The organism is Flavobacterium plurextorum (assembly GCF_024638035.1).
In the GTDB taxonomy this organism is placed as follows: domain Bacteria; phylum Bacteroidota; class Bacteroidia; order Flavobacteriales; family Flavobacteriaceae; genus Flavobacterium; species Flavobacterium plurextorum.
The window spans coordinates 749,093-1,671,838 of record NZ_CP100442.1; the positions used below are offsets into that span (position 1 = coordinate 749,093).

Here is a 922,746-nt window from a genome sequence, read left to right on the forward strand (position 1 = left end):
TACTGACGACCGAAATAAAATTCAAAAAGTAATTCTAACACTGGACAATGCTATTCCAACAGAAGTTCCAGCTGAAGAAGAAGATCAATTATTGAATGAAGCTCAAAAGCAGAAACAAATTCAGCTTCAATTAAAGAAACAAAGAAACAAACGTATTGCAATTGCTGCTGGTTCAGTTGTTTTTTTACTATTTGCAACAACAACTTTCTTTATTGCAACAAAAGGATTTGCATACGTAAAAGACAATATTATTGGGCATCCGTCTAAAGAATTATTAGAAGGAGAATGGGTGAAAAGTGAATACGGAAATCCAGGCGTTATTATTGAAACTCCAAAGGTTTTAAAACGTATGGATGCTTTAAAAGCACTTCCGAAGGAAACGATGGCTTTGATAAAGGAAATGCAACTTTTTGCTTATGGCAGTATGATTGATAATTTTTATGTTGCCGTTTCTACAACTCAATTTAAAACGCCGACTGAGATCGATTTATCAAAAGCTTTAGAAGGAAGCCTAAAAGTAATCGAACTTCAAGGAGGTCAAAACATAATCGTTAAACAAGAAGATTTCCAAACTAATCAAGGAATTCAAGGCGTAAAAGGTTACGGAACAATGAGCATTTTAAATCCGACAACTAAAACTAGTACAAAAGCATATTACGAAATCTTGTTGTTTAAACAAGATCAAGGATTACAGCAGATAGTTATTTTACACGAGGAGGGCGATACGTATGCTAACGATATCACAACCCGAATTTTAAATTCTGTTGAACTTAAAAAGGCAAGTAACTAATGAATAATAAGATCACTTTTTTAAATCCAGAATTTTTTTGGTTGTTTCTATTAATTCCAATTGCTATTGCTTGGTTTTTTTGGAAAAGAAATCAGCAGTCGGCTACATTAAAAATGAGCTCGACGGCAGGTTTTAAAAACAGCGAATCGTTATTAACAAAATTAAAACCTTTTCTATACGTTTTTAGAATCATTGCTTTATGTTCTTTAATTATTGCTCTCGCAAGACCTAGAACGGTAGATATTAGCAATCAAACAAAAACGACAAAAGGAATTGATATTGTAATGGCAATTGACGTATCTGGAAGTATGCTTGCAAAAGATTTAAAGCCAAACCGTATGGAAGCTTTAAAAAGAGTTGCTGCAGATTTTGTTGAAGAAAGACCAAACGACAGAATTGGTTTAGTTTTATATGCTTCTGAAGCGTATACTAAAACACCTGTTACAAGCGATAAACCAATTATTCTTGAGGCAATAAAAGGAATTCGATATGACACCGTTCTGCAAGACGGAACTGGAATTGGAATGGGTTTAGCAACTGCCGTAAATCGTCTTAAAGATAGTAAAGCAAAAAGCAGAGTTGTTATTTTAATGACTGATGGTGTTAATAATGCCGGTTTTATTGAACCAGAAACTGCTGCAGATATTGCCAAACAATACGGTATAAAAGTATACACGATTGGTATTGGAACAAACGGAATGGCAGAATCTCCTTATGCATACGCACCAAACGGAGGTTTTTTATTCAAAATGCAAAAGGTTGAAATCGACGAAAGATTAATGAAAAATATTGCTCGAAAAACGGATGGAACTTATTTTAGAGCAACAAGCAACGACAAGTTAGCTGAAATATACAATGCAATTAACAAATTAGAAACAACAGAAATCCAAGAATTAAAATTCTATGATTACGACGAAAAATACAGAGGTTTTGTTTTACTAGCTGCCTTTTTACTATTGTTAGAAGTTGGTTTAAGAAACACGGTTTATAGAAGCTTTATTTAAAGAAATTCGAATAAAGATCTCGATAACACAGGGATTGGAATTTTAAAAATTATATGGAATTAGACGAAAAAAAATATTTATATCTCTTATTACTACTCCCAATTGTGGCGTGTATATTTCTTTTCAATATGTATTGGAAAAGAAAAAAACAACTTGAGTTTGGTGATTTAGAAATGGTGAAGAAACTAAGCCCGGAGCGATCTGTTTTTAAACCTGTATTAAAAATATCGATCTTGCTTTTGGCATTAGCGTTCTTAATTATCGGTTTGGTAAATCCAAAAATAGGAACCAAAATGGAAACCGTAAAACGCGAAGGAATTGATATTGTTTTTGCTGTTGACGTTTCTAAAAGTATGCTTGCAGAAGACGTTGCGCCAAATCGTTTAGACAAAAGTAAACAACTCGTTTCGCAGATTATTAATTCTCTAGGAAACGACAGAATCGGTATTGTTGCTTATGCTGGAAGCGCCTTCCCAGTTTTACCAATCACATCTGATTACAGTGTTGCAAAAATGTTCTTGCAAAGTATGAGTCCTGACATGGTTTCATCACAAGGAACATCTCTTGACGAAGCAATTCGATTATCAGCTAAATATTTTGATGAAAAGAGCAAAACCAGCAAGCTTTTGATTTTAATTTCTGATGGTGAAGATCATTCAGAAGGAGCTTCACTTGCTGCTGAAGAAGCCAACAAAATAGGAATGAAAATCATTACTGTTGGTGTTGGAACAGAAAAAGGAGGAACAATTCCGTTAAAAGAAAACGGCGTGGTTCGCAGTTATCAAAAAGATCAAAACGGAGAAACTGTTATTACTAAACTTAACCAAGAAGGCTTAAAAACTATTGCAAAAGCAACAAAAGGAGGCTATGTTTACGGCGGTAATACTAAAGAGGTTTTAGAATATATCAAAAATGCTTTAAATAACATTCAAAAAACAGAGTTTGAATCTACGCAAATGGCCGATTTTCAATCACAGTTTCAATGGTTCATCGGATTTGCTTTCTTATTATTGTTTATCGATATTTTCCTTTTAGAAAGAAAAACCAATTGGATTAAAGAGTTGAATTTATTTAACGAGAAAAAATAAAGATTCCGTTTAAAAGCGGGAACAAAAAATAAAAAAATTAGAATGAAAAATTTACTTCTTTATATTTTACTAACGTTTTCTTTGGCAGTTTCTGCTCAGGAAAAAGATAAGACATTGCCTAGTGCCAATGAGGAATATAAGCAGAATAAATTTGTTGATGCTGAGGCTAATTATAGAATTTCTGCATCAAAATTTCCTAAGCGCGCAGCAGCTCCTTATAATCTTGGTAACTCAATTTACAAACAAAATCAAGTTTCTGAAGCTAAATATGCTTTTGCGAATGCTATAAAAAATGCCAAAACAAGACCAGAAAAACATAAAGCTTTTCATAATCTTGGAAACGTTTTCATGAAAGAAAAAAATTATACGCAGGCAGTTGAAGCTTACAAAGAAGCTTTACGCAACGATCCTACAGACGATGAAACGCGTTATAATTATGCATTGGCGAAGCAAAAATTAAAAGAAAATCCGCCTAAAAACGACAAAAACAAAGACAAGGACAAGGATAAAAAGAACGACAAGAAAGACGATCAAAAGAAAGACGGCGACAATAAAGACAAAAAGGACGGTAAAGACGATCAGAAAAAAGACGATAAAGGAGATAAAGACAAGGATAAAAAAGACGGCAAAAACGATCCGAAGAAAGATGACAAATCTGACAATAACGGAGAACCAAAACCAATGCCGGGCGGAATCTCAAAAGAACGTGTTCAAAATTTATTAGATGCTGTAAACAATGAAGAAAAGAAAATTCAAGATAAAGTTAACGCACAAAAAGTAAAATCAAATCCTAAAAAACCGGAGAAAGACTGGTAGAATTTTTAGTTCAATCGTTTAATCGTCGAATCGTTTAGTAATAAAACGAGCAAACGAATAAACGATTTAACAGTTAAACAAACAACGATTAAAAAATTAAATGAAAAGATATTTAATTCTATTACTATTCACTTTTCAAGGGCTCTTGGCTCAAGTTCAATTTGAAGCCAGAGTAAGCAAAAATACACTTGGACTAAACGAAAGACTTCGCGTTGATTTCATCATGAATGTTGACGGAGATAATTTCGACCAGCCTTCTTTTGACGGTTTTAAACTTGTTGCGGGACCTAGTCAGCAAATAAGCCAATCGTGGGTAAACGGACGAAGTTCTTTTCAAAAAATATACTCTTACATTTTACAGCCGGCTCAAAAAGGATCGGTTATAATCAAGCAGGCTGCGATCGAATACAATGGGCAGATTTACAAAACTAATCCCATAAAAGTTACCGTAACCAATGCAGTTGCACAAGAAAGAGATCCTAACGACAGACCTCAAGGTTCTGGAAACGAATTATTGCAATTAGTTGCGGAGACTTCTAAAACAAATCCGTACTTAAACGAACCAATAACTGTAGTTTACAAACTATACTTTAACGGAATTGGTGTTACTGGTTTTAAAGAAGTTGCAAAACCTAAATACAATGATTTCTGGAATCAGAATATAGAAGTTAAACAATTGGCTATTGAAGAAGGTAATTTTCAAGGACAAAGATGCTATTTTGTTGTTTTAAAGAAAACCATTTTATATCCTCAAAAATCTGGAAAATTAACGATCGAACCTTTTTCGCTAGATATTGGTGTTCAATTACCAACAAATCGTCGTGACATGTTTGGTCAGATGATTATAACCGAAGATAATAAAATTGTCTCTGCGGGAGCAAGAACTATAAATGTAAAACCACTTCCTGAAACTGGTAAACCTGAAAGTTTTACTGGTGCAGTAGGTAAATTTAATTTTACAGTTACTCCAACAAAAACAACTTTGAAAAGCGGTGAAAGTCTTGATTTAATCGTAAGCGCAACCGGAAATGGAAACATGAAATTGTTTACTTTGCCTAAACCAGTTGTACCAAATGCATTAGAAATGTACGATCCGGTTCATGATGAAAAAGTTACAACATCATTATCTGGCATGTCTGGAAAAATATCAGACAAATACACCATAGTTCCTCAATACAAAGGAAAATATGCTATTAAACCAATGTCATTCTCTTATTTTGATCTTAGTTCTGGTTCGTATAGAACGATAACTACAAAAGAAATTATGATTGACGTTTTAGACGGACCAACATTGGCCGAAGCAAATCCATCTACAGCTTCTAAAAATGTTATTGCAGAAAAAGAGCAATTTAAATACAACAAAACAAAAACCATATTAGTACCAATTGCTAAAAATGATTTTTACGGTTCAAACTTGTATTATACTTTGTTATTCCTTCCTTTTGCCATTATACCAATTATTATTCTTGCTAAGAAAAGAAAAGAAGCAATAGACGGCGACGTAACAGGTAACAGAATTAGAATGAACAATAAGCTTGCTAAAAAATACTTATCGCAAGCCAAGAAACAGCTTAACAACAAAGAAGCTTTCTATATCGCATTAGAAAAAGCAATGCATAATTTCTTAAAGGCGAAACTGCATATTGAAACCTCAGAAATGAGCAAGGCCAATATTCAAGAATTGCTGTTGTCTAGAAATGCAAATCCAGAAGCGGTTCAAGATTTCATTAACTTGACCGAGAACTGTGAATTTGCTCGTTATGCGCCAGCATCAAGCGCTTCTATCCAGCAAGATTATGATAAAGCAGTTTTAATTATTTCGGCACTAGAAAAGCAGATTGTTTAAATATAACATCAAACTCGAAAGGTTTTAAAACCAATTCAAGTTCAAAGAAAATAAAAATGAAAAATATAGTATATCTATTTTTATTAATCACGCAGGTCTTTTTTGCTCAAAGCGCCTTTGATAAAGGAAACGCTTTGTATCAAAAAGGACAATATCAGCAAGCAGCTGACGTTTTCGAAAGCATCGTTAAAGAAGACAAACAAGAATCTGCAGAGGTTTATTATAACCTTGCAAATTGTTATTACAAACTAAATAAAGTAGCGCCTTCTATATACAACTACGAAAAAGCATTAGTATTAAATCCTCATCATCCAGAAGCTTTAAACAACTTAAAGTTTGCTAAAAAAAGAACAATTGATGAAATTAAAGAAGTGCCAAAAGTTGGGTTTGCAAAACTAATTCAAAACTTTACTGGAATTTTTGATTATGATACTTGGGCAAAAATTTCTGTTGTCATTTCATTTGTATTCCTACTATGCTTTATTGGATATTACTTTTCGCAGCTTACAATTAGCAAAAGAATTTATTTTATTGGAATGTTTATTTTTTTAGTTGCATTACTTCTAAGTGTTTCAGCAGGAATGTCTGAGAAGAATCACTTTGACAACGATCGTCCTGCAATTGTTTTTGCAGAATTAAGCGAAGTTCGAAGCGAGCCTCAAAAAGCAGGATCTCCAGTAATTTTACTGCATGAAGGAGCAAAAGTTTATGTAATAGAAACTGTTGGAAAATGGAAAAAAATCGAATTAACAGATGGTCAAGAAGGCTGGATTGATGCTTCGACTATCAAGGAAGTGAAGTAGAGACTTTTACCTTTAAAATAAAAAAATCACAAATTCCAATTATCATTAAATTAGAATTTGGGATTTTCATTTCACATCAAATTGATTAACAAAAATATTATTCGATCATCTCTGAATCAAATACTATTAAAGCATGGAGACGCACTGCAGTTCATCTCTACGAGAATTTATAAACTTTATCAGGCGTAATACAGTAATCCAATCTCACATCAGATTCAAAAACATCATCAATCTGATCTGCTGCTTCAAAAAACGAAAGTCCTATTTTAATCGTGTCAGCTTTGCAAGCCGCAAGGAATTTATCATAAAACCCTTTTCCATAACCTATTCGGTTTCCAAAATTATCAAAAGCTAAAAGCGGCACAAAAACCACATCAATACTTTGAGTTGGAACCTCAAGCCCGTTTACAGGTTCAGGAATATTATATTCGTTTTTTTTAATTTTAGTATTATCCGTCAATAAAAAATGAGTCATTCCACGGGTTTCAAAATCGCTTTTAGAAACCACGATTTCCTTGTCTTTTCCCGAAAGCAAATGCAGAATAAATTCCGTATCAACCTCTTTATGTTCCTCAATTGGAAGAAAAACATGATAATATGTTTTATCCCAAATAGGCAATTGGATCAAATTATTGGCAATAGCCAGACTTTTTTCTTCGATATCATCTGCCGAAAGTTCTTTTCGAAGATTTTTATAATGTAAGCGTAATTCCTTTTTATTCGTCGGCATTTTCAGGTAAAGTTTTAGACATATGATAAATAGCATCACCTTCGTATACAATTGGCGAATGATTGGCGTTTATAACAAATCCTTCGTGGGGAGCTTTTACCTTTTGTTCAAATTTACCAAACGGATCTGTAATTATAGCCAAAATTGTTCCCTTAGTCACAAACTTTCCAATCAGGTTATAATCATGAAGCAAACCTGAGCATTTGGCTCTAAGCCAAACTGAATTTTTAATATAAATGGATGGCTCTTCGGCTTTTTCAACAATATGTTTAGAATCAAGCATTTTTAGGTAATGCAAAAGACGCTTCACTCCCATTACACCTTCGTTTGCAATAGCATCATTTATATCGAGCGATTTCCCGCCTTCAAAAAGCAGCATTTTAATATTGGCTTTTTCGCAGGTATTTCTAAAAGAACCGTTGATATTTTTAGAATATAAAGTGAAAGGCGCATTAAAAACATCTGCCAAAATTTTCAACTCAGGATTATTCTCTGTAACTCTAATTTGCGGCGCATTAAAACGACTGGCTCCGCCTGCATGAAAATCGACCGCATAATCAATAATAGGCAAAATTTCGGCAACAATATGATAGGCAAATCGGCTTGCGAGCGATCCTTTTTTACTTCCTGGAAAAACTCTGTTTAAATCCCTGCCGTCAGGAAACTCGCGAGATTTATTTACAAAACCATACATATTGATAATCGGAATACAAATAATGGTGCCTCTTGCTGGGCGATTAATTTTTTTGCTGATAATCTGCCGGACAACTTCAACTCCGTTTATTTCATCGCCATGAATTCCTGCCGAAAATAAAACAACAGGTCCTTCAAGTTTTGAACGGCGAACAATAACCGGAATATTAAGTTTTGTGGTAGTATGTAATCGAGCAATCTCAACATTTATGGTTCTGCTTTCTCCAGGTAGAATTGCTTCACCAAAAATCACCAAAGGCTTACTATTTTTCATATTTAATAATAAAAGCTAAATATAGAAATTATATTTTAAATTTATATCTTTGATTTTTAACACTTAAATTCTTAAACATACAATCTATTCAAAACCTAAAAAAAGAAATGAAAAAAGTATTAATTTTATTTAGTGCATTAGCCATATTGGTTTCCTGCCAGAGTAAAGAAGAGAAAATGAAAGAAGCAGAAGCGGATGGAAATGAAGCTGTTGCTGTTAAATCAAAATTAATAGAAGGTGCAGGAAAAGCACTTCAAGAAGAAGGAAAAGAAGCTGCCAAAAGTGCATCAAAAGGAATTGGAGATGTAATAAAAGGCATAAACTCAGGAATGAGCGAAAGCATCAACACATCAAAAGTAATTTCTGACCCTGCTTTTAAAACCAATTTCGAAGAATGCAAAGCGGAGAAAATTTACGCATCTGACAGTGATAAACAAAAGAAAGTAACGATTTATCTGATTGCTAAAAAAGACTTTAAAGGCGATATTTTACTAAAAGCTTTTGATGCTGATAAAAAAGAAATCGGCAGAAGTAAATTAGAAGTTTCTATAAAAAAAGATGATGCAAAATATGTAGATTTCTCATTTGATGAAAGAACACATTTACTGCAAACAGAATACTTTACAATTAAGTAATAGTAACACCATAAAAAAGGCGTCCGTTTCTTAAAGAAAACGGGCGTTTTTTCTTTAAGAAAACTAAAAGAATTATTTAATTTGAGTGCAAAAGTTTAAATTTGTTCTATGCAGACTCCTCTCGAACTTCAAATTCTAACTTTACCAGATAATCCTGGCGTTTATCAATATTATGATAAGGACGGAAAGATTTTATATGTTGGCAAAGCCAAAAACTTAAAAAAAAGAGTTTCATCTTATTTCAATAAAGTTCACGATACAGCCAAAACAAATGTTTTAGTTAAAAAAATCGTTACCATAAAACACATTGTGGTTCCTACTGAAACCGATGCTCTTTTATTAGAAAATAATCTAATAAAGACATTGCAGCCAAGATATAATGTCTTACTTCGTGATGACAAAAGTTATCCTTGGATTTGTATAAAAAGAGAACCTTTTTCGAGAATATTTTCGACTAGAAGAATGGTCAAAGATGGTTCTGAATATTTTGGACCTTATACAAGTTTCAAAACAGTACACACGATTCTTGATCTAATTAAAGAATTGTATCCGCTTCGAACCTGCAATTACGACTTAAGTAAATCTAATATTGATTCCGGCAAATTTAAAGTCTGCCTTGAATATCATATTGGCAATTGCAAAGGTCCTTGCGAAGGTTTAGAATCATTAGAAGAATATCAAAAACAAGTCGACGCAATCCGCGAAATCCTAAAAGGAAATTTTAAGGAAAGCATCAAAGGTTTTAAACGTTTGATGGTTGAATATGCGCAGGAACTGCGTTTTGAAGAAGCTCAGAAAATAAAAGAGAAAATAGAAATCCTTGAAAATTATCAATCCAAATCAACAATCATAAATCCAAAGATTACCAATATCGATGTATTTTCGATTGTGTCTGATGAAAGTGCCGCTTTTGTGAACTTTTTACAAATTTCTCACGGATCGATTATTCGTTCGCATACGTTAGAAATGAAAAAGAAACTAGACGAAAGCGACGAGGAACTTTTAGAACTCGCTATTATTGAACTTCGGGAACGTTTTCAGCTTCTATCGAAAGAAATAATTGTTCCGTTTAAAATAGATTTAGGAGAAAACATAAAAACAACAGTTCCGCAGCTTGGCGATAAAAAGCAGATTTTAGATTTATCGATTCGAAATGCAAAATTCTACCGAATTGAACAATTAAAGCAATTACAAATCGTAGATCCTGACCGACATACAAATCGAATTATGGCGCAAATGCAGAAAGATTTACGTCTTCCGTCAGAACCACGACATATTGAATGTTTTGATAACTCGAATATTCAGGGAACAAATCCTGTTGCTGCCTGCGTAGTATTTAAAGACGGAAAACCAAGCAAAAAAGATTATCGCCATTTTAATGTAAAAACGGTCGAAGGTCCAGACGATTTTGCCTCAATGACCGAAATTGTATATCGTCGTTACAAAAGGGTATTAGAGGAGAATGAACCGCTGCCGCAATTAATTATTATTGACGGTGGAAAAGGTCAGTTATCAGCCGCACTAAAAAGCATTGACGAATTAGGATTACGGGGAAAAGTTGCCATTATCGGGATTGCAAAACGTTTAGAAGAACTATTTTATCCTGGAGATTCAATTCCGTTATACCTTGATAAAAAATCGGAAACACTCAAAGTGATTCAGCAATTACGAAACGAAGCGCATCGATTTGGAATTACTTTTCACAGAGACAAACGCAGCAAAGCGGCGCTCAATTCTTCAGTCGAAAGTATTCCAGGTATTGGCGAAAAAACCATGCTTACGTTAATACAACATTTTAAAAGTGTTAAAAGATTGAAATTAGCATCAGAAAAAGAAATATCTGCAGTTGTAGGGGTTTCTAAAGCCAAAAAAATTGTCGACTTTTACAAAACGAACTAGTAAAATCTTATGCGCCCAAACCAGCTGTCAATTTTAAATACTCGGTTAAAAAGATTTTTTTCCGATTCCAACAAGGGAGCTTCTTGGGCCGCTCTTTTTTGGCAGGAAAAAAAACTCTTTTCTTTCTCGCAGTTTTCTATTTCCTTCTGGAGTACGACAGCATTAATTTTTACATTTTTATTATTGATTCCACAAAAATCTTTTTCACAAGAAAATAAAAGAGACAGTATTAAAAAACCAAAAATTGGATTGGTATTAAGCGGCGGCGGTGCCAAAGGTTTTGCACATATTGGAGTTTTAAAAGTTCTTGAAGAAGCTGGAATCAAAATTGATTATATTGGCGGAACGAGTATGGGATCTGTAATTGGCGGACTTTATGCTTCTGGTTACAATGCTTCGCAAATTGACTCTATTTTCAAGAAAACGAATTTCGACGAATTAATAAACGATTATATTCCACGTTCTTCAAAAAATTTCTACGGAAAGAAAAACGACGAATTGTATGCTATTGTTTTACCGTTCAGTAATTTTAAAATTGGTATTCCTGAAGCACTTTCAAAAGGAATGTACAATTACAATTTACTAAGCAGTCTAACGCGTAATGTTCGTCATGTTCGTGATTTCAACAAACTTCCAACTCCGTTTTTATGTATTGGAACTAATATTGAAACCGGCGAAGAAGTATTGCTTAACAAAGGAAATCTAGTTCAAGCAATGATGGCGAGTGCCGCATTCCCTTCATTATTTACACCTGTCGAAATCGACGGAAATTTATTAGTAGACGGAGGTGTTGTAAACAATTATCCCATAAAAGAAGTTCGTAATCTTGGTGCCGACATTATTATTGGTGTTGATGTTCAGGATGATTTATTGAATAGAAAAAACCTAAAGAACGCCACTCGAATCTTGGTTCAGATTACCAATCTGCAATCAATTGAAAAAATGAAAAGTAAAGTAAAAGATACTGACATTTATATCAAACCTGATATTCGTGATTATGGTGTAATTTCATTTGACAAGGGAGAAGAAATTATCAGAAAAGGAGAAGAAGCTTCTTTTGCGGTTTACGAAAAAATTAAATCGCTGGTAAACGAAGATAATTTTTATAAAAAGCCAAAACTAAAACTTGCTTCAGATACACTTCAAATCGCAAAGATAAATAGTGAGAATCTCGAAAATTATACAAAAGAATATATTCGCGGAAAACTTCGCTTCAAACCAGGAAGCACAATTACCTATGCTGATCTTAAAACTGGAATCAACAATTTAAATGCAACCCAAAACTTTAGTACTATATCCTACTGTTTAGAGCCAGACGGAGAAAACGACGATTTAGATCTTGTATTAAAAGAGAACCCAACACAGACTTATTTAAAACTTGGTCTTCATTATGATGGTTTGTACAAAAGCGGTATATTATTAAACCTTACGCATAAAAAAACATTCTTAAAAAATGATATTACTTCACTGGATGTTATTTTAGGAGATAATTTTAGATACGATTTCAACTATTATGTCGAAAACGGATTTAATATAAGTTTTGGATTTCGCTCTAGATTAAATCAGTTTAACCGAAATGTAACGACCAACATAAGTACTTTAACGGCACAAAATCCAAATGTAAACCTTATCAATGTTGATTTTATGGATATAAGCAATCAAGCTTATTTTCAAACCATCTTTGTACAGAAATTTTTAATGGGCGGTGGACTAGATTATAAATATCTTAGAATAAGCTCTCCAACTCTGGCAAATATTGATAACATTATTGACAAAAGCAGTTATTTAAGTGCATTTGCCTATTTAAAATACGATTCGTTTGATGACAAATATTATCCAAACTCAGGATTGTATTTCTCTACAGATCTTCAAACCTACTTAGCATCTTCAGATTATACCAATACTTTTAAACCATTTTCGATGGCAAAAGCTCAGGTTTCGTATGTAAATACAATCTTCAAAAAGCTTACTTTTAAAATAGATGCCGATGCTGGTTTAACGTTTGGAAATGACAGCGTACCGTTTTTCGATTATATTTTAGGAGGATATGGTTATAACAAAATAAATAATTTCAATTATTTTTACGGCTATGATTTTCTTAGTATTGCAGGAAACAGCTTTATAAAAACTGGAATCACACTTGATTACGAGATTTTCAAGAAGAATCACGTAAATCTTTCGGCCAATTATGCCAATTTGGGCGATGATATATTTAGTACAGTCGACTGGATTTCAATGCCAAAATATTCCGGTTATGCAGTAGGTTACGGACTAGAAACCATTATTGGTCCAATTGAAATTAAACAATCCTGGTCGCCAGAAATGTCAAAAAGTTTCACTTGGTTTAGTATAGGTTTTTTATTTTAATTTCGATTTTTTCGAAATATTTTATGTTATAAATAATATAATATGTAATTTTGATCAATAAAAATTACGACATTTGTTATAATGAAAACTAAATGGACAGGTTTATTAGAGTATCTTCAATTCCTCATCAAGAGAAATCCTGAATGAAGCTATCGAATTGAGATAATTAGTCAAAACTAAAGTTGACTTGATTATCTGTTCACACAATTCAAAATTTTCGAATTATCTAATTAATTTTAAAATTATCTAATTGAAAAGCCATGCCATTATATCATAAACTTGGAGATTTTCCTCAAAAGAGACACACCCAATTCGAAAAACCAAACGGAGGTTTTTACTATGAACAATTATTTGGAACCGAAGGTTTTCACGGACATTCGTCACTATCTTATCATGTTCACAGACCAACGCAGGTAAAAGAAATTTTAAATTCCTATTCGGTTGAACCCAAAATCGCAATTGGAAAAAACATAAAATCACTTCTTTTTAAAGGTTTTGAATTAAAACCTGAAAACGACTTTTTAGACAGCCGAAAAGCAATGTTGGTCAACAAAGACTGCATCATTGGTCTTGCTGCGCCAAAAGAATCGCTTCGTAATTATTTCTATAAAAATGCCGATGCCGATGAAATGCTTTTCATCCATAAAGGAAAAGGAAAATTAAGAACCATGTTAGGAAATATTCCCTTTGAATATGGCGATTATTTAATTATTCCGCGTGGTATCATTTATCAAATTGATTTTGAAACAGAAGACAACCGACTATTTTATGTAGAATCTTATTCTCCATTTTATACTCCAAAACGATATAAAAACCAATCAGGTCAGCACTTAGAACATTCTCCATTTTGTGAGCGTGATTTTATTTTGCCAAACGAATTGGAAACCTACGACGAAAAAGGAGATTTTTTAATTAAGATTAAAAAAGAAGGCATGATTCACGAAGTGGTTTATGCTACACATCCATTTGATGTTGTGGGCTGGGACGGATACAACTTCCCTTACGGATTTTCAATTCACAATTTCGAACCTATAACTGGGCGTGTTCACCAACCGCCGCCGGTACATCAAACTTTTGAAACAGCAACTTTTGTTGTTTGTTCATTCTGCCCAAGACTTTACGATTATCACCCAAAAGCCATTCCAGCACCATATAATCACAGCAATATAGATTCTGACGAAGTACTCTATTATGTTGATGGTGACTTTATGAGCCGCAACAATATCGAACAAGGTCACATCACTTTACATCCAAAAGGAATTCCGCACGGCCCAGCACCAGGTGCTATGGAACGCAGTATTGGTCATAAAGAAACTCAGGAATTAGCCGTTATGGTTGACACCTTCAGACCATTAATGGTAACTGAAGAAGCTATAGGTCTTGATGATGGACAATACTACAAATCCTGGACGGAGTAATTTTTTAATGTGGCAATATGTCAATTAGATAATTAGAAAATGGTTTTAAAACCGCACAAATGAGAAAATTCAAATAATTATTTTGTAAATTTAAACTTACAATTAAAATTATCTAATTATCACATTTTCTAATTAACTAATTCAAAAAATGACTTTTAACGAAAAATATAAAGACAACACTCTTTTAATAAAAACCTTCAATTTTGCATTAAACATTATTGACTATACAACCGAACTTCAAGATCAAAAGAAATTCGTAATTGCAAATCAGTTATTAAAAAGTGGAACATCAATTGGAGCAAACTCAAAAGAATCACAAAACGCAGAAAGTAAAGCAGATTTTATTCATAAATTAAAAATTGCGATTAAAGAAGCTGACGAAACAGAATATTGGTTGTTTTTATGCGATGCTCATAGAGAATATCCAAATTGCAAACGTCTATTAAATGATCTTTCAGAAATTTTAAAAATTTTAAACAAAATAATATCAACATCGAAGAGGAATTAGAAAATTAGGAAATGTGTCAATTAGAAAATTAAAGCATTTCAAAAATTATCTCATTTTCTCATTATCAAATTATCTAATTATGAGCAAAGAAGTAAAATCAGTAGAATACGGATTAGAGAAAATATTTGAAGGAGCACAAGATTTCCTTCCATTATTAGGAACAGATTACGTAGAGTTTTATGTAGGGAATGCAAAACAATCTGCACATTATTATAAAACTGCCTTCGGATATCAGTCATTGGCTTATGCCGGATTAGAAACTGGAGTAAAAGACAAAGCATCTTACGTTTTAAAACAAGATAAAATCAGAATCGTTTTAACTACGCCATTAACGGCAGATTCTCCAATAAACGAACATCTTAAAAAACATGGTGACGGCGTAAAAGTTGCGGCACTTTGGGTTGAAGATGCTACAAAATCTTACGAAGAAACGATGAAACGCGGTGCACGTTCTTTTATGGAACCAACTGTCGAAGAAGATGAATTTGGGCAAGTGGTTCGTTCTGGAATTTATACGTACGGAGAAACTGTTCACATTTTTGTAGAAAGAAAAAACTACAACGGTGTTTTCTTGCCAGGTTATAAAGAATGGAAATCAGATTACAACCCAGAACCAACGGGATTAAAATATATTGATCACATGGTTGGAAATGTGGGATGGAATGAAATGAATACTTGGGTAAAATTCTACGAAGATGTTATGGGATTTGTGAACTTCTTATCTTTTGATGACAAACAAATTACTACAGAATATTCTGCATTGATGAGTAAGGTAATGTCAAACGGAAACGGAAGAATCAAATTTCCAATAAACGAACCTGCGGAAGGAAAGAAAAAATCTCAAATTGAAGAATATTTAGATTTTTATGGCGGACCTGGAATTCAGCATATCGCTATTGCTACAGATGACATTATCAAAACGGTATCACAATTAAGAGCACGCGGTGTTGAATTTTTATCAGCTCCTCCGCATACTTATTACCAAGCAATTCCTGAAAGATTAGGTGTTCATATGGATATGATGAAAGAGGATATTAACGAAATTGAAAAGTTAGCGATCATGGTCGATGCCGATGAAGATGGTTACCTTTTACAAATATTTACGAAGCCTGTTCAAGACAGACCGACACTTTTCTTCGAAATTATTCAAAGAATGGGTGCAAAAGGGTTTGGTGCAGGTAACTTTAAGGCTCTATTTGAGTCAATTGAGAGAGAGCAGGAATTGAGAGGAACTTTGTAAAATTGCATTATTTTTACATTATGCAAAAAAATTCTCTGTAAAATGATGATTTTTATGCAAATGTTATGTTAAACTTACTATTTGCTATTTTTTTTATGCACTTTGTATCTATCTTTGCACTCGCAAATCAAGAAGGGGTGGTTTCCTTCTAATTTGATATAAATTTCATAATTTATAGTTTTTTGGTTAGTTAATAGCATAAAAACTCAGTCATTCCTTGACTGAGTTTTTTTGTTTTGGTACATTTGGAATAGAATTTGCATTTATTTACCTTTATTATGAAATGTAAAAATTGTACTATGAAAAAGTTCGTCCTCATTATATTGATTCTAACGACATTTAGTTTTGACACTCAAAAAGAAGACGCTTTTGATACTGGAGAATACTTCAAATTCAGAATTCATTACGGAATTGTAAATGCTGGATACGCGACTCTTGAGATTAAAGATGCTACAATAAATAACAAAAAAGTTCATCACGCGATAGGAAAAGGCTACACAACTGGAATGTCGAAATTCTTTTTTAAAGTCGAAGATTTGTACGAAAGCTATTTTGACAAAGAAACCGGAAGCCCATATCGTTATGTTCGCAAAATTGACGAAGGCGGTTATACTAAAAACCAAGAAGGTTTTTTTAATCAGTCTGAGAACAAAGTTTTAGTGAAAGATTACAAACGAAAAACCGAAAAAACGATTGTAATCACTGACAATGTGCAAGATATTGTTTCGTCTTTTTATTATTTAAGAAACCATCCAAATATTGACAAGCTAAAATCAGGCGAAGCCATTACAATTGATATGTTTTTTGACGATGAAATCACAAAATTTAAGTTAAAATATGTAGGCCGTCAAGATATTACGACTAAATTTGGAACCGTTTCAACAATGGTCTTCAAACCTCTTGTACAAACCGGAAGAGTCTTTAAAGAAAAAGAAAGCTTAACACTCTGGATAACAGACGACGACAACAAAGTACCTATCAGAATCAAAGCAGATCTTGCCGTTGGATCTCTAAAAGCAGATCTTGATGAATATAAAGGATTGAAAAATCCGCTTAAAGTTAAAAAGAAATGAACCTAACTGATCATTCAGAATCAATTTTAAAAGAAATTGACCTTAAATTTCAAGCAATAAATCAAAAAACTGATATTCAGTTAGAAGGTTTGCTTTGGTCAAAACCAATAACATATTGGGACTATATACAAACTGACGCTCTTTTAAATTTACAAATACAACGCACCACTCTTCCTGATGAAATGGTTTTTATTATGTACCATCAGGTAAACGAATTAATCTTTAAAATGATTTTGTGGGAAATCGATCAAATTGCTGAAGCACAAAACATTCAGGCTGATTTTTTCAACGAAAGGCTTTCAAGAATCACACGTTATTTTGATATGCTTACAAATTCGTTCAGTATTATGGAGAACGGCATGGAAGTAGATCAATACATGAAATTTAGAAATACACTTACTCCTGCAAGCGGTTTTCAAAGCGCACAATATAGAATGATCGAATTTGCATCTACAGATGTTATTAATTTAACTGACCGCAGATACAAAGCAAACTTTGATGAAAACACAGATCTTGAGACAAGTTTTGAGCATTTGTACTGGCAAGCCGCAGGAAAAGATTACCAAACTGGCGAAAAATCTTATTTGCTAAACGAGTTTGAAAAAAAATATAAAGATCAGTTTTTAAGACAAATGACTTCGTTTAAAACGAAAAACATTTGGCAGAAATTCTCTCAACTGCCTGTTGAAGATCAGCAAAATAGTGATTTAATCGCAGCAATGCGTCACTACGATAAAACGGTAAATATTACTTGGGTAATGCAGCATTTAAATACTGCAAGAAAATACATCTTAGAGAGTGGAAAAGGAACGGGAGAAGCAACAGGCGGAAGCGACTGGCAAAAATATTTGCACCCAAAATACCAACGACGCATCTTTTTTCCTAAATTGTGGACCGAAGATGAATTGTCTAACTGGGGGAACGAATAAACTACTTTAGTTTCCCAAAAAATTTAAAAGTTTGAAAAAAGCATTCGTAATTATAATAGTATTATTTTCAATATTTTCATGCAATAAAACCGCCGAAAAGGTTGAAACAAAAACTATTAAACCAAAAACCAAAAAAGTAGAATTTGGTTTTAATTATGCTGACTTCAATGTAGTTAACGACACTATCGAAAAAGGAGATTCTTTCGGCTCAATAATTCAAGGCCAAAATATTGGCGACAAACAAGTTCATAATATTGTAGAACAAGTAAAAGATTCTTTTAACGTAAGATCGATTCGCTACAATAAACCGTTCACTTTACTTAGAGCTAAAAATAAAACTAACAAATTACAAGTATTTATTTATCAGCCAGACGCATTGTCTTATTATGTAGTTGACTTAAGAGACAGCATCGCAAAAGCATATAAAAAAGTAAAACCTGTTACTTTAAAGCGTAAAATTATTGGAGGCGTTTTAAAAAGCTCTTTATCTGAAACTCTTGGAAATGAGAGTGTCGAAACAGCACTTGCCAGCAGAATTACAAAAGTATTCTCTTGGTCTATTGACTTCTTTAAACTAAAAAAAGGAGATCGCTATGGATTAATTTTTACAGAACGATTTATCAATGGCAAAACTTATGATGGTGTTGAAGAACTAGAAGCTGCTTTTTTTGAATATAAAGGTAAAATCATTTATGCATTTCCATTTGAAAGAGATACGACATCAGGGAAAGTTGAATATTATGATGATGAAGGAAAGACGTTAAAAAACTTTTTCTTAAAAACACCCATCAAATTCAGCCGAATCACTTCTCGCTTTACTGCGAATAGATTCCATCCTGTACAACATACTTGGAAAGCACACAAAGGAACGGATTATGCAGCGCCAACAGGAACTCCAATTTCAACAACTGCATCTGGAGTTGTAGAAGCAACAGGATATACAGCAGGAAACGGAAATTTTGTAAAAGTAAAACACAACGGAACTTATTCTACTCAATACTTACACATGTCGCGAATTTTAGTTCGACGCGGACAGCGTGTTACACAAGGACAAACTATTGGATTAGTAGGAAGTACAGGACTTGCGACTGGACCTCATGTTTGTTACCGATTCTGGAAAAATGGCGTTCAAGTAGATGCACTTCGACTTAATTTACCAACTGGAGAATCTTTGACTGGAAGTGACAGAACTCGTTTCATGAAACAAATCGAACCTTTGAAAAGAGAATTGGACAGTATTGGTAATTTGTAAATTCATCAAATAGAAACATGAAAAACGCTCGGATTAAAGCAATTTACAATGAAACTTTTTCAGGTTTAAAACTATTTTACAGAGATACTAATCTATCCGAAAACTTAATTTCGAATTACAAAATCGGACAGATTATTCAAGAAAAAGGCTTTACAGATATGACTTCAATTGGCGGTGGTCTTTTTGGAAATTTTAGATATTTAATTGCCAGCGCTCATCCTAAAGATTTATCAAAATTCAATCCTGATTCAGCAAAAATTGGACATTTTCTATTAGATTCGATTGCTTATTTTAAAGTTTTGGACATTCAGAAAATCGACGATAAAACGCAGGTTTTTCTTTTAAATATTCCTGATACTTCGATTTCACTTTTTAAAAACTCTTCATCAAATCTTGAAGAAGAAATTATCGAAAAGGCAAGAAAAAAATTCAATACCAAAATTAATTCACATTTAATCCCAGAGTTACAAGCCGAAAACTGGAAAGAAAGAACAAAATCTCCAATTGGAATGAGTGATAATGGCGAACTATTTTTTGATGATTCTAAAATTAAATTAGAACCTATAAAAAGAATAGAAATTAATACAGCCGAAAAAACGATAACGGTTAACAAAAAACCATGGTGGAAGATTTGGTAAAACTTTAATTCAAAAACATCATTTTATCCAATCACAAAATCAATTAATGAAAAGAATCCTATTTGCATTCTCATCTACAATAATACTCGGATGTTCTAATCCAAAGATTTTCATTTTAAAGGATACAAATGAAAACAAATATTACGCATCAGAATTAATCAATAATGCTTTCGAAAAAGATCAAATTGACGAATCTCCTTTAATCGTAATAAACGGAATTCCATTTAAATACGACAAACAGCAAGACACAATTTTATTACCCTTGAAAAAATCGGAGATCATAAATCTGGATTTTTTAAACAAGAACAGCAGTCGTATAATGTATAACGAAAAAGAAAATGATGGCGCTGTCATAATAACAGCAAAAATTAGAAATTGAAAGCAATAATCTCATAAAACGTTTTCGTAACTAATTGTTATATAATCCCGAACCACTGCCCTTTTAAAAGTTATTTCAGTATTTTTGTGTTTCTAAAAAAAACTAAACTTCAATAAAAATACAAATGGCTTTAAACACAACAAACCCAACTGGGACTGAAGCGTGGAAAAATCTGCAAAACCACTATAACGCAATTCACGAAACTACCATACAAGAACTTTTTCAGCAAGATAATGCTCGTGCTGCAAAATTCAACTTACAATGGAATGATTTTTTAGTTGACTATTCTAAAAACAATATCAGCCAAGAAACCATTTCTCTATTATTAGAATTAGCAAATTCTATTGGATTAAAAGACGCAATCTCTCAATATTTTGGCGGAGCAATCATCAATCAAACTGAAAACAGAGCTGTTTTACATACTGCTTTGCGTGCTCCAGAAACGGCAGTCATAAAAGTTGATGGAGAAAATGTAATTCCAGAAGTTTATGAGGTAAAAAACAAAATCAAAAACTTTACAGAAGAAGTAATTTCTGGACAAAGAAAAGGTTTTACTAGAAAAGCTTTTACTGACATTGTAAATATTGGAATTGGAGGCTCAGATCTTGGGCCTGTTATGGCTGTTGAAGCTTTACAATTTTACAAAAATCACCTAAAAACGCATTTCGTTTCAAATGTTGACGGAGATCACGTAAACGAGATAATCAAAAAATTAAATCCAGAAACTACGCTTTTCTTAATCGTTTCTAAAACTTTTACAACGCAAGAAACTTTATCAAATTCTGAAACTATTAAAGAGTGGTTTTTAAAATCAGGTTCACAAGAAGATATTGCAAAACACTTCGTGGCAGTTTCAACAAATATCCAAAAGGTAACAGAATTTGGAATTAATCCTGACAATATTTTTCCAATGTGGGATTGGGTTGGAGGAAGATTTTCTTTATGGAGTGCAGTAGGTTTGAGTATTGCCTTAGCAATTGGTTTTGATAACTACAACCAATTATTAGTTGGCGCAAATGAAATGGACGATCATTTCAAAACGACAGAATTTGACGAGAACATTCCAGTAATTTTAGGTTTATTGAGTGTTTGGTACAACAACTTCTTTGGCGCCGAAAGCGAAGCTTTGATTCCATATACACAATATTTATCAAAACTAGCTCCATACTTGCAGCAAGCAACTATGGAAAGCAACGGAAAAAGCGTTGGTCGTGACGGAAAACCTGTTAACTACCAAACTGGAACAATTATTTGGGGAGAACCAGGAACAAATTCGCAACATGCCTTCTTTCAATTAATTCACCAAGGAACAAAATTAATCCCGACGGATTTTATTGGATTCGTAAAACCACTTTACGGAAACGAAGATCATCATGATAAATTAATGTCGAACTTTTTTGCACAAACGGAAGCATTATTAAACGGAAAAACTCCTGCACAAGTTCAAGCTGAATTTGATAAGCAAGGACTTTCTACTGAAAAAGCTGCTTACTTATTGCCTTTTAAAGTTTTTACAGGTAACAAACCAACCAATACAATCTTAATTCAAAAATTAACTCCTAAAAGCTTAGGCTCATTAATTGCTTTATACGAACATAAGATTTTCGTTCAGGGTGTAATCTGGAATATTTTCAGTTTTGACCAATGGGGAGTTGAATTAGGAAAACAACTAGCGAACTCTATTTTAGATGAAATTAATTCTAAAACAGTCAAAAATCATGACAGTTCAACTACATTTTTACTGAATCACTTTTTAAAGAACAAGTAAGAACTTAAAAATATCGAGTTTTGTAACCTCCTGAAACGCCTTAAATTAACAAAATTTAAGGCGTTTTTTCGCATAAAGAAGCCGCAAAACGGCAGTTAGTCGCAAAAATTTGCAAGTTTAGAACTACAGCACACAACACATTCTTACGATTTTAACAAAAAACAGGCAGGTAAAATCAAAAAAACGTCGTTTTATGTAAACAAAAAAGAAAAAATCATTTTAATGCGCAACAAATTTTATAAAACTTACTTTTCTTAACATTTTGATAACACTATCTGATTTAATTGTTATAATTTTGCCAAAAACAAATAACAAAAACAACAAATGAAGAAAATGAAAAATTGGTTACTTACAGGACTATTTTTTATGGTAGTTTCAACTGTATTTTCTCAGGGAAAAATTACTGGTACTATTACTGATGGTATAGTTTCATTACCAGGAGCTAATGTAGTTATCAAAGGTTCTACTACATCAACATCAACAGATTTTGATGGAAAATTTACTATTGATTCACCTACTGCTGCTGGAGAATTATACATCACTTACCTAGGTTACAACAACTTAACGGTAAAATTCACAGTTTCTAAAGGAGCTACAACTAATTTAGGAAAAATTGTTTTAGAATCTGATTCTAATCAATTAGAGGAAATTGTAGTAATGGGTAAAGGAATTATCGATTTAGCTAAGGACAGAAAAACTCCTATTGCAGTTTCTACTATTAAATCAGCAGAAATTCAAGCTAAAGTTGGTACTTCAGACATTACACAAACAATGGTAAATACACCATCTGTTTACGTTGCTGGTCAAGCTGGAGGTTACGGAGATTCAAGAATCAGCGTTCGTGGATTCGCTCAAGATAACACTGCTTTCTTATTAAACGGTCAACCAATCAATGGTATGGAAGATGGTAAAGTATACTGGTCTAACTGGTCTGGTTTATCTGATATTGCGAATGCAGTACAAATCCAAAGAGGTTTAGGATCTTCAAAATTAGCAATCTCTTCTGTAGGAGGAACTGTTAACTTTATTACAAAAGCTACTGACAAAAACGAAGGTGGTTTTGTTTCTTTAGGAGTTGCAAATGATAATTACTTCAAAACTACTGCTGCTTACAACACAGGTATGAGCAAAAGCGGATGGGGAACAAGTGTAATGTTATCTCACTGGCAAGGTGATGGATACAATGATGGAACAAGAGGTGAAGGTCAAACTTACTTTATTTCTGTTGGATACAAAGCAAATGACAAACACAGTTTCAACTTCTTGTTAACTGGTGCTCCACAATGGCACGATCAAAACTTTACAAAAGCGATCAGCACTTACCTTCAATACGGAAGAAAATATAACAACAACTGGGGATTATTAAATGGTGAGTATGTTTCTGAAAGAACAAACTACTACCACAAACCAGTAATGAACCTTAACTGGGATTACGATATTAGCGATAAAACTCAATTATCTACTGTATTATATGCATCTTGGGGAAGAGGTGGAGGAACTGGAAGTTACGGTTCTAAATTACCTAACCTAGCAAATGGACAAATTAACTTTGACGGTATATATGCTAAAAATGCTGGTATCGGTCAAGGTATCGGAGATAGTAACGGAAGAAGTTTAAATGGAGCTTATTTAATTAGAGCTAGTGCAAACAACCACTCATGGTATGGTGCTGTATCTAACTTAAAACACCAAATTACTGATAACTTAGCTTTAAATGCAGGTTTAGACTTAAGAACTTACAAAGGAACTCACTTTAGAGAAGTTGCAAACTTCATGGGATTAACAAGCTGGAAAGAATCAAGAAACTTAAAAGGTGATAATGACCAAGGAAGTGGTACAATTGCTACAAATGTTGTTACTGAAACAGCTTCAGCAAAACCATGGCCTGCAACTTTCAATACAATTGCAGAAAACCAAAGAATTGATTACGATTACGGAGAAACTATTTCTTACGGTGGTGTATTTAGCCAATTAGAGTATTCAAATGACAATTTCTCAGCATTCTTCCAAGGATCTCTTTCAAACCAGTCTCATACAAGAACTGATAGATACGATTACTTACCACAATACAAAGATGCTGAAAAAGTAAACAATGTTGGGTACAACGTAAAAGGAGGAACTAGCTACAAAATTGCTGATCAACATACAGTTTATGCAAATGCTGGATATTATTCTCGTCAACCATACCACGATAACATCTATTTGAATTTTACAAATGCTGTTAACCCACTTTCTGAAAATGAGAAAATCTTAGGATTAGAGGCTGGATATACTTTTTCTTCAAAAGTAGTAACTGCAAGTGTTAATGCTTACAGAACTTCTTGGAAAGATAGAGTTACAACTACTTCAAATGCTGCTGCTGCTGCTGATATTATTAAATATCCTTCTTTACAGTTAGGAGATTTAATTTACAAAACTAACGAAGGTGTTGAGCAAGTTCACACTGGTGTAGAGTTAGATTTCGTTGCAAAACCAACTCACAACCTTAACTTAACAGGATTCTTATCTATTGGAGACTGGCAATATAACGGTAATGTTGTTACTACTTACAGAGACGAAGGTTTAAATACTTTAGACAAAACTGTTGAAGATGTTGATGGTGGAAAAGTTGGAGATGCTGCTCAAGTAACTTACGGTTTAGGATTTAGATATGAGTTTGTTAAAAACTTATCTATCGATGCTGACTGGAGATACTACGATAAATTATACGCTAACGTAGGAGCTGTAAAAAGCAACTTAGAATTACCTAGTTATGATTTAGTAGATTCTGGTATTTCTTATAAATTGTTTATCGGAAAACAAAAAAGCAACTCAATTGCTTTCAGAGTTAACGTTAACAACGTTTTTGATGAAGTTTACTTCTCTGAATTAACTTCTGCTAAAACAGCTGGAGCAACAGATGTAACTTACAAAGGAATCAACGTTACAAATAATGGTTTCTTCGGAATAGGAAGAACTTGGAACTTTAGCTTACGCTACAATTTCTAATAAAGAACCAAACTAAATAAGAAAAAACGGCATTGACTTTTAAGTTTAATGCCGTTTTTTATTGCCCATTTTTGTTATATTTGTTTCAATAAAAATTTAATTTATGTACCATTTTTTACAAAAATTTCACTCAGGTTGGGCCTATTTAGCACTATTGCTTTTAGCAATTGCAGTAATAAATGCTATTATCGGCTTCTCTTCTAAAAAAGAGTTTACAGCAAAAGATCGCAAGATTTCTTTATTTGCTTTAATCGGAACTCATACACAATTATTGATTGGTTTAATCCTTTATTTTGTGTCTCCGTTAGGAAAAGCAGCTTTTGGACAAATGTCTAATGCAGAACTTAGACTAACTTCATTAGAACACCCGCTGATCAATATTATCGCCATCGTTTTAATTACTATTGGATGGTCAAAACATAAAAAGCTAATCAACAGCGAAGCAAAATTTAAAACATTTGCTATATTTTACGGATTAGGATTATTACTTATTTTAAGTAGAATTCCATGGAACCTTTGGTTCTAAAAACACCAATTAAAGCCCTAGAAAAATAGGGCTTTTTTTATCTCGGCATATTATTTGTACAAACTCCCCCAAGTCTGAAAAAAAATAAATCATGAGTAAAAAAAATATCATACTTACCACATTTGCAATAACTTTTTTAAGTTGCTTTACCTACATTATAAGCCAAACAAAACCAGTAATTGAACAAAAATCAACTCAAGACACTGTAAAGAATAACAGACCGAGCATAATTGCTATGCCAACCGACTCTGTTTTTACAGACAAAGGCTTGAAATTAAAACTATACAAAAAAACAGCTCACGCATCCTACTATGCAGATCGTTTTAATGGTAGAAAAACAGCTGACGGAAGCAGATTCAGCAACAGTAAATATACCGCAGCACATAAAAAACTTCCTTTTGGAACAAGAGTTAAAGTAACTAATGAAGCCAACGGAAAATTTGTAATTGTAAAAATCACTGACCGCGGTCCATTCGTAAAAACTCGTGAAATTGACCTTTCAAAACGAGCTTTTATGGAAATCACCAAAAATAAAGGTGCCGGCGCGATGAAAGTTACAATCGAAACAATAATAGAATAAAAAATCCCGCCGTGAGCGGGATTTTTTATTATACAAACTTCTTAATACTCATCATAAATCCCGTGTGGAGTCCTTCATGATAATTATTAAAATCCAAAGCTCCTTCAATATCCTTTAAAGTATAACCTATACTTGTACTATATTCCATATAGTTAACAAAAATACCATTCTCAAAATCACTTTCAACTTGTTTTAGAGTAGACAAAAGAAGCTTTTTAATCTCATCAACTTCATCTTGAGAAACATCACCCTCTGGCTTGGTTCCTTTTTTATATTTTGCCATAAACTCTTCAGAAATATTTGTTGGCAAACCTGACAACTTATAAATTAAAGCTTGTTGAACAGATAAGCAATGCCCCGCATTCCAAATTATATTATTACTAAATCCTTCTGGAATTTTGTTTAATTGCTCTAATGAATAATTATCTAAAATCTTTAAAATAACTTCTCTAATGGTTTTCTGTACATTAAAAACTGATTTCATAAATATATTTTTTTTATAAAATTAGTCATTTTTAAGTTTTAAATGATTTTTCTTTGCAGTCTAACAAACTTGTAAAAAAATGAACAAAATATATTATTTAGCATCTTGCGACACTTGTAGAAAAATTATTAAAAGTTTACCTGAAAATCATAATTTAGTTTTTCAAGACATCAGACAAAATCCAATTACAGAGGCTGAACTTGAAGAAATGTATCAACTTTCTGGAAGCTACGAGGCACTATTTAGTAAAAAAGCGCAATTGTACAAATCAATGGATTTAAAAAACAAATCGTTGACTGAAGCCGATTTTAAAAAGTACATTTTAGAACACTACACTTTCTTAAGTCGTCCGGTTTTTATTATTGACGGAAAAATTTACATCGGCAACAGCCAAAAAAATATTGCGGAGGTTATAAAAGTTTTGAGTTAGTTTTTTTTCCTCGATTACACAATTACACAGATTATTGAATTACAGCGCAACACTACAAACTTTTAGTTATCTTTGCGCCTTTATACTCAATTATATGATACAATCTATGACAGGGTTTGGCAAAGCTTCTTTGCAATTGCCTACAAAAAAAATTACCGTTGAAGTAAAGTCCTTAAATAGCAAAGGTTTAGATTTAAACGTAAGAATGCCGTCGCTTTATCGCGAAATGGAACTAGGTTTAAGAACTCAAATCGCAGCAAAACTGGAAAGAGGCAAAATTGATTTCGGAATTTACATCGAAAGCACCTCTGAACAAACTTCAACAAAAGTAAATGTACCTGTCGTAAAAAACTACATTGCCCAATTAAAAGAGGTTTATCCAGACGCAGATGAAACTGAGTTAATGAAAATGGCTGTTCGTATGCCTGATACATTAAAAACAGAACGCGAAGAAATCGACGAAAATGATTGGGAGCAAATTCAAGTTATTATTGAAGAAGCGCTTCAAAACATTTTAGGTTTTAGAAAAGACGAAGGAGAATCTCTAGAAAAGGAATTCAACTTAAGAATTGGTAATATTCGTCAATATATGAACGACGCTTTGGCATTAGATCCAGAACGTGTTCAAGCCATTAAAGATCGTTTACAGACTGCAATATCAGAATTACAAGTTAATGTTGACGAAAATCGTTTTGAGCAGGAATTAATCTACTACTTAGAAAAGTTAGATATAACGGAAGAAAAAGTTCGTTTAACGAACCATTTAGACTATTTCTTAGAGACTTTGAATGGAAATGAAGCAAACGGTAGAAAACTAGGCTTTATTACTCAAGAAATGGGCCGTGAAATCAACACTATGGGTTCAAAATCAAATCATGCTCAAATGCAGAAATTGGTTGTGATGATGAAAGATGAGTTGGAAAAAATTAAAGAACAGGTTTTGAATGTGCTTTAACAGCTTTAAGACCATATAATAAAAAAGATCAACAAAAGCTTAAGGTATACAGCCTAAAGCTTAAAGCATAAATAATGAACAAAGGAAAATTAATTGTTTTTTCAGCACCTTCAGGATCAGGAAAAACAACTATAGTAAAACATTTACTAGGGAAAGAAGATTTAAACTTAGAATTTTCGATCTCAGCAGCTTCTCGCGAACCACGCGGAGAAGAAGAACACGGAAAAGATTATTATTTTATTTCGTTAGAACAATTCAAAAAACATATTAAGGCCGAAGAATTCCTGGAATGGGAAGAGGTTTATCGCGATAATTTTTACGGCACATTAAAGTCGGAAATTGAGCGTATTTGGGCTTTAGGAAAAAATGTAATATTTGACATTGATGTTGCGGGTGGTTTACGTATAAAGCACAAATTTCCAGAACAGACCTTAGCCGTTTTCGTAAAACCTCCAAGTGTTGATGAACTAAAACGAAGATTAAAACAACGTTCTACCGAAAGTGACGATAAAATTAATATGCGAATTGCAAAAGCATCTGTCGAATTAGCGACAGCGCCTCAATTTGACACTATTATAAAAAATTACGATTTAGATACTGCAAAAGAAGAAGCTTATCAATTGGTAAAAGAATTCATTAATAAGTAATTTTATTCCGCTAAAATTCAAAAAGCAAAAACACAAAGATTCACAAAGTACCTTTAAAACTTTGTGAATCTTTGTGCTATCTTAGCGAATCTCTGTGAAACTCTAAAAAATGAAAATAGGACTTTACTTCGGAACGTATAACCCCATTCATGTTGGTCATTTGATCATTGCCAATCACATGGCTGAGTTTGCAGATTTAGATCAGATTTGGATGGTTGTTACACCTCATAATCCGCTAAAAAAGAAAGCAACCCTACTCGATGATCATCACCGTTTGCAAATGGTCTTTCTAGCGACGGAAAATTATCCGAAGATCAAACCTTCAGATATTGAGTTTAAATTGCCACAGCCAAATTACACAATAGTGACGTTAGCGCATTTGCAGGAAAAATATCCAAGTCATGAATTCTCTTTGATTATGGGTGAAGATAATTTGAAAACGCTTCATAAATGGAAAAACTATGAAGTAATTCTCGAAAACCATGATATCTATGTTTATCCGCGTATTTCTGATGAACCTGAAAATACTGAGCTAAAATCACATCCAAAAATTCATGTAATTGATGCTCCTATTGTAGAAATTTCATCAACTTTTATTCGAAACAACATTAAAGAAGGCAAAAACATTCAGCCATTACTGCCGCCTAAAGTTTGGGAATATATCGATCACAATAATTTATATAAAAAGTAAAAAATCATTTTACATACGATCTCGTAATTTCGAGGAACGAGAAATTGCAATTAGAAATAAAAAAGAAAGCCTGAATTTAAAATTCAGGCTTTCTTTTTTATTTTTCAGATTCTATTCTACTGTCACACTTCTCTTTGGAACGGACGTACACTCTTGACCATCCTTTTTAACTGTAACCTCAGCCCTAGCCTCATATGTTCCAGCTGCGACATAAGTATGAGAAACATCTTTTCCAGTTCCTGTCGTACCGTCGCCAAATGTCCATTTTACAGAAACCAAAGTTCCTGTTCCGCTATAGCCAACCGAATAATTCATTATCTTAGGATTATTAGCATCTGTAGAATTATGTAATTTAACATAAAACGATTCTGCTAAGCAATCTATTATCGCCTCGTCATCACTCTTACTGCAAGAATTACTCATAAAAACAGCTGCAATAAGAACTAACACTGATACAAACTTTTTCATTTTTGAAAATTTTAGTGGTTTATGCATCAAAATTATTGTTTTAAACAACAAAAACAAATGATTTAAATCATAATCTGTTACCAAAAAACAATTTTAGCTCTTTAGAAATAATCTCAAAAAGGGCATTTAAATTATTATTCTTTGGCGCCATTAAAAACACAAATTCTTCAGGAACGTGAAAACTATTCCATACTAACTGCAGTTTATTCTCTTTAATAAAACTTCTCGCGTTGCAATTCCATGTTACCGCCACTCCTTCATTCTTAGATAAAAGTCTCAACATCTCAGACTCAGAGGGAATAATATAATTAGGAACCATTGATGGTCTTTTTTTATTAAAAGCGTGCAACCAGAATAATTTTATGTGCGGAATTCGAGCATCATGGCTGTACCATTTTTGACCATTCAACCATTGTTCTATCTCGACAAAATTATCTGCTTTTAATCTCTGACGAAATTCTGTTATATCTAAAGTTGTTGGAGCAACCACTATTAATTTAATTTTCCCAACAATTTCATAAGTAGTATCAAAAGTATCAAACCTTTTTGTGGTAATTGCAAAATCCAGTTTCTTAGAATCGACTAATGCAAAAAGTTCATCATTCTCTGCAAAAGTAAAATCGATTAAATCAAATTTTGAAATTAATAGATTTCCGATACATTCAAAAAGATGTTTAGAAATTCCAACAGAAATTAATCGATTAGCATCTTCGGCTTTAGCTCTAAAACCCGCTTCGACACTTTCAAGTCTGTCCAGCGCATCTATAATCAAATTATTCAGTAACTTAGCGTATTCCGTTGGCTCTACTCCTTTTGATTTTCGATTAAATAATTTATTTCCAACATGAGCCTCAAGCATAGAAATTTGCTGACTAACGGCGGGCTGACTCATAAATAATTCCTTTGCGGCCACCGAAAAATTGCCGTTTTTATAAACTGCTTTAAAGGTTCTGTACCATTCTAGATTTACCATGACATAAATTTATTTATAACAAACATAGTTTATTTTATTTTTACTAATATCACTTAAGCTGTAAATTTGTTCAAAATTTAATATTATGAAGAAAATAACTTTACTCGCAATAATTGCATTTACAGCTGTAAGCATTTCGGCTGTTGCTCAAAAATCAAATAAAAAAGAGATGAAAAAAGTATTATTTGTTGTTACCAGTAATGATAAGCTGGGCAATACAGGGGAAAAAACTGGATTTTGGTCAGAAGAATTTGCTGCACCATATTATGAGTTATTAGACCAGGGAGTGGAAATTACAATTGCTTCTCCTCTTGGCGGACAACCTCCAATTGATCCTAAAAGTGCCGATCCGTCATCAGCGACAGAAGACACTAAACGTTTTGATGCTGATAAGGTTTTACAAGAAAAACTAAAAAATACTTTAAAACTTTCAACTGTTAATCAAAAAGATTATGATGCCGTTTTTTATCCTGGAGGTCATGGACCGCTTTGGGATTTAGTTGAAGATAAAAATTCTATTGCCTTAATCGAATCATTTTATACACATAACAAACCTGTTGCTTTTGTATGTCATGCACCAGCTGTTTTGAAAAATGTTAAAGTAAACGGTACATATCTCGTAAAAGGTAAAAAGGTAACTGGATTTACCAATGATGAAGAAGAAGCAGTTGGCTTAACTAAAGTTGTTCCGTTTTTATTGGAAGATGCTTTATCATCTAATGGCGGAATTTTTTCAAAAGGACCAAACTGGCAGCCTTATGCTGTTGAGGACGGACTTTTAATTACGGGTCAAAATCCAGCATCGTCTAAATTAGTCGCTGGTAAATTATTACAAAAAATTAAATAAATAAAGCGCTAAAGGACTTAGACGCAAGAATTCTTCTGTTAGAAACTAAAAAAAAACTAATGTCCTATAAGCCAATTGATGAGTAACAAAATTAAAAAAACAACCTTGCTAAGTCTATTATATAAGTTCAAAAAAAACTTAGTCCCGAAGCTTCGGGATAGTAGCTTAACATCTTAGAACCTTAAAAAAAATGCTAAACTTTGAATTATACAATCCGACGAATTTAATTTTCGGAAAAGGACAAATTGAGAAACTTTCTACTCTAGTTCCAAAAGAAGCTAAAATTCTTTTGGCTTATGGAGGCGGAAGTATTTTTAAAAATGGGGTTTACGATCAAGTAATCGCAAACTTAAAAGGTTTTGAAATTGTAGAATTTGGCGGAATCGAGCCAAATCCTAGATTTGAAACTTTAATGAAAGCAGTTGACGTTATTAAAGCTGAAAAAATCAATTTTATTCTTGCCGTTGGTGGAGGATCAGTAATTGATGGTGTGAAATTTATTTCGGCAGCTGTAAATTTTGAAGGAAATCCGATTGATATTCTGCAAAAAAGAATCTTAATTACAGAAAACGCAATGCCTTTTGGAACTGTTTTGACGCTGCCTGCAACAGGAAGCGAAATGAATTCAGGTTCTGTTGTAACTATCGAATCTACTCAGGAGAAACTTGCTTTTGGCGGAAGCGCAATGTTCCCCAAATTCTCTATTTGCGACCCAACGGTTATTGCTTCTTTACCAAAAAGACAAATTCAAAACGGTGTTGTTGATGCTTACACGCATGTAATGGAACAATATCTAACCTATCCGCATGAAGGTTTTCTACAAGACCGAATTGCTGAGGGAATTTTACAAACTTTAATTGAAATAGGTCCAAAAGTTGTTGAAAATCCAACTGATTATGCTTTAGCTTCAAACTTTATGTGGAGTTGTACTATGGCATTGAACGGATTAATTCAAAAAGGTGTTCCTCAAGATTGGGCAACTCACATGATTGGTCATGAATTAACTGCACTTTACGGAATTGATCACGCTAGAACTTTAGCCATTATTGGCCCAAGCTTATACAATGTAATGTTTGAAACTAAAAAAGGCAAACTGGCACAATATGGCCGACGTATTTTTAATCTTTCAGGATCTGATGATGAAGTAGCAAAAGAAGCTATTAATAAAACTGTGGAATTTTTCCATACAATGGGAATGGACACAAAACTATCTCAATACACAGAAAACTATAGTAATACTGCCGATTTTATCGTAAATCGTTTTGACGAAAGAGGCTGGAAAGGTTTAGGAGAAAATCAATTAATAACTTTAGACAAAGTAAAATCTATCGTTGAACTTAGTTATTAAGTAAAAATTAAAAAACTGAGCAGTGCCAACTAATGAAAAAAGGCGTTCTTAACTAGTTTAAGAGCGCCTTTTTAAAATACTAAAACAAAACTAACTAACTCAATTCTTGCTAAACTCATTAAATTCTAATTTATAAACACTTACAACGCAAGGATTTTATTTTTATTGTGTATCTAAAAAAATATTTTTTACTTTATTGAAAGCTGCTGAAAACCATTGTTATTAATAGACGTAAATAAATTTCTTAAATTAGATTTTGTATTATTACTACTTTATTAAGTACTTTTGTTTTAAATTATTAAAATAATGAGTGAAAAGTTAAAATTTGCAGTAATTGGAGGAGGAAGCTGGGCAACGGCAATTGCAAAAATGTTGTGCGTTAATCTTTCAGAAATTGCGTGGTATATGCGTAATGAATCTGCGATCGAACATATTCAGAAATACAAACACAACCCAAATTATCTAAGCTCTGTTGAGTTTGACACTAACAAGCTTAAACTAACCAGCAATATAAATGAAGCGATCGAATATGCCGATTATATTATTTTTGCTATCCCATCTGCTTTTTTAGATGCCGAATTAAAAAACATGACGGTTTCTTTATCTGATAAAATTATTTTCTCAGCGATTAAAGGTATCGTTCCTGAAACAAGTTTAATTGTTGGCGAGCATTTTCATATTCAATACGATATTCCATATTACAACATAGGAGTTATTACAGGTCCTTGTCACGCCGAAGAGGTTGCATTAGAAAGACTTTCTTACCTGACAATTGCTTGCGGTGATCCAGAAAAAGCTTCTATTGTAGCAAAATCTCTTTCAGGAAATTATATTAAAGCAAAAATTTCAGATGATATTATTGGAACTGAATATGCTGCAATGCTTAAAAACATTTACGCAATTGCAGCCGGAATTGCACATGGTTTAGGCTATGGCGACAATTTCCAATCGGTTATGATGAGTAACGGAATTCGCGAAATGAAAAAATTCATTCGTAAAGTTCATAAAATGAAACGTAACATTAATGATTCTGCTTATTTGGGCGATTTATTAGTTACAGGATATTCTGTTTTTTCAAGAAATAGAATGTTCGGAAATATGATTGGAAAAGGATATACGGTAAAAAGTGCTATGATGGAAATGAGCATGGTTGCCGAAGGTTATTACGCTACAAAAAGTGCTTATAAACTAAATCAAGGCTACGGAGCAAAAACACCTATAATAGACGCTGTTTATGCTGTTTTATACGAAGGAAAAGACGCTAAAACTGTTTTCAAGAAATTGACGGAGTCTTTGGATTAATTCTCTTTGTCTTCAGAGGCAAGATTAGTAAATGCAAGAAGAAAGACTGGATCTAAATTTTTGTTTACTATATAAAAAAAGAGTCAAGACTTATTTAATTTGTCTTGACTCTTTTTTCTTTATCCTATTTTCTAAATTCTTACTTCACCATAATTCCATCCACAAACAAAATTGGCACTTCTTCCGTATCATTTTCGTTGATCAAATTAGATTTGAAAGTAAATTTCTTATCGTACAAAGTATTTCCGATGAAGAAAGTCACCATAAATTCGTTATTCATAACTAGAAGACTTTTCTCAATCATCTCAATTTTTACTACAGAAACTGCAGGAACTTCAACGAAAGCATGACGTAAAATAGAGGTTTTTTTCATTTCGCCATCAATAGTTCCAAATGCTTTTGAAACCACCATTACGCTGTCTAAATTAAAATCGCTGTCATTTACTAGATAAGCATACCATACTTTTTCCATAAAATCATCGCTCCATTCCTGAACAGCAGCAAGAAACACGTTTTCAACTATCGGAATTATTATATCTTTTTTCATATGAGTCAGAAGTTTAAAAATCGAAAGTCATAAAGTCGAAAGCCAAAAGCCATTACTTTGTGACTTTTAACTCTCGACTTTATGACTTTTAGATTTAAATTAAATATTTGCTTTGAATTGCTCTAAGAAACGAACATCGTTTTCATAGAACATACGGATATCGCCAATTTGGTATAAAAGCATTGCAATACGCTCTACTCCCATTCCAAATGCAAAACCGTTATATTCATCTGGATTTATATCACAATTTTTCAAAACGTTAGGATCTACCATCCCGCATCCTCCAATTTCTAACCATCCAGTACCTTTTGTAATACGATAATCAGTTTCGGTTTTTAAACCCCAATAGATATCGATTTCAGCACTTGGTTCTGTAAATGGGAAATATGACGGACGAAGACGAATCTTAGATTTTCCGAACATTTCTTTTGTAAAATAAAGTAACGTTTGTTTCAAATCTGCAAAAGAAACATCTTTATCAATGTACAATCCTTCTACCTGATGAAAAATACAGTGCGAACGAGACGAAATTGCTTCGTTACGAAAAACACGTCCTGGAGAAATTGTACGAATTGGCGGTTTATGATTTTCCATATAACGCACCTGAACAGATGATGTATGCGTACGCAATAACACATCTGGATTTGTCTGGATAAAAAATGTATCCTGCATATCACGCGCTGGATGATATTCTGGCAAGTTCAATGCTGTAAAATTATGCCAATCGTCTTCTATTTCCGGACCTTCGGAAACATTGAATCCAATATTGGCAAAAATATCAATAATCTGATTTTTAACGATTGAAATCGGGTGGCGAGAACCAATAATTACTGGCTCTGCTGCACGTGTTAAATCACCAAAAACTCCTTTTGTTTCTTGTTTGCTTTCCAGTTCTTCCTGAATAACGCGAACTTTCTCTTCAGCAACAGCTTTTAGTGTATTAATTACCTGTCCAAAGTCTTTTTTCTGGTCGTTTGGAATGTTCTTGAACTCTGTAAAAAGTTCTTTCAACAATCCTTTACTGCCTAAATATTTAATACGGAATTGCTCTAAGGATTCTTTATTTTTATCATTAAAGGCTTTAGCTTCCTCTATATGTTCTTTTATCTTGTCTATCATTTTCCTTCAATAATTGAGAATACAAATTTAGTAAAAAAGTGAGATGTGAAGAGTGAGATATTTGAAGTATTTTCGAAACTTCTATCATATTTCTAATCTCAAATCTAAAACTTGTAATCTAATCCCGAAGTATCGGGATAAAATTTCTACTCTATTACTTCTCTTTCTAAGAAATAATTAACGATTGCTTCTTTCATTAAAACTGATTGTTCACCAGCTTTTAAAGCTGGTAATTGCTCTTTTACTTTGTAATGCGGCCAGCCTTCTCCATCAAAAAAATCAAATTCATAAAACCCATAAGGCTCCAATAATCTGCAGATTGCAATGTGCATCAAATTTAATTTTTCATCTTTCTTGAACTCTCGATGAACTTTTCCGAGTTCCTGAACTCCAATTAAATAAATAATTGCATCTAAATCTAAGTCTTCGCCTTGCGAAAATTGATTTGAAAGTATATCGACGAGCTTTTCCCAGCGCTCTTTTAGTTGTGTATCTCTTGACATTTTTATTTGTTCTTTTAGATTTTAATTTTAGACTGAAGAATGATTTAAAGATTATTTAAACTTAAATTCTACAATCATAGCTCTAAAATTATTATTGCAAAGATAGGAACTTCAAATCCAAAGACCTCAAAAAACCAAAACTTCCGTTTTACAGGATTAAAACGCAGGTATATCTGAAGATTTCAAAAATTAAAAACTTTGTTCCTTTGAAGCTTTGCTCCTTTGAACCTAAAAAAAAGATCTATATTTGCGCCTTTATTAAATCCACAGAAAACATGAGTTTTTTTGATATTATTGTTGGTGCACTTTTAGGCTTTAGTTTATACAAAGGCATTAAAAATGGCCTTTTTGTAGAAGTTGCCTCTTTTATTTCGTTATTATTAGGAATTTATTTAGCGATTAAATTTTCTTCTTTAATGAAAGATATAATCAGCAAACATGTATCGTGGAATCCCAGTACAATTCAAATCACAGCTTTTATACTAACTTTTATTTTAGTTGTAATCGGCGTTTATTTCTTAGCTAAAATCCTTACCGGAATTGCTGATTTTGCTTTTTTAGGATGGGCAAATAAATTAGGCGGAGGATTTTTCAGGGTTTTAAAGTCAATTCTTATTTTAAGCATTTTTATTGCCTTGTTTGAAAAAATCAACTTCAACAATACTTTTGCTAAAAAAGAAACTCTGGACAAGTCTATTTTTTATAATCCCGTAAAAAAAGTGGCCGCTTTTGTGTATCCGTCAATCGAGAAATGGTACGAGAATTTCAAAGACAATCAGTCAGATAATTCTTCAAAAAACAACCATACATCACCTCAATAATCAAGTTACTGCTTTAATTTTCTTTTCTTGACCATTTTAAATCATTGATTGTCATATTTTTAAATTATTAAAAATATTAAATGATCAACAAGAAGAGTTTTGCTTTTTATTTATTTAATTTGTAAAAATTTACTTCAAAAATGAATAAAAACGTAGAAACCTGCTCTGTTCCCAAAAGCGAACAAAATGCAATGAAAGCAATTACAATTGACTGTGTTGTGTTTGGTTTTGAAGAAGGAAGTCTAGAAGTGCTTTTAGTACAACATGCCGAAGGAATCAGTAAAGGAAAATGGGGACTTCCCGGCGGATGGATTCATAAAAATGAAAGCACAGATAATGCTGCTCAACGTTTATTGAGTGAACTTACAGGTCTTGATAACATTTATTTGGAGCAATTAAAAGCCTTTGGTGATCCAGATCGTTTTCCGCTTCGACGCGTTATTACGATAGGATATTATGCTCTTGTAAAAAGGGAAGACTATAATATTAAAGTTGGTTTCACGGCATCTGATGCAAAATGGTACAAAATAAACAGCATTCCTGATTTGATTTACGATCATAATGAAATCTTATCCTACAGTTTGCAGCATCTTCGTAATAGAGTTCGCCACGCTCCTATTGGTTTTAATCTTCTTCCTGAAAAATTTACTTTATTGCAATTGATGCATCTTTATGAAGAAATACTAGGTGTTGAATTAGAAAAATCAAATTTTAGAAGAAAAATTCTTCACATGAAGTTACTGCTTGAACTCGATGAAAAAGAACAAGATGTTTCGCATAGAGCTGCAAAACTTTATAAATTTGATGACGAAATCTACAAGAAATTAACTCAAAAAGGGTTTAATTTCGAATTTTAAGGCACTTTTTTAAATCTTAGATTTTAACTATCGGACTTCTGAATTCCAGAATCCAAAACTTTGCGCTATCTTTGCGGCTTAGTATCATGCGCTAAAGCAATTGTTAGAGCGCAATTTACATTAAAAGAAATACTTAAACTCGATTAGAGAACTTATATATTACAATGAAGAAGATTCGTAATTTTTGCATTATTGCACACATTGACCACGGTAAAAGTACACTGGCAGATAGATTATTGGGTGCTACTCAAACCGTTACAGCCCGTGAAGAAAAAGCTCAATTGCTTGACAACATGGATCTGGAGCGTGAACGTGGTATTACCATAAAAAGTCACGCTATTCAAATGGAATACACTTACAAAGGTGAAGAATACATTTTGAATTTGATTGACACTCCTGGACACGTCGATTTCTCATACGAAGTTTCACGTTCAATTGCTGCCTGCGAAGGTGCACTTTTAATTGTTGATGCTGCACAAAGTATTCAAGCACAAACTATTTCTAATTTATACTTAGCATTAGAAAATGACTTAGAAATTATTCCGGTTTTAAACAAAGTAGATTTACCAAGTGCAAATCCTGAAGAAGTAAGTGACGATATTATCGATTTGTTAGGATGTAAGTTAGAAGATATTATTCATGCTTCTGGAAAAACTGGTTTTGGTGTTGAGAATATCTTAGCAGCAATTATCGAAAAAATTCCAGCTCCAAAAGGAAATCCTGACGAGCCTTTACAAGCTTTGATTTTTGACTCGGTATATAATCCGTTTCGTGGAATCGAAGTTATCTTTAGAGTTGTAAATGGTGAAATTAAAAAAGGGCAGAAAATTAAATTCATGGCTACCGGCAATGAATATTTTGCTGACGAAATTGGAACTTTAAAATTAAATCAAGTTCCTAAAAATGTAATTTCTTCAGGTGATGTTGGTTATTTAATTTCTGGAATTAAAGAAGCCAAAGAAGTAAAAGTTGGAGATACTCTAACTGATGCTAAAACGCCGACGACTAATATGATTACTGGTTTTGAGGATGTAAAACCAATGGTATTTGCGGGAATTTATCCTGTTGATACTGAAGATTACGAAGATTTGCGTTCTTCTATGGAGAAATTGCAATTGAATGATGCTTCGTTAGTTTTTACTCCTGAAAGCTCTGCTGCATTAGGTTTTGGTTTCCGTTGCGGATTCTTAGGAATGCTTCACATGGAAATTATCCAGGAACGTTTAGAACGTGAGTTCGATATGACTGTAATTACTACGGTTCCTAACGTTTCGTATTTGGCTTATACCAAAAAAGATCCTGAAACTGCATTTGTGGTAAACAATCCTTCAGACTTACCTGAACCATCTCGTTTAGACAGAGTTGAAGAACCATATATTAAAGCAACTATCATTACAAAAGCTGATTTTGTAGGTAACGTAATGAGTTTATGTATCGAAAAACGCGGCCAAATTACCAATCAAACGTATTTAACTACAGAACGTGTTGAATTGAATTTTGATATGCCTCTTGCCGAAATCGTATTTGATTTTTACGATCGTTTAAAAACAGTTTCTAAAGGTTATGCTTCTTTTGATTATTCTCCTATTGGAATGAGAACTTCGAAATTGGTAAAACTTGATGTACTTTTAAATGCGCAAACGGTTGATGCTCTTTCTGCTTTGATTCACGAAGACAATGCTTACAATATTGGTAAGAAAATGACCGAAAAATTACGTGAGCTGATCCCGAGACAACAGTTTGATATTCCGATTCAGGCTGCAATTGGAGCTAAAATCATCGCTCGTGAAACCATTAAAGCACTTCGTAAAGACGTTACCGCAAAATGTTACGGTGGAGATATTTCGCGTAAGCGTAAACTTCTTGAAAAACAGAAAAAAGGTAAAAAACGTATGCGTCAAGTAGGAAACGTTGAGATTCCACAAGAAGCGTTTATGGCTGTTTTAAAACTTAACGACTAGATTTTTTAGTTTAGAAGAAAGAATAAAGACACAAGATTATAGATAAACCCAATGACGAAAGTTATTGGGTTTTTCTTTTATAGCAAAGTCATTATTAAAAACTAATAATCAATTCATTACAAAAAAAGCAATTAAATTCAGTACAAAAAAATATAAGTAAAAAGTTACAAAAATAAAAATATTAACACCCTTCGCAGGATTTTGATGCAGTTCATCGAAATTGACACAGAATTTAACACAAAAATTATAACTTGTAATCTTACAACTTTAAAACCAGATAATTATGAAAACTAAATTTTTTATTATTTTATCGATGTTAACTTTCTCATTCGTTAATGCTCAACAAGAAGAAGTTGAATCAGAAATGAAAACTGCAAAAGGAATCACTTTCGCACATGGGGATATGTTTGTAGAAGGTTCTATACAAATTAGCACTGGCGGCGATCAGGATTATTATGCTTTCAATCCTAAATTTGGATACTTTCTTAGTAACAAATTTGCTGTTGGAGGGCAATTAAATTATTCAAGTAACAAATATGAATCAACAAATACTAAAACAAACATATTTGGTATTGGAGGATTTGCAAGATATTATGTGCTTGAATTGGATAAGAAACGCTTTAAAGCATATGGTGAAGCTGGCCTGGGTTATGGACGAAACAAAGTTGAAACAAGCGCAGGTTCTGACGACAGCAATAGTCTAACCGCTAATATTAATGTTGGGTTAAACTATTTTTTAACCAAAAATATTGCGGTTACATTTACTCTTGCTAACATTTTATCTTACAATAGTGTTTCTCCAGAAAACGGTCCTTCATCAGATACTTTTCAATTAAACATCAACTTATTTGAAAACATCTTTGATCAACCTAAATTTGGACTTTTGTATAAATTTTAATTCGTTTCTACGATTTACCTATAAAAGCTGTCTCAATTTGGGACAGCTTTTTTATTTCTTTAAACATCAAACCTTTGTAACTTTGAGCCTGTGAACCTTTGAACCTATAAAAAATGCTCGACGAAACTCCAAAAAGATTTGACCGAATTATTGCCATTCTTATTCAATTACAATCAAAAAAGATTGTAAAAGCACAAGAATTAGCAGATCGATTTGAAGTGAGTTTAAGAACTATTTATAGAGACATTAGAACTCTAGAAGCATCTGGAGTTCCTATTTACAGTGAAGCTGGTGTAGGATATGCTTTAATGGACGGCTACAGACTTCCGCCGGTTATGGTTACACGTGAGGAGGTAAGCAGTTTTATTGCTGCCGAAAAGCTAATGCAAAAATTTACTGATCCTGCTCTTGGAAATCATTATGCATCGGCAATGTATAAGTTGAAATCAGTTCTTCGAAGTACCGATAAAGACTGGCTTTCTAATATTGAATCTAAAGTTGTAATGCAGACTGCAGAACCAATGTTTAACGACAATTCTCCGAATACTTTGGCGGTTCTTTTTGAAAGTATTGCCGAGAAAAAACAAATCTTGCTTTCATACAAAACTTTTGAAAGTGACGAAACTAATGAACGAAATATTGAACCCGTTGGTGTTTTTCACGATCATAATAATTGGTACTTTTTAGGTTATTGTCATTTGCGAAGAGACTATCGCCAATTTAGAACTGATAGAATTCAAAGAATTCAGAAAACCGACTGTAATTTTACTATCGAGCACAATTCGCTGGATAGTTATTTATCTAAAAACGAAACTATTCCAACTACAAAAGTCAGAATCTTGATTGACAAAAAAATCTCCCGCTATTTAGGAACTGAAAAAAAATATCATGGTTTTATTTCAGAAAGAGAAGTGGATGGAAAAATAGAAATGACGTTTATGTGCAAAGACATTGAGAGCGGATTCCCGCGTTGGTTTTTAATGTTTGGTGATTATGCCGAAATTCTAGAACCCGAAAGATTAAAAACAAGAGCTTTAGAATTACTAGAAATTAACAGATTAAGACTTTTATAAAAAAACTCCTGAGAGAAATCTTCAGGAGTTTTTTTTTGATTTATTTCTGTTTAACAACGTTGTAAAAATTGTAATCTGTATTTGAAGCGTCTGTAATTCCTATATTTCGCCCCATTGTAACAATCTGCCCTCGGTGATAAGTTCCATGATTAATAACTTGAAGCAAATAATCAGAAATTGGAAGTTCGCACTCAAACCACGGATTACTAATTTTAACTTCTTTAACCAAATCTTCTTCAGACAATGAATGGATTATGTCTTTCAACTTTACAGATGAATTTAATAGTCCCGCAAATATTTCCTCTTTCGACAATTCATTTTCTGCTTTCTTTTCTATTGGAGAAGTTTCAGAAATGATCGAAAACCAATATTCTTCTGTAGACCAAATATGATCCAATGTTTTCATGATATTTGAAAAACTTGAAGATACCTCAGCATAAAGCAAATCATCAGATTTCGTTGTAAGCCAATTCACAAATTGTTGATTTACCCATAAATTATAATCTGCATAATTAGACATTATCTTTTTTAAACTCATAGTTGCCGATTTAGATTTTTGAAGTTAAACGAATTAAAAAGTAATCTGATTATCTTTCCCAGAAAAATGGAGGTTCAATATTTAAAGCTCGCAAATAAACGTAACCTTGCCCACGGTGATGCACTTCATTATCAATAAAATACAAAATATTCTGGATGATTGGAAATTCAAATTGTCCAAATAGATTAAAGTTTTGATTAAAATCTTCTATCGACAATTTCTCCCAATATTTATTAATTTCCTCTGTTGCCTCGTCCCATTTTTCAAGGTATTGTGCTTTAAAAATCAATTTTTCTGTTCCTTCTGTGTAAGGCTGAACGTCACGATTAACGATCGATTTAAGTGCTGGTGCAGCAATAGCTAAAAGTTCATCGGCTAATTTTGCAAAAGGACGCATACCTCCAATCGAGAATTCAAAAAAATCTTTTTCAGGAAAAGCCTCAATCACATGACGCGTAAGTGCGCGATGTCCTTGCCAGTGTTTCAATAATTCTTCTGATGTAATTACTTGTGCTTCTAATGTTTTCATGATTTTAGTGTTTTAATATTTCTATACTTCAAAAGTAAAATGAGCCGGTGACAACGGTTTGTCAGCAGGAAAAAATAATTTTGCATTTTCTTTTATTTTTTTGATAATCGACAAGAAAATACAGTGCGCAGACGCACTGCAGTGTACCTCTGCTGGCAAAAACTTTGTTGCATTGTTCCTCAAAAACTTTGTTCCTTTATAAATAAAAACCTTTGTACCTTTGCACCTTACAAACTTTGGAACTTAAAAAAATGATCGAAGATAAAAATCCTCAACGTACCAGTATAGCACAATTAGGCGAGTTCGGCTTGATTGAACATTTAACCAAGAACTTTGATGTTACTCAAGAATCTACTTTAAAAAGTATAGGCGATGATGCTGCTGTTCTTGATTTCAAGGCTAAAAAGGTGGTCGTTTCTACAGATTTATTAATAGAAGGTGTGCATTTTGATTTGGCTTACATGCCTTTAAAACATTTAGGATACAAAGCTGTTGTGGTAAATGTATCTGATATTTGCGCCATGAATGCTAAACCAACGCAAATCACTGTTTCTGTTGCCGTTTCTAATCGTTTTCCACTAGAAGCCTTAGAAGAATTATTTGAAGGGATTACGCATGCAGCAAAAGAGTATAAAGTAGATGTAATTGGTGGTGACACTACCTCATCTCAAAAAGGATTAATTATCAGCATAACTGCTATTGGCGAAGCCGATGAAGATGAAATTGTATATCGTAATGGCGCTAAGCAAACAGATTTATTAGTTGTAACCGGCGATATTGGTGCAGCATATATGGGATTACAAGTTTTGGAACGTGAAAAACAGGTTTTCCAGGTAAACCCAAACAGCCAGCCAGATCTAGATCCTTATACTTATTTGGTCGAAAGACAACTAAAACCTGAAGCCCGCAAAGATGTTCGCACTCTTTTGCACGCGCTAGAAATAAAACCAACCTCGATGATTGACATTTCTGACGGATTATCTTCAGAAATCATTCATATCTGCAAACAATCTAAAGTAGGTTGTAATTTGTATGAAGACAAGCTTCCTTTAGATCCTCAATTTATTTCAACTTGTGAAGAGTTTAATATCGACAGTACTACAGTTGCAATTAATGGTGGTGAAGATTACGAACTTCTTTTCACTATCGACATTAATGATTTTGATAAGATTAAAGGAAATCCAAATTTTTCGATTATTGGACATATGGCAGATGAAAGCGAAGGAATTCATTTGATAACCCGTGCTAATACTAAAATTGCGTTAAAAGCACGCGGCTGGGATGCTTTGAGTGAATAAGTTTTAAAAAATCAAATAAAAAAATCCAAATTCCAATGACTTAAAATATACTGGAATTTGGATTTTTATTTTTAGAAGAGACCTTTACTCTTTGCTTCTTTTAATAAGTCATCATTCGATCCTGATTTTACTTTCAGTAATTCAAGCAGGCCAATCCTGCGCCTTTGAATTTCATTTAAAGAAATAGCAATGTATTGCGGCATTTCCGAAAGTTCTGTACCTTTTGAAAGGTGAAATAAAATCTGCTTATCAAACTCATCAATTTCAATAGAATTATGCGGTGACTGATTTAGCATTTTTACGACTGATTGGCTATAATATTTTTCGCATTTCATTACTTTATCAAACGCAAAAAGCAATTCATCAAAGGTTAAATCATTTTTTATCACTAACCCATTTGGATTAATTGTCCTGATAATTGTCTTTATTTTCAGCAATTCAGTGTACATCGTCAGCAAAATGATTTTACAATGCGGCATTTTTTTAATAATCATTTTTGCAAGATCTTCGCCAGAGAAAAGATCTTTCTCTTCATAAGCGGGCATACTGATATCTAAAAAAGCAATGTCAAACTGCGGCGTATGCTCATCTTGTAATAAATCGTACGCTGATTTACAATCGTGTGCTTGTGCAATTATAAACTCGTATTCTTTGGGGTTATAGCGAGTTATTGCATTCTTATATCCTTCAATAATAAAAGGATGATCATCGACAATTAATATATTGGGTTTTATTAATTCCGAAATTGGGGCATTGATATCAGATGTCATTTTTATGTAGGTTAATTTTTTGATCTATCGGAACTTTAACAACTAGAAGTGTTCCTTCTCCTTTGGCAGACTTTATGGCAACAGTACCTTTACATTCTGCGGCTCTATATTCTATATTGTGCAGACCAATACCCTTTTTTTTACGTCTGGTATTAAATCCAACTCCATCATCCATAATTGACAATATGAGATAATCAATTTCACTTTTAAACTCGACTTTTATCGTTTCAGCATCTGCATATTTATTACAATTTTGAAGTGCTTCCTGAACAATTCTGTACAAATTAATTTTAACCGTATTGCTTACAAGTTCCCATTTTATTTGAGAATCAAAAAAAGTTACCAATTTAGAATCGTATGTATTTCTTTGATTTTCAAATAGTTTATTCAAAATTAAAACAAAATTATTAACGAGTTCAGATTTCTCTCGATTTAAATCATGCGATATTTCGCGAATATCTTCTTCAATACTTTTCAGCTCTGCTAAGTATTTTTTTCGCTTTGGCGCCGCAAGGGTTTCTTCTACTTTATCTAAACTGTCCAAACTAATTCGAATTCCAAACATACGTCCTAAAACGCCATCATGCAATTCCTGAGCAACATTTTTCTTTTCTCGAATTCGAGTTGCCTCAATCTCATTTTGCTGCGAGATCATGAGATTATAAATATCCTCATTAGCCACTTGCTGCTGCTGTTTAAAAAGCAGTTCTCTGTTTCTTGCCTGCTGGGTTTTATAGACATAAAAAAACAAGCCTAATAATGTGCAAATGCTAAAAACATAAACTAAGGTTTTATTCTTTTCCTGTAAGTTCGAGTTCTGGTCTTTTATTTCATTCGTTTCGTATTCGATACGAGAAAACTTTTCTCCCATATTTCGCTCCGCTTTCAACATTTTATCATTCAGCAGAATATATTCTTTAGAATATTTTGATGCGTTTTTAGGATCTACAACGGCAATTTGCTTTAGAGCTTGTAATGTATTATTGAGTTTATCTGAAGAGCGTGAAATAAGCAACGCCTGTTTTGAAAACTGAATAGCTCTAAAGGTATCTTTTTTTTCTGCAAAATATTCCGATAAATGAATTTGACTTGATATCATTGCCATTTTTAATCCTAAACTATCTCTGATCTTTAGAGATCTATAAAATTGATCAGGAAGTCCATCCGTTCTCTTAGATTTTAATTTGGAATAAGCTAAATTATCTAACAACATCGCGTAAAGAACCGTTTTTTCCTGAAACAGATTTTCTTCTTTTAATCCTTTCTCAAAATAAAATATAGCCTGCTTAAAATTTTTCAAACGCAGGTAAATAAATCCTATATTATTTAATGAGGTCGCTTTTAATTGAAAATCTAATGGTATAGATTTATCATTTAAAGTATTCAGTGCTTTATTCTGAAATTCTAATGCTTTAGTGTATTCTTCTCTTTCATTATAAAGTATACCAAGTAAATTATAACATTCGTAAAGCTGATCATTTACTTTTTTTTGATTCTTTAGAATCTCCAAGGCTTTAAAAACTGATATTTCACTCCCAAAAAAATCTGCTTCATTATACTGAAGGCTAGCTTTACTTATTAGTGTTTTAGCTAAATTATATTGATCATTAATCCGTAAATAAATTTTTTGAGCTTTAAAATAATTCCTAAAAGCACTATCCGAAATTACTTTACCACCATAGTAATCCCCTAGATATGTATATGCCTTTGCAATATTTACAGAATCTTTTGCAAGTATTGCCCTATCTAAAACTAACTGCGATATTACTTTATATGATTTTAAATCATTCATATTATAGTACCGGTTAGCAATCTTAAATAAATTAACTCTACTGACAGAATCATTTTTCTTATTAACTACTATAGAAAATGCCTTTTGAGCATATTTTTGTTTAAAATCATAACTTAAATTTATATCATTGGCTAATGATAAATAAATAGGAAGACTATCTTCTGGAGAACTTGTATTGCTTTCTAAGTTACTTTTCTTAGTACAACCAAGAAAGAATAAAAACAATAATAAAAACATTAATATTTGGTAGTTCTTTCTCAATATATCGTTTGAATTTCACCAAAAATACTAAAACTATAAACACAAAAAAAAGCTGCCAAAAATTTGACAGCTTTTTTTTTGTATTTTTTTATTTTAAAACTTAATCTAGTTTTTTATTTGATCCTAAAGATTGATTCGTATCAGAAAAATTTGATTGGCTATTTTTCATCTTTAATTCTTGATTACTCATAAAAATATCATGTTTTCTATTTCCTCCTGTTGATCCCATACCATCTGTATCTCTATCTCTTTCTATTGTCTGATTTTGAGCTAATAGAGGAGAAACTGTTTTTGGTGCTGCAAAAGAAGTTGCTACCATTACTAAAGAAAATAGTCCGAAAGTTAAAGCTGTTTTTTTCATGATTTGAGGTATTTAATTTTTATTTGATTTGTTTTTGGAGTTCATCGCTTAGTGCGAATCATGGTGTAAAACTAACACCGTAATCAAAAAAAATTTATACGAAAAAACAGGTTTATGGTAAAACATACCCAATTGATAGTCAATGGGTATCAAATCAATGTAATCGTCTAATTGTTAGACTTCTAAATAATTTCCAGCAGTAAAATCGGAGATAATTAAATCAACATTTGATTTATAAGTTTTTGAAAAAGGGATCTTTTTCAAGGAATTTTTTATGTAACATGTTGAGTGTCCGCTATGAATTCTTGCAATGTAATTTCGATTAATAATATAACTGTTATGAATTCGAATAAACGGATACACTAAAACGTTCTCGAAATGCTTTAATGTCTTAAAAGCTGTTATCATTTCACCAGACTCTAAATAAATATCTGTTGAATTATTATCGGCTTGAAAGTATGCAATATCATCGGCATTTATATAGCGATGATCTCCATATGATTTAATACAGATTATAAGTGGTCTATCAAATATTTGACCAGATTTTGCATCTGAGGCAATTATGGTAGAAACTTCTTGTTTAAAAGCTTTTAGATTTAAATCTTCGGTTATCTTATTGAGCTTTAAAACTGTTTTCAATAACTCTACTGGTATTATTGGTTTTATTAAATAATCAAACACACCAAATTTGATTGCATTAAAAGCCTGTTCTGTTTTTAGTGTGGTAATAACAATATGAGGAACGGCGTCTAAAAACCTGTGCAATTCATTAATAAAAGTAAGCGATAAATTACTTGAATTATCTTTGGGTTCAATTTCCAAAAAAATAATAGATGGCCGATGTTCTAAAACCAAATTTAAGCCATCTTGATAATTAGAAGCTGAGGCTACAAAAGACAATTCCGAAAAACCTTCAGCGATTGTTTTGGTTTTTGAAATACTTTCAGCATCATCGTCAATAATTATATACGAATACTTATTCAAGATAGTTTATATTGCTTTTTCATTAATCCCTGCCAGCGCTTTCTATTTGAGATTAGAAAACAGTTTCATAAATACTTTAAGAAAAAATTATTTTTTTTCATTTTATCCGCATTTAAAAATACGAATTTCAATATTTTAAGCATTTCATTGTTAATACATTACACCAAAATGTTAACACATACTGATGAAATGCAAAAATCTCCGATGAATTGCATGATTTAAAATTAAAAAAATCCCAAACTCCTTAATAGGAATTTGGGATTTGTATTATTTAGCATCTAAAGATTACATCTTCATCAACCAATTTTTCATTGAAACTTCGTTTTCAATAATACCTCTTAATTCGGTTATTTTCACACGATCTTGTTTCATTGTATCTCTATGACGAATTGTTACAGTTTCATCTTCAAGAGTTTGATGATCTACAGTGATACAAAATGGAGTACCAAGAGCATCTTGTCTTCTATAACGGCGTCCTACAGCATCTTTTTCATCATAAGAAACATTGAAATCCCATTTTAGGTCTTCTATAATCTTTTTTGAAATTTCTGGTAAACCATCTTTTTTAACCAATGGTAAAACTGCTGCTTTTGTTGGCGCTAATACTGCCGGCAATTTTAAAACTGTTCTTGACGAACCGTCTTCTAATGTTTCTTCTTGTAATGATGTTGCAAAAACAGCCAAGAACATACGATCTAAACCAACTGAAGTTTCTACTACATATGGCACATAGTTTTCATTCAATTCTGGATCAAAATATTGCAGTTTTCTACCAGAATATTGTTCGTGTGCTTTTAAGTCAAAATCTGTACGAGAATGAATTCCTTCTAATTCTTTAAATCCGAATGGAAAGTTAAATTCAATATCTGCAGCAGCATTTGCATAGTGTGCTAATTTCTCATGATCATGAAAACGGTAATTATCTTTTCCTAATCCTAATGATAAGTGCCAGTTTAAACGTGTTTGTTTCCAATGTTCGTACCATTGCATTTCCTCACCTGGACGTACAAAAAATTGCATTTCCATTTGTTCGAATTCACGCATACGGAAAATAAACTGTCTTGCAACAATTTCATTTCTAAAAGCTTTTCCGGTTTGAGCGATTCCGAAAGGAACTTTCATACGACCAGATTTCTGAACATTTAAAAAGTTCACAAAAATACCTTGTGCTGTTTCTGGACGTAAATACAAATCCATTGCAGACTCTGCAGAAGCTCCAAGCTTAGTTCCAAACATTAAGTTAAACTGCTTTACATCTGTCCAGTTTCTAGAACCCGTTTCAGGATCAGCAATTTCAAGTTCTTCGATTAAAGCTTTTACATCTTCAAGATCTCCATTCCCTAAAGAACGTCCTAAACGCTCTCTAATTTCTCTTTCTTTAGCCAAATATTCAACTACTCGAGCGTTTGTAGTAACAAATTCCTCTTCATTAAAAGCGTCTCCAAAACGAGCTTTTGCTTTTTCGATTTCTTTTTTAGCTTTTAGATTAATTTTTTCAGCATAATCTTCAACTAAAACATCGGCTCTATATCTTTTTTTAGAATCTTTATTATCAATTAATGGATCGTTGAAAGCATCAACGTGGCCTGAAGCTTTCCAGGTAGTTGGATGCATTAATATTGCTGCGTCTAAACCAACAATATTTTCATTCATTTGAACCATTGATTTCCACCAATATTCACGGATATTCTTTTTTAATTCGACACCATTTTGTGCGTAATCATACACTGCACTCAATCCATCGTATACTTCGCTTGACGGAAATATAAATCCGTACTCTTTTGCGTGCGAAACCACATTCTTAAATAAATCGTCTTGTTTTGCCATAGTAATGCAAAAATATAAAAAGTACTTATAAAAAAAAGAAAAATTACAAAGATTGAAGTTCAAATTTCTTTATTTTTGTAACTAAATTCTTTCTATTTGTGTTTAAATTCATAATCGATCTCTTTTTCCCTAAAGTTTGCTCTGGATGCCGCTCTGTTTTAATGACTAACGAAACCGTTTTATGCACTCGTTGTCGTCATGAAATACCTCTAACTCAGTATTGTTTAGATTCAAATAATGAAGCTGTAAAAAAGTTTTACGGCAAGATTGAAATTGAACACGCTTCGGCATTTGTGTACTTCAACAAAAAAGGAATTGTTCAGGAACTCATTCACAATCTAAAATACAAAGGTCATGAAGAAATTGGCGCAGTGCTGGGGAAATGGTATGTTGAAGATTTAAAAGAACTGCAATTAAAAACGCCTTTTGATATGATTATTCCTGTTCCACTGCATCCAAAAAAGTTTAAAGAGCGCGGCTATAATCAAATTGCCTCTTTTGGAAAAACACTGGCCGAAGGTCTAGAAATACCATACGATGATTCCGTTTTATATCGAACGAAATATTCAAAAACACAGTCAAAAAAGAATCTTTTAGGACGATCGGAAAATATTGAAAATATATTTGATGTGATTTTAAAAGAAGAATATAAAAATAAGCATTTTCTAATCGTTGATGATGTACTCACAACTGGCGCAACTCTTGAAGCTTGTTCTCGAGCTTTATTAAAAATTCAAGGAGCAAAAATCAGCATTGCCTGTCTAGCGATGGCAAATTCTTAAAATGAAATTTCAAATAGATATTTTATCACCATCTAATTGACTATTATTTTTTTCACTGTTCTTCTATTTCCATCAATAACGGTAACTAGATAGATTCCAGCTGCAATATTTGGCAATTGAATATTTTGATTAAAAACTCCTGTGTTTTCAAAAGTATGTTCGTAAACATTTTTTCCTAAAATATCATGAACAAATACTTTACAGCCAGATGAGGACTGACTTTGAAACTGAATTGCGAAGCTGCCTTTATTTGGATTTGGATAAAGTGCGAAATCAATATTTTCGAAATCATCACGTCCTAAAGTAAAACTCTGAGTACAAATATTTACCGAAGCTGAATTAATGGTTCCAAACATTCCAGAAACAGCATCACGAACTCCAAAAGTCCAGTTTCCTTCGGGATTTTCTCCATTAAAAATACTTAATTGGTCTACAGGAATAACAATTTGCTCTGTTATTTTACTGCAATCTAAAGCGGCACCGGCATCATCAAATTGAAAAATTAAAGTTGAATTTAAACGTGGACATGACTTATTAAACAAGCGAACCACAGTTCCCTTCGGACTTACAATTTGAATTTCAAGGTCTGACATTCTTTCGTGTGTTACATTGACGGAAACATTCACATCGGATACTGCACCAGTTGCAGCTGGAACATTAACGGTTTTTGTTGTAAAAGTAGTTCCGCCTGGAATACTAAACGAACTTCCAAAACTATAAGAAGCACAAGCGGTTGATGGAGTATAACCGATCGCAAAAGGTTTACTGTTTAACGCATAATAAATATTAGCTGCCGGCTCAATCAATATTCTGCAATTAGTTGATGAAGGCACACTTGTTGGAAGTGTGATCGTTTCAGAACCGTCATTTGGAGTATTCGCCGCAAGAACTATTGGAAAAGTTAAACCGCCATCTGTAGATAATTTAATATTTACTTGTGATGAACCCTGAAGTGTATTTGTATTATTAACATTCCAAGTTACTGTTTCACTTAGACCTTGCCACCAGCTTACATCAATTCCACTATGAGAAGTTATGGTAAATGGTCCTGCAGTAGAAACTACATTTACTACCATAGCATCTGTATTGGTTTGTGCCGAATCTGAAACAGCATTATCTCTCCCGGTCAAAGTAAAATTTAAAGTTCTCGGAATAGAAGAAACAGATTCCCAAGTTGTAGTAAGTCTGTTGTCTAAAACATAACTCAGCCTTGGCATATATCGAATAGGAGAACTGTTAGGAATTACAGATCGAAATAAAGGTCCGTCTGGTTTTGTTAGATAAGCAATACTCGTTGATCCTGATGTTGTTATCGCATTATCATTTTCTTCCCAATTGAAGGTAACCGTATCTCCATCAGGATCTGAACCGCTTCCTTTTAAAACAAATGCAGTACTAATTGGAATGGTATAATCTAGACCAGCATCAATTACTGGAGGATTGTTTGTTAAACTTGTATTGACAGGACAGCTTTTCCCTGCAAGATTATTTTGAATCTGTAGAATACTTACGTATGCAAAATAATCATCTGAATTATCTTGTATGTCATAATCCCCGCTGACTCCTGCATATCCCATAATTGTAGAACCACTTCCCGGCTCGACATTTACATTAGTTCTTTCGTTAGAATCGTACGAAAAAGTATGACTTGCTCCTAATTGATGACCAAATTCATGTACAACAAAATCAACATCAAAAGTATCACCTTGAGGTTTTCCATCACCTGGCGATGTATAAGCACTTCCTTTTGCCAAAGAATCGCTAGAAGTTGGATTTGTACATACGCAGCCTATACAACCTGCATTTCCGCCTCCGCCAGAAGCGCCAAACAAATGTCCAATATCGTAATTATTGTCACCTATTACGCTTGTTAAAGTAGTTTGAACTTCTTTATTCCAAGCTCCTTTAACTCCTGTTCCTGCAACGGAATAAGGATCTGTCGATGCATCGGTATAAATTACTGCGTCGGTATTTGCAATTAAAACCAGCTTTACGGCCAAATCTTTATTCAAAATTCCATTAACTCTAGTCATAGTTGCATTCATTCCTTCTAAAGCTTTCGCTTTTGTACCGCCAAAATATGCTGTATATTCACCTGTACAAGACAATGCTAAACGCAGGGTTTTGAAAACTTTTGTGTTTGCTGCTGGTTTTGCTGTTTTACCAAAACTAGTATTCGATATAAGTTCGTCTGATGTTTTACAATCCAGCTTAGCTTTTGAAGTTTTATCTTTAGATGTGAATAAAACATACTCGGTTTTATTTTCTGGATTCTCTTCTATAAATTCGGCAGCTTTATCTACTCTTAAAACCATTGTTTGTATTCCGCTTTCAGAAACACTAAAATGTATTCTAGCCGATTGATCATCTAATCCTCTTCCTTGATACGCTCTAATTTCTGGGTATTTGGCTTGTAATTCAGGTTCAAAATTTGAGGATTCCCAAACTTGAAAACGCTCTAAAACTCCATTTGGATTTGGAATTGTAATTTCTGCGGTATTATTTACTGCTGATTTTTCAGTTGTTTTTGCCAATTTTGATGTTAAAAAACCAGTATTCAATTTATAATACTGCTTACCTGAATCTAAAACTATTGTCTTTTTACTTAAAGTTGAGGCCGTATTAACTTTCTGCCACAAATCATCACTTTGAGCCTGCAATCCTGACCAACTAAAAAGTAAAAATAAGAATAGTAGTGTTTTTTTCATGACAAGATGTTCTTTACGAAATCAAAATTAAAGGAATTAAATCAAATTCTTACTTTTAACCGACATTTAATATTTTTTAATCGACAAGTCTCACTTTTTGTCGTCAAAGGAAACTTAATCTTCTTAAAAAAAATCAATTCGCCTTAGCCTGAAATTTAAAATAGATAGTATAAATTTGCAGCATCTTAAATTATTTGTTTTGAAGCTCTTTCATTCTATAAACGATTTTCATTCGACCAAGAAAACAATTTTAACTCTTGGTACTTTTGATGGTGTGCATATTGGTCATAAAAAAATTCTGGAACGAATTACTCAAAATACCGAGAATGGCAGATACGAAAGTTTGGTGCTTACCTTTTTTCCGCATCCAAGAATGGTTTTACAGGAGAAATCAGAAATAAAACTTTTAAACACAATTGCTGAAAAAACAAAACTTTTGGAAGCGACGGGAATCGAAAATTTAATCATTCACCCTTTCGACGAAAGTTTTTCGAGATTAACTGCCGAAGAATTTGTGCATTCGATTTTAGTAGATCAATTTCATATTCAAAAAATAATTATTGGTCACGATCATCGTTTTGGAAGAAACCGAACTGCAAATATTGATAATTTAATTGCTTATGGTGCTGAATATGGTTTCGAAGTTGAACAAATTTCAGCACAAGAAATTCAAGATGTCTCTGTAAGTTCTACTAAAATTAGAAAAGCTCTTACTGACGGAAAAATGGATTTAGCCAATGAATATCTAGGTTACGACTATTTTTTGAGCGGTAAAATTGTAAAAGGAAAGCAGCTCGGAAGAACAATTGGTTTTCCAACGGCTAATATAGAGATTGAAGAGGATTATAAACTGATCCCAAAAACGGGCGTTTATGCTGTTAAGGCACTTATCGATCAAAAGGAGGTTTTTGGAATGATGAATATTGGGTTTAATCCAACTGTAAATGGGCAAAAACAAACTATCGAAGTGAATCTTTTTGATTTTGATGCTGATATTTATGACAAAAAAATAGAGGTTTCCTTATTGCATTTTCTGCGTGAAGAACAAAAGTTTGGATCGATAGATTTACTGAAAGAGCAGTTAAATCAAGATCGAATAAATGCACTTGCATTTATAAATCAATTCTAAGAAAATCTTAAGATATACTTTTCTTTAATTTTAAACCATCGTAGTTATTTTTTTAGTAAATTTGATATACAACTCTGTTTATCAAAACTTTACTATTAACTTCTTTAAAAATAACCACTATGAAACTACCTAAAGAAATAACCAACGGTTTTTTGATATTCCTCGGAATTGGATGTGCTAACTTAGCATGGAGTTCTAGTTAAGAACTAAATCTTAACTTTAGAGCATGAAAGATAATCGTAAAACTTATGACCGCAATTTTAAAGAGAAAGCAGTCCAATTAAGTTATGAAAGAGATAATATCTCACAATTAGCCAAGGAACTTGGAATAACAGCACCTTTGCTTTACAAATGGCGTCAGGATTACCAAGAATTTGGAACAGGAAGTTTTCCTGGGAAAGGAAAATTAAAACTTAGCCCTGAACAGGAAAAAATCCATGAGCTTGAAAAAAAATTAAAAGAAACAGAATTAGAACGTGATATTCTAAAAAAGGCTATAAGCATCTTTTCCAAGGGAGGTCGATGATTTATCTTTTCATAAAAGACCATGAAAAAATATATTCGATTGAAAAGATGTGCAAAGTTTTAAAAATAAGTCCAAGCAGCTACTATAATTGGAAGCGACAGATTCTATCAGAAAGACAGAGGAAGACTGCTCTGATTAAAGAAGAAATTACGTCAATATACTTTAATGCTAAACAACGATATGGAAGCCCAAGAATTACTCTGGAACTCCAAAGCCAAGGATATCAGATATCCAGAATAACTGTAGCTAAATACATGAAGCAGTTAGGATTGTACAGCAAATTGAGTAAAAAATTCAAAGTAACAACCAATTCAAAACATAATCATTTTGTTGTGCCAAATATCCTGAAAAGAGAATTTACAGTAACCGAACCAACAAAGGCTTGGGTTTCAGATATCACCTATATACAGACAAAGGATGGATTTTTATATCTGACCATCATTTTAGATTTATTTGACAGAAAGATAGTCGGCTGGAGTTTAAGCAATGGACTAAGCACTAAACAAACTACAATGACGGCTTGGAAAATGGCAGTAAAGAACAGAACAATTGCAAGTGAATTAATATTCCATTCTGACCGAGGAATCCAATATGCCAATAAAAAATTTACTAATGTATTGGATTCTTATAAAAATATCACAAGAAGTATGAGCCGTAAAGGAGACTGCTGGGATAATGCGGTTGCTGAAAGTTTTTTCAAATCTTTAAAAACGGAATTGGTTTATGGAAGTAAATTGATTTCTAGAGAACAGATGGAACTTGAAATTTTTGAATACATCGAAATTTGGTATAATAAAAAAAGAAGACATTCGGCTTTGAACTATAAAACAATTGAAGAATTTAATAAACTAACTAATTATAAAAATGTAGCTTAACTTTTTCTCCAGTTTTTGTTTGCATATCCACTTGCACTTGGTACTGGCGGTGAACTATATTTATAAATTAAAACTGGACCACCAGACATTGTCGCTGTACAAGATGCTGTTTTTGAAGCTAAAACAGTATAAGTTCCAGTAGTATTAAACGCTCCAAAAACTAAAGTATTACCTGTACCAGATAAAGGAGACCCTACATTCACAGTACCTCTTAACAACTGATAGCTCACGCCTATTTCTGACCCGCTTAAACCTATAGTCGATCCTGCTTCAGAACTGCAATATGCTTGATTTAGATTAGAAGCCGTTACACTTACTGAGTAATTAATTGGTGTAGTACAAGTTGTTGTAGACGTCACATTAATTCTTCCTCTAGTAGCTGAAAAATATGTATCATCTTTATTTACTGCACCAGACAGTGTACTCCCCCATATACCTAAAGCCTTGATTCCACCTCCTAATGTCAATGTTTTGGCGCTATGCAATAAATTATTAGCAGCATTCGTATTTAAATTAGCAATTATTCCGGTATTTATAATCAAATTATTTGAGATTGCAACTGCCGTAGCTGGAAATGTTTTAACTGCTCCTGCCGTACCCGAAAGTAATAAATTATAAAAACCTAGATTTCTAAAAGCTTGATTAGCACCATATAATTCAACAGTTCCATTATCCGCTAAAAAACTACCACCACTTCCTGTTATATCCCCTCCAATTCTTAAAGTACTTGTGTCTCCATCAAGTGTGCCATTCAACATTGCCCAAGCACCAGTAAAAGTATGTGTAAAGTTTCCTAATGCCAATCTTCCTCCAGATCCATTTATTGTCAACCCTGTTCCGTTTACAGTTCCCATAAATGTTGCAGTATTTCCACTTTTTGCCATCGTTACTGTACCGCTAGTTGTAAAACCAGCAATACTTTGTGTATTTCCACCACTAATGGTAACATCTCGATTACTAAAATTTAGCACTCCTGTTCCTGTATTAGCTAAGTTTCCTTGTATTACTAAATTTCCTGAAGGAGCAGCAGTTGTACCACTTCCTGAAAAAGTAAGATTTTGATATGTAAATCCAGCACTTATAGTTGGTGTTGCACTATAATACTCGACTGTAAAATTTGTTGGAATTGTTGGAGAAGCAAATGAATAATTTCCTCCCCAAGTTGAAGCTCCTACTCTCAATGTACCTGCTGTAAGAGTTGGTGCACTAGATGTTGTAAGCAAAAACGTATTTGCATCAAAAGTACCAGCAGTATTTTGAAAAACACCAACTGTTAATGCGTTAGCAAGCGATAATGCACCACCTGTTTTATTAACATTAAGTGTTCCTGCGGCTCCAATTGTTCCAGCGAGTGTTTGAACATTTGCTCCTGTAAAAATTGCCACAGGTCCAGTCCCTGCAGATGTACCAGTAAATGACCAATTTCCATTTAGCGAAATGGTTCGTGCAGAATCATTATTGGTATTTCCTTTCCATGTTCCCGTACCACTTACATCTCCGTTTACCGTAAGTATATTACCTGTTGCCAAATTTAATGTTCCCAGAATAGAAATACCTGCACATGTCCGGTTTGCAGTTGTATTAACCGTGGCTGTCGAAACAATAATTACGGGGTCATTTGCAGCAGGAACCACTCCTGTCGTCCAAGTACCTGGAGTATTCCAATTACCTCCAGATGCAGTACTTATTCTAGTTGTTTGGGCAAATGAAACATTTAAAATAAAAAACATCACCAAACAAAATAGTCTTAAACTTGGGGAAAAAGTTTTTTTGGCTGTGGGGTACAAAAATTCAACACTCAAAAGTAAATTTTGAATCATAATAAATTGGGGGATTTATTTAAATTTGTTTTTGGTTTTATAGAAACCACCACAACCAATTTATCTTTTAGATATAAATAACTTTGGATCTTATTTACATAAAAAAAATAAAGGCTAATATTCTGTTTTTCACACAGTCTATAATGTGTAATTCTATAGTACAAAAATATTTAATTTCAGAATATAGACAACATTTTACATGTTTTCTTTTTAAGAATAACCTCTATTTTCTTTAAAAATTTAACAACAAAATGACTATTTTTAGCAATAATAGTTAAAAAGAAAGAAAAAACACATGAATTCAATTCACACTCCGAAAGAAGCTTTACAGAAATTAGAACACTTTTGTGCTTATCAGGAGCGTTGTCATGATGAAGTTGTATCAAAACTTTACAGTTTAAAAATGACTTCTGACGAAATTGATCTAATTCTGGTTCAATTAATTGAAGGCAATTTCTTGAATGAAACACGTTTTGCCTGCAGTTTTGCCAGAGGAAAACATCGTATTAAACATTGGGGTAAGCTTAGAATTACAAATGAACTGAAGTTTCGAAATATTTCCAGTACAAATATCACTCTTGCACTCAAAGAGATTTCTCAAGAAGAATATATTGAAACTTTTGAAAATCTTTCTGAAAGATCTTGGAATAGTATACAGGAGAAAAATATATTAAAAAAACGCAAAAAGTTCTGCGACTATATGCTCCGAAGAGGATATGAAAGTAATCTGGTTTATGAAAAGGCCAAAGACTTAGAAAGCCTTTAAATCGAGCTGTCATTTTACAAAATGACATTAAAAAACTACTATGTTTTAGAAAAAACCTCTTTATTTGATAAGAAAATTCATAATTACTTATTGAATATCTTCTGCGAAATAAACGCTCAACCTCGCGTTTTATCTGCTTTTTCTTTAAAAAAAACTCAAATTACGGCTCCAAATTGCGCTTTTTTCAGTTTTAAAAGCCTTTGTTTTATAGGAATTTCCACTGAACCTTATTTTTCCTTTTACTCTTTGTCGACTATTTAGGCATTTCATCGATTATATAAGTCAGTTGAAAACCCTCTAAAGGTCAATGACGTAGATGTATTTATCTTTGCGCCGGCTTAAAAAACCATATTCCAGCACAATAATCTGATAGAAACATTTAGCATGATTAGAACTCTACTTTTCTTTTTACTATTACCTTTTTTTGGATTTTCACAAGCTCTAAGCGGCGATTATTTTATTAGTAACTCAAATCCAAATGATAAATTTAAAACTTTAGAAAGTGCCATTACTGAAATTACCAAAAAGGGACTTTCTAAACCAGTTACTTTTCAATTAGAAGAAAATCAATTGCTCTCTACTCCTCTTGTCATAAAATCGCTCTCTGGATCAAGCGCCACAAATACCTTAACAATTAAACCAAAAGAGGGTGCCAATATTAGAATTTCTGGAAATTTTTCTAAAAATGGAGTCATTGTTCTTGATGGAGCCGATAATATTATAATTGATGGTAATAATGGTCATACAGATAACAGCCTAAAAATCTATAATACTTTTGATATAAACGACAGCTACAATGCTAGAATGGGAATTTGGCTGTACAATGGTGCTGACAATAACAAGATTCAAAATCTAACTATTCAATTAAACATTCTAGGTCCAAAAATTGGTACTTATTCAACTGGCGTATTGGCTGGAAGCAGCAATGTTGAAGGCAATGGCAATAATAGTTCGAATACTATAAGCAATGTAACTTTTACAGATGTTAAACAGGCTGTGATTGTGAACGGACAAAATCAATCAAACACAAACTGGACAATAGAAAAGAACAAAATAGGCTCTACTGACAATGATACTAAACCATTTTTAGGAATCTACATGCAAAATGTCAACATCTTTACTATTTCAAACAACATCATCAAAGGCGTTAGACTTCCTGGCTCATACGGAGGAAAGAGTCTAAACTCCGGAATATTTTTAGAGAATTCTAATTCTGGAGTTTTAACTAAAAACCTCGTTTCAGAAATAGAAAATGGTGCAGGAAACGGCTTAGGTTATGGTATTTGCGTTGTAGGAAATAACAATTTAATCAATGAAAACACCATTTCATCTTTAACTTCGAGCTTCAATGGAAGTTATGGAATAAAATCTGAAGGTAACCAAACTACAATTTACGGAAATAGAATCACTTCTGTTTTTGCCACATCAGGTACAACTGCTGCAGGAATACATTTTTCAGGAAACGACCAATTAGTGTACAATAACTTCGTAAATGATGTAAAATCTAATGGTGGAGGTAATGCTTCAAGTCAGGATGGATTTGGAATTTATATTAACAGCGGTTCAAATATTAAACTTTATCACAATAGTGTAAAACTTACTTCAAATCAAAACTCAGGATCATCGGCTGCGTTATACATTAAAGACGGATCTGGTTTGGATATTAGAAATAATATTTTTGCTAATATGCAGACTTCGGGCAGTATGCGTTTTGCTATTTTTTCAGAAGTATCAAACCGAAATAACTTTACATACTTAGATTATAATGATTATTACAGTACTCAATTTTTAGGTTGTTTCGGCAGTTACTACACTTCTTCAAATCGAAAGTTAGATCTTGACAAATGGAAAGAAGTAACTTTGAAGGATGGTGCATCAAAATCTTTTGCTCCAATTTTCGCAAACACTACTGATCTTTACTTAGCTAAAAATAACAGCGATAATGAAAATTTGTCTGGAAAAATACTTTCTGAAGTTCCTACTGATATAGACGGAACAAAAAGAGTAAAACCATATATGGGAGCTCATGAAATTGAATCTTGTATTCCTGAAGGTGATCAAACAAAATTTGGAACTGATTCTTGGATTGGTTATGTCTACACTTACACCAGTGAAAATGCTCCAAATCCTTCTACTCCAACAACTTTACCAATTTCCAGCGATGCTGCTTACATAGGAACTGTTACTGAACCAAAATTGTTTGACAGAAACGTTGGTTCAAACCAAATAACTGGATTAACAACCAACATCAAATGTATTACACCGCCCTCGGATCTTTTCTTTGTTCGATACAAGATGCAAACTACCATTCCGGCAGGTAAATACAATTTTACAATTGGAGGTGATGATGGTGTAAGACTTTATATCGACAACAAACTAATCGATCTCGGCCCTGTAGTTTCTTGGGGCGATCATAGCTATAGCCTTTATGCAGCGCAAATTTCTTTAGACGGTAAACCTCATTCTTTTGTTTTAGAATATTATGAGAAAAAAGGCGATGCAAGAGTTTCTTTTTCATATGGAGAAATAAAGGGAGACGCTGCACTTCCTTATGGTATTGATAAATGGAATGTTTATGGTTTTACGGTACCCGATATAAGTTTACCCGCTTCTGCATACGCTGGATCTTATGTAGATAACCATTTAGACATAAACACTCAACTGCTTTGGAATGCAGATCAATCACCTTCTTCTTATTCAGGATGGCAGGGTGCGGCTATAGCCGATAACAATTTTACTATTACCTACAAACGTCAAGGATTCCCTTGCGGTCGTTATCAAATAGAACTTGTAAATTGTGACGATGTAGGAAGAATTTATCTTGATGATAATCAGATTTTTGAACAAAAAAGTCACACAACAACCTCAGCAATAATTAATAAAGGTGAGATTTACGAGCTAAACAAAGATTCTAGAATTGAAATACGTCTTTTAGAAGATGCTGGTAATGCTAATATTGCTGTAAAATTTATTGAAATTCCAACTATTTACGACGGAACAGGTACACCTCCAACAAAAAATACTGCAATAACAATTGCAGCTAATATGACTTTAAAGACCGATCTTGAAGTTTGTTCTTGCACGATAAACTCTGAGGTTACTCTTACTGTTCCTTCTGACCGTACTTTAACCGTAAATGAAAATATAACGGTAGCTTCCAAAGGAAAATTACTAATCGAAAATGGAGGTTCTTTAATGCAGAGCAACACCAGTAAAACATCTTATTCGGGAGATTTTAAGTCTTTTGAGCTTCAAAGAAACACAACTCCTGTTTATCGTTATGACATTACTTTTTGGTCATCACCAGTTACAGAAGCTTCTGCTTTTACACTGCACAATTTATCTCCTGATACTTTAGGCGATAAATATACAAGCTATGACCCATTTTCAGGATGGGTAATACATCCTTATGGTGCAAAAGTTATGATTCCAGGAAGAGGATACAATGTTAGAGCACCACAAACTTATGACGTGACTATTACGAATAAAAAAGTATACACTGCATCTTTTGTTGGGATTCCGAATAATGGAGATATTCCTTTTACGCCAACTGCAGATCATTGGAATTTAATTGGAAATCCATATCCATCATCTATCAGCGCTGATGAATTAATGAGTACTTACGATCATATTGGACCATTATATTTCTGGACACACGGATTACCGCCTTCTAAAACAAATAATCCTAACGATGTTTCGTCTTATTATTCAAGTGATGATTATGCCGTTTATACAGGAACTGGCGGAACAGTAACAGATCCTAAAGGAACTAACAACGGAAATATTGCTGCGGGACAAGGTTTCTTTATTTATCCAAATGCTGCAACTAAAATTGTTTTTAACAATGATATGCGTTTAGGCGGTAAAAACACAGCCTTTTTCAAAAAAGCACAAACTGCTAAAACTGAAAAAAGTCGTTTATGGTTAAATTGCAGTAATGCAGGCGGTGCTTTTAAACAAACTTTGATTGGTTATGTTGAGGGCGCAACAAACAATTGGGATTTTAATTATGATGCATCGACACTTGACGAAAATGCTTATTTAGATTTTTACAGCATTGTTGATACCGACTTAATGGCAATTCAGGGTCGTGCGCTTCCTTTTGACAAGAACGATTTAATATCGCTTGGTTATAAAGCTACAATTGGTGGTGAATTTACAATTTCGATAGATCATGTCGACGGATTGTTTGATAACCAAGTCGTTTATTTAGAAGATAAAACAACTGATGTTATTCATGATTTATCAGCGGCTAATTACACCTTTAGTACGGCAGCCGGAACCTTCGATAAAAGATTTGTATTGCGCTTTACTGGTAAAACATTAGGCACTGGTGATTTCGAAAACATTGAAGACGGACTTTTAGTAGCTGTAAAAGACAAATCAATAAAATTAGTTACCTCTAAAGAATCAATTAAAGAAGTTTCTATTTATGATATTTCAGGAAAACTTCTATATCAGAAAAAGAAAGTAGGAAGTACAGAACATACTGTTTCAAATCTGCAATCAGGCAATCAGATTCTGCTTGTAAAAACAATTTTAGAAAATGATTTCTCTACAACCCGAAAAATCATTTACAGATAAAGCACTTCTTCTTTATAGAAAACAAAAAATCCATTTACCTAATGATAAATGGATTTTTTTGTTTTATGAATTAAAACTATGGCTTTTCTATTAAAATACTAACAGCGTTTCCGCCAAAGCCAACCGCATTAATCAAGACTTTTTTAATTGGTTTGTCTTTAGTTATTCTTTTTGAGAAAGGAGTTTCGACAAAAATATCATGTTCCATCATTAAAAGCGCAAGCTCTAAACTCAATATTCCGGAAGCTCCAAAAGTGTGTCCAATTTTCCATTTATTAGTCGTCAACAAAGGCTGTTTGGAACCAAAAACTTTTTCAATTGCACGAAGTTCTGTCAAATCGCCTTTAATTGTTCCTGGCGCATGCATCACAATAACATCTACACTATCTAAATCGGTATCTTTTAAAGCCATTTTCATAGATTTCTGAAAACAGTCAGCTTCCGCCGAAATTGAAATATTATGTTCTAAAATTTCAGTTGCATAACCCACTCCTGTAACATACGCAATCGCATTTTCTTTTTCTCCAGATTCTAGGCAACAAACTGCAGCGCCTTCGCCCAAAATCATCGTGTTTTGCGTTTTCTCAAAATCAAAAGCAAGATTGGGCCAAGAATCGCTTTCTTGATCGATACGCGAATATATTTTTAGCGCACGCATCTGTCCGATAGTAAAATCTGTAAGAGGCGCTTCACTGCCTCCTACCAAAAACTTATCAGACATTCCTGATTTCAACCATGCTACACCATTTAAAAGTGAATGTAATGCTGTTGAACAAGTTATTGAATGTGAAATTTCAGGTCCATCACTTTGCAAATCGTGTGCAATCCATGAAGAAATATTCCCCAAAGTTGTTGTAGGTGATGCTAAAGTCTGTGCCTTTCCAGTTTCGATATACTCTTTATAATGTTTTTCAAACAAATCTGTAGCACCTCTTGAAGATCCAATGTTTATACCAAAAACATCTTCGGAACTCCAACCTGCATTTTGAACTGCTTTTCGTGAAGCAGCCAACGCAAACAAAACTGAATCGTCTAAAAACTTATATTTAGGATCTGATTCCCGTATTTGAGCAATCAATTCCTTTGAATCCGTACTCAAAGCCGCAATAAAAGTATCTTGCTGATCTAAAAATTGTTTAGTAAAACAATGTTTTCCGTCTAGATATTTTTTCCAAACTTCATCTTTATTGCTTCCTAAAGGAGAAATAGATGAAAAAGCTGTTATGGAGATTTTTTGTGTATTCACATTATTTTATTTAACCGCAAAGTTCGCAAAAGTTTATACAAAGTTCACAGAGTTTCAAAGTAAAAAATAAAACCAGATCATTACCTAAATAAACCTAGAGAACTAGACCATTTCAATGGCTTCTTCAATTATTTTATATACTTTTTGAAGCTGTTCATTAGTCATAATATAAGGCGGAAGAATGTAAACAATGTTTCCAACTGGACGAAGAACTACTCCGTTTTCAATGAAAAAATTATAAAGCTTTGTTCGCATCGACCCGTAATAACTTTCTTCTGAATCTGATTTAATTTCAACTGCAAAAATAACTCCCAATGTTCTGGCGGTAATTACTTTCGAATGGTTTTCTATCTTCTTTTGAAATTCTAAATGACTCGCATTAATTCTTTCAATGTTGGCCTGCATTTCCGCAGTTTGCAATAAGTCTATACTTGCCAATACTGCAGCACAACCTGTTGGATTTGCAGTAAAAGTATGCCCATGAAACAATGCTTTATTAATATCATCATCATAAAAAGCATCAAAAATATCTTGCGTAAAAGTCGTAATTGCCATAGGAATAGTTCCTCCAGTTAAGGCTTTAGACAAACAAATCATGTCTGGCTCTTCAGAAACGTAATCCATTGCAAATGTTTTTCCTGTTTTACCAAAACCAGTCATAACTTCATCAGCAATTGTCAGCACTTTATTTGCCGCACAAATCTGAATTAATTTTGCCAGCGCTTCTGGTTCATACATTACCATTCCTGCCGCACCTTGCACCAATGGTTCAAATATAAAACCGGCACAATTATGATTTTGAATTACATTCGTCAAAGCATCAAAACTTGCCTGTTCCTGTCCTTTTATCGGCACCGGAATTCTAACAACATCAATAAACATTCCCTGAAAAGCCTGTGTATAAAAAGAGATTCCGCTTGCCGCCATTGCCGCAAAAGTATCACCATGAAAAGCATTTTCGAAAGCAATTATAGTAGTACGCTTTTCATTTTTATTGAAAAAATATTGTAAAGCTACTTTTATCGCTACCTCGACTGCGGTAGAACCATTATCAGAAAAAAAGATCTTCTGTTGGTTTTTCGGTAAAATTTCAATCAGCTTTTCTGCTACTTTTATGGCTGGTTCATGTGTAAAACCGCCAAACAAAACATGCTCTAGAGTTGTTAATTGCTTATAAACAGCATCGGCAATAAATTTATTACTGTGTCCAAAAGGATTTACCCACCACGATGCAATTGCATCAATATATTCTTTACCGTTTTCATCCCACAATAAAGCGCCTTCACCTCTAGAAATTGCAATTGGAGTTTGAGCTGTTTTGTGCTGTGTATAAGGATGCCAAAGATATCGGCTGTCTTTTTCTGTTAAAGTCATAGTGGTGACATGTTTTTACGTTAGAAGTGAAATGAAAGCATTTTGCTTTTTACAAAACACATTTTACATTTTTAATAGATTCTCTCGAAACAAATCAGCATATTCGCGAATTACATTTTGATCAAAATAAGGTTCTTCGTCGATTCTTCCAATGAACTTAATCCCTGTTCTGTCTAGAATTATACTTTCTGTTGCTTTATTTTCGCTTCCGCTGAAGATAATTCCAGCAACTTCAAAACCTCGATTCTGAATTGCTTCAATCGTCAATAAAGTATGATTGATACTTCCTAAATAATGTCTCGAAACTACCACTATTTTATATTCCGGCTGAATTAAATCAATAATAGAATCTTTGTCATTTAAAGGAACAAAAATACCTCCTGCACCTTCAATAACTAAATGATTATTGGTTTTAGGTTCCTGAATTTGCTCTAAGTCAATTTTGATCCCGTCAATCTCTGCAGCTAAATGCGGACTTGCAGGCGTATTCAATTTATAGCTGTTCTCGAAAATTTGAGATTTATTATTCGAGATTTTGATTTTGATTTTATGACTGTCTGAATTATCTAAATCTCCTGCCTGAACAGGCTTCCAATAATCAGCCTCTAAGGCTTCAACAATAATAGAAGACGCAATTGTTTTTCCAACATCTGTTGAAATTCCTGTAACAAATATTTTCATAATTTTCTTATTTCACAACTATTCAAAAAGTCATTTTAATTCTAAACAGCTATAGAATAATTTCAACAAAAGTACCAATAAAAACAAAACCCATCATGACGATGGGTTCTATTATTCGCTTATTCTTCTTTTAATTCATCTATGACTTTCTTAATTTCTCGAGCGTATTTTCCGTAAAAAAAATGTACCCACCATTCTAGAACTAATCCCATACTTAAAATAGAAGATGTAACTGCTGCAAAAACACTAATCAATTGAGAATTGCTAAAGTTTGCGATCTCAAATCCTGGATCTTGTGAAAAACGGTTGTATAAAAACCCAATTAAAAACAAAACAATAAAAGGAGTTAATGCAAATCCGAAGGTTTTATACAATTCCATGTTCAACCTAACATCAAAATAAGTTTCATACAAACTGTCTTTTGTTTTTAATGTAATGTTATTTAATCTTTTGTAGAACAAAAACAGCTTTACTAAATAGTACGCACAAACGGCCACAAATATGCTAAAGAACAAATAAAACGGCGCGATCCATTTTTCGGGAAAAGCGAATAAAAAAGGTGCAAATCCGTAAAGAATTACTGCTGCTCCCTGATAAAGCAATTCGTTTTTAAGATTCTTTCTAATCTTATCCAACGGTGTATTTGCTGACTCAATTTTTTCTAAATTATTAGGAACAACAACATTATCTGTCTTTTCGTTATTCCATGCGTTTTGTATATCGTTAAAATCCATATCCTTGATTTTTAATTATTTCTTTTAATTTCTCTTTTGCTCTGTTTAATTTCACTCTTGCATTTCCCTCTGATATTCCCAGATTCTCCCCAATTTCTTTATGAGAGAAACCTTCGAGCTGATAAAAAATGATCGCTTTATCAATTTTTTCTAATTTTTGAACCGCTTTATAAAAATGATCGATCTGGCTTTCTTTAATATGCGAATCTCCTTCATCTTCCTTGATGTTTTCAGAAGCGATTTCATACTTATCCACTTTACGTTTTTCCTTCCTTAAGAAAACAATTGCTGTATTTACCGCAACCCGATACATCCATGTCGAAAACTGACTTTCGTTTCTAAAAGAATCATACGATTTCCAAAGCTGACAAATAATCTCCTGAAACAAATCTTGTTGATCATCATGATTATCCATGTACATTTTAGAAACTTTGTATAGTATTCCTTTATGACTTTCGATCCGATTTAAAAATTCTTGTTCTTTTTCTTTCAAAATAATACTAATTCATTACTGGTTTTACTTTGTACCCTGCATTTCTTAACAAATTAATTACACCTTCTTCACCAGCCAAATGTGCCGAACCAACTGCTACAAACAGTGCTTCATTTTTCATCATATCTTTCATTTTCTTTACCCAATCTCTATTTCTGTCATCAAGAATAAATTTTTTAGTTTTTTTACTCATAACCTTTTCATTAACAAGATCACCATAAAGATCCATTAAATTTTCATTTTTATAGTCCTCTACCATTTTTTTAGTTTCCGCTTTACTTGCATCAGCCAAAGATTCGATCAGTTCAGAATCTGTGTAAGCATTAGAAAGCATATTCAACTGCCCTTTTACCGTTTCGAAACCACTAACGCCTTTCTTTTCTTTTAGAGCCAAATCTGTAAAATCTGATTCGTACGATTTCAATATTTCACAATCAAACGTTTTAATAGTAATCAAACTCATAACAGTTGCTAAATTTAAATTATCGACCTGTTGAACTTTTATACCTATCGCTTTTTGTAAAATTGAATCTAGTTTTGACAATTGTTCAGGCGTTAATTTTTTACTTAACAGCTCTGGAGATATTGCTAACTTTTGAGCATCTGCTATTTCATTTGGGTCAGAAAAATTGATTTCAATAATTAATTTATCTGATTTTTGAAATGCCTTCTTTGTTTTTTCCGTCAAAAAATAATCTGTTGGACAAATAGAATGAATTGTTCCGTACAAATAAGATGGTTTTGACAATCCATTTCCTGAAACCTCCCATAAAAGAGAATTTTCGAGTTTTAGAGATTTTGTTTGAGCTTGTGTTGTTCCACTAAAAACTAATGTGATTGCTGCTATTGCTGATGTAAATAAATTTTTCATTTTGCTGATTGTTTTTTGATTGATGATTATTTTATTGATTGACTTTTTTTGATTTGATTGATGATTGAAACCTGTTTATTGTTTGTTCCATTTTTTTCTCTGCCATAAAGCCATTGAAGCAAAAAATAAACAGATCATAACAAGAAGCAGATCTTTATCTGGTTTGTTTAAAATAAAACTGTTTACTAAAGAATAGCCAAGTCCAGCTGAAGTTAAAAAAGTAAATACGAAATGAAATATTTTTTCGCTGATTGAAGTTGATGTTGTTTTCATAATTGTTTTGATTTATTTGATTACGACTCGTAAGTAATCAAACATTCAAAACGTTACAAAAAATTTTTACTTTTTTTTAAACACCAATAAAACAAAGGGATTGGGAGTATAAAAAAATTTAAAACTGATTTCAATCAATCAAATTCAAACTTACATTTATTGCATTTATATCTGTGTTTTGAATAAATAGGAATCAAAACGAAAAGTAATGAGAGTGCAAAAGCCAAAAGTGTTTTTAGATCTTTTATCGAAGTTACCATTTCTATTTCTTCAGCATCGCAACGCGGACATTTAATCAACTCATTATTTTCATTTAGAGAAAATGGACTAATATCGGATAGAATTTTATTTGCTTTTTCAAAATCCTGACTTTTTACAAAAAGCTTAACGCCGCCAACCGCATTACTCCAAATAGGATTTGAATCAACAGTATTCATGTCTCTTAAATAGACATCAACACCTTCTGATTCAAGTTTACCACAAAAAACCTGAGCTTCATATGAATACTGATAACTTCTAACTAATTTAAAACCTTCTTCCATAATCAAAATATAAAACCGCTTAATAATTGCAGAACCTGATTAATTTCTTCTTCTGAATTGTAACTATGGATACAGAAGCGCAAGCGTTCTTGTCCTTCTGGAACTGTAGGCGAGAGTATTGGTTTTACATCAAAACCTTTATCTTGAAGCTGCTGCGCCAATTTTTTTACATTTTCATTCCCTGGAACAATGGCTGATTGTATGGCTGATTTACTTCGAACAAACATTGGTTTTAAACCCAACAAGTTTTTTTGCTGATTAAAAAATATGATATTTTGCCTCAACTTTCCAATTGTATCTTTTTCGATATTCAATTGCTGATAAGCGGTAAAAACTGTAGAAACAGAATGTGGCGACAATCCTGTTGTATAAATAAAACTTCTAGCGAAGTTTACTAAATAATCTTTAAGATCTACGCTTCCTAAAACTGCGGCACCATGACAGCCTAAACCTTTTCCGAAAGTCATAATTCGAGCAAAAATTCGATTATGCAATTGCAGATACTGTGTTAAACCTTCGCCTTTATCGCCAAAAACACCTAAAGTATGTGCTTCATCAACTACTAAATAACAATTATACTTTTCAGACAATTCTATCAATTCTTCTAGATTTGGACTGTCGCCATCCATAGAAAAAACCGTTTCGGTAACGATATAAATATTTGTATCGGGAAATTTCAGGATCAATCGTTCCAGATCTTCAAAATCATTATGATTAAACTTATACGATTTGGCATTCGACATAAGTATTCCGTCTCTAATAGAAGCATGACTTAATTCATCATACAAAATAACGTCATTTCGCTGCGGTACAGCGCTAAAAAAACCAACATTGGCATCATAACCCGAATTAAAAATTAAAGCCGATTCAGCTTCATGAAACTCCGCAATAAAAGTCTCAGTAACTTGATATAAGGAATGATTTCCAGAAATTAATCTTGAACCTGTTGCACCGTTTTGAATAATGTCATTTTCGATTAAATAATGGTGCGCTAGTTTAAAAATCGACTCTGATTTTGAAAAACCAATATAATCATTTGACGAAAAATCAACAAGATTATTAAAACTTGGTAATTGCCGTAACGAATTATTCTGCCTTCTATTTTCAAGCTTTTGAGCTAGTTTTTTAGGTAATTTCATAAAAGCAAAGTTATAAAAATTGAAGTCAATTTTAAATAAGCAGCAGGTTTGATGTTGGTTACAGTTTATAATTTAAATTTTAAACAATTGTTAATTATTTTTTTTTCTAATTTTAAAACGACAAACTAACTACCACTAATTTAATTATTTATTAAAAAGAAAAAAATGAAGACCATTTGTAAAAATTGCGAAACATCTAATTACTCCGACTTTAATTATTGCCCTAACTGCAGTCAGAAAATCAATTTACATCGTATAAATCCACACGAAATTTTTCACGAAGCTGTTCATTATTTTACACATGCCGACAAAGGTATTTTTCAACTTGTTAGAGACCTGACATTAAAAAGCGGTGTTGTAGCTAAAGAATATATAAATGGTAAAAGAAAAAAGTACTTTGCGCCGCTTAATTTTTTCTTGCTGGTTGCCGCTGTCTTTGTTTTCATTTCCAACATCCCAAAAGAAACACCTGCTATTAATGTTTCACAAGAAAACAAGGAACTCAGCGCCATTTCAGATCCTGTCCAAAAGGAAAAAATCGTACACTTATATGAACGAAAAGAAAAAATGACCCATTTCATGAGAAAATATTCCAACTTAATGGCAATGATGGCTTTGCCACTCACGGCATTCTTTTTCTGGTTGTTTTACAAAAAAGAAAACTACAACTATACAGAGCATTTGGTAGCAGGCATGTATATGTTAGGTTTTTGCATACTGGCCAATACACTTTTAATTTTGCCAATTTCCTTATTATTTCACCTATCGCCTAATTATCAAGCTTTACTTTTCCTGCTCTTTCAGCTCTTTTACTTTACGCTCTTTTATTACAAGTTTTTAAATAAAAGTACCAAACTTCAATTATTAAAAGCCTTTTCTACAAGTGCTTTCGGGATTATCTCTTGGATAATTATTTCGGGATTTACTGTAAATGCATATGTTTCAAGCGGTTTTTGGGGAATCCTATAACAATACACAATCATCAATATAACATAAACAAAAAAGCCAAACATTTCTGTTTGGCTTTTTCTTTATTATAAAATTGTATTTAGTCAACTAAAACAATTACTTTATTGTCTTTCATCTCGATAGTACCAGACGTGATCTCTAATGTATAAGTCTGATCGTTTACCTTCGTGAACTTACTCACTACTTCTTTAGAAAAGTTAAAACTTGGAGCTGCAATTTTTACAGTTCCCTTTTCTAAAATAGAAACAATAGGAGCGTGATTATTCAATATTTGAAAGCTTCCATCAACTCCCGGAACAGTAACTGATGTTACTTCTCCCGAAAATAATTTTGCTTCTGGTGATACTATTTCTAAAATCATAATTTTAATAATTGATAATTGATAATTGTCAATTGATAATTATCAATTGAATTATGCTTCAGCTAACATTTTTTCTCCAGCTTCGATTGCATCTTGAATAGAACCTTTCAAGTTGAAAGCTGCTTCTGGAAGGTGATCTAACTCACCATCGATAATCATGTTGAATCCTTTGATAGTATCTTTAATATCTACTAATACTCCAGGAATACCTGTAAATTGCTCTGCTACGTGGAACGGCTGAGACAAGAAACGTTGTACACGACGTGCTCTTGATACAGAAAGTTTATCTTCTTCAGATAACTCTTCCATACCTAAGATCGCAATAATATCTTGAAGTTGTTTGTATTTTTGAAGAATTTCTTTTACTCTTTGTGCACAATCGTAGTGCTCATTTCCTAAAATTTGAGGAGTTAAAATTCTTGAAGTAGAATCTAACGGGTCAACCGCTGGATAAATACCTAGCTCAGCAATTTTACGAGACAATACAGTTGTAGCATCTAAGTGGGCGAAAGTTGTAGCCGGCGCCGGGTCAGTTAAGTCATCCGCAGGAACGTAAACCGCTTGTACAGATGTAATAGATCCTTTGTTTGTAGATGTAATACGCTCTTGCATAGCACCCATCTCTGTAGCCAAAGTTGGTTGGTAACCTACTGCAGACGGCATACGTCCTAAAAGTGCTGATACCTCAGAACCTGCTTGTGTAAAACGGAAGATATTATCAACGAAGAATAATACATCTTTACCTTGATCAGATCCAGCTCCATCACGGAAATACTCAGCGATAGATAATCCTGAAAGTGCCACACGTGCACGAGCTCCAGGTGGCTCATTCATTTGTCCGAAAACGAAAGTAGCTTTAGACTCTCTCATTCCTGGCATATCTACTTTAGATAAATCCCATCCTCCATTTTCCATAGAGTGCATGAAATCATCACCGTATTTAATAATTCCTGACTCTAACATCTCACGAAGTAAGTCATTTCCTTCACGTGTTCTTTCACCTACTCCTGCGAATACTGAAAGTCCACCGTGACCTTTTGCAATATTGTTGATCAACTCCTGAATCAATACTGTTTTACCAACACCTGCACCACCAAACAATCCAATTTTTCCTCCTTTTGCATAAGGCTCGATCAAATCGATTACTTTGATACCTGTGAATAAAACTTCAGATGAAGTTGATAAATCTTCAAATTTAGGCGCTTGTCTGTGAATTGACAAACCGTTTTCTCCTGTTTTTGGCAAGTTTCCTAAACCATCAATTGCATCTCCAATTACATTGAATAATCTTCCATATACATCTGGACCGATTGGCATTTGGATTGGATTTCCAGTTCCAACTACTTCATATCCTCTGCTTAAACCGTCTGTTGAGTCCATAGAAATGGTACGAACAGTGTTTTCACCGATGTGAGATTGTACTTCTAGAACTAACAATGTTCCGTCTTTTTTAGTGATTTCTAGTGAATCATAAATTTTTGGAAGTTCAACATCCTTACCGTTGAAAACTACGTCAACTACTGGTCCAATGATTTGAGCAACTTTTCCTATTACTTTTGACATTACTTATGTGTTTATTAAATAGCTATTTAGGTTTATCGAAAATACCTCTTTTTTCAGAGCGCAAAGATAATTTTTTAAAATATAAAATCAATATTTTTTTTATAAAAAATAGCATGATTTTGTTTGATTCTAAAAATGAGGCCTTCAAACTCCCATTTAAAGCATTTTTTATTCAACTAAAAAAAGCCGCTGCTTTTAAAAAACAAACGGCTTTTAAATTAAAAAAAATGGTTCTATGGCAATACTGCAGGATATAAAATTGGATAATTACCCACATTTACTCCTTTTAAATTTGATCCATACTTAGCATTAATAGCTTCAATAAATTTATTTGCTATAAATGCATATCCTCTTGGCGAAGGATGAACTCCATCTAAAGAAAAAGTTCCTCCTGTTACAAATGTTGATGCCATTGTAAAACTATTCGCAGAAATTCCTCCTTGATCAATTTGTTTCATAATTGCATTTGCATCTACAAAAGCAAGACCTTTAGACTCTGCAATAGATTTTATAGTTGCATTAAAAGCATTTGTCGCCACTTCAAGTTCTGCAACTTCAGTTGGTATCAAAACATATTTATCTTGCAAAGGATACGTAATTCCAAAATTATTCAAAGGAGCCGGTGGAGCAACTCCTATTCCTGAATTTTCAGCTGTAGGTGCTGTTCCAATAGCTGATTGCGTAGTTAAAAGAACTAAATCAGTCTTAGTTGCTTGACGCGCCTGACCAAACACATTACCATAAAAAGCTGCAGTCTGAGCTCCAAGTGTAGGCGTAAAAGCCGCTGTTAATTGCGCCGACAAGTTTGTAAGCGATTCATCTTTTATCAATAATGGATTTGCCACTGTTGTTGACAGCAAATTAATTCTTGATCCCGCTCCAAAAGCTGTCAAAGCTTGTTTTAGCGGACCATACAATTGAGCATTCAATGCGCTTATTGTAGCTGTACCAACAGCAGCATTCCCTTTACCTATAGCAGAAGCCGTTAAAGGATTATAAGGAACAGTCTTAAAAAACGGAATTGATGTTACATATGGAATATTTGCCACAACACCTTTTGCTCCTCCCGAGGTTAAAGTAGTTACTAAAGCCGCATATGTTCCATCAAAACCAACACCCGCAGCTCCAGAAGCCGGCGTAATTGGGTTCGTACCATCTCCTCCAGTGGTTGCATAACCTAAAACATCATTGTTACCAATCCATAAAGAAAAGAATGTTGGCGTTTGACTCATTGCGTAAGCAAGAACAGAAGTTGTTCCATTTGGAGCAAATCGCACATAATAAGGATTTGCCGTTCCGTTCGCTAAACCAGCCGGCGCTCCATAAGTTGGAGACAGTAAATGAAAACTTTTTGCACCAGGCACACCCGTATTATTATAAGGACCAGCAGCTGCAACCGCAGGATTCATCACTTCTGTTGTTGGAGTTCCACTTACAGGATCAACTGTCGAACTAGGATGAGTTGGAGAAACTGTAGTATTAAAATAGAGCCTCGGACCAAATGCTATATTGGGCTGTCCGCCAAAAAGCAAACCACCAATATTATCATTAGTATAAGGAATTTTAAATTCCCCTCCTCCAACAAGTTTAAATTGCTGCGCCATTATATTGGTATACGCTCCTTCTTGTCCCTTTTTAAAAAGAGCACCATCACTAAAACCAGACGTTAAAGAATTCCCTAACGCAACGTATTTAGAGAAATTAGCAGAACCAGATGTCAAAGGCAATCCGTCTGACGAATCAACAACGGTTACTGCATCGTCATCACTATTACAAGCCATAAAGGTCAAAGAAACCAATAAAAGCCATTTGAAATTTTTTATCATAATTTTTTATATTTTAAAATTATCTGTTTCTAAATACACTTTCAGAAACATAAATAACGTGTTTGACTTAATAGTTAATAATCAATTATGGATTAATAGTCCATGAAACAAAATACTGCTGCCCGATTAATCCAGCTCCAATTACTTGATAGTATTCTTTACCGCCAATATTAGCAGCTCCAAGTTTTACAACAGATTTCAATTTTGGAATTCCGTAATTTACCTGTGCATCTATTACTGTAGCAGATTTGATTGTACCATCAGCGAAGCCAGACTCCCATTCGTACTCACTATTCCATCTTCCGCTTACATTAAACCCGAAATTTTTAAATACTTTCTCATTACCAATAGATAGTTTAATTCTATGTTTTGGAGTATTAAATCCTGCCTCAAAACTTGGGTCTTTTTCTTGATCAAAATCAAATTGAGCATAATTGTAGTTCACACCTAGTTCATAATCAGCTATTATTTTTTTAGTAAGCCCAACTCCAACTCCAAATGAATGTATCTCCACATCTGAATTGGTATACAATTGATACACTCTATATTCTCCATTTTGAATCGCTCTTACCGATTGAACTCCTGGATCTGTAACTCCTCCTGCAAGATTTGGATTATCTTGTGCTGTTCCGTAGAAAGGAGAAATCACATTTAAATTACCAATGAAGTTATTGTAGATATTATAATAACCGTTAAGATCGATTGACATACCATTAAAAACAGAACGATATCCCAATTCAAAAGCTTTTACTTCTTCTGGTTTCACATAATTTGCCCTTGCTTTTTTCAACAATGCTGCCGCCGCTATTGGATTGCTTCCCGCCATTGCCGAAAAAGCATTAACTGAACTTGCTAAATAAGAATTACCATAAGCGTCAAGACCTGTCATGTTCTTAGTCGTACTTCCGCCGCTGTAAGCCTGACCTTCTGCACTTAAACTAAAAGTTTCACTAAATCTAGTTAAGTTATCTGGAGCAGATCCAATCAATACTGCGTTTCCAATATTAAATCCGATATACTGATCTTGAGTTGACGGATTTCTGAAACCTGTCTGGAATGAAGCTCTAATATTATGATTTTTCTTCTCTCCTCCTGAATATACTAAAGATAAACGCGGCGAATAATTACCGTCAAAGTTTTTAGATTTATCATAACGAAGTGAACCCGTGAACTTCAATCTATCTTCTAAGAATTTCTTCATTAACTGAGCATAAGCACCATACTCATTATAATCAATCGGCCCATTTGCATCTGTATAAATTCTACCATGAGAATTAAGCTCATAAGCTCTAAACGAACCTCCTACTTGAATTTCGGCAAATTTTATCAAATCTCTAAAATTATAATTTGCATCAGAATGATAAATTCTAGAATTATCAACCAATCTTGAGCCTGAACGAACATCTGGATCAGCTATAACTTGATTAAAAGCATTTTTAAATTCAGCTGTACCTGGCATAAAACGACCTGTATCTGCCGTAGCTCTTCCCACAGCATGCGCCTGTTGCGGCGTCATACCAGCCAACGTTCCTTGAATATAAGCTCCAGCATATTGGCCAAACCAAGTATTATCGTCTTTCCATTTTCTATTTACATTAATACCTGTAAAAACCATATCATAAGAATGCCCACCATCCTCAGATGTCGTATATCCTCTCACAAAAAAGTTCTTTCCTTTAACTTCTAATTTATGCTGCTGCATAAAAAAATCGTTCAAATAATATCTATTTCCTCCTTGATAAACCGCATTACCTGTACCAAATTTACTTTGCCAGATAATTTCCAATCTCTCATCCCCAAAAGGCCTTCCATGAAAAGAGAAATCAATTTTTTTATTTGCTGCCTTATTATTAGTTAAATCAATTTCATTATATCCTGTTCTACTAACATTTGAATCAGGCAAAAGATTAGATGCTCCTGCAGGAATCAATCCCATTGCTTCTAATTTTTTACCTACTCCTTTAATATTTGTCGAAGCCTCATCACCATAAACATTAATACCATCATAACTAGGATCAACTCTACCGATATTTCCTCTAGTCTTATCATCATAATTTGTTGCATACCAATCGGTAGCCTGCATATAGGTAAAGTTCGCTTTTGCCGCAAAGTATTTATTAAAAGCATGCGCAAATCGAATACCAAAATCATAATACCCGTTTGTGCCCGCAGCCTCTTGCGAAGTCACACCGTATTTAAAATAAGTCGAAACGCCTTGATAAGTAAATGGACTTTTACTATTCATAAACAAAATTCCATTAAATGCATTTGCTCCATACAACGCAGAAGACGCTCCCGGAAGAAGCTCAACACTTTGTACATCAATTTCCGAAACCCCAATCATGTTTCCAAGCACAAAATTCAACAACGGAGATGAGTTATCCATACCATCTACCAATTGCATAAAACGTGTATTAGCAACTGAAGCAAATCCTCTAGTATTAATCGACTTAAAAGTCATACTACTAGTATTCATCTGTACTTCTTTTAAATTTTCCAACCCATCATAAAAAGATGGTGAAGCCGTTTTTTTGATGTCCTGAATACCCATTCTTTCAATAGTAACGGGAGACTCAAAAACGCGCTCAGGTGTTCGAGAAGCAGAAACGACTATCTCATCAAGCTTAGTCTCTTCATCTTTTAAGATTACATTTACTTTTTGATTTGCCGATGTAACACTAATAATTTTTGTTTCAAATCCTACTGCAGAAACCTTTATAGAAAAAGGCAGTTTAGCTTTAGTAGTCAATTTAAACGATCCGTCAAAATCAGTAGACGCACCACTGTTTTCTCCAGCAACAACAACATTAGCACCAGGAATAGATTGTTTGTTACCATCTGTAACCGAACCTGTTATTGTATTCTGCGCAAAAGATATTCCGCTGAACAATAACATAATTAGCAAGTAGACTCTCATTGGGTTAGTTTTTTCGTTAGTATATAGCCAAAATACACAAATATTTTAATATGCATAAAAAAACGTTAAAAAAAATTAATATTTACTACGTATTTATGCAATATTTTAACTATTTGCTAATTGAATTTATTAGAATAAAAACAAAGAAAACCTAAAGAAAAACCAATTTACTATGCATACATATTAATTTTTATCAAAAAATTGAAAAATTCACAAAAATACATAGGCTGAAAAAAAATTTTGACAATAAAAAAAAGCGAGACCTAAATTTCGCTTTTTTAACATTATTGATATTTTAAAAATATACTTATTCCACCGTAACAGATTTTGCTAAGTTACGCGGTTGATCAACATTACAACCTCTCATAACTGCAATATAATAAGAAAGCAATTGCAAAGGTATTGTAGTAATAAGCGGCGACAATGCATCTGAAGTTTCTGGAATTTCGATTACATAATCTGCTAATTCACGAACTTGTGTATCACCTTTAGTTACAACAGCAATAATTTTACCGCTGCGCGATTTAATCTCTTGAATATTACTTACAATTTTATCATAATGACCTTGCTTAGGCGCAATTACAATAACCGGCATATGCTCATCAATTAAAGCAATTGGACCATGTTTCATTTCTGCCGCAGGATAACCTTCAGCGTGAATATAAGATATCTCCTTAAGCTTTAAAGCACCTTCAAGTGCAACTGGGAAATTATATCCTCTTCCTAAGTAAAGACAGTTTGGTGCATCTTTAAAAGCCGCAGCGATTTCTTTTGAACGATCATTTGTTTCTAAAGCCTCAGCAACTTTTTCAGGAATTAATTCTAATTCTTGTAAATAAGCATGGAAATCAGGATTTGACAACGTACCTTTTGCTTTTCCTAATCTTAAAGCAATCATTGTTAAAACTGTGATCTGAGTTGTAAATGCCTTTGTAGAAGCCACTCCAATTTCTGGTCCAGCATGTGTATAAGCACCCGCATGACTTTCTCTTGAAATAGAAGAACCTACAACATTACAAACTCCAAATACAAAAGCTCCGTTTTCTTTAGCCAGCTTAATTGCCGCCATAGTATCTGCTGTTTCTCCTGATTGAGAAATAGCAATTACAACATCATCTTTATTGATAATTGGATTTCTGTATCTAAATTCAGAAGCATATTCTACCTCTACAGGAATTCTTGTAAACTCCTCAAAAATATATTCTGCTACTAAACCTGCATGCCATGAAGTTCCGCAGGCAACAATTAAAATACGTTTTGCATTCAGGAATTTCTCCAAATTATCTTCAACACCAGCCATTTGAACGATTCCTTCATTTGCATGAAGTCTTCCTCTATAAGTATCCTTAATTACACTTGGCTGCTCGTAGATTTCTTTTAGCATGAAATGATCGTAACCGCCTTTTTCAATTTGCTCCAAGTTCATTTGAAGCTCCTGAATATAAGGATCTACTAAAGAATCATCTTTGATTTTTCTAATTTTAAGCGGTTTATGCAATCTAATATTTGCCATTTCACCATCTTCTAAATATACTGCATTTGAAGTATATTCAATAAATGGAGACGCATCAGAAGCGATAAAGTACTCACCTTCACCTACTCCAATTGCTAATGGACTCCCTAGTCTTGCAGCAACAATTTCATTTGGATTCTTTTTATCAAAAACTGCTATCGCATAAGCTCCAACAACTTGATTCAAAGCCACCTGAACTGCTTTTCCAAGTTTTAAATTTTCGTTTTTCTGAACTTCCTCAATTAGATTAACCAAAACTTCTGTATCTGTATCAGACTTAAAAGTATAACCTCTTTTAATCAGCTCTTCTTTTAAAGGAGCATAATTCTCGATAATACCGTTATGAATAATTACTAAATCACCAGAATTAGAAGCATGAGGATGTGAGTTCACATCATTTGGAACACCGTGAGTTGCCCAACGAGTGTGTCCAATTCCAATATTTCCATTAATTGTAAAACCTTCTTGCGCTTTAGCTTCAAGATCTGAAACTTTACCTTTTGTTTTACAAATTTTAACTCCTGCCTCGTCATCGTACAACATAACGCCGGCGCTATCATATCCTCTGTACTCAAGACGCTTTAATCCTTTTATAACTATAGGATAAGCCTCTCTATGACCGATATACCCAACAATTCCACACATATATATTTATTAATTTGGTTTCGTGTAGTAAACCTCAAGCCTCAATCTTTTATCGTCTGGTACCGAAGACTTTCCTCCATATAAAATAGTTCCTAGCGGATTCATAACTGACGCTCTTGGCGCTTGAGAGATATTCTCATTCTTATTCTTTAAAAAATTCGAAGTCGAAATCGCTATACTCTCCGTTACAACCAATCCTAAATCAACATTTTTGGCTGTTTTATCTTTTATAAGATTACGGATATGTTCTGTAATTCTAATTTTATAGTTTTTTCCTCTTTTATTATCATCAAGGTTAATCATACCTCCATAAATATACTTAGCCGTTTTAGGATCTGAGGTTACAAGATTTGAAGTTCCATCAGCAAGATAATCTACAACTGGAACATTATTAGTCAAATCATACAAATAAACTCTTTTCGGCTCCCTAGTTCCTGTCATTTTATCGGCATCGATATTAAATACCAAATTTGCTTCGTTAACTTTCCAATTTTTTGCTCTGATCTCTTCAAGTTTTGCAGCAAAATCAGTAAGTCTAATAATTGCAAGCGAACCTTGACCGCCTTTTACGTAAAGCCTTTCGTCTCCTTCAGTTTTATTTATATTTGCTGTTGTAATAGCATTTTGATAATTAGCAGCTTTTAGATCTTGAAGTAAATTGACATTTGCACTAGAATTTGCAGGATTTACAATTGCCATTGTAATTGTTCTATCTTCTTTCTCTGTATCAGCATCTGTCGTACTTGCCGTTTTAGCTTTATAAGTAATTACAATTTTCCCTCCTGAAAAATCCAACAAAGCCATATTACCAGGACTTCCATCAGCTTTTTCAACAGTAAAGTACAAACCTCTAAAATATTCTTGAAATAAATCAGCAGCAGAAAGTTTTGAAGCCGGGGCGTTCAATATTTTTTGTTGAAAATAAGCGGTATTCAAATCCAAACGCATTTCTGGCGCAGTATAAGTTGTCGTTTCTTTTCCTGCTGCATCTGTTGTCTTATCCACATATTCTGCTGAACTAAAAAAGAATTGATCGTTTTGCAAAACATTAGTTGAATTGTTTAAACGAGATCCAACTTTATACTGATTAAAAACATTATTTTCATCTGTGTAATAAAACTGTGGCAATGAAACTCCATTACTAACATACGAACTGCGCATTTGAACGCCAGATTCATAAACACTTAACTTAAGTTTTCCTTCTGTCGGTCCGTAAATAGAATCTAAAGTATAAGTATGAGTTCCATCACTATTAGTCGTTTTCAACTTCTTAAAATAAGGAATACTTAGTCTCACACTTGTAATTACAGGCTCTTCACCAACAACTATAGGATATGGATTCGTTGTAGCAAAAGTTACTTGTGTAGCAAAATTAGCAGTCGTTGTTCCAAAAACAGGATTATCATAAATACCCAAAGCATTTACCGCCAAAACATTTGATTGAATAGGCGTAACCTCCTGATTAAAGGCTACAACATCATATTTTTCAGACTCAAGTCCAAAATGATCATCACCAATTAAATCATCTCCAATTGCATTAAAATCTTTATCGCACGAATATAAAAGAACAACCGTAAGAGCTAAAAGTATTTTCTTAATAAAAGAAGTATTGTACATGTTTAATAATAAAGTTAAAATTTAAAGTCCCATTTCTTTATAGAAATTTGTATACGCTTCAGCGAATGCATCTTTCGTGGCGAAAGGTAAAAAAGGTTTTCCTGAAGATTCTATAAATTTTGTTAAACTTGGAGAAACGTTTTCTGAAGCAATAATTACAGCATCAGAATGCAATATACTAGCTTTTAAGATGTTCTCATAGTTAGGAACTTCTAGATCTGATACAGATTCATGCGGAACTCCGTCAAACTTTACTTTGTTAATCATCTCCATATCTAGATTTTCATCAAAAGACTGACCATAAACTGATGTTACAATTTTTGTCTCAGAGAACAAAGCTTCATTTTTATAATAGTGCTTCATATAGATTGGCAGCATAGATGCCAGCCAGCCATGAACATGAATAATATCTGGAACCCAATTCAATTTTTTCACCGTTTCAACAACGCCTTTAGCAAAAAATATGGCTCTTTCGTCATTATCAGGATACAAAACACCTTCTTCATCAGCAAAAGTTGCTTTGCGCTTGAAGTATTCATCATTATCGATAAAGTAAACCTGAATTCTTTCTTTAGGAATTGAAGCCACCTTAATAATCAATGGCATATCTAAATCATTCACTACCAAATTCATCCCTGAAAGCCTAATTACCTCGTGTAATTGATGTCTTCTCTCGTTGATATTTCCATATCTTGGCATGAAAATTCTTATCTGACCTCCTTGATCGTTAATCATTTTCGGAACGTCATAAGACATTAAAGAAACTTCATTTTCAGCCAAATAAGGCACGACTTCAGATGATACATATAATATCCTCTTATCTTTCATAAATAGTATTTTACTTAATTTTTGGTAATAAAAACGTTGCAAAATTACAAAAATTTATGCAGTTATTAACTAATATATTATGTTTGCACTAAATTTTAATAATACCGCCATGCATATTTTCTACGGCAAAGTAGCTCTGATAGCCTATTTAAAAACTATCAAAACCGCAAATTCGACTATAGGATTTGTACCAACAATGGGAGCTTTGCACCAAGGGCATCTGGCTTTAATGCAGCGATCGCTAAAAGAAAACGACGACACTGTTGTAAGCATTTTCGTAAATCCAACACAATTCAACAATCCTGAAGATCTCGAAAAATACCCTCGAACTCTTGAAGAAGATGTGAAAAAAATGCGAGGATTAAGCGACAAAATAATTTTATACGCTCCTTCTGTAGATGATATCTATGAAGGACAAACAATTTCGCAGTCATTTGACTTTGACGGATTAGAAAATCAAATGGAAGGTAAATTCAGACCTGGACATTTTAACGGAGTTGGAACTATCGTAAAACGTTTGTTTGAAATCGTGACTCCAACTAATGCTTATTTTGGAGAAAAAGATTTTCAACAGCTGCAAATTGTTAAAAAACTAGTTGAGAAAAATGACCTTCCAGTAAATGTTGTAGGCTGCCCAATTTTCAGAGAAGACAATCTGCTTGCCATGAGTTCTAGAAATGAGCGATTGACTGCAGAAGAAAGAAAAGAAGCTTCAATAATCTACAAAGTTCTTACTGAAGCTAAAGAAATCTTTCAAAACAGCACCCCCGAAGAAACCATCAAATTTGTTGAAGAATCTTTTAAAGACAACAAAAGATTCGAACTCGAATATTTTGTCATTGCTGACGAATCTACATTATTATCAATCGATCATAAAATTAACGACAAAAAATACCGAGCGTTTATAGCAGTATTTGTTAATTCTATAAGGTTAATAGACACCATTTCATTTAATTAAATTACCTTTGCAACATGCAAATTCAAGTTATAAAATCAAAAATTCATCGAGTTAAAGTAACTGGAGCCGATTTAAATTATATTGGCAGTATTACTATTGATGAAACTTTACTAGAAGCTTCAAATATCATTGAAGGTGAAAAAGTAGCTATCGTTAACATTAATAATGGAGAACGTTTTGAAACTTATGCCATTAAAGGAGAAAAAAATTCAGGCGAAATTACACTGAATGGTCCAGCTGCTAGAAAAGTTCAAAAAGATGATATTATCATCATTATTTCATATGCAACCTTAGAATTTGAAGAAGCAAAAACCTTCAAACCATGGATTATTTTCCCTAATGAAAATGACAATTCATTAACCTAGGTTTCAACCTCAAATTATATCTTATTTTACTATTTGTCAAAAATTTATTTTGCACAAAGAGGACTTCTTTTGCCTGAACCCAAACAAACGCAAAAGCACAAATACTATTGCTTTTTTTAAAATCCCAAATTAATAAAAGAGCAAATAAAGTATTATATTGCCACACTATTTTCAATACTTTTTAATTCACTGAAATGCCACAAATCATGAAAAAAGTTTACCTACTAATTGCATTTATTTCCATTTCTGTTTTTTCGCAGAAAAAATTCGACAACATTCAATCCCTAAAACTTGGAGAAGAAAGAAGGATAACAATTGGACTTCCGGCTTCATATGAAGCTAAGCCTGACAAAAAATATCCGGTTTTATACCTTTTAGATGGTGATTATTTGTTCGATCCTTTTTCTGGAGCCGTAAGTTATGGTACTTATTGGGATGATATTCCAGAAATGATCATAATTGGAATTCATCAAAACAAAGACGGCGAGCGTTACGACGACACAACAATTGATCAAAACGAAGGTTTGCCTTTTGAAAAAGGCGCAAAGTTTTTTGAATTTATTGGAGCCGAATTAGTTCCATACATTGAAAAAAAATACAGAACATCGCCTTTTAGAATTATTGCAGGACATGATGTAACGGCGAGTTTTGCCAATTTTTATTTATACAAAGAAAACCCGCTTTTCAGTGCGTATATTTGTCTAAGTCCAGAATTGGCTCCAAAAATGGAAGTACGTATTGCAGAAAAATTTGCCAAAGTACAAAAACCAATATTCTATTATCTTTCTGCGGGAGAAGGAGACATAAAAAAAATTAAAGAGCCGATAGAAAAATTAGACAACAATATTAAAATCGCAAATAATCCGTTAGTAAATTATAAATACGAGTTATTTAAAAATGCAACTCACTATACCGAAGTTTTACATTCGATTCCGAGTGCCCTATATCAGATTTTTGAAGTATACAGACCAATAAATTCTGCAGAATACGCAAACAAAATTGCTGTACTTGAAACCGGTTATGCTGATTATTTAGAAAAAAAATACAATACAATGTCAGAAGTTTTAGGCGTTCAAATTCCAGTTCGAATGAGCGACTTTAAAGTGATTGAAAATATAATCTTGAAAAAGAACGCATACGACGAACTAGGAAAAATGGCCGAAATAGGAAATGTAAATTATCCAAAAGCAATGTTAGGAGAATACGAACTAGGCTTAATGTATGAAAAAATGGGCGATGCAAAACATGCCTCAAAAAAATATCAAAACGCTTCTCAAATGGAACCTATCGGCGATTTGAACAAGGATTTAATGTATGAGAAGATGGACGAAATGAACGCACTTACTAAAAAAAGTAAATAATGTCAAAAGTTAAAACTTCCTTTTTCTGCCAAAATTGCGGCACCCAATATTCAAAATGGCAAGGTCAATGCAATGCATGCAAAGAATGGAATACTATTGCTGAAGAAATCATTCAGAAGCAGGAAAAAGCAGCTTGGAAAAGCGAACCAACTTCAACCGGCAAAGCGCCGAGACCTTTAAAAATAAACGAAATCGACTCGGCTCAGGAAATTCGCATGAATACTACTGACGGCGAATTAAATCGTGTTTTGGGCGGCGGAATTGTTCCTGGTTCTTTAACTCTTTTGGGCGGCGAGCCAGGAATAGGAAAAAGTACTCTTTTACTTCAAATCTCACTAAAATTACCCTATAAAACTTTATATGTTTCTGGAGAAGAAAGTCAGAAACAAATAAAAATGCGTGCCGAAAGGATAACACCAAACAGCGATAACTGCTATATCCTTACAGAAACTAAAACGCAGAATATCTTTAAACAAATCGAAGCAATTCAGCCTGAAATTGTAATCATCGATTCGATTCAGACTTTACATACCGATTATATTGAATCAACGGCAGGAAGCATTTCTCAAATTAGAGAAACGACTGCAGAATTAATCAAATTTGCTAAAGAAACCAATACTCCAGTTATTTTAATTGGACATATTACAAAAGACGGAAATATTGCGGGACCAAAAATTCTGGAACATATGGTTGATACCGTTCTTCAATTTGAAGGTGATAGAAACCACGTTTACCGAATTTTGCGTTCGCTTAAAAACCGTTTTGGCTCTACGGCCGAATTGGGAATTTACGAAATGCTCGGAAGCGGTTTACGAGAAGTAAGCAATCCTTCAGAAATATTGATTTCGCACAAAGACGAAGAATTATCAGGAACCGCGATTGCTACAACACTCGAAGGCATGCGTCCGCTTATGATCGAAATTCAATCACTTGTAAGCACTGCTGTTTACGGAACTCCGCAAAGAAGCACAACAGGATACAATGCTAAAAGATTAAACATGATTTTGGCGGTTTTAGAAAAAAGAGCAGGATTTCGTTTGGGTGCAAAAGACGTTTTCTTAAATGTAACGGGCGGAATTTCTGTTGATGATCCCGCAATTGACCTTGCTGTTGTTGCTGCGATTTTATCTTCAAACGAAGACATTCCGGTTGGAAAAGGTTTTTGTTTTGCCGGCGAAGTAGGACTTTCTGGAGAAATTCGCCCAGTAAATCGTGTTGATCAGCGTATTCAGGAAGCCGAAAAATTAGGTTTTGATACTATTTTTGTTTCCAAATACAATAAAATCACTTTAAAAAACACTGGAATTAAAATTGAACTTGTTGCTAAAATTGAAGATGTTGCCAGTATTCTTTTTGGTTGATTTCTGATAAAAATACCACTATGAATTTTCCAAAACAAAAAATATACAAAGCTCTAAAAATACTAGCCGTTTTATTGGTTTTGCTTTGCATCGGATTGTACTTTTTTCGCAACTCGCTTCTAAAACAAGCTGTCGCAAAAGTCACTCACAAAATGGCTGTTGATTACAACAGTGATTTTTCTATAAAAGAAGCTTCTTTCAGCGGATTGTCCAGCATAAAACTTACCGATGTTGTTTTGGTTCCAAAAAACGCAGACACACTTTTAAAAATAAAAAACATTGAAACCAGTGTCAGCTTAAGCAACTTATTAATTGGCGATGTTCAAGTTGGTACTTTAAAAGTTAACAACGGCTACATTCAATTGGTTAAAAAGGGAAAGATTCGAAATTTTGATGCTTTCCTAAAAAGAAATCGTGATGATTCTGAGAAAAACGAAAAACGCAAATACGGTGCTTTTGCTTATCGCATCATTTCAAAGCTATTAAATCTGGTTCCAACGGATATGAATTTGGAAAACTTCCAATTCAAAATCGATGATAATGGCAAAAAAACAGCTGTTGCAATCAACAAACTGGTTTTAAACAACAAACAGCTCGAAACCAATATTCATGTTCAAAGCAAAGATTTCGATCAGCGCTGGAACTTAAAAGGATTTGCTGATCCAAGAAATCAAAAAGCTGATATTCGATTCTTTAATTTAGATACAGGAGCCATTCGCGTTCCTTATCTTGATGAGCGCTACAATTTAAAAGCGAGCTTTGATTCTATTCGTCTGAATGTTCAAAACATTGACAAAAGCGGCAGCGAATTGCACATTGACGGTTTCACCTCGATTGTTAATTTAAAAATTAATCATCCAAAAATTGCCAGTAAAGATGTTGTCATAAAAAATGCCCGTTTTGATTACCGATTTTTACTGGGCGATGATTTTATCTCAATTGACAGCACTTCAACAATGCAGTTGAATAAGATTAAAGTAAAACCATACGTCTCTTACAGCACAGAAAAAGATACTGTTTACACTTTGAAAGTGAATATTCCGAAAATGAAAGCGCAAGATTTCATTGTTTCACTTCCTGATGGCTTATTTACGCATTTTCAGGGCATGCAGGCAACTGGAAATTTCGATTATAAACTCGATTTCAAATTCAATAAAAACAAACCGAATACACTTGTTTTTGACAGTAAACTAAACAAAGAAGATCTGCATATTACCAAATATGGTGAAGCCGATTTGAATAAACTTAACGGTGAATTTGTGTATCGTGCCATTATTCAAAATGTTTTGCAGCGTCCTGTTTTAGTTGGAAATGCAAATCCCAATTATACGCCATTAGATCAAATTTCGCCTTATTTACGAAAATGCGTTTTAACAACTGAAGATCCTTCTTTCTTTTCTCATCGCGGCTTTATAAATGAAGCTTTCAAGCAGTCTATTCTTAAAAACATTAGAACTAAAAAATTCTCGCGCGGCGCCAGCACAATAAGCATGCAGCTGATTAAAAATGTATTCTTAACGAGAGAAAAAACGCTTTCGCGAAAGCTTGAAGAAATCCTTTTGGTTTATATTTTAGAAAATAACCGAATTGTAAGTAAGGAAAGAATGCTGGAAGTTTATTTCAATATTATTGAATGGGGACCAAATGTATACGGAATTGGTGAAGCAAGTCATTTTTATTTCCAAAAAAGTCCATCCGCTTTAAGCGTTGATGAATGTTTATATTTAGCAACGATTATTCCGAAACCGCGAAAATTCATGTATCAATTTAATGATGAAGGCAATTTGAAAGACTTCGCCATTAAAAACCAAAAATTTTTAAAGAATTTAATGTTTCGACGAGGTTTATTAATTCCAGAAGATACTATTGGACAGTTGCCAGTTTACATTTCAGGAAATGCACGTTCGTTAATACGAATCAAAGTTCCGGATTCAACAGCAATTAAAAATGATTCTTTGGCTGTTGAGGATGAATTTGAATTGTAAATTATGAGTAAACTAAAACTTTTATCAATAAGACTTACTGCAGCTTTAATAGACATCTTAATATTTGCCATTATATTAAAAGTACTAGAACCATTTATTTACTACAAAGAAGTCGATGGTAATAGGTATACCCATTCAGGCATAGTATTTTTATTATATTATATTGTTTTTCTTTCTCAGGATATTTTTATGAACAAAACTGTTGGAAAGTACATTTTCAAGTTGGAAATGACATCTGATATAACATCTGAAAAAAATAGCTACAAAAAATACTATAAAAAATACTATAAAATAATTATTAGGAGAGCTTTTGATTTATTGGAGATAGTCTGCCCTTTTCTTTTTATAATTCCATTTCTTTTAACAAAGAAAAACCAAAAAATTGGAGACTTAATATCTAAAACAATAGTAAGACCAAAATTAGTATAACATAAATTCCACAAATTTACACAGATTAAATCTGTGCAAATTTGTGGAATTTGCTTTAATTAAAATTATTATTTAAGGCGCAGGATCAGGAATTATTGCCTGAACATGATTAATTTCGGCGATAATTTCTTTTGAAAGCACAACATCAATTGTGGCGATATTTTCTTTTAATTGTTCTAAAGTCGTTGCACCAATAATTGCACTAGTTAAAAACGGCTGCTGCAATACAAATCCCATTGCCAACTCTGTTAAAGTTAAACCATGTTTTTTGGCTATTTCTAAATACAACTTTGTTGCTTGTGTGCATTGCTCACTATTGTAACGCGTGTATTGAGGAAAGAGTTTTATTCTAGAATTTGGATGTGCTTCTCCTGTTAAAAATTTACCCGTTAAAACTCCAAATGCTAAAGGCGAATAAGCCAACAATCCAACATTTTCATGCATTGAAACTTCGGCAGAATTCACTTCAAAAAGACGATTTAATAATGAATATGGATTTTGAACGGTTTTAATTCTAGGCAGATTATGATATTTACTTTCTTCCAAAAGACGCATCATTCCCCAAGAATTCTCATTTGAAACACCAATATGTTTAATTTTTCCTTCTTTAATTAATCCATCAAACGTTTCTAAAATTTCTCTAAAATTATCTTCCCATGCATCTTCAAAACCTGTAAATGCGCGGTGCCCAAAATTATTAGTTTTTCTTTCCGGCCAATGCATTTGATACAAATCAATATAATCTGTCTGCAAACGCTTTAAACTGTTTTCTAAAGCATATTTAATACTTGCAGGCGAAAAATCTAATTTCTCACGCATATAACCAAAATTCGGATTTGGTCCTGCTATTTTAGAAGCTAAAACGACTTTATCACGGTTTCCTGATTTTTTAAACCACGTTCCAATAACTTTTTCTGTGCTTCCGTACGTTGCTTCACTTGCCGGCACCGAATACATCTCTGCAGTATCAAAAAAGTTCACGCCTTGTTCAAGTGCATAATCCATTTGAGCATGACCTTCTGCCTCTGTATTCTGTTGACCAAAAGTCATGGTTCCAAGGTTGATTTTACTAACTTTTATATCGGTATTTGGTAATGTAGTGTATTTCATTTTTTTCTAAGGTACTAAGGTTCTGAGAAACTAAGATTCTAAGGTTTCTTTTTTCAAATAATAAGCTTCAAATATACGATGCTATTCTTCAAATGAAAATCTCTAAATAGTTAAAAAAACTACAAGTTTTTCTGAGGTACTAAGTTAAATTCAGGGCAATAAAAAAGGCTCAAAGCAAAACTTTGAACCTTTAAAAAAACTTAGCACCTTAGTTCCTCAGAACCTCAGCTACTTAATTAATACTATTAAGCATCTCTGCAATCTCGTCTAATCTTGGAGTTAAAATAATTTCGATTCTGCGGTTTTTAGCTTTTCCTTCTGGAGTAGCATTACTTGCTAAAGGAGAGAATTCACTTCTTCCTGCCGCAGTTAATTTTTGTTTGTTGATTTTAGCATTTTCACTTAAAATAGCCACAATTGCAGTCGCTCTTTTAGTAGATAAATCCCAGTTGTTTGCAATTGGCCCAGAACCAGCATACGGATCATCATCTGTATGTCCTTCAATAAGAACTGAAAGATCAGGATTGTCACCTAGAACTTTTCCTAATTCTACAACAGCTTTTCTTCCTTCTGTCCCAACGGCCCAGCTTCCTGAATTGAAAAGCAGTTTATTCTCCATAGAAACATACACTTTTCCATTCTTTTGTTCCACTGTCAAACCTTTACCTTCAAAACCATTTAAAGCTTTCGATAAAGTTTCTTTCAGTTTACGCATTGATTCCTCTTTAGCAGCAATCATATCTTCAAGCTCTTTTAATCGACTTGCCGTTTTATCAAGACTTGCTTGTTCTTCAGCCAGTTTCTTAGATTTCGCTTCTAATTGCGCTAACAATTCGCGGTTTTTATTCATGTTTTTCTCCAATGCGTCATTGCTGTTTTTTTCAAGAGCATTGTATGAATCTTGTAAAACCTTATATTTATTTTGCGCAGCGGCTAAATCAGCTTTTTGTTTTGCCAATTCATCTTTCGTGCTGTTTAAATCTTTGGTTAAATTATCACGTTCTAATTCCAGTTGATTTTTAGATTTTTGCAAATCGGCATTTTGATCTGCAATCGAACGATTTTCTTTTTTAAGATCTGAATACTTTGTTTCCAAATCATTGTAAATCTTTTTAGACACACAAGAAGTCATAGACAGAGCCAAAACCACTAATCCTATCGAAGCTTTTTTAATCATTTTATTTTCTTTTTTTATTTGAAGCGTATTATTAATTCCTGTTTTTAGTGATAATTCGAATAGAATCGAAATGAACTTTTTCTTTAAATTCAAAGTAAAATTCAATTTATCAGAATTTCCGAATCACGTTTCTCTCAACAAGAACAATACCAAATTTTACTCAATCTCGACTAAAACCGGACAATGATCTGAATGCATCGCATCTGGAAGAATCACGGCACGTTTTAAACGATGTTCCATTGAAGCACTTACCAAATTGTAATCGATACGCCAGCCTTTATTATTTCCTCTCGCTCCTGCACGATAGCTCCACCACGAATAATGATGCGGATCTTTATTAAAATGACGGAAACTGTCTATAAAACCAGATTTCATAAAAGCATCCAGCCATGCGCGTTCAGCAGGTAAAAAACCTGAAACTGTTTTATTGCGCACCGGATCATGAATATCTATCGCTTCGTGGCAAATATTATAATCACCGCAAATAACTAGATTGGGAATAGCGATTTTTAATTCGTTAATGTACGTTTGAAAATCATCCATAAACATAAATTTATGATCTAATCTTTCAATATTTGTTCCTGACGGAAGATACAAACTCATTACCGAAACATCATCAAAATCAGCGCGAAGATTACGTCCTTCAAAATCCATATGATGAATTCCTGTACCAAAAACTACATTATTAGGTTTTGTTTTCGACAAAATTGCAACACCGCTGTATCCTTTTTTTGTTGCTGGATAGTAATATTGATAAGGATAGCCTGCGGCCGTGATATCGTCAACTGGAATTTGATCTTGCGTAGCTTTGATTTCCTGAAGGCAGATTACATCAGGATTTGCCTGTTGCAGCCATTCGATAAAACCTTTATTAATTGCAGCACGAATTCCGTTTACATTATAAGAAATAATTTTCATCAGATTGTATTTTTAAGGATTCCAAATGTAATAAAAAAGTGGAAAGTTTGCGTTTGAATAAACGAAAAGTAGAGTTTTTTGTTATCTTTGTTGGCTGCTCTAATAATTTAAAAATAGTACATGGGTTTAGTTACCGCGAAAGAAGTTGCAAAAGCAATAAATGTTGATAAGTACGGAGTGTTTGGTACTTTTTCAGGCTGGATTCTTATGAAGGTCCTTAAGATCTCTACCCTAAATAAAATTTACGATCACAATAAACACTTAGAGGATGTTGCGTTTTTGAACGGGATTTTGGATGAAATGGAAATCAAATTTGAAATTCCTGAAGAAGATTTAAAACGTTTACCAAAAGACGGCGCTTACATTACCATTTCAAACCATCCGCTTGGAGGAATTGATGGTATTTTACTTTTGAAATTAATGCTCGAAAGAGAACCAAATTTCAAGATTATTGCTAATTTTTTATTGCACCGAATTGTTCCTCTTAAAAAATACATCATGCCCGTAAATCCTTTTGAAAATCATAAGGATGTTAAATCGAGCGTGGTCGGAATTAAAGAAACTTTACGCCACTTAAGCGACGGAAAACCTTTAGGAATATTCCCTGCCGGTGAAGTTTCAACTTATAAAGACGGAAAATTAGTAGTTGATAAACCTTGGGAAGAAGGTGCATTAAAATTAATCAGAAAAGCTAAAGTTCCAGTTGTACCCATTTATTTTCATGCTAAAAACAGTAAGTTATTCTACTGGCTTTCTAAAATTGATGATACTTTGCGTACTGCAAAACTACCTTCGGAATTACTGACACAGAAAGATCGCGTGATTAAAGTTCGTATTGGAAAACCAATTTCTGTTAACGAGCAAAACGAAATCGAATCGTTTGAAGAATATTCTGAATTCTTAAGAAAGAAAACTTATATGCTGGCTAATCCGTTTGAAAAAGACACCAAACTGATTGATACAGCAAGTCTAAAAATACCAAAGGCACCTAAAAAAATTGTTACGCCGGCGAACGAATCAAAAATGATTGACGAGGTTAATGCGTTAAGAAATAGTGATTGCCGCTTGCTGCAAAGCAAAAATTACGAAGTATTTTTTGCACGCGCAAAATCTATCCCGAATATTCTGCATGAAATTGGCCGTTTGCGTGAAATTACTTTTAGAGAAGTAGGTGAAGGAACCAATGAATCTATCGATCTAGACGAATACGATCAATATTATCACCATATGTTTTTATGGGATGATGAAACCAAAAAAATCGCAGGTGCTTACCGTATGGGATTAGGTTCTGAAATTTATCCTAAATATGGTATTGAAGGTTTCTACTTGACAGATCTTTTTAGATTTGAACCAGAACTTCACGATATGATGCACAAATCGATTGAAATGGGACGCGCGTTTATCATTCGTGAATATCAGCAAAAACCAATGCCTTTGTTCTTGTTGTGGAAAGGAATTATACACACTACTCTTCGCCATCCTGAACATAAATATTTATTAGGCGGCGTAAGTATCAGTAATCAGTTTTCTGATTTCTCTAAATCGTTGATGATTGAGTTCATGAAATCAAATTATTATGATCCTTATATTGCACAATACATTCATCCGAAGAAAGCTTACAAAGTAAAATTAAAGGATGCAGATAAAGACTTTATCTTCGACGAAGCTGAATCTGACTTAAATAAATTTGATAAAATCATTGATGAATTAGAGCCAGGAAATTTACGTTTACCTGTTTTAATTAAAAAGTACATCAAGCAAAATGCGCGCGTAGTTGCTTTCAATGTAGATCCCTTGTTCAATAACGCTGTTGACGGCTTAATGTACATTAGAATCGCTGATATTCCAGAAAGCACCATGAAACCTGTTATTGAAGAATTTCAAATAGAATTAGAGCGTAAATTATCTGAAAAAGAAGATTAGCTGTAATCTCTCAAAATAAAAAAATCCCATTTGTGATCACAAATGGGATTTTTTAGTTAGATCGTTTATTTAAAAATAAATTAAACTTTATTCTTCTAATTCATTTTAGGATCTGCACCGTATTGATTTGATCCCTTTTCACCTTCAGTGGCAAATAACACAATATTATAAATTGGAATAAGAATATACCAGCCGCTTTTACCAATATCATGCATTCTTCTGATGGCAACTGCAATGGAGGGAACTAAAACTGCCAAGCTATAAATATTTGCAATGAAAGCTGCTTTTGGGGCTAAAAGTCCTAAAACGAAACCAATAGCAAAACTAATTATCAAGTTCATTAAACAGAACATCCAAAATTCTCTTCTTCTAGCTCTTCCATTAAAATTTGCGTAGTTTTCCATAACTACTTTTTTGTACATTTCTAACATAATAAAATCTTTAAAATTGCCCTACTCTTTGTGGATTTTCAGTTACTCCATCGCTTTTTAACAAAGTTCAAGATTACTTACTTTTACAATTATTTAAAGAAACTAGCAGACATTATAATATCAAAAAAAGACATTTTTTTTAAAGAACGTACTACTTACAAACAAAAATCCCATTCAGTATTGAATGGGATTTTTTGTTGTTTTAGAACCAAGTTTTCTGACCAACCTGATAAGTCTGATAAAACTCCTCATCGCTCTTCGTTAAATAGATAATTCCCTCTATAAGACCTATTACTCCACCTATTCCGCATAGCAACCCTAAAATAAGCTGAATAATACCTTCTTTAGTATAACCTAGATAAAACTTATGCACTCCAAATACTCCAAGCAAAATCGCAAGAACTCCTGCTACAACTTTTTTATTCTCTGGTTTAGAATTTCCAAACTCCGACTGTGTGTTTTCCATGATTTATATTTTTAAATTCAATAGTTAATTAAATAATACGGGGTAATCAAAAAAATCCCATTTGCTAATTGCAAATGGGAATATATATTTTAGAACCAGCCTTTTTTTCCAACTTGATACGTTTGATAAAAGTCTTCATCAGATTTCGTTAAATAGATAATTCCTTCTATAAATCCAATGATACTTCCAGCTCCACAAGTAACAATTGTAATTACTATTTGAATTATACCTTCTTTAGTATATCCAAGAATAAATTTATGAACCCCTAAGTATCCAAAAATTATCCCCATAATTCCCGCTAGTACTTTCTTATTTTCTTGTCTTGGAGCTGATGGAGTATTCCAAGCTTCTGGTTTTGTATTTTCCATTTTATATTATTGTATTTTAAATTATTTAAATTTCAGCTCTTCCTATTTCATTTATTTCATCAAAATTATCCTTAGGATCTGGCCCGTAAGCATTTGCACCGCTATTACCTTCGGTACATAGCACAATAAGCAGCCAAATAACACCAGCTATTGGAAGTAACACGATCAGAAAAAACCAACCGCTTTTACCCACGTCATGTAAACGTCTTACCAATACTCCTAAACCAGGTAAAAAAACCAATAAGCTATAAATCGACGATAATATTCCTGAATCTGCAAGACCAAAAGTCAAACCAGCAAAATTATCTAAAGTTGAAAGTATTATAGAAACAATTATGGTCGCTAATGTATAATACCAATATTCACTTCTTCTTGCACGACCTGAAAAATTCGCATAGTTCTCAAAAACTACTTTTTTGTACCACTCAATCATAAATAATAAATTAGTTTGTTAATATTTATTGCATTTGAAGACTTTGATTATTTCTTCCTTTAAATTTTGTTAAAATCGCAACAATATTATCAAAAATTAATTTTATAAACTAATTATGACATGAGTTTTTTCACAAGAAAAAACTCGTTATAAAATGTTAACTATCGAGGATGTACTATTTACTTTTTATAAATGGCTTTTATTTTATCTACAATAACCTGCGCCAGTCGTTCATGACTTTCAAAAGTCCATCCTGCAATGTGCGGTGTTAAGATCACTTTTCTTCCATCTAAAAGATATTGGAAAGCTTCTGGCGTGTTTTTATCTTGAAAAAGTGTTTCAAAAGACAGCTTTTCGTACTCCAAAACATCTAAACCTGCACCCAATACTTTTCCTAACTTCATTGTTGCAACCAAGTCGGCCGTTACAATATTTTTACCTCGTGAAGTATTAATGATCCATATTGGTTTTTTGAATTCATTAATAAATGTAGCATCAACCATTTTATCCGTTTCTGGTGTCCACGGAATATGCAAGCTCAATACATCCGTTTTTTCATGAAGCTCTTCTAATGAAACCTGTCTGGCATTTTCATCACCTACATTATTTTGAATATCATAACACAAAACCTCAACATCAAATCCTCTTAATTTTTTTGCGAAAGCTTTACCCATATTTCCATATCCAATAATCCCAACGGTTTTTCCATCAAGTTCATGACCGCGATTACTTTCTCTATTCCATTGACCTGAACGAATTTCGTAATCGGCAATATTCAATTTATTAAAAAGAGAAAGAATCATTCCTAAAGTATGCTCTGCAACAGCATTACAATTCCCTTCAGGAGCAGCTATTAATTCGATATCTTTATCCAAAGCATAATCACAGTCAATACTTTCTAAACCTGCGCCAACTCTTGCAATAAACTGTAAATTGACAGCTTTGTCTAGAAATGTTTTATCGATTTTAAATCGGCTGCGAATTACGATTCCATTATAATCTTGAATTTTCGCCTCAATTTCTTCTTTTGAAGAAGTAAAATCGGCATAGTTTTCAAAACCAGCCTCTTCCAACTGTTTCCATAAAATTGGATGGTTACTATCGATATGTAGAATTTTTACACTCATTTTTATTTAATTTATTAAAACAAAAATACGGTTAATTCTCTTAGTTTTTTATTGAATTATTAATCCTATTAAACGTTAACTATTGTAAAGAAACCTACATATATTTTCAATAAATTAAAGATATAGCCCTCAAACCTGTTGGCAGCCCTCTGCTTCATTATTTTTAACATTACAAAAATGAATCACTATAATAGTTAATCAATTAATTTTCATAATTTTATATACAACTGCTAATCAAACAAATAACAAATTCCTGCTTTATTGTTCTTAACCTCAAAAAAAGTGCACAAATCGTTTAAACAAACTGATATTAAATTCTAAATAAGCAATTTACATTTTAACCAATTAAACAATAAAACAATTATGGCAACACAAGATTTAACCATTATTTTGGTTCACGGAGCGTGGGGAGATGGATCACATTGGCAATATGTAATTCCTGAACTAGCAAAAAAAGGATATAAAGTACGTAGTGTTCAAAATCCTTTAACTTCTTTACAGGATGACATTAATAAAACAAAAGATTTAATTGATGCTCAAGAAGGCAAAGTTCTTCTAGTTGGGCATTCATATGGAGGAGCTGTAATTTCTGGAGCGGGAAACCACGACAAAGTTGCGGGCTTGGTTTATATCGCAGCATTTGCACCAGATGCAGGAGATAGTTTAGGAGCGCTTTTAGGACGCAGAGCCGGCTCAGGGGGCGCGAGCATCTATCCTGATCCTAAAGGATTCTTATGGATTAAGTATGATGAATTTCACAAATCGTTTGGACAAGATTTAGATGAAGAAAGAGCTTTAGTTATGGCATTGGCTCAAAAACCAATACATGGTCAATGTTTTGGAGATCAAGCTGGCGAACCTGCTTGGAAAACTAAACCTAGCTGGTATCAAATTTCTAACCACGATAATATGATTCCGCCAGAAACTCAGAAAGAAATGGCAGAACAATTAAATGCTAAAAAAATCATTCATTTAGACGCTGGCCATGCTTCTTTGGCATCAAAACCGAAAGAAGTTAGTGCTCTAATTCTAGAAGCCGCGGCAACTCTCTAAAAAACTTAAAACCGCCAATTTCAGGCGGTTTTTTTTATGGATTTAGAAAAGAAATACCTCATTACAAAACGTCAGAATTTTTTATTGGTTATATTTTTTTTAACTTTGAAAAACAAGAGTTAAAGAAAATTCTTTCTTTCTAAATTATTATACCTTTCAAATGAAACTAACCAAAACTTTTAAAGCCTTTTTTGCAAACGAAAAATCAGGCGGGCTGCTTCTATTATTTGTTACGATTGTTTCGTTGTATCTGGCTAATTCTTCTTATGCTCCTGAATATATATCGTTTTGGGAAAAAGATTTCAATGGTCACTCTATCACACATTGGATTAATGATGGTTTAATGACTATTTTCTTTTTATTAATTGGTTTAGAATTAGAAAGAGAAATTTATCATGGCGAATTGTCCAGCATAAAAAATGCTTCACTGCCTATAATGGCTGCTTTTGGAGGAATGCTGGTTCCTGCCGCTATATTTCTAGCGTTAAACTTTGGAACAGCAACTCAAAACGGCGCAGGAATTCCGATGGCAACGGATATTGCTTTTGCGATTGGTATTCTTTCGCTTTTAGGAAGCAGAGTTCCGTCATCATTAAAAGTTTTTTTAACAGCTCTTGCAGTTATTGATGATTTGGGTGCTATAATTGTAATTGCAGTATTTTACACCACTTCGATTGCTTTTGTAAACCTCGCTATTGCTTTAGGAATATGGATTTTCTTGTTTGTTTTGAATCGAATGAAAATTCACAATCTAATTCCATATCTAATTGGCGGAGTTGTTATGTGGTATTTTATGCTTAATTCAGGCGTTCACGCAACTATTACCGGCGTTATACTTGCTTTTGTAATTCCGTTTGGCAATGGAGACGAACAATCTTCTTCTTATAAGCTGCAGCATTTTTTACATAAACCTGTTGCCTTTGTAATTTTACCTCTTTTTGCTGTTGCAAACACTTGTATCGCAATCGAATCTGACTGGCATCAAGGATTAAATCATCCAAATACTTTTGGAATTATTTTAGGATTAGTAGTTGGAAAACCGTTAGGAATCTTACTCTTTTCGTCAATTGGTGTTAGTGCCGGATTATGCGCTTTACCTAAAAACTTAAAATGGGCGCATATTTTAGGAGCAGGAATGCTTGGAGGTATTGGTTTTACAATGTCTATCTTTATCACAATTCTCGCTTTTAAAGATCCCGAAACTATTATATTTTCTAAAATAGCGATTTTAATCGCTTCTGTATTATCTGGCCTATTTGGTTTTGTTTACCTCAAATATGTTTTAGGAAAGAAAAAAGTCTAAAAATAAAAAATCCTAATTCCGTGCTTATCAAGTTTGGAATTAGGATTTTTAAATATCGTTTTTATTTATTCTCAGCCCTTAATTTGTTTCAAAGAAGTCTTAATTCCTTTTATCAATGACGAACTGAAACCATTGTGTTCCATTTCATTCAAACCAACAATTGTACAGCCTTGAGGCGTTGTTACACGGTCGATTAATTGTTCTGGATGTACTTTTTCTTCTAACAACATTTTTGCCGCTCCTTTTACGGTTTGTGCAGCAATTGCTAGAGCTGTGTTTGAATCGAATCCAATTTCAATTCCTGCCTGCATAGAAGCACGAATGTAACGCAAGGCATACGCAGTACCGCACGCGCCTAAAACGGTCGCTGCATCCATTAATTTTTCATCAATTACCGGAGCTGTTCCTAAATCTTGAAATAGATCGACAATTGGCAGTGCTTTTTCGCGGTCTTTTTCTGGAAAAGAAATACAGGTTGCCGATTCTCCAAACTGCGCCGCAATGTTTGGCATAATACGCACAACTGGATATTCGTTATTAGTTTTAGATTGAAGAACATCCAAAGACAATCCGCTTACTGCCGAAGCAATTGTTTTATTTTGAATAACCGGCAGAATTTCAGCTAAAACGGTATCAACTTGATAGGGTTTTATCGTTAAAATCACTACATCAGCTTCCTGAATATTATGTTTATTGTCGTTAGAAACTGTAATCCCGTATTCAGATAAATATTGAATACTTGCAGTGTTTCTTCTTGTTACGGTAACTTGATTGTTTTTTGAAAATTTTGCAATTCCTAAGGCAATAGAAACTCCTAGGTTTCCTCCCCCTATAATATGTACTTTCATCCTGCTTGGTTTTAATTATTTTCGACTGATTAACAGCCTGTTTTTCGGCATGTAAATTACGTAGATTTTACAGATTTTAAATCACTGTAATCTATCAATTTGTGGCAAAAATCTAAAATCTGTAAATCCTTCAGCGGTTGTAAAACCCTAATTCAATGCAGTAAACAAGCCTATTTTATTTTACAACAATTTTCCTTTTAAGAGTAAGGACGCAATTGTAAAGTAAATCACTAATCCGGTTACATCAACCAAAGTAGCTACAAAAGGCGCTGATGAAGTTGCGGGATCCAGCTTAAGTTTTTTCAATAAAAAGGGTATCATTGATCCTGAAAGTGTTCCCCACAAAACAATAAATACTAATGAAAGTGAAACTGTCATTCCTATCGCCAACCAGTGCTCGCCATATTCATATAATCCGCTTTGCTGCCAAACTAAAATTCTAATAAAACCAACAATACCTAAAATCGCACCAAGCAAAAATCCAGAAGCGATTTCTTTTTTCATTACATACCACCAATCCTTTAAAGTAAGTTCTTTTAAAGCCATGGCACGAATAATTAAAGTTGCTGCTTGTGAACCAGAATTTCCTCCACTCGAAATAATAAGCGGTACAAATAAGGCTAGAACAACGGCTTTTTCGATTTCTCCTTCAAAAAATCCCATTGCCGAAGCGGTAAACATTTCACCTATAAACAGAACAACTAACCAAGTTGCTCTCTTTTTTACCATTTCACCAAGTCGGGTTTGAACGTAAGGAAGTTCTAACGCTTCAAGACCTCCAAATTTTTGAATATCTTCGGTATCTCTTTTTTCGATTTCATCTTTAATAACATCGATAATATCATCAATTGTAATGCGACCCACTAAACGACCAAGTTCATCAACTACGGGAATTGCTTCGAGATCATATTTATCCATCATACGAGCAACCTCAACATCTGGCGTTTCGACATTTACATAGTATAATTTTCTAATGTATATATCTGAAATTTGTGTTTTAGTAGAAGTAGTCAGCAAATCCTTAAGTGATAATCTGCCTTTAAGACGATTTTCGTCGTCGACCACATAAATAGAATGTACTCTTGAAACATTTTCGGCTTGAATACGCATTTCCTTCACACAAGTAAGAACGTTCCAGTTTTCATTAACTTTCACTAATTCTTTATGCATGATACCTCCGGCAGTATCCTCATCATAACGAAGTAAGTCTACAATACCTTTTGCGTGCTCAACGTCTTGAAGTTCAGAAATTACTTCGGCCTTTCGATCTTTCGAAAGTTCACCAATAATATCTGCCGCATCATTTGTTTCAAGCTCATCAAGCTCTTCCGCAATTTCTTTTGGTGAAAGTCGGTTTAAGATTTTCTCACGTAAGTCATCCTCTAATTCTAAAAGAATCTCGGCTGTTTTTTCACTGTCTAAAACCTTAAAAATATAAGTAGCATCCGCAATGTCAATTTCGTCAAGTATTTCGGCGAAATCAGCATGGTGCATGTCATTCAATAAAATTTCTAGCTCTTTATTGTTCTTAGCTTGAATAAGCTGTGCTATTTCCTTAATGAGCTCTTTACTGATTTTAAACTCCATCGGCTTCTATTTTTTGAGTCAAAACAATAAATTCCTCGACACTAAGCTGTTCGGGACGTTTATCAAAGATAGTGTCTTCTCGCAGATTATCAGATAAATTTAATGTTTTCAAACTGTTACGTAATGTTTTTCGTCTTTGCTGAAAAGCCGTTTTTACCACTGTAAAAAATAACTTTTCGCCACAAGGAAGGCTATAATCTTCCTTTCGGGTCATTTTCATCACACCCGACTTGACCTTGGGCGGAGGAATAAAAACATTTTCATCTACCGTAAACAGATACTCAGTATCATAGAAAGCCTGTGCTAAAACAGATAAGATTCCATAGGCTTTGGAGCCTTTTTTCTCGCAGATTCGTTCTGCAACTTCTTTTTGAAACATTCCTGAAAACTCAGGAATCTGGTCTCTAAACTCTAATGTTCTAAAAACAATTTGAGTAGAGATATTATAAGGGAAATTTCCAATTATTGCAAATTGTTTATCTCCGTATACTTCATGTATATTGTATTTCAGAAAATCTTTAGAGATAATCTGATCTTTTAATTTTGGATAGTTCTCCCCTAAATACGCCACAGATTCGGTATCAATTTCGATCACGTGAGTATTAATTGGTTTCTCGAGCAAATACTTAGTAAGCACACCCATCCCAGGTCCTATTTCTAAAACCTCTTCATATCCCTTTAAGCTCAAAGTATCGGCAATTGCTTTTGCGATGCTTTCGTCTTTAAGGAAATGCTGTCCTAAGTGTTTTTTGGCTTTTACTTTTTCCATTTTCTATCTTGTTTTGCCGCGAGGGCGCAAAAGTATTCTTTTTGCTGCAAAGGCTCAAACTTTTTTACTACTAAGACTCAAAGACACAAAGTTTTATTTAGTTTTTGTCTCAATTCTCTAACTAAAAATGCAAAACCGAGGTTAAAACTCAAACTTAGTGCTCTGAAATAAGCTCCAACTCTGTTCTAAAAGAAAGCATTTTATCAGCAAATAATTCTAATGCTTCTTGTCTTAATTTAGGCGCATCTTCAAGATAATATTTTTCTAAAGTAGCTCTGCTGTCTGTTATATATTGAACTGAGTATGTAATACCTCCCATTTCTTCTTCCACTAAAACTCTCACAATTCTTGCCGATGAGAATTTTTGAGTTGCCAAAACTTCAGGTATGTGTTTTTCCTGCATCCATTTTAACCATTGGTCGTGAACGCTTTCGTGTATATTGGTTGTAACGTTGTAAATAATCATTTTTTTCTAAATATTCTGAGATTCTAAAGTATTAAGTTTTTCTTTTTAGGCACTTAATCCTTTATTGAATCATCGCATTATTAATTCTTTTCTTTGGAATTTGGAATTTATAAATTCTTATCCCCTCTTAACTCTCGGTATTTTTTTCTGGCATCAACAAAGTAAATACTATCCTGATGATTAAAAATTACCTTTTCATATAAAGGCTTTGCCTTTTCTGTATCGTGCAATTCATCGTTGTAAATTTCTGCCGAAAAAAACAGCGCTTCGTCAACATAAATTCCGTCACTGTGGTGATCGATAATTTGTTGGTATTGGCTTAAAGCCGAATTGTAATCCTTCAAACTCTCGTAAATTTTACCTAAACGCAACATTGTAACAGCTTCAATTTCCTGCCCTTTATAAGTCTTCAATATGCTTTGAAACTGCGCAATTGCTTCTGGTTTTTTATTTTGATAAATTAAAAAATCACCTTTTGCAAACTGTTTCAAAGCCGTTTGTGTCGAATCGACAGCTTTATTATCGTTTATTAACAAAAAATACTCTAGAGCATCGTTCGCAATCAATTGTGTATTTGCCGATTTTAATGCTTTAAACTGTGTTAAAGCCCAATCAAAATCAGTTTTAAAATAACTTGTTTTAGCAGCTTTTAAACTTGCTTCATACGTCATAACATCATTCTTTAGATCTAATTGAATCTGCGAATAATAAATTAATGCTTGATTGAATTTTTCTTCTAATAACAAAATATCTGCAAGTTCCATTTTAGCGTCTGCCTGCTGATATGCGTTCAAATTTAATTCCAGCGCTTTTTTCACAATTGCCTTAGCTTCTTCTGTCTTTTTTAGATTAAAAGCTAAAAAATGCGCTTGAATTAATTGCAAAGATAAGGTAAAAGGAGTTATTTCGTAAGTTGTGAGCAATTGCTGCAGCTCATTTGTAATTGCGGGATAATCTTTTTCCTGCGCTTTATCGATTTTAATCTGCATTAAACGGGCATTACTCTCTACCAATAAATCTAAATCTTTGGTGTTTTGAAGAATGAAATTCAATATTTCTTCTGCCGTGTCAGTATCATCTTCATTTATAGCAAACTGACTCAGGTTTACAATGCTTATTAATGATTCTGGTTCTCGTTTGTAAATTGCTTTCTCTTGAATAAATGCTTTTCCAAATTCTTTCTGCTGTACATAAAACCAGCTTAGATAATGATTCCAAAAAACATCCTGATCTTTCTGTGTTTTTAAAATCAGGGCTTTTCGCATAGCATCTTTAAATGCTGTATTATCTGTTTCCCCATTCATAAAACGGGCAAGCTGTGTTTGTATCAAATTGGAGTTTTGCGGATTCTGATACGATTCTGTCAGCAGCATATCAATCATTAGATCTGTTTTCCCAAGCTGACCGTATAACATCCCGATTTGAAAGTTAAAATTATAATTGGGCTGGATCTGCATTCCTGTTTGATAAGCTTTTACCGCATATTCAAGCAGAACTTTTTTCTCAAAAGAATTACCAATTCCATAAACATCATTAGGGCTTGTTTTGATTTTATCGATTGCCTGCTCGTAGTAAGATTTAGCCTTAGAATCATTTTTTTGCAACTGAAAATTATATCCTAATTCAACTAAAAAAACACCTTGCTTGTATTTGTTATAGCGATCCTGAATCGTTTTCTCGGCAACATCATACATTTGCAGCTGTTGATAACAGTCTACCGTTCTTAAAAAATACTGAGTATTTGAGGGCGAACCTTTTACAAGCTCCTCATAAATCAGTTTAGCTTTCTCAAAATCGCCTTTCTCGTAGTAATTATTTGCCAATTGCTCGTTTTGCGAAAACACAAAACCAGACCACAACAAAACGATATAGATAAAGATGTTTTTCATATTCAGCTTATTAAGTTGCGGCTTTTAGTTATCCGTTTTAGAATCAAACACAGTAATTATTAAACTCCTGCGTAATCGCTTTTTTTTCTTGATTTTAAAACAATCAAAATTATGCCAATAATTATAAAAGGAATACTCAATAATTGTCCCATGTTAAAGAGCATATCGTTCTCGAAACTTTCTTGATTTTCCTTAAAAAATTCAATTATAAATCTAGCTAAAAATAGTAAAGTTAAAAAGGTGCCAAAAATCAATCCATTGGCATTTCTAATGGTTTCTGATTTATACATTTTAAACAAAATACCAAAAATCAATAGATAAGCAAATGCTTCATACAATTGTGTTGGGTGTCTCGGAATCATATCATCTCTTTGAAAAACAACTCCCCAATTTCCGTTAGTAGCTTTTCCGTAGATTTCAGAATTCATAAAATTCCCAAATCTACGGAAATGCTCCTGTTACTGGAACTCCAACTGCCATTTTATCTAAAAGCCATAAAAACTTTACATGATATTTTCGACAGTATAAAACCAATGCAATCAGTACACCTATTGATCCTCCGTGACTTGCTAAACCTTGATATCCAACAAATTTATAAACTCCTGCTGTTTCTTTTATCGGCAAAAGAATCTCGACTGGATGCTTCATAAAATATTCAGGCTCATAGAAAAAAACATGCCCTAATCTTGCACCCAAAATTGTTCCAACAATTACATAAACCAGCAGACTATCCAGATTCTCTACAGAAAGATTTTCTTTTTTATAAATATTCCTTACGATATAATATCCCAATAAAAGACCACAGGCAAAAAGCGCTCCGTAATACTTTAAAGGAAAACTATCTGTTATCCAATAAATAACAGGATCTACATTCCAATTTAACACTCCATTCATCCTCTTCAATTTTAATTATGCTGACTGTTACAATTAAGAAAACCTAACAAGTTTAAAAAAACCTGTTAGGTTTAACCCTAAATGTACGAAATTTTTAATTTATGATGTCAAAACCACAGTAAGGGCGTAAAACTTCTGGAATTACGATTCCTTCTGGTGTTTGATAATTTTCTATAATTCCTGCTAAAACTCTAGGCAAAGCCAATGAACTTCCGTTTAATGTGTGTGCCAATTGGTTTTTACCATCTTTGTCTTTAAAACGCAGTTTTAAGCGGTTTGCTTGAAAAGTTTCGAAGTTAGAAACTGAACTAATTTCTAACCAGCGATCCTGCGCTGTAGAGAACACTTCGAAATCATAGGTTAAAGCTGATGTGAAGCCCATATCACCACCGCACAAACGTAAAATTCTGTATGGTAATTTCAATTCCTGTAAAATATTCTTTACGTGCTCTACCATTCCGTCAAGCGCTTGGTATGAATTATCTGGGTGCTCAACACGAACGATTTCAACTTTATCAAATTGGTGCAAACGATTTAATCCACGTACGTGCGCTCCATATGAACCTGCTTCACGACGGAAACATGGTGTATAAGCGGTGTGTAAAACCGGCAATTCACTTTCGTTTAAAATAACGTCGCGGAATAAATTGGTAACTGGCACCTCAGCTGTTGGAATCAAATATAAATCATCAATTCCAGCATGATACATCTGTCCTTCTTTATCTGGCAATTGCCCAGTTCCGTAACCTGAAGCTTCATTTACCAAATGTGGTACTTGAACTTCGTTATATCCTGCTGCTGTATTTTTATCTAAAAAATAATTGATCAAAGCACGCTGTAAACGAGCTCCTTTTCCTTTGTAAACAGGAAAACCTGCTCCTGTAATTTTTACACCCAATTCAAAATCGATGATATCATATTTCTTAACCAATTCCCAGTGTGGTTGTGCACCTTCATGCAAAACTGGAATATCGCCTTCTTGAAAAACATTCAAATTATCATCTGGAGTTTTTCCTTCAGGAACGATATCTGCTGGAAGATTTGGAAGCGTGTATAATTTATTAGTCAGCTCAACAGCCAAAGCTTCTGCTTTTTCGCCAAGTTCTTTGCTTTTTTCTTTTAATGAAACGGTTTTTTCTTTTAAAATTGCGGCTTTAGATTTCTCTCCCGCTTTCATTAATTCGCCTATGTCTTTGGACAATTTATTAGATTCAGATAAAATATTGTCTAGCTCAACTTGCGCTGCACGACGATTTTCATCTAATTTCACCACCTCTTCAACAACGCTTTTAGCATCGATATTTCGTTTTGCTAAAGCCTTGATTACTTTCTCCTGATTTTCTCTAATAAATGCGATTTGTAACATAGCTTGTTTTTTATAACTATTGTATATTTTTTATAACGGAAGCAAATTTAAGCAAATGTTTCCTAAGATTATGACAAAGTTTTTGAGGAAAGGAATATTTCGCACATATATATGCGGTTTCCCTAAAGGTTTGTAAAGTCTTTTTAAAGTTTAATCTTTTATCATTTTAAAAGTTTGTACTGAACTGCCAACTGTAACTTTTAAAATGTAAAATCCAGAAAGTAATCCGGAAACATTTATCGTTCCGTCACTTGTTTTTCCTTTTAAAACCGACACGGATTCAAAGTTAAAAAACTCAAAATCAAAGTTTTTAGAATTCAAATTCTCAATTGTAATTGTTGTTACGGCAGGATTTGGAAAAACAAAGGGCTTGCTTTTTGCGTCTTCTTTTGGCGGCATATTATTGCAGGCGCTTTCTAAAAGCATATCCAGATCAAATTCATCATACGCCAAAGTATAATTTAGTTCTTTTGCTTTTGTGAATAAGACACAGGCTTCTTCGTACTTTTTTTGATCAAGATAAATGATTCCGAGGTTTTTCATAGCATACGAATTGTTTTTATCCATATCCAAAGCGATCTTCAAATCGGCAATTCCTTTATCCGATTCTCCAAGTTTATGATAGATTAAACCTCTAGTTGTTCTTAAATCACGTCCGCCATATCCCGTTGTTCTTTCGATAATGGCTTTTTCAGACACAAAAGCAAACATGATATTGTCCATTGCTTTTTCATACTCGCCCATGTCACTGTACAATCTGGCAAGTCCCCATCTCGCGTGGGCATGATCTGGTTTTGCGGCTATAATTTTCTCTAAATAATAACGTGCCAAATCATATGATTTTCTCTGCTGCAACAATGTTGCAAAATTATATAGAATGCGATAATCATTGGGCGCATTCTGGATTGCTTTATAATAATAGTGAAAGGCGAAACTTTCCATTTCTAGTGATCCATATATACTTGCAATACGATCGTAAAGTTTACTTCGAAAGGAAGCCGCTTTCTTTTGCGCTGAGTCTGATAAAACTAAATTCTTGTTTTTTGGATCTTTGTCAATCGCATACTCAACCCTTTTTAAATCCTCAATTGCCAGTGTTGCATTACCAAGACTGATTCTTAAAACCCCGCGATTGTAGAGATCATTAATTTTTGTTGGATTAAAATTCGTCTTTGTATTAATTTCAGTCAGCATTTTTAGTGCCTTCTTGGTAGTTTCTTCTCGATCTTTATTAAAAGGCAGTTTATGATCTACTCGACTTGTTAGTTTTCCATGCACAAAGTTCCACGTTACGAGTTTTTCACCTTGTTTGTTGAGCTGATAGCAATCTCCATCTTTTTTGCCTTCTTTATCAAAATAGAAAACTTCATTTAGTTTGCCACTCGAATAATAAGTTTTAGAACTGTCTGGTTTTTTATCGATTCCATACCAAATTTCAATAGACACCACTTGATCATCGTAAAAATAACGAGTCACATTATCCGATATTTCTTTTTGTTTTTCTTGCGCCAACAAGAAAACAGGCAATATCAGTAAAACAAGAAGTATTTTTTTTAGCATTTTTTCAGTTTCTATTTACGCGTAAAATTATAAAAATCGGCTTTGATCGTCTTTTTTAAACGAGTAGATTTCACCATTGTATCGTAACCTTTGAAATTCTTTTTTAACTTTTAAATCATTCATTTTCTGAATATCATTTTCTAAATCTTCTTCGGCAGCCGCTTCATACGAAAATATTTTTGAAACCAATAAATCATAAAATCCATTTGACTGAATGTCAGAAATACTAATACCTGTTTCCAGCGTCTCAAGTTGATAAGTCCCGCTGCCGTCTGAATCTCCATTTACAGACCTAATTGGATATTCGTATAATAACTTTTTCATTTTATTTCCGTCGAAACTCACGACAGTAAGCTTTTCCTCAGAATACACTACAACTCTGCTGTTGGAATATACGGCTGTACTAAAAGCAACTGCCTGATCTTTTTCATTCAGCTGCAATAAATTTTTCAGAATATAGGTTTTACCAACTCTTAAATCTTCATTCTCATAATAACCAAGATTAGCATCAGATTCTTCAGCCAGGATTTTCCCATCGTTGTTGTTCACGAAAACATATTTTCTTTCGTAATAATTACCTCGATCTTCATTATTTGATTTTGATTTGCTTTCTTTTCTAATAATACAAATGACGAAAAAAGTTATTTCGTCATTGAATTTAATAGAACTGACATCTTCTATTTTGACCGCTTTGTATTCGATTTTCAAGTTTTCAGCCACTTTCTTGAGCAGACTTAAATCTAATTCGTCAGAAGAAATTATGTATTCACTATTCTTAAAAATCAGTTTATCAACTGGTTTAGGTGTCTCTGCTTTCAGAGCCAGCGATGGGGTATTTTCCTCAGTAATCTCTTTCTCTTTCTTTCCGCAGGAAGATAAAAACAGAAAAATTCCACTGAGAATTAAGTAGGGTTTAATTCTCATTGTTATTGATTTTAATAATTCGGGGCTTCCAAATATAAAATATTCTGCCTACGCTTTTTTAATTAAAATCACATTTTTAAGAAAGTTCTTAATTTAACCCACTGCTTGTAATTACTTTCAACACATAAAAACATAGATTTTACAGTCTAAAAATTAATTAAGCGTTTCACTTTTTTAAAACATACCTAGCCGCACTATGCGAAAGAAATGCGCTTCTTTTTATTTCCTTTTTAGACACAAAATCTATGTTTTTTTTTTGCGGTTACACTCAACAAATTAATTTACTTATATTCTACCAGCAATTCTCTCAATTCATTTGTTTTCAGAAACACAGCAAAGCGTCCTGATAAAAGCAAAATATCTCTTTCCTGCGCTGTAATTCGCAATTTTGTTTCAACATGAGAAGCATATTCATACAACAGTAAAACTTCGCTTGCGGTCAATTCTGGAAATTTATCTTTATCGAGTGTTGCGACTATTATTTCGCCGTCTCTATCTTTTTTAAAAACACTTTCACCAAATCTAGTGACCAAATCTTCCTTAAAATTAGCAAACAGCTTAATCCAACTGCTGGAATCGTCGTTTGTTCCTTTCAATTCTGCTACTAAATCATTGTAATCTTGATCTTTCTCCATTTTCAACAAGTGATCACGAATCGTAGTAAAACCAATTATCTGATAATTCTTAACTGGAATTTTATATCTTTCAAAAGTACTTTCTACATCTTTGTCAAAAGTTATATATCGTGTTTGAACGGTATAAAGTGAAGCCGTTTCAAACAACGAAAGAAGACCAATTTTCGTGTCGTTTATATAAGGTTCCTTTTTTCCTTGACCAAGACAATCAATAAAAACGGCTTTTTTATTTTTATCATTGACTCTAGTATCGCTGTGAAGTACTTCGGCCAAAGTTTTATATCCCATATTATCTGAGGCGCCGCCATCTATAATACACAATATTTTACTTTGATCTTTAACACCAAATTTAACCTTTGGCAAAACGCCTGGAAACGCAGAGCTTGCCGTAATGCCATACGTTACAGGAAAATTATATCCGTCATTAATTTCGCTTTCGTCTAATGGCAACGCAGCTCTATTTGGCGCAAGCGATGCATTAAGTTTTAATCCTTTAATGATATGCGGCATAAACGGAATTCGTTCTCCATTATTAAAGGCAGTTCCGTTTGCAATAAACATTGGCATCAAAGGCACTGTTTTACTCTCTTTTGGAATAAAGAAATCAGACAGCAGCATTTGTTTTCCAAATTTATCTTTGTTGTCAGGATTTAGAGCATCATACTGTAAAATATCGGTATCAATGCGCTGTGTCATCGATACTCGATCTCCTTTTTCGTTCCGACTGTTGTTTAAAAGCGACAATATATTGGCCGATTTATCGACATAGTCTTTGTAAGCATCTGCTTTTGAAAAATAAAACTCGTTGAAAGAGCAGTTATCTTGATATAATTTATTTTTGAGAATCGTTAAATAATATCCTGCCGAAAAGCAGCCGCCGGAAACTGTTGAATAATAGTCGATTTCGTTTAAAAAATTGCGCTGCAGATTGTTCTCGCTAATTTCTTCAAGTCCAAGAAGAACGCCCATACTAAAAAACTGAGCTCTTGAACCGCCTCCAGAAATACTTATGCCAAGTGCAATATTAGGATTCTGAAAATTGGAATCTCTTTCCTGAACCGATTTATAATCATTTAAAGAAACTGCAGGAATAGAGCTGTAATTGATTTCAGAAAAAAGATTGATTTTGTTTTGAGAAATTGCTGCTTGAACAAAAAGAATCAGCAAAATTTGACAGTATTTATTTCTCATTTTGGGCCTTTTTAAAATCCGTAAAACACTCAAAGCGAAATTAATAAAGTTATTTCACAAAATAATAACAGGACTGCGTAAAGATTTGTTAAGTTTTCTCTGTTGGGTATAATTACTTTCAACACTTAGAAGCATAGCTTTGCAATCGAAAACTAAGCATTTCACTTTTTCTAAATATATATAGCTGTTCTATACGAAAGAAACATGTTTCTTTTTGTATCCTTTTTTTTAAATATAAATCTATGTTCCTATGTGTTAGATTATTTTTCAGACAATTACAAACCAACTGGTTAAGCAATACTTTTAGTGAGGTCTTACTCTTTTTAAACAACAGTTTTAAAAAGAGTAACTAATCACAAAACCTTTGAACCTTTGCTGCTCTGAACCTTTGAACCTAAAAGACTAAGCTCTTTTTATTTCATGCCCAACAAACTCTTCCAAAACTGCAAATATTTCATCTACAGGAAGCACTTCAAAATCAGGGTGGTTTTTTAGGAAATTGGCATTTAGTTCTACCAAGTTTTCATCTAATTCAAAATAAGTATTATTGTTCAGCAAGTCTCTTGTTGGGTTTACACCTTCGAACTTTCCTTTAAGAAATTTACCAATTTTTACGCTGCTTAATAATTTGACTCTTTTAGCTTGAGCTTGAAATAATTCCAAATGCTTTTCGGCACCAATCAAAGTCAAACCTTCTTCAATCAATTCGTTTAGTTCTTTGTTCCAACCAGAATTATAGACAAACTGCGAAAAATTACCGGCTGCATACTGCGACGCATAATAATCTAAATAATAACTCAACAAAGCATCTTCATGAATCAAATCGTCATCTACTTTTTCTTCGCGCATCAGGTTGATTACCGAAATATTAGAGTTGATAATATCCTGCGGATTTTCACTTTCCATTGCTGTTTCAGAAACTATAATTCTACCGAATTCCTCCATTTTGTTTTATTTTGAGATTATTTTAAAATAAAGACTTAAGAAATACAATGCGTTTTTAGACCGCATCAGATTCGTCATTCTTCTTCGTTTCATTCATTTTCGCAACTAAAGCTTTCAATCGTAAAGCGCGTTCTTTTTTTTCTTCTTGAAGTTTAGCCTTTTTACGATTTAGTAATTTGGTATGTAAAGCCTTGTTTTTAGTATTCTTTTCAGGTCCTTTTGCCATGATTCACATCCTTACTGTTTTGCTCTGCAAATTTCGTCGAAATAATGATATAATCAATACTATTTTTCGGCGTTTTTTGTAACGACAAGTCGAGCTGTTTATTAGCAACCCTAATTAAAACTGTATTTATTCGAACCATATTTTTTTGTAAGTTTATTACAGAATTAATAATTCACCTATCAAAATCTTGAAACTGCCAATTCTATGAGCCTACCAAAAAATCTAACCTTATTCTATGTCGCAGGAATTCTCTCTATTATTATTGGAATTATTTACGCTGTAATCCTGATAAACGGAAGTTCTGCCCCAGATGGATTAATGGGAATTTATATTTTGTTTTGGTTAATTCCTGTTTTTGCAATTGTATTGATAGATCGTTTTTTAGTTAAGAAATTTGGAAACCAAAAAGTAAATAAAGTTCAATTCTCTTTTTTGTTATTCATTGTACTTTTATGGATTATTAGAGTTATTACTAATTTGTAATTTTAATGATTATGAAGAAAACAACTTTACTGGTCATAGTCTTATTTATTTTCTTTGGATGCAAAAAAGAAGTAGAAGATGCGTTTACATTTGATAGTTTAGTTCTTTCTTCTGCGGGTTTGGACGAAGACAATTCTATTAAATTCACTAATAGTGACACCGTATTTTTTCAAAGACGATATCCAGGCCCAACTGAAAATTTCTACGCTGTAATTGCAAATGATCAAAAAATAAAATTAAAAAAACAACTTCAACGTTTAAACTTAAAAAAGTTTAAATCTGAATATACTCAAGAAAATTTATGCGATGGAGGAGCCTCTCTTATAAATATTTCAATTAACGGAAAAACAAAATCGATTTTTATTTATGGACATGTTGCTCCTGAAAAACTTTATACTTTTATTGATTCTTTGGGCACATTTAAAAAAAATCTAAAATTTCGCACAACAAAACAAGTCATTGACTTTGGAGATCTAAATGCTATTTTACCGCCACCACCACCGCCTTTAAAAACGAAAACAAAATGATACCAATCTTCTTCCCAACCCCAGAAAAATTCAGAGAATGGTTAGAAAAAAATCATGATAAAGAAACCGAACTTATAGTAGGTTTCTATAAAATGAGCACCAAAAAACCATCTATGACTTGGTCAGAATCTGTAGATCAGGCGCTTTGTTTTGGCTGGATTGACAGTGTTCGAAAATCAATTGACGAAGAAAGTTATTCGAACAGATTTACACCAAGAAAAAAATCAAGCAATTGGAGCGCCATCAACATTAAAAAAGTCGAAGAACTTACAAAGGCGGGACTTATGAGAGAAGCTGGATTAAAAGCTTTTGAACTAAGATCGGATGCAAAATCTGGAATTTACTCTTATGAAAAAGAACCCGAAATTCTAGATCCTGAATTTGAAAAACAATTTAAAGACAATAAACCAGCTTGGAACTTTTTCGAAAATCAAGCGCCATCGTACAAAAAAGTTATGATTCACTGGATTATGAGCGCCAAACAAGAAAAAACCAGACTTTCGAGATTAGAAAAAGCAATAGCAATAAGTGCTGAACAAAAGCGAATGTTGTAAAAGCTGTTGTTTTCATATTTTTTAAGCATTAACTTTATTCCGTCTAAAAAGTTTAAGCTAAAAAAGAAAAAGGAATGGAAGGAAGAAAAGCATTAGAATATTATGTTTTAGATGTATTCTCGAACGAAAGTTATAAAGGAAATCCACTTTCGGTGGTTTTTACAGACGGCAATTTAGAATTAGAAACGTATCAAAACATCTCCAAAGAATTTGGCTATTCCGAAACTTCATTTGTTTATTATTCCCCAGCGCAAAAAGCATTAAATGTGCGTTCATTTACTCCAACCGGAATCGAAATTGACGGCGCAGGACATAATTTATTGGGAGCTGTCTGCGGAGCTTTATTAAAAGGAATACCAATATTTAAAGACCAAGAAGAAAACGCTCGTTTTGTAATCATGAAGCACGCGGCAATTCCGTTAACCGTAAGTTTTGATCCTGTAAGCTTTTATCCTGTAGTACAAATGCATCAAAAATCGGCAGTTCTAAGACAGGAAATTCCAACATACAAATTAGCCGTTGCACTTGGTTTAAAAATTGAAGATTTAGACAGCAACGACTTTGTTCCCACAATCGTTAAAACCGAAGTGTCACATACTATGGTTCCTATTAAAAACAGTCAAATCCTGAACGATTGTATTCCAGATCCTAAACTATTGATCGAAATTTCGAAAGAATACCAATCTGAAGGCTTTTATTGTTTTACCATAAAAGGTCAAAATGAAGAACATATTGCTGAGACTAGATTTTTTAATCCAATAATCGGAATTTATGAAGATCCTGCAACAGGAACTGCCGCCGGCCCATTAATTGGATTTTTAACTCAAAAGAAACAAGCAAAACTCAATCACGAATACAAAATCCTGCAAGGCGTAAAATTAAATCAGCCTTCGATTATTGAAGTCATGAATCGCGAAAATGATATTTTGGTTGGCGGTTCATCGATAATTACAATGAAAGGCGTGCTTTATCTATAAACAAAAAAAGCTGCATCAATAAAATGCAGCTTTTTTTATATTCAAATTAGAAAAAATCTTAATTCATTTTCATTGGCGGTAAATCGAATGCAACAGATTCGTGTTCGAAATTATTTCTGTGCCCACCATCGCAAAATGGTTTGTTTGCAGATAATCCGCAACGGCAAAGACCAAGTGCAGATCTTCCTTGTAATCCGTAAACAGCTCCTTCTGAATCCATTATTTCAAAGTCACCTTCGATTTTGATTGATCCATTTTTATTGATGATTAATTTTGTCTTGCTCATAAACTTGTTTTTTAGTTTTTTTTCGGAAGGCAAAGATTGCGAAATAAATCTTGAAGATTTTAGTGGCAATGCTAGTTTAAACTGGTTCTATTTTAATGGTGTTTTACCACAAATATTGTCAGACCGAGCGAAGTCGAAGGCTCTCAAAGATTTTATATTTATTTACGCTGAAATAATCTCGCAAAGTTGCAGAATCGCAAAGTTTTACTTCATTTTATGTCATTTCGACGTAAGGAGAAATCTTCGCGAGAAACACCATTCCTAAAATCTCCAATCTTTGTCGAGTTACTTCCGAAGATTTCTCCTTCGTCGAAATGACAAGATTGTGTGAAACTAGCGCAGGCTTCGACTTCGCTCAGCCTGACAAAATGGTTAAAAAACTTTGCACCTCTTCGCCTTTACGAGATTAAAAAACTCAGCGAATCTCTGCGTTTTTTCTTCGTGCAACTCAGTGAAATTGCGTGCGAATCTCCACGCACTAACAAAATCTCAATTCTATTGCTTATTTTTGCACTCAATAAAATTGAGTTATGATACAAAATCCAAAGAGATATACTATTACAGCAGCGTTGCCTTATACTAATGGACCAATACATATTGGGCATTTGGCGGGGGTTTACGTGCCTGCAGATATATATTCTAGATACTTGCGTTTGCAAAATAAAGACGTTGCGTTTATCTGCGGAAGCGATGAACACGGTGTTGCAATTTCGATGAAAGCAAAAAAAGAAGGAGTTACGCCACAAGAAGTTATTGATAAATATGACGGAATCATCCGTAAATCGTTTGCAGATTTCGGAATTTCATTTGATAATTATTCCAGAACTTCTGCAAAAATACATCATGATACTGCTTCAGAATTCTTTAGAACTTTGTATGATAAAGGCGATTTTATTGAAGAAGTTACAGAGCAATTGTACGATGCAAAAGCAAATCAGTTTTTAGCAGACCGTTTTGTGGTTGGAACTTGTCCTAAATGCGACAATCCAGAAGCTTACGGCGATCAGTGCGAAAAATGCGGATCGACTTTGAACGCGACTGATTTAATCAATCCAAAATCGACAATTACTGGTGAAACTCCAATTTTAAAAGAAACAAAACACTGGTTTTTACCTTTAGACAGATATTCTGATTTCTTGACAAAATGGATTTTAGAAGGTCATAAAAATGACTGGAAACCTAACGTTTACGGACAAGTAAAATCTTGGATCGACGGCGGACTTGAACCTCGTGCGGTAACGCGTGACCTTGATTGGGGAATTGATGTTCCTGTTGAAGGTGCCGAAGGAAAAAAATTATACGTTTGGTTTGATGCGCCAATTGGTTATATTTCTTCTACAAAAGAATGGGCTGCTCGCGAAGGAAAAGATTGGGAACCATATTGGAAAGATGAAGAAACGAAATTGGTTCACTTTATCGGAAAAGACAATATCGTTTTTCACTGTATCATTTTCCCAGCGATGTTAAAAGCTGAAGGAAGCTACATTTTACCAGACAATGTTCCTGCAAATGAGTTTTTGAACCTGGAAGGAAACAAACTTTCGACTTCAAAAAACTGGGCAGTTTGGTTACATGAATATTTAGAAGAATTTCCAGATAAGCAGGATGTTTTACGTTATGCATTAACATCAAACGCGCCAGAAACAAAAGATAACGATTTTACTTGGAAAGATTTCCAAGCTAGAAATAACAACGAATTAGTCGCTATTTTTGGAAACTTCATTAATCGTGTTGTGGTTTTAACCAACAAATATTATGAAGGTGTTATTCCAACGCCAAATGAATTTAGTGAAGTTGACGAAGCTGTTTTAGCAGAATTAAAAGCGTATCCAGCTGTAATTTCAAGTTCGGTTGAGCGCTACAGATTCCGTGAAGCTTTAGGCGAATTAATGAATGTTGCTCGTTTAGGAAACAAATATCTTGCTGACGAAGAGCCGTGGAAAGTAATGAAAGACAATCCAGAGCGTGTAAAAACTCAAATGTATGTAGCACTTCAAATTGCTGCGGCGTTGAGCGTTTTGGCTGAACCATTTTTACCTTTTACAGCTGCTAAATTATCTAAAATCTTGAATTTAGGTGATCTTCAAGAACATTTTGAAGGATTTAGCAAGTTCTTGAAAGAGAAAAATCGTGATGCAAAAGATATCTTTATTGATAAAAAATTAGGTTGGAATGATATTACTGAAAATTCAGATTTGATTCCGGCTGGACACAAAATTAGCGAAGCCGAATTGCTTTTCGCAAAAATTGAAGACGAAGAAATACAAAAACAAATAGACAAATTGGAAGCAACAAAAACGGCTAATCTTGCTGAAAGCAAACAACCTGAACCTCAAAAAGATTTAATTCAGTTTGAAGATTTTGCAAAAATGGATATCCGTATCGGAACTATTCTTGAGGCTGAAAAAATGCCAAAAGCAAACAAACTTTTAGTTCTTAAAGTTGATACCGGAATTGATGTTCGTACAATTGTTTCAGGAATTGCCGAGAGTTTTACTCCAGAAGAAATCGTTGGTAAACGTGTTTCTGTTTTAGCAAACCTTGCTCCAAGAGCTTTACGCGGAGTTGAAAGTCAAGGAATGATCTTGATGACAACAAATGCCGAAGGAAAACTGGTTTTTGTAAATCCAGATGCTGATGCTCCAAATGGCGAAACGGTAAACTAAACTGATTTTACACATCTAAGCATATCGTTTGTCATTTCGAGGAACGAGAAATCTTCGCAAGTAACTCCGCAATGAGAATCCAATCTTTGTCGAGCTTCTCGCGAAGATTTCTCGTTCCTCGAAATGACAAAATTAGTAGAATTAAAAAAGAATAAAATTCTTACATTTTTCTGTTTCTTTCAAATTTATATTTGTACGTTTGTACTGACAAAATATTTGAAAGACTTTCGATAATAAACTTATTTAAAGTAACAATAAGCGAAACCCTCGTCATGGTGTTGGAGTAGGAAACTGCCCTTGATCTATTCTTTTGAATATTTTGTCACACCTAAAATGAGGGTTTCGTGCGTTAAAAATTTTCGATCATGACAGAAGAAAATCAAAAAACAACAGAAGCAGCTGTAATGACAGCAATGGCAAAATTTTTCTCAGATCTTTGGTTTGTAGATGATTTTAGAGAGCAGCCAGAATATTTGTCCGAAATTTTCGAGACTATTCTGTTAACCAAAATGGGTGAAGATCAAGATCTGAGAGTCAGAATGATCAACTCTATTAGAACCAGTAAAATACTGGCTGAAACACTCGGGTCTTTTTCTGATAAAGAAATTAACAAAGCCTGCGAGAAAATGATTAAAGCATAAAAACACAAAAAGCGTAAACTCTAAACTGATTTTACGCTTTTTAGTTTCAAAAGTATTTGCTTGTAAACTATCTTTGAAAAATAATACACGATTAAAATCACAAAATGAAACTCACCAAACCAAGATTAGCCCTAATCTGCGGTATACTCTGCATCTCGATTTTCCCGATATTGGTTAAATTACGTTTAACATCAGGATTAATTTCGGCCTTTTACCGAATGTTTTTTGCTGTTATTCTGCTTTTGCCTTATGTGCTTTTAAGCAAAAACTTTAAACTTCCGAGTTTAAAACTTACGCTTTTGGCAATGCTTTGCGGAATTTTATTTTCATCAGATGTTGCGGTTTGGAATATTGCCATTCAGGATTCGAGTGCAACACAGGCTTCATTGCTTACAAACTTATCGCCAGTTTGGGTAGGAATTGGTTCCTTTTTATTTTTAAAATCAAAACCTGCAACAAATTTCTGGATTGGAACAATTGTCTCTTTATTCGGAATGATAACTTTGGTTGGTTTTGAGTTTTTTATTGATCTTAATTTCAATCAGGCATTTCTATTTGCCGTTTTATCAGGAATCTTATATTCAATTTATCTTTTGGTTAGCAAAAATGTATTATCAAAAGTTGATGTACTTTCCTTTATGACAATCAGTTTATTTACATCGAGTATTTATTTAGGAATTCTTTGTTTTTCTTTAAACGAACCTTTTACAGGATTTTCAAATACCGGTTGGTTTGTATTAGTACTTCAAGCGGTAATTTGTCAATTGTGTGCGTGGCTTTCGATTAGTTATGCGACACAACATATGCGTGCAACAAGAGTATCGTTGAGTTTATTAAGTCAGGCTGTAATAACATCCATTTTAGCTTGGTTGTTTTTAGAAGAAAAAATAACTTTACAAATGGTTTTTGGCGGTATTATTCTACTTTTCGGAATTAGAATTACGTTTTACGACAAAACGATTTCTTTAAAAAAGTTTTTTTCTAAGTAAAGAACAGCTCACAGATTTCCACAGATTTAAAGAATCAACACAGATTATTAATTAATTTTTAAAAAAGTTCTCCCGCAGATTTGGCAGATTGAGCAGATATTTTTTTTAATCTTAATATCCCGATGGCTATCGGGAGTGGCGAAAAAAATTAGTGTAATTGCTTCGCCTGTTCGCTATCGCTCGGGTCGTGGCAAAAAAAACTGAAACTTGAAACAATTAAAAACCTGAAACAAAAAACATTATGTTACATAAAAACAAAATACCAAACTTAAAAGTAATCGCATTTGATGCCGATGATACTTTATTTGTAAACGAACCTTATTTTCAAGAAACAGAACATAAATTTTGTGCTTTGATGGAAGATTATCTTTCGCATCAAGGTATTTCGCAAGAGTTGTTTAAAATTGAAATAGAGAATCTGCCTTTGTACGGATACGGAATCAAAGGTTACATTCTTTCGATGATTGAAGCTGCGATGAACATTTCAAACAATACAATTCCGATTGAAGTTATCGAAAAGATCATTCAATATGGAAAAGAATTACTTGAAAAACCAATAGAACTTTTAGACGGAGTTGAAGAAACTTTGCAAGCGCTTCATGGAAAATACAAACTGGTTGTTGCGACAAAAGGCGATCTTAAAGATCAGCACAGTAAACTGCATCGTTCTGGTTTGGGTCATTATTTTCACCATATCGAAGTAATGTCAGACAAACAAAATATTGATTACCAAAAACTACTTGGCCGTTTAGACATTAAATCGCATGAATTTCTAATGATTGGAAATTCATTAAAATCAGATGTTCTGCCTGTTTTAGAAATTGGAGGATATGCCGTTCATATACCGTTTCATACTACTTGGGAACACGAAAAAATTAATCATAAAATAGAACATGAACATTTTAGTTCATTCGAAAACATAACTGAAGTACTTCAGAACTTACTATAATGAAAACACTTTTAGATCTAGAAAACTGGAACAGAAAAGAGCATTTTGCACACTTTAAGCAAATGGAAGAACCTTTTTTTGGTGTAACCGTAGAAATTGATTGTACAAAAGCGTATCAAACCGCAAAAGAATTAAATGTTTCTTTTTTTATTTACTATTTACACAAAACATTAGTTGCCGTAAATTCAGTAGAAAATTTTAAATATAGAATTGCCGATGATAAAATTTACATCAATGATCATATCGATGCGTCGGCAACAATTGGAAGAGAAGACGGCACGTTCGGATTTTCATTAATTGAATTCAATCCAGATTTTAATTTGTTCAAAGAAAATGCCTTGGCCGAAATTGAGCGCATTCAAAACACAACGGGTCTTTTTACAAGATCATTTGATGATGACAATTTGATTCATTTCTCGGCTATTCCGTGGATCAATTTCACATCAATTTCGCATGCCAGAAGTTACACATTTCCAGACAGCTGTCCAAAGATTTCTTTTGGAAAAATGATAACTTCTGAAACTGGAAAACGAACAATCTCAATGTCTGTACACGTTCACCATGCCTTAATGGATGGTTTACATGTAGGACAATTTATAGATCGCTTTGAAGAGGAAATAAATAAAAGATAGTTTTTCTTCAAGCTTATTTTGTTCTGCTGCTTTTAAAACGAACAAACAAAATGCGATAAAAAAACTCCAAATAAATTTAAAAGCCCTAAAAGATCTTTTTAGGGCTTTTTTTTATCTTCTTCCAAAGAGAAAGTACAATTATGAAAGATCATTTTCGTTTCGGAATAGAAAATTTATTTCATTAAATTTGGAATGATTTTTGTCTCAAAATACTCATGAAAAAAATATTCCTTTTCCTTGTTTTACTCCCTAACTCGATACTGCTAAGTCAAACAGTATTAAATAGTTTTCCTTTAAATCTAAGTAATCCGCTAGAAAATGGTCAGAGCTTAAATATAGAGGATGTAAAAACTAATGAGATATATGTATTTGCCTCAGACAATAGTAATATCAATATTTTAAAATACAATAAATCTCTATTTCTAAGAGGTCAGTTTACTGATTCGATAAAAAGTGCTCAAAATAGAATTTTGCTGGGCAGCAGTTTAAGTGAAGATGGAAATCCATCGCTGTATTGGAGTTCTCCCGATTATAAAAACTTAAGAATTATTAAGTATTACTTTGATACAAAAACTTCTAAAACTTTAACTTTTGATTTTGGTTCTTACAATTCTTATGTCATAAATCATTTTCAAAAAGACAATTCGTTTTATGTTTTAGCAAAAGAAATAAAAGAACCGCATTTACTTCTTTTTGAATTTAAAAATGGAAAATGCGAAATAAAAATGTTTGATTTTTCAGGAATTTTATTTCAAAATAAAAATGACCAGCGCTTTTCTTTCAGTACAATTCTGCAATATTTTCCAATAGAAAAAATGGAATATAATAACTTTAATCCACTGGACAAAAGTGTAAGCAAAAACAAAATGTATGTTTTAGATGACCACATTCTTCTAACTTTAGATTATAATACCAAAAAAACACAAGTTTTAGATCTTAATCTGGCAACTCAAGAAGTAACCGAGAAAAACTACGATCAGCCTTTATCTAAAAAGCCTTCTAAAACTTCAAATTCGTTTTATAACGACAACAAGTTATTTCAAATCAGCAGCAATAACGACGAATTTTTATTTGATGTAAAAGACTTGTCTACTGGCAAATCTGTTAAAACAGTTTCTATTTCAAAAAAGGATACTATAAGCTTTAAGAACTCTCCGCTGTTTATTCAAAATAACGGATACAAGCCACAGGAAATTACTACTACAGCCAAATTTCTAAAACAATTATCTGCTTTAAATTCTGGAGTTACGGTTTTTAAAAACAAAGAAAATAGTTTTATCACCTTTGGCGGATATATCGAATATCAAGTCTCGCCTACGCCGCGTTTTAATTACAGTGAAAATGATTCTTTCTTTGGATTTGAAGATTACAGTAATTATCCCGCTTATACACAAAGCCGAATGGTTTACTTTGATTCGATGCTGAATCCTAATTATGAGTTTATAAACAATCAACAAACTGAGCCTTTGGCTATTGATAATATATTTTATTTTTTAGGCAGAAGTAAAAACATTATTCTAGAGAACATCATTAAACTAAAAGACTATTCGCTTTTAGGTTATTATGACCTGGGAACAAAACAATATGTAATTCGTAAATTTACCGATGGTTTTATGCGTGAAGACTCCGGAAATCCTATTAGTAATAAAGCCGTTTTTTCGAAAAATTTCCCTGTAAATAAGCCTTAATTTTAGTGTAAATTAATCCAAATGCACCATGTTTTCTCGGTTTCGAAAAAATGGAATGAATTATTTTTTCTAACTTTACAAAAAAGACATCATTATGCTATCAAAAAATATTGAAACGGCTTTAAACAAGCAAATTCGCATAGAAGCAGAATCTTCGCAAACTTATCTTTCTATGGCTTGCTGGGCTGAAGTACATGGATTAGAGGGAATCGCTCAATTTATGTACACACAATCAGATGAAGAGCGTGCACATATGCTAAAATTAGTAAAATATGTAAACGAACGCGGAGGACACGCTAATATTACAGATCTAAAAGCACCAAAAACAAGCTATTCTACTTTTAAAGAAATGTTTGAGGAGCTTTATAATCATGAACTTTTTGTTTCTAAATCTATCAATGAGTTAGTACACATCACTTTTGAAGAAAAAGATTATGCAACACATAATTTCTTACAATGGTATGTTTCTGAACAAATCGAAGAAGAAGCAACTGCTAAATCAATTTTAGATAAAATAAACTTAATTGGAGACGATAAAGGCGGACTTTACTTGTTTGACCGTGATATTCAGCAATTAACAGTTTCGAGCTCAATCGCAATCAATCCAAAATAAAAAAAGTTAAAGTTTATTTAGAATACTTAAAAATAACTTTTTTGCTATATATTTGTCTCTGTTTTTATAATACAGAGGAAAATTGGGCAAGAAAGAAAAAGACAAGGACAAAAAAAAGGATAAAAAGAAAAAGAAGAATAAAGCTATCCTTGAGAACATTAAGAAGTTAGAAAACTGTAAATCTTCTTGTTGTGAGAAATACAAAAAAAGTGAAAAGAAACGTTGTTCACGTTGTCCGATGTTTGATTTATTCAAAAAAACTGCTTAACGATATATAGAAAACCCACCAATAGATTTGGTGGGTTTTTAATTTTAAAGTAAATTCATAATCTGATTTTAAAAACGCTTTCGAAATTAAATATGGAAAATCACATAACTATACCAAAATCCAGCCTTGATTTTTTGTCTCACCTTAAAGAAAACAACAACAAACCTTGGTTCGATGCACATAAACCAGAATACTTAAAAGAATTAAATCATATTGAAACTTTTGCAGGCGCGTTATTACAGGAACTTTCTAAAACTGATCTTATAGAAACGGCTTCTGGCAAAAAAAGCGTGTACAGAATTTATCGTGATATTCGTTTTTCTAAAGACAAAACTCCTTTTAAAACCTTTTGGGGAGGCAGTTTTACACGAGCAACAAATGAAAGACGTGGCGGTTATTATTTTCATATCGAGAAAGGAAATACTTTTGTAGGCGGAGGATTTTGGGGCCCCAATACAGCAGATTTAAAACGCATAAGAAGTGAATTTGGACACGACTCAGAATCGTTTAGAACGATATTGAAATCCAAATCCTTTGTTTCTACCTTTGGAACTTTACAAGGCGAACAGCTTAAAACAGCACCAAAAGGTTTTGACACAACCCATGAAGCTATTGATTTACTGCGTTACAAACAGTTTTTAGTTCTTAAACGCTTTACAGATGATGAAGTTTTGAGCCCTCAGTTTTTAGAACAAGCTTTACAAACTTTCAAGAACATGAGACCTTTTTTAGATTATATGAGCGAAGTATTAACAACTGATACAAATGGTGCTTCGATTCTATAATTTCATAAAAAAACCTAACACGTTTTAAAAACATGTTAGGTTTAATTTTATTCTGTTGCTTAAAAGATTATTTGCTAAGCAGTAAAATTTCATTTACGATAACTTCAGTAACATATCTTTTCTCTCCGTTTTTATCGTCATAACTTCTGTGAGTTAATTTGCCTTCGACAGCAACCTCTTTTCCTTTTACAACAAACTTTTCAATGATTTCGGCAGTTTTTCCCCATGCTGTTACTCGATGCCATTCTGTTTTTTCTACTTTATCACCTTGCTCATTTTTGTAGGTTTCATTTGTAGCGATCGTTAAATGTGCTACTTTTTTACCTGTTTCTAACGTTTTAATTTCTGGATCATTTCCTACGTTACCAATTAATTGTACTCTGTTTCTCATTGCATTCATGGCTTTTACTTTTTTAAATGTTCATGTAAAGAATTCGTTGATCAAATTCAACAAGGCAAAGATGCGATCGACTGCAAAAAATATTCGGTTGTAAACTAATTACTTTCGGTTGTAAATATTTGTAAACGTTTGTAAGTGGAAATCTTTTTGTATATTTGAGATAAATCCTACGATATGCAAGCAGAAATCAAAAAAGTAGAACTACGAAATTTAGCTCTTGAAGATTACAAACAATTGAAAAACTCAATGGTTGAAGCGTATCCTGAAATGGCCAATTCGTATTGGAGATCTAGTGATATCAAAAATTTACTTTCGATATTTCCCGAAGGACAATTAGTCATCCTTGTCGATGGCGTAGTTGTTGGATCGGCATTATCGCTTATTGTTGATGAAAAACTAGTGGATAAAAGACACAACTACAAACAAATAATTGGCGATTATACGTTTTCAACTCACAATCCTAATGGAGAAATTTTGTATGGAATTGATGTTTTTATTCATCCCAACTATCGAGGTCTTCGTTTGGGCCGACGTCTTTATGATGCTCGAAAGGAACTTTGTGAACAGCTTAATTTAAAAGCCATTGTTTTTGCCGGTAGAATTCCAAACTACAATCAATACGCCAAAAAATTATCTCCAAAAAACTATATCGAAAAAGTTAAAGATAAAGAACTGCATGATCCTGTACTTTCTTTTCAGCTCAGCAATGACTTTCATGTATTGAGAATCATCAAAAATTATTTAGAAGGCGACGAAGAATCAAAAGAATTTGCTGTTTTATTAGAATGGAATAATGTTTACTATGATGAAAGTCCGAGACTTATAAATCTCGAAAAAAGTGTTATCAGACTAGGATTGATTCAATGGCAGATGCGCCAGTTAAACAATGTTGAAGCTCTTTTTGAACAGGCGGAATTTTTTATAGATGTTGTTTCGGGTTACGGAAGTGATTTTGCACTGTTTCCAGAGCTTTTTATTGCGCCTTTAATGGCCGATTTTAATCATTTATCAGAAGCCGAAGCAATTAGAGAACTAGCGCGTCATTCAGATCCAATTCGAAAGCGTTTTCAGGAATTTGCCATTTCATATAATATCAATATTATAACTGGAAGCATGCCGCACTTAGAAAATGGTAATTTATACAATGTTGGTTTTTTATGTAAAAGAGATGGTACTTCAGAGATGTATTCGAAAATTCATATCACCCCAAATGAAGTACAACATTGGGGAATGAAAGGCGGTTCTGAATTTAAAACCTATGATACGGATTGTGGTAAAATTGGTATTTTAATTTGTTATGATGTCGAATTCCCAGAACTTTCTAGACTATTAGCAGATGAAGGAATGAATATTTTATTTGTTCCGTTTTTGACCGATACTCAAAATGCATACACTCGTGTAAAACACTGTTCGCAGGCGCGTGCTATTGAAAATGAGTGTTATGTTGCTATTGCAGGCTGCGTTGGCAATCTTCCGAAGGTAAATAATATGGACATTCAATATGCACAGGCTTCTGTGTTTACGCCTTCAGATTTTGCTTTTCCTAGTAATGGAATTAAAGCGGAAGCAACGCCAAATACTGAAATGACATTGATTGTAGATGTTGATTTAAACCTGCTTAAAGAGCTTCATGAACATGGAAGCGTACGAATTCTAAAAGACAGAAGAACAGATTTGTACGAAACTAAAAAAGTAAATTAATGAAAACGTGTCTCGAATGTTCTGAAAAACTCTTTGGCAGAGAAGACAAAAAATTCTGCTCAGACAGCTGCCGAAACGCCTACAACAATAAAATAAATAAAGACAGCAACAATTATATGCGTAATGTAAACAATAAATTACGAAAAAATTACCGTATTTTGTCTGAGCTAAATACTGATGGAAAATCGAAAGCAACAAAAGACAAAATGATTAATAAAGGTTTTGATTTTGATTTCTTTACCAATATCTTGCTGACCAAAACAGGAAATACCTACTATTTCCTATACGACCAAGGATATCGCTCTTTGGACAATGATTATTATATGCTTGTTAAAAAAGAAATTTAGTTTAATACTCATCATGAAAAAAAACCCAGCCTCAATTCTGGCAGTAGTCTGCATTTTAACCATATTAGGTATCATTTATGCCGCAATGATGCCGCAATGGCTGTCAAAAAATGATGAAGCTCTTGCCGATTTTTCAACTGAAAGAGCCTTCAATCAAGTGCAGATTATCGCTCAAAAACCACATTATGTTGGGTCAACAAATCATGAATTAGTAGCAAACTATCTTAAGCTTGAACTTAATCGAATTGGTTTAGAAACGAGTGTTCAAGAAGGTTTTACACTAAACGACAAAGGTCTTTTAGTAAAATCAAAAAACATTTTAGCCCGTATTAAGGGTACAAATAATACTAAAGCACTTTTACTTTTATCGCATTACGACAGTGCTCCGCACTCTTTTTCAAAAGGAGCAAGTGATGATGCATCGGGCGTAGCTACAATTCTAGAAGGAATTCGTGCTTTTTTATACTCTAAACAGCCTCAAAAAAATGACATTATTATTCTTTTTTCAGATGCAGAAGAATTAGGTTTAAATGGTGCCGCACTTTTTGTAAACAAACATCCTTGGGCCAAAGATGTTGGTCTAGTTTTAAACTTTGAAGCTAGAGGAACTTCAGGACCAAGTTATATGTTAATGGAAACAAACAAAGGCAATCAAACGCTTGTTGAAGAATTTTCGAAAGCAAAAACTGCTTATCCTGTTTCTAACTCGTTAATGTACAGCATCTATAAAATGCTGCCAAATGATACTGATTTAACTGTTTTTAGAGAGCAGGGAAATATTCAAGGATTCAACTTTGCTTTTATCGACGGGCATTACAATTATCATACGCAGCAAGATGATATTCACCATTTAAGCAAAACAACACTTGCACATCAAGGCTCTTATTTAATGCCTTTGCTAAAATACTTTTCAAACACAGATTTAAACAAAACTTCTTCATCAGAGGATAATGTCTATTTCAATGTTCCTTTTTCGTTTATAAGCTATCCATTTTCATGGGTTGCTCCAATGACTCTAATTGCTTTAGGTTTATTGATTATTCTTATTTTCATTGGAAAAGCAAAACGTATAATTACTTTTAGAGAAATATTCAAAGGGTTTGTTCCGCTTTTAGGATCTATAATTACGGCTGGATTAGTTACTTTTTTAGGTTGGAAAATTATCTTAGAAATCTATCCGCAATATTCTGATTTACTAAACGGATTCACTTATAATGGTCATGCTTATATTGGAGCATTTGTAACGCTTAGCATTGCTATCTGTTTCGCCTTTTATCATCATTTTTCAGATGCAAAAGCAACTATGAATCATTTTGCTGCTCCTTTATTGCTTTGGATTATTATAAATGCCTTTTTAGCAAACAGCTTAACTGGTGCAGGATTTTTAATTATTCCTGTTTATTTTGGAATATTGTTATTCGCAATCTACGTTTTTACTCAATATTCAGGATTAGGTTTAAACTTGATTTTTAGTATTCCTGCATTGGCAATTGTAGCGCCATTTATTGTGATGTTCCCAATTGGTTTGGGCTTAAAAATACTTTTTGGAAGCGCAGTTCTAACCGTTCTTCTTTTCGGATTATTGCTTCCTGTTTTTAACTCTTTCCTAAAAAAAGGTATTTGGCTTATCGTTTTCTTTGTCTGCTCGATCGGGTTTTTCGTTTACGCAGGCTATCATTCAGGATATGAACCAGGAAAAGCAAAATCAAACAGTTTGTTATACATATACAATGCAAACTCAAATTCTGCTATGTGGGCTACTTACGATGTAAATTTAGATGATTGGACAAAAGCTTATCTAGGAGAAAAAAACCAAAAAGCTCCAGGATTAAATAATCTTCCTTTAAGCAGTAAATACAGCTCTGGTTTTACATACAGCGCAATTGCTCCAGTTGTCGATGTGCCAAAACCAACTATTTCTTTCATAAAAGACAGCGTTGTGGGTAATAATCGATATTTAAAAATTAAAATTACTCCTAATCGAAAAGTAAACCGCTACGATATTTATGCTAACCCAAAAATGACATTTTACAACTTTAAGGCAAATGGAGTTTCAACTTCTGGAGAAAAAGGAAATCGTTTAGAACGAGAAGGAATGCGTCTTTTATGTTACTATGTTGTGGGCAATGAGCCTCTTGTTTTAGATTTCTACATTAACAAATCGTCTATTTTTGATATGGATTTAATTGAGAGTTCTTTTGATTTGTTAGCAAATCCATTACTTAAAATCAAACCAAGAAGCAATTGGATGATGCCGACTCCTTTTGTTTTAAATGATGCGGTTTTAATACAACAAAAAATAAAACGTTATACACCTCCTCCTGCACCAGTTTTACCGCCGGCAGCAGCTGTGAAAGATTCTACCATAATTGCAAAAGACAGTTTAAAACCGGTTATTAAACAACAATAGTTTATTATGGTGACGAGTATTTCAAGGAATCGTTTAGGAGCTGTTTAGTAAAAGCCACAAGGTGATAAAAATCCTATACTTTAAAGTTTAAAAACTTTAGTCGAAAATTAAATCTCAGGGCAGACTTTTAAATTAAGTACTGCCCTGTTTTTTTTAGAAATTATCTATACTCGATCTTTGGTTCTTCTTGCAAACATTCTAAAACAATCGCAAGGCAGTCATGAAAAGTCTTTTATAAGTTTTAACTTTGAGCTTTTTCAACTTTGAATCTTTACATAAAAATGGCAAAAATAAGTATATTAGGCTGTGGCTGGCTGGGTTTACCTCTGGCTAAAAAACTAATTGAAACAGGAAATTCCGTAAAAGGATCAACAACTTCCGAACATAAGCTTTCTATTTTAGAAAATGCCGGTATAAATCCTTTTTTAGTTACCGTTGAAAGTGAGGAAATCTTAGAAAGCATAAACAATTTTCTAGACGGAAGTGAAATTTTAATTATTGATATTCCGCCCAAATTAAGAGAAAATAACTCTGCATCTTCCGATAAAATTTTTGTCAAAAAAATCGAAAACCTAATTCCTTTTATAGAAAATAAAGCAATCAAAAAAGTACTTTTTGTAAGCTCAACTTCTGTATATGGCGATGAAAACAGTTTAATTACAGAAGAAACAAACCCAAATCCAGAAACCGAAAGCGGTCGTCAATTGCTTTTGGCAGAGCAGATTCTTCAAAAAAATCAAAACTTCGAAACCACAATACTTCGTTTCGGCGGATTAATTGGAGCTGACCGACAACCTGTAAAGTTCTTAGCCGGAAAAGAAAATCTTAAAAACGCAGATGCGCCGGTAAATCTTATTCATCAAAATGACTGCATTGGCATAATTGAAACAATCATCACACAATCAAAATGGAATGAAGTTTTTAATGCCGCGGCTCCTTTTCACCCTTCGCGAAAAGAATATTACACTCAAAAAGCAAAAGAATTGAATTTAGTTTTACCAATATTCAGTTCTGAAAAATCAGATATAAAAAAGACTATTTCAAGCGAAAAAATTGAAAACGAATTAAACTACCAATTTAAACTGGAGAATTATTAAAGACGACGAATGTCAGGCTGAGCGAAGTCGAAGTCCTTTTGTTTTCATAAGCCTTCGACTTCGCTCAGGGTGACAATAGTGTAAATTTTACGAACTTTAGTAAAACGAACAAAAACTTAAATTACTTACATAAAATCTTATATGGTTAAAAAAAACTTTGCGAACTTTGCGATATACCTTTGCACCTTTGGAGTAAAAAAATCATGGAAACAGTTTACATTAATTCACCTTTAGGAATCACCAAAATTATTGGAGATGAACATGGTATTTCAGTAATTTCAGTTTCAGATATTGACAGCAATGAGATTTCTAAAACAATTCCAGACGTTTTGCAGGAAGCTGTTTTGCAGCTCCAAGAATATTTTGAAGGGAAAAGAACCGATTTTGATCTAAAACTAAATCCAAAAGGCACCGAGTTTCAACAAAAAGTATGGAAATCATTACTTGAAATTCCGTATGGAAAAACAGTAAGTTATATGGATCAAACCAAAAAATTAGGTGATATAAAAGCGATTCGCGCAGTGGCTTCGGCAAATGGAAAGAACCCGCTTTGGATTGTAGTTCCTTGTCATCGTGTTATTGGTACAAATGGTTCTTTAACAGGTTATGCAGGCGGATTATCTCGTAAAAAATGGCTTCTTGAACACGAAAGCCCATCTTTACAACAAAGCTTGTTTTAAGTTTTTTTGCCACATATTTTACAAATTGACACGAATTAAAAACATTTTAAATTCAGTTTCATAAAACTACTCGAAATCATACTATATTTCTTATAATAAAATCAAAATTGTTTACATTTATATTCATAAAAAATTAGTGTAATTCGCCACAAAATTATGATTGAAAAAATAAACCTCAACAACATTCTCTTTCTTGATATTGAAACCGTTCCAGAAGAAGAAAATTTCAATTCGCTTGATGCAGAAATGCAATTACTTTGGGATCATAAAACGCAATATCAGCGAAAAGACGATTTTACTCCAGAAGAATTTTACGATCGTGCCGGAATTTGGGCCGAATTTGGAAAAATCGTCTGTATATCTGTCGGTTATTTTACAATTAAAGGTGATATACGTAATTTTAGAGTGACTTCTTTTTTTGGAGAAGAGAAAAAAATCTTGAAAGACTTTAATAATTTATTAAACAATCATTTCAACCAGCCACAGCATCTTTTGTGCGGACACAATGCAAAAGAATTTGACATTCCGTTTCTAGCTCGCCGAATGATTATCAACCAAATTGCAATTCCAGACAAACTGAACTTATTTGGTAAAAAGCCTTGGGAAATTGCGCATTTAGATACTTTAGAATTATGGAAGTTTGGCGATTATAAACATTTTACATCTTTAAAATTACTAACTAAAATTCTAGGCGTTCCATCGCCAAAAGGAGATATTGACGGCAGTCAAGTTGCTCATGTGTTTTATGTAGAAAAAGATATTGATCGAATTGTAACGTATTGTGAAAAAGACACTATTGCTGTTGCACAGATTTTTCTCCGTCTGCGTCGCGAAGATTTATTGATTGACGATGAAATTATTCATGTCTAATTTTTTAAGATTCAGAGGTGCAAAGTTTAAATTTATTAGAATTTTGATATTTTAAAAATGACACATTCGGAAATTTCTCATTATCGTCTTGTTTCTCAAAAACTTTACAAAACAACTAAATGTTCTCCACAAGAAATTGTACAATATTTAGGTGCGATGCAAGCTCAAGATTATGCCATGGCAAAATGGGCTGTGGGATCTCGATGTGATGCATCTGAAAAGGAAATTGAAGAAGCTTTAGATTCTGGCAAGATTATCAGAACCCATATTTTAAGACCTACCTGGCATTTTGTTTCGGCAGACGATATTTATTGGATGCTGGATCTTTCGGCACCACAAGTAAAAAAATTCACCGCTTCAGCCACAAAGAAATATGGTTTTGATTCTAAAAAACTAGATCAGATTAATACTTCGATTGAAAAATTATTGGCTAGAAACAATCATTTGACACGAGATGAAATAATGCAGGAATTAGGCATTAAAAAAACTTCGAAAGAAGATTTTCTAAGTGCCGCAATAATGATGAATGCAGAACTCGATGGTTTGGTTTGTAATGGGAAAATGAATGGCAGGCAAATTACATACGCGCTTCTTGAAGAATGTGTTGAACGACCAAATACTAAGCTTACAAAAGAAGAAGGCTTAGCAAAATTAGCAAAACGTTATTTCGAAAGTCATGGCCCGGCAACTTTACTAGATTTCTCGTGGTGGTCTGGTTTTTCACCTACAGTCTGCAAACTTGCGATTCATTCAATTGCATCAGAATTGAATTCGGTTATAATTGAAAATCAAACTTATTGGTTTGGTTCTGATGTTTCTAATGAGAATATTTTCCGCGAAAGCGTACATTTTCTTCCAGCTTTTGATGAAATTCTCATTTCGTATAAAACTCGTGAAGCTTCAATTTTATTAGAACATCAAGCTAAAGCCTTTACCAATAACGGTATTTTTAAACCCATAATTATGGAAAACGGAAAGGTTATTGGAACATGGAAAAGAACGATCAAAAAAGATCACGCAAAAATTGAAACACAGTTTTTTAGTGAAATCAAAAGCGCAAAAAAAGAACTGCTTTTGAAAGAAATTAAAGCTTTTGAAAATTATCTCGAGACCAAAATTATCATTGAATAAATCAAAATTTCACTAAATGATTATTACTTGTGAGAGATACTTCATCTTTCGATTATAAAATCTTTGTGCATATTATCCCTAAATAATTACATTTACAAAAAAAATTAGCATTATGGTATTAAGCAGATTCTGGTTAGTGATTTTTATTTCTTCGATTGTCTTTATTGTAGTAAGTTTATTTACTGCCAATACTTATACTATTGATTCTGTCTTAAATGGAAAGAAAGATGATCCGATTTTAGTTTCAGAAAAATACATTGAACAACTTCCTGCTTTTATCAAGGACAGTATTAAAAAAGCGCCAGATCAAACGATGATTATCAATCGTGATACGCTTAATGCTGACACAACTTATGTTTATAAAAACAAAACAGTAAAAATTTTCAGCGGTCTTCAAAAATCTGATGGTTTACTTCCAACTTGTAAAACTACTTTACTTGATTTAATTCTGCCTCTTATGGCTTATCTAGCCTTTTTCTGTGGATTGATGGAGCTTTTAATTGTTTCTGGAGCCTCTGGAAGACTGGCTAAAGTATTAAGTCCTGTATTTGTAAAGGTGTTTCCGAGTATTCCTAAAAATCATCCCTCTATATCTTATATGACTTTAAACTTTGCTGCTAATTTCTTAGGATTAGATTCGGCTGCAACTCCATTTGGACTTAAGGCTATGGAAAGTTTACAGGAAATAAACCCCGACAAAGACAAGGCGAGCGATGCTCAAATTATGTTTATGTGTCTTCACGCTTCTGGGTTAACATTAATTGCGACTTCAATTATTGGATATCGCGCAGCGGCTAATGCAACAAATCCAGCGGATGTTATGCTGCCTTGTATCATTACATCTTTTATTGGCACAATTGCAGCCTTTTTAATTGTGGGAATTAAACAAAAAATCAACTTTAAAAGTGCTTCTCTTCTAATTGTATTAATGGGATTAATAGCAGCAATTGTTGGTTTACTGATGTATGTAAATCATTTAGATTTAATTGGAAAAAACTACTTTACTTCTAACCTTTCTGGTTTGATATTGATTGCAATTATCGCTTTTACTTTGATTTTTTCATTCATTCACGAGAAAAAATTTACGGATGCCAATACAACCGTTTTTGAAACATTTGTAGTTGGAGCAAACAACGGTGTAAAAACTGGTGTTACGATTTTTCCTTATGTATTGGGTATGTTAGTTGCTATTTCTTTATTTAGAAACAGTGGTTTATTTGAAATTATAAGTAATGGAATTGCCTTTATATTCTCGAATATGGGTGTGAGTAAAGAAATTACCAATGCTTTGCCTGTAGCGATGCTTCGTCCATTTAGCTCAGCGGGATCTCGAGGATTTTTGATTGATTCGATGAATACTTTTGGAGCAGATTCATTGACGGCCAGATTAAGCAGTATTTTTCAATGCAGCGCCGAAAGTACTTTTTATGTAATCGCTGTTTATTTTGGGTCTGTAAATATCAAAAACACACGTTACGCTTTAGGAACAATGCTTTTGGTTGATTTGATTTGTGTGATTACGGCAATTTTTGTGGCTACTTGGTTTTTTTAACTAATTGATCCTACATCTTGTTTAAACTGGACTGAAGTCCAGCCCTACAATATTGTTCGTGCTCTCGCACTTTTCTTGATTTTGAAAAACCAATTTATTTTGTAGAGCTGGACTGAAGTCCAGCCTTACAATATTGTTTGTTCTTAAATCAGTTTTTTTAATTCCGAAGGAATGATTTATTTTGTAGAGCTGGACTTCAGTCCAGTTTAAAATAAATTTGAGATTGAATCAATAAGTTTGTAAGGTATTTTGTATTATTTTAGCAATTAAAATTATTACAGCGATATGTCCAACACCTTTCATCAAGTTTATATTCAGGCCGTTTTTGCAGTTAAATATAGAGAAGCGCTTATTACCGTTGAATGTAAATCAAAAATATTAGGTGTTATTGGAAATCTAATCAATGAAACTGGATGCAAAACAATAATTGTAAATGGAACAGAAGATCATGTTCATTGTTTCTTCGGCTTAAAGCCAACCGTTTCTATCTCTGAATTAATGAAAATTGTAAAAGGAAAATCTTCAAAATACATTAATGATAATCAATTAACAATTTCTAGATTTGAATGGCAGGAAGGCTATGGCGCTTTTTCCTATAGTCAGTCTCATATTGATGCTGTTTATAAATACATCAAAAATCAAGAAGAACACCATAAAAAACAAAATTTTAAAGATGAATACTTTTCTTTCTTGGAAAAATTCAACGTCAAATTTGAACAAAAACATGTTTTTCAAAACTTAATATAATTTGAATCTAAAATCATTGTAAACTGGACTAAAGTCCAGCTCTATAATATGAATTGAGCATTTGGCTTATTCTGTTGGAATGGGTTTAAATATATTGAAACTATAACTTTACTAAAAAAGGAACATTTAAAATAATATCGATTTAAAATAATGAAACCACAAGCTCTTTTATTTTTATTGCTTTTAATAAGCTGCCAAAAACCAAAATCTGAAAATCAACTTACGAGTACAACTGCAGAACCTAAAACTGAAACAGCTTCTGTAAAAGAACATTTTCTAAAAACAGATACTATTTCAATTGCTGAGGGAGAAGAAACCTCAAAAAGCAATTTTATTTTGGCGCATCTTCTAAATCAAACGGCAGATAAAGACAGCATTGTAACTGCAAAATACCGTCTTGATTTTTATGTGAACAAAACTAAAGTTACCGATTCTCAAATTTCAATTAAAGGCGTTGATAAAGGATCTGAATGGGGAGCAAGATATGGATTAAATTCGACAGCTTCCAAAAATTCTCCTTTTGTTCAAATTACTTTTGGGTATCCTGCCTGCAGTTATAGTCAAAATAATTATTTGTTTTATTTAAAAAACAGTGACTTACAACTGGTTCATGAATGGGATTCTATGCTCGATGGCGGTTGGGGAAGCTGGGTTGAGTTTGATAATCCAAATGCAAAATCTAATCCTGAATCTTTTTATTGTAAAACGGTAACCTATTTCCCTGAAGACGACAATGATGATATGGGAACCGTTTCACATTCTGACTCAATTGCATTTCGATTAAACGGAAATAAATGGAAAAAGGAATTAGTTTCTGTCAGAGACAAGGTTTATTTCGAGAAAAAAGTACCTTTTGATGAATTTCACAAACGAGAATAAACACCCAAAAACAACTCTTATTCAAATTCTTTCTTAGGTAAATAATTTCTAACTTTGTAAAAAACAAAGCAATGATTGATTTTATATACCAAGATCCTTATCCTATTTTAAAGGATGATACGCAATACCGCAAAATCACTTCTGATTTTGTAAAAGTGGAACAATTTGGAGAACGTGAAGTTCTTACCGTTGACCCAAAAGGTTTAGAGTTATTGGCTGAAGAAGCTTTAACTGATGTTTCGTTTATGCTTAGAACGACGCATTTACAGAAATTAAGAAAAATCCTTGACGATCCTGAAGCTACAGATAATGATCGTTTTGTGGCTTACAATTTGCTTCAAAATGCTTCGGTTGCTGCCGAAGGACAGTTGCCAAGCTGCCAAGATACCGGAACTGCAATTGTAATGGCAAAAAAAGGTGAAAGCATTTTTACTGGTGTTGATGATGCAGAGTGGTTAAGTAAAGGAATTTTTAATACCTATCAAAAACGTAATTTACGTTATTCGCAGATCGTTCCAATTTCGATGTTTGAAGAAAAGAACTCAGGTTCAAATCTTCCGGCTCAAATTGATATTTATGCTAAAAAAGGAGCTTCTTATGAGTTCTTATTTATGGCTAAAGGCGGAGGTTCGGCAAATAAAACGTATTTATACCAACAAACTAAGTCTTTATTAAACGATAAATCTTTAGATGCTTTTATTCGTGCAAAAATTAAAGATTTAGGAACTTCAGCTTGTCCGCCATACCATTTAGCTTTGGTTATTGGAGGAACTTCTGCTGAAGCGAATTTAAGTGCTGTTAAAAAAGCTTCTGCTGGATATTATGACCATTTACCAACTTCAGGAAATATGGCTGGTCAAGCGTTTCGTGATCATGAATGGGAAGAACGTGTACAGCAAATTTGCCAGGAAAGTGCTATTGGCGCTCAGTTTGGAGGAAAATATTTCACGCATGATGTTCGTGTAATTCGTTTACCGCGTCACGCTGCTTCTTGTCCAGTTGGATTAGGAGTTTCTTGTTCTGCAGATAGAAATATCAAAGGAAAAATTACGAAAGACGGAATTTTTGTTGAGCAATTAGAAGTGAATCCAAAACAATTTTTACCAGAAACAGCTCCACATTTAGAAGCTCCGGTTGAAATTGATTTGAATCAGCCAATGGCAGATATGCTTGCAAAACTATCTCAATATCCTATCAAAACACGTTTAAAGTTAAACGGAACTGTAATTGTAGCGCGTGATATTGCACATGCTAAAATTAAAGAAATGCTTGAAGAAGGAAAACCAATGCCGGAATACTTTAAAAATCACCCTGTTTATTATGCTGGACCAGCAAAAACACCAGAAGGAATGCCTTCAGGAAGTTTTGGACCAACTACGGCAGGACGTATGGACGTTTATGTTGATGAATTCCAAAAACATGGCGGAAGCATGATTATGCTTGCAAAGGGAAACCGAACTAAACAGGTTACGGATGCTTGTCATAAATACGGTGGATTCTATCTAGGTTCTATCGGCGGACCGGCAGCTATTTTGGCTCAAGATAATATCCTAAAAGTTGAAGTTGTTGATTTTGAAGAATTAGGAATGGAAGCGGTTAGAAAAATTACCGTTAAAGATTTCCCAGCTTTTATTATCACTGATGATAAAGGAAATGACTTCTTTGAAAATTTATAGTTTTTTTTTAGATGCTAAGGAACTATGGTTCTGAGCTGCTAAGATTTTAAATAAAAGAACCGCCAATTGGCGGTTTCTTTTTTACTATAACTTAAAGGTGTGTACCCTTTTATGATTTTCTTTAGTGACTTTGAGCCTTTGCAACTTTGGATCTTTGAGCCTATAACTAAGCACTTTTATCTTCTTTTTCGAAAGCTATAAAATGAGAAATTTTGCCTTTTAGATTATAAACAGGTATTGCATCAATGCTGCACTTGTATACTTTTCCGTCTTTTTTATAGTTTTCAAGGGTTTTATTGAACGGAACTTGCTGTTTTATGGCTTCTCTTATTTCATTTAAAACAACTTTTGATGTGGCTGGTCCTTGAAACATTTTTGGTGTTTTTCCTAAAACCTCATCTTCTGTATAACCAGTCATTTTTTTTATTCCATTTGAAGCGAAAATGATTTTCAAATTTAGATCTGTAACCAAAACAACTTCGTTTGTGATGCGTTCTTCAATATCAAAGTTTTCCTGATTCCAAACGAACTGATTGGAGATTTTATTCATTCTTTTTAAATCTGCAAGAAATAATTTCAGTTCTCTAAAATACTCACAATGAAAATCCCATGCTAAAATAGGAACTGAATTACGATCCGAAGCTTCCTCAGATAAGTTTGTTTTCATGCTTAGATATTTGATTTTATCAAAATTTCAATTCAAATATAAGAAGAAAATTCATCACAAATAAAGAAACAAAAACAATTTTAATCAATTATTAATCTTCTTAAAACGAAAACTTTAACTGTACAACAACTGCTTTTTTTTCTTCGGTATTTAAATTATTTAAAGAAATCCCCAGTAGTCGAACTGAATCTTTCATTTTTTCTTGATATAGTAATTCTTCAACAATTTCGATAATTAAACTTTTATCTGAAATAAAATAAGGCAGAGTTTTACTTCTAGTTTGCTGTGTAAAATCGCTGTATTTTATTTTTAGTGTAACTGTTTTTCCTGAAATATTATGCTTTTTCAATCGCCTTTCTAGTGAAGCGGCAATTTTTTCAAGCTGCTCCAGCATAAAAATTTCAGAAGACAAGTTCACATCAAAAGTATGTTCGGCCGCGACAGACTTAGTTATACGAGATGCTTTTACTTCGCTGTTATGAATTCCTCGAACAACATGGTAGTAAAAAGTCCCTGACTTGCCAAAATGTTTTTCAAGAAACTCCAGCGATTTGTTTTTTAAATCTAATCCTGTAAAAATGCCCAACTGATACATTTTTTCTGTTGTGACTTTTCCCACACCATAAAACTTTCGAATAGGCAGTTCTTCTAGAAAACTCGAAATTTCATCCGGATTTACCGTTTTTTGTCCGTTTGGCTTGTTGATATCACTGGCAATTTTAGCAACAAATTTATTAACTGATATTCCAGCCGAAGCGGTTAGACCAACTTCATTTAAAATCCTAAATCGAATTTCTTGTGCCAATAAACTTGCACTGGGATTTCCTTTTTTATTTTGAGTAACATCGAGATAAGCTTCGTCCAGCGAAAGCGGTTCAACTAAATCTGTGTATTCATGAAAGATCTTATGAATTTTACTAGAGATTTCTCTATATCGATCAAATCTCAGAGGAACAAAGATAATATCTGGACAGTATTTCTTGGCCAAAACTCCGCTTATCGCACTTCTAACTCCAAACTTTCGAGCTTCATAACTTGCTGCAGAAACCACTCCTCTATTCTCTGAGCCTCCAACTGCTACAGGTTTTCCTCTCAGCATCGGATTGTCCATCTGCTCGACAGAAGCATAAAAAGCATCCATATCAATATGAATAATTTTTCGATATGTTGACGAGTCTGACATGATGCAAATTTAAACAGGAAACCTATAACTAGAGAGCTTCTACTGTTATAAATAGTATCAATTTTTAAAGATTAACAACTAAATGATTCCAAACAAATCATTTTAATTATTTTTGTAGTTAATACCCGAAATTTTTTAAAATGCGAACATTTGTTATAGGCGACATACACGGAGGATTACTCGCACTTGAGCAAGTGATGAAAAAAGCTCAAGTTACTACAAAAGATACTCTTATATTTTTAGGTGATTATGTTGACGGCTGGAGTCAGTCAGCAGAAGTGATTGATTATTTGATTGATCTAAAAAGCAAACAAAACTGCATCTGCATTAGAGGAAATCACGATCAATTGGCTCTAGAATGGCTTGAAAACAGACATGATGACCTTGATGAAGAAATGTGGTACAAACATGGCGGAAGAGCTACTGTTGAAGGCTACGCTAAAGTATCTGAAGAAAAAAAGAAAACACATATTGCTTTTTTAGAAGCACTTAAGGATTATTATTTAGATGATCAAAATCGTCTATTTGTACATGCTGGTTTTACTAATTTAAACGGTGTTGTTTGGGAATACTTTCCGAAACTTTTTTATTGGGATAGAACATTATGGGAAACCGCGCTTTCATTAGATCCAAACTTAAAACCAGATGATCTGTACTATCCGAAGCGTTTTACAGTTTATAAAGAAATCTATATTGGGCATACTCCTGTTACCAGAATTGGACAGACTGTTCCTGTACAAAGGGCTTGTGTTTGGAATGTTGACACTGGTGCTGCTTTCAAAGGTCCGTTGACAATTATGGACATTGATACTAAAGAATTCTGGCAGAGTGATCCGCTGAACGAATTATATTCCGATGAAAAAGGTAGGAATTAGCACCTAAAAAATTAAATTTGCACTCAATAATTAATATTTAAGTTTTATGAAAAAGGTTATTACATTTTTGTTTTTAGTAACATTTGGGTTTACTCAGGCGCAGCAGGCTTTTAAAGGAAAAGGAGATATCAAAGTAAACGTTGGTGCTAATATACAAGATGGAGGTTCAGGAATTCAAGGGTCTGTAGATTTTGGTTTAGGAGAAAATTTCTCTTTTGGTTTTGTTGCCAATTATTTACTTGGTGTAGATAATTTTACTGGCTTTTACCATAACAATCCAACTCCTTACAACGATTACAAACCAGATTTTCAAGATCGTTTTGATGCTAAAGCAAGAATTAATGCTAATTTAAGCAGTGTTATTGGTGTAGAACAATTAGATGTTTATCCAGGTTTAAGCCTAGGATTACATAATTTTGGAGGTCACATTGGCGGACGTTATTTCTTTACCGATGGTTTTGGAGTTTTTACTGAAATTGGATTTCCAATTGCAAAATACGGAAGTAATGATGGTGTTTTTGATCACTTAAATAATCAAACGACTTTTAGCTTAGGAGCTTCTTTCAATTTAGATTAAGCTTTTAAGTTCCAAAGGCTCAAAGTGGCAAAGGGACAAAGGGACAAAGGGACAAAGTTTTTAAAAAGAAAAAAACCGCCTTATCGGCGGTTTTTTTCTTTTATATCTAAATTTCTGATACTAGTCTAAGTTTTCTTTTTAACATAAAAATAAAGTCATTTAATGTCGTGGAGTAATCTTCATTTGAATCCTCATCAATCAAAAATTCGGAAAGGTCTTTTTTTCGATGATAAATCAATAAGGAAGAGTAATTTATACCTATACTCGGAGCCCAATTTACAAATGACATCAGAAAGAAATAGAATATCAAAACCCTAATGAAAACAAAGAACTTCCGAAAACCTTTACTTAAACCATTTTCATTATTTTCTCTAAAAGCTTTAATGGTAAAATAAAGCAGTTGAATTATAAAAATCGGTATAAGAATGTTCGACAGATATAATAAACTCCGAACATCTATCAAAAACATTAACAATGCTATAAAATTCGAAGTTGCTGTATTTATTATGAAGAAATAACTTCCCCATTTAATATCTATTTCAAATTTTTCCAAATGTGTGTATTTTTAAATCAAGGCAAATGTAGATATGAAAGATTACCGTGTAATATAATCTAAAAAAAAACGTTACAAAAAATAAAACCGTCTACAAAATAGACAGTTTTGCTTTTTAAAAATTACTTAGGGTCTTTGTGACTTTGTGGCATTTTTTAAATTGCCATTTCAGGAATTTCTCCATCAATAATCAAATCGGCTTCCGTTGAAGCAATGATATGCTCGACAGAAACGCCTGGCGCTCTTTCTAAGAGCTTAAAACCTTTTTCTGTTACTTCGAGAACCGCTAACTCAGTTACAACCTTTTTCACGCATCCTACGCCAGTTAATGGCAAAGTACATTTTTTTAGTATTTTTGATTCTCCTGCTTTATTCACATGCATCATAGCAACGATGATATTTTCGGCGGAAGCCACTAAATCCATTGCACCTCCCATTCCTTTTACCATTTTACCCGGAATTTTCCAGTTTGCAATATCTCCATTTTCTGAAACTTCCATTGCACCTAAAATAGTTAAATCAACTTTTTGACTACGTATCATTCCGAAACTAAAAGCGGAGTCGAAAAAACTCGCACCCGGAAGTGTGGTTATGGTTTGTTTTCCTGCATTGATAATATCAGCATCTTCTTCTCCGGCAAAAGGAAAAGGTCCCATACCAAGAACGCCGTTTTCGCTTTGAAATTCAACTGCAATATCTTCTCTGACGTAATTTGCAACCAAGGTTGGAATCCCAATTCCTAGATTTACAAAATACCTGTCTTTTACTTCTTTCGCAATTCGTTTTGCGATATCTTCTTTACTAAGTCCCATAATAATGTGTCAATTTGGAAATTAGACAATTAGATAATGCCAAACGTTGCACTATCTTAATAATTATCTAATTATCACATTTTCTAATTATCTAATTCTAACAGTGCGCTGCTCGATTCTTTTTTCAAATTTTTCACCTTGAAAGATACGCTGTACCATAATTCCGGGAATGTGAATTTGATTTGGATCTAAAGTTCCAACTGGAACTAATTCTTCAACCTCTGCAATTGTAATTTTCCCTGCACCCGCCATACAAGCATTGAAGTTTCTGGCCGTTCCTTTAAAAATCAAATTTCCAGCTTCGTCACCTTTCCATGCTTTTACAATAGCAAAGTCAGCTTTAAAAGCTTCTTCCATAATGTGCATTTTACCGTTGAATTCGCGTACTTCTTTTCCTTCAGCAACTTCGGTTCCGTAACCAGCAGGCGTAAAGAAAGCAGGAATTCCAGCTTGTGCTGCACGACAGCGTTCTGCTAAAGTTCCTTGCGGAGTTAACTCTACTTCCAATTCTCCTGAAAGCATCTGACGCTCGAACTCAGCATTTTCTCCCACATAAGATGAAATCATTTTTTTGATTTGTTTTTTCTGCAAAAGCAATCCTAAACCAAAATCATCAACTCCGGCATTGTTCGAAATACAAGTTAAATCTGAAATTGTAGTTTCTACTAAAGCCGCAATAGTATTTTCAGGAATACCACATAGACCAAAACCGCCAAACATAATTGTCATTCCTGTTTTTATTCCATCAATTGCTTCCTGAACATTATTTACTTTTTTTGTTATCATAACAAAGGGTCTTTATTATCGTATATTTTTGATAAAAATAAGATTTTTAGATTAATTTATATCGATTTCGTAAAAAATAAAATCAACCCATCCAAAAAAAATATCCTTTTACATTTTTCAAATTTGAAAGCTGCAAAAGGATATTTTATATTATAAAAAGAGACTAAATTACAACTCGAATTCGTCTGTATTTTGTTCTGTCTGTGTTGTGTCTTTTACAACGGCAGGTCTACTGTAGCAATCTACTTTTATAGAAAGATTTGCTGGACGCTCAAATTCTGATTTAGAAATTTGAAGTCCTGGATCAGCATAACAAAGTTTCATGAAATAACCCCAAATTGGTAATGCCGCTGTTGCTCCTTGTCCGTAAGTTAAACTCTTAAAACGAGCCGAACGATCTTCGCAACCTACCCAAACTCCAGTTACTAAATTTGGAACCATTCCCATAAACCATCCATCTGATTGATTTTGCGTTGTTCCTGTTTTACCTGCAATTGGATTTCTAAACATATACGGATATCCTGTCCAACGGTTATCTCCGCTTCCTCCGCCTTCTGTACGCAAACGTGCACCAGAACCAGTTTCAGTAACTCCTTCTAATAATTTGATTACAGCAAAAGCAATATCTTTATTCAAAACGTCATGAGATTCTGGAATTGGTTCGTAAATAACCTCACCGCTTTTATTCTCAATACGGCTTAAAAATTGTGGTTTCACATAAACTCCTTGATTGGCAAATGTGCTGTAAGCCGCAACCATATCTTCAACTGTAATATCTACGGCTCCAAGTGCGATAGATGGTTGTGCAGGAATTTCGGTTTTTACACCTAATTTATGCGTTAACTCTACAACAGCTTCTGGTCCGACACGATCAATTAATTTTGCAGAAATCGTATTGATAGAGTTTGCCAAACCTTGCTTTAAAGTTACCATTCCGCGGTATCTGTTGTCAGAGTTTCTTGGTTCCCAATCTGCTGTAACATTATGACGTCCTTTATGAATCATAAATGGTCCATCAAGAATTGAATCACAAGGAGACATGTTTAATTGTTCAATAGCGGTTGCATAAACAAAAGGTTTAAAAGTAGAACCAACTTGTCTTGCTCCTTGCCCAACGTGATCGTATTGGAAATATTTATAATTAATTCCTCCAACCCACGCTTTAATGTTTCCAGTTTGCGGCTCCATAGCCATCATACCTGATTGTAAAAAATGCTTGAAATAACGAATAGAATCCAATGGAGTCATTACCGTATCACGTTCTCCTTTCCAAGTAAAGATGCGCATTTTTGTTTTTACTTTGAAAGAAGCAATAATATCATCTTCGCTTTTATCCATGTCTTTCATCTGAGCCCAGCGAACCGAATTTTTCATTGCCTGCATCATGATACGATCAGTTTCAGCTTGCGTAATGTTTACGAAAGGCGCATTTTTATTGGTTTTCATTTCAATAAAAAATTGCTGCTGCAGATTTTTCATGTGCTCAGAAACTGCTTCTTCAGCATGTAACTGCATTCTAGAATCAATAGTGGTATATATTTTTAAACCGTCTTTGTAGATATCATAATCTGATCCATCTGGTTTTTTATTTTCGGCAACCCACTTTTTCATATAATCACGAAGGTATTCTCTAAAATAAGTAGCCGTTCCTTCACGGTGGCTTTCTAACTTAAATTTTAATGAAATTGGCAAAGCTTGTAATCTCAGTTTTTCAGCTTCGGTAATCATTTTTGCTTTTTCCATTTGAGAAAGCACTACGTTACGACGATTTTTTACTCCTTCTGGATTACGAACTGGATTGTATAATCCTGAGTTTTTGAACATTCCGACTAAAATAGCCGATTCGTCCATAGTTAAATCTTTTGGATCTTTTGAAAAATAGGTTTGTGCGGCAGAACTAACTCCTACTGAATAGTTTCCGAAATCGTAAACGTTGCAATACATGGCCAAAATTTCATTTTTGGTATATTGTCGTTCCAGACGAATGGCGATAATCCATTCTTTTATTTTTTGTACAATTCTAAAAGGAAGAAATTTAGAACCTTCTCCGTGAAATAATTGTTTTGCAAGCTGTTGTGTTAATGTACTTGCACCTCCATTTGTACCTAAACTAAATACCGCTCTTAAAGTTCCGCGTCCGTCGATTCCTGAATGTTCATAAAAACGAGCATCTTCGGTTGCAACCAAAGCTTCAACTAAACTTTTTGGCAAATCTGAATATTTAAGCTGTGATCTATTGGTTTTAAAATACTTACCAATTACAACTCCATCAGAAGAAATAATCTCAGTTGCCAAATTAGAATCTGGATTTTCCAAATCTTCAAATGAAGGCATTGAGCCAAAAAGTCCCCAAGAAGCAAATAAAAAGAAAGCTAGAATACCTAATAAGGAATAGGCAAAAACTCTCCAGAACTTCTTTTTATAATAATTAATATCTTTTACGCTATTTGTTTGATTGTTTTTCTTAGCAGCCATAACTATTTTCTAATCTTTTTGTTCTATTCTAAAACCTACATCTGTAATACCATCTAAAGCTTCAACACCAGGTATTTTTCCTGATTCTCTAACCGCTTGTTTAATATGAACTTTGTAGGTTCCTTTAAACTTTACATCTTCTTTGTAAAAAAGTTTACTTTCTTTAATATCACTAAAACCGTTTCCTAAAAGACTTCCGTCAGGATTTGCCATTTGATATTCTAAAGTATCCACTTTTGTAAAACCGCTTGGTGTTTCTAAAGCTACAATTAAGAACAGATTATTAAACGGATAATTGTTATTGTCTCTCAAATTTACAAACAAATTGTATTTTTTGGTAGAATCTAAAACTGGCAGATCAAAAGTTATAATACTGTCTTTATGCCAAGCACTTCCAACAGATTTATACTCATCGAATACTCTTTTTTTATCGCACGAAAAAAGAAGTATCGCTGCCAAAAAAAGAATTCCGCTATTTTTTATTCTCATTTTTTGTAATAATTATAGGTTTTCTAGGTTCAGCCGTTTTATTTTCATTTGAATTTGGCTTATTCGAGTTATTTCCTTTATTCGGATTCTGCTGCTTATTCTGATGATTTGGCTTATTCGAATTGTTTGGTTTGTTTGGCTTATTCGAATTTCCTCCAGCAGGCTTATTATTTGCTTGCTGTGCTTTTTCAGGAGCTGCAACAATCGCATTTTCAGCATTTGGCTTACGCTTGCGACTTGGTTTTTTCTTTCTTTTCGGCTGATCAAAACGAGTTAAACTTTCTTGACCCATTGCATTATTAAAGTCTTTTTCAGGTTCTGAAGTTACTTCAATTGCAAAATCTTCTAATGAAGAAACTTTATTCTTTTGTTTATTCTCAGCTATAATTTCTTTTACCTGATCAATTTTTAAAACATGCCAATTTGCAAAATTATTGGTATAAGCGAACCACATTAATCCTTTAAAAATATCTTGTTTCTGGCAGATTGCGTCTCCTTTTTCAGTCACTAATTTAGTGTCGTAATCTGGAAAATCTTTCAATGCGTCCATATACGTATCTAACTCATAGTTTAGACAGCATTTTAATTTACCGCATTGTCCTGCCAATTTCTGCGGATTCAATGAAAGCTGCTGATAACGTGCTGCCGATGTGTTGACACTTCTAAAATCTGTTAACCAAGTTGAACAGCAAAGTTCTCTTCCACAAGATCCAATTCCACCCAAACGAGCAGCTTCTTGACGGAAACCAACTTGTTTCATCTCAACTCTTGTACTAAATTCTTTTGCAAAATCTTTAATTAAAAGTCTAAAATCGACTCTGTCATTTGCCGTGTAATAAAAAGTAGCTTTTGAACCATCGCCTTGAAATTCAATATCTGAAATCTTCATTTCAAGTTTATGCTGAATTGCCAATTCACGTGCACGAACTTTCATTGGTTCTTCACGATCACGTGCTACAGACCAAATATCAATATCTTTTTGAGACGCTTTTCTATAAATTTTCGGAACTTCGTTACTATCCGGATTTACTCCTTTTTTCTTCATTTGAATTTTAACTAATTCTCCTGTCAAAGTAACAATTCCAATATCATGTCCCGGCGAAGCAACAGTTGCTACAATATCGCCAATACTTAAACTTAATTTTTCTGAATTTCTAAAAAACTCTTTACGTCCGTTTTTAAAACGAACCTCAACACAATCAAAAATCACCTCTCCATTAGACGGGCTCATGTTCGAAAGCCAATCAAAAACCGTCAATTTATTGCAGCTATCGGTGCCGCAAGTCCCATTATTTTTACAACCCTTTGGTGCGCCGCCATCAGAGGTTGAACAACTTGTACATGCCATAATTATATATGTAGTGTTGCAAAAAAGCAACTTAAGTTCATAAACGTTTGATCGGTAAAGATAGTATTTTTTTTATTTTGCTTTTTATCGTTTGAATTATAAGACGTCTAAAATAAAAAAACCTGTTCTGTTTAACACAAAATAGGTTTTTTTAAGCTTTTTTTAGGCTGAATATATCTATGTCTCTTTTACCGTTATAATCTTAACGGGACAAGCTTTTGCCGCTAATTCGCAGCTTTCAACAATAGTATGATTAGGCGATTTTAATGTAAAAAACCCTTTTGCATTTACAGAATGAATCAAAACTGACTTACCGTCTTTTTTTGACATTTGAAAATGCACTGGATCCATTTCGACGCAGTAATTACAGCCTATGCATTTATCTCTTTGTAAAGTAACAATAACCATTACGATTCAACAATTTTATATAATTTGTCCGACATTCTGATTCTAAACGGAAGTTTAAAAGTACAATCGTCTCCTTTTGTTGCTTTTTCGGCTTCAAGATCATTTACAAACATTTCGTCAATAATCATTTCCTGAGCGCCGGTGCTTGGCCCGGTTACAAGAATTTTATCACCAATTTTAATATCGTACGCTTCTATTTTGAATTGTCCTACGTTGGCTTTTGGAAAGTAATGTGTTCCTTTTCCAACATAAACCTTTTTCTGTGTTGCTGCAGATCCTGGAATAGCGCTCCATTCTCCCAATTCCTGACCTAAATAATATCCTGACCAGAAGCCGCGATTATAAACGGTTTCTAAAGCCTGCATCCAAACTGTTACTTTTTCTTTGGAGAAAGTTCCATCATAATATGCATCAATAGCTTCACGATAGGTTTTAATAACTGTTGCTACATACTCTGGCGCGCGACCACGTCCTTCAATTTTTAAGACCTGAATTCCAGAATCGATAACCTGATCTAAGAAATCCAGCGTGCATAAATCTTTTGGCGACATCATGTATTCGTTATCGAGTTCGATTTCAAAACCAGTTTCCTGATCGATAACGGTATACTTTTTTCGACAGTTTTGTTTGCACGCACCACGATTCGCAGATGAATTATGCGAATGTAAACTCAAATAACATTTCCCCGAAACTGCCATACACAAAGCACCGTGTCCAAAAATTTCGATTTCGACTAAATTTCCATTTGGACCTTTTATCTGTTCTTTTTCAATTTGAGCCGTAATATTCTTTACTTGACGCAAGCTTAATTCTCGACTCAAAACCATTGTATCTGCAAATAAACTGTAGAATTTTATGGTTTCAATATTCGTTACATTTAACTGAGTTGAAATATGAACTTCGATTCCAATTGATCTTGCCATAGCAATTACCGCTTGATCCGAAGCAATTACCGCCGTAATATTGGCTTCCTTGGCTTTGTTCAATAATGTTTTTACAACAGATAAATCGTGATCGTAAATAATCGTGTTTAATGTAAGATAGCTTCTAACATTTTTTGCATCGCATCGATTCGCAATTTCCTTTAAATCTTCAATGGTAAAATTTACTGTTGATCTTGCACGCATATTCAGCTGTTCAACTCCAAAATATACGGAATCACAACCATTATCTAAAGCAGCCTGAAGTGACTCAAAGTTCCCAGCGGGAGCCATGAGTTCAATTTTGTTGGTAAGTGTCATTTTTGATTTATTATTCAAATGACAAAAATAATGTGGGTATAGATTAGATTCCTATGATTTATATCATAGTCTATATTTTAAAAATTATTCTTAGAAGTATTAATAATCATTGTCGATATCCGTTGTATTCATGCGGTTGAAACCACAGGAAACGCATCAAATTCATCTTTCCCATTTTTCTTAAAATGATGTTGCTTTTGATTTTTTATATAATTGTAAGCAGCATCTAACCGAGATTCACTAACAGAGAAAGCTGCAAAGCCAGTCTGCCAAGCAAATTTTTCAAGGATAAGTTCTCCTCTATTTATAAAATGAGAAGAACTTCCTTGTTATTTATTTTATGATATCTGAAATAGATTTTTGCGGATTTTGTAAAAACAAAACATGCACATGATCAGGCATTCCATTTATGATTCTAACAGAACATCCGAGTTCAATTAACTCTTCTCGAATACAATCGTATAAGTTTTTCTCAATTGGATAATCAATTAATTCCTGACGATTTTTGGCTGCCCATATTACATGAATCCATAATTTGATAAAGGAATGTAAGATATATAAATTAGCATAAAATTTTGCTAATTCACAATTTTATACAATTTATCTGACAATCTAATTCTAAAAGGAACCTCAAAAGTAACTTTATCACCAATTTTAGCTGTTGTAGTTTCAGCTCCATCGACAATCAGTTTTTCTAAAATCATTTCCTGATTACCAGTTGTTGGTCCAGAAATTAAGATTTTATCTCCGCTGTTTAACTCTTGGTTTTCAATAGTAAATTGTGCCACTTGTGCTTTTACATAGTAATGTTCTGCTTTTCCAAGAAGTACCTTTTTTACTTTTACTTTCTGACGAATATCAACTGGTTTTTCTGCGGCACCCAAAGCTGAATTTGGTAATTCTCCTGAATGCTTGAATTTTAGATTTTCAGATTTTCCTTTTCTAAACACTTTGTTTCCAACTTGCTTTCCAGTTCTCAATCTTACTTGATCTACTAAAGGCATATGAATAATCTCCAAACATTCTGTAGAACAGCAATTTTCCATAGCGGTTTTGCAATCATCACATTGAATAAACAATAAATGACATCCGTCATTTTCGCAGTTTGTGTGATTATCACAAGGTTTTCCGCATTGGTGACATTGCGAAATAATATCATCTGTAATTCTTTCGCCAAGACGATTATCAAATACAAAGTTTTTTCCAATGAACTTGCTTTCTAAACCTTCAGCTTCAATTTGCTTAGCGTAATTGATGATTCCGCCTTCTAATTGAAATACATTTTTAAATCCTTGGTGTTTAAAATAAGCACTTGCTTTTTCGCAACGGATTCCTCCGGTACAATACATTACTAGATTTTTATCTTCTTTATGATTTTGAAGCTGATCGTTGATAATTGGCAGACTTTCTCTAAAAGTCTCAACGTCTGGAGTAATAGCATTTTTAAAATGACCTACTTCACTTTCGTAGTGATTTCTAAAATCAACAACTATTGTATTTGGATCATCTAAAATTTCATTAAATTCTTTGGCTTTCAAGTGAACGCCAATATTTGTTACATCAAAAGTATCATCATTTAAACCGTCTGCAACGATTTTATGGCGAACTTTAATAGTTAATTTTAAAAAGGAATGGTCATCATGTTCTACAGCTTCATTTAAACGAATGCCTTTCATGAAATCATAAACTTCAAGAGTTGCTCTAAAAGCCTCCAAATTTTCTTCAGGAATACTCATTTGAGCATTAATTCCTTCATTGGCAACATAAATTCGACCTAAAGCATCGAGTGCGTTCCAGGCTAAAAATAAATCATCGCGAAATTTTTTGGGATCTTCAATTTTTGCATACGCATAGAAAGACAACGTAAGTCGTTGTTTACCTGCATCATCGATCATGATGGCTCTTTCTTCTGCGCTCAAAGTGTTGTACAGTTGCATGCTATAAACAGTTTTAAGTTAAGAATATATGTGATTTTTTAAATCTGCTGCAAAAATAAGGTTTATTTTCAGATTAAAAATTCTATTAACATTTTATCTGTTTTTTTTATTAAATAATCAGATCAATTCCTGTGTTTTTTCTTTACTACTTATCAAAAACCCTAATAATTACTGATTATCAAATAAATACAAACCAAACAACGTGAAGTAAAATGAAATACACTTTTTATACTTTTTTATTAAAAAAATGTTAACTTAGCTATGGACTTAATTGGTTTTTAATTAGTTGAATATTAATGCATCTTAATATAAATTAAAAATGAACAAAATTTACCTCTCGGCAATTCTAATCCTTTTCTTTCTTTCAGCCTGTAAAAAAGAAACTCCGCCAGCGCCCAAACCATTAGAAATCTCAATCCTTACAGTTTTGAATCAGGATGTAAAAGTTGAATCTGAATATACTGGACAAACTTATGGGCAATCAGATATTCAAATAAATCCGCGAGTCGATGGCGTTATTATAAGTATGAATTTTAAGGAAGGTGGTTTTGTAACCAAAGGTCAACTATTGTATACCATTGATCCATTGCCTTATAAAGCAAAAGTTAACGAATCTGAGGGAGCATTGGCAGAATCACAAGCGCGTTTGGCAAAAACCAAGGCTGACTTAGATATGATTGCTCCATTAGCCAAGATAAATGCTGTCAGCCAGAGAGAACTAATTTCGGCAAAATCAGCATATAATGCTTCTCAGGCTCAGATTAAAGCGTCACAAGCGTCTTTAGAAAACTCAAAAATTGAACTTGGTTATTGCCAAATTCTAGCTCCAATTTCAGGTCTAATTGGAATATCTAAAGTAAGAGTCGGCGATTACGTGAGACCTGGCGCGGCATCTGTTCTAAATACAATTTCTGATTTGGGAGATGTAAGGGTTCGATTTACAATGAGCGAACAAGAATTTCTTCGTCTTTTTAGAGAATTTAATAAACCAGACTCTCCTTTAAAAGGAACTGGCGCAGTTGTTTCTTTAAAATTATCAGACGGATCAACTTACCCTGAAAGCGGTCGAGTTAGTTTTGCCGACAGACAAATTGACCCTTCTACTGGTGCAATAACATTTGAAGCTTCATTTGCAAATCCTGATAAATTATTGCGTCCCGGCCAATATGTAAAAGTCGGATTACTTACAGATGTTCGTAAAAACGCCATCGTGATTCCGCAGCGAGCTGTGATAGAAGTTCAAGGAATTTATCAAGTTTATGTTCTTGGAAAAGACAATAAAGTCAATATGCAGATTGTAAAACCGGGTCCGTCTGTAAAAGATGGATACGTTATTGAAGACGGTTTAAAACCTGGAGATAAAATTGCCATGGGAGGCACTTCATTATTAAAAAACGGAAGTGTTATTACACCAAAAATAGTACAATGGGAATTAGGTCAGACTGAGGCTGGAGCAGCTAAATAATTTATACAACACAGTATTATGGGAGAATTTTTCGTTCGCAGACCAATCGTTGCTATTGTAATAAGTATTATTATTGTGATACTTGGATTACTGGCATTACAAAAAACGCCTATTTCACAATACCCAGACATCAATCCGCCTGTTGTAAAAATCACTACAAGTTTTACAGGAGCTAACGCCTTGAATGTTGAACAAGCTGTTGCTACACCAATTGAACAAAAGGTAAATGGTGTAGAAAATATGCTGTACATGAAATCTACCAATACTTCTGATGGAGCTTGTACTATTGAGGTAACTTTTGATGTAGGGACCAATTTGGATAATGCCAATATGCTTACGCAAAACAGGCAGAATCAATCTTCACCTTTTATGCCTGCAAGTGTAAAGCAACAAGGTGTTGTGGTAAAAAAATCCCTTTCATTCCCGATGATGTTATTTACGGTGACATCAAACAATCCGAAATATGACGCTAAATTTTTAAATAATTATGCCAGTATCAATATTGTAGATCAATTGGCACGTATAAAAGGTGTTGGAGAGGTTTCACTTTTTGGAGGAAGTGATTATTCGATGCGTATTTGGCTAAAAGCAGATGTAATGAGCAAACTGGGCGTTACTGTAGATGATGTCAAAAATGCATTGAATGCTCAAAACATGATTAGTCCCGGAGGAAAATTTGGAGCTGAGCCTGCTCCGCCCGGAACCGAATTTACTTACGGTGTTACGCTGCAGGATCGTTTAGTTACTGAAAAACAATTTGGAGAAATCGTTGTTCGAAGTAAAAAAGACGGTGCTCAGGTTTTACTCAGTGACATTTCAAGAATTGAATTGGGAACTGAAAATTATAGTTCATCTGCACGTCGTAACAGTTCTCCAAGTGCAGTAATGGCAGTTTATCAAATGCCGGGCAGTAATGCTCTTGAAGTGGCTGAACTAGCCAAAAGCACCATGAAAAAATTGTCTGAAAAATTCCCACAAGACATAGAATATCAAGAATCTCTAGATACGACTCTTGCCATTACCGCGGGAGTTGATGATATTGTTCATACCCTTTTTGAAGCCATTATACTGGTAATTCTGGTTGTTTTTATTTTCCTTCAAAACTGGCGTGCTACATTAATTCCTTTAATAACAGTTCCCGTTTCTTTAATAGGCACAATTGCTGTTTTCCCGTTATTAGGATTTTCTATAAACACACTTTCACTTTTAGGGTTAGTGCTCGCGATTGGTATTGTAGTCGATGACGCCATTGTTGTGGTAGAAGCTGTAGTTCATCATATCGAAAAAGGAAAAAATCCGCGAGAAGCAACAATTCAGGCAATGCGCGAAGTATCTGGCCCTGTAATCGCAATTGCCTTAATTTTGATTGCTGTATTTGTGCCAGTTGCAATGACTCCGGGAATTACTGGTCGTTTTTATCAGCAGTTTGCCATAACCATTGCCGTCTCTGTAGCATTCTCTGCTTTTAGCGCCTTATCTTTAAGTCCCGCTTTATGTGCCATGTTGTTAAAACCAACAAAACCAATCGAAGAACAAACGGGCTGGTTAGCTAAGTTTTTTACTGGATTTAATAGAATCTTCGAAAAAGTAACAGGCAGATACATAAAAGGAGCTACTTTCTTTGCTAAAAAATCAATGCGAATTGTTGTATTACTGGCGGTTATTCTAGCTGCCGTTGTATTACTTGGCAAAAAAATTCCGTTAGGATTCATTCCCGAAGAAGATCAAGGTTATGTGTTAGTCAATATGTCTTTACCGCCGGCATCTTCATTACAACGCACTGACGAAGTATCTAGAAAAGTGGACAGCTTATTAAAAGAAGAGAAATCAATACTTTCCTACACTACAATAAATGGATTTAGTATGCTTACCAATTCTTACCAGCCTAATAGTGCATTCGTTTTCATTTCATTAAAACCTTGGGAAGAAAGAGAAGAAACCTCAAAACAATTTGTAGACAGAATAAACAAAAAATTTGCAACTCAAATAACGACTGCTTCTGTATTTGGATTTGGTCCTCCTGCAATTCAAGGTCTTGGTGCATCTGCAGGTTTTAGCTTAATGCTGCAAGATAAAGGCGGTAACACTCCGCAATATTTAGCCGAACAAACTCAGGCTTTTATAGCTGCAGCTCAACAGCGACCAGAAATAAAACGTATTTACACCACTTTTAATGCTGGTTCTCCGCAGATTAAACTTGATATTGATAATGACAAAGCTATGAAGCTGGGTGTACCCGTCTCGAAAGTTACGGAAGCATTAGGCGCATTTTTAGGAGGAAGCTATGTAAATGATTTCAATCGTTTTGGGCGTCAATATAAAGTTTTCATACAAGGTGAAGCCGTTAATAGAGTAAAACCTGAAGATCTAAATTTAATTTATATCAAAAACAATGATGGCGATATGCTCCCAATATCCACATTAGTTACGGCCACAAAAGTTATGGGACCAGATTTCACCAATCGTTTAAATCTTTTTAGATCAGCCGAAATTGGCGGAAGTCCAAATGACGGCTACAGTAGTGCGCAGGCTCTAGAAGCGTTAGAAGAAGTCGCCAAGCAAACCTTGCCGGCAGATATGGGCTACGATTACATCAACCTTTCGTATCAAGAAAAACATTCGCCCGGCGGAAGTTCAGTATTTATAATGGCGTTAGTTTTTGTGTTTCTAATTCTAGCCGCACAATACGAAAGTTGGAAACTGCCTTTTAGTGTATTACTTGGTGCGCCTTTTGCCGTTTTTGGTGCATTTTTAGGACTACTTTTAGCCAGAATTGGAAGCGATGCATATGTCAACAACGTTTTTGCTCAAATTGGATTAGTATTGTTAATTGGATTAGTCGCCAAAAATGCCATTCTTATTGTCGAGTTTGCCAAAGAAGAATATGAGAAAGGAAAACCTCTCTATGAATCAGCAATGGTAGCGGCAAAACTTCGTTTTCGACCAATTTTAATGACAGCCTTTGCTTTTATTCTTGGAGTTGTTCCGCTCTTAACTGCTACAGGAGCTGGTTCTCAAGCTCGTATTGTAATGGGAATGGCAGTATTCAGCGGTATGTTAATCGCCACCGTTTTAGGTGTATTAATTGTTCCCGGCTTATTTGTAATGATTGAAAACATCGGTAAAAAGAAAGATGATGAGATCGTAACAACTGAAAATAATATGGACTCAAAAACTACAGACCATGATTAAGAAATACAAAATAATCGTAGTTATATTTATACTTTCACTATTACCGGTGGGCTGTATGGTGGGGCCAAAATATACTAAACCAGAACAGCTAAAGTCAGATTCTTATAAAAACGAAAGAAATTTAGATACTTTGGCTTCGGTAACCAACTTAAAATGGTTTGATCTATTTAATGATGATGTTTTAAAAGATCTGATTACAAAAGGACTGCAAAATAATTATGATTTAAAAATTGCAGTCGCCAGAATTGATCAGCTTAGAGCAGAATTAGGATATTCTAAAACAAATTTATTGCCTTCATTTCAATACGGAGCAACCATAAACAGCAACGAGAAAAACTTAACACCATCGAATGTCGGGGCTAGTATGTCGTGGGAAATTGATTTTTGGGGAAGATATCGCCATGAGAATAATGCTGTACAAAACGAACTTCTTGCGACAGAAGAAGCTCGAAAAGTTGTTCTGTCTGATATCGTAAGTAACATCGCTACAGCTTATTTTCAGATGCGAAACTTTGACGATCAATTAGAAATTGCAAAACACACTCTTTCTACTAGAGAGAAATATTATGACATTATAAGCAAGAGATTTGAAAGCGGTTATATCTCTGAGGTCGATAAAGTGCAAATTGAGCAACAAGTTGCCATAGCACAAGCTGCTATTCCGAATATCAAAAGACAAATTACCTATCAGGAAAATATAATTTCTCTTCTTACGGGGCAGCTTCCAACAGAAATTCCAAGAGGAAAATCTAATACCGAATTGCGAATTGTAAACGAAATACCATTATCAATTCCTTCTTCTTTATTAGAAAACAGACCAGATGTAAAAGCGGCAGAATTAAAGTATAAAGCTTCAAATGAAAGAATCGGAACAGCTCAGGCTATGCGCTTTCCTTCTCTAAACCTTGCCGCAATTGCAGGATTTGCAAGTGCCGATTTAAGCAATTTATTTTTAGGAAGTTCCTATTCCCAGAATGCATCAGCCGGAATCGCAGGTCCAATATTTGCTTTTGGAAGAAACAAACGAAGAGTTGAAATATACAGACAACAGGCCGAAGAACTCAAATTTTCCTATCAAAAAACATATATTTCTGCCGTTACCGAAGTAGAGCAATCCATTCAAAACATCAAAACGTATAAAGAAGAATGGGAAGCGCGCAACAAACAAGTTAAAGCGGCTTTAATAAATTATAAACTGTCCTACGAAAGATACGACAGCGGTTATGTTTCTTATCTAGAAGTTTTAGATGTCGAAAGCAACTTGTTTCAGGCTCAATTAAGCCTTTCTCAATTATCTGAAAGACAATTAAGCTCAATGGTGGAGTTGTATAAGGCACTTGGCGGAGGATGGAACCTCTAAGGTTCTAAGGTACTGAGATTTTAAAAACGTTATAAAACAACAAAAGCACTATTTTCATAGTGCTTTTGTTGTTAATCTTTGTACCTCTGTATCTTTGCCGCTTTGAGCCTAAAACCTTAGAGCCTCAGCAACTCAGAACCTTAGTCCCTTAAATTAACAAAACTCGTTAAACGCATCTTGCAAATTCTCAGCGATCATTTCAGCTGGGCGACCTTCGATATGGTGGCGCTCTAACATGTGAACCAATTCTCCGTTTTTGAACAAAGCCATAGATGGCGATGATGGAGGAAATGGAAACATATGTTGTCTTGCAGCATCAACAGCTTCTTTGTCAACACCAGCAAAAACTGTAATAAGATGATCTGGTTTTTTAGCACCTTCTAAACTCATTTTTGCTCCCGGACGCGCATTTCTTGCAGCACAACCACAAACAGAGTTTACAACAACTAAAGTGGTACCTTCAGCTTTGATAGCATTATCTACAGCCTCAGCACTATGTAAATCTTGAAAACCTGCAACAGTTAATTCAGCTTGCATTGGTTTTACCATTTCTTCTGGATACATATTTTTTATTTTTAAATTTTACTTTTGAACTGCAAAGTTACAAAGTTTACTCGCAACTACTTAATTTGAAGTATAAAGTTTTGTTATAGTTCGATTGATTTAGTCAAAAGTTGTAAAGTCATAAAGTCGGAAGTCAAAACCAAATCTTAAAACAATACCTTTTTTAAAAGATAAAACTCACAACAAACTCGTTAACAAAGACATAATATGATTTTTTTCAGTTGTTATTTACTGAATTTCTTTTGGTACGGATAGGTTTCGTAAACTGTATTGTCTTCATTAAGAGAAAACCCTTTAGCAGCATCTTCTCTGGCAATTCCTACCAAAGCCACAACTTCCTCTCTTGACTTACCTTGTTTCAACCAGCAAATCGCTTTGTAATACTTTGCGTCTGAAAATTCGGGATAGATTTTAATTGCCTTATCAAAAATAGCAATTGCTTCATCCCATTTTTTAAGTTCATATTTAGCAATTCCCTGATAAAAGTAAGCTGTTGGATGCTCCAATTGCTGTCTGTTTTTATAAATATCATTTACATAATCATCAAAAAGCTTTTCCGCTTTTTCATATTCGTTCAATTGCAAATAACAAAGCCCCATATAAAAACTATACGTATGATCCATTACATAAGTATTTCCATAGAGTTTGATACATTCTTCAAAATCTGAAATCGCACTTTTGTAGGTCTTTGCAAATATGCATTTTATAAAAGCTCTGTAAGGAAGCCATTCCTGTTTATTATAAAGAACAGCTTTGTCTAAATAAGCCATTCCAACTTCGTATTTCTTACATTTAAAATAGGGCATTGCTTTTTGCTGCCACAAATAAGCAATTGTGCTGTCTTTTTTTAGTCCTTCATCAATACAACTTTGCCATTCAGACATTTGAAAAACATAATTGTATTTATAAGCACAACTGTCAAGACTTTGGACAACAATAGCATCTCGAACCTTATTGATTGATACTTGTCCAAAAGTAAAAATGGAAATAAAAAAACTGAAACTCAGAATAATTTTTTTCAATGGTTTAAAGTTTTGCGTTAAGACTTATTTGAAAGAAAAGTCACTCTAAATAACGCTTTTATAAATGGAAGTTTTGGGCACTTTAAAATAACTTTAACATCTTCTAAAAAACTTGTTTCTTCATCCAAGAACTTAAAAATCAATTGTGGATTTCCTTTTCTGAATAAAGAAGAAAAAATAGAACTTCCTAATTCATTGTGACGATACAAAATATCCAAAAGCAATAAATCATAAAACCAAAATCGGCTTTTCTTATGAAAATCTATCATTTTAAAATTCTCATTTTGAAGAAAATCTACTAATTCTGAAGATTTTTTATCCGAATTTTTAAAGGTATAACCTGTACTTGCTTTTGTCCATCCACCGGCAGTTCCAATGTTTAAAACCCTTTTCGTGTTTTTCTTCCAAAAAGGATAACAAGTCATTGGAATACTCCCCTGTTCTTTTTCTATAATTTCATACTTATGAATTCCGAGTTTTTCTAAATAAACTTGAATTTCACTTTCATATTCTGCTGTTGAAAGTCTTTTCTCTGAAAACAAAGTATATTCGACCAAAGCTTCGGTTTTAGAAGTCGGTAAAACATACATAAATCGAGTATTTCCTTTTTGTTCTACCGAAAAATCCATAAAAGTGACTTTTTCGGAATTAAAAATTTCAGTTTCTGTTTTCACAAACCAACCCACAAAATGCTGTTGTAAAACGGGATATTTATTTTGACTTTCGGCGAAAGCCTTTTTATAAATACTGTTGAATAAATAGCTGCCTGTATATCTATTTTCTTCTGTACCCACAAAAACATGAGTTTCGAGTTCGTTTATATCGGTAACTTTCTCATTCGAAAAAGTAACATTTGGCTGATTTGTAATAACTTCAAAAACGAAATCATAAAAATATAATCCATTGATTTTATTGTATGTATAAGGACTAAGATCTAAATCCCGTTTAAAATCTTGATTGGCAAACAAAGCAAAATCCCACTGTTTTGAAATAATAGGATTCCAAATTGAATCTTCCTTTTCCCAAAAACACCAAGTTCTGTCATTTCTTTTCTTTGAATCTTGATCTAACAGCAAAATAGATTTATCTGAAAATTTTTCAGTTAAAATCATTTTGTAAACTGTCATCAAAGCAGCCAGTCCAGTTCCCGTAAAAATATAATCGAAGTGTTTGATTTGCGAAGAATTCATTCTCAAAAATAAGAAATTTTATTCTTCCAATTTTTCTAAAAGAAGTTTAAAATCTTTCGGGTTTAAATAGTTGTTATACTGAAGAATGATTTCATAATTCTCATTCAAAACACACAAAACTGGATATACAATTTGGTCATTAATCGTTCCAAGCTGCAAAGCCAATTCATGAACACCAATATTGTTCCCCGAAGGTTTGTACTTAAATATTTGATTATTAAAAGCAATATTGCGTTTCTCTTCGGCATTAAAATCAATGAAATAGAAATTTGAATGCAGCGTTTCAACGATTTCTTTATTCTTGAAAGTTGTTGCTTTCATTCTTTGACAAAACTGACACCAATCAGTATGAATAAAGACAATAATTTTTCGCTTTTTAATTTGCTGTAAGCTATCCACTTCTTCAAAAGTTCTGCTTTTTAACTGGCAAAATCCTGTTGAAGTGATTCCTAACAAGCAAATTAAGAAAAATAGCTTTTTCATTGTTTTGTTTTTTTGCCACAGATTAAAAAAGTTTTTTTTTATATGATTGATTAGCAATTGTCAGGCTGAGCGAAGTCGAAGCCTCGCTCCAATTGACAAGCCCTTCGACCTCGCTCAGAGTGACAATTAGAAAAAATCATTTTAATCTGCGTCTTATAAATTTATCTCAAAGTATATCGCAATCCTATAAAACCGCGAATAGTTTGGTTTTGCCCGTAAACATAAGTCGTATCAAAAGTTAAACCGTATGGATTATCAGGTGTAACCAATACTTTTCCAGCCGAATCATATTGTACATTTTTATCGAAAGGATCATTTGTTCTCGAAATCAAAAACGGATTATTCTGCATTGGAGTAAAATTAAGCAGATTTTTTACACCTCCGTAAAGTTCAAAATTTTTCCATCCTGTATACGTAAACTGAATATTTTGAATACTGTACCAAGGCGAGTTTGGATTTCTTGGATCATATTCGTTCAGCAAAGGCAGTTTCATTGGACTGTAAACATTTCCTGTATAATCTAATAACAAATTCCAAGGTTCAATTTTATACGAAATACTCCAAGTTCCTGTAAAGTTTTCTGTTAAAAAAGGACGTGCAGAAATTCCATCTTCAACATTTTTATTATCTAAGAAAGTCGCGCCAAGAATAAATTTCAATCCATTTGTAAAATTCACATCAACATTAGTGCTGATTCCTTGACTTATGGCATATCCATCAATATTATCATAAATGATTTTGTTAGGATCAGTTTCATAATCTGAAATTATTTTATTGCTGAATCGTGTATAAAAAGCAGTCGTTTCAATTCCCATAAATGTTCCGTTTCCGAAATTAATTTTCTGAATATAATTGAAATTAACGTTTACAGATTGTTCTGGCTTCAAATCATTCTGAATCACAACATCTCGAGAACCTGAAAGCGCTGCGTGATCTTCGGTAAATAAATTCACAACTCGAAATCCTGTTCCGGCATTCAATCTAAAAATAGTATTTTCATTTGCTTTTAAGCGATAAGCAAATCTTGGCGTAAAAATCGAACCATGAATGGAGTTATAATCATATCGCGCTCCCAACAAAACTTGACTTTTTGGAGAAACTGTGATTTCATCCTGAACAAAAATTCCGGGCAGCCAAGTACTTTCCGCTTCTTTTGTTGCCGTTGTATTATCATCATAATAAGAATATCGAGTGGCAATTCCGGCAAGGAAATCATTTCTTCCTATTTTTTTATCCCAAGTCAATTGCAGAAAACCAATTTTTTGATTTGCTATATACGAAGTTGTTCCGTAACGACTATCCTGATAATGCACATTTCCAGAGAAAGAAAGCATTAGTTTCTCTTCAAACGGTAATTGATAACTTCCTATCAACTCTCCTCTTTTTGTATAAATACTTTCGCCGTAAATTTCATCGCCGCCGCGATATTTTTTCTCCCATCTTACATCTCCGCCCCAGCGATCTTCATACATTCCGCGTGCTGCGATGGTAAATAAACGATTATTATTTCGACGAAAACTCCATTTATTAAAAACCGAAATACGATCAGAAAGCGTCACATCTGTAAAATTATCTTTGTCTTTGTCGATAACCTGATCATAATTGAAGTAATTAATTCCTAAAAGTGAAGTTGCTTTTTTTCCAACATTAAATTTCATACCCAAATCAAGATTATTCTCAAGATAAGTTGTGGTAAAATAATCTGCTGAAAACATAGGTGCATTTATTGGATTTTTAGTGATAATATTAATTAATCCGCCAACCGCCTCGCTTCCGTAAAGAGAAGAAGCGGGACCTTTTACAATTTCAATTCTCTCGACCAGCGAATTTGGTATTCCTGACAAACCGTAAACTGTCGAAAGACTGCTTACAATTGGCATTCCATCAATCAAAACCAAAGTATAAGGTCCTTCTAAACCATTTATATGAATATCACCCGTGTTGCAAACGCCGCAATTAAGCTGAGGACGAACGCCATTTACATTTTGAAGTGCATCGTAAATACTTGGTGTTGGGTTTTTCTTGAAGAAAACGGGCGAATAAACCTCAACTGGAACAGCACTTTCTAAACGCTTTACAGGTTTTAAAGTCCCAGAAACTACAACTTCATTAAGCTGATTCTCGTTATCCGTCAATTCAAAATCATAAGATTGAATAGAATCTTTAGTTACCTCAATTTTCTTTTTTAAAGTCTGAAATCCCATTTGAGAAATCTGAATGGTGTAATTTCCTAAAGCAACATTCTCGAATGCATAAAATCCCAAACTATCTGAAACCGTTTTTTGCTTCGAACCTAATAAATGAACATTTGCGGCTTGTATTTTCCTTCCTTCTCCAGATATAAAACCCGATACTTTTGTAGTTTCTTGTGCAAAAGAAAAGTGTAAATTAAATAATATCAATATCCAAATTGAATTTTTCATCGTGGTAAAATTAAATTTAGACAAAACTAAAAATTAAATTTGACAAATAACGACTTTGAATTTTTATTTTTACAACTCAAATCATGTCAAGATGTTATATTTTTATTTTAAAAGTATAAAGACAAGAATCTGGAAGCGCTTTTTTATTGAAAACATCTTTTTTTAAATCTCGCAAAGCCGCGAAGACACAAAGTATTTTCCTTTCAAGCTTTTTTAATAAAGCTTTGCGGCTTCGCGAAAGATTTTCGAAATATCAATTAAAAATCCTCATCAATAAGTTCCTTATTAATCACAGCTCCGGCAAACGATCCTGTAGAAACTGCCATTGCAACAGATCGCATTTGAACCGTGCAATCACCACTTGCATAAATACCAGCAATATTTGTTTTTTGCATTGCATCTACTTTTAACAAACCTTGCTCGTTTAAATCACAACCTAATATTATTGGCAAAGAACAATGTTGTTCTAAAGGCGGTTTCGCATAAACAGCCTTTACAGCCGTTTTTTCACCGTTTTTGAAGATAATATACTCTACATATCCATTTGTATGCTCAAAAGCCACAATTTCATCCTCAAATACGCTAACACCGTGTTTTTTTAAAGCATCAATTTGTTCTAAAGTCAAAGTTGATTTTCCGTTCGTGCATAATCTAAGATCTTTTGTCCAATTCGAAATCAGCTTTGCATATTCAAAAGCCATTTCACCATTAGCAATAATTGCTGTTTTTTCGTTCCTAACTTCATAACCATGGCAATACGGACAATGTAAAACTGAAATTCCCCAGCAATCTTCAAAACCTTTAATTTCAGGAAGCAAATCTTTAACGCCAGTTGCAAACAAAACTTTTCTGGAGCTGAAAACTTCACCAGATTCCGTTGAGATTTCAAATCCGTTATCTCTCTTAACCGCTTCTACCGCAAGTCCGTTGTAAAAGTGAACCGTTTTATAAAGATCAACTTGCAACTTGGCTTTCGCCGAAATAACAGCCGGTTTTTCGCCATCCTGCGTAATAAAATTATGAGAATACGGTGTTTGTCTGTTACAAGGCAAACCACTGTCGATAACCAAAACCTGACGTAGAGAACGTCCTAAACTCATTGCCGCTGACAAACCGCTGTAACTGCCGCCAACGATAATCACATCAAAATTTTTCTGTTTCATAAGACTGCTTTTTAATGATTTTGTTTTTTGTGTAATTTATAATTGATCAAATGCCCGAGAATCATTCCAACACCTCCCAAATAAATTAAATCCGAATGCACATCTAAAAGCAGTTCGCTTAAAATGCTTATCCAAATCAACATCATTGAAACAACTAGAATTGTTGAGACTAAAAGAGCAGATTTTTTAATAATTTTGAAGATGGCAAATAAACCTATTGAAGCAAATAATAAATCGATAATTGGGTTGTGACTTAAACCTAAAGGCAAAATGGTTAAAAGCGGAAAAACTAAACAATGAACCAGGCAGATAGTCGCACTCGAAATTCCTAAAATATCGTAAAAGGATGTTGTTGTTTTCTTCATTTCTCGTATTTTTGCTTAATGCAATTTTGTTGCAAATATACACATTAAAATCAATTGCAACATTGTTGCGTTAATTTTTTAATTTATAAATAAAATGAAAACCACGCGCAATACTACAGCAAAGACAGCCGTTTTAGAGATTTTTGAGAAATCTAAAACAGCACTGTCGCATACCGAAATTCAAAAACAATTGAACGATATATGTGATCGCGTTACTACATATAGAATTTTAGATCGTTTGGTTAATGATGATATTATTCATAAAATTTCGAATCTAGACGGCACCGTAAAATATGCAAAATGCAATCATTCGCATCAGCGTGTACACATTCATAATCATGCCCATTTTAGCTGTGAAAGCTGTCATGAAATTACGTGCCTTGAAAATGTAAAGCCAAGCTATATTATGCCGCATAATTATAAAGTAAACGAGATAAATTTTACATTATCAGGTTTATGTCCAAATTGTTTAAATTCTAACATCTAATATTTAGACTCGCCTAAAAATATTGTTCTGCGAATATAATTTATACCTATATTTGTTAAAACAATACTTTTAAAATGACCAAATCTTTAGAAGAGGTAAACCAATCGGTTGCTACAGAGCATAAAAAAACAGGTTTTAGAAAAATATTAGCCTTTCTAGGCCCCGCATATCTAGTAAGTGTAGGATATATGGATCCGGGGAACTGGGCAACAGATATCGCCGGCGGAAGTCAATTTGGTTACACTTTAGTCTGGGTTTTATTAATGAGTAACTTAATGGCTTTGCTGCTTCAAAGCTTAAGTGCGCGTTTAGGAATTGTAACACAGCGCGATCTTGCGCAGGCTTCAAGAGAAACCTATTCAAAATTCATTAATTACATTTTATATTTTTTGGCAGAAATTGCCATTGCCGCCTGTGATCTTGCAGAAGTTCTTGGAATGGCAATTGGAATTAATCTATTATTTGGAATTCCGCTGTTTGAAGGCGTTTTAATAACCGTTTTAGATACTTTTCTTCTCTTATTCTTAATCAATAAAGGAATTCGAAAAATGGAAGCTTTTATAATTGTTTTGGTCGCAATTATTGGTCTTTCTTTCATTTTTGAAATGATTTTTGCACAACCCGAAGTTCCAAAAATCCTCGCAGGTCTTATTCCTTCAATTCCAAATTCGGCAGCTTTATATATCGCGATCGGAATTATTGGAGCGACTGTAATGCCGCACAATCTATATTTACACTCTTCTTTAGTACAAACTAGAAAATTTGACCGAAGTCCAGCCGGTATAAAACAAGCTTTAAAATATAATTTAATCGATTCTACGATTGCCTTAAACTTAGCTTTCTTCGTAAACGCCGCAATTTTAATTCTTGCTGCTGCAACTTTTCATAAAAACGGAATGTTTGAAGTTGCTGAAATACAAGATGCTCATCAATTTCTAGAACCTTTATTGGGAACTAAATGGGCTCCAATTTTATTTGCTGTTGCTCTTATTGCTGCAGGACAAAGTTCGACCGTAACCGGAACTCTTGCTGGACAGATTGTAATGGAGGGTTATTTGCATTTGCGCATTCAGCCTTGGGTTCGTCGTATTTTAACTCGTTTAATTGCTATTGTTCCCGCACTAATTGTTATATCTATTTATGGCGAAAGTGTTACCGGAAAACTATTAATTTTAAGTCAGGTAATTTTAAGTCTTCAACTTGGCTTTGCCATTATCCCACTTATTCATTTTGTGAGCGATAAATCTAAAATGAATGGTTTTCATATCTCTAAAACTACTCAGGCAGTTTCTTGGATCATCGCGGCGATTATCGTTTCATTAAATGCAAAATTAGTCTACGACGAAATAACTTCTTGGCTTGAAACTTCAGAACATTCTACAATAATATGGCTTACGGTTGTTCCGCTTGCTTTTGGTTTTCTGGCTTTATTACTTTATATCATTGTAAAACCATTTATCAATAGAGCAAAATCAAATATCGAGAATCATTCTCCTCATCATCTTAAATTACAATATATTCAAAAAGAAATCTACAACAAGAAAAACATAGCGATTTCTGTTGATTTTTCTAAAGCTGATGAAGCGGCACTTAACAATGCGTTTGAACTGGGCGGAATTAACGCTCAATACACTTTAATTCATATTGTTGAAACTGTAGGAGCACTAATGTACGGAGGAAATATTGCCGACCATGAAACTACTATAGACGGAAAATTATTGTTGGAATATAAAGATATGCTTTCGCAGAAAGGTTTTAAAATCGAAACTGAACTTGGATTTGGAAAACCTAACACTGTGATTCCAAATATTATTAACCAAGGAAATTTTGATGTTTTAGTTATGGGAACTCACGGCCACACTGGATTAAAAGATATTCTTTTTGGCACCACAGTAGACAAACTCAGACATAAAATTTCGATACCTTTGTTGATTGTTAAATGAAATAGGTTCAAAGATCCAAAGTAACAAAGTGACAAAGATTTTATTCTTTGCTCCTTTGCTTCTTTGTCACTTTGTTCCTCAAAAAGAAAAAAAATGACCTTTTCAGAAGAAAATTACCTTAAATCTATATATCACCTTACAGCTTCTCTAGAAACTGAGGTGAGCACGAATGCAATTGCTGAAATGATGGAAACTAAAGCTTCATCTGTTACTGATATGCTTAAAAAATTGGCTGAGAAAGACTTAGTTAATTATAAAAAATATCAAGGTGTTTCTTTAACAGAAAATGGAAAACTGGCCGCTAAAATGATTGTTAGAAAACATCGTTTATGGGAAGTTTTTCTTGTGGAAAAATTAAGTTTCAGCTGGGATGAGGTTCATGATATTGCTGAACAATTAGAACACATAAAATCGGAGCAGTTAATAAATCGTTTGGATGATTTTCTGGGAAATCCGACTGAAGATCCACACGGAGATCCAATTCCAGATGCAAATGGCCGAATTATAAAGATCGAGAAACAACTGCTTTCTGAATTATCCGAAAATCAAACTGGTGTTTGTGTAGGTGTAAAAGATACTTCTTCTGAATTCTTGAAATATTTGGACAAACAAGGAATTGCTTTGGGTTCTAAAATAGAATTCCTTTCTAAAGAATCTTTTGATTTATCGGTTAAAATCAAGGTTGACAACAAGGAATTGTCTATTTCGAACAAAATTGCTTCTAATTTGTTCGTGAAACTAGTGTAGACTTATTTATCGATTAGAAATCTAAATTTGTAAATCGCACTTCTAAACTGCGTATTAGATTATTAGCTCTTTCTAAACTAAAAAGATTTATCGCAATCTGTTTTTTCTCGCTTGAATTTGTGATTATATAAAGCATAGAATTATTAATTCTATAACCTTTTATCTCACAGTAAGCTAGTTTTTGTGTACTAAATATATTTCTCGAAATAATGGAATCATTTGTAAAAATAACCCTTCTTACAAAGACATTAATTAATAAAACCAGTGCTAAGACAATAATCACAATTGCTAATAACACCACTAGAATATTTAAGTAAACTGAAGCACAGCAGAAACTATACAATTCGAAAATACGGGAATCAGGAGGTAATGTAACAAAAGGAACTAATAATAAGCTGCCAAAAATCAATATTAATACTATTGAAAAAAAGAAAATAAAAGCTTTCAATCGACCTGATACCCTATATACATTCATCTGCAATTATCTTATATCTGAAAATTACTGCTAAAATAAAGTGTTTTTCGTACGAATTAGAAAAAGAAACTAACTTTAACTTTTAAACTATTCCCTTCTCAATCATTTCGAGCATTACCGGCGAAGCATTTTTAAATGTTGGCGGCTGTTCGATAATACTTCCAGCATTCTTTTTGTTTACTTTAAAAGTAACATCATTATCCGTTGTAAATAACAAAGCTGTTAAAAACGGGTTTTTAATATAGGTGCCCAAAACTAATAAAGCTTCGTCTAAAGTGTGGATGCTTTCGATTTCTTCTGTTTTATAACGCGTAGTTAATGAAATAGAAAAAGTATTGTCGTCATTTAAAACTAAACGAAAGTAGATGTTTTTAATTTCAGTATCTCCCATTGTTTTTGCCAAAGTAAGTTTAGCAAAAGTTCCGTTTTGAATACTTTCTTTAACACGCTCACAAAAAAGAGCAAATATTGGTTCGTACATTTTTTTAGTTTTCTAAGATTCTAAGAACTATCCCGAAGTCTCGGGACTAAGTTTTTAAAAACCTTTGTCTGTTATTATTTAACCGCAAAGTTCGCAAAGTTTTTTCGCAAAGAACGTAAGGAAAATTAAAAACTTTGCGAACCTTGCGTCAATCTTACCGAACTTTGCGGTTACGAAAAATTATTTTCCAGTAAATTCAGCTTTACGCTTTTCTAAAAATGCTGTTGTGCCTTCTTTAAAATCTTGTGTTCCAAAACACTTTCCAAACGATTTTATTTCCGTATCAAATCCATTTTTCCCATCGGTAAAGTTCGCATTGATTGCTTTAATGGCTTTACTTATTGCAAATGGAGCATTTTTAATTATTTTTTGCGCAATTCCGTTTGTAAACGCCAAAAGTTCTTCTTGAGACACAACATGATTTACCAAACCGTATTGTTTTGCTTCTTCAGCAGAAACCATTGCTGCGGTCATAATCATTTCCATTGCGCGTCCTTTTCCAACTAATTGAGGCAAACGCTGTGTTCCTCCATAACCTGGAATTAATCCTAAAGTAACTTCTGGCAATCCCATTTTAGCATTATCAGATGCTACTCTAAAATGACAAGCCATTGCTAACTCTAACCCGCCTCCTAATGCAAAACCGTTAACAGCCGCAATAACAGGTTTTTTAAGGTTTTCTATAAAATCAAATAATGATTCCTGACCTTCGGCTGCTAATTGTGCGCCTTCAACAATAGTGTAATTTGCAAACTCTGAAATATCGGCTCCAGCCACAAACGCTTTTTCTCCGCTTCCTGTTAAGATGATAACACGAACATCGTCGTTTTTTCCCAATAATTTAATTGCCTTACTAAGATCGCTGATTGTTGCTTTGTTTAAAGCATTCAGTTTCGCAGGTCTGTTAATCGTAACAGTCGCTATTTTTTCTTCAATCGAAATTAAAAGATTTTCGTAGTTCATGACCTTGATTTTATGAGTTTGTTATTGGTAAAGAAACTCTAAAAGTGGTTCCTTTCCCGTATGTTGATTCAAAGGTAATTGTTCCTTTGTAATTTTCGATAATGTTTTTTATAATTCCTAATCCAAGTCCCATCCCGCTGGTTTTAGTGGTGAATTTTGGCTCAAATATTCGGCTTGTATCTTGTTTTTGAATTCCAATTCCGTTGTCCTTTACTGCGATTTCAACATTATTATTTCGCCTTTTTACCTTGACAACAATCGATTTATGAATCTGACTTTCTGGAATTGCTTGTGTCGCATTTTTAACCAAATTAGTGATCACACGTATTAACTGGGTACGATCCATCTTGGAAATGATTTCTTCTTCATCACTTTCAAAAGAAATATAATCTTCATTAAAAATATCCAATGCCAATTCTACAACCTCAACGACATTTAAAGTCTCATTTTGCTGTGCCGGCATCGAGGCAAAATTCGAAAATGCCGAAGCAACGGCTGTCATTGTATCGATCTGCTGAATTAAAGTCTCTGAATAATCATTCATCTTCTGCTTTACATCTGGATCGTTTGGATCAAATTTTCGCTGAAAACTCTGAACCGTCAATCGCATTGGCGTAAGCGGATTTTTTATTTCATGTGCAACTTGTTTCGCCATTTCGCGCCAAGCTTCTTCACGTTCGCTTTGAGCTAATTTTATCGCGCTGGTTTCAAGTTTATCCACCATTCCGTTATAAGCCTTGATCAAGAAATTTACTTCCTTACTCGTCGCTTCTATTACGATTTTTTCGTTTTTCTGATCTAAGTTGGTTTCTTCTAATTTATCAGAAATTGTTTTTAATGATTTTGTGATATAAGTCGAAAGAAAATAAGCCAATGCAAAAGCAACAAGCAGCATAAAAGAATATACTTGACTTAAGCGGATTAAAAACGTATTCAGCTCGTTATCGTAATAACCGTCATCTTCTAAATAGGGAAGATTCAAAATCCCAAGAGGTTTGAATTTTTCATCTTTAATTAAACTGTACGACGATCTGTTTTTAACGCCGTCGATGGTTTTAATATCTACAAAACGTTTTTCGATTGATGAACGAACTAATTTCAGAATATATTCAGGAATTGGCGGCGATATTTTATCTACCGCAAATGATTCTTTAGATGATTTTAGCAGCTTTCCGTCAAGACTGTAAATATTGATTTCAATTTTATGAATCTGAGCAAGTTCATGAATTTTATCTTTGAAAATTAAATCTAAATTCTGGGTTTTCAAAGGATAAGTCGTTGTAGAAAGCACATAATTGATATGCTCTTTTACAGCATTTTCTTTACGTTCCAACCGCTCTTGATGGTATTCTTTTGCTTCGGTTTTGAATTGTATAATCGAAATCGAAGCCAATAAAAAAGATGCTACAACAATCAATACAATCATCGACAGGAAAATCCTGGTACGAAGCGAAAGCATTGACATTTTGAAGTTGTTAAACATATTTTTAGTTATGGATTATGGTTTTTGAGTTATGCGTAATAAACTTACAGCTCAAAACTTATAACTATTTTCTTTCTCTTATTCTTTTATAAAATTTAAAGCCCAGCATAAGTAAAACTGAGAATAAAATGATCCCAACCACACCAAAAATCCAATTGAAAGCACTCTTTAAAACTACTAAAAAAACAATAGCAAATAATATAATCGTCGCACCTTCATTCCATAAACGCATATAGTTACTTGAATATTTTACCTCATCTTTTTGTAATTGTTTAAAAATCTGATGGCATTTTAAATGATACAGATACAACAAGAATACGAAGCCTAATTTGATATGCATCCAAGGCATTTTAAGCCAGGCATTTCCTAAATCAGTAAAAAACAACATCCAAAAAGCAAAAATACTGGCTAAAATTGCTGACGGCCATGTAATAATATACCACAAACGATAGCTCATAATTTTAAACTGCGCCTGTAAAATTTCTTTTTCAGGAGATGGTTTATCATTAGCTTCAATTTGATAGACAAACAAACGCACAATATTAAACAAACCTACAAACCAGGTTAGTACGAAAATAATATGCAGTGATTTTAAATAGTTATAATATTCCATTTATTTCTTAAATGTAGATTGTTTAAAAAGATCGATCATAGCTTTTCCATAAAGTTCATCTTCATATACTATAGCTGCAACAAAAATTTTGCCGTTAAAGAATCTAGAAAAAACTACTGCAGTTGCAATCGTTTTACCTTCTTCTGTCAATACAATTTTTGCTTTTCTAAATTCCAGACCAGAGATGTTTTCTTTACTAACAGAATAATCATCCATTTTTCCTTTCGGATATATTTGACCTATGTTTTTTAGAATAAGAAAATCTTTTAATTTCAGTCTAAGATCAACAAACTGTTCACTTCCAGTGTACTCTTCATAATTTGCCAAAAAATAATTAGCATCATCTTTCTTGAAAACAAGAATGTCTTTTGTTGTTTCGGCTGGAGCACTATTTTTATCCGTTAGTAAATCTTTGCCATCTGTTTTAGATTTATTTACTTCGTTTTGATCTAATACTTCATAATCTCCTGGAATAGTAATTTTCCAGTTAAATGTTTTATCATAAAAATCATTGCTTTTTGCAGCATTATCATTTTTGCATCCAGCTAAAACTACCAGCGCAAGAAGCAAAACCGAAAAGTATTTTAATTTCTTCATTTATTTCAGCACTAATTTACTTTGCCCAATCGTTTATCCAATTTCCAACGGTCTGACACCATTCGTCATCATCGTTCAAACAAGGAATTGCCAAGAATTCTTCTCCTCCCTTTGCTTCAAAATCTTCTTTGGCACGCATTGCGATTTCTTCCAGCGTTTCTAAACAATCTGATACGAAAGCAGGTGTTACAACTGCTAATTTTTTAATTCCTTTTGCAGGCATTTTATCAATTTCAACATCTGTGTAAGGCTCCAGCCATTTGTCTCCTGCTAAACGCGATTGAAAAGTCAAGCTGTATTTATCTTCTGGAAGTCCTAATAATTTTATGACTTGTTTTGTAGTTTCATAACATTGGTGGCGATAACAAAAATCGTGTGCCGGAGATGGTGTGTTGCAACAAGAACCGTCAATTTTGCAATGTGATTTGGTTACATCTGTTTTGCGAATATGACGCTCTGGAATTCCGTGGTACGAAAACAATAAATGATCGTAATCAAACCCAACTAAATGCTTTTGAATCGAATCAGCTAAATTCTTGATGTAATCTGGTTTGTTGTAAAATGCCGGAACATCTGTAAAAGTTATGTGCGGGAATTTTTTCTTGCGAATTTCTTCTGCTTTCACCAAAATCGTCAAAGTTGAAGCCATTGCATATTGCGGATAAAGCGGGAAAAGCAAAACTTCTGTAACGCCTTTATCGCTCAATTCCTGAAGTCCTTTCTCGATAGTCATGCTTCCGTAACGCATTGCTAAAGAAACAGGAACATTTACCAAAGGCTGTACTTTTTTCTGCATTCTTTCAGAAAGAACCACTAAAGGAGAACCTTCTTCCCACCAGATTTTTGCGTAAGCATGCGCTGATTCTTCTGGTCTTTTTCTTAAAATAATACCGCGAACCAAAAATGCTCTTAATAAATACGGAACATCTATCACGTATTTATCCATTAAAAATTCATCTAAATACGGTTTTACATCTTTTGTTGTTGGACTTTCTGGAGATCCAAGATTTACTAATAATACGCCTTTCATGTTTTTTCCTTTAGGCTTTAAGCTCTAGGCTTTAAGCTTTTATTTGTTTTTAAAATTTCGTCAAAAGTAGAACTTGCTGCTTTTTAGAAATATGATATTTATTACTTTTTAATTATTGTCGAATATTTAAAATCGATGCTTAATAAGATCGTTAGTTTTTATATTTGTTGAATACTTTTCCCAACGATTTATATTCTTCTTCTGTTCCAAAATTTTCGGTCTTAATTTCCTTTTTAGAACTAATCAAATAAAACTGGTGACAAGAAAGACATATTTTAGCTATCCCTGAGATTTCTTTATTCGTTTTAAAAATCAAAATATCTCTATATTGAGGTGAACAAGCATATACCTTTTCAAACATCTGTAAAGAAGGCTTTTCTAAAAAAATATCATTTCTTAAATACTCAACATCTTTTTTAGAGAGCACAAACTTAGAAAATCCACCAGAATTAATTGTTTTATAAAAAACCGCATTGTTTATTTTCTCTGGATAATTATCAAAAAAGATTTTATCAAAAATACCATTGTCAATACTTTTACTATTGTTTTCTCCCATTTCCTCTTCTTTGCTTTTATCCAATGAATAATATTCAACACTGTCAAAATCAAAAAACATTTTTTCTTCTTTTGATTTGCAAGAGAGAATTAGAAAAAACAATAAAACTATAGAATATCTTTTAATCATTAAACATTCGCATTAATCGACATCAAATACTTTTTTGGAGTTGTGGCAAACTTTTTCTTGAATGCCGCTATAAAGTGACTTCCTGTACTGTAGCCAATTTTAAGTCCAACTTCGTTTACATTATAAGATCCACTGTCTAAAAGCTTTCTCGCAAAATCCATTTTATAATCAAATAGAAAGCCATAAACTGTATCGCCGTAAATTTGTTTGAAACCCATTTTAAGTTTCTTCAAGTTCAAACCAATTTCATCTGCCAATTCTTGTAATCCTGGCGGTTCAGCCATATTGGCGATGATAATTTCTTTGGCTCTGCGAATTTTCAAGACATTATCTTCATCTATCAAAAACGGACATTGTTCTGCATTTGGATCTTCGGTTCTATTAAAATACAAACTCAATAATTCGTATCCCTTTCCTTTATAATAAAGATTTTTTATAGAAGGATGAAGGTTATAATGAAACAACTGACTAAGAACAATTGCCATTGACGGACTAATATTTCCTTCGTTATAATACTTTTTGTCCTTATTATCAGGACTTAAAAAAGTAATATAATCAGCTTCAGCAGAAAATAACGCATGAAATTTTTTAATTGAAACAATTACAGAAATCACCCAAGAGTTTGGAGCTAATTCTAAATTCAGCGGCAATTCTTTTTGCGGATTATACAAAAGCAGCGATTTTTCTTCTTTCAATTCTAAAGCATAATTACCTTGATTGAACAAAAATTTAGCGTTGCCTTTTATCCCGAAGTGAAACTGTATCAGCCCACTACCTACTTCATGCTGCGCAAAAAAAGGTTCTGGACTGTCGTTTTGAAAACGGATTAGCGTAAAGTCGTCTTCAATTTTTATAATTTCTTGAGAACTCATAGCGATGTTTTTTAGAAAAGAAAATCAAAGCAAATCTAAAATGTTATTTAGAACGACTCTAAACAAATCATTTCAAACGACTTGATTTTGCTACAAAAGTACTTCTTTTTGCATAAAAACAGTCGTTTACAATCAAAAAAACACATAGCGATACAAAAAGTACTTTAAGCGTTACTTTTATAAACACTATAGTAATAATTTTGTTGCACTTTTATGAAAGTGAATTTATGGAAAACAATAACGTACCGAAACACCTTTATTTTTATTCAGTTGGTCTGAGTTATAAAAAAGCTGATGCTGAGGTCAGAGGTCAATTTAGTTTGGATGCTGTTGCAAAAACTCGTTTGCTGGAACAAGCTAAAAATGATGGAATAGAAAGTTTAATTGTTACTTCAACCTGCAACAGAACCGAAATTTATGGTTTTGCAGAACATCCTTTTCAATTAATCAAACTTATTTGCGACAACAGCAACGGTTCTGTTGATGCTTTTCAAAAAGTTGGTTTTGTTTACAAAAACCAAGAAGCAATTAATCATATGTTTCGCGTAGGAACTGGTTTAGATAGTCAGATTCTAGGCGATTTTGAAATTATATCTCAAATTAAAACCAGTTTTGCCCATTCAAAATCAATGGGATTAGCTAATGCTTTTTTAGAAAGATTGGTTAATGCAGTTATTCAGGCCAGTAAAAGAATCAAAAACGAAACAGAAATCAGTTCAGGTGCAACTTCGGTTTCTTTCGCTTCGGTACAATACATTCTTAAAAATGTAGAAGATATCAGCAATAAAAACATTTTGCTTTTTGGAACTGGAAAAATTGGTAGAAACACTTGTGAGAATTTAGTAAAACATACTAAAAACGAACATATTACTTTAATCAATCGAACTAAAGACAAAGCTGAAAAATTAGCTGGAAAACTTAATTTGATTGTTAAAGATTATTCTGAATTACATTTAGAACTTCAAAAAGCCGATGTTGTGGTTGTCGCAACAGGCGCGCAAAACCCAACGGTTGACAAAGCGATTCTAAATCTAAAAAAACCTTTGTTGATTCTGGATTTATCTATTCCGAAAAACGTAAATGAAAACGTAGAGGAATTAGATGGTGTAACTTTGATTCACATGGATTATTTGTCGCAATTGACAGATGAAACTTTGGAAAACAGAAAATTACACATTCCGGCTGCGGAAGCGATCATCGAAGAAATCAAAGAAGAATTTGTAATCTGGATGAAAGGCCGCAAATTTGCTCCGACAATTAATGCCTTAAAAGAGAAACTAAATGCAATAAAAGCTTCGGAATTAGATTTTCAAAGCAGAAAAATTGCTGATTTTAATGAAGAACAAGCTGAAATCATCAGCAATAGAATCATTCAGAAAATCACTACTCATTTTGCGAATCATTTAAAAGACGACAATACCATGGTGGATGAAAGCATCGAATGGATCGAAAAAGTCTTCAAAATAAAAGCATCTTAAATAAATTTAAACCATATAAGTTCATTTAACAAAACTGTCGTTTTACCCAAACTGCTTAAATTTACTTATATAACTTATATGGTTCAAAGAACAAAACATGGCAGAAAAAACAATCAGAATTGGAACTCGTGACAGCGAATTAGCACTTTGGCAGGCACATACTGTCGAAAAGAAATTAAACGACTTAGGTTACAAAACCTCAATTGTTGCTGTAAAATCTCAAGGCGATATTATTCTGGACAAACCTCTTTACGAATTAGGGATTACAGGAATTTTTACAAAAACGCTGGATATTGCCATGATTAATGGCGATATTGATATTGCGGTCCATTCTATGAAAGATGTTCCAACTGCTTTACCAAAAGGAATTGTTCAGGCGGCTGTTCTAGAAAGAGCAAATGTTCTTGACATTTTAGTTCATAAAGGAAATCCTGATTTTGCAAATCCAAGTACAATTGCAACCGGCAGTTTACGTCGTCAGGCACAATGGTTCAACAAATACCCAAATCATACTGTAGTTGATTTACGCGGAAATGTAAATACGCGTATACAAAAACTAAAAGACAACGATTGGGACGGAGCTGTTTTTGCTGCTGCAGGTTTGGAACGAATTAACCTGAAACCTGAAAATTTCATCAATTTAGACTGGATGATTCCCGCGCCGGCACAAGGAGCAATGCTTGTTGTGGCAATGGAAAATGACAATTATACTTTAGATGCGCTTTCGCAGCTAAATCATATCGAGACTGAAATTTGCACATATATAGAACGTCAGTTTTTGAGAACGCTTGAAGGCGGATGTACTGCACCAATCGGAGCTTTGGTTACTTATAATGAGGATGAAGACACACTCCATTTTCAAGGTGTTTTACTTTCTATTGACGGAAAACAAAAATTAGAAATCAATAAAACAGTTGATATTTCAGAATGGAAAAAATTAGGTTTTCATTCGGCTCAGGAAATCTTAAATAATGGCGGAACAGAATTAATGCAGAAGATTAAAGAATCCCTAAAAAAATAATGGCAAAATCAATTCAGATATTATCTACAAAAATATTATCTCCTGTTCAAAAACAAGAGTTGACAAAAGCCGGCATAGAAGTAATCGAAGCTGACTTTATCAAAACCGAAAATAAACCTTTTGAACTTAAAAACCTCAACGAAAGTTTGATTTTCACCAGTCAAAATGCCGTTCGAAGTGTTTTATCCGATCCAAAATCGGAAGAATTAAAAAACAAAAACGTTTATTGCGTTGGTTTAAAAACAAAAATTCTTTTGTCTGAAAACGGATTCAACGTTGTAGCATATACCGGTTATGCCGCTGATTTAGCAGAAATTATCACTTTAATTTACCGCAATGAAAGTTATACTTTTTTCAGTGGAAATTTAAGACGCGATACTTTACCAACGGCTTTAAAAGATGCTGAAATAAAACTGAACGAAATTCAGGTTTACGAAACCTCATTGCAGCCTCAAAAAATAAAGTCGGCAATTGATGCCATTTTATTTTATAGTCCGTCTGGCGTTGAAAGTTATTTAAAAGAGAATACAATCAAGAAAGAAATCTGTTTTTGCATTGGAGAAACCACTGCAGAAGCTTTACATAAAATCACCAAAAACATCATTATTGCAGATCAGCCCACAGTTGAAGACGTAATTGAAGATGTAATTAACGAATACAAATAAAAACCTTTGCAACTTTGTCCCTTTGCGGCTTTGCAACTAAAATAAAAAAACAATGTTAAAAAACGACCTATTTTTAAGAGCATTAAAAGGAGAAACAGTTCAACGTCCGCCAGTATGGATGATGCGTCAGGCAGGAAGATATTTACCTGAATTTAGAGAACTGCGTGATAAATATGATTTTTTTACACGTTGTGAAACTCCAGAATTAGCTGCTGAAATTACTGTACAGCCAATTCGCAGAATTGCTCCCGATGCTGCAATTTTATTCTCGGATATTTTAGTGGTACCTCGCGCAATGGGAATTCACGTAGAACTGAAAGACAATTTGGGACCAATAATTCCAAATCCGATTCGTTCTTTAGCCGATGTTCACAAAGTTTTTGTTCCAGATGTAAATGAAACTTTAGGTTACGTTTTTGATGCTGTAAAATTGACTAAGGAAATGTTGAACGACGAAGTGCCATTAATTGGTTTCGCAGGTTCACCTTGGACAATTTTCTGCTATGCTGTTGAAGGAAAAGGTTCTAAAAGTTTTGATATTGCAAAAGGATTCTGCTTTTCAAATCCAGCTGCAGCACATACTTTATTACAAAAAATCACAGATACGACTATTTTATACTTAAAAGAAAAAGTAAAATCGGGCGTAAATGCGGTTCAGATTTTTGATTCTTGGGGAGGAATGCTTTCTCCGGTTGATTATCAAGAGTTTTCATGGAAATACATCAACCAGATTGTTGATGCTTTAGCTGATATTACACCGGTTATTGTTTTCGGAAAAGGATGTTGGTTTGCTCTTGGCGAAATGGGAAAAAGTAAAGCTTCTGCATTAGGAGTTGACTGGACTTGTTCGGCTAGAAATGCTCGTTATTTGTCAGGTGGAAACATCACTTTACAAGGAAATTTTGATCCTTCAAGATTACTTTCTCCAATTCCGACTATCAAGAAGATGGTTCACGAAATGATTGACGAGTTTGGAAAAGATAAATATATTGTAAATTTAGGTCACGGAATTTTACCTCACATCCCTGTAGATCACGCGAAAGCGTTTATTGATGCAGTGAAGGAATACGGACAATAGTTACAGTACTCTTTTAGAAATCGTAATTTCTTTTTAGTTTTATAAAAAATTCCTGCTATAAAATAAATTATGGAAATTAAAGACCTTACTAATAGAATTATAGAAATTGAAGAAAAATTCAATTCAATTATTCCTGTTTTAGAAGAAAAAAACAACAAAGAAGGCTTTAAGTACAGACATTTATATAAGGGAATTATTTCTATTCAAAGTAAGATTTCTTTTCAACCAGAAATATTGTTTTTAGGAATAAATCCTGGAGAAGGCGCTTTCATTCAAAAGAACTATAAAGAAGGAAATACGTTTTATTATCCTAAAGAATTAGTTGATTCTGATAAAAAATTAGAACTAAACTGGCTTCAAGATAACAATGCACGTCAAGGAAAATGGTATCATGGAAAAGTAAAAAATACTTTTCCAAAACAAATGATTGATATTCTTCATTATACCTCAAAAGTTAAATGTAAAAAATAAATAAATCTTTCAGATGAAGAGGATCGCAAATTATTTATTCGTGAAATTGCAGATAAAATTGTTCATACCAATCTTTCTCCAATAGCGACAAAATCTGCTAAAGAATTAAAAATAATTTACAATAAACTGTCGAAAGAAGATTCATTAAAAGATCACTGGAATGGAACGGTTCAAAATTTTTTTCGTCAAAGATCAATTGACTTAATTTTAGCTCTTCAGCCAAAATTAATTGTTTGTGTTGGAAATTCTGTTTATAAAGATTTGTTTCTAAAAGATACAGCAAAAAAAGACAAAGTTTTTTCTACAACTGGCATTCTAAAAAGAGCAGGACAAGAGCACTCTTTTAAAACGGTTGTTTTTTCAAGAAAAGGAACTTGGGACACGAAAAGAATATCAGAATTGATACTTAATCCGTAACCTTAAAAATCATGCTAAACAAAGGCCTTAGAGATGAAGAATCTATCAGAATAGAGAATACTCTAAGAACTTTGCATGCCTTAATTTTTGTTCCAAAATTTTGGAATGCTGAAGACACTAGTCTTATCGATGAGCAGCTGAAAAGTTTTGGATTAAGTCTGCAAAAAACAGTCGAAATTCCAGAAGAAGAATTAATTCTTCTTTTACAACAATGCCATTTAGACTGGAATCAACAAGAGCAGTTTGCAGATATTTTAATGGGGCTTTCTGTAGAAAAACAATTTGATTTTCTAGGAAAGGCGCTTGCCATTTATCAATATATCCAACAAGAAAGCAAGATTTTTTCTTTTGGAATTAACACTAAAATTGCTTCGGCTAAAAACAAATAGAGATGAGTTTTATAGATTGGAAAATAGATCGAATAGAAAATATTCTTCCTGAAGATTTTTATGCCCTTATTGAAAAGAATGTAAAACACATCGAAAAAACTTTTCCTGTTACACTTGAAAATTGTTTAGATTTAGAAAAAACGAAACAGTTTATTGCTGTAAATCAAGAGAAAGAAAAGAATAAAGAATGGTTCTATTTTTTTGCAAGAGATATAAAAACCAATCATTTGATAGGCTACTTATGTGTAAAAAGCATTGATTATCGCATTTCAAAATGTGAATTGGGTTACTTTATTGATGAAGATTATCAAGGAAAAGGAATTACCTCAAAACTGGTTTCAGAAACATTAGATTTTTGTTTCAATACTTTAAAAATGAACAAGGTTTTTATCTGTACTTCAAAAATCAATAAAGCAAGTCAGCAAATTGCATTAAAACATCATTTTAAGCAAGAAGGAATATTAAGAGACGAATTTAAAGGCGGCGACGGCACGCTTGAAGATGTCGTTTATTTTGGATTACTTAAATCAGAATATAATACACATGAAAGATAAATTTTACGCATACATACAACAATTACAAGACCAAATCTGTGCTGGATTAGAAGCTGTTGACGGAACGACGAAATTCCGTGAAGATCTTTGGAAACGTCCAGAAGGCGGCGGCGGAAGAACACGCGTTATTGAAAACGGAAATGTTTTTGAAAAAGGCGGTGTCAACATTTCAGCCGTTCATGGAAAATTACCTGAAACGATGCAAAAAATGTTTGGCGTTGGCGAAGCTGATTTCTTTGCCTGCGGATTAAGTTTGGTTTTGCATCCAAAAAACCCAATGGTTCCTACAGTTCATGCGAATTGGCGCTATTTTGAGATGTATGATGAATCTGGAAAAGTGATCGAACAATGGTTTGGCGGCGGACAGGATTTAACGCCTTATTATTTGTTTGAGGAAGATGCAAAACACTTTCACCAAACTTGTAAAACGGCTTGTGATAAGCACAATCCTGAGTTTTATCCAAAGTATAAAAAGCAATGTGATTCGTATTTTTGGAATGCGCACAGAAATGAAGCTCGCGGAATTGGCGGTTTATTCTTTGATTATTGCAAAGCAAATGAGCAAATGTCGATGGAAAACTGGTACAATTTTGTAACCGAAGTCGGCAATAGTTTCCTTGAAGCTTATGTTCCGATTGTGGAAAGAAGAAAAAACTTAGAATATACTCCCGAAAACAGAACGTGGCAGGAAATTCGCCGCGGCCGCTATGTTGAGTTTAATCTCGTTCACGACAAAGGAACTTTATTCGGCTTAAAAACAAACGGAAGAATCGAGAGTATTTTGATGAGTTTACCTCCGCATGTTCAATGGGTTTACGATCATCATCCAGAAGCGGGAAGTAATGAAGAAAAACTAATAAACGTGTTAGAAAATCCAATTGATTGGGTTTAAACATGTATCCAAAAAAAAATATTTAACACATAGAAACATAGATTTAAAGGTTTATCTTAGAGCTGATTTTAGAAAATCATGATTTTTTCACATTGTGCTATGTGGCTCATTTTGAGTGAAAAGTCTTTTTAAATGATCTAAAAACTATTTCTCTATGTGTTTAAAATTGATTTGTACTGTATTCTTTGCCAGCATTTTTGGGTGTTTTGCTCAAAAAGACTCCCTGCAGAATCCTTATTTTAAATCATACAATGATAAAATCACCACCAGTATCTATTACTTAGACAATTCCAATAGTTTTCAGATTGCTTCAGGCAGCCAAGATCCGAAGATCTTTGTTAATCTAATTCCGAATAGAAGAGAACAGATTGGTTTTAATTTGAATTATAAAATCATTGATGTTACGATTGGTTTCGCACCTAAATTTCTTGGCGGTAACAAAGGCGATTCTCATTCCAAGCATTTTAATTTCAATACCCGTTTTTACTATAAAAAATGGATGCAGTCTTTTACTTTCATCAATCAAAAGGGATTTTATCTTAGTGATGATAATATAAATACGCAACTTCCAAGGATGAGAACCACTAAAATTGGCGGATCGACAGCTTATGTTTTTAATGACAAGTTCTCTTTTAAAACGCTGGTAAGTCAAAATGAATGGCAGACTAAAAGTTCTGGGAGTTTTATTCCGACTTTTTCATTTTATTACACCAATTTAGACTTAAATACTCCCGATTCGTCTCCCGGCGATATTTATGTATTTACTTTAGCGCCTTCTTACTTCTATAATTTCGTAATCAGCGATCGTGTTTTAATTGGAGCTGGAATTGCTTTAGGATTTGGAATTAATGATGTCAGCGGAGATACATCAGCTTTATATCAGGCTGATTTCAATTTAAAACTGGCCTATAATAAAGACCGTTTCTTTGCTTTTGCGAGTTTAAATTCGGTAACTTTTGTTCAAGATGAAAAAGTTGATCCTAGGCTGAATGATAATGTTTCAACATTAAAACTTTCGGTAGGTTATCGATTTGATCCTCCAAAAAAAGTAAAGGAAGTTTACGATAAAGTCAATAAAAAAATTGGGCTGTAAAAAACTCTCTTTCAATAAGTTCTAAAAAATGCTTAAATTAACGGGAATTTATTCCAACTAAAATTCAGTATTATGGCAAATATGAACAATGAACAATTAAATCGCATGCAATCTGGAAAGGGCTTTATTGCCGCTTTAGATCAAAGCGGCGGGAGTACTCCAAAAGCATTGGCACAATATGGAATACAGGAAAGCAGTTTCTCAAATGACGAAGAAATGTACACTTTAGTACACGAAATGAGAACGAGAATTATAAAAAGCCCTGCCTTTGACAGCGAATACATTTTAGGCGCTATTTTGTTTGAAAACACAATGGACCGTAAGATTGACGGTCTGTGGACTGCCGATTATTTATGGGAGAAAAAGCAGATTGTACCGTTTTTAAAAGTCGATAAAGGTCTTGCTGAGCTTACAAATGGTGTACAACTAATGAAACCTATTTCTAATTTGGATGAATTACTGACACGAGCGGTTGAACGAAACGTTTTTGGAACTAAAATGCGTTCTTTTATTAAAGAAGCAAATGCAGCGGGTATTCGTGAAGTTGTTGAACAGCAATTTGCTGTAGGCATTCAAATTTTTAAAAAAGGACTTATTCCTATTATTGAGCCTGAAGTTGATATTTATAGTGCAGATAAGACAAAATCTGAAGAAATTCTAAAAGAAGAAATCTTAAAACAACTAAACGCATTAGACAAAGATGTAAAAGTGATGTTGAAATTATCGATTCCAACCGTTAATGATTTTTACAGCGAATTAATGTCTAACCAGAACGTCGTTAGAGTTGTGGCTCTTTCTGGCGGATATTCGAGAGAAGATGCCAACGACAGACTTGCACAAAACCATGGATTAATTGCGAGTTTCTCACGAGCATTATCTGAAGGACTTAGTGCTGACCAATCTGATAATGATTTTAACAATACGCTGAAACAAACGATAAAAGCCATTTATGACGCTTCTATTACCTAACAAATCGTTATTTAAAGCTTAAAAAAAATCCCCGAAAATTAATTTTTCGGGGATTTGTATTTTATATCTTATTTAGAAGTCATTTCGTCAGCTAAATCTAGTGTTTGTAAAATGATATTTTTATCAGATTTTAAAGCATTCAATTTAACTGCAAAAATCAATTTGTTATTCATTAGTTTTTTAGGAGACTCAAAAGTAATATCTGAAAATTGCTTCGAGATCTTATTGTACTTCTCAAAATCAGATGCATTCGTATTTTCTGATTTACCAAAGACATCTACTGTCTCACCAATATTCAGCTTTCCGAACATATAATTTTTCTTTAAATCTTTTTTTGCTTCCACTAAAAATGATCCTTTTCCTTTACTAAAATAGTCAAGTGTGTTTGCTACCACAACAACATCTTTATCTTTGATAATAAACAAATCGCCGTATTCTTTTGTTCCTTCTATCAGGAAAGTATTTCCGTTTTGAGTTAAAAATTGCTTGCGAACGCCTAACTGTAAAAGCTTATCGCCAAATGTTGGATGTGTAGAGGTAAAAATTACAGCAAAAAGCGGAACTGTTTTTTTAATTTTTTCTTCTTTTTCTATTGGCTCAAAATTTTCATCGTAGTCGTACGATTTAGAAACTACCTCAACTTTCTTGCTATCGAACAAAAACAGGCTCAAATCACCGTCAAAAAGCTTTGCCGCGGCCTCTTCATCAATAATCGTCGAGATTAAATCTGTAACTACAGCCAAATCATCTCTCTGTAACGCTGGGCTATTAAACAAATCAGTCATTAAAGATGGAATATTTTCAAGCGCTGCTTGTGTATTGATATGATAAGACATATAACCCAAAGGCTTGTTTGCAGGAAAGTAGTTAAATATGTTTTTGTTGATTTTTCTATTGCTGATTTTCCCCACAACTTCTGCAATCTGCTCTGAATATTCGATAACTTCCTCTATACGTGCATTATTGCTGTCGAAATAAAAATCAAGATTAACACCTTTTACAAAATTGCCTAAATTTTTCTGGTTTGGTAAAAACTTATCATAACCTCCAAAAACTGCCATTGGATATGAATACGAGGAATATAAGCCAGTCATAACTGCACCGTAATTTACCCATGACGAAATATCTGCAAGTGCATTTATTTTATCAGATACAGGAAGAGTAAACCCTTTTTCAAACAATGCTTTTATCATCAAATTTTGCTGTTCAGCCAGTTTTTGATTAAAGTCATCTTCTTCTTTTGTGTATGCTGCATAAGATTCCGTATTATATGAATCTTCTTCTGTTTCAGATTCTTCTACAGCCGTTGAATTATCGGCAGCTGCCGGCTCTTCAATTGATAATTCTTTATATGGTTCGTCTATTGCAATTGAATCCTGAAGTGCATCTGCAGATGAGAGATCGTATCGGTTTGAGTGAAATTTCTTTGTTAATTTTAGTATTACCAAATAATTATCATTCCACGCAAATGATTCTTTTTCGTTTTTTGAGTTAAGAATGCTGAAATTTCCAAAATCTTGAATGGTTGGAACTATAACCGAATCAGTGTTTTTGTTAATGCTGTATTCTTTCAGTAAAAACTGTTTTGCAGCTTCTTTATTCTTTATCGGAATAGTAATTTGACAATACGGAATACTGTCTGTAAAATTTCCGTGAACGGTTAATTGCTTGTCTAAATAAAAAAGAGAGGTGTACTTACTGATGTCAAAACCTGAATTTCCATCTTTGTACTTATTCAACACAGGATGATTTAATACCTCATCGATATTTACTTTTTTTGAAAGCTGATTTCCATTAAATTGTACAAAATAGTCGTATTTATTTTGATTGTTTTGACCAAAGGTCAGATAAGTGGCGAATACTAAAAATAAGGTGCATAATTGCTTCATAAATCAGGGCGTTAATTGGATTGTATTATTCATTAATGACGATTTTTTGAGTACGCTGTACATACTTTGTTTTAAAAAAACCGTCTTTTTATTCTTTGATATTTTACTAGCAGCATTTTCAACAGATGCAATATCTTTATCGAAAGTATAAATCGCTGTTATACTGGCTTCTTCAAGATCTTTCTTTTTCTTGGGATCTTTAATTACTTTTTCGGGAACTGGATAAGAAGCGATTCGTTCAAAATTTTTAGCATTACTGCTAAAATGAATCTGATCACGTTGATTGTTAATCGTATTTACTACCGCATTCAAAGCTTTAATGTTGGCGTAATTAAGTTTGATGATGAAAATGTAATTTTCAAAATCAGTTTTGGTTGTAATATTTGAAATTCCTGCAATTTTTGAAGCTTTCACTTTAAAGTCTTCTAATTTCTGTGAAATTTCCTGTTCGTTTGGGATTTTAACGCCATCTACTTCTTCTAAAAAAATAGCGGATTTGGTTTTAAACCATGATTTCGAAAAATCGATCATCAATGTATATTCACCACTTTGGTCGTCGTGATGTTTGATTCTTTCTGTTATCTCAAAACAACTCGTCAAGAGCAAACAGCAGCAGAAAGCAAGAATTTTCTTCATTTCGCAAATTTATGCGAAATATTTTAAAAACCTACAGCAAAGGTTTCTTAAAATTCAGCTTATAAAAGCATCAATTTTTAGATAATATTAACGGATTCTACATTGGTCTAAACGCCTAATTCTGTTGATTTTTGATTAACTTTGCGCTACTTGTTAAAAAAGTGAAATAATCTTCAAAAAAATAAAATAACAACTGCACTTTTAGAAATAAAGATGAATCAATCTGTTTTCCAAGAAATCAGGTTTAAAGTCTGAAATCTAAAATCTAAAATCTAAAATTATATGTTCCCATTACAAAGAAACCGTCGTTTGAGAACCAATGAATCAATTCGTTCTTTAGTACGTGAAACCAGTTTAAGTCCGCAGGATTTTATGCTTCCAATGTTTGTTGCTGAAGGAAAAGATGTAAAAGCAGCTATTCCGTCAATGCCGGGAATTTACCGTCATTCATTAGATAACACAATCAAAGAAGTAAAAGAAGCATGGGATTTAGGTATAAAAGCGGTAAATATCTATGTAAAAGTCAGCGATAATTTAAAAGACAATAAGGGAACTGAAGCTTGGAATAAAGACGGCTTGATGCAGCAAACTATTCGTGCCATAAAAGATGCTGTTCCAGAAATGATCGTTATGCCGGATGTAGCTTTAGATCCATATTCGATCTATGGTCATGATGGAATTATTGAAAATGGTCAATTAATCAATGATGCAACTGTTGATGCTTTAACTCGAATGAGTTTAAGTCACGCAGAAGCTGGAGCTGATTTTGTTGCTCCGAGTGACATGATGGATGGAAGAGTTCTGGCTATTAGAAAGGCTTTGGAAGAAAACGGACATCATAATGTTGGAATTATGAGTTATAGTGCTAAATATGCTTCGGCATTTTATGGTCCTTTTCGTGATGCTTTAGATTCTGCTCCAGTAGATTCTCAGAATATTCCAAAAGACAAGAAAACATATCAAATGGATTATGCTAACCGAATTGAAGGAATTCGCGAAGCATTATTAGATGTTGAAGAAGGTGCAGATATTGTTATGGTAAAACCAGGAATGGCATATTTAGACATTGTTCGTGAGGTAAAAAATGCGGTTCATGTTCCTGTTGCTGTTTACCAAGTTTCTGGTGAGTACGCTATGGTAAAGGCCGCAGCCGAAAGAGGATGGTTAGATCACGATAAAATTATGATAGAGCAACTTTATTGCATTAAGCGTGCAGGCGCTAGTATTATCTCTACATATTTCGCAAAAGAAGCTGCCGTAATTTTAAATAAATAGCATGAAAAAAGTATTATTCTTATCTGCTGTTTTAGCATTTGCTTCATGCAAAAAAGAAGCGGCCGAAAACCCAGATCATAATCCAACTGAAACGTATACTGAAGGAGAATCTGCAGAAGCCAAAACACCGGAAGCTTTAGGAAAAGAAATTTTTGAAGGAAGAGGAAACTGTACTTCTTGTCATCAAGTTGATCAAAAAGTAATTGGACCAAGCATTAAAGAAATCGCGCAGATTTACAAAGATAAAAATGCTGATATCGTTACATTCTTAAAAGGAAAAGCGGAACCAATTGTTGATCCAAGTCAATTTGCAGTTATGAAAACTAATATTCCGATAACGCAGGCAATGTCTGATGAAGAATTAAAGGCTATTGAAACGTATATCTACAGTCAATTAAAATAGTTTTATATTCCTGTTGACATACAGTTGTCACTACCTCATTTTAAATTTACAATTCAACAAAAATGAAGTAAAATGAAAATTCAGAAATTCGATATTATTGGTATTTCGGTAAGAACCACAAACGAAAATGGTCAATCAGCTCAGGATATTCCTGCTCTTTGGAACAAATTTATGACAGAAGGAATTCAGCAAAAAATTCCAGGTAAAATTTCAGAAGAGATTTTTTGTATTTATACCGATTATGAAAAAGATCACACCAAACCTTACACGACTATTTTAGGCTGTAAAGTTGAAAGTTTAGATTTCGTACCTGAAAATATGGTTGGTAAAACAGTTGAAGCAGCTGATTATGAAAAAATTATTGCCAAAGAAAATTTGACCGAAGGTATTGTTTATAATAAATGGCTGGAGATTTGGAATTCAGATCTAGATCGGATTTTTACAGCAGATTTTGAAGTTTATGGAGAAAAAGTCCAAGACCCAAAAAATGCAGAAGTTGATATTTACATCGCAATTCGATAAGACATAAAAACAAAAACGGCGCTGAATCAGCGCCGTTTTTTTATGGATTTTATTCTTACCAGATTTTAACTCTCTTAGCAGGATCGATATACATTTTATCTCCTTTTTTAATATCAAAAGCTTGATAAAAAGCATCTACGTTCTGAATTGGCACAACTGCTCTGTACATTCCAGGAGAATGCGGATCAGTTTTAACCTGACTCTTAATTGCTTCATCTCTAGATTTTGTTCTCCAAACAGTAGCCCAAGAAATAAAGAAACGTTGTTCTGGCGTAAATCCGTCAATTAATCCTGGATTTCCGTTTGCTTTCAAATACAATTGCAACCCGTCGTAAGCAGCATTGATTCCGCCTAAATCTCCAATGTTTTCCCCTAAAGTAAATTTACCATCTACGTGAATTCCAGGTAAAGGCTCTAAAGCGCTGTATTGATCTGCCAAAGCAGTTCCAAGAGCTGTAAATTGTTTTAGATCTTCTGGTGTCCACCAGTCAACAAGATTTCCATCTGCATTATAACGTGCTCCAGAATCATCAAAACCATGAGAAATTTCATGACCGATAACAGCACCAATTCCACCATAATTAACTGCTTCATCAGCTTGGTAATTATAGAAAGGCGGTTGTAAGATTGCCGCTGGGAATACAATTTCGTTATACGATGGATTGAAATAAGCATTAACCGTTTGAGGTGACATTCCCCACTCTGTTTTATCAACTGGTTTACCCAATTTCGCTAAACTTTCTGCATAAGACCATTTTGATATGTTTTTCATGTTATCAAAATAAGTTCCGCCTTCGTTAACGTTTTTAAGCTCTAGTTTAGAATAATCTTTCCATTTATCAGGATATCCAATTTTAATGGTAAGTCTCTTTAGTTTTTCGATTGCTTTTGTCTTTGTTGGCGCAGACATCCAAGGCAATGCGTTGATTCTGTTTTCGTAAGCTAACATTACATTAGCAATCATGTTCTTTGCTTTGTCTTTTGCTTCAGCAGGAAATAATTTTTCTACATACAATTTTCCTAAAGCTTCTCCGGTAGCACCGTTAATTACCTGCAATGCCATTTCTTCACGAGGACGTTGTTTCAACGCTCCTGTAAGGGTTTTTCCGTAGAAATCAAAATTCGCTTTTTCAATATCTGTAGTCAACGTTGAAGCATTTCTGTTCAATAAAGACCATTTCAAATATTCTTTCCATGCTTCTACTTTCTTTTCCGAAAATGTTTTTTCTAAAGCAATCATATAACGCGGCTGCGCTACGTTTACTGAATCCAATTTCGTCATTCCGATTCCAGTGAAATATTTCTCCCATTGAATAGAAGGCGTATTTTTCTTTAAATCAGCAATCGCAGTTGGATTATATTGTTTTCTGCGGTCTCTTCTTTCAACACGGTCTAATCTTGGAGCAGAAAGTTCAATTTCTAAAGCTAAAATTTGTTTTGCACTTTCTTTAGCTTTTGCAGGAGATTCTCCAATATACTGTAACATTCTGGCAACGTGTACTTCGTATTTTTCACGTTTTTCTTTTGAATCTTTATCGTCTGAATTGTAGTAATCTTTATCAGATAATCCTAAACCTCCCGGTCCTAAGTTAACGGTGTTTTTGTTACTGTTTTTAGCATCTGCTCCAACATATACTCCAAAAAAACCAATACCACCTTGCGGCTGCATTTCGATAAAGAAATTCTGAAGATCGGTAACGTTTTTAATAGCATCGATTTTCTTCAAAACAGGCTGAAGAGGCGTAATTCCATTTTTATTACGACCAACCGTATCCATAATCGTGTTAAACAAAGCAATTGCTTTACCTTGATCTGTATTTGATTTGTATTTAGGATCTTTTGATGCTTCTTTTAAAATAGCAAGCGCATCATTATCAGTCTTCTGACGCAATTCGTTAAAACTTCCCCATGAATTTCTATCACTTGGAATTTCTGTTTTGTCCAGCCAAGCTCCATTTACGTAACGAAAAAAATCATTTTTTGGGCTCACTTTCGTGTCCATATTAGAAAGATTGATTCCCGGTTCTTTCTTTTTGGCGTCTTGTGCCTGAACTGCAGTAATTGTAATCATTGCAGAAACAACACAAAACATAGGTTTTCTTAGTTGTTTAATCATTTTTATTTATGGTTTTTAGTATATATACAAACATATTGCAATTATTCTAAACTATGTATAAAATACATCAAATAATTAATTTGATGGGTATCATTCTTTAATTAAACCTAACAGATTCAATAAAATGGACAAACGAAAATCATGATTTTACACTTTATACAAACAAAAACGACGCTGAATCAGCGCCGTTTTTTATGATTTGGAATTATGTTACCAAATTTTTACTCTTTTATCTGGACTTACAAACATTTTATCGCCGCTTTTAATTCCAAAAGCGTTGTAAAAAGCATCCATATTTTGAATTGGAACATAAGCTCTATACATTCCTGGAGAATGCGGATCTGTTTTTACTTGATTTTTTATGGCTTCATCTCTTGATTTTGTTCTCCAAACTGTTGCCCAAGAAATAAAGAATCTCTGTTCTGGTGTAAATCCGTCAATTAAACCTGGATTTCCGTGTTTCTTTAAATACAGCTGTAATCCATCATAAGCCGCATTTATTCCACCTAAATCTCCAATGTTTTCCCCTAATGTAAATTTACCATCTACTTTAATTCCTGGTAAAGGTTCTAAAGCGCTGTATTGATCTGCTAATTTATCACCAAGTGCAGTAAATTGTTTCAAATCTTCAGGCGTCCACCAATCTACAAGATTTCCTTCGGCATTGTAACGTGCTCCAGAATCATCAAAACCATGTGAAATTTCATGTCCGATTACAGCTCCAATTCCACCATAATTTACAGCTTCATCAGCTTGATAATTGTAAAATGGAGGTTGTAAAATTGCTGCTGGGAAAACAATTTCGTTGTACGATGGATTGTAATACGCATTTACTGTTTGCGGTGACATTCCCCACTCTGTTTTATCAACTGGTTTTTTCAATTTTTCAATTCCTTTTTTGAAATTCCATTTTGCTATATTGCGTGAATTCTCAAAATAACTTCCGCCGTCTGCAATACTTTTAATTTCAAGCGCTGAATAATCTTTCCATTTATCAGGATAACCTACTTTAATGGTGATTTTATTTAATTTTTCGATTGCTTTTACTTTTGTCGGCGCAGACATCCAAGTTAAGTTATTGATACGATTTTGGTATGCAGTAATTACATTTTGAATCATATCTAAAGCTTTAGTTTTAGCTTCAGCTGGAAAAACTTTCTCAACGTACAATTTACCAAGTGCTTCACCAATATCGTTATTTACAATTTGCAACGCTTTTTCTTCACGCGGCAATTGTTTTATTGCACCTCTTAAAGTTTTGCTGTAGAAATCGAAATTAGCAGTTTCAACATTTGTTGATAATTTCGTTGCGTAAGTATGGATTAAATCCCATTTTAAATACTCTTTCCATTGTGCTACTTTATTAGCTGTAAAAACAGTTTGAAGTGCTTTCATGTATTTAGGCTCCATAACTATAACTGTATCCAGCTTTGCTAAACCTATTCCAGTAAAATAAGCTTCCCATTTTATAGCTGGTGTTAACTTTTGAAGTTCCGCAATTGTCATTGGATTATATTGTAAACGGCTGTCTCTGCTTTCAACACGATTCAATCTTGGTTTTGACAATTCTGTTTCTAAAGCTAAAATAGCTGAAGCGCTTTGTTTTGATTTTTCAGGAGATTCGCCAATAAACTGCATCATCTTTGCAACATGCAATAGGTATTTTGCACGTTTTTCTTTAGAATCTTTATCTTCTGAAATATAATAATCTTTATCTGGCAATCCCAATTGGTTTACTCCAAGGTATACCGAATTTTTAGAACTGTTTTTTTCGTCAGCACCAACATAAGTTCCAAAAAAACCAGCAGCTCCTTCTTGTTCTACTTCAGTTAAGTATTTTTGAAGATCGGCTGCGTTTTTAATTGCATCAATTTTTTTCAAATAGGTTTGCAAAGGTGCAATTCCTTGTTTGTTTCTGCCCACAGTATCTAGAACAGTTGCAAATAAATTTACTGCTTTTCCTTGATCAGTATCTGATTTGTACTTTGGGTTTTTTGATGCTTCTTTTAAAATAGACATTGCATCTTTGTCTGTTTTTTTTATCAATTCATTGAAACTTCCCCAAGTTGTACGATCGCTTGGGATTTCGGTTTTGCTTAACCAAGTTCCGTTTACATATTGAAAAAAGTCCTCACCTGGACTAACTTTGGTATTCATGTAGGAAACATTAATACCGGGCTCTTTTGGAGCTGTATTTTGAGCTTTTACTGCAGTTAATGAAAACATTACAGAAAAAACACAAAATAAGGGTTTTGTAAATTGTTTGTTCATTTTCGAGTGTGATTTTTGTGTTAATACAAAAATATTGTTAATATTTGGAATTTTGTGTTAAAATCAAAGCAATAATTTGCGGCAGTTTTTTAGTAAAAAGTATAACCTCCGCCATTTCTACTTTTTAAGATTTAAACCGTGTACAATTTCTATAAAAGCAGGTTTCAGCAGTGTGTGCCTTTGTTCTAAAATTTGCTTAAATCTGTAAAATCCACATAAAACAAAAAGCACTGCACCTTTACAAGATTAAAAAATCAAAGCTGTTAAAAAGCGTTATAATTGTGCCTTTTAAAGTGCTCTTTTCGTATTTTTGCGCCAAATTGTTTTTATGAAATCGCTTCTATACAAATACCGCAAATTCTTTATTGTATTAATTGTCTTTTCGGTTGTCACTATATCTTTATTTTATTCGGCTTTAAAACCACAAAAAACGCTGCCTATTTTTAATCCTGCTGATGTTAATCCAGAATTAGTTGACAGCACGGTTCAATACAAAAGTAAATACCATACAATTGCTGATTTTTCGTTTGTAAATCAAAATGGAGACACGATTACTCAAAAAAACTACGAGGGAAAAATTTATGTTGCAGATTTTTTCTTTACAACCTGCGGTTCTATTTGTCCAAAAATGACAACGAATCTTGAAGAGGTGCAAAAAGCCGTTTTAAACAATCCAAAAGTTATGCTGCTTTCGCATACTGTTTTTCCAGAAGTGGACAGTATTCCTGTTTTGAAAGCTTATGCAGTAAAACATGGCGTTGTAGACAGTAAATGGAATTTGGTTACGGGCGACAAAAAAGAAATCTATACGATGGCGAGAAAATCGTATTTGGCGGTAAAATTAGGTCGACCTGATCAATTGTACGATATGGTTCATACCGAAAATTTTGTTTTGGTTGATCAAAAAAGACGTGTTCGCGGTTTTTATGACGGAACGAACAAAGAAGAAATTAAACGTCTGTTGGAAGACATCGATTTCTTGTGTAAGGAGTAAAACTGAACGTTTATTAAACGATAAAATGAAAAAGACGTTAAGAATATTAGTTTAAATTCTTAACGTCTTTTTTTTAATTTAAAAGTTCTTTATCTTAAAAAACTTAATCAACAATAAATGCCATCTCTAATCTCTCCGAGAACTGTCCATTTACCTTAGCTGGTTATGTGAAAGGAATACGTTTCTTTTTGTATCCTTCTTCATAAATAAAATCTATGTTTCTATGTGTTAAATTGAATTTTATGAATACACCCAACGGGTTACAATACTTTTTTATAATCTTTCTATATCTTGTGCACTGACACACGATAAAGAAAATAAAAAAATGATTACGAATAATTTATTTAATTGTTTCATATATAAATTTTAACAAAGGGCTTCCTTTAACACATTAACTTCTTTATAAAAAATCCTGTTCGTTATATACTTGAGCAGGTTTTAGAAAATTATCTGATATAATTAATAAAAAGCATAATCTCCTATTACCCTGACAACAACCCATTTTTCCTTTTGTTTTTCCATAATGACAGTAGAATATTTTCCACCACCCGCGGCAGATGCTTCACCATAAAAAAACATAATATATTTTCTATTCATGTAATACATGGGTTCCGAAATCACTATAGCTTCATATTGCAATCCAGTATTCATATACTTAATCATAAAATCGTATTTAAATGCCCCTGCGTCATTTTCAAGTATAAAATTATATTCACGAAAATCTTCTTTTTTCCAGTATCTTTTTATGGTATCATGCGCGTATTCTTCATACATTTTTTTCCAATGTTTTTCTACAAATAAACCATCTGTATGATCTATATAATTCTTTGGATCTATAATATGATCAGGTCCATTGCCTCCATTAAAAATCCTTAAAGCTTCTCTATTTAAAGCCTTATTAGCTTGCAGTATGTGTTTTTTGCTCTTGTTAATTTTTTGAGTTTCTAAAAACACATTGATAGCCTCATAATTCCCTATATCTTGTGCACTGACACACGATAAAGAAAATAAAGAAATGATTACGAATAATCTGTTTAATTGTTTCATATATAAATTTCTACAAAGGGCTTCCTTTAACACATTAACTTCTTTATAAAAAAACCTGCTCATTATATACTTGAACAGGTTTTAGAAAATTATCTAATATAATTAATGAAAAAGATAATCCCTCATTACCTTGACTACAACCCATTTTTCCTTTTGTTTTTCCATAATGACAGTAGAATTTTTCCCACCACCCATAGCATATGCTACACCATAAAAAAATATAATATATTTTCTATCCATATAATACATGGGTTCTGAAATCACTATCGCTTCATATTGCAATCCAGTATTCATATACTTAATCATGAAATCGTATTTAAATGCCCCTGCATCATTTTCAAGTATAAAATTATATTCCGGAAAATCTTCTTTTTTCCAGTATCTTTTAATGGTATCATGTGCATATTCTTCATACATTTTTTTCCAGTGTTTTTCTACAAATAAACCATCTGTATAATCTACAGGGTTCTTTGGATCTATAATATGATCAGGTCCTTCATCACCATTAAAAATCCTTAAAGCCCGTTTATTTAATGCCTTATTAGCTTGCAGCATGTGCTTTTTGCTCTTATCAATTTTCTGAGTTTCTAAAAACACATTGATAGGCTCATAATTTTCTATATCTTGTGCACTGACACATGATAAAGTAAAGAAAGAAATGATTAGAAATAATTTGTTTAATTGTTTCATAATTTTATTTTTTACAAGGTGTTCCTAATTGGTTTCTTTACGCCAATTATTCATATCCTCCATAGATAGAAGGACTATCAAATATTACGGATATTAATATAGAGTCATTTTTAAAGCTTGTATTCTTCCAATCTGGTGCGTCAGATATATATATTATACTTTATTTTAAACTTCATTGTTATTAAAGTCTTCTTCAGCTTGATTTACTCTACTACTATTTTCATTGTTTTCATTCTTTAAATCCTCCATAGAACATGAACTAACTAAAGATGAGACAAGGAAACAAGTAAATGTTAACTTATAAAAATTTTATTCCTAATTATTTAAGTTTTTAGTATTGTTTTAAACCAAATGTAGCATATTTCTTTAAAAACAAAATAAGCAACAAAATTACTAAACCAAATTTTTAGAAACATTTAGCATTTAGAAAACTGTTAAATGCCTTGAAATAAAGAATTATTGCCTATTTTTGCAATCTAAACTCAATCTAAATAAGCTTGCAAAATACAATCCATACCCTGAAAAAAGGCGATAAAGCCATTATCAAAGATTTTGATATCGATTTGATTCCTTTAAAATTATTAGAGATGGGTTGTTTGCCGGGCAGCTTAGTCGAATTGCTTCAAATTGCTCCTTTTGGAGATCCTTTATATTTAGATATAAATGGTTCGCACGTAGCGATACGTGTTGAAACTGCTCGTGAAATTGAAGTTGAACTTATCAAAAACAATTTGTAATGAGCATTCAAAATATTAATGTTGCCCTTATTGGGAATCCAAATACTGGAAAGACTTCTGTTTTTAATCAACTTACGGGTTTAAATCAACAAGTGGGGAATTATCCCGGAATTACGGTTGAGAAAAAAATAGGTTTCTGTAAACTACCGCATAACATCAAAGCTAACATTCTGGATTTGCCGGGAACGTACAGTTTGAATGCAAGTTCGATGGACGAAAGTGTTGTTATTGAACTTTTGCTGAACAAAAACGACAAATTGTATCCTGATGTTGCTGTTGTGGTAACTGATGTTGAAAATCTGAAACGAAATTTACTGATTTACACTCAGATAAAAGATCTTGAAATTCCGACGATTCTGGTTATTAATATGTCTGATCGTATGGAAAGCAAAGGAATTAGTTTAGACATTCCATATTTAGAAGAAAAACTAAAAACTAAAATTGCTTTAGTAAGTTCTCGTAAAGGTTTGGGAATTGAGCAATTGAAAGAATTAATTGTTTCGTACAAAACAATTCCGCACGAACCATGTTTAAATGCTTCTGTAATTGATCCTGAATATTTTGAAAATTTACAAAAGGCATTTCCAAATCAATTAATGTACAAATTGTGGCTGGTAATTACGCAGGATGTTAATTTCTCGAATTTAGATCGAAATGAAATCCGAAGCACTTTTACCAAATCGCATTCAGAATTAAAACGTCTGCAGCAAAAAGAAACCATTAAAAGATATCAGTTTATAAATGATGTTTTAAAGGAAGGTTTAAAAGTCGATGCCTCGATGGCTAAAGATTTTAGAGCAAAACTAGATCGTGTTTTAACTCATAAATTTTGGGGTTATGCTATTTTCCTAGGTATTTTGTTTATCATATTCCAGTCTATTTTCAGCTGGTCGACGATACCAATGGATTTTATTGACAGCTCTTTTGCATCGTTAAGCAGCTGGGTTGCTGCTGAATTGCCAAGCGGTATTTTGACTGATTTGCTTTCGCAGGGAATTATTCCAGGAATTGGAGGGGTTATTATTTTTATTCCGCAAATTGCCTTCTTGTTTTTATTTATTTCGATTCTGGAAGAGAGCGGTTATATGAGCCGTGTTGTTTTTTTAATGGATAAAATAATGCGCAAATTTGGGCTTTCGGGAAAAAGTGTTGTGCCGTTAATTTCAGGAACAGCTTGTGCGATTCCGGCAATTATGGCGACACGAAATATCGAAAACTGGAAAGAGCGTTTAATCACTATTTTGGTAACACCTTTTACAACTTGTTCTGCTAGATTACCTGTTTATGCGATCATGATTTCGTTAGTGATTCCTAATAAACGCGTTTTAGGAATTTTTAATCTGCAGGGATTGTCTTTGATGTTCTTGTATTTACTTGGATTTGTTGCGGCTATACTTTCGGCATATGTTTTAAATAAGGTTTTAAAACTAAACTCAAAATCATATTTTGTTGTTGAAATGCCAAGTTACAAGTTACCACTTTTAAAGAATGTTGGAATCAATGTTGTCGAAAAAACGAAAGCTTTTGTTCTTGGTGCGGGTAAAATTATCTTAGCAATATCTGTTATTTTATGGTTTTTAGCTTCTTTCGGACCTGGAAAAGATTTTAACGACGCGGAAAACATTGTAAAAGAAAGATTCGCAAATACGACTTTAAATGAGGCTCAATTTGAAAATGAAGTAGCGTCTCAAAAAATAGAGAATTCTTATATCGGGATTATGGGTAAGGCTATCGAACCTGTAATTTCTCCTTTGGGTTATGATTGGAAAATAGGAATAGCTATTATTAGTTCATTTGCCGCTCGTGAAGTTTTGGTAGGAACGTTAGCAACAATCTACAGCGTTGGAGACAGCGATAATGAATCGACAATTAAGAGCAAAATGCAAAAGGAAGTAAATCCTGAAACGGGCGAAAAGATATTCAATTTTGCCAGCGGTATTTCATTGTTATTGTTTTATGCTTTTGCAATGCAATGTGCGAGTACATTAGCAATTACAAAAAAAGAAACTAATTCATGGAAATGGCCTGCAGCGCAGCTTTTCTTTATGACCGGATTAGCTTATTTTACGGCTCTTTTGGCTTATCAATTTTTAAAATAAATCACCATGATACAAGAAATAATTGCTTTTGGAATCCTTTTTATCGCGGTTGCTTTTTTGATCAAAAAGTTTTTTTGGAAGTCAAAAAAGAAAAAAGACTGCGGCGACGGTAATTGCGGATGTTCTTGATTTTTAGGTTCAAAAACTAATACATTTTAAACTATTTTTAATTGGCTTCACAGAGATTTTTAAAACTCTTTGTGAAGCTTTTTTTATTTTTAAAATCGTTGTTTTAATCCTAATTTTACACGTCTTTAAACTCAACAAATAATTGATAAATAAGATCTAAAATGACACAAAAAGTTTCTTTTGTTTTTCTCTTCATCTTGTGTTTTGCAAATCATGGTTTCAGTCAAAAAAACACTTTCCCAAAAAAAATAAACGACAGTACTATTATTGCTTCAGATGGAGTGCCATTATATTTGAAAATATCTGGAAAAGGTGATGTATGTATTTTTATACACGGCGGTCCCGGCGCTTGGAGCAAATCTTTTGAAGAGATGGGAGGAAATGTACTTGAGGATAAATTAACTATGTGTTATTTTGACCAAAGAGGCTGCGGACGCTCTGCTTCTTCACCAAACAATGATTATAGCTTGGATAGAATGTTAAACGATATTGAGGACATTCGTAAAAGTCTAAATGCTCCAAAAGTATTTATAATAGGACATTCTTTCGGAGGAATTTTAGCTGCAAATTATGCTGGCAAATATCCTGAACATGTTAAGGGCTTAATTCTCTTAAATGCCACTCTTGACATAAATGATTCTCTTCTTAATCAAATTTCTTTTATGGGTAAAACTCTTGGTGAAAACATAGCTGTGAAAAACGGTGAATCTCCATTGATGCCTTTTATAGAAGCAAAAAAACGTATTAAAAAAGCAGGTCTTGATTATAAAATATTATCTGACATTGAAAAGAATGTAGAAAAATTAGACCGTATTGACAGCAGTTTTAAAAGAAACTCCTCATTTGCACAACAAGCATTAGGTATGCCTATTTATTTAAGCGATTTTACAAAACAAACAGCATTTATAAAAGTTCCTACACTTGTAATTTCGGGATCAAATGACCACAGCATTGGTCCTGATCATTATCGTTTGTTCAAATTCCCAAATCAAGAGGTTAAAATTATTAAGGGAGGCCATATTTTATACTACGAAAAGAACAAAGAGTTTAAAAATGCTGTGCAGAAATTTGTGCAGAAAAACGACTGACGGCGGGAGATGGGAGATTGAAGATGAAAAGACGGGAGATGAAAGATGAAAGATTGAAGATGAAAGATGAAAAATTGAAGATGAAAGATTGAAGATGAAAGATTGAAGACTGGATATTTTGACTGTCTTTGAAAACTTTGCTTCGCTTTGCTTTACTTCACTCCTTCCCACTCTGCGTAAAACTGAGCGAGGAATGTTTCCATAAAACGATGTCTTTCGGCTGCAATTTGTTTTCCTTTCTCTGTATTCATTTTATCTTTTAGGAGTAACAGCTTTTCGTAAAAATGGTTTATTGTTGGCGCGCTGTTTTTTTTGTACTCTTCTTTTGTCATGTTTGTAATGGGCGCAATTTCAGGATTGTGCAAGGCTCTATTTTTGAATCCGCCGTAATTAAATGCTCTTGCTACTCCAATTGCTCCAATTGCATCTAAACGATCAGCATCTTGAACAACATCTAATTCGATCGAAGAGAACTTTTTTTCAAAATTTCCGCCTTTATAAGAGATATTTTCAATGATATTGACAACGTGCTGGATAATTTCTTCTGAAACATTTTCTGACTCTAGAAACAAACGTGCTGTTTTGGGTCCAATTGTCTCGTCTCCGTTATGAAATTTACTGTCGGCAATATCATGAAGTAAAGCTCCTAACTGAACAATAGTAAGATCACAATTGGTATCATTAGCAATTAAGAGTGCATTCTTGTAAACACGTTCAATATGAAACCAATCGTGTCCGCCTTCAGCATCATTTAATTTCTCTTTTACAAATGTGATTGTTTTAGTTATAAGTTCAGAATTATTCATAGGTGTATTATGGTTTGTGATAAAATGCCACAGATAAATCAGATTAAACGGTTTTATGCTGCTTTTAATTATTCAAAATAAAAAAAGTTGATTGTTAAAGCTTTAAGACTTTAACAATCAACAATGTTTTCAATATCAATTGCAAAAATCAATTTTATCCTGAGGCTTCGGGACTAAAAATCAGTAATCTGCAATCTAAAATTTATAGTCTTGCTGGTTCAACCCATTTAAAGATGTGTCCTTCAGCAGGAATTACTAATCTTTCAGAAATTCTAGCCATACGAGCTGGTAATTTCATTAAATAATCACGTGCTTTTTCAGCTTCATCAGTCAAATTAGAAACTTTATCGATTTCCCATTTGTTGATTAATTTCTGCATAATATCAACATAATCGTTAGCTGTGTAAACACCGATACGTTGTGCTGAATCTGAGAATTGCTCAAAAGCTGTGCTTATTTTTTGACCTGATTCTCTTAAAAAGTGAGCCGGCATAACAATTTTCTGCTTCATCATGTATTGAAAAGCCAACATCATTTCGCTTGGATCAACTTGGAAAATTCTGGTAACAAATTCACTGTAAGCATGATGATGACGCATTTCGTCACCTGCAATCATTTTACACATTTTAGACAACTTGTTATCACCAAATTTCTTAGCGATTTGTGCTACTCTATTGTGTGAAACATAAGTTGCTAATTCTTGAAAACTGGTGTATACAAAGTTTTTGTACGGATCAGTTCCTGTTCCAATATCAAAACCGTCGTTAATTAAATGCTGTGTTGTCATTTCGATTTCACGCATATTTACACGACCAGACAAATACAAGTATTTATTTAAAAGATCACCGTGACGATTTTCTTCTCCTGTCCATTGTCTGATCCATTTAGACCAGCCATTACCGCCATTTTCTACTTGGTTTATACCTTCTACATCCATTAACCAAGACTCATAAGTTGGCAAAGCCTCTTCGGTGATTGTATCACCTACAAGTGTTACCCAGAAATCGTATGGCAGCTCTTTGGCAATTTCACGCAATTCTTTTACCTCTTCAAAAAAGTTTTCACCTTCTGAATTAGGCAAAAAATCAGACGGCTGCCAAATTTTTTCCACAGGAATTAAATACTGTTCAACGAAGCTGTCAACGTTTTTTTCCAAAAACTGCATCACTTCTAATCTAATGTTTTTTATAGACATTACTTATTTTAAATTTGGATTTAAGTTTAGCTTTTTACTAAGATTAAATCTGTTTATACTCGTTTACTCCTTCTACAACTGCCTTTTCTGTTAAAGCCATCAGTTCTGCAAAATCATAATCTTTTACAGCCATAGCTTTATGCACTGTAAAGGTAAGGCGATTTCCTAAACCAACAGGAAACATTCCATAACGCACCATTTTCCATGAATTATTAATACTTACTGGCACAACATACGCTGAAGGCGCATATTTACAAAGAATTTTTAAACCGCTTTGGGCAAATTCTTTTGGTTTTCCAGTCTTGCTGCGGGTTCCTTCTGGAAAAATCACAGCAGATCTAGTATTTTTTTCTATATATTCAGACAAGCCTTTGATTACTGGAATCGCTTGTTTAGGGTCTTTACGGTCAATTAGTACAGATCCTCCGTGGCGTAAATTAAAAGACACACTCGGAATTCCGCTTCCTAACTCCTTCTTACTTACAAATTTACAATGAAAACGTCTAAAGTACCAAATCATTGTCACGATATCGTACATACTTTGATGATTTGAGACAAAAATAAGCGGCACTCCTTTAGGAATTGTGTCTACGCCTTCAATTTTATAGGTTGTTCCAACAAGATTTGTACATTTTAAAAGGCAAAAGTTCAAATAATCAACGCTTTTCTTATGCGCTTGGTAACCAAAAAGATTCAAACAAACCCATTGTATCGGATGAAAAACCGCTAAGCATAATCCAAAACATAAATAATAAATTACAGATATAGGATACGAAATTACCTTTTGCATGCTTCTAAAATTAAAGGCCAAAAGTAATAAATATATCTTTAGCGGTATAAAAATTAAAAACAATAACCATTTTTATGCTTTAATTGTACCTTTGTGCTAAAATTTGCAAATTTTTTCTGAATTAAATGAACTTTACTTACCCTAAAAATGAACGCTTAAAGAGCAAAACGACAATTGGATTACTGTTTTCTGAAGGGAAATCGGTTTCAAAATACCCGCTTCGTTTGGTTTATCGTACAGCGGCAGAAAATTCAGAAGAACAAACAAAAATTGGGGTTTCGGTATCTAAAAAATATTTTAAAAAAGCGGTTGATCGTAATTATTTCAAAAGGGTTTTAAGAGAAACCTATCGTTTAAACAAGCATTTACTTCTAGATAATCTGGATCAGCCTTATTCTTTCATGTTTTTTTATCAAACAAAAGACAGATTATCTTACGAAGAAATCAACACTAAAACGATTCAATTGTTTGAAAAATTCATACTTCAAATTAAGAAAACTCAGGAATCTGAAAATAAAGCAGAGTTGTAGACCTCAAAACTCATTTTGTATCTTAATTTAGACAAAAAATTATAAAAAAATTGTAGTTTTAGCTCTAAATTGAAACTTTATGCGATATATTTTCTTTTTAACATGTTGTTTTTTAGTTCTTTCGGGCTGCAATAAAGCTGATGCAAAGCATGAAGATCTTGCCGTAAGTAATTTAGAAATGCCACCGCCACCGCCAGCAGGTGCAAGTGAATCTAATAGAAAAGATCAAGATAAAAATGAGGCTTCGCCCGAAATTCCGCAGAAAATTATCAAACAAGCTTCGCTTCGATTTGAAACTAATGATTTAGAAAAAACTTTCGATCAAATCAAAACGGCTATTACGGCTAATAAAGGAACTATTCTAAGTGATTCTGAAGGAAAAGATTATAACACTATTTATAGAAATTTAACGGTAAAAGTTCCAAGTCAGAATTTTGATCCTTTTTTAAGTTCTGTCTCAAAAGGCGTTTCTTATTTTGAACGCAAAGATATTTCGGCGGAAGATGTTACGGAACAATACATTGATCTGAATTCGCGATTAAAAACGAAACAAAAACTGGAAGAGCGTTATCTGCAAATTCTTCAAAAAGCGACTAAAATTAGTGAGATTTTAGAAATTGAAAAGCAAATTTCGGCGATTCGCGAAGAAATTGAAGCGAAACAAGGTCAACTAAAATATTTGGAAAGCCGAGTTTCTGAAAGTACCGTTACTATTGAATTTTACAAAACAATCGCAGAACAGGAAGGAGTTAAAACATCTTATGGTGCTAAAATCTGGACGGCATTTAAATCTGGATTTTTTGGCTTATCCAGTTTTTTCATTTGGCTGTTAAGTGTTTGGCCATTTGTATTGATGGTTTGTGCGGCGGTTTATTTTATTAGAAGAAGATTTAAAAGAAAAAAACAATAATCATGTATCCTTATTTCAAAAAGAAATTTATCATACCGGCTGTTGCGGCAGGGTTTTTATTTGTTGGAACCAGTTTTAAAGATGATTTCTTTGAAATTGCCAAGCAAATCGAAATTTTTACTACTCTATTTAAAGCGGTTAACACTAATTATGTAGATGAAACGAATCCTGGTGATTTGATGGATAAAGCTATCAAAAGTATGCTTGGAAGTTTAGATCCTTACACGGTTTACTTTAACGAACAGGATGTTGTTAATTTTAAAATTAATAATACTGGCGAATATACTGGAATTGGTGCTATGATAGCGCGTAAAAAAGACCGCTTAATTGTTCGCGAGCCTTATAAAAATTATCCTGCCGATAAAGCGGGATTGAAAGCGGGCGACGAAATTATACAAATTGGTGATGTTTTAATTGCTGATTTTAAAGATGACGCTTCGCAGCTTTTAAAAGGGGCGAAAAACACCAAAATTGCTGTAAAATACCTTCGTCAGGGAAAAATGTATACTACTGAATTGGTTTTGGACGAGGTTGATATCAAATCGGTTCCTTTTTATGGTAAAATCGACAGCAAAACGGGTTACATTGTTTTATCTCACTTCAGCCGAAAAGCTTCTGCTGAAGTTAAAGATGCTCTTGAAAAATTAAAGGCTGACGGGGCAACACAAATTGTTCTTGATTTAAGAGGAAATCCTGGAGGTTTATTGAACGAAGCAATTGATATTTGTAATTTATTTGTTCCTAAAAATGAAATTATTGTAACTACTAAATCGAGAATTGAGAAACACAATAATACTTATAAAACGACGAAAGAACCTGTTGACACTGAAATTCCTTTAGCAATTTTGGTAAACGGACGCAGTGCTTCGGCTTCTGAAATTGTTTCTGGAGCTTTGCAGGATTTGGATCGTGCAGTTATTCTAGGAAGCCGCAGTTTTGGTAAAGGTTTGGTGCAGCGCTCTGTAGATCTTACTTATGGAACGCAGTTAAAAGTGACTATTTCTAGATACTACACTCCTTCTGGAAGATGTATTCAGGCTTTGGATTATGCTCATAAGGACAAAAATGGCGTAGCGCAAAAAACGGATGCTAAAAATTTTAATGCTTTTAAAACGAGAAAAGGAAGAACGGTTTATGACGGCGGTGGTGTTTTACCAGATATCGAATTGGACGAGACAAAAATGAGTCCGATTACGACTGCTCTTTTAAAAAATGACGGAATTTTTGATTATGCAACGTCGTATTATTACAAGAATCCAAATTTAGGAGATAAAATTCCTGTGCTTACTGATGCTGATTACGGAAGTTTTAAACAATACTTAAAATCGAACAAAATTAGTTTTGATACTGAAACTGAAATTGCTCTAAAAAATACTTTGGCTGCTGCTAAAAACGAGAAAATTGATGAAACAATTGCTCCTGAATACCAACAGTTAATAGCGGCTTTGGAGAAAAGTGAAAATACTTTGTTGGATAAAAATCAAAAAGAAATTAAAAATTTAATTCAGGAAGAACTCATAAAAAGATACCAATATCAGGAAGGTTTGTATCAGTTTTACATCAAAAATAATTCGGAAATTAAAAAGGCTGTAAGTGTATTAAATAATCAAACGGAATATAAAACGATTCTAAAAATGTAATGAATGAAACTTTATAGAGCCCTATTTCTGTTTTTAATTTACAATGTATCGGCACAGCAAAAACCTATCGAAACGGTTTATTTTGATTTCGATAAATTTGATCTTACCAGCCAGCAGATCGAAGTTGTAAAGAATTTTATTAAAACAATAGATACCTCTAAAGTTGAGTCTATACAAATTTACGGCTACTGCGATGATCGAGGAAGTGATGATTATAATTTTCGACTGTCTCATGACAGAGTAAATACCATTCAAGACTTGCTGCTTGCTTCTGGATTTAATCAAACTAAAATTGTTGTTTTAGAAGGAAAGGGCCGTGTGGTGCTTCGACCAGATACGGTCGAAAATTTGTACGAAACGAGATCTAGAAATCGGCGGGTTGATTTAATTGTTGTTAAACGCAACAGTTTTGGCAAAGGTGTTTATTCTTCTTTTAAAGATAAATTAAAGGTTGGTGACAGGATTTATTTGGATAATATCCTCTTCGATCTTGGAAGTGCAAAACTCACGAATAATTCTAAAAAGGAGTTAGACAAAATTGCGGTCCTTTTGCAAAAGCAAAAAAACATACAGTTCGAAATTAGAGGTCACGTTTGCTGTACTCCGGAAATCTATAGTGATGGAATTGACAAGGACACAAAGGAAAGACGCTTGTCTTGGAATCGTGCCAAAACGGTTTTTTACTATTTAAGCTCTAAAAAAATCTCTAAAAACAGAATGACTTATCAAGGCTGCGGCAATAAATTTCCTTTAAAAAAGGGAGATAATTATGATCGCCGTGTTGAATTTCTGATTACTAAGATTTAATCTTTATACACGACTACAGGAATTAAAAACTACTGTCTTAAAAGAATAGTAAAAAGGAATCTGCTTATAAAACTTGGCGATTTTGCGAGATTAAATTACAAAATCACCAAGCTTTTTACTTTCAATAAAGTATCCTCTTTATTATTCTCTAATCATTTCAATATGAGGAATATCATCTTCTAAATACATTTCGCTTGATTGTACAAAGCCGTGGCTTTCGTAAAATTTCTTTAAATACAATTGTGCGCCAATGGTAATCTTTTCTTTATTGAAGTTTGATTTTATTGCAGAAATTGCTTCACGCATTAAATCATGTCCCCATTTTCTATCACGATAATCGGCATCAACAACTACTCGCCCTATTGAAGCGTTATCAAAAGTGATTCCTGCATCAAATAAACGTACATAGGCAACAATTTTATTGTCGTACTCACCAATTAGGTGCAATGCTTTCTTGTCTTTGCCGTCAAGATCTAAATAAACGCAGTTTTGCTCTAGTACAAAGATCTCACTTCTTAATTTGAGTAAATCATATAGCTCGTTTACATTTAATGCCTCAAACGGCTTTATTTTCCATTTTAATTCCATTCTTCCTTATTTTTTGCCACAAAGGCACGAAGGCGCTAAGTTATATAATTTTTTAGCTGCGTTAAAATTTCTTATAGAAATTACAAAGACACAAAGTTCCATCTCCTTGAATAAACCTTTGTGTCTTTGTGTCTTTGTATGTAAATAGAAAATTACTTTTTCTTCATTATGATTTCCATGCTTTTATATTCTTCTCCGTTTTTCATGTCAAACATTTCCATTTTTCGGGTCTTAGGATCTACAATAGTATAAATCTCTCTGTAAGGTGTTTTTATACCATTCATTGGGTTTACCATATCGCCTTTAAATTCGATACTTTTGGTTTTTTCGTCGTATTTACCAAATCCTACCATCATTCCAGTTCCCATATTATCGATAAAAGTACTGGTGAATTCTTTGCTGGCATTATTGTAAGCTAATGTGCTTTTGCCTTCAAATGGCTGTCCCATCATGGTTCCAATATAAATAGCTTCTTGATAACGTCCGCCAAGAATCATTTTTACATTAGCAGTTGAAGTGGCTTTTTCAGGTTTTCCATTTGGTTCATACCAAAAGGTCATTTCACAATTCCAAGTTCCAACTTCATCGGCCATTAATTTATGCTCGTTTCCTGGAGTTGCATAAGCTGCCCAAGCTTTCATTTGTGCTGCTGAGTCTAAAGGCTGTTCTGCAGCTGGTTCCTCTACAGCAACGCTGTCTTTGATTGTTTTTTCGGCATCTTCTGTTTTTGTTTCTTTTTTACAAGAGGTAAAACACAATGCAAGCAATAACAATGTTGTGGTTAATTTTTTCATAAGTCTTTGTTTTATTGTTTGTTATAAAACAAAAGTAAGAAATATATTAATTTAGAATTGTTTGATGCTTTATTTTGAGCAGTTTAGCTGCAAAGTTAGAAATTAACGTTTATCGATTTTTACGGATTTTATTATGGCTTCTAGTTCTAACATTAAATCTCTTTCTTGATTGGATGGGGAATAACAGAATCCTTCTATAACTAAGATTCTATTATAAACTGGATCGACGATTGCGTAATTGATAAATGGTCCTGCCATGAAATCATTTTTGAGCTCCCAAGTTCCTTTTGTTTCAAAGGCTTCTTTTTGGTCTAAAGTTGTGTTTGAGAAATATGGTGCATAAGCTTCTCCGGTAATCATACGTGTATTGGGTTCACGCCCTTTGATGTAATAACCAATCGAATCTCTCATTTTGATTATGTTACCAACAACGTTTCCTTTAGTTTTAAAGTTATGAAGCGGTATTTGATAAATAAGTAAACTTGTATTGCCGCTTATAATATCTTTTTTAAGCCAAATGAAATTCTTTTTGTGCAGCATGTATTCATATCCAGTTGGAATTTGGAGATCGATATGAAATTTGTTTTTTATAACAGTTGGGTTTAATAGTGATTTGCTGTTGTCTTCTTGAATTTTTTGGATTTCGGCATCACGAATCATTTTGATTATTTGCGCTGAATTTAATTCGATGCTGCAAATAATATCATCAACTGATTTTCCGTAAATGCGAAATGTATTATGCGGCAGGGCTTTGCTTCGGGTAATTTCGAATTTATCTACTGCAGTTTTTTTAACTACAATTATACTACGGCTGTCTGTTACAAAACCTTCAAGTAGTCTAGCCGGATATTGATTTATTGTAAATAAGGGTTCTTCTTGGGTCAAGCCCAAAACTGGTGAGGCAAATTTGTTTCTAATACTATCGCCTACTTCTCCATACCACAATTGATCGTCAATAATGATAGAAATAGTATTTGTTTTTCCAGAAACTGGCTCTGACTGCTTATCTGTCTTTAAGCAAGACAATAGTAAAAATGGGATTAACAGCAATAAAAAATGGGTTTTATTCATTTTCTTAATTTATGAAATAAAACCCAAATTTAAATAAGATTTTTTATTATCCGTTTATTTTAAGTTTCATTCCGGGTTTAATGTCTTCATCTTTAATACCATTCCATTTTTTAATATCTGAGATTGTTACTCCTGGATATTTTTTAGAAATACTGTATAAAGAATCTCCTTTTTTTACGTAATAATCTTCACCCAAACTTTTTGCAGATGGTGCTTTTTTCTTGAAAGAATCAACAGAATTAAGTGCTATTGCAGTTGATGCCGGTTCTTCTATTTCAGAAACTGTTTTAGAAACTACTAATGTTTTTCCTAAAGCAATTGTATTTGAATTTAGATTATTCAGTTCTTTTAAGTCCGCAATAGTCGTACCGAATTTTTTAGCAATGTTTCCTAAATTATCTCCAGCTGCAACGGTGTACTCTTGAGTTTGCACAGCATTTTTATCTTTCTCGTCAGCAGAGGCAATAGCTTCTTCGTGATTTCTTTCGATAATTGCCGGAGTTTTAGGCTCTTTTATGTTTTTCGAAACTGTTTCTGCTTCTGATTTGATTTTTAATGTTCTTCCAAATGCAACTGCATTGGATTTAAGATTATTCCATTTTTTTAAATCAGAAATGTTAACGTTATACTTATCTGCGATTGCGCCTAAGTTGTCTCCTTTTCTAACTTTATAAAATTGGATGTCTTTTGATGCTGTAACGGCTTCTCTGGTTACCGCTGGTTTTACTTTTGGCGCCACTTTCATTGCTAATTGTGTCGACATTGTTTTAAATCCAGATTGGTATTTAACGTAGGCATAAATCTTATCTTCGTTTGAAACGAAGGTGGCAATTTTATCTTTCGGTAAACGAAGGAAATGCTGCTCTCCTTGGTAATAAGGGACTACATTTAATTTATAAGAAGGGTTTAAGAGCTGAATCTGAGATTGCGGCATATCGAGTAAATCGGCAATCTGTTTGAAAGACATTTGGTTTTTTACTGCAACTGTGTCTGTTTCAAAGTTTTTAACAACTGCTCTTTCTGGATTAATTCCGTGCTCTTTATGGTATTCGAAAAGGTACATTGTAGCGTAAAATGCTGGAACGTATCCTTGTGTTTCTTTTGGAAGATGGTTACGAATGTCCCAGTAGTTTGTTTTTCCGCCAGAACGACGAATTGCTTTTGTTACGTTTCCTGGCCCTGAGTTGTATGAAGCTAAAACTAGTTCCCAATCGTTAAAAACGTTAAACATTCTGGTCATGTAATCTGAAGCTGCGGCTGTAGCTTTGAGTGCATCGCTTCGTTCATCTACATAAGAATCGATTTTTAAAGCATATTGTTTTCCGGTTCCGTACATAAACTGCCAAAGTCCGGTAGCGCCCATTTTAGAAACTGCTTTAGGGTTTAAAGCAGATTCTACAACGGCTAAATATTTAATTTCCAAAGGAATTTTTTCTTTGGCAAACGTTTCCTCAAAAATTGGAAAGTAATATTCAGATAAAGCCATTAATCGAGAAAACGATTTTTTACGATTCTTAAGAAATGACTTTATGATATTTTCTAAACCTTGATTGTATTGAATATCAAATGGTGATTTTTCATTCATTGCCTGCAGACGTTGTTTTAGAAGTTCTGTTGGCAGTTCTTCATCTACTGTAACATCTGAGTTAATGGTTTGAATATCTTTTGTTAAATCATCATAAATATCGAGACTTACTAACTCATTCATCCAAAGACTGTCAACGCGTGTTGCCATGTCATCTTTTTTGAAAGTGCTTTTTATTGAATCTAAATATGATAACTTAACAACTGGCTTAAGTTCTAATTCGGTTTTTGCCGTTTCCTGCGCAAACATCGACATCGAAAAAAGGACAGATACCGCTAGTGAGATTTTTTTTACAATCATATAACATCTTTTTTTTAAGCTCTTATAATTCAAACAATTATAATACCTCGTTTTTGCAAAAATAAATGGTTTAACGAAGAAAACTATGCAAAAAAATGTTAAATGTGATATTTTAGTCTAAAATCGCAGCGATTCCAGGTAAAGTTCTTCCTTCTAACATTTCAAGCATTGCCCCGCCACCAGTAGAAACATAGCTCATTTTGTCTTCAAAACCGAATTGTTTTACGGCTGCAACTGAATCACCGCCTCCAACTAATGAAAATGCTCCTTTTTGTGTTGCTTCGGCAATATAATCACCTAAAGCTATTGTTCCTTTAGAGAATGTTTCCATTTCAAAAACACCTAATGGACCATTCCATAGAATTGTTTTTGACTCTAAAATCACTTTTTTAAAATTTTCTAAAGATTTAGGTCCTGCGTCAAGTCCTTGCCATCCGTCAGGAATTGCAGTTACATCTACAATTTGTGTATTTGCTGTATTTGAAAAGTCATCAGCAGCAACTACGTCAACTGGAATGTGAACTTGCACATTTTTCTCTTTTGCTAATCTTAAAATTTCAAGTGCTAAATCTAGTTTGTCATCTTCGCAGATTGATTCACCAATTTTACCGCCTTGTGCTTTAACGAAAGTAAAAGTCATTCCACCACCAATAATCATGTGATCTACTTTGTCAAGAATATTTTCGATAACGGTAATTTTAGAAGAAACTTTTGAACCTCCTAAAACTGCTGTTACTGGTTTTTCACTGTTTTTAAGTACTTTGTTTAAGCTTTCAATTTCTTTTGCTAATAATGTTCCGAAACATTTTTCGTTTGGAAAAAACTGTGCAATAATTGTTGTTGAAGCGTGCGCTCTGTGTGCTGTACCAAATGCATCATTTACATAAATATCTCCTAGAGATGCTAATTCTTTTGCAAAAGCAACATCACCAGCTTCTTCTTCAGCATGAAAACGTAAATTTTCAAGTAATAAAACTTCTCCTGGCTTTAAATTTTTAGCTGCTGTTTGTGCTGGTTCTCCAATACAGTTTTCAGCAAATTTAACCTCAACTCCTAAAATTTGAGAAGCTGTTTTTAAAATATGTTTTAACGAATATTTTTCTTCTGCTCCTTTTGGTCTTCCTAAGTGCGACATTAAAATTACGCTTCCGCCTTGTGCTAAAATAGCATCAATTGTTGGTTTTGCTGCATCAATACGTGTTGTATCTGTTACATTAAAATTCTCATCTAACGGCACATTAAAATCAACACGGATAATTGCCTTTTTATTTTTAAAATCGAAATCGTTTAAAGTTTTCATTTGATAATTTTTTAGTTTTTTTGAAAGAAAAACAAATATAGAACTTTTACGGTTGTATTAAATTCGAAAAAAACAAAAATAACTGCTGATTAACAACGAAAACGATGTAAATTAGGAAATAAAACAAAAAATGTTTTAAAATATAAATTTTTACTGCGGTTGTTATTAATCGTGTACTGGACTTTGTGTACAAGGACAGTTACTGATTGATGAGAAGAAATCAAAACCAATTGTAATTGAATGTGTACCAGTATTGTAACTTCCTAAATTATTGAACATTACTTGATAGGAGTATCCAAAATAGAATTTTGATTTCATGAAACCAACCATTGGTCCAACTGATAGTGGTTTTGGAAATTGATCGTTTAAGAAACGGTATGAAACTCCAATCCAATAATAATCTTCGTAACGATTATAACGTCTGTACTTAAAGTTGAAATCGGTTGTTGAACGCTTATCGCTGGCAAAATACTGATAGTAAATTGATGGTTCATATTCTATACGTCTGTTTTCGCCGTCAGTAAATACAAAACCGGAATAGATTTGATAGTTTGAAAGCAAACTTGGTTCTACACCACGATATTTATCTGTGTTCTTTTTTAAGACGTTATTGGCGTTGAAACTTACATAAAACCCTTTGTTACGATACAGTGCACTAATATCAAAATTACTATTTGTTGTATAACGATTGTCTGTTACCGCTGGATCAAGAATTGGGCGTTCGATCGTGTTATTAAATTCATCAATATCAATTCTAAATGTATTGAAATTGTATGAAAGTCCAAAAGACAAATATTGTTTTGAATAATAATCGAGAATCAAATGGTGTGCAAATGAAACTTTTGCTCCTGTTTGTCTGGTATATCCATTTTTATCATTGTAGACATTTAAACCAACTCCTGAACGATCTAGAACTCTAAAATCGGCATACAGCGATTGATTGTCGGGCGCATCTTTAATCCCAACCCATTGCGTAAGGCCGTTGGCACGTATTCTAAGATTATCACCAATACCTGCAAAAGCTGGTGAAATTACAAAAGGGTTATCTGCCAAATACTGAGTAAATACTGGTAGGTTTAACTCTTGGCTGTAACTTGTTGTTACAGCCATGAGTACTAAGGATAAAATAAACTTTTTCATTGTAATAATTTTTTTAGACAACATCATAGGGGCATTTATTTTGTTATCTGTATAAAGTGAAATGTCCAACAAACTCTCTTGCATCATTCTCGTCATTTAGTTTAAGAACATACCAGTAATCACCAGAAGGTAATTCAGCACCGTTGTATCTACCATCCCATTTTTGACCATAGTGATACTTAGCAATTGTACGACCGTATCTGTCAAATATTGAGAATTCCAGTTTGTCATAGATATTTGTACATCCAGGTCCCCAAGTGTCGTAAACGCCGTCTCCATTTGGTGTAAAGTAATTATCAAGACAAACATCAATGTATTTAATGTAGTAATCTTGAGAAACTGTACAGCCATTTTTATCTCTTACGGTTATGGTGTAAGTACCTGTTTTGTAAATTTTGAACTCATTTTTAGTGCTAAAGTTTACGCCATCAATACTATACTCATAATCACCTCCACCGCCGGTAGCTGTAGCTTTAATAATGTTCCATACTCCTTTATCTTCAGCTAATGTAAGAGCTAAAGGTTCGTATGAAACGATCTTGAAACTTGTTGTTTGCGTCTCACATCCGTTTGTATGTCTAGCCACAATAAAGTGAGTTCCTGGCGCTACATTCATAAAGACGTTACTTGGCTGATAAGTTCCTGTTCCGTCAAGTGAGTAATCAACATCGGCAATATCATTGCTGTCGTTAATTTTTACTACTACCATGTTTGCTTGTGCATTGTTAACACAGTGGTAAGATACTTCGGTAATTGGATCAAGAACAACTGCTTTATCCATTATAACGTCTCTTGAAGTTAAACAAGTAGCATCTTTAACAAACACCTTATGTGCTCCTCCTTTAAGGTTAGCAAAACTATGCTGTGTACCAATAACTGGTGCATAAGCTCCGTTTTCATTATCAAGACTAATACTATAAGGTGGTTTTCCTCCAGTAATTTCTATGGTAAATGCACCATCTTTATCTCCATCACATATTTCTTGTATAATAGGCCCTACTACTTTCGCCTCTAAAACTGTTGGTTCTTTGATTTCACGCTCAATAATTTGGAAACATGAATTTTCATCTTGAACAATAATTTGGTATAAACCTGGGACTAAATGATCAAAGACAGATTTAGTATCGAACAAACCTAAATTTGGAGAAATTGCATACTGAATAACTCCTGTACCTCCAGTTGCAGCGATTACTATTTTACCATCGTCAGCTCCAAAACATGTCACATCGGTTACTGTTGGTATAGCAGATAATGCTTCTGCAGGCTCATTTATTGTTACTGCTTGTGAAGAGAACTGACAATCACCACTGTCTACTCTTACAACATAAACTCCTTTTTGAAGCAGATCAAAGTAACCGGTAGGTTGCGCTGGTCTAACAATTCCGCCTGCGCTATCAAGTAAAGTATATATATAATTTCCTAAACCACCTACAGCTTCAGCATCAATCACTGCTGTTGAACTTCCTTTACAATAAACTACTGCATTGATTAAATCTAGCTTAAGATCTAAAGGTGTTACAGGATTTATGGTAATATTATTAGAGATAGCTCCAATACATCCTCTAGAATCTCTTACATAGTACTGATGATCACCTAATCCGACAGCAAATGTTACTGATGAAGAGAATTGACCTGCAATTGCAGCAAAAGTTTTGTCTGTACTGTACTCATATTGTCCAGTTCCACCTGTTGCACTTAAAGTCAATGTCGCACTTGTTTTACAAGTTATTCCTGTAGCCAGTTTTAATTCGGCTTCGACTTTAGATGGCTCGTTTATTACTAGGTTTGCACTTGGTTGTGAAACACAGTTAAGGCCATCAACAACTGTTACTGAATATGTTCCAGCTGCTAAGCCTGAGAAAACAGGTTGGCTTTGAGGTGCAGATGAAACTACAGGAACTACAGATAGATAGTTTAAAATATAAGAATAATTAGTTCCTTGACCTCCTGTTGGTAAATCAACTGTTATAACTCCGCTTGTATCACCGTTACACAATAAAGCACTTACAGTTGCATTGGCTGTAACTAATATTGCATCTGGCGTTTTTAACGTTAGAGTTTCTGTTTGAACACATCCAGAAAGATCTTTAACATTTACAGTATAACTTCCTGGTGTTAGATTTTCAAAATAAAACTGCTGTGAGTAAGCAACGCTTATTGCACCCGGACCAACGCCTACCAATTCATATAGATAACTTCCTGGCCATCCGCCTTCAGCTCCAACTGTAATTGTACCATCGTTACCTGGATCACAACTAATTGGAGTCGAGTTTACTGAAATAGACAATGCCGCAGTTGGCTCTGCAATTGAAAAACTTGTTTCTACCTCACAACTTGGCGTAGCACTCAATTTGGCTTTAACAGTATAAAATCCTGCTTCCAAATTAGGAATAGTGATCATAACCCCCGTAGTGGTTTGTAATGGACTAGTTCCTTTTGGTCCCGTAATTGTGTACTCAAATGGTCCCGCTTCATCAGGATTAACTTGATTGTCAACAAAGTTTAAATCTACACTTCCAGTAGCAGTTCCGTAACAAATAACATTTTTAATATTACTTGCCACTAAATCAAACGTATTTGGATCGTTCACATAATGAATCATAGTTATAGTACATCCTGTAATCGGATTAGTAACTGTAACTAAATAATTTCCTATTGTTAATCCAGTAAAAGCTCCATCATTGTTTTTAATGTCGATAGTACTTCCTGCGCTGATTCCTTTTAGGTTGTAAACCAGTACCGGCATTGGTGTAGTTGTACCTGTTGTAGTAACATTTACCTGAATATCTTCGTCATTAATACATGTTATTGCTTTAGTTACTGTAATTGCTGAAGGAGTTGCGAAATCAATAGCCACGAATGGTTTGATTACTGCAGTTGTTGTTCCTAAACAACCATTAGTATCATAAACATTGATTACATAGTTACCTCCTAATAGATCTGATTCGATATAAACAGGATTATCTCCTCTTTGAACTGGAATAGGATTTCCATTTTTCAAAAATTCATAAACTTTATAATCGTTAGAACCACCAGATGGCAGACCAACTGTAATTGTAGCATCATTCGCGTTGTTTACTTTTGTACATCCAAATTCTACTACATCAGGATTAGGAACTGTGATTGCCAACGGTTCTTCAACATCAATAATTTTGTCAACTGGACAACCTTTTCCTGAAGTTACTGTAACTATATACCTTCCTTTAGGAAGATTTGTAAATACATTACCAACTAAAACCATTCCAATTGGTGATGGATTGATCGCGTAAGTATAAACAGGATTATTGTTTACCGTTGCTGTTTGAGCAGCCATATTTACAGTAATACTTCCTGTACTACCATTGTTGCAAAGTACTTTTGATGGAGTTAAACTAAAATCAATAGCCAAATTTGGAATTTCAAAAACAACTTCTACGTCTTTTGTACAATTTGTTCCTCTATCTCTAACACTAAATGTATATTTTCCAGGAGTCAAACCACTAAATACGGGTGTTGTTTGAGTATTTACCCAATTGTCTTTAGTGTATTCATAACTTGGTGTTACTGTACCACCAGATGGAATCAATGTTACTTCACCTTGATTTCCATTACAAGTAGGATTTCCAGTAATATCATATAATAACTTCAATGGTTCTAAGATATTAACTACTCGACTAATCTCACATTTGTTTTCATCACGAACATATACGGTGTGATTTCCTGTAGTTTTTACTACCAAGATGTTATTTGTTCCCCAGCTGTTTCTGTCTAAGCTGTATTCAAGATTTGGAGTAAAACCTGATGCTATTACAGGAATATCATAAGTACCTGCTGTACTTGGACATTGCGTAGGTATTGCCGAAGTAATACTTGGCATTGGATCTACTATAATAGTAATTGGTGCTGAGATCTCACAATCATGTGCGTCTTTTGCCCAAACTACCCATGTGAATGCTTTATCTAAAATTGCAGTATCACTATCTGTATAGACTTTTGGGTCACCTGCTTTTACAAAAGCATATTTGTAACCAGCAGTTCCAAAAGTAGCTGTAGCAGTTATTTCTGCTCCATTATCACAATTCGCATGTTTATTGGTAACATACTCTACTTTTAATGTTTCCGGTTCTGGAACATCAACACTAAAACTAGAGATACAATCTGTTGCATTATCTTTTACATCAATCTTGTAGGTGCCTTTTGCTAGATTTGTTAATTCGAATGTATCGGTTCCAACTAAAGTTACAACTCCTACACCACTTACACCTGAAATTGTATGAGTAAATCCTAATGCTCCAATTTTAGATACTTTAAAAGTAACTTTTCCGTTAGATTCACCTTTACAAGCTACTCCAGCAACTAGTTGTCCATCTGCAAGAATATTTATTTTTGAAGCGATTGTAAATGAATCCTGATAAGAACATTTGTTATCATCTGTTACTTTAAAAGTATAAGTACCAGGAAGTAATCCAGGGAAACTTGCAGCTGTAGCAGAATCTGGAGTCGTTATAGGTCCAAACAATGCTGGAGCAGTTGCTGTATTTGTACTAATGATTTCAAATACTAAAGGACCTACACCATTAGTTGCTTTCACATCAACCGTGCTAACATCTTCTCCTGTTTTACAAGTTATTACTGTTGCACTAAAATCTAATTTATTCGGTTTATTTAATGGATCAATGTCAATTCGAACAGGTGGAGTTTTACATCCGTTTGCATCAATTACAGAATACCAAATAGTTTGAACCGGTCCATTAAGGTCAACTGTTATGTGATCTTCTTTGTCATAAGTATTTCCATTATCAAAACTATATCTATAATCTGGTGTACCATCATGACCTTCTAGTGTAATCAATGTAGAAGGACTACAAGAAGTGTTTTTAGAAACGGTAGGAGTTACACTTAATTTAATTGGTTCAGCAATAACAATTGCTGGTACAGCCAATGATGTACAACCATAATGATCCGTAACCACTACATTGTAAGACCCTTTTGGCAATCCTGTATACAATCCTGTAGCATCTCCAGTTGTATTTGAGCCTACACCGCTTAAAGCAAAAGTATAAGGACCAACTCCTCCTGAAGGTGTAACTGTAATAGTTCCTGTATAATCGCCTGTACACTTCACATCTACTTTAGATGTTGTAAACGCAGGAGTTGCAGGATTATCTATTTTTATTACATCACTTACAACTTTACAAGAATTCATATCTGTAACTCTAAAAGTGTAGTCTCCAGTTATGTTAGTTGTGTATGGTGTAGTAATAGGATTAAATCCTCCGCCATTAATATCTACTTCATAAGTATATCCTGGATTTCCACCTGCAGCGGTCAAGGTAAATTGGGCACCTGTAACAGGCATAGCTGCGCAAGTAATATCCTTATCTTGAACTACATTTAGCGTTAAAGGTTTGTATACTGTTGTCGAAGTTGTGCTTATTACAGGACAACCATTTTTATCTTTTAAATAAACTGTATACGTTTTTGAAGCTGTTGTTGGAACTGGGACTGTAAATGTATATGAACCACTAGCACTTTCAAAATAGTTTACATCGTCTATACTAAAGCGCAATGGTCCAACACCTGTTCCTGTAGCGGTAAAAGTATAACTTCCGTTAGCAGTACATTGATCACCCGTCAAAGTTGGCGTTGTAACTGTTGGTGTATCATCTTTTGTTATTGTAATAGTTTTCATTGCAGGGCAATTATTTGCATCTTGCACATGAACATCTACTAACCATGTCATTCCTAAACCATTTGCACTTACTACACCATTTGTTAATAAACTCGTATCAATAGAAGTCGCAGTAGAAAAAGTTCCTGCAGCTGTACCACTTTGTACAATTGAGTACTTATAATTTCCTGAACCTCCTAAAGGACTCATAGTTAGCTGTGAAATTGGATCATTACAATTTACATTACTTGCTACAGCATCTATTGACAAAGCCAATAGTGGCTCTGTTATTGTAACTGATTTCGTTATTTCACAAAGTGTTGTATTATCTTTAATAGTTACATCGTACTGACCTTTTCCAAGATTTGCTAAAGTAACTACGTCACCAAGTTTAGTATCTGTAAATGTTAAGCCAGTAGGTACTGTAGCAACTGTATATGAGAATGCACCAGAGGCAAATAGATTACTTGCTGTAAATGTAGCATTTCCTGTTTTATCGGTAATACAACCTACATTACTTACAACTTGCGGTTGCAATTGTAAGGTTGGCAATCCAGGAACAGTAAATGTATCTTCAGCTGTACAATTATTACCATCTGTAATTCTAAATACATAATCTCCGGCAGCTAATCCTGTATACGTTCCAGATATATCTCCCGTAGTATTTATTGTTGTTCCAGATATAATTTTAAACGAAAGTGTACCTACACCGTTACTGTGCTCTACGGTTACATCGCTTAATAATGCAGGACAAGTCATTTGTGTTTTTACAAATCTTGTAATTTTTGGTGGATCTAATGCAAGAACATCTTCAGGACGCATTGTTGTTTTACAATCATTTTCATCTTTAACAATTATGTGATAAGTTCCACTTGCTGTTGTTGTAAAAACAGGATTCTCAGAGAATTTAATACCATTATCAAAACTGTATTGTAATGTTCCTGTTCCGCCTGTTGCAGTAACAGTTATAGTAGCTTCATTAGGGCTATTTCCTGAACCACAAGTCAATTGGTTTGTTACTACAGAAGCAATCGTTATTACTGGCGGATCAACTACTGTAGCTTTTATTTCTTCAACACAACCTTTACTATCTCTAACATAATATGTCACTGTAAGCTCTGCAGCTGTTTGAACAAATTTATTTATCGTTTCAGTTATTAATGTTGGTGGAGTTCCTTTTTGATACGTATAAGGTCCAACTCCTCCTGTCGCGCTTATTTCAACACTTCCATTATCACCAATACAAAGTGGATTGATTTCTAATTTTGCTGGAACGATAGGTACCAAATCATCAATTGTAATTTCTGTTGTCGCTGTACAAACTCCGTCACTAACTTCAAAAGTATAATCTCCAGCAGCTAGTCCAGTAAATATGCCAGATGTCGCACCGGTCACATTTATTGTTGTCCCAGCCGTAATTGTATATGCATACTTTGTGTTATCTCCTCCTTCAGCTTTGACAGTAACTGTAGCATTTGGTGCAACAGTTTTACAATCCAATTCTTTTGTTAATGTTGGAGAAAGAGTTAATCTTTCTCTAATAGTAAATGGAGCCGAATCTGTACAACCATTTCCATCTTTAATATTAAATTGATAAGTTCCCGGAGCCAAATCAAAAGAAGCAGAATTACCATATGCACCTTTAACTAATCCCTTATCAACACTATACGTTACAGGGCTTAAAATTGGCGCTTTTGCAGCAACTGTTACTGTTATAAGATTTCCAACATAACATGTCGCTGATGGTGTAATTGACAAAATTGCTGGTGCTGGATCTAAAGGCACTTCTACATCGGCTTTTTTAATACAACCATAAGCATCTTTTACATAAACATCATATTTACCTGCATCTTTAAAGAATGTGCTTTCAGAAGAAAAAGTAGTAGGTATTCCTGCTGCGTCATCAACAATAGCAAATTGATAAGGTCCTGTACCCTCGAGAGCTTCTGCAGTTATAACTCCTGCATTACTTACACATGTATTACCATTTTTAGAGCTTGTAGCTGTAATACTTAAAGTTTTAGCCGATTTTGTAATACTAAAAGGTACTGTAGTAACAGCACAACCTGCATTTGGACCACTCGTTTCGGTAATTAGTACATAATAAGTACCGTATGGTAACCCTGGGGTAAATCCAAAATTATCAACATCTAATACACCTTTAACAACTGGTAACGGAAGAGATACCTGAGCAGGTACAACACCATTATCTTTAATTCCTGTTGTCACCATTGTTGCTGAGTTAAAAATTTCGTACGAAACATCTACAGGAACACTATATGTACTAACAATCTTTAAATTTACAGAACCATTTGTATCATCTGCACATTGAATTGGAACAGCAACGCCTGTTCCGGTTAAACTCGAATTAGAAGGAACTGTATTTACAAACGTTTTAAAATAATAACATTTCGTATTACTATCGTAAACGATAAAAGTATAAGTTACTCCTGGTGTTAAATTCGGTATTGTTGTTTTTAAACTATTTAAACCACTTTCTGGATACCAGTCCGGATCTCCCGCTGTATATAAAATTCCAGGTTTGTAAATTGCAAAGAAAAATTCTAAAGGCCCTGCTAATGCAGTTGCTACCGCAATTTCTACTGAACCTTTTGCACCACAAGCTGGTGTGGTAGGAGTAACTACTAATTCTAAATTTTCAGGAGGAGAAGCAATTAGGATATTTTGCTCAATCCATGAACAATTATTTTCATCAATTACTTTTAATTGATAATTTCCAAAATTTATTAAATCAAATGTATAAGCTCCTCCAGTTGCAGAAACTAATGGAGAAACATATCCTGTATCATTAGAAACTTGATAAGTATATTTACCAGATCCACCTGTTACAGAATTAACAACAATAGATCCTTTTGATAAACCTGAACCTGAAACACATGTAATATCATTACCTTTAAATGAAACATTAATTGGTGCTACTGGATCAATAATTGCAGATTCTTTAGCAAAACAACCTTTGGAATCAGTAACGGTTACTACGTAGAAACCTGCAGGTAAACTAGAAACCTGAGTACCAAAGTCTTTTACTAAATTAGTATGAGCTATTTCAGAATATTGTGATACATTAATTTTAAAAGGACCTGTACCTTGAGTATTGTCATAAGTAACCTTGATTTCTGCGGTAGAATATCCACTACATAAAATAGGTTTACTTACCACTACTGGCGACATTACTATCGGCGTTGTATCATTCACAAGTACTGCGTTCGTTTTTACAGGACACCCATTAACATCTTTAATTTCAAAACTATAATTTCCTGATGTAGCGAATTTTTCAGTAAAAGTATTCGTCAAAATATCTTTTACTTCCAAACCTACCTTTGTACTGCCATCATAAATTTGATAACTAAACGGAGCTGTTCCGTTTGTAATAGTTACAGTTATAGAGGCATCAGCAGGTAAACTACAGGTAAGGTCTTTATCTGGAACTGCCGTAGCTACTAATTGTTTTTCAACAACATAATCTTTAAAATTAGTACAGTTATTAGCATCTTTAATTCCTAGTTTATACGTTCCAGTAGCTGTAATACTATACGTTGCAGTATGTATTGGTAAACCAGCTACTTTATCATTTGGTATCGTTGCACCATTTACAGTATAAGTAAATGGTCCGATTCCAGTACCAGTTACTTCACTAAGAATAATATTAAATGGAGTTCCTACAAAGCATTGTTGATTAGGTAAAGCTATTTCAACATCCGGATCTTTAGCAAGAGTAATTGTTACAGGTGTTTCGCAATCATTTGCATCTTTTACCCATGCATACCATGTTGTAATCGCAGGATCAAGATCTGCAGTATTTTTGTTCAACACATAATCTCCTGCAGCGGGTTTTCCAGTTGTGCTTCTAAAAGCATAACTATATGGCGACTTTCCGCCACCTGCAGTCACAGAAACTTTTGATAATGGCTGACTACAAGAAGCATTTTTATTTGTTGCTTCAACCAAAGTCAAAGGTGTAGACTCTGTAATTGTAAAGTTTACATCTTTTGTACAACTTGTTTTGTCATCAGTAACTCTTAATGTGTATAATCCAGCTTTTAATACTGTTACATCTACAGTACTTCCAGTTTGTAGAACTGTTCCGGTTCCAACTGTTAATGCGGCTGTATAAGTTCCTGCAAATGCAGATACCGTAATTATTGCTGAACCTGTACTGCTGCCATTACATTTTACATTTACTTGAGATAATAATGATGCTGCAATATTAACAAGTGGTTTTACTGTATAAGGTTTTGTATCGCTACAACCTTTTTCATCTGTTACTTTAAAAAAGTAAGTACCATCAGCTAATCCTGTGAATTTTCCGTCTGTAGCTCCTGTAGTATTACTAGTTGGACCAGAAACAATTGTATAAGTCAAAGCTCCGCTTCCGTTACTTGCTGCTACATCAACGTTACTCTTATCTTCTCCTATTTTACATGTAATATCACTACCTGTAAAACCAGTTATTTTTGGAGGATCTAATGCAAGAATTTTTGGTGATGTCAATGATTGAACACATTTATTGCTATCTCTCATGTCGACAGTTACAAGTCCTACATTTGTTGTTGTATAAGAAGCAGTACCTGAGAAAGCTCCTCCGTTAAAACTATATTCAAAACCTGTATTAGTTCCACCAGATGGTAAAGTCACAGTTATAGTTGCTCCTTTAGTTGTCCCGTCAGTATTACATGCCAGTGTGGTTGCGTTTACCGTAGCTGTTAACACTGCCGGATTTGCTAAATCTATGTGGAATGGATCAGAAGTACAACCTTTTCCGTCTTTTACAACAATGTCATATCTACCAGCACTTAAGCCAGTAGCACTTGATGTTGTTGAAACTGTTAGCCCACCTTTTGTAATTAAATAGCTAAATGGTGCAGTTCCTGTTGGGTTTGTAATATTAATTACACCATCACTTCCATTATTACAATTAATTAAAGTTTCGTTATGACTAAATGTAGGTTTTGGGTTTGATGTTATTGTAATTTTATTAGATATTGCCGAACAACCAGCATTGTCTGTAACCTTAAATGTATAATCTCCCGGAGTTGATGTATTATATGGAGACGCTACTGTAGACCATGCACCTGCTCCATTAAATTGTACTTCATAAGTAGAATATGTTGCCGAACCTCCAAAAGCTTCAAAAGTAATTTCTCCTGCACTATTACAATCGAAATCTTTTACTCTTGTTGCTACAATTGACAACTGAGGTTTAATATCATAAATTGCAGTTGCTGTACAACCATTAGCATCTTTTACTATAATTCTATAGATTCCGCTTGCGGTAATATTGAAGTTTGTTCCACCTCCACCTATTGCAGTTCCATTAACGGTATAAGTGTGCGTACCTGTACCAAGGTTAAAAAATGTTCTGGCATCTACAGATGTTGTTGATGGAGCTGTAAAACAGAAAGGTGCCGGAGCTGGAGTTTTCAAACTTGGCGAAGCATCTCTAAAAATTTCTTTATTTAAAAATACGGCTGTACAATCATTTTGATCCATTACATACACATCCCAAAATAAGTTAGATTGTGTTGTTCCTGTATTTATAGTTGTATTTGTATCTGAAAAAGCAGTTGCATCTGGCATTCCTGTTCCAGCAATAACATATGCGTATTTGTAATTTGGTACACCACCAGTTGCTGTAACTACGATATTCGAAATAGAATTATTACAGTTTACATTAGATGCTGTTACTCCTGTTATTGTAATTGCCGTTGCAGGATCAATCGTTACAGATGCCTCATTGGAAAAACAACCTGTAGTTTTGTCTTTTACTTGTAATTTATAAGTTCCTACTGCTAGTCCTGTAACTTTAACAACATCATTTAATTGTGTAACAGCGCCAGAAGCAGGAGTTAAAACATAAGTAAAATTATCAACAGCACTTGCGCCTGTTATTGTAAATGTAGCTGTTCCATTTGTAGCACCTACACATTTTACATCGGTCTTTTTGCCAGAAACTGATATACTTACTGCAGGATCAATCTCGATAGATGCCGTTTTACTACAACCATTAGCATCTGTAATTTGAAATGTATAATTACCTGCTGTTAATCCTGAGAAAATTCCATCATTATTAGACGTTCCTGTTCCTGTACCTACAGTAATTAAATATGTAAATGGTGCAACTCCTCCAGCCTTTGGAGTTAAAGTTACACTTGTTGTTGTTTTTCCAGGCATACATGTAATTGCAGCCGGAGTACTAAAAGTTATCCCTGTTGGAGGATTATAAGCCGGAACATCAATAGTTTTATTCGAAATACATCCTTTAGAATCTTGTACCGAATACTTAATAGTTTGTACTGCAGTTGTAAGATTTACAGTTAAAGTTCTTACATCTGTATAAGTAGTGCTTCCGTTAAAACTATATGTATATCCACCTGCTCCACCATTTCCGGTAACTGTAATGATAACAGCATCACTACATGCTGTGTTTGCAGGAAAATCAGCAGACGCAACAACTAAAGTTGGATTATTTAATGTTACGTCGTAAATTGGAGAAAGACAACCATTGCTATCTTTAACTTGATATTTATAAACTGTTGTATTAGCAGTTGTTGTATTGGCGTTTAATGTTGTGTATAAAGAAGTAGGTGAAAAACCACTTCCATTAAAACTAAATTCATAACCTTTACCTGTTCCTCCACCACCTGATAATTGAACCTGGCCTGTTGCACCATCATGACAGCTTGGATCTGTCGCTTTTACTACAGAACCAGTTACCGCCACTAATGCATTTATCTTAGCATCGCTGGTTGTTGTACAATTGTTTGCATCTTTAATTGTAAAAGTATAATCACCAGCCACCGCTGTAGTATACGTAAAAGTGTTTCCAGTTGTAGTAGGTCCCACTAAATCTCCTGTTTTATCTCCAGTAGTAATTGTTATTGTAAAAGGTGCTTTACCTCCTTCGATTGTTCCCGTAATTACTGCACGATTTGCTGGTGCAACGTCGCAATCAAGCGGAGTTGTAACTGGAGTCGCTGCAAGTAATTGAGCTGTTATAACTTGAGTAATTGGATCTGAGCTACATCCAAAACTATCTGTAACTATAAATTCGTAAGATCCTTCATTCTCCGCTTTATAAGTAAAAGTAGGTCCTGCAAATGTTGCACTTGGTCCAACTGGATTGCCTCCATTATATTTTACTGTATAGGTATAATTTGGTACTCCATCTGTAACTTTTATTGTAATATTTGTTCCTGCATTTTTATCAAAACATACACTTGGCGTAACATTTTCTAATTTTGGTCTTACAGGAGCAACAATATCCACAGATGCCAAAACTTCTGTCTCACAATCGTTTAAGTCTTTGGCTACAACTTTATAATTTCCAGTTATTTTAATATCTAGAAATGTATCTGAATCTTGAAAAGCTTTTACAACTGTTACACCGTCTGTTTCTCTTAATTCATATTTATAACCAGGAGTTCCATCACTTGCCTTAGCCTTAATAATTGCTCCAGCAGAACATTTTAATACCTGCTCTACCCAAGCATCTACTTTTAATTTTTTTGGAGATTTAATTTCCTGAGCTACTGGAAAAGAACAGCTGCCAGCTGTATCATCATAACGAATACTAATGTTATAAATTTTACTAGCTAAATTTTTCAACGTTATACTACCGCTTGTTGCCGCAGGAACTGGTTTTACAGTTTGCCAACCTGCAGGATCACCTGCTATCAAATATTGAAATCCTTTTTTGGGATCAAAGTTTTTAGCTGATAATGTAATTTCTCCATTTTGCTCACCACTACATCTTACATCTTTATATCCTGTTATACCAGCAGAGAAAGCCTTACTACCATCAACAACTATTGGGAACAAAGCTGTCGCCCCGCAAATTTTAGGCATTTGAAAAACCGTAATATCATCTATAGCTACATCATTACCATCAACTTCTTGAACATTAGATCGCACAACAAATTTAAGGTTAGTATTTTTCCCTGGGTTTAAGGTTAATAAATAATCTTCCCATTTATTTGTTTTAAGTATAGCACCAGTAGCAACACTCGAAACATCATTTCCCGCAAGATCTACTAGCGCCAGCTGTATATTCGGATTAGCTCCGTTTTGACCTGTTCTCAATAAATTTATTGCCGATATTTTGACACTTATGGGCTGATCGGCTATAACGTCTTTTATCTCCTTTTGATACAAAATAGCTGACGTAGGAATTTTATCTCCAATATTAACTGCTAGATATCTCCCTCTTAGATCCCTTGTTCCTGTAATAGTAGTATGATCTTGTGGATTTAACCATGTACCATGTGGAGATACTATATTCGCAGTAACTGTATATTCACCATCGTTTAATTTAATACTTCCATTTTCCTGCGTAGCAACCACTTGTCGCTCCCATTTATAATAAAAGGTATTTATTCCCGGTGAAGTAACATCCGGTCCTGAACCGAACGTTTCTACTAATAAATTACTATATGTAGGAACCGTTTTTACAGTGTAATTAACCATTATAGTATGATCTCCCTGGCTTACATTTTTAAACACATTTGAATCAATCGGTGTATTAGCAGTACCATCAATAAAATAATTATAACTAAATTCAGAATTTACGTCATTTGTAACCGTTACAGTTGTAGTTGCTGTTCCATCACAATTAAAAACGGGATCATCAATCTTAATTGTAGGTTCATTAGGTTTTGGTTTTAAAGTTATACCGCTCATTTCAAATATGCATCCAGCATTATCTTTAACATAAACCTTATGATCTACTACTGGATCAATATAAGCCCAATTCAGATCTATCCAAGTTTTTTTTAAATCAAAACTATATTTATAAGGCGCAGTTCCACCCTCGGCATTTGTAATTCTAACCTTTCCCTGTTTCTCATTTCCTACTGGTCCACAGCCTGCTAATTCAGCTACACCTGCAGATGCCGTTAATGCAGGTTTTCCTCCTATTGCCACCGATACAACAGGGTCAGAACAATTAGTCGTTGTCCCTTTTACCGTTTTACTATATTTAACACCTATAAGGTAATTTCCAGGGTCTAGATTCTTAATAATTGACCCTGAGTTGCCACCCTCAAAAGTATAGCTCATTGTATATCCGTTTGCATTTGAAACTTTTATCTCTATTTGACCTAGACCTCCATTACAATTTCCATCTGTTGCAATAATTTCATAGATTGGTTTTAGGGGGTCATTAACTGGAACAGGAGAAGTCAAAGCAGAACATCCATTTACATCTTCTACACGAATAATATAACTCCCTGCTTTAACTATCGATATAGTATTACTAGTTCCATTAGCTACAAATGTGGTGCCTCCGTCAGTACTCACAAAATATTGATAAGGTGCAGTTCCTCCATTTTGACTTACTGTAATGATACCTTTATCATTACATGCAGTTAAACCATCTGTTAGAGTGGCACTCGCAATTATTTTTGCAGCTGGAGCCGCAATAGTAAAATTGTTAGTTTCCTTCATACATCCAGTTCCAATCGAGGTAATTACTCGATAATTTCCAGGAGCTAAACCTGAAAAAGGATATTCAGAATCTTTGGTAAATGGAGAATAATTTAATAAGGTAGAAGTGGTACCGGTAACTTTAAAAATTTCATATTTATAATCCTGTTTGATATCATTTGTAATGACCTGTACACTACCTAGATCACCACTACACTTTGGAGAAGCAAAACTAGTTTTTACTTGAAAAGTAAGGTTTTTAATATCCAGATTTATAACTTTAAATTCACATGAACCCACTACATCTTTTATTCTAATAAAAGCAGTGTAATTACCCGGTGTACTAGTTGTAAAAGTATTATTTACATCCCATTGTCCCGGAGCTCCAGTCGTAGTAAAACTATATTCATATCCGTTTCCGAATCCCCCAACGGTAATTTTACCATCTATTTTGCAGCTGCCATCGCTGCTTTTAATAATATCACTTTTAGTAACAGCCGTTGGAATTAAAGTATTCTGATATACATTAAAATAAAAAACACTAGGTACACCTGCTTTATCTACTATTTTTACTCTAAATTGTCCAGCCGTATTTGCTAAATAATCTTTTCCAGTTCCGACTTGTTTCCAGCAAGATGCTGCAGCGGTTTCATTAGCACAATCACTGTTTGAAACTGTTACACAACCACCTCCAGAAATAAATCTTTCCCAAACAATAGATTGAGCATCTGTTATTTTTATGTCGATAGGTCGAGAATCGTTTCCACCACATAAAAATAATTTAGGCAGTTTTTTTCCGTCATTTGGACATTTTACAACTTGACCTGCGTACGGTAGTTCAGCATATGGAATTATAGGATTGTCAAGTTCTGCGACAGCTTCAATTTTTGACGTTTCTTTTTTATCACTTAAACTAATTGAGTTCTCAAACTGATTTGCAGCTTTAAAAAATACATTCTCGTTCAAGTTCTTATCGAACTTAGAATCAAATGCTATTAAATTCTGCGAATGGGACACAAAATTAAATAACATTGCAACGGCAAAAATCAGCGTTCTTAAAATAGTAGGTTTTTTCATAGTCAATCTATTGTTTACTTTCATCTTGCTGTCTGAGGGGCGTCATAAAGCAAAATAATTAGTATTTAAAACATTTATTTCTGTAAGCTCTCAGATAGCTGAGAGCTGTATATATTTTTTAATTCTCCACTTTTACGATAGCCATTTTCCCGTTATATGGTTTAGATCCTTTAGCTTCTAATGCCTTAGTTGCTTCTGGCAATCCATCGAACTTATCGTAATAGATGTAATATTTACTTGTTGTAACGTTGTAGAAGAAATTAACATCTGCACGTCCAGCTGCTACAGCTTTTCTTAAGAATTCATCTCTTTTTTCAACGCTGTTGTGAACAGCAATAATTAAATAATAACCATTATCAGAATTTTTAATATTCTTAATAATCTGCATATTCGACTGGTCTTCACCAAAATCAAAGTCACTTGCTTTCAATGGTGTACTGCTTAATTTTGTTGTCTCTTTTATACGTTTAAGAGCAGCAACGTCCTGTGCATATCTTCCTTGATCATTTTCATAAGCTGCACGTTTAATTCTACGTTTTTTCTCAATCTCTGTTTCAGTCTTAATACGCTCCAAATTCGAAAGCAGAACCGCACTGTCTTGCTCCATTTTTAACTGTGCTGCTTTTAACTCATTTATCTTATCTAGATAAGCTTTATTTAAAGCGTCATTTTTATTTGGAACTTTTTTAAGTCTTTCGTTGTACAAATTAGTCAGCTTTGCAATCTCTTCTTTTTGCATTCTGCTTGCATCTGCAAGCTTTCCTTTCAACGCTTCTAACTGACTGTTTTCGGCAGCGACGCTTTTAAATGGTTTTGGCTCTTTATAAATACCTTTTTCACTTAAATCGTTTTCTTCTCTTAAGTCGTTCAAGTCTCTTTGTTTATTAGCTACTGTTGTATTAAACTGAGACAATAAATCTTTCTGTACTTTACTTGAACTTTCTAACGATTGTGTTAAGTTTTCAATAGCTTTAGCAGTATCGTCTTTTGGAGTTGCTGCCACTCTTGCGGCAGCTTCAGCTGCTAATCTTGCCTGAAGAGCTTCAGCGTCTGCTTTCGCTTTAGCATCTGCTAATAATTTTGCTTCACGTGCTTCTTCTGCTAATCTTAACTGTCTCGTTTCTTCTTCCGCTTTCATTTTTTCAGTCGCTTCTGCATCAGCTTTAGCTTTGGCATCTGCTAATAATTTAGCCTGAGCCGCCTCCATATCTGCTTTTGCTTTTGCATCAGCTGCAAGTTTTGCTTGACGCGCTTCTGCATCCGCTTTTGCTTTTTCATCCGCTGCTTGTTTTGCTCTAAGAGCTTCAGCATCTGCTTTGGCTTTAGCATCTGCAGCTAACTTAGCTTGTAGTGCTTCTGCATCTGCTTTAGCTTTTGCATCGGCTGCAAGTTTCGCCTGTAAGGCTTCTGCGTCAGCTTTAGCTTTCGCATCTGCTGCAAGTTTAGCTTGAAGTGCATCGGCTTTAGCTTTTGCCTCAGCATCAAGTTTTGCTTTTTCTTCAGCGGCTTGTTTTGCTTTCAGAGCTTCAGCATCGGCTTTCGCTTTTGCATCTGCAGCTAATTTAGCCAAGCGAGCTTCTTCAGCTTGTTGTAGTTGTTTAGCTTCTGCGTCTGCCTTTGCTTTCGCACTTGCTTCTGCATCAGCTTTCACTCTAGCATCGGCAATTAGTTTCGCTTGTAATGCGACCATATCGGCTTTTGCTTTAGCTTCTGCTGCCAATCTCGCTTGTTCTGCTTCTGCATCAGCTTTCACTTTTGCTTCAGCTGCCAGTTTCGCTTGTAATGCTTCGGCATCTGCTTTTGCTTTAGCCTCAGCAGCCAGCTTAGCTTGAGCATCGGCTTTTGCTTTAGCATCAGCTACTAATTTTGCTTGAAGTGCTTCAGCATCGGCTTTCGCTTTTGCTTCTGCGGCAAGTTTTGCTTGTGCTTCGGCATCTGCTTTTGCTTTAGCATCTGCAGCCAGCTTAATTTTTAAAGCTTCTGCATCAGCTTTCGCTTTTGCTTCTGCCGCTATTAATGCTTGTCTTGCTTCGGCATCTGCTTTTGCTTTTGCATCGGCAGCTAATTTTTCTTTTAAGGCCGCATCCGCAGCTGCTTTCGCTTTTGCATCTGATGCAAGTTTCGCCTTATTTGCAGCATCAATTGAAGCTTTAGTTTTTGCTTCAGCTGCAGCTTTTGCTTTTGCTTCGGCAGCTAACTTAGCTTGCAATGCATCCGAATCTGCTTTTGCTTTTGCATCTGCAGCAAGTATAGATTGTAAATCTGCTTCTTCTGCTTTCGCTTTAGCTTCCGCTTTTCGTTTTGCTTCAGCTGCGTCGGCCTTAGCTTTATCATCTGCTGCTAATTTTATTCTTAATGCTTCCGCATCTGCTTTGGTCTTGGCATCAGCCGCAAGTTTAACTTTAAGAGCCTCTGCATCTGCTTTTGCTTTATCAGCTGCTAACTGCGCTTGTGTTTTTTGTGGAGCTGCACTAGCTGCTGCAGGTTTATTTGCAATTGCTTGAGCTCTCGCTGCTGCAGCTGCATCAACTCTTGCTTTATTATCTGCGGCAAGTTTAATTCTGCGCGCTTCAGCATCTGCTCTGGCTTTATCTGCAGCCAATTGTGTTTGTGTTTTTTGTGTTGTGGCAACTGCTCTATTTGCTGTTGCGGTTTGTGCTCTCGCACTGGCCGCGGCATCGGCTTTCGCTTTAGCATCGGCTGCTAATTTTATCTTAATAGCTTCTGCATCTGCTTTCGCTTTATTATCTGCTTCTAATTTTGCTTTTGCTGCGGCTTCGGCATCAGCCTTCACTTTTTCTGCAGCAGCAAGTCTAGCTTGTTTTGCTTCTGCATCAGCAATAGCTTTAGCTTCAGCTGCTAATCTAGCTGTTTCGGCACCACTCACTCTCGTAACTGGAGCACTTGTAGTTTTCTTAGCCATTACTGGTTTTGGTTTTGCAGGATCTATTAATGAACCTTCTTCATCTTCACCGTAATAGTAATTTTTACTTTTAAATTTATATGCAATTGCAAACTCATGAGAACCTCCCATATTGGTGAAATTTCCCATTCCTCTTTCATAATTGTATTCGATCGAAATGCTAGGCGAAATATTAACCCCTAAACCAGCCGAAATTCCATATAAAGTATTATATCCTGCCTGCGCCCAAACTCCTTGCGGAATAGCAAGCATAGCAAGTCCAGAAATAACTGTTTTATCTTTTTTAATCTCTGTTTTTACAAGTCCCGAAAATTTACTTCTGTCAAAAAAACCAAAACTATCCAAATAACCCGTGTACATTCCGTGCAATTGTATGGCTCTTTCGGGATCATCCTTTACCATTCCTGAACCAAAATTGTAAAGCACTAAGTTGTTTATCGATAATCCGAAATCTAGAAAAGCAGTTCCGTAATTAATACCTGGATTAACAGTTAATAAAGTATTTGAGGGATATTCTCCGTTTAGAACTTCAATATCATCTGAAACGATTTTACCTCTGTCTAATCCGCTTTTATAAACACCTGCATTCAAACCGAATGTTAAGTTGCTGTCTTCTTGTAAAACGATGTTGTGAGCAAAATTTCCGACTCCGCCAAAAACGGTCATTAAACCATAATTTTGTTGAAATAAACCAAAAGCGAAAGCTTCATTTTCTCTAAAACGACCTGAGTAACCCACCAAATAAGTTTGCGGCGCATTGTCAAATTGTACCCATTGTCTTTTATTATAAAAACTTGCATAGGCATTTGTTTCTCGAACAAAACTAAACGCTGGGTTAATTAAATATCTGTTGAACTTTAAAGAATTTCTTATAGGCATTGAAAACGAAACAACTCCATTCTCATTTTGTTCCTGAGAATAGAGTGCATTTGAAAAACCGTAAAATAAAGTTATGAATAGTAAAATTTTCTTCATCTTATTTAATCACAGTTATTGATCCTTTTTTTTCACCGGTGTCTGATTGAATGACATAGTAATATACTGGATTTACATTTTTAAAATCTATTGCCGTCTGCGGCCAATCGCCTTGATAGTTGTAAACATCAAGCACTTTTTCGCCGTTTGAACTTAGAATAATTACTTTAGTACTAGCATTTTTATAAGCATCAGGAATATTCCAATATGGATTTGTACTGCTGAGCTTAATTATATTCTGAATAACTGTAGATGGTGCTGTTGGACCAGTAACTTTAAAACTAAATTCCTGAGAAGATATACATCCTGTAGTCTGTGAAATTTTTGCTTTATAGTTACCAGGTGCGGCTACCAAATATGATCTTGATCTTGCTCCTGCGATTACATTTCCGTTTAATGACCACTCATACTCTGGATTAGCAGCGTTTGTAGTAAGGCTCACATTAACCGTTTCACCTTCATTAAGAGAAGTAGTATCTGCAACATCTATACTTGCTGTAAATCCGTTACTTTTAAGATCGATAGATCCTGAAGCACTGCAGCCTCCAAAATCGACATCAACGGAATAAACACCAGATTCATTTGTGGCATATGAACGACCTACAGCATCTTTAATCGCAACTCCATTCCTTTTCCATTGATACTTATTTCCTGCGGTTGCTGTTAAAATTGTACCTGTGCCGTTTGAACAAAAAGGATTTCCTAAGTTTGAATCGATTGTAACGCCAGAACCTCCGCTCGAAGTAGCGACTGTCACTTTGTTTGAACTAATATTAACATCTGAACATTTACCGTAATTGACCACAACATAGTAACTCCCTGCTGTATTTACAACAAGGTCTTTACCGCTTTGACCAGCAATAGCAATATCGTCTTTATACCACGTATATGTAAGTTTTGTAAAGTTTAAAGGTGATGAATTAGGTATAGAAGGTGTACTATTATCTATTGAAAGAGTTACACTTCCGCCTGGACAGATCGTTACATTAGTATTTTGATTATTAATAAAGAATTTAGATTCAAAATCTTTATAATAAACAGGAAAAGAAGTGTCTCCAATAGAGTTTTTAAATCGAACACTTGTAACAGGAGATGCTCCTGAACTTTTAACTCTCAATCCGTACAAATCTGAACCGGTCAAACTTACAGGAACTGCAAATTTTATCGTTTTCTGTGTAGAACTAACATCCACAGCATCTAAAAAAGTTGTTGCTATAGGATTATTTGAATTGTCTAAAATTTCTATGACAAATGTGGTTCCAGCAGGAAAATTAACATAACTAAATGATGCATAAAACTCATTAAATGAACTTCCCGCACATAACTTTTCCAATCCATCAAGCTGCTTTGGAATAATAGTCTGCCCATAAGAACTCGATTTAGTAAATAGAATTATGCTAAATAAAATAAGTAATCTGGTAAAAGAAAAAGTAATTTTTTGAATCATATAGTACGTGTTCTAGATAAGTCTATACGTTCAAAAAATAAGATATCTATGAATGTTTCTGAAAAATCATATTTATAGTTCTCAATAATATCTTTTGCAAGAATTGAAGTTGCACTAATTAATGAATTTTCATTACAGTCTGCACTTAGATCCTTCATTTCAGTTGCAATAGTAAGGCTGTCCTTGGGGGTGGACAGCCCTGCTATAAACTGATTAGAATTCTCTAATTGACTGATCCCTTTAGCAGGATCATTTTTTTGGTTTGTCGCTTTAAACGAAGTCAAACTGCACTGAGCTTCAACAGAAACTATAGATTCTGTTGTTGCAGCACTTTGTGCATATAGACTTAACGATATAGGCGAAAACAAAAATATTGTATATAAAAAATACTTTTTTGTAGATTGAGCCATTATGTCTTGATCTTTATTTGGTCCGGTTGAGACGATACATAAATTGTGTCTGGGGACTTTATTAATAAAATTTACGCGTTGAAATAAAAATCGAAATCTATTTATCTATTGCCGCTTGAAGCTGTGATTTTTCCTAATTGTAATCTAAAATCTGGTTTTTTAGCGTTGAAAATGTCAATGAATGTTTCCTTGTTGCTGCTTTGAGAATAAACGTTAAAAAACACGCTGTTTCCGTACCAGCTCTCTAAATCTTCATTGTTAGAATTGTACTCTGTAAAGATATTTCCTTTACATAGGTTGAAGTACATTTCTTCAAATTTGATTTTTTTAAGATTAGCATCATTGATCTCCGTTTTACTGTCTAACAATACAGCAGGATTAAATCCAGAGATTACACTTCTTTTCATTTCAAGAGAAGCGTTTTCGGCTACATAAACAGCCTCTTTTACTAAACCTGATTGAATATCAGCATTGATGTTTTCACTGTCGTTAAGCATTGTGATATTCGTAGCAACAACAAGCGTTTGTTTTTTAGTAAAATCTGTTTCACTTTTCTTTTCATATGATTTTACTTCCATACAACGAGATCCATCTTTGTTACTAGACAAGTAAGATGATCTAACAGCTAATGAATTGTATAAACGACATTGAACTCCTTGAGTAAATTTGTAATCGTCGTTGATTGATTTATAAGAAACAAATTTTGTAGCATTTACATCACCTCCAAAGAAAGCAAATGAATCTCCTCCAGAGTAGCTTACCATTACATTTTCTAAGATTGTTTTACTACCAACTCCAGCGATAGTTAATCCGTTGAAAGTATCTAAACCTTTAACTTTTTTTCCAGCAAATTCGATTCTAACAAATCGCATTATACCAGAATTTGAAGCTGTATTATCACCACCGTAAGTAGTAAGAGTTGGGTCAAGATCTAGATTATAAGAACCTACATTTCCAAATTTGTTAATTGGAGCATCTCCAAGAATAACAACTCCACCCCAGTCTCCAGCTTTTTTCAAGCTTCTGTTAGAAGTAAAAACAATTGGATCAGTTTCTAAACCATCGGCCATAATTTGTGCACCTTTAGTAACTACCAATGTTCCTTTTGTTTCAAAATCACCAATAATTAATGTTCCTGGTTCAATTGTTAAAACTGCATTATTTGTAACATACACGTTACCTTGCAAAACATAAATATTCCTCTTCAGCAATTTTGTGTTAACAGAAATGTTTCCTGCTAAAATTTGGTTTGCTTCTCCGTAATCTACTTTGTTAGGCTTAAATTCGGTCCAGTTGTTTAACCAATTGGTGTAGCCCATAATTCCTTTCTCTTGTTGAGCACTCATACTTGTGACTGTCAAAAAGATACAGATCATTTGAGTAATTTTTTTCATGATAAGGGGGGTATTGGGGGTTAATAATAAATTTGGGTATGCGTAAATGAAAAAACTCATCTCGAAATTTTCTGTTGGTATCCAGAACACATCGAGAACGAGTTAATTTTCTTTCTTCTTTCAAAATGCAGTATGAACTTAAAAGCCGTACAAGCATCAAAAAAGTGATTTAAAATATTTTTATAAAAATTACATTTCGTTCAAATCGTTGAATTCGTGTAAAGATTTCAATGTACTTTCGTAAAATAAAATTGCTGCGATTAAGTTTCCTTTATCTGAATATGGCATCATTTTTCTTTGAAATTCTACCGTAGTGTCTAAGAAATTTGTTGTGCCAACAGCCTGAGCATCTAAAACTTTTTTGTGTTCGTTATCGTCTGGAATACCTAAGTCTGCCATTGTAACACCTGGTTTTGTAACCAACGCAATGTAAGGGAGAGTTTTTACTAAAACTTTTATTCGTTCAATGTATAACTCTAACAATTCTCCTTTTTGCATACCACTCAATTCTTTTTGATCGTGATATTTACGAATAAGAGCTGTCGTACTAATTATACTTCTTGGAGCATTCTTTGCCTGAGCTGAAGCAGCTGCAGTTGTCAAGATAAAAAATGCACTTAATAAAATAATTTTCCCTTTCATAAATTCTTATTAAATAATTGGTTGTTGATGAAAACAAAAATATAGAAATTAACTTAAATTGCAACTTTATTGATTTGTTTTTTCAAAAAAAAAGCTTAAAAAAAGCTTAAAAACCAGCGTTATGTCGAGAAAATGTGCGTTTTACCGTGCTTTCTGTTAAAATTGTTAAAATCCAAACCGTAAGATTTAAGCCATAAAAAATAGAGCAAAATCTACTCTAAATAACCAAAAAAAACATATGTTCGTCATTTTTTTGAAAAAAATATTAACAAAAAAGTCTTGATATTTACTCGCGTGAACTATTTTATTAACAAAAGTCCGTTAACAAACCGCAAATATTTTTATAAAAATCCATCAGAATCTCATAAATTAAAGCAGCAGCATAATCTTTATCTGGAAAATTTTTGACTACATCATTTTCTTCTATCTTTGCTTCATGCAATTTTCACAAATTTTAGGTCAGGATTACATCAAAAGCCATTTAATAAAAAGCGCGTCTTCTGGACGAATTCCGCATGCACAATTATTCATCGGCCCCGAAGGAAGCGGTACATTATCGACAGCAATTGCTTATGCGCAGTATATTTTGTGCAATAACTCTGGAAATGAAAACGAAAATGGTAACGATTCCTGTAACCTGAAATTTCAAAATATATCGCATCCCGATCTGCATTTTATTTACCCTACGGTTACAACCGAAGATGTAAAAACAAAACCAAAAAGCTTAGATTTTATTCAAGATTGGCGAACCTTCATTCACGAAATGCCCTACGGCGGATTATTTGACTGGTATAAAATACTTGGCGTTCAAAACAAACAAGGAGAAATAAGAGTTGAAGATGCGCAGGAAGTTTTAAAATCACTTTCACTGAAATCATACGAAGGCGGTTATAAAATTATGATCATTTGGATGGCTGACAAAATGAATATTGCAGCTTCAAACAAACTATTAAAACTTCTGGAAGAGCCTTCGGATAAGACAATTTTTATTCTGATTTCTGAAAATGAAGAAGATATTATTCAAACCATACGCTCTCGATGTCAAGTAATTCACTTTAACGGACTGCCGGAAAAAGTAATTGCCGAAGCTTTAATTTCAAAAGAAAATCTCGACGAAAAATCAGCTTTCAAAATTGCACATCAAGCTCAAGGAAATTTCAATAAAGCACTTCATCTGCTCAAAGAAGATGATTCTGAATATCCATTTGAACAATGGTTTGTCAATTGGGTTCGCGCCGCTTTTAGAGCAAAAGGAAATGCTGCCGCAATTCAGGATTTAATTTCCTGGAGCGAAGAAATTGCAGGACTTGGCCGCGAAAGCCAAAAAAAGTTTATTCAGTTTTGTATTGAAATGTTTCGTCAAGCACTTTTGCTTAACTATCAAGCGCCAACTTTGGTTTATATTGAACCTAAAGTAGACAAATTTAAACTGGAGAATTTCGCGCCTTTTGTAAACGGCAATAATATTCATGAAATTTTCAAAGAACTTTCAGATGCGATGTATCACATTGAAAGAAACGGAAATGCAAAAATAATCTTAACCGATTTATCTATAAAACTGACTCGTTTAATTCACAAAAAATAATTTTCAGATGAATAATGCCGCCTCTATTTTATTATTAGCATTTTTAGCCATAACTTTTTTACAATCAGGTTATGAAAAGATTTTTTATTGGAAAGATAATGTTGAATGGCTTAAAGGTCATTTTGCCAAAACACCTCTAAAAAACCAAGTTCCTCTTGCCCTATTTCATTTATTAATATTAGAATTAATTTCTGGTGTTTTATGTGTAGTTGGAGCAATTCAATTGTTAACAAACAGCGGCCGAGAATATGGCTTTTATGGAGCAATTTTCTCTTGTATTTGTTTGTTAATGATGCTTTTCGGACAAAGATTAGCAAAAGATTATGATGGTGCAAGAACCATTGTAATTTATTTTATTCCTGCTGTAATGGCAGTTTATTGGTTGAATTAGTCGACCATAATTTTAAAAAAGTAAGCCGCAATTTAAAAGATTTTTAAATCTGGAAACGGCGTAAGAAAATAAAATTTTATCAAAAAATGAATGCAAAACATCCTTCAGAATCCCTAACTATTTTAACCGATTTAGTTTTACCAAGTGAAACAAATCCTTTAAACAATCTATTTGGCGGTGAGTTACTTGCCCGTATGGATCGTGCAGCAAGTATTGCGGCACGGAGACATTCTCGCCGAATTGTAGTAACGGCATCTGTAAATCACGTTGCTTTTAACAGAGCTATTTCACTAGGAAGTGTTGTAACTGTTGAAGCAAAAGTATCAAGATCTTTCAAAAGTTCGATGGAAGTTTTCATTGATGTTTGGGTAGAAGATCGCGAATCTGGAAGCAGAACAAAAGCAAATGAAGCCATTTATACTTTTGTTGCTGTTGATGATACTGGAAGACCTGTTGAAGTACCGCCAATATTACCAGAAACTGAACTTGAAATACAACGATTTGATGCAGCTTTGCGCCGTAAACAGCTGAGTTTAGTTCTTGCTGGTAAAATGCAACCGTCTGACGCCACAGAACTAAAGGCTTTGTTTCTATAGTAAAATTTGTTACAATTTGTGACAATCTGAGTCGCCTAAACTTCAAAAAAAAGAAGTATTTTTACCAAATTACAAGCCTAAAAAAATAAAAATCAGGACACTGTTTACTCTTTTAGATTTTTATTAAAAAGAAACAAAATAACAATTTTAGACAAAATAAAAAGATGAGTTCAGACAAAGAAGCCAAATTAAAAGCGTTACAATTAACGCTTGATAAACTTGACAAAACCTACGGAAAAGGAACCGTAATGAAAATGGGCGATAAAGCCATCGTGGAGGTAGAAACGATTTCTTCTGGCTCACTTGGCGTTGATTTAGCTCTTGGGGTAAATGGTTATCCAAAAGGAAGAATTATTGAAATATACGGTCCAGAATCATCTGGTAAGACTACATTAACATTACATGCTATTGCCGAAGCTCAAAAAGCAGGCGGTATTGCTGCATTTATCGATGCAGAGCATGCTTTTGATAGAAATTATGCTGAAAAATTAGGTGTAGATATCGAAAACCTAATTATCTCACAACCAGACAATGGAGAACAAGCTTTAGAAATTGCTGAAAACCTGATTCGTTCTGGTGCAATTGATATTGTTGTTATTGACTCTGTTGCCGCTTTGACTCCAAAAAGTGAAATTGAAGGTGAAATGGGAGATTCGAAAATGGGTCTTCACGCACGTTTAATGTCTCAGGCTTTAAGAAAATTAACGGGAACAATTAGTAAAACTAACTGTACTGTTTTCTTTATCAACCAGCTGCGTGAAAAAATTGGTGTAATGTTCGGTAATCCTGAAACTACAACTGGTGGTAACGCATTAAAATTCTACGCTTCAGTTCGTTTAGATATTCGTCGTTCATCTCAAATTAAAGACGGTGAAAACGTTATTGGAAACAGAACAAAAGTTAAAATCGTTAAAAACAAAGTTGCACCGCCTTTTAAAACTGCCGAATTCGACATTATGTACGGAGAAGGAGTTTCTAAAACTGGTGAAATTCTTGACTTAGCGGTTGAATTTGAAATCGTTAAAAAAGCAGGATCTTGGTTTAGTTACGGAGATACAAAATTAGGACAAGGACGCGATGCTGTAAAAGCCTTAATTAAAGATAATCCAGAACTAGCTGATGAATTAGAAGTAAAAATTAAAGCGCACATCAAAGAATTAGCAAACGCTTAAATAATTAAAAATCTGTAATTTAAAGATTTGATAAATACCACCCGACGAGTTAACTTGTCGGGTTTTTTATTTATAAAACAAATTATATACTTAATCTAACTAACTATGCTAAACAACATCCACAAATTTTTTGATAATTTTAATACCCTATTTTATTGGTTATTAATACTCACAACTTGGCTGCTTGCGGGAGATATTTCGGGAAATTTATTCTTAAACAAACCACTAAGCATTATTCTAGAAACACTAAAAATTGATGATTTGCTAGTCATTTTTGTATCTCAAATTGTATTTATTCTAACCTCTTTGATTATTTACGAAATCATAAAAATTACAGCCTTATTCATCTCAAAAAATTCACCAGAAAACACTAAAGATGATATTTCTAGGCAATACATGAGCTATGATGAATTAATTAATACAGCAGTAAAAAATAACAATCAAACAATGTATAATTATTCCAAAGATTTTCAGAATGAAATTAAGCACTTTCAAAATCAAAAACATTTATGTTTCACCATTATTCTACTGATAATCATAAGTTTGTTTCTTGAAAAAAGCATTATCAATATAATTTCGGAAAATTTTAATAATTATAGTTTCTCGAAAAGATCATTTCTATCATTAATTATAGTTTTTGATCTTCTAGGGCTGTTATTTTTCTTTACCAAAAACATGAAAATATCAGTTATTAGACGTAAAAACCAAGATTCTTCGGGTTTCGATAAGTTATGAAATAACTAAAAATGAATATTTTACTACTTTTAAATTAAAACCCTCCACACTGATAAACCTTTCAATTTTTTTATTTTCAAAAAAAAACAGAAAAACAACGCAACCATTTTCAAATTAACCCATCTAATAAATAAAATTAATATTTGGGCAGGTATTTGCCATAAATACCTATTCGACGGTTTTTAGAATAAATTTGGTTGGTTAAGGTACGAATCCGTTAGTTTTTGCTGACGGATTTTGCCACCTTATTATTTTTTTTTATTCCTTGACGCAACCTTTTTCAATTTTTACAATCTACTATTATGTGACGTTAACTGAGTTTTAAACTCTTTATTACCAACCTTATAATATTTTAACCATGAAAGAGAAAATAGAAGTGTTGTACAGTAAAAACCGAAAAAAAACCAAATTGAAATTTAAAAAAGTGCTGCGTTTTATCTCAGAAAAAATAATTCATAGATAAACTTCTTTAAACATAAAAGGACGTTTTTAATTCAAAAAGAAAACCCGATATCCTTTAAGCTGGATATCGGGTTTTATATAATTATTTTTTAGAATCTTTTTTCTCAAACTCTAACAATTCTTTGTAAATCAATTGTCTGACTTTGTCTCTAAGCTCTTTTCGGTTTTCAGAAGTCAGCCCATTCGTTTCAACAAATGGTAAAACTTTTACCCTCATTTTTCCTGGACTGCCGCTAAAAAAAGTATATGAAAAACGTTCTTTATTGTCTGGATAAACGATTGGAACAATTGGAATTTGATGATCAATAGCCAGTCTAAAAGCACCGTCTTTAAACTCATCCAGCAAAACACTTTCATCATCTGGAACTCCGCCTTCTGGAAAAATACAAATACTCAAACCTTGATTTAAACGACTCTGAGCACGTTTAAAAACCTCATTTTTACTTCGGGAAGAATTTCTATCGACCAAAATACAAGTTCTTTTATAGAAAAAACCAAATAACGGAATTTTTACAAGTTCTTTCTTTCCCACAAAAACAAAAGGATTCTTTATGATAGCAAGCGTCAACATGATGTCTGTCATCGAAGTATGATTAGCGACAATCATGTAGCTTTTGTGCTTAATGAGTTTCTGTTCGCGCTTTACTTTGTAATAAAAACCCATCCCGTAAAGGATAAATTTAGCCCAAATACGAGCCATTTTAAAGAAATAAGGATAACCCTTCTCTGAGAGAATAGAAATCACTAAAAACGGCAGCATAATAATTATTGGAATGGCCATTAAAACATAAAACCAAATACGCCATAAAATCCAAAAAACAATTTTAAATCCTTTCATGGTTTCAAATGTAAGAAAACAGAAATGAATTTTAAATAATACAACCCGAAGTATTTTTTTACCACGAAAAACTTTGTGTTCTCAACGGTAAAAACGCCATCTGATAAAAAAATAAACTTTGTGGTTATAAAAAAACATCACGACATTTGCAAATACAGAATAAGAAAAACAAGAATGGCAAAAATACTTACTGGTGTTCAGAGTACTGGAACGCCGCACTTAGGCAATTTATTGGGAGCGATTATCCCTGCAGTTGAGTTATCGAATAATCCAGCAAACGAATCTTATTTGTTTATAGCTGATTTACATTCAATTACACAAATTAAAGATGGTAAAACTTTAAGAGAAAACACATATAGTACTGCCGCTGCTTGGCTTGCCTGTGGTTTAAATCCTGATAAAGTTACCTTTTACAGACAATCTGATGTGGCTCAAACAACTGAATTGACTTGGTACTTAAGCTGTTTTTTTCCTTTTCAACGTTTGACTTTAGCGCATTCTTTTAAAGATAAAGCAGATCGTTTAGATGATGTAAACGCTGGACTTTTTACATATCCGATGTTAATGGCTGCTGATATTTTACTTTATGATGCAGAATTTGTTCCAGTTGGAAAAGATCAGATGCAGCATTTAGAAATCACGCGTGACGTCGCTTCACGTTTCAATCATCAAATGGGCGAAACATTTGTTATTCCAGAAGTTAAAATTCAAGAAAACAGTATGTTAATTCCTGGAACGAATGGCGGAAAAATGAGTAAATCTGCCAATAATATTATCAATATTTTTCTTGATGATAAAGTTTTACGCAAACAGGTTATGAGTATTGAAACTGACAGCACACCGCTTGAAGATCCTAAAAATCCAGATACTTGTAATGCTTTTGCTATCTATTCACTATTGGGAACAGAAGAGCAAATTGCTGAAATGAGAGCCAATTATTTAGGCGGAAATTATGGTTATGGTCATGCCAAACAAGCTTTGTTTGAATTGATTACAGAAAAATTTAAAACAGAAAGAGAAAAATACAATTACTACATAAACAATCTTGATGAAGTTGATGCGCTATTGAAAAAAGGTGCAGCAAAAGCTTCTGTTGTTGCTGATGGTGTTCTTGCCAAAGTAAGAGATGTTCTTGGGTTTCAAAAATAATTTATCAAGCCTGACAGATTTAAAAACCTGTTAGGCTTTTTTGTTTTAAACCGCTTCAAACAACTTTCCTGGCAAAGGACGAATAATGCCCTTCAATTCCATATTTAAAAGCGTTCCCGATAATTTGAATAATGGCAGATCACATTCTATCGCAATTATATCCAGCAATTCTTTACCGTTTTTAAGTAAAAAATCATAAATCTTCTGTTCACATTCATCTAAATCCACAAACAATTGTTTCTGCACTGTTTTTAGCTTGTTTTTAACGTCCCAGTTTAAAATATAAACCAAATCGGCAGCAGAGGTCAAAACATTTGCTTTTTGCGTTTTAATGAGGTTATTACAGCCTTGACTGTATTTATCAGTGACACGACCGGGAACAGCAAATACATCACGATTGTAATCGTTGGCCAAATGTGCCGTAATAAGCGATCCTCCCTTATCTGCAGATTCTATCACAATTGTAGCTTCACTCATTCCCGCAACAATGCGGTTTCGGCGAACAAAATTTTCTTTATCTGGATTTGATGAGCTCCAAAACTCAGTAATAAAACCACCATTTTCCTCAATTTTCGCCATATACTTTTTGTGCGTTTTCGGATAAATTTGGTTTAAACCGTGTGCCAAAACTCCAATTGTCTGCAAATTGTTTTCCACAGCCAATTGATGCGCCACAATATCAACACCGTACGCAAAACCACTTACAATTACAGGATCTAAAGGCACAAGATCTTCAATCAACTTCCGACAAAATTCAGTTCCATACGATGTTATTTGTCGCGTGCCTACTATGCTGATAATCTTCCTATTTTTTAAATTTATATTTCCAGAAGAAAAAATCAATACTGGAGAATCAATACAATGTTTAAGTCTATCCGGATAATCATCGTCTTGAAAAAAAGAAACTTTCAAACCATCCGCCTTTATAAATTCAAGTTCTTTACTGGCTTTTTCAAATATAGTTTTGTCTTTCAAATTTTTCATTAAAACGCTTCCAACTCCATCGATAACAGCAATTTGATTTGATTTTGCTTTAAAAATAGTTTCAGCATCTCCAAAATTAGAAAGCAATTTTTTAGCCATTATATCCCCTACACCATCCACCTTCATTAAGGCTAATAAATAAAACAATTCTTGATCTGACATCTCTTTATAACATTATGTAAAATAGAAACAAAAACTAAAGCAATTTAATCGTACAAATATGAATAAAATAAAGTAATTTCTTAATAAATATTTAAATTTAACTTTCAGCGCATTAATTAAAATGACAACAAAAATTCTTAAATTATTGAAAACGAATTGTCTATAAAAAAAGCCGAATTGTTAATAAAAATTGTGAATAAAATTTTGATAACTATATTCATTACCTAACTTTGTTTCTATGAAAATCGAAACTTACATCGCACAGTTATTGTATCGTTATCAGTGTGTAACGGTTCCAGGGTTTGGAGCATTTTTAACCGAAATTCAATCGGCACAGCTTAATGAAAGCACAAATTCATTTTTTCCACCAAAAAAAATGATCTCTTTCAACAGTCATCTTAAAAACAATGATGGACTATTGGCTAATCATATATCGCATGCAGAAAGTACAACGTATGGTTTTGCTGTAAATGCTATTGCTGCTGAAGTTCAGAGTTGGAAAAAAACACTGGAAGAAAACGGAGTTATAAGTTTAAAAAACATTGGAGAAATCCGTCTTAATTCTGAAAGCAATATCATTTTCACACCAAATGATCAAACTAATTTTTTAACGACTTCATTCGGATTAAGTCCGTTTGTTTCGCCATTGATTAAGAAAGAGAATTTTGAGCAAAAACTGGAACAGCTTGAAAAAGAAAGCGTTTCGTTATATGAAAATGAAGAAGGAAGATCATCACGAACTTTCTTAAGATATGCTGCTATTTTTGTTCTTGGTTTAGGAATTACCGGAAGTATTGGATACCCGCTTTACCAAAATCAAATTGCGGCACAAACTCTTGTTGTAGAAGGTGTTGTACAGAAAAAAGTTCAAACTAAAATACAAGAAGCAACTTTCTTTATTGAAAATCCTTTACCTGCTGTAACTCTTGCAGTTGATTCAGCAAAAGTAGAAACTCCTGCAGAAAAAGTAATGCCTTATCATATTATGGCAGGCGCTTTTAGAAGTGAACAAAATGCAAGAAAAGCTTATAACCAATTGATTAAAGATGGTTATCAAGCTAGAATGCTTGGAGAAAACAAACACGGCTTATTTCCTGTTTTATACGGAAGTTATGCTACCATGAATGAAGCGCAAAAAGCGCAAAAAGAAATACAAAAAGGCGAAAATCCTGATGCCTGGATTCTAGTCGAAAATTTATAAAAAACTAAAGCCTGTTCTACTCATTGAACGGGCTTTTTTTTGCCCTATTCTCTCCTTAAAAAGTCCTCTTTAGAACCGTAATCTAGTAACGCAGGTATATTTTTGTTCTTCAACAATTTAAAGAACATTATGTAATGAAACCAACTTTACGATTTTTATTCGCTTTATTATTCATTCTAAATTCCAATTCATTTTTTGCACAAGAAAAAACAGAAAAAGAAACTCAGAAAGAACAATCTGATTATACCAAAAGACTAATCAACGAGCGGCAAGCCTTAAAAAAAGAGCAAAAAAGAATTGATAATCATCTTCGAGATCTAAAAAATTCAGAAAAAGATATTGAAAACACCTCTAATAAAATCGAAAAACTAGAAGCGAAACAATCCAAACTAGAATCAAAAATCAATACTATATCATTATCTCCAGAAGATCTACAAAAACAAAAAATTAAGATCAAACAAGAAGATATTGAAATTGAAAAGCTTAAACTAAAAAAGATACAACAACAAAACAAAATGGAAAGTCTAAAAGCGCAGTATTAAAACAAAAAATCCTATTTCAATTTGAATAGGATTTTTTGTTTCTCGTGGAACTTATAAAAAGCTATTTGTAAAGTACTTTATAAACTATAAAATAATCTAATAATTACCTTATAATCTATTTTATACAATTAATTTATACTGGCTTTAAACATTTTAAGTTCATCCCAACTAAACTCATCGCCGTGTTTTTCTTTTAAACCATTAAGCGATTCTTCTTGATAAAACTGAAAAGCTTCACGCAGCGCAAGAATTTTGTCGTAAGGAAGAACATCAGAAATATCAACTTTCTTGGCCTGAATAAGTTTTACCAAATGCATTTCGACTGTTTGAACCGTCAATTTTCTAAGTCTTGCAATATCTTCAACAGAGTTTTTTTCCAGCCATAGTTCGTGGGTTTCTTCTACAGTGGTCTTTTTTGGGCCTTTTTCGGCTGTTTTATCCACTTTTTTAGAGATATAACGCGTTACTGGCTCTTCGGCTTGAAACATGTCTGTATTCGCCATTTTAAAGTCTTCTTTGATTCTAGAAACTTTATCTGTTTTATAATTTTTTATCGCTGGAGAAGTTAATTTTTCTTTGCAAATTGTTTCACGGGAAACGACTACTTCAATTAGTAATTTTGCCTTCATCAAACGCAAGACTGCTTTTGTTTGTAAATCATCCAATAAAGCTAATTCTTCGTAAAATTCTTTTACCTTTTTAAATTTTTGAATTTCAGCCATTTTACTCAAAAGGTCTGTAACTAATTTATCCATCGGCTTAAAAAAGTAATCATAAGCCGCTGTAACTCTTTCCTGCACAAACAATAAATCAACCGTTTCTTTACTGAATATTTTATTTAGCTGCTGCACAAATTTCTCCGATGGATTTATAAGCGAATCTATTGTTTCCAAACGTTTATGAGCCCACACAGAATGCTTAGATTTTTCGGAACTAGCAGCATTTTCGTTATAACTAAAACGATGATTGCGCCATTCCTGCGCTAAATCTGCCCAATTGAAACTATTAATCAAATAGTTATGAATAAAATTTTTAGTTTCAAAATGAAGAGAATTCTTCAAAACATCTTCTGTTGCTTTGTTCAAAGAATAATCCATCACATCTTGATCGTTGGAAAGACCATTCATTTGTATCGGAGAAAGCAAAATAAGCCCATTTAAGGACGTTAACCGCGATAATGCTACATATGCCTGACCAGGCAGAAAAACTTGCGATACATCGAGCGCAGCTTTCTCAAAAGTTAATCCTTGACTTTTATGCACTGTAATTGCCCAAGCCAATTTTAAAGGATAATGTGCAAATGTGCCTAAAACCTCTTCTTCGATTTCTTTTGTAAGTTCATTTACCTTGTATCGAATGTTTTTCCATTCGTATTTCTCTACTTCAATAGTTTTGTTCTCTTCTGGAAAATGAACAAAGATTTCTTCTGGTGAAAGTGATTTTATAACGCCCATTTTTCCATTGAAATAGCGTTTCTCAAAAGACAAATCGTTTTTAACAAACATTACCTGCGCTCCCACTTTCAGTTTTAAACTTTCTTCAACTGGAAATATTTTTTCTGGAAAATCTCCAACTACAAAAGGCTGATATGTAAACTCATTTCCTGATAAATCATTGATTGCCTGCTCGTTAATAGTATCTGCCTTTGCATTATGTGTTGTAAGTGTTATAAAACCAGGATTGTTTTTTAAATCAAAATCCGGCTGAACATATTGATTTAAAACCTGTACATCTTCTTTTGTAATTTGATTATTACGCAGATTATTTAAAACAGAAATAAAAACATCATCGCTTTGACGGTAGATTTTAGATAATTCAATGTACAAAGGCGGATTCTGTGTGATAACGTGTGAATGAAAAAAGAATTTTCCTTTGTAATAATTGCGAAGTGTGCGCCATTCTTCATCCCGAATTACTGGCGGTAATTGCAATAAATCTCCAATAAAAAGTACTTGAACCCCGCCAAAAGCACGCGTATTTTTGCGAACTGTCTGCATCATAAAATCGATAGCGTCTAGTAAATCAGCGCGTAACATACTAACTTCATCAATAATCAATAATTCCATATTCCGAATCACGTTTCGCTTAACGTTATTCATCTTAAAATGCCTGCGCAGAGATTCTTTATTCTCGAATTTCACAGTTTCAGTAAACTGAGAACTTTCTTGATAAGTGGGCAAAAAAGCCGAAAACGGCAGCTGAAACATGGAATGAATTGTTACACCGCCGGCGTTAAGCGCAGCAATTCCCGTAGGAGCCACAACAACAGTATTTTTATGAGTAGTCGCAATGATTTCGCGCAGTAAAGTCGTTTTTCCTGTACCAGCTTTACCGGTTAAAAATATCGATTTTTGCGTTTGATTTATAAATTGCAAGGTATAAGCTGCAGCTTCTGAAACGTTTTGCATTAGGCGGGTATTAAAGGTCAAAAATATCGCATTTTTATAAAAGAAAAAAACCTAAATCAACTGGGTGATTTAGGTTTTTCAATTTAGTTAGTTAGTTTGGCAGTTTATTTTTTAGCCTCTTCTTTTACAGCTGGTTTATCTTCTGTTTTAGGAGAAGCTTTGTATTTATCATTCAAAGCTTTAACAACTTCTTTTGTAATGTCGTACTTATCTTCAGCATACAATATTGAAGCTGCATCACCAGTACCGTAGATATAAGAATATCCGTTTTTCTTACCGTAATCTTTAATAAATTTTTTAACTCCGCTTACTAGAGAATCCATTTCTACACCGCTCTCTTGCTGCAATTGCTGAGATAATGCTTGTTGAGCATAACCTAATTGCTGCTCTCTTTTTTGCAATTCAGCGCCTCTTTGCTGCGCCCATTGCTGACCATTAGCTTGTGCTTGACTTTGAAAATTAGCAGCGTCTTGTTTAAAACGAGTAATTTCAGCTTGAAGTTGTCTTCCCTTTTCTTCTGCTTGAGCTTTGTATTTAGCTTCAAGGTCTTTTGCTTCAGTGTACTCTTTCATTAAAACTGAAGTATCTACGTAAGCTGTTTTTACTTCCTTAACTTCGGCTGCTTTATCACATGAAACAACAAAAATTGAAAGTGCGATAATTACTAATGCTTTTTTCATTTCTAAATTTCTATTTTTTTTAAAGTATTAAAGACAAAAATATAAAAAAATAAATAGCATCCACATAAAGTTTAAAAAATGCTAAAATTTTATGATATTGGTTTTATTTATCGAGTTAAAAGCTACTATAAAATATCACTATTAAAAGTGGCTATCATAGCTTTTCTCAGAGGAATTATCTCAAAAAAGACAATACAAACCCTCGGTTACCCTCGAAAAACGCCTTAAATACGCTTATTTTGCGTTTTGGTTGTTTTTTAGCACATAAATATGCGACGAATACTCTTTTGTACTTGACGCTTTTAAATTTGATCGCAATCCGATAAAAAATGCACTAATAAAATTCATTTTTCCAGTTTTGTATTTTTCTGATAAAAGACTCACATAAAAAGAATCAAATTTCATTGGCAGAACCTTTTCTAATTTCATATCAACTTTTTCAAAAAGTGATTGAATTGATTTTTTTGAAAAATGCCAAAAATGAATTGGCACATCATAAGCTGCCCAAAAAGATTTATAATATTCCGCATCAAAAGATTTAAAGTTTGGAACCGCAACAATTAATGTTCCAGTTGGTTTCAATAATCGTTTCAATTCTTGAATTTGAAGCTCTAAATTTGGTACATGTTCTAAAACATGCCACATTGTTACAATATCAAAAGAATGACTTTCGAGATCACTAATTTCATGCACAAACGAAATCCCTTTTTGAATTGCAATATTTTTTGCTCTTTCGCTTGGCTCTACTCCAACAGTTTCCCAACCATCATTTTTTGCAGTCAATAAAAAATCACCTGTTCCAGCACCAATATCTAAAATTCTTCCTTTATGAATTTGTTCAGCATTGATTAAATTCAGTTTATTCTTTAAAGCAATATTTTTTACAAAATGATATGCTTTCTCAAATAACGAACGTTTATTGTCTGTATGCGAAATATAATCTTCACTTTCGTAATATCTTCCCAAATTTGCCAAATCGGGCTGCGGTGAAGTAATCAGCATATCTAGATTTTCATCGTAATATAAATTGAAAATTTCTTTTGAAACAGAATGGTCTTTTACAGTAAGAAAATGTTTTTTGTTTAAAACGTCCATTTTTAAATTAATAGTTTTAGTAGGTGCGTATAATTTAGACAAACCGAAGCTCGACTAATCTTGATTTGATATGATTTCAAAATTGTAGAGATGGACAATTGTCCATCTCTACAATTCTATAATTTATTCTCTATTTTTTTCATAAAACGATATTTTTATAAAAATCGTTTCACGTGGAACAAAATTATTCTTTTCAAGTTTACATTGTTTCAATTTCTAAGTTCATTCAGAACAAAACAAAACAAAATTTCAGATTCCAATATACTTTGAAACCTGAAACTTGAAATAATTTATTTATCGTCCCATATAAATTAAAAGCACAGAAATATCACTTGGCGACACTCCGCTGATTCTTGAAGCTTGAGAAATTGTAACTGGTCGAATTTTTCCCAATTTTTGTTTTGCTTCAATCGACATTGACTTAATTTTATTATAATCAAAATTCTCTGGAATTTTTACTTCTTCTAAACGAGTTAACTTATCAGCGTTATTTCTTTCCTTTTCGATATAACCAGAATACTTAACTTGAATTTCGGCTTGTTCTAATATTTCTCTGTCTAGATCATTCTCCTCAACATACGCTTTCACTTTTTCGAATTTCAGCATATCTTCTAAATCAATCTGCGGACGAGAGAAAACTTTAAACATTTTATCACCTTGTGTAATTGGTGCCGTTTCCTTCGCTTCTAAAATTGGATTTGTCTCCGCGACCGAAACACTTGTTTCTTTAAAAAATGCAACCATCTTTTCAGACTCGTTTAATTTCTTTTCCATTCTTCGCAAACGAGCTTCAGAAGCAAGACCAATTTCATGAGACATTGGCGTTAATCTAAAATCTGCATTATCTTGGCGCAATAAAGTTCTATACTCCGCTCTTGATGTAAACATACGATATGGTTCTTCGGTTCCTTTCGTAATCAAGTCGTCGATCAAAACCCCAATATAAGCTTCATCACGTTTTAAAATTAATGGCGCTTTTTCATGCACTTTCAAATGCGCATTTATTCCGGCCATCAAACCTTGCGATGCTGCTTCTTCATATCCTGTCGTTCCATTAATTTGTCCAGCAAAATATAACCCTTCAACCAACTTCGTTTCCAAAGTATGTTTCAATTGTGTCGGCGGGAAATAATCATACTCGATTGCATAACCCGGACGAAAGAATTTCACTTTCTCAAAACCCGCAACAGAACTCAACGCTTTAAATTGAATATCCTCCGGAAGCGAAGTCGAAAATCCGTTTACATAAACTTCACAAGTATTCCATCCTTCTGGCTCAACAAAAAGTTGATGACGTTCTTTATCCGCAAAACGATTAATTTTATCTTCAATCGACGGACAATATCTTGGACCTAAACTTTTGATTCTTCCATTGAACATTGGCGAACGATCAAAACCTTCTCTCAAAATATCATGAACTTCAAGCGAAGTGTATGTCATGTGACAAGATCTTTGATGTGTCAACGGAACAGTTAAATCCGAATAAGAAAACTTATCCGGTTTCGCATCTCCTTTTTCTTCATTCATTTTAGAATAATCCAAAGAACGTCCATCAACTCGAGGCGGCGTTCCTGTTTTCATTCTTCCAGCTTCAAATCCAGCTTTCACTAAATCTTCAGTAATTCCAGTTGCAGCACTTTCGCCTGCTCTTCCTCCACCGAATTGTTTTTCCCCAATATGAATTAATCCGTTCAAAAAAGTTCCGTTTGTCAACACCACCGATTTTGAACGAATTTCAACTCCAAGCGAAGTTTTGATTCCTTTTATCTTTCCGTTCTCAATAATCAACCCTTTTACCATCTCTTGGTAAAAATCTAAATTTGGAGTTCCCTCCAACATCATTCTCCATTCCTCTGCAAAACGCATTCGATCACTTTGAACTCTTGGCGACCACATTGCTGGTCCTTTTGATTTGTTCAACATCTTAAACTGAATTGCAGTTCGATCTGATACAATTCCAGAGTAACCTCCAAGCGCATCAATCTCACGAACGATTTGTCCTTTTGCAATTCCTCCCATTGCAGGATTGCATGACATCTGAGCTATGTTCTGCAAACTCATTGTAACCAATAAAGTTTTGGATCCTAAATTTGCGGCCGCTGCCGCGGCTTCAGATCCTGCATGACCAGCGCCAACTACAATAACATCGTATTCTTCTAAAAACATTTTGTTTTATTATTCTCTGCAAACCGGTTAAGGCGATTCTCAGAATTAACTTTTATCTTCTTTGTTCCACGTGGAACTTTTGTTTCGTTTCAGGTTTCAGTTTTCAAATTTCAAGTTTCAAGTTTTAAAACCAACTTAAAAGTTCCACGTGGAACGCGTTTATTTTCCACTAAAATCAAAACTAAAAACTAGATGTTTCACGTGAAACATTCTATTACCTCCTTCTTGTCAGAATTAAATTTCACATGTTCCACGTGAAACATTTTTTAAAAACAACTTTACATAAAAACGTTTCACGTGGAACAATTACTAATTATCAATTTCAATATTCAAAACTTAATCTCGAAGACTCGAGAGAAACAATAAAAACTTGAAACAAGATTTTTACTGTTCCATGTAAAACATCGCGATTTTCTCATCTTCTTTAGAGCGCATAAGTTCTGCTTCAGCATCGCTTTTGTCTTTATATCCACAGTAATGTAATATACCGTGAGCAAGTACACGCTTCAGTTCTTCCTCAAAAGAAACATTAAAATCTTTCGCGTTATCTTCTACTCTTTCAACAGAAACAAATATATCTCCGTTTAATTCGTTGCCAACTGTATAATCAAAACTAATAATATCAGTTAGTGTGTCGTGATCTAAATACTCTACATTGATTTTATGAAGATAATCATCATCACAAAAAATATAATTTATTTCTCCTTCGTTTTTATTTTCAGAAACTATTACAGCACTTAACCAATCAGAAAAGGCTTGTTCGTTGTCTAAAATAAATTCTGTTTCGTAATTAAAATTGATCATTTTGTATTAAAATATTCTTGAACCTTTTGATTAAAATTCGAGCGCAAAGGTAGTGATTGTCTGTTTAATATCTCTACACTGTTTAAATAATCCGTCAACGAACTTGGTAAAGCATTTGAACGATTAGAAAACTCAGCTTTATTTGTTTCAGATTGTCGCTTTGTGTCTTGCCCTTGTTCCTGAACTGCATTGTTTAATTTTAGCAATTCTTGTTGAATATTTAAAATACGCTGCAGATTTTCATTTTTAAAACCTTTATTTAAAATCTGTTTTTCCGATGCTTTCATCTGATCAATAACTGATTTACCTTGCATATCTAAACCTTGTTTTGCTAATTCTTTTTGCAATGCTTCACGAAGTTTAACTTGCTCTTTGTATATTTCCATTATCTTTTCAGCATCACCTTCACCGTCATTATCATTACTTTCTTTTTCTCCTTTATTGTTTCCTTGACCACTTTTACCATCACCTGTTTTTCCTTGCCCAGTCTTTCCTTGTCCTTCTTTACTTTGATTTTGTTTTTCTTCTCCCTCTTTTCCTTCCCCATTATCACCTTGTTGACTATTGCCTGGTTTACTTCCCTGCTTCATTCCGTCCTTCATTTTCTCGGCGAGACCTTTCTGTTTTTGAATAATATCTGGCAGCTGCATACCTTGACCATCTCCTGGTTTTGGTTTTCCAGCTCCAGGTTTAGACATAGACATTTGCATATTATTTAATAGATCACTCAAAAAATCAGCCAGCTTGTTTGCAGAAGAAACTGAGTATTGCTGATGAGAAACTCCTTTCGGAATCTGAACATCTGTTAAAGTTTCAATTGCTTTATCCATATTATACTGCACATTGCCAATTTCCTTTGTAACATCTTCAGCAACTTTTGGATTTCTAAGTGATAATGCAAACAAACTATCATCAATATGTCTAAACTGCTGCTTTAAATTTTGCTGTATTTTTATGTTCTTTGTATATGCCGAAGAACCTAATTTCATAGATTTAAACTGTTTCATAACGTCCTCTTGAGACAATGAAAATGCTAAAAGATTATCAAGAATCTGACGAAGCATTGCGACATCTTCTTGCAATTGTTCTTGTTCACCTGCTTCCATATTAGATTGCATTTGCTCTGCCATAGATTTCATTTTCTTAGAAGCATTCTTTTGCTTTGGCTTAGCAGATTCTGTATTCTTTTTACCAAGTTCTTCCGAAGCTTTATTCAAATCGTTCTCTACTTCTTTTTCTTTCGATGCGTCTTTAGGAATATCTAAAGGAGATTTTAATGAGTTATTTTCCTGCTTCAAATCTTTTAAATCTTCTTGAATTTTATCAAAAGACTTATTAATTTCATCTTGTTTCTCTTTGTTGTTTTCTTTACTATTTGAAAGTTGCTCTTGCTTTTCTGCTAATTTATTCAACTTTTCAGCAACCTGCTCTGCTTTCTTTTCTACATAAAAACGCTTTGTTAATTCGACTAATTGTTCTAAATTACGAGATTGATTCTTGCTTATTTGTTTGAATTTTTCCATCTTATCAAACAACTCTTCACTGTTTAATTTATCATTTAGATTCTTCAATTCATCCATTAATTTCTGATTCTTTTCTAAATCTTTCTCTGCATTGTCTAAACGTTTTTGTAAATCATCGGCAGTTTTATCTTTCTTTTCAGATTGAAACTTATCTAAATTTTTATTCATCTTTTCAGCAAATTGCTTCATCAACTCATCCTGCTGCTTCTGACGTTTGATAAAATCGTTGATCTTTTGCTGATCTTTAAACTCTAAATTATCCTTTTCTTTGCCTGTATTTTTCAGTTTATCCATTTCAGAAAACTGCTTTTGCTGATTCTTCAATGACTTAGATAAACTATTAATATTAGCATTTTGCTGTTGCAATTCGGCATCGTGAATTTCATCAACTGTAGAAACACGATCAGAAAACGTAGATGACTTTGTGCTCTTAAATCCATGCAGTGCATCATTATCAAAAATCTCAAAATAGTATTCGTAAGATACTCCTTCTTCAACCGCAAGATTACTTGGAAAATTAAAAACAAACTGATCGAATACTCCTTGTTTTACAGGAATAGTTCCACGTTTGGCAGTGTTAGGTTTTCCATGTTCATAATAAACAACCTGCAGTTTTGATAATCCATAATCATCACCCAATCTTCCTAAAACATAACTTTTATCCAGCTTTAAACTATCAGGAGCAGGCGAAACAGCGATCGTTGGAAACTGATCTTTGATAACTGACAACTGATAATCTAACTTTTCATAGTTTTTAACCTTATTATTTGAAGTAAGAATTTGATAATCTGTGTTTTGACTAATATTCTTAGCCAATTTAAACTCATTTTCAGCCTTATTAAACTTAAAAGTTGAGCTTTCATCCTTCCACACTACTTCTTGAGTAGATTGAGTTTTCATTCTCCAAGTTACAACGGTTCCTTCAGGTACAATAGCATTTCCAGTACCTTGAATTATTTCAGATTTCTTTTTCAAGTAAGATGGAAAATTCAAAATCATTTCGAAGTTCGCAATTGATGGAACTGTAATAACTTTTAATTCATATTCATTTGATGAAACTGAATTTCCTTCCAAAGAAAACTGAACATCAGTTGTTGGTTTTTCAATCTTAAACTCAAACTTTCCTGTTTGAGAAGATTCCATAAAATAGCTTTCATTCCCAATATGAATCATTACATTTTCAGGAACAATATTACCTTCAGTTTCAACTTTTACAACAAAATCTTTATTTTGTTCTGTTTGAAGATTACTGTTTAAAACCACAAATTTAAAAGGAGCTGGCGGCAAAAACGAAGCATTAAAATGTACTACTCTATTAAAACTCTGCGAAATTATATTGCTGTTTCCGGAAACAAAAAAGACTGCAAACAGCAAAACTGGAATTAAAGCTAGTGGTAAATACTTTTTATTTGATTTAAAATTGATTGCATTTCCAAACGGAATTGGCTGCAATGAATTTGCTTTTTGCTCAATCGAAGCTAACATTAATTCTGAACTTTCAGCTGAATTTTCACTTGAAGAGAGTTGCAAAAAGTTTGTCAGTTTATCACTAACTTCAGTAAAATGATTCCCAATAATAGCTGAAGCCTGATTATAATCAATTCCTTTTTGAAGTTTAAAAAGTTTAAAAATTGGAAATAAAATAAATCGAAACAATAGAAAAACTTCTACTCCAATAAATACCCAAAACAAAAGTGTTCTTCCTGTAGGTTTTAACCAAAGAAAATACTCAACAAAAAGGGTAAAAAGAAAATACAATAAACCGAAGCCAATAAAAAGAAGTGCTCCTTTTATCAATTCATTCATATAATATTTCTTTATAAATCCTTCTAACTTCTGATATATTGCAGATGATGTTTTCAATGTGAATCTATTTTATTTATAACCCATAAAAGTACTAATTTTAATTAGAAAATGATCCATGAGAAAATTAGTCAATTAAGCTACAAACAATACATTATCTAATTAAACTCATTTTCTAATTCTCTAATTAGAATCGTATCTTTGCAACAAAATTTAAACAAATGTCAAAGCAAGTTCGTGTGCGTTTTGCACCAAGTCCAACTGGACCATTACATATTGGCGGAGTACGTACTGCCCTATTTAATTATTTATTTGCAAAAAAACATAACGGTGTTTTTTATCTGAGAATTGAAGATACAGATCAAACTCGTTTTGTTCCAGGTGCAGAAGCTTATATAATGGAAGCTTTGGAATGGTTAGGAATTTCTCCGGAAGAAACTGTTGGTAAAAATGAAAAATTTGGTCCGTACAGACAAAGTGATCGTAAAGATTTATACCAAAAATATGCTGACCAATTGATCAATTCAGATTGGGCATACTATGCTTTTGATACTCCAGAATCTCTTGATGCTTTGAGAAAAGAACAAGAAGCTGAAGGAAAAACATTCATTTACAATCATACGAACCGCGAAAAGTTAGACACATCATTAGTAATTTCAGCTGACGAAACTGCTAAAAGAATTGCAAATGGAGAACACTTTGTAATTCGTTTTAAAACTCCGGTTGATGAAACTTTACATTTAAAAGATATTATTCGTGGTGATGTGAAATTTGAAACGAGTTTACTTGATGATAAAGTTCTTTTTAAAAGTGACGGAATGCCAACCTATCATCTAGCTAATATTGTTGATGATCATTTGATGGAAACCTCACATGTAATTCGTGGAGAAGAATGGCTTCCATCGATGCCGCTTCACGTGTTATTATACAGAGCTTTTGGTTGGGATGCTCCAGAATTTGCACATTTACCACTGATTTTAAAACCTGTTGGAAACGGAAAATTATCTAAAAGAGATGGTGATAAACTAGGATTTCCTGTTTTTCCACTTGAGTGGAAAACTGAAGAAGGTATTTCATCTGGATATAGAGAGAAAGGATTCTTCCCAGAAACTGTTGTAAACTTCCTTGCTTTGTTAGGTTGGAATGATGGAACGGACAAAGAATTATATTCTTTAGAAGAATTAGTTGAAGCTTTTGATTTGAATAGAGTTCACAAAGCAGGAGCAAAATTTGATCCAGAGAAAAATAAATGGTTCAATCATCAATACTTAATCAAACAAAATGACGCTGATTTAGCGAAAAGCTTCTCTCCTATTTTAGAAGAAAAAGGTTTCTCGACTCCGCTCGAAGTGACAACTCGCATTGTATCACTTATCAAAGAAAGAGCAAACTTTGTTTCAGATTTTTGGGATTTAACTGATTTCTTTTTCCAGGCTCCAACATCTTATGATGAAAAAGCAAGCAAAAACTGGAAGGAAGAAACTCCAGCTTTAATGCAGGAATTGATTTCAGTTTTAGAAAATATTGAAGATTTTAGTTCCGTAAATATTGAAACAATCGTGAAAGATTGGTTAACTAAAAACGAAATTGGAATGGGTAAAGTTATGCAGCCTTTCCGATTAAGTTTGGTTGGAGCTCTTAAAGGTCCTCACCTATTCGACATTGTTGAAATCATTGGAAAAGAAGAAACTATTTCAAGAATTCAGAAAGCGATCGAAAAATTATAATAAATTTTCAATTCAAAATAGAAACGCTAAGAAACATCTAACAAATGTTCTTAGCGTTTTTTTAGTGCTTAAAAACTATATTTTAGAAGAATTTTCGTAAATTCCCAAAATCATAAACATAAATTAAAAACCATGAGTACAGCATTTATTATCTTATTAGTATTGGCATTCTTCATTTTCATGTCGTCTTTCTTTACTGTAAAACAACAAAGTTCAGTTGTTATAGAGAGATTTGGAAAATTCCACAGCGTGAGAAATTCGGGATTGCAATTAAAAATTCCAGTTGTTGATAGATTAGCCGGACGTGTAAATCTTAAAATCCAACAGTTAGATGTTATTATTGAAACTAAAACCAAAGACAACGTTTTTATTAAAATGAAAGTTTCGGTTCAGTTTAAAGTAATTCAAGATAAAGTATATGATGCCTTTTATAAACTAGAATATCCTCACGATCAGATTACTGCTTACGTATTTGATGTTGTTCGTGCTGAAGTTCCTAAACTAAAATTAGATGATGTTTTTGAAAGAAAAGACGATATCGCAATTGCAGTAAAAAGAGAATTAAACGAAGCGATGACTACTTACGGATACGATATCATCAATACATTGGTTACAGATATTGATCCAGATATTCAGGTAAAAAATGCAATGAACAGAATCAACGCTGCTGATAGAGAAAAAACTGCTGCTGAATTTGAAGCTGAAAGTTCAAGAATTAGAATTGTTGCAAAAGCAAAAGCCGAAGCTGAAAGTAAACGTTTACAAGGTCAAGGTATTGCAGATCAACGTCGTGAAATTGCTAGAGGATTGGTAGAAAGTGTTGAAGTATTAAACAATGTTGGAATTAACTCACAAGAAGCTTCTGCTTTAATTGTTGTTACACAGCATTATGATACATTACAAGCAATTGGAGCTGATGCAAATTCAAACTTAATATTACTTCCAAATTCACCACAAGCAGGAAGTGATATGTTGAATAATATGGTTGCATCATTCACAGCATCAAACCAGGTTGGTGAAATGATGAAGAAAAACAATAAAAAGATTGAAAAACCAAAACCAATTCAACCGCAATCTGGTTACGAAGATGACATTCAACCTGAAGTTAAATAAATAACTAAAAGAAAAAAGAGGCTTAATTGCCTCTTTTTCTATTTATAAACCAACCTATTACATACGGTAAAACAGATTGAAGTATCTTGGTGTAAGAATTTGAAAAATAATCTGTGTATGATGAAATAAAACCGTTTACAATATTTTGCGGTGTTATACTTTCTTTTGTTTTTTGAACATTTAAAACTAACTTTTGATAATTAATATCTTTTTCTAATTTTAAAATTTCTAAATCTCTGTCGATTTCAGCGTATGAAGAGTACTTTTTTGTTTCCATAACTTATTCATTAAAAAAGATTTCTGAAAATTTCTCTAAAATTGGTCCTTCCACAAACTTATCTTTTATAAAGAAAAGTAAAACTGTAAATACCAAATAGATCCCTCCTACTGCTAAAAATCCCAATGCAATACTTCCGAATAAAGCACCAAAAGCATAAGCTGCAGCAAAAGATCCAAAAAGTAAAACCATACTAAAACACAATAAAATCAATGTAAACTTAAAAATTAAAGTTGTTGATTTCATTGCAACTTTAAAACCCCAGAGTTTATAATATGCTAAATGACTATCAATATAAACTTTAGCCTGATCCTGAATTTTTTCTGTATTTTCCTTTAATTCTTCAAAAGCCATAATTGTAGTTTTAATTAAAAAAAGAAGCACAAAATACACTTTGAAAAAACTGTATTTTGTTATTACTTAAAATTAAGTAAAATAAACCAAAATACAATTATAAAAATCCAAGTGAACTTTGTGCTCCTTAAATATTATTTCTGAAGTTTCGCGTTATGCGCTTTTAAATCAGCAAGTTTAGATTCTAAAAAAGTAATTACTTCCTCTGTTTTATAACTCATATTCGAAAGTAACTCATCATATGTTCCGTCAAGATTACCTTTTGCATGAGCAAACTTTTCGCGCAATACCTCAGAACTAGCTGAAAGTGAATCTTTTAAATTATGCCTGGCATCGTCTAAACCTTCTTTTAATTTTGCGCGTGTTTTTGATCCTTTATCCGGAGCAAATAATATCCCAATTGCTGCACCAGCAGCTGCGCCTGCTAAAATAGCTGCTACAGTATTTAAGTTCTTTGACATAATAATAAAATTTAAGTGATTAATAAAGGTACTCTTTTTTTAAAATATAAATAATTGAACAAATGATATTTACTAAAATTTAACACTAAAATTAATACGCGTAAGCTACTGCTTCATATTTGCCATTTCCTTTCTCAACAATACTTACAAACGGATAGCCATTTGAAGCTGACTTACTTTTGATTCTCATAGCTGTTTGATTCTTATTAGCAATTGGCGGTTCACCTTTTGTCCTTGTCGAAACACCTGTAAATGAAGCCACTTCTTTCAGTCCTATTGTCTTTTCTTGAGGCAGAACAGTTACCATTTTATAATCATCTTTTGAATCTACTATGATTTTATCAGATATTTTTTGTGTTTGATTTGTTTGTTTATTGGTTAATTTAGAAACAGCATACTTACTAATTTTAACTTCTTCAGAACTTCCGTTCAAGGAATAATAAATTAAACCATTTTCGTTTTTAATAAAATTCACATCAAGTTGTTCACCATTGTGTTTTGTAATTTGATGTGTTTGCGAAATTGCAATGTTTGCAAATAAAACTGCCGATAATGTAAAAAATAAATTTTTCATAACATTTAAAATTTAAGGATTAAAAATTCTTAGTTCAAAATGAAAATCAAAATTTCGATACGTGTAAAACTAACTTCATGAAATTTACAAATTATAAATGCCTTCAAAAAAATACTTACATCGTAAACGTATTATCAAAAACAAATTACAACTATAAACTGACCATAAAATCAATTTTTAAAATTCAGGTTTAGAATTAACTCTAAAACTAAAAATGAAAATTTTTAAATTTTAGAAAAACTCCAATTCGATTCTTAAAACGTCAATTTTTGAAATTCTAAAATTTCATACTTGAGCTTTTTATAAAAATAGCAACTTTATAAACAATTGTATGTTAACAACCCGTTAAACTAAGAAAAATTAGGCTAAAAATTAAAATAAAGATCATAAAACAACAAAAAAACAAAAGTTAATTATTGATATTAAAGAAGTAAAAACGGCGCTTAAAATTAATTTATGAAGGTCATTTTTACTTAAATCTATCTATTAAAATTATAAAAACAATAAATAAAATAAATAATAATTAAAATCATTTAAAAATAAAAATAGCATAATTAAAACTGATATTATAAAAACAGCAATTTAGAAACTGACGAAACTAAAAAAACAATCTATAATTTTCCTCAAAAAAGGTAAACTCTAATTTCAAAAACAATTTCTAGTCAAAAAGACGTAAAAAAACATAAAATAAAATCAAAAATTAAAATAAAGACTTCTGTTTTACTGTTTTTAAAAATAGGATAATTGACATGGAAGAATTTAAAAAATCGCTTAAAATTAATCTACGAAAGTCATTTTTAATCTATAAAAATTATAAAATATTAATTATTAATAGAAAAAATTAATAATAAAAAAAGCGCTTATAAAAAGCGCTTTTCAATAGATTATAATTATATTATTTTTTTATCATCTCGGCAAGAATTTCAATTTCTCTTTCCGATGCATTTTTTGGAGGATTTGAATATAATTTTAAAATTTCCTCTTCAAACTGATTTTTTAAACTTTCATTTTCTAAATCTCTTAAATTTAAAAGTGCTTTCGATCTAACATAAGTCGATTCACTTCTTAAAGACATTGTGTATAATTTTTTAATATCCTCTTCTTCAAAATCCGAAGATTTCCAATTTGAATATTTCAAAATAAACTGAGAAAACAACAACGAAGCTTTATTATTGTTAATATTCTTTTTTAAAGAATTTTGCAAAAGTGAAAAACTAGAAACATTTTTGATGTTCTCCCCTATTGCTGTTTCAATTGCGATACGTTCTGGTTTAGTCTCAACTTTAAAATATTTATTAATATCTTTTAAAGAATTATTGATACTATTTTCTTCTTTTTTACCTTTTTCTTCCCAAGCATCTTTCAATCCAACAGTCTTGTTAAACACTAATTTTGAAGTAGTTGAATCTTTATCAACAGTAAAATATCCTAAACGTTGAAACTGAAATTTGTCTTCATTTTTAGCTGTTGCTAAACTTGGTTCAACAAATCCAGTTACAATTTCTAATGAATTTGGATTCACAAAATCTAAGAAATTTTTCTCTTTATAACTGTCTGGAGCTTCATCTGTAAACAAACGATCGTACAAACGAACTTCAGCTTCAACCGCATGAGGAATAGAAACCCAATGCAGCGTTCCAGACACTTTTCTTTGACTTGCTTCTGTTCCGCTTCCGCTTAAAGAATCAGTATCATAAGTAACATGAATTTCTGTAATATTACCTTCAGAATCTTTTATAACAGATTCTCCTTTAATAATATACGCATTTTTAAGACGTACTTCTTTTCCTAAAGTCAAACGGAAATATTTAGCTGGAGCTTCTTCTAAAAAGTCTTCTCTTTCAATGTATAATTCACGAGAAAAAGGTACTTTTCTAAATCCTGCATTCTCATCTTCCTGATTATTTTCAGCTTCTAACAACTCTTCTTTTCCTTCAGGATAATTTGTAATTACCACTTTTACCGGATCTAAAACTGCCATTACACGAGGTGCAATTTTATTCAAATCTTCACGAATACAGAATTCTAAAACCGATACATTTATTAAATTATCACGCTTTGCAATACCAATTGTATTAGCAAAATTACGTAATGATACAGCTGTATAACCTCTTCTTCTTAATCCAGAAATAGTAGACATTCTAGGATCATCCCAACCGTTAACATGCTTTTCTTTAACTAGTTGCTGTAATTTTCTTTTACTAACGACAGTATGTGATAAGTTACGTCTTGCAAATTCTCTTTGCTTTGGACGTAATTTATTTTCATCTAAAATTTGATCTAAAAACCAATCGTATAATTCACGGTGAGGCAAAAATTCAAGAGTACAAAATGAATGTGAGATTTCTTCTAAATAATCACTTTGTCCGTGTGCCCAATCATACATTGGATAAATTTTCCAGGCGTCACCAGTTCTATGATGATGTTTATGTAAAATTCTGTACATAATAGGATCACGCATCAACATATTAGTCGATTTCATGTCAATTTTAGCACGAAGAATATGTGTACCAGCCTCAAATTCACCGTTTTTCATTCTCTCGAATAAATCTAAGTTTTCTTCAACAGAACGATTTCTGTATGGACTATCAGTTCCAACAGTAGATGGAGTTCCTTTTTGAATTGCCATATCTTCAGAAGACTGACTATCAACATAGGCTTTATCTTTTTTAATTAATGAAACTGCCCAATCGTATAATTGTTGAAAGTAATCAGAAGCATAACGTTCCTCAGCCCATTTGTAACCCAGCCATTCCACATCTTTTTTTATAGCATCAACAAATTCCTGTTCTTCTTTTTCAGGGTTCGTATCGTCAAAACGTAAATTTACAGGAGACTGATAATCAATTCCTAAACCAAAATTTAATGCAATAGAACTTGCATGACCAATGTGTAAATAACCGTTTGGTTCTGGTGGAAAACGAAAATGAAGTTTACTTTGTGAAAGACCTGATTTTAAATCTTCCTCTATGATTTGTTCAATAAAATTGAGTGATTTCTCTTCTGATGCCATTATTTTATACTAATTTTAGCAAAGATAAAAAAAAGGTTTCAGGTTTCAGGTTTAAAGTTATTTAAGTGGCGCAAAACCTGAAACTTTAAACGTGAAACAATAAAAAAATGGGAGTTATAAAACTGAAAAATATCCGTACTTTTTCTTACCACGGATGTTTAATTGAAGAAGGAAAAATAGGATCAGATTATATTGTTGATCTAAAAATTAAGGCAAATTTACAGCAATCAGCACAAAGCGATCATCTTACTGATACGGTTGATTATGTTCATTTGAATAAAATTGTTGCTGAAGAAATGGCAATTCGTTCTCATTTATTAGAACATGTGGCTAAAAGAATCATAATTCGTGTATTGGCAGAAATTGAATCTGTAGAAAAAACGACTGTTTGGGTTTCAAAAGTAAATCCTCCTATTGGCGGTGATGTTGAAACAGTTACCATTAAAATGACTGAAAAAAGAAAGTAGTTCTTTCTGTATAAAATCTAATTTTTTAAAATAGTTTACATTAAACTTTTGAAATTTAAAGATTTTAGTTACTTTTGCCATCCGTTCAAGTAATGGCGTCGTGGCCGAGCGGCTAGGCTGGGCTCTGCAAAAGCTCCTACTCCGGTTCGAATCCGGACGATGCCTCAAAAACCTCTAAAGTAATTTAGAGGTTTTTTTTTATGTTTAATTTTTAGAAAAAATTAATTAAATATATTCGTTCGAATCTAGACGATGATTCAAAAATATTCTAAGAAATTAGGAAGTTTTTATAATCTAATTTTCTACAATCTTGTCATTTCGACGTAAGGAGAAATCTCCACAAGAAGCTCTACCAAGATTTGACAATTACTACGAAGTTACTTGCGAAGATTTCTCCTTACGTCGAAATGACAAACTATTGTCAACTTTGTCAAAGTTTAAAAGTTCCAAACGAACATTATCAACATAAAAAAACCTCTGAAATTCAGAGGCTTAATTATATAATTTTGAGTTATTAACAAACTACTTTTCAATATTCTCAAAAGCATTTTTAACCATTTCTTTCTCTTTTGGAAACCATCCTTGGATCATCAAAACAACTCCAAAAACCATTAAAACTATACTAATTCCTTTTTTAATTTTTAGAATATTAGTTGGTGTCATTTTAGATTTTAATTGTTTGGCTAATAGAATTTTAATACAGTCAACTAATAAATAAGTAATAATTACAGAAGTAAAAAAAGTAAACATTCTAGAATTTTGCATTTCTAATTTTGGACCTACAGAAATAATAACAGCAAGCCAAAAACCTAGAACTCCAATATTAATAACATTCAATAAAAAGCCTTTTACAAACAAACTTCCATAGTTTCTTTTAATAATATCACGATCAATTTCTTCATCGTTAATTTTTGCTTCTTTTTTCAATCTCACGAATGAAATTATACCATACGCCAGCATAATAATTCCGCCAAAAATAAAAAGAGCAGGTTTATCTTTTAAACTCTGAATTAATCTGTAACTGCCTAAATAAGCAATTGCTATAAAAAAAACATCACCTAATACTACACCAAGATCAAAAACAATTGCAGCTCTAAATCCTTTTGTAATACTGGTTTCTAATAGTATAAAAAATACTGGACCTACCATAAAACTTAAAAAAAGTCCCCATGGCAGTCCAGCCAAAATATCATTTATCATTCAAATAGAATTTCTTATTTTACTTCTTCGATTTTACCTCCAAAAACCGTTTTTTGGTTAATTTGCTTTGGTTTTCCATAAATGTAAATAGAGCCTCCTGCGCTCACTTTTGCATCGACAAGGGTTGATGCATTAACATCTGCTTTTCCGCCCGCAGAAACGCTTACTTTCGTCTGAGAAGTGGCTAATTTACTTGCCAGCAAATAACCGCCTGCTCCAAGACTTGCATCTTGATTTGAAGCTTTACCAGTTAATGTTATTGAACCTCCTGAAACTGAGCTCACATTAAGTTTATCAACATCCAAATCAACATTTATTTTTCCGCCTTCCTGAGCACTAACTTTAAAAACAGTTGCTTTTATAGGATCTTTACTTGAAACATAAGCTCCTTCATTTACATCAATAAGCTCTATGTTTCTGTAATACAAAGTAATATCAAGATCATCACCAGATAATAATTTAGGAAAAGGCATTCTTAATTTTAATAAACCTTTCTTGTTAACAACTTCAACTTCTGCTTCTCTTGCTCCTTTAATAACAATTTTGTTTTCAGAAGATGGAACTAATTTAACACTTAATTTATCAAAAACTTTAACCGAATCGAAATCTCCCAGTTCTTTAGTAACTTGACCAAAAGACATTTGTACAAATAAAATTGCTGCTCCAATAATTAGCTTTCTCATACTTTTATTTTTTTAATTAATATTTATTCAGCTCTTCGTAAAAAATGAAAATCAAGCTGCTTTTTAACTAAATCAGCATTTTTTACTTTAACATAAATTTCGTCTCCTAATTGCAAAATGCTGTTTGAAGTAGCTCCAACCAAAGCATATTGTTTTTCATCGAAAGTATAATAATCATCTTTTATTTCTCTGATTCTTACCATTCCCTCGCATTTATTAGAAACGATTTCTACATAAATTCCCCATTCAGTAACACCAGAAATAACTCCAAGGAATTCTTCGTCTTGATGATCCTGCATGTATTTAACCTGCATATATTTAATACTATCACGTTCAGCGTTTGTCGCTAAACCTTCCATATTTGAACAATGTAAACATTTAGTTTCATAAGTTTCTTCGTCTACAGAAGCTCCTCCATCCAAATAATACTGTAACAAACGATGTACCATAACGTCAGGATAACGACGAATTGGCGATGTAAAATGGCTGTAATAATCAAATGCTAAACCATAATGGCCAATATTATCTGTCGAATATTTGGCTTTACTCATACTTCTAATCGCAAGAGTATCAATTAAGTTTTGTTCTTTTTTACCATTTACTTCTTCCATCAAAGCATTCAATGATTTCGAAATATCGCCTTTGTTACGGAAATCTATTTTATAACCAAATTTAGCAATTACACTTTGCATCGCAATTAATTTGTCTTCATTTGGTTCATCGTGAATCCTGTAAACAAATGTTTTCTTTTGTTTTCCAATGTATTCAGCCACTTTTCTATTGGCTAAAAGCATGAATTCTTCAATTAAATGATTCGCATCTTTTGAAACTTTGAAGTAAACACCTTCTGGTTCGCCTTCAGCATCAAGATTAAATTTTACTTCTACTTTATCAAAAGAAATAGCACCATTCTGCATTCTTTTCTTTCTCAAAATCTTTGCTAATTCATCTAATTTTAAAGTTGCTTCTACAATTTCATCTGAAACAACATAAGAATCTCCAGTTATAGAGATATCAACTGGAATAGTATTATCTTTCGTTTCAATGATATATTGTGCTTCTTCGTAAGCAAAACGCTGATCTGAATAGATTACAGTTCTACCAAACCATTGGTTAATAACTTGTGCATTTGGAGAAATTTCAAAAACAGCAGAGAATGTATACTTTTCTTCATTCGGACGAAGTGAACAAGCAAAATTAGACAAAACTTCAGGAAGCATTGGCACTACTCTATCTACTAAATAAACCGAAGTTGCACGTTGATAAGCTTCATCATCTAAGATTGTTCCTTCTTCTAAATAATAAGAAACATCAGCAATGTGAATACCTATTTCATAATTTCCATTTTCTAACTTTTTGAATGACAATGCATCATCAAAATCTTTTGCATCTTTTGGGTCAATCGTGTACGTGAGTGTATCACGCATGTCACGACGTTTTGCTATTTCAGATTCCTGAATTGAAGTATCTAACTTTTGGGCATAAACCTCTACTTCTACCGGAAAATCTGCTGGTAAACCATATTCGGCTAAAATAGCATGAATCTCCGTATTGTGTTCTCCAGGTTTTCCTAAAACTCTGATTACAGATCCAAACGGACTATCGGCTCTTTTAGGCCAATCTTCTATTTTTACTAAAACTACATCACCATTTTCAGCTTCACCAATTTTATCCTTTGGAATAAAAATATCAGTATACATTTTAGGATTTGCAGTCGAAACAAAAGCAAAATTTGCCTGAATATCAATAACTCCAACAAACTCTGTTTTATCTCTTTCTAATACTTCAATTACTTCACCTTCAGGTCTTTTTCCTTTTCTTCTATTATAAACATAGACTTTAACTTTGTCTTTATCTAAAGCGCGATTTAGATTATTGGTCGGGATAAAAACATCTTCTGCAAAATCAGGACAAATAAAATAAGCCGTTTTTCTGCTCGTCATATCAATTGTTCCTTCGTAATAATCCTGACTGATTGCTTTTATTAAATACTTACCAGGTTCAGATTCTATAATCTTTTTTGAAGCAGCAAGAATTTTCAAATCCTTAATAATTTGATTTCTGCTTTTAGTATCGTCAAGTTCGAGCTTTGCTCCTATTTGCTTATAATTGAATGGTTTATTAGGGCTTTGCGATAAAATTTTTATTATTTTTCCAGAGAAATCCTTCTCATTTTTTATCGGCTTTCTAATTTTCTTACTCATATATCTTTTCTTATAAGGCTTAAAATTACAAATAAGATATTAGATAACACTTTTTAAAAATTAGAATTATTAAAAATATAACTTTTCGTACATTTACAAAAAGACCTAAAATGGAAAGCTTTCAAACCATCGCTACATTCAATTATCAGCACGAAACCGTAGTTCTCAAACACTTACTGGAACAAGAGGAAATTCCATATTTTTTTGAAAACGAAATGACACTTTCAGTTGTCCCAATGTACTCAACTGCGCTTGGCGGAATCAAACTCAAAGTTCATCCAAACGATTTCGAACAAGTTCAAGAAATTCTAGACAACTTGAACAATCCTCTTAAAATCGTTTAAACAGTTTCTTTTTTTCAAACTAAATTCATTTTTTTTCTTTTTAAACTATTTTAGTTTTCAACATATATTAAATACAACAAAAAAGATTTTTAAAAATTTAATAAAATTTGGTTGTTATTATAGTGTGTTAATATGTCGAATAAATTTATTTTTAAAAGTATTGAAATGAAGTTTCTCTTAGTTATTCTGAGTTATCAACATAGTTATTTTGAGCTAAAAGTTTAATTTTTAAGACTTTTTGTATTTTAATTAACAACGGTTGACAACCAAAAATGAATTCATTTTGTAGATAAGTTCATATGTTGATATTTGTTGAAAATGGTATTTTTGATATTGATAACTTTTCTAAAAATTCATGAAACTTTATTAGGATTTCTAATTGCAGTTTTGGATTAGGTTTTTTTTTGACACAACCAAAAAAAACTTCTAATTTTCTATCTCAACTTATTAACAAATAATGTTAACTTAAAGTTAATTGAATATCAACGAATTACGAATTGCTATTAACACTTTAAAATTTTAACAAAAAAGCTGTTTATTCTTTATTGATAATGAGATACTTATAGAGTTATTAAAAATGTTAATAAGTGATAAGTTTTTGAAAGTAAGATAGTTGTAAAATAAGGGTTTCAGGATATGAATTTCTAAAATGGAGCTTACAATTATGATTACTGTTTTTTAAAGTTAATAAGTATAAAATTTGTGAAAATTAGGGAAATTCGTGGCAAACATTTATTAATTGAGTAAATTTGCACAACACAACTTAATAGTATTAAAAATGAAAATTTCGATAGGAAACGACCACGCAGGACCAGAGTATAAAAAAGCAATTGTTGAAATGCTTAAAGCAAAAGGATATGAAGTAACTAATTATGGAACTGATTCTGAGAATTCTGTTGATTATCCTGATTTTGGACATCCTGTTGCAAATGATGTATCTGAAGGAAAAGCAGATTTTGGAATCGTTATCTGCGGAAGCGGTAACGGAATTGCAATGACTGTTAATAAACACCCGAAAGTAAGAGCTGGTTTATGCTGGACTAAAGAAATAGCTTATTTAACACGTTTACACAACGATGCTAATATTGTGAGTATTCCGGCACGCTTTACTTCTATTCCGCAAGCTGTAGAAATTGTTGAAACGTTTTTAGCAACTGCTTTTGAAGGCGGAAGACACCAAAATAGAGTAAACAAGATTGCTTGTTCGTAAAACAAAAAAACGGGTGTTTCACACCAATAAATAATAAACACACCGGATGGATTTTTAAAATTTATCCGGTTTTTTATGTTTTTAAATTACTGTAATTCAGTTTTATATGTTTATTTTTTAAGGTTATTAACATTGTTAATATCTATATTTTCCCATTTATTATCAGGTAAATCAAAACGGCTTGAAGAATAAAAATGATTGAAAATTTTACAATAAATGACATTTTACTCGTTTTATGTCTAAAGAGTAACATTGCTGTTAATAAACCAATTGTTCCACCAATTGCTTCTAGAAAAAATAAGGTATTTTCTGGGATTCTTTGTTTATTTTTTCTAGCTTGATGTTTATCATATCCAGCAAGAATAAAAACGATTATATTTATAAACAATAATGATATAAAAAAAACTTTCATAGGTATAGTATCATAAACAAAGATATTATTTTGGTGTTATATTAAAAATCAAAATATTTCATTAAAAGTATAAAACATAGAAAATGAGTCCAGTACAATTATTTGAACAAAAAAAAGTAAGAAGTCATTATGATGCTGAAAAAGAGATTTGGTATTTCTCAGTAATTGATGTTATTCAAATTTTAACAGATAGCGTTAATCCAAGAGATTATTGGTATAAAATGAAAATCCGAGTTAAAACTGTTGATGGACTTGAACTGTCGACAATCTGTCGACAGTTCAAAATGCTTGCTGAAGATGGAAAAAATCGACTTACTGATACTGCAGATACTGAAACTTTACTACGTTTAATTCAATCTATTCCTTCTCCAAAAGCAGAACTTTCTACACGCCAAATAGCTTAAAGCGATGCAGCAAAAGGAATAATAGAAAATGCGAGAGCGAGTAAAAAAGGAGGAGCAATCGCAAAAAATGCCCGAATTGCTTTAGAAGATAAAACGGGAAAAAGTGTTGTAACAGGAGAAAATTTCTTGCCTCCAGGAAAAAAAAGTTAGAGTAAATTAGAAACAATTTTTTTAAATATTTAGTTTATTTTTGATCCAGTTAAACTAACAAATAACATAAAACCTTTGCATAATTTGCAAGATAATTTTTGCATCTGTGAGGTTAAAATAAAATACGAATGACTAATATTCAATTCATTGCCAAGTCTGTTCAAACTGCAGCAATTAACATTCAAAATACCGTTAAATTATTAGAGGAAGATTGTACGATTCCGTTCATTTCTCGATATCGAAAAGACACTACAGGAAATCTTGATGAAGTTGTAATTGAACAAATTGCGAAACTTCAAAAAGAATATGAAACGCTTACAAAACGTAAAGAAGCCGTTCTAAAATCAATTGAAGAGCAAAAAGCACTTACACCAGAATTAAAACAAAAAATAGAGCAGAGTTTTGATTTACAGGAAATAGAAGATTTTTACCTTCCATACAAAAAGAAGAAAAAAACTAAAGCTGATGTTGCGCGCGAATTTGGTTTAGAACCGTTGGCGAAAATCATAATGTCTGAAAATGATGTTGATGTAGATTTTATTTCTACTCAATACATCAATGAAAATGTTGTTAACGAAGAAGCTGCTATGCAAGGCGCACGAGATATTGTTGCAGAATGGATTAACGAGAATATTTATGTTCGTAAGCAGCTTCGTAGATTGTATCAGCGAAAAGCAACGATTGGAACTAAAGTTGTAAAAAAGAAAGCCGAAGAAGAAGGAGCACAAAAATTCAGTCAGTATTTTGATTGGGAAGAGCCTTTAACTAAAACACCTTCGCATAGATTATTAGCTATGCTTCGTGCTGAAAATGAAGGTTTTGTTAAAATGAAAATTGATGTTGATATTGATGATGCTTACGATGTTATTGATGAAATTATCATTAAAAAACAAAACAGTACAACAGCTCATTTGCAATTAGCAATCGAGGACAGTTATAAACGTTTATTGAATCCAGCAATAGGAAACGAAACTTTGCAAGAAGCAAAAGCAAAAGCTGATGCTAATTCGATTCAGGTTTTTGCTAATAATTTAGGACAGCTTTTATTGGCTCCGCCATTAGGTGAAAAACGAATTTTGGCAATTGATCCAGGTTTTAGAAGTGGTTGTAAAGTAGTTTGTTTGGATGAAAAAGGCGATTTATTATACAACGAAACAATTTATCCGCACGCGCCTCAAAATGAGGAAACAATGGCTATCAAGAAAATCCGTTCGATGGTAAACGCTTATCAAATTGATGCCATTTCTATTGGTAACGGAACTGCTTCTAGAGAAACGGAGTTTTTCATCAAAAAAATCGCGTTTGATAAACCATTACAGGTTTTTATAGTTTCGGAGGCTGGAGCTTCAGTTTATTCAGCATCAAAAATTGCGAGAGAAGAATTTCCTAATTATGATGTAACGGTTCGTGGCTCAGTTTCTATTGGCCGCCGACTTTCAGATCCTTTGGCTGAATTGGTAAAAATTGATCCAAAAGCAATTGGAGTAGGACAATATCAACACGATGTTGATCAAACGAAATTAAAAGAAGAATTAGATAATACTGTAATTCGCTGTGTGAACTCAGTTGGAATTAATATTAATACAGCAAGTAAACACTTACTGAGTTATGTGAGTGGAATAGGAGAGAAGCTGGCTGAAAATATTGTACAATATCGATCAGAAAATGGTCCTTTTGAAGATAGAAAGCAATTGAAGAAAGTTCCGCGTTTGGGTGATAAAGCATATCAGCAAGGTGCGGCATTTATTCGAATTTCTAATGCTAAAAATCCATTAGATAATTCTGCGGTTCATCCAGAAGCTTATCCAGTTGTTGAAAAAATGGCAAAAGATTTGAAACTTTCAGTAAATGATTTAATTGCAAACAAAGAGAAAACAGCGCTTATTAAGGCCGAAAACTATATTACACCTGAAATTGGTTTACTTACACTGAAAGACATCATAAAAGAGCTTGAAAAGCCAGGATTAGACCCGAGAAAATCGGCTAAGGTTTTTGAATTTGATGCAAATGTAAAATCAATCAAAGATTTAAAAACAGGAATGATTTTACCAGGAATTGTGAATAACATTACCAATTTTGGCTGTTTTGTTGACATTGGAATCAAAGAAAGCGGACTGGTTCATATTTCTCAATTAAAAGCCGGTTTTGTGAGCGACGTGAATGAAGTTGTAAAATTACATCAGCATGTTGATGTAAAAGTTACTGAGGTCGATGAGGACAGAAAGAGAATTCAGTTGACGATGATTTTGTAAAACTCTAAATTGAAATAAAAAAAATCCCAAGCTACAATTTGTAACTTGGGATTTTTTAATAAGGTTGTAAATTCTTATTTAGTTTCTTCCTCTTCTTTTTTAGCAGGAGGCGTAGTTTGATCGTCTTTAGCAGCGTTTTTAAATTCTTTAATTCCGCTTCCTAAACCTTTCATTAATTCTGGAATTTTTTTACCTCCAAAAAGTAATATCACAATACCTACTATAACAAGGATTTCTGTAAGACCTAATCTTCCCATGATTGTATAATTAATGCCGAAGCAAATTGATTTTCAAATTCTACCGCAAAGGTATATAGAATATACGAACAACAAGGGTTTTTGGTTTAAAATATTTATTACTTACTGCGTTAAATATTCTATAAAATATTAAAATTGCTGTGTTTGCTCATTTTTGTCAGACAGCAGCAATATGATTAATTACTATATTTGCTTGTATAATTAACCAAATGACTAAGAAAAAATTCAATTTTAGAAAAAATTTGTTCATCAAAAACCGCTTGGTAATCTTGAATGAAGAAACTTTTGAAGAAATTTTTTCATTTAAACTCAACTTAATGAACGTTTTTGTAACGTTTACTCTAGGCGGTATATTTTTAATATTAGTAACCACTTTTATTATTGCTTTTACTCCTTTACGCGAATTTATTCCCGGATATTCTTCATCACAATTAAAAAGAAATGCAACGGAACTCGCCATAAAATCAGATTCATTAGAGAGAGCTTTAAGGAAAAATGAAGCTTACATAAAAGGGATTCAAAAAGTGTTGAAAGGAGAATTAGAATATGCAAAATTCAATAAAGATTCTATATTAGCAGATGTTGATGAACCTTCTGATGTAAATATGAAAACAACCGAAGAAGAAATTAAGCTTAGAGAAGAAGTTGCGAAAATGGAGAAGGAATCTACCAATTCTAAAGCTGTTAAAAATAAAAAAGAAAAGAAGTAATACCATTAAAAAATGTCTATTAAATCAGTAGCAGCAAAACTATTTGCCAGCAAAATATATCATAAAACACAGGCTTGGGCCAATAAACCAGTAGAAACTCAAAATGAAATATTTAAGAGTTTAATCAGCGATGCAAAAGAAACTGTGTTTGGAAAAGATCATCATTTTAAAAAGATAAAAACAATTGATGATTTTCAAAAGAATGTTCCAGTTCGAGATTACGAAGATTTAAAATCGTATATCGATAGAGTAAAACAGGGAGAAGAGAATATTCTTTGGAAAGGAAAACCAATTTATTTTGCTAAAACCTCTGGAACAACTTCTGGAGCAAAATACATTCCGCTTACAAAAGAGTCAATGCCATCTCATATAAAAGCTTCTCGAAATGCAATTTTGCATTATATTTATGAAACTGGAAATGCTGATTTTGTAGATGGAAAAATGATTTTCCTACAGGGAAGTCCAATTTTAGTTGAAAAATACGGAATCAAATTTGGAAGATTATCTGGAATTGGAGCGCACTTTGTACCAAAATATCTGCAGAAAAACAGAATGCCATCTTGGGAAACCAATTGTATTGAAGATTGGGATACTAAAGTAAATGCAATTGTAGAGGAAACGATCAATCAAGATATGACCATAATTTCGGGAATTCCGTCTTGGGTACAAATGTATTTTGAGCGTTTACAAGAAAAAAGCGGTGGTAAGAAAATAGGGGATTTATTCAAAAATTTTAATTTGTTTATTTACGGCGGAGTTAATTATGAACCTTATCGTGCAAAGTTCGAAAACATGATTGGCCGCAAAGTAGACAGTATCGAATTGTTTCCTGCTTCTGAAGGTTTTTTTGCCTATCAAGATTCTCAGAAACAAAAAGGAATGCTTTTGCTTTTGAATTCGGGAATTTTCTATGAGTTTATTAAAGCCGATGAATTCTTTACCGATCCCGATGGTTCGGGACCAAAAAGTTATACGATTGGCGAAGTAGAAATGGGGATTAATTATGCCTTAATAGTTTCTACAAATGCTGGGCTTTGGCGCTATAATATTGGCGATACCGTTCAGTTTACCTCTTTGTTTCCACATAGAGTTATTGTTTCAGGACGTATCAAACATTATATTTCTGCTTTTGGAGAACACGTTATTGCTAATGAAGTCGAAAATGCGATGAAAGAAGCTACTGCAGGAACAAATATTGTAATAAACGAATTTACCGTAGCGCCTCAAATTACACCATCAAACGGATTACCATATCATGAATGGTTTATCGAATTTGAAAAAGAACCAGAGAATATGGAAAATTTTGCGGAAGCAATTGACGATTCAATGCGAAAACAAAACATTTATTATGATGATTTAATCACCGGAAACGTTTTGAGAAAAGTAGTTATTACCAAAGTTTCGAAAAATGGATTTCAGGAATATATGAAATCGCAGGGAAAATTAGGTGGACAAAATAAAATTCCGAGATTGTCAAATGATAGAAAGATTGTGGATAATTTGAAGTAAGCAAATAATAGTTGTTCTATGAAAAAAAGATTAAATTTAGTAATTCTAATTTCATTTTTTGGATTTGGAAATGCTACTGGACAAATAAAAAAGCATTTTAAGGATGCGCCAAACACTACTGTTTTTACAACCACATTTGTTCTTAAAGAAAAGAAAACTATTACTTATGTTACACATGATGCTGAAGATGGTGCCTGGCAATTTTTTAGTAATGATAAGTTTGAGAGTTTTGAGAAAGTTGCGCAAATTGTTAGTTTGGAACAAATCATAAAAATTGATAAAACTTTATTAGAATTGGCTGATTTGCCTTTAGGATACATAGCTACAAGAAAAAGTCTGAAAGATAAATGGAAAATTGAAAAAGCCGAATAATAATAAGATATTAACTTTAATGGTATTTATAATTCCTAATTTCGTTTAATAAAATACCACAGATATCTTCTCAAAAAGAAGATTTTTAAAATAAAAAAATATGAAAGAAACTAAACATATATCAAGATCAAGAGCTCAGGAATCATCTGCAGCTATAGAAAAAATGTACATTACAATGCGTCACTTATTCAACCGTGGTTTTTATAAACCAATGGGAGTTTCGGGTGATAGTTTAAGAGAATCATTATTAGCTTTACGCCCAGAAATTTATGGGAATATTGCCGAAGAAAAAGTAGAATTAAATGGGCTTTTATACGTTATAGAACGTTTACCAATAGGAATCGAACAATGCAGGTTCATCAATTTAACTTCAGACGAAGGTTATTCTAAATCGCATTTTCAGCCAATTGTTCCTCCAAAAAGAAGAAGAAATTGTTACCGAATCGATGAAGAACAAATGAATGTTGAAATCACGCGCGGACGTTCTGATATTTATGATATTCTGACACATTTGACTTTTATTTTTATCGAATCGCACAAAATTAAAAATAGAGTTTTATTAGATGACGGCGGCGAGGTTTCTCGCGATTGGCTTAAATTAGAACAAGCTGTAATGCAGACTAAAAAGCTGGCACAGATTGAAAAAGAAAAAGCGATTTCGCACGTTGCAAACATTTTAGGCCGAACTTTTGAAGAGGTTTTGGACATTTATGACGCTTTTGGTTCTGAAAATGCACCTGATCGTTTTCTGCACGTTATTTACTGGTTAGGAAAACTAGCAATCGAAGAAATTGTTGAAAACAATAAACGTACAATTACTTTCAGTCCTGTTTTACGCGAGCGTTTAGGACACCATATTCATGGAGAAATCTGGGCAACAAATATCAAGGAAGTTTTAAAAGCAAATGATCTTCTAAAAAGACCAATTCACGTAATTAGTGCTAATATGCACAGTGTGATGAACTCGATTTTTGCAACACCTTTGCTGAAAACAAAATTTAAAGGAAAAACAGATTTCTTTATTTATGAAGAATTAAGCAACTCAGGCTCAAAAGAAATTAGAGGTCATGTTGAAGAATTGGCTTTGAAAAACGGAATGATTTCACTTCCTGATACTTCGGGAACCAATATAGATGTTCAAATTTTTGATACTGCAAAAATCGATTGGTCAAAAACAGCATTTTCTGAAGCTAAAATCGGTGATGAAAAACCAGTAATTATCGTAATGGATTATGCATTTGGTGAGCAGGCTTATGAAACTATCGACGAGCTTTTAAAACCGTTTAAAAAAGAAACGTTACTAAACGTAAAATCAGTTTCGATAATGGGTAAAGCTGGAATTCTTGAAGGAGGAAAAGGCGATATTATGATTCCTACAGCTCATATAAATGAAGGAACGGCTGATAATTATTTCTTTGAAAATGAATTAACAGGCGCCATGTTTGAAGGAAACGATATTGCAGTTTTTGAAGGTGCAATGGTTACTGTTTTAGGAACATCTTTGCAAAATAGAGATTTGTTGAAATTTTTCCACGAATCTACTTGGGGCGTAATTGGTCTTGAAATGGAAGGATCTTATTACCAAAAAGCGATACAATCAGCTTCAAAAATTAGAAAAAGTGTGCCGCACGATATAAAAGTTCGTTATGCTTATTACGCTTCAGATAATCCATTAGAAACGGGAAGTACTTTGGCTTCTGGCGGACTAGGAACAACAGGTGTTAAACCAACTTATTTGATTACTATTAAAATTTTAGAACAAATTTTCAACGTAAAATAAAAAACGTAAATGAGTACAAAAGTACCCCAAAACAATTCAGATCAGGAAATTGATATTTTTGATTTATCGAAAACAATCAGGAATTTTTTTGATAGAATAAGTGCCTCTATTTTTAAATCAATTCAGTTTTTTATTCGAAACTGGATAATTGTATTGATTTTGGTTGTTGTTGGATTTGGCTTGGGGTGGTTTTTGGATTCAAACAAAAAAACATTTGAAAATGAGGTTATTGTAACACCCAATTTTGGCAGTGTTGATTACTTATATTCCAAAATAGATTTAATCGAGTCTAAAATTGTCTCTGGAGATACAGTTTTCTTAAAAAAGGTTGTTGGAATTTCGAATCCAAAAGCAATCAAAAAAATTGAAATTAAACCAATCGCCGACGTTTATAAATTTATCGAAGACAAAGAGCAAAACTTTGAACTCATAAAATTAATGGCTGAGGTTGGTGAAGTAAAAAAAGTTTTAGAAGATAATATAACGAGCAAAAATTATACTTTTCATACTATTTCGTTTGTATCAAACAAAGAAGCTGATGAAAAAGAAATAGTTGCACCATTGATGCAGTATTTAAACAGTTCGGAGTATTTTAATACACTTCAAAAAATAGGATATAAAAACTTAGAACAGCAAATTGCTAAAAATGATACTATCATTGCTCAAATTGACGATGTTTTAAATGGTTTTTCGAGCACAGTTAAAAATGGGCCAAAAAACGATAAATTGGTTTATTATAATGAGAATACGCAACTTAATGATCTAATTAAATCAAAACAGTATTTAATAGTTGATCAAGGAAGAAATAGACTAAAGCTGGTGAATTACGATAAAGCAATTAAAGAGATTACTACAACTTTGAACATAAATATTGTAAAGCTTACAAATGGTAATTTTAAAATTTTGCTTCCTTTAATCTTTATTTTCCTTTTTGTTTTTGTGCATTTATTCAAAAAATTCTACAACAGTCAGCTTTTAAAATCTCAGATTAAATAACGACGCATTGAAAACGAATAAAATCTTTGAGAGAATTTCGCAAAATGCATTTTTAAAACAAAGTCTGAGTACTTTGTTTTTGAGGATTTTTGGAGTTGTTTTACTTTTTGGTTTCACCATATTTCTAACAAAATTTTACAGTCCTAAATTAGTAGGGCAGTATGATTTTGCACGTTCCTTTCTTTTAGCCATCGGAAGTATATGTTTACTGGGTTTCGATCAGTCTATTTTGTATTTTAAAGGCAGATTGTCAGGCACTGGAGGACTTGAACAATTAAAAAAAATTTACTTTAAAATGGTTACAATGCTTTTTGTAACTTCAATTGCCGCGATTGTTATTGTTACTGCAATCAGTAAAGAAATAATAAACAATTACTTTTCAGATAATGAGGTTTATTCCATTTTATTAAAAGGCACAGCAACGTTGTTTTTTTATGGAATTTCGACTTTAAATACAGAAATTTTCAGAGCTTTAGATAAATTATATACGGCTGAATTGTTTAGAAATGTTGTTAAATATGTTCCATTAATCACAGGTTCGATTATTTTATTTTACTGGCACAAAGAAACCTGTTTGGTTGATGTTTTTTTGATTGGTTTTGTTTTGCTTTCAATTATTAGTTCTGTATATGTTTTTATTTATTTTAAAGAGCTTACAGTCACAGAAGGTAACGATGGTTTTTCGCATAAAGAAGTATTCTTAAAATCGTACCCAATTGCTATAAGCGGAATGGCAATGTTTCTTTTAATGAGTTTTGATATTATGTTTTTAAAGAAGTATCGAAATGATGAAACCGTTGCTTTTTATTCTGTTGGTTTTAAAGTAATGACCATTGTTTCAGTAATAATTTTAACTATTAATATTACTGTTTCAGCAAAAATTGCAGAGTTTTTTGCGAAAGACAATAAAGAAGAATTAAAAAGAATTTTACGAAATAGTGTTCGTTTAATTTTCGGAATTACATTTCCGGTAATAGTTATTATCAGCTTGTTTTCTGAGTATGTATTGTCTTTTTTCGGACATCAATATGTTGTTGCAAAAGAAGCTTTTTTAATTTTAATAATTGGTCAAGGTATTTGCTCCGCTTTTGGGTCTGCGCCGGTTTATTTGAATATGACGGGAAGGCAGCATATTTTTCAGATTGTTTTAATTGCGGCAGTAGTTATTAACTTTCTTTTAAACCGATTTTTAATTCCTGAGTATGGAATGGTTGGTGCGGCAATTGCATTTGTTTCGAGTTCTATTTTTTGGAATAGCGTTGTAGCTTTAATTATTTATCGAAAAGATAAAATATTGATTTTTTTACATTAATAAACAGAGAATCTATAGATGAAAACCAAAATAGAAAAAAGCAAAGCAGCATTTTTGCTCATTGCAACAGCTAATTTAGCAGTTGCGGCGGCAGCTTTTTTTATTTTGCCTCCCAAGTTTTTTTACGACGCTGCAATTATTGCCTTCGATAAAGGAAATGAAATTGGATATGTTGGAAGCTATCCTGTTTCGATTTTATTGTATAAAATTTCCGGACTGTGTTATTTACCTTTTCCAGTCATTGCTTTAATTCAGGTTCCTATTTTAATGTATGTTTTCTACAAAATAGGTATTCCAGATCATTTTGAAAAGCTCAACGTCAAGAACATTTTGGTTTATATGGCATTTTTAATGATTGCCATTTTTGTGTCAATGCCGTCAAAAGAGTTTATAACCTTTTTGTATCTCTCTCCAATCGTTTTTATGTGCTTAAACGAACAAATTTCGTTAAAACGAACAATTATATACACGGTACTTTTATTGTTGGTTTTTGGAGTGTTTTTTCGTCCTTATTATCTTTTAATTCCAGTTATTGGCGGCGGAATGTATTTAGTAAGCTTAGTAAGTTTTAAAAGTAAAACGATCACCACACTGTTTTATGGTTTGCTAATTGCGGTTTTTTTATCCTTTAGTCATGGTATTTTAAAAGGAAAATACCTTTCAGAAATAAGTCGTGAAGTTGTGAATAATGAGCGTATAGGTTCTGCCGATGCCAATTCTATTATTATTTCTCCTGTTCAGACAAATACGTGGTATGGAGAAACCATTGGTATATTTTACGGTTTTTTTACAGTCAATATTCCAATAAACGGTTTAAAACACCTATTATCACCACAAATAATTATATTTATAATCTGGCAGTTATTGCTGTTTTACATCTTATTAGTTCGGTTTGCAAAATGTTTAGCAGATAGAAAAAGATATTCAAAAGAGCTTTTAATACTGCTGATTATTTTTTCTTTTTTTATTGTACAAGGAGTTTTCGAACCCGATTTAGGTACCGCAGTACGACATAAAATGGGTGTTTTTCCACTAATTTACTTTGCATTATACTATGAATCTTTCAGAAAAAAACTTCAATAAATTATTCCATGTTTTTTTGTGTCTGATTGCAATTGCAATGATATTCAGAAAGCCATGTTCGCTGCTTATTATTTTGTTTGGTCTTTTTAGTTTAATCTGCGTAAAGAAATTAAAATTCAGTAAAACAGCCTTAATTTTAGTTGCCTGTATCGCTTCACCGCTTTTGTTAGAATTATTGTTTTTTTGGAACAATGATTCTTTATCTAAAGGATTAAAAGCAGTTGAAAAGAGCACTTCACTGCTATTATTTCCAATTTTTATTATCGGTAATTATCAGCGTGTAAAATTTTTAAAATTAGCAGAGACTTATTGTATTGCAACAACAACAATGATACTGTTTTTTTTAACTAGATTTTGCATGGTTTATCCTGACTTAGTAAATAAATATTTAAGCGGAATTGACCTTTGGGAAATGGGTTACAAGTTTGCTGGCAGCATTGGTATTCATGCTCCGGCTTTAAACATGCATTTGGCCTTTGTTTCTATTTGTGCATTCTATTTTGTGTTTTACAGCTTTCAGTATAAAGAAAAAAGTACTCTTAAAATACTTCGAATAATTGTTTTTTTGCTCTCATTTTTCTTTGTTCTTTTAGTAAATACCAGAATGGCGCTTCTTAATGCTTTGATTGGTTTTTTGATTGTTTTCATTTTCGAAATAAAATCAAGATTCAGCATAAAAAAGATCATAGTAACAGCAATAACCACTTTACTTGTATTAGGCAGTATTTTGTTCGTTTTCATTCAGAAAAACCCTTATATGAAGGAGAAATATTCTAGTGTAACTTTCGCATATATGGATAAAGTGGGAAAATTAGATGAAATTGATCATCCAGAAATTTATGCTTTCAATTCATTAGCAACAAGACTTTCAATTTGGAAATCAGCTTGGGAATTATCCGTTAAAAATCTTCCTTTTGGAGTAGGAGCTTCTGATGGAAAACCAGAATTAAATAAATATTTTAAAGCAACCAATCAGCAGTTTTTAGCTAAATACGAATTTCCAACACACAACCAGTTTTTAGATTTTTTATTAAAGTTCGGATTTCTTGGTCCTTTAGTAGTAATGTTCTATATTTTAGGTATTGGATATCTGGGATATGATTTGAAAAATGCCATAATAATTTCATTTTTCATTCTGTTTTTTACTTCAAATTTAACCGATGATTTTTTACTTAGATTTGATGGTATTGCCTTCAGCGGATTTTGGTTTTCTGTTTTTTCAAGTTATTGGCTGCAGCAAAAAACTATTCTTGGTACAAATCAGAAAGCTGTTTAAAGTTTTTGGTTTTATCAAAAATATCCCAGCATCGATTTAATGCATTTTCACCAAAAACAGCTCTTGTTTTTGGATCTTTTAAGGTATCAAAATAACTATCGAGTTCCTTGATTTCGTCAAAAAGGAATCCAGTTTCATTAGGAACAACAATATCTTTATTGCCAATAATATTGGTAGCAATTACTGGTTTTTCTAATGCCATTGCTTCTAGAATTGCAATTGGAAGACCTTCCCAAAGAGAAGTTTGAAGATAAACATCAATTGAATTTAATATTTTGAAAACAGCATTTTTATCTAAAATCCAACCCGTAATTTGAGCGTTTGGTGCTGTAATCAAATGGTTTTGTTCTCCATCTCCAATCCAGATAAAATTAAAATCAGGAAATCGTAAAGCAATATCATTAAACAATTTGGGATTTTTTGCTGCAGTTATTCTGCCCAGTACTCCAATTGTTAATTTTGTATTTTGATGAGGTAACAAGTATTGGCGAATTTCATTTATATCAACGCCGTTTCTAATGAGTTTTGAAGAACCAATATTTTTAGCAATCTCAAATTCAGTATCACCACAGGCAACAGTTGTTCCTCCAAATATTCGCTGAATGCTTTTTTCTATAACAAAATAAAACTTTTTTGTACGATTCGAGATGTCCGTTCTTAAAAAAACATATCCGTGAGGAGAATAAAAAACCGGTATTTTTTTGAATAAGAAAAAAGAAGAAATCCGACCTAAAACACCAGCTTTTGAAGAATGAAGATGAACTATATCAGGATTAATTTTTTTAAGTTCTCGTGTAAGTTTAATAATAGATTTTAAATCTTTCGTAAGAGAAATTTCTCGAACCATATTAAGGTTTATTAAGTTAACATTTTTTGAGAACTCAGCGTTAACCTTTTGAAAACTAACACCATTTCTATTACTGCTGTAAATAATAGTGCTTTCGATGTTTTTGCTTATTTTTTCATCACCAAAGTAAGCTGATAAATCTTTAAAATAAGTATAAACACCGCCTTCTAGTGCCTCAACAATATGTACAACTTTCAAAACATTTAAAATTTAGAATCGTAAAAATAGAATAAAGCGATTTAATATTGGCTTAAAAAAGTCAAATCTCTTTTTTAGTAAAAAATTCAGTCAATTTAAAAGGCCAGATATTTTATTACATTTGTGCATATTTACAGCCATTATCAAAAACAAAAGGTTCAATAAAATCATTATGAAAAGAATACTTATTACCGGAGCAGCGGGTTTTTTAGGATCACATTTGTGCGATCGATTTATCAAAGAAGGCTATTTTGTTATAGGAATGGATAATTTGATTACCGGCGATCTTAAAAATATTGAGCATTTATTCAAATTAGAACATTTTGAATTTTACCACCACGACATTACAAAATTTGTTCATATACCAGGCGATTTAGATTATATTTTACATTTTGCTTCGCCGGCAAGCCCAATAGATTACTTAAAAATTCCAATTCAGACCTTAAAAGTTGGTTCACTAGGAACACATAATTTATTAGGTTTGGCAAGAGTTAAAAAAGCTAGAATCTTAATAGCATCAACTTCGGAGGTATATGGAGATCCTTTGGTGCATCCTCAAACCGAAGAGTATTATGGTAACGTTAATACAATTGGACCAAGAGGAGTTTATGACGAAGCCAAACGTTTTCAGGAATCAATAACAATGGCGTATCATACTTTTCATGGTGTTGAAACCAGAATTGTACGTATTTTTAATACTTATGGCCCAAGAATGAGATTGAATGACGGACGTGTAATTCCTGCTTTTATTGGACAGGCTTTACGTGGCGAAGATTTAACAATTTTTGGTGACGGTATGCAGACTCGTTCATTTTGTTATGTTGATGATCAAGTCGAAGGTATTTTTAGATTGCTGCACTCTGATTATGTATATCCAGTAAATATTGGAAATCCAGATGAGATTACAATAAAAGATTTTGCAGAAGAAATCATAAAACTTACGGGAACGAATCAAAAAGTTGTTTATCACCCGTTGCCAATAAATGATCCATTACAGCGTCAGCCAGACACAACTAAAGCCAAAGAACTGTTAGGTTGGGAAGCAAAAGTAAGCCGTTCTGAGGGAATGAAAATTACGTATGATTATTTTAGATCACTTTCTAAAGAAGAACTTTCTAAAGAAGAGCACAAAGATTTTTCGGGTTATATAAGATAAATGGTAAACGGAATTATTTTCGAACGCAGTAAATTTTGATAAAAAAAGTATACAGGAACTATTTATGATGGCATTTCACACAGGAAGATATTCAAAATATATTAGGCCAATAAGTATTTTAATCGACCTGACAATGATCTCGATGCTCAGTTTTTTCATTTTTTTTAATGAAATGAGCTCATCAAATATTTGGATTTTAGTATTTTATCAAATTATTGCTTGGGGAATAGTTGCCTTTGCTATTAAATTTTATGACGTATATCGCTTTACAACTCCAGTTGTTATTATATCAAAAATAATTAAACAAGGAATTTTGTTTCTCTTAACTGTTGTGGCTTTTTTTCCATTTTCTAGACAAGCCATTTTTAGCGAATCAAAGATTTTTTTATTTATAATTTTGGTTTTGGTAGTGATTACGGTTTTTAAATTTGCCTTGTTTTTTTATTTAAAAGAATATAGAATAATGACAGGCAATAATTATAGAAATGCTGTTATTATTGGGTTCACACCTGAAGCAGTTAGACTTAAAGATCTTTTTGAAACAAGAAAAGATTATGGATATCGTTTTTTGGGATATTTTTCAGATAAAAAATCTGATCAGAATATTACAGGAAAATTAGATAATTTAAAGCCATTTGTAATCAAAAATGAAGTCGATGAAATTTACTGTTCTTTGAATGAAGTATCAAACAACAGCTTGAAAGACCTAATTGATTTTGCAGATGAAAATAATAAAACGATAAAATTTATTCCTGACACCAAGGAGATTTTTTCAAAAAATTTAAAGATCGATTACTATGATTTTTTTCCAGTATTGTCATTAAAACAAACAATACTTAATGAGCCTGTAGTAAAATTCATGAAACGGCTGTTTGATGTTTTATTCTCTCTGTTTGTAATCGTTTTTTTATTGTCATGGTTAATTCCGCTATTGGCTATCTTAATTAAATTAGAATCAAAAGGGCCCGTTTTTTTCAAACAAGGAAGACCTGGAATGGATGAGAATGAATTTGTATGTTACAAACTGCGTTCTATGTATATCAATAAAACAACAGAGAAAGAAGCGTCAAAAGATGATCCTCGTGTAACAGGAATGGGGCGTTTTATGAGAAAAACGAGTATAGACGAACTGCCGCAGTTTATAAATGTTTTATTGGGAGATATGTCTGTAGTTGGGCCAAGACCTCATTTGTGGTCACAGAATAAAGAATATGGCAATAAAGTAAAAAAATACATGATTCGTCATTGTGTAAAGCCTGGAATTACGGGTTTAGCACAAGTAAGCGGTTTTAGAGGCGAAATAACAATAGAAAGAGATATGATTAATAGAATAAAATTTGATGTTTTTTATATCGAAAATTGGTCTCTAATTTTAGATTTTAAAATAATTTTTCAAACCGTGATTAATATTTTTAAAGGCGATCAAAAAGCATACTAATGAGCGATTTAGTTTCAATTTTAACTCCAACATTTAATGCTGAAAAATTCATTAGAGCCACTATAGAATCAGTTCAAAAACAGACTTACGAGAACTGGGAAATGATTTTAGTTGATGATGCATCAACAGATCAAACGGCAAAAATTATTGCCGATTTTGCCCAAAATGAAAGCCGAATAAAACTCTATCAATTACAAACTAATACTGGAAATGGTTTTGCAAGAAACAAAGCCTTAGAAAAAGCTTCAGGAAAATATATAGCATTTCTAGATGCCGATGATTTGTGGTTTCCAACTAAATTAGAAAAGCAAATACAGTTTTTAAAAACAAACAATCTGCCGTTTACATTTAGCTTTTATGACTGTATTGATGAAGAGGGAAATAATTTAAATAAAAGAGTAGAAGCGCCATTAAATTTAACCTATAATCAATTATTTTTCTGTAATTATGTTGGCAATTTAACGGCTGTATATAACGCCGAATACTTTGGAAAAATCGTAATTGAGGCAACTCAAAAAAGACAAGACTGGCGTTTATGGTTAGCCATTTTAAAACAAGTACAAGAAACGAAACCTGTTCCAGAAAGTTTGGCTTTTTACAGAATTAGAAAAGACTCTATTTCGTCTTCAAAATTCAAGTTGATAAAACACAATTTTGGTGTTTACAGGGAATTTCATGGTTATAATTTTGTGAGTTCTGCTTTGTTGATGATGAGGTTTTTATTCACACAATTATTGATAAAGCCAAGATATATAAAGAAGATTTGACTTTTTAAGGTCCAAAATTGTGACCTCCAATTTTCAAATTCTATTTTGATAAGTTCAAACATAAAATCTTTCGGAAATCTTGAAATACTTCTTTTAACGGATTGTTTTAGAACTTTAGTTTCGATTCCATAAAGCAAAGCCAAATCGCGATCAAGCATCACTTTTTAACCACGAATCAAATATATTTTATTAGTAATTATTTCTTCAGAAAGTAGAGATTGATCTTTCATAAGTTATAAATAAAAAAAACAAATATAAGATTTTATTTATATTTAAATTAAAGAAATAAATTGTTTAAGTTTTCCGCTTTTACTGCGTTCCAGTTTTTCTTTGCGAATAAAGACGTATTTTAAATTAGGTTCAAGGTAGTTTGAAAACTCTTTTTCTATTCTTTTTATTTCATTAGAATTAAGTTCAATTTCACTTGTATATTCGATTTCAAAAAGATCTATTTTGACTTGTTTTATAATAAACTCTTTTACATTTCCTTCGTCTCCAAAGAGTTTTTTTGTAATAGAATAAAAAGTCATTCCTGGTGATTTTTTGCCGCTTGGCAAAACAGCAACATCATTGTTTCTTCCTATTAATAATTTTAAAATCGGCTTTTTAGAAGTGCTTTTTTCATCTAGAATTCCGTAATCGCCAACTTCATATCGTATAAAAGGATGCGCTTTATTGTATAAACTGGTTATAATAATTCGCCCCTCTTTTCCATTGGGTAAGGGCTGGTTATTTTCGTCTACAATTTCAACAAAAAGCGTTTCAGAATTAACCTGCCATTGTCCTTCAGTATTTTCAAAAGCAATAACACCAACCTCAGATGATCCATATTCATTGACAATAGGAACACCTAATTGTTTTTCTAATAATACTCTGTCCTCTTCAAAAAGCATTTCAGAGGTTACAACGCAGGCTTTTAAAGACGGACAAATTTCAGTAAGAACCTTGTTTTTTTTCTTTAAGTATTTAGCCATCAAAACAATATTACTAGTATAACCATTTATATAGTCAAATTTCTTATTTTGAAAATGACTTATAATTTTCTCTAACCCTTTATCTGATAAATCAAAAATTGTAAAACGGTATCGACGGCTTAAAAAGTCTTTAAAGCGTAATTTTTTATTCTCTAAAAACCCTAAAGGCATTCCGTAAAACCGGCCTTGAAAAGAATAATTGAAGTCTATTTTATACCATGAAAAACGATAAATAATGTCTGCCCACGTCAAGGCATGTGAAAATTTGTCTTTTGCAAAAACCATCGGATCACCGCTTGAACCGGAAGTTTTATTGGTGTAAATATTTTTTAAGGAATACCCTTTTGAAAGTCTTTCAATTAGAGGCTTTTGTAGATTTCGTTTACTTAAAACAGGTAAATCTGACCAGTTTTTATAAGAATCTTGATTTGCTAATTCTTTATAAAAAGGATTATTATTTAAATGAAAATGAACAATTTCTCTTTTTCTTTCTTCAATATAAACATCAAAGTAATCTTCAGGAATAGTAATTATTTTATCCAATTCAGCTTTAGCTTTCTTTAGAGGAAAACCATTTAATTGAAGTGAAAGATCAAAAAGGCGAATCATTATATTTTTAAAACAATATTAATACTTCCTGCGGTTAGTTCTTTATCTGAATATTTTGAGAAATCTTCATGAATTTTCAAATTTTTAAATGCCTTTTCCTGAGGAGAATCCGGTCTTGGATTATCATGAGAAATATAAGCAATTTCTAAATCCAGAGATTTGAAAATTTCCAGATATTGTGGTAATCTCAATCTGTTATGGTAATCAAACCTTGTTTGTATTTTGTTCCATTCTTTGGCACTATATTTTAAAAAATCCTGCAGGGACAAAGATGAATCGGAAAAAGCCCTGTGGTCACTCGGAGAAATAAAATGAATAATATAAGAACCTTTATTTAAGGATTGTTTGAATTTTTGATGCATTTTAAAAATATCTTCCGGCGAAACATGCTCTAAAACAAATCTTGAAAAAACAATATCTGCCTTTGGAATTTCAGTGTTTACCAAATTTTGATACGGAAAATAATGAACATTTTCCGGCAAAGAATAAGAATTGTTTTTGTTTACAGAAATTTCGGTATTATATAAATGTGAAAATAAGGAATTAAATTTCTGAATATTTTTTATCTGGTAATGTTTATTAATATCAAAACTAAAAATCTCTTTCATTTTATGTTTATGAAGTAAAAGATAAGGAGAGATAGGCAGCCATCCTGAACCAATTTCAATTGCCGATTTGTTTTCTAAATCTATTTCTAAATCCTTAAAGATAGATTCAAAGCTGTTAAAAGTATTTTCGGTACTTTTTAATTTTTGTTCAATATTTTTACTTTCTGAAACATTTTGCAATTGATGGTATATTTTTGAACCCAAAGATTCTGGAAGAATACTTAAGGTTTTAAAAACAGCTGTCTTTATGGAATGTTTCATGAGTCAGATTTTCGTCAAAAATAACATTATACAAATTACTAACAGAGAAGAATCAACAACTTTTTAAGATTTAATTATTTTTTACGTACAAAAGCAATTATTTTTGCACCACAACTAAATACAACTATACCATGACAATTTTATTATTGGGATCAGGCGGAAGAGAGCATGCTTTTGCGTGGAAAATGATTCAGAGCCCGCTTTGCGAAAAACTTTTTGTTGCACCAGGAAATGCAGGAACAGCTGCAATTGCCACAAATGTTGCAATGTCTCCAACCGATTTTGATGCTGTTAAAGCATTTGTACTTCAAGAAAAAGTAAGTATGGTTGTTGTAGGTCCTGAAGATCCTTTGGTAAAAGGAATTTACGATTATTTTAAAAACGACGAAAGTTTAAACCATATTCCAGTAATTGGACCATCAAAAATAGGTGCACAATTAGAAGGAAGTAAAGAGTTTGCAAAAGAATTCTTGATGAAACACAATATTCCAACTGCAGCTTACGATAGTTTTACTGCCGAAACAGTTGAAAATGGATGTGCTTTTTTAGAAACTTTACAACCTCCATACGTTTTAAAGGCTGACGGTTTAGCGGCTGGAAAAGGTGTTTTGATTATTCAGGATCTAGAAGAAGCTAAAACGGAATTGAGAAACATGCTTGTTCATTCAAAATTTGGAGCAGCAAGTTCAAAAGTAGTTATCGAGGAATTTCTTGACGGAATAGAATTAAGCTGTTTTGTTTTGACTGATGGTAAAAGTTATAAAATTCTACCAACCGCAAAAGATTACAAACGAATTGGCGAAGGCGATACAGGATTAAATACAGGCGGAATGGGAGCAGTTTCTCCAGTTCCTTATGTTGATGCTGTTTTGATGGAAAAAATCGAAACACGTATCGTAAAACCAACAATTGAAGGTTTTCAAAAAGACGGAATCGAATACAAAGGTTTTGTTTTTATTGGTTTAATCAATGTAAAAAACGAACCTATTGTTATTGAATACAATGTGAGAATGGGTGATCCGGAAACAGAAGTAGTGGTTCCAAGATTAAAATCTGATTTGGTTGAATTGTTTCTTTCAGTTGCAAATCAAAAATTAGAGGATTTTACTTTAGAAGTTGATCCAAGAAGTGCGACTACAATTATGGTAGTTTCTGGCGGATATCCTGAGGATTTTGAAAAAGGAAAAGTAATTACAGGTTTAGAAAATATTACAGATTCTATAGTTTTTCATGCAGGAACAAAATTAGATAACGAAAATGTCGTTACTAATGGAGGACGTGTTTTGACTGTAACATCATATGGAGATGATTTTCAACAAGCCATAAAAAAATCTTACCAAAACATAGATAAACTAAGCTTTGATAAGATGTATTTTAGAAAAGATATTGGCTTCGACTTACTTTAAGAAAGAGTGAGCTGTAGTATCTTGATTTTCTGTTCCAGCGTCATCGAAAATGCGTAATTGTTTAATCCAATAAACGATTGCGCATGCGCAGATGATCATAAAAATCCAGTTAATTGTGTTTGCACCAAACCAAGTAATTAATTCCAAATGACGTAAAAAGTCAAGAGGAGCAAACAAAATGTTAACGAATAAGTATTGTATTCCTTCAAAAAAAGCTGTCATAATTTTATAAAATTATATGTTATTATTGTTTTTAACGCATTGAAGCAAAATTCAAACAAAGAATCTTTTTTCAACTTGTTGGTTTCCTTTTTAAACAAGTATTATATTTACAATCACAAAAGTATAAAATATCCTTATGATAACAAGTGTTTTTAAAAAATCTACGCCATTAAATTATTCATTGGTTGTAATTTTGATACTGGTTTTCTTTTTTATGTTTCAAATTCGAGAAACGTCTTGGATAAATTCGTATTTTACAATATTCCAAAAATTGAGTTTATTGTGCTTTATTTTGGCTTCTTTTTTCATGATCAATTTTATTGTTAAAAAGAACGGCCTTAGTAAAGACAATGGATACGCGATATTTTTCTACTTATTATTTATATTATTTTTCCCTACGATATTTAATAATCCAGATGTAATTTATGCTAATTTTTTCATCTTATTAGCACTCCGAAGATTGATTTCGCTTCAATCTCTTAAAGCATCAAAAGAAAAAATATTCGATGCTTCTTTTTGGATTTTTGTAGCTTCTTTATTTCAATTTTGGTGTGTCTTATTCCTAATTTTGGTTTTTATATCGATAGTTTTTCATGTTTCGAGAGATTATAGAAACTGGGTTTTACCTTTTATTGCGCTTTTGGCAGTAACCTTAGTATTTATAATGATATCCTTGATGTTCAATATTAATGCAGTAGAATTTTTTCAAAAACGTGCAGTAATCGATTTTAGAATAGATTATTTTAAGAACAATTATGAAAATGGTGCGCTTTCAATATATGTTGCGGTTGCTTTATTTTTTGTAATTTCAATGATTACAACATTGTCAAACAGACCTCAGATTGTTCATGCATCTTACAAAAAAATAGTGGCATATTTCTTTATTGCTGCTCTTGTTTTTATTGTTTCACCAGATAAAAGCAATGATTTATTACTGTTTAGCATTGCACCGTTAACCATTATGGCCGCAAGTCATATAGAATATGTGCAGCAAAAGCTTAATAATGAAATTGTATTTTATGTGTTGATTTTGTGCAGTTTATTTACCTTTTTCTCACAATTATAATTTACTTCCAAAAGCAAGATCACCGGCATCACCAAGTCCTGGAATAATATAGTTTTTCTCGTTTAGTTTTTCGTCTAACGAAGCAACCCATAAATGACAATTTTTGGGAAGGTTCTTTTCAAGATAAGCAATTCCTTCCGGAGCTGCGATAACTACAACAATGTGAATTTCTTCTGGAGTTGCATTTTCGACTAGTTTTTCATGAACTGCAACTATCGACTGACCTGTTGCCAGCATTGGATCAAGTAGTAAAACGGTTTTATTATTGATGTTTGAAACTGCTTGATATTCAACTCTAATTTCAAATTCATGATCATTATTAGGATGATATCTACAGGCCGAAACAAAGCTGTTTTCTGCATTATCAAAATAGTTTAAAAAGCCGGTATGAAGCGGCAGTCCAGCTCTTAAAATCGAACATAAAACCAAATCAGCGGCAATTTCTGTCGTTTTTTTTATGCCAAGCGGTGTTTGAATTTCTACATTTTTATAAGTTAGATTTTTGCTCAATTCATACGCCATAATTTCGCCAATACGTTCTATATTTCTTCGAAAACGCATACTGTCATTTTGAACATCTGTATTTCGAATTTGACCTAAAAAATGATTTAAAATGCTGTTATTTTCAGATATATAATGGATTTTCATAGTAAAATTTTAAAATTATAAATTTGCTAAAATACGAGTATGAAAAAATTACTCGTTATTATTCGCACCATAAAAGTATAAAAAGTATCTTTGTAACTCTAATAAATAAAGACATGTTTTCAAAATTAGCATATTCTGTTTTCGAACAAAGCATTAAAGATTATCATAAATTTGATAATGTAGATCAGCCTATAAACAATCCTTATCCTAAGGATAAATTTGAACATTTATTATATCTAAAAAACTGGATAGATACTGTTCAATGGCATTTTGAGGATATTATTCGCGATCCGCAAATTGATCCAGTGGCAGCTCTAACTTTAAAAAGAAGAATCGATGCATCTAATCAGGAACGTACTGATATGGTAGAATATATCGATAGTTACTTTTTGCAAAAATACAGCAATGTAAAAGTAAAAGATGGTGCAAAAATAAACTCTGAAAGTCCGGCATGGGCTTTTGACAGATTATCTATTTTGGCACTGAAAATTTATCATATGCATGAAGAAGCTACTCGTGCAGAAGCTACACAAGAGCACAGAGATAAATGTCAGGAAAAATTAAATGTTCTATTAGAACAAAGATCAGATTTGTCAACGGCAATTGACGATTTATTAACTGATATTGAAAATGGTGATAAATTCATGAAAGTATACAAACAGATGAAAATGTATAACGACGATGAATTGAATCCTGTTTTATACCAAAATAAAAAATAATTGGCAAAATTGTCCAATAAAATTAAGCATATAGCCGTCATGAGACTATCCGCAATGGGAGATGTCGCCATGACGGTTCCTGTTTTGCGCGCTTTTGTAAAACAATATCCAGAGGTAAAATTGACCGTTATTTCACGTCCTTTTTTCAAACCTTTTTTTGACGGAATTCCAAATTTAGATTTTTTTGCTTTTGATGAGAAAGAAAGACATAAAGGTTTTTTAGGACTTGTACGTTTATTTAAAGATGTTAGTAAATTGAAAGTTGATGCTTTTGCAGATCTTCATAACGTTTTGCGATCTAAGATTGTGGGCTCTCTTTTCGCTTTAAGCGGAAAAAAAAGAGCAACAGTTGATAAAGGTCGAGAAGGAAAAAAAGAATTGACTAGAGCCGAAAATAAGATTTTTAAACAATTACCAACAATGTTCGAAAGACACGTAAAAGTGTTTGAAGAACTTGGTTTTTCTATAGATTTATCATCTGGAAGCTTCGGGACTCAATTTCCTGAAAAGGCAGCTTTAAGCAAAGACATTTTAGAAATTATCGGGAACGAAAATCAAAAATTAATTGGGATTGCACCTTTTGCACAATACGATTCTAAGGTTTATCCGTTAGATTTAATGAAAGAAGTTGTTGCAAAATTAGCCGAGAATTCATCGTATAAAATTTTGCTTTTCGGAGGTGGAAAGAAAGAAATCGAGATTTTAGATTCAATAGCACAACCTTTTGAAAACGTAATTAATATGGCTGGAAAAATTAAGTTTCAGCAGGAATTACAGTTAATCAGCAATCTTGACGTAATGCTTTCTATGGATTCTGGAAATGCACATATTGCCGCAATACTGGGCGTAAAAGTAATAACACTTTGGGGAGCAACTCATCCTTATGCAGGATTTTTGCCTTTTAATCAAAGTCTTGAAAATGCTCTAACTTCAGATAGAAATCAATACCCGCAACTGCCAACTTCGGTTTATGGAAATAAAACTGTTGAAGGTTATGAAGACGCGATGAGAACTATTTCTCCAGATGAAATCGTTCAAAAAATACAATTAAGCATATAGACCATTTACATCATGAAGAAAATAACCAATCGTTTTCTTTTTGTTTCTATTTGCCACAATTACAACAAAATGATTCTCTTTTTCTGTAGACAGTAAAATGTGTTCAAAATTTTCGGTTGAATTTCTATAGACTTTATGCACCAATTGAGACTCTTTAATTTTATGTGATAGTATTTTCGCGGCTTTTAATTTACTCACATAAGGCCAGATATTAAAAATATTTTGGTCAGAGACTTTAATTTCAGTCATTTTCCCAATCATTGTTGAGTTGTATTTTTCTGAGGTAAGTAATTTAGGTCCTTTTTTATTTCGTTGTTTTTTAATTATAAAGTAAATACAAAAAAGAGCTGTTACTACAAAAATTGCGATAAATGATAAACGAAGGAAGTGATGTATTGTCATGATATTTAATGTTTAAATGTGTTGACAAAATTGATTTAGCGCTGCAAATCTAACATAAGAGCATCAGATTATGAGTGCTTTAATTTTACTCCTAATTTAATAAAAAATCATCAATATTTTAGCTAAAAAATGTTTTTATTGTAATTCCAGCTGTGTTAATTTTTTTCTATCACTATTGTAACTATTAAAAAACAAAAAAATCCAAATTCCAATTGTAAAGTTGGAATTTGGATTTTTATATTTTAGAATTTAATATAGACTATACGTCGTCGTAATCAACATAAATAGTTTCTGATGTTGGATGTGCCTGACAAGTTAAAATTAAACCTTCTGCAATTTCACTATCTGTTAAAATAGAATTTTTTGTCATTTCAGCAGAACCAGCAGTTACACGTCCTAAACAGCTGCTGCAAATACCGCCTTGACAAGAATAAGGAGCATCAACACCTTGTTTTAAAGCTGCATCAAGGATAGTTTGTTTTTGAGACATCTCAAAAGTAACTTCTTCATCATCAACTAAAACAGTGATTTTTGTATGTCCTTCTAATGAAGTTTTGATTTCATTTTCTTTTGTAGAAGAAGTAAAAAGTTCAAACTTAATAGCAGATTCTTTTACGTTTTTCTCTTTTAAAACATTAGAAACTGTGTTGATCATTTCTTCAGGTCCACACAAGAAAAATTTGTCAAACTCTAGTTCTTTGTGTTTGTTGTTTAAAACAAAATTCACTGCCGATTTATCTATTCGGCCGAATAATGCATTTTCAACTTTTGCCTGGCTGTAAACGTAATGCACAAAAAAGCGTCCTACGTATTGCAATTGTAAATCATGCAGTTCTTGATGAAAAATAGTTTCTTCGGGAGTTTTATTTCCATAAACTAATACAAATGAGCTTTTTGGTTCGCTTTTTAAAACTGATTTTAAAATAGACAAAACTGGTGTTATACCGCTTCCTGCAGCAAAAGCCACATAGTTTTTCTGTCTTTCAGCGTCAGGTTCAAAGGTAAATTTACCTTCTGGATGACCAACTTCAAGAACATCTCCAGCTTTAAGCTTTGTATTTGCAAATTGTGAGAACAAACCATTTTTAACCGCTTTTACCGCAATTCGTAATTCACCGCTTTCTGGCGCAGAACAAATTGAATAAGCACGACGAATTTCCTGATTATCAAGTGTTAGTTTTAAATTTATGTATTGTCCAGCTATAAATTTATAATCTGATTTAAGTTCTTCAGGAACATTAAAAAGTACAGAAACAGCGTCGGCAGTTTCACGTTTTACCTCTTTAATTATTAGTTTTAAGAATGAAGGCATGATTAATTTTTTTTGCAAAAGTAGCAAAGACTAAGTAATTGACACTTACTAAAATATTTTTTTTAACTTTTTTTGTAACGTTTTCCTACATTTGACCTCTTACTACCAAAATCAAAACAAGTTAACAATGATTAAAAAGTTTATTTACCTTGAATGGAAAGCCTTTACCAGATCTGCATCATTTGGTAAAAACTTGGCGATGAAAATTTTACTAGGTTTTTTAATGATATATTTTTCATTAATTTTTATAGGAGCAGTTGTTGGGGTATTTTATGTTCTTAAAAAAATGAATCTTGATCCGCTGCAGACTATAAATAAATTTTTAATTTATTATTTTTTGTTCGATTTAGTTATTCGATTATTAGTACAGTCGATTCCAGTTTTAAATATTAAACCTTTGCTGGTTTTACCTTTTAAAAAATCAGTTATTGTTCATTTTTCGCTTGGCAAAACAATGTTGTCATTTTTTAATTGGGTTCATGCTTTGTTTTTTGTTCCGTTTTCAGTCGTACTGATTTTAAATGGATATGATCTAATCGAAATTATTTTTTGGCATTTAGCCATACTTTCTTTAGTGTATATCAATAATTTTCTGAACATTATTTTAAGCAACATAGACAAATTGTTTGTTGTTTTTATTGGAGCAATTTTAGTTTTGGCAGGTGCACAATATTATGAACTATTTGATATTACGACGTTTACAACACCTGTTTTTCAGGGATTTTATGATATTGACGGACTATTTTTAATTCCAATTTGGGTATTATCAGGTTTATATCTTTTTACTTTTAAATATTTTAAGAAGAATTTATATCTAGACGCCGGGCTTTCAGTAAAAGAAGATATTGCCGCAACAGAAAATCTTTCCTGGTTGAATCAATTTGGAACAGTTGGAACATTTCTAAAGAATGATATTAAACTTATTAAAAGAAACAAAAGATCAAAAACGACTATTTTTTTGAGTGTTGTTTTCTTGTTTTACGGACTAATCTTTTTTGGAAACTCGCATCAGCCGGAAGTAATGCAAATTTTTGCTGGAATATTTGTTTCGGGTGGATTTTTATTTGTTTTTGGTCAGTTTGTGCCAAGTTGGGATAGTTCGTATTACCAATTGATGATGACACAAAATATTCCGTATCGCGGATATATTACTTCAAAATGGTGGCTGATTGTTATCGCTACTTTTGTTTCAACCATTTTGGCTTCATTTTATCTTTTTTACGGATGGGAAGTTTATTTAACCATTGTTGTTGGTGCCATTTATAATATTGGTGTAAACTCACATTTAGTGCTTTTAGGAGGAGCATTTACAAAAACACCTATTGATTTAAGTAGTGCTGGTGGAGCTTTTGGAGACAAAAAAGCATTTAATGTAAGCGCAATGCTGCTTTCGCTGCCAAAAATATTTTTGCCATTATTGCTGTATTGGCTTGGGCTTCATTTTGCCGACAAAACGGTTGCATTAGCTTTGGTTGCTTTAGCAGGAGTTTTAGGTTTAGTCTTTAAAGAGAAAGTATTCTCATTAATTGAAAAAAGATACAAAATAGAAAAGTACAGCACAATCAACGCTTATAAACAGAAGAATTAATTGGAGAATGTGCCAAAGAGATAATTTTAAACAATTGTTTTAATTGAATAAAAAACAAATTAACGATTAACCAAATCAACAATTAAACGTATAAAAATGATACAAGTAAATCAACTATCAAAAAAATATAACGGAACTACAGTTTTGAACATTAATAACCTTGAAATTCCAAAAGGACAGAGTTTTGGATTAGTAGGGAACAACGGAGCAGGTAAAACAACTTTTTTTAGTCTGCTTTTAGATTTGGTTCAGCCATCAACAGGATATATAAAAAACAATGATATTCAGGTAAATACAAGCGAAAATTGGAAGTCGTTTACAGGATCATTTCTGGATGAAAGCTTTTTAATAGGATATTTAACTCCAGAGGAATATTTTTATTTTATCGGCGATTTACGTCGTCAGAATAAAGCTGATATTGATGCTTTATTAGCAGAACATGAGGAATTTTTTAACGGTGAGATATTAAATAATAAAAAATATCTGCGTGATTTATCCAAAGGAAATCAAAAAAAGGTAGGTATTATAGCGACTTTAATTGGTAATCCTGAAGTTGTTATTTTAGATGAGCCTTTTGCAAATTTAGATCCGACGACGGTGAGCCGATTAAAGAAAATTATCAGAGAACTAGCAGATAATCCAAATGTAACTGTTTTGGTTTCAAGTCATGACTTACAGCATACAGTAGAGGTTTGTGATCGTATTGTGGCACTTAATAAAGGCGAAATAGTTAAGGATATTCAAACATCAAAAGAAACCCTGCAAGAGCTTGAATCGTTTTTTGCCGTATAAGTTTCTATATTTCAAAAAGAAGCGTATTTTTACGAGTCTTTATACTAAAAATGCTTTTTGGTAGTTTATGCTTTAAAATCAGTTCTATTGAAAAAGAATACTCTTAAATATAGTTTTTTTCTTGTTTTTTTATTCCTTTTGATAGCTTGTTCTACCAAAAATAACAGCTTTGTATCGAGGAATTCTCATGCTTTGAGTACAAAATATAACATTTTGTATAATGGCGGAATAGGCCTCGATAAAGGTTTAAAATCTATATACGCAAATAATCAGGATAACTTTTGGAAAATACTTCCAATAGAAAAAATGCAGTTTGATGAAAATTTTTCTGATGAAGAAAAAGCAAAAAATCCTGATTTTGAATTAGCAGAAACAAAAGCTACAAAAGCAATTCAAAAGCATTCAATGAATATTGGAGGCCGAGAAAGAAACTCTCAAATAGATGAAGCTTACTTAATGCTTGGAAAAGCAAGGTATTACGATCAGCGTTTTATACCGGCTTTAGAAGCATTCAATTATATTTTATACAAATACCCAAACAGCAGTAACATTTACACCGCAAAAATCTGGCGCGAAAAAACCAATATGCGTTTAGGTAATGATGCAATTGTTGTAAAAAATATCAATCTATTATTAAAAAATACAGATTTAAATAAACAAACTTTTTCAGATGCTAATGCACTTTTGGCAGAAGCATTTTTAAATTTAGAGCAGAGAGACAGCGCCGTAACAAAGCTTAAAATTGCCGAAAAATTTACCAAAATAAATGAAGATCGCGCGAGATACCGTTTTATTTTAGGACAGATGTATCAAGAGGCCGGTAAAAAAGATAGTGCAAACTATTTTTACGATGGTGTAATTGATATGAATCGTAAAGCAGATCGAAAATATATGATGCATGCTTATGCAAAAAAAGCACAGATGTATGATTATGCAAGCGGTAATGACACTATTTTCTTAAAAACCTACAATAAATTAGTTGCAGATCGTGAAAACAGACCTTATTATGATGTTTTGTTTTATGAAATGGCGGTTTATTATGATAAAAAGAAAGACACCGAAAATGCGCTGAAATTTTATAATAAATCATTAGGCAGAAAATCTAAAGATCCATATTTGATGGCTTCGGCTTATCGAAACATTGGAAATATGTATTTTAAAAATACAGATTATTCAATGGCTGCTAAATATTATGACAGCACATTAACGAAGTTAAATCCAAAAAGCAGAGAGTTTACTTTTATTGAAAAAAATAGGAAAAATCTTGATAATGTCATTAAGTACGAAGCAATTGCTAAAATTAATGATAGTATAATTAAGGTATACAAACTGCCAGGCGCAGACAGAAAAATTTACTTTGAAAATTATATTGCTGAATTGAAAAAGAAAGATGAAGCAAAACGAATTTTAGAAGAAAGAGAAAAGGAGAAACTGGCAAATATTGATCGAAATACAAATGCATCAAATGCACCAACAGCGATTAATCCTAATTCGATAGGGAAACCAGTTGATTTTGACGGCGGATTAAAACCTCAATCAGGAAATGATGTCGCAAGTACTTTTTATTTCTATAATCCAACCACAGTTGCATATGGAAAATTGCAATTTAGAAAAATGTGGGGTAATAGAACAATGGGCGGAAATTGGAGATTGGCAGCCATAAAATCTGCAAATAATGCCGCAATGAATGATACGATAAATAATCTGGAGAATGCAAATGCATTAAAAGATACTGTTGTTGTCGAAAAGTATACTACTGCTTTTTATGAAAATAAGCTTCCTAAATCACAAACTGCTATTGATAGTATTAGTAAAGACCGCAATTTTGCTTATTATCAATTAGGACTTATATATAAGGAAAAGTTTAATGAATATGCTTTGGCGAGTGGTAAACTGGAACAATTATTAAAAAATAATCCAGAAGAAAAATTGGTATTGCCGGCAATGTACAATTTGTATAAAATTTATCAAATTACAGATCCAGCAAAGGCACAAGCGATAAAAGCAAACATTATATCAACATATCCTAATTCGCGATATGCTCAAATTTTAAATAATGTAAACACAGACGACCTTTCATCGCCAGATAAAGAATATCAAAAATGGTACAAACTTTATCAAGAGGAACAATTTAATGTTGTTTTAGATAATATTGACAATTTAATTAATCAGTATTCTGGAGATGAAATTGTTTCTAAATATGAATTGCTTAAAGCAAATACATTAGGTAAGGTTAACGGATTGGAAGCCTATAAAAAAGGTTTAGAAACAGTTGCAGATAATTATCCAAATAGTGAAGAAGGCAAAAATGCAAGAGAGATTCTAGAAAAACAAATTCCTGTATTAGAGCGTCTTAATTTTACAACAGAAGACAATAAAAATTGGAAAATAATTTATCCAATTGCAAGTAATGACAGTAAAACAGCAAAGCATATCGAAGATGTGATTAAAAGCTTTTTAGCTGTCGAAAATTATCAGCGTCTGACAACTTCAGTCGATAAATACAATAAGACCGAAAGTTTTGTTGTTATTCATGGAGTAAAATCTGAAGCTTATGCTAAAGATGTGGCGGGCGTTTTGAGAGATGATAAAAGATTTAAAATCGCTCAACCTGCAGTAATTATATCGAGCGATAATTACAAGGTGGTTCAAATCAAGAAAAATCTCAAAGTCTATTTGACCCCAAAAACCCCATAATAATGTTTGATAAAGTAAAAAAAAACGGAACAGAACTTCTAGGAAAAACAAATCGAATTGTTGAAGGAACTTCTATAATAGGAGATATTGTTTCAAAAGCTGATTTTAGACTTGACGGCGAATTGATTGGAAATTTTACATCCGAAGGAAAATTAGTCATTGGAGCAAGCGGTGTTGTAAAAGGAGAAATTATTTGTAACAACGCTGATATTGAAGGAGAATTTCGTGGAAAAATTAAAGTTCTTGAAATTCTTAATATTAAAGCATCTGCACAAATTCACGGAGAAGTTGCCGTTGGAAAACTTTCTATAGAACCTGGAGCTGAATTTACAGCAACTTGTACCATGATAACTAACAATAAGGAAGTAACTCTAAAAGATGGAAAAGGATCCGAATAAAGGACAAAATAATAAATGGATTGCACTTATAAATATCCCCTTTCAAATGGGGATAATTATTTTTTTATTTAGTTACTTTGGCACCTGGTTAGACAAAAAGTATTCTAACGGAGGATCGCTATGGACAATTGTTCTTTCTTTATTCTCTGTTTTTTTAGCACTTTATAACGTCATCCGACAAGTTAAAAATTTAAACAAGTAATGAATAGAACTCTAGATTTTTTAAAATATTTTATCCCTTTTTCAATTGTATTGTTTGTCGCTCAGTATTTTACAATGCAGTCTTTATCTGAGAAGTATAATTTTTTCTATGCCGCATGGAGTATTTATTTATTCAATATTTTGGCAACTTTTATAGTATATCTTTTACTGATTTATATCAATAAAAATTTCTCAACTTATACCGGTTTTGCTTTTCTTGGCGCCAGTTTTTTTCGAATGATGGCAGCCATTGTTTTCCTAATTCCGTTTATAAAGTCAGACGTTGCGAATCCTATAGTAGATGTAAGTACATTTTTTATCCCTTATTTTTTGTTTTTACTTTTTGAGACAGTCTTTACAATTAAGCTTATAAACAAGGGTTAATAGTCTCATTATTAAATATATCGCATTTTGAAATGGAAATTTTAAAAATTATATCGATATATTTTCAGTTTTAAATTAAAAATGTACCTTTGCAAAAAATTTTTGAAACCTAAAATTAGATACAGTTTTAATAATGATAATTTCCAATAAACCAGTTCAGTACTTATTAGTTACCTTATTAGCACTTACTTCGTCGATTAATTTCGCATCAACGCCTGTTGACAGTGTTTCTGTTGAACACGAAAATGTCGAATTAGCAGAAGGAAGTCACGCAGATGCAAATGGCCACGGAGAAACTGTTGCTCATAAAGTTGAAGAAGAGTTTAACGCTAGTGAATTAATCAATTCGCATATTGGAGACGCTCACGATTTTCATATTGCGGACTGGGATGGTCATCCAATCTCTTTTAGTCTTCCAGTTATTTTATGGACTAAAAATGGTTTAGAGATTTTTTCATCTGCAAAATTTCACCACGACAATTCAGGAGAACATGTAGTTGATATTAACGGTCAAAAATTTGTTCGTTATAAAGAAATAATTTTCTACGCTGACAAATTTGAAGGATTGTCACAAGAGGTAAAAGATAACGGAGCTTTTGCTTTTGATGCAAGACCTTTAGATTTCTCTATTACAAAAAATGTTTTCTCAATGTTGATGTCGGCAATAATTTTGTTTCTTGTCTTTCTTGCAGTTGCAAGATCATACAAGAAAAACGACAAAGCACCAAAAGGATTGGCTGGATTTTTAGAGCCACTTGTAACTTTTGTTAGAGACGAAATTGCTATTCCTAATATAGGTAAAAAAAAGTACGCTAAATACATGCCGTATCTTTTAACTATCTTTTTCTTTATTTGGATTAATAACCTTATTGGTTTAATTCCATTCTTCCCATTCAGTTCAAACTTAACAGGAAATATTTACTTTACATTTGTAATGGCATTTATCACTTTTGTAGTTACAACTTTAAGTGGAAACAAAAATTATTGGGGACATATCTTCAATACACCAGGAGTTCCTGTGTGGTTAGCTCCAATTATGATTCCTGTAGAAATTATTGGAATGTTGACTAAGCCATTCGCTTTAATGATTCGTTTATTTGCAAACATTACTGCTGGGCACATTATTATCTTGAGTTTAGTTTCTTTAATCTTCATATTTAAATCAGTTGCAATTGGACCAGTTTCTGGAGCATTTGTATTGTTCATGAGTGTATTAGAGATGTTAGTTGCTGCATTACAAGCATATGTATTTACATTGCTTTCAGCATTATTTATTGGTCAGGCTGTTGAAGAGCACGATCATCATTAATCAGAGTTTTATTAATTATTAACTATATAAATTTATTATTATGGTATTAGCTGGAATCGGAGCTGGATTAGCTGTAATTGGTGCAGGTCTTGGTATTGGAAAAATTGGTGGTTCTGCAATGGACGCTATTGCTCGTCAGCCAGAAGCTGCTGGAAAAATCCAGACTGCTATGATTATTGCTGCTGCACTTATTGAAGGGGTTGCTCTTTTCGCAGTAGTTGTTGCGTTAATCGCACAATAATTAAAATTCAAAACTTCCTGCAGCGGTTGGCTCCAGGAAGTTTTTTTAAAAAAAACGACAAACAATTTTTAAACATATAATGTTATGCAATTAACTTCACCGGAAAGTTTAATTTTTTGGACAACAATTATCTTTATTGTTTTCTTTATTCTTTTAGCAAAATTTGCTTGGAAACCAATTTTAGGAGCTGTAAAAAGCCGTGAGGAATCTATCAACAATGCTTTAGCTTCAGCAGAAGCTGCTCGCAGAGAAATGGAAAACTTAACTGCAGATAATGAGCGTATTTTAAAAGAAGCTCGTGCAGAACGTGATGCTATGTTGAAAGAAGCACGTGAAATGAGAGAGCAAATTATTGCTGATTCTAAAAACGATGCACAAGAGCAAGGTCAAAAATTAATTGAGCAAGCTAAAGCGGCTATCGAAAGTGAAAAAAATGCTGCAATGGCAGAATTGAAATCACAAGTTTCAAGTCTATCTTTAAGCATTGCTGAAAAATTATTGAAAGAAGAATTATCTAACAAAGAATCTCAAACTAAATTAGTTGAGAAAATGTTAGGTGACGTAAAGTTAAACTAAGATTATGGCAAGTACAAGAGCAGCAATTCGTTATGCAAAAGCAATTCTAGACTTAGCAAACTCTAAAGGTGTTGCCGAAGCTGTAAATAACGATATGAAATCAATTGCAACAGCGATTGAAAATAATTCAGAATTAAGTGCATTTATTCAAAACCAAACTACAAAAGTTGAAGTTAAAGAAAGTGCTCTTTTAGAAGTTTTTGCAAATGTAAATGGTGTAACAAAAGGTTTATTTCATTTATTATTCGAAAACAAAAGATTTGAAATTCTAGATGCAATTGCAGTAGAATACAATAAATTATTTGACGAAAGCAACGGAGTTGAAACTGCAAAAGTTACAACTGCAATTCCAATGGATGCTGCATTAGAAGCTAAAGTTTTAGCTAAGATTGCAACTTTGTCAGACAAAAAAATTACAATTGAAAATATAGTAGATCCTTCAATTATTGGTGGATTTATTTTAAGAATAGGTGATAATCAATACAATGCATCTGTTGCAAACAGATTACAAGTATTAAAAAGAGAGTTAAGTAATTAGTTTTATTACACATAAAAGTGTCTAAATTATAAATTAAGATGGCGGAAATCAAACCTGCTGAAATTTCAGCAATATTAAGAAAGCAAGTAGAAGGTTTTGAATCTGGTGCTACGCTGGAGGAAGTAGGAACAGTACTTCAAGTTGGAGATGGTATTGCTCGTGTTTACGGGCTGTCTAATGTTCAATATGGTGAGTTAGTAGAATTTGATAACGGTATGGAAGGTATCGTATTGAATCTTGAAGAAGACAATGTTGGTGTGGTACTTTTAGGACCATCAACAGGAATTAAAGAAGGATCTACTGCAAAAAGAACTCAACGTATTGCTTCTCTTAAAGTAGGTGAGCAAATGGTAGGACGTGTAGTGAACACTCTTGGTTTTCCAATTGATGGAAAAGGACCAATTGGTGGAACATTATATGAAATGCCTTTAGAAAGAAAAGCACCTGGTGTTGTATTTCGTCAGCCAGTAACTGAGCCATTACAAACTGGAGTAAAAGCAGTAGATGCTATGATCCCAGTAGGTCGTGGACAACGTGAGCTTGTAATTGGTGACCGTCAAACAGGTAAATCAACTGTTTGTATCGATACAATCTTAAATCAAAAAGAATTTTACGATGCAGGAAAACCTGTATTCTGTATATATGTTGCAATTGGACAAAAAGCTTCAACTGTAGCAGGAATCGCAAAAATGTTAGAAGAAAAAGGCGCAATGGCTTATACAGTTATCGTTGCTGCTAATGCTTCTGATCCAGCTCCAATGCAAGTTTATGCTCCTTTCGCAGGTGCTGCAATTGGAGAATATTTTAGAGATTCAGGTCGTCCAGCACTTATTGTGTATGATGATTTATCTAAACAAGCTGTTGCTTACCGTGAGGTTTCTCTTTTATTAAGAAGACCACCGGGACGTGAGGCTTATCCTGGAGACGTTTTCTACTTACACTCTCGTTTGTTAGAGCGTGCTTGTAAAGTAATTGCTGATGATGGTATTGCTAAAAGCATGAATGATTTACCAGATTCTATCAAGTCTATCGTAAAAGGTGGTGGTTCATTGACTGCATTACCAATTATCGAAACTCAAGCTGGTGACGTTTCTGCATATATCCCAACAAACGTAATTTCGATTACAGATGGTCAGATTTTCCTTGATGGAGATTTGTTCAACTCTGGAGTTCGTCCTGCAATTAACGTTGGTATCTCTGTATCTCGTGTTGGAGGTAATGCTCAGATTAAATCAATGAAAAAAGTTTCTGGAACTTTAAAATTAGATCAAGCTCAATTCCGTGAATTAGAAGCTTTCGCTAAATTTGGTTCTGACTTAGATTCAGTTACATTAAACGTAATTGAAAAAGGAAAAAGAAACGTTGAAATCTTGAAACAAGGTCTTAATGATCCTTATACAGTAGAAAATCAAGTAGCTATTATTTACGCTGGTTCTAAAAACTTATTAAGAAACGTTCCTGTAAATAAAGTAAAAGAATTTGAAGCAGATTTCTTAGCTTACTTAAACAGTAAACATAAAGATACGCTTAACGCGTTGAAAGCTGGAAAATTAGATGACAACATTACTGATGTTATCGAAAAAGCAGCAAAAGAAATTTCAGCAAAATATATCTAATTAGAGAATTCGTAAATTAGATAATTAGAAAACATCTTAGGAGACTTTCTAATTATCTAATTTTCAAATTGTCACATTTTTTTAATCGACAAATGGCAAATTTAAAGGAAATCCGTAATAGAATTACTTCCGTTTCATCGACGATGCAAATTACATCGGCAATGAAAATGGTTTCTGCAGCAAAGCTTAAGAAAGCACAAGATGCAATCACTGCGATGCGCCCTTATGCCGAGAAATTAACGGAGTTGTTGCAAAATCTTTCTGCTACACTTGATGGTGAAGTTGGAGGAGATTACACAACACAACGTGAAGTAAAAAAAGTATTACTTGTTGCTATAACTTCAAATAGAGGTTTATGTGGAGCATTCAATGCAAATATTATTAAAGAAGTTAAAAATCGTGCTGCTTTTTATGCTGGAAAACAAGTAGATGTTTTTCCTATTGGTAAAAAAGGAAATGATGTACTAAGTAAATCTTTTAAAGCACACGGTCACCATAATGCAATTTTTGATCATTTAACTTTTGATAATGTTGCTGGAATTGCTGATAATTTGACTGAGAAATTTTTATCAGGAGAATATGACAGAATCGAATTAATCTACAATCAGTTTAAAAATGCTGCGACACAAATCGTTCAAACAGAACAATTTTTACCGCTAGCTCCAATTAAATCTGATGCGCCAGTTTCTGGTGGAGATTATATTTTCGAACCTTCAAAAGAAGAAATTGTTTTGACTTTGATTCCTAAGTCTTTAAAAACACAATTATACAAAGGTATTCGCGATTCATTTGCTTCAGAGCACGGAGCACGTATGACAGCTATGCACAAAGCAACTGACAACGCAACAGAATTAAGAAACCAATTGAAATTAACGTACAACAAAGCACGTCAAGCTGCGATTACAAACGAAATCTTAGAGATCGTTGGTGGAGCAGAAGCTTTGAACGGATAATTTAATATAAAATACGAAAAGAGCCGACAAGTAATTGTCGGCTCTTTTTTTGTATTATCGTTTTGCGTTTTCTGATTTAACTTATAAAATGGTGATTCTCAATTTACCCTACAAATTGAGAACCATTACCATTTTATAAAATTATTGAACAGATCTATCACCTCTGTCTGCTTTGTCTTTTATGGGAACAAACTAGCTTTATTAGTCCCAATGCTTTGCTTTTTTAGGGTTGTGTTGTAGCTTTTCTCATTCCCTGTGATACAAAGTTATCAAGAAGACTCCTAGAAAAATTACAAAATTTTTTCTCTTTATTATAGATTTAACATGTTTGCTTTTTATCTTATTATACAGAGAGAAAAAAAAATAAGTATTTTTGATGTCTATTTTTATATTATGAATTTACAAATACGTGAACTTACTTCGATTGAAGAAATGTTGGATCAAATCGACACGATGAAATTTTTATACCCAATGATTACGGTGGAAAAGTATAAATCGTTTCTTCTTGAAATGATACCTCATAATTATATTCAGATTGGTGTTTTTGAAGATGAGACTTGCGTGGGTCTTACAGGTTGTTGGTCGGCCACTAAATTATGGACAGGAAAATATCTTGAGATCGACAATTTTGTTGTAAACCCTGAATACCGTTCTAAAGGAATAGGTAAATTATTAACTGACTTTATTGAGCAAAAGGCAAAAGGATTAGACTGCAGCAGTATTGTTCTCGATGCTTTTACTGGAAATTTTGGTGCTCATCGTTTTTATTATAATCAAGGATATAATCCAAAAGGGTTTCATTTTGTAAAAATCTTAGACGAAAGTAAAATAACGAAATAAAATAATAGCTAAGCTCTTATTGCCTCTTCAAAAGCATTATTAAACCAAAGAATTGGTTATTTTTGTTTCACGAACTTTATTACAAACTATTTTGGGATTATATAAAAATCTATTCAAACAAACTGCAATTTATGGACTGGCAACGGTTTTACCCCGAATGCTTAGTTTTTTACTGGTCAGATTATATACAGGTATTTTGCCAACGGCTGAATATGGTGAGGTTTCGATTGTTTTGTCTTGGATGGTTTTCTTTAACGTAGTACTTTCCTACGGTATGGAAACGGCTTTTTTTAGATTTTACAGCGCAGAAGAAGACAAGAAAAATGTAATTGCAACATCTACAATATCAATATTTTGGTCGTCGATTATCTTTTTATTTGCGGCTTTAATATTTAGAAATACTTTGGCAGCTTGGGCAGAAGTTGATGTACAGTATATTACCTATTCTGTTTGGATTTTAGTTTTAGATGCTTTGGTTTTAGTGCCATTTTCTAAGTTAAGAGCCAATCAGCGTCCGATGATGTATGCGGCTATTAAAATAGGGAATGTTATTATTAACTTATTGCTTAATATTTTCTTTTTGATGTATTTACCAAAACTGGCGGCTTCAAATCCAAATTCAGTTTGGGATAATTTATACGTAGAAAATTTCCAGATTGCTTATATTTTCATTGCCAATTTACTGGCAAGTTTAGCCACATTTGTAGTGCTTTCGCCAAATTATTTGTCTCTTGGTCGAAAGTTCGATCCTGTACTTTGGAAAAAAATGATGAAATACGGTCTTCCAATTTTGGTTGCCGGTTTAGCATTTGCGGTTAACGAGCATTTTGATAAAATTCTGTTAGGTTATTTATTACCCGAGAACTTAGCAAAATCTGAAGTTGGAGCTTATTCTGCATGTTACAAATTAGGTTTGTTTATGGTCTTGTTTGCAACAGCTTTTAGATTAGGAATTGAACCGTTCTTTTTTAGCCATGCAAAAAATGCCAATGCTCCTCAAACATATGCTGTTATTACAAAATACTTTGTGATTTTAGGATCCTTAATTTTATTAGGTGTAATTGTTTTTGCGGATGTCTTAAAGTATCTTTTGCTAGATAATAAATCCTATTGGGAAGCAATGAAAGTCGTGCCATTGATTATTTTGGCAAATTTCTTTTTAGGAATCTACAACAATCTATCTGTTTGGTATAAACTTACAGATAAAACAAAAATTGGAGCTTACATTTCAATAGTTGGAGCAATCGTAACATTGGTTTTAAACTATCTTTTAATTCCAAAATACAGTTATTACGGATCGGCAATTGCTACCATTTCAGCATACGGAAGCATGATGTTAATTTCATATGTTTTGGGAAATAAATATTACCCGATACCATATGATATGAATAAAATATCTGCTTATTTAGGAATTTCGATCTTATTTTCGGCAATTTCTTTTTATGGCTTTAGAGAAAATTATTTCGTTGGCATCCCGTTACTTTTAGGCTTTATGTACTTTGTTTATCATAATGAAAAAGAGACTATTAAAGGAATCATGAAAAAGTAGAAATTGCTTTTTTAATTATTTAAAATATAAAATGAAAATACAAATTATCAATAAATCACATCACGATTTACCTAACTACGAAACTATTGCTTCTGCAGGAATGGATTTACGTGCTAATTTAACAGAGTCAATTACATTAAAACCTTTAGAAAGAACGATTGTAAAAACAGGACTTTTTATTGAATTACCTATTGGTTATGAAGCGCAGGTAAGACCAAGAAGCGGACTGGCTGCTAAAAAAGGAGTTACAGTTCTAAATTCTCCAGGAACGGTTGATGCAGATTATAGAGGAGAAATAGGGGTAATTTTAGTAAATTTATCAAATGAAGAATTTGTAATCGAAAACGGAGAACGAATTGCACAATTAATTATTGCTAAACACGAAAGAGCAGAATGGATCGAAGTAGAAGAACTTTCTGAAACTTCAAGAGGTGAAGGTGGTTTTGGCAGTACAGGAGTAAAATAGTTTTCGGTTTTACATTAATATAATCTAGAAACATATTAGTTTTTAGTGCTTTTAAAGTGAAATAAAAAAAAAGCAAAGAGTCTTCGCGAACTTTGTCATAAGAAAAGAAACCAAATCAATGAAGATTTTTAAATCTTCTCGAAACAAATAAAAACAAAAATGAAAATAATAGTTCCAATGGCTGGCCGCGGATCTAGACTTAGGCCACATACTTTAACTGTTCCAAAACCATTAATTCCAGTTGCAGGAAAATCAATCGTGCATCGTTTGGTCGAGGATATTGCCAAAATTTTAAAGGAGCCAATAGAAGAAGTTGCTTTTATATTAGGAGATCCTGCTTTTTTTGGAGATGATCTTGTAGCAAGTTTAGAAGATTTGGCAAAAGGGTTAGGAGCAAAAGCATCTATTTATCGTCAAGATTTACCTTTAGGAACAGGTCATGCTATTATGTGTGCAAAAGAATCTCTTTCAGGCCCTGCAGTTATTGCTTACGCGGATACTTTAATTAGAGCCGATTTTGAACTAGATCCTGAAGCAGATGCTGTAATTTGGGTAAAACAAGTAGAACAGCCAGAAGCATTTGGTGTAGTAAAGTTAAATGCAAACAACGAAATTATAGAATTGGTTGAAAAACCTAAAGAGTTTGTAAGCGACTTAGCAGTTATTGGAATTTACTATTTCAAAGAAGTCGGTGATTTGAAAAAGGAATTACAAGGCGTTTTAGATAATAATATTCAAAACGGAGGAGAATATCAAATCAACGACGGTATCAAAGCAATGATGGCCAACGGAAAAGTTTTTAAAACTGGAAGCGTTGACGAATGGATGGATTGCGGAAATAAAGATGTAACCGTTGAAACAAATACCAGAATGTTGGGATTTTTACATAACGATGGTGAACATTTAGTTGACTATGATGTAAAACTAGAAAACTCAACAATTATTCCGCCATGTTATATTGGTGAAAATGTGGTGCTTAAAAACACGACAGTTGGTCCAAACGTTTCAATTGGTAAAGGATGTCACATAACGGATAGTTCGATTAAGAACAGTTTAGTGCAGACTTTTTCTCAAATAAAAAACGCAAATTTAGACAATGCAATGATTGGAAATCATGTAAGTTATGATGGTAAATTTACCAGCATCAGCATTGGAGATTATTCTGTTTTAGAATAAAAATAAGTTTCAACAGATTCTTTTTGGTTTAAAAATAAAAATATAAAAAGAATGAAAAAAGGTATTTTAATAATTTTATTTTTCGTTTTGCTTGGCAATTCAAATACGATTTTGGCTCAAACTGAACCGGAAGATATTGCTATGGCGACAGATGATTATCAGGATGCTTTTTATGAATCTTTAAAACAAAAAGGAATCGAAAATTATGATAAAGCAATTGCATCATTAGATAAATGTATCAAACTAAAACCCAATGATGCTGTTGCCTATTTTGAATTAGGGAAAAATTATCTGGCTCTGAAAGATTATAAAAATGCACAGGATGCATTTGAAAAAGCCACGCAATTGAATCCTAAAAACAAATGGTATTGGTTAGGAATTTACGATGTAAGTTATGAGACCAAAAATTATCCGCTGGCAATTGAAACGATTCAGAAAATCATGGTTTTTGATGAAGAGTATAAAGACGATTTAATATCGTTGTATATGATCACAAATCAATTTGATAAAGCTTTGACTGCCATTAATGAAATGAACGATAAGTTTGGCAAATCGGAAGATCGAGAAAGATATAAAATTCAGATTTTATCACAAGGAAAATATCAGGATGCTGCCATTACCAATTTAATAGATCAGATTAAGAAAAATCCAAAAGAAGAATCCAATTACGTTAATTTGATTTTTTTGTATTCAAAAGCAGAGGAAACGGAGAAGGCATTAGAAATCGCAAAACAATTATCAAAAGAAATTCCAGATTCAGAATGGGCGCAGGTAAGCTTATTTAAAGTTTATCTAGATGCGAATCAAGCTGATAAAGCAATTAAGTCGATGAATATAGTTTTGTCAAGTTCAAAAATTGACTCAAAAATTAAGCATCGTACTTTAAATGAATTTTTGATTTACGTGAATAAAAATCCTCAGTATGCACCTGATTTAGAAAAGACAATTGCTTATTTTGATAATGATAAAGAGATTGATGTAGCGAAAGAAATTGGTAAATTTTATCATGGCAAGGGACAATTTGAAAGCGCAATTAAATATTACGAGAAAGATCTAAAAACAAATTCAGAGACAGATCGTGAGACTAATCTGCTTTTGCTTGATGCTTATACACAAGCAAAACAATTTGCACCAATGACAAAAAGAGCGATGAATATGATAGAAGTTTATCCAAGTCAGCCTCAATTTTATTATTATGCAGGATTGGGAAATAATCAGTTGAAACAATTTAAAAACGCAAAAACCGTTTTAGAAATGGGACTCGATTATGTTGTTGATGATAAAAAGCTGGAAGCAAATTTTAATATTCAACTTGGTGAGGCTTATAATGGATTGGGAGATGCTAAGAAAAAAGAGGAATACTTTTTGAAAGCAAATGAGTTATTAAAACAAAAATAATAAGGAGAATTACAATGAAAAAATATATTGTATTAGTATTAATGTCCATTTTTGTGATTTCATGTAAATCAAAACAGGCAGCAGTACAAAACAACACCGTAGTCGAAACGATTACAAAAAAAGATAAAAAGGCAATAGAGAAGCACTACGAAAACAAACTTGATTTTTCGACACTTTATATAAAAGCCGGCGCAAGATATGTAGATGATAAACAAAGCCAAAATGTAACTGCTGAAATAAAAATTGAAAAGGACAAACAGATTTTAGTAAGTGTTCGATTTTTAGGAATTACAATGGCAAAAGCCTTGATTACACCAACAGCAGTAAGTTATTACGAAAAAATAAACAGTACTTATTATGAAGGCGATTTTAGCAGTTTGAGTAAATGGCTTGGAACTGAATTAGATTATAATAAGGTACAGAATTTATTAATAGGGGAAGCTTTTGATGATTTAAGAAAAGGAGAATATACACAGACAATTGTAGAAAATCTTTATCGCTTAGAAGATGAAAAGGATCAAAATATAAAAAAGGCATTCTATTTAGATCCTGAAAAATATTTGCTTCAGAAAGAAGAAATCACACAAGCATCTGAAAATAGAAAATTAGAAATTAATTATTCTGATAGTAAAACTTTTGCTCAAGGAACAATTCCAACAACACTTACAATTAATGCTGTTCAGCCTAAAGGAACGACTAACATTAATTTAAATTACAATAATATTTCGTTCAACGAGGAACTTTCTTTTCCGTATAGTGTACCAAGCGGTTATAAAAAAGTTTTAATTAAGTAAATTTGCAAAAAGAAAAAAGAAACATGCCAAAATTTCTCCTCAGCCTAATTTTTATTTGTGCCACAACTTTTATGTGGGCGCAAGATTCACAGCAAGAAAAACTTGAACAGCGTAAAGCGCAGATTCAGCAAGAAATTAGAGATAATGAAAAAATGCTGCAATCCGTAAAGAAAAAAGAAAAATCAGCTGTAAATGTATTTTTAATCCAGGCGAATAAAATCAAATTAAAAGAGAAATTAATCAATACTACTGCAAAGCAGGAAAAACTGATAAGCAATGATATGTATATTAACCAAGTTAAGGTTAATAAATTAAAAAAGGAGCTTGAGGTTTTAAAAGCAGATTATGCTAAGATGATTTTAAAATCATACAAAAGCCGTTCTGAGCAGAGTCGAGCAATGTTTATTTTGTCTTCTGAAAGTTTTTTACAAGCTTATAAAAGAGCACAATATTTAAAACAATATACTAATTTTAGAAAAAATCAAGGTTTAGAAATCCAGTCTAAAACCAATCAATTAGTTGATTATAATGCCAAATTGGATGGTCAGAGAACGATTAAGAAAAAAATTATTGCTGAGAATGAAAAGGAGAAACAAAGTTTAGAAGTAGAGAAAAAAGAACAGCAAAAATTAGTTAACTCTATTAAAAAGGATAAGAATAAAATTATTGCCGATACAAGAGCAAAACAACAAGAATCGAGAAGAATCGATGCTAAAATTAAAGAACTTATTCGTGAACAAATTAGATTAGCCAATCAAAGAGCCGAAGAAGAGAGACGCAGAAGAATAGCTGAAGGTAAAGCCAGTGAAGCTGAAAAAGCAGAGGCAGCAGCACCTAAAAGTTATTCATCAGATAGAATTGCATTAACGCCGGAAGGTAAAATTTTAGCTGCCGATTTTAAAGCAAACAGAGGAAAATTGCCTTGGCCGGTAGAGAAAGGATTTATATCTCTTGGTTACGGAGATCAACCGCATCCATTGTATCCAACATTAAATGTTCATAATTCAGGAGTAGAGATTACTACTGAACAAGGAGCAAGTGCACGTGCAGTTTTTGAAGGAGTGGTATCAAAAGTTATAGCATTGTCTCCTGTAAACAGGGCCGTTTTTATTCAGCATGGAGATTTCTTTACCGTATATCAAAATCTAAGTTCAGTATCTGTTGAACAAGGTGATAAAGTAAAAGTGAAACAAGTTATAGGAAAAGTTAGAACTAGTGGAGACACAGGAAAAACAATTATCAAGTTTTTGATTCTTCAAAATACAACAAATAATAATCCAGAAGGATGGCTTCAAAATAGATAGTTTAGCAGTATTATAAAAAAAGCTAATGAATATTAGCTAAAAAACCTTTTCAATGGTATTACACCAGAGAAAAGGTTTTTTTATTTGCTTACATTATCAGGGTTTTCAATTAAAATAGTATTTAAACCCAGATCATATTAAAGAATTTTGAATAAGAAACTCTTTTTTTATGGCCTCCATTCACTTTAATCATATTGTTCTAAAAAATATTTAATAACATCAGTTGTAGTTACAATTCCTTTTAGTTCTCCATTGTCTACAACAGGCAGAGCATGAAAATCTTCTTTTGCAAAAACTTCAGCCAGATCTTTGATAATAGCATCAGAAGGAAGAGTTCTTGGTTTTGAAGTCATAACCTGCGAAATGCTCAGCATATCTAGGATCGCTTCATCAACACCTTCCTGTCCATCAAATAAAGCACCAAAAGTCAGTCGATTAACATCAGTTCGGCTTATAATACCAACTACCTCTTTGCCATTAACAACAGGAATATGTCTAATCGAATTCGATTTTAGTTTTTCTACTACTTTTCTTAAATCGTCTTTTTGATTTACAGTCACTACGCTTTTAGTCATAATGTGACTAATTGGTTCTCTTTTTTTCATAATAGATAAGTGTTAAATTTATATCAAATGTGTAAAATAATTCCGATAATATTTGTGACATTTATCAGCATTTAAATCAAAACAAATGATTACTTATAATAGTGGAAATATGAGAATAGTATGAAGTAAAAACTAAAAGAGGCAGTTTTTTGATCAATAGATTTGTAAATTCATTCTTAAGTTAATTTGAAATTGCATCGATTGAAATTAAAAATAGTATTTTTGCACTATGGAAACAAATAGACAGAAAAAAATAGGCAGTGTAATCCAGAAAGATCTGGTTGATATTTTGCAAGGTGAAGTGAGAAAAAATGGAATTAGCAACTTAGTAATTTCAGTATCCAAAGTTAGTGTTACTTCAGATTTATCTGTAGCGACAGTATATTTAAGTATTTTTCCACAAGAAAAAGCAAAAGAAACTTTAGAAGGAATAAAATCAAATACGACCTTAATCAAACATGATTTATCACAGCGCGTTCGCTTGCAATTGCGTCGTGTGCCAAATCTAGTTTTCTTTATTGATGATTCTTTAGACTATATTGAAAAAATAGACAACGCTTTGGCAAACAGAGAAAATCCAATTGAAAACCGTGATCTACTAGAAAAAAGAAGAAAATCATAAATTGAATTTCCCCCTTTACATAGCCAAACGATATATTTTCAGCCGAAGTAAAAATAACGCTATCAATATTATCAATCGTATTGCCAGCATGGGAATTGTTGTTGGCACAATGGCTTTGTTTGTGGTGTTGTCCGTTTTTAGCGGATTAAAAGTTTTTAGTCTTTCGTTTACAAACGAAATAGATCCCGATTTAAAAATGACAAGTACTTTAGGAAAATCATTTTTTATTTCTAAAGAACAAGAAAATCAGCTCAAAAAAATTGAAGGAGTTGCTTCTTACACCAAAATTATCGAAGAACGTGTTTTGTTCTTATTCAAAGATAAACAGCATGTTACCTATTTAAAAGGTGTAGACAGTGTTTATCCTGTAGTAAACGATATCAAGAAAAAATTATTTAATGGGCAGTGGCTTAGAAGAGACTCTTATCAGGTAGTAATTGGATATAGAATGGCGCAGGATTTCTCGATGGGAATTCTTGATTTTGAAAATCCACTGCAGATATTTGCACCAAAACCAGGGACTGGAGCAATAGAAAATCCAAATGAAGCCTTTACAAAAACAGATGTACTTCCTGTTGGAATTTACTCGATCAGCGAAGATTTAGATTCGAAATATGTCTTTGCTGATTTAAGTCTTACTCAGGAATTATTGATGTATAAACCCAATCAGATTTCAGGAATTGAGTTTAAACTAAAACCAAATGCAGATGAAAGTGCCATCACAAATCAACTAAAAAAGATTTTTGATAATAAAGTCACTTTAAAAAACAGAGCGCAGCTTAACGAGTCTTTGTATAGAATGCTCAATACGGAGAATATTGTAGTTTATTTAATTTTTACTCTCGTAATCGTTGTAGCACTTTTTAATTTGGTAGGCGCTTTAATTATGATGATTTTGGAGAAAAAAGGAAATCTAAAAACCCTTTTTAATCTTGGAACAGAAATTAACAGTCTTCGAAAAATATTTTTGCTTCAAGGAACGCTTCTAAGTATTTTTGGCGGAATATTAGGGCTGGTTTTAGGTATTATTCTAGTGGTGCTGCAACAAAAATATGAGCTTATTATGCTTACAGCAACCTTGGCATATCCAGTAGTATTTACCGTAGAAAATGTACTTATTGTTTTGGGTACAATTGTTTCTCTTGGTTTTGTAGCCTCATTAATTGCCAGCAGCCGAGTAAGCAAAAAGTTGTTGGATTAATATATTTCTCTAAAAAATATTACTTACATTTATTGCTTTAAAAATCTACAGCATATGATTGTTTCTGCCTAATCCTAATTTTATTTTTTTAGAATAATTAGGATACTTACGTTTTGCTTTCTTAGTTCAGATTATTACATCTGGGCAAATTTTATCATTTATCCTAAATATCATGACAGAAACAGTTATAAAGAAAAGTTTATTTTCTAAAATTTTCACCACCCTAAAACAAGCCTTACAAGGCGACGAATCTTTCGATTATACATCAGGAAGCATTAAGAAAGCCGTAATTCTATTAGCCATACCAATGGTTTTAGAAATGATGATGGAATCGGTTTTTGCTTTAGTCGATTTGTATTTCGTTGGACATTTAGAACACAGCAGTTTTGCAATTCAAACAGTTGGATTAACAGAGTCTGTTTTAACAATTATATATTCTATAGACATCGGATTAAGTATGGCAGCAACAGCAGTTGTGGCAAGACGAATTGGAGAAAAAGATCCAGTCGCCGCTGCAAAAGCTGGAATGCAGGCTATAGTTATTGCATTTGTACTGAGTGTTTTTATGAGCATTTTTGGAATTATCTATGCTAAAGATATTCTTTTATTTATGGGAGCTTCTGCAGATGCAGCCGAACATGGTTTTAGATATACTCAGATTATGATTGGCTCAAGCTTATGTATTACACTTTTATTCTTGATAAACGGAATTTTTCGAGGTGCTGGAAATGCAGCAATCGCAATGAAAAGCCTTTGGATAGCCAATATTTGTAATATTATTTTATGTCCAATTTTAATTAATGGTTTCGGATCAATTCCTGCTTTCGGATTAGTTGGTGCGGCTATCGCCACAACTTTAGGAAGAAGTATTGGGGTTTTGTATCAAATTTATCATTTGTTCTATGGAAATGGAGTCTTAAAAATTAAAATCGCCTATTTAATTCCAGATTTCAAGCAGATAAAAGCTTTAGTTAAAATTGCTGCTCCCGGAGTTTTACAATTTGTAATAGCATCTTGCAGTTGGATTTTCTTGGCACAATTAGTCGCTACAACAGGAGGTGATCATGGTTCTGCAGGTTATCAAACTGCATTGCGAATAATGATGTTTTTTATTCTGCCTGCTTGGGGATTGAGTAATGCAGCGGCAACTTTGGTAGGACAAAATTTAGGAGCCAAACAAATTGAACGTGCCGAAAAATCAGTTTTTACGACTGCAAAATACAATTTGGTTTTTATGGCTTCTATTACCATTATAACATTAGTTTTTGGACAGTATATAATTTCATTTTTCACCAATGACGAAATAGTAAAAACGGTTGCAGTCGAAGCTTTGCAGATTATGTGCATTGGTTTTGTCTTTTACGGAATTGGAATGGTTTTAATAAATACCTTTAATGGAGCAGGAGATACTTGGACGCCGACAGGAATTAATTTCTTTGGATTCTGGCTGTTTCAAATACCATTAGCGTACATTCTTGCCAAACATTTTAATATGGGGCCAACAGGAGTTTTCATTGCAATTCCAGTTGCTGAGACCGCAATAACATTAGCTGGAATCTTTTTCTATAAAAGAGGAAAGTGGAAAAGAGTTCAGGTTTAAAATTTATTTGTATAATTTTTCTTAAAAAAAGACGTTTGAAATTTTGTAACCAAAAACTTTATTATGAAAAATCGAATTAAATTTTCAACGCTTTTAGGAATTTTAGGATTGGCAGTTATTTTTTCGTTTAAACCACTTGAAGAGAAAAAAACAATTGTAATTGATGCCGGTCATGGAGGAAAAGATCTTGGTGTCGACATGTATGGATTTCAAGAGAAAGTGATTACAGAGACAATCGCAAAAAAAATTAAAGCATTAAATAAGGATAATAACGTCGAAATTGTTTTGCTTCGAGATAGTGATCGTGAGATGGAATTGAGCGAAAGAGTTTCTATTATCAATAATCTAAAACCAGATTTGGTTGTTTCTCTGCATATTACTGCAAATATGAACATGAGTGCAAATGGGGCGGAGGCCTATGTTCCCTCAAATGAGACGTTTCATGAAAAATCAAAAGAAAGCGCAGTTATTGTAATTGATAAAATAACAGAAACTGGAAATCTTAAAAAAAGAAAAGTTGCAGAAGCACCTTTCTATATTCTAAAAAATGCTAGTTGTCCTGTAATGACATTAATGATTGGATTTTTATCGAATGAAAAAGATCGCGATTATATTACCAGTGAAAAAGGACAGACAGAGATTGCACTTAACATTTTAGAAGCTGTAAAGTAAAAAATGACTATACATTCAAAAAAAAAAAGACCTTCAATATTGAAGGTCTTTTTTGTATCACGATCTTTGTTAATGTTAGTTTTCGCATTTTTGTCATTTCGACGAAAGGACAATGATTGCGGTTATTTGGTTTAAAACTAAAGTTTTTTACAGACTTTGTCTTAAAATTTGAAAAGATTAAACATCTTTAAACAAATTCATATCCTGCGTAAACCTGCTCGATTTCTTTCATAATTGCGAATAAATCTTCAGGAGCATCTGTTGTAACCAATTTTTGTTTGAATTCTTTAAAAGAATGAATTCCTTTAAAATAGTTCGTATAATGACGGCGCATTTCTACAATTCCTAAACGCTCGCCTTTCCAATCCATAGACCATTGCAAATGATTTCTTGCGGCTTCAACACGATCAATAACCGTTGGAGCAGGTAAATGCTCGCCCGTTTTAAAATAGTGTTTAATTTCATTAAAAATCCACGGATAACCAATTGCAGCACGGCCAATCATGATGCCGTCAATTCCGTATTCGTTTTTATATTTTAAAGCTTTCTCAGGATTATCGATATCACCGTTTCCAAAAATAGGCATCGTAATTCTTGGGTTGTTCTTTACACGTGCAATATGCGACCAGTCAGAGTGGCCTTTGTACATTTGAGCACGAGTTCTGGCGTGAATCGTTAAAGCTTGAACACCTATATCTTGAAGCCTTTCAGCAACTTCATCAATGTTAATAGAGTTTTCATCCCAGCCCAAACGAGTTTTTACCGTTACAGGCAGATCAGTACTTCTAATAACCGCTTTTGTCAAACGAACCATTAAATCAACATCTTTCAAAACGCCGGCTCCAGCACCTTTACAAACTACTTTTTTTACAGGACAGCCAAAATTAATATCGACTAAATCAGGTTTTACCGTAGAAACAATTTTAGACGAAAGTGCCATTGCCTCTTCATCACCACCAAAAATCTGAATTCCAACAGGACGTTCGTAATCAAAAATATCCAACTTCATTCTACTTTTGATCGCATCACGAATCAATCCTTCTGATGAGATAAATTCCGAATACATCATGTCAGCGCCGTGCGTTTTGCATAATCTGCGAAACGGCGGATCACTCACATCTTCCATCGGAGCAAGCAGTAAAGGAAATTCGGGTAATTCTATGTTGCCAATCTTGACCATCTTCATAATTTTTTGCAAAATTACAACATTTAGTTCAATTTGTACCAAATTGAGGTTCAAAGGTTCAGAGAGGCAAAGATTTAAAGGTTTTTAAATAAATTTTAAACCGTTTGAAATCAGTTTTTTATCATTTCGACGTAAGGAGAAATCCCACTAGTATTTCCAGTTAGAGAATCGCTAATCTTTGCAGAGTTTCGCGTGTGATTTCTCCTTACGTCGAAATGACAAACAAAACGTGTTTAGGTTAAGAAACCTTTGTCTCTTTGAACCTTTGCCGCTTTGTAACTCTAAAAGTTATCTATAATCAAAAAACCGAATTGGTTTTCGACTCATTGGGTTAAAAACCAAAGGGTTTAAAGTTTCTTTTGAAGCGAATTCTATTTTTGGAGTTACTCTTAATTTGGCTCTAAAGTGATCTTTTATTTCTTGCAAAAATTCTGGAGTTTGATTTTTTACAGCAATTTTTATCACGATTTCATCCGTACCTAAATCGTTTGTCGAAATTTCGATAATATGATTTTCGATATTATCAAAACCACTTAAAACGTCGTTCATTGCCGGCGGATAAAGCGTTGTGCCTTTGTATTTGATCATCTGTTTTTTTCGTCCTAAAACTGGACCAACACGCAAAGTGTGTCGCCCGCAGGCGCAAGGTTCATTATGAAGCAGCACAACATCGCCCGTTTTAAAACGCAGTAAAGGCATCGCTTCTATACCTAAAGTTGTAAAAGTGAGTTCGCCTGTTTCACCATCTTTAACAGGCAGATTATTTTCGTCTAATACTTCAATAATAATTAATTCCGGATGATGATGACCGCCTTTTCCATGTTCACATTCTGTAAAAGCCGTACTCATTTCAGTAGAAGCATAAGTCGAAAACAACTTAATATTCCATTTATCAGTGATTTTTTGAGACAAAGTATTCATAGAAAAATCCTGATCTCTCAGCGATTCTCCAATGCAAATGGCGCCTTTTACACTCGAATTATTATAATCGATTCCGTGAATTTCGGCATATTCAATTAACTTCAATAAAAATGAAGGAACAGTAATTAAATAACTCGGATTGTATTTTAAAATCGAATCCCACTGCATTTCAGGAATTCCGGCACCAACACGAATAACGCCTACTTTTAATTTTCTTAATCCCAGAAAATAAGCCAAACCTGCCATAAATTTTCTGTCGATTGTAGTCATTAACTGTACAACATCGCCTTCAGCAATTCCTGCGCAGGCAAACGAAATTGCTTCATTATAAGCCAATCGATCTAAATCAGAATCAGTTAAACCAAAAGTTACAGGATCGCCTAAAGTACCAGAAGTAGAGGCGTAGTCGATAATTTTATTTTGCGGTACGCATACAAAATCATCATTATACTGTTGTAAATCTTCTTTTGTAGTAACAGGCAAAAATTGTAAATCTTCGAGCGTTTTAATTTTCGAAATATCAATATTCTGTCCTGCAAAAAGTCTTTTGTAAAAAGGGGAATTTTGACTGATATATTCTAAAAGTTCGGTAAGTTTTTTTTCTTGAAAAATTTTAATTTCTTCTAAAGAATCTTTTTCTATTGCTGGAATCATTGTAGTTTTCTTTTGATCTTTTTTAAATATTTTTCAATTTTTTCTTTTTCGGGTGCAGTGGTGATTTCTTTCGTCAAAGCTTTTTCAAAATTAAGCTTTGCTTGTTGAAAATCTTTTATTTGGTAAAAGTACAATCCTGGCTTATAATATACAACCCAATAATCAGGGTTTAAGGATTGGTAATTTTGAATAAATGCAGCCGAAATACTTTCTTTTTTTTCAAGCAGTGAATCTATTTTATGATCTTCAATTCTAAATTTTTTGTAATTCTCGTAAGCTGTAGTTTCTAGAAAAGGATCTTTGGCAATATTTAAATTTTCTAGTTGAAACGAAACCAAAGTATCCATTTTTCGATTATTAAAAACAGCATCTAAATTGTAGCAGACAAATTCGCCTAATTGATACGGATTTGCAGATACCCAGACTAATTTTTCTTTAGGTTTAAAAATAATTCCGTGATGTGCCATAAGCTGATTCAATGCTTTTTCGGAACCATAACCAAGCGGAATATTTTTTAAACCGTTTTTATTTCGAAGAATTTCAGAAGCAATTTCAGGATTTACTTTTGGATTTTCAGACAAAAGTTCCTGCATTCTTTCAAATCGATATTCAGAATGGCTGTTGGCGATTTGAGCTTGATTCCTTTTGTCAGTTGCAAAAGCGTCGCCTTGAAAATGATTCGAGCAAATTAATTCATTATTATTTGAAACGTCGTAAACATCCATTTTTTTGGGAGAAACTTCGATTAAAACTGCTTTGTTATCATTTGCACTTCCTACCATTATAGATTCAGAAACAAATACTTTTCTTTTTTTTGCAATCGCAATAGCTTCGTCTATAGTTGCTGCGTGTTGTAAAATTTCTCGAGTAAGAATTGAAATTGGCGTTTTGGCAATTAACGGAATTTTTGATTTTGATGCATTAATTGTAATCGTTAAACCTTCTTGGTTCATTCCAGAAACCGCACCAATCATTCCCGGCCAAGTAATCATCATAAATTTATGACCTTCTTTCGGATTTATGAATGCTATAATTTTATTTTCGGCGAAAGCGTCATTTACATAAAAATCAAAATTTCTTCCAAGAATTAAACTTCCGTCTTCCGATTTTTCATTCCATGCAGCAAAAGAAGAACAGCCAACTAAAGCTAAATCTTGAAGAGCGTGGCCAATATCGTGTGCAGCGTGTAAATATAAGCCGCGTTGATATTTGGATGCGATATTGTCAAACTCATGCGAAGTATATTCTGAAACGCCAAAAATTTCTGTTTGATATTCCTCAGGAACATTCAAATATAATTTTCGATTGTACCATTTTAAAAAATGACGAAGCATTTTTTGTTCAAAATTTGACGGAATTAAATCGGTTATTTTAGAGAAAAAAATCTGTTGTTGTTTCTTTAAAAGCGAATCTGTCAAGGCGCCGGTATTTAAACCAATTTCAAGCGGATCGCCTTCAGCATACAATTCCCAAAGACCTTGTTTATTTTTTAAAAGTGAATTTTTTCCTGAGGTAAAAACAGAATCAGAGATTTTTTTAACAACTGGTTTTTCCGAATTATATCCCGAAATTTCAGGTTGATGGCGCATTGATTTTGATGTTCCGCAAGAAACAAGCGTTAGCAGAAAACCGATAAATAAAAAAAACGAGATTCGGTTTTTCATGACTTTTTATTCAGATTCTTTGTTGATTTTGGTAACTAAATATTCTTTACCAATAATTTCAGAGCAGGTAGAAACGGCACCAATTGTTACACCCAATACTCCGTGCATGTTTATACTTTGACCCGTAAGATACAAATTATCCAATTTGGTTTTTGCAGGGATTAATGTTTTCATCGGATTATTAGAATCTTTAACATATCCGTACATATTTCCGTTGTAACCGCCAATATAATCGCGATATGAAAGCGGCGTAGAAGAATGAATCGATTTTATACAATCTTTAATTCCAGGAAATTTCAGTTCAATTTCATCTAAAAATTTAGCTGTTTTTCTCGCTTTAAATTCCTCATAACTTTCGCCTCGATCACTTTTTTCAGCAGTTGTGTTAAAAGTATCGATCCAAGGAATCATATCTTCATATTTCATGTAGGTAATAAACGTCATTCCGTCAGCCCAGATTTCCTCTTTTTTTGAAGCATTCATCGAAGCCATAAAACCTTTTGGCCACGAATCATCATCATAATCGTGCGCAGTCCATACTTCGCTGCTTTTTTTGAAATGATAAAAATTATGATTGATATATTTAAAAGTTTGAGGTTTAAAAACCAAATACAAACTAAAAGCCGAAATTACACCTTCAAGACTTTGAACTCTATTAACAAACGCTTTTCTAAAGTTTTCTTCGCCAGCCATTTTCAAAGTTGTCTTAGGTTCAATATTTGAAATAAACATGGAGCCAAAAACTTTTGTTCCGTCTTTTAATTCGACAAATTCAACTTTGTTGTTTTCGACATTAAATCGAGTAACTTCTTTGTATTTATAGAATTCGCCGCCATATTTTTTAAGCTGTTTTAAAAGTTGCTTTGTAATTTGGCTTCCGCCGTTAATACATCGCCACGAACTTTGAATGTATGAATTTACCGAAAGTGCATGAACGTAAAAAGGTGATTTATCCGGAATTCCGGCATACAAAAAATTAGAGCCGGCAAGAACTGCTTTTAACTTTTCATTCTGCGTGCATTCGTCAATTGTTTCTTTTGCGTTGAGCGCAAGAATTTCATTTTCGTATTTTCCTTCCCAGTTTAAATTGTAAAGCGGAAAAGAATCGCAGATCGCTTTTAGTTTTTCGCAGTATTTATTAATATTGGCTTTTTCTTCAGGAAAAAACACCGTAAGCTGCTTCGCAAAATTTTCATATCCCTGCGCATGCGGATATTCATTTGGATCATCTTCAAAAGAAATCATATCGTAACAGTTATCATCTAATTTTTTCAAATTTAGATGCTCCATAATACCGATATAATTAAAATATTTATAGAGATTTTCACCTTTATCTAAACCTCCGATATAATGAATTCCTGTATCAAAAATAGTTTTATCACGAACAAAAGTCTGCAGATTTCCACCGTATTGATTGTTTTTTTCGAGCACACAAACGCTGTAGCCTTCTTTAGCCAAAATTATAGACGAAACCAATCCGCCTAAACCGCTGCCAACAATTACTACATCGTAATGCTCCTTCATTCTATTTTTTCTTTAATACGGTTATAGTATTTTCTTCAGCAGTAATTTCAAAACCAGCAGCAATCAACTTAGTTTTTAAAGCTGAGCAGTTAATTAAGATTATTGCAGTACTTAAAATGATTTTTTCAAAAGCAGCAGTATAACTTTCTTCAGAAATTAAAAGAATTTCATGTTGATTTTCAAATGCTGATTCTAATTGATCAGAATAAAATAGTTGCCTCTTTTTAAGGAAATAATTCGTTTTTGCAACAGCCAATTTTTCTTCATCATTTATAAATGAAAATACCTTTCGCTGTGGTTCCTGCAAAGTCAATAAAACATCGAGCTGCCCATAATCATTTGCAAGATGTAATACTTTAGCTTTAGAATCAATGTATTTATTTAAGTTGTAATAGGTTTCTAAATTCTGACTTAGATCTTTTTTTACACTTTTGCCAATCTCAAGTTCTTTATAATCATAGCTGTTAATGAGCATTGATTTGAAATAAGCAGGACCTTCAAGCTGCTGACGAATTTTACGATATTCTGCTTTAAAGAAAGAACTGATTTTTTTTGTACGCTCGGCATAATTAATTCCAAAAGAATTATTCTCGGGAGCAATTCTCTCTAAAATTGAAAGGGTAAGTGTACTGCGATGAATTACAAAATCGCCTTTTGGAATCGCTTCTGAGGCTCCATGAATTACAACTGGAATAATATCTAAATTAAATTCTTGAGCAAGAAAGAAAGCGCCTTTATGAAATCTTTTTACGACATTGTTTTCAGAACGTGTTCCTTCTGGAAATACCATTAAGGAATAACCTTCTTCAACTTTTTTTCTCAGATGTTCTACACCGCCTTCAAGACCTTCAGAAACGGGATAAAAACCTGCTTTTCTAACTGTTCCGCCAAATATAGGAGAGTTGTAAACCCAGTCGCTTACTAGAAAAATAATTTTTGGACTCAGCATTCCCATTGCAAGAATATCAATAAACGAAGAATGATTTGCAATTATAACGGCTGGTTTATCAAAAGTTTCATTAAAATTATTGATTACTTTTTTATGGATAAACGGGTTTGAATACAATACAGATTTCATGAATTTTGAAATCACATATCTAAAAGCTTTCATTTTTGTTTTTTTGCTCAGCGGTAAAATCGGCATTATCGTAAAGCTGAAAATCGACATTAAAATGCCGCCCATACCATAATAGAAAAACGAAATTACACCATGAATAAAAGTGCGTAATTGAAAAGGAGGATTTCCGTTTTTTGGTCTATTTGACAAAAATAATTTGAACAGAATAGGATAAAAAATAAATGTAATAATCAAAGCTGCAAAAACTCCAATTAAAGAAACAGAAGAAATAGATCGCAATGCTGGATGTTTTGCAAAAATCATCGCACCAATTCCTAAAATAGTTGTAATTACCGCCAGAATAATTGAAGTTCTGTAAATGGCAATTTCATTTTTTCCTGATGAATATTCTTTTTGTAAAGCACTTGTCATGAAAATACTAAAATCAACACCATGACCAAAAATCAAGGTGCAGACAATCATGCTGAAAATATTCATTTGAATACCGAATATTCCCATAATTCCAGCCGTAACAATTCCCGTTAAAGCAATTGGAATACAGCTGATAATCACTAATTCGATTCTTCGGAAGAAGAAAAATAAAATCAAAATTACGGCAACAAAAGAATAATTTACAAGCGAATTAAAATCAGTTTTTAAAGTACTGAAAAAGGTTTCATTCATTTGCTGACGATCAATCGCAATGATGTTGTCTGTGGCAGAAGTTGATTTTACAAAAATATCACGTTGTTTTGGGGTAACTTTTACTAAAGTTGAAATTGTATAAAAACCATTTTTTTCGGTTACAAATTCTTTTAGCTGCAGCGCTTGAACTTTTAAATAATCTGAAATAGAGATTGGTTTAAAATCAAAATCTAAATGATCAAAAAAGATCGAATAGGTTGTTGGTTTAAAGCCAAGTTTTGAACCTTCGGAAATCAATTGTGATTTTAAATTTTCTTTTTTCTCAGCGTTCCAAAATGAATTCCATTTTTCAATTTTCTCCTTTTGCGCTTCTTGCGAAAGTACAATGCCGCCAATTGAACTAAAATTTAATATTTTGTCTTGTTCTTTTGCTGCAGATAAATCTCCAAAAAGCTTGTTGTTGTTCTGCAGTACTTCTTCCATGCTTTTTCCGTACGAGGCAACATAAATGGTTTTTGAAGTTAAACTTGTACTTTCTTCCAATTGTTTTTCAGCCGCTTTTATGTCTTTCGGAACAAAATTTAACTGCGATAAATCGTTATTGAAGCCAACATTATTATAAGTAAAAAAACAAACAATTGTAATTATAATACAGAGGCCAATCAGGATTTTATTATTATGAAAGGAGAAATGCGCGAGTTTATCAATCGCATTTTTTTTATGTTCGAAATTGTCTTGTTTTGGATTATACAAATGCGGAATAATCAAAAGAGAGAAAACTCCAGTTGCCATAACGATTACAGCGGCAAAAATTCCAAGATCATTTAGGGCATCAGATTTTACAAAAAGCAGACATAAAAATGCAACGGCAGTTGTTGAACTGCTCATAATTACTGGCATTGTAATGTCTTTGTACAATGTTTTAATATCGCTGTTATGCTTGTAATGCGTAAGAATATGAAGCGAATAATCGATCGTAATTCCCAATAAGATTGATCCAATTCCGAGTGAAATAGCTGAAATTTGTTCTTTTACAAAATATAAAAAGGCAACTGCGAATAAAGCTCCAAAAACGGTTGGAAGAAAAATAATAAGAGGAATTAATATTTTTCTATAAAACAATATCAAAATCAACATTAAGGTAAACATCGCAATTGATGTTGTTAAAACAATGTCGCTTTTAATTTGTTTTGCATTGGCAGCCGCAATTAAAGCGGAGCCAAAATAACTCACAGAAGTTTTTCCTTTAAACTGCTGATTTAAGTTTTCCTGAATTGATTTAAGTTTTTCGGCAAAAATGGAGTTTTTTTCCGTTTCGCTTGATGAAATATCTGAGGTTATAAAAAGCAGTAATTTCTTTTTATCCTTTGTCATTACAAAACCATTATCGAGTGTAAAATCATCGCCAATATTTAATTGCTGTAACTTTTTTAAAGCAATAAAAGAAATTCCGAGTGGATCCTGCAGAATAAAATCTTTGGTAATAAATCCAGATGGCGAAATAATCGATTTGTAATTTCCTTGTACAGTTGCCGCAATGCTGTCTTTTTGCAGTTTGTTTTGAATGGCAGTATAATCGTTGTCATCTAGAAAAAGAGGCAGATTATTGTAAACAAAATCAATGGTTTCCTGAATATTTTCTTCGTCTATTTTTCCTTGAATTCCAGTAATGTATGGTTTGCAGGATTTAGAAACACTGTCTGAAAAAACAGCAGCCATTTCTTTTAAATCATCTTGAGAACCATTTTTTTCGAGTTTAAAAATAACGGTTGTTTTATCGGCAAAATTTAATTGTTTTAAAACTTTTGCAGTTGCATCGGCTTTGTCGTTTGCCGGAATAAGTTTGCTGATGTCTTCTTCAAACTTAATTTGTGAAGCAAAGAAACCAAATACTAAAAGCAGCAAAACGGCCAAAAGAACCGATAAAGATTTTCGTCGGTTTACAAATAAATGAATGGCGTAAAAGTATTGATGCATAATTATTATTTATTGTTTTTTTGTCACAGATTACACGTATTAAAATGATTTTAGTATCTGTGTCAGTTTGCCACGGATTTCACAAATTTCCACTAATTAATATAGCAGAGATAGCATAATTTTTTTTAGCCACAGATTAAAAGACTAGCTTTAGTTTGTCACCCTGAGCGAAGTCGAAGGGCGTTCCAATTGGACGTGGGCTTCGACTTCGCTCAGCCTGACAAATTGGATGTAAAAATCATTTTAATACGTGTAATCTGTGGCAAACCTTACTTAATATTCGTTTTGTTCTTAGAACTAAAAGTGCTTAAAAGCAGATAACTTATAGAACCAGTAATAAGCGCCGAAACGGATGCTAAAATAAGACTTCCTACGATATATTGTGTAGCATTTTTTTGAATATCATTAAACGTAACAGAACTATCTAAAACCAAAGTATCATCTCCCGCTACAAAAAAACTTCCCATTTTTAAGGAACCATATATGACAAGCGGAATAAAAGGCGGGAAACTTACATTTGAAGCTAGATAGGCAATGACTTTGTTGAGCCTGAATAATGCTGCAAAGGTAAAAAGCAGTACGGTTTGAAAACCCCAAAATGGCGAGATACCAATAAAAACTCCTAAAGCAATTGAAGCCGATTTTATGAAATTAGAATCGTTGCTTTCTAAAATATCTTCAAGAAAGAATTTTTTAAAACCTTTTTTTTTTGCTCTCCTAAAAAAATCTCTCGGTTTAATATACAACAGAGCGTTGATTACCAAAACCGTATTTAAAATACTGATTCGAGTAAAATCTCTAAATGGACGAAAATGTGAAACGCGTTCTGCAGGATCATACAAAACTTGTATCGGAATATTTTTAACTACAATTCCTTTCCAAGCGGAACGAACAATTACCTCAATTTCAAATTCAAATTTATTGGTGTAAAACTGTTTCGGAATTAATTTTAAAGGATATAATCTAAATCCCGATTGTGTGTCTTCAAGCACAATTCCAGTTTCAAACTTAAACCAGAAATTCGAAAATTTATTTCCAAAACTGCTTTTCTTAGGAACATTTTCCTGAGTCATATTTCGGCTTCCAATTAAAAGTGAATTGGGTTCTTTTTGAATTGCTTCAATAAAAACAGGAATATCAGAAGCAAAATGCTGTCCGTCAGAATCAATCGTAATTGCGTACTCAAAATTTTGTTCGATTGCTTTTCTAAAACCATTACGCAGCGCTCTTCCTTTTCCTATATTTTTAGGATGATGAATTTGAGTTAGGTGATGATATTGTTTTAGAATTTCGTTTGTTTGGTCAGTCGAACCATCATTAACAATAATGACATTTGAAGTGAAATCTAAAATAGAATCCAGCACTTTTTTCAATGTTTTTTGATTATTGTAAGTGGGTACAATAACACAAAAAGAAGTTGAACTGAGCAGGTCTTGCTGAGATAATATAGGTTTCATTGGGAGTTTTTCTTGAGCTTATTTTACAAACTGCTTCTCCTTGTCAGAGAAACTTTTAGATTGTAAAACAAAGTCTTTTAGATATAGTTTCAAAGCAGTATTTTGCTCTGCATAGTGAGCGGTAATAAAAGCTTTATCTTCTTTAATATTTTTTTTGTAGCCGGTAATTCCAGGAACATCTTCCTGAATACTTAAGCGAATCATTCTAATTTCGATATTGTTTGGATCACTTTTTATAGTCGCTTCCAGCAATTTGGCACCTTCTTTAAAACGATCCATTTTGTTTCTTAATTTTTTCTCGAATTTTGAATCTAATAAAATAGATGCCGCTTTGTAAGCCACCAAAATTTTATCATCGTCATTAGTAACACTAGAAAGTTTCTGTGTAAATTCTTTTGCATTAGTTTCTGATTTTGCAACGTCAGAATACATTTTTCGGATTGAAGCCAGATCAGGTGTTCCAACAAAATTTATCCAAAGAAGTAATGATATAAGTAATTTCATAATTATAATTTTTTATACGTATTGCTCAATTTCAAAGCAACAGTATCATTAAAATAAGTGGTGTTTTTCACCTTTACCAAATCATCCTCTGTGACTGTTATATCAAGTTCTAAGCGTAACTCCGGATTTGTCTCTGGATTAATCAACGCCATGAATTTTACATTTGTCAATGTTTGAATCATCAACGAACTTTTAGTAATAGATTCTGTAAGTTCTTTAATAATTTGAATCATACAAACGCCCGGCATTATTGGGTTTCCAGGAAAATGCCCCTTAAAAACCTCATGATTGGCATTAACTAATATACGAATATTATATTTAGCGTCACCTGTTTTCTCTTCCGAAAGTACTTTATAGAAGTCTTTTAAAACCATAATTTTATTTTTTTCCAAATGTATATGCAATACCAAATTGAAACACTAAGTTATTGCTGTCGCGACTTTCATCATAATAATTTGTAAAAGCATTAGTCAGTCCTTTTTTTACCCTTGCTTCAAATGCAATACCATTTTTTAGACCGTATCCTAATCCTCCAATAATTCCCAAATCGATATCATCACCTTTGTTAAAATTATATTCTTTAGCCTTAGGATTGGCTTTAATATCGTCAGCAATCAAAATATCTATAAAAGGCCCTGCCAGAACGTAAAAATTTTCACTAAAATTAAATTTATTTATTGTAACTGCCGAAAGATATTGTAATGAAACATCTACAGTCCCACTATCTTCTGTAGTTATAATTGAGTTTGTTGCTGGATTATAAGTACTAGTATTACCCATAGCTATTGTGCCTTTTCCTCCTTGTCTTGAATAGGTTAATTCAGGTTGAAGCGTATAAATTCTGCCAAGTTTTAAAGCACCAAAACCACCAATATAAAAATCTGTTTTGCTATTTAGATCAGTATTTGTCATTTTAGCAATATTAACTCCGGCTTGAATTCCCGGTTTAAAAGTTACCTGAGCTTGTGTTTTTCCTATTGCCAAAAAAAGTAATGCAATAATTGATAAATTTTTAATATTCATATTCTATTTAACGTTAAAAGAGTAAGAAACTCCAATTTGGAAATTTACATTAGTGTTATAGTCACCAAAAAGATAATTACTATTAGAATTGTTGTAATAGTAATCGCTGTCTAAAACATCTAAAAGTCCTTTTTTAAATCGAAATTCAAAAGTAAGCCCTGAAGGCATTTTATATGCAAGACCAGTTACAAACGAAATGTCATTATATGTTTTTCTAAAAGCTAAATTATCATTTAAAAGAACATCTAATGCTGGTCCAAACTGTATTTGAAAACCCTGTCCAAATGTAAATTTATTAATCATAGCGATAGACAAATAACTCATTTGCAAATCCTGATAAACGATTTTTTCTGTTTGTGTATTTGGGTCAATAAAATTTCGAGCAACATTATTAGATCCTTGTCTGATATAATTTATTTCGGGCTGCAGCGCATAACGTTTCGTTAGATTTATTTCTCCAAAACCGCCTGCATAAAAATCAGGTCTGTAATCTGCATGCATTTCTGAAATCGTCGAAAGACTCAAACCCGCTCGTAAACCTGGTTTAAAAGTTACTTGAGCTTGCATCGTTAAAACCGTAAAAAAAAGAAATAGGGCAGTCGCTATTTTACTTTTATACATTTATTTTACTTTAAAAGTGTAACTAATACCAATTTGAAAAACTTGATTTAAGATAACATCATTATAGTAATAATCGTTATTATCGTAATCAATTCCATCGTAACCATAAATATCAATTAATCCTTGTTTAATTCGGGCTTCAAACGTTAATCCATTTGGTAATGTATAGCCAACTCCACCAACAATGGCAAGGTCAAAATCTTCGGGATTGCTATTGATATAATTATCAGAAACTTTTAAATCTAAAGACGGACCGCCCAAAATGTGAAAGCCTTTACCACCAATGTTAAATTTTGCAACCGCACCAAGGGTTAAATAATTTAGTTCATAATTTACATAACGATAATTATTGCCGTTCCCAAAATATTCTCTTCCTTCATCACCTTGTCTAGAATAGGTTATTTCAGGCTGCAGCGAAAAATATTTATTAAATTTAATATTCACTAATCCACCAACATAGAAATCTGTTTTAGATTGATTATCATCAATATTGGTCAATGTTGACACATTTAAACCTCCTCGAAGTCCAGGACTAACTTTTACTTGTGCTTGAGATAATTGAATTCCAATACATAAAACGAAGGCAATTAAGGTTATTTTTTTCATCATTAGATTAGGTTAGTTTTAGGATTAGTTTAAATTTTTATTCTGATTTAAAATAATTCAGCTCAATTTTCAATTTAATATTCTGATGAATTATCTGAATATTTTCGGCAAAAATATTGTTTTCTGAATTGAAATACAGCGTAAATTTTTCTTTTGTTTTAGATGCGTGAACTATCTTTTGCAGTTTTTGATTTTTTTTGGAAACAAAAATGTAATTGTCTCGTTTTCCGTCTGCCGATTTATAGATATTATTAGATTCATTTTCAAATTGCTCCTGAATCAAATATTGTTTTTTCAAAAGCAGTCTAAAATCTTCTTTTAAAGTATTGATCAATATTTTTCGATCTAATTCCGAAACAATAGAATTGACTTTAAAATCAGTTTCAGAAATTTCGAAATCCATTAATTTATTTCCGAATTCCGTTGTAAAAACAATTCGATGTGTAGTATCATTTATTTTTTTGGCAATAAAAATCCCCGATAATTCATTTCCGTAAACGCTTATGTTGGTTTTATAAACATAATCGGTTTTTGAATCTGAAAAATACGGAACTTCATAAGACGTTTTGTCTAGTTTTTTGGGCGTATAGTTTTTTGTGACCGAGCCGCACGAAACTAAAACAATTGCCAGAAAGCAATTAATTAGTAAAAACTGAATCGTCGATTTTTGCATTGATTACTTTATTTTTAAGTACAATTCTAGTATAATCTTCAGATGATTCTAATAATTTTACCTGAACAACAGTTGCTTCTTCCTTATCAAAAGTCAGTTCAATTTGTTTGATGTATTTTTTCAGCGCAGTATCTTTCGGAACAAATTTTGCCAGATTTTGCCCTTTCAGTTTAAAATACGAAATCGTAAATTCTTTGTCATCAAACATATTGCCGCTTACGCTTCCTACAATCAATTTATTAATTCGCGCAAAGATTTTGCTGTTGCCAATATCAACAGCGCTTTTCTTTCCTTCATCGTTAATCAGGATTTTTCCGTTTTTGAAAGTAATGCTGTAATTGTATGGTTTTTTATACTGCCATTGCAAAAGTGCAGGCTCTTTAAAAACCATTTTTCCCGAAGTTTCAATATCTTTTGACAAAAAATCCAAATGTTTGTATTGAACAAAATCGGTACTTAAAGTTTTGATTTTTTTGGCCACAACATTTACATCTTGTTTAAAAGAAGCAATCTCAGCATCGGTCATTTTTTGTTCCTGAGCAAACAAACTGCCTGAAATAAAAAGAATTAGTAGAGCTATTTTAGTTTTCATATTTTTTCAAAAATTGTGCTTTATTTTTTTTTGCCACCGATTAAAATGATTTTCACAGATTACTATTTATTGAATACATGTAATTTTTATTAAACACATAGAGACATAGTCTCGGCGCTTTGGGATTGTGTCTAAAAGAATACAAAAAGAAACAGGTTTCTAACACATAGTTCTCTATGTGTATTTTAAATCAGTGAAACGCCTTTTTTAAGTATTCTAAATCTATGTTTCTATGTGTTAAAAATTATATCTGATTGTTTAAATTATAAAATCCGTTTTTATCCGCGTCTTCGCGATAGCAAATCCGTTTTATCCGCGTTCCATTTTATAAGCTTTAAGATTCAAAAGTTCTTCAATTGAAATTGCGGTATAATTATTTTGCTGTAAAAATTGCAAAAACTGTTCCAGTACCAAAACGGAATGCGAACCTGTATCGTGCAAAAGTACAATTCCGCCCGGAGAAACCCGTTTTATAATTCGATTCAAAATCAATTCTACATTTGTTGTTCCTCCGTCAAGCGAGCGAATATTCCAGCCAATAGTTTTATGTCCGGTTACTTTTAAAGCTCTTAGAATCGATGGCGTCGTAACTCCGTAAGGCGGACGAAAGAAGTTTATTTTTTTGGAAGTGAATTTTTCGAGAATTGCATCTGTTTTTTCGATTTCTTCCTTTATTTGTTTCGCATTATAAAAATCAAAAAACTTAGAATGCGAATAGGAGTGATTTCCAACCAAATGACCTTCGGTAATAATTTGTTTTACGATTTCAGGATGTGTTTCTACATTTTTACCAATGCAGAAAAAAGTCGCTTTGGCATTGTGTTTTTTTAAAAGTGCTAAAATTTCCAAAGTAAATTCACTTGGTCCGTCATCAAAAGTCAATGCAATTTTTTTCTCTTTTTCAAAGGGATTATTGCAGAAAGCTTTTACATGATAATTAGATGAAATTCTCGAAGAACCAAAAGCATTTATTCCAATCCAAAGAAAAATTAGAGCCAAAAAACACCATATATTTATTGCGATATAGAGATTCAGAAGAAGCAGTAAAAGCAATAAAAAGATAAAAAATATCGAGATGTTTTTATGCGTTATCATTTTGAAAGTAACGTAAAACTATGATTTTTTCCGCTTAATTGATTGTATAATAAAATGGTTTTGTAAGCTGGTTTTGTAATCGAATTTACTTTTATAATTTCTGGAATCTCCTGTGTTTTCAAAATTTTAGAGGCCATCCAAAAAGCAAATGCAGAAGCCGTATCGTATTCGCCGCTCAAATGTTTGTAATACAAAACAGGTGTTTTTGCGAAAGCATTTTCAGCCAGATTGCTATAATAATTTTCAAAATCGACATTTCCGTCAAAACCTAAAACTAAAGCGTCAATGGCATCGATTTCTAAATTATTAGATTTTAAAAAAGATTTAATTTCAGTTTCGATTTCGTTTTCTTCCAATGTATTTACAATAGCAACATCCAGAAGTTCAGCGTAAGTAGTATCTTTTCTTTCGTTTTCTAAAACAAAAAAACTGGCTCCTTCACCATAAACCGCACCGCTGGTTGCAGCATTTAAAACATCGTAAGGTGCAGAATTATCTGCTTTAATACGTCCGTTTAATTTGAAAAGTGAAGTAGTATATTCTCCGTTTTCATCAACACCGCCCACCAAAATCGAATTGGCTTCGTCTTCTTCAATTTGCATTTTGGCATCAATAAGTGCCGATTCAAAAGAAACCGCACCATTTACATACGTAAAATTATAACCCTTACATTGCTGTAAAAGTGCAATCTGTGCCCCAACAGTATTGTGAGTAGATTGAATAAAAGAAGTTGGCGTTAAAAACTCTTCTTTATTATCTAATATGCTTTTCAGGAATTTTTCAGAATCTTCGATGCAGCCCAAACCAGTTCCGGTTATGATTGCGTCAACATTTTCAACATTAGCATCTTTCATTGCTAAAGCCGAAGCTACGATTCCGTTTTTTACACCTTTTGCCATTCTGCGGCTTGCAGCTGGCGAAATATATTCTTTGTATGCCGGCGAAACAATCGCCAGTACATTTTCATCATGATTTACAACAGCTTCTTCTAAAAAAACAGTATCAAATGTTTTTTGAGTCGAAATACAGCCTACTCCATTTATATATGTTTTTTTCATTTTAGCTTTTTGAAAATATAAGGGTTGAACAATTTCCTCCAAACCCAAAAGAGTTAGATAAAACGTGTTCGATGTTTTTATTTTTTAAAGTAGTCTGCGGTGTCAAATCGAATTCCTCCATTTGAGTTTCAAAATTCAAATTTGGATAAACGACATTATTCTGAATCGCCAAAACGCTGTAAACAGCTTCAATTGCAGCTGCAGCTGCTAAAGTGTGACCTGTAAATGGTTTTGTTGAACTAAAATCGGGAACTTTTTCCTCTTCATAAATTCGGCGTAAAGCTCTTCCTTCAGATAAATCGTTATTTGGAGTTGCAGTTCCGTGCACGTTGATATAATCTATTTCAGAAGGTTTTAAACCTGAAACTTCAAACGCTTTTTTCATTGCTAGAAAAGCGCCGTCTCCATTTTCTGAAGAAGCCGTTTGATGAAAAGCGTCATTTGCATTTCCATAACCCGAAACTCTTGCCAGTACTTTTTTATTTTGTTTGGAAACAATTTCATCCGATTCTAAAACTAAAAAAGCGGCTGCTTCTCCAAGATTCAATCCTTTTCTTTTATTGTCGAAAGGTTTGTTATTATCATCAGATAAAATCATCAAAGTTTTAAATCCGTTGATGGTGAATTTTGCCAAAGCATCAGCTCCGCCAACAATTACACGGTCTAATTTTCCAGTTTTGATTAATCTTGCACCTAACATAATCGAATTTGCTGCAGATGAACAAGCCGTGCTAATGGTTGTAACCATTCCTTTTAAACCCAGTTCTTCAGCAATTTTTTCAGCAACATCGCCGCCATCGTGACAGGTAATATATTTAACCAATTCTGGTTTTTCGAAATAATCGTAATAATGTTTCTCCGTCATGTCCATTCCGCCCACACTTGTAGCCGAAATAAGTCCAGTTCTAAATTCGTTGATAGATGTAATACCGGCATTTTCAACAGCTTGTTTTGCTGCCAAAGTACCAATCATAGCGGTTCTCGAAAAATTATTATCGCTGTTTAATCCCAGTTCGCTGATAAGTTCATCGTTGGTTTTTTTAATTTCACCCACTTTAATAACATCTGCATGAACTGTAGAAATATTAGAAATGCGAGAAATACCGATTTCATTTTCGATTAACGAATGATAATTTTCTTCAACCGAATTACCGATTGCAGAGATAATTCCCATTCCTGTTATTGCAACACCTTTTGCCATTTTAGATTTTAGAGTTTTGATTTTAGATTCTAGAACTTTGTCAAAGTTTCAAACTTTGATAAAGTTGACGGATTTTAAAACATTTTAGATTTCAGATTCCAATAGGAAATCTAAAATCTAAAATCTGAAGTCTAAAATGTAAAATTATTTAGTTCTGTTAGCGCTTATGTACGCTGCCATAGTTTCGATAGATTGGAAAATTGTTTTTCCTTCTTTCGGATCTACTAATTTAATTCCGTAATCTTTATCTAAAATCACGATCAATTCAAGCGCATCAATTGAGTCCAAACCTAAACCATCTCCAAACAAAGGATCGTTATCAGCAATATCTTCAATTGTGATGTCTTCAAGGTTTAGAGTCGTGATAATTTTGTTCTTCAATTCTTCTTTTAATGCTTCCATGATTATTTATTATATAATGTATTGATAGTTTCGTTTGTATATTTTGTGTTTTCTGCTGTGCTGATGGTACAGAGAAAAGCTTTATAATTGTCATTAAAAAATTCTACCCAGCCGCACAAAACCATATCTGCCTTATTTGTATTCAAAAGAATATTCGAATAATTCGACATGAATTCTGTGTTAAAGGCATCAAATATAAAGAAAGAATTCTCACTTTTCAGCTGATGACGGATACTTATTTCGCCCAGACAAATATTTGGCAGCGTATAAACAAAAACCGCCGGACTCGGATAATAATTTTCTTTGTCTGAAATAGATTCCTGATATTTTACATCTGTATCTAAACTTGAAGATTTATTCGCTAAAACTAAAGCGATATTATGTTCTTCTTCTGTTGAAGTTATCGGACTCAAAAGCAATTCTGATGCTAAAAAAGCCAGTTTGCTCAAAGCATCCATTTTGAAAAACTTTGGATATTGCATTTCAAAATTGCGATACGCTTGTTTCGAGAAATTAGCAAAATCTGTTGGTTCAATTTTGAATACAGAAGTTCCGTCCAAAACAATTTCGTTGTTTTGGATAGTGATATAGGATTGTATGTAGGTTTTGTTTTGAGTCATTGTTGTTTTAAGAACATAATTTTTTAATATCCGCTTTTAAAAATAATTGTGAAAAAAGAACAGGAAAATTTGTTTTACGACCTTTTTTAATCATTGTCATATAAATGTTATTCTTGTCCAGAAAAAATATCCTGCTTGACTGATATACAGAATTAAGTGCGAGAGCGTCTGGTGATTTGTTATAAATTATTAATTCTTTCGAATTTATTGCTCTTTTACATCCTAATTTATTACAGTATTTACTAATAATTGCTCTATTTCTTTCAGCGTCATATTTGCTTATAATTTTCGTAAGATGTTTTTCAGTTGCCTTCCGATAAATTGCATAAGCAAAAAATAGACTCATAAAAAACAGCAGATAATATTCGGTTCCCGTTTTTGAATAATCTCGATATGGATCGAAGTAAATTAAAAAAGGACAAATAAATAAAAAACTGAAAAGTATAAAAAGAAGTATGGTATCAAATATGTCAGACCAGCTTTCACTATAAACCAGTTTGCTTTTGGTTATACTTTTCTCGATATCTAAGTTTTTTAAATTTCTCATTATACTTTCTCAAAAACCACAGCCGTATTGCAACCTCCAAATCCAGAAGCCGTTTTCAAGAAATATTGAATATTCGCTTCTTCATTTTTCTCAATAACATTTACTGCTTCGCTTACCCCAATTTCGTCAAAACCTTTTGATTCAAAAAGCATATTTTTATTTACCGATTCTATAGCAATTACGGTTTCCAATAATCCCGAAGCGCCTAATGTATGACCGTAAAAACCTTTTAAACTATTTACAGGAACATTTTGCAACCCTAAACGATTTAAAGCAATCGCTTCCATTTCGTCGTTAAACGGAGTTGCGGTTCCATGTGCTGAAATATAATCTAATTTATTAGTTTCAATTTGAGCTTCTTTCAAAGCATTCTGAATACTTCTGAACAAACCTTCACCCGTTCTTGACGGACCCGAAATATGATTGGCATCGTTTATCGAACTGTCACCGATTATTTTTATTTTGGCTTTTTTGGCTTCCGCCGAAACTAAAACGGCTGCCGTTGCTTCGCCTAAACTTACTCCAGTTCTGTTTTTTGAATACGGTTTGCAAGGCAGATCGCTCATTGCTTGAAAAGCATTAAAACCAGATAAAACAAATTCTGAAACTTCATCACCAGCCACTACAAAAACATTGTCGTAAAGCTCAGACTGAATCATTCTTTTGGCAACTGAAACTGTCAGAATTCCAGAAACACAGGCGTTTGAAACCACAATTGGCTGTGTCGTAAATCCGAAGAAATCTGCAACGTTTTTAGCTAAAACATCTAAATGGGCATTATTGAAACTGTCGCTAGTATTGTCTTTTAAAGCCGTAACATTTCCTTTTGTTGTTGAAAGTATAAAAGCAGTTTTTGAATTGAATTCGATTTCTGCGTTTTTGATAATCGGCTCTAAAGCCAAAATCATTATTTTCTCTAAACGAGAATATTTAGTTTCAGTGCTGAATTTTGCAAAAGCACTGTTTATTTTTTCATCAGAAATAATTGAAGCATAAAACGGATTTGGCATTAAAGAAATATCATTGTGAAGTTGAATTCCAGAATCGCCGCGAAGAATCGCTTCGATGTTCGCTTCAACATCAAAACCTAAAGGTGTGATACAATTCGTTTGTGTGATGTATATTTCTTTTAGCATTTTATGGTCATTTTCTCCTGCAAGGATTTAAAACCTTTTAGGTTTAATTAATATAATTTTGCGATCCACGTAACTTTAGTGCATTTGTTTTCGCACATTGTTTCGAGTACTCCTATTAAAGTTAATAAAGGAGTAGCAAAGTCTTCAATCTGATCTTCATCTTCAAAAATTTGATCATTTAACAGCTCTTTTTTCTTCGTTCTGATGACGTAATATAAATTGGATAAATATTTTCGCAATATCTCAGGATCTTTAAAATCGGCTTTTGAATTAAGTGTTTTGTTTTCAAAATAAAAATCATCGTTAGCAGATTGATCTAATGTTCTGAAAGTTATGTAATCCATTTTTTCTTTAGGAAAGTATTTTACGAGATCCTTTTTTCTCTCCAAAATATAAAGAAATGTATTCAACGGATAAGTTCGACAAGTACCTTTCATTATTCTTTTTCCTGTCTTGTCATATCCCACTAGTAAACCATAATATTCTGATGCATGAATTTTGGTAAATGAGAGAATTATTAATAAAAATAAAACTAGTTTTTTCATCTGTTATTTTTAAAGATAAGTTTAATTTAAAAAAAGGGATATAATTTTTAATGCTTTTTCTAGTATTAATAATTACTATTCATATTGATAATGTCTAGAGTCAAAGAATTTCCATTTGTATTTTTCGTGACCCAATTTTATGACTGAATTTTCAATAAGCTTATTTTCTATTTCGTTAAAATTAAAATATAAGAATTGCGGCAGTTCTAATTTCTTACCGTTCTTTAAATACAATATGATTGATTTAAAATTCCAAACTTTTATAGGATATATTGAAGTACTAAAGCCTTTTATTTGATCTGTTTTAAGTAGTTCTTTTTTATCCGAAAAAATAGAAATTTTAAATATATTACCTTCTTCTAACTCGAAATTGTATGATTGTTTACAAATAATAACAACAAAATGATAGGTTAAGTACATCAATATGAAGTTGAATAGTACAAGCTGTAAAACTTCATTTGAGTAACTTTGTAATTTCAGTTTTTCAATGATTAAATACATTAAAAAGATAGAAAGCGTTCCGAAAAAAAGCATCAAAATAAATCTTCCAACAAGAATTAAATAATTGAATCGAGTTTTAAACAACTTCATTTTTTTACTTTAATAACCCAACTTTCCTTTTCCATTCCTCGTAAAAAGGAGGATTTGTCAGCATTAGATTTCCTTCTTTATCCAAAAAAACCTGAACGGTTTCGCCAGTGCAGGCTATTTCACCTTTAGCATCAATAATTTTAAAACGATAAATCATTTTAGCGGCAGGTGTATCAACAACTGTTGTTTCAATTGTTACGACATCGCCGTAGCGTAAAGACAATTTATGTTCACATTTTGATTTTACAATTGGAGTTGTGTAACCCGTTTTTGCAATATCTAAATAAGTTAGTCCGTGTTCGCGACCAAACGCTTCACGTCCATCTTCAAAATACGTGATATAATTACCGTGCCAAACGATACCAAGCGGATCAGTTTCGTTAAAACGAATTCTGATTTCGTGAGAAACGGTTAAATCTGTGGCTTCGTTAAACTGTTCTTTTCTTTTTGTCATAAAATAAGGCAATGGATGTTGTGATAATAAAGAACAAAAATAACAAACTTATTTTTGGGATGATTTCCAGGAATGAAACGCTGCGCAATAAAACATCATAAAAAGCTTCTAATCCCCAGTTCATAGGTGATGATTTGGCAATGATCTGCATGATTTTCGGCATAGCAAAAACCGGAACCCAAACACCGCCAATTGCAGCGAGAATAATAACGCTTGTTGCTCCAAAAGGAGCTGATTGTTCTTGTGTACTGGCAACGGTTCCTAATAAAATTCCGAATCCAATGGCGGCGAAACCTGAAAATAAAGCAACGACACTCATTAATGCTAGATGTCCTTCGATGTTTAAAGAAGGTAATCCGATGGATGGAAATAAAAATACGGCAACGGCAACCATCATATAAAACTGAATCATACAGATGATCGAGTAGGTAATGGTTTTTCCGATTATCACAACCAAATTAGAAACAGGATTGGTTCTTAATCGAACGAAAGTTCCCTGCGATTTTTCTTTTACAATATTTATAGATAACGGAATTACAATAAAAAATATCGCAAAAAGTGTCCACGCTGGAACGTTATGCTGTACAGAATTTGGACGAACTTCTTTGTTGTTTATTCTTGGAATTATTTCTTTGAAAGAAATGAAACTTTTTTGCTCAAAGTCGGCATTTCCTCCTAATTGATTTTGGAAAGTGGTGTAAATAGATTTGGTTTCGATTTGCGAAATCATTTTGTCGATCGAACTCATGACCGCATTTTTAAAACTCATTTGAACCGCTGGATCAAAATACAGTTTTACTTCTTTTTCTTTTATTATTCGTTTAGGTTCACTGGCTGCAGTGCTATCAGTCATGCCTAAACTGCTCACAATTTTCTCTACATTTTGATCTACTTTGGCTTGTAAATCAGAACTCAAATCTTTCGGAATTACAATAGCCAATTGAAATTTCCCCTTGTAAACATTTTCTCTGGCAATATCTTCGGTAATTGTTTTATTGTCGATTTGTGTAACAACGCTGAATAAATCGCTTTTTTCTAAATTGTCAAAAACGGTTTTTGATACTGAACCTTTATCATTATCGACTAATAAAATGGGGATTTTAGAATCGCTGACTTTTTTAAAAGTACTGTCCTGAATTAATGTAACGGTAATGACCAAAACTAATGGCATTATAAATAGAATAATCAACCCGCCTAAATCTCGTTTAAGGAGTAAAAATTCTTTTACGACTGACATCCATATTTTATATATCATCTCTCAAGTCTTTACCGGTTAATGAAATAAAAACGTCTTCGAGATTTCGGGCATCTTTTGTCGATTCAATTAAAATTGAAGGTGTATTTTGTGCGTAAATTTGACCTTGGTCTAAAATAGCAATGTTGCTGCAAAAATCTTCGGCTTCAGCCAAATGATGTGAAGTATAAATGATAGTTGTTCCGTTTTGGTTCAACACTTTCAAATATTCTATAATAGCATTTTTAGAATGAACATCAACTCCAACGGTTGGTTCGTCTAGAAATAAAACTTTTGGTTTATGCAAAATTCCGGCAATTAAATTGACACGGCGTTTCATTCCGCCAGAGAAAGTTTCAACTCGTTTATCGGCAAATTTTAACAAACCCAAAAGGTCTAAAGTTTCGATTACTTTATCTTTTAAATCAGAACCTTTTAAACCATACATACTTCCAAAGTAATGAAGATTTTCTCTTGCCGTAAGAGTAGGATATAAGGCATATTCCTGAGGAACAACGCCTATAATCTTTTTAATTTTTGAAGAATGATTGGCATAGTTTAAACCATCAATTGTAAAATGTCCCGAAGTTGGTTTTACTAATCCGCAAAGCATTGAAATTAAGGTTGTTTTTCCGGCGCCGTTTGGACCTAGTAAACCAAAAATTTCACCTTCATTTATAGCCAGCGAAACATTGTTCAAAGAATACTGGTCGGCATCTTTGTACTTTTTCGAAAGGGATTCTATTTTAATTATAGATTGCAAAATATCTTAGCTGATGGCTTTTTTTAGTTTTTTGAAAAAGATTTCTTCTCTATTGGCAATGTCTAGAAGTTCGTTGGCAATAGTATTGTAAGCGTCTTCTTTGGCACTTCTATTTTTATAAATTCGTGAGGCTTCAACAGCGAAATCGCGCCATGAATCGCCAATTTTTGTCATTTCTTTAGAAAGCGTTTTAAGTTCTTCATTGTTTAAAATAACTGAAGCTTCTTGTAAAAATGCCGCATAAATAAAACGAAAACCTCCGCCGCCGGTTCCAATTTCTTCCTGCATACGAACCATTTGCGCCAAGTAATGATTGGCTTTTTTGGTACCGTGTTTTACAGGCCATTTTCGTATTTGCTTAGATACGAATTTGATTCCGCGAACACCCACAATTGGCATTGGCGCAAGCATATCTCTGCAAGTGTTTTTTATTCCTTTAATGATGGCGCTTTTTAAATCGACTTCATTTGGAATTTGAATTGGATAATACATTTGTCCGCGGGGCGCAAAAGCTCCTTTTGCAAAACGTACTTTATCTAATTCATCATGCGTTAAAGTGGTTACAGTTTCCATAACAGGATCGCTGATCAAATAGTCTTTATCGGTTTTTCCGTAAACAACTAAATTATGTGCATTGAAATGAAAACGGTATTCGTCAGGGAAATAACTTAAATTATAAACGCCGACTTGTAAGCCGGTTGGAATATTATTTTTTAAATTTTCGTCAAGTGCTTTATTTGCATTTAGAGTTGATGAAAATTTTTGTCTCTTAATTTTAAGATTTAAACGGGTTGCGACTTTATTAAAAATTTGTCCCGGTAAAGTTCTATAGCTGATTGCGGGTGCGTAATTGACTTTTATAAAAGGTAAATACACAAAGAAAAGCCCCGAACCGATACCAAAAACCATTGGTTCGCTTATGTTGAGTCCGTTGTTTTTTAACAGATTCGATGCTACTCCATTTTCACAGTGAGCAGATTGGTGATGTGTAAAAGTGACTTGCATTAATCTGTTTTAAAGTTTTTTAATTCGGATACTGAAATACTAAAAGCATCAGCATATTTTTTCAAAATAGAATCGCTTAATTTGGCAAAAACAGCAGGTTTAAAATGTCTTTTTACGCGCCATTTCCACATTCCTACGTAGCTTGACAAAATGGTGAGATCCATTTTATTAAGTTCCATATAGTAAGAAATCGGACTTACTTCGCCAGATTTAACTTGTTGTTTTGCTTCAGCAATACGTTCGTTTATTTCGTCGATAGAATTTGATAATGCAATTGTTTTGGGTTCCCAGCCTGTACTTAAGGTTGTGGTATAATCGCCGTTTTCATCAGTGGCGTATAAAAGCTCTTTAACGTTGTTTTTTGTTAAGTTGCTTTTATCTTGTGGTACATTTTCTTTTTCCATGACATTTATCGTTTCTATTGGGATTTATTCTGGAACCGAAATTGTTTTTTGAATGAATAAATTAATTTCGCATTCTAAGAGTATCTGGTCTTCGACAGAACTTTGACAGCTCATTGTGCATAAAGTATAATCGTCGCCGGCAAATTTCGAAATTAAATTTGCTCTGGTAATTATAGTGTCGCCGGCTTTTGGCAGTGAATGAATTTTGGCGTTTTTTAAAGCGCTGATAAATCCAATTACATTTACGTTTTCATTTTCTGTTCCGTCCTCTTCAAAAAAATACTTTTTCCCAACAATTGCGGAGCAGGTTTGTGCTGTATTTTCAATTAAACCAGCTTCAATAAAAATGTTATTGGCAACAAAAATATTGTCTTCTTTTATCAAAAAAGTGGTTTCTACAAAGTTGGCATCTATATCCAAAATCAAATCTACCATAAGCATTGGTGCTCGGTGCGGTAAATAATTTTGTATGTCAACTCCAGTATTCAATTTTTATATTATTTAGCTAAAACGGTTTTCATTTGCCCGTTTGCAATTTCTTCATTATTTAATTTGGTAACAATATTCACTAAAGTGATACCGGCAAATTCTTGTAAAATGGTAACTTCAGATTGAATTGAATCGTTAATTTCAGGCAGTTTTTTAATTTCAATTTCTTTAATTGAACCAATATATCCAGTTGGTGCAGTTTCGTTTCTTAAAAAAAACTGATAACCGGTATGCAAGGCAACAGATTGCGCCATGTGTTCAATTAAACCAGCTTCTAGAAAAATATTGTTTTCGGTAAAAATGTTATCGTTCTGTATTTTTAAACCCGAAATCAAAGAAGTTTCTGTATAGGAATACATAGCATCAACCATTACAAAAGGAAACTTTTGAGGCAATAAATTTTCTACCGTTTCTTTTTCTAAAAGTATGATTGTTTCCATTAGCAAACGGTTAAATAAGCGTAGGCAAACGAGAATCTTCCGCTTTCTGGAACTGATAAAAGAATTTTGTCTCCTTTTTTCAAGTTACCGGAATTCATTAATTCTTCTAAAGCTAAATATATTGAGGCAGAACCTACGTTACCAACTCGAGAAAGATTCATGAACCATTTATCATCACTCATTCCGATACCTCTTTCATTTAATCCTTTTTTTAATCCTTCAACAAAAAAGTTAGAAGAAACGTGAGGAATAAAATAAGTAATATCGTCAGATTTAATATTGTTTTTATCCATGGCATCTTTCATACTTTCTGCACCTTTAGAAAGGATAAACTCGTCCAATAATTTGACATCTTGTTTGATGGCAAAAACAGATTCGTTCAACCATTGTTCTGGTGCGTAATCACTCCATGATTTGATTTCGCCGTTTTCTAGTTTATCACCTCCTGCATACATGCATGTTTCTAGTTCGTATGCATACGAAAAGGCTTCCATCCATTCTATTTTTAAAGAAATTGGACCTCTTGGTTTATTTTCTAATAAAAAAGCGCCGGCACCGTCAGAAAGCATCCATCTTAAAAAGTCTTTTTTGAAAGCAATAATAGGCTGTTCTTCTAGATTTTTTAAGTTTTCGGCTTCGTGATTGTATTTTTGAGCATTCAGCCAGGTAGAAACTTTTTCTGATCCTGTACAGATTGCGTTTTTTGAATTTCCAGATTTTATAGAAAGAAAACCGAATTTTAATGAATTCATTCCGGCACAGCAAACTCCTGTTGAAGAGTTTAGTTCTACCGATTTGTTTTTTAAGAGACCATGAACCATCGCAGCGTGCGAAGGCAGGAAAATATCAGGAGTTGAGGTTCCGCACGAAAGTACTTCTAAATCCTGAGATGTAAAGTTTTCGTCGAACAGCGGTAAAATAGCATTTCGTGTTAATTCGGCATTACTGTGTGTGCTTTTTCCTGTTTTATCAACAGCGTAATAACGGCTTATAATTTTGTTGTTGCGCAAAATAATACGTCTTGCTTTTGATGCAGTATCGTTGATAAGGCCTAAATAGGCTTCCATTTCATCATTCGAAACAGCTTCATTTGGCAAATATTTTGCAGCTTTGGTGATATATACTTCAAACATAATCTAATTTAGTATGCTAAACTCCTTGATAATATTGAGTTTCTCTTTTTATGGTTTTTAACTTAAATGGGTAGGAAATAAGGTGCAATATATACACTATTGGCGAGATTAACCAAATCGCAAGGAATAAATAAACATTAAATACTTTTAGAAGCTGTTTTCGGTTTTTTTGATTTTTATAAATGAGGTTTGACCATTTATTAAAAATTTTATTAGCTGTTTTGTCTACAGTCACTAAATAAGGACTGATTTTTACGGCGCCGTTTGCGACTAATTTTGGTTGTAGATCACTCAAACTGTTCGCTTTTAGATCTGTAAGTATTATTTCTCCAAACTTTGGAGATTCCTGAATGTCTTTTTCTGAAACTCCTGGAAGTGGAAAAATACCTAAATATTTCTTCTTAACACCAGAGAACATCCATTCTACGATTGTGATAACGCTTATTAAGTTTCCTACACGATCTACAAGAGCAACGTTTCCTACTAATTGTGCATTGGCTTCTTTAAGCAGGGTTTTGATTTTTTCCTGCGCCATTATCCACATATTTCGTGAACCGCTGATTGTAATTACGGGTGTGTTGTTTAGAATTTTTTTTGCTTCCTCGCTTTTCAAGAAAGAGTTAATTGGAATGGAAGGCGATAAATACCAAACTTGATAATTGAAAAGCACCAAGTCAAATTTTGTATTTAAAATATCTTCCGGAACAGGCTTTAGAGCGGTTGGAATTTGTAAAAATGATTCGGGAAAAGCATCAAAAAAAGCATCTTTACTCCAAGGAAAAGGAAAAGGCTTTTCTAACTGTATTTGGTAAAAAGTTACATCTATTTCCTCTGAATCTAAAAATGGTTTTGCGATATTTTGCGCAATGTTTTCTAATTGTCCGGATTGAGTATAATAAATAACGAGAACTTTTTTCATTTGGGTTTATTGACTATGGTTGCGAACAAAAATAAGTAAATTTATTTAAACGAATTTTCTTGTTTAATGTTTCGTTTTATACGTTTTTTTGGATGTGAATTTATGGCGGGTTTTTAATCTCGCAGAACACTTTAAAGCACAGTTTGTCATTTCGACGAAGGAGAAATCTTCGCAAGTAGCTCCGTTTCTATAAGCCAATCTTTGTAGAGCTCCTCGTAGTAATTTCTCCTTCGTCGAAATGACAAAAATGAGAAAAAACTAGCGTGATTTTTTACAAATTATGGTAAATCATTCCAAAAATCAAAATAATTAAACCATTGAAGCGGATATTTTTTTAAGATATTTTCTACGCTGGTTACATATTCTTTCAAGAGTGCTTTTTCGTCACGATGTTTAACGGCAGCTTCTCTTGCATATAAATGATAATGCAGATTTGGCTCTTTCATAACATAAACAAATACAACGGGAACTTTTAATCTTGAAGCGATTAAAAATGGTCCGGCAGGAAAGCTGGTTTCTTTGCCTAAAATGTTTTCTGAAAGTGATTTTGTTCCTTCAAAGTAACGATCTCCCGTAAAGCAGACTAATTCATTATTGGCTAAAGCGGCATTAATCTCAAAAATATGAGACAAATCTTCTTTGATGATGATGAATTTTACGGTTGGTTTTTGAGTAACGCTTGCTAAATAATTTTTAATAGCAGAATGTTCTAAGTCTGTTGTAACTAAATTAATTTGAAAATTAAGATCGATGTCGCCTAGAAAATGCTCTGCAATTTCAAAATTTCCAACATGCGCGCTGATTAAAACACCTCCTTTTTTTTCGGCTAAGAGTTTTTTCAGCGTTTCGATTCCGTCAAATTCATAGGTGAATTTGTTTCGCATTCCTGCCGAAATGGAAATTTTATCAATGATGGTTTGTCCAAAAGTATAGTAACTTTTGAAAACCATTTTTTTTGATTTGAAATAAGAATAGTTGAGTCTTTCTTTAAAGTAATAAAAAATAGCTCGATTACTTTTTCTTAAAAACAGAAAGTAATAAGAGGCAACAAAATAAAGCAGGACATAAGCAGACTTTATACCCGCTTTTTGTATTAAAAAAACGAATATTCTATAGCCTAAAACAGTTCCTTTTGATTTGCCATCCCATTGACTCATTAAGCTGTTTTGGCTTTTAATTTGGTTTCAATAAGGTCGTAGAAACTTTGAAAATCAGAAATTCCAACAAAATCTGCCTCCACTAGTTTTACACCAAAGTTAGATTCTATCGAAACTACTAAATCAACATAATCCAGACTGTCTAACCCAAGTGTGTCTTTTAAATTAGCATTTGGTTCAATGTCGTCATTGTCAACTTCAAATTCATCAACTAAAAAACCATTAATTCTTGCTATAATCTCTTCTTTATTCATTGTTTAATTTAAACTTTTTAACCACCAACGCAGAGTTGGTTCCTCCGAAACCGAAAGAATTGGACAAAAATATGTCAAATTTTTTGTTTAACGTAGTTTTAACTAAATTTAATTTAGAAGCATCTTCATCAGGGTTGTCTAAATTGATGTTTGGCGCAATAAAATCGTGCTGCATCATTATGATAGAATAAATGACTTCACTGGCTCCAGCCATCCAGCATTCATGACCTGTCATTGATTTTGTAGAACTTACGTATGGGTTTTTCTCACCAAAAACTTCAAAGATAGCTTTTGCTTCATTGGCATCTCCAACGGGAGTAGAAGTTGCATGTGCATTTATATATTCAATGTCTGATGCTTTTAGTTTTGCATCGTCAAGAGCTCTTTGCATTGCTGTGGCAGGTCCTTCGACATTTGGAGTAGAAATATGTCCGCCGTTTGATGAAAAACCGTAACCCGAAACTTCGGCAATAATGTTTGCGCCGCGTGCAATCGCAGATTCATAACTTTCAAGAATTAAAGTTGCGCCGCCGCCGCTTGGAATTAATCCGTCGCGATCCTTGTCAAAAGGTCTAGAAGCTTTTTCGGGATCATTTTCTCTATTAGAAAAAACGCCTAATCCGTCAAAACTGCTCATCGCATATTTATTAATTTCTTGTGCGCCGCCGGTAATAATAATATCTTGAAAACCGCTTTTTATTAAAAAATACGCAAGTCCGATAGAATGCGAACCGCTCGCACAAGCTGCACTAACGGTTAAATTAATTCCTCGCAGTTTAAAAATCGTTGAAAGATTCATTGTAACGGTAGAATTCATGGATTTAAAAATTGCTCCAGAACCAATTAATGCAGTGTCTTTTTTCTCACGTACAATATCTGTAGCATCAATAACGGCTTTAGAAACGCTGTCATTTCCGTACATAATTCCAACCTCGCGATTCTCAAAAAAAGCATCGTCAATATTAGCATTTTTCAATGCTTCGATAGTCGCCATATAAGCATATTCGGTTTCTTCACCAATGCTCATACGTTGTCTTCGTGTCAGTAAATTTTTTAAATCAGCTTTCGGAACCATTCCTGTTAAGGCTGATTGAAAACCAAATTCTTTTCGGTCAGAATCAAATTGAATACCTGATTTTCCGTTATATAATGATTCCTTTACTTCATTTAAAGAAGTTCCGATACAAGAATAAATCCCCATTCCAGTAATTACAACTCTCTTATTCATCGTCTTTCAAAATAATTTTTATCCTTAAAGTGTCTTTTTAAACACATAGAAACATAGTATTTGTATCTCAAAAAAGGCGTTTCACTCCTTTGTAAAAACATAGCTGTCTATGTGAAAGAAATGTATTCTCTTCTGTATTCTTTTATTTACACATAAAATTTACGTTTCTATGTGTTTAAAAAAATTAAGAATATATTCCTCCGTTTATATTGATAATTTCTCCGGTAATATAACTCGATTTTTTAGAAATCAAAAAGCTTACCAAATCTGCGACTTCTTCGGCTTCGCCAAAACGATTTACCGGAATTAGCTTTAATAATTCTTTTTCGTCCAGCTCACTTGTCATGTCAGTTCTAATGAATCCCGGCGCAACAGCATTTACAGTAATGTTACGTTTTGCCACTTCTTGTGCCAATGCTTTTGTAGCGGCAACAATTGCACCTTTTGCTGCTGAATAATTGGTTTGTCCTGCTGTTCCTTTTACACCAGAAACGGAAACCATATTTACAATTCGACCATATTTATTACGGAGCATTTTTTGAATGAAAAACTGTGTTACATTAAAAAAACCGTTTAAACTTGTGTTTACAACACCGTTCCAGTCTTCGGGAGTCATCCACATAAAAAGACCATCTTTTGTAATTCCGGCATTATTTACAATAGCTTCTACAATAGCTTCAGGATTAGCTTCCTGCCATTTTGTTAAAACATCTTGTACTTGCTCAAAATTGGCAACATCAAAACCTAAGATTTCTCCTGTTGCTCCTAATTTTTGTATTTCCTGAAGTGTTGCTTCAGCAGCGGTTTTGTTTGAATGGTAATTGATCAAAATATGATACTTAGATTCAACGGCTAATTTTTTACAAATAGCACTTCCAATTCCTCTTGAACCGCCTGTTACTAATACACATTTCATAAGTGAAATTTATTTCTTTTTCTTAGCTGCTGGTTTCGGTGTCGATTTAGCAGCAGGTTTTGTTGTTTTTGTTTCTTGTTTTGGAGCTTCAACTGGAGCTGGTGCAGCCTGAGGTTTTTCAGCAGATTTTGAAAAAAGCTCAGCATTTTCAAACCATTGATTGCTCAATACTGTTCCGTCTGGTTTAAGAAAACCCCATTTTCCTTCATTTTTTACTCGTGCAACACCATCTATGAAACCTTTGTCTTGTTGGGTAAACATAGCAATAATTGCATTGGTAGTAATGCCATATTGAGTTGGAATAACTAGTTTTCCAGATTCATTAATAAATCCCCAATTGCTTTCTTTAACCGGAGCTAAACCATTTGCACTAAAAACTTCTGCATCGTTATAAGTAGGCTCAATTACAAATTCTGCTTTTGGATTAATGTATCCCCATTTTTTTCCAACTAGAACAGGCGCTAAATTTTTAGAAAAAGCTTTTCCTTTATCATATATAGGTAAAATGGTCCAGTTTCCTTTTAAGTCAATGTATCCAATTTTTCCATTCTTTTTAGCAAACGTCAAATCTTGAGTTTCAAAATCCCAAATTTTTTCGGCTCCATCAACTGGAATAAATTTACCAGCGCTTACAAGTCCAAAAGTTTTATCTTTTCTAGCCCAAGTTGTATTTTTAAAATAGTTTCCAATTTCGGCGTAAGCAGGCTCAACTAATTCTTTTCCTTCGGCATTTATGATTCCCCAATTTTTATTCAGTTCCACTCTTGCGAAACCATTTTCAAAAGGCTTGATCTGATCGTATTTTGGTTCTAAAATGACAGTCATTTTATTGTTGATCAATCCAACTTTATTGTTTTGTCTGATAAAAGCAACGCCATTATTAAAATCGAATAATTTATCTGACGCGGGATTTTTTTGAATTTCACCTTTTTTGTCAATATAAACCCATTGCTTATCTTTTTGTACTATAGCAATTCCGTTGTTAAAATCTTTAGCATCTTTAAAGTCAGCAGGAATTACCCATTCTCCTTTTGTATCAATAAACCCCCATTTTCCGCCATTTTCTACTGCGGCTAAACCTTCAGAGAAACTTTTGGCAGATTTATATTGAGGTTCAATTTTAAAAGATCCATCTTTGGAAATATATCCAATTTTTGAATTCTTTCTAACTAATGCCAATTCTTGACTATTAACAAATTGAAATACTAGCAACAAAAAAATAAGTGGTTTTTTCATGATTTTAAGATTCAATATTAATACTGTAAAACAAGATTTAATTGTTGATCAAATGATCTTTTACTTTTTGAACGAAAGGATACATCACTTGATCTTCCTTAAATGTTGGAATTATATTTCGAATTTCATCGTACCAATTTTTTGAAACAGATGAAATTTTATCTTTTTGTTCTAAATAATCAATTGCTTGAACGATGGTAATCATTTCGATAGCCAAAACTTCAAAAGCATTTTCAATAACTTTTGAGGTAATTACAGCAGCATTTGTTCCCATACTTACAATGTCTTGATTGTCATTGTTGTTCGGGATACTGTGAACGTACATTGGGTTTGATAACATTTGACTTTCGGCAGTTGTTGAGGTAGCAGTAAACTGAACGCCCTGCATTCCGAAATTAAATCCTAATGTTCCTAAATTTACAAAAGGAGGCAGCAGTTCGTTGATTTTTGAATTTAATAAATAATTCAATTGACGTTCTGCAAGCATCGTTAATTTTGTAATAACGATTTTCAGTTTATCCATTTCAAGCGAAATATAATCTCCGTGGAAATTTCCTCCGTGATAAACGTGTTTGTTTTTTACGTCGATAATTGGGTTATCGTTTGCCGAGTTAAATTCGTCTTCTAAAATTGAAGCAACGTTATTAATGGTTTCTAAAACCGGTCCAAGAATTTGAGGAACGCATCTTAATGAATAGTATTCCTGTACTTTTTCTTTGAAGATTTCTTCGGTATTTTCACCAGAATATAAGTGGTCTTCTCTTTTACGAATTAAAGTACTGTCTGAAAGATTTTGACGCATTTTCGCCGCCACTTCCTGTTGTCCTTTATGACGTTTTGTTTGGTTTAATTCTTCTGAGAAGTGATCGTCATAAGCTTGAACTAGTTCATTGATTGCACATGAAGATTTTAATGACCAATCTAATAATTTTTTAGCGTGATATACATTTACAACACCAATTCCGGTCATTACCGAAGTTCCGTTGATTAATGCTAAACCTTCTCTAATTTCTACTTGAATTGGTTTCAAGCCTTCAATTTCAAAAACTTCTGGAGTTGGTCTTCTTTCGCCTTTATAAAAAACTTCGCCTTCACCAATTAAAACTAAAGCTAAATGTGATAGCTGCACTAAGTCACCGCTGGCACCAACACCGCCGTGTTCGAAGATTAATGGCGTAATATCTCTATTAATAAGTTCAGACATTAGATTGATTACTGACGGATGAACGCCTGAGTTTCCTAATGAAAGCGTATTTAATCGTGCCAAAATTGCTGCTTTTGCGCAAATTGGACTTAAAGGTTTTCCGGTTCCAGATGAGTGGCTTCGGATTAAATTATATTGAAGCTGAATTTGATCAGATTCTTTAATTCTATATTGCGCCATTGGACCAAAGCCAGTGTTTACGCCGTAAATTACTTTGTTTCCAGAAAATTCTTTTAGGAAATTAAAGCTTTCATTTACTCGGTTAAGAACGACATCGCTGATTGCAACTTTATTATTTCCAAATATAATAGATTCGAATTCTGCTAAACTTAAATATTCATTAATTGTATTCATTAAATCGGTTTTGATTGTGCTAATTTAATTTTATTAATCAAAATAAATGTAGTTATTTTGATGATGGCAAATGTAAGGTAATAATTGATAATATTTTTATTATGACAAAGGAGTTTGTAGATGTTTTAGTGATAGGCGCCGGACCCTCTGGATGCGTATCGGCATCGTATCTTCATAAAAACAATGTTAAGGTAAAAGTTGTAGAAAAACAAAGGTTCCCGAGACTTGTTGTTGGCGAAAGCTTAATTCCTAGAGTAATGGATCATTTTGCTGAGGCAGAATTATTTGATGCTCTTGATGCAATGAATTTTGAAAAGAAGCTGGGAGCGCGTTTTATAAGAGGTGAAGAAATTTGTGTTTTTGATTTCAGCAAGAAATTTGGAGAAGGATGGGATTGGACCTGGCAGGTTCCGCGTGCTGATTTTGATAACACAATGACTCAGGAAGTCGTTCGTAAAGGTGTTGATCTAGAATTTGAAACTGAGGTTTTGGAAGTTTCTTTTGAAGGGAAAAATTCTAAAACTATTGTAAAAGATAAGGATGGGAATTTAAAAGAAATTCACGCGAAGTTTATTATCGATTCAAGTGGTTACGGACGCGTTTTACCAAGACTTTTAGATTTGGATACGCCTTCGAAATTAGATCCGCATTCTTCAATATTTACACACGTAAAAGATATTAATAGAGAGGAAGGTGAGGAAGGAACTCAAATTTCATTTGATATTCTAGAAACTCAAGTATGGCTTTGGGTAATTCCGTTTTCTAACGGAAACACGAGCTTAGGAGTTGTTGGCCCAACAGATTTTATAAATTCTCTTTCTGAAAATAAAGATAATGCTGAGGCTTTGAAAAATGCTATTCAGCTGTCAGACTTTTATATTAAAAGATTTCAAGGAACTGAATTTTTGTTTGAGCCTGTAAAATTGGAGAATTATTCGAGAGCTGTAAAAAGAATGTATGGCGACGGTTTTGCTTTAACAGGAAACAGTTCAGAATTTTTAGATCCTGTTTTCTCGTCAGGTGTAGCTTTTGCAACTGAATCTGGAATGCTGGCGGCAAAATTATATTTGAAAGAATCACAAGGAACTCCTGTTGATTGGGAAGTTGAGTTTACGCAATATATGAAACGAGGAATTGCAGTATTTACGACTTATGTACAAGAATGGTACACCGGAAATCTGCAGACTTTATTTTTTCATCAGCCGGAAAATCCTGAAGTAAAAGAAAAAATATGCGCTGTTTTGGCTGGTTATGTCTGGAACGAAGAAAATTCGTTTGTTAAAAAGCATGATCACGTAATTGCAAATATGGCATATTTGCTAAATATGCAAAAAGAACAAAGCTCGGAATAATCTGGTTTTTGGGTTATTCCTATTGTTGCGCTATAATAAAAAAGAGGATTCTAAATTTAGAATCCTCTTTTCTTTTAAATACTATTTTGTAAAACTCTACTACCAGAACTTCACATATAATGCTACAATAATCAATAATGTAATTACGATTAACACAGTAGTTTGTGGTTTAACTTTAAACATTTCAGAATCAATTTCAAATGCTTTAGGGTTTACTTTAGGTCCAGCAAAACTGATTGCAATCATTGCCAGCATTGTAAAGAAGAATGATAATCCCATACAAATATGGAACGGAATTTCGAATGCGCCTTTTCCATTAGAATAAGCAGTATATAATAAGGTTTCATTTCCGAAAAGCATTGGAGCATATTCATTGAATAAAACAGACAATACAAATCCTAAAATTACACCTACAATTGCTGCAGTTCCAGTTGTTCTTTTCCAGAACATTCCAAGGAAGAACATCGCAAAAACTCCAGGACTAATAAAGCCGGTATATTTTTGAATGTAAGTAAATCCACCAACACCGCCAATTCCTAATATGTCATTCCACGTAAATAATACGGCTAAAAGCATAGCAGCAAAAACAGCATATCTTCCGATATTTACTTGGTGTCTGTCACTTGCATTTTTTTGAATGTATTTTTTATGAACGTCTAAAGTATAGATTGTCGAAATACTATTTACTTTACCAGCTAATGATGCTACGATAGCAGCAGTTAATGCAGCAACAGATAATCCTTTTAAACCTGTTGGAAGGAAAGTTAACATCGCCGAGTAAGCTCCGTCTTTTCCGCCGATCAATTGTGGTAAACCACCATTTTGGTATAAAACATAAGCAGCAATACCAGGCAGCATAACGATAAGAGGCATTAATAATTTCAAGAATCCTGCAAATAAAATACCATTACGCGCAGTTTGTAAATCGGCACCTAAAGCTCTTTGTGTGATATATTGGTTACATCCCCAATAGTTAAGGTTGATAATCCAGATACCTGCTAAGTAAGACATTAAACCTGGGAAAGTTAAATATTTATCAATTTCAAGTTGAGATGAAGAAGCAGTAGGTCTGTCAATTATCATTTTGAAATGTTCAGGTGCTTTTTCCATTAATAGATTGAAACCTGCAAGAGCATCCTTTCCAAAACCAAAATGATCAGATACTACAGTCAAAGCAATATAAGTCGTAACTAAACCTCCAATGATTAAAACCGCTACCTGAATTACATCGGTATAAGCAACAACTTTCATTCCTCCTAAAGAGATAATTAATGCAAAAACAGCTAAGCCTATCATAATTGCATGAAGATATTCTCCGCCTGCAAGACCATTAATAGCAACTGCTCCTAAATATAGAATAGAAGTAAGGTTTACAAATACATATAAAAACAACCAAAAAACCGCCATGATTAAAGCCGTAGATTCATTGTAACGTGTTTTTAAGAACTGAGGCATCGTGTAAATCTTATTTTTAAGATATACTGGAATAAACCAAACTGCAACAATAATCAACGCAATAGCAGCAATCCATTCATAAGCAGCAACTGCGATTCCTAAAAAGAAACCTTCACCACTCATTCCGATAAATTGTTCAGCCGAAATGTTTGATGCAATTAATGAAGCTCCAATTGCCCACCATGTAAGTGTTCCTTCGGCAAGGAAGTAAGCCTTGGCATCGTGTTCGTTTTTTTCGCGTTTGCGATAAATCGTATATCCATAGATAGATACTACGAGAAAATAGATAATAAATACTGCATAATCTGCAATAGTGAGGTTCTGGTTCATTGATAATGGTATATTAGATAATTAGTATAGCGATTGTTTTTTGTGGTTTAATTTGTTTAAAAAATGAAAAATGTGTTTTTATTCTGTTATTTTTTTATTAAAACAAGAACGGAAGCCAAATTTAAAATAAAAAGTTATAAATCCATCATTGTAAATGTATTATTTACATTTATAAATAAATTATTATGTTAAATTTTCGATTCAGAACTTATTTTGCAAGAAAAATTCAGCCAAATTTTTATTTTGTTTTGTAATGAACGTCTGGTTGTTGTCTTAAAATTTCGGCACTTTTCTCTGGTGTAATGTCTCTTTGCGATTCTCCCATCATTTCGTAACCAACCATGAATTTTTTTACAGTTGCAGAACGAAGCAGCGGCGGATAAAAATGCATATGAAAATGCCATTCAGGATGATCTAAATTATCTGTTGGAGCTTGATGAATTCCTGAAGAGTAAGGGAACGATGTGCTGAATAAATTATCGTACTTAATAGTCAGCTGTTTTAAAATTTCGGCATAAGCAGTAACTTCTTCTGCATTAAAATCGGTGATTTTGCTAATAGGGTTTTTGCTTACAATCATAGTTTCATAAGGCCAGATTGCCCAAAACGGAACTAATGCAACAAAATGTTCGTTCTCGATTACTATTCGGCTTCCAACTCTTAATTCAGCCTTAACATAATCCTCAAGCAGTGTTCTTTGATTTTTGTCGTAATAAGACTTTAAGCTTTTGTGTGTTTTTTCAACCTGAGTCGGCAATGATGACTGTGCCCAGATTTGTCCATGAGGATGCGGGTTGCTGCACCCCATAATACTTCCTTTATTTTCAAAAATCTGAACGTGGTTAATGTATTTAATGCTTCCTAAATCAGCATATTCTTTCTGCCAAGTTTTAATAATGTTTTCAATATCGGCAACTTCCATTTCAGGAAGCGTTAAGTCGTGTCTTGGTGAAAAACAAACCACTCTCGAAATTCCTTGCTCAGGTTCTGCCTTAAAAAAGGTATGTTTAATATCTTCTTCAAAAATAATTTCATCTTGTTTTAAAGCGGCAAAATCATTGTCGAATACAAAACTGCTTTTGTACGCAGGATTGCTTACTCCGTTTGCACGAACATTTCCAGGACATAAATAACAAGTTGAATCGTGTTTAGGAAGTGTCTCAGTCGAAATGGTTTCGTTTTGACCCTGCCAAGGGCGTTTTGCACGATGAGGTGAAACTAAAACCCATTCATTGAGTAAAGGATTAAAACGTCTGTGAGGATCTTCGTTAATGTCAAAATTTTTCATTGTGTTGGTGTGGTATTTAAAGTAATGTTGTTCCGTTTGAGATTTTTACGTCGTAAAATTTTAATTCAATCCCAAATGTATTTAAATAAAGATTCGAAAACTTACTTTTCACCTCATTTTCATGACCTTTTTTAATTAAATTAATGGTGCATCCGCCAAAACCGCCGCCCATTAAGCGAGAACCAATTATATTATTGTCAGCTTTTGCCGTATCAACAAGCATATCTAATTCGGCACAGCTTACTTCATATTCTTGTGATAAACCGTAATGTGTTTCAAAAAGCAATTGTCCTAATTCTTCTATATTACCTTTGTCCAGCGCTTCGCAGGCTTTTATAACGCGATTAATTTCTTTTACGACATAATGAACTCTTTTAAAAACAGTTTCATTCATTTTGTCCTGAATACTTAAAAGTTGTTCTTCGGTACAATTTCTAAAACTTTTTACTTCAGGAAAATGACTTTTAATTATTGACAATCCTTGCTCACACTCTATTCTGCGTGTATTGTATTCAGATGTAAAAAGAGAATGTTTAACATTGCTGTCAAATAAAACCAAAGAATAATCTTTAAAATCAGCATTATGATAATGATAATCTAATGTGTTGCAGTCTAATTGAATAACTTTGTTTTCAAGACCAAGTACACTTGAAAACTGATCCATTATACCACAATTAATTCCCACCCAGTGTTCAGCTTTTTGTCCTAATAATGCTATGTCTACTTTTTCAATTTTTAAATCGAAAAGCTGTTTAATTCCGAAAATCATTCCACATTCTAAAGCTGCAGATGAAGATAATCCTGAACCAACAGGGATATTACTGCTGAAAGCACAGTTGAAACCTTCAAATGAAAAGCCATTATCTTGCAGCTGTTTAATAACGCCTCGAATATAATTTGTCCAGACAATGTCGTTTAATTTTACTTCCTGAGTTAAATCAATTTCAAATTCTTCATTTAAGTCGATGGCAATTATTTTTGATTTTTTGGAATTGTTTTTTTCCAAAGCAAAGCAAATTACTTTGTCAATTGCAGCAGGTAAAACGTAACCATCATTATAGTCAATATGTTCGCCGATAATGTTGATTCTTCCTGGAGAAAGCACTATTTTTTCTGGTTTAGTTCCAAAAGATTTTTCAAAAAAAGCAGTGGTGTGTTTTATTAAAATGTCATTCATTATAATGTAATTGGTTTACCGTTTTTAGTTAAAAATTTCAAATTTATAAACGGTTTCTTGATTATATATTTCACCTTTCCTTAAAACCGAATTAGGAAAATGTGCTTGGTTGGGGGCATCTGGAAAATTTTGAGTCTCAAAGCAAATACCACTTGTTTTATGGTAAACAGCTTCGTTTTTTCCTTTTAAAATGTCAAAACAATTACCACCTACATATATATGTACACTTGGCTGATTTGTATAAACGCTCATTTTTAGATTGTTTTTTGAACTAAATAAAGATGCTGTAGGATTATTGGTTTGATTGATAACAAAAGAATTATCGATTGAAGCCGGGCAGTTTTTTTCAGTTCTAAAATCAAATTCATGATTATTAAGATCAATAAATTTTCCAGTTGGAATATTCTCTTGGTCAGTCTCCAGCATTTTTTCGGCAGCAATAAAAACTTTTTGATCCAGAACACTGCCATCGTGACCATCTAGATTAAAATAACTATGATGCGTTAAATTTATAACGGTATCTTCTGTAGAAATTGCTTTATAATTTAATTTAAGCTCATTATCTTCTGTAAGCGTGTAAGTTAGGTCAACTTGTAATTCTCCGGGATAATTTTCATCAAGATCTTCACTTAAAAGACTAAATGTTATCGACGGATTTTCATTAGAAGTTTGACTGGTAACATTCCATATTTTTTTTCCAAAACCAATATTTCCGCCATGTAAAGAGTTTCCGTTATTGTTTTTTGTTAATTGGTATGTATTTCCATTTAAAGAAAAAAGTCCTTTATGAATTCGTCCCGCATAACGGCCAACCGTTGTTCCAAAATAAGGAGCGCTTGGTAAATTATAAGATTCTAAATAAGACTTTGGAGAGTCAAATCCCAAAACAACATCAACAATCTCGCCTTCTGAAATTGGAATCTGAAGAGAACTTACAGTTGCACCATAATTTAAAATCTCAACCTTCATTCCGTTTTTATTCGATAATTCGAAAGAACGAATTTTTTCGATCTCTGGTCCAAAATCAGAAAAATCGGCACTAGAAGTTTCTTTACTATGTGATTTGTTTATTGTTTTCATTAAAATTTTAGAAAAATGAAAGTCAAAAATAAAAACATTCTTTATTTTTGCATACCGGTACCTACCAGTTTTTGTGTAAATTTTTAAAGATCTTTATTTTATATGAACATTATTTCGATTCAAAACAACATTGGTCTGCCAAAATATAAGCAGATTATTCTTTCAATTGAAAAAGCAATTGAAGACGAAAAACTGGTTAAAGGTGACAGGCTGCCTTCTGTAAATAAAGTTTGTCTGGCATTTTCATTATCCCGAGATACCGTTTTGTTAGGATATGAAGAACTCAAAAAAAGAGGTATTATTTATGCTATTCCTGGAAAAGGATACTACGTTAAGAGTGTAGAAATCACGATTAAGCAGAAGATTTTTTTGTTGTTTGATGAATTGAATATTTTCAAGGAAGATATCTACAACTCCTTTTTAAACAATATTGGAAAAAATGTTCAGGTGGATATTTACTTTCATCATTTTAATAATGTTGTTTTTCAGAAATTGATTAATGACAGCAATGGGAATTATACGAAATACATTTTAATGCCAACAAATTTAAAAGATATAGTTGGTTCTATAAAAACCCTACCAGTGGGTGATGTTATTATACTGGATCAGACAAACGCAGACTTAAAATCGTATCCTGCAATTTATCAGAATCACCAAAAGGATATTTTTGAAGGATTAGAGAGGGGAAAAGAACGTTTGGCTAAATATCAGAAATTGATTTTGATTTTTCCAGGTTTCCGAGAGCCAATAGGAATGAAAATGGGTTTTGAAGATTTTTGTACGGCACATAATTTTGAATCTGAAGTTATTGCCGAATTTACAAATAGAAAGATAAATGCAGGAGATTTGTACATTATACCTAATGATCGTGATTTGGTTCGGGTAATAGAAAGTGCGAGAGATCAAAATTTAAAACTGGGAACAGATTTTGGAATTATTTCTTATAATGAAACTCCTTTGAAAAAAGTTGTAGCCAGCGGAATTACAACAATCTCTACTCATTTTGAAGCGATGGGAAAAATTTTGGCAGAAATGGTCTTGAAAGGAAAAAAGGAGCAAATCGAAAACAAGTCCTCTTTAATAATGCGAAATTCTTTGTAGTAACTTATTAATGAATTTAACGTGTAGTTATTCATTGTATAGTTAAATCCTTCATTTGATTAAAAACTCTTTTATTAATTAATAAAAAAAATAAAGATGTTATTTTTTGTTTTTGAAGAATTATTTTGCTTACATTTGCAAATGTAAATTTTACACTTATTAATGTTTTAGCAGTTAGTGTTCATAATAACAGCTAAATACAAAGGTTAAAAGATAATAATTTTGTTTATTTTTTTTAATAGTAGTTTTATTGAAGAAAAAACCCTGAAAATTGTGGAATTTCAGGGTTTTGTTTTTTTTATAAATTCAGAACGAAATCATTAAGTAATTTCTCTTCGTATTTTTCTTTATTAAAAGTGTACAAATACGATCCTTTTCTGGACGACTGCATGTCTTTCTCTTCAAGTTTATTTAAAATCTCAAGAGAGTTTATTTTACTAATGAAATTTCTTTTGTCTAATTCCTTACTTAAAATAGCTTCATATAATTCTAAAAGCTGACGCATGGTGAATTTTTCTGGAAGCAATTCAAAACCAATTGGTTTTATCGAAGTTTTATATCGCAGTCTTTTTATCGCATTTTGAACCATTTCGTTGTGGTCAAAAATTAAATTTGGCGCATCGTTAATTGGGAACCATTCGGCATGATAATTTTTAATTAGTTCAGCATTATGGTTTTCGATATTAATCAAGGCAAAATAAGAAACAGAAATGGTTCTTTCGACAGGATCACGATCAATTTCGCTGTAAGCATACAGCTGCTCCATATAAATATCGTTTAAACCAGTGTACGTATTTAATATTCTAATAGCTGCATTATCTAAAACTTCATCGCGTTTTAAAAACCCTCCAATCAAGGACCATTTTCCTTTTTCAGGTTCAAAATCTCTTTTGATTAAAAGTATTTTTAGACCTTCACTGTCGAATCCAAAAATAATACAATCTACCGCTAGTAAAACCTTATCGGCAGAGCTATAACTGTTTAGCATATTTAATAATTTATTGGTAAAGATATAAACTTCCTAAATTGTTTCATAACTTATTAATGTAACATTTACACTTATGTAAAAATAATACTAAAAGTATGAAATCACTATAATTTATTTTGGTATCTATAAATAGAATACAATTTCTCAATTTATTATTCTTTTTATTACCAAAATCAGGATCAAAGGTAAAAACATTTTTAAAAGAGAATTCGTATCAAGATGGATATTTTATTTTTAAAAATTCAAACCGTCAAAAAAAGCTGCAAACCCCCAGTATTTATTAGTTTTTTGTGGAATTTATAATTTTTAAACTTTTTATGAAAGCTGAATTAAAGTAAAAAAGCCGTTTGTTTAGGATAGTTTTCAAAAGCATAATTACGAAATCTGTTTTTTGCAACCAGTTGTTTTAGAATTTTAATTTGTTTTTGAGACTATTTTTTATTTAAATTTACAAATGTCAAAGAAACACTTATTTAAGATTTCAAGTGAAAAAAAGACAAAACTAAAAATGATCTCGATTGTAAAATAGAAGAAATAGAAATCAATTTTTCTGTCTTTTTAGGTTTTGGTTTTAGAATAAAAGTAAGTTAAAAAAGAAAAAAATCGGATAAAATAGAGTTAGAAAAGCAGGTTGTGCTTTGCAGTTTTAGGTTTTAAGATGAGATAATCGCAATAGAATAAATGTTATTTGAACGTTTATTTTGTCTTTTTCTTCTAAAGAACTGTTTTAGTGCAATATCTGTAAAAAAAGACTGTATCTTTTTTATTAAGTGTTTTTTGTACACTTATAAATATTTATAAGTATATTTGTCACCATTAAAAATAAATTTCGAATGAAAAATTACGTAATAGGATTAGACTATGGAACAGATTCTGTTCGAGCGGTGCTTATAGATTCTGAAAATGGGCAGGAACTAGCATCGAATGTTTCTCATTACAAAAGATGGAAAAATAAGCAGTATTGCGACGCCTCTATAAATCAATTTCGTCAGCATCCTTTAGATCACATCGAAGGATTAGAAATCACGATTCAAACTGTTATAAAAGAAAGTAAAGTTGATCCTTCATTAGTGAAAGGAATTTGTATTGATACAACAGGATCTTCTCCAGTTCCAGTTACAAAAGACGGAACTCCATTAGCATTAACAAAAGGTTTTGAAGAAAATCCAAATGCTATGATGGTTTTATGGAAAGATCATACTTCGATAAATGAAGCAAACGAAATCAATGAACTGGCAGTAAGCTGGGGCGGAGAGGATGTTACAAAATATGTGGGCGGAATTTATTCATCAGAGTGGTTCTGGGCAAAAATTCTTCACATTGCAAGACAAGATGAAGCGGTTCGAAATGCAGCGTACACTTGGATGGAACACTGCGATTTAATGACGTATTTATTAATCGAAAATAAAGATTTAAAAACATTCAAAAGAAGCCGTTGTGCTGCGGGTCACAAAGCCATGTGGCATACAGACTGGAACGGACTTCCGCCAGTTGAATTTTTAGAAAAATTACATCCGTATTTAGCGCAGCTTCGCGGTAATTTATACGATGAAACCTATACATCAGATTTATCAGCAGGAAATTTAAGCAAAGAATGGGCAGGTCGTTTAGGACTTTCAACAGATACAGTTGTAGCCGTTGGAACTTTTGATGCACATTCTGGAGCTGTCGGTGCTAAAATTGGCGAGAATACTTTAGTTCGTGTAATGGGAACTTCAACTTGTGATATTCTAGTTGGTTCTTATGATGAAGTTGGAACAAAAACTGTTCGCGGAATTTGCGGACAAGTAGATGGTTCTGTAATTCCAGGATTTATTGGTCTTGAAGCAGGACAATCTGCTTTTGGAGATTTATTGGCTTGGTACAAGGAATTATTAATGTGGCCGACAGAACATTTATTAACAGCTTCAACTGTTTTAAATGATGCTCAAAAAGAACAATTAAGAGAAGAATTCAGCGATAAATTAATTGTAGAATTAACGAAAGAAGCGGAAAAAATTCCAGTTTCAGAAAGTCTTCCAATTGCCTTGGACTGGATCAACGGACGCAGAACTCCAGATGCGAATCAGGAATTAAAAAGTGCGATTTCAAATCTTTCTTTAGGAACAAAAGCACCTCATATTTTCAAAGCTTTAGTAAACGCAATTTGTTTTGGAGCCAAGAAAATTGTAGATCGTTTTGAAGAAGAAGGTGTAAAAATAGACAGCGTAATCGGAATTGGCGGTGTTGCTCGTAAATCTCCTTTTATTATGCAGACTTTGGCAAACGTTTTAAACAAGCCAATTAAAATTGCAGCTTCAGACCAAACTCCGGCTTTAGGAGCGGCGATTTACGCAGCTGTTGCAGCAGGAATTTATCCAAATGTAATCGAAGCAAGCCAAAAAATAGGAAGCGATTTTGACGGAGAATATTTCCCTCAATTAGATAAAGTGGCTGCGTATAACAAATTACTTATTGCTTACGATCAATTAAGTGCTTTTGAAGATCCATCTATTAAAATTAAAGAAAATGAGTTCTCAATATAAAGATTTAAAACAGGAATGTTACGAAGCCAATATGCAATTAAATGCATTGAATTTGGTTGTCTACACTTTTGGGAATGTGAGCGCTGTTGATCGAGAAAATGGTGTTTTTGCCATTAAACCGAGCGGCGTTCCTTACGAAGATTTAAAACCCGAAGATATCGTAATTGTTGATTTTGACAATAATGTTATCGAAGGAACCATGCGTCCGTCATCAGACACCAAAACGCATGCTTACTTATATAAAAACTGGCCAAATATTGGAGGAGTTGCGCATACACACGCAACGTATTCTGTGGCTTGGGCACAATCGCAGCGAGATATTCCAATTTTCGGAACAACACATGCAGATCACTTAACAGCAGATATTCCGTGTGCTCCGCCAATGGCTGATTCGCTTATTGAAGGAAACTACGAACACAATACCGGAATTCAGATTTTGGATTGTTTCAAAGAAAAAAATCTTTCATACGAAGAAGTAGAAATGGTTTTGATTGGAAATCACGGTCCATTCGCTTGGGGAAAAAATGCAGCAAAAGCAGTTTATAACAGTAAAGTTTTAGAAGTTGTAGCCGAAATGGCGTACCTGACTTTGCAAATAAACCCGAATGCACCAAGATTAAAAGATTCATTAATAAAGAAACATTACAATCGTAAGCACGGAAAAGATTCGTATTACGGACAATAGAAATTTTGTTTCAGGTTTCAGGTTTTCTTTGTTTCAAGTTGTTGGAACGTAACTTGAAACCTGAAGCCTGAAACTTGAAACAAATAATAAATAACAAAAGTTTTCGGCATTTTAAGAACATGAAACTTGAAACAAAGAAAACTTGAAACAAAATAAATAACAAAATGATAGACATTTCTCAAAAGGAAGTTTGGTTTGTAGTAGGAAGCCAGGAATTATACGGTGAAGAAACATTAAGAAAAGTAGCAGAACATTCACAAATCATTGCAAAAGGATTAGATGCTTCATCTTCAATTCCTGTAAAAGTGGTTTACAAAGATGTGGTAAAATCTCCATCTCAAATATTAGATGTTTGTTTGGCGGCGAATTCAGAAAAAAACTGTATCGGAATTATTGCTTGGATGCACACTTTCTCTCCAGCTAAAATGTGGATTGGCGGTTTGAGTATTTTGAAAAAACCATTGTGTCATTTACATACACAATACAATGCTGAAATTCCGTGGGGAAGCATCGATATGGATTTTATGAACTTGAACCAATCGGCTCACGGAGATCGTGAATTTGGTTTCATCATGTCAAGAATGCGCAAAAAGCGTAAAGTTGTAGTTGGGCATTGGGAAGATGAAAGAGTTCATAAAAAAATAGGAATTTGGTCAAGAGTTGTTCTTGGATGGGATGAACTTCAAAATCTAAAAGTAGCTCGTATTGGAGACAATATGCGTGAAGTTGCCGTTACAGATGGTGATAAAGTAGAAGCTCAGATTCGTTTCGGAATGTCGGTAAACGGATACGATTCTTCAGATGTGACAAAACATATCGAAAAAATAACAGAGAAAGAATTAGCTGATTTATTAGCGGTTTACGAACAATCATATACTTTGACTGATTCTTTAAAAGAGGGCGGAGCACAAAGAAGTTCTTTGGTTGAAGCAGCAAAAATCGAATTAGGTTTGAGAGCTTTCCTTGAAGAAGGTGGTTTTGGCGCTTTTACAGATACGTTTGAAAATCTTGGCGCTTGGAAGCAATTACCAGGAATTGCAACACAAAGATTAATGGCCGACGGTTATGGTTTTGGAGGTGAAGGAGACTGGAAAACGGCTGCAATGGTAAGAGCTTTAAAAGTTATGAATATTGGTCTTGAAGGCGGAACTTCTTTCATGGAAGATTATACGTACCACTTCACACCACAAAAATCATATGTTTTAGGATCACATATGTTAGAAATTTGTCCTTCTATTGCTGACGGAAAGCCTTCTTGTGAAGTGCATCCTTTAGGAATTGGCGGAAAAGAAGATCCAGCTCGTTTAGTATTTAATTCTCCTGCCGGAGATGCAATCAATGTTTCTTTGGTTGATATGGGAACGCGTTTCCGTTTAATTGTAAACGAAGTTGAAGCGGTTAAACCATTGGCTGAATTACCAAAATTACCAGTTGCCAGAGTTTTATGGGATTGTAAACCAAACCTTGATATTGCAGCAACTGCTTGGATTTTAGCAGGTGGAGCTCATCACACTGTTTACAGCCAATCGATAACAACTGAATATATGGAAGATTTTGCGGATATCGCAGGAATCGAATTATTGGTTATTGATGAAAAAACGACTGTTAGAGAGTTTAAAGACAAGATTAATGCGAATGAAGCTTATTTTCATTTGTTTCAACATGGACTTTAATTATAGGTACAAAGGTTCAAAGAGGCAAAGGTTCAGAGGTTTTAATTTTGTTGTTTTTGATTTTTTCATATCTTACATTTCACTTTTACAATTAAAAAAAATATTTATGAATGTATTAAAACGTTGTGTTTTTGGAATCGGCCTGTTAAGCCTGGCTTTAGTTTCAGTTCAATGCAAAAGCGATAAAAAAATGGATGCTACAGTTTCAGATCAAAAAGCAGCAGTAACGATTGAAAAATCATCTTACGGAACAACTGCAAAAGGGGAAAAAATCGACAGTTACAAGTTGAAAAACCAAAACGGAATGGAAGTAGATATCATCACTTTTGGTGGTATTATTACTGATTTGAAAGTTCCCAATAAAGAAGGTGTTTCTGAAAATGTTGTAATTGGATTTAATTCTTTGGCACAGTACGAAAAAGAGAATCCATTTTTTGGAGCTTTAATTGGAAGATATGGAAACCGAATTGCGAAAGGAAAATTTTCTTTGGATGGAAAAGAGTATCAATTAGCTATAAATAATGCGCCAAATGCTTTGCACGGAGGACCGAATGGTTTTTTTAAAGTGGTTTGGAAGGCAGATGAGGTTAAATCTGGAGAAACAGCTTCATTAAAATTAGCATATTTAAGTAAAGATATGGAAGAAGGTTATCCTGGAAATTTACAAGTTTTTGTGACTTATACATTGACAAATGATAATCAATTAGAAGTTTTGTATGAAGCAGCAACTGATAAGAAAACGGTTGTAAATTTAACGCAGCATTCGTATTTCAATTTATCTGCAGATTTTTCTAAAACAATCTTAGATCACGAATTGACATTAAATGCGGATAAAATTGTTCCAGTTGATGCGACTTTAATTCCAACTGGAAAATTGGAAGATGTTGCTAATACACCTTTTGATTTTAGAACACCAAAATTGGTTGGTAAAGACATCGAAGCTAAAAACGAACAATTAGAAAGGGGAAAAGGTTACGATCACTGTTGGGTATTGAACAATCCTGAAAAAGGAAAAACAATTATTGCAAAAGTATATCACGCACCAAGCGGAAGAGTTTTAGAAATGACAACTGATGAACCTGGAATTCAGTTTTACTCAGGAAATTTCCTTGACGGAACTTTGCCAACTCGCGACGGAAAAACATACGGACACAGAACGGGATTATGTCTGGAAACAGAGCATTATCCAGATTCTCCAAATCAGAAAAATTTCCCAACAACGGTTTTAAACCCGGGAGAAAATTATAAAACTAAAACTACTTTTAAATTTTCAGTAAAGAAATAGTTTTGGAATTTGTTAATTAGTTCAGTTCTCTAAAAACCTCGAAAGTATTGCTTTCGAGGTTTTTTTATGAAAGTACTAGTAGAAACAAAGAATTTGCTCATTTTTGTCATTTCGATCCCGAAGCCTCGGGAGAGAAATCTCCGCGAGTAACTCGCCAAAGATTTGAGAATTCCTTTGCGGAGCTTCTTATGAAGATTTCTCTCCCGATAACTACCAGGATTACTAGACTAATTGATCCGAAAAAGAAAAAACTTAACTTAGCAATAAAAAGGAAAATGAAACATTTATTTAAGGCAGAATTAAACTGGACTTCAAAAAAAGAAGAAAATCCAACTTCAAAAACTTACGATAAAAGTCATCAAATTAAAATTGAGGGCAAGCCAGTTTTGGTTGTTTCTGCAGCAAAAGCATTCAAAGGAGATCCCGCATTATATAATCCTGAAGATTTATTGTTAAGCAGTTTGGTTTCCTGCCATATGATGTCGTACTTATATGTTTGTTCTCAAAACGGAATAGAAGTTCTCGAGTATATAGACAACGCCGAAGCAACGCTTGAAGTTTCTACAGATGGAAGAGGACGTTTTGTTGAGGTTTGTTTAAAGCCAAAAGTAAAAATCTCAAATCCAAGTCAAATTGAATTGGCTTTAGAGTTGCATTTTAAAGCAAACCAATTGTGTTTTATAGCAAATTCGTGCAATTTTCCTGTTTTGCATGATGCGAGTTGTGAGGTTTGAATCATATAAGTGATGTAAGTTCATTTAAATAAAGAGCTTTAAACGTGAAGTAATATTTTCTTATATGACTTATATGGTTTAAAAAATACCATAAAAAAACCTCTTCATTGCTGAAGAGGTTTTACGTACCATTTACGGTTGAATTGTCGAATTTATTCGTTGAAGATTTGAAGAAACTTTCACATGCATACAAGCTATTGACTAGAGATAACAACTACTAGAACAATACGGTCACTCTGACCAATAAAATATTCACACAAACTATTTACAATTTATTCCAACTCAATTATGATTGTGGATAAATATTTTATGTCCGAAGGAACTTTTCCAATTCTCGGACATATTTATAATAAAATAACATATCAAAAGGGAATTTAAGCAGTTCCCTAATAGATATGATGCGTTTAATAAGAAACTAAAATGCAACAAAATGAATACGTAACAGTAAAAGAAATTAGTACAAAATATGAAATGTGTACTAGAAATGTTAGAAGAATAATCAGTAGTCTAACAGACAATTGTAGCGAAGCTATGCTATACAAGAATAAAAATGGTGAATGGATGGTTCACCATTTATTGGTGCCGAAGTTCAAACCTCAACGAACTAGAAAGAACAAATACTATGCTCTCAGCATCGACCCGTGTACAGATTATAGTAAATCTGACATCGATGTGGTGATGAAATTTGCTTATGAACAAATGGGTGACGATGTACTAGAGATTAATTATGTAGTAGAGCAAAAGAAGAGCAACAACCGAAATCACTTACATTGTTATGTAAAATGCTCAAATAAGAAGAAACTAATCAATTGCTTCAAATTAGGATTCAGTCAAATAAGCTATCATGAGAGTGTCGTCTTCGACTTAAACGGTTGGAAGGATTACATAAAAAAGGACGGTGGCCAGATAATAACGTTAAAAAAATTAAACTAAACATGATAGAAATTAAAGACTTTAAGTACAATCCAAAGCTTCGTAAGATGTTGGTGAATTACTGCGTTAGAACTTATGAAGAAGATGCGATTTTAGATGATTGGCATTTGATTCAGGAGTATAATCTTTTGAAAGAGAATAACGAGCTCCATTTTCTTTTTGAGGAGGAGTATTTGATAAATTACCTAAAGGATGGAAGCAATAGCAACGGATGATAAAATTAGGTTAAAGCAAATGCAAATCTCTATTGAGAACGAACCGCATCGAAAACAAGAGTTACAAAAACAGTTACAGAAGTTACAATTGGAAAAGGAAATCGAGCAGATAAAGAAGAGAATAGAGCAGTTGGGGTGACGCACCCCGTCCTGCTATTTGGCAACATGTAGCCTCGTTACCGCCTAGCATTTTTTGTTTTTTTTGGTTTGAAATAGTGCGGGTTCGAATAGGTGCTCGAATTTTTTTTCAGATTTAATGTTCCTAATTGTACCTAGATTAGCCTGTATTTGCTCTACAGGTGTATCCGAAAAAACTGGCTGTAGGGCTTAGAAAAAGGCATTACAATCATGTAGTGCGTCAATGTTTTACAAAAAATCCTCTCATAATCTGGGAGGATTTTTTTTGCTATGCCACCATTTTTTTGATTTTTTGCACAGTACCGCTACTTTTTCCAGTTAGTTTCATGGTGTTACGGACTGATTGACCTTGCTTTAGAAATTTCACAATATCTGCATGTTCGGCTATTAGTTGCTTCGGCTCTTTCTCTGAGCCAACTTTGCGTCCTAGCTTTCCTCCATCACGGATAAATTTGTCACGACCAGAGTTCAGACGTTCCTTAATCATCGATAATTCTAGGCTTGCGAAAGTCGATGCAATGCTAAGCATTGTTTGAACCATTCCGTTAATTTCTCCCGATGGTAGAAGAGTATGCAGTTTGAAATTATCGATAATGATATTAATTTTGTTTTCGTTGCATTTTTCCAAGAAAAGAGCAAATGATGAGATTTTACGAGATATACGTGAAATTTCGATGGCGATTACATGTTGCACACCATTTTTAATAGCATAATCCAAAATCTCAGCATTTACCTCATCATTTTTGGTTCCAGACTTGTAGTAAGTAAACTCTTTGACGATTTCATACTGATTTCCGTAATTAGAAATTAGCTCTTGAGATTGACGTGTAACGTCTTGACGATTCTCATTTGTTGAACAACGGGATATGATGATTGCTTTTTCCATATTCCAAAAGTCCAGGTATTTCGGCACATGGCAAAATAAATCAAAGAATATTTTCGATACGGTATATTGTATTATTTAATGTAGGCAATAGATATATTTTGATACAGTTGAGTAGTTGATACATTATTATATAGAATAGCTAAATTATTTAATTTTATGAGTTTTGTTTCTTACATTTGGTAACTCAAACATATGAATGTTTATGTAAGAATGAGTCATGCTAATTTAAGAAATGCCTAAAATGAAAAAAACTATAATTATATTATTAATATTTTCAAGTTTTAATATGAATTCACAAGAAAATAAAGGAGCAATGATTTTAAATGCGGACCAATTAGCGATTACTGTATTAAATTTTAGAAAACTAGTAAGTCCAAACAATGAGCAAGTTGGCACGGGAAGTTTTATATCAAAAGATGGTAAGCTATATATAGTCACGGCTTCACATGTTGCCAAAATTATGGATTCGTCATCTCAGATTATAATTCAAGGCGAAAACAATAAGCCAATAAAATTAGATTTAACACAATTAGCGAATCCAATTAAATGGATTCATCACAATGAAGCTGACTTATCTGTATTAGAACTGAATCCATCTCAAGAAATAATAATGAAATATCTTCAAAAAAGATTTGTTCCTTACGAATTAATTGATACGGATAAAAAAGCAATTTCTAGGAATACTCAATTAACCATAATTGGTTTCCCTTTAGGTTTAGGAGCAAGCGAGTTTTTCTCACCTCTTACTTATAGAACATTTGCGTCAAGCGGTTTAATCTCATTAAACAGATTTGATTTGAATACACCTCAGACCTTTATAATATTGGAAAATCCTAGTATAGGAGGATATAGTGGTGGACCTGTTTATGATTTGTCAATAATTGAATCGGGCAATATGCAAATGACAGGTAGCGGTACAAAATTACATGGATTTATACACGGAACATTATCAGATAATACAGGTGGAAAACTTGCGGCGGTAACTCCGTCTTATTATTTATCTGATTTGATAAAATAAACTACCAACAATCAAATTTTGCAGACATAGTTTTTTTGGCAGTAATTTTTTCATGACTATAAATGATTCAAATTGAAACTTTTATAGTCATATTTCAAGTTGCAAATATCAAATTAAATTCGTACCTTTGAATTAGTTTAATTAAAAAGCCAAAAACTGGCTCCTAATAGTCGGGACTTTTTAACAATATTACTCAAAACCGCATGAGGGCAGTTTTACTGTTTAGACGATAACTTATATTTCCACTTTGTTCTTCAAAAAGTGGTTTCAGCACAAACACAAAATCACATTCTAGGCATTTATGCCTAATCAGCTATTTGTTTCATTTCGTTTGAAACGAAACTTCTATGCACAAAATTTATCTAAATCGGATTATGAGACAGATTTGGACAAGGTCTTGCTGTGACCAAAAATAAAGAGAATTCCACCGTCAAATTAAAAAATCGGAAAATGACGACTGAGAAACAAAGTGTTAAGTCTAACTGAATGCAAAAAAATATTAAATAAAAAAGGAATAAGCTATACAGATGCAGAAATAGAAATAATCAGAAATGTACTGTATAAACTGGCAGAGGTGTGCCACAATCAGCTCAACAATAAAATCAAAGAATAAAAGATATAAAAGAATAGAACATGGAAAATTCAAAAACAAACGTAGTTATTTACTGTCGTGTAAGTACAGACGAACAAGCTCAAAAAGGTTTTAGCTTGGATTATCAAGAAGAATCATTAAAGATGTACTGTGATTCAAGAAGCTATAATATTCTTAAGGTCTATAGGGAAGACCACTCTGCGAAGAACTTCAATAGACCCGAATGGTCAAAATTGAGAACTTATGTAAAATCCAACAAGAAAGAAATACATAAGGTGCTTTTTGCTAAGTGGGATAGGTTCTCAAGGAATGTGGAGCAAGCTTTGACTGTGTTGAGAGAGTTCGATTCGATAGGTGTAGAGCTAAATGCGACTGAGCAATACTTAGATACCAGTAACTCTGATAATAAAATGGTGCTAGCTATTTATCTAACTGCTGGTGAGGTCGAGAGAGATAAAATTTCTAGCAGAACAATTGCGGGTACTTATCAGGCGAAAAGAGATGGCTATTTTGCAGGAAAAGCTCCGTTTGGGTATGATAATATTAGGGATGAGCAAAAAAAATCCACTCTTAAGCCTAATGATAATGCTTGGTTGGTGAAGCGAGCATTCAAAGAGGTTGCTATGGCAATAGAGCCTGTTGAGACGATAAGGAAAAAGCTAAGGCAAGATGGAATGGAGTTAAAGAAAAGTGCTTTCAGCGAGCTTCTTAAGAACATTGTGTATATAGGAAAGATAAGAGTTCCTGAATTTAAGAAGGAGCCAGCAATGGTAGTTGACGGTAAACACGAAGCTCTAATTGATTTGGAGACGTTTAATAAGGTTCAAGCTGTATTTAGGGGAAAAAGATGGCATGGTATCAAGCCAAGTCATAAGAATCATGACTTTCCAATGCGTGATTTTCTAACTTGTAAGGTTTGTGGTGGTCAGATAACTGGTAGTAATTCTACAGGTAGGACAAAGAAATACGCTTACTACCATTGCAGGAATAAATGTGAAACAAGAGTTTCGGTTCATGGTGCTCATCTTAAAATCGCAAATATTCTGACTGGTTTGCAGATAAATGACAATATCAAAGAACTGTTTTCGGTTGTTTTAAAAGATTCGGAGTCTCAAATCAATGGTGACAAGAGTAATCAGCTGGAAATGAAATTTGAGGCTCAAAGAGCTTTAAAGTCTCAAATTGAAAATGCGGAGGATAAGCTTATAAGCGGTGACATTAGCAAAGAAAGATTCGAAAGTATAATTGAACGTATCAATGGAAAGTTAAGTGTTGTGAACAATGAAATTGAGGTTCTTAGTGCCAAGACGGATTCAATGAAACCGTTTGTGGATTCAGGTCTTGAGTTACTTGCTAACATGGATAGGTTGTTCCTTAATGGAGATTATGATGGTAAAAGAATTGTAGCGGGTTCAATTTTTACTCAAAAACTAATTTTTGGAAATGATGATTGTCGAACCACTCAAGTGAATGAAGTAATCAACGTTTTGACTAGAAATAGCAAGGGTTCGGAAAGGCTTAAAAAAGAAAAAGCTGTCAAAAATGACAGCTTTTCCGTTAAAGTACCCGGAGCCGGAGTCCGTTAATACTTTAGTTATTTTTACCTGTCTTTAGTGTTCTTTTTATTGCTATATTTGAGATAGATATAGTGCGGAAAGGATTTTTTTCTTAGTTTTTTCAACTTTTAAAATCAAAATAAACCACCTTTTTAGCCACCCTTTATTATAATTTAATCCGTTTTAGCTAGAATGAAAGTGATTTTTGAACTAAGGAAAGAGAAAATAACATCAAATGGACTAATCCCAATTCAGTTTGTTGTTAGAGCTGAAGGAATTAGAATAAGAAAGAATGTAGGGGTTAGTACCAAAGAAATCTATTGGACAGGCTCTAGAATAAAACCTAATCTAAAAAAAGAAGAGTCTAATAATTATCAATTCATTAATGATGAATTACAAAGAATTGAATCGAAAGTAAATGATATTTTTTTCTTTTTCAGGGCAAATAAGATACCTTTCTCAAAAGAAAATTTCTTGGAGCAGTATGAATCTAAAGAAACCAAAATAAACTCTGAATTTGATTTTTTTGAATGTTTTGATGAATATTTATTATCGGGTTCATTATCCAAAGCCTATAACACAATAAAGGCGCAGAAAACAATAAAAGGTTATTTACAATCTTTTCAGAATGAAACAGGGTTCAATATTTCATTTAATAAAATTGATAATATTTTTTATGAAGAATTAATGAAATATTCTTTTTTCGAGAAGAAGATTAAGAATAACTATTTCGCAAAGATAATAGCCGTTTTAAAATCCTTTTTAAAGTGGTGTACAGACAAAGGTTACAACAATCTTAGAGAATTCGAGAAGTTTAAAGGAATAGAGCATGATGTAGATATTATTTATCTTACGCATGATGAATTAATGCAGTTGTATAATTATGACTTTGAAAATTCAAGACTAAACCACACTAAAGACTTTTATTGTATGGGTTGCTTTACTGGACTTCGATTTTCCGATTTGTCGCAGTTACATCAAGCAAATATTACAGAAACTCATATTAATATCTCAATTCAAAAGACAAAAACTCAAAACCACATTATAAGACTGAATAAGTTTTCTAAAGAGATATTAGATAAATATCAAGGAACAATCTATGAACCATTGCCCTCTATATCAATGCAAAAATTTAATGATTACATTAAAGAATGTTGTCAGATAGTTGGAATTGATAAACCGACAACAATAACAGGATTCGTAGGAACAAAGAAAATTCAGAATACCTTACCAAAATATCAGTTGATTACTAGTCATACTGCACGAAAGACATTTATAACCAACTCTTTATTACTTGGTATGGAGCCAAAAGCAATTAAAAAGATTGCAAATATTAAAAAAGACGCTGTTTTAGATAAGTATCTGAAAATTACCGAAGAATACACTGATGAACAAATGGACAAATGGAACAAGTAAGACAATCCTTCTTTTTTAATCACGCTATAAAAGACAATTCTTTTATGGAAAGTTTTGATTCTTATTCTTCAAAATTTCCCGAAGATATTAGGCAATTAAATTTTTATATAGACAATACTTTTTTAGATCCATATTCAAGGGTATTTCTACTTATAAGGATATATGAGCAATTTATTCAAAAACATAAAGAATTACTTTCTGAAAAGGACAAGCATATAAAATCTGTTTTTTATGAAATACTCAAAATCGGTAATTTTGGTTTTAGATATAAAATAAAAAGCGAAAAAGATTTAATCGTATTACTAAATATTAGTATTCCTTTGTTTATAAATTATCAATTGCGCTCAATCGTTCAAAGGAAGGAGTTGTCAAAACTATTATATGGTACAATTCAACCACTTAATAATCAATGCTTTTTAATTAATGATTTTGAATTATTATGCTTGTCTCATTTTATTTTGACCTCTCACCAATTAGAGACTATTTTAATTAACGATATTACGAATATTAACAAGGAACTTTCAGAGCATGAGTACAAAGAGAAAGTAACAGATTCTTCAATATTATTGATAAAGCTTGAAGCTAGTGAGAGAGAAGCATCAATAAGAACTAATATCGATGTTTTTTGTATTTATTATATGGACTATTATATGGGGCGCTTTATGAGCAGTTCTATGGATTCTTGTTGGGATACTGATTGGAATGGTGATTGGGGAAATTATGACGCCGAGTATGAAGACAAATTCCATGATAAAGAATTAACTTATGATAATTCATATGAACAACAAATTCCGGAGTTATTTCAAACCTATTTTTTAAATAGAGGGAAAATAGACGAATTAGATCACAGGTTTGTTATCGATATTCCTAAAATAATCGGTACTAAAAGTGAAGAAAAACAAAAAAACGTGTTTTTAGAATCTGAAATATTTAAAAAATCAATCCAATCTAAAATTACGATTCATTCAACTTTCAAGTTAGCAGATAAAATATTTAAGAAATACTTCGAGCTTAATTTACCGAAGAATAGATATAAAGTAATCTATCCTAATTTTAGATATTTTTTAAAAGAATTGTTTAATAATGATATTATAAATAAGGATTTAAAAAAAGTTGAATTAGATGAATTAGAAGTGAAAAACTTAATTGGCTTTTTCAGCGAGTATAAATCAACTAATACTGCTACAAATTTATTCACCTATGAAGTGATTAATCTAATAACTTTTCTAGAACACATTACAGGATTAGAAGCTAAAATTTCTACATGGGATAAAGCACATAGAGATAAAAAAAGTAAACTAAATAAAGATTGTAAAAGAGAGATAAACACCATTTTGGATCAATATCCGAGAGATAAAAAATGGTAATTTATAACCAATTAATAGTCAGCTTACTACAAGTGATTTAAATCCGTTTTTTAGCGGATTTTTTTTTGCCCTATTGCTTTTCTGAATTTTACAGTATTAAAAAAATCGTTAATACTAACTAAAAATAAGTAAAGCTATGTCGGTACTATTGTATTCCCACAGTAAACAAGATTTAGAAAAAGTTGTAGAAATAATCCTTAGTAAAGTACAGAATTTTCAACTTTCGAAATCTTCAAATGAGTCTCAAAAAGAAGATTTAATTTCTCAACAAGAAGCCTGTAAATTTTTACAAAAGTCTCTTCCAACTATTATTACCTGGAGAAAAGAGAAAGGGTTACCTCATTATGACTTTAATGGACGCTTTTTCTATTCTAAGAAAGAACTTCTGGAATATGGAAAAAAGCATAATCACAAATAAATATTTACTCGCTAATCATTTTTTATGGATACTAAAACAATCAAATTATCAGTACTTGTAAGCGTATTTCTTTCACTTGCAATAGTTCAAATTTTCTTCTTGTTTAACTATGAATATAAGCCTTTTCCCTTAGTGCCAGCATTTGTAATGCTTCTGAACTGTATTGTTATTATTCTTTACGGAAAAGCTATCACGAGAAATTTAGAAAACCAGTAAAAGTAAAAAAGACGTAAAAACACCTCGCTAAAAGCTTTTTACGTCTATGATAATTTTCTAATTGAAGACGATGCAAATTTACGCAAAGTTTTCCATATAAACATATTACAATGGAAAATAAACAGGAAGAACCCAAAGAATTTGTACAGAATATATTTGATATGACAGAAATATATTTAGCCAAAAGATATATTTTTCGATACAATGAAATTGCACTAGAAATTGAATGTAAAAAAATAAACTCTGGCAAATGGGGAGCACTAAACGAGAATTCGTTATACATCGAGTTACAGAAAAAAGGAATAAAAATTTCTATAAATAATCTCTTAGCAATTTTACGCAGTGATTTCGTAACAAACTTTAATCCTATAAAAGAATATTTTTTATCACTGCCTAAATGGGATGGAACACCTCATATCGAGAAATTAGCGAGCTATCTAACAACTCTAGATAAAAAACAATTCGAATATCATTTTGTAAAATGGTGTGTACGAAGTGTGAAATGTGTATTCTTAGACGATTATTTTAACAAGCAGGCTTTTATACTGGTTCACAAAGGACAAAGTAGTGGAAAGTCAACTTTTTGTCGGTTTATGTGTCCTCCTGCATTGGCAAATTATATAGCTGAAGATATTAGTAGTGACAAAGATGCTAGAATTCTATTAGCTAAAAACTTTCTTCTAAATTTAGATGAATTAGCGGTTTTAAGTCGAAAAGAAATAAATCAACTAAAATCATATTTCTCAAAAACACATATTAACGAAAGACTTCCTTATGACCGTAAAAACAGCATCTTGTCGCGAGTATGCTCGTTTATTGGTTCAACCAATATGGCAACATTTTTAAACGATGAAACTGGGAGTGTTCGCTGGCTCTGTTTTGAACTCATAAAGCCAATAAACTTTGCCTATAAAACAGAAGTTGATATAAATGCCGTTTGGGCGCAAGCATATGCCTTGGCAATGAGTGATTTTGATTGCGAACTCACATTTCAAGATGTACAAGAGAATGAAAAGAGAAATTCTAAATACACAACATTGTCAGTAGAATACGAAATTATTAGTAAATATTTTCTAATTCCAGAAAAGAGTTCAGAAGAACAGTTCATGACTTCGAGCGATATCATGCATTATTTGTCTATAAAGTATCAGCGTTTAAATCATATTAACATTGGTAAGGCTATGATTTCTTTAGGTTTTGAGCGCATTAAAGATAAAGAAAGACGTGTTTACGGATATGCAGTTTCGGTTTTGCCATTATTTCCAACAAACTAAGAAAAATAGAAAAACTTGATTTCTTCTTACCTACTTACCCAAACTATTAAGAGCACCTTAAATCATTGATGTTTTCTTGGGTAACTTAAAATATAGATGTTCTTACCTAAAGTTACCCATCTTACCCAAACAAGATAAATTGAATATAATCAACAGCTTATAAGTTTTACGGGTAAGATAGGTAAGAAGAAAATAGATAGAAAAATACATTACCCTCCTTGCTATTACTGGGCTGGGTAAGTAGGTAAGATGAAATCGCAAAAAACAGTTTAGATTTTTTGCTTATGAAAAGAAAAAGACAAACTAAAATCAGTTTAACTCATAAAAAATACAGTTATGAATGCAATACAAGCCAGGGAAATTTCAATAGAAAAAGTACTTCAAAATTTAGGCTGTAAGCCTTTAAAATCAAACGAAAATGAATCTTGGTATCTAAGTCCGTTTAGGGTTGAGAAAACAGCTTCTTTTCACCTAAATAGAAAAATCAACCGATGGTTTGATCATGGCGAACAAAAAGGCGGAAATGTTATAGATTTTGTCATTGCAAAATTCGGATTTAATGTTACTGAAGCTTTGAGTTATCTAGAAAAATTTGATTCTTTTTTTTCTTTTCAAAAGCAAATTTTTGAAACGCCAGTTAAGGAGCAAAATAATGAGAACCATATCGAAAAAATAATACCAATTCAACATTTGGCATTAATCCAATATTTGAAAAGTAGAGGTATTGCCAAGGTTCAAACAGAGAGCAATTTAAAAGAGGTTCATTATACTATCAAGGATAAAAAATATTTTGCGATAGGATTTGAAAATAGAAGTGGTGGATTTGAGATTCGCTCTAAGTATGCGAAAATCTGTTTAGGCAAAAAAGATATCACTATTATTTCAAACCAATCTCAAAGATTAAGGGTGTATGAAGGCTATTTCGATTATCTCTCATTTATTCAAATCAGAGATAATAAAAAGCTGAACCAATCGGATTATCTCATTTTAAATTCTGTCTCATTGATTACTAAAAATATATCAGTTTTAGAAAACTACCAAACAATTGAATTGTATTTAGATAATGACACAACAGGAAATAAATACACAGAAATTATCAAAGAAGCTTTTCCAAATTCAATTGATTGTAGAGTAAAATATAAAGGATACAAAGACCTGAATGAGTGGTTTTCAATATGTGAATTAGAAATCAAATATTAGAAAAAATGGAACTAGCGAACATAAATATTTACATCCAAACTTTATTGATTGAGAATCTAAACTTCACGAATGAGGGGCTCAAAAACAATGAGAAATTGATTCGATTTGCTAATGATGTAATGAGGGATGACTTTTTAAAATTTATTATTGATGTGCAATGTACTGTCGATGAAAAAGCAATTGAAAACCCCGCTGGATATTTCATTGGAGCTATAAAAAATGAACTAAACCGAAGAGGTTTTCCAAAAGGAAAATAATCTAATTCCAAGATTTGACCGAATTTATATGCACATAGTGATATACGCAAAGTTTAGAATTTCAAGATTTGACCGAATTTATATGCACATAGTGATATACGCAAAGTTTAGAATTTCGAGAGGTGTTTTCCGCTATCGCTACAAACATTTCTCGCATTTTATCCCGATGGTCTCAAATGAAAAACACAACAATTAAAAATTATAATTATGAGTCAAGCAAGAACAAAAATTATAATGTTCAGAACTACAATTATTGAGAAAAAAATCATAGAAAAAAAAGCGAAAAACAGAAAAATGAATACCGCTAGTTTCTGTAGAATGGTAGCCTTAGAACGTAAAAACAAATCTGTTTTTACAGAAGATGAATTAAAAGCTTTTGAGAATCTGCATTACATACGAAATGCTTTTATCAAAATCAATAATCTTCTAAAAGATAAATCTTCTTTGTTTGCATCTGAAGTAATGAAAACGGTTAAAGAAACCGACTCAGTTTTAAAAATTTTTAGTGATGGTAGGAAAAGCTAAAAGTATAGCTCATACATCTAATGCTGTTAATTATGGAAAAGACAAACTGAATGCAGAAGAAATTTCAAGGCATAATGTAATTGGTAGTACTGGATTAGAAATTGAAAATGAATTTAAAGTCTATCAAAATCTAAATTTAAATACCAAAATGAATACTATTTCTATTGTATTAAGTCCATCTCCTGAAGACGGACGAAAACTCTCAAGAGAAGAATTTAAAGCTATTTCTGATGATTATTTAAAAAAAATGAATTTACAAGATCATCAACATGTTGCTTACGTTCATCGAGACACAGACCACACTCACATTCATTTGTATGTCAATAGAATAAATTCAAAAGGAGTAGCTTATAACGATTCATTTATCTCAAAAAGAACTCAGCAAAAGACTCATGAAATAGCTAAAGAAAGAGGTTTGGTATCTGCGAAAGAAGTTATGGCTTCAAATGATTTATTAAAGTCCAAAATTTTTGAAAAACATCTGGAAGTTTTAAAACAGCAACCTCAAAGTTTTCAAGATTATATCAAACAAATGGATTTGAAAGGATTAGAAGTAAAACCAACCATAAATAGACAAGGGCAGATTCAAGGATTTCGCGTGAGAGATTTAAATACTAACAAAGACTTTAAAGCCAGTGAGTGTCACAGGTCGATGAGCGCCAGTAATTTATTAAAAATAGGGATAAATAATGACCTTGGCTATAATGTCGATACTACTCTTAAACGCGCACAGGGTAAGCAGATATCAAAAAATCATTCCAATAAAAACTTAAGTAATATAATTCCAAAAGAAATTAAAAACCAAGTAAATCAATTAAGCAGGAACGGAACTAAATCAGTTGCTCAAGTGTTAGGAAAGCAAAAAATCACTAAAGAGGAATTCAAATATATAAAAGCTGTACAGAATCCACTGATAAAAGTCGAGATGAAAAATACTGAAAAAGAACGTTTAGACTCAGTTTCAAAAGACATTGAATACGCAAAAAACCTTCAAAAACTTGAAGATTCTTTAATTGAAAAACCAAACAATAATTTAAAACTAGAACAAGACTTCGGGATATGAGTAAAAACACAGAAATCATGATTGAAATCATGTCAGACAATACAGAGAAATTACAAAAAATGATTATTGAACAATCCAGTTTGACTAAAGAGCTTTCTCTGCAAATAGAAAAACTTGAAAAAATTGAAATACAACCAAGAACTGAGCGCCTTGAGGAAATAATATTGCACTGGAATAATCTTTTTACAGCTCAAAAAAATCAAATTCAAGAGTTGCAAAATAATCAAAATAACGAAAGTAAAAAGCAAAGATTAGGAACATACCTTTTATTGATTTTGGCAGTAATCTTAATGCTTTCAGTACTGCTAATATTAATATTTAAAAGAATATAATTATGAGTCATGGACCAACCGTTGGAGAAATGAATACTGAAATTGGTATTCTTCTCCGTATTTTAAAATTCATCTTACTTTTTACTATAATATCAACAGTAATACTTTTAGAAACTCATCTGCTTGTGTTTTCCGTAACTAATTTGTTTGTTGATTCTTATGATTTTCAGTTAAAAGAATTGAAGGGGCACTATATTCAAAATGGGTATAACAACTTTTTGTATCTATTTTCAAAATTCATAGCTAGTAAGATGCCATATTGGGCAAACTTTGGAGCAATTTCCCTTATTATTTCGGTAGTTTATGTTTCATTTTATCATGCTAAACAAAAACGATTCCCTAGAGTAATTATCAGTATAATAATTAACAATATTCTTATAGTTTTATTAATTGCCTTGTTAGGAAAATTATTAAGCGCTCTTATTGGAGATTTTGGGGTAATAATCTGTATAACTCCTATTCTTTATGCAGTTTATCTATTAAAGTTTAAGAACAGAAAGAAACCATCCCAAACCGAGAAATTCACTAAAGTTAAAGAAAAGTCTGAAAAAGAAGATGACGGTTTCACTTTTAAAACAAATAAGGGCTTAATAAGCTTAGATAATGCCTATAGAGGAATTTATGTGCAGGGAGGGGCTGGCTCTGGAAAAAGTGCTTCAATATTTGAAAGAATTATATTGCAATTATCGGAAAAACTATTTACGGGAATATGCTACGATTTTAAAGGGGACTTGACAGAAAAAGTTTACTTGAGCTATGAAAATTCTAGCATAAAAGTCAAAACCATTGATTTTAAAAATCCTTTACTCTCAGACAGGGTAAATGCTATACACCCCCAATATTTAACTAAATCAGCTATTGCAATAGAATATGCGCATGTAATCATTTCAAACCTATTGCCTGATAGCATCAAAAAGCAAGATTTTTGGAGCAATAATTCAAAAATGATTCTTGCAGGTGTAATATGGTATCTTCGAAATGAGCACCCAAAATGCTGCACTTTAGCACATACAATTTCATTGATTTTACATAATTCAGCTGATGATTTAATTCAAAAAGTGAGTCAAGATTATGAAGCAGGCGGAATGGTTGCCTCTTTGAGAGAAAGTATTACTAGAGGAGCCGAGCGTCAAGTGGCCGGAGTTTTATCGACCTTGCAAAATGCATTATCTACCCTTAATACCCCCGATATCTATTGGATTCTCTCAAGTAATGATGTTGACTTACATTTAAACAACAAGAAAAACCCTTCTTTTTTATGCATTATTAACGACAGTACATTGCCTACCGTCTACACTCCTGCAATATCGCTTATTATTTCGGTAGCACTTAGGCAAATGAATCAACCTAATCAGCAAAAATCAGTTGTATTGTTGGATGAGGCGCCCACGGTCTTTTTGCCCAATATTGAGCAACTCCCTGCCACTGCAAGAAGTAGTAAAATCGCTACAATATTTGGAGTACAGGATTACGCACAATTAGTTCAAAAGTATGGGGAAGATATATCGCAGGTAATAATTTCAAACTTAGGGAATCAATTCTTCGGAAGAACTACGAATTACAAAACTGCTGAAATGGTTCAAAATCTATTCAGTAAAAAAGATGAAGTATTTACATCTAAGAGTACAGGTGATGGTACAAGTGGAAAGTTTGTGCATTTAGGAAGTAATACCAGTTCAGGAACTAGCGAAAATATACAGGAACGAAATCGTGTAAAAATTAGCGACATAGTCAATTTAGCGCAAGGAGAATTCTATGGCATCATAGCGGAAGGAAATCCAAGAGAATTTTTAAAAACGAAGTTCTTAAAGGACGAGATAAAAGGAAAATATATCAATCAGAAAATCCCAATAAGCGAAAGTATGATGCAAGAGAATTACTTTAAAATCATTGCAGAATGCAAAGAAATTATATCAAGCTAAAAATAAGTATTCAAATCAATTTTTATAAATTAAAATCAATTACAAATGAAAAAAACTAAATTATTTCTTGGGGTATTATTACTATCAGCTTTTTCGAAAGGCTATTCTCAAAACTACAAAAATGCTTTTGGTGTTAGCATTGGAGCAACACAGGACGGTTATGGTGTTATGCTTAGTCATAATTATTTCATCAACGACAGAAATTCAATTTCGGCTTCTATTCTTGCAACCGATGCTAAATACAAAGTCGGAGAAGATAAAATAGGTTACAACGACATAACACTTTTGTTGGGCTATTCTATGCCCATATATCTTACTCAAAACAGAAAATTTGGGATTGTCTTCGGTAGCGGTGTAGTACTTGGCTACGAAATAGTCAACGATAATAAAGAGATGAATTTAAGCAATGGCAGTTTGATTTTGGACGAATCAAAATTCATTTACGGGGCTTATGCGGGATTAGACTTTGACTACCTTATTAATGATAGAACAACGCTTTTCATAAAAGTAAACGAGTATTATCATGCTAATTCAGATTTAGGAAAATTTGTTCCGTTTGCAGGAATTGGATTAAGATATTATACCAATTAAATAGATTAAATAAACAATATAATTATATATAATAAAGATGAAAAAAAATATTAGAAAAATCGGAATGTTAATGATAATATTTTCTTTAATGGCTTGCACCAAAGAAGTAGATGTTTTAGAGCCAAAACTAGCAGGCTCTTACAAAATTAAATCAATTATAACAGATTTACCTGTTGATTTAGACAACGATGGAGTTGCTAATACAGATATGAGTAAAGAAAAAGACCGTGGCTATTGTCGTTTTGATGATACTTTTTCATTTAACAATGGTAACAAAGGAATTTGGGCTGATGGTTCTGATATTTGTAGTAATGCCTTAGAGCCTTCCGACGATTATTTTAATTACATTTTTGACAAGATAAAGAAAACTATTTCTATGGAAATTTTTCCCGATAAAGGACAAAAAGAACCTGAGCGTTTAGAACTTACAGATGTTTTTATCAGCTACATGGACGGAAAACAAACACTTAAATTTAGTTTCTACGACGAACGCTATACTAACAGAATAGTAACGTACTATCTTGTATCTGAATAAATAAACGTACATAAACAATTAAAAACATGGATTTATACTTTGTAAAAATATTAGACCAACAAAAAATAAAAGTTGGTATTTCAGAGAATGCAAAAAAAAGAATAGTGACTATTCAAAATGCTGGAGGCTATCTTGATAATCAGATTTATTCAAATATTTTTCATGATTCTGGTCAATTTGAAAGCACTTTAAAAGTGTTGTTCAAGGACTATCAAATCAAAGGAGAGTGGTTTGAATACAAAGGGCTTGTAGAATTTTTTCATAAAAAAATTCAGTTTGAAAATAAAATAGATTTGAATATGATTCGCACTCTGCCAAAAAAGTTCCTCAATTCAATAGATTTTAATTTAGATAAAGAAAGTCAGAAAATTGAAAAAACTATACAAAAACAACAATCTGACAAAGGAATATTGGTAATAAAAGGCGATATTATTAATTTATCAAAAGAGGAACTAGAAATGATAAAAAAAGGAGAAACAGTATATTTATATGACAATTTTGTTGACTTCTTTAACGGAAAGACTTTTATTACTTGGGAGTTTGAAGATAAACGGCATATTGTACAAGCTTTTTTAAAAAAACTAGGCGTAGAGTTTAAACGGCTGTAAGGAAAGGGATTCTCTGAATATTGCAATATTTAGAGAATCCTAAATCTAATTTTTTTGACACTTTACACATTAAAAAAAATAATTAATTCTGTAAAAAAAGGAACTATGAGTAGTATCACATTAACAAAGCTTTACGATTTATTAACTGAAAAGGTAGGAAAAGAAACAGCTTTAAGTTTGACTTCTTACATTGAACGAAAAATAGACAAAGAAGCAGAGCAAAATAGGAGCGACTTAATAGCTAAGAAAGATTTAGAAAAACGATCAAGATGGATGCTAGGCATATTTATTATCCTTTCATTAATGATATTTGGTTTATTTATTGCCATTTTATTAAAATAAAATTTAAAGTCCTGCTTCGGTAGGATTTTTTTGCTTGAACTACTAATTTTTAAAGTAATTAAAAAAAAATAATTTATGAAATGGGAAACAATAGAAACCAAAGAAAATTACAATAAAGCTGTAATACGAGCTATTGAGATTTTTCACGCTGAACCAAATAGACCTGAAGATGATGAACTAGGAATTTTATGCTTATTAATTAAAGATTATGAAGACAGACATTATCTAATACTTGAATTAGATGTTCTAGAAAATATTAAAAATGGATTGGAGGAAATGAAACAATCTAAAAAAGGTAATTTGAAAACTACTCCTGCTAAAGATTTTTTGAATGAGTTATGAAACTGGGCAATCCTTAAAACTGAAAAAGATGTTAAATAAAGAATTTGAAGTAGCTGAAAAAAGAATGAATGAGATATTAAACATAGCTACTCAAAAAGGTGGTTTTGCTTTTTTAACCCCTAATGAAGATTTAGAATTGGATACGGTTTCTAGTATAGTTAAGAGTTACGAAGACGTACATTTTATTATTGGTACACCTCAAACAATGTATAATAAAAGCAAACCAAACATTGCATTTATTGAAATAGGTAATGATGGAACTTATAGCGTGTATATTGAAAATAGCACATTAAATTATGGAATTCATGGAAATGGTAAAACAGTAAAAGAAGCTCTAGAAGATTTCTTTAATTCATATAAGGAAATGAAAGAATTTTACAGTGAAAAGGGAAAGGAATTTATCGAAGCTACTTTTGAGTTTAAGTACGATGTGGCTTCTTTTCTAGAGTATTATGGAAAAAAATGTTAAGCTGGATAACTAAATAACGTGAAAAGCTATTCCGGATCTTTTCTTCAGGAAGGCAAAATGACGTGAAAACAAGAACCAGGAACGAGCTGCAGAAACCCAAAATAACGTGAAAATTAAAACTTGCACATTTGCACTTGTAGAATTAGAGAAGATGATAACGAATGAATATTATATATAAATAATTAGTATATATGATATAATTACATTGTTTTAAGTAATATTTAATTATGAAAATAGGAGATAAAGCCATTGTAGATCCAAAATTAACAGGGTTGGATGTATGGATTGAAGGAGAGGTAATTGACGTTGAAAATAACCCTTTCAAAGGAATTGTTATCGCTATTAAGGACAAATTAGGTCGTATTTTTTTTGGAGAAGAGAAATATTTTAAATTAGCCTAATTATGTTTGCAATAAGTTTTGATATGGTTATTGTTGACATTAAAAAAAATACAGAAACTCTTATAATAATGTTTATTTTGAAATAGGTAAAGCATTAAGGAAGTATGATTTTTTTAGTACGAGGAAGTGTTTACTTATCTACAAATACCGATATGGCGAATTTACTTCGAGCAATGAATGAATTAAAATTCTATATTTGATTCTTAAACGATAACACAACGAATTAAATTAAGCCTCTTTTAGAAAAGTATCCTTATTGCTTTTAAAATACCGATTATCGCCTAGAAATTACCATTTATTGCTTTGCAAATAAAAAAATAAATTAAACACTTAATTTTTAATTAAATTTCCTCTTTTTTTAATTTAAATTTAAAGGATAAATCTTATATTTGGAAAACATTAACACATAAATCTTACATAATTATGAAAAAACTAGAATTGCAAAAAATGGAAAATTTAATTGGAGGTGCATACACTAATACTCTTGATCAAGAAGCGCCAGATCAAGACGAGCGCGGAGGTGGTTGTACTGGCGCAAATGTAGTAGGTTGTTTCTCAGATGTATACTCAAATCATGGCTGGGCGTCACTTGCTGCAGGTATAACAAGTGCATTTATCCCACAAACCGCAGTAGCATTTGCACTAGCTTGCGCGGCAAAAAATGGATGTTAAATCCTTATACTATATACTAATATTTTAAATATTCTAAAATGAAAAATTTAGCCATCTATTATTTTCAAATTTTAATACCAATTCCATTATTATATTTTAGTGCAAAAGAAAAAGATTACATTTTGTTCTGCACACTAATGGTTTTCTATTATATCTACCGAATTTTTACCGATTATTATAGATTATCCAAAAAAGATGTCCTTAAGAAAAATGATTATTTACTTTTTATATTTCCTTTATGGAATATAAAATATTTTAAAGAATTATACTTTGAAAAGTAAAAGTCAATAACAATATTTCTAATAAATTATTCTGAATTTAGAAAAGCATTATTCATCTATGAATAGTGCTTTTTTTACAAAAAAAAGTATAGCAGTGAAAAACACTTTTCTTAGGTATATCTTACTTTCTTTTTTCTATGTTTTTATTACAGAAATAACAAATAAGATAATCAATTTAACAGATCTTGTTCGTCATTTTCTAGTTGACTTTCTAAGTATAAATCAAGTAAATAGTTACTTAGAATTTCAAGATGAGTGGCATTGGTTATCGTACTTATATATTCCTTTAATAATTTTAGTTAAAACTTCACTAATGGCTACTATTTTATACATTGGATTATTCTTATCTGGTAGAGAAATAAAATATAATTCAACATGGAATGTAGCTCTAAAAGCAGAATTTATCTTTTTGTTAGTTCCCCTTTTTAAAGTTATTTGGTTTGTTTTTTTTCAAGTAAAATATGATTTAAATGATGTTCAAAATTTTTATCCTTTATCAGCATTAAACATTACAGGTTACAAAGAGCTAGAAGTTTGGTTTATTTATCCGTTTCAGGTACTTAACTTATTTGAACTATTCTACATAATTTATTTAGGTTTTGAAATTGGCAAACTAACCAAAACCAATACAGATTATGGGTTAAAAATTGTAGGCTTAAGTTATATACCGGCACTATTATTATGGGTTGCAACAGTTATGTTTTTTACACTTAATTATTCTTAGAATGTCTAAAATTCAAAAACTTTTCTCATCATCTGCTGCTGCAGTATAATCATTATTCACGCAGTCATCTATTTTTTCTACAAAGAAGATTACATTCAAGCTGGACTAGGATCAATATCGATGGTTTGCTTAATCATGTCCTTACTTTTAAACAGAAAACAAAAACAATGAAAAAATCATTAAAAACAATTATTGTATCACTATTTATTGGTGCTCTATTCTTTCTTGGTTATCAAATAACATCTAAAATAAACCATAAAAAAGAAATTCTTCAAAACATCAAAACTATTCCCAATTTTTCTTATCAAACAATAAATGGAGAAACTTTTACAAATGAAAATCTTAAAAAGGATATTGCAACAATTTTTATCTATTTCAATACTGAATGTGACTACTGTGATGCAGAAACACAAATGATAAAAAAAAACATGGAAAAATTTAAGGACGTTCAGCTCATTTTTATATCCTTTGAAGAACCCTTACAAATTAAGAAATTTGCTAAAAAACATCAATTAACAGCTTATGATAATGTTCGTTTTTTACATGACAACAAAGTCTCATTCGCTGCTACTTTTGATGTTAATTCATTGCCTAGTATAGTATTATATGATAAAAATCAAAATTTAATCGAGAAAATAAAAGGTCAAATAAACCCTGCCATTTTGATTAGAAAATTAAATATCGACTAATCGCAATGAATTTAAAACATATCCGTAAAACCCATTCTTTACAATTAGATCAATCAGATTGTGGCGCAGCATGTTTGCTATCGATTATAAAGTTTTACTATGGTAATACTTCTTTAGAAAAAATAAGAGAATTAAGCGGCACAACCAAACAAGGGACAACAATGTTAGGATTGTATCAGGCAGCTAATCAATTAGACTTTAATGCTGATGGCTGCGAAGCTGATATGCATGCATTGATTGATCATAAACAACCCCTTATTTTACATGCTTTAATTGATAATCGATTAAACCACTATATCATTTGCTATGGCTACAGTGAAAAAGATGGATTTCTGATTGGAGATCCTGCGAAAGGAATTGCTTTTTTATCAATCCAAGAACTAGACAAAGTTTGGATTTCAAAATCTTGCCTGACTTTAGAGCCAAATAAAAATTTCGTTACAGAAGAAGCAGAAAAAAACATTAAATTAAAATGGTTTTTAGATATACTAAAAGAAGATTATAAACTTATTTGGATTTCTATACTGCTCGGTGTTTTTGTTGCTGGTTTAGGGTTGGCAATGGCTCTTTTTTCTCAAAAACTTATTGATGATATACTTCCATCAAACAACATCAATAAATTAATTTCTGGAATTATCCTGTTGACTATTTTACTTTCTGCTCGTGTTGGAATATCTGTTTTAAGACAGCATTTTACAATTCGACAATCTAAAGATTTTAATAACCGTATTAATAATACATTTTTCTCGTCCTTGCTTCAACTTCCTAAATTCTTTTTTGACACTAGAAAAACAGGAGAACTTGTCTCAAGACTAAACGATACACAACGAGTGCAAAATGTCATCAAAATATTAGCTAACACATTAATTATAGACATTCTTGCAGTTATAATCTCATCTGTTTTCTTGCTAACTTATTCATTGAAGTTGGGAATAATTTGTATTCTCAGCCTGCCTGTATACTTCTTTATAATCTACCGTCACAATAAAAAAATCATGCTTTCTCAAAAAGAAGTAATGGAAAGTTCAGCTGTTAATGAAAGTAATTTCATTAATACAATTCAAGGTATATCTACTATTAAAAATGACAATAAACAAGCTGTATTCAATCAATTAAATCAATTTATTTTCGCTAACTATCAAGAAAAAATAGTTAACCTCGGAAAAATTAACATTAGCTTATCTTGGCAATCTGGCTTGGCAAGCGTAATATTTGTTATTGGAATCTTAATCTATACTTCTATTCAGGTATTTAATAAAGAAATTAAAATTGGAGAATTAATGGCTATTTTAGGAATTGTCGGCTCATTATTGCCTTCAATTGCAAGTTTGGCTTTAATTTCGATTCCAATAAATGAAGCAAAAATAGCTTTTAACAGAATGTATGAATTTGCATCTATTAAAAAAGAAAATGAAGAAGGACTTAAAATCCTTGAAATTAATAAAATTTGTATTCAAAATCTGTTATTTCGGTTTGCAGGTCGAAGCAAACTTTTCCATAACGTAAATATCGAAATCGAAAAAGGTAAATTCATTGCAATAGTAGGTGAAAGCGGATCTGGAAAAAGCACTTTGGGACAAATTTTACAGCGTTTCTATCCATTCGAAAAGGGGAGTATTATTTTAAATAATAATCATCAACTTCAAGAGATTGAACTTAAAAGTTATAGAGATTTGTTGGGAGTCATTCCTCAAGAGATTACCATTTTCAACGGAAATGTTATTGATAACATCCTGCTTGGAACGATAGACACACCAGAAAATGTAATGCAGTTTATTAAAGAATATGAATTTGGACATTTCTTCAATCAATTGCCACAAGGATTAGAAACTATTCTTGGTGAAGAGGGGATAAATTTAAGCGGAGGTCAAAAGCAGATTATCGCGCTGGCACGAGCCTTATATAAAAAACCACAGTTTTTAATTTTGGATGAAGCAACATCAGCCATGGACAGAAACACCGAAAAATTTACACTGCAATTACTGCAAAAAATAAAACTAGATTGTGCTGTACTATTCATTTCGCATCGCTTAAATAAATTAAAAACTATTGCTGATACTATTTATATTTTAGAAAATCAAACTATAACACAGTTTGGCAATCATGAGGAATTAATGCAAACGTATAATTTTTATAGTGCGTACTGGAAAGAAAATAATTAAAAGATCATTAAATCTAAAGGGTAGTGTCTCACAAACTGTGGAAATTAACATTGCGTCTGCCAATTACTTATGATTTACAAGAGTCTAAAAAGATAAATTTATGCTGTCTTTTTTTAGGTTTAACTCTATTTTGCCAACAATTTCGCCAATGCTCGTTTTTTCAACATCCTTGTATAGAATGCAATTAAATCCAAATGATTGATAAAAAGGAATAAGCAAATTAAAATTATTAGAATATGAACTTGAAAGTTCGCCTGTGATACTTGTATATTTTTGCTCCAATCCGTTTTTTATTACAAAATCCATAAGCACTCTACCATATCCTTTTCCTTTTATTTTTGACATAAAGCCTGTTATATGAATTTCTTTTCCACGCTTTGTGAACTCTATTTCAGAATCACAATCTTTATTATTTCCACTTTCACCAAATAATTCTATAGTGTCAAATATTTCCTTTTTTGAATATGAAATAACAACTAACTCGTTTTTTTTAGTTATTGCAAGCTCATAGGTTTTATTTCTATCGTTTTTTATAATTTCTCTGAATCTATTGAATCTTGTTATTAAAGCATTGTTTTCAGTAAAGATATTTTCTTTTTCCTTTTTTAACAGATCAAATTTTTTATTTAATACGGATAAGGAATCTTGTTTTTGTTTTATCTCGTTTTTTAAAATAAATCGTGACATTTTTTTCAGCATCTCATGTAATATTATAAACAGTAATCTGAACGGAACCAACAATAAGGAGTCTTTAATTTTCATAATCCAAATATATAATAAAAAAATCAGCCACCTTTTTGACCACCCTAAAAAGAAAAAGCCTCTGAAAATCAATAGATTTCAGAGGCTTTAAGTACCCGGAGCCGGAATTGAAACCACTCAATTTGGCAATTTTACCAAATAGCATAAAACTCTGTAAAAAAAACTTAAAAACTCTTATTTTTAGACACATTACGGCGATTTACAAACAAATAAATTGTCTAACTAAATTTAATGAAATAGAATAAAATCTTAAAATGGTTGGGCAACGGTTGGGCAACTTTGTGAAACGTATTACAAATTTTATTACTTTTGAAGTGTTCAAAAGTTCAACTGTTCAAAAGTTATAAAATGGCAACAATTCAATATCGATTAAGAAGCAAGGCAAATAAAAATGTTTCTATAAAAATTCGTTTATCAATCAATCGAGATAATGTATTTGAGTTAAATACTGGCTTCACAATCAATCCAAAAGACTGGAGTGAAGCAACCAACCTCCCCAAACAAAACAGCCCCGAAAACAAACTAATTTCCAACAACCTCAAAAAGTTGGAATCTTATATTTTTGAAAACCTCAACAGCGATATGGGCGAAAGTGTCACAATTGATACTTTTTGGCTGGAATCGAAAATAAACGAATGTTTCAAGCGTGTAGAAAAAACAGACGATAGTCTTATTACAAACTACATTCAAAATATAATCGATACAGCCGACACACGAAAAGTAAAAGTTAAAGGCGGTTACAAACACGGTATTTCATTGAGCCGAAAAAACAGTTTCATATCAACAAAAAGCATTCTTTCGGAATACCAAACCAAAACCAAAAAGCAAATACACTTTACAGACATTAATCAGGCATTAATCGACAAACTCGAACACTGGTTACTCAAAACTAAAAAGTACGCCGTAAATACAGCCTCAAAGCATATTGCAAACATCAAAACCATTTGCATTGAAGCCGAAAAAAAAGGCATTCAGGTTAACTCCTATGCAAAGCAAATTATCATAGCATCAGAAAGCGACGACGAGCGATATATTCAAACATTATCGTTTGAGGAATTGGACGAAATACGCAAAGCAGACATAACAAGTGAGGCGCACCAAAACGCCCGAAAATGGTTATTAATCGGGTGCGAAATTGGACAACGAGGCGGGGATTTAATCGAGATAACACTAGATAATATAAGATACAAAGGCGGGAATATGTATTTAGACCTGATCCAGCAGAAAACAAAAAAAGCAGTTACTATTGGGATAATTTCCCCCTACATTATTGATATAATAGAAAACAGTTTCCCATACAAAATCAGTACCCAAAAACTCAATACCTACATTAAAAAAGTATGTGAAACTGCTGGAATAAAGGCAATGACAGAGGGCAAAATATTTGATTCCGAAACCGGCCGTAAAAAGTTCGATTTATACGAGAAACACAAACTCATTACGACCCACTCTTTTAGACGCTCATTCTGCACAAACTATTACAAAAAGATTCCAACGCCTGTATTAATGGGCATATCGGGGCATAGTAAAGAATCTATATTTAGGGTTTACATAAACGCACCAGAGGATACAGACGAAAACGCCGATATGTTTATGAAATTTTATAGCGACATACACAAAGACAAAAAACCCGAAATGAAGTTAATTAAAAACGGAACTGACAACTAAAAAAAGTTTATTCAACACTAATTTTGGACAACAATGTATAACCGAAAAATAAACGATTTAAGAGTATTCCTAACCGAAACTTTATATAATTACGAATATGAAAAAATCAATTTAAGTGAAAATGAGTTTGCAAATTGGTTAAAAATGACTTGTTACGTTATTAACGAAAAAATAATATCTACAATTGAATATTATCAATACAATGCAGTACCTATAACCGAAATAGAAAAAGCAAAAGACAAATGCAAAGACCTTTCTATTTTATTGAACAAATACAAAACGGAACTCACTAAATTAGGCATAAATCCAAATGAGCAATTGAGCTTCAAAAAAGAAGTAAACGATGCTTTTGATTTTGAATTAACAGAAAATACCAAAGAACTATTACCAAACTATTTAGAAATAAAAAAAGAGTTTTTAGACTTTATAAATATTGAAACCTCAACAGAAACTACAAAATCAATAGATAAAAATATTATGTTTCAATTGGGAATTCGTCTTGCAATTGGAGATTTAGACGATTACTACACGGTAAATAAAAATAAAGAAACAAGCATAAAACACGGTTATAGTGCGCCTAAAATTTCTAAAGAATTAGGGAATCCTGAATGGAATAAATTTATTTTAGCCACGTTAAATTATTATCAAAAAGGGCAAAGTAAAACTAAAAACATTTGGATTAACAAAAAGACAATGAGGCAAGTTTATAAAGATTGTAAAGACGAAAAAGTTAAAATGACTGATTTTTTCATGGAGAAATACAATGAACTACTACAAGATTAAACAGCATTATAAAATAGTACCAAAAGTAGTACTAGTACCATAATAAAGTACCAACTAAATAGAATGAATTTTGTCAAAGCATTAACAAATAAATACTTTGCAAGATGGCACAAATTCAATTTATCAGTACTAGCCCGCAGGAACTTCAAACCCAAATTAGCGGGGAAATTAAAATCCAGCTAGAGGAATTTCTTAAAAATTTCGCTCCGAAACAACCAAATGACTACCTGACAAGAAAACAGGTAAGTGAAATGTTTGATGTTGATATTTCAACAGTAGCAAACTGGCAAAAAAACGGCAAATTACGACCGCTGGGAATATCGGGGCGTGTTTATTTCCTACGTTCCGAAGTAGAGGCAAGTTTAACACCTTTACATGGCTAAATCTATCATTTTAATTTATCGAAACATTAGAGCAATAAAAAAGGGAGTTGTTCACGCTCCCTAATACTTTGTTCAAAAGTTAGTTTCACAAAGGCAATTGTAAAACCGTTTTCAAAGATAATATTAATGGTAGATTACACAAAAATATACCTCATAAATATTGATGTTCAAAAGTTGCTAAAATCAAAAGTCCTGGATTTTAAAAGCACAATTTCAAAAACTACTGGAGAGATTAACGAAAGTGTTTTTATTGCGAAATATCACTTTTGCGAAATCACTATTCAAACGATTAAAGAAGAAGGTAAACCCGAAAGAACTCACGTGTTTTTTATAGGCAGTATTCACAAAATGTGGAACGAACTCAACGGAATAAAAGCCCCCAATTATGATGAAAAGAAATTATATAAGGGATTTAACGGCAATCAATTTACCCTAAACGACATTGTTGAGGTTAGAACCCATTTAGAAGATTTATTTGACTGTAAAGCATCTCAAATGATTTTTCAAAACATCGAGTTTGGGGTAAATTTAATATTAGACTATAACCCTATATTGTTTATAAAAGGGTTGCTATATCATAAAAATATAATGTTTGAGTTTAGTCATAAGGGCAATAGTGCACGAGTAATACATTGCAATTTTATTATCAAGATTTACAATAAATCATATCAATACGGTATGTCAGAAAATGTAATTCGTATAGAGTTGAAAACCTTAAAAATGGAGGAATTAAAAGGCAAAGGCATTCCTATAAATACGTTTGAGGACATAAACGAAAACACCTTGGATAAAGTTTCAAAGTTGCTTATAAAGAGGTTTAGTGAAATTAGACATTATGACTACTCCATCGACAAAAAGAAACTTACAGAACGTAAGTTGAATGAGGCGGGGAATTATTCTAATCCTAGGTATTGGATTAATGATTTAGAACCAAATGAAAGAGATAGATATTTGAAAAGATTAGACAGTATCACGACTAAATTTTCAAAAAAAAGATTTCAAAGAATCAGTATTGAGATAGGAAAAAAGTGTAGCACGATTAACCGACTTTTTGCTGATAAAACTAAAAAAGAAATTAACAAAAAGTGTAGCGTCATTAACCGTGTTTTTAAAAACTCATTTTGTAGCACAGTTAACCCCTTGGATAAAGAGTTAAACATTATACAAAATACTCTCAAAAAAGAGATTGGAAACGAATCTAAAAATGATGAGGTCAAAAAACAACTATTAAGCTATAAAGAACAAAGAGAGTCAATTGAAGAGTATAATCGTCTAGCAGTTTTAAATTATAATTCAAGATATGTTTAAAAACGCATTCTCTTATACTGTTTTATAATACAATACTTTTATATTTGTGATATGAAATAAAACGAATTTAACATATCGGCAACCTTATTCTAGTTAGCAAAACCGGCCAAGTTTAAATATACACAAAGAATAAGAATTGCACACGCCAAGGCGTGGGCTTTTCTTACTATGTGTATGCGTTCTTGGCCGGACGTTGCTAGCAGGTTTGAAATGTCCCACGCCGATTGTTTTTACTAACTTCTATTTGGGGACATTTGTGAATAATAATTAAAAACTGAAATGTTTAAAAAAAACATCTTGATGCTCATCGTCCTTTTCTTAAATGCTTTAACCTACGGACAGAAAAAAACTCCAGTATTACAACATATATCTAGCTATATTATAACTGAATCAGATACGATAAAAATACAACGGATAAATCAAGCAGAGCGTGATAAGCTGTTTGAAATTGGCTATAAATCATATCCAACTTCACAATCACTTTTGCTCGCCGTTTTAAATATACAAGATTACTTAAATCACAGTAGTCGTGGGGAAAAACCTATTGGCTATGATTACAGATATAATAGTTTTGACATTCTTCTCAATAAGTTAACTGAATATGCAAAAGACTATCGAGTATATTTTGATTTAGAAAATTATAAAAAAGAGAATTTGTATTACGTAAATTATCCTTTAAAAAACGGGGTAAGAAAAAGCATAACAGAAATATTTAGAGAAATTGATTTAGAAAACGAAAGAAGAGTTGAAAATTGGGCAATTCAAAGAAAAAATGACAGTCTGCTTGTGATTGAAAGGAGACAAAAGAAAATAAATGATTCTATTGTATTTATAAAGCAAAAAACAATAAATGAAGCCAAAGAAAAAGAAAGGCTAAAACAAGAAGCTAAAATACTAATTGCACAAAAAAAGCAGGAAATTGAAAAAAAAGCAAAACGCAAATTAGACAATGAAAAAAAAGAGAATGAAAGAAGAGAGGCTATAATTAATAAATATGGATTAGTGAACGGAGAAGCTATTTTAAATCATAAAGTCAAAATTGGTTGGACAAAATCAATGTGCATAGCTTCGTGGGGCAAACCATATGATATAAACCGCACCACAACTACATACGGCTCACACGAACAATATGTTTATAGTTTGAAAAAGTATCTATATTTCGAAAATGGTATTTTAACAGCTATTCAAGATTAGAAAGAAATTACCTAATTAGTTTTTTACAAAACACAAATCAAAATACAAAATCTTAAAATTAATATAAATCAACAAAAGAATGAAAAAATTACTATTAGGAGCTATACTACTATTTAGCATAATTAGAATAAGTCCGCAACTAAAATTGATAAAAGAACATTTACTTTTTAATTAGAATATGGAAACAACGATAAAAATTAAAAGTAGTAGTACAAATGAAATTTATGATGTTCTTTTTAAAGTTGATAACAATTCGATTAGCATAAATTGTAACTGCAAAGCTGGATTAATCAAAACCCTTTGCAAACATCGATTGAGTTTAATTGACGGAGATTATAGTGCAATTTCAGATCAAAATGACATTACAGTAATAAACGAAATATTCAATAAAATTGACAAATCTAAAATAACAGATTTATTCTTGGAATTAAATCATATTGAAAAAGAGATTAAAAAATTAGACTTAATCAAAAAGAAAGTAAAAAAAGAATTAGGTATTAAGTTTGCAACTGGTTTTTAAGATTTAAGATAAAAAGGTACTGTAAGTCTTTTAATGAAATAATTGCAATAGGTTGCTCATTGTGTTTTAAAAGCACAGTCACCACTTTTGCGCAATGCAACGAATCCCATTATTAAAATGCAATGTTTTGTTGCAATTTAATAATGGGATTTTGTATTAAATAATTTGTGAACTCTAGCAATTTAAGAGTTTATTTAAAAAAAAGTTAATCAAAGTTGCAAAAAAATGCAATGTTTTTTAATAGTTTTTAAAATCTTATATAAACATTGCAACAAAGCAACAAAAAACGCCGGATAATTATTATAAGTTTAAAAAAGATTATTTCTAGATTGAAATGTTTTTGAGTATAAAATCTAAAAAAGACATTTTTTCTACAGTGGTTGGGCTATGGTTGGGCAATTCCAAAATAAAAAAGTCCGTAATGCTTGAAAAACAAGCTATTACAGACTTTTTACGTACCCGGAGCCGGAGTCGAACCGGCACGGTTTCCCACAGGTGTTTGAGACCAGCGCGTCTACCAATTCCGCCATCCGGGCTTAGCAGACGAAAAAACAACTAATAAATCAATTGTTTTAACGCAATAGAATGAAGTCATAAATGGCGTCATTCCTTTAACACGGTGCAAATGTAAAAAATAAATTTAAACCAACTACTAAAAATACTTAAATTTTTCCTTTCAGTGTCCAATAAATTTTATAAATTTGCACCTCGTTAAAACGACGCACACACAACTAACTACACCCGAGGCATTTATGCAGGTTTTGCTTTACCAAAAATGATAAAGCCAAATTGTACAGAGCGCAGCGGAGCAAAAACAACAAATTATAATGTCGCACCTAGAACCAGAAGCTAAAATTTTTGCTTGTTCACAAAGTGTTTATCTTGCAGAAAAAATTGCAGAACAATACGGAATTCCGTTAGGAAAAGTAACGATGTCAACGTACAGTGATGGAGAGTTTCAGCCGTCTTACGAAGAGTCAATTAGAGGATTACGCGTTTTTATCGTGTGCTCAACATTTCCAACTGCTGATAATTTGATGGAATTGTTATTAATGATTGATGCTGCAAAACGCGCATCAGCAAGACACATTACAGCTGTTATGCCTTATTTTGGTTGGGCAAGACAAGATAGAAAAGATAAACCAAGAGTTCCAATTGGAGCTAAGTTAGTAGCTAATTTATTAGATGCTGCAGGAGCGACAAGAGTAATGACAATGGATTTGCATGCAGATCAGATCCAAGGATTTTTCGAAAAACCAGTAGATCATTTATTCGCATCTACAATCTTTTTACCGTATGTAGAAAGTTTAAAATTAGAAAATCTAACCATTGCATCTCCAGATATGGGAGGTTCAAAAAGAGCATATGCTTACTCTAAGTTTTTAGAATCAGATGTAGTAATCTGTTACAAACAAAGAAAAGCAGCCAACGTTATCGACACTATGGAATTGATTGGTGAGGTAAAAGGTCGTAACGTAATATTAGTAGACGACATGATCGATACAGGTGGAACTTTAGCAAAAGCTGCAGACCTAATGATCGAAAAAGGAGCGCTAAGCGTTAGAGCAATTTGTACACACGCTATATTATCTGGCAGTGCGTATGAGAAAATTGAAAATTCAAAATTGACAGAATTAATCGTTACAGATTCAATTCCGTTAAAGAAAGAATCAAAGAAAATAAAAGTAGTGAGTTGTGCACCGCTTTTTGCAGAAGTTATGCACATGGTGCACCACAACAATTCCATTAGTGGAAAATTTATAATGTAAAAAGCTATACGCTTTAGGCTTTAAGCCATAAGCTATTTCACGATTACAAAATAAGCCTTAAGCCTATTGCTTAAAGCTTACAGCAAATAGAATATTTATTAATAACTATATTTTTTTACAATGAAATCGATTACAATTAAAGGATCAGAAAGAGAAAGCGTGGGCAAAGTGTCAACTAAAGCCTTACGTAATGCTGGACAGGTTCCTTGCGTTTTATACGGAGGAAATCAGGCAGTACACTTCTCAGCAGACGTTACAGCATTCAAAAACTTGGTTTACACTCCAAACGCTCACACAGTTGTGATCGAACTTGGAAAAGGAAAATCATTCAATGCAATTTTACAAGACATTCAGGTTCACCCTGTATCTGACAAAATTTTACACATTGACTTCTTTCAATTATTTGATGAGAAAGAAATCACTATGGAAGTTCCAGTAAAAATTGTTGGTACATCTAAAGGTGTTCTTGCAGGTGGTGTTTTACGTTTAAACCAACGTAAATTAAAAGTTAAAGCTTTACCAGCAAATCTTCCTGATTTTGTTGAAGCTGATATCACTCCACTTGAAATGGGTAACAAATTATATGTTACTAAAGTTGGTGCTCCAGAATACAAAATTATGCACCCAGAGAACACAGTTGTTGCTCAAGTAAGAATTTCTCGTGCTGCTATGAAAGCTGCTCAAGAAGCTGCAAAAGCTGCAAAAGCTCCTGCAAAAGGAAAGAAAAAATAATTTTTTTCAAATCAATACAAAAAGCCTCAATCTTACGATTGGGGCTTTTTTTTAGCATCTAAGTTTCTAAGATGCTGAGATACTAAGGTTTTTGGGAGAAGGCTTCGACTCCGTTCAGTCTGACAAATATTAGTTATGTCACGCTGAGCGAAGTCGAAGCCTTTTTTGTAATTAGTTTTTTTAGAAGCAGAAACTCTCCGTTTTTTCAAGACGTGACGTTCCTGCCATCCGCTATATCTTTTCCTTGCTAAAGAAGCAAGAAAAAGGATACCGCTCCTGTCAGGGCTGGCAAGAAGTTTTGTATTTATAATCCCTATACTTACTTCGAAAAAGCCTGGTAGAAAAAATCCGCGTAAATCCATTTAAATCCGTGTGCAATTCTTAGCGTAAAACCTTTGCGAACTTTACGGTTAAACCACCATCAGTAAATAATTATATAATTAACCAATTGCCACATTCTCTAATTAATCTTACTTTTGCATCATGATAAAATGGATAACAAAACTGTTTTCATCAACACCAAAAGAAGAGAACACAGAAGATAATATGAAACCGGAGGTTCACGAACACCAAAAAAACAATCTAAAAAACGTGAATAAAAAATATTTAATTGTAGGTTTAGGAAATATCGGAGCCGAATACGTAAACACAAGACATAATATCGGATTTAAAGTATTGGACTTTTTAGCCAAAAAAGAAGGCCTTTCATTTGAAACTGTTAAACTTGGAGCGTTGGCAGAATACAAATTTAAAGGAAGAACATTTTTGCTTCTTAAGCCAAATACATACATGAATTTGAGCGGAAAAGCAGTGAAATATTGGATGGATAAAGAAAATATACCATTAGAAAACATTCTAGTCATTACAGACGATTTAAATCTGTCATTCGGGACTATCCGAATCAAGCCGAAAGGAAGTGACGGAGGTCATAATGGACTTAAAAACATCAATCTTGTTTTGAACACACAGCAATATACCCGCTTTAGATGTGGAATCAGTGATCAGTTTAAAAAAGGACAGCAGGTTGATTATGTTTTGGGGGAATGGGATGAAGAAGAAAAAGCAAAATTGACAGAACGTTTAGAAGTTGCATCAGAAATTATAAAATCTTTTGGTACAGCCGGTCTTGAGAATACGATGACAACCTTTAATGGAAAATAAAGATTATCAGGTGTTTGACTTGATGAAAAATCAATTTATCAATTAATTAAATTGAATTATAACGAAATACTATTTTCAATTCCAAAGTTAAATGTCTAAATTTGGAATAAATTATTTATAAACCATAAAAATCATAATACCATGGCTTTTGAATTACCACAATTACCTTATGCATATGATGCATTAGAACCACATATTGATGCACGTACAATGGAAATTCACCATTCAAAACATCATAATGCATACACTACAAATCTTAATGCTGCTATCGCAGGAACAGATTTAGAAGGAAAAACAATCGAAAATATCTTAATTAACCTAGATAAAACTAACGCAGCAGTTCGTAACAATGGTGGAGGTTTTTACAACCACAATTTATTCTGGACAGTAATGGCTCCAAATGGAGGCGGATTGCCAACAGGTGATTTATTAGCTGCTATCGAAGCTTCTTTTGGAACTTTTGAAGAGTTTAAAGCGAAGTTTGCTAAAGCTGGTGCAACACAATTTGGTTCAGGATGGGCTTGGTTATGTGTACACAAAGGTGGTAAATTAGACGTTTGTGGAACTCCAAACCAAGATAATCCATTAATGCCAGAAGTAGGTTGCGGTGGAACTCCAATTTTAGGAATGGACGTTTGGGAGCACGCTTACTATTTAAACTACCAAAACAGAAGACCAGATTATATTGAGGCTTTCTTTAATGTAATCAACTGGACAGAAGTTGCTAGAAGATTTGCTTTAGACAAATAATCTAAAATAGAATAAGAGTAAAGAAAAAAGACGGATGACTTAAAGTTATCCGTCTTTTTTTTGTTTCTATATTTTATGTCTTTATCCAGAGTCTTTATTGTGTCTTCTAAAAAAAGGAAAATAAAAAAGGCGGAATCTCTTCCGCCTTTTTTGCCCCAAATCTACCATAAACTTAACCTACTAATGTTATGGTTCAGTAAATGTATGGCAGCTATTCTTGCGAAAAAAACTTTCTAGTTGAATGGTAAATATATCCGACAAAGTGGAATAAGAGGAGTGTGTTGAGGTATTTGATTTTACTGCAATAAAAAAGGCAGAATTTCTTCCGCCTTTTTTGCCCCAAATCTACCATAAACTTAACCTACTAATGTTATGGTTCAGTAAATGTATGGCAGTTATTCTTGTGAAAAAAACTTTCTAGTTGAATGGTAAATATATTCGACAAAATGGAATAAAAGGTGCGGGAAGAGATATTTGAGTTTACTCCAATAAAAAAGGTGGAATTGCTTCCACCCTTTTTGCCCCAAATCTACCATAAACTTAACCTACTAATGTTATGGTAGTTCAAAAGTATTGTAGCTTTTCATTTTTACCAAACAAACAGGATGAACGGCAAAAAAAACCGATGAAATGCACAAATTAACCTTTTGTTAGTATTTTATTAATAAGCTCTTGCATCTTTTCCTTCATAGAAATTCATGAAAGCTCTGTTTACAACTCGATTTCCTCCAGGAGTTGGATAATCTCCAGTAAAGTACCAGTCACCTAGGTTTTTAGGACATGCAATGTGTAAATCTTCTACTTTTTGGAAAATAATTTTAACTTCGGCGTTAATCTCAGGAGAGCTTAACATTTCGGCAATTTTATCTGAAACTTCTTCAGGAGTAAATTGATCATAAATTGCTGTTACATAATTAACAACATCTTTATCTTCAAAATTTTCCTGTGCTTTACATTTAGCATAAACTTCGTCTACGATATGGTATAAGTTTCTTTCTTTTAGCAAAGTCAATGCAGCTCTAAAAGCTACAAGGCCTTCTAGTTTTGCCATATCGATTCCGTAACAATCTGGATAGCGAATTTGCGGTGCAGATGAAACAATAACGATTCGTTTTGGATTTAAACGATCCATCATTTTTATGATGCTCATTTTTAAAGTTGTACCACGAACAATACTATCATCAATAATAACCAAATTGTCTTCTGGTTTAATTACGCCGTAAGTAACATCATAAACGTGAGCAACTAAGTCATCACGGCTGCTGTCTTCAGTAATAAAGGTTCTTAGTTTAGCATCTTTAATAGCAACTTTTTCTGTACGGATTTTTACTGCCAATAGTTCCTGCAATGTTTCAGCAGTAAGAGTATTTCTATTAGCTAAGATATAATTGTTTTTTCTCTGATTTAAGAAATCCTGAGCAGCTTCTACTAAACCATAAAATGATGTTTCGGCTGTGTTTGGAATGTATGAGAAAACGGTATTGTCTGTATCGCTGTCAATAGCTTTAAGAACGGCAGGCAAAATTAGTTTTCCTAAATTTTTACGTTCTTGGTAGATTTCAGCATCACTTCCTCTTGAGAAATAGATTCTTTCAAATGAACACGCTTTTTTAACGGTTGGTTCCAAGATTTGGTTCATGGTAACTTTTCCGTCTTTTTTAATAATCAAAGCATTTCCTGGATCAATTTCTTGTACACTTTCAAAAGGAACATTAAATACAGTTTGAATAACAGGTCGTTCAGAAGCTACAACAACAACTTCATCATCTTGATAGAAGTATGCAGGACGAATTCCAGCTGGATCTCTAAAAACAAATGCATCGCCATGACCTAATAAACCTGCCATTGCATAACCGCCATCTAAGTTTTTAGCTGAACGGGTCAAAATTTTTGCAATATCTAATCTCTCAGCAATTACTGGTGAAGCTTCTCTTTTTGAATAACCTTCAGCTTTACAGTCTTGGTATAATTGCATTACTTCTTTATCTAAAAAGTGACCAATTTTTTCCATTACAGTAACAGTATCCGCCATTTCTTTTGGATGTTGTCCAAGCTCAACTAGATTTTCGAAAAGTTCTTTAACATTGGTCATGTTAAAGTTTCCTGCCAAAATCAAATTACGGTGCATCCAGTTACTTTGACGTAAAAATGGGTGAACACTTTCGATGCTGTTTTTACCAAAAGTTCCGTAACGAACGTGTCCTAAAAACAATTCGCCAACATATGGAATTTGTGATTTTATTTTATCAACGTCATCACCAATTTCAGGATTCGCTTTTAATTCTTCGCTGATTCTTTCATTGATTTGCTTAAAAACATCTTGTATTGGCTGCGAATGATTTGAACGAACTCTGCTTATGTAGCGTTGTCCAGGCTCAACATCAAGTTTAATGCTTGCAAATCCAGCTCCGTCTTGACCACGGTTGTGCTGTTTTTCCATCATTAAATACATTTTCTGAATTCCGTAAAATGCAGTTCCGTATTTTTCTTTATAATATTCAAGCGGTTTAAGAAGTCTAACTAAGGCTATACCACATTCGTGTTTTAAAGCGTCGCTCATTGTTTTTGTATTTTGTGTTGTTGTAAGTTGTGTGTATTAACGTAATAAAAAAGCCCCGTTTTATCGAGGCTCTTAGGCATTATATTTCTATGTCAAACTGAGTTAACGACTTAAATTGTTGTAATCGAATCGCTACTTCCGCTTTACTTAATGTTTCCATCCTTTCAGTTCCAAATTTCTCTACACAAAATGAAGCTAAATTCGAACCGTATATAATTGCATTTTTCAAGTTGTTAAACGAAATGTTTTCGCTTTGTGCAATGAATCCTGAAAATCCTCCTGCAAAAGTGTCTCCTGCTCCAGTTGGATCAAAAACATCTTCTAGAGGTAAAGCTGGTGCAAAGAATACTTCTCTGTTGTGGAATAAAAGTGCGCCATGTTCTCCTTTTTTGATCACCACATATTTTGGTCCCATATCTTGGATTTTAGCCGCTGCTTTTACTAATGAATATTCACCAGAAAGTTGTCTTGCTTCTTCGTCGTTGATTGTAATAACATCTACACGTTTAATAACGTCTAGTAATTCTGGAAGAGCACAGTCCATCCAAAAGTTCATAGTATCTAAAACTACCAATTTTGGTTTTTTCTCCATTTGGTCTAAAACACTGCTTTGTACTAACGGATGTAAGTTTCCTAACATCACAACATCAGCATCTTTATAGTTTTGAGGAACTTTAGGCTGAAAATCAGCTAAAACGTTCAACTCAGTTACTAATGTGTCTCTAGAATTTAAATCATTATGATATAAACCACTCCAGAAAAAGGTTTTTCCGCCTTTTACAATTTCGATACCAGAGATATCAATATTTTTTGAAGTTAAAAGATCTAAATGTTCTTGAGGAAAATCGTCGCCAACTACAGAAACAATGGCCGATTGCAAGTTAAAAAATGATGCTGATAAACCAATATACGTTGCAGCACCACCTAATATTTTATCTGTTTTTCCGAAAGGAGTTTCAATCGCGTCGAAAGCAACTGTTCCAACAATCAATAATTTATTCATTTTATGAATTTCGAATTAGGGTGCAAAGATACTTCATAAGTTGCAATATTGCAATGGTTTAAGTTCTCAAAATTTTCATAAAAAATTGAGGACGATTTCGAGCTTAAAACTATTGGGAATGAGTAAATTATATAAGGTTCTTTTAAGTGCTCAAAATATCATTTTCAGAATTAAATTGCAATATATATTTTGGAAAAAACGCTGCATATTTTTGTTAGATTTGTTTAAACTTCAAATCTCATTTATGAAGAGAATTATAACCTTATCACTGTTGTTTTGTTTTTTGATTTCATGCGAAAGAAAAGAACCTGATTTTTCTGATGAAATGATTGAAAAATTATCATTGATGAAGGAAGATGAAGAGTTGGGGTTACTGCCATCTCAATATTTAACACTTGATTTATATATTTTGACAAGTGATAAACAAATTTGTAGAACAAATAATCATGATTTATTTCTTTTCTTTAAAAAGTATTATTTCAAAAAGTATAAGTCATTTGATTCTTTTTTAAATGATGTTTTAAATGAAAATTTGATTTTGATTAGAAATCCTAATTATTGGTATAATTTTAAATTAAATCGAAAAATCGAAAAAGAATATTTTGATTTAGGATTTGATAAATTTTTAAAAAAATATTCAAAACAATCAATTAGAAAAGACAGGTTTGAACTTAATAGATCAGATTTAAAAACAGATGAGTATTTTACAATAAAATATCTATTGTATATAAACAAATACGATATAAGTTCTGATTGCTATTTAGGAATTGATTATATTCGAAAAAGAGAAGATTCTTTTAAATAAAAATTACAACACATACCTCGTATCAAAAGAATTTTTTAGAAACTTCAAAATATCTTCTAGTAACTATTAGTGATAGTGACTTTATTTATGATTCTTTAATTTATCTACATTTTTAATCCAATTGATGGCATCTTTCATAGGCTCTTGATCATCTGAAAAGGCTGTGTTGTGGCCCAAGTTTGGAAATAACTTATATTCATAAGGTTTTCCCGTGGATTTTAATTTATCTAGATATTCAATGGATAGTTTCACTGGAACCTGAATGTCTTTGCTTCCAAAAATCCAGATTCCTGGAATTGATAGTTTAGAAAGAATATCATTAGGATTTGTATCAATAAACTCATATTTGTCTGGGTCATTGAAAACGTGTTTTCTTGCCTCTTCTTCGGAGTGTGTATCCCAAAAATTTTTATCACCATTTGTATAAAATTGGAATCTCAATTGCTTTTTAACGGTTATAAGAGCTCCGCTAAAGATGGTCATAAATTTGACTTTCTTATTTTTCTCAGCAGCCAATGGAATTATCCATCCGGCTTGACTGCCTCCTATTAAACCTATTGCGATTTGATCATTGTGTAATTGCTTGGACAAAGTATTTACAGCAGCACTAGCATCTAAAGACAAAAGATTTAGATTGGAGAAATCAACATTGTTAGTTCCTACTTCAGGTCCAGCATATACACCAGCTGATTCTCCGACGCCGCGTTTATCATAGGTTAAAACTGCAATTCCATTGTTGGCTAGATTTGCAGCAAAGTCTATCATTCTTTTTTCTTGCCCTGATCCGTGAACAATTACAACGGCAGCCTGTATATTGTTAGGCGTAAAAACAGTTCCCGCGAGTGAAATTCCTTCACTAACAAATTTTATTTCCCTAGTAGTAAAGTTTGGCGGAATTGCTGATGTATAATTAGTAACAAATAACAACAACATTAAGATAGAATGTGTGTATCTTTTTTTTGCTCTTAGAACGTGTTTAAAAATTGCCGTTTTATTTTTCATTTTTAAAGCTATAGTTGATATTTCTTATCAAAATAATTTTTCAAAACCCCAACTTGAACTAAGACCATAAAGGGAACTATTAAAACAGCATACAGTGTAGTTTTAGAAAGATGGATTCCTGAGAATGCATTTGCAATTTTGTCCGTATATAATTTTCCAATTTCTAGATTATTTTCTGAAACAGAAAAAAGAGATATGTAAATAATCAAAGCAACTATTGCGGTTCCTATAAAAAACCAAACAGGTTTAGAAATTAATGGTTGATATGTTTTGATTTTTTTCTCTTCTAATAAATGAACTTCAGCCATTATTTTAGAAGTAAAATCGAATGATGGTGACTGCAGTTTTTCTTCAGCCATCATTTTATCAATAAATTGTTCTATGTTTTTATCGCTCTCTCTCATAACATTCTATTATTTCAGGTTCTAACTGCTGTCTTAAAATTACGGCTAATTTTTGTCTGCTTCTAAATAATTTTACTTTCGCATTATTTGCCGATATATTCATGATTTTTCCAATTTCTTCTAAATTTTGATCATCAAAATAAAATAAAGTCAAAAGGAAATTTTCATCATTGGGTAATAAATTTAAACATTTCTGAATCGTATGCTTTCGTTCTTTTTCTTCTAAAACGCTTAATGCATTATCCATTGTTTTGATTAAATGCGAAGAAAAATCATCTATAGAAATATTTAATTCTTCTTTTTTGCTTTTCTTCAATCTGTCCAGACAAGTATTATAAGCAATTTTGTAAATCCAGGTCGAGAATTTAGAATCACCTTTGAATTTGTTTAAAGAACTAAAAATTTTAATAAAGGTGTCTTGTGCAACTTCTTCCGCTTCTTCTCGATTTTTTACCATTTTGAGCGCCAATGTAAAGATCATATCTTTATAACGATCAACAAGTATGGCAAAAGCTTTTGTCTCGCCATGCAGAATTTTATCGATATAATGTTGATCATTTAGTGTGCTCATATTATATAGGACGACAGTTTGTTTATTTAGGTTACACGTTTTTAGAAAAAAAAGTAATAATTAAATTTCAAATTCTAATTGCAGTCTTGAACTTTGTCAAAGTTTTAATTTTTGACAAAGTTTGTGTAGTAAAAAACACAATCAAAAGTAGTTGATTATCAGTGAGTTTTGAAGTTTGTGTTTAAAAATTTGGATTTTTTTTTCTCTTTCTTGTAACCTCAATTAAAAAAGCCTCGTCATATGGGTATATCAATCAATTAAAAACATAAAACATCATGGACGAAAAAATTTTAATTCCAATTAGTCTTTTCTTAATGATCTTCGGGATCGTTTATTTAATCTTTTCAACAAGAAATAGAGAGCGTTTGGCTCTTATAGAAAAAGGAGTAGATGCAAGTATCTTTTTGCAGGGAAGAGGAAGCGGCGTTCCTGTTTGGAAAATTTTTGTGGTAAATTTTGCTTTCTTATTAATAGGAAGCGGTGTTGGAATTTTTCTTGCGCTGCTTATAACTACTTATACATCTCTTCAGGACGGAGCAGTTTATCCTTCAATTATTTTTATAATGGCAGGAATTGGACTTTTGACAGGATTTAAAACAGCAAAAGATTTAGATAAAGAATAAGCAGGAAATTAAGTTAGTAAAAAAAAAGCATCAATACTATTGATGCTTTTTTTTATTCCTTAGAACCAATGGTTTCATAATAAACATCTACAGAGAGTTTAGGCTGCATTGATGCCATAACAGCCAATTGGTCACAGCGCTCATTTTGAGGATGATTGTTGTGCCCTTTAATCCATTTAAAATCGACTTGGTGTTTTCTGTAAGCAACTAAAAAACGCTTCCATAAATCAGGATTTTTTCTGCCAGCGAATTTCTTTTTTTCCCAACCTAGAACCCATTTCTTTTCAACAGAATCTACTACATATTTAGAATCTGAAATTACAAGAACTTTCATGTTTGGTTTTTTTAGTTTTTCAAGGCCGACAATTACAGCTAAAAGCTCCATTCTGTTGTTTGTCGTAAGACGAAAACCTTCGTAAAACTCTTTTTTGTGCGGTGTTCCCACTAATTCCATCACTACGCCATAACCGCCGTTTCCAGGATTTCCTTTGGCAGCACCATCAGTGTATATATGTACTTCGTGTTGGGTCATTTTAATTTTTGATTAACCATACAAGTACTATAAGTTCATTTAAAATACTGTCTTATATTTCTTTGTCAATATGGCGATAGTTATTTAAGCGTCAAACTTATATATTCTTATATGACTTATGTGGTTTAAATATTAGAGTTTGAATCTTCTAGGATAGTCTGAATTATTTCTGGAAAGTGTTTTTGTTCCAATTCGTGAATCTTTTCGGCTACTGTTTCTGGAGTGTCATTTTCAGTTAATGCTACATTTGCTTGAAAAATAATAGCTCCTTCGTCATAGTTTTCATTTACATAATGAATAGAAATTCCAGTTTCCTTTTCTTTATTATTTACTATTGCTCTATGTATGTGCATCCCGTACATTCCTTTACCTCCATAATTTGGTAAAAGTGCAGGGTGAATATTTATTATCTTATTTGGATAGTGCTCAATTATGTTTTCTGGGAATTTTAATAAAAAGCCAGCAAGAATTATCAAATCCGGGTCGATTTTTTGTATTTTTTGTAATACATTTCGTTCTAAAAGTTCGTTTTTCGAGAAGATTTCGACTGGAATTTGATGATTTTTTGCTCTTTCAATAACTTTTGCAGAGGCATTATTGGTAAAAACCGAAACAACTTTTGCAATTTCGGTATTTGCAAAATGTTTTATAATGTTTTCTGCATTAGTTCCTGATCCTGAGGCAAAAACGATAATTTTTTTCATAATAGTGCTTATTTTGAGAATGCAAAAAACGGAATAAAAAACGAAAATAAATAGCTTTAAAACAGCTTTCTTGAAATTAATTTTATAAATTAGTGTCACATTTATAAACTAAATAGTTGTTTTAAAATAAAGTTTTTTATTTTTGCCAACAAATTAAATTCTAAAATTAAAGATTATGTCAGACATTGCATCAAGAGTAAAAGCGATTATCGTAGACAAATTAGGTGTTGACGAAAACGAAGTTGTAACAGAAGCAAGCTTCACTAATGATTTGGGAGCTGACTCATTAGACACTGTTGAGCTTATTATGGAATTCGAAAAAGAATTTGATATTCAAATTCCAGACGATCAAGCAGAAAACATTGCTACTGTAGGTCAAGCTATTTCTTATATCGAAGAAGCTAAAAAATAATAATACCGCACCCGAATTCTAAAAATTCCAAACTTGAATTTTCAAATTCCAAAAAATGGAGTTTGCTTTTTAAAACTTGGAATTTTTAGAATCGGGTGTTATTATTTTTTTAAAATTTAAATTTCGATTGATTTTCAATCAAAAAGATATATTTATATTGTAATACCCATGGCTCTTAAGTAACAAAACTGTTAAGAAAGCGTGGGTTTTATTTGTTTAAAGTACAAAATACATATTTATGGCATTAAGGCGAGTTGTTGTAACAGGATTAGGTGCACTTACTCCTATCGGGAATAATATCCAGGAATATTGGAATGCACTTGTGAATGGGGTTAGCGGAGCGGCTCCTATAACATATTATGATACAGAAAAGCATAAAACGAAATTTGCCTGTGAAGTAAAAAACTTCAATATTGAAGATTTTATGGATCGTAAAGAATCTCGAAGATTAGATAAATTTGCTCAATATGCTGTTGCTGCTAGTGACGAGGCTATTAAAGATGCCGGACTTACTAATGATAATATCGACAAACAAAGAGTTGGTGTTATTTGGGGAGCAGGAATTGGAGGTTTAGAGACTTTTCAAGATGAAGTAATTTATTATGCTAAAGGTGACGGAACTCCAAAATTCAATCCGTTTTTTATTCCAAAAATGATTGCCGATATCGCTCCTGCGCATATTTCTATGCGTAATGGGTATATGGGACCAAATTATACTACTGTTTCTGCATGTGCATCTTCTGCAAATGCATTAATCGATGCTTTTAATTACATTCGTTTAGGAATGTGTGATGTTATTGTATCAGGTGGTTCTGAAGCTGCTGTTACCATTGCTGGTATGGGTGGTTTTAGTTCAATGCACGCTTTGTCTACAAGAAACGAAAGTCCAGAAACGGCTTCAAGACCTTTTGACGCAACTAGAGATGGTTTTGTGTTAGGAGAAGGAGCAGGAGCTTTAGTTCTTGAAGATTACGAACATGCAAAAGCCAGAGGAGCAAAAATTTATTGCGAAATTGGCGGAGGCGGAATGTCATCTGATGCTTATCACTTAACTGCACCACATCCGGAAGGAATTGGAGTTATTGCAGTTATGAAAAATACGTTAAGAGATGCAGGAATGAATCCAGAAGATGTTGATCATATCAATACTCACGGAACTTCTACTCCATTAGGAGATGTTGCTGAATTAAAAGCGATCAGCGCTGTATTTGGTGAGCATGCAAAAAACATCAATATCAACTCAACGAAATCAATGACAGGACATTTACTTGGTGCTGCTGGAGCTATTGAAGCAATCGCTTCAATTTTAGCAATGCAACATGGTATTGTTCCTCCAACAATTAACCATACTGTGGTTGACGAAAACATTGATCCATCATTGAATCTTACTTTAAACAAACCTCAAAAAAGAGAAGTAAATGTTGCTATGAGTAACACTTTTGGTTTTGGCGGACACAATGCTTGTGTATTGTTTAAAAAATTAGTTGACTAATTTTCGTATATGAATATTATCAAAAAAATATTTTCTAAATCCCGTTCTCTAGAAGACGGGATTTTTTTTGACACTATTCAAAAAATAGTTGGTTTTCAGCCTGTTACAATCGGTTTTTATAAGAAAGCGTTTACGCATAGATCTTCAAATAAATTAGATGAATCAGGAAATCCGATTAATTATGAACGTTTAGAATTTCTAGGAGATGCTATGTTAAGTGCCGTAATTGCAGCACATTTATTTAATAAAGCACCAAATGGAGATGAAGGATATTTGACTAAAATGCGTTCTAAAATCGTGAGCCGAGAGCACTTGAATGAATTAGGTAAAGATTTGAATCTAGTACAATTTGTTGAAAGCAAAGTACCTGTGCAGCATTTTGGAGAGAACATTCACGGAAACATTTTTGAATCGTTGGTTGGTGCAATATATTTGGATAAAGGATATTCGTATTGCGAGAGATTTATTCAAAAAAGAGTAATTACTCCTTATGTCGATATTGCTCGATTAGAAGGAAAAGTAATTAGTTATAAAAGCTTAGTTATTGAATGGTGTCAGAAAGAAAAGAGAATCTTTCATTACGACATTTTTGAAGATAATGGTATTGACGGACAACGCTTGTTTGGTGTCAAATTAAGCATTGATGATAAAGTAATCGCAAGAGCGCGAGCAACTTCAAAAAAGAAAGCAGAAGAGAAAGCTTCCCAAAGAGCCTATTTTGCATTTCAAGAAAAAATTGACAAGAAATGATTACAAAGTCGCTGTAGTTTTCTTAAAGCTAAATCGTTTTCGTTTATAAATTAACAAAAACAAGCGACACATAAGTATAGATGCTCCGATAGAAGTAGTATATTTACAACTTGATTTTTCATGACATGGCTATTCATAGATTGGATTTAGACGAATTTGACGAAATTGATTATTATTTAATGGCTATTCATACTTCATTAGAAGATTATAGATTGGCTTATTTTATCAATAAAAACCTTCCGATTAACTTAAGTAAGAGCAAAAACGAGATCCATGCTCAAACTAAAGAAGGCGAGGCAAATTTTTCGAGATTTTATTATTATGATTCTGAAAAGGCTGTTTCATGGAATTTGATTCAGAATAAAAATGAGATCATTTCTGTGAGTTCAAATGATTTTCAGAATTTGTTTTCTAATGAAACAAGTGAGGTTTCTACGACAATTCATTTACTTCCTGAATTCAAGAAAGTAGATTTTTTCCTGAAAATTGAGAACAGCGAAGAGGCTGTCGATTTTTCAGAAATTCAACAACATTTAAACTCAATAGAAAGTATTGCAGCAGTTTATGCTGTGGATACCAATAAAATAAAATCAAAAAACAATCTAATTTTTTAAAAAAAATGTTAACAAATAAGAAAACCAAAATTGTTGCTACACTTGGGCCTGCATGTAGTACAAAAGAGATTATCAAGGATATGATCGATGCAGGGGTTAATGTGTTTAGAATCAATTTTTCGCATGCTGATTACGAAGGAGTAAAAGAGAAGATTAATATTATTAGAGGACTTAACGAAGAGTTTGGTTATACAACAGCAATTCTTGGAGACTTGCAAGGACCAAAACTTAGAGTAGGTGTAATGGAAGAAGGAACTGTTGTACACGATGGTGACGAAATTACTTTCACTACAGCAGAAGATATTATCGGAAATGCAAAAAAAGCATTCATGAAATATCAAAATTTTCCAAATGATGTAAATGTTGGAGAGCGTATTTTACTTGATGATGGGAAACTTATTTTCGAAATTGTTTCTACAGATAAAAAAACAGAAGTAGTTGCTAAAGTAATTCAAGGTGGAGAATTAAAATCTAAAAAAGGAGTTAATCTTCCAAACACAAAAATTTCTTTACCAGCTTTAACTGAAAAAGATATCGCTGATGCGATTTTTGCAATTGAGCAAAAAGTAGACTGGATCGCACTTTCATTCGTGAAAACGCCACGCGATTTACAAGATTTACAAGACTTAATCGCGAAACATTCAGAAGTTAAAATTCCAATTATTGCTAAAATTGAAATGCCGGAAGCCCTAGAGAACATGGACAAAATTGTAGCATATTGTGATGGTTTAATGGTGGCTCGCGGAGATTTGGGAGTTGAGCTTCCTGCACACGAAGTACCGTTGGTACAAAAAGATTTGATTCGCAGAGCTAAAACGGCCAGAATACCGGTTATTGTTGCCACACAAATGATGGAAACAATGATTACAAGTTTAACACCAACAAGAGCAGAAGTAAACGACGTTGCTAACTCAGTAATGGATGGTGCAGATGCTGTAATGTTGTCTGGAGAAACTGCAACAGGAAATTACCCAGTTCAGGTAATTCAAAGAATGACTCAAATTTGTGAAGCTGTAGAAAATTCAGAACTTATTCACGTTCCACAAAATACACCTCAAATCAAAACAAAACGTTTCGTTACTAAAACAGTTTGTCATCAAGCGGCTTTATTAGCAAATGAAATTGAGGCAAAAGCAATTTGTACTTTAACAAACAGTGGTTATACAGCTTTCCAGATTTCGGCTTGGAGACCTTCAACTGCTCACATTTTAGTATTTACTTCAAACAGAAGAATCTTAACTCAATTGAATTTATTATGGGGAGTTAAATCATTCTTTTATGATAACGAAGAAAGTACAGATGATACAGTTACAGATGTAAATCAAATTGCTGTTGAAAAAGGATATGCTGCAAAAGGTGATTATTTGATTAATCTTGCTGCTATGCCAATTAAAGATAAAGGAATGGTTAACACCATGAGAGTTTCTGAAATCGAATAGTTTTTTAAAACATACTATATAAATTAAGCCATCATTTTGATGGCTTTTTTTTTGCGCAAAATTTTCTGATTCGTAGTTTTTTAGAATATTAAATCAGGAAAAAGGCAGTTTTTAGCAAGGATTTATCTTTTAAAATTAAAGTTATAACTGTCAGTAAATTAATTAAATGGAGTTTTTTCTTTCAGATTGATGTTGCAAAATAAACCAGTTGAACTGAAAATAGTTGCTTTTTTGGCGAAATCAACTTAGAATTTATATTATTTCAAAGTTATTTAATCTAAAAATGCATGAAATTTAGGCTCTTTTTTTTGAGACTGATTTAAAAGAATGACATTCTAACAGCTTCATTATACACTTTTTTGGAAGTTGCAATCTATAACTTGAAACAAATAGTAGCAGATTAAAACAGTTTTGATGTTGCAAGTTATAAAATGAAACGAAGTAAAACCGTACAAACACAAACATCTCGTGTTTTATTGCATAAATTTGAAATGCTTAAAAAAAAGTTAAAAAATTATTGTTGCAAATTCCCCCACTCGCAATAATTTAAAAAACTTGACTTACACTAATAAACATATTTTTTTCTGATTAATTTTTATAAATAATTTTTGTACGAATTTATTTAATCTTCTTGACAAGCATAATTATTAACGAATTCAATTACCATGAAACAAATCAAGTTTAAAAGTCAATTTAAAAATGCAATGACATTGTTTGCATTTACATGCTTTGCAGCAGCTCAGATGAGTGCTCAAAGCAGTAAAAAGCCCAACATTTTGGTACTTTGGGGCGATGATATTGGTACTACTAATATTAGTGCCTACAGCGACGGATTAATGGGGTATACAACTCGTAATATCGATAAACTAGCAAATGAAGGAATTCGCTTTCTTCATTATTACGGAGAACAAAGCTGTACTGCAGGACGTGCTGCCTTTTTAACAGGACAACACGGTCTAAGAACTGGACTTACTAAAGTAGGTTATCCTGGCGCGCCAATGGGTATGAGTCAGTTAGATCCATCTATTGGAGGAATTATGAAAAGTCTTGGTTACGCAACAGGTCAGTTTGGTAAAAATCACGTTGGAGACCGTAATGAAAACTTGCCAACTGTAAATGGTTTCGATGAATTTTTTGGAAATCTGTATCACTTAAATGCAGAAGAAGAACCAGAATTGCCAGATTATCCTAAAGATCCTGAATATTTGAAAAAATTTGGACCAAGAGGAGTTTTAAAATGTACCGCAACAAATGTTGATGATGCAGCTACAGATTCTCGTTTTGGAAGAGTTGGAAAACAAAGAATTGAAGATACGGGGCCGCTTACTAAAAAAAGAATGGAAACGATAGATGATGAAACATCTGCAGCAGCAATTGATTATATCAAAAGACAAAATGCAGCAGGTAAACCATTTTTCTGCTGGTTTAATGCTACTCGTATGCACCTTCGTACACACGTAAGAGCTGAACATAGAGGAAGATATACACATGGTGACAGTGAATATGTTGATGGTATGATCGAACATGATGAAACTATCGGAAGCATTTTGAAAGCTTTAGATGATTTAGGAATTGCTGATAATACAATTGTTATTTATTCAACAGATAACGGACCTCATATGAACACATGGCCTGATGGAGCAATGACACCATTTCGCTCAGAAAAAAACACCAACTGGGAGGGAGCTTTCCGTGTACCTTGTATCGTTCGCTGGCCAGGACATATTAAAGCGGGAGCTGTAACTACTGAGTTAATGAGTCATAATGACTGGATTCCTACTCTTGCTTCTATCGCAGGAGAACCAGATATCGTTAATAAACTTTTAAAAGGTTACAATGCAAATGGTAAAACCTATAAAGTACATTTAGATGGTTTTGATCAAAGTAATTTTTTACTAGGAAAAACACAAAAGAGCGCCAGAGATAAATTCTTTTATACTGATGATGATGGTCTTTTGGTTGGTTTGAGAGAAGGAGATTATAAGTATGTTTTTGCAGAACAGCGTCTAGCTGGAACACTTGGTGTATGGGCGGAACCTTTTACCAAACTTCGTTTACAAAAAATATTCAATTTATATCAAGACCCTTTTGAAAGAGCCGATTTCACTTCTAATACGTATTGGGATTGGGTAATGAATCACGTTCAAATGGTGTATGGTGCTATAAATGATGTAGGAGTATTTGCCGAAACATTTAAAGAATACCCTCCAAGATCAATACCGCCGAGTTTCTCTGCTTACACGATTATGGAAGAAGCTATGAGAGATATTAAAGCTCAAAAATACATTGAGAAAAATGTTCTTCCTAAAGTAAAAGAAGAGGCTGAAGCCACATCCAAAAAGAAAAAATAAAGTAATAATCTTAAGTAAAGCCTGAGTTATTGGTATAATTTGGGCTTTACTATTTAATGACTCACATTATGTATAGAAAATTATATCTCACAGCTCTGTTTTTATTTTTGTTTGTTTCTTGTAAAAATAAATCAGAAGAAAATACAACTGTAAATTCAAAAGAGAATACAGAAACAGTTGCTACAAGCGGTGATCCACTGCCAAGCTGGAACGACGGTACTTTAAAAAAAGACATTATCGCTTATGTTGAAAAAGTAACCAAAGAAGGAAGTCCAGATTTTATTCCGATAGAAAATAGAATAGCCACTTTTGATAACGACGGAACACTTTGGGCTGAAAAGCCTTATGTTCAGGAATTATTTGCTTTTTATCGCGTAAAAAAAATGGTTGAAGCTAATCCGGCTTTAGCGCAAAAACAGCCTTTTAAAGCTGTAGTAGAAAAAGATAAAAGTTATTTTGAAAAAGGTGGAGATAAGGCTCTTATTGAGTTAGTTGCTGCAACTCATACAGGCATGACAGAAGATGAGTTTGAAGCATCAACAAAAGATTTTTTTGCTGGCGCCCAATATCCTGGTAAAAATGTTCCGCTAAAACAAATCAGATACCAGCCTCAATTGGAGCTTTTGAATTATTTGCGTGCAAATGGTTTCAAAACTTTCATTGTAACTGGTGGAACGGTTGAAGTTGTTAGAGCAATATCTCAGGATTTTTATGGAATCCCAAAAGATCAAGTAGTTGGAACTTCTTTCAAATATAAATATGATGATGCTAAAAATACAGTTTTAAGAGAACCAGCTTTAGATCATTTTAATGATAAAGAAGGAAAACCTGTCGGGATACAATTGCACATTGGTCAACGACCTGTTTTTGCCTGCGGAAATGAAGGTGGAGCCGGCGATCTTGCCATGCTTAGATATTCTTCAGGAAACAAATACCCATCTTTTCAATTAATTGTAAATCATAATGATTCTATTAGAGAATACAATTATCAGGAAAAAGATAATTTGTCATTAAATACAGCTGCAAAATACAAATATCATGTAATAAGCATGAAAGACGATTGGAAAAAAGTATTTGCAGACAAATAACTTCTAATTCAAATAGTATGAAACGATTCAAATGGTTGTTTTTCAGCTTTGTTTTTTCTTTGGTTTACAATGGTGCAAATGCCCAAGAAGCAGATAAACCGGGAGCAAGTGCGCAAGAAATTGCAGATAAACTGGCAAATCCTGTGGCAAGTCTTATTAGTGTGCCTTTGCAGAATAATTTAAATTATGGCATTGGACCTTTTAACGGATCAAAATATACTATAAATATACAGCCGGTAGTTCCTTTTAAATTAAGTGAAAATTTAAATCTGATTACCCGTTATATACTTCCAGTTGTAGATCAAAGAGATATTACAGGAGAAAATACGCATCAGTTTGGATTGAGTGATGCAACTGTAACTGCTTTTTTTGCACCTAAAACGAAAGGGATTATTTTAGGATTTGGACCCGCTTTTTTGGTTCCCACTGCAACAGATAAATTTTTAGGCACAGAAAAATTTGGAGTTGGGCCGAGTGCTTTAGTAACGCATCAAGGCAAAGGACTTTCGGTGGGATTTATTGCCAATCAGATTTGGTCTGTGGCAGGAAATCAAGACAGAGCAGATTTTAACCAGTTTTACACACAGATTTTTCTTTCACATAGTTATAAAAGCGGCGCAAGTTTAGGTGTTAATGCCGAAATAACTCAAAACTGGGAAGCCAATACCACATTAATAACTTTAAATCCGTCTATTGGCGCCGTTACAAAAGTAGGAAAGCAAATGGTTCAATTTGCTGTTATGCCTTTAATTCCAATTGTAGGTCCTTCGTCAATTAAACCAGATTGGGGATTAAGAGCTGTTGTGGCATTTGTTTTTCCCGGATCATAGAATATTTTTTTCTTCCATTAAAAAAACATATCATGAAATTGAAAATTTTATCTTTTGTACTAATTGCCTTTTTGATATCGTGCACAAAATCAACGACAAAAAATGAAGGAACAGCTTCAGTTTCAGAAGTTGGAACTAAGATTAAAATGGATGGCGAACTGCCTTCAAAAGAATCAATTCCGGAATTATTTGATGAAATGGATTTTCAGCAGGCGACTCAAACTTATTTGTGGGCATTGCCTATTGTGGCTTTCGCCGAGTGGCAGCAACAGCACTATCAAACATTCAAAGCAACAAGTAACGATCTTGTATTGTATAACACCTATCATGACAGATTAGGAATTTTAACAGCAAATGCTACAACTCCATATGTTATGTCATTTATTGATTTAAAGGCAAATGGACCTACAGTTATCGAAATGCCGGCTGGACGTACTGCCGGAGGATTAGCTGATTTTTGGCAAAGAGAACAGGCTACAATTGGAGAAATGGGGCCAGATAAAGGAAAAGGCGGAAAATATGTTTTAGTACCGCCAACAATGAAAGATTTTAAAGCAGACGGATATTTTATAATTCCTTGCACGACTGTAAATATGTTTTTTGGTTTTAGAACTCTAGATCCAGATCCTAAAGTCACAGAGGCATTAGTAAAACAAGTAAAAATATATCCTTATGCTCAAAGAGCAAATCCAACACCAACAAAAATAGTGAGTCCGCCCGCCGATAAAAAATGGTACGGAATTCAGCCTTCTGGAATTAAATATTGGGAATGTCTTCATGCAATTTTGCAAAATGAACCAGTAGAAGAAAGGGATCGTTTTTTTATGGCTTGGCTTAGAAATCTTGGAATAGAAAAAGGTAAACCTTTTGCTCCAGATGAACGTCAGAAGAAAATTTTGATTGCTGCTTCAGAAAAGGGAGAGCAAATGGCAATGGCAAATTCTTTTAGTAAACGTTTTGCAGATGTAAAACATTGGCCAGATAAAAAATGGGATTATGTTATGATCATCAAAGATCCATCGCAGCATGCTGATAATTATGATGAGTTTTTTGAAAGAGCATCTTATTTTTATGAAGCTGTTACCTATTCAAAAGCTATGATTACTAAAACACCAAATGTTGGTCAGGCGTATTTAGGATCTTACTTTGATAATGAAGGAAAATGGTTAGACGGAGGTAAAAATTATACTTTAAATGTTCCTGCAAATCCACCCGCAGTTAATTTTTGGTCTATTACCGTTTACGATTCTGCGACGCGATGTTTGATTGATAATCCACAGCAAAATGCTGATTTATCTTCTCGTAAGGATTTAATAAAAAATAGTGACGGTTCTATAGATTTATATTTCGGACCAAAAGCTCCAGCTGGAAAAGAGAAGAACTGGGTTCAAACTTTACAAGGAAAACATTGGTTTACGTATATGCGTTTCTATGGTCCAACTACAGCGTATTTTGATAAAAGCTGGAAAATGGATGATATTAAAGAAGTGAAATAAAAATCATTCTTATGACCGAAAAAGCAGCAGATAACAACGAGAGCTTATTTGATCCTTTGGCATCAAAAGCAGAACGCTACGATAAAGGAGCAGCGATTAGAAAAGATGTGCCTCGTTCTTCTCATCACGAATGGTCAGCACCAGAAGATAGAGAAGATCCAATTGCTGTTTTGATAAAAACCAGTATTGGTCGAATTGAAGATTTACTGCCCATTCGATACAGAAGAATGATTGAATCTCCTTTTGCATTTTACAGAGGAGCAGCAGCAATTATGGCAGCAGATTTAGTCAATACTCCAAGTACGGGAATACATTTACAGCTTTGCGGCGATTGTCATTTAATGAATTTTGGCGGTTTTGCTACTCCAGAACGTAAATTGGTTTTTGATATTAATGATTTTGATGAAACTTTTCCAGGACCTTGGGAATGGGATGTAAAAAGACTCGCGGCAAGTTTTGCTATAGCAGGAAAATGGAGAAAGTTCTCAAATAAAACCAGTAAAGAATTTGCCTGGCATGTTGCAGACAGTTATAAAAGACACATGCTCGAATACAGTAAATTATCGGCACTTCAAATTTGGTATGCCGATATTGATTTGGCAGAACTTATTGAATTAGGAAAAGATGAAGAGCTAAAAGAGTTTCAGCAAAAACGAATAAAAAAAGCAGCTGAATCTACCGCGCACGAAAAAGAGTTTGCAAAAATGACTTATCTAGATGGGGTTCGGGCGAAAATAAAAGATGATCCGCCATTGATTTATCATCCATCAGGAACAGATGAAAATTATACTTTAAGAGAAGCTAAGCTGATTCATAAACGATATGTAGAATCACTTCCTGAAGATAAACAGATTTTATTAAGCCGATATACAATACATGACTTTGCTATAAAAGTGGTAGGTGTAGGAAGTGTTGGAACTCTTTGCGGAATCAGTTTATTAATGTCGGCAAGCGGTGAACCTATTTTTTTACAGTTTAAAGAAGCTAGACAAAGTGTTTTAGAACCAAATGTAAAAATTAAGGGAAAATACAAGCATCAAGGCGAACGAATTGTAATGGGACAAAAGTTAATGCAGTCGGCTTCAGATATGTTTTTAGGATGGACAAATGATGATCGAGGCAGGTTTTTTTATATCCGTCAGCTTCGAGATGCCAAAATAAAACCAGTTATCGAAATAATGAAATCAGAAAACATGGCTGATTATGCAAAAGCCTGCGGTTGGGCACTTGCAAGAGCTCATGCACGATCAGGAGATCCTTCAATATTGTCAGGATACATAGGAAACAACGATGAGTTTGCGAATGCAATTTCAAAATTTTCGATTTCATATGCCCATCAAAACGAATTGGATTATAATAAATTGGTTGAAGCAGTAAAAGAAGGAAGATTGCCTATTTCGGCAGAAATATAATTTTCGTTAATTAAATAATTGTAAGTATGAGTAAAAAAATTATGTTTTTAATCGGTTTTGCTATTATAACAATTACAATGCAAAGCCAGACAACAAGAATTGATTCTGCAGCAGTTTATATTTTGCATAGAACCACAGAATCATTGCAATACATAAAATCATGCAGTTTTAAATCGATAATGACTTACGATATTTCTAACGAAAGTCTCGGATTAATTAAGCACTCGATAAATGAAAAAGTTTCGATCAAATTTCCAGATAAACTAAAAATCACTTCAACTGGAGATAAAGGAAACAGAAGTTTATGGTATAACGGCAAGAGTTTATACTATTATTCTTTTGATAATAATACATATGCAACTGCAGCCGCACCAAAAACGGTTATAGAAACCATCGACGAAACCAGCAAAAAATTCGGAATTGAATTTCCTGCGGCTGATTTTTTCTACGAAACATTCTTAGATGATCTTAAGGCAGAAAAAGGAAACTTAATTTATTTAGGTAAAACTATTATTGACGACAAAGAATGTTTTCATATTGCTGGTGCAGATAAAAACAAAAGTTTTCAATTCTGGATTGGAAGCGATGATTTTTTCCTGCCTGTAAAAATGGTTATAGTTTATACTAATGACAAAGACAAGCCTCAATATGAAGCGGTATACAAAGATTGGGTTGTAAATCCAGATTTCCCCGATTATATGTTTGAATTTGCAGCCCCGCCAAAGGCTGTAAAAGTTCCCCTTAAGGAAAGAGAAACGAAAAAATAATCATCTAAAATTCTACAACCATGAAATTAGATTTACTAAAACATATAAAAGTATTTGTTGCTGCTGTAGTATTTGTAATAATGCTGATTGTTCCAGAATCTGCAAATGCACAACGATTTGGTCATTTTACACCTCACGCAGTAATGCCGAGACCAATGCCGATACATCCGCCATCACCACGACCAATTCCACCTACGCCAAGACCAATACCTCCAGGTCCGCGTCCAATTCCGCCTGGACCGCGACCAATACCTCCGCATCCTTATCCTAGACCATTGCCTCCGCCGCCGTTTCATCCTTATCCGGTGCCGTATCCTTACATCTATCATCCGTTTGTTCCTTATTATTGGGGACCAACATGGTATCCGATAGGATTTTTTGCGGCCACATTAACTACAGCTGCAATTATCATTTCAGTTGAGGATAATCAATACAATTATGATGATGGAGTTTATTATGTAAAAGATTCAGGCGGTTACAAAGTAGTTCCAGCACCTTTGGGAGCAACTATTTCTGAATTGCCAAAAGGTTATGTGACCATTAATGTCTCTGGTGTTGACTATTATTACTATGGAGGAACTTATTATACTAAAGATACCTCGAAATATAAAGTAGTAAATGCACCGGTAGGAGCTATAGTTACACATTTGCCGGAAGGATCTGAAGAGAAAACAATAGACGGGCAAAAATATATGATTTATAATAATGTTTACTATCAGCCAATTTCACAAGACGGCCAAGATAGTTATGTAGTTGTACAAGGTAAATAGAAAAGGTTCAACTGCTAATTTAATTTGTTTTAGAAAAGGAATGTTTGATAAAAATAAGTAAGAATATTTTGCAAACAATTATGTTAAATTAAATAAAATAATTTATCTTTGAGAGTGTAAAAATAAGCTGTTTACGAAAAATTAACATTGGTAACATACAGTTTAAGAGTTATATAGACGTTCATTCTCAGATTTTTCGGAATTTTAATAATTTGAAGTTAAACTAATTTAATCATTAATTTAAATACCACATTATGAATATTAAAAGAACAAATCTTCGCATAATCCCAATGATAGTATTGGGCTTACTTTATAGCTGCTCCCCAACAGTAAAAGTTACAACTGATTATGATCATGCCGCAAATTTTAGTGAATATAAAACTTTTGCAGTTTATGATTTAAAAACACAACAAGGTCAAGTAAACCAGCTAAATATTGACCGAGTTACGAAAGCAATTCGTGCTGAAATGATCTCAAAAGGATTTACGGAAAGTTCAAATCCTGACTTAAAAGTAAATGCTGTTTCAATCTTAAAAAATAAAACCTCAGTTTCTGCTAACACAGATTTTTATGGATATGGCGGAATGTATCGTCCATACGGATATTGGGGAGGCGGCGCAATGATGGGCGGCGCAAACACAACATTTAATAGTTATGATTATGTTGACGGCTCATTGGTCATTGATATAGTTTCTACAAAAACAGACAAACTGGTTTGGCAAGGAATAGGAAATGCCGAAATAGACAATAAACCAGATAATCCTGAAGAATTTATTAATAGTTCTATTAAAAAAATATTAGCAGGATTTCCTCCAGGCTTAGCAAAAAAATAGCTTTGAAACTTATTTCCATAACCGCTGTACTTTTCGTTTAGAACAAGTGCAGCGGTTATGAAAATGTGAACTGTAACTTTTTTTTTAAGTATTTAGATACTCAATAAAAAAGGAAGATATTCATTATATTAAGCTTAAAGCGTATGGCCGATATAGTACTTTCAATTTTCTTTTTTATAGCAGCAATTGTTGGTTTTGCAACCTCTTTTATGGTTCTGTTTTCAAAGAAAAACTACTCAAAAAGTTTTTTTCTAGGACTATTTTTGTTTAGCCTGACCGTTGTCAGTATTTACAATTTCTATTTATCGGCAAATATTTTTAAAGCCTTTCCTGATTTATTTATGATTACAAAATCATTTATTTTTCTAGCGGCTCCCAGTGCATTTTTGTACGTGAGAAGTGTTTTGTTCCCGGAGATCGTTTTTAAAAAATTTGACTGGCTTCATTTTGTACCATTTGTCGTTTACTTTTTGCTCACAGTTTTAGTTTGGATAGGAAATTATAGTGATAGTAATTTTATTGCTTATGTTTCTGCCAAAATCAACAGTCCTTTCTCTATCTTGAGTTTGGGTACTTGGTTGATGTATGCGTTTTGCCAGACTATGATGATTTTAAATTATGATTTAGAAAAATTTAAAGGCAATCATCTTCATAAAATAAAGACTTTAAAATGGATCAGAATTTATAATTTGATGATCTTGTTTTTATTCTCAACTCTCTTTGTGCATTTCTTTTTGATTAGTAAAACAGGTACTATCGATTTTTCCTGCTGTGTTTTAATTTCACTAGTTCTTATTTTTACTGTCGGATGGCTTTATTTTACGCCTCATATTTTTCATGACAAGAATACGGTTGATACTTTCGATTTTGTTGAGGATAATCTGATTACCGTTGCATCTAGAGAAGTAAAAAACAGCTTGCCAATTGTTAAAGAGTTAACTCCAGAAAAAAAACAAATCTATATAACTAAATTAGAAAGCATATTTGATTCGAAAAAACTCTTTTTGAAAAAAGATCTAGTAATTCGTGATGTAGCTGATGAAACAGGAATTTCAGTTAACAATCTTTCTAATTTAATTAACTCAGAATTTAATCTTCACTTTCAAGACTACATTAATTTAAAAAGAATTGAGTTTTTTAAAGAAAAAATCAATGACTCTGACTGGAAAGGTTTATCATTAGAAGGAATGGCTTGGGCTTCAGGATTTAAGTCTCGAACAACTTGTTTTAGAGCTTTTATTAAACATACCGGAAAATCTCCTTCAGAATATTTTAGAGTTATCAGAATTAGTCCTGAAAAGTCAACTGCCTATTTTTTAAAACAGTCTCCAAACTAAAAAAGAATTGTCTGCAGAGATTGAATTTGAAGAAGTACTAAATTTAAATTAAGAGATTATGACAACGAAATTTAATAGTTACACACAAATAAAATCAACACTGACATTACTTCTTTTATTCGCTTATTTTTTTGGCTACTCGCAATTAAAAGGCGGGCACATACTTGGATCATCTGGATTACAGTCTGGAACTCAAGCGCCGGCCAATAATTTGAGTTTGTATGTGCCGGGGTATTTTTATGAAGCCGGTTCTTTACGGAATTCTGATGGAGATAAATCAATTGCAAATCCAGATATCAACATGTTTATTACGGGCGTTGGAGCTAATTATGTAAGTGATTTCAAAATTTTAGGAGCTAATTACGGAGCAAGTATTTTATTCGCTTTTGCATCAAATACTATTCAGGGCAGTTATGTAGATTCAAAAAGTCCTTTTGCTTTTACAGATATGCTTGTGCAGCCAATTCAATTAGGCTGGCATAATAAAAGAGCAGATTTTGTTTTCAGTTATCAATTATATCTTCCAACTGGAAAATATGAACTGGGAGCAAGTAATAATAGTGGACTTGGAATGTTTATGAATGAACTTTCGGCAGGAACGACTTTGTTTTTTAATGATAAAAAAACATTTCATTTTTCGGCTTTAGCAGCTTACGAAATGAATGGTAAAAAGAAAGACACTAATATAAAAACAGGAGATATTTTAAGTATTGAAGGTGGTTTAGGCAAAACATTTTATATGATGAATGCAGAAAAAACCGCTCCAAAAGGAATACTTAATGCGGGATTAATTTACTATTTGCAGTATAAAGTATCACATGATGAAATTCCGGCGGGAACTCTGGTGCTTGAACCAAGCAAAGATAGAGTTGGAGCATTAGGTGCTGAGGTGAACTACTTTCATATTGGCTGTAAAACATCTGCAGGATTGCGATGGGTTTCAGAGATTGGTGCTGTGAACAGATTTCAAGGAAATACTTTTTTTCTAACATTGGCTCATGTCTTCAGCTTTGCAAAAGAATAGTTTAAGAAACTAATCGTTGGTTAAATGGTTGATGCTTATTTATAAAATCAATAAATCTTAAATTAATTTAAATGAAAAAAAACTATTCAGATCCAGTGATAAAAAACAGAGTTTTTTTTCAGAAATTAATTTTCATTTTTACATTTTGTCTTTTTTCGTGTCATACAATTATGGGACAAAAACAGCATATAAGTGTAAAAGATTCTCTAGATGGAGCTTTCGATTTGAGTGATTATATCATTTATGCACATGGATTTATTGTAGTCCCAACCGTTATTACCGAACCCGCTTTGGGAGGAATAGGAGGAGCATTGGTACCAATTTTTCTTAAAAAGCGCCCGCCGGTAATAGATGAAAATGGAAAAAAACGATTTATAAATCCAGATATAACAGGTGGAATTGGGATGTATACTGGAAATAAAAGCTGGATGGCAGGTGCTTTTCGTTCTGCAACTTTAGTTAAACCCAGAATATTATATCGCGTTATGGCAGGCTATGGCGATATGAACTTATCGTTTTACGAAAACAATCTGCCAAATGGGAAAGATCAGGAATTCAAACTCAATTTTAGATCTACTGTTTTTTATACACAATGGCTAAAGCAGTTTAGAAATGCGAAATGGAGTGCTGGGCCGCAATATCTTCTTTTAAATTCTAAAATAAATTTACCAGACATTAATATTCCTCCGCCATTTGTTCAGCCAGGAGATATTAAAAGTACTGTAAGTCAGCTTGGAGCCGCCATTCAGTTTGATGGACGCGATAATATATTTACACCAGATAAAGGGATAAGACTGCAGTCGGACTTTTTTTGGTCAGATGATGCAATAGGCAGTGATTATGATGCTTGGCGCGTTAACTTATCAGCAATAGGTTATTATCCTTTAACAAAAAAATTAATCGGCGGACTTAGGATAGAAGGAGAGCAGGCGTTTGGAAGTCCGCCTTTTTATCTTCGTCCAGGTATTAATTTAAGAGGAATTCCTGCAGCCCGATATCAAGGTAAAACGAGTATTGTTACCGAAGGAGAATTACGTTGGGATTTGTACAGAAGATGGAGTTTAATGGGATTTGGCGGCGTAGCAAGCGCATTTAATGATTGGGATAAAGCTTTTGCAAAACCTGTAGTTTACAGCTACGGAACAGGATTTAGATACTTAGTTGCCAGAAAGTTTAAACTCAGAATGGGAGTTGACGTTGCAAAAGGTCCAGAAGATTGGGCTTATTACATTGTTTTTGGCAGTAATTGGTTAAGATAAAAAAATATGTAAGAAGTTACTTTTTAAAAATATAATACAAAAGCCTCTGTAGACATCTCTATAGAGGCTTTTTGTAATAAATATTTTGATAATAAGATATATTAAGAAAAAATTAACAGTTGTGTTTCGCACAAATACTTTAATATTTAATTGTTTTGTAACAAAAATAAAATAAAGGCTACTAATTAGTCAACTATTTAAATCATTGATTATGTATAAAATTACGATGAAATCAGTTTTCGTTGCATCAGCATTTTTGGTTGGTGTGAGCAGCTGTTTTGCGCAGGACATTTTGGTAAATTCATTAAAGCTGAATGCAAGTGATAAAAGTAAAGAGAACTTTAAATTCACTGAAGTAATTAACTTAGGAACAACTTCTGTAAAATCTCAAGGATCATCAGGAACTTGTTGGAGTTACTCGACAAACTCATTTTTAGAGTCAGAAATGATTCGTTTAGGAAAACAACCAGTAGAGTTGTCTCAAATTTTTTCTGCAAGAAATGTTTATGTAGAAAAAGGTGTGAATTATGTTCGTATGCATGGAGCGATTTCTCTAGGTGATGGAGGTGCTTTGCATGATGTAATCAATATGTATAAAAAATACGGAACTGTTCCTAGAGAAGTTTATACAGGATTAAACTACGGTACAGACAAAAATAAATTTGGTGAAATGGGAGCTTTAATCGAAGCAGTTCTTGCGGCGGTAGTTAAAAATCCAAATGGTGAATTAACACCAAACTGGCAAAAAGCGTATGCAGCAGTTATTGATTCTTATTTAGGAAAAGTGCCGGATAATTTTAATTATAAAGGAAAAAATTATACACCACAATCTTTCGCTAAAGAAGTAGTTGGAATTAATCCAGACGAGTATATCGAAATGTCATCTTTTACAACATCTCCATATTACCAAAAAACTACTATGATGGTGCCAGACAACTGGTCATTAGATCAAGTTTACAACGTAAAAGTAAACGATATGACAGATGTAATTGACAATGCTTTGAAAAAAGGATATACAGTTGCATGGGCGACAGATGTGAGCGAGAAAAGTTTCAGCTGGAAAAATGGTGTGGCTTACGTTGCAACAAAGAAATTTGATGACATGACAGCTGAAGAAAAAGCAGATATGTTTAACGGACCAAAAGCAGAGCCGGAAATTACTCCAGAAATGCGTCAAACAGCGTTTGATAACTACACAACAACAGATGACCACGGAATGCATATTATTGGACTTGCAAAAGATCAATCAGGTAAAGAATACTATATCGTAAAAAATTCTTGGGGAGAAACAAATGACTACAAAGGTTTCTTATTTGTAACTAAGAATTTCGTAAAATATAAAACTACTGCCTTAATGGTAAATAAAGGAGGAATTCCAACTGACATTGCTAAAAAATTAGGAGTGTAAGTTTGATTCAAACTTTTGAAAAATAAAAAAGCGCTGCAATAGAATTTGCAGCGCTTTTTTTTATGATAATTGTGTTTTAAAAAGAAAGTTCTATTTCCCTTTCAACAACTTCTCTAAATACTCCACTTTATCTTTTTCAGCCTGAACCAAACGTTCGAAAAGTTCTACGACTTTATCAAGCGGGTTGAAATTGCAATTATAATTAAGACCAGCATTCACAATACCATTATCTTGATATGTATTTCCGATAATATTTAAAACCGCTTCTTCAGAGAAATTTTTAATTCCTTCAACAGTTACGCCTAATATTTCGGCAATTGCCTGAAGTTTTTCATCGTCAACTGTTTCGCTGTTTTCAATAATCGAAATAGTCTGCTGGGTTGTGCCTAAAGCCTGTGCCAAAGCTTCCTGTTTCATATCGCGAAGTTCACGAATACGGCTTATTTTTCGCCCTATATGATTTGGTTTTGTTAGTGTGCTCATAATTCAAAGATATTTAAAATTCCTGAAAAAAGGATGGGTGCTATAAAATACAAGCTATTTTTGTACGATACAATTTGCTGCGATTTCAGGACAAAACAAAAATACAATTTTTCGCACAAAAGAGATTGAAAACTAAATTATAAATGAGTTGGAAGCTGTTAAAAAAATAGGAGTATAAGTTTGATTCAAATTTTTAGAAAAATAAAAAAGCGCTGCAATACAATTTGCAGCGCTTTTTTTGTACTAATTAGTTGCTGCTTTTAAGCGTGATTCTGCATTTAAACGTTTTTTGACGCAGTTCGTAGTCATATTCAAATAAAAAGTTTGTAATGCGGTACCTTTATATAGTATTACGACCCTTTTAATCAAAATCAAATCATCATGAAAACAAATGCAGTACTTTTTAGAGTAATTGTATGCGTTTTTTCTTTTAGTTGTTACGCTCAGTCTATAGAGCAGACTATTGCTCATGCTGGAACTGGAAAAACGCAGTCAAAAGTTGATAGCAAATCAAATGAAGATCTTGTTATTGATTCTTATTTGGTTGTAGAGATAATAAATATGCCTTTTGGAAAAAGAACAACAAAGTATGAAGTTTCAAAGCTTGATATGGTATATACGAACGATCTTGGACCAAATAATACAAGAACCGTTACTCCAATATACAAAAAGGCAAAAGTTAGAAAAACAGAGATGATATTGCCGTCGAAAGCTATTGTTGATACCATGTCGCAAAAAATTAATCCAATAAAAGTAGACGTAGTTATGCCGGCATATACGGAGAACTCGGCAAACATAAATATTTTAAACACTTATGCTCATGTTTTAGATAAAGGATACAAATCTGTAGACATGCTTAAAAAAGTGGCTGACAAGTACTATTTTGAAGATAATTACGAAGAAGCAGCCAAGTACTATTCAAAGCTTATTGAACTTGAGGCAAATTTAGATGCAGTATTTTATTTTAGATATGCACAATCTTTAAAAGCAATAAGTGAAATAGAAAAAGCTGAAGAAATGATGAAGTTGTTCGAAAGTAAAAACGGGAACAATGAAATCGCTAAAAAATAAAGAATAAGGTATTGAAACAAAAAAAGACTATCGAAATGATAGTCTTTTTTTTTTTAAGCTCCCCCTCTTGGGCTCGAACCAAGGACCCTCTGATTAACAGTCAGATGCTCTAACCAACTGAGCTAAGGAGGAATCACCTTAAAGGTAAATATGTTTGCTAAAAAAAGTTGCTCCCCCTCTTGGGCTCGAACCAAGGACCCTCTGATTAACAGTCAGATGCTCTAACCAACTGAGCTAAGGAGGAAGATGTTGCTCTTTTTAGCGAGTGCAAATATAATCGATTTTTTAGTTTCTCAAAAATATTTTAACTCTTTTTCTCAATTTTTTTTTCTACTTCATAATTGCCTTGTAAATATCGTTTCCATTTGCGAACAAAAGTAACGCTATAAGTAGTACGAAGCCAACCATTTGGGAGTTTTCAAGGAATTTATCGCTTGGTTTTTTACCGCTAATTATTTCGTATAATAAAAACATCACATGACCGCCATCAAGTGCCGGAATTGGCAATAAATTCATAACTCCAAGCATAATTGATAGCAAAGCTGTGATTGACCAGAAAGTTTCCCAGCTCCAAGAACTTGGAAAAATGTTATAAATCGCCGCAAAACCACCTACTTGTTTGTAAGCTTTTGTTTCAGGGTTAAAAATCATTTTCAATTGTTTTCCGTAACCTACTAATTGATCTTTTCCTTTTTCAATTCCTACAGGAATAGATTCCAAGAAACCATATTCTTTTGTACTCACTTTATAGTATCCTAATTTCTCTAAAGATTCCATTCCTAAAGTACCCACACCAATTCCTAGCTTTCCAGCATTAGAAACCTTTACTGTAATAGGAGTTTCTTTTAAATCGCGTAAAACAACAGCAGGAATTGTTTTTCCTTTGTTTGCCTCTAAAATAACTTTAGCTTCATCAAAATATTTTACTTTTTGACCATTAAGGGATGTAATCAAATCTTTTGCTTTCAAAGAAGTGTTCTCAGAATCTTCGGTGATCTTACCCACAACAAAAGGCATTCTGATACCAATTAGTAATCCTTTTTCATATTTAGATAATTGATCAACAAAATCACTTGGAATATTAATTGTTTGTTGTTTTCCATCTCTTTCAATTACGACATTCTTAGCCATGATCACATTTATGTTCATGTCGTTGTCAAAGTTTTCAACTTTTTTACCGTCAATTGAAACAATTTTATCACCCGTTCTAAATCCGGCTTTAATCATTGCGGGATTTTCAATATAAACTCCGTCTTTCAAATCGGCATTAGCCACATACGTATCTCCATAAGCAAATGCCATTCCTATATAGATGATAAATGCAAGGATAAAGTTTACCGTAACACCACCCAGCATAATAATCAAACGCTGCCAAGCTGGTTTAGAACGAAATTCCCAAGGCTGCGGAGGCAAAGCCATTTGATCTTTGTCCATACTCTCATCGATCATTCCAGAGATTTTCACATAACCTCCAAGCGGTAACCATCCGATTCCGTATTCCGTTTCGCCAATTTTCTTTTTTAACAGCGAATATTTAACATCAAAAAATAAGTAAAATTTTTCGACTCTTGTTTTAAACAATTTTGCAGGGATAAAATGCCCTAATTCATGAAGAATAATAAGTAAAGATAAACTCAATAGAAATTGAGAGAGTTTGATAACTATATCCATTTTATAATTTTAGTTCGTATTTAACGCACAAAAGTAGCGTTTTCCATTTTAATTTAAGACCGCAAGATAACGTTTAAGGTTTTAAATGTTTGTTAATAAACAAACATTTAAATTTCTCGTTTTAACAAGATGCCGTAACTTTACGTTTTAAGATGCTGTCATTTCAATTGGTAGCACAAAACCATTAAAAGTTACAAATATGGCATCACAATTATTTTCTCCTTTAGTAATCAAAAATATAACCTTAAAAAATAGAATTGCTATTTCGCCAATGTGTCAATATTCGGCTGTTGATGGTTTTGCAAACGATTGGCATTTGGTTCATTTAGGAAGCCGTGCCAGCGGAGGCGCAGGATTGATTATTCAGGAAGCGACAGCAGTTTCGCCAGAAGCTAGAATTTCTCCTGCCGATCTTGGAATCTGGAAAGAGGAACATATTAATAAACTAAAACAGATTACCGAATTTATTAGTTCTCAAAATTCGGTTCCAGGAATTCAATTGGCACATGCAGGACGAAAAGCAAGTGTTTCGGCTCCGTGGCTTGGAAATAAAAAATTAGATGTCGATCATGACGGATGGCAGACTGTTGGAGCAAGTGCGATTCCGTATCATGATAACGAGCCATTTCTTCCAGAAGCTTTAGACCAAAACGGAATTCAAAAAGTAATTACTGACTTTAAGACAGCAACAAAAAGAGCTGTTGAAGCTGGATATAAAGTTTTAGAAATTCATGCCGCACACGGATATTTGTTACATCAGTTTTTATCGCCTTTAACAAATGTTAGAACTGATGAATACGGCGGAAGCTTTGAAAATAGAATTCGTTTTACGCTTGAAATTCTAGAAGCTGTTCAAACGGAATGGCCAAAAGATTTCCCTCTAATCGTTAGAATTTCAGCAACAGATTGGGCAGAAGGAGGCTGGAATCTTGAAGAGTCTGTAAAACTTTCAAAAATTTTAAAAGAAAAAGGAGTAGATTTAATCGATGTTTCATCAGGAGGATTGGTTTCACATCAAAAAATTCCTGTTGGTCCAGGTTATCAAGTTCATTTTGCAGAAAAAATCAAAAAAGAAGTACAGATTGCCACAGGCGCAGTTGGTTTAATTACTGAGGCAAAACAAGCCGAAGAAATCCTTAATAATGGTCAAGCCGATTTAATTTTGTTTGCCAGAGCATCATTAAGAAATCCTAACTTACCTTTAGATTTTGCCGCAGCATTAAACGACGATATTCACTGGCCGGAACAATACGAAAGAGCTAAACTATAAATTTATTTGGCCACAGATTACACAGATTAAAAGGATTTTTTTGAGTTTTTTCGCCACGAATTATATGAATTTTTACAAATCACTGTGATCGAAAACTTAAAAAACTTCGTGTAATTCGTGGCAAAAAAGAAATCCTTTTTAATCACATTAATTTGTGGCAAAAAAAACTAAAACAACATGCAAAAAATTAAAACAGCACTATTATCATACGGAATGTCAGGGAAAGTTTTTCACGCTCCATTTTTAGATATTCATCCCGGTTTTGAGTTATTGGGATCTTGGGAAAGAAGTAAAAAACTCATTCAGGAAGATTATCCAGAGGTAAAAAGTTATCCTTCAATCGATGATTTATTAGCCGATGATGTTGATTTGGTAATTGTAAATACACCAGTTGGAACTCATTATGAATATGCCAAAAAAGTACTTTTGGCGGGAAAACATGCCGTTGTAGAAAAAGCTTTTACAACAACTGTTGCCGAAGCCGAAGAACTTGCTGCACTAGCAAAAGAAAAAGGATTAAAACTAGCCGTTTTTCAAAACAGAAGATGGGACAGCGATTTTAAAACCGTTCAAAAAATAATTCATAACGGAGTTTTAGGAGATTTGGTAGAAGCCGAAATTCATTTTGACAGATACAATCCTTTATTAAGCCCAAAAGCGCATAAAGAAACTGCAAATGATGGAGCAGGAGTTCTAAAAGATTTAGGTCCCCATATTATAGATCAGGCAGTTTGTTTATTTGGCTCTCCCAAATCAGTTTTTGGAGATATCAGAATTACAAGAGAAAATTCTTTAGTAGATGACTGGATTGATCTATTATTGATTTATGAAGATTTTAGAGTGCGTTTAAAAGCAGGTTTCTTTGTTAGAGAAGCTAATCCGGCATACACAATTCATGGAAAAAAGGGAAGTTTCTTAAAATCTCGTGGTGACATTCAGGAAGATGAATTGAAAATAGGAAAGAAACCCAATTTAGAAACATGGGGAACTGAATCTGAAGATTTACAAGGAATACTTCATACTGAAATTAACGGAAAAGTGATTCGCGAAAAAGTACCAACTCTTCAAGGAAATTATTTCTCTTTTTTCGATGGCGTTTTTAATTCAATATCAAATGATACAATAGAACCGGTTACAGCGCAAGACGGTGTAAAAGTAATGCAGATCATCGAAGCTGCAATTGCAAGTAATGCAGAGAAAAAAGCGATTAACTTATAAGATTTAATCTAGTTTGTAAACATACTAAACACATAGAAACATAGATTTCTACATCTAAAAAGGAAACAATAAGAAACAAATCTATGTTCCTATTGTGTTAAAAATATTTATACCCAACGGGTTAGTTTTAATGCATCGAATCTTGTTTTTGAGTCTAGTAAAAATGAATGTTTTTATGTGTTAAAAACATTTTATAGCTTCAACTTATAAAACTACAACGTTATAACTTGTAGAACTAGTAGGGTTTGGCAGTCAATAAAATCTCTTTTTTGTACTTTTATACTGTCAAACCTAAAAAAGCGTCCATTTTGATAAATTTCAATCCATTACAACTATTCCAGACAAAAGGAAAAATCAAGAAAGTTTTTAGAGAAGCAAAAGCTTCTTACCTGAACCGAATTCGCTTTGCTGTTGGAATGTTTTATTTTGGAATGGGATTAAGTTTTGCAACTTGGGCAAGCAGGATTCCAGATATTAAAACCGCTTTGCACTTAACCGAAGGTGATTTAGGTTCTATTCTTTTCGCCTTACCAATGGGACAGTTAGTTATCATGCCATTTTCAGGTAAAATGGTCACTAAATTTGGAAGTCATCGTATTTTGGTGTTTTCTTTAATTATGTATGTTCTATGCTTGGCAAATTTAGGATTAGCAACGTCAGCTCTGCAGTTGTCGTTAGGTCTGTTTTTGTTTGGATTATTCGGGAACTTGGCAAACATTGCTGTTAATACTCAAGGTGTTTATACCGAAGTTCTTTTTAAAAAAACAATCATGTCTTCGTTTCATGGCATGTGGAGTTTTGCCGGATTTACAGGAGCATTAGTAGGATTGGGAATGTTAGCACTAAACTTAACACCTTTACATCATTTTCTCATTGTTGGCGGCGTAGTACTTTTAATGGTCGTTTTTAATTTTAAATATTTGGTCAAAGCCAAAGAAAAAATTAAACATACTGCCGAAAAGAAAAAACTGTTTACAAAACCAGACAGCGCATTAATTTGGCTTGGTGTTATTGGATTTTGCAGTATGGCAAGCGAAGGAGTAATGTTTGACTGGAGTGGCGTTTACTTTAAAGATATAGTAAAAGCACCTGGACCATTAGTTATTTTAGGATATACTTCATTTATGATTATGATGGCCGGCGGAAGGTTTCTAGGCGACGGATTGATCAATAAATTTGGACGTGAACGTGTAATGCAAATTAGCGGAATCTTAATTTCTGCGGGACTTTTTACAGCAGTTTTTCTTCCTTATATTATTCCGTGTACAATTGCCTTTATGGCAGTTGGTTTAGGTGTAGCAACTATTGTTCCCACAGTTTACAGTATGGCTGGAAAAAATCCAACTGTTCCGCCTGGAGAAGCATTAACAATCGTTTCAAGTGTTAGTTTTCTGGGTTTCTTAATGGGACCGCCAGTTATCGGACATATTGCTCAAAACTTCGGACTTCAGTTTTCTTTTGCTTTTATCGGAATCTTTGGTGTTCTTATTGCCTTTATGGTTTCTAAAATTAGAACAACAGCTTAAATGTTTTTGCCTTCAGATTTCATAAATTAATATGTAATCTTTAAATTTTGTAAGAATTTATTTTCTTTTACAATAATTTATCTATATTTGAACTCTTTGTTGTTTGTATTATCAACAAGACAAAGCTCTTTTCCAAAAGCCAATTTTATTTTTTGAATAGGATTAATATCCGAAAACAATTTTCAAAATAAATTGGAATTTTAATGGTAAAAAAATACATCATCTTTTTTATTCTAGGGTCTTTTAGTTTTGCTTTTGCACAAGAAACAATCTTTAGAGGAGTTGTTATTGATTCAAAAACGCAAAACCCTCTCGAGAATGTTGTAGTAAGCATTCAAAATTCTTCTATAACAAAACTTACTTCTAAAAGCGGCAAATTTGAACTGCATTCTTCTATAGAAGGAGAACAGCTGCTTTTGATTCACAATCAAAACTGCAAAGATTTACTTCTAAAAATTCATTCAAATTTTGGTCAGATTATATATCTCGGCGTATTACAGTTAGAAGATATCTATTCAGATGAAGTCCCTGCCGCATTGATAACTTTATTAGATAGTGATTTGTCTGATGATAACAGCTCGTCAGAAATGACTTCAGGGCTTTTGCAGTCTTCAAAAGATGCTTTTATGCAAGCATCAGCATTTAATTGGAGTCAGGCAAGATTTAGGATTCGTGGTCTGGACAGCGAAAACGGCACCATGATGCTGAACGGAATGACGATGAATAAAATCTACGACGGCAGACCGCAATGGAACAATTGGGGCGGATTAAATAATGTGCTTCGCAATCAGGATTTTTCGATTGGAACAGCAGCTTCAAACTATACTTTTGGAGGTATTCTGGGAACGCAGCAGATTTTTACACGAGCTTCTTTATATCGAAAAGGAGCACAGTTTACCTTCTCAGGAAGTAATACAACTTTTAGTTTACGCGCAATTGGAACATATGCTTCAGGAATGAATGCTTCGGGTTGGGCTTATGTGGTTTCAGCAGGTAAAAGATGGGCAGGCGAAGGTTATTTTGAAGGAACAAATTTTGATGCCGATTCTTTTTTTATGAGCGTCGAAAAGAAATTAAATAATAAACATTCTCTCAATTTTACAGGGTTTTATACGCCAAATTCCCGCGGGAAAAATTCTCCAAATACAGCAGAAGTAACTAGTTTAATGGGCGAAACCTACAATTCGTACTGGGGATTTCAGAATGAAAAAAAGCGAAATGCAAGAGTGAAAAAGGTTGAAGAACCTCTTTTTATGCTCAATCATTATTTTAAAATAAATGAAAAAACAAACCTAAATTCGAGTTTAATGTATCAATTTGGGAAAGTTGGAAACAGTAATATTGATTATCAAAATGCAGATAGTCCCGATCCAGTTTATTATAGAAAAATGCCAAGTTATTTTAGCTCACTTTATGCAAAAGATAAAGGAGAGTTTTCAGGTGAATTTACTCCAGATTATGAAAATGCAGAGAAAAGTAAAACCATATTTTTGGCAAATTCCCAAATAGATTGGAATGCCATGTATTTTGCAAATCAAAAACCAGGACAAAATGGTTACGAGCCAGCGCAAAGTCATTATATTTTATATGAAGATAGAACGGATGATAAAAGTTTTGCAGTAAATTCTAACTTAAATACTCAGATTACTCCAAATATTTCTTTTGACGGAGGCGTTACATATCGAAATTTAAAATCGCATAATTTTCAATATTTACTAGACCTTCTCGGCGGAAAATATTTTGAAGATATCGACCCATTTTATAAGGGAGATTTTTCTCAATCTGATCTGCAGAACCCAAATAGACAGGTAAAAGAGGGAGACGTTTTTGGTTACAATTATAATTTTTTAGCCAATACAATCGATGCTTTTACACAGTTTAAATTTTCTTATAAGAGAACCGATTTTTATTTGGCACAATCTTATTCGGTATCTAATTATCAAAGAGAAGGATTGTATCAAAACGGAATTTATGCCACAATATCTTTAGGGAAAAGTGAGAAAGTAAATTTTGAGAATTTTGGTTTTAAAGGAGGCTTCACCTATAAAATTTCGGGAAAACAATGGCTGTTTTTTAATGGTGCTCATCTTACAAGAGCACCGTCTCTTCGAAATACATTTTCAAATTCACGTTTAAATAATAATATAGTTAACGGAATCGAAAGTGAGAACATAAGCAGTGCCGAAGCCAATTATATGTATAGTTCTCCAAAACTTAAAATGCGGTTAACGGCTTATTATACTTTAATTAAAAACACGTCAAAAACGTCTTTTTTCTATGCTGAAGGAATTTTTGATAATGGCGCAGGTTATGATGCAACTGATGCTTTTGTAAGTCAGACTTTAACACATTTGGACAAAAAAAATACGGGAGCAGAGCTGAGTTTCGAATATCAAATCTCATCAACATTAAAAACAACCTTAAGTACCGCTTATGGTAATTATGTTTACAACAGTAATCCAAATGTATCGATTACAAATGATGCGAATGCGACAAAAAATGGAGTGCAGACTACTTTTGACTTTGGTTCCGCCTATCTTAAAAACTACAAACAATCTGGAACACCTCAAAGCGCCTTTTCAGTTGGTTTGGAATATCGTGATCCTAAATTTTGGTGGATTGGAACTAATATAAATTATTTGACAGATAATTATATTGATGTTTCTCCAATTTCGCGAACTTCTCAGTTTTACATTAATCCCGCAAATGGATTTCCTTTTCCCGAAGCAACATCTGAAAGAGGGAATGAATTATTAAAACAAGAAAAATTTGATCCCATAACCTTATTAAATATTAATGGAGGGAAATCTTGGCGGGTTCATAAAAAATATATCGGACTTTTTGCCAGCGTCAATAATGTTCTGAATTCAATGTATAAAACAGGCGGTTTTGAACAGGCTCGGAATGCAAACTTTAGAGCTTTAAATCAAGACGTATCCAGCGGAACTCCTTCGTTTGGACCAAAATATTACTATGGTTACGGCAGAACTTATTTCTTAAATCTCACAATCGGTTTATAAACGAAATTTATTTATCATGAAAAATATAATTCTAAACTCATTTTTTGCGTCAGTATTGCTATTTGTTTTCAGCTGCAAGACCGAAGTTGAAACTCCAAAACTAGTTTGTACACAACCAGATTTTACCGTTAATAAAACAGTCGAAAAGGTGTACGAGCTTTCAAGCAGTACTGCAAAACAATATTTATATGATGATATTATTGAAGCATATGTAGTATCGAGCGACGAAGGAGGGAATTTTTTTAAAACTATTTCACTGCAAACAAAAGCAGCGGTTAATAGTCCCGCAGTCGGGTTTAGTGTTTCAGTGGATGTTTCAAATACTTATATTGATTATCGCTTAGGGAACAAAGTTTATGTAAAACTCAAAAATCAATTCACAGATCTTTATTATGGAGGTTTAAGAATAGGAAGTTTATATGTTAGCAATTCAGGTGATCCTGCAATTGGCAGAATTTCCCAAAATGATTTTAAGAATGTATTAAATGCTTCGTGTACTATAATTGATGAAAACCAATTAGTAGAGCCACTTTCAATAGAAGAAGCACTTGTGGATAGTAAATTAAATACATTAATAGAGTTCAATGATGTAGAGTTTACAGAAGCAGCTCTTGATCGCCATTATTTTGAAGAATCAAATAATGTGGGAGGATCAACAAATTGGAATCTTCGTGATAAAACGGGAAATCAAATTATTTTTAGAACGAGCAGTTATGCAAAATTCGCAGATCATTTTGTGCCAAATGGAAGTGGAAAAGTTAGAGGAATTCTAACCAAATATGGTTCAGATTATCAATTGATGGTACGATCAGAAAATGATGTTGTAATGAATGGGAAAAGAAATACTCCGTTTTTTTCAGAAGATTTTCAAACAGTTAAAAACAATGTCAATTTTGCACTTCCCGGTTGGAGTAATATTGTAGAAAAAGCAACAAAATTATGGAAGAGTATCGTTTATGCAGGAAATGGCTATGCCGAATTTAATAGCACAAGCACAACAGCTGCAGAAAATATTGCTTGGCTGGTTTCTCCTAAAATTAATTTAACAGGATATAAGAATGCGGTATTGTCTTTTAGAAGTGCGCAACATGATTTAAAAGTTGATTCGCCGTTAAATACATTAGAAGTTTATGTTTCAACAAATTTTGATGGTTCGAATATAACAAAAGCAAAATGGACAAAACTGGACGCAAAGATTCCTGTACTTTCAACTCCAGTGCGTCAATTTATAAGTTCTGGCGGTATCGATTTATCATCTTATTCAGGAAATATTAATATCGGTTTTAGGTATGTAGGATCTGGAAAAGACAAAACGCTTAATGGTGCTTTTATGGTTGATGATGTAAAGATTTTTGGAGAAAAGTAAAATAGAATTAGAAATTCAGTTTTAATCTGCTGCAGAGCATTTTGACCTTTTTTAAGCTTTTAATTGTTAATTTTTGACAGAATTTTGTATTTTGGTCATCCCAAATCAATACAAAAACAAAATGAAAATCTACTTTATTGCCATCATATTGATGGTATTTCCTCTCTTAGCACATAGCCAGGACGATACTCCTGTGAAATTAAAGCAAATCAACATTGTAAAAACAAATTACCAAAACTCAAAAGACGGTGAAATTGTAAACAAGACAGTTGTATTTAAAGATGGTAAACTTCAAACAATTACCACTTCAGACGTTATTCAGCATTTTTTTTATAATAAAAATGGTTTGCTTGATATGACTGTTAAAGACAAAGTGGGCAGCGACTGGAAAGAAGTTATTAATTACACTTATAATGCCGATAATAACATTACTAAATTTGTAAAAAAATACCAGGAAGGACCTGACTATATAACAAAAGTGGTCACTTTTATATACGAAGGAGCTCGAGTAAAAGTAACTACGAAAAAAAGTACAAATCACCAGAATTTAGTTGATGATATTGAATATATAGTAGAAAATGGAATTATTGTAAGACGTACTTCTCGTGATAGAAACAAGGCAATTATCGGGAAAATCGAATATGTTTACGTAAACGATAATGTATCTAAACATAAAGGATTAGTTGGAGATAAAATTTCTAAATCATTCACTTATGATGATAAAAAATCTGTAGATCAGTTAATTGTTCAAAGCCTTTTTGGTGACAACTATAAAGTAATCGTTCCAATGATTTCTTATCATGAAGATGAATTTAGCTTTGAGTCAATTTCATACAACAACGAAATGAATTTTAGTCCGTCATCTGCTGTTTTAGTTGCTGTAAGCAGAAAATATAAATACAACAAATTAAATTTTCCAATTTCATGTTCACAAATTGAAGAAAACGGAATTGTAAAAACAGAGAAAACCTTTATTTACGAATAAATACGTTTTAAGCCATTTTAAGCCATTTGTAAACAAGTTTTATAAAAGAAAATCCTTTGTAAAACATGGTTTATAAATGGCTTATCTTTTTAAATACAATTTAAAAACCTAATTCTATAATTGTAAGTAGCAGGCAAATCATTAAATTTGCAACTTATTCAAAGCTATGTTAGAAAAAGAAGTTATAAATTTTGAGAGAACTGCCATTGTTGGTATTGTAACTCAAAATCAAAGTGAGGAAAAACTTAACGAATATTTGGACGAGTTAGAGTTTTTAACTTTTACCGCTGGTGGTGAAGTTATAAAACGTTTTTCGCAAAAAATGGAGCGTCCAAACCCGAAGACATTTGTTGGTACGGGAAAAATTGATGAGATCAATCTTTTTGTAAAAGAAAACAATATATCGACTTTAATTTTTGATGATGAATTGTCGCCATCTCAACAAAAGAATATTTCAAGAATTATCGATTGTAAAATTCTTGACAGAACCAATTTGATTCTGGATATTTTTGCGCAGAGAGCCGAAACTTCATACGCAAGAACTCAGGTAGAATTGGCGCAATGCCAATATTTATTACCAAGACTTTCTGGTTTATGGACACACCTTGAGCGTCAAAAAGGTGGAATTGGTATGCGTGGTCCTGGTGAAACGGAGATTGAAACAGATAGACGTATTGTACGTGATCGTATTTCGCTTTTGAAGGATAAGATCAAAACGATCGACAAACAAATGAGTATTCAAAGAAGTAATCGCGGTGCAATGGTTCGTGTGGCTTTGGTTGGATATACAAACGTTGGAAAATCGACTTTGATGAATGCCATTGGTAAAAGTGATGTTTTTGTCGAAAACAAATTGTTCGCAACATTAGATACTACAGTTCGAAAAGTAGTAATTAAAAATCTGCCATTTTTACTTTCGGATACCGTTGGATTTATTCGAAAACTGCCAACACAATTGGTAGATTCTTTCAAAAGTACACTTGATGAGGTTCGTGAGGCCGATTTACTTTTGCATGTTGTAGATATTTCGCATCCAGATTTTGAAGATCATATCGAATCGGTAAATCAAACTTTACAGGAAATCAAAAGCAATGATAAACCAACAATTATGGTTTTTAATAAAATCGACGCTTATAGACACTTGACTATTGATGAAGATGATTTGATTACTGAAAGAACAAGAAAACATTACACACTTGAGGAATGGAAACAAACTTGGATGAGTAATGTTGGAGAAAATAATACTTTGTTTATTTCGGCAACACAAAAGCAAAATTTTGAAGAATTTAGAGAAATGGTCTACGAAGCAGTTCGTCAGATTCATATAACGAGATTCCCGTACAATAAATTTTTGTATCCAGATTATAAGGATGCAGTTGAAAAGGAAGAAGAGGAGTAGGAATAATTCAGTAAACGCAGAGCGCGTCAAAATTTATTAAAATATCTCCAAAAAATATAAAGTTCGCAAAGCTAAATTTACGTAGAGCTTTGCGAACTTTGTGTTTATATAAAAAACTCGATTTACAAAAAAACGTAGAGTTCTTTGTTCTAAAATACAAGCAGTTTCAAATTAGAATCCAAAATTAACTCCTAAACCAAATACCTCTCTAGTTTGAAGACCTGCAAACGCATTATCATCATAGATGGCTTGGAAGGCTAAGTTTGCTGAAAGGAATTTGTTTATTTTCATAACAATATTCAGCGAGTAATTGATGTCTACATTTTGAGGATCTTCTAAATAATTAGAGTAAAGATTTAAGGTGTTTTCAGCTGTGACATTGGTCATGATTGCTAATTTATAATAAACAGAAGCATAAAAACCTAGTTCGTAACGCATGCTTTTATCAGCATCAACACCAAAATAAGAACCATCAACATATGGCAGACCAGTAAATCTATCGATTCCAGTTGTATAAGCGTTGTCTACAAAAGTGAATTTTGATGTTAGAGGCGCAAAATTTATTTTAAGATTGTCATCTTTAGTCCAGTAAACACCTGGACCTGTAGTAAGATAACCAGGAGACATAAATTTAGTTTGTTCGGTCCTTATTTGCTTTCCATTGGCATCTTTATCATAGATGTAACCAGTAGAAAATTGTGTTCTAAAATTTAGAAAGTATGAGTAATACCATTGCCCAAAAGCTTTTTTTCCGACTATAGAATTGAATTCTAAACGGTCATCTGTTTTCTTTGTGTAGTCATCATTTTTGGTTTGAAGAAGACCGTATGATGCCAAAATTTTGTTATCCCAAGTTAGATCTTCTTTTTTGTAATTGAAATCATAATTGATTCCCAAAGTTCCAGAAAAGCTGTCTTCTCCTCCAGCAATCCAATTGTTAAAGCTTGACTGATTCAGCAAAAGAGACACGGTTCCTTTTGCTTTCCAGCCTTCTTTCTCAATAGTATCATTTATTTTTTTTACCGCTTTTTCGGTATTTTGAATTAATTCTTTTTCTGAATTTTGTGCCTGAACAAAAGTAAAGTTCGCTAAAATGAAGAGTAATAACGTCAGCTTTCTCATAGTTGTTTAGTTTAAGTGTATAAACAAATATACTAAAAAACTGTTAAAAGTACAGGACTTAATCGATCGTAAAAGCAGGTTATTTCTTAGATTCTTTGTATAATGGTACTGCCGAACAAGCTTCGCCATACATTATACTCCTTGCAAATGGCTGTAAATAAGTCGCGGCCAAAATATAAGCACGCATTGGAACTGGTTTTCTTGAGCAGCCTTTTACAATTACAGGTTTGCTTTTGTAGGCTGAATAATCAATTTTACTTAAGATTTCTTCGTATAAACTAGCGTCTAAATCTTCGATAGTTCCATTGACTATTTTTTGGGCATAAGGCGCCAAATGAACACTTACCAAAATCAATGCCCAAGCCGGAACAATAGCATCTGTACTACAATTTACAGCAACATATTGGTCTTGGTATTGCGACCAATCGTGATTTTTAAGGTGTTCTCTAAAGTCTTTTTCTTTTAATAAAAAACCTTCCAAAAGCCATTGCGAAATGTCAATTTGCGTACGGATTCCTTTTGGATAATAATCCTCTAAATCAAAAACTTCTAAAGCACTATTGGCAACTTTATTGATGATTTCTTCCATATGAAAAATGGTTTCGAGTTTGAGGTTTCAAGTTTCAAGTTGCGTAACCTGAAACTTGAAACTTTAAACCTGAAACAAATATTAAAGCATTCCTAATTCTAATTTCGCTTCTTCGCTCATTAAATCTTTACTCCAAGGCGGATCAAAAGTAATTTCAACTTCTACATCTTTGATGTTTTCGATTGTTTTTACTTTTTCTTCAACTTCTCTTGGTAAACTTTCTGCAACTGGGCAGTTTGGAGAAGTTAATGTCATTAGGATTTTTACTTCGTAATCTGTATTTACCATTACATCGTAAATTAATCCTAATTCATAAATATCTACAGGAATCTCAGGATCGTAAATTCCTTTTAAAACTTTTACGATTGATTCTCCTAATTCGTTTGTGTCTATTTCTTGGCTCATTGTTTTTGTTTTTTCAACCATATAAGTTATATAAGTTCATTTAAACATTGTATTTGCTGTGTGTATAACAGCAGGCTTATAATTTCTTATATTACTTTTATGGTTTAAATTTAATTTTGTTTTTTAATCTTCTAGCCAGCGATATAACTCGTTGACGTATGTTTTTTGACCTTCGTGGTAAATATTTGTAACATTAAAATTTATCATTAGCCCAATTGGTGACTTTAAAAGTTTCATATGAGACATTAGTTTTGCAACATGAATCGGTATAATTTGATCGACTGATTTTAGTTCAAGAACTAAACAATTTTCAATAAATAAATCACATCTCAAATCTGATTCTAATTTTAAACCTTTATATTCGACTGGAATTACCAATTCAGATTTAAAATTAATTCCTCGTAACGATAATTTTTTAATCATGCATTGATGGTAAATACTTTCTAAAAGTCCCGCTCCAATACTTTTATGAACCTCAATCGCTGCTCCATTAACTTGATAGATTAAATCCATCAAATATTTCTTTGTTATCATCTGCTTTTTTAGCAATAACAGGCAATAAAAAAGAAAGATAAAGCTTACAATAATTGATTTTCTACCATATAAGTTATATAAGTTCATTTAATTAAGAACCTTATATTTCTGATGCTTTATCATTACAATTAATTTAAGCGCAATACTTAAATTTTCTTACATCGCTTATATGGTTTAAAATCTCTAGTTCTTGTTTTTAGCGTCAAAAGCCAAAGCGTACATTTTGATGTTTTTGATCATCGAAACCAAACCGTTGGCGCGTGTTGCAGATAAATGTTCTTTTAAACCAATTTCATCAATAAAATCAGTGTCAGCATTTATAATGTCTTCTGCTTTTTGATTGGAGAAAGCACGAATTAAAATTGCGATTATTCCTTTTGTCAAAATAGCATCACTATCAGCAGTAAAAACAATTTTGTCATCTTTTTGTTCGCCTTGAAGCCAAACTTTAGATTGACATCCTTTGATTAAATTCTCATCGGTTTTGTATTCTTCTTTAATTAATGGAAGACTTTTTCCTAGTTCGATGATGTATTCATAACGCTGCATCCAGTCGTCGAACATTGAAAATTCGTCTATTATTTCGTTTTGAATTTCTTTTATTGTCATAATTATTCTTTAGCAAAATCGACCAGTAAATTAACCAGTTTTTCTATTTCCTTTGGCGGAAAACCATTGTCGAAACCTTTTGTTTCGTAGGTTTTTTGATTTTGAGTTATTTTTAAATTTCCAATAGCAGCGCCGTCATAAAAACGTTTTTCTGTTGGAGCTTTCAAATTTGGAATATTTTCTAAATTTATTTTCGAAAATTCAGCTGCAATTTGTTTCCATTTTGCATCATCAATTTTTATTTCTGCAGCTTCCGCATTTCTGCCGTTAGTAACTGTTGCTGTTTTATTTTGAACAATTATCTTTTTGTAAATTCCTCTTGAAACAGCAGTATACTCTAATTGCGTTTTGATCATATCTGCATTTTTTTGACTGGAGCAGCTTGTTCCAATAAAAAGGGTTAAGAGTAATAAAGATAATATTCTCATACAAAAGGTTTTTAGCTCAGCATTGTTTGCGCTTTCTTAACTGCATCCACCATTAGATCAATTTCTTCTTTGGTATTATAAAAAGAAAAAGAAGCACGAATCGTTCCTGGAATGCAGAAGAAATTCATAATTGGCTGTGCACAGTGATGTCCAGTTCTAACCGCAATTCCTAATTTGTCGATAATAGAACCAATATCATACGGGTGAATTCCATCAATATTAAATGAAACCACAGAAGCTTTATTTTTTCCAGTTCCGTAGATTTTTAAACCTTCAATTTCAGATAAACGCTTTGTAGCATATTCTAAAAGTTCGTGTTCATATTCCTGAATATTTTCGAAACCTATGTTATTTAAATAATCAATAGCAGTTCCTAAAACAATTCCACCAGCAATATTTGGAGTTCCGGCTTCAAATTTATGTGGAAGATCAGCATAAGTAGTTTTCTCGAAAGTAACTTCTTTGATCATCTCGCCGCCGCCTTGATAAGGAGGAAGTTTATTTAACCATTCTTCTTTTCCATATAAAATTCCTGTTCCAGTTGGACCACACATTTTATGTCCTGAAAAAGCATAAAAATCACAATCTAATTCCTGAACATCTGGTTTTAAATGTGGAACGGCCTGAGCACCGTCAATTAAAACGGCAGCGCCAACAGCATGTGCCTTATCAATAATATACTTAATTGGATTAATGATTCCCAGTGCGTTCGAAATATGATTTACAGTAACCACTTTTGTTTTTTCTGAAAGCAAAGCATCAAATTCTTCGATGATTAATTCTCCATTTTCATTCATCGGAATTACTTTCAAAACAGCTCCCGTTTTTTCACATAACATTTGCCAAGGCACAATATTACTATGATGCTCTAGTGAAGAAACAATTACTTCGTCGCCTGATTTCAAGATTGAAGCAAAACCATTTGTAACTAAGTTAATTCCGTGCGTAGTTCCCGAAGTAAAAAGTACTTCGTGAGCGTGTTTTGCATTTATATGATCTTTTACTTTGCCACGAGAAATCTCGTAAGCATCAGTAGCTAATTGGCTTAAAGTGTGAACGCCACGGTGAATATTGGCGTTTATTTCTTGATAATATTTTACTTCGGCATCAATTACGATTTGTGGTTTTTGCGAAGTAGCTCCGTTGTCGAAATATACTAAAGGTTTTCCGTTTACTTTTTGTGAAAGTATCGGAAAATCAGCTCTAATTTTTTGAATATCTAGCATGTCTTATTTAGAAAAAATCTATTTACAAAAGTACTAAAACAAAATTGTTTTATACGGCAATTCTATAATTTCCTTTTATAGCACCATTGTTAGAAGGCTTAAATGCTGATTCCTTAAAAATCAATTCAGTTTTCTGAATTATCCGAAACATATTTGTAAATTGAGTTCTAAAATCGTGAACATAAATTATTTATATTGCATAAAAATATCTAAATAGTCATGAAAAAGTTTCTTAAAGTATTTCTGCTTGTTTTGGTTCTTGCATTTTTGTATTTCGGATTTACAACTTATCCGAAACTTGATTTGATTTCTGGTTTCTCGGCCAAAAGTGTCGCGTCAGGACATTTTATCGATAACCGTCCATTGGATTTAATTGAAAAAACAGACAATGATATCGATATGATTGATTTGGCTAAAAATTCAATAGATGATGCTGGAAAATTTGCAGTTTCATCTGTTTATGGACTGAAAGAAAGAAAAGTAATTTACAGAGAAGGTTTGGGAGCTTTATTAATCAATGATGATTTTGATATTTCGAAACCGTATTTACTTCCTAAAAGAACAAAATTAGTTAGTAATCTTCCTTTTCCTTACGGGAATAATGAACCAAAAGATTCTGCTTTCGCGAATGTTGATTATTTAAAATTAAAAAAAGCCGTTGACGATTCTTTTGATAAAGATGGCGGGAAAAAGAAAAGAACTCGTGCCGTTGTTGTTTTATATAAAGACAAATTAATTGCCGAAAAATACGATACGGGTTTTAATAAAGACAGTAAAATTTTAGGCTGGTCGATGACAAAAAGCATTACAAGTTCGGCTTTTGGGGTTTTGGCGAAACAAGGAAAAATTGATATTTATAAACCAGCACCAATCAAAGAATGGCAAAATGATGAACGCAAAAATATTACCGTAAATGATTTGCTTCATATGAATTCTGGTTTAGAATGGGAAGAGAATTACAGCACAATCTGCGATGCCACACAAATGCTTTTCCAGTCTGAAGATATGGGAAAAGTACAAATGGATAAACCAGCGAAATTTAAACCAAACACACATTGGTATTATTCATCAGGAACAACCAATTTATTATCTCGAATTTTAAGAAGCCAATTTAAAACGCAGCAAGAATATCTTGATTTTTGGTACAGCGCCGTAATCGACAAAATCGGAATGAACTCGATGATTGTAGAGCAAGATATGTCGGGAACTTTTGTAGGTTCGTCTTACGGATGGGCAACGCCAAGAGACTGGTCAAAATTTGGATTGTTATATCTTCATAAGGGAAACTGGAATGGCGAACAAATCTTAGATGAAAGCTGGGTAAAATATACAGCAACTCCAACGAATACTTCTGAAGGAAAATATGGAGCGCAATTTTGGCTGAATGCCGGAGGAAAATTTCCAGATGTTCCTCGTGATATGTTTTATTGCAGTGGTTACCAAGGACAAATGGTGGCGATTATTCCGTCTTTGGATATGGTTATTGTGAGAATGGGAGTGAAGGAAGAAGAACCTGGATTTGATTTTAATGGGTTTCTAAAAGAGATAATTTTATCTATTAAAAAGTAAAAGACTGTTATGATAGATGAAATAAAGAAATCGATAAATTCTATTTTTGAAGAAAGAGTATCAAGTCCTTTTTATGGAACTTTAATTATTTCTTGGTTGATTTGGAATTGGAAAATAGTCTACTTGACTTTTTTTGTTGATCAAGATAAATTAGATAAGATTAAAATAGATTTTATAATGGACAATTATAATGATGTATGGCATTTGGTTTATTTTCCTTTAATTTCAACATTTACATTAATAACAATTATTCCTTTTTTAACAAATGGAGCATACTGGCTAGATTTGAAATTTACTACTTGGAGAGTCAATCAAAAGAATGAAATAGAAGGGAAGAGACTTTTAACTTTAGAACAATCAATTAAACTTCGTTCAGAATTACGAGAATTAGAAGAAAGCTTTGATAAATTGTTAGAAAAGAAAAATGAAGAAATAAAAGTATTAAAAGATCAATTTGAAACTAGTAGCATAAAAGATGTTTCTCAACCTTCCACAAGAAAAACTTCAAAAGGGACTAATTATTCAATAAGTGATTATAGAAGTTTACAAAGTAATGGAAAAGCTTTTATGCATTTTTCGGAAATAGTTAAATCTATAAAAAGTACAAATCAATTTCCTGAAAAACTTGAGGAAGATGTAAAAGAATATTATTTAGTAAATGAAATAATATATGGTCAAAATGATGGTTATAACGGAAAAGATTACTTTCTTACATTTAAGGGAGAGCAGATGTATAAAGAGTTTTTTAATAATAATTTTAAGTAATTTATTTTCTTAAAAGATAGTTTACAAGAAACCCGACAGGTTTTTAAAAACCTGTCGGGTTTGAATATCAGATAATAGAATTTTTTACAAATCAAATCCTAAATTCACGCCTAATTTCATGGCAATGATTTTAGTAATTCTTTGTTTTAATTCTGGTATTTTGATGCTCTCGATAACGGCATTTGAAAATGCGTACATCAATAAAGCTTTTGCTTCTTTTTGCGGAATACCACGAGATTGCATGTAGAACATTGCTGTTTCATCAAGTTGTCCAATAGTACAACCGTGAGAACATTTTACGTCATCAGCAAAAATTTCTAATTGTGGTTTTGCATTGATAGTTGCTTTATCGCTCAATAAAATGTTATTACTTTTTTGGAAAGCATTTGTTTTTTGAGCTTCTCTATTTACTAAAATTTTTCCGTTGAAAACTCCTGTTGAACGATCAGAGAAAATTCCTTTATAATCCTGAAAACTTTCGCAGTTTGGCTGTGCATGGTTTACCAAAGTATAATGGTCAACGTGTTGTTTGTCGCTTAGAATAGAGATTCCGTTAAGCGTACTTGTCAATCTTTCACCAAAGTGATAAAAGTTCAAGTTGTTACGAGTCAAATTTCCTCCAAAAGAGAAAGTGTGCACATAAGCATGACTTTCCTGTTGTTGCGAAACGTAAGTGTTGTCAATTAAATTGGCTTCACTATTATCGTTTTGAATTTTATAATAATCAACAATAGCACGTTTTTGAGCAAAAATCTCAGTAACTGAATTGGTTAAAACCGGATTTTCATTCAAACTTTGGTGACGCTCAATAATTTGAACATGTGAATTTTCGCCCACAATAATCAAATTTCTTGGCTGTACCATTAATGCAGCTTCACTTCCAGTTGAGAAATACATAATTTCAATTGGTTTATCGGCTACTTTTTTCTTCGGAATATTGATAAACGCACCTTCCATTGCAAAAGCAGTATTCAATGAAGTCAAGCTGTCATCTTTACTTGCGATATGATTGAAATAGGTATCAATAATCATTTTATATTTTGGTTTGGTCAATGCTGATGACATTAAGCAAACATCAATTCCGTCGTGTGTTGTAGAAGACAAATGCGAACTAAATACGCCATCGACAAATACTAATTTATAAGTGTCGATTTCGTGTAAAAAGTATTTTTTTACCTGACTGAATTCGATTGCATTTTCCTGCTTTGGAAAAACCGAAAAGTCATTTTTTAAGATGGCATTTAGCGATGTATATTTCCAAGCTTCTTCTTTTTTGGTTGGGAAACCTTTATTTTCGAAGTTTTTTAAAGCATTTGTACGTATGTCATGTAAATCTGAATGTACATCGACACGCTCTTCAAAAGCCATAAAAGACGATACTAATTTTTCTTTTAAATCCATTTTGTTTTTGTTTCCTTCGGTGTTTCAGGTTTCAAGTTTCATGTTGCCTATTGAAACTTGTTCCCTTTGAAATCTTTTTTATTTAAATAAGTGATAGAGTTTTTTATTTTACCGCTTAAATTTTCATAATCTGTTTTTAAAACTTCGAATTTTTGTTTGGAAATATATTCAAAATCAAAAACCCGATATAATTGAGATCTTGCTTCTCCTGCCGAACCTTTTGCAATTGATAAAAATTGTCGAAATTCTAAATTTCCATCTCTTTCAAATCCTTCAGCAATATTATCCATTACTGAACCCGAAGAAGCTTTTATTTGATTTTTGAATCTGAGATCTGATCTTAACTCTGTATGAGCTGCAATAAGATGAATTTCTTTTGCTAATCGTCGAGCTTCTTTCCAGATTTCTAAATCCTCAAATCGAGTTATTGTTGCCATAATTTCTGCTTTAGTAATTTTAAGTTTAAACTTACAAAATATAGTTTAACTTGAAACTAAAAAAACATGAAACCTGAAACAAATTTTAGTTTTCTGCCTTGATCCAGTCGTATCCTTTTTCTTCCAGTTCGTAAGCCAATTCTTTTCCTCCAGATTTTACAATTCTTCCGTTGTAAAGAACGTGAACGAAATCAGGAACGATATAATCTAGTAAACGTTGGTAGTGTGTGATAACGATAATTGCATTTTTGTCGCTTTTTAATTTGTTTACACCATTTGCAACAATTCTTAAAGCATCGATATCAAGACCAGAATCGGTTTCGTCAAGGATAGCTAATTTTGGTTCCAACATTGCCATTTGAAAAATCTCGTTTCTTTTTTTCTCTCCTCCAGAAAAACCTTCGTTTAAAGAACGAGATAAAAATTTACGATCGATTTCTAATAATTCAGATTTCTCACGAATTACTTTCAGCATTTCGTTTGCTGGCATTTCTTCTTGACCGTTTGCTTTACGAGTTTCGTTGATTGCAGTTTTCATAAAGTTAGTTACACTAACTCCAGGAATTTCTACAGGATATTGAAACGAAAGGAAAACTCCTTTGTGTGCTCTTTCTTCTGGAGCTAAATCTGCAAGATCTTCTCCGTCAAGGAAAACTTCTCCGTCTGTAACTTCGTAGTTTTCGTTTCCTGCAATAACAGCAGAAAGTGTACTTTTTCCAGAACCGTTTGGTCCCATGATAGCATGTACTTCGCCAGCTTTAACTTCTATATTAATTCCTTTTAGGATTTCTTTATCACCAATTGAGGCGTGAAGGTTTTTTATTGATAACATTGTTTTTTATTTTATATAAATGTCAATTCTATTTTTGTTGTTTGGTTTAGGATATTGGCATTAAAATGCGCGTGACCTAAATATTCCATGCCTAAATAATCGGCAGTTTTTTTAAACGGAATGTAAAAACTTTCTTCGATTTCATTGTCGTGTGAATTTGATATCACGCCAATTTTTTTTCCTCTAAGTTTTCTTCCGGTTTCTTTTTCGATTCGGATTAAATCTGAAAACCGATCAAAAAAGACCTTCATAATTCCGCTCATATTATACCAATAAATTGGCGTTGCAAAAATGAAAGTATCATGATTTTCGATAATCTTTTTAATCAAAGGCAAAAAATCATCTTCTATATTTTTGCTTTCGTAATCATAATAAGAAATATTATAATCACTTAGATTTACTACGTCAATATTGTATTCTTTCGAAATTTCATCTATAATTTTGGTTGTATTTCCATTTTTTCGGGAAGAACCTAAAATGATGACTTTTTTATTTTCCATCTTGAAATTATCCTACAGAACCTTCTAAAGAAATCTCTAATAATTTTTGCGCTTCAACTGCAAATTCCATTGGAAGTTTGTTTAATACATCTTTACTGAAACCATTTACAATTAAGGCAATCGCTTTTTCAGTTGGAATACCTCTTTGGTTGCAATAAAAAACTTGATCTTCTCCAATTTTACTTGTCGTTGCTTCGTGTTCAATTTTTGCTGATGGATTTTTACTTTCGATATAAGGAAAAGTATGTGCTCCACAATTATTTCCCATTAACAATGAATCACATTGTGAAAAGTTTCTTGCATTCTCTGCTCTTGGCGAGATTTGCACTAAACCACGGTAACTGTTTTGTGATTTACCAGCCGAGATGCCTTTAGAAATAATAGTCGATTTAGTGTTTTTTCCTAAATGGATCATTTTTGTTCCAGTATCAGCTTGTTGATAGTTATTGGTAACGGCAATCGAATAAAATTCTCCAACCGAATTGTCTCCTTTAAGTACACAAGAAGGATATTTCCAAGTTACAGCAGAACCTGTTTCAACTTGTGTCCAAGAAATTTTAGCGTTCGTTTCGCATAAACCTCTTTTGGTTACAAAGTTGTAAACCCCGCCTTTTCCTTCTTTGTTTCCAGGAAACCAGTTTTGAACGGTAGAATATTTAATTTCAGCATCATCAAGAGCGATTAATTCAACTACAGCAGCGTGTAATTGGTTTTCGTCACGGCTTGGTGCGGTACATCCTTCTAAATAAGAAACGTAACTTCCTGCATCTGCAATAACCAGCGTTCTTTCGAATTGTCCAGTTCCTGCTTGATTGATTCTAAAATAAGTTGAAAGTTCCATTGGGCAGCGAACGCCTTTTGGAATATAACAGAAACTTCCGTCAGAGAAAACTGCTGAGTTTAATGCTGCATAGAAGTTGTCTTTTTGAGGTACAACAGTTCCTAAATATTTTTTTACTAATTCAGGATGCTCTTTGATAGCTTCAGAAATTGGACAGAAAATAATTCCTTTTTCAGCCAAAGTTTTCTTGAAAGTTGTAGCTACCGAAACAGAATCGACAACAATATCCATAGCGACATTGTTCATCATTTTTTGCTCATCAACAGAGATTCCTAGTTTTTTGTACATTTCTAACAATTCTGGATCAACATCGTCCAAAGTTTTGTTAGGATCTACTTGTTTTGGAGCTGAATAATAAGAAATTGCCTGAAAATCTGGTTTTTCGTAATGAACATTTGCCCATTCCGGCTCAATCATTTCTTTCCATGCACGAAAAGCCTCAATGCGCCAATCCGTCATCCATTCAGGTTCTTCTTTTTTAAGAGAAATAGCTCTTACAATTTCTTCGTTTAAGCCAATAGGAAAGGTTTCAGATTCTATATTGGTATAAAATCCGTATTCATATTCTTTAGTTTCGAGTTCGATTTTTAAATCGTCTTCAGTGTATTTGCTCATTATATTTTTATTGTCTAAAAGATTGAAAGTCTAAAGTTTGAAAGTCAATCGAAGTCTTTAATGACTTTGCGACTTTCTACTTTTAACTAAAGAGAAAATGATTCTCCGCAGCCGCAAGTTCTGCTGGCATTTGGATTGTTGAAAACAAATCCTTTTCCGTTTAATCCGCCTGAAAATTCAAGAATTGTTCCGGCTAAATATAGGAATGATTTTTTTTCAACTGCTATTTGTATGTCATTATCTACGAATACTTTATCATCGTCGCCTTTGGTTTTGTCAAATTTTAAATCATAAGACAAACCAGAGCATCCACCACTTTTTACGCCTACTCTTACGTAGTCGTTTGCGGCGTCAAAACCATCATCAGTCATCAAATCGATGATTTTCTTTTTGGCTGTATCAGAAACCTTTATCATTGTTTATGGTATTTGTTTTTAAAAGATCATTTAAAATCGCATCTAAATAGTAATCAAAATATTACATTAAATAAAATGCCAATTTCTCTGTTCAAATGAAATTGTCTGCAAAGATACGACTTAAAAACCTTTTTCCATAGCGGTTCACATTATTATAACAAATGTTAAAATAGATAGAATTTATTTTGCTGAAAACAGAGCAAAAATGTATCTCTTTTTTTTTACAGTGAATCTGTTTGTTGAACGAAAAGGTTGATGATTTTTGTGAATTTTTGCGATTCTCGCATTTTAATGGCAAATAAAGTTAAAAACCGTATTTGTACTTATTGTAACTGCTGTTATATTGTTATTTTTGTAATTAATTGTGAGTAATTATGAAAAAACAGTATATGAATAAGTGGGTAAAGCCACTTTTTGCAGTATTTTTTGTTTTTGGAATAGGAGCTACATTCTTTATTTTTAGTAGTGAATTAAAGGAAAGTGCCAAAGATGCTGAGACTCCTTCGATTAAAACTAATCTTGCAGAGCCAAGTAAGGAATCTACAGCGCAAAAAAACATTATCGATTCTTTGAATGTTCTAAAACAGCAATACGATTTAGCTATTCTAGAAAAGACTTCATTATCAAACCAATTGGAGCTTGAACGAAAAAATGTCGAAAACTTAATGGAGATTATTAAAGCTTCAAAAAATCCTTCGATTACTCAGATTCAAATTTATAGAAAACAACTTTTAGATTTAAAAACAACATTAGAATCTAAAGGTTTAGAAATTAAAAGTCTCAAATCTCAAAACCAAAATCTACTTACTGAAATTGAGTCTCAAAATGTTGTGATGTATCAGCAAAAGGCGCAAAATGACACTTTGATTTTGAAGCAAAAAAAACTAGAGTCGACTATAAAGGATGCTTCAAGGTTATCATCAAATAATTTTAAGGTTATTGCATTAAGAGAGAATAGCTCTGGAAAGGAACTAGAGACTGAAAAAGCTAAACACACAAAAAAACTCAGAGTCAGCTTTTCTATCAATGGAAATTCAGTAGCTAAAACAGGAAAAAAGATTTTTTATATTCAGGTTTTAGATCAAAAAAATAAAGTTTTAGGAGAAGACAAATTAATTGAATTTGGAAATGATAAAGCTTTGGTTTATAGTTTTATCGTGGCAGTGGATTTTCAAGGAAAACCTGTTAATGTTTACGGAGTTTTAAATGCTGATGAGAATGATTTTAAAAAAGGAACTTATTTTGTTAACTTTTTTGATAAGCAAGAAATCATGGGAAGCACTTCGATTACTTTAGAATAAAGGGTTGGGAGTTTTTAAATAGAATTTGTAGCATAAAGGAAATTGATTTCCTAGCTTTGTTTTCTTATTAGAAATTTATACTCATGAAACTTTACCCAATAGAATCAGGAAATTTTAAGTTAGATGGCGGTGCAATGTTTGGTGTTGTGCCTAAAACAATTTGGAACAAAACGAATCCTGCAGATGATAATAATCTTATCGATATAGCCGCACGTTGTTTGTTGATTGAAGATGGAAATCGTTTGATTTTAATTGATACCGGAATGGGGGATAAACAATCAGAAAAGTTTTTTGGTTATTATTCACTTTGGGGATCTCATTCGATTGATAAATCTTTGGCAAAATATGGTTTCCATAGAGATGATATTACCGATGTTTTTATGACGCATTTACATTTTGATCATTGCGGAGGAAGTGTTCAGTGGAATTCTGATAAAACTTTTTATGAGCCGGCTTTTAAAAATGCAAAGTTTTGGACAAATGAAAATCATTGGGAATGGGCTACAAAGCCAAATGCGCGTGAAAAAGCTTCTTTTCTTTCGGAAAACATTTTACCAATGCAGGAAAGCGGTCAGTTGAATTTTATAAAACGTCCTGAAAGTGATTTTGCATTTTCTGAAGAAATGAATTTCGGAATTTTCTTTGTTGATGGTCATACCGAAAAACAGATGATTCCACATATCCAATATCAGGATAAAACCATCGTTTTTTGCGCTGATTTATTAGCTACAGCGGGACATATTCCGTTACCGTACGTAATGGGTTACGATACGCGTCCATTATTGACAATGCCTGAAAAATCAAAATTTTTGAATGCCGCTGCTGACAATAATTATTATTTGTTTTTAGAACACGATGCACATAATCAAATTATAACGGTTGAACATACCGAGAAAGGTGTTCGTTTGAAAGATGTTTTTACCTGCGAAGAGGTTCTTTAATATTATGTTTAAAACATAAAAAATCCCGTTTTCAATTGAATGAAAACGGGATTTTTAGTTTAACTAATTGTAATTATTTAAAGGTTAGTTGGTTTTAAATTTCCAAATCTGTCCAACAGTTTCTCCTCCTTTGTTGTCTTTTACGACAATTTTCCAGAAGTACTCTTTTGTGGCGTCAAGTGTAACATCAAATGATGAAACGCTTATATTCTCGGCAACTTTTGCTGTTGGAGGATTAGTTGTTCCAAAATACACATCGTAAGTTAGAAGATCACCTGCGTCAACATCAGAAGCTTTCCATTTTAAAGAAGCTGTTGCTGTACTTAAAGCAGAATTTATTGCTGGCTGAACTAATTCTGGAGCAAATGGTAAATGATTCACAACAGCAGTTCCTGCAGTATAAAATTTAAAAATTGCAGAGTAAGCACTAGATAAACCTTTGCTGTCTGAAGCCTGTACTCTCCAATAATATGCAGTATTTTTCTCTAATGTAAGAGAAGAGGTAATGGTTGAGTTGTTAAGCGTATTAACAATTTGATTAAATCCATTATCTTTTGCAACTTGAATTTGATAAACAATCGGATCTTTTTCAGTATCAGTAGATTGATTCCATTGTAAAGAAACAGTATTGTCTAAACATAATTTACCATCAGTTGGAGATACTAACACAGGAACTGTAGGTGCCGTATTTGTAACTGGAGGAGTAACAGGATCGTCTCCGCCGCCTCCGCCGCATGCTGCAAACAAAAAACTAATGATTGATAGGTATATAAATTTCTTCATTTTTATTTTTTTATAATTTTAATGTATTCTGGAGTTTTTAAATAGATTTTTGCAGCATAAATCCCCGAAGCTTGGTTTTCAAGATTTAACTGTGCTTTCCCATTTTCGATAGAATATGTTTTAGTTGAAATTAATTGACCGGAAAAATTGTACAATTCGATTTTAACTTCTTTTTGACCAGTTGGAATTTCAATTTCAAAACTTCCAGATGTTGGATTAGGATACGCAGATAATGTTCCTAAAAGATCCATTGTAGCCACTTTTTTAGAGAAAATACCTTCGCAAGCTTTAGCAGTTGCTACTTCAATTAAACCGCCTTTTTCTAAATTTAAATTAAAGTTAGAATCTGTTGTTTGAAATTGTTGAGTTCCATCAATAAACACCGTAAAAGGAGCAGTTCCTTCAGTAATTTCTACGGCTACATTTTTAGAAGTTATGCTTGATTTTCCTGTTGTAGTTGCTGCTTTTTCTATTTTAAAGTTGAAAATCTGCTCAAAGTTTTCTTCTGGAATGTTGATAGAAATTGTGTGTGTTCCAGGAGCTAAGCCTATTATCTTTACACTATTATTGCTAAATGAGTATGTTTTTCCGTTTAGAACAGCTTCATAAGCGTATGAGCCTTTGGTGACAACATTTATTTCTCCATTATTTTCTCCTTGGCAAGATTCTCCTTTTGTTTCAACAGTAAAATGATCAGCTGGTAAAACTAGAGAACTTCCACAGTTTGTATTATAAGAGGCTATTGCATCTTTACTGGTTGCCATTTTTGTATTAGAAAAAGTGATATCATCAACCTGGATACATGTTAAATCAGGATTGTTTTTAAAATTTATATAAGAGTCAATTCCTAAAAATTGAGCAAAACCTGCTATGTTATTACCATTTTTAATGTTTACGCTAACAAGATTGTTTGAATTACAATTTACGGCACCTAATTTTTTGTTTTTTGAAAGATTTAGAGTGGTTAATTTATTTTCAGAACAATTTAAAGTCCATAAATCAGCATTATTTGTCAAATCCAAAGACGTAAGCTGGTTCTGGTTACATGTGAAGTGTGAAAGAAACTTATTTTTAGAAACATCAATTGCTGTTAGTTGATTATTATCACATGAAAATTGTGTTACCGAAGTCACATTAGAGATGTCTAGTTTTTTTAATCTATTTCTTTCACAGAATAGGTAATTGATATACTTATTGTTTGATAAATCTAATGTTTCCAATAAATTATTTCCGCAGTTTACATATCCCAAGCTTGAACATTTGGTTACATTTATATTAGTCAATTTGTTATTAGCAACAGACAGGTAGCCAAAATTTGGGTTATTAGAAAAATCTAAAGATGCTAAATTATTCTCCCGACAAGAAGCTTCATATAATACAGGATTATTAGAGAAATCTATTTTAGTTAAAAAATTGGAAGAACATTCTAATTTGTAAAGTAAAGTGTTTTTAGAGATGTTGATACTGGTTAAACGGTTATAGCTACAAGTTACATCAGTAAGTTCAGGATTTCCAGAAAGATCTAATTCTCTTAATTGGTGATTGCTAACATTCAGCTTTTTTACTGCTTTAAAGTCTTGTATACCTGTTAAATTCTTAATTGTTGGGTCTTGAGAACCTTGAGAATTAGAGATGTTTAGTTCTTTTACAGACGAAATGCTAGATGTTAAAACACCTCCATTAAGACCATCTTTGTCAATGCCAAGAGCAATCAATTTGCTTTCAAAAACAGTATCAGGAATTAATGTAAAGCTATTATTGTCGCAAGTGGTATTGTAAGAAGCGGCAGTCTCTTTTGCATTTGCCCAATTAGTATCAGAAAATGCTTTGTCATCAACTTGGATACATGTTAAACTTGGATTGCTTTTAAAATTTCCAGCAGTAATGTTTTGCATTTTAGAATTGTTTCCATTCTTAAGATTTAAGCTGAATAAATTGTTTGAAGAACAATCTACTTCTAGTAATGTCATATTTTTTGATAAATCTAAATTTAATAATTGATTTGATTTAGCATTTAATGTTGTAAGAGAAGTGTTTTTGGTTAAATCGACAGCTTTTAAATTATTCGAAGAAATGTTCAGCTGTTTTAAAGAAGCAAATCCTTCAATTCCTGCCAAGTTTGATATCGAGCTTGAAGATACATCCAAAGCTATAATAGAAGAGATGCTAAACGTTAAAACTTTTCCATTTTTTCCATCAACGTCAATTCCTAAAGCAATTAATTTGTTTTCAAAATTTGTGTCAGGAATTGAAACAAAAGCGTTGCAAATTGTATTGTAATTTGCTGATGCATCTTTTAGAGCAGACCAATTTGTATTTGAGTAACTTTCATTATCAACCTGAATACATTTTAAGCTTGCATTATTTGTAAATGATGAAGCATTTTTGTTAAGCTGCATATTTTTACCATTTTTCAAATCTAAACTTACAAGTTTATTATTTGAAGCATTCAGAGAAATTAAAGTAGTGTTTTTAGATAAATCTAAGAATATAAGCTGATTGTCGTTACAATTTAAAGTTTCTAAACTAGTAAAATCTTGGATTCCAGTTAAGTCAGAGATACCACTTCCAGAAACGTTAAGAGTTTTTATCTGAGTAATACTTGCGGTTAAAACTTGACCATTTTTTCCATCTGTATCAATGTTTAAAGCAATTAATTTATCTTCAAAATTTGAATCAGGAATAGCAGTATAAGGTCTGCAATCTTCAGAAAATCTTGTCCAGCTGTCTTTTTTTGGAGACCATTTACTATCCGCATAAGCTTTGTTATCTACAGCAACACAGCTTAGAGATAAATTGTCGGTTAAATAAAGGTCTTTCAATGTAGTATTGCTTCCGCTTCTTAAATTAAGATCGTATAAAAATTTGTTGGAAGAAAGACTTGCAACTATCAATTTAGTGTTCTTAGATAAATCTAAACTTTCAATTTTGGTCCCTGAAAAATAAAGATAAATAAGAGCTGTCTGTTTAGAAAGATCAAGACTCTTAATGCTAGTACTTTCTGCGCTTAAAGATTCTAATTTTAAGTTATTACTAAGGTCTAAACTCGAAATTTGATTATTACTGATAGTAAGTCTTGTTAATAAAGAATTTTTAGAAACATCTAATTTAGTTAAATTGTTATAATGTGCCTCCAAAGCTACCAATTTAGTGTTTTGGCTAATATCTAAAGAAGTTATTCTATTAGAAAGACAATCTAAATAAGCAAGTTCTTTATTATTAGAAAGGTTTAATTCTCTTAACTCATTTCTATAACAAGCGACACTAGTCAATAATGAGTTTTTTGATAAGTTTAAAGTAGTTAGTTTATTTTCATAACATTCAAGTGTCTTTAAATTTGGCTGATTAGTAACGTCCAGCGCGGCTAAACTATAATTGCTATAACTTCTAATAAGTTCTAAAGAAGTGTTTTTAGAAATATTTAATTCTGTTAATTTAGTGCCTTGACAGTTTAAATTTTTTAAAAGTGTATTTTTAGACAATTCTATTGTAGTAACTGGGTTAAACGCGAAGTTTAAATCTGTAAGAAACAGATTTTGAGATAAATCTAAACTAGTAATTTTATTATTGTAACAATTAAAATCAACAAGCTCTTTGTTGTTTGAAATAGTAATAGAGGTTAATTGATTAGACTCAAATTTTAATGTTTTTAGTTTAGTGTTTTTAAAAACATCTATTGTTGTTAATTTATTGCTTCCAAAATTTAAATTCTCTAACTCGAGATTATTAGAAACATCTAAAGCTGTTAATGCATTTGAACTAACATCTAAGTTTTTAAGTTTTAAATTTTTAGAAACATTCAAAGTAGAAACTTTACCCGTATTTCCTCTAAAAACTAAACTTTCAAGAGCGGCAAAATCTTCAATTCCAGTTAAATCTTTGATGTTCCATGTAGAGTATGAAACGTCCAAAGTTTTTATTGATGAAATGTTGCGTGTAAGTACTTTTCCGTTTTTCCCATCTTTGTCAGCTCCAATATAATTTAAATAGCTTTCGAACTCTGCATCAGGGATTTTAGTATATTGTTCTTCGTTAACATCAACCATAGAAACATTATCTACCAAAATTTCAGAATTAAGAGTTCCGTATGTCCAAATATCAACTTCAATACTTTCAGAAACAGTAGGAGTGTATTCAAATTCTATTTTTCTCCACTCGGTAGTAGAAAAAGTTAGGTCTGTTTTTTTAGTTATTTCCGACTTAAAAGTACCAGGTTTATGATACAAACTAAACTCAATAGAAGAGAACGTTCCTTTTACAAGTTTGTGGTACAGAGTCACTTTATACGTTTTACCTGCCGTTACAGGAAAATATTCACTATTTATAAAGTTAGATGTTCCGCTGGCTATTATCATGTTGGTGCTAGAAGCACCATTTTGTGCTATATTGCTTTGAGAAGCGAAGCCGCTAAAAAATCGAAACCAATTGTCTGGCTGCGACGAAGAAGTCCAAGTTTCAAAGTTTCCATTTGGAACTAAGTTGGTTTGGGCATAAAAAGAAAAATTTGCCAGTAACAGCAATAAGAGTAGTTTTGTTTTCATAGATTGGGTTTAGAATTCAGTCGCGCAAGAATAGTTATTTTAAACGAATTTTCCTTACGGGAAAACGTAAAGGCAAATGTTTTTTTTAAACCTAAAAAAAAGGACAATCAAATTAGAGTTTTTTTTGGTGTCAGGTTAAGGGAAATCATTTGAAACGAAATGGTTTAGTTCATGTTTCTGTGTCTTCCAAAATTCACAACACAGTGTTAACTGTTAGTTTTTTGTAACAAAAAAGCATAATTTAGTCCCATCTTTTTAACTATACATTATTTTTAGATACATGAGTCATATAAAACCTATTAAATTATCTGCTTTTGCATTACTTGTTTTAGCAGGTTGCAGCGCTACTTTACAAGCGCAAGTTTCAACTTCAAAAGAATTTATTAAAGCTCCATTAACAGTTGTTAAAAAAGCACCAGTCAGCGAAAACGAACTTAAAAGATGGAGTCATCTTGATTTAATCAAAGATTCTATCCCGGGAATGAGTGTTGATAGAGCCTATGCCGAACTATTAAAAGGGAAAAAAGGTCAAAAAGTTATTGTAGGAATTGTAGATTCTGGTGTTGATATTGAACATGAAGACTTACAAGGAATGATCTGGACAAACGCAAAAGAAATTCCAGGAAACGGAATTGACGACGATAAAAATGGTTTTATTGATGATGTTCACGGATGGAATTTCCTTGGAAACGCTGTTCATGAAAATCTAGAAATGACACGTATCGTTAAAAAAGGCGATGATGGTTCTGCTCAATACAAAGAGGCTTTGGCTCAATATACGGAGAAATATGAAAAAGCTTTAAAAGACAAAGAACAAGTAGACATGCTGTTAGGTTTCCATAATACAATCAAAAAGGAACTTAACAAAACAACTTATAAAATCGAAGATTTAAACACAATTACTTCAACAGACCCTAACGTCGCAAGAAGTAAAGCTATAATGACTCGAATTTTTACAAATGCAGGGCCAACTTTTGACCCAGAAGCTGATTTTGGAGAATATAAAGAACAGGTTTACGATCAATTGAATTATAACTTGAATAAAGATTATGATGGAAGAAAAATCGTAGGTGATAATCCTGAAGACATCAAAAATAAGTATTATGGAAATAACATTGTTTTTGGTCCAGACAAAGAAAAAGCATTACATGGAACTCACGTAGCGGGAATCGTTGCGCAAGTTCGTGGTAATAATTTAGGCGGAGACGGCGTTGCTGCAAATGTTGAAATATTAACAGTAAGAGCTGTTCCTGATGGAGATGAGTACGATAAAGATATTGCTTTAGCAATTCGTTATGCTGTTGATAATGGTGCAAAAGTAATTAACGGAAGTTTTGGTAAAAGCTTCTCTCCGCACAAAAATTGGGTTTATGATGCTATTAAGTATGCGGCGAAAAAAGACGTTTTAATCGTTCATGCGGCGGGTAATGACGGTTACAATATTGATGAAAACAAAAACATCAATTATCCAAACGATTCTCAAGACAACATTAAAGAATTTGCAGATAACGTAATAACAATTGGAGCGATCAATAAAGAATATGGAGAAACTGTTGTTGCACCATTCTCGAATTTCGGAAAAATAAATGTTGATGTTTTTGCGCCGGGTGAGGAAATTTACGCAACAGTTCCAAACAATAAATACAAATATTTACAAGGAACTTCAATGGCGGCTCCAAATGCTGCTGGAGTTGCGGCTTTAATTCGTTCTTATTATCCAAAACTAAAAGCATCACAGGTAAAACATATTTTAATGGACTCTGGAGTTGCGCTTCCTTCAAAGGTTATTTTAGGTGAAAATCCAAATCCAGATGAAAAACCTGTAGCAGTTTCTTCTGTTGAATCATCAAAAACGGCTAAAATGGTAAACGCCTATAATGCTCTATTGATGGCTGAAAAAATGTCGAAGAAATAAAACATAAATAAAAAACTAATCCAATGGAAGAGCGGCAGCTCTTCCATTTTTATTGTAACTATCATGCGAAAAATTATTTTACTTTCCTTTTTGAGTTTAGGTTTAAGCCCTGCGTTTGCACAAAACGCTCCATATTGGCAGCAACACGCCGATTATAAAATGGAGGTTTCTATGGATGTTAAAAACTATCAGTACAAAGGAAAACAAGAATTGGTTTATACCAATAATTCATCAGACACTTTAAAAAAGGTATTTTATCACCTGTTTCTAAATGCTTTTCAACCAGGAAGTGAGATGGATGCACGTTTACATTTTATTAAAGATCCAGACGGAAGAATGGTAAATAAAGTAAAAGGTGCTGATGGAAAAGAAGTAAAACAAAGCCGTATTGAAACTTTAAAACCAAATGAAATAGGGTATTTAAAAATCGCTAATTTCAAACAAGATGGTGTTTCTGCACAAACAAGAGTTTCAGGAACTATTATGGAGGTGACTTTGCCTAAACCAATTTTACCAAATTCAAAAACTACTTTTACTTTAGATTTTGATGGACAAGTTCCAGTGCAGGTTCGTCGTGCAGGAAGAAATAATTCTGAAGGAGTTGAACTTTCAATGTCACAATGGTACCCAAAATTAGCCGAATTTGATTTCGAAGGATGGCACGCAGATCCATATATCGCAAGAGAATTTCACGGAGTTTGGGGTAATTTTGATGTTAAAATTACAATTGACAAAGAGTATACTCTTGGAGCTTCAGGATATTTACAAGATAAAAATGCAATTGGACACGGTTACGAAGATGCTGGTGTAACGGTTGTTTATCCTAAAAAAACAAAAACATTAACATGGCATTTTATCGCGCCAAATGTTCACGATTTTACATGGGCGGCTGATAAAGAATATACTCATGATATTGTAAAAGGACCGAACGATGTCGATTTGCATTTCTTTTACAAAAACAATCCAAAAACAACTGCAAACTGGAAACAGCTAGAGCCATTAATGGTAAAAGTTATGGATTATTACAATCATAGAGTTGGACAGTATCCGTATAAACAATATTCATTTATTCAAGGCGGCGACGGCGGAATGGAGTATGCAATGTGTACTTTAATGTTAGGAAACGGAACTCTTGAAGGAATTTTAGGAACAGCAACTCACGAATTAGGACATTCATGGTTTCAGCATATTTTGGCTTCAAATGAGTCAAAACATCCTTGGATGGATGAAGGTTTTACAACTTACATTGAAGACAGTGCTTTGAATGAATTAAAAGAAGATAAAAAAGAAGTAAATCCTTTTGTTGGAAATTACAAAGCTTATTATAGTTTAGTAAATTCTGGAAAAGAACAACCGCAAACAACTCACGGAGATCGTTATGATGAAAACAGACCTTACAGCATTTCATCTTATGTAAAAGGAAGTATCTTTTTATCGCAGTTAGAATATGTAATAGGGAAAGATAACGTTGATGAAACTTTAAAAAGATATTTCAACGATTTCAAATTCAAACACCCGACTCCAAATGATATCAAAAGAACAGCCGAAAGAGTTTCTGGAGCTGAGTTAGACTGGTATTTAATAGATTGGGCACAAACAACGAATACAATTGATTACGGAATTAAAGACGTTGCAGATAATGCAGGTAAAACAACAGTTTCGTTAGAAAGAATTGGAAGAATGCCAATGCCAATTGATTTGAAAGTTGAATATACAGACGGAACTTCTGAGAGTTTCTACATTCCGTTGAGAATGATGAATTTTATCAAACCAAATCCAAATCCAAACGAAAAAAGAACAGTTTTAGAAGATTGGGCTTGGGCACAACAAAACTATAGTTTTACAATTGACAAGAACAAAACTGCAATCAAAAAAATCATTATCGATCCAAGCGGATTAATGGCTGATGTGAAACAGACAAATAATGTTTTTGAAGTAAAATAATTTTCAAAAAAGAATAAAAAGAAAGTCCCGTTTAATAAGCGGGACTTTTTTCGTTTTAAGGTATAAAGTTTTTTTGAATAGCCTCAGCTTTAGCTGGAGGAATTAGATTTAAATAGAAAAGGGCTTTAGCCAAACCGTTACAGTTTTGGCTAAAGCCCTTTGTTGTGATTTTTTTCTATCCAACTAAAGCTGGACGCTATTCAATCTTCTTATTGATTTAACTCAAATGTTCAATCATATCTTTTGTCATTGTTTCAAGATCAAAAGTATGTTTCCAATTCCAATCTTCTCTTGCAGAACTGTCATCAATACTTGCCGGCCAGCTGTCTGCAATTTTTTGACGGAAGTCAGGATTGTAAGTGATTTCAAAATCAGGAATATGCTTTTTAATTTCAGCAGCAATTTCGGTTGGAGTAAAACTCATAGCGGCTAAATTGTATGACGAATGTATTTTTATTTCTTCAACAGGCGCTTTCATAATGTTGATAGTAGCATCGATAGCATCATCCATATACATCATTGGCATTTTGGTTTCTGATGATAAAAAGCATTCGTATTTTTTATCGGCAATAGCCTTATAGAAAATATCAACAGCATAATCAGTAGTTCCGCCGCCTGGAGGAGTAGACCAGCTGATTAAACCAGGATAACGTATACTACGAACATCAACACCATAAATATTATGGTAATATTCACACCATCTTTCACCAGCCTGTTTACTAATTCCGTAAACCGTTGAAGGTTCCATTACAGTATATTGAGGCGTATTTTCTTTTGGAGTTGTAGGGCCAAAAACAGCGATACTTGAAGGCCAGAAAATCTTCTGAATCTTTTTTGCTTTTGCTAAATTCAAAACATGAAAAAGGGAATTCATATTTAAATCCCATGCAAAGGCTGGATTTTTTTCTGCAGTAGCTGATAAAAGTGCAGCCATCAAATAAACATCAGTGATTTTATGAACTTCAACAAGATGTTCAATTTGATTAAAATCTAAAGCATTGACTACTTCAAAAGGACCTGAATTAACAACATCAGTATTTAATTTTCGAATATCAGAAGCGATTACATTTTCGGTTCCGTAAAGTTTGCGCAATTTTTGAGTCAGCTCAGTCCCAATTTGACCGCAAGCGCCAATGATTAATATTTTTGGATTCATTTTTAGATGATTTTTTTAGAGACACAAATATAACGTTTTCGTAATTACGTACGTTTTTTAGAATCATAATTTATAAATTCAATAACAAAAAAGTTTGTTTGTTGGATAATTCTCTGTTTAAGAAATGTGTCTTTGTGCTTTTTGAGGTCGTTTTTTGGATCATAAATCCTGTAGAAAATTAGTTTTTTACTTAAAATTGATGACAAAAAAATAACCTTGATTTATAGAATCTTTAGCAAAAATCAGAATTCGTAATTGTAAATTTACTTTGTAACTTTGCGATCTAACATTTTATGAAATGAAATATAAAATAGCAGTATTTCTGCTTTTGATTTTAGTGCTGCAATCTTGTCAAAATCAAGACGAAAAGCGTCAAGCTGAAAATGCAAAAGAAGCTAAAAAGAATGAAAAAATTTTTAATAACATCAATAAAGCCTGGGTTTTTATTGATGAGCCAATCAATGAAATTTCGGAACAAAATGTAAGAGCCTGGACAGAATGGCGCGATTTTATGAAAGAAATTGGAGATAAACCAAGAAAAACTATTGGTGCATTTCAGAAAAAATCTACAGCCATTTCAAAAAAAGCAATGGCTTTAAACAATAATATTCCTGCTGAATTTAATCTGCCTCAAATAAGAAGCCGAATCTCAATTTTAATTACAAAAGTTAGAATGTTGGATTTGTTTATTCATTTGAGTAAAATACCAGATGATAAAGTAGCTTTTTTAATTGGAGACATTAATAAAGAACTAGTTTCCTTAGAAAGACAAATGGATAAAATTGTTGAGAAAAGTAAAATTCCGAAAGAACAAGGAGAAGAGGATTTCTTAAGAATGTTAGACACTACGCGTGCGATTCTAAATACAAGCGCACCTCAGTCACCAATACAAAACATAGATCAAAACGCACCAAAAGTTGAGTAAAAACGCTTTATATACTACCTATGACAATTTGCCAAAAGCACAGCAGATTGCCACAAGTTTACTGGAAGGGAATCAGGTAAAAATGAATCTTAGCGGATTGTTGGGATCTGCGGTTTCATTTATAATTCGGTCTGTCTTTAAGAAAACAGAATTGCCTTTCTTGATTGTTTTAGACAACAAAGAAGAAGCTGCTTATTATTTGAATGATTTAGAGCAAATGATTGGTGAGCAGGATGTTTTGTTTTATCCCGCTTCATTTCGTCGTCCGTATCACATTGAAGAAACAGATAATGCAAATGTTTTGCTTCGCGCTGAGGTTTTAAATAGAATCAATTCGCGAAAAAAACCAGCCATAATTGTTACTTATCCAGAAGCGCTTTTTGAAAAAGTGGTTACGAGAAGAGAACTTGATAAAAACACTTTAAAAGTAGCTTTAAACGATAAAATTTCAATTGATTTTATCAACGAAGTCTTGTTTGAATACGAATTTAAAAGAGTTGATTTTATTACAGAACCTGGAGAATTTTCGGTTCGTGGAGGAATTGTCGATGTCTTTTCTTTCTCAAACGATCATCCGTATAGAATAGAGTTTTTTGGAAATGAAGTAGACAGTATTCGAAGTTTTGATGTAGAAACTCAGTTATCTGTCGAAACACATAAAAAAATTACGATTATCCCGAATGTCGAAAACAAGATATTTCAGGAAAACCGCGAAAGCTTTTTAGACTATATTGCCGAAAAGACTGTTCTTTTCATTCAAAATACAGACGGACTTTTTAGCCAGTTAGACAAACAATTTGCAAGAGCAGAAGAAGCTTTTGAGAAATTGTCGAAAGAAATAAAACATGCCGAGCCAGAAAAGCTATTCTTAAACCAAGCGTCGTTTATTAAACGAGCTTTAGATTTTTCGATTGTTGAATTGGCTTCAAAACCAATTTTCAAGACAACTAAAAAGTTCGAATTTCATTTTCAGCCGCAGCCATCTTTCAATAAGCAATTTGATTTATTGCTGAATAATCTGAGCGACAATCATTTTAATGGATATAAAAATTATTTATTCTGTTCGAATGAAACACAGGCAAAACGTTTTCACGATATTTTTGAAAGTTTAGATGAAGCCAATTCTGAGAATATCAGAAAACAATATAATACAATTGTACTGCCTTTATACCAAGGTTTTATTGACGAAGAGAATCAAATAACTGCTTACACAGATCACCAGATTTTTGAGCGTTATCATAAATTCAACATTAAAAACGGATATTCGAAAAAGCAGAATATTACGCTAAAAGAATTAACAGCACTTTCTGTTGGTGATTATGTTACGCACATCGATCACGGAATTGGAAAGTTTGGCGGCTTGCAGAAAATTCAAGTTGAAGGTAAAACGCAGGAAGCCATAAAATTGGTTTATGCCGATAATGATATTGTTTATGTAAGCATTCACTCACTTCATAAAATTTCTAAATACAACGGAAAAGACGGAACTCCACCGAAAATCTATAAACTTGGATCGAACGCTTGGAAAGTTTTAAAACAAAAAACCAAAGCGCGTGTTAAGCATATTGCATTCAACTTAATTCAGTTATATGCAAAACGAAGATTAGAAAAAGGTTTTCAGTTTGCGCCGGATAGTTATTTGCAAAACGAATTAGAAAGTTCATTTATTTACGAAGATACACCCGATCAAACCAAATCGACAGCAGAAGTAAAAGCGGATATGGAAAGCGATCGCCCAATGGATCGATTGGTTTGTGGTGACGTTGGTTTCGGGAAAACGGAAGTTGCAATTCGTGCTGCTTTTAAAGCTGTAGATAACAGTAAACAAGTGGCAGTTTTAGTTCCTACCACTATTTTAGCGTATCAGCATTATAGAACTTTTACGGAACGATTAAAAGATATGCCCGTTACAATTGGCTATTTGAATAGATTTAGAACGGCAAAACAAAAAACACAGACGCTAAAAGATTTGGCCGAAGGAAAACTCGATATTGTAATTGGAACACATCAATTAGTAAACAAAAATGTAGTTTTTAAAGATTTAGGTTTATTGATTGTCGATGAGGAACAAAAGTTTGGAGTTAACGTAAAAGATAAACTTAAAACCATTGCTGCAAATGTCGATACGTTGACATTAACAGCAACTCCAATTCCGAGAACGCTTCAGTTTTCTTTAATGGCAGCCAGAGATTTGTCGGTAATTACTACGCCTCCGCCTAATAGATATCCTATTGAAACCAATGTAGTTGGTTTTAATGAAGAAATTATTCGTGATGCAATTTCGTATGAAATTCAGCGAAACGGACAGGTTTTCTTCATCAATAATAGAATTGAAAATATAAAAGAAGTCGCTGGAATGATTCAGCGTTTGGTTCCAAATGCGAGAGTTGGAATTGGTCACGGACAAATGGACGGTGCGAAACTTGAGGAATTGATGTTAGGTTTCATGAACGGAGATTTTGATGTTTTGGTGGCAACCACAATTATCGAAAGCGGATTGGACGTTCCAAATGCCAATACAATTTTCATTAATAATGCCAATAATTTTGGTTTATCAGATTTGCATCAAATGCGCGGCCGTGTTGGTCGAAGTAACAAAAAAGCATTCTGCTATTTTATTTGTCCGCCATATTCGTCAATGACCGAAGATGCTAGAAAACGTATTCAGGCTTTGGAGCAGTTCAGTGAACTGGGAAGTGGTTTTAATATCGCAATGAAAGATCTTGAAATTCGTGGAGCGGGAGATTTGTTAGGCGGTGAACAAAGTGGTTTCATTAATGAAATTGGGTTTGATACGTACCAAAAAATCATGAACGAAGCAATCGAAGAATTAAAAGAAAACGAATTTAAAGATTTGTACCCTGAAGAGAATGATATTGAAACGAAAGAATACGTAAAAGATCTACAAATTGATACTGATTTTGAGTTGTTATTTTCTGATGAATATATCAATAATGTTACCGAACGTTTGAGTTTGTATAACGAATTGGGTTCTGTGAAAAATGAAGAAGAATTAATTGTTTTTCAAAACAAATTAATTGACCGTTTTGGTCCAATGCCTCCGCGTGCCAATGCATTGATGAATAGTATTCGCATCAAATGGATTGCTACTGCAGTAGGAATTGAAAAATTGGTAATGAAAAAAGGTAAAATGATTGGCTATTTTGTTTCTGATCAACAATCAGATTATTATCAATCAAAGCGTTTTCATAAAGTGATAAAATTTGTGCAAACCCACAGTAATCTTTGTACGATGAAAGAAAAACAAACACCTAACGGCTTACGACTTTTATTGACTTTTGACAATGTAAAATCGACTAAAAGGGCTTTAGAGTTGATGGAGATGCTGGGGGAATAAATAATTAAAAAGGTTGCCACGAATTTCACGAATTTACACAAATTTTATTCAGCAGATAACATTTAATTTGGCGCTAATTCGTGAAATTCGTGGCAGAAAAACAAAACAAAACATTAAGTTTTCTTTATCTTTTATTTAAGAAAAATCTTAGAACTAAAAAGGTTTCTTTGAAAATCAATTCAGAGAAACCTTTTATATGAACTATCAATTTATTATTCTGTTTTTATTTTTTGGATTAACCTCAATATCCGCTCAGATAAAAAATAAAACGATTCAAAACGATTCTTTACAAGTAGAAACAATCGATCCTCTTCGCCCTGCCAAAGCAGCTTTTTATTCGGCTATTTTACCTGGTTTAGGACAAATTTACAATCAGAAATACTGGAAGCTTCCGTTGGTATATGGAGCAATTGGTGCCAGCGCCTATTTTTATTTGGATAGTCAAAAAAATTACAACATTTACAGAGACGAATATAAAAATAGACTTGCAGGAAACAAAAGTGATTCAGACTATTTGGGGAACTTAAGTGACAGTCAGCTGCTTTCGGCTCAAAAACAATTTCAAAGAAACAGAGATTTATCAGCCCTTTTCATTGTCGGGTTTTATGTTTTAAACATTATTGATGCAAATATTGATGCTGCCTTGTCGCAATTTAATGTAAGCGAAAAATTAGCACTTAAACCAGTATTAATTAATAATGATACCTTATTAAGAAGTGATTTTGGAATTGCTCTCAATTATTCATTTTAAAAATATTGAACAAAAAAAATGGCGCATGAATTTTCATGCGCCATTTTTTTTTGCTTATGTTAGAGAACTAGTTTTTTAAGTCTTTAATAACTTTAAAAGCAACATCAACTTGATCTTCACCAACTAAAATAGTAAATTCGTTTGAAGTCGAAATTACCTCGTTTATGATTATTCCTTCCCAAGCCAAACGTTGAAAGATGAAATAATAAATACCAGGAACCACGATGTTTTCTTTTGGTAATTTTACAGTAATAGAAGCCAGATTGTCTAATTTCTGAATTAACTTTTCGCGCATAAAGTGTTTTTCAACTAAATGATTTACACTGCTGCTCACTACAATATTAGTTTCATTTACACCACGAGACGAAGTATAAAAGATATCAGATAGGGCATTAATATCAGAAATTAAATCAGCCTGTTTGTTTAAAACAGTTTCTGAAGCAGCAAAAGTGTAATCCGTCAATTCAGATCTTACGGTAATTTCGCCTATGTTTTTAATGACTTTATTGATCTTATGATTTAATTTAAAATCCAATTCTTCAGTCAGTCGTTTCAGCGACATTACAACAGCACCTTGTTTTACTTCCTTACCAAATTCACTTTCCAACTCCGTCATGATATTCCGAGAAAGAGAGGTTAAATTGATAATTCCAAGCGATAACGCATTCAATAAAAAGGGTTTTGTTTTAATGTAATTTTCGACGATTGAAGAAACGGTTTTCATAATTTTTTTTTCTTTTTTTTTGTAACTTAATTGGGTTGGTTTAGTTAATTTATGTTATAAATCTCTACAAAGATAAATAAAAAAACAATTTGTTAGAATTATAACAATAAAAAAATATGTTAAAAATGATAAAAAGCATCCGTAAGATGTTCAATTGCAAATATTTCCCCCGTTTTATGCACTGCGGCGATATCAAAACGAATGTTTAAATCATTCTCAAAATCCTTTTCCCTATCGTTTATGTAGGCATTTACTGCTTTTACTAATAGTTGAATTTTTTTTGGTTTAACAAAATCTTGTGGAGATCCAAAATCTAAGCTTGATCTTGTCTTCACTTCAACAACTGCTAAAATATTTTCTTTTTGCGCAATAATATCTATTTCTGCTTTTTGAAAAGTCCAGTTTCGTTCTAAGATCTTATAACCGTTTTCTTCAAGATATGCTGCAGCCAGATCTTCTCCTTTTTTGCCAAGTTCATTATGTTCTGCCATAGTTTAGTTTTTAGTTTCAAGTTCGAAGTTTCAAGTTTTTTGTACGCAAAGACGCGAAGTTGCAAAGTTTTAATTGTGCTTTGCGACTTCGCGTCTTTACGAGATTTTTATGTGGTATTTATTGAATATGAAATACTGCTATTTCTGAAAAGTAACAGTGCTTCCAGCTGCATTGACATCAATCGAAATTGTACTTCCCATAATCAATGCTCTATTATCCTGAATATGTCCAGCTGGGAAATTGAAGATCACCGGGATATTGTATTTCTTAGTGACATCATCAATAATTTCTAATGCATTTTTACCCCATGGCACTTCATTGTCTTTCATTTTGGTCATTCCGCCAATCATAATGCCTTTTAGATTTTCGATGCATCCATTACGACGTAAATTCATCATCATTCGGTCAATATGATATAAGTATTCATCCAGATCTTCGATAAATAAAATTTTATCCTTACAATCAATAGCCGACTGCGAACCTAATAAACTGTAAAGAATAGATAAATTACCACCTACCAATTCGCCTGTGGCTTTACCAAAACGATTCATTTTATCTGGACCAATTGTGTAAGAAAGAGGCTCACCAAATAAACTGGCTTTCATCGAACTAACGGCCGCTGGAGTTGCACGAGCTACTGTAACCGGCATAATACCATGTATCGATTTGTAACCCATTGTATTTAAATGGTTATGCAAAACAGTAACATCACTAAAACCAATAACCCATTTTGGATGTTGTTTAAATTTGGTAAAGTCTAAAAGATCAAGCATTCGAACGGTTCCATAACCACCGCGAACGCACCAAATTGCTTTAATGTTTGGATTGTCTAATTGTTTTTGAAAATCGGCTGCACGCTGCTCGTCTGTTCCTGCAAGCTGATTAAAATCAAGCCCGATTGTTGAGCCTATTACAGCTTCTAAACCCCAGCTGTGCAATAAATCTATAGTTGGTTTTAAGTTGTCGTCGATGTTTTTTCGGGCTGTTGCCAAAAGAGCTACAGTATCTCCTTTTTGTAAGTAAGGCGGTGTTATCATGTTTTGTTGAGATTGACAGGTAAATGATTGTAAAGCAAAAATAAGAAATGCCAGTTTAGTGTAGGTAAAATATTTTGAGATAGTGAGCTGGCTTTTCATAATTCTAATACAGGTTTTTAGTTATGGAATTAACAAATATAATAATTCTTTAAAATTAAAATACTGAAAATTCTTACTTTTTGTTTAAATTGGTACTTCAATTTTTAAAGTTATGCAAATTATTAAACTTCACTTTTGTTTACTCGCCTTTTTTGTAATTTTTGTTTCAAACGCGCAATCAAAAAAATACAAAATCCACACAGTTGCATTCTACAACTTTGAAAATCTTTTTGATATTTATAATGATGTAAGTACAAATGACGATGAATGGACGCCTAATGGTGCTCAGCATTGGACAAAAGAAAAGTACGATCAAAAACTAAAAAACTTATCGAAGGTCATTTCTGAAATAGGCACTCCAGAAAATTCTAATGCACCTATTTTATTAGGATGCTCCGAAGTTGAAAATAGAGGCGTGCTCGAAGATTTGATAAAACAAGAAAAAATCGCTGGATTTGATTACGGAATTATTCATTTTGATTCGCCTGATCAACGTGGTATTGACGTTGCGCTTTTGTATCAAAAGAAATATTTTAGACCAACATCATTTGCTAACATTCCGTTGCTGATCTATAAAAAGAAAGCTGCTATTCAGGAAGATAAAAATGAAGATTTAGGAGATGTCGAAACTAAAACGGAAATTAAAAGCAGGATCTTCACAAGAGATCAGCTCTTAATAACGGGTTTTCTTGAAGACGAAGAGATTCATATTATTGTCAATCATTGGCCTTCGAGATCAGGAGGAGAAAAGGCGAGCAGCGCATTCCGAGAAGCTGCAGGAAAGTTAAATCGTAAGATTATAGATTCATTGCAGCAAATAAATCCAAATGCGAAAGTAATTACAATGGGAGATTTAAACGATGGTCCTTATAATAAAAGTATTAAAACAGCTTTAGGAGCAAAGGCAAAAAAAACGGAAGTTCGAGAATTTGATGTTTTTAATCCATTTGAAGATATGGCTGAGAAAGGAATGGGAACTTTAGCTTTTAGAGATTCATGGGATATTTTTGATCAAATTATGATGACTGGTTCATTAGTAAATACAGGTTTTTCTACATTTAAATTTTGGAAGGCAGGAATTTTTAATAGACCGTATTTAATTCAAACCTCTGGAAAGTATAAGGGATATCCGTTACGAAATACACTAGAAGAAGCAGGTTTTAGCGATCATTTTCCAGTTTATATTTATTTGATACGAGAGAAATAGTAGAGGCGCACAGCAGTGCGTCTACATTCCTATGATTAAAACCATGAGATGTACTACAGTGTGTCTTTACAAATTTAGTATCTTAGCCTATTATAAATTTTGAAAAAAATGGCCATAGCAAAACCGTTCAATCTTACTAAATGGATTGAAGAAAACAGACAATTATTAAAGCCGCCAGTTGGAAACAAAAACCTTTATGTAGATTCAGGCGACTATATCGTAATGATAGTTGCAGGGCCAAATGCAAGAAAAGATTATCATTACAATGAAACCGAAGAGCTTTTTTATCAATTAGAAGGCAGTATAAAAGTGGTAATTCAAGAAGATGGAGAACGTAAAGAAATGGAGCTGAATGCTGGCGATATGTATCTTCATCCTGCTAAAATTCCGCATTCTCCAGTTCGTTCTGAAGGTTCAATAGGTTTGGTAATTGAGCGTAAACGAGCAGGAAAAGGATATACTGATGGATTGTTGTGGCATTGTGATAACTGCAATCATAAACTATACGAAGTGTTTTTTGAACTGCATAATATAGAGAAAGACTTTCTTCCGCACTTCGAGCATTTTTACAACTCTGAAGAATTAAGAACTTGTGATAAATGCGGCACTGTAATGGAAACTGATCCGAGATTTACAGCAAAAAAGTAATTTATTAATTGAGTTAAAATATCAAACCCGAAAGGTTTTAAAACGGGTCGGGTTTGGAATATATGACAAGATTAGATTTTAAAATCCATACAATCTGTTTAATCTGTGGCAAAAAAATTATAGCTCAAATCTCTTCCCTTGTTCAGGATAAATAATCTTCACGCCTAAATTGTTTTGATTTTTAATTTGCTCTTTAAGTTTTGTAATATTCTTAGCAGGCGGTTTTAAATGTGTAATAATAATGTTGAAATCTTTTAAGCTTCCTTTTCCTGCTAATTCTTCTAAAACATGAAGCTCTTTCATTAGATAGTTAGGTGTTAGATGTCCAAATAAAAATTGATCAGGCTGTTCGTTTGGAAAAGAAACTTCAATAAAAATTCCTTTCAATTGTTTGTTTTTAATAAGAGGAGCAACTGTTGTCCATAAATTTTTAAGATTATCACTTTTTTCAACCGCGTCTGGTCCCGTATCACCTAAATATAAAACATACGAATCTCCATTTTTTATTAAAAATGCAGTGCTTTCAAACGGATTTACGTGACTTAACGGGAATGCTTTTACCGTCATTTGAGTGTTCGTAATCGGCGTTTCAAGATTGGTTTTTAAAGTTTCAAAATGATATTTTTTCAAAGGAGTTCCAGGGCCTTTATCGCCAAAATTTGCCCAAGTTTGATCATTAAAATAATGGTTTTCCATCATTTCCATGCATTTTTCAGTTGCATAAACCGTCTTAGAAGAATCTGCAGGAGAATTTATGATTAATCCAGAAACGTGATCTAAATGAGCATGTGAAATAAAATATCCTTTTATATATTTTCGTAAAACTTCAGCTGTAGTAACTTTAAAAACTTTGTTTTCAATAGCTTTTTCAATTCCTGCATTTATTGTTCCTGCGTCTAAACAGATATAGTCGTTTGTATGTACAGGAGCGAGTAAATAAGCAGAAAGATTTTTTTCGTCAATTCCGCCTTTTACACCCAATGGAACGATCTGAAAAGAAGATTTTTGATCTTTTTGAGAAAAGGCATTTAGAGTAACTAATATAAGACAGAGTAGAAGACGTTTAAAAAGATTCATGTTTTTTATTTTAGGAAAGCAAATTTCATCAAATTTAATGAATAAAGCAGGCTTTGATTCTGTTATTACTATTAAATAGCCTTAAATTTACTCTGATTTTAACTATTATGATTTATTAGAAAGTAATTTTAAAACAATATCTTTACGTATTAATATAACAATTTTAACTAAAAAAGTTACAATGACAACAATAGCATCACGATTTGGCATAAATGAAGCGCTTGAAAAGCTAGGAATAAAACAAGTAAATGAAGGAACTTCTACTGGAATAGAAAATTTCTCATCGGGTGAGATTTTAGATAGTTTTTCTCCTGTTGATGGAAAATTAATTGCATCTGTAAAGACTTCTACTCTTGAAGATTATGAAAAGGTAATGCATTCGGCAACAGAAGCTTTTAAAACATTTCGTTTAATTCCTGCACCGCAGCGTGGAGAAATTGTACGTCAGTTTGGACAGAAATTGCGCGAGAATAAAGAGGCTCTTGGTAAATTGGTTTCATATGAAATGGGAAAATCTTTGCAGGAAGGTTACGGAGAAGTTCAGGAAATGATCGACATCTGTGATTTTGCAGTTGGATTATCACGTCAGTTACACGGATTAACGATGCATTCTGAAAGACCAGGACATCGTATGTACGAACAATATCATTCATTAGGAGTTGTGGGAATTATTTCGGCATTTAATTTTCCAGTTGCAGTTTGGTCATGGAATACGGCTTTAGCATGGATTTCTGGTGATGTTTGCGTTTGGAAACCTTCTGAAAAAACACCACTTTGCGGTATTGCGTGTCAAAACATAATCGCTCAGGTTATTAAAGAAAATAATCTTCCAGAAGGAATTTCTTGTTTGATAAATGGAGATTACAAAATAGGAGAGTTGATGACAAAAGACGTTCGTATTCCGCTGGTATCAGCAACTGGTTCTACACGAATGGGAAAAATTGTAGCACAGACTGTTGCTGGTCGTTTAGGAAAATCGCTGTTGGAATTAGGAGGAAACAATGCTATTATTGTAACTCCAGATGCCGATATTAAAATGACGGTTATTGGTGCTGTTTTTGGCGCTGTTGGAACTGCTGGACAACGTTGTACATCAACTCGAAGATTGATTATTCACGAGAGCATTTATGATAAAGTAAAAGATGCATTGATAACGGCTTACAAACAGTTGCGAATTGGAAATCCGCTTGACGAAAATAATCATGTTGGACCGCTTATCGATTTACATGCTGTAGAAATGTATGCACTTGCCTTAAATAAAGTAGTTGCTGAAGGTGGAAAAATTCTTGTTGAAGGCGGTGTACTTTCAGGCGAAGGTTACGAAAGCGGCTGCTATGTTAAGCCTGCAATTGCCGAAGCTAAAAATTCATTTGAAATTGTACAGCATGAAACTTTTGCTCCAGTTTTATATTTAGTTAAATATTCTGGAGATGTTGATGCTGCAATCGAAATTCAAAATGGTGTTGCACAAGGATTATCATCAGCAATTATGACTAATAATTTACGTGAAGCCGAAAGATTTTTATCGGTTGTAGGTTCTGACTGTGGAATTGCAAATGTAAATATCGGGACTTCGGGTGCTGAAATTGGCGGTGCTTTTGGCGGTGAAAAAGAAACTGGCGGCGGTCGTGAATCTGGCTCTGATGCTTGGAAAATTTATATGCGTCGTCAAACCAATACGATCAATTATACAACTAGTCTGCCATTGGCACAAGGAATTAAATTTGATTTGTAAAAATAGAAGATTTATTAATAAACCGCTTTTTTCAATATTTGGAAGAAGCGGTTTTTTTGTATTGAATTTGTAGTAATTTATTTAGATTTGTATTTGATAGAAATGAGTAATATATAATTCGATAAAATGCCTTTATTTTTTTTAGCAGGACTTACACCTTTTGGATATGCTTTTATAGGAGTTGCTCTTTTGTCTTTTTTAATAGCTTATTTGTGGCTGAGATCGTCAAAGAGTGAGTATAAATTAGGTTGTTTTTCTATCGGAATTGCTGGATTTATTGTTTGGTTTGGTTTAATGTTTCCTACTTTTATCTCGTTTAAAATTATCGAAAGTGATAATGACGGAGCAAAAATCGGATTGCTTGTTTTTTGGCTTTTTATTTTTGCTTTGATAGGTTATTCATTGTTTGCAAAAGACACAAGAAAACTAAAACACATTATTCTTTCGTTTTTTAAATATCTTCTGTATTTAATTTTTATAGGTTTGTTTTTGGTATTGTTCTTCGGAATGGCATATTATATTTATTTGAGACTTTTTACAACCGAAAAAAATGAAGATCCTATTTGGGTCGCTTTCTTGTGTATCTTTTTTGTTTCTGTATTAAGTGTAATTGGTTTTGGCTTCTTGGTGAGAAATAAAGAAGATGAGAAAAAGGGAAAATCGACTTTTTATGATTTGGCCGAAGCAAAGTTAAAGCCGCAATTAGTCATTGAACTCGATTTATCAAAAAATAAACTAAGTAGGTTTCCAGATGAGATTTTGCAGTTTAAGAATTTGAAATTCTTAGTTTTAAGTCATAATGAAATTAGTGAAATTCCAAACGATATCAATAAATTGCACAAACTGATAGGTCTTGATTTAAGCCATAATCCAATTTCAGATTTAGAAAGGAATCGCTTAAGAAAACTGCTTTCTAAAGAAGTTGAAATTGTATTTTAAGGAATTCTGTAAAACAATATCCAAATAATAGCATTGTAAATATGAACGAATTTTTTGCATTTCTTACTCAAAATAAAGCCGATGCTGGAGTGGTTGTTTTTTTAATGCTTTTCAGTTTGGGTGTTGCTTTATTTCAAACCGTAATTTTTTCGGGGCTTTTTAATTTGAAATTTCCTAACTGGTTATTTTTTGTTTTATGTCCGATTATGGTTGGTGTGAGTTTTTTAATTGATCCCGGATATCCATTTGCGGTTATATTATTTTTATTCGTCTCCGTTTTTCTATTTGGAATCATCGGAATGATTTATTCCGGAATTAAAAGCAGTAAACAAGAAAAAATAGAGAGAGAAAAGTTCAATAGGATTCACAATATTCCAAAAACGAAATTAACGGATAAGCTTCTCGGATTCTTTGTTTTAGTTTGTATCGTTGGAGCTTTTTATGGGCTGGCTGTAACTGAGAATTTAAAGCTTCTGTTTTTAATTATTCCTGGTTTTGTGTTGGTAAGTTCAATATTTTTTCCAAGCAGTAAAAGCAAATTTTATAAAATGCAGTCTATTTTGCCAACATCAAAAATAGATGCAATTGCTATGGGTTTAGTTGAAATTGAAGGAGATCTGGAAGAAATCGAACCTATAATTTCTCCTTACTTCAAAAAACCATGTATTGGTTATTCGTATAAAATAGAAAAAGAAAGTCCGAGAGATGATGACGGCAGAACCACATATTCAACTATTTTCAGCGAAGTAAAAACGGGAAAATTTAAAATTAAAGATGAAACCGGTTCTGTTACGGTAGATGGTGAAGGATTAGAATATTATTTTGATAGAATTGACAATCAGTTTGGAGGAAAAACAAGATATACTGAAACCTATCTGAAAAGTGATGATTATATGCTCCTTATAGGTTATGCTGCCTCAGATAATGGAAGTGTATTAATAAGAAAAGATGATGCAGATACTATTTTTGGAATTGCAGTTCCAAGGAGTATTTCATTTAGAAATAAATACAAACCGCTGCTCGATTCTTTTTTAACCGTTTTGTTTTTCATCTCACTTATACTCATCTATATTATTTTAAATTAAAGAAAATATGACTGTTCAAAACATTGCCTTAATTATCGGAATAATTCTAATTATTGTGTTTTTTAATTTTTTTATCAGAATTTATAACAAGCTGGTTATGCTGAAAAATAATAATGAAAAAGCATTTAGAAATATTGATGTTATCCTGATGCAGCGTGCAGAAGAAGTGCCGGAATTGGTAAAAATTGTGTCTAAATTTACAGAACATGAAACTGCAATGCTGACTAATTTGACCAAATTAAGAACAGATTTTTTGAATGCTAAAACGGTCGAAGAAAAAATTGATAATGCCAACGAGTTTTCGAAATCATTAAAAAGTATTTTTTCAGTTTCTGAGAATTATCCAACGCTGTTATCAAATAGTAACTTTTTAGAATTACAAAAAAGAGTTTCTCAAATGGAGGATAAAATTGCTGACCGACGAGAGTTTTTTAACGATAGTGTAAACTTATATAATGTGGGAATCCAAGAGTTTCCTAATTTTATTTTAGCGAAGCTAATTGGGTATAAAACGCAGACTTTATTTGATGTTACACCAGAAGATAAGAAATATGATGGAGTTCAACTTTAATACTTTTTTGGGTTACGAGAACGAAATTAACAGCCTGAATGATACCGTGCTTATTTATGGTTTTGGAAGTATAATGTTTGGTTTAGTAACTTTAACATTTGCAGCTTTCATAATTAGGAAGCTTGGTTTTGGTGCTGTTAACAGCTATTTTACAAGTCCGCTAATGTTGTCTTTGGGACTTACAATATTGGTTTCTATTTTGCCTACAATTGTATTTTATGTTGTTGCTAATGATATTCCGCCAGTGAAAATTTTGTACTGTTGGATCACAATTTTTATAGGAATGTTTCTGTTTGTTATGTTTAATTTAGAAACTATTAAAAGCTTTTTTAGGGAGTTTAATAAAGTAAGTGAACAAGAAGAATTTAGAAACAGAAAAAGATAAATTATAATTTGGATGAAAATAAAAAAGGCTTCCAAATATTTGGAAGCCTTTAATTTTATAAATTATTTTTTAATAATGGTTTGATTATAAGAACCATCGATTGTGTATATTTTAGCTAAATAAGTTCCAGTAGTCAAAGTGTTTAAATCGATGCTTTCGCTTCCTTTTTGAACCGTTTTTACAAGAAACCCAGTTATATTATAAATAAGGACTTTTTCAACAGTCAAATTAGGATCGGATAAATACAAAGTTCCAGTTGTTGGATTTGGGTACAAAATTGCTTGCGCGCTTTCAGTCTTCGCTGATACTTCAGTTAAAGATTCTGTTTGTGCAATTCTTTGCGTTGAACCGCTGTATGCAGTACTCATATAAAAAAGATTTGCTGTGTCTTTTTTCGTAATCGTGTGACTGCCGGAAGCCAGCGAAACCGTTACAATTCCGTTTGAAGCAGTTCTGTCTACATTATCAACTTTTATAACAGCCGATGCTTCAATTAGTACAAGCGTTAAAGTACTCGCTTGAGACGTTGTAAAAGAAATATTTGTTGAAGATTCTATTTTTAAACATTGCGTCAATGTTAAGTTGTTGTAGGTTACCGTGCCTTTTGTAGTGGATAGATTTCCAGTTATAGTATAAAAACTGCTTGTTTTACCTGAAGCTGTAAAATTGTGTATTTCGTCTCCACTTGGAGTATTTGTCGTTACAGTTATAGTTCCTGAATCAGTTACAGTGTTTCCTGTTCCAACAGTTGTGATAGAATAGGATAGTGTTGCGGTTGGTGTTCCTGATATTGTTATAGTTTTAGCGGTTGCATTTTTTACAAAACTAATTCCAGAAGCAGGTAATCCTGTAACAGCTGCGTCAGTTGCAGTTCCGCCCCAAGTAAATACAATTGCATTTATTGCAGTTCCGCTGTTAACAGTCTGACTATTATTATTAGTCGATGTCAATGTTTGAGTTCCAGCTGGATTAACTGTAATTGTTCCAGAGCCTGTTGCCGGCGTTCCAGTTCCTGAAGTAGTAATTGAATATGATACTGTTGCAGTTGGTGTTCCTGATATTGTTATTGTTTTTGCCGTTGCATTTTTTACAAAACTAATTCCAGAAGCAGGCAATCCAGTAACCGCAGCATCCGAAGCGTCTCCGCTCCATGTAAAGACAATACTGCCAATAGCTGTGCCGCTTGTTACTGTTTGATTATTATTTGATGTTGAGGTTAATGTTTGTGAACTTGTCGGAGGATTCCCTTCGCCTTGTACTGCAACTAAAGCGCCAGTATAATTTGTTAATGTTGTTTTTAGCGCTGTAATTACTAGAGATGAAGTATCATCTACACTATTATCAAACACCCATTTTAAATCTCCGCCAGAAACACGTCCCGCATATTGTGTCACTTTTGTTTTTGCCGCTGCGGGTTGATCTGTTACGAGATTTTTTACATATAAAGAAGCGTCAGTATCAAAGTTATTATATGTATTTGCTCCAGATTTTGATTTTACACTGCTGCTTACTGTTTCGGCTCTTGTAGTTGCCAAATAAGCATCAAAATCTGTAGCAGAGCTGATTTTTCCTGAAATATTATATAAAGGATTCGGATCATTGTAAGGTACAAATCGCATATTATTTGTTCCGTTTGAAGTATCAAAAGTATTGTTAAAAGCTTTGATTGAACCTCCAGCTTCTCCAGAAAATGTTCCCATTGTTCCGGCATTATTCACTTGATTCGCTTCATCCCAAATATCAGAACCTTGCAGCGAAGTCATCATTGGGTGTTTGCTGTTACGATAATAATTTCCCTCTACAAATAATGAAGAACCCAAAGTTGATCCTGCGCCGTATTTTGAAACGCCGTCGTAATAATTATTGTAAATGTGAGCTGAATAATAACGAACTCGAGGATGGCGGGAATCAGAATGGTCAAACCAGTTGTGGTGATATGTGATGTATAAACCAGTTGTGGTTCCTTCGCTTAGCCCTAGTAAACTTGCTTTTCCGTTGTCCCAAAAGTGATTGTAGGATAAAGTAATGTATGTTGAAGATTTATTGTCTAATGCTCCGTCACCTTTTATTTGATCGGCATCGCTTCCTGCATTTCCGTAGAATAAATCGCAGTTGTGAACCCAAATATGATCATTATCCTGCTGCATTCCAACATTGTCTCCAGCAGTACTGTTGCAATTCATGAAGCCAATATTGTTTACTTCAACATTTGAAGCAGATTTTAGACGAACTCCCCATCCATTTGCGACAGCATCTGTTCCTATTCCTTCAAAAGTGATGTAGCTTGAAGCATTATTTGCATTTTCAATTACAACGTCGCCGCCTTCCATAACAGTCATATCCGTTATGTTACCAATTAACCTGATTATAAATGGGCGAGTGTCTTTTCCTTTTTTGATGGCATAAAGAATATTTTGTAAACCAACGCATGGATTTGCACTGGCGCCGGTAATGTTCATCGAAATGGTGTTTTTTGTATTTTGTGTAATGTATAGAATTACAGCATTATCTTTTGGCGTTCCATCGGCTTTATATCCTCCGGGAACTCTGCCGCTTTCAAATGCAAATCCGTTTCGATCTTGTGCTAATACTGTTAGAGAACTCGTTGTTGAGCCCGAACCTTCCGTACCAGAAATTACAGGTTTAACTTTTACAGTATAACTTCCTGCTTTCAAACCAGGAATGTCCGCACGGAAATAACTTCCGTAACTGCGAATCAATTGATCATCAATTTTTTGGTCCGTTAGACCATTTCCTGTGTAGTAAACATTGTAGCTTTGAGCGCCGCTAACCAGCTGCCATTTTACAAAAGCGGTTTCAAGCCATCCAGAGGCTTCTGTGATTTGAACTTGTTGAGCCCATATTTGGACGGTAACAAGGAAAACGGTTAAGAAAAGTAGGTTTTTTTTCATAATAGTTTGGGTTAAAAAATTAGTAAAAGTTATTAAGTGGTTTTAATTATCTCAAACAATAGTAAATTGTAATCGATTGCACAAAAATATATAAAATTCTGATATTCTTATTTTTTTAGTAGTAAAAAAATATATAGTTTAAAATTTTTGTAGTTTAGTTTTTTATTATGTAATAAATTGCATTAATTGTAATTTATTACATAATGTGTAAAATCTTTGCTAAGTCTTATCTTTATTACTTTTTTAAGATGTATGGATTTCTTGAGATTCTTAAGATGTGTCTCTTTTTGAAAAAATTGAATTTTTTTGGCAAATTTATTAAAGAAAGAAAAAGATTACATCAGTAAAGGGAAATAAATGCCAAAAGTATTTATGAATGCAGAAAAAACTACTTGAGATATTTGTTTTGCTTTTAAAATAAAAATAGAGTATCGTATAAAATGAAGTTGTAAATGTGTTACTCTATTCTTCTGTTTTTTTGAAATGTATAGGCATAAAAAAAGCCTTTTTGATTATCAAAAAGGCTTTCAGAATATTGTAAGTAAGTATTTAGTCTTTACTAGATAGTTTAGATAGTAATCTTAAAAATTCAATATACAACCAAACTAAAGTAATCATTAGTCCCATTGCACCAAACCATTCCATGTATTTTGGCATTTTTTGTTGTACACCTTTTTCGATTTGATCAAAATCTAAGAATAAGTTTAAAGCAGCGATAACAATTACAAAAACACTAATTCCGATACTCATCATCGAATTTCCATGATGTACAGGAGTCCAGCTTGTAAACATTGAAACTACCCAAGAAATTAAATAATAAGTTGCAATTGCTAATGTAGAGGCAACAACAACTGATTTGAATTGCTCTGTAACTTTAACAATTCTGAATTTATACAATCCTAAGCAAACTAAAAAGGTTACAAGAGTCGCACCAACTGCATTAACAACAATTCCAGGATATTTTAATTCAAAAATTGCAGATATTCCTCCAATAAATAAACCTTCAAAAAGGGCATATCCAGGAGCTAAGTATGGAGAAGCTTGTGGTTTAAAAGCAGAAATAACAACTAAAATCAATCCAACAATTGCACCGCCAATTGCAGGTAACATTGGATTCATTCCGTTAAATGCCATCCACCATGTAATCATAGATGATGCACATAATATTAAAAATAAAATAGCTGTTTTATTAATAGTACCAGACAAAGTCATTTCCTGATTGTAATCAATAATTTTTGCTTCGTGTACTTCTTCAGCTCTTGAAACGGCATTTGATGAAAAACGCTTGTTGCTTAAAAATGGATTATTTGAATTGAAGGCCATAGTTTTAATACATTTAATTGAACCCAAATATATGGAGTTTTTTCGAGGTGGGGCGACTTGAGGTAAATTTTTAACATGATTTTCTCTTCTATAAAAAGAGATATAAAAAAAGTCCATCAAAAAAAAATCTTGATGGACTTGTGTTTATTTTGAAGTATATTTTTTAATTCAATAAGTCTAAAACTAGTGATGGGAATAATCCTAAAACAATATTTAAAACAATTGACACAACTGCAACTGCATAAATAAGAAATGGTTTTCCTGTACGTTTTTCATTTGGTTCTTTAGAATACATTGCCAAAATAAGTTTGAAATAATATCCAACACTTATAATTGAATTAATTACTGCTACAATAACTAAAGCAATATATCCCGCTTGAATTGTTTGATTGAATAAGAATAATTTCGCGAAGAATCCTGAGAAAATTGGAATACCAGCCATAGACAATAGCGAACCAGTTAAGATTGCAGCTAATAGTGGATTTGTTTTTCCAAGTCCGTGGAAGTTCGTAATATCTTCGTTGTCCTGATTTTTACAAACATATAAAATAACACTAAAAGCAGCGATTCCCGCTAAAGCATAAGCTGATGTATAATACAATAAAGTACCTGCAGATGTTGCGATAGATAAGAATGTCATTAACATGAAACCTGCGTGTGAGATTCCTGAAAATGCCAGCATACGTTTTACATTAACTTGACGTAATGCCATTATATTTCCAACAGTCATAGATGCAATTGAAATAATTACAATGATGTTTTCAAATGTTCCTAAAAGTTCTTGATTTTCAAGAGACGGAATTAAATTTAGTCCGGCAACTAATTTATAAAGTGTTGCAATCGCAACTACTTTTGCCAATGTGCTCATTAAAGCAGTTGTTAAAGCGGGTGAACCTTCGTAAACATCTGGTGCCCAGAAATGAAATGGAACAGCGGCAATTTTAAACAACATTCCGATTGTCATTAAAACCATCCCGATAGGAAACCAGATTGGAAGCTCGGCAGATAAAGAACTTTCGTAAATTTCTGTAACATCAAATGTTCCCATTGCTCCGTAAATCAAACAAATTCCAAATAAAATAATTCCCGATGCAAAAGATCCCATAAGGAAATATTTCATACCTGCTTCATTACTTTTAATATTCAAACGATCGCTTGCTGCAAGAACATATAGTGCGATTGATAGAATTTCGATTCCAAGGAAAAACATTGCTAAGTTTCCAAAAGAAACCATGGCAACAGCTCCAGCTAATAAGAAGATTTTTATGGCAATGAAATCAGAAATTTTAGATTGATGATTTTCGTAAAAATTATGGCTTAATGCTACAAGGAAAATAGTCAGAATAATAAATAATGATGAAAAGGCAGTTGAGAATTTATCTACTGCAATCATATTATTGTAATAACTTGCTGTTGATCCAAATTCGTAAAAGTTAAGTGCCAAAACGCCCAATAAACCTAAAATGGTAAACGGAACGATGCCTTTTCTAAAATTTAGAATTTCAAACAATAGGCAAAAAATACCCAATCCTGTTATAGCTATTAATGTATTCATTTTTGTTTTTTTGATTTAGGAAATCTAAAACGCCCTAATTTATTTTATTTAAAATATATTTTTATTTTTTTCAGCATTTTAATTCTTTTAGTTTCGGATAAATCTGAAATCAAAATTCGTTAATCTGCATTCTAAAATCTTAGTTTTTATTGATAACGTTTAAAATCGTTTCTAAACTTGGTGTAATCAAATCTGTAATTGGTTTTGGATAAAATCCAAAGAAAATTAATACAGCAATAATTGCTACCATCGAAATTCCTTCGTTTACAGAAACATCTGCAAAAGTTTTTGAATTGGTTTCGCCCAACATTACATTTTGAAACATTTTAAGCATATAGTAAGCTCCTAAAATAATCGTTGTTCCGCCTAAAACAGCATACCAAATATTAATTTGAGATAAACTGTATAATACTGTAAACTCTCCAACAAAGTTAAAAGTAGTTGGCAAAGCAACAGAAGCTAAAACCAAAATTAAAAACATTGAAGTGAATTTTGGAGATTGCGTACGGATTCCTCCTAATTCGCTGATTTCTCTAGTTTCAAATCTTCTGTAGATAATTTCTGCAGCATAAAATAATCCAACTACAACAAATCCGTGAGCGATCATTTGCAGAACAGCACCTCTAAAACCATCAATAGTTAAAGTGTAAGTTCCTGCAGCAATTAATCCAACGTGAGCAAGAGATGAATAAGCCAATAATTTCTTTAAATCTTTTTGTCTTAATGCTACGATTGAACCGTAGATAACTCCAGCAATTCCTAAAGCGATAAAGATGTTCATGTATTCTTTCGACGCAAGAGGTGTAATTGGCAATTGCCAGCGAATTACACTGTACAATCCCATTTTTAACATGATACCAGATAAAAGCATTGTTCCAACGGTTGGCGCTTTTTGGTACACATTTGCCTGCCATGTATGGAAAGGGATAATTGGAATTTTGATAGCATAAGCTAAGAAGAAAGCTAAGAAAATCCAGAATTGTTCGCAAGCTGATAATTCTACTTTATATAAATCTTCGATTAAGAAGCTGCCTGCTTTTTGGTATAAATAAATAAAAGCAGTTAACATGAATAAAGAGCCGGCAAGTGTGTAAATAAAGAATTTAACCACTGCTTTTCTTCTTTCTTCAGCATCGCCATTACCCCAAATAAGAGCAATAAAATAAATAGGAATAAGAGCTAGTTCCCAGAAGATATAATATAAAAGACCATCTGCTGCAAGGAAAGTCCCTGTCATTGCAAATGCCATGAATAATATTAGAGCATAAAAAGCTTTTGAATTTTTATATTCATTTCCAAAAGAAGAGAATATAATAATTGGTGTCAAAGCTGTAGTCAATAAAAGCATTGCAATTGCTAATCCATCAGCATTTAAAGCGAAGGAAATTTTAGGTTGTGTGATCCAAGCATTGATAAGGCTGATATTTTCACCAGCATTAAAATGGTTTAACAATACAACCGAACAGCCTAAAGCTGCCAAACTAAAGAACAAAGCTACTTTTGAAGCGAGTTTGTCACCTGCAAAATAGGTGATAAATGCACCAACTAAAAGAATAATTAATATAAGAGAAACGTTCATAGTTATAAAATTATTGAGCTAAAAATAAATAAGAAACAATTGCGCAAAGACCCAAAACGAAAGCAAAAAGATATAATCCGATACTTCCAGTCTGCAGTTTTTTACCCTGAAAAGCTAATTCATTTGCTACTTTTCCTAATCCGAACACAAGTGCCGATAAGCCAGTTTCGATATAATCTCTAAAGAATCTTGATAATCCGTTTATAGAGCGAACAAATATCGCATCGTAAGCTTCATCAACATAATATTTGTTGTATAATACTTTTGTTAAACCTGTAATGTTTTCGTCAGTTTCAGGAACATTATCTTGTTTAAAGTATTTTACGTAAGCAATTAAAATTCCTAATAATCCGCCTAATACAGCAACACCCATTAAAGTGTATTCTGTTGGTCCTAGATGGTGTTCTTCGCCAGCTGCTTTTGTGAAAAGAGGAGCTAAATATTCATTTAACCAGCTGTTTCCAGGTAAACTGATTAGTCCGCCAAAAGTTGCTAAAATTGCTAAAATGATTAATGGAATTGTAATTAAAGCACCACTTTCATGTAAATGATGTTTTTGCTCTTCAGTTCCTCTAAATTCTTTAAAGAAAGTTAAGAACATTAAACGGAACATATAGAAAGCTGTCATGATTGAAGCAATAGATCCAACAACGTATAATGGAATACTGTGATGGAAAGCTGTCATTAAGATTTCATCTTTTGAGAAGAAACCTGAGAAAAACGGAACTCCTGAAATGGCTAATGAAGAAATCAACATTGTCCAAAAAGTGATTGGCATTGCTTTACGCAAACCACCCATTTTACGCATATCCTGCTCGCCATGTAAACCGTGAATAACAGAACCTGATCCCAAGAATAAACAAGCTTTAAAGAAAGCATGTGTGATTACGTGAAAAACAGCTACTTCGTAAGCTCCAAATCCTAATGCTAAAAACATTAATCCTAATTGTGAAACGGTAGAGTAAGCTAATACTTTTTTAATATCTGTTTGAACTAAACCAATTGTAGCCGCAACCAATGAAGTTATAGCCCCAATAATGGCAATTACAGTTTGTACATCAGTTGCAAGATCAAAAACAAAGTTTAATCTTGTTACCATAAAAATACCAGCTGTTACCATTGTAGCAGCGTGAATTAAAGCAGAAACAGGAGTTGGTCCAGCCATCGCGTCTGGTAACCAAGTGTACAATGGAATCTGTGCAGATTTACCACAAGCTCCAATAAACAAACATAAAGCTGCTAAAGAAAGTAATGGTAAGTTTAGATCTGTTGTTCCAGCGATTGCAGTTTTTAAAGTGGTATAATCTAAAGTAGAGAACATTGAACCAATGATGAACATACCAATTAAAAGACCTAAATCTCCAATTCTGTTCATGATGAAAGCTTTCTTTGCTGCATCGTTATAGTCTTGGTTTTTATGCCAAAATCCGATTAATAAATAAGAGCAAAGTCCAACACCTTCCCAACCAATAAATAATACTAATAAGTTGCTTCCAATTACAAGTGTAATCATAAAGAATACGAACAGATTTAAATAGGCAAAGAATTTGTGCATATTCTCATCGTCATGCATGTAACTGATAGAGTATAAGTGAATCAAAGAGCCAATTCCGGTTACGAATAATAACCAAAGAACTGATAATTGATCTAATAAAAATCCAAGATTGATTTTTAGATTACTAATTTGAATCCAGTCAAATAAAGTAACTTCAATTGCTTTTCCAGTTGAAGTTATTTGATTAAAAAGAACAAGAGTAACTATGAAAGAAACAGCCACGGCAGCAGTTCCGATAAATCCGGAAACTGTTTTTCCTAAGCTTTTCCCAAAGAAAACATTAATTAAAAATCCTAAAAAAGGAGCTAAAACTAAAACTAAAGCTAAATTGGTATCCATTTCTATTTTATCCTTTTAAATTTTTTAAATTATCGATACTAATTGAGCCAATGTTTCTAAAAATAGAAACAAGAATAGCCAATCCTACTGCAACTTCAGCTGCAGCAACTGCCATCGAAAAGAATACAAAAACTTGTCCTTGTGCATCTTGATGATAAGTTGAAAAAGCCACAAATAAAAGGTTTACTGCATTCAGCATGATTTCGATAGACATGAAAACGATAATAGAGTTTCGTCTGTACAATACACCAAAAACACCAATACAAAAAAGTACAACACTTAAAAAGATGTAATTTTCAATACCTATTTGATTTAATATATTACCCATTATTTATTTAATTTTTCTTTTTTAGACAATAATACAGTTCCAATCATCGCAACCAAAAGTAAAATCGAAGCAAATTCAAATGGCACCATATATTCGTTCAATAATATTTTACCCAATACTTTGATAGATTGGAAATCTTCTCCAGTTGAATCATATTCACCAACAATTGGTTTAGAGTTAATGAATATTGCAATTAAAACCACGCAAATCAAACAGAAAGAAACAATAGCTCCTAAACGTGTGATTCTTGGTCGGTGAACTTCTCGCTGTTCGTTTAGGTTCATCAACATAATGGTAAACAGGAACAGAATCATAATTGCTCCAGAATAGACTATTATATGTACAATTGCTAAAAATTGTGAGTTTAATAATAAATAATGACCAGCAATAGAGAAGAAACAAATCACTAAGTAAATTGCTGAGTGAATTGGGTTTCTGCTAAAAATGGTTAAAAAAGCAGTCATTACGGTGATAAACGCTAAGAAACAAAATATAATTTGTACAGTTGTCGCGTGTGCAAAATCAGGAATATGTATCATTAGTTAGCGTTATTAAGTTGTGAGTTTTTAATAGCCATTTCTAAAGGCATCACTAATTTGTCTTTTCCAAAAATGAAATCTTCTCTTTCATAATTAGCAGGAACTAATACTTTAGAAGTTGTCAAATAGATAGCATCTTTCGGGCAAGCCTCTTCACACAATCCACAAAAAATACAACGAAGCATGTTTATTTCATAAATCGAAGCGTATTTTTCTTCTCTGTATAAATGTTTTTCATCTGGTTTACGTTCGGCAGCTTTCATTGTAATTGCTTCTGCAGGGCATGATAAAGCACATAATCCGCAAGCAGTACAATTTTCGCGGCCTTGCTCGTCACGTTTCAACATATGTTGACCACGATAAACAGGGCTCATTTCACGAACTTGTTCTGGATAGTGAATCGTAATTTTTTTTCTAAAAAGGTGCTTAAGTGTAATAGCAAGACCTTTTACAATCGCCACAAGATACAATCGTTCCAAAAAAGACATCTCTTTATTAGAGACCACTTTTTTTCTACCCGATAATGATATAGTTTCTATTGACATTTCTTAATCTATGATTTATGATTTTCAATTTGAGATCAATCAAACTTTAAATCTATTTTATTTTTATTTGAAGCCAGTTACGGTTCTTAGAATCCTAAAGCTGCTGCGATATCGTGTCTTAAAATAACAGCACCCGTAATCATAATATTAATAATCGAAAGCGGAATTAAAATTCTCCAGCCTAAGTTCATTAATTGGTCATATCTAAATCTTGGAATCGTCCAACGTACCCACATGTAAAAGAATATGAAGAAGCATATTTTTACAAATAATACCGCAATTCCTAAAAGATTAGCTGTGTTTACTCCAACATTTTCTACCATCCATTGCATTCCTGGGTAATTGTAACCGCCAAAGAATAAAACAGAAATAATAGTAGCAGAGATAAACATACTTGCATATTCAGCAAATAAATAGAATCCCATTTTCATTGATGAATATTCAGTGTGGTAACCTCCAATTAATTCGTTTTCACATTCTGCTAAGTCAAACGGAGTTCTGTTAGTTTCTGCAAATGAACAAATTAAGAAGATTAAAAAGGATAAAGGCTGATAAAAAACATTCCAGTTCATTCCTGATTGCTGTAATGAAATTTCTCTTAAACTCATTGTTCCTGTCATCATTAATAATGCGATCATTGATAATCCCATCGCAACTTCATAAGAAACCATTTGAGAAGCTGCACGAACAGCTCCCATTAATGAGAATTTATTGTTTGAAGCCCATCCACCAATCATGATACCGTAAACTCCAACAGAAAGAACTCCAAAAATGTATAATAATGCAATGTTTACATCAGTTGCCTGAAGATAAATATCTCTTCCAAAAAGATGCAGTTTATCTCCCCACGGAATTACAGCACTTGTCATCAAAGCTGTACTCATTGCAATTGCAGGACCTACAACGAATAAAAATTTGTTTGGCGTGTTTGGGAAAAATTCTTCTTTTGAGAATAATTTCATACCATCAGCAAGTGGTTGTAATAAACCTCCCCAACCTGCACGGTTTGGACCAACACGGTCTTGAAGAAAAGCGGCAACTTTACGTTCTGCCCAAGTAGAGTACATTGCCATAATCATTGTTACCGCAAAAACGACAACAATAACAACACTTTTTTCTATAATAAATGCACTTTCCATTTCTTAAACTTTTTTATCATTAGTAGTTAATGGAATTGCTGCCATACTAATTTTTTTACGGTCAATATCTCTACCTAAAAGAATATTCTTCTCTGTGTCAATTTCAACTTTCTCTAATTTTTGAGTGTAGTTATTTTGGTTGATAACAGAATCTTTTTCAAATTCTCTTGGTCCTTCAATAACCCAGTCATTAACGTTTTTGTGATCAAAACGACAGCTGTTGCAAATGAATTCTTCAACTTCATGATACTCATCTTTACGACCAGTTACACGTTGAATTTCTCCACCAAACATCCAAACTGTAGTTTTACCGCAGCATCCAGGAGTTGTACATTCTCTGTGTGCGTTATAAGGCTTGTTAAACCAAACTCTTGATTTAAAACGGAAAGTTTTGTCAGTTAAAGCTCCAACTGGACAAACGTCAATCATATTTCCAGAAAACTCGTTGTCGATTGCTTTTGAGATTCCAGTAGAAATATTAGCGTGGTCACCACGGTCTAATACGCCGTGAACTCTGTTGTCTGTCAATTGATCTGCAACTTGTACACATCTTTGACATAAAATACAACGGTTCATATGCAGTTGAATATTTGGACCGATATCTTCTGGTTCAAACGTTCTTTTTTCTTCAATAAAACGTGATTTTGGGTTTCCGTGCTCAAAACTTAGGTTTTGAAGATCACATTCACCAGCTTGATCACAAATTGGGCAGTCTAATGGGTGATTGATCAATAAAAATTCTGTTACAGATTTACGCGCTTCGGTAACTCTGGCAGAAGATTTACTGTTTACTTCCATTCCGTCCATACATCCTGTTACACATGATGCCATTAATTTTGGCATTGGTCTTGGGTCAGCTTCACTACCTTTAGAAACTTCAACTAAGCAGCAACGACATTTTCCACCGCTGCCTTTTAATTTTGAGTAATAGCACATGGCTGGCGGTACCAAATCTCCACCAATCATACGTGCAGCCTGCAGGATTGTTGTTCCTGGTTCTACGTCTATACTTTGACCGTCTATGGTTACTTTCATCTCTTACTTTTGTTTTTTTAGTTTCAGGTTTAAAGTTTCAGGTTGTTACTTGAAACTAAAAAAACGTGAAACTTGAAACTATTTTTTAAACTGTTTGTTTACCTACTAAATGCTTTACTTGCGAAAAAGGTTCAGCAACAAAGTGATCTCTATTTTTAATTTTTTCTGGGAAACGAACGTGATACTCAAATTCATCTCTAAAGTGACGAATCGCAGCTGCTACTGGCCAAGAAGCGGCGTCACCAAGTGGACAAATTGTGTTTCCTTCAATTTTACTTTGAATGCTCCACAATAATTCGATATCTTCTTCACGGCCTTGACCGTTTTCGATTCTCCATAAGATTTTTTCTAACCATCCTGTTCCTTCACGGCAAGGTGTACATTGTCCGCAAGATTCGTGATGGTAAAAACGTGCAAAATTCCAGGTATTTCTTACCACACAAGCAGTATCGTTGTAAACAATAAATCCTCCAGAACCTAACATAGATCCAGTAGCAAAACCACCATCACTTAAAGATTCGTAAGTCATTAAACGATCTTCGCCATTTGCAGTTTTGAAAATTAATTCGGCTGGTAAAATTGGCACTGAAGATCCTCCAGGAACAAATGCTTTTAACGGACGACTAGAAGACATTCCTCCTAAATATTCATCAGAATTCATGAATTCATCAACGCTTAAACCTAATTCAATTTCGTAAACTCCAGGATTTTTGATGTGTCCAGAAGCAGAAATTAATTTGGTTCCTGTAGAACGACCAATTCCAATTTTAGCATAATCATCACCAGAATTGTTTACAATCCATGGCACCGTTGCGATTGTTTCAACATTGTTTACCACAGTTGGATTTGCCCAAAGTCCTGAAACTGCTGGGAAAGGCGGTTTAATACGAGGATTTCCTCTTTTACCTTCTAAAGACTCAATAAGTGCAGTTTCTTCTCCACAAATATAAGCTCCAGCTCCACAGTGTACGTGAAGTTCAAGATCGTAACCTGAACCTAATATATTTTTTCCTAACCAGCCTGCAGCTTTAGCTTCGGCGATTGCTCTTTCTAAAATTTTGAAAACCCACATATATTCTCCACGAATGTAGATATATGAAAGATTTGCGCCCAAAGCATAACTTGAAGTGATCATTCCCTCGATCAATAAGTGAGGAATATATTCCATCAAATAACGATCTTTGAAAGTTCCCGGTTCAGATTCGTCGGCGTTACAAACTAAGTGTCTTGGTTTTCCTGATTTCTTGTCAATAAAACTCCATTTCATTCCAGCAGGGAAACCCGCGCCGCCACGACCACGAAGACCTGATTTTTTTACTTCTTCAGTAACTTCGTCTGGTGTAAGTGTTTTTAAAGCTTTTTCTACAGAAGCATATCCGCCATTTTGACGATATACTTCGTAGGTTTTAATTCCAGGAATATTGATTTTATCTAATAATATTTTTTGTGACATCTTATTTATCGTGTAATATTATTTTATCATCTCTACAATCAGCGATTAACTGATCGATTTTGTCTTCTGTCAATTTCTCTTTGTAGAAATCGCCTAACTGCATCATCGGAGCGTATCCGCAAGCACCTAAACATTCTACACCAGCAATGGTAAACATTCCATCTGGAGTGGTTTCACCCATTTTAATGCCTAATTTTTCAGAAGTATAATCCATTAAATTTTCGGCACCATTTAAACAACAACAAGAAGTCTGGCAAAATTCAAACATATACTTTCCAATTGGTTTTTGGTTGAACATGGTATAAAAAGTAACCACTTCATAAACCTCAATTGGTTTTATCTGAAGAATCTCGGCAACTATGTCTTGCAATTCAATGCTAAGCCAGTTGTTATGCGCGTCCTGCACTTCGTGCAAAACAGGCAGTAAAGCCGATTTTTGTTTGCCTTCTGGATAATGACTAATCAATTCATTGATACGAGCGATCAATGCCTCAGTCATATTTATTTCTTGTTTGTAATGTTTACGTTCCATTTTTATTTTAGATTTTAGATTTTAGATTTCAGATTTTTCAATCTTTGTCCTCAATCCGTATTCTGCAATCTTTATTAGTTTTTAGATTTTTCAATCTGAATTCTTCAATTCTATGATAAGTCTAGATTTTCAATCTTAATTATTAGATATGCTGTTCAGCAATCTAAAATCTAAAATCTTCAATCTAAATTTTTTTACGCGTCTAATTCTCCCGCAATTACGTTTAAACTCGAAAGGATAACAATTGCATCAGAAAGTAATGAACCTTTAATCATTTCAGGATATGCTTGGTAATAAATAAAACAAGGTCTTCTAAAATGTAATCTATATGGAGTTCTGCTTCCGTCTGTAACTAAATAGAATCCTAATTCTCCGTTTCCTCCTTCAACAGGGTGGTAAATTTCTGCAACTGGTACAGGAACTTCTCCCATTACAATCTTAAAGTGATAAATTAAAGATTCCATAGAAGTGTAAACATCTTCTTTTGGAGGAAGGTAATAATCAGGAACTTCAGCATGATATTCGTTTCCAGCCGGCATTTTATCCAAAGCTTGACGAATAATACTTAAACTTTCCCAAACTTCTGCATTACGAACACAGAAACGATCGTAAGTGTCTCCAGATTTTCCAACAGGAACACTAAATTCAAAGTCTTCGTAAGAAGAATATGGCTGTGCAACACGAACGTCATAATCAACTCCGGCAGCACGTAAGTTTGGACCTGTAAATCCGTAAGCCATTGCTTGTTCAGCAGAAATTGCACCTACGTTTACGGTTCTGTCAAGGAAAATTCTGTTTCTTTCGAATAAGTTTACGAATTCTTGCCAAGCGACAGGAAATTCTTCAAGGAAAGTATCTAGTTTTTTAAAAGCTTCTGGTGACCAGTCTCTTTCAAAACCACCAATTCTTCCCATATTTGTTGTTAAACGAGCTCCACAAATTTCTTCGTAAATCTCATAAACTTTTTCTCTGAATTGAAAAACGTATAAGAAACCAGTATATGCACCAGTATCTACTCCTAGAATCGAGTTACAAATTAAGTGATCTGTAATACGAGCAAGCTCCATTACAATAACTCTTAAATATTGTGCTCTTTTAGGAACTTCAATATTTAGTAATTTCTCTAAAGTCATCCACCACCCCATATTGTTAATAGGAGAGGAGCAATAGTTCATACGATCTGTAAGAGGTGTGATTTGATAGAAAGGACGATTCTCAGCAATTTTTTCAAAAGCTCTGTGGATGTAGCCAATAGTTGGTTCAGCCTCTAGAATTCTTTCACCATCCATTAATAGGATATTTTGAAAAATACCGTGAGTCGCAGGATGCGTTGGTCCTAAATTCAGTACCGAAAGCTCGCTTCCGTCTTCGTTTAGTTTGTCCTTAATTATTTTAGCATAACGATGCTCTGGTGGTAATAATAGTTCTGACATTTTATAATGTTGAATTATTTTTTAGCAATTTGTTGTTGTTCTTCCAAAGAATCTGTCGTCTTTATCAGTTCTTCCGCTGTCTTCCATTGGGAATTCTTTTCTCATTGGGAAAGACACCATTTCGTCCATATTCAAAATACGTTTCAATTGCGGGTGACCAATAAAATTGATTCCGAAGAAGTCGTATGTTTCTCTTTCCATCCAGTTTGAACTCAAGAAAATATTTGAAACGGTTTTGATCTCTGGTTTTTCACCATTCAAGTAAACTTTAATTCTAATACGTTTGTTTTCGTACCAGTTATGCAAATGATAAACTATCGCAAATTGACGATCTGCATCGTTGTCTGGATAATGAATGCCGCATAAGTCTGTTAAGAAGTGAAAACGTAAATCAGAATCATTTTTCAGGAAAAGGATCAAAGCTGTGATTTTTTCAGGAGTTGTTTCTAATGAAAAAATATCTCTTTCTTGTTGAAAGTTAAAAACACTTGTATCAAATGTTTCTGTAAGTTTATCTTGAATCAGGGTATTTTCTAAAGCCATCTTATGAAATGTTATAGGAAGCTAATAATTCTTGGTATTCCGGAGAGCTTCTGCGTCTAACAGATTCGCTTTTTACCAAATCTTGTAATCTCATTACTCCATCAACGATTTGTTCTGGTCTTGGAGGACATCCCGGAACGTAAACGTCAACTGGGATTACTTTGTCAATTCCTTGAAGAACTGAGTAAGTGTCGAAAACACCTCCCGATGAAGCACAAGCTCCAACGGCAATTACCCAGCGAGGTTCAGACATTTGTTCGTAAACTTGTCTTAAAATCGGGGCCATTTTTTTTGAAATTGTTCCCATTACTAATAACATATCTGCTTGACGAGGAGAGAAACTCACACGCTCAGATCCAAATCGTGCTAAATCGTAATGTGAAGCCATTGTTGCCATAAACTCAATTCCGCAGCATGAAGTTGCAAAAGGTAAAGGCCAAAGAGAATTCGCGCGTGCCAAACCTACAACATCATTTAGTTTTGTTGCGAAGAAACCTTCACCAACAACACCTTCAGGTGGCGCAACCATATTTACATTTGAATCGCTCATTTTTATTTTAGATTGTAGATTTCTGATTTTAGATTTTTAATCCTGAAATCGAAATCAATATTTTAAAAAATCAACATTGTATTTTAAGAATTTATTTTTCAAATCTATTCCGACAGCTACCGGGACTAAAATCTGAAATCTAAAATTTCCTTATTCCCAGTCTAAAGCTTTCTTTTTGATGATGTAGAAAAAACCAACTAAAAGCAGTGACATAAAAACAATCATTTTCAACATTCCTTCAATACCAAGTTCTTTAAAATTTACTGCCCAAGGATAAAGGAAAATTACCTCTACGTCAAACAATACAAACAGGATGGCAACTAGGAAATATTTTACTGAAAAAGGAATACGTGCATTACCAACAGATTCGATCCCGCACTCGAAGTTTTTATCTTTAACTTCAGAGGTTCTTTTTGGGCCTAATTTTCCAGAAATAATGATTGTTCCTACAACAAAACCAACAGCTAGAATGAACTGCATTAAGATAGGAATGTAACTGTATTGATCAGATTGCATAAGCTTAGCTTTTTTACTTAAAGAATAAGCCACAAAGATAACTTTCAATGACGTAAATCACAAACTAAAGGGTGACATAAGTACGCAATGCAACAACGTTTGGGTGTAATTTTTATTGATTATAAATAAGGTCTTAAAATTTTAATATTTTTTTAAGAAATGAGCAAAAAAAAACGTTTCGAAATTAATCGAAACGTTTTTAAAACCATTCAGAGGCAAAAAAAATAAATTGCTATATTTTTCTTAGATTACTGCTACTTTAGCAGCAACTTTCCCTTTTCTTCCTTCTTCTTCTTCATAGCTTACACGGTCACCTTCGCGTAATTCTTCCGCGTTAATTCCTGAAGCGTGAACGAAGATGTCCTTTCCTGTTTCTTCGTCTGTAATGAACCCATAACCTTTAGATTCATTGAAAAATTTTACTGTACCTGTACGCATTGTAATTGTAATAATAATTTATAATAAAGCAAATGTAATATATAAATTCATACAAAAGACATTAGGGTGTTAAATTTTTGTAAAAATTATTGATTTCCAGTGTTTTTACGTGGTTTATTGCATCAAATTTTATATGAAATGCCATAATTTGAGAATCATTAATTGTAGGAATATAAAAACGAGCCGATTGTAGGAATTTGAAATTTTAATAAATTATATTTTTAAGTATGTTTTTTCTCTTTTTTGAAAAGTAAAAAAGAGAAATATTTAGTGGTTAAAAAAAAAATACAGCCTTATTCTAATAATTTTAAGCTATTTGTATTTTGTATAAATATGAGTTGAACAAGATTGAACAATATAGTCAGAGACATATATTTTTTCTTTTTCGATTATTGCTGTATTTGGAGGGATTATAGACCAAATTGTTTTTTCTTTTGCAATTTCTCTTCCGTCTGTCATTTTGACGATAAAAAACAATTTATAAGTTTTTAATTTATGATCAAAAACGGTCAATTTAGAGTTGTTTTTTAGTTCATATTCAATTTCAATTTCTTTGTTTGTGTTTTTCTCAGAAAAGCAAATAGTTTTGACCTGTAAATTAAAGTCTCTTTCTTGATCGTCAGCTTGTTGTTTTTCAAAAGCAATGTTTTTTGCTGGCGGATTTGGTACTGATATGCAATTACAAAAAGCAAGGCAGGTTAAAAAGGGTATTATTTTTTTCATTACTTAGAGAATAACATTAATATTCTTAAGATGGATTGGCTGTTATATTGATTTTTAAATTTTGTATTAATGTTCTCGATTTTTTCTCTGGAAAGCGGCATGTAGAATGAATTTATAATTTCATCAAATTTAATGGTTTCTTTCTCATGAAGATTTTTTAAAATAGTACTTCCCATCAAATTGTTGAAGGTCTTTTTATACTGTTTAAAAAGAGATTGGTAAATTTTTGGATGTTCTTTGTATTGACTGTGGTCTTCTGTAGTAAGTTCGTCTGCTAGAAAACCTAAATAAGGAAGGTCTAAAAGTACTCTATTTTGGCTAATTAAGACCATATTAGTCAAGTCTTGAAGATCTTGCTTTTTACTGCTTCTCCCATAATCAGTAAGAATTCCTGCTTGTTGTATAAAAAGCTTATTTAATTCACGTACAAGTTGTGCTAACTCAGATTCTTTGTTATCAATAGTAGATACTTTTAATCTGTTATATAATACATCTGTTAAATCGTGGATACTATTAGATATTTTCAGGATAGTTTTTTTTTCATCTACATTAAAATTTTTCAAATCGGCAACAAGTAATTCTTTGCTTAAGTCATCGTAGCGTTTTGTTAATTTGAAAAAATAAGCGTCTGTGTTTTTAAAAAATAGGCTTTTATCTTGTTCTTTTTCGTTAAAATCGTTAGTTACACTTACTAAAAAGTCATAGAATTTGGAACACGCCAAAACGTTATAAATAACTTCAATACGATTTTTTTTGATAGCCAATTCTTGTTCTGAAACGTTGCTGTTAATAAGAAGTTTGCTTTTTTTATTTGTGAAGTAAACAGCGTCAAAGTTTTGTTTTTTCGAAAAATCATTTTTTTCAAAATCAATAAAAGGTTTGCCTTCTGTATTCAATAAGAAAGCCATATTCTTGATTTTTTTCTCTGGCATTTCGGCTAAATAGCGATAGTTTTTGTTGTAATCAACAAGTAGTGCTTTGTCTTTAAACTCAATAGCTTTTGCATTATCTCCCAAAGCATAGTAGCTGGTTGAAATGTTTGCCATTAAAGCCCAATAAATTTTTTTGGTTTTTTTATCGTTTACATCATATTTGGAAACTTCGCTTTCCCAAAATTTTATTTTTTCCGCAAGGAGGTTTTTTATTTTAAGATAGTTCTCATCAGTGTCTTCTAAATTTCGGGTAAATTCAAAAGAGTCCACAGATTGGTTTATTTGGTCAAGATCATCGTCTTTGAATTTGTATAAAGGAAGGGTTTCTTCAATTCTGGTAAAATCAATAGTTTCTTTAATTTCTTTGAAAAAATTATACAAAACATCCTTGTTATAAAGGTCGTAACAATTTTGGTTAATCGTTCCGCTCGAATTTTTAAGAAGCAATTGTATTTGATTGTTTGCAATTTCTTCCGTTTTAATACTGAAGTTGTTGTAAGCACTTACCTCCGAAATAACTTGAGAGGAGTTAAAATCTTTAGTATAAACAACTTCGTTTTTTCGTTTTATTGTAAAATTTAATTTTGAAGTAAAGATGATTTGTCCAATATAACTAATGTCATTACCATTGGTTATTTTTTCAGTTTTAGTATCAAGATACGTGCTGATGGGTTGTATAAATAACAAATAGTCGCTCTGTGTTGGAGCGACTATTTCTAAATTTCTTAAACTAAGATTGCGAATCGCATAGGCGGAGACTTGATTGTCTATTAAGCTGCGTTCTGTGGGATCTTCTATGATAACACCTATTTTATTGCTTTCTATTTTTACTTTAGGATATTTCCAATCATAAAATGAATATAAGACTTGTTTTGGGCTTTGTGCAAAACAGTTTACAACAAAAAGCAGTAAAAAGATTTTTTTAATCATTGTTTATTTAAAGGTCTAATTTAATTGAAAGCTCTTTCAATTGTGCGTCATCAATTGCTGCAGGAGCATCGATCATAACATCACGTCCTGAATTATTCTTAGGGAAGGCGATAAAATCTCTAATTGTTTCTTGACCTCCTAAAATAGCAACCAATCTATCCAATCCAAAAGCTAAACCTCCGTGAGGCGGTGCTCCAAATTGAAAAGCATCCATTAAGAAACCAAATTGAGCTTTTGCTTCTTCTTCAGTAAATCCTAAATATTTAAACATTAACTGCTGTGTCGCTTTATCGTGAATACGAATAGAGCCTCCTCCAATTTCGTTTCCGTTTAAAACCATATCGTATGCATTTGCACGAACTTTTCCTGGTTCTGTTTCTAACAAAGCCATATCTTCTGGTTTTGGAGATGTAAATGGGTGGTGCATTGCGTGGTAACGACCGCTTTCTTCGTCAAGTTCCAATAATGGAAAATCTACAACCCATAATGGAGCAAATTCTTCAGGTTTACGTAAACCTAAACGAGTTGCTAATTCCATACGAAGTGCTGAAAGCTGAGCGCGAGTTTTGTTTGCTGGACCAGAAAGTACAAAAATCATATCTCCAGGATTTGCTTCTGTTGCTTTTGCCCAGTTTGTTAAATCATCTTGATCGTAGAATTTATCTACAGATGATTTGAAAGTTCCATCTTCATTGCATTTTACATACACCATTCCTGATGCTCCAACTTGTGGACGTTTTACCCAGTCAATTAATCCGTCAATTTCTTTACGGGTATAATTTCCCGCTCCAGGAACAGCAATTCCCACTACTAATTCAGCTGCATTGAAAACAGGGAATTCTTTATGTTGTGCAAATTCGTTTAATTCGCCAAACTTCATTCCAAAACGAATGTCTGGTTTGTCATTTCCGTATGTTTTCATAGCATAATCGTAGGTAATTCTTGGGAATTTTTCTACTTCAATGCCTTTGATCTCTTTTAATAAATGTCTTGTCAAACCTTCAAAAACATTCAAAATGTCTTCTTGTTCAACAAATGCCATTTCGCAGTCAATTTGAGTAAACTCAGGCTGACGGTCTGCACGTAAATCTTCGTCACGGAAACATTTTACAATCTGGAAATATTTATCCATTCCACCTACCATCAATAATTGTTTGAAAGTTTGCGGCGATTGCGGCAATGCATAAAATTGTCCTTCGTTCATACGACTTGGAACCACGAAATCTCTTGCTCCTTCTGGAGTAGATTTGATTAAGTAAGGTGTTTCAACTTCGCAGAAATCTAAATCAGATAGATATTTACGAACTTCCATTGCTACTTTATGACGAAATAATAAGCTGTTTTTTACAGGATTTCTTCTGATGTCTAAATAACGGTATTTCATTCTGATATCTTCTCCACCGTCTGTTTCATCTTCGATAGTAAATGGAGGCGTTAAAGCAGAGTTTAAGATCGTTAATTCAGAAACTAAAATTTCAATTTCACCAGTCGGAATGTTTTTATTTTTGGCTTCACGCTCAATAACAGTTCCTTTTACCTGAATTACAAATTCGCGGCCAAGAGTTTTAGCTAATTCAAAAACGGTTTTATCGGTACGAACTTCGTCAAAAATAAGTTGTGTGATTCCATAACGGTCGCGTAGATCGACCCAATTCATAAATCCTTTATCGCGTGATTTTTGAACCCAGCCCGCAAGTGTAACTTCGGTATTAATATTTGAAGCGTTTAATTCGCCGCAATTATGACTTCTATACATGATCTCAATTTTAGATTGCAAAAGTAAACACAAAAAACAAAATAATATAGTAAAGTGATAACTTGATGCTTATAAATTTTAAATATTTTGTTAATTCTAAAATTTGGAAGCAGTAATTTCTTTAGATTTGAATCACTAAAAACAAATATAAATATCTATGAAAAAACTTTTTGTTACTGGTCTGTTGGTATTTGCCACTTTAAGTGTTGTTGGACAATCTAAAAATCAAATAAAATTTACAGCCAAAATTGCGAATAGAAATAGTGACACTCTTGTCATTAGAGGAAAAGATAATTTTAAACAAGTTATTCCGATTAACAAAAAGGAAACTTTTGCGGCTTCTTTTGATGCGCCAAAAGGATTTTATGTGTTTTCTGACGGAGTAGAATCTTCTAGATTGTATTTGAAACCAAATTCTGTGGTAAACTTAACGATGAATGCCAAAGAGTTTGATGAAACTATTGCTTTCAGCGGTAAAGGTGTTGAGGAGAGTAATTTTTTAGCACAACAAGCTTTAAGAAATGAAAAACTAGAGCAAGCTTTCTCTAAAGAACCTGCTGAATTTGCAGCAATATTAGAGGCTAAGAAAAAGACTGATGTCGAAAGTTTAGAGAAAGGAAATTTTGATCCAGAATTTGTTACTGCAATGAAAAGTAATTTTGAGCGTTTTAATCAATTCGCAGTTGAGAATTACGAAAGAACAGCAAAAGCAAATAAACTTAACGGAAAGCCTTCGCCAGAGTTTGATTATGACAATTATAAGGGAGGAAAAACAAAACTTCTGATTTAAAAGGGAAGTATGTTTATATTGATCTTTGGGCTACTTGGTGTGCACCTTGCAGAGCCGAAATTCCTTACCTGCAAAAAATTGAAGAGAAATACCATGGAAAAAACATTGAGTTTGTGAGTATTTCTATCGATAAAGCAAAAGACAATGAAAAATGGAAAAAGTTTGTAGCAGATAAAAATCTTGGAGGTGTACAATTGTTTGCTGACAAGGATTGGGAATCTGAATTTGTTGTTAATTATGGTGTAATGGGAATTCCAAGATTTATTTTGATTGATCCAAAAGGAAATATTGTAAGTTCTGATGCAGAAAGACCTTCATCTCCAGATCTTCAAAAGCAATTAGATTCGTTATTAAACTAATTTAAGGATTAAATTTACATCGTTATCGTAATTTTAGTTTTTGATTAAAATATTAGTAAAACCAGTGCTTAAGCGCTGGTTTTTTTGTTTTAGGCAAAATTCCAATGTTAAGTTTTCATTCAATGTTACCAAATTGTTAAGTAAAAGTTTTTTTAATGTAAACAAATAGGTATATTTGATAAAGATTTCTAAAACATTAATACCTAAAGATATGAAAAAGAGTATAATTTTAGCGGCACTATTGTTCTCTGGAATATTAGTTGCACAGGAAGCAAAACCAGAATTAGAAGTTGTTGGGAACAAGGTTAAAGCTGTTTATTATTATGATAATGGTAATGTTCAACAAGAAGGCTTCTTTAAGGATGGTAAATTAGACGGTGTTTGGGTATCTTATGACGAAAAAGGACATAAAAAAACCGTTGGAGAATACACAGACGGAGTGAAAACTGGAAAATGGATTTTCTTTAATGAAAACAATTTAAGCGAAGTTGCTTATGTTGACAATAAAGTAAGCTCAGTTAAAAACTTACAGAAAAATGCTTTAGCAAATAGAAACTAATTTAGTTTCGAACAATTTATAGAGAAACCGCTTATTGTAAGCGGTTTTTTTATTTCTTAGATTTTTTTCTTCTTCCAAACCAAATTACAAATCCTGTTACAGGAAGTGCTGAAGCAATTAGGCTGACGCTAAAAGCGAGGATTTTTCCAGGTAAATCTAAGACTTGTCCTGTATGTATACCATAATTCATTTCGACAACTTTTAGTCCTAAACTTTTTGAATGATACGGATCGCTTTGAATTAATTTTCCATCATAAGGATGAAAATAATAATTACTTTGATGATCGTATCTTAATGTATGCGGATATGCTCCTGTATTAATGAGGTCACCTTTTTGCTGTGGAAATGTTACAAAGAGCATTTCGGCATTTGGCTGCATTTTTAGGGTTTTAATAAAAGCATGATCGACAGCTGTGATTGAATTGGAGTTAAATTTTGTTGCATCGATTGTTGGTGCTTTTGTTTCAATTTCTTTGTCACCTCCAAAATTAAAGGTTTTGTATATTCCGTCGCCAACCCATTCGTAGGTAAATGTTAAGCCGGTTATCGCAAGAATAAAAGCGATCACTGCAATATAAAAACCAGATGTATTGTGCCAGTCATAATTAACACGACGCCATTTTGCAGACCATTTTACCGTAAAACTTCTTTTAATATCACTTTTTCGTTTTGGCCACCACTGAATTATTCCAGAAATTAATAGCAGAATAAAAATAATTGTCGAACCGCCTATAATATGTTTTCCAATATAATCGGGCAGTAATAGGTATAAATGAATGTGCTCGACAATAATAAAAAAGTCCGTTTTTGGGTTCTCAGTTTTTAAGTATTGACCAGTGTATGGATTAAAATAGAGGTATAAATTTTCGGTGTCAGAATACGTATAAACAATAGCTGAGCGATTTTTTCCGTAGTAAGAAACCATGCTCGATTTGTTTTTCGGGACAATTTCTGTTGCTTTTTGCTGCAAAACCGACGGCATCAAAAAAGGTTTATTCTGCGGTTCAACAAAACGCCATTCTTTACGAGTAATGTCTTTTATTTCATCATGGAAACAAAAAATGCATCCGGTGATACAAACTACAAAAACAATAAGCCCGGAAATTAATCCGAGCCATTTATGTAAAAAACGTATTTGTTTCGTAAATCCCATTTTTTGATTAAAAACGTAAAAGTATACGCAAAATCTATAGGAGACAAATTATTATTAAGAAACGATTTTTTTAGGTTTTAAATGATAAGCCGTATAAAGAGTTATGGAAGCTAAAACAATCCAGAAAGCATCAATGAAAAAGATTTGGATTTTGTTTTCCATAAACGAATTCCAAAACCAATTTCCAGAAATAATTCCGTTTGTAATTGGAATTAAAAACCCTAAAATACTTCCTGAAATAAGGCATGATTTATTGGTGAAAGCATCATTCTTTTTGATAATAAAAAATATAGTAAGCAATAGCCATCCTCCAAAATAAAGTAGATAAAGGTTATCTTGAGTTAATGGATAAAAAACTTTTGCCACGATAAACGCAAGCGCAGTGATTGGATACATGCTTAAGCAAATAGCGAGATAGATACGAACAACAGCAGCGTTAAAACGTCTTTTCTTTTCAGGTAAATTATTTTTTTGTCTGGCTACTAACCAAATCATGACTCCCGAAATAATTACAAAACAGGTTATGATTCCTAAAACAAAGCTTACTATTTTTAAGGCATAACCTCCGTAGTCACCAAAATGAATTCGGTACAAAACATTTTTAACAATACTAATGTAGCTGGTTTGTGTAATTGGATTTTTTCTAGCGATTTCCTTTCTGTCAGAAATACGGTAAACAACTTTTCCAATTCCGGTAAATTTTTTATGACTTGGTAATTCACCTTCTACTAAAACGTGCATGTTTACATCGCCGTAGTTTTGAATAAAAACTCGTGTGATTTCAAAATCAGACCAGTTGTTTTTTGCTTTAGCAACTAGTTTATTGATGTCAAAAGGAGCAGCTAATTTTTTATTATCAAATTTATAATCAGGATCGTTGTATTCTAATTCTTTATATAATTTATCTTGATCTCCTTTGTATAATGCCATTACGGCGGGCGCTACAATTAGAAGTTTAATCATAAAAAAAGCACCAGTTACAGCATAAACAAATTGAAACGGAAGTCCAATCATTCCCAACGCTGTATGAGCATCTGTCCATAATGTTTTTAATTTTTCTTTTGGACGGAAAATGTAAAAGTTAGAGACAATTTTGTTCCAATGAAGTAAAAGTCCAGTTATGATTGCAAATAAGAAAAACAAGGCGGTAAAACCAGAAAGATAGTAGCCAACTGGATAAGGAATCTGCGCCAAGAAATGTAGGCGGTATAAAAATTCTCCTAATGAATACGATTCTTCATAAGTAAATGATTTAAAGTTTTTAGTATTCAGATAAAAGAATGATCCTTCTTTTTGTTTGGCTGGAGCCAAAGTATCTTTGGTACCTTCCATATAAACCGCAACTCTATTTTCAACAGATGGTTTAGATATGGTAATATTTCTTCCGTGTAAAACGTGTTTTTTGTCAAGATTTTCTAATGCGCTATTGTAATCTAATTTGATTTCTCTAGTAATAGCAGTAGATTCACTTCTTTCCCAATTGATGATTTCATCTCTAAAAAAAGAAAACGATCCTGCAAAAAAGATCACAAAAAGTACAACGCTGATCACAATACCACTGACAGTATGTGTATGAAAATAGATATTATAATGACGATTGTTCATGGGTAATTACACTGCTGGATTATAGGTTTGACCAAGATAAATGAGTAGAGAAAAAACTAAGGAAAGTAAAATGTAAATCCCCCAGATTTTCCATCCGCTTTTCGCTAAAAACGCAATAACCATTAAAATAACCCAAAGTATGAATCCGCTGAAAGCCATTGTCATTAATACTTCAGGGCGATTGAACCATGATGCTAATGCTAAATGAAATGTTGTAGAAACAAGATAACCGCCAAGTATTGCTGCGGTTATTTTGGCAAAACGAGGCCAAAATGCGGGAGTTAAATATTTTGAATTTGCTGGCATTGATTGGTTATGGTTTAGTTGTAATAAAATTCAAGAAGAGCTATAATAATTAAAACAGCCAGAAGCACTTTGCTGTTTACTTTTTTTAATGGAGCAAGAATGATAATCAGGCTTCCAATTGTCATTAATTGAATAAAAAACATCAAAGTTCCGCAGCATAGTGATTGCGTAAAAAGCCACATTGCATAAGCCGTTGTTAAAAGAAGTAATCCGGTAATTTTAGTTTGTTTTGGATTGTTTTTCATCCATTTTTCAAAACCAAAATCATAAGATAAAACAGCTCTTTTTGAGGTGTAATACAAAGTATAAAATGCTAAAAAAACAATGAGACTGGCTAATGTTATCATAATTTTATAGAATTTAAAAACACCTTTCTATATCGTAGAGAAAGGTGTTTTTTGTTGTTTTCATTAGAATTTATAAGTAAAACTTGCCGCAAAAGCTCTAGGATCTTTTGGATGAATCGTTGACCATCCATCGTAAATTTCCTCGTTTGCGATATTGTTTACTTTAAACGTAATGTTGAATTTTTCTGTGTTATAGAAAATAGAAGAGTTTAAGACTGTATATGCAGGAATTGTAAATGTTCCTGTAGTTGCTCTGTTAACTATTTTATTATCGCCAACATAATTCCCTCCAAATCCTACTCCAAATCCTCTTAATAAACCTTGAGTAAATTTATAACTAGCCCAAAGGTTTGCCAAGTTTTGAGGTCCAGAACTTTCTGGTCTGAAACCAACAAAATCAGGATCTCCAGCAGTTAATAAAGCATCATTATAACTGTATCCAAAAACAATGTTTAATCCAGTTATTGGGTTTGAAACGATTTCAGCTTCAAAACCTTTATTGTGCTGTGCTCCATTTTGATAAGATGTTTGATTGTTCGGAATGGTTTTTGGATTTGAGCTTGGCGTTTCTATAACATAAACCTGATCAGAAACTTTAATATCATAATAGCTGAAGGTAGCATAAAGTTTATCTTTAAAAAGATTCAATTTTGTTCCTGCTTCAAATTGATTAGCTTGTTCTGGATCAAAAGTTCTTGGAGTTGAAACTCCTTCAAAACGATCTGAACCCGGAGCAACATTAGCGAAACCATTCATGTAATTGGCAAATACAGAAACTTTATCAATAATAGGCTGGTAAACCAACCCAAATTTTGGTGAAAAAGCAGTTTGATTGTAATTGTCAGCATCTGTACTTATATCGCCAGAATTGATAAAACGGTCAGCACGCAAACTTACCATTGCCGATAAAGCAGGCGTAAAGTTGATTACATTCGAGAAATAGGCACTATAAACTTCTTGTTTTGTTCTGTTGTTATTTCTTGGGCTGTCTCCAACAATTGCATCAGATGCCGCTTTTGTTAGAACTCCTGTGTCTCCGTTTGAAGGACCAAAAATAGCATTGAATGAAGCTAAGTCATCTCCAATGTAAACAGAGCCATTACCAAAGTATCCTGAGTTGTGATCCGTCATTGTTCTTTTGAAATAATCAAAACCTACAACAAGTCTGTTTCTTAAATTCCCAATTTTGAAGTCACCAATAAAATTTTGCTGAATATCAGTAGTTAGATTTCTGTTATCTTGATAGTTGAAGAATCTATTTAAAACAATTCCTTCTGTAATTTTTGGGAAGTATTGTGTTCCTTCATATAAGTAAGCGTAGTTTCCTGTTGATTTAGAAGAGCTTGATGAAAAGATAGTTTGTGAATTCCATTGATCAGAAATTTTATAATTCATCTGAGCTTGTATGTTGTATGAAGGTGTTTTTATGGTAAGCTCGTTACTTGTGTAAGAACGATTGTTATCATATTTTAATTCTGAGATATTGTGAACTCTTAAAGCAGTTCCTCTGTCTAAAAACAACATGGTTGGGTTTGTTGTTTCGTTACTCATGAATTCTGTATTTACTAAAAATGACAATCTATCATTTACTTCATAAGATAAGGAAGGAGCAATAAAAAAAGATTCTCTAAATCCTGCATCCTGAAAGCTGTCTTGTTTGTTGTAGGCGGTGTTAACTCTAAAGTTTAAGCTTTTTTTGTCGTTTAGTGAAGTGTTGACATCTGCAACTACACGCTGTAATCCGAAACTTCCAACAGTATAGTTTAATGAACCTCCAAATCCTTTGTATGGTCTTTTTGTTGTTGTGTTGATTAATCCTCCATAAGAGATTAAGCTGCTTCCAAATAAAGTTCCAGAAGGGCCTTTGATAATTTCAATTCGATCTACATTCGCAGGATCCAAACTTCCATTTGTCAAACCTGGCAAACCATTAACCATTGTTGGCTGAACAGCAAATCCTCTAAGAGAGTAATAACCTGCACCATCGCCTCCACGGCCAGTTGAAGCCCAAAGCTGAGTTATACCCGGCGCATTTTTTAATGCATCATCAAAAGTGGTTACAACTTGGTCTTTTAGAATTTCTCCTGTAATAGTCGTATAAACTTGTGGGTTTTCAAGATTTTTAAGTGGCAATCTTGATACTTGTTGATTTTCTTTACGAACAAAACGATTTTTTCTGCCATTTACCACAACTTCAGTTAATTCTTCAGAGTTTGAGGTGATATTAAAGTTTGCTGTCAGTTCTTCGCCTGCGTTAATTGTTATTTTTTTCTCTGTTGAAGAATATCCAACGGCTGAAACTTTTAAAGTGTATGTTCCCGGCTTTACATTTTTGATTTTATAATTACCATTTTCATCAGTAATTGTCCCAAATCTAGTTCCTTTTAAAGCAATTGAAATTGCTTCTGCTGAATCGTCGCTGCTTACTGTGATTTTCCCTTTTACAGTTGCTTTTTCTTGTGCTGAGATAGTTACGCTTGCTAGAAGAAAAAAACAAAAGCTCAAAAGAGAAATTGTGAATTTATATTTCATTACTATTTAGAATTGATTTTAATAGCGCAAATTTAAACCTTGATCAGCAACTATACAAGCTATTTTTATTTATTCTAAATTAATTCTTTTTTAAAGGTTAAAATTTTCATTTCTCTAAAAAATTAACACCTTAAGCAAGATTTAAGCTAATATTAAGAAAAAAAGCCTGTTCAAATGAATGAACAGGCTTTTTAGTTTTATTTAAAATTAATGAAATTACAATTCTAAAGCACGTTTAGCATCTCCGTTCATTAATAATTCTAATGGATTTTCTAATGCTTCTTTCACAGCAACTAAGAAACCAACAGACTCACGACCATCGATAATTCTGTGGTCATAAGAAAGCGCAACGTACATCATTGGGTGAATTTCAACTTTTCCGTTTACAGCAATAGGACGCTCAATAATATTGTGCATTCCTAAAATTCCTGATTGTGGAGGGTTGATGATTGGAGTAGATAACATACTTCCGAAAACACCACCATTTGTGATTGTGAAAGTTCCGCCAGTCATATCGTCAACAGTAATTTGACCATCACGAGCTCTTAAAGCTAATCTTTTGATTTCAGCCTCAATTCCACGGAAAGTTAATAGTTCAGCGTTACGAACAACAGGAACCATTAAACCTTTTGGTCCAGATACTGCGATTGAGATGTCAGCAAAATCGTAAGCAATTTTGTAGTCACCATCCATCATTGAGTTAACATCTGGGTATAATTGTAAAGCTCTTGTAACTGCTTTTGTAAAGAATGACATGAAACCTAAGCCTAAACCACCATGTTTTGCTTTGAAAGCATCTTTGTATTCATTACGAATTTGGTTGATTGGCGTCATGTTTACTTCGTTGAAAGTAGTAAGCATTGCAGTTTCGTTTTTAGCCGAAACTAATCTTTCTGCTACTTTACGACGTAACATAGATAATTTTGTACGCTCAGTTCCACGGCTTCCACCAGTTGGAGTTCCCATTGAAGGTACTGCATTTACAGCATCGTCTTTAGTGATTCTTCCGCCTTTTCCAGTTCCAGAAACTGTTGCAGGAGCAATGTTTTTTTCATCTAATATTTTTCTTGCTGCAGGAGATGGGGTTCCAGCTGCATAACTTGTTGCTGCAGGAGCTGCTGCTGGAGCCGGTGCCGCTTTTGGAGCTTCGGCTTTTGGTGCCTCAGCTTTTGGAGCTTCAGCTGCTGGAGCCGCTGCCGCGCCACCTGCAGGTTTTGCTGCATCAGTATCAATTAAACAAACTACAGCGCCTACTGCTACTGTATCACCTTCTTCAGCTTTTAGCGTGATAACTCCGCTCATTTCAGCAGGTAATTCAAGAGTAGCTTTATCTGAATCAACTTCAGCAATAGCTTGATCTTTTTCTACATAATCTCCGTCTTTTACTAACCAAGTTGCAATTTCAACTTCTTTTATTGATTCCCCTGGTGATGGGACTTTCATTTCTAAAATCATCTTTGTTTTTGTTTAAGGTTTGTATTGCTTAAGATTTAGAGAGTTTGGCTGGTCTTTAATTCTTAAACGTTAAACTAATTTTTTATCTGAATAAATTTTTATCGAATACCATTCTAATTGCATCTGCATGACGACGTTTTGCACGTGTATAACTTCCAGATGCTGGAGCAGCATAAGCTTTTAACGACGCTAATCTCCATTTTACAAGATCAAAGTTCATTAACATAAAGCTGTAAGCTCCCATGTTTTTAGGTTCTTCCTGAGCCCAAACATAATCATCAGCATTTGGATATTGCGCGATAATTGCTTTTAATTGCTCAACTGGTAATGGGAACAATTGTTCAATACGAACAACTGCAACATCATTTCTTCCGTTGTTTTCTCTTTCAGCAACGATGTCGTAGTAGAATTTACCAGTAACAAAAACTAATGTTTTTACACCTTTTTTATCTACAGTATTGTCGTCAATTGTTTCTTGGAAGCTTCCAGTTGCCAATTCTTCAACTGAAGAAACGCATCTTGGATCACGCAATAAACTTTTTGGAGAGAAAACTACCAATGGTTTACGGAAATTGGTTTTCATTTGTCTTCTTAACAAGTGGAAGAAGTTGGCTGGCGTTGTACAGTCAGCAACATACATGTTTTGTCTTGCACAAAGTTGTAAGTAACGCTCCATTCTTGCAGAAGAGTGCTCTGCTCCTTGTCCTTCATAACCGTGAGGTAATAATAAAACAATACCGTTTTGGTTGTTCCATTTATCTTCACCACATGAAATATATTGGTCAATCATAATTTGAGCTCCGTTAGAGAAATCTCCAAATTGTGCTTCCCAAATAGTTAATGCTTTTGGATTTGCTAATGCATACCCATAGTCAAAACCTAGAACGCCATACTCTGATAATAAAGAGTTGAATACGCCGAATTTTCCTTTTTTGTTTTCAATAGAATTCAATAGGATTACTTCTTCTTCAGAATCTTCAACTTTAACTACAGCATGACGGTGAGAGAAAGTTCCTCTTTCAACATCTTGACCAGAAATACGAACATCAAATCCTTCTGTTAAAAGAGATCCGTAAGCAAGTGCTTCTGCTGTTCCCCAATCAAGTGTATTGTTATCATATCCTGTTTTTCTGTCAGTAACAATTTTGCTTATTTTGTTAATAAACTTTTTGTCTGATGGTAATGTTGAGATTGTATTGATGATAGAATCCAATCCTTTTTTATCAAAAGTAGTATCTACTTTTTCTAACATTTGTGTGTCAGTTACCTGAACAAATCCTTCCCATTCGTTTTTCATGAATGGAGTAATGATTGTTAAATCTTTTTTACGAGAAGCTTCTAAGTTTTCCTCTAAAGCAGATTTGTATTCTTTTTCTAAAGCATTAACATAAGAGGCATCGATTACGCCGTCAGATAATAATTTCTCTGCGTAAATGTCTCTTGGGTTTTTGTGCTTAGCAATAATTTTATATAAAACAGGTTGTGTAAAACGAGGTTCATCACCTTCGTTATGACCGTATTTTCTGTATCCTAATAAATCGATAAATACGTCACGTCCAAACTGCATTCTGTAATCTAATGCAAAAGACACAGCGTGTACAACAGCTTCAGCATCATCAGCATTTACGTGTAATACTGGAGATAAAGTTACTTTAGCAACGTCTGTACAATATGTAGATGAACGAGCATCTAAGTAGTTAGTTGTAAAACCAACTTGGTTGTTGATTACAATATGGATTGTTCCTCCAGTTTTGTAACCGTCAAGCTGAGCCATCTGAATGATTTCATACAAAATTCCTTGTCCTGCGATTGCCGCATCTCCGTGTACAGCGATAGGTAATACTTTAGAGAAATCATCAGCATAATATTTATCTTGTTTAGCTCTTGTGATTCCTTCAATTACAGCTCCAACAGTTTCTAAGTGAGAAGGGTTTGGTGCTAAATTGATGTTGATGTTTTTTCCTGATCTTGTTTTCTTGTCAGCCGTAAGACCTAAGTGGTATTTTACGTCACCGTCAAAATACTCTTGATCGTAATCTTTACCGTCAAACTCACCAAAAATATCTTGAGTCGATTTTCCGAAGATGTTTGCCAAAACGTTCAAACGACCACGGTGAGCCATTCCCATTACGAATTGTTCAACACCTTTTTCAGCAGCTTGCTCGATTAAAGCATCTAAAGCAGGAATGATAGATTCTCCACCTTCTAATGAGAAACGTTTTTGTCCAACATATTTTGTATGAAGGAAGTTCTCGAAAGAAACAGCTTGATTTAATTTATTTAAGATTGTTTTCTTTTCTTCTGTAGAGAAATTAGGCTGATTAACATTTACAGATAATTTATCCTGAATCCATTTTACAACGCCAGGATTTCTGATATACATATATTCAATACCAATATGCTGGCAGTAAATAGCTTGAAGACGATTTACGATATCCTGCAATGAAGAAGGCGTCATTCCAATTGTTTGTGCAGCATCAAAAACAGTAGAAAGATCAGTAGCTGATAATCCGAAATTTTCGATGTCTAAAGTTGGAGATGAAGTTCTGCGGTCACGAACAGGGTTTGTTTTTGTAAACAAATGTCCGCGAGTACGGTATCCGTCAATTAATTTTAATACGTTGAATTCTTTTTGCAGTTTTTCTGAAACCAAACTGCAGTCTGCGTTGCCGCTAGTCACATATTCAACAATCTGTTGAACTGGATTTTCGTCATTATAAACCGTTTGTCCAAAGTCAAAACCTTGAAAAAAACTTCTCCAGCTTGGCTCTACGCTGTCTGGGTTTACTAAATATTGATCGTATAATTGTGCGAAAAACTCTGTATGCGCTGCATTTAAAAATGAAAACCTATCCATAATATCAGTGAATATACTTTTTGTTAAATAGAATGGCAAAAGTACAACAATCGCCTTTATTTAAATCTTTTTTTTACGTACTTTTACGTAAAAATTTGTTAAAAATAGACTTAACTATGAATAAAATTCAATTTTCAATCGATTGCAGATCTTTTTTTGTGATTATAGCAGTCTTGTTTTCCAGTTTTACATTTGCACAGCAGAAGTATGTTATAGATAACAGTAATCATTTTTGGGACAAGGTTCAATTTGGAGGCGGACTTGGTGTTGGAATTGGTTCTGGTTATACCGATATTTCTGTAATGCCAAGTGCAATTTACAATGTCAATGCGATTGTATCGGTTGGTGTAGGATTGCAATTTGGTTATTTGTCGTCTAAAAATTATTATGATTCATTTGTTTATGGAGGAAGTTTAGTTACACTTGTAAACCCGATTCCAGAAATTCAATTGTCTGCAGAGTTAGAGCAGGTAAGGGTAAATACAGATTATGACTCAACTCCATACCGACCAAGTTATTCAGATAATTATTGGAATACTGCTTTGTATCTTGGTGCTGGTTACAGAACCGGAAGTGTTACCATTGGTGCTCGATATGATGTTTTGTACAATCCTAATAAAAGTCTTTACGGATCTGGATTTATGCCTTTTGTGAGGGTTTATTTCTAGAAATTCAAAGAGTCTACTGGAATTTGAATATAAATCGATCATCGGGATTCCAAACAAAATCTTGCGAGCATATATAGCCTCTAAGCCACAATTGACCGTCTGTTTTTTTAAGATAAAATCCTTTTGGGAAATCGTCATCATTAATAATAGGCTCAGAATATATGGTTAGAGAACCGAGCGGTGCTTTGTTTTTTTGATTGTCAGGAATGATTATTTCTTTTTGATCACGTAACGTCAATCGTAAATATGGCGCTGCTTCAAGCGGGCATTCTGATAATTCAAACTTTTTTAGATGTTCTTTTATTTGTGGCATAGTTGCGCCATTTGGAAATCCTAATTCTTTTATTGAAATTTCTTTTACTAAAATAGAATGCTTTTCCTGAGAAGTTTTAAAATTTTCATTTGAAAAAAGGATCTCAGCAAACTTATTCAGCATGATCTGAGATTCTTTTAATTTTTGCAGTAAAATTTCTTTAGAAAAACCTCCGTATTCAATTGTTGACTCGTTTTTATGGTCACTGTCTGAACGATTCATCATGAGTAAATTTAAATTTAATGATTGAAATTTTTAAGGTTTATATATTTAAAGATGTCTGAAAATCAAGTGTTTTACTTGTAATAATTACTAAATCAAATCTTCATTTTTTAATTAATGAAATCATTGCGCTCAATATATAGTTCTTGTGTTTTACATTCCGATGTTTATAATTTCTATGTCTTAAATCAAGATTTTAAATTTAAGGATAAAACTTGTAAAACACACACTATGTTCTACTGAAGAAATCTCAGAAAGGCAGTTTAATCAGTTCATATTTGATGAAAAATAATTCGATGCAGGTGAAGTTTTTGTTAATTTCGATAATTATATTTTAAAGACGATCCATTCATGTAAACTGAAATAAATTCATTCTCTTTGAATTTGCTATTGCAAAAACTTTTATTTGCCAAAAAACCTTTATACGTTATGTTCGACAAATCTGAAAGTGTATAAAATAGATTATTATTAACCGTTCTTTTAGTTTGATTAGCTTTTAATTGTTCTATTTTATCCTTGTAAATGTTGCAATAATTCGTCGATCCCCAAAAAAACATTGGAATATTTAATTCATATTTTGTTGGGTTAGAGGAGCCATAACCAAATAAAGTTTCATTTTTTGTATCATACAAATTAACGCCGTGATCTGCTGTAAACATAAGAAAAGCTTTTTGATCCTTTAAATCAATACATTTTATTATTTGTGACAACACGTAGTCTTGTAGTAAAATTTTGTTATCGTACTGATTGATTAATGCATTTTTACTTTTAATTCCTTCTATAGCATTAGCTGCATTTGGCTTAAACAATTTAAACGATTCAGGAACTGTTCCATGGTTTCCAATTAGGTTAATAAGAATAAATTTCTTTTTCTTTGACTTCTGGGCTGCAACACTTTTTAGCACTGGTAAAACATCCAAATCAGTATGTGATTTTTTTTCAAATATTTTAAAAATATGATCAGGCTCATTCTCATTTTCTAAATAGAAGATATTTTGACTTGAAATCCAATTCGTCTCATATCCAGCTTCTTTATAAAGAGATAGGATTGATTTTTCTGAAAAAGACAAATTAGCATTTTCAGGAGTTGCTTCTGTGATGATTAAAGGAATGGAAGCTGAAGTAGAATTACCATTCGAAAAATGATTTTTATATGATATTAAATTCTTAATCTTATTTAATTCTGGACTCGTCATTCTGTGATATCCATTTAAATTCCATTGAGCGCTTCTCATTCCTTCACCAATAACAAAGACAACAATGTCAGGGGTTTCTGTTTTTGAAGTTGATTTTGTTACTTGGAAGCTGAATTTATGGCGTTTTTCCTTTAAGTTATCTGTCTTTCTTTTATAATAGAAAACTTCATAGGTTCTATAGTATAAATTGAAGGGGTGTTCTTTAAGAATATATTGTTTAAAAGAATACTTTAACAGATTTTTTCCAGAATCAAATTGTTCAGAATTCTTTAATCTGATAAAAATACAAATCAGCAAAACAAAGAAGCATATTCCTAAAATTTTAAAGTTTTTCGAAATTTCAAATTTCAAATTTAGTCGCTTACTTTCCTTGATGAGATAAATAATAAAACATAAAAAAAGCAGTAAGCTAAAAAACAGCCATTTAAAATTACTTACGAATTCAAGAGATTCATTAGTATTTGTGTAAACTAGAGCCTTCAAATTGTCCATCGTCAAATATTGTTTTAACACAACAATATTTGTTGTTTCTCCAAGCATTGAAAATAAATACACAGAACCAACTATTATAGATGAACGATAATAAGATTTCGTTAAAAATGAGATAAGCGATAGTAGTATTAGGAATATTGTGATTTTTGACAATATGATAACCAGTGCTTCTAAAAAGCTATTATTTATGTAGTTAAATAATAAATCAGGAATTAAAAGTAAAAAGACAGCTAATACTAAAAAGGCTTTTTTTTTCATTTAGATCTTGATTTTTCTGTTTTTGTTCAAAAGTAGAAAACAAATAATATTAAATCTCAATTATAATCTACTCAAATCAACTAAATCTTTGAAATGTTTTTTTTCTAACACCAGCAACTTTGTTTGTACTGGTTAGACATTTTTTTGGACGTTTTTTATTAGAATTAGTATCAAATGAAAATATAAAAAAAGACACTAAAAGTGATGTTAAATAAAGGATTTGTTACTTGTAATAATTTCTAAACCAAACCTTTTGCCATTCTCTTTTTAAGATTAAAAAAGAAACCTGTTCGGCAAGAATGACTAAATCTGAACCGTCGAGCTTTTTGATTTGGTCTTCAGAAACATCAATAATGTAAAGCAGATTTAAGTATTCAGCAAATTTGTACTGAATCATTCGGTAGATTTTTTCGTGAAGCTGAATTTTTAATTCTTCGGGAGAAACACTTAACGGAAAATCGATTCCTTCATTGGCTAAATTAAAATCTTTGTTGATCTGCTCAATCAAGTTTAAATATAAAGATTCCTTTTGGGCTTCTTCAAATAATAAATCACTATTTAATGGAGTAATATACATTTAATTAGATTTGTGATTTTAAATTGCTGATTTTTAAAAGAAAAACTAAACTTTTCTATCCATTAAATTCTCTCCGAAAGTTCTTAAAACATTTTTCTTTTCTGGGCTGATTTCCATTTTTTCCAAAGTTTCAAAAGCTTTAAGAGTATACATTTCGATAGTTTCCTGCGTCGTTTTTGAGGCGCCTGACTCGTTGAAAATGGCTTTTACTTTTTCGATTTTCTCTGAATTATCTTCTAATTGAACGCTGAATAATTTTTGTAATTCATCCCCTTTTTCGGGAGTCGAGAATTCTAATGCTTTTAAGTATAAATAGGTTTTCTTGTTCTCGATAATATCGCCGCCAACTTGTTTTCCAAAAGTTTCAGGATCACCAAAAGCATCAAGATAATCGTCTTGAAGCTGAAAAGCTAAACCTAAATTTAGTCCAAAATCATAAATCAAATCACCTTCTTTTTCTGAAGTTTTGGCAACAATTGCTCCCATTTTCATTGCTGCGGCTACAAGAACAGCAGTTTTGTATTCGATCATTTTCAGGTATTCTGGAATAGTAACATCGTTTCGGTTTTCAAAATCAACATCCCATTGTTGTCCTTCGCATACTTCGAGCGCAGTTTTGCTGAAAAGTTTGGCTAAGTCTCTAAAAACAGTGGGTTCATATTGTTCAAAATACTGATAAGCTAAAATAAGCATCGCGTCACCAGAAAGAATTCCAGTATTCAAATTCCATTTTTCATGAACCGTTATTTGTCCTCTTCTCAAAGGTGCATCATCCATAATGTCATCATGAACTAACGAGAAGTTATGAAAAACTTCAACAGCCATTGCTGCCGGAAGTGCCGTTTTATAAGTAGTGTCAAAAACTTCAGAAGCCATTAAAGTCAGTACTGGTCGTATGCGTTTACCGCCAAGTCCTAAAATGTATTCAATAGGTTCATAAAGATTCCCTGGTTCTTTGTGTATGTCTTGTTTTTTTAAATAATCAATAAAAAAATCCTGGTATTGACTTATATCGTGCATGAAATTCTAATTTATGAGCTTCAAAGATACAATTCATTAATGAATTATTTCTGCCTTAAAATTCCAAAAGTATAGTTTCCGCCTAAAATTGTCATTAAATGTATTAATTCTTAACAAGTTAAAATTATTTTAAAAAAAACACGGAAACTTTTTTGGTGTTTAGAGTTTCCTGTTTATATTTGCACCGTTAATTTGGAAACTATAAACACTGTAAAAGTTTCCGTAAGAGGTTTGAGGAAGCTATAAACTCAATAAAATCAAATATTTATGAAAACAACATGGACTTTAGATTCGACACAATCAGATGTTTTAATAAAAATGAGACATTCGATAATTGCTTATTTAGGAGGAACAACAAATAAATTTGGCGGTTATGTGAATATCGAAGACAATGAAATTGAAGATGCGTCGGTTGAATTTTCACTGGATATAAATAATAAAAATGAAAGCTTTCAGCAGATAGATACTTATTTGCAGCTTCAAGATTTTTTTGATGTAGATGAGCATCCAATCATCAGTTTTAAATCGACTTCATTTCAAAAAGTGAATAATAATATTAACTTTTTTAAAGGCGATTTAACGATAAAAGATGTGACTAAAGTTGTAGAACTTGATGCAGAATTTATTGGCGTTAATACTTATAATGGAGAGCGAAAAGTTGCTTTTGAAATTAAAGGAGATATTAGACGTCAGGATTTTGGACTTGATTATAATTCATTTAATCATAACGGAGGTTTAGCATTAGGCAAAGATATTAAGCTGATTGCAAACTTAGAATTTAGTATATAAATCTTACAGAAAGTATAATTTAATGTAAAATTATTACAAATATAATGGAAACTATTTTTTAGATTTTAGTTTCCTAAGTATATTTGTGATGCAAGTCGGAAAATTAAAATGAAAGAGAAAATTATTTCGAAGGCTAGTGAGCTTTTTTTAAAGCTTGGCTTTAAGAGCGTTACGATGGATGATATTGCGGGTGAAATGTGTATTTCGAAAAAAACGATTTACAAGTATTTCTGTAATAAAGAAGTTTTAATTGAAGAAAGTACTTCGACGGTTCATAAACAAGTGCATGGAATAATTGACACTATTGTAGCGAAGAACTTCAACGCGATTCAGGAGAATTTTGAAATTAGAGAGATGTTCCGTGATATGTTTAAAAACAATACAGATACATCGCCAATTTATCAGTTAAAGAAACATTACCCAGAGATTTATCAAAATGTATTGTCCTACGAAATCGAACAATGTACACAGTATTTTAGAGAGAATATTGAAAAAGGAATCCGCGAAGGTTTATATCGCCCCGATTTAAATATTGACATTTATGTGAAGTTTTATTATACTTTAATTTTTCATATAAACGAAACTACTGTTTCTGAAAGAGAAGCGCAGGAAATAGAATTGGAAGCTTTGGAGTACCATTCCAGAGCAATGGCGACAGAAAAAGGAATAGCTGAATTAGAAAACAACTCGAAAAAGTTAGAGCATAATCATCAATCTATATAAACATGATTTTTAAATCATCAATCCAAAATAAATTTTAACTTCATATGAAACGAATAGTTCTTATATTTTTGTGTACAATTGGCTTATCGGTCAATGCGCAAGTAACAACTTTAACCTTGAAAGACGCACTTAATTATGCGCTTCAAAATAAAGCCGATGCTAAAAAAGCAAAATTACAGGTTGAAAATAGTGAGTACAAAATTCAGGAAATACGTTCACGAGCATTACCTCAAATTTCTGCTAATGGAAATTTAACTCATAATCCAATTATTCAAACAACGGTTATTGATGGTGCAGGATTTGGTCAGCCTGGAACTACTATTCAAGCGGCATTTGGTCAAAAATGGACATCAACTGCAGGAGTTTCTTTGACTCAGGCAATTTTTGATCAATCTGTTTTTACAGGATTAAGAGCAGCAAAATCTACTCGTGAGTTTTATCAAATAAACGATCAGTTAACAGAAGAGCAGGTAATTGAAAGAGTTGCAAACAACTATTATTCTGTATATGTACAAAGAGAACGATTAGTTCTATTAGATAGTAATTATGTTAATACTACTAAAGTTCGTGATATTGTAAAAGGACAGTTTGATAATGGTTTGGCTAAGAAAATTGACTTGGATCGTATTATTGTAAAAATGTCAAACATTGATACGGAGCGTCAGCAAATTAAAAATCAAATTACATTACAAGAAAATGCTTTGAAGTTTTATATGGGAATGCCTATTGAAACTGTAATTGATATGCCTAAAGAAAAATTTGAAGTTGTACCTGCTTCATTAACAGAGTTACCAAATATCGAAAACAGAACAGAGTATTTGCTTTTGAAAAAACAAGAGGAGCTTTTAGTATTCAATAAAAAAGCAGTTGAAGCAGGATATTATCCAACACTTTCGCTGACTGCAGGTTACAATTATATTGGTCAAGGTCCTAACATGCCTTGGTTTGCAAAACCTTCAAATGGTGTGTACTGGTCAGATTTCTCTGCAATTGGATTGAATTTACATGTGCCAATTTTTACAGGTTTTGGAACTCGTGCAAAAGTAAGACAGGCTGATGTAGAAATCAGATCGCTTCAAGAAGATATTAAAGACACTAAACTTTCGCTTGATTTAGATTACAGAAATGCAATGGCTCAAATTGACAATAACCTTGTTACAATAAAGAATCAAAAAGAGAACATGCGTTTGGCGACTGAGATTTTAAGCAATACAAAAAATAATTATCTTCAAGGATTAGCATCATTAACAGATTTACTGGATGCTGAAAATGCATCTCTTGAAGCTCAAAATAATTTTACCAGAGCAGTTTTAAATTATAAAATTGCCGAAATATCTTTAATCAAATCAAAAGGCGAACTTAAATCTCTTATTAAATAACTAATTACAATGAAGAAAACTATTATAACAATCGTAATCATAATCGCAGCACTGGGGGCGATTGGGTATGTCTTAAATAATAATAAGAAAGAAAATAAAGAAAAAACAGATATTGTTGCAGAAAAAAATGCAGCAGTTTCAGTAAAAGTTTCACCAGTAAAAACTGAAGAAGTTTCATTAGATTTTGTTGCAAACGGAAACTTTCAGCCTATTCAAGAATTAACATTCTCAGCTGAGAAATCTGGAAAAGTAATCAGCGTTTTAGCTAAAGAAGGTGATTATGTACGTGTAGGTCAAACATTGTTAACCATGAGAGGTGATGTAATCAATGTAAGTGCGCAACAAGCACAAGCAGCATATCAAAATGCAAAATCTGATTACAACAGATACGAAAATGCTTTTAAAACAGGTGGTGTTACTAAACAACAATTAGATCAGGCAAAGTTAGCTTTAACAAATGCTGAGTCTAACCTTAAACAAGCAAATATCAATGTTGGAGATACTAAAGTAAAAGCGCCGATTAACGGTTTTATCAATAAAAAATACATTGAGCCGGGATCTATCTTAACAGGTATGCCTGCAACTGCATTGTTTGATATTGTAAATGTTTCTAAATTAAAACTTATTGTTACTGTAAACGAAAATCAAGTAACAAGTTTAAAATTAGGAGATCATGTTAATATTACTGCAAGTGTATATCCTGATAAAACTTTCTCTGGAAAAATTACTTTCATTGCTGCAAAAGCTGATGAGTCTTTAAACTTTCCTGTTGAAATCGAAATTGCAAACAATACCAACAACGACCTAAAAGCAGGTATGTACGGAACTGCAAATTTTGCATCAAAACAACAAAAACAAAGCATGATGGTTGTACCTAGAAACGCGTTTGTTGGAAGTGTAAGCAGCAACGAAATTTTTGTAGCTGAAAATGGTATTGCAAAACTAAGAAAAGTAACTGCAGGTAGAATTTTGGGAGATAAAGTTGAAGTTATCAATGGTTTATCTGATGGAGAAAAAGTAATCGTTACAGGACAGATTAACTTACAAGACGGAAATACAGTAGAAATTATTAAATAATTATTGGCTTTAAGCCGTAAGCTATAAGCTTTAAGCCCATTAAAAGCCTGAAGCCTATAGCGTACAGCCCACAGCATAAAGCAACAAATATGAAATTAGCCGAAATATCCATAAAACGTCCGTCGTTAGTAATTGTATTGTTTACAATTCTAACACTTGGTGGATTGTTCAGTTACAGCCAGCTAGGCTACGAGCTGATCCCGAAGTTTGAACAAAACGTTATTACCATTTCTACCGTTTATCCTGGAGCTTCTCCAAGTGAGGTTGAAAATACTGTGACCAAGAAAATTGAGGACGCGATCGCATCCTTAGAAAATGTCAAGAAAATTGACTCTAAATCGTATGAAAGTTTATCGATCGTATCGATTACATTAACATCAAACGCAAAAGTCGATTTCTCTTTAAATGATGCACAGCGAAAAATTAATGCCATCATTAGTGATTTACCAGATGATGTTAAAACGCCGGCATTGACAAAATTCTCGCTGAGTGATTTACCAATTATGACGCTAGGTGCTAACGGAAAAATGGACGAAGCAGAATTTTATGACTTAATTGACAAAAAAATTGCGCCTATTTTATCTCGTGTACAAGGTGTGGCTCAGGTAAATATTATTGGTGGATCAGAGCGTGAAATTCAAGTAAATCTTGATGCAGTAAAAATGCAGGGTTACAACTTGTCAGTTCCGCAGGTGCAACAAAACATTTTGACTTCAAACTTAGATTTCCCAACAGGAAATATCCAAACTCGTAATCAAAAAATATTAATTCGTTTAGCGGGTAAATATAAAAGTGTTGACGAATTAAGAAACTTAGTAGTTTCTTCTCAAAACGGAATACAAATTCGTTTAAGTGATATTGCTGATGTTCAGGATACACAAAAAATTGCGGAGAAAATATCTCGTGTAGATCAAAAAAGTGCAATCGTTTTACAAATCGTAAAACAATCTGATGCAAATGCCGTGGCGGTAAGTGAGCATTTATTAAAAACAATTGCGACTCTTGAAAAAGATTATAAAGTAAACCAGTTAAAATTAGAAGTCGCAAAAGACAGTACCGTATTTACTCTTGAAGCAGCAGATTCTGTAGTACACGATTTATTAATTGCAGTAGTTCTTGTTGCTTTTGTAATGTTGTTCTTCCTTCACAGTATTAGAAACTCATTGATTGTAATGGTATCTATTCCTGCATCGTTAATTGCTACATTTATTGGTATTTATTTAATGGGATATACCTTAAACTTAATGAGTTTATTAGGATTGTCTTTAGTTGTAGGTATTCTGGTCGATGATGCGATTGTGGTATTAGAAAATATCTACAGGCACATGGAAATGGGTAAAAGCCGAATTCGTGCATCTTATGATGGAACTGCAGAAATTGGTGGTACAGTAACTTCTATTACTTTAGTAATTGTCGTGGTATTCTTGCCAATCGCAATGAGTTCTGGTTTAGTATCTAATATTATTACGCAATTCTGTGTTACCGTAATTATTTCAACGATGTTGTCATTGTTGGCTTCATTTACTATTATTCCTTGGTTGTCATCTCGTTTCGGGAAATTAGAGCATATTGAAGGGAAAAATTTATTTGGAAGAATCATTCTTGGTTTCGAAGAATATTTAACACGTTTCACAAACTGGGTTTCTCATTTGTTAACTTGGTGTTTAGATCATTATATTAAAACATTTGCTGTTGTAATTGTCCTTTTCTTAGTTTCAACAGTTGGATTAATGGGCGGAGGTTTCATTGGAGGAGAGTTTTTTGCATCATCTGATAGTGGAGAATTCTTAGTTCAAATCGAAATGCCAAAAGACGCTTCGTTAGAACAAACCAACTTCATGACTCAAAAAGCAGAAGCATTCCTTAAAAATGAAGAATACGTTCACAGTCAAATTACGACAGTAGGACAAACTTCAGAAGGTTTTGGAGCATCGCAAGCAACAGCTTACAAAGCAGAGATTGATGTAAAAATGATTGATCAAAAAGATCGTAAAGATGACGCATCAGTTTATGCAGCAAAAATTAAACGTAAACTTGAAAAAGTATTAGTTGGAGCGAAAGTAAAAACAGTACCGGTAGGTATTTTAGGAACAGCTGAAGATGCAACGTTAGGATTAATTGTAACAGGTCCATCAACAGAAAGCGCAATGGCATTTGCAAAATTAGCAGAAGCTGAATTACGTAAAATTCCTGGAACAACAGAGATTAAATTGACTGTTGAAGACGGAAACCCTGAAATCAACGTAAAAGTAGACCGTGATAAAATGGCTGCTTTAGGATTAACACTTCAAACAGTTGGTTTAACAATGCAAACTGCTTTTAGTGGAAACACAGATGGTAAATACAGAGCTGGTGAATACGAATACGATATCAACATTAGATATAATGCATTCGACAGAAAAAGTATTACTGATGTAAGTAATTTGATTTTCATAAACAATGCTGGACAGCAAATTAAATTGTCACAGTTTGCAGATATTACAGAAGGTTCTGGACCTAGTCAATTAGAGCGTAGAGACAAATCAGCATCTGTAACTGTAAAAGGACAAAATGTTGGAGTTCCTTCAGGTACAATTGTTGGAATCTGGCAGGAAAAATTAGATAAGCTGAAAAAACCAGTTGGAGTAAACTATATTTGGGGTGGTGATATGGAGAACCAATCTGAAGGATTTGGTACTTTAGGAATCGCGTTATTAGCCGCAATTATTTTAGTTTACCTTGTAATGGTGAGTTTGTATGACAGTTTCGTGCACCCATTCGTCGTATTATTTGCTATCCCGCTTTCGTTTATTGGAGCGATGCTTGCCTTAGCATTAACAAACAACTCATTAAATATCTTTACCATTTTAGGTATCATCATGTTGATTGGTCTGGTGTGTAAGAATGCGATCATGCTTGTCGATTATACCAATCAGCGTAGAGCAGCTGGAGAATCGATCAGAACAGCATTAATTCAAGCAAATCACGCTCGTTTACGTCCGATTTTGATGACGACAATTGCGATGGTATTTGGTATGTTCCCAATTGCATTAGCATCTGGAGCTGGAGCTGAGTGGAAAAACGGTTTGGCTTGGGTAATTATCGGAGGATTAATTTCTTCTTTATTCCTAACCTTAATTGTAGTTCCAGTAATTTATAATATCATGGAGAAAATTATTCATAAATTCTCTAAAGGAGAAAAAATCGATTACGAAGCTGAAATGTTTGCTGATTATGTGCCGACAGAAGTAAGTGAAGACGGTTTTAATCCGAAACACACCCATTAATTGTTGATTTAATTTAGATTGAAAAAATCCCAAATTCCGAAAGGAGTTTGGGATTTTTTATTAAAGATACTGTAGTTAATATTGAATATTAAAAGTGCCCTTTAGTTCTGTTGAAGTTTCTTTATTCGCAGCTAATAATATCCCAGAGAAACGACCTTCTAATTTTTTTTCACTAGTGTTGATTAAAGTATTTGATGTAAAATTAAACTCTTTTTTATCTTGGGAATTATAGTGATGATCTTCCTTTTTATTGTTTATGTATAGTAATTTGTGAATTGCATCTGACCCAGTTTTTCCTTTATTAAGAGAAATAAATATTCGCTCATTACTATTTTCAATATTGCCAATAATTGTTAATTCAGTATATTCATTTATAGCACCTTTGTTGTACACATATTCAATAATTTGAGGCTCAAAAGTTGTGATTTTTCCATTAATCTCTACTGTTAATCCTTCAGGAATTTTGTCATTGTTATCTTCGTCATTTGAACAGGAATTCAATAAAAAAATTAAAAAAAGGTTTAAAATTATTGCAGTTGCTTTTTTCACGATTTTTGCTTGTTAAAATTAAATAGCAAATATATACGAAAAATCTTAATTTTATTTTAAATACACATAATGATTAAAATAATCAATAATCGCTTTACCCTCAAGTAAAACATCAGCGCCAATAATACCGTGAACAGGTTTTGCTTTGTAGGATTCTAACGCTTCATTTACGTGCGAAAGATCAAAAATTACAATGCTGAAATCTTTCTTTTTCCAGCTTCCTAATTGCAAATGATTGTGTGCCGAAATTTGTGTTGCCATTCCGGTTCCGCCCGCGCCAGAAGCTTTTGTTTTAGATTTTTTTGCAGCCAGTTCAAAGCGTTCGATACTTTCAAAACCAATACAAGTATTTGATGCGCCAGTATCTAAAATGAAATTTCCAGATATACCGTTAATCTTCGCTTTTATAGAAAGATGCTGTGTTTTGGTAACTTTAAATTTTATTTTTTTGTATTTCTCTTTTTTGAGAACCTCGTGAAGATTTTCCATTTTCGATACTGATTGAAAACCAAAAATAAGCCAATTACAATCAAAAAGCTAATCACATAATAGATATAATTTCCAGATTTTTCTTCTCCCGAAATAGAGCCGTAATACACAAAAGAACTCCAATAATAAGGCGATTTCTTTGCATTCGGAATCGATTTGTCATTTAAATATTCCCGTTTTGCATTTGTATTAGCTTCAAAATACGAAACATTATTTTTGACGTTTTTATAAAAATCAGTCATAAAAACTGAAGTTGTAAAATCATTCACCTTCCATAAAGAAAACATCAAATTCTGTGCGCCTGCAAACTGAAAACCTCTTGCAACGCTCATCGCACCTTCGGCTTTATACAACTTTCCAATTCCAGTTTCGCACGCACTCAAAACCACTAGATCAGGATTAATATGCAGATTATACAATTCTGAATATAAAATTTCTCGATCGTAAAACTTGATGCTTGCCGGAGTTTCAATATCACCCGAAGAAGCGTGCGTACTCAAATGTAAAATCGAATAATTTGAAGCATTATTTTTGAAATTGTTAAATGTAGCATCAGCGTTTTCTAAATATTTCCCCTTAAAATTATTTCGAATCGAAGCCAGTTCTTTCTTCGAATAACGCAATTCAAAAGATGATTTTTCGAAAACAGGAAAAAGACCCAAAACCGTTTTATCTGATTTTAAAACAGGTTTTGAATTTAGATAAATACTAGCCGATGTATTATAAGCAATCTTAAAATCATTCAGTAAATAATGCATTTTGGCAAAATTTGTTGTGTTTGATTCCTGTGTAATTAAAGCTTCGAACGGAAGAAAATTTAAAATGCCGTCAGGGACTATTATCAAGTTTTTATTGATAGAATTATTTGGCAGTTTTAAAATATCGAATACCTGTTTACCACATTTGTTATAGCCGGAAATGTCATTTGTAACAGCGTTTGCATCATTAAAATAATCTACAAATTGTACAATTTTAGAAATTGATGTATGTGAGGTATTTAGGCGATTTAAGCTAATTATGTTGTTTTGTAAAGTAAAGAAATATTGATTTTCAAATCCCATGAAATAATAAACCATTACTGCTTTATCTTTTTTTAATTTTGAAAACAATCCTTTTAAATCACATTTTTCAGGAACATAATCGGCATTTTTGAACTGTACTCTTTTCAACGAAATCATTAATTCGTTTTGCTTTTTTATAAAATTATTTATTCTAGAAATATTGGCTGAATTTCCTTTTTGCTGTTCTTTTAAAATAGCATTATTAAAGTTCTGAAGCTCCTGTAAAAGTTGTTTTTCTTCTGCCGAAGCAGTTTTAAAATTTGATCTATAACGTTGCAAAATACCCGATTTTGTTCTTTCAGAAAGCTGAAAAGCTTCTTCTAGATATTGCGTTTTACTTTCTTTTTTAAACAATTCACTATAAATTGAAAGGCATTTTTCGGTACGATTTCGAGATCGCAGCTGCATTAAAATTTTTGAGTTTTCGTATACCAGACTATTCATCAATAAATCTTCAATGTAAGAAGAAAGTTCAAAGGCTTCCAACGCTTTTTTCGGCTGTTTAGATTTCAACATTTCAGCCTGTAAATCGAGTGCATCCGCCAAAACCGTTTCCGCATACAATTGATTTTGGTTTGGTAATATGTTTTTTGAATTGTAATTGGGAATTAAAGTTTTAAAAATCCTTGTAATTTCGTTCGAACTTTCGTCATATTTTCGCTCATCAAAAAACAATAAAGCCTTTTCATAATATAGTTTTGCTAATTTTCTAGGCTGCTGATTTGGCGTTTCTAAAAACAGTTTTTCAGCCTTTTGCATATAAGAATCCGCAAGATCAAATCGCTGCCATTGTCTGTTCATCGAAGCCAGATTTCGATAAGAATTAGATAAAGTTTCAGATTGACCCTTCTCCTTTTCAAGATATTTCATTGAAGCTTCAAAAGTATTTTCAGCTTTTTTAAGAATTTCAGGGCGCATTAAATTCTCTGTAGAACTTAGTAAATAATTATTCCCAAGATTATTCCACAAGATTCCTTTTTGCAAATTAGATAAGTTTTCTGTTTTTAGAGTATTTTCTAAAAGTTCAATTGCCATAGAAATTTTGCCAGACCCTTGATACACATTAGATAAATTCAAAATAGCAGCAAATTTTTGTTTTTGTGCGTCAGGATAAATTTTAGAAGTATTTGCAATAAAATAATATTGTTTTATAGTATTCTCGGCACTATCGTAATCACCCAAAACAGTATATAAATTTCCCAAAGGTTTCAGGCAGAATTCAATTATATCATAATTGCCGAGTTTGTGTTTTTGAAAAAGCTGCCATGCTTTTTCATAACTCGAAACAGCATTTTGAGTCAGCCCAAACAAATTTTCATAGTATCCTTTATTGCAGTTTAAAACCACAATTGCCAGTAATTCTTCTTTCGTTTTGGGATTAGGATTTTTCCAAAAAGCAGCTTCAACATTAGATAAATCTTGTATCGCTTTTATAGAAGGGTGAGCCGTAAAACTGTCAACAGCATTGTATATTTTATCTTCCTGATTCTGTCCAAAAACACTCAGATTTATAAAAAGAAAGATAAAAACATATATGCGATATAAGTTCATATTATAAATTGCGTTGATAAAGTTTTGTCTGTTTAAGTGAAGTCGAAGACCTTTTAGTTGTAAAGCCTTCGACTTCGCTCAGGGTGACATTTGTATTAATAAGACAATGTAGGTAAGATGAGTTTACATCACTTATATGGTGAGAAAAAATTAAAACTTCCAAATTCCATAAACCTGAAAATAATTAAAATTCTGTTCAAAATTAATTACATAACGCGCGCCTAAGCTTGGTCCAATTCTGGCAAAACCCGCCGTTAAATCAAATAGCAGCCCAGTATTAAAATCGGCAAAAGAGTTTTTAACCGTATTTGTTGCTGTTTTCGTATCTATTAAAATCAGTTCTTTTTCGCCTTCAAAAGTTTCTACTTTTATATTTTGATGTTGTTCTGATGAGACATTTATATTAGCCTGAATTCCTGCACCGATGCCAATATAATTATTAATGTTGTACCGAATTAAAACAGGAACTTCCCAATTGATATTTTTGTTTTCGGTCATAGTAGTTGTACGCTGCAATTGTCTTACACCATTTGCATTGACACGAGTTTCATTTACAATATCAACTGCGCTGTTGTATTGGTTTAAGGCATTTACCCATTCAACCTGCCAGTAAAAGCGATACGATTTAAAAGGGGAAATTGTGGCACTCACAAAATAACTCGTCGATTTATCTAAATCAGGATAAAAATTATAACCCGCTTTTACACCAATCGAAATTCCGGGCAGGAATCGAGTAGTAGCATAGTTAGTAATAATAGGTTCGTTTTTATCAAAAATAATCGAAGTTCTGCTTTTGGTTTTTACTTTATGAAAATCTTCGCTAAATTTCATAGAGTATTTTACAAAACCTTTTGTGCTGTCTTTTTCCTTTACATTTTTTTGCTCCGTTCCCGGCAGATAAATATTCTTAAACGTAAAAATAATTTGTTTCTGTTTAATAATCGTATCAAGACAGCTTACCGTTGGTTCTTCGCCTTTTGGACAAATAGGACATTCTGGATACATACTTTCAATTTGAAATGTTTTCTTATCGAACATATCAGGAATATCAGTTTCTAAGCGAATTTTCCTTGCAGGACCTTCACCATTATTTTGAAAACGAGTTTTAAAATTCACTCTTTTAAAACGCACCAATCTATAATTCATAAAACTTCCGTTAGATCCCATTTTATTAGGATCGTGAGAGGTTACAATTTCCATTTCAAGATTCTTAATCTTATGATTTTTATAACTTCGATTCGGAACAAAAATACCACGCATTGTAACCGTTGCGCTAGTATCTTTTATCATTTCGGGAGTAGTTTTAAAAGTATAAAAAACATTTCGGGTTTCACCTGGATCAGCATTGTCAAATTCTAAAACCGAAACGTTATGATACGTTTTATGAGCGTCTAAAAGCGAAGCATCAAGATCTTCTTCCGTTGTAGTGTTTCGGTATTTTTTAAGATTGAAATTACTTTCGGCAGCAGCCGTAAAATTATTAGAATCATCAAGATCATTGACCGCAGCGACTAAGTTTTCTTTTATTTCACGTTCGCCTGCATAAGTTCTAAAATCACTCAGTTCAAAGTTATTATGCTTAAACTGCTTCTCGTTATAAAAAAGATACAGTTTACCGCTTGAAACATAATTTTCTAGATTTTGGTAACTTACCACAACTACCATTTCCTGTTCTGGAATTGGATCGCAGTTTTTTAAAACAGCAAAACCATTTTGGTCAGCGATCGAAGCAATATCTTTATAATTGTTATCGGTAACATCATTTACAACCACTTTTTTAGGGCGTGTTGCCGGAGGTTTTCCATTGTCATAATTATTAGTTACGGCAAGTCTTGCGGTATATGTTCCTTTCTTTTTATAAACATGTTTAGGTTCAGCCTCTTTGCTGTAATGACCATCTCCCAGTTCCCATAAATACGAATAACTTGGTTTTGGCGCACCCGCAATAGGAATTAGCGGCGGCGTTTCGGGTTTAAAAGTAACAGCATTTCCATTTTGGATAAAACCAATAGAAGCTCTTCGGGTTATGGTGTCTTTTACTTTGGTTTGTCCAATCGCGAAAACGGTAAATAAAATAAAGAAAACAGACGTTATTGGTTTCATAACTAGAGAGTTTTTAGTTTTAAAATCGTCAGGGTAAATTTTGAAACAAGATTAAATGTAAAAAAAAGTGATGAGCAAATCATCACTTTCTCTTAAAAAAAAGTAATCGTAAGTTACTGGATTGCATTGATCGCCGCTACCAGCTGCGTTTCTGTGCCCACTATTGTTTCAGCAAGAGTAAAAGTATAAACATCGTTTGCCGCGACAGTTACAGCTTTAATCGCATAACGCCATTGACCATTATCTTCAGTTGCAAAAATCACGTGGCATTTTAAACCAATTGGGATTTGACCATAATGCTCGCTGAATAATCCTGCAGAAGTATAAGTGTCTAATTTTGCAAGAGCATTCGTTCCTTCGCCATCATACGATAAATAAACAGCACTATTTTCATTAGTATAACCTTCAGGAGCTTTTACCAAAAGTGTTGTTTTTGGTCTTGGATCACTGTAAAAACGGTCCACATTTGTCCATCCAAATTTCCCGAAAGTAACGTAATAATTTGCACCTTCGCCTTGTACGCCGCCTTTGCCGCCAGTTCCGTCAGCATTTGGTTTAGGTTGTTCCCAAGCCAGTTCTCCGCGCTCATCGATTACGCCGTTCCATAAAGTCATAGCATTATCCAAACCATTTGTTAAAGCCGTTGGAACAATTAAATTCATATAGCAGGAAGTTTTTAATTCAACACCGCCTTGAGTAGCTTTAATAAAGAATTCTCCGCCCGAAATCAAAAGGTTTTTCTTTCCGTCAGGCATAATTCCCATAGTTGGTTTGTTCGAAATCAGCATATTTCCTTTATCAAAAAGTTCTACGTATTCAATATCAACTTGGCCGGTAACAGGATTTCCGTTTTTAGTTAAACAATCTCCGTTTAAAGTTAATTTTACTCCTTTTGCCGAAGTCAAAGTTACCACTCCAGTTCCTGCAGTAATTGTAAAGTTTTGAGTGTTTTTTTTAAGGCCTTTTTCGCTGATGCTTTTAAATGCAGCCGAAGTTGGCGGCGAAATAATAATATCGTCTCCGTCGCTCGTATCGCAGCTTACAAAACTGATAATTAATAAAAATAAAAGACTGATGGTTTTAAATTGAGTATTCATAATTTCTAGTTTTTAAATGATTGTTATATAGATAGATGTTCGAGGTTTAAAAATTGTTACCCCTGATTTTGATTTTTTTTAATTTTAGGCGGAGAGACATTTGTCTTCAAATAGATTTCCGTCTTCATCAACCGCGACCAAAATGTTTTTCTTCCGCGAAAGCGTTACGATTAAATAAATCCAGACAACAGACCAAAGTCCGAAAGTGAGACAGGTAAGAAATAAATGCAAAGTATGTTTGAGGACTTTTTTTTCTCTGCATAAAACTACATAAGGCAGTTTTTCATTATGCTCTACAATCACAAAACCATTTCGAGTTTTAGCAGAAATCATTTCGTGAAATTGATTCAAAGTTTTGTCAGAAGTAAATTGATACATTTCCATTTTTTTTCTTAAATTTTTATCCTTTAAAAAGATATTTGTTCTCTTATATCAACTACGCTAATGAATTGTTACCCTTTTATTTGAAATTCTTTTTTTAACTTTATCTGATAAAAAGTTTTTTATGGATAAAAGCAAAGTACATCCGGATCAAAAATATGTTGAAGGACTTGCCTCAAACGATTCGGCAGTAATTCAGACCATCTACAAAAAGTTTGTTCCCAAAGTTGTTATGTTTATAATGAATAATTCTGGAGATAGAGATCAGGCTCAGGATGTGGTTCAGGACGTGTTGATTTTGCTTTTTAATCAAGCCAAAGCCAATGCGCTCCAGTTAACCTGTCCGTTTGATGCTTATTTCTTTTTATTGTGTAAAAGAAAATGGCTGAATGAGCTGAAAAAAACATCCAATAAAGGGGTAACAATTAATGAAGATGCAGTATCTATCAATGAATCTGCTTTAGAATTAATTGGACAAACTGAAGATTTTGACGAAAAACAACAGCTTTTTGACACCATGTTCCAGAAATTGGGAGATAAGTGTCAAGAATTATTAAAGCTCAGTTTTACGATTAAATCGATGGAGGAAGTGGCCGAAAAACTAAACGTAACTTACGGATATGTTCGTAAAAAGAAATCGTTATGCGTGGGTCAGTTAACGCAATGGATTCAGGAAGCAAAAAACTTTAAATCTTTAAAAAATAAGTAGTCATGAACGAAGAGCGTTACATATTATTTGATCAATATCTTCAAGGCGAATTAACGATTGAGGCGAAAAATGATTTTGAAAAACAGCTGTCAGCAGATTCAGAATTTGCATCAGAATTTGAGACTTTTAAAAACACACAGCTTCAACTGGCTAATAAGTTTGAATTTGAACAAGAGAGAGAAGCTTTTAAAGAAAATCTGACCAATATTTCAAACAAACACTTCAATAAAAAAACAAAAGTTATAGGTTTAAAACCGTGGTATTTTGCTGTTGCAGCTTCTATTGCTGTTCTATTTGGATTGTTCTTTTTTAATTACAGTCAAAATCCAACTTTTGCAGATTATAATAATCCTGAACAAGCTTTTTTTACGGAAAGAGGAACGATTGATGCGACTTTAAAAGAAGCCGAAATGGAGTATAATGCAAAAAGATACAACAAAGCAATTCCCCTTTTTGAAACCGTTCTCCAAAAGCAAAAAACGGCCGAAATACAATTTTTCTATGGTGTTTCTCTCTTAGAAGAAAGCCATTATGTAAAAGCAGAAGCAGTTTTTAATGCGCTAAAAACAGGAACTTCTGTTTATAAAGACAAAGCAGTTTGGTATCTGGCTTTGTCGAAACTAAAACAAAAAGATTATAAAGCCTGCAAAGAAATTCTTCAGACTATTTCGCAGGATTTTGAAGATTATGATGATGTTCAGGATTTATTGAATGATCTGGATTAAGCTGTAAAAGAATAAAGAGAATAGAGATTCGCAAGGAAATAAATACTTTGCGAATCTTTTTTTATGCTGTTTTTTGATGTATTAGTGCTGTAAATGAGCTAATAATCAAAAATAAATGAATTTATAGCAGCAGTTTACGTAAAGACGTAATAGAAATTAGAAATTATGCCCTAAATTCGATTTTAATTTTATGCTGTTAACCAACCCCAAAACTAATATTAATTTAACCGTTCTTGTTTAATGAAGAAAATCACTTTGTTTTTTCTTATTATTTTTTCACAAACCATTTTCAGCCACTCTAACATTACAGAAACCGAAAAACTTGCTGCTGCTTGCAAAGTTTGGGGATTCTTAAAATATTATCATCCAAAAGCTGCTGGCGGAGAATTAAATTGGGATAACCAGCTTCTTGAAACTTTGCCAAAAATAGAAAACGCAAAAACCAAAGAAGAGTTTTCGCTGGTGCTGGAAAACTGGATCGATAATCTTGGGCCGGTAAAAGAAGTTACGCCGATTGTTATACCAAAAGAGGTTGAATTTTTTGATAAAAACTTTGATTTAAGCTGGTTCAATAATAAGTTGTTTTCTAAGAAACTTTCGAAAAAATTGAAATTTATCGAAGACAATAGATTTCAAGTTAATGAAGAGTTTGGGCCTAGTTTTGATGGATTTAAAAATTTGAAAAACTACTTCAAGTTAGATTATAATGATAAAAACTACAGACTTTTAATGTTGTTTTCTTATTGGAATGTTGTAGAATATTATTTTCCGTATAAATATCTGATGGATCAAAAATGGGATCTAACTTTAAACGAGGTATTACCTCTTGTTGTTCAGTCGAAAAAACCAGAAGACTTTTATAAAGCATTAAGAAAAGCGGCCGTAAATCTAGATGACAGTCATGTTGAATTTTTTATTTATTCGTCATTAGAAACAGGAAAAAAGGCATCTTTTTATTTTCCAGCTGCAGGTAAAATTATCGATGAGAAATTGGTAATTACAGAGATTTTAGGAGACAGTCTCGCTGAAGCTGATAATATTAAAATAGGAACTGTAGTCACTAAAATAGATGATAAGAGTATTAAAGAGCTTCTTGAGGAAAAAAGAGATATTAAATGTGCTTCAAACGAAGTTTCTTATCGAAACAAAGTCGCAGGAGAAATTTTAAGAAGCGAATCTGAAAATGTTAAAGTAGAGTTTCTAAAAGATGGAAAATACGAAACAAAGTCTATGACATGGTTTAATTATCATGATTCGCATCGAAATGAGTATAAAAAAGGAGCTCAGAAAAAGAAAGATAAGTTCAAACTTCTAGAGAATAATATTGGTTATGTAAACATGGGAGTTATAAAACCAATACATATTCCAGATATGATTAACAGTTTAAAAGATTCAAAAGCAATTGTTTTTGATATGAGAAATTATCCAAAAGGCACATTTGAAGAAATTACTAAATTTTTGAATCCTCAGGAAAAAGTCTTTTGCGTTTACACAATGCCATATCTAAATTATCCAGGACGTTATAATTGGACAAAAGGAAGAAATTGTGGTTCTGAAAATAAAGATCATTATAAAGGAAAAGTAATTGTACTGCTTAATGAAGATTCCATAAGTCAATCAGAATGGACAGCAATGTGTTTTCAAACTGCAGGAAATACAACAATTATAGGAAGCCAGACAGCAGGAGCAGACGGAAATGTTTTTGAATTTGATTTTTCAGGGTTTCATACCAATTTTTCAGGAATTGGAGTTTATTACCCAGATCGCAGAGAAACCCAAAGAATAGGAATTATTCCAGACATCAAGATAGAACCAACTATTAAAGGAATTCAAGAAGGAAAAGATGAGGTTTTGGATCGTGCTTTAGCTTTTATTGAAACGGGAAAATAAGTAGAGTATGTCATCCTGAGCGAAATCGAAGACCACTTAAGCAATTATAGAAGAATTGGGGGCTTTTTTATTGCTGGACTTCGATTTCGCTCAGGGCGACAGCTTTAATGCTGTATTTGCAAACCTTTGTCAAAGTTTTAAATCTTGACAAAGGTTTTTTTTAGTTAGTATTTCATCGCTCGTTTCTTAGAATAACAGAAATATCTCTTTTTAGGAAAGTGAATCCGCCAAATCTGCGGGTTGATTTTACATAATTGCTATTCTTTTAATATTGTCGTAATTTTGACAACTTTAAAAATATACAATTGAATTTGAAACCAATTATTACCGATACACACACACATTTATATTCTGAAGAATTTGATCAGGATCGTGACGCAATGATTCAAAGAGCTATCGATGCCGGAATTACTCGTTTTTTTATTCCCGCGATCGATGCCGCTGCAACACAGTCTATGTATGATTTAGAGCAAAGTTACCCAGATAATATTTTCCTGATGATGGGTTTGCATCCAACATATGTAAAAGATAATTATCTAGAAGAATTAGCGCATGTTGAGACGGAATTATCTAAACGAAAATTCTATGCTGTAGGCGAAATTGGAATCGATTTGTATTGGGATAAAACGCACTTAAAAGAACAGCAGATTGCTTTTAAGAAACAAATTCAATTGGCAAAACAATACAAATTGCCAATCGTAATTCATTGCCGCGAAGCCTTTGATGAAATTTTTGAAGTTTTGGAAGAAGAAAAAGCAGCCGATTTATTCGGTATTTTTCATTGTTTTTCGGGAACTTTAGAGCAGGCACATCAGGCAATATCTTATAATATGAAGTTAGGAATTGGAGGAGTTGTGACTTTTAAGAACGGAAAAATTGATCAGTTTTTAAATCAAATCGATTTAAAACATATCGTTTTAGAAACAGACTCACCTTATTTAGCGCCAATTCCGTACAGAGGAAAAAGAAATGAAAGCAGTTATTTAGTCAATGTAATTGCTAAACTAGCCCATATATATAATGTTTCTGAAGAAGAAATTGCCAACATTACAACACAAAATTCAAAAGCCGTTTTTGGTATTTAACCCACACCTTACAATACTTTAATTTTTTTTTTGTTCATTTGCCCACTTAAACAGATAAATAATAATGCAGAGATTTGATGCCATTCGACCGTTCTATGATTCCGAAATAAATGAAGCACTTCATGGTGTAGTCAATCATCCGATGATGAAAGCTATGATGAATTTTACTTTTCCGGATGTGGAAGATGAGGTTTGGAAGGAACAACTTAAGAAAACACATTCGATTCGTGATTTTCAATGCAACTTTATTTACAATACCATTCAAAAAGTTCTTGAAAGAAGTTCTGAAGGACTTACCACTTCAGGTTTTGAGAAATTAGAGAAAAATGAATCTTATTTGTTTATCTCAAATCATAGAGATATCCTTTTAGATACAACATTGCTTAATGTTTGTTTATTTGAGCATGGTTTGGTTATGACAGCTTCTGCAATTGGAGATAATCTAGTGAAAAAAGCATTTTTGTCAACCTTGGCAAAATTAAACAGAAACTTTTTAGTTTTAAGAGGTTTAACGCCTCGTGAAATGCTGCAAAGTTCTAAATTATTATCAGAATATATTGGGCACTTACTGCTTCGTGAAAACCGCTCAGTTTGGATTGCACAGCGAGAAGGACGTACCAAAGATGGAAACGATGAAACGAATCCAGGAGTTTTAAAAATGATTGGAATGGGTTCTGACGAAGCCAATTTGATGGATTATTTTAAGAAATTAAAAATTGTTCCCGTTTCTATTTCATACGAATATGATCCAACAGATGTTTTGAAAATGCCGCAATTAATGGCAGAAGCAAACAATGAAGTTTATATTAAAGAAAAAAATGAAGATTTCATGACCATTTTAAGTGGTATCATGGGAACCAAAAAGAGAATACATATTTCGGTAGGCGATGTTCTGGATAAGGAAATTGATCAGATCGCAGCAGAAAATGACAATGCCAATAAACAAATTCAAGCTCTAGCTCAAGTTATAGACGATTCAGTATTGAAGAACTATAAATTGTGGCCGACTAATTTTATTGCCTACGATATTTTGCATAAAACAAATACATTTTCTCACCTATACAAAGACAGTGAAAAATCATTGTTTGAGCGTCGTTTAGAAATGCGTATTGGCAGCGATAATCCTGTTACTAGACAAGGCTTTCTTGCGATGTATGCCAATCCGGTTGTCAACAAATTAAAATACGGTGATGTCATCTAAGGCTAAAATACTTCTAATTTATACTGGTGGAACTATCGGTATGAGCAAGGACTTTGAAACAGGAGCGCTTAAAGCATTTAACTTTGGAAAGTTATTGCAAAAGATTCCTGAAATCAAACAATTAGATTGTGAAATCGAAACGGTTTCTTTTGAAGATCCGATAGATTCATCTAATATGAACCCTTCTGAATGGACAAAAATTGCAGAAATCATAGAAGAAAATTATGCTTCTTATGACGGATTTGTAGTTCTTCACGGTTCAGATACCATGTCATATTCAGCTTCGGCATTGAGTTTCATGCTTGAGAATTTGGCAAAACCAGTTGTGTTTACAGGTTCTCAATTACCAATTGGAGATTTACGAACGGATGCAAAAGAAAATCTGATTACAGCAATTCAAATTGCCTCACTTCTAGAAAATGGGAAACCTGTAATTACAGAAGTTTGCCTTTATTTTGAATATAAATTATACAGAGGAAATCGTACTTCAAAAGTAAATGCGGAGCATTTTAGAGCTTTTACAGCACCAAATTACCCTGAATTGGTAGAATCGGGAGTTCATTTAAAATTAAACTCTCATTTGTTTCTTCCTGTAAATAAAGATGCAGATTTGATCGTTCATAAGAACTTAGATAATCATGTTGCCATCATAAAAATGTTTCCAGGAATGAGTGAAACCGTTTTGGCTTCGATCTTGGCAACTCCGGGATTACGCGGAATTGTGCTGGAAACTTACGGTTCAGGAAATGCGCCAACCGAAGATTGGTTTTTACATTTAATTGAAAAAGCTATTAAATCTGGAATGCACATTGTAAATGTAACACAATGTTCTGGCGGAAGTGTAAATATGGGGCAGTACGAAACGAGTACAGCCTTAAAGTCGCTTGGAGTTATTTCAGGAAAAGATATTACTACAGAAGCCGCAATTACAAAACTAATGTATTTGTTAGGTCATAATATTCCTCAAAACGAATTTAAAAGTATCTTTGAAACTGCACTGCGCGGGGAAATTTCTTAGATTAAAATCTAATATTTAAAATCCCAAATTCCAAACATTAAAAGTTGGAATTTGGGATTTTTTTATTGCTTTTTTTAAGTTAGTTTGTCATTTCGAGGAACGAGAAATCACAGTAAGTAACTCCGTTCCAAAAAGGATCAATCTTTGTCGAGTTTCTAACGAAGATTTCTCTCCCGAAGCCTCGGGATCGAAATGACAAGATTATATACAGTTGGAATTTGGGATTTTTTTATTGCTTTTTTTAAGTTAGTTTGTCATTTCGAGGAACGAGAAATCTCAGCAAGTAACTCCGCTCCAAAAAGATCAATCTTTGTCGAGTTTCTAACGAAGATTTCTCTCCCAAAGCCTCGGGATCGAAATGACAAGATTGTCTATAATTGGAATTTAAAACTTTGAATCTTTATAACGAACTGGACAAGTTTCTAAATCCTCTTGAGAACTGCGATTTTTGTAATACACATAAACAATTACAGAGATAATACTGATTATTCCTTGAATGGCAACCGTATTTCGAGTTCCGATAATGTGTGAAACATAACCAATTATCAAACTTCCCACAGGAATCATTCCTTGATAAGCCATTAAATAATAACTGATACTTCTCGAACGCATATTAACGACACTTTGCGTTTGAATGTAAATATTTATAGATGAGGTTTGCGCCATCATGCCAACGCCGCTCAAAGCCATGCAAATTAAAGCAATAGTTAAACTATTTGAGTAGGCGAGTATAATAATGCTGAAACCCAATAATAAGCTCGCAGCGATCATTATTTTGCTCATATTGTCTGATTTTTTCAAATTAGCCAGATAAATTGCCGATATGATTGAGCCAATTCCGGCCGCACTTTCAAACCAGCTGAAAGTTTGTGCATTACCGCTAAAAATATCTTTGGCAAAAACCGGCATCAAAGTATTAAAAGAAATTACAAATAAACTGCTGCAGGTTAACATTAAAAGCATTTTGGCCATTTCAGCTTCTTTTTTGATGTAATCAAAACCTTCAATAAAATCTTCGAGCATTTTAAATTTATCAACTGCTTTAATATGCGGCGTGATTTTCATCATTAATAAGGATATTAAAACTGGAATATAACTTAGAAAGTTTCCAATAAAACAAATGTCTTCACCATAGTTATGCAATATAATTCCCGCTAAAGCAGGTCCTGCAATTCGGGCAAAATTATTTAAGGTTGAGTTTAAGGCGACCGCATTGGGAAGATCTTCTTTATTGTCGACAATATCAATCATCATGGTTTGTCGACAAGTCATATCAAAAGCATTGATAATTCCTTGAAAAAGGCTTAATGCCAAAATAAAATTGATGTTGTAAATTTTTAAGTAAATCAACAAAGCCAAAGCTCCAGCTTGAAGCATTGCCAAAGATTGCAATAAAATCATGGCTTTATGTCTGTCGTATCTGCCAATAATACTTCCTGCCAATGGCGCTAAAAACAAGGATGGAATCATGCTTAAAAAAGTAGCCAAACCCAACAAAAATACAGATCCAGTAATGCTGTAAACCATCCAGCTTACTGCTGTTTTTTGAAGCCAAGTCCCAATAACAGAAACGGACTGTCCGTAAAAGAATAACTTGAAGTTTCTTGATTTTAACGCTTTAAACATAACCTGAAATATTTTTTACAAAGGTCGGGATTATGATTTCATTAGAAAAATTAATAATTTTACTCATTATAAGTAGTAAAACTTATCGATATGGAAATTTATCAACTCGAATATTTTATTAAAACTGCTGAGGTATTGCATTTTACAAAAGCTGCCGAATTGTGTTTTGTGACGCAATCCGGACTTTCGCAGCAAATAAAAAAACTGGAAGAGGAACTGGGAATGCCTTTGTTTAAAAGGATTGGAAAAAAGGTTCAGCTTACCGAAGCAGGTTCTGTTTTTTTAATTCATGCTAAAAAAGTGGTTGAAAATGTAGAAAACGGAAAACAGGCAATTGAAGATTTAAACGAAATGATTGGCGGCGAACTCCGATTAGGCGTAACGTATATTTTTGGGCTTTTGATTTTGCCTGTTATAAATGCCTTTGCAAAAACATACCAAAATTTAAAAATTGTAGTCGAATATGGAACTACAGAAGCTTTAGAACAAAAGTTACTGACGAATGAATTAGATTTGGTTTTGGTTATTTCATCGCATGAAATTGAACTTCCAATTCAGAAAGTGCCTTTGTTTACTTCAAATATGGTTATGGCAGTTTCCAAATCACATTCTTTAGCCTCTTTAGATAAAATACCGTTTAAGAAAATTGAAGATGTTCCGCTTATTTTACCCGGAAAAGGATCTAATTCAAGAGAATATGTCGAAGTATTGTTTAAAAAATACAATATGAAACCAAAAATCTCAATAGAATTAAATTCAATTCATGCCTTATTGCAAATGGTAGAAAACAGCGATTGGGCAACAATTGTAGCCGAGAAAGCGCTAAAAGGCTGGGATAATCTTAAAGCCATTCAGATTACAGGCGTTGTCACCAAGCGAGAATCGTATATGTTAACGATTGGTGGTTACCAGAAAAAGGCAGTAAAATTATTCATGGAAGAGTTTAGAAAAAGCATTTAAACTAATCTTGAGTTTTACTTTTGAAACTCGATTTTTTTTGTGTTCTTTGCAGACCAAAATAGAGAGGTGTCCGAGTGGTTTAAGGAGCTAGCCTGGAAAGCTAGTATATGGGTAACTGTATCGAGGGTTCGAATCCCTTCCTCTCTGCAAATGTTTAGCTTAAAATAATACCAAACCTCGAAATCTGTATTTCGAGGTTTTTTTATTATACCGAATTCGATAATAATAAAAAGAATGTATTCTTCTCTGCAACCCCTCAATTATAAGAAAGCTAAACCTTGTAATTTTCTTAGGCCTCTAATCAAATGTAAGTTTTTTTTATTGTATGGTATTGTAATATGTTGTAATGTAATTGTTTGTGTGGTTTTCAGATGTAAAGGATTACTTAACAACTGCATTTTTTGCTAAATAGGAAAGTCTAATTTCATTCTTGAAGTTGTCGTTATTTAATTTAATTTAAATAACTGTTTTTCAGCAGGTTGTACTTTTTTCTAAAATTTTAACACTTATTTTATTAACTACTAGTAATATAGTTGTATATTTGCATCGTAAGTTCTTTGAAACATGTTTTGAAAGTTAATTGCTAAATGGAGAGTTTAAATTTTTGTTCATTTTCTTGAACAACCCTTTATTGGGATTTAGGACACAATTATCTAAAGTTGCTGAAAGCTGTCGACGCCCCCTGAAAAGAGCGCCGCTTTATCGGATGAAAAGAATTGGTACAAATCAATTATGATCGAAAGAAGTTTTAAGTAGATAAGTAGATAAGTTGAATTGTTGCTAAAGTTTCTTTTTTTAGAAGCAGAATTTTGAAGTGGTGCTTAGAGAGCATTGTCTACGCATTTAGTAATTAACGAGTGTTAAATAAGCAGATAGCAACGAAGCTATTACTAAAACTTAAATAATATGTCTAGAATTTCAAGACTTCAAAACATCGATGGATTAATAAACGCTTTAACCATCGCAAAGAACCAGTGCTCTCTATCGGAGAATGATGTTAATTTATTAAATGATGCAGTAGCTAAATTATATAGATTAAGAAAGAAAAAAGGACTGACTGATAAAAATTATAAATCTGAAGTATCAGATATTATCGCTCTTCTAATTAGATTTTTTAGTTTAATGCTATAATCATGATTTTAAAAACAATATCGCTAAATTCCCGACACCCTTTAATTTTTTTTACACTAATTATCATGAATATAGGTCAAGTCATCAAAGGCGCAAGAAAACAGAAAGGGCAAACTCAGAATGAGTTTGCTTTATCTTGTGGAATTACTCAGACATATCTTTCTCAAATAGAAAATAATTCAAAGGAGCCTAATTTGTCAACTTTAAAAGTTATAAGCGAAAAGCTTGATATTCCTTTGCCAATACTATTTTTTATGTCTTTAGATGAAGAGGATGTCGCTCCAGAAAAAAGAGAAGCTTTTGCTATTATCAATCCATCTGTTAAATCTTTTATTAATGAATTCTTTAAAGATAAACTATAAATTATTTTTGCCGTCTATTATAGGCGAGAAAAGTGAAGAACTTGATGAAATAATACAATCTATAGATGATCATTATAGAGAACGTATTGAACAAAAAATTGATAACAAAACAGGGAAACCTAAAACTTATTTAGATGGAACTATTAAGAAGCGAATAATTAGGCCTTCAAAAAAAAGATTGAATTTTATTCAATCAAAAATAAAAGATAGAATTCTTTCAAAAATTGAGTTACCAAGTAATGTGCATGGTGGAGTAAAGAAAAAAAGTAATATAACAAATGCAAAACCCCATCAAGGTAATAAATACGTTTTCGTAACTGATTTAAAAGATTTTTATCCTTCAGTTAAATCGAAGAAAATTCATGATTTGTTTATCGAGTTAGGTTTTAATAAACAGTTTGCTTTTTATATTACTAAATTAACAACTTGGAAAGGTGAATTGCCACAAGGAACTCCAACAAGTACACATCTTTCAAATATTTTTTTTCTTAAAACAGATTATCAGCTTATAAAAATATGTAAGGAAAATGATGTCACCTATACTAGATATGTTGATGATCTAACATTTTCATCTCCAAAAAACTTTCAACACTTAATTCCAACTCTTTTAAGTATTGTGAAAAAAAGTGGATTAAAAATTAGTTATAGGAAAACAGATTATCAAGGTAAACAAACTGTTACAGGAGTTAGGGTGCTGCTTTATAAAATTGATGCACCTCAAAAGATAATTGAAAAAGCAAATTTAGAAATTGATAATCACCCATCATGTAAACCTATGAGTAATTATGTTGAGAATATAAGAAAAACCAATAGATAGATTCTTTATTTGAGATTTTTCATAATATTAAGAATAAAAAGAGATCTTATCAAGATCTCTTTTTTGTAATAAAATATATTTTATAAGTGCTTTATTTCCCTTTCAAGAATTTCTCTAAATACTCATTTTTATCCTTTTCAGCCTGAACTAAACGTTCGTAAAGCTCAACAACTTTATCTAAAGGATTAAAAGTGCAGTTGTAATTGTTAGAGTTGAATATTCCATTACCACCAGTACTATTGTCATAAAAGTTATTAAAATAATTAATCACATTTTCTTCTGAAAAGTTTTTAATTGCTTCAACTGTAACACCAAGAGCTTTTGCGACTTCTTTCAGCTTTTCTTCGTCTATTGTTTCGCTGTTTTCTATAGCAGAAATTGCTTGCTGATTTGTTCCCATAGCCTGTGCAAGTGCTTCTTGTTTCATGTCTTTCAGCTCGCGAATACGGCTGATTTTGCGTCCTATATGACTTGATTTTGTTGTTGTGCTCATAAATCAAAGGTATTTAAAAATCTTAAAGAAAAATATATTTTGGTAAAAAACAGGCTTTTTTTGTAAGATACAGCTTTCATTATTTCTACAAAAATACAGTTTTTCAGCTGATTAATTAAAACACAAATCTAAAGCTTAATCTCAAACAAACTAAAAGAACCTTCTTTATAATGTTCCGGTAATTCGCTTGTCCATTCGATAGTGCTTATTCCTTTGTAGGTGAAGCCGCAGCTCGTATAATATTTATTTATTCTTTCGTTGCCGCTGTGTGTATCAAGTCTAATGTATTCTTTACCGTTTTCTTTGGCATATTCCTTAGTCCAGTCTATGATTTTTTTAACGTACGATTGTCCTCTAAACTTTGGGTTTGTAGCAATACGATGCAAATAAACTGCAGGATCTTTGCTGGCTTCTTTCCAGATAATTAGATCATTAAAAGTAAGTACAAATGTACAAGCAACTTCATCTCCTTCTTTGATTATAAAATGACGATTTTCGGCAATTTCTTTTTCTATTAATGTTCTTTCAAAACCTCTCCAGCTTTTATTATTTACTGTTTTTTGATAAGATGTAGCTTCATTATAAATATCGAAAACAGCATCGATATCTTCATTTGTAGTTTTAAAAAATTCCATTATTAGTGTTGTTCTGTAAATTAATGAATCTTCAAAGGTAAATTTTTCAATTGCTCTGAATAGGCAAAAACCTTAATTTATGTTTTTTTTATCAGAGTTCAGCCAGACTACATTTTGTTCTGATTTGTGATTTTGACCAATAATATCTTTGTATAATTCTGGTCTTCTAGCTTTTATATAACGATTTCCTCCTGCCTGAATGCATTTTTCTGGTGTAAGTACGGCCGTTGCAAAAGAGTCATCAAAACTTCGGCATTCTGCCAGAATATCTCCAAACGGATCAAGAATCATTGAACAACCGTTTTTTAATTGGTCATCATCCATACCAATTGGGTTTGAAAATACGGCATAAATCGCATTATCGTAAGCTCTTGCCGGCAGCCATTTCATTAACCAATCTCGGCCTTTCATTCCGTCAAATTCTAGTCGTAAAGAAGTGGGATCAGCTTCTCGGTTTTCCCAAAGCTGCGGCGCGACAAAACCAGCTCCAGGTCGGGTAGAAGGTGTACACATCGTTACGTGAGGCATAAATATAATATCGGCACCCAAAAGTTTTGTGGCGCGTACATTTTCGATAATATTATTGTCGTAACAAATTAAAATACCGCATTTCCAGCCTTCAATTTCAAAAATACAATAACGATCTCCAGGGGTTAAATACGGATTTATAAACGGATGTAATTTTCGATATTTAGCGACTAATCCATTTTTATCTACGCAGACATAAGCTTTAAATAAATTGTCGTTTTCGTCTTTTTCAAAGAGTCCGGCTAAAATGACAATGTTGTTGTTTGCAGCAATTTCGGTCAATTTTAAAATACTTTCTCCACTCGGAATTAATTCTGCTATGTCTAATATTTGTTCTTTTGATAAGCTTCTTGCAAAAGTATATCCGGTTATAGAACATTCATGAAACGAAATCACATCACATCCTTCGGAAGATGCCTTTTGAGAAAGTTTTTCGATTACAGATAAGTTGTAGTTTTTGTCGCCGCTTTTGTTTTCGAACTGAGCTGTGGCTATTTTTAGATTTTTCATATTGTACGCTATTAATTTTAGTCAAAAATAGCAGAGCCAATATTTTATAAATTGTACAAAACCGACATTTTAGAATGACAAAGGAGGAAATCTTTTTATAAGATTGTTGGTTAATTTCCCGCTGCTGTGTACATATTCAGTTGGAGTTATTCCTGTGTGTTTTCTAAATTCTTTTATTAAATGAGATTGATCTGAAAATCCAGCATCATAACAAATTGTTGTTAAGTTGGTTTTATCCGTTTTGTCTTTTAATAATTTTAGAAAATGATGTAATCTTATCACATTACCAAATTTTTTCGGATTCAATCCGACGCATTCTTTGAATTTTCTTTCAAGATGTCTTTCTGTGTAACCGGTATGTTCAACTAATTGTTTTATTGTAAAATGCCCTTTATTGGTAGTAATAAAGTTTATAGAATGATCTATTAATAATTGATTTGAAGCTGTTTTGGGAACGATTAATGATTTAAAAAAAGAATTAAGCAGTTCAACTCGCATTTGATTGTTTTGTTGAAACAGGCTCTCCTGAAGCTCTGCCGCTTTTTTGCCAAAAATATCTTCGACAGAAACAATAGAATCATGAAATTCATTGGCAGGAATTCCTAACAATTGATGTATTCCGTTGGGCTGAAAAACTACAATTATCAACGTTATTTCATTTTCAGAATAAAGATCTTTATAACTGTTAAGTTGTCCATATAAAAAGGAAGCCGGCAGATAATCTTTTATTTCATATTTATTAATTCCAGAAATGAGTTTGCTTTTTAGAGAAAATACAAGTCCAGTATTCCCGTCTGAAAATAAGCGAAATTTTTGTACAGCGGTTTCTGCATTATCTAAAAATAGATAATGCTTGATATAGGGAGAAAGTTCTTTTGGTGGTGAAACTTGCATAATCTCGTTTTTAATCTGCTTTTTTGAGACAGTTTAATTTCTTCAAACCACAATTTAGTAGTGAAAAACAAAAATCCAATAACTTATCTGGTGTTAAAACAGTTTTAGTTATTGGAATTTTTTAAAGAGTAGTTACGTTAAATAACTTATTTTGTTTTAGACCATTTCAGTTTTCATCAGAATTTCTTCTTCAATAGCATTCCAAAGTCCAATTCGTTTTTCTAAAGCTAATATTGAAACCTCTTCAACTTCCTTCCATTTTTGCGCATCATCTTCACATAAATCTGTAATCATCTGCATTGCCATTGGTCCGTGTTCGTCGGCATCAAGTTCAATATGACGTTCGAAATAATAAACAAGTTTGCTTAAATCAGTATCAGGAAAGTTTTTTTGAAAGTTTTTGAGGATTTCGGTAAACATACTCGGAATTAAGTCTTCTCTTCCAAAAGTAAAAGCAGCAGCAATTTGATGCGGTTTTCCTTCTTCAATAACTCTGAAAGTAAAATCTAAGAAAGATTTTATTTCAGGATGAACAGAACTTTGTTTTATGGCAACAAAAATATTATGAAGTGAATTTACTTCATTCAAAAATTTAGTAATTTCGGTTGTATCAGCGCCGCAGTCTTCCATTGCTTCAAGATACATTTCGTAATGACTTTGTCTTCTGCCGTCAATGCTTAAGTCTGTTTCTTCTGCTAAAACAATCTCATTGATTAAATATCTTGTTTCAGGATTTTTGGTAGCAAACCAAGGCGTTGTTGTGCAAGTAAGTTTGGCTTGTAAAGCTTTTAATAAAGACATAAAATCCCATACAGCAAAAACATGATTTTCTAAAAAGATGTGAAGATCATCAATGCTGTGTATTTTGTTGTATAAAGAATGTTTTAAAAGCTGCTCTTTTTGAGGTTGAATGCTATTGTGTATAGTTTCAATATTCATGTATGAAAATTTTATACAAAGATAAAAAGCTTCCTGGTAAGAAGAAGCCTTTTAAATTGATTTTGTGTATAATTTAATAGTTGTTTATTATTTAAATGCCGAAATTCCAGTTACATCCATTCCAGTAATTAATAAATGAATGTCATGAGTTCCTTCATAAGTAATAACACTTTCAAGATTCATCATATGGCGCATAATTGAGTATTCGCCAGTGATTCCCATTCCGCCCAGCATTTGTCTGGCTTCTCTTGCAATGTGAATTGCCATATCTACATTGTTGCGTTTTGCCATCGAAATTTGTGCTGTCGTCGCTTTTCCTTCGTTTCTTAAAACTCCTAAACGCCAAGTTAATAATTGAGCTTTTGTGATTTCGGTAATCATTTCGGCTAATTTTTTTTGCTGTAATTGTGTTCCTCCAATTGGTTTTCCAAACTGGATTCTTTCTTTGGCATATCTTAAAGCAGTATCATAACAATCCATTGCTGCTCCAATTGCACCCCAAGCGATTCCATATCGAGCAGAATCTAAACAGCCAAGCGGTGCGCCTAAACCAGATTTGTTTGGTAAAAGGTTTTCTTTAGGCACTTTTACATTATCAAAAATCAATTCACCAGTTGCAGATGCGCGAAGTGACCATTTATTATGAGTTTCAGGAGTTGTAAAACCTTCCATTCCTCGTTCAACGATTAAACCATGAATACGGCCTTCTTCGTTTTTTGCCCAAACAACAGCAATGTCAGCAAAAGGAGCATTTGAAATCCACATTTTAGCACCATTTAAAAGATAATGGTCACCCATATCTTTAAAATTGGTAATCATGCTACCAGGATCCGATCCATGATCTGGTTCGGTTAAACCAAAGCATCCTATATATTCACCTGTTGCCAGTTTTGGTAAAAACCTCATTCGCTGCTCTTCATTTCCATACTTCCAAATAGGATACATTACTAATGAAGATTGAACAGATGACGTAGATCTTACCCCAGAATCACCTCGTTCTATTTCCTGCATAATTAAACCGTACGAAATTTGGTCTAAACCTGCGCCTCCATATTCTACAGGAATATAAGGTCCAAATCCGCCAATTTCTCCTAGACCTTTTATGATCTGTTTAGGAAATTCTGCTTTTTGAGCAAATTCCTCAATAATAGGAGAAACTTCTCTTTTAACCCATGCACGTGCAGACTCTCTAACTAGTTTGTGTTCGTCTGTTAATAAATCATCAAGATTGTAATAATCTGGAGCTTGAAATAAATCTGGTTTCATTTTTGTATAGTTTTACTAAACAAATTTACGCAATATAAATATAACAAAACAAAGTAAAATTGTTACATTTATACATATTAGTTACAAAATAATCACAAATAAGGTAAATTATTTTTAGTTTATTGATAATTTATAACCTAATTTTGAGATTCCAAAAACATAAATTGAATGAGGCTGATCATCTCTTTTCTACTTTTTTTTGTTCTAAATAGCGCATTTGCTCAAGAGTCAAATGTAATGAGTGAAAAGGAGTATTTACTATTACAAGAAAAAATCCGACTAAATTTCAACGCAAATGTCGATAGTGCTCTTGTATATGCCTCGCAAATGGCTAAATCGAAAGATTACAAGCATTTGGCTTTTGCAAATGGATCGATGACCGCTATTTTTCAAGCTAAAGGTGATTCAAAAAGGTCTCAAGAAAGATATAAAGCAGCATTACAATATTTAGAGAAAATACCAGATTCGAAAGAAAAAACACAACTAAGATCTTACGTTTATAATTATGGAGGTTTGGCTGAGGCCTATCGAGGTAATTATGCAAAGGCTCTTGAAATTTATCAAGAAGGAATGAAGTTGTCTTTACAAATTAATGATGTAAAACAGCTTGTTAAGTTCAAAATGAATATTTCTTTAGTGAATGAAGCAGTAGGAAACTATCAATTAGCAATAAAGAATGTAAAACAAATTGATCGATTTATTGATGAAAATGAAAACGTTTTTAGTAAAGATCAATTTTTAAATCTTAAAAGTAACCTCAATCGGAGTTTGGCGAGTTCCTATGAAAGTTACTTTATGAAAAATTCAAGTAAGAGGTATTTACTTGATTCGGCAGAATATTACTATAAGAAAACCATAAATTATTCTCAAAATTTTGCTTCTAATAAAATAGTGGCAAAATTAAGTTTAGGGAATGTCTACAACTGGAAAGGCGATTATAAAAATGCTGAAAAAACATATTATGATGTTGTGTTTTTATCCAATCAAAATAATCAGAAAGACATATTGTGTATTGCCAATTATAATCTAGGTGATATTTATTTTACAACTAAACAGTACGACAGAGCATTAGTTTTTTTTAAAAAATGTGACTCGATTTCTGCAATTACAAATTCGAATGCTATTGATTATTTAAAATCAAATTATTACCAAGCTAAAATTTACAATATTCAAAACAAACCAGAACTTGCTTATAAACATTCAAGAATTTACTTGGATAATTATGAGAAGTTTGAGGAAAAATTAAGTGCCGAAGCTTTAGAAGTTAACTATAAACAAGGTGTAAACAACCTTACTGATGAAATGGTTACTATTGAAGAAAGGTATAAAAATGAAGTCCTAATAAATAGAGGTCTTAAGATTTTTTATGTATTAATCTTTGTAAGTGTTGTATTTCTTTTAATTAAAAACATTAGAGATAAAAATAAGGCGCATAAAAAGATGAATGCTTTAATAGAAGAATTTAAAGCAAATATTGAGAAGAAAAATAACAGCGAATTAGTTGAACCGCAGCCAGAAATACAAGAAGAAGTTCTTGAATTAGAAGAAGCACAGCTCAAAAAAGAAAATATTACTCTGAGCATCGACGAGGCTAAAGAAAATAAAATTGTCGAAAAACTATTAGCTCTCGAGAATAAGTTAGAATATTTAAATGCTGATTTTACCTTGCCTTATGTAGCAAAGAAAATAAAAACAAACACAACTTATCTGTCTTATGTAGTTAATAAACGATTTGGTAAATCATTTGGAGAATATTCTAATGAGTTGAAAATTAATTACGTAATCAATGAAATGATTACGAATCATATGTACCGAAAATATTCTACACAAGCTATTGCAGAAAGTGTTGGTTTTAAAAATGCAGTTTCTTTTGCAAAATCGTTTCGCAAAAGAACTGGAGTATCTCCAGCTCAATTTGCGAATAATATTTAATAATAGTCATTTGAGATAACCATTTCTGTGATTCAAATTTTATAAAGCACCTCCGCCGCCTCCTTTTCCAGGATCAACAGGTATAACATCAGGTGATTGTTCATCAGTATCATTTTCTCCTCCTCCTTTTACTGCTTTTAGATGGTTTTTAGATAATTCTTCTCCTTGAAAATCTTCGAATTTTAATTTTTGATTTGACATGTTTTGATATATTTAGTGTTGTGGATTTAAAATAAAGTGTAGGTTTTTGATTGGGGCTTAGTTCGTTTCGGGCATTTTTTTAAGTAGCGCCTCCCAATCCTCCTTTTCCTGGATCAATAGGCGGCGGCGGTGGCGGATTTGGATCATCTCCTCCTCTTACTGTTTTTTGCTGATTCTTAGAAATTTTTTCTCCTTGAAAGTCCTCGAATTTTAATTTTTGATTTGACATGATTTACTATTTTTAGTGTTGTGGGTTTTTAAAGTGGGGTATTTTATTTAGAATAGTTAGCTGCTTTTACGCAACGCCTCCGCATCCTCCTTTTCCTGGGTCAACCGGTGGCGGCGGAATTATATCTAAATCAGTGCCATCTCCTCCTCTTATCGCTTTTTGATGGGTTTTAGATAATTTCTCTACTTGAAAATCTTCGAATTTTAATTTTTGATTTGACATGTTTTAATGTTTTTAGGGTTGTGGATTTTTTTAAAACAGGGGCAGGTGTTTAATCGAGATTTGGAGTTTGTATTAGGGCGGTTTTTTAATTTACGCCTCCCAATCCTCCTTTTCCAGGATCAATAGGCGGCGGTGGAGGCGGCAGTATAATTTCTCCTCCTTGGACTCTTTTTTGTTGTTTTTTAGATAATTTTTCTCCTTGAAAATCTTCGAATTTTAGTTTCAGATTTGACATGATTTGATGTTTTAGGGTTACTATTTTTTTAATAAATGAAGTAGGCCTTTGTCAAGATTTGGAGTTTTTTGGGAAATTTTTTGGGCTGATTTTACAACTCAATATTTGCTTTTCGCAGATCATTTTGAGAATTTTCGGGGGCAGGAAAACCTCTTTTTGAACCTTGTTTTTTTGATTTTTAAGTAGTTTTTTTTACTCAGAAATCTTCGAATTTTAGTTTATGATTTGTCATGTTTTTGCATTTTAAGTTTTCTGATTTGTCAAAACTAGATAAAATGAGAAACCCTTGATCGAAATTGGTGTTTTGAGCTTTTTGAGTGACTGTTTGGCTTGATAACTGCTTGTTTGTTAGGTGATTGTGTATTGTATTGTACTAGTTATAATTTATAAATTGTATGTAGTATAATTGATAAAATGTGTGCTTTTAGGATTATTTTTCGAATAAAAACAGCAATATTTGTACTGTAATTATGATTTAAACCAGTCCAAAGAATGTTAAAACTTATTCAAAAATTTCTCCAAATAAACAGATACTCGGAAGTGAAAAATGAGTTTAAGGATTTGTTTCTTTCTCATCCTAATTATCCAAGTTTATTTGCGATAACAGATTCTTTCGATTTGTTGTCAATTGAGAATGCAGCAGTAAGAGTTTCTAAAGAGCAGATCGTTGATTTGCCTTCTAATTTTTTGGCTTATTTTAAAGATGAATTAACATTAGTTGAGAGAGCAAAAAACTTTGTTCGAATTAGTACCATTAAAAAAGGAGTTCAAAAAATATCGTATGATAAGTTTCTTTTAGATTGGAATGGAGTAATTGTAGCAATCGAACCTAATAATGTAGTTGCAAGAGAAAATTTAAAAGTTGAATTGAGCGGATTAAAATACTTCTTGCCATTTTTACTTTTAGCAGGGTTATCGTTCTTTTATAATGTATATACTTTATACAGCAGTATATTTTTACTAACCTCGGCTTTAGGATTAGTTGTTAGTATTTTAATTGTTCAGGAAAAACTAGGATTTAAAAATGGCATTATTTCGAAATTTTGTAATCTAAGTGCAAATTCATCATGCAGCTCAGTACTAAATTTTGATGAAAATTATAGTGATAAATGGATTAGTTTTTCTGATCTCCCGCTGCTTTTCTTTGGAGCGTCATTTATAGCAATTTTGGTGCAGCCTTTAAGTTCATCTGTTTTTGTTGGATTCTTGAGTTTATTAGCAATTCCAGTAATTGTATCATCTATATGGATTCAAAAATTTGAACTTCAAAAATGGTGTGTAATGTGTTTAATGGTTTCGTTCTTGATTTTTACGCAAAGTTTAATTTGGTTTTCATCAGACTTGTTTACTTTGAATTTTAGTTTCGAGGCGATTTTTCCATTTCTTTTTTCTTTAATTCTTTTGGTGCCAATTTGGTATGTTATAAAATCAATTGCTAAAAATGTTCTTAATAATGAAAACACTTTAAAAGAGCTAAAGAAGTTTAAAAGAAATTATTCATTACTTGATTTCTTGTCTAAGAAAGTTTCTTATACCAACGGACTTGAAGATTTAAGAGGATTAAATTTTGGAAATAGAAGTGCCGCCGTAAAACTTACTGTAATTGTAAGTCCAAGTTGTGTACACTGTCATAAAACATTTCAAGAAGCTTTTGACTTAGTTTTGAAATTTCCTGATAAAATATTTTTGAACGTATTGTTTAATGTTAATCCAGAGAATGTCGATAATCCGTATAAAGTTGTTGTCGAAAGGCTTTTGTCAATAAACAGATCAACTCCAGGAAAAACAGTCGAAGCAATTTCAGATTGGCATATTAAAAAAATGAATCTGAAAAAATGGTTGAAAAAATGGCCTGTTGATTCCGTTAGTATGATTGTTAAGCAGGAAATAAATAAACAGTATGAATGGTGTTCTAAAAATAACTTCAATTATACTCCAGTAAAAATTGTAAATGAGGGCTTGTTTCCAAGTGAATATGAGCTAAATGAATTGAAGTATTTTTTAAATGATTTTGCAGAACAGAAAGAAGCGGTTCTTGAAAAAACAGCATAAAGATTAGAAATAGACATAAACTTCAAATGTCTCAAAACGATTGAAGTATTTACTTAACAAAAATTAACAAAGCGATGTTAGAAAAAATTTTATCTAGTAAAGGAGCAAAAAAATTAACAACAGAAGAGAAGAAGACAATTCAAGGTGGGGGACAGGGAAATTGCCCTCCAAACCAAGTTTATGTCCACGAGAAATGTTGGAATAAAGTTCCTGACTAAAAACAGATAGATGAAATGATCCTTATGTTTTTATTTGGAGATTGAGTATTAAAAAAATGTAGAAATAAAAACATAAGGATTATATTTTTCCGTACAACTTGATTTTACTAGTAGCTTTAATTTAAAAAGTTCTTAACAATGTTAAAAAACATTCTAAATCTGGAAGGATCACAAGAGATTACTGCCAGTGAACAAAAAACAATAATAGGTACAAATGTTAAAGAAGCTACTTCAAAATGTGATACATGGTATAGCAGATCTGGTTTGACCTTTGAAGATTGTGCCGAGTATTACTCGTTAGATTTGAATTACGCCAGCGTAAATTAAGATAGCGCAATTGTAAAAGATTCGAAAATAAATTTAAATAGTTATGTTAAAGAAAATTTTAAATCTGAAACATGCTCAGCATATTAGTAAAAATGAGCAAAAAACGATAAAAGGAGGTATTCCAGAATGCTGGGTATTTGCAATTGAAGCCGGATGCGTGTTGATACCAAGTGGCGGGACATGTCCAATAAATACTGAAGCGGGTATCTGTGATACAAATCGTCTTTGCTGCTAGTTTTTTTGAAATTATTTATAAGTAATATACATACAGCCTTTTTTAAAATTTAGTCATGTTTTTTTTAATTTGTAGGCGCTCGATCGTGGAACATTGAGCAAATATCCCCACATTGATGATTGGTGTTGGGATTCTCAGGAAAAGTGGTCACTGGGTTAGTTTTATTTGGTTAGGGCTGATCAAGTGCCATCTCCTAGAGAAAGTTGGTATTACTAATAAAATTGAATATTTACGAGAGAATTAATTCTCTCTTTTTTTTGCCGCAGAATTTAATAGTAATAAAAATACTACGATGTTTTTAAGTTAGACAGACAGAGGCTTCAACTGTCTTAAAATGATTGAAGTATTAACAAATCAAAAAAACAAATCATGAAAAAATTAAAAGATTTAATTGGTATTGAAGTTTTAGGTGTTAAAGAAAAGAAAAACATTATGGGCGGAGGTCCTGGAGTTGAGGCTTGTTATTGTCCAGGAACAGGTATTTTTGCAGGTATTATACGTCCAGCTGATGGCGAAACTTGTGCCTCAGTTATCGAGGAAAGTTGTCTGCTGGACAGCTAAACATAAAATATATTTAAAGTAAAGAAAGCTTTGTTGTTTTTAAACAAAGCTTTCTTGCTTTTTTATAGATTAGTTGAAAATTAATTATAAAAGGAAAAGTTTAGCTGTTTAATTAAAACCTGATTTATATTTTAAGATTTTTTGTATAATATTGTTATGAATAAACCCAAATAGTAGAGTTGAAAAAATTCACCAGTTACAAACAAGCAGATTTTAAAGATTGCGGGCCAACATGTTTAAAGATCATAGCTAAACATTACGGTAAAACAATTAATATTCAGGAGTTGCGCGATGCAAGCGAGACGACTCGTGAGGGGAGCAATTTGCTTTTTTTGAGTGATGCAGCTGAAAAAATTGGTTTTAGAACTTTAGGCGTAAAATTAAATGCAGAACGATTAGAAGAAGCGCCCCTTCCGTGTATTTTACATTGGAATAAAAACCATTATGTAGTACTTTATAAAATTAAAAAAGATACTTATTATATATCAGATCCCGCTTTTGGTTTAATTGAATATAATAAACAGGATTTTCTTAAATTTTGGATTGGAAACAACGCCGATGATTCGACTCAAGAAGGAATCGCTTTATTGATTGAAGCCACACCAAAGTTTTTTCAATCTGAATTTGATAAAGAAGACGGTAAAGGTTTGGGGTTTGGATTGCTTTCACAATATGTGCTTCGCTATAAATCATTTTTGATTCAATTGTCGATAGGTTTGTTGGCAAGCACTTTACTGCAGCTTATTTTTCCATTCCTAACGCAAAGTATTGTCGATATTGGAATACAAAATCAGAACATACATTTTATTTATCTAATTCTTTTTGCGCAGTTATTTCTATTTGCCGGAAGAACAGGTTTGGAACTTATCCGGAGTTGGATTTTACTGCATCTTTCAACCCGTATCAATATTTCACTTATTTCAGATTTCTTTATTAAATTAATGAATCTGCCTATTTCATTTTTTGATGTTCGAATGACGGGTGATATTATGCAGCGTATAAATGACCACCGTCGAATTGAAAAAATCTTAACCACATCTTCATTAAATGTCTTGTTTTCTGTTATAAATATGTTTGTAATGGGAGCAGTTTTAGCTTATTTTAATCTAAAGATATTCTTAGTTTTTTTTGTTGGAAGTCTTCTTTATTTTGGATGGATAACCTTGTTTTTAAAACGAAGAGAAATTTTAGATTATAAACGTTTTGCCGAGGTTTCTCAGGAGCAAAGCAAAGTGATGGAACTTATAAACGGAATGCAGGAAATTAAACTCCACAATGCTGAAAAACAAAAGCGCTGGGGTTGGGAATATGTGCAGGCTAGATTGTTTAGAGTTTCGATAAAAGGTTTGGTTTTGGAGCAGACACAAACAATTGGTTCCTCGGTCATCAACGAATTAAAAAATATCTTCATCATCTTTTTGTCGGCAAAATTAGTTATCGACGGTTCAATTACATTGGGTATGATGCTGGCCATCAGTTCGATTGTGGGAAGTTTAAATGGGCCGGTAACACAGCTTATTGAATTTGTTCGAGAACTGCAGGATGCCAAAATATCATTGGCAAGATTATCTGAAATTCATGAGAAAGAAGATGAAACACAGCAAGAAGCTCATCAAACAAATGATGTTCCTTTTGATGCTCCAATAGAAATCAAGAATATTTCATATCGCTATTTAGGATCTGATATTCCTGTTTTGGATAATTTAAATCTTGTGATTCCGCCAAATAAAATAACCGCTATAGTGGGTGTCAGCGGAAGCGGTAAAACTACTTTGATGAAGTTGCTGCTTAAGTTTTATGAGCCCGAAAAAGGAGAGATCACTATTGGAAATTCGCAGTTGAAAAATATTTCTCAAAAAGCATGGCGTTCTAATATTGGTGCTGTAATGCAGGAAGGCTTTATTTTTAGCGATACCATTGCAAATAATATTGCTTTTGGAGTTGATGTAATTAATAAAGAACGATTAGTTTATGCGGCTGATGTGGCCAATATTAAAGAATATATCAGTGAACTTCCTCTTGGTTATAACACAAAAGTTGGAGCAGAAGGTGTAGGAATGAGCACCGGACAGAAGCAAAGATTATTAATTGCAAGAGCCGTTTATAAAGATCCCGAAATTTTATTTTTTGATGAAGCAACATCAGCTTTGGATGCAAATAATGAGAAAGAAATAATGAGAAAGTTAGGTCTGTTTTTTGAAAATAAAACAGTAGTCGTAATTGCGCATAGATTAAGTACAGTTATGAATGCAGACCAAATTGTAGTTTTGGATAAAGGAAAAATTATAGAAATAGGATCTCATACATCTTTAGTAGAGCAAAAAGGAAATTATTTTGAATTGGTTAAAAATCAATTGCAGTTAGGAAATTAATTATGGCAGACGAGCATAACACATTCGAATTAAGAAGCGAAGAAGTTCAAGATATTCTAACCAAAGTACCGCATTGGATGATTCGATGGGGAACGGTTTTGATATTTGCAATTATACTCCTTCTTTTTTTTGTTTCCTGGTTTATAAAGTATCCAGATGTTGTAAATACTGAAATTGTAATTACAACCAATATTCCGCCAGAAAAAATAGTATCAAAATCTTCTGGAAGGATTGAAGCCATTTTAGTTAAAGATAAAACAATCGTTTCTAAGAATACAACGCTGGCAATAATTGAAAACACAGCCAATTATAAAGATGTTTTTTTACTAAAAAGCATAATGGACAGCTACAATATTAATGATCCTAAAAAAGAATTTCCTTTTGCACAATTAAAAAACACACAATTGGGTGAAATTGAAAGTGCATACGCAGTTTTTCAAAAAGACTATCAAGCTCAGGAATTAAATCATGATTTACAGCCATTTGCTATTGAAAACAGAGCGCAAGTTTCTGAGAAAATTCAAATAAAAGAACGATTAGATATTCTTCAGCAGCAAAAAGTGATAAACGAAAGCGAACTTCAGCTTCAAAAAAATGAAGTTGCACGTTTTGAAGTTCTTTTTGCAAAAGGAATTATTTCGGCTCAAGAAATGGAAGCAAAGAAATTGAATTTTCTGCAGGCGCAGAAGAATTATCGAAGTCTTTTAGCTTCAATTTCACAATTAAAATCCTCTTTGATTGATAACACAAAATCAAGTCAGAATTCGCAGATTAACAGCACTAAAGAGGAAGTAAACTTAGGACGAAACATGGCGCAGTCATTTTATCAGCTTAAAAAAGTGATTAAGGACTGGGAACTGACCTATACACTAAAATCGTCTATCAGCGGAACGGTTACTTTTTTACAAGTTTGGACAGAAAATCAAACAATAAATGCAGGAGACAATGTTTTTTCGATTATTCCAGATGCTAAAAACGGCTTTATTGGAAAAGTAAAAGCACCGGCATTAAATTCGGGAAAGATAAAAGTTGGACAAAGAGTAAATATACGTTTAGCTAATTTTCCAGATAGAGAATTTGGTGTTCTTAAAGGTAAAATCCGCAATATTTCTTTGGTGCCAGATAAAGATGGAAATATATTGCTAGATGTTGAACTGCCAAACGGATTAGAAACATCCTATAAAAAGCAAATCGTATTTCAGCAGGAAATGAAAGGAAGTGCCGAAATTGTAACAGAAGATCTTCGATTAATCGAGAGAATATTATATCAGTTTAAAAGTATTTTTGAACAAGTTTAAAATTAACCCCAAAACCCGTAATTAACCAAACCCCAATTTTTATAATGAAAAGAATTTTACTTACTATTATCATTCTAATATTTCAATATTCTCATTCAAAACCCATAACCGAAACTCAAAAACTGGCCGCAATTTGTAAAGTCTGGGGCTTTTTAAAGTATTATCATCCTAATGTTGCTGATGGAAGCAAAAATTGGGATGAACAATTATTTCAAATTTTGCCAAAAGTAGAAGAAGCACAATCAGCAGAAGCATTTTCGTCAGTACTTGAAAACTGGATTGTTTCTTTGGGAGAAATTAAAAAACAGGAAGTTGTAAAAGCAGCAGAGAAAAAGGAATATTTTGATAAAAACTTCGATTTATCCTGGATTTCAAAAAGTGATTTGTTCTCGAAATCACTTTCAAAAAAGCTTGAATTTGTTAAGGAAAACAGAATTCAGAACAAGCAGTTTTATGTTGATTTTGGTCGTGGTGACGGAATGCCTTTAAAATTTAATAACGAAATTAAATATGCAGATTTTAAATGGACCGATAAAAATCTTCGTCTTTTGATATTATTCCGATATTGGAATTACGTTGAATATTTCTTTCCCTATAAATATCAGATGGATCAAAATTGGGATAAAGTATTAAGTGAGTTTCTGCCAAGAATTATTGCTCCAGAATCTGAGAAAGACTTTGGATTGGCCATTAGAGAAATCTCTATAAAGTTAAATGATACACATGCTTCAACACAAGTGCCGCAGTTGTTAGAGTATTTTGGAGATAAATTTATTCCGGTTGATATTAAAATAATTGATCAGAAAGCAGTTGTTATCAGTTTAAAAAATGATTCACTTGCAAAAGTTAATGACTTAAAAATAGGAGATGTAATTACCAAAGTTGATGGAAAGACGATCGCTTCAATTTTAAATGACAATCGAAAATATGTTGAAGGATCAAACGAGCCATCAGTTTTGAAAAATGCTTATTGGGCTGTTTTTAATGGTAAAACGACTTCATTTGAAATTGAATTCATTCGCGATGGAAAAACAGCAGTTAAATCAATAAACCGTTATAAATACAAAGATTTAAAAATTAAATTTCCCACTCAAGAAAAATGGAAAGTTTTGGAAGGGAATATTGGATACGTAAATTTTGATGCGGTTGCTGTTGAGAATATTCCAGATTTGATTGCAGAGCTTAAAAATACCAATGCTATTATTTTTGATGACAGAAAGAGACCTCATGATGTAATGTTTGCTCTTTCAGATTGGTTGAATCCTCAAGAGAAAGAATTTGCAAGATATTTAGATCCTGATATTGGTTTTCCAGGACGATTTGTATGGAATCCAGATATTAGAAAATGTGGAAAAAATAATCCAGATTATTATAAAGGAAAAGTAATTGTTTTAGTTGATGAAAATACAGTAAGTCATGGAGAGTTTACGGCGATGGCACTGCAGACTGCTCCAAATGTAACGGTTATTGGCAGTCAGACAGGAGGAGCTGATGGCACCAATTATAAGTTTGGTATAATAAAAGGATTTTCTTCATCTTTTACTTGCTATGGTGTTTTTTACCCAAACAAAAAAGAAGCACAGCGTATAGGAATCGTTCCTAATATTGAAGTTAAATCAACCATTTTAGGAATTCAGCAAGGCAGAGATGAGATTCTAGATCGAGCGATTATATTTGCAAAATCAGGTAAATAAATGGAGTCAAAAATAAAAATCAAACAAGGAATTTTGATCTTGTTTTTGTTGCTGCAATACGTTTTGTATTCGCAGAAATCGAATAAATTATATGATTCGTTTAGTATTTCCGGCACTGTTAAAGATTCAAAATCAGATTTTGTAATTGCAAATGCAGATCTTTATCTTCTTAATTGCAATAAAAGTGTAGTTGCCAACTCAGAAGGAAATTTTCAATTCAATATTTCTAAAGGCAGTTTTAATGATAAATTGATTATTTCGGCTTTAGGATATTATTCGGATACAATTGAAGTTGCTGCACTTGAAAAAATGCAAAAGGAACCACTGCTGATCAAATTGAATAAAGAAAAAGAAGCTGAGGTTTCATTAAATGAAATGATTATTGTTTCTGCTAAAAAGAAATCAAACAACTTATCTGCAACAGCAATTTTAAAGAAATCAAAAGAAAATATTCAAAGTAATTATTATCAAAAACCATTCAATCAGAAATTCTTTTTTAGATCTCAAACCAATAAAGATGGTGTTTTTACTATCAACGAAGAAGCGTCAATTAATACCTTCAGTCCAAACGGAATTAAAGTTTCAGATGATGCTGCGGCCAATTATTTTGGAGAAATAGTGCAGTTTCGAAAAAAATCAGATTCAGTATCAAATGAAAATTGGAAAGGGATAGGGTATTTTGGAGTTATAATTTTTAGAAACATAATGTTAAGCAATCAGAATTTGCTTTATGAAACAAAAAACTTTGAATTAAAGAAAGAAGGGATAACGACTTATGGTGGTAAAAAGGTCTATGTAATTAGTTTTACAAATTTGAATCCAACTGTTTTTTCTACTGGTTTTGGAAATCCCGCACCTCAATCCGCAATAGGGTTTATTTATATCGAAACAGATTCTTTTGCGATCGTGAAATTTGAGCAATATGTGGTTTTAAAAAAAGACAGATCAAACGATAATGATGATATCACAATAGAATCGTCGCTGAAGATTACCCAAACCTACAAAAATGTCAACGGACGCTATTTTATTAATTATTGTAATGAAAAAGTAGAAAGCAATTATTTTTCACAATCAAGTAAAAAGCAAATAAGCACTGTCTATTCAAATTATGATTTAATGTCAGAAGATATTATTACAGAAAATGTATCGGCTATAAAACGTCCAATTGATCGACTGAAATTAGATGCGAAATTTGTTGAAGATCTGGAATATTGGAATAATAATAATTTTATAATCGAGAATAAAAAGATTTAATTTTAAGATTTACATTTTCAGATAAAAATCCTTTGTAAGCTCAATATATTCTGGAGTATAAACGTGACGATCGATTTCAATTGTTAATTCATTGATTTCGATTTCTGACGTTTCATTTCGGCTAAAAGCTAATAGACTGCGTTTGATTTCAGATTTTGGAGTTCCTTTTACACGCGTTATTTTTATCGGATATAATTCTGATTCTTTTGCTAATCGGATAAATTTTTCTTCTTCTTTAAAGGGAAGAATTAAAGCTAAAATTCCATTTTCGGATAAAAGTAAATCAGCTGCTTCAACAATTTCTTCAAAAGGCATTGCGTCTTGAAAACGTGCTAAATCACGTTGTTCATTCTCTGTTTTGTAATCTTCAGCATAAAAAGGCGGATTGGAAACAATTAAGTCATATTCGTCTTCCGGTTCTTCTATAAATTCATCTAAACCAGCATGAAAGCAAAATAAACGATCGCCCCAAGGAGAGTTTTCGAAATTTTCTACCGCTTGTTCATATGCGTCTTCATCAATTTCAAGTGCATCAATTTGTTCCGCATTTGTTCGTTGTGCAAGCATCAATGCAATAATTCCAGTTCCTGCGCCAATGTCTAAAATGCTAAAAGGATTATGATTTATTGGAGCCCAAGAGCCTAACAAAACGCCGTCAGTGCCTACTTTCATTGCGGTTTTATCTTGTTGAACAGAGAATTGCTTGAATGAAAACATCTTGGTTAAGGATTGTATATTAATGATTTTTGATTTCAGATGAAAACTGAACACTCAAAACTGAACGCTTTTTTAAAGGTACATTTCAACTAAACCTTCAGGTAAGTTCATGATCACTTTTTTGTTTTCGCGGTCAATTTTTACAAGGAATTGATCGATCATTGGAATCAGCATTTCGACTTCGCCATTTAAAACTTCAAAAAGTGGTTGTGCAGTAGTGTCGTTTACAGCTGCTATTTTTCCAAATACACCTAAGCGCTGGTCTTCGATTTCGAAACCAATAACTTCGTGAAAATAGAATTTGTTGCCAGAAAGTTTAGGCAGCATTGTTAAAGGAAGATAAATAGGATTGCCAATTAAAGCATCTGCATCTTCCTCGGTATTTACATCTTCAAAACGAATTCTAAGAAAGTCGTTTTTGTGTAAAGAACTTGTTTCAATAAAAAAAGGAACCAAGTGTTTGTTGCATTCAACAAACACTGATTCCAGATTTTCGTATAACTCAGGTTCGTCTGTGTCTAAATAAGCCAAGACTTCACCTTTGAAACTAAATTTTTTAGCGATTTTACCTAAATAAAAACATTCTTCTTTACGCATTATCGCTAGCTAAAATTATGCTTCAGTTGTTTCGTTATTCTCTTCAGCAGCAGGAGCTTCTTCAGTAGATGCTTCTACTTCAGCAACTTCTTCAACTGCAGGAGTTGCAGCAGCGATAGCATCAGCTTCAGCCTGAGCCGCAGCAGCTAAACGTTTAGCGTTAACTTCTTTTTCAGCTTTCAAAGCTTTAGCTTTAACATCAGCTTGAGCTTTTGTTAAACCATCTTTTTTAGCATCAACTTTTCCAGCTTTAGCCTCTAACCAAGCAGCTAATTTAGCATCAGCTTGTTCTTGAGTTAAAGCACCTTTACGAATACCTCCATCAAGGTGGTGTTTCAATAAAGCACCTTTGTAAGAAAGAATTGCTCTAGCAGTATCAGTTGGTTGAGCACCATTGTGTAACCATTTAACTGCACTATCAAGGTTTAAGTCGATAGTTGCTGGGTTAGTGTTTGGATTGTAAGTACCGATTTTCTCTAAGTATTTACCATCTCTTTTTGAGCGTGCATCTGCAGCTACAACCCAGTAAAAAGGTTTTCCTTTTTTACCGTGTCTTTGTAATCTAATTTTTACTGACATAATCTTATTGATTAAATTTTGAGGTACTCGACCTCTATTAATTAAGGGCGCAAAGATATAATTTTTTTAGCAATAATACGTTTCAAAAAGTATTAAATGCATTTTGGATCCAATTTTATTGTTTTTTTGCCTTTTTTGATAGTATTATTGAGGCAATTATCTCTTAATGCGGTATTTTTGCCTCAAATTGACTTAGATATGAAAAGATATTTTTATTTTTTATCGCTTTTTTTTATTGTCGCATCTTGTACAGATGATGTAAAGTTCAATAATCCTGCTTTTCAAGCCTTAAAAGAAAATGTTTTTTGGAGAGCTCAAAGTTATAAAGCACATTTAGGAGAAAACGGCAGCATAGTGGTAGAAGGTTCTTTAGGGTATGAAAAAGTTACTTTGCAAATGGCTTCGACTGCCAAGCAGACTTTTACTCTGGGTAATGACGAGTTTTCTAAGGCATTATACGAAAATAAACTGTCGACAGATGTGTCTGCATTTTCAACAGGTACAGATAAAGGCAGCGGACAGATTGTTATTACTGATTATGATAATGTAAATCATACAATTTCTGGAACGTTTAAATTTACTGCAGAAAATGATGACGAAAGTAATATTGAAAAACCCAAGATTAACTTTAAAGAAGGAGTCTTTTATAAAGTGCCGATTGAAGTGAGTACCACAGAAAATCATTTGTAGATTTTTGTCAGGCACAGATTCTATAAGGTGATTATCAAAATCAAAATAAAAACATAAATAAACTAATATATAGTAGATTACAGAAAAATAAGACTACATTTGCTACATTATTATAAATAAGTACATATGAACATTTTTGTTGGAAGCCTTCCATTCAGTATTGAGGAAGCAGATTTAAGAGAGTCTTTCGAGGCTTATGGAGCAGTAGATTCAGTTAAAATTATCACTGATAAATTTACTGGAAGAAGCAAAGGTTTTGGTTTCGTAGAGATGCCAAACGATGCTGAAGCTCAAAAAGCAATTGATGAGTTGAACGGAGCTACTGTTCAAGGTCGTACAATTGTTGTAAATAAATCTGAACCAAAACCTGAAGGTGAAAGAAGAAGCTTCAATAACAACCGTGGAGGTGATTCTCGCGGAGGTTACGGAAACAACCGTGGTGGAAACGACCGTGGTGGTAACAGAGGAGGATATTAATATTTTTTTCTAAATATATAAAAGGGATCAACGAAAGTTGATCCCTTTTTTTATGTTGTAATTTTTCTGTAAGCGCACTGCAGTGCGTCTAATATATCGAGGAGACGCACTGCAGTGCGCCTCTACGATAAACATATTTATACATTAGCAGCTAACCAGTCACCAACTTCTTTAGTGCCATATGCTTTGCCTCCATCAGCTAAATCTTCAGTAACTATTCCTGCTTCTAAAGCCTTGTTCACAGCGTCTCTCATTGCTTTTCCTTCTTCCATCAATCCGAAGTTTTCGAACATCATAGCAGCAGATAAAATTGTAGCTATTGGGTTAGCGATGTTCAATCCTGTTGCTTGCGGATAAGAACCGTGAATTGGTTCAAACAAAGATACTTCAGCTCCCATAGAAGCAGAAGGCATTAATCCCATTGAGCCTGAAATTACAGAAGCTTCGTCTGTTAAGATGTCTCCAAATAAGTTTTCTGTAATTAATACATCATAAGAGTTTGGCCATTGAACCAAACGCATTGCTACAGCATCAACAAATTCGTAGCTAACTTCAACTTCTGGATAATCTTTTTCCATTGCCTGAACTGTTTCTCTCCATAAGCGTGAAGTTTCTAAAACGTTTGCTTTGTCAACGCAGCATAATTTTTTGCTTCTTGTCATCGCTAATTCGAAGCCTTTTTTGGCTAAACGCTGTACTTCCGCTCTTGTGTAAACACAATTGTCGTAAGCAGTATCTCCGTTGTCTTTTCTTCCTTTTTCTCCAAAGTAAATTCCGCCAGTTAATTCTCTTAAGAAAACTAAGTCGGTTCCTTCGATTCTTTCTCTTTTTAATGGAGATTTGTCTAATAATGAAGGGAACGTAAAAGTAGGTCTTACGTTTGCGAACAAACCTAATGCTTTACGCATTTTTAGTAAACCTTGCTCTGGTCGTACTGGAGCAGAAGGATCGTTATCATATTTAGGGTGGCCAATCGCTCCAAAAAGAACGGCATCAGCATTTTTACAAACTTCGTGAGTTGAATCTGGATAAGGTTCGCCTACAGCATCAATTGCTGCAGCACCAGTTAAAGCTGGTTTCCAAGTAATTTCATGGCCAAATTTTTGTGCAATAGCATCAGATACTTTTACAGCTTCATTTATTACTTCTGGTCCGATTCCGTCTCCGGCTAAAAGGGCTATGTTAAATTTCATTTTATAAGTATTTATTATTTTTTAAGGTTCATAGTGAGAAAGGCTCAAAGGTTCAAAGGTTTCAAATGACAAAGATTAAAACCTTTGTTGCACTTTAACTTTGAACCTTTGTACCTCTATTAAGCAATTACATTCAGCATTTTTTGCGTTGCTATAATAGCTGCAACAGTTTGATCAGAATCTAATCCGCGGGTTTTAAATTCTTTTCCGTTGTTGACCCATGTGATGATGGTTTCGCACAACGCGTCAGAGCTGCTTCCCGGCGGGATTCTTACTGCATAATCTATTAATTTTGGAAGCGTTAGTTTTTTACTTTTGTAAATCTTAGACAAAGCATTCATAAAAGCATCAAACTGACCATCTCCTTGTGCGTTTTCTTCGATGATTTCGTCGCCAAATTTTAAGCATAAAGTCGTAGACGGACGCATTCCTTTTGAGTGTACTAATATATAGGACTCAATTTTTATTTTTTCTTCGTAAGTATGACTGTCCAAAACATCCGAAATAATGTATGGAAGATCCTCTTTGGTTACGGTTTCTTTTTTATCGCCAAGTTCAATAATTCTTTGGGTAACCAATTTCAAATCTGCCTGATTTAGTTTTAAACCTAATTCTTGAAGATTTTTTTCGATATTGGCTTTTCCAGAAGTTTTTCCTAAAGCGTATTTTCTTTTTCTTCCAAAACGTTCTGGAAGTAAGTCATTAAAATATAGATTGTTTTTATTGTCACCATCAGCGTGAATTCCTGCGGTTTGTGTAAAAACATTGTCACCTACAATTGGTTTATTTGCCGGAATTCTATATCCGGTAAAAGTTTCAACCAGTTTGCTAACGGTATATAAAGATGTTTCTTTGATGTTAATGCTTACTTCTGGCAGATAATCATTGATTACGGCAACCGTACTTTCAAGCGGTGCATTTCCAGCTCGTTCTCCCATCCCGTTTACCGTAACGTGAAGTCCGTTTATGCCTGCTTTTATAGCTTCCATGACATTGGCAACACTTAAATCGTAATCGTTGTGCGCATGAAAATCAAAATGAATCTGCGGATATTTAACTCTGATTTTTGAAATAAATTCAAATGCTAAAGATGGAATTAAAACGCCTAAAGTATCAGGAAGTAAGATTCTTTTTATTGGCTGAGTTGACAAGAAATCCAGAAATTGAAAAACGTATTCTGGTGAATTTCGCATTCCGTTGCTCCAATCTTCCAAGTAAACATTGGTTTCAATATTGTTTTCTTTTGCTAAAGCAATGATTTGAGCAATTTCAGAAAAATGCTGTTCCGGAGTTTTCTTTAATTGATGTGTTAAGTGATTCATTGAGCCTTTGGTCAACAAATTTTGCACTTTGGCACCGGCTTTTTTCATCCATTCAATTGAAACGCCTCCGTCAACAAACGACAGTACTTCAATTCTGTTAATATATCCTCTTTCTTCAGCCCAAGAAGTAATGCCTTTTACAGCCTGAAATTCTCCTTCGCTTACGCGTGCCGAGGCAATTTCGATTCTATCAATATTTAATTCCTCCAACAACAATTGTGCAATGGTTAGTTTTTCTGCAGCAGAAAAAGAGACTCCTGAGGTTTGTTCACCATCACGGAGCGTCGTATCCATTATTTCAATTTTTCTTTTTTCCATGTCCTTTTCTAAATTTCTTTTTAAAAGTGAAATTTTTAGTAGTGTTGTTGTTATACTTTCCCTCTTACTTCATTTAACTTCATTGTCATTGAAAATGCTGAGTTTTCAATCCAATTATCATATTCTTCAATGGCTTTTAATCTCAAATCATTTTCTAGATAACCTTCTTTAACCATTTGTGTTGAGCTGGCTACTTTTGACCAAATTCCTATTTTTGATTTAAAATCTAAATCTTCCCGTTTATAAACTTCATCAGAATTTATTTTCTCAATAGAATGAAAGCCTGCATCTTTTAGTAATTCTGGTAAGTCTTCAGCAATTTTATTATTCATTCCGGCGTCTTGTCTCCATTTTAAAAAAGTTTTGTAAAACTCTTGCATGCTTTCTGGTGGCAGCGGATTCCATACTAAATTGGTATGATCGTAATCTAAAATTGATATTTGTCCATTTGGCTTCAGTAACGATTTCATTTTTATTAAAGCTTCTTTCGGATTGCTTAGCCATTGTAATGTTCTGGCAGAAACAATTAAATCAAATTTTAAATCAGGATTATATTCAAATAAATCAAGAGGAATTAATTCTAAATTAGAAACCGATTGATAAGATTCCTGTCCGCTTTTTATAAAACTAGCTGTATTGTCAATTCCAATAACTTTTCCGGTAGGGCCAATGTTATTTGCAATGTCTTTTGAAATAGAACCAGTTCCGCAGCCAATATCTAAAATGGTCATTCCTGGTTTTAAAATCTGAATCAGATTTTTATAGTCTTTTGCTAAACTTCTATTGTCGAATGTTTTTGCTGCATTTTCATCTCTTTCAATATGTTTATTGCCTTTCATCTACAAATGGGATTGTTTTTTAAAACTTATTTTCTAAAACATAGCTTCGGTCAATTTAATTTAGAAAGACCCGACAGGTTTCAAAAACCTGTCGGGTCTAATAGATCGAACGAGATTTTATTAATACGGAAGCTTATCGGCGAAAGCCACAATATCTTCTTTAATATTTTGTAAATAATCAATGTCGTCAAAACCATTAATCATGTTGTTCTTTTTGTAGCCGTTAATAGCGAAAGATTCTTGCTCGCCTGTTGACAATAGAGTAATTGTTTGGTTTGGCAAGTTGATTTCTAGTTGCGTATTTGGATCCGCTTCGATTGCTTTAAAGATCGTATCTGCAAATTCCGGACTCACCTGAACTGGCAGAACTCCAATATTCAAACAGTTTCCTTTAAAGATATCTGCAAAGAAACTAGAAACTACAGCTCTAAAACCGTAATCGTAAACTGCCCAAGCAGCATGTTCTCTTGAAGATCCTGAACCAAAGTTTTTTCCTCCAACAAGGATTTTTCCTGAATAAGTAGAATTGTTTAAAACGAAATCAGCTTTTGGAGTATCGTCTCCGTTGTATCTCCAGTCTCTAAAAAGGTTGTCTCCAAAACCTTCGCGTTTTGTAGCTTTTAAGAAACGAGCCGGGATAATTTGATCTGTATCTACGTTCTCAATTGGCAGCGGCACTGCACTGCTGGTAAGTATATTAAATTTATCGTATGCCATTTTGTTTTTTGATTTTAGATTAACGATTTCTGATTTTAGATTTGTTGTTGTATCTTAAAATTGTAATCGTTAATGTTTTTTGTAAAATGTAAATTGAAATTTTAGAAGATTTTTTAATGAAGTGTATCGAAATCTGAAATCAAAAATCGTTAATCTTCATTCCTAAATCTTTAAAAAAGCTCTCTCGGATCTGTTAGTTTTCCTGTAACAGCAGCAGCAGCGGCCATAATCGGACTTGCTAATAGTGTTCTTGATCCAGGACCTTGACGACCTTCAAAGTTTCTGTTTGAAGTACTTACTGCATATTTTCCGGCAGGAACTTTATCATCGTTCATTGCTAAACAAGCAGAACAACCCGGCTGACGTAATACGAAACCAGCTTCAGTTAGAATGTCTAAAATACCTTCTTCTTTAATCTGAGCTTCAACAACGTGAGAACCTGGAACTAACCAAGCGGTAACATTATCTGCTTTTTTTCTTCCTTTTACAATTTCAGCGAAAGCTCTAAAATCTTCAATACGTCCGTTTGTACAACTTCCTAAGAAAACATAATCAATTGGTTTTCCAATCATCACATCATCTTCGTGGAAGCCCATATAAGCTAAAGATTTTTTGTAAGTTTCCTCACCGCCTTCAACTTCTTTTGCACTTGGAATATGTTTTGAGATACCAATTCCCATTCCAGGATTAGTACCATAAGTAATCATTGGTTCAATGTCTGAAGCCTTGATGTTTAATTCAGCATCAAAAACTGCATCAGCATCTGTTTTTAAAGTTTTCCAGTATTCAACAGCTTTAGTCCAAGCTTCGCCTTTTGGAGCGTAAAGTCTTCCTTCAAGGAAATCGAAAGTCGTTTGGTCAGGAGCGATCATTCCTCCACGAGCACCCATTTCGATACTTAAATTACAAACTGTCATACGACCTTCCATAGTCATGTTTTCAAAAACATCACCAGCATATTCAACAAAATATCCTGTACCTCCAGAAGTAGTTAACTGAGCAATAATATAAAGGGCAACATCTTTTGGACCAACACCTTTGCTTAATTGACCATTTACGTTAATACGCATTTTCTTTGGTTTTGGCTGCATAATACATTGTGTAGAAAGCACCATCTCAACCTCCGAAGTTCCAATACCAAAAGCAATTGCTCCAAAAGCACCGTGAGTAGAAGTATGCGAATCACCGCAAACAATAGTAGCGCCTGGCAAAGTAATTCCGTTTTCAGGACCAACTACGTGTACAATTCCATTTTTTTGGTGACCTAATCCCCAGTGTGAAATTCCGTATTCTGTAGCATTATCTTCAAGAGCTTGAAGCTGGTTTGCAGATAAAGGATCCTGAACTGGTAAATGTTGGTTTATGGTTGGTGTATTGTGATCTGCAGTTGCAAAAGTACGTTGTGGGTATAAAACGTTAACGCCTCTTGATTTTAATCCTAAAAAAGCAACAGGACTCGTAACTTCATGAATGAAATGGCGGTCAATAAAAAACACATCTGGTCCATCTTCAATTTTACGCACTACATGTGAATCCCATACTTTGTCAAATAATGTCTTACTCATTTTTTATTTTTTTTAAATGTAATTTCTATAACTACAGCATTTTCCTGTTCATTATAATAGCAAAACAAAAGTAAAAAAAGATACAAGTGCGTCAATTTCAATATTTCATTATATACGATACCCAAACTAAAATACAAATTGCGAAACGGCTTTTTTTGTGCTCAATTTTTATCTAAAAATGTGTAAGGAATTGATTTTGTTTTTCTTTTTTTGCTTAAATCGTGCTGAATTGTTTTTTGTTTTGATAGTTTGCAAATTTATTTCAAAATCGCTGTAAAAAAGAGGTTTTTGATTAAAAATATGTAACAAATTGAGTAAAAATAGTAATAATTAGTAGTTTTGGTTTCTTTTTTTTGATTTCGAAATCACATGATTAAACACTTTTAGAACCATTTAGGATTAGATTTTAGAAACGTTTTCCATGTCTTTTTTTAGATAAAATAATACGACATCCAAGAAGTGTATTTTTTTGTTTTTTAGAATGAAATTAAATGAAAACTAAAATATCATAATTGGTAAAATTGATCGATTGTGACAACTAGCTGACAATTACTTTTAAAAAGAACTTCTAATATTGAAGCTTCTAATTTTAATTAAATATGTCATGAATTTAAATCAATTTGCTTACACATTGGGAGTTTTAGGAACCGTAATTATTTTAATCTGGGTAGGTCTTTTCAAATTCACTGTTGTCGAAGCCGAAGCAATAAAAGGCTTAGTCGAGAATCATTTTGCAATGAGCTGGATGTATAAAGTTATGTCAGTGGAGCAGGTTTCAAATTTCATCGGAATTTTTGAAGTTCTTACTGGGTTAGGATTGCTTGCTTCTTTATTTGTTAAGAGAATCGGTCTTTATGCCGGCTGTGCTTCTGCCATTATATTTATTACAACATTGAGTTTTTTAATTACAACTCCGGGTGTTTTTAAAAGTGTAGAAGGCTTTCCTGTAACTGATTTTTTTATTTTAAAAGATATTCCGTATTTGGCAATTTCGTTAATGGTTTGTGTAAAAGGGAACGAATAAAATAAGTGCTTTTCTTAACAAATTCACTAGTTGAATTGTTTAAAAAAAGACTAAATTTGAATTTCCTCTATTTTATATTTTACTATTTTGTATGTCGCATTAAATCAGTGTTTTATGTGTTGTGAAATTTGGATTTTGGAACTTTAATTTTGCCTTTTTTAAACTTATGTATTTAATATTCGATACCGAAACTACTGGATTACCAAAACGCTGGGATGCTCCAATAACTGATTCTGATAACTGGCCTCGCTGTATTCAGATTGCGTGGCAGCTTCATGACGAAATGGGACAGCTTATTGAGCATCAGGATTATTTGGTAAAACCAGATGGATTTAATATTCCGTATGATGCCGAGCGTATTCACGGTATTTCGACTGAATTAGCAGAAGCTGATGGAATTTCGCTGGCAGAAGTTTTGGAGAAATTCAATATTGCTTTAAGTAAAACTAAATTTATTGTTGGGCAGAATCTAGGTTTCGATGTTAATATTATGGGAGCTGAATTCCATAGAATGGGTGTAGATTCGCCAATGAGTACAATGCCTGTTTTGGATACTTGTACAGAAGTTACAGCTTCATTATTGCAGCTTCCTGGAGGTCGTGGAGGAAGATTCAAATTGCCAACATTAACAGAGTTACATAGTTATTTATTTGATAAACCTTTTGCAGAAGCGCACAACGCAACTGCCGACGTTGAGGCAACTACTCGTTGTTTCTTGGAGTTAATTAGAAGAGAGGTTTTTACCAAAGAAGAACTGGATGTTCCAAAGGAATACTTCAAAGAATTTCAAGCAAGAAATCCGCAGGAGTTTCCATTAATTGGATTAAAACACATCAATTTAAAAGCGGCTTCTGATAAAATCAGAGAGCAGCTAAAAGCTTTAGAATCTGTTGGTAAAGAACCTGCAGTTTCGCATTCTGACAGAGAAGATTTTAAAGCAGCAAAATATTCGCATTTACACAATCATACACAGTTTTCGGTTCTTCAATCGACGATCGGAATAGGAAATATTGTTTCGGCTACAGCCAAAAACGGAATGCCGGCTGTTGCAATGACGGATACCGGAAACATGATGGGCGCATTTCACTTTGTGAGCGCCGTTATGAACCACAACAAAGCAGCATCTGGAAAAAATAAAGCTTTGGTAGAAGCTGGAGAAGAACCGACCGAAACGGAGATAAAACCAATTGTAGGCTGTGAATTTAATGTTTGTGAAAATCATTTAGATAAAAGCAAAAAAGACAACGGAAACCAAATTGTATTGTTAGCCAAAAATAAAAATGGATATCACAACTTGGCTAAAATGTCTTCCATTGCTTTTACGAACGGATTTTACTATGTTCCTAGAATTGATCGCGCGATCGTCGAAAAATACAAGGAAGATATCATGGTTTTGTCTGGAAATTTATATGGAGAAATTCCGAGTAAAATTCTGAACATTGGTGAAAACCAAGCCGAAGAAGCATTAATTTGGTGGAAAGAACAATTTGGTGATGATTTTTATCTGGAATTGATGCGCCATAATCAGGAAGATGAAAATCGCGTAAACAAAACCCTGATTGAATTTTCGCAAAAGCATAATGTAAAGCTGATTGCAACCAATAATACCTATTATTTAAATAAAGAAGATGCCAATGCCCACGATATTTTACTTTGTGTAAAAGATGGTGAAAAGCAGGCAACGCCAATTGGTCGTGGTCGTGGTTATCGCTACGGACTTCCAAATCAGGAATATTATTATAAGTCAGAAGAAGAGATGAAAAAACTCTTTTCTGATATTCCTGAAGCGATTATAAACATTCAGGAAATAGTAGATAAAGTAGAAGGATATTCACTTTATCGTGATGTATTGCTTCCTAAATTTGATATTCCACAAGAATTTGTTGTTGAAGAAGATGAAGCTGACGGAGGAGTTCGAGGTGAAAACGCTTATCTGCGCGATCTTACAATGAGGGGAGCCGAAAGAAGATATGGCGTAATTACGGAATCGATTCAGGAACGTTTGGATTTCGAGTTGTTAACGATTTCGAATTCAGGATATCCGGGTTACTTTTTGATTGTACAGGATTTTATTGCCGAAGCTAGAAAGATGGACGTTTCTGTTGGTCCAGGTCGTGGATCTGCAGCGGGTTCTGCCGTTGCCTATTGCCTCGGAATTACGAATATTGACCCCATTAAATACGATTTACTTTTTGAGCGTTTTCTAAATCCTGACCGTATATCGATGCCCGATATTGATATCGATTTTGATGACGAGGGTCGTGGACGTGTAATGGATTATGTAATCAACAAATACGGTCAAAAACAGGTAGCACAGATTATCACGTATGGTAAAATGGCTACCAAGTCGGCAATTCGTGATACGGCTCGTGTACTGGATTTACCTTTATTCGAAGCCGATAGAATCGCCAAACTGATTCCAGGAATGATGCCAGGAAAATGGAATCTGGCGCGTTTCCTTTCTGAATCAGAGGATGATGTTAAAAAAGCATTAAAAGGCGCTGATGAATTTGAACTTGTAAAGGAATTAATCGCCATTGCCAATGAAGATGATTTGGCAGGAGAAACCATTCAGCAGGCAAAAATCCTTGAAGGGTCGATGCGAAATACAGGAATTCACGCCTGCGGGGTAATTATTACGCCGTCGGATATTACGAATTATGTGCCTGTTACGACCGCCAAAGATTCTGATTTATATGTAACTCAGTTCGATAACTCGGTTGCCGAAAGTGCAGGACTGCTAAAAATGGACTTTTTGGGTCTGAAGACCCTTACGCTGATAAAAGATACCGTAAAACTAGTAAAATACAGAACAGGAATTGATCTAGATCCTGATACTTTTCCGATTGATGATGAAGAAACGTATGCACTTTTCCAAAGAGGTGAAACGGTTGGAATCTTCCAATACGAGTCACCCGGAATGCAGAAATACATGAAAGATCTGAAGCCAACGGTTTTTGGAGATTTAATTGCGATGAATGCCTTGTATCGTCCAGGACCAATTGAATATATTCCGTCTTTCGTTCGAAGAAAAAACGGCGAAGAAGAAATCAAATACGATTTAGATGCTTGCGAAGAATACCTAGGAGAAACCTACGGAATTACTGTTTACCAAGAGCAGGTAATGCTTTTGTCTCAATCTTTAGCTGGATTTTCAAAAGGTGATGCCGATGTCTTGCGTAAGGCAATGGGTAAAAAGCAAATTGAAGTACTAGATAAAATGAAGCCAAAATTCGTTGAACAAGCTGCGGCAAAAGGTCACGATGCCAAAATTTTGGAGAAAATCTGGAAAGACTGGGAAGCCTTTGCAAGTTACGCCTTCAACAAATCGCACTCGACTTGTTATGCTTGGATTGCGTATCAAACCGCATTTTTAAAAGCACATTATCCTGCCGAATATATGGCGGCGGTACTTTCGAATAATATGAACGATATTAAACAGGTTTCTTTCTTTATGGAAGAATGTAAACGTATGGGATTACAAGTTCTTGGACCAGACGTAAATGAATCGTATTATAAATTTACGGTAAACGATGATTATGCAGTTCGTTTTGGAATGGGAGCGATCAAAGGAGTTGGTTCTGGAGCGGTTGAAACGATTGTAGAAAACAGAAAAGACGGAAGATATAAATCGATTTTTGATTTGGCGCAGCGAATTGATTTGCGTGCAGCCAATAAAAAAGCGATTGAAAACTTAGTACTTGCTGGTGGTTTCGACTCTTTTGAAGGAACAACCAGAGCACAATATTTTCATGATGATGGCGACGGAATTACATTTTACGAAAAAGCAATTCGGTATGGATCAAAGTTTCAGGAAAATGAAAATTCATCACAAGTAAGTTTGTTTGGAGAAGCAAGCGAAGTGCAGATTGCAGAGCCAATTATTCCTGCATGTGAAGATTGGAGTACGATGGAGAAATTGGCCAAAGAAAAAGAAGTTGTCGGGATTTATATTTCTGGACATCCGCTTGATGATTTTAGATTTGAGATGAAGTATTTCTGCAATTCTCGACTAGAATCATTGAAAAGTATGAATGAATATGTGGGTAAAAATCTAAACTTTGCCGGAATCATTAATAACGTGCAGCACCGTGTGGCAAAAAACGGAAAAGGCTGGGCAGTTTTTAACTTAGAAGGTTATGATGAAAGTTATGAGTTTAAGATTTTTGGAGAAGAGTATCTTAAATTCCGACATTTCCTGATACAGAATAATTTTGCTTTTATAAAAATACTAATAAAAGATGGCTGGGTAAACCATGATACTGGTAAAAAATCAGATCCAAGAATGCAGTTTGTTGAAATCAGACAATTGCAGGATATTATGGAAGCCTTTGCTAAAAAACTGATTGTTTTACTAAATATCCAAGATCTTCAAACTGAATTTATTCATAGATTAAGTCATTTATTTAATGAAAATAAAGGTGAAAATTCGGTGACTTTTGAGATTATGGAATTGGAAAAAATTAAGCGACTTGTTGAGGTAGAAACTCCTGCTGATTTTGAAGAGAGTGAGGATGCTGTTTTTGAAGGTGAAAATGAAGATGCAGCGCAAGAAACCAAAATTCAAGAAGTAAACGAAATTGAAGAAATAAAAGTTGTTACCAAATTAACAATGCCAAGCCGAAGATTAAAGATTAAGATTTCTACCGAGCTTCTTCAAGAATTAGAGAAATTACAGGTAAATTTTAAGCTGAACTAAATTTTAACAGTTAAAATTTAGGATAATGCATTTTTTTAGTGTTAAAATTATGCATGCATAATAGTTTTTTAGTAATATTGCTCAAAATTACAACGATTTCGTTCCAAGTCTAACAATGCAAACTATAAGGATATGTTAAAAAATTCTATGTTTGTATAAATTAATTAAATCAGAATTATGAAAAAGAACCTATTTTTATTAGGATTATTAGTTTGTTCTATGACTACAATTGCACAAACTGAAAAAGCAGACAAACCAGAGACCTGGTATTTCAAATTGGGTGGTTCATATTTCAACCAAACTGCTTCAACTGAGTTTCCAACTGTAAGTGGGCATGATGCAATGAATAGAACTTATGTAGGAGGAAAATTAGTTTCTGAAAAAAGTATAACAGGTTCTTTTGGTCAAGGATTTAGAACTGGTATTACTGCTGGATACCGTTTTTCAACACGTATTGGAGTTGAGTTAGGGGTTAATTATTATACAAGTAATGATAAAACTATGGCTCAAACAACCTCAGATCAGCCATATATCCCTACATCTGCAACCACGGGAATTTATAATTTTAAATCTGTTGGTCAAATTACAGCTTTTGATGTAGCACCAGCAATTGTTATGTTTTTAGGAGAATCTAAAGGATTTGAGCCTTATACAAAAGTTGGAGTTTTGGTTCCAATTCATGGTGATTTAGAAATTAAAACTGATGCTGTTGCTCCAGTTGGTGTTAATCCTGGTACTGGTGCTCCAGTTTTTGGAAATGTTCATAGCGTTGACAAAGTAAAACCAAATCCAACTATTGGATTTACAGCTGCTGTGGGTACAACTTATAAACTTACTTCACATCTTTCTGCTTTTGCAGAACTAGAGTACCGTAACTTTACAGTACACGGTAAAACAAAAGAAACAACTGAATTCACAGTGAATGGTAATGATGCTTTAGCTTCTAGAACAACAGCTCAAGTTCATACTAATTATAGAGAAGGTTTAGATGTTAATTCAAACAATGTTGCTACAAATCCAAACGGAGTTAATAAAGACAAACCAATGGATGAGTTAAGCTCTTATGTTGGAATTTCAGGTTTAGGTTTGACTTTAGGTCTTAAATACAGCCTATAATTTTATAGACGTTTTTTAGTTTTTTAGAAAAGAGGATATTCATTATGAGTATCCTCTTTTTTTTGTGCTTTTTTATCATTTCGACTGAAAGAAGAAATCACACTAGAAACTGTACAAAGATTGGCGATTTTCTCTGTAGATTCCCAAGTGTAATTTCTTCTTTCAGTCGAAATGATAAGATTAAGTAAAAAATACTTGCTCTTCGTCTTCGTTTAAAGTGACAGCAACTTATTTCGAGTTTCTAAACTCTTTCAAAACTTCATCAATAACCCAAGTCGTTCTTGATGCCGAAATTCCTTTTGATGGTGAAGATCCTTCTTTGCCTAAAAGCTCAGCAATTACGGTTTCTATAAGAGGCTGTTGAATATGAAGCGGATTTTCGATTGCAATACTTTCTTTTTCTCCATTCGCATATTGAATATGAATTGGATCATTTCCAAAAGTCGAAAACGAGATTTTTCCTTTATCGCCAACAATTTCGGTATTATCGTAACGTTCAAAACTAGCAAAATTCCATAAGCCCGTTCCATGAATTCCATTTTCGAATAAAAACGACATCGAAACAGAGTCTTCTGCAGGATATGCTTTTAACTGAGAAGTCGCATGTCCGCGAACAGATTTTATCGGACCTAAAACATAATCTAGAAAATCTAAAGTATGACAAGCTAAATCAACAAAAATCCCGCCGCCAGAAATATGAGGTAAAACCGTCCACGGAAGATTGATTTCATCATCATAACGTGCTTCAAAAGGATGATATAAAACACAGTTTACATGTCTGATTGTTCCAATTTTTCCCTTGTCAATTAATTCTTTTATTTTTAAAAATCGAGGTAAACGTCTTCTGTAATAAGCAACAAATAAGGGTACGTTATGTTCCTTGCAAACACTGATCATCTCATTACATTCTTCAAAAGTAAGAGCCATAGGTTTTTCAACATAAACAGGTTTTCCGGCTTTCGCGCATAAAATGGTATATTCTTTATGAGATGATGGAGGAGTAGCAATATAAACCGCATCAACTTCGGGATCATTTATTAAATCGGCAGCATTCGAGTACCATTTTGGCACATTATGACGTTTGGCATAATCTTCGGCAAGCGCTGCATCTCTGCGCATAACAGCAACTAAAGCAGAATTTGGAGCTTTCTGAAAAGCAGGTCCGCTTTTTACTTCTGTAACATTACCGCAGCCTATAATTCCCCATTTTATAATTTTCATCTTTGGATATTTTGGTTTCTCAAATTTAAAAAAGGTTTGCCACGAATTGCACTAATTTCCACGAATTATTTCTTTTTTATTTGCCACAGATTAAAAAGATTTTCACAGATTAAAAGTAAATACATTGCTGAAAAAATCATTTTAATCCTTTTAATCTGTGGCTAAAACAACTACGATGTAATTTTTCAACAATTTAAATAAGTGGAATTAGCGGCAAAAAAATAAAGCCACGAATTCACAAAATTAATTCGTGAATTCGTGGCTAAAAAAATTAAGGTTTTAAAGTCTTACTTCTTAGGTAAAGCTTTAAAGCCCATATTATAAAGTGTGAAAGCCTGAATATCTACATTCTCTTGAATTGTAGCCGCAACAGATTTTCCTGCTCCGTGTCCTGCTTTTACATCAATTCTAATTAAAACCGGATTGTTTCCTGTTTGTTTATCTTGCAGTTCAGCAGCAAATTTAAAACTGTGAGCAGGAACCACACGATCATCATGATCACCTGTAGTTACCATAGTTGCAGGATATTGAACGCCTTTTTTAACGCTTTGAACTGGCGAATATCCTTTAAGGTATTCAAACATCTCTTTACTGTCTTGAGCTGTTCCATAATCATATGCCCAACCTGCTCCAGCAGTAAAAGTATGGTAACGTAACATATCCATTACACCAACTGCAGGTAAAGCTACTTTCATTAAATCAGGACGCTGAGTCATAGTTGCACCAACTAATAATCCTCCATTAGATCCTCCGCGAATAGCTAAATAATCTGATGAAGTATATTTTTGAGCAATTAGATATTCAGCAGCAGCGATAAAATCATCAAATACATTTTGTTTTTGAAGTTTAGTTCCTGCATCGTGCCATTTTTTACCATATTCACCGCCACCTCTTAAGTTGGCAACAGCATAAACACCTCCATTTTCCATCCAAACCGCATTTGCGATACTGAAACTTGGCGTTAAACTAATGTTGAATCCGCCGTAACCATAAAGAATCGTTGGGTTTTTACCGTCTAATTTTGTTCCTTTTTTATAAGTAATAATCATCGGTATTTTTGTACCGTCTTTTGAAGTATAAAATACTTGTTTAGACTCATAATCTTCACTTTTGAAATCAACTTTTGGTTTTTGATAAATTTCTGATTTACCAGATTTTGGTTCAAAAGAAAAAATACTTCCCGGAGTTGTATAATTTGTAAAGCTGTAGTATAAAATTTTCTCTTCCTTTTTTGCACCAAATCCTCCAGCAGTTCCAACCGCAGGAAGTTTGATCTCGCGAATTAATTTACCATTGTAATCGTATTGTAAAACTAATGAAACAGCATCTTTTGTGTAATTAGCAAAAAAGTATCCGCCTCCAGTAGATGGTGATAAAACGTTTTCAGTTTCTTTGATAAAATCTTTCCAGTTTTCAGGTTTTGGATTGCTAAAATCTACAGTAACCACGCGTCCGTTAGGAGCTTTGTAATCAGTGTGAATAAACAATTTACTTCCTTCGTTTTCGATAATATTATTATCACTGTTGAAGTTGTCTACAATGGTTATAATTGGGCTGTTTGGAGTTTTTAAATCTTTAATGTAAAGTTCATTCCCATAAGTAGAATTTGCTGCCGTAATTACTAAATAACGATTGTCTTCAGTAACAGAACCACCAACGTATCTTCTTTTTTGATCGGCGCCAAAAATTACTTTATCTTCTTTTTGAGAAGTTCCTAGTTTGTGAAAGTACAATTTATGCTGATCTGTTTTTGCAGACAATTCACTTCCTTTTGGTTTATCATAACTTGAATAGTAGAAACCTTCATTTCCAAGCCATGAAACACCACTGAATTTTACATCAACCAAAGTGTCTTCAAGTACTTTTTTAGATACGGCATCAATAATAATTACTTTTCTCCAGTCGCTTCCACCTTCAGAAATTGAATAAGCAGTTTTGCTTCCATCTTTAGAGAAATCTAATCCGCCAAGCGAAGTTGTACCGTCTTTAGAAAATGTATTTGGATCTAAGAAAACTTCCTCTTTACCATTCTGATCTTTTCTGTAAACTACAGATTGATTTTGAAGACCATTATTTTTTGAATAATAGGTAAATTTTCCTTCTTTGTATGGAGCACCAATTTTTTCGTAATTCCAAAGTTTTTCCATTCGTTTTTTAAGTTCGTCACGAAACGGAATTTTATTTAGATAAGCATAAGTAACTTCGTTTTGAGCTTTAACCCAAGCACCAGTTTCAGCAGATTTATCGTCTTCAAGCCAACGATACGGATCACTTACTTTTGTGTCAAAATAGACATCAACAGTTTCTCCTTTTTTGGTTTCTGGATATTGAATTTTATTTTGAGCAAATGAAATTCCTGCAGTTGTGATTGCCATCAATAAAAATGTTTTTTTCATAGTTAGTTTTTATCTGTTATAACAAAAATAGCACTTTTTGTTGTGAAAAAGGAATGGAAAAAGTTAAACCATAGTAGTCCTGTAAGTTCTTTTAATTAAGTGCTTAGCTTGTATTTACTTAATAGGACTATTATGGTTTAAAAATGTTACAGATTAAAGTTAATGCCTAGAACAATGTTTCTTCCAATATTTGGAATCCCATCTGTTTTTAGTCTTGAAAGGTGTGCAATATATTTTTTGTCAAATAAATTGTTTCCGTTTAAATTCACATCAAAAGCGGTTTTTCCAAGTTTAACTGTTCCTCCAAAACCTAGATTTACCAAAGTATAACCTTTTGAAGCAGTTTCAAAACCGCTTACATTATCTTGATTAAAAGTCGAAGAAACATTCAAAGAAGCAAAACCTTCGCTCAGCCAATTTTTAATATTAAATTCAGTTCTAAGAGTATTGTTCCAGTTATTAGCAGGAATTAAAGGCAGATAATCATTGTTGTCTTTTTTACCCATCACAGTTTCAAAACTCGTTTCAAAATGTAACCAGTCTAATGGGTGCGGATGAAAGTGTAATCCGGCTTCACCTCCATATAATTTTGCATTATCCTGAACATAAGCAAACACATCATTATTATCGCGAATTTCTCCCGTTGGAGACGTATAAATATAGTTGTTTACGTGATTGTAAAAACCATTTACAAAAAATTCAAAATGTGTGTTTTTATATTCTAAATTCAAGTCAGTTTGGATGTTTTGTTCTGTTTTCAAATCAGCATTTCCAATTTCATAACGATTAGTTCCTTCATGAACACCGTTTGAAGTTAGTTCGGCTAAGTTTGGTGCTCTAAATCCGCTGGCAACATTAAGTCTCAACGTTAATGGTTCAGCTAATTTTGTTTTATATCCCAACGAAGCATTAAAGCTGTCAAAAGAGCGATCTAAAGCTTCAAAATAACCTTCTTCGCCTTCGATTCCGTGTGCAATAGAAGTAATATTTCTATTGTCAAAACGCAGTCCGGCTTGTAAAACGCTGTTTTTCCATTCGTAATTTGCAGTTCCAAAAACGCCAAAATCATTTGTTGTTGCATCTGGAATTAAGTATTCCTCACCAGAATTTTTATTCGTTTGGTGCATTCCTTGAACACCTAAAATAGTTTCAATTTTTCCAAACTTAGGAAAATGATACTTGGCGTTGTAATTAAAAGTATTCAATTTCATGTGAAGAGAAGCGTCGTTGCTGTCTTCAAACTCACTTCGGTCATTTGCAATATATCCCAAATCAACATCTAACTTTGAGTTTTCAAAAAAGATAACATTGTTTAAACTCAATAAATGATTAAAAATTCCTTGTCTAGGAAATTGCGTGTCTTTACTTGAAGATTGTTCCGCAATTCCATCTTCTGGAATACCAATGTCAAGTTTATTATAATTATATCTCAAAACACTTGAAAAAGTAGAATTGCTGTAGCCGATTCCAGTTTTAAAATCGGTTTCATTATAACGAGAATTCGTCACGCGATCACCGCCAGAAATTTTATAATCAGAATGTGTGTTGTAACTTCCGCGTGCTAGAAATTTCCAATTATCAGTAGATGTTTTTAATCCAATCGAAGAATTACTTCCTTGTGTATTAGTGAAATACTTTTGACTAAAATTAGCTTTAAAATCGCCGGCATCAGCAAATTTTTCAGGATTAAAATATAAAACACCTCCCAAAGCATCAGAGCCATAAAGCAAAGAAGCTGGTCCTTTTATAACTTCGACACTTTCGATTCCAGCATCATTCAGACCTAAACCATGTTCGTCGCCAAATTGCTGATTTTCGATACGAACGCCTTGCGAATAAACTAAAACGCGATTACCGCTTAATCCTCGAATTACTGGTTTTCCAATAGAAGTTCCAGTCGAAATTTGAGAAACTCCAGGAATTGTTGCTAAACCTTCTATTAAAGTTGAGGTTCCTTTTTGTTGTAAAGTTTTTATACTTTCATGTTCAATTTTCATTACGTTTTGCGATTGCAGTTTGTTGAAAGGAGTAGAAACTACAACTTCATCCATTTCCAAAATAGATTCTGCAAGACTCACATCTAACGTGTTTTGTTTTACCAATTTGACAATTGTTTTATTTTGAGTAGCAAATCCAACAAACGAAAAAGCAAGGCGTAAACTTCCGTTTGGCAGATTATTTAATTCGTATTTTCCGTTTGCATCAGTAGTTGTTCCTTTATGTAATTCTGGTGCGTAAACAGAAACACCCGGCATAGGCTGGCTTTGAGTATCAGTTACAATACCTGAAACTGAATTTTGGGCAGACAACAAGCCCGAAAACCCTAAAATAAGGGCAATTATTATTTTTTTCATTTGAAATTATGCTATAGTTAATTGTTTTTTCTTTTTAAATAAAAGCTAAAACTACAATGCAGCATTCTGATCCTAATTAATAAAATAGGACTAGGAAACTCAATGTTATTTTGAATCTAGATTTAAAAAAATGTAAAGATTATTTCGAGTATTCGAAATTTAAGAAACTATAAAAGCAGGAGGACCTCGTAATAAATACGAAGGTTTTGAAATTGAAAAAATTCTTTCAGAAAGAGGAAAGAAATAAGGAGTTTCAGTACCAAAAGTGTGAAACTGAAAAGAAAAACTTTCTGGAACGATATAACCGCCAAAAGCAAAATTACAAACAAAACAAAGATCATAATTATGATGCTGGTGTGTTATTTCGCCATTTGGATCATTGTAATCGTGATGACATTGTTTTTCTGAAAGCTGTTTTATGATATGCTCATAACTGTGCACAGACTGAAACAATATCGAAAACAATATTGTGACAGCAAACGAGAAACTTAATATGAGCTGCTTTCTTTTCATGCATGACAAAGGTATAAAAGACCAGTGAAAAAATGATTTATTTTTTTGATTCTGCTCTTGATTTGTTGAAAATAGTGCAAAGAATGCGTTTATTCGTCGTGAAAAAGAGAATTATTACTTTCAAATCATATCATGAAGTGGCATTGTGTTATATTTGTAAGTGAAATAAATGCTGCTTTTTGAACGTTTATTTAAGAACCCTTTTAAAACCACAATGCAATATGCGATTACTTTTTAGCTGTTTGTTTTTAGTTTCATTTTTCAGTGTTTTTGCTCAAAATGAAGTGAAGCCAGAAGTAAAACCCGAAGTTAAAATTGATTCTTTGTATCGTGAAGATCAGTTTTATTTTTCGGTAACGTACAATATGTTTACAGATACGCCTCAAAGATTCAAGCAAAACAAGTTTTCTTTGGGACTTTCTGGAGGTTTTTTGCGCGATATGCCCATTAATAAAACGCGAACAATTGCAATTGCTGCAGGTTTAGGATTTAGTTATCAAAATTATTATCAAAATCTAGGAGTTTCGAGAGATGGTTCTGGAGCCATAGTTTATAATGTTTCAAATTATGGCGAGATCGTATCGAATCGTTATAAGCAATATTCATTTGATTTGCCTATAGAATTTAGATGGCGTAATTCTACTTATGAGAGCACTAAATTTTGGCGAATTTATGCCGGAATGAAGTTTAGTTATGTGTTTTCTAATTCCTCAATCTTAAATGATGGAGAAGAAACCTATAAAGTAAAAAACAATATTGCGATTAATAAATTTCAATATGGGCCATATCTTTCTGCGGGATATAATACCTGGAATCTTTATGTATATTATGGTTTAAGCCCGTTGTTTGATTCAGTTACAACACTAACTGGAGAGAAAGTTAATTTAAAAACCCTGAATGCAGGACTGATTTTTTATATTTTATAACCACAGAAATAAAAACAGTAATTGCGGTAAAACGCCTATAAACAATCCAGCAAGAAGTTCTTTTGGAGTATGAGCATTCATCTCTAATCGTGAAGAAGCAACAACTCCTGTCATTAAAATTAAAAAAGCACCCCAATACGTATTTTGTGTCTGCAGATGCATATTTAATCCAATTGCAAAAATCGTGAAACCGCTTATTGCTGCAACGTGAAGACTTGGTTTAAATTTGAAAAGCGAACAAACCAGCGCTAAAATAGTCGTAAATAATGCGCCCAGAAAAAAGAAATGAAGCTCAGGATAACGGGTAATAACAATACTTCTTTTGACCAATAAAATATACAAAAAAGACTGTAAAACCAACGGAACAAGTCTTTGAGAGGTTTCTGGCAGCATTAATGATTTTACATGTCCTGTTGAGCGAAGCAACAAGAAAAATAAAACAGGGACAATGATTGTAATCACTAAAATCTGAAATAAAACAAAGTACTTCTCTTGAGTTGTAAAAATATCATCTTTGCAAAAAAGATATAACAATGTAGTGTACATTGGAATAAATATTGGATGAAGTATATAAGAGAATAGTGGAAGTACTTTTTTCAAAACGCTTTATTTTGTGGTGTTGAACAAATATAATGAAATAATGTTTTTTGCAACGAGTATTTAGTTTTTCTAGCCACGAATTACACAAGTTTTTACTAATTGTTTATTTGCTAAATGCTTAAATAATAGCTGCAGATTAAAAGATTCTCACAGATTAGATCATTTAAATTTCTTTAATCTGAGGTAAAAAAACAAACAATAATTCGCGGAAATTTGTGTAATTCGTGGCAAACCTTTTTTTAAATTTGACAAAAAGAAATTTTCTAAATGAGCATAAATTTAAAAAGCCTTATTTCGGTTTTTAACGCCGAGTGGATAGGTTCAGATACTGATATTTTTGTTGATCATATTTCGATCGACAGCCGTTCTCTGCAAAACGGGGCAAAAACATTGTTTATTGCTCTTTCTGGAGCCAATAACGACGCTCATCTTTATATTTCGGAACTTATTGAGAAAGGTGTTCAGAATTTTGTTGTGCAGTATATTCCAGAAAATGTAAAAGGAAAGGCTAATTTTTTAGTAGTTAAAAATACACTCAAAGCATTTCATGAATTTGCGGCTTATTATAGAAACCTGTTCGATTTTCCTGTAATCGGATTAACAGGCAGCAATGGTAAAACTATTGTCAAGGAATGGCTTAATTTTTTACTTAGTCCAGATTTTAATATTATTCGCAGTCCTAAAAGTTACAATTCTCAAGTAGGAGTTCCATTGTCTGTTATTGCAATAAATGAAAAGCATAATTTAGGCATTTTTGAAGCTGGAATTTCCACTGTAAAAGAAATGGCCAATTTAGAACAAATCATTAAGCCAAATATTGGAGTTTTAACCAATATAGGTTCCGCACATGATGAAGGTTTTCAAAGTATAGAACAAAAAATCAATGAGAAGCTATTACTGTTTAAAAACACGCCAGTAATTATTTATCAAAAAAATCAATTGGTAGACAAATGTCTAATGGCATTTTCTGCCGAAAATCCTTTAAAAGATCGAAAGCTCTTTTCGTGGAGTTTTACAGATAAAAGCGCTGATGTTTTTATTCTAAAAAGAGAAACAAAAAACGATACAACAACAATTCAATATCACTACAATAAAGAGAATTTCGATTTAGAAATTCCATTTAGTGATTCCGCTTCTGTAGAAAATGCGATTTCTTGTTTACTAGTAATGCTTTACTTTAAATATGATTTTGCCGTTATTCAAAACCGTGTGCAAATGCTGTATCCCGTTCAAATGCGTTTAGAAGTAAAAAACGGAATTAATAACTGCAGTATTATTGATGATAGTTACAGTTCAGACTTTCAGTCGCTTAAAATTGCTTTAGATTTTTTGGAAAGTCAGAAAAAAAAGAACGCCTCTAAAACTGTTATTTTATCAGATATTTTTCAAAGCGGATTTTCAAATGAAGAATTATATTCAAAAGTAGCACAGCTTATTGCTGATAATAAAATAAATCGAGTTATAGGTATTGGACCAACGATTTCTTCTTTTGCAGCTAAGTTTCCAAACAGCAGTATGTTTTTAAATACGGCAGCATTTATGGAAGCAGTAGAAGAGTTAAATTTTAATAATGAAACCATTTTAATAAAAGGAGCAAGATCATTTCAATTCGAAGAAATTGTTTCTCTGCTTGAAGAAAAAACACACGAAACAGTTCTCGAAATCAACTTAGATTCGATAAGTCATAACTTAAATTACTATAAATCTAAATTGGCCAATGATGTAAAAATCATGGTCATGGTAAAAGCATTTGGTTATGGAAATGGAGGTTTAGAAATTGCAAAATTATTAGAACATCACAACACAGATTATTTAGGAGTGGCTTTCGCCGATGAAGGAATTTCGCTGAAAAACGGAGGAATAAAACTGCCAATTATGGTTTTAAATCCAGAATCGACCAGCTTTCCTTCGATAATTCAATACCAATTAGAACCTGAAATTTATAGTATAAAAGGACTAAATGCCTTTTTAAAAATAGCTAGAGAAAAGAATCTAAAAGATTATCCGATTCATATAAAAGTCGACACAGGAATGCATCGTTTAGGTTTTGAAGACAATACAATCGAGGAATTGATTTCGACTTTACGGGGAAATTCAACAGTTCGTGTTCAAAGTATTCTATCGCATTTGGCAACAAGTGATGATCCGAACCACTTTGAATTTGTGGAAGAGCAAATAAGTTTGTTCGAGAAATTATCTTCAAGATTAATGTCTGAATTAAATATAAGTCCAATTCGTCATATTTTGAATACATCCGGAATTAGTAATTTTCCAAATGCACAATATAATATGGTGCGTTTAGGAATTGGATTATATGGTGTTTCCAATGATCCGGCAGAACAGAAATATCTAGAAAATGTAGGAACATTAAAATCGATTATATCTCAAGTTCGCACCATTCCAATCGGAGACAGTGTTGGTTACGGCCGAAGATTTATGGCAAAAAAAGAAACTAAAATTGCCACAATACCAATTGGTTATGCTGACGGAATTTCGAGATTATGGGGAAATGAGGTTGGTTTTGTAACCATAAAAAGTCAAAAAGCTTATATAGTAGGAAGCGTTTGTATGGATATGTTAATGGTCGATGTAAGTCATATTGAGTGTAAAGAAGGAGATTCGGTTATTATTTTCGGCGAAAGCCCAACCGTTGCTGAAATGGCCGAAGCATTAAAAACGATTCCTTACGAAATTATGACAAGCATCTCGCAGCGCGTAAAAAGAGTATTTTTCAGGTAGAATATTTGTTAAAATTATTATATTTGATATTGAGTTTAATTTTAAAAACAAATACTATGGGATTTTTCGCAGATTTTAAGGCTTCTTTATTGAAAGGTGATGTGCTTAGTTTAGCTACTGCAGTAGTTATTGGTGGAGCATTTGGTAAAATTGTCGGCTCTGCTGTAGACGATATTATTATGCCTGTAGTTGGTTTACTGACTGGAGGAATCGATTTTACTCAAAAATTTATTACACTTGATGGTAATACTTATACAAATTTGGCTGCGGCAAAAGCGGCTGGTGCTGCTGTAATTACTTATGGTAATTTGGTTCAGGCAATCATTAATTTTGTAATTATTTCATTCTTTGTATTTGTTGTTTTAAGAGCTGCTGATAAAGTTAAGAAAAAAGAAGAAGTTGCGGCTGCGCCTGCAGGACCAACTCAAGAAGAGTTACTTACGCAAATTAGAGATTTGCTTAAAAAATAATTCCGCTGCACTAAGTCTAACTAAACCGTTCCTTAATTGGGCGGTTTTTTTTATGAATTGTTTGTTTTGTAACATTTTGTTATTTTTTGTGAAGCATATTGTTTTCGTTTTTATTATAACTATTTTTGCAGAGTAAATTTGATTAATTGATATTAAAAATATAAAAATGAGAATAGCGGTTGTAGGTGCTACCGGAATGGTTGGCGAAGTAATGCTTAAAGTTTTAGCAGAAAGAAATTTTCCTGTTACAGAATTAATCCCTGTTGCTTCTGAAAGATCAGTAGGAAAAGAAATTGATTATAAAGGAACAAAATATAAAGTTGTAGGAATGCAGACTGCAGTTGATATGAAAGCTGATATTGCTGTTTTTTCTGCAGGTGGAGATACATCATTAGAGTGGGCTCCAAAATTTGCTGCTGCCGGAACTACTGTAATCGACAACTCATCGGCATGGAGAATGGATCCTACTAAAAAATTAGTAGTTCCAGAAATCAATGCTTCATCATTAACAAAAGAAGATAAAATTATTGCAAACCCAAACTGTTCGACTATTCAAATGGTATTGGCTTTGGCACCTTTGCATAAAAAATACAATATTAAAAGAGTTATCGTTTCTACTTACCAATCAATCACAGGAACTGGTGTAAAAGCAGTAAAACAATTAGAAAACGAATACGCAGGAATTCAAGGTGATATGGCTTACAAATATCCAATTCACAGAAATGCAATTCCACATTGCGATAGTTTTGAAGAAAACGGATACACTAAAGAAGAAATGAAATTAGTTCGCGAAACTCAAAAAATTCTTGGTGACAATACCATTAGAGTTACAGCTACTGCAGTTCGTGTGCCAGTTGTAGGCGGACATAGTGAAGCGGTAAATGTTGAGTTTACAAATGATTTTGATGTAAACGAAGTTCGTGAAATTTTGCATAATACAGACGGAGTAACGGTACAAGATAATTTAGATACATTTACTTACCCAATGCCATTATATGCTGAAGGTAAAAATGATGTATTTGTTGGAAGAATCCGTCGTGACGAAAGCCAGCCAAACACTTTAAATATGTGGATCGTTGCTGATAACTTAAGAAAAGGTGCTGCAACAAACACGATTCAAATCGCTGAATATTTAATTCAAGCAGGTTTGGTTTAATTAGAGATTAAATAAAATTGTTATAAAGAGAAAGCCGTAATTGCAGTACTGTAATTACGGTTTTTTTGTGAGAATAAATTTAGTTTCAAAGTAAAAAAGATTTATTTTTAAGCTCCTAATAAAAGCAATAAAAATGAATTTCGATAACTACAAGATAATTCCAAATTATAAGACTAATAAAACCGATTTATTTCTGGCTTCCGAAGAAGAAATCTTAGCTTGTGAAAAAACATTAAACATCGCTTTTGATGAAGATTATAAAGAATATGTGTTAGTTTACGGAAGCGGAATTCTTGGCGGAACATACGTGCGAATATTTCTTCCAGAGACAATAATATTAACCTTAGAAGAATGGAGAAATCGTATAACGGAATATTGGTTTTGGGATGAAGGTAAAGAAGTGCTGACGAAAGATCAAGTTTTATCCCGAGATTTCGGGACAATTAGAATTGGTGATACTTTTGATGGAGATGAAATTATACTTTATAAAAACGAGTATTATATTTTACCCCGCTACAGCGAAATGATTTATAAAGCCGGAAATACATTGGAAGAAACAATTACTTGGTTATGCTCGTCTGGAATTTTGACAGATGCATTTTCAGAAAGAGAGTTTGAACCTTTTGATCCAAGCGATTTAGAAAACAACTAAAAAAAATCCAAATTTCAATAGTGCTGAGCAGTTTATTGAAATTTGGATTTTTAAAACAGTATAATTTTATTTTTAGTATTCAGGAGCTAATTCTAACTCTAATCCTTCTAAATCTTCAGTAATTGGTATCTGACAACCTAAGCGGCTATTAGGTTTAACATAAAATGCTTCCGAAAGCATGGCTTCTTCATCATCGCCCATTTCTGGTAATGCAACATCATTTAGAACGTAACATTGGCAGGAAGCACACATTGCCATTCCTCCGCAAGTTCCTTCAACAGGAAGTTCATATGCTTTGCATAATTCCATTATGTTCATCGCCATATCAGTTGGAGCCTGTAATTCGTGTATAACTCCTTCTCGATCTTTAATCTTTATTAATACATCCATTTTAATTATTTGGAATTTTATGTTAGGATTTTATAACGTGAAAAAATCCTTTGTTTAAATTAACTTGTTGGTTTTGTACTAAAAGCATACTCTTTTCGGTTACCTTCTTTAAGACGCATTTTTACGCCTAAAACAGTATCGTCCTTTTCAAGAATAGTAACAATTGCTATTACGGAGTAATAATCTTTGTCTGATTGAAAGATTAATGTTCCTTCGTAAGTCGAATTTAATACACCTTTTTTATCTGTCATTGCCGAAACTTTTCTCGGATTCAAAAATGACGCTGAGCTGTAAGTGGCTTTGTTTGAAAACTTAGCTTTCCCTTCAACAAAATCATACAAGAAATCATAATTTCCTATTCGTAAACTTCCAGGACCTTCATTAGGATTAATCGAAAATACTACCTGTCCAGCATATGCAAAGTCTGACCATTCTTCTGATTCATTTACCCAAGCTCTGTCAGCAACTACTGTTTTACTCTGAGCATAATTTGCAGAAACAAAAAACAACAATAGTAATAGAATGTAAAATTTTCTCATAAGTCTAAGATTTAGGGTTATGTCACAAATTTAAGTTAAAAATGTAACAATTACTTAACTAAAACTCTTAAAACTTTACATTGTTTTTTAATAAATTATCAAAAAACGTATATGTTTCTATTGTTTTGTTGCTGTTTTGTTATTTTAATGGCTTACAAGGTTATTATTCTTGTTAATTTTAATTGCTCAAAAAATACGCTTGCTAATACTATAGTTACATTATATTTACTACAGTTTCAATCTGCGGTGCATATTTTTTGATAGTAGTTTCTACGCCGGCTTTTAATGTCATTTGATTTACACTGCAGCTTATGCAGGCACCTTCAAGACGAACTTTAACATGTTTATCATCATCAATAGAGATAAGCGTAATATCACCGCCATCAGATTTTAAAAATGGCCTGATTTCGTCTAGAGCCAATAAAACATTATTTGTTAATTCTTCTGTTGTCATAATTTTATCAATTAGAAAATGTGTCAACTAGATAATTAGATAATTTGCATAACGCATAATAATTATCTAATCATCAAATGACCTCAATTATCTTATTATTAATTTTTCTTTACTGCAGAACAACCTGCCATTGTTGTAATTTTAATTGCTTCAGTAGCAGGAAGACTTTCGTTTCTGTTCACTACTTCTTGTACAACATTTCGAGTTATTTCTTCAAAAATAGTCTCAATTGGCGATGCAGTTTGTAATGCCGCTGGGCGTCCAAAATCTCCTGCTTCACGAATAGATTGTACAATTGGAACTTCACCTAAGAATGGAACATTTAAATCTTCTGCAAGGTTTTTTGCTCCTTCCTGACCAAAAATATAATATTTGTTATTAGGCAGCTCTTCAGGAGTAAAATAAGCCATGTTTTCAATAATTCCTAAAACAGGAACATTTATATTGTCCTGCATGAACATTGAAACTCCTTTTTTAGCATCTGCAAGAGCAACTGCTTGTGGAGTACTTACTACTACAGCTCCAGTAATTGGTAAAGACTGCATGATTGAAAGGTGAATATCTCCAGTTCCCGGAGGTAAATCTAGAAGCATAAAATCTAATTCTCCCCAATCAGCGTCAAAAATCATTTGATTTAAAGCTTTTGCCGCCATTGGACCTCTCCAGATTACAGCTTGGCTTGGTGCAGTAAAAAATCCAATAGAAAGCATTTTGATTTCATAGCTTTCAATTGGTTTCATTTTCGATTTTCCGTCAACTGTTATCGAAATAGGTTTCTCATTTTCAACATCAAACATAATTGGCATCGAAGGACCGTAAACATCGGCATCTAAAACCCCAACTTTAAAACCCATTTTTGCAAGTGTAACAGCAAGATTTGCAGTTACAGTCGATTTTCCAACGCCTCCTTTTCCAGAAGCAACGGCAATAATATTTTTAATTCCCGGAATAGCACGACCTTTAATTTCGACTTTCTCTGGAGTTTCTACTTTAATATTTACTTTGATTTTTGCATCAGCAGATATCAATTCGTGAATTGTTTTTTTGATATCATCTTCAGCTCTTTTCTTGATATGCATCGCAGGCGTGTGCAATACTAAATCTACAACAACTTCATCGCCAAAAGTTAGTACGTTTGAAACGGCACCGCTTTCAACCATATTTTTTCCTTCGCCAGCTATAGTGATTGTTTCTAAAGCTTTAAGAATTTCTTTTCTATCTAATTTCATTTTAATGTGCTATTATGTATGGAAAGAAATCGATTTCAAATTTCTATATTTATTTAAACTGATTTCAGACTGCAAAGATAACAGATTATGTTCGGATTCAAACCCTTTTAAATTGTATTTATTGATATTGAGATTGGTCAAAATGATCAATAGTATATTTTTTAAAGCATTAAAATTCGTGAATCATATTTATAAAATCTAATTTTTAGTGCTTTTTTAAAGAGAACGGCGTCTGTAAATTCGTATAAAAATTCCTGTGTTTAATCGTCGAATTGTCGATAATCTTAATTAAATTTGGGTACCCAAAATCGCAGGCTTCCAAATTTATCAAAAATGCAGGAAAACTTACTTTCGAGTATTTCTGAGTTTTTGATGTTTTTTAAAATAGATTTTATAAAAATTTAAAATTTAAACAGATGCGAAACTTTACTTTCTTTTCCGTAATTATCACTTTTAGTTTTTTTATGTTTTCCATCAATTCCGTAGATGCGAAGACAGATCTGGGAAATGAAAAATCACCATTTGAAAATGTTTTTAAAATTAGTAAAGACAATAATTCAGGGACAATAAGCGCTGAATCTATAAATGGGTTTTTTAATAAATATCCTAAATTGAAGAAATATCAAAAAGACGTTGAAGATCTCTATAAAAAAAGAGAATACAAGATGATCTGGCATGATGATAAAAGCGTGAGCGAATTTGGAGCTTTATTGTATAATAAAGTAAAACTTTTAAGCGAACAAGGCGTAAAAGCAACCATGCCGTATATGCCATTAATCGACGACATTTTTAATGAAAATGTTACCGAAGATCTTTCGCCTGCAGATACTGATTTGATGCTGTCAAATATGTATGTTTTTTATGCCAGCAATGTTTATTCTGGAGTTGATCCGCAAACTTTAAAAAAAATAGGATGGTATCTGCCTGCAAAAACTATTTCGTACAATAGGATTTTAGATTCTTTAATGGGAGATCCTGATCGATTAAATAAAGATGAAAATCTTTTGTTTGGTCAGTATTATAAACTTCAAAGCGTTTTGAAAAAATATCGAAACATTGAAAAAAATAATCTTTGGAAAAAAATAGATATTGATGCAGCGACTTACAAAGATCTAAAGCCTTTTGACAGCGGTACAGTTGTTAAACAAATAAGAGAACGTTTGTTTGTTGTTGGTGATTTAGCACGAGATTCAAAAAGCGGTTTGTATGATGAAGAAATGATGGCGGGCGTTTTAAAATATAAAAAGAGATACGGTTTAAAATTGAATTACGCTTTTACAAAAGATCATATCGATCAATTGAATGAGCCAATTGCTAATAGAATCAGAACGATTATGTTAAACATGGAAAGATGCAGATGGATTCCGACTGATTTATCAAAAGCAAGTGAATATGTAATGGTTAATATTCCGTCGTTTAGATTGATTTATGTGAAAAACGGAAAATATGATTTAGTTTCAGATGTTTTTGTTGGTACGCGAATGACCGAAACGGTAATTTTTAGCGGTAATATTGATAGAATCGTGTTTAGTCCCTATTGGTATGTGCCGGCTAGCATTATAAAAAATGAGCTGAAATTGAAAATGGCCGAAGATAAAAACTATCTCGCTGATCATAACATGGAATGGAATGGCGGTAATGTAAGACAAAAACCAGGACCCAAAAACTCGTTAGGATTGGTTAAGTTCATGTTTCCAAATCCAAATGATATTTACCTGCATGATACTCCTGCAAAAAGCTTGTTTGAATTTGAAAAACGTATTTTCAGCCACGGATGTATTAATGTAAAAGAAGCCAAAGAACTTGCTTTACATATGTTAAAAGATGATCCTGACTGGCCTGTTGATAAAATCAATAATGCAATGAGCGGTGAAAAAGAAACGCCTTGTATGCTGAAAAAGAAAATTCCAATTTACATAGGTTACTTTACCGCATGGGTTGCAGATGATGGTGAAATTGGTTTTTATCCAGATGTGTATGATAGAGATAAGAGTTTGGATAAATTATTATACTCTAACGATGCCGTTTTACAGTAAAAAAATGTATTCCCAAATACTATAAAAAAAACACCCTTCAGATATTAAACTGAAGGGTATTTTTTTATAAATGGTCTACAAGATTATTCGTATTTTAAATATTTCAAAATATCTATTTTCGTCACTTGATAGGCTTTTGCCAAAACAATTGTTAATGTCAGCGTAAGCAATGCAACAAGTGCAATACTAAACGGAATTGGAGAGACATTGATCCTAAAAGCAAAATTTTCAAGCCATTTTTGCAATAAAAGGTAAGCTGGAACAATTCCAATTACAAATCCCATTAAACAATAAATAAAATATTGTTTTGACAGCTCTTTCAATAAAACGTCAGTTTCAGCACCAAGCGTTTTTCTAATTGCAATTTCTTTTAATCTTCTTTCCATTGAAAACGATGCCAAAGCAAACAATCCGAAGATGGCAATTATAATTACAACAAGATTTAGAATAAAAAATAAATCTTTTTGTTTTACTTGTTCTTCATAAGTTTTAGCAAATCCTTTGTTTACAAATACATAATCAAATGGATAGTCGGGATTTATATTTGCTTCCCAATAGGTTTTTAATTTATCTAATGTTTCACTTAAATTATTTGGAGAAACTTTTACATAGACATGTTGAAAGTTATTCCATTTTAAAGTTTTTGTGTTTATAAAAATCATTGGAGGCACTTTATTTTGTAATCCTGTAATATGAAAATCTTTTACAACCCCAACGATCTTAAATTTTAGATTTCCTTTTCCATTCGACCAGCCCGAAGTGATTATAGTATTTACAGGATTCTTAAGTCCTAAGTTTTTTACCAAGGTTTCATTAACAAGCCAGTTGTCGATCGTGTCTGAAGCAAATTTTTGAGATAAATTTCGCCCTTGAACAATTTTAATCTTCATCATTTCTAAAAAGCCAAAATCCATTTCAACATTTCGAGGCTGCACAAAAATGCCATTGTGAGTAAAACCAGAACTTGAATTAGTGCTGTTTCCAAAAGTACCTGCAAAAGTAGAAACTTCTTGAACTCCTGATATTTTAAGTATCTCTTGCTTTGTAGTTTCATATTTCTGCCCTTTTGTTTCATAATTTTGATAATTAAAAGGAATTTGAATTACTTGATCGCCTTTAAAACCAAGGTCTTTATTCATCATAAAATCAACTTGAGAATTTACAATTAAAGCACCAATAATAAAAAACGTCGCAATACCAAACTGAAAAATAAGCATCGAATTTCGAATCCAGATTCCATTTTTACTTCTTGAAAAATTACCTTTCAGCACTTTTAAAGTTTCAAAATTTGCGATGTAAACAGCAGGAAAAATACCAGCAAGAATGAGTACTAATCCAAAAATAAAAAGAAGCTGCAAGTAAAATTCACCGCCATTCATAGTCAAATTTTTTCTTAAAAAAGAGTTGTAATACGGAAGAGAAAGTTCAACAATTGCCAAAGCAAATAAAATTGAAAGTGTTACAATTATTGCTGTTTCAAAAATAAATTGTGCAATAATCTGTTTTTTTGATGCTCCCACAATTTTGCGAACACCAACTTCTTTAGCGCGTTTTATGGCAGAAGCAGTTGCTAGATTTATATAATTTACCAATGATAAAACCAAAATTAAAATTGATAAACCAGCCATGATATAAATAAGCTGTAAGTTTCCTTTTCCTTCAGGAGAAGTAGGTGCCGATGCTTTTGTACCATGTAAGCGCAAAGTTTTCAGCTGATCAAGAAAATTCGTTATCTCGCCATTTTCTTTAATAAATTGCTCAGGAGTTTGACCGACTTTTTTTGCCTCTTTTAAAATTACGTTTTCATAATTTATATTACGCATTTTCTTTAAAATGACATTAATATCAGCGTTCTTTTTAGTCTTAATCATTATACCATAGTTGAAATTTCCCCAGTTGTTAATGTCATAGTCACGAACAATACCACTAAAAACATAGTTAGGTTCAAAAGAAGACGGAGTTATAATGCGATAAACAGATTTTACGATATAAGATTGGTCATAATATGTAATAGGTTTTCCAATTGGATCTTCATCTTTAAAAAGAAGTTTAGCTTGTTGTTCAGAAATTGCAACGCTGTTTTTTTCTTTTAGAATATCTTTTTTAGCCCCTTTTACAATTGGAAAAGGGAAAAAATCGAAAAAATTATTATCACTTACCGTTATTTTTTTATCGATTAATTTTTTGTTCTGATATTTTATAACAGCCTCGTCATACCAGTCGTTTAAGAAACAAATTTGTTCAATTTCAGGAATTGTTGCCTTACAGGTTTGACCAAAAGGAATTGTACTTGTTCCCCAGATATCATCAGTTGCTCCAATTTTATTTAGAACTTTATATACATTTTCTTTTTCAGGATTCCATTGGTCGTATGCGTGCTCATTATTCCAATATAAAATGGCAAAAATTACGCTCGCAATTCCGATGCTCAATCCTAAAACATTTAAAAATGAAAACAGTTTGTTTTGTTTTAAATGATAAATAAATATTTTAAACCAATTAAAAATCATGGTGTCTACTTTATAGTTATGTTAGTTATTTTTTTGGTAAAAGGAAGAATCAGCCTTTTAAAGAAGGGTGAAAATTTTGCATACAAATCCAACCAGGACTGTGATTGCGGTAATAACAAAGTTTATCATCTTGATTTATTTAGCGTCCATAAAAACATCTACATTTCTCTGATTTAACTTTTCAGAGAATATAACACCATCTTTCATATGAATCGTTCTTTGCGAAAAAGAGGCATCATAATCAGAGTGCGTAACCATCAAAATCGTAGCACCTTTAGCATGCAAATCAGTTAAAAGTTCCATAACCTCATTACCATTTTTACTGTCCAAATTTCCTGTAGGCTCATCGGCCAAAATAATTTTCGGATCGTTAACTAAAGCTCTTGCAACTGCAACCCTTTGCTGTTGTCCGCCAGAAAGCTGCTGCGGAAAATGTTTTAATCGATGTGAGATATTTAGTTTTTCTGCAATTGCTTCAATTTTTTGTTTTCTATCAGCCACTTTAACATTGTTGTAAAGCAATGGCAGTTCGATATTATCATAAACAGAAAGTTCATCGATTAAGTTGAAGTTTTGAAAAATGAACCCAATATTTTCCTTGCGAACTTGTGCTCTTCCTTTTTCTTTTAAACCAATCATTTCCTGATCTAACAATTTATAACTTCCGCTGTCAGCACTGTCTAGAAGCCCAATAATATTTAACAAAGTCGATTTTCCACAGCCCGAAGGTCCCATAATAGTTAAAAAATCACCTTTTTTAATTTCTAAATTAATACCGCTCAAAGCAGCAGTTTCAACGTCTTCAGTTCTAAATACTTTGGTTAAATTTTGTATTGTTATCATATCTTTTTGGTGTTAAATGTTTTTAAAATGTTTTTTGATTGATGATTGAAACTTTTATGATTGTAAAATGTGAAATGACAAGATTGGATTTACTTCGGCTGAATCGACAATTCCTCAATATCCTTGTAATCTGTATACGATGAGGTAATCACAGATTCCCCTTCGTTTAGTCCGCTCAAGACTTCATAATAAGAAGGGTTTTCTCGGCCTAGTTTTATATTTCTTCTTTCGGCTTTATTTCCTTTTACGACAAAAATCCATTTGCCGGCAGTTTCCTGATTAAAAGCTCCTTTAGGAATTACCATTGTTTTATTTTTTTCAGACAAAATCAGTTTTACACCAAAGCTTAAACCATCTTGTAAAGCAATATTTTCTTTAGATGTAAAAGCCAATTCAGCACTAAAATGTCCGCTTTTTACTTCTGGAATTACTTTAGTTACCAGAACTTCAAGAGTTTTTCCTTTAAATTCAACCTGACCTTTTAAACCTTCTCTAATTTTTTCAAGATAAAATTCATCAATTTCAGCAGTCAGTTTATACCCTTTTTTCGAATCAATTTTTCCAATGCTTGCTCCAGCCTGAAATGTTTTTCCTAAAACAGGCTCAAACGAAGTCAATCGACCAGTCTCTGGAGCTGTAATCAAGAAATTCTTTTTGTTGTTTCTTAAAATATCCAAGCTTTTTTCCATCGTTTGAATCGAACGGTTAATTTGAGAAATCTGCAATTGATTAGATTGCTTTTCTTTTTGAATACTCTGCTGAATTGTTTTTTTTCTTTCCTGCTGAAAACGTAAACTTTCTTTAAAACTATTCCAGTCATTCTTAGAAATTACATCTTTTTCAAACAACTTAGAATTCATGTCGTACAATCTTTTTGCATCATTATAATCATGCTCGATCAAGACTAAATCTTTAGTCAAATTCAATTCTTGATTTCTAATGTTCAATTTCCCAGTATTCAAATTATTAATCTGCTCAATAATTGCAGTTTCCTGAGTTAAGTAATTAAGTTCAGTATTTGGGTTGTATAAACGAGCCAGCGATTGCCCTTTTGTAACCATTGCACCATTTTCGACAAAGATCTCTTTTACAGATCCTCCTTCAGTAACATTTACAAGCATTACATTTAAAGGTTCAACCTTTGCTTGGAAAACAACAAAATCCTCAAAAAAAGCTTTTTCAACTTTTTGAATCGAAAGTTCTTCTGCTTTTACGTTTAAACTTCTTTTTGAATTGAAAGAAAAAAAGACAATTGCGCCCAAAGCTAAAAAAACTGCAATTGCTATTGTCAGATGTCTAAATTTTCTATTTTTACGAGGAATTACCGTGTCCATTTTTAAATAATTTACTGATAATCAATAGGTAAATACTGTGCCATAAAATTTATTATTTGTAAAGTATTGATTTTAAAGAAGCTCAAAAAAGTCATTCCAAAAGTGAGTGTTCGATAATGAACAGTTGATCGTTCAAAATCGGACAAAAAAATACAGCATGAGAAAAAAGCAAGCCCAAATATTAATTGTTGACGATCAGGAGGAAATTCTTTTTTCGGCCAAAATGATTCTGAAAAAACATTTTGAAACGATTTTTACAACAAATAGTCCAAAGAAAATTTTTTCGATTTTAAACGAAAATGAAGTTAATGTTGTTTTACTCGACATGAATTACAGAATTGGTTTTGAAGATGGCCGTGAAGGAATTCATTGGCTGAAAGAAATCAAAACATTTTCGCCGCATACCGTTGTAATTTTAATGACTGCTTTCGGAAAAATTGATACGGCAGTTGAAGGAATTAAAATTGGCGCTTTTGATTATGTTTTAAAACCCTGGCATAACGAAAAACTGCTGGAGACTATTGATAAAGCTGTTGCAGAAAGCAGAAAAAACAGCAAAAAGCCAATTGTAGAAAAAACGGAAAAACAATATTTTATTGGCACTTCTCAAAAAATAAAACAAGCCTATTCTATTGCCGAAAAAGTTGCCAGAACAGATGTAAATGTCTTGATTTTGGGTGAAAACGGAACAGGAAAATATGTTTTTGCCGAGTATATTCATCAAAATTCAGAACGTAAAAAAGAAGCCTTTGTTCATGTTGATTTAGGTTCTTTGAGTGATAATTTATTCGAAAGCGAACTTTTTGGATACGCAAAAGGCGCTTTTACAGATGCGAAAACGGATACTGCCGGTAGATTTGAAATGGCACAAAACGGTACTATTTTTTTAGATGAAATAGGAAATATTCCGCTTCATCTCCAATCAAAGCTATTACATGTACTTCAGACAAAAACCGTTACTAGGTTAGGCGAAAGTAAAGCAAGACCTTTAAATGTGAGGATTATTTCGGCTACTAACAATGATATAAAAGCCGAAGTAAAAAATAAAACGTTTAGAGAAGATTTACTGTATCGTATTAATACTATGGAAATTATTCTGCCGTCTCTTCGTGAACGTAAAGAAGATATTGTTCCGATGGCGCATTTTGTTCTAGAACAGATTGCGGCAAAATACAATCAAGAAAACTGGCATTTTGACGAAAATACAGCTGCATATTTAGAAAAATACCCTTGGAAAGGAAATGTTCGTGAAATGGAAAATAAAATTGAGCGCGCTTTAATTTTAGCCGATAACAATACCATTTCAGTACACGATCTTGATATTTTAGATTTTGAAGAAATTCAAGAAAATGATGAAAACCAGTTATCGGAAATGGAGAAAACGGCTATCGAAAAAACGCTTTTTAAACATCACGGAAATATCAGTAAAACAGCTGAAGAACTTGGATTGTCAAGAGCGGCATTGTATAGAAGAATTGAGAAATATGATTTAAAGAATTGAGAGTAAAGAGTGAAGAATTTTATTGCTGAATCTGTTTGAAATTTAAAGGTACAGCCAAAATTATTTTATTTGATAACTATCTGGAGCGGCTCAAAAAAAAAATTAAATGAAAAACTGGAAATTTTATAATGCTTTTTTTACACGAGTTTTGTTTGTGATGATTCTCTTTTTCTTTTGTTTTTTTCTTATCTATAAAATGTTTTATTTCAATGCGATTTTAGTTGGTTCTTTTGCTTTGATAATGCTGGTTGAATTGTATTTTTATGTAAAAAATAAATTGCAGTTTTATGACAGAACTCTGCTGTCGATCTTGCAGGATGATTTTTCTAAGAACTTTCCTGAAGAGAATAAAAAAGACAATTTTAAAAGTTTGTATGCTTTGTATGAAGCTCTAAAATTAAGGCATCAAGAGCAAACTTCAAAAGAACTTATTTATCAGTCTTTATTAAACAACATTGATACTGCGGCTGTAATTCTCGAAAAAGAAGATGAGGATTGGAAGATTTTTTTAATGAATGACTGTTTTTCTCGTTTGTTTAAAGTTCCAAAAGTCAGTCATTGGAAATATCTTAAAAATTATTTGTCATCGCTTTGTTTTGAAATTGAGAAAACGGAATTCAGTGAATTAAAATCGGCGATTTCAATTAAAATTGAAGATCAGGATTTGCAGACGTTTATATTGCAGACTTCAAGAACTCAAACGTATAAAAAAGAATATTTTATCATTTTATTAGATAGTATTCAGCGTGTTATCGAGAAAAAGGAAAAAGAAGCGTGGATTAATTTAATGAAAATTATTTCGCACGAATTAATGAATTCTTTAACGCCGATTCGTGCACTTTCGCAAAATTTACTTCAAATTGTAGATCAGGAAAAACTAGAAGAAGATGATTTTGAAGACATAAAAAGCAGTATTTCGACCATTATAAACAGAAGTGATCACTTGCAGGATTTTGTCGAAAGTTATCGTAAACTTGCCATGCTGCCAACTCCAGTGAAAGAAATGACACAGATTAATGCTCTTTTTGAGGATTGTCTCAGGGTAATGAATCCTATTTTAAAAAGCGAAAATATCGAACTGGTAAATGAAACTCATAGTTCTCGTTCTATTTTGATTGATAAAAATCAGATGGAACAGGTAATTATAAATTTGATAACCAATAGTATTTATGCTTTGAAAGAAGAAAGTGAAAAGCAGTTATTTTTGTCGAGTTATACAGAAAACAATCGCTTTTTTATTGTGATTTCGGATAACGGAAAAGGAATTGATCCAGAAATTCAAGACAAAATATTTCTACCTTTTTTCACTACCAGAAAAGATGGCGCAGGAATTGGACTAACTCTTTCAAAAAATATCATTGAAGCTCACGGAGGTTATTTAAGCTACCAGACTGACGAGGATAAAACAAGTTTTGTGATTTGTTTAATTTGAGAAGAATGAACCATATAAGTGCTATAAGTTCATTTAGAAAGTATGTGATTTCCTGCCATTAACCAACTTTGGCAAAGCTTATCATATAGTATTGAGCCCAGTTTAAATAAACTTATAGCACTTATATGGTGGAAATATCAGGAGTCCAAAAATGTTTTTCGAAATCTACAATTTGATTGTTTACTACTTTTATTCCTTCGTTTTCTAAAAGCTGTTGCATTAAATTTGTTCCGTCAAAATGATGTTTTCCTGTCAAAAGTCCTTTTTGGTTAACGACTCTGTGCGCAGGAACATCATCCATATTATGGCAGGCGTTCATTGCCCAGCCAACCATTCGCGCGGATCGCGCGGTTCCTAAAGCTTTTGCAATTGCACCATATGAAGTTACTTTTCCAAACGGAATTTGCCTGGCGATTACATAAACTCTTTCGAAAAAATTTTCCTCAGCCATAAATTAAGTTTTTTTGCCACTGATTAAAAGGATTAAATAGATTTATCTGTCTGATTTGTAAAATATGCGAGAAAAATATTTAACCACAAAGTAAAAAAATCATTTTAATCTGTGGCTGTAAAATTATCCGAAATAATAATTCAAAATATTAAAAAGTGTTGCAATGGCAACTAAACCTGTAATGCTTCCAATAATCGTGTTCATGTTTCGCATCAAGTAATCCGTTTTCTTTTCAATTCTTTCAAAGAAAGCGATGTAGCTGTACAAAACAGCAAATGAACCTAAGACAGAACCTAAAACAAAAGTAAAAATGGTATTGTTTTCGAACGCAAAAAGATGATAAGAAGCGAGCGTTACGCTCACTAAAACATAATAAGGAATAGGGAAGAAGTTTAAACCAGAAAGAAGCATTCCGAGAAAGAAACGGCTTTTTTTACTGCTTTTTTTAATCTTTGATTTCTTTTTACCTTGAGGTTCTTTGGCAATAAATAGAAAGTAAATCGTTAAGATTGAAAAAATAACAAAACCTACTTCACGCAGTAAGGTTACAACATCTGGGCGATTATCTATAACTCGGGCAAATAAAACAGCAACGTAAACCTGAAAAAAAATAACTAAAACAGCACCAATTACAAACCATAAGGCGTTCTTTTTTCCCTCTTTCAAGTTTATTTTAGCTGCCGTCATATTGATTAAACCCGGCGGAATAATCCCAATTGCAGCGGCAATAAAACCTGAAAGTAATGGAGTGAATAATGCCATTCAGTTGTTTTAGTAGGTTAAAAAAAGAGGTTTTAAAATTAAATTAGTCTTTAATTTTGAAACGAATATACGTAATTGCCTTGTTAATTTCTAAATATTGTTTTTCATAAAAAGTCTGAAAAGCAGTAACTTCTTCAGGACTTCCCTCATTTTTGTACACATTATGATTTGCATACAAAACTTCGTGTCCTTCACCATGAAGTAATCCAAGTGTATAACCGTGCATAAATTCGCTGTCGGTTTTAAGATTCACGACACCGTCTTTTTTAAGGATTTTTTTGTAAAGTTTCAAGAACTCAGAATTCGTCATTCTGTGTTTTGTTCTTTTATATTTGATTTGCGGATCTGGAAAAGTAATCCAGATTTCATCAACTTCGTTTTCTGCAAAAATATGATTGATTAATTCGATTTGAGTTCGAATAAATGCCACATTATGAAGACCAGTTTCAACAGCAGTTTTTGCACCACGCCAGAAACGAGCACCTTTAATGTCGATACCAATAAAATTTTTGTTAGGATATTTTTCAGCTAATCCAACAGAGTATTCACCTTTCCCGCATCCCAATTCTAAAACTAAAGGATTGTCATTTTTAAAGAAATCAGAATTCCATTTTCCTCTTAAAGGCATTAAGTTGCCTACAACTTCTTCTCTAGTTGGTTGAAAAACGTTTTGAAATGTTTCGTTTTCTCTGAATCTTTTTAGTTTATTTTTACTTCCCACTTTACAAAAATTTTCCGCAAAATTAAGGAATATAAACGAATGGACGAGATGTAATTATGGTTTAAATTTTTTTAGCCGCAGATTTCACAGATTTTCTGGATTTCTTTTTTTTTAATCTGTGAGAATCTGTGAAATCTGTGGCACACATTTTACCCATAATGAGGTTCTGTAATTGAATGTGCTTTTGGATCAAGTGATTCGTCGTGCTGCGACAAATCCAATCCCATATGTTCTGATTCCTCAGAAACTCTTAACGGAATAATGAAATTTGTTACTTTAAACAAGAAATAAGCTCCGAAGAAAGTAAATATAGAAACCAAAACAAGCGCCATCATGTGGTGTGCAAATACATTCCAACCTCCGTGCAGCAAGCTTGCATCTTTACCGTGAGCAAAAATGGCAGTTAAAATCATTCCCATAATTCCGCCAACACCATGACAAGCGAAAACGTCAAGTGTATCATCAAATTTTTTCGAAAAACGACAGTTTACAGCAGAGTTTGAAACTAAAGCGGTTACAAAACCAAAAAACATACTTTCTGGAACCGATACAAATCCTGCAGCAGGCGTTATCGCAACAAGACCTACAACTGCGCCAATACAGGCTCCAAGTGCCGAAACTTTTCTTCCGTTCATTCGGTCAAAGAAAATCCAAGTTAACATCGCTGCGGCAGATGAAGTTGTTGTAGTCGCAAAAGCCATAGCAGCAGTTCCGTTTGCAGCAAGTGCAGAACCAGCGTTGAAGCCAAACCATCCAAACCATAACATTCCAGTTCCTAGTAATACAAACGGAATATTAGTTGGTATATGCTGACTGTTTTTTCTTTTTCCTAAAACAATAACACCAGCAAGTGCGGCAAAACCGGAACTCATATGAACGACAGTTCCTCCAGCAAAATCTTTTACGCCAAAATAACTTCCTAAAATACCTGTTGGATACCAAACAGAGTGGCATAAAGGCGCGTAAATGAAAATAGTAAATAAGCTGATGAAAAGTAAATACGATATAAAACGAACACGTTCTGCAAAGGAACCAGTAATAATAGCTGGTGCAATAATGGCAAATTTCATTTGAAACAAGGCAAAAAGCATAAACGGAATTGTATTGGCTAATTGTTTATGAGGCAAAACGCCCACATAATCCATAAAAGCAAACGTTGTTGGATTACCAAAGAAACTGTAAAAATGATCTCCAGAACTAAAACCAACAGGATCTCCAAAAGCTAAACTAAAAGCCACAACAACCCATAAAAGTGTTACAACTCCTAAGCAGATAAAACTTTGAAGCATGGTCGAAATGACATTTTTCTTGCCTACCATTCCGCCATAAAAAAAAGATAATCCCGGTGTCATGATTAAAACCAAACAGCAAGAGGTCAGCATCCAGGCAACATCTGCAGGTACAATATGTTCTGTCGTGCCAAATTCAGATAAAACATAACTGTTTTCAGTAACAGTTGGCCAAAATGCACCTGTAATGCAAATAATACTTATAATAATAAAGGAAATGATCCAGCGTTTCTCTATTTTCATTTTTCAAATACTTTATTGAACCCTATTTTTTTTGGGGTCAAAGTTAAAAAAAAATAAATATTTAGATTTTGAGGGCTGTTAAAATAGTGGTTGTGTTTTAATTTTAGTTGATTTTGTAAAATTTAAGTTCTTTTTTTAAGACTACTTTATTTTGATGATCTAAATTATGCTCTAAATTGTCAATTGTATTATAATTAATTTGATTTATGAAGCCGTAAAGCGCTATAAAAGTTATGTTTATAAGAATAAAGTCGAAAAATGTTTATTTTTTTTGAAGCTTTGCAATCAAAGCATCTTCAATTGGCGCTTTTATTTTAATTACAGCATTAACTTCATCGTTTGGAATTGTCATTGACAAAACATAATGTTGAATTTTCCATTCTTTTCCCACTTTAACCAAAACACCAGAACCTCGGCAGATTTTCATTTGTGTGTTCAGCAATTCGTCAAACCAAGCGGTTTTTCCTGTTTTGTCAAAAAAGATATGGCGTTCTAAAGCTGTAAAATTCCAAGTTTTTCCTTTGTCAAAAAAGGGTTTTGCCCAAACTTTAAAATCTTTTTTAGTCCAGTTTTCAGTTGCATCAGTTCCAATAAAAATAGCATCGTCTGCCATTAAGTTAAAATAAGCGTCAAATTTTACATCACCGGCAGCTTTGTGCCAAGCATCTATTGTTTGATTGATTTTATCTTTGTCTGAGGTTTGAGCATTTGCAAAAGCAGTAACAAATAAAAGTAATAAGAGTGTTTTTTTCATGTGGGATACTATTTTAGTTTAAAGGTATTAATTTTTTAAACTATAAATAAGCAATATGAAAAACTTTGAGCTTTTACGAGATTAATCTATTAAGAAGCCTAAAGTAAACTCAAAATTATCTTAGATTCCTTTAAGGTTTAGTTTTAAAAAAACGAGTATATTTGAGTGCTTTAAACACATTAGATATGAATCCGAAAATCTTTATAAGTTCATTTGTTATTACTTCTTTACTTCTGGTTTCTTGTAAAAAAGAATTAGAACCTCAGGAGAGCACACCAACTTCTGAATTAGTAAAATTAGGTTTGGCAAAAGACACCGCAAAAACGAAGTCAGTGGTAGAACAACAGCAACAGCAAATGCCAGCTGCAAACCCAAATACAGTTTTGAGTGAGACAAAGGGATTAAATCCTGCTCATGGAAAGCCAGGACATCGTTGTGATATTGCTGTTGGAGCTCCGCTAAATTCTGCTCCTGTACAACAGGCTCAAACAACGCAGACGGCTCAAACGGTACAAGTAAATCCGAATCAAAAAAATGTAGTAACAACCACAGTTGCTGCGCCTGCAAAAGTAGCCAAAGGGATGAATCCGCCACACGGACAACCTGGACATAGATGCGACATTGCAGTTGGAGCACCTTTAAATTCGCCAGTTGCAAAAACTACTACTGCTGCGGCTTCAACTCCGCAAAGCGGAACAGCGACACAAAATTTTACGGTAACGCCGCCGCCGGCTGCAAATCCAGTTCCAGCTTTGTTAAGTACAGAAACTACTCAAAAGGTAGCCGAAGGAATGAATCCGGCACACGGACAACCAGGACATCGCTGTGATATTGCAGTGGGAGCACCTTTACCAAAATCATAAAAAAAGCGGAATACAATTGTATTCCGCTTTTTGTTTTAAATCATACGATCTTATTCAATTTCAAAAATCGCCTGAATTTCTACAGCCGAATTTACAGGAAGTGAAACTGCGCCAATTGTAGCTCTGGCATGTTTTCCTTTTTCTCCAAAAACCAAAGCGGTTAAATTTGAAGCCGAATTCATAATTCCAGCGTGTTGCGTATATTCGGGAGTAGTATTAAAAAATCCTGTTAACTGCACACATTGTTTTACTTTATTCAAATCGCCTCCGCAAGCTTCTTTTAAAACCGCAATTACATTCAGCATTGTTTGATATGTTGCTTCTTTTGCTTGCTCATCTGTAACACCTGCGCCAACTTTGCCGGGATTTAAAATTTTTCCCTCTTTTAAGGCAACTTGATTAATGTATACTTTGTGATTCGAAATCGTATACGGAACATAATTTCCAACTGGTTTAGGAGCTTCAGGAAGCACAATATTGTTGTCTTTTAATGTTTTGTTGATATCAGTTTTAGTTTCTGTAGAAGTTGTTTTCACAGTTTTGATATTTTCTGTGTTTTTTAATCCAGATGCTGCTCTTGCTAAAGCTTTTCCTTGTTCTTTAGCTAAATTTAATTCGCTTGAAGAAGGTCGTGTTCCAGTTGATCCTGTTAATGCAGTGGCTCCAAATGGCGTATTTCCTTGCGGAATAGATTTGTCTAAACCAGCTGTTCCCATAATTCCAGTAGGAACAATTAACATTCCGTGAGAAGCAAGAATATTCCAGAAAGATAAAATTGCAGCTTCTTTTCCTGCACCAGATCCTGCAGACATAAATACTGTTGCAGGTTTTCCTTCTAAAGCTCTTGAAGTCCAAAGCGGAATACTTTGGCTGAAAAAGTAATTCATATCGGCACTAATATTGGCAAAATGAACAGGACTTCCAAATGCGATTCCATCATAATTAACCAATTCATCAATAACTGCAACTGGCAGTTTTTCTACATCAGAATTTAGTTTTTCTTTTGTATTTATTGAGGGAACTCTTTTTATAATTGCTTTTGTATTTGGATATTCCTGAATTCCTTCGGCAATCGCTTTAGCCATTTTATATGTACCTCCGTTTTGCGAATAAATTAAAACTAGAATATTTGTTTCCGGTGTTTTTACTTGTGCACTAGCGCCAAAGCCTATAAAAATGGTGATTAATAATGCGAGTAATTGCTTTTTCATGAATGTATTTTTAATAATTATGGTATAAAATCCCAACTATGTACTTGTTTTCAAGTTTTATTTTTGGGACTGCAAATTTACTTCTTACATTATCGAAAAACGTTATTATTATCTTAATATATAACTTGGCCCAAAAGGTTATTAATAAAGTAAACTGATAATTTTCTAACTTCGGGAAAACAAATTTTCTATTTTATGAAAAAGGCAATTGTATATGGCGCGAGCGGACTGGTTGGATCGTACATTCTAGAAAACTTATTGAATGATGATGCTTATGAACAAGTTGTAATTGTTGTTCGAAAAGATTTAAATATACAGCATCCAAAATTAAAAACGCTGATAGGTGATTTTCATTCATTAGCCAATGTAGTGCAAGGCATTGAAATAGATGAAGTTTTTATTTCGCTTGGCACAACGCAAAAGAAAACACCAGATAAAAAAGTGTACTATCAAATAGATCATGATTATCCAGTTTTGGCAGCAAAACTTGCTAAAGAAAACGGAGCAAAATCAGTCTTCTTGGTTTCTGCAATTGGCGCAAATGTAAATTCATCTGTTTTTTATGTGAAAACAAAAGGCGAGGCAGAGCAAGATATTATTAATTTAAATTTTGATCATACTTATATTTTTCGTCCTTTGATGATTTTAGGAGATCGAAAAGAAAACCGACCACTGGAAAAAGTTTTTAAAGCGGTTTTTAAAGTCATCAATCCGTTATTTGTTGGAAAACTAAGCGCTTATAAAGGAATTGAAGCCAGAGATATTGCAAAAGCAATGGTTAAAAGCGCTGCGAAATTTAACGAACCAGTTAATATACTGCATTGGAAAGAAATGAATGCTTTATTGTAGCGTATTGATGCAATTTGTGTAACACATAGAAACATAGTTTTTGTAGTCAAAATTAGGAGTTTCACTTATTTAAACACAAATAAACAGCTATGCGAAAGAAACATGTTTCTTTTTGTCTCCTTTTCGAGTCATAAAATCTATGTTTCTATGTGTTTAATGTTTTTATTTTACGCAACAGGTTTACGATAAAAAAAAATGGCATTATCTTGATTTGAGATAATGCCATTTTTGTATGTGATGTTTATATTAATGTGCCTTCAATTTTTCGAAAGTAGTAGTCAATGATTTCTTTGCTTTAGTTAAAGCGCCGCTAAAAGCTTTTTCGAGTGTATCGGCATGTTCTGTTACGGTAATAGGCTGTAATTTTACAGGACGAACTTCGATTACACATTTTTTATCGTTTACACTAAATTTTTCTCCATTTTCATCTCCAAAATGTACTTCAATGCGGGTTATTTTTTCCTCAAAACGAGCTAAACCTTTTTCTAATTCTTCAGAAAAATAAGCTGCTAATCTTTCATGTCCTTCGATGTTCTTGTCGGTATTGATTTGAATTTTCATATCGGTTTATATTTAATGATTGTTTCTCAAAGCTATCTTTTTTAGCGCAAAAAGCCAAAGAGATTAATAAAAAATTATGAAAAAAATATACGATTTATCGTCTTGTTTGTCATTCCGATCCCGAGGCTTCGAGAGAGGAATCTCCGCAAGTAACTCCACAACAGTAAACAAGCCAAAATGTAAGAAAATCACATAATCTGCTCAGGTTTTTTTTAATATATTTACAGTCCTAAACATCGAGAATATGAACACAACAAAACTTTTTGCCCGTATGGTACGCTGGCGGTATTGGAAACAACCACAACGCGTTCTCGAAGGCGTAGGACAGCTAACCCATACGGGTTTTATATTTCCTAAATTTCGAGATTATGAGTACAAACACGCTTTCAAAAGAAACCGAATTGCGGTTAGCCAATTTTTTCAACCAAACAGTTGATCCCAAAAGTCTGGCAAAAGCAATCCGACAAATCAATTATTTAATTGCTTTAAGCATAATTCGCGATTGCGAAACATTCGAAACCGAGAAAATAAACCTCGAAAAAGGTTATTATTGGCTCAATGAATTAGCCGAGATTTTAAATCCTTATTTTGATGTTGAGAATTAAGAAAATGAAAAAGCCACTTATGAAGTGGCTTTTTTTATGTTTTTAGAATATCTAGGTTTTAATTATAATGCTGTTTGTTTATTAAAAATCGTATCCAAATGATATTCTAGAAACTCTTTTCGCGGCGCAATATGAGGAGATTTTATTTTTTGATTTTCAATTAAACTAAAATATGTATTGAAAAATTCTGTTCCTTTTTTCTTCTTAAGTGTATCCGAAAATATTATTTCATGATTTGTATTTATTCCAATCAAACCTTTGTCAAATGCTTTGTCATAAAGAGCCGAGAAGCAAATTCCATTTTCTATATTTAATCTTTCTTTTTCATTTTTTGACCATGGAACAATATGACTAGCAAATAGTAATTCGGGAATGTCAATTCCTGTTATTGCACATTTAGATGAATAGTTTGTTAAGACCATTTTTCGAAACACACATTGATTTACTCTTGATTTTATTTCACGTATAACTGTTTCTCCTTGTAAATCTTTTAGATCTAAAAGAATGTTTTCATATTTATTTTTAATAGATGTATTCTCTTTTTTGGCAATAATTTCCTCACTCATAAACAATAATTCTTCTCTATTATTGAAGAATTCATCCCAAATAGATTGAATTTTCTTTCCGCCATTTTGCAAGCCTCCCGCACCTCTTTGTTGATGATATGGATTTACGCTGGCAAAGTTGGCTAATCTTATAGATATTGAACTGGGGGTTCTGTTTATTAAATTGCCTAGTTTAATTACATCTGGATTTTGATGATTGATTTTTTTGTATTCAATTGTAAGATATAAATTTAGAGCAACGATAAATTCCTCTCGTGTCCAGAGTCTGGTTTTGGTTTTTGGTTGTGGCATTTATAATTTGTTTACAGTAAATGTAAAAAATATGTATTATAGAATCATTTTTTTAAATGATAAAAACGGAAGTGATTTTTACTTTTCTTTATCCTTCTTCCCCCACTTAATCTTCATTTTTCCATTATCATCAAGAGCAATTAAATGCAGGACAATTCCGCGTTCGCGAACAGCATCGCGTTCGGCTTTGCTGGCGAGTTTGGCGTCGTTTTTAGAGTTTCTAAGCGGAATTGTTAAGGCGAGATTGGTTCCTCGGCCAAAAGAGTAAATTCCGTCAACATCAATGTTTAGTACGCTGGAACTTATCGTTAAATTGTTTACGTCTACTTGCTCACCGCGCATGTTAAGATGACCGGACAAATCGCTGAAAGTGATATTCTCGACATCACGAAAAGGAAAAGCAAACTTGCCTATTTTTACAATTGGCTGAAAATTTACCAAAGCGCCTTGATTAACATTAAAATCGAGTTTGCCGTGTATCGAATTGGTGATTAATTCTCCGTGACTATTAATAAAACCATTTACATTGGCAGTGCTTGTAAGGCGTCCCTTAATGTTGTTTGGGCTGAAAGATTTGATTCCGAAATTGTTAAACGATTTTAAAAAACTTGCAATGTCAACTCGGTTAACCTGTGCGTTTGAGCTAAAAGCATAGTTGTTTCCGCTGGGTTTAACTTCGCTGTTAAAAGTTATACTTCCGCCAGAAGTTTGCAGTGAGCCATTTTTTATAAGCAGTCTAGAATCGATCATTTGTATGCGTGCCGTTGTATTTGTGGCAGTCAATTTATTGTAATTTATTTTGTCAGCTTTAATATCAATAACAACCGCACATTTTTCGATTACTGTTCGTAATTGGTTTGAGATTGTTGGTTTTTTATTTTTAGCCACAGTTTTACTTTTTTGAGAAGCTGCTAAAACACCCAAAAATTGTTTCAAATCAAGATTTGGAAAGTAAATATTCCAATTTACAACCATTTTTTCGGGAGCGTTATAGTATAGATTGAGGAAATTGTCAATTTTACCATCGATAATAATAGTGTTTTTGTTGTGTTTGTAAGTGATTTTTTTAATGAGCAAAGCCTGTTCGGTAAAGTCAAGTTGGACGTTTACTTTTTCGGCATGAACTTTTTTCGGAATAAAATCAAACGAAGTATTTTCAACATTTACACTGCCAATAAATTTAGGTTTGTTGATGTATAAATCGACAATGTCAAATTGAAAGTCCAGGTTAGCCTTTGCATGACCTTCTGTAAAATTGATCCATTTATCATTGCTTATTTCATTCAGTTTTTCTACATCAAAATCAGAATTTACAGTTCCGGTTGCAATTGGTTTTTCAAGATTATTAATGGATAACTGCGGAATTGAAAGCGGAATATTTTGATATTCTCCAGAAAATCGAGTTAAAATAACTGCTGAGTTTGGATCATTAAAACCTTCCTTAGGCTTGAAATTATTGGTAAAAATTCCTTTAAAATTACATTTCTTAATTTGTCCGTCAGGAATCGTAAGCTCATTGTTTTTGCACATTGCCTGCACCACTATTTTAGGATCGTCATGAACATTTAAATCTCCTTTTAGATCACAGTTTACAGCAATTGGCTCTTTTAAATCAAATCGATTAAGTTTAGAACTAATATTTGCCGATAATAAATTCGACGCATTACTCCATAAAATATGAGTGTCTATGTTTATTCCATAAAGCGAATTGGTTTTTCCGATATTAAAATACGCCACAATATCAAATGAATCTGTGCCTATTTTTAGACCTTTGGTTGCAATATCAATTTTTTGTTTTTTTACAGAATACGATACATTCAAAGTCCCTTTTAATTCCTTTTGTTTAGCAAAACTTCCGTGAACAGTATTAAAAGCAAGACTGTTTATTTGAGTGTCTAGAAATAAATCAGTATTCCAGTCGTCTCCATCGTAATTTACTTTAGAGTTTAAATTGTGAACATCAAAATCAAATAATTTATTTCCGAGTTGGTTATTTATAGTAACCCGAACATTGTTGAGGTCGATTTGATCAATTGTAGTTTCGGTTTCTGTTTTTTTTTGCGGATCTTTTTTCTTTTTTTGTTTAAAAATGTCTGAATTAGTATATCCGTCTTTAGTTTTGTAAATGTAAATATTAGCGTCGTTAATAAGGATTTTATGAATATTAAGTTCATTATGCAATAAACTCCAAATATTGAGTCGGGCTTCAATTTCTTTGGCTTTTAATAAAGTATGATGATGTGTATTCCATTTTTTGTCTTTGAGTTCAACATCATTTAAAGCTAAAGTGAAATTAGGAAAACCAGTTAAAAACTTATAATGAAAGTCGCCAATATGAAATTCTCCATTTATATTTTCGTTGATTTTGGCGTTTACTTTGGCAATAATTTCGGTTTTGTTTCTGTTGAAATAGATCGATAATCCTCCACAGGCAATTAAAAGTAATGCGATAAGTCCCAAAATAAAAAAACCAAAACGTTTAGCATATTTTTTAAAACCAACCGACTGAAAAAAGTTTTTTATTTGTTGTAAAGGTTCTCTCATCTGGATAAATTTTTCTGGATCATTAAAGATAAGCTAAAAAAGAATGTTATTCTTAAAAAGATTACAGGAAGCTCATTATAAGTTTAAACTTATAAAATACGATTTTAATTACTGATATAATTAAAGACAATACATTTATAATGAAAACTAATTTACGAATGATGTTTCATTTGTTTTAAATTTTTAAATTTGTACTCTAGTTTGAAACATAACAATTCAGACGATAATTTTAAAAGATAAGAAATTATGGCATTAGCAATAACAGATGCTACTTTTGATGAAGTAGTTTTAAAATCAGATAAACCAGTAATGGTAGATTTTTGGGCAGCATGGTGTGGTCCTTGTAGAATGGTTGGTCCAATCATTGACCAATTAAGCGATGAGTACGCAGGAAAAGTAGTTGTTGGTAAAGTAGATGTAGATGCAAACCAAGAATTCGCTGCAAAATATGGTGTGCGTAACATACCAACCGTTTTGGTATTTCATAACGGTGAAGTAGTAGGGAAACAAGTAGGAGTAGCTCCAAAACAAACCTACGCAGATAGTTTAGACGCTTTGTTGTAATCGTAAGATTATGATTTATATAAAGAAGGTTTGGCGAAAGTCAAACCTTTTTTATTTGAGTTTTCTTGCCGCGAATTTCACAAATTTTCACAAATTAAAATTTTTACTTGAGTTTTCACTGCTCCAGATAACTATCGGGAGGGGCAAACTTTTTAAATTAATTCGCAGGAATTAGTGGAATTCGTGGTAAACATTTTTTATTTTTAACGAATCTTATATTCTTTTAAAAATGAAAAATCTATACACCTTCCTTTGCTTTTTTATGTTGATTCCGAGTTGTTTTTCTCAGTCAAAAGAAAAAGAAAGTATAATTCTAGAAAGTGGTGTTTCAGAGCAATTGGCGCAATTTCGTAAAAAACAAATTTCAGATGTTCAATATAATTTGTCTTTCGAGATTCCAAATCAGAAAGAAGAGAATATAAATGCTCACTTGCTCGTAAATTTGAATTTAACGGATTTAAGTCAGCCCTTACTTTTAGATTTTAAAGAAAAAACGTTGAACATAAAGTCAGTTGCCGTTAACGGAAAAAGCATGGCAATTGTTCACGAAAAAGGACATATTGTAATTTCTCCGTTAGCTTTGATTTCAGGAAAAAACACAATCTTAATTTCTTTTATTGCAGGTAATTTATCGTTGAATAGAAACGATGATTTTTTATACACTTTATTAGTTCCAGATCGTGCGAGTACGTTGTTTCCGTGTTTTGATCAGCCAGATATAAAAGCGACTTATAAACTGAGTCTTACGGTGCCAAAAGATTGGTCAGTTTTGGCTGGAGCCGATGTAAAAGAGAAATTAGAAAAAGGCAATTTTACTTTGTACACTTTTGGAGAATCAGATAAAATGAGTACTTATTTGTTCTCTTTTGTTGCTGGAAAGTTCAAAAGTACCACGCAAAAACCAGGTTTAGAAATGACAATGCTGTATCGTGAAAACAGTCAGGAAAAATTTCGCGTAAGCGCCGATACTATTTTCAATTTGCATCAGCAATCTTTGAACTTTTTAGAAAAATACACCAATTATAAATTCCCGTTTCAAAAGTTAGACTTCGCTTCAATTCCCGTTTTTCAGTATGGCGGAATGGAACATGTTGGCGCCATTCAATATCGAGAGTCAACTTTGTTTCTTGACAACAGCGCAACCGACAGCGAGAAATTAAACCGTGCGAAACTCATCGCGCATGAAACCTCGCATATGTGGTTTGGCGATTTGGTAACCATGAAATGGTTTGACGACGTTTGGATGAAAGAGGTTTTTGCCAACTTTATGGCAGACAAAATTATGAACCCGATTTTTCCAAAAGTCAATCATAATTTACAGTTTTTCACCGCTCATTATGCAAGCGCTTACGCGGAAGATCGATCTTTAGGAACACATCCAATAAAACAGCATTTGGCAAATTTAAAAAATGCGGGTTCGCTTTATGGAGCTATTATTTATAATAAAGCACCAATTATGATGCGCCAGTTGGAAGCTTCGATGGGAAAAGAAGCTTTTCAGAAAGGAATCGAAAAATACATTCAAAAATATGCTAATGACAATGCCGATTGGAATAATCTAGTAGAAATTCTAGATGCCGAAACGCCACTTGATATGAAAAAATGGAGCGAGGTTTGGGTAAACAAATCTGGAAGAGCCATTTTTACAGATAAAATCGAATACGATTCTAAAAACCGAATCAAAAAATTTGAAATTACTCAGAAAGCAGAAGACAAATCAGATAATATCTGGTCTCAGATTTTTCAGATTGGTTTAGTTTACAAGGATAATGTAAAGGTTTTAACGGCAAATATTAAAGAGGGAAATCTAGTTTTAAAAGAAGCTGTCGGACTTGAAAAACCACTTTCTGTTGTTTACAATTATAATGGTTTTGGATACGGTGTTTTTCCGCTTGACGGGAATAATTTAAAGTATATCGCAACATTGAAAGATGAGGTTGCAAGAGCTTCAAGTTACAGTAATCTTTATGAAAATACATTGATTGGAAATGTTTCGCCAGACAAAGCTTATGAATGCTTCTTAAAAGGAATTCAAACAGAAGAAAATGAATTGGTTTTGAGAATTGCTTCGAATAATTTGAATACTATTTATTGGAGATTTTTTACCGAAAAACAACAAAATAAATTTCAGAAACAGCTTGAAGATATTTTGAATGAACGTTTGCAAGCGAATTTATCGGCGAATATTAAAAAGACTTTATTTGGATTGTTTAGTTCGATTGCCTATTCAGATTCGGCGAAAGCCAAATTATATCAGATTTGGAATAAGGAAATTGTAATTCCCGGCTTAAAATTGAATGAAGATGATTTTACCAATATGGCGATGAACTTGGCGATTTTCAAACATGAAAAAGCAGATGAAATTCTGGAAAAAACAAGAACAACGATTACAAATCCTGATAAACAAAAGCGTTTTGCGTTTCTGCTTCCATCATTATCGAAAGACGAATTGGTTCGAAATGCTTTTATGGAATCTTTAAAAGACGATTCAAACCGCGAAAAGGAATCTTGGGTTTCGGTTGGTTTAGCGAATATTCATCATCCGCTTCGTCAGGAAAGTGCGCAAAAGTATATTAGATTTTCATTAGATTTAGTTGATGAAATTCAGCGTACAGGAGATATTTTCTTTCCAAAAGACTGGCTTGATAATACAGTTGGAAAATATTCGTCGAAATTTGCTTTTGATGAAGTACAGCGATTCTTAAAAGAAAACCCTAATTTTAGTCCGATCTTGAAACGTAAATTATTTATGTCGACAGATTTGCTTTATAAAGCACAAAATATTAAAAAAGAAACCGAATGAAAATCGAATCGGAAATAGAGAAAGTCTCCAGTTTTCAGCATCTCGAAATGTTGGCGAATCAAGTTGTAGAAGGCTTTATATCTGGAATGCACAAGAGTCCGTTTCATGGATTTTCGGCTGAATTTGCTGAACATAAAGTTTATAATGCAGGCGAAAGCACCAAACATATCGATTGGAAACTATTTGCCAAAACGGATCGTTTGTACACAAAACGTTTTGAGGAAGAAACCAATTTACGCTGTCATCTTATCGTAGATAATTCGTCGTCGATGCATTATCCTGAATTAAAATCGAATCAGCCTTTCTATGAAAAGAAGATTGGTTTTGCGGTTTTGGCTTCGGCGGTTTTAATGAATATTTTAAAGAAACAGCGTGATGCCGTTGGTTTAAGTGTTTTCTCGGATAAATATGAATATTATGCTCCAGAAAAAGGAAGCGATCGCCATCATAGAATGCTGTTGAATAAACTGGAAGAATTATTGGTGCAGCCAAAAGTCAAAAAAACGACCGATACTATTACATATCTGCATCAGATTGCAGAGAAAATGCACCGTCGTTCGATGATTATTTTGTTTACGGATATGTTTCAGACCGAAGATGATGAAAAGCTTTTTAACGCTTTACAGCATTTAAAACACAACAAGCACAAAGTAGTTTTGTTTCATGTAGTTGATAATGAAACTGAATTGAAATTTGATTTTGACAACGCGCCAAGAAAGTTTATTGACTTAGAATCAGGAGAAGAAGTTTCGATTTTTGCCGATAACGTTAAAATTGAATATGAAAAAAGGGTAGAAGCTTATTTTAAAAACTTGGCTTTAACCTGCGCGAAGAACCAAATTAAGTACGTTCCGGTGAATGTTGGCGATAATTTTGAAAAAATATTGACAACATATTTGGTTGAAAAACAAAACTTTGGATAAATATTTGAAAATTTATTTCATTTTTTTTACAAAAACACTTGCAGAAATGAAATTCTGTACTATCTTTGCAACCGCAATAACGCAGAGGTTTGGTAGTTCAGTTGGTTAGAATACATGCCTGTCACGCATGGGGTCGCGGGTTCGAGTCCCGTCCAGACCGCAATATTGGGAAAAGCCTTTCTTAACGGAAAGGCTTTTTTGCCCAAATACGGTATCTAAGATTAGTTGTGTTGTTTTGCTGCGACTTTGTAACTCGCAGCTGGTTTAGTAGTTAGACCAATGAAAAGCTTTCCACTTTTGTGGATGGCTTTTTTGATTTAAGACACTTTTGATTTTTTGTTTTTGAACGCAATCCCGATAGCTATCGGGAGCTAAGATTTACATAAAGTCCGCAAAGATATTTTTTAAGAATGTAAAGTTCGCAAAGTTTTCAATTGAGAAAGCTTTGCGAATTTTTTGTTTAATTCTAATTTTAAAGTAACAGTTTGTCATTCTGAGGGACGAAGAATCCCGCAAGTAACTCTACAAAGATTTTTCATTAATTATATTAAAACGCAGCTCGTAGTTTCAACTATAGGCTATGTTTGATTGCGAAATGAATTTCTAGACAAAGTTTTAGGGTGCAAAGTTCGCAAGGCTTACAATTGATTAAAGGCTTACTAATTTTACGGTTATTTATAAGGGCTATAAGAATTTTTTCCTCGATAGCTATCGGGATTTCGGTAAAAAAGAAAGAAAGTTCTTCTTTTTTGATTTAGTTGCCAAATTTTAAAATATTGGATTTTAAGTAATTAAAAATTTCTTTTTTTTTATTCGTAAAAAAGCTTGCAAAATCAAAGATCTGTTGTATTTTTGCACTCGCAATAACGCAGGGTTTGGTAGTTCAGTTGGTTAGAATACATGCCTGTCACGCATGGGGTCGCGGGTTCGAGTCCCGTCCAGACCGCCTAAGTTGTTAAAAGCCTTTCTTAACGGAAAGGCTTTTTTGTTTTTAGGTTTAACCGCAAAGAGCCTAAGATTTACGCAAAGTTCGCAAAGGTTTAATTTGGCTTTGCGAACTTTGCGTTTTTACCTTGCGCTCTTTGCGGTTAAATTTCTTTCTTATCTTTATAATAAGAAATCGCATTAATGGAACATTCCGGTCAGAAATTAGATAAATATTACATCAAGAAAGTAGATGCCGATAAAAAAAGTATTTACTGCCACCACGATTTGATGGGTGAATTGTTCGTGCCTCCGCATAGACACAACAAAGCACAATTGCTTTATGCCGAAGGCGATGTTGTTTTTGTAACAACCGAAACTAAAACTTATTTTTTGCCGGCAAGACATTTTATCTGGATTCCGAGTGGAGTGGAGCATAGTATCGAACCAAAATCAGAAAGTGTTACGATGCGAAATTTGTATTTTCCAGTCGAAAAAGACGAAGACGACTTTTATAAGATTGAAGGGATTTATCCTGTCAATAATTTACTATTGCAAATGATGCTTTTTACGAATCGATGGAATGGCGATCTTAAAAAAGGAACTCCGAATTTTGCCATTGCCAAAGCAATAAAAGCGATTCTGCCTCAAATTTGCACTAACAATTTACCTTTAGAATTACCACAGCCAAAAGACAAGCGACTAAGTAAAATTTTACGTTACATCGAAAACAATCTCGGAGAAACGATTTTGTTTGCTGATGTTGCTCATGAATTTGGTTACAGCGAACGCTCTTTGTATCGCTTGTTTCAAAAAGATCTCAATATGTCTTTTATTCAATATTATACCATTCGAAGAATTTTAAAAGCAATCGAACTTTTATTAGAAAGAAAACTTTCGGTAAAAGAGGTAGCTCAAGAAGTTGGTTATAATAGTGTTCCGACTTTCAGTAATACATTCTTCAAGATTTTAGGGCAAAGACCTTCCGATTACTTAAGCGGAGAAGATATCTTGTTTGGTAAATAAGTTTTGTTTCGCGCTCCCGATAGTTATAGAGATAGACAGATTTTAGCAGATAATTTTAACACATAGAAACATAGATTTTTGTTGCGTTGAATGGTATTTCACTTAGCATGAATGCACATAGAGTTATGTGTGAATGATGTATCATTTATTTTAACCTTTATAGAGTTAGTTAATGCCTATGTTTCTATGTGTTTAAATAACTATTTCAATTAAAAAAGTAAAATCTGTATTTATCTTCGCGATACATCACAAATTAAACTTATTTTGTAATAAATTGTTTTACAGTGGTTTAATATAACGTTTTCGGAAAATACGATTTTAACATTTGTCCGAAATGAATATGTTATTGACTTTTTAGAATTATCAGTCAACAGAAAAATGAAGGAACTTTGCAGCATAAATTATTTAAATATTCATGTTCCTTAAAACAACAAATTCTACAGACGATTGTTTTTCCAGATTCCTGCTGTTATTCTTAATTGTATTAGCATTCAATGGCTTACAAGCGCAGGAAGTTCATTCGGTTTCATTAAAAGAAGCTTTGAAACTGGCTAAAGAAAACAACAAAAAAATCCTTAGATCTCAATTGGAGGTCACGCTCTCAGAGCAAAACATTAAAGAGAGAAAAGAACTTCGACTGCCCGATGTGCAGCTAAACGGTATGTATTCGAGAATTACGAATATTACCGAATTTAAAGGAAGCGGATTCTTAAATGGCAAAGAAGTAACAAAGGCAATTCCTGAAATTTATGAGGTCAATTCGACTTTTAAAATGCCAATTTATGCAGGTAATAAAATTAATAATGCCATTAAAATTGCCAATCAGGAAAATGAAATTGCCAAAATAAAAACAGAAAAGACCGAGAATGATGTCGAGCTTGAAGTGGTGGCAAATTATCTGGCGATTTATAAAATGATGGAACTTCAGAAAATTTTTGAAGAAAACATCAAAGAAGAAAAAAGCCGATTGAAAGAAGTACAGTCACTTCAAAAGCACGGAGCGGTTACAAAAAACGAAGTTATTAGAGCCGAATTACAGCTTTCGGATCGTGAACTGAATGCGCTTACAAATTCCAAAAACATAAAAATTGCGCTTCACGATCTGAAAACTTTAATTCAGATTCCAGAAAACGAGGAAATAGCAATCGATACAACATCAAATCTGGACGAAATGAACGGTTTGGATCCGTATGATTATTATATGACTAAAGCGTTACAAAACGAAGAAATGCGTATTGCAAGTCAGGAATTAAGCATCAGCAAAACAGAACTGAAACTGGTTAAAGGAAATTATCTGCCAAGTGTTCACTTTTTTGGGAACTATGGTTTTTATTATCCTAACTACAAGTTTTTTCCACCAAATCCATATTTATACACTTTAGGTCAGGTCGGAATTGAAGCGACTTTTGATATTTCGTCTTTGTATAAAAATAAAACGAAAATGGAACAGGTGAATACCAAAATCAGATGGCAGGAAATGCAGTCGGAAATTGTAAAAGAAGAAATTCAGGACAAGCTGTATAAAGAACATACACAATATCAAGAAATCCTTGAAAAGTTTGTGGTGGTTGATAAAGCTTTGGATTTAGCCAATGAAAATTACCGAATTGTAAAGGTGAAATACTTAAACCAATTGGTTTTAATTACCGAAATGGTTGATGCTGATAATGCTTTGCTTCAGGCGAAATACAATAAAATTTCTACTCATTTGGATGCGGTTTTAAAACATTACGAACTGCTTCATACGGCGGGGATTATGCCACAGAGTTAGATGGTGAAAGATTATGCTAAAGCCTTAGAAGAAAGAGCAAAGAAGCAAGAGAGTAGAGTAAAGAATATAGATTTTAAGTTCCGAAGGAACGGTTCATATTGTAGCGCCGTCCCGAGGCTTCGGGATCAATCCGGGGAGAATTAGAGAAAATAGACAAGAAAAGATATAGAGTTTATGGTTAAGATAAAAAATGAAACTAGAAGAAACAGAACGTTTCATATATTAATAACAATTATTGCGTGCACGCTTGTGGTGAGCGGAGTTATTTTAGGAATTTGGTTTTATGTGTTCAATAGAAATCACGAAGAAACGAATGATGCTCAGGTTGAGCAATATGTTACGCCAATTATGTCGAGAATTACGGGTTACGTGCAGGAAGTTCGTTTTAACGAAAATCAGTTTGTGCATAAAGGTGATACTTTGGTTGTGATTGACAATCGTGAATATAAATCGAAATTGAATGTTGCTCTTGCCGATGTGCAAAACGCACAGCAAAACAGCGTTGTGGCGCAAAAAAATGCAGTTACCACAGCAAGTGCAACGGCTATTAACGAATCGCAGTTAGAAGGTGCAAAATCGAATCTTTGGAAAACAAAACTGGAATACGAAAGATATAAAGCTTTGGTGAAAGACGAAGCGGCAACTTCTCAACAATTAGAAAAAGTAAAGGCAGATTACGAGTCGGCACAAGCACATTTTCAGGAAATGAAAAATAGAATTCACTCAGCGACTTTAAGTACAACGGTTGCTGAAGCGAATGTTCCAACAACGCAAACCAATATCGCATCGAAACAAGCAACTGCGGATAATGCTGCATTGTTTCTTTCATACACAATAATAACTGCGCCTTACGACGGCTGGGTTGGAAAAAGAACTCTACAACCAGGGCAATTGGTAAAAGAAGGACAATCTTTGCTTTCGATTGTAAGTAAAGAAAAATGGATTACAGCCAATTTTAAAGAAACTCAATTGCAATATTTAACCGTTGGGCAGGATGTTGAAATTAAAGCTGATGCTGTGAGCGGAACAACTTTTACAGGAACAATTGCTTCTTTATCGCCAGCGAGCGGTGCCAGATTTTCGCTGCTTCCTCCAGACAATGCAACTGGAAATTTCGTGAAAATCGAGCAAAGAATCCCAGTTAGAATCCAGTTGAAAAACAGCGATAAACAAGCTGATTTTTTAAGAGCGGGAATGAATATCACTGTGATTGCAGCACATTAAAATGGAAGATAAAAGTATTTTTAAATCCTGGGTTCCAAAATGGGCAATCATTATTATTTTGTTTGTCTGCCTTTTGCATTCCATGATTTTATTGGGAGTTTATACTTCAAACGTAACCTACGCGGCAAGTTTTCTAGATATTGAGCCCGAAGATTTGCAGTTTGCAATGTGCGTTACGTACGGAACTTTACTTGCAACGATTTTGATAGAAAGCAGGTTTTCGAGTTTTTTTCCTGCAAAAAATTACCTGATGGCCGTTTATTCCTTAATTGGAATTACGATTGTTTCATCAGCATATATTACCAATTTTTATCTTTTTTTAATGCTCAGAATTGCCGAAGGAATCTTAATGGCACTTCCGGTAATTACCATCAGACAATTATTGATAGAACAATTTAATTCTAAAAACGCCATTATAATTGGTTTCTCCTTTTATTACGGTTCGTTGTTATTGTCAACGCCTTTTATAATGAATATTGCGGTTTGGTTTCTGGATCATTACGATTGGAAATATATGTTGTACGTTTCTGGTGGATTGCAGGTTTTGAATGTTTTTTTAATCTTGGTTACTTTTCGTGGGCACCGAATCACAAAGAAAATTCCGTTGTATCAAATCGACTGGATGAGTTATTTTTTGGTTTTAACTGCCATTCTTTGCGGTGCTTATTTTTTTGTTTATGCCGAGAAAAAATATTGGTTTGATTCTTCTCAAATGGTTCTAACGTTAATGATTGCTTTAATTTCGGGTGGTTTATTTATCTTTAAAGAGCTTTTGGTAAAAAGACCCACTTTTGATTTTGAAGTTTTTAAATACGCCAATCTGCGAATAGGATTTTTATTGTTTTTCCTTTTCTATATCAGCAGAGCAACGCTGAGTCTTTGTCACTCGGCTATGTTTTCAATCTGGAATTGGGATCCGTCGCGTGTTGCGGGCGTGCAATACATAAACGGACTAGGAAATGTGATTGGACTTATTTTAGCTGCATTTTTCCTGATGAAATCCGTTTCGACCAAAATCATTTTTATGATTGGTTTTTCATTAATTGCGGTGTTTCATTTTTGGTTTACGTTTCTTTTTGTGCCTGATGTAGCTTTGTCAGATATTATTATTCCGTATGTGTTACAAGGAATTGGAGTTGGATTTTTATTTGTTCCTTTAATCTTGTTTACGACATCTTCGGTTCCTGCGAAAATGGCGGTTTCTTCTGGAATTGTAGGTGTTTCTGGTCGTTTTTGGGGAAGTACAATTGGTTTTTGTGTGATGCAGAACGCAGTTGTATTTTTAAACAAAAAACACTTTTTAAAACTAAGTCAGTTTGTAACCGGCGAAAATCCCGAGGCGCAGCAAACAATTGCTTCAACAGCGCAGAGTTTTATGGCAAAAGGATATTCGGCAGATAATGCAAATACTTTGGCCTTGAAAAAAGTCTTCGGAACAGTTGCTAAACAAGCCACTTTATTGGCCGATATGGAGATTTATACTATTGTAGGTTATGGTTTGGTGGTTTTGATTATTCTGATAGCGTGTAATCAACATTTGAGACAAACGATGACTTTGGTTAAAAGTAAAATTTGGATAGGATAGTTTTGTTTCAGGTTTAAAGTTTCAGGTTTAAAGTTTTTGCGTATTCTATGTCATTTCGAGGAACGAGAAATCTCCGCAAGTAACTCCGCAACGAAAAGCCAATCTTTGTCGAGCTTCTCGTTGAGATTTCGATCCCGAAGCCTCGGGATCGAAATGACAAACAGTACGCTCAAGACTTTACTTTAATAAAAACTTCGCGCCTCTGCGATTTCGCGAGATTCAAAAAAAACCTTAGCGAATCTATGTGGAAAATCTCCGCGCAACTCTGCGGAAATAATTATCTTGCAACCGTTAAAAAAACAAAAAAAATAAAATGAAACAGCAATGTGTAATTTTTGATATGGACGGCGTGATTTCGCACACGAATCCTTATCATGTGAAGGCTTTTGAGGCGTTTTTCGATAAGTATAATGTTCCTTATACCAATGAAGAATTTGAAGAACATATGTACGGAAAGCACAATAGTTATATCATGTCGCATTTTTTCAAGCGCCCAATTTCGGGAGAAGAATTGATAAAACTCGAAGACGAAAAAGAAGGAATGTTTCGTGAAATTTATAAAGACAAAGTCGATACGATTCCGCATTATTTGGATTTTTTAAGCGAATTAAAAGCTCGCGGATTTAAAACAGCCGTTGCAACATCGGCGCCGCGTGCGAATCTGGATTTGATTGCAAATGCCTTGAAAATCTCAGACAAAATGGATTCGATGATGTCGAGCGAAGACGTTACACATCATAAACCAAATCCCGAAGTATATTTAGAATCGGCAAAACGTGTTGGCGTTTCTCCGTCTGATTGTGTGGTTTTCGAAGATTCTTTTTCGGGTATTACAGCAGGACTAAATGCAGGAATGAAAGTAGTTGGCGTTTTGAGTACGCATACAAAAGAACAACTTCCGCCATGTAGTTTTTATATTAATGATTATAGCGAGATTAATGTCGATAAGGTTTTAGAATTGTTAATCACCAATTCTTAAAATTCTAAATTCCAAACGACACGAAACCTTTGTCAAAGTTTTAAACTTTGACAAAGGTTTTTTTGTGAATTCTGTAACCATAAAGTAGTGTCATTTCGAGGAACGAGAATCAAGCGATCGCGAACTGGCAAAGCAAATCTTCGCAGCTAAATCCATAAAGGTTTTCTGTATTGTAACCACAATCTTGTCATTTCGAGGAACGAGAAATCTTCGCAAGTAACTCCGCAACGAAAAGTAATCTTTGTAGAGCTTCTCGTGGAGATTTCTCGTTCCTCGAAATGACAAACTAGATTTTAAAAAAAAACAAATCAATTGCCTCCTGCTTTAGCTGGAGTTTTTTTTATGTTTAAAGATGAAAAGGCTTTAGCCAAAAATTGATTTCTATACGAAAAAAAGAATTAGAGTTGGACGCATATATGAGTCCAAATAAAATTAAGTTCGAATGATTTTTGTAATATTTTAAAATCAAAAATTATGAGTACAAATCATCTTTCTAAAGAATTTGAAACTAGATTAAAAGATTTTTTTATTGATATTATCGATCCAAAAGATATGGCAAAATCAATACGACAAGTAAATTATGCACTTTCGTTATGTTCCATGCGAGGATGCGAAACCTTAGAATCTGAGCTGTCTAATATCGATGATAATTTTTATTGGTTAAATAGATTGGCGGAAATTTTAGATCCTTATTTGGATGTGGAGTAAGCAAATAATTTAAAACAGAAAGTGATCACAAAGTTTTGTCATTTCGATCCCGAGGCTTCGGGATCGAAATGACAAAACTATATGGACTTTTGGATTATTTATAAGTTCAAAATCATTTCTCTGCGGCAATAACAAGTGCGTTTCCATCGATGATTACATTTCCGTCAGGGAATTTCTCATTTATTAATGTAAAAACTTCTTGTTTTATTTTTTCTCTCATTTCATCATCGGCATTGCTTAGCGCGGCGACAAAAGGCGCGGCAATTTCGGTGAGCATATTCCAATAAACATCTGCAGTGCCGCAAACTAATTTGCCAGTCAGTTCTGTTTCGGAAGTGTTTTTAAATCCTGCTTGTTTAAAAATATCGGTCATTAAACCGCTTTTCGAACAGCGAAACATTCCCGGGGCTTCGGGCGGCGGCGGAGTGAGCTGCATGTTTCTGTTAATCGTTCCGCCAATTGTTGTTACCCAGAAATTTTTCTCAGGTCCGCTCCAGACTGCAATCGCGATTCTTCCACCAGGTTTTAAAACCCGATACATTTCTTTTGCAGCCAAAAGCATATCGGGAAAAAACATAAAACCCATTCGGCAGCTTATCGCGTCGAAGGTATTGTCGTAAAAAGGAAGTTCGCTTACATCGCAAGCTTTAAATTCGACATTTGTAATTCCTTTTTTAAAAGCATTTTCGCGGGCAATGGTAAGCATATCGTCAGCAAGATCGGTAATAACGACTTTTCCGTCCGAAAGCATTGCTGCGATGCTTAAAGCTGGTTCGCCAGTTCCGGCTGCGACATCTAAAATTACATCTGATCCTTTTGGGTTTATCGAACGAATGATTTCATCGGCAAAAGGCCTCATAAAATCTAGAATTTCATGATCCCATTTTTTCCAGCCTGGAGAAAATTTGTTCCAAGATGCTTTTTGCTGTTCCCGTATTTCTTGAAGTTGTGGTTCCATTTTGTTTGTTTTTAGGTTGTTGGAAAATGAATTTTATAACCGAAACAAAATTTGGGGAATTTGTTTTGCAATAGGCAAAGAGAAGATTTTTTGGTAGATTTTTTCGATTGGCAAAGATACGGAAGAAATGTTTTTGTTGGATTTGATTTGGTGTTAATTTGTTGTTTGTTAGGTGTTTGTCTTTCTTTTATTGCCACACAGTTTGTCATTTCGACGTAAGGAGAAATCTCCGCAAGTAACTCCGCAACGTGCGTCCAATCTTTGTAGAGCTTCTCGTGGAGATTTCTCCTTACGTCGAAATGACAAGATTATGGTTACTTTGTCATCAACGGATTAAAATCCGTTTCTACAAAATGAATCATTCCTTCGGAATTTTATGCAGCGTTCCATTAGGAACAAAATGTATTGTAGGGATGGATTTTAATCCATCTTTGCGGTTAGAATGGTCAATTTTGTGATTTCGATCCCGAGGTTTCGGGAGAGAAATCTTCGTAAGTAACTCCGCAACGAAAATCTAATCTTTGTCGAGCTTCTTGTTGTGATTTGCTTCGCCAGTTCGCGATCGCTCGAACCTCGTTCGTCGAGATGACAAAAGTAATCAAACACAGCTAATGGTTTCAACCATTGAGACGCATTCATTATTGATAATCTATATCTCTCGAGGTTGAAACCTCGGACTATGTTTAAAATAAAGAGGAATAATGTAAAAACGAAAAGCCAAAAAAAAAGCTTCTGAAAATTTTCAGAAGCTTTTTTTAGTGCGGATAATAGGACTCGAACCTACACGCCAAAGTATTCTATTTGACATTTTTAAGCACCTCCCAAAAACACTACAAAACTAATTAAAAATCTCAACAAATTCAATACTTAACAACATTTTTGCTATTAGAATAGTAATAGAATGAAATAGATTAAAATGTAATGCGATAGTATAAATGTTTGGCAAATGTTTGGCAACTTTTGGAAACGTCTTACAAATTAAATATCTTTGAATTGTTCAAACGTTCAAATACAAAAAAATGGCATCAATTAAATTTCGTTTGCGAAGTAAAGCGAACAAAAACGTATCTATAAAAGTTTATACTTCGCTTGGACGTGGTAATTTTATAGAAGTTAGTACAGGGTTTACAATAAACCCAAAAGACTGGAACACGCCCGACAAAGACAATCCAAAAAAAGGCGACGACTTTCCGAAACAAAACACACCCGAAAACAAAGTAATTTTCAACAACCTCAAAAAATTGGAATCATTCCTTTTTGAGAGTGTTAATACTGCAATGGGTGAAAGTGTCGTAATTGATACTTTTTGGCTCGAGGCAAAAATTAACGAATGTTTCCAACGCGTAGTAAAAAGTAATTCGGGTTTATTGGTTAATCATATTCAATACATAATCGATAACGCTAACACTCGCAAAGTAAAAACAAACGGCGGTTTTAAAATGGGATTAAGTAAAAGCACCATTAAAAACTATACTCTTTTTAAAAACATAATTTTAGAATACCAAAAGCAGACTAAAAAACAAATTCAATTTGTTGAGGTTACAAAACCGTATGTAGACAAGTTTACAAACTGGCTTATTAATACCAAAAATTATTCTACTAATTATGCGGGGAAACAATTAGAGATTTTAAAAACAGTTTGCATCGATGCAGAAAAACACGAAATTCCCGTTACACCCTATTCAAAAACAATTCAACATTTTAGAGAAAGCGAAAGTGACCGTTACATACAAACATTATCGTTTGACGAACTGGAGCAAATTAAAAGCGTGGATTTGTCCGATGCGAAACAACTCAAAGAATTTAAAGCACAAAACCCCGAATTAACAAAAGGAATTTCAATTACACCCGAGGCACTAAACAACGCCCGCAATTGGATTTTAATCGGTTGTGAAATTGGACAGCGTGGAGGCGATTTATTGAAAATCACAAACGAAAATATTAGATATAAAGGCACAACTATTTATATTGATATAATCCAACAGAAAACAAATAAAAATGTGACAATCGGGATAATTGCGCCCCACGTTATCGACATAATCGAAAACCATTTGCCAAAAGAAGTGCCACACCAAAAACTAAACGATTATGTAAAAGTCGTTTGTAAATTGGCGGGGATTAATGAGGTTGTAAAAGGTTCAAAACTAAATACAGAAAGTAACCGCAAAGAGTTGGGAATGTACCCAAAGCACGAATTAATTACTACACATTGTTTTAGACGTTCGTTTGCATCAAACTATTATAAAAAGATACCCACCGCCGTATTAATTGGAATAACTGGACACTCTAAAGAATCTTTGTTCCTCACATACATAAACCAACGAGAGGACAAAGACAGTAACGCCGATTTATTTATGAAGTTTTACAGCAACCTGCAAAAAGACAAAACACCCGAAATGAAAGTTATACTTAATACAGGAACGAAATAATTATGCGTAATTATCTATTTGAAATTAATACCCAAAACGCTTGTACACTTGCAGAAAAGTACAATCTTTCTGAATATGACCGTGATTATATCCGTCAAAATTTTTGGCCAATAATTAAAGTTAATAATTATGATACAAAAGCCATAAAAGAAAAATTAAGCACTCTTAAAAATGAATTTATTAAAGATAATACAATCTTTGATTTGGAAATTTTTAATCGAGAAAATATGGATTTATTGGTTTATGAACTAAACCAATATATTGATGTTTTGAAACGTGGAAAAGTTGAAATATGGGAAGAATATGGCGATGATTTTTTCTATATCTTTAAAATGGAATCAGATATAAAAGAGAATACACTTTTTATTTCAGATAAAAATATTACACAAGTTGAAATATATTTTAAAAATATTTTGGGTATAATCACAAATCACAATGAGTCTGAATCTCTACAAAAAAATGATAGCAAAATAACGGATATTCAATATAAAAGTTATGTAAAATCTATAAAAGATTATATTCTTAATAAAAATAAAAATAGTATTGAGAGTTTTAAGTTTGAAGAAATCGATCCGTTAAAATATTTGTCAAAAGACAAACAGCTAAAAAAATTGAACGAGTTAATTAATAAATTCTACGAATTATTAAATGTAGGCTATCCGTTTGTCGCTTATAATTTTGTAAATAATGTATTTGATGAAGAAAATTTCTTTTCTAATATACCTCTATCTATAATGACAAATAAGGAAGTTTTAAATATTGATGAAATTGAATTTAATGAGGAAATAAAGGGGTTTATAAATGATTATGCACGTGCTAAATTTTTAGAACTTCTACTTAGTGAACGCGAATTAGTCTTAAATCCAGTAAACGACCCTATAAATTTTACTAATGAACACCTTGCAGAATTAGAAAAAATAAAGACAATAAAAAAAAGCAAAAAACTGAATTTTGATATTACTGACGAAGTTGATGATTTTGAAGTTTTCAGTAAAAACTTTGAAACTGAAATTGCAACATTATTTAATCAAAATATTTCCAAAAACGAAAAGTTAAATATTTATTACAAAGATTATTTTCCAAAATATCTATCAAGAGTTAATAACATCGTTTCGCAAATTGAAGAAATGGAAAATGATTTTAAAATTAATTTTCCTGAATTAGAAACAGATTTAAAAAGTCTAAATGCAATTAATTCAAAATTTAAAAAAAGCATATTAAATGATTTGGAAACCGCTTTAAATAAAATACTGAAAATTGACTATGAAAGGTTATTGTTTGAGTATTTAAACATTACAAATAAGTTAGAAACGGATTTAAAACTTGAAGGAAAAGAAATAAGTGCATTTTGTAAAATATTCTATAATAGAATGCTTCACATTAAATCAAACCCCAAGCCTCGCGAAATGGTAAGTGAAATACAGGAAAGAAAAAATATTCAACAGTTACCACAATTAAAAGATGTTTTCTTTGTGCACTATCAATGTGATGATTTTGAAATTGGAACTAAAATAACAAGTTTAAGTATTTATGCAGATGATAAAACAATAGAGTTTTTCAAAGATACCGAAGAGGAAAATATCGAAAAATACTGCACCAAAGTTTTTGAGTTATGCAATAGAGGTTTAGTTCCTATACATTGGGGACAAAACAAAACCTATTTTGGAATTGAACATATTAAAAGCCGATACAATGAACTAACAGGGAAAACAATTGCATTAGAATACACTAATAGCATTAATCTTGGAAAATGGTTAATCAATACTTACGGCGAAAGATATATTTCACACCCTCGTTTAGATAATTTAGCGAACCTTAACAACTTTAACGGGGTTACTAATAAAGAAAGTAGAATATTTCACACCAATAGACTTTTTTTACTCACAAAGATTTACTTCAATGCTTTAAATGGAACACTAAAAACAGAAGCAGAACCATTTGATTTTTCCGATACCTCAACAGTTGGAAAGAATATAATAATTATCAAAGAAAAAAACAGCGAAATGTTTTCAAATAATGGTTTTGAACTGTTTGAATATATCCTAAACGAAAATGTTAAACCAAAAGAAACAAAAGGGCGTAAATCCGATTTGATTTATTACTATTGGGAAATGTACAACAGTACCCCTCAATACATACACCAAAGACCCGCACCCTTTTTTAAATGGTTTGATAAAGAATACAACGAAACAACAGGACAATTAAAAACTTATGACAACGTAAAAACACCCCAAAGAATAAAGGATTATTCAACAGCTTTAGAGTGGTTTAAATCAAAAAACAAATAGTGTACCGTTAATGTACCGCAAAAAGTACAATCTCGTATTTAACGCAGTACTACTGTATTAGTCCCTTTGTCATAACAAATTAATTATTTAGTTATGGCACAAATTCAATTCGTGGCAACTTCGCCACAAGATTTAAAAAACGAAATTACAGCTGATGTAAAAGTAATTTTAGACGACTTTCTGAAAAATTTCAAACCAGTACAACCCGCCGAATATTTAACCCGTCAACAAGTGGCGAAAATGTTCGGCGTGGATTTGAGCACGGTGCATAATTGGTCGAAGTCGGGAAAACTCAAACCGCTAGGGATTGGTTCAAGAGTTTATTTTTTAAGAACAGACATAGAGGCTTGTTTAATCCCATTAAATCAATAAAGCGATGGAAAGTAATAATACTAACCACCGCCCCGATAATGTTATTAAAAGACAAAACAAATATACATTATCAACTACACAATTAAAAACCATATTTGAGTATTTACAAAAGCACACCGCCACCGCTTCAATGACAGCCGAAGCGACTGGAATACCTCAAAAATCAATTTGCCGTTATAAAAGGGATTTAGAGAAACGTGGTTTATTGTGTGAAGTACGAAAAGGATTTTGTGAACTTACAAAATTTAGAGCGTGGTATCTAACCACAAACCACGATTTGTTTCCGAAGTCTAACCAATTAGAATTGTTTTAGATTATGGAGGATAAAAACAAAATCGACGTAATGAACGACTGGAAAGCAGAATTTACTAAGAGAATCCAAGCCGAAAGTAAAAGCCGTAAAGAAACATTCACTTTTTATGATGCGTGCAAAAAAGTAAATTATCACACCGAACGGGACAAAGTATTTTTGTCGGTTGTTACATTTTTAAATAGTGAACCGCTACAAAATAACGATTATGTAAAATTTGTTTCTTGCTATATTACAACAGGACGCAAACTCAATGCGAAATATTTTAGAAACAACCTCGAAAAGCTAAATCAATATTATAAAAAAGTTGACGAGGCAAAAGCAAAAGGCGAAACATTCAACCCGTTTAGTGTAAAAGCATACAAACGATATGTTTTGTTTATGGTTTTGAAGTTTAGCGGGGAATACACAAGTGATTTAGACCAGTCGTTTGGAGTGCAAAACATCGAAAATAGGGAGTACAACCCCTTAACAAATATACCGTCCGTATTGCGTGGGGAATTGCCTTTTGCAGTAAAAGAGTACGACATAAAAAGAGCGTTTCCGACTTTTATTGATATTGAATTAAACACAAGCCACCGAGCGACTATTTATGATGTCCTTAACAAAAAAACTTTTGCTTATTTGCTTAATTCCAATGCTACAAACAAAAGCGCAGACCGAACCAAAATTTTAAATGAATTGTCAAAGGTTTACGGCAATGATGCGGACAAAGTTTGTACACTCGAAAGGTTCAGTACAAAAGGAGGCTCATTTTTAGACTTTTCTAAATACGAAAAGGAATATATCGAAAGATTTGTAGCCGAAAATAATTTAGTTCATTATGTGCGACTACACGACGGTGTTTTTATTTTGGCTGAAAGCGAATGTAAAAACACAAAGTTTGAAAAAGTTGAATTTTCGATTAAGGAATGTATAAAGCCAGCTATTGAAAATAAAATAGTCAACTTTTACACAATAGACCAAAGTAACAAAGTTTATACTTCGCCTACTATGTACGCCGAGTTTTTTATTCAAGAAAAGTTTTTAAGAATTTCGACACCAGACGACAAAATATTTTTATTGAGAGATACTAATAACGTGGTCGATTTTTTTAATCATAACACCGATATAGTCGCCTTTTTAAAAGAGAATATTATAGAGTTTGGCAATTCATTTGATGCAGTCGCGGACACCATAGCACGGGAAAATTTTAGTGTAGTTAAACAAGGGTTTTTATTAATTCCCTCGATTGAATTAAACTACTATTCAGATACAAAAAATACTTTCGGACTACCTTTTAAAAATGGTTTCTATTATTTCGATATGAATGGCGACGGGCAAATAAAATCTAAAGATTATACCGATGTAAAGGGATTTTTTGCACCGCACGAAATTCAAAGCCGAGAGTTTAAATATACCGATGAGGTCGGAATGTTTGAGCAGTTTTTAATTAGGGTATCATTAGGGTTAAAAGAACCAGAAACACAAGAAAACGAAATCACTATCGAGAGTTTTAAGACTATGTTTGGTTATTTATGTCACAATTATAAAGATGCAACAAAAAACCCGTGTATTGTACTTACTGATATGGACGCGGACGACGAAACCCGAAACGGACGACGAGGGAAAACATTAATATCTAAAGCCGTTCAAGAAGTACAGGAATCAATTATTAAGGGAGGCAAAGAATTTGACAGCGGTTATACTCACGTATTCGCAGACCTAGAAAAAAAGCACAATGTTTATATCATTGACGACGTACCCGCGGGTTTTAAGTATGATGATTTGTACACTAATATTTTGGGCGACATATCTTGTCAAAGAAAAGGATCGAAAGCCGAAGCAATAAAATTTATAGATGCGCCAAAGTTTGCGATTACTTCAAATTGGGTAGTTCCGTATGATGAGAAAAACGCTTCGACAAATGGGCGGTTTATTGAATACAAGTTCACGAACTACTATACAACAAGCCACACACCAAAAGACGAATTTAATTGCGTTTTTTTTCAAGACTGGAACGCAGACGAATGGAATCGTTTTTACTCTTTTGTATTCCGATGTGTTAAACTGTTTCTACAAAAAGGAATCATAAAAACCGAATATAATAAGACAGTCGACAATTATAAGGCGTATTTCAGTAATGATGCTATACATAATGAATTTCATAACTGTATATCAGTTCTAATGAGTGGAAATACACCTTTTGAGTTTACAGTATCTGACTTTTTAAGAGTGTACAACGATAAGGAAAACCCTTTGCGATTTGAAAAAATGTTTACCACCAAAAACACAAAAAAATTAATAGATGCGTGGGTAGGTAAATTTAATACCGAAAACAAAGACTTTTATTTTCAGTACACAAATAGAAGAAAATGGATTAAAATACAGAATTAACACAGTTAACACAGTTAACACAGATGTAACACACATAAAAACACACTTGTAACCCTTGAAAACACTGCAATAACACACTTAACACACTTTAAACTAAAGTACGTGTGTGAATAAAAAAATGAGTATTAAAATAGGGTTCATTTTCTTGTATAGTATCACTTACTTTTTATCTGTGTTATCTGTGTTTGTATTGAAAATCAATTAGTTGTCTGTGTTTCAATCTGTGTGGTATCTGTGTTCTAACACACATAAAACTAATAAAATGAAAAAAAGAAGTAAAAGCCTAAAGGGTAAGTATAAGAAAAACGGGAATAGAGTAAGAAATCAACAAATTACAACAAATCAATTTATAAAGAGCATAATACATTTCGAAACGCTTAAAAGAGAGAAAGAGTATTTTACTTTGATACTTCTTTTTTTTCCAATTGTAGCAATATGAGTTTTATCTAAAGTAGTATCAATCAAAGTTGAAAAAAATAAACGTTCCCTAATAATTTAGGTCATAAATCAAATCAAAATGAGTATAGAGAGTTGTAAAACAGTAAGCTTAACCAAACTAAAAGAGTGGGGTTATTTGGATAATGGCATAAAATCGGGCGTTATCACTTGGAGTATTTCGGGCGAAATTACTTCGAGAATTAGTATAAAATCAAATATTAGTCAATACAGAAAGTTTATAACACTTGACTATACACAAGATGGGGAAAGTATAAACTATAATGTACACCTTGTTTCTGTTCCCTCGAATTTAGGTAAAGGAGAGGTTTTATATTTTGTTTGTCCGAATACAGGAAAGCATTGCAGAAAATTGTTTCATTGTTCAAAATACTTTTTGCACCGAGAAGCTTTTAGTTTTCTATATTACGAAAAGCAAATTGAATCTAAAAAGACACGCGAACTACATTCGATTTTTGATAAGGCTTTTTTAAAAGATGAGGTTTATGAGGAGCAATATAAAAAGCATTTCAAAACTCACTACAACGGAAAGCCTACAAAACGGTATCAAAAACTAATGAATAAAATAAACCTTGCCGATAAATTTCCAGCCGATACAATGCAAAGATTATTAATGACGTAAAATATTTATATTACGGAAAACCATAATTAAACTGAATTTTTAAAGACTACATTTGAACCTTATTAATTTAATTTACTAAATATGAAAAAAATATTACTATGTGTTTTCTTAATATGTAATTCATTTGTGTTTGCTCAAAGCAAAAAAGAAATGTTAGCGGAAATGGATGGAAAATACAATGTTGATGACAATAATAATGTTACCATAACAAAGATTATTGAAATTGATGGTTTAAAAAAAGAAGAAATTTATCCGAGAGTCTTAGCGTATTTTACTTATAATTATGGAAATGGCGAATCTGTAATTCAAGTTCAAGAAAAAGAAAACGGCTTAATTATAGGTAAAGGAATTTATGATAATGTACATATTGGGTATAGTCTTGTTACAACAGAAATAGATTTATGGCACGTCATTAGAGTTGATATTAAAGATAATAAAGTAAGAGTTTTTATTACTTTGACAGAATATAAAACAAAAACGATGGGGGGAAATACTCCTCCGTCATACGGTACATTAAAAGTTTCTGATAGTTACCCCATAAACCCAAAAGGTTGGCAAAGCACAATTTATACAAAAGCACTTTACAAAGGCACAAAAATGGCTTATAAATCTATAGAGTCAATTGAAAAATCTATAAAAGAAGGAAATACAAATTCAGCTGAGAATACTGGGTGGTAGGTATTTAATTGAATACAAGCGACTACATAAGTTTGCACTTTTTTTTTAAATTAACCGTTCAAAGATGAGCGGTTTTTTATTTGCTACTTTAACATTTATTAAACTATATTTTTAAGAAATGAAAAACATTTTACTAATATTTATATTATTGAATTCGATGATATTGATAGGGCAAAAAAATAATTTCTATGGCGAATCAGGAAAACAGTATTATAAACTGAAAGTGGATAAAGCTACATACGATTTATTAAAAGTACAAGATGATACTATCTTTTTTAAAGTTGGAATTCAAGGTAATAGCAGTTACAGTAATGGAATTATGACAATTAAAAATTTGTATTATCCAGTTAAAGATGAACTTTGGTTTCAAAACGATTATCAAAAACAAGATAATCTTAATTATAATTTGAACAAAATGATTGGTTTAGACATACAATCTTCTATTAAAATCAATAAATTAAATATTATAACCAAACCTTTTATTGGTCATTCAAAAGTTGAAATGAAAAAAATATTTTGGGAAGATGAAGTAATTAGAGAAGCGAGTAATTTTATTTGGTTTAAAAGTGGTATTGTTTTTTACTTTGATAGCGATGGGGGATTTACTAATGCTGATTATAATAAAACATAAGCAATCAAATTACTATAAAAAGTAAAACAATACGCGCGCATAATGGTAGGATTTTTTACGGACGTTGTGCATAAAGGGAAAAAAAAAATTCAGCATAAAAAAAACACAATTATGGTAAACCTCATTTGAACGGAATTATAATGCATTAGATTTGAGTCTTAATTAAATATATTAAAAAATGAAAAAGATATTATTAATATTTATGCTATTAACTTCTATTATTGCAATAGGACAAGGTAATACCATAGACAAACCACCAAAAAAAACCTGGAAAATTTTAATTAAGAATTCTAATAGTAAAGAAGATAATTATAAATTGATAGCGCAAACATTAATAGATAATGATTTTTCAATTGAAAAAAAAGATGTTGAGTATTTTACTTTAGAAACAACTCCAAAGACTACGGATGGAAATAAGAGTTCTTATTATTTAAAGTTTGTTGCAAAAGATAATTTAATAGTTTTAACAGGAATGGGAAAATCTCTTATTACCATGAGAGTTGGTGGTGTTAATATTGATAGCGAATATTCTAAAATTAGAAATGTAGGAATGAGCGGTTCAATAGCTAAAGACGAATTTAATTCTATGCTGAATTTTGCGAAATTATTTATAGATTCCGAGTTTGAATTTATAGCAGAATAAAAATTAAAACATAGTAAAGGCGAACCATAACGGAGCGCCTTTTTTCTTTCTAATGGTTCAATCCTTACCGTAACCTTACCGTTATAAGTATCATTAATAATTTTTAAATGATTTGAATAATCAAACTTTTTTTCAAAATATTTCCCTATCTCATCGCGTGTGTATGTGTATGGATTAAATAAAAAATCAAAACAATACGCGCACGCGCGAGGCGAAAAATAAAGGCATAAAAAAAACGGCAGTGTTCAAGCTACCGTTTTACGTTGTTCAAACGTTGCTTTATAATTGGCATCGTAAAGCATTACAAATGTATATTTTTTTTAACTGTTTTCTAAAATGTTTGGCAATGGTTTGGCAAGTCTTGAAAATAAAAAATGCAACTATCTAAGAGTAAGATAATTGCATTCGTAAAGTGCGGATAATAGGACTCGAACCTACACGCCTTGCGGCACCAGATCCTAAGTCTGGCATGTCTACCAATTTCACCATATCCGCGTAATTGTGGGTGCAAAGATAAGCATACTTTCGAATATTCAAAGAAAAATTTCAAAAAAATTATTAATTCTCTTTTTTGTACTTTTGGATTTCTATAAAAATAATTTAAATGGAAAATATTAAGTCCTACGTTCAACAACATAAAGATCGGTTTATCAATGAATTGATCGAATTATTAAAGATTCCGTCGGTTAGTGCTGACACCGCATACTCACAAGATGTTATTGATACAGCAGAGGCTGTAAAAGAAAGTTTATCAAAAGCAGGCTGCGATTTTGTCGAAACTTGCGACACTCCAGGTTATCCAATTATCTACGGAGAGAAAATTATAGATCCAAATCTTCCAACGGTTTTAGTTTACGGACACTATGATGTTCAACCGCCAGATCCATTAGAATTATGGACTTCGCCACCTTTTGAACCCGTTATTAAAACGACAGAGATTCATCCAGAAGGCGCAATCTTCGCGCGTGGAGCATGTGATGACAAAGGTCAGATGTACATGCACGTAAAAGCACTTGAATTAATGGTGCAAAGCAATACGTTGCCTTGTAACGTAAAATTCATGATCGAAGGTGAAGAAGAAGTTGGTTCGGCAAGTTTGGCTTGGTTCGTAGAACGCAATCAAGAAAAACTAAAAAACGATGTTATCTTGATTTCTGATACGGGAATGATTTCAAACCAACAGCCATCGATTACAACAGGTTTAAGAGGTTTGAGTTATGTTGAGGTTGAAGTTACAGGTCCAAACCGTGATTTACATTCAGGTTTATACGGTGGAGCGGTAGCAAACCCAATTAATGTTTTGGCAAAAATGATCGCTTCGCTTCATGACGAAGACAATCATATTACGATTCCAGGTTTCTATGATAAAGTTCAGGAATTATCTGCAGAAGAAAGAGCTGAAATGGCAAAAGCACCTTTTAGTTTAGAAAAATATAAAAAAGCGTTAGACTTAAATGATGTTTACGGCGAAAAAGGATATGTAACAAATGAGCGCAACTCAATTCGTCCAACATTAGATGTAAACGGAATTTGGGGCGGTTATACTGGCGAAGGTGCAAAAACGGTTATTGCGAGTAAGGCTTTTGCTAAAATCTCAATGCGTTTGGTTCCAAATCAGGATTGGGAAGAGATTACAGAATTGTTCACTAAACATTTTACTAATATCGCTCCAGCTGGAGTTACGGTAAAAGTGTCTCCGCATCACGGTGGTCAAGGTTATGTAACGCCAATTGACAGCATTGGATATCAAGCTGCAAATAAAGCATATACTGAAACGTTTGGAGTTCCTGCAATTCCAGTTCGTTCAGGAGGAAGTATTCCAATTGTGGCTTTGTTTGAAAAAGAACTAAAAAGCAAAACTATTTTGATGGGATTTGGTTTGGATTCTGATGCAATTCACTCGCCAAACGAACATTTTGGAATCTTTAATTACTTGAAAGGAATTGAGACTATTCCGTTGTTTTACAAGTATTTTGTAGAGTTAAGTAAATAAGAGTTTTACCGCGAAGGTGTTGAAACACGAAGTTTAATGTCATAAATATAGAATCCGTTCAGAAATGAGCGGATTTTTTTTTGAAAAGTTCAAAGGTTTTTTCAATTGCCTCCAGCTTTAGCTGGGGGTTTTAAAAGAGATTGACATTGGCTTTAGCCGAATTATTATTGATTTTGTTTTAATTGTATAAAATGCAGTTTGGCTAAAGCCATTTCTTGTCTTTATTATAAACCTTCAGCTAAAGCTGGAGGCAATTTATTTAGGAGTATTCTCTGTTTCTTGCAATTTTATTTTCAGAATTTTTGTCAAAGTTTTAAGCTTTGGCAAAGAAGGAAAAGACCTTTGTTCCTTTGAATCTCTGCCTCTTTGAACCTAAAACCTTAGTGCCTTAGTAACTTAGAATCTCAGAACCTTAAAAAAAAACTTGCATATTTAAAATTTAATTCTACATTTGTAGAGCAATGTCTATAAGTGTAGAATTTAAATAATATGAAAAACCTATTTTTAGTATTCTTTTGCGGACTGATTCTTTTGGGTTGCAAACCCAAAGCAATTAATCAGAGGATTGATAAGAAAAGAGAAGGCGTTTGGATAGACGATTATAAACAGGATAATGTTAGATACAAATCCTATGAATATTATAAACATGATGTTCCTGTAAAAAAGTGGAGAATGTATATTGACGGGAAAATCTACAAAACCGAGAAGCATAAAAAAGGAATAAGTATCGTAAAAAGTTATTACGAAAACGGAAAGCTAGAATCGGAAGGAAAAACGAAACTTGAATTTAATGGAGGTTTGGCACATTGGTTTTATTTTGGAGAATGGAAATTCTATTCGGATAACGGGAAATTAAAAGAAATAAGAAACTATAATAACGGCAAATTAATATCGGAACAAAAAATAAAACGTTAATTTTAAAATCTATGAAAAAAATAATTTCTTTCTTTTTTATTACGCTGAATATCGGTTTGATGCAATCTCAAACCTACAAGGATTTTGTTGTAAAAGGAGATTCTTATTATCAGGTAAAAGATTTTAAAAATTCTGTTGCTTATTATGAAAAGGCATTCGAAATTGAACACAAATCATCTTCAGATTTGTACAATGCTGCTTGTTCGGCGGCTTTGAACAATGATGATAAAAAAGCTTTTAAGTGGCTGGATTTGGCAATTGATAATGGATATGAAAATATTGCACATATAAAAATAGATAATGATCTAAAAACGCTGCATGATAAAAAAGAATGGGAGAAAACAATTGATAAGCTTCAGAAAAAAGTAGATAATCTTAGTGTAAATTTTGATAAACCGCTGCAAAAGGAGCTTTTAGATATTTATGCAGATGATCAGGGCATTCGAGGAGAATTTATGAAAGTTTATAAAGACCCTGCATCTGATAAAAGAAAAATTGACAGCATTGGTAAAATAATGAATAAAAAAGACAGTATTAATCTTGTAAAGGTTATGAAAATACTGGACGAAAAAGGCTGGGTTGGAAAAGATAAAATAGGAGCACAGGCAAATCAAACCTTGTTTCTGGTTATTCAGCATTCTGATTTAAAATATCAGCAAAAGTATTTACCAATGATGAGAGAAGCAGTAAAAAAAGGGAACGCAAGCCGGGCGAACTTAGCGTATTTGGAAGATAGAGTGGCTTTACGAGAAGGTAAACACCAAATTTATGGAAGCCAGTCAGCAAAAAATAAAAAGACAAATCAATGGTATATTTCGCCCTTGATAGATCCTGATAATGTAGATAAAAGACGTGCCGAAGTTGGGCTTGGCACTATAGCAGAATATGCTGCAAAAATGAATATCGATTGGAATCTTGAGGCTTATAAGAAGGAATTACCTGAATTGGAAAAACTTGAAAATATTAAAAAATGACACAATTATCAAACTCAGAAGAACAATTAATGGAGCATCTTTGGAAGCTTGAAAAGGCTTTTATGAAAGATTTGCTAGAAGCGTATCCAGAACCAAAACCTGCAACGACAACTGTTGCAACGCTTTTGAAACGAATGATTGATAAGAAATTTGTTGCTTACAATGAATTTGGAAATTCTAGAGAATATTATCCGCTGGTAAAAAAAACAGATTATTTTTCTAAACATGTGAAAGGGTTGATTAATAATTTCTTTAATAATTCGGCCTCGCAATTTGCTTCGTTTTTTACAACCGAAACGAATTTATCAACTTCAGAATTAGAAGATCTAAGAAAAATAATTGATTCAGAAATTCAAAGAAAGAAAAAATGATAGCCTTTTTTGTAAAATCGACAGTAGCGTTGTGTGTGCTTCTTGGAGCTTACCATTTGCTTTTAGAAAAAGAAAAATTTCATAAGTTTAATAGGTTTTTCTTAATTTTTAGTCTTCTGGTTTCCTTTGTATTGCCTTTTATTACAATTGAAATTATACAAGAAGTTGTAAGTACGACAAGTAATAGTGTAGTTGTTCCTGAGCAGATTACCTCAAGTATTGTAAAAGAGGAAACTCCTTTTTACTTGATTCTCGGGTGGGTTTTATATGGGATAGTGACTGCTGCTTTGTTTTTCAGATTTACAGTGAACTTGTATAAATTGATAAAAAAATCAAAAGCGGGTGTAAAAATAAAACATCAAAAAGCAACATTGGTTTTGTTGCAAGAACAGACGCTGCCGTATACTTTTTTGAATACCATTTTTATAAATGAAGTAGAGTATCAAAACAATAAAATAGAAACGGAATTATTTACGCACGAATTAATTCATGTAAATCAGAAACATTCGCTGGATATTTTACTGATTGAAATAATTAAAAATATTTTTTGGTTCAATCCAATTTTTATCTTCTATAAAAAAGCAATACAACTAAATCATGAATTTCTTGCTGATGAAAAAGTTGTAAAATCACATAACAATGTTTCGTATTACCAGAACTTATTACTGTCTAAGGCGAATCAAAATCCGGTATATTACTTGGCCAGTAATTTGAACTATTCTGTAACTAAAAAAAGATTAATTATGATGACAACCACGACATCTCCTTCAAGGGGATTTTTTAAAAAGACAATTATTTTACCATTATTTACTGGGCTTGTGTATTTTTTGTGTACTAAGACCGTAGCGCAAGAAGTAAAAGGGAATAATGAAACCGCGCCAAAAAAAGGTTTCTATTCGGCTTATTACGATAAGACAACTTTTAAAATAAAAAATGATAAAGGAGTTGTGGTGACGGAGAAAAAATACAAAGAGCTTACTCCGGCAGAAAAGAAAGCAGTGCCGAATTTATTAGGCGGATTAAGCACTTTTCCAAGTAAAGATGAGATCGATGCGAAAATCGAAAAAGGTGGTCCGGATACAATAGAAATTGATTTATATGATCCAAAAAATCAAAAAGTTAAAAAAGCGGAAGGTACTATTTATAAAACAACTGATTTAAGTGAGGATCCAATTTATCCTGGAGGAATTGAGGCGTTTTATAAGTTTGTTGGACAGAATTATAAAACACCTGTGACTCCTGTAGATGTGAAATTAAAGGGGAAGGTCTTTATTACTTTTGTAGTAGGAAAGGATGGGGCTTTAACGGATTTTAAATTATTAAGAGATATTGGATACGGAACAGGTGATGAAGCAATTAGAGTGCTTAAGCTTTCTCAGAACTGGGTACCGGGTAAAGTTAATGGTGAGCCGGTTGCTGCGATGTACAGTTTGCCAATTACGATTCAATCTGATAAATAGTTTTTTTTGAGGTTCAAAGGTTCAAAGGTGCTGAAGACTTAACAAAACCCTTGTCATTGTGTGCCTCCGAACCTTTGGTACTTTAAAAAGAAAAAAAATCCGCTTTCAGAAATATCTGGAAGCGGATAAAATAAACTAAAAAAAAAATTCTAAAAAATTCTAAAAAAAACAATTCGTATCGGATTTAAAATAAATCCGGATTATAACCAAAATAAGGCATAGTTTGTTCATTAAAAATAACTCCATGCTCTTCTAATTCATTTAAAATAGGCGAATAAACTTCTTTTTTTATAGGAAGTTGTACTCCCGGAGTTGTGATTTTTCCGTTTAAAATCAGCAAAGTTGCCATAGCAACAGGAAGACCAACTGTTTTTGCCATTGCGGTATAAGTTTGATCGTCGCCAATACAAACCATTTTCGAATCGATTTGTTTCTTTTCGCCGTTTAGCTCGTATCCAAATTTATGATACATTACAATCATATCTTTATCTTCTGGTTTCAATGCCCAGCTGTCAGTCAATATTTTTTCTAAAATTTGAGCAGGAGTGGCATTTGGCAGGTTTACTTTTTTGTCTGGATTAAATAAATCCAATTCTAAAAGTTTATCCCACATGATATCATCTTGATCAATCTTTAAAATTAACCGCGTTTTAATTTCTACAGAATCCGTTGGGTGATATGGAAGAAAAGAGTTCACAAATTGTCGGTAACTCATATTTTCAGAATCTTCCATGATGTAACTGTCGTCGGTCATGCCAAGCTGCACAAACATATTCCATGCTTTAGAAAAACCTACTCTTCTAATTGTCCCTCTGTACAAGGTTAAAATATCGTCTAAACCGTATATCGATCTGTATTTAAGAGAATCACGATTAGAATAAGCCTCAAATTTCCCGTAATCTTCTACTTCTAGAAACTCAGTTCTGCGAAATAAAGCGCTGTATGGAATATATTTATAAGTTCCTTCTTGAATAAATTTTGCTGCGCCGCCTTGGCCGGCCAAAACTACATTTCGAGGTGCCCAGGTAAATTTGTAATTCCATAAATTATTATCGCATTCAGGAGCAACCAAGCCTCCGCAGAATGATTCAAAAAGAAGCATATTACCTCCTTTTGATCTAATTTCGTCAATAACTTTCATGGCACTCATGTGATCAATTCCGGGATCAAGACCAATTTCGTTCATGAAAATTAAATTGTTCTTCTTTACCTCTTCATCAAGAGCCTGCATAGCATCGCTTATGTAAGAGGCGGTAACTAAATGTTTTTTAAATTGAAGGCAGTCTTTTGCAATTTCAATGTGTAAATGTGCCGGAAGCATTGAAATTACAATTGAAGCTTTTTCAATTGCTGCTTGTCTTTCGTTTGTATTAAAAATATTTAAAGCAATTGGAGTTGCATTAGGATGATTTTGTGTTTTCTTTTCGGCTAAAGCCAAAGATAAATCGGCCACAACAAGATGCAGGTTTTCGCTTTCAGATTTTGAAAGTAAATAGCGTATTAAAGAAGATGCTGATCTGCCTGCTCCAATTATTAAAATGCTTCTCATAACTTAATTATTTAACACAAACATATTAAAATGTTATAAATATAACAAATATAATTTTAAAAATGATATTTTTTTTATTCGCAATGAAACTTATAAATGCAATTATTAAATGAAATATCTTTAAAAGTAAAATGAAAATTGGATAGGAAGAGGTATTTTTGTGTAAATATTAAAAGTTTATAAAAATGAAAAGAAAAATAGTTTTAACAGGCGCTTTTATTGGAATGATAGCAATTATTTTTGGAGCTTTTGGAGCACATTTATTAAAGAAATATTTGTCGATAGAAGAACTAAATACTTTTGAAGTTGGTGTTCGTTACCAGATGTATCATGCGCTTTTTTTACTTTTTCTTTCAACAAGAAAAGAAATTGCCGAAAAAACTGTTAAAACAATCTATAATCTTGTAGTTGCAGGAGTAATTCTATTTAGCGGATCTATTTATTTATTGGCTACAAAAAGCTTGACAGTTTTTGACTTTAAAATTATCGTATTCGCAACACCTTTGGGAGGTTTCTTATTAATTCTTGGTTGGTTGGTGTTATTTCTTGCTATTTTGAGGAAAAAATCATAAAATCTCGAATAAAAAATCCTATCTAAAATTAAATCTTTAATTTTGTCTCATAAATAACATATAATGTTACTTATGTGAATTTTTATTGCTTTTTGTCGGCATCGATAAAAAATATAACAATTTGCAAAACTTGAGAGTAATGTCTTAAGTATCAGGTATAATTATATTTGTGCACCAAAAAAATAACACACACAACATTAAATTTATGGACAATAACACACTTTTTGCGCAATCGATTTCGTTAAAAGAATTAGGGATAGAAAATGCAACAGTTCGGTACCAGTTAAGTGCAGATGAACTGCATGCTATAACTGTGCAGTCAGGACAAGGTGTTGAAGCCTCTACAGGTGCTTTGGCAATCAACACAGGTGAGTTTACAGGACGTTCTCCACAAGATCGTTTTATTGTAAAAGACAGTATAACTGAAGATAAAGTTTGGTGGGGAAATGTAAATATCCCTTTTTCGCCAGAAGCTTTTGATAAGTTATATAATAAGGTAACAAAGTTTTTATCAAATAAAGAAGTATTCGTTCGCGATTCTTACGTTTGTTCTGATAAAAATTACAGACTAAATGTTAGAGTCGTTACAGAAACTGCTTGGTCGAACTTGTTTTGCTATAACATGTTTTTAAGACTTGAAGAGTCTGAATTAGCGAACTTTACTCCAGAATGGACTGTAGTTTGTGCACCAAGTTTTATGGCAGATCCTGCTGTAGACGGAACACGTCAGTCTAATTTTGCTATTTTAGATTTTACGAAAAAAGTAGCACTTATTGGAGGAACAGGTTATACAGGAGAAATGAAAAAAGGAATTTTTTCGGCCTTAAATTTCATTCTTCCAGTTTTCAAAAATACACTTCCAATGCATTGCAGCGCTAATGTTGGTAAAGATGGCGATACAGCAATTTTCTTTGGTTTATCAGGAACAGGAAAAACAACTTTATCTGCAGATCCAGAACGTAAGTTAATTGGAGATGATGAACACGGATGGACTGCTGAAAATACGGTTTTCAATTTTGAAGGCGGTTGTTATGCTAAAGTAATTAACTTATCTGAAGAAAATGAACCAGACATTTTTAGAGCAATCAAAAAAGGAGCGCTTTTAGAAAATGTGGTTTTCAAAGCGGGAACAAACGAGGTAGATTTTGACGATGTTTCAATTACTCAAAATACTCGTGTAAGTTACCCAATAACACATATTGATAATATTCAGCCAGGATCTATTGGACATAATCCTAAAAATATATTTTTCCTTACAGCAGATTCTTTTGGAATTTTGCCTCCAATTTCTAGGTTAACTCCAGGACAGGCGGCTTACCATTTTATCTCTGGATATACTGCAAAAGTAGCAGGAACTGAAGCTGGAGTTACAGAACCACAGCCTAATTTCTCTGCTTGTTTTGGAGCACCTTTCATGCCTTTACATCCAACAAAATACGCTGAGATGTTAAGCAAAAAAATGAAAGATGCTGATGTAAAAGTTTGGTTAATAAACACTGGTTGGACTGGTGGACCTTACGGAACAGGAAGCCGTATGAAACTTAAGTACACTCGTGCTATGATTACAGCTGCATTAAACGGAGAATTGGATAATGTAGAATACAAAAATCACGCAGTTTTTGGAATTGCAAAACCACAATCTTGCCCGAATGTTCCAGTAGAAATTTTAAATCCTAGAAATACTTGGGAAGACAAAGATTTATACGATAAAAAAGCGTTAGAATTAGCTCAAAAATTTAAAGCTAATTTCGCGAAATTTGAAGAATTTGCCAATGCTGAAATCTTAGCAGGCGCACCGATTATAGAATAAGAATAAGGGGGATTTTTTTAATTCAAAACAAAAAAGCTGTTCATTACGAACAGCTTTTTTTTTGTTTCAAGTTTCAAGTTTCAAGTTTCAAGTTTCAAGTTTTGGGTTGAACATGGAACCTGAAACTTGAAACAAAAAAACTATTTCTTCCCTTCGTCAATACGTTTTTGGATTAAATCCCAAGTGTAGTAATGAAAAGTCATTCCGTTGCTCATCGCTACGAAAAGTCCGTTTTTGTATTTTGGTCCTAAGTTTACACTTGTAACATCAGCTCCATCACATTCGATTGTTGAGGTTGGAACTTCGGCCAATAAAGGATGATTGTTTGGATTTCCGTTTGCACCTTCTCTCGGATAAACCATAAAAGAATTTGCTTGTTGATTGGATACTAAAATATAACCTGTAGAATCTGTTTTTTTGTAAATTGCTATTCCTTCATGATCAGCTTTGAAATCTTTTTGGCCAAAAAAAGCTAATTCTTTATTGTCATTTAAAGCAGGATCAGCTTTGTATTTTCTAATTCCAACTTGTTCGTCGCAATAGTAAACAAAGCCTAACTCGTTATCAACTGCAATAGCTTCAATTTCTTTTTTTCCACTGTAAGTTCCAAATTTGCGAACCACTTTTGCTGCAGCAAATTTTCCGTTTCCAGAAAGTTCATATTGCCATAAATAACTTCCAGAAGGTCCTGTTTTTCTTCCTACAATAGCAAAAATCTTTTGATCGCTTGGTCGTGTATATAGAGAAATTCCCATTGGATCACGCAAAGATTCACCTTCAAAAACTTCGATTCCGCCGTTATCAATAGGTTCTAAATCCGGTAAACTGAAGACTCTAATTTTGTTGCTTTCACGTTCTGTTGTAACCGCAATATCTACTTTTTTCCCGTCAATGATTAATCCGTAAGCGATATCAACATTATTTGGACGTTTTAGAGGAATTGATTTTTTAAGGATTTTTCCATTCAAATCAAAAGCATATAAAGCTCCGTCAGAATCTTTATCTGTTCCCACAATAATACTTTTTGAAGCATCAGTTGGGTGAATCCATATCGAAGGATCATCAGTATCATGAGGCAAAGCTTCGGTAACAGTTGTTGGTTTTACTGCATTTGGCTGAATTGAGGCTAATTTATCGTCTTTACAAGCAGTAAAGGCAAGGCTTATAAGTAAGAAAGCAAGTATCGATTTATTTTTCATTTTTGGTATTTTATTTTAAATGAATTAGACAGAACCGCTGAGTTCTGTCTAATTTAATATTTTTTATAATTGATTTTACAAGTCTAGTTTCAATCCAAAATTGTAACGAGCTTGGTAATATTCAGCTTGTTTCGTGTGAGCAGAAACTCCTTGGTAGTAACGCAAAGGCTGATTTGTTAAATTGTTTGCTTCAGCAAAAACACGAAGCTGTTTTGTAATTTTGAAAGAAGCATTAGCATCTAAGAAAAACTGTTTGTCATAGTAACTGTCTTTGTAAGATTCTGAACCTAATTCATCTAAATAATCAGAAGTAAAGTTGGTTGAAATTCTAGCAGAAAAACGTTTGTTTTCCCAAGACAAAGATCCGTTAAACATATGAGGAGTTGTTCCCGGAAGACTGATGTTGTTTCTTTCGTTTCCATCTTCATCAGAAATTCCTTTTGCTTTAGATTTAGTGTATGTATAGTTTAAATAGATACCAAAACCTTTTAAGAATTTACCAGGAAGGAAATCTAACTGGCGTTGAAAAGCAACTTCAAATCCGTAAACATCAACTTTATCACCATTTCTAGATTGTAAAAATGACCAGTTTTCGCCAGCAGGAATTGGGTTTATCTGATTTGGAAAATCAGCAGCAAATTTTGCTCTGTCGTATTGATTGTCGCTGTAGTTGTAGATAAAATCGTTTAATCTTTTGTAGAAAACACCTCCAGAAATCAAACCAACTGATTTGAAATAATTCTCAGCCATGAAATCGTAATTGTATGAGTAAGTAGCGTCAAGATCAGGATTTCCTGCAGTGATCTCTTTATCAGCAGCAATATTGTTTACATAAGGAGCTAATGCGTAATAGTTTGGTCTTGCCAGCGCGGTTGTTGCAGCGGCTCTCAAAACTAAATCTTTAGTAGCATTATATTGAAATGAAATACTTGGTAATAAATTAGTGTAAGAGTTTGTAGTGTTGATTTGGCTTTCTAATTCCTCTTCGTCTAAAACTCTGTTTCCTGTATAATCAATGTGCGTATTTTCAACACGGAAACCTAAAACCATCGAAAGTTTATCATTAAAATCTTGATCCCATCTTACATAAGCAGCAGTAATTCTTTCTTTAGCATTATAGTTAACAGCCAAATATTCAGCAGGATCAGTTTCTTTATCAAATAATGATGCATTGTTTAAGTCTAAACTTCCTAAGAAATCTTTAGAAGCAAAAGTTCCTGGTACATATTTACTTCCTGGATTAAAGTTTTTTCCATCAAAATAACTAGTTGGAACTTCAGATAATAATTCCATTCCGTCATTGATTGGTTCATAAGAATAGAAATTATTGTTTCTTTCTTTTTCTTTCAAACGAAGTCTAAGACCAGTTCTAAGTCTTCCTTTTTCAGAAGGAATGATTGTAAAAGGAAAACGGATATTAATTTTTGCTCCAAATTCACTTTCGCTTGTTTCATCTGTGTTTTCTGTAACAGAATCGAATTTGAATTTATCTGTAGATTCTCCAACAGTTGTCAATAAAGGAAATCTTGGATCAGATAAATCTTCCATCATTTCTAAACCTTTTTGACGGTATTCGATATAACGTTCTTCCGGACGATATTCTCTAGCTTTTGCATAGTTTGCTGACCAATCTAAATCTAATTTTGAGTTAATCAAATGTTCTCCTCGAATAGAATAGTTTTGTACACGCTGATCTTCTAATCTTCTATTTTTATTTCGGTTATTGTCAGCACCTCCTTTTGTTTGACGTTTTACACGACCTTCAAAACCAGTAATTTTTTCACCATTGTAAATAGGTTCAATATCATCATAAGTAGTTCTGAAACGATTTTCTCTATCGTCTCTCCAGTTGTAAATAGCATTCGCAAAAATGGTATTATTTTCGTTAAATTTATAATCTAAAGCAACAGATCCGCTGCGACGAATACGCTGTACATCATATTTTCTAATTTCAGAAGCTTGAAGATATTCATTTCCGAAATCGTCCTTTACCCATTCGTTTTCGATATTGTCAGAACCATAATCAACATTGTTGTACGATCCGCTGAAAACAGCACCAAGTTTGTTATCCAAAAAACGATTTCCATAAACTAAACCTGCTGTATAAGAAGCGTGTTCACGAATTGGCAAATAACCTCCAGCCAAAGTTGCCGAAATTCTTTCTCCGTTTGGAGTTGCTCTTGTAATCAAGTTTACAGAACCTCCAATTGCATCAGCATCCATATCTGAAGTCAAAGTCTTGTTAACCTCAATAGTCGAAATCATATCAGAAGGAATCAAATCCATTTGTACATTTCTATTGTCTCCTTCTGCAGACGGAATTCGGTCACCATTTAAAGTAACTGAGTTTAAAGATGGGGCAAGTCCTCTAATGATAATATTACGAGCTTCACCTTGATCATTTTGCATTGTAATACCTGGAACACGTTTCAAAGCGTCACCAACATTGGCGTCAGGAAAACGTCCCACTTGGTCAGATGAAATTACGTTTCCGATGTTTTTATTGTTTTTTTGTTGATTCAAAGCTTTAGCCTGACCTTTTAAAATGTCGCCGACTACAACTTCATTAAGTTCTGTTCCTGAAGTTTTAAGAGCAAAATCAAGTACATTGTTTTTGCCTTGTTCAACAGTAATTTCTTTAGTTATTGCCGTGTAACCAATATATTTTACTTCAACTTTATAAGTACCGGCGTTAATGTTTAATAATTCAAAACGTCCGTTGTAATCTGAAACAGTGTATTTGTTTTCACCTGTTATTTGAATCATTGCTCCCGGAAGCGGAAGTTTGTCGTCTATATCCAATACTTTTCCTGATATTATTGCTTTTTGAGCAAACCCAGAAAAGGCCAAAAATAAAAACGTTAGTAATAAGTAGAATTTTTTCATTGTTTTTTAGTTTGATTTTGGTTGCGAAACTAGAACCTAAGTATTACTAAAACCCTTTAAAAAAATTAACAAAACGTTATAATTAGTCTGATGAAGTTAAAATTTATTAATGTAAAAATAACATTTATTGTAGTTGATATTTGTTCCAAGTAAAAAGAAATCAAGTATTTATGTCAGATTTGAATTTTTGGCGCTAAATTTGCCTTATCAATCACAATCAAAAATCATCAATCATGTTAAAACAATTTTTTATCTTATGTTCTGGAGCCGACAAAGATTTACTCGAAGGCTGCTCTGAAGGCGAACAAACCAAATATGTTGGTATTGGCGCCACTGTTTTCTTTACCGCAGTTATGGCTTTTCTTGCCAGTGCTTACGCGCTTTTTACTGTTTTTGACTCTATTTATCCTGCTATAATTTTTGGATTTGTATGGAGTTTGTTAATCTTCAATTTAGATCGCTTTATTGTCTCTACGATCAAGAAGAGAGACCGTTTTTTTGATGAATTTCTACAGGCAACACCTAGAATTATGCTGGCAATTATTATTGCGATCGTAATTTCAAAACCATTAGAAATTAAAATTTTCGAAAAAGAAATCAATACCGTTTTATTGAAGGAAAAAAACGAAATGGAATTGGCCAATAAAAAACAAATTGGAACCTATTTCAAATCAGATTTAGACAAAAACAAAGGAGAGATCGCTGCTCTAAAAGCTGATATTGTAAAAAAGGAGAAAGAAGTTAATGCTTTATATTCAACTTATATTACAGAAGCAGAAGGAACTGCCGGAACTAAAAAACTGGGAAAAGGACCAGTTTATAAAGAAAAACGCGAAAAACACGATGCTGCTTTAAAGGAATATGAAACTCTAAAAGCAGCAAACGAAGCAAAAATTGCAGACAAAGAAAAATCTGGTAAACAATTGCAAGCCGATTTAGATAAAAAAGTTTCGCAGACTCAGCCCATTATAGAAGGTTTTGACGGATTAATGGCGCGAATAAATGCATTGAATAAATTACCGTGGTTACCTTCGTTTTTTATAATGTTGTTGTTTTTGGCAATTGAAACATCTCCAATTATAGCCAAATTATTGGCACCAAAAGGCGAGTTTGATTTTAAACAGGAAGAAGCTGAAACGGCTATGAAAGCAACTTTGGCTCAGAATAAATACCAACGTGATTTATTAGTTAAAACCAGTGCCGAAATGCATGATAAAGTATATGCAGATATTGCCGAAGATAAAGGACTGTTCGATTTACAGCGAAAAAATGCAAAAGAGTTATTGGAATTACAATCGAATAGTTTTGTAGAAAAACAAAAAGCTACACTTTAGTCTGAAAGTCAAAAGTGTGAAAGTCGCAGTAGAGACTTAAAAAAATGAAAGCCAGAAATAGAATCTATTTCTGACTTTTTTATTTGAGACAAAGTCAAAAGACTTTAAGACTTACATATAACTCAATATTTCTTTTTTAAAAGTGTCGTATTCGCCTTGCATGATTAAACCATTATCAAGAAGCTTTTTGTAATTCTGTAATTTATCAAAAAGTTCTTCTTTAGACAAATCAGCTAATTTACGCTCGCCGGCAGGCTGGCTTGGTTGAGTTGGAAGTGGTTCGAACGTTTCAGTATAAATTGGTGCCGCTGGTAAAATTTCGGCAAAACTTGTTACTTCTTCAGTTTCAATTTCTTCTACTTCTTCAATTTCTTCTTCGTATTCTGGCTCAACAATTTCTTCAATTGGTGTTGCCGTTACAACTGGATTTTTTAAAATATCTAATTGCTCTTTTGCGTAAGTGTAAATTTTTCTAGCCTGAATTTTCGGAATATAATCTATAGAAATAGCTAGATCTGTCTTGGTGTTAAATGAAAATTCAGAACCTAAAATGTTTTCTTTTACAAAAGCACTATCAATATCATCCCAGGTATAATCTATAAAATCCATAGAAAGACCTAAGTTTTTAGGTTGACAGATGATAATACGTTTGTTTGTTAATACAATGCTGTCAGGAAAAACAGTAATTGCAGGTTTTTTTTGCACTGCAATATATCCAACTTCTTCGCCTTTCATCAATAAATCTGTAAGTTTTGAAGTGATTTTTTCAATCGCTTTCGGATCTTGTTCTTCGTTAAGAAATTTTTTAAATTGTTCTTTCATATTTTTATAAGTTGCTAAGTTACACAGTAACCAAGTTGCTAAGTTTTTTTCTTACCGTGCAAATGTAATGCCTAATTTTCTAATTGCTCCGCCAGTTCGGTAAAAAAATTTACCTCGGGTCGATAATTTCATTCTGAATTTTCTTTGTCAAACTTTTGAAAACCAATTCGTAAGAATGGTCAATTAGTTCTTTTACAAATTTAATGGGTAAATTTCCATTTAAAGCAACCGTATTCCAGTGCACTTTACTCATATGGAATCCGGGTTGTATTTCATCATATTCAGCTCTGAGTTCCTGTGCACGTTCGGGATCACATTTTAAATTCATCGATTGTTCGTTTTTCTCCCATTGTGACAAAGAAGATAAAGCAAACATTTTTCCGCCCACTTTAAAAACCAAAGTATCTTCATCAAAAGGAAAATGTTCGCTCACACCCTTTTTTGAAAGACAATATTCATAAAACGTTTCTAAATTCATAATTTCTTATTTACCAATTTCACCTAAATGCGTGTATTTAAAACCTTTTTCATATTTCAATCCGTAACCAAATATTCGATCCATTGCCGAATGTGAAAATAAAATAATTCCAGCTAATTGAATACTTTCAATGTTTAAATAACATCCTAAAGCATAAACTAAAAGCGCAATTCCTTTATGATGAAATACGTTATAAAATAATGCGCCGGTTTTATTTCCAAAAAGATACCCAAGCATAGATAAATCTGGAGCTAAAATTAATGCTAAAAACCACCACCATTCATAACTTAAACGGTTAAAAAGAAAAATTCCGAAAATAAATAAAGCTGCTTCTTCGAGTTTTAAGACTGTTTTCATTTGATTATTTTTTCCATCATTTTTTCAGGATGATTCAGTTTTGTAAATCCAAATTTCTCGTATAAAAAATGAGCATCCGTTGTTGCTAATCTCCAAAGTTTGACATTTTGAAGCTGTTGTTCATTTATCATCGTTTCGATTAAAATCGAAGAATATCCTTTTCCGCGGTGTTCTTCCGTAATAAAAACATCCATTACATAAGCAAAAACAATATAATCAGTAATCACGCGCGCAAAACCAATTTGCTTGTCATTTAAATAGATTCCAAAACAAAATGAAGCATCAATTGCAATCTGTACTTCTTCAATCGTTCTAGGAGCAGTCCAATAGATATCTTTCAAAAAGTTTTGAATAAACGGAATGTTAAGTTTGGTTTTATCTGTTGAAACAGTAATCATAGTTTATTGTTTTTTGCCACAAATTGCACAAATTTTCACGAATTAATTTTTTGCTACAGATTAAATCTGTGTAAATCTTTTTTAATCTGTGGCAAAATAAAAAAAGAAATTAGTGTAATTAGTGGCAACCTCATTAAATCTTATATAAAATTGGTTTAGATGGACTTGCATCATTTTCAAACGAAGCGATTTGAAGATTTAGTATATAATTTCCATCTTCAATTTCATCTGGAACATAAATCATTTCCGTGATTGTGGCATTTAATCTTGCATCAGAATTAAGATTATGCGTGTCTTTTACATTCCAAAATGCTTTGTGGGCTAACAATTTTCCTTCGTCATGTTCCTTGTCAACACTTGGTAAATCGATCAATAAATGCTGAATTTCGCTTTCGCGGATAAAAATTGCGGCTTCCTCAGATAAATAAGGCGGATTTGTATTGGAGTATTTTCTTGATTTTTTATCCTTTTGATTTGGAAGCGTTCGAATTACTAATGCTTCGCTTGTCACGCTGATCGGTCCTGAGGCTTCGGGAGAAGCGCTCCCCGATAATGTAACATTGAGCGAAGTCGAAATGTGTTCTTTAGTAATTACATAATCATCTCCAATTTTATCAGGTTCAATCGTAATCAATTTAGCAAAAAAGAAAAACTGTTTTAAAGATTGATTGATACTGTAAAAATCATTTGTAATATGCCCCAGACATTCCGTATGAGTTCCATGCCCATGCGGATTGAAGAATACATTATTAAAATTCGTAGATGATTTTCCTTCAGAAACTTTTCCAATCCAATCCCCAAAAACAACAGGTTCAATAACTGGTTTTTCGATATACCAAGCAATCGGATTTTCGTCTGTATTGGTCAATGGAATCGATATATCAATAGGTTTTGATAGGTCGATTTCGAAGTTGTTTATTTTTGCTATCATGTTGATCTAACCGCAAGGTTCGCTAAGGTTTACGCAAAGGGCGCAAGGATTTTATTAGAGATTGTTGGCTACTCTTTTTATTCCGTTTTTTATTAAAGAAACATTAAAGTTTATTAATAAGCCTAGTTTGCAATTTGTTAATTTTAAATAAGTTAATAGCTGAGCAAAATGAATTTCATTTAAACAATCGACAGCTTTTATCTCCAAAATTAGTTTATTTTCAACTAAAATGTCTAATCTATAACCAACATCTAATTTTACTTCTTCATAAATTAAAGGTAAAGATTTTTGTTTTTCAATTAGAAGACCTAATTTCTTTAGCTCGTAAAATAAACATTCTTCGTAAGCACTTTCTAAAAGTCCAGGTCCTAAAGTTTGATGCACCTTCAACGCCGAATGAAACACAATTCGAGATAAATCATTTTCTGACATATAATCAATTTTTAAAGTTTCAAATATAATACTTGTGTCTTTAAAAAAACGGATTTATTCCTACAAAATATAAATAGCGTTCTTTGCGTAAACCTTAGCGAACCTTGCGGTTAAATTTAACTTTCAACATAAAACAAATCACTTGCAATTCCATCTGTTAAGAATTTTCCTCTTGGAGTTGGTTTTAAAATGTTGTTTTCAATAGAAAGTAAACCGTCATCTAAAAATTTCTGAGATTGTTTTTTGAGATAATTCAAATATTCCAAACCAAATTCATTTTCAATTCTTTCTAAGGAAACGCCCCAAATCGTTCGCAATCCAGTCATTATATATTCGTTATAACGATCTGAAATGGTCAAGATTTCCGTTTCTATAGGAAGTTCATTGTTTTGAATAGCTTTCAAATACAATGAATTATTGGCAATATTCCAGCCTCTTTTTTCGCCGTCATAACTGTGAGCCGAAGGTCCGATTCCGATATATTTTTTACCAAGCCAGTAAGCCGAATTGTTTTTGGAGAAGTAATTCTCTTTTCCAAAATTGGATAATTCGTAATGAATAAAACCATTTTTCTGGAGCGTATCCACCAAAATCATAAAATGATTCGAAGCCGCTTCGTCTTGCGGTTCAGCAATTTTACCAGTTTGAATTAACTTGCTTAAAGCTGTTTTCGGTTCAACCGTCAATGCATAACTTGAAATATGCGGAACACCAAAACTTAAAGCTGTTTCAATATTTTGTTTCCACATTTCGTCAGTCATTCCCGGAATGCCATAAATTAAATCAAGTGAAATATTATCAAAATACTTCGTAGCTTCTTCTAAACATTTTTTGGCTTCTGCCGAATTATGAGCGCGATTCATCATCTTCAAATCTTCTTCATAAAAAGACTGAATTCCTATGCTTAATCTATTTATAGGGCTTCTAGATAATTCTAGAATTCGTTCAGCAGATAAATCATCCGGATTTGCTTCTAATGTGATTTCAGGGTTATCTGAAACTTTATAATTTTTATAAACTTCAGAAATTAAAAAATTTATTTCTTCATTTGACAATACAGAAGGAGTTCCGCCGCCAAAATAAATGGTTTCGATTTTATTGTCATTTTGAGCGGAGTCGAGAAGCTCATTTTTGCGCATGGCAATTTCTTTGGCTAAAGCCAAAACCATTTCATTTTTCTTTTTCATCGAAGTCGAAAAATGAAAGTCGCAATAATGGCAAGCCTGTTTGCAGAATGGTATGTGAATATAAATTCCGGACATTTTTAATTAGATAATTGGTCAATTAGATAATGTGTCAATTTGATAATGAGATAATGTAATATTGGGATGTTGAAAATTTTACAATTAGTTATTCTCAATTCACGAATTATCTAATTTTCTAATTGGCACATTATCTCATTAACTCATTTCCTCACTTTGTCCTCATTTTGTTTCACAAAAGCATCCCAACCTGAATAACTTTTTCCCGCGACGACTTTTCCTGAATTAAAGAAGTGACAAACTGCAGCCGCCAAACCATCCGTTGAATCTAGATTTTTAGGTAATTCTTTTAAACCTAAAAGCTGTTGCAGCATTTTGGCAACCTGTTCTTTACTGGCATTTCCGTTTCCGGTAATCGCCATTTTTATCTTTTTTGGTTCGTATTCTGTAATCGGAATATCTCTCGAAAGTCCTGCGGCCATTGCAACACCTTGTGCGCGACCCAATTTCAGCATCGATTGTACGTTTTTTCCAAAGAAAGGTGCTTCAATTGCGATTTCGTCCGGATGATGCGTTTCGATTAATTCTATGGTACGTTCAAAAATGATTTTTAATTTTTGGTAATGATTGTCGTATTTGGACAATTGCAATTCGTTTAATTGCAAAAATTCCATTTTTTTATTGATAACTTTTATCAATCCAAAACCCATAATTGTGGTTCCGGGGTCAATACCTAATATGATGCGTTCTTTTGTCAATTGTTTTTTGTGTCAAGTTTCAAGTTTCAAGTTTTTTGAAAATCAAAACGATTCATTTTCTCATTTTCAAATTGCCACATTTGCAAATTGATTACTTTTGCGGCATGATTTCAATTCCTCACAAAGCTAAGCAATTCCTTGTTCTTCTAGTCAAACTTTTGATTGTAGGCGGTGCATTTTATTTTATCTACAATCAGCTGGCAAACAATGACAAATTAGACTGGAATAAGTTTATTGTTTTGTTCCGAAAAAATCAGTCGGTTTTAGGGGTTTCGTTTATTTTGCTTTTGAGCGTTTTGAATCGCTATTTTGAAATTTTAAAATGGCAGAATCTTGCCAAAGTAATTCATGAAATCTCTGTTTACGAATCTACAAAACAAGTTTTGGCGGCTTTAACCGCAGGAATTTTTACACCAAATGGAGTAGGAGAGTACGCAGGGAAAGCATTGTATTATCCAAAATCTGATGCAAAAAAAGTAGTTTTCTTGAACTTAATCTGCAACGGAATCCAAATGATTTTAACGATTATTTTTGGGATTTTCGGATTGCTGTATTTCAATGCACAGTTTAATGTGATAACGACAAAAACAGTTTTAATTTTGTTTGGAGGATTTTTACTGATTTTGATTGTTTTATTTTCTATAAAAAAAATAAAAGTAAAAGGATATTCGATTGAAAAACTGATTCATAAAATCAATGAAATTCCGAAGTCAATTCATCAAAAAAACATCTTTTTAGGAATTTGCCGCTATTTGGTTTTTTCACATCAATACTACTTTTTGTTTTTAGGTTTTGATGTCGATTTGCCTTATTTGACTTTGATGGCGGCCATTACGTCTGTTTATTTTCTGGCTTCTTCATTGCCAACATTTCAATTTTTAGATTTTGCTGTAAAAGGAAGTGTTGCTATTTATTTCTTCGGAATTCTGGGTGTAAACGAGTGGATTGTAATTTTCATCAGTACTTTAATGTGGTTTCTAAACGTAGTTTTACCAGTTGTTTTGGGAAGTTACTTTGTATTGAATTTTAAAACCAAAACAGCAGAATGATTTTTGTTTTTTTTTGCATATTAACCATTTACGTTATTAGTATTGGCTTACTTGTTTATGGTTTTTTCAAAATGAAACAATATCAAAAAGCAGATTTAAACCCAAAAACAAGCTTTACGATTATAGTTCCGTTTCGAAATGAAGCTGAGAATTTACCCAATTTATTAAACAGCTTTTCGAAATTAAATTATCCAACTGATTTGTTTGAAGTGATTTTAGTTGATGATTCTTCGATTGAAAAGTTTGAAGTCTCATATTTTACATTTCACATTTCACAAATTGACAATATTCGGGTTTCAAATTCTCCCAAAAAGGATGCAATTACAACAGCAATGCAGCATGTAAAAACGGATTGGGTTATTACAACAGATGCAGATTGTATTGTGCCTCAAAACTGGCTTTTAACTTTTGATAATTATATTCAGGAAAATAAAGTTTCAATGCTTGCAGGAGCGGTTACGTATGAATGTGAGAATTCATTTTTGCATGATTTTCAGCAATTAGATTTAACCAGTTTACAAGGTGCAACTATTGGAAGTTTTGGTTTAAATAGAGGTTTTATGTGTAACGGAGCCAATTTTGCCTACAGAAAATCAATATTTGAAAAACTAAACGGATTTGAAGGAAATGATAAAATTGCCAGTGGAGATGATGTTTTTTTACTTCAAAAAGCGATTGAGAAATTTCCAAATGAAGTTCGCTATTTAAAAGCTGAAGAAGCGATTGTAATTACAAAACCAACAGAAAACTGGAAAACACTATTTTATCAAAGAGTTCGCTGGGCTGCCAAAACAAGTTCTTATAAAAGTAGTTTTGGAAAGCTTTTAGGTTTAATTGTTTTCTTTGGAAATTTGAGTTTTGTAATTGGTTTTTTCTATTTCCTATTAGGATTTTGGTCTTATTCTGTATTTGTTTTAGTTGCTTTTTTAAAGTTTCTAATAGATTTCGTACTGCTTTATGCAACCAATAAATTTTTATCAAAAAATAGAATAAAAAGTCTTTTGCTTAGTAGTTTGTTTTATCCCTTTTTTAGTTCAACAGTAGCTTTGTACAGCTTATTTGGATCTTATGAATGGAAAGATAGACGATTTAGAAGCTAAACTTATTTAGAGAAAACTATTTCTCGTCTTTTGCTTTAAGAATAACTGGTAAAATAAATTGCGTTTTTACTGGAATACCGCGTTTTATAGCAGGATTTATTTTTGGGAAATTAACCAAACGTGCGTGAAGAATACTGTCAATTTTTATAGTATCATAAGCAACAGAATCTTTAGGAAACTGAGGTTCAAATTTCATAACAGCATTTGGAAAAATGGTTACTTTTACCTCAATAGTATCAAGTTCAGGATACATTATCGATAAGCTGTCAACGTTTAGTTTTTCTTGAATCAGGGTTGACATAACATCAAAAAAACACTTTTGGCGTTGTTTTTTATCGCTGATTTTTTCACAGTCTGCTACGGTTGGATATTCGTCAACTTCTTTCCAGTTTATAGATTTTAATTCTTTTTGAAGCAATTCTTTTTCAGACGGAACCTGCTTCTCAAAATATTGACAAGAATTTAAAAAAAGAATAACTATAAGAAGGAAAAAATGTTTCAAGATTATGACGTTGTATTGAACAATGAAAATTATGGTATAAAAATACGATTATTTTTTTTGAGAAGCTTTGTATTGAAGATAATCTTCATAGCGTTCTGAAAGCCATTGTTCTTTGTTTTGTTCTGCAATTTGCTTCTGATCAGGATATAAGTGAGCAAGGCGATCAGAAAAAGCGGCAATTCGAACGGTGTAATTATAAAACTCTGTTTTACTTAGAACAATATTAGGATCGTTTTTTCGATTAAAAAATTCAAAGAAAAGCGTATCAAATTCTTTCATAGAGAAATTTTGAACTTTTTTCTTATTACTTTTATAAATGCTGTCCTGAAGAAATTGATCTTCAGGTGAAAGTTTTTTCGTTTGTGCGCATAAACTCATGCTGCTCGAAAAAAACAGAACTAAAAAAACAATAAATTGTGAGAGACGATTCATTTACTAATTTCGCTGCAAGTTTGTAAGCACAAAATTACAAAAAAAATATATGGATTTATTATTGTTGGCACTTGGTTTTATTTGCATAATCATTGGCATTTTTGGGAGTTTTTTACCTGTTTTGCCTGGTTTGTCAAGTTGTTGGGTAGGTTTGCTTTTATTGTATTTGACAAAAGCTGTTGCGAACAATTATTGGGTATTGGGAATTACATTGCTGCTGACGATAATTATCACAGTTTTAGATTATATAATTCCAGCCAAAGGAACTAAGAAATTTGGAGGCAGTTCTTACGGCGTTTGGGGAACTAATATTGGCTTGGTAGTTGGGATTCTTGCACCTATTCCGTTTGGTGTAATTATTGGTCCTTTTGTTGGTGCTTTAGTAGGAGAGATGCTTTATGATTCTAAAAACCATCAACGTGCTTTTAAAGCAGCGACGGGTTCACTTCTTGGGTTTTTAGCCTCTAGTTTTATAAATTTTATGTTTTGTATGATTTATCTAGGTATTTTCATAACTGTAGTTTGGCAGAATCGCTCCCTATTGTTTTAAATGTTAAAATTTATTTAAGCTTTTTCTTATTTTTTAATTTTTCGCGATTATTTTCTTAAAATTTTATTTTTTTAGCGTGCTTCTCAAGGCTTTATGTTTATTGAGACCCGCGTTTTTTTTTGTAAATACGTATAAATGTCATCGGTAAAATTTTAACTAATTTTTTGGATATGTTAGAATATTTTATATTTTTATCACGATAAACGATAAAAAGCCTCACTTTGTCGATTATTTTGAATGACTTTAAATAATTATTTTTAATAAGTTAATAGTATGACCCCAAACCTACAAATTGAACTTAGACGTTTTATTTCTTCTAATGTTGTTTCAAAGCTTAACAAATTTTATTTTGAAAATGATGCGCTTTTAATAAAAGGAATCGATGTTTCAATAGGTACAGTTTTAATGGGGCTGTACAATAAAGCGGAAGAATCTGGTTTTTATAAAGATATTGTATCACTTGTTGAAGATGGTTCGACTTTTTATCAGGAAGTCGATTTCAATTCAGGACGAATATTATCAGTAGATGACTGCTACCGGATAGAAGGAAATGTTTTGCTGAAAGAAATTTTCACCAATAAAAAAGGGCGGATTTCTGAAATGATTTCTAATGAAGTTGGTATTAAAAGCGAAACAGCCCGAGAAATTCTTAATTTTTCTGCTCTTTTAGTTATCTCTTATCTTAAAAATAATCTGCAATTACTAGATAGTTTAAAATTACTATTAGAAGAGCAAAAAAGGGATATCTTAAACAGTATTCAACCAGGAATCAAGATAATTTTGGGATTTTCATGTTATGAAAACGTTGAAGATAAAAACCAAAACATAGGAAGATCTATTTTTACACTTTTCGGACATAACTTTTTTACATTCTAAAAAAAAATCCCGTCTTACAAAGTAAAACAGGATTTAATATTTTTAAACAATTTTGAAAATGTATTAAGCATTTTTCAAATTGATAACTTCTTGTTCAGTTAAGAAACGCCAGTTACCTCTTGGCAAATTCTTTTTAGTTAAACCTGCAAAAGATACACGGTCAATACGAAGCACATCATAATCAAAATGTTCAAAAATGGCACGAACCACTTTTACATTTGATGAGCGTAGTTTAAGACCCACTTCACTTTTTGCTTCTTTTTCGATGTAGCTTATTTCTTCAACAAAAACGCGGTGTCCGTCAAGAACTAAGCCTTTACTGATTTTTTCTAAATCTTCAAATTTTAGATTTTTATCTAAAGAAACTTGATAAATTTTTGATGATTTCTGACTTGGTAAAGTAAATTTACGAATCATATCAGTATCGTTTGTAAACAACAACAATCCTGTTGTGTTTTTGTCCATTCTTCCTACAGGTGCAATTTTTGCAGTTGTAGAACCACGAACAAGCTCTAGAACGTTACGATATTCCTGCCCTTCATCAAGTGCAGTTGTAAAGTTTTTAGGTTTATTCAATAAAATGTATTCCTTCTTTTCAGGAGTCAAAGTAACACCGTCAAAGTTTACAACATCATTTAATTTTACTAAATAACCCATTTCTGTAACTGGAACGCCGTTTACTTTAACGTTTCCAGACTGAATATATATATCAGCATCACGACGAGAGCAAACCCCTGAGTTTGAGATATATTTGTTCAAACGAATCTCATCAGAAGCTTTTTGTCTTTTTGGTGCCTGATTTTGTTTCTTAATTTTTTGCTCCGCAGCTTCTTGTGCCGCTTTAACTTCAGGCTTCACTTTTTTCGGCCCTTGAGCACGTTTCGCCATAGGAGGTTTTGGCTTGCTAGAGTTTGATCTTGAACTGTTTGGTCTAGATCCGCCTCTTTTATTATTGCCTTCCTTATTGTTCATAAATTCTGTAATTTATGCAAAGATAGTTTTTTCTGCCCAATTAATCTTAAGTTCTATGTTCTTAGATTAATAGCAATAAAATTTTAGTTGATTTAAAACGTCACAACAAGCTTTTTTTAAACATCACATTCGTTTTCTTTTTCTAATTTTTTCTTTTTTGAGTGCAAAATGTAAAAGGATTTTTACTTTATACTTGTTTAAAATAACTTTTAGTAATTGGAGATCAATTCACGTCCGTGCCACAAAACACTTGGATTGATCAAGACAATGCAAAAAACTCCCGATACGATCAAGAATTTTAAAACATTATGCAGCAGTAAAAATTGCTCTTTAGAATTTGACTTCCATAGATAAAGCAGAAAAAATAATAAAACGATAAAACAGATGTAAAAGTAAATATCCATATAGCCAACATCATAAATATTGACTAGAATATAAACTGGAATTACCGTTAAAAATGTCAAAATCGTAATGATTTGTTTAGAGACTCTTTCGTTGTAAATAATTGGAATTGTATGGTAATTATTAGCTAAATCTCCTTTTAGATTTTCTAAATCTTTTATCATTTCCCTAATCAAAAGCAATAAAAACAAGAACATTGCGTGTGCCGAAATTACTGCAAAATGACTTCTGTGATTCTCAATTTCTTCAAATGAAATTGAATTGTAGAAATACAATAAAATGGCGAAGAAAGGAATTACAGCCATAAATGCCGCAGTTAAATTGCCTATAATTGGGTATTTTTTTATTTTATGAGAATAAAACCAGATTATAAAAATATAAGCTGAAAAGAATAAAAAAGCGCGCCAAGAAACTATAAAAGCCATCAGAGCAGCTAAAAAATTTAAACTAAAATAGACCGATAATTTGGTTTTTTGACTGACCAATCGATCCAGCATTGATTTGTTGGGTCTGTTTATCAGGTCTTTTTGACTGTCGTAAAAGTTATTAATAATATAACCAGAAGCAATTGTTACGGCAGATGCAAAGACTATTAGGAATAATTTGAAATCAAGCAGAATGTCGAGTGCTCTTTTTTCTGGTGCTAAAATAAAGATTGCTGATAAATACTGCGCCAGAATAATAATTGGAATGTTATAACCGCGAACGACAGAAAACAAACTTACAATTTTCATTAATAAAAGTTTGTGTTGTCTGCTTAACATGAGTTATAAGGGAATTGATTAGATTTAGGGGAAGTTAAAAGTTATTTTTTGATTCTGAAATTTACAGTTTGTTTTTTAACAATTCTTTAGAGCCATATCCTAATTTTCGAATGCAGGCTAAGGCTTGTTTTTGTGTAATTTGGATGTCTGTAATGTCTTTTTTTTCAACAAAAACTACTGATCCGCTCCACGGATTTGGTGCGTCTGGAATAAAGACTGTAAATTGATTTTCATTTACCTGCTCTATTAAAAAAGCAAATTGCAAACCTGCATCTGTAGGAACTAAAATTACTTTTAAGTCTTCATTAGATTCAAATCCTAAAATATTTTCATTCATGCTTTTCATAAATGAATAACCTGGAACGAAGCTCAAAATACCATCTTCTAATTTCTGAACCAGTTTTTTAGCATTTGCTGTTTTTGCAAGTATTCCGGCAATAAAACAAATAAGAATTATAATTAGTATTCCAATAAGCTCTTGAATGGCAACTCCTAAAATATTTACTCTTGGCAAGTTGTTTACAAGTGGAAGTGTGGTTTTTTGAACGATGCCATATCCTTTTTCTAAAACAATCAGCAGTACTACTAAAGGCACTAGAAATAGAATTCCTCCTAAAAAAGTTGCTTTGATAATTTTTAAAATACTTTTCATATTCAGTAACTTTTTTAGGATTAAATATTAGGAAAGTGTATTCAAATAATTATGTCTTTTTAAGAAAATTAAACTTAAAATTGGTAAACTACTTCTAGTTTATAATCTTTCAAAGATGCTTTTGCACGTTCTAGATCTTCAGTAAAACCAAGAATATAGCCTCCGCCGCCAGAACCACAAAGTTTTAAATAGTAATCGTTTGTGTCAATTCCGTTTTGCCAAATTCCGTGAAATTGCTCAGGAATCATTGGTTTAAAGTTGTTTAAAACAACTTTAGAAAGCTTTTTAGTATTGGTAAACAATGATTTCATGTCTCCGTGTAAAAAGTTTTCTACGCAAGCATCTGTGTATTTTACGAATTGGTTTTTAAGCATAGTACGGAAACCTTTGTCTTTTAAGTTTTCCATGAAAATGTTAACCATTGGTGCAGTTTCGCCAACAATTCCAGAATCTAATAAAAACACTGCGCCTTTTCCGTCAAAACTTTGAGTTGGAATTCCGGTTGCTTCAATATTATCTTTCGAATTAATTAAAATTGGAATGCTCAAATAACTGTTTAATGGATCTAAACCAGAACTTTTTCCGTGGAAAAAACTCTCCATTTGAGAAAATATGTTTTTTAACTGCAATAGTTTTTCGCGAGTTAAATTCTCTAAAACTGTGATTTTGTTTGTAGCATATTTATCATAAATCGCTGCTACAAGTGCTCCGCTGCTTCCAACACCGTAACCTTGCGGAATACTAGAATCAAAGTACATTCCAGTTTCGACATCATTTTTTAAAGTGTCTAAATCAAAAGTAACCAATTCAGGCTGCTGTACATGCAAAACTTCAAGGTAAGAGGCAAAGCTTTTTAAACTTCTGTTTGATGCAATAGCTTCAGCCGAAGGTTCTTCGGATTTTTTTAATGCACCGTTGTAAAAATTATAGGGAATAGAAAGTCCTTTAGAGTCGCGGATAATTCCGTATTCTCCAAAGAGTAATATTTTTGAGTAAAATAAGGGTCCTTTCATGATTTATTTTATGTCTTTCTTTATTTTATTTGGGTTTTGTCTGGTGTCGAAAATGTTGTGAATCCTTATTTCATTAGCACTAAAACTATATAATATACTCGATTGTTTTGTTACAACGCATTTTCGGTATTTCTTGCTTACGGATGATTTTGGAAAAATCTCTGGATTCATCATCATTATTGAAATTGCTTTTTCAAATTTGATGATAAATATCTTTTTTGATTTTTCTGACCATCTTGCTTCAATGAACTTTAAAACTGAATCTAAATTTTTCTCTGCTGTTTTTGAAAAACTTACTTTAAGATCCACTATCTGTACTTTTTCATAACATCCTCATAGCTTGTAAATTCTCCTCTTTCAAATTCTAATTCACTTTGAGCTATGTCTTCTTTTTGTTGATCTGTCAAATCATCCCACCAATCTTTTTTGTTTTTTCTAAGCAATTTTGCAACTGCCTTAATGATTGAAGGATCATCTGTTTCTTTCAACATCTCCATCGCTTCGCGTTTTTCTAATTGAATGTCCATAACTAAAAATTTAAATTAAAGATACGGAAAATTATAATGCAATAGCGCCCTCTCCAATTTTGTCGCAAATGTACTGACGATTCTGACAAAATACAACTAATTCGTCCTGAATAAATTGTAATACTTTTTCGGTAACGTTTTCGGGATAAAGCACATGCACATTTGCTCCTGCATCAAGCGTAAAACATACCGGAATCTGGGTTTCGTTTCTGAATTTCCAAATTGCATTTATGATTTGCAGTGTATTTGGTTTCATTAAGATAAAATACGGCATCGATGTCATCATCATGGCATGTAAAGTCAAAGCTTCACTTTCTACAACTTTTATGAATTCGTCTAAATTCCCGCTTTTAAAAATCGAAATTAACTGATCTAAGTTTTCATGAGCTTGAGCAAAGCGTCTTTCAGCGTATGGATGATTGTGCATTAAATCATGACCCACTGTACTTGAGACTTGTTTTTCGCCTTTATCAACTAACAAAATAGTATCCTGATAATTCTTGAAATTGTCATGAATTGTGTATGGAAATTCAACTCCAAATAAATCAGAGCTGCCTTCAATATTGGCTTGGTTTCCCCAAACAACTACTTTTCCTTTTACACTTCGGCAGGCACTTCCAGAACCTAAACGAGCCAAGAATGAAGCTTTTTGATAAAAATAAGCATCTGTCATTTCAGGGTTTAGTAATTTTTCCAAACTCATAAAATTCATTGCCAGTGCCGCCATTCCTGATGCCGAAGAAGCAATTCCAGAACTGTGCGGAAATGTATTTTGTGTATCAATCGTAAAATGATAATCTTTCAAAAATGGCAGGTAAACTTCAACTCTTTCCAAAAATTTCTGAATTTTTGGTTTGAAATCTTCCTTTGGTTTTCCTTCAAAAAGTAAATCAAAAGAAAAAGTATTTTGGTTTTCTCTTTTTTCAAAACCCAATTTCGTAATTGTTTTACAATTATTCAAAGTAAAACTTACGGATGGATTTGCCGGAATTTGATTGTCTTTTTTTCCCCAATATTTTACTAACGCAATATTGCTGGGAGCACTCCACTCAAAGTTTCCGTTTTCGATTGTTGAAGTATATGGATTTGGAATAAAATCAGCTGCTGTAAACATGAATTATAAAATTTTGGCAAAGATAGTTTTTAAATTTTTTCGCCATATAAGTAATAGGAGAAAATATAAATGGGCTTTACTAAAATGAACTTATAGTACTTATATGGTTTAAACTTTTCTTTTGACTATTTTTGAATACAAAATTTAATGAAATGAATAAAATAGTTAAGATTATATTAGCCTTAATCGTTTGTTTGGCAGTGGGATATTCAGCAAGTACAGTAACAAGACCAAGTGTCGAAAGTTGGTATCCAACGATTGTAAAACCAGTTTTTAATCCGCCAAATTGGATTTTTATGCCTGTTTGGACTTTGCTTTATATTTTTATGGCAATTGCAGCGGGATTAGTTTGGGATAAAATAAAGGAACAAACCGAAAAGGTAAAAACGGCACTTCTTTTCTTTTTGATTCAATTAACGCTCAATGCGATTTGGTCGTATTTATTCTTCGGATTAAAAAATCCGCTTTTGGCTTTAATCGAGATTGTTCTTTTATGGCTGATGATCTACGAAACGTATTTAAAATTCTCCAAAATCAATAAAATTTCGGGTTATTTATTAATTCCGTATCTAGCTTGGGTTGGGTTTGCAACAGTTTTAAATGCTAGTATCTGGTGGCTGAATAAGTAAAATTTTTGTTTCAAGTTTCAGGTTTTTCTTTGTTTCAGGTTTAATAAAATAGATTTTACTTTATGAATAAATTTCAAGTTTTTGTTCTGTTGATTTTAATTTCATTTAAAAGTTTTGCTTGTTTAAATGGTGAAACAAAAATTCTTAAGAGCGGAGCTTATGTTTATATTGATTATAAAGGACTTGTTCCTCGTGGTCATCGCTTTTTTAGTGCTGATTTTCCTAGAATAATAAAAGAGCTGGATAGTTTATATAAAAAGACAAATAATATTGATTATTTGTCTGATAAAGGATATGTTTTAATTGTTCAAGAGAAATATGCAGAAGCAGAAAATTTATACTTAAGTATTGAAAAAATAAAGCCAAATCGTTATTCTACAGCATCAAATCTTGGAACTTTATATGAGTTAATTGGAGAGAATCAAAAAGCTTATGATTGGATTAAAAAATCAATCGAAATAAATCCAGAATCACATAATGGTTCTGAATGGCTGCATTTGAAAATATTAGAAGCTAAAATTAAGAATTTGTCTGATGTTTCAGGACAGTTTTTAATTGGGACTAATTTTGGAATGAAAGGAATTCCTCAATCTAAATTATCTAAACAAGAGATTGAAAATTTAGCAAAATCTGTTTATTATCAAGTAAATGAGCGTATGTCATTTATTAAACCAAAAGATAAAGTTATTTCAATTTTACTTTTTGAATTAGGAAATCTTGTCGAATTGAAAGGAGAACATGAAAATGCACTTCAAATATATAGAACAGCAAGAGAATATGGTTTTGATGGAGACTTAATTGCTGCACGAATGATTAATACAACAGAAAGTAAAACTAATTATTTTGAACGCAAGACTTGGGAATTAACGGGAAAAATCAATGCTCTAAGAAAAAGTAAAGATGGAGTAGATTTAGATTATGTAAATCAAATAGAAACGGGTTTGATAATTTTATCAGTAGTTTCAGCTATTTTGCTAATCGCTTTGATTGTTCTATATATTAAATGGAAGAATTTAAAAGATTTTGTTCTTTTAAACGATTCTAAAACTCATAATTAATTTTTTGATGTTGGCTATAGTTTCTTAAACTCTTCATTTTTAGCATTCAAAAATTCTATAGTTGATAAGATATTTGGATTTTCTGAAATCACTTTAGATTTTGGATCGGCGTCGCAGAAATCAATGAATAAGTCTTTCTCTTCTGGCTTTATTTGTAAAGTTTTAGTAAAAAAATCTGTAGAGCATGTTGCTTTTATGAGCTTTTTGAAAGTAGTTTCTGAGTCCTCTTTTTTTGGCTTTTTTTTGCCTCCAGGCGTAAATGAAACTTGGGCTCCATTTGTAATTGAACCATCTTTATAGCCTGTAATAAATCGTGTTAAATTCTTGCTTCTTTTATCTACATCTATTGCTGCAATGGCTTCTGGATCTATTGGTATCGGATCAAATTTGATCGATGTAATGGTGACTTCCTCAAGTTCTTCGGGCTTAATGACCATTTTAACTATAAGATTATTCGTTTGAATATCTTTGGATGTAAGCTTCAATCTCGAAAAGAGATAATCTTTAGAGAAGAATAGTAAGCTGTCTTTTGGTTTTACTAGAATCGAGAATTCTCCACGTTCATTAGTTCTTGTACTAGTTTGAGCTGTTTTATTTATTACTTCAACTTTATTGAGAGGAGAATTATTAGATACAACTTTTCCACGAAGTAGTTTTTCTGTTTGAGCAATAGAAATCTGGTAAGTGAAAAAAGAAATTGTGGTAAGTAATTTTACTTTCATCAAATTTTAGTTTTTAATTTCGGTTTTCAGCTTTTTAAAATCTTCATTTTTAGTATATAAAAAATCCATCGTATTCAAAATATTTGGATTTTCTAAGAGTCTTTTAGATTTTGGATCGGCATCGCAGAATTGAAGAAAAAGTTCCTTTTCTTCAGAATTTAATTTTAAATCTTTGAAAAAGAAATCTTCAGTACATGTGGTTATAATTAAATTTCTAAAATTAATTTCTGAAGTTCCTTTTTTGGGTTCTTTTTTCTCTCTTTTGAATAAGTTGTAAACTTCCTTGCCCATACGAATGAAATCCATATCAAGCGGACCTCCTTTTACCTCATGAAAGCCTTGAATTTTTAATCCCTCTTTTGATTTATGCGAATTTAATTTGATTTCTTTTATATCTTCTTTACTGAGAAAAACTGGTTTTATTGCTTGAGCGACAATTACCTCATTTAATTCTTCTGGTTTCGGAATCATATCTATGATAAGATTATTGGTTTCGATTTCCTTTGCGGTAATTTTTAATCTTGTAAATAGATAATCTTTTGCAAAAAAAATAAGACTATCCTGTGCTTTTACTATAATCGAAAATTCTCCACGTTCATTTGTTCTTGTACTAGTTTTAGCAGTTTTGTTTATTACTTCAACTTTATTGAGAGGAGAATTATTAGAAACAACTTTTCCACGAAGTAGTTTTTCTGTTTGAGCAATAGAAATCTGGTAAGTGAAAAAAGAAATTGTGGTAAGTAATTTTACTTTCATCTAGTGGTATTTAGTTGAAAGTAAAATTATTAGAATACTCTTAATGAAAACTTACGAAACATGTAAATTCTTGTTAATAATACGATTTGAATTTTCGCGCAAATCTTTCTAACTCGCCATTATTTTTTAAAATAGGGCCGTGTCCAAAACAAAGTATTTTAGGTTTTAAATCGGCTAATTTTAAAACGGATTTTCTATTTGTTTCTTTATCGGAGGTAAATAACTGAGGCGGTTCGTGTAAGCCGACTTTTGTTGTCAAAAGATTCATATTTGTCATCACATCACCAACAATTAAAACGCCATCACTTTCTCTAAAAAAGGACAAATGTCCGCTGGAATGTCCTGGCGTTTCAATAACTGTGAATCCGCCAATTTTATCGCCTTCTTTTAATATTTCAGAAACTTGATGTCCTTTTCCTGCCCAGAATTGTTTTTGAAATTTAGAAATAAAATGATTCGGATTTGGGTATTCGAAAATAACATTTCCATTTTCTGTAGCTATCTTTTCAGGTTCACTGCATAAAAGAGGAATACTCAGCATTTCGCAGATTACTTTACTGCTTCCCTGATGATCTGCATGTGCGTGAGTCAAGGCGTGTTTGGTGATCGGTTTATCTTTTAAAGCTTTTAGAATTATGTTTGCAGAACTTCGAATTCCGGCATCAATTAAAACATCTTCAATTATATAACAATTGATAGCATTTCGTGGAAACAAAGGGATTTGGTAAACGTCTTTGGCAATAGTTTTCATTTTCTTGAATTTTATATTGACAAAGATTTGAATTCGATTTCTTAATCTACTTGATAAATGTTAAGAAATACTTTGGCGAATTCTACTCAAAGATTCTGGCGTAATTCCGAGAAAGGAAGCGATATAAATCAATGGAGTGCGCTGAATTATTTTGGCTGGAGCCGATGCCAAAAAAGTCTGGTATTTTTCTTTGGCAGGAATCATCTGCAGTTTTAAAACACGATCTGCCATGCAAAGATAATTTTGTTCGGCAAGGATTCTTCCAACACGTTCCCAATTCGGAATTTCCGAATATAGATATTGCATCCTTTCAAAAGTGATAGAAAGAACTTCGGAATCTTCTATACACTGAATATTTTCAAAAGAAGCAGATTGATTTATAAAACTGGAATAGGAAGCAATAAAACCTTCATCACAACTTAAATAGGTTGTAATTTCTTTTCCGTCTTTTAAATAATAAACACGAGCCAAACCTTCGACAATAAAGAAAATCTTATTGCTGATTTTTCCCGTTGAAGAAAGAAAATTTTTAGCATTGAACTTTTCATATTCAAAACAAGAATCGATCTTTTCGATTTCATTTTCAGAAAACGAAGCAATCGATAGTATTTGTTTTTGTAATGAAGAGTTCATGATTTATAATATCTCGATTAGTTCCGAAGCATTGTTGATAACCAATTTTGCACCGCTGCTTTTCAATTCTTCTTCGGTTCTGTAACCCCAAGAAACGCCAACAGGAAACATATTAGCATTTACTGCCGTTTTCATGTCAATATCAGAATCACCTACAAAAAGGATTTCTTCAGGTTTTAAATTCCATTTTTTACTGATTTCAATCGCCTCAAACGGATTTGGTTTTTTAAGTTCTTCTGTACTCAAACCAACTGCAGCATCAAAATGATTTGGAAATATTTCAGAGGCTATTTTCTTAGTCAGCTCATCTGCTTTGTTGGAGAAAACAGCAAGCTTGATATTTTGTGAAGTTAGATTTTCTAACAACTCGACAATGCCATCATAAGGTTTTGTTTTTGATGTACAGATTTTTCGATATTCCTGAATCATCATTTTAAAACAAATTTCTATTTGCTCTTCCTTATTATTAGATGAAGGCAAAGCTTTACTAACAAGATTTCGCAAACCGCTTCCAATAAAATATTGATAGGTATCGTAAGTGTGCGTTGGGTAATTTAGATTTTCAAGAACTGTATTCATTGCATCTGAAATATCGTGCAAAGAGTTTACTAAAGTTCCGTCTAAATCAAAAATAATTCCTTTAAATTTCATTTTGTATCAAATATTATTGGCCAAAATAAACCCGCTTGTCCAGGCATTTTGAAAATTAAAACCTCCTGTAATAGCGTCAATATTTACAATTTCGCCAGCAAAATAAAGGTTTTCTTGAATTTTGCTTTCCATTGTTTTAAAGTTGATTTCTTTTAAATCGATTCCACCCGCGGTTACAAATTCTTCTTTAAAAGTGCTTTTTCCGTTTACTTTAAATTCGGCTTTAGTCAACTGTGAAACTAAATTCTGCAATTGAATTTTAGATAAATCTGCCCATTTGGTTTCAGCTTCAATACCAGAAGCTAGAACTAAACTTTCCCATAAACGATTCGGGAAGTCAAAAGGAGATTTTTTAGAAACGGCTTTTTTAGCGTGTTCCTGTTTTAATTCTTTCAGAATTTTTTCGGCATCTTCTGTATCAACATCATTTAGCCAATTGACAAAAATGGTAAACTGATAATTTTTATCATGTAAAATGCGTGCGCCCCAAGCCGAAAGTTTTAGAATCGCGGGACCGCTCATTCCCCAATGTGTGATTAACAAAGGTCCTGTTGATTCCAGTTTAGTATCTTTTACGTTTACGGTAACTTGTGCGGCAACGCCTGGTAATTCTTTAATTCTAGAATCTTTTATGTTGAAAGTAAATAGGGAAGGCACTGGGCTTACAACAGCATGTCCGTGTTGCTGCAGCATTTCCCATATTTTTGGATTACTTCCTGTTGCCATGACTAATTTTTCGGCAGCGAAATTGTCGCTTTGTGTATCAATTTTCCAGTGATTTTCTTTCTTGAAGATCGACTGAACGCTTTGACCTGTCAATACTTTTATACCTAATTTTTCAGTTGCTTTTAGGAAACAGTCAATTATGGTTTGAGATGAATTAGAAACGGGAAACATTCTGCCGTCTTCTTCAATTTTTAATTCTACACCATGTTTTTCGAACCATTCGATTGTATCTCCAGAACAAAATTGATGAAATGGTCCTCGAAGTTCTTTTTCGCCTCTTGGATAAAATTTAACCAATTCGTTGGGCTCAAAACAAGCGTGCGTAACGTTGCATCGTCCACCACCAGAAACGCGAACTTTAGAAAGGACTTCCTTTCCTCTTTCTAAAATGGCAATTTTGAGTTTTGGATTTTTCTCTGCAATATTAATTGCGGTGAAAAAACCTGCGGCGCCTCCGCCAACGATGATTATGTCGAAATTTTTGATCATATTTTTTTTGGTTGCCACGAATTTTTTGAATTGGCTCTAATTTTTTTCTGTCACAGATTAAAATGATTTACACAGATTTAAGTATGAATAAATTAATTCGTGGAAATTCGTGGCGAAAGAAAAAATCCTTTTAATCTGTGCAATCTGTGGCTATACTTATATTTTGTCTGGATTATCAGAGATAATTCCATTTACTTTATAACTTTTTACTTTTTGAATGTCTTCTTCATGATTTACTGTCCATGGTAAAACCAGAAATCCTTTTTCCTGAATTTCGCTAACATTTTCGGTATTCAATAATTGAAAATCAGGATGAATGGCTTTTGCTTTTATTTTTTCGGCGAAAGCCAAAGCGGTATCAAGGTTTTCTTCTGTTAAAACACCAATTGGGATATTTGGATTTAGGTTTGATGTTTCTTCCAACATATTCCACTCAAAACTTGAAACTATAAAATGATTGTAATTCCAGTTTTTATCTGAAATATATTCTTCAATTAACTGGACAACTTTAATTGGAGTTCCTAAACCTTTTAATTCGATATTGATCAAACATTTTTTGTCAACCAAGTCAAAAACCTCTTTTAAAGTTGGGATTTGATACTTTCTATCTATCAAAAACGATTTTAGTTCAGAAAGAGAAAAAGTATTTACTAAACCTTTTCCGTTTGTTGTTCTGTCTATAGTTTCGTCATGAATTACAATAATTTGTTCATCAGAAGATAAATGAACATCTAACTCAATTCCGTCTGAATTTAGGTCTAATGCTTTTTGGAAAGCTTGAAGTGTATTTTCAGGTTCGTAGGCTTTGGCGCCTCGATGTGCAATTTTTAGCATTTTGCATTTTTTTCTAACCGCAAAGGTCGCAAAGTTTTACGCAATCCCGATAGCTATCGGGAGCAAATATTATAAAAAAGTCAGTCACAGATTAAATAGATTAACACAGATTTTTAAAAATCCTTTTAATCCTAATAATCTGTGGCTAAAAACTTTGTTAATCTTTATAAAGAATTAAAGATCATGTCTCCCGCAGATTTGCAGATTCGGCAGATTACTTTTTTAATTATTTGCTTAATCTGCAAATCTGCGAGAGAAAAAATATTTTTAAATCTCTTCTAACAAAACGATATCAAAATCATTGTCGATAATGACTTTTTCGTCAATTACTTCGACTTCTTGATTCGAGTAAGTATCTCTTAGTTTTGTTCCGTTTGGGAAGATGTCGCCAACAGGAAGTTCTTTTCGGCCTTTTGGTAAATCTACTCCCATAACCACTTTATCTGTAAAAGTGCCTTTTGTAAACGTTCTGGAGAAAGTATATGGCCACGGATTAATTAGTTTGTGAACGCCTGCACCAACGGCAGGATGATTTTTTCTAAACTGACCTAATTTCTGCCAATGCAAAAGTGTTTTTTGTGTTTCGGGATTGTTCTGAATATCATCCCAATTCATGTTGGATCGTAAAGTTGCATCGCCTTGAGTTCCTTCAATAACTAAAGATCGTGCTGATTCATCTCCATAATATACTTGTGACATTCCTGGTGAAAGCAGTAGTTTTGTTCCCGTTTCGATACTTTTTGTTCTGTTGGCATCAAAAGGCTGTCCGTCGTCATGTGAAGACATATAATTTAAAACAGAATATCCTTTTAAGTCATTGTTCAAAGCATTTGAATATTTCGAAAATAAACCTTCGTAATCATTTTGAGCAGCGTTCCATTTAAATTCAAAATTGATCATACTGTTGAAACCATTCTGGAAATAATTTACTTTTCGATCTCCAAAATCATAATCCTGCCCGCCGCTTATTCCATAACCATAAACTTCAGCAATTGTGTAAAACGGATTTTGATCTAAAACTTCTTTTGGATGGTTTTTCTTCCATGTTTCGAATGCATAATCACATTCTTTTTTAAAATCGGCCCAAACGTTTTCATCTGTATGTTTTACAGTATCTCCACGATAACCATCAACTCCAAATTCGAGAATATAATCTGTAAGCCATTTTATAATGTAGTATTTTGGTGTTTTTGGATAACCTGTTCTTTTAAAGAATTCATTTAATGATGTAATTTCTTTTTCATAACGGCCTTCTTTTTTCCATTTTTCGATTAAGAAAGGAGGCAGTTCAACTTCCTGTACACTTTCAGTTCTTATATCTGGAAGATTGTCTACCAAAGTACACATTGTTGTGTTTTCGAATGATTTGTAATCGCAGACAACGCCTGTTCTAACCCAGTCTGAAGGCCAAACGGGATCTTCTGGAGTTACTGGTCCGGTGTGATTTATTACGCCGTCTAGAATTATTCGGATACCTTTTTCGTGTGCTTTTTTGACTAGTTTTGCCAAGTCTTCTTTGGTTCCAAAGTTTGGATCGAGAGCCGTCCAGTCTTTTGCCCAATAGCCTTGATAACCGTAACTAAGACCAGTTCCTTCATCAACACCATCATGAATTTGCTCGACAATCGGCGTAAGCCAAATGGCATTTGTTCCTAGTTTTTCAAAATATCCTGATTCGATTTTTTTGGTGATTCCGATGATGTCACCGCCTTCAAATCCGCGGAGTTTTCCAGGAGTTTTGGTTCGGTTGAAATTGACATCATTTGAAGTATCTCCGTTATAAAAACGATCTGTAAGTAAAAAATAAATATTTGCTCCTTCCCAAACGAAAGGTGTTTTCGAAGTATTATTCATTGTAACTGATTTTGAGCCAGAACAACTCATTGTTAAGTATACTAAAGATAAAAAAAGGAAAGTGTATTTTTTCATTTATTTCAAATTTAACGAAGATTTATAATAAAGTTTTGCCACAGATTACAAGATTAAAATGATTTTTTTAAATCTGTGATAATCTTTTAATCTGTGGCAATAAAATTTTAAACACATAGAAACATAGTTTTTCTTTGTCTTAAAAAGATTTAAATAAATGTTTGGTCATTCACACATAGCTATGTGTATTAATGCAAGTGAAACGCCTTTTATTTAGTTGCAAAAAACTATGTTTCTATGTGTTTAAATAAAATATTTATTCCAATTCTAAAACCAAAGCTGATTTTGGTTCTAAAGTAATTTCAGAAGCTAAATCAAATGTTTTTCCTGTAATAACATCTTTTCCTGATTTAAAGTTTTTGATGTTTTCTTTGAAACGGTTTGTTTTTACAACCTGTTGTTTTGCATTGTTATTGAAAACCACCATCACAGTTTTTGCATTAGTGTATCTGAAATATACATATGTGTTGTTTTCTGGAATATAATGCGTCATTTTTCCGAAATGAACTGCTTCATTCGATTTTCTCCAGTTGAATAATTTTGAAGTGAAATCGAAGTATTTTGCTTGCTCAGCTGTTCTTCCTGCAGCAGTTAAAGCGTTATTTTTATCGCCAGCCCATCCGCCTGGAAAATCCTGACGAATATCTGCATCGCCTTTACTTTTGTCTCCGCCCATTCCAATTTCTGAACCGTAATATACTTGCGGAATTCCGCGAACGGTTGCCATTAAAGTCATGACTAATTTGTATTTGGCAAAATCATGTTTGTAAACATCGTTGATTCTGTTTGTATCGTGATTTTCGGCAAAAACCAAAAGATTATTGGTGTTTGGATATAAGAAATCCATAGCAAAATTGTTGTAAAATTTAATCAATCCGCTGTCCCAGTTTGGTTCGTCTTCATTAAAAACAGAACCAATATGATCTTGTAAAGTAAAATCCATTACACTTGGCAGGTTCGAATTGTAGTTTTCGATTGCACCAATTTTGCTGTCTTTTTGCCAATACGCTAAGCTTGCTTGGTTGTGCATCCAGATTTCTCCAACGATATTAAAGTTTGGATATTCGTTTGTAATTGATTTTGCCCAGTTTGCCATTGCAGCAGGATCGGAATAATTATAAGTATCGACTCTAAATCCATCAAGATTAGCAAACTCGATCCACCAGATTGCATTTTGAGTTAAGTATTTTGAAACAAGAGGATTTCTTAAGTTCAAATCTGGCATTGAAGGAACAAACCAGCCGTCAATACAAATTTCTTGATCTAATTTTGAAGCGTGAATGTCTGTAATTACTTCGCGGCGATGGTGCGTTTGTGTGAAAGTTTCGAATTGATTGAACCAAGTTTTAGTTGGAATATCTTTCATCATCCAGTGTGTAATTCCCCAGTGATTGGTTACATAATCCATAACTAGTTTCATGTTTTTTTTATGCATTTCTGCCGAAAGACGTGCGTAATCGTCGTTTGTTCCGTAACGCGGGTCTATTTTATAAACGTCTGATTGTCCGTACGTATGGTATGAATGCTGTTTGTCGTTGTCTTCGCATAAAGGCGTGCTCCAAATTGTAGTGGCGCCAAGAGACGAAATATAATCTAAGTTTTTGATGATTCCTTCGATATCACCGCCGTGACGTCCGCTTGGATCTTGACGATTCCCTTTTTCAGTTAGTGAAGCGTCGCTGTCGTTTTTAGGATTTCCGTTAGCAAAACGATCCGGCATGATTAAGTAAATCATATCCGATGCATCGTAACTTTTTCTGTCTGCGGAATTTGCTCTTCTTTCTTTAAGGGAATATTTTTGAGTAAAAGCTACTTTGTTATTGTTTTTAAAAGAGAAAATCAATTCAGAAGCTTTTAGGTTTTGCGTATCAATTGTTACGAAAAGATAGTTTGGATTTTCTGTTTTTTCTACATTTTTAATCGCTACATTATTGGAAACTGAAGCTTCATATTGCGAAATATTTTTTCCGTAGAACATAATCTGCAATTCCGGATTTTTCATTCCTGCATACCAGAAAGGCGGTTCTACTTTTTGGATTTGCGCTTTCGCGGAAGCGGAAAACAACAAAACCATTAGGATTAATTTATATATGAGTGATGTTTTTTGGTTTTTCATAGTCATAATAATTATTCTAATTGTCAGTTCGAGCGTCCCGAAGCTTCGAGAGAGAACTTATGCGGCATCTCGACTTCGCTCGATGTAACAAAAAGTTGTTGATTAAAAAAAAGACAAGTAATCTTGGGGGAGAGTTACTTGCCTTTTAAAGAATTATTTGGTTTCTATAATGCTTATTGCATAACCTCCGCCTGGAGCAGAAAGCTGCGATAATTTTGATTTGCTTGTTACAGCAATTTTCTTGATTGTATAAGCTTGCGGATTTGTTTTATAATGCGCATCTTTTGCATCAGCATAAATTGTAGCTGTGTATTTTTTCCCTTTTTCAAGGAAACTGAAATCAATGTTTGATGTACGAGGTGTTTCTCCGTTTACGTTTCCTACGAACCAATTATTTGTTCCTTTTGCTTTACGGGCAACGGTGATAAAATCTCCTGGTTCAGCGTCAATATATTTACTTTCTGACCAATCTACAGCGACATCTTTAATGAATTGGAATGCATCTGGAAAACGGTTGTAGTTTTCTGGAGTATCTGCAGCCATTTGTAACGGGCTGTACATTGTAACGTACAAAGCCAATTGATTTGCCAATGTACTGTTTACATGTGATTTGTTATCAGGATTCATTTTACTGATATCCATTTCGAAGATTCCAGGTGTATAATCCATTGGACCACCAATTAAACGTGTAAATGGTAAAACGGTAACGTGATTTGGTTTAGAACCTCCAAAAGCTTGATATTCTGTTCCTCTTGCTGCTTCGTTTCCAATTAAGTTTGGATATGTTCTCGCAATTCCTGTTGGACGAACTGCTTCGTGAGCGTTTACCATAATTTTATAATCAGCTGCTTTTTCGATCGCATATTGGTAGTGGTTTACAATCCATTGATTGTAGTGGTTTTCACCGCGAGGTAAAATATCACCTACGTAACCGCTTTTTACAGCATCATATCCGTTATCGTTCATGAATTTGTAAGCTGCATCCATGTGGCGCTCGTAGTTACGAACAGATCCTGAAGTTTCGTGGTGCATAATGATTTTTACTCCTTTAGATTTTGCGTAAGCATGAAGACCTTTTACATCAAAATCTGGATAAGGTGTTACGAAATCAAAAACATAATCTTTAGAATGTCCAAACCAGTCTTCCCAGCCTTCGTTCCAGCCTTCGACTAAAACGGCGTCGAAACCATTTGCAGCGGCAAAATCAATGTATTTTTTTACGTTAGCATTGTTTGCTCCATGAGTTCCGTTTGGTTTTGCTTTCGAGAAATCAGAAACACCCAATTGAACTGTTGGAAAATCATTTGTATATGACCAAGAGCTTTTTCCAGTAATCATTTCCCACCAAACACCAATATATTTTACTGGTTTAATCCAAGAAGTATTCTCAATTTTTGATGGATCGTTTAGGTTATAAGTCATTTTTGAAGCTAAGATTTCTCTAGCATCATCGCTCACCATAATTGTTCTCCAAGGCGAGTGGCTTGGCGCCTGCATATAACCTTTATCTCCTTTTGCGTCTGGTGTTAACCAAGAGTTGAAAACCATGTTTTTATCATCTAAATTCAAGTGCATACAAGAATAGTTGATTAAAGCCGCTTCGTGTAAGTTGATGTAGATTCCGTCAGCCGTTTTTAACATCAAAGAAGTCTGAACTCCTGTTGGAGAAAAGTTCTTTTGCGAAACATTTGCTGTATATGCTTTTTCAGATAAGCCTCTAATTTCAGATAATTTCGATTTTGTATAATCGTATTCCTGAGTATCATAATCTCCTGGAATCCAGAAAGCAGTATGATCTCCTGTCATTGCAAATTGAGATCTTTCTTCTTTAATTACAAAGTAAGTAAGATTCTTTTGTGCTGGGAATTCATATCTAAATCCTAAACCGTCTTCGAATAAACGGAAACGAATTACGATTTGTCTGTCTGTTCCTTTTTGATTTAAAGTTACAGCCAATTCATTATAATGATTTCTGATATTGTCTACTTCTCCCCAAACTGGTTTCCAAGTTTCATCAAAAGTGGAAGTTTTGGTATCAACTACAGTAAAGTCATTCAATAAAGATTTTTTGTCATCTTTAAGTTCAAGACCTAATTTACTGGTTTTTACAACTTCTTTGTTTTTGTATTTTAAATTGTACGTTGGAGTTCCGTCGTTTTGAAGAGAAAATTCCATTACGAACTTGCCTTCGGGTGATTTTAATTGTTGTGCTTCTGCAATTGAGCTAAAAGCAAACAAGATTAAACTTGCGAAAAATAAGTTTTTCATGTTTTTTAGATTTTAGAGTATTGTAATTTAATTAATTTGTACAAATTTACTTGCAGTTATGGGATTTCCGTTAACTACAATTGTTAAATCTTGATCGCCATCTACAGTAAAAGAGGTTTTATCATGATTTACAGATACTTTTAGAATTTGATTTCTAAAGTTAATTTTAAAAGAGTAGCCTTTCCATTCTTTTGGAATTTTTGGAGAAAAATGCAATTGGTTATTTTTAACTCTCATTCCGCCAAAACCTTCCACAATACTCATCCAAGTTCCTGCCATTGATGTAATGTGACAACCTTCCTCAACTTCTTTGTTGTAATCATCAAGATCTAAACGGGATGTTCTTAAATAAAATGTATATGCCATATCCATTTTGTCTAAAACTGCAGCTTGAATCGAGTGAACGCAAGGGGAAAGAGAACTTTCGTGAACGGTAAATGATTCATAGAAATCAAAGTTTCTTTCTAATTCTTCTCGTGAAAAATGATCTTCGAAGAAATAGAAACATTGTAAAACATCGGCTTGTTTAATGTACGGCGAACGTAAAACGCGATCCCAAGACCATTTTTGGTTAATTGGACGCTGTGATTTATCTAAATCTTTTACAGGAACTAGATCTTTGTCTAAGAAACCGTCTTGCTGTAAATAAACTCCAAGTTCTTTAGAAATTGGAAAATACATATCATCGGCAACTTTTTTCCATTGTTGAATTTCATTTGCAGAAAGATTTACTTTTTCTAAAATACGTTTGTGATCTGAAGGATATTCTGATTCAACTTTAGTAATTTGTTCTGCAGCAAAATCGATACACCATTTTGCAATATAATTGGTGTAGAAATTATTGTTGATGTTGTTTTCGTATTCGTTTGGACCTGTAACTCCCAATATTACATATTGATTTTTATCTTTTGAGAAAGAAGCTCTTTGGTGCCAGAAACGTGCAATTCCGATTAAAACTTCTAATCCTTTTTCAGGAATATAAGAGTAATCGCCGGTGTAACGGTGATAGTTGTAAATCGCAAAAGCAATCGCTCCATTTCGGTGGATTTCCTCGTGTGTGATTTCCCATTCGTTGTGACATTCTTCACCATTCATGGTCACCATTGGATATAATGCAGCACCGTCTTTGAAGCCTAAATTGTCTTTAGCATTTTCAATGGCTTTATCTAATTGATTGAAACGGTAAGTCAATAAGTTTCTCGCAACTTGCTGATCTTTTGTTGCCATGTAAAACGGAATACAATATGCTTCAGTGTCCCAATAAGTCGATCCGCCGTATTTTTCTCCGGTGAAACCTTTTGGTCCAATGTTTAATCGGCTGTCTTTTCCTGAATAGGTTTGATTTAATTGAAAGATATTGAAACGGATTCCCTGCTGTGCTTTTACATCGCCTTCAATAGTAATATCTGACATTTCCCAGATTTTTGCCCAAGCTTCAATTTGATTTTGAAACAAAGCATCATATCCTGAATTTATAGCTGATTTTATTACTTTTTCGGCTGCAGCCAAGGTATTTTCATGGTTTAGAGAAACTGTATATCCACCAATTTTTTGGATTGATGAGGTTTGTCCTTTTGCAATAATAGTTCCGTAAGTATATTGAACTTTATCTGCCGTTGAATCGATTGTAGATGGCGAAACATTGATGTTTTCTCCGTTTGCCAAAATCGTATTGTGCATGAAAGTTGTAACTTTAAAATGCGTTTTGAACGTTTGTGCGGTTACAAAAGCTTCGTTTGTACCTTTTTTAACTTCAAGCGGTTCCCAGAATTTTTCTTCCCAGTTCGCATCTTCATTGGTTACACCAGCATCAACGTAAGGTTTGTATACGATTTTTGCATCTTTGTTTAAAGGCGTAATATCGTATTTGATAACTCCTGCTTCGTCTAAATCTAAGGAAAGAAAACGACGAACGTTTACTGCGATTTCGGTTCCGTTTTTTAGAACTGCTTCAAAAGAACGATTGTACCAACCTTCTTTCATATTCAATTCTCTGCGGAAGTTTCTAACTTCTGTACACGTATTTAAATCAAGATTTTCTTCATTGATTTCAATGTCAATTCCTATCCAGTTTGGAGCGTTTAGAACTTTTGCAAAATATTTCGGATAACCGTTTTTCCACCAGCCCACTTTTGTTTTGTCTGGATAATAAATTCCAGCGATATAACTTCCTTGAAAAGTCTCGCCTGAGTATGTTTCTTCAAAATTGGCGCGTTGTCCCATAGCACCATTTCCGATACTAAAGAGACTTTCAGACGATTTTACTCTCTCGGCATCAAATCCTTCTTCTATAATTGACCAATTATCTGGTTTTATATAATCTTGGTTCATCTTTTTTTAATTTGATAATTCAGTTAATTAGAAAATGAGATAATTACGCGATTTCGGAAATTACCTAATTGACACATTTTCTAATTGATTAATTTTTCTATAAAGCTTGTTTCGATTTGGGTAAAATCTTTAAAAATATAGTCCGCTTCATGCAAAATTGTTTCCTCACCAATTCCCACGCTTACCATTTCGCCTATGTTTGCTGCCTGAATTCCTGCAACAGAATCTTCAAATACGATTGAGTTTTTTGGATCAATGTTTAATAATTGAGCCGCTTTTAAGAATACTTCAGGATCTGGTTTTGCATTGGTAACGTCATTTCCGTCAACAATAACATCGAAGTAAGACAGGATTCCTGTTTTTTCTAAAATTGGTCTTGCATTTTTACTGGCAGAGCCCAATGCAATTCCTTGGTTTTTATCTTTTAATAGTTTTAGAATTTTTAAAACTCCTGGAAGAATCTCGCTTTCATCCATGTCTACTAAATAAGATAGATAATCTTCGTTTTTTTGAATTAACCATTTGTCTTTGTCTTCTTGCGAAGCCTGAACATTTCCTAATTCAAGTATAATGTCTAAGGAACGAACTCGGCTTACGCCTTTTAAAAGTTCGTTGTCTTCATGTGTAAAATTTATGTTTAATGCTTTGGCAATTTTCTGCCATGCCAAAAAGTGGTATTTAGCGGTATCAACGATTACTCCGTCAAGATCGAATATGAATGCTTTTTTGTTCATTTTAAAGGAAATTCTTCTTTATGATTTTAAATAGTGTCGTCTACATCTTTTACTTTGTAGACTAAAAGAGCGGCAATTAAAAAGCTTACTCCGCTTGTAATTAAGGCATAAATTGCATCGCCATTGTAAAGGTATTTTACTATTGGACCACCAATTAATGCGTTTACTATTTGTGGGATAACAACAAAGAAGTTGAAGATTCCCATGTAAACTCCCATCTTTTTTGGAGCAATAGATCCGGCAAGAATTGCATAAGGCATTGCTAGAATACTCGCCCAGGCAACTCCAATTAAAATCATTGGCAATACAACCCAATCTTCATTTGGCATAAAATAAATAGAGATTAAACCTATTCCTCCAATAACTAATGAAACGGCGTGAGTTGATTTTCGTCCGATTTTTTTTGCGATATACGGTAAGCAAAACAAAGCGACAAGAGCAGAAACTAAGTTGTAAACTCCAAATAGAATTCCGACCCAGTCGCCGGCATCTTGATATTTCTGGCTTGAAGTGTCACTTAATGGTAATCCGTAAATGTGATGCGCGATTGCCGGAGTTGTAAAAACCCACATTCCGAATAATCCAAACCATGAGAAAAACTGCACCCAGCTGAGCTGACGCATTGTGGTTGGCATCTTTGCGAAGTCAGTAAAAATATCTGTAAGCTTTGATTTTTCTTCAGAATCAGAAATCACATCATTTTGGGGATCTTCAAATTTGGCTAACTCTTCAGGTGAATATTCTTTTGTTGTGAATAAGGTTACTAAGATCGAACCGATTAAGACTGCGGCACCAATAATAAATGATAAAGTAAGGTTTAATGGAACGCTTCCTGGAACTGTACTGTTTGGTATGTGAAACCATTTTGTTAAAACATAAGGAAGTGCGGAACCAATTACGGCTCCAAAACCAATTAGAGAGGTTTGGATACTAAATCCTGCTGTACGCTGGTCTGTTCTTAAGTTATCGCCAACAAGTGCACGAAACGGCTCCATGGCAATGTTAAAAGAAGCGTCCATGATCATCAGCATTCCAGCTCCAACCCATAAAGCAGGTAAAACGGAAATGAAAATATTAGCCTGCGGCATTAAAATTAATCCTACCGAAGCTAAAATTGCACCTACTAAAAAGAAAGGTTTTCGTCTGCCGAATTTTCCCCAAGTTTTGTCGCTGTAGTGACCAATAACAGGCTGTACTATTAATCCCATAAGGGGAGCAATAATCCAGAACCACGAAAGTTCATGTACATCGGCACCAAAAATTTGAAGAATTCTGCTGGCATTTGCATTTTGAAGTGCAAATCCCATTTGTATTCCTAAGAAACCGAAACTCATGTTCCAAATTTCCCAGAAACTTAATTTACGCTTTTCCATTATCGTAATTAAAGAATTAATTAGACGATAAGCGCTTTGCTTATCAAAACTTACTATTTTTTTCGAAGTAAAAGTAAAAGCTTTGAGCAGGCGTAAAAGTATTAATTATTTTTTTAAATATGCTAACAAAAAAGCCATAAATATTTTTTATGGCTTTAGAAAAGGTTGATTTTAAGAATTTTAGTCAGTAGATTCTCGTTCTATTAAATGTGTTTCTATCACTTCTGTAGTGTAATTTTCGTTTTCTTCTTCGTCATCATCATGTTCGGCTTCGAGTCTTTCGATCAACATTTTAGCAGCTTTGTTTCCCATTTTTTCGCCGCTTTGACTTACTGTTGTAATACTTGGAGTAGAGTATTTTGAAATAATTCCGTCAGTAAAAGCAATTACCGCTAAATCTTCAGGGACTTTTAATCCCATTTTCGAAGCGGTTTTAATTATAGTTACTGCAAAAAGCTCGTTTACCGCAAAAACAGCATCAAAAGCTCTATCATTTAAAAGTTGTCCAATAGTGATTTCGCAGGTGTCAACGTCTTCAATTTTAATAATTAAATCTTCATTGAATGGTATTCCGTTATCTAGAAGTGCTTTTTCGTAACCGTCAGTTCTCAATTTCCCAACACTTACATAATCAACCGTGGTTACGAGAGCAATCTTTTTTCGACCATTATCAATTAAGCTTTGTACAGCTTCGTAGGCAGCGGCTTTGTCGTCAATAATAACCTTATCGCATAAAATATCGTTGGTAACGCGGTCAAACATTACTACCGGCATTCCTTGATTTATAACTTCGGTAATATGATGAAAATCGCCTTTGAACTGTGTTTCTTTTGAAAGTGACATGATAAAACCATCAATACTTCCGTTGGCTAACATTTCCATATTCAGTACCTCTTTGTCGAAAGAATCATCAGATAAACAGATCACAACACTGTAACCATGTTCGTTGGCTACTTGTTCGATTCCATTAATTACAGTAGAGAAAAAATAATGTACAATTTCCGGAATGATAATACCAATACTTTTGGTTTTCCGATTTTTTAAACTAAGGGCAATATTGTTGGGCTTATAGTTGTAAAACTTTGCAAATGCCTGCACTTTTAAGCGTGTTTCTTCTCCTATTTCAAGACTGTTTCTTAGTGATTTTGAGACAGTTGAAATAGATACATCGAGTTCCTTTGCAATTTGTTTTAGTGTTATTTTACGTTTCATAGTAGTTATTTGAAAAAAATCTAATTGACAATAAAGGTGAATAATATTTTTGGGATTGACAATTTTTGACTTAAAAGATTACAAAAAACAGAAAGTTTTCAACACTACCACGTTTTCGTAAACCAATTAAAAATGCCTCTTGTTGAGCGTGTTAATTAATTCATAATTTTGAAATTCGAAGTAAAATTAAAAACTTAACTAACAATCAAAAACTCAAACTAATTTAAACAAAAAGTATGAAAACAATTTACAAAAAGTTGTTATTTTTATTCCTATTGTTGCCATTTACGGTGCTAGCTCAAAGCACTTTAAGTGGGACTGTTGTCGATAAAGCAACAGGTCAGCCAATACCAGGAGTAAACGTAAATGTACAAGGTGCTCCAACTGGTGCATCGACAGGATTTGATGGTAATTACCAATTACCTAATGTTAAAAGCGGAAGCAAAATTTCTGTTTCTTTCATTGGATACAAAACTCAAATTCTTGATTATAATGGACAAAAAACATTAAATGTTTCTTTAGAAGAAGATACTAATCAGCTTAAAGAAGTTGTGGTACAAGTAGGTTACGGTACTGTTAAGAAAAAAGACGCAACTGGATCTGTTTCTCAAATTTCGGCTAAAGAATTCAATAAAGGAATTAACGTTACTCCAGAGAGTTTGATCAGTGGTCGTATTGCTGGTGTAAATGTTATTACAGGAGGTGCTCCGGGGGCTAAAGCGGATATTAGAATTCGTGGAGGATCTTCATTAAGTGCATCAAATGAGCCATTAATTGTAGTTGATGGACTTCCTATGAGTAATGCGGTTCCTAGTGGATCAACTAGTATTTTGTCTACAATTGATCCAAATGACATCGAATCTTTTACAATATTGAAAGATGCTTCTGCAGCTGCAATCTATGGTTCTAGAGCTGCAAATGGTGTAATTGTAATTACTACTAAAAAAGGAACAAAAGGCGGTGTAAAAGTTAACTTTAATTCTCAAGTAGGTATTAATACTGTTGCTAATACAGTAGATGTTTTAAGCGGAGATCAATATCGTGCTTTAGTAAATGAAAAAGGGACTGCTGCTCAAAAAGCTTTATTGGGAACAGCAAATACTGATTGGCAAGATGAAATTTTCCGTACTGCTTTAACAACAAACAACAATATATCTGTAAGCGGTTCATTGTTTAATAAATTGCCAGTACGTTTATCTGTTGGAAATGTAGATACTCCTGGAATCTTAAGAAACACTTCTTTTGAAAGAACAACGACATCGTTATCGTTAAATCCAGTTTTATTTGATAATCATTTAAAAATTGACATTACTGGAAATTTAGCTTTTGGAAAAAATCAATTTCAAGATGAAGGGCCAGTAATTAGCAGCGCTATTATATTTGATCCAACGCAGTCAGTTTACCAAGCAGGTTCTCGTTACGGAGGTTATTTTGAATGGTTAGAAGCAAATGGTAATGTACCATTGTTACCAGCAAGAAACCCTGTTGCAAGATTAAATCAAGATGAGCGTAGAGCAACTTCTACTAGAAAATGGGGTAATATTAGATTAGATTATAAATTTCATTTCTTCGAAGATTTAAGAATTGTTGCTGAAGCAGGTATCGATAAATTTGATAGTAATGGTTATACAAGAGTAAGTACTGAAAGTATTACAGGATATCAGCCTACTACATTTGATAAAGGAAACTGGACTAATTTAGGAGGATATACGGGTTATACAGACAGCCGTCAAAATAAAAACTTAAATACTTATTTTAACTATACTAAAGATTTAGGTAAATTTAAAATTGATGCTACAGCGGGGTATAACTACCAATTGTTTCAACGTGAGGGGTATAACTCTGGTGATGTCATGAGACCAAACCCACCGTCGGATGTTACTACAGATCCAGATGTTAATTTACAATCGTATTTCGGACGTTTGAATTTAGGATACGACAGCAGATACTTGTTGACAGTAAATTATAGAAGAGATGGAACTTCACGTTTCTCTAAAGAAAATAGATGGGGTAATTTTGCCGGAGGTGCTTTTGCATGGAATGTAGCTGAAGAAGATTTCTTAAAGGACAACGGGACTTTGTCAAGTTTAAAATTAAGAGTTGGATACGGAACTACAGGACAGCAAGATATTCCGCCTGCATACGATTATTTACGTCGTGTAACTTTAGGAACACTTAATACTCAGTATGTTTTTAATGGTGTTATTTCTAAAGCGGCAAGACCAGAAGGATATAATGAAGATATTAAATGGGAAGATTTAGCTGAGATGAACCTTGGAGTAGATTTTGGATTTCTTAATGAAAGAATCACAGGGTCAGTTAATTATTTTGATAAAAAATCGAGTGATTTATTAGCAAATATTCCAGTTCCAGATGGAGCAAATATTAGAAATCAAGGTTATAGCAATATTGGTAGTGTAAGAACAAAAGGGGTAGAGTTCAGTCTTCAGTCTGACATTATTAAAAATGACAAACTAACTTGGAATGTTGCTGTTAATGCTACTTATATTGATCAAAAAATCTCTGATTTAGGAACTACAGTTCCAGGATTTCAAGGATACTTAACAGGAGATAATATTGCAGGAGGAACAGGAAACCAAGTGTTGATACATTCTGAAGGGTTTGCACCAAATTCATTCTTTGTATTTGAACAATTGTACGATGCAAACAAACGACCAATTCAAGGTGCTTATGCAGACAGAAATGGTGACGGCGCTATTACAGATGCGGATCGTTATATCTACCATAAGCCAACAGCAGACTATACTTTTGGATTGTTTTCTACTTTGAATTACAAAAATTTCGATTTCACAATGAACTGGAGAGCTAGTTTAGGAAATTACATTTTTGATAACGTAAGTTCTGATAAAGGATATTTACAAGCAGGTTTAAGAAGAGACTCTGATTTGTCTAACATTACTACAGATTATTTTAATACTGGATTTACTACTGAAAGTAACTCTAATGGAACGCAGCGTAACTATTCAAATTACTTTGTAAAAGATGCTTCTTTTATTAAGTTGGATAACATCGTATTTGGGTACACTATTAATAAGAAGGTACTAAAAGCGGCAACGTTGAGATTTACTGCTGGAGTTCAAAATGTTTTTGTTCTTACGAAATACAATGGTTTAGATCCAGAGAAATTCAACGGAATTGACAATAACGTTTATCCAAGAGCTAGAACATTCTTGTTTGGAGTAAATGCGAATTTCTAATAGTACATTGAAAATTAAAATTTAAAAAATAAATAAAATGAAAATATCATTTAAATATATATCTTATTTTCTCCTATTCATTTTAGGATTAAATATGACACTTACTTCGTGTACGAGCGATTTAGATGTGAAGCCGACAGATGATGATGAGTTTCTTTCTGATGACTTTTTCAAAGATCCGGCATCTTACAAACAAGTATTGGCAAAACTATATGCTGGTTTGTATGTAGGAGGGAATGATGGTGATACTGATCCTAACAGCCCATCTGGTGATATTGCAGGTATTGGTGGTGACTTTAGCAGTTACTTGCGATTATTATTTGTTACACAGGAGTTTCCAACAGATGAAGCTATTATAGCTTGGTCAGATGATGGTTTGCCTGCGATAAATGGACAAAAATGGAGTCCGAGTAACCAGTTTTTATACGGAGTTTTCTCAAGAGCATTTTATGAAATTAGTGTTGCTAATGAGTTTTTGAGACAAACAACAGATGAAAAATTAACGGAGCGTGGTATTGATACTGCTACAAAAGCCGAAATTGTGAAATTTAGAGCAGAAGTTCGTTTCTTAAGAGCATTTTCATACGTTAATTTAATGGATTTGTTTGGGAATGTGCCAATTACTACAGAAAAAGATCCAGTTGGTTTCTTTTATCCAGAACAAAAAACTAGAGCAGAAGTTTTTGCTTTTGTAGAGTCAGAATTAAAAGATATCGACAATACTTTAGCGCCTTCTAAAGCTAATGAATATGGAAGGGTTGATAAAACAGCAGCTAAGTTTTTATTAGCGCAGATTTATTTAAATTCTAAAGTTTACACAGGAACTGAAAGATATAATGATGCTGCTACTGTTTGTAATGATATTATAACAGGTTCTGCATACACTTTTGCAGATGTGCCTTATCGTTATTTATTCTCTGCTGATAATAATAGAAACGGAGCGCAAAGTGAATTTATTTTCCCAATTGTTGGAGATGGTAATGCCATTAGAGCAATAGGTGGAGGTATGAGTTTTATTATTCATGCGTCTATTGGAGGAAGCATGGTAGGAGCTAATCAAGGTATGGATGGCGGCTGGTCAGGAACAAGAGCAAGACCAGAATTTGTTAAATTGTTTCCTGATGCAACAGCAACTGCTGATCAAAGAGGTACTTTTTATACTAACGGGCAAACTCTAGATATCGCTGATTATGGAGTATTTACTAATGGATATGCGGTGACAAAATTTATCAACGTTAATTCTGATGGTACTGCTGCGCAAAGAAATGATATGCCAGATACAGATTTCCCAATGTATAGATTGTCAGATGTTTATTTGATGTATGCTGAAGCAACACTTAGAGGAGCATCATCAGGTGATATTACAAAAGCTTTAGGGTATGTAAATAAAATTAGACTTAGAGCTAAAGCGGGTGTTATTACAGCTTCTGACTTAACTCTGGACTTTCTTTTAGATGAAAGAGGAAGAGAATTGTTTTGGGAATGTCACAGAAGAACAGATTTAATTCGTTTTGGAAAATTTACAGGAGGAGCTAAAATCTGGCAATGGAAAGGCGGCGTTAAAAACGGAAGCGGAACGGAAGAGTTCAGAAATTTAATGCCTATTCCTTCAAAAACTATTCAGGCGAACCCAACTTTAAAACAAAATCCAGGATACTAACTAATCATATAAAAAAATAATAAAATGAAAAACATATATAAAATTTTAATCGCATTCATTGGTGTTTTAGCAGTGTCATGTAATGCTGATGATGTAGAAGAGAGACCAGTAATTGAGCCAGTTACAGCTCCAGTTTTGCTTAATCCTCAAAATGATTTTAACATCGTTTTGACTAAAGACAATGAAAAAAATGTTGCAACAACTGTAATCTGGAACGATGCTAAGTACGATGGTACAGCAACAGTGGTAAACTATACTATTGAAATCGCAAAAGCAGGAACTAAATTTGCAGCTCCTATAACAGTAACTACAACTACAGCTCGTTACAAAGCTTTAACAGTAGCAGAATTGAACTCAGCTTTAGTAAACGGAGGTTTTGTTGAGAAACAAGAAAACAGTGTTGATATTCGTATTAAATCTACAGTTGGTACAGGTGCAGAAGCACAATACTCTAATTTTTATACTATTAAAGCTACTCCATACCACGTGCCATTGGCAAGTTCTCATTGGTTAGTTGGAGCAGCTACTCCAGGTGGATGGTCATGGGATGGTGATGCTGAAACAGAATTCCCATTAGTAGTTGGAAAAACAAATGTTTACCAAGTAAAAGTTGTTCTTAAAAGCGGAGAAGCATTTAGAGAGTTTTTATCAAATGACTTTACAAGCGGTGGTAACTGGGGTGCTAGTAACAGCCGTAACTTCCCTTACTATTCTGGATTAGGGTATACTATAGATTCAGAATTAGTAAATGCTGGTGATGGTGATAGTAACTTTAAATACACTGGGCCAACTGGACTAAGAACTTTGACAATTGACAATGGTGCAAAAACTATAACAGTAGATTAGTTCTAGCATGAATAATTAAAGGGCTATCTGTATAAGGTAGCCCTTTTTTAATCTAACTAACCATTAACCACAACTATGAAAAAAACTTTACTATTAATTTTTCTATTGTTATCTGCCGTTATTTTTGCACAGCAGCAAACCGTAACTTATTCTATAAATCCGCCGACTTTTGAGGACACGACCTCTATTACAATTACAATAAATGGAAATAGTATAAACGAATCGGCTTGGTCAGTAACAGGAAATGCACTGTATCTTTGGTCATGGTCTTATGATGTAAATGATGCCAATCAACTGGATTCACCTTCTAATGGATCTTGGACGGCTTCGGCTGAAGCGGGTAAATTTACTTATAATGCAGGAACAGATACTTACACAAAAACATTTACGCCGTCTGCCTATTTTAATAGAAACGGAATCGGAAAATTTGGTTTTCTAGTTAAAGCTAAGGATGGTACGGGGGCTAAACAGTCACAAGATATTTTGGTTGAGGTTGGTTCCTTTCAGGTAACATTGACTTCTCCTGCAGAGAACAACAGTACAATTATTGCAAACGGTGGAAGTTTAAATATTGTCGCAACAAATACAAATGGAACAGCGAGTTATACATTAAAATCAAATGGAGTCGTAATAGATTCTAATTCTAGTACATCCAGTTATTCGTTTAATCATGTAAACATTACAGGCAATCAAAGTTATGAATTGAGTGTTACTCAGGCATCAACAACGATAGTTAAAAAGTTTACTGCGATTGTTGATCCTAATACCGTTTCTGAAGCTATGCCCGCAGGCTTGGCAGACGGAATTAATTACAATGCTGATGTTACAAAAGCAACTTTGGTATTAGATGCTCCTTTAAAAGATTTTGTTTACGTTGCAGGAAGTTTTAATAATTGGCAGCCAACATCGGCGTATGCCATGAAAAAAGATCCTGTTTCAGGTAAATTTTGGTTAGAATTGACAGGATTGGTTTCTGGACAAAATAATACGTATCAATATTGGGTTGTTGATAAAACTCCGTTGGTCAATTCACCTTCAATGGTAAAAACGGCAGATCCTTACTCAACTTTAGTATTGTCGCCGTATGATGATTCTTCAATTCCTGCAGCTTCTTATCCAAATATGCCGGTTTATCCAACAGGACAGAGTTTTGAAGTTACGGTACTTAAAACTGGAAAGACACCATATAATTGGCAGGTTACTAATTTTACAAAACCAGAAAAAGACAAGTTAGTTGTTTATGAAGTATTAGTTCGTGATTTTGATGCTGCTCGCAGCTACCAAAGTTTAATTGATAAGATTGATTATTTTAAAACGCTTAAAATAAATGCAATAGAATTGATGCCGATAATGGAATTTGAAGGCAATGAAAGTTGGGGTTACAATACTTCATTTCATATGGCTTTAGATAAATTCTATGGTACTTCAGATAAATTAAAAGAACTTATAGATTTATGTCATCAAAACGGAATTGCCGTAATTCTAGATGTAGCTTTAAATCATGCCTTTGGACGTAATCCGATGGTGAGAATGTGGATGAACGATCCTGATGGAGATGGTTTTGGTTCGCCTACGACTGAAAATCCTTATTTTAATACTGTTGCAAAACATACTTTTAGTGTAGGAGAAGATTTTAATCATCAATCTGCAAAAACACAATATTATGTAGAGCGTGTCATTAAACAATGGATCGAAGAATATAAAATTGATGGTTTTCGTTGGGATTTAACCAAAGGATTTACTCAAGCCTGTACAGCATCAGACCAAACTTGTACCAATAATTATCAGCAGGATAGAGTTGATATATTAAAGAAATATGCGGATTATTCGTGGAGTTTAGATCCTACTCACTATACTATTTTTGAACATTTAGGATCTGATACAGAGGAAAAAGAATGGGCAAATTATAGAGTAAATGATCCCGTTAGTAAAGGTGTGATGATGTGGGGAAAAATGACAGATCAGTACAGTCAATTGACAATGGGATATGCATCAAACAGCAATATTTCAAGAATGACAAGTTCAAGCCGTGGTTTTACAGCAAACAGATTAATGGGATATGCAGAAAGTCATGATGAAGAACGTTTAATGTATAGAAATTTACAATATGGAGCTTCGGGCGGAACTTATGATGTAAAAACGTTAAACACAGCCTTGTCAAGAATGTCAGCAATTGGCGCTGTTTCATTATTGATTCCAGGGCCAAAAATGATTTGGCATTTTGGAGAGTTAGGCTGGGACAGCTCAATTTTTACTTGTAATAATAATACAGTTAATACAGATACAGATCCTGCTTCTGGCGATTGTAAATTAGATACAAAACCACAGCCTCAATGGACAAATAATTGGTTAGGAAATACCAATCGAAATAAAATTTATTACGACTGGGCAAAAATAATTAATCTTAAAATAACGGAGCCTGTATTTTTAGGAACCGCAACGGTTGCAAGTGCTAATTCACTTTCGGTCAACATAAAAATTACAAACAGTGCTTTGGCGGCTACTCAGTTAAAAGACGTATTGATTTTGGCGAATTTTGATGTAACAGCACAAAATGTACCAACAGGTTTTCAATATACTGGAACATGGTACAATTTAATGGATAACACTACAATAAATGTTTCTGATGTTAATGCCGTAATAAATATTCCCGCTGGAGAATTTAGAATTTATGGAAACAAAGTTGCGAATTTAGCTGTAGCCGATTTCGAAAAAGGAGCAACAGTCAATTTATATCCAAATCCAGTTTCAGATTATTTTACATTAAACATATCGACAGCAAAAGTGCAGGTTTATAATATATCAGGACAATTAGTAAAAAGCTTTAATGCAAACGGAAAAATAGATTTTCAGTTTGAGGTGAGTGATTTAGAAACAGGACTATATATTGTGAAAGCAATGGATGAAAATAAGAAAACTCAGGTAATGAAATTTATAAAAAAGTAGTGTTTAATTGATCTCTTTTATTGTATTTGAATTCAATTAAAAACAGCGTTAAGTTTTGGTTTGGTTAGTAGTGAAAAGGGCTTTTCTAGCAATAGAAGGCCCTTTTTTTATAGATGATTATTATGCTTTCTTTTTATCGTTGTACTCTCCAATTAAAGCAAAGTAGCCAAATGTGCCAAGACCCAAAACAATTAACGGCGTAAGAATAAAAAGAATAATAATGCCAAAGACCAAATCGTCTTGTTTGTCTGAGAGCAATTTGGGCAAGCCAAATTCAAATACGCAGAAATAGGCGGCAGCAATGGAAAGTACAATCCATAAAACACCTAAAATTTGTTTAATAGCATTCATAATAGTGGTTTATTAAAGGTGGTTAGTTTTGTTTTTGTTGTCAATATAAATCATTCCAATTACAAAGCATACAGAAGCAATGATAATTGGATACCAAAGTCCGTCGAGGTAAAAATCACTTTTTCCGGCCGCTTTTGAATGAGTTACAAAATAAGTTGAAATTGCAGGAAGCAGACCTCCAAAAATTCCGTTTCCTACATGGTAAGGAAGAGACATCGAAGTGTATCTGATTTTAGTAGGGAACATCTCAACTAAAAAGGCCGCAATCGGACCGTAAACCATAGTAACAAATAAAACCTGAATGAAAACTAGAAAAATCAAAGTCCATTCATCGCTTGAATTGATATTGATCGAAATACTGCTTTGAGATTCTTTTTTATCAGCAAAATCAGTCTTTTTTTCTACATAAGTGGTTCCGTCAGTATATGTTTTAGAGATTGTAGTTATTGTATTGTTGTCGGCTGTTGTTTCAGTGTTTTGTGTTGTCTTTTCTGTGATTTCGGTTTTGTAACTTACATCAGTAGTACTGTACATCATTTTGTAAATTGGTCTATAGAATAAAATAGCCAAAAGCATTCCAGTCATCATAATGTACTTTCTTCCAATTTTGTCGCTCAGCCATCCAAAGACAATAAAAAATGGTGTTCCTATTAATAAAGCAATTCCCAGTAATCCATCAACTTGTGATGAATCTATGTTCATAACAGTTTTCATGAAACTCATAGCATAGAACTGCCCAGTATACCAAACAACACCTTGTCCCATTGTCGCACCAAATAATGCCAGCAAAACAAATTTTAAATTGTATCGATTTCCGAAACTTTCTTTTAGCGGATTTGTACTTGTAGTTCCTTCTTTTTTAGCTTTAGCAAAAACAGGAGATTCGTCCATGTTTTTTCTAATTAAATAAGATACGCCAACCATTGCAATAGAAACCCAAAAAGGAACACGCCATCCCCATGAATCAAAAGCTTCGCTCGAAAGTACATTTTTAGTGGCCAGAATTACCATTAATGAAATGAATAAACCAACAGTTGCAGTTGTCTGAATCCAAGATGTCCAATATCCTTTTTGACCTGCAGGAGCGTGTTCTGCAACATAAGTAGCTGCGCCGCCATATTCACCGCCAAGTGCTAATCCTTGCAGTAAACGTAAAATTAAAACTAATAAAGGAGCTAGAAAACCAATTGTTTCGTAACTAGGAATACAGCCTATTAAAAAAGTAGAACCGCCCATTAATAATAAGGTAGCCATGAAAGTGTATTTTCGGCCAATAATATCACCAAGTCTGCCAAAAAATAATGCCCCAAAAGGACGAACAACAAACCCAGCGGCAAAAGTGGCTAAAGTCGATAAAAACGCTGCAGTAGGATTGTCGCTTGGGAAAAATTTAGTTGAAATTACAACGGCTAAACTTCCGAAAATGTAAAAGTCATACCATTCAATCATTGTTCCCATGGAAGAGGCAGAAATTACTTTCCAAATGCCCTTAGTAGAAGATTTACTCATAAAAACGCTCTGTGTTTTTGATAATAAATAAAAAGTTAAAATACGATTTTACGAATATATGAGATATTTTTTTATTCAGTCAGTACTTTTTTAACAAAAATAGCTTAATTGTTGGCTTTCTATTTTTTGATAATAAAAAGGTTGTAAATAGAGTAGGTGAAAAGTTTTTAACCGCAAAGAACACAAAGAAAACCGCAAAGGTTCGAAAAGTATAATTTTAAAAACTTTGCAAACCTTTGCGGTTGTAAAAACAAAAAACCCGAATATTACTATTCGGGTTTCGTGGTACCTCCAGGGATCGAACCAGGGACACATGGATTTTCAGTCCATTGCTCTACCATCTGAGCTAAGGTACCGTGCTGTGCACATTGCGGGTGCAAAGATAGAATCATTTTTCGTTTATCCAAAACATTTTAAAAAAAAAATCAATTCGTATCTTCGCAGAAACAAAAAGGAAATATGATTTTAACTGTTGATGTTGGAAATACTCGAATTAAAGCAGCTGTTTTTGAGGGAACTGCCGTTTTGGAGAGTTTTGTTTTTGAGAAAAAAGAGCTCGAAAAAAAAATTAAAAAAATTTTAGACAACTATCAAAAATGCTCTGATTTGGTAGTAGCCTCAGTAGGAAATGTAGAAAAACAATCTTTTTTGATTTTTGAAGAGCAGTTAAATGTTCATTTTTTTACTCATGAAGATAAATTTCCTTTTCATAATAAATATGCAACACCAAAAACTTTAGGAATAGATAGAATGATTTTGGCTGCAGGAGCAACTTTGCAGTTTCCAAAACAAAACAGATTAGTGGTTGATGCTGGAACTTGTATAACCTACGATTTCATCGACGAAAATGATAATTATTTGGGCGGAGCGATTTCTCCGGGACTTCGTCTGCGTTACGAATCTTTGCATAATTATACAGCCAGACTGCCTTTGCTGACTTTCGAAGAACCAGATCAATATATAGGAAACACGACAATGCAGGCAATTCATTCAGGAGTTGTAAACGGCTTCGTCTATGAGATTGATGGTTTTATCGATGAATATCGTGGAAACTTTTCAAATTTTATAATAATTTTAACGGGAGGAGATGCAGATTTTTTGGCTAAACGATTAAAAAATACCATATTTGCCAATTCAAATTTCCTTTTGGAGAGTTTGAACCAAACATTTCAATATAAAATCAACAATGATTAAAAAAATTATAATAAGCGCTTGTTTGCTTATATCGTTCGTTTCATTCGCTCAACAAGGTACTGCTTCCCCATATTCTTTTTATGGAATTGGTGATACTAGATTTAAAGGAACTCAGGAATTTAGGTCTATGGCAGGAGTTGCGGTTGAACAGGATAGTATTCACTTGAATATTGAAAACCCTGCGAGTTACGCGAGTTTATTGCAGACAACATTTACAGTTGGGGGATCGTTTGGAACTTCTACTCTAAAAACAGATACAGAATCGGCAAAAGCACAAAGAGCCACTTTTGATTATTTGGCGATTGGAATTCCAATGGGAAAATTTGGAGCTTCATTTGGTTTAGTTCCATTATCTTCAGTTGGGTATAAAATTTTAAATGATAATACAGCAACTCCTGGAGCAACAAGTACACAGCTTAGCGGTAAAGGAGGTATTAATAAAGCTTATGTTGGTTTAGGATATAAAATTAAACCAAACTGGAATATTGGTGCCGATATGCAGTATAATTTTGGAACAATTAAAACAACAAGTATAGAAGCTGTAAGTGGTGTGCAAAACTCGACTACAGAGTTAAATACTTCTGAATTATCTGGTGTGAATTTTAACATTGGTACAATGTATCAAACAAAACTTTATAAAAAAGTTTCATTGTTTACGAGTTTGAATTACACTTTTGCAAGTACATTAAGATCTAATAATACTAGAGAAATTACAGTAAGCGGTGATCCAGATCCTTACGTTTATAATCCAGATGCAGAAGATTTAAAATTACCAAACAAGTTAACGATTGGAGCTGGTATTGGTGAAGCTAGAAAATGGTTAGTAGGAACAACAATGGCTTTTCAAGGAAACGGAGAATTTGCAAATTATTACAACGCAAATCCTAATGTTCGTTACGAAAAATATGCTAAGTACGCTTTAGGAGGATATTTTATTCCAAATTATACTTCATTTACAAGTTACTTGAGCAGAATTACTTACCGTGCCGGATTGAAATATGAAAAATTAGGCTTAATAGTTAATAATGAGTCAATAAACGACATCGGAATGACTTTAGGTGCTGGAATTCCAATTCCGGGATATTTTTCAAATGTAAATATCGGAGTTGAATTTGGTAAAAGAGGAACAATGTCAGCGGGATTGATTCAGGAAAACTATGTTAACTTCAGTGCGAGTTTCTCATTTAATGATAAATGGTTTGTGAAGAGCAAATTTAATTAAGCATAGTCTAATGTTTTTTTAAGCTCATTACAATTTACTACATTTGGCGAATGATTTTACCAAAGAAATATATTGTTCCTGTTGTTGTATTTGCTGTCGTAACACTTTTTTTTGGCTGTGAAAGCAATTTTAAAGAAGTTCAAAAAATCAACTTCTCTGAGTTTGTTCCAGCAAGTGATGCTGATACGGTAAATATTAAATATACAGACTCAGGACGCATAACAGGAGTTTTGATAAGTTCAAAAATGTTAGATTATTCTAACCTTGACTTCCCGTTTACAGAATTTCCAAAAGGAATTGATGTTACTTTATACGATAAGAAACAAAAGCGTACTTTTATAAAATCAAATTATGCCGTTTCATATAAAAGTACCAGTATAATTGATTTGCAGGGAAAAGTGCGAATAACATCAGAGGAAGGTCAGGTTTTAGAAACCGAGCAGCTGTATTTTGATCAGAAAAACGAATGGTTTTATACCGAAAGAAAATTTAAGCTTACAGATGCTAAAGGAGTTTCTTACGGACAAGGAATCGATTTTAGTAAAGATTTTAAAGTGATTAATTCGCAGCGAATAAGCGGCGAAATTGAATCGAATGAATAAATATAATTATGGGTTATTTAAAATATACACAATACGTTTACATAGTTTTTGCCGTTTTCTTTATTTATGACGGTGTGACAAAATTAAACGAAGGAAACGAAAGTTATCCGATGAGTTTGATTATTGCCGGAATGGCTGTGTTTATGTTTTTCTTTAGAAGAAGATTTGTCAAGAAATTTGACGATCGTAATAAAAAACAATAAAAATGGAAATTAGTATTATAATATTATGTTTAATACTATCAGCCTTTTTCTCAGGAATGGAAATAGCTTTTATTTCCTCAAACAAAATTTATCTTGGAATTGAGAAAAAACAAGATAATTTCTTGTCGCAAATTTTAACTAAACTTACAGAGAATCCATCAAAGTTTATTGCTTCTATGCTTATTGGTAACAATATAGCATTAGTAATTTATGGGTTTTATATGGGAGATTTGATTATTGGCTGTATAGCAAGTTTTGGTTTTCAATTTTCTGCCCTGACAACAGTTTTACTTCAAACTTTAATTTCGACTTTTATAGTTTTAATTACTGCTGAGTTTCTTCCCAAAGTTTTTTTTCAAATTTATGCCAATACACTAATTAAGGTTTTTGCTGTGCCGGCATATCTTTTTTATAGACTGTTTTACTATTTGTCTACCTTTTTTATTTGGATTTCAGACTTTGTTTTAAGAAAGTTTTTTAAAACAGAAGGAGATCAAGTTCAATTGTATTTTAGTAAAGTTGAATTGGGGAATTATATCACAGAACAAATGAGTTCGGTTGAAGATGATGAAGAGGTGGATTCTGAGATTCAGATTTTTCAAAATGCCTTAGAGTTTTCAGGTGTAAAAGCACGTGATATTATGACTCCAAGAACAGAAATAGTCGATATCGATTTGTTTGACAGTATAAAAGATCTTAAAGAGTTATTTATCGAAACAGGATACTCGAAAATTGTCGTAAGTCAAAATTCTCTAGATGATATTGTAGGTTATGTTCATTCATTTGACTTGTTTAAAAAACCAAAAACAATAAAATCAGTTTTGATGACTGTGGAGTATGTTCCAGAAACAATATTGATAAAAGACGCACTGAATATTTTGATAAAAAAGCGAAAAAATGTGGCAGTTGTTCTTGATGAATATGGAGGAACTTCGGGCATAATTACTATTGAAGATATTGTTGAGGAGCTTTTTGGAGAAATAGAAGATGAGCACGACTTAGATGAAGAATTGATTGAGCAGGAATTGGGTGAAGGGAAATATTTGTTTTCTACAAGATTGGATGTTGAGTATTTGAACGAAACCTACAAACTTATGATTCCTGAAGAAGATTCGTACGGAACATTAGGCGGATTTATTGTAAATCATACAAAAGAAATTCCTCAAAAAGGTGATGAAATTGTAATCGACAAGTATCATTTTGTGATAGAACAAGCATCAAACAAGAAAATCGAGTTGGTCAAAATGACAATAAAAGAGTGATTTTTTTAGTAATTGAAAAAAATTGTGTAAAATAAAACCCTAGTTGTATTGTTATTAACTAGATAATTGTATTTTCGCAAACTGAATATAAAATTAACGATAATTAAAAATGGCAGTTTTAGCAAAAATTAGACAGCGTTCCGCTTTATTGATAGGAGTTATTGCAATTGCATTATTTGCATTTATAATACAAGATCTAATCGGTAAAGGAACATTTAGTCAAAGTTCAAAAGATGTGGGAAGCATCGATGGAAAAGATATTTCATTTGAAGACTTTAGAGTTAAAGTTAGTAATGTTGAAAAAAGTGGTCAAGGAATTACTTCCACTGAAGCTGCAAATAGAGTTTGGGACCAAGAAGTTTCAATCGCATTGTTGTCGACTCAATTTGATAAATTAGGATTGAGAGTTGGTGAAAAACATTTAATTGAAGTTTTGAAAGCAGATCCAAATATTGGTAAAAACCCAATGTTTTTGAATGCAGCAGGAATGTTTGATGTAGTAAAATTTAAAGACTACTTTAAAGCAAATCCTGAAGCAGCTCAATTTATTTCTGAAAAAGAAAAAGATGCTGAGTTAAACGCAAAATTTCAAATTTACAATACTTTAGTAAAATCTGGACTTTACACAACTGCTAGTGAAGGAAAGTTGAAATATGAAATGGAAGCAAACAAAGTAAACTTTGCTTATGCTGCTGCTTTATATTCATCTATAAAAGATAGTGATGTGAAAATTTCTGATGATGAAATCGTAGCTTACATGAAGAAAAACGAGAAAAAATTCAAAGCTGATGCAACTCGTGAGATTCAATATGTTTTAGTTGAAGATAAAGCTTCAAAAGAAGACGAAGCTGAAATTAAAGCTAAATTAACTGCTTTATTAAACGGAAGAGTTGAGTATAATGCAAAAACTGGTAAAAACGATACATTGCCAGGTTTCAAAAATGCTACAAACATTGCTGAATTTGTAAACGCAAATTCTGATGTTCCTTACGATTCTACTTATGTTGCTAAAAACAATCTTCCAGCAGTAGATGCTGATAAATTATTCAGCTTACCAGCTGGTTCTATTTACGGTCCTTATGTTTACGGAAGATATTACGCTATTTCTAAATCTTTAGGATTTAAAGCTGGTGTTAATGCAAAAGCTAGTCATATTTTAATTGGTTACGAAGGATCTCAAACTCCAAGTCCAAAAGAAAAAAGAACAAAAGAAGAAGCAAAAGCTAAAGCTGAAGAAATTTTAGCTCAAGTTCAAGCTAATCCAGATAGTTTTATGATGCTTGCTTTTACAAGCTCTGATGATTCATCTGCACAACAAGGTGGTGATTTAGGATATTTTGGTCAAGGTCAAATGGTAAAACCATTCAATGATTTTGTATTCAACAACGGAATTGGAAAAGTTGGTTTAGTAGAAACTCAATTCGGTTTCCACATTATCAAAATTACAGATAAACAAGACGGTATTCGTTTAGCTACAATTGCTCAAAAAATTGAGCCATCTGAAGTTACTTCTGATAAAGTATTTACATTAGCAACTAAATTTGAAATGGATGCTGCTAATAAAGATTTTGCTGCTACAGCAAAAGAATTAGGTTTAAAAGTTGCTGCGCCGGTTACTGCAAAAGCAATGGATGAAGCATTTGGTCCGTTAGGAAATCAAAGAAACATCATTAGATGGGCATTTGACAAAGAAACTAGTACAGGAGATGTAAAACGTTTTGAAATTGCTAATATTGGTCACGTAATTGCTCAATACAAAAGCGAAAACAAATCTGGTTTAGTTTCTGTTGCTATGGCTAGACCTTATGTTGAGCCAATCTTGAAAAACAAGAAAAAAGCTGAAATGTTGAAAGCTAAAATGACAGGTTCAAGTATTGAAGCTATCGCTAAAAGTGCTGGTGTAGCTGTACAACAAGCTGCTAATGTTACTTTAGAGAATCCAGTTTTACCTGGAGGAGTTGGACAAGAGCCTAAAGTTGTAGGTAATGCATTCGCTTTAGCTGCTAATAAAATTTCTGCTCCAATCGAAGGAAATACTGGAGTTTATGTAGTGAAAAACATAAGCACAGTTAAAGCTCCAGCTCTTGCAAATCATGCTGAGTATATTGCTAAAGTAAAAGCTCAAAGCGCATCTGATGCAGGAAGAATTTTACCAGCATTAAAAAATAGTGCTAAAATTGAAGACAACAGATTACAATTTAACTACTAGTATTTAGTAATTAAATTTGAAAATATAAAACCCGAAGTGTTCTACTGAATACTTCGGGTTTTTTGTTTAATAGTGTTTTAAGCTGCCAGTTTTGTAATTAGTAAAGAATAAACAAAATGTTTTTGGCAATAATATTTTAAATGAAGAGAATGAACAAAAAGTGTAAAATAAGAAACGGTTAGTTCGCTTTATTGTTTCTATTCTTGAAGAATCATTTCGTCGTATGTTAGAATCGTATTATATCCTTTTGATGTGAAATAATCTTTTGGATTTTCTTCTGAAACTGCCATTACAAAATCTCCTCCCCAAGCGCCAAGACTTTTAATGGTGCCGTTAAAGTCGGGAAAAGCAACCTCTTTAATAGTTTCAATTTCAAGAATATTACTTAAATGGATTTCGTGTTTTTCGACTGCATATTCAAACTCTTTTAGAGTTTTAGCGTTCAAGATTGCCTTAGTGATTTTATTGTTTTCAGCAACGCTCTTGGTTAAATTTTGATCTTTATGTCTATTGTAAGCATGTATTGCCGCTTTGCTGTTCTGCTTTTTATTTAGATAAACAAAGAAAATGTTTTTTGTAAAATCAGGTTTAAATGAAACTGGTTCTACACTATTATTTTCTATTTTGTAGAGAATCGGCGTATTATTTTGAGCACAGGCAATATCGTAACCACTACCTCCAAAGCTGTTTTTAAGTAGTGTAAAAGCATTAACTTTTGTCCACTGTGCAATATTATTGATTAGAGTAGAAGATGTTCCTAGTCCCCAATTTTTTTGAAAAGTAAGATGTGTGGTGATTTTGTACCCATTAGATTGCGTAATGAAATCTGGATTTAGTAAGAATGCCTCGTGAAGAATATCAATTAAAGTTGTTCTTACGGTTTCAATTTCTGAATCGTCATTGGTTGTGATTTCCTCAAATGTAAAAGTGTCTTTAAACCAAAGTTCCTGATCGTAGTCGTAACTTTTCCATTCGATAATTTTATTATCTCTATTTTCGACAACTAAATTTTGACCAAATTTTGTTGGAAGCGCAAATGAATCGGCACCATCTAAAACTAAATATTCTCCAGAGATAAGTAGTTTTCCGTTGCTGTAAAAGGTTGTTGACATACGTGGTTTTTTAGTCCTGATAAAAAATGATAAACTATGTTCTTGAGCTTACAACAGATATCAGGTTCCGATAATTATCGGGAAGCTTTTATTATTTTCTTAAGTTTTCAATAAATTCAACTACAGCACTATGAGAAACGGCAGTTTTCTTGAAATGTGACTTGATTTGATGACGTTCTTCGCTTGTAGCTTCAAATTGATTGATGATGTTGTTTAAGTGCATTTTCATGTGTCCTTCCTGAATTCCAGTTGTAGTTAAAGAACGTAATGCAGCGAAATTTTGCGCTAAACCAGCAACGGCAGTAATTTCCATTAATTCTCTCGCTGAAGGTTTTTGAAGGATTTCTAAACACAATTTTACTAAAGGATGAAGAGATGTTAGACCTCCTACGGTTCCTAAAGCCAAAGGTATTTCCAGCCAGAAAGTAAAAATTCCGTCTTCAATTTTAGCATGTGATAAACTTGAATATTGTCCGTTTCTTGATGCGTAAGCATGAACTCCGGCTTCGATGGCTCTAAAATCATTTCCAGTTGCCAAAACCACAGCATCTACACCATTCATGATTCCTTTGTTGTGTGTAACCGCTCTAAAAGGTTCAACTTCGGCAATTTGAACAGCTTGTACAAAACGTTCTGCAAATTCCAGCGGATTTTGAATGTGTTTTTCGGCTAAATCTTCAATTGGGCAAGAAACCTCGGCTCTTACAACACAATTTGGAACATAATTAGATAAAATGCTCATAATTACTTTCAAGCTTTCTTCATCAGAAAATAAAGCAGAATCTTGAAATTCTTCTTTTAAAGTAGATGCAAATTGTTCTAAACAAGAGTTTATGAAATTGGCGCCCATACTGTCTTTTGTTTCGAAAGTGGCGTGAAGTTGAAAATAATTTTCAAGGAGACTTCTTTTGTCTTTTAACTGGATATCTAATATTCCACCGCCACGCTGCTGCATGTTTTTTGTAATGCTTTGTGTGTCAGAGAAAAATTTTGGTTTTATTTCTTGAAAGAAAGATTGAAGTTTTTCAACATCTCCGCTATAAGTAAAGTGAACTTGACCTATTTTTTCAGTATCAATAATTGTTGTTTTAAAACCTCCACGTGTCGACCAGAACTTTGCGGCTTTTGATGCGGCTGCAACAACTGAACTTTCTTCAATTGCCATTGGGATGGTTTTATATTTTCCGTTTATTAAAAAGTTTGGAGCAACTCCAAGTGGAATATATAAATTTGAAATCGTGTTTTCAATAAACTCATCATGTAATTGTTGGAGCTTTTCGTCTGAATTCCAGTAATTTCTTATAATATTTAGGGCCTCTTCAGGCGTTGAAAAATATTCGTTTGCAATCCAGTTTATTTTTTCCTTTTTGGATAATTTAGAAAATCCGGCAACAGCGTTGTTCATTCTCAGTATATTAAATAATATTGTTGTGGCAAAGATACTATTTTAAGAGTTTTGTTTGCAATGTATTTCAAACTTGAAAATACGCAATCGTTATTTTTTTTAACATTTAACACTTAAAATGTGTATTATGTTTATTTTTTTTACTAAAATTGGGCTCTTTTTATATTTAAAATAATTCTGATGAATACAAGTAAAATTACTGTTGTGCTTTTGTTAATAGTTGCGACAGTTTTTGGGCAGCAAAAAATTACGGTTGAAAACATCTATGGCGGGGCATTTCGGGCAAAAGGGATGGATGCATTGCAATCTTTAAAAAATACAAACCAATATACGGTTTTAAATGTTGACCAAGTAAATAGGAGTATGCAGATCGATTTATATGACTTTGCAACTCTAAGAAAAGTATCAAACTTAATAGATACTAAAAACCATAAAGCACTTTCAGACGGAATTGACAGCTATACTTTCGATGCTTCAGAAAAAAAGATTTTAATTGCCTGCAATTCTAAAAAAATCTTCCGTCACTCTTTTACAGCAGATTATTTTTTATATGATATTGCTTCTAAATCATTAACAAAACTTGTCGATTTTCAAATTCAAGAGCCAACTTTTTCTCCTGATGGAACTAAGATTGCTTACGCAAAAGAAAATAATTTATACGTTTACGACTTAGCATCAAAAAAATCTACAGCCATAACTACTGATGGAAAGAAAAATGCAATTATAAACGGTATCACTGACTGGGTTTACGAAGAAGAATTTGCTTTTGTACGTGCATTTGACTGGAGTAAAGACAGTAAAAAAATAGCTTTTATTCGTTTTGACGAAAGTCAGGTTCCTGAATTCTCTATGTCGATATTTCACAAAGATTTATATCCAACGATTGAAACGTTTAAATATCCTAAAGCTGGAGAAAAAAATTCGGTAGTTTCATTACATATTTATGATGCTGCGGGAAATACGTCTAAAAAAGTAGATTTAGGAAATTATAATGACTTTTATATTGCAAGATTGCAGTGGACAAATGATAATAATACTTTATCAGCTCAGGTTTTAAACCGCCATCAAAGTAATCTTGATTTGTTGTTTGTTGACGGAACGACAGCTGCCACAAAAGTGGTTTTAAATGAAAAAGACAAAGCTTATGTTGATGTTACGGATAACTTAACATTCTTAAAAGATAATAGTTTTATCTGGACAAGCGAAAAAGACGGTTTCAATCATATTTATCTTTATGATAAAACTGGAAAACTTAAAAATCAGGTTACAAAAGGAAACTGGGAAGTGGTTTCATACTACGGTTTCGACGAAAAAACAAAAACTATTTTCTACCAATCTACAGAAAATGGTTCTATCAATAGAGATGTTTACAGAATTGGTTTAGACGGAAAAAACAAAGCTCGTTTAACTTCAAAAACAGGAACAAGTGCGGCTACTTTCAGTCCTAATTTCCAATATTTCATCACTACTTATTCTAGCGCTTCTCAGCCAACAACTTATACTTTAAATGAGGCAAAAGCAGGAAAAGAAATCCAAGTAATAGAAAACAATCAAGCACTTTCAGATAAATTGAAAGCATACAATCTTCCTGCAAAAGAATTTTTTGTTTTAAAAACAGCAAAAGGAAATGAATTGAATGCATGGATTTTGAAACCAAAAGATTTTGATGCTTCAAAAAAATACCCTGTTTTCATGTATCAATATTCTGGTCCAGGATCTCAGCAAGTAAATAACGACTGGAACAACTCTGATGATTATTGGTTTGCTTCTTTAACACAACAAGGTTATATCGTAGCTTGTGTTGATGGTAGAGGAACTGGTTTTAAAGGTGCTGATTTCAAAAAAGTGACTCAAAAAGAATTAGGGAAATACGAAGTTGAAGATCAAATCGATGCTGCAAAAGTAATTGGAGCTTATCCTTATGTTGATGCTTCAAGAATTGGAATCTTCGGATGGAGCTATGGCGGATTTATGGCTTCGAATTGTATTTTTCAAGGAAATGATGTATTTAAAATGGCAATTGCTGTTGCGCCGGTTACAAACTGGAGATTTTATGACAGTGTTTACACAGAAAGATACATGCAGACTCCACAGGAAAATGCAAGCGGATACGATCAAAACTCTCCAATAAATCACGTTGATAAATTAAAAGGTAAGTTTTTATTGATTCACGGATCTGCTGATGATAACGTTCATGTTCAAAACTCAATGCAAATGATGGAAGCGTTAATTCAAGCAAATAAACAGTTTGATTCTCAGATTTATCCAGACAAGAATCATGGTATTTTTGGAGGCAAAACCAGAATTCAGCTTTATAATAAAATGACTAACTTTATCAAAGAAAATTTATAATCTAAAAATATATTAACCTAAAATAATAATGAATAATATGGGAGAAACTCAAGTAAAAACTGCGCATCCAAAAGGTCTTTGGGTATTATTTGGAACAGAGATGTGGGAGCGATTCAATTTTTATGGAATGCGCGCTTTGTTAACTTTATTTCTTGTGAATTCATTATTGATGAAAGAAGAAGAAGCTTCTTTAATTTATGGAGGTTTCCTTGGACTTTGTTATTTAACACCAATGTTGGGAGGTTTTATTGCTGACCGTTTTTTTGGAAACAGAAATTGTATTTTATTAGGTGGATTGATGATGGCGATTGGACAGCTTTTGTTGTTTACAAGCGCAACTGTTTTTGACGCAAATTTAGGTTTAGCTAAAACTATAATGTATTCTGGATTGGCTGTAATCGTTTTTGGAAACGGTTTCTTTAAGCCGAACATTTCTAGTATGGTGGGAAGTTTGTATCCTAAACAAGAAAAGACAAAATTAGATACGGCTTTTACTATTTTCTACATGGGAATTAATTTAGGAGCATTTTTAGGTCAATACATTTGCCCAATTTTAGGAGATGTTAAAGATTCTGGAGGTGTTCGTGATATTCATGCTTTTAAATGGGGATTTTTAGCGGCATCTATCGCTATGCTTTTAGGAACAACTCTTTTTTACTTCTTAAAAAATAAATATGTTGTATCGCCGGAAGGAAGACCTTTAGGAGGTTTACCATCGAAAAATGTTTCAGCTGATTTTGAAGAAGGAGAAGCGCAGCAAGCTAATTTTTCGAATAAAGCTTTGACTATTGCGGGAATTGCATTTATTGCATTAGGATTCTTTTTTCATTATGTAGTAGGGCAGAATTTAATTTATACTTTAATTTATTCTAGTGGTATTGCGTTAGCAGGACTAATTGTTTCAGATTCATCACTTACTAAGATTGAAAGAGATAGAATTATAGTAATTTATATAGTTTCGTTCTTTGTTATCTTCTTTTGGGCTGCATTTGAACAAGCTGGATCTTCATTAACTTTTATTGCAGATAATCAAACAGATCGTAATTTCTTTGGTTTCCAAATGCCAGCTTCTATGGTGCAAATTTTTAATGGTTTGTTCGTTGTAGCTTTGGCTGTTCCTTTTAGTATAATTTGGGATACTTTGAGAGCTAAAGGTAAAGAACCAATTTCTCCAGTGAAATTAGCAGTTGGATTGGTTGTTATTTCTATAAGTTTCTTTATGATAGCGACTCAGGTTTCATACATTGGAACTTCAGGTTTATTAGCTATTAAATGGCTTATTTTATTATATTTCTTAAACACATGTGCAGAGCTGTGTTTATCTCCAATTGGACTATCGTTAGTTGGTAAATTATCTCCAAAACGTTTTGCTTCATTGTTATATGGAGTATTCTTTTTGTCTAATGCTTCTGGATATGCTTTAGGTGGAACTTTAGGTTCAATTTTGCCGGCAACAGGAGATAAATTTGCAAAAGCTAAGGAATTAGGTATCGATCTTCAAGCAGTTTTAGATAAAACAGTAACTCCAACAGCTGAGCAGCTGGCTCTTTTAGACAAACATCAAATTAGTGCTGCAAATCACTTTTTTGCAGGATTCGAGATTCATAATTTATATGAGTTTTTCATGGTGTTTGTTGTTCTTACTGGAATCGCAGCAATCATATTATTTGCATTGACTCCATTTTTGAAGAAAATGATGCACGGTGTTAGATAATTAATCAAAATAATATATAGAAAATTACCTACAGGTTTAGGCTTGTAGGTATTTTTAATTTTAAAGCGTTTTTAAGTATGTGGAATAAGCACCCAAAAGCATTGCCTTATTTGTTTTTATCTGAAATGTGGGAACGTTTCGGTTACTATTTAATGATTGGAATTTTTACTTTATATCTTAAAGATGTAGAAAGTGGTTTTGCCATGACCGAGAAAGAGGCTTCTGATTTATACGGAACCTTTATCGCACTAGTTTTTCTTACTCCTTTTATTGGCGGCTTAGTTGCTGATAGATATTTAGGGTATAAAAAGTCTATTGTTTTTGGTGGGATTTTAATGGGTATTGGCTACTTCTTAATGGGCGTGCATGATCTTACCGTGCTATATATTGCAATGACTTTGGTAATTATTGGGAATGGTTTTTTCAAACCCAATATTTCTACGTTGTTAGGTAGTTTTTATACCAATGAAGAATATAAAGATAAAAAGGACGAAGGCTACAATATTTTCTATATGGGAATAAATGTTGGAGCTTTTATTTGTAATTTCTTTGGTGCTGCTTTGCAGATTCTTTTAGGTTGGCATTGGGCTTTTATGGCTGCAGGTGTAGGTATGTTTATAGGTGTGATAGTATTTTTATTAGGAACCAAACATTACGTAGGACACGATCAGAAAAAAGGTGTGCAGGAAGGCGATATGCCATTTTATAAAATCATCCTTTTTATTTTATTGCCTTCATTTGTTTTTGGAGCAATTGGCTGGTTGATAAAAGGAGTTGGATCAGAGACTAATTTGAACAGCTCAATCTTTGGTTCGGACAGTACAGATGCTTTTATTTTTGCTTGTATTCCGATTATTTTGTTTTATGGATCGCTTTATGTTAGAGCCAAAGCAGAAGATAAACGTTCAATAGGAGCTTTACTAGCTATTTTTGGAGTAGTAATTTTATTTTGGGGTGTTTTTAAACTTAATGGTTCAGCACTTACTACTTGGGCAGATCGTTATACAGATAGAGAAGTAACTGGAACAGCTGGTCAAGTTGTTGGTAAAATAAAATTGGCAAAAGAAGTCGAATATAAAAAGGAATCAACAGAGCTTTATGATGATCAGTTTCGTTTACAAAAGGTAAATGGAGTTGTTCAAAAAGAGGAGAATTATCCGTTGTATTTTAGAAATGTTGCACCAGAAAAATTGCCTGCCGAAGGCAGTAAAGTGCATCTATGGGCTACAAACTTAAGTCAGTCTATTAATCCAGGCTGGGTAATCATATTAACACCTTTGGTTGTTGCATTTTTCTCTTTTTTAAGAGCGAGAAAAAAAGAGCCTTCAACACCTACAAAAATTGCTTTTGGATTGTTAATTTCAGCCTTGTCTGTTTTAGTTATGATAGCAGCAGTGAAAATTGGCGGCAACGGAACAGAGAAAGTCAGCGTTTGGTGGCTAGTAGCAAATTACGGAATAATCACAATTGGAGAACTGTTTTTAAGTCCTATGGGATTATCTGTAGTATCTAAATTAAGTCCAGTTAATATCACTTCGTTGATGATGGGAGGTTGGTTTTTGTCGACTTCTATAGGAAATAAGTTGAGCGGAGTTTTAGCAAGTATGTGGGATACGTATGACAATAAAGTTAACTTTTTTTGGGTTAATTTTGCATTGTTAATGTTTGCCACCGTACTAATGTTTGCTTTAGTAAAACAACTTAACAAGGTGATGAAAGAAAGAGGAATCAATTAATTATAAATAAATAAATGGAGCAAAAGATTACTTTAGAGGAAATACAAAATTTTAAGGGCAACTATCCAAAGCAATTGTGGTATTTGTTTTTTGTTGAAATGTGGGAGCGTTTCTGCTTTTACGGAATGCGCGGAGTTCTTGTTATTTTCATGGTAGATCAGCTTTTTTTGAAAGAAGATCATGCTAGTTTGCAATACGGTGCTATTCAGGCTTTTGTATATGCTTTTACCTTTATTGGAGGTATTTTTGCCGATAAAGTTTTAGGATTTAAAAAATCATTGTTCTTTGGCGGGATCGTTATGATTCTTGGAAATCTTCTGATCGCCGTTTCTCCTCATGATTTCTTTTACTATGGTATCGCTTTTTCTATTATTGGAACAGGTTTTTTTAAACCAAACGTTTCATCAATGGTTGGAGAATTGTATCACGAAAGTGACGGACGTAGAGATGCTGGTTACGGAATGTTTTATGCCGGAATAAATGTAGGAGGTCTTTTTGGAGGTGCTTTATGTGTTTATTTAGGGAAATATTATTCTTGGCAATTATGCTTTTTGTCAGCAGCAATAGTAATGTTTTTGGGTTTAATCACATTTTTATTCACTAAAAAATATTTAGGGCCAATTGGAGATTCTCCATTGTTGAACTTAGAGCCTGGTAAAAGACGAATTCGCGAAATAGCAGTATATGCTTTATCAATCTTAAGTTTGCCGTTTATTTTTATAATGGTAAAAAATACTGATTATACAGATTATTTCATGTATACAATTGGTATGGTTGCCGTTTCTTATTTTGTGTATGAATTGATTAAACTTGGTGATGTAAAAATGCAAAAGAAGCTTTTTGCAGCTTTCCTATTTGTATTCTTCTATTTCTTGTTTAATTCCATTTACGAACAAAGTGGTGGTTCATTATCTCTTTTTGCTAAAGATAACTTGAACAATAAATTGTTGTTCTTTAATATTGACCCAAATGTTGTTAATAATAGTTCGAATACCTTTTTTGTAGTGGTTTTAAGTCCTATTATTGGACTGTTATGGATTTGGTTAGGAAAACGAAAAATAGAGCCAAATACATTGATTAAATTCGGAATCGGATTTTTATTTCTAGCAGCCTCTTTTTATATCTTCTATCTTACCAGATTTTTTGCTGATTCAAAAGGTATAGCATCTCTAAACGTTTTCACTTTAGCTTACTTAGTAACAACAATCGGAGAACTATGTTTAGGACCTATCGGAATGTCAATTATTACAAAGTTGTCTCCAAAAAGATTGTTTGGAATGATGATGGGATTGTGGTTTTTAGCTAGTGCTTTTGGGCAGTTGGCAGCAGGGAAATTAGGAGCTGAAATTTCAAGATCAAATACAGGAGATACTTTAGTTTCTAAATTGCAGTCTTATACAGAAGGTTATTATCAATTGGCAATTTATTCGCTTATTGCCGGCGTTATTTTAATTGCTATTTCTCCTTTAATTAGAAAATTAATGCAAGAAGTTAAATAGTTAATTACTATTGACTTTTTGATTAAATTTGTCAAAAAATAAAAGAACATGAAAAAGATATTCTTAATAACATTGTTTTTGATTGGTGCATTTGCAACTCAAGCCCAAGAGTTAAAGTGGTACACAGATGTTAAGGAAGCAATTACAGTAAGTAATAAAGAGAAGAAACCAATGTTGATGTTCTTTACCGGCAGTGATTGGTGCGGATGGTGTATTCGTTTGCAAAATGAAGTATTGAAAACTGTTGAATTTAAAAAATGGGCAGTTGATAATGTTGTTTTGGTAGAGCTTGATTATCCAAGAAGCGTTGCACAGACACCAGAATTGAAAAATCAGAATAATGAATTACAACAGGCTTTTGGAATTCAAGGATTTCCTACCGTATTTTTTACTAGCGCAGAATCTAAAGACGGAAAAATTAATTTTAAAGGTCTGGGAAAAACAGGTTATGTTGCGGGCGGACCTTCAGCTTGGTTAACTGTAGCGGAAGAAATTGTTCATCCTAAAAAGTCCTAAAAAAGAAAAATAGATTCCTATAAATATAGACTCCTTACAGCAATGTAAGGAGTTTTTTTATGAGTTAGAAAATGGTTTTATTTCGGCAGTAATTAATGGTTTGTTGCTTAATCATTGATGAAAAAACATATAATTTATTTTTTGTGTTTATTAAATTTGGATAATTAAAATATTATGTTAATTTCGTCACGCTTAACTAACCAAAAAACCAATCTACTATGACTAAAAAACTACTTATCCTACTGTTTTTTTTAGGTTCATTTTTCATGCAGGCGCAAAATCTGGCTTGGCGGACAAACATGACAGATGCTATTGCAATCAGTAATGAACAAAAAAAACCAATGTTAATTTTATTCACAGCCTCAGGTGTACCAGAAAATTTGCAAAATGAAATTTTTAGAACCCCGGATTTCGCTGTTTGGTCACGTGATAATGTGATTTTAGTAAAATTAGACCTTTCAGATTCTTCAGCTTCAGCTACTGATAAAGAGCAAAATATTAAGCTGAAAAATGCTTTCGGCGTTGAAGATCTTCCTGAAGTTTGTTTTGCATTAGCTTCAGTAAGAAAAAATAAAACAACTTTTAGTGCTTTAGGTAAGATTGCTTACAAGCCCGGCGGTGCAAAAGCATGGATCGCTGAATCTAATAATATTTTGCACCCAAGTGAATAGTGAATTTAATTAAGTTTTTCTTAGTTTAATTTGTAGAATCCCTTTTCGGCAGTAGCATGGAAAGGGATATTTTTTTTAGCGCAGCTTGCCTCCCATATTTTTTGAATTTTGTATGAATTAGAAGCATCTGCCACAATGACTTTTGGATGAAGATCTGCTAAAACTCGATCAAGATTTATTTTTGGAGATTGCGTTAAAATTAGAATATCGGGTTGTAATTTATCAACGTAAATTCCAGTGCTGTCTATAATGAGAATTTTTTTGCCATTAAAAAACAGCGTGTTTTTGATTTTTTTTGGTTCACTCAATATTCCAAAGTTTCCTACTAGATAAGAATTAAGAATAAAGTTTCTTGTACTTGATTTTAAAATAGTATCTGCAGTATAAAATGTAATGTTTTTTCCTGCTCTTGTGGTTATCAGCGTGTTTTTCTTTACGTTGTAAACAATTAATTCGTGTTGATTTGTGATTTCTTTTTTAGTATAAATTAAAGACAACTGCAGGGAAATTATGGATAGCGCAAACGCAATAAAATGAGAATAAGTCCTGTTTTTTGACCAAATAATACAGCTGATAATTAGAAAATAAAGCGAAAACAGATAATAGGAGTTAAAGCTTATATTCTGAAAAACAAAAGATTCGAACGAGGCAACATAATGAATAGTTAGGTTTAGAAGATAAATGCTTTTTTCAAAGATTTCAACTAGAAATATTGGAGGACTTATAAAAATGGCAATTATCATAACAATTATTCCAGCAATCATTATAAAAGATAAAATGGGTAGAATAACAATATTGGTTACAAAAAATAAACCTGGAAATTGATGAAAATAATAAAGGCATAAAGGCAGAGTACCAATTTGAGCAGCAAAAGAAACGGTTAATGCATCCCAGATATAAATTGATATTTTGTTTTTAGGAGTCCATATTTTTTTTAGTTCCGGTTGAAGCCAAACAATAAACAACAACGCTAAATAGCTCAATTGAAAACCAACATCAAACAAAAAATAAGGTTCAAATAGTAATATAAGCAACATAGAAACTAGGAGAGTATGATAAATATTTCCGCTTCGACGCAAATGATTGCCTATTGCTACAAAACTAAACATTACAACTGAACGCAGTACAGAAGGCGATAAACCAGAAATTATTGCAAAACCAGCTAATGATATTAAAATTGAAATTAATTTAATCGCAGAACCTTTGCGAGTGTTAGGAATGGGTTTTAAAATAAAAGCGATAAACAGCATTATAAAACCAACGTGTAATCCGGAAACCGAAAGAACATGTGTCGCCCCAGAATATTGATAATCTTTAATTATATCGGCTGAAATTTCTTGCTGCTGACCTAGTATTAATGCAAGCGCAACATTTAGTTCGTCTTTATTAAAATGAGCACTTTCGAGATTTTTTAGAATAGTCGAATGCAGACGTCCGCAATAATACCAAATGTCTTTTTTGATTGTTTTACTTACTGAGATTTCTGATTTTTCGCAGTATAATTGTGCATATATCTGTTTGTCTGATAAGTATTTAGAATAATCGAATTGATTCGGATTTTTGTTAGAAGGAGTTCGCTGTAAAGTGGTTTTTACTCTAATTATATTTCCTATAATCAAAGGATTATGCAAACTGTCTTTTTGAATATTTACTATTATTTTGCCTGAATAAACATTGTTGTCAATTTCTTTGATGAGTCCAATGTAACGATCACTGTAATTATTACTTTTGAGTTTTTCACGAAGTATGAAAGTTATCAAGTGCGGTTTCTCGAATGCTTCTTTTGAGTGTATATAATTCGACTTGTCAAAAGAATCCGTGTGAAAAATCAACACACATATTCCTGTAGACAATGAAATTAGATAAGTGCCTAATCCAAAGTAAGAGTTTACTTTTGTATTATTTTTTACTAGAAAATAAAGCAGACAAAATAGAAGCGTGCTAAAAAGAAGAAATGTGCAAGCAGTTGAGATAGATGGCTGACAATAATAAGAGATTATTATGCCCGAAATAAAGCATAATGTAATTTTAACTAAAGGAAAATCTAATACTTTCATGGTTTAAAAGTATTAAATTTATGTAAGAAAAAGAATATAAAATATTAAAGTTATTCTATTACTCGATTGATTTGTACAAAGGAATTTTGGTAATAAGGTTCTTTGGTAGATGAAATTATGACACCTTTTGAAGTAGAAGAATGCACAAACTTTATTTCATTTGAGCTGACTTCAACAATTAGTCCTACATGATTAATTTGCTTGCTTCTGGTGGTTTTAAAAAATATTAAATCACCTTTTTGAGCATCATTAAATTTTATTATTATCCCAATTTTAGCCTGCTCAAAAGAACTTCTAGGAAGCTTAATATGTTCAGATTCGAATGTAGTAAAAACTAGTCCAGAGCAGTCAAAACCACTTTTTGTTGTTCCTCCAGCTTTGTATTTAACACCAATATTATCCGTTGCCGTTTCAATTAAATTATTTACAACATATCTATTTTCTCGTTTCGATTCTTTTTTGCTCACAGCAGTAGAGGCTGATTTACAAGAAGCAAACAGCAAAGAAAGAAGAAGGAAAATAAGTATTTTTTTCAAAATAAAAAGATTAGGCTTTTAAATCGGCAACAATAAGTTTAGCTGTTTTTTTACTGGCACCAACTCCGCCAAGTTTTTCTTCTAAAATATCATAGTTGTTAAGCAATTTGGCGCGATAAGAAGGTTCCAGTAATTTGTTTAACTCTTCTTTTATGCGTTTTGTATTGCATTCACCTTGAATTAATTCAGTTACAACCTCTTGATTCATAATTAAATTAACAAGCGAAATGTATTTTAAAGTAATGATGCGTTTTGCAATTTGGTAAGAGATAGAACTTCCTTTGTAACAAACAACTTCTGGAACTTTAAAAAGAGCTGTTTCTAAAGTTGCAGTTCCCGAAGTCACTAAAGCAGCTGTAGAAGAACGCAGTAAGTCATATGTTTTGTTTGAAACAAATGCTATATTTTTATTTTTTATAAACTGTTGGTAAAACTCAAAATCTTGACTCGGTGCTCCAGCAATAACAAATTCATAATCTTGAAAATCGTCAACAACACTCAGCATCACACTCAGCATTTTTGTTATCTCTTGTTTACGGCTTCCTGGTAAAACGGCAATAATTGGTTTTTCTCCCAGATTGTTTTCTGTTCTAAATGCAGTTTCATTAAAAGAAGGCTGATTCTGAATAGCATCAATCAAAGGATGTCCTACAAAATCAACAGGAAAATTATGTTTGTCTTCATAAAAACTTTTTTCAAAAGGTAAAATCACAAACATCTTATCAATATCATGTTTTATTGCATTGATACGGTTTTCTTTCCAAGCCCAAATTTGAGGAGAAATGTAATAATGTGTTTTGTAATTAAGCGCTTTGGCCCATTTTGCAATACGCATATTAAAACCGGGATAATCAATAAAAATTAAAACATCAGGCTGAAATTCAGTAATGTCTTTTTTACAGATTTTAATATTATTTAATATGGTTTTTAAGTTAAAAATAACTTCAACAAATCCCATAAAAGCTAACTCGCGGTAATGTTTTACTAGTGTTCCACCGGCTTTTTGCATTAAGTCGCCGCCCCAAAATCTAATGTCAGCTTGAGGATCTTCCTCGTACAATGCTTTCATTAAATTTGAACCGTGTAAATCTCCAGAAGCTTCACCAGCTATTATGTAGTATTTCATGTTAACCAATTTTTATTGCTGCGCAAAGATAGCTTTTTAAATAATTAGAGTTGAAATTGCTAAAACAATCACCGCCAAAATTACGCCTCTTGCCATCATTTCTTTGTTTCTGTTTAAAAGAATTAGAAAAACGGCAAGATCTAAAGTGGTGCCAATCGTAATTACTTTTCCTAAATAACCTTGCTGTTTAATAGTTTGAATTCCTGTTGAAAGATCAAGTGAAGTAAAGATTTTAATGAATAAAAGACTTCCAAGAAGAGAAATCAAGATTCCGATAATAAATCCAATGATAAAATCTTTTTTACTCATTTAAATTCCATGTATTAAGTTGCTGCATAGAATGATGAGCGGTTAAGTCAAATTGTACTGGAACAACCGAAATATATCCGTTTTCCAGTGCCCATTCATCAGTATCTTCGCCTTTATCTTCATTTACAAATTTACCTGTAAGCCAGTAATAATCTTTTCCAAATGGAGTTTGTCTTTTATCAAATTTTTGAGAATAGAAAGCTTTTGCCTGACGGCAGATTTTTATTCCCTTAATTTCTTTTTGACTTAGTTTTGGAAAATTGACATTTAAAACCACACCTTCTGGAAGTTTGTTAGCTAGAGTTTCTAAAGTTATTTTCTTTACAAAAGCCTTGACAGGTTCAAAATCGGCATTCCAATCAAAGTCCAAAAGAGAAAAACCAATTGCTTGAATGCCTTCAATTCCTGCTTCAACAGCTGCGCTCATAGTTCCAGAATAAATCACATTAATAGACGAATTAGATCCGTGATTGATTCCTGAAACACATAAGTCAGGTTTTCTTTTTAAAATTTCATTTACAGCCAGTTTTACACAGTCAACAGGCGTTCCAGAACAGCTGTATTCTGTAATTGTATCTCCATCTTTAGAAATTTTGTCTAAAAATAAAGTGTTATTTATGGTAATAGCATGTCCCATAGCGCTCTGAGGTTTGTCTGGTGCAACAACAACAACATCGCCAATTGTTTCCATTACACTTATCAAAGCCCTTATTCCTGGAGCAAGAATTCCGTCGTCGTTTGTTACTAATATTAAAGGTTTTTGAGTACTCATGCTGTGATTTGTATTTTTAATTTATCAAAATTAAAGCTTATTAAAACAAATGTAGTAACAGATTTTGGTAGAATGCTAACAAATAAATAAAAATTGTAAACTAAATTCGGGAAGACTTTTGCGCATCAAACATTTTTATATCTTTAACAAAAAATTATAGTGAACTTGGCATGTTGGCATAGTTTTTACCGTAACTTAGATTAAAAAATTTGATGAATGCTATTATTAAGTTTATGAAAAGAAATTATAAAATCCTTATAGCCGTATTATGCTTGTCTCTGACCTTGTTTGCTTTTAAAATAAATGCAGACAAATCTGGCGATCCGGATCCAAATAGAGATAAAACACTTCTAGAATTACTAGCGTTTGTTATTGAAAAAGGACATTACAGCCCGGCTGAAATAAATGACGAATTTTCTAAAGGTATTTTTAAAGATTATATCGAAGCATTAGATCCTTCTAAAAGGTTTTTTCTTCAATCAGATATTGATGAGTTTAAGCAATATGAATTAATGCTTGACGATCAGTTTTTGAATAAAGATTTGACGTTTTTTAATTTGACGTACACAAGGCTGATGAAAAGAATGGAAGAGAGTAAAAAACGTTACAAAACGATTTTAGCGCAGCCATTTAATTATAACACTGACGAGACTTTTAATTCAGATTATGAGCATCTTCCTTATGCGAAAAATTTAACAGAGATTAATGAAAGATGGAGAAAACAAATTAAGTTATCTACACTTTCATCTCTAGTTACAAAACAGAAAATTGAAGAGGAAAAAAAGAAAAAAGATCCAGCTTACAAAGAAAAAACTTTTGAAACTTTAGAGAAAGAAACTCGCGATAGTTCTTTAAAATCTTTAGATGACAATTTTAGTGTCATTAAAGATTTGAATAAAGATTATTGGTTCTCAGTGTATTTGAATTCAATTATGGCTCGTTTTGATCCGCATACAAGTTATTTTGCACCAGAAGAAAAAGATCGTTTTGATGTAAATATCAGTGGAAAATTAGAAGGAATTGGAGCAAGATTAACTAAGAAAAATGATTTCACACAAATCGATGAATTAATTTCTGGCGGACCAGCCTGGAAAGGTAAACAGCTTGAAGCAGGAGATTTGATCTTGAAAGTTGCTCAAGGAAGTGAAGAGCCAGTTGATGTAGTTGGGATGCGTCTTGACGATGTTGTGAAAAAAATTAAAGGACACAAAGGAACTGAAGTAAAACTAACGGTTAAAAAAGTAGACGGAAGTATTAAGGTTATTTCAATTATTAGAGATGTTGTCGAAATCGAAGAAACGTATGCAAAATCTAGTATTGTTGAAAAAGACGGACTAAAATACGGGGTTATTTATCTGCCTAAATTTTATATCGATTTTGAAAACAAAGACGGTCGTGATGCAGGAAAAGATATTGCTCTTGAAGTAGAAAGACTGAAAAAAGAAAACATAAACGGAATCGTTCTTGACGTTCGTGATGATGGCGGAGGATCACTTTCTACAGTTGTTGATATTGCGGGTTTATTTATTGAAGAAGGACCAATTGTTCAGGTAAAATCTGCAGGTAAAAAGAAAGAAGTTTTATACGATAAAGATAAAAAAATAGAGTGGGACGGACCATTAGTAATTATGGTAAACAGCTTCTCTGCATCGGCTTCTGAAATTTTGGCTGCGGCAATTCAAGATTACAAACGCGGCGTTATCATAGGAAGTAAACAAACTTATGGTAAAGGAACAGTTCAAAATGTACTTGATTTGAATCAGTTTGTTCGTAACGCAAATTACGGAGACTTAGGAGCGTTGAAAATTACAGGTCAAAAATTCTATAGAATTAACGGAGGTTCTACGCAGTTAGAAGGTGTTCACAGCGATGTTGTTATGCCAGATCGTTATGCTTATCTTAAAATGGGAGAGCGCGATATTGATAATGCAATGCCATGGGATAAAATCGATCCAGCTGATTACAGCACTTGGACTTCTAACGAGAATTTTACTAAAGCAATTCAGAATAGTAAAAATAGAATTGCACAAAGTCCTCAATTTAAATTAATTGAAGATAATGCAAAATGGATTGATGTTAAAAATAAAGAAAACACATACAGCTTGAATATTAAGAGTTTTAAAGAAACTCAAGAGCAAGTTGAAAATGAAGGAAAAAAATACAAACCAATTTCTGATTATAAAAACAATTTAGTTTTCAAATCGCTGCCTTATGAAGAAGCAGAAATGACCAGCGACGCAACTTTGAAAGAGAAAAGAGATGTTTGGCATCAAGCTTTGGCTAAAGATGTTTATGTTGAAGAAGCTTTGAATGTTTTAGATGATTTACAATCGCCAAAAGGTTATGTGAAAAATACAGTTTCTCCAAAAATGAAAAAGGATAAATTGGTAAAATCTTAGTTCTCAATAGAATTAATTTGTTATTAAAAAACGCTCCATAGATTTAATATTTATGGAGCGTTTTTTGTAAGTTTATTTTAAAATAACTACTGTACAGCAATGAAGAATTATATTATTTTAGGTTTATTAGGGATTGTATTATTTGCGTGTAAAAAAGAGAATATTGACGAAAAGGAAACAATACTGAAACAAACTTCTTTTGCTCCAGTTCAAAACACAACAGATTCTTTGTATACGGCAGTTTATTTGCCAACATCGACAACCAATCAAATTGTAAAGCACAAATATTACACATTATCTTATAATGAAAAATTTGAGCAGGCAGAGTGGGTTGCGTATGAATTAAGACAAGAATATTTGAAAAACGGCGATTATAAACGTCCTTATTTTATAGAAGATCCAAAAGTTACTACAGGTTCTGCAGACTGGAGAAATTATAAAAAATCAGGTTACGACAAAGGTCATCTTTGTCCGGCAGGAGATATGGAATTTAGCGAAGAGGCTTATAACGATACTTTTTATACGTCGAATATTTCTCCGCAAAAGCATGATTTCAATAGCGGGATTTGGAATAGATTAGAGCAAAAAACACGTTATTGGGCAGGGAAATACAATGATATTTATGTTGTCACCGGAGGTATTTTGAAAGATTCGGATAAAAAAATAGGAACAGAGAATGTTTCTGTACCTAGATATTTTTATAAAATTGTCTTGGCTAAATCAGGAAAAGAACACAAAGCAATTGCTTTTTTGGTTCCTAATGAAGATAGCGATAAGTCGATTTATGATTTTGAAGTTTCCATTGAAACTTTAGAAAAAATGACTGGAATTGATTTTTTTCCTAATTTGAAAAATCTAAAAAGCAGTAAGGACTTTTAATTAAATAATGTCTTGTTATAAATTAATATAGAATACAAATAATAATGCAATTTTTTAGAATGAAGAAACAAATGATTTTTGTTGGTTTAATGATCGTTTTTATCATAAACCAAGGCTATAGCCAAACAATACTGAATAAAAAAAATATAGAAAATACACTTAATGAAGCCTTTAATAAATTTAAAGATTTAAAAGAAGGAAAAAATGCAGACTATATTAAAGAGCTGGCCAATGTGGATCCCAATATTTTTGGTATTGCACTTGTTACTGCAGACGGAGCGGTATACACAAAAGGTGATATAATCTCAATGGTTTCAATTCAAAGTATATCGAAAGTATTTACTATGGCAAAAGTAATTGAAGAAGAAGGACCTCAGTTTTTGCAAGACAAAATAGGTGTGAATGCAACTGGGCTGCCATTTAATTCTATTGTTGCGGTAGAAATGAATAAAGGAGATAAAATTAATCCTCTTGTAAATCCTGGAGCTATTGCGGCCACAAGTCTTATTAGAGGTAATGATTCTATAGCAAAATGGAAAGAAATCCAGAAAATTCAGAGTGATTTTGCAGGAAGGGAACTCTCTCTTAATCGTCCCGTTTATATAAGTGAGGCTGGTGATAATTTGCGTAATCAAGCCATTGCACATTTGTTATTGGCTTATAATAGAATGTATTTCGATCCGATAGAAGCAACAGATATTTATACGAAACAATGCGCATTGAATGTAAATGTAAAGGATCTTGCTACAATGGCGGCTACATTGGCAAATGGAGGTGTTAATCCTATTACAAAGAATAAGGTGGTTAGCCAAACGACTGTGATGTATACTTTACCTGTAATGGCAACTGCGGGTCTTTATGATAATTCTGGAATTTGGCTGTTTAATACTGGGATTCCAGCAAAGAGCGGCGTTGGAGGAGGGATGTTAGCAGTGTGTCCAGGTAAATTTGGAATTGCTGTTATTTCGCCGCCATTAGACAACGCTGGAAATAGTTTGAAAGCTCAGAAAGTCATTCAATATGTTGTAGAAAAACTTAAAGCAAATCCTTACTGGATTGAGCCTAAGTAGGCTTTGGCTAAAAAAAGAAAAGTCCAAAAATAATTTTGGACTTTTCTTTTTTGTTTTTGAAATTTAAAAAGCAGTAAGATTTTTTAAATCAGCTATTGTTTCTGTTGGGTTTTCAGCTTTAAAAACAAAGCTTCCCGCTACTAAAACATCTGCGCCTGCCTCTACTAATTGTTTGGCATTTTTGTTCGTTACACCACCGTCAATTTCGATAATCGTCGAAGCGTTTTTGCGTGTAATTAAAGCTTTAAGCTTTCTAACTTTATTATAAGTGTTTTCGATAAACGATTGACCTCCAAAACCAGGATTTACACTCATGATGCAAACTAAATCAATATCGTTGATTACGTCTTCTAATAAATCAATGTTCGTATGCGGATTTATGGCAACTCCTGCTTTCATTCCTTCCGCTTTTATTGATTGAAGAGTTCTGTGTAAATGTGTACAAGCTTCATAATGCACGCTTAAAATATTAGCTCCTAAATCAGCAAAAGTTTTGATGTAACGATCTGGATCGATAATCATTAAATGTACATCGATTGTTTTTTTTGCGTGTTTTGAAATTGCTTCTAAAACAGGCATTCCAAAAGAAATATTCGGAACAAAAACGCCATCCATAATATCAATATGAAACCAGTCAGCCTGACTGTTATTGATCATTTCGATATCACGTTGTAAATTGGCAAAATCAGCAGCAAGAACAGAAGGAGCAATAAGTGTATTTTTCATTGTAGTGTGTTGTTTTTTTTACAAAGATAAATTTTTTTAACCGCAAAGAGCGCAAAGAATTACGCAAGGTGCGCTAAGTTTTTTTTTACGTAGATTTAGCAGATTGTGCAGATCTGATTAAATTATTCGCAATAAATTCAGCAAAATGAATCTGCTAAATCTGCGAGAAGATTTTTAATCATTTTGATCTGTGAAATCTATAGTTAAAACCTTGCGAACGTTGGGCTTAAAAAACAAGTAAAATAAAAAACTCCGGTAATCAGCCGGAGTTTCAATCATCAATCAAAAAACGAACAGTCAATCAAACTGTTGTTTGCTTTAATACCCAATATACGAAATTTTAGAACAAATTCCAAACTCCAATAACATTTGGAGTTTGGAATTGTTGATATTGGATTTTTGGGTGATTACCCAAGATAAGTTTTAAGAATTTTACTTCTTGAAGTATGTTTTAATCTACGGATTGCTTTTTCTTTAATCTGACGAACACGCTCACGAGTTAGGTCGAAAGTTTCTCCAATTTCTTCTAAAGTCATTGGGTGCTGATCGCCAAGACCAAAATACAAACGAACAACATCAGCTTCTCTTGGAGTCAATGTTTCTAATGAACGTTCAATTTCAGTACGTAATGATTCGTGAATTAATTCTCTGTCTGGGTTTGGAGATTCTCCAGAACGTAAAACGTCATAAAGGTTAGAATCTTCACCTTCAACAAGAGGTGCATCCATTGATAAGTGACGACCAGAGTTTTTCATAGACTCTTTTACGTCATTTACTGTCATGTCAAGTTCTTTTGCAATTTCTTCAGCAGAAGGCGGACGCTCGTTAGATTGCTCTAATAACGCATACATTTTGTTGATTTTATTGATAGAACCAATTTTGTTTAATGGTAAACGAACAATACGAGATTGTTCTGCCAATGCTTGAAGAATCGATTGACGAATCCACCATACAGCGTAAGATATAAATTTAAAACCACGAGTTTCATCAAAACGTTGAGCCGCTTTAATAAGACCTAAGTTTCCTTCATTAATTAAATCAGGAAGAGTTAATCCTTGATTTTGATATTGTTTAGCAACCGATACAACGAAACGCAGGTTGGCTTTTGTTAATTTTTCTAATGCTCTTTGATCACCTGCTTTAATTCTTTGTGCTAATTCTACCTCTTCATCAGCGGTAATTAGGTCAACTTTTCCGATTTCTTGTAGATATTTATCTAACGATGCAGTTTCACGATTGGTTACCTGCTTGGTGATTTTAAGTTGTCTCATGTTATTTGTGTCCTCAATTTTTAAGTGTACAAATGGTTATACGTATGAAGATTCAAAAAGGTTACAATTAAATGAAAATAATTTTATTTTTTTTTTAATAATTAGATCAAAAAAAAATCGGTTCAAGAATTGAACCGATTTTCGATGTTTATTTTACAGTAATATTTTTTGTAATATAGACTGGTTTTCCGTCATCTGTAAAACCTTCTAAAACAACTTCAAAATCACCTTTAAGATCTGAAGTATAAAAAGATAGGTTTTCTTCTTTTTTGTCTAAAGATAAAGTTGGTTCCCAAAATAATTGGTATCTGTAATCTGGAATTCGTTTCAAATTATTTCCCGAACTATAATCCGGATTATAATAAACTTTTGCAGGATTTGGCCTTTGAACGTCGGTTGGCTTCATGTATTTTTTAACATAGTTTACAGCGAAGTCACTGTTTTTGGTTTCAAAACTGATAAGTCCTCCGTATAAATTTGGGCCATAAGCATAAGGTTCTGTAATAAGACTGACTTTGTTAACATTTGCCATGTTGTAGTCAAATAAATCGCTTGAATCTTGTATAAGAAGACCGTCAACAATTATTAATGGCGGCCCGTAAGAGTTTAGATCTTTTTTATTATTTCTTACATACAATTGATATTTGTCATTAACACGTCTGTAATAAAGTTCTGTTATAACTTCTACTACATTTTCCTTTAGAGTTGGGAAGCGAGTATAGTCATCAAGTACATAAACTTTTTCGATACTATTAAAAAACGGGCTGATAACTGCTTCTTGAACTAAACTATCTTTTTTTATTTGATAATAAGCATTTTGAATCTGGCTGGCAGTTGAACGCTCTTCTATATCTTTTTTAAGATCTTCAGTTAAATTAAGTTTCGACGAAAATTGCAGTCCCGAAGTATCAAAGTTTGGTAAGGGATCTAAAGTAACGGTGAAATCCGAAGGGTTTTGATCAAGAACTTGAATAACAGCATTTGAGAAATTTGGAAATCGATCTAATAAAAATGTAAATTTCCCTTTAGAGTTTGTTTTAACTATTTTTAAAACATACTCTTTTCCAGGTAATGACATCGAAATTGATTTATTGTTTAAATCTTGATTGCTTTTTGATACAATTGAACCCGTAATTAATTCTGCTCGAAGTTCTGGAACAAATTGAAATGAAGTAGAAGAATAATTACTGTAATTGCTCGCTGTTTTTTTTGCAAACTCCTGTGGAGTTGTTTGTTTTAAAGTAGGAATCTGATCTTTTTTTCGAATAGAAATAGAGTAATTCCCTTTTTGAATTGTTTCTGTAAGCGATTTTACTTTGATATTTGCCTTATCTCTTGTGTAATAACTGTCTTTATCTAGTTCTAATTCGATTCTTTTTTCGTTGTCTAGATTAGAGTCGGAGGAAGTTTTTGTTGTTGATACACTATTTTTTAATGTATTGTCAAAAGTTACATTAGCATTAGGCTCTTGCGTTTGAAACGGATTGATAATAAACAAATCTATTTCAAATGTTTGAGATTTAGGGTTGTTTAACATCCATTTTGTATAGGCAATTAATTTATAATTTCCTGTTTTTAATGTTGTAGGTATAAAATAATCCCCTGTTCCAATTCCTTTTTGAAGATAAACTTTGTTTTTTTGAAAAGATTGTTTTCCATTGTCAACAAGCTCAATGTAAGCTATTTTGCTTACTAAACTTGGTTTGTTATTAAGTGGATTTAAACAATACAATTTATAAAGCAGAGTTTCGCCTGTTAAAAAAGTAGTTGTGTTTGTATGAAGAAAAATAGTTTCTTGCGATGATGTGGTTACTTTACTGTTCTTGTTTTGCTGCGCAGAGATAAATAAGCTGTTTGCAACCAAAAGTGTTAAAACCAATAATTGTTTAATTCTTTCCAAAATATGGGTCTGGTTATAGATTAATAGTTGTTTCATAGATAAGAGAAAAGAATTATTCTACCCAAAAAGGAGGAACGATGTTAGATGAAAAAGTCGTGCAGTCACCGCAAGGTGCTTTTACCATATAGAAAGTATCGTCATGGTTCCATGAAAACATTACTCTGGCTCTAGTACGAATTAACGAACGTAATGCTGAACCTCTGCATGGAAGGTTACCGTCGCAGCTTTTATATTCTTCTGGTTCGCAATCTGTCACATAGTATGGCGGCAGGCGTTCACCTGGGAACAAATCTCTATAATTGAAGTAAATTCGATCTGAAGAAACAGCAGAAACTTCAAAAAAGCCAAGTACTTTCTCATCGGGATTTTCTACAGATTTCATATTTCCGTAAAAGAACCCTGGCTGTTTTGGAGAAAGAATATTTCCAGATGTAGATAGATCTCTTAAAGTTTTATAAAAAGTATGAGATGCTAAATTTTGAACATACTGTTTTACGAAAATGCTATAACGATGCGAGATGATATAATTTTGATCGCTAATAAAGCGTACCGGATAATGCACACGATCTTCACTTGAGCTGTTAGTATTGTTAAGAAGAATAGCGTCAGAAGCTTTAGAAGAATAACAGGTTTTAACTTCCTTAATTCTACGAGTTACCACAATCTCTTCCCTGCCAGGAGTAGCGGGAATGTCTTGAACAGGGTTTCCTGGATTTGGCGGAATCACATCTACTCTTGCTTCTTCATAATACCACATTGGTGCTATGATTTTGTACGTTTCATAATATTCGTATCTGTAATATTTTGAAGTATTAGTCGGATCGTAACTATTTACATTTATTTGAACGCCTCGCTGCCCATTAACATTTTCGACAGTAGCAGTCATATTGTCAATTTTAGTTTCTGTTGTTAGAACCTGCTCATCAGAAGTATAGTTTTTTCCTTCTCTAGTTTTAATGTTTAGTTTGTATTTTGTACCTGGTTCTGCTTTAAATTGTGTAAGCGAAACATAAAGGCTGTCGTTTTCTTTAAACTGATACTCATTTCCTTTGTCATCTGTGATAAAAACATTAGCCCCTTTTTCAAATCTAGGACCAGTTTCTTCTAACTGATAAACTTGAGAAATTCTTATAGTTTGATTTTTAAGTTCGTTTGTGATTGTTCCTTCAACAACCATTGCGCTTTCAAAATCGGTATTTTTAAACGCATATTGTTCTGTACAACTTGTTATCGCAAGCGATAGTAGAAGAAAAACGGAGATTTTTAATTTAAAATATTTCATAATTATTAAAACTTGAAATTATAAGTAATACTAGGAATTGGAATAGAGAATATTGAAGTTTTGTAGGCTTTAATTTGTCCTTTATCGGTTACAAAAAATACCGAATAAGGATTGTTTCTACCTAAAACATTATAAACTGAGATGTTCCAAAAACTATGAGCGAATTTTTTGATTTTGTGATTTCCTTCAATGTTTAAACCTATATCAAGTCTAAAGTAATCTGGAATTCTAAATTTATTACGATCACTGTAAACAGTATATTGTGCATTTCCATAATCATACTTTCCAACAGGATATGTTATTGGTCTTCCAGTTTGGTAGACAAAGTTGCTGGAGAAGCTGTAGCGTTTTGTAATTCTGTAGTTTAATACAGCACTAAAATCATGAGGTTTATCAAAATTAGAGGCAAAGAATTTACCACCGTTTACTTTCTCTTCATTAAATTGACTGTTTAGTTTAATTAATGATCTTGAATAAGTATAACCAAGCCATCCATTAAGTCTTCCTACTTGCTTTTTTAATAAGAATTCGATTCCGTAGGCTTTTCCGTCTCCTTGGAGAAGTTCAGTTTCAATATTTTGATTAAGCAATAAGTCAGCTCCTACTTTATAGTCTAATATGTTTCTTGATTTCTTAAAATAACCTTCTACACTTAATTCTAATTCGTCATTTTTTAGATTCTTATAAAGACCTAGAGAAAATTGTTGAGCACTTTCTGGTTTTACATTTAAATCTGAAAGTTTCCAGATATCCGTTGGTGATTGTGTGGTGTTATTTGATAAAAGATGAATGTATTGATATGTTTTGTCATAACTGGCTCTAACAGAAAAATCATCTGTTATAAAATATCGTGCAGCGACTCTAGGTTCAAATCCGCCATATCTTTTAATTACTTCGTTATTGCCGTACGTTTTAGTTTCAACTACAGTAGCATCACTTATAGGAAGATTTTCTTCGTAAATTCTCTGAGTAGATTTTCCTAGCGCAGCAAATGAAGAATATCTTAAACCAAAATCAAGTAAAAACTTATCAGTAATTTTAAAATTATCACCAACATAAATAGCAGATTCTAAACCTCTTTCTTTATCTATTTCAATAGGAATTAATGTAGATTCTGGATTTTCAGGTCTTAAATATCCTGGATTAATACCGTACAATTTGCTTGAGATACCGTAACTAATTTTATGCTTTTCACTGTATAAGTAAATCATTTTTAAAGCTGCCTGAGTGTCGTTGATTTTATAACCAAAATCAAAAGCATTTATGTTCTCAGGCTGGTAATCTATATTAAATCTATACTCACTATTGGTAAAGAGAAGCGAACCTTTGTTTTTCTCATTAAAAGTGTGATTCCATTTTAAAGTTGCTAATCTATTACTGTATTTGTACAATGAGTCTGATGAAACACTAAACTTGTCATGACTGTAATAAGCGGTAGCTTCAATATCATTATTTGCGTTTATTTTATGGTTGTATTTTAGAATTAAATCATAGAATGATGCCTGACTATTTTTTAATTTTTCATCATCTAAACTTCTTAGAATCCAATCAGAGTAGCTGGCTCTTCCTCCTGCAATAAGACTTGATTTTCCTTTTACAACTGGTGTAGAAATCATTATGTTACTAGTTGCAGGACCAATTCCGGCTTCACCTTCAAATTTGTTGAAATTTCCAGTTTTAGAAGTTATGTCAAAAACAGATGATAATCTTCCTCCAAATTCAGCAGGAATACTTCCTTTATAAATATCTACTTTTTTTGTTGTGTATGGGTTTAATGCTGTAAAGAAACCAAAAAAGTGAGATGGATTATATAAAACAGCATTGTCTAATAAAAATAGGTTTTGATCTTCTTTTCCTCCTCTAACATTATATCCAGAAGAACCTTCTCCCGCTGTTTTGATACCCGGAAGAGTCAATGCAACTTTTAAGATATCACGTTCACCAAGAACCAATGGAACGTTTTTAATTCCTTCGGCATCAATAGTTGTAACTCCAGTAATTGCAGCCTTTGCATTTTTACTCTTATTTGTATTAATTAAAACTTCATCAAGCTGATTTATGTTGTCTGTAACAGCAAAGTTGAGGGAGCCGTCATTATAAACCATGATTTTTTTAGATACTTTGTCGTAAGCAAAAGTTTCTGTTTCCACTGTGCTGATTCCCGGCGGGACTTGTAATTTGTAATGTCCGTCTTTGTCAGTTATAGTTGAAAATTCAGTATTTGGAATTTTTACAACGATGTTAGGAATTCCTCCCTTGTTTTTTCCACCTCTAACATATCCTGAAAGAATATAGCTCTTCTTTTTTTGGTTTTTTACTTCTTTACCAATAAGAATAATATCCTTAATGTTTTTGTTAGGATTACGAGAGTTTGTTTTTTTTACCGAGTCAAATTGCTGATAAAAAATAGGAGCTAATGCTAAACCATTTTCATCTCTTTCTAATGGAATTCCAAAGTAATCATCAGGCAGCTCATTATATATGATGCTGTTATTGGTTAATATGACTTTGTTTTCGGCAACAAAAAAGTTGATGTTAGTGTTTTGAAAAACATCATCAAGGATTTCGGCTATGCGAACTTCTTTAAACTGTTTTGTGATAGACGTACTGTCAGATTCCAGCCATTTTTCATCATAGTAAAATTTAAAATACGACGTTTGTTCTATATTTTGAATTGCGGTTTTAAGATTAGCATTTTTAAATTCAACAGAAACTTTATCACTAATGACTTGTGAATGTATATTGTACTGAAAGGCTAATAAAAAGAATAGGAGAGTAATTTTTTTCATTTAGTTAGAACTTTTTTTAAAAAAACTATTGATTTGTTTCGTTAGATTTTCCATGAATTGACTTTTATCTGATCGTACTAACTTTTTATTTGTCTTGTAGTAATCATTGATTTCTTTCTTAAATGACGGAAAGATTTTTTTTATTTCTTTTGGCGAATCAACTTTGTAGAAAAATCCATTATATTTTAGAATGTAATTTAATTTCTCAATATAATTGTAATAAACTCCATCTGTCTGAAAAACTTTTATTTTCTCTTTGTAGTGTTTAGTGTAAAGCGAAACATCACTTCCAACGTAGTTTTCTTCATAAATACCTTTTACGATATTTGGAAATTCAATACTTTCAGATTTTAGATTGGTGAATTTTTTGTTATGGATATAAAAAAAATCAACCTTGTCTTTGACAATATTCATAGCTAAGTTGTCCGTTTGACCTTTTTGCTTGAAAATTACCTGATCTTCAAGTATATCGTACTTAAGATAGGAGTTAGAATAGATCTCTTCTTCGAAGCTTATATCGCCTACTGTAAATTCATCGATATAGTATCTGTGTTTATTTGCAATTGGACGAAATGGCTCGCTGTGCAAAACTCCGTTATTAATGTTTAAGTTGTCTTTTCCAACAGCATTGTCAAAATAATCATACAATGATGATTGGTCGTTGGACTGACAATATGAATAAGAAGTGTTTAGTAATATGCTTAATATCAGTAGATAAAAAGCCTTTTTTTGATGATTTTTCAAAGGATTTTGTGGTTTTGATGATTTGTTTTTGATTGGAGCCAAATATATCAAAAAAAATATGTTAACCTTTTAGAATTTTTGTTAAATTGTGATAATTTATTTACTTTTTGTGATTTTGCAGAATATTATAACAATTTTTTTAAGACATAGACGATAAACAAAAACCCTAATCAAGCTAATGAATTAGGGTTTTTTGACATAAATGAATTGAGGGCAAAAATTATGTTGTAAAAGAGTTTATTCGTAAGAATCGTCTGTACTGTCTAGGATTTCGTCAAATATTTTCTTCAATGATTTTAAATAAAGAGGAAACGAAAATGCCAGCAATAGATATTCTATTCTTAAAACAGTTATATCATCTAGAATTTTGTACAAGCTGGGAATAATAATGACTAAAGAAACTGCAACCCCAATCCAAGGATTTTTTATTAGCTTTTTTATGATTGGTAAAAGTTTCATTTCGTTTTTCTGGTTTAGCGTGATTCTCATCTACTTTTTTATTAGTTTCTTGATGTAAAAGTAATTTCGATTTCAAACTCTTGTCTTGAAAATGTCATGAAAGCCATTTTTCTTGTCATGAAAAGTGCCGTATTCTTTTTCGAATGAATAATAGGCGGTAAAAACGAAAAAATCCTCTTTATTTAAAGAGGATTTTAGAAAGGTATATTTATTAGGAAAGTTTCAATTAAGATAAAACGTTCATCTTTTTTATGAAATCTTTATAGGTATCACTCAAGGTTATTTTATGATTTCCTTTTAGAATAATTAGATTATCGGCAAGAATAATTTCTTCTATTTTTTCTGAATTTACAATTGTGTTGCGATGCGTTTTTATGAATTTGTTTTTATCTAATAAATCACTGATTTTGGTAAGCGAAATCAGGATTACAAATTTTTCTCTTTCGGTTATAATATTGCAGTAACGTTCTTCAACCTCTATATAGAGAATGTCATTTAAAGCAACTTTTTTGAGAGTGTTCTTTTTTTTGATAAACAAAAAATCGTTGCTGATTACAGTATTTTGTTCTTCGCTCAAAAAAACATTCGTTTGGTCATAAAACTTTTCCACAGCCATTTCTATAGCGTATAGAATTTCCAGCTCGTTAAAAGGTTTCATTAAAAAACTAAAAGGTTTTGTGAGTTTAGCTCTTTCAAAAATCTGTCGGTCTTGAGAGCTTGTTAAAAACACAAATGGTTTCGATGCATTTGGAATTATATTAATTGACTCTGCAAAAGTAATTCCGTCTGGTTTTCCATCTAGAAAAACATCAATCACAATAATGTCGACCGTTTTCTCGTAAAAAAGCTTTAAAGCATCTGTAAAATTTCTTGCCACTCCCGCAATTGTATAATTGTTTTCAAGCAGTACTTTTATTAAAGCGTCACTTTGTTCCGGAGTGTCTTCTATAATTAAAACATTAATATTGTCCATACTATTTTGTTTTAGGTAATGTCATTATCATTTTGGTTCCTTTGTTGATTTCGCTTTCAATAAAAAAAGTACCTCCATTTTTTTTGATCATTTGTTTGCATAATTGTAAACCTAAACCAGTTCCAATAATTTCAGAGTTCTCTTTTTTAGATAATAAGTCATTATCTTGAAGTAATTCATCAATACTATTTTGGCTCATTCCAATTCCAGTGTCCTCAATTATAATCTCGCAAAATTCGGAATCTATTTCTTTAGTATAAAATTTAATTTGACCATTTTGATTGCTAAATTTAATTGCATTGTCTAATAAATTTCTAAATACAATTTTTAATGAGTCAAGATCCACAAATAGAAAAATGTTTTTAGAAACCAAATTTTCGAATGTTATTGCTTTGTCTAAAAGTAAAGGCTTGTAGTTATATTCTATTTGTTGTATTATCGAATATAAATGAACCGATTCTTTATGAAAGTACAATTGTTTTGTTTGTAATAATGCCCAGTGTAATAAATTATCTAATAAGCTGTAAGTGCCGTTTGCGATGCTGCTGTTTTGGATAATTAATTGATTTAACTCGTCGTAATTTTTAGACTCTAATGTCGCAGATAATTTAGAATTACTAGTTTTTAATGCATTTACAGATGAACGCAGGTCGTGACTCACGATTGAGAATAGTTGATCCTTAGCTGCGTTTAATTCATCAAGTTTGTTTTTTTGCAGTAAAATGATTTTACTGTTTTTTACTTTTTGGGCATAGAGATAAACTCCTCCGGTTATGATTAACAGAAGGCCAATTGCAGAGAAAAACAAACCATTACGCTGTGAGTTTTTTAGTTTGTTTTCGATCTCGAGTACTTTTATTTGTTTTTGTTTTTGAGTGACAGCGAATTTCTTTTCAAAATCAGCTATTGCCCAAATTTTACTCTGATTGTTTAGGGAATCTTTCCATCGTTCAGATTCTTTTCTATACTCTAAAGCTTTTTTAAAATTGCCTCTGTTTTCTTCTACAGTTGCCATATTGAATGCAGCGTTTTCCTTTTTGTCAAAGTCTTTTGTTTTTTTAGAAAGTAAATACGCTTTTTCAAAATACGGAATGGCCTCTTTGTCTTTGTATTGGGAATAATATAAATTAGCAATATTTTGATACAATAGTATGAGTGAGATTGTGTCGTTTTCTTTCTCTTTTATTTCTTTACTTTTTAGTAAATAATTTTCGCTTTTTATGAACTCATTTAGATGCAAATAGCAAACCCCAATATTTTCATAAACAACACTTATTTTGTAATCTTGATTGTTATTGTTGGTTGAGTTTTTTTCGACTTCTGTAAAATAACCAATTGCTTTTTTAAATTCTTTGAGTTCTAATGCGACTTCACCTAAAGTTTTATTTACTAACGGATAAAATGAGAATTTTTTTGAAACTAAACTCATTTCTGTTTTTGATTCCTTAAATAGTTTTAATTCTCTAAAGGAGCATCCTCTTAAAAAATGACAGTAATCAGCGAGCTCTCGATTTTTTCCAGAGCTGAGCTGTTTCATGGAATAGACTAAAGTAGAATCCCATTTTTTGCTAGAAAAAAAATGTTGCGCTTTATAGAAATTTATATCTTCTTTAAAATGTGTAGTGTTTTTTTTAAGCGCTTCGCTAAACGAAGGGATATTGGTTTGTGCTTTGGCAAAGTATGAGATGAAAAATAAACACAGAACTGAAAGGGTAATAGTTTTAAGTTTGTGCATTTTACAATATTTTAGTTGATATTATTAAAATATGGCGAGCAAATAAATTGCTGCGCCATATTGTTTTATTTATGTTTTTAACTGCCAACTCCTGTTTTTGTTCCTCGCGAAGTTTCAGGATCAATGTCTTTTAAGTATGAAACTACCTCTGTAATATTGGTTACAGTATCTGAGGTATAATCTAATTCAACGTACCAAACGTCGCAGCTTTCTGGTGTTTCTTCAGAGAAATCGTAATCAAAATAAACTTGTAGAGCATCTTCAATTTCAGTAGGTTCTTCTACAGTTGGATTGTTCGGGTCTAGAGAATTGATGTATAATGTAGCTCTAATTTTTAAGGTAGGTACTCCATTTGGTTCATATAATTTTACTGAAACTAAAGGGGGAACCGGATAAGTAACATTTTTTGGATCTAAAAAAATAAAATCTTGAGAATTAATTCTGGTGTTTTGTATTACATTATAGGCCATAATTATGGTTTTAGGATTAATTATTTGTTATTGGTAGTTAAAGATATTTTTTTTCTTTTAATAAAGTGAGAAAAAAGAGGTGTTTTTTAGTTTGTTTTTGTTTTTTGCTCATTAAAATATTTATGAGCGTGACTTTTTTATTGAAAAGGCAATTATGAAACTGGATTAGTTATGGGGTAAAAAACGAAAAACCCCAATTCAACTAAATGAATCGGGGTTTTCTATGAATAAACCTTTAGTAAACTAAGATCTGATTACTCTTTTTTCTCCTCACGTGGAGGTCTTGGAACAAGTGCTTTTTTAGACACTTTTTCTTTTTTAGTTTTAGGGTCAACTCCTAAGTATTTCACTTGGAAAATATCTCCCATTTTAACTACGTCAGCAACGTTTTCAGTACGTTCCCAAGCTAGTTCAGATACGTGAAGCAATACTTCATTTCCAGGTGCAGCAGTATATTCTACAACAGCTCCAAAATCAAGCATTTTGATTACTTTCACTTCGTAAGCTTCTCCCATTTGAGGTTTGAAAGTGATAGATTGGATTTTTGCCAATACCGCTTCAATTCCAGCAGGATCTGTACCTAAAATTTCGATAACACCTTGCTCATCAACTTCGTTGATTACAATAGTTGTTCCAGTAGCTTTTTGTAATTCTTGAATTACTTTTCCACCAGGTCCAATTAATGCTCCAATAAAGTTTCCAGGAATAGTTCTAGTAATGATTTTTGGCGCGTGTGCTTTTACGTCAGCTCTTGGAGTTGCGATAGTTTCAGTTAATTTTCCTAAAATATGTAAACGTCCATCACGTGCTTGTGCAAGAGCTTGCTCCATAATGTCATAACGTAAACCATCAATTTTGATGTCCATTTGACAAGCAGTAATACCGTCAGCAGTTCCAGTTACTTTAAAGTCCATATCTCCTAAGTGATCTTCATCACCTAAAATATCTGACAATACAGCAAATTTCTCTCCGTCAGTAATCAATCCCATAGCAATACCAGAAACTGGTTTTACCATTTGAACTCCAGCATCCATTAAAGCCATTGTTCCAGCACAAACTGTTGCCATAGAAGAAGAACCATTAGATTCTAAAACTTCAGAAACAACACGAATTGTATAAGGACAATCTGCAGGAATCATATTTTTTAAAGCTCTTTGAGCTAAGTTACCGTGACCAACTTCTCTTCTTGAAGTTCCTCTTAATGGTTTTGCTTCACCAGTTGAGAAAGGAGGGAAGTTATAGTGTAAATAGAATTTCTCTTCACCTTGCTCAGATGGAGAATCGATTTGGTTAGCTTCTCTAGAAGTTCCTAAAGTTACTGTAGCCAAAGCTTGAGTTTCTCCACGAGTAAATAAAGATGAACCGTGAACTTTTGGTAAATAATCAGTTTCACACCAGATTGGTCTGATGTCTGTAGTTTTTCTACCATCTAAACGAACACCTAATTCTAAAACTACGTTACGAACAGCTTCTTTGTTTGTTTTGTAGAAATATTTAGAAACTAAATCACCATCAGCAGCTAATTCTTCTTCAGTAAATAAAGCTTTTACTTCTTCTTTTACTTCAGCAAATGCAGCGCCTCTTTCGTGTTTAGCTGAACCAACTTTTGCAATAGCATAAATTTTATCGTATGCTGCAGCTTTTACTTTTTTGTAAATTTCTTCGTTTTCTTTCTCACCTTCGTAAGTACGAATTTCTTTTTTACCAAAAGCAGCTTGTAAACGTAATTGTGCTTGGATTTGAACTTTGATAGCTTCGTGAGCAAATTTAATAGCTTCGATCATTTCAGCTTCTGAAATTTCTTTCATCTCACCTTCAACCATTGCTACAGAATCCATAGAAGCTCCGATCATCATATCGATATCAGATTTTTCTAATTCTTCTCTGCTTGGGTTGATCACTAATTTTCCATCGATACGTGCAACACGAACTTCAGAAATTAAGTTGTAAAATGGAATATCTGAAACAGCTAATGCTGCAGATGCAGCTAAACCAGCTAAAGCATCCGGCATAACAGTTTCGTCATGAGACATTAATTGAATCATAACTTGAGTTTCAGCATGGTAATCGTCTGGGAAAAGCGGACGTAAAACACGGTCAACTAATCTCATTGTCAATACTTCGCTGTCGCTTGGACGTGCTTCTCTTTTAAAGAAACCTCCTGGAAAACGACCTGCTGCTGCAAATTTTTCGCGGTAATCTACCGTTAATGGTAAAAAATCAACGCCAGGGTTTGATGTGCGAGCTGAAACTGCTGTTGCAAGAATCATTGTGTCGCCCATTCTTACTACTACCGAACCGTCAGCTTGTTTTGCTAAACGACCCGTCTCGATTGTGATGCTTCTGCCATCACCTAAATCGATCTTTTCTACAAATAATTGTGGAATCATAATTTTTCCTTATTGGTTATACAATGGGTTTTAGTTGTGTTGTAGTTGTTGTTGTGTGTAGTTGTTGTTTCTAAAACCCAATGAAAAACCAAACTTTTTTTCTTATAAATGCTTGTAATTAAATACAATTCTGTAAAAAACAAAAAGAGGCACTCTCGCACCTCTTTTCTATATTGATTATTTTCTGATATTCAATACTTTGATAATCTCACGATATCTGTTGATCTCTTTCTTTTTCAAGTAATCTAACAACGATCTTCTTTTACCTACTAATAGTACAAGAGAACGCTCAGTGTTGTAATCGTGACGATTTTTTTTCAAGTGTTCAGTTAAGTGACTAATTCTGTAAGTGAACAATGCAATTTGACCTTCTGCGCTTCCAGTGTTTGTTGCACCACCGTGTTGTGCGAAAATCTCTTCTTTCTTTTCTTTACTTAAATACATTCCAATATTATTTAATGATTTTTATGTATGTCAATACAACTTTTGTAAGACGGGTGCAAAAATACAACTTTTTTTTGAAAAATAAATAGTATTGAATCTTATTTTGTAATTATTGTTATTGGAAGCTTATAAAGAACTCTCGTTGGAATACCTCTGTATATCCCTGGATTCCATTTTTGAGCCTCATTAATGAGTTTAATTGCATTTTCATCCAATCCGTAACCAACACCTTTTATAACTTTTGGTTCAACTAAATTTCCTTCTTCATCTACAATGAAAGTCATATAGATCTTTCCCGAAACTTTATTTCTTGCTTCTGCAGGAATACGCATTGCTTTTGCAACATAACTATAAAAAGAATTGATTCCTTTTTTAGGAGCAGGCTGCTGTTGCTTTGTGGTGTAAAAATGTTCTACGTTTAAAGAATCGGTTGTTACTCCCGAAATTAAACTTCCATTTTCATATTTCTCGATAAAACTTAACTTTTTCTTTAAGTCTTTTCCTTTCCAATCAGCATCAGGCTGACCGTTTTTCATTTTGCCTTCTTCTTCGTAGTTTTCGGTTTTATCTGCATAGTCTCCATTTCCGTCAATAACTATTCGTTCTTTTTGTGGGTTCCAAAAATTATTGATTTTACGCTCAACTTTTCCCTTTTTGTCTACTGTATATTCAATTTCAGATTTTAAATCTCCATTTTCATACCAATTAAATTCTCTTCCAGATTTTTTGGCATTGACATATGATACTGTGGTTTTTTTATTTCCATTTTCATAATATGAAACAGATTGGCCTTCGTTTATCATGACATCTTTATCTGTAGTATTTGCAATATATTTTATTGCACCAGATTTATAATGGTCTTTGTAGACATAGGTTTTTTTTTCAGAATAATAACCTACAACGAGTCTTGTGTATTTGTAATTTTCGGGAGAGCTTGGCGTCCACAAAGAGTCGAGATAAATTAATTTATTAGCCGAAATAGTGTTTTGAGCAAACATATTTGCCACAGTAAAAAGAAATAGTAAAAGATGTAGAAATCGTTTCATAAAAGTTTAAGGCAAATGTTTGATTTAAATGGTTTCTTAAAATAAAGCAGCGACTTCTTGATTTACAAATTCTAAAAATCTTTCGTCAGCTTCAGTAAATGGATCAATAACATGGCTGTCAATATCTATTTGCCCAATATTTATTCCGTTTACAAACAACGGAACTACAATTTCAGATTTTACAGTAAAACTGCATGCAATATAATTATCCTGTGCTTTTACGTCTGGCACAACAAAATTAGCATTGCTTTCCGCTACTTGTCCGCAAATTCCTTTCCCAAAAGGAATTACAGTATGATCAGTTTCAGCGCCTACATATGGGCCTAAATGCAGTGTTTTGTTTTCATGGTTTGCAAAATAAAAACCTACCCAGTTGTAATATTCTACATTTTCATTTAATAATTGGCAGATTGCCAACAGTTTTTCGTCTCTAACAAGGTTATTGTCAGATACTATAGCACTTATTTTTGGTTGTAATTCTTGAAAAGTCATAATTTGAAAATTTTATACAAAAGTATTTAAAGCTGAACTCAAAAAATATATAAATTTGAAAAAAAAATCCGTTGAAAAAATATTTAATCCAGTTCAAGCCTTTTTTAGTTTTTTTGAGCACTTTTTTTTTCGTTTATATTGCATTAACATTATTGTACAAAGTGTATTTGGACGGATTTAAAGTTTATGAAGTTGACGGAATCACCAGTTTTGTTGGCCGCAATGTTGAACAAGTATTGAAGGGATTTAATTATGATGTAGAAGTTCAAGGAAATTCTTCAGATTCTTGGTTAGAAGTTTTTTTAAATAATGAACATGTAGTTCGTATTATTGAAGGTTGTAATGCTGTAAGTATTATGATTCTTTTTGTTTCCTTTATAATTGCATTTTCAGGAAAATTCAAGACGACACTGCTTTATGGTTTGTTTGGAGTTACATTAATTTACATTTTGAATGTTTTGCGAATTGCAGTATTAACGGTTTTGTTATTTCATTTTTCTCAATACACTCATTTTTTACATGGAGTTCTTTTTCCGTTGATTATCTACAGTTCTGTTTTTATCTTATGGTTTGTTTGGGTAAACAAATTTTCTAAATATGCTAAATAGATTTAAAGAGCATCGAATTAAAATATTCGCTTCCATCATTATTGTATTATGCTTTGTGTTAATACGAGCTTTAGAAGCGTCTTTGTTTTACGATCCTTTTTTGCAGTATTTCGAGTCTGATTTCAGCGGTGCACCATTTCCTAATGTTGATGTTTTTAGATTGTTTTGCAATTTGCTGTTTCGTTTTGCTCTAAATACAGTTTTGTCTCTAATGCTTATTTATGTATTGTTTAAAGATTTAGAAATTCTAAAGTTTACGGGTTATTTGTTTTTGTTTTTTTTTCTAGTTCTTTTTTCAATGTTCTTTATAATTATTCAATATTTTCAAGATAGCAGTTGGGCTTTATTTTATGTGCGAAGATTTATTATTCAGCCATTGTTAGTATTGTTATTTATTCCTGCATTTTATTATCAGCTTCAAAATTTAAAAAAATAACATTTTATTAAGTTTTTAATCTGAGAGTTTTTGGATACTTTTGCAGTATGAATTTAAAAAAGTGCACAGTATTATTTTTAGCGTTCTTGTTGTTGGTTTCCAACGCAGGTTTTGCTTTTGATGTGCATTATTGTGGAGGAGAGGTAGCTTCAGTATCTTTAAATACTACTGCTTCTGCAACACCGCAAAAGAAATGTTGTGAAACAAAAGAAGAAAAATCATCTTGTTGTAAAGACAAAGTTGTTCATTTTGAGAAAAAATCTGACAATGCAACTTTCAAAGTTTTCTTTTTTCAGCTTATAACGCCTGCTGTAATTCAAGAATATGACCCAATTGTATTTTTGTCTATTCCAAATTTCAAAAGCAATCAGATTACTTCTTATTATTCTGATGCTAATGCGCCCCCTTTATTTAAATTATATAATCAATATATTTTTTATTCCTGATTTTAATATTTAGAATCAAGCCTTTCTGGCTTGTTGTGTCCTGTTTTATTGTTTCTTGTCGAAGCTAAAACAGAAATTTCTAAATAATATTAAAATCTTTTTTTATGCAAAAAAATATCACGCTTTTTGTGATGTTATTGCTTTCTGTTTCTGCATTTTCGCAGGAAAATCTTGAGGAAGTAAAAATTACAAAAAAGCAAAAAGGACTTAAAAAGTCTTATACTCTTACCGCAAATACATCATTAATAACAAGTAAAGAACTTTTAAAAGCGGCCTGCTGTAATTTGGCAGAAAGCTTTGAAACTAACCCATCAATTGATGTTAATTTCTCGGACGCTTTAACAGGAACTAAACAAATAAAAATGCTGGGCTTAACGAGTCCTTATTTGTTGATTACTGAGGAAAACGTTCCTTCAGTTCGTGGTGCCTCTCAGGCTTACGGATTATCTTTTACGCCGGGAACATGGATCGAAAGTGTTCAAATTACAAAAGGAGCAGGAAGCGTTGTAAATGGTTTTGAAAGTATTTCGGGACAAATAAATACAGAGCTTTTAAAACCGTTAAATGACGATCCTTTCTTTTTAAACTTTTACGGATCTACCGATGCGCGTTTTGAACTAAATACTCATTTTAATAAAAAAATATCCGATAAATGGGCAACTAGTTTATTTGTTCATGGAAATGCGCGCGTTGCTAAAAATGATATGAATAACGATGGATTTTTAGATAATCCGCTGGGGAAACAAATCAATGTTTTAAATCGTTATCAATATTTTAATCCAGAAAGCGGCTTTGTTAGTTTTATCAATTTTAGATATATGAATGATAAAAAACAAACCGGCGAATTGGATTTTGACAAGGATACAGATCGTGGAACAAAAAATCACTGGGGATCAGAGATCAACACAGAGCGTTTTGATGTTTCTACAAAAGTTGGATATGTTTTTAAAGACATGCCTTATCAAAGTATTGGTTTTCAAAACGCTTTCAATACTCATAATCAAAACTCTTATTTTGGCTTAAATCAATACAATATTAAGCAGAATAGTTTTTACTCTAATTTAATCTTCAATTCGATTATCAGCAATACGATGCATAAATTTGCAACAGGGTTGAATTTTACTTACGATCAATATCAGGAATTTGTAAATGTAAATGATTACAGCCGTATAGATAATTCAGTTGGGGCGTTCTTCGAGTATACTTATGATAATACTGATAATTTTAGTTTGGTTTTAGGAGGAAGAGTTGACAATCATAATCGACTTGGTTTTTTTGTAACACCTAGATTACATATGAGATATAACCCTTGGAAAAATGGAGTAGTTCGTTTTTCTGCAGGAAGAGGAAAACGTTCGGCTAATATTTTTGCAGAGAATCAGCAGCTTTTTGCGAGTTCAAGAACATTTTCGATTCTAGATAACGGCGGGAAAATCTATGGTTTAAACCCCGAAATAGCTTGGAATTACGGTGTTAGTTTCTCACAAAAATTCCGTCTTTTCAATAAAAATGCAGAAGCAGGATTTGATCTTTATCGTACCGATTTTAAGAATCAGGCAGTTGTTGACCTAATGCAGAGTCCGCAAGAAGTTTTGTTTTATGATTTAAAAGGAAGTTCATTTGCGAACAGTCTTCAAGTTGAATTTAATTATGAGCTGATTCATAATTTAAATTTAAGAACAGCTTATAAATATTATGATATTCAAACAGATTATTTGAGAGGTACATTTCAACGTCCCCTTCAAGCGAAACATCGTTTCTTAGGGAATCTTGAATATGAAACTAATTTGAATAATAACAAGCAATGGAAATTCGATTACACTTTCAATTGGTCAGGTAAACAGCAATTACCTTATACGGCATCAAATCCAACTGCCGATCAATTTCCTAATTATTCGCCTTCTTATGCAGTAATGAACGTTCAAGTAACACGAGTTTTTTCTCCTGTATTTGAAGTATATGTAGGTGGTGAAAACATTGGAAATTATAAACAAGAAAAAGCAATTTTAGGTGCCAATGATCCTTTTGGACCAAATTTTGATGCTTCTATTGCGTATGCGCCAATTTTTGGGCAAATGTACTACGCTGGATTACGTTTTAGAATAAAATAAATTTTAATATAAATAATAAATAAAATGAGAAATATCGTATTAATTGCAATGATGGTTTTTTTAGGTTTTTCAGCTCAGGCACAATCTAAAAAGAATAAGAATTTAAAATACACAACAGAGGTTAACGGCAGCTGCGAACTGTGCAAAAAACGTATTGAAAAAGCGGCTTATAATGTGCCAGGTGTAAAAACGGCGACTTGGGATATTGGTTCACATCAACTTGCTGTGATTTTAAACGAAGAGAAATCATCAACAGCAGATTTAAATGCTGCTATTGCAAAGGTTGGGCATGACACAAAAGAAGTTAAAGCAACAGATGCTGATTATGAAGCTTTGCATTCTTGCTGCAAGTATGTGAGAGAATAACAGAGCCTTTTGAAAGCCCAAGTGAACCTTGGGCTTTTCAATAGTTAATTTATCTTTAAAATATGGCATTTAATTGTGGTTAAAACAATTTATTGTTAATTTCACGAACTTATAAGTATAACCAAATTCTTTTTATGAATAATTTTGATTGGACACAGTTAATAAACCCTGAATTTTATATAACTTTAAATATCGGAGGTTTTGAAATTGGGTTATTTATTGTTCTGTTTATAGTTTATGCTGAAACAGGACTTTTCGCAGGCTTTTTTCTGCCAGGAGATAGTTTACTTTTTTTAGCAGGTATTTACAGCCGTGACTTAATTCAAAATGTGGCATATATTCCAGGCGACTTTTTAAATGTATTTTTGCTTGCATTGGGAGTTGCTGTAATGGGGGTTTTGGGTAATATGACAGGTTATTGGTTTGGTGCCAAAAGCGGTTATTACTTATTTAAGAAAGAAGACTCTTTTTGGTTTAAAAAGAAATACCTGTTGCAGTCAAAAGATTTCTTTGAAAAATATGGTGGTAAAGCAATTATTTATGCTCGTTTTCTGCCAATTTTTAGAACTTTCGCGCCAATTGTTGCAGGGATAGTTTCTATGGATAAAAAGAAATTCATGTTTTACAATATTTTAAGTTCTTTCTTATGGTCGTTTATCTTGATTTTTGCAGGACATTATTTATACGGTGTCTTCTTGAAACAAGGAATTGATTTAAAGCACCATATTGAATACATTATCATTATTATTGTTGTCATTTCTACTTTCCCGGTTTTGGTTAAGCTTTTAAAGAAAAGACCAGCTGAGAAAATCTAAAGAAAATCTATAAATAAAAAAAGTCCGAAGTTTAAACTTCGGACTTTTTTTATGTCTCTAATTAACGCATGAAGATTACTCTATAAGATATCATTCTTGGAACGACAATACAAGTATAGAAGATCGTGTTTTTTTGTTTGCTTGGGTTTAATCAAAGAAATAGAGATGGTGCATTATGTCTCAGTACTAGAAACTACTGATAGTTATAAAGTGATGATATAAAAAAACTGCAAATCAGTTTGAAAAAGCTGAGTTGCAGTTTATATTAATTTTTTATTGTTGAAATAGAAGATATTTCTACGTTTGGTATTTTGAGATTAAAAAAATGGAAGACTTAAATCTTACCATTCATTTACTTTATTGGCATCCATCTTCAAGAAAATAAATAATAAAATAGTGAATCCCCATAAACCAGAACCTCCATACGAAAAGAAGGGTAGAGGAACTCCAATGGTTGGGAAAATTCCAATAACCATGGCAATGTTTACAAAGAAATGGGTGAATAAAATTCCTGCAACACAATAACCATAAACACGGCTGAATTTGGTTTTTTGCCTTTCAGCTAAATAAATTACTCTCAAAAATAAGCCCACAAAAAGTAAAATAACTACTAAAGAACCAGCAAATCCCCATTCTTCACCTACAGTTGTAAAAATATAATCGGTATGTTGTTCAGGAACGAATCCTCCTTTAGTTTGTGTGCCTTCTAAAAAGCCTTTTCCTATCCATCCTCCGGATCCAATTGCAATTTCAGATTGGTTGGTGTTATAACCAATACCTTTCATATCTACAGTTTTTCCTAAAAGAATATTGAAACGGTCTCTGTGGTGTTGTTTAAAAACGTTATCAAATACATAATCAACAGAAAGTACGAAACCTGACATTACTGCTAATAAAATAGCGCTTAAAATAATGTTTCGATCTACTGCTCGTCCTTTAAAATGTATAATAATAAGTACTCCTAACGCAATCAAAATAACGGCATAGGGCTCTAAAACAAGAGTTAATACAAATAAAAGGATAGTGATAAAACCTGTCCAAACGTACCAAGAAGGAAGTCCTTCTCTAAATAAAACAAGGATAAAAACACTATATATTAATGCACTTCCAGGATCGGGTTGAGGCAGAATCAGCATTACTGGTAAAAAAACGATTGCTAATGCCTGCAACTGTCTATTCGTTTCTTTAAGGTTAATTTGTGTGTCACTTAAATACTTAGCTAATGCTAATGATGTAGCAGCTTTTGCAAACTCAGATGGCTGCAAAGTGAAGCTTCCAATAGCGTACCAGCATCTTTGTCCTGCAATAGTTTTTCCAAAAAGAAACAATCCGGCTAATGATAACAGAGATACTCCAAATATTATACTGGCATATTTTTCGTAAAATTTTCCATCAACAAAAAGCACAACAAAAATTAAAGGAATAGTACATCCAATAAAGATTAATTGCTTTTGGTAAGTTCCATCCGTTGATAATAGTGATGACGAATAAATATTCAGCCACCCTAATATTACCAATGCAATATAGATAAAGACACTTATCCAGTCAATGTTATTTTTTACACTTTGATTTTTCATTTGAAATAATCTTTCTTAGTTCTTTTTAGTAGTGTCTATTGTTGTTTTTTTAACTTCTGTTTTTGGAGCTGTCGTTTTTGGGGTAATAATTTTAGCTTTTAAAATGGAATCTTTTGGTGTAGATTCGATTTTACTAGCTTCGCTCATTCCTCCTAGTTTGGCATATTCGCTCGCTAAACTTTTATTTAAAACACGAATCTCTAAATCAGTTCTCGTTATTTTTTTTCTTAAATACTTCTCTATCATTAAACTCGCAATCGGACCAGCTACTGTTGCTCCAAAACCTCCATTTTCAATCATAATCGCAATCGCGATTTTTGGATTGTCTTTTGGTGCAAATGCAACAAAAATAGAGTGGTCTTTAAGCTGTGTTCTTTTACCGTTAATTTTTGCAAAGTTTTCAGCTGTACCCGTTTTTCCGCAAATATCAATTCCTTCAACTCTTAAGGCATGTGCCGTACCTTTATTGTACACATCAAATAAACCGCTTATAACAGGCGGAAAATATTTTTGGTCAATAGAAGTAGTGTGTTTAGTTGTAAATTTTGGATCAATTTTTTCACCTTCAATTTTTTTAATGATATGAGGCGTGTAATAGTATCCTTGATTTGCAACAGTTGCCATCATATTCGCAAGCTGAATAGGTGTCATTAAAACCTCTCCTTGGCCAATTGCATTCGAAACAATTGTTGTGCTTCTCCAGCCTCCGTTAGGATAAATTCGTTTATAGGTTTTAGAATTTGGGATATTACCTCTTTTTCCTGTTGGTAAATCATATCCCATAAATTGACCTAAACCAAAACTTCTCATATGGTCACTCCAAACATCTACAGCTTTACCTGGATTTGCATATTTGTTAATAGTTAACATGTATGCTTGAGCAAAGTAAGTGTTGCAGGAATTATAAATACCGTTATGCAATTGATGAGGTCCAAATCCGTGACATTTCATAAAGCGGCCACGTCCATAACTAAATCCATGATGACACATAAAAGTAGTTTGTTCGTTGATAACGCCTTCTTGCAGAGCTGCTAAACCAGTTAAAATTTTAAACGGAGAACCAGGAGGGTACTCGGCTAAAAGTCCTCTGTCATACAACGGTTTTGCAATCGAATCATGATATAAAAGAGTATAGTTTTTAGAACGTTGTCTTCCAACTAGGATTCCTGGGTCATATGACGGAGCGGTTACTAATGCTAAAATCTCTCCTGTTTTAGGTTCGATAGCAACAATTCCTCCTCTTTTATTAATCATTAACTCTTGGCCATACTTTTGAAGTTCAGCATCAATAGTTAAATTAATATCTTCTCCTGCAACAGCGATCGTATCGTATTTACCTTCTTTATAAGAGCCGATTTCACGGTTGTATTTGTCTTTCTGAATGTATTTTACACCTTTTATACCGCGTAAAACTTCTTCGTAGCTTTGTTCAACACCTTGCTGTCCAATTAAATCACCACTGTTATAATAAGGGTTTTTTGCAATTAAAGCCTCATTTACTTGTGTAATAAAACCAAATATGTTGGCGCCATAATCGACTTCGTAATCACGAAGAGAACGTTTTTGAAAATAAAAACCTTCGTATTTCCTAATTTTCTCTTGGAAAGCAGCAAATTCATTTTTATTTAACTGCGCTAAAAATACTGATGGTAATCGTGGACTGTAAACTTTTGCTTTAGCAACTCTTTTCTCGTAATCTTCGGGAGTAATGTTTAGTAAGGCGCAAAACTCTGGAATATTCAGATTTTCTTTAATATCTCTAGGAATTACCATGATATCGTAAGAAGCCTGATTGGCAACCAGTAATTTGCCATTTCGGTCATAGATATATCCTCTTTCTGGATAATCATAGACTTTTTTAATGGCATTGTTTTCTGATTTCAATTTAAACGAATCATCAATGATCTGCAGATAAAATATCCGCATTACTAGCAAAGATGCTGCAATAATAATTAAAGAGGGCAGCAGAACTTTTCTCATCGTTTATTGGGCTTAATAAGATAAATTATTATAATTGAAGTGATTATTGTAAAAATGGTGCTGAACAAGGTTCGCAGTAAAATGTCTAGTATAAATTTAAATTGAAAAGCTTCTAATGTAAATAGTATAATATGATGCAATAAAACAGATACTAGAATAAATGAAAACCTTTCGGGTGTTAAAGATTCATTTAGTTTAATAGTTTGATATTCATAACTTAAACCGAATGAAAATTTAAAGATATAAGGCCTGTAATAGGCTAGAATTACACAAGCAGTTGCGTGAATTCCGCCAGAATTACAAAACATATCCATCATCAATCCTAATAAAAAACTAGAAATAATTAATCCTGCTCTATTGCTGTTCACAGGATATAATATAATATACAAGATATATGGGAAGGGACTTATGTACCCTAAAAAATTCATATTATTGAAAATAACAACCTGAATTGCTAGTAAAATAATAAAACGAAGAATATTGACTAATAAAGCGCTATTCATCTTTTTCCTTGTTTTTGTTTTCTAAATTAATAAGTTCTTCTCTGTCCTTACTTTTGATAATATAAACATGTCCTAGATTTGTCATATCGTTAAATAGTTTAACGTTTATAACATAGTAACTTGTGTTCTTTTTGATGTAAATTTTATCTACAGTTCCAATGTTTATTCCTTCAGGGAAAATCACTGATTGCCCGCCGGTAACAATGGTGTCGCCTTTTCTAATAGAAGCTAATCTTGGAACGTCTTCAAGTTGAACAAAACCAGTACTTTTTCCATCCCAAGTTAAAGAACCAAAGTGATTTGATTTTTTGATTTTAGCATTAATTTGAGATTTCATGTTCAAAATACTCACAACAGTCGAATATCTCGGCGATGTATTATCTACAACTCCAATAATCCCTAAACTGTTAATTACTCCCATATCTTGCTTAACTCCATCGTTTGCTCCAGAGTTTAAGGTGATATAGTTTTCATGAGTATTATAAGAGTTGTGAATTACTTTTGATACAATAATATCTGCAGGTTTTACTCCTTTTATACTATCGGCCAAAGGTATTTTGGTAGTATCCTCTTTGTTGAATAAAAGACTTTTTAATCTTGCATTTTCAAGTACAAGTTCATCATTTTCAGATCTTAAATTCAAATATTCGTTGATGTGATTGATTCTTTCGTAAACGCCTCCGCTTAAAAAATTTGCGGAACTGATTACTCTGCTTCTGTGATAGGAGTGTGACTGAATTGTGAGCGTCAACGAAATACCTAAAAGCAGCAAAAACAGTAATCGATTACTGTTTCTTAAAATGAAATTAAAAATTTGCTGCATTTCTTGTTTGGTTATTTTGTTTCAGGATATGCTTTTGGTTTCAAATTTTATTAGAGTCAAATAGTGAAATTTGACTCTAATAAAAGTAAATTGATTACTATTTTGAATCTTATTTGATTAAGATACTTTTAAATTTTGCAATGTTTTTAAGTGCCATTCCAGTTCCACGAACAACCGCTCTTAAAGGATCTTCTGCAATGTAAACAGGTAAATCTGTTTTTTGAGAAATACGCTTGTCAAGACCTCTTAACATAGATCCTCCACCAGCTAAATAAATACCTGTATTGTAGATATCTGCAGCTAATTCAGGAGGTGTTTGAGATAATGTTTCCATTACAGCATCTTCAATTCGTTGAATCGATTTGTCTAATGCTTTTGCGATTTCGCGGTAAGAAACATCTACTTGTTTTGGTTTACCCGTAAGTAAATCTCTACCTTGAACAGACATATCTTCTGGTGGACCGTCTAAATCTTCGATAGCCGCTCCAATTTGAATTTTTATTTTTTCGGCAGTACTTTCTCCTACAAAAAGGTTGTGTTGTGTACGCATGTAATAAACGATATCATTTGTGAATACATCACCTGCGATTTTTACAGATTTATCGCAAACAATTCCGCCTAAAGCGATAACAGCAATTTCTGTTGTACCACCTCCAATATCGACAATCATGTTTCCTTTTGGCTGCATAATGTCAATACCAATACCAATTGCGGCAGCCATAGGCTCATGAATTAAGTAAACTTCTTTTCCGTTTACTCTTTCACAAGATTCTTTTACCGCTCTCATTTCAACCTCAGTAATACCAGAAGGAATACAAACCACCATACGTAAAGCTGGAGTAAACATTCTTTTTTTCAATGCAGGAATGCTTTTAATGAACATGTTGATCATTTTTTCCGAAGCATCAAAATCAGCAATTACACCATCTTTTAAAGGCCTTATGGTCTTGATGTTTTCATGCGTTTTACCTTGCATCATATTGGCTTCTTTACCAACAGCAATGATTTTGCCTGATATTCTATCACGTGCAACGATCGACGGACTATCAATAACAACTTTATCATTATGTATGATTAAAGTGTTTGCGGTACCAAGGTCTATCGCAATATCCTCGGTCATGAAATCAAAAAATCCCATAAGTTTTTTAGGGGTTTAAAATGTTATAAATTATTTATCGAACAAAGTTAAACAAATTAATGTTTAAAATGACGAGTTCCTGTAAATACCATTGCAACATTATTTTCATTGCAATAATTTATACTTAATTCGTCTTTTATTGAGCCTCCTGGCTGAATTACAGCAGTTATTCCTGCTTTTTTGGCTAATTCTACACAATCCGGAAATGGAAAAAATGCGTCGCTTGCCATAGAAGCGCCTATTAAATCAAATCCAAAAGCTTTTGCTTTGTCAACTGCTTGAACTAAAGCATCAACTCTCGACGTTTGACCTGTGCCAGATGAAATTAAAGTTCCGTTTTTTGCAAAGACAATAGTATTTGATTTTGTGTTCTTGCAAATTTTTGATGCAAAAATCAAATCCTCTATCTCTTGAGCAGTAGGTTCTGTAATTGTAACGGTTTTTAAATGCTCTTTATTATCTGTAATATTATTTCTGTCCTGAATTAACAAACCATTAAGACATGTTCTAACTTGTCTTGAAGGTAATTCAACTTCATTTTGGACTAAAATAATTCTGTTTTTCTTTTCTTGTAAAACTGTAATTGCTTCATCATCATAAGCTGGAGCAATAACTACTTCGCAGAATAATTTGTTGATTTCTTGTGCAGTTTCCAAATCAATCTTAGTGTTTGAAATCAAAACTCCTCCAAATGCAGAAGTTGGGTCACAAGCTAAAGCAGCTAAATAAGCCTCGCTGATTGTTTTTCTTGACGCTAAACCACAAGCATTATTGTGTTTAAGAATTGCAAATGTTGGTCCGTCAGTTTTGAATTCAGCAATTAAATTTACTGCAGCATCAACATCAAGTAAGTTATTGTATGATAACTCTTTTCCGTGAACTTTATTGAACATTGCGTCAAAATCGCCAAAGAAAAAGCCTTTTTGATGTGGATTTTCTCCATATCTTAAAACCTGACCATTGTCAATGCTTTCTTTGTAGATAGTTTCGTCTGTATTGAAATAATTAAAAATAGCTCCATCATAATGAGAAGATACGTGGAAAGCTTTTGTAGCTAACAATCTTCTGTTTTCAAGAGTTGTAGAGCCATTTTGTTCTGTAATCATATCTAAAAGCAAACTGTATTCATTAACAGAAGCAACGATGACAGTATCTTTGAAGTTTTTTGCTCCAGCGCGAATCAATGAAATTCCGCCAATGTCAATTTTCTCGATAATATCTTGCTCGCTTGCACCAGAAGCAACTGTTTTTTCAAAAGGATACAAATCAACAATTACTAAATCAATCTGCGGAATATCAAATTCCTTCATTTGTTGAACATCACTTTCATTATCTTGACGATTCAAGATTCCTCCAAAAATTTTTGGGTGTAAAGTTTTTACTCGTCCTCCAAGAATTTCTGGGAAAGAAGTAATGTCTTCAACAGGAACTACAGGAATACCAAGGTTTTTAATGAAATCTTCAGTTCCTCCAGTAGAGTAAAGTGTAACATTTTGTTCGTGTAATTTTCTAACGATTGGTTCTAATCCATCTTTAGAAAAAACAGAAATTAATGCCGATTGTATTTTTTTAGTTGTGCTCATTGTGTAGTTATGATTTTTGAGACTGCAAAAGTAGTTTTTTTATATATTATTTTAAAGAAAATTAATGTAACATTATGCTAAAAAAATCTACTGATGAGTAAGTTAACTTTTATTAGGTTTTTGTTTTTAAATTATTGAATTTTACTTTGTTGAAAAATACTACTATATGCTTCTTTATCTAAGATTATTAAAAGAAAGTTTAAGCTTTGCTATAAGCGCTCTGCGAAATAATAAACTACGAACTTTATTGTCGCTTTTAGGCGTTACTATTGGTATTTTTTCAATTATCGCTGTTTTAGCTGCTGTTGATTCTTTGGATAGAAAAATTTCAAAAGATTTGAGCAGTTTAGATAAAAATACGATTTATTTAATGAAATACTGTTTTGGGCCTTCCGAAATTCCGCAATGGAAGAGAGAGCAGTTTCCAAATGTGAAGTATGATGAATATATCGCTTTAAAAAATTCACTTAATAATACAGATCAGGTTGCTTACCAGCTTTTTGTAAATCATGAAAGTTTAAAATACGATTCAAAAACTGTCAGTGATGTGAATATTGTGCCGTCGTCAAGTGAAATGGTCGATATTGATGGATTGAGTTTTGATAAAGGAAGGTTTTATAATGAATCTGAATCGAATTCAGGAACAGCTGTAATTGTTTTAGGATATGATATTGCCGAAGGACTTTTTGGAAGCAGTGATCCTATTGGTAAAAACATACGACTTTATGGTCAGCGTTTTACTGTAATAGGTGTAATTGAAAAACAAGGTGCAGGTTTTTTTGGAGATAGTAATGATACTTCAGTTTATCTGCCTGCTAATTTTTTGCGTAAAATGTATGGCGACAGCGATGCAATGACTCCGGTAATTGTTTTGAAACCAGAGAAGGGCATTGATATGGAAGCTTATAAAGCTGAAGTTGCACAAAAACTTCGAGCAACTAGAGGAATGAAAGCAGGAGAGATGGATAATTTCTTTGTAAATGTTCTTTCTGGTTTTACTGATTTTATCGACGGAATTCTGGGGCAGATGAATGTTGTAGGCTGGATTATCAGCGGATTTTCTCTTTTAGTCGGCGGTTTCGGAATTGCGAATATTATGTTTGTTTCAGTGAAAGAAAGAACGAATTTAATTGGGATTCAAAAATCATTGGGAGCAAAAAACAGATTCATATTATTTCAGTTTTTATTTGAAGCTATAATTCTTTCAGTAATTGGCGGGATTATTGGTTTATTGATGGTTTGGGGAATTGCTCTTATTTTGACAAAAGCACTCGATTTTGAATTTGTCTTGAGTTTTGGAAATATTGTATTAGGAACAACTTTAGCGGCACTTATTGGATTAATTTCAGGAATTTTACCTGCAATTTCAGCTGCAAATTTAGATCCTGTTGAAGCAATTAGAACAGGAATGTAGGTCTTTTTTAAGGTTCAAAGGTTCAGAGAGAAAAAAGAGGCAAAGGTTTTTTGGGTTCTGAGATTTTAAGATGTTAAGAAGTTGAGATCTTATTTTTTAAAATTCCTTAATCATATATTTTGCAGTATGATATAAAAAAAATCCCAAGAAGTAATTCTTGGGATTTTTTTATATCACAACGGATTGAAAATCCTATTTTTCTTTTAATAATTTCTCCAAATATTCAACTTTTTCTTTTTCTGATTGAAGCATACGCTCATAAAGTTCAATAACTTTATCTAATGGATTGAATGTACAATGCGTTGGATTGAACATTCCATTTATTCCAGTGCTGGTGCTGTTGTCATAAAAACTATTAAAATAATTAATCATATTTTCTTCGGTAAAGTTTTTAATGGCTTCAGCACTTACTCCAAGTGCTTTTGCTACTTCTTCAAGTTTTGCATCATCTATGGTTTCGCTATTTTCTATTGCAGATACAGTTTGTTGAGACGTTCCTAAAGCTTGAGCGAGAGCTTCCTGCTTCATATCTTTAAGTTCGCGAATACGGCTTATTTTTCGTCCTATATGGTTTTGTTTTGTTGCTGTGTTCATAATTCAAAGATATTTATAATGCTTTAATAAAAAGTGGGTTAGGTAAAAAACAAGTCCGTTTCTGTAAGATACATTTTTTAATAGTTCGTTTGGGATAGAACTATTATTGGAAAACAAAAATACAATTTTTCAGACAAGTATTGTTGAATTATAGAAACAAACAATTTATTTACTTTCCTGCAAGGTTTTGAAAAACTTGCAGGATGATTAAAATGTATTTATAAGACTTAAATGGTTTAAAATAAAAAAAATCCCAAGAAGTAATTCTTGGGATTTTGTGTTTTTAGAAAGTCCGAAAACTATCTAATATCATTATTCTGAATCAAATCGATGTATAAGTTGATCTTATCTTTCAATTCTTTTCTAGGCGTGATAAAGTCTAAGAAACCGTGCTCTAATAAGAACTCAGCCGTTTGAAAACCTTCTGGTAAATCTTTTCCTGTAGTGTCACGAACAACACGCGGTCCAGCAAAACCAATCAAAGCGCCTGGCTCAGAGATGTTGATGTCTCCTAACATTGCGTAAGATGCAGTTGTTCCACCCGTTGTTGGATCTGTACAAAGTGAGATATAAGGTAATTTTGCTTCAGCTAATTGAGCTAGTTTTACAGAAGTTTTTGCTAATTGCATTAAAGAATAAGCAGCTTCCATCATACGAGCTCCACCAGATTTAGAAATCATTACAAAAGGCAGTTTGTTTTTGATTGCGTGATTAATACCTCTTGCGATTTTTTCACCTACAACAGCTCCCATAGATCCACCAATAAAAGCAAAATCCATACAGCAAATTACAAGTTCTTTTCCTTTAGATTTTCCTACTCCCGTACGTACAGCGTCTTTAAGATGAGTTTTTTCCATTACATCTTTCAATCTTTCTGCATATTTTTTTGTGTCAACAAAATGCAAAGGATCTTTTGATGTCATGTTTTTGTCTAACTCAACAAATTCGTTGTTGTCGAATAAAATTTCAAAATAGATTGCGCTTCCAATTCGAACATGAAAATCATCTTCAGGGCTTACGAATAAGTTTCTTGCTAATTCGTCAGCATCAATAATTTTTCCAGTAGGAGATTTGTACCACAATCCTTTCGGAACGTCCATTTTATCTTCTGTCGCGGTCGTAATTCCTTTTTCTTGTCTTTTAAACCAAGCCATTTGTTCTAGTATTCAGTGTTCAGTAATCAGTTTCAGTGTTCAGTTTTTATAATCAGTTTTAAGTATTCAATTATGAACTAAATACTTAAAACTGTTACTGATCACTTTTTAAAGCGTATTTACGTTATTCAAGTCAGCAAAAGCTTGTTCAAGTCTTGCATTGAATGTTACTTCGCTCTCACGAACCCATTTTCTTGGGTCATAATATTTTTTGTTAGGAACATCAGCTCCTTCTGGGTTACCAATTTGAGTTCTTAAATACTCAATATTGTTTACCATATAATCACGGATTCCTTCAGTATAAGCAAACTGTAAATCAGTATCGATATTCATTTTGATAACTCCGTATCCAATAGCTTCTCTAATTTCTTCAAGTGTAGAACCTGAACCTCCGTGGAAAACGAAATCTACTGGATTGTGACCAGTTTTGAATTTGTCTTGAACGAAATCTTGAGAATTTTTTAAGATTTTTGGAGTTAATTTTACGTTTCCTGGTTTGTAAACACCGTGAACGTTTCCAAAAGCAGCAGCAATTGTAAATTTAGGGCTTACTTTAGATAATTCTTCGTAAGCGTAAGCTACCTCTTCTGGTTGAGTATATAATTTTGAGCTGTCTACGTCTGAGTTGTCAACGCCATCTTCTTCACCACCTGTAATACCAAGTTCGATTTCTAATGTCATTCCCATTTTGCTCATTCTAGCTAAATATTCTTTGCAGATTTCGATGTTCTCTTCGATTGGCTCCTCAGACAAATCGATCATGTGAGAACTAAATAATGGTTTTCCTGTTTCTGCAAAATGTTTTTCAGAAGCATCTAATAAACCATCGATCCATGGCAATAATTTTTTTGCGCAGTGGTCAGTATGTAAAATTACAGTTGCACCGTAAGCCTCAGCTAAAGTGTGAATGTGTTTTGCTCCAGCGATTCCACCAGCGATTGCTGCTTTTTCGCCTGCATTAGATAAACCTTTTCCAGCGTTAAATTGTGCTCCTCCGTTAGAAAATTGAATGATAACCGGTGCGTTTAATTTTGCTGCAGTTTCTAATACTCCATTAATTGTACTAGATCCTGTAACGTTTACAGCAGGTAAAGCAAATCCTTTTTCTTTCGCATAATTAAAAATCTCCTGTACTTGATCTCCTGTAGCTACTCCGGGTTTAATATTGTGTGCCATTGTAATTTTTTTTATAGTTGTTTTTAGTTTTTAGGTTGCAAAAATAAGAATTAATTAGCATTAGAACGGATAATTTATTCCAAAATTTAAAACCGAGTGCCCAAAATTGTACTCTTTAAACCAACGGTCACCCTTCTCATGCGCCGGATTATAGGTCTTAAAGCCTAAATCTAAACGAATAACAAAAAAGCTTAAATCATATCGTAAACCAAATCCTGAGCCTAAAGCAATTTCAGCTAAATCGTTTACGCCAGAAAATTTTGCCTTCTCATCGATGACATTATCGAGCACATTCCAGATATTTCCGGCATCTGCAAAGATGGCTCCTTTAACATCTCCAAACACTTTAAATCTATATTCTGCACTAAAAGCAATTTTCATATTTGCCTCGTTGAAGTCATTTACGGCATTCGTACTTCCAGGTCCAAGAGAGTAAGGCTGCCAAGCACGGTTGTCATTTGATCCTCCTGCGTAATAACTTCGTGAGAAAGGAATATAATTTGAATTTCCAAAAGGAACTGCTATTCCAAAAAAGCTTCGTACAGCTAATACTTTCTCTTTTCCAAAATCCCAGTGTTTAATATAGTCAAATTCAGTTTTGATATACTCTGAGTATTCTAAGTTGAAAATTTCGTAATTACCATTTGCATTTTTTGGCAGATTTCCTAAACTTGAAATCGCTGACAATAAGGTTCCTGCAGATTCTATTTTAGTTTTGAATTGATAAAAAGTATTGTCCGCTAAATCCTTTTTAGTCGTTTTAGTAAAAGTGTAGCTCGTTGCTAGAATAAAGTCGTTTTCTGTTAAACGAACCCTTCTTTCTTCGATGCTTTCTACATCTTTATATTGCGGATCTCCAGGCAGCAATGCTGTTTTATTGCTTAATACGTCACTAGTAAAACCTGTTGTTCCGTTTGGAATAGTAAGGTCTTTTCTAATCTGTTCTTCTGGCGTATCTCCCCAGTTGATAGGTCTAATGTTGTAATCTTTACCAATTCCGTTTAATTCATCATAAGAAGAAGTATAAACGTTAAAATAATTGTTTGGATTTAGATTTCTTACGAATTGAGCATTAAGCAGATCAAATTTTACAGTATTGTGACGTTTTGGTGACCAGTTATACGATATTCCTCCAGTGAAGTTTTCTTTATCTAAACCAATATTGCGTTGTTTTGAAAAACCTGCCGAAATACTGGTAGATGGAATCATTCTTTTTGGAATAATCTTTTCAGTACCAAAAGGCATCAGGATTCTTGGGAAATTAAGCTTCAAGTCAACCCCATATTCAGAAACATTAAAAAAGTTATCGTTAGGATTTGCCATGTCTTTAGAAGAGCCAATATTTAAACGGGTTGAGATTTCTAAAGTTTCAGCTCTGTTGAATACATTTCGTATAGTTTCAGATATACTGGCTCCAATACCAAAGTCTTGAATATTTGAGTGTGTAACATCTAAAGTTGTACCAAAACTATATTTTTTTCTAGGTGTTAAATAGACTTTTGCAATTAAAGATTGTGCTGTTGAGTCACGTTTATCTACCTCATATTGTATTGATGGGTAATTGAAAATTTTAAGGTTGTTTAAATATCGAGATGAAAGTGTTGTTCTGGTGTCAGAAAAAGTACTTCCTTTATTTATAAAAACAGCATCGGTAATGGCACGAGGCTTATATTTTAGTTTTTTATAACTATATAAATTGAAGTTATTGTAAGTAGTACTGTCGCTGATTTTGTTTTTAGCATTTGCAGCAGAGTAATCGGTGAAAATGTTTACATCGCTGATTGTATATAGTTTAAAAGGCTCAGTTCGGCTGGAGTCTTTTTCCTGTATATTATTATTGCTGATAATAAGAGTTACATCGGCTTTGTTTTTTTTGCCAATAGTATCAATGTCAAAAGTGATGTACGTAGGCTGAAAAAAGTATGCGCCGTGATTTCTAAAATAAGTCGTGATACGATTTTTTTCCTCTTCAAAATCAGTGGTTTTGTATTGGTTTCCAGATTTTAAAAGAGAAGCCTCGGGATTGTTTTTGTATAATGAATCAAGGGCAGGAGTCATTATTTTAGTTCGAATAGTGTCTATAATATAACCAGGTCCAGTAGTTATTTTATAATTTACCTGTGCTTTTTTTCGAGCAATACTGTCAATAGTATAATCTGTTGAAACATTAAAGTAACCATTGTTAAAATAATAATATTTTAAGCGCAACAATGACTTTTTAGTTTTTGAAGTATCAATTATTACTGGTGCTTCACCGGTGTTTTTTAAAAAATCATTAAGTCCTTTGTTTAAAAAAGATTGTCCAAGTCGATCAACTTGCTTTGCAGATAATACTTTTGACCAACGTTCATATCTATGTGGATGTTTGATAAATTGAGCCTTATAAGTTGAATCAGGATTTAAGTTTGCTAAGTTGTATAAATTCAGACGAAGTTTGTACCCTAACAGTTTACCATTAGGTTTTTGATACATCTGATTTAAGGCTGTTTCGTCATTTGTAGATTTCCCGTTTACAAGAATATTATTTTTTACAAGAAGGTTTTTTCCGTCAGGAACTCTTTTTACAGCATTACAAGCGCAAATAAGTATTGCTATTAGAATAAATGCTATTATTTTTGTAGAATTCTTTTTCAAGTGTTTTTAAAAATTTAATTCAAAAGTACATTATTTTATGGTTACTAAAAACCAAATAAAGCTTATCTCAGGTTTGCATCAAAAAAAGCAGCGTTTTGTAAATCAATTGTTTTTTGCCGAGGGGGTAAAGGTAATTCAAGAATTACTGCAATCCAATTTTGAATTAGAGCATTTATACACCACATTAAATGATTTTCAAGAAGTTCAAACTTCAAAGCGAACTCTTATTAATGACCAAGAACTAAAAAAAATAAGCGCGCTGACAACTCCAAATTCTTGTTTAGCAGTTTTTAAAATGCCTGTCGAAAACGAAATCAATTCTACGGGTTTAATCCTCGCTTTAGATGATATTCGTGATCCAGGAAATTTAGGAACCATTCTGCGTCTTTGTGACTGGTTTGGAATTAAACAAATTGTTTGTTCTAAAGAAACCGTCGATATTTACAATCCAAAAGTTGTACAGGCCACAATGGGATCTATTACCCGAGTTAACGTAAATTATGTTGATCTCAAAACTTATTTAAGTCAAACAAAACTTCCTGTTTTTGGAACATTTATGGATGGTGAAACTATTTATAAAAAAAATCTGCCTGAAAATGGAATCATTATTATGGGTAATGAAGCCAATGGTATTTCGGCAGAAATTGAAAAAACGGTTACCACACGACTAACAATTCCTAGGTTTGGAGAGCTGCAAAAAACAGAAAGTTTAAATGTAGCAACCGCAACCGCGATTATTCTTAGTGAGTTTAAACGAAATAGTTAAGAATTTGTTTTAGTGAAAGGTAAAATTTATTAAAAGAGCCCTTGATTTCATAGAATCAATGTTACTTGTCCATGGGCTTAATGGATCTTTGTCTTGTACTAATTCGTTTGTAATGCCAAACATACCTCTAATAGAAGGAGAGAAAATAAAATACTCCGTAAAGAAATCTATTCCAAAGCCAAGCTCATAAGCCGCAGTCCATGGTTTTACTCTGAATTTTCCTTCAGCATTGTCATCCGTAGATTTAGAGTTGCTCGACAAGTTTAATGTTGTAGACATTCCGCCAACTAAATAAGGACGAACATTCCCAGTACGCAATGAAGAAAATTTCAATAACAATGGAAAATGAATGTAAGTACTGTTTACTTCTCTCAAATAATCAGTTTTAGAAGTAAAATTAGGATAGTACAAATCTCGTTTTGTGTAATATAAACCAGGCTCAAAACGTAAATTAATGTATTCCTGCAATCTTAAATCGGCAACTACACCAACATTAAAACCAGTTGTCTTTTTTACTTGAATATCTTGATTTACTACATTTTTGTAATCAAATTTAAAGTCAAAGCTGTTGAAACCTAAATAATAACCAAAGTAAACAGGTTGCTTTTGCCAGTTTTCAAGATTTATAATAGGATCTTTGCTAAACATGCTTTTAGCAAATTGAGAATATCCTTTTGTCGATAAGACTAATAAAAATAAGATTACAATTTTTTTCATACTACTTTTTAGATGCTGAATAAATGGTTGCTACACCAAAAGTCTGAGGCATTGCTACAACATCTATAAACCCAGTTTTTCTTAAAATATTGTTTAATGCTTCTCCATATGGGAAAGCCGCAGCAGATTCAGATAAATAACCGTATGCTGAATTGTCTTTAGAAAACAATTTCCCTATAACTGGTAATATATTTTTGCTGTAAAATTTATATCCTTGTTTGTATGGTGTTTTATCAGGAACTGAAGTTTCTAAAATCACAAATACACCATTTGGTTTTAAAACTCGTAAAATTTCAGAAAAGCCTTTTTCTAGATTTTCAAAATTACGAACACCAAAACCTACAGTTATTGCGTCAAAATAATTATCATCAAAAGGAATGTTTTCAGAATCTCCTAACACTAAGTCTATAACAGAAGACAGATTTTTTTCTTCAACTTTCTTCTTTCCAACTTCAAGCATTCCTGCAGAAATATCTAGGCCAATAATTTTTTCTGCTTTAGTTTGAGCCATTAAAATGGCTAAGTCACCAGTTCCTGTTGCAATATCAAGAATGACTTTTGGTTTAGTATCTGAAACTATTTTTAATACTTTTTTTCTCCATTTGACATCAATACCAAATGAGATTACGCGATTTAAATTATCGTAGTTCCCAGAAATGTTGTCAAACATTTGGGCTACCTGCTCTTTTTTACCTAAAGAAGAATCTTTATATGGGGTTATTTTTTCAGACATTATTTTTATTTACGCAAATATAAACAATCTGCTTTAACTGTAGTTGAGTTTTTTAAAGTGTAAATTAAATGTTTTGAAATCGGGGATGAAAATCACTTTTAGTAAAAGTTTTTGCCATCACCAAAAGTGGGTATTTTTAAAAAATCACTAAAAGTGGGTATTGTGAGATGTAGATTTTATATACAACTTTGTTAAAGTAAAAATGATAAAAATTTAATGATTGATTTATCATATTGACTTAATCAAACAGCTGTTTTTTTGCACTGACGGCTAATTTGTTCAAGTAAGTAGTTTTAAAAGTATTGTTCTTGGGGGGATACTATTTTTAAAGTGCGAAATACGTTCTTAGGATTAAATTTGTTTTTGGAAATTTTAATTTTCTGCCTTTAATATCTTAGTGGTATTTGTTATTAAAGGCTTGTATTGAGATTCGTTCTCAATTAACAGTAAATGTTATTCAGTTATTTCAAGTGCACTTTGCATTTGTGATTTTTACAAAAACTATTTCTTGAATTAGTCAGGACAAACTATCGATCATTTTTAAAAAACATCCTTCAAAAGAGGATGTTTTTTTATTTATTTTTTAATATAAGTTTCATAAGTGTAATCATAAAGATGTTTCTCATCCTTAAAATTTTCTTCAGATTCTACCAGTAACCACTCGCTTTTATTGATTTTAGGAAAAAATGTATCAGCATCAAATGTGTGATGTACCTTAGTTATTTCGATTATATCTGTATAAGGTAATGCCAGATTGTAAATTTCGCCTCCTCCAATAATGTATGAATCTTCATTTTCAGGGCATAATGCGATAGCTTTTTCTATGCTGTCTACAACTATGCAGCCTTCAGGTGCATAATCTTTTTGTCTGGTTATAACAATATGTACTCGGTTCGGTAATGGTTTAGGGAAGCTTTCAAATGTTTTTCTTCCCATTATAATATGATGATTTGTTGTTAGTGACTTAAATCTTTTAAAATCATTTGGCAAGTGCCATACTAAATCATTATTTTTTCCAAGAGCATTGTTTTCGGCTACAGCCGCGATCATTATAATCATAATGTGCTAAAACTAAATTTTATTTTCGGTATCCTCATTAATCCTTGACTCTAATTGACTGATTCTCTTTTGCTGTAAAGCAACTAACCTGTCAATTTGTTCTCTTTCCCATTTTTTGTTCATGAATCGATCTGTGATGTAAACTTTTATAAAGTGCAGTATAAAAATGAAGAACCATATGGTAATGCCCCATAAGCACCAATTTTGCTCTGTTGAAGCTCCAAAACCAAAAAATCTATTTGCAATGAAAATAAATAAACTTCCCAGTAGAAAAAGTACAAAATGAAAATAAAGGATTTTTTTTTGTCTTATACGTCTTCTTGCATACTCGTATTGTTCGTGCACTTCTTTTTCCATACCGATATAAATGAGATTATAAAGTTAGAATTTATTTTTAAAACACCGTATTTTGACTGCAGAATATTTGTTTGAAAATGAGTTGTAAATAAATATACAAAAAAAATATACTCTTTAAATTGTTGATGCAATTAAAAAAACGGACTGTTTTTGCTATTATCACAAATCGGAATTGTATTGTGAAAAGTTTAGTTGAATTTATGTAATTTTATTTTCTATAAATCTAAAAACTAAATAGTTATGTCTTTAAAGAAACAATTTATCAAAACAAAACCAGTTGTAAAAGTTACTTTTTCTATAGATGCCAAAGATGCTGATTCGGCAGCAGTTGTTGGAGATTTTAATAACTGGAATCCTGAAGAAGGAACTTTGAGTAAACTAAAGAATGGAACATTTAAAGCTACGTATGACTTAGTAAAAGACGCCATTTATGAATTCAAATATGTAATCGACGGTATTTACATTAATGATCCTGAAGCAGATTCATATAAGTGGAATGATTTCGCCGGTAGTGAAAACAGTGTTTTAGTAGTATAAAAAAATCCGCTTAAAATTTTAAGCGGATTTTTTTTGTTTTTATACAGCAACACTTCCTTTTATGCCCGCATGCGGTTCATAGTTAACAAGTGTGAAGTCATTATAATCAAAATCGAAAATATTTTTAACAGCTGGGTTTAGAATCATTTTTGGAAGCGGTTTTGGCTCACGAGTCAATTGTAATTCTAATTGTTCAAAATGATTGTTGTAAATATGTGCATCACCAAAAGTATGAATAAAATCGCCTGGTTCTAAATCGCAAACCTGCGCAATCATCATAGTTAATAGTGCATAAGAAGCAATGTTGAAAGGAACTCCTAAAAATATATCAGCGCTTCGTTGATACAATTGACAAGACAATTTTCCTTTAGTTTCTCCTTTTTCTGTATCTGGTGTCGCTACATAAAACTGGAAAAAGGCATGGCAAGGAGGTAATGCTGCTTTATTGTTGGCTACATTTTCTTCAAAAGATTTTTTTGTATCCGGTAAAACAGATGGATTCCAAGCTGAAACCAACATTCTGCGGCTGTTTGGATTAGTCTTTAATTCGGTAATTAATTCCGAAATCTGATCAATTTCTTCGCTGTTCCAATTACGCCATTGATGTCCGTAAACAGGTCCTAAATCTCCGTTAGAGTCTGCCCAAGCATCCCATATCTTTACTCCGTTTTCTTGTAAATATTTAATATTCGTATCACCTTTTAAAAACCAAAGCAGTTCATAGATGATCGATTTTAAGTGTAATTTTTTTGTTGTAACCATTGGGAAACCTTCACTTAAATCAAAACGCATTTGGTATCCAAAAACGCTTTTGGTTCCAGTTCCAGTTCGGTCTCCTTTTTGGCAGCCGTTTTCTAAAACGTGTTTTACTAAATCTAAGTACTGTTTCATTGTTTGTTTATTTGTTTAATCATGGATTTGTTTAGTCGTTAGATTGATTTAACGAATACACAGTTTCGATTAACCATTAAAATTTATCTTTTCGAGATTTCGTCTCTAATTTTTGCAGCTTTTTCATAATCTTCCTGAGAAACCGCCTGATCTAAAAGTTCATTTAGTTCTTGTAAACTGTGTTTTGCGTAAACATCTCCAGATTGATTACTTTCCTCTTCATGTCCAAATGTTTCTGGGTTAGAAAGCACATCGTCAATCTCCTGAGAGCCTTGATCTGTTTCGGCTGTATTTGATTTTAAATAAATCCCAGCTTTGTCCAGAATGTTTTTATAAGTGAAAATTGGAGCATTAAAGCGTAATGCTAAAGCGATAGCATCTGATGTTCTAGCATCAATAATTTCTTCAATTTTGTCTCTTTCGCAGATTAAACTTGAGTAAAAAACTCCGTCTACTAATTTGTGAATGATGACTTGTTTTACAACAATGTCAAACCTTTCAGCAAAGTTTTTGAATAAATCGTGAGTTAATGGACGAGGAGGTTTTATCTCTTTTTCTAAGGCAATAGCAATTGACTGGGCTTCAAAAGCGCCAATAACTATAGGTAATTTTCGTTCGCCGTCAACTTCATTCAAAATCAAGGCATACGCGCCATTTTGAGTTTGACTGTATGAAATTCCTTTTATGGATAATTTTACTAGACTCATATATGTTTGTAAAACGGGCACTTAGCACCGCATTTTAATACTTTTTTTGATTGAAAAATAAAGGTGCAATTTTAATCAAAAAATATGGAACAAAAAAGCTGCCTTAAAACAAAGATACGATTATCTTGTTTTTAGGCAGCTATATTTTTAAAGAGAATTCTTGAATTAAGAATGTTGCGCTTTGAAAGCTTTTAATTTCTCTGTTAATTGAGGTACAATTTCAAATGCGTCACCAACAATACCATAATCAGCTACTTTAAAGAAAGGCGCTTCTGGATCGTTATTGATAACTACTTTTACTTTTGATGAGTTGATACCTGCAATGTGTTGAATTGCGCCAGAAATTCCTATTGCAATATATAAGTTTGTTGCAACTGGTTTTCCTGTTTGCCCAACGTGCTCGCTGTGAGGTCTCCATCCTAAATCTGAAACTGGTTTAGAACATGCTGTTGCAGCGCCTAAAACAGCTGCTAAATTTTCAACTAATCCCCAGTTTTCTGGACCTTTCAATCCTCGTCCTCCAGAAACTACAATATCAGCATCAGCGATAGATACTTTTCCTGTTACTTTTTCTACAGATTCTACTTTTACGCCAAAATCATTGTCTCCAATTGTTGGATTAAAATCTTCTTCAGCTGCAGATCCTGCGCTTTCGAAAATTCCGTAAGAGTTTTTAGCTAAACCAAGAACTTTTACATCTGTATCAATTTGTGTAATATTGAAAGCTTTGTTTGAGAAAGCATTTCTTTTTACTTGAAATGGAGATGTGCTGACTGGTAATCCAACAACATTTGAAGCGAAACCAGCTTCTAAAGCTACTGCAACTAATGATGAAAGGTAAATACTGTCTGTTGTAGAAGAAAGTAAAACTAGTTTAGTTCCTTCTTTTTGTGCTGCTTGTTTAATTACATCAGCATAAGCTTTAGCAGTAAAACCAGCTAATTTATCGTTGTTTACTTTTAGAACTTTATCAACGCCGTATTTAGCTAATTCGCTTACATCGCTGATGTTTACAGTTAAAGCTGTAACGGTTGTTCCTAAACTTTCGGCTACTTTTTTAGCATAAGAAGCTAATTCGAAAGCTACTTTTTTAAATTTTCCTTCTGCAGATTCTGCATATATTAATATTGACATAATTTTTTGTTTAAAAGTTTAAAGTTTCAGGTTTCAAGTTTTGCAAACTGAAAACTGCGACTGAATACTGATTACTAGATTACTTTCGCCTCGTTGTGTAATAAATTGATTAACTCATCTAAATTATCTGCAGAAACTAATTTTACTGCTGATTTTGGAGCTGGTTTTTCAAATTTAACTGCTTTTGTATTTACAGGAGCGTCAACAGGTTCAAGGATGGTTAAGGCCTTAGTTCTTGCTGTCATAATTCCTCTCATGTTCGGAATACGTAAATCTTTTTCTTCAACTAAGCCTTTTTGTCCACCAATGATTAAAGGAAGAGTAGTGCCTACAGTTTCTTTTCCACCGTCGATTTCGCGAACAGCTTTTACATTATTTCCGTCAACAGTTAAGGCTGTACAAGAGTTTAAGAAGTTGTAACCTAAAATTCCCGCGATCATACCTGGAACCATTCCTCCATTATAATCTAAAGATTCTTTTCCTGCAATTACAAGATCATAACCTCCGTTTTTAATTACTTCTGCTAATTGTTTTGCTACAAAAAAACCATCAGTTGGATTTGCGTTTACACGAATTGCTTCGTTTGCACCAATTGCCAAAGCTTTACGTAAAGTTGGTTCAGTGTCAGGACCTCCAACATTTACCACTGTTACATTTGCGCCTTGCTGCTCTTGAAACCAGATTGCACGAGTCAATCCAAATTCGTCATTAGGGTTAATTACATATTGTACACCATTGGTATCAAATTCAGAGTCACCATTGGAGAAGTTAATTTTTGAAGTAGTATCAGGTACATGGCTGATGCAAACTAATATTTTCATAAGTATATATTTTGGATTTATAATATGCTTTTACAAATTTAGAATTTAATTTGGAATAATTATACTATGCGTGCATAATATTTTTAAAAACTATTACGATTTCGAAGATTTAGAGTTTTAGCTTGAAATTGATAAGAAAATAGCCTGGAAGGATTTTATATACGTTTTCTTCTGTAAAATTGTCAAATCGTGTTATAGAAATTTGTTGATTGTTTTGAAGATTTAGAATATCATTGCCTATCAGGCTAATTTCTGCTTTAGATTTTGGAAAAACATATCTAAATTTTGGACTTAACGTATACAGGTCACTAGATGAAGTATTCGACATGAATTTTTTATACGAAAACTTGCTGACAAAGGAAAGGTTCTTAGAAAGTTTAAAACTTGCTTCGGTAAAGGGATTTATGACGGATAAATAATTTAGAGACAATTCATCTTTGTAGTCATCTTTTGCAAATAAAATACCTGTTTCTATCTGGAAACTAGTTTTTTTGAATCTCGAAAGAAAAGAAAAGTAGCCCGATATTGATTTAGTGTTTAAGTTTTGATCTTCGTTATTAGAAAAAAAAGTTTTGTTGCTATCAGAATAAGAAATACTTCCTCGTGCCGAAAATGGGATTTTAGAAAATGTCTTTTCTAAAAACAACATTGAGTTAAATCGATCTTTAAATGGAGCTAATTTATAAGAGATGGTATTTAAGGTAGAACTGGAAACGGAATTGCTGGAAAGTATATTTTTTGCTTTGAAATAGGAGAAATTGGAGACTATTGATAGTTTGTTTTCTGAATTAAAGTAAAAGTAATCCAGTGCTATTTGTTGATTTGGGAATACCATATCAAATGATATATCTTGATTTTTAAAAATTGTTCGATAGTTGCCAATAACTTGATTTTGTAGTAAGTTCTCTACTTTATTCAAATCATTATTCTTGCTGTAAGATAATTTGATGTAATGATTTGAACTAAACTCATTTTTGAACATAAATTTTGGCGCAAAAAACGTTCTCGAGCTTAACTCGCCATTAAATGTATAATTGATTTTAGAATAAACTAGTGATGAAGTAAAAGAAGCTTTTTGAGATAATTTAAATTTAGTGTCAAAACCTAAACTGTTGCTTTTTTTATTAAAATTTAGGTCGTTTTCAAATTGCGAGAATTGAATTTCACTGTTTAGAAATGTTTCCTTTTTTTCAAATGTTTCTAAGAATAAACTAAAATTAACCTTCTTTATTTTGAAAAAATAATCAGCCTTAAGAGCAAATTCGTTTTTATGGATTTTAGTTTTTTGAAAAATCTCATAGTTGGAGTCTTCAAATAGTAAATCTAGAAATTCGTTATTGGAATTTATATTTAAGTTGTTCGATGACTCTTGAATATTTTGTTTAAATGTTATGTTTAGACCTTTGTTTTTTTTGAAAAGATTGTTGAAGTTTATTTGATGATTAAAATCAAAATTAGAAAATGCTATTTGGTTAAGGATAAGATTTGAATTGTTTTCAATGTCAGATTTATTGCTTTTATCTAAGCCTGAAAAAGAAGCTTTATAGTTTAATAATGATTTTTCGGTAAACTTGTAAGCAATATCAAGATACGAAATATTGATTTTTGTTTTTTCAGTTATGTCTTTTAGTTCTTTATTAATTATTGGATTTGGTTCTGTAAAATATTCTTGTGTAACAGATTGTTGTTCTAATTGATCTGTATTGTTGAAAATAGTGTAAAAATTGATCTGCATTTTCTTTAAAGGAGAATACTTTAAATTTAATCCAGTAAAATAAGAAGATCTGTTTTTAACGCTATTTCCAATAGTTAAAAATCTCGGAAGATCCTCATTTTTTGAAAAAGTGGTTTCTCGGGAAGTGTTTCCTTCTTTTTGAGCTATAAAATTCATATAATCATCTATAGAGATAGCGAGTTGACCTGTGTTGTTTGAATCACTAATTAAGCTAGTCAATAGTTTTTTTCTGAAGCTGAATAAAGTAGTGTGTAATCTATATTTCGCATTGTCTCCAATTCCAGCTTCAATATTTCCAGTTATTTTATTTTTAAATTGTTCCTTGATGTTTATATTTAATGCTGTGATATCTGACTTTTCAGTTGTTTTTAGATTTTTAAATTCAGTATAATTTTTGATAAGCTCTATGTTTTTAATCATTTCCGAGCCAATATTTTCGGTTGCAATTTTTTGTTGATCTATAAAAAATTCTTCACCGTCAATCAAAAGTTTGTCAACCGTTTTGCCATTTGCTTTAATTTTTCCTTGTTGATCAATGTCAAGTCCTGGAAGTTTTTTGATAACATCTTTTAACGTTTCTTCTGTTCCGTTCATGAACTTTTCTATTCTATATCTCAAAGTATCTCCAATTTCAGTAACGCCTTTTCCTTCGTTTTTTACGATTACATCTTTTAGTTCAATTTGGTTTTCATGCAGCGTTATACTTCCAAGATTTAAGATTTTATCACTTACTTCAATTTTTTTTATTAATGCAGCAAAACCAAACCCAGTTATTTTGAGATTATAGACTGCCTTTTCTTTTACTTCCAACTTGAAAAAACCTAATTTATCAGTTTGAATAAATGCAAGAGTATTGTCTGTTTGAACATTTTTTATTTGTACAGTTGCTTGATCAACAGGAATGTTTTTAGAGTTTATGATTCTTCCTGTAATAATATTTTGGGATTGTAATGTTATAGTGAAAAACAAAAAAAGCAGGTAGACTGCTTTTTTTAAGTAAAATTTATTTTGGCATATAATAAAAATCATAGTTTATTTTCGTTGTGCTTTATATTCTTCAAAACTTATTTCCTTGGCTGTATTATTAGGGATTTCAATAGTAGTGGTTTCATCACTGAAAGCTAATTTTTGAAATACTAAGATTGATTTATCATCTAGCTCTAACTGAATTATAAAACCAGGCAATCCACTGTAAAACATTGGTCCGTCACTTACTGGGATTTCTTCAGAATACCATGCTGTAATATTCTGGTTTGCACCAAAAGAAGTGTTTTTTGTTGTTGCTTTTTTGCAAAGAAACCCATTTATAGTTTTGCTTTCGGGATGTAGTTTCCAATTCTGAGTAGGAAGTTCTGTTTTTACATTTACATCTTTTCCATCATTTGTCTGAAGGACTTTGTATATTTTTGAATCAAAATCTTTGTAATTAATTACGGCAGAGGACAAACGTATTGTAGCTGTGGTCGGTATTTTATCTCCATATTTTTCTATATAAGTCGTGTCTGTGTAGGACTTTTGAATACTTATAAGTGTTTGAATTGACTTTTTTTGAGAATAAACATAGCTAAAGGTTTCTGGTTTTTTTGCTGTTTCAAGCAAAGCACCATTAGTAGATTTTAATGTTTGCCTAGTGTATATTCCTTTAAGGCTCTGGGAGTAAGTTTGAAAAGAAAATAATATGAAAAGCAGTAAAGTTATAGTTGTTTTCATGCGTGTTTTTTAATTTTAAAGTTGTTTTTTATTCATTTTTAGAAGAAATATACAGTGTTAAAAAGCTGTATAAATTTGGAATTTAAATCATAGTCATAATGCATTGGCAGGTTTTTGAGGTGGTTGTGTCAACGTTTATTACGTTTTTTGTTGTGGTATTAGATGCTGAACAACCAAACAGAATACCAACTTTAAGTGTTTTGGATTGAGTTTCATTTAAAATATTTGATACTGCTATTTACTGTTTTTACTTCAATATTGGTTTTTACATTACTTGAAAATGTTACTAAAGCAACAATCGGTAAAAAAAGCGTTTCATAATTTATGACGTAATAGGTTAATGCTTACAAAGCAATATAAAAAAAGCAGCTTTTTTGTGTTTTTTATTTGCTATTTTTTTAGTATTTAACAAAGACGCTGTTAAAAACGCAGTTCCTCCTGAGTATTGTTGTTCTGTTCTTGTGTAATCGAGTTTGAAAGGGAAAAGGAAAATGGAGGATGAAACGATAGTTTGTCTAAAAAGAGTTCTACAAGGATTAAGTGTTAATTTTACGCGTATTATATCGATTTCGTAAATATCACAATAAAGCTAAAAAAGTTAAAACCTATAGAGAGAAAGAAGTTCATGCGATTTTAAACTTAATTTATGCTTTTAAGTGATTTAAAATATTTATTTTTGCTCTTCAGAAAATTCAACATACAATATAAATATGAGAACAATACAATTTAGAGAGGCCATTTGCGAAGCGATGAGCGAAGAGATGCGTCACGATGAATCCATATATTTAATGGGCGAAGAAGTTGCAGAATACAATGGAGCATACAAAGCTTCAAAAGGAATGCTTGCTGAGTTTGGCGAAAAAAGAGTAATTGATACTCCAATTGCTGAGCTTGGTTTTACAGGAATTGCAGTAGGTTCAGCTATGAACGGCTGTCGTCCTATTGTTGAGTATATGACTTTCAACTTCTGTTTAGTTGGTATTGATCAAATTATAAACAACGCTGCTAAGATGCGTCAAATGACAGGAGGACAATTTAATGTGCCTATCGTTTTCCGCGGACCAACAGCTTCTGCAGGTCAATTAGGAGCAACACACTCTCAAGCTTTAGAGAACTGGTTTGCAAACACTCCAGGTCTTAAAGTTGTTGTACCGTCAACTCCTTATGACGCAAAAGGACTTTTAAAATCTGCAATTCGCGATAATGATCCAGTAATTTTCATGGAATCTGAGCAAATGTATGGTGACAAAGGTGAAGTGCCAGACGGAGAATACACTATTCCATTAGGAGTTGCAGATATTAAACGTGAAGGAACAGATGTAACTATCGTTTCTTTTGGTAAAATCATCAAAGAAGCTTTTATCGCTGCTGATGAATTAGCTAAAGAAGGAATCTCTTGTGAGATTATCGACTTAAGAACAGTTCGTCCTATGGATAAAGATGCAATTCTTAAATCGGTTAAAAAAACAAACCGTTTAGTAGTTCTTGAAGAAGCTTGGCCGTTTGCTAGTATCTCTTCTGAGATTACTTATATCGTTCAAGAGCAAGCTTTTGATTTCCTTGATGCGCCAATTCAGCGTATTACAACAGCAGATACTCCAGCACCTTACTCTCCAGTTTTATTAAAAGATTGGCTGCCAAATGCAGGTGATGTAGTAAAAGCAGTTAAAAAAGTATTGTACAAATAATACACATATAAAATACACATAAAGCTTCATCAGTCATATTTATTGATGAAGCTTTTTTATTGATGAAGCTTTTTTTGCCAGATTATGAAAAGAATAATTTTACTCAGCCTGTTTTTTGTATTTGCTTTTGTAAATATTGCTGCTGCACAGACAAAAGTGAGTGGAATTGTTTTAGATAAATCTAATCAGCCGGTTCCGTTTGCAAATGTGGTTTTTAAAGGATCAAATACAGGAATAGTCTCTAATGAAGATGGTCGTTTTTATCTAGAATCTCCAAATACTTATACTGCCTTATTAGTTACTTCTGCAGGATTTTCGGATCGTGAAGTACCTTTGGAAAAAGCAGTAAATTATGATTTTAAAATTGTTTTAAGTGAAGCCGAAGCACTTAATGAAGTTGTAATTTATACCGGAAAAACTTCCAAAAAGAATAATCCCGCATTAGACATTCTTCGAAAAATATGGGAACGAAAACGTAAAAACGGACTTTATCAGTTCAATCAATATCAGATGCAGAAGTACGAGAAAGTTGAGTTCGACATGAACACAATCGATAGTGCTTTTATGAAAAATAAACTCTTTAAAGGAATGGAGTTTGTTTTTAATCATATTGATACATCAGATGTTACTGGAAAAACCTATCTGCCAATTTTTATCAATGAATCAGTTTATGATGTTTACGGCGATAATAAAATAAAGAAAGTAAAAGAAAATCTTACCGGAAATAAAATGTCTGGTTTTAATGGGAATCAGCAGATTTTATCTTTCGTAAAAGATCTTTATTCAGATTATAATATTTACGATAATCACCTTAAGTTTTTTGATAAAAGTTTTACGAGTCCGCTTTCCAAAACTGGAATTGATGTATATAATTACGTCTTAAAAGACAGTGCTTATATAGATAAAAAATGGTGTTATAATATTGTTTTTTACCCAAGACGTAAAAACGAATTAACTTTTAAAGGAGATTTTTGGGTTAACGATTCTACTTTTGCGATTAAGAAAATTAATATGGGCGTTACTAAAAGTGCCAATATTAACTGGGTAAAAGATATTTATATCGAACAAGAGTTTGAAGTAGAAAACGATTCTGTTTTTCTTTTAACTCGTGATTATATGATGTCTGATTTTGCTTTAAATAAAAAAGAAAAATCAAAAGGAGTTTATGGAAAACGAACCACTTTATATCGCAACCATAAATTCAATATTCAAAAACCCGAGAAATTTTACAAAGAAGAAGTCAACTTTGTAGACAATGCTGTTTATGAGCGACCGCCCGAATTTTGGGAAGAAAATCGATTTGAGAAACTAAATAAAGATGAAGCAGGTATTTATAAAATGCTTGATACACTGCAAACCGTCAAGCGATTTAAGCAGTTGTATAGTCTCGTCTCGATTTTAGGAAGCGGTTACGTAGAATTTAAAAATTTCGATTTTGGACCTATTTTTTCTACGTTTGGCTACAATGAAGTCGAAGGTATAAGAATAAGAGCTGGAGGAAGAACTTATTTTGGACCAAATGACCCTTGGCGTCTTCAGGCTTATACAGCTTATGGTTTTGACGATAATAAATTCAAATATGGTGTTTCAGGAAAATGGATGATCGACAAAAAAAACAGAATCATTATTTCTGGAGGAAACAGGCGCGATATTGAACAAATTGGAGCCAGTTTAACCACAACAAATGATATTTTAGGACGAAGTTTTGCATCGTCAGCATTATTTACGACAGGAAGCAACGGAAAATTAACCAACATTAATTTGAGTAATGTTTCCTTTGAAATGGAGCCTAAAAAGAATTTTATTGTTCAAGCAGGTTTTTCTTATCGAACATTAGAATCAGCTTCAAAGACTTTTAGTTTAGATTATTATACAACATTGCCAAGTACTGCAAATCCTGCCGGCGTGGTCGAAAGTATGGTAAAACAATCAGAAGCAAATATTCAGTTTGAATATATGCCAAACCGTAAAACAATTGGATATGGAGTTGAACGCAGCTTAGTTGACAGTCCTTTTAGTCATTTCTTTGTTAACTTTAGTTATGGTATTAAAGGCGTTTTTGACAGTGATTTTGCTTATGAAAAAATTCAATTATTTTATAAACAGCCTATTATTATCGGGCCATTAGGAAGGTCAAATATTATTCTTGAAACTGGAAAAACATGGGGTACAATTCCGCTAGGATTAATGAGTGTAATTCCTGGAAACCAGACCTATTTCACGATTGAAAATACGTTTAGTAACTTGAATTTCTATGAGTTCATTACCGATCAATATACTACTTTGCAATGGAATCATGATTTTGGAGGAAGGTTATTTGCCAGAGTTCCTTTTATGAGAAAACTAAATTGGAGAGAATTTGTTGGTATAAAAGCAGTACACGGAACCATTTCAGATGCGAATCGCGCTATAAATGCTTCAGGTCAGCCTTATAATGCGCCAGAAAATGTGTATTGGGAATATAATGCAGGAATTGGGAATATTTTCAAAGTATTTAGAATTGATTTCTCTTGGAGAGGAAGTTATTTAAACACTCCAGATGCTAATAAATTTGCAGTAAAAGGATCTTTCGGATTCTATTTTTAATGATATAAGATGCAAAGCATCAAAGTTACAAAGTCGCAAAGGTTTAAAATCTTTGCGGCTTTTTTTTGCTTAAATGTTTTTCACGCAGATTTTTTTAATTAAAAATTGTAAAATCTGCTTTCATCAGCTTAAATCTGCGTGAACTAAAACTTTGTGTATCTGCACCTTTGTGAGATTCTTTTTTGCTTAATTTTGAAATGGACTTAAAACCATTTTATGCAAGAAGCTATTGATTTTCTATCTGCTAAAAATCCAATATTTCATCAAATTATTGAAAAATATGGATTGCCGCCAATTCCAAAACGTCCGCAAGGTTTTGAGACATTGGTATTGCTTATTCTTGAGCAGCAAGTTTCGATAGATTCGGCGAAAGCCACATTCTTAAAAATTAAAGCCTATACAACGTGTAATCCAGAAACGATGTCGGTTTTATCAGATGAAGAATTTCGGAATCTTGGTGTCAGTCGTCAGAAAACCAAATACATTAAAATTTTAGCTGATGCAGTTTTAAACAAAGAATTAGATATTGAAAGTTTAGCTCTAAAAACTGCGGTTCAAGTTAGAGAAGAACTCATAAAACTAAAAGGAATTGGAAATTGGACTATCGATATTTATTTAATGTTTTGTTTGCAAGAGCCTGATTTAATTCCGCTTGGAGACATTGCAGTAATTAATACGATTAAAGAATTATTAGATATTCATGATAAACAAGAAATGGAAATTCATACCCAGCAATGGAGTCCGTACAGATCTTATGCAACATATTTACTGTGGCATTATTACTTAAATAAACGAAATCGTAAGATTACCTATTAACTGCCTGTTTTTTAAAACAAAACTAGGCAGATTAATGCAGTTTTTTATTGTGAAAAAAGGATTCTTTAGTTACTTTTGCAACCGAATTTATAGAAACAATAAAAAACGAAAATGACCGCAGACAAACTAACAACTTTCGATGTATTAATCGAAATACCAAGAGGAAGCAGAAATAAATATGAGTACGATTTTGAAATCAAAAGAATGCGTTTCGACAGAATGTTATTCTCTTCAATGATGTACCCTGCTGATTACGGATTTATTCCTGAAACTTTAGCTCTTGACGGTGACCCTCTTGATGTATTGGTTTTGGTAAACGAACCAACTTTTCCTGGATGTGTTATGGAAGTAAAACCAATTGGTGTTTTCCACATGGCAGACGATAAAGGACCAGACGAAAAAATTATCTGTGTACCAGTTTCAGATCCAATCTGGAATTCTTTAACTGATTTATCAGATATTAACCCTCACTTAGTTAAAGAAATCGAGCACTTCTTCCAAGTGTACAAAGATCTTGAAAACAAAAAAGTAGATGTTGAAGGTTGGGGAGACGTAAACGAAGCTTATGCAATTATTGCTGAGTGTACAAAACGTTTTGATGATATTGAAAATAAACCAGAGGGATTATTTAGCATTAAATAATTTTAACCCTTTTCTAATATAAAAAAAGCAATACTACCGTCAGGAGTATTGCTTTTTTGTTTAAATTCGTTTTAGTTAGATTGTTGACTATTAACCAAAAACCATTACTATATTATGAATTCATTTATGATTTACCTGCCAATTGTTATGGCAATTTTAGGATTACTTTTCATGGGAATAAAAAGGGCTTGGGTTTTAAAACAAGATGCGGGCGACGGTAAGATGAAAGAGATTTCAGATTACATTTATGAAGGAGCATTAGCCTTTTTAAAAGCTGAATATAAATTATTAACCATTTTTGTAATTATTGCCAGTATTGCGTTGGCAGGAATTACTTTTATTCCAGGAGTACAAACTCATTTATTAATCGTAATAGCATTTATTTTTGGGGCTTTATTTTCTGCGTATGCTGGAAATATTGGAATGAAAATAGCGACTAAAACAAACGTTAGAACTACTCAAGCAGCTCGTACAAGTTTACCTCAGGCATTAAAAGTTTCTTTTGGAGGCGGAACTGTTATGGGATTAGGAGTTGCAGGTTTAGCGGTTTTAGGTTTAACAGCTTTCTTCATATTATTCTTTAATCTTTTCTCTGACGGAGTTTGGAAAGATACTGAAACAATGACTGTTGTTTTAGAGACATTAGCCGGATTTTCACTTGGTGCTGAATCGATTGCTTTATTTGCAAGAGTTGGAGGCGGAATTTACACTAAAGCTGCCGATGTTGGAGCTGATTTAGTAGGTAAAGTTGAAGCTGGAATTCCAGAAGATGATCCTCGTAATCCTGCTACAATTGCAGATAATGTTGGAGATAATGTTGGAGACGTTGCAGGTATGGGAGCTGATTTGTTTGGATCTTATGTAGCAACCGTTTTAGCGGCAATGGTTCTTGGTAATTATGTTATTAAAGATATGGGCGGAAGTATCAATGATGCTTTTGGCGGAATTGGACCAATTTTACTTCCAATGGCAATTGCTGGTTTTGGAATTTTGTTTTCGATTATTGGTACAATGTTAGTTAAAATTACTGATGATAATGCTAAAGAAGCGCAAGTTCAAAAAGCATTAAATATAGGAAACTGGGTTTCTATTGTTTTAACAGCTATTGCTTGTTTCTTCTTGGTAAGACACATGCTTCCAGAAGTAATGACAATGCAATTTTTTGGAGAAGGAGCGCAGCAAATATCTTCAATGCGCGTTTTTTATGCTACTTTAGTTGGTTTGGTTGTTGGTGGAGCAATTTCGTCGGTAACTGAATATTACACAGGATTAGGAACAAAACCTGTTATGGCAATTGTTCAAAAATCATCTACAGGAGCGGGAACAAATGTAATTGCTGGTTTAGCAACCGGAATGATTTCTACTTTTCCAACTGTATTATTGTTTGCGGGTGCCATTTGGATTTCTTATGCTTTGGCAGGATTTTATGGTGTTGCTTTAGCGGCTTCGGCAATGATGGCAACAACAGCAATGCAATTAGCAATTGATGCTTTTGGACCAATTTCAGACAACGCGGGTGGAATTGCAGAAATGAGTGAATTGCCTAAAGAAGTACGTACAAGAACAGATATTTTAGATTCTGTAGGTAATACAACTGCAGCGACAGGAAAAGGTTTTGCAATTGCTTCTGCGGCTTTAACTTCATTAGCGTTATTTGCAGCGTATGTTACCTTTACAGGAATCGATGGAATTAATATTTTTAAAGCACCAGTTTTAGCCATGTTATTTGTCGGCGGAATGATTCCGGTAGTATTCTCAGCTTTAGCAATGAATTCTGTTGGAAAAGCAGCTATGGATATGGTATATGAAGTACGTCGCCAGTTTAAAGAAATTCCTGGAATTATGGAAGGAACTGGAAAACCTGAATACGGAAAATGTGTTGAGATTTCTACAAAAGCAGCTTTACGCGAAATGATGCTTCCAGGAATCTTGACAATTGGTTTTCCAATCGCAATTGTACTTTTAGGAAAATTAGTTTACGCAGACAATAATCAGTTAATAGCTGAAATGTTGGGAGGATATATGGCAGGAGTTACTGTATCTGGAGTTCTTTGGGCTGTTTTTCAAAACAATGCCGGAGGAGCTTGGGATAATGCTAAAAAATCTTTTGAAGCTGGAGTTATGATAAACGGCGAAATGACTTATAAAGGTTCTGATGCACACAAAGCAGCGGTAACTGGAGATACAGTTGGAGATCCGTTTAAAGATACATCTGGACCGTCAATGAACATTCTTATTAAGTTAACTTGCTTAATTGGTTTGGTAATTGCACCAATTTTAGGAGCAGGACACGCTGATGCTGGAATGGCAGGAAAAGGTTCTTGCTGTGCTAAAACAGAAATGCATGCAGGAGCAAATTCTAAATGCGGTGATATGTCTGGAATGACAAAAGAAGAATGCATTGCAATGTGCAAAGAAAAAGGATGCTCTGAAGAAGAAACAGCAAAATGTTTGGCTCATTTTGATCAGAAAGGTAAATATCAAAAAACAGATTGTTTTGATACTAGTAAATATGAGAAAAAATCTGTTCGTGTTGAAATTACAAATGTAAACGGAAAAACTAAAGGAACTGTAACTAAAACCGAAAATGGTAAAACAACCACAGAAGTTTATGAAGGAACCGAAGAAGAAGTTCAAGCAAAAATTGATGCTGCAAAATAAAGAACATTAAGAACTTTGTCAAAGTTTCTTAAAAACAAAAATGCCTCTAATATTATTAGAGGCATTTTTTATTTCGTGTAAATCTGTGCAATTCGTGTTCTAAAACAACCCGTTCAATTCAGCATCAATTCTATTGATAATGTTTCCTAGATCTTCAGGATTATCAACGAAATTGATATTGTCAACATCGATAATTAATAATTTTCCTTTAGTATAAGTCTGAATCCACGCTTCATATCTTTCGTTCAAACGGCTTAAGTAATCAATAGAAATTGAGTTTTCATATTCGCGTCCGCGTTTGTGAATCTGTCCTACTAAATTAGGAATAGAACTTCTTAAATAAATCAATAAATCTGGTGCTTTTACCAAAGACTCCATTAATTCAAACAAAGACGTATAGTTTTCAAAATCACGACTTGTCATTAATCCCATCGAATATAAATTGGGAGCAAAAATGTAAGCATCTTCATAAATCGTTCTGTCTTGAATGATTTTTTTTCCGCTTTCTCTAATTTGCTGTACCTGACGGAAACGACTGTTCAAGAAATATATTTGTAAATTAAATGACCAACGTTCCATTTGATGGTAAAAATCATCTAAATACGGATTATCAACAACATCTTCATAATGGGGTTCCCATTTAAAGTGCTTCGCTAATAATTTAGTCAGAGTAGTTTTTCCTGCGCCTATATTTCCTGCTATTGCTATGTGCATTACGGTGTTACGATTTTATAATTTGCAATTTCTTTAGCTGTAAAAATAGATAAAATTTGGTCTTTGTAATAGAATTTATTAAACGTTTTTTCTAAAATTTCAATTTCAAAATCTTTGGCTGTATTTACTTTACTAATGTCTTTATAAAACAACAAATTAGCTTTGCTGTAAATGTATTTTTGAGGGCTTATTATTTCAATTTTATCAAAGTCTGGTACATTTCCCAAACTTGAAATTTTCCCGAAAATATCACATGAAAACCAGTTATTTTTTTTATCAATCCAGTAAAAAGTATTAAAATCAGTTTGGTAATACTTTATGCTTTCGGTCAGCGGAATTGAAACTGTTTTGTATTCATTTTTCAAATAATCAAAAAGACCTATCTGCTGATTTAAAGTATTGAAAATCCAAAGCTGATTTTGAGTTGACATTCCCATTGCTCCAGCTATTATTGGAATTGAATTTTGAGAAAAATTAATCTCCGTCATTTTATTTAATTGATTGTCTAATAAAACAACGCTGTTAAAATCTTCGTAGTATAATACAATTTTAAGCGGATTTTGAATATCAACTTTACTGATGTTTCCTAAAGCGACATTTTTATATTCAAAGATCCCACGGCCCTTTGTTTTTCTAAAAACATTATTTTTTATGTCATAACCATATCCAAACGAATCAAAGCCGATAAAATCATCAATATCAACTATAAATCTAGAAACAACATCAGGTTTTAATTTTTGGGTTTGCCCAAAGAAAGTCGAAAACGAGCACGAAATAAACAGCAGTAAAAAAATATGGCGATATGTTTTGCTCATAACAAGATTTGGTTTCGAAATGCCAAAGTACAAAAACCGCGTAAAAGAAACTCTTAAAATTAGAGTTTTAGTCATTTTATAGTTTAAACCTTTCTAAATTCTAATAGTCTTACAAAAACTTAATTTTGTCGATGACATTCTAAGATTGATATATTTAATTTTCAGTATTTTAAAAATAATAATACATTTGAGTGTAAGTTTTGAAAAGCTTACCGAATTACAAAAAGAAAGAAATGAAAAAAGGATTTTACTTGCTTTTGATTCTTGTTTTTAATCAAGTACAAGCACAAAAAGATTTTCAAGGATTAGCGGTTTATGAATCTAAAACTCAAGCGCCTAAATTTGAAGGTGTGAGAACAGGAAATCGAGATATAACGCCAGAAATGCAAAAAAGTATGGAAGAGCGTCTGAAAAAAATGCTCGAGAAAACATTTATTTTAAATTTTGACAAATCGGCATCAATTTATAAAGAAGAAGAAAAACTGGAAACTCCTGGACAGCAAGGCGGCGGAATGCGAGTTATGATGAATTCGTTTATGGGCGGCGGAGGCACTTTTTATAAAGACGTTAAAACAAAATCGTATACTGTTGACAAGGAATTCATGGGAAAAGAGTTTCTAGTTGTAGATTCGCTTCCAAAATTAGAATGGAAACTAGAACAGGAAACCAAGCAAATTGGAGGTTACAATTGTTTTAAAGCAACTGCGGTTAAAGAAGCTAGTAAAACTGATTTTAGAAATTTCAGACCTAAAAATAATGATGATAAAAAGGATGAGGTAAAAAAGACTTCAGGAGAAACTAAAACAAATTTTGAAGACAATTTTGAAATCCCTAAACAAATAATAGTTACCGCTTGGTACACACCAGAAATTCCAGTTAATCAAGGACCAGAAAATTATTGGGGACTTCCGGGTTTGATTCTAGAAGTAAATGACGGCAAAACTACAATTTTATGTTCCAAAATAGTTTTGAATTCCAAAGATAAAGTGGAGATAAAACCATCGAAAAAAGGAAAAGTTATTTCTCAAAAAGAGTATGACGCAACAGTGATTAAAAAAATGGAAGAATTTAGAGAAATGAATCGTGGACGCGAAGGTGGTCCAGGTGGAGGAAATACAATAATGATCAGGCGATAAAACGCTAACTCTAAAATATTTATCCTAATTATTTTCTTGATGAACAAGACGCTTTTTTTATTCGCCTTATTTTTTACTTCTATATCTTTTTCTCAAAGTATTCGTTTTGATGGAGTTATTCAGGATGAACAAAAAAATCCGTTGGAAATGGCCAATATTATGGCGGTTAACAACGGGACAAAAGCAATGGATTCCTATGGAATTACTAATGATAAAGGGAAGTTTCAGCTTACTTTAAAATCAAATACTTCTTATACAATCAAAGTAAGTTATCTTGGAATGAAATCTAAGGAAATTGTCGCTTCGGTCAAAACTGAAAACATCAGCCAGAATATTGTTTTAGATGGAGCAGGAATTGAATTGGAAGGAGTAGAAATTGTGCGTGAAATGCCGGTTTCTATAAAAGGAGATACAATTGTTTACAACGCTGATTCATTTAAATCTGGAACAGAAAAAAAACTCGAAGATGTTTTGAAGAAGTTACCAGGAGTTGAAGTAAATGCCGATGGGGAAATTGAAGTTGAAGGGAAAAAAGTGAGTAAATTGATGGTTGAAGGCAAAGATTTTTTTGACGGTGATACCAAGTTAGGCGTAAAAAATATTCCAGCTGATGCCATTGATAAAGTGCAGGTTCTTAGAAATTATAACGAAGTAAGTGCTTTAAAAGGTTTAGAAAACGATCAAGATAATGTTGCGATGAATATCAAACTAAAAGAAGGAAAGAAAAACTTTTGGTTTGGAGATGTTACTGCGGGAATTGGAGTTGCAGAATTAGACAGTCGATATATTATTAACCCAAAGTTGTTTTATTACAGTCCAAAATACAGCATTAATTTAATCACCAATTTTAATAATATTGGAGAACTGCCGCTTACAGCACAGGATTATTTTAAGTTTACCGGCGGTTTTAAAAATATGATGAAAAAGGGAGGAAGCTCTTTTAATGTTTCTTCAAATGATTTAGGAATTTCTATTTTAAGAAATAATCGCGCCAAAGAAATTGAAACCAAATTTGGAGCAACAAACTTCGCCTATTCCGTTTCAAAAGCATGGAATATTAGCGGTTTTGGAATACTTTCGACTTCAAAAACAGATCTTGAAACCAAATCGCAGACTACAATTCTTGATTCTGGAGATCAGCAGAAACGCGATGAGTTAACACATCAAAAGAATAATTTAGGACTTTTTAAATTAAGTTCAACCTATAAACCAAATGATAAATTTCAGTTTGATTATGATATTTTAACCAAATTGTCAAAGCAAAATGAAGATACTGATTTGCTGCGCGAATCAATTGTAAATAATGCCTCAACAGTGGAAACTATTTTGACAGGCAAAAAACAAGATCCGACCTCAATAAATCAAAATTTGAGTTTGTATTATACACAAAGTGCCAAGAATATATTTGCCTTTGAAATGCAGCATTTATATCAAGATGAAAATCCGTTTTATAATGCCAATTTGCGTACGCAGCCATTTGATTTGTCAGGTTATATTTCTGGTCAAAAAAGGAATGATTTAAATCAAAACCGATTTGTAAAGACTAATAAACTGGATGCTAAATTGGATTATTATTATATGGTAACGCCAAAAAGCAATATCAATATTACTTTAGGAAATACGTATTCGTATCAAGATTTTAATTCTCATATTTTTCAGATGCTGGATAATGGAGACAAAAATGATTTGAATGACACAGCCAATAATAATGATGTAAATTATAATTTTGATGATGTTTTTCTAGGTTTTCATTATAAAATTCTAACAGGGAAATTTACTTTGACTCCCGGAGTAAGCGTACATTCATACCAAATGACAAATACACAATTAGGGACAAACTATTCGCAAAATTTCGTAAAAGTACTGCCTGATTTCTTCGCCTTATATCAAATCAAAAAATCAGAAACGCTGACCTATAATTTCTCTTTAACAAATGATTTTACAGATATTAATCAGTTAGCGGCAGGTTATGTTTTGTCTGATTACAGCAGTTTATTCCGCGGTAATAGATTTTTGGAAAACGCCACTTCGCAAGTGCATTCGTTGCGTTACTTTAAATATAACATGTTTAATTTTGAGAATATTTTTGCCAATGCATCTTATACAAAAAAAGTAGATGCCATAAAAACTAAAGCCGATTTTGAAGGAATTAATCAATCATCATCACCATATAACTCCAATTTAGCCGATGAAACTTTTAGCGGAATGGGAACTTACGGGCGTTCCTTCTTAAAAAAATATAAAGCGTCGGCAAGCGCAAGTTTAAACTGGTCGAAATTCAATAATATTCAGAATGATAAATTGGCAACGACAGAAAGTTTCGTTCAGAGTTATACCGTAAAAGCATCAACAAATTATAAAAACTTCCCTAATATTGAATTTGGTTATAATGCCTTGATCAATAAATACAGTGGCTCTACTTATTATACAGACAAACCTTTTGCTCGACTAGATTATTACTTTCTAAATAGTTTTTCGTTCGTTTCAGAATATGAATTCTATCATTATTATAATGGAAATAAAAGCGTAGATAACGAATATGATTTTTTGAGCGCGAGTTTGATTTATCAAAAAAAGAACAGTAAATGGGAATATAAAGTCTCTGCAACAAACCTATTAAATACAAAATATCTTAACGACGACAGTTTCTCACAGTTTTCTACAAGAGTTTCTCAATATACTGTACAACCAAGATATATCATATTCTCAATGAAATACAATTTATAGTATTTTAGTTACATTATTTTAGTTTTAAGTGTTCCGATTCAGACAAGAAAGAAATATCTTTGCGCAACAAAATTAACCACAAAATTTTAGTCATGCGCAATCTTATTTGGAGTGTAATGCTCCTGTTTATCGGAATGTCTGCGTTCTCCCAGACAAAAACAATTGAAAAAGGATCGTATCTATCCACAGATAAAGGTCAAAGAATCAAGCTTAATTTATTGGATAATAATAAATATGAGTTGATTCTATATTCTGGTGATTATGAAATCAAAGGAGATTCATTACTTTTTATACAAAATGGAAAGGACAGAAATATTTTTAATCTTTCTTTTGTAAACAATAATAAAGCGAAAAAAGTTAAAGTAAAATTTATAGATCCAGCCTATTTTCCTTTTTATATTGGAACTCAAAAAGGATCAGACTTAGTTCAATACCAAAGTGTAATTGATATTAAAACTAAAATAGATCCTAATTGGATTAAAGCAGACTTAGAGTTTGAGATTGACAAAGCCGATTTTTTATATTTAGTGTATGAAGGATATGAAGGAAGTAGTAATGTTTATAAATATGCATTACCAAAAGAAGTTTCGGAAATAATAGTTAAATACGAATTACCAGTTTTAGGTGATTTAAAACTATCTGGTTTTTTTGATCAAAAGATTGGCGGGTTGAAAATTTCTGAGAAAGAAGGAAAAAATCCGTTGACATTTTTTAATGAAAAAAATGCTCAGCCAGAGAAATCTCAAAAAGTTGTTCCTCTCGAAAGTGAACTGGTATCTAATTGGACATATCCAGGAAAACAAGAAGCTTTAGCAGAATCTGCTGTTGCGGCTGACAGCGTTGCCGAACTTTCTTCACTTGACAGTATTGTGGGAGTAAACAAGGTAGATTTTAAATTAAAGATCGAAAATAATCTAAAAAATGCCCTTGTAGCAACGAAACAAGTTAAAGATAAATTTTTAGTAGTTGTCGTGAATGGTAAAGCTTCGGCAAAAACTGATTTTGATACTTTTATAAAAGATCAGGAAACGCAGATTGGGTATAATATGTATAGCGAATATAATCCGCAATACGATGTATACAATTTTTATTTGGCAGGAGCCGAAGATAAAAAATGGCTGAAAAACAATAAGATTGTAAACGATCCTGCAGTATTAGTTTTGAATGGCAATGGAGAGATATTGGCACAGGCAAAATCAGATTTATTAGGCAAGGAATATCAGCTGGGTTATTACAACGATTTTTATCGCCAGCTAAAGCGTGCAGATGCATTTATGAGTTTTGAAAAAGTATTAAAAAACAAAAAAGCAACTGATGCAGATTTGATAAGTGCTTTTAATAAAGTTTCAGCTTTAGAGGTTTCATACGATTATGAGACTATTGATGCAACAGATCCTAGTTCAACAGATTTTGCAGTAACTAAATCAGTTCTAGATAGAAAAGAGATAGAAAAAGTTTGGAAAAAACTGATTGCTGCACATCAAAAAGATACCCAGCCAAATATGCTTTTGGTAGAAACGATTATAAAAGAAATTAAAGATCAAGGATTTTCAAAACAATTTTTCAAGGAAGAAAAGATTCTTAACGACACTGATTTCTTAGCCATAGATTATTTGATAAAACATTATGATGCTATTGAAAAAATAAATAAAGAAACTGAAAACAGTACAATCGAATCAGAGAACGGAACGAAAATAGGGAATTTAAGTGCAGAAATTTCATTTGCTTTACAGCAAGATACTTATGCAGCACAAGATGAAACTGACGGAAAAGCGAGTCAAGATAGAGCTATTGCAGTCTATAAAAAGTTAATTGCAGCAGGAAAAGGTGGTTTTGACTGCTATAAAAACTACTTAAATTATTTGAGTCAAGAAGCTGAAACAAGTGGTAATGATGCTGCTTTTTTAAAAGAATTCGGCGTTTATTTTGATACTTATTTGTCAACAGAAAAAGGAAATGCTATTCAGCGATTGGATGATTTATTTGCAACAATCGATTATAATTCTGATTACTCTTATAATGGATGGAATTCATTCAAAGAGTATAATTCTAACCTTTGCAACTCGGCAGCTTGGGCAGTTGTTCTAAAGCCTGAAAATGCAGATTATATTAAATCAGCAATTAATTGGTCAGAATATAGTTTGGTTGTAGCCAAAAATAATCCGTACTATTTAGACACTTTAGCGCAATTATATTATAAAGATGGGCAGAAACAAAAAGCAATCGAAACACAAACATTGGCTGTGAAATATTTGAATGCTGCAGTTGAAGCGGAAACTGCTGTGGAAATTAAAGAGACATTAACTAAAATGCAAAACGGAACGTATTAAAATTATTAGTTAAGAAAAATGAAATGGCTGTCTATATTGACAGCCATTTTTGTTTGTTAATCGCTGCTATTTGCGGTTTTTGCTGTAAAAAATCCAAAATTTTGGCTTTAAATGATTAAGTTTGAATTATAAAATTAAATATATGAAAAGTAAAATGATCCTTGTTTTACTTGCCTCTGGTGCATTGACTTTTGCACAGGCAGTTAAAAAACCTTTAGTTTCGGCAATAACTGATAAAGATCTTAGAACTGATATGTACCAAATGGCTGGAGATCATTTTAATGGTCGTGAAGCAGGAACGCTTGATGAATTGAAAGTATCAATGTGGCTTGCAAATAAAGCTAAAGAGGCAGGAATGGCTCCGGCAGGTGATGATGGAACTTATTTTCAGTTTTTTGATTTGTACAGACATCAGGTTACGCCAAATACAAAGTTCAAAATTGGCAAGAAAGAATATAAATTATGGAAAGATGTTCTGGTTGCAGAAACAACAAATATAAAAGTTGAAGGTTCTTTAGTGTATTTAGGAGCCGCAACAAAAGAAGAAATTGAAAAGGCCGACATTAAAGGAAAAGCGGTTGTTTTATTGGCTTCAAAAGAAGGAATTGCTGACGATATTTCGCTTTTTGATAGAAGATATCCAGGTTTAGTTCGAAATAAATATTATGACCTTGTTGTAAAAAAAGGCGCCGCGGCACTTATTATGGTTGCTGACGAATTAGCAGAACAAAGCTGGTCTCAAGTTGAACCGCAAATGACAAGAGGAATTTACGGAATTGAAGGTTTTCGTGACAAAATAGGTGCAACAATGCCTATTTTTTGGGTTCACGGAGATCAATTAGAATATTTAAAAACAACTAAAGATATTTTGTCAACAGAAGTGGTTTCTGAAACCTACAAATATCCCTCAGTAAATGTTGTAGGTACAATTGCCGGAACAGATCCTAAATTGAAAAATGAATATGTACTTTTCAGCGGACATCAAGATCATGACGGAGTACGTCAAAAATACGGGCAGGATTCTATTTATAATGGAGCAGATGATAATGCAAGTACTTGTGTAGCAATGCTGGCAATTGCAAGAGCGTATAAAAAACAGCCAGGAAAAAGAACAGCTTTGTTTGTGTTTCATGGTTCTGAAGAGCGTGGTTTGTTAGGTTCAAGATGGTATGCAGCGCATCCTACTGTTCCTGAAAAAGACATTATAGCAGTTTTAAATGGTGATATGATTGGAAGAAACAATGTAAATCAGGCGGCATTGCTTGGTTCTAGTTCTCCTCATGAAAATTCATCTGATTTGGTAGCTATTGCAAAAAAAGCAAATGACGAAGGACCAAAATTTGATTTAGATAAACTTTGGGACAGACCAGAACATCCGGAGTATTTTTACTTCCGTTCCGATCATTTGCCTTATGCGAGAAAAGGAATTCCTGCAGTTTTTTTTACAAGCGTACTGCACAGTCAATATCATACTCCAATGGATGAGTCTGAAAACATTGATTACGTAAAGCTGCGCAAAATGACAGAATGGATGTATCGTACAGGTTGGATTTTATCAAATGATGCAAATCGTCCTAAAACGTTGCCAAATGTGCAATTAGAGCGATAAAGAATTTTATAGATTTGTTTTATTTGTATTGAAAATAAGACGCAGATGAAACGGATTTACTTCGTAAAGACGCGGATGAAAACGGATTTTATTTTATATTCTGCTCAAAGTAGAAAACAAACAAAGAAAAAATCTGTGTCATCCACGTTTTCGTGATAACGAATCCGTGTCATCCGCGTCCAAATAACGTACGTTGTAAAACAAAAATGGCTGTCTAAATTAATAGACAGCCATCTTTTATGTTTAAGAATTTGAATTATTACAATCCAAATGCAGCTTTTACTTGGTCAACAAAATCAAGTTTTTCCCATGTAAACAAATCAACAGTAACTGTTTTTGTGTTTCCTCCAGGAGCAGAGAAAGTTTTAGTAACCGTTTCTGGTTTACGTCCCATGTGTCCGTAAGCAGCAGTTTCACTGTAAATAGGATTTCTTAATTTCAAACGTTGCTCGATAAAGTAAGGACGCATATCAAAGATAGCTTCTACTTTTTTAGCGATTTCACCGTTAGTTAAGTTTACTTTAGAAGTTCCGTAAGTATCAATAAAGATTCCCATTGGTTCAGCAACTCCAATAGCGTAAGAAACCTGAACTAAGATTTCGTCAGCAACACCAGCAGCAACTAAGTTTTTAGCGATATGACGAGTTGCATAAGCAGCACTTCTATCTACTTTACTTGGATCTTTTCCAGAGAATGCACCACCACCGTGAGCACCTTTTCCACCGTAAGTATCAACGATGATTTTTCTTCCAGTTAAACCAGTATCTCCGTGAGGACCTCCAATAACGAATTTTCCTGTTGGGTTAATATGGTAGTTGATTTTATCATTGAATAAATGAGCGTGAGCTGGATTTTTAGCAATGATTCTTGGAATTAAAATTTCAACAATATCTTTTTTGATTTTAGCAAGCATTGCAGCTTCTTCATCAAAATCATCATGTTGAGTTGAGATAACAATCGCATCAATACGAGTTGGTTTGTTATCATCGCTGTATTCTAAAGTTACTTGAGATTTAGCATCTGGACGTAAATAAGTGATTTCGTTATTTTCGCGTCTTAAAATTGCTAACTCTTGTAATAATTTATGAGATAAATCAAGCGCCAATGGCATGAAGTTTTCAGTTTCGTTTGTAGCGTAACCAAACATCATTCCTTGGTCACCAGCACCTTGCTCTTCTGGCTTAGCTCTGTCAACCCCTTGATTAATGTCTGCAGACTGCTCGTGAATTGCAGAAAGAATTCCACAAGAATTTGCTTCAAACATGTACTCGCTTTTAGTATATCCAATTTTACGGATTACGTCGCGTGCAATTTGCTGTACATCAAGATAAGTATTCGATTTTACTTCACCAGCTAAAATTACCTGACCTGTTGTAACAAGAGTCTCGCAAGCTACTTTTGAGTCAGCATCAAATGCCAAAAAGTTATCAATTAATGCATCCGAAATTTGATCTGCAACTTTGTCTGGATGCCCTTCACTAACAGATTCTGACGTAAATAAATAAGCCATAATAATGTATTAAATTTAAAATTAAGCGAGAAAAATAATTGCTAAAAAGGGCTAAAGGAGAGTTTCTGCTTTAGCATTTTTTACTACTGAAATATTTGTTTCAGCATCCATAACGAACCGTTTCATTATGAAGAGGTTGCAATCAGTTCAAATTTTTCCTCTGTATTCGCGTGCAAAGGTATAAAACCATTTTGATTTGCAAATCAAAGTTTTGATTTTTTTGTTTTTTTAGGTATAAATTTAACATAACATACTAAATTGATAGGGTAATAGAAATTATTTCTGTTTTTGTTTGGTCGATTCAAAAATAGTTTGCAACTTTGCCCCATCAAATAACAAAAAAATGAAAACAACAGTTTGCAATATGATGTCTTGTAAGATGCCGGAGTTATCCGCAGAGATACTATTGTAGTTTTTTTTCAAAAATATATACATAGAACCTCTGCAGATTGCAGAGGTTTTTTTTTGCACAAGAACGACTGTAATTCTTTTTTAAAACCAAACAAAACACTAATTAATCAGAAAAACAATGAAAAAAAATGTATTAATCGCCTTAGGTCTGCTGACTTTTTCAGGCATTCATGCTCAGGAGAATAAAAAAGAGCAGGATAGTTTGAAAAACAATGAATTGTCAGAAGTTACTATTATAGGTTCAAGAAGTAAAAATAGAGTTAAAACAGATGTACCAGTTCCGGTTGATGTTTTTAACATATCTGAAATAACAAAAGGTGCACCGCAAACCAGCGTAACTCAAATATTAAATTATGTTGCACCATCGTTTACCAGTAATGCAACATCTACAGCAGATGCAACAGATCACGTTGATCCTGCTCAATTAAGAGGTTTAGGGCCAGATCAGGTTTTAATCTTGGTAAATGGAAAACGAAGACATACAAGTGCTTTAGTAAATATAAACGGATCTCCGGGAAGAGGTTCAGTAGGAACCGATTTAAATGCAATCCCATCTTTTGCAATTGAGAGAATTGAAGTTTTAAGAGACGGTGCAGCAGCTCAATACGGTTCAGATGCTATTGCCGGAGTAATTAATATAGTACTTAAAAAGAATGCCAATTATTTATCAGGAGGTATTCAGTACGGTGCAAATTTATCTTCGGGATCTAATAATTTTAAAGGCGGCGCTGACGGACAAACTGCACAGGTTGACTTAAATTATGGAACTTCTTTAGGAAAACCAGGAAGTTTCTTAAATATTACTGGAACAGCTGTGACTAGGCAAGCAACAAGCCGAGCAGGAATTAGAAGTAATGCTATTTTTAATGCTTATAATGCTGTAGAGAACAGAGCTGCGCAAAACGGTGTTGAAATTAACTCGCTGTTTAGTAACATAAATACAACGCCAAACTCAGCGCAAATTTTGACATCATTAAAACAATATGCGCCGCAAGTAAGTTATTTTACGCCTGCACAGCAAAGCGCTATTGCTTCGGCATCAACGCTTACGCAAATGCAGACTGCTTTGAACTTTGATGTAACTAATAATGAATTGGCTTACAGAGGTCAGCAAAGAAGTGATTATAATATGAGTGTTGGTCAGTCAGAACTGGCTTCTGGACAGGCATATTATAATGCAAAATATCCTTTAAGCGAAATCACATCTTTATATTCATTTGGTGGAATCTCATATAGAAATGGTAAATCCTATGCTTTTAACAGACTTCCAAATGGTTCAGGAACTTTTACACAAGTGTACCAAAATGGATTTTTGCCTGAGATAGAATCAGACATTCTAGATGCTTCGGCTGCAGTAGGTGTTACTACAGAATTATTTGGTTTTGATACAGATTTGAGTTCAAACCTTGGAACAAACTCTTTTAAGTATGATGTAAACAATACTATTAATGCAACTTTAGGAACCAATTCACCATTTAGTTTCGATGCAGGTAAAGTTTCGTTTTTACAAAGTACAACGAATTTAGATTTAAGTAGAAAGTATGATGTTCTGGCAGGTTTAAATGTTGCTTTTGGAGGAGAATTTAGATATGAGAATTACCAAATTAAACAAGGTGAAGAAGCTTCATACGGATTGTATGATGTAAACGGAAATGTAGTTTCTGGAATTCTTCCAAGTAATTCACCTTTAATTGTTACTGATTTTTTTGGCAACAAACGCGGTGCTGGAGCACAAGGTTTTTCTGGATTTCAACCTTCAGATGCTAAAGAAAGAGATAGAAAAAGTGGAGCGGCTTATATAGATTTAGAATTGAATGCTTCAGAAAAATGGCTTGTAAACGGAGCTGCACGTTATGAGAACTATTCAGATTTTGGAAGTACGGTTACTTTTAAATTAGCGTCTCTTTTAAAATTAAATGAAAACATAAATTGGAGAATTTCTGGGCAAACTGGTTTTAGAGCGCCTTCGCTACAACAAAAATATTTTGAATCAAGTTCAACGCAATTTATTAATGGCTCACCATATCAAGTTGGTTATTTTACAAATGATTCACAGGCTGCAAAAAGCATTGGAGTTGAAAATTTGAAACCAGAAAAATCAAAAAGTATCAGTACAGGATTTACGTTTAAAATTCCTGCAGCAAATATTACAATTGCAACAGATGCTTACTTTACCAGAATTAATGACCGAGTTGTATTGTCAGGACAATATGCAAGACCAACAGATGCACAGATAAATGCGGCAACTTCGCAAAGTCAAAAAGACGCCTTGACATTGTTTCAACAAGCATTTGATCTTAAAGGTGTAGAAAGAGCTTCGTTTTGGACAAACGGAATTGACTCTGAAACGAAAGGAATTGATTTAGTAATTTCTCAAAAATACGATGTAATTCAGGATTTCATCATTCGAAATGACTTAGCATTAAGTTATAATGAAACCAAGAGAGTTGGAGATTTAAATGTACCGCAATCTATTATTGATGCAGGAGGAGAGCCTTATAAATATTCATTTTTTCCTGAATCAAGCCGAATTTATTTAGAAGAAGCAATTCCGAAGTTGAAAGCAAATTTAATGACAACATTCAGTATTAAGAAATTAGATATTTATTTAAGAAACAGCTATTTTGGAAAAGTTACTGATCCAGGAGCAACAGATGTAAACTTAGACGGATTTTCATCAGTATACGAACATCCAGAATATAGTGCAAAACTAGTTACAGATTTGTCTTTAGGATATCAAATCAATGAACATTTTAGAGCAACAATTGGTTTTAATAATATAGGAGATGTTTATCCAGATAGAAATAATCCTGCAACTCCCACATTTACAAATACAACTCCAACATTGTCACCTGTGCCAAGTACAGATTTGAGCAATGCAAATCAATTTGCTTACTCAAGAGCCGTATCTCAATTTGGATTAAACGGTAGATTTGGTTTTGCTCGTTTGAGCTTTAAATTTTAAAAGTTGAAAGAGTCGGCTGCTCGTGATAGCTGTCGGGATATACGGATTAACCGAATTAGCATTGATTTTTTTGAATCTTTGTAATCTGTTGTCCCGACAGCTATCGCGAGCGGCTAAACTTTTTAATCTTGACTTTTAATGCTGATTATTTGATTTTTAGCGCAAAAAGAAAAAAAAATATAAAATATCAATTTTTAATTTGGTAGTTAAATAAATACTTATTACATTTACTCTATCGAATTAGTAGAATTTAAAATAAGACTTAAATTTTAATTAAAATGAAAACAATAGCAAGAAAAAATATGATGTGTTGTAGTATGATGCAAATGTGCATCCCAACTTGCTGTTGCCAAAAGTGAAAGATAAAATCTTTGTTATAGTTAGAACTATAAGCCCTTTTGGTCGCCATCCGAAAGGGCTTTTTTTTAATTCACACATTTAAAATTAAAATTATGAAAACACTAAATTCAATCGCAATAGAATATTTATTGAGAAATGATTCTCAAAATAGCAATAGTATATCAGAAGAAATAACAAAAGAAGTTGTAAGAATAAATACAGAGCAGAATATAAAAAGTCAAAAATCGCTGCTGTTTCAAATGTATGATCTAGAAGATGAAGATCTTTTTATTTAAATTACAATTTCAAAATCAAATAACATATATAATAGTATTAACAATACCTAAAAAACTAAGAAATCATGAGTACACAAAAATTTGCAACAAACGCATTACACGCAGGACACGATGTTACTAAAAACGCAGGAACAAGAGCAGTGCCAATTTATCAAACATCATCATATGTATTTAATAATTCAGATCATGCGGCCAATTTATTTGGTCTTGCCGAAGCAGGATTTATTTATACACGATTAAACAACCCAACAAACGATGTTTTAGAGCAGCGTTTAGCGACACTTGAAGGCGGAATTGGAGCTGTAGTAACAGCTTCGGGAGCATCAGCAATTTCTACAGCCTTGTTAACATTGCTAAAAGCCGGCGATCACATTGTAGCTTCAAATAGTTTGTATGGCGGAACTTATAATTTGTTAAGTGTAACATTACCGCGTTTAGGAATTACAACAACTTTTGTAGATCCTTCAAAACCAGAAAACTTTACAAAAGCAGCTAAAGAAAATACCAGAGCATTTTTTGTAGAATCTCTAGGTAATCCAAAATTGGATGTTTTAGATTTAAAAGGAATTTCGGTCGAAGCCAAAAACTTCAAAGTTCCTTTTATCGTAGACAATACAGTTGCTACACCTTATTTATTGAATCCAATTGCACATGGAGCAAACATTGTGATTCATTCCCTGACAAAATATATTGCCGGAAACGGAACTTCATTAGGCGGTGCTATTATTGATGCTGGAACTTTTGATTGGTCTAACGGAAAATTCCCTGAATTTACAGAGCCTTCTGCGGGATACCACGGACTTGTATATCACGAAGCTTTAGGAAATGCCGCTTTTATTGCAAAAGCAAGAATCGAAGGATTGCGTGATTTTGGAGCAGCTTTGAGTCCATTCAATGCTTTTCAAATTATTCAAGGATTAGAAACTCTGCCAATTCGAATTAAAAAACACAGCGAAAATGCTTTGGCTTTAGCCGAATGGTTAGAAAAACAAGATGAGGTTGTATGGGTAAATTATCCAGGTTTAAAATCAAGTAAATATTATGATTTATCACAGCAGTATTTGCCGCAAGGACAAAGCGGTGTTGTTACTTTTGGATTAAAAGGAGGTTTCGAAGCGGCCAAAAAAGTAGTTGACGAAACGAAACTGTTCTCGCTTTTGGCAAATATTGGTGACACAAAATCATTGATTATTCATCCTGCAAGCACAACACACCAGCAATTGTCTGAAGAAGATCAATTATCGACTGGAGTTTCAAAAGATTTAATCCGACTTTCTGTTGGAATAGAAGATATTGAGGATTTGATTGCCGATTTAAAATCGGTTTTTGAAAACGCAGCTAAAACTCAGTACAATATCAGTAAAAATTAGGTTTTTTTGTTTTTTGTTTGAAAAATTGCCTTTAGCAGCGTGAGTTCTGCTAGAGGTGATTTTTTATAATAAAATCTCTTTATAGTTTTAAAACACTAAAAATTATGTCAAAGCTTAAAATAAATATTATTCTATTTGGAATAGGAAATATAGGAAGCACTTTAATCAATCAGATTATAGAAAGTCAGGAGTTTTTTCTTCAAAGTAAAAATATTGATTTTCATTTTCCAATTATTACCAATTCTACAGTTGCCTTTTTCGAGAAAGAAGGCGTTGGATATGCTTGGGAAACCAATTTTAGAGAATTGGCAGTTCCTTTTAGAGTTGAAGATATCGTCGAATTTGCAAAAGAAAATGAATTTGAGAATTTAATTGCCGTAGATGCTACAGCAAGCGATGAACTTATTGGTCATTATAATACATTGATCGAAAACGGATTTAATATTGTTGCGGTAAATAAAAAAGCAAATACACTCTCAATAGACCTTTACAAACAAATTAGAGAAAATCTTAAAAAATACGATAAAGAATTTTTATACGAAACCTCCGTTGATACTGGTTTTCCTGTTTTACAAACATTAAGAGATCTTTATTATTCAGGAGAAAAGATCACGAAAATTCGAGGTGTATTTTCAGATAACCTTAGTTATGTGTTTAATAGATTTTCGACAGAAGATAATTCATTTTCTTCCATTTTAAAAGATGCAGGTTTGTTAGGATTAATGCGTTCTACTTTTAAAGAAAATTTGTCAGGAAATGATACAGCAGGAAAACTGTTGATTTTAACTAGGGAAATAGGAAAAGAATTTGAACTCTCAGATATAAAGATTGACCCACTTATAAAAGAAGAACATCTAGAGAAAAATGGAGTTCTTAATAGAGAGGCAATCGACAAATCCTTTAGAATAGAAAAAATCGCTCAAGCCGAGAATCATGTTTTACGATATGTTGGCGAATATGATGTTGAGAAAAACATATTAGAAGTAAAATTAATTTCAGAACCAATAACATCTGCAATAGGACAGTTAAAAGGATCTGATACTATTTTTGAAATTTATACAGAATCCTATTCAAATACCCCAATTGTAATACAAAGTGCAGCGCCATGCAGACAGGCAATTTCTAGAGGTATAATTACAGATATTTTGAAAGTATCAGAGAAAATTAAAAACAAAGAAGCCGTTTGGCTGTAGGTGAAGTTAATGTTAGCAGATAGTTCTTTGATAGATTGAAACAGAAAAGTTAGTTAATTTTTTGTAAGATTAAACCTGTAAATTGTGTAAACGCATTTTTGTAGGGTGTTTTTTAACGATAAAAGGTTGTTTTTTAACGTTTTTTAAGACTTTTTTCTTTTGAAATGTTTGCGATATTGAAAAAATATTCGCACATTTGTATGACCCTAAATACTATCAAATACAATTAGTTAGCAATCTAATTAATAGTTATGCACATCGGTTAAAGCCGCTGAATAAATTTTAAAATCAATAGAAGTATTTTCAGCAGTTTCGAGAAGCTTATAAAAACAAACAAATGCAAGAATTTTTTAAAATAACAGTCAAATCGCAAATGAATAAGTCACTACAGATGAACAAGATGTTTAATGTCGCACGTATTTGTGTATGCGTCTGTTGATACTAAAAGTATATATAAGTTCTAATAAAACTTAAACCCTTTTGGTATTAAAAACCCAAAAGGGTTTTTTTATTCCATTTGGTTACCATAACAAAGAATTAAAGAAAAAGTAAAGATTATAAAACGCAAACTAACTTAAACTTAAATATCATGAGCACATTAAACTACTTAACAAGAACGTTGAAAAGCATAAGAACAAAAAGAAACAATTTGCCGCCGCCGACAAATGAATTGGTACACCCAAGATTCGGTATAAACGAGACAGATAAAAAAACGGAGAAAAAAGATCCAAACTCATTATTGTTTTTGATGTATTCAAAAGAAAATGAAACGCTTTTTATCTAAATCAAAAAGTGTTATAAAATAGGGTAAAACCTGCATAAACTTACTGAGCAGTTTGTTCGGTAATTTTTTGCGTACAATAGTTTTGTTGAATTATGTTTAAGAAATTGCAGAATCAATTTCGATAAAATTTGCTTGTTTAAGAAATTAGTAGTTAATTTGCACCTTTAAGTTCAAAAACGTATTGAAAATGTTATAAAGAAAGGACGAGGGATTAGACCCGATGAATCCTTAGCAACCCTTCGTTAAATCGAAGAAGGTGCTGCATTCTACCACGCCCAAACGTGGAAAGATAACAACAAGAATTTTTCTAGTTTCACTCTAGACTTTCTTTCTAATATTTCCACATACAAATCAAAAATAAAAAGATTTGAAATTGGAAAATAGACCCAATCCCATTATAATTCAAGATTTCATCACAGAAAGTGGTGTACTTTATTCATCCTTACCGTTAAGCTTTACGCTTTCTGGCAGGCCTTTGCTTACTGCTCCGATTGTTTTGGTAAATCATGCCTTAACAGGAAATGCACAGGTTACAGGAAAAAATGGATGGTGGAATGATTTAGTGGGTGAAGAAAAAACAATCGACACTAACAAGTACACCGTTCTGGCCTTTAATGTTCCAGGAAACGGAAACGATTCGTTTGTGATCGAAAACTATCAAGACTTTACCACTAGAGATATTGCCCGAATTTTTATAAAAGGACTTGAAGCTCTAAATATTGAACAGGTATTTACAATAATAGGCGGTTCTGTTGGAGGAGGAATTGCTTGGGAAATCTTGGCTTTAGAACCAAATATCACAGAACATTTAATTCCGATAGCAACTGACTGGAAGTCGACAGACTGGATGATTGCAAATTGCTATCTGCAAGAGCAAATCCTGAACAATTCTTCAAAACCTATAGAAGATGCCAGAATTCATGCAATGTTGTGTTATCGCTCTCCAGAATCATTCAAAGAAAAATTTCAACGCACCATCAATCAAGATCTCTTGATTTTTAATATAGAAAGCTGGCTGGCGCATCATGGTAAAAAACTGCAGCAGAGATACCAATTGTCATCTTATAAACTGATGAATCAGCTGCTTAAAACCATCGATATTACTAGAGACAGTGAAGATTTTGAAACTTTAATGTCTAAAACAAAAGCAGCGATTCATATCGTGGGCATCAATTCAGATTTGTTTTTTACACCAAAAGAAAATCTGGAAACTTATAATGAATTAAAAAAGTTTAAAGAAAATGTCACCTACAGCGAAATAGATTCTGTTCACGGACATGACGCTTTTTTAATAGAGTACAAACAATTAGATCATTTACTTGCCGATATTTTTAAGGCAGAAACAATAGCAAAATAAAATGAAAGTATTAAAATTTGGAGGTAAATCATTATCAAACGGAGAAGGACTTAATAAAGTTGTTTCAATCATTTCTGATAAAGTAAGTCAAGGCGAAAATATTGCTGTAGTGGTATCAGCTCGTGGAAACGCAACAGACGAGTTAGAATTTATTTTAAGCATCGCTGCCAAAAACGGAAGCTATAAAGAACTATTAGAGAATTTTAAAAAATATCAAATATCAGATTATCCACAAGTAGATTTATCTGAAGAATTTAATGTTTTGGATAAGCTTTTTGAAGGAGTAAGCTTAATTGGTGATTACAGCAAAAAAATTAAAGATCAAATTTTGTCTAAAGGAGAATTGCTTTCGGCTAAATTATTGACGGCTATTTTGCTTGAAAAAGGAATTCCTGCCAATTTCGTTGATACAAGAGATTTGCTTAAAACCGATTCGAAATTTGGAGATGCTCAGCCTTTAGAGCAGCTTTCAAAGAAAAATGTAATCAATTATTTCAAAGAGCATAATGGTTCAACTGTTAATATTGTAACAGGTTTCATAGGTTCAAACAACAATAACGACACAACAACTTTAGGAAGAAACGGAAGTAATTATACCGCTTCATTAATTGCAAATTACCTAAATGCCGAAGAACTTCAAAATTTCACGCACGTAGACGGTATTTACACTGCAAATCCAGATTTAGTTGCCGATGCTAAGAAAATAGAATATTTGTCGTTTAACGAAGCAAATGAGCTGGCAAATTTTGGAGCCACTATTCTGCATGCCAAAACGATTATTCCATTATTAGAAAAAAATATTCCGCTTCGTATTTTAAATACCTTCAATCATGAAAATCGCGGTACATTAATTACTTCAGATTCTGCCAAAGAAGGAATTAAAACACTTTCAGTTTTAGAAAACGTTTCGTTAGTAAATCTTGAAGGACGCGGATTGCTTGGGAAATCTGGAGTTGATGCCAGAATTTTTAAAGTAATGGGCGATCATAATATCAGTGTCAGCATTATTTCACAAGGTTCTTCAGAAAGAGGAATTGGACTTGTTGTTGCTACTGATAAAGCTACAACTGCTGTAGTTGAATTAGAAAAAGAATTCGAAAACGACTTTTATTCAAAAGATGTAAATCAGATTACAGTAACAGATAATGTTTCGGTAATTTCGATTATCGGGCAGGACTTAAGTACTTTTCATAAACCTTACACTGCTTTAATAAAAAACAAAATAGTTCCAATATTATTCAACAATACCGTTACAGGTAAAAACGTAAGTTTGGTTGTAAAAAAATCAGAACTTAATAAAGCGCTGAACGTAATTCATGGTGAGATTTTTGGAGTTTCTAAAAAAATTAATATTGCAATTATCGGTCACGGTTTAGTAGGCGGAACTTTAATCAATCAGATTTTAGAATCGGCATCAGCAATCGAAAAGCGCAAAGATGTTAAATTGAACGTTTTTGCAATTGCAAATTCTAAAAAAGTGCTTTTAAATAAAAATGGCGTAAATTCAGACTGGAAAAATGAAATTCAGACAAAAGGAGAAAACTACACCATAAACGATATTATCACTTATGCAAATGAGCATCATTTAGAGAATTTAATTGCAATTGATAATACTGCAAGTGCGAGTTTTGTCGAAAATTATATTCCGCTTGTAGAAAACAGTTTCGATTTAATTTCGTCTAATAAAGTAGCTAATACATTGAGCTATGGTTTTTATAAAGAACTAAGAAAAGCGCTAGCCGAAAATCAAAAGAATTATTTGTACGAAACCAATGTTGGTGCAGGATTACCATTAATTGATACAATTAAATTGTTGCACCTTTCTGGAGAAAACATCACAAAAATAAAAGGAGTTTTCTCAGGAACATTAAGTTATTTATTTAATAATTTCTCTGCAAAAGATGTTCCGTTCAGCGAAATTCTGAAAGAAGCAATTGATAACGGATATACAGAACCAGATCCGCGTGAAGATTTATGCGGAAATGACGTAGGAAGAAAATTATTGATCTTGGCAAGAGAATTAGATTTACAAAATGAGTTCGAAGAAATCTCAATTCAGAATTTAATTCCAGAACATTTACGCGAAGGAAATGTTGCTGATTTCTTGACGAAACTAAAAGAATTTGACCCAATTTACGATAAAATAAAAGCGGATCAGAAACCAAATCACGTATTAAGATATATTGGTGAATTGTCTGGAGATTTGCAAAATGATAAAGGAAACCTAGAAGTAAAACTAGTTTCAGTTCCTTCAGATACAGCTTTAGGCGGATTGAAAGGTTCAGATTCTTTCTTCGAAATTTATACAGAATCATACGGAGATCGTCCAATCGTTATTCAAGGAGCCGGTGCAGGTTCTGCAGTAACAGCGAGAGGAGTTTTTGGTGATATTTTGAGATTGTCTGATAAAGGATAATTTGATTTTAGATTTATTAGAAGCTGATTAATGAACATTTATTGAATGAAAAAATTACTGATTTTACTGTTTTTATCGAATATTTTGACCGCTCAGATTTCTAATGTTGTCAGAAATAAAGACAGTTATACACAAGAAATTTTTCCTTACAAGGGAGTTCGAGCAATTCAAATAGATGAAGTTAGTGTTGTAGGAGAAGAAGACAATGTTTTTGTTTTTTCGAAAATTGAAAAAAATGCTAATCCTGACAAAATGTATTTTCAGAGATTTACAAAAGTCAATGATAAATGGATTGTAAAAGCTATTCTTGAAGTTAATCACAGCGGAATCATTTCAGCTTGGGGAAGCCGAAAAGCTTTTGGCGATTATAATAAAGATAAAAGTGTTGACGCTCTTTTTATTTACGGATTGTATGATGCCGCTTTCAAACAGCAGTCGGTTCATTTGATTTTTTCACAAAAAGATCAATTCTATACCATTGAGTCAAGTATTTCTGATGATTTTAAGACTGATAAATTCTCGGATAATTTTAAATCATTAGATGCAGATTCTAAAAAACAAGTATTAGAATATTGGAGTAAATTAGATAAAAGAGATAAGTGATTTAAGATCTGTATTTGTTTTTAGGCGTAAATATTAAATTTAATAAATATTAAAAAGTTTTTAAAAAATTGGGGTTGTGGATTAATATTCATTATTCCTTTTCTATTGATAGGATTGGGAACGTTATCGTTTAGTTCGTATAATATTTTTAAAGCTTTACAAGCTAAAGGATGGACTCCAGTTTCTGCCAATATTGAAAAAACAGATATTACTTCCCATTCGAATAAAGGTACAGTATCGCACGAAGTTATTGTTAGGTATCTTTATGTTATTGAAGGGAAAAAGTATTCAGGAAAAAGAATTGCATTTGGTTATGGTATGAACAATATTGATGATCATGACGGATTGTATTCTAAATTAGAAAACAGTAAAAAAGTCTTGGTTTACGTGAATCCTTCTAATAACGAAGAAAGCGTGATCGTTCCAGGAATGAATGATTCAATTACTGGTTTATTAATTTTTACAATATTATGGAATTCATTTATTGTAGTTTTAGGCATACTTCCTTTTGTAATAAAAGGTGTTGACGAAAATAATGAACCTAGATTTACAGCAAAAGAAGCTACTTGGATTATTTTTATAATATGGATTGCAGGCTTCGCGATTTTATTTAGCAATTGTTTTCATATAGATATAGAAAGTAAAATCAATGTTTTAGAAGCAAGAAATGTTGATTTAGATATAGAATAAAAAAAAGAAAAATACCATGAAAGTAACGTTAAACAGAGTAAACGACGCGTTTCATTTTAAATTAAAAAATGAAAGAGGTCATGTAGTTGATGTTGACAGCAGAGCCGAATTTGGCGGAAGCGATTTAGGAGCTAGTCCAATGGAATTAGTTTTAATGGGCGTTGCCGGATGCAGTGCGATTGATATGATTTCGATTCTAAAAAAGCAGCGTCAAGAAATTACATCTTTTAATGCTGAGGTTGAAGGTGAGCGCGTGCAAATTGGTGAAGCAAAGCCTTTTAAAGAAATTAATGTCGTTTTTTATTTAGAAGGCGATATCAATCCAGAGAAAGCACAGCGTGCTGCACAGCTTTCTTTTGAGAAATACTGTTCTGTAGCCAAAACTGTAGAACCAACAGCAACAATCAAATACAAAGTCGTTTTAAACAACGAAGCTTTGTAAAATTATAAAAGGAGTTAATTAGATAATTTCTCTAACGGTTTGAATTTTGAGTTCAGTGATAACCTGAAACTTTAAACTTGAAACAGAAAAACAAAAACAAAAGCAACACAATGAATACAGAAGAATTTGGTTTTGAAACACAAGCCATAAGAACACAATTAGAAAGATCTCAGTATCTAGAGCATTCAGTGCCATTATACTTATCGTCAAGCTTTGTATTTGAAGATGCCGAAGATATGAGAGCTTCTTTTACAGAAGAAAAAGAAAGAAATATTTACAGCCGTTTCAGCAATCCAAACACAACTGAATTTGTAGAGAAAATCTGCAAAATGGAAGGTGCAGAATCTGGTTATGCATTCGCAACTGGAATGGCAGCAGTTTATTCGACTTTTGCAGCTTTGTTAAATGCAGGAGATCATATCGTTTCTGCAAGCAGCGTTTTCGGTTCTACGCATGCATTGTTCATGACTTATTTTCCAAAATGGAACATTGAAACTTCTTATTTTGAAATTAATAAGCCAGAAACAATTGAAAGTTTTATTAAGCCAAATACAAAAATATTATATGCTGAGTCACCGACAAATCCTGGAGTTGATGTAATCGATTTGCAATTGTTGGGAGATATTGCCAAAAAACACAATCTGATTTTAATTATCGACAACTGTTTTGCAACGCCATATATTCAGCAGCCAATTAAATTTGGAGCACATTTGGTAGTACATTCAGCAACTAAATTGATTGACGGTCAAGGACGTGTTTTAGGTGGAGTTACGGTTGGAAGTGAAGATTTAATCAGACAGATTTATTTGTTTTCAAGAAATACAGGGCCGGCTTTATCGCCGTTTAATGCTTGGGTTTTATCTAAAAGTTTAGAGACTTTGGCAGTTCGTGTAGAGAAGCATTGTGAAAATGCATTAAAAGTAGCCGAATTTCTAGAAGCACATCCAAATGTAAACAGCATAAAATATCCGTTCTTGAAATCGCACCCGCAATATGAAATTGCCAAAAAGCAAATGAAATTAGGTGGAAATATTATTGCTTTTGAAATTAAAGGCGGAATTGAAGCGGGAAGAAAATTCCTGAATTCAATAAAACTTTGTTCATTATCTGCTAATATTGGAGATACTAGATCAATCGTAACTCATCCAGCATCAACAACGCACAGCAAATTATCTGAAGCAGATCAATTAGCAGTTGGAATTACGCAAGGTTTAGTGCGTGTTTCAGTTGGTTTAGAAACGGTAGAAGACGTAATTGCCGATTTAAAGCAAGCGCTTGATTAAAATTTAGATTTTAGAATATAAAAAGAAAGATTATTTTTTAACTGTAAATTAATTACTGTTAAAAAATAATCTTTCTTTTTTTGTGATGTCCGTAAAAAGTATATTTTTGTTAATTAAAAAATCAAAAGTTATTAATAATCAACTACTAAACCACATTACAAATGAGCAATTCTACTTACGTTTTAGATGATAAATTATTAGTGTCAGCTGGAGCACGTTTTTTACATTATATAATTGATCTTTTTGCCTTTTTTGTCATTTTAATCCTAATTGGAGCAGCAATTGGTGTTCTTTCTGCCTTACTTGATGTTACTGCATTGTCTGATTGGATGAATGGTTTAGGTGATTTAGGATGGAATCTTGTCGCAATTATAGTTTCGTTAATTTATTATATTGCTATGGAAGGATTATTAGGCAGAACAATAGGAAAATACATTACAGGCAGTATTGTAGTGGGTGAAAATGGTCAGAAACCGGATTTTGGAACTATTGTAAAAAGAAGTTTTTGTCGTTTAATTCCTTTTGATGCACTTACTTTTTTGGGAGGTTCTAGAGGTTGGCATGATTCATTATCTGGAACCTATGTTGTGAGTAAAAAAGCATTAGATGAAGAAGTGAAATCCTTTCATGAGTTCAATTTAATTGGAGTTCAGGAAGTAAATCAATAAAACTATACTAATTTGGTAGAATATAGTTTTCTATTCTGTTAGTATTCTCGTTCAAAAAGTCTATTTTTGTTGCAGAAAAACAATGAAGATTGTTTATTTTAGTGAGAATGTAAAATAAACAGTCAGCAATCAAAAATCTAAAAATGCTTTCAAAGAAAACAAAATACGGAATTAAAGCTTTAACTTATTTGGCAAGACGCGAGAATAACGAACCTGTACAAATTGCCGAAATTGCGAAAAGCGAACATATTTCGATTAAATTTCTGGAAAGTATTTTATTACTTTTAAGAAATTCAGGTTTCTTGGGCGCTAAAAAAGGAAAAGGCGGAGGTTATTATTTAATCAAAGATCCAAAAGATATAAGCATGGCTAAAGTGTACCGTATTCTTGAAGGTCCAATTGCATTGCTGCCATGTGCGAGTCATAATTTTTATGAAAAATGCGACGATTGTGACGATGAGGATTCTTGTGCTGCCCGACGTTTAATGACTGAAGTTAGAGATAATACACTTAAAATATTAGAAAGTAACTCTTTAGCAGATATTGCATTTTAATACATATTAGTTTAGATATAAAAGAAAGTCCATTTCATAATTTTTGAAATGGACTTTTTTTATTTGTTTTATCTTAAAATATCAATTTATATCCCGCCATAAAAAGCATAACAGCAATGGCATTTCTTAAAAATAAATCAGGCACTTTTCCGCTTAACATACTTCCCATAAAAATTCCAGGAAGAGATCCTAAAAGTAATTGACCTAATAAAAATAAGTCTAAGTTTCCCATCGAAGCATGACCAATTCCGGCTACCAAAGTTAAAGGAACGGCATGAGCGATTTCAGTTCCTACCAAACGCGGCGTTGGTAAAAGCGGATACAAGAAAAATAAAGTTACTGTGCCTAAAGCTCCAGCTCCAATTGAAGTTAAGGTTACAGTTGCGCCAAGTAAAACTCCAATACCAATTGTCAGCATATTTTGAGTTTGACTCTCACTGTGAAATTTATCGCCTGCGTGTTTTTGAGAAAATCGCAACAGCCTTTTCTTAAATAAAATTGCAACAGATGTAAAAAGAAGTGCCCAGCCTAAACTGTATTTTATTACAGAATTTATAGTAGAAATATCAGTTTTTATACTGTTTAATATCCATAAAGTCAGCAAAGCAGCAGGAACACTTCCTAGAGTCAGCCAGCCAGTAATTTTCCAGTTTATGTTTCCCTTTTTATGATGAACAAATACTCCGCCGGCTTTAGTAAATGCGGCATAAAGTAAATCAGTTCCAACTGCAGTAGTCGGTGGAATGCCAAAGTACAATAAAATGGGAGTCATTAAAGAGCCGCCTCCAACTCCGGTTAGTCCTACTATAAAGCCAACGACTAAACCTGCAATTACAAGGCCTATTTGAAAATCCATAATTAAAAAAAATTTGGCGCTAAAGTAATAACAATTTTATAATTATCCTATAGATTTTGTAGAGATTAAAAATGTATTTAAAAAACAAATGATTACAAGGCAGATGTTGTTTAAATAAGATGAGTTTTAATTTCATTTGTTAAATTAATTTGTTGAAACATTACGACAGTAATTTCTAGATAATTAGAGCTTTAAAAAAAAGATAATATTGTTTTGATTTTTAGAAATAAGTAGTATTTTTGCAAAGTAATCTATTAACCCGATAGGGTAATAGGATTTGAAAATCAATCGAATAGTATTAATATGGAGAAAGAACTGAAAATAAATAGTATTGATGTGAAGTCTGAAGCTTCATTAAAAGAGAAGCTTTGGGTTGTAATACCAGTTGTTTTATTAGTAGGTTTACTATCAACCTTGATTTACAATCATTATGCTGATTTTTCTGTAGATGCTTTTATAGCGGGATTCAATCAGGAATTTTTAGTGTTTTTTGCTATTGGAGTTTTTGCTCAATTGGTTGATGGTACTTTAGGAATGGGTTACGGAGCGACTTCAACGTCATTTTTATTGGCTTATGGAGTTCCGCCGGTTGTAAGCAGTACTGCGGTTCACGTATCTGAAATGTTTACAACAGGAGCTTCCGCACTTTCACATCACCGATTTGGAAATATCAATAAAAAGTTAGTTAAACATTTATTGATTCCAGGAGTTTTAGGTTCAATTACAGGAGCTTATTTATTGGCAGATGTTATTAATGGAGATATAATTAAACCATTTATTGCAGTATATATGATTGTTTTGGCGGTCATTATTATTAAAAAAGCCTTGAAGAAAAGTATTGTAAAAAAGAAAACTAAAAAACTTGGTTATTTAGCTGTTTTTGGTGGTTTTATGGATTCGGTTGGCGGCGGAGGCTGGGGACCAATTGTGACTTCAACATTACTAGGAAGAGGAAGAAATCCAAGATATACTATCGGTTCCGTAAATGCAGCTGAGTTCGCAATTTCATTTGCAAGTGGTATAACATTTATGCTTTTTGGAGGGATTCATGGCTGGCAGGTAATCATCGGATTGATTTTAGGAGGAGTTATTTCAGCGCCATTAGCAGCATATTTGGTAAATAAAATCAAAAGAAAACCAATGATGGTTGTAGTTGGAATTCTAATTATATTATTGAGTTTAAAAACATTATCTAAATTATTGTAAGTAATAATTTTAGAAAGGAGAGATTATGAGTGCGATTATTGTACAAGATTTATTAGAGAAAACTGCAGCTTTTTCGCTTGACGAAACCTTAGTTTTTTTAGCAGAAGAATTCTCAGGGAAAGTAATTTTCTCGACTTCTTTTGGACAGGAAGATCAGGTAATTACAGATTTTATTGCAAAAAGCAATACTGATATTATTGTTTTTACTCTAGATACGGGAAGATTATTTCAGGAAACTTATGACGTTTTTCACAAAACATTAAAAAAGTATAAAAGACCTATCGAAGTTTATTTTCCGGAAGCAGCAGCTGTAGAAAATTTACTAAAAGAAAAAGGACCAAACAGCTTTTACGATTCAGTTGAAAATAGAAAAGAGTGTTGCTTTATTCGAAAAGTAGTTCCGTTAAGAAAAGCTTTAGCAGGAAATTCAGTTTGGATTACAGGTTTAAGAGCTGAACAATCAGAAAACAGACAAGATTTACATTTGTTTGAATATGATGGAAACTTCGAAATTATAAAATTCAATCCGTTGCTAAAATGGACTTTAGAAGAGGTTGAAACATATTTGTCTGAAAACAATGTTCCTCAAAATGCATTGCACAAACAAGGTTTCGTAAGTATTGGATGTGCTCCTTGTACCAGAGCAATTTTTCCTGGAGAAGATATTAGAGCAGGAAGATGGTATTGGGAATCGAGCCATAAAGAGTGTGGTTTGCATAGTGCTAAAAAAGAGTAGTTAGAGGTAAGAAGCAAGAGGCAAGAAGCAAGAGCCAAGAAAATAGATTATAGAATATGGATTAAAGTTTCGGAGGAAGGATTCATATTGTACGTCCCGAAGCTTCGGGATTAATCCGGGGAAGAATAAAGAAAACAGAATAAATAGCGTAAAGTTTTAGAGTAACTCACAACTTAAAACCTGAAACTTGAAACTAAAAAATATCAAACAAAAAAACAATGAGTTCAGTATTAAAAACAAACGCTTTAGAGAGTGAAGCGATATATATTTTCAGAGAAGTAATTTCACAGTTTGACAAACCAGTTTTACTTTTCTCAGGAGGAAAAGATTCTATAACATTAGTGCGTTTAGCGCAAAAAGCATTTTTCCCTGCTAAGATTCCGTTTCCTCTATTACACGTTGATACGGGACACAATTTCCCTGAAACTATTGCTTTCAGAGATAAATTGGTAGAAGAATTAGGTTTAGAGTTAATCGTTCGTAATGTTCAGGATGCTATTGATGAAGGAAAAGTGGTTGAAGAAACAGGAAAATATTCTAGTAGAAACAGCCTGCAGACAACAACACTTTTAGATGCAATTGAAGAATTTAAGTTTGATGCTTGTATTGGTGGTGCGCGTCGTGATGAAGAAAAAGCAAGAGCAAAAGAGCGTATTTTCTCTGTTCGTGATGATTTCGGGCAATGGGACGAAAAAAATCAAAGACCTGAGTTATTTGATATTTTGAATGGAAAAATCGAAAACGGACAAAACGTTCGTGTTTTCCCAATTTCAAACTGGACAGAATTAGATGTTTGGAGTTATATCGAAAAAGAACATATCGAGATTCCATCAATCTATTTTTCACATAAAAGAAAAGTTTTTTTGAGAGACGGTTTAATCTGGTCGCATTCTCCTTTTGTGTACCAAGAAGAAGACGAACAAATCGAAGAAAGAATTGTTCGCTTCAGAACCGTTGGAGATATGAGTTGTACAGCAGCAGTTGAATCTTATGCGGCAACAATCGAAGAAGTTGTTGGAGAAATCAGAGAATCAACAATTTCTGAAAGAGGAGCCAGAATCGATGACAAACGTTCTGAAGCTGCAATGGAAAAGAGAAAACAACAAGGATACTTTTAATGCAATTAAAAATTGAGAATTAAAAATTAAAAGTTAGAATCAAGAAAACAAAAACATACAGATTTAAATTTTAGTTCAAGGGAAAGCAACTTGAAACTTGAAATAAAAATTAAACCTGAAACAAAATATTAAGAATGGAAGTTTTAAAAATAGCAACAGCGGGAAGTGTAGATGATGGAAAAAGTACTTTGATCGGGAGATTATTGTATGATACAAAATCATTGACGACTGATAAGATTGAAGCAATCGAAAAAAGCAGTAAACAAAAAGGATATGATTATCTTGATTTTTCACTAGCGACTGACGGATTAGTAGCAGAAAGAGAACAAGGAATCACGATTGATGTTGCACATATTTACTTTTCGACTGCAAAGAAAAGTTACATTATTGCCGATACTCCGGGTCACGTAGAATATACGAGAAACATGGTTACAGGAGCTTCGACTTCTCAGGTTTCTATCATTTTAATTGATGCCAGAAAAGGTGTAATTGAGCAAACATACCGTCACTTTTTTATCAATAATTTATTGCGAGTAAAAGAAGTAATTGTTGCGATTAATAAAATGGATTTAGTTGATTACTCAGAAGAAGTTTTCAATAAAATCAAAGCCGATTTTCAGGCATTAAATGCAAAAAGTACATTCAAAGAACAAAACGTAAGCTATATTCCGTTAAGCGCAATCAACGGTGGAAACGTTGTTGATCAGTCAAAAGATATGCCTTGGTATGATGGACAAACCGTTTTAGAACATTTAGAAGGATTACATTCTCATGATGTTTTTGAAGCAGGAAAAGCACGTTTCCCAGTTCAAACCGTAATTCGCCCAAAAACAGAAGAGTACCACGATTTTAGAGGTTACGCTGGAAAATTATACGGAAACTCAATTAAAGTTGGAGATGCTGTAACGGTTCTTCCTTCTTTAACAGAATCAAAAGTATCTAAAATTCACTTTTTCGATAAAACATTTGACGAAGCCGTTGCAGGTTCTTCAATTACAATCGAATTAGAAAATGATATCAATGTAACGAGAGGTGATATGATTGTAAAATCGGATGAACTTCCAAAAATTGAAAAAGAAATCACAACAACAGTTTGTTGGATGGATAGTAAAAAATTGGTTGCAGGAACAAAATACATTGTGCAGCACAATACAAATTCAGTTTTAGCAAAAGTAGAAAGTATCAAAAATACAATTTCAACTGATTATTCTGGAACAAAAGAAGCTTCGCAATTAGCGATCAACGAAATCGGAGAAGTAAGCATCAAATTAAGCAAGCCTTTATATTTTGACGCTTACAACGACAATAAATCAAATGGAGCTTTTATTTTAATTGATACCGCAACAAACACAACAGCAGGAGTAGGATTCATCAGGTAGTTGATAGTTTGTGGTTTTTAGTTGATAGTTCTGCTGTCAACAACCAACTATAAACAACCAACTATAAACAACCAACTTAGAGAAATGGAAAGTTTTAGAACAGAAATAGAAAATCCGGTAGTTCAAAGAGAGATTATCGAATTAGAAAAAAAGATTCATTTATTCCGTGGAGGAAAAATTGATGATGAGCGTTTTCGTAGTCTTCGTTTAGCGCGTGGAATTTACGGGCAACGTCAGGAAGGCGTTCAGATGATTCGTATCAAATTGCCTTATGGTAAAGTTACCAGCGAGCAATTAGTGCGTATCACGCAAGTTTCTGATGAGTATTCTACAGGACGTTTACACATTACAACACGTCAGGATATCCAGATTCACTATGTGAGTTTAGATAGAACACCAGAACTTTGGGCAGATTTGGCTAAAGACGATATTACGCTTCGTGAAGCTTGTGGAAACACGGTCAGAAATATTACAGGAAGCGAATTGGCTGGAGTTGACGTAAACGAACCATTTGATGTTTCGCCTTATGCACACGGACTTTTTCAATATTTGTTAAGAAACCCAATTTGTCAGGAAATGGGACGTAAATTCAAAATTTCGTTTTCTTCTTCAGACGAAGATACTGCTTTGAGTTATTTACACGATTTAGGTTTTATTCCGAAAATTAAAGACGGACAAAAAGGTTTTAAAATCATGTTTGGAGGAGGTTTAGGATCTCAGCCAGCGCATGCCGAATTGCTTTCGGAGTTTGTTCCGGTAAACGAAATCATTCCAACAGCAGAAGGAATCATCCGTATTTTCGACAGATACGGAGAACGTGCAAAAAGAATGAAAGCGCGTATGAAATTCTTAATCAAAGAAATGGGAAGAGATGTTTTCCTTGATTTAGTTGAAAAAGAGAAAAAAGCCATCGCATTTGAAACATACGAAATTGACACAACCGCTTTTGACGGCCCAATTACAGAGCCGTTATTAGAAGTTCCACAAGTTACAATCGAAGATACTGCAGCTTATGAAACGTGGAAAAAATCGAATGTAATCAAGCAGAAACAAGACGGTTATTACGCTATTGGAATCAAAGTTTTATTAGGTGATTTTTATACGGATAAAGCAAGATTATTAGCAGCTTTAATAAAAAATTACGGAGCAAATGAACTACGTTTTTCATTGCGTCAAAATATTGTAATACGTAATATAAAAGAAGAGAATTTACCTTTCTTTTATCAAGAATTAGCCAAATTGGATTTTGTTCAATTAGGATATAATTCGACAGCAGATATTACAGCATGTCCGGGTACAGATACTTGCAACTTGGGGATTGCAAGTAGTACCGGAATTGCAGAAGAATTAGAAAGAGTTTTAAGCGCGGAATATCCTCAGTATTTAAACAATCAGGAAATTGAAATTAAAATTTCAGGTTGTATGAATGCCTGCGGACAACATAATATGTCTGCAATTGGATTCCAGGGAATGTCTATCAACTCAGGAAAACTGGTTGCTCCGGCATTACAAGTTTTATTGGGTGGAGGAAGATTAGGAAATGGAGCAGGACGTTTTGCCGATAAAGTAATTAAAATTCCAAGCCGTAGAGGACCAGATGCTTTGCGCACAATTTTAAACGATTTTGATGCGAATGCAAACGGAGAAAAATTCCTTAATTATTACGATGTAAAAGGAGAGAAATATTTCTATGAAATTTTAAAACCTTTCGCAGATGTAACCAATTTAACAGAAGCTGATTTTGTGGATTGGGGTAATGCAGACAATTACGTAAAAGCAGTTGGAGTTGGAGAATGTGCTGGAGTTGTGATCGATTTAGTAGCGACTTTATTGTTTGAAGCTAAAGAGAAATTAATCCTAGCTCAGGAATCTTTTGATAACCAAAAATGGTCAGACGCTATTTATCATGCTTACGCAGGATTTGTAAATGGAGCAAAAGCTTTGTTGTTGTCAGAAAACCAAAAAACAAATCACCACGCAGGAATTGTAGACCTGTTTGATACTGTTTTTGTTGAAAATAATAAAATCGAATTAAACTCAACTTTTAAAGACTTGGTTTACCAAATCAATAAAAATGAACCATCAGAAGCTTTCGCTAAAGATTACATCGCTCAAGCGGTAGTTTTCTTTGATAAAATTGAAACTTTCAGAGCTCAGGAATTAGAAAATGCTTAATATAAAACCCAAAATAACTTTAGTTGGTGCAGGTCCGGGTGATCCTGATTTACTTACGCTCAAAGCTGTAAAAGCATTGGCTGAAGCTAATGTGGTTTTATACGACGCTTTGGCTAACGAAGAAATTCTGGATTATGCACCCAAAAATGCAATTAGAGTTTTTGTTGGAAAAAGAATCGGAAATCATGCTTATACGCAGGATCAGATCAATCAATTGATTGTGGATAATGCGCTGACTTATGGAAATGTAGTTCGGTTAAAAGGTGGTGATCCGTTTATTTTTGGAAGAGGAAGCGAAGAAGTAGAATTTGCAGAAAGTTTCGGAATTGAAACTATTGTAGTTCCTGGAATTTCATCAGTTGCGGCGGTTCCTGCAAGTCAGGGAATATCAATTACAAAAAGAGGCGTTTCAGAAAGCTTTTGGGCGATTACCGGAACAACTTCTGACCGAAAATTATCTTCAGATGTAGCTTTAGCGGCACAATCTTCGGCAACGGTTGTGATTTTAATGGGAATGCACAAATTATCTCAAATCATCGATTTGTTTCAAAAAGAAGATAAAGGAAATCTGCCTGTAGCGATTATTCAAAACGGAACAACTTCGGAGGAAAAAGTTGGAGTTGGAACAGTAGATTCGATTCTAAATATTGTAAAAGAAAAAGAATTAGGTTCACCAGCGATTATTGTTCTTGGAGAAGTTGTAAGAGAAAGTAATAAATTAAAAGGATTTTACGAAGAATTTCTATCAAAGGAAATCGCAAGATAAAGTTCCGAAGGAACAATTTATATTGTAGCGTCGGGTTTCAACCCGATGTACGAATAGGAATAAAGTTAGATTTTAGCGTTCCGAAGGAACAATTTATATTGTAGCGCCGGGTTTTAACCCGGGGAGATGATGCAAATAACATAGCGCTGGATTTTAATATGGGGAATAAACGAAAGATTGAAAAACATAGCCCGAGGTTTCAACCTCGAGAACGAATGGATATTTAATTCCATATTCATTAAAAAATCATCTAATTTTGATTAGATGTAATTAAATTAAAATGGAACAGAACGAATTATATCCCATATTTTTAAAACTTCATAATCTGAACGTTTTAATTGTGGGCGGAGGAAATGTAGGTTTGGAAAAGCTTTCTTTCTTGCTAAAGTCAAGTCCAAATGCGAATGTTGAGGTTGTAGCGCCTGATTTTCATTTAGAAATTAAAGTTTTAGCAGAAAACCATCCTTCAATTAAATTGACGGAAGCGAAGTTCAAAAAGAAAATGCTCAAAAAGCGTCACATGGTAATTGCCTGTACAGACAATTTAAAAGTGAATAAAAGAGTTTACGATTTGGCCAGAAAACGTTATTTGATTTGCAATATTGCCGACACGCCCGATTTATGTGATTATTATTTAGGTGGAATCGTAACAAAAGGAAATGTGAAAATTGCAATTTCGACCAACGGAAAATCGCCGACAACGGCAAAAAGGCTTCGGGAGTTTTTCGAAGAAGTAATTCCAGAGGATATCAATCAAATGGTTGAAAATTTGAATGAATATCGCAAAACTTTAAAAGGTAATTTTGAAGAAAAGGTTAAAAGAATGAACGAGATAACCGATTCATTAAGAAATAAAGAATAATAAAAAGTTCCGAAGGAACAATTTATATTGTAGCATCGGGTTTCAACCCGATGGACGAAAGAGGAGAAATGAATAATGATAAAAATCATTGTTAGTAGAATAAATTATTCGTTTCTTTGTATTATTAAGAATGATTATAAACAACAAGCATAATGATTAAAACAGATATACTTATAATTGGAGCAGGACCAACAGGTTTATTTGCCGTTTTCGAGGCAGGATTATTAAAATTAAAATGTCACATTTTAGATGCTCTTCCACAAGCAGGAGGACAACTATCAGAATTGTATCCTAAAAAACCTATTTATGATATTCCTGGTTTTCCAGAAGTTTTAGCAGGAGATTTAATTGATAACCTTCAAGAACAAATTAAGCAATTTGAGCCAGGTTATACATTAGGCGAGCGTGCTGAAACAATAGAAAAACAAGAAGACGGAAGTTTTATTGTTACCTCAAATAAAGGAACTAAATTTCATGCACCGGTTATTGCAATCGCTGGAGGTTTAGGAAGTTTTGAGCCTCGTAAACCACTTATCGAAGATATCGAGTTTTATGAAAATAAAGGGGTAAAATACTTCATCAAAAATCCTGAAAAATTTAGAGACAAAAGAGTTGTAATTGCAGGAGGAGGAGATTCAGCATTAGACTGGAGTATTTTCTTGGCAAATGTAGCTTCAGAAGTTACTTTAATTCATAGAAGAAACGAATTTAGAGGTGCTTTAGATTCTGTAGAAAAAGTACAAGAATTAAAAACTGCAGGAAAAATTAAATTAATTACGCCGGCAGAAGTTATCGGAATTAATGGTGCTGAACACATCGAGTCATTAGATATCGAAGAAAACGGAGCACACCGTAAAATCGAAACTGATTATTTCATTCCACTATTTGGATTAACGCCAAAATTAGGTCCAATTGGAGACTGGGGACTAGAAATTGAGAAAAATGCAATTAAAGTAAATAATGCATTAGATTACCAAACAAACATTCCAGGAATCTTTGCAATTGGAGACGTAAACACGTACCCAGGAAAATTAAAGTTGATCCTTTGTGGTTTCCACGAAGCAACATTAATGTGTCAAGCTGCGTACCAAATCATCAATCCAGGTAAAAAATATGTGTTGAAATATACAACAGTTTCTGGTGTAGATGGTTTCGACGGAACTCGTAAAGAAGCACCAAAAGCAGTTGTGAAAGCGATAGTCTAAGTTGCTAAGGTTCTAAGGGACTAAGATGCTAAGATTTTTATATACAAAAGCTCAAACTTTAAAAGTTTGGGCTTTTTTTTCATCATGCAGAATCCCAGAGGGATGAAATATTTACAGAAAAGAAATAATTCCGTCTGTAAAAAACTCCAGCGGAGCAACATCTTTGAGATGTGTCGCTCCGCTGGAGCTTTAGTTTGATTGCTGAATGTTTTTCTATAAATATTATGCTCCCCTGGATCTAAATCACGTAAAAGGTCAAAGCCTTAGAATCTTAGCATCTTAACTGCTCAGCACCTTAGAAAAAAAACATTTGCAAATCGAAAGGCTATTTCATACCTTTGCACTGTTCTTAAAATTATTGTCAGTTATCACGAAAGGCGGAGGGATAGACCCGATGAAACCTTAGCAACCCTTTATCATAAAGAAGGTGCTAAATTCTACTTTATACGACATTTTCCAGTATTAAAGATAGATAACACAAATACATACTCGTATTTCTCAAAACTTTTCTCGATAACATATAATATTTACTGAAACAGATTCTGTATCAGGAGCGAATCATTGGCCCATTTTTGCAGTCAATAGTTCCCGCTTTTCGTTGCAATCATTTTATCCGCCGCGGCTGATAAAATAATTTCCACTTCAATCGGGGCTAATGAGTCGGCATAGTGCACTTTTGGGATTAATGTAAAAAAATATCGAAGGCTAGACCGAAAGGTTTTTAAAACCTGCCGGGTCTAAAAGAGCCTTCACAATCATAATAAAAAAACTTAGCATCTTAGAATCTTAGCAGCTAAAACAAAAAAATATGGCAATTACAATACAAGAAGCAATAAAAAAAAATATCCTAATCCTTGATGGAGCAATGGGAACAATGCTGCAGCGCTATAATTTCTCAGAAGAAGATTTCAGGGGAGAGCGTTTCAAAGATTTTCCGCATCCGTTAAAAGGAAATAACGATTTACTATCCATAACACAACCACATGCAATCCGCGATGTCCACGCCGCTTATTACGAAGCCGGCGCTGACATTGTAGAAACTAACACTTTTTCAGGAACGACAATCGGTATGGCCGATTATCACATGGAAGATTTGGTTTACGAGTTAAACTACGAATCAGCAAAAATCGCAAGACAAGTAGCTGATGAGTTTACCGCGAAAAATCCAGAAAAACCTCGTTTTGTAGCCGGTTCAATCGGACCGACGAACAGAACGGCAAGTATGTCTCCAGATGTAAATGATCCGGGTTACAGAGCCGTAACGTTTGATGATTTGAGAATCGCTTACAAACAACAAGCAGAAGCCTTAATGGACGGTGGCTGTGATTTACTTTTAGTAGAAACGATTTTCGATACCTTAAATGCAAAAGCAGCACTTTTTGCTATCGAAGAAGTAAAAGAAGAACGTAATCTTGATATTCCAATCATGGTTTCAGGAACGATTACAGATGCTTCGGGAAGAACACTTTCAGGACAGACAGTTGAAGCATTTTTGATTTCAGTTTCGCATATTCCGTTATTAAGCGTGGGATTCAATTGCGCCCTTGGAGCCGATTTGTTGAAACCATATTTAAAAACATTAGCACATAATACAAGCTTTAATGTTTCGGCGCATCCAAATGCAGGATTGCCAAATGCATTCGGACAATACGATGAAACACCAGAACAAACTCAGGCTTTCATCAAAGAATATTTAGATGATAATTTGATTAATATCATTGGTGGTTGCTGCGGAACAACTCCAGATCATATTCGATTAATGGCTGAGGTTGCGAAGGATTATAAGCCGAGAGTGGCGCCGGTTGTTGCTTAATTTTCTTGAAGTTTGAAAATGAAGAAAAAGTTATTCTTAGAAAGCAAAAAAATAATAGTAAAGCGGAATGAATAATTGGAAGACTATTTTTTTATTTATGGTAGCTGGCTTACTAATATATCAAGTATATGATAATATTCAGCAAGATGATTATAGAAAATCTTTCAAAGGCGAAACAATTGCGTTAGTAACTATAAACGAAGGTTTCAGAGAAGACAAAGTTTTAAGATATTATTTTTATACAAATAGGAAGATTTTAGGAAAAATTGGAAATAGGTCACGCCATAATAGTTTATACAAAGAGATAAATAAGTTTTATAGAGTAAAGTACGATTTGATTAAACCTGAAGAAAATGAAATTTTCTTAGAAGAGGAGTTAAAACCGGATTCTTTAGCACTCGTTAAAGCGGGTTTTATCAAAACTAAATACTATGAATATGATGATGGTGCAACGGGTAAATATTTAGAAAAATCAAAGTGGAAATGATTTCGGTGAAAAACAAAACGTCATTGTGAAACCGAGTTTGCGTGAGGGATAGAAGTGAAAAGCCCACAGCCTGACGAAGGAAGAGCGAGGACTTGTAACGGATAGCCCGGTTCGCCGCGGCGAAACACGCCCAAAACAAGATTAGAATAGTAGAATGAGATTGCTTCGTTCTTCGCAAAGACAAGCAAGACGTTGAATAAAAGTTCCGGAGGAACTAAACATATTGTAGCAACGGAATTTATTCCGTTGAAAATTGAAGAAAATGACAGAAAAAAGAAGAGACCTTGTATTATCAGGATTAGAACCGTTGATTATTACGCCCGAAAGTGTTTTCGTGAATGTTGGCGAGCGTACGAATGTGACGGGTTCAAGAAAATTCCTTCGCTTAATCAAGGAAGAGAAATATGACGAGGCGCTTGATATTGCAAGACAACAAGTTGAAGGTGGAGCACAGATCATCGATATTAATATGGATGAAGGAATGCTTGACGGTGTTCAGGCAATGACTAAATTTTTGAATTTAATTGCTGCAGAACCAGACATTTCGAGAGTGCCGATTATGATCGACAGTTCGAAATGGGAAATCATTGAAGCGGGTCTGAAAGTAGTACAAGGAAAAAGCGTTGTAAACTCGATTTCGTTAAAAGAAGGCGAAGAAGCTTTTATTCACCATGCGCGACTAATCAAACGTTACGGAGCGGCGGCAATTATTATGGCTTTTGACGAAGTTGGTCAGGCCGATAATTACGATCGTCGAGTGGAGATTTGTCAGCGTTCGTATGATATTTTGGTCAACAAAGTAGGGTTTCCTCCGCAAGATATTATTTTCGATTTGAATATTTTCCCAGTTGCAACGGGAATGGAAGAGCATAGATTGAACGCGTTGGACTTTTTTAGAGGAACAAAATGGGTTCGTGAGAATCTTCCACACGCACATATTAGCGGTGGAGTAAGTAACGTTTCGTTCTCTTTTAGAGGAAATGATACCGTTCGTGAAGCGATGCACTCCGTGTTTTTATACCACGCGATTAAAAACGGAATGACGATGGGAATCGTAAATCCAGAGATGTTGACGATTTATGATGATATTCCGAAAGACTTATTAGAACACGTTGAAGACGTAATTTTAGATAGACGCGACGATGCTACAGAACGACTTTTGGATTTTGCTGAAAACGTAAAAGGCGAAGTAAAATCAGATGAAAAGGCCGTTCAAGAATGGCGTTTTGGAACAGTTCAAGAGCGTATTACACATTCGTTAGTAAAAGGAATTGATGCTTTTATTGAAGAAGATGTTGAAGAAGCGCGTTTGGCAGCAACAAAACCAATCGAAGTTATCGAAATCAATTTGATGACGGGAATGAATGTCGTTGGAGATTTATTCGGAAGCGGAAAAATGTTCTTGCCTCAGGTTGTAAAATCGGCACGTGTAATGAAAAAAGCGGTGGCTTATTTATTGCCTTATATTGAAGCAAGTAAACAAGCTGGCGACAAACAAGGAAACGGAAAAATCCTGATGGCAACTGTAAAAGGTGACGTTCACGATATTGGTAAAAACATTGTTTCGGTAGTTTTGGCTTGTAACAATTACGAGATTGTAGATCTTGGTGTTATGGTGCCTCCGGAAAAAATTATTGCGGCGGCGATCGAACATGAAGTTGACATTATCGGATTAAGCGGATTAATTACGCCTTCGCTTGACGAAATGGTGTATTTGGCTAAAGAACTAGACAAACAAGGAATTAAAATCCCTATTATGATTGGCGGGGCAACAACTTCGCGCGCGCATACTGCCGTGAAAATTGCACCACAGTACAAAGAAACTGTAATTCACGTAAACGATGCTTCGAGAGCTGTTACTGTTGCAGGAAATCTGTTAGATCATAATAGAAAAATATATGCAGCAGATATTCGTGCCGAATACGATTCATTTAGAGAAACATTCTTAAATCGTTCAAGAGATAAAAACTTCCTTACGATTGAAGATGCCCGTAAAAATAAATTACCATTGGATTGGTCAGAATATACTCCGACTAAACCAAAAGTAATTGGCAAACAAACTATAGAAATAGAACTGGATGTTTTGGTTCCGTATATCGACTGGACGCCATTTTTTCAAACGTGGGAATTGTACGGGAAATATCCTGCGATTTTAACGGATGAGGTTGTGGGCGAACAAGCAACTTCTGTTTTTGCTGATGCTCAGGCAATGCTGAAAGTTATTTTAGAAGAGAAAAAACTAAAAGCAAAAGGTATTTACGGAATTTTTCCTGCGAATCAGGTTGATGATGACGATATTGAATTGCGTGACGAAAACGGAAAAGTTTTGGAGAAATTCTTAACACTTCGTCAGCAGTCACAAAAAACAAAAGGCGCTCCAAACATCGCTTTAGCCGATTTTATTCTGCCAAAAGAAAGCGGAATAACAGATTATATGGGAGCTTTTTGTGTGACAACAGGTTTTGGTGTAGATGAATGGGCGGCGGAATATGAGAAGAACTTAGACGATTACAATTCGATTATGGTTAAAGCACTTGCCGATCGTTTTGCTGAGGCTTTCGCCGAATATCTTCACGAAAAAGTTCGTAAAGATTTTTGGGGTTATGATAGAGAAGAATCTTTAAGCAACGAAGAATTGATTAAAGAAAATTATAAAGGAATTCGTCCAGCTCCAGGTTATCCAGCTTGTCCAGATCACTTAGAGAAACCAACAATTTGGAAGCTTTTAAATGTAGCCGAAGAAATTGGAGTGACTTTAACGGAAAGTATGGCAATGTGGCCGGCTTCATCGGTTTCAGGATACTATTTTGGAAATCCGAAAAGCAGGTATTTCGGACTCGGAAAAATAAAAGAGGATCAGGTAGTAGATTACGCTAAACGACGTAATGTCCCAACGGATTATGCCATGAAATGGTTAAATCCTAATATAGCAGATTAACAAAAAAGTTTCAGGTTTCAGGTTTAAAGTTTCAAGTTCTGTACAGCAACTTGAAACCTGGAACTTTAAACTTGAAAGAACAAATATTTGATTTAAGTTTTTGATTTCAGATTTTTTACACAAACGATTCAAAAACATAATCATAACTCATAACTTAAGAAATGAAAGTAACAGAGCATATAGAAAACGCCAAAGGAAAAACATTATTCTCATTTGAACTTATTCCGCCTCAAAAAGGAAAAAGTATTCAAGAATTATACGATAATATTGACCCGTTAATGGAGTTTCAACCGCCGTTTATTGACGTAACAACTTCGCGCGAAGAATATATTTATATAGACAAAGGCAACGGACTTTTAGATAAAAAACTGACTCGTATGCGTCCGGGAACGCTTGGAATTTGTGCTTCTATAAAACATAAATACAACGTAGACACCGTTCCGCATTTACTTTGCGGCGGATTTACACAGGAAGAAACCGAATATATGCTGGTTGATTGTCAGTATTTAGGAATTAATAATGTGATGGCGCTTCGTGGTGACGCCATGAAAGATGAACAATCTTTTGTGCCAAAAGCTGGCGGAAATCATTTTGCGATTGATTTGGTTAAACAAATTAATGATTTGAATTGTGGAAAATATCTTCATGAAGTGATGGATATTGATAACAAGGCTGATTTCTGTATTGGTGTTGCGGGTTATCCTGAAAAGCATTTAGAATCACCATCATTACAATCTGATTTAAAAAGATTAAAAGAAAAAGTAGATGCGGGAGCAGATTATGTGGTAACGCAAATGTTTTTTGATAATGCGAAATATTTTGCTTTTGTAGAAAAGGCGAGAGAAATAGGTATTACAATCCCAATTATTCCAGGAATTAAACCAATTGCCGTACAAAGACATTTACAAATTTTACCTCAAATTTTCAGAATCGATTTACCCGAAGATTTAATCGATGCAGTTTATAAATGCAAAAATAACGCTGAAATCAAGCAAGTCGGAATCGAATGGGCGATTCAGCAGTCACTTGAATTAAAAGCTGCCGGAGTTCCTGTTTTACACTATTATTCAATGGGTAAATCAGAGAATATTCGTCAGATCGCAAGTCAGGTTTTTTAAGAGTTTTCTATTAGATATAACACAAGTTTGTCATTTCTTCTTCGTCGAAATGACAAACTAAGCGTTAGTTGGAAATCTGATTCCAAATGATAATAATGCTGAAGGATTTTGTTTAATTTAGAAGTTTAAAATTTTCGCGTAATGAAACAAGAAGAACTACAAGCCATAGCCTCTCAGTTAAAACTTCCAACAGGAGAAAAAGGAATCGAAATGGGAAATATGATGAACGAAACGAACATCAATATGACACGCCATTCGATTCAAAATCTGAATATATCAAACGAAAATAAAATTCTAGAATTGGGTCACGGAAATGCGGGACACGTAGAATTTTTATTCGAACAAGCTGAAAATCTGAAATACTACGGACTGGAAATGTCCGAACTAATGTTTCAGGAAGCGCGCCAGATTAATCGAAATTTTGTTTCTCAAAAACAAGCTTTCTTTTCGCTTTATGACGGAAATAAAATTCCGTTTGAAAATGATTTTTTTGATAAAATATTTACGGTAAATACAATTTATTTTTGGCAGAAGCCAGAAGAATTATTAGTAGAGATTTACAGAGTACTAAAGCCGAATGGGAATTTCTGCTTAACATTTGCGGAAGAAGATTTCATGAGGAAGCTTCCGTTTACTCAATTTGAATTCGAATTATACAGTACTGAAAAAGCACAAGAATTAATTAAGAAATCGCCTTTTAAAATTGTTTACTCAGAAACACAGACTGAAAAAGTAAAGAGTAAAACAGGCGAATTAGTAGATAGAGCTTTTACTACTATAGTTCTAGAAAAATAAAAGTTTTTTTGCCACAGATTAAATGGATTAACACAGATTAAAAAAATCTTTTAAATCTGTGGCAGAATTATTAACTATAGCAGATCTTAAAGTGCTTTCGTTTTTTATTATTAATCTTTCGGAATTATAATCCTTTACAATTATGGAAGTTAAGAAAATCAATTTTTTACAGAGTTACAGCAGCATACTTTTGCTTCTTGGCGGTATTATTATAGGAAGTATTTTAGGATTGGTATTTGGAGAAAAAGTTTTGATAATAAAACCGATTGGTGATATATTTCTGAATTTACTTTTTACGGCAATTATTCCGCTTATCTTTTTTACGATTGGTTCTTCAATTGCCAATTTGGAAAAAACAGAGAAACTTGGAAAACTGTTTGTTATAATGATATTGGTTTTTCTCGCGACAATTCTAATTTCTGGCATTGTAATGATCTGTGCCGTTTATCTTTTTCCAATTCATCAGGATATTGCCATTACCAAAGTTCCGTTTGAAAACATTCAATCTGGATCAGCTGGAGATCAAATTGCAAAATTGCTTACAGCAAATGATTTCTTCGAATTATTGTCTCGAAAAAGTATGTTGGCACTTATTATATTCTCATTTTTAATAGGCTTTGCCACATTACAATCTGGTGAAAAAGGAAATGCTTTCAAAAGTTTTCTTGATTCAGGAAACGAGGTAATGAAACAGCTTTTGAATATTATAATGAAATTTGCTCCAATTGGTTTAGGAGCTTATTTTGCTTATCAGGTTGGTATTTTTGGACCGCAGTTGTTTGGAGTTTATGCAAAACCTATGGCTGTTTATTATGCGGCCTGCATCTTTTATTTCTTTGTGTTTTTTAGTTTGTATGCACTTGTTGCCGGTGGAAAAAGAGCTTTCAAAGTTTTTTGGAGCAATAATGTAACCGCTTCATTAACTGCAGTTGGAACTTGCAGCAGTATTGCAACGATTCCTGCAAATCTCGATGCTGCACAAAAAATGGGAATTCCGGCACATGTTCGTAATTTGGTGATTCCACTTGGAGCACCTTTGCATAAAGATGGATCGAGTATGTCATCTATTTTAAAAATAACCTTTTTATTTGCCATGTTTGGAAAAGAATTTACAGAACCTTCAACCATACTTTTGGCACTCGGAATTACAATTATTGTTTCGATTGTCGAAGGCGGAATTCCAAACGGAGGTTATATAGGAGAAGTTTTAGCCATCACCGTTTATGGTTTTCCAATGGAACAGGCGTTACCGGTTGCTATGATTTTAGGAACTCTGGTTGATCCAATTGCTACTTTACTAAATGCAAATGGAGACGTAATTTGTTCTATGATGGTTTCCAGATTTTCTGAAAAGACCAAATGGTAGCTTTACGGTAAGTTTTACATTTTCACATTAAATATTAATTAACCTGTTTTCTACTGAAAAATCAGTATGAAAACCAATACTATATAATATGAATTCAATACTGCAGCATGATCTAAAAAATTTCGAAGTTATCTTAGAAAAAGCAAAACAACAAGGAATTGATTTCTTGAACAATCTTGAAAATATTCCAACTTCAAGCAAAAATAAAGTAGATACAAACCGTGCTTTAAACGAATTAGGTTTGGGCTCTGAAGAGGCTTTAATAGAATTTAATAAAAGATTAGTTCCTTTATTAGTTTCTTCGCCAGGTCCGCGTTATTGGGGTTTTGTAACTGGAGGATCGACTCCCGCTTCAATTGTAGGCGATTGGCTGTCGTCGATTTACGATCAGAATACGCAGGCGGTTGTGGCGCAGGGCGGAAATTCGGCATTAATAGAATTTGAAACCATTCATTTATTACTACAATTACTAGAACTTCCTGATACATTCATGGGCGGATTTGTTACCGGAGCAACTATGTCAAATTTTACTTGTTTAGGAGTAGCGAGACAATGGTTTGGAAAACAATTGGGTAAAGATTTTGCTAAGAATGGAATTTCAGAAACGATCAATATATTGACAGCAATGCCGCATTCGTCTTCTTTAAAAACATTATCAATGTTAGGAATTGGAAGCCAGAATTATACAGTTGTAAAAACAATTGAAGGTAACCGTGAAGCAATTGATACTGTTGATTTAGAAACAAAAATAAAAGAATTAAATGGGAAACCTTTTATCTTAATTTCTAGTGCAGGAACCGTAAATACAGCCGATTTTGATGATTTTAAAGAGATTTCAGCTCTTAGATCGAAATATAATTTCTGGTGGCATATCGATGCGGCTTTTGGTGGTTTCGCTGCAGTTTCAGATAAATATAAGCATTATGTAGAAGGCTGGCAGGGTGCAGACAGTATTGCTGTTGATTGTCATAAATGGCTGAATGTTCCTTACGAAAGCGCATTTTATTTGGTTAAAAAAGAACATATTAATCTGCAAATCGAAACGTTTCAAAATTTGAATGCTCCTTATTTAGGAAATGCGCTTGAAAATTTTAATTATCTAAACGTTCTTCCAGAAAACTCGCGTCGTTTAAGAGCTTTGCCGGTTTGGTTTTCTTTAGTGGCTTACGGAAAAGAAGGATTTTGCGATATTATTGAAAAAAGTGCTTTACTTGCGCTGCATTTTGGAAATGAGCTTATTGAAGACGGCCGTTTTGAACTTCTTGCTCCAATTCGGTTAAATAATGTTTGCTTTACTTTAAAAGGAGATGAAAATCAAGATAAAGTTGCTCAATTTTTAACGCAGCTAAATGATACAGGAAAAGTATTTATGACACCAACTGTTTATCAAAATAAAAAAGGTATCAGAGCATCATTTGTAAATTGGAGAACTGCCGAAGAAGATATTAAAATTGTAATAGAAGAAATGAAAAATATAATTTCAGATTTGGATTTATAAGTCTTAAAATAGAATTTTTGAAGCCCGTTTATGTATTAAGCGGGCTTTTTTTATGCGCAAAACGCTGTTTTTCCTTAAAAAAGTGTTTTGTAATTTAACTTTTATGATTAAAGATCTTAATCAAATCTTAAGCTAAAGTTAATTATTGACTAAGGAACGCTATTTTTTTTATTGATTCTTAAGTTTAAAAGTTAATTATTATTCTTATTTAGAATAATTAAAAATAGTTTGGAAAAGCTGTTGAAAGAGTCTAAGTTTGTTGTCAATTTAATTTTCAAACCATATTTATCTGATGCAAATAAGTAGATTATTACTCTTGATCACGATTATTTTTACCTCACTTCAAGGGTACTCACAAAAAAACAAAGTAAACTTAACCGGAGTTATTTTAACAAATCAAGGCAAACCAGCTGAAGGAGTTTCAGTAGCACTAAAAGGAACCGTTTACGCAGCACTAACTAATAACAAAGGAGAATATAAAATTAGCGGAGATAGCGGAGACTATATTTTATTGATTAGTCATGTTGGTTATAAAACAATAGAAGCCGCAGTTTCGCTTAAACAAGGAAGCAAACCAACTCAGAATGTTACGATAGAGGAGGATATGGCTGCTTTAAATGAAGTTGCTGTAAAAGGAAAGTCTAAAGTACAGCGTGCCAGAGAGCAGGCGTACAATATTACTTCTGTAGATCTTAAAAAAACATACAATACAACTGCCGATTTAAATCAGGTTTTGAATAAAACTACAGGTGTACGTATTCGTGAATATGGAGGATTGGGATCTGCGTTTAACTTTTCATTAAACGGTTTCTCTGGAAATCAGGTTAAATTTTTTCTTGACGGAGTACCAATGGATAGTTATGGTTCGTCGCTTACTTTAAATAATATTCCGGTAAATATGGCTGAAAGAATCGATGTTTACAAAGGTGTTGTTCCTGTAGAATTGGGCGCAGACGCTTTGGGAGGCGCAGTAAATATTATTACGAATAAAAACGTAAACCGCTATATTGATGCTTCTTACAGTTATGGTTCTTTTAATACTCATAGAGCGGCCGTAAACACAAGATTTTCGGGCAAAGATGGGTTTATTGCTAATATTAATGCTTTTGCAAATTACTCGGATAACGATTATAAAGTAGACGTAAGTATTGTTGATAAAAATACCTCGAAGTTTTTACCAGAACAAAAATACAAACACTTTCATGATGGTTACAAGTCTGGAACTATAATGGCCGAAGCGGGATTTAAGAATAAAAGCTTTGCCGATTATTTGCTTGTTGGTTTTGCTATGTCTGGCAATAAAAAGGAAATTCAGCAGGGAAGATCTATGCAAAAAGTGGTTGGACAAGCATTTACAGACAGTGAAAGTTTTATTACTTCTTTAAAATATAAAAAAGATAATCTTTTTACTAAAGGATTATCACTAAATGTAAACAGTACATACGCTTTGGTAAACAACAGATCTGTAGATACATCTTCAAGAGTGTATGATTGGACAGGGAATTATGTTTACAGGCAATTTGCAGGAAACAGTGATAAAGGAGAGCTGGGAAACAAGAGTATTTATGTTTATGATGAAGAAAATGCCCAGTTGACTACTAATTTAAAATACCAATTGAATGAACAGCATTCGCTGGCAGTAAATTATTCTTATTTAGGCTATAAACGTAAAGAAACAGATGAATATTTAACTGTAATTGAACTTGGAGAGCCTACAATTAATAAGAACATTCTAGGATTGGGTTATAACTTCAGCGGTTTAGATAATCGATTGGCAATTTCTGCATTTGGAAAAATGTTTGATTTAGAAACCAAAATGCTTTCTGGCGGAATAACGCAATCAACGACATCGACTAATTACGGTTATGGAGCTACTACAGCTTATTATTTATCGGATAAATTACAAATAAAAGGATCTTATGAACATGCTTATCGTTTGCCGGCTGCAATCGAAATGCTTGGAGATGGTTTAACTGTAAACAGTAACATTGGCTTAAAACCAGAAAGCAGTGACAACGCAAATTTAGGACTTGCTTTTATTCTTCAAAAAGAAAAAAATCACTTTAATGCTGAAACTAGTTTAATATACAGAGAAGCAAAAGATTTTATTAGAGAAAAACAAGATGGTGATAAAACGGTATATGAAAACTTGCAAAATGTACAAGTATCAGGTATTGATGGGGTTCTTAGATACGGTTACACAGATTTACTTACGTTCGAGGTAAATGCAACATATCAAAAAAGCCTTAATAAAAACAAATACAAAACAGGAACAACAAGTCCAGATGCTTTGTATGATGCGCAGTTGCCAAACGTTCCAATTTTTTACGGAAATGCTGATTTGACTTTTAATTTTAAAAATGTCAAATATCAAGGAGACAAACTTTCTTTGAATGTGAGCGCAAATTATATCGATGCATTTTATTTGACTTGGCCGGTTTTAGGCGAGTTAGAGACTAAAAAAGCAATTCCAGAACAATTTACCCAGAATGCAATGGTTGCCTATTCATTTTTGAAAGGAAAATACAATCTCGCATTCGAATGTAGAAATATTACTGATGTTAAAGTCTACGACTACTTTAAAGTTCAAAAGCCAGGACGTGCTTTTGCTGTTAAGTTCAGATATTTTCTTCAGTAATTAAATTTTAATAATAACCCTTAATAATTATAATCATGTTAGTAAACAAATTCGCAAAATGCTTTGCATTGGGCTTTCTGTCATTATCTATTTTTTCATGCAGCAGCGATGATTCATCTTCAAAAGAGGAACCAGCTGTAAATGGTGCAAAATACGTTGCATCATATTGGTTAGACGATTACACACAATATATATTAGATTTTAACTCTACAGATCAATTAATGACTGGCGAAATCAGTGCTAAAGGAGTTGGAATTGAGCAAGAAGGAAGCTGTTTTCCAGTGCAAAATACTTTTTTTGCATTGAGTACAGGAGATGAAGGATCAGTTTCATTTCATCTTAACAGCGCAGGAAAACTAGTTCAAGGCGGAAAACTAGCTTTCGAATCATCTTACGCTGTAGGTTATACTGATGATAAAAAAATGATCAATATTGGTGCTACGTGGGACGGAAGTTCGTCTGATTACGAACTTATGATTTACAATCCAGCAACGGTTTCAATCGATGGTCGTAAGTTTAATGATTTTAGTGTAACTCCTGGAAATAAAAACATATTATATTGGCCAACTGGAGCTGCAGTTTCTGGCGACAAACTTTTTGTTCCTGTTTACACTAAAGATGTAAGCGAGAAGAAAAATGTAGTATTATCTTCAGATGCGGTTGTGAGAGTTTACAAATACCCTTCTTTAGAATATGTAACAACAATAAAAGATACTAGAACAACTGCAATTGGAATGTACTATACTAATACAGGAATTGTACAAACTGAATCTGGAGATATCTATACTTTTTCATCTAATGCACGTGCAGGAGGTTATCCAGTTACAGCTGCAGCTTCTGGAGTTTTACGTATTAAAAAAGGAGATGCTAAATTTGATCCCGGATATTTCTTTGATCTTGAAGCAAGTACTATTAAAGGAAAAGTTTTAGCAGCTTATCCATTAGGAGGAGAGAAAGTTTTTATCTCTTATATTCCTGCTTCTGTTGATCCAGGAAAATCAGTTTATAGTTTCTTAAGCACACAAACCATATTCAAGTCAGCAATTCTTGACTTATCAGCAAAAACTGTTTTAGCAGTTACAGGATTACCTGATCATGGTGGTGATGAGTTTTTTGGAGTTGGAAGTTTGTTTGTTGAAAACGGTAAAGCTTACAAAAGTTTCGTAACCGGCAATGAAGCTCGTGTTTATCAAATTGATATTGCAACAGGTAATGCAAAAGCTGGAGCTCTTATTAAAGAAGGTCTTTATTTACCAACAATTGGTAAACTTACTTTCTAAATTCTAATCTATTATAGATGGCTTGAAGTATCTTAAAAGATGCTCAAGCCATTTTTTTATTTTTATTAAATTATAATTTCAATGACTGCTATTAAAAGCCGAACGGGTAAACCGCCAAATAAAGGAAAATCACGTTTTAGTAAAATTAATGCCTGACTGCATTTATGGCTGGGTCTTGCTTCTGGAATAATTGTGTTCATAATGGCAATTACAGGTTGCATTTTAGTTTTTGAACACGAAATAAAAGAGTTGACTTCACCATACTTAAATGTTGAAGCACAAAGCCCAGAAAAACTGCTGCCACCTTCAAAAATTTACGCTGCCGTTCAAAAAGTACTGCCAAATAAAGAAATTCATGGAGTATGGTATAACGGCTTAGACAAATCAGTTAAAGTTGATATTGAATCTGATTCATTGATTTATGTAAATCCGTATAACGGCAAAATTACGGGAATGGTCGATCACGAAGATTTTTTTCATATTATCGATGAAGGACATCGAAATCTTTGGCTGGAGCGTGAAATAGGAGCGCAGATAACGGCTTGGGCAACTTTCATTTTTTTCTTTTTATTGATAAGCGGACTTGTACTTTGGTTTCCAAAAAAATGGAATAAAACAACGGTTAACAACAGTTTTAAAATAAAATGGAGCGCCAAAATCAAACGTCTAAATTATGACTTGCATAACGTTATGGGATTTTATGTCGTCATTTTAGCCTTACTGATTTCTTTTACAGGATTATTAATGAGCTTTCATTGGCTTCGCGAAAGCACTTATTGGATAAGCGGAGGCTGGGCTGATGAAAAGGACAAAAAAGAACAGATTGTTTCGGTTAAAAATGATACAATTTATAAACAGCAAATCGATAAGCTGGCTGGAGCCGATTTTATCTGGAAAAAGGTGCGGACAGAAATTGCTAAGGAAAATAAAGAAGCTGTTATCATTCATTTTCCTGATGAACCCAAAGACGATTATTATGCTTGCACAGATATGTATAAAGGAATTTGGAGGGATTTATATTTTGATTCTAAAACATTAGAACTACTTCCAAAATCTGAAAAATACATTAGTGACGAACGATTCTCAGATTGGTTAATGAGATCAAATTATAGTCTTCATATTGGCGCAATAGGCGGATTGACTACAAAGATTATTTATTTTACAGCAAGTTTAATATGCGCAAGTCTTCCTGTTACAGGTTTTTACATCTGGTGGGGAAGAAAGAAAAAACAAAAAAAATAACATTGAGTACTTTTTAAGTTTCTATTTGTTTGGTTAGTTGGTTGAAAGTCTTTTGCAAGAAATAATATTCTGCAAGAGACTTTTTTTTGTTTTAAAATAAAGAAAATAAACAATCATATTATCAGGATGAGCGAATTCGAAGCCAACATAGTGATTTAGTATATATGAGCTTCGAATTCGCTCAGTATGACAACTCTGACTTCATTCGGCCTTATAAATGTGTGATTATTTACTGCTTTGCATAATATCTTTAAAAACAAAAAGAGCCTGCTTTTAGCAGGCTCCTCTCATTCAAAAAAAAATAAAAAACAAAAACAAATTCAAGGGATCTTAAATTCTATAAGTAAAAGATAATGTCGCAATGCGATTATCTAGATCGTATCGTTTATTAATAGCAGTCTGCCCGACTGTTGAGTTAATGTAAAAATTGTTAGTATTAAAAATATCAGTAACATTTAGTTTTATACTTCCTTTGTTTGCCAGAACTTGTTTTGAAATTCCAATGCTGAAATCAAAAAAGCCGTCACGTTGATAAACGCCAAGGTTCGATTTTGATTGATACTGAGCGTTAGCTTCAGCTTTCAAACTTTCAGTTATTGTGAACGAATTCTGTACACTTAAGTTTAGCGTAACAATTGGATCAATAGTATCAGAGTTTACGATGTTGCCCATAAATCTATTTTCGAAAATATTGAAAAGAGTATTTATAGACCAAAACTTGTAAAGTTCTGCTGTATGAGTAATGTTTGCTCCATAATTATAAGATTTTGATACATTTATCTGAGAAGTAACAGTTGTGTTATTACTCGGATCATAAGTATAAACTTCCGTAAAAACATCTTTAGTGCTGTTGAAATACAATGAAGACATGAAATTGCTTTTCCAAGCATATCCAATTTCGGCAGCATGCGTAATTTCAGGAACTAAATTTGGATTTCCTTGAGAGTAATTGAATGAATCATCATAAAAACGAAACGGATTCAAATCAAATTGACTCGGTCTGTTTATTCTTTTGCTGTAAGAAGCATGAACAGAATGATTGCTTGTAAGTTCATATTTTAAAGAAAGACTCGGGAACCATTTTAAATAATCGTCTTTGTGCTCCTCGTTTAAAGTTCTTTGTAAGATATTAATTGCCGTATATTCAGAACGTAAACCACCTTGAATGTTTAAATCTCCAATTTGATATTTGTAATTGGCATACGCCGCATAAATTTGTTCTTTGTACTCAAAATGATTGGTTGAATTAAGATCAATTATCCATTGGTTATTGTCATTATATTCATAAACCGATGGATTATCATTGTTTTTTAAGCTCGCTTTAAAACCCCATTCGATAGATTGTTTCTCTTTTAATGGATTAGTAAAATCTACTTTTCCTGTAAAAACTTTTAATTGTGACGGAATAAAACCTCTTCTATCATTAATATCATTTGGGTTTGAAGGATCTATATTTTGTGCACTCTGAAATTGATTTGATCTAAATTTTGAAGTTTCGTATTCAAAGTCAAAAGACATATTTTTTCCTTCCGTATTAAACTTATGAACTCCAGAGAACGCATACGTGTAATCATTCCATTTTTCTTTACTGTCGTTGTATGTTGAAGCATCAAAAAGCAGTTGATTTTGGGCATTGCTCAAAGAGTTTCGACCGTTGGCGATATTTTCATAACACCCCAATTTAGCATCAACATAAAACTCTAAATTCGTTTTAGGAGAAACTTCATAAGTAGTTCCAATTTTAAAGTTATTCGAAGTAAGCGGTTCGTCTGTAGTTGAGGTTTGATAATTTTTAGTGTCAATTTGCTGACGCGTTATATCTGTATATTGCGTTTGGTTAAATTCTTTGCGTTCCTCTTCACCTCTAAAAGTGTAGCTGTAATTGCCATAAACGCCAAATTTGTCCTTATTGTAACTTAAGTTAACCCCAGAATTAGTTCTGTTTTTTCGTCCGCGGCCATAACTCGCAAACGCAGTTCCTTTTATCCCTGAAGTACTTGGTTTTTTTAGAATAATATTTATAATTCCGGCTTTTCCGGCTGCATCATATTTAGAAGAAGGATTCGTTATAACTTCAATTTGTTTAATATTTGAAGAAGTGGTTGATTTTAAGTAATTAGCCAATTCTTTTTGAGAAAGCTGCGTTAATTTACCATTAATCATAACAGCGACACCCTGTTGTCCTCGAATAGACAAATCGCCGTCCTGAGAAACTACTACTCCAGGAGCACGAGATAAAACATCCAGCGCTGTACCACCTTCAGATACAATACTGTTTTCGACATTAAAAACCAGACGATCTGATTTTTGAGTATATAAAACTTTCTTTTTTGTAATTACAATTTCATCTAAAACATTAATAGATGTTTCAACCAGACTGTCTTTTTCTTTTTCTGTCTGTGAATAGGAATATACGGAAAACGCGAGCATAATAGAGGTTAAAATGTTCTTCATGTCGTTTTGTGCTTTTATAGATGAGTTGTTTTTTTAATGTAAAACGATTTGTTCGATTTTATCTGAAAGTAATTTTTTGAAACGTTCAACGTAATTATAAAAGGGATAAAAAAGAGACATTATGAAGTGAAATAAATGTGGCATTTGTGCAGTATTATTGAGATTGATCCTGCAAATATAACACTATTTATATCAAGTCTAAATAAAAATAATTCAAATTTGACACTTTTAATTGTAAACCATTGATAACGAGAGAAGATGAATTGGGTTTCAATGTTGTTTTTGCGACTCAGAACGTATAAATAATGATTTTAGAACTGTTAATCGTTTCTTTTGAAGATTTTATAAAACAGAAAACCAGTCTATTCTGTACAAGAATAAACTGGTTTTGTTGATAAGCTGAAACTGAAAACCGAGATCGAAAACTACTTGGTAATTTCTCTAAATACAGCTTCTAAGTTTTTATTTTTTTGATTTAATTGCAGTGTTTTTAAGCCGTTTTCATTGGCAAAATCAAAAATGGCAGGGCGCATATCTTTTTCAGTAACAAAAGTAAGTTCCCACGTCATGTCATGCGTATTTTTGTACGAAGCAATATTTTCAAGCCTTGCTAAAAGCTGCTCTTCAACTTGATAATCAAACTCAACCTCAATAACTTGCTCTTTATTTGTAGAAACAAGATGATCTAATTTGTTATCAGCAACAATATTTCCTTTGTCAATAATTATGACACGATCACAAATAGCTTCAACCTCTTGCATGATATGAGTTGATAAAAAAACAGTTTTATCTTTACCAACATTTTTGATTACATTTCGTATTTCCATTAACTGGTTAGGGTCTAGACCAGTAGTTGGTTCATCTAAAATTAAAACATCAGGATTATGCAGTAAAGCATTTGCAAGTCCCACACGCTGGCGATATCCTTTTGATAATTGTCCTATTTTTTTATGGCTTTCAGTTGACAGTCCTGTCAGTTGAATTACTTCTTCGATTCTTGATTTTGGAACCTGATAAACATCGGCATTAAAAGCCAAATACTCACGAACATACAAATCTAAATACAACGGATTATGTTCTGGTAAATATCCAATAGAACGCTGCACCGCTTTTGCATTCGTCATGACATCGTGACCGTTTACAAGGGCTGAGCCGTCGTCGGCAAGTAAATACGTAGTCAAAATTTTCATTAAAGTAGATTTTCCCGCTCCGTTTGGACCAAGAAATCCAACGATTTCTCCTTTTTGAATAGAGAATGAAATTTCGTTCAGTGCTTTTTGAGTTCCGTAACTTTTTGATATGTTGTTAACTTCGATCGACATAGACTTTTTATTTGCTACAAAAGTAAACAGAAATAATCTTGATTGCTAAAATTTGTCTTTTAAAGAAACCATAAAATAAATAAAACCCAATAGATTCACGGCATTGTTGTTGTTAAAGGAATGCTAAATTAAAACAAACCCAAATCATGAAAAAATTTTTAGTGATAGCAGCTTTGGCTATCTGCACTTTTGCAACTGCACAAAAAAAAGGATCCATTTTAGTAATGGGAAGTATTGAGTATAATTCTCAAAACGTTTCAAATTCTGGATCAGAAGACAAAACTAATTCTTTTACTTTTTCGCCTAAAGTAGGTTATCAATTTCACCAAAACTGGACAGCGGGTATCGAAGCTGGAGTTGGTACTGCTAAAAGAGAGTTTAGTAATAATACAGAGAGCAAATTAAATAGTTTCTCTTTAGGAGGTTTTTTACGTTACTCAAAACCATTAAACCAAACTTTCTCTGCTTATGCTGATTTAGGAGTTGGGTATCAAAATAGAAAAACAACAAACTCTGTTGGACCATTATCAACAATAAATGAAGGTGACGGTTTTTATATTGGAGTTACACCGGCGATTTTTATTAATGTAAATAAAGGATTTGGTTTAAACTTCAACATTGGAGGTTTAGGGTACAATACTTTAAATTATGACGGAAATAATGGAAATGGAGACAATGTTAAAAACTTCAATTTCACTTTCGGAAAAGCATTTTCTGTGGGAATTTCAAAGAATTTCTAATCTGAAATATATAAATTCAATTTCGAGAAGAGCATCCGCCGCGGCGGATGCTTTTTTTGTTTAAATAGAAATGCCAGCAAAAGTGAAACCGAAACGAATCATAACTAAATTCGGTCTCACATACTGGCATAAAAAACAAAAATATATTCTAGGTAAAACTATTACACAACAGGATTTTCAACAGCAGCTCTCATTTCCTGAGCAGCAGCAACCATTTCGATCAAAGCTTTTTTAGTTTCATCCCAATGACGAGTTTTTAAACCGCAATCTGGATTTACCCAAAGCTGATCTACCGGAATTACAGCCGAAGCTTTTTCTAACAAACGAACCATTTCTGTGCTTGATGGCACTCGAGGTGAATGAATATCATAAACTCCAGGTCCAATTTCGTTTGGATATTTAAAGTTAGCAAATGCATCTAAAAGTTCCATTTGCGAACGAGAACACTCGATTGTAATAACATCGGCATCCATGTCTGCAATGTTCTGAATAATGTCGTTGAATTCGCTGTAACACATATGTGTGTGAATTTGCGTATCATCGTTTACACCGCTTGCAGAAATTCTAAAAGCTTTTACAGCCCAATCTAAATAGTTCGCCCATTCTTCTTTTCGTAAAGGCAAACCTTCGCGAATTGCGGGTTCATCGATTTGGATAATTTTGATTCCGGCTTTCTCTAAATCCACAACTTCGTCACGAATTGCTAATGCGATTTGTGTACAAGTTTCAGAACGCGGCTGATCGTTACGAACAAATGACCATTGCAAAATTGTTACAGGGCCTGTAAGCATTCCTTTTACCCATTTTGAAGTTAAAGACTGCGCATATTTAGACCATTTTACAGTCATAGGAGTTGGTCTTGAAACGTCACCATAAATAACTGGCGGTTTTACACAACGGCTCCCGTAACTTTGAACCCAGCCATTTTTGGTAAACGTAAATCCGGCTAGTTGTTCTCCAAAATATTCCACCATATCATTACGTTCGAATTCTCCGTGAACTAGAACATCAATTCCAGTTTCTTCCTGAAAACGAATTGTAGCTTCAGTTTCTTTTTCGATTAAATCGTTGTATTGTTCTGTGGTTAATTCTCCTTTTTTGAATTTTGCTCTCCAGCTTCTCACTTCAGCTGTTTGAGGGAAAGATCCAATTGTGGTTGTTGGAAACAATGGCAGATTTAAAGCTTCAATCTGGCTTTTTCTTCTTGTAGCAAAAATACTTTTACGTTTATCATCTGAAGCTGTAATTCCTGCAACACGATTTTTAACCTCATTATTATGAATTAATTTTGAAGTTTTACGATTGTCGTTTGCAATTACATTTTGCTCAAAATCAATTGAGCTTTTAGTGTCAACTTCGTTTGAAGCGAATTGTTTTAAAAGTACAATCTCGTTGATTTTTTGTTTTGCAAAAGCCAGCCATTGTTTAATTTCTGGCGTCAGAGTTTGATCGTTTGTTTCTAGATCTAGATCGCACGGACTGTGAATTAAAGAACAAGACGGCGCCACTAAAATTCTATTTTCGCCTAAAGCTTCAGTCGCTTTTTTGATTAATTCTAATGATTTTTTGAAGTCGTTTTTCCAAATATTTCTTCCATCAACAACTCCTAATGAAAGATTTACATTTGGATTTAATTTTCCAGATTCTAAAATGTCATCTAATTGAAGCGGACAACGAACTAAATCTAAATGGAAAGTATCAACTGGTAAAGCCAAAGCCGTTTCTAAATTTTCTCCAAAGCAATCAAAATAATTCGCTAAAATGATTTTAAGTTTTGGAAAACGAGTATTGATTTCGTTATACACTTTTGTAAAAGTGTTTCTTTCTTTATCAGTTAAATTTAAAGCTAAGAAAGGTTCGTCAAGCTGAATATATACTGCGTTTTCTGCTTGTAGTTTTTCGAAAATTTCGAAATAAACAGGAAGTAATTTATCAATAAGATCAATTCGGTGAAAACCTTCTTCCTTTTCTTTTCCTAAAAGCAAATATGAAATTGGTCCAATTAAAACTGGTTTTGTGGCAACTCCTAAAGCATTTGCTTCTTTAAATTCGTTGATTACTTTTTCTGAAAACAATTCGAATTTTTGGTTCTTTGTAAACTCAGGAACAATATAATGATAGTTGGTATCGAACCATTTTGTCATTTCCATTGCAACAACATCCTGTCCGTCTTTTTGCGCGCCTCTTGCCATTGCAAAATACAAATCTAAAGCAGAATTTGTTTTGGCTAATTCATGATAACGTTCTGGAATTGCTCCAACAGTCAGAGTTAAATCTAAAACCTGATCGTAAAAAGAAAAATCATTAGACGGTATTAAATCAACTCCGGCTTCAGCTTGTAAATGCCAGTTTTGAATTCGAATTTCTTTTCCCGCGTCGATAAGTTCGTCTGCCGAAATTTTTCCTGCCCAATAAAGTTCGCTGGCTTTTTTGAGCTCTCTGTTGCTCCCAATTCTTGGATAACCTAAATTATTTGTTTTCATTTTGATTTCAGTATTTTTTACTGAGCAAATTTATTGTATTAGATTTTATAACTTATATTTGGTTATTATTTCAGTAAAATGCGTTTTAAAAATTCAATTTTAAAGATTTTATTACTGTTAATATCTTTTAAACGAACCTTCAGCCGTAAAAAAAACTATGGAAAATCTAGACAAAACCGATTTGCTTATCTTAAAGCACCTTCAGGAAAACTCAAATATCAATACAAAAGACCTTGCAAGTAAATTATTTCTGACTGTGACGCCAGTTTACGAACGTATAAAAAGACTGGAAAGAGATGGTTATATTACTAAATATGTAGCCTTGCTTGACAAGAAGAAAATGAACCGCGGAATGACTGTTTTTTGTAATGTTCGACTAAAAGAACACGCAAAAAACGTAGGTAGCAATTTTGTAAAAGATATTGTCGCTCTTCCTGAAATTATAGAATGCTATAACATTGCCGGCGATTATGATTTTATGCTAAAAATTCTAGTTCAGGACATGACTAGTTATCAGGATTTTGTAATGAACAAATTATCAACGATTGAAAACATCGGAAACACAAATAGTATTTTTGTAATGGGAGAAATTAAGCATAGTACGGCGTTAGAGTTTTAATAATATTTTGCCACGAATTTTACAAATTAACATAAATCATTGAACTTACATTAATTCGCGAAATTCGTAGCGAGCAAAACATTTAAATCAAATTAATTTGCGGCCTATATTTATTCAATTTTATCCTAAAATAAAATGTATTTTTGAAATCTTAAATCATCAATTTAGATCCTCAATCTAAAATAAATAATCTACAATCTAAAATAAAACAATGAACTGGGAACAACTTTTATCATTAAAACGTCAAGGCGATACAAGCAAAAGATTACGTGTAGAACAAGATGACACGCGATTAGGTTTTGAGGTCGATTATGACCGAATTATCTTTTCGGCTGCTTTTAGAAGTTTGCAAGATAAAACACAAGTAATTCCGCTTTCTAAAACAGATTTCGTACATACAAGACTTACGCATAGTTTAGAAGTTTCTGTTGTTGGACGTTCTTTAGGACGTTTGGTTGGTAAAAAAATCATCGAAAAATACCCTTATTTAAAAGAAATTCACGGTTATCATATGAATGATTTTGGGGCAATTGTTGCCGCAGCGTCATTGGCTCATGATATTGGAAATCCGCCTTTTGGACATTCGGGTGAAAAAGCAATTGGAGAGTATTTCTCGAGCGGAAAGGGATTAAAATACAAAGATAAACTTACGGCAAAACAATGGCAGGATTTAATTGATTTTGAAGGAAATGCTAACGGATTTTCAGTGTTAACAGCAAGTCGTCCAGGAATTGAGGGCGGACTTAGAATTTCATACGCTACTTTAGGTGCTTTTATGAAATATCCTAAAGAAAGTCTTCCGAAGAAGCCAACTACTAATATCGCAGATAAAAAATATGGTTTCTTTCAAACAGATAAGTCTTTCTTTGAAGAAGTTGCTCATGACATGGGAATGATCGCAAATAAAGAAGATGGCGATATTGGTTTTGAAAGACATCCTTTGGCGTATTTAGTTGAAGCTGCAGACGATATTTGCTATACTATTATTGATTTTGAAGACGGAATAAATCTTGGCTTAGTTTCAGAAGATTATGCTCTAGAGTATCTTATAAAATTGGTAAAAGATAATATTGGTGTTTCTAAATATAAATTACTGGAAACAAAAGAAGACAGAATTAGTTATTTAAGAGCGTTAGCAATTGGAGCTTTGATTAATGATGCTGTAGATGTATTTGTTGAAAATGAAGAAGCTATTCTAGCAGGAAATTTCCCTTTTGCGTTAACAGACAAAAGTAAATACAAAGCACAAATGAATGATATTATCAAGTTAAGTGTTGATAAAATTTACCAGAGCCGCGAAGTAATCGAGAAAGAAATCGTGGGTTATCAAATCATTCAAACTTTGCTGGATAAATTTATAACTGCTTTCAATAATAAATATGACGGAACAGCATCAAACTACGATAAATTAATCTTGAAAATGCTGCCAGAAAAACACCATTTAGATAAAGGTAATTTGTACGAACGTCTGCTTCACATTTGTCATTATGTTTCATTACTAACAGATGGAAATGCCTTAGAATTATATGAAACTATTCAAGGACGTAAGAAGAATTAAATAGAAGCATTTTATGCTATTGTCCAAAATAAAACACCCCATAAATATAATTTATGGGGTGTTTTATTTTCTTATGATTGAGAATAAAATTTACTATTGAAAAGCATAAACTAGACCAACTCCTAAAACTTGGCGTAATTGCATTCTAGGTCCGTCGTTTACTTGAGATTTTGCGCCTGTAGTAGGATCAATTACATCTTTTTTGGTTTTAATATCGTCATCATAAACTAAATGAACACCAATATTTGCTTTAACATAAGCATTTACAACAAGATCTAAACGAGTATCATAATCAATATCGACATTCCCAAATCGGTTTAAATAATCGGTATATAAACTTAATCGGTTTTCGTAGAAGACATTTTTATAGATTTCGTTTTTCATATAGCCAGTAACAAGAATACCAAATTCGGCTTTTACCTTTTGACCGCTTTCAATTAATATTTTATTATTTGGATCTAGAGGATCAGTAGCATAAACTGCTTTTTTAACACCAAAAGAACCTTGATCTGCAAGATATTGATCTAAGACCAAAGTGGTTTTTAATGTAATAGGAGAGAAGTAAAAAGTTCTGTTTTTCTTCTTATTCGAGTTTTCAGCTCCAGCTCCAAGAAATATGTAAGCAGGTGCAAAAGGTTTCGAGATAGCAATGTCACGATTAGGATAGTTATAACCGTCGGTAAACTGTGTATTAAAATTAAACTTGGCCGAGTAAAACCAATTTGAAACCGTATCTTTTCTAAATCCGTAAGTCGAGTTTAGTTGAAAAGCATCGTCCGTTTTACGCAATTCAGTTCCGTCTTGCTTGTTTAATCCGTATTTTACAATAAGCTCATTTGCCCATTTATGATTTCCTTTTTGGTAAATTCTTCCAAATTCTCCTTTAAACAAACCAGAGATAGAACTTGTTCCCCCCGCACTCCAATTCACAAATGCAATTTCTGAAATATCAAACCCTACTTGATTTTTTTTTGCCCAATTTGAAGGCAGTTTTGGTGCTTTATTGGGATCTATTGTTGTTTGTATAAGTTGGGCAGAGTTTTTAGTTGTACACAAAAACAAAAGAATAAAAAGAGTGGAACGTATTAATTTCATTAGGTTTATTTTAATATTTTGGTGCCGCAAAATAATTATTTTGGCTCATTAGAAAAAAGATTTATTAAATTTTTAACGTCAATTTTACACAATTGTTGTAACTGGTTTACTGTTCCGTGCTCAATAAACTCATCTGGAATTCCTAAAATATTGATGTTATTTTTAAAATTATTTGTGGCCGCAAACTCTAAAATAGAGCTTCCAAAACCACCATTTTTTACCCCGTCTTCTATTGTAATTATGTTATCAAATGAAGATAATATCGAGTGTAAAGCCTCATTGTCTAAGGGTTTTATAAAGGGAAAATCGTAATGCGCAATAGTTTCTGAATTTGTACTTTGTTGTAGAGCTTCGATTACATTATTTCCAATCGTTCCAGTCGATAAAACAGCAGTTTTTGTTCCCTGTTTTAAGCAAATTGCTTTCCCGATTTTAATTTTTTCATAATGTCCGAAATTTTCTACTTCCCAATTTGGCAGCACGCCGCGTCCTCTTGGATATCGAATTGCGATTGGATGATTTAGACCTAGTTGAGCAGTATATAAAATGTTTTGCAAAGCAATCTCATTGATAGGTGCGTAAATAATCATGTTTGGAATAGAACGCAGATACGCTATATCAAAAACACCATGATGCGTTGCGCCATCTTCGCCAACTAAACCTGCTCTGTCCAGACAAAAAATAACAGGTAAATTTTGTAAAGCTACATCATGAATAACTTGGTCATAAGCACGTTGTAAAAAAGTCGAATAAATATTGCAATATACAATCATGCCTTGAGTTGCCATTCCGGCTGCAAGCGTTACAGCATGCTGTTCGGCAATTCCCACATCAAAAGCACGTTCCGGCAATTCGTCCATCATAAATTTTAATGAACTTCCAGAGGGCATTGCAGGTGTGATTCCGATTATTTTTTCATTTTTTTTGGCTAAATCTAAAATGGTTAAGCCAAAAACGTCTTGAAATTTAGGCGGTAAATTTTCTTCAGATTTTAAAATGATTTCTCCTGTCGAAGCATCAAATTTTCCAGGGGCATGATATTTTACCTGATTTTCTTCAGCTTGCTGTAAACCCTTTCCTTTTGTAGTTACAATATGAAGAAATTTTGGACCCTTTATGTTTTTTAAGCGATTCAATTCTTTGATTAAATTCGGAAGATCGTGACCGTCTATTGGTCCTGAATAATCAAAATTCAAAGATTTGATCATGTTATTCTTCTTCGGATTTTTTCCTTCTTTTACAGCAGTAAGATATTTTTTAAGAGCACCAACACTTGGATCAATTCCTATTGCATTATCATTTAAAATAACCAACAAATTGGCATCAGTAACTCCGGCATGATTTAAACCTTCAAAAGCCATTCCGCTTGCAATAGAAGCATCTCCGATAACTGCAATATGCTGTTTATCGAAATCACCTTTTAATTTTGAAGCAATCGCCATTCCGAGTGCTGCAGAAATTGAAGTTGAAGAATGTCCAACACCAAAAGTATCGTAAACACTTTCGGTTCGTTTAGGAAAGCCAGAAATTCCGTCGATTTGTCTATTAGTATGGAAAATTTCCCTTCTTTCCGTCAGAATTTTATGTCCGTAAGCCTGATGACCAACATCCCAAACCAGCAAATCATCCGGGGTATTAAAAACATAATGAAGTGCAATCGTAAGTTCAATAACGCCCAAACTAGCTCCCAAATGACCTTCTTTTACAGAAACAACCTCAATTATAAATTGACGTAATTCTTGTGCAACTTGTAGAAGTTGTGCCTCAGAAAGTGCGCGTAAATCAGCTGGATTATATATGTTCGAAAGTAAATCGCTTTTCATTGTATGGAAAAAAGCAAATTTACGGTTTTAAATTTAAATCTGTTTGTTCCTTACTCTCTCCAGTTTTAAAAATTTGCATTGAGGTAATTTTTGAAAATTTTCTTTTTCTTTTTTTTGGATTCAAAGTATCAAGCTCAAGTGTGATAGGTAGATTGTAATAAGTTCTAACTTTTCTTCCATTGGTTTCACCTGGAGTCCATTTTTTAGATTCTTCTAAAATCCGCATGGCTTCTTCCCCAGTTCCTAAACCGAGGTCTTCAATGATTTTTATTTCATTTAGTTTTCCATCTTTTTCAATGACAAAAGACATTTTTATTACTCCGGTAGATTTCTTTAACTCTTTTGGGATTTTATATTCTGATTTAAAAATTTCGTAAAACATATTAATTCCTCCTGGGTAGTCAGGCAAAACATCAATTCCCATACCTCCATAAACGCTATAGTCCTCATAAGGACCTGTGGGCATTGGTCCTTCACATTTTGCTTTTGCGAAAGAGAAGGTTTTTTCTTTTTTAAGCGACGACCTGCTTTTGCGTTTTGTGGATTTTGTTTCGCTGGCAGTTAAGGATTTATTATTAGCGGCTTCATGCTTTTCGCCAGCATTAGTTTTTAGAACTGCAGGATCTTCAATTATTTCAATTTTATCGATCTTTTGTTTGTTTCCATCCTTATCCTGACAGCTGAACAAAGTAGTTCCCATGGAAATAAACAGAGCAAGTAAAAATATTTTATGGAAATAAGTTTGTGTATAAAAAACGCGACTAGGAATTTGGATTGTAATCGAGTCTAATTGAGATCTTTTTATTCTTCCGCAGATACTTTTGTTTTGATTTTGGGTAAAAAAGTGCTGAATTTCTTCGGGCAGCATAGATGTGAAATCAATAACCGTTTTAGAACAGCTCAAACAAAAACGCCCCTCTTTGTTTGGAATCATTTTGTCCCAATTTTCTGTACAAGGTTCCGGAATTGTTATTCTGAGTTTTCTTTCCATTTTTGAATTTCAATATTTAAATGTAATAAAAAATAAATAGTAAAACCTTATTTTTGCATCTATGATAAATCCTTTTACCGACGAGTACTTCATGAAAAAAGCTTTGCAGGAAGCTGAAATGGCTTTTGAAAAAGGCGAAATTCCTGTTGGAGCTGTAATTGTTGTTGCTGATAAAATAATAGCAAGAAGTCATAATTTAACAGAATTATTAAATGATGTTACGGCTCATGCCGAAATGCAGTCGATAACCGCTGCAGCCAATTTTCTAGGCGGTAAATACCTAAAAGATTGTACACTTTATGTAACGCTGGAACCTTGCCAAATGTGCGCAGGAGCTTTGTATTGGAGTCAGATTTCGAAAATTGTTTTTGGAGCTCGTGACGAACAGCGCGGTTTTATCACTATGGGGACAAAACTACATCCAAAAACTACAGTAGTTTCAGGTATAATGGCAAATGAAGCGGCTGATTTAATGAAACGTTTTTTCTTGGAAAGACGTAAGTAGTTAAAACAAATATCCTCCCATGTAAACACAGATAAAGATCATAAAAGAATTAAAGCATACGATATTGTAAAATGTGTTTTCAGAAAACCCTTTTTTCGAAAGCAATATTTTTATACTTATTCCAATTGAAAAAAGCAGGATTAGGCAAGTGTAAAATTGAATTCCATTAATGCTTAAACCGCTGGAAAGTAGATTTGTATAATTTCTTATCTTAGATTTTACGGTTGTTACAGATTTAAACAATAAAGAAGTTTCAATTGCAATATTATTTTCATCAATAAATTCTTTTGCTGTAGAAAAAGTAAATCCTTTTTGTGTAAAATAATGATAAGAAACTTTTTGTTTAGATTTTCCAGAAGTTCTTATAGTGTAATGCGTAATTACATCATTAGTTTTTGAAGTGGGCAAAACATAATAATCGGCAAAAGCAATCAAAATAAAAAATGTTATAACACCCATCAGATATATAATTACATTTTTATTTTTGATAATAAATTCATTTTCAATAGAATATCTATTTAAATTGTCAGGCATTCTTCTCTAAGTTTAAAAACATTAATTTAATAATTTAATGATTCGTTTTTGTAAAACTTCAACAAAAGTTAAATAATCAATATTAGCGAATTTTCTTCTTAAATAAATTAAAAAATAAATTACTTTTATCCTTATTTAATTTGTAATTTGTTGTTTCGGTTTTCGTTAACAATTCAAATTAAATTTCTGCTTTATTAATCAATAAACTAAAAGTAAACGTGAAAGTAAAAGGATTAAGTCTCGTGTTTTTTGTGTTTTTTATTTTTCAATCCTGCGGTAGAAAATCAGCAGCCGATTTCAATTCGGATTTTTCGTTATTTAAAGATTATATAACCAGTTTTACTGGCGGAATTGTTTCTTCGGATTCTGATATTCGTGTGGTTTTGGCTTTCGATAAAAATGATTGGAAACCCAATCAGGAATTAGATGATGATTTGTTTGATATTTCGCCAAGTGTTCACGGAAAAGTAGTGGCACTTTCGACCAATACATTAGCTTTTATTCCAGAGAAAAAATTAAAACCAGGAACAGAATATCAGGTTACTTTAAACTTAGATAAGCTGACAGCAATTCCGAAAGAGAAAGAGGCAGCGCTTTCTAAATTTAACTTTACAGTTAAAACAATCAAACAGGATTTTACCATAAATACTGGCGATATTCAATCGTACAGCAAAGAATATCAGTATTTAAACTGCGTTTTGAAAACAGCAGATAATATTGATCTTGAAACGGCTCAAAAATTGGTTGAAGCCAAACATAATGGTAATAATCTTAAAATTAAGTTTGAGAAAACAGCGGGGCCAGCTAAAGAATTTCGTTTTATAATTGACAGTATTCAGCGTCAATCAGAAGCTTCAAATTTAGAGATTATCTATGATGGAAATGATTTTGATATTGACCAAAAAGGACAAATCGACTTTCCTATTACAAGTATAAATGAGTTTAAAGTTATAAAAGTTGAAGTTCCAGACGGGAATAATCAATCAGTTTTAATTAATTTTTCTGAACCATTAGAAAAAGGTCAAGATTTTGCCGGATTGGTTTCCATTCAAAATACCAATAATCTTAAGTTTTCTACTCAAGGAAATTTATTAAAAGTATATTTTACCAATCAGGCAGTTTCTAAAAAAGAGACTCCTGCACCTGTTGTTGAAGAACCAGCGTATGCAACAGTAGATTCTGCTACAGTTGTGGTAGACTCAGCATCAGTTGCTGTCGATTCTGCCGCTGCAGTGGTTGAAAATGTTGTAGAAGTTGTGCCGGACGAAGAGCCAGAGCAAGTTATTACAGGTGAACTTCTTTTGGAAGTTTTTGAAGGAATTGAAAGTCAATACGGTAAAAAATTAGAATCAAATTATTCTGAGAAAATTTCTTTTGATCAGATAAAACCAAGTGTTCGTTTTGTGAAAAATGGAACTATTCTGCCAAGCTCTAACAATTTAAAACTGAATTTTGAGGCTGTAAATTTAAGTGCGGTTGACGTAAAAGTGTATAAGATTTACAAAAATAATATGCTTCAATTTCTTCAATATAATGAATTAAACGGAGCTCAAAACCTCAAAAAAGTAGCGCAGCCAATTGCTAAAACAACGCTTAACTTAAGAGAAAGCACACTCGTAAATCTCACAAAATGGAATACGTATGCTTTAGATTTATCTAAAATTATAAAGCCGGAACCAGGAGCAATTTATAGAGTAGAGTTTGTATATAAAAAGAAATATTCTCTTTATAAATGTGAAACATCTGATGGAAATGATAATGAAGCAGAAGAGGATGAAGTAGATGAAAATGACGTAAACTATAGCGGCAATTCGTATGATGATTATTATTATGATGATTATGACTGGAGAGAAAGCCAAGATCCTTGTTCTGGGTCATATTACTACAATGCAAGAATTGCTACTAATATTTTAGCTTCAGATTTAGGAGTTATCGCGAAAAGAGGTGAAAATAAATCGTATTTGTTCGCTGTAAACAATATTGTTACAACAGAACCAGTCTCAAATGCGAGAGTTGATTTATATAATTTTCAACAGCAAAAAATTGGTACGCAGGCGACAAGCAGTGAAGGAATTGCATCTTTCCAATTAGATAAATTCGCATATTTCGCTATTGTTACCTTAGGAGATCAATCGACTTATGTAAAGCTTGACGACGGACTTTCATTATCTGTCAGTAATTTTGATGTAGCTGGAGAGACTTTACAAAAAGGATTGAAAGGATTTATTTATGGAGAAAGAGGCGTTTGGCGTCCAGGAGATAATTTGTATTTGTCTTTCATTTTAAATGATGCAGCGAATAAACTTCCAAAATCACATCCAATAAAGTTCAGACTGAATGATCCAAATGGTAAAACCGTTTATCAAACTGTTCAGAAAACAAATGATTTAAATCATTACGCTTTTATTGTACCGACAAATCAAGATGCTCCAACAGGAAATTGGGAAGCAATGGTAAGCGTTGGAGGTGCTAAATTTTATAAAAGTATTAAGATTGAAACGATAAAACCAAATCGTTTAAAAATCAAAAATACATTTAGCAGCAAAACCCTTTCAGCGTCTTATCCAAATACAGATAATCTAGAAGTGACTTGGCTTCACGGCGCTATTGCGAAAAACCTAAATGTAGAAATGCAGGCTAAATTTTCACAGCAGACAACAACATTTAAAGGATATGAAAAATTTAGTTTTGATGATATTGTTCGTCAGTTCAGTACAGAAGAAATAAATATTTTCTCTGGAAAATTAAATGAAAACGGAAAGGCTTCTGTAAATATTCAGCCAAAATTACAAGGTCAAGCGCCTGGAATGTTACGCGCTTCATTCATTACAAAAGTGTATGAAGAAGGCGGGGATTTTAGTACCGATGTTATTTCGACAACTTATTCTCCATATAAAACCTATGTGGGAATAAAATCGCCTGAATTGAACAAATATAATATGCTTGAAACTCGAGCAAATAATCGTTTTGAAGTAGTTACTGTTGATGAAAATGGAAGACCACGAGCAGTTAGAAATCTTGAAGTAAGAATTTATAAAGTAGACTGGAGATGGTGGTGGGATTCATCAAGCGATAATTTGTCAAATTATAATTCATCAAACTCGACAACAGCTTATAAATCTACTATAATTGATACCGATTCAAGCGGAAAAGGAAGTTTTCAATTTGCTTTAACTGATGAAGAGTGGGGGCGTTATTTGATTCGTGTTGAAGATACAAACGGCGGACATGCAACTGCTTTAACAGTAAATATTGACTGGCCAATATGGTCTGGAAAAACACGTAACAGAGATGCTTCTACAGCGAATATGTTAGTTTTTTCTACAGATAAAAAGAATTATGCTGTTGGAGAAAAAGCACAAATATCTTTCCCTTCAAGTGAAGGTGGACGTGCTTTAATTTCAATCGAAAATGGATCTCGTGTAATTCAGACGATATGGGCAAAAACAAAAAACGGTGAAACAAAAGTTGAGGTTCCGATTACTGGAGCTATGGCGCCGAATGTTTATTTTAATATTACTTTGTTACAGCCTCACGCCACAACCAAAAATGATTCGCCAATTCGTATGTACGGAATTGTTCCGATTGAAGTGGTGGATAAAAACACGATTTTGGCACCAACCATTAATATGCCGGATGTTTTAAAGCCAGAACAGCCATTTACAGTGAAAGTTGGTGAAAAGTCAGGTAAAGAAATGACGTATACAATTGCGGTTGTTGATGAAGGGCTTTTAGATCTAACTCGTTTTAAAACACCAAATGCATGGGATAGTTTCTACGTTCGTGAAGCTCTTGGAGTAAAAACATGGGATGTTTACGATGATGTAATTGGTGCTTACGGTGGAAAAATAAACCAGATTTTTAGTATTGGAGGAGATCAAGATTTAGGCGGTGGGAAAGCTAAAAAAGCCAATCGCTTTAAACCTGTAGTATTGTATTATGGTCCGTTTAAATTGGAAAAAGGACAAACAAAATCACATCAATTAAAACTGCCAAAATATATTGGTTCTGTTAGAACAATGGTTGTAGCTGGAGATGCTGCAACAAGTGCTTACGGAAGTGTAGAAAAAGCAACTCAGGTTAAGAGCCCATTAATGGTTTTAGCTTCGCTGCCTAGAAAAATTTCACCATCAGAAAAAGTAACGCTTCCTGTGACAGTTTTTGCTACAGAAAATAAAATTAAAAATGTTTCAATTCAGATAAAAACAAGCAACGGATTGAAAGTAGCAGGAAGTACAGTTCAAAAATTAAGTTTTGCACAGCCAGACGAAAAGATGGCGTATTTCAATTTAGTTGTAGGTGCGGCAACTGGAATTGCAAAAGTTCAAGTTATAGCAACATCAGGAAGTGAAAAATCAGTTTACGAAGTTGAAATTGATATGACAAATCCAAATCCAGTTACAAGTACATTTACTGATGTCGTTCTGACGCCAAACAGCAGTAAAACAATTTCATGGAAAACATTTGGTGTTGCCGGAAGCAATAAAGCGAGATTAGAAATTTCGTCTATGCCGTCAATGAATTTGAATGGAAGACTGCAATTTTTAATTCAGTATCCGCATGGTTGTGTAGAGCAGACGACTTCGTCCGTTTTTCCGCAATTATTCTTAAGTGATGTTGCCGATATTGACGTGAAACGTAAAGAGATTATTCAAAAAAATATTGCAGCCGGAATTGCCAGATTAGGAAATTTCCAGTTATCAAACGGTGGATTACCATATTGGCAAGGAAATGCAATAGCAGATGATTGGGGAACTTCTTACGCTGGACATTTCTTGATTGAAGCGGAGAAAAAAGGTTATGTTCTGCCTATTAATTTCAAATCAAAATGGCTGTCGTATCAGCAAAAAGAAGCGAAGCAATGGCGCTTTGAACCTAAATATGGAAATGATCTTGCTCAGGCATATCGTTTATACACATTAGCTTTGGCTGGAAATGCAGATTTATCAGCTATGAATAGATTACGTGAAACAAAAAACATTTCGAATGAAAGTAAACTTCGTTTGGCCGCAGCTTATGTTTTAGCAGGACAAAAATCTGCTGGACAAAGTTTGTTCTTGAAAACAAGTATTGATGGTGATTCAGACGGATATAGCTATTACTATTATGGTTCAAACGAAAGAAACAGAGCAATGGCTTTGGAAACAATGCTGCTTTTAGGGCAAACGCAAAAAGCATTTACTATGGCTTCAAAACTAGCCAAAGAAATGTCGGCCAATCAATGGATGAGTACGCAGACAACGGCTTATTGCTTGTACTCAATGTCGAAATTTGCAATTAGCAACGGTCCAAAAGGAATCAATATTCAGTTTAGTAAAAACGGAAAAGGAGAGGCAATAAATACAAGCAAATCAATTGCAGATCGCAGTATTTCGGTTACTTCTGGAGCAAATAGTATTACGGTGAAAAACAATAAGGCAAATACGGTTTATGTTCGTGTATTGAATACAGGGATATTGCCTATTGGACAGGAAAATGCTGTTCAAAGCGATGTTTCGGCAAGTATTGTCTTTAAAAATAGAAAAGGAAGCGTAATAAATGTTTCAAGAATTAATCAAGGAACAGAGTTTGTTGCTGAAGTTACAGTTAAAAATCAAAGAGGAGAAAGTGTTCAGAACGTGGCATTATCACAAATTCTGCCTTCGGGATTCGAGATTGTAAATACTCGATTTACAGATTACGGAGACGCAGTAAACAACATTGCCGATTATATTGATATTCGCGACGATAGAACTAATTTCTATTTTGGAATGAAAGCCAGAGAAACCAAAGTTTTCAGAATTCTGCTAAACGCATCGTACTTAGGAAATTATTATTTACCTGGATTGCAATGTGAAGCGATGTATGATAATACATTCTTAGCCAGAACAAAAGGATTCTGGGTTGAGGTTGTGAAATAAATTTATTCGCCACAGATTAAAAGGATTTTTAAAAATCTGTCCGAATCAATTTAATCTGTGGCAAAAAATCTTTGTGATAAAAGGTCTCCCGAAGATTTTGCAGATCAAGCAGATAAAAATAAAATCTGTCAAATCTGTTGAAGCTGCGAGCAAAAAAACTTAGCGCCTTTGTGGTAAAATAATCAGCATTGAAAAATAAAGTGAAGGCGTTTTTCCAACGCATTATAAACTGGATAAAAAGTAACAAAATAAAATCAGCAATTGCATTTATGCTCTTGCTGATTTACTATTTTTCGATACCCCGAACTTTATTCAAAGAGCCTTATTCAACCGTTATTGAAAGCAAAGAGGGGGAATTATTAGGAGCCAAAATTGCCCGCGACGGACAATGGCGTTTCCCTGCGCAGGATAGTGTTCCTGATAAATTCAAGAAGTGTATCGTTTATTTTGAAGACGAGTATTTCTATAAACATCCCGGATTTAATCCAGGTGCAATGGTAAATGCTTTTAAGCAAAACAAAAAGGCGGGTAAAGTAGTCAGAGGAGGAAGTACCTTAACTCAGCAAGTCATTAGATTATCCCGAAAAGGAAAAAATAGAACTTACTTTGAAAAAGTAATAGAAATCATCCTCGCAACTAGATTAGAGTTAGGGTATTCTAAAAATGAAATTCTCGAAATGTATGCTGCTCATGCACCATTTGGAGGAAATGTTGTGGGGTTAGAAATGGCTTCATGGCGTTATTTTGGAGTACAGTCCAATCAATTATCTTGGGCGGAAAATGCTGTTTTAGCCGTTTTGCCAAATGCTCCAAGTTTGATTTATCCAGGAAAAAATCAAATAAAATTACTGAATAAAAGAAATCGACTTCTATTAAAACTGCATCAGGAAGGTATAATCGACAAGCAAACCTATGAGCTTTCAATAGAAGAACCGTTGCCTCAAAAACCGTATGATCTGCCTCAAATTGCACCGCATTTATTGCAGAGAGCAGCGAAGAATGAAGAAGGAACACGAGTTAAAACGACTATTGATTATGCTTTACAAAATAGAGTTAATCAAATCGCGAGATATTATTACAATCAGTACAAACAGAATGAGGTTCATAATCTGGCTATTTTGGTAATCGATGTTCAGAACAGAAGTGTAATGAGTTATGTTGGCAATGCTCCAACGGACAAAGACCATCAAAAAGATGTTGATATAATTGACGCACCAAGAAGTACAGGAAGTATTTTAAAACCGCTATTATATGGAGCAATGCTTGATGATGGCGAACTATTACCCAATACTTTAGTTGCTGATATTCCAACGCAGATTTCAGGATATACACCTCAAAATTTTAATTTAACGTTTGACGGCGCTGTTCCTGCGCATCGCGCATTGTCGCGTTCTTTGAATATTCCTGCCGTTCTTATGCTTCAGGAATTTACTGTAAACAAGTTTTATGAAGAATTACAAAAATTTAAATTGAAGAATATTAATAAAACCCCAGATCATTATGGTTTGTCGCTTATTTTAGGAGGTGCCGAAAGTAATTTATGGGACTTATGCAGAACTTATGCGAATCTGTCTTCAACAGTGAATTATTTTGCTAAACATCAGGCAAAATATAGAACAAATGAGTTTACGGAATTAAATTATAAAAATGATTTTAAGCCTGATTTTGGCTCGGAAACTGATCAAAAGAATATTTTGGGCGCAGGATCAATTTGGTTAACGTATAATGCAATGGAAGAAGTGAACAGGCCGGAAGGAGACGAAGCTTGGAAATTTTATGATAGTTCTCTGAAAATTGCATGGAAAACGGGAACAAGTTTTGGAAATCGTGATGCGTGGGCAATTGGAACAAATTCAAGATATGTGGTTGGAATTTGGGTTGGAAATGCAACGGGAGAAGGAAGGCCGACTTTAACGGGAGTTACCAGTGCAGCACCAATTTTATTTGATGTATTTAATTTACTGCCTAGACAAAGATGGTTTGATACACCTTACAAAGATTTGACTGAAGTTGAGGTTTGTCGATTAAGTGGTTATCTGGCTAAAGAAAATTGCCCGAAAATTAAACAATGGGTTTCTAAAAAAGGAAAATCGACTAAGATTTGTCCATATCACAGAACGATTCATTTAGATAAAACAGAACAGTTTCAGGTAAATAGCAGCTGTGAAAATATTGAAAATATTAGTACTAAAAATTGGTTTGTTCTGCCTCCAGTAATGGCTTGGTATTATAAAAGTCAGCATATTGAATATTTACCTTTACCGCCGTTTAAGGAAGGCTGCGAGGGAACGCAAACGACAGCGATGGATTTTATTTATCCAAAGGCAAACAGTAAAATTTATTTGACTAAAGATTTTAATAGCAAAGTACAGCCTGTAATTTTAAAAGTAGCTTATTCTGAAAGAGATAAAGAATTGTTTTGGTATGTTGATGATGTGTATAAAGCTACTACAAAAACTTTTCATGAACTGCCAATTATGCCAACCACAGGAACACATTATATTACAGTTGTAGATGCTTCTGGAAATGAAATTAGAAGAAAAATTGAGATTGTGAGGGAATAGGATTTAAAAATAAAATCCAATTTTAAACCCCAAATTCCCCAAAAAAAAGCTTCTCTCTAAAGATAATGTATGTCAGGCTGAGGGAAGTCGAAGTCCTTTTTAGATAAGAAAGTCTTCGACTTCGCTCAGGGTGAAAATCATACTTATAACAACTTTTTAATATATAGTGATCTTATAAAAACGATTGCCTAGCCCAGATAGAAGCGGTATCCTTTTTCTGGCTCCTTTAGTCAGGAAAAGATACAAGCGGATAGCTGGAACTTGCTTCTAAAAAAAAGCCACAAAAAAACCGCCAGTCTTTCGAAAGGCGGTTTTTTGTTTTTTATTCTGAAATAACATTTCCTTTTTTATCATAGAAATGGTATTCTAAGTACGTGTAAGCGTCACGAGGTATGATTTTCACCCATTTCTTATGTTCAAAAAACCATTTTGAACGTAATGATGGAAAACCTTTACTGAGGTATGCAGCCACAAATGGATGTACATTAAGTACAACATTTTTGTGGGTTTTTAAAAGTCTTTCTAAATCAGAGGTGATCTTATCAATAATTAAAATTGGCGCTTCAATTTCGCCATTTTCTTTGTTAGGATCTTCTTCTCTGGTTTTAATGTTAACTTCTGGTCTTACGCGCTGTCTTGTAATCTGGACTAAACCAAATTTACTTGGCGGTAATATTTTATGCTTTGCTTTATCGTCGCTCATTTCTTCTCGCAAGAAGTCGAACAAAACCTTCCTGTTTTCAGGATTCGACATATCGATAAAATCTACTACTATGATTCCGCCCATATCTCGCAGACGAAGTTGTCTGGCAATTTCTGCAGCAGCAATCATATTTACTTCCATGGCAGTGTCTTCTTGATTGGTTGCTTTATTCGAACGGTTTCCGCTGTTTACGTCTATAACGTGAAGAGCTTCAGTGTGTTCGATGATAAGGTAAGCGCCCTTACTCATAGATACTGTTCTTCCAAAAGAAGTTTTGATTTGTCTCTCTATATTGTATTTCTCAAAAATTGGAGTGTCATTTGATTGATAAAACTTAACAATCGATTGTTTTGAAGGCGCAATTTCTTGCAGATATTCCTTCGTTTGATGGTACAACTCTTCGTCATCTATTTGAATACCGCTGAAGGTATCGTTGAATACATCTCTTAATATTGAAGAAGCTCTATTGAGTTCTCCTAATACTTTTGATGGATGATGAGCAGTTGGTAATTTTTTACACATTGCAGTCCATCTGCCAAGCAGGTTCTGCAAATCTTTTTCTAATTCGGCTACGTTTTTGCCTTCGGCTACTGTGCGAACAATAACACCAAATCCTTTAGGTTTGATCGATAGAACAAGTTTTTTTAGACGATCCTTTTCTTTTTTGTCTTCTATTTTTTGAGAAATAGAAACGCGATCAGAAAAAGGAACTAGAACGATAAATCTTCCAGCAAGAGAAAGCTCAGCGCTTATTCTTGGACCTTTGGTTGATATAGGTTCTTTAACTACTTGAACTAAAACAGATTGATTGGCACTTAAAATATCAGTAATGATGCCATCTTTGTCAATCTCTTTTTCAAACTGAAAGGTTTTTAGGGAGAAATCTTTTAATTTACCTGCGCTTACAAGTTTTATGAATTTCAGTTGGGAAGCTAAATTTGGACCTAAATCATGATAATGTAAAAAGGCGTCTTTTTCGAAGCCTACATTTACAAAAGCAGCATTAAGTCCAGCAACTGGTTTTCGAATTTTGGCAATAAAAATATCACCAACCTGAAAGTTGCTTTTTTCTTCTTCTTTATGTAATTCAATTAGTTTTCCATCTTTTAATAAGGCAAAATCTACGGCTTCAGAACTAGATCTAATGATTAATTCTTTATTCACACTGTAAATTTTTATCCGTGAATTGGTTGTCGGCTTCTTGTTGATGGTTGTTGGCAAACAAAACCAAAAGCCAAAAACTAAAGACCATTAACTTCTACAAGGATGGATTAAACAATATTTTAACAGGTATTGAACCCGGGGAAAATCAGCAGGCAGTTTGCAGTTGCGAGTAATCAGTAAACTGAATACTAAAATCTGATAACTGAACACTAATTCTCAATTTCAATGAACGTTTAAAAAGAAAAAAGTAGTTTAAAACTACTTTTTCTTCTTGTGACGGTTAGCTCTCGCTCTTTTTTTACGTTTGTGAGTAGCTACCTTATGTCTCTTTCTTTTTTTACCACTTGGCATATCGTGTCAGATTTTATGTTAATTAATATTATTTTGCTTCGTTGTTCGTTTTTACTCCTTCTACAAAAACTTTTGCAGGTTTAAACGCAGGGATGTTGTGTGCAGGAATTTTAATTGTAGTGTTTTTAGAGATATTTCTACCAGTCTTTTCAGCTCTGGTTTTTACAATAAAACTACCAAAACCTCTTAGGTAAACATTGTCTCCAGTTTCTAATGAAGTCTTAACTTCTTCCATGAACGTTTCTACTGTTGCTTGAACATCTCCTTTTTCAAGACCTAGTTTTTCTGAAATTTTCGCTACGATATCTGCTTTCGTCATTTTCTTTCCTATTTTATTTTATAATGGTGTACTATTTTTTTGAGGTTGCAAATATAAGAATTAAAAAAATAATTAATCAAGCTAATTCGTTAAATTTTAATTACATAAACATTTACTTTTGCTTTTTAAGGATTTCAATATGGATTTTCATAACACACTGATAAAATGGTATTTACAAAACAAGCGTGATCTTCCATGGCGAAATACGACCGATCCGTATCAAATTTGGCTCTCAGAAATTATGCTGCAGCAAACAAGAGTTGCGCAAGGAATGCCTTACTTTTTTGCTTTTACTAAGGAATTTCCTACTGTTTTTGATCTTGCAAATGCCTCTGAAGAGCAGGTTTTAAAACTTTGGCAAGGACTTGGGTATTATTCGCGTGCTAGAAATTTGCATAAAACAGCAAAATACGTGGCTTTTGAGTTAGGTGGAAGTTTTCCTGCAGCTTATAAAGAACTTCTGGGTTTGAAAGGCGTAGGTGAATATACCGCAGCAGCTATAGCTTCTTTCTCCTATAATGAAGTAGTTCCAGTTGTTGACGGAAATGTGTTTAGAGTGCTTTCCCGTTATTTTGACATTGAATCTGATATTGCGATTCCTGCCACCAAAAAGGAGTTTACGGAACTTGCTTACGAATTAATGCCAAAAGATAACCCTGCAATTTTTAATCAGGCGATAATGGAGTTTGGTGCTTTGCAATGTGTACCTAAAAGTCCGAATTGTAGTATTTGTGATTTTAATGATAGTTGTGCAGCGCTTCAAAAAAAGAAGGTTATGGATTTGCCTGTGAAATCAAAAAAAGTAAAAGTAACCAATCGTTTCTTTAATTATTTAATTTTAGAAGATGCTTTAGGGAATACTCTAATACAAAAAAGAACAGCAAAAGGAATCTGGCATAATTTGTATGAGTTTCCTCTTCTTGAAACTACAGAAATTGAGGGATTTGATTTTGTTTCAAAAACAGTAAAAAGCGATCTTTTTTCTTCCTATACTATTATAGGTATAGAAGAATGTCAAGATGCGGCTTTGGTACACAAGCTTTCGCATCAGCATTTACATATTCAATTTTGGAAAATAGAGATTGAGGAAGTGATTGAAAAAGGTGTTAATAGAACAGATTTAAAAACTTTTCCCTTTCCTATTGTGATTTATAATTTTATAGAAAAGCAGGAATTAATTTGCTAAATAAAATGTATCTTTGGTAGAAATACCGCTATTATTATGAATGGAACATTAAACAAAGTCATGCTTATTGGTCACTTAGGCGATGATGTAAAAATGCATTATTTTGATGGAGGAAACTGTATTGGACGTTTTCAACTTGCGACAAACGAAGTTTATATTAATAAAACAACCAATGAAAAAATAACTTCAACAGAATGGCATAATCTAGTTGTGCGAAATAAAGCAGCTGAGATTTGTGAAAAATATCTTTCAAAGGGAGATAAGATATATGTTGAAGGACGCATAAAGTCCAGACAGTGGCAAGCTGAGGATGGTACTACAAAATATACAACAGAAATTCAAGTGACTGAATTTACTTTTCTTACTACGAAAAAAGAAACTGCAAATCATAAACCAAATCAAGATTCAGAATCCGCAAAAAACACTAACTTTGATGCTTCAAACGAAGGCTTACCTATAAATGATCTGCCCTTCTGATTGTTTAACTAATCTATTTTAATTTGGACCCAGAGCCCAGTTTACTTTTTACTTCAACTTTAGACATCAATTTAATTATTGGTTTTGTCGGAATATTTATTTTACTTTTTTTATCGGCCATTGTTTCAGGAGCCGAAGTTGCTCTCTTCTCTTTGTCACAGAAAGATATCGATCAAACGCTGCAAGAAAATTTCTCAAAGGGAAAAATTATTTCAGATCTTTTAGATAAACCAAAAAAACTGTTAGCAACATTATTAGTAGCCAATAACTTTTTAAATATTGGAGTTGTTATATTGTTTTCCTTCGTTGGTCGAAATTTATTTAATGGAGTTAGTTCTCCGGTTTTTAAATTTATTTTAGAAGTAATTTTAGTTACTTTTTTAATCTTGTTGTTTGCAGAGGTTTTGCCTAAAGTTTATGCAAGCAGAAACAATATAAAGTTTGTTAATCGTTTTGTTTATCCCATTTCAGTTTTAGACAAACTGCTTACGCCAATAAGTCTTCCTATGCGAAGTCTTACTTTGTATTTGCATAATAAATTAGGGAAACAAAAAAATAACTTTTCGATTAATCAACTTTCTCAAGCTTTAGAATTAACGGATTCTGAAGGAACTTCAACAGAAGAACAGAAAATTTTGGAAGGAATTGTTTCTTTTGGAAATACAGATACGAAGCAGGTTATGAGTCCGAGGATTGATATTTTTGCTTTAGAAATCTCAGAATCATTTGAAGCTATTTGCCCGAAGATTATCGAGAAAGGATTTTCTAGAATACCTGTGTATCGTGACAATATAGATCAAATAGAAGGCGTTTTGTTTGTTAAAGACTTATTGCCGCATATTGATAAAGACGATTTTGATTGGACATCACTTATAAGAGAAGCTTTTTTTGTTCCTGAGAATAAGAAACTCGATAATTTGTTGAAAGACTTTCAGGGTTTAAAAAGTCATTTAGCTATTGTTGTTGATGAATATGGCGGAACTTCGGGATTGGTTTCTTTAGAAGATATTATAGAAGAAATTGTAGGAGATATTAGTGATGAATTTGATGATGAAAATCTGAATTATTCTCAAATAGATGAAAAGAATTTTCTTTTTGAAGGAAAAATAAATCTAAAGGATTTCTATCGAATTGTTGATGTTGACGAAGATGTTTTTGAATCTCGCAAAGGTGAGGCGGAAACATTGGCGGGATTTATTTTAGAAATTTTAGGGAACTTTCCGAAGAAAGATCAAAAAGTGATTTTTGAAAACTGTGTTTTTACAATTGAAACAGTTGATAAAAAACGTGTTAAACAAATAAAAGTAACAATAGAATAATGTTTAAAAAAATAATTTTGGTAACTGCAATTTTGCTGACATTAACAGTTGTAAGCTGTAAAGACGATGTTTTGCCTAAGCCTGCAAGTTTCCTTAGATTAGATTATCCAGAGGCAAAATATGTCAATTTTGAAAATAACTGCCCTTTTGCTTTTCAAATGAATGAAGACGCTGTAATTAAAGGCGAGAAAGACTGCGGATTTGCAATTACGTATCCAAAGATGAAAGCGACAATTTATTTGACTTACAAGCCTGTAAATGGCAATATTGATAAGCTTTTGAGAGATGCTCAGAAACTTACTTACGAACATGTTATAAAAGCTGATGATATTCTAGAACAGCCTTATTTAAATCCGGAGAAAAAAGTATACGGAATGTTTTATCAGGTTGACGGAAATGCTGCTACAAACTCACAATTTTATGTTACAGACAGTACAAAGCATTTTGTAATTGGTTCTGTTTATTTTTATGCAAAACCAAACTTTGATTCGATTATGCCGGCTGCGAGTTATATTAAAAATGATATGCAGCGATTGATGGAAACTCTAAAGTGGAAATAAAAAAACAAAATAAAAAAACGGCGTCTGTTACAACAGGCGCCGTTTTTTTATCTGCGAAGTTTTAAACTTAAGATTTGAAATTTAAAACTTTGTATGTTTTTCCATCACCAGTTTCTTGAACAACTTTCGTTAAGTTTTCTTGATTTTGAACTGTTTTATCAAAAGTAACAGTTGCTGTTTTTTTGTCAAAATCAACAGCAGCCTTTTCTACTCCTTCTAAATTAGATAATTCTTTCTCGATTGTTTTTGCACATCCCATAGCGCAAGTCATTCCTTCGATTTCAAAACTTGCAGTTTGTACATTTTCAGCCGCAATTGCTTTGTGTTCTTTTGGAGCCTCTTTTTCGGCTTGAGCCTTAATTAAGCTTAAGCTTTTGTCTTCTTCTTTTTTGCAGCTTACAAATGTTAAACTTGCAATTGCTATAACAGCTATAGTTTTTGTGAATTTCATTATGTATGATTTTAAGATGTTTGATATGTTTGTTGCAAAATTAATAAAAACCAAGAGGTTAGTTCGTAAAATAATTACAAATTTGCAGTAAAATACTATTTATGGATGCAAAACAGTTGAAGTGGGCTTATTTATTAGTGCTTTCGTTAATCTGGGGAAGTTCTTTTATCTTAATTAAAAGAGGTTTAGTTGGTTTGACGGCAGTTCAGGTTGGTTCATTCCGAATAATTTTTGCAGCCTTATTTTTATTGATTATCGGGTTTAAGAGCTTGAAGAAAATTTCACGCCGCCAGTGGAAATTTGTTGCAATAACATCTTTTTTTGGAACTTTTACTCCAGCATATCTTTTTGCAATTGCCGAAACCGAAGTTGATAGTTCAATAGTTGCTATTTTAAATTCCCTGACACCTTTAAATACATTGGTTTTAGGAATTATTATTTTCGGAATCCAATTCCAGAAACGTCAGGTTCTAGGTGTTTTTATTGGATTAATTGGTTGTTTGTTGCTGGTTTTAAGTGGAGCTTCGTCGCATCCTGGGCAAAATTACTATTATGTTATTTTAGTTGTGATTGCAACTATTTGTTATGCGATAAATGTCAATTTAATCAAAAAATATCTGTCAGATCTAAATTCGGTGAGTATCACAACTGGAAATTTTACGGTCTTGCTTTTGCCTGCATTAATTATCTTAAGTACGACAGATATTTCTGAAAGGATAAATATTGACATCACGCAGCATTCAATATTATTTGTGATGATTTTAGGGGTTTTAGGAACGGGAATAGCAAATGTTTTGTTTTTTAAATTAATTCAAATGTCATCACCAGTATTTGCAACATCAGTAACGTATCTAATTCCAATCGTTGCCTTTTTCTGGGGGCTATTAGATAATGAAATGCTGACTCCAATTCAATTTTTTGGAGCGTTTATTATTTTGATTGGTGTTTATTTATCTGCCAAGAAGTAAGTTTTTAGTTCTAAAATGTGAGATAATATATATTGTCAGGCTGAGCGAAGTCGAAGCCCTTTGCGCCCTTCGACTTCGCTCACGGTGACAAAACGAGCAATAAAAAAAAGCCTTGTCAAAGTTTAAACTTTGACAAGGCTTTTAAAAATCTTAGCCCCGATAGCTATCGGGATAGTTCCTCAGAATCTTTTTTACAAGAAATCTGCATCCGAAACACCTTCATTGATCTTGATGTCCGACATTTTGATGTCTAATTCAAAACCTACATTTTGAATTAAGTTAAAAGGAACTTTTACACCTTTTACCTCTTTGTAGTCGTTAAAGTTTGTTATTTGTGTATTCGATTTTCCGTCTTGTTCACGAGTTTTAGCTTCTGCAGTTTTTAATCCTGATTTCACATCATAGAAATAAGTCGTTTTACCATCTTTGATTGCATAAGCATCACTTCCGTTAATTGGCTCAATGCCTTCAACTTTTAAATCTGCTCTTTTAATCAGTTGTAATTCTTCAAAAGGAGCTGCATTGGCTTTCATTTCAGCAAGATCATTTCCTTCAAGGTTTTTACGTTTTCCTTGTTGTTCGATATATGCGCCTTTATCGTTTACAACTTGTTTCATTAAATTCATTGGTCCCATTGCAAGAGATACCATCATTTTTCCTTTCGAATCTAATTTTGATGTAAAAGTAAGTGGTGAAGGAGCTTGCGGAATTGTTGTAGTTCCGTTCATGTAAAGAGTTTTTACAGCTGTTACTGCTTTTTCTCCGCCAATTGCTTTAATGTAATTTTCGAAAACAGTTTTAGCGGTGATTCCAGTTGGAACCTCTTTTTTTGTTGCTGGTTTCTCAACCGGATTTCCATATTTGTCAAAATAATAAATAGGAATTTGAAGTTTTTCCAAGCCTGTAATAACATCAGATCCTTTTCCTGCAATTACAATTCTCATGTTGTCCAGTAAAAAATATTTATTCGCTACACGGTAAATATCATCTGCGGTAACATTGTTAATGGTTTGAATGTATTTTTCGTAGAAATCAGCAGGAAGCTTTTCTGTTTCAATGTTTAGAGCATATCGCGCTACAGCTTGTGGTTTTTCAACTTGCATTACAAAACGACCAATATATCCAGCTTTTACATTTTTAAGAACATCTTCAGAAACTTTTTCAGTTCTGATTCTTTTTATTTCTTTTATAAATTGCACAACTGCGCTGTCTGTAACGGTGTTTCTAACTGCAGATGAAGCTTTGAATTTAGTTACATATTTTCCGCTTCCAATACTTGAACTCGCGCCGTACGTCCAAGCGTGCTGCTCACGTAAATTCATGTTTAAGTAACTGTTGAAATCACCTCCCAGAATTTGATTTGCAATTACAGCAGGGAAAAAATCAGGGTCGCTCATTCTTAAATTTACAGTATTTACTAATGAAATTTCAGATTGAACGGCATTTGGCACATCGACAAAATCAATTTGAAGTTTAGAAACATTCTCTGGATTTGGATATGTGTTTTTTGGAGCAGATTGTTTTTTCCAGCCGTTAAAAAGTTTTTCGACTGCCGCTTTTGCTTCTTTAAATTTTATGTCTCCAATAATTACCAAATAAGCATTTTCAGGAACAAAATAAGTAGCGTAATTAGCTTGGACATCTGCAAGAGTTACATTTTTTACTGTTTGTTCAGATAAATATTCTCCAGAAGGATGATTTTTTCCGAAAGCCAAAACATCAACTACACGACTGGCAATTGCTGGAACGCTTTTTTCATCGGCTTTAAGGCCTTCAAGTAATTTTGCCTTTTCTTTATCAAATTCGCTCTGAGTGAAATTTGGCTGTAAAGCTCCTTCTGCTAAAAGTTCAAGAACGCGTCCTGAATATTTAGAAAGCGAACTTGCGTAAGCTCCTGATGACGAGAAATTAATGCTTGCGCCATAAAAATCTATTTCTTCATTAAAAGCTTCTTTAGCTGTTTTCTTGGTTCCGTTACCAATTAAACTGCTTGTTAATTCGTCAACGCCTTTTTTGTTTCCTTCGGTAAAAGGTGCGTTGTCCAGCGTAAGATTAAAACTTACTCTAGGAAGTTTATGATTTTCAACTACCAAAACTTTCATTCCGTTTGCCAAAACAAAAGTTTGTGGTTTTTTGATGTTGACTACAGGCGGATTTCCTGGTTTTGGTTGTGGACGATCTTGTGCTTGCATAATTCCAGTCAGGAATAAAAGGATTAAAACTGTATGTATTTTTTTCATGATTCGAGACTCTTAATTTTGAACTTTAGTTGAAGGGATGTAATCTAAAATTAAACGCTGATTTGGGTTTAAATACTTTTTGGCAACTTCTCTAATTTCTTCTCTTGTAATAGAATGGTAAAGATCGATTTCAGTATTAATCAGGTTCACATCACCATAAAGTAAGTAATATGAAGCTAGGTTTTCAGCGATTCCTTCAACAGTTGCATTTGCATTAACAAAATTATTGTCGAATTTGTTTTGCAGTTTCTCATAGTCTTTTTCAGAAATCAGATCAGTTTGGATTTTTACAATTTCCTCATCCATTTCTTTTAAAACATCTGCAGTCGTATGCGGTGCCATTGGTAAACCGTACAAAATGTATGTTCCGTAATCTTCCTGGCTGAAGCCGACTGCGCCAATTTGAAGCGCCATTTTTTTGTCGTCAACTATTTTTTTGTACAGCTTAGAGCTTTTTCCGTCACTTAAATAGGAAGAAATTAAATCTAAAACTCTAGCGTCTCTCGTTTTCATAGAGGGCGTTCTGTATGAAGCCACAATCATTGGAATTTGAATGTTTGGATCTTCGTAAGTCGCTTTTATCGTTTTGGTAATTGGTTCTTCGATAAAAGTTTGTTTTTTTACTTCTTCACCTCTTGGAATTGGAGCGAAATATTTCTGAATCCATTCCTTGGTTTTGGCTTTGTCAAAATCTCCCGCTACTACTAAAACAGCATTATTTGGAGTATAGAACTTTTTGTTAAATGCTTGGAATTCTTCAAGAGTCGCAGCATCTAAATCTTTCATAGAGCCAATTGTAGTCCAGCGATATGGATGATTTTTGAACATGTTTTTTTTAACCTCAGGTAAGATGTTTCCATACGGCTGGTTGTCATAACGCATTCTTTTTTCTTCCTTAACAACTTCGTTCTGAGTTTCAACGCCAATTTTATTAATGATTGGGTGCATTAAACGTTCTGACTCCATCCATAGACCCAGTTCTAAACTGTTTGATGGAAAAACTTCGTAATAATAAGTTCGATCATCCGAAGTATTGGCATTGTTGACACCGCCATTTGCAGTAACGATTTTCATCCATTCGCCGCGTTTGATATTTTGAGTTCCTTCAAATAATAAATGTTCAAAGAAATGTGCAAAACCGGTACGATCCGGGCGTTCGTCTTTTGAACCCACATGGTACATTACAGATGTGATAACAACAGGAGCAGAGGAGTCATTGTGCAAAATTACATGCATGCCGTTGTCTAAATTGTATTCTTCAAAAACTACTTTTTGAGCATGAGCAACTCCGCCAAGCATTAGTGCAGCACTTAACATCATTATTGAATTTTTCATAGAGATTAATAATTTTTATTTACCTAAATAATAGGTAGTCTTGAATTGATTATAGTTACATCAAAAATAGTTTTTTTTGTGTAGTTTTTTGAAATTTTACACGATACATGATTAATTTAACAGTATTTTACATCTGTTTGAAATTTTGATTAGCTGTTGAAGTGCTTGAAAAAGAGACTTTAGGGTAAAATAAATATTTTTAGAATTAGGAATTGCACAGTAAATTAATAGTTGTATATTTGCAACCTTAAAAATCAATAAATCAATTTGGTATGTATGCAATCGTAGAGATAGCAGGGCAACAATTTAAAGTAAGCAAAGACTTAAAGGTTTATGTTCACCGTTTAGCTAATGAAGAAGGTTCAAAAGTTTCTTTTGACAAAGTTCTTTTATTAGATGATAATGGAAATGTAACTTTAGGCGCCCCAGCTATAGAAGGTGCTTCTGTAGAAGCTAAAGTGTTACAACACTTAAAAGGAGATAAAGTTATCGTTTTCAAAAAGAAAAGAAGAAAAGGATACAAAAAGAGAAATGGTCACAGACAATATCTTACTCAAATTGTAATTGAAGGTATTACTGCAGCAGGAGGAACTAAAAAAGCAGCGGCTAAAAAAGCAGTTGTAGCAGAAGATGCAGCTACTGAAGAAGTAGAAGCTCCTAAAGCTAAAAAAGCAGCTCCAAAAGCAAAAAAAGAAGCTACTAAAGAATAATAACAATATTTAAACTCATACGTCATGGCTCACAAGAAAGGTGTCGGTAGTTCGAAGAATGGTAGAGAATCAGAATCAAAACGTTTAGGCGTTAAGATTTTTGGTGGTCAAGCTGCTATTGCTGGGAACATCATCGTTAGACAAAGAGGTTCAAAACACAATCCAGGTGAAAATGTTTACATCAGTAAAGATCACACACTACACGCAAGAGTAGCTGGAGTTGTTAAGTTCCAAAAGAAAAAAGATAATAAATCTTATGTATCTATCCTTCCATTCGAAGCATAATCATTAGATTACTATTTATAAAAAACCCGTTCTGAAAAGATCGGGTTTTTTGTTTTATATGGTTTTGTCGTATAAGTTATGTAAGAGGATTTACGCTTACTTTGTTTTGTAGTTTTGTTTTATTTGGTTCGTTTTTTTGTCATTTCGACCAGAGGGAGAAATCACACAGGTAGATCGACAAAGTTTTGGGGTTTTGCTTGAGGAGTTTCTGGTGAGATTTCTCCCTTTGGTCGAAATGACAAAATTTGGATAGGGTTTCAGATAAAGAAAAAAACCTTTGTCAAAGTTTTAAACTTTGACAAAGGTTTATATTGTGTAAAAGAAGATCGATTGTTAAAACTATTAATTTGTTCCTTTTTTGTTTGTTTTAATGTGTTTGTTGATGAATTTTTCTAATTCTTTTCCATTAAAAGTATTGTCTTCAAATTCGAAATAGATTTCATCTTCATAATTTTGTTTTAAAGTGATTAATCTAGTATTGCTATTTTTTTCTTCAAGATTAATATCGAGCCATTTCTTTGGTCGAATGTTTTCAATATACTGTGCGTTTGCTGAATTAATAATTCTACAAAATTCTGAGATTTCATTTTTGCTTAATGAAAAGGAATGTTCTTTATAGAAATCGTATTCCTTTTTGTTCCATATCCAGCTGCCATCTCCATTGTGAATTTTGGTTATGTTGTTGGAGTTAATATTAGCTTTTTTGGAAATGTCAAAAGAAGCTTGTTTGTAATAAAACATATTGAAAACTGCCCATGCGAATCCTATGTTGGCAAATACTATTAAAAGTATGGATAGTTTTTTCTTGTTCATTTTTTATTTCTGAATGATATTAGGAGTGCAAAATGAATACAGTAAACTTAAAACATTTAATCTTCCGTATCTTTAGTTTCTTCTAAATCTTGAGATTTTCTTCCAACTTTTATTTTTGGATTGTCTTGAGTTCCGGTAACTGTAAGTGGAATTCCGAATATTCCAAATGGAGGTAAGCCTAAGCGCATTTTTAAATTTAGTTTTCCGTCTAAACTTGTTGTGCCTTCAATTCTTGGTCTGAAGCCGGCAAATTTAAATTTAAAACGTTCAACAGTCATAATGTTGTTTTTAATCGTGGTCTTAATATCGACTTTAGAAAGATCAGGATTTTTAATAGCTTCTGTACTTGTTTCCTTGCTTACTGCGGTAAACATTTTTAAACCTCTTACTTTAACATCTTTAACAGAAAGAATTCCGCCTCCAGAAAGTGATGGGTAAACGGGTTCCATTTTGCTGTTTAAACGTCCCTTTAATTGATAATCTAAAGATACAATACCTTGAGCTTTCTCCGCTGCACTTGCCATTTTTCTAAAAACCTCAATTTCGTTATAGGCTCTCTTAATGTCAAAGTCTGATGCTTTTATAGCGTAATCAAAATTGGCTTTTTGCGGCGTTATGGCTTGATAATTTGCATTCATAGTAACATTGCAGCCAATTAGGTTAAAACCAGTATTCTGCATTGTTAATTTTCCTTTGTTCATGCTTAAATTACCAATTGCATTCTGAAGATTAAGTTTGTCGAAACTTACTTTCTGAGCAACGGCATTAAATTGCAAATTCAAGTTAGTTGGAATTATAATAACTCCTGTTTGTGTGTTCTCGGTTTGTTTTGTCTCTGCTTTTGGAGATGGATTTTGTGTTACAGAAGTTTCTGCATTTGTATTCGACATAAATTCATCAACATTAATGTATCGAGAAGTAGCTTTGAATTTACCTTTTAAAACACCTGTATTGGTTGTTACATAGTTAAAAACATTTTGTAAATATCCATTCATTTTAAAATCAGATTGGCCATAAGCTGCCAAAAAGTTGTTGAAAGACATTTTGTCCTGATTGATTTTGAAAATTCCTTCTTTTATAATGAATTTTTTAGGCAGGTATTCAGATGTAATTCCGATGTTTCTAAGTTCCAGCGTTCCTTTGTTGTATAGTTTGCTGTAATTTCCTTTTTCGGCATCGCTTTGTTTTCCTTTCAACACCACATCAGCTTTTACGAAACCGTCAAGGTCAAGACCTTTTTGCGAGAAAACCTTATATATTTTGTTCACATCAAGTTCGCCCTTTGCTTTTATGTCGTAAGCTAAATCATCAAAATTGCTTAAATCTGCTTCAACAAAAACGGGTTTTCCTTCAAAGGTAAATTGAGCCGGCTTTAGTTTGATGTTTAAGTCGCCAAAAGTTCCCTTCGGATTATCAATTTTAGATTTTATCGTAATATCAGTAATTGGATTTGGATAATAAGGGGTTTTTAAATATCCGTTTTCCAAATCAATAGTTCCGTTAGTAACAGGTAATAGTTTGTTCTTTAAATCAAATTTACCATTTGCTTTTACGTCGCTTGTTAAAGCTCCTTTTAATTCGATTTTAGGAATTCCAAGTGCTTTTGTTAATTTTTCAAGATCAATTTTGGATTTAAAATCGGCATTGATTTCGGGAGTTTTTATGCCTTTTACATAAAACTTAGATTTCAAATAATCTTTGTTCATGTTTAGAGATACGTTCTTAGCGTCAACAGTTAAAAGATCTGGATTTAAAGATGGAACTTTAGTTTTTACATCTAAGTTTAAATTTGAAACAGGAAATGGACTTTTGTTGTAATTCACAAATCCGCTGTCTATTTTTAGGTCAAGATTCAAGTCAGGAGCTATATTTTTTGATGCAATATAATCTCCTTTTAAAGTTAGAAGTAAATTGGTGTTTCCTTTTATTTCGGTTTTTGACAACCAAGTAATGTATTTAGGAGGAAAAGCCGTGAAAACATCGTGTAAATCGCTGTTGTCAGATTTTATTACAAAATCCATATTGTAGCCATCTTTTAAGAAATCAAATTTCCCTTTGAAATCTATTAAAAGCTGGTTTATTTTTAAGTTATTCTGTTGGAAGAAAAACGATAAAGAGTTAATGTTGACTTTTGTAATTAAATCTGCATTGACTTTTTTGTTCATTAAATAAGGTTCATTTTCATAAACGATATTCAGCTTTTCAATTTTGGCTTTTGAGTATAAATCAAAAACAGCTTTGTTTAAATCTCCTTTTCCTAAATAATTGAATCCAAAAGCATCAAAGTGAATTTTTGTTGATTTGTCATCGTAAATAATTTTACTGTTTAAGATTTCAATTCGTTCCAGTTTCAAGGCAGTTTCAGTGCTGTCTTTTTCTTCTGAAGCTTTAGCCTGTGATTTATAGATATTGTAATTTGCTTCTCCGCTTGGGTTTACTTTTACATTTATAAAGGAATCCGATAGGTAAATCTGATCAATTTTTACAGATTTACTGAAAATTAAACTAGCGACATTTATTCCGAAAGAAACTTCTTTGGCAGTAATGAATTTTTCATTTTTGTATGGTGCAGATCCATTAAGACTTAAATTGTCTAATGTTAATGTAAGAGATGGAAAATGGCGAAAAAATGAAACGGAAACGTCAGAATAGTTGAGCTCCGCGCTTAGCCTTTCGTTGGCAGTTTTTTTGATCTGATCTTTAATTTGATCTTCAAAAATAATAGGAGTTAAAAATAATAATCCTAAAATAACAACGAAAGTTATCCCTAAATACTTGGCAATTTTAAATACGATTGATCTGGATTTACTTTTTTGCATAGTAATTTGTGGTGTTTAATAAAATAATAATGTCAAAAAAAGATGTAATTTATCCGTGTACAGTTTCTTTTTTACCGTAATTGGTAATAATAGAACCTTCATATTCAATCCACTCTTTCCATCGTTTATCGATGTCAATATTGTCTTGGTATTTTCTTGCAAATCCTAAAAATGTTGTATAGTGCCCCGCTTCAGAAATCATTAAATCACGATAGAATTTGGCTAATTCTTCATCTTTAATATTTTCGGAAAGAACTTTAAAACGCTCACAGCTTCGGGCTTCAATCATGGCTGAAAATAATAAGCGGTCACACAGCGCATCACGTCTGCTGCCGTCTTTTTTCATGAATTTAAACAGCTCATTTACATAGTGGTCTTTTCGTTCGCGCCCTAAAGTAAGTCCGCGTTTTTTTATAACATCATGCACCATTTGTAAATGTTCAAGCTCTTCACGTGCAATTATAAGCATTTCGGTTACCAGTTCTTCTAATTCAGAATTATAAGTAACGATACTTATTGCATTCGAAGCGGCTTTTTGTTCGCACCAGGCGTGATCTGTCAATATTTCTTCAATGTTTGACTCCACAATATTTACCCAGCGCGGGTCTGTAGCTAATTTTAATCCCAACATAATTTCCTTGCATTTTTAGTTCTTGCAAAATTAGTGTTTTTTATGACGAAAAGTCAGGAAATATCGTTCAAATACGCTCAAAAAAGCATTATTTTGTAAGTTGAAAAAAAAATGATGAATCAGATAAAAAAACTTTTAATAATTGGATTTGTCTGGCCTGAGCCAAATTCTTCTGCAGCAGGAGGGAGGATGATGCAGTTGATTTCTGTTTTTATCGCAAACGGATATCAAATTACATTTGCCAGTCCTGCTTTAGACAGCGAATTTATGGTTGACTTGTCTGAGTTTGGTGTAGAGAAAAAAAGTATCGAGTTAAATAGTTCAACTTTTGATGATTTTATAATTGAATTAAATCCAGATGTGGTTTTGTTTGATCGTTTTATGATTGAGGAGCAGTTTGGCTGGCGTGTAACAGAAAATTGTCCTAAAGCAATTCGATTGTTAGATACAGAGGATTTACATTGTTTAAGAACGGCAAGGCAAAAGGCGTTTAAAGAAAATAGAGTTTTTCAGCTTACTGATTTGTTGTCTGAAGAAGTAGCAAAACGGGAAATCGCGAGTATTTTAAGATGTGATTTTTCTTTGATGATCTCACAGTTTGAAATGGATCTTTTAAAAGATGTTTTTAAAATCAGTTCAAGTTTATTGTTTTATCTTCCTTTTTTAGTTGATAAAATGAACGAAGAAAGGTTAGGTGAATTACCTTCTTTTGAAGATCGAAAGCATTTTGTTTTTATTGGAAATTTTCTTCATGAGCCAAATTGGAATACTGTTCAGTATTTAAAAGAATCGATTTGGCCTTTGATAAAAAAAGATTTTCCAGAAGCAGTTTTAGAAGTTTACGGTGCTTATCCGTCACAGAAAGTATTACAATTACATCAGCCTAAGAATGGATTTTTTATTATGGGAAGAGCTGTAGATGCTAATGAGGTTGTGAAAAAAGCTAGAGTGGTTTTAGCGCCAATTCGTTTTGGAGCTGGTTTAAAAGGAAAGTTGTTGGAAGCAATGCAATGCGGAACTCCGAGTGTAACCACAACTATTGGTGCAGAAGCAATGAGCGGAGATTTAAATTGGAACGGATTCATTGAAGATGATCCGCAGGAATTCGCGAAAAAAGCGATTGTACTTTATCAAGACGAAAATCTCTGGAAACAATCTCAAAAAAATGGTATTGTGATTATAAATGAATGTTATCAGAAGAATAATTATGCCGATGAATTAATGATGAAGGTAGATTCTTTATTGATGAATTCTGATGAGCATCGTCTCCATAATTTTATGGGGAATTTATTGCAGCATCATGGTTATAGAAGTACAATGTACATGTCGAAATGGATAGAGGCTAAGAATAAAAACTAAATATTCGTTTTAAAGAAAAAAAAATCCCAATTACAATTGTAATTGGGATTTTTGAGTTTTAGTGTAGGCTGAAACTATTTTAAAGTACCTTTAATATCTTGAATAGTTGTCGCGTGATAGCCAGATTTTGCTTTATCAAAAATTTGGTTTGCCCAAACTTTTCCTTCTGGTGTTTTTACCATTTCTTTATAAAGCATCATCACAGATCCAGTTCTGCTGCTTCCAATTAAAAATTGTTCAATATCAGGATTAGCAGCTTTATATTGATGGCGAATTGCCTGAACAAACCATTGACGTTTGATGATGAAATTGCCACCTTTTGTAAAGTTGAATTCCTTGTCAAGATCTTCCATTTCTTTTGGTGTAATATCTGATGGAAGATGATCTATAAAATGTTGTTTTTCTGTAGTCGTTGTGATTTTTTTGCTTAATCCTTTCACGCCGGTTTCTCTCCAGCTTTTTTGGATTTTATCTATAGCATCAAAATCAGCAGAGCTTACAGGGGTAATATTTGATGGAATTCCAGGTTTAAAAATCCAGTCTTCTAGTTTTATTTTATCAGTAAGAGCTTTGTCGCCTTTAATAAGGTTTTCGTTAAGGTATTTGATAAAATCATCAGTAGTGATCGATTTGAAAGCGTGCGCATCAAAATAGTTTTTGATGAAAACATCAAATTTTTCGCGGCCTACAGCGTTTTCAATTACTCTCAAAAACGCATATCCTTTTACGTAAGGAATCATGCTGATTCCTTCGTCAGGATTTCTTCCTGTAAGACTCACTTTTAGCCTTGTATCAGGATTTGTGTCGCCATATTCAGCTACATTATCAATTAATTCTTTACGAATGATAACGTTTTGCATTTCAAATTCTTTTTGACCAAATATTGCTTCGCCTATTCGATGTTCAACATAAGTTGTAAAACCTTCGTTTAACCAAATATCATCCCAAGTTGCATTTGTAACTAAATTTCCGCTCCAGCTGTGTCCTAATTCATGTGCTAATAAGCTTGTCAATGAACGATCTCCTGCAATAACTCCTGGAGTTAAGAATGTTAAGTTAGGATTTTCCATTCCGCCGTAAGGGAAACTTGGTGGTAAAACCAAAACGTCGTAACGTCCCCAACGATATGGACCATAAAGTTTTTCGGCAGCAACAACCATTTTTCCAAGTTCAGCAAATTCCCAAGCTGATTTTTTCAGCATTGATGGTTCTGCGTAAACTCCGGTTCTATTGTCGATAGATTGAAACCCAATGTCTCCAACAGCAATTGCCATTAAATAAGATGGAATTGCTTTGTTTTGTTTAAATGTGTAAACTCCGGTGTCATTTTTCTTCTGCGGATTTACGGCGCTCATTATGGCTAGTAAATCTTTAGGGACTGTAACTTTTGCATTATAAGTAAAACGAATTCCTGGTGAATCCTGGCAAGGTATCCAAGTACGTGACCAAACACTTTCTCCTTGAGAAAAAAGAAATGGTTTCTTTTTGTCTGCTGTTTGTTCTGGTTTTAGCCATTGTAAAGCTACTGCATCTTTAGTGGTGTTGTAGTAGATGTTTACTTTTGTCGTATTTGGTTCTATTGTAATATGAAGTGGTTTTCCGTGAAATTCGGTATCTTTTCCAAGTTCAAATTTTGTTTCTTTTTCTTCGTCACCTAAAGTTACTTTCGTAATGTTTAAGGTGTTTTCGTCGAATATAATTTCATTTCCTTTGCTGATGTTGTCAATTAACCAAGATGCTTTTCCAGAAATAGTCTGTGTGTCAAAATCAACTTTTATGTCAAGATCTAGATGTTTGACTACAGCAAGTTCTGGTTTAGAATAGCTGTGTTCATCTGTAACGACTGCTGGTTTTTCTGTTTGGTCTTTTTTTTGACAGGCGATTGCTGCTAGGAATAAAGTAACAAGGATTAGTTTTTTCATTTTGTCAAGTATTGAATTTGTGGGCGAAAATTAAACAAAAAATCCCGTTTTGAATAAACAAAACGGGATTTTATTAAATATAACCTTCTTCCGAAGTCTCGGGACGCTCAGGTTGGAATAAGTAAATTATGCCAACATTGTAACTGGGCTTTCGATGTATTGTTTTAATGTTTGTAAGAACTGAGCTCCAGTTGCGCCATCAATTGTTCTGTGGTCACAAGCTAATGATAACATCATTGTGTTTCCAACTACGATTTGACCGTTTTTAACTACTGGTTTCTCAACAATTGCACCTACAGAAAGGATAGCAGAGTTTGGTTGGTTGATAATTGAATTGAATTCAGTAATACCAAACATTCCAAGGTTAGATACTGTAAAAGTACTTCCTTCCATTTCTTGTGGTCCAAGTTTTTTGTTCTTAGCTCTTCCTGCAAGATCTCTTACTGAAGCACCAATTTGAGATAAACTCATAGCGTCAGTAAATTTTAATACAGGAACTACTAATCCGTCTTCAACAGCTACAGCTACACCAATATTTACGTGGTGGTTGATGATGATAGCATCTTCTTTCCACTGAGAGTTGATTTTTGGATGTTTTTTCAATGCTAAAGCACAAGCTTTAATTACCATATCGTTGAAAGATACTTTTGTATCCGGAACAGTATTGATTGTAGCTCTTGCGCCCATTGCTTCGTCCATGCTTACTTCTATCACTAAGTTGTAGTGAGGAGCTGTAAATAAAGATTCTGCAAGACGTTTTGCAATAATTTTACGCATTTGAGAGTTTTTGATCTCTTCTGTATAAACTTCTCCGGCAGGTACAAATACTTTTGGTGCAGCAGGAGCAGATGCTTCTTGTTTAGCAGCTGGTGCTGAAGCAGCAGGTTGTGCTTGTGCAGATGGAGTAAAGTTTTCGATATCGCTTTTTACGATACGCCCATTTTCTCCAGATCCTTTAACTTGGCTTAATTGAATTCCTTTGTCAGAAGCAATTTTCTTAGCTAAAGGTGAAGCTAAAATTCTTCCTCCGTTTGAAGTTTCAACAACAGTTTCTGTTGCTTGAGCAGCAGCAGGAGCACTTTTTGTTTCTTCTGCAGCAGGAGTACTAGCAGTTGCAGCGCCTCCAGCAGTATAATTGTCAGCAATTCCAGAAATATCAGTTCCTGCAGGTCCAATGATCGCTAGTAAGCTGTCAACTGGTGCAGTGTTTCCTTCTTGAATTCCGATGTATAATAATGTTCCAGCATTGAAAGACTCAAACTCCATAGTAGCTTTGTCTGTTTCAATTTCTGCTAAAATATCACCTTCAGCTACAGTGTCGCCAACTTTTTTCAACCAAGTTGCTACTGTACCTTCAGTCATAGTGTCGCTCAAACGAGGCATAGTTACAACAATAACACCTTTTGGTAATTCAGTTGCGGCTTTTGCAGGAGCAGTTTCAGTTTTTGCTTCAGCAGCAGGAGCATCAGCTTTAGGAGCTTCGGCTGCAGGAGCGTCACCACCAGCTAAAAGAGCAGAAATATCTTCTCCTTCGTTACCAATGATTGCTAATAATGAATCAACAGGAGCAGTTTCTCCAGCTTGAATTCCGATATGTAAAAGAGTTCCTTCGTTAAAAGATTCGAACTCCATTGTTGCTTTGTCTGTTTCAATTTCAGCAAGGATATCTCCTTCGCTAATTTTGTCGCCTACTTTTTTAAGCCAAGTTGCTACCGTTCCTTCCGTCATAGTATCGCTCAAACGAGGCATAGTTACTTTAATCGCCATGATGTTATAGTTTATGAGGTGTAAATGGATAGTCTTCTTGTGCGTATACTACGTCGTATAATTGTTGTAAGTCTGGGTATGGAGATTCTTCAGCAAATTTCTGACACTCTTCAACCAAGTCTTTAACTCTTTGGTCGATTACTTCAATTTCTTCTTCAGTAGCATATTTTTGATCCAAGATTACATCAAGAACTTGTGTAATTGGGTCAATTTTTTTGTACTCTTCAACCTCTTCTTTAGAACGGTATAATTGTGCATCAGACATAGAGTGTCCTCTGTAACGGTACGTTTTCATTTCAAGGAAAGTTGGTCCGTCTCCACGACGAGCTCTGTCAATTGCTTCAGTCATTGCTTCAGCAACTTTTACAGGATTCATTCCGTCAACTGGTCCACATGGCATTTCGTAACCTAAACCAAGTTTCCAGATGTCAGTATGGTTTGCAGTTCTTTCAACAGAAGTTCCCATTGCATAACCGTTGTTTTCAACGATAAATACAACTGGTAATTTCCATAGCATAGCCATGTTGAAAGCTTCGTGTAATGAACCTTGTCTAGCAGCTCCGTCACCAAAGTAAGTCATGGTAACACCACCGGTATTGAAATATTTATCAGCGAAAGCTAAACCAGCTCCCACAGGAATTTGTCCACCTACGATTCCGTGCCCTCCGTAAAAACGGTGCTCTTTAGAGAAAATGTGCATAGAACCTCCCATGCCTTTAGAGGTACCTGTTGCTTTTCCTAAAAGCTCTGCCATTACGTTTCTAGGATCAACTCCCATACCAATTGGCTGAACGTGGTTTCTGTATGCAGTAATCATTTTGTCTTTAGTCAAGTCCATAGCGTGCAATGCACCTGCTAATACAGCTTCTTGACCATTATATAGGTGTAAAAAACCTCTAACTTTTTGTTGAATGTATAATGCTGCAAGTTTGTCTTCAAACTTTCTCCAAAGCAGCATGTCTTCGTACCACTTTAAATATACTTCTTTTGTAACTTCTTTCATCTGAATTCTTTCTTTTGCTAAAGTTTGTTTGTGTTATCAATTGTTGCCTATAACGCAAAATAGTTTCCTCCCACAAATTTGCGCCCGAAAGGTCGGGATGCAAAAATAAGACATTCCTATTAAGAAGTAAAATTTAAAAGGCACTTTTTGGCTTTTTTTTACAAGAACTTTTTATCAAACATAAAAGGGAGTAAATTTTTTAGGGATGCTGATTTATAAACTTCGCCAATTTCGCCCATAAAATAGATTTCAATAGGGGTGTCTTGTTTGATTTCGTATTCTGCAATAGATTGTCTGCATGATCCACAAGGCGGAATCGGTGCTTTGGTTTGGTTTGTGTCTGAAGCTGCTGTAATAGCTATTTTTAAAATTTTGGCTTCTGGATAAATACTTCCCGCATGAAAAATAGCAACTCTTTCGGCGCATAATCCTGATGGATAAGCGGCGTTTTCTTGATTTGAGCCCAAAACTATTTTTCCGTTGTCTAAAAGTAAGGCGGCTCCAACTCTAAATTGAGAATAAGGTGCGTATGCTTTTTTGCGAATTTCAACGGCTTGTGTCATTAAATCCTGAATTTCTTCTGAAACTTCTTTTATAGATTGATAAACTGTAAATGATGATGTAATGCTTATTTCTTTCATTTCTTTTTATGGGAAAAAAAATCCAAATTTCTAAGTTTTTAGAAATTTGGATTTGTGATTGTTTTTTATTTGATCTTTTTAATATACCTCGTATTTGTCTCCAAAGTTAAAGGTTAAAGAAAAGCGAAGTGTATTTTCTAAAGGATTTTTAACATTTGATGATGAGAATAAATAAGACACGTCAACTTTCATGATGTTGTATTTAAATCCTGCTCCTAAAGAAAAGAACTGTTTTGCTCCTTTCATTGGACTTTCATGATAATAACCTAAACGCATAGCAAACGCATCTTGATACATATATTCTGCAGCAACGCTGTAGGTTATTTCTTTTATCTCTTCACTGAAGCCTCCCGGTGCATCTCCAAATGATTTGAATATTCCTGATACCCAGCCTGTGTCTTTGTAGTTTTTATAGTTTATAGAATTTGCTTTTTCTTGCGAGATGTCTTCGGGATCTGTAAAATCACCGTCGCCATTTGTGTCTACAGGTGTTCCTGGTCCAGGAGGTGTAGGAACTAAAAGTTTTGTCAACTCTACAGAAACAGCTAATTTGTTATAGTCATCAAAAATAAAATCAAATCCACCACCGACTCTTAAATTTGCAGGCAAAAAGTTTGAGCTTAAATCGTCGTTGTCATAGCTTATTTTTTGACCTAAATTTTGAACATTAAAACCTGCTCTCCATCTTCCGTTAAAATCACGGTATGCAATTTCTTCTGATTGATAAAAACCTGCGATATCTACAGCAAATGATCTTGCAGCGGAAGCATCGACTTCTCCAGATGGAATTTTTAGGTTTGAGCTGATAAAACGTGCGGCAACTGCCATCGAGAATTTTTCGCTTAATTTTAATGAGTAAGAACCGTCTAATGCAAGTTCATTTGGACTTACTTCTCTTGTAGGTTCGCTTGGATCTCCAGTTTCTCTTAGCTCAATTCCTCCAAAACCAAAATATCTAAGGCTTCCTGCAAAGGCACTTCGTTCGTTTATTTTGTTGTAATAAGTTAATTGTCCAAGTGAAATGTCATTGGCTAAGTCTGTTAAATAAGGCGTGTAGCTGATTGAAAAACCTTGGGCATCTTCTGAAAAAGCATATTTGGCGGGATTCCATTGTTGAGAAAAAACATCTGAAGAAGTAGCAACACCTTGGTCGGCAAGACCGGCAGCTCTCGCATCTGCAGCAACTAATAAAAAGGGTACTCCTGTTGTAATGGGGCGTTCAATATTTTGGGCTTTTGCGAATGAAATAATTAATAAAGAAATTAATAAAAACGATATTTTTTTCATTTGTGGGGATAAAGGTATTTATGTTACAAATATATATATTATTATAGAATTACAAGTTTTTCGTATTTTTCTGCTTTTTTATTTGTTAAATTAGATCTAACGGTAAGTTTATAAATGTAAACTCCTTTTCCAATTCGATCGCCAAAATCATCTTTACCATCCCATGATATTTCTCTAGATAAAAAGCCTTCTGTAGTAATAATTTGGTTTTTTGTCCAAACTACTTTTCCTGTTATTGTCATTACCTGAACCTGAACATCTAATGGCTCATAAGGTCTATTGTGAGAAAACCAAAATTGAGTATAAGTTGAAAATGGATTAGGATAATTAAGAACGTGTGTTAGTGTTAGTGCATCGTCGCCTACAACTATAAACTGTATTTCGCTTGTTACAGGATTGTTATAAACATCCCAAGCGGTGAAACTTATTGTGTGCAGACCCGGAGCTAAATTTCGCAGCGGGAAACGCAGATTTCCGTTTGTATAGTCATCTAATTTTGTTTGGTAGTAATCATTCAGAATATATTGATTGCTTACATCTCCGTCCAAAACGGCAATTATATCATGACCAATTCCGCCGGCAGTGTTGATGCCGTTTTCGTCTTCTAGAAATGCTAAAAGAAAGGGTGAATCGTTTGTGATACCGCCAGATACAAAAGTCTCATCGTTCATATATAACTTAACTTTCGGACTTATATTGTCCTGTGGTGCATTTTCGTTTATACCGCCAATTTTAATGATAGTTGAGCTGCCAGTTTGGTTCTCCAGCGCTAGATTTTTCTTTGAATAAAAACTAATTCGACCATTGTCAACTGGTATTCTGATGTCTCTTGGTACAACAAAACTAAATTCAAATTGACCATTAGTTACTGATGCATTTCCTCTAAAAATTGTTTCTCCAAGAGTTTTGAATGAGATTGCAGGACTGTATCCGTCATTGTTTAAAGTTGAGGCTGTAATCATTTTGTCAAAAATAGCGGTTGAGAGTTCTCCATTATAATTGCTTAAAATGCTGTTGTTTTCGTCTGTTATTTCGCCTGTGATTTTGATTTTTGATAATGATTTAAAGTCAGGAATTGGCTGTGAAATCGAAATATCGTTTACTTTGGTTAAATTAATTTTAGGTTTTGGAATAGCGAGCATTAATGCAGGATCACCTATATAAACGATAACATTGCTTGATGAACTTGGATTCTCGTTTTTTGAAATCCTCAGCGATTCTGCAATACTGTTGTATTGATTGGAGCCGTAGGAAAGAAGGTTTTTGCTTAAGATGTCATTAAAATTTTCGGCATTAAACTGTCCTATTGCTCGCGTCGTTGTAAGCATTGAAATAGCTCCGCCTTTTGGATTCCAAAAAGTATATTCGCCTGCGGTTGGCCTTGTTGGGTCGTCAAATCTCGAAAACTCACAGGTTATTGTAATAAAAAGCGGGTATTTGTATTGATTGTTTAGGTTTTGCCCGTCTGACTTTTCCCAGATTCGCTCGCTTGCCAAACCGTCTTCTCCGCCGTGACCTAAATAGTTAAAAACTAAAGCTCCTTTTTCAAAAGCATTAAAAAAATCAGTTCTAGCTTTTGGGTAGCGCGATCCTCCGGCAGAAGCTTCTTGTGTGTAAGAATCTAAAATGATTTTGTCAATATTGAAAAAAGGTTTTTCTGTTGCAATTATATCTGCTAGATTGTTTTGGCGAGCTTGCAGAGAAGCATCAGAACTTTGGTCGGAATCGTCGCTTATTAAAACGAAGTTGTTTCTCCAATTTCCATAAGATTTTGTGTCGTGATATTCAAGTACTTTGTTGACCATTTCCTGTGCTTGAACATTGTCTGAGACCAACATTCGGCCAACAGCAATGTCAATTCCTCCAAAAGGATAGCCGACAATTCCTTCGTTGGAGTCCATTAAGCCATAAAAATCATCTGATGCAAATGATGCTTCACCAGTTGTATTGCTTATTGGGGACTGATAAATAGGTACAATATTGGTGTTGTTTGGAATTCTGTTTTTGTAATCATAAGATGCATCGCCAAACAGATTTACATATTTTATTCTTTTTTCAGGAGATGAAGCGTTGTCATAAACGTATTTAATGCAGTTTCTAATTGCTGCGATATCTTGTTTGCCGGATGAAAATTCCTGATAGATATTTTCAAGCGAAACAACTTTTACACTTAAATTTGAATTAATGCGATGAAAAACGGCTAATTTTTCAGCTTGTGCGGCCAATGATTTTGGAGTTACAATTATATAATCAATATCTTGAAAGCTGTTTTGATTGTTTCTAAAAAGTGTTCCTTTTAAATTTTGATTGGCAATTTTTGACTGATTTTCTTTTAAGGGAGTATAATAATCTGCGGCATCAATTGCGATATATTTTCTAACTTCTCCCAGGTTTGCTTTGAAGCTGAAAACAGTTTGATTTGGATTTTCAAATCTCGATATATTATATAGGTCTGTAATATCCCAAATTTGAGAAATTGTCGAAGCGTTTCCGATAGTGTAATTTACAATTCCGGTTGTTGAGCCGGCAGCGTTATATTGAAACTTGAATTGTTTGTTTGTGCCGAGAAGTTTTCTTTTAGCGGTTAAATTGATGTAGTCAAGATAGCCTTTTGAGCCTGGTACACCATTGTTATTATAGGTGAGTTTTATTTTTATGGATTCTGTACCAGAAAATGTTGTATTTGCAGGTAGTTTTTGTGTTAGATATTTGATTTCGGAACTTGTCGAAAGGCTGTTGAAGTTTATAGTTCCAATGTTTTGTCCATTTGCAGAAATAATAAAGGAAGTAGGAGTAAAGGCCGCCGAGGCTGCGTTTAGTTCAATTTTTACTGGCGATGATGTGTCAATGTTAGAGAAGTTAAAAGAAAATTCTTGTTCTTGATTAATATCAAATGCTTCTCCAAGCCATTGTCTTCCTAAGTGAACAAGATTGGTTTGATCTACTTCATGAAACTGATAGTCATCAAACGTATTGAGTTCTAAAGTGCTGTTTCCTGATAGCTGACTTGCATTTGGAATTCTTTTGCCTTCTCCTCCAGAACTGGTAACATAATAGTAGGATTTTGTATCGTACAGATTTAAGTTTGTTTGACTTTCAGTGTTCCAATTTTCTACACCTTCGGCATAGAAAAGGATGTAATCTTCATTGTTGAAAATACCGTCATTCTCTCCAATAATCTGAATCGCATTTTCGATTAGATCCTCGGGATAATAAATGTTGTTTGATAAAGGAAGCATTTGTCCGCCATTACCATAGATTTTTATTCTTTTTGGGTCAGTTTTTCCAGGATCAAAACCTAAGCTTTGCAGAAAAGATTTTGAAATTTTGTAAACCCCTGATTTTTCAACATAAAAACGATACCAATCGCCCGAAGCTAATACAGAATTTGTTACGGAATTTGATTTTTGAAAAGCTGCGGAATTACTAGTTTTTGCTGTGGCGTTTGTAAGGAAGTAAGAAAATGATCGCAGGCGCTTAAAGCTGTTTCCTTCCTTTATAATAGGGTATAGAAACAAGAAGTTTTGTTTCGTGTCTCTGGCGCTTGTGCTTCTTAATGATTCGTTGAGTTTGTCTGGGATGTTTTCAGGGTTTAGGTCGCCTAAGTCAGCTCTTGAAATTGGCTCGTAAATGGTATTTGTAATTTGTATAGAAGGATTATCTGAAAGGTTTGACTGGTTTAGGTTGAGCAGAAGCGTTAAGTTTTTTTTAGTAATGTCGTAGCGAAAAGTGTTTCCTGAAAAGTACGGAATTGTTGTTTTAAAGTCGCCGTAATTCATCTCCTTTTTAGGCTGCCAATCAAGTGTAAAGCTCCCGTTTAACTGAGAGAATAAGAGAATTGGAATCAACAGAAAGGATACTATTAGAAACTGTTTCATTATCTAAGAAAGCGAAAATTAATTAAAAAAAAATTAGTAGGTAAAAATATAGTATTTCATGTTACAGTAAATAATAAAAAGTATATTTTTGCGTTCGTAACTATAGGTTATTTTCTGGTAAAAAACAGCTAAATAAAATTATTAGAACAGATGTTGCTAATTAAATGTTAATTATTATATTGCAGCACCTAAATTTATCACCTAAGAATGAGTATGAAAGTAAACAAAATTGTAGTCTTGCAATTAATGATGTCAATGGTATTGATGTTGGGCACGGCTAGTTGTAGCAAAAAATCGAGTTCCACTCACGCTTCGAGAGCAACTGGCTGGGATGTAGATAGTCAGAATGGAACTGCTGCTAGAAATGCAGGAAAAAAACAACAGGCAGGACCTGGTTTAGTTTTTGTTGAAGGAGGTACGTTTACTATGGGTAAAGTACAAGATGATGTTATGCACGATTGGAATAACACACCTACTCAACAACACGTTCAGTCTTTCTATATGGATGAAACTGAAGTTACCAATGGTATGTACTTAGAATACCTTGAGTGGTTGAAAAAAGTTTTCCCGCCAACAGAAGAAAATTACAAGAATATTTACGAAGGAGCTTCACCAGATACTTTAGTATGGAGAAATCGTTTGGGGTATAACGAAACGATGACAAATAACTATTTAAGACACCCATCTTATGCAAACTACCCAGTAGTTGGTGTAAACTGGATTCAAGCTGTTGAATTTAGTAAATGGAGAACTGACCGTGTGAACGAAGCAGTTTTAGAGAAAAATGGTTATCTTCAAAAAGGAGCTAAAACTAGCGATGTTACTGCTGAAAATGCATTTAATACTGAAGGTTATTTAATGTCTCCTAGTACTTCACGTGGTGGAAGCGAAGAAATTGTAATAAAGAAAAATCCAAACGGAAAAAGACCAAAAGCTGGAAAAGATGGTTTAGTTCCTGAAGAGAAAAATGTATATGCACAACGTTCTTCTGGAATCATTTTGCCAGAATACAGACTTCCTACTGAGGCTGAATGGGAATATGCTGCTGCAGCAGATGTTGGACAAAGAGAATATAATATTTACAAAGGTCAAAAGAAATATCCTTGGTCTGGTGATTATACTCGTTCATCAAAACGTAAAAATAAAGGAGATCAATTGGCTAACTTTAAACAAGGAAACGGTGATTACGGTGGAATTGCAGGTTGGTCTGATGATGGTGCAGATATTACAAACTCTGTAAAAAGTTATGCTCCAAACGATTTCGGTTTATATGATATGGCAGGAAACGTTGCAGAATGGGTTGCCGATGTTTACAGACCAATTATCGATAATGAAGCAAATGATTTTAACTACTATAGAGGAAATCAATATGCTAAAAACAAAATTGGTAAAGATGGTAAAGTTGAAATCGTTACAACTGCTACTATTAAATATGACACATTAAGCAATGGAAAAGTTGTAGCTAGAAATCTTCCAGGAGAAATCGCTCAAGTTCCAGTTGATGAACAAGAAACTTATTTAAGACAAAACTTCAGTACAAGTAATAATATCAATTACAGAGATGGTGATAAACAATCTTCTAGATATTTTGACTTTGGAGATTCTGAATCAGGATCAAAAGCTGATCAAGCAATGTACAATTCTCCTAAACATAACGTAACAACGGATAGTTTAGGTAAAATGATTAGAAAATATGATAATTCTAGTAAACGTACTACTTTAATCGATGATAAAGTAAGAGTTTATAAAGGAGGTTCTTGGAGAGATAGAGCATATTGGTTAGATCCAGCTCAAAGAAGATATTTCCCTCAAGATATGGCAACAGATTACATCGGATTTAGATGTGCTATGTCAAGAGTAGGTGCAAAATCAGAAAGAAAAAAATCACCTAGAAACTAAGTTTTAGAAATTTCAACATAAAAAATTCCAAATTCCAAAAGCTGAATATTTCAGTATGGAATTTGGAATTTTTTTATTGTTTTTTTTCTATTTTTATGGTCTATTAAATAAAAAATTAAATGAATATTCAGGACATTCATAATTTGTTTTTACAATGTAAATCAGTTTCAATTGACACAAGGAAAATTGAAAAAGAATCGATGTTTTTTGCCATTAAAGGAGAGAATTTTGATGCCAATACATTCGCACAAAAAGCACTCGATTTAGGAGCATTATTTGTTGTTATTGACAACGAATCTTATTTGATCGATGAGCGGACTATTCTTGTAAAAAACAGTTTAGAAACATTGCAGGAACTTGCAAAATATCATAGAGCCTATTTAAAACTGCCAATTATTGCTCTTACAGGAAGTAACGGAAAAACTACTACAAAAGAGCTTATAAATGTCGTTTTGTCTAAAAAGTTTAAAACAAAAGCTACGATAGGTAATTTAAATAATCATATTGGAGTTCCGCTGACACTTTTGTCTTTTACAAAAGAAACTGAAATTGGAATTGTTGAAATGGGTGCTAATCATAAAAAAGAGATTGAGTTTTTATGTGAGATTGCGCAGCCGGATTATGGTTATATAACAAATTTTGGTAAAGCACATTTAGAAGGTTTTGGCGGCGTCGAAGGAGTTATACAAGGAAAAAGCGAGATGTATCAATATTTGGCAAAAAATGATAAACTTGTTTTCGTAAATCTTGAAGATCCTATTCAAATCGAAAAATCGCAAGGAATAAAAGCATTCACTTTTGGAGTGAATAAAAAGAATGCTGATCTTGAAATTAAAAACATTACAGCAAATCCTTTTGTGATTGTTACTTATGATGATTTTGTTGTTGAGTCTCATTTAATTGGACTTTATAATGCAAATAATATAAATGCAGCTGTAACTATTGGTAAATATTTTGAGGTTGAAAATAAGGCCGTAAAAGAAGCTATTGAGAATTATATTCCTGAAAACAACAGATCACAGTTGTTGAAGAAAGGCTCGAATGAGATCATTTTAGATGCTTACAATGCAAATCCGAGTAGTATGGCAGTGGCGATAGCAAACTTTGTGCAATTAGAAAACAAAGGCAAAATAATGATTCTTGGCGATATGTTTGAGCTAGGTGATGAAAGTCAAAAAGAACATAAAATAATAGTAGATTCTTTAACAGGGCAAAACGAATGTTTGAGTTATTTGATTGGAAAATCATTTTACGAACATAGAATTTTAAGTGACACAATCAATTTTTTCGAATCATTTGACTCGTTTGCAGATTATCTTAAAACAATTCAGTTTAGAAATAATAGCATTTTAATAAAAGGCTCAAGAGGAATGGCTCTTGAACGTACATTAGAATATATCTCATAATAAAAAGCCATTCGTTATCTCGAATGGCTTTTTCAATTTAAATACTCATTAAAAAACCTATAAGGTTTTCTTTCTTATTCAGTCCCAGTTTTTTTCTCAAACGGTATCGGGCTAATTCTACACCTCCAGTCGAAATATTCATAATTTCTGCTATTTCTTTTGTAGACATATTCATTAATAAATAGGTTGATAAATCCAGCTCACGCGGCGAGATTGTAGGATATTTTTCCTTTAGACGCTTTAAAAACTCAAAATGAACATTCTTAATGTGTTTTTCTAGATCCTTCCAGCTCTTGTCTGTATTTACTTCTTTTACAATACTTTTATTTAGTTTGCTGACTTGAAATTTAGTAGAATCATCTAAAGCTTCCACATCTATTTCTTTTAATTTATGGATGATTCCATTTAGAATTTTATTTTTCTTTACTACCTGCAAAGAGTTGTTAACTAGTTCTTTGTCTTTTGCCAGGATTTTAATTTGAAGTTTGTCATTTTTTAACTTCTCGATTTCTTTTTCCAAGTCATATTGTTCTTGCCTGATTCTAGATTCTTTTTCAAGATAAAGACGTCGCTGCTCAATCGTTTCATAGTACTTATTTTTTCTTATTTTCATTTTAATTCTATCCGAAATAAAATAAATAGCTATAATGAGAAGTATAAAATACATCATAAAAGCTAGAAAATGTCTGTACCAAGGAGGAGAAATGGTAAAAGTAACAGCTGATGGATCAGATTGAATTCCGTAACTGTTTCGAACCTTAACTTTCATCGTATAATCGCCCTCACGTAAGTTTGTATACTCTTTAAAAGATACTACAGACCAATTGCTCCATTTGTCATCAAAAGGCTCTAATTGATACGAAAATTGTACATTTTCGAGGTTCTCGTAAGTAGGTGACGAAAAGGTAAAGCGAACATTATTTGAAGCGTAAGGTATGCGAATGTTTTCAATTCTAGTTTGATTATTTCCAATTACAATAGTATCACCCGGAAAGGAGAAACTGCGAATAAAAGCTTTAGGTTTAGTATTATGACTGCTTTGCAGACTGAAGTCATAATGAGCAAGTCCATCTGTTAATCCGATGAAAATATTTCTAGAGTCGATCGTATTTACCGATAGATGGTTGCTGACTAAGTTGCCCGTTAAGTTTGAAAATGGAACAATACTGTTTTTGTAATGATTACGGTCTTTCATTAAAACCCCAAGCGACTCATCAAATGTATACCATAAATTTGACTGAGAATCTTCGCTTAAGGCATTTATTACCGGTATATTCTTAAAGAGTGCTGTTACGTTTTTATCTTCATAAAATAAGTCTTGTTCACTTGAGTATTTGTAGAAATGATTATTAGTTTGAAAGTAAATTTTTCCTCCAATTTTTTGAAGACTTCCTATGTTCTTAAATCTCGGAGTTAATTGATCAATTTTTTTGATGCTAGCAAATCTTGTTAAGTCTTCACTTAAGGCCATTCTATAAATAGATTCGTCTTTTTTTAGCCAGAAATACAGTTGATCAAGTTCGAAACTATTTGATGACTTGTCAAATCCAGAAACTTGATTTTTGAACACAAGTCCGTTAGCTGTTTTTTGAAAAATGGCAAAACCATCATAATTAGAACCAATAAAAAATCCAGGATGACTTGGTATTCTTTTAAATCCAAAATAACCTCTAGAATCAATTATCCTAGTTACTCTGTCACCTTTAATAACAAGCGCACCTCTATTGTTTGCGCATATTAATTCATTATCAATTACCTGAACATTCCAAGATTGAGCGGTAGTTCCTTCAACTAGTTTAAAAACATCTTCCTTAAAGCTGTTATTCCAAGCATGATAAAAAACACCTTGATTGGTCGCGACATATAAATTTCCCTGAAAAATAACAGAAGCATATACCGTACTAATGTCATAACTAAATCCGAAATAAGTAAAAGGAGAAGTTTCATTAACAAAAGCAATTCCGTTATCAAGTCCAAGCCAAAGATTACTTTTATTGTCTATAAATGAAGTTAAAACCGTATTGTTTTGCAATCCCTTTTTTCTATTAATATGCTGAATTATTTTGCCATTAAAATCGCAGATAATAATTCCGTCTAATACCGTATTTAGTACAATGAATTTATTGTTAATGATTGAAGCGCCCAGTGAATTGTTCTTTTTAACAAAGCTGTTAGCTTCAGTATTCCAAGGAATAATATTGTTGTTTTCATAAAGAAACAACCCCTTTTCAAGTGTAACAATCAGTATTTTGTCTTTTGAAATAGAATGCATGGCCCAAATCTCCGTATTATTCAAGCTTGTAGTATTTGGCAAAGCATAAAGACCGCCATTTCGATATTCTAGAATTCCTTTTTCGACATCTTGAAAATAAAGTTTCCCGTTAACAACAAATGAAAATTGAAACCTTTTTGGAGCTTTTAATATGGTTAATTTGTCATCTTTAAAAATGTAGGCTCTTGCAAAAGATTGAAAAATAGTTTGATCGCCAATAGAGTGGATTTTCCAAACAAAATCAATCATTTTAATTTTGTTTTTATCTACTCTTTTAGCCAATGAAGTGTATTTAAGTCGTCCGTTATGATCTGGTTTAAAATACCCAAACTCATTATAACCTCCCACAAATATTTTTCCTGATTTGTCAATTTTTAGACATCTAACAGAAGTTAAGTTTGGCAAAGGATATTTTCGCCATGTCGCTCCGTCAAATTGCAGCAAACCATTATTATTAGCAAAATATAGATTTCCGTTTTTATCTTGATCGATATTCCAGTTTTGGGTGCCGCCTTTATATTCATTTCGTTTGTAATTTCTGACATCTGGAAGGCCGATGTTTTTTACCTGCGAAAAAATTGAGATTGTGAATAATGTAAAAAAAATGATGTAAATGTATGGTTTTATCAATTTTGTGGTTTTTTGAGTTTGTTTAGGGAAATAGGTTTTAATGTGCTTGTTTGTAGTGTTTTATATTTGTTTTTTAACTACTATTACGATGTAGAGCAGTGTTTTTTTAATAAAAATAAGCAATCTTATAATAGTGTAGTGTTTATTTTTATAATTAACATTTTGATAACATCATTTATTTTGATTTTAAATCATTGAAAATTAATGTTTTGTGTAAAATTTGATGTGTTTTTGTAATGTGTGTTTTTTTAATTTGATGTGTTTTTGTAAGGAATATTAGTTATCGATAGTAGAATATTAACATTATTATTGCATCAAATTACTAATTAATTAACCAAAATTTTTAGAAAAATGAAATTAACAAAATTACTTATTTTTTGTGTTTCGTCTTTGTTATTCTCGGTTATAGCCGTGGCTCAGGATGTCACAGTTAATGGAATAATAAACGATGAAAGTGGAATGCCAGTTCCAGGCGCAACAATTGTACTAAAAGGTACGACTAAGTCAACCGCATCTGATTTTGATGGAAAATTTCAATTACAAGTACCTTCAAATGGAGTTTTGACAGTTACATTTATTGGATACACTACAGTTACTGAAGCTGTAAACGGAAGAACAAAAATTACAATTAAGCTATCACCAGAATCACAATCCTTAAATGAAGTAGTGGTTGTAGGATATGGAACTCAAAAGAAATCAGTTGTTACGGGAGCAATCTCCAGCGTAAAAGCAGCAGATCTTGAAAAAGTTCCAAACGGAAGAGTTGAACAAACTCTGCAAGGTCGTGCAGCAGGGGTTTCTGTTGCAGCTGTTTCTGGACAACCTGGCGAAAAATCAAAGGTTCGCATTAGAGGTATAACTACTTTTAGAGAAGGAGGAAATGATCCGTTATGGGTTGTTGATGGTATTGCAATAGATGCAAATGCGGTAGGTTTTATTAACCAAAGTGATATTGAATCTATAGAAGTTCTTAAAGACGCAGCTTCTGCGGCGATTTATGGTACTCGTGCTGCTACGGGAGTTATCTTAGTTACAACTAAAAAAGGAAAATCAGGAAAAATTTCGGTAAACTATAATGGTTTTGCTGGGATTTCAACTCCTGCTAAAAGATTAGATCTTCTTAATGCCGCACAATATGGTGCTCTTATGAACGAAAAATCAATGGCTGATGGAGGTCCAATTAAATACACAAATCCAGCAGCTTTAGGAAAAGGGACAGATTGGCAGGATGCAATTTTTAATGATTCAGCTTTTAGATATACACATGAATTAAGTATCAGCGGCGGAGGTGAAAAATCCACTTTTTATGCTTCTTTCGGAATACAAGATCAAGAAGGTATTGTAGCAACAGAAATTTCAAACTATTCAAAGAAAAATTTCCGTTTAAATTCAACACACAAAATTTCTGATTACTTTACGTTTGGACAAACTTTTGGTTATACACACCAAAAAACGAAAGGTTTTGATAACCCAAATACTGAATTTGGAGGGCCTTTAAGTTCTGCAATTAACTTAGACCCTATTACTCCACTTGTTGTTACTGATCCAGCAGTAGATGGTACTGGTTTTTATGCCAATCCAAATGTTGTTAGAGATGCAAGCGGACGCCCTTACGGAATTTCGTCTTTAGTACAACAAGAAATGACCAATCCACTAGGTTTCATGCAAACTAGATTAGGAGCATTTAACTGGTCAGATGATTTTGTTGGAAATGCTTATTTAGAAGCTAATATTACCAGTCATTTAAAATTTAGAACTACACTTGGCGGTAAATTGGCTTATTGGGGGAAAGAAGGTTTTACACCGGTTTTTTTCCTAAATCCAAACATGAAAGCGGATAGAAACAACTATATGCAGGAAAACAGAAAATCATTTTCTTGGACTCTTGAAAATATCCTGACATATTCTAATAAATTCGGTGATCACAACGTAAACATTCTTGCGGGACAAGGAGCTTATGTTGAAAACATTGGCGGTATGATTGGTGTAACCATGTTTGGGCTGCCAATTACAAGCTATAAAGATGCTTCTTTCAATTTTGATATACCTCAAACAGACAGAGTTAATTCAGCTGAGGATTTTGTAGAGCACAAATTGGCATCGTTATTTTTACGTGCTAACTATGATTTTAAAGAAAAATACCTTTTTACAGGAATCGTTCGTCGTGATGGATCGACTCGTTTTGGTGAAAACAAAAAATTCGGAGTTTTCCCTTCATTCTCATTAGGATGGGTAATCTCTAAAGAAGGATTTTGGAAAGAAAATAATGTAGTTAACTCTTTAAAACTACGTGGAGGTTACGGAGTTGTTGGTAATGATAATATCGATGATTTCAAATATAGAGGTTTAGTTGTTGGTGGTTATAACTATTCAGTTGGGAATGCTGGCGCAATTACAACTGGTTATGGAAATTCTACACTTCCAAATGCTGACTTAGGATGGGAAGAAACATCACAAACTACAGTAGGTCTTGATGCAAAACTTTTTAATGATTTTAATCTTTCAGTAGATTATTATAAAAAGAGAACAACAGGAATTTTAAGAAACGTTGTTATTCCTGGATATGTTGGAGTTGTTGATCCGCCTTCTGCAAATATTGCCGATATGAACAACAGCGGTTTTGAAATTGAATTAGGATACAAGAAAAGACTTGGAGAATTTAATTTAGGTGTAAACGGAAACTTTGCCTATTTAAAAAATGAAATTACTTACGTAGGATCATCTACAAACTATATTGTTGGAGACGCTAGTTTTCAATCTATGGGACCAGTAACAAGAACACAAGTTGGACATTCATTCAATGAATTCTATGGTTTTAAAACTGCAGGGATTTTTCAAAATGAAGCAGAAGTTGCTGCCTATAAAAATGCTAAAGGAGAGTTGATTCAGCCAAAAGCCAGACCGGGAGATTTCCGTTGGGTAGATGCAAATAACGATGGCTCAATCACCGATGATGATAAGCAGTTTTTAGGTACAAATATTCCTAAATATACATTTGGTCTTACTCTAAACTTAGATTACAAAAACTTTGACTTTATGGCATTTGCTCAAGGAGCAGCAGGAAGTAAAATTTTCCAAGGGTTAAGAAGACTTGATGTTTTGAATGCTAACTACCAAACAAAAGCTTTGGATCGTTGGGTTGGAGAAGGAACTTCAAATGATTATCCTAGATTAACCAACGATGATCCAAATAAAAACTACAGTAATATGTCTAATTTTTATCTTGAAAATGGAAATTACGTGCGTTTGAAAATTGTTCAAGTTGGATATACAATGCCAACTAATTTATCATCTAAAATTGGTGCAGATAAAGTACGTTTTTACTTAACAGGCGAAAACTTAATCACATTTACAAAATACAGCGGATACGATCCAGAAATTGGAGGTCAAGTTTTTGGTGTAGATAAAGGAGTTTATCCACAAGCAAGATCTATTTTGTTTGGAGCAAATGTTCAATTTTAAAAAATTAAAGAATCATGAAAACTATAAAATTTAAATACATATATATCGCTCTAGCAATGGCAGCCTTGGGTGGATCTTGCTCTGAAGATTTTGTCACCATTAATCCAGAGGGAAAATTTGATACTAGTACTTATTTTTCTAATGAGCAGCAATGTTACGCAGCCTTAATGGGAGTGTATGATCCACTTAGAAAAAATACAGGTGGTTTTGAAAACCTAGTAGCCATGCTTAACGCGGGATCGGATGATTTTTATGCTGGAGGAGGTAGTGCCACAGATGGAAACGGAATTCAGAATTTTTCTACGCACTCACTTACTTCAATCAGTGTTCCAAGTAGTTACTGGAATGACCACTATCAAGGTGTGTCTAGAGCAAATTTGTTGATCGAAAAACTTCCTGCAGCTACAATGGATAATGGTGCAAGAGCTAGATTTGCTGCAGAAGCAAAAGCATTGCGTGCACTTTACTATTTTAACCTAGTGAGATTGTTTAAAAACATTCCATTGGTTTTAGTACCTCTAAATACTCAGACTATTTACGATCCAGAACAAGTTACACCAGATGTAATTTATGCACAAATTGAAAAAGATTTAAAAGAAGCGATTGCCGTTTTACCAAATAAAGTTACTCCAGAGACTGAAGCTGGAAGACTTAATAAAGGTGCAGCACAAGCGATATTAGGAAAAGTGTTTTTGTTTGAAGGTAAAAAAGCAGACGCTGCAGCTGTTCTTGCTGAAGTAAATGGAACTCCAGGTGTTGAAAACCAATATGGAAATAAGTTACTGGATAAGTTTAGTGATTTATGGGACACTTCAAAGAAATTTAATGCAGAGTCACTTTTAGAAGTATCTCATACAAGTGCAGGAAATTCTGACTGGACATTTTGGGGAACTGGTAAAGACGAAGGAAACTCTTTAAACGTTATGGTTGGACCAAGAGGATATGTCCTAACAGAAGGCTCTACCGCACCAGATCTTCCTTCAGGATGGGCTTTTAATGTTGCTACTCAAAAATTGTATAATGCAATGAAAGATGATCCTAGGCTTGGAGCGACTATTTTAGATTTGAAAGCGCTTAAAGCTGCTGGTCAAATCGATTATATTCCAGCTTATCAAGACACAGGTTACTTCTTGAATAAATATCTTCCAAGACAATCGGATGTTCGTACTGGTGGTGGTAATGCAGAGTTGAACTACAAACAAAATTCTTATATCATCAGACTTGCAGATACTTACTTAATGGAAGCAGAAGCTTTAGGATCTGGAGACAGAGCACAGAAATTACTTGATGCCGTTAGAAAAAGAGTTGGCCTAGGTTCAATACCAGTAACATTAGCGGCTATTAAGAATGAAAGAAGAATGGAATTAGCTGGTGAAGGACATAGATTTTTTGATTTAGTAAGATGGGGAGACGCACCAACAGCTTTAGCTGATAGAGGTTTCGATGCTGGTACAGATGAGATTTTTCCAATTCCGTACACAGAACTTAATGGTACTAAATTGAAACAAAATCCTAATTATCAATAGTCGAAACTAATTAACCAAAAACATAGAATATGAACTTAAATATAAATTTGAAAAAAAGTGTTTTTCTAATGCTGACATTGGCTTTAGGATTAGGAACATTAATAAGTTGTGACGATGAAACGGGAAATGCAAATGTTCTAATAGGAAGCAATATTGATGCAGCATTTACTGTAACTCCAGTTCAAGGAGCATCAAACACTTATCTTTTAGTTGCACAAACGAAAAACGTTATTTCTTCAAGATGGAATACGGGCGATGGTGAATATCCAGGAAAAATGAATGAGATTATCACATTGCCAGATGCTGGAACCTACACAATTACGCACACAGCAGTTGGTGCAGGCGGAGCTACAGGAACTGCAAGTTCTCAACTTGTGGTTGCAACTACTGACTTAGCAAAAGGAAATCTTGTAAAAGGCGGTTCTTTTAAAACAGCTGCAGATCAGGCTAACTGGAAAAAAGTTATTTATGAAGCAACAGGTGACTGGGTTTATAGTGATAAAGGAGCAACTGTAAGTGGCGGTCACGCCGGAATTTATCAAGCTATAGATGTAGTAAAAGATAAAGAATATACTATTGATATGGTAGTTTCTGGCGGTGCATCTACAGATATGTGGTTTGAAGTTTACGCAGGCGAAAAAGATCCAGCGACAGTTTCTGGCGATTATAGTGACGGCGGAAAAGTAATGGGCTTAAATACTTGGGATGGCTGCGGTAAAAATCCAGTTTCTGGTAAATTATCAGCTATTGGATGTACTAAAAATGTAAAACTAGATGCAGTAAGCAATGTTGTTAAATTTAGTACTACAGGAAAAATATATCTAATGATTAGATGCGGCGGTGGAATCGCTCCAGGCGGAATTACCATTAAAAGTGTCGAATTAAGAGGAAAGTAAGTTTAAGTTAAGTTTAAGTTTGGTTGCAAATAGCCCATAATCATTTATGAGTATGGGCTATTTTTTAAATCCTTAAACGGTCAGAAAAAGAGCTTCTGAAATAAAAACTTCTATTTAGAATTTAATAATTTAAGGAAAGAATGAAAAAAAATAGTTTAAAAATTCTATGCTTTTTGTTCTCGCTGTCAGCACTTGCCCAGCAGACAAAAGCAAAGAAAGAATTTACAACCAATGGAAAGAAAGTTACAGTTTATACAACTGCTGAAAATACCAATTTAAGACTAACATCAACAGATAACTTATCCTTTTCGGCTGCAAAACAACCTCTGGAAACAGAAGTATCCGTTTTTGTTGAACCTTCAAAAAAATTCCAAACTTTTATGGGAATCGGCGGCGCAATAACTGACGCAAGTGCCGAAGTTTTTGCCAAACTTTCAAAAGAAAAACAAACAGAATTTTTAAATGCCTATTATGATAAACAAAAAGGAATTGGCTATTCTTTGCTAAGAACAACAATACAAAGTTCTGATTTTAGCAGTGAAAGCTATTCCTATATTAAAGAGGATGACAAAGATTTAAAAACATTTTCTATTGAACATGACAAACAATACCGTATTCCATTAATCAAACAAGCCATTCAAACTGCTGGCGGAAAATTGCTGACTTACGTTGCGCCATGGTCGCCAAATGCTTTTATGAAAAGCAATAAAAATGTCTTGAAAGGCGGAACTTTATTGCCAGAATACTACCAAACTTGGGCAGATTTTTATGTAAAGTTTATAAAAGCATACGAGAAAGAAGGAATTCCAATTTGGGGAACCTCTACACAGAACGAACCAATGGCGACCCAAACTTGGGAATCATGTATTTATTCTGCTGAAGCCGAGAGAGATTTTATTAAAAATTTTCTAGGACCAACATTAAAAAAAGAAAAACTTGGCGAAGTAAAAATCATTGCATGGGATCATAATCGTGATTTAATGAACTACAGAGCAAACGTAATTTATTCAGATCCAGAAGCATCAAAATATGTTTGGGGAATTGGATTTCACTGGTACGAAAATTGGTCTGGCGGCGCTTCAATGTTTGATAATGTTGCCAAAGTAAACGAGGCATATCCTGATAAAAAACTATTATTTACAGAAGGCTGCGTAGAGAAATTTGATGCTAAAAAATATCAATTCTGGGCAAATGGAGAAAGATACGGAATCTCTATGATTAATGATTTTAATAACGGAACTGCAGGATGGACGGATTGGAATATTCTTTTAGATGAAAAAGGAGGACCAAATCACGTTGGTAATTTTTGTTTCGCTCCAATTCATGCTGATACAAAAACAGGCGAGTTAATCTACACACCATCTTATTATTATATCGGGCATTTCTCGAAATTCATTCGCTTAAATGCCGTAAGAGTAAGCACTGCAGTAAGCAGAAGCGGATTGTTCAGCACTTCTTTTTTAAATACGAATGGCACAATGGCAACAATTGTAATGAATCAAACAGATAAAGAAATGAATTACAATTTAATTATTGGAGCTGAAAAAACGATCGTTAAAATTCCAGCTCATGCAATACAAACACTAGTGTATTAGAGCGTTTTAAGTAAATGAGAGGGTTGATTTGAATCATCCATTTCGACCCTCATTTATTTTGTATTTGAAAGTAAAAATATTTTTTGAGGTAATGTAAAAGCGATTGCGAATTATTCTATTACAAGTTGATTAGATTTTAATATGGTATTTATCAGGCTAAAAAATATAAAAATGAAACTAAACTTAAAAAAAACAATAAAAGCACTATTTTTTCTATTGGCGGTATTTTCGCAAATAAAGTGCTCTTCGTCAAATGATGCCGCAGATCCTGGACCAGTTCTACCTCCTGTTGTGCCTCCAGTTGTAGTTACAAACGATGTCGATTTTTGGCTGACTAAAGGAGACCAAAGTGTTTTACTGGCAAAACAATCTGGAACTTTAGGGTTTGGAACCACATACAATATCTATCCAAATATCGAAGTAAATGCATCGCAAAAATATCAAACAATAGATGGTTTTGGCTATACACTGACAGGCGGAAGCGCTGAAGTAATAAACCAATTAACAGCATCAAAAAAGAGTGCTCTATTGCAGGAACTTTTTGGCTCAGGCGAAAATTCGATAGGAGTAAGTTACTTAAGAATAAGTATAGGAGCTTCAGATTTAAACGCATCTCCTTTTACTTATAACGATCTAGCTGCAGGAGAAACCGATTTAGATTTGGTAAAATTTAGTTTAGATAAAGATAAAGCAGGAGTAATTTCTCTTTTAAAAGAAATTCTAGCCATTAATCCTAAAATTTTAATACTTGCAACTCCTTGGTCCGCACCTTTGTGGATGAAAGATAAAGACAGCTTTATAGGCGGAAAACTGCAAACCAAATATTATGATGTTTATGCCAAATACTTTGTAAAATATATTCAGCAAATGAAAGCTGAAGGAATTACAATTGATGCCATAACACCACAAAACGAACCCTTACATGACGGGAATAATCCTAGTATGTACATGTCGGCAGCAGAGCAGGCGAATTTTATAAAAACAAGTTTAGGTCCAGCCTTCAAAGCAGCAAATCTAAATGTCAAAATTATTACTTACGATCATAACTGCGACAATATAAACTATCCAAAAGCAATTTTGGCAGATGCAGATGCTTTTCCTTTTATAGACGGATCAGCTTTTCATTTGTACGCAGGAGATATAAGTGCATTATCCAATGTTTACAATGCTTATCCAACAAAAAATGTGTATTTCACAGAGCAATACACAGCCTCAACAGGGAATTTTGGAGGTGATCTAAAATGGCATATGCGAAATGTAGTTATTGGTTCAATGAGAAACTACAGCAAGAATGCACTAGAATGGAATTTAGCCAACAATAGCAATTACGAGCCTCATACTCCGGGTGGATGCAATACTTGCAAAGGAGCTTTGACAGTAACATCAACAGAAAATTTTCAGCGCAACGTTGCCTATTATATTATTGCCCATGCTTCAAAATTTGTTCCAGCAGGTTCTGTTAGAATTGCTAGTAATACAAGTGGAAATCTTCAAAATGTGGCATTCTTAACGCCTTCAGGTTCAAAAGTTTTAATTGTTGAAAATGACGGAACTGCTGTAGAAGTTTTCAATATCAAGTTCAATGATAAATGGATCACGACCTCTTTAGAAGCAGGTTCAGTCGCAACCTATACTTGGAAATAAAAATCAAGTAAAAAATAAATAGTTTTCAAATGAAAAAAATAATAATAGCAGTACAGCTTTTGTTTACCGTTGCCGTTGCAGGACAAGGTTTTTTACATAGAGACGGGCAAAAAATTGTTGATGGTAATGGAAAAAATATTCTATTAAGAGGTCTTGGTATAGGCGGGTGGATGGTGCAGGAAGGATACATGATGCAGACACAGTCCTTTGCTAGTCCGCAATATATAATAAAGCAGAAAATTCAGGACGTTATTGGCGAGCAGGGAACAAAAGAGTTTTATGCAGCGTACAAAGCAAACGGATTAACAAAAAGAGATGTGGATTCGTTAGCAGCCTGGGGTTTCAATTCAATCCGTCTGCCAATGCATTATAATCTATATACACCGCCAATTGAAGAAGAAAAAAATGGTGAAATCACTTGGATAGAAGAAGGTTTTACAATGACAGATAATTTGCTGAAATGGTGTGCCGAAAACAAAATCTATCTTATTCTAGATCTACACGCTGCTCCAGGCGGACAAGGAAATGATGCCGCAATTTCTGATTACGATACTACAAAACCATCATTATGGGAAAGTGAAGCCAATCAGAAAAAAATGATCGCTTTATGGAAAAAATTAGCTTCCCGATATAGAGACAATCCATGGATTGGAGCGTATGATATTATTAATGAACCTAACTGGAATTTTACAGGAACAAACAAAAATGGCTGTGACGAAAATTCAAACGGCCCTTTAAGAGATCTTATGGTTGCCGTTACTAAAGCAATTCGCGAAGTCGATACAAACCATTTAATATTTATTGAAGGAAACTGCTGGGGAAACAATTACAACGGAATTTTTCCTTTGTGGGATGATAATATGGCATTGAGTTTTCATAAATATTGGAACTATAATACCAAAGAATCAATTCAGAAAATGCTGGATTACAGAACACAATACAACGTACCGATCTGGTTAGGCGAAAGCGGCGAAAACTCTAATGTTTGGTTTAAAGATGCGCTTACGCTGATGGAAACTAATAATATTGGATGGGCATTTTGGCCAATGAAAAAAATCGAAAATATTGCAGGCGTAACTTCAGTTACCAAAATTCCTGAATATGATGTTTTATTAAAATATTGGAAAGACGGCGGACAAAAACCTGCTGTAGATTTTTCAAAAAAAACATTAATGAAAATGGCAGATAATTATAAAATGGAAAACGTAACAGTTAAACCAGATGTAATCGACGCCATGTTCAGACAAGTGCAGACAAACGATACAAAGGCGTACAAAAAAAATGCAATTCCAGGAAAAATTGCGGCCACACATTATGATTTAGGAACAAACGGTTACGCATACTCCGATAAAGATTTTGTGAATTACAGAGTTGAAACTAACAAATTTGAAGATTGGAATAAAGGAAATACAATGCGAAATGACGGTGTAGATATTCTGCCATGCAAAGATGCTGGATCAAATGGTTATCAAGTTTCATTTATTGAAGACGGCGAATGGCTGCAGTTTACTACCGAAGTTAAAAAGCAGAATAAATATAATGTTGCTATACGATATTCAAGTGAAAAAGCCGAAGGCAAAATTCATTTAGAAACCGAAAAAGGAAAGTCAAAATCGATAACACTGCCAGCAACTGGCGGAAGTGAAAAATGGAAAACTATAATCTTAACTGATGTCGAATTGAATGCAGGACAAAACAAGATTAAAGCCGTTTTTGAAAAAGGAGGTTTTAATTTAAACTATTTAGATTTTTCAGAGAATAAAAAGGGAAATTCAAAAAAGTAAAAAGAAATATCAATTTTCTTGTTTAAGAAACAAAGTAAAACAATAAAATAAAACGTGATGATATATTTAGTATTGATTATCCTAACGTATATAATTAACATAACTTTTAAATAAGTTTTTTTCTTTAAGGCTAAGGAAACATTAGCTTTACGGATCAAAATTTTTTAAATATGAAAAAGAAAAATACAATTGTTTTAGTGGTAATGATGCTTTTAGTAAGCGGAGTATTTTATGGTCAAAATTTAAAAATCATGACCTACAATATTCGTTTAAATGTTGCTTCAGATGGAGAAAATGCTTGGCCAAATCGAAAAGATTATTTCATGTCTCAAGTGCAATTTTACAGCCCCGATATTTTTGGAGTTCAAGAAGCAACACCAAGTCAAGTAATTGATATTGCATCAGGTATGCCAAAATACAGCAAATTTGGAATAGGAAGAGAAGAAGGAGGAACAGGAGAAGCCTGCACGATTTATTACAAAAAAGATCGTTTTAAGCTTCAAGAATCCAATACTTTTTGGCTTTCAGAAACACCAAATGTAGTTTCAAGAGGCTGGGATGCCGCTTGTAACAGAGTTTGTACTTACGGACTTTTTACAGATTTAAAAACAAAAAAAACATTTTACGTGTTTAATCTTCACCTTGATCACATGGGAGAAGTAGCAAGAGTTAAAGGCGTACAGGTAGTTTTAGAAAAAATAAAAACAATAAACACAAAAAAATATCCGGTGTTTTTAATGGGAGATTTTAATTCAGAGCCAAATACACCACAGATTGTTGAAATCAAAAAAGTAATGGATGATACTAGAGATGTCTCAAAAGAAAAACCATTTGGTCCATCTGGAACTTTCAATAATTTCAAACACAATGAGCCTGTAACCTTATTGATAGATTACATTTTTATATCGAAAAACAGCGGGCTTACAGTTCAAAAACACGCAGTTTTAAGTGATTCTAAAGATTTAAAATATCCTTCGGATCATTTACCTGTTCTAATAGAAATAGATTAAATATGAAAAACATCAACAAAAAACTCCAAATTTTGCTGTTACTGCCTCTTATTGCAGTACAGATAAAATGCGGATCTTCAAAAAATGTTGTAAGCAATTCAGGAAAAGCAGAATCTTGGATTACAACATCAGATGAAACATCAAAACTTAAAAAACAGGACGATTTAGTTTTTAGTACCGAAACTAATTCAAACCAAACCATTGAAGTAAATCCTTCTCAGGAATTTCAAACCATAGAAGGTTTTGGATTTTCGTTAACTGGAGGAAGTGCTCAGACAATTTTAAAACTAGATAAAGCAAAAAAAGAAGCCTTGCTTCAAGAGTTATTTTCTAGAAAAAATGATGCCATTGGTTTAAGTTACCTGCGTATAAGTATTGGAGCTTCAGATTTGAATGAAAAAGTTTTTTCGTATGATGATATGCCAGAAGGCCAAACAGATTTAAAACTAGAACATTTTAATCTTGGTCCAGATTTAAACGATGTGGTACCATTATTAAAAGAGATTTTAACCATAAATCCACAAATAAAAATTATGGGTTCACCGTGGTCGCCGCCGGTTTGGATGAAAGACAACGGAAGCTCAAAAGGCGGAAGTTTACAGCCTAAATATTATCAGGTTTATGCCGAGTATTTTGTAAAATACATTCAAGCCATGAAAGAGCACGGAATTGTAATTGATGCCATTACACCGCAAAATGAACCATTACATCCAGGGAATAATCCAAGTTTATTGATGCTTGCAGAACAACAGGCAGATTTTATAAAAAATAATCTAGGTCCCGCTTTTGCGAAAGCAAAAATTAAAACCAAGATTGTAGTTTACGATCACAATTGCAATAAACCAGAATATCCCTTAACTATTTTAAATGATCCAAAAGCACTGCCTTATGTTGCAGGTTCCGCATTTCATTTATACGAAGGAGATATCAGTGCCCTGTCTAAAGTTCACGATGCATATCCAAATAAAAAATTGTATTTTACAGAACAATACACAGGATCAGGAAGCAGTTTTGAGTCTGATTTAAAATGGAGCGTAAAAAATGTAGTTATCGGTTCAATGCGTAACTGGAGTGTAAATGCACTTTCGTGGGGATTAGCAAATGACGAATTCTACAAACCATTTACGCCAGGAGGATGTTCGACTTGCAAAGGTGCTTTAATGATCGATCAAAATCAGAATATTAAAAGAGAAGTAGGCTATTATATTATCGGCCATGCCTCTAAATTTGTACCCGAAGGATCGATCAGAATCGGAAGTAATATCAGCGGAAACCTTTACAATGCTGCATTCAAAACACCGTCAGGACAAACTGTTTTAATTGTTGAAAATGACGGAAATACAGCAGAAACATTCAATATAAAATACAATCAAAAACAAATTTCAACTACTTTAAACGCAGGAGCAGTAGCAACTTATGTTTGGTAATTAAAATAAAACACATGAAAACAACAACAACATTCCTCTTACTGATGGTCACATTTTTTGCGGCTGCACAGCAAGAAACAATCGATCAGAAAGTAAATGCCTTATTAAAAAAAATGACTATTGAAGAAAAAATAGGTCAGTTAAATCAATATAGCAACGACAACTCAATAACGGGACCAATAACCGTTAACCCAAATAAGCAAGCCGAAATTAAGAACGGTTTGGTAGGCTCAATGTTGAATGTAACAGGAGTAGAATCTACTCGAAATTATCAAAAGTTAGCGATGCAGTCGCGTTTAAAAATACCAATGTTGTTTGGGCAGGACGTTATTCATGGTTATAAAACAACATTTCCATTACCATTAGCAGAAGCAGCAAGTTGGGATTTAGAAGCCATAGAACTGGCAGCAAGAGTTGCCGCTACAGAAGCTGCCGCAAGTGGAATTCACTGGACATTTGCACCAATGGTTGATATTGGGCGTGATCCGCGTTGGGGGCGTATTATGGAAGGCGCAGGAGAAGATACTTATCTAGCGTCTAAAATCGCTTATGCAAGAGTAAAAGGATTTCAAGGAAATAAATTAGGAGATTTAAATTCAGTTATGGCGTGTGTAAAGCACTTTGCTGCTTATGGAGCCGCAGTTGGCGGAAGAGATTATAACTCCGTTGATATGAGTGAAAGAATGTTGTGGGAAACTTATTTGCCTCCTTTCAAAGCCGCTTTAGATGCTGGTGCCGCAACATTTATGAATTCATTTAATGATTTAAACGGAATTCCGGCTACAGGAAATGTTCATTTACAGCGTGATATTTTAAAAGGAAAATGGAACTTTCAAGGTTTCGTAGTTTCAGATTGGGGTTCTATTGGAGAAATGGTGGCGCATGGCTACTCAAAAGATCTTAAAGCAGCGGCACTTTCAGCAATTACTGCCGGAAGTGATATGGATATGGAAAGCGTTGCTTACAAAAATAATTTAGCACAATTAGTAAAAGAAGGCAAAGTTTCAATAGACTTAGTTGATGATGCGGTAAAACGTATTCTTCGCAAGAAATTTGAATTAGGTTTGTTTGATGATCCTTATAGATATTCTGATGAAAAAAGAGCAGAGAAAGCTTTAAATAATCCAGAAAACAGAAAAGCGGCACTTGAAGTTGCTCAAAAAAGCATCGTTCTATTAAAGAACGAAAATCAAACACTGCCACTTTCTAAAAACCTAAAAACAATCGCTTTTATTGGGCCGATGGTAAAAGAGTATAAAGAAAATATGGGTTTTTGGTCTGTAGAATTGCCTAATGTTGATTACAATAAATGGATTGTTTCGCAATGGGATGGTTTGCAGAATAAAGTTGGTAAAAACACCAAATTGCTTTATGCAAAAGGCTGTGAAGTTGACGGCGATAACAAAGATGGTTTTGCAGAAGCTGTTGCAACTGCAAAACAAGCCGATGTTGTTATTTTAAGTATTGGTGAAAGACGTGACATGAGCGGCGAGGCAAAAAGCCGAAGCGATATTCATTTGCCAGGTGTTCAGGAAGATTTAGTAAAAGCAATTCAAGCGACAGGAAAACCAGTTGTAGTTTTAATAAATGCAGGAAGACCTCTTGTTTTTAATTGGACAGCAGACAACGTTCCCGCGATTGTTTATACTTGGTGGTTAGGTACAGAAGCAGGAAATGCAATTGCAAACGTGTTATTTGGAGATTACAATCCGTCAGGAAAATTACCAATGACATTTCCTAGAGAAGTAGGGCAGATTCCTATTTATTACAATCATTTCAGTACTGGAAGACCAGCCAAAGACGAAAATCAAAACAATTATGTTTCAGCTTATATCGATTTAAAAAACTCACCTAAATTTCCTTTCGGATATGGATTGAGTTATACTAAATTCGATTATTCTGGATTGAAACTGTCTTCAGTAAAAATGAAAAATAATGAAACAATTAAAGTTTCGTTTCAATTATCGAATGTTGGAAAAGCTGCTGGAGAAGAAGTTGTACAATTGTATTTAAAAGATAAATTTGGATCAGTTGTTCGCCCGGTTTTAGAATTAAGAGATTTTCAAAAAGTCAAATTAAATGCAGGAGAATCAAAAACAATCGAATTTACAATCGACAAAGAAAAACTTTCTTTCTACAATGATAAATTAGAATGGACTGCTGAACCTGGAGATTTTGAAGTAATGATTGGAGCTTCATCCGCAGATATTAAACTAAAATCAGATTTTGAATTGCTTGCGAATTAGTATTTATAAATAGTGTAAAAAGAAAAATGGGGCGATAATAAGCCCCATTTTTTATTAATATATTTTTGTTATTTAAGACGTTTTTTAAAATTGAATTTCAAAAGATTTAATAAGCCCTGTTCGATAATATCAATGCCAATTCCAAAATTACTATCAGCAATAGTATTATGATCCGTTCTAAATTTTTCGAACTCCTGTACTGGAATTTCTACGTTTGTCAAAGGTTTGAAATCAATAAATATTGAAGCCCCATTTTTAGTGACTTTTTTACGGCTTGTAAAATCAAAATAAGGATTGCTGATCGTACTTTCCTGAACAGTAAATTTTTCTTCTGTATCTATTCTTTGATCAGTATTAAGGTTTATTTCATATTTTTCATTATCAAAATTATGCCAGAACAAAATGTCTTTATGCATAAAATCACGTGCATTATTCTTAACCATATTTCGGTCAAAATACATTAAAAAACGATTCTTCTGAGGATCTGTAAAGTACGGATTATCGATAGATGCCTTGTATTGAATTGTAAATTCGTTTAACTTTTTGTCGTCACTTACAATATCAATAACAGCATTATTAAAAATAGTTCTAATATCAGTTCCGTTTCGATCATTTGAATAATTCAAAGTATAGTACAAGAAATTGTTCCAACTGTCGATAATTTCTCTTTTATTAGTGTTTTTGAAATACTTGCGCATATAATTTGCACGATTTCCTTTGTAAGTTGTGGTAAGGTTTAATTCTCCTTTTTCATTTTGAACGGTGAAATTTACCTTCTCATTAATACCATAATATGAAAACCTGTGTGGCTTTTTAGTTTGCAGCTGTTGATTAGGTTTCACTTCCATATAATGCATGAAATAAATGTAACCGCGGTTTTCTATCAATCCAAATTCATCTCTCGTAGTTGCATCAATAAAATAGGTTTCATCTTTATAATTGATTTTTACAATTACATGATTAAACGTCAATAGCGATGGCAGATAATATTTAATGTAATGATCTGAATTAAAGTTGACCAAAACAACCGAAGAATCGATGTTGATATAATCTAAAACGACTTTCAATAAAACCGATTTTGCTTTACAATCACCTTGTTTGTTTTCGTAAGTAACAGCAGGTTCTTGTGGTTTATGGCCATTCATTTCATCTGCATTATAAACATAATAAACATGATTTTGAACATAGTCAATTGCAAACTGCAGCTGCTCATCTTTATCTGAAATAGCATCAAGTTTTTCGGCTAATTTTGGAGCAAACTCCTTTAAAGAAGATTTACTATAAATTTCCTCATATAAAGGTGAAATATAGTTTGATAAATCAGTCCAATTACTATCCGTCGCAAAATCAATAAACGGAGCAATCTCTCTGTTCGTATCAACAAAATTGATGTAGTTTTCTTTTTCAATAGTAAACTTTTCACCTTTTTTCAAATAATTAATTTCAGGTTCTAAAACATTTTTCTGTTCATCTCTAAAAAAAGTTTTTTTGTAAGCAATTGTCTTTTCACGTTCATTGATAAAAGTGAATTTATAAGAGCCGTAAGCCCAGTAATTATTTGGACTAATCCAAATATACTTAAGGAACTCCCTGCGCATAAAGTCACGCTCAGTAAATACTTTTATTCTCGAATCCTCTAAAATTAAAACATCATATAAACGAAGATCTTTAATAGTAATATTTACTTTTTTGTTGCTGCTCAAAATTCCTCCCTCACTTTGATTTTCGCTGTCAAGTACCTTTATTTTAGTATCAAGAATCTTATCAATCAAAACGCCCTCTCTCAAAACACTGATTCGATGTATAATATAAGTTTCATTTTCTTCAACAACCATATCCATTACAGAAGCACTTTCTAAATTAGAAGGCTCATTTAAAGTATAAGCAACACAAGCATATTCACTATTTTCAGTATCGCTGGTGTAATAAATTTTATCCAAGAAATAACAAAAATCTCTTCCCTCTTCGACTTGTTTACTTGAAAAATCAGATTCTTTAATATAGTCAACAAGCTGTTTATCGTCAATATTTGAAGCCCAGCTTTCAGGCTTTTGAATTTTATACTTTTCTAAATCTATTGTATTTTCCATTTTCTAATAGTTTACTTTTTTACGACCTTTGTTTAAGTATATTCGTACTTTTTTATAAAACAAAAATATAGATTTTTTAGAGATAATTTTCAATTGTTTTTAAATAAAAATCCCCGCTAATTTAGCAGGGATCAATTTTTTTAAAGTTATAAAATGGGTCTATTTTAATACGGTATTTATAAAATCCATAGCACCAATTCCTTTGTATGAAGCGTATAAAGCTTTGTCAAAAGCTTCACGTTTTGCTTTTTTATCTTTAGCTTCAGTTTCAACAATCATTTGATTAAAAATTCTTTCCTGTTCTTCGCTGTATTTTAAAGAAGCTTCTAAAAGATACGTTTTAGAAACAAAACCAAATGAATTCCAGATTTTATCTCTAATTTTTGAATTGATTTTTTTTAACGGATTAGCAGTCATATTCTCCATCATTTTCTTCTGAATTTGTTTCTTAGATAAGAATTACAAGTGGTATAATAGGGATTCTTTTCTTTCTTTTTTTTTGACTGTTTTTCGTAATTAACCGTCAAATGTGTTATTATGACGCAATGTACTTGTTTTTTTGATTTGATTTTTAATTTTAACAAAAATTGTGATTTATACACTTTTTAGTTTTTCTGTGATTTTAAAAATGAATAAATGCGATTTATAAAAAATGAAGTAAATTGCGTACACAATTGAAGCTAAATGTCGTATTAATTATAAAATCAATGCTGAAATCAATTTTAGAAAATAATGAAAATTACCAGCCGGGATTGTCAATTGATTGTGTGATTTTTGGTTTTCACGATAATCAGTTGAAAGTTTTATTGATTAAGATTCCGCACAATAAAAAAGGGTCTTTACCAGGCGGATTTATTCCAATTGATCAGGATATCGACACAGCAGCAGTTACCATCTTGAATGGAAGAACTGGAGTAGAAGGTGTTTTTTTAAGACAGTTTGCCACATTTGGAAAAATTGGCCGTAATGATAAGCATTTTGGAAATGAAGTTTTAGAACATTTAAATATTGATCCCGAGCTTGGAAAATGGCTTACTCAGCGTTTTGTAACAATTGGTTATTATGCCTTAGTAGATTTTTTAAAAATACTTCCTAATCCCATTAATAGGAATGAAGTTGTAGAATGGATCGACCACAAAGAAGTTCCTGATCTTATTTTAGATCATCGAGAAATTTTAGATAAAGCACTTGATACTTTAAGAATAGAGTTGAATTTAATGCCCATTGGATATAATTTATTACCAGAGAAATTCACTATTCCAGAATTGCAAAAATTGTACGAAACAATCTTAGATAAAAAACTCGATCGCAGAAATTTTCTTAGAAAAATAACTAACATTGGAATTCTGATTAAACTTGACGAAAAGAAAAGTAATGTTGCCCACAAAGCTCCAAACTTATATTCTTTTGATAAAGAAAAATACGATGAGGTCTTGAAAAATGGGTTGAATCAAGGTTGGTAAAATTTGTTTAACAAAGATCTTCAGGTTTTAAAAACAGTTAGATCTGATAAATAATTTGCGATTATGGTGTCAATTGAAACATTCAGAAAATTAGCTTTATCATTTGAAAATGCTGTTGAAGAACCACATTTTGAGAAAACATCTTTTCGCGTAAAGAAGAAAATTTTTGCCACTTATGATGCAAAGAATAATCACGCCGTTTTGAAATTCAATGAAATCGATCAATCTGTATTTTGCGCTTCAAGTGAGATGATTTTTTATCCAATACCAAATAAATGGGGAAAACAAGGCTGGACAATTGTTGAACTTTCAAAAGTAAGACCTGAAATGTTTGCAGATGCTTTATTGATTTCCTATCAAAGTGTCGTTTCTAAAAAGAAATAAAGCTTTATGTTTTTACCCAACAATTGTTCTAAAAGTTAAATTTACTCTTGGTTTAGAAGTAGATTTAGTAGGCGGAAGCCGATGAAGCCAGTGCGTTTGCGTTTCGTCTTTCATAACCAATAAACTTCCGTGCTCTAAAATCAAAGAGACAACTTCTTTAGTCTCTTTATGTTTGAAGGCAAATTTACGTTCTGCACCAAAGCTAACAGAACCAATAGCGCCATTTTTTTTCAAATCCTTTTCGGCATCGCTGTGCCAAGCCATTCCTTCATCGCCAGAATGATATAAATTAAGTAAGCAGGAATTGAAAGTTTCTCCTGTTTTTTCTTCCATGAAAGTTTTTAACTCCAGCAATTCTTTTGTCCACGGAAGCGCTTTTTTTGTAGTATTCGAGTACGTATATTCAAATTCCTTATCACCATACCAAGCCACCTTTCTTTTAGTCAAAATTAATTTTCCAAAGATTATTGCCTCATCATTTTTCCATTCAATTGTATTTAATAGAATATCACGATAAAAATCGGCCATTTCTCTTGAGAACAATTTTCCATAATAATTAACCGTACCATTTTTAGGAAGCAGATTTGTTGTTTCGTCTATTTGAGGATTAAATAAGTCCATTTTTCCATTTTTGATATTCGAGTTTCATACAATGTCCGCAAGGTCTGAAGCCATTTTTTCTGGCTTCATTTTCAGATAAAAAGAAAACCCGATTTTCTCGTTTCATTCTTTTTCCCGAGGAACATTTTAGCGTTCCGTAGATCTTTAGTTTTCGGTTTCCACCAAAGCAAATTTCCGCATTTTTAATTTTAATTCGAAGATCAGAGCCGAGAATTTTAATATGTTCAATCATTTGTTTGTCATTTTTTTTTGCCACAGATTAAAGGATTAAAACGATTTAAAAAAATCTGCTCAATCTGCCTAATCAGCGTGAAAAAAATACCGGTTTTTATATCGTAGAGACGTACTGCAGTGCGTCTAACGTCACGTATTTTTGTCAAAAATCTTTGCGTAGACGCGCTGCAGTGTGTCTCTACAGATATATTGTATCGAGAAACCTCTGAATCTTTGCGCCTCTGTACCTTTGAACCTTAATTTAACGCATCATGAAAAATAATTCCCAACGTAGATCTTTCGCCCGAATGAATTTCACTCACACCATGTTTCATATTAACCCGATAATAGCCTTTTGAACCTTTTACAGGTCTAAAATTGGTAGTAAAAATCAAAATATCTCCTTTTTTTGGTTTCAAAACAATAGCTTTAGATTGCGCTCTCGGCGTTTGCTGTGTAAGAACAAATTCACCGCCGGTAAAATCTTCATCTGGTTCAGATAGAAAGAGCACAATTTGAATTGGAAAATAAATATCGCCGTATAAGTCCTGATGGAGTGTATTAAAACCGCTTTTACCATATTTTAAAATCAAAACCGTGGCTTTTAATTGATTATTATCATGACATAGTTTTAATAATTCTTCATGATGATCAGGGAAAATAGTATTGATATTTAGAACCTTCATCCATGCATTTGCGATTGGCGCTAATTTGGGATAGATTGCAGATCGAATGTTCTGAATTAAATTAGGAAGAGGATAATTGAAATATTTATATTCACCCAAACCAAATCGGTAGCGCTCCATTACAACTGTTTTTCGATATAAATTTGGATTATCATAATCGAATTTTAGATCTTCACATTGTTCGTGATTTAGCACTTTTGGAATAATTGCGAATCCATTTTCATGCATAGATTCGGTGATGCTTTCCCAGTTTTGAGAAGCAATTATTGATTGTATATTTTGCATAAGAATTTTTAGATTGAGATTTTTTTGCCCCGAATTAAACGAATTGCACCAATTTTTTTCTGATTGATAAAAAATTAATTCGTGAACATTCGTGCATTCTTGGCGAACAAACAATACGTTAGATGCACTACTATGTATCTCTACGGATATGTTTTGTGTAAATTTGGGTTATAGATTTATGTGCGCGCCTTCCCAGCCAATAATCGCTGTTTTTCTAGTATTTCCCCACATATAACCGCCAAAGATTCCAGAAGACTGAATCACGCGATGACAAGGAATTAAAAATGCAACTGGATTACTGCCAATCGCAGTTCCAACAGCTCTAGAAGCATTTGGTTTTTGAATTTGATGTGCGATAGTGCCATAAGTCGAAAGCTGTCCCATTGGAATTTTCAGCAAAGTTTCCCAAACTTTTAATTGGAAATCAGTTCCCTTTAGATGCAGTTTTATTTCCGATAATTTGCTCCAGTCATTTTGAAATATAAACAGCGCATTTTGCTGTACTAAATCTAGTTTTGTTGAGAAAGAAGCATTCGGGAATTTGTCTTTTAAAGCATTTATTCCGTTTGTTTCATCTTCGGCGAAAGCCATAAAACAAATGCCTTTTGAAGTAGAAGCCACAATGATATTTCCAAACGGACTTTCGGCAAAACTGTAATTTATTTCTAGATTTTTTCCTCCATTTTTATATTCAGCAGGAGTCATTCCTTCAATGTTTACAAATAAATCGTGCAGGCGGCTTGTGCCGGAAAGTCCCGTTTCATAGGCCGTCTCCGAAATGGTTGCCTGATTTTCTTTCAGCAGTTTTTTGGCATGTTCTAAACTAGTATACTGCAAGAATTTCTTCGGACTTGTTCCTGCCCAATCGCTGAAAAGTTTCTGAAAGTGAAACGGACTTAAATGCACTTTTTCGGCAACTTCATCAAGATTAGGCTGCGCTTTAAA

Annotated in this window: 798 protein-coding genes, 9 tRNA genes, 4 pseudogenes and 2 riboswitches (2 of these 813 only partly in view); of the genes and pseudogenes, 416 read left to right on the plus strand and 395 right to left on the minus strand. The window is 32.9% G+C overall.

Translation table 11 applies throughout. From position 1 onward, the window contains the following. From NLG42_RS03535 to NLG42_RS03560, 6 genes are all read left to right on the plus strand, one after another. Positions 1 to 790 carry the 3' end of a BatD family protein gene (locus NLG42_RS03535; RefSeq protein ID WP_089057116.1) on the plus strand. The gene continues 845 nt to the left of window position 1, outside the view, so only the last 790 of its 1,635 coding nucleotides appear in the window; its start codon lies beyond the left edge, outside the window; its stop codon occupies positions 788 to 790. Continuing rightward, on the plus strand, positions 790 to 1,794 hold the full coding sequence (locus tag NLG42_RS03540) for a vWA domain-containing protein (RefSeq protein WP_089053301.1): 1,005 nt from the start codon (positions 790 to 792) through the stop codon (positions 1,792 to 1,794). Before NLG42_RS03535 ends, NLG42_RS03540 begins: the two co-directional genes overlap by 1 nt. 53 nt (positions 1,795 to 1,847) lie before the next feature. Further along, positions 1,848 to 2,882 (plus strand): VWA domain-containing protein, encoded by a 1,035-nt coding sequence (locus NLG42_RS03545; RefSeq protein ID WP_089057117.1) that lies wholly within the window; start codon positions 1,848 to 1,850, stop codon positions 2,880 to 2,882. Positions 2,883 to 2,924: 42 nt separating this feature from the next. Beyond that, the gene (locus NLG42_RS03550) at positions 2,925 to 3,698 is read left to right on the plus strand and encodes a tetratricopeptide repeat protein (protein WP_089053303.1); all 774 of its coding nucleotides are present in this window, start codon (positions 2,925 to 2,927) and stop codon (positions 3,696 to 3,698) included. Positions 3,699 to 3,798: 100 nt separating this feature from the next. Next, positions 3,799 to 5,544: a BatD family protein gene (locus tag NLG42_RS03555; protein ID WP_257683023.1), complete on the plus strand. Its 1,746-nt coding sequence runs from the start codon at positions 3,799 to 3,801 to the stop codon at positions 5,542 to 5,544. Positions 5,545 to 5,600: 56 nt separating this feature from the next. Next, on the plus strand, positions 5,601 to 6,347 hold the full coding sequence (locus NLG42_RS03560) for a tetratricopeptide repeat protein (RefSeq protein ID WP_089057119.1): 747 nt from the start codon (positions 5,601 to 5,603) through the stop codon (positions 6,345 to 6,347). A gap of 157 nt (positions 6,348 to 6,504) precedes the next feature. On the opposite strand, the gene NLG42_RS03565 is transcribed toward NLG42_RS03560, so the two are convergent. Beyond that, positions 6,505 to 7,077 carry a 5-formyltetrahydrofolate cyclo-ligase gene (locus NLG42_RS03565; RefSeq protein WP_257683024.1) on the minus strand — a complete coding sequence of 191 codons (573 nt, stop codon included), beginning with the start codon at positions 7,075 to 7,077 and terminating at the stop codon, positions 6,505 to 6,507. Then, entirely contained in the window at positions 7,064 to 8,044 is a 981-nt protein-coding gene (locus NLG42_RS03570) for a succinylglutamate desuccinylase/aspartoacylase family protein (RefSeq protein WP_089057121.1), read from the minus strand. Before NLG42_RS03570 ends, NLG42_RS03565 begins: the two co-directional genes overlap by 14 nt. Before the next feature lie 107 nt (positions 8,045 to 8,151). On the opposite strand from NLG42_RS03570, the gene NLG42_RS03575 reads away from it, so the two are divergent. The 15 genes from NLG42_RS03575 (at position 8,152) to NLG42_RS03645 (ending at position 26,244) form a co-directional block, all read left to right on the plus strand. Next, positions 8,152 to 8,679 carry a hypothetical protein gene (locus NLG42_RS03575; protein WP_089057122.1) on the plus strand — a complete coding sequence of 176 codons (528 nt, stop codon included), beginning with the start codon at positions 8,152 to 8,154 and terminating at the stop codon, positions 8,677 to 8,679. 108 nt (positions 8,680 to 8,787) lie between these two features. Beyond that, positions 8,788 to 10,578, plus strand: a complete 1,791-nt coding sequence (uvrC, locus tag NLG42_RS03580) for an excinuclease ABC subunit UvrC (protein ID WP_257683025.1) — start codon at positions 8,788 to 8,790, stop codon at positions 10,576 to 10,578. 9 nt (positions 10,579 to 10,587) lie between these two features. Further along, positions 10,588 to 12,945: a patatin-like phospholipase family protein gene (locus tag NLG42_RS03585; protein ID WP_257683026.1), complete on the plus strand. Its 2,358-nt coding sequence runs from the start codon at positions 10,588 to 10,590 to the stop codon at positions 12,943 to 12,945. Positions 12,946 to 13,205: 260 nt separating this feature from the next. Next, positions 13,206 to 14,363, plus strand: coding sequence for a homogentisate 1,2-dioxygenase (locus NLG42_RS03590; RefSeq protein WP_257683027.1), 1,158 nt, complete (start codon positions 13,206 to 13,208; stop codon positions 14,361 to 14,363). A gap of 148 nt (positions 14,364 to 14,511) precedes the next feature. After that, complete coding sequence (locus tag NLG42_RS03595; protein WP_099717984.1) at positions 14,512 to 14,871, plus strand: four helix bundle protein; 360 nt, start codon at positions 14,512 to 14,514, stop codon at positions 14,869 to 14,871. Between the two features lie 79 nt (positions 14,872 to 14,950). After that, the gene (gene hppD, locus NLG42_RS03600) at positions 14,951 to 16,111 is read left to right on the plus strand and encodes a 4-hydroxyphenylpyruvate dioxygenase (RefSeq protein ID WP_089057126.1); all 1,161 of its coding nucleotides are present in this window, start codon (positions 14,951 to 14,953) and stop codon (positions 16,109 to 16,111) included. A gap of 299 nt (positions 16,112 to 16,410) precedes the next feature. Continuing rightward, on the plus strand, positions 16,411 to 17,184 hold the full coding sequence (locus NLG42_RS03605) for a DUF3108 domain-containing protein (RefSeq protein WP_089057222.1): 774 nt from the start codon (positions 16,411 to 16,413) through the stop codon (positions 17,182 to 17,184). Continuing rightward, complete coding sequence (locus tag NLG42_RS03610) at positions 17,181 to 18,113, plus strand: tryptophan 2,3-dioxygenase family protein (protein ID WP_257683028.1); 933 nt, start codon at positions 17,181 to 17,183, stop codon at positions 18,111 to 18,113. The genes NLG42_RS03605 and NLG42_RS03610 overlap by 4 nt, the downstream gene beginning before the upstream one ends. A 31-nt stretch (positions 18,114 to 18,144) precedes the next feature. Further along, the gene (locus tag NLG42_RS03615) at positions 18,145 to 19,365 is read left to right on the plus strand and encodes a peptidoglycan DD-metalloendopeptidase family protein (protein ID WP_089057128.1); all 1,221 of its coding nucleotides are present in this window, start codon (positions 18,145 to 18,147) and stop codon (positions 19,363 to 19,365) included. 17 nt (positions 19,366 to 19,382) lie between these two features. Beyond that, a complete protein-coding gene (locus tag NLG42_RS03620; protein WP_257683029.1) occupies positions 19,383 to 20,003 on the plus strand; it encodes a hypothetical protein in 621 nt (206 codons plus the stop codon). Positions 20,004 to 20,049: 46 nt separating this feature from the next. Beyond that, positions 20,050 to 20,382 (plus strand): hypothetical protein, encoded by a 333-nt coding sequence (locus NLG42_RS03625; protein ID WP_257683030.1) that lies wholly within the window; start codon positions 20,050 to 20,052, stop codon positions 20,380 to 20,382. Positions 20,383 to 20,506: 124 nt separating this feature from the next. Then, a complete protein-coding gene (gene pgi / locus NLG42_RS03630) occupies positions 20,507 to 22,150 on the plus strand; it encodes a glucose-6-phosphate isomerase (protein WP_257683031.1) in 1,644 nt (547 codons plus the stop codon). 333 nt (positions 22,151 to 22,483) lie between these two features. Then, positions 22,484 to 25,138: a TonB-dependent receptor gene (locus tag NLG42_RS03635; protein ID WP_307774301.1), complete on the plus strand. Its 2,655-nt coding sequence runs from the start codon at positions 22,484 to 22,486 to the stop codon at positions 25,136 to 25,138. Between the two features lie 103 nt (positions 25,139 to 25,241). Beyond that, entirely contained in the window at positions 25,242 to 25,664 is a 423-nt protein-coding gene (locus NLG42_RS03640) for a hypothetical protein (protein ID WP_089057133.1), read from the plus strand. Positions 25,665 to 25,755: 91 nt separating this feature from the next. Continuing rightward, entirely contained in the window at positions 25,756 to 26,244 is a 489-nt protein-coding gene (locus NLG42_RS03645) for a septal ring lytic transglycosylase RlpA family protein (RefSeq protein WP_099717978.1), read from the plus strand. Between the two features lie 28 nt (positions 26,245 to 26,272). Here the strand turns inward: NLG42_RS03645 and NLG42_RS03650 are convergent, their stop codons facing one another. Next, on the minus strand, positions 26,273 to 26,728 hold the full coding sequence (locus NLG42_RS03650) for a DinB family protein (protein WP_257683032.1): 456 nt from the start codon (positions 26,726 to 26,728) through the stop codon (positions 26,273 to 26,275). A 79-nt stretch (positions 26,729 to 26,807) separates the two neighbouring features. Here NLG42_RS03650 and NLG42_RS03655 point away from each other — a divergent pair, with 79 nt between their 5' ends. The 4 genes from NLG42_RS03655 (at position 26,808) to nadD (ending at position 29,451) form a co-directional block, all read left to right on the plus strand. Continuing rightward, positions 26,808 to 27,158: an arsenate reductase family protein gene (locus NLG42_RS03655; RefSeq protein WP_089057136.1), complete on the plus strand. Its 351-nt coding sequence runs from the start codon at positions 26,808 to 26,810 to the stop codon at positions 27,156 to 27,158. Positions 27,159 to 27,252: 94 nt separating this feature from the next. Continuing rightward, positions 27,253 to 28,113: a YicC/YloC family endoribonuclease gene (locus NLG42_RS03660; RefSeq protein WP_089057137.1), complete on the plus strand. Its 861-nt coding sequence runs from the start codon at positions 27,253 to 27,255 to the stop codon at positions 28,111 to 28,113. A 74-nt stretch (positions 28,114 to 28,187) separates the two neighbouring features. After that, positions 28,188 to 28,760, plus strand: coding sequence for a guanylate kinase (gene gmk / locus NLG42_RS03665; protein ID WP_089057138.1), 573 nt, complete (start codon positions 28,188 to 28,190; stop codon positions 28,758 to 28,760). Between the two features lie 109 nt (positions 28,761 to 28,869). Next, positions 28,870 to 29,451, plus strand: coding sequence for a nicotinate (nicotinamide) nucleotide adenylyltransferase (gene nadD / locus NLG42_RS03670; protein ID WP_089057139.1), 582 nt, complete (start codon positions 28,870 to 28,872; stop codon positions 29,449 to 29,451). A 111-nt stretch (positions 29,452 to 29,562) separates the two neighbouring features. Here nadD and NLG42_RS03675 read toward each other — a convergent pair whose 3' ends face one another. Both NLG42_RS03675 and NLG42_RS03680 read right to left on the minus strand, forming a co-directional pair. Continuing rightward, a complete protein-coding gene (locus tag NLG42_RS03675; protein WP_257683033.1) occupies positions 29,563 to 29,946 on the minus strand; it encodes a PKD domain-containing protein in 384 nt (127 codons plus the stop codon). Positions 29,947 to 29,986: 40 nt separating this feature from the next. Further along, positions 29,987 to 30,892 carry a LysR family transcriptional regulator gene (locus NLG42_RS03680; protein ID WP_089057141.1) on the minus strand — a complete coding sequence of 302 codons (906 nt, stop codon included), beginning with the start codon at positions 30,890 to 30,892 and terminating at the stop codon, positions 29,987 to 29,989. 85 nt (positions 30,893 to 30,977) lie between these two features. Here NLG42_RS03680 and NLG42_RS03685 point away from each other — a divergent pair, with 85 nt between their 5' ends. The 3 genes from NLG42_RS03685 to NLG42_RS03695 all read left to right on the plus strand — a co-directional run bounded on the left by NLG42_RS03685 (position 30,978) and on the right by NLG42_RS03695 (position 34,389). Then, positions 30,978 to 31,739, plus strand: coding sequence for a type 1 glutamine amidotransferase domain-containing protein (locus NLG42_RS03685; protein ID WP_257683034.1), 762 nt, complete (start codon positions 30,978 to 30,980; stop codon positions 31,737 to 31,739). 190 nt (positions 31,740 to 31,929) lie between these two features. Further along, positions 31,930 to 33,087, plus strand: coding sequence for an iron-containing alcohol dehydrogenase (locus NLG42_RS03690; protein ID WP_257683035.1), 1,158 nt, complete (start codon positions 31,930 to 31,932; stop codon positions 33,085 to 33,087). A 306-nt stretch (positions 33,088 to 33,393) separates the two neighbouring features. Continuing rightward, a complete protein-coding gene (locus tag NLG42_RS03695) occupies positions 33,394 to 34,389 on the plus strand; it encodes an NAD(P)H-dependent glycerol-3-phosphate dehydrogenase (protein WP_089057143.1) in 996 nt (331 codons plus the stop codon). Between the two features lie 139 nt (positions 34,390 to 34,528). On the opposite strand, the gene NLG42_RS03700 is transcribed toward NLG42_RS03695, so the two are convergent. The 3 genes from NLG42_RS03700 to NLG42_RS03710 form a co-directional block, all read right to left on the minus strand. Next, positions 34,529 to 34,936 carry a hypothetical protein gene (locus NLG42_RS03700; protein WP_089057144.1) on the minus strand — a complete coding sequence of 136 codons (408 nt, stop codon included), beginning with the start codon at positions 34,934 to 34,936 and terminating at the stop codon, positions 34,529 to 34,531. Between the two features lie 99 nt (positions 34,937 to 35,035). After that, the gene (locus NLG42_RS03705) at positions 35,036 to 36,055 is read right to left on the minus strand and encodes a phenylalanine--tRNA ligase subunit alpha (protein ID WP_089053332.1); all 1,020 of its coding nucleotides are present in this window, start codon (positions 36,053 to 36,055) and stop codon (positions 35,036 to 35,038) included. A 146-nt stretch (positions 36,056 to 36,201) separates the two neighbouring features. Continuing rightward, entirely contained in the window at positions 36,202 to 36,558 is a 357-nt protein-coding gene (locus NLG42_RS03710; RefSeq protein ID WP_089057145.1) for a hypothetical protein, read from the minus strand. 275 nt (positions 36,559 to 36,833) lie between these two features. Between NLG42_RS03710 and NLG42_RS03715 the strand changes: the two genes are divergently transcribed. The 5 genes from NLG42_RS03715 to NLG42_RS03735 all read left to right on the plus strand — a co-directional run bounded on the left by NLG42_RS03715 (position 36,834) and on the right by NLG42_RS03735 (position 42,168). After that, on the plus strand, positions 36,834 to 37,379 hold the full coding sequence (locus NLG42_RS03715; protein ID WP_089057146.1) for a CvpA family protein: 546 nt from the start codon (positions 36,834 to 36,836) through the stop codon (positions 37,377 to 37,379). Between the two features lie 140 nt (positions 37,380 to 37,519). Next, positions 37,520 to 38,236: an NUDIX hydrolase gene (locus tag NLG42_RS03720; RefSeq protein ID WP_099717972.1), complete on the plus strand. Its 717-nt coding sequence runs from the start codon at positions 37,520 to 37,522 to the stop codon at positions 38,234 to 38,236. Positions 38,237 to 38,400: 164 nt separating this feature from the next. Then, positions 38,401 to 40,197: a translation elongation factor 4 gene (lepA, locus tag NLG42_RS03725; protein WP_099717971.1), complete on the plus strand. Its 1,797-nt coding sequence runs from the start codon at positions 38,401 to 38,403 to the stop codon at positions 40,195 to 40,197. Positions 40,198 to 40,480: 283 nt separating this feature from the next. After that, complete coding sequence (locus NLG42_RS03730) at positions 40,481 to 41,095, plus strand: outer membrane beta-barrel protein (RefSeq protein ID WP_089057148.1); 615 nt, start codon at positions 40,481 to 40,483, stop codon at positions 41,093 to 41,095. Between the two features lie 113 nt (positions 41,096 to 41,208). Further along, positions 41,209 to 42,168 carry a helix-turn-helix transcriptional regulator gene (locus NLG42_RS03735; protein WP_257683036.1) on the plus strand — a complete coding sequence of 320 codons (960 nt, stop codon included), beginning with the start codon at positions 41,209 to 41,211 and terminating at the stop codon, positions 42,166 to 42,168. A 40-nt stretch (positions 42,169 to 42,208) separates the two neighbouring features. Here the strand turns inward: NLG42_RS03735 and NLG42_RS03740 are convergent, their stop codons facing one another. After that, positions 42,209 to 42,706 carry a DinB family protein gene (locus NLG42_RS03740; RefSeq protein WP_257683037.1) on the minus strand — a complete coding sequence of 166 codons (498 nt, stop codon included), beginning with the start codon at positions 42,704 to 42,706 and terminating at the stop codon, positions 42,209 to 42,211. Between the two features lie 49 nt (positions 42,707 to 42,755). Then, the gene (locus tag NLG42_RS03745) at positions 42,756 to 43,235 is read right to left on the minus strand and encodes a DinB family protein (protein ID WP_257683038.1); all 480 of its coding nucleotides are present in this window, start codon (positions 43,233 to 43,235) and stop codon (positions 42,756 to 42,758) included. A gap of 251 nt (positions 43,236 to 43,486) precedes the next feature. Here NLG42_RS03745 and thiL point away from each other — a divergent pair, with 251 nt between their 5' ends. After that, entirely contained in the window at positions 43,487 to 44,533 is a 1,047-nt protein-coding gene (gene thiL, locus NLG42_RS03750; RefSeq protein WP_257683039.1) for a thiamine-phosphate kinase, read from the plus strand. Between the two features lie 71 nt (positions 44,534 to 44,604). Here the strand turns inward: thiL and NLG42_RS03755 are convergent, their stop codons facing one another. The 5 genes from NLG42_RS03755 to NLG42_RS03775 all read right to left on the minus strand — a co-directional run bounded on the left by NLG42_RS03755 (position 44,605) and on the right by NLG42_RS03775 (position 50,528). Further along, entirely contained in the window at positions 44,605 to 45,303 is a 699-nt protein-coding gene (locus tag NLG42_RS03755) for a response regulator (protein ID WP_257683040.1), read from the minus strand. Continuing rightward, positions 45,293 to 47,332 (minus strand): tetratricopeptide repeat-containing sensor histidine kinase, encoded by a 2,040-nt coding sequence (locus tag NLG42_RS03760; RefSeq protein ID WP_257683041.1) that lies wholly within the window; start codon positions 47,330 to 47,332, stop codon positions 45,293 to 45,295. Before NLG42_RS03760 ends, NLG42_RS03755 begins: the two co-directional genes overlap by 11 nt. A 124-nt stretch (positions 47,333 to 47,456) precedes the next feature. After that, positions 47,457 to 47,717, minus strand: a complete 261-nt coding sequence (locus tag NLG42_RS03765) for a hypothetical protein (protein WP_099717965.1) — start codon at positions 47,715 to 47,717, stop codon at positions 47,457 to 47,459. Between the two features lie 174 nt (positions 47,718 to 47,891). Further along, a complete protein-coding gene (locus tag NLG42_RS03770; RefSeq protein WP_089057155.1) occupies positions 47,892 to 48,701 on the minus strand; it encodes a LytR/AlgR family response regulator transcription factor in 810 nt (269 codons plus the stop codon). 285 nt (positions 48,702 to 48,986) lie between these two features. Further along, complete coding sequence (locus NLG42_RS03775) at positions 48,987 to 50,528, minus strand: glycine--tRNA ligase (protein ID WP_089057156.1); 1,542 nt, start codon at positions 50,526 to 50,528, stop codon at positions 48,987 to 48,989. Between the two features lie 161 nt (positions 50,529 to 50,689). Here NLG42_RS03775 and NLG42_RS03780 point away from each other — a divergent pair, with 161 nt between their 5' ends. Then, positions 50,690 to 51,310, plus strand: coding sequence for a ComF family protein (locus NLG42_RS03780; RefSeq protein ID WP_089057157.1), 621 nt, complete (start codon positions 50,690 to 50,692; stop codon positions 51,308 to 51,310). A gap of 32 nt (positions 51,311 to 51,342) precedes the next feature. On the opposite strand, the gene NLG42_RS03785 is transcribed toward NLG42_RS03780, so the two are convergent. Next, the gene (locus NLG42_RS03785; protein WP_257683042.1) at positions 51,343 to 54,018 is read right to left on the minus strand and encodes a zinc-dependent metalloprotease; all 2,676 of its coding nucleotides are present in this window, start codon (positions 54,016 to 54,018) and stop codon (positions 51,343 to 51,345) included. A gap of 199 nt (positions 54,019 to 54,217) precedes the next feature. Between NLG42_RS03785 and NLG42_RS03790 the strand changes: the two genes are divergently transcribed. Further along, positions 54,218 to 55,147, plus strand: coding sequence for a bifunctional riboflavin kinase/FAD synthetase (locus tag NLG42_RS03790; protein WP_257683043.1), 930 nt, complete (start codon positions 54,218 to 54,220; stop codon positions 55,145 to 55,147). Positions 55,148 to 55,373: 226 nt separating this feature from the next. After that, positions 55,374 to 56,548: pseudogene (locus NLG42_RS03795) on the plus strand (IS3 family transposase). Here NLG42_RS03795 and NLG42_RS03800 read toward each other — a convergent pair. After that, positions 56,545 to 58,278, minus strand: a complete 1,734-nt coding sequence (locus NLG42_RS03800) for a beta strand repeat-containing protein (RefSeq protein ID WP_257683044.1) — start codon at positions 58,276 to 58,278, stop codon at positions 56,545 to 56,547. The pseudogene NLG42_RS03795 and the gene NLG42_RS03800 overlap by 4 nt on opposite strands. A 385-nt stretch (positions 58,279 to 58,663) precedes the next feature. On the opposite strand from NLG42_RS03800, the gene NLG42_RS03805 reads away from it, so the two are divergent. After that, positions 58,664 to 59,134, plus strand: coding sequence for a regulatory protein RecX (locus NLG42_RS03805; protein WP_089057165.1), 471 nt, complete (start codon positions 58,664 to 58,666; stop codon positions 59,132 to 59,134). A gap of 384 nt (positions 59,135 to 59,518) precedes the next feature. Then, positions 59,519 to 63,718: a T9SS sorting signal type C domain-containing protein gene (locus NLG42_RS03810; RefSeq protein WP_257683045.1), complete on the plus strand. Its 4,200-nt coding sequence runs from the start codon at positions 59,519 to 59,521 to the stop codon at positions 63,716 to 63,718. A gap of 76 nt (positions 63,719 to 63,794) precedes the next feature. Here NLG42_RS03810 and NLG42_RS03815 read toward each other — a convergent pair whose 3' ends face one another. The 9 genes from NLG42_RS03815 to NLG42_RS03855 form a co-directional block, all read right to left on the minus strand. After that, positions 63,795 to 64,964 carry a beta-ketoacyl synthase N-terminal-like domain-containing protein gene (locus tag NLG42_RS03815; protein WP_257683046.1) on the minus strand — a complete coding sequence of 390 codons (1,170 nt, stop codon included), beginning with the start codon at positions 64,962 to 64,964 and terminating at the stop codon, positions 63,795 to 63,797. 102 nt (positions 64,965 to 65,066) lie between these two features. Beyond that, complete coding sequence (gene bioA / locus NLG42_RS03820; protein ID WP_257683047.1) at positions 65,067 to 66,338, minus strand: adenosylmethionine--8-amino-7-oxononanoate transaminase; 1,272 nt, start codon at positions 66,336 to 66,338, stop codon at positions 65,067 to 65,069. 63 nt (positions 66,339 to 66,401) lie between these two features. Next, entirely contained in the window at positions 66,402 to 67,019 is a 618-nt protein-coding gene (gene bioD, locus NLG42_RS03825) for a dethiobiotin synthase (RefSeq protein WP_089057169.1), read from the minus strand. Between the two features lie 119 nt (positions 67,020 to 67,138). Further along, positions 67,139 to 67,753, minus strand: coding sequence for a hypothetical protein (locus NLG42_RS03830; RefSeq protein ID WP_099717956.1), 615 nt, complete (start codon positions 67,751 to 67,753; stop codon positions 67,139 to 67,141). Beyond that, a complete protein-coding gene (locus NLG42_RS03835; RefSeq protein WP_089057171.1) occupies positions 67,743 to 68,246 on the minus strand; it encodes an RNA polymerase sigma factor in 504 nt (167 codons plus the stop codon). The genes NLG42_RS03830 and NLG42_RS03835 overlap by 11 nt, the downstream gene beginning before the upstream one ends. A 7-nt stretch (positions 68,247 to 68,253) precedes the next feature. Then, positions 68,254 to 69,117, minus strand: coding sequence for a TraB/GumN family protein (locus NLG42_RS03840; RefSeq protein WP_257683048.1), 864 nt, complete (start codon positions 69,115 to 69,117; stop codon positions 68,254 to 68,256). A gap of 75 nt (positions 69,118 to 69,192) precedes the next feature. Beyond that, on the minus strand, positions 69,193 to 69,390 hold the full coding sequence (locus NLG42_RS03845) for a hypothetical protein (protein ID WP_089057173.1): 198 nt from the start codon (positions 69,388 to 69,390) through the stop codon (positions 69,193 to 69,195). 134 nt (positions 69,391 to 69,524) lie between these two features. Beyond that, complete coding sequence (locus NLG42_RS03850; protein WP_099717953.1) at positions 69,525 to 69,932, minus strand: hypothetical protein; 408 nt, start codon at positions 69,930 to 69,932, stop codon at positions 69,525 to 69,527. A 2-nt stretch (positions 69,933 to 69,934) separates the two neighbouring features. Beyond that, the gene (locus NLG42_RS03855) at positions 69,935 to 71,071 is read right to left on the minus strand and encodes an aminotransferase class I/II-fold pyridoxal phosphate-dependent enzyme (RefSeq protein ID WP_257683049.1); all 1,137 of its coding nucleotides are present in this window, start codon (positions 71,069 to 71,071) and stop codon (positions 69,935 to 69,937) included. A gap of 165 nt (positions 71,072 to 71,236) precedes the next feature. Here NLG42_RS03855 and NLG42_RS03860 point away from each other — a divergent pair, with 165 nt between their 5' ends. Next, a complete protein-coding gene (locus NLG42_RS03860) occupies positions 71,237 to 72,040 on the plus strand; it encodes a DUF3667 domain-containing protein (RefSeq protein WP_257683050.1) in 804 nt (267 codons plus the stop codon). A gap of 79 nt (positions 72,041 to 72,119) precedes the next feature. Here NLG42_RS03860 and NLG42_RS03865 read toward each other — a convergent pair whose 3' ends face one another. The 7 genes from NLG42_RS03865 to NLG42_RS03895 all read right to left on the minus strand — a co-directional run bounded on the left by NLG42_RS03865 (position 72,120) and on the right by NLG42_RS03895 (position 83,310). Beyond that, complete coding sequence (locus NLG42_RS03865; RefSeq protein ID WP_089057177.1) at positions 72,120 to 72,401, minus strand: F0F1 ATP synthase subunit delta/epsilon; 282 nt, start codon at positions 72,399 to 72,401, stop codon at positions 72,120 to 72,122. 51 nt (positions 72,402 to 72,452) lie between these two features. Continuing rightward, positions 72,453 to 73,964, minus strand: a complete 1,512-nt coding sequence (gene atpD / locus NLG42_RS03870; RefSeq protein WP_089053364.1) for a F0F1 ATP synthase subunit beta — start codon at positions 73,962 to 73,964, stop codon at positions 72,453 to 72,455. 233 nt (positions 73,965 to 74,197) lie between these two features. After that, entirely contained in the window at positions 74,198 to 75,790 is a 1,593-nt protein-coding gene (locus tag NLG42_RS03875) for an SGNH/GDSL hydrolase family protein (RefSeq protein WP_257683051.1), read from the minus strand. Positions 75,791 to 75,875: 85 nt separating this feature from the next. After that, positions 75,876 to 78,707, minus strand: coding sequence for a TonB-dependent receptor domain-containing protein (locus NLG42_RS03880; protein ID WP_089057180.1), 2,832 nt, complete (start codon positions 78,705 to 78,707; stop codon positions 75,876 to 75,878). Between the two features lie 307 nt (positions 78,708 to 79,014). Continuing rightward, entirely contained in the window at positions 79,015 to 80,865 is a 1,851-nt protein-coding gene (glmS, locus tag NLG42_RS03885) for a glutamine--fructose-6-phosphate transaminase (isomerizing) (protein ID WP_089057181.1), read from the minus strand. Between the two features lie 9 nt (positions 80,866 to 80,874). Continuing rightward, positions 80,875 to 82,482, minus strand: coding sequence for a DUF4270 domain-containing protein (locus tag NLG42_RS03890; RefSeq protein WP_099717947.1), 1,608 nt, complete (start codon positions 82,480 to 82,482; stop codon positions 80,875 to 80,877). 21 nt (positions 82,483 to 82,503) lie between these two features. Then, positions 82,504 to 83,310 carry a glycogen/starch synthase gene (locus NLG42_RS03895; RefSeq protein WP_089053369.1) on the minus strand — a complete coding sequence of 269 codons (807 nt, stop codon included), beginning with the start codon at positions 83,308 to 83,310 and terminating at the stop codon, positions 82,504 to 82,506. Between the two features lie 79 nt (positions 83,311 to 83,389). Here NLG42_RS03895 and panC point away from each other — a divergent pair, with 79 nt between their 5' ends. From panC to NLG42_RS03925, 6 genes are all read left to right on the plus strand, one after another. Further along, positions 83,390 to 84,268 carry a pantoate--beta-alanine ligase gene (gene panC / locus NLG42_RS03900; RefSeq protein ID WP_089057183.1) on the plus strand — a complete coding sequence of 293 codons (879 nt, stop codon included), beginning with the start codon at positions 83,390 to 83,392 and terminating at the stop codon, positions 84,266 to 84,268. 14 nt (positions 84,269 to 84,282) lie between these two features. Beyond that, positions 84,283 to 84,633 carry an aspartate 1-decarboxylase gene (gene panD / locus NLG42_RS03905; protein ID WP_017495920.1) on the plus strand — a complete coding sequence of 117 codons (351 nt, stop codon included), beginning with the start codon at positions 84,283 to 84,285 and terminating at the stop codon, positions 84,631 to 84,633. Positions 84,634 to 84,839: 206 nt separating this feature from the next. After that, positions 84,840 to 85,994, plus strand: coding sequence for an alpha/beta hydrolase (locus NLG42_RS03910; RefSeq protein WP_089057184.1), 1,155 nt, complete (start codon positions 84,840 to 84,842; stop codon positions 85,992 to 85,994). After that, complete coding sequence (radA, locus tag NLG42_RS03915; RefSeq protein ID WP_099717946.1) at positions 85,994 to 87,355, plus strand: DNA repair protein RadA; 1,362 nt, start codon at positions 85,994 to 85,996, stop codon at positions 87,353 to 87,355. Before NLG42_RS03910 ends, radA begins: the two co-directional genes overlap by 1 nt. Positions 87,356 to 87,375: 20 nt before the next feature. Further along, positions 87,376 to 89,340, plus strand: a complete 1,965-nt coding sequence (locus NLG42_RS03920) for a transglycosylase domain-containing protein (RefSeq protein ID WP_257683052.1) — start codon at positions 87,376 to 87,378, stop codon at positions 89,338 to 89,340. 3 nt (positions 89,341 to 89,343) lie between these two features. Beyond that, entirely contained in the window at positions 89,344 to 89,769 is a 426-nt protein-coding gene (locus tag NLG42_RS03925) for an RDD family protein (protein WP_257683053.1), read from the plus strand. Between the two features lie 72 nt (positions 89,770 to 89,841). Here the strand turns inward: NLG42_RS03925 and NLG42_RS03930 are convergent, their stop codons facing one another. The 3 genes from NLG42_RS03930 to NLG42_RS03940 form a co-directional block, all read right to left on the minus strand. Continuing rightward, complete coding sequence (locus NLG42_RS03930; protein ID WP_257683054.1) at positions 89,842 to 90,879, minus strand: aldo/keto reductase; 1,038 nt, start codon at positions 90,877 to 90,879, stop codon at positions 89,842 to 89,844. 232 nt (positions 90,880 to 91,111) lie between these two features. Further along, entirely contained in the window at positions 91,112 to 92,056 is a 945-nt protein-coding gene (locus tag NLG42_RS03935; RefSeq protein WP_089053376.1) for an OmpA family protein, read from the minus strand. A 156-nt stretch (positions 92,057 to 92,212) separates the two neighbouring features. Continuing rightward, positions 92,213 to 92,974 carry an exodeoxyribonuclease III gene (locus NLG42_RS03940; RefSeq protein ID WP_089057189.1) on the minus strand — a complete coding sequence of 254 codons (762 nt, stop codon included), beginning with the start codon at positions 92,972 to 92,974 and terminating at the stop codon, positions 92,213 to 92,215. Positions 92,975 to 93,094: 120 nt separating this feature from the next. On the opposite strand from NLG42_RS03940, the gene NLG42_RS03945 reads away from it, so the two are divergent. After that, entirely contained in the window at positions 93,095 to 94,897 is a 1,803-nt protein-coding gene (locus tag NLG42_RS03945; RefSeq protein WP_089057190.1) for a GNAT family N-acyltransferase, read from the plus strand. A gap of 95 nt (positions 94,898 to 94,992) precedes the next feature. Here the strand turns inward: NLG42_RS03945 and NLG42_RS03950 are convergent, their stop codons facing one another. The 5 genes from NLG42_RS03950 to NLG42_RS03970 all read right to left on the minus strand — a co-directional run bounded on the left by NLG42_RS03950 (position 94,993) and on the right by NLG42_RS03970 (position 97,722). Beyond that, entirely contained in the window at positions 94,993 to 95,328 is a 336-nt protein-coding gene (locus NLG42_RS03950; protein WP_089057191.1) for a DUF805 domain-containing protein, read from the minus strand. Positions 95,329 to 95,530: 202 nt separating this feature from the next. After that, entirely contained in the window at positions 95,531 to 95,794 is a 264-nt protein-coding gene (locus tag NLG42_RS03955) for a TM2 domain-containing protein (RefSeq protein ID WP_089057192.1), read from the minus strand. 89 nt (positions 95,795 to 95,883) lie between these two features. Next, entirely contained in the window at positions 95,884 to 96,162 is a 279-nt protein-coding gene (locus tag NLG42_RS03960; protein WP_089057193.1) for a TM2 domain-containing protein, read from the minus strand. A 25-nt stretch (positions 96,163 to 96,187) separates the two neighbouring features. Continuing rightward, the gene (locus NLG42_RS03965) at positions 96,188 to 96,595 is read right to left on the minus strand and encodes a DUF805 domain-containing protein (protein ID WP_089057194.1); all 408 of its coding nucleotides are present in this window, start codon (positions 96,593 to 96,595) and stop codon (positions 96,188 to 96,190) included. A gap of 179 nt (positions 96,596 to 96,774) precedes the next feature. Beyond that, positions 96,775 to 97,722, minus strand: a complete 948-nt coding sequence (locus NLG42_RS03970) for a 2-hydroxyacid dehydrogenase (RefSeq protein WP_257683055.1) — start codon at positions 97,720 to 97,722, stop codon at positions 96,775 to 96,777. 363 nt (positions 97,723 to 98,085) lie between these two features. Between NLG42_RS03970 and NLG42_RS03975 the strand changes: the two genes are divergently transcribed. Both NLG42_RS03975 and nhaA read left to right on the plus strand, forming a co-directional pair. Continuing rightward, positions 98,086 to 98,775 carry an alpha/beta hydrolase gene (locus NLG42_RS03975; RefSeq protein ID WP_257683056.1) on the plus strand — a complete coding sequence of 230 codons (690 nt, stop codon included), beginning with the start codon at positions 98,086 to 98,088 and terminating at the stop codon, positions 98,773 to 98,775. Positions 98,776 to 98,935: 160 nt separating this feature from the next. Next, positions 98,936 to 100,078, plus strand: coding sequence for a Na+/H+ antiporter NhaA (gene nhaA / locus NLG42_RS03980; RefSeq protein WP_257683057.1), 1,143 nt, complete (start codon positions 98,936 to 98,938; stop codon positions 100,076 to 100,078). Between the two features lie 71 nt (positions 100,079 to 100,149). Here the strand turns inward: nhaA and proC are convergent, their stop codons facing one another. The 12 genes and pseudogenes from proC to NLG42_RS04040 form a co-directional block, all read right to left on the minus strand. Further along, positions 100,150 to 100,926: a pyrroline-5-carboxylate reductase gene (gene proC / locus NLG42_RS03985; protein WP_089057198.1), complete on the minus strand. Its 777-nt coding sequence runs from the start codon at positions 100,924 to 100,926 to the stop codon at positions 100,150 to 100,152. 180 nt (positions 100,927 to 101,106) lie between these two features. Then, complete coding sequence (gene mgtE, locus NLG42_RS03990; RefSeq protein ID WP_089057199.1) at positions 101,107 to 102,513, minus strand: magnesium transporter; 1,407 nt, start codon at positions 102,511 to 102,513, stop codon at positions 101,107 to 101,109. Further along, a complete protein-coding gene (gene rsmA, locus NLG42_RS03995) occupies positions 102,503 to 103,282 on the minus strand; it encodes a 16S rRNA (adenine(1518)-N(6)/adenine(1519)-N(6))-dimethyltransferase RsmA (protein ID WP_089053388.1) in 780 nt (259 codons plus the stop codon). The genes mgtE and rsmA overlap by 11 nt, the downstream gene beginning before the upstream one ends. Before the next feature lie 154 nt (positions 103,283 to 103,436). Further along, positions 103,437 to 103,748, minus strand: a complete 312-nt coding sequence (locus NLG42_RS04000) for a DUF4286 family protein (protein WP_089057200.1) — start codon at positions 103,746 to 103,748, stop codon at positions 103,437 to 103,439. A 107-nt stretch (positions 103,749 to 103,855) separates the two neighbouring features. Further along, positions 103,856 to 105,637 carry a tetratricopeptide repeat protein gene (locus tag NLG42_RS04005; RefSeq protein ID WP_257683058.1) on the minus strand — a complete coding sequence of 594 codons (1,782 nt, stop codon included), beginning with the start codon at positions 105,635 to 105,637 and terminating at the stop codon, positions 103,856 to 103,858. Positions 105,638 to 105,696: 59 nt separating this feature from the next. Continuing rightward, positions 105,697 to 106,531: pseudogene (gene lgt, locus NLG42_RS04010) on the minus strand (prolipoprotein diacylglyceryl transferase). 94 nt (positions 106,532 to 106,625) lie between these two features. Next, entirely contained in the window at positions 106,626 to 107,897 is a 1,272-nt protein-coding gene (serS, locus tag NLG42_RS04015) for a serine--tRNA ligase (protein WP_089057203.1), read from the minus strand. 150 nt (positions 107,898 to 108,047) lie between these two features. Further along, on the minus strand, positions 108,048 to 109,457 hold the full coding sequence (locus NLG42_RS04020) for a tetratricopeptide repeat protein (RefSeq protein ID WP_257683059.1): 1,410 nt from the start codon (positions 109,455 to 109,457) through the stop codon (positions 108,048 to 108,050). A gap of 27 nt (positions 109,458 to 109,484) precedes the next feature. Next, positions 109,485 to 110,381 carry a hypothetical protein gene (locus NLG42_RS04025; protein WP_257683060.1) on the minus strand — a complete coding sequence of 299 codons (897 nt, stop codon included), beginning with the start codon at positions 110,379 to 110,381 and terminating at the stop codon, positions 109,485 to 109,487. 281 nt (positions 110,382 to 110,662) lie between these two features. Then, positions 110,663 to 112,207, minus strand: a complete 1,545-nt coding sequence (locus NLG42_RS04030) for a patatin-like phospholipase family protein (RefSeq protein ID WP_257683061.1) — start codon at positions 112,205 to 112,207, stop codon at positions 110,663 to 110,665. 402 nt (positions 112,208 to 112,609) lie between these two features. Next, the gene (locus tag NLG42_RS04035; RefSeq protein WP_099717933.1) at positions 112,610 to 113,152 is read right to left on the minus strand and encodes a DMP19 family protein; all 543 of its coding nucleotides are present in this window, start codon (positions 113,150 to 113,152) and stop codon (positions 112,610 to 112,612) included. Positions 113,153 to 113,207: 55 nt separating this feature from the next. After that, on the minus strand, positions 113,208 to 113,378 hold the full coding sequence (locus NLG42_RS04040; RefSeq protein ID WP_199170219.1) for a hypothetical protein: 171 nt from the start codon (positions 113,376 to 113,378) through the stop codon (positions 113,208 to 113,210). Between the two features lie 204 nt (positions 113,379 to 113,582). On the opposite strand from NLG42_RS04040, the gene NLG42_RS04045 reads away from it, so the two are divergent. The 4 genes from NLG42_RS04045 to NLG42_RS04060 all read left to right on the plus strand — a co-directional run bounded on the left by NLG42_RS04045 (position 113,583) and on the right by NLG42_RS04060 (position 115,919). Further along, positions 113,583 to 113,861 (plus strand): hypothetical protein, encoded by a 279-nt coding sequence (locus tag NLG42_RS04045; RefSeq protein WP_089057207.1) that lies wholly within the window; start codon positions 113,583 to 113,585, stop codon positions 113,859 to 113,861. Positions 113,862 to 113,872: 11 nt separating this feature from the next. After that, the gene (locus tag NLG42_RS04050; RefSeq protein ID WP_257683062.1) at positions 113,873 to 114,388 is read left to right on the plus strand and encodes a hypothetical protein; all 516 of its coding nucleotides are present in this window, start codon (positions 113,873 to 113,875) and stop codon (positions 114,386 to 114,388) included. Then, a complete protein-coding gene (locus tag NLG42_RS04055; RefSeq protein WP_257683063.1) occupies positions 114,385 to 114,942 on the plus strand; it encodes a YdeI/OmpD-associated family protein in 558 nt (185 codons plus the stop codon). The genes NLG42_RS04050 and NLG42_RS04055 overlap by 4 nt, the downstream gene beginning before the upstream one ends. Before the next feature lie 74 nt (positions 114,943 to 115,016). Continuing rightward, positions 115,017 to 115,919 carry a PhzF family phenazine biosynthesis protein gene (locus tag NLG42_RS04060; protein WP_089057210.1) on the plus strand — a complete coding sequence of 301 codons (903 nt, stop codon included), beginning with the start codon at positions 115,017 to 115,019 and terminating at the stop codon, positions 115,917 to 115,919. Between the two features lie 58 nt (positions 115,920 to 115,977). Here NLG42_RS04060 and NLG42_RS04065 read toward each other — a convergent pair whose 3' ends face one another. Next, positions 115,978 to 116,205, minus strand: coding sequence for a CDGSH iron-sulfur domain-containing protein (locus NLG42_RS04065; protein WP_257683064.1), 228 nt, complete (start codon positions 116,203 to 116,205; stop codon positions 115,978 to 115,980). 530 nt (positions 116,206 to 116,735) lie between these two features. Here NLG42_RS04065 and metG point away from each other — a divergent pair. The 8 genes from metG to NLG42_RS04105 all read left to right on the plus strand — a co-directional run bounded on the left by metG (position 116,736) and on the right by NLG42_RS04105 (position 125,436). Next, positions 116,736 to 118,871 (plus strand): methionine--tRNA ligase, encoded by a 2,136-nt coding sequence (gene metG / locus NLG42_RS04070; RefSeq protein ID WP_257683065.1) that lies wholly within the window; start codon positions 116,736 to 116,738, stop codon positions 118,869 to 118,871. A gap of 365 nt (positions 118,872 to 119,236) precedes the next feature. Continuing rightward, complete coding sequence (locus NLG42_RS04075; RefSeq protein ID WP_257683066.1) at positions 119,237 to 119,512, plus strand: hypothetical protein; 276 nt, start codon at positions 119,237 to 119,239, stop codon at positions 119,510 to 119,512. Positions 119,513 to 119,616: 104 nt separating this feature from the next. Next, entirely contained in the window at positions 119,617 to 120,501 is an 885-nt protein-coding gene (locus tag NLG42_RS04080; RefSeq protein WP_257683067.1) for a DMT family transporter, read from the plus strand. A 241-nt stretch (positions 120,502 to 120,742) separates the two neighbouring features. Next, positions 120,743 to 121,450, plus strand: a complete 708-nt coding sequence (locus NLG42_RS04085; protein WP_089058047.1) for an HAD family hydrolase — start codon at positions 120,743 to 120,745, stop codon at positions 121,448 to 121,450. Further along, positions 121,450 to 122,082 (plus strand): chloramphenicol acetyltransferase, encoded by a 633-nt coding sequence (locus NLG42_RS04090; protein WP_257683068.1) that lies wholly within the window; start codon positions 121,450 to 121,452, stop codon positions 122,080 to 122,082. The genes NLG42_RS04085 and NLG42_RS04090 overlap by 1 nt, the downstream gene beginning before the upstream one ends. Positions 122,083 to 122,297: 215 nt before the next feature. Further along, on the plus strand, positions 122,298 to 123,770 hold the full coding sequence (locus NLG42_RS04095; protein ID WP_257683069.1) for a hypothetical protein: 1,473 nt from the start codon (positions 122,298 to 122,300) through the stop codon (positions 123,768 to 123,770). A gap of 94 nt (positions 123,771 to 123,864) precedes the next feature. Next, positions 123,865 to 124,383 carry a ferritin gene (locus tag NLG42_RS04100; protein WP_089058044.1) on the plus strand — a complete coding sequence of 173 codons (519 nt, stop codon included), beginning with the start codon at positions 123,865 to 123,867 and terminating at the stop codon, positions 124,381 to 124,383. 360 nt (positions 124,384 to 124,743) lie between these two features. Then, on the plus strand, positions 124,744 to 125,436 hold the full coding sequence (locus tag NLG42_RS04105; RefSeq protein ID WP_257683070.1) for a DUF2461 domain-containing protein: 693 nt from the start codon (positions 124,744 to 124,746) through the stop codon (positions 125,434 to 125,436). Between the two features lie 67 nt (positions 125,437 to 125,503). On the opposite strand, the gene NLG42_RS04110 is transcribed toward NLG42_RS04105, so the two are convergent. Continuing rightward, positions 125,504 to 125,836 carry a single-stranded DNA-binding protein gene (locus NLG42_RS04110; protein WP_089058042.1) on the minus strand — a complete coding sequence of 111 codons (333 nt, stop codon included), beginning with the start codon at positions 125,834 to 125,836 and terminating at the stop codon, positions 125,504 to 125,506. Positions 125,837 to 126,010: 174 nt separating this feature from the next. Between NLG42_RS04110 and NLG42_RS04115 the strand changes: the two genes are divergently transcribed. The 11 genes from NLG42_RS04115 to NLG42_RS04165 all read left to right on the plus strand — a co-directional run bounded on the left by NLG42_RS04115 (position 126,011) and on the right by NLG42_RS04165 (position 138,926). Next, positions 126,011 to 127,537, plus strand: coding sequence for a carbon-nitrogen hydrolase family protein (locus NLG42_RS04115; protein ID WP_257683071.1), 1,527 nt, complete (start codon positions 126,011 to 126,013; stop codon positions 127,535 to 127,537). Continuing rightward, positions 127,537 to 127,884 carry a hypothetical protein gene (locus tag NLG42_RS04120; RefSeq protein ID WP_089058040.1) on the plus strand — a complete coding sequence of 116 codons (348 nt, stop codon included), beginning with the start codon at positions 127,537 to 127,539 and terminating at the stop codon, positions 127,882 to 127,884. Before NLG42_RS04115 ends, NLG42_RS04120 begins: the two co-directional genes overlap by 1 nt. Positions 127,885 to 127,897: 13 nt before the next feature. After that, entirely contained in the window at positions 127,898 to 130,294 is a 2,397-nt protein-coding gene (locus NLG42_RS04125; protein WP_257683072.1) for a M28 family peptidase, read from the plus strand. 281 nt (positions 130,295 to 130,575) lie between these two features. Next, a complete protein-coding gene (locus NLG42_RS04130; RefSeq protein WP_257683073.1) occupies positions 130,576 to 131,391 on the plus strand; it encodes an SDR family oxidoreductase in 816 nt (271 codons plus the stop codon). A 203-nt stretch (positions 131,392 to 131,594) separates the two neighbouring features. Next, positions 131,595 to 132,071: a methylated-DNA--[protein]-cysteine S-methyltransferase gene (locus tag NLG42_RS04135; protein WP_257683074.1), complete on the plus strand. Its 477-nt coding sequence runs from the start codon at positions 131,595 to 131,597 to the stop codon at positions 132,069 to 132,071. A gap of 156 nt (positions 132,072 to 132,227) precedes the next feature. Continuing rightward, entirely contained in the window at positions 132,228 to 132,941 is a 714-nt protein-coding gene (locus NLG42_RS04140; protein WP_089058037.1) for a 3'-5' exonuclease, read from the plus strand. A 57-nt stretch (positions 132,942 to 132,998) separates the two neighbouring features. Then, positions 132,999 to 134,072 carry a winged helix DNA-binding domain-containing protein gene (locus NLG42_RS04145; protein WP_257683075.1) on the plus strand — a complete coding sequence of 358 codons (1,074 nt, stop codon included), beginning with the start codon at positions 132,999 to 133,001 and terminating at the stop codon, positions 134,070 to 134,072. 112 nt (positions 134,073 to 134,184) lie between these two features. Then, complete coding sequence (locus tag NLG42_RS04150) at positions 134,185 to 135,624, plus strand: nucleoside recognition domain-containing protein (protein ID WP_257683076.1); 1,440 nt, start codon at positions 134,185 to 134,187, stop codon at positions 135,622 to 135,624. A gap of 285 nt (positions 135,625 to 135,909) precedes the next feature. After that, entirely contained in the window at positions 135,910 to 136,371 is a 462-nt protein-coding gene (gene tnpA, locus NLG42_RS04155) for an IS200/IS605 family transposase (RefSeq protein WP_089058034.1), read from the plus strand. Positions 136,372 to 136,521: 150 nt separating this feature from the next. Beyond that, a complete protein-coding gene (locus NLG42_RS04160; protein WP_257683077.1) occupies positions 136,522 to 137,250 on the plus strand; it encodes a hypothetical protein in 729 nt (242 codons plus the stop codon). A 71-nt stretch (positions 137,251 to 137,321) separates the two neighbouring features. Continuing rightward, entirely contained in the window at positions 137,322 to 138,926 is a 1,605-nt protein-coding gene (locus NLG42_RS04165) for a fumarate hydratase (protein WP_089058032.1), read from the plus strand. A gap of 166 nt (positions 138,927 to 139,092) precedes the next feature. Here the strand turns inward: NLG42_RS04165 and NLG42_RS04170 are convergent, their stop codons facing one another. Together NLG42_RS04170 and dinB are read right to left on the minus strand one after the other, a co-directional pair. Beyond that, positions 139,093 to 139,593: a PAS domain-containing protein gene (locus NLG42_RS04170; RefSeq protein ID WP_089058031.1), complete on the minus strand. Its 501-nt coding sequence runs from the start codon at positions 139,591 to 139,593 to the stop codon at positions 139,093 to 139,095. A gap of 100 nt (positions 139,594 to 139,693) precedes the next feature. Next, positions 139,694 to 140,776: a DNA polymerase IV gene (gene dinB, locus NLG42_RS04175; RefSeq protein ID WP_257683078.1), complete on the minus strand. Its 1,083-nt coding sequence runs from the start codon at positions 140,774 to 140,776 to the stop codon at positions 139,694 to 139,696. 140 nt (positions 140,777 to 140,916) lie between these two features. Between dinB and NLG42_RS04180 the strand changes: the two genes are divergently transcribed. Together NLG42_RS04180 and NLG42_RS04185 are read left to right on the plus strand one after the other, a co-directional pair. Continuing rightward, entirely contained in the window at positions 140,917 to 141,651 is a 735-nt protein-coding gene (locus NLG42_RS04180) for a metallophosphoesterase family protein (RefSeq protein ID WP_089058029.1), read from the plus strand. 46 nt (positions 141,652 to 141,697) lie between these two features. Further along, positions 141,698 to 142,228 carry a DUF6646 family protein gene (locus NLG42_RS04185; RefSeq protein WP_089058028.1) on the plus strand — a complete coding sequence of 177 codons (531 nt, stop codon included), beginning with the start codon at positions 141,698 to 141,700 and terminating at the stop codon, positions 142,226 to 142,228. Positions 142,229 to 142,936: 708 nt separating this feature from the next. Here the strand turns inward: NLG42_RS04185 and NLG42_RS04190 are convergent. The 9 genes and pseudogenes from NLG42_RS04190 to trhO all read right to left on the minus strand — a co-directional run bounded on the left by NLG42_RS04190 (position 142,937) and on the right by trhO (position 152,277). Beyond that, the gene (locus NLG42_RS04190) at positions 142,937 to 143,593 is read right to left on the minus strand and encodes a 3-oxoacid CoA-transferase subunit B (protein ID WP_257683079.1); all 657 of its coding nucleotides are present in this window, start codon (positions 143,591 to 143,593) and stop codon (positions 142,937 to 142,939) included. Between the two features lie 87 nt (positions 143,594 to 143,680). Beyond that, positions 143,681 to 144,379 carry a CoA transferase subunit A gene (locus NLG42_RS04195; RefSeq protein ID WP_089058026.1) on the minus strand — a complete coding sequence of 233 codons (699 nt, stop codon included), beginning with the start codon at positions 144,377 to 144,379 and terminating at the stop codon, positions 143,681 to 143,683. 168 nt (positions 144,380 to 144,547) lie between these two features. Further along, positions 144,548 to 146,854, minus strand: a complete 2,307-nt coding sequence (locus NLG42_RS04200; protein ID WP_257683080.1) for a penicillin-binding protein 1A — start codon at positions 146,852 to 146,854, stop codon at positions 144,548 to 144,550. 9 nt (positions 146,855 to 146,863) lie between these two features. Beyond that, a complete protein-coding gene (locus NLG42_RS04205) occupies positions 146,864 to 147,343 on the minus strand; it encodes a gliding motility lipoprotein GldH (RefSeq protein WP_089058024.1) in 480 nt (159 codons plus the stop codon). Next, on the minus strand, positions 147,327 to 148,691 hold the full coding sequence (locus NLG42_RS04210; RefSeq protein WP_089058023.1) for a PSP1 domain-containing protein: 1,365 nt from the start codon (positions 148,689 to 148,691) through the stop codon (positions 147,327 to 147,329). Before NLG42_RS04210 ends, NLG42_RS04205 begins: the two co-directional genes overlap by 17 nt. 177 nt (positions 148,692 to 148,868) lie before the next feature. Next, entirely contained in the window at positions 148,869 to 149,099 is a 231-nt protein-coding gene (locus NLG42_RS04215; RefSeq protein ID WP_042563582.1) for a ferredoxin, read from the minus strand. Next, positions 149,099 to 150,340: a peptidase U32 family protein gene (locus tag NLG42_RS04220; protein ID WP_257683081.1), complete on the minus strand. Its 1,242-nt coding sequence runs from the start codon at positions 150,338 to 150,340 to the stop codon at positions 149,099 to 149,101. The genes NLG42_RS04215 and NLG42_RS04220 overlap by 1 nt, the downstream gene beginning before the upstream one ends. Before the next feature lie 128 nt (positions 150,341 to 150,468). Continuing rightward, a pseudogene (gene tnpA / locus NLG42_RS24545) lies at positions 150,469 to 150,895 on the minus strand (IS200/IS605 family transposase). A gap of 23 nt (positions 150,896 to 150,918) precedes the next feature. After that, positions 150,919 to 152,277: an oxygen-dependent tRNA uridine(34) hydroxylase TrhO gene (gene trhO, locus NLG42_RS04230; protein WP_089058020.1), complete on the minus strand. Its 1,359-nt coding sequence runs from the start codon at positions 152,275 to 152,277 to the stop codon at positions 150,919 to 150,921. A gap of 319 nt (positions 152,278 to 152,596) precedes the next feature. Here trhO and NLG42_RS04235 point away from each other — a divergent pair, with 319 nt between their 5' ends. Genes NLG42_RS04235 through NLG42_RS04245 form a run of 3 tightly spaced genes read left to right on the plus strand, consistent with a single transcriptional unit; the run spans position 152,597 to position 158,294 of the window. After that, positions 152,597 to 153,742 (plus strand): efflux RND transporter periplasmic adaptor subunit, encoded by a 1,146-nt coding sequence (locus NLG42_RS04235; protein ID WP_089058019.1) that lies wholly within the window; start codon positions 152,597 to 152,599, stop codon positions 153,740 to 153,742. 18 nt (positions 153,743 to 153,760) lie between these two features. Beyond that, positions 153,761 to 156,934, plus strand: coding sequence for an efflux RND transporter permease subunit (locus NLG42_RS04240; RefSeq protein WP_099717908.1), 3,174 nt, complete (start codon positions 153,761 to 153,763; stop codon positions 156,932 to 156,934). Further along, positions 156,927 to 158,294, plus strand: a complete 1,368-nt coding sequence (locus NLG42_RS04245; protein ID WP_257683082.1) for a TolC family protein — start codon at positions 156,927 to 156,929, stop codon at positions 158,292 to 158,294. The genes NLG42_RS04240 and NLG42_RS04245 overlap by 8 nt, the downstream gene beginning before the upstream one ends. Positions 158,295 to 158,447: 153 nt before the next feature. On the opposite strand, the gene NLG42_RS04250 is transcribed toward NLG42_RS04245, so the two are convergent. The 7 genes from NLG42_RS04250 to NLG42_RS04280 all read right to left on the minus strand — a co-directional run bounded on the left by NLG42_RS04250 (position 158,448) and on the right by NLG42_RS04280 (position 165,504). Next, on the minus strand, positions 158,448 to 158,858 hold the full coding sequence (locus NLG42_RS04250; protein ID WP_099717906.1) for a BrxA/BrxB family bacilliredoxin: 411 nt from the start codon (positions 158,856 to 158,858) through the stop codon (positions 158,448 to 158,450). Positions 158,859 to 159,082: 224 nt separating this feature from the next. Further along, positions 159,083 to 159,880, minus strand: coding sequence for a tetratricopeptide repeat protein (locus NLG42_RS04255; protein ID WP_257683083.1), 798 nt, complete (start codon positions 159,878 to 159,880; stop codon positions 159,083 to 159,085). 17 nt (positions 159,881 to 159,897) lie between these two features. After that, positions 159,898 to 161,070 (minus strand): lycopene cyclase family protein, encoded by a 1,173-nt coding sequence (locus tag NLG42_RS04260; protein ID WP_257683971.1) that lies wholly within the window; start codon positions 161,068 to 161,070, stop codon positions 159,898 to 159,900. 18 nt (positions 161,071 to 161,088) lie between these two features. Continuing rightward, on the minus strand, positions 161,089 to 161,553 hold the full coding sequence (locus NLG42_RS04265; protein WP_257683084.1) for a thioredoxin family protein: 465 nt from the start codon (positions 161,551 to 161,553) through the stop codon (positions 161,089 to 161,091). 161 nt (positions 161,554 to 161,714) lie between these two features. After that, complete coding sequence (locus NLG42_RS04270; protein ID WP_257683085.1) at positions 161,715 to 163,976, minus strand: TonB-dependent receptor; 2,262 nt, start codon at positions 163,974 to 163,976, stop codon at positions 161,715 to 161,717. A gap of 257 nt (positions 163,977 to 164,233) precedes the next feature. Then, positions 164,234 to 165,139, minus strand: coding sequence for an NAD(P)/FAD-dependent oxidoreductase (locus tag NLG42_RS04275; protein ID WP_257683086.1), 906 nt, complete (start codon positions 165,137 to 165,139; stop codon positions 164,234 to 164,236). 11 nt (positions 165,140 to 165,150) lie between these two features. Continuing rightward, on the minus strand, positions 165,151 to 165,504 hold the full coding sequence (locus NLG42_RS04280) for a MerC domain-containing protein (RefSeq protein ID WP_099717900.1): 354 nt from the start codon (positions 165,502 to 165,504) through the stop codon (positions 165,151 to 165,153). A gap of 94 nt (positions 165,505 to 165,598) precedes the next feature. On the opposite strand from NLG42_RS04280, the gene NLG42_RS04285 reads away from it, so the two are divergent. The 3 genes from NLG42_RS04285 to NLG42_RS04295 all read left to right on the plus strand — a co-directional run bounded on the left by NLG42_RS04285 (position 165,599) and on the right by NLG42_RS04295 (position 168,681). Continuing rightward, a complete protein-coding gene (locus NLG42_RS04285; RefSeq protein WP_257683087.1) occupies positions 165,599 to 165,991 on the plus strand; it encodes a Fur family transcriptional regulator in 393 nt (130 codons plus the stop codon). Between the two features lie 74 nt (positions 165,992 to 166,065). Next, complete coding sequence (locus tag NLG42_RS04290) at positions 166,066 to 167,934, plus strand: Nramp family divalent metal transporter (protein ID WP_089058008.1); 1,869 nt, start codon at positions 166,066 to 166,068, stop codon at positions 167,932 to 167,934. A gap of 93 nt (positions 167,935 to 168,027) precedes the next feature. After that, entirely contained in the window at positions 168,028 to 168,681 is a 654-nt protein-coding gene (locus NLG42_RS04295; protein WP_089058007.1) for a metal-dependent transcriptional regulator, read from the plus strand. Positions 168,682 to 168,694: 13 nt separating this feature from the next. Here the strand turns inward: NLG42_RS04295 and NLG42_RS04300 are convergent, their stop codons facing one another. From NLG42_RS04300 to NLG42_RS04340, 9 genes are all read right to left on the minus strand, one after another. Then, positions 168,695 to 169,156 (minus strand): hypothetical protein, encoded by a 462-nt coding sequence (locus tag NLG42_RS04300; RefSeq protein ID WP_257683088.1) that lies wholly within the window; start codon positions 169,154 to 169,156, stop codon positions 168,695 to 168,697. An 82-nt stretch (positions 169,157 to 169,238) separates the two neighbouring features. Then, complete coding sequence (locus NLG42_RS04305) at positions 169,239 to 169,637, minus strand: hypothetical protein (RefSeq protein ID WP_089058006.1); 399 nt, start codon at positions 169,635 to 169,637, stop codon at positions 169,239 to 169,241. A gap of 180 nt (positions 169,638 to 169,817) precedes the next feature. Beyond that, positions 169,818 to 170,600 (minus strand): enoyl-CoA hydratase/isomerase family protein, encoded by a 783-nt coding sequence (locus NLG42_RS04310; protein ID WP_257683089.1) that lies wholly within the window; start codon positions 170,598 to 170,600, stop codon positions 169,818 to 169,820. Positions 170,601 to 170,610: 10 nt separating this feature from the next. Continuing rightward, a complete protein-coding gene (locus NLG42_RS04315; protein ID WP_089058004.1) occupies positions 170,611 to 172,026 on the minus strand; it encodes a sensor histidine kinase in 1,416 nt (471 codons plus the stop codon). A 121-nt stretch (positions 172,027 to 172,147) separates the two neighbouring features. Beyond that, entirely contained in the window at positions 172,148 to 172,696 is a 549-nt protein-coding gene (locus NLG42_RS04320; RefSeq protein WP_089058003.1) for a CopD family protein, read from the minus strand. Beyond that, positions 172,697 to 173,293, minus strand: a complete 597-nt coding sequence (locus NLG42_RS04325) for a hypothetical protein (protein WP_257683090.1) — start codon at positions 173,291 to 173,293, stop codon at positions 172,697 to 172,699. Between the two features lie 16 nt (positions 173,294 to 173,309). Continuing rightward, positions 173,310 to 174,323 carry a ferrochelatase gene (gene hemH, locus NLG42_RS04330; RefSeq protein ID WP_089058001.1) on the minus strand — a complete coding sequence of 338 codons (1,014 nt, stop codon included), beginning with the start codon at positions 174,321 to 174,323 and terminating at the stop codon, positions 173,310 to 173,312. 151 nt (positions 174,324 to 174,474) lie between these two features. Further along, the gene (locus tag NLG42_RS04335; protein ID WP_257683091.1) at positions 174,475 to 174,939 is read right to left on the minus strand and encodes a hypothetical protein; all 465 of its coding nucleotides are present in this window, start codon (positions 174,937 to 174,939) and stop codon (positions 174,475 to 174,477) included. 68 nt (positions 174,940 to 175,007) lie between these two features. Further along, positions 175,008 to 175,880, minus strand: a complete 873-nt coding sequence (locus tag NLG42_RS04340) for a helix-turn-helix domain-containing protein (protein ID WP_099717893.1) — start codon at positions 175,878 to 175,880, stop codon at positions 175,008 to 175,010. Positions 175,881 to 176,107: 227 nt separating this feature from the next. Here NLG42_RS04340 and hemA point away from each other — a divergent pair, with 227 nt between their 5' ends. The 10 genes from hemA (at position 176,108) to NLG42_RS04390 (ending at position 184,907) form a co-directional block, all read left to right on the plus strand. Then, the gene (hemA, locus tag NLG42_RS04345) at positions 176,108 to 177,358 is read left to right on the plus strand and encodes a glutamyl-tRNA reductase (protein WP_257683092.1); all 1,251 of its coding nucleotides are present in this window, start codon (positions 176,108 to 176,110) and stop codon (positions 177,356 to 177,358) included. Positions 177,359 to 177,455: 97 nt separating this feature from the next. Continuing rightward, positions 177,456 to 178,379 (plus strand): hydroxymethylbilane synthase, encoded by a 924-nt coding sequence (hemC, locus tag NLG42_RS04350; RefSeq protein WP_257683093.1) that lies wholly within the window; start codon positions 177,456 to 177,458, stop codon positions 178,377 to 178,379. Next, positions 178,379 to 179,044 (plus strand): uroporphyrinogen-III synthase, encoded by a 666-nt coding sequence (locus NLG42_RS04355; protein ID WP_099717890.1) that lies wholly within the window; start codon positions 178,379 to 178,381, stop codon positions 179,042 to 179,044. Before hemC ends, NLG42_RS04355 begins: the two co-directional genes overlap by 1 nt. Positions 179,045 to 179,096: 52 nt before the next feature. After that, the gene (gene hemE, locus NLG42_RS04360) at positions 179,097 to 180,122 is read left to right on the plus strand and encodes a uroporphyrinogen decarboxylase (RefSeq protein ID WP_089057996.1); all 1,026 of its coding nucleotides are present in this window, start codon (positions 179,097 to 179,099) and stop codon (positions 180,120 to 180,122) included. A gap of 69 nt (positions 180,123 to 180,191) precedes the next feature. Further along, positions 180,192 to 180,593 (plus strand): hypothetical protein, encoded by a 402-nt coding sequence (locus NLG42_RS04365; RefSeq protein ID WP_257683094.1) that lies wholly within the window; start codon positions 180,192 to 180,194, stop codon positions 180,591 to 180,593. Between the two features lie 428 nt (positions 180,594 to 181,021). Further along, complete coding sequence (locus tag NLG42_RS04370; protein WP_257683095.1) at positions 181,022 to 181,399, plus strand: hypothetical protein; 378 nt, start codon at positions 181,022 to 181,024, stop codon at positions 181,397 to 181,399. Between the two features lie 2 nt (positions 181,400 to 181,401). Then, positions 181,402 to 181,953, plus strand: a complete 552-nt coding sequence (locus NLG42_RS04375) for a GNAT family N-acetyltransferase (protein ID WP_089057993.1) — start codon at positions 181,402 to 181,404, stop codon at positions 181,951 to 181,953. Then, on the plus strand, positions 181,943 to 182,845 hold the full coding sequence (gene hemF / locus NLG42_RS04380; RefSeq protein ID WP_257683096.1) for an oxygen-dependent coproporphyrinogen oxidase: 903 nt from the start codon (positions 181,943 to 181,945) through the stop codon (positions 182,843 to 182,845). The genes NLG42_RS04375 and hemF overlap by 11 nt, the downstream gene beginning before the upstream one ends. A gap of 154 nt (positions 182,846 to 182,999) precedes the next feature. Continuing rightward, on the plus strand, positions 183,000 to 183,938 hold the full coding sequence (locus tag NLG42_RS04385) for a DUF4421 domain-containing protein (RefSeq protein ID WP_257683097.1): 939 nt from the start codon (positions 183,000 to 183,002) through the stop codon (positions 183,936 to 183,938). An 81-nt stretch (positions 183,939 to 184,019) separates the two neighbouring features. Next, positions 184,020 to 184,907, plus strand: coding sequence for a fructose bisphosphate aldolase (locus tag NLG42_RS04390; protein WP_257683972.1), 888 nt, complete (start codon positions 184,020 to 184,022; stop codon positions 184,905 to 184,907). Between the two features lie 68 nt (positions 184,908 to 184,975). Here NLG42_RS04390 and NLG42_RS04395 read toward each other — a convergent pair whose 3' ends face one another. Both NLG42_RS04395 and NLG42_RS04400 read right to left on the minus strand, forming a co-directional pair. Next, positions 184,976 to 186,796 carry a hypothetical protein gene (locus NLG42_RS04395; protein WP_257683098.1) on the minus strand — a complete coding sequence of 607 codons (1,821 nt, stop codon included), beginning with the start codon at positions 186,794 to 186,796 and terminating at the stop codon, positions 184,976 to 184,978. 3 nt (positions 186,797 to 186,799) lie between these two features. After that, entirely contained in the window at positions 186,800 to 187,432 is a 633-nt protein-coding gene (locus NLG42_RS04400; protein ID WP_257683099.1) for a hypothetical protein, read from the minus strand. Positions 187,433 to 187,714: 282 nt separating this feature from the next. On the opposite strand from NLG42_RS04400, the gene hemB reads away from it, so the two are divergent. The 3 genes from hemB (at position 187,715) to NLG42_RS04415 (ending at position 189,632) form a co-directional block, all read left to right on the plus strand. Next, on the plus strand, positions 187,715 to 188,707 hold the full coding sequence (gene hemB / locus NLG42_RS04405) for a porphobilinogen synthase (protein WP_089053472.1): 993 nt from the start codon (positions 187,715 to 187,717) through the stop codon (positions 188,705 to 188,707). A gap of 1 nt (position 188,708) precedes the next feature. Next, positions 188,709 to 189,110, plus strand: a complete 402-nt coding sequence (locus NLG42_RS04410) for a c-type cytochrome (protein WP_089057016.1) — start codon at positions 188,709 to 188,711, stop codon at positions 189,108 to 189,110. Positions 189,111 to 189,182: 72 nt separating this feature from the next. Beyond that, on the plus strand, positions 189,183 to 189,632 hold the full coding sequence (locus tag NLG42_RS04415; RefSeq protein ID WP_257683100.1) for a GyrI-like domain-containing protein: 450 nt from the start codon (positions 189,183 to 189,185) through the stop codon (positions 189,630 to 189,632). A 55-nt stretch (positions 189,633 to 189,687) separates the two neighbouring features. Here the strand turns inward: NLG42_RS04415 and NLG42_RS04420 are convergent, their stop codons facing one another. Then, complete coding sequence (locus tag NLG42_RS04420) at positions 189,688 to 191,748, minus strand: M13 family metallopeptidase (RefSeq protein WP_089057014.1); 2,061 nt, start codon at positions 191,746 to 191,748, stop codon at positions 189,688 to 189,690. Between the two features lie 210 nt (positions 191,749 to 191,958). Further along, the gene (locus NLG42_RS04425; protein ID WP_099717880.1) at positions 191,959 to 194,019 is read right to left on the minus strand and encodes a M13 family metallopeptidase; all 2,061 of its coding nucleotides are present in this window, start codon (positions 194,017 to 194,019) and stop codon (positions 191,959 to 191,961) included. Between the two features lie 328 nt (positions 194,020 to 194,347). On the opposite strand from NLG42_RS04425, the gene NLG42_RS04430 reads away from it, so the two are divergent. Next, positions 194,348 to 195,013: an SCO family protein gene (locus NLG42_RS04430; protein ID WP_089053477.1), complete on the plus strand. Its 666-nt coding sequence runs from the start codon at positions 194,348 to 194,350 to the stop codon at positions 195,011 to 195,013. A 459-nt stretch (positions 195,014 to 195,472) separates the two neighbouring features. Here the strand turns inward: NLG42_RS04430 and NLG42_RS04435 are convergent, their stop codons facing one another. Continuing rightward, positions 195,473 to 196,060, minus strand: a complete 588-nt coding sequence (locus tag NLG42_RS04435) for a hypothetical protein (RefSeq protein ID WP_257683101.1) — start codon at positions 196,058 to 196,060, stop codon at positions 195,473 to 195,475. Between the two features lie 102 nt (positions 196,061 to 196,162). Next, the gene (locus NLG42_RS04440) at positions 196,163 to 196,750 is read right to left on the minus strand and encodes a hypothetical protein (protein ID WP_257683102.1); all 588 of its coding nucleotides are present in this window, start codon (positions 196,748 to 196,750) and stop codon (positions 196,163 to 196,165) included. Positions 196,751 to 197,247: 497 nt separating this feature from the next. On the opposite strand from NLG42_RS04440, the gene NLG42_RS04445 reads away from it, so the two are divergent. The 4 genes from NLG42_RS04445 to NLG42_RS04460 all read left to right on the plus strand — a co-directional run bounded on the left by NLG42_RS04445 (position 197,248) and on the right by NLG42_RS04460 (position 200,803). Further along, positions 197,248 to 197,487: a FeoA family protein gene (locus tag NLG42_RS04445; protein ID WP_071635705.1), complete on the plus strand. Its 240-nt coding sequence runs from the start codon at positions 197,248 to 197,250 to the stop codon at positions 197,485 to 197,487. Continuing rightward, positions 197,487 to 199,586 (plus strand): ferrous iron transport protein B, encoded by a 2,100-nt coding sequence (gene feoB / locus NLG42_RS04450; RefSeq protein ID WP_089057011.1) that lies wholly within the window; start codon positions 197,487 to 197,489, stop codon positions 199,584 to 199,586. The genes NLG42_RS04445 and feoB overlap by 1 nt, the downstream gene beginning before the upstream one ends. Positions 199,587 to 199,592: 6 nt before the next feature. After that, positions 199,593 to 199,715, plus strand: coding sequence for a FeoB-associated Cys-rich membrane protein (locus NLG42_RS04455; RefSeq protein WP_089053480.1), 123 nt, complete (start codon positions 199,593 to 199,595; stop codon positions 199,713 to 199,715). A 161-nt stretch (positions 199,716 to 199,876) separates the two neighbouring features. Then, complete coding sequence (locus tag NLG42_RS04460) at positions 199,877 to 200,803, plus strand: alpha/beta fold hydrolase (RefSeq protein ID WP_257683103.1); 927 nt, start codon at positions 199,877 to 199,879, stop codon at positions 200,801 to 200,803. Between the two features lie 152 nt (positions 200,804 to 200,955). Here the strand turns inward: NLG42_RS04460 and NLG42_RS04465 are convergent, their stop codons facing one another. The 3 genes from NLG42_RS04465 to NLG42_RS04475 form a co-directional block, all read right to left on the minus strand. Next, the gene (locus NLG42_RS04465) at positions 200,956 to 201,609 is read right to left on the minus strand and encodes an HD domain-containing protein (RefSeq protein WP_257683104.1); all 654 of its coding nucleotides are present in this window, start codon (positions 201,607 to 201,609) and stop codon (positions 200,956 to 200,958) included. A gap of 202 nt (positions 201,610 to 201,811) precedes the next feature. Then, a complete protein-coding gene (locus NLG42_RS04470; RefSeq protein WP_089057008.1) occupies positions 201,812 to 202,804 on the minus strand; it encodes an acyl-ACP desaturase in 993 nt (330 codons plus the stop codon). 43 nt (positions 202,805 to 202,847) lie between these two features. Continuing rightward, the gene (locus tag NLG42_RS04475) at positions 202,848 to 203,594 is read right to left on the minus strand and encodes a lysophospholipid acyltransferase family protein (protein WP_089057007.1); all 747 of its coding nucleotides are present in this window, start codon (positions 203,592 to 203,594) and stop codon (positions 202,848 to 202,850) included. Positions 203,595 to 203,719: 125 nt separating this feature from the next. Between NLG42_RS04475 and rnpA the strand changes: the two genes are divergently transcribed. From rnpA to NLG42_RS04495, 4 genes are all read left to right on the plus strand, one after another. Then, positions 203,720 to 204,124, plus strand: a complete 405-nt coding sequence (rnpA, locus tag NLG42_RS04480) for a ribonuclease P protein component (RefSeq protein ID WP_257683105.1) — start codon at positions 203,720 to 203,722, stop codon at positions 204,122 to 204,124. Positions 204,125 to 204,203: 79 nt separating this feature from the next. After that, positions 204,204 to 205,034 (plus strand): DUF4349 domain-containing protein, encoded by an 831-nt coding sequence (locus NLG42_RS04485; RefSeq protein ID WP_257683106.1) that lies wholly within the window; start codon positions 204,204 to 204,206, stop codon positions 205,032 to 205,034. Between the two features lie 2 nt (positions 205,035 to 205,036). Beyond that, positions 205,037 to 206,674 carry a S41 family peptidase gene (locus tag NLG42_RS04490; protein ID WP_257683107.1) on the plus strand — a complete coding sequence of 546 codons (1,638 nt, stop codon included), beginning with the start codon at positions 205,037 to 205,039 and terminating at the stop codon, positions 206,672 to 206,674. 3 nt (positions 206,675 to 206,677) lie between these two features. Next, positions 206,678 to 207,481, plus strand: a complete 804-nt coding sequence (locus tag NLG42_RS04495; protein WP_089057003.1) for an OmpA family protein — start codon at positions 206,678 to 206,680, stop codon at positions 207,479 to 207,481. Positions 207,482 to 207,622: 141 nt separating this feature from the next. Here the strand turns inward: NLG42_RS04495 and NLG42_RS04500 are convergent, their stop codons facing one another. From NLG42_RS04500 to NLG42_RS04560, 13 genes are all read right to left on the minus strand, one after another. Further along, on the minus strand, positions 207,623 to 208,069 hold the full coding sequence (locus tag NLG42_RS04500) for a GNAT family N-acetyltransferase (protein WP_089057002.1): 447 nt from the start codon (positions 208,067 to 208,069) through the stop codon (positions 207,623 to 207,625). 152 nt (positions 208,070 to 208,221) lie between these two features. After that, on the minus strand, positions 208,222 to 208,863 hold the full coding sequence (locus NLG42_RS04505; protein WP_089057001.1) for a DUF1579 domain-containing protein: 642 nt from the start codon (positions 208,861 to 208,863) through the stop codon (positions 208,222 to 208,224). A gap of 102 nt (positions 208,864 to 208,965) precedes the next feature. Further along, positions 208,966 to 209,934 (minus strand): DUF4837 family protein, encoded by a 969-nt coding sequence (locus NLG42_RS04510; protein ID WP_257683108.1) that lies wholly within the window; start codon positions 209,932 to 209,934, stop codon positions 208,966 to 208,968. Positions 209,935 to 209,980: 46 nt separating this feature from the next. Next, positions 209,981 to 211,819 carry a LysM peptidoglycan-binding domain-containing protein gene (locus NLG42_RS04515; RefSeq protein ID WP_257683109.1) on the minus strand — a complete coding sequence of 613 codons (1,839 nt, stop codon included), beginning with the start codon at positions 211,817 to 211,819 and terminating at the stop codon, positions 209,981 to 209,983. A gap of 112 nt (positions 211,820 to 211,931) precedes the next feature. Then, complete coding sequence (locus tag NLG42_RS04520) at positions 211,932 to 213,119, minus strand: phosphoglycerate kinase (RefSeq protein WP_099717872.1); 1,188 nt, start codon at positions 213,117 to 213,119, stop codon at positions 211,932 to 211,934. Positions 213,120 to 213,284: 165 nt separating this feature from the next. After that, the gene (locus tag NLG42_RS04525; protein WP_233206951.1) at positions 213,285 to 214,259 is read right to left on the minus strand and encodes a PorP/SprF family type IX secretion system membrane protein; all 975 of its coding nucleotides are present in this window, start codon (positions 214,257 to 214,259) and stop codon (positions 213,285 to 213,287) included. A gap of 43 nt (positions 214,260 to 214,302) precedes the next feature. After that, on the minus strand, positions 214,303 to 230,427 hold the full coding sequence (locus tag NLG42_RS04530) for a T9SS type B sorting domain-containing protein (RefSeq protein ID WP_257683110.1): 16,125 nt from the start codon (positions 230,425 to 230,427) through the stop codon (positions 214,303 to 214,305). Positions 230,428 to 230,545: 118 nt separating this feature from the next. After that, positions 230,546 to 234,325, minus strand: coding sequence for a PorP/SprF family type IX secretion system membrane protein (locus NLG42_RS04535; protein ID WP_257683111.1), 3,780 nt, complete (start codon positions 234,323 to 234,325; stop codon positions 230,546 to 230,548). Position 234,326: 1 nt separating this feature from the next. Next, entirely contained in the window at positions 234,327 to 235,772 is a 1,446-nt protein-coding gene (gene sprC, locus NLG42_RS04540) for a gliding motility protein SprC (protein WP_257683112.1), read from the minus strand. Continuing rightward, positions 235,769 to 236,182: a hypothetical protein gene (locus NLG42_RS04545; RefSeq protein WP_089056994.1), complete on the minus strand. Its 414-nt coding sequence runs from the start codon at positions 236,180 to 236,182 to the stop codon at positions 235,769 to 235,771. Before NLG42_RS04545 ends, sprC begins: the two co-directional genes overlap by 4 nt. Positions 236,183 to 236,283: 101 nt before the next feature. After that, positions 236,284 to 237,576, minus strand: coding sequence for a hypothetical protein (locus tag NLG42_RS04550; protein WP_089056993.1), 1,293 nt, complete (start codon positions 237,574 to 237,576; stop codon positions 236,284 to 236,286). A 189-nt stretch (positions 237,577 to 237,765) separates the two neighbouring features. Beyond that, the gene (locus NLG42_RS04555; RefSeq protein WP_089056992.1) at positions 237,766 to 238,218 is read right to left on the minus strand and encodes a hypothetical protein; all 453 of its coding nucleotides are present in this window, start codon (positions 238,216 to 238,218) and stop codon (positions 237,766 to 237,768) included. Positions 238,219 to 238,525: 307 nt separating this feature from the next. After that, a complete protein-coding gene (locus tag NLG42_RS04560) occupies positions 238,526 to 238,660 on the minus strand; it encodes a hypothetical protein (RefSeq protein ID WP_257683113.1) in 135 nt (44 codons plus the stop codon). Here NLG42_RS04560 and NLG42_RS04565 point away from each other — a divergent pair. From NLG42_RS04565 to NLG42_RS04585, 5 genes are all read left to right on the plus strand, one after another. Then, the gene (locus tag NLG42_RS04565; RefSeq protein WP_089056991.1) at positions 238,655 to 239,803 is read left to right on the plus strand and encodes a DNA polymerase III subunit; all 1,149 of its coding nucleotides are present in this window, start codon (positions 238,655 to 238,657) and stop codon (positions 239,801 to 239,803) included. The two genes, NLG42_RS04560 and NLG42_RS04565, sit on opposite strands and share 6 nt — an antisense overlap. A gap of 7 nt (positions 239,804 to 239,810) precedes the next feature. Continuing rightward, positions 239,811 to 240,194 carry a DoxX family protein gene (locus NLG42_RS04570; RefSeq protein WP_089053499.1) on the plus strand — a complete coding sequence of 128 codons (384 nt, stop codon included), beginning with the start codon at positions 239,811 to 239,813 and terminating at the stop codon, positions 240,192 to 240,194. Positions 240,195 to 240,280: 86 nt separating this feature from the next. Next, positions 240,281 to 240,790, plus strand: a complete 510-nt coding sequence (locus NLG42_RS04575; RefSeq protein ID WP_089056990.1) for an acyl-CoA thioesterase — start codon at positions 240,281 to 240,283, stop codon at positions 240,788 to 240,790. A gap of 164 nt (positions 240,791 to 240,954) precedes the next feature. Beyond that, positions 240,955 to 241,962: a recombinase RecA gene (recA, locus tag NLG42_RS04580; protein WP_089053501.1), complete on the plus strand. Its 1,008-nt coding sequence runs from the start codon at positions 240,955 to 240,957 to the stop codon at positions 241,960 to 241,962. A 105-nt stretch (positions 241,963 to 242,067) separates the two neighbouring features. Further along, on the plus strand, positions 242,068 to 242,697 hold the full coding sequence (locus NLG42_RS04585) for a hypothetical protein (RefSeq protein WP_099717867.1): 630 nt from the start codon (positions 242,068 to 242,070) through the stop codon (positions 242,695 to 242,697). A gap of 544 nt (positions 242,698 to 243,241) precedes the next feature. On the opposite strand, the gene NLG42_RS04590 is transcribed toward NLG42_RS04585, so the two are convergent. Further along, positions 243,242 to 243,997, minus strand: a complete 756-nt coding sequence (locus NLG42_RS04590; protein ID WP_099717866.1) for a lysophospholipid acyltransferase family protein — start codon at positions 243,995 to 243,997, stop codon at positions 243,242 to 243,244. Between the two features lie 174 nt (positions 243,998 to 244,171). Here NLG42_RS04590 and trpS point away from each other — a divergent pair, with 174 nt between their 5' ends. Beyond that, positions 244,172 to 245,146, plus strand: a complete 975-nt coding sequence (trpS, locus tag NLG42_RS04595) for a tryptophan--tRNA ligase (RefSeq protein WP_089053503.1) — start codon at positions 244,172 to 244,174, stop codon at positions 245,144 to 245,146. 45 nt (positions 245,147 to 245,191) lie between these two features. On the opposite strand, the gene dprA is transcribed toward trpS, so the two are convergent. Further along, positions 245,192 to 246,292 carry a DNA-processing protein DprA gene (dprA, locus tag NLG42_RS04600; protein ID WP_257683114.1) on the minus strand — a complete coding sequence of 367 codons (1,101 nt, stop codon included), beginning with the start codon at positions 246,290 to 246,292 and terminating at the stop codon, positions 245,192 to 245,194. Between the two features lie 238 nt (positions 246,293 to 246,530). Here dprA and NLG42_RS04605 point away from each other — a divergent pair, with 238 nt between their 5' ends. Both NLG42_RS04605 and NLG42_RS04610 read left to right on the plus strand, forming a co-directional pair. Next, positions 246,531 to 247,493 carry an HU domain-containing protein gene (locus NLG42_RS04605; protein WP_257683115.1) on the plus strand — a complete coding sequence of 321 codons (963 nt, stop codon included), beginning with the start codon at positions 246,531 to 246,533 and terminating at the stop codon, positions 247,491 to 247,493. Positions 247,494 to 247,627: 134 nt separating this feature from the next. After that, on the plus strand, positions 247,628 to 248,035 hold the full coding sequence (locus tag NLG42_RS04610; protein WP_257683116.1) for a hypothetical protein: 408 nt from the start codon (positions 247,628 to 247,630) through the stop codon (positions 248,033 to 248,035). 128 nt (positions 248,036 to 248,163) lie between these two features. On the opposite strand, the gene NLG42_RS04615 is transcribed toward NLG42_RS04610, so the two are convergent. The 6 genes from NLG42_RS04615 to NLG42_RS04640 all read right to left on the minus strand — a co-directional run bounded on the left by NLG42_RS04615 (position 248,164) and on the right by NLG42_RS04640 (position 258,574). Next, positions 248,164 to 250,443 (minus strand): helix-turn-helix domain-containing protein, encoded by a 2,280-nt coding sequence (locus NLG42_RS04615; protein ID WP_257683117.1) that lies wholly within the window; start codon positions 250,441 to 250,443, stop codon positions 248,164 to 248,166. 104 nt (positions 250,444 to 250,547) lie between these two features. After that, entirely contained in the window at positions 250,548 to 251,123 is a 576-nt protein-coding gene (locus tag NLG42_RS04620) for an OmpH/Skp family outer membrane protein (protein WP_089059882.1), read from the minus strand. Positions 251,124 to 251,357: 234 nt separating this feature from the next. After that, a complete protein-coding gene (locus tag NLG42_RS04625) occupies positions 251,358 to 252,218 on the minus strand; it encodes a class I SAM-dependent methyltransferase (RefSeq protein ID WP_257683118.1) in 861 nt (286 codons plus the stop codon). Between the two features lie 294 nt (positions 252,219 to 252,512). Further along, the gene (gene mnmG, locus NLG42_RS04630) at positions 252,513 to 254,384 is read right to left on the minus strand and encodes a tRNA uridine-5-carboxymethylaminomethyl(34) synthesis enzyme MnmG (RefSeq protein ID WP_089059883.1); all 1,872 of its coding nucleotides are present in this window, start codon (positions 254,382 to 254,384) and stop codon (positions 252,513 to 252,515) included. Positions 254,385 to 254,768: 384 nt separating this feature from the next. Next, the gene (gene ybeY / locus NLG42_RS04635) at positions 254,769 to 255,188 is read right to left on the minus strand and encodes an rRNA maturation RNase YbeY (protein WP_257683119.1); all 420 of its coding nucleotides are present in this window, start codon (positions 255,186 to 255,188) and stop codon (positions 254,769 to 254,771) included. Further along, entirely contained in the window at positions 255,185 to 258,574 is a 3,390-nt protein-coding gene (locus NLG42_RS04640) for a DUF4175 family protein (RefSeq protein WP_257683120.1), read from the minus strand. The genes ybeY and NLG42_RS04640 overlap by 4 nt, the downstream gene beginning before the upstream one ends. Positions 258,575 to 258,735: 161 nt before the next feature. On the opposite strand from NLG42_RS04640, the gene gltX reads away from it, so the two are divergent. Both gltX and NLG42_RS04650 read left to right on the plus strand, forming a co-directional pair. Next, on the plus strand, positions 258,736 to 260,241 hold the full coding sequence (gltX, locus tag NLG42_RS04645) for a glutamate--tRNA ligase (RefSeq protein ID WP_257683121.1): 1,506 nt from the start codon (positions 258,736 to 258,738) through the stop codon (positions 260,239 to 260,241). 132 nt (positions 260,242 to 260,373) lie between these two features. After that, positions 260,374 to 261,354, plus strand: coding sequence for an SPFH domain-containing protein (locus NLG42_RS04650; RefSeq protein ID WP_089059887.1), 981 nt, complete (start codon positions 260,374 to 260,376; stop codon positions 261,352 to 261,354). A gap of 22 nt (positions 261,355 to 261,376) precedes the next feature. Here the strand turns inward: NLG42_RS04650 and NLG42_RS04655 are convergent, their stop codons facing one another. From NLG42_RS04655 to NLG42_RS04675, 5 genes are all read right to left on the minus strand, one after another. Continuing rightward, entirely contained in the window at positions 261,377 to 261,631 is a 255-nt protein-coding gene (locus tag NLG42_RS04655; protein ID WP_099717856.1) for a DUF6327 family protein, read from the minus strand. 3 nt (positions 261,632 to 261,634) lie between these two features. Then, positions 261,635 to 261,985: a competence protein gene (locus NLG42_RS04660; RefSeq protein WP_089059838.1), complete on the minus strand. Its 351-nt coding sequence runs from the start codon at positions 261,983 to 261,985 to the stop codon at positions 261,635 to 261,637. Between the two features lie 134 nt (positions 261,986 to 262,119). Then, entirely contained in the window at positions 262,120 to 262,446 is a 327-nt protein-coding gene (locus tag NLG42_RS04665) for a YtxH domain-containing protein (RefSeq protein ID WP_099717854.1), read from the minus strand. Positions 262,447 to 262,537: 91 nt separating this feature from the next. After that, complete coding sequence (locus NLG42_RS04670; protein ID WP_089059836.1) at positions 262,538 to 263,020, minus strand: hypothetical protein; 483 nt, start codon at positions 263,018 to 263,020, stop codon at positions 262,538 to 262,540. 895 nt (positions 263,021 to 263,915) lie between these two features. Further along, positions 263,916 to 266,033 (minus strand): glutamine--tRNA ligase/YqeY domain fusion protein, encoded by a 2,118-nt coding sequence (locus tag NLG42_RS04675; protein WP_257683122.1) that lies wholly within the window; start codon positions 266,031 to 266,033, stop codon positions 263,916 to 263,918. Positions 266,034 to 266,140: 107 nt separating this feature from the next. Here NLG42_RS04675 and folB point away from each other — a divergent pair, with 107 nt between their 5' ends. Together folB and NLG42_RS04685 are read left to right on the plus strand one after the other, a co-directional pair. Further along, the gene (gene folB / locus NLG42_RS04680; protein WP_257683123.1) at positions 266,141 to 266,500 is read left to right on the plus strand and encodes a dihydroneopterin aldolase; all 360 of its coding nucleotides are present in this window, start codon (positions 266,141 to 266,143) and stop codon (positions 266,498 to 266,500) included. A 94-nt stretch (positions 266,501 to 266,594) separates the two neighbouring features. Continuing rightward, positions 266,595 to 266,665 (plus strand) — tRNA-Cys (locus NLG42_RS04685). Positions 266,666 to 267,022: 357 nt separating this feature from the next. Here the strand turns inward: NLG42_RS04685 and NLG42_RS04690 are convergent. From NLG42_RS04690 to rnr, 3 genes are read right to left on the minus strand one after another with little or no spacing between them, the layout of a single operon-like run. Further along, positions 267,023 to 267,700 (minus strand): LysE family translocator, encoded by a 678-nt coding sequence (locus NLG42_RS04690; RefSeq protein ID WP_257683124.1) that lies wholly within the window; start codon positions 267,698 to 267,700, stop codon positions 267,023 to 267,025. Positions 267,701 to 267,714: 14 nt separating this feature from the next. Further along, entirely contained in the window at positions 267,715 to 268,383 is a 669-nt protein-coding gene (locus NLG42_RS04695) for a head GIN domain-containing protein (RefSeq protein ID WP_089053522.1), read from the minus strand. Positions 268,384 to 268,406: 23 nt separating this feature from the next. Beyond that, complete coding sequence (gene rnr, locus NLG42_RS04700; RefSeq protein WP_089059709.1) at positions 268,407 to 270,587, minus strand: ribonuclease R; 2,181 nt, start codon at positions 270,585 to 270,587, stop codon at positions 268,407 to 268,409. Positions 270,588 to 270,697: 110 nt separating this feature from the next. Between rnr and NLG42_RS04705 the strand changes: the two genes are divergently transcribed. Both NLG42_RS04705 and rpiB read left to right on the plus strand, forming a co-directional pair. Further along, positions 270,698 to 270,931 carry a putative signal transducing protein gene (locus NLG42_RS04705; RefSeq protein WP_089059708.1) on the plus strand — a complete coding sequence of 78 codons (234 nt, stop codon included), beginning with the start codon at positions 270,698 to 270,700 and terminating at the stop codon, positions 270,929 to 270,931. 778 nt (positions 270,932 to 271,709) lie between these two features. Then, positions 271,710 to 272,141, plus strand: coding sequence for a ribose 5-phosphate isomerase B (gene rpiB, locus NLG42_RS04710; RefSeq protein WP_257683125.1), 432 nt, complete (start codon positions 271,710 to 271,712; stop codon positions 272,139 to 272,141). A 142-nt stretch (positions 272,142 to 272,283) separates the two neighbouring features. On the opposite strand, the gene NLG42_RS04715 is transcribed toward rpiB, so the two are convergent. Next, the gene (locus tag NLG42_RS04715) at positions 272,284 to 272,553 is read right to left on the minus strand and encodes a DUF1294 domain-containing protein (protein WP_257683126.1); all 270 of its coding nucleotides are present in this window, start codon (positions 272,551 to 272,553) and stop codon (positions 272,284 to 272,286) included. A gap of 83 nt (positions 272,554 to 272,636) precedes the next feature. On the opposite strand from NLG42_RS04715, the gene NLG42_RS04720 reads away from it, so the two are divergent. Both NLG42_RS04720 and NLG42_RS04725 read left to right on the plus strand, forming a co-directional pair. Further along, positions 272,637 to 272,957: a BRO-N domain-containing protein gene (locus NLG42_RS04720; protein WP_257683127.1), complete on the plus strand. Its 321-nt coding sequence runs from the start codon at positions 272,637 to 272,639 to the stop codon at positions 272,955 to 272,957. A 278-nt stretch (positions 272,958 to 273,235) separates the two neighbouring features. After that, a complete protein-coding gene (locus tag NLG42_RS04725) occupies positions 273,236 to 275,359 on the plus strand; it encodes a Tex family protein (RefSeq protein WP_089053527.1) in 2,124 nt (707 codons plus the stop codon). A gap of 74 nt (positions 275,360 to 275,433) precedes the next feature. Here NLG42_RS04725 and NLG42_RS04730 read toward each other — a convergent pair whose 3' ends face one another. Then, positions 275,434 to 275,616: a Sec-independent protein translocase subunit TatA/TatB gene (locus NLG42_RS04730; RefSeq protein WP_089059705.1), complete on the minus strand. Its 183-nt coding sequence runs from the start codon at positions 275,614 to 275,616 to the stop codon at positions 275,434 to 275,436. Between the two features lie 209 nt (positions 275,617 to 275,825). Here NLG42_RS04730 and NLG42_RS04735 point away from each other — a divergent pair, with 209 nt between their 5' ends. From NLG42_RS04735 to NLG42_RS04770, 8 genes are all read left to right on the plus strand, one after another. Next, positions 275,826 to 276,326 carry a peptidase gene (locus NLG42_RS04735; protein ID WP_089059704.1) on the plus strand — a complete coding sequence of 167 codons (501 nt, stop codon included), beginning with the start codon at positions 275,826 to 275,828 and terminating at the stop codon, positions 276,324 to 276,326. 12 nt (positions 276,327 to 276,338) lie between these two features. Continuing rightward, on the plus strand, positions 276,339 to 277,835 hold the full coding sequence (locus NLG42_RS04740; protein WP_257683128.1) for a GH3 auxin-responsive promoter family protein: 1,497 nt from the start codon (positions 276,339 to 276,341) through the stop codon (positions 277,833 to 277,835). An 18-nt stretch (positions 277,836 to 277,853) separates the two neighbouring features. Further along, on the plus strand, positions 277,854 to 278,207 hold the full coding sequence (locus NLG42_RS04745) for an immunity protein Imm33 domain-containing protein (RefSeq protein WP_143394914.1): 354 nt from the start codon (positions 277,854 to 277,856) through the stop codon (positions 278,205 to 278,207). A gap of 100 nt (positions 278,208 to 278,307) precedes the next feature. Next, the gene (locus tag NLG42_RS04750) at positions 278,308 to 279,987 is read left to right on the plus strand and encodes a DUF6909 family protein (RefSeq protein ID WP_089059701.1); all 1,680 of its coding nucleotides are present in this window, start codon (positions 278,308 to 278,310) and stop codon (positions 279,985 to 279,987) included. Between the two features lie 9 nt (positions 279,988 to 279,996). Further along, the gene (locus tag NLG42_RS04755; RefSeq protein ID WP_099717849.1) at positions 279,997 to 280,983 is read left to right on the plus strand and encodes a hypothetical protein; all 987 of its coding nucleotides are present in this window, start codon (positions 279,997 to 279,999) and stop codon (positions 280,981 to 280,983) included. Positions 280,984 to 280,990: 7 nt separating this feature from the next. Further along, a complete protein-coding gene (locus NLG42_RS04760) occupies positions 280,991 to 282,295 on the plus strand; it encodes an MATE family efflux transporter (RefSeq protein ID WP_257683129.1) in 1,305 nt (434 codons plus the stop codon). Positions 282,296 to 282,313: 18 nt separating this feature from the next. Next, positions 282,314 to 283,378 carry a hypothetical protein gene (locus NLG42_RS04765; RefSeq protein WP_257683130.1) on the plus strand — a complete coding sequence of 355 codons (1,065 nt, stop codon included), beginning with the start codon at positions 282,314 to 282,316 and terminating at the stop codon, positions 283,376 to 283,378. 37 nt (positions 283,379 to 283,415) lie between these two features. Continuing rightward, positions 283,416 to 284,654 carry an O-antigen ligase family protein gene (locus tag NLG42_RS04770; protein ID WP_257683131.1) on the plus strand — a complete coding sequence of 413 codons (1,239 nt, stop codon included), beginning with the start codon at positions 283,416 to 283,418 and terminating at the stop codon, positions 284,652 to 284,654. Here the strand turns inward: NLG42_RS04770 and NLG42_RS04775 are convergent. Continuing rightward, the gene (locus NLG42_RS04775) at positions 284,623 to 285,699 is read right to left on the minus strand and encodes a glycosyltransferase (protein WP_257683132.1); all 1,077 of its coding nucleotides are present in this window, start codon (positions 285,697 to 285,699) and stop codon (positions 284,623 to 284,625) included. The two genes, NLG42_RS04770 and NLG42_RS04775, sit on opposite strands and share 32 nt — an antisense overlap. 172 nt (positions 285,700 to 285,871) lie before the next feature. Here NLG42_RS04775 and NLG42_RS04780 point away from each other — a divergent pair, with 172 nt between their 5' ends. From NLG42_RS04780 to NLG42_RS04790, 3 genes are all read left to right on the plus strand, one after another. Next, positions 285,872 to 286,855 (plus strand): UDP-glucuronic acid decarboxylase family protein, encoded by a 984-nt coding sequence (locus tag NLG42_RS04780; protein ID WP_089053537.1) that lies wholly within the window; start codon positions 285,872 to 285,874, stop codon positions 286,853 to 286,855. A 133-nt stretch (positions 286,856 to 286,988) separates the two neighbouring features. After that, entirely contained in the window at positions 286,989 to 288,293 is a 1,305-nt protein-coding gene (locus NLG42_RS04785; protein WP_307774313.1) for an undecaprenyl-phosphate glucose phosphotransferase, read from the plus strand. Then, the gene (locus NLG42_RS04790) at positions 288,293 to 289,060 is read left to right on the plus strand and encodes a glycosyltransferase family 2 protein (protein WP_257683133.1); all 768 of its coding nucleotides are present in this window, start codon (positions 288,293 to 288,295) and stop codon (positions 289,058 to 289,060) included. Before NLG42_RS04785 ends, NLG42_RS04790 begins: the two co-directional genes overlap by 1 nt. Here NLG42_RS04790 and NLG42_RS04795 read toward each other — a convergent pair. The 3 genes from NLG42_RS04795 to NLG42_RS04805 all read right to left on the minus strand — a co-directional run bounded on the left by NLG42_RS04795 (position 288,973) and on the right by NLG42_RS04805 (position 291,512). Beyond that, complete coding sequence (locus tag NLG42_RS04795) at positions 288,973 to 289,218, minus strand: ORF6N domain-containing protein (RefSeq protein WP_257683134.1); 246 nt, start codon at positions 289,216 to 289,218, stop codon at positions 288,973 to 288,975. The genes NLG42_RS04790 and NLG42_RS04795 overlap by 88 nt on opposite strands. A 114-nt stretch (positions 289,219 to 289,332) precedes the next feature. Further along, positions 289,333 to 290,643 (minus strand): phenylacetate--CoA ligase family protein, encoded by a 1,311-nt coding sequence (locus NLG42_RS04800; RefSeq protein WP_257683135.1) that lies wholly within the window; start codon positions 290,641 to 290,643, stop codon positions 289,333 to 289,335. Beyond that, entirely contained in the window at positions 290,643 to 291,512 is an 870-nt protein-coding gene (locus tag NLG42_RS04805; RefSeq protein WP_257683136.1) for a hypothetical protein, read from the minus strand. The genes NLG42_RS04800 and NLG42_RS04805 overlap by 1 nt, the downstream gene beginning before the upstream one ends. Before the next feature lie 131 nt (positions 291,513 to 291,643). On the opposite strand from NLG42_RS04805, the gene purD reads away from it, so the two are divergent. Beyond that, positions 291,644 to 292,918: a phosphoribosylamine--glycine ligase gene (gene purD, locus NLG42_RS04810; protein ID WP_089059692.1), complete on the plus strand. Its 1,275-nt coding sequence runs from the start codon at positions 291,644 to 291,646 to the stop codon at positions 292,916 to 292,918. Here purD and NLG42_RS04815 read toward each other — a convergent pair. Further along, positions 292,910 to 293,140, minus strand: coding sequence for a DUF6341 family protein (locus NLG42_RS04815; RefSeq protein WP_041519835.1), 231 nt, complete (start codon positions 293,138 to 293,140; stop codon positions 292,910 to 292,912). The two genes, purD and NLG42_RS04815, sit on opposite strands and share 9 nt — an antisense overlap. 136 nt (positions 293,141 to 293,276) lie before the next feature. On the opposite strand from NLG42_RS04815, the gene NLG42_RS04820 reads away from it, so the two are divergent. After that, entirely contained in the window at positions 293,277 to 294,206 is a 930-nt protein-coding gene (locus NLG42_RS04820; RefSeq protein ID WP_089059691.1) for a DUF6427 family protein, read from the plus strand. Here NLG42_RS04820 and upp read toward each other — a convergent pair. After that, positions 294,201 to 294,854 carry a uracil phosphoribosyltransferase gene (gene upp, locus NLG42_RS04825; RefSeq protein ID WP_257683137.1) on the minus strand — a complete coding sequence of 218 codons (654 nt, stop codon included), beginning with the start codon at positions 294,852 to 294,854 and terminating at the stop codon, positions 294,201 to 294,203. The genes NLG42_RS04820 and upp overlap by 6 nt on opposite strands. A 113-nt stretch (positions 294,855 to 294,967) precedes the next feature. On the opposite strand from upp, the gene NLG42_RS04830 reads away from it, so the two are divergent. Both NLG42_RS04830 and NLG42_RS04835 read left to right on the plus strand, forming a co-directional pair. Then, positions 294,968 to 295,573: a DUF4254 domain-containing protein gene (locus NLG42_RS04830; protein WP_089053545.1), complete on the plus strand. Its 606-nt coding sequence runs from the start codon at positions 294,968 to 294,970 to the stop codon at positions 295,571 to 295,573. A gap of 39 nt (positions 295,574 to 295,612) precedes the next feature. Then, positions 295,613 to 296,632 (plus strand): glycosyltransferase family 9 protein, encoded by a 1,020-nt coding sequence (locus tag NLG42_RS04835; RefSeq protein WP_257683138.1) that lies wholly within the window; start codon positions 295,613 to 295,615, stop codon positions 296,630 to 296,632. Here NLG42_RS04835 and NLG42_RS04840 read toward each other — a convergent pair. Then, positions 296,621 to 297,034, minus strand: a complete 414-nt coding sequence (locus NLG42_RS04840; protein WP_089059687.1) for a hypothetical protein — start codon at positions 297,032 to 297,034, stop codon at positions 296,621 to 296,623. The two genes, NLG42_RS04835 and NLG42_RS04840, sit on opposite strands and share 12 nt — an antisense overlap. Positions 297,035 to 297,293: 259 nt before the next feature. Further along, positions 297,294 to 298,346, minus strand: a complete 1,053-nt coding sequence (locus NLG42_RS04845) for a ferredoxin--NADP reductase (RefSeq protein WP_089059686.1) — start codon at positions 298,344 to 298,346, stop codon at positions 297,294 to 297,296. A gap of 127 nt (positions 298,347 to 298,473) precedes the next feature. Here NLG42_RS04845 and NLG42_RS04850 point away from each other — a divergent pair, with 127 nt between their 5' ends. The 19 genes from NLG42_RS04850 to NLG42_RS04940 all read left to right on the plus strand — a co-directional run bounded on the left by NLG42_RS04850 (position 298,474) and on the right by NLG42_RS04940 (position 317,166). Next, entirely contained in the window at positions 298,474 to 299,934 is a 1,461-nt protein-coding gene (locus NLG42_RS04850) for a DUF5687 family protein (RefSeq protein WP_257683139.1), read from the plus strand. A gap of 96 nt (positions 299,935 to 300,030) precedes the next feature. After that, positions 300,031 to 300,726, plus strand: coding sequence for an ABC transporter ATP-binding protein (locus NLG42_RS04855; RefSeq protein ID WP_089059684.1), 696 nt, complete (start codon positions 300,031 to 300,033; stop codon positions 300,724 to 300,726). Positions 300,727 to 300,813: 87 nt separating this feature from the next. Beyond that, positions 300,814 to 303,423, plus strand: a complete 2,610-nt coding sequence (gene porW, locus NLG42_RS04860) for a type IX secretion system periplasmic lipoprotein PorW/SprE (RefSeq protein ID WP_257683140.1) — start codon at positions 300,814 to 300,816, stop codon at positions 303,421 to 303,423. A gap of 2 nt (positions 303,424 to 303,425) precedes the next feature. Further along, entirely contained in the window at positions 303,426 to 303,821 is a 396-nt protein-coding gene (locus NLG42_RS04865; protein WP_099717838.1) for a bactofilin family protein, read from the plus strand. Continuing rightward, a complete protein-coding gene (locus NLG42_RS04870) occupies positions 303,802 to 304,023 on the plus strand; it encodes an AtpZ/AtpI family protein (protein ID WP_089059682.1) in 222 nt (73 codons plus the stop codon). Before NLG42_RS04865 ends, NLG42_RS04870 begins: the two co-directional genes overlap by 20 nt. After that, positions 304,023 to 304,406, plus strand: a complete 384-nt coding sequence (locus NLG42_RS04875; RefSeq protein ID WP_257683141.1) for a hypothetical protein — start codon at positions 304,023 to 304,025, stop codon at positions 304,404 to 304,406. The genes NLG42_RS04870 and NLG42_RS04875 overlap by 1 nt, the downstream gene beginning before the upstream one ends. A gap of 133 nt (positions 304,407 to 304,539) precedes the next feature. Further along, entirely contained in the window at positions 304,540 to 305,715 is a 1,176-nt protein-coding gene (gene atpB / locus NLG42_RS04880) for a F0F1 ATP synthase subunit A (RefSeq protein WP_257683142.1), read from the plus strand. Positions 305,716 to 305,755: 40 nt separating this feature from the next. Then, complete coding sequence (gene atpE / locus NLG42_RS04885) at positions 305,756 to 305,956, plus strand: ATP synthase F0 subunit C (protein WP_026708812.1); 201 nt, start codon at positions 305,756 to 305,758, stop codon at positions 305,954 to 305,956. An 84-nt stretch (positions 305,957 to 306,040) separates the two neighbouring features. Further along, positions 306,041 to 306,532, plus strand: coding sequence for a F0F1 ATP synthase subunit B (locus NLG42_RS04890; protein ID WP_089053556.1), 492 nt, complete (start codon positions 306,041 to 306,043; stop codon positions 306,530 to 306,532). 4 nt (positions 306,533 to 306,536) lie between these two features. Next, a complete protein-coding gene (atpH, locus tag NLG42_RS04895) occupies positions 306,537 to 307,070 on the plus strand; it encodes an ATP synthase F1 subunit delta (protein ID WP_089058845.1) in 534 nt (177 codons plus the stop codon). Between the two features lie 38 nt (positions 307,071 to 307,108). Continuing rightward, positions 307,109 to 308,686, plus strand: coding sequence for a F0F1 ATP synthase subunit alpha (atpA, locus tag NLG42_RS04900; RefSeq protein ID WP_089053558.1), 1,578 nt, complete (start codon positions 307,109 to 307,111; stop codon positions 308,684 to 308,686). A 92-nt stretch (positions 308,687 to 308,778) separates the two neighbouring features. Continuing rightward, entirely contained in the window at positions 308,779 to 309,639 is an 861-nt protein-coding gene (gene atpG, locus NLG42_RS04905) for an ATP synthase F1 subunit gamma (RefSeq protein WP_089058846.1), read from the plus strand. Positions 309,640 to 310,032: 393 nt separating this feature from the next. After that, the gene (locus tag NLG42_RS04910) at positions 310,033 to 310,479 is read left to right on the plus strand and encodes a GNAT family N-acetyltransferase (RefSeq protein WP_257683143.1); all 447 of its coding nucleotides are present in this window, start codon (positions 310,033 to 310,035) and stop codon (positions 310,477 to 310,479) included. A gap of 91 nt (positions 310,480 to 310,570) precedes the next feature. Beyond that, complete coding sequence (locus NLG42_RS04915) at positions 310,571 to 312,028, plus strand: lipopolysaccharide biosynthesis protein (protein WP_089058847.1); 1,458 nt, start codon at positions 310,571 to 310,573, stop codon at positions 312,026 to 312,028. Between the two features lie 31 nt (positions 312,029 to 312,059). Next, complete coding sequence (dut, locus tag NLG42_RS04920) at positions 312,060 to 312,494, plus strand: dUTP diphosphatase (protein WP_257683144.1); 435 nt, start codon at positions 312,060 to 312,062, stop codon at positions 312,492 to 312,494. Between the two features lie 159 nt (positions 312,495 to 312,653). After that, positions 312,654 to 313,670: a sugar phosphate nucleotidyltransferase gene (locus NLG42_RS04925; protein ID WP_257683145.1), complete on the plus strand. Its 1,017-nt coding sequence runs from the start codon at positions 312,654 to 312,656 to the stop codon at positions 313,668 to 313,670. Between the two features lie 51 nt (positions 313,671 to 313,721). After that, on the plus strand, positions 313,722 to 315,068 hold the full coding sequence (locus NLG42_RS04930) for a tetratricopeptide repeat protein (RefSeq protein ID WP_257683146.1): 1,347 nt from the start codon (positions 313,722 to 313,724) through the stop codon (positions 315,066 to 315,068). 14 nt (positions 315,069 to 315,082) lie between these two features. Then, positions 315,083 to 315,862, plus strand: a complete 780-nt coding sequence (gene lolB1 / locus NLG42_RS04935) for a lipoprotein insertase outer membrane protein LolB1 (RefSeq protein WP_089058850.1) — start codon at positions 315,083 to 315,085, stop codon at positions 315,860 to 315,862. 23 nt (positions 315,863 to 315,885) lie between these two features. Further along, positions 315,886 to 317,166 carry a murein hydrolase activator EnvC family protein gene (locus NLG42_RS04940; protein WP_089058851.1) on the plus strand — a complete coding sequence of 427 codons (1,281 nt, stop codon included), beginning with the start codon at positions 315,886 to 315,888 and terminating at the stop codon, positions 317,164 to 317,166. Between the two features lie 185 nt (positions 317,167 to 317,351). Here the strand turns inward: NLG42_RS04940 and NLG42_RS04945 are convergent, their stop codons facing one another. Further along, positions 317,352 to 317,771: a CBS domain-containing protein gene (locus tag NLG42_RS04945; protein ID WP_089058861.1), complete on the minus strand. Its 420-nt coding sequence runs from the start codon at positions 317,769 to 317,771 to the stop codon at positions 317,352 to 317,354. A gap of 229 nt (positions 317,772 to 318,000) precedes the next feature. On the opposite strand from NLG42_RS04945, the gene rbfA reads away from it, so the two are divergent. From rbfA to NLG42_RS04965, 4 genes are all read left to right on the plus strand, one after another. After that, positions 318,001 to 318,393 (plus strand): 30S ribosome-binding factor RbfA, encoded by a 393-nt coding sequence (gene rbfA / locus NLG42_RS04950; RefSeq protein WP_089053565.1) that lies wholly within the window; start codon positions 318,001 to 318,003, stop codon positions 318,391 to 318,393. Between the two features lies 1 nt (position 318,394). Further along, entirely contained in the window at positions 318,395 to 319,594 is a 1,200-nt protein-coding gene (locus tag NLG42_RS04955; protein WP_089058862.1) for an ABC transporter permease, read from the plus strand. A gap of 172 nt (positions 319,595 to 319,766) precedes the next feature. Then, complete coding sequence (locus NLG42_RS04960; protein WP_257683147.1) at positions 319,767 to 321,194, plus strand: MATE family efflux transporter; 1,428 nt, start codon at positions 319,767 to 319,769, stop codon at positions 321,192 to 321,194. Between the two features lie 63 nt (positions 321,195 to 321,257). Beyond that, on the plus strand, positions 321,258 to 321,866 hold the full coding sequence (locus tag NLG42_RS04965; RefSeq protein ID WP_099717827.1) for an N-acetylmuramoyl-L-alanine amidase family protein: 609 nt from the start codon (positions 321,258 to 321,260) through the stop codon (positions 321,864 to 321,866). 187 nt (positions 321,867 to 322,053) lie between these two features. Here the strand turns inward: NLG42_RS04965 and dusB are convergent, their stop codons facing one another. The 36 genes from dusB to flxA form a co-directional block, all read right to left on the minus strand. After that, positions 322,054 to 323,046, minus strand: coding sequence for a tRNA dihydrouridine synthase DusB (gene dusB / locus NLG42_RS04970; protein ID WP_089058965.1), 993 nt, complete (start codon positions 323,044 to 323,046; stop codon positions 322,054 to 322,056). A 294-nt stretch (positions 323,047 to 323,340) separates the two neighbouring features. After that, positions 323,341 to 324,627, minus strand: a complete 1,287-nt coding sequence (gene flxY / locus NLG42_RS04975) for a flexirubin biosynthesis putative acyl-CoA ligase FlxY (protein WP_257683148.1) — start codon at positions 324,625 to 324,627, stop codon at positions 323,341 to 323,343. After that, on the minus strand, positions 324,624 to 326,291 hold the full coding sequence (locus NLG42_RS04980) for a C45 family autoproteolytic acyltransferase/hydolase (protein ID WP_099717825.1): 1,668 nt from the start codon (positions 326,289 to 326,291) through the stop codon (positions 324,624 to 324,626). Before NLG42_RS04980 ends, flxY begins: the two co-directional genes overlap by 4 nt. 6 nt (positions 326,292 to 326,297) lie before the next feature. After that, on the minus strand, positions 326,298 to 327,815 hold the full coding sequence (locus NLG42_RS04985) for a phytoene desaturase family protein (protein ID WP_257683149.1): 1,518 nt from the start codon (positions 327,813 to 327,815) through the stop codon (positions 326,298 to 326,300). A 1-nt stretch (position 327,816) separates the two neighbouring features. Then, positions 327,817 to 331,494 carry a 1-acyl-sn-glycerol-3-phosphate acyltransferase gene (locus NLG42_RS04990; RefSeq protein WP_257683150.1) on the minus strand — a complete coding sequence of 1,226 codons (3,678 nt, stop codon included), beginning with the start codon at positions 331,492 to 331,494 and terminating at the stop codon, positions 327,817 to 327,819. Positions 331,495 to 331,763: 269 nt separating this feature from the next. Then, positions 331,764 to 332,951 carry a DUF2062 domain-containing protein gene (locus NLG42_RS04995; protein ID WP_257683151.1) on the minus strand — a complete coding sequence of 396 codons (1,188 nt, stop codon included), beginning with the start codon at positions 332,949 to 332,951 and terminating at the stop codon, positions 331,764 to 331,766. Between the two features lie 18 nt (positions 332,952 to 332,969). After that, positions 332,970 to 333,455 carry a hypothetical protein gene (locus NLG42_RS05000; protein WP_089058870.1) on the minus strand — a complete coding sequence of 162 codons (486 nt, stop codon included), beginning with the start codon at positions 333,453 to 333,455 and terminating at the stop codon, positions 332,970 to 332,972. A 2-nt stretch (positions 333,456 to 333,457) separates the two neighbouring features. Then, positions 333,458 to 333,829 (minus strand): ApeI family dehydratase, encoded by a 372-nt coding sequence (locus NLG42_RS05005; protein ID WP_089058871.1) that lies wholly within the window; start codon positions 333,827 to 333,829, stop codon positions 333,458 to 333,460. Between the two features lie 4 nt (positions 333,830 to 333,833). Next, positions 333,834 to 334,478, minus strand: a complete 645-nt coding sequence (locus tag NLG42_RS05010; RefSeq protein ID WP_257683152.1) for a PorT family protein — start codon at positions 334,476 to 334,478, stop codon at positions 333,834 to 333,836. Between the two features lie 3 nt (positions 334,479 to 334,481). Beyond that, the gene (locus NLG42_RS05015) at positions 334,482 to 335,099 is read right to left on the minus strand and encodes a PorT family protein (protein WP_257683153.1); all 618 of its coding nucleotides are present in this window, start codon (positions 335,097 to 335,099) and stop codon (positions 334,482 to 334,484) included. After that, positions 335,100 to 335,705, minus strand: coding sequence for a porin family protein (locus tag NLG42_RS05020; RefSeq protein WP_417955787.1), 606 nt, complete (start codon positions 335,703 to 335,705; stop codon positions 335,100 to 335,102). 37 nt (positions 335,706 to 335,742) lie between these two features. Then, complete coding sequence (gene lolB2 / locus NLG42_RS05025; protein WP_257683155.1) at positions 335,743 to 336,378, minus strand: flexirubin biosynthesis protein LolB2; 636 nt, start codon at positions 336,376 to 336,378, stop codon at positions 335,743 to 335,745. Beyond that, a complete protein-coding gene (gene lolA2, locus NLG42_RS05030) occupies positions 336,344 to 336,970 on the minus strand; it encodes a flexirubin biosynthesis/transport protein LolA2 (RefSeq protein WP_257683156.1) in 627 nt (208 codons plus the stop codon). Before lolA2 ends, lolB2 begins: the two co-directional genes overlap by 35 nt. A gap of 309 nt (positions 336,971 to 337,279) precedes the next feature. Further along, on the minus strand, positions 337,280 to 337,969 hold the full coding sequence (locus tag NLG42_RS05035; RefSeq protein WP_257683157.1) for a polysaccharide deacetylase family protein: 690 nt from the start codon (positions 337,967 to 337,969) through the stop codon (positions 337,280 to 337,282). Positions 337,970 to 338,061: 92 nt separating this feature from the next. Beyond that, positions 338,062 to 339,123: a beta-ketoacyl synthase N-terminal-like domain-containing protein gene (locus NLG42_RS05040; protein WP_089058877.1), complete on the minus strand. Its 1,062-nt coding sequence runs from the start codon at positions 339,121 to 339,123 to the stop codon at positions 338,062 to 338,064. Between the two features lies 1 nt (position 339,124). After that, the gene (locus NLG42_RS05045) at positions 339,125 to 340,324 is read right to left on the minus strand and encodes a beta-ketoacyl-[acyl-carrier-protein] synthase family protein (protein ID WP_257683158.1); all 1,200 of its coding nucleotides are present in this window, start codon (positions 340,322 to 340,324) and stop codon (positions 339,125 to 339,127) included. Positions 340,325 to 340,468: 144 nt separating this feature from the next. Then, complete coding sequence (locus NLG42_RS05050) at positions 340,469 to 340,726, minus strand: phosphopantetheine-binding protein (protein ID WP_012023174.1); 258 nt, start codon at positions 340,724 to 340,726, stop codon at positions 340,469 to 340,471. A 2-nt stretch (positions 340,727 to 340,728) separates the two neighbouring features. After that, on the minus strand, positions 340,729 to 341,346 hold the full coding sequence (locus NLG42_RS05055) for a beta-ketoacyl-[acyl-carrier-protein] synthase family protein (protein WP_257683159.1): 618 nt from the start codon (positions 341,344 to 341,346) through the stop codon (positions 340,729 to 340,731). 546 nt (positions 341,347 to 341,892) lie between these two features. Continuing rightward, positions 341,893 to 343,029, minus strand: coding sequence for a beta-ketoacyl-[acyl-carrier-protein] synthase family protein (locus NLG42_RS05060; RefSeq protein WP_257683160.1), 1,137 nt, complete (start codon positions 343,027 to 343,029; stop codon positions 341,893 to 341,895). Between the two features lie 47 nt (positions 343,030 to 343,076). Next, positions 343,077 to 343,574 carry a hypothetical protein gene (locus tag NLG42_RS05065; protein ID WP_099717813.1) on the minus strand — a complete coding sequence of 166 codons (498 nt, stop codon included), beginning with the start codon at positions 343,572 to 343,574 and terminating at the stop codon, positions 343,077 to 343,079. Positions 343,575 to 343,649: 75 nt separating this feature from the next. Beyond that, on the minus strand, positions 343,650 to 344,165 hold the full coding sequence (locus NLG42_RS05070) for a hypothetical protein (RefSeq protein ID WP_257683161.1): 516 nt from the start codon (positions 344,163 to 344,165) through the stop codon (positions 343,650 to 343,652). Between the two features lie 4 nt (positions 344,166 to 344,169). Continuing rightward, entirely contained in the window at positions 344,170 to 344,619 is a 450-nt protein-coding gene (locus tag NLG42_RS05075; RefSeq protein ID WP_089058884.1) for an acyl-CoA thioesterase, read from the minus strand. Continuing rightward, positions 344,594 to 345,874 carry an ABC transporter permease gene (locus NLG42_RS05080; protein ID WP_257683162.1) on the minus strand — a complete coding sequence of 427 codons (1,281 nt, stop codon included), beginning with the start codon at positions 345,872 to 345,874 and terminating at the stop codon, positions 344,594 to 344,596. The genes NLG42_RS05075 and NLG42_RS05080 overlap by 26 nt, the downstream gene beginning before the upstream one ends. After that, a complete protein-coding gene (locus tag NLG42_RS05085) occupies positions 345,864 to 346,616 on the minus strand; it encodes an ABC transporter ATP-binding protein (protein ID WP_089058885.1) in 753 nt (250 codons plus the stop codon). Before NLG42_RS05085 ends, NLG42_RS05080 begins: the two co-directional genes overlap by 11 nt. A 6-nt stretch (positions 346,617 to 346,622) precedes the next feature. Then, positions 346,623 to 347,621, minus strand: a complete 999-nt coding sequence (gene darH, locus NLG42_RS05090) for a BtrH-related acyltransferase DarH (RefSeq protein WP_257683163.1) — start codon at positions 347,619 to 347,621, stop codon at positions 346,623 to 346,625. Next, the gene (gene DarG / locus NLG42_RS05095; RefSeq protein WP_089058887.1) at positions 347,621 to 348,025 is read right to left on the minus strand and encodes a flexirubin biosynthesis protein DarG; all 405 of its coding nucleotides are present in this window, start codon (positions 348,023 to 348,025) and stop codon (positions 347,621 to 347,623) included. The genes darH and DarG overlap by 1 nt, the downstream gene beginning before the upstream one ends. A 24-nt stretch (positions 348,026 to 348,049) precedes the next feature. Then, on the minus strand, positions 348,050 to 348,514 hold the full coding sequence (locus tag NLG42_RS05100) for a hotdog family protein (RefSeq protein WP_244281435.1): 465 nt from the start codon (positions 348,512 to 348,514) through the stop codon (positions 348,050 to 348,052). Between the two features lie 8 nt (positions 348,515 to 348,522). Then, positions 348,523 to 348,954 carry a hotdog family protein gene (locus NLG42_RS05105; RefSeq protein ID WP_089058888.1) on the minus strand — a complete coding sequence of 144 codons (432 nt, stop codon included), beginning with the start codon at positions 348,952 to 348,954 and terminating at the stop codon, positions 348,523 to 348,525. Continuing rightward, a complete protein-coding gene (darB, locus tag NLG42_RS05110; protein ID WP_257683164.1) occupies positions 348,954 to 350,087 on the minus strand; it encodes a dialkylresorcinol biosynthesis protein DarB in 1,134 nt (377 codons plus the stop codon). The genes NLG42_RS05105 and darB overlap by 1 nt, the downstream gene beginning before the upstream one ends. 16 nt (positions 350,088 to 350,103) lie before the next feature. Beyond that, positions 350,104 to 351,006 (minus strand): dialkylrecorsinol condensing enzyme DarA, encoded by a 903-nt coding sequence (locus NLG42_RS05115; protein WP_257683165.1) that lies wholly within the window; start codon positions 351,004 to 351,006, stop codon positions 350,104 to 350,106. Between the two features lie 278 nt (positions 351,007 to 351,284). Next, positions 351,285 to 352,163 (minus strand): LpxL/LpxP family acyltransferase, encoded by an 879-nt coding sequence (locus NLG42_RS05120; protein WP_089058891.1) that lies wholly within the window; start codon positions 352,161 to 352,163, stop codon positions 351,285 to 351,287. Next, entirely contained in the window at positions 352,163 to 352,417 is a 255-nt protein-coding gene (locus NLG42_RS05125) for an acyl carrier protein (RefSeq protein WP_089058892.1), read from the minus strand. Before NLG42_RS05125 ends, NLG42_RS05120 begins: the two co-directional genes overlap by 1 nt. After that, a complete protein-coding gene (locus NLG42_RS05130; protein ID WP_257683166.1) occupies positions 352,410 to 353,645 on the minus strand; it encodes a beta-ketoacyl-[acyl-carrier-protein] synthase family protein in 1,236 nt (411 codons plus the stop codon). The genes NLG42_RS05125 and NLG42_RS05130 overlap by 8 nt, the downstream gene beginning before the upstream one ends. A gap of 184 nt (positions 353,646 to 353,829) precedes the next feature. Then, complete coding sequence (flxB, locus tag NLG42_RS05135) at positions 353,830 to 354,561, minus strand: flexirubin biosynthesis SDR family reductase FlxB (protein WP_089058894.1); 732 nt, start codon at positions 354,559 to 354,561, stop codon at positions 353,830 to 353,832. Positions 354,562 to 354,570: 9 nt separating this feature from the next. Next, the gene (locus tag NLG42_RS05140; RefSeq protein ID WP_089058895.1) at positions 354,571 to 355,797 is read right to left on the minus strand and encodes a WG repeat-containing protein; all 1,227 of its coding nucleotides are present in this window, start codon (positions 355,795 to 355,797) and stop codon (positions 354,571 to 354,573) included. Positions 355,798 to 355,834: 37 nt separating this feature from the next. Next, the gene (flxA, locus tag NLG42_RS05145; RefSeq protein WP_257683167.1) at positions 355,835 to 357,355 is read right to left on the minus strand and encodes a flexirubin biosynthesis tyrosine ammonia-lyase FlxA; all 1,521 of its coding nucleotides are present in this window, start codon (positions 357,353 to 357,355) and stop codon (positions 355,835 to 355,837) included. 101 nt (positions 357,356 to 357,456) lie between these two features. On the opposite strand from flxA, the gene NLG42_RS05150 reads away from it, so the two are divergent. After that, on the plus strand, positions 357,457 to 358,707 hold the full coding sequence (locus NLG42_RS05150; RefSeq protein WP_257683168.1) for an NAD(P)/FAD-dependent oxidoreductase: 1,251 nt from the start codon (positions 357,457 to 357,459) through the stop codon (positions 358,705 to 358,707). A 99-nt stretch (positions 358,708 to 358,806) separates the two neighbouring features. Here NLG42_RS05150 and NLG42_RS05155 read toward each other — a convergent pair whose 3' ends face one another. The 4 genes from NLG42_RS05155 to NLG42_RS05170 all read right to left on the minus strand — a co-directional run bounded on the left by NLG42_RS05155 (position 358,807) and on the right by NLG42_RS05170 (position 364,037). Next, positions 358,807 to 360,492 carry a sodium/sugar symporter gene (locus NLG42_RS05155; RefSeq protein ID WP_089053601.1) on the minus strand — a complete coding sequence of 562 codons (1,686 nt, stop codon included), beginning with the start codon at positions 360,490 to 360,492 and terminating at the stop codon, positions 358,807 to 358,809. A gap of 238 nt (positions 360,493 to 360,730) precedes the next feature. Beyond that, the gene (locus NLG42_RS05160; RefSeq protein ID WP_089058898.1) at positions 360,731 to 361,780 is read right to left on the minus strand and encodes a UDP-glucose--hexose-1-phosphate uridylyltransferase; all 1,050 of its coding nucleotides are present in this window, start codon (positions 361,778 to 361,780) and stop codon (positions 360,731 to 360,733) included. A 16-nt stretch (positions 361,781 to 361,796) separates the two neighbouring features. After that, positions 361,797 to 362,957: a galactokinase gene (gene galK, locus NLG42_RS05165; RefSeq protein ID WP_257683169.1), complete on the minus strand. Its 1,161-nt coding sequence runs from the start codon at positions 362,955 to 362,957 to the stop codon at positions 361,797 to 361,799. A 24-nt stretch (positions 362,958 to 362,981) separates the two neighbouring features. Beyond that, a complete protein-coding gene (locus tag NLG42_RS05170; protein WP_257683170.1) occupies positions 362,982 to 364,037 on the minus strand; it encodes an aldose epimerase family protein in 1,056 nt (351 codons plus the stop codon). A 102-nt stretch (positions 364,038 to 364,139) separates the two neighbouring features. Between NLG42_RS05170 and NLG42_RS05175 the strand changes: the two genes are divergently transcribed. Further along, the gene (locus tag NLG42_RS05175) at positions 364,140 to 365,138 is read left to right on the plus strand and encodes a substrate-binding domain-containing protein (RefSeq protein ID WP_089058901.1); all 999 of its coding nucleotides are present in this window, start codon (positions 364,140 to 364,142) and stop codon (positions 365,136 to 365,138) included. Positions 365,139 to 365,436: 298 nt separating this feature from the next. On the opposite strand, the gene NLG42_RS05180 is transcribed toward NLG42_RS05175, so the two are convergent. Continuing rightward, positions 365,437 to 366,126, minus strand: a complete 690-nt coding sequence (locus NLG42_RS05180) for an NUDIX hydrolase (protein WP_089053606.1) — start codon at positions 366,124 to 366,126, stop codon at positions 365,437 to 365,439. 833 nt (positions 366,127 to 366,959) lie between these two features. On the opposite strand from NLG42_RS05180, the gene NLG42_RS05185 reads away from it, so the two are divergent. The 6 genes from NLG42_RS05185 to NLG42_RS05210 all read left to right on the plus strand — a co-directional run bounded on the left by NLG42_RS05185 (position 366,960) and on the right by NLG42_RS05210 (position 374,176). Further along, positions 366,960 to 368,651 (plus strand): ribulokinase, encoded by a 1,692-nt coding sequence (locus tag NLG42_RS05185; RefSeq protein ID WP_257683171.1) that lies wholly within the window; start codon positions 366,960 to 366,962, stop codon positions 368,649 to 368,651. Next, a complete protein-coding gene (locus NLG42_RS05190; protein ID WP_089058903.1) occupies positions 368,635 to 369,336 on the plus strand; it encodes an L-ribulose-5-phosphate 4-epimerase in 702 nt (233 codons plus the stop codon). Before NLG42_RS05185 ends, NLG42_RS05190 begins: the two co-directional genes overlap by 17 nt. A gap of 164 nt (positions 369,337 to 369,500) precedes the next feature. Next, complete coding sequence (gene araA, locus NLG42_RS05195; protein WP_257683172.1) at positions 369,501 to 371,009, plus strand: L-arabinose isomerase; 1,509 nt, start codon at positions 369,501 to 369,503, stop codon at positions 371,007 to 371,009. 106 nt (positions 371,010 to 371,115) lie between these two features. Beyond that, on the plus strand, positions 371,116 to 372,294 hold the full coding sequence (locus tag NLG42_RS05200) for an aldose epimerase family protein (protein WP_257683173.1): 1,179 nt from the start codon (positions 371,116 to 371,118) through the stop codon (positions 372,292 to 372,294). A 275-nt stretch (positions 372,295 to 372,569) separates the two neighbouring features. Beyond that, positions 372,570 to 373,028 (plus strand): OsmC family protein, encoded by a 459-nt coding sequence (locus NLG42_RS05205; RefSeq protein ID WP_257683174.1) that lies wholly within the window; start codon positions 372,570 to 372,572, stop codon positions 373,026 to 373,028. Positions 373,029 to 373,963: 935 nt separating this feature from the next. Next, positions 373,964 to 374,176, plus strand: a complete 213-nt coding sequence (locus tag NLG42_RS05210) for a hypothetical protein (RefSeq protein WP_144336598.1) — start codon at positions 373,964 to 373,966, stop codon at positions 374,174 to 374,176. A gap of 406 nt (positions 374,177 to 374,582) precedes the next feature. Here the strand turns inward: NLG42_RS05210 and NLG42_RS05215 are convergent, their stop codons facing one another. Beyond that, entirely contained in the window at positions 374,583 to 375,200 is a 618-nt protein-coding gene (locus NLG42_RS05215; protein WP_257683175.1) for a recombinase family protein, read from the minus strand. Between the two features lie 286 nt (positions 375,201 to 375,486). Between NLG42_RS05215 and NLG42_RS05220 the strand changes: the two genes are divergently transcribed. The 24 genes from NLG42_RS05220 to NLG42_RS05335 all read left to right on the plus strand — a co-directional run bounded on the left by NLG42_RS05220 (position 375,487) and on the right by NLG42_RS05335 (position 396,172). Further along, complete coding sequence (locus NLG42_RS05220) at positions 375,487 to 376,218, plus strand: S1 family peptidase (protein WP_257683176.1); 732 nt, start codon at positions 375,487 to 375,489, stop codon at positions 376,216 to 376,218. Between the two features lie 633 nt (positions 376,219 to 376,851). Continuing rightward, entirely contained in the window at positions 376,852 to 378,396 is a 1,545-nt protein-coding gene (locus NLG42_RS05225; protein WP_257683177.1) for a recombinase family protein, read from the plus strand. 162 nt (positions 378,397 to 378,558) lie between these two features. Next, on the plus strand, positions 378,559 to 379,782 hold the full coding sequence (locus NLG42_RS05230; protein ID WP_257683178.1) for a site-specific integrase: 1,224 nt from the start codon (positions 378,559 to 378,561) through the stop codon (positions 379,780 to 379,782). After that, a complete protein-coding gene (locus tag NLG42_RS05235; protein WP_257683179.1) occupies positions 379,770 to 381,149 on the plus strand; it encodes a hypothetical protein in 1,380 nt (459 codons plus the stop codon). Before NLG42_RS05230 ends, NLG42_RS05235 begins: the two co-directional genes overlap by 13 nt. Positions 381,150 to 381,285: 136 nt before the next feature. Beyond that, positions 381,286 to 381,567 (plus strand): helix-turn-helix domain-containing protein, encoded by a 282-nt coding sequence (locus NLG42_RS05240; protein ID WP_257683180.1) that lies wholly within the window; start codon positions 381,286 to 381,288, stop codon positions 381,565 to 381,567. 326 nt (positions 381,568 to 381,893) lie between these two features. Next, positions 381,894 to 383,057, plus strand: coding sequence for a VapE domain-containing protein (locus NLG42_RS05245; RefSeq protein ID WP_257683181.1), 1,164 nt, complete (start codon positions 381,894 to 381,896; stop codon positions 383,055 to 383,057). Positions 383,058 to 383,393: 336 nt separating this feature from the next. Beyond that, the gene (locus NLG42_RS05250; protein ID WP_257683182.1) at positions 383,394 to 384,257 is read left to right on the plus strand and encodes a toprim domain-containing protein; all 864 of its coding nucleotides are present in this window, start codon (positions 383,394 to 383,396) and stop codon (positions 384,255 to 384,257) included. 5 nt (positions 384,258 to 384,262) lie between these two features. Further along, positions 384,263 to 384,514 carry a hypothetical protein gene (locus tag NLG42_RS05255; RefSeq protein WP_257683183.1) on the plus strand — a complete coding sequence of 84 codons (252 nt, stop codon included), beginning with the start codon at positions 384,263 to 384,265 and terminating at the stop codon, positions 384,512 to 384,514. Positions 384,515 to 384,721: 207 nt separating this feature from the next. Beyond that, on the plus strand, positions 384,722 to 385,039 hold the full coding sequence (locus tag NLG42_RS05260) for a plasmid mobilization protein (RefSeq protein WP_257683184.1): 318 nt from the start codon (positions 384,722 to 384,724) through the stop codon (positions 385,037 to 385,039). Beyond that, positions 385,023 to 386,102, plus strand: a complete 1,080-nt coding sequence (locus NLG42_RS05265) for a relaxase/mobilization nuclease domain-containing protein (protein WP_257683185.1) — start codon at positions 385,023 to 385,025, stop codon at positions 386,100 to 386,102. Before NLG42_RS05260 ends, NLG42_RS05265 begins: the two co-directional genes overlap by 17 nt. Next, positions 386,099 to 386,434: a hypothetical protein gene (locus NLG42_RS05270; protein ID WP_257683186.1), complete on the plus strand. Its 336-nt coding sequence runs from the start codon at positions 386,099 to 386,101 to the stop codon at positions 386,432 to 386,434. The genes NLG42_RS05265 and NLG42_RS05270 overlap by 4 nt, the downstream gene beginning before the upstream one ends. Positions 386,435 to 386,436: 2 nt before the next feature. Continuing rightward, complete coding sequence (locus NLG42_RS05275; RefSeq protein WP_257683187.1) at positions 386,437 to 388,356, plus strand: type IV secretory system conjugative DNA transfer family protein; 1,920 nt, start codon at positions 386,437 to 386,439, stop codon at positions 388,354 to 388,356. A 45-nt stretch (positions 388,357 to 388,401) separates the two neighbouring features. Further along, positions 388,402 to 388,947, plus strand: coding sequence for a conjugal transfer protein TraO (locus NLG42_RS05280; protein ID WP_257683188.1), 546 nt, complete (start codon positions 388,402 to 388,404; stop codon positions 388,945 to 388,947). Between the two features lie 37 nt (positions 388,948 to 388,984). Continuing rightward, positions 388,985 to 389,482 (plus strand): hypothetical protein, encoded by a 498-nt coding sequence (locus NLG42_RS05285; RefSeq protein ID WP_257683189.1) that lies wholly within the window; start codon positions 388,985 to 388,987, stop codon positions 389,480 to 389,482. Between the two features lie 26 nt (positions 389,483 to 389,508). Further along, a complete protein-coding gene (locus NLG42_RS05290) occupies positions 389,509 to 390,090 on the plus strand; it encodes a GIY-YIG nuclease family protein (protein WP_257683190.1) in 582 nt (193 codons plus the stop codon). A 105-nt stretch (positions 390,091 to 390,195) separates the two neighbouring features. Further along, positions 390,196 to 390,432: a hypothetical protein gene (locus tag NLG42_RS05295; protein ID WP_131474525.1), complete on the plus strand. Its 237-nt coding sequence runs from the start codon at positions 390,196 to 390,198 to the stop codon at positions 390,430 to 390,432. Positions 390,433 to 390,507: 75 nt separating this feature from the next. Beyond that, positions 390,508 to 390,774, plus strand: a complete 267-nt coding sequence (locus NLG42_RS05300; protein ID WP_257683191.1) for a hypothetical protein — start codon at positions 390,508 to 390,510, stop codon at positions 390,772 to 390,774. Beyond that, a complete protein-coding gene (locus NLG42_RS05305; protein ID WP_257683192.1) occupies positions 390,764 to 391,243 on the plus strand; it encodes a hypothetical protein in 480 nt (159 codons plus the stop codon). The genes NLG42_RS05300 and NLG42_RS05305 overlap by 11 nt, the downstream gene beginning before the upstream one ends. A gap of 227 nt (positions 391,244 to 391,470) precedes the next feature. Then, the gene (locus tag NLG42_RS05310; RefSeq protein WP_165572138.1) at positions 391,471 to 391,644 is read left to right on the plus strand and encodes a hypothetical protein; all 174 of its coding nucleotides are present in this window, start codon (positions 391,471 to 391,473) and stop codon (positions 391,642 to 391,644) included. A 423-nt stretch (positions 391,645 to 392,067) separates the two neighbouring features. Next, complete coding sequence (locus NLG42_RS05315) at positions 392,068 to 392,316, plus strand: hypothetical protein (protein ID WP_257683193.1); 249 nt, start codon at positions 392,068 to 392,070, stop codon at positions 392,314 to 392,316. Between the two features lie 38 nt (positions 392,317 to 392,354). Further along, positions 392,355 to 392,597, plus strand: a complete 243-nt coding sequence (locus NLG42_RS05320; protein ID WP_257683194.1) for a hypothetical protein — start codon at positions 392,355 to 392,357, stop codon at positions 392,595 to 392,597. A 313-nt stretch (positions 392,598 to 392,910) separates the two neighbouring features. Beyond that, positions 392,911 to 393,321, plus strand: a complete 411-nt coding sequence (locus tag NLG42_RS05325) for a hypothetical protein (RefSeq protein WP_257683195.1) — start codon at positions 392,911 to 392,913, stop codon at positions 393,319 to 393,321. A 167-nt stretch (positions 393,322 to 393,488) separates the two neighbouring features. Further along, the gene (locus NLG42_RS05330) at positions 393,489 to 394,010 is read left to right on the plus strand and encodes a TlpA family protein disulfide reductase (RefSeq protein WP_257683196.1); all 522 of its coding nucleotides are present in this window, start codon (positions 393,489 to 393,491) and stop codon (positions 394,008 to 394,010) included. 5 nt (positions 394,011 to 394,015) lie between these two features. After that, the gene (locus tag NLG42_RS05335) at positions 394,016 to 396,172 is read left to right on the plus strand and encodes a peptidase domain-containing ABC transporter (protein ID WP_257683197.1); all 2,157 of its coding nucleotides are present in this window, start codon (positions 394,016 to 394,018) and stop codon (positions 396,170 to 396,172) included. An 84-nt stretch (positions 396,173 to 396,256) separates the two neighbouring features. Here NLG42_RS05335 and NLG42_RS05340 read toward each other — a convergent pair whose 3' ends face one another. Then, positions 396,257 to 396,934, minus strand: coding sequence for a GNAT family N-acetyltransferase (locus NLG42_RS05340; protein WP_257683198.1), 678 nt, complete (start codon positions 396,932 to 396,934; stop codon positions 396,257 to 396,259). A gap of 348 nt (positions 396,935 to 397,282) precedes the next feature. Here NLG42_RS05340 and NLG42_RS05345 point away from each other — a divergent pair, with 348 nt between their 5' ends. From NLG42_RS05345 to NLG42_RS05370, 6 genes are all read left to right on the plus strand, one after another. Further along, complete coding sequence (locus NLG42_RS05345; RefSeq protein ID WP_257683199.1) at positions 397,283 to 398,602, plus strand: tyrosine-type recombinase/integrase; 1,320 nt, start codon at positions 397,283 to 397,285, stop codon at positions 398,600 to 398,602. Between the two features lie 33 nt (positions 398,603 to 398,635). Beyond that, a complete protein-coding gene (locus tag NLG42_RS05350; RefSeq protein ID WP_257683200.1) occupies positions 398,636 to 399,385 on the plus strand; it encodes a hypothetical protein in 750 nt (249 codons plus the stop codon). Between the two features lie 104 nt (positions 399,386 to 399,489). After that, on the plus strand, positions 399,490 to 399,768 hold the full coding sequence (locus NLG42_RS05355) for a helix-turn-helix domain-containing protein (protein ID WP_257683201.1): 279 nt from the start codon (positions 399,490 to 399,492) through the stop codon (positions 399,766 to 399,768). Between the two features lie 126 nt (positions 399,769 to 399,894). Further along, a complete protein-coding gene (locus NLG42_RS05360; protein WP_257683202.1) occupies positions 399,895 to 401,076 on the plus strand; it encodes a hypothetical protein in 1,182 nt (393 codons plus the stop codon). Positions 401,077 to 401,355: 279 nt separating this feature from the next. Continuing rightward, the gene (locus tag NLG42_RS05365) at positions 401,356 to 402,270 is read left to right on the plus strand and encodes a hypothetical protein (RefSeq protein WP_257683203.1); all 915 of its coding nucleotides are present in this window, start codon (positions 401,356 to 401,358) and stop codon (positions 402,268 to 402,270) included. 178 nt (positions 402,271 to 402,448) lie between these two features. Continuing rightward, positions 402,449 to 402,790, plus strand: a complete 342-nt coding sequence (locus NLG42_RS05370) for a hypothetical protein (RefSeq protein ID WP_257683204.1) — start codon at positions 402,449 to 402,451, stop codon at positions 402,788 to 402,790. A gap of 456 nt (positions 402,791 to 403,246) precedes the next feature. Here the strand turns inward: NLG42_RS05370 and NLG42_RS05375 are convergent. Further along, positions 403,247 to 403,326, minus strand: a tRNA-Leu gene (locus NLG42_RS05375). 291 nt (positions 403,327 to 403,617) lie between these two features. Between NLG42_RS05375 and NLG42_RS05380 the strand changes: the two genes are divergently transcribed. The 4 genes from NLG42_RS05380 to NLG42_RS05395 all read left to right on the plus strand — a co-directional run bounded on the left by NLG42_RS05380 (position 403,618) and on the right by NLG42_RS05395 (position 407,202). Further along, positions 403,618 to 404,559, plus strand: a complete 942-nt coding sequence (locus tag NLG42_RS05380; protein ID WP_089053799.1) for a ribose-phosphate pyrophosphokinase — start codon at positions 403,618 to 403,620, stop codon at positions 404,557 to 404,559. A gap of 120 nt (positions 404,560 to 404,679) precedes the next feature. Further along, positions 404,680 to 405,291: a 50S ribosomal protein L25/general stress protein Ctc gene (locus NLG42_RS05385; RefSeq protein ID WP_089058923.1), complete on the plus strand. Its 612-nt coding sequence runs from the start codon at positions 404,680 to 404,682 to the stop codon at positions 405,289 to 405,291. Between the two features lie 483 nt (positions 405,292 to 405,774). Further along, on the plus strand, positions 405,775 to 406,452 hold the full coding sequence (pth, locus tag NLG42_RS05390; protein ID WP_257683205.1) for an aminoacyl-tRNA hydrolase: 678 nt from the start codon (positions 405,775 to 405,777) through the stop codon (positions 406,450 to 406,452). A 141-nt stretch (positions 406,453 to 406,593) separates the two neighbouring features. Next, on the plus strand, positions 406,594 to 407,202 hold the full coding sequence (locus NLG42_RS05395; RefSeq protein WP_089053613.1) for a superoxide dismutase: 609 nt from the start codon (positions 406,594 to 406,596) through the stop codon (positions 407,200 to 407,202). Positions 407,203 to 407,863: 661 nt separating this feature from the next. Here NLG42_RS05395 and NLG42_RS05400 read toward each other — a convergent pair. After that, positions 407,864 to 409,762, minus strand: a complete 1,899-nt coding sequence (locus NLG42_RS05400; RefSeq protein ID WP_089058925.1) for an amidophosphoribosyltransferase — start codon at positions 409,760 to 409,762, stop codon at positions 407,864 to 407,866. A gap of 79 nt (positions 409,763 to 409,841) precedes the next feature. Further along, positions 409,842 to 410,765: a PfkB family carbohydrate kinase gene (locus tag NLG42_RS05405; protein WP_089053615.1), complete on the minus strand. Its 924-nt coding sequence runs from the start codon at positions 410,763 to 410,765 to the stop codon at positions 409,842 to 409,844. 244 nt (positions 410,766 to 411,009) lie between these two features. On the opposite strand from NLG42_RS05405, the gene NLG42_RS05410 reads away from it, so the two are divergent. Further along, positions 411,010 to 411,570: a hypothetical protein gene (locus NLG42_RS05410; protein ID WP_257683206.1), complete on the plus strand. Its 561-nt coding sequence runs from the start codon at positions 411,010 to 411,012 to the stop codon at positions 411,568 to 411,570. A gap of 81 nt (positions 411,571 to 411,651) precedes the next feature. Here the strand turns inward: NLG42_RS05410 and NLG42_RS05415 are convergent, their stop codons facing one another. Genes NLG42_RS05415 through NLG42_RS05425 form a run of 3 tightly spaced genes read right to left on the minus strand, consistent with a single transcriptional unit; the run spans position 411,652 to position 413,547 of the window. Further along, entirely contained in the window at positions 411,652 to 412,572 is a 921-nt protein-coding gene (locus NLG42_RS05415) for an alpha/beta hydrolase family protein (protein ID WP_257683207.1), read from the minus strand. Positions 412,573 to 412,580: 8 nt separating this feature from the next. Then, positions 412,581 to 412,976, minus strand: coding sequence for a hypothetical protein (locus tag NLG42_RS05420; RefSeq protein ID WP_089058927.1), 396 nt, complete (start codon positions 412,974 to 412,976; stop codon positions 412,581 to 412,583). Next, a complete protein-coding gene (locus tag NLG42_RS05425; RefSeq protein WP_089058928.1) occupies positions 412,960 to 413,547 on the minus strand; it encodes an RNA polymerase sigma factor in 588 nt (195 codons plus the stop codon). The genes NLG42_RS05420 and NLG42_RS05425 overlap by 17 nt, the downstream gene beginning before the upstream one ends. Positions 413,548 to 413,822: 275 nt before the next feature. Between NLG42_RS05425 and NLG42_RS05430 the strand changes: the two genes are divergently transcribed. Beyond that, positions 413,823 to 414,170, plus strand: a complete 348-nt coding sequence (locus tag NLG42_RS05430) for a DUF6249 domain-containing protein (protein ID WP_089058929.1) — start codon at positions 413,823 to 413,825, stop codon at positions 414,168 to 414,170. Positions 414,171 to 414,222: 52 nt separating this feature from the next. Here NLG42_RS05430 and rnhA read toward each other — a convergent pair whose 3' ends face one another. Continuing rightward, a complete protein-coding gene (gene rnhA / locus NLG42_RS05435; protein WP_089058930.1) occupies positions 414,223 to 414,702 on the minus strand; it encodes a ribonuclease HI in 480 nt (159 codons plus the stop codon). A 125-nt stretch (positions 414,703 to 414,827) separates the two neighbouring features. Continuing rightward, on the minus strand, positions 414,828 to 415,406 hold the full coding sequence (gene purN / locus NLG42_RS05440) for a phosphoribosylglycinamide formyltransferase (protein WP_089058931.1): 579 nt from the start codon (positions 415,404 to 415,406) through the stop codon (positions 414,828 to 414,830). 175 nt (positions 415,407 to 415,581) lie between these two features. Between purN and NLG42_RS05445 the strand changes: the two genes are divergently transcribed. The 17 genes from NLG42_RS05445 to NLG42_RS05525 all read left to right on the plus strand — a co-directional run bounded on the left by NLG42_RS05445 (position 415,582) and on the right by NLG42_RS05525 (position 434,688). Next, a complete protein-coding gene (locus tag NLG42_RS05445; RefSeq protein WP_007137004.1) occupies positions 415,582 to 415,818 on the plus strand; it encodes an acyl carrier protein in 237 nt (78 codons plus the stop codon). A 238-nt stretch (positions 415,819 to 416,056) separates the two neighbouring features. Then, positions 416,057 to 417,310, plus strand: coding sequence for a beta-ketoacyl-ACP synthase II (gene fabF, locus NLG42_RS05450; RefSeq protein WP_089053623.1), 1,254 nt, complete (start codon positions 416,057 to 416,059; stop codon positions 417,308 to 417,310). Positions 417,311 to 417,319: 9 nt separating this feature from the next. Further along, positions 417,320 to 418,060, plus strand: a complete 741-nt coding sequence (gene rnc / locus NLG42_RS05455) for a ribonuclease III (RefSeq protein WP_089058932.1) — start codon at positions 417,320 to 417,322, stop codon at positions 418,058 to 418,060. Positions 418,061 to 418,185: 125 nt separating this feature from the next. Beyond that, positions 418,186 to 418,674 carry an IPExxxVDY family protein gene (locus tag NLG42_RS05460; RefSeq protein WP_089058933.1) on the plus strand — a complete coding sequence of 163 codons (489 nt, stop codon included), beginning with the start codon at positions 418,186 to 418,188 and terminating at the stop codon, positions 418,672 to 418,674. 5 nt (positions 418,675 to 418,679) lie between these two features. Next, positions 418,680 to 420,113, plus strand: a complete 1,434-nt coding sequence (gene pyk, locus NLG42_RS05465; RefSeq protein WP_257683208.1) for a pyruvate kinase — start codon at positions 418,680 to 418,682, stop codon at positions 420,111 to 420,113. 665 nt (positions 420,114 to 420,778) lie between these two features. Next, the gene (locus tag NLG42_RS05470) at positions 420,779 to 422,464 is read left to right on the plus strand and encodes an arylsulfatase (protein WP_257683209.1); all 1,686 of its coding nucleotides are present in this window, start codon (positions 420,779 to 420,781) and stop codon (positions 422,462 to 422,464) included. 68 nt (positions 422,465 to 422,532) lie between these two features. After that, the gene (locus NLG42_RS05475) at positions 422,533 to 423,552 is read left to right on the plus strand and encodes an HAD family hydrolase (RefSeq protein ID WP_089058936.1); all 1,020 of its coding nucleotides are present in this window, start codon (positions 422,533 to 422,535) and stop codon (positions 423,550 to 423,552) included. A 17-nt stretch (positions 423,553 to 423,569) separates the two neighbouring features. After that, positions 423,570 to 424,382, plus strand: coding sequence for a hypothetical protein (locus tag NLG42_RS05480; RefSeq protein WP_257683210.1), 813 nt, complete (start codon positions 423,570 to 423,572; stop codon positions 424,380 to 424,382). Between the two features lie 32 nt (positions 424,383 to 424,414). After that, a complete protein-coding gene (locus tag NLG42_RS05485) occupies positions 424,415 to 425,878 on the plus strand; it encodes a DUF1254 domain-containing protein (protein WP_257683211.1) in 1,464 nt (487 codons plus the stop codon). A gap of 11 nt (positions 425,879 to 425,889) precedes the next feature. Further along, positions 425,890 to 427,290, plus strand: coding sequence for a DUF2252 domain-containing protein (locus NLG42_RS05490; protein ID WP_257683212.1), 1,401 nt, complete (start codon positions 425,890 to 425,892; stop codon positions 427,288 to 427,290). 26 nt (positions 427,291 to 427,316) lie between these two features. Further along, positions 427,317 to 428,057: a DUF2092 domain-containing protein gene (locus tag NLG42_RS05495; RefSeq protein WP_089058940.1), complete on the plus strand. Its 741-nt coding sequence runs from the start codon at positions 427,317 to 427,319 to the stop codon at positions 428,055 to 428,057. 20 nt (positions 428,058 to 428,077) lie between these two features. Then, positions 428,078 to 428,827 (plus strand): DUF6515 family protein, encoded by a 750-nt coding sequence (locus NLG42_RS05500; RefSeq protein ID WP_123922197.1) that lies wholly within the window; start codon positions 428,078 to 428,080, stop codon positions 428,825 to 428,827. A 254-nt stretch (positions 428,828 to 429,081) separates the two neighbouring features. Beyond that, positions 429,082 to 429,660 (plus strand): DUF4136 domain-containing protein, encoded by a 579-nt coding sequence (locus tag NLG42_RS05505; protein WP_089053634.1) that lies wholly within the window; start codon positions 429,082 to 429,084, stop codon positions 429,658 to 429,660. Positions 429,661 to 429,803: 143 nt separating this feature from the next. Further along, the gene (locus NLG42_RS05510) at positions 429,804 to 430,997 is read left to right on the plus strand and encodes a helix-turn-helix domain-containing protein (RefSeq protein WP_257683213.1); all 1,194 of its coding nucleotides are present in this window, start codon (positions 429,804 to 429,806) and stop codon (positions 430,995 to 430,997) included. Between the two features lie 58 nt (positions 430,998 to 431,055). Continuing rightward, on the plus strand, positions 431,056 to 432,021 hold the full coding sequence (locus NLG42_RS05515) for a SphA family protein (protein WP_099717790.1): 966 nt from the start codon (positions 431,056 to 431,058) through the stop codon (positions 432,019 to 432,021). A 71-nt stretch (positions 432,022 to 432,092) separates the two neighbouring features. After that, positions 432,093 to 433,280, plus strand: coding sequence for a BamA/TamA family outer membrane protein (locus tag NLG42_RS05520; RefSeq protein ID WP_257683214.1), 1,188 nt, complete (start codon positions 432,093 to 432,095; stop codon positions 433,278 to 433,280). 211 nt (positions 433,281 to 433,491) lie between these two features. Then, positions 433,492 to 434,688 (plus strand): C1 family peptidase, encoded by a 1,197-nt coding sequence (locus NLG42_RS05525; RefSeq protein ID WP_089058944.1) that lies wholly within the window; start codon positions 433,492 to 433,494, stop codon positions 434,686 to 434,688. Between the two features lie 90 nt (positions 434,689 to 434,778). Here NLG42_RS05525 and NLG42_RS05530 read toward each other — a convergent pair whose 3' ends face one another. Further along, positions 434,779 to 435,171: a helix-turn-helix domain-containing protein gene (locus NLG42_RS05530; protein ID WP_257683215.1), complete on the minus strand. Its 393-nt coding sequence runs from the start codon at positions 435,169 to 435,171 to the stop codon at positions 434,779 to 434,781. A 381-nt stretch (positions 435,172 to 435,552) separates the two neighbouring features. Between NLG42_RS05530 and NLG42_RS05535 the strand changes: the two genes are divergently transcribed. After that, on the plus strand, positions 435,553 to 436,242 hold the full coding sequence (locus tag NLG42_RS05535) for a tetratricopeptide repeat protein (protein ID WP_257683216.1): 690 nt from the start codon (positions 435,553 to 435,555) through the stop codon (positions 436,240 to 436,242). Positions 436,243 to 436,300: 58 nt separating this feature from the next. Here the strand turns inward: NLG42_RS05535 and NLG42_RS05540 are convergent. From NLG42_RS05540 to rseP, 3 genes are all read right to left on the minus strand, one after another. Beyond that, positions 436,301 to 436,374: transfer RNA gene (locus tag NLG42_RS05540), tRNA-Asn, on the minus strand. A 38-nt stretch (positions 436,375 to 436,412) separates the two neighbouring features. Next, positions 436,413 to 436,486 (minus strand) — tRNA-Asn (locus tag NLG42_RS05545). A gap of 86 nt (positions 436,487 to 436,572) precedes the next feature. Beyond that, on the minus strand, positions 436,573 to 437,913 hold the full coding sequence (rseP, locus tag NLG42_RS05550; protein WP_257683217.1) for an RIP metalloprotease RseP: 1,341 nt from the start codon (positions 437,911 to 437,913) through the stop codon (positions 436,573 to 436,575). 199 nt (positions 437,914 to 438,112) lie between these two features. Between rseP and NLG42_RS05555 the strand changes: the two genes are divergently transcribed. From NLG42_RS05555 to hflX, 7 genes are all read left to right on the plus strand, one after another. Then, the gene (locus tag NLG42_RS05555; RefSeq protein ID WP_257683218.1) at positions 438,113 to 439,183 is read left to right on the plus strand and encodes an NADH:flavin oxidoreductase/NADH oxidase; all 1,071 of its coding nucleotides are present in this window, start codon (positions 438,113 to 438,115) and stop codon (positions 439,181 to 439,183) included. A gap of 177 nt (positions 439,184 to 439,360) precedes the next feature. Beyond that, entirely contained in the window at positions 439,361 to 440,401 is a 1,041-nt protein-coding gene (locus NLG42_RS05560) for a Gfo/Idh/MocA family oxidoreductase (RefSeq protein ID WP_089058949.1), read from the plus strand. Positions 440,402 to 440,709: 308 nt separating this feature from the next. Next, positions 440,710 to 441,927 carry an MFS transporter gene (locus NLG42_RS05565; RefSeq protein ID WP_089058950.1) on the plus strand — a complete coding sequence of 406 codons (1,218 nt, stop codon included), beginning with the start codon at positions 440,710 to 440,712 and terminating at the stop codon, positions 441,925 to 441,927. Between the two features lie 203 nt (positions 441,928 to 442,130). After that, a complete protein-coding gene (locus tag NLG42_RS05570; RefSeq protein WP_257683219.1) occupies positions 442,131 to 444,947 on the plus strand; it encodes a TonB-dependent receptor in 2,817 nt (938 codons plus the stop codon). A gap of 16 nt (positions 444,948 to 444,963) precedes the next feature. After that, a complete protein-coding gene (locus NLG42_RS05575; RefSeq protein WP_257683220.1) occupies positions 444,964 to 446,313 on the plus strand; it encodes a DUF5689 domain-containing protein in 1,350 nt (449 codons plus the stop codon). Positions 446,314 to 446,434: 121 nt separating this feature from the next. Then, positions 446,435 to 447,298, plus strand: coding sequence for a hypothetical protein (locus NLG42_RS05580; protein ID WP_089058953.1), 864 nt, complete (start codon positions 446,435 to 446,437; stop codon positions 447,296 to 447,298). 166 nt (positions 447,299 to 447,464) lie between these two features. Beyond that, the gene (hflX, locus tag NLG42_RS05585) at positions 447,465 to 448,697 is read left to right on the plus strand and encodes a GTPase HflX (protein ID WP_257683221.1); all 1,233 of its coding nucleotides are present in this window, start codon (positions 447,465 to 447,467) and stop codon (positions 448,695 to 448,697) included. A 171-nt stretch (positions 448,698 to 448,868) separates the two neighbouring features. On the opposite strand, the gene NLG42_RS05590 is transcribed toward hflX, so the two are convergent. From NLG42_RS05590 to NLG42_RS05620, 7 genes are all read right to left on the minus strand, one after another. Then, positions 448,869 to 449,819 (minus strand): DUF3078 domain-containing protein, encoded by a 951-nt coding sequence (locus tag NLG42_RS05590; RefSeq protein ID WP_099717782.1) that lies wholly within the window; start codon positions 449,817 to 449,819, stop codon positions 448,869 to 448,871. Between the two features lie 79 nt (positions 449,820 to 449,898). After that, on the minus strand, positions 449,899 to 450,408 hold the full coding sequence (locus tag NLG42_RS05595; RefSeq protein WP_257683222.1) for a DUF2480 family protein: 510 nt from the start codon (positions 450,406 to 450,408) through the stop codon (positions 449,899 to 449,901). Positions 450,409 to 450,489: 81 nt separating this feature from the next. Further along, positions 450,490 to 450,813, minus strand: coding sequence for an SUF system Fe-S cluster assembly protein (locus tag NLG42_RS05600; RefSeq protein WP_089058970.1), 324 nt, complete (start codon positions 450,811 to 450,813; stop codon positions 450,490 to 450,492). 123 nt (positions 450,814 to 450,936) lie between these two features. After that, the gene (locus tag NLG42_RS05605) at positions 450,937 to 451,347 is read right to left on the minus strand and encodes a GxxExxY protein (RefSeq protein ID WP_257683223.1); all 411 of its coding nucleotides are present in this window, start codon (positions 451,345 to 451,347) and stop codon (positions 450,937 to 450,939) included. A gap of 183 nt (positions 451,348 to 451,530) precedes the next feature. Then, positions 451,531 to 451,956 carry a SufE family protein gene (locus NLG42_RS05610; RefSeq protein WP_089058959.1) on the minus strand — a complete coding sequence of 142 codons (426 nt, stop codon included), beginning with the start codon at positions 451,954 to 451,956 and terminating at the stop codon, positions 451,531 to 451,533. Between the two features lie 2 nt (positions 451,957 to 451,958). Then, the gene (locus NLG42_RS05615; protein WP_257683224.1) at positions 451,959 to 452,384 is read right to left on the minus strand and encodes a protein kinase family protein; all 426 of its coding nucleotides are present in this window, start codon (positions 452,382 to 452,384) and stop codon (positions 451,959 to 451,961) included. An 11-nt stretch (positions 452,385 to 452,395) separates the two neighbouring features. Further along, positions 452,396 to 453,610, minus strand: a complete 1,215-nt coding sequence (locus tag NLG42_RS05620) for an aminotransferase class V-fold PLP-dependent enzyme (protein ID WP_089058961.1) — start codon at positions 453,608 to 453,610, stop codon at positions 452,396 to 452,398. A 219-nt stretch (positions 453,611 to 453,829) separates the two neighbouring features. On the opposite strand from NLG42_RS05620, the gene NLG42_RS05625 reads away from it, so the two are divergent. Both NLG42_RS05625 and NLG42_RS05630 read left to right on the plus strand, forming a co-directional pair. Next, a complete protein-coding gene (locus NLG42_RS05625; RefSeq protein ID WP_257683225.1) occupies positions 453,830 to 455,179 on the plus strand; it encodes a serine hydrolase domain-containing protein in 1,350 nt (449 codons plus the stop codon). Between the two features lie 9 nt (positions 455,180 to 455,188). Beyond that, positions 455,189 to 455,944, plus strand: coding sequence for a hypothetical protein (locus NLG42_RS05630; RefSeq protein WP_257683226.1), 756 nt, complete (start codon positions 455,189 to 455,191; stop codon positions 455,942 to 455,944). A gap of 84 nt (positions 455,945 to 456,028) precedes the next feature. Here the strand turns inward: NLG42_RS05630 and sufD are convergent, their stop codons facing one another. The 6 genes from sufD to NLG42_RS05660 all read right to left on the minus strand — a co-directional run bounded on the left by sufD (position 456,029) and on the right by NLG42_RS05660 (position 460,986). Further along, positions 456,029 to 457,345, minus strand: coding sequence for a Fe-S cluster assembly protein SufD (gene sufD / locus NLG42_RS05635; protein ID WP_257683227.1), 1,317 nt, complete (start codon positions 457,343 to 457,345; stop codon positions 456,029 to 456,031). A 47-nt stretch (positions 457,346 to 457,392) separates the two neighbouring features. Beyond that, the gene (locus NLG42_RS05640) at positions 457,393 to 457,782 is read right to left on the minus strand and encodes a four helix bundle protein (RefSeq protein ID WP_257683228.1); all 390 of its coding nucleotides are present in this window, start codon (positions 457,780 to 457,782) and stop codon (positions 457,393 to 457,395) included. A gap of 85 nt (positions 457,783 to 457,867) precedes the next feature. Next, positions 457,868 to 458,614 carry a Fe-S cluster assembly ATPase SufC gene (gene sufC / locus NLG42_RS05645; RefSeq protein WP_089053659.1) on the minus strand — a complete coding sequence of 249 codons (747 nt, stop codon included), beginning with the start codon at positions 458,612 to 458,614 and terminating at the stop codon, positions 457,868 to 457,870. Positions 458,615 to 458,625: 11 nt separating this feature from the next. Further along, on the minus strand, positions 458,626 to 459,114 hold the full coding sequence (locus NLG42_RS05650) for a flavodoxin family protein (RefSeq protein ID WP_089059728.1): 489 nt from the start codon (positions 459,112 to 459,114) through the stop codon (positions 458,626 to 458,628). 7 nt (positions 459,115 to 459,121) lie between these two features. After that, a complete protein-coding gene (gene sufB / locus NLG42_RS05655) occupies positions 459,122 to 460,570 on the minus strand; it encodes a Fe-S cluster assembly protein SufB (protein WP_089059727.1) in 1,449 nt (482 codons plus the stop codon). Between the two features lie 86 nt (positions 460,571 to 460,656). After that, complete coding sequence (locus NLG42_RS05660) at positions 460,657 to 460,986, minus strand: HesB/IscA family protein (RefSeq protein WP_073483816.1); 330 nt, start codon at positions 460,984 to 460,986, stop codon at positions 460,657 to 460,659. Between the two features lie 389 nt (positions 460,987 to 461,375). Here NLG42_RS05660 and NLG42_RS05665 point away from each other — a divergent pair, with 389 nt between their 5' ends. Further along, positions 461,376 to 462,287: a hypothetical protein gene (locus tag NLG42_RS05665; RefSeq protein ID WP_257683229.1), complete on the plus strand. Its 912-nt coding sequence runs from the start codon at positions 461,376 to 461,378 to the stop codon at positions 462,285 to 462,287. 83 nt (positions 462,288 to 462,370) lie between these two features. Beyond that, complete coding sequence (locus NLG42_RS05670) at positions 462,371 to 463,228, plus strand: MBL fold metallo-hydrolase (RefSeq protein ID WP_089059725.1); 858 nt, start codon at positions 462,371 to 462,373, stop codon at positions 463,226 to 463,228. An 84-nt stretch (positions 463,229 to 463,312) separates the two neighbouring features. On the opposite strand, the gene NLG42_RS05675 is transcribed toward NLG42_RS05670, so the two are convergent. Further along, on the minus strand, positions 463,313 to 464,011 hold the full coding sequence (locus NLG42_RS05675) for a fibronectin type III domain-containing protein (RefSeq protein ID WP_257683230.1): 699 nt from the start codon (positions 464,009 to 464,011) through the stop codon (positions 463,313 to 463,315). A gap of 2 nt (positions 464,012 to 464,013) precedes the next feature. Further along, positions 464,014 to 468,552 (minus strand): T9SS type A sorting domain-containing protein, encoded by a 4,539-nt coding sequence (locus NLG42_RS05680; RefSeq protein ID WP_257683231.1) that lies wholly within the window; start codon positions 468,550 to 468,552, stop codon positions 464,014 to 464,016. 280 nt (positions 468,553 to 468,832) lie between these two features. Here NLG42_RS05680 and NLG42_RS05685 point away from each other — a divergent pair, with 280 nt between their 5' ends. Continuing rightward, entirely contained in the window at positions 468,833 to 470,467 is a 1,635-nt protein-coding gene (locus NLG42_RS05685; protein WP_257683232.1) for a S8 family peptidase, read from the plus strand. Between the two features lie 63 nt (positions 470,468 to 470,530). Further along, positions 470,531 to 472,411 carry a M1 family metallopeptidase gene (locus tag NLG42_RS05690; protein ID WP_257683233.1) on the plus strand — a complete coding sequence of 627 codons (1,881 nt, stop codon included), beginning with the start codon at positions 470,531 to 470,533 and terminating at the stop codon, positions 472,409 to 472,411. A gap of 217 nt (positions 472,412 to 472,628) precedes the next feature. Here the strand turns inward: NLG42_RS05690 and NLG42_RS05695 are convergent, their stop codons facing one another. Next, positions 472,629 to 473,567, minus strand: coding sequence for an L-threonine 3-dehydrogenase (locus NLG42_RS05695; RefSeq protein ID WP_089059720.1), 939 nt, complete (start codon positions 473,565 to 473,567; stop codon positions 472,629 to 472,631). Between the two features lie 298 nt (positions 473,568 to 473,865). Here NLG42_RS05695 and NLG42_RS05700 point away from each other — a divergent pair, with 298 nt between their 5' ends. The 3 genes from NLG42_RS05700 to NLG42_RS05710 all read left to right on the plus strand — a co-directional run bounded on the left by NLG42_RS05700 (position 473,866) and on the right by NLG42_RS05710 (position 478,601). Next, complete coding sequence (locus NLG42_RS05700) at positions 473,866 to 474,492, plus strand: hypothetical protein (RefSeq protein ID WP_089059719.1); 627 nt, start codon at positions 473,866 to 473,868, stop codon at positions 474,490 to 474,492. Continuing rightward, entirely contained in the window at positions 474,485 to 477,850 is a 3,366-nt protein-coding gene (mfd, locus tag NLG42_RS05705; RefSeq protein WP_089059718.1) for a transcription-repair coupling factor, read from the plus strand. The genes NLG42_RS05700 and mfd overlap by 8 nt, the downstream gene beginning before the upstream one ends. Before the next feature lie 196 nt (positions 477,851 to 478,046). Further along, positions 478,047 to 478,601: a DUF5683 domain-containing protein gene (locus NLG42_RS05710; protein ID WP_257683234.1), complete on the plus strand. Its 555-nt coding sequence runs from the start codon at positions 478,047 to 478,049 to the stop codon at positions 478,599 to 478,601. A 67-nt stretch (positions 478,602 to 478,668) separates the two neighbouring features. Here the strand turns inward: NLG42_RS05710 and NLG42_RS05715 are convergent, their stop codons facing one another. The 3 genes from NLG42_RS05715 to NLG42_RS05725 all read right to left on the minus strand — a co-directional run bounded on the left by NLG42_RS05715 (position 478,669) and on the right by NLG42_RS05725 (position 480,854). Next, entirely contained in the window at positions 478,669 to 479,325 is a 657-nt protein-coding gene (locus NLG42_RS05715) for a hypothetical protein (RefSeq protein WP_008466087.1), read from the minus strand. A 119-nt stretch (positions 479,326 to 479,444) separates the two neighbouring features. Beyond that, positions 479,445 to 479,816 (minus strand): YraN family protein, encoded by a 372-nt coding sequence (locus NLG42_RS05720; RefSeq protein ID WP_089059716.1) that lies wholly within the window; start codon positions 479,814 to 479,816, stop codon positions 479,445 to 479,447. A 138-nt stretch (positions 479,817 to 479,954) separates the two neighbouring features. Continuing rightward, complete coding sequence (locus tag NLG42_RS05725; RefSeq protein WP_099717766.1) at positions 479,955 to 480,854, minus strand: S66 peptidase family protein; 900 nt, start codon at positions 480,852 to 480,854, stop codon at positions 479,955 to 479,957. A gap of 211 nt (positions 480,855 to 481,065) precedes the next feature. On the opposite strand from NLG42_RS05725, the gene NLG42_RS05730 reads away from it, so the two are divergent. Both NLG42_RS05730 and NLG42_RS05735 read left to right on the plus strand, forming a co-directional pair. Further along, a complete protein-coding gene (locus tag NLG42_RS05730; RefSeq protein ID WP_257683235.1) occupies positions 481,066 to 482,160 on the plus strand; it encodes an endonuclease/exonuclease/phosphatase family protein in 1,095 nt (364 codons plus the stop codon). A gap of 108 nt (positions 482,161 to 482,268) precedes the next feature. After that, complete coding sequence (locus tag NLG42_RS05735) at positions 482,269 to 482,808, plus strand: 3-hydroxyanthranilate 3,4-dioxygenase (RefSeq protein WP_129023455.1); 540 nt, start codon at positions 482,269 to 482,271, stop codon at positions 482,806 to 482,808. 117 nt (positions 482,809 to 482,925) lie between these two features. Here NLG42_RS05735 and NLG42_RS05740 read toward each other — a convergent pair whose 3' ends face one another. Next, positions 482,926 to 483,885 (minus strand): MBL fold metallo-hydrolase, encoded by a 960-nt coding sequence (locus NLG42_RS05740; RefSeq protein ID WP_099717763.1) that lies wholly within the window; start codon positions 483,883 to 483,885, stop codon positions 482,926 to 482,928. 181 nt (positions 483,886 to 484,066) lie between these two features. Between NLG42_RS05740 and amaB the strand changes: the two genes are divergently transcribed. The 5 genes from amaB (at position 484,067) to NLG42_RS05765 (ending at position 488,600) form a co-directional block, all read left to right on the plus strand. Next, positions 484,067 to 485,620, plus strand: coding sequence for an L-piperidine-6-carboxylate dehydrogenase (gene amaB / locus NLG42_RS05745; RefSeq protein WP_257683236.1), 1,554 nt, complete (start codon positions 484,067 to 484,069; stop codon positions 485,618 to 485,620). Positions 485,621 to 485,746: 126 nt separating this feature from the next. Continuing rightward, the gene (locus NLG42_RS05750) at positions 485,747 to 486,559 is read left to right on the plus strand and encodes a leucine-rich repeat domain-containing protein (RefSeq protein WP_257683237.1); all 813 of its coding nucleotides are present in this window, start codon (positions 485,747 to 485,749) and stop codon (positions 486,557 to 486,559) included. A 41-nt stretch (positions 486,560 to 486,600) separates the two neighbouring features. Continuing rightward, complete coding sequence (locus tag NLG42_RS05755) at positions 486,601 to 487,644, plus strand: hypothetical protein (protein WP_257683238.1); 1,044 nt, start codon at positions 486,601 to 486,603, stop codon at positions 487,642 to 487,644. Positions 487,645 to 487,741: 97 nt separating this feature from the next. Beyond that, positions 487,742 to 488,215: a LemA family protein gene (locus NLG42_RS05760; protein WP_233206943.1), complete on the plus strand. Its 474-nt coding sequence runs from the start codon at positions 487,742 to 487,744 to the stop codon at positions 488,213 to 488,215. Further along, on the plus strand, positions 488,196 to 488,600 hold the full coding sequence (locus NLG42_RS05765; RefSeq protein ID WP_257683239.1) for a hypothetical protein: 405 nt from the start codon (positions 488,196 to 488,198) through the stop codon (positions 488,598 to 488,600). The genes NLG42_RS05760 and NLG42_RS05765 overlap by 20 nt, the downstream gene beginning before the upstream one ends. Before the next feature lie 62 nt (positions 488,601 to 488,662). On the opposite strand, the gene NLG42_RS05770 is transcribed toward NLG42_RS05765, so the two are convergent. From NLG42_RS05770 to aspS, 20 genes are all read right to left on the minus strand, one after another. After that, positions 488,663 to 491,512, minus strand: a complete 2,850-nt coding sequence (locus tag NLG42_RS05770; protein ID WP_257683240.1) for a pectate lyase family protein — start codon at positions 491,510 to 491,512, stop codon at positions 488,663 to 488,665. A gap of 549 nt (positions 491,513 to 492,061) precedes the next feature. Then, entirely contained in the window at positions 492,062 to 492,835 is a 774-nt protein-coding gene (locus NLG42_RS05775) for a Bax inhibitor-1/YccA family protein (RefSeq protein WP_089059739.1), read from the minus strand. Positions 492,836 to 492,998: 163 nt separating this feature from the next. Further along, entirely contained in the window at positions 492,999 to 494,390 is a 1,392-nt protein-coding gene (locus tag NLG42_RS05780; protein ID WP_099717758.1) for an NADH-quinone oxidoreductase subunit N, read from the minus strand. A gap of 139 nt (positions 494,391 to 494,529) precedes the next feature. Then, positions 494,530 to 495,969: a complex I subunit 4 family protein gene (locus tag NLG42_RS05785; protein WP_257683241.1), complete on the minus strand. Its 1,440-nt coding sequence runs from the start codon at positions 495,967 to 495,969 to the stop codon at positions 494,530 to 494,532. A 10-nt stretch (positions 495,970 to 495,979) separates the two neighbouring features. Continuing rightward, the gene (nuoL, locus tag NLG42_RS05790; RefSeq protein WP_257683242.1) at positions 495,980 to 497,863 is read right to left on the minus strand and encodes an NADH-quinone oxidoreductase subunit L; all 1,884 of its coding nucleotides are present in this window, start codon (positions 497,861 to 497,863) and stop codon (positions 495,980 to 495,982) included. 7 nt (positions 497,864 to 497,870) lie between these two features. Then, positions 497,871 to 498,191: an NADH-quinone oxidoreductase subunit NuoK gene (nuoK, locus tag NLG42_RS05795; protein ID WP_012023318.1), complete on the minus strand. Its 321-nt coding sequence runs from the start codon at positions 498,189 to 498,191 to the stop codon at positions 497,871 to 497,873. Next, positions 498,191 to 498,730: an NADH-quinone oxidoreductase subunit J family protein gene (locus NLG42_RS05800; protein WP_089059743.1), complete on the minus strand. Its 540-nt coding sequence runs from the start codon at positions 498,728 to 498,730 to the stop codon at positions 498,191 to 498,193. The genes nuoK and NLG42_RS05800 overlap by 1 nt, the downstream gene beginning before the upstream one ends. Then, positions 498,730 to 499,275, minus strand: coding sequence for a NuoI/complex I 23 kDa subunit family protein (locus NLG42_RS05805; protein WP_089059744.1), 546 nt, complete (start codon positions 499,273 to 499,275; stop codon positions 498,730 to 498,732). Before NLG42_RS05805 ends, NLG42_RS05800 begins: the two co-directional genes overlap by 1 nt. 86 nt (positions 499,276 to 499,361) lie before the next feature. Continuing rightward, positions 499,362 to 500,414: an NADH-quinone oxidoreductase subunit NuoH gene (nuoH, locus tag NLG42_RS05810; RefSeq protein ID WP_089059745.1), complete on the minus strand. Its 1,053-nt coding sequence runs from the start codon at positions 500,412 to 500,414 to the stop codon at positions 499,362 to 499,364. A 3-nt stretch (positions 500,415 to 500,417) separates the two neighbouring features. Further along, on the minus strand, positions 500,418 to 501,449 hold the full coding sequence (locus tag NLG42_RS05815) for an NADH-quinone oxidoreductase subunit G (protein ID WP_099717756.1): 1,032 nt from the start codon (positions 501,447 to 501,449) through the stop codon (positions 500,418 to 500,420). 85 nt (positions 501,450 to 501,534) lie between these two features. Continuing rightward, a complete protein-coding gene (gene nuoF, locus NLG42_RS05820; protein WP_257683243.1) occupies positions 501,535 to 502,902 on the minus strand; it encodes an NADH-quinone oxidoreductase subunit NuoF in 1,368 nt (455 codons plus the stop codon). A 1-nt stretch (position 502,903) separates the two neighbouring features. Further along, positions 502,904 to 503,434 (minus strand): NADH-quinone oxidoreductase subunit NuoE family protein, encoded by a 531-nt coding sequence (locus tag NLG42_RS05825; protein WP_089059748.1) that lies wholly within the window; start codon positions 503,432 to 503,434, stop codon positions 502,904 to 502,906. A 194-nt stretch (positions 503,435 to 503,628) separates the two neighbouring features. Then, on the minus strand, positions 503,629 to 504,867 hold the full coding sequence (locus NLG42_RS05830; protein ID WP_089059749.1) for an NADH-quinone oxidoreductase subunit D: 1,239 nt from the start codon (positions 504,865 to 504,867) through the stop codon (positions 503,629 to 503,631). Positions 504,868 to 504,888: 21 nt separating this feature from the next. Continuing rightward, positions 504,889 to 505,410, minus strand: coding sequence for an NADH-quinone oxidoreductase subunit C (locus NLG42_RS05835; RefSeq protein WP_089059750.1), 522 nt, complete (start codon positions 505,408 to 505,410; stop codon positions 504,889 to 504,891). 1 nt (position 505,411) lies between these two features. Next, positions 505,412 to 505,960, minus strand: a complete 549-nt coding sequence (locus tag NLG42_RS05840; RefSeq protein WP_089059751.1) for an NADH-quinone oxidoreductase subunit B — start codon at positions 505,958 to 505,960, stop codon at positions 505,412 to 505,414. A gap of 150 nt (positions 505,961 to 506,110) precedes the next feature. Continuing rightward, positions 506,111 to 506,476, minus strand: coding sequence for an NADH-quinone oxidoreductase subunit A (locus NLG42_RS05845; protein WP_089053801.1), 366 nt, complete (start codon positions 506,474 to 506,476; stop codon positions 506,111 to 506,113). A 243-nt stretch (positions 506,477 to 506,719) separates the two neighbouring features. Then, the gene (locus NLG42_RS05850) at positions 506,720 to 506,914 is read right to left on the minus strand and encodes a cold-shock protein (RefSeq protein WP_007137066.1); all 195 of its coding nucleotides are present in this window, start codon (positions 506,912 to 506,914) and stop codon (positions 506,720 to 506,722) included. A 312-nt stretch (positions 506,915 to 507,226) separates the two neighbouring features. After that, a complete protein-coding gene (locus NLG42_RS05855; protein WP_257683244.1) occupies positions 507,227 to 507,637 on the minus strand; it encodes a hypothetical protein in 411 nt (136 codons plus the stop codon). Further along, on the minus strand, positions 507,637 to 509,499 hold the full coding sequence (locus NLG42_RS05860; protein ID WP_257683245.1) for a hypothetical protein: 1,863 nt from the start codon (positions 509,497 to 509,499) through the stop codon (positions 507,637 to 507,639). Before NLG42_RS05860 ends, NLG42_RS05855 begins: the two co-directional genes overlap by 1 nt. A gap of 7 nt (positions 509,500 to 509,506) precedes the next feature. Next, the gene (aspS, locus tag NLG42_RS05865; protein WP_089059564.1) at positions 509,507 to 511,255 is read right to left on the minus strand and encodes an aspartate--tRNA ligase; all 1,749 of its coding nucleotides are present in this window, start codon (positions 511,253 to 511,255) and stop codon (positions 509,507 to 509,509) included. A 157-nt stretch (positions 511,256 to 511,412) separates the two neighbouring features. Between aspS and NLG42_RS24410 the strand changes: the two genes are divergently transcribed. The 3 genes from NLG42_RS24410 to NLG42_RS05875 all read left to right on the plus strand — a co-directional run bounded on the left by NLG42_RS24410 (position 511,413) and on the right by NLG42_RS05875 (position 512,963). Next, on the plus strand, positions 511,413 to 512,045 hold the full coding sequence (locus NLG42_RS24410) for a hypothetical protein (protein ID WP_307774304.1): 633 nt from the start codon (positions 511,413 to 511,415) through the stop codon (positions 512,043 to 512,045). Positions 512,046 to 512,062: 17 nt separating this feature from the next. Beyond that, positions 512,063 to 512,404, plus strand: coding sequence for a TlpA family protein disulfide reductase (locus NLG42_RS24415; protein ID WP_307774314.1), 342 nt, complete (start codon positions 512,063 to 512,065; stop codon positions 512,402 to 512,404). Positions 512,405 to 512,615: 211 nt separating this feature from the next. Then, on the plus strand, positions 512,616 to 512,963 hold the full coding sequence (locus tag NLG42_RS05875) for a toxin-antitoxin system YwqK family antitoxin (protein ID WP_089059562.1): 348 nt from the start codon (positions 512,616 to 512,618) through the stop codon (positions 512,961 to 512,963). Positions 512,964 to 513,012: 49 nt separating this feature from the next. Here the strand turns inward: NLG42_RS05875 and NLG42_RS05880 are convergent, their stop codons facing one another. The 7 genes from NLG42_RS05880 to NLG42_RS05910 all read right to left on the minus strand — a co-directional run bounded on the left by NLG42_RS05880 (position 513,013) and on the right by NLG42_RS05910 (position 523,218). Continuing rightward, the gene (locus tag NLG42_RS05880; RefSeq protein ID WP_257683246.1) at positions 513,013 to 514,116 is read right to left on the minus strand and encodes a PepSY-associated TM helix domain-containing protein; all 1,104 of its coding nucleotides are present in this window, start codon (positions 514,114 to 514,116) and stop codon (positions 513,013 to 513,015) included. A 54-nt stretch (positions 514,117 to 514,170) separates the two neighbouring features. Then, the gene (locus NLG42_RS05885; RefSeq protein WP_257683247.1) at positions 514,171 to 515,721 is read right to left on the minus strand and encodes a PepSY-associated TM helix domain-containing protein; all 1,551 of its coding nucleotides are present in this window, start codon (positions 515,719 to 515,721) and stop codon (positions 514,171 to 514,173) included. A 6-nt stretch (positions 515,722 to 515,727) separates the two neighbouring features. After that, positions 515,728 to 516,027 carry a hypothetical protein gene (locus NLG42_RS05890; RefSeq protein ID WP_089059559.1) on the minus strand — a complete coding sequence of 100 codons (300 nt, stop codon included), beginning with the start codon at positions 516,025 to 516,027 and terminating at the stop codon, positions 515,728 to 515,730. A gap of 14 nt (positions 516,028 to 516,041) precedes the next feature. Continuing rightward, the gene (locus tag NLG42_RS05895; RefSeq protein WP_089059558.1) at positions 516,042 to 516,374 is read right to left on the minus strand and encodes a hypothetical protein; all 333 of its coding nucleotides are present in this window, start codon (positions 516,372 to 516,374) and stop codon (positions 516,042 to 516,044) included. Positions 516,375 to 516,437: 63 nt separating this feature from the next. Then, positions 516,438 to 518,906, minus strand: coding sequence for a TonB-dependent receptor (locus tag NLG42_RS05900; RefSeq protein ID WP_257683248.1), 2,469 nt, complete (start codon positions 518,904 to 518,906; stop codon positions 516,438 to 516,440). 216 nt (positions 518,907 to 519,122) lie between these two features. Further along, positions 519,123 to 520,361, minus strand: coding sequence for a 2-oxoglutarate dehydrogenase complex dihydrolipoyllysine-residue succinyltransferase (gene odhB, locus NLG42_RS05905; protein ID WP_089059556.1), 1,239 nt, complete (start codon positions 520,359 to 520,361; stop codon positions 519,123 to 519,125). Positions 520,362 to 520,443: 82 nt separating this feature from the next. Continuing rightward, positions 520,444 to 523,218 (minus strand): 2-oxoglutarate dehydrogenase E1 component, encoded by a 2,775-nt coding sequence (locus tag NLG42_RS05910; RefSeq protein WP_257683249.1) that lies wholly within the window; start codon positions 523,216 to 523,218, stop codon positions 520,444 to 520,446. A gap of 116 nt (positions 523,219 to 523,334) precedes the next feature. On the opposite strand from NLG42_RS05910, the gene NLG42_RS05915 reads away from it, so the two are divergent. Next, entirely contained in the window at positions 523,335 to 523,886 is a 552-nt protein-coding gene (locus NLG42_RS05915; RefSeq protein WP_089059571.1) for a hypothetical protein, read from the plus strand. 13 nt (positions 523,887 to 523,899) lie between these two features. On the opposite strand, the gene NLG42_RS05920 is transcribed toward NLG42_RS05915, so the two are convergent. From NLG42_RS05920 to NLG42_RS05935, 4 genes are all read right to left on the minus strand, one after another. Next, a complete protein-coding gene (locus NLG42_RS05920; RefSeq protein ID WP_208861327.1) occupies positions 523,900 to 524,424 on the minus strand; it encodes a hypothetical protein in 525 nt (174 codons plus the stop codon). 311 nt (positions 524,425 to 524,735) lie between these two features. Beyond that, positions 524,736 to 526,367, minus strand: a complete 1,632-nt coding sequence (locus NLG42_RS05925) for a phosphoethanolamine transferase (protein WP_257683250.1) — start codon at positions 526,365 to 526,367, stop codon at positions 524,736 to 524,738. 223 nt (positions 526,368 to 526,590) lie between these two features. After that, positions 526,591 to 526,944 (minus strand): hypothetical protein, encoded by a 354-nt coding sequence (locus NLG42_RS05930; protein ID WP_257683251.1) that lies wholly within the window; start codon positions 526,942 to 526,944, stop codon positions 526,591 to 526,593. 45 nt (positions 526,945 to 526,989) lie between these two features. Next, positions 526,990 to 527,964 (minus strand): polyprenyl synthetase family protein, encoded by a 975-nt coding sequence (locus tag NLG42_RS05935; RefSeq protein WP_089059551.1) that lies wholly within the window; start codon positions 527,962 to 527,964, stop codon positions 526,990 to 526,992. 267 nt (positions 527,965 to 528,231) lie between these two features. Here NLG42_RS05935 and NLG42_RS05940 point away from each other — a divergent pair, with 267 nt between their 5' ends. The 5 genes from NLG42_RS05940 (at position 528,232) to NLG42_RS05960 (ending at position 535,198) form a co-directional block, all read left to right on the plus strand. Beyond that, positions 528,232 to 528,753 (plus strand): YceI family protein, encoded by a 522-nt coding sequence (locus tag NLG42_RS05940; RefSeq protein WP_089053712.1) that lies wholly within the window; start codon positions 528,232 to 528,234, stop codon positions 528,751 to 528,753. Positions 528,754 to 528,861: 108 nt separating this feature from the next. Beyond that, positions 528,862 to 529,476 carry a TetR/AcrR family transcriptional regulator gene (locus NLG42_RS05945; protein ID WP_257683252.1) on the plus strand — a complete coding sequence of 205 codons (615 nt, stop codon included), beginning with the start codon at positions 528,862 to 528,864 and terminating at the stop codon, positions 529,474 to 529,476. 44 nt (positions 529,477 to 529,520) lie between these two features. Continuing rightward, entirely contained in the window at positions 529,521 to 530,855 is a 1,335-nt protein-coding gene (locus NLG42_RS05950; protein ID WP_089059549.1) for a TolC family protein, read from the plus strand. Between the two features lie 9 nt (positions 530,856 to 530,864). Beyond that, positions 530,865 to 531,932, plus strand: coding sequence for an efflux RND transporter periplasmic adaptor subunit (locus NLG42_RS05955; protein WP_089059548.1), 1,068 nt, complete (start codon positions 530,865 to 530,867; stop codon positions 531,930 to 531,932). Positions 531,933 to 532,021: 89 nt separating this feature from the next. Beyond that, complete coding sequence (locus NLG42_RS05960) at positions 532,022 to 535,198, plus strand: efflux RND transporter permease subunit (RefSeq protein WP_099717745.1); 3,177 nt, start codon at positions 532,022 to 532,024, stop codon at positions 535,196 to 535,198. 75 nt (positions 535,199 to 535,273) lie between these two features. On the opposite strand, the gene NLG42_RS05965 is transcribed toward NLG42_RS05960, so the two are convergent. The 6 genes from NLG42_RS05965 to NLG42_RS05990 all read right to left on the minus strand — a co-directional run bounded on the left by NLG42_RS05965 (position 535,274) and on the right by NLG42_RS05990 (position 542,432). Continuing rightward, on the minus strand, positions 535,274 to 535,747 hold the full coding sequence (locus NLG42_RS05965) for a hypothetical protein (protein ID WP_099717744.1): 474 nt from the start codon (positions 535,745 to 535,747) through the stop codon (positions 535,274 to 535,276). Between the two features lie 51 nt (positions 535,748 to 535,798). Further along, positions 535,799 to 536,236, minus strand: coding sequence for a retropepsin-like aspartic protease (locus tag NLG42_RS05970; protein ID WP_089059546.1), 438 nt, complete (start codon positions 536,234 to 536,236; stop codon positions 535,799 to 535,801). Next, positions 536,188 to 538,848 carry a CHAT domain-containing protein gene (locus tag NLG42_RS05975; RefSeq protein ID WP_257683253.1) on the minus strand — a complete coding sequence of 887 codons (2,661 nt, stop codon included), beginning with the start codon at positions 538,846 to 538,848 and terminating at the stop codon, positions 536,188 to 536,190. Before NLG42_RS05975 ends, NLG42_RS05970 begins: the two co-directional genes overlap by 49 nt. A 150-nt stretch (positions 538,849 to 538,998) precedes the next feature. Continuing rightward, positions 538,999 to 540,951 carry a PKD domain-containing protein gene (locus NLG42_RS05980; RefSeq protein WP_257683254.1) on the minus strand — a complete coding sequence of 651 codons (1,953 nt, stop codon included), beginning with the start codon at positions 540,949 to 540,951 and terminating at the stop codon, positions 538,999 to 539,001. Positions 540,952 to 541,064: 113 nt separating this feature from the next. Next, positions 541,065 to 542,048: a hypothetical protein gene (locus NLG42_RS05985; RefSeq protein WP_257683255.1), complete on the minus strand. Its 984-nt coding sequence runs from the start codon at positions 542,046 to 542,048 to the stop codon at positions 541,065 to 541,067. Between the two features lie 84 nt (positions 542,049 to 542,132). After that, entirely contained in the window at positions 542,133 to 542,432 is a 300-nt protein-coding gene (locus tag NLG42_RS05990) for a hypothetical protein (protein WP_257683256.1), read from the minus strand. A gap of 121 nt (positions 542,433 to 542,553) precedes the next feature. Between NLG42_RS05990 and NLG42_RS05995 the strand changes: the two genes are divergently transcribed. The 6 genes from NLG42_RS05995 to NLG42_RS06020 all read left to right on the plus strand — a co-directional run bounded on the left by NLG42_RS05995 (position 542,554) and on the right by NLG42_RS06020 (position 549,057). After that, positions 542,554 to 543,138 carry an RNA polymerase sigma factor gene (locus NLG42_RS05995; protein ID WP_089059541.1) on the plus strand — a complete coding sequence of 195 codons (585 nt, stop codon included), beginning with the start codon at positions 542,554 to 542,556 and terminating at the stop codon, positions 543,136 to 543,138. 2 nt (positions 543,139 to 543,140) lie between these two features. Next, positions 543,141 to 543,863: a tetratricopeptide repeat protein gene (locus tag NLG42_RS06000; protein ID WP_089059540.1), complete on the plus strand. Its 723-nt coding sequence runs from the start codon at positions 543,141 to 543,143 to the stop codon at positions 543,861 to 543,863. Positions 543,864 to 544,103: 240 nt separating this feature from the next. Further along, positions 544,104 to 545,753, plus strand: a complete 1,650-nt coding sequence (locus NLG42_RS06005; protein ID WP_257683257.1) for a S41 family peptidase — start codon at positions 544,104 to 544,106, stop codon at positions 545,751 to 545,753. A gap of 305 nt (positions 545,754 to 546,058) precedes the next feature. After that, positions 546,059 to 546,838, plus strand: a complete 780-nt coding sequence (locus NLG42_RS06010; protein ID WP_257683258.1) for a TatD family hydrolase — start codon at positions 546,059 to 546,061, stop codon at positions 546,836 to 546,838. A 64-nt stretch (positions 546,839 to 546,902) separates the two neighbouring features. Then, on the plus strand, positions 546,903 to 548,039 hold the full coding sequence (locus NLG42_RS06015) for a 1-acyl-sn-glycerol-3-phosphate acyltransferase (RefSeq protein ID WP_089059537.1): 1,137 nt from the start codon (positions 546,903 to 546,905) through the stop codon (positions 548,037 to 548,039). Next, positions 548,029 to 549,057: an asparaginase gene (locus tag NLG42_RS06020; RefSeq protein ID WP_089059536.1), complete on the plus strand. Its 1,029-nt coding sequence runs from the start codon at positions 548,029 to 548,031 to the stop codon at positions 549,055 to 549,057. The genes NLG42_RS06015 and NLG42_RS06020 overlap by 11 nt, the downstream gene beginning before the upstream one ends. Before the next feature lie 384 nt (positions 549,058 to 549,441). On the opposite strand, the gene NLG42_RS06025 is transcribed toward NLG42_RS06020, so the two are convergent. Further along, a complete protein-coding gene (locus NLG42_RS06025; protein ID WP_257683259.1) occupies positions 549,442 to 550,683 on the minus strand; it encodes an MFS transporter in 1,242 nt (413 codons plus the stop codon). Positions 550,684 to 550,773: 90 nt separating this feature from the next. On the opposite strand from NLG42_RS06025, the gene NLG42_RS06030 reads away from it, so the two are divergent. The 5 genes from NLG42_RS06030 to NLG42_RS06050 all read left to right on the plus strand — a co-directional run bounded on the left by NLG42_RS06030 (position 550,774) and on the right by NLG42_RS06050 (position 553,953). Further along, on the plus strand, positions 550,774 to 551,643 hold the full coding sequence (locus tag NLG42_RS06030) for a LysR substrate-binding domain-containing protein (RefSeq protein ID WP_257683260.1): 870 nt from the start codon (positions 550,774 to 550,776) through the stop codon (positions 551,641 to 551,643). A gap of 60 nt (positions 551,644 to 551,703) precedes the next feature. Beyond that, positions 551,704 to 551,790 (plus strand) — tRNA-Ser (locus NLG42_RS06035). A gap of 759 nt (positions 551,791 to 552,549) precedes the next feature. Then, positions 552,550 to 552,774, plus strand: a complete 225-nt coding sequence (locus NLG42_RS06040; protein ID WP_257683261.1) for a hypothetical protein — start codon at positions 552,550 to 552,552, stop codon at positions 552,772 to 552,774. A 65-nt stretch (positions 552,775 to 552,839) separates the two neighbouring features. Beyond that, positions 552,840 to 553,136 (plus strand): helix-turn-helix domain-containing protein, encoded by a 297-nt coding sequence (locus NLG42_RS06045; protein ID WP_257683262.1) that lies wholly within the window; start codon positions 552,840 to 552,842, stop codon positions 553,134 to 553,136. Then, positions 553,111 to 553,953 (plus strand): reverse transcriptase family protein, encoded by an 843-nt coding sequence (locus NLG42_RS06050; protein ID WP_257683263.1) that lies wholly within the window; start codon positions 553,111 to 553,113, stop codon positions 553,951 to 553,953. Before NLG42_RS06045 ends, NLG42_RS06050 begins: the two co-directional genes overlap by 26 nt. Before the next feature lie 91 nt (positions 553,954 to 554,044). Here NLG42_RS06050 and NLG42_RS06055 read toward each other — a convergent pair whose 3' ends face one another. The 6 genes from NLG42_RS06055 to NLG42_RS06080 form a co-directional block, all read right to left on the minus strand. Further along, a complete protein-coding gene (locus NLG42_RS06055) occupies positions 554,045 to 554,446 on the minus strand; it encodes a helix-turn-helix domain-containing protein (protein WP_257683264.1) in 402 nt (133 codons plus the stop codon). Positions 554,447 to 554,574: 128 nt separating this feature from the next. Beyond that, positions 554,575 to 555,081 carry a GNAT family N-acetyltransferase gene (locus NLG42_RS06060; RefSeq protein WP_089059532.1) on the minus strand — a complete coding sequence of 169 codons (507 nt, stop codon included), beginning with the start codon at positions 555,079 to 555,081 and terminating at the stop codon, positions 554,575 to 554,577. A gap of 72 nt (positions 555,082 to 555,153) precedes the next feature. Beyond that, positions 555,154 to 556,119, minus strand: coding sequence for a nitrilase family protein (locus tag NLG42_RS06065; RefSeq protein WP_257683265.1), 966 nt, complete (start codon positions 556,117 to 556,119; stop codon positions 555,154 to 555,156). A gap of 69 nt (positions 556,120 to 556,188) precedes the next feature. Continuing rightward, entirely contained in the window at positions 556,189 to 557,013 is an 825-nt protein-coding gene (locus NLG42_RS06070) for an AraC family transcriptional regulator (RefSeq protein ID WP_089059530.1), read from the minus strand. Between the two features lie 156 nt (positions 557,014 to 557,169). Next, on the minus strand, positions 557,170 to 557,952 hold the full coding sequence (locus tag NLG42_RS06075) for a DUF3050 domain-containing protein (RefSeq protein WP_089059529.1): 783 nt from the start codon (positions 557,950 to 557,952) through the stop codon (positions 557,170 to 557,172). A gap of 87 nt (positions 557,953 to 558,039) precedes the next feature. Continuing rightward, positions 558,040 to 559,218, minus strand: coding sequence for an acyl-CoA dehydrogenase family protein (locus tag NLG42_RS06080; protein ID WP_089059528.1), 1,179 nt, complete (start codon positions 559,216 to 559,218; stop codon positions 558,040 to 558,042). A 168-nt stretch (positions 559,219 to 559,386) separates the two neighbouring features. Here NLG42_RS06080 and NLG42_RS06085 point away from each other — a divergent pair, with 168 nt between their 5' ends. Beyond that, a complete protein-coding gene (locus NLG42_RS06085) occupies positions 559,387 to 561,150 on the plus strand; it encodes an AraC family transcriptional regulator (RefSeq protein ID WP_099717727.1) in 1,764 nt (587 codons plus the stop codon). Between the two features lie 39 nt (positions 561,151 to 561,189). On the opposite strand, the gene NLG42_RS06090 is transcribed toward NLG42_RS06085, so the two are convergent. The 4 genes from NLG42_RS06090 to NLG42_RS06105 form a co-directional block, all read right to left on the minus strand. Then, entirely contained in the window at positions 561,190 to 561,351 is a 162-nt protein-coding gene (locus tag NLG42_RS06090; RefSeq protein WP_257683266.1) for an rSAM-modified peptide, read from the minus strand. A 79-nt stretch (positions 561,352 to 561,430) separates the two neighbouring features. After that, positions 561,431 to 561,580 carry an rSAM-modified peptide gene (locus tag NLG42_RS06095; RefSeq protein WP_089059525.1) on the minus strand — a complete coding sequence of 50 codons (150 nt, stop codon included), beginning with the start codon at positions 561,578 to 561,580 and terminating at the stop codon, positions 561,431 to 561,433. Positions 561,581 to 561,646: 66 nt separating this feature from the next. After that, positions 561,647 to 561,802 (minus strand): rSAM-modified peptide, encoded by a 156-nt coding sequence (locus tag NLG42_RS06100; RefSeq protein ID WP_089059524.1) that lies wholly within the window; start codon positions 561,800 to 561,802, stop codon positions 561,647 to 561,649. Between the two features lie 85 nt (positions 561,803 to 561,887). After that, positions 561,888 to 562,037 (minus strand): rSAM-modified peptide, encoded by a 150-nt coding sequence (locus tag NLG42_RS06105; protein ID WP_089059523.1) that lies wholly within the window; start codon positions 562,035 to 562,037, stop codon positions 561,888 to 561,890. A 492-nt stretch (positions 562,038 to 562,529) separates the two neighbouring features. Between NLG42_RS06105 and NLG42_RS06110 the strand changes: the two genes are divergently transcribed. The 9 genes from NLG42_RS06110 to NLG42_RS06150 all read left to right on the plus strand — a co-directional run bounded on the left by NLG42_RS06110 (position 562,530) and on the right by NLG42_RS06150 (position 572,048). Then, complete coding sequence (locus tag NLG42_RS06110) at positions 562,530 to 564,089, plus strand: vitamin K epoxide reductase family protein (RefSeq protein ID WP_257683267.1); 1,560 nt, start codon at positions 562,530 to 562,532, stop codon at positions 564,087 to 564,089. Between the two features lie 74 nt (positions 564,090 to 564,163). Then, the gene (locus NLG42_RS06115; RefSeq protein ID WP_257683268.1) at positions 564,164 to 564,307 is read left to right on the plus strand and encodes a hypothetical protein; all 144 of its coding nucleotides are present in this window, start codon (positions 564,164 to 564,166) and stop codon (positions 564,305 to 564,307) included. Between the two features lie 138 nt (positions 564,308 to 564,445). Then, entirely contained in the window at positions 564,446 to 564,634 is a 189-nt protein-coding gene (locus NLG42_RS06120; RefSeq protein WP_099717726.1) for a hypothetical protein, read from the plus strand. Between the two features lie 43 nt (positions 564,635 to 564,677). Then, the gene (locus NLG42_RS06125; protein WP_089059520.1) at positions 564,678 to 564,869 is read left to right on the plus strand and encodes a hypothetical protein; all 192 of its coding nucleotides are present in this window, start codon (positions 564,678 to 564,680) and stop codon (positions 564,867 to 564,869) included. 369 nt (positions 564,870 to 565,238) lie between these two features. Continuing rightward, positions 565,239 to 565,430, plus strand: coding sequence for a hypothetical protein (locus NLG42_RS06130; protein ID WP_089059519.1), 192 nt, complete (start codon positions 565,239 to 565,241; stop codon positions 565,428 to 565,430). A gap of 179 nt (positions 565,431 to 565,609) precedes the next feature. After that, positions 565,610 to 567,802 (plus strand): peptidase domain-containing ABC transporter, encoded by a 2,193-nt coding sequence (locus NLG42_RS06135; RefSeq protein WP_257683269.1) that lies wholly within the window; start codon positions 565,610 to 565,612, stop codon positions 567,800 to 567,802. A 2-nt stretch (positions 567,803 to 567,804) separates the two neighbouring features. Continuing rightward, positions 567,805 to 569,100, plus strand: coding sequence for an HlyD family secretion protein (locus tag NLG42_RS06140; protein ID WP_099717724.1), 1,296 nt, complete (start codon positions 567,805 to 567,807; stop codon positions 569,098 to 569,100). A gap of 44 nt (positions 569,101 to 569,144) precedes the next feature. Next, positions 569,145 to 570,794: a S41 family peptidase gene (locus NLG42_RS06145; protein WP_257683270.1), complete on the plus strand. Its 1,650-nt coding sequence runs from the start codon at positions 569,145 to 569,147 to the stop codon at positions 570,792 to 570,794. Further along, entirely contained in the window at positions 570,795 to 572,048 is a 1,254-nt protein-coding gene (locus tag NLG42_RS06150) for a carboxypeptidase-like regulatory domain-containing protein (RefSeq protein ID WP_257683271.1), read from the plus strand. Positions 572,049 to 572,057: 9 nt separating this feature from the next. On the opposite strand, the gene NLG42_RS06155 is transcribed toward NLG42_RS06150, so the two are convergent. The 3 genes from NLG42_RS06155 to NLG42_RS06165 all read right to left on the minus strand — a co-directional run bounded on the left by NLG42_RS06155 (position 572,058) and on the right by NLG42_RS06165 (position 573,941). After that, positions 572,058 to 572,765, minus strand: coding sequence for a tRNA1(Val) (adenine(37)-N6)-methyltransferase (locus NLG42_RS06155; RefSeq protein WP_089059514.1), 708 nt, complete (start codon positions 572,763 to 572,765; stop codon positions 572,058 to 572,060). Positions 572,766 to 572,837: 72 nt separating this feature from the next. Further along, complete coding sequence (gene rimM, locus NLG42_RS06160) at positions 572,838 to 573,362, minus strand: ribosome maturation factor RimM (RefSeq protein WP_099717721.1); 525 nt, start codon at positions 573,360 to 573,362, stop codon at positions 572,838 to 572,840. A gap of 15 nt (positions 573,363 to 573,377) precedes the next feature. Beyond that, entirely contained in the window at positions 573,378 to 573,941 is a 564-nt protein-coding gene (locus NLG42_RS06165; protein WP_089053745.1) for a 30S ribosomal protein S16, read from the minus strand. Positions 573,942 to 574,139: 198 nt separating this feature from the next. On the opposite strand from NLG42_RS06165, the gene NLG42_RS06170 reads away from it, so the two are divergent. Next, entirely contained in the window at positions 574,140 to 574,631 is a 492-nt protein-coding gene (locus NLG42_RS06170; RefSeq protein WP_089059570.1) for a DUF6252 domain-containing protein, read from the plus strand. Positions 574,632 to 574,757: 126 nt separating this feature from the next. Further along, positions 574,758 to 575,108, plus strand: a complete 351-nt coding sequence (locus NLG42_RS06175; RefSeq protein WP_089053747.1) for an RNA recognition motif domain-containing protein — start codon at positions 574,758 to 574,760, stop codon at positions 575,106 to 575,108. A 137-nt stretch (positions 575,109 to 575,245) separates the two neighbouring features. On the opposite strand, the gene leuB is transcribed toward NLG42_RS06175, so the two are convergent. The 5 genes from leuB to leuC all read right to left on the minus strand — a co-directional run bounded on the left by leuB (position 575,246) and on the right by leuC (position 581,062). Further along, the gene (gene leuB / locus NLG42_RS06180; protein ID WP_257683272.1) at positions 575,246 to 576,301 is read right to left on the minus strand and encodes a 3-isopropylmalate dehydrogenase; all 1,056 of its coding nucleotides are present in this window, start codon (positions 576,299 to 576,301) and stop codon (positions 575,246 to 575,248) included. 119 nt (positions 576,302 to 576,420) lie between these two features. Then, entirely contained in the window at positions 576,421 to 577,941 is a 1,521-nt protein-coding gene (locus NLG42_RS06185) for an alpha-isopropylmalate synthase regulatory domain-containing protein (protein ID WP_089059511.1), read from the minus strand. A gap of 50 nt (positions 577,942 to 577,991) precedes the next feature. After that, entirely contained in the window at positions 577,992 to 578,780 is a 789-nt protein-coding gene (locus NLG42_RS06190; RefSeq protein ID WP_257683273.1) for a methyltransferase domain-containing protein, read from the minus strand. 120 nt (positions 578,781 to 578,900) lie between these two features. Beyond that, positions 578,901 to 579,497 carry a 3-isopropylmalate dehydratase small subunit gene (leuD, locus tag NLG42_RS06195; RefSeq protein WP_089059509.1) on the minus strand — a complete coding sequence of 199 codons (597 nt, stop codon included), beginning with the start codon at positions 579,495 to 579,497 and terminating at the stop codon, positions 578,901 to 578,903. A gap of 170 nt (positions 579,498 to 579,667) precedes the next feature. Then, on the minus strand, positions 579,668 to 581,062 hold the full coding sequence (gene leuC, locus NLG42_RS06200) for a 3-isopropylmalate dehydratase large subunit (protein ID WP_089059508.1): 1,395 nt from the start codon (positions 581,060 to 581,062) through the stop codon (positions 579,668 to 579,670). Positions 581,063 to 581,666: 604 nt separating this feature from the next. Between leuC and NLG42_RS06205 the strand changes: the two genes are divergently transcribed. The 3 genes from NLG42_RS06205 (at position 581,667) to NLG42_RS06215 (ending at position 587,901) form a co-directional block, all read left to right on the plus strand. Continuing rightward, entirely contained in the window at positions 581,667 to 582,086 is a 420-nt protein-coding gene (locus tag NLG42_RS06205; RefSeq protein ID WP_257683274.1) for a YkgB family protein, read from the plus strand. Positions 582,087 to 582,252: 166 nt separating this feature from the next. Next, on the plus strand, positions 582,253 to 586,785 hold the full coding sequence (gene dnaE, locus NLG42_RS06210; protein WP_257683275.1) for a DNA polymerase III subunit alpha: 4,533 nt from the start codon (positions 582,253 to 582,255) through the stop codon (positions 586,783 to 586,785). A 177-nt stretch (positions 586,786 to 586,962) separates the two neighbouring features. Then, positions 586,963 to 587,901: an outer membrane beta-barrel protein gene (locus NLG42_RS06215; protein WP_089059506.1), complete on the plus strand. Its 939-nt coding sequence runs from the start codon at positions 586,963 to 586,965 to the stop codon at positions 587,899 to 587,901. A gap of 228 nt (positions 587,902 to 588,129) precedes the next feature. Here the strand turns inward: NLG42_RS06215 and NLG42_RS06220 are convergent, their stop codons facing one another. The 4 genes from NLG42_RS06220 to NLG42_RS06235 all read right to left on the minus strand — a co-directional run bounded on the left by NLG42_RS06220 (position 588,130) and on the right by NLG42_RS06235 (position 594,385). Further along, the gene (locus NLG42_RS06220) at positions 588,130 to 589,122 is read right to left on the minus strand and encodes a Gfo/Idh/MocA family protein (RefSeq protein WP_089059505.1); all 993 of its coding nucleotides are present in this window, start codon (positions 589,120 to 589,122) and stop codon (positions 588,130 to 588,132) included. 287 nt (positions 589,123 to 589,409) lie between these two features. Then, positions 589,410 to 591,518, minus strand: coding sequence for a prolyl oligopeptidase family serine peptidase (locus NLG42_RS06225; protein WP_089059504.1), 2,109 nt, complete (start codon positions 591,516 to 591,518; stop codon positions 589,410 to 589,412). Between the two features lie 146 nt (positions 591,519 to 591,664). Then, the gene (locus NLG42_RS06230) at positions 591,665 to 593,872 is read right to left on the minus strand and encodes a TonB-dependent receptor (RefSeq protein ID WP_257683276.1); all 2,208 of its coding nucleotides are present in this window, start codon (positions 593,870 to 593,872) and stop codon (positions 591,665 to 591,667) included. 159 nt (positions 593,873 to 594,031) lie between these two features. Continuing rightward, positions 594,032 to 594,385, minus strand: coding sequence for a hypothetical protein (locus NLG42_RS06235; RefSeq protein ID WP_165768100.1), 354 nt, complete (start codon positions 594,383 to 594,385; stop codon positions 594,032 to 594,034). Positions 594,386 to 594,606: 221 nt separating this feature from the next. Here NLG42_RS06235 and NLG42_RS06240 point away from each other — a divergent pair, with 221 nt between their 5' ends. Then, positions 594,607 to 595,311, plus strand: a complete 705-nt coding sequence (locus NLG42_RS06240) for a porin family protein (protein ID WP_089059501.1) — start codon at positions 594,607 to 594,609, stop codon at positions 595,309 to 595,311. On the opposite strand, the gene NLG42_RS06245 is transcribed toward NLG42_RS06240, so the two are convergent. Further along, complete coding sequence (locus tag NLG42_RS06245; protein WP_257683277.1) at positions 595,306 to 595,911, minus strand: hypothetical protein; 606 nt, start codon at positions 595,909 to 595,911, stop codon at positions 595,306 to 595,308. The genes NLG42_RS06240 and NLG42_RS06245 overlap by 6 nt on opposite strands. Before the next feature lie 267 nt (positions 595,912 to 596,178). On the opposite strand from NLG42_RS06245, the gene NLG42_RS06250 reads away from it, so the two are divergent. The 4 genes from NLG42_RS06250 to NLG42_RS06265 all read left to right on the plus strand — a co-directional run bounded on the left by NLG42_RS06250 (position 596,179) and on the right by NLG42_RS06265 (position 600,928). After that, on the plus strand, positions 596,179 to 598,650 hold the full coding sequence (locus NLG42_RS06250; protein WP_257683278.1) for a bifunctional UDP-N-acetylmuramoyl-tripeptide:D-alanyl-D-alanine ligase/alanine racemase: 2,472 nt from the start codon (positions 596,179 to 596,181) through the stop codon (positions 598,648 to 598,650). Between the two features lie 56 nt (positions 598,651 to 598,706). Next, entirely contained in the window at positions 598,707 to 599,120 is a 414-nt protein-coding gene (mscL, locus tag NLG42_RS06255; protein WP_089059567.1) for a large conductance mechanosensitive channel protein MscL, read from the plus strand. A 166-nt stretch (positions 599,121 to 599,286) separates the two neighbouring features. Next, positions 599,287 to 600,276 carry an aspartate-semialdehyde dehydrogenase gene (locus NLG42_RS06260; RefSeq protein ID WP_089059499.1) on the plus strand — a complete coding sequence of 330 codons (990 nt, stop codon included), beginning with the start codon at positions 599,287 to 599,289 and terminating at the stop codon, positions 600,274 to 600,276. Between the two features lie 133 nt (positions 600,277 to 600,409). After that, positions 600,410 to 600,928: an SMI1/KNR4 family protein gene (locus NLG42_RS06265; RefSeq protein WP_099717715.1), complete on the plus strand. Its 519-nt coding sequence runs from the start codon at positions 600,410 to 600,412 to the stop codon at positions 600,926 to 600,928. A 72-nt stretch (positions 600,929 to 601,000) separates the two neighbouring features. On the opposite strand, the gene NLG42_RS06270 is transcribed toward NLG42_RS06265, so the two are convergent. The 4 genes from NLG42_RS06270 to NLG42_RS06285 form a co-directional block, all read right to left on the minus strand. Continuing rightward, positions 601,001 to 601,318 carry a 2Fe-2S iron-sulfur cluster-binding family protein gene (locus NLG42_RS06270; RefSeq protein WP_089059497.1) on the minus strand — a complete coding sequence of 106 codons (318 nt, stop codon included), beginning with the start codon at positions 601,316 to 601,318 and terminating at the stop codon, positions 601,001 to 601,003. A 59-nt stretch (positions 601,319 to 601,377) separates the two neighbouring features. Then, positions 601,378 to 601,857: a hypothetical protein gene (locus NLG42_RS06275; protein ID WP_257683279.1), complete on the minus strand. Its 480-nt coding sequence runs from the start codon at positions 601,855 to 601,857 to the stop codon at positions 601,378 to 601,380. Between the two features lie 214 nt (positions 601,858 to 602,071). Next, on the minus strand, positions 602,072 to 602,311 hold the full coding sequence (locus NLG42_RS06280; protein ID WP_012023406.1) for a NifU family protein: 240 nt from the start codon (positions 602,309 to 602,311) through the stop codon (positions 602,072 to 602,074). A gap of 98 nt (positions 602,312 to 602,409) precedes the next feature. Next, positions 602,410 to 603,540 carry an Mrp/NBP35 family ATP-binding protein gene (locus NLG42_RS06285; RefSeq protein WP_089059495.1) on the minus strand — a complete coding sequence of 377 codons (1,131 nt, stop codon included), beginning with the start codon at positions 603,538 to 603,540 and terminating at the stop codon, positions 602,410 to 602,412. Between the two features lie 416 nt (positions 603,541 to 603,956). On the opposite strand from NLG42_RS06285, the gene NLG42_RS06290 reads away from it, so the two are divergent. Further along, a complete protein-coding gene (locus tag NLG42_RS06290) occupies positions 603,957 to 605,576 on the plus strand; it encodes a L,D-transpeptidase family protein (RefSeq protein WP_099717714.1) in 1,620 nt (539 codons plus the stop codon). An 83-nt stretch (positions 605,577 to 605,659) separates the two neighbouring features. Here the strand turns inward: NLG42_RS06290 and NLG42_RS06295 are convergent, their stop codons facing one another. The 3 genes from NLG42_RS06295 to NLG42_RS06305 all read right to left on the minus strand — a co-directional run bounded on the left by NLG42_RS06295 (position 605,660) and on the right by NLG42_RS06305 (position 610,263). Next, a complete protein-coding gene (locus NLG42_RS06295; RefSeq protein ID WP_089057298.1) occupies positions 605,660 to 608,086 on the minus strand; it encodes an ABC transporter permease in 2,427 nt (808 codons plus the stop codon). A gap of 135 nt (positions 608,087 to 608,221) precedes the next feature. Next, entirely contained in the window at positions 608,222 to 608,929 is a 708-nt protein-coding gene (locus NLG42_RS06300; RefSeq protein WP_257683280.1) for an ABC transporter ATP-binding protein, read from the minus strand. Positions 608,930 to 609,018: 89 nt separating this feature from the next. Next, positions 609,019 to 610,263 carry an efflux RND transporter periplasmic adaptor subunit gene (locus tag NLG42_RS06305; RefSeq protein WP_099717713.1) on the minus strand — a complete coding sequence of 415 codons (1,245 nt, stop codon included), beginning with the start codon at positions 610,261 to 610,263 and terminating at the stop codon, positions 609,019 to 609,021. Positions 610,264 to 610,420: 157 nt separating this feature from the next. Between NLG42_RS06305 and NLG42_RS06310 the strand changes: the two genes are divergently transcribed. Next, the gene (locus tag NLG42_RS06310) at positions 610,421 to 611,764 is read left to right on the plus strand and encodes a sigma-54-dependent transcriptional regulator (RefSeq protein WP_099717712.1); all 1,344 of its coding nucleotides are present in this window, start codon (positions 610,421 to 610,423) and stop codon (positions 611,762 to 611,764) included. A 106-nt stretch (positions 611,765 to 611,870) separates the two neighbouring features. Continuing rightward, entirely contained in the window at positions 611,871 to 613,196 is a 1,326-nt protein-coding gene (locus NLG42_RS06315) for a sensor histidine kinase (protein WP_257683281.1), read from the plus strand. Positions 613,197 to 613,317: 121 nt separating this feature from the next. Here the strand turns inward: NLG42_RS06315 and NLG42_RS06320 are convergent, their stop codons facing one another. The 5 genes from NLG42_RS06320 to NLG42_RS06340 all read right to left on the minus strand — a co-directional run bounded on the left by NLG42_RS06320 (position 613,318) and on the right by NLG42_RS06340 (position 617,416). After that, positions 613,318 to 613,647: an MGMT family protein gene (locus tag NLG42_RS06320; RefSeq protein WP_257683282.1), complete on the minus strand. Its 330-nt coding sequence runs from the start codon at positions 613,645 to 613,647 to the stop codon at positions 613,318 to 613,320. A gap of 123 nt (positions 613,648 to 613,770) precedes the next feature. Further along, positions 613,771 to 614,409: a LysE family transporter gene (locus NLG42_RS06325; protein WP_089057304.1), complete on the minus strand. Its 639-nt coding sequence runs from the start codon at positions 614,407 to 614,409 to the stop codon at positions 613,771 to 613,773. A 43-nt stretch (positions 614,410 to 614,452) separates the two neighbouring features. Further along, positions 614,453 to 615,130, minus strand: coding sequence for a tRNA (guanosine(46)-N7)-methyltransferase TrmB (gene trmB, locus NLG42_RS06330; protein ID WP_089053773.1), 678 nt, complete (start codon positions 615,128 to 615,130; stop codon positions 614,453 to 614,455). 149 nt (positions 615,131 to 615,279) lie between these two features. Then, on the minus strand, positions 615,280 to 616,662 hold the full coding sequence (locus tag NLG42_RS06335) for an ammonium transporter (protein WP_089057305.1): 1,383 nt from the start codon (positions 616,660 to 616,662) through the stop codon (positions 615,280 to 615,282). Between the two features lie 262 nt (positions 616,663 to 616,924). Next, positions 616,925 to 617,416, minus strand: a complete 492-nt coding sequence (locus NLG42_RS06340; protein WP_089057306.1) for a nuclear transport factor 2 family protein — start codon at positions 617,414 to 617,416, stop codon at positions 616,925 to 616,927. Positions 617,417 to 617,601: 185 nt separating this feature from the next. On the opposite strand from NLG42_RS06340, the gene NLG42_RS06345 reads away from it, so the two are divergent. Further along, positions 617,602 to 618,279: a hypothetical protein gene (locus tag NLG42_RS06345; RefSeq protein ID WP_257683283.1), complete on the plus strand. Its 678-nt coding sequence runs from the start codon at positions 617,602 to 617,604 to the stop codon at positions 618,277 to 618,279. A gap of 50 nt (positions 618,280 to 618,329) precedes the next feature. Here NLG42_RS06345 and wrbA read toward each other — a convergent pair whose 3' ends face one another. Continuing rightward, positions 618,330 to 619,490 (minus strand): NAD(P)H:quinone oxidoreductase, encoded by a 1,161-nt coding sequence (gene wrbA, locus NLG42_RS06350; RefSeq protein WP_257683284.1) that lies wholly within the window; start codon positions 619,488 to 619,490, stop codon positions 618,330 to 618,332. A gap of 195 nt (positions 619,491 to 619,685) precedes the next feature. Here wrbA and NLG42_RS06355 point away from each other — a divergent pair, with 195 nt between their 5' ends. Further along, entirely contained in the window at positions 619,686 to 620,339 is a 654-nt protein-coding gene (locus NLG42_RS06355) for an NAD(P)H-binding protein (RefSeq protein ID WP_257683285.1), read from the plus strand. A gap of 246 nt (positions 620,340 to 620,585) precedes the next feature. On the opposite strand, the gene NLG42_RS06360 is transcribed toward NLG42_RS06355, so the two are convergent. Further along, positions 620,586 to 620,900, minus strand: a complete 315-nt coding sequence (locus tag NLG42_RS06360; protein WP_089057310.1) for an HPF/RaiA family ribosome-associated protein — start codon at positions 620,898 to 620,900, stop codon at positions 620,586 to 620,588. 368 nt (positions 620,901 to 621,268) lie between these two features. Between NLG42_RS06360 and NLG42_RS06365 the strand changes: the two genes are divergently transcribed. After that, positions 621,269 to 621,505, plus strand: coding sequence for a hypothetical protein (locus tag NLG42_RS06365; RefSeq protein ID WP_099717708.1), 237 nt, complete (start codon positions 621,269 to 621,271; stop codon positions 621,503 to 621,505). A gap of 62 nt (positions 621,506 to 621,567) precedes the next feature. On the opposite strand, the gene NLG42_RS06370 is transcribed toward NLG42_RS06365, so the two are convergent. Next, positions 621,568 to 622,362: an HNH endonuclease gene (locus NLG42_RS06370; protein ID WP_257683286.1), complete on the minus strand. Its 795-nt coding sequence runs from the start codon at positions 622,360 to 622,362 to the stop codon at positions 621,568 to 621,570. 78 nt (positions 622,363 to 622,440) lie between these two features. Beyond that, the gene (locus NLG42_RS06375; RefSeq protein WP_257683287.1) at positions 622,441 to 624,906 is read right to left on the minus strand and encodes an AsmA family protein; all 2,466 of its coding nucleotides are present in this window, start codon (positions 624,904 to 624,906) and stop codon (positions 622,441 to 622,443) included. Between the two features lie 246 nt (positions 624,907 to 625,152). Here NLG42_RS06375 and trxA point away from each other — a divergent pair, with 246 nt between their 5' ends. The 11 genes and pseudogenes from trxA (at position 625,153) to NLG42_RS06430 (ending at position 637,413) form a co-directional block, all read left to right on the plus strand. Further along, positions 625,153 to 625,470, plus strand: a complete 318-nt coding sequence (gene trxA / locus NLG42_RS06380) for a thioredoxin (protein ID WP_012023423.1) — start codon at positions 625,153 to 625,155, stop codon at positions 625,468 to 625,470. Between the two features lie 229 nt (positions 625,471 to 625,699). After that, complete coding sequence (locus NLG42_RS06385; RefSeq protein WP_257683288.1) at positions 625,700 to 628,273, plus strand: M1 family aminopeptidase; 2,574 nt, start codon at positions 625,700 to 625,702, stop codon at positions 628,271 to 628,273. Further along, the gene (locus NLG42_RS06390; protein ID WP_089057318.1) at positions 628,270 to 629,196 is read left to right on the plus strand and encodes a DUF58 domain-containing protein; all 927 of its coding nucleotides are present in this window, start codon (positions 628,270 to 628,272) and stop codon (positions 629,194 to 629,196) included. The genes NLG42_RS06385 and NLG42_RS06390 overlap by 4 nt, the downstream gene beginning before the upstream one ends. An 86-nt stretch (positions 629,197 to 629,282) precedes the next feature. After that, positions 629,283 to 629,356: transfer RNA gene (locus NLG42_RS06395), tRNA-Asp, on the plus strand. A 712-nt stretch (positions 629,357 to 630,068) separates the two neighbouring features. Next, positions 630,069 to 630,142 (plus strand) — tRNA-Asp (locus NLG42_RS06400). Between the two features lie 182 nt (positions 630,143 to 630,324). Further along, positions 630,325 to 631,146 (plus strand): helix-turn-helix transcriptional regulator, encoded by an 822-nt coding sequence (locus tag NLG42_RS06405; RefSeq protein WP_089057319.1) that lies wholly within the window; start codon positions 630,325 to 630,327, stop codon positions 631,144 to 631,146. A gap of 415 nt (positions 631,147 to 631,561) precedes the next feature. After that, positions 631,562 to 632,917 carry a TolC family protein gene (locus tag NLG42_RS06410; RefSeq protein ID WP_257683289.1) on the plus strand — a complete coding sequence of 452 codons (1,356 nt, stop codon included), beginning with the start codon at positions 631,562 to 631,564 and terminating at the stop codon, positions 632,915 to 632,917. A 174-nt stretch (positions 632,918 to 633,091) separates the two neighbouring features. Then, positions 633,092 to 634,141 (plus strand): HlyD family secretion protein, encoded by a 1,050-nt coding sequence (locus NLG42_RS06415; RefSeq protein WP_089057321.1) that lies wholly within the window; start codon positions 633,092 to 633,094, stop codon positions 634,139 to 634,141. Position 634,142: 1 nt separating this feature from the next. After that, complete coding sequence (locus NLG42_RS06420) at positions 634,143 to 635,726, plus strand: MFS transporter (protein ID WP_089057322.1); 1,584 nt, start codon at positions 634,143 to 634,145, stop codon at positions 635,724 to 635,726. 313 nt (positions 635,727 to 636,039) lie between these two features. After that, positions 636,040 to 636,567 (plus strand): annotated as a pseudogene (locus NLG42_RS06425) (HAD family hydrolase); the annotation flags it as partial. A gap of 612 nt (positions 636,568 to 637,179) precedes the next feature. Next, complete coding sequence (locus tag NLG42_RS06430; RefSeq protein ID WP_099717701.1) at positions 637,180 to 637,413, plus strand: hypothetical protein; 234 nt, start codon at positions 637,180 to 637,182, stop codon at positions 637,411 to 637,413. 112 nt (positions 637,414 to 637,525) lie between these two features. Here the strand turns inward: NLG42_RS06430 and NLG42_RS06435 are convergent, their stop codons facing one another. Next, the gene (locus NLG42_RS06435) at positions 637,526 to 638,371 is read right to left on the minus strand and encodes a class I SAM-dependent methyltransferase (RefSeq protein WP_257683291.1); all 846 of its coding nucleotides are present in this window, start codon (positions 638,369 to 638,371) and stop codon (positions 637,526 to 637,528) included. Positions 638,372 to 639,390: 1,019 nt separating this feature from the next. Between NLG42_RS06435 and NLG42_RS06440 the strand changes: the two genes are divergently transcribed. From NLG42_RS06440 to NLG42_RS06480, 9 genes are all read left to right on the plus strand, one after another. Next, complete coding sequence (locus NLG42_RS06440; protein WP_089057328.1) at positions 639,391 to 640,800, plus strand: phage integrase SAM-like domain-containing protein; 1,410 nt, start codon at positions 639,391 to 639,393, stop codon at positions 640,798 to 640,800. 2 nt (positions 640,801 to 640,802) lie between these two features. Continuing rightward, on the plus strand, positions 640,803 to 643,088 hold the full coding sequence (locus NLG42_RS06445) for a hypothetical protein (protein WP_257683292.1): 2,286 nt from the start codon (positions 640,803 to 640,805) through the stop codon (positions 643,086 to 643,088). A gap of 93 nt (positions 643,089 to 643,181) precedes the next feature. Further along, positions 643,182 to 643,460, plus strand: a complete 279-nt coding sequence (locus NLG42_RS06450; RefSeq protein ID WP_089057330.1) for a helix-turn-helix domain-containing protein — start codon at positions 643,182 to 643,184, stop codon at positions 643,458 to 643,460. Between the two features lie 4 nt (positions 643,461 to 643,464). Beyond that, positions 643,465 to 643,773 carry a hypothetical protein gene (locus tag NLG42_RS06455; RefSeq protein ID WP_208861308.1) on the plus strand — a complete coding sequence of 103 codons (309 nt, stop codon included), beginning with the start codon at positions 643,465 to 643,467 and terminating at the stop codon, positions 643,771 to 643,773. Between the two features lie 3 nt (positions 643,774 to 643,776). Further along, the gene (locus NLG42_RS06460; RefSeq protein WP_089057331.1) at positions 643,777 to 646,146 is read left to right on the plus strand and encodes a hypothetical protein; all 2,370 of its coding nucleotides are present in this window, start codon (positions 643,777 to 643,779) and stop codon (positions 646,144 to 646,146) included. Between the two features lie 517 nt (positions 646,147 to 646,663). Continuing rightward, entirely contained in the window at positions 646,664 to 647,224 is a 561-nt protein-coding gene (locus NLG42_RS06465; protein ID WP_089057333.1) for a hypothetical protein, read from the plus strand. A gap of 81 nt (positions 647,225 to 647,305) precedes the next feature. Beyond that, positions 647,306 to 647,902, plus strand: a complete 597-nt coding sequence (locus tag NLG42_RS06470) for a DUF4468 domain-containing protein (protein ID WP_089057334.1) — start codon at positions 647,306 to 647,308, stop codon at positions 647,900 to 647,902. Between the two features lie 118 nt (positions 647,903 to 648,020). Beyond that, complete coding sequence (locus NLG42_RS06475; protein ID WP_123922165.1) at positions 648,021 to 648,533, plus strand: hypothetical protein; 513 nt, start codon at positions 648,021 to 648,023, stop codon at positions 648,531 to 648,533. A gap of 178 nt (positions 648,534 to 648,711) precedes the next feature. Further along, positions 648,712 to 649,176, plus strand: a complete 465-nt coding sequence (locus NLG42_RS06480; protein WP_089057336.1) for a hypothetical protein — start codon at positions 648,712 to 648,714, stop codon at positions 649,174 to 649,176. Between the two features lie 413 nt (positions 649,177 to 649,589). On the opposite strand, the gene NLG42_RS06485 is transcribed toward NLG42_RS06480, so the two are convergent. Beyond that, positions 649,590 to 649,671: transfer RNA gene (locus NLG42_RS06485), tRNA-Leu, on the minus strand. A 109-nt stretch (positions 649,672 to 649,780) separates the two neighbouring features. On the opposite strand from NLG42_RS06485, the gene NLG42_RS06490 reads away from it, so the two are divergent. The 5 genes from NLG42_RS06490 to NLG42_RS06510 all read left to right on the plus strand — a co-directional run bounded on the left by NLG42_RS06490 (position 649,781) and on the right by NLG42_RS06510 (position 654,889). Then, positions 649,781 to 651,169 carry a dipeptidase gene (locus NLG42_RS06490; RefSeq protein ID WP_089057337.1) on the plus strand — a complete coding sequence of 463 codons (1,389 nt, stop codon included), beginning with the start codon at positions 649,781 to 649,783 and terminating at the stop codon, positions 651,167 to 651,169. A gap of 489 nt (positions 651,170 to 651,658) precedes the next feature. Further along, entirely contained in the window at positions 651,659 to 652,084 is a 426-nt protein-coding gene (locus NLG42_RS06495; protein ID WP_257683293.1) for a toxin-antitoxin system YwqK family antitoxin, read from the plus strand. A gap of 11 nt (positions 652,085 to 652,095) precedes the next feature. Further along, positions 652,096 to 653,058: a DUF6624 domain-containing protein gene (locus NLG42_RS06500; RefSeq protein WP_257683294.1), complete on the plus strand. Its 963-nt coding sequence runs from the start codon at positions 652,096 to 652,098 to the stop codon at positions 653,056 to 653,058. After that, positions 653,055 to 653,429 (plus strand): BlaI/MecI/CopY family transcriptional regulator, encoded by a 375-nt coding sequence (locus NLG42_RS06505; protein ID WP_089057340.1) that lies wholly within the window; start codon positions 653,055 to 653,057, stop codon positions 653,427 to 653,429. The genes NLG42_RS06500 and NLG42_RS06505 overlap by 4 nt, the downstream gene beginning before the upstream one ends. Next, complete coding sequence (locus NLG42_RS06510; protein ID WP_257683295.1) at positions 653,426 to 654,889, plus strand: M56 family metallopeptidase; 1,464 nt, start codon at positions 653,426 to 653,428, stop codon at positions 654,887 to 654,889. The genes NLG42_RS06505 and NLG42_RS06510 overlap by 4 nt, the downstream gene beginning before the upstream one ends. Before the next feature lie 184 nt (positions 654,890 to 655,073). On the opposite strand, the gene NLG42_RS06515 is transcribed toward NLG42_RS06510, so the two are convergent. Next, positions 655,074 to 656,438: a saccharopine dehydrogenase family protein gene (locus NLG42_RS06515; RefSeq protein ID WP_099717679.1), complete on the minus strand. Its 1,365-nt coding sequence runs from the start codon at positions 656,436 to 656,438 to the stop codon at positions 655,074 to 655,076. Positions 656,439 to 656,623: 185 nt separating this feature from the next. Between NLG42_RS06515 and NLG42_RS06520 the strand changes: the two genes are divergently transcribed. Further along, positions 656,624 to 657,010 carry a DUF423 domain-containing protein gene (locus NLG42_RS06520; protein ID WP_089052459.1) on the plus strand — a complete coding sequence of 129 codons (387 nt, stop codon included), beginning with the start codon at positions 656,624 to 656,626 and terminating at the stop codon, positions 657,008 to 657,010. 205 nt (positions 657,011 to 657,215) lie between these two features. Next, the gene (gene pckA / locus NLG42_RS06525; RefSeq protein WP_089057343.1) at positions 657,216 to 658,820 is read left to right on the plus strand and encodes a phosphoenolpyruvate carboxykinase (ATP); all 1,605 of its coding nucleotides are present in this window, start codon (positions 657,216 to 657,218) and stop codon (positions 658,818 to 658,820) included. Between the two features lie 140 nt (positions 658,821 to 658,960). Here pckA and NLG42_RS06530 read toward each other — a convergent pair whose 3' ends face one another. Together NLG42_RS06530 and NLG42_RS06535 are read right to left on the minus strand one after the other, a co-directional pair. Then, entirely contained in the window at positions 658,961 to 660,019 is a 1,059-nt protein-coding gene (locus tag NLG42_RS06530) for a phytase (RefSeq protein WP_257683296.1), read from the minus strand. 75 nt (positions 660,020 to 660,094) lie between these two features. After that, complete coding sequence (locus NLG42_RS06535; RefSeq protein WP_257683297.1) at positions 660,095 to 662,905, minus strand: TonB-dependent receptor; 2,811 nt, start codon at positions 662,903 to 662,905, stop codon at positions 660,095 to 660,097. A gap of 233 nt (positions 662,906 to 663,138) precedes the next feature. On the opposite strand from NLG42_RS06535, the gene NLG42_RS06540 reads away from it, so the two are divergent. Further along, a complete protein-coding gene (locus tag NLG42_RS06540; protein ID WP_257683298.1) occupies positions 663,139 to 664,239 on the plus strand; it encodes a DUF4407 domain-containing protein in 1,101 nt (366 codons plus the stop codon). A 111-nt stretch (positions 664,240 to 664,350) separates the two neighbouring features. Here NLG42_RS06540 and NLG42_RS06545 read toward each other — a convergent pair whose 3' ends face one another. From NLG42_RS06545 to ruvC, 8 genes are all read right to left on the minus strand, one after another. Then, positions 664,351 to 665,061: a PH domain-containing protein gene (locus NLG42_RS06545; RefSeq protein WP_089057347.1), complete on the minus strand. Its 711-nt coding sequence runs from the start codon at positions 665,059 to 665,061 to the stop codon at positions 664,351 to 664,353. 109 nt (positions 665,062 to 665,170) lie between these two features. Next, positions 665,171 to 665,539 carry an MmcQ/YjbR family DNA-binding protein gene (locus tag NLG42_RS06550; RefSeq protein WP_257683299.1) on the minus strand — a complete coding sequence of 123 codons (369 nt, stop codon included), beginning with the start codon at positions 665,537 to 665,539 and terminating at the stop codon, positions 665,171 to 665,173. Between the two features lie 6 nt (positions 665,540 to 665,545). Continuing rightward, complete coding sequence (locus tag NLG42_RS06555) at positions 665,546 to 665,896, minus strand: DUF4260 domain-containing protein (protein WP_257683300.1); 351 nt, start codon at positions 665,894 to 665,896, stop codon at positions 665,546 to 665,548. Continuing rightward, a complete protein-coding gene (locus NLG42_RS06560; protein WP_257683301.1) occupies positions 665,893 to 666,294 on the minus strand; it encodes a GNAT family N-acetyltransferase in 402 nt (133 codons plus the stop codon). Before NLG42_RS06560 ends, NLG42_RS06555 begins: the two co-directional genes overlap by 4 nt. 133 nt (positions 666,295 to 666,427) lie before the next feature. Beyond that, complete coding sequence (locus tag NLG42_RS06565; RefSeq protein ID WP_257683302.1) at positions 666,428 to 667,225, minus strand: cyclase family protein; 798 nt, start codon at positions 667,223 to 667,225, stop codon at positions 666,428 to 666,430. Between the two features lie 54 nt (positions 667,226 to 667,279). Continuing rightward, on the minus strand, positions 667,280 to 667,657 hold the full coding sequence (locus tag NLG42_RS06570; protein ID WP_257683303.1) for a GxxExxY protein: 378 nt from the start codon (positions 667,655 to 667,657) through the stop codon (positions 667,280 to 667,282). A 116-nt stretch (positions 667,658 to 667,773) separates the two neighbouring features. Further along, positions 667,774 to 668,919, minus strand: coding sequence for a radical SAM family heme chaperone HemW (gene hemW / locus NLG42_RS06575; protein WP_257683304.1), 1,146 nt, complete (start codon positions 668,917 to 668,919; stop codon positions 667,774 to 667,776). Between the two features lie 143 nt (positions 668,920 to 669,062). Then, on the minus strand, positions 669,063 to 669,617 hold the full coding sequence (gene ruvC / locus NLG42_RS06580; protein WP_099717671.1) for a crossover junction endodeoxyribonuclease RuvC: 555 nt from the start codon (positions 669,615 to 669,617) through the stop codon (positions 669,063 to 669,065). Between the two features lie 104 nt (positions 669,618 to 669,721). Here ruvC and NLG42_RS06585 point away from each other — a divergent pair, with 104 nt between their 5' ends. Together NLG42_RS06585 and NLG42_RS06590 are read left to right on the plus strand one after the other, a co-directional pair. Continuing rightward, complete coding sequence (locus NLG42_RS06585) at positions 669,722 to 670,666, plus strand: lysylphosphatidylglycerol synthase transmembrane domain-containing protein (protein ID WP_099717670.1); 945 nt, start codon at positions 669,722 to 669,724, stop codon at positions 670,664 to 670,666. After that, a complete protein-coding gene (locus tag NLG42_RS06590; RefSeq protein WP_257683305.1) occupies positions 670,663 to 671,766 on the plus strand; it encodes a glycosyltransferase family 2 protein in 1,104 nt (367 codons plus the stop codon). Before NLG42_RS06585 ends, NLG42_RS06590 begins: the two co-directional genes overlap by 4 nt. Before the next feature lie 16 nt (positions 671,767 to 671,782). On the opposite strand, the gene NLG42_RS06595 is transcribed toward NLG42_RS06590, so the two are convergent. Both NLG42_RS06595 and NLG42_RS06600 read right to left on the minus strand, forming a co-directional pair. Then, a complete protein-coding gene (locus NLG42_RS06595; protein WP_257683306.1) occupies positions 671,783 to 672,268 on the minus strand; it encodes a hypothetical protein in 486 nt (161 codons plus the stop codon). 48 nt (positions 672,269 to 672,316) lie between these two features. After that, the gene (locus tag NLG42_RS06600; RefSeq protein ID WP_123922166.1) at positions 672,317 to 672,547 is read right to left on the minus strand and encodes a hypothetical protein; all 231 of its coding nucleotides are present in this window, start codon (positions 672,545 to 672,547) and stop codon (positions 672,317 to 672,319) included. A 202-nt stretch (positions 672,548 to 672,749) separates the two neighbouring features. Between NLG42_RS06600 and NLG42_RS06605 the strand changes: the two genes are divergently transcribed. Both NLG42_RS06605 and NLG42_RS06610 read left to right on the plus strand, forming a co-directional pair. Further along, positions 672,750 to 673,250: a DUF456 domain-containing protein gene (locus tag NLG42_RS06605; protein WP_089057357.1), complete on the plus strand. Its 501-nt coding sequence runs from the start codon at positions 672,750 to 672,752 to the stop codon at positions 673,248 to 673,250. 273 nt (positions 673,251 to 673,523) lie between these two features. Beyond that, positions 673,524 to 674,126: a DUF937 domain-containing protein gene (locus NLG42_RS06610; protein ID WP_257683307.1), complete on the plus strand. Its 603-nt coding sequence runs from the start codon at positions 673,524 to 673,526 to the stop codon at positions 674,124 to 674,126. A gap of 63 nt (positions 674,127 to 674,189) precedes the next feature. Here NLG42_RS06610 and NLG42_RS06615 read toward each other — a convergent pair whose 3' ends face one another. The 7 genes from NLG42_RS06615 to NLG42_RS06645 form a co-directional block, all read right to left on the minus strand. Next, on the minus strand, positions 674,190 to 675,098 hold the full coding sequence (locus NLG42_RS06615) for a pseudouridine synthase (protein WP_089057359.1): 909 nt from the start codon (positions 675,096 to 675,098) through the stop codon (positions 674,190 to 674,192). Positions 675,099 to 675,307: 209 nt separating this feature from the next. Beyond that, entirely contained in the window at positions 675,308 to 676,264 is a 957-nt protein-coding gene (locus NLG42_RS06620; RefSeq protein ID WP_089057360.1) for a geranylgeranylglycerol-phosphate geranylgeranyltransferase, read from the minus strand. Positions 676,265 to 676,325: 61 nt separating this feature from the next. Beyond that, positions 676,326 to 676,916 (minus strand): DUF502 domain-containing protein, encoded by a 591-nt coding sequence (locus NLG42_RS06625; RefSeq protein ID WP_089057361.1) that lies wholly within the window; start codon positions 676,914 to 676,916, stop codon positions 676,326 to 676,328. A gap of 74 nt (positions 676,917 to 676,990) precedes the next feature. Beyond that, entirely contained in the window at positions 676,991 to 677,929 is a 939-nt protein-coding gene (locus tag NLG42_RS06630; protein ID WP_089052480.1) for a mevalonate kinase family protein, read from the minus strand. Between the two features lie 3 nt (positions 677,930 to 677,932). Continuing rightward, on the minus strand, positions 677,933 to 678,238 hold the full coding sequence (locus NLG42_RS06635; protein ID WP_129052900.1) for a type II toxin-antitoxin system RelE/ParE family toxin: 306 nt from the start codon (positions 678,236 to 678,238) through the stop codon (positions 677,933 to 677,935). Beyond that, positions 678,238 to 678,456: a hypothetical protein gene (locus NLG42_RS06640; RefSeq protein WP_089057363.1), complete on the minus strand. Its 219-nt coding sequence runs from the start codon at positions 678,454 to 678,456 to the stop codon at positions 678,238 to 678,240. The genes NLG42_RS06635 and NLG42_RS06640 overlap by 1 nt, the downstream gene beginning before the upstream one ends. A 31-nt stretch (positions 678,457 to 678,487) precedes the next feature. Next, positions 678,488 to 679,570, minus strand: a complete 1,083-nt coding sequence (locus tag NLG42_RS06645; RefSeq protein ID WP_257683308.1) for a diphosphomevalonate decarboxylase — start codon at positions 679,568 to 679,570, stop codon at positions 678,488 to 678,490. A 152-nt stretch (positions 679,571 to 679,722) separates the two neighbouring features. Between NLG42_RS06645 and NLG42_RS06650 the strand changes: the two genes are divergently transcribed. Both NLG42_RS06650 and NLG42_RS06655 read left to right on the plus strand, forming a co-directional pair. After that, entirely contained in the window at positions 679,723 to 680,199 is a 477-nt protein-coding gene (locus NLG42_RS06650; RefSeq protein WP_089057365.1) for a TspO/MBR family protein, read from the plus strand. Between the two features lie 62 nt (positions 680,200 to 680,261). Further along, on the plus strand, positions 680,262 to 681,257 hold the full coding sequence (locus NLG42_RS06655; RefSeq protein WP_257683309.1) for a tetratricopeptide repeat protein: 996 nt from the start codon (positions 680,262 to 680,264) through the stop codon (positions 681,255 to 681,257). Between the two features lie 14 nt (positions 681,258 to 681,271). Here the strand turns inward: NLG42_RS06655 and NLG42_RS06660 are convergent, their stop codons facing one another. The 14 genes from NLG42_RS06660 to NLG42_RS06725 all read right to left on the minus strand — a co-directional run bounded on the left by NLG42_RS06660 (position 681,272) and on the right by NLG42_RS06725 (position 698,782). Then, on the minus strand, positions 681,272 to 681,979 hold the full coding sequence (locus tag NLG42_RS06660) for a hypothetical protein (protein WP_257683310.1): 708 nt from the start codon (positions 681,977 to 681,979) through the stop codon (positions 681,272 to 681,274). A gap of 6 nt (positions 681,980 to 681,985) precedes the next feature. Beyond that, complete coding sequence (locus NLG42_RS06665) at positions 681,986 to 682,735, minus strand: carboxypeptidase-like regulatory domain-containing protein (protein ID WP_257683311.1); 750 nt, start codon at positions 682,733 to 682,735, stop codon at positions 681,986 to 681,988. Between the two features lie 73 nt (positions 682,736 to 682,808). Beyond that, the gene (locus NLG42_RS06670) at positions 682,809 to 683,486 is read right to left on the minus strand and encodes an MBL fold metallo-hydrolase (RefSeq protein WP_257683312.1); all 678 of its coding nucleotides are present in this window, start codon (positions 683,484 to 683,486) and stop codon (positions 682,809 to 682,811) included. A gap of 60 nt (positions 683,487 to 683,546) precedes the next feature. Beyond that, complete coding sequence (locus tag NLG42_RS06675) at positions 683,547 to 684,119, minus strand: Crp/Fnr family transcriptional regulator (RefSeq protein WP_257683313.1); 573 nt, start codon at positions 684,117 to 684,119, stop codon at positions 683,547 to 683,549. 3 nt (positions 684,120 to 684,122) lie between these two features. Beyond that, entirely contained in the window at positions 684,123 to 684,770 is a 648-nt protein-coding gene (locus tag NLG42_RS06680; protein WP_257683314.1) for an HAD family hydrolase, read from the minus strand. A gap of 6 nt (positions 684,771 to 684,776) precedes the next feature. Further along, on the minus strand, positions 684,777 to 685,985 hold the full coding sequence (locus NLG42_RS06685; RefSeq protein ID WP_089057373.1) for a BaiN/RdsA family NAD(P)/FAD-dependent oxidoreductase: 1,209 nt from the start codon (positions 685,983 to 685,985) through the stop codon (positions 684,777 to 684,779). A 156-nt stretch (positions 685,986 to 686,141) separates the two neighbouring features. Next, a complete protein-coding gene (locus tag NLG42_RS06690; protein ID WP_257683315.1) occupies positions 686,142 to 686,819 on the minus strand; it encodes a glycerophosphodiester phosphodiesterase in 678 nt (225 codons plus the stop codon). A gap of 267 nt (positions 686,820 to 687,086) precedes the next feature. Continuing rightward, entirely contained in the window at positions 687,087 to 688,748 is a 1,662-nt protein-coding gene (locus NLG42_RS06695; RefSeq protein ID WP_257683316.1) for an alpha-amylase family glycosyl hydrolase, read from the minus strand. 256 nt (positions 688,749 to 689,004) lie between these two features. Next, entirely contained in the window at positions 689,005 to 690,864 is a 1,860-nt protein-coding gene (locus tag NLG42_RS06700) for a glycoside hydrolase family 13 protein (RefSeq protein WP_257683317.1), read from the minus strand. Between the two features lie 153 nt (positions 690,865 to 691,017). Further along, positions 691,018 to 693,132, minus strand: a complete 2,115-nt coding sequence (locus NLG42_RS06705; protein WP_257683318.1) for a glycoside hydrolase family 97 protein — start codon at positions 693,130 to 693,132, stop codon at positions 691,018 to 691,020. 27 nt (positions 693,133 to 693,159) lie between these two features. Beyond that, positions 693,160 to 695,463, minus strand: coding sequence for a glycoside hydrolase family 65 protein (locus NLG42_RS06710; protein WP_257683319.1), 2,304 nt, complete (start codon positions 695,461 to 695,463; stop codon positions 693,160 to 693,162). A gap of 80 nt (positions 695,464 to 695,543) precedes the next feature. After that, the gene (gene pgmB / locus NLG42_RS06715; protein WP_099717653.1) at positions 695,544 to 696,197 is read right to left on the minus strand and encodes a beta-phosphoglucomutase; all 654 of its coding nucleotides are present in this window, start codon (positions 696,195 to 696,197) and stop codon (positions 695,544 to 695,546) included. Positions 696,198 to 696,223: 26 nt separating this feature from the next. Then, on the minus strand, positions 696,224 to 697,570 hold the full coding sequence (locus tag NLG42_RS06720; protein ID WP_099717652.1) for an MFS transporter: 1,347 nt from the start codon (positions 697,568 to 697,570) through the stop codon (positions 696,224 to 696,226). Positions 697,571 to 697,750: 180 nt separating this feature from the next. Continuing rightward, positions 697,751 to 698,782 carry a LacI family DNA-binding transcriptional regulator gene (locus tag NLG42_RS06725; RefSeq protein ID WP_089057381.1) on the minus strand — a complete coding sequence of 344 codons (1,032 nt, stop codon included), beginning with the start codon at positions 698,780 to 698,782 and terminating at the stop codon, positions 697,751 to 697,753. Positions 698,783 to 699,018: 236 nt separating this feature from the next. On the opposite strand from NLG42_RS06725, the gene NLG42_RS06730 reads away from it, so the two are divergent. From NLG42_RS06730 to NLG42_RS06745, 4 genes are all read left to right on the plus strand, one after another. Then, positions 699,019 to 702,000 (plus strand): SusC/RagA family TonB-linked outer membrane protein, encoded by a 2,982-nt coding sequence (locus NLG42_RS06730; RefSeq protein ID WP_089057382.1) that lies wholly within the window; start codon positions 699,019 to 699,021, stop codon positions 701,998 to 702,000. 37 nt (positions 702,001 to 702,037) lie between these two features. Then, entirely contained in the window at positions 702,038 to 703,660 is a 1,623-nt protein-coding gene (locus NLG42_RS06735; protein WP_089057383.1) for a RagB/SusD family nutrient uptake outer membrane protein, read from the plus strand. A gap of 24 nt (positions 703,661 to 703,684) precedes the next feature. Then, positions 703,685 to 704,506, plus strand: a complete 822-nt coding sequence (locus tag NLG42_RS06740) for a SusE domain-containing protein (protein WP_099717651.1) — start codon at positions 703,685 to 703,687, stop codon at positions 704,504 to 704,506. Positions 704,507 to 704,581: 75 nt separating this feature from the next. After that, positions 704,582 to 707,452 (plus strand): alpha-amylase family glycosyl hydrolase, encoded by a 2,871-nt coding sequence (locus NLG42_RS06745; protein WP_257683320.1) that lies wholly within the window; start codon positions 704,582 to 704,584, stop codon positions 707,450 to 707,452. A 120-nt stretch (positions 707,453 to 707,572) separates the two neighbouring features. Here NLG42_RS06745 and NLG42_RS06750 read toward each other — a convergent pair whose 3' ends face one another. The 3 genes from NLG42_RS06750 to NLG42_RS06760 form a co-directional block, all read right to left on the minus strand. Then, on the minus strand, positions 707,573 to 707,803 hold the full coding sequence (locus tag NLG42_RS06750; protein WP_089057386.1) for a DUF6814 family protein: 231 nt from the start codon (positions 707,801 to 707,803) through the stop codon (positions 707,573 to 707,575). A gap of 12 nt (positions 707,804 to 707,815) precedes the next feature. Then, on the minus strand, positions 707,816 to 709,312 hold the full coding sequence (locus tag NLG42_RS06755) for an MFS transporter (RefSeq protein WP_257683321.1): 1,497 nt from the start codon (positions 709,310 to 709,312) through the stop codon (positions 707,816 to 707,818). Positions 709,313 to 709,595: 283 nt separating this feature from the next. After that, positions 709,596 to 709,668 (minus strand) — tRNA-Phe (locus tag NLG42_RS06760). A gap of 103 nt (positions 709,669 to 709,771) precedes the next feature. Between NLG42_RS06760 and NLG42_RS06765 the strand changes: the two genes are divergently transcribed. The 6 genes from NLG42_RS06765 to NLG42_RS06790 all read left to right on the plus strand — a co-directional run bounded on the left by NLG42_RS06765 (position 709,772) and on the right by NLG42_RS06790 (position 716,004). Beyond that, positions 709,772 to 710,506 (plus strand): type III pantothenate kinase, encoded by a 735-nt coding sequence (locus tag NLG42_RS06765; protein ID WP_089057389.1) that lies wholly within the window; start codon positions 709,772 to 709,774, stop codon positions 710,504 to 710,506. Beyond that, the gene (locus NLG42_RS06770; protein WP_089057390.1) at positions 710,499 to 711,728 is read left to right on the plus strand and encodes a BamG family beta-barrel-assembly machinery protein; all 1,230 of its coding nucleotides are present in this window, start codon (positions 710,499 to 710,501) and stop codon (positions 711,726 to 711,728) included. Before NLG42_RS06765 ends, NLG42_RS06770 begins: the two co-directional genes overlap by 8 nt. A 50-nt stretch (positions 711,729 to 711,778) precedes the next feature. Then, complete coding sequence (lptC, locus tag NLG42_RS06775; RefSeq protein ID WP_099717647.1) at positions 711,779 to 712,330, plus strand: LPS export ABC transporter periplasmic protein LptC; 552 nt, start codon at positions 711,779 to 711,781, stop codon at positions 712,328 to 712,330. Between the two features lie 8 nt (positions 712,331 to 712,338). Next, positions 712,339 to 712,533, plus strand: a complete 195-nt coding sequence (locus NLG42_RS06780; RefSeq protein WP_089057392.1) for a hypothetical protein — start codon at positions 712,339 to 712,341, stop codon at positions 712,531 to 712,533. A gap of 2 nt (positions 712,534 to 712,535) precedes the next feature. Further along, positions 712,536 to 713,795, plus strand: a complete 1,260-nt coding sequence (locus NLG42_RS06785) for a hemolysin family protein (protein ID WP_089057393.1) — start codon at positions 712,536 to 712,538, stop codon at positions 713,793 to 713,795. 109 nt (positions 713,796 to 713,904) lie between these two features. Then, the gene (locus NLG42_RS06790) at positions 713,905 to 716,004 is read left to right on the plus strand and encodes a peptidylprolyl isomerase (RefSeq protein ID WP_257683322.1); all 2,100 of its coding nucleotides are present in this window, start codon (positions 713,905 to 713,907) and stop codon (positions 716,002 to 716,004) included. A 197-nt stretch (positions 716,005 to 716,201) separates the two neighbouring features. On the opposite strand, the gene NLG42_RS06795 is transcribed toward NLG42_RS06790, so the two are convergent. Together NLG42_RS06795 and NLG42_RS06800 are read right to left on the minus strand one after the other, a co-directional pair. Beyond that, positions 716,202 to 717,116, minus strand: coding sequence for a GYDIA family GHMP kinase (locus NLG42_RS06795; RefSeq protein WP_257683323.1), 915 nt, complete (start codon positions 717,114 to 717,116; stop codon positions 716,202 to 716,204). Positions 717,117 to 717,207: 91 nt separating this feature from the next. Next, the gene (locus tag NLG42_RS06800; protein WP_099717645.1) at positions 717,208 to 718,521 is read right to left on the minus strand and encodes a hydroxymethylglutaryl-CoA reductase, degradative; all 1,314 of its coding nucleotides are present in this window, start codon (positions 718,519 to 718,521) and stop codon (positions 717,208 to 717,210) included. Between the two features lie 180 nt (positions 718,522 to 718,701). Here NLG42_RS06800 and NLG42_RS06805 point away from each other — a divergent pair, with 180 nt between their 5' ends. The 6 genes from NLG42_RS06805 (at position 718,702) to NLG42_RS06830 (ending at position 727,009) form a co-directional block, all read left to right on the plus strand. Continuing rightward, positions 718,702 to 720,873, plus strand: coding sequence for a S9 family peptidase (locus NLG42_RS06805; protein ID WP_257683324.1), 2,172 nt, complete (start codon positions 718,702 to 718,704; stop codon positions 720,871 to 720,873). Between the two features lie 37 nt (positions 720,874 to 720,910). Next, complete coding sequence (locus NLG42_RS06810) at positions 720,911 to 722,587, plus strand: peptide MFS transporter (protein WP_089057597.1); 1,677 nt, start codon at positions 720,911 to 720,913, stop codon at positions 722,585 to 722,587. A 77-nt stretch (positions 722,588 to 722,664) separates the two neighbouring features. Continuing rightward, a complete protein-coding gene (locus NLG42_RS06815) occupies positions 722,665 to 724,323 on the plus strand; it encodes a peptide MFS transporter (protein WP_257683325.1) in 1,659 nt (552 codons plus the stop codon). A 14-nt stretch (positions 724,324 to 724,337) separates the two neighbouring features. Further along, positions 724,338 to 725,822 carry a peptide MFS transporter gene (locus tag NLG42_RS06820; RefSeq protein WP_257683326.1) on the plus strand — a complete coding sequence of 495 codons (1,485 nt, stop codon included), beginning with the start codon at positions 724,338 to 724,340 and terminating at the stop codon, positions 725,820 to 725,822. 48 nt (positions 725,823 to 725,870) lie between these two features. After that, positions 725,871 to 726,338: a thioredoxin family protein gene (locus NLG42_RS06825; protein ID WP_089057400.1), complete on the plus strand. Its 468-nt coding sequence runs from the start codon at positions 725,871 to 725,873 to the stop codon at positions 726,336 to 726,338. Between the two features lie 218 nt (positions 726,339 to 726,556). After that, a complete protein-coding gene (locus NLG42_RS06830) occupies positions 726,557 to 727,009 on the plus strand; it encodes a thioredoxin domain-containing protein (RefSeq protein ID WP_099717642.1) in 453 nt (150 codons plus the stop codon). Between the two features lie 20 nt (positions 727,010 to 727,029). Here the strand turns inward: NLG42_RS06830 and NLG42_RS06835 are convergent, their stop codons facing one another. The 5 genes from NLG42_RS06835 to surE are packed head-to-tail and all read right to left on the minus strand — an operon-like array spanning position 727,030 to position 731,809. Next, a complete protein-coding gene (locus NLG42_RS06835; RefSeq protein WP_257683327.1) occupies positions 727,030 to 729,066 on the minus strand; it encodes a ComEC/Rec2 family competence protein in 2,037 nt (678 codons plus the stop codon). 50 nt (positions 729,067 to 729,116) lie between these two features. Beyond that, on the minus strand, positions 729,117 to 729,602 hold the full coding sequence (locus NLG42_RS06840; RefSeq protein WP_257683328.1) for a C40 family peptidase: 486 nt from the start codon (positions 729,600 to 729,602) through the stop codon (positions 729,117 to 729,119). Between the two features lie 10 nt (positions 729,603 to 729,612). Further along, positions 729,613 to 730,728, minus strand: coding sequence for a lipid-A-disaccharide synthase (gene lpxB / locus NLG42_RS06845; RefSeq protein ID WP_257683329.1), 1,116 nt, complete (start codon positions 730,726 to 730,728; stop codon positions 729,613 to 729,615). A gap of 36 nt (positions 730,729 to 730,764) precedes the next feature. Next, complete coding sequence (locus tag NLG42_RS06850) at positions 730,765 to 731,037, minus strand: hypothetical protein (RefSeq protein ID WP_089057405.1); 273 nt, start codon at positions 731,035 to 731,037, stop codon at positions 730,765 to 730,767. Continuing rightward, positions 731,030 to 731,809: a 5'/3'-nucleotidase SurE gene (gene surE / locus NLG42_RS06855; protein WP_089057406.1), complete on the minus strand. Its 780-nt coding sequence runs from the start codon at positions 731,807 to 731,809 to the stop codon at positions 731,030 to 731,032. Before surE ends, NLG42_RS06850 begins: the two co-directional genes overlap by 8 nt. A gap of 212 nt (positions 731,810 to 732,021) precedes the next feature. Here surE and NLG42_RS06860 point away from each other — a divergent pair, with 212 nt between their 5' ends. The 3 genes from NLG42_RS06860 to glsA all read left to right on the plus strand — a co-directional run bounded on the left by NLG42_RS06860 (position 732,022) and on the right by glsA (position 736,157). Continuing rightward, positions 732,022 to 734,208 (plus strand): carboxy terminal-processing peptidase, encoded by a 2,187-nt coding sequence (locus NLG42_RS06860; RefSeq protein ID WP_089057407.1) that lies wholly within the window; start codon positions 732,022 to 732,024, stop codon positions 734,206 to 734,208. Between the two features lie 99 nt (positions 734,209 to 734,307). Next, the gene (locus NLG42_RS06865) at positions 734,308 to 735,087 is read left to right on the plus strand and encodes a DNA/RNA non-specific endonuclease (RefSeq protein ID WP_257683330.1); all 780 of its coding nucleotides are present in this window, start codon (positions 734,308 to 734,310) and stop codon (positions 735,085 to 735,087) included. A gap of 59 nt (positions 735,088 to 735,146) precedes the next feature. Next, the gene (gene glsA / locus NLG42_RS06870; RefSeq protein WP_257683331.1) at positions 735,147 to 736,157 is read left to right on the plus strand and encodes a glutaminase A; all 1,011 of its coding nucleotides are present in this window, start codon (positions 735,147 to 735,149) and stop codon (positions 736,155 to 736,157) included. Between the two features lie 63 nt (positions 736,158 to 736,220). Here the strand turns inward: glsA and rpe are convergent, their stop codons facing one another. The 14 genes from rpe to NLG42_RS06940 form a co-directional block, all read right to left on the minus strand. Beyond that, a complete protein-coding gene (rpe, locus tag NLG42_RS06875; protein WP_257683332.1) occupies positions 736,221 to 736,883 on the minus strand; it encodes a ribulose-phosphate 3-epimerase in 663 nt (220 codons plus the stop codon). A gap of 407 nt (positions 736,884 to 737,290) precedes the next feature. After that, positions 737,291 to 738,154, minus strand: coding sequence for a sigma-70 family RNA polymerase sigma factor (locus NLG42_RS06880; RefSeq protein ID WP_007804760.1), 864 nt, complete (start codon positions 738,152 to 738,154; stop codon positions 737,291 to 737,293). 148 nt (positions 738,155 to 738,302) lie between these two features. Continuing rightward, entirely contained in the window at positions 738,303 to 740,090 is a 1,788-nt protein-coding gene (locus tag NLG42_RS06885) for a hypothetical protein (RefSeq protein WP_089057411.1), read from the minus strand. A gap of 16 nt (positions 740,091 to 740,106) precedes the next feature. Further along, positions 740,107 to 741,336, minus strand: a complete 1,230-nt coding sequence (locus NLG42_RS06890) for a DUF4249 domain-containing protein (RefSeq protein ID WP_257683333.1) — start codon at positions 741,334 to 741,336, stop codon at positions 740,107 to 740,109. Positions 741,337 to 741,341: 5 nt separating this feature from the next. Next, positions 741,342 to 744,125 (minus strand): TonB-dependent receptor, encoded by a 2,784-nt coding sequence (locus NLG42_RS06895; protein WP_089057413.1) that lies wholly within the window; start codon positions 744,123 to 744,125, stop codon positions 741,342 to 741,344. Further along, positions 744,126 to 744,869: a hypothetical protein gene (locus tag NLG42_RS06900; RefSeq protein WP_257683334.1), complete on the minus strand. Its 744-nt coding sequence runs from the start codon at positions 744,867 to 744,869 to the stop codon at positions 744,126 to 744,128. A 237-nt stretch (positions 744,870 to 745,106) separates the two neighbouring features. After that, positions 745,107 to 745,328 carry a hypothetical protein gene (locus NLG42_RS06905; protein WP_257683335.1) on the minus strand — a complete coding sequence of 74 codons (222 nt, stop codon included), beginning with the start codon at positions 745,326 to 745,328 and terminating at the stop codon, positions 745,107 to 745,109. Positions 745,329 to 745,554: 226 nt separating this feature from the next. Further along, complete coding sequence (locus NLG42_RS06910; protein WP_257683336.1) at positions 745,555 to 746,301, minus strand: LytR/AlgR family response regulator transcription factor; 747 nt, start codon at positions 746,299 to 746,301, stop codon at positions 745,555 to 745,557. 1 nt (position 746,302) lies between these two features. Then, a complete protein-coding gene (locus NLG42_RS06915; protein WP_257683337.1) occupies positions 746,303 to 748,036 on the minus strand; it encodes a tetratricopeptide repeat-containing sensor histidine kinase in 1,734 nt (577 codons plus the stop codon). Positions 748,037 to 748,113: 77 nt separating this feature from the next. Beyond that, entirely contained in the window at positions 748,114 to 748,506 is a 393-nt protein-coding gene (locus tag NLG42_RS06920; protein WP_089052534.1) for a hypothetical protein, read from the minus strand. Between the two features lie 254 nt (positions 748,507 to 748,760). Beyond that, positions 748,761 to 750,896 (minus strand): polyribonucleotide nucleotidyltransferase, encoded by a 2,136-nt coding sequence (locus tag NLG42_RS06925; protein WP_257683338.1) that lies wholly within the window; start codon positions 750,894 to 750,896, stop codon positions 748,761 to 748,763. Positions 750,897 to 751,073: 177 nt separating this feature from the next. After that, the gene (gene rpsO / locus NLG42_RS06930) at positions 751,074 to 751,340 is read right to left on the minus strand and encodes a 30S ribosomal protein S15 (protein ID WP_089057420.1); all 267 of its coding nucleotides are present in this window, start codon (positions 751,338 to 751,340) and stop codon (positions 751,074 to 751,076) included. Positions 751,341 to 751,438: 98 nt separating this feature from the next. Further along, a complete protein-coding gene (locus tag NLG42_RS06935) occupies positions 751,439 to 752,386 on the minus strand; it encodes an energy transducer TonB (protein ID WP_257683339.1) in 948 nt (315 codons plus the stop codon). 36 nt (positions 752,387 to 752,422) lie between these two features. Next, positions 752,423 to 752,878, minus strand: coding sequence for a GAF domain-containing protein (locus tag NLG42_RS06940; protein ID WP_089057422.1), 456 nt, complete (start codon positions 752,876 to 752,878; stop codon positions 752,423 to 752,425). Positions 752,879 to 752,949: 71 nt separating this feature from the next. On the opposite strand from NLG42_RS06940, the gene xrtF reads away from it, so the two are divergent. The 6 genes from xrtF (at position 752,950) to NLG42_RS06970 (ending at position 757,660) form a co-directional block, all read left to right on the plus strand. Then, the gene (gene xrtF / locus NLG42_RS06945; protein WP_257683340.1) at positions 752,950 to 753,486 is read left to right on the plus strand and encodes an exosortase family protein XrtF; all 537 of its coding nucleotides are present in this window, start codon (positions 752,950 to 752,952) and stop codon (positions 753,484 to 753,486) included. After that, positions 753,476 to 753,922, plus strand: a complete 447-nt coding sequence (locus NLG42_RS06950; RefSeq protein ID WP_099717625.1) for an exosortase F system-associated membrane protein — start codon at positions 753,476 to 753,478, stop codon at positions 753,920 to 753,922. Before xrtF ends, NLG42_RS06950 begins: the two co-directional genes overlap by 11 nt. 47 nt (positions 753,923 to 753,969) lie before the next feature. Continuing rightward, positions 753,970 to 754,368: an HYC_CC_PP family protein gene (locus tag NLG42_RS06955; RefSeq protein ID WP_257683341.1), complete on the plus strand. Its 399-nt coding sequence runs from the start codon at positions 753,970 to 753,972 to the stop codon at positions 754,366 to 754,368. Between the two features lie 104 nt (positions 754,369 to 754,472). Continuing rightward, positions 754,473 to 756,479 carry a TonB-dependent receptor plug domain-containing protein gene (locus NLG42_RS06960; protein WP_089057426.1) on the plus strand — a complete coding sequence of 669 codons (2,007 nt, stop codon included), beginning with the start codon at positions 754,473 to 754,475 and terminating at the stop codon, positions 756,477 to 756,479. Positions 756,480 to 756,503: 24 nt separating this feature from the next. Further along, on the plus strand, positions 756,504 to 756,845 hold the full coding sequence (locus tag NLG42_RS06965) for a heavy-metal-associated domain-containing protein (RefSeq protein ID WP_089057427.1): 342 nt from the start codon (positions 756,504 to 756,506) through the stop codon (positions 756,843 to 756,845). Between the two features lie 134 nt (positions 756,846 to 756,979). Then, positions 756,980 to 757,660, plus strand: coding sequence for a DedA family protein (locus NLG42_RS06970; RefSeq protein ID WP_089057428.1), 681 nt, complete (start codon positions 756,980 to 756,982; stop codon positions 757,658 to 757,660). A 341-nt stretch (positions 757,661 to 758,001) separates the two neighbouring features. Here the strand turns inward: NLG42_RS06970 and rodA are convergent, their stop codons facing one another. The 6 genes from rodA to purH all read right to left on the minus strand — a co-directional run bounded on the left by rodA (position 758,002) and on the right by purH (position 765,264). After that, positions 758,002 to 759,237 carry a rod shape-determining protein RodA gene (gene rodA, locus NLG42_RS06975; protein WP_089057429.1) on the minus strand — a complete coding sequence of 412 codons (1,236 nt, stop codon included), beginning with the start codon at positions 759,235 to 759,237 and terminating at the stop codon, positions 758,002 to 758,004. Positions 759,238 to 759,252: 15 nt separating this feature from the next. After that, positions 759,253 to 761,217 carry a penicillin-binding protein 2 gene (mrdA, locus tag NLG42_RS06980; protein WP_089057430.1) on the minus strand — a complete coding sequence of 655 codons (1,965 nt, stop codon included), beginning with the start codon at positions 761,215 to 761,217 and terminating at the stop codon, positions 759,253 to 759,255. Further along, positions 761,214 to 761,720 carry a rod shape-determining protein MreD gene (locus tag NLG42_RS06985; protein WP_089057431.1) on the minus strand — a complete coding sequence of 169 codons (507 nt, stop codon included), beginning with the start codon at positions 761,718 to 761,720 and terminating at the stop codon, positions 761,214 to 761,216. Before NLG42_RS06985 ends, mrdA begins: the two co-directional genes overlap by 4 nt. Continuing rightward, entirely contained in the window at positions 761,713 to 762,543 is an 831-nt protein-coding gene (mreC, locus tag NLG42_RS06990; protein ID WP_089057432.1) for a rod shape-determining protein MreC, read from the minus strand. The genes NLG42_RS06985 and mreC overlap by 8 nt, the downstream gene beginning before the upstream one ends. A gap of 109 nt (positions 762,544 to 762,652) precedes the next feature. Then, entirely contained in the window at positions 762,653 to 763,681 is a 1,029-nt protein-coding gene (locus tag NLG42_RS06995; RefSeq protein ID WP_007804822.1) for a rod shape-determining protein, read from the minus strand. Positions 763,682 to 763,737: 56 nt separating this feature from the next. Next, positions 763,738 to 765,264 carry a bifunctional phosphoribosylaminoimidazolecarboxamide formyltransferase/IMP cyclohydrolase gene (gene purH, locus NLG42_RS07000; protein ID WP_257683342.1) on the minus strand — a complete coding sequence of 509 codons (1,527 nt, stop codon included), beginning with the start codon at positions 765,262 to 765,264 and terminating at the stop codon, positions 763,738 to 763,740. A 166-nt stretch (positions 765,265 to 765,430) separates the two neighbouring features. On the opposite strand from purH, the gene NLG42_RS07005 reads away from it, so the two are divergent. Continuing rightward, the gene (locus tag NLG42_RS07005; RefSeq protein WP_099717623.1) at positions 765,431 to 766,678 is read left to right on the plus strand and encodes an ABC transporter permease; all 1,248 of its coding nucleotides are present in this window, start codon (positions 765,431 to 765,433) and stop codon (positions 766,676 to 766,678) included. 192 nt (positions 766,679 to 766,870) lie between these two features. On the opposite strand, the gene NLG42_RS07010 is transcribed toward NLG42_RS07005, so the two are convergent. The 4 genes from NLG42_RS07010 to tamL form a co-directional block, all read right to left on the minus strand. Then, positions 766,871 to 767,272, minus strand: a complete 402-nt coding sequence (locus tag NLG42_RS07010; protein ID WP_257683343.1) for a helix-turn-helix domain-containing protein — start codon at positions 767,270 to 767,272, stop codon at positions 766,871 to 766,873. Positions 767,273 to 767,571: 299 nt separating this feature from the next. Next, positions 767,572 to 768,426 (minus strand): acetyl-CoA carboxylase, carboxyltransferase subunit beta, encoded by an 855-nt coding sequence (accD, locus tag NLG42_RS07015; RefSeq protein WP_089057436.1) that lies wholly within the window; start codon positions 768,424 to 768,426, stop codon positions 767,572 to 767,574. Between the two features lie 108 nt (positions 768,427 to 768,534). Next, a complete protein-coding gene (fbaA, locus tag NLG42_RS07020) occupies positions 768,535 to 769,602 on the minus strand; it encodes a class II fructose-bisphosphate aldolase (protein ID WP_089057437.1) in 1,068 nt (355 codons plus the stop codon). 60 nt (positions 769,603 to 769,662) lie between these two features. Next, positions 769,663 to 772,236, minus strand: coding sequence for a translocation and assembly module lipoprotein TamL (gene tamL / locus NLG42_RS07025; protein ID WP_257683344.1), 2,574 nt, complete (start codon positions 772,234 to 772,236; stop codon positions 769,663 to 769,665). 37 nt (positions 772,237 to 772,273) lie between these two features. Here tamL and NLG42_RS07030 point away from each other — a divergent pair, with 37 nt between their 5' ends. Next, a complete protein-coding gene (locus NLG42_RS07030; RefSeq protein WP_129053208.1) occupies positions 772,274 to 773,002 on the plus strand; it encodes an RNA methyltransferase in 729 nt (242 codons plus the stop codon). 9 nt (positions 773,003 to 773,011) lie between these two features. On the opposite strand, the gene porT is transcribed toward NLG42_RS07030, so the two are convergent. The 4 genes from porT to NLG42_RS07050 form a co-directional block, all read right to left on the minus strand. Then, positions 773,012 to 773,719 carry a type IX secretion/gliding motility protein PorT/SprT gene (gene porT / locus NLG42_RS07035; protein WP_257683345.1) on the minus strand — a complete coding sequence of 236 codons (708 nt, stop codon included), beginning with the start codon at positions 773,717 to 773,719 and terminating at the stop codon, positions 773,012 to 773,014. Between the two features lies 1 nt (position 773,720). Then, positions 773,721 to 774,452, minus strand: coding sequence for a bifunctional demethylmenaquinone methyltransferase/2-methoxy-6-polyprenyl-1,4-benzoquinol methylase UbiE (gene ubiE / locus NLG42_RS07040; protein ID WP_089057440.1), 732 nt, complete (start codon positions 774,450 to 774,452; stop codon positions 773,721 to 773,723). A gap of 576 nt (positions 774,453 to 775,028) precedes the next feature. Continuing rightward, positions 775,029 to 775,511: a dihydrofolate reductase gene (locus NLG42_RS07045; RefSeq protein ID WP_089057441.1), complete on the minus strand. Its 483-nt coding sequence runs from the start codon at positions 775,509 to 775,511 to the stop codon at positions 775,029 to 775,031. A gap of 12 nt (positions 775,512 to 775,523) precedes the next feature. Then, positions 775,524 to 775,868, minus strand: coding sequence for a 2TM domain-containing protein (locus tag NLG42_RS07050; protein WP_089057442.1), 345 nt, complete (start codon positions 775,866 to 775,868; stop codon positions 775,524 to 775,526). Positions 775,869 to 776,108: 240 nt separating this feature from the next. Here NLG42_RS07050 and NLG42_RS07055 point away from each other — a divergent pair, with 240 nt between their 5' ends. Continuing rightward, positions 776,109 to 776,405, plus strand: a complete 297-nt coding sequence (locus NLG42_RS07055) for an isoamylase early set domain-containing protein (RefSeq protein ID WP_089052558.1) — start codon at positions 776,109 to 776,111, stop codon at positions 776,403 to 776,405. A gap of 39 nt (positions 776,406 to 776,444) precedes the next feature. On the opposite strand, the gene NLG42_RS07060 is transcribed toward NLG42_RS07055, so the two are convergent. The 6 genes from NLG42_RS07060 to NLG42_RS07085 all read right to left on the minus strand — a co-directional run bounded on the left by NLG42_RS07060 (position 776,445) and on the right by NLG42_RS07085 (position 783,403). After that, the gene (locus tag NLG42_RS07060) at positions 776,445 to 777,296 is read right to left on the minus strand and encodes a thymidylate synthase (RefSeq protein ID WP_257683346.1); all 852 of its coding nucleotides are present in this window, start codon (positions 777,294 to 777,296) and stop codon (positions 776,445 to 776,447) included. An 83-nt stretch (positions 777,297 to 777,379) separates the two neighbouring features. After that, the gene (locus tag NLG42_RS07065; RefSeq protein ID WP_042566126.1) at positions 777,380 to 778,003 is read right to left on the minus strand and encodes a bifunctional nuclease family protein; all 624 of its coding nucleotides are present in this window, start codon (positions 778,001 to 778,003) and stop codon (positions 777,380 to 777,382) included. Between the two features lie 165 nt (positions 778,004 to 778,168). Then, positions 778,169 to 779,137: an electron transfer flavoprotein subunit alpha/FixB family protein gene (locus NLG42_RS07070; protein ID WP_089057444.1), complete on the minus strand. Its 969-nt coding sequence runs from the start codon at positions 779,135 to 779,137 to the stop codon at positions 778,169 to 778,171. A gap of 74 nt (positions 779,138 to 779,211) precedes the next feature. Beyond that, the gene (locus NLG42_RS07075; RefSeq protein ID WP_099717616.1) at positions 779,212 to 779,958 is read right to left on the minus strand and encodes an electron transfer flavoprotein subunit beta/FixA family protein; all 747 of its coding nucleotides are present in this window, start codon (positions 779,956 to 779,958) and stop codon (positions 779,212 to 779,214) included. A gap of 109 nt (positions 779,959 to 780,067) precedes the next feature. Further along, the gene (locus NLG42_RS07080) at positions 780,068 to 782,662 is read right to left on the minus strand and encodes a carboxypeptidase-like regulatory domain-containing protein (protein ID WP_257683347.1); all 2,595 of its coding nucleotides are present in this window, start codon (positions 782,660 to 782,662) and stop codon (positions 780,068 to 780,070) included. A 63-nt stretch (positions 782,663 to 782,725) separates the two neighbouring features. Next, entirely contained in the window at positions 782,726 to 783,403 is a 678-nt protein-coding gene (locus NLG42_RS07085) for a GLPGLI family protein (RefSeq protein WP_257683348.1), read from the minus strand. A 710-nt stretch (positions 783,404 to 784,113) separates the two neighbouring features. On the opposite strand from NLG42_RS07085, the gene NLG42_RS07090 reads away from it, so the two are divergent. From NLG42_RS07090 to NLG42_RS07110, 5 genes are all read left to right on the plus strand, one after another. Beyond that, the gene (locus NLG42_RS07090) at positions 784,114 to 785,091 is read left to right on the plus strand and encodes a pyruvate dehydrogenase complex E1 component subunit beta (protein WP_089052563.1); all 978 of its coding nucleotides are present in this window, start codon (positions 784,114 to 784,116) and stop codon (positions 785,089 to 785,091) included. An 84-nt stretch (positions 785,092 to 785,175) separates the two neighbouring features. After that, entirely contained in the window at positions 785,176 to 787,677 is a 2,502-nt protein-coding gene (locus NLG42_RS07095; protein ID WP_089057448.1) for a DUF5686 and carboxypeptidase-like regulatory domain-containing protein, read from the plus strand. 216 nt (positions 787,678 to 787,893) lie between these two features. Then, the gene (locus NLG42_RS07100; protein ID WP_257683349.1) at positions 787,894 to 788,493 is read left to right on the plus strand and encodes a DNA-3-methyladenine glycosylase family protein; all 600 of its coding nucleotides are present in this window, start codon (positions 787,894 to 787,896) and stop codon (positions 788,491 to 788,493) included. Positions 788,494 to 788,604: 111 nt separating this feature from the next. Next, entirely contained in the window at positions 788,605 to 789,135 is a 531-nt protein-coding gene (locus NLG42_RS07105) for an inorganic diphosphatase (RefSeq protein WP_089052566.1), read from the plus strand. Positions 789,136 to 789,249: 114 nt separating this feature from the next. Then, on the plus strand, positions 789,250 to 791,796 hold the full coding sequence (locus NLG42_RS07110; RefSeq protein ID WP_257683350.1) for a sodium-translocating pyrophosphatase: 2,547 nt from the start codon (positions 789,250 to 789,252) through the stop codon (positions 791,794 to 791,796). A gap of 99 nt (positions 791,797 to 791,895) precedes the next feature. Here the strand turns inward: NLG42_RS07110 and NLG42_RS07115 are convergent, their stop codons facing one another. Then, positions 791,896 to 792,510, minus strand: coding sequence for a deoxynucleoside kinase (locus NLG42_RS07115; protein WP_089052568.1), 615 nt, complete (start codon positions 792,508 to 792,510; stop codon positions 791,896 to 791,898). Next, the gene (locus NLG42_RS07120; RefSeq protein ID WP_257683351.1) at positions 792,510 to 793,325 is read right to left on the minus strand and encodes a hypothetical protein; all 816 of its coding nucleotides are present in this window, start codon (positions 793,323 to 793,325) and stop codon (positions 792,510 to 792,512) included. The genes NLG42_RS07115 and NLG42_RS07120 overlap by 1 nt, the downstream gene beginning before the upstream one ends. Before the next feature lie 233 nt (positions 793,326 to 793,558). Between NLG42_RS07120 and NLG42_RS07125 the strand changes: the two genes are divergently transcribed. The 4 genes from NLG42_RS07125 to NLG42_RS07140 all read left to right on the plus strand — a co-directional run bounded on the left by NLG42_RS07125 (position 793,559) and on the right by NLG42_RS07140 (position 801,127). After that, complete coding sequence (locus tag NLG42_RS07125; RefSeq protein ID WP_089057452.1) at positions 793,559 to 794,461, plus strand: GLPGLI family protein; 903 nt, start codon at positions 793,559 to 793,561, stop codon at positions 794,459 to 794,461. Positions 794,462 to 794,500: 39 nt separating this feature from the next. Continuing rightward, positions 794,501 to 797,188 carry a carboxypeptidase-like regulatory domain-containing protein gene (locus NLG42_RS07130; protein WP_257683352.1) on the plus strand — a complete coding sequence of 896 codons (2,688 nt, stop codon included), beginning with the start codon at positions 794,501 to 794,503 and terminating at the stop codon, positions 797,186 to 797,188. A 92-nt stretch (positions 797,189 to 797,280) separates the two neighbouring features. Continuing rightward, entirely contained in the window at positions 797,281 to 799,518 is a 2,238-nt protein-coding gene (locus NLG42_RS07135; protein WP_257683353.1) for a hypothetical protein, read from the plus strand. Between the two features lie 142 nt (positions 799,519 to 799,660). After that, positions 799,661 to 801,127: a M28 family metallopeptidase gene (locus tag NLG42_RS07140; RefSeq protein WP_257683354.1), complete on the plus strand. Its 1,467-nt coding sequence runs from the start codon at positions 799,661 to 799,663 to the stop codon at positions 801,125 to 801,127. 259 nt (positions 801,128 to 801,386) lie between these two features. Here NLG42_RS07140 and metK read toward each other — a convergent pair whose 3' ends face one another. Then, complete coding sequence (metK, locus tag NLG42_RS07145) at positions 801,387 to 802,637, minus strand: methionine adenosyltransferase (protein ID WP_089057456.1); 1,251 nt, start codon at positions 802,635 to 802,637, stop codon at positions 801,387 to 801,389. A gap of 529 nt (positions 802,638 to 803,166) precedes the next feature. Here metK and NLG42_RS07150 point away from each other — a divergent pair. The 13 genes from NLG42_RS07150 to NLG42_RS07210 all read left to right on the plus strand — a co-directional run bounded on the left by NLG42_RS07150 (position 803,167) and on the right by NLG42_RS07210 (position 818,008). Then, positions 803,167 to 806,013 carry a TonB-dependent receptor plug domain-containing protein gene (locus tag NLG42_RS07150; RefSeq protein ID WP_099717608.1) on the plus strand — a complete coding sequence of 949 codons (2,847 nt, stop codon included), beginning with the start codon at positions 803,167 to 803,169 and terminating at the stop codon, positions 806,011 to 806,013. 452 nt (positions 806,014 to 806,465) lie between these two features. Beyond that, positions 806,466 to 806,648: a hypothetical protein gene (locus NLG42_RS07155; RefSeq protein ID WP_099717607.1), complete on the plus strand. Its 183-nt coding sequence runs from the start codon at positions 806,466 to 806,468 to the stop codon at positions 806,646 to 806,648. Between the two features lie 65 nt (positions 806,649 to 806,713). Next, on the plus strand, positions 806,714 to 808,018 hold the full coding sequence (locus NLG42_RS07160; protein ID WP_257683355.1) for an O-acetylhomoserine aminocarboxypropyltransferase/cysteine synthase family protein: 1,305 nt from the start codon (positions 806,714 to 806,716) through the stop codon (positions 808,016 to 808,018). 104 nt (positions 808,019 to 808,122) lie between these two features. Beyond that, the gene (locus NLG42_RS07165; RefSeq protein ID WP_089052722.1) at positions 808,123 to 809,211 is read left to right on the plus strand and encodes a homoserine dehydrogenase family protein; all 1,089 of its coding nucleotides are present in this window, start codon (positions 808,123 to 808,125) and stop codon (positions 809,209 to 809,211) included. 589 nt (positions 809,212 to 809,800) lie between these two features. Next, positions 809,801 to 809,995 carry a hypothetical protein gene (locus NLG42_RS07170; RefSeq protein WP_089052578.1) on the plus strand — a complete coding sequence of 65 codons (195 nt, stop codon included), beginning with the start codon at positions 809,801 to 809,803 and terminating at the stop codon, positions 809,993 to 809,995. Positions 809,996 to 810,182: 187 nt separating this feature from the next. Continuing rightward, positions 810,183 to 810,291: riboswitch (SAM riboswitch) on the plus strand. Between the two features lie 77 nt (positions 810,292 to 810,368). Next, positions 810,369 to 811,352, plus strand: coding sequence for an alpha/beta fold hydrolase (locus NLG42_RS07175; RefSeq protein WP_257683356.1), 984 nt, complete (start codon positions 810,369 to 810,371; stop codon positions 811,350 to 811,352). A gap of 1 nt (position 811,353) precedes the next feature. Beyond that, entirely contained in the window at positions 811,354 to 813,768 is a 2,415-nt protein-coding gene (gene thrA / locus NLG42_RS07180) for a bifunctional aspartate kinase/homoserine dehydrogenase I (protein WP_099717604.1), read from the plus strand. Positions 813,769 to 813,813: 45 nt separating this feature from the next. Next, positions 813,814 to 814,371 carry a hypothetical protein gene (locus tag NLG42_RS07185; RefSeq protein ID WP_099717603.1) on the plus strand — a complete coding sequence of 186 codons (558 nt, stop codon included), beginning with the start codon at positions 813,814 to 813,816 and terminating at the stop codon, positions 814,369 to 814,371. Positions 814,372 to 814,485: 114 nt separating this feature from the next. Next, the gene (locus NLG42_RS07190) at positions 814,486 to 815,061 is read left to right on the plus strand and encodes a DUF3592 domain-containing protein (RefSeq protein ID WP_470303274.1); all 576 of its coding nucleotides are present in this window, start codon (positions 814,486 to 814,488) and stop codon (positions 815,059 to 815,061) included. 16 nt (positions 815,062 to 815,077) lie between these two features. After that, on the plus strand, positions 815,078 to 815,503 hold the full coding sequence (locus NLG42_RS07195) for an OsmC family protein (RefSeq protein WP_089057465.1): 426 nt from the start codon (positions 815,078 to 815,080) through the stop codon (positions 815,501 to 815,503). Between the two features lie 110 nt (positions 815,504 to 815,613). Beyond that, positions 815,614 to 816,786: a trans-sulfuration enzyme family protein gene (locus tag NLG42_RS07200; protein ID WP_089057466.1), complete on the plus strand. Its 1,173-nt coding sequence runs from the start codon at positions 815,614 to 815,616 to the stop codon at positions 816,784 to 816,786. A 161-nt stretch (positions 816,787 to 816,947) separates the two neighbouring features. Then, positions 816,948 to 817,454, plus strand: coding sequence for an RDD family protein (locus tag NLG42_RS07205; RefSeq protein WP_257683357.1), 507 nt, complete (start codon positions 816,948 to 816,950; stop codon positions 817,452 to 817,454). 143 nt (positions 817,455 to 817,597) lie between these two features. Further along, positions 817,598 to 818,008, plus strand: a complete 411-nt coding sequence (locus NLG42_RS07210; protein ID WP_089052586.1) for an RrF2 family transcriptional regulator — start codon at positions 817,598 to 817,600, stop codon at positions 818,006 to 818,008. Positions 818,009 to 818,081: 73 nt separating this feature from the next. Here the strand turns inward: NLG42_RS07210 and NLG42_RS07215 are convergent, their stop codons facing one another. Further along, complete coding sequence (locus NLG42_RS07215) at positions 818,082 to 818,864, minus strand: sulfite exporter TauE/SafE family protein (RefSeq protein WP_089057468.1); 783 nt, start codon at positions 818,862 to 818,864, stop codon at positions 818,082 to 818,084. A gap of 303 nt (positions 818,865 to 819,167) precedes the next feature. On the opposite strand from NLG42_RS07215, the gene NLG42_RS07220 reads away from it, so the two are divergent. The 18 genes from NLG42_RS07220 to NLG42_RS07305 all read left to right on the plus strand — a co-directional run bounded on the left by NLG42_RS07220 (position 819,168) and on the right by NLG42_RS07305 (position 843,486). After that, entirely contained in the window at positions 819,168 to 820,070 is a 903-nt protein-coding gene (locus tag NLG42_RS07220) for a sulfite exporter TauE/SafE family protein (RefSeq protein ID WP_257683358.1), read from the plus strand. Between the two features lie 25 nt (positions 820,071 to 820,095). Further along, positions 820,096 to 820,806: a phosphoadenylyl-sulfate reductase gene (locus NLG42_RS07225; RefSeq protein WP_257683359.1), complete on the plus strand. Its 711-nt coding sequence runs from the start codon at positions 820,096 to 820,098 to the stop codon at positions 820,804 to 820,806. 218 nt (positions 820,807 to 821,024) lie between these two features. Further along, positions 821,025 to 821,924 carry a sulfate adenylyltransferase subunit CysD gene (gene cysD / locus NLG42_RS07230; protein ID WP_035645595.1) on the plus strand — a complete coding sequence of 300 codons (900 nt, stop codon included), beginning with the start codon at positions 821,025 to 821,027 and terminating at the stop codon, positions 821,922 to 821,924. A 134-nt stretch (positions 821,925 to 822,058) separates the two neighbouring features. Beyond that, positions 822,059 to 823,303 carry a sulfate adenylyltransferase subunit 1 gene (locus NLG42_RS07235; RefSeq protein ID WP_089057471.1) on the plus strand — a complete coding sequence of 415 codons (1,245 nt, stop codon included), beginning with the start codon at positions 822,059 to 822,061 and terminating at the stop codon, positions 823,301 to 823,303. 84 nt (positions 823,304 to 823,387) lie between these two features. Further along, positions 823,388 to 825,478, plus strand: a complete 2,091-nt coding sequence (locus NLG42_RS07240) for a HEPN domain-containing protein (protein ID WP_257683360.1) — start codon at positions 823,388 to 823,390, stop codon at positions 825,476 to 825,478. Beyond that, positions 825,471 to 826,244 (plus strand): uroporphyrinogen-III C-methyltransferase, encoded by a 774-nt coding sequence (gene cobA / locus NLG42_RS07245; protein ID WP_257683361.1) that lies wholly within the window; start codon positions 825,471 to 825,473, stop codon positions 826,242 to 826,244. The genes NLG42_RS07240 and cobA overlap by 8 nt, the downstream gene beginning before the upstream one ends. A gap of 280 nt (positions 826,245 to 826,524) precedes the next feature. Beyond that, a complete protein-coding gene (locus NLG42_RS07250) occupies positions 826,525 to 827,106 on the plus strand; it encodes a precorrin-2 dehydrogenase/sirohydrochlorin ferrochelatase family protein (RefSeq protein WP_089057474.1) in 582 nt (193 codons plus the stop codon). Positions 827,107 to 827,258: 152 nt separating this feature from the next. Further along, a complete protein-coding gene (locus tag NLG42_RS07255; RefSeq protein ID WP_089057475.1) occupies positions 827,259 to 828,311 on the plus strand; it encodes an NAD(P)/FAD-dependent oxidoreductase in 1,053 nt (350 codons plus the stop codon). Positions 828,312 to 828,673: 362 nt separating this feature from the next. Beyond that, a riboswitch (SAM riboswitch) is annotated at positions 828,674 to 828,790 on the plus strand. Between the two features lie 329 nt (positions 828,791 to 829,119). Then, positions 829,120 to 830,124 carry a homocysteine S-methyltransferase family protein gene (locus NLG42_RS07260; protein WP_257683362.1) on the plus strand — a complete coding sequence of 335 codons (1,005 nt, stop codon included), beginning with the start codon at positions 829,120 to 829,122 and terminating at the stop codon, positions 830,122 to 830,124. Between the two features lie 67 nt (positions 830,125 to 830,191). Further along, the gene (locus NLG42_RS07265) at positions 830,192 to 830,611 is read left to right on the plus strand and encodes a hypothetical protein (RefSeq protein ID WP_257683363.1); all 420 of its coding nucleotides are present in this window, start codon (positions 830,192 to 830,194) and stop codon (positions 830,609 to 830,611) included. A gap of 262 nt (positions 830,612 to 830,873) precedes the next feature. Then, complete coding sequence (gene metH / locus NLG42_RS07270; protein WP_257683364.1) at positions 830,874 to 833,549, plus strand: methionine synthase; 2,676 nt, start codon at positions 830,874 to 830,876, stop codon at positions 833,547 to 833,549. A 161-nt stretch (positions 833,550 to 833,710) separates the two neighbouring features. Next, positions 833,711 to 834,667 (plus strand): methylenetetrahydrofolate reductase [NAD(P)H], encoded by a 957-nt coding sequence (metF, locus tag NLG42_RS07275; protein WP_089057480.1) that lies wholly within the window; start codon positions 833,711 to 833,713, stop codon positions 834,665 to 834,667. 141 nt (positions 834,668 to 834,808) lie between these two features. Beyond that, a complete protein-coding gene (locus tag NLG42_RS07280; protein ID WP_257683365.1) occupies positions 834,809 to 835,462 on the plus strand; it encodes a class I SAM-dependent methyltransferase in 654 nt (217 codons plus the stop codon). Positions 835,463 to 835,604: 142 nt separating this feature from the next. Next, positions 835,605 to 836,828, plus strand: coding sequence for a dicarboxylate/amino acid:cation symporter (locus tag NLG42_RS07285; protein ID WP_099720574.1), 1,224 nt, complete (start codon positions 835,605 to 835,607; stop codon positions 836,826 to 836,828). A gap of 88 nt (positions 836,829 to 836,916) precedes the next feature. Beyond that, a complete protein-coding gene (locus NLG42_RS07290) occupies positions 836,917 to 838,326 on the plus strand; it encodes a pyridoxal phosphate-dependent decarboxylase family protein (protein WP_257683366.1) in 1,410 nt (469 codons plus the stop codon). A gap of 292 nt (positions 838,327 to 838,618) precedes the next feature. Beyond that, positions 838,619 to 840,964, plus strand: a complete 2,346-nt coding sequence (locus NLG42_RS07295; protein WP_257683367.1) for a TonB-dependent receptor — start codon at positions 838,619 to 838,621, stop codon at positions 840,962 to 840,964. Positions 840,965 to 840,999: 35 nt separating this feature from the next. Next, on the plus strand, positions 841,000 to 842,244 hold the full coding sequence (locus NLG42_RS07300; protein ID WP_089057485.1) for a DUF4374 domain-containing protein: 1,245 nt from the start codon (positions 841,000 to 841,002) through the stop codon (positions 842,242 to 842,244). A 168-nt stretch (positions 842,245 to 842,412) separates the two neighbouring features. After that, positions 842,413 to 843,486: a PepSY-associated TM helix domain-containing protein gene (locus NLG42_RS07305; protein ID WP_257683975.1), complete on the plus strand. Its 1,074-nt coding sequence runs from the start codon at positions 842,413 to 842,415 to the stop codon at positions 843,484 to 843,486. A 330-nt stretch (positions 843,487 to 843,816) separates the two neighbouring features. Here NLG42_RS07305 and NLG42_RS07310 read toward each other — a convergent pair whose 3' ends face one another. Beyond that, on the minus strand, positions 843,817 to 845,940 hold the full coding sequence (locus NLG42_RS07310) for a TonB-dependent receptor domain-containing protein (RefSeq protein WP_257683368.1): 2,124 nt from the start codon (positions 845,938 to 845,940) through the stop codon (positions 843,817 to 843,819). 425 nt (positions 845,941 to 846,365) lie between these two features. Continuing rightward, on the minus strand, positions 846,366 to 847,262 hold the full coding sequence (gene gldA, locus NLG42_RS07315) for a gliding motility-associated ABC transporter ATP-binding subunit GldA (RefSeq protein ID WP_257683369.1): 897 nt from the start codon (positions 847,260 to 847,262) through the stop codon (positions 846,366 to 846,368). Positions 847,263 to 847,408: 146 nt separating this feature from the next. Between gldA and NLG42_RS07320 the strand changes: the two genes are divergently transcribed. Beyond that, on the plus strand, positions 847,409 to 848,002 hold the full coding sequence (locus NLG42_RS07320) for an outer membrane beta-barrel protein (RefSeq protein ID WP_089057489.1): 594 nt from the start codon (positions 847,409 to 847,411) through the stop codon (positions 848,000 to 848,002). Positions 848,003 to 848,163: 161 nt separating this feature from the next. Here NLG42_RS07320 and metE read toward each other — a convergent pair whose 3' ends face one another. After that, positions 848,164 to 850,485 (minus strand): 5-methyltetrahydropteroyltriglutamate--homocysteine S-methyltransferase, encoded by a 2,322-nt coding sequence (gene metE, locus NLG42_RS07325; RefSeq protein WP_257683370.1) that lies wholly within the window; start codon positions 850,483 to 850,485, stop codon positions 848,164 to 848,166. A 157-nt stretch (positions 850,486 to 850,642) separates the two neighbouring features. Between metE and NLG42_RS07330 the strand changes: the two genes are divergently transcribed. Both NLG42_RS07330 and NLG42_RS07335 read left to right on the plus strand, forming a co-directional pair. Next, positions 850,643 to 851,104, plus strand: coding sequence for an Lrp/AsnC family transcriptional regulator (locus tag NLG42_RS07330; RefSeq protein WP_089057491.1), 462 nt, complete (start codon positions 850,643 to 850,645; stop codon positions 851,102 to 851,104). A 211-nt stretch (positions 851,105 to 851,315) separates the two neighbouring features. Further along, the gene (locus NLG42_RS07335) at positions 851,316 to 852,662 is read left to right on the plus strand and encodes a deoxyguanosinetriphosphate triphosphohydrolase (RefSeq protein ID WP_257683371.1); all 1,347 of its coding nucleotides are present in this window, start codon (positions 851,316 to 851,318) and stop codon (positions 852,660 to 852,662) included. Between the two features lie 93 nt (positions 852,663 to 852,755). On the opposite strand, the gene NLG42_RS07340 is transcribed toward NLG42_RS07335, so the two are convergent. Genes NLG42_RS07340 through NLG42_RS07350 form a run of 3 tightly spaced genes read right to left on the minus strand, consistent with a single transcriptional unit; the run spans position 852,756 to position 856,571 of the window. Next, positions 852,756 to 853,757, minus strand: coding sequence for a DUF3078 domain-containing protein (locus tag NLG42_RS07340; RefSeq protein WP_089057493.1), 1,002 nt, complete (start codon positions 853,755 to 853,757; stop codon positions 852,756 to 852,758). A 35-nt stretch (positions 853,758 to 853,792) separates the two neighbouring features. Continuing rightward, the gene (locus NLG42_RS07345; protein WP_257683372.1) at positions 853,793 to 855,580 is read right to left on the minus strand and encodes a 1-deoxy-D-xylulose-5-phosphate synthase; all 1,788 of its coding nucleotides are present in this window, start codon (positions 855,578 to 855,580) and stop codon (positions 853,793 to 853,795) included. A gap of 19 nt (positions 855,581 to 855,599) precedes the next feature. Beyond that, on the minus strand, positions 855,600 to 856,571 hold the full coding sequence (locus NLG42_RS07350) for an energy transducer TonB (protein WP_257683373.1): 972 nt from the start codon (positions 856,569 to 856,571) through the stop codon (positions 855,600 to 855,602). A gap of 61 nt (positions 856,572 to 856,632) precedes the next feature. On the opposite strand from NLG42_RS07350, the gene NLG42_RS07355 reads away from it, so the two are divergent. Next, the gene (locus NLG42_RS07355; protein ID WP_089057496.1) at positions 856,633 to 857,076 is read left to right on the plus strand and encodes a nucleoside deaminase; all 444 of its coding nucleotides are present in this window, start codon (positions 856,633 to 856,635) and stop codon (positions 857,074 to 857,076) included. Here NLG42_RS07355 and NLG42_RS07360 read toward each other — a convergent pair whose 3' ends face one another. Then, entirely contained in the window at positions 857,077 to 857,610 is a 534-nt protein-coding gene (locus NLG42_RS07360) for a hypothetical protein (RefSeq protein WP_257683374.1), read from the minus strand. Positions 857,611 to 857,828: 218 nt separating this feature from the next. On the opposite strand from NLG42_RS07360, the gene NLG42_RS07365 reads away from it, so the two are divergent. Then, entirely contained in the window at positions 857,829 to 863,510 is a 5,682-nt protein-coding gene (locus NLG42_RS07365) for an alpha-2-macroglobulin family protein (RefSeq protein ID WP_257683375.1), read from the plus strand. A gap of 188 nt (positions 863,511 to 863,698) precedes the next feature. Beyond that, positions 863,699 to 866,074, plus strand: a complete 2,376-nt coding sequence (gene pbpC / locus NLG42_RS07370) for a penicillin-binding protein 1C (protein WP_257683376.1) — start codon at positions 863,699 to 863,701, stop codon at positions 866,072 to 866,074. Positions 866,075 to 866,396: 322 nt separating this feature from the next. Here pbpC and NLG42_RS07375 read toward each other — a convergent pair whose 3' ends face one another. Together NLG42_RS07375 and NLG42_RS07380 are read right to left on the minus strand one after the other, a co-directional pair. Further along, positions 866,397 to 867,941, minus strand: coding sequence for an Rne/Rng family ribonuclease (locus tag NLG42_RS07375; RefSeq protein WP_089057500.1), 1,545 nt, complete (start codon positions 867,939 to 867,941; stop codon positions 866,397 to 866,399). Positions 867,942 to 868,320: 379 nt separating this feature from the next. Continuing rightward, positions 868,321 to 868,611 (minus strand): HU family DNA-binding protein, encoded by a 291-nt coding sequence (locus NLG42_RS07380; protein ID WP_007805026.1) that lies wholly within the window; start codon positions 868,609 to 868,611, stop codon positions 868,321 to 868,323. A gap of 139 nt (positions 868,612 to 868,750) precedes the next feature. Here NLG42_RS07380 and mutY point away from each other — a divergent pair, with 139 nt between their 5' ends. Genes mutY through gldD form a run of 4 tightly spaced genes read left to right on the plus strand, consistent with a single transcriptional unit; the run spans position 868,751 to position 872,153 of the window. Next, on the plus strand, positions 868,751 to 869,797 hold the full coding sequence (mutY, locus tag NLG42_RS07385; RefSeq protein WP_257683377.1) for an A/G-specific adenine glycosylase: 1,047 nt from the start codon (positions 868,751 to 868,753) through the stop codon (positions 869,795 to 869,797). Between the two features lie 36 nt (positions 869,798 to 869,833). Next, positions 869,834 to 870,274, plus strand: a complete 441-nt coding sequence (locus NLG42_RS07390) for a single-stranded DNA-binding protein (RefSeq protein WP_089052617.1) — start codon at positions 869,834 to 869,836, stop codon at positions 870,272 to 870,274. 23 nt (positions 870,275 to 870,297) lie between these two features. Continuing rightward, entirely contained in the window at positions 870,298 to 871,593 is a 1,296-nt protein-coding gene (locus NLG42_RS07395) for a gliding motility-associated protein GldE (protein WP_089057502.1), read from the plus strand. Further along, positions 871,593 to 872,153: a gliding motility lipoprotein GldD gene (gene gldD, locus NLG42_RS07400; RefSeq protein WP_089057503.1), complete on the plus strand. Its 561-nt coding sequence runs from the start codon at positions 871,593 to 871,595 to the stop codon at positions 872,151 to 872,153. Before NLG42_RS07395 ends, gldD begins: the two co-directional genes overlap by 1 nt. 67 nt (positions 872,154 to 872,220) lie before the next feature. On the opposite strand, the gene NLG42_RS07405 is transcribed toward gldD, so the two are convergent. After that, on the minus strand, positions 872,221 to 872,604 hold the full coding sequence (locus NLG42_RS07405) for a heavy-metal-associated domain-containing protein (RefSeq protein WP_257683378.1): 384 nt from the start codon (positions 872,602 to 872,604) through the stop codon (positions 872,221 to 872,223). A 101-nt stretch (positions 872,605 to 872,705) separates the two neighbouring features. Here NLG42_RS07405 and NLG42_RS07410 point away from each other — a divergent pair, with 101 nt between their 5' ends. Beyond that, entirely contained in the window at positions 872,706 to 873,572 is an 867-nt protein-coding gene (locus NLG42_RS07410; protein ID WP_257683379.1) for a DMT family transporter, read from the plus strand. A gap of 191 nt (positions 873,573 to 873,763) precedes the next feature. Here NLG42_RS07410 and NLG42_RS07415 read toward each other — a convergent pair whose 3' ends face one another. Together NLG42_RS07415 and NLG42_RS07420 are read right to left on the minus strand one after the other, a co-directional pair. Further along, positions 873,764 to 875,812, minus strand: coding sequence for a M16 family metallopeptidase (locus tag NLG42_RS07415; protein ID WP_257683380.1), 2,049 nt, complete (start codon positions 875,810 to 875,812; stop codon positions 873,764 to 873,766). A gap of 12 nt (positions 875,813 to 875,824) precedes the next feature. Continuing rightward, positions 875,825 to 877,147, minus strand: a complete 1,323-nt coding sequence (locus NLG42_RS07420) for a M16 family metallopeptidase (RefSeq protein ID WP_089057507.1) — start codon at positions 877,145 to 877,147, stop codon at positions 875,825 to 875,827. 272 nt (positions 877,148 to 877,419) lie between these two features. On the opposite strand from NLG42_RS07420, the gene rplU reads away from it, so the two are divergent. Together rplU and rpmA are read left to right on the plus strand one after the other, a co-directional pair. After that, complete coding sequence (rplU, locus tag NLG42_RS07425) at positions 877,420 to 877,857, plus strand: 50S ribosomal protein L21 (RefSeq protein ID WP_068844917.1); 438 nt, start codon at positions 877,420 to 877,422, stop codon at positions 877,855 to 877,857. A gap of 24 nt (positions 877,858 to 877,881) precedes the next feature. After that, a complete protein-coding gene (rpmA, locus tag NLG42_RS07430; protein ID WP_017497241.1) occupies positions 877,882 to 878,142 on the plus strand; it encodes a 50S ribosomal protein L27 in 261 nt (86 codons plus the stop codon). Between the two features lie 342 nt (positions 878,143 to 878,484). Here the strand turns inward: rpmA and NLG42_RS07435 are convergent, their stop codons facing one another. Genes NLG42_RS07435 through NLG42_RS07445 form a run of 3 tightly spaced genes read right to left on the minus strand, consistent with a single transcriptional unit; the run spans position 878,485 to position 882,405 of the window. After that, a complete protein-coding gene (locus tag NLG42_RS07435; RefSeq protein ID WP_257683381.1) occupies positions 878,485 to 878,955 on the minus strand; it encodes a hypothetical protein in 471 nt (156 codons plus the stop codon). Between the two features lie 56 nt (positions 878,956 to 879,011). After that, positions 879,012 to 881,774 (minus strand): AsmA-like C-terminal region-containing protein, encoded by a 2,763-nt coding sequence (locus NLG42_RS07440; protein ID WP_257683382.1) that lies wholly within the window; start codon positions 881,772 to 881,774, stop codon positions 879,012 to 879,014. A gap of 49 nt (positions 881,775 to 881,823) precedes the next feature. Beyond that, positions 881,824 to 882,405 carry a MiaE family protein gene (locus tag NLG42_RS07445; RefSeq protein ID WP_089057510.1) on the minus strand — a complete coding sequence of 194 codons (582 nt, stop codon included), beginning with the start codon at positions 882,403 to 882,405 and terminating at the stop codon, positions 881,824 to 881,826. A gap of 114 nt (positions 882,406 to 882,519) precedes the next feature. Between NLG42_RS07445 and NLG42_RS07450 the strand changes: the two genes are divergently transcribed. Beyond that, positions 882,520 to 883,764 (plus strand): glycosyltransferase, encoded by a 1,245-nt coding sequence (locus NLG42_RS07450; RefSeq protein WP_257683976.1) that lies wholly within the window; start codon positions 882,520 to 882,522, stop codon positions 883,762 to 883,764. Positions 883,765 to 883,838: 74 nt separating this feature from the next. Here NLG42_RS07450 and NLG42_RS07455 read toward each other — a convergent pair whose 3' ends face one another. The 6 genes from NLG42_RS07455 to porU form a co-directional block, all read right to left on the minus strand. After that, positions 883,839 to 885,686, minus strand: coding sequence for a hydrolase/aminopeptidase (locus NLG42_RS07455; RefSeq protein WP_257683383.1), 1,848 nt, complete (start codon positions 885,684 to 885,686; stop codon positions 883,839 to 883,841). Positions 885,687 to 885,812: 126 nt separating this feature from the next. Continuing rightward, positions 885,813 to 887,453 carry a pyruvate dehydrogenase complex dihydrolipoamide acetyltransferase gene (locus NLG42_RS07460; RefSeq protein ID WP_257683384.1) on the minus strand — a complete coding sequence of 547 codons (1,641 nt, stop codon included), beginning with the start codon at positions 887,451 to 887,453 and terminating at the stop codon, positions 885,813 to 885,815. A 4-nt stretch (positions 887,454 to 887,457) separates the two neighbouring features. Continuing rightward, entirely contained in the window at positions 887,458 to 888,456 is a 999-nt protein-coding gene (gene pdhA / locus NLG42_RS07465; RefSeq protein ID WP_089052629.1) for a pyruvate dehydrogenase (acetyl-transferring) E1 component subunit alpha, read from the minus strand. A gap of 158 nt (positions 888,457 to 888,614) precedes the next feature. After that, positions 888,615 to 889,097, minus strand: coding sequence for a cytidine deaminase (cdd, locus tag NLG42_RS07470; RefSeq protein WP_257683385.1), 483 nt, complete (start codon positions 889,095 to 889,097; stop codon positions 888,615 to 888,617). A gap of 78 nt (positions 889,098 to 889,175) precedes the next feature. After that, complete coding sequence (porV, locus tag NLG42_RS07475; protein ID WP_089057514.1) at positions 889,176 to 890,384, minus strand: type IX secretion system outer membrane channel protein PorV; 1,209 nt, start codon at positions 890,382 to 890,384, stop codon at positions 889,176 to 889,178. Positions 890,385 to 890,425: 41 nt separating this feature from the next. Continuing rightward, positions 890,426 to 894,262: a type IX secretion system sortase PorU gene (porU, locus tag NLG42_RS07480; RefSeq protein ID WP_257683386.1), complete on the minus strand. Its 3,837-nt coding sequence runs from the start codon at positions 894,260 to 894,262 to the stop codon at positions 890,426 to 890,428. Positions 894,263 to 894,475: 213 nt separating this feature from the next. Between porU and gldJ the strand changes: the two genes are divergently transcribed. Both gldJ and NLG42_RS07490 read left to right on the plus strand, forming a co-directional pair. Then, positions 894,476 to 896,161, plus strand: a complete 1,686-nt coding sequence (gene gldJ, locus NLG42_RS07485) for a gliding motility lipoprotein GldJ (protein WP_257683977.1) — start codon at positions 894,476 to 894,478, stop codon at positions 896,159 to 896,161. A 119-nt stretch (positions 896,162 to 896,280) separates the two neighbouring features. After that, a complete protein-coding gene (locus tag NLG42_RS07490) occupies positions 896,281 to 897,567 on the plus strand; it encodes a UDP-N-acetylmuramoyl-tripeptide--D-alanyl-D-alanine ligase (RefSeq protein WP_257683387.1) in 1,287 nt (428 codons plus the stop codon). Positions 897,568 to 897,604: 37 nt separating this feature from the next. Here NLG42_RS07490 and NLG42_RS07495 read toward each other — a convergent pair whose 3' ends face one another. Continuing rightward, entirely contained in the window at positions 897,605 to 900,469 is a 2,865-nt protein-coding gene (locus tag NLG42_RS07495) for a helix-turn-helix and ligand-binding sensor domain-containing protein (protein ID WP_257683388.1), read from the minus strand. A 351-nt stretch (positions 900,470 to 900,820) separates the two neighbouring features. Here NLG42_RS07495 and NLG42_RS07500 point away from each other — a divergent pair, with 351 nt between their 5' ends. From NLG42_RS07500 to NLG42_RS07540, 9 genes are all read left to right on the plus strand, one after another. Next, complete coding sequence (locus tag NLG42_RS07500) at positions 900,821 to 903,931, plus strand: SusC/RagA family TonB-linked outer membrane protein (RefSeq protein WP_089057519.1); 3,111 nt, start codon at positions 900,821 to 900,823, stop codon at positions 903,929 to 903,931. 14 nt (positions 903,932 to 903,945) lie between these two features. After that, the gene (locus NLG42_RS07505) at positions 903,946 to 905,457 is read left to right on the plus strand and encodes a RagB/SusD family nutrient uptake outer membrane protein (RefSeq protein WP_257683389.1); all 1,512 of its coding nucleotides are present in this window, start codon (positions 903,946 to 903,948) and stop codon (positions 905,455 to 905,457) included. Positions 905,458 to 905,486: 29 nt separating this feature from the next. Further along, complete coding sequence (locus tag NLG42_RS07510) at positions 905,487 to 906,353, plus strand: hypothetical protein (protein ID WP_089057521.1); 867 nt, start codon at positions 905,487 to 905,489, stop codon at positions 906,351 to 906,353. A 140-nt stretch (positions 906,354 to 906,493) separates the two neighbouring features. After that, positions 906,494 to 907,948 (plus strand): glycoside hydrolase family 30 protein, encoded by a 1,455-nt coding sequence (locus NLG42_RS07515; RefSeq protein ID WP_257683390.1) that lies wholly within the window; start codon positions 906,494 to 906,496, stop codon positions 907,946 to 907,948. 171 nt (positions 907,949 to 908,119) lie between these two features. Further along, positions 908,120 to 909,592 (plus strand): glycoside hydrolase family 30 protein, encoded by a 1,473-nt coding sequence (locus NLG42_RS07520; RefSeq protein ID WP_257683391.1) that lies wholly within the window; start codon positions 908,120 to 908,122, stop codon positions 909,590 to 909,592. Positions 909,593 to 909,621: 29 nt separating this feature from the next. Further along, positions 909,622 to 911,376: a cellulase family glycosylhydrolase gene (locus NLG42_RS07525; RefSeq protein WP_257683392.1), complete on the plus strand. Its 1,755-nt coding sequence runs from the start codon at positions 909,622 to 909,624 to the stop codon at positions 911,374 to 911,376. A 170-nt stretch (positions 911,377 to 911,546) separates the two neighbouring features. After that, positions 911,547 to 912,386, plus strand: coding sequence for an endonuclease/exonuclease/phosphatase family protein (locus tag NLG42_RS07530; RefSeq protein ID WP_257683393.1), 840 nt, complete (start codon positions 911,547 to 911,549; stop codon positions 912,384 to 912,386). Positions 912,387 to 912,388: 2 nt separating this feature from the next. Beyond that, positions 912,389 to 913,813 (plus strand): glycoside hydrolase family 30 protein, encoded by a 1,425-nt coding sequence (locus NLG42_RS07535; RefSeq protein ID WP_257683394.1) that lies wholly within the window; start codon positions 912,389 to 912,391, stop codon positions 913,811 to 913,813. 14 nt (positions 913,814 to 913,827) lie between these two features. Continuing rightward, positions 913,828 to 916,059 (plus strand): glycoside hydrolase family 3 N-terminal domain-containing protein, encoded by a 2,232-nt coding sequence (locus tag NLG42_RS07540; RefSeq protein ID WP_257683395.1) that lies wholly within the window; start codon positions 913,828 to 913,830, stop codon positions 916,057 to 916,059. Between the two features lie 68 nt (positions 916,060 to 916,127). On the opposite strand, the gene NLG42_RS07545 is transcribed toward NLG42_RS07540, so the two are convergent. Both NLG42_RS07545 and NLG42_RS07550 read right to left on the minus strand, forming a co-directional pair. Then, positions 916,128 to 918,149: a hypothetical protein gene (locus tag NLG42_RS07545; RefSeq protein ID WP_257683396.1), complete on the minus strand. Its 2,022-nt coding sequence runs from the start codon at positions 918,147 to 918,149 to the stop codon at positions 916,128 to 916,130. Between the two features lie 159 nt (positions 918,150 to 918,308). Then, on the minus strand, positions 918,309 to 918,578 hold the full coding sequence (locus tag NLG42_RS07550) for a hypothetical protein (RefSeq protein WP_233207171.1): 270 nt from the start codon (positions 918,576 to 918,578) through the stop codon (positions 918,309 to 918,311). A 278-nt stretch (positions 918,579 to 918,856) separates the two neighbouring features. On the opposite strand from NLG42_RS07550, the gene NLG42_RS07555 reads away from it, so the two are divergent. Both NLG42_RS07555 and NLG42_RS07560 read left to right on the plus strand, forming a co-directional pair. Continuing rightward, complete coding sequence (locus NLG42_RS07555) at positions 918,857 to 919,612, plus strand: NUDIX hydrolase (protein ID WP_257683397.1); 756 nt, start codon at positions 918,857 to 918,859, stop codon at positions 919,610 to 919,612. 63 nt (positions 919,613 to 919,675) lie between these two features. Further along, positions 919,676 to 919,996 (plus strand): MmcQ/YjbR family DNA-binding protein, encoded by a 321-nt coding sequence (locus tag NLG42_RS07560; RefSeq protein ID WP_257683398.1) that lies wholly within the window; start codon positions 919,676 to 919,678, stop codon positions 919,994 to 919,996. Between the two features lie 12 nt (positions 919,997 to 920,008). Here the strand turns inward: NLG42_RS07560 and NLG42_RS07565 are convergent, their stop codons facing one another. The 4 genes from NLG42_RS07565 to NLG42_RS07580 all read right to left on the minus strand — a co-directional run. Then, entirely contained in the window at positions 920,009 to 920,617 is a 609-nt protein-coding gene (locus tag NLG42_RS07565) for an alpha-ketoglutarate-dependent dioxygenase AlkB family protein (RefSeq protein ID WP_257683399.1), read from the minus strand. Further along, positions 920,604 to 920,849 carry an Ada metal-binding domain-containing protein gene (locus tag NLG42_RS07570; protein ID WP_257683400.1) on the minus strand — a complete coding sequence of 82 codons (246 nt, stop codon included), beginning with the start codon at positions 920,847 to 920,849 and terminating at the stop codon, positions 920,604 to 920,606. Before NLG42_RS07570 ends, NLG42_RS07565 begins: the two co-directional genes overlap by 14 nt. Positions 920,850 to 921,087: 238 nt before the next feature. Beyond that, a complete protein-coding gene (locus tag NLG42_RS07575) occupies positions 921,088 to 921,801 on the minus strand; it encodes a 2OG-Fe(II) oxygenase (protein ID WP_257683401.1) in 714 nt (237 codons plus the stop codon). Between the two features lie 168 nt (positions 921,802 to 921,969). Next, positions 921,970 to 922,746 carry the 3' portion of a bifunctional helix-turn-helix domain-containing protein/methylated-DNA--[protein]-cysteine S-methyltransferase gene (locus tag NLG42_RS07580; protein ID WP_257683402.1) on the minus strand. 66 nt of this gene lie beyond the right edge of the window, so 777 of the gene's 843 nt are visible here — the last part of the coding sequence; the start codon falls outside the window, past its right edge; its stop codon occupies positions 921,970 to 921,972.

What these genes read in the sequence shown, in the direction of transcription:
- NLG42_RS03540 (WP_089053301.1), top strand. Translation starts at nt 790, where the DNA reads ATGAATAATAAGATCACTTTTTTAAATCCAGAATTTTTTTGGTTGTTT.
- NLG42_RS03545 (WP_089057117.1), top strand. Translation starts at nt 1,848, where the DNA reads ATGGAATTAGACGAAAAAAAATATTTATATCTCTTATTACTACTCCCA.
- NLG42_RS03550 (WP_089053303.1), top strand. Translation starts at nt 2,925, where the DNA reads ATGAAAAATTTACTTCTTTATATTTTACTAACGTTTTCTTTGGCAGTT.
- NLG42_RS03555 (WP_257683023.1), top strand. Translation starts at nt 3,799, where the DNA reads ATGAAAAGATATTTAATTCTATTACTATTCACTTTTCAAGGGCTCTTG.
- NLG42_RS03560 (WP_089057119.1), top strand. Translation starts at nt 5,601, where the DNA reads ATGAAAAATATAGTATATCTATTTTTATTAATCACGCAGGTCTTTTTT.
- NLG42_RS03565 (WP_257683024.1), bottom strand. Translation starts at nt 7,077, where the DNA reads ATGCCGACGAATAAAAAGGAATTACGCTTACATTATAAAAATCTTCGA.
- NLG42_RS03570 (WP_089057121.1), bottom strand. Translation starts at nt 8,044, where the DNA reads ATGAAAAATAGTAAGCCTTTGGTGATTTTTGGTGAAGCAATTCTACCT.
- NLG42_RS03575 (WP_089057122.1), top strand. Translation starts at nt 8,152, where the DNA reads ATGAAAAAAGTATTAATTTTATTTAGTGCATTAGCCATATTGGTTTCC.
- uvrC (WP_257683025.1), top strand. Translation starts at nt 8,788, where the DNA reads ATGCAGACTCCTCTCGAACTTCAAATTCTAACTTTACCAGATAATCCT.
- NLG42_RS03585 (WP_257683026.1), top strand. Translation starts at nt 10,588, where the DNA reads ATGCGCCCAAACCAGCTGTCAATTTTAAATACTCGGTTAAAAAGATTT.
- NLG42_RS03590 (WP_257683027.1), top strand. Translation starts at nt 13,206, where the DNA reads ATGCCATTATATCATAAACTTGGAGATTTTCCTCAAAAGAGACACACC.
- NLG42_RS03595 (WP_099717984.1), top strand. Translation starts at nt 14,512, where the DNA reads ATGACTTTTAACGAAAAATATAAAGACAACACTCTTTTAATAAAAACC.
- hppD (WP_089057126.1), top strand. Translation starts at nt 14,951, where the DNA reads ATGAGCAAAGAAGTAAAATCAGTAGAATACGGATTAGAGAAAATATTT.
- NLG42_RS03605 (WP_089057222.1), top strand. Translation starts at nt 16,411, where the DNA reads ATGAAAAAGTTCGTCCTCATTATATTGATTCTAACGACATTTAGTTTT.
- NLG42_RS03610 (WP_257683028.1), top strand. Translation starts at nt 17,181, where the DNA reads ATGAACCTAACTGATCATTCAGAATCAATTTTAAAAGAAATTGACCTT.
- NLG42_RS03620 (WP_257683029.1), top strand. Translation starts at nt 19,383, where the DNA reads ATGAAAAACGCTCGGATTAAAGCAATTTACAATGAAACTTTTTCAGGT.
- NLG42_RS03625 (WP_257683030.1), top strand. Translation starts at nt 20,050, where the DNA reads ATGAAAAGAATCCTATTTGCATTCTCATCTACAATAATACTCGGATGT.
- pgi (WP_257683031.1), top strand. Translation starts at nt 20,507, where the DNA reads ATGGCTTTAAACACAACAAACCCAACTGGGACTGAAGCGTGGAAAAAT.
- NLG42_RS03635 (WP_307774301.1), top strand. Translation starts at nt 22,484, where the DNA reads ATGAAAAATTGGTTACTTACAGGACTATTTTTTATGGTAGTTTCAACT.
- NLG42_RS03640 (WP_089057133.1), top strand. Translation starts at nt 25,242, where the DNA reads ATGTACCATTTTTTACAAAAATTTCACTCAGGTTGGGCCTATTTAGCA.
- NLG42_RS03645 (WP_099717978.1), top strand. Translation starts at nt 25,756, where the DNA reads ATGAGTAAAAAAAATATCATACTTACCACATTTGCAATAACTTTTTTA.
- NLG42_RS03650 (WP_257683032.1), bottom strand. Translation starts at nt 26,728, where the DNA reads ATGAAATCAGTTTTTAATGTACAGAAAACCATTAGAGAAGTTATTTTA.
- NLG42_RS03655 (WP_089057136.1), top strand. Translation starts at nt 26,808, where the DNA reads ATGAACAAAATATATTATTTAGCATCTTGCGACACTTGTAGAAAAATT.
- NLG42_RS03660 (WP_089057137.1), top strand. Translation starts at nt 27,253, where the DNA reads ATGATACAATCTATGACAGGGTTTGGCAAAGCTTCTTTGCAATTGCCT.
- gmk (WP_089057138.1), top strand. Translation starts at nt 28,188, where the DNA reads ATGAACAAAGGAAAATTAATTGTTTTTTCAGCACCTTCAGGATCAGGA.
- nadD (WP_089057139.1), top strand. Translation starts at nt 28,870, where the DNA reads ATGAAAATAGGACTTTACTTCGGAACGTATAACCCCATTCATGTTGGT.
- NLG42_RS03675 (WP_257683033.1), bottom strand. Translation starts at nt 29,946, where the DNA reads ATGCATAAACCACTAAAATTTTCAAAAATGAAAAAGTTTGTATCAGTG.
- NLG42_RS03680 (WP_089057141.1), bottom strand. Translation starts at nt 30,892, where the DNA reads ATGGTAAATCTAGAATGGTACAGAACCTTTAAAGCAGTTTATAAAAAC.
- NLG42_RS03685 (WP_257683034.1), top strand. Translation starts at nt 30,978, where the DNA reads ATGAAGAAAATAACTTTACTCGCAATAATTGCATTTACAGCTGTAAGC.
- NLG42_RS03690 (WP_257683035.1), top strand. Translation starts at nt 31,930, where the DNA reads ATGCTAAACTTTGAATTATACAATCCGACGAATTTAATTTTCGGAAAA.
- NLG42_RS03695 (WP_089057143.1), top strand. Translation starts at nt 33,394, where the DNA reads ATGAGTGAAAAGTTAAAATTTGCAGTAATTGGAGGAGGAAGCTGGGCA.
- NLG42_RS03700 (WP_089057144.1), bottom strand. Translation starts at nt 34,936, where the DNA reads ATGAAAAAAGATATAATAATTCCGATAGTTGAAAACGTGTTTCTTGCT.
- NLG42_RS03705 (WP_089053332.1), bottom strand. Translation starts at nt 36,055, where the DNA reads ATGATAGACAAGATAAAAGAACATATAGAGGAAGCTAAAGCCTTTAAT.
- NLG42_RS03710 (WP_089057145.1), bottom strand. Translation starts at nt 36,558, where the DNA reads ATGTCAAGAGATACACAACTAAAAGAGCGCTGGGAAAAGCTCGTCGAT.
- NLG42_RS03715 (WP_089057146.1), top strand. Translation starts at nt 36,834, where the DNA reads ATGAGTTTTTTTGATATTATTGTTGGTGCACTTTTAGGCTTTAGTTTA.
- NLG42_RS03720 (WP_099717972.1), top strand. Translation starts at nt 37,520, where the DNA reads ATGAATAAAAACGTAGAAACCTGCTCTGTTCCCAAAAGCGAACAAAAT.
- lepA (WP_099717971.1), top strand. Translation starts at nt 38,401, where the DNA reads ATGAAGAAGATTCGTAATTTTTGCATTATTGCACACATTGACCACGGT.
- NLG42_RS03730 (WP_089057148.1), top strand. Translation starts at nt 40,481, where the DNA reads ATGAAAACTAAATTTTTTATTATTTTATCGATGTTAACTTTCTCATTC.
- NLG42_RS03735 (WP_257683036.1), top strand. Translation starts at nt 41,209, where the DNA reads ATGCTCGACGAAACTCCAAAAAGATTTGACCGAATTATTGCCATTCTT.
- NLG42_RS03740 (WP_257683037.1), bottom strand. Translation starts at nt 42,706, where the DNA reads ATGAGTTTAAAAAAGATAATGTCTAATTATGCAGATTATAATTTATGG.
- NLG42_RS03745 (WP_257683038.1), bottom strand. Translation starts at nt 43,235, where the DNA reads ATGAAAACATTAGAAGCACAAGTAATTACATCAGAAGAATTATTGAAA.
- thiL (WP_257683039.1), top strand. Translation starts at nt 43,487, where the DNA reads ATGATCGAAGATAAAAATCCTCAACGTACCAGTATAGCACAATTAGGC.
- NLG42_RS03755 (WP_257683040.1), bottom strand. Translation starts at nt 45,303, where the DNA reads ATGACATCTGATATCAATGCCCCAATTTCGGAATTAATAAAACCCAAT.
- NLG42_RS03760 (WP_257683041.1), bottom strand. Translation starts at nt 47,332, where the DNA reads ATGTTTTTATTATTGTTTTTATTCTTTCTTGGTTGTACTAAGAAAAGT.
- NLG42_RS03765 (WP_099717965.1), bottom strand. Translation starts at nt 47,717, where the DNA reads ATGAAAAAAACAGCTTTAACTTTCGGACTATTTTCTTTAGTAATGGTA.
- NLG42_RS03775 (WP_089057156.1), bottom strand. Translation starts at nt 50,528, where the DNA reads ATGGCAAAACAAGACGATTTATTTAAGAATGTGGTTTCGCACGCAAAA.
- NLG42_RS03780 (WP_089057157.1), top strand. Translation starts at nt 50,690, where the DNA reads ATGACTAACGAAACCGTTTTATGCACTCGTTGTCGTCATGAAATACCT.
- NLG42_RS03785 (WP_257683042.1), bottom strand. Translation starts at nt 54,018, where the DNA reads ATGAAAAAAACACTACTATTCTTATTTTTACTTTTTAGTTGGTCAGGA.
- NLG42_RS03800 (WP_257683044.1), bottom strand. Translation starts at nt 58,278, where the DNA reads ATGTTTTTTATTTTAAATGTTTCATTTGCCCAAACAACTAGAATAAGT.
- NLG42_RS03805 (WP_089057165.1), top strand. Translation starts at nt 58,664, where the DNA reads ATGAATTCAATTCACACTCCGAAAGAAGCTTTACAGAAATTAGAACAC.
- NLG42_RS03810 (WP_257683045.1), top strand. Translation starts at nt 59,519, where the DNA reads ATGATTAGAACTCTACTTTTCTTTTTACTATTACCTTTTTTTGGATTT.
- bioA (WP_257683047.1), bottom strand. Translation starts at nt 66,338, where the DNA reads ATGACTTTAACAGAAAAAGACAGCCGATATCTTTGGCATCCTTATACA.
- bioD (WP_089057169.1), bottom strand. Translation starts at nt 67,019, where the DNA reads ATGAAAATATTTGTTACAGGAATTTCAACAGATGTTGGAAAAACAATT.
- NLG42_RS03830 (WP_099717956.1), bottom strand. Translation starts at nt 67,753, where the DNA reads ATGGATTTTAACGATATACAAAACGCATGGAATAACGAAAAGACAGAT.
- NLG42_RS03840 (WP_257683048.1), bottom strand. Translation starts at nt 69,117, where the DNA reads ATGAAAAATTTATTTACATCAGCAATAGCAGCAATCACATTAGTTTTT.
- NLG42_RS03845 (WP_089057173.1), bottom strand. Translation starts at nt 69,390, where the DNA reads ATGAAAACAACATCAACTTCAATCAGCGAAAAAATATTTCATTTCGTA.
- NLG42_RS03850 (WP_099717953.1), bottom strand. Translation starts at nt 69,932, where the DNA reads ATGGAAGAAGGTTTTAAATTAGTTAGAAGTTATCAGTATTCATATGAA.
- NLG42_RS03855 (WP_257683049.1), bottom strand. Translation starts at nt 71,071, where the DNA reads ATGAAATTACCTAAAAAACTAGCTCAAAAGCTTGAAAATAGAAGGCAG.
- NLG42_RS03860 (WP_257683050.1), top strand. Translation starts at nt 71,237, where the DNA reads ATGAAGACCATTTGTAAAAATTGCGAAACATCTAATTACTCCGACTTT.
- NLG42_RS03865 (WP_089057177.1), bottom strand. Translation starts at nt 72,401, where the DNA reads ATGATTTTAGAAATAGTATCACCAGAAGCAAAATTATTTTCGGGAGAA.
- atpD (WP_089053364.1), bottom strand. Translation starts at nt 73,964, where the DNA reads ATGTCAAAAGTAATAGGAAAAGTTGCTCAAATCATTGGACCAGTAGTT.
- NLG42_RS03875 (WP_257683051.1), bottom strand. Translation starts at nt 75,790, where the DNA reads ATGATAAAAAATTTCAAATGGCTTTTATTGGTTTCTTTGACCTTTATG.
- NLG42_RS03880 (WP_089057180.1), bottom strand. Translation starts at nt 78,707, where the DNA reads ATGAGAGTCTACTTGCTAATTATGTTATTGTTCAGCGGAATATCTTTT.
- glmS (WP_089057181.1), bottom strand. Translation starts at nt 80,865, where the DNA reads ATGTGTGGAATTGTTGGGTATATCGGTCATAGAGAGGCTTATCCTATA.
- NLG42_RS03890 (WP_099717947.1), bottom strand. Translation starts at nt 82,482, where the DNA reads ATGTACAATACTTCTTTTATTAAGAAAATACTTTTAGCTCTTACGGTT.
- NLG42_RS03895 (WP_089053369.1), bottom strand. Translation starts at nt 83,310, where the DNA reads ATGAAAGATAAGAGGATATTATATGTATCATCTGAAGTCGTGCCTTAT.
- panC (WP_089057183.1), top strand. Translation starts at nt 83,390, where the DNA reads ATGTTTGCACTAAATTTTAATAATACCGCCATGCATATTTTCTACGGC.
- panD (WP_017495920.1), top strand. Translation starts at nt 84,283, where the DNA reads ATGCAAATTCAAGTTATAAAATCAAAAATTCATCGAGTTAAAGTAACT.
- NLG42_RS03910 (WP_089057184.1), top strand. Translation starts at nt 84,840, where the DNA reads ATGAAAAAAGTTTACCTACTAATTGCATTTATTTCCATTTCTGTTTTT.
- radA (WP_099717946.1), top strand. Translation starts at nt 85,994, where the DNA reads ATGTCAAAAGTTAAAACTTCCTTTTTCTGCCAAAATTGCGGCACCCAA.
- NLG42_RS03920 (WP_257683052.1), top strand. Translation starts at nt 87,376, where the DNA reads ATGAATTTTCCAAAACAAAAAATATACAAAGCTCTAAAAATACTAGCC.
- NLG42_RS03925 (WP_257683053.1), top strand. Translation starts at nt 89,344, where the DNA reads ATGAGTAAACTAAAACTTTTATCAATAAGACTTACTGCAGCTTTAATA.
- NLG42_RS03930 (WP_257683054.1), bottom strand. Translation starts at nt 90,879, where the DNA reads ATGAAATACACTACATTACCAAATACCGATATAAAAGTTAGTAAAATC.
- NLG42_RS03935 (WP_089053376.1), bottom strand. Translation starts at nt 92,056, where the DNA reads ATGATTAAAAAAGCTTCGATAGGATTAGTGGTTTTGGCTCTGTCTATG.
- NLG42_RS03940 (WP_089057189.1), bottom strand. Translation starts at nt 92,974, where the DNA reads ATGAAAATTATTTCTTATAATGTAAACGGAATTCGTGCTGCAATTAAT.
- NLG42_RS03945 (WP_089057190.1), top strand. Translation starts at nt 93,095, where the DNA reads ATGGGTTTAGTTACCGCGAAAGAAGTTGCAAAAGCAATAAATGTTGAT.
- NLG42_RS03950 (WP_089057191.1), bottom strand. Translation starts at nt 95,328, where the DNA reads ATGTTAGAAATGTACAAAAAAGTAGTTATGGAAAACTACGCAAATTTT.
- NLG42_RS03955 (WP_089057192.1), bottom strand. Translation starts at nt 95,794, where the DNA reads ATGGAAAACACACAGTCGGAGTTTGGAAATTCTAAACCAGAGAATAAA.
- NLG42_RS03960 (WP_089057193.1), bottom strand. Translation starts at nt 96,162, where the DNA reads ATGGAAAATACAAAACCAGAAGCTTGGAATACTCCATCAGCTCCAAGA.
- NLG42_RS03965 (WP_089057194.1), bottom strand. Translation starts at nt 96,595, where the DNA reads ATGATTGAGTGGTACAAAAAAGTAGTTTTTGAGAACTATGCGAATTTT.
- NLG42_RS03970 (WP_257683055.1), bottom strand. Translation starts at nt 97,722, where the DNA reads ATGAGTGTAAAAATTCTACATATCGATAGTAACCATCCAATTTTATGG.
- NLG42_RS03975 (WP_257683056.1), top strand. Translation starts at nt 98,086, where the DNA reads ATGGCAACACAAGATTTAACCATTATTTTGGTTCACGGAGCGTGGGGA.
- nhaA (WP_257683057.1), top strand. Translation starts at nt 98,936, where the DNA reads ATGAAACTAACCAAAACTTTTAAAGCCTTTTTTGCAAACGAAAAATCA.
- proC (WP_089057198.1), bottom strand. Translation starts at nt 100,926, where the DNA reads ATGAAAGTACATATTATAGGGGGAGGAAACCTAGGAGTTTCTATTGCC.
- mgtE (WP_089057199.1), bottom strand. Translation starts at nt 102,513, where the DNA reads ATGGAGTTTAAAATCAGTAAAGAGCTCATTAAGGAAATAGCACAGCTT.
- rsmA (WP_089053388.1), bottom strand. Translation starts at nt 103,282, where the DNA reads ATGGAAAAAGTAAAAGCCAAAAAACACTTAGGACAGCATTTCCTTAAA.
- NLG42_RS04000 (WP_089057200.1), bottom strand. Translation starts at nt 103,748, where the DNA reads ATGATTATTTACAACGTTACAACCAATATACACGAAAGCGTTCACGAC.
- NLG42_RS04005 (WP_257683058.1), bottom strand. Translation starts at nt 105,637, where the DNA reads ATGAAAAACATCTTTATCTATATCGTTTTGTTGTGGTCTGGTTTTGTG.
- serS (WP_089057203.1), bottom strand. Translation starts at nt 107,897, where the DNA reads ATGTTACAAATCGCATTTATTAGAGAAAATCAGGAGAAAGTAATCAAG.
- NLG42_RS04020 (WP_257683059.1), bottom strand. Translation starts at nt 109,457, where the DNA reads ATGCTAAAAAAAATACTTCTTGTTTTACTGATATTGCCTGTTTTCTTG.
- NLG42_RS04025 (WP_257683060.1), bottom strand. Translation starts at nt 110,381, where the DNA reads ATGAGAATTAAACCCTACTTAATTCTCAGTGGAATTTTTCTGTTTTTA.
- NLG42_RS04030 (WP_257683061.1), bottom strand. Translation starts at nt 112,207, where the DNA reads ATGAGAAATAAATACTGTCAAATTTTGCTGATTCTTTTTGTTCAAGCA.
- NLG42_RS04035 (WP_099717933.1), bottom strand. Translation starts at nt 113,152, where the DNA reads ATGGAGGAATTCGGTAGAATTATAGTTTCTGAAACAGCAATGGAAAGT.
- NLG42_RS04040 (WP_199170219.1), bottom strand. Translation starts at nt 113,378, where the DNA reads ATGGCAAAAGGACCTGAAAAGAATACTAAAAACAAGGCTTTACATACC.
- NLG42_RS04045 (WP_089057207.1), top strand. Translation starts at nt 113,583, where the DNA reads ATGAGCCTACCAAAAAATCTAACCTTATTCTATGTCGCAGGAATTCTC.
- NLG42_RS04050 (WP_257683062.1), top strand. Translation starts at nt 113,873, where the DNA reads ATGAAGAAAACAACTTTACTGGTCATAGTCTTATTTATTTTCTTTGGA.
- NLG42_RS04055 (WP_257683063.1), top strand. Translation starts at nt 114,385, where the DNA reads ATGATACCAATCTTCTTCCCAACCCCAGAAAAATTCAGAGAATGGTTA.
- NLG42_RS04060 (WP_089057210.1), top strand. Translation starts at nt 115,017, where the DNA reads ATGGAAGGAAGAAAAGCATTAGAATATTATGTTTTAGATGTATTCTCG.
- NLG42_RS04065 (WP_257683064.1), bottom strand. Translation starts at nt 116,205, where the DNA reads ATGAGCAAGACAAAATTAATCATCAATAAAAATGGATCAATCAAAATC.
- metG (WP_257683065.1), top strand. Translation starts at nt 116,736, where the DNA reads ATGATACAAAATCCAAAGAGATATACTATTACAGCAGCGTTGCCTTAT.
- NLG42_RS04075 (WP_257683066.1), top strand. Translation starts at nt 119,237, where the DNA reads ATGACAGAAGAAAATCAAAAAACAACAGAAGCAGCTGTAATGACAGCA.
- NLG42_RS04080 (WP_257683067.1), top strand. Translation starts at nt 119,617, where the DNA reads ATGAAACTCACCAAACCAAGATTAGCCCTAATCTGCGGTATACTCTGC.
- NLG42_RS04085 (WP_089058047.1), top strand. Translation starts at nt 120,743, where the DNA reads ATGTTACATAAAAACAAAATACCAAACTTAAAAGTAATCGCATTTGAT.
- NLG42_RS04090 (WP_257683068.1), top strand. Translation starts at nt 121,450, where the DNA reads ATGAAAACACTTTTAGATCTAGAAAACTGGAACAGAAAAGAGCATTTT.
- NLG42_RS04095 (WP_257683069.1), top strand. Translation starts at nt 122,298, where the DNA reads ATGAAAAAAATATTCCTTTTCCTTGTTTTACTCCCTAACTCGATACTG.
- NLG42_RS04100 (WP_089058044.1), top strand. Translation starts at nt 123,865, where the DNA reads ATGCTATCAAAAAATATTGAAACGGCTTTAAACAAGCAAATTCGCATA.
- NLG42_RS04105 (WP_257683070.1), top strand. Translation starts at nt 124,744, where the DNA reads ATGGAAAATCACATAACTATACCAAAATCCAGCCTTGATTTTTTGTCT.
- NLG42_RS04110 (WP_089058042.1), bottom strand. Translation starts at nt 125,836, where the DNA reads ATGAATGCAATGAGAAACAGAGTACAATTAATTGGTAACGTAGGAAAT.
- NLG42_RS04115 (WP_257683071.1), top strand. Translation starts at nt 126,011, where the DNA reads ATGCAAGCAGAAATCAAAAAAGTAGAACTACGAAATTTAGCTCTTGAA.
- NLG42_RS04120 (WP_089058040.1), top strand. Translation starts at nt 127,537, where the DNA reads ATGAAAACGTGTCTCGAATGTTCTGAAAAACTCTTTGGCAGAGAAGAC.
- NLG42_RS04125 (WP_257683072.1), top strand. Translation starts at nt 127,898, where the DNA reads ATGAAAAAAAACCCAGCCTCAATTCTGGCAGTAGTCTGCATTTTAACC.
- NLG42_RS04130 (WP_257683073.1), top strand. Translation starts at nt 130,576, where the DNA reads ATGGCAAAAATAAGTATATTAGGCTGTGGCTGGCTGGGTTTACCTCTG.
- NLG42_RS04135 (WP_257683074.1), top strand. Translation starts at nt 131,595, where the DNA reads ATGGAAACAGTTTACATTAATTCACCTTTAGGAATCACCAAAATTATT.
- NLG42_RS04140 (WP_089058037.1), top strand. Translation starts at nt 132,228, where the DNA reads ATGATTGAAAAAATAAACCTCAACAACATTCTCTTTCTTGATATTGAA.
- NLG42_RS04145 (WP_257683075.1), top strand. Translation starts at nt 132,999, where the DNA reads ATGACACATTCGGAAATTTCTCATTATCGTCTTGTTTCTCAAAAACTT.
- NLG42_RS04150 (WP_257683076.1), top strand. Translation starts at nt 134,185, where the DNA reads ATGGTATTAAGCAGATTCTGGTTAGTGATTTTTATTTCTTCGATTGTC.
- tnpA (WP_089058034.1), top strand. Translation starts at nt 135,910, where the DNA reads ATGTCCAACACCTTTCATCAAGTTTATATTCAGGCCGTTTTTGCAGTT.
- NLG42_RS04160 (WP_257683077.1), top strand. Translation starts at nt 136,522, where the DNA reads ATGAAACCACAAGCTCTTTTATTTTTATTGCTTTTAATAAGCTGCCAA.
- NLG42_RS04165 (WP_089058032.1), top strand. Translation starts at nt 137,322, where the DNA reads ATGATTGATTTTATATACCAAGATCCTTATCCTATTTTAAAGGATGAT.
- NLG42_RS04170 (WP_089058031.1), bottom strand. Translation starts at nt 139,593, where the DNA reads ATGAAAACAAACTTATCTGAGGAAGCTTCGGATCGTAATTCAGTTCCT.
- dinB (WP_257683078.1), bottom strand. Translation starts at nt 140,776, where the DNA reads ATGTCAGACTCGTCAACATATCGAAAAATTATTCATATTGATATGGAT.
- NLG42_RS04180 (WP_089058029.1), top strand. Translation starts at nt 140,917, where the DNA reads ATGCGAACATTTGTTATAGGCGACATACACGGAGGATTACTCGCACTT.
- NLG42_RS04185 (WP_089058028.1), top strand. Translation starts at nt 141,698, where the DNA reads ATGAAAAAGGTTATTACATTTTTGTTTTTAGTAACATTTGGGTTTACT.
- NLG42_RS04190 (WP_257683079.1), bottom strand. Translation starts at nt 143,593, where the DNA reads ATGGGACTTAGTAAAGAAGATATCGCAAAACGAATTGCGAAAGAAGTA.
- NLG42_RS04195 (WP_089058026.1), bottom strand. Translation starts at nt 144,379, where the DNA reads ATGATAACAAAAAAAGTAAATAATGTTCAGGAAGCAATTGATGGAATA.
- NLG42_RS04200 (WP_257683080.1), bottom strand. Translation starts at nt 146,854, where the DNA reads ATGGCTGCTAAGAAAAACAATCAAACAAATAGCGTAAAAGATATTAAT.
- NLG42_RS04205 (WP_089058024.1), bottom strand. Translation starts at nt 147,343, where the DNA reads ATGAGAATAAAAAATAGCGGAATTCTTTTTTTGGCAGCGATACTTCTT.
- NLG42_RS04210 (WP_089058023.1), bottom strand. Translation starts at nt 148,691, where the DNA reads ATGGCATGTACAAGTTGTTCAACCTCTGATGGCGGCGCACCAAAGGGT.
- NLG42_RS04215 (WP_042563582.1), bottom strand. Translation starts at nt 149,099, where the DNA reads ATGGTTATTGTTACTTTACAAAGAGATAAATGCATAGGCTGTAATTAC.
- NLG42_RS04220 (WP_257683081.1), bottom strand. Translation starts at nt 150,340, where the DNA reads ATGACACTTACCAACAAAATTGAACTCATGGCTCCCGCTGGGAACTTT.
- trhO (WP_089058020.1), bottom strand. Translation starts at nt 152,277, where the DNA reads ATGCAACTGTACAACACTTTGAGCGCAGAAGAAAGAGCCATCATGATC.
- NLG42_RS04235 (WP_089058019.1), top strand. Translation starts at nt 152,597, where the DNA reads ATGAACAAAATTTACCTCTCGGCAATTCTAATCCTTTTCTTTCTTTCA.
- NLG42_RS04240 (WP_099717908.1), top strand. Translation starts at nt 153,761, where the DNA reads ATGGGAGAATTTTTCGTTCGCAGACCAATCGTTGCTATTGTAATAAGT.
- NLG42_RS04245 (WP_257683082.1), top strand. Translation starts at nt 156,927, where the DNA reads ATGATTAAGAAATACAAAATAATCGTAGTTATATTTATACTTTCACTA.
- NLG42_RS04250 (WP_099717906.1), bottom strand. Translation starts at nt 158,858, where the DNA reads ATGTATCCAGAAGAAATGGTAAAACCAATGCAAGCTGAATTAACTGTT.
- NLG42_RS04260 (WP_257683971.1), bottom strand. Translation starts at nt 161,070, where the DNA reads ATGAATTCTTCGCAAATCAAACACTTCGATTATATTTTTACGGGAACT.
- NLG42_RS04265 (WP_257683084.1), bottom strand. Translation starts at nt 161,553, where the DNA reads ATGAAAAAGCTATTTTTCTTAATTTGCTTGTTAGGAATCACTTCAACA.
- NLG42_RS04270 (WP_257683085.1), bottom strand. Translation starts at nt 163,976, where the DNA reads ATGAAAAATTCAATTTGGATATTGATATTATTTAATTTACACTTTTCT.
- NLG42_RS04275 (WP_257683086.1), bottom strand. Translation starts at nt 165,139, where the DNA reads ATGAAACAGAAAAATTTTGATGTGATTATCGTTGGCGGCAGTTACAGC.
- NLG42_RS04280 (WP_099717900.1), bottom strand. Translation starts at nt 165,504, where the DNA reads ATGAAGAAAACAACAACATCCTTTTACGATATTTTAGGAATTTCGAGT.
- NLG42_RS04285 (WP_257683087.1), top strand. Translation starts at nt 165,599, where the DNA reads ATGAAAACCACGCGCAATACTACAGCAAAGACAGCCGTTTTAGAGATT.
- NLG42_RS04290 (WP_089058008.1), top strand. Translation starts at nt 166,066, where the DNA reads ATGACCAAATCTTTAGAAGAGGTAAACCAATCGGTTGCTACAGAGCAT.
- NLG42_RS04295 (WP_089058007.1), top strand. Translation starts at nt 168,028, where the DNA reads ATGACCTTTTCAGAAGAAAATTACCTTAAATCTATATATCACCTTACA.
- NLG42_RS04300 (WP_257683088.1), bottom strand. Translation starts at nt 169,156, where the DNA reads ATGAATGTATATAGGGTATCAGGTCGATTGAAAGCTTTTATTTTCTTT.
- NLG42_RS04305 (WP_089058006.1), bottom strand. Translation starts at nt 169,637, where the DNA reads ATGTACGAACCAATATTTGCTCTTTTTTGTGAGCGTGTTAAAGAAAGT.
- NLG42_RS04310 (WP_257683089.1), bottom strand. Translation starts at nt 170,600, where the DNA reads ATGAACTACGAAAATCTTTTAATTTCGATTGAAGAAAAAATAGCGACT.
- NLG42_RS04315 (WP_089058004.1), bottom strand. Translation starts at nt 172,026, where the DNA reads ATGATTGTATTGATTGTTGTAGCATCTTTTTTATTGGCTTCGATTTCG.
- NLG42_RS04320 (WP_089058003.1), bottom strand. Translation starts at nt 172,696, where the DNA reads ATGGAATATTATAACTATTTAAAATCACTGCATATTATTTTCGTACTA.
- NLG42_RS04325 (WP_257683090.1), bottom strand. Translation starts at nt 173,293, where the DNA reads ATGAAGAAATTAAAATACTTTTCGGTTTTGCTTCTTGCGCTGGTAGTT.
- hemH (WP_089058001.1), bottom strand. Translation starts at nt 174,323, where the DNA reads ATGAAAGGCGTATTATTAGTAAATCTTGGATCTCCAGAAAGTCCAACA.
- NLG42_RS04335 (WP_257683091.1), bottom strand. Translation starts at nt 174,939, where the DNA reads ATGTTTTTTGATTTTGACAGTGTTGAATATTATTCATTGGATAAAAGC.
- NLG42_RS04340 (WP_099717893.1), bottom strand. Translation starts at nt 175,880, where the DNA reads ATGAGTTCTCAAGAAATTATAAAAATTGAAGACGACTTTACGCTAATC.
- hemA (WP_257683092.1), top strand. Translation starts at nt 176,108, where the DNA reads ATGGAAAACAATAACGTACCGAAACACCTTTATTTTTATTCAGTTGGT.
- hemC (WP_257683093.1), top strand. Translation starts at nt 177,456, where the DNA reads ATGGCAGAAAAAACAATCAGAATTGGAACTCGTGACAGCGAATTAGCA.
- NLG42_RS04355 (WP_099717890.1), top strand. Translation starts at nt 178,379, where the DNA reads ATGGCAAAATCAATTCAGATATTATCTACAAAAATATTATCTCCTGTT.
- hemE (WP_089057996.1), top strand. Translation starts at nt 179,097, where the DNA reads ATGTTAAAAAACGACCTATTTTTAAGAGCATTAAAAGGAGAAACAGTT.
- NLG42_RS04365 (WP_257683094.1), top strand. Translation starts at nt 180,192, where the DNA reads ATGGAAATTAAAGACCTTACTAATAGAATTATAGAAATTGAAGAAAAA.
- NLG42_RS04370 (WP_257683095.1), top strand. Translation starts at nt 181,022, where the DNA reads ATGCTAAACAAAGGCCTTAGAGATGAAGAATCTATCAGAATAGAGAAT.
- NLG42_RS04375 (WP_089057993.1), top strand. Translation starts at nt 181,402, where the DNA reads ATGAGTTTTATAGATTGGAAAATAGATCGAATAGAAAATATTCTTCCT.
- hemF (WP_257683096.1), top strand. Translation starts at nt 181,943, where the DNA reads ATGAAAGATAAATTTTACGCATACATACAACAATTACAAGACCAAATC.
- NLG42_RS04385 (WP_257683097.1), top strand. Translation starts at nt 183,000, where the DNA reads ATGTGTTTAAAATTGATTTGTACTGTATTCTTTGCCAGCATTTTTGGG.
- NLG42_RS04390 (WP_257683972.1), top strand. Translation starts at nt 184,020, where the DNA reads ATGAACAATGAACAATTAAATCGCATGCAATCTGGAAAGGGCTTTATT.
- NLG42_RS04395 (WP_257683098.1), bottom strand. Translation starts at nt 186,796, where the DNA reads ATGAAGCAATTATGCACCTTATTTTTAGTATTCGCCACTTATCTGACC.
- NLG42_RS04400 (WP_257683099.1), bottom strand. Translation starts at nt 187,432, where the DNA reads ATGAAGAAAATTCTTGCTTTCTGCTGCTGTTTGCTCTTGACGAGTTGT.
- hemB (WP_089053472.1), top strand. Translation starts at nt 187,715, where the DNA reads ATGTTCCCATTACAAAGAAACCGTCGTTTGAGAACCAATGAATCAATT.
- NLG42_RS04410 (WP_089057016.1), top strand. Translation starts at nt 188,709, where the DNA reads ATGAAAAAAGTATTATTCTTATCTGCTGTTTTAGCATTTGCTTCATGC.
- NLG42_RS04415 (WP_257683100.1), top strand. Translation starts at nt 189,183, where the DNA reads ATGAAAATTCAGAAATTCGATATTATTGGTATTTCGGTAAGAACCACA.
- NLG42_RS04420 (WP_089057014.1), bottom strand. Translation starts at nt 191,748, where the DNA reads ATGATTAAACAACTAAGAAAACCTATGTTTTGTGTTGTTTCTGCAATG.
- NLG42_RS04425 (WP_099717880.1), bottom strand. Translation starts at nt 194,019, where the DNA reads ATGAACAAACAATTTACAAAACCCTTATTTTGTGTTTTTTCTGTAATG.
- NLG42_RS04430 (WP_089053477.1), top strand. Translation starts at nt 194,348, where the DNA reads ATGAAATCGCTTCTATACAAATACCGCAAATTCTTTATTGTATTAATT.
- NLG42_RS04435 (WP_257683101.1), bottom strand. Translation starts at nt 196,060, where the DNA reads ATGAAACAATTAAACAGATTATTCGTAATCATTTCTTTATTTTCTTTA.
- NLG42_RS04440 (WP_257683102.1), bottom strand. Translation starts at nt 196,750, where the DNA reads ATGAAACAATTAAACAAATTATTTCTAATCATTTCTTTCTTTACTTTA.
- feoB (WP_089057011.1), top strand. Translation starts at nt 197,487, where the DNA reads ATGAGCATTCAAAATATTAATGTTGCCCTTATTGGGAATCCAAATACT.
- NLG42_RS04455 (WP_089053480.1), top strand. Translation starts at nt 199,593, where the DNA reads ATGATACAAGAAATAATTGCTTTTGGAATCCTTTTTATCGCGGTTGCT.
- NLG42_RS04460 (WP_257683103.1), top strand. Translation starts at nt 199,877, where the DNA reads ATGACACAAAAAGTTTCTTTTGTTTTTCTCTTCATCTTGTGTTTTGCA.
- NLG42_RS04465 (WP_257683104.1), bottom strand. Translation starts at nt 201,609, where the DNA reads ATGAATAATTCTGAACTTATAACTAAAACAATCACATTTGTAAAAGAG.
- NLG42_RS04470 (WP_089057008.1), bottom strand. Translation starts at nt 202,804, where the DNA reads ATGTCTATAAAAAACATTAGATTAGAAGTGATGCAGTTTTTGGAAAAA.
- NLG42_RS04475 (WP_089057007.1), bottom strand. Translation starts at nt 203,594, where the DNA reads ATGCAAAAGGTAATTTCGTATCCTATATCTGTAATTTATTATTTATGT.
- rnpA (WP_257683105.1), top strand. Translation starts at nt 203,720, where the DNA reads ATGAACTTTACTTACCCTAAAAATGAACGCTTAAAGAGCAAAACGACA.
- NLG42_RS04485 (WP_257683106.1), top strand. Translation starts at nt 204,204, where the DNA reads ATGCGATATATTTTCTTTTTAACATGTTGTTTTTTAGTTCTTTCGGGC.
- NLG42_RS04490 (WP_257683107.1), top strand. Translation starts at nt 205,037, where the DNA reads ATGTATCCTTATTTCAAAAAGAAATTTATCATACCGGCTGTTGCGGCA.
- NLG42_RS04495 (WP_089057003.1), top strand. Translation starts at nt 206,678, where the DNA reads ATGAAACTTTATAGAGCCCTATTTCTGTTTTTAATTTACAATGTATCG.
- NLG42_RS04500 (WP_089057002.1), bottom strand. Translation starts at nt 208,069, where the DNA reads ATGGAATTAAAATGGAAAATAAAGCCGTTTGAGGCATTAAATGTAAAC.
- NLG42_RS04505 (WP_089057001.1), bottom strand. Translation starts at nt 208,863, where the DNA reads ATGAAAAAATTAACCACAACATTGTTATTGCTTGCATTGTGTTTTACC.
- NLG42_RS04510 (WP_257683108.1), bottom strand. Translation starts at nt 209,934, where the DNA reads ATGAATAAAACCCATTTTTTATTGCTGTTAATCCCATTTTTACTATTG.
- NLG42_RS04515 (WP_257683109.1), bottom strand. Translation starts at nt 211,819, where the DNA reads ATGATTGTAAAAAAAATCTCACTAGCGGTATCTGTCCTTTTTTCGATG.
- NLG42_RS04520 (WP_099717872.1), bottom strand. Translation starts at nt 213,119, where the DNA reads ATGAAAACTTTAAACGATTTCGATTTTAAAAATAAAAAGGCAATTATC.
- NLG42_RS04525 (WP_233206951.1), bottom strand. Translation starts at nt 214,259, where the DNA reads ATGAAAAAGTTTATTTTATCCTTAGTACTCATGGCTGTAACAACAAGT.
- NLG42_RS04530 (WP_257683110.1), bottom strand. Translation starts at nt 230,427, where the DNA reads ATGAAAAAACCTACTATTTTAAGAACGCTGATTTTTGCCGTTGCAATG.
- NLG42_RS04535 (WP_257683111.1), bottom strand. Translation starts at nt 234,325, where the DNA reads ATGAAGAAAATTTTACTATTCATAACTTTATTTTACGGTTTTTCAAAT.
- sprC (WP_257683112.1), bottom strand. Translation starts at nt 235,772, where the DNA reads ATGATTCAAAAAATTACTTTTTCTTTTACCAGATTACTTATTTTATTT.
- NLG42_RS04545 (WP_089056994.1), bottom strand. Translation starts at nt 236,182, where the DNA reads ATGGCTCAATCTACAAAAAAGTATTTTTTATATACAATATTTTTGTTT.
- NLG42_RS04550 (WP_089056993.1), bottom strand. Translation starts at nt 237,576, where the DNA reads ATGAAAAAAATTACTCAAATGATCTGTATCTTTTTGACAGTCACAAGT.
- NLG42_RS04555 (WP_089056992.1), bottom strand. Translation starts at nt 238,218, where the DNA reads ATGAAAGGGAAAATTATTTTATTAAGTGCATTTTTTATCTTGACAACT.
- NLG42_RS04565 (WP_089056991.1), top strand. Translation starts at nt 238,655, where the DNA reads ATGCAATTTTCACAAATTTTAGGTCAGGATTACATCAAAAGCCATTTA.
- NLG42_RS04570 (WP_089053499.1), top strand. Translation starts at nt 239,811, where the DNA reads ATGAATAATGCCGCCTCTATTTTATTATTAGCATTTTTAGCCATAACT.
- NLG42_RS04575 (WP_089056990.1), top strand. Translation starts at nt 240,281, where the DNA reads ATGAATGCAAAACATCCTTCAGAATCCCTAACTATTTTAACCGATTTA.
- recA (WP_089053501.1), top strand. Translation starts at nt 240,955, where the DNA reads ATGAGTTCAGACAAAGAAGCCAAATTAAAAGCGTTACAATTAACGCTT.
- NLG42_RS04585 (WP_099717867.1), top strand. Translation starts at nt 242,068, where the DNA reads ATGCTAAACAACATCCACAAATTTTTTGATAATTTTAATACCCTATTT.
- NLG42_RS04590 (WP_099717866.1), bottom strand. Translation starts at nt 243,997, where the DNA reads ATGAAAGGATTTAAAATTGTTTTTTGGATTTTATGGCGTATTTGGTTT.
- trpS (WP_089053503.1), top strand. Translation starts at nt 244,172, where the DNA reads ATGGCAAAAATACTTACTGGTGTTCAGAGTACTGGAACGCCGCACTTA.
- dprA (WP_257683114.1), bottom strand. Translation starts at nt 246,292, where the DNA reads ATGTCAGATCAAGAATTGTTTTATTTATTAGCCTTAATGAAGGTGGAT.
- NLG42_RS04605 (WP_257683115.1), top strand. Translation starts at nt 246,531, where the DNA reads ATGAAAATCGAAACTTACATCGCACAGTTATTGTATCGTTATCAGTGT.
- NLG42_RS04610 (WP_257683116.1), top strand. Translation starts at nt 247,628, where the DNA reads ATGAAACCAACTTTACGATTTTTATTCGCTTTATTATTCATTCTAAAT.
- NLG42_RS04615 (WP_257683117.1), bottom strand. Translation starts at nt 250,443, where the DNA reads ATGCAAAACGTTTCAGAAGCTGCAGCTTATACCTTGCAATTTATAAAT.
- NLG42_RS04620 (WP_089059882.1), bottom strand. Translation starts at nt 251,123, where the DNA reads ATGAAAAAAGCATTAGTAATTATCGCACTTTCAATTTTTGTTGTTTCA.
- NLG42_RS04625 (WP_257683118.1), bottom strand. Translation starts at nt 252,218, where the DNA reads ATGGACGTTTTAAACAAAAAACATTTTCTTACTGTAAAAGACCATTCT.
- mnmG (WP_089059883.1), bottom strand. Translation starts at nt 254,384, where the DNA reads ATGTTTTTAGAAGAATACGATGTTATTGTAGTTGGCGCTGGTCATGCA.
- ybeY (WP_257683119.1), bottom strand. Translation starts at nt 255,188, where the DNA reads ATGATCAATTTTAATTACGAAACAGAATTTATTTTAGACAACGAACAA.
- gltX (WP_257683121.1), top strand. Translation starts at nt 258,736, where the DNA reads ATGTCAAAGCAAGTTCGTGTGCGTTTTGCACCAAGTCCAACTGGACCA.
- NLG42_RS04650 (WP_089059887.1), top strand. Translation starts at nt 260,374, where the DNA reads ATGAGTACAGCATTTATTATCTTATTAGTATTGGCATTCTTCATTTTC.
- NLG42_RS04655 (WP_099717856.1), bottom strand. Translation starts at nt 261,631, where the DNA reads ATGGAAACAAAAAAGTACTCTTCATACGCTGAAATCGACAGAGATTTA.
- NLG42_RS04660 (WP_089059838.1), bottom strand. Translation starts at nt 261,985, where the DNA reads ATGGCTTTTGAAGAATTAAAGGAAAATACAGAAAAAATTCAGGATCAG.
- NLG42_RS04665 (WP_099717854.1), bottom strand. Translation starts at nt 262,446, where the DNA reads ATGTCAAAGAACTTAAATACTGTAGCAGCTATTTTAGCAGGCGCAGCT.
- NLG42_RS04670 (WP_089059836.1), bottom strand. Translation starts at nt 263,020, where the DNA reads ATGAAAAATTTATTTTTTACATTATCGGCAGTTTTATTTGCAAACATT.
- NLG42_RS04675 (WP_257683122.1), bottom strand. Translation starts at nt 266,033, where the DNA reads ATGGCATCAGAAGAGAAATCACTCAATTTTATTGAACAAATCATAGAG.
- folB (WP_257683123.1), top strand. Translation starts at nt 266,141, where the DNA reads ATGGGAGTTATAAAACTGAAAAATATCCGTACTTTTTCTTACCACGGA.
- NLG42_RS04690 (WP_257683124.1), bottom strand. Translation starts at nt 267,700, where the DNA reads ATGATAAATGATATTTTGGCTGGACTGCCATGGGGACTTTTTTTAAGT.
- NLG42_RS04695 (WP_089053522.1), bottom strand. Translation starts at nt 268,383, where the DNA reads ATGAGAAAGCTAATTATTGGAGCAGCAATTTTATTTGTACAAATGTCT.
- rnr (WP_089059709.1), bottom strand. Translation starts at nt 270,587, where the DNA reads ATGAGTAAGAAAATTAGAAAGCCGATAAAAAATGAGAAGGATTTCTCT.
- NLG42_RS04705 (WP_089059708.1), top strand. Translation starts at nt 270,698, where the DNA reads ATGGAAAGCTTTCAAACCATCGCTACATTCAATTATCAGCACGAAACC.
- rpiB (WP_257683125.1), top strand. Translation starts at nt 271,710, where the DNA reads ATGAAAATTTCGATAGGAAACGACCACGCAGGACCAGAGTATAAAAAA.
- NLG42_RS04715 (WP_257683126.1), bottom strand. Translation starts at nt 272,553, where the DNA reads ATGAAAGTTTTTTTTATATCATTATTGTTTATAAATATAATCGTTTTT.
- NLG42_RS04720 (WP_257683127.1), top strand. Translation starts at nt 272,637, where the DNA reads ATGAGTCCAGTACAATTATTTGAACAAAAAAAAGTAAGAAGTCATTAT.
- NLG42_RS04725 (WP_089053527.1), top strand. Translation starts at nt 273,236, where the DNA reads ATGACTAATATTCAATTCATTGCCAAGTCTGTTCAAACTGCAGCAATT.
- NLG42_RS04730 (WP_089059705.1), bottom strand. Translation starts at nt 275,616, where the DNA reads ATGGGAAGATTAGGTCTTACAGAAATCCTTGTTATAGTAGGTATTGTG.
- NLG42_RS04735 (WP_089059704.1), top strand. Translation starts at nt 275,826, where the DNA reads ATGACTAAGAAAAAATTCAATTTTAGAAAAAATTTGTTCATCAAAAAC.
- NLG42_RS04740 (WP_257683128.1), top strand. Translation starts at nt 276,339, where the DNA reads ATGTCTATTAAATCAGTAGCAGCAAAACTATTTGCCAGCAAAATATAT.
- NLG42_RS04745 (WP_143394914.1), top strand. Translation starts at nt 277,854, where the DNA reads ATGAAAAAAAGATTAAATTTAGTAATTCTAATTTCATTTTTTGGATTT.
- NLG42_RS04750 (WP_089059701.1), top strand. Translation starts at nt 278,308, where the DNA reads ATGAAAGAAACTAAACATATATCAAGATCAAGAGCTCAGGAATCATCT.
- NLG42_RS04755 (WP_099717849.1), top strand. Translation starts at nt 279,997, where the DNA reads ATGAGTACAAAAGTACCCCAAAACAATTCAGATCAGGAAATTGATATT.
- NLG42_RS04765 (WP_257683130.1), top strand. Translation starts at nt 282,314, where the DNA reads ATGAAAACCAAAATAGAAAAAAGCAAAGCAGCATTTTTGCTCATTGCA.
- NLG42_RS04770 (WP_257683131.1), top strand. Translation starts at nt 283,416, where the DNA reads ATGATATTCAGAAAGCCATGTTCGCTGCTTATTATTTTGTTTGGTCTT.
- NLG42_RS04780 (WP_089053537.1), top strand. Translation starts at nt 285,872, where the DNA reads ATGAAAAGAATACTTATTACCGGAGCAGCGGGTTTTTTAGGATCACAT.
- NLG42_RS04785 (WP_307774313.1), top strand. Translation starts at nt 286,989, where the DNA reads ATGATCTCGATGCTCAGTTTTTTCATTTTTTTTAATGAAATGAGCTCA.
- NLG42_RS04790 (WP_257683133.1), top strand. Translation starts at nt 288,293, where the DNA reads ATGAGCGATTTAGTTTCAATTTTAACTCCAACATTTAATGCTGAAAAA.
- NLG42_RS04795 (WP_257683134.1), bottom strand. Translation starts at nt 289,218, where the DNA reads ATGCTTGATCGCGATTTGGCTTTGCTTTATGGAATCGAAACTAAAGTT.
- NLG42_RS04800 (WP_257683135.1), bottom strand. Translation starts at nt 290,643, where the DNA reads ATGATTCGCCTTTTTGATCTTTCACTTCAATTAAATGGTTTTCCTCTA.
- NLG42_RS04805 (WP_257683136.1), bottom strand. Translation starts at nt 291,512, where the DNA reads ATGAAACATTCCATAAAGACAGCTGTTTTTAAAACCTTAAGTATTCTT.
- purD (WP_089059692.1), top strand. Translation starts at nt 291,644, where the DNA reads ATGACAATTTTATTATTGGGATCAGGCGGAAGAGAGCATGCTTTTGCG.
- NLG42_RS04815 (WP_041519835.1), bottom strand. Translation starts at nt 293,140, where the DNA reads ATGACAGCTTTTTTTGAAGGAATACAATACTTATTCGTTAACATTTTG.
- NLG42_RS04820 (WP_089059691.1), top strand. Translation starts at nt 293,277, where the DNA reads ATGATAACAAGTGTTTTTAAAAAATCTACGCCATTAAATTATTCATTG.
- upp (WP_257683137.1), bottom strand. Translation starts at nt 294,854, where the DNA reads ATGAAAATCCATTATATATCTGAAAATAACAGCATTTTAAATCATTTT.
- NLG42_RS04830 (WP_089053545.1), top strand. Translation starts at nt 294,968, where the DNA reads ATGTTTTCAAAATTAGCATATTCTGTTTTCGAACAAAGCATTAAAGAT.
- NLG42_RS04835 (WP_257683138.1), top strand. Translation starts at nt 295,613, where the DNA reads ATGAGACTATCCGCAATGGGAGATGTCGCCATGACGGTTCCTGTTTTG.
- NLG42_RS04840 (WP_089059687.1), bottom strand. Translation starts at nt 297,034, where the DNA reads ATGACAATACATCACTTCCTTCGTTTATCATTTATCGCAATTTTTGTA.
- NLG42_RS04845 (WP_089059686.1), bottom strand. Translation starts at nt 298,346, where the DNA reads ATGCCTTCATTCTTAAAACTAATAATTAAAGAGGTAAAACGTGAAACT.
- NLG42_RS04850 (WP_257683139.1), top strand. Translation starts at nt 298,474, where the DNA reads ATGATTAAAAAGTTTATTTACCTTGAATGGAAAGCCTTTACCAGATCT.
- NLG42_RS04855 (WP_089059684.1), top strand. Translation starts at nt 300,031, where the DNA reads ATGATACAAGTAAATCAACTATCAAAAAAATATAACGGAACTACAGTT.
- NLG42_RS04865 (WP_099717838.1), top strand. Translation starts at nt 303,426, where the DNA reads ATGTTTGATAAAGTAAAAAAAAACGGAACAGAACTTCTAGGAAAAACA.
- NLG42_RS04870 (WP_089059682.1), top strand. Translation starts at nt 303,802, where the DNA reads ATGGAAAAGGATCCGAATAAAGGACAAAATAATAAATGGATTGCACTT.
- NLG42_RS04875 (WP_257683141.1), top strand. Translation starts at nt 304,023, where the DNA reads ATGAATAGAACTCTAGATTTTTTAAAATATTTTATCCCTTTTTCAATT.
- atpB (WP_257683142.1), top strand. Translation starts at nt 304,540, where the DNA reads ATGATAATTTCCAATAAACCAGTTCAGTACTTATTAGTTACCTTATTA.
- atpE (WP_026708812.1), top strand. Translation starts at nt 305,756, where the DNA reads ATGGTATTAGCTGGAATCGGAGCTGGATTAGCTGTAATTGGTGCAGGT.
- NLG42_RS04890 (WP_089053556.1), top strand. Translation starts at nt 306,041, where the DNA reads ATGCAATTAACTTCACCGGAAAGTTTAATTTTTTGGACAACAATTATC.
- atpH (WP_089058845.1), top strand. Translation starts at nt 306,537, where the DNA reads ATGGCAAGTACAAGAGCAGCAATTCGTTATGCAAAAGCAATTCTAGAC.
- atpA (WP_089053558.1), top strand. Translation starts at nt 307,109, where the DNA reads ATGGCGGAAATCAAACCTGCTGAAATTTCAGCAATATTAAGAAAGCAA.
- atpG (WP_089058846.1), top strand. Translation starts at nt 308,779, where the DNA reads ATGGCAAATTTAAAGGAAATCCGTAATAGAATTACTTCCGTTTCATCG.
- NLG42_RS04910 (WP_257683143.1), top strand. Translation starts at nt 310,033, where the DNA reads ATGAATTTACAAATACGTGAACTTACTTCGATTGAAGAAATGTTGGAT.
- dut (WP_257683144.1), top strand. Translation starts at nt 312,060, where the DNA reads ATGAAAATACAAATTATCAATAAATCACATCACGATTTACCTAACTAC.
- NLG42_RS04925 (WP_257683145.1), top strand. Translation starts at nt 312,654, where the DNA reads ATGAAAATAATAGTTCCAATGGCTGGCCGCGGATCTAGACTTAGGCCA.
- NLG42_RS04930 (WP_257683146.1), top strand. Translation starts at nt 313,722, where the DNA reads ATGAAAAAAGGTATTTTAATAATTTTATTTTTCGTTTTGCTTGGCAAT.
- lolB1 (WP_089058850.1), top strand. Translation starts at nt 315,083, where the DNA reads ATGAAAAAATATATTGTATTAGTATTAATGTCCATTTTTGTGATTTCA.
- NLG42_RS04940 (WP_089058851.1), top strand. Translation starts at nt 315,886, where the DNA reads ATGCCAAAATTTCTCCTCAGCCTAATTTTTATTTGTGCCACAACTTTT.
- NLG42_RS04945 (WP_089058861.1), bottom strand. Translation starts at nt 317,771, where the DNA reads ATGAAAAAAAGAGAACCAATTAGTCACATTATGACTAAAAGCGTAGTG.
- rbfA (WP_089053565.1), top strand. Translation starts at nt 318,001, where the DNA reads ATGGAAACAAATAGACAGAAAAAAATAGGCAGTGTAATCCAGAAAGAT.
- NLG42_RS04960 (WP_257683147.1), top strand. Translation starts at nt 319,767, where the DNA reads ATGACAGAAACAGTTATAAAGAAAAGTTTATTTTCTAAAATTTTCACC.
- NLG42_RS04965 (WP_099717827.1), top strand. Translation starts at nt 321,258, where the DNA reads ATGAAAAATCGAATTAAATTTTCAACGCTTTTAGGAATTTTAGGATTG.
- dusB (WP_089058965.1), bottom strand. Translation starts at nt 323,046, where the DNA reads ATGGTCAAGATTGGCAACATAGAATTACCCGAATTTCCTTTACTGCTT.
- flxY (WP_257683148.1), bottom strand. Translation starts at nt 324,627, where the DNA reads ATGATTCCAGCAATAGAAAAAGATTCTTTAGAAGAAATTAAAATTTTT.
- NLG42_RS04980 (WP_099717825.1), bottom strand. Translation starts at nt 326,291, where the DNA reads ATGAAAAACCGAATCTCGTTTTTTTTATTTATCGGTTTTCTGCTAACG.
- NLG42_RS04985 (WP_257683149.1), bottom strand. Translation starts at nt 327,815, where the DNA reads ATGAAGGAGCATTACGATGTAGTAATTGTTGGCAGCGGTTTAGGCGGA.
- NLG42_RS04990 (WP_257683150.1), bottom strand. Translation starts at nt 331,494, where the DNA reads ATGCATCAATACTTTTACGCCATTCATTTATTTGTAAACCGACGAAAA.
- NLG42_RS04995 (WP_257683151.1), bottom strand. Translation starts at nt 332,951, where the DNA reads ATGAAACCTATATTATCTCAGCAAGACCTGCTCAGTTCAACTTCTTTT.
- NLG42_RS05000 (WP_089058870.1), bottom strand. Translation starts at nt 333,455, where the DNA reads ATGAAATTACTTATATCATTACTTCTTTGGATAAATTTTGTTGGAACA.
- NLG42_RS05005 (WP_089058871.1), bottom strand. Translation starts at nt 333,829, where the DNA reads ATGGTTTTAAAAGACTTCTATAAAGTACTTTCGGAAGAGAAAACAGGT.
- NLG42_RS05010 (WP_257683152.1), bottom strand. Translation starts at nt 334,478, where the DNA reads ATGAATATTAAAAATTTATCAATTATTGCATTACTTTTTTTGGCAATA.
- NLG42_RS05015 (WP_257683153.1), bottom strand. Translation starts at nt 335,099, where the DNA reads ATGTATAAAAGTAAAATAGCGACTGCCCTATTTCTTTTTTTTACGGTT.
- NLG42_RS05020 (WP_417955787.1), bottom strand. Translation starts at nt 335,705, where the DNA reads ATGAAAAAAATAACCTTAATTGCCTTCGTTTTATGTATTGGAATTCAA.
- lolB2 (WP_257683155.1), bottom strand. Translation starts at nt 336,378, where the DNA reads ATGCAAAAATCGACGATTCAGTTTTTACTAATTAATTGCTTTCTGGCA.
- lolA2 (WP_257683156.1), bottom strand. Translation starts at nt 336,970, where the DNA reads ATGAAAACTAAAATAGCTCTACTAATTCTTTTTATTTCAGGCAGTTTG.
- NLG42_RS05040 (WP_089058877.1), bottom strand. Translation starts at nt 339,123, where the DNA reads ATGAAAAAAACATATATAAATGGAGTAGGCTGTATTTCGACTCAAAAA.
- NLG42_RS05045 (WP_257683158.1), bottom strand. Translation starts at nt 340,324, where the DNA reads ATGGCAAAAGGTGTTGCAATAACAGGAATGGGAATTATCTCTGCAATC.
- NLG42_RS05050 (WP_012023174.1), bottom strand. Translation starts at nt 340,726, where the DNA reads ATGGAAGCATTAAAAGAAGAATTGAAGAACAAAATTATCACGACTCTA.
- NLG42_RS05055 (WP_257683159.1), bottom strand. Translation starts at nt 341,346, where the DNA reads ATGACTCAAAACAAAACCTACATACAATCCTATATCACTATCCAAAAC.
- NLG42_RS05060 (WP_257683160.1), bottom strand. Translation starts at nt 343,029, where the DNA reads ATGCTAAAAGAAATATACATCACACAAACGAATTGTATCACACCTTTA.
- NLG42_RS05065 (WP_099717813.1), bottom strand. Translation starts at nt 343,574, where the DNA reads ATGAAAAAACTAGTTTTATTTTTATTAATAATTCTCTCATTTACCAAA.
- NLG42_RS05070 (WP_257683161.1), bottom strand. Translation starts at nt 344,165, where the DNA reads ATGAAGTTGTTTAAAACTCGATTCAATTATTTAATTCTTGTTGGAAGA.
- NLG42_RS05075 (WP_089058884.1), bottom strand. Translation starts at nt 344,619, where the DNA reads ATGACAAAAAGAAAAGAACAGTTTAACGAAGCCACAGATTTAACCGTT.
- NLG42_RS05080 (WP_257683162.1), bottom strand. Translation starts at nt 345,874, where the DNA reads ATGATATATAAAATATGGATGTCAGTCGTAAAAGAATTTTTACTCCTT.
- darH (WP_257683163.1), bottom strand. Translation starts at nt 347,621, where the DNA reads ATGCAAGTCACTTTTACACATCACCAATCTGCTCACTGTGAAAATGGA.
- DarG (WP_089058887.1), bottom strand. Translation starts at nt 348,025, where the DNA reads ATGGAAAAAGAAAATGTACCACAAGATAAAAGCAACTTAACAAAAAAC.
- NLG42_RS05105 (WP_089058888.1), bottom strand. Translation starts at nt 348,954, where the DNA reads ATGGAAACAATCATACTTTTAGAAAAAGAAACGGTAGAAAATTTATTG.
- darB (WP_257683164.1), bottom strand. Translation starts at nt 350,087, where the DNA reads ATGTTTGAAGTATATATCACCAAAGCTGCAAAATATTTGCCAAATGAA.
- NLG42_RS05115 (WP_257683165.1), bottom strand. Translation starts at nt 351,006, where the DNA reads ATGAAAAAAGTTCTCGTTATTTATTATACTCAATCCGGACAATTAGAA.
- NLG42_RS05120 (WP_089058891.1), bottom strand. Translation starts at nt 352,163, where the DNA reads ATGAGTCAATGGGATGGCAAATCAAAAGGAACTGTTTTAGGCTATAGA.
- NLG42_RS05125 (WP_089058892.1), bottom strand. Translation starts at nt 352,417, where the DNA reads ATGAATAAAGAAGAGATTATAGCAAGAATTAATGGTTTTTTAGTTGAT.
- NLG42_RS05130 (WP_257683166.1), bottom strand. Translation starts at nt 353,645, where the DNA reads ATGAATAAGAGAGTTGTAATTACTGGAATGGGGATTTATTCTTGTATC.
- flxB (WP_089058894.1), bottom strand. Translation starts at nt 354,561, where the DNA reads ATGAAATGTGTATTAGTAACAGGCGGTTCAAGAGGAATTGGAAGTGCT.
- NLG42_RS05140 (WP_089058895.1), bottom strand. Translation starts at nt 355,797, where the DNA reads ATGAAAAAACCACTTATTTTTTTGTTGCTAGTATTTCAATTTGTTAAT.
- flxA (WP_257683167.1), bottom strand. Translation starts at nt 357,355, where the DNA reads ATGAATACAATTAATGAATATTTAAGTTTAGCAGAATTCGAATCTATT.
- NLG42_RS05150 (WP_257683168.1), top strand. Translation starts at nt 357,457, where the DNA reads ATGACAAAGGAGTTTGTAGATGTTTTAGTGATAGGCGCCGGACCCTCT.
- NLG42_RS05155 (WP_089053601.1), bottom strand. Translation starts at nt 360,492, where the DNA reads ATGAACCAGAACCTCACTATTGCAGATTATGCAGTATTTATTATCTAT.
- NLG42_RS05160 (WP_089058898.1), bottom strand. Translation starts at nt 361,780, where the DNA reads ATGAAAAATTTTGACATTAACGAAGATCCTCACAGACGTTTTAATCCT.
- galK (WP_257683169.1), bottom strand. Translation starts at nt 362,957, where the DNA reads ATGAATGACATTTTAATAAAACACACCACTGCTTTTTTTGAAAAATCT.
- NLG42_RS05170 (WP_257683170.1), bottom strand. Translation starts at nt 364,037, where the DNA reads ATGAAAACAATAAACAAATCACATAGTAAAGAAACTTCTAGTGCCGAT.
- NLG42_RS05175 (WP_089058901.1), top strand. Translation starts at nt 364,140, where the DNA reads ATGAACATTATTTCGATTCAAAACAACATTGGTCTGCCAAAATATAAG.
- NLG42_RS05180 (WP_089053606.1), bottom strand. Translation starts at nt 366,126, where the DNA reads ATGCTAAACAGTTATAGCTCTGCCGATAAGGTTTTACTAGCGGTAGAT.
- NLG42_RS05185 (WP_257683171.1), top strand. Translation starts at nt 366,960, where the DNA reads ATGAAAAATTACGTAATAGGATTAGACTATGGAACAGATTCTGTTCGA.
- NLG42_RS05190 (WP_089058903.1), top strand. Translation starts at nt 368,635, where the DNA reads ATGAGTTCTCAATATAAAGATTTAAAACAGGAATGTTACGAAGCCAAT.
- araA (WP_257683172.1), top strand. Translation starts at nt 369,501, where the DNA reads ATGATAGACATTTCTCAAAAGGAAGTTTGGTTTGTAGTAGGAAGCCAG.
- NLG42_RS05200 (WP_257683173.1), top strand. Translation starts at nt 371,116, where the DNA reads ATGAATGTATTAAAACGTTGTGTTTTTGGAATCGGCCTGTTAAGCCTG.
- NLG42_RS05205 (WP_257683174.1), top strand. Translation starts at nt 372,570, where the DNA reads ATGAAACATTTATTTAAGGCAGAATTAAACTGGACTTCAAAAAAAGAA.
- NLG42_RS05210 (WP_144336598.1), top strand. Translation starts at nt 373,964, where the DNA reads ATGATAGAAATTAAAGACTTTAAGTACAATCCAAAGCTTCGTAAGATG.
- NLG42_RS05215 (WP_257683175.1), bottom strand. Translation starts at nt 375,200, where the DNA reads ATGGAAAAAGCAATCATCATATCCCGTTGTTCAACAAATGAGAATCGT.
- NLG42_RS05220 (WP_257683176.1), top strand. Translation starts at nt 375,487, where the DNA reads ATGAATTCACAAGAAAATAAAGGAGCAATGATTTTAAATGCGGACCAA.
- NLG42_RS05225 (WP_257683177.1), top strand. Translation starts at nt 376,852, where the DNA reads ATGGAAAATTCAAAAACAAACGTAGTTATTTACTGTCGTGTAAGTACA.
- NLG42_RS05230 (WP_257683178.1), top strand. Translation starts at nt 378,559, where the DNA reads ATGAAAGTGATTTTTGAACTAAGGAAAGAGAAAATAACATCAAATGGA.
- NLG42_RS05235 (WP_257683179.1), top strand. Translation starts at nt 379,770, where the DNA reads ATGGAACAAGTAAGACAATCCTTCTTTTTTAATCACGCTATAAAAGAC.
- NLG42_RS05240 (WP_257683180.1), top strand. Translation starts at nt 381,286, where the DNA reads ATGTCGGTACTATTGTATTCCCACAGTAAACAAGATTTAGAAAAAGTT.
- NLG42_RS05245 (WP_257683181.1), top strand. Translation starts at nt 381,894, where the DNA reads ATGGAAAATAAACAGGAAGAACCCAAAGAATTTGTACAGAATATATTT.
- NLG42_RS05250 (WP_257683182.1), top strand. Translation starts at nt 383,394, where the DNA reads ATGAATGCAATACAAGCCAGGGAAATTTCAATAGAAAAAGTACTTCAA.
- NLG42_RS05255 (WP_257683183.1), top strand. Translation starts at nt 384,263, where the DNA reads ATGGAACTAGCGAACATAAATATTTACATCCAAACTTTATTGATTGAG.
- NLG42_RS05260 (WP_257683184.1), top strand. Translation starts at nt 384,722, where the DNA reads ATGAGTCAAGCAAGAACAAAAATTATAATGTTCAGAACTACAATTATT.
- NLG42_RS05265 (WP_257683185.1), top strand. Translation starts at nt 385,023, where the DNA reads ATGGTAGGAAAAGCTAAAAGTATAGCTCATACATCTAATGCTGTTAAT.
- NLG42_RS05270 (WP_257683186.1), top strand. Translation starts at nt 386,099, where the DNA reads ATGAGTAAAAACACAGAAATCATGATTGAAATCATGTCAGACAATACA.
- NLG42_RS05275 (WP_257683187.1), top strand. Translation starts at nt 386,437, where the DNA reads ATGAGTCATGGACCAACCGTTGGAGAAATGAATACTGAAATTGGTATT.
- NLG42_RS05280 (WP_257683188.1), top strand. Translation starts at nt 388,402, where the DNA reads ATGAAAAAAACTAAATTATTTCTTGGGGTATTATTACTATCAGCTTTT.
- NLG42_RS05285 (WP_257683189.1), top strand. Translation starts at nt 388,985, where the DNA reads ATGAAAAAAAATATTAGAAAAATCGGAATGTTAATGATAATATTTTCT.
- NLG42_RS05290 (WP_257683190.1), top strand. Translation starts at nt 389,509, where the DNA reads ATGGATTTATACTTTGTAAAAATATTAGACCAACAAAAAATAAAAGTT.
- NLG42_RS05295 (WP_131474525.1), top strand. Translation starts at nt 390,196, where the DNA reads ATGAGTAGTATCACATTAACAAAGCTTTACGATTTATTAACTGAAAAG.
- NLG42_RS05300 (WP_257683191.1), top strand. Translation starts at nt 390,508, where the DNA reads ATGAAATGGGAAACAATAGAAACCAAAGAAAATTACAATAAAGCTGTA.
- NLG42_RS05305 (WP_257683192.1), top strand. Translation starts at nt 390,764, where the DNA reads ATGAGTTATGAAACTGGGCAATCCTTAAAACTGAAAAAGATGTTAAAT.
- NLG42_RS05310 (WP_165572138.1), top strand. Translation starts at nt 391,471, where the DNA reads ATGAAAATAGGAGATAAAGCCATTGTAGATCCAAAATTAACAGGGTTG.
- NLG42_RS05315 (WP_257683193.1), top strand. Translation starts at nt 392,068, where the DNA reads ATGAAAAAACTAGAATTGCAAAAAATGGAAAATTTAATTGGAGGTGCA.
- NLG42_RS05320 (WP_257683194.1), top strand. Translation starts at nt 392,355, where the DNA reads ATGAAAAATTTAGCCATCTATTATTTTCAAATTTTAATACCAATTCCA.
- NLG42_RS05325 (WP_257683195.1), top strand. Translation starts at nt 392,911, where the DNA reads ATGGCTACTATTTTATACATTGGATTATTCTTATCTGGTAGAGAAATA.
- NLG42_RS05330 (WP_257683196.1), top strand. Translation starts at nt 393,489, where the DNA reads ATGAAAAAATCATTAAAAACAATTATTGTATCACTATTTATTGGTGCT.
- NLG42_RS05335 (WP_257683197.1), top strand. Translation starts at nt 394,016, where the DNA reads ATGAATTTAAAACATATCCGTAAAACCCATTCTTTACAATTAGATCAA.
- NLG42_RS05340 (WP_257683198.1), bottom strand. Translation starts at nt 396,934, where the DNA reads ATGAAAATTAAAGACTCCTTATTGTTGGTTCCGTTCAGATTACTGTTT.
- NLG42_RS05345 (WP_257683199.1), top strand. Translation starts at nt 397,283, where the DNA reads ATGGCAACAATTCAATATCGATTAAGAAGCAAGGCAAATAAAAATGTT.
- NLG42_RS05350 (WP_257683200.1), top strand. Translation starts at nt 398,636, where the DNA reads ATGTATAACCGAAAAATAAACGATTTAAGAGTATTCCTAACCGAAACT.
- NLG42_RS05355 (WP_257683201.1), top strand. Translation starts at nt 399,490, where the DNA reads ATGGCACAAATTCAATTTATCAGTACTAGCCCGCAGGAACTTCAAACC.
- NLG42_RS05360 (WP_257683202.1), top strand. Translation starts at nt 399,895, where the DNA reads ATGGTAGATTACACAAAAATATACCTCATAAATATTGATGTTCAAAAG.
- NLG42_RS05365 (WP_257683203.1), top strand. Translation starts at nt 401,356, where the DNA reads ATGTTTAAAAAAAACATCTTGATGCTCATCGTCCTTTTCTTAAATGCT.
- NLG42_RS05370 (WP_257683204.1), top strand. Translation starts at nt 402,449, where the DNA reads ATGGAAACAACGATAAAAATTAAAAGTAGTAGTACAAATGAAATTTAT.
- NLG42_RS05380 (WP_089053799.1), top strand. Translation starts at nt 403,618, where the DNA reads ATGTCGCACCTAGAACCAGAAGCTAAAATTTTTGCTTGTTCACAAAGT.
- NLG42_RS05385 (WP_089058923.1), top strand. Translation starts at nt 404,680, where the DNA reads ATGAAATCGATTACAATTAAAGGATCAGAAAGAGAAAGCGTGGGCAAA.
- pth (WP_257683205.1), top strand. Translation starts at nt 405,775, where the DNA reads ATGATAAAATGGATAACAAAACTGTTTTCATCAACACCAAAAGAAGAG.
- NLG42_RS05395 (WP_089053613.1), top strand. Translation starts at nt 406,594, where the DNA reads ATGGCTTTTGAATTACCACAATTACCTTATGCATATGATGCATTAGAA.
- NLG42_RS05400 (WP_089058925.1), bottom strand. Translation starts at nt 409,762, where the DNA reads ATGAGCGACGCTTTAAAACACGAATGTGGTATAGCCTTAGTTAGACTT.
- NLG42_RS05405 (WP_089053615.1), bottom strand. Translation starts at nt 410,765, where the DNA reads ATGAATAAATTATTGATTGTTGGAACAGTTGCTTTCGACGCGATTGAA.
- NLG42_RS05410 (WP_257683206.1), top strand. Translation starts at nt 411,010, where the DNA reads ATGAAGAGAATTATAACCTTATCACTGTTGTTTTGTTTTTTGATTTCA.
- NLG42_RS05415 (WP_257683207.1), bottom strand. Translation starts at nt 412,572, where the DNA reads ATGAAAAATAAAACGGCAATTTTTAAACACGTTCTAAGAGCAAAAAAA.
- NLG42_RS05420 (WP_089058927.1), bottom strand. Translation starts at nt 412,976, where the DNA reads ATGAGAGAGAGCGATAAAAACATAGAACAATTTATTGATAAAATGATG.
- NLG42_RS05425 (WP_089058928.1), bottom strand. Translation starts at nt 413,547, where the DNA reads ATGAGCACACTAAATGATCAACATTATATCGATAAAATTCTGCATGGC.
- NLG42_RS05430 (WP_089058929.1), top strand. Translation starts at nt 413,823, where the DNA reads ATGGACGAAAAAATTTTAATTCCAATTAGTCTTTTCTTAATGATCTTC.
- rnhA (WP_089058930.1), bottom strand. Translation starts at nt 414,702, where the DNA reads ATGACCCAACACGAAGTACATATATACACTGATGGTGCTGCCAAAGGA.
- purN (WP_089058931.1), bottom strand. Translation starts at nt 415,406, where the DNA reads ATGAAAAAAATTATCGTTTTTGCCTCAGGATCAGGAACTAATGCAGAA.
- NLG42_RS05445 (WP_007137004.1), top strand. Translation starts at nt 415,582, where the DNA reads ATGTCAGACATTGCATCAAGAGTAAAAGCGATTATCGTAGACAAATTA.
- fabF (WP_089053623.1), top strand. Translation starts at nt 416,057, where the DNA reads ATGGCATTAAGGCGAGTTGTTGTAACAGGATTAGGTGCACTTACTCCT.
- rnc (WP_089058932.1), top strand. Translation starts at nt 417,320, where the DNA reads ATGAATATTATCAAAAAAATATTTTCTAAATCCCGTTCTCTAGAAGAC.
- NLG42_RS05460 (WP_089058933.1), top strand. Translation starts at nt 418,186, where the DNA reads ATGGCTATTCATAGATTGGATTTAGACGAATTTGACGAAATTGATTAT.
- pyk (WP_257683208.1), top strand. Translation starts at nt 418,680, where the DNA reads ATGTTAACAAATAAGAAAACCAAAATTGTTGCTACACTTGGGCCTGCA.
- NLG42_RS05470 (WP_257683209.1), top strand. Translation starts at nt 420,779, where the DNA reads ATGAAACAAATCAAGTTTAAAAGTCAATTTAAAAATGCAATGACATTG.
- NLG42_RS05475 (WP_089058936.1), top strand. Translation starts at nt 422,533, where the DNA reads ATGTATAGAAAATTATATCTCACAGCTCTGTTTTTATTTTTGTTTGTT.
- NLG42_RS05480 (WP_257683210.1), top strand. Translation starts at nt 423,570, where the DNA reads ATGAAACGATTCAAATGGTTGTTTTTCAGCTTTGTTTTTTCTTTGGTT.
- NLG42_RS05485 (WP_257683211.1), top strand. Translation starts at nt 424,415, where the DNA reads ATGAAATTGAAAATTTTATCTTTTGTACTAATTGCCTTTTTGATATCG.
- NLG42_RS05490 (WP_257683212.1), top strand. Translation starts at nt 425,890, where the DNA reads ATGACCGAAAAAGCAGCAGATAACAACGAGAGCTTATTTGATCCTTTG.
- NLG42_RS05495 (WP_089058940.1), top strand. Translation starts at nt 427,317, where the DNA reads ATGAGTAAAAAAATTATGTTTTTAATCGGTTTTGCTATTATAACAATT.
- NLG42_RS05500 (WP_123922197.1), top strand. Translation starts at nt 428,078, where the DNA reads ATGAAATTAGATTTACTAAAACATATAAAAGTATTTGTTGCTGCTGTA.
- NLG42_RS05505 (WP_089053634.1), top strand. Translation starts at nt 429,082, where the DNA reads ATGAATATTAAAAGAACAAATCTTCGCATAATCCCAATGATAGTATTG.
- NLG42_RS05510 (WP_257683213.1), top strand. Translation starts at nt 429,804, where the DNA reads ATGGCCGATATAGTACTTTCAATTTTCTTTTTTATAGCAGCAATTGTT.
- NLG42_RS05515 (WP_099717790.1), top strand. Translation starts at nt 431,056, where the DNA reads ATGACAACGAAATTTAATAGTTACACACAAATAAAATCAACACTGACA.
- NLG42_RS05520 (WP_257683214.1), top strand. Translation starts at nt 432,093, where the DNA reads ATGAAAAAAAACTATTCAGATCCAGTGATAAAAAACAGAGTTTTTTTT.
- NLG42_RS05525 (WP_089058944.1), top strand. Translation starts at nt 433,492, where the DNA reads ATGTATAAAATTACGATGAAATCAGTTTTCGTTGCATCAGCATTTTTG.
- NLG42_RS05530 (WP_257683215.1), bottom strand. Translation starts at nt 435,171, where the DNA reads ATGAGCACACTAACAAAACCAAATCATATAGGGCGAAAAATAAGCCGT.
- NLG42_RS05535 (WP_257683216.1), top strand. Translation starts at nt 435,553, where the DNA reads ATGAAAACAAATGCAGTACTTTTTAGAGTAATTGTATGCGTTTTTTCT.
- rseP (WP_257683217.1), bottom strand. Translation starts at nt 437,913, where the DNA reads ATGGATATAGTTATCAAACTCTCTCAATTTCTATTGAGTTTATCTTTA.
- NLG42_RS05555 (WP_257683218.1), top strand. Translation starts at nt 438,113, where the DNA reads ATGGCATCACAATTATTTTCTCCTTTAGTAATCAAAAATATAACCTTA.
- NLG42_RS05560 (WP_089058949.1), top strand. Translation starts at nt 439,361, where the DNA reads ATGCAAAAAATTAAAACAGCACTATTATCATACGGAATGTCAGGGAAA.
- NLG42_RS05570 (WP_257683219.1), top strand. Translation starts at nt 442,131, where the DNA reads ATGGTAAAAAAATACATCATCTTTTTTATTCTAGGGTCTTTTAGTTTT.
- NLG42_RS05575 (WP_257683220.1), top strand. Translation starts at nt 444,964, where the DNA reads ATGAAAAATATAATTCTAAACTCATTTTTTGCGTCAGTATTGCTATTT.
- NLG42_RS05580 (WP_089058953.1), top strand. Translation starts at nt 446,435, where the DNA reads ATGAAAATCTACTTTATTGCCATCATATTGATGGTATTTCCTCTCTTA.
- hflX (WP_257683221.1), top strand. Translation starts at nt 447,465, where the DNA reads ATGTTAGAAAAAGAAGTTATAAATTTTGAGAGAACTGCCATTGTTGGT.
- NLG42_RS05590 (WP_099717782.1), bottom strand. Translation starts at nt 449,819, where the DNA reads ATGAGAAAGCTGACGTTATTACTCTTCATTTTAGCGAACTTTACTTTT.
- NLG42_RS05595 (WP_257683222.1), bottom strand. Translation starts at nt 450,408, where the DNA reads ATGGAAGAAATCATCAATAAAGTTGCCAATAGTGCTTTAGAAGTTTTT.
- NLG42_RS05600 (WP_089058970.1), bottom strand. Translation starts at nt 450,813, where the DNA reads ATGAGCCAAGAAATAGACACAAACGAATTAGGAGAATCAATCGTAAAA.
- NLG42_RS05605 (WP_257683223.1), bottom strand. Translation starts at nt 451,347, where the DNA reads ATGATAACAAAGAAATATTTGATGGATTTAATCTATCAAGTTAATGGA.
- NLG42_RS05610 (WP_089058959.1), bottom strand. Translation starts at nt 451,956, where the DNA reads ATGACAATAAAAGAAATTCAAAACGAAATAATAGACGAATTTTCAATG.
- NLG42_RS05615 (WP_257683224.1), bottom strand. Translation starts at nt 452,384, where the DNA reads ATGAGAATATTATCTTTATTACTCTTAACCCTTTTTATTGGAACAAGC.
- NLG42_RS05620 (WP_089058961.1), bottom strand. Translation starts at nt 453,610, where the DNA reads ATGCTAGATATTCAAAAAATTAGAGCTGATTTTCCGATACTTTCACAA.
- NLG42_RS05625 (WP_257683225.1), top strand. Translation starts at nt 453,830, where the DNA reads ATGAAAAAGTTTCTTAAAGTATTTCTGCTTGTTTTGGTTCTTGCATTT.
- NLG42_RS05630 (WP_257683226.1), top strand. Translation starts at nt 455,189, where the DNA reads ATGATAGATGAAATAAAGAAATCGATAAATTCTATTTTTGAAGAAAGA.
- sufD (WP_257683227.1), bottom strand. Translation starts at nt 457,345, where the DNA reads ATGGATTTAAAAGAAAAATTAGTATCGTCTTTTATGGCTTTTGAAGAG.
- NLG42_RS05640 (WP_257683228.1), bottom strand. Translation starts at nt 457,782, where the DNA reads ATGGCAACAATAACTCGATTTGAGGATTTAGAAATCTGGAAAGAAGCT.
- sufC (WP_089053659.1), bottom strand. Translation starts at nt 458,614, where the DNA reads ATGTTATCAATAAAAAACCTTCACGCCTCAATTGGTGATAAAGAAATC.
- NLG42_RS05650 (WP_089059728.1), bottom strand. Translation starts at nt 459,114, where the DNA reads ATGGAAAATAAAAAAGTCATCATTTTAGGTTCTTCCCGAAAAAATGGA.
- sufB (WP_089059727.1), bottom strand. Translation starts at nt 460,570, where the DNA reads ATGAGCAAATACACTGAAGACGATTTAAAAATCGAACTCGAAACTAAA.
- NLG42_RS05660 (WP_073483816.1), bottom strand. Translation starts at nt 460,986, where the DNA reads ATGATAAAGGTTTCTGATACAGCCAAAAAGAAAATCATCGATTTGATG.
- NLG42_RS05665 (WP_257683229.1), top strand. Translation starts at nt 461,376, where the DNA reads ATGAATAAGTGGGTAAAGCCACTTTTTGCAGTATTTTTTGTTTTTGGA.
- NLG42_RS05670 (WP_089059725.1), top strand. Translation starts at nt 462,371, where the DNA reads ATGAAACTTTACCCAATAGAATCAGGAAATTTTAAGTTAGATGGCGGT.
- NLG42_RS05675 (WP_257683230.1), bottom strand. Translation starts at nt 464,011, where the DNA reads ATGAAGAAATTTATATACCTATCAATCATTAGTTTTTTGTTTGCAGCA.
- NLG42_RS05680 (WP_257683231.1), bottom strand. Translation starts at nt 468,552, where the DNA reads ATGAAAACAAAACTACTCTTATTGCTGTTACTGGCAAATTTTTCTTTT.
- NLG42_RS05685 (WP_257683232.1), top strand. Translation starts at nt 468,833, where the DNA reads ATGAGTCATATAAAACCTATTAAATTATCTGCTTTTGCATTACTTGTT.
- NLG42_RS05690 (WP_257683233.1), top strand. Translation starts at nt 470,531, where the DNA reads ATGCGAAAAATTATTTTACTTTCCTTTTTGAGTTTAGGTTTAAGCCCT.
- NLG42_RS05695 (WP_089059720.1), bottom strand. Translation starts at nt 473,567, where the DNA reads ATGAATCCAAAAATATTAATCATTGGCGCTTGCGGTCAAATTGGGACT.
- NLG42_RS05700 (WP_089059719.1), top strand. Translation starts at nt 473,866, where the DNA reads ATGAAATATAAAATAGCAGTATTTCTGCTTTTGATTTTAGTGCTGCAA.
- NLG42_RS05710 (WP_257683234.1), top strand. Translation starts at nt 478,047, where the DNA reads ATGAACTATCAATTTATTATTCTGTTTTTATTTTTTGGATTAACCTCA.
- NLG42_RS05715 (WP_008466087.1), bottom strand. Translation starts at nt 479,325, where the DNA reads ATGAAAACCGTTTCTTCAATCGTCGAAAATTACATTAAAACAAAACCC.
- NLG42_RS05720 (WP_089059716.1), bottom strand. Translation starts at nt 479,816, where the DNA reads ATGGCAGAACATAATGAACTTGGCAAAAAAGGAGAAGATCTGGCTGCA.
- NLG42_RS05725 (WP_099717766.1), bottom strand. Translation starts at nt 480,854, where the DNA reads ATGATAACACCGCCTTACTTACAAAAAGGAGATACTGTAGCTCTTTTG.
- NLG42_RS05730 (WP_257683235.1), top strand. Translation starts at nt 481,066, where the DNA reads ATGCAAATTATTAAACTTCACTTTTGTTTACTCGCCTTTTTTGTAATT.
- NLG42_RS05735 (WP_129023455.1), top strand. Translation starts at nt 482,269, where the DNA reads ATGGCCATAGCAAAACCGTTCAATCTTACTAAATGGATTGAAGAAAAC.
- NLG42_RS05740 (WP_099717763.1), bottom strand. Translation starts at nt 483,885, where the DNA reads ATGAATCTTTTTAAACGTCTTCTACTCTGTCTTATATTAGTTACTCTA.
- amaB (WP_257683236.1), top strand. Translation starts at nt 484,067, where the DNA reads ATGACAACAATAGCATCACGATTTGGCATAAATGAAGCGCTTGAAAAG.
- NLG42_RS05750 (WP_257683237.1), top strand. Translation starts at nt 485,747, where the DNA reads ATGCCTTTATTTTTTTTAGCAGGACTTACACCTTTTGGATATGCTTTT.
- NLG42_RS05755 (WP_257683238.1), top strand. Translation starts at nt 486,601, where the DNA reads ATGAACGAATTTTTTGCATTTCTTACTCAAAATAAAGCCGATGCTGGA.
- NLG42_RS05760 (WP_233206943.1), top strand. Translation starts at nt 487,742, where the DNA reads ATGCTGAAAAATAATAATGAAAAAGCATTTAGAAATATTGATGTTATC.
- NLG42_RS05765 (WP_257683239.1), top strand. Translation starts at nt 488,196, where the DNA reads ATGATGGAGTTCAACTTTAATACTTTTTTGGGTTACGAGAACGAAATT.
- NLG42_RS05770 (WP_257683240.1), bottom strand. Translation starts at nt 491,512, where the DNA reads ATGAAAAAAAACCTACTTTTCTTAACCGTTTTCCTTGTTACCGTCCAA.
- NLG42_RS05775 (WP_089059739.1), bottom strand. Translation starts at nt 492,835, where the DNA reads ATGGCCTTCAATTCAAATAATCCATTTTTAAGCAACAAGCGTTTTTCA.
- NLG42_RS05780 (WP_099717758.1), bottom strand. Translation starts at nt 494,390, where the DNA reads ATGAATACATTAATAGCTATAACAGGATTGGGTATTTTTTGCCTATTG.
- NLG42_RS05785 (WP_257683241.1), bottom strand. Translation starts at nt 495,969, where the DNA reads ATGAACGTTTCTCTTATATTAATTATTCTTTTAGTTGGTGCATTTATC.
- nuoL (WP_257683242.1), bottom strand. Translation starts at nt 497,863, where the DNA reads ATGGATACCAATTTAGCTTTAGTTTTAGTTTTAGCTCCTTTTTTAGGA.
- nuoK (WP_012023318.1), bottom strand. Translation starts at nt 498,191, where the DNA reads ATGGGTAATATATTAAATCAAATAGGTATTGAAAATTACATCTTTTTA.
- NLG42_RS05800 (WP_089059743.1), bottom strand. Translation starts at nt 498,730, where the DNA reads ATGATACATATTCCTGATTTTGCACACGCGACAACTGTACAAATTATA.
- NLG42_RS05805 (WP_089059744.1), bottom strand. Translation starts at nt 499,275, where the DNA reads ATGTCAATAGAAACTATATCATTATCGGGTAGAAAAAAAGTGGTCTCT.
- nuoH (WP_089059745.1), bottom strand. Translation starts at nt 500,414, where the DNA reads ATGGAAAGTGCATTTATTATAGAAAAAAGTGTTGTTATTGTTGTCGTT.
- NLG42_RS05815 (WP_099717756.1), bottom strand. Translation starts at nt 501,449, where the DNA reads ATGAAAGTAACCATAGACGGTCAAAGTATAGACGTAGAACCAGGAACA.
- nuoF (WP_257683243.1), bottom strand. Translation starts at nt 502,902, where the DNA reads ATGTCACAAAAAATATTATTAGATAAAATCAATATTCCTGGAATTAAA.
- NLG42_RS05825 (WP_089059748.1), bottom strand. Translation starts at nt 503,434, where the DNA reads ATGGAACGTAAACATTACAAACAAGAAATAAATATGACTGAGGCATTG.
- NLG42_RS05830 (WP_089059749.1), bottom strand. Translation starts at nt 504,867, where the DNA reads ATGTCAGAACTATTATTACCACCAGAGCATCGTTATGCTAAAATAATT.
- NLG42_RS05835 (WP_089059750.1), bottom strand. Translation starts at nt 505,410, where the DNA reads ATGGCTTTAGAAAATACCCTGATTCAAGATAAACTTACAGAAACATTT.
- NLG42_RS05840 (WP_089059751.1), bottom strand. Translation starts at nt 505,960, where the DNA reads ATGAGCGATTCAAATGTAAATATGGTTGCGCCACCTGAAGGTGTTGTT.
- NLG42_RS05845 (WP_089053801.1), bottom strand. Translation starts at nt 506,476, where the DNA reads ATGCAATCTGATCAATACAGTTACATTCCTATCTTAATGCAGTTCATT.
- NLG42_RS05850 (WP_007137066.1), bottom strand. Translation starts at nt 506,914, where the DNA reads ATGCGTACAGGTACAGTAAAATTTTTCAATGAATCTAAAGGTTATGGG.
- NLG42_RS05855 (WP_257683244.1), bottom strand. Translation starts at nt 507,637, where the DNA reads ATGAAAAAAATAATACCCTTTTTAACCTGCCTTGCTTTTTGTAATTGC.
- NLG42_RS05860 (WP_257683245.1), bottom strand. Translation starts at nt 509,499, where the DNA reads ATGATTAAAAAAATCTTTTTACTGCTTTTTGTTGTAAACTGTTTTGCA.
- aspS (WP_089059564.1), bottom strand. Translation starts at nt 511,255, where the DNA reads ATGTATAGAAGTCATAATTGCGGCGAATTAAACGCTTCAAATATTAAT.
- NLG42_RS24410 (WP_307774304.1), top strand. Translation starts at nt 511,413, where the DNA reads ATGAAAAAACTTTTTGTTACTGGTCTGTTGGTATTTGCCACTTTAAGT.
- NLG42_RS05875 (WP_089059562.1), top strand. Translation starts at nt 512,616, where the DNA reads ATGAAAAAGAGTATAATTTTAGCGGCACTATTGTTCTCTGGAATATTA.
- NLG42_RS05880 (WP_257683246.1), bottom strand. Translation starts at nt 514,116, where the DNA reads ATGGGATTTACGAAACAAATACGTTTTTTACATAAATGGCTCGGATTA.
- NLG42_RS05885 (WP_257683247.1), bottom strand. Translation starts at nt 515,721, where the DNA reads ATGAACAATCGTCATTATAATATCTATTTTCATACACATACTGTCAGT.
- NLG42_RS05890 (WP_089059559.1), bottom strand. Translation starts at nt 516,027, where the DNA reads ATGCCAGCAAATTCAAAATATTTAACTCCCGCATTTTGGCCTCGTTTT.
- NLG42_RS05895 (WP_089059558.1), bottom strand. Translation starts at nt 516,374, where the DNA reads ATGATAACATTAGCCAGTCTCATTGTTTTTTTAGCATTTTATACTTTG.
- NLG42_RS05900 (WP_257683248.1), bottom strand. Translation starts at nt 518,906, where the DNA reads ATGAAATATAAATTCACAATTTCTCTTTTGAGCTTTTGTTTTTTTCTT.
- odhB (WP_089059556.1), bottom strand. Translation starts at nt 520,361, where the DNA reads ATGATTTTAGAAATGAAAGTCCCATCACCAGGGGAATCAATAAAAGAA.
- NLG42_RS05910 (WP_257683249.1), bottom strand. Translation starts at nt 523,218, where the DNA reads ATGGATAGGTTTTCATTTTTAAATGCAGCGCATACAGAGTTTTTCGCA.
- NLG42_RS05915 (WP_089059571.1), top strand. Translation starts at nt 523,335, where the DNA reads ATGAATAAAATTCAATTTTCAATCGATTGCAGATCTTTTTTTGTGATT.
- NLG42_RS05920 (WP_208861327.1), bottom strand. Translation starts at nt 524,424, where the DNA reads ATGATGAATCGTTCAGACAGTGACCATAAAAACGAGTCAACAATTGAA.
- NLG42_RS05925 (WP_257683250.1), bottom strand. Translation starts at nt 526,367, where the DNA reads ATGAAAAAAAAAGCCTTTTTAGTATTAGCTGTCTTTTTACTTTTAATT.
- NLG42_RS05930 (WP_257683251.1), bottom strand. Translation starts at nt 526,944, where the DNA reads ATGTATATTACTCCATTAAATAGTGATTTATTATTTGAAGAAGCCCAA.
- NLG42_RS05935 (WP_089059551.1), bottom strand. Translation starts at nt 527,964, where the DNA reads ATGCACGATATAAGTCAATACCAGGATTTTTTTATTGATTATTTAAAA.
- NLG42_RS05940 (WP_089053712.1), top strand. Translation starts at nt 528,232, where the DNA reads ATGAAAACAACATGGACTTTAGATTCGACACAATCAGATGTTTTAATA.
- NLG42_RS05945 (WP_257683252.1), top strand. Translation starts at nt 528,862, where the DNA reads ATGAAAGAGAAAATTATTTCGAAGGCTAGTGAGCTTTTTTTAAAGCTT.
- NLG42_RS05950 (WP_089059549.1), top strand. Translation starts at nt 529,521, where the DNA reads ATGAAACGAATAGTTCTTATATTTTTGTGTACAATTGGCTTATCGGTC.
- NLG42_RS05955 (WP_089059548.1), top strand. Translation starts at nt 530,865, where the DNA reads ATGAAGAAAACTATTATAACAATCGTAATCATAATCGCAGCACTGGGG.
- NLG42_RS05960 (WP_099717745.1), top strand. Translation starts at nt 532,022, where the DNA reads ATGAAATTAGCCGAAATATCCATAAAACGTCCGTCGTTAGTAATTGTA.
- NLG42_RS05970 (WP_089059546.1), bottom strand. Translation starts at nt 536,236, where the DNA reads ATGGAAAATCTTCACGAGGTTCTCAAAAAAGAGAAATACAAAAAAATA.
- NLG42_RS05975 (WP_257683253.1), bottom strand. Translation starts at nt 538,848, where the DNA reads ATGAACTTATATCGCATATATGTTTTTATCTTTCTTTTTATAAATCTG.
- NLG42_RS05980 (WP_257683254.1), bottom strand. Translation starts at nt 540,951, where the DNA reads ATGAAACCAATAACGTCTGTTTTCTTTATTTTATTTACCGTTTTCGCG.
- NLG42_RS05985 (WP_257683255.1), bottom strand. Translation starts at nt 542,048, where the DNA reads ATGAATACTCAATTTAAAACCATCAGTCTTTTATTTTTATTAATTATC.
- NLG42_RS05990 (WP_257683256.1), bottom strand. Translation starts at nt 542,432, where the DNA reads ATGGAAATGTATCAATTTACTTCTGACAAAACTTTGAATCAATTTCAC.
- NLG42_RS05995 (WP_089059541.1), top strand. Translation starts at nt 542,554, where the DNA reads ATGGATAAAAGCAAAGTACATCCGGATCAAAAATATGTTGAAGGACTT.
- NLG42_RS06000 (WP_089059540.1), top strand. Translation starts at nt 543,141, where the DNA reads ATGAACGAAGAGCGTTACATATTATTTGATCAATATCTTCAAGGCGAA.
- NLG42_RS06005 (WP_257683257.1), top strand. Translation starts at nt 544,104, where the DNA reads ATGAAGAAAATCACTTTGTTTTTTCTTATTATTTTTTCACAAACCATT.
- NLG42_RS06015 (WP_089059537.1), top strand. Translation starts at nt 546,903, where the DNA reads ATGCAGAGATTTGATGCCATTCGACCGTTCTATGATTCCGAAATAAAT.
- NLG42_RS06020 (WP_089059536.1), top strand. Translation starts at nt 548,029, where the DNA reads ATGTCATCTAAGGCTAAAATACTTCTAATTTATACTGGTGGAACTATC.
- NLG42_RS06025 (WP_257683259.1), bottom strand. Translation starts at nt 550,683, where the DNA reads ATGTTTAAAGCGTTAAAATCAAGAAACTTCAAGTTATTCTTTTACGGA.
- NLG42_RS06030 (WP_257683260.1), top strand. Translation starts at nt 550,774, where the DNA reads ATGGAAATTTATCAACTCGAATATTTTATTAAAACTGCTGAGGTATTG.
- NLG42_RS06040 (WP_257683261.1), top strand. Translation starts at nt 552,550, where the DNA reads ATGTCTAGAATTTCAAGACTTCAAAACATCGATGGATTAATAAACGCT.
- NLG42_RS06045 (WP_257683262.1), top strand. Translation starts at nt 552,840, where the DNA reads ATGAATATAGGTCAAGTCATCAAAGGCGCAAGAAAACAGAAAGGGCAA.
- NLG42_RS06050 (WP_257683263.1), top strand. Translation starts at nt 553,111, where the DNA reads ATGAATTCTTTAAAGATAAACTATAAATTATTTTTGCCGTCTATTATA.
- NLG42_RS06055 (WP_257683264.1), bottom strand. Translation starts at nt 554,446, where the DNA reads ATGAGCACAACAACAAAATCAAGTCATATAGGACGCAAAATCAGCCGT.
- NLG42_RS06060 (WP_089059532.1), bottom strand. Translation starts at nt 555,081, where the DNA reads ATGGAATTTTTTAAAACTACAAATGAAGATATCGATGCTGTTTTCGAT.
- NLG42_RS06065 (WP_257683265.1), bottom strand. Translation starts at nt 556,119, where the DNA reads ATGAAAAATCTAAAAATAGCCACAGCTCAGTTCGAAAACAAAAGCGGC.
- NLG42_RS06070 (WP_089059530.1), bottom strand. Translation starts at nt 557,013, where the DNA reads ATGCAAGTTTCACCACCAAAAGAACTTTCTCCCTATATCAAGCATTAT.
- NLG42_RS06075 (WP_089059529.1), bottom strand. Translation starts at nt 557,952, where the DNA reads ATGAATATTGAAACTATACACAATAGCATTCAACCTCAAAAAGAGCAG.
- NLG42_RS06080 (WP_089059528.1), bottom strand. Translation starts at nt 559,218, where the DNA reads ATGAAACCAGATTTATTTCAAGCTCCAGATTATTACAATCTTGATGAT.
- NLG42_RS06085 (WP_099717727.1), top strand. Translation starts at nt 559,387, where the DNA reads ATGAGGCTGATCATCTCTTTTCTACTTTTTTTTGTTCTAAATAGCGCA.
- NLG42_RS06090 (WP_257683266.1), bottom strand. Translation starts at nt 561,351, where the DNA reads ATGTCAAATCAAAAATTAAAATTCGAAGATTTTCAAGGAGAAGAATTA.
- NLG42_RS06095 (WP_089059525.1), bottom strand. Translation starts at nt 561,580, where the DNA reads ATGTCAAATCAAAAATTAAAATTCGAGGACTTTCAAGGAGAAAAAATT.
- NLG42_RS06100 (WP_089059524.1), bottom strand. Translation starts at nt 561,802, where the DNA reads ATGTCAAATCAAAAATTAAAATTCGAAGATTTTCAAGTAGAGAAATTA.
- NLG42_RS06105 (WP_089059523.1), bottom strand. Translation starts at nt 562,037, where the DNA reads ATGTCAAATCTGAAACTAAAATTCGAAGATTTTCAAGGAGAAAAATTA.
- NLG42_RS06110 (WP_257683267.1), top strand. Translation starts at nt 562,530, where the DNA reads ATGTTAAAACTTATTCAAAAATTTCTCCAAATAAACAGATACTCGGAA.
- NLG42_RS06115 (WP_257683268.1), top strand. Translation starts at nt 564,164, where the DNA reads ATGTTAGAAAAAATTTTATCTAGTAAAGGAGCAAAAAAATTAACAACA.
- NLG42_RS06120 (WP_099717726.1), top strand. Translation starts at nt 564,446, where the DNA reads ATGTTAAAAAACATTCTAAATCTGGAAGGATCACAAGAGATTACTGCC.
- NLG42_RS06125 (WP_089059520.1), top strand. Translation starts at nt 564,678, where the DNA reads ATGTTAAAGAAAATTTTAAATCTGAAACATGCTCAGCATATTAGTAAA.
- NLG42_RS06130 (WP_089059519.1), top strand. Translation starts at nt 565,239, where the DNA reads ATGAAAAAATTAAAAGATTTAATTGGTATTGAAGTTTTAGGTGTTAAA.
- NLG42_RS06140 (WP_099717724.1), top strand. Translation starts at nt 567,805, where the DNA reads ATGGCAGACGAGCATAACACATTCGAATTAAGAAGCGAAGAAGTTCAA.
- NLG42_RS06145 (WP_257683270.1), top strand. Translation starts at nt 569,145, where the DNA reads ATGAAAAGAATTTTACTTACTATTATCATTCTAATATTTCAATATTCT.
- NLG42_RS06150 (WP_257683271.1), top strand. Translation starts at nt 570,795, where the DNA reads ATGGAGTCAAAAATAAAAATCAAACAAGGAATTTTGATCTTGTTTTTG.
- NLG42_RS06155 (WP_089059514.1), bottom strand. Translation starts at nt 572,765, where the DNA reads ATGTTTTCATTCAAGCAATTCTCTGTTCAACAAGATAAAACCGCAATG.
- rimM (WP_099717721.1), bottom strand. Translation starts at nt 573,362, where the DNA reads ATGCGTAAAGAAGAATGTTTTTATTTAGGTAAAATCGCTAAAAAATTT.
- NLG42_RS06165 (WP_089053745.1), bottom strand. Translation starts at nt 573,941, where the DNA reads ATGTCAGTAAAAATTAGATTACAAAGACACGGTAAAAAAGGAAAACCT.
- NLG42_RS06170 (WP_089059570.1), top strand. Translation starts at nt 574,140, where the DNA reads ATGAAAAGATATTTTTATTTTTTATCGCTTTTTTTTATTGTCGCATCT.
- NLG42_RS06175 (WP_089053747.1), top strand. Translation starts at nt 574,758, where the DNA reads ATGAACATTTTTGTTGGAAGCCTTCCATTCAGTATTGAGGAAGCAGAT.
- leuB (WP_257683272.1), bottom strand. Translation starts at nt 576,301, where the DNA reads ATGAAATTTAACATAGCCCTTTTAGCCGGAGACGGAATCGGACCAGAA.
- NLG42_RS06185 (WP_089059511.1), bottom strand. Translation starts at nt 577,941, where the DNA reads ATGGAAAAAAGAAAAATTGAAATAATGGATACGACGCTCCGTGATGGT.
- NLG42_RS06190 (WP_257683273.1), bottom strand. Translation starts at nt 578,780, where the DNA reads ATGAAAGGCAATAAACATATTGAAAGAGATGAAAATGCAGCAAAAACA.
- leuD (WP_089059509.1), bottom strand. Translation starts at nt 579,497, where the DNA reads ATGGCATACGATAAATTTAATATACTTACCAGCAGTGCAGTGCCGCTG.
- leuC (WP_089059508.1), bottom strand. Translation starts at nt 581,062, where the DNA reads ATGAGTAAGACATTATTTGACAAAGTATGGGATTCACATGTAGTGCGT.
- NLG42_RS06205 (WP_257683274.1), top strand. Translation starts at nt 581,667, where the DNA reads ATGAATTTAAATCAATTTGCTTACACATTGGGAGTTTTAGGAACCGTA.
- dnaE (WP_257683275.1), top strand. Translation starts at nt 582,253, where the DNA reads ATGTATTTAATATTCGATACCGAAACTACTGGATTACCAAAACGCTGG.
- NLG42_RS06215 (WP_089059506.1), top strand. Translation starts at nt 586,963, where the DNA reads ATGAAAAAGAACCTATTTTTATTAGGATTATTAGTTTGTTCTATGACT.
- NLG42_RS06220 (WP_089059505.1), bottom strand. Translation starts at nt 589,122, where the DNA reads ATGAAAATTATAAAATGGGGAATTATAGGCTGCGGTAATGTTACAGAA.
- NLG42_RS06225 (WP_089059504.1), bottom strand. Translation starts at nt 591,518, where the DNA reads ATGAAAAAAACATTTTTATTGATGGCAATCACAACTGCAGGAATTTCA.
- NLG42_RS06230 (WP_257683276.1), bottom strand. Translation starts at nt 593,872, where the DNA reads ATGAAAAAAATAATAATTGCCCTTATTTTAGGGTTTTCGGGCTTGTTG.
- NLG42_RS06235 (WP_165768100.1), bottom strand. Translation starts at nt 594,385, where the DNA reads ATGAAAAGAAAGCAGCTCATATTAAGTTTCTCGTTTGCTGTCACAATA.
- NLG42_RS06240 (WP_089059501.1), top strand. Translation starts at nt 594,607, where the DNA reads ATGCGATTACTTTTTAGCTGTTTGTTTTTAGTTTCATTTTTCAGTGTT.
- NLG42_RS06250 (WP_257683278.1), top strand. Translation starts at nt 596,179, where the DNA reads ATGAGCATAAATTTAAAAAGCCTTATTTCGGTTTTTAACGCCGAGTGG.
- mscL (WP_089059567.1), top strand. Translation starts at nt 598,707, where the DNA reads ATGGGATTTTTCGCAGATTTTAAGGCTTCTTTATTGAAAGGTGATGTG.
- NLG42_RS06260 (WP_089059499.1), top strand. Translation starts at nt 599,287, where the DNA reads ATGAGAATAGCGGTTGTAGGTGCTACCGGAATGGTTGGCGAAGTAATG.
- NLG42_RS06265 (WP_099717715.1), top strand. Translation starts at nt 600,410, where the DNA reads ATGAATTTCGATAACTACAAGATAATTCCAAATTATAAGACTAATAAA.
- NLG42_RS06270 (WP_089059497.1), bottom strand. Translation starts at nt 601,318, where the DNA reads ATGGATGTATTAATAAAGATTAAAGATCGAGAAGGAGTTATACACGAA.
- NLG42_RS06275 (WP_257683279.1), bottom strand. Translation starts at nt 601,857, where the DNA reads ATGAGAAAATTTTACATTCTATTACTATTGTTGTTTTTTGTTTCTGCA.
- NLG42_RS06280 (WP_012023406.1), bottom strand. Translation starts at nt 602,311, where the DNA reads ATGACAACAGAAGAATTAACAAATAATGTTTTATTGGCTCTAGACGAA.
- NLG42_RS06285 (WP_089059495.1), bottom strand. Translation starts at nt 603,540, where the DNA reads ATGAAATTAGATAGAAAAGAAATTCTTAAAGCTTTAGAAACAATCACT.
- NLG42_RS06290 (WP_099717714.1), top strand. Translation starts at nt 603,957, where the DNA reads ATGCGAAACTTTACTTTCTTTTCCGTAATTATCACTTTTAGTTTTTTT.
- NLG42_RS06295 (WP_089057298.1), bottom strand. Translation starts at nt 608,086, where the DNA reads ATGATTTTTAATTGGTTTAAAATATTTATTTATCATTTAAAACAAAAC.
- NLG42_RS06300 (WP_257683280.1), bottom strand. Translation starts at nt 608,929, where the DNA reads ATGATAACAATACAAAATTTAACCAAAGTATTTAGAACTGAAGACGTT.
- NLG42_RS06305 (WP_099717713.1), bottom strand. Translation starts at nt 610,263, where the DNA reads ATGGACACGGTAATTCCTCGTAAAAATAGAAAATTTAGACATCTGACA.
- NLG42_RS06310 (WP_099717712.1), top strand. Translation starts at nt 610,421, where the DNA reads ATGAGAAAAAAGCAAGCCCAAATATTAATTGTTGACGATCAGGAGGAA.
- NLG42_RS06315 (WP_257683281.1), top strand. Translation starts at nt 611,871, where the DNA reads ATGAAAAACTGGAAATTTTATAATGCTTTTTTTACACGAGTTTTGTTT.
- NLG42_RS06320 (WP_257683282.1), bottom strand. Translation starts at nt 613,647, where the DNA reads ATGGCTGAGGAAAATTTTTTCGAAAGAGTTTATGTAATCGCCAGGCAA.
- NLG42_RS06325 (WP_089057304.1), bottom strand. Translation starts at nt 614,409, where the DNA reads ATGGCATTATTCACTCCATTACTTTCAGGTTTTATTGCCGCTGCAATT.
- NLG42_RS06335 (WP_089057305.1), bottom strand. Translation starts at nt 616,662, where the DNA reads ATGAAAATAGAGAAACGCTGGATCATTTCCTTTATTATTATAAGTATT.
- NLG42_RS06340 (WP_089057306.1), bottom strand. Translation starts at nt 617,416, where the DNA reads ATGAAAAAAACACTCTTATTACTTTTATTTGTTACTGCTTTTGCAAAT.
- NLG42_RS06345 (WP_257683283.1), top strand. Translation starts at nt 617,602, where the DNA reads ATGAATCCGAAAATCTTTATAAGTTCATTTGTTATTACTTCTTTACTT.
- wrbA (WP_257683284.1), bottom strand. Translation starts at nt 619,490, where the DNA reads ATGAAAAAGCAATTACTCGCATTATTAATCACCATTTTTATAGGCTTT.
- NLG42_RS06355 (WP_257683285.1), top strand. Translation starts at nt 619,686, where the DNA reads ATGAAAAAGGCAATTGTATATGGCGCGAGCGGACTGGTTGGATCGTAC.
- NLG42_RS06360 (WP_089057310.1), bottom strand. Translation starts at nt 620,900, where the DNA reads ATGAAAATTCAAATCAATACCGACAAGAACATCGAAGGACATGAAAGA.
- NLG42_RS06365 (WP_099717708.1), top strand. Translation starts at nt 621,269, where the DNA reads ATGAGTACAAACACGCTTTCAAAAGAAACCGAATTGCGGTTAGCCAAT.
- NLG42_RS06370 (WP_257683286.1), bottom strand. Translation starts at nt 622,362, where the DNA reads ATGCCACAACCAAAAACCAAAACCAGACTCTGGACACGAGAGGAATTT.
- NLG42_RS06375 (WP_257683287.1), bottom strand. Translation starts at nt 624,906, where the DNA reads ATGAGAGAACCTTTACAACAAATAAAAAACTTTTTTCAGTCGGTTGGT.
- trxA (WP_012023423.1), top strand. Translation starts at nt 625,153, where the DNA reads ATGGCATTAGCAATAACAGATGCTACTTTTGATGAAGTAGTTTTAAAA.
- NLG42_RS06385 (WP_257683288.1), top strand. Translation starts at nt 625,700, where the DNA reads ATGAAAAATCTATACACCTTCCTTTGCTTTTTTATGTTGATTCCGAGT.
- NLG42_RS06390 (WP_089057318.1), top strand. Translation starts at nt 628,270, where the DNA reads ATGAAAATCGAATCGGAAATAGAGAAAGTCTCCAGTTTTCAGCATCTC.
- NLG42_RS06405 (WP_089057319.1), top strand. Translation starts at nt 630,325, where the DNA reads ATGGAACATTCCGGTCAGAAATTAGATAAATATTACATCAAGAAAGTA.
- NLG42_RS06410 (WP_257683289.1), top strand. Translation starts at nt 631,562, where the DNA reads ATGTTCCTTAAAACAACAAATTCTACAGACGATTGTTTTTCCAGATTC.
- NLG42_RS06415 (WP_089057321.1), top strand. Translation starts at nt 633,092, where the DNA reads ATGGTTAAGATAAAAAATGAAACTAGAAGAAACAGAACGTTTCATATA.
- NLG42_RS06420 (WP_089057322.1), top strand. Translation starts at nt 634,143, where the DNA reads ATGGAAGATAAAAGTATTTTTAAATCCTGGGTTCCAAAATGGGCAATC.
- NLG42_RS06430 (WP_099717701.1), top strand. Translation starts at nt 637,180, where the DNA reads ATGAGTACAAATCATCTTTCTAAAGAATTTGAAACTAGATTAAAAGAT.
- NLG42_RS06435 (WP_257683291.1), bottom strand. Translation starts at nt 638,371, where the DNA reads ATGGAACCACAACTTCAAGAAATACGGGAACAGCAAAAAGCATCTTGG.
- NLG42_RS06440 (WP_089057328.1), top strand. Translation starts at nt 639,391, where the DNA reads ATGGCATCAATTAAATTTCGTTTGCGAAGTAAAGCGAACAAAAACGTA.
- NLG42_RS06445 (WP_257683292.1), top strand. Translation starts at nt 640,803, where the DNA reads ATGCGTAATTATCTATTTGAAATTAATACCCAAAACGCTTGTACACTT.
- NLG42_RS06450 (WP_089057330.1), top strand. Translation starts at nt 643,182, where the DNA reads ATGGCACAAATTCAATTCGTGGCAACTTCGCCACAAGATTTAAAAAAC.
- NLG42_RS06455 (WP_208861308.1), top strand. Translation starts at nt 643,465, where the DNA reads ATGGAAAGTAATAATACTAACCACCGCCCCGATAATGTTATTAAAAGA.
- NLG42_RS06460 (WP_089057331.1), top strand. Translation starts at nt 643,777, where the DNA reads ATGGAGGATAAAAACAAAATCGACGTAATGAACGACTGGAAAGCAGAA.
- NLG42_RS06465 (WP_089057333.1), top strand. Translation starts at nt 646,664, where the DNA reads ATGAGTATAGAGAGTTGTAAAACAGTAAGCTTAACCAAACTAAAAGAG.
- NLG42_RS06470 (WP_089057334.1), top strand. Translation starts at nt 647,306, where the DNA reads ATGAAAAAAATATTACTATGTGTTTTCTTAATATGTAATTCATTTGTG.
- NLG42_RS06475 (WP_123922165.1), top strand. Translation starts at nt 648,021, where the DNA reads ATGAAAAACATTTTACTAATATTTATATTATTGAATTCGATGATATTG.
- NLG42_RS06480 (WP_089057336.1), top strand. Translation starts at nt 648,712, where the DNA reads ATGAAAAAGATATTATTAATATTTATGCTATTAACTTCTATTATTGCA.
- NLG42_RS06490 (WP_089057337.1), top strand. Translation starts at nt 649,781, where the DNA reads ATGGAAAATATTAAGTCCTACGTTCAACAACATAAAGATCGGTTTATC.
- NLG42_RS06495 (WP_257683293.1), top strand. Translation starts at nt 651,659, where the DNA reads ATGAAAAACCTATTTTTAGTATTCTTTTGCGGACTGATTCTTTTGGGT.
- NLG42_RS06500 (WP_257683294.1), top strand. Translation starts at nt 652,096, where the DNA reads ATGAAAAAAATAATTTCTTTCTTTTTTATTACGCTGAATATCGGTTTG.
- NLG42_RS06505 (WP_089057340.1), top strand. Translation starts at nt 653,055, where the DNA reads ATGACACAATTATCAAACTCAGAAGAACAATTAATGGAGCATCTTTGG.
- NLG42_RS06510 (WP_257683295.1), top strand. Translation starts at nt 653,426, where the DNA reads ATGATAGCCTTTTTTGTAAAATCGACAGTAGCGTTGTGTGTGCTTCTT.
- NLG42_RS06515 (WP_099717679.1), bottom strand. Translation starts at nt 656,438, where the DNA reads ATGAGAAGCATTTTAATAATTGGAGCAGGCAGATCAGCATCTTCTTTA.
- NLG42_RS06520 (WP_089052459.1), top strand. Translation starts at nt 656,624, where the DNA reads ATGAAAAGAAAAATAGTTTTAACAGGCGCTTTTATTGGAATGATAGCA.
- pckA (WP_089057343.1), top strand. Translation starts at nt 657,216, where the DNA reads ATGGACAATAACACACTTTTTGCGCAATCGATTTCGTTAAAAGAATTA.
- NLG42_RS06530 (WP_257683296.1), bottom strand. Translation starts at nt 660,019, where the DNA reads ATGAAAAATAAATCGATACTTGCTTTCTTACTTATAAGCCTTGCCTTT.
- NLG42_RS06535 (WP_257683297.1), bottom strand. Translation starts at nt 662,905, where the DNA reads ATGAAAAAATTCTACTTATTACTAACGTTTTTATTTTTGGCCTTTTCT.
- NLG42_RS06540 (WP_257683298.1), top strand. Translation starts at nt 663,139, where the DNA reads ATGTTAAAACAATTTTTTATCTTATGTTCTGGAGCCGACAAAGATTTA.
- NLG42_RS06545 (WP_089057347.1), bottom strand. Translation starts at nt 665,061, where the DNA reads ATGAAAGAACAATTTAAAAAATTTCTTAACGAAGAACAAGATCCGAAA.
- NLG42_RS06550 (WP_257683299.1), bottom strand. Translation starts at nt 665,539, where the DNA reads ATGAATTTAGAAACGTTTTATGAATATTGTCTTTCAAAAAAGGGTGTG.
- NLG42_RS06555 (WP_257683300.1), bottom strand. Translation starts at nt 665,896, where the DNA reads ATGAAAACAGTCTTAAAACTCGAAGAAGCAGCTTTATTTATTTTCGGA.
- NLG42_RS06560 (WP_257683301.1), bottom strand. Translation starts at nt 666,294, where the DNA reads ATGATTACTGTTTCAACAGATAAAACCAAACTTAACATTCCGTTTATT.
- NLG42_RS06565 (WP_257683302.1), bottom strand. Translation starts at nt 667,225, where the DNA reads ATGATAGCAAAAATAAACAACTTCGAAATCGACCTATCAAAACCTATT.
- NLG42_RS06570 (WP_257683303.1), bottom strand. Translation starts at nt 667,657, where the DNA reads ATGTCAGAAAATGATTTATCTCGAATTGTGTTTCATTCGGCGTTGAAG.
- hemW (WP_257683304.1), bottom strand. Translation starts at nt 668,919, where the DNA reads ATGTCCGGAATTTATATTCACATACCATTCTGCAAACAGGCTTGCCAT.
- NLG42_RS06585 (WP_099717670.1), top strand. Translation starts at nt 669,722, where the DNA reads ATGATTTCAATTCCTCACAAAGCTAAGCAATTCCTTGTTCTTCTAGTC.
- NLG42_RS06590 (WP_257683305.1), top strand. Translation starts at nt 670,663, where the DNA reads ATGATTTTTGTTTTTTTTTGCATATTAACCATTTACGTTATTAGTATT.
- NLG42_RS06600 (WP_123922166.1), bottom strand. Translation starts at nt 672,547, where the DNA reads ATGAAAGAATTTGATACGCTTTTCTTTGAATTTTTTAATCGAAAAAAC.
- NLG42_RS06605 (WP_089057357.1), top strand. Translation starts at nt 672,750, where the DNA reads ATGGATTTATTATTGTTGGCACTTGGTTTTATTTGCATAATCATTGGC.
- NLG42_RS06610 (WP_257683307.1), top strand. Translation starts at nt 673,524, where the DNA reads ATGACCCCAAACCTACAAATTGAACTTAGACGTTTTATTTCTTCTAAT.
- NLG42_RS06615 (WP_089057359.1), bottom strand. Translation starts at nt 675,098, where the DNA reads ATGAACAATAAGGAAGGCAATAATAAAAGAGGCGGATCTAGACCAAAC.
- NLG42_RS06620 (WP_089057360.1), bottom strand. Translation starts at nt 676,264, where the DNA reads ATGTTAAGCAGACAACACAAACTTTTATTAATGAAAATTGTAAGTTTG.
- NLG42_RS06625 (WP_089057361.1), bottom strand. Translation starts at nt 676,916, where the DNA reads ATGAAAAGTATTTTAAAAATTATCAAAGCAACTTTTTTAGGAGGAATT.
- NLG42_RS06630 (WP_089052480.1), bottom strand. Translation starts at nt 677,929, where the DNA reads ATGAAAGGACCCTTATTTTACTCAAAAATATTACTCTTTGGAGAATAC.
- NLG42_RS06640 (WP_089057363.1), bottom strand. Translation starts at nt 678,456, where the DNA reads ATGGACATTCAATTAGAAAAACGCGAAGCGATGGAGATGTTGAAAGAA.
- NLG42_RS06645 (WP_257683308.1), bottom strand. Translation starts at nt 679,570, where the DNA reads ATGTTTACAGCAGCTGATTTTATTCCAAATCCATATACTTCAACAATC.
- NLG42_RS06650 (WP_089057365.1), top strand. Translation starts at nt 679,723, where the DNA reads ATGAATAAAATAGTTAAGATTATATTAGCCTTAATCGTTTGTTTGGCA.
- NLG42_RS06655 (WP_257683309.1), top strand. Translation starts at nt 680,262, where the DNA reads ATGAATAAATTTCAAGTTTTTGTTCTGTTGATTTTAATTTCATTTAAA.
- NLG42_RS06660 (WP_257683310.1), bottom strand. Translation starts at nt 681,979, where the DNA reads ATGAAAGTAAAATTACTTACCACAATTTCTTTTTTCACTTACCAGATT.
- NLG42_RS06665 (WP_257683311.1), bottom strand. Translation starts at nt 682,735, where the DNA reads ATGAAAGTAAAATTACTTACCACAATTTCTTTTTTCACTTACCAGATT.
- NLG42_RS06670 (WP_257683312.1), bottom strand. Translation starts at nt 683,486, where the DNA reads ATGAAAACTATTGCCAAAGACGTTTACCAAATCCCTTTGTTTCCACGA.
- NLG42_RS06675 (WP_257683313.1), bottom strand. Translation starts at nt 684,119, where the DNA reads ATGAACTCTTCATTACAAAAACAAATACTATCGATTGCTTCGTTTTCT.
- NLG42_RS06680 (WP_257683314.1), bottom strand. Translation starts at nt 684,770, where the DNA reads ATGAAATTTAAAGGAATTATTTTTGATTTAGACGGAACTTTAGTAAAC.
- NLG42_RS06685 (WP_089057373.1), bottom strand. Translation starts at nt 685,985, where the DNA reads ATGATCAAAAATTTCGACATAATCATCGTTGGCGGAGGCGCCGCAGGT.
- NLG42_RS06690 (WP_257683315.1), bottom strand. Translation starts at nt 686,819, where the DNA reads ATGCTAAAAATTGCACATCGAGGCGCCAAAGCCTACGAACCTGAAAAT.
- NLG42_RS06695 (WP_257683316.1), bottom strand. Translation starts at nt 688,748, where the DNA reads ATGAAAAAATACACTTTCCTTTTTTTATCTTTAGTATACTTAACAATG.
- NLG42_RS06700 (WP_257683317.1), bottom strand. Translation starts at nt 690,864, where the DNA reads ATGAAAAACCAAAAAACATCACTCATATATAAATTAATCCTAATGGTT.
- NLG42_RS06705 (WP_257683318.1), bottom strand. Translation starts at nt 693,132, where the DNA reads ATGAAAAACTTATTTTTCGCAAGTTTAATCTTGTTTGCTTTTAGCTCA.
- NLG42_RS06710 (WP_257683319.1), bottom strand. Translation starts at nt 695,463, where the DNA reads ATGAACCAAGATTATATAAAACCAGATAATTGGTCAATTATAGAAGAA.
- pgmB (WP_099717653.1), bottom strand. Translation starts at nt 696,197, where the DNA reads ATGAACAAAAAAGCATTCATATTCGATCTTGACGGAGTAATCGTTGAT.
- NLG42_RS06720 (WP_099717652.1), bottom strand. Translation starts at nt 697,570, where the DNA reads ATGGAAAAGCGTAAATTAAGTTTCTGGGAAATTTGGAACATGAGTTTC.
- NLG42_RS06725 (WP_089057381.1), bottom strand. Translation starts at nt 698,782, where the DNA reads ATGAAACGTAAAATAACACTAAAACAAATTGCAAAGGAACTCGATGTA.
- NLG42_RS06730 (WP_089057382.1), top strand. Translation starts at nt 699,019, where the DNA reads ATGAAAACAATTTACAAAAAGTTGTTATTTTTATTCCTATTGTTGCCA.
- NLG42_RS06735 (WP_089057383.1), top strand. Translation starts at nt 702,038, where the DNA reads ATGAAAATATCATTTAAATATATATCTTATTTTCTCCTATTCATTTTA.
- NLG42_RS06740 (WP_099717651.1), top strand. Translation starts at nt 703,685, where the DNA reads ATGAAAAACATATATAAAATTTTAATCGCATTCATTGGTGTTTTAGCA.
- NLG42_RS06745 (WP_257683320.1), top strand. Translation starts at nt 704,582, where the DNA reads ATGAAAAAAACTTTACTATTAATTTTTCTATTGTTATCTGCCGTTATT.
- NLG42_RS06750 (WP_089057386.1), bottom strand. Translation starts at nt 707,803, where the DNA reads ATGAATGCTATTAAACAAATTTTAGGTGTTTTATGGATTGTACTTTCC.
- NLG42_RS06755 (WP_257683321.1), bottom strand. Translation starts at nt 709,312, where the DNA reads ATGAGTAAATCTTCTACTAAGGGCATTTGGAAAGTAATTTCTGCCTCT.
- NLG42_RS06765 (WP_089057389.1), top strand. Translation starts at nt 709,772, where the DNA reads ATGATTTTAACTGTTGATGTTGGAAATACTCGAATTAAAGCAGCTGTT.
- NLG42_RS06770 (WP_089057390.1), top strand. Translation starts at nt 710,499, where the DNA reads ATGATTAAAAAAATTATAATAAGCGCTTGTTTGCTTATATCGTTCGTT.
- lptC (WP_099717647.1), top strand. Translation starts at nt 711,779, where the DNA reads ATGATTTTACCAAAGAAATATATTGTTCCTGTTGTTGTATTTGCTGTC.
- NLG42_RS06780 (WP_089057392.1), top strand. Translation starts at nt 712,339, where the DNA reads ATGGGTTATTTAAAATATACACAATACGTTTACATAGTTTTTGCCGTT.
- NLG42_RS06785 (WP_089057393.1), top strand. Translation starts at nt 712,536, where the DNA reads ATGGAAATTAGTATTATAATATTATGTTTAATACTATCAGCCTTTTTC.
- NLG42_RS06790 (WP_257683322.1), top strand. Translation starts at nt 713,905, where the DNA reads ATGGCAGTTTTAGCAAAAATTAGACAGCGTTCCGCTTTATTGATAGGA.
- NLG42_RS06795 (WP_257683323.1), bottom strand. Translation starts at nt 717,116, where the DNA reads ATGTCAACAACCTTTTACAGCAACGGAAAACTACTTATCTCTGGAGAA.
- NLG42_RS06800 (WP_099717645.1), bottom strand. Translation starts at nt 718,521, where the DNA reads ATGAACAACGCTGTTGCCGGATTTTCTAAATTATCCAAAAAGGAAAAA.
- NLG42_RS06805 (WP_257683324.1), top strand. Translation starts at nt 718,702, where the DNA reads ATGAATACAAGTAAAATTACTGTTGTGCTTTTGTTAATAGTTGCGACA.
- NLG42_RS06810 (WP_089057597.1), top strand. Translation starts at nt 720,911, where the DNA reads ATGGGAGAAACTCAAGTAAAAACTGCGCATCCAAAAGGTCTTTGGGTA.
- NLG42_RS06815 (WP_257683325.1), top strand. Translation starts at nt 722,665, where the DNA reads ATGTGGAATAAGCACCCAAAAGCATTGCCTTATTTGTTTTTATCTGAA.
- NLG42_RS06820 (WP_257683326.1), top strand. Translation starts at nt 724,338, where the DNA reads ATGGAGCAAAAGATTACTTTAGAGGAAATACAAAATTTTAAGGGCAAC.
- NLG42_RS06825 (WP_089057400.1), top strand. Translation starts at nt 725,871, where the DNA reads ATGAAAAAGATATTCTTAATAACATTGTTTTTGATTGGTGCATTTGCA.
- NLG42_RS06830 (WP_099717642.1), top strand. Translation starts at nt 726,557, where the DNA reads ATGACTAAAAAACTACTTATCCTACTGTTTTTTTTAGGTTCATTTTTC.
- NLG42_RS06835 (WP_257683327.1), bottom strand. Translation starts at nt 729,066, where the DNA reads ATGAAAGTATTAGATTTTCCTTTAGTTAAAATTACATTATGCTTTATT.
- lpxB (WP_257683329.1), bottom strand. Translation starts at nt 730,728, where the DNA reads ATGAAATACTACATAATAGCTGGTGAAGCTTCTGGAGATTTACACGGT.
- NLG42_RS06850 (WP_089057405.1), bottom strand. Translation starts at nt 731,037, where the DNA reads ATGAGTAAAAAAGATTTTATCATTGGATTTATTATCGGAATCTTGATT.
- surE (WP_089057406.1), bottom strand. Translation starts at nt 731,809, where the DNA reads ATGAGTACTCAAAAACCTTTAATATTAGTAACAAACGACGACGGAATT.
- NLG42_RS06860 (WP_089057407.1), top strand. Translation starts at nt 732,022, where the DNA reads ATGAATGCTATTATTAAGTTTATGAAAAGAAATTATAAAATCCTTATA.
- NLG42_RS06865 (WP_257683330.1), top strand. Translation starts at nt 734,308, where the DNA reads ATGAAGAATTATATTATTTTAGGTTTATTAGGGATTGTATTATTTGCG.
- glsA (WP_257683331.1), top strand. Translation starts at nt 735,147, where the DNA reads ATGAAGAAACAAATGATTTTTGTTGGTTTAATGATCGTTTTTATCATA.
- rpe (WP_257683332.1), bottom strand. Translation starts at nt 736,883, where the DNA reads ATGAAAAATACACTTATTGCTCCTTCTGTTCTTGCTGCTGATTTTGCC.
- NLG42_RS06880 (WP_007804760.1), bottom strand. Translation starts at nt 738,154, where the DNA reads ATGAGACAACTTAAAATCACCAAGCAGGTAACCAATCGTGAAACTGCA.
- NLG42_RS06885 (WP_089057411.1), bottom strand. Translation starts at nt 740,090, where the DNA reads ATGAAACAACTATTAATCTATAACCAGACCCATATTTTGGAAAGAATT.
- NLG42_RS06890 (WP_257683333.1), bottom strand. Translation starts at nt 741,336, where the DNA reads ATGAAATATTTTAAATTAAAAATCTCCGTTTTTCTTCTACTATCGCTT.
- NLG42_RS06895 (WP_089057413.1), bottom strand. Translation starts at nt 744,125, where the DNA reads ATGAAAAAAATTACTCTCCTATTCTTTTTATTAGCCTTTCAGTACAAT.
- NLG42_RS06905 (WP_257683335.1), bottom strand. Translation starts at nt 745,328, where the DNA reads ATGAAACTTTTACCAATCATAAAAAAGCTAATAAAAAATCCTTGGATT.
- NLG42_RS06910 (WP_257683336.1), bottom strand. Translation starts at nt 746,301, where the DNA reads ATGGACAATATTAATGTTTTAATTATAGAAGACACTCCGGAACAAAGT.
- NLG42_RS06915 (WP_257683337.1), bottom strand. Translation starts at nt 748,036, where the DNA reads ATGCACAAACTTAAAACTATTACCCTTTCAGTTCTGTGTTTATTTTTC.
- NLG42_RS06920 (WP_089052534.1), bottom strand. Translation starts at nt 748,506, where the DNA reads ATGGCCTATAATGTAATACAAAACACCAGAATTAATTCTCAAGATTTT.
- NLG42_RS06925 (WP_257683338.1), bottom strand. Translation starts at nt 750,896, where the DNA reads ATGATTCCACAATTATTTGTAGAAAAGATCGATTTAGGTGATGGCAGA.
- rpsO (WP_089057420.1), bottom strand. Translation starts at nt 751,340, where the DNA reads ATGTATTTAAGTAAAGAAAAGAAAGAAGAGATTTTCGCACAACACGGT.
- NLG42_RS06935 (WP_257683339.1), bottom strand. Translation starts at nt 752,386, where the DNA reads ATGAAACGATTTCTACATCTTTTACTATTTCTTTTTACTGTGGCAAAT.
- NLG42_RS06940 (WP_089057422.1), bottom strand. Translation starts at nt 752,878, where the DNA reads ATGACTTTTCAAGAATTACAACCAAAAATAAGTGCTATAGTATCTGAC.
- NLG42_RS06950 (WP_099717625.1), top strand. Translation starts at nt 753,476, where the DNA reads ATGCTAAATAGATTTAAAGAGCATCGAATTAAAATATTCGCTTCCATC.
- NLG42_RS06955 (WP_257683341.1), top strand. Translation starts at nt 753,970, where the DNA reads ATGAATTTAAAAAAGTGCACAGTATTATTTTTAGCGTTCTTGTTGTTG.
- NLG42_RS06960 (WP_089057426.1), top strand. Translation starts at nt 754,473, where the DNA reads ATGCAAAAAAATATCACGCTTTTTGTGATGTTATTGCTTTCTGTTTCT.
- NLG42_RS06965 (WP_089057427.1), top strand. Translation starts at nt 756,504, where the DNA reads ATGAGAAATATCGTATTAATTGCAATGATGGTTTTTTTAGGTTTTTCA.
- NLG42_RS06970 (WP_089057428.1), top strand. Translation starts at nt 756,980, where the DNA reads ATGAATAATTTTGATTGGACACAGTTAATAAACCCTGAATTTTATATA.
- rodA (WP_089057429.1), bottom strand. Translation starts at nt 759,237, where the DNA reads ATGAAAAATCAAAGTGTAAAAAATAACATTGACTGGATAAGTGTCTTT.
- mrdA (WP_089057430.1), bottom strand. Translation starts at nt 761,217, where the DNA reads ATGAGAAAAGTTCTGCTGCCCTCTTTAATTATTATTGCAGCATCTTTG.
- NLG42_RS06985 (WP_089057431.1), bottom strand. Translation starts at nt 761,720, where the DNA reads ATGAATAGCGCTTTATTAGTCAATATTCTTCGTTTTATTATTTTACTA.
- mreC (WP_089057432.1), bottom strand. Translation starts at nt 762,543, where the DNA reads ATGCAGCAAATTTTTAATTTCATTTTAAGAAACAGTAATCGATTACTG.
- NLG42_RS06995 (WP_007804822.1), bottom strand. Translation starts at nt 763,681, where the DNA reads ATGGGATTTTTTGATTTCATGACCGAGGATATTGCGATAGACCTTGGT.
- purH (WP_257683342.1), bottom strand. Translation starts at nt 765,264, where the DNA reads ATGAGCACAACTAAAAAAATACAATCGGCATTAATTTCTGTTTTTTCT.
- NLG42_RS07005 (WP_099717623.1), top strand. Translation starts at nt 765,431, where the DNA reads ATGCTTCTTTATCTAAGATTATTAAAAGAAAGTTTAAGCTTTGCTATA.
- NLG42_RS07010 (WP_257683343.1), bottom strand. Translation starts at nt 767,272, where the DNA reads ATGAACACAGCAACAAAACAAAACCATATAGGACGAAAAATAAGCCGT.
- accD (WP_089057436.1), bottom strand. Translation starts at nt 768,426, where the DNA reads ATGGCTTGGTTTAAAAGACAAGAAAAAGGAATTACGACCGCGACAGAA.
- fbaA (WP_089057437.1), bottom strand. Translation starts at nt 769,602, where the DNA reads ATGGCACACAATATTAAACCCGGAGTAGCTACAGGAGATCAAGTACAG.
- NLG42_RS07030 (WP_129053208.1), top strand. Translation starts at nt 772,274, where the DNA reads ATGGTTACTAAAAACCAAATAAAGCTTATCTCAGGTTTGCATCAAAAA.
- porT (WP_257683345.1), bottom strand. Translation starts at nt 773,719, where the DNA reads ATGAAAAAAATTGTAATCTTATTTTTATTAGTCTTATCGACAAAAGGA.
- ubiE (WP_089057440.1), bottom strand. Translation starts at nt 774,452, where the DNA reads ATGTCTGAAAAAATAACCCCATATAAAGATTCTTCTTTAGGTAAAAAA.
- NLG42_RS07045 (WP_089057441.1), bottom strand. Translation starts at nt 775,511, where the DNA reads ATGATTATAATGATCGCGGCTGTAGCCGAAAACAATGCTCTTGGAAAA.
- NLG42_RS07050 (WP_089057442.1), bottom strand. Translation starts at nt 775,868, where the DNA reads ATGGAAAAAGAAGTGCACGAACAATACGAGTATGCAAGAAGACGTATA.
- NLG42_RS07055 (WP_089052558.1), top strand. Translation starts at nt 776,109, where the DNA reads ATGTCTTTAAAGAAACAATTTATCAAAACAAAACCAGTTGTAAAAGTT.
- NLG42_RS07060 (WP_257683346.1), bottom strand. Translation starts at nt 777,296, where the DNA reads ATGAAACAGTACTTAGATTTAGTAAAACACGTTTTAGAAAACGGCTGC.
- NLG42_RS07065 (WP_042566126.1), bottom strand. Translation starts at nt 778,003, where the DNA reads ATGAGTCTAGTAAAATTATCCATAAAAGGAATTTCATACAGTCAAACT.
- NLG42_RS07070 (WP_089057444.1), bottom strand. Translation starts at nt 779,137, where the DNA reads ATGTCAATATTAATATATGCAGAATCTGCAGAAGGAAAATTTAAAAAA.
- NLG42_RS07075 (WP_099717616.1), bottom strand. Translation starts at nt 779,958, where the DNA reads ATGAAAATATTAGTTTGCATCAGCCATGTACCTGATACTACTTCAAAA.
- NLG42_RS07085 (WP_257683348.1), bottom strand. Translation starts at nt 783,403, where the DNA reads ATGAAAACAACTATAACTTTACTGCTTTTCATATTATTTTCTTTTCAA.
- NLG42_RS07090 (WP_089052563.1), top strand. Translation starts at nt 784,114, where the DNA reads ATGAGAACAATACAATTTAGAGAGGCCATTTGCGAAGCGATGAGCGAA.
- NLG42_RS07095 (WP_089057448.1), top strand. Translation starts at nt 785,176, where the DNA reads ATGAAAAGAATAATTTTACTCAGCCTGTTTTTTGTATTTGCTTTTGTA.
- NLG42_RS07100 (WP_257683349.1), top strand. Translation starts at nt 787,894, where the DNA reads ATGCAAGAAGCTATTGATTTTCTATCTGCTAAAAATCCAATATTTCAT.
- NLG42_RS07105 (WP_089052566.1), top strand. Translation starts at nt 788,605, where the DNA reads ATGACCGCAGACAAACTAACAACTTTCGATGTATTAATCGAAATACCA.
- NLG42_RS07110 (WP_257683350.1), top strand. Translation starts at nt 789,250, where the DNA reads ATGAATTCATTTATGATTTACCTGCCAATTGTTATGGCAATTTTAGGA.
- NLG42_RS07115 (WP_089052568.1), bottom strand. Translation starts at nt 792,510, where the DNA reads ATGCACATAGCAATAGCAGGAAATATAGGCGCAGGAAAAACTACTCTG.
- NLG42_RS07120 (WP_257683351.1), bottom strand. Translation starts at nt 793,325, where the DNA reads ATGAGCAAAACATATCGCCATATTTTTTTACTGCTGTTTATTTCGTGC.
- NLG42_RS07125 (WP_089057452.1), top strand. Translation starts at nt 793,559, where the DNA reads ATGAAAAAAGGATTTTACTTGCTTTTGATTCTTGTTTTTAATCAAGTA.
- NLG42_RS07130 (WP_257683352.1), top strand. Translation starts at nt 794,501, where the DNA reads ATGAACAAGACGCTTTTTTTATTCGCCTTATTTTTTACTTCTATATCT.
- NLG42_RS07135 (WP_257683353.1), top strand. Translation starts at nt 797,281, where the DNA reads ATGCGCAATCTTATTTGGAGTGTAATGCTCCTGTTTATCGGAATGTCT.
- NLG42_RS07140 (WP_257683354.1), top strand. Translation starts at nt 799,661, where the DNA reads ATGAAAAGTAAAATGATCCTTGTTTTACTTGCCTCTGGTGCATTGACT.
- metK (WP_089057456.1), bottom strand. Translation starts at nt 802,637, where the DNA reads ATGGCTTATTTATTTACGTCAGAATCTGTTAGTGAAGGGCATCCAGAC.
- NLG42_RS07150 (WP_099717608.1), top strand. Translation starts at nt 803,167, where the DNA reads ATGAAAAAAAATGTATTAATCGCCTTAGGTCTGCTGACTTTTTCAGGC.
- NLG42_RS07155 (WP_099717607.1), top strand. Translation starts at nt 806,466, where the DNA reads ATGAAAACACTAAATTCAATCGCAATAGAATATTTATTGAGAAATGAT.
- NLG42_RS07160 (WP_257683355.1), top strand. Translation starts at nt 806,714, where the DNA reads ATGAGTACACAAAAATTTGCAACAAACGCATTACACGCAGGACACGAT.
- NLG42_RS07165 (WP_089052722.1), top strand. Translation starts at nt 808,123, where the DNA reads ATGTCAAAGCTTAAAATAAATATTATTCTATTTGGAATAGGAAATATA.
- NLG42_RS07170 (WP_089052578.1), top strand. Translation starts at nt 809,801, where the DNA reads ATGAGCACATTAAACTACTTAACAAGAACGTTGAAAAGCATAAGAACA.
- thrA (WP_099717604.1), top strand. Translation starts at nt 811,354, where the DNA reads ATGAAAGTATTAAAATTTGGAGGTAAATCATTATCAAACGGAGAAGGA.
- NLG42_RS07185 (WP_099717603.1), top strand. Translation starts at nt 813,814, where the DNA reads ATGAAAAAATTACTGATTTTACTGTTTTTATCGAATATTTTGACCGCT.
- NLG42_RS07195 (WP_089057465.1), top strand. Translation starts at nt 815,078, where the DNA reads ATGAAAGTAACGTTAAACAGAGTAAACGACGCGTTTCATTTTAAATTA.
- NLG42_RS07200 (WP_089057466.1), top strand. Translation starts at nt 815,614, where the DNA reads ATGAATACAGAAGAATTTGGTTTTGAAACACAAGCCATAAGAACACAA.
- NLG42_RS07205 (WP_257683357.1), top strand. Translation starts at nt 816,948, where the DNA reads ATGAGCAATTCTACTTACGTTTTAGATGATAAATTATTAGTGTCAGCT.
- NLG42_RS07210 (WP_089052586.1), top strand. Translation starts at nt 817,598, where the DNA reads ATGCTTTCAAAGAAAACAAAATACGGAATTAAAGCTTTAACTTATTTG.
- NLG42_RS07215 (WP_089057468.1), bottom strand. Translation starts at nt 818,864, where the DNA reads ATGGATTTTCAAATAGGCCTTGTAATTGCAGGTTTAGTCGTTGGCTTT.
- NLG42_RS07220 (WP_257683358.1), top strand. Translation starts at nt 819,168, where the DNA reads ATGGAGAAAGAACTGAAAATAAATAGTATTGATGTGAAGTCTGAAGCT.
- NLG42_RS07225 (WP_257683359.1), top strand. Translation starts at nt 820,096, where the DNA reads ATGAGTGCGATTATTGTACAAGATTTATTAGAGAAAACTGCAGCTTTT.
- cysD (WP_035645595.1), top strand. Translation starts at nt 821,025, where the DNA reads ATGAGTTCAGTATTAAAAACAAACGCTTTAGAGAGTGAAGCGATATAT.
- NLG42_RS07235 (WP_089057471.1), top strand. Translation starts at nt 822,059, where the DNA reads ATGGAAGTTTTAAAAATAGCAACAGCGGGAAGTGTAGATGATGGAAAA.
- NLG42_RS07240 (WP_257683360.1), top strand. Translation starts at nt 823,388, where the DNA reads ATGGAAAGTTTTAGAACAGAAATAGAAAATCCGGTAGTTCAAAGAGAG.
- cobA (WP_257683361.1), top strand. Translation starts at nt 825,471, where the DNA reads ATGCTTAATATAAAACCCAAAATAACTTTAGTTGGTGCAGGTCCGGGT.
- NLG42_RS07250 (WP_089057474.1), top strand. Translation starts at nt 826,525, where the DNA reads ATGGAACAGAACGAATTATATCCCATATTTTTAAAACTTCATAATCTG.
- NLG42_RS07255 (WP_089057475.1), top strand. Translation starts at nt 827,259, where the DNA reads ATGATTAAAACAGATATACTTATAATTGGAGCAGGACCAACAGGTTTA.
- NLG42_RS07260 (WP_257683362.1), top strand. Translation starts at nt 829,120, where the DNA reads ATGGCAATTACAATACAAGAAGCAATAAAAAAAAATATCCTAATCCTT.
- NLG42_RS07265 (WP_257683363.1), top strand. Translation starts at nt 830,192, where the DNA reads ATGAATAATTGGAAGACTATTTTTTTATTTATGGTAGCTGGCTTACTA.
- metH (WP_257683364.1), top strand. Translation starts at nt 830,874, where the DNA reads ATGACAGAAAAAAGAAGAGACCTTGTATTATCAGGATTAGAACCGTTG.
- metF (WP_089057480.1), top strand. Translation starts at nt 833,711, where the DNA reads ATGAAAGTAACAGAGCATATAGAAAACGCCAAAGGAAAAACATTATTC.
- NLG42_RS07280 (WP_257683365.1), top strand. Translation starts at nt 834,809, where the DNA reads ATGAAACAAGAAGAACTACAAGCCATAGCCTCTCAGTTAAAACTTCCA.
- NLG42_RS07285 (WP_099720574.1), top strand. Translation starts at nt 835,605, where the DNA reads ATGGAAGTTAAGAAAATCAATTTTTTACAGAGTTACAGCAGCATACTT.
- NLG42_RS07290 (WP_257683366.1), top strand. Translation starts at nt 836,917, where the DNA reads ATGAATTCAATACTGCAGCATGATCTAAAAAATTTCGAAGTTATCTTA.
- NLG42_RS07295 (WP_257683367.1), top strand. Translation starts at nt 838,619, where the DNA reads ATGCAAATAAGTAGATTATTACTCTTGATCACGATTATTTTTACCTCA.
- NLG42_RS07300 (WP_089057485.1), top strand. Translation starts at nt 841,000, where the DNA reads ATGTTAGTAAACAAATTCGCAAAATGCTTTGCATTGGGCTTTCTGTCA.
- NLG42_RS07310 (WP_257683368.1), bottom strand. Translation starts at nt 845,940, where the DNA reads ATGAAGAACATTTTAACCTCTATTATGCTCGCGTTTTCCGTATATTCC.
- gldA (WP_257683369.1), bottom strand. Translation starts at nt 847,262, where the DNA reads ATGTCGATCGAAGTTAACAACATATCAAAAAGTTACGGAACTCAAAAA.
- NLG42_RS07320 (WP_089057489.1), top strand. Translation starts at nt 847,409, where the DNA reads ATGAAAAAATTTTTAGTGATAGCAGCTTTGGCTATCTGCACTTTTGCA.
- metE (WP_257683370.1), bottom strand. Translation starts at nt 850,485, where the DNA reads ATGAAAACAAATAATTTAGGTTATCCAAGAATTGGGAGCAACAGAGAG.
- NLG42_RS07330 (WP_089057491.1), top strand. Translation starts at nt 850,643, where the DNA reads ATGGAAAATCTAGACAAAACCGATTTGCTTATCTTAAAGCACCTTCAG.
- NLG42_RS07335 (WP_257683371.1), top strand. Translation starts at nt 851,316, where the DNA reads ATGAACTGGGAACAACTTTTATCATTAAAACGTCAAGGCGATACAAGC.
- NLG42_RS07340 (WP_089057493.1), bottom strand. Translation starts at nt 853,757, where the DNA reads ATGAAATTAATACGTTCCACTCTTTTTATTCTTTTGTTTTTGTGTACA.
- NLG42_RS07345 (WP_257683372.1), bottom strand. Translation starts at nt 855,580, where the DNA reads ATGAAAAGCGATTTACTTTCGAACATATATAATCCAGCTGATTTACGC.
- NLG42_RS07350 (WP_257683373.1), bottom strand. Translation starts at nt 856,571, where the DNA reads ATGGAAAGAAAACTCAGAATAACAATTCCGGAACCTTGTACAGAAAAT.
- NLG42_RS07355 (WP_089057496.1), top strand. Translation starts at nt 856,633, where the DNA reads ATGATAAATCCTTTTACCGACGAGTACTTCATGAAAAAAGCTTTGCAG.
- NLG42_RS07360 (WP_257683374.1), bottom strand. Translation starts at nt 857,610, where the DNA reads ATGCCTGACAATTTAAATAGATATTCTATTGAAAATGAATTTATTATC.
- NLG42_RS07380 (WP_007805026.1), bottom strand. Translation starts at nt 868,611, where the DNA reads ATGACGAAAGCAGATATCGTAGCGAAAATTTCAGAAAAACTAGGTCTT.
- mutY (WP_257683377.1), top strand. Translation starts at nt 868,751, where the DNA reads ATGGATTTTCATAACACACTGATAAAATGGTATTTACAAAACAAGCGT.
- NLG42_RS07390 (WP_089052617.1), top strand. Translation starts at nt 869,834, where the DNA reads ATGAATGGAACATTAAACAAAGTCATGCTTATTGGTCACTTAGGCGAT.
- gldD (WP_089057503.1), top strand. Translation starts at nt 871,593, where the DNA reads ATGTTTAAAAAAATAATTTTGGTAACTGCAATTTTGCTGACATTAACA.
- NLG42_RS07405 (WP_257683378.1), bottom strand. Translation starts at nt 872,604, where the DNA reads ATGAAATTCACAAAAACTATAGCTGTTATAGCAATTGCAAGTTTAACA.
- NLG42_RS07410 (WP_257683379.1), top strand. Translation starts at nt 872,706, where the DNA reads ATGGATGCAAAACAGTTGAAGTGGGCTTATTTATTAGTGCTTTCGTTA.
- NLG42_RS07415 (WP_257683380.1), bottom strand. Translation starts at nt 875,812, where the DNA reads ATGAAAAAAATACATACAGTTTTAATCCTTTTATTCCTGACTGGAATT.
- NLG42_RS07420 (WP_089057507.1), bottom strand. Translation starts at nt 877,147, where the DNA reads ATGAAAAATTCAATAATGATGTTAAGTGCTGCACTAATGCTTGGCGGA.
- rplU (WP_068844917.1), top strand. Translation starts at nt 877,420, where the DNA reads ATGTATGCAATCGTAGAGATAGCAGGGCAACAATTTAAAGTAAGCAAA.
- rpmA (WP_017497241.1), top strand. Translation starts at nt 877,882, where the DNA reads ATGGCTCACAAGAAAGGTGTCGGTAGTTCGAAGAATGGTAGAGAATCA.
- NLG42_RS07435 (WP_257683381.1), bottom strand. Translation starts at nt 878,955, where the DNA reads ATGAACAAGAAAAAACTATCCATACTTTTAATAGTATTTGCCAACATA.
- NLG42_RS07440 (WP_257683382.1), bottom strand. Translation starts at nt 881,774, where the DNA reads ATGCAAAAAAGTAAATCCAGATCAATCGTATTTAAAATTGCCAAGTAT.
- NLG42_RS07445 (WP_089057510.1), bottom strand. Translation starts at nt 882,405, where the DNA reads ATGTTGGGATTAAAATTAGCTACAGACCCGCGCTGGGTAAATATTGTG.
- NLG42_RS07450 (WP_257683976.1), top strand. Translation starts at nt 882,520, where the DNA reads ATGAATCAGATAAAAAAACTTTTAATAATTGGATTTGTCTGGCCTGAG.
- NLG42_RS07455 (WP_257683383.1), bottom strand. Translation starts at nt 885,686, where the DNA reads ATGAAAAAACTAATCCTTGTTACTTTATTCCTAGCAGCAATCGCCTGT.
- NLG42_RS07460 (WP_257683384.1), bottom strand. Translation starts at nt 887,453, where the DNA reads ATGGCGATTAAAGTAACTATGCCTCGTTTGAGCGATACTATGACGGAA.
- pdhA (WP_089052629.1), bottom strand. Translation starts at nt 888,456, where the DNA reads ATGAAAGAAGTTACAAAAGAAGTATATTTAAAGTGGTACGAAGACATG.
- cdd (WP_257683385.1), bottom strand. Translation starts at nt 889,097, where the DNA reads ATGAAAGAAATAAGCATTACATCATCATTTACAGTTTATCAATCTATA.
- porV (WP_089057514.1), bottom strand. Translation starts at nt 890,384, where the DNA reads ATGAAAAAAATATCGTTTTTATTAATTTCTTTATTAATTATTTCATTC.
- porU (WP_257683386.1), bottom strand. Translation starts at nt 894,262, where the DNA reads ATGAAACAGTTTCTAATAGTATCCTTTCTGTTGATTCCAATTCTCTTA.
- gldJ (WP_257683977.1), top strand. Translation starts at nt 894,476, where the DNA reads ATGAAAGTAAACAAAATTGTAGTCTTGCAATTAATGATGTCAATGGTA.
- NLG42_RS07490 (WP_257683387.1), top strand. Translation starts at nt 896,281, where the DNA reads ATGAATATTCAGGACATTCATAATTTGTTTTTACAATGTAAATCAGTT.
- NLG42_RS07500 (WP_089057519.1), top strand. Translation starts at nt 900,821, where the DNA reads ATGAAATTAACAAAATTACTTATTTTTTGTGTTTCGTCTTTGTTATTC.
- NLG42_RS07505 (WP_257683389.1), top strand. Translation starts at nt 903,946, where the DNA reads ATGAAAACTATAAAATTTAAATACATATATATCGCTCTAGCAATGGCA.
- NLG42_RS07510 (WP_089057521.1), top strand. Translation starts at nt 905,487, where the DNA reads ATGAACTTAAATATAAATTTGAAAAAAAGTGTTTTTCTAATGCTGACA.
- NLG42_RS07515 (WP_257683390.1), top strand. Translation starts at nt 906,494, where the DNA reads ATGAAAAAAAATAGTTTAAAAATTCTATGCTTTTTGTTCTCGCTGTCA.
- NLG42_RS07520 (WP_257683391.1), top strand. Translation starts at nt 908,120, where the DNA reads ATGAAACTAAACTTAAAAAAAACAATAAAAGCACTATTTTTTCTATTG.
- NLG42_RS07525 (WP_257683392.1), top strand. Translation starts at nt 909,622, where the DNA reads ATGAAAAAAATAATAATAGCAGTACAGCTTTTGTTTACCGTTGCCGTT.
- NLG42_RS07530 (WP_257683393.1), top strand. Translation starts at nt 911,547, where the DNA reads ATGAAAAAGAAAAATACAATTGTTTTAGTGGTAATGATGCTTTTAGTA.
- NLG42_RS07535 (WP_257683394.1), top strand. Translation starts at nt 912,389, where the DNA reads ATGAAAAACATCAACAAAAAACTCCAAATTTTGCTGTTACTGCCTCTT.
- NLG42_RS07540 (WP_257683395.1), top strand. Translation starts at nt 913,828, where the DNA reads ATGAAAACAACAACAACATTCCTCTTACTGATGGTCACATTTTTTGCG.
- NLG42_RS07545 (WP_257683396.1), bottom strand. Translation starts at nt 918,149, where the DNA reads ATGGAAAATACAATAGATTTAGAAAAGTATAAAATTCAAAAGCCTGAA.
- NLG42_RS07550 (WP_233207171.1), bottom strand. Translation starts at nt 918,578, where the DNA reads ATGATGGAGAATATGACTGCTAATCCGTTAAAAAAAATCAATTCAAAA.
- NLG42_RS07555 (WP_257683397.1), top strand. Translation starts at nt 918,857, where the DNA reads ATGCTGAAATCAATTTTAGAAAATAATGAAAATTACCAGCCGGGATTG.
- NLG42_RS07560 (WP_257683398.1), top strand. Translation starts at nt 919,676, where the DNA reads ATGGTGTCAATTGAAACATTCAGAAAATTAGCTTTATCATTTGAAAAT.
- NLG42_RS07565 (WP_257683399.1), bottom strand. Translation starts at nt 920,617, where the DNA reads ATGGACTTATTTAATCCTCAAATAGACGAAACAACAAATCTGCTTCCT.
- NLG42_RS07570 (WP_257683400.1), bottom strand. Translation starts at nt 920,849, where the DNA reads ATGATTGAACATATTAAAATTCTCGGCTCTGATCTTCGAATTAAAATT.
- NLG42_RS07575 (WP_257683401.1), bottom strand. Translation starts at nt 921,801, where the DNA reads ATGCAAAATATACAATCAATAATTGCTTCTCAAAACTGGGAAAGCATC.